The 903634-nt window shown below is 67.6% G+C and carries 822 protein-coding genes, 10 tRNA genes, 6 rRNA genes, 1 other RNA gene, 5 pseudogenes, 1 CRISPR repeat array and 1 riboswitch; of the genes and pseudogenes, 363 read left to right on the top strand and 481 right to left on the bottom strand.

Features of this window, described 5'->3' with window-relative positions:
* The first annotated feature begins 87 nt into the window (after positions 1-87).
* From MMF98_RS04200 to MMF98_RS04190, 3 genes are all read left to right on the top strand, one after another.
* Positions 88-828, top strand: a complete 741-nt coding sequence (locus MMF98_RS04200; protein WP_423837611.1) for a c-type cytochrome — start codon at positions 88-90, stop codon at positions 826-828.
* The gene (locus tag MMF98_RS04195) at positions 825-2108 is read left to right on the top strand and encodes a c-type cytochrome (RefSeq protein WP_243304631.1); all 1284 of its coding nucleotides are present in this window, start codon (positions 825-827) and stop codon (positions 2106-2108) included. The genes MMF98_RS04200 and MMF98_RS04195 overlap by 4 nt, the downstream gene beginning before the upstream one ends.
* Positions 2109-2171: 63 nt before the next feature.
* Positions 2172-2447 carry a VF530 family protein gene (locus MMF98_RS04190; RefSeq protein ID WP_243304629.1) on the top strand — a complete coding sequence of 92 codons (276 nt, stop codon included), beginning with the start codon at positions 2172-2174 and terminating at the stop codon, positions 2445-2447.
* A 907-nt stretch (positions 2448-3354) separates the two neighbouring features.
* On the opposite strand, the gene MMF98_RS23785 is transcribed toward MMF98_RS04190, so the two are convergent.
* The 3 genes from MMF98_RS23785 to atpE form a co-directional block, all read right to left on the bottom strand.
* Positions 3355-3735: a Rid family hydrolase gene (locus tag MMF98_RS23785; protein WP_423837557.1), complete on the bottom strand. Its 381-nt coding sequence runs from the start codon at positions 3733-3735 to the stop codon at positions 3355-3357.
* Positions 3736-3822: 87 nt separating this feature from the next.
* Positions 3823-4152 (bottom strand): antibiotic biosynthesis monooxygenase family protein, encoded by a 330-nt coding sequence (locus MMF98_RS04185; RefSeq protein WP_243304628.1) that lies wholly within the window; start codon positions 4150-4152, stop codon positions 3823-3825.
* A 431-nt stretch (positions 4153-4583) separates the two neighbouring features.
* Positions 4584-4826 (bottom strand): F0F1 ATP synthase subunit C, encoded by a 243-nt coding sequence (atpE, locus tag MMF98_RS04180; RefSeq protein WP_243307294.1) that lies wholly within the window; start codon positions 4824-4826, stop codon positions 4584-4586.
* A gap of 82 nt (positions 4827-4908) precedes the next feature.
* Here atpE and MMF98_RS04175 point away from each other — a divergent pair, with 82 nt between their 5' ends.
* From MMF98_RS04175 to MMF98_RS04165, 3 genes are all read left to right on the top strand, one after another.
* On the top strand, positions 4909-5550 hold the full coding sequence (locus tag MMF98_RS04175; RefSeq protein ID WP_243304625.1) for an RluA family pseudouridine synthase: 642 nt from the start codon (positions 4909-4911) through the stop codon (positions 5548-5550).
* A 355-nt stretch (positions 5551-5905) separates the two neighbouring features.
* A complete protein-coding gene (locus MMF98_RS04170; RefSeq protein ID WP_243304624.1) occupies positions 5906-6481 on the top strand; it encodes a flavin reductase family protein in 576 nt (191 codons plus the stop codon).
* A gap of 81 nt (positions 6482-6562) precedes the next feature.
* Complete coding sequence (locus MMF98_RS04165; protein WP_243304622.1) at positions 6563-7321, top strand: SDR family NAD(P)-dependent oxidoreductase; 759 nt, start codon at positions 6563-6565, stop codon at positions 7319-7321.
* Between the two features lie 48 nt (positions 7322-7369).
* Here MMF98_RS04165 and MMF98_RS04160 read toward each other — a convergent pair whose 3' ends face one another.
* A complete protein-coding gene (locus tag MMF98_RS04160) occupies positions 7370-8818 on the bottom strand; it encodes an RCC1 domain-containing protein (RefSeq protein ID WP_243304619.1) in 1449 nt (482 codons plus the stop codon).
* 129 nt (positions 8819-8947) lie between these two features.
* Positions 8948-9865, bottom strand: coding sequence for a polyphosphate kinase 2 (gene ppk2 / locus MMF98_RS04155; protein WP_243304616.1), 918 nt, complete (start codon positions 9863-9865; stop codon positions 8948-8950).
* 134 nt (positions 9866-9999) lie between these two features.
* Here ppk2 and MMF98_RS04150 point away from each other — a divergent pair, with 134 nt between their 5' ends.
* Positions 10000-11175, top strand: a complete 1176-nt coding sequence (locus MMF98_RS04150) for a CaiB/BaiF CoA transferase family protein (protein ID WP_243304614.1) — start codon at positions 10000-10002, stop codon at positions 11173-11175.
* A 21-nt stretch (positions 11176-11196) separates the two neighbouring features.
* Here MMF98_RS04150 and MMF98_RS04145 read toward each other — a convergent pair whose 3' ends face one another.
* The 3 genes from MMF98_RS04145 to MMF98_RS04135 all read right to left on the bottom strand — a co-directional run bounded on the left by MMF98_RS04145 (position 11197) and on the right by MMF98_RS04135 (position 13393).
* Positions 11197-11634, bottom strand: coding sequence for a universal stress protein (locus tag MMF98_RS04145; RefSeq protein WP_243304612.1), 438 nt, complete (start codon positions 11632-11634; stop codon positions 11197-11199).
* 89 nt (positions 11635-11723) lie between these two features.
* Positions 11724-12479, bottom strand: a complete 756-nt coding sequence (locus MMF98_RS04140; RefSeq protein WP_243304610.1) for an aspartate/glutamate racemase family protein — start codon at positions 12477-12479, stop codon at positions 11724-11726.
* Positions 12480-12502: 23 nt separating this feature from the next.
* The gene (locus MMF98_RS04135) at positions 12503-13393 is read right to left on the bottom strand and encodes a transporter substrate-binding domain-containing protein (RefSeq protein ID WP_243304608.1); all 891 of its coding nucleotides are present in this window, start codon (positions 13391-13393) and stop codon (positions 12503-12505) included.
* A gap of 213 nt (positions 13394-13606) precedes the next feature.
* Here MMF98_RS04135 and MMF98_RS04130 point away from each other — a divergent pair, with 213 nt between their 5' ends.
* On the top strand, positions 13607-14848 hold the full coding sequence (locus tag MMF98_RS04130) for a D-amino acid dehydrogenase (RefSeq protein WP_243304606.1): 1242 nt from the start codon (positions 13607-13609) through the stop codon (positions 14846-14848).
* Here MMF98_RS04130 and MMF98_RS04125 read toward each other — a convergent pair.
* The 7 genes from MMF98_RS04125 to MMF98_RS04095 form a co-directional block, all read right to left on the bottom strand.
* On the bottom strand, positions 14835-15734 hold the full coding sequence (locus tag MMF98_RS04125) for a LysR family transcriptional regulator (protein ID WP_243304604.1): 900 nt from the start codon (positions 15732-15734) through the stop codon (positions 14835-14837). The two genes, MMF98_RS04130 and MMF98_RS04125, sit on opposite strands and share 14 nt — an antisense overlap.
* An 89-nt stretch (positions 15735-15823) precedes the next feature.
* Entirely contained in the window at positions 15824-16564 is a 741-nt protein-coding gene (locus MMF98_RS04120; protein WP_243304602.1) for a 2OG-Fe dioxygenase family protein, read from the bottom strand.
* Positions 16565-16691: 127 nt separating this feature from the next.
* Positions 16692-16973, bottom strand: coding sequence for a DUF427 domain-containing protein (locus MMF98_RS04115; protein ID WP_243304600.1), 282 nt, complete (start codon positions 16971-16973; stop codon positions 16692-16694).
* 19 nt (positions 16974-16992) lie between these two features.
* A complete protein-coding gene (egtD, locus tag MMF98_RS04110) occupies positions 16993-17895 on the bottom strand; it encodes an L-histidine N(alpha)-methyltransferase (protein WP_243307293.1) in 903 nt (300 codons plus the stop codon).
* Between the two features lie 68 nt (positions 17896-17963).
* Positions 17964-19226, bottom strand: coding sequence for an ergothioneine biosynthesis protein EgtB (gene egtB, locus MMF98_RS04105; protein WP_243304598.1), 1263 nt, complete (start codon positions 19224-19226; stop codon positions 17964-17966).
* A 168-nt stretch (positions 19227-19394) separates the two neighbouring features.
* Entirely contained in the window at positions 19395-20351 is a 957-nt protein-coding gene (locus MMF98_RS04100) for a tripartite tricarboxylate transporter substrate binding protein (protein ID WP_243304596.1), read from the bottom strand.
* A 159-nt stretch (positions 20352-20510) separates the two neighbouring features.
* Entirely contained in the window at positions 20511-21326 is an 816-nt protein-coding gene (locus tag MMF98_RS04095; RefSeq protein WP_243304594.1) for an SDR family NAD(P)-dependent oxidoreductase, read from the bottom strand.
* A gap of 158 nt (positions 21327-21484) precedes the next feature.
* On the opposite strand from MMF98_RS04095, the gene MMF98_RS04090 reads away from it, so the two are divergent.
* Positions 21485-22525, top strand: coding sequence for an NADP-dependent oxidoreductase (locus tag MMF98_RS04090; RefSeq protein WP_243304592.1), 1041 nt, complete (start codon positions 21485-21487; stop codon positions 22523-22525).
* A gap of 8 nt (positions 22526-22533) precedes the next feature.
* Here the strand turns inward: MMF98_RS04090 and MMF98_RS04085 are convergent, their stop codons facing one another.
* A complete protein-coding gene (locus MMF98_RS04085) occupies positions 22534-22941 on the bottom strand; it encodes a hypothetical protein (RefSeq protein WP_243304589.1) in 408 nt (135 codons plus the stop codon).
* 197 nt (positions 22942-23138) lie between these two features.
* Complete coding sequence (locus MMF98_RS04080; RefSeq protein WP_243304586.1) at positions 23139-24233, bottom strand: DUF2855 family protein; 1095 nt, start codon at positions 24231-24233, stop codon at positions 23139-23141.
* An 82-nt stretch (positions 24234-24315) separates the two neighbouring features.
* On the opposite strand from MMF98_RS04080, the gene MMF98_RS04075 reads away from it, so the two are divergent.
* Positions 24316-24987: a TetR/AcrR family transcriptional regulator gene (locus MMF98_RS04075; RefSeq protein WP_243304584.1), complete on the top strand. Its 672-nt coding sequence runs from the start codon at positions 24316-24318 to the stop codon at positions 24985-24987.
* Positions 24984-26357 (top strand): NAD(P)/FAD-dependent oxidoreductase, encoded by a 1374-nt coding sequence (locus tag MMF98_RS04070; protein WP_243304580.1) that lies wholly within the window; start codon positions 24984-24986, stop codon positions 26355-26357. The genes MMF98_RS04075 and MMF98_RS04070 overlap by 4 nt, the downstream gene beginning before the upstream one ends.
* A 30-nt stretch (positions 26358-26387) precedes the next feature.
* Here the strand turns inward: MMF98_RS04070 and MMF98_RS04065 are convergent, their stop codons facing one another.
* The 5 genes from MMF98_RS04065 to MMF98_RS04045 form a co-directional block, all read right to left on the bottom strand.
* Entirely contained in the window at positions 26388-27260 is an 873-nt protein-coding gene (locus tag MMF98_RS04065; protein ID WP_243304579.1) for an ion transporter, read from the bottom strand.
* Between the two features lie 166 nt (positions 27261-27426).
* On the bottom strand, positions 27427-28539 hold the full coding sequence (locus tag MMF98_RS04060) for a mandelate racemase/muconate lactonizing enzyme family protein (RefSeq protein WP_243304577.1): 1113 nt from the start codon (positions 28537-28539) through the stop codon (positions 27427-27429).
* Between the two features lie 173 nt (positions 28540-28712).
* Positions 28713-29045 (bottom strand): hypothetical protein, encoded by a 333-nt coding sequence (locus MMF98_RS23780; RefSeq protein ID WP_423837556.1) that lies wholly within the window; start codon positions 29043-29045, stop codon positions 28713-28715.
* A gap of 53 nt (positions 29046-29098) precedes the next feature.
* Positions 29099-29656: a carboxymuconolactone decarboxylase family protein gene (locus tag MMF98_RS04050; RefSeq protein WP_243304574.1), complete on the bottom strand. Its 558-nt coding sequence runs from the start codon at positions 29654-29656 to the stop codon at positions 29099-29101.
* 67 nt (positions 29657-29723) lie between these two features.
* On the bottom strand, positions 29724-30770 hold the full coding sequence (locus MMF98_RS04045; RefSeq protein ID WP_243304572.1) for an AraC family transcriptional regulator: 1047 nt from the start codon (positions 30768-30770) through the stop codon (positions 29724-29726).
* Positions 30771-30920: 150 nt separating this feature from the next.
* Here MMF98_RS04045 and MMF98_RS04040 point away from each other — a divergent pair, with 150 nt between their 5' ends.
* From MMF98_RS04040 to MMF98_RS04025, 4 genes are read left to right on the top strand one after another with little or no spacing between them, the layout of a single operon-like run.
* Entirely contained in the window at positions 30921-31982 is a 1062-nt protein-coding gene (locus MMF98_RS04040; RefSeq protein WP_243304570.1) for a beta-keto acid cleavage family enzyme, read from the top strand.
* Complete coding sequence (locus MMF98_RS04035) at positions 31979-32584, top strand: RBBP9/YdeN family alpha/beta hydrolase (RefSeq protein ID WP_243304568.1); 606 nt, start codon at positions 31979-31981, stop codon at positions 32582-32584. The genes MMF98_RS04040 and MMF98_RS04035 overlap by 4 nt, the downstream gene beginning before the upstream one ends.
* A gap of 19 nt (positions 32585-32603) precedes the next feature.
* Complete coding sequence (locus MMF98_RS04030) at positions 32604-33578, top strand: Bug family tripartite tricarboxylate transporter substrate binding protein (protein WP_243304565.1); 975 nt, start codon at positions 32604-32606, stop codon at positions 33576-33578.
* 20 nt (positions 33579-33598) lie between these two features.
* On the top strand, positions 33599-35245 hold the full coding sequence (locus MMF98_RS04025; protein ID WP_243304563.1) for an acyl-CoA synthetase: 1647 nt from the start codon (positions 33599-33601) through the stop codon (positions 35243-35245).
* 46 nt (positions 35246-35291) lie between these two features.
* Here the strand turns inward: MMF98_RS04025 and MMF98_RS04020 are convergent, their stop codons facing one another.
* From MMF98_RS04020 to MMF98_RS03990, 7 genes are all read right to left on the bottom strand, one after another.
* On the bottom strand, positions 35292-36098 hold the full coding sequence (locus MMF98_RS04020) for a TauD/TfdA dioxygenase family protein (RefSeq protein WP_243304561.1): 807 nt from the start codon (positions 36096-36098) through the stop codon (positions 35292-35294).
* 41 nt (positions 36099-36139) lie between these two features.
* Positions 36140-37141: a zinc-binding dehydrogenase gene (locus MMF98_RS04015; protein ID WP_243304560.1), complete on the bottom strand. Its 1002-nt coding sequence runs from the start codon at positions 37139-37141 to the stop codon at positions 36140-36142.
* A 31-nt stretch (positions 37142-37172) separates the two neighbouring features.
* On the bottom strand, positions 37173-38357 hold the full coding sequence (locus tag MMF98_RS04010; RefSeq protein ID WP_243304558.1) for a porin: 1185 nt from the start codon (positions 38355-38357) through the stop codon (positions 37173-37175).
* Between the two features lie 132 nt (positions 38358-38489).
* The gene (locus tag MMF98_RS04005) at positions 38490-40760 is read right to left on the bottom strand and encodes an acyl-CoA dehydrogenase family protein (protein ID WP_243304556.1); all 2271 of its coding nucleotides are present in this window, start codon (positions 40758-40760) and stop codon (positions 38490-38492) included.
* 4 nt (positions 40761-40764) lie between these two features.
* Entirely contained in the window at positions 40765-41544 is a 780-nt protein-coding gene (locus MMF98_RS04000; RefSeq protein ID WP_243304554.1) for an SDR family NAD(P)-dependent oxidoreductase, read from the bottom strand.
* A gap of 36 nt (positions 41545-41580) precedes the next feature.
* Positions 41581-42759, bottom strand: a complete 1179-nt coding sequence (locus MMF98_RS03995) for an acetyl-CoA acetyltransferase (RefSeq protein ID WP_243304552.1) — start codon at positions 42757-42759, stop codon at positions 41581-41583.
* Positions 42756-43139 carry a Zn-ribbon domain-containing OB-fold protein gene (locus MMF98_RS03990; protein WP_243304549.1) on the bottom strand — a complete coding sequence of 128 codons (384 nt, stop codon included), beginning with the start codon at positions 43137-43139 and terminating at the stop codon, positions 42756-42758. The genes MMF98_RS03995 and MMF98_RS03990 overlap by 4 nt, the downstream gene beginning before the upstream one ends.
* Positions 43140-43418: 279 nt before the next feature.
* Between MMF98_RS03990 and MMF98_RS03985 the strand changes: the two genes are divergently transcribed.
* From MMF98_RS03985 to MMF98_RS03975, 3 genes are all read left to right on the top strand, one after another.
* Positions 43419-44615, top strand: coding sequence for a CaiB/BaiF CoA transferase family protein (locus MMF98_RS03985; RefSeq protein WP_243304548.1), 1197 nt, complete (start codon positions 43419-43421; stop codon positions 44613-44615).
* Between the two features lie 86 nt (positions 44616-44701).
* Positions 44702-45568, top strand: a complete 867-nt coding sequence (locus MMF98_RS03980; RefSeq protein WP_243304546.1) for a MaoC family dehydratase — start codon at positions 44702-44704, stop codon at positions 45566-45568.
* A 259-nt stretch (positions 45569-45827) separates the two neighbouring features.
* The gene (locus MMF98_RS03975; RefSeq protein ID WP_243304544.1) at positions 45828-46802 is read left to right on the top strand and encodes a Bug family tripartite tricarboxylate transporter substrate binding protein; all 975 of its coding nucleotides are present in this window, start codon (positions 45828-45830) and stop codon (positions 46800-46802) included.
* A 125-nt stretch (positions 46803-46927) separates the two neighbouring features.
* Here the strand turns inward: MMF98_RS03975 and MMF98_RS03970 are convergent, their stop codons facing one another.
* Positions 46928-47788 (bottom strand): enoyl-CoA hydratase-related protein, encoded by an 861-nt coding sequence (locus MMF98_RS03970; RefSeq protein ID WP_243304541.1) that lies wholly within the window; start codon positions 47786-47788, stop codon positions 46928-46930.
* Entirely contained in the window at positions 47788-50118 is a 2331-nt protein-coding gene (locus MMF98_RS03965) for an acyl-CoA dehydrogenase family protein (protein WP_243304540.1), read from the bottom strand. The genes MMF98_RS03970 and MMF98_RS03965 overlap by 1 nt, the downstream gene beginning before the upstream one ends.
* 97 nt (positions 50119-50215) lie before the next feature.
* On the opposite strand from MMF98_RS03965, the gene MMF98_RS03960 reads away from it, so the two are divergent.
* Both MMF98_RS03960 and MMF98_RS03955 read left to right on the top strand, forming a co-directional pair.
* Complete coding sequence (locus tag MMF98_RS03960) at positions 50216-51172, top strand: IclR family transcriptional regulator (RefSeq protein ID WP_243304539.1); 957 nt, start codon at positions 50216-50218, stop codon at positions 51170-51172.
* Positions 51173-51518: 346 nt separating this feature from the next.
* Positions 51519-52562: a Bug family tripartite tricarboxylate transporter substrate binding protein gene (locus tag MMF98_RS03955; RefSeq protein ID WP_243304536.1), complete on the top strand. Its 1044-nt coding sequence runs from the start codon at positions 51519-51521 to the stop codon at positions 52560-52562.
* Positions 52563-52629: 67 nt separating this feature from the next.
* On the opposite strand, the gene MMF98_RS03950 is transcribed toward MMF98_RS03955, so the two are convergent.
* The gene (locus MMF98_RS03950) at positions 52630-53664 is read right to left on the bottom strand and encodes a catalase family protein (RefSeq protein ID WP_243304535.1); all 1035 of its coding nucleotides are present in this window, start codon (positions 53662-53664) and stop codon (positions 52630-52632) included.
* Positions 53665-53823: 159 nt separating this feature from the next.
* The gene (locus MMF98_RS03945; RefSeq protein ID WP_243304533.1) at positions 53824-55515 is read right to left on the bottom strand and encodes a long-chain fatty acid--CoA ligase; all 1692 of its coding nucleotides are present in this window, start codon (positions 55513-55515) and stop codon (positions 53824-53826) included.
* Positions 55516-55645: 130 nt separating this feature from the next.
* On the opposite strand from MMF98_RS03945, the gene MMF98_RS03940 reads away from it, so the two are divergent.
* Positions 55646-56608: a Bug family tripartite tricarboxylate transporter substrate binding protein gene (locus MMF98_RS03940; RefSeq protein WP_243304531.1), complete on the top strand. Its 963-nt coding sequence runs from the start codon at positions 55646-55648 to the stop codon at positions 56606-56608.
* Between the two features lie 24 nt (positions 56609-56632).
* Here MMF98_RS03940 and tsaA read toward each other — a convergent pair whose 3' ends face one another.
* From tsaA to MMF98_RS03925, 3 genes are read right to left on the bottom strand one after another with little or no spacing between them, the layout of a single operon-like run.
* Complete coding sequence (gene tsaA / locus MMF98_RS03935; RefSeq protein WP_243304528.1) at positions 56633-57136, bottom strand: tRNA (N6-threonylcarbamoyladenosine(37)-N6)-methyltransferase TrmO; 504 nt, start codon at positions 57134-57136, stop codon at positions 56633-56635.
* 2 nt (positions 57137-57138) lie between these two features.
* Complete coding sequence (locus MMF98_RS03930) at positions 57139-58026, bottom strand: nitroreductase family protein (RefSeq protein WP_243304526.1); 888 nt, start codon at positions 58024-58026, stop codon at positions 57139-57141.
* A 9-nt stretch (positions 58027-58035) separates the two neighbouring features.
* Positions 58036-58536, bottom strand: a complete 501-nt coding sequence (locus MMF98_RS03925) for a molybdopterin-dependent oxidoreductase (RefSeq protein WP_243304524.1) — start codon at positions 58534-58536, stop codon at positions 58036-58038.
* 203 nt (positions 58537-58739) lie between these two features.
* On the opposite strand from MMF98_RS03925, the gene MMF98_RS03920 reads away from it, so the two are divergent.
* Positions 58740-59657 carry a glycerophosphodiester phosphodiesterase gene (locus tag MMF98_RS03920; protein WP_243304522.1) on the top strand — a complete coding sequence of 306 codons (918 nt, stop codon included), beginning with the start codon at positions 58740-58742 and terminating at the stop codon, positions 59655-59657.
* Positions 59657-59932: a hypothetical protein gene (locus MMF98_RS03915; protein ID WP_243304520.1), complete on the top strand. Its 276-nt coding sequence runs from the start codon at positions 59657-59659 to the stop codon at positions 59930-59932. Before MMF98_RS03920 ends, MMF98_RS03915 begins: the two co-directional genes overlap by 1 nt.
* A 27-nt stretch (positions 59933-59959) precedes the next feature.
* On the opposite strand, the gene MMF98_RS03910 is transcribed toward MMF98_RS03915, so the two are convergent.
* A complete protein-coding gene (locus MMF98_RS03910; protein ID WP_243304519.1) occupies positions 59960-60424 on the bottom strand; it encodes a MerR family transcriptional regulator in 465 nt (154 codons plus the stop codon).
* Between the two features lie 80 nt (positions 60425-60504).
* Here MMF98_RS03910 and MMF98_RS03905 point away from each other — a divergent pair, with 80 nt between their 5' ends.
* Positions 60505-61149 (top strand): cation efflux transmembrane domain-containing protein, encoded by a 645-nt coding sequence (locus MMF98_RS03905; protein ID WP_243304517.1) that lies wholly within the window; start codon positions 60505-60507, stop codon positions 61147-61149.
* 6 nt (positions 61150-61155) lie between these two features.
* Here MMF98_RS03905 and MMF98_RS03900 read toward each other — a convergent pair whose 3' ends face one another.
* Positions 61156-61407 carry a hypothetical protein gene (locus tag MMF98_RS03900; RefSeq protein WP_243304515.1) on the bottom strand — a complete coding sequence of 84 codons (252 nt, stop codon included), beginning with the start codon at positions 61405-61407 and terminating at the stop codon, positions 61156-61158.
* Positions 61408-61607: 200 nt separating this feature from the next.
* Between MMF98_RS03900 and MMF98_RS03895 the strand changes: the two genes are divergently transcribed.
* The 9 genes from MMF98_RS03895 to MMF98_RS03855 all read left to right on the top strand — a co-directional run bounded on the left by MMF98_RS03895 (position 61608) and on the right by MMF98_RS03855 (position 68985).
* Positions 61608-62015 (top strand): hypothetical protein, encoded by a 408-nt coding sequence (locus MMF98_RS03895; RefSeq protein ID WP_243304513.1) that lies wholly within the window; start codon positions 61608-61610, stop codon positions 62013-62015.
* 133 nt (positions 62016-62148) lie between these two features.
* On the top strand, positions 62149-62454 hold the full coding sequence (locus MMF98_RS03890; protein ID WP_243304511.1) for a hypothetical protein: 306 nt from the start codon (positions 62149-62151) through the stop codon (positions 62452-62454).
* A 7-nt stretch (positions 62455-62461) separates the two neighbouring features.
* Positions 62462-63874 (top strand): TolC family protein, encoded by a 1413-nt coding sequence (locus MMF98_RS03885; RefSeq protein WP_243304509.1) that lies wholly within the window; start codon positions 62462-62464, stop codon positions 63872-63874.
* Positions 63875-63877: 3 nt separating this feature from the next.
* Complete coding sequence (locus tag MMF98_RS03880; protein ID WP_243304507.1) at positions 63878-65251, top strand: multicopper oxidase family protein; 1374 nt, start codon at positions 63878-63880, stop codon at positions 65249-65251.
* Between the two features lie 14 nt (positions 65252-65265).
* Positions 65266-65793 carry a cupredoxin domain-containing protein gene (locus tag MMF98_RS03875; protein WP_243304505.1) on the top strand — a complete coding sequence of 176 codons (528 nt, stop codon included), beginning with the start codon at positions 65266-65268 and terminating at the stop codon, positions 65791-65793.
* Positions 65790-66311 (top strand): DUF411 domain-containing protein, encoded by a 522-nt coding sequence (locus tag MMF98_RS03870; protein WP_243304503.1) that lies wholly within the window; start codon positions 65790-65792, stop codon positions 66309-66311. Before MMF98_RS03875 ends, MMF98_RS03870 begins: the two co-directional genes overlap by 4 nt.
* On the top strand, positions 66308-66628 hold the full coding sequence (locus MMF98_RS03865; RefSeq protein ID WP_243304501.1) for a copper-binding protein: 321 nt from the start codon (positions 66308-66310) through the stop codon (positions 66626-66628). Before MMF98_RS03870 ends, MMF98_RS03865 begins: the two co-directional genes overlap by 4 nt.
* On the top strand, positions 66629-67648 hold the full coding sequence (locus tag MMF98_RS03860; RefSeq protein ID WP_243304499.1) for a P1 family peptidase: 1020 nt from the start codon (positions 66629-66631) through the stop codon (positions 67646-67648). It abuts the gene before it with no gap.
* Between the two features lie 11 nt (positions 67649-67659).
* Positions 67660-68985 (top strand): TAXI family TRAP transporter solute-binding subunit, encoded by a 1326-nt coding sequence (locus MMF98_RS03855; RefSeq protein ID WP_243304496.1) that lies wholly within the window; start codon positions 67660-67662, stop codon positions 68983-68985.
* On the opposite strand, the gene MMF98_RS03850 is transcribed toward MMF98_RS03855, so the two are convergent.
* The 3 genes from MMF98_RS03850 to ettA are packed head-to-tail and all read right to left on the bottom strand — an operon-like array spanning position 68975 to position 75100.
* Entirely contained in the window at positions 68975-71224 is a 2250-nt protein-coding gene (locus tag MMF98_RS03850) for a DUF1631 family protein (RefSeq protein WP_243304494.1), read from the bottom strand. The two genes, MMF98_RS03855 and MMF98_RS03850, sit on opposite strands and share 11 nt — an antisense overlap.
* 22 nt (positions 71225-71246) lie before the next feature.
* Positions 71247-73406: a DUF1631 family protein gene (locus MMF98_RS03845; protein WP_243304492.1), complete on the bottom strand. Its 2160-nt coding sequence runs from the start codon at positions 73404-73406 to the stop codon at positions 71247-71249.
* Positions 73407-73438: 32 nt separating this feature from the next.
* Entirely contained in the window at positions 73439-75100 is a 1662-nt protein-coding gene (gene ettA / locus MMF98_RS03840) for an energy-dependent translational throttle protein EttA (protein WP_243304490.1), read from the bottom strand.
* 228 nt (positions 75101-75328) lie between these two features.
* Between ettA and MMF98_RS03835 the strand changes: the two genes are divergently transcribed.
* From MMF98_RS03835 to MMF98_RS03820, 4 genes are all read left to right on the top strand, one after another.
* Positions 75329-75802: a hypothetical protein gene (locus MMF98_RS03835; RefSeq protein WP_243304489.1), complete on the top strand. Its 474-nt coding sequence runs from the start codon at positions 75329-75331 to the stop codon at positions 75800-75802.
* A 218-nt stretch (positions 75803-76020) separates the two neighbouring features.
* Positions 76021-77604 (top strand): DEAD/DEAH box helicase, encoded by a 1584-nt coding sequence (locus MMF98_RS03830; RefSeq protein WP_243304485.1) that lies wholly within the window; start codon positions 76021-76023, stop codon positions 77602-77604.
* A gap of 37 nt (positions 77605-77641) precedes the next feature.
* Complete coding sequence (locus MMF98_RS03825; protein WP_341481286.1) at positions 77642-78193, top strand: Rossmann-fold NAD(P)-binding domain-containing protein; 552 nt, start codon at positions 77642-77644, stop codon at positions 78191-78193.
* Positions 78190-79245: an endonuclease/exonuclease/phosphatase family protein gene (locus MMF98_RS03820; RefSeq protein WP_243304483.1), complete on the top strand. Its 1056-nt coding sequence runs from the start codon at positions 78190-78192 to the stop codon at positions 79243-79245. The genes MMF98_RS03825 and MMF98_RS03820 overlap by 4 nt, the downstream gene beginning before the upstream one ends.
* Here the strand turns inward: MMF98_RS03820 and MMF98_RS03815 are convergent.
* The 6 genes from MMF98_RS03815 to MMF98_RS03790 form a co-directional block, all read right to left on the bottom strand.
* Positions 79223-79606 carry a cupin domain-containing protein gene (locus MMF98_RS03815; protein WP_243307291.1) on the bottom strand — a complete coding sequence of 128 codons (384 nt, stop codon included), beginning with the start codon at positions 79604-79606 and terminating at the stop codon, positions 79223-79225. The genes MMF98_RS03820 and MMF98_RS03815 overlap by 23 nt on opposite strands.
* Before the next feature lie 67 nt (positions 79607-79673).
* Entirely contained in the window at positions 79674-80870 is a 1197-nt protein-coding gene (locus tag MMF98_RS03810; RefSeq protein ID WP_243304481.1) for a mandelate racemase/muconate lactonizing enzyme family protein, read from the bottom strand.
* A gap of 58 nt (positions 80871-80928) precedes the next feature.
* Positions 80929-81939, bottom strand: coding sequence for a TRAP transporter substrate-binding protein (locus MMF98_RS03805; protein ID WP_243304479.1), 1011 nt, complete (start codon positions 81937-81939; stop codon positions 80929-80931).
* A 42-nt stretch (positions 81940-81981) separates the two neighbouring features.
* The gene (locus tag MMF98_RS03800) at positions 81982-83280 is read right to left on the bottom strand and encodes a TRAP transporter large permease subunit (RefSeq protein WP_243304477.1); all 1299 of its coding nucleotides are present in this window, start codon (positions 83278-83280) and stop codon (positions 81982-81984) included.
* Between the two features lies 1 nt (position 83281).
* On the bottom strand, positions 83282-83809 hold the full coding sequence (locus MMF98_RS03795) for a TRAP transporter small permease (RefSeq protein WP_243304475.1): 528 nt from the start codon (positions 83807-83809) through the stop codon (positions 83282-83284).
* A gap of 22 nt (positions 83810-83831) precedes the next feature.
* Positions 83832-84575, bottom strand: a complete 744-nt coding sequence (locus MMF98_RS03790) for a FadR/GntR family transcriptional regulator (RefSeq protein WP_243304472.1) — start codon at positions 84573-84575, stop codon at positions 83832-83834.
* Between the two features lie 66 nt (positions 84576-84641).
* Here MMF98_RS03790 and MMF98_RS03785 point away from each other — a divergent pair, with 66 nt between their 5' ends.
* Genes MMF98_RS03785 through MMF98_RS03770 form a run of 4 tightly spaced genes read left to right on the top strand, consistent with a single transcriptional unit; the run spans position 84642 to position 88750 of the window.
* A complete protein-coding gene (locus MMF98_RS03785; RefSeq protein ID WP_243304471.1) occupies positions 84642-86384 on the top strand; it encodes an IlvD/Edd family dehydratase in 1743 nt (580 codons plus the stop codon).
* A gap of 7 nt (positions 86385-86391) precedes the next feature.
* Positions 86392-87303, top strand: a complete 912-nt coding sequence (locus MMF98_RS03780) for a 2-dehydro-3-deoxygalactonokinase (RefSeq protein ID WP_243304469.1) — start codon at positions 86392-86394, stop codon at positions 87301-87303.
* Complete coding sequence (locus MMF98_RS03775; protein ID WP_243304467.1) at positions 87300-87941, top strand: 2-dehydro-3-deoxy-6-phosphogalactonate aldolase; 642 nt, start codon at positions 87300-87302, stop codon at positions 87939-87941. The genes MMF98_RS03780 and MMF98_RS03775 overlap by 4 nt, the downstream gene beginning before the upstream one ends.
* On the top strand, positions 87938-88750 hold the full coding sequence (locus MMF98_RS03770) for an SDR family NAD(P)-dependent oxidoreductase (protein WP_243304465.1): 813 nt from the start codon (positions 87938-87940) through the stop codon (positions 88748-88750). The genes MMF98_RS03775 and MMF98_RS03770 overlap by 4 nt, the downstream gene beginning before the upstream one ends.
* A gap of 6 nt (positions 88751-88756) precedes the next feature.
* Here MMF98_RS03770 and MMF98_RS03765 read toward each other — a convergent pair whose 3' ends face one another.
* From MMF98_RS03765 to MMF98_RS03755, 3 genes are all read right to left on the bottom strand, one after another.
* On the bottom strand, positions 88757-89551 hold the full coding sequence (locus tag MMF98_RS03765; RefSeq protein WP_243304463.1) for a transglutaminase-like domain-containing protein: 795 nt from the start codon (positions 89549-89551) through the stop codon (positions 88757-88759).
* 110 nt (positions 89552-89661) lie between these two features.
* Positions 89662-90879, bottom strand: a complete 1218-nt coding sequence (locus MMF98_RS03760) for an MFS transporter (protein WP_243304462.1) — start codon at positions 90877-90879, stop codon at positions 89662-89664.
* Entirely contained in the window at positions 90869-91327 is a 459-nt protein-coding gene (locus MMF98_RS03755; protein WP_243304459.1) for a MarR family winged helix-turn-helix transcriptional regulator, read from the bottom strand. The genes MMF98_RS03760 and MMF98_RS03755 overlap by 11 nt, the downstream gene beginning before the upstream one ends.
* A 68-nt stretch (positions 91328-91395) precedes the next feature.
* On the opposite strand from MMF98_RS03755, the gene MMF98_RS03750 reads away from it, so the two are divergent.
* The 3 genes from MMF98_RS03750 to MMF98_RS03740 all read left to right on the top strand — a co-directional run bounded on the left by MMF98_RS03750 (position 91396) and on the right by MMF98_RS03740 (position 93044).
* Positions 91396-91956, top strand: coding sequence for a PaaI family thioesterase (locus MMF98_RS03750; RefSeq protein ID WP_243304457.1), 561 nt, complete (start codon positions 91396-91398; stop codon positions 91954-91956).
* 103 nt (positions 91957-92059) lie between these two features.
* Positions 92060-92470, top strand: coding sequence for a lactoylglutathione lyase (gloA, locus tag MMF98_RS03745; RefSeq protein ID WP_243304453.1), 411 nt, complete (start codon positions 92060-92062; stop codon positions 92468-92470).
* Positions 92471-92489: 19 nt separating this feature from the next.
* On the top strand, positions 92490-93044 hold the full coding sequence (locus MMF98_RS03740; RefSeq protein WP_243304451.1) for a DUF1697 domain-containing protein: 555 nt from the start codon (positions 92490-92492) through the stop codon (positions 93042-93044).
* 21 nt (positions 93045-93065) lie between these two features.
* Here MMF98_RS03740 and eda read toward each other — a convergent pair whose 3' ends face one another.
* From eda to MMF98_RS03725, 3 genes are all read right to left on the bottom strand, one after another.
* Positions 93066-93719 carry a bifunctional 4-hydroxy-2-oxoglutarate aldolase/2-dehydro-3-deoxy-phosphogluconate aldolase gene (gene eda, locus MMF98_RS03735; RefSeq protein ID WP_243304449.1) on the bottom strand — a complete coding sequence of 218 codons (654 nt, stop codon included), beginning with the start codon at positions 93717-93719 and terminating at the stop codon, positions 93066-93068.
* Positions 93710-95527: a phosphogluconate dehydratase gene (gene edd / locus MMF98_RS03730; RefSeq protein ID WP_243304446.1), complete on the bottom strand. Its 1818-nt coding sequence runs from the start codon at positions 95525-95527 to the stop codon at positions 93710-93712. The genes eda and edd overlap by 10 nt, the downstream gene beginning before the upstream one ends.
* Positions 95528-95661: 134 nt before the next feature.
* On the bottom strand, positions 95662-96144 hold the full coding sequence (locus MMF98_RS03725) for an OmpA family protein (RefSeq protein WP_243304444.1): 483 nt from the start codon (positions 96142-96144) through the stop codon (positions 95662-95664).
* A gap of 46 nt (positions 96145-96190) precedes the next feature.
* Between MMF98_RS03725 and MMF98_RS03720 the strand changes: the two genes are divergently transcribed.
* Both MMF98_RS03720 and MMF98_RS03715 read left to right on the top strand, forming a co-directional pair.
* A complete protein-coding gene (locus MMF98_RS03720) occupies positions 96191-96823 on the top strand; it encodes a gamma-glutamylcyclotransferase (protein ID WP_243304442.1) in 633 nt (210 codons plus the stop codon).
* 38 nt (positions 96824-96861) lie between these two features.
* Entirely contained in the window at positions 96862-97395 is a 534-nt protein-coding gene (locus MMF98_RS03715; protein ID WP_243304440.1) for a superoxide dismutase family protein, read from the top strand.
* On the opposite strand, the gene MMF98_RS03710 is transcribed toward MMF98_RS03715, so the two are convergent.
* The 5 genes from MMF98_RS03710 to MMF98_RS03690 form a co-directional block, all read right to left on the bottom strand.
* Positions 97385-97954, bottom strand: a complete 570-nt coding sequence (locus MMF98_RS03710; protein WP_243304437.1) for a nucleotidyltransferase family protein — start codon at positions 97952-97954, stop codon at positions 97385-97387. The two genes, MMF98_RS03715 and MMF98_RS03710, sit on opposite strands and share 11 nt — an antisense overlap.
* The gene (locus MMF98_RS03705; RefSeq protein WP_243304435.1) at positions 97954-100092 is read right to left on the bottom strand and encodes a xanthine dehydrogenase family protein molybdopterin-binding subunit; all 2139 of its coding nucleotides are present in this window, start codon (positions 100090-100092) and stop codon (positions 97954-97956) included. Before MMF98_RS03705 ends, MMF98_RS03710 begins: the two co-directional genes overlap by 1 nt.
* 11 nt (positions 100093-100103) lie before the next feature.
* Positions 100104-100568 carry a (2Fe-2S)-binding protein gene (locus MMF98_RS03700; protein ID WP_243304433.1) on the bottom strand — a complete coding sequence of 155 codons (465 nt, stop codon included), beginning with the start codon at positions 100566-100568 and terminating at the stop codon, positions 100104-100106.
* A 169-nt stretch (positions 100569-100737) separates the two neighbouring features.
* A complete protein-coding gene (locus MMF98_RS03695; RefSeq protein ID WP_243304432.1) occupies positions 100738-103011 on the bottom strand; it encodes a xanthine dehydrogenase family protein molybdopterin-binding subunit in 2274 nt (757 codons plus the stop codon).
* Positions 103012-103023: 12 nt separating this feature from the next.
* Entirely contained in the window at positions 103024-103485 is a 462-nt protein-coding gene (locus MMF98_RS03690) for a (2Fe-2S)-binding protein (protein WP_243304431.1), read from the bottom strand.
* A gap of 108 nt (positions 103486-103593) precedes the next feature.
* On the opposite strand from MMF98_RS03690, the gene MMF98_RS03685 reads away from it, so the two are divergent.
* Positions 103594-104502, top strand: a complete 909-nt coding sequence (locus MMF98_RS03685; protein WP_243304429.1) for a LysR family transcriptional regulator — start codon at positions 103594-103596, stop codon at positions 104500-104502.
* Positions 104499-105140 carry a pyridoxamine 5'-phosphate oxidase gene (pdxH, locus tag MMF98_RS03680; RefSeq protein WP_243304427.1) on the top strand — a complete coding sequence of 214 codons (642 nt, stop codon included), beginning with the start codon at positions 104499-104501 and terminating at the stop codon, positions 105138-105140. Before MMF98_RS03685 ends, pdxH begins: the two co-directional genes overlap by 4 nt.
* A 25-nt stretch (positions 105141-105165) precedes the next feature.
* Here the strand turns inward: pdxH and MMF98_RS03675 are convergent, their stop codons facing one another.
* From MMF98_RS03675 to MMF98_RS03650, 6 genes are all read right to left on the bottom strand, one after another.
* Positions 105166-105969 carry an alpha/beta hydrolase gene (locus MMF98_RS03675; RefSeq protein WP_243304425.1) on the bottom strand — a complete coding sequence of 268 codons (804 nt, stop codon included), beginning with the start codon at positions 105967-105969 and terminating at the stop codon, positions 105166-105168.
* A gap of 61 nt (positions 105970-106030) precedes the next feature.
* Entirely contained in the window at positions 106031-106981 is a 951-nt protein-coding gene (locus MMF98_RS03670) for an AEC family transporter (RefSeq protein ID WP_243304423.1), read from the bottom strand.
* An 87-nt stretch (positions 106982-107068) separates the two neighbouring features.
* The gene (locus MMF98_RS03665; RefSeq protein ID WP_243304421.1) at positions 107069-109174 is read right to left on the bottom strand and encodes a TonB-dependent receptor; all 2106 of its coding nucleotides are present in this window, start codon (positions 109172-109174) and stop codon (positions 107069-107071) included.
* 70 nt (positions 109175-109244) lie between these two features.
* Positions 109245-109802 (bottom strand): hypothetical protein, encoded by a 558-nt coding sequence (locus tag MMF98_RS03660; RefSeq protein WP_243304420.1) that lies wholly within the window; start codon positions 109800-109802, stop codon positions 109245-109247.
* Positions 109803-109834: 32 nt separating this feature from the next.
* Complete coding sequence (msrA, locus tag MMF98_RS03655) at positions 109835-110374, bottom strand: peptide-methionine (S)-S-oxide reductase MsrA (RefSeq protein ID WP_243304418.1); 540 nt, start codon at positions 110372-110374, stop codon at positions 109835-109837.
* Between the two features lie 19 nt (positions 110375-110393).
* Entirely contained in the window at positions 110394-111299 is a 906-nt protein-coding gene (locus tag MMF98_RS03650) for a LysR substrate-binding domain-containing protein (protein ID WP_243304415.1), read from the bottom strand.
* Positions 111300-111420: 121 nt separating this feature from the next.
* On the opposite strand from MMF98_RS03650, the gene MMF98_RS03645 reads away from it, so the two are divergent.
* Both MMF98_RS03645 and MMF98_RS03640 read left to right on the top strand, forming a co-directional pair.
* Positions 111421-112608, top strand: coding sequence for an acyl-CoA dehydrogenase (locus tag MMF98_RS03645; protein ID WP_243304413.1), 1188 nt, complete (start codon positions 111421-111423; stop codon positions 112606-112608).
* Between the two features lie 58 nt (positions 112609-112666).
* Complete coding sequence (locus MMF98_RS03640; RefSeq protein WP_243304412.1) at positions 112667-113428, top strand: YdcF family protein; 762 nt, start codon at positions 112667-112669, stop codon at positions 113426-113428.
* Positions 113429-113432: 4 nt separating this feature from the next.
* Here MMF98_RS03640 and MMF98_RS03635 read toward each other — a convergent pair whose 3' ends face one another.
* Both MMF98_RS03635 and MMF98_RS03630 read right to left on the bottom strand, forming a co-directional pair.
* Positions 113433-114734, bottom strand: a complete 1302-nt coding sequence (locus tag MMF98_RS03635) for a UDP-N-acetylglucosamine 1-carboxyvinyltransferase (RefSeq protein ID WP_243304410.1) — start codon at positions 114732-114734, stop codon at positions 113433-113435.
* Between the two features lie 104 nt (positions 114735-114838).
* Positions 114839-116059 (bottom strand): MFS transporter, encoded by a 1221-nt coding sequence (locus tag MMF98_RS03630; protein WP_243304408.1) that lies wholly within the window; start codon positions 116057-116059, stop codon positions 114839-114841.
* A 168-nt stretch (positions 116060-116227) separates the two neighbouring features.
* On the opposite strand from MMF98_RS03630, the gene MMF98_RS03625 reads away from it, so the two are divergent.
* From MMF98_RS03625 to MMF98_RS03595, 7 genes are all read left to right on the top strand, one after another.
* The gene (locus MMF98_RS03625) at positions 116228-116929 is read left to right on the top strand and encodes a TetR/AcrR family transcriptional regulator (RefSeq protein WP_243304406.1); all 702 of its coding nucleotides are present in this window, start codon (positions 116228-116230) and stop codon (positions 116927-116929) included.
* Positions 116926-118095, top strand: coding sequence for an efflux RND transporter periplasmic adaptor subunit (locus MMF98_RS03620; protein WP_243304404.1), 1170 nt, complete (start codon positions 116926-116928; stop codon positions 118093-118095). The genes MMF98_RS03625 and MMF98_RS03620 overlap by 4 nt, the downstream gene beginning before the upstream one ends.
* A gap of 3 nt (positions 118096-118098) precedes the next feature.
* Positions 118099-121290 carry an efflux RND transporter permease subunit gene (locus MMF98_RS03615; RefSeq protein WP_243304402.1) on the top strand — a complete coding sequence of 1064 codons (3192 nt, stop codon included), beginning with the start codon at positions 118099-118101 and terminating at the stop codon, positions 121288-121290.
* A gap of 18 nt (positions 121291-121308) precedes the next feature.
* Entirely contained in the window at positions 121309-121998 is a 690-nt protein-coding gene (locus MMF98_RS03610; protein ID WP_243304400.1) for a protein-L-isoaspartate O-methyltransferase family protein, read from the top strand.
* A 19-nt stretch (positions 121999-122017) separates the two neighbouring features.
* Entirely contained in the window at positions 122018-122365 is a 348-nt protein-coding gene (locus MMF98_RS03605) for a rhodanese-like domain-containing protein (protein WP_243304399.1), read from the top strand.
* 37 nt (positions 122366-122402) lie between these two features.
* The gene (locus MMF98_RS03600; protein WP_243304396.1) at positions 122403-123746 is read left to right on the top strand and encodes a TolC family outer membrane protein; all 1344 of its coding nucleotides are present in this window, start codon (positions 122403-122405) and stop codon (positions 123744-123746) included.
* A gap of 228 nt (positions 123747-123974) precedes the next feature.
* Positions 123975-125654, top strand: coding sequence for a Na+/H+ antiporter (locus MMF98_RS03595; RefSeq protein ID WP_243304394.1), 1680 nt, complete (start codon positions 123975-123977; stop codon positions 125652-125654).
* A gap of 21 nt (positions 125655-125675) precedes the next feature.
* Here the strand turns inward: MMF98_RS03595 and MMF98_RS03590 are convergent, their stop codons facing one another.
* The 4 genes from MMF98_RS03590 to MMF98_RS03575 are packed head-to-tail and all read right to left on the bottom strand — an operon-like array spanning position 125676 to position 130298.
* The gene (locus MMF98_RS03590; protein WP_243304392.1) at positions 125676-126992 is read right to left on the bottom strand and encodes a 3-deoxy-D-manno-octulosonic acid transferase; all 1317 of its coding nucleotides are present in this window, start codon (positions 126990-126992) and stop codon (positions 125676-125678) included.
* Between the two features lie 5 nt (positions 126993-126997).
* Positions 126998-127885 (bottom strand): Kdo hydroxylase KdoO, encoded by an 888-nt coding sequence (gene kdoO, locus MMF98_RS03585; RefSeq protein ID WP_243304390.1) that lies wholly within the window; start codon positions 127883-127885, stop codon positions 126998-127000.
* A complete protein-coding gene (gene waaC, locus MMF98_RS03580) occupies positions 127882-128880 on the bottom strand; it encodes a lipopolysaccharide heptosyltransferase I (protein ID WP_243304389.1) in 999 nt (332 codons plus the stop codon). The genes kdoO and waaC overlap by 4 nt, the downstream gene beginning before the upstream one ends.
* 29 nt (positions 128881-128909) lie before the next feature.
* On the bottom strand, positions 128910-130298 hold the full coding sequence (locus MMF98_RS03575; protein ID WP_243307289.1) for a phosphomannomutase/phosphoglucomutase: 1389 nt from the start codon (positions 130296-130298) through the stop codon (positions 128910-128912).
* A 106-nt stretch (positions 130299-130404) separates the two neighbouring features.
* Between MMF98_RS03575 and MMF98_RS03570 the strand changes: the two genes are divergently transcribed.
* Genes MMF98_RS03570 through MMF98_RS03555 form a run of 4 tightly spaced genes read left to right on the top strand, consistent with a single transcriptional unit; the run spans position 130405 to position 133570 of the window.
* The gene (locus MMF98_RS03570; protein ID WP_243304387.1) at positions 130405-131979 is read left to right on the top strand and encodes a DNA-3-methyladenine glycosylase 2 family protein; all 1575 of its coding nucleotides are present in this window, start codon (positions 130405-130407) and stop codon (positions 131977-131979) included.
* A 6-nt stretch (positions 131980-131985) separates the two neighbouring features.
* Complete coding sequence (locus MMF98_RS03565) at positions 131986-132492, top strand: methylated-DNA--[protein]-cysteine S-methyltransferase (protein WP_243304385.1); 507 nt, start codon at positions 131986-131988, stop codon at positions 132490-132492.
* Complete coding sequence (locus MMF98_RS03560) at positions 132489-133409, top strand: DMT family transporter (protein ID WP_243304384.1); 921 nt, start codon at positions 132489-132491, stop codon at positions 133407-133409. Before MMF98_RS03565 ends, MMF98_RS03560 begins: the two co-directional genes overlap by 4 nt.
* Positions 133406-133570 (top strand): hypothetical protein, encoded by a 165-nt coding sequence (locus MMF98_RS03555; protein ID WP_243304382.1) that lies wholly within the window; start codon positions 133406-133408, stop codon positions 133568-133570. The genes MMF98_RS03560 and MMF98_RS03555 overlap by 4 nt, the downstream gene beginning before the upstream one ends.
* 20 nt (positions 133571-133590) lie before the next feature.
* On the opposite strand, the gene MMF98_RS03550 is transcribed toward MMF98_RS03555, so the two are convergent.
* Both MMF98_RS03550 and MMF98_RS03545 read right to left on the bottom strand, forming a co-directional pair.
* Positions 133591-134250, bottom strand: a complete 660-nt coding sequence (locus MMF98_RS03550) for a DUF1345 domain-containing protein (protein WP_243304380.1) — start codon at positions 134248-134250, stop codon at positions 133591-133593.
* A 56-nt stretch (positions 134251-134306) separates the two neighbouring features.
* Entirely contained in the window at positions 134307-134573 is a 267-nt protein-coding gene (locus tag MMF98_RS03545; protein ID WP_243304378.1) for a WYL domain-containing protein, read from the bottom strand.
* A gap of 344 nt (positions 134574-134917) precedes the next feature.
* Here MMF98_RS03545 and MMF98_RS03540 point away from each other — a divergent pair, with 344 nt between their 5' ends.
* Positions 134918-135541, top strand: coding sequence for a helix-turn-helix domain-containing protein (locus MMF98_RS03540; RefSeq protein WP_341481285.1), 624 nt, complete (start codon positions 134918-134920; stop codon positions 135539-135541).
* A 39-nt stretch (positions 135542-135580) separates the two neighbouring features.
* On the opposite strand, the gene MMF98_RS03535 is transcribed toward MMF98_RS03540, so the two are convergent.
* Positions 135581-136039: an Lrp/AsnC family transcriptional regulator gene (locus tag MMF98_RS03535; RefSeq protein WP_243304376.1), complete on the bottom strand. Its 459-nt coding sequence runs from the start codon at positions 136037-136039 to the stop codon at positions 135581-135583.
* Between the two features lie 125 nt (positions 136040-136164).
* Between MMF98_RS03535 and metC the strand changes: the two genes are divergently transcribed.
* The 5 genes from metC (at position 136165) to MMF98_RS03510 (ending at position 142598) form a co-directional block, all read left to right on the top strand.
* The gene (gene metC, locus MMF98_RS03530; protein ID WP_243304375.1) at positions 136165-137364 is read left to right on the top strand and encodes a cystathionine beta-lyase; all 1200 of its coding nucleotides are present in this window, start codon (positions 136165-136167) and stop codon (positions 137362-137364) included.
* A 103-nt stretch (positions 137365-137467) separates the two neighbouring features.
* A complete protein-coding gene (locus MMF98_RS03525) occupies positions 137468-138457 on the top strand; it encodes a Bug family tripartite tricarboxylate transporter substrate binding protein (RefSeq protein ID WP_243304373.1) in 990 nt (329 codons plus the stop codon).
* Between the two features lie 14 nt (positions 138458-138471).
* Positions 138472-140592 (top strand): acetate--CoA ligase family protein, encoded by a 2121-nt coding sequence (locus MMF98_RS03520; protein WP_243304372.1) that lies wholly within the window; start codon positions 138472-138474, stop codon positions 140590-140592.
* Positions 140589-141323, top strand: coding sequence for an enoyl-CoA hydratase/isomerase family protein (locus tag MMF98_RS03515; RefSeq protein WP_243304370.1), 735 nt, complete (start codon positions 140589-140591; stop codon positions 141321-141323). The genes MMF98_RS03520 and MMF98_RS03515 overlap by 4 nt, the downstream gene beginning before the upstream one ends.
* Positions 141324-141446: 123 nt before the next feature.
* A complete protein-coding gene (locus MMF98_RS03510; protein ID WP_423837610.1) occupies positions 141447-142598 on the top strand; it encodes a M20 aminoacylase family protein in 1152 nt (383 codons plus the stop codon).
* A gap of 299 nt (positions 142599-142897) precedes the next feature.
* Here the strand turns inward: MMF98_RS03510 and MMF98_RS03505 are convergent, their stop codons facing one another.
* The 7 genes from MMF98_RS03505 to MMF98_RS03475 form a co-directional block, all read right to left on the bottom strand.
* Positions 142898-144076: an ABC transporter substrate-binding protein gene (locus MMF98_RS03505; protein WP_243304366.1), complete on the bottom strand. Its 1179-nt coding sequence runs from the start codon at positions 144074-144076 to the stop codon at positions 142898-142900.
* 54 nt (positions 144077-144130) lie between these two features.
* Entirely contained in the window at positions 144131-145117 is a 987-nt protein-coding gene (gene dhaK, locus MMF98_RS03500) for a dihydroxyacetone kinase subunit DhaK (protein ID WP_243304364.1), read from the bottom strand.
* A gap of 14 nt (positions 145118-145131) precedes the next feature.
* Positions 145132-145761: a dihydroxyacetone kinase subunit DhaL gene (gene dhaL, locus MMF98_RS03495; protein WP_243304362.1), complete on the bottom strand. Its 630-nt coding sequence runs from the start codon at positions 145759-145761 to the stop codon at positions 145132-145134.
* Positions 145762-145865: 104 nt separating this feature from the next.
* A complete protein-coding gene (locus MMF98_RS03490; RefSeq protein WP_243304360.1) occupies positions 145866-147041 on the bottom strand; it encodes an ABC transporter substrate-binding protein in 1176 nt (391 codons plus the stop codon).
* 87 nt (positions 147042-147128) lie between these two features.
* A complete protein-coding gene (locus MMF98_RS03485) occupies positions 147129-147989 on the bottom strand; it encodes an ABC transporter permease (protein ID WP_243304359.1) in 861 nt (286 codons plus the stop codon).
* Positions 147986-148786, bottom strand: coding sequence for an ABC transporter ATP-binding protein (locus MMF98_RS03480; RefSeq protein ID WP_243304356.1), 801 nt, complete (start codon positions 148784-148786; stop codon positions 147986-147988). The genes MMF98_RS03485 and MMF98_RS03480 overlap by 4 nt, the downstream gene beginning before the upstream one ends.
* 45 nt (positions 148787-148831) lie before the next feature.
* Positions 148832-149887 carry an alpha/beta fold hydrolase gene (locus MMF98_RS03475; RefSeq protein ID WP_243304354.1) on the bottom strand — a complete coding sequence of 352 codons (1056 nt, stop codon included), beginning with the start codon at positions 149885-149887 and terminating at the stop codon, positions 148832-148834.
* A 237-nt stretch (positions 149888-150124) separates the two neighbouring features.
* On the opposite strand from MMF98_RS03475, the gene MMF98_RS03470 reads away from it, so the two are divergent.
* Entirely contained in the window at positions 150125-151159 is a 1035-nt protein-coding gene (locus MMF98_RS03470) for a LacI family DNA-binding transcriptional regulator (protein ID WP_243304352.1), read from the top strand.
* Positions 151160-151238: 79 nt separating this feature from the next.
* Here the strand turns inward: MMF98_RS03470 and MMF98_RS03465 are convergent.
* From MMF98_RS03465 to MMF98_RS03445, 5 genes and pseudogenes are all read right to left on the bottom strand, one after another.
* A pseudogene (locus MMF98_RS03465) lies at positions 151239-151484 on the bottom strand (integrase); the annotation flags it as partial.
* A gap of 208 nt (positions 151485-151692) precedes the next feature.
* Positions 151693-152493: an amino acid ABC transporter permease gene (locus tag MMF98_RS03460; RefSeq protein ID WP_243304350.1), complete on the bottom strand. Its 801-nt coding sequence runs from the start codon at positions 152491-152493 to the stop codon at positions 151693-151695.
* On the bottom strand, positions 152490-153152 hold the full coding sequence (locus MMF98_RS03455; protein ID WP_243304348.1) for an amino acid ABC transporter permease: 663 nt from the start codon (positions 153150-153152) through the stop codon (positions 152490-152492). Before MMF98_RS03455 ends, MMF98_RS03460 begins: the two co-directional genes overlap by 4 nt.
* 3 nt (positions 153153-153155) lie before the next feature.
* The gene (locus MMF98_RS03450; protein ID WP_243304346.1) at positions 153156-154058 is read right to left on the bottom strand and encodes a glutamate ABC transporter substrate-binding protein; all 903 of its coding nucleotides are present in this window, start codon (positions 154056-154058) and stop codon (positions 153156-153158) included.
* Positions 154059-154583: 525 nt separating this feature from the next.
* Positions 154584-155603 (bottom strand): LysR family transcriptional regulator, encoded by a 1020-nt coding sequence (locus MMF98_RS03445; protein WP_243304344.1) that lies wholly within the window; start codon positions 155601-155603, stop codon positions 154584-154586.
* A 106-nt stretch (positions 155604-155709) separates the two neighbouring features.
* Here MMF98_RS03445 and MMF98_RS03440 point away from each other — a divergent pair, with 106 nt between their 5' ends.
* From MMF98_RS03440 to MMF98_RS03420, 5 genes are all read left to right on the top strand, one after another.
* Entirely contained in the window at positions 155710-156588 is an 879-nt protein-coding gene (locus MMF98_RS03440) for an HpcH/HpaI aldolase/citrate lyase family protein (protein ID WP_243304343.1), read from the top strand.
* Positions 156589-156615: 27 nt separating this feature from the next.
* The gene (locus MMF98_RS03435; RefSeq protein ID WP_243304341.1) at positions 156616-157386 is read left to right on the top strand and encodes an enoyl-CoA hydratase/isomerase family protein; all 771 of its coding nucleotides are present in this window, start codon (positions 156616-156618) and stop codon (positions 157384-157386) included.
* Positions 157386-158537, top strand: coding sequence for a CaiB/BaiF CoA transferase family protein (locus tag MMF98_RS03430; protein ID WP_243304339.1), 1152 nt, complete (start codon positions 157386-157388; stop codon positions 158535-158537). The genes MMF98_RS03435 and MMF98_RS03430 overlap by 1 nt, the downstream gene beginning before the upstream one ends.
* Before the next feature lie 99 nt (positions 158538-158636).
* Complete coding sequence (locus MMF98_RS03425) at positions 158637-159611, top strand: Bug family tripartite tricarboxylate transporter substrate binding protein (RefSeq protein WP_243304337.1); 975 nt, start codon at positions 158637-158639, stop codon at positions 159609-159611.
* Between the two features lie 334 nt (positions 159612-159945).
* Positions 159946-161172, top strand: coding sequence for a PQQ-dependent sugar dehydrogenase (locus MMF98_RS03420; RefSeq protein ID WP_243304333.1), 1227 nt, complete (start codon positions 159946-159948; stop codon positions 161170-161172).
* A gap of 335 nt (positions 161173-161507) precedes the next feature.
* Here the strand turns inward: MMF98_RS03420 and MMF98_RS03415 are convergent.
* From MMF98_RS03415 to folC, 9 genes are all read right to left on the bottom strand, one after another.
* Positions 161508-161584: transfer RNA gene (locus tag MMF98_RS03415), tRNA-Asp, on the bottom strand.
* 68 nt (positions 161585-161652) lie between these two features.
* Positions 161653-161728: transfer RNA gene (locus tag MMF98_RS03410), tRNA-Glu, on the bottom strand.
* A 56-nt stretch (positions 161729-161784) separates the two neighbouring features.
* A tRNA-Ala gene (locus tag MMF98_RS03405) sits at positions 161785-161860 on the bottom strand.
* A 63-nt stretch (positions 161861-161923) separates the two neighbouring features.
* Positions 161924-163309: a glutamate--tRNA ligase gene (gene gltX / locus MMF98_RS03400; RefSeq protein ID WP_243304331.1), complete on the bottom strand. Its 1386-nt coding sequence runs from the start codon at positions 163307-163309 to the stop codon at positions 161924-161926.
* Positions 163310-164521, bottom strand: coding sequence for an O-succinylhomoserine sulfhydrylase (locus MMF98_RS03395; protein WP_243304329.1), 1212 nt, complete (start codon positions 164519-164521; stop codon positions 163310-163312). It abuts the gene before it with no gap.
* A 2-nt stretch (positions 164522-164523) separates the two neighbouring features.
* Positions 164524-166026, bottom strand: a complete 1503-nt coding sequence (gene purF / locus MMF98_RS03390) for an amidophosphoribosyltransferase (protein WP_243304328.1) — start codon at positions 166024-166026, stop codon at positions 164524-164526.
* A 10-nt stretch (positions 166027-166036) separates the two neighbouring features.
* Positions 166037-166522, bottom strand: coding sequence for a CvpA family protein (locus MMF98_RS03385; RefSeq protein ID WP_243307285.1), 486 nt, complete (start codon positions 166520-166522; stop codon positions 166037-166039).
* Between the two features lie 13 nt (positions 166523-166535).
* A complete protein-coding gene (locus MMF98_RS03380) occupies positions 166536-167318 on the bottom strand; it encodes an SPOR domain-containing protein (RefSeq protein ID WP_243304326.1) in 783 nt (260 codons plus the stop codon).
* Between the two features lie 21 nt (positions 167319-167339).
* Complete coding sequence (folC, locus tag MMF98_RS03375; RefSeq protein ID WP_243304324.1) at positions 167340-168641, bottom strand: bifunctional tetrahydrofolate synthase/dihydrofolate synthase; 1302 nt, start codon at positions 168639-168641, stop codon at positions 167340-167342.
* Positions 168642-168727: 86 nt separating this feature from the next.
* On the opposite strand from folC, the gene MMF98_RS03370 reads away from it, so the two are divergent.
* Both MMF98_RS03370 and MMF98_RS03365 read left to right on the top strand, forming a co-directional pair.
* Complete coding sequence (locus MMF98_RS03370) at positions 168728-169081, top strand: ArsC family reductase (protein WP_243304323.1); 354 nt, start codon at positions 168728-168730, stop codon at positions 169079-169081.
* Positions 169082-169182: 101 nt separating this feature from the next.
* A complete protein-coding gene (locus tag MMF98_RS03365; RefSeq protein WP_243304321.1) occupies positions 169183-169911 on the top strand; it encodes a glycine zipper 2TM domain-containing protein in 729 nt (242 codons plus the stop codon).
* A 95-nt stretch (positions 169912-170006) separates the two neighbouring features.
* On the opposite strand, the gene MMF98_RS03360 is transcribed toward MMF98_RS03365, so the two are convergent.
* On the bottom strand, positions 170007-170807 hold the full coding sequence (locus tag MMF98_RS03360) for an anti-sigma factor (protein WP_243304320.1): 801 nt from the start codon (positions 170805-170807) through the stop codon (positions 170007-170009).
* The gene (locus tag MMF98_RS03355; protein WP_243304319.1) at positions 170804-171412 is read right to left on the bottom strand and encodes an RNA polymerase sigma factor; all 609 of its coding nucleotides are present in this window, start codon (positions 171410-171412) and stop codon (positions 170804-170806) included. The genes MMF98_RS03360 and MMF98_RS03355 overlap by 4 nt, the downstream gene beginning before the upstream one ends.
* 219 nt (positions 171413-171631) lie before the next feature.
* Between MMF98_RS03355 and ppnP the strand changes: the two genes are divergently transcribed.
* From ppnP to MMF98_RS03340, 3 genes are all read left to right on the top strand, one after another.
* The gene (ppnP, locus tag MMF98_RS03350) at positions 171632-171949 is read left to right on the top strand and encodes a pyrimidine/purine nucleoside phosphorylase (protein ID WP_243304317.1); all 318 of its coding nucleotides are present in this window, start codon (positions 171632-171634) and stop codon (positions 171947-171949) included.
* Positions 171950-171966: 17 nt separating this feature from the next.
* A complete protein-coding gene (gene argG, locus MMF98_RS03345) occupies positions 171967-173307 on the top strand; it encodes an argininosuccinate synthase (RefSeq protein WP_243304315.1) in 1341 nt (446 codons plus the stop codon).
* 90 nt (positions 173308-173397) lie between these two features.
* Complete coding sequence (locus MMF98_RS03340) at positions 173398-173760, top strand: SPW repeat protein (RefSeq protein ID WP_243304314.1); 363 nt, start codon at positions 173398-173400, stop codon at positions 173758-173760.
* 99 nt (positions 173761-173859) lie between these two features.
* Here the strand turns inward: MMF98_RS03340 and MMF98_RS03335 are convergent, their stop codons facing one another.
* Together MMF98_RS03335 and murB are read right to left on the bottom strand one after the other, a co-directional pair.
* Positions 173860-174333, bottom strand: coding sequence for a CreA family protein (locus tag MMF98_RS03335; RefSeq protein ID WP_243304312.1), 474 nt, complete (start codon positions 174331-174333; stop codon positions 173860-173862).
* Positions 174334-174350: 17 nt separating this feature from the next.
* Positions 174351-175391, bottom strand: a complete 1041-nt coding sequence (murB, locus tag MMF98_RS03330; RefSeq protein WP_243304310.1) for a UDP-N-acetylmuramate dehydrogenase — start codon at positions 175389-175391, stop codon at positions 174351-174353.
* Positions 175392-175437: 46 nt separating this feature from the next.
* Here murB and MMF98_RS03325 point away from each other — a divergent pair, with 46 nt between their 5' ends.
* The 3 genes from MMF98_RS03325 to MMF98_RS03315 all read left to right on the top strand — a co-directional run bounded on the left by MMF98_RS03325 (position 175438) and on the right by MMF98_RS03315 (position 178291).
* Positions 175438-175923, top strand: a complete 486-nt coding sequence (locus MMF98_RS03325; protein ID WP_243304308.1) for a YajQ family cyclic di-GMP-binding protein — start codon at positions 175438-175440, stop codon at positions 175921-175923.
* A gap of 5 nt (positions 175924-175928) precedes the next feature.
* Positions 175929-176588, top strand: a complete 660-nt coding sequence (locus tag MMF98_RS03320) for a retropepsin-like aspartic protease family protein (RefSeq protein WP_243304306.1) — start codon at positions 175929-175931, stop codon at positions 176586-176588.
* A gap of 80 nt (positions 176589-176668) precedes the next feature.
* Positions 176669-178291 carry an MFS transporter gene (locus MMF98_RS03315; protein ID WP_243304304.1) on the top strand — a complete coding sequence of 541 codons (1623 nt, stop codon included), beginning with the start codon at positions 176669-176671 and terminating at the stop codon, positions 178289-178291.
* Positions 178292-178297: 6 nt separating this feature from the next.
* Here MMF98_RS03315 and MMF98_RS03310 read toward each other — a convergent pair whose 3' ends face one another.
* The 8 genes from MMF98_RS03310 to MMF98_RS03275 all read right to left on the bottom strand — a co-directional run bounded on the left by MMF98_RS03310 (position 178298) and on the right by MMF98_RS03275 (position 186087).
* The gene (locus MMF98_RS03310; protein ID WP_243304303.1) at positions 178298-178654 is read right to left on the bottom strand and encodes a RidA family protein; all 357 of its coding nucleotides are present in this window, start codon (positions 178652-178654) and stop codon (positions 178298-178300) included.
* Complete coding sequence (gene plsY / locus MMF98_RS03305; RefSeq protein ID WP_243304301.1) at positions 178651-179280, bottom strand: glycerol-3-phosphate 1-O-acyltransferase PlsY; 630 nt, start codon at positions 179278-179280, stop codon at positions 178651-178653. The genes MMF98_RS03310 and plsY overlap by 4 nt, the downstream gene beginning before the upstream one ends.
* A gap of 40 nt (positions 179281-179320) precedes the next feature.
* On the bottom strand, positions 179321-179812 hold the full coding sequence (locus MMF98_RS03300; protein ID WP_243304299.1) for an aminoacyl-tRNA deacylase: 492 nt from the start codon (positions 179810-179812) through the stop codon (positions 179321-179323).
* 104 nt (positions 179813-179916) lie between these two features.
* Positions 179917-180978, bottom strand: a complete 1062-nt coding sequence (locus tag MMF98_RS03295) for an aldo/keto reductase (RefSeq protein WP_243304297.1) — start codon at positions 180976-180978, stop codon at positions 179917-179919.
* An 87-nt stretch (positions 180979-181065) separates the two neighbouring features.
* On the bottom strand, positions 181066-181647 hold the full coding sequence (locus MMF98_RS03290; RefSeq protein WP_243304295.1) for a protein-S-isoprenylcysteine O-methyltransferase: 582 nt from the start codon (positions 181645-181647) through the stop codon (positions 181066-181068).
* Between the two features lie 164 nt (positions 181648-181811).
* Positions 181812-182459 carry a dihydrofolate reductase family protein gene (locus tag MMF98_RS03285; RefSeq protein ID WP_243304293.1) on the bottom strand — a complete coding sequence of 216 codons (648 nt, stop codon included), beginning with the start codon at positions 182457-182459 and terminating at the stop codon, positions 181812-181814.
* An 81-nt stretch (positions 182460-182540) separates the two neighbouring features.
* Entirely contained in the window at positions 182541-184097 is a 1557-nt protein-coding gene (locus tag MMF98_RS03280) for a CYTH and CHAD domain-containing protein (RefSeq protein WP_243304291.1), read from the bottom strand.
* A 58-nt stretch (positions 184098-184155) separates the two neighbouring features.
* Positions 184156-186087, bottom strand: coding sequence for an acetate--CoA ligase (locus MMF98_RS03275; protein ID WP_243304289.1), 1932 nt, complete (start codon positions 186085-186087; stop codon positions 184156-184158).
* A gap of 25 nt (positions 186088-186112) precedes the next feature.
* Here MMF98_RS03275 and MMF98_RS03270 point away from each other — a divergent pair, with 25 nt between their 5' ends.
* The 9 genes from MMF98_RS03270 (at position 186113) to MMF98_RS03230 (ending at position 195893) form a co-directional block, all read left to right on the top strand.
* On the top strand, positions 186113-187021 hold the full coding sequence (locus tag MMF98_RS03270; protein ID WP_243304287.1) for an alpha/beta fold hydrolase: 909 nt from the start codon (positions 186113-186115) through the stop codon (positions 187019-187021).
* Between the two features lie 174 nt (positions 187022-187195).
* Positions 187196-188857 (top strand): L-lactate permease, encoded by a 1662-nt coding sequence (locus tag MMF98_RS03265; protein ID WP_243304285.1) that lies wholly within the window; start codon positions 187196-187198, stop codon positions 188855-188857.
* A gap of 115 nt (positions 188858-188972) precedes the next feature.
* Positions 188973-190077, top strand: a protein-coding gene (gene prfB / locus MMF98_RS03260) for a peptide chain release factor 2 (protein ID WP_243304283.1) whose coding sequence is annotated in 2 segments (ribosomal slippage) — positions 188973-189053 and positions 189055-190077 — 1104 coding nt in all. Because the reading frame shifts where the segments join, the coding sequence is not laid out codon by codon here.
* Positions 190077-190745, top strand: a complete 669-nt coding sequence (locus MMF98_RS03255; RefSeq protein WP_243304282.1) for an HAD family hydrolase — start codon at positions 190077-190079, stop codon at positions 190743-190745. The genes prfB and MMF98_RS03255 overlap by 1 nt, the downstream gene beginning before the upstream one ends.
* The gene (gene pepN, locus MMF98_RS03250; protein ID WP_243304280.1) at positions 190738-193428 is read left to right on the top strand and encodes an aminopeptidase N; all 2691 of its coding nucleotides are present in this window, start codon (positions 190738-190740) and stop codon (positions 193426-193428) included. The genes MMF98_RS03255 and pepN overlap by 8 nt, the downstream gene beginning before the upstream one ends.
* Before the next feature lie 156 nt (positions 193429-193584).
* Complete coding sequence (locus MMF98_RS03245) at positions 193585-194592, top strand: class 1 fructose-bisphosphatase (RefSeq protein ID WP_243304278.1); 1008 nt, start codon at positions 193585-193587, stop codon at positions 194590-194592.
* Between the two features lie 43 nt (positions 194593-194635).
* Positions 194636-194711 (top strand) — tRNA-Thr (locus tag MMF98_RS03240).
* 373 nt (positions 194712-195084) lie between these two features.
* Complete coding sequence (locus MMF98_RS03235; RefSeq protein WP_243307283.1) at positions 195085-195132, top strand: hypothetical protein; 48 nt, start codon at positions 195085-195087, stop codon at positions 195130-195132.
* Positions 195133-195161: 29 nt separating this feature from the next.
* Complete coding sequence (locus MMF98_RS03230) at positions 195162-195893, top strand: PepSY-associated TM helix domain-containing protein (RefSeq protein WP_423837609.1); 732 nt, start codon at positions 195162-195164, stop codon at positions 195891-195893.
* 20 nt (positions 195894-195913) lie between these two features.
* On the opposite strand, the gene MMF98_RS03225 is transcribed toward MMF98_RS03230, so the two are convergent.
* Positions 195914-197206 (bottom strand): hemolysin family protein, encoded by a 1293-nt coding sequence (locus MMF98_RS03225; RefSeq protein WP_243304275.1) that lies wholly within the window; start codon positions 197204-197206, stop codon positions 195914-195916.
* Between the two features lie 24 nt (positions 197207-197230).
* On the opposite strand from MMF98_RS03225, the gene MMF98_RS03220 reads away from it, so the two are divergent.
* Entirely contained in the window at positions 197231-198064 is an 834-nt protein-coding gene (locus MMF98_RS03220) for a symmetrical bis(5'-nucleosyl)-tetraphosphatase (protein ID WP_243304273.1), read from the top strand.
* Positions 198065-198139: 75 nt separating this feature from the next.
* Here MMF98_RS03220 and MMF98_RS03215 read toward each other — a convergent pair whose 3' ends face one another.
* The gene (locus MMF98_RS03215; protein ID WP_243304271.1) at positions 198140-199588 is read right to left on the bottom strand and encodes a DEAD/DEAH box helicase; all 1449 of its coding nucleotides are present in this window, start codon (positions 199586-199588) and stop codon (positions 198140-198142) included.
* Positions 199589-199684: 96 nt separating this feature from the next.
* On the opposite strand from MMF98_RS03215, the gene rfbC reads away from it, so the two are divergent.
* Positions 199685-200218 carry a dTDP-4-dehydrorhamnose 3,5-epimerase gene (rfbC, locus tag MMF98_RS03210; RefSeq protein WP_243304268.1) on the top strand — a complete coding sequence of 178 codons (534 nt, stop codon included), beginning with the start codon at positions 199685-199687 and terminating at the stop codon, positions 200216-200218.
* 39 nt (positions 200219-200257) lie between these two features.
* Here the strand turns inward: rfbC and ypfJ are convergent, their stop codons facing one another.
* Complete coding sequence (gene ypfJ / locus MMF98_RS03205; protein ID WP_243304266.1) at positions 200258-201148, bottom strand: KPN_02809 family neutral zinc metallopeptidase; 891 nt, start codon at positions 201146-201148, stop codon at positions 200258-200260.
* Between the two features lie 40 nt (positions 201149-201188).
* Between ypfJ and pcp the strand changes: the two genes are divergently transcribed.
* Positions 201189-201860: a pyroglutamyl-peptidase I gene (gene pcp / locus MMF98_RS03200; protein ID WP_243307280.1), complete on the top strand. Its 672-nt coding sequence runs from the start codon at positions 201189-201191 to the stop codon at positions 201858-201860.
* Positions 201861-201880: 20 nt separating this feature from the next.
* Here the strand turns inward: pcp and MMF98_RS03195 are convergent, their stop codons facing one another.
* The 3 genes from MMF98_RS03195 to MMF98_RS03185 are packed head-to-tail and all read right to left on the bottom strand — an operon-like array spanning position 201881 to position 203579.
* Complete coding sequence (locus tag MMF98_RS03195) at positions 201881-202597, bottom strand: B3/B4 domain-containing protein (RefSeq protein WP_243304264.1); 717 nt, start codon at positions 202595-202597, stop codon at positions 201881-201883.
* A gap of 43 nt (positions 202598-202640) precedes the next feature.
* Positions 202641-203180, bottom strand: a complete 540-nt coding sequence (locus MMF98_RS03190) for a DUF2799 domain-containing protein (protein ID WP_243304263.1) — start codon at positions 203178-203180, stop codon at positions 202641-202643.
* Between the two features lie 45 nt (positions 203181-203225).
* A complete protein-coding gene (locus MMF98_RS03185; RefSeq protein ID WP_243304261.1) occupies positions 203226-203579 on the bottom strand; it encodes a hypothetical protein in 354 nt (117 codons plus the stop codon).
* Positions 203580-203697: 118 nt separating this feature from the next.
* On the opposite strand from MMF98_RS03185, the gene MMF98_RS03180 reads away from it, so the two are divergent.
* The gene (locus MMF98_RS03180; RefSeq protein ID WP_423837555.1) at positions 203698-204612 is read left to right on the top strand and encodes a delta(1)-pyrroline-2-carboxylate reductase family protein; all 915 of its coding nucleotides are present in this window, start codon (positions 203698-203700) and stop codon (positions 204610-204612) included.
* 3 nt (positions 204613-204615) lie between these two features.
* Here MMF98_RS03180 and MMF98_RS03175 read toward each other — a convergent pair whose 3' ends face one another.
* Positions 204616-204843, bottom strand: a complete 228-nt coding sequence (locus MMF98_RS03175) for a hypothetical protein (RefSeq protein WP_243304257.1) — start codon at positions 204841-204843, stop codon at positions 204616-204618.
* A gap of 186 nt (positions 204844-205029) precedes the next feature.
* Positions 205030-205596, bottom strand: coding sequence for a dCTP deaminase (gene dcd / locus MMF98_RS03170; protein WP_243304256.1), 567 nt, complete (start codon positions 205594-205596; stop codon positions 205030-205032).
* 163 nt (positions 205597-205759) lie between these two features.
* On the opposite strand from dcd, the gene MMF98_RS03165 reads away from it, so the two are divergent.
* Positions 205760-206041: a hypothetical protein gene (locus MMF98_RS03165; RefSeq protein ID WP_243304254.1), complete on the top strand. Its 282-nt coding sequence runs from the start codon at positions 205760-205762 to the stop codon at positions 206039-206041.
* Between the two features lie 43 nt (positions 206042-206084).
* Here the strand turns inward: MMF98_RS03165 and guaD are convergent, their stop codons facing one another.
* The 9 genes from guaD to MMF98_RS03120 all read right to left on the bottom strand — a co-directional run bounded on the left by guaD (position 206085) and on the right by MMF98_RS03120 (position 216545).
* Positions 206085-207359: a guanine deaminase gene (gene guaD, locus MMF98_RS03160; protein ID WP_243304252.1), complete on the bottom strand. Its 1275-nt coding sequence runs from the start codon at positions 207357-207359 to the stop codon at positions 206085-206087.
* A 65-nt stretch (positions 207360-207424) separates the two neighbouring features.
* Positions 207425-208513, bottom strand: coding sequence for a BMP family ABC transporter substrate-binding protein (locus MMF98_RS03155; RefSeq protein ID WP_243304250.1), 1089 nt, complete (start codon positions 208511-208513; stop codon positions 207425-207427).
* A gap of 88 nt (positions 208514-208601) precedes the next feature.
* Positions 208602-209654 carry an adenosine deaminase gene (locus MMF98_RS03150; protein ID WP_423837554.1) on the bottom strand — a complete coding sequence of 351 codons (1053 nt, stop codon included), beginning with the start codon at positions 209652-209654 and terminating at the stop codon, positions 208602-208604.
* Positions 209654-210631, bottom strand: a complete 978-nt coding sequence (locus MMF98_RS03145; protein WP_243304248.1) for an aromatic ring-hydroxylating dioxygenase subunit alpha — start codon at positions 210629-210631, stop codon at positions 209654-209656. Before MMF98_RS03145 ends, MMF98_RS03150 begins: the two co-directional genes overlap by 1 nt.
* Before the next feature lie 173 nt (positions 210632-210804).
* Positions 210805-211965: a BMP family ABC transporter substrate-binding protein gene (locus tag MMF98_RS03140; protein WP_243304245.1), complete on the bottom strand. Its 1161-nt coding sequence runs from the start codon at positions 211963-211965 to the stop codon at positions 210805-210807.
* A gap of 66 nt (positions 211966-212031) precedes the next feature.
* On the bottom strand, positions 212032-212952 hold the full coding sequence (locus MMF98_RS03135) for an ABC transporter permease (protein WP_243304243.1): 921 nt from the start codon (positions 212950-212952) through the stop codon (positions 212032-212034).
* A complete protein-coding gene (locus MMF98_RS03130; protein WP_243304242.1) occupies positions 212952-214028 on the bottom strand; it encodes an ABC transporter permease in 1077 nt (358 codons plus the stop codon). Before MMF98_RS03130 ends, MMF98_RS03135 begins: the two co-directional genes overlap by 1 nt.
* A complete protein-coding gene (locus tag MMF98_RS03125; protein ID WP_243304240.1) occupies positions 214021-215547 on the bottom strand; it encodes an ABC transporter ATP-binding protein in 1527 nt (508 codons plus the stop codon). The genes MMF98_RS03130 and MMF98_RS03125 overlap by 8 nt, the downstream gene beginning before the upstream one ends.
* A gap of 65 nt (positions 215548-215612) precedes the next feature.
* A complete protein-coding gene (locus MMF98_RS03120; protein WP_243304238.1) occupies positions 215613-216545 on the bottom strand; it encodes a LysR family transcriptional regulator in 933 nt (310 codons plus the stop codon).
* A gap of 108 nt (positions 216546-216653) precedes the next feature.
* Here MMF98_RS03120 and xdhA point away from each other — a divergent pair, with 108 nt between their 5' ends.
* Positions 216654-218174 carry a xanthine dehydrogenase small subunit gene (xdhA, locus tag MMF98_RS03115; protein WP_243304235.1) on the top strand — a complete coding sequence of 507 codons (1521 nt, stop codon included), beginning with the start codon at positions 216654-216656 and terminating at the stop codon, positions 218172-218174.
* Positions 218171-220537: a xanthine dehydrogenase molybdopterin binding subunit gene (xdhB, locus tag MMF98_RS03110; protein WP_243304233.1), complete on the top strand. Its 2367-nt coding sequence runs from the start codon at positions 218171-218173 to the stop codon at positions 220535-220537. Before xdhA ends, xdhB begins: the two co-directional genes overlap by 4 nt.
* 131 nt (positions 220538-220668) lie before the next feature.
* Here xdhB and MMF98_RS03105 read toward each other — a convergent pair whose 3' ends face one another.
* The 7 genes from MMF98_RS03105 to MMF98_RS03075 form a co-directional block, all read right to left on the bottom strand.
* Entirely contained in the window at positions 220669-221364 is a 696-nt protein-coding gene (locus MMF98_RS03105) for a cysteine hydrolase family protein (protein ID WP_243304230.1), read from the bottom strand.
* Positions 221365-221383: 19 nt separating this feature from the next.
* Positions 221384-222829 (bottom strand): amidase, encoded by a 1446-nt coding sequence (locus MMF98_RS03100; protein WP_243304227.1) that lies wholly within the window; start codon positions 222827-222829, stop codon positions 221384-221386.
* Positions 222826-223065, bottom strand: coding sequence for a hypothetical protein (locus tag MMF98_RS03095; protein ID WP_243304225.1), 240 nt, complete (start codon positions 223063-223065; stop codon positions 222826-222828). The genes MMF98_RS03100 and MMF98_RS03095 overlap by 4 nt, the downstream gene beginning before the upstream one ends.
* 2 nt (positions 223066-223067) lie before the next feature.
* Positions 223068-224270, bottom strand: a complete 1203-nt coding sequence (locus MMF98_RS03090; RefSeq protein ID WP_243304223.1) for a CaiB/BaiF CoA transferase family protein — start codon at positions 224268-224270, stop codon at positions 223068-223070.
* A gap of 18 nt (positions 224271-224288) precedes the next feature.
* Positions 224289-225269: a Bug family tripartite tricarboxylate transporter substrate binding protein gene (locus tag MMF98_RS03085; protein ID WP_243304221.1), complete on the bottom strand. Its 981-nt coding sequence runs from the start codon at positions 225267-225269 to the stop codon at positions 224289-224291.
* A gap of 110 nt (positions 225270-225379) precedes the next feature.
* Positions 225380-226372 (bottom strand): tripartite tricarboxylate transporter substrate binding protein, encoded by a 993-nt coding sequence (locus MMF98_RS03080; protein WP_243304219.1) that lies wholly within the window; start codon positions 226370-226372, stop codon positions 225380-225382.
* 57 nt (positions 226373-226429) lie between these two features.
* Complete coding sequence (locus MMF98_RS03075) at positions 226430-227302, bottom strand: HpcH/HpaI aldolase/citrate lyase family protein (RefSeq protein WP_243304218.1); 873 nt, start codon at positions 227300-227302, stop codon at positions 226430-226432.
* 105 nt (positions 227303-227407) lie between these two features.
* Here MMF98_RS03075 and MMF98_RS03070 point away from each other — a divergent pair, with 105 nt between their 5' ends.
* The gene (locus MMF98_RS03070) at positions 227408-228394 is read left to right on the top strand and encodes a LysR family transcriptional regulator (RefSeq protein ID WP_243304214.1); all 987 of its coding nucleotides are present in this window, start codon (positions 227408-227410) and stop codon (positions 228392-228394) included.
* A gap of 75 nt (positions 228395-228469) precedes the next feature.
* On the opposite strand, the gene MMF98_RS03065 is transcribed toward MMF98_RS03070, so the two are convergent.
* From MMF98_RS03065 to MMF98_RS03050, 4 genes are all read right to left on the bottom strand, one after another.
* A complete protein-coding gene (locus MMF98_RS03065; RefSeq protein WP_243304212.1) occupies positions 228470-228910 on the bottom strand; it encodes a hypothetical protein in 441 nt (146 codons plus the stop codon).
* Positions 228911-228926: 16 nt separating this feature from the next.
* The gene (locus MMF98_RS03060; protein WP_243304211.1) at positions 228927-229286 is read right to left on the bottom strand and encodes a hypothetical protein; all 360 of its coding nucleotides are present in this window, start codon (positions 229284-229286) and stop codon (positions 228927-228929) included.
* A gap of 134 nt (positions 229287-229420) precedes the next feature.
* Positions 229421-230395, bottom strand: coding sequence for a tripartite tricarboxylate transporter substrate binding protein (locus tag MMF98_RS03055; protein ID WP_243304208.1), 975 nt, complete (start codon positions 230393-230395; stop codon positions 229421-229423).
* A gap of 34 nt (positions 230396-230429) precedes the next feature.
* Positions 230430-231497 carry a tartrate dehydrogenase gene (locus MMF98_RS03050; protein ID WP_243304206.1) on the bottom strand — a complete coding sequence of 356 codons (1068 nt, stop codon included), beginning with the start codon at positions 231495-231497 and terminating at the stop codon, positions 230430-230432.
* A gap of 93 nt (positions 231498-231590) precedes the next feature.
* On the opposite strand from MMF98_RS03050, the gene MMF98_RS03045 reads away from it, so the two are divergent.
* Both MMF98_RS03045 and MMF98_RS03040 read left to right on the top strand, forming a co-directional pair.
* Positions 231591-232487, top strand: coding sequence for a LysR family transcriptional regulator (locus MMF98_RS03045; RefSeq protein WP_243304204.1), 897 nt, complete (start codon positions 231591-231593; stop codon positions 232485-232487).
* Between the two features lie 424 nt (positions 232488-232911).
* Positions 232912-234060, top strand: coding sequence for a helix-turn-helix transcriptional regulator (locus MMF98_RS03040; RefSeq protein ID WP_243307276.1), 1149 nt, complete (start codon positions 232912-232914; stop codon positions 234058-234060).
* Between the two features lie 100 nt (positions 234061-234160).
* On the opposite strand, the gene MMF98_RS03035 is transcribed toward MMF98_RS03040, so the two are convergent.
* Positions 234161-235135, bottom strand: coding sequence for a LysR family transcriptional regulator (locus MMF98_RS03035; protein ID WP_243304202.1), 975 nt, complete (start codon positions 235133-235135; stop codon positions 234161-234163).
* Between the two features lie 118 nt (positions 235136-235253).
* Between MMF98_RS03035 and MMF98_RS03030 the strand changes: the two genes are divergently transcribed.
* The 4 genes from MMF98_RS03030 (at position 235254) to MMF98_RS03015 (ending at position 238129) form a co-directional block, all read left to right on the top strand.
* Entirely contained in the window at positions 235254-236264 is a 1011-nt protein-coding gene (locus MMF98_RS03030; protein WP_243304200.1) for a Bug family tripartite tricarboxylate transporter substrate binding protein, read from the top strand.
* Between the two features lie 34 nt (positions 236265-236298).
* Positions 236299-236985 (top strand): nuclear transport factor 2 family protein, encoded by a 687-nt coding sequence (locus tag MMF98_RS03025; RefSeq protein ID WP_243304198.1) that lies wholly within the window; start codon positions 236299-236301, stop codon positions 236983-236985.
* A 140-nt stretch (positions 236986-237125) separates the two neighbouring features.
* Entirely contained in the window at positions 237126-237842 is a 717-nt protein-coding gene (locus MMF98_RS03020; protein WP_243304197.1) for an aspartate/glutamate racemase family protein, read from the top strand.
* A gap of 35 nt (positions 237843-237877) precedes the next feature.
* The gene (locus MMF98_RS03015) at positions 237878-238129 is read left to right on the top strand and encodes an oxidoreductase-like domain-containing protein (protein WP_243304194.1); all 252 of its coding nucleotides are present in this window, start codon (positions 237878-237880) and stop codon (positions 238127-238129) included.
* Between the two features lie 9 nt (positions 238130-238138).
* On the opposite strand, the gene MMF98_RS03010 is transcribed toward MMF98_RS03015, so the two are convergent.
* Entirely contained in the window at positions 238139-239041 is a 903-nt protein-coding gene (locus MMF98_RS03010) for a LysR family transcriptional regulator (protein WP_243304192.1), read from the bottom strand.
* Positions 239042-239142: 101 nt separating this feature from the next.
* On the opposite strand from MMF98_RS03010, the gene MMF98_RS03005 reads away from it, so the two are divergent.
* From MMF98_RS03005 to MMF98_RS02960, 10 genes are all read left to right on the top strand, one after another.
* A complete protein-coding gene (locus tag MMF98_RS03005; protein WP_243304190.1) occupies positions 239143-241296 on the top strand; it encodes a thiamine pyrophosphate-dependent enzyme in 2154 nt (717 codons plus the stop codon).
* 113 nt (positions 241297-241409) lie between these two features.
* Positions 241410-243002: an indolepyruvate oxidoreductase subunit beta family protein gene (locus MMF98_RS03000; RefSeq protein WP_279343464.1), complete on the top strand. Its 1593-nt coding sequence runs from the start codon at positions 241410-241412 to the stop codon at positions 243000-243002.
* Between the two features lie 160 nt (positions 243003-243162).
* Positions 243163-243996 carry a hypothetical protein gene (locus tag MMF98_RS02995; RefSeq protein ID WP_243304188.1) on the top strand — a complete coding sequence of 278 codons (834 nt, stop codon included), beginning with the start codon at positions 243163-243165 and terminating at the stop codon, positions 243994-243996.
* 37 nt (positions 243997-244033) lie between these two features.
* On the top strand, positions 244034-244996 hold the full coding sequence (locus MMF98_RS02990) for a tripartite tricarboxylate transporter substrate binding protein (protein ID WP_243304186.1): 963 nt from the start codon (positions 244034-244036) through the stop codon (positions 244994-244996).
* A 133-nt stretch (positions 244997-245129) separates the two neighbouring features.
* A complete protein-coding gene (locus MMF98_RS02985) occupies positions 245130-246116 on the top strand; it encodes a Bug family tripartite tricarboxylate transporter substrate binding protein (protein ID WP_243304184.1) in 987 nt (328 codons plus the stop codon).
* 164 nt (positions 246117-246280) lie between these two features.
* Positions 246281-247321, top strand: coding sequence for a TRAP transporter substrate-binding protein (locus tag MMF98_RS02980; protein WP_243304182.1), 1041 nt, complete (start codon positions 246281-246283; stop codon positions 247319-247321).
* 178 nt (positions 247322-247499) lie between these two features.
* Positions 247500-248015: a TRAP transporter small permease gene (locus MMF98_RS02975; RefSeq protein WP_243304179.1), complete on the top strand. Its 516-nt coding sequence runs from the start codon at positions 247500-247502 to the stop codon at positions 248013-248015.
* A 7-nt stretch (positions 248016-248022) separates the two neighbouring features.
* Positions 248023-249324 carry a TRAP transporter large permease gene (locus MMF98_RS02970; RefSeq protein WP_243304177.1) on the top strand — a complete coding sequence of 434 codons (1302 nt, stop codon included), beginning with the start codon at positions 248023-248025 and terminating at the stop codon, positions 249322-249324.
* Between the two features lie 26 nt (positions 249325-249350).
* Positions 249351-249785 (top strand): acyl-CoA thioesterase, encoded by a 435-nt coding sequence (locus MMF98_RS02965; RefSeq protein ID WP_243304175.1) that lies wholly within the window; start codon positions 249351-249353, stop codon positions 249783-249785.
* 109 nt (positions 249786-249894) lie between these two features.
* Positions 249895-250725 carry an urease accessory protein UreD gene (locus tag MMF98_RS02960; protein WP_243304173.1) on the top strand — a complete coding sequence of 277 codons (831 nt, stop codon included), beginning with the start codon at positions 249895-249897 and terminating at the stop codon, positions 250723-250725.
* Positions 250726-250765: 40 nt separating this feature from the next.
* Here MMF98_RS02960 and alaC read toward each other — a convergent pair whose 3' ends face one another.
* Together alaC and MMF98_RS02950 are read right to left on the bottom strand one after the other, a co-directional pair.
* Positions 250766-251980, bottom strand: a complete 1215-nt coding sequence (gene alaC / locus MMF98_RS02955; protein ID WP_243304171.1) for an alanine transaminase — start codon at positions 251978-251980, stop codon at positions 250766-250768.
* A 115-nt stretch (positions 251981-252095) separates the two neighbouring features.
* Entirely contained in the window at positions 252096-252944 is an 849-nt protein-coding gene (locus tag MMF98_RS02950) for an IclR family transcriptional regulator domain-containing protein (protein WP_243304169.1), read from the bottom strand.
* A 346-nt stretch (positions 252945-253290) separates the two neighbouring features.
* Here MMF98_RS02950 and MMF98_RS02945 point away from each other — a divergent pair, with 346 nt between their 5' ends.
* Positions 253291-254169, top strand: coding sequence for an AraC family transcriptional regulator (locus MMF98_RS02945; protein ID WP_243304167.1), 879 nt, complete (start codon positions 253291-253293; stop codon positions 254167-254169).
* 48 nt (positions 254170-254217) lie between these two features.
* Here MMF98_RS02945 and MMF98_RS02940 read toward each other — a convergent pair whose 3' ends face one another.
* On the bottom strand, positions 254218-255396 hold the full coding sequence (locus MMF98_RS02940) for an ABC transporter substrate-binding protein (RefSeq protein ID WP_243304165.1): 1179 nt from the start codon (positions 255394-255396) through the stop codon (positions 254218-254220).
* A 451-nt stretch (positions 255397-255847) separates the two neighbouring features.
* Entirely contained in the window at positions 255848-257692 is a 1845-nt protein-coding gene (locus tag MMF98_RS02935) for a tannase/feruloyl esterase family alpha/beta hydrolase (protein ID WP_243304163.1), read from the bottom strand.
* Positions 257693-257949: 257 nt separating this feature from the next.
* Between MMF98_RS02935 and MMF98_RS02930 the strand changes: the two genes are divergently transcribed.
* Positions 257950-258819, top strand: a complete 870-nt coding sequence (locus MMF98_RS02930) for an AraC family transcriptional regulator (RefSeq protein ID WP_243304160.1) — start codon at positions 257950-257952, stop codon at positions 258817-258819.
* 348 nt (positions 258820-259167) lie between these two features.
* Positions 259168-260787, top strand: a complete 1620-nt coding sequence (locus MMF98_RS02925) for a tannase/feruloyl esterase family alpha/beta hydrolase (RefSeq protein ID WP_243304158.1) — start codon at positions 259168-259170, stop codon at positions 260785-260787.
* 65 nt (positions 260788-260852) lie between these two features.
* Here MMF98_RS02925 and MMF98_RS02920 read toward each other — a convergent pair whose 3' ends face one another.
* The 6 genes from MMF98_RS02920 to urtA form a co-directional block, all read right to left on the bottom strand.
* Positions 260853-261293, bottom strand: coding sequence for a hypothetical protein (locus tag MMF98_RS02920; protein WP_243304157.1), 441 nt, complete (start codon positions 261291-261293; stop codon positions 260853-260855).
* 53 nt (positions 261294-261346) lie between these two features.
* Positions 261347-262039, bottom strand: coding sequence for an urea ABC transporter ATP-binding subunit UrtE (urtE, locus tag MMF98_RS02915; RefSeq protein WP_243304155.1), 693 nt, complete (start codon positions 262037-262039; stop codon positions 261347-261349).
* Between the two features lie 119 nt (positions 262040-262158).
* The gene (urtD, locus tag MMF98_RS02910; RefSeq protein ID WP_243304152.1) at positions 262159-263034 is read right to left on the bottom strand and encodes an urea ABC transporter ATP-binding protein UrtD; all 876 of its coding nucleotides are present in this window, start codon (positions 263032-263034) and stop codon (positions 262159-262161) included.
* Positions 263031-264263 (bottom strand): urea ABC transporter permease subunit UrtC, encoded by a 1233-nt coding sequence (gene urtC / locus MMF98_RS02905; protein ID WP_243304150.1) that lies wholly within the window; start codon positions 264261-264263, stop codon positions 263031-263033. Before urtC ends, urtD begins: the two co-directional genes overlap by 4 nt.
* On the bottom strand, positions 264260-265843 hold the full coding sequence (gene urtB, locus MMF98_RS02900; protein ID WP_243304149.1) for an urea ABC transporter permease subunit UrtB: 1584 nt from the start codon (positions 265841-265843) through the stop codon (positions 264260-264262). Before urtB ends, urtC begins: the two co-directional genes overlap by 4 nt.
* Positions 265844-266061: 218 nt before the next feature.
* The gene (gene urtA / locus MMF98_RS02895) at positions 266062-267333 is read right to left on the bottom strand and encodes an urea ABC transporter substrate-binding protein (protein ID WP_243304148.1); all 1272 of its coding nucleotides are present in this window, start codon (positions 267331-267333) and stop codon (positions 266062-266064) included.
* Positions 267334-267766: 433 nt separating this feature from the next.
* On the opposite strand from urtA, the gene MMF98_RS02890 reads away from it, so the two are divergent.
* The 4 genes from MMF98_RS02890 (at position 267767) to MMF98_RS02875 (ending at position 269769) form a co-directional block, all read left to right on the top strand.
* Positions 267767-268147, top strand: coding sequence for a GIY-YIG nuclease family protein (locus tag MMF98_RS02890; RefSeq protein ID WP_243304145.1), 381 nt, complete (start codon positions 267767-267769; stop codon positions 268145-268147).
* The gene (locus tag MMF98_RS02885) at positions 268144-268581 is read left to right on the top strand and encodes a MarR family winged helix-turn-helix transcriptional regulator (RefSeq protein ID WP_243304142.1); all 438 of its coding nucleotides are present in this window, start codon (positions 268144-268146) and stop codon (positions 268579-268581) included. The genes MMF98_RS02890 and MMF98_RS02885 overlap by 4 nt, the downstream gene beginning before the upstream one ends.
* Before the next feature lie 62 nt (positions 268582-268643).
* The gene (locus tag MMF98_RS02880; RefSeq protein WP_243304141.1) at positions 268644-269357 is read left to right on the top strand and encodes an alpha/beta fold hydrolase; all 714 of its coding nucleotides are present in this window, start codon (positions 268644-268646) and stop codon (positions 269355-269357) included.
* A 13-nt stretch (positions 269358-269370) separates the two neighbouring features.
* The gene (locus MMF98_RS02875) at positions 269371-269769 is read left to right on the top strand and encodes a YkvA family protein (protein ID WP_243304138.1); all 399 of its coding nucleotides are present in this window, start codon (positions 269371-269373) and stop codon (positions 269767-269769) included.
* Positions 269770-269797: 28 nt separating this feature from the next.
* Here MMF98_RS02875 and coaD read toward each other — a convergent pair whose 3' ends face one another.
* Genes coaD through MMF98_RS02855 form a run of 4 tightly spaced genes read right to left on the bottom strand, consistent with a single transcriptional unit; the run spans position 269798 to position 273803 of the window.
* Positions 269798-270295: a pantetheine-phosphate adenylyltransferase gene (gene coaD / locus MMF98_RS02870; RefSeq protein WP_243304136.1), complete on the bottom strand. Its 498-nt coding sequence runs from the start codon at positions 270293-270295 to the stop codon at positions 269798-269800.
* 57 nt (positions 270296-270352) lie between these two features.
* Entirely contained in the window at positions 270353-270988 is a 636-nt protein-coding gene (gene rsmD, locus MMF98_RS02865) for a 16S rRNA (guanine(966)-N(2))-methyltransferase RsmD (protein ID WP_243304133.1), read from the bottom strand.
* 50 nt (positions 270989-271038) lie between these two features.
* Positions 271039-272403, bottom strand: coding sequence for a M16 family metallopeptidase (locus MMF98_RS02860; RefSeq protein WP_423837553.1), 1365 nt, complete (start codon positions 272401-272403; stop codon positions 271039-271041).
* Complete coding sequence (locus MMF98_RS02855; RefSeq protein WP_423837552.1) at positions 272400-273803, bottom strand: M16 family metallopeptidase; 1404 nt, start codon at positions 273801-273803, stop codon at positions 272400-272402. The genes MMF98_RS02860 and MMF98_RS02855 overlap by 4 nt, the downstream gene beginning before the upstream one ends.
* A gap of 29 nt (positions 273804-273832) precedes the next feature.
* Between MMF98_RS02855 and ftsY the strand changes: the two genes are divergently transcribed.
* Complete coding sequence (gene ftsY, locus MMF98_RS02850; protein WP_243304130.1) at positions 273833-274906, top strand: signal recognition particle-docking protein FtsY; 1074 nt, start codon at positions 273833-273835, stop codon at positions 274904-274906.
* Positions 274907-275505: 599 nt separating this feature from the next.
* Here ftsY and MMF98_RS02845 read toward each other — a convergent pair.
* Both MMF98_RS02845 and cutA read right to left on the bottom strand, forming a co-directional pair.
* Positions 275506-276084, bottom strand: coding sequence for a DUF2889 domain-containing protein (locus tag MMF98_RS02845; RefSeq protein ID WP_243304129.1), 579 nt, complete (start codon positions 276082-276084; stop codon positions 275506-275508).
* 64 nt (positions 276085-276148) lie between these two features.
* On the bottom strand, positions 276149-276490 hold the full coding sequence (gene cutA, locus MMF98_RS02840) for a divalent-cation tolerance protein CutA (protein ID WP_243304127.1): 342 nt from the start codon (positions 276488-276490) through the stop codon (positions 276149-276151).
* A 59-nt stretch (positions 276491-276549) separates the two neighbouring features.
* Here cutA and MMF98_RS02835 point away from each other — a divergent pair, with 59 nt between their 5' ends.
* Together MMF98_RS02835 and MMF98_RS02830 are read left to right on the top strand one after the other, a co-directional pair.
* Positions 276550-277014: an Mpo1 family 2-hydroxy fatty acid dioxygenase gene (locus MMF98_RS02835; protein WP_243304125.1), complete on the top strand. Its 465-nt coding sequence runs from the start codon at positions 276550-276552 to the stop codon at positions 277012-277014.
* A gap of 172 nt (positions 277015-277186) precedes the next feature.
* Positions 277187-277411, top strand: coding sequence for a hypothetical protein (locus tag MMF98_RS02830; RefSeq protein WP_243304123.1), 225 nt, complete (start codon positions 277187-277189; stop codon positions 277409-277411).
* A gap of 37 nt (positions 277412-277448) precedes the next feature.
* Here MMF98_RS02830 and MMF98_RS02825 read toward each other — a convergent pair whose 3' ends face one another.
* The gene (locus MMF98_RS02825) at positions 277449-278156 is read right to left on the bottom strand and encodes a Crp/Fnr family transcriptional regulator (RefSeq protein WP_243304122.1); all 708 of its coding nucleotides are present in this window, start codon (positions 278154-278156) and stop codon (positions 277449-277451) included.
* A 142-nt stretch (positions 278157-278298) separates the two neighbouring features.
* Between MMF98_RS02825 and MMF98_RS02820 the strand changes: the two genes are divergently transcribed.
* From MMF98_RS02820 to MMF98_RS02800, 5 genes are all read left to right on the top strand, one after another.
* On the top strand, positions 278299-279165 hold the full coding sequence (locus tag MMF98_RS02820) for a slipin family protein (RefSeq protein ID WP_243304119.1): 867 nt from the start codon (positions 278299-278301) through the stop codon (positions 279163-279165).
* A 321-nt stretch (positions 279166-279486) separates the two neighbouring features.
* Positions 279487-280428 (top strand): RNA polymerase sigma factor RpoH, encoded by a 942-nt coding sequence (gene rpoH, locus MMF98_RS02815; protein ID WP_243304118.1) that lies wholly within the window; start codon positions 279487-279489, stop codon positions 280426-280428.
* A 214-nt stretch (positions 280429-280642) separates the two neighbouring features.
* Positions 280643-282310 carry a sensor domain-containing diguanylate cyclase gene (locus MMF98_RS02810; RefSeq protein ID WP_243304116.1) on the top strand — a complete coding sequence of 556 codons (1668 nt, stop codon included), beginning with the start codon at positions 280643-280645 and terminating at the stop codon, positions 282308-282310.
* 203 nt (positions 282311-282513) lie between these two features.
* The gene (locus MMF98_RS02805) at positions 282514-283515 is read left to right on the top strand and encodes a Bug family tripartite tricarboxylate transporter substrate binding protein (protein ID WP_243304114.1); all 1002 of its coding nucleotides are present in this window, start codon (positions 282514-282516) and stop codon (positions 283513-283515) included.
* Positions 283516-283737: 222 nt separating this feature from the next.
* A complete protein-coding gene (locus MMF98_RS02800; RefSeq protein ID WP_243304113.1) occupies positions 283738-284952 on the top strand; it encodes a tyrosine-type recombinase/integrase in 1215 nt (404 codons plus the stop codon).
* Between the two features lie 503 nt (positions 284953-285455).
* Here MMF98_RS02800 and MMF98_RS02795 read toward each other — a convergent pair.
* From MMF98_RS02795 to MMF98_RS02750, 10 genes are all read right to left on the bottom strand, one after another.
* Positions 285456-286352 (bottom strand): LysR family transcriptional regulator, encoded by an 897-nt coding sequence (locus MMF98_RS02795; RefSeq protein ID WP_243304111.1) that lies wholly within the window; start codon positions 286350-286352, stop codon positions 285456-285458.
* Between the two features lie 24 nt (positions 286353-286376).
* The gene (locus MMF98_RS02790) at positions 286377-287219 is read right to left on the bottom strand and encodes a Vgb family protein (RefSeq protein WP_012479474.1); all 843 of its coding nucleotides are present in this window, start codon (positions 287217-287219) and stop codon (positions 286377-286379) included.
* Complete coding sequence (locus MMF98_RS02785; RefSeq protein ID WP_243304110.1) at positions 287216-287599, bottom strand: carboxymuconolactone decarboxylase family protein; 384 nt, start codon at positions 287597-287599, stop codon at positions 287216-287218. Before MMF98_RS02785 ends, MMF98_RS02790 begins: the two co-directional genes overlap by 4 nt.
* Positions 287532-288002 carry a MerR family transcriptional regulator gene (locus MMF98_RS02780; RefSeq protein ID WP_243304108.1) on the bottom strand — a complete coding sequence of 157 codons (471 nt, stop codon included), beginning with the start codon at positions 288000-288002 and terminating at the stop codon, positions 287532-287534. The genes MMF98_RS02785 and MMF98_RS02780 overlap by 68 nt, the downstream gene beginning before the upstream one ends.
* Positions 288003-288568: 566 nt before the next feature.
* On the bottom strand, positions 288569-289384 hold the full coding sequence (locus tag MMF98_RS02775; protein WP_243304106.1) for a DNA alkylation repair protein: 816 nt from the start codon (positions 289382-289384) through the stop codon (positions 288569-288571).
* Positions 289385-289415: 31 nt separating this feature from the next.
* Positions 289416-290027 (bottom strand): SCO family protein, encoded by a 612-nt coding sequence (locus tag MMF98_RS02770; RefSeq protein ID WP_243304104.1) that lies wholly within the window; start codon positions 290025-290027, stop codon positions 289416-289418.
* Positions 290028-290032: 5 nt separating this feature from the next.
* Entirely contained in the window at positions 290033-290929 is an 897-nt protein-coding gene (cyoE, locus tag MMF98_RS02765) for a heme o synthase (RefSeq protein ID WP_243304103.1), read from the bottom strand.
* Positions 290926-292089 carry a COX15/CtaA family protein gene (locus MMF98_RS02760; RefSeq protein ID WP_243304101.1) on the bottom strand — a complete coding sequence of 388 codons (1164 nt, stop codon included), beginning with the start codon at positions 292087-292089 and terminating at the stop codon, positions 290926-290928. The genes cyoE and MMF98_RS02760 overlap by 4 nt, the downstream gene beginning before the upstream one ends.
* Before the next feature lie 12 nt (positions 292090-292101).
* Entirely contained in the window at positions 292102-292803 is a 702-nt protein-coding gene (locus MMF98_RS02755; protein WP_243304099.1) for an SCO family protein, read from the bottom strand.
* Positions 292751-293485, bottom strand: coding sequence for an SURF1 family protein (locus MMF98_RS02750; protein WP_243304096.1), 735 nt, complete (start codon positions 293483-293485; stop codon positions 292751-292753). The genes MMF98_RS02755 and MMF98_RS02750 overlap by 53 nt, the downstream gene beginning before the upstream one ends.
* 15 nt (positions 293486-293500) lie before the next feature.
* On the opposite strand from MMF98_RS02750, the gene MMF98_RS02745 reads away from it, so the two are divergent.
* Positions 293501-293722 carry a twin transmembrane helix small protein gene (locus tag MMF98_RS02745; protein WP_243304094.1) on the top strand — a complete coding sequence of 74 codons (222 nt, stop codon included), beginning with the start codon at positions 293501-293503 and terminating at the stop codon, positions 293720-293722.
* Positions 293723-293789: 67 nt separating this feature from the next.
* Here MMF98_RS02745 and MMF98_RS02740 read toward each other — a convergent pair whose 3' ends face one another.
* The 8 genes from MMF98_RS02740 to MMF98_RS02705 all read right to left on the bottom strand — a co-directional run bounded on the left by MMF98_RS02740 (position 293790) and on the right by MMF98_RS02705 (position 300145).
* Positions 293790-294671 (bottom strand): cytochrome c oxidase subunit 3, encoded by an 882-nt coding sequence (locus MMF98_RS02740; RefSeq protein WP_243304093.1) that lies wholly within the window; start codon positions 294669-294671, stop codon positions 293790-293792.
* Between the two features lie 51 nt (positions 294672-294722).
* Positions 294723-294950 (bottom strand): DUF2970 domain-containing protein, encoded by a 228-nt coding sequence (locus tag MMF98_RS02735; protein ID WP_243304091.1) that lies wholly within the window; start codon positions 294948-294950, stop codon positions 294723-294725.
* Complete coding sequence (locus tag MMF98_RS02730) at positions 294947-295570, bottom strand: cytochrome c oxidase assembly protein (protein WP_243304089.1); 624 nt, start codon at positions 295568-295570, stop codon at positions 294947-294949. The genes MMF98_RS02735 and MMF98_RS02730 overlap by 4 nt, the downstream gene beginning before the upstream one ends.
* Positions 295571-295585: 15 nt before the next feature.
* Positions 295586-295696 carry a cytochrome oxidase small assembly protein gene (locus tag MMF98_RS02725; protein WP_243304087.1) on the bottom strand — a complete coding sequence of 37 codons (111 nt, stop codon included), beginning with the start codon at positions 295694-295696 and terminating at the stop codon, positions 295586-295588.
* 14 nt (positions 295697-295710) lie between these two features.
* Positions 295711-297333: a cytochrome c oxidase subunit I gene (gene ctaD, locus MMF98_RS02720; RefSeq protein WP_243304084.1), complete on the bottom strand. Its 1623-nt coding sequence runs from the start codon at positions 297331-297333 to the stop codon at positions 295711-295713.
* 32 nt (positions 297334-297365) lie between these two features.
* Positions 297366-298532: a cytochrome c oxidase subunit II gene (gene coxB, locus MMF98_RS02715; RefSeq protein WP_243304083.1), complete on the bottom strand. Its 1167-nt coding sequence runs from the start codon at positions 298530-298532 to the stop codon at positions 297366-297368.
* A gap of 76 nt (positions 298533-298608) precedes the next feature.
* Positions 298609-299085 (bottom strand): DUF2244 domain-containing protein, encoded by a 477-nt coding sequence (locus MMF98_RS02710; RefSeq protein WP_243304080.1) that lies wholly within the window; start codon positions 299083-299085, stop codon positions 298609-298611.
* A gap of 139 nt (positions 299086-299224) precedes the next feature.
* Positions 299225-300145: a methyltransferase domain-containing protein gene (locus MMF98_RS02705; protein ID WP_243304079.1), complete on the bottom strand. Its 921-nt coding sequence runs from the start codon at positions 300143-300145 to the stop codon at positions 299225-299227.
* A gap of 23 nt (positions 300146-300168) precedes the next feature.
* Here MMF98_RS02705 and MMF98_RS02700 point away from each other — a divergent pair, with 23 nt between their 5' ends.
* Both MMF98_RS02700 and trmL read left to right on the top strand, forming a co-directional pair.
* Positions 300169-300870, top strand: coding sequence for a ComF family protein (locus MMF98_RS02700; protein WP_243304077.1), 702 nt, complete (start codon positions 300169-300171; stop codon positions 300868-300870).
* Between the two features lie 63 nt (positions 300871-300933).
* Positions 300934-301410 carry a tRNA (uridine(34)/cytosine(34)/5-carboxymethylaminomethyluridine(34)-2'-O)-methyltransferase TrmL gene (gene trmL / locus MMF98_RS02695; protein ID WP_243304075.1) on the top strand — a complete coding sequence of 159 codons (477 nt, stop codon included), beginning with the start codon at positions 300934-300936 and terminating at the stop codon, positions 301408-301410.
* A gap of 47 nt (positions 301411-301457) precedes the next feature.
* Here the strand turns inward: trmL and MMF98_RS02690 are convergent, their stop codons facing one another.
* Positions 301458-302390, bottom strand: coding sequence for a LysR family transcriptional regulator (locus MMF98_RS02690; RefSeq protein WP_243304070.1), 933 nt, complete (start codon positions 302388-302390; stop codon positions 301458-301460).
* 213 nt (positions 302391-302603) lie between these two features.
* Here MMF98_RS02690 and MMF98_RS02685 point away from each other — a divergent pair, with 213 nt between their 5' ends.
* Positions 302604-302891: a DUF4148 domain-containing protein gene (locus tag MMF98_RS02685; RefSeq protein ID WP_243304069.1), complete on the top strand. Its 288-nt coding sequence runs from the start codon at positions 302604-302606 to the stop codon at positions 302889-302891.
* 102 nt (positions 302892-302993) lie between these two features.
* Here the strand turns inward: MMF98_RS02685 and MMF98_RS02680 are convergent, their stop codons facing one another.
* Together MMF98_RS02680 and MMF98_RS02675 are read right to left on the bottom strand one after the other, a co-directional pair.
* Positions 302994-303449, bottom strand: coding sequence for a MaoC family dehydratase (locus MMF98_RS02680; RefSeq protein ID WP_243304067.1), 456 nt, complete (start codon positions 303447-303449; stop codon positions 302994-302996).
* 28 nt (positions 303450-303477) lie between these two features.
* Positions 303478-304095, bottom strand: a complete 618-nt coding sequence (locus tag MMF98_RS02675; protein ID WP_243304065.1) for a ParA family protein — start codon at positions 304093-304095, stop codon at positions 303478-303480.
* Positions 304096-304138: 43 nt separating this feature from the next.
* Here MMF98_RS02675 and kefF point away from each other — a divergent pair, with 43 nt between their 5' ends.
* A complete protein-coding gene (gene kefF, locus MMF98_RS02670; RefSeq protein WP_243304053.1) occupies positions 304139-304780 on the top strand; it encodes a glutathione-regulated potassium-efflux system oxidoreductase KefF in 642 nt (213 codons plus the stop codon).
* A 21-nt stretch (positions 304781-304801) separates the two neighbouring features.
* Positions 304802-306646: a glutathione-regulated potassium-efflux system protein KefC gene (gene kefC, locus MMF98_RS02665; protein ID WP_243304052.1), complete on the top strand. Its 1845-nt coding sequence runs from the start codon at positions 304802-304804 to the stop codon at positions 306644-306646.
* A gap of 98 nt (positions 306647-306744) precedes the next feature.
* Here kefC and MMF98_RS02660 read toward each other — a convergent pair whose 3' ends face one another.
* The 9 genes from MMF98_RS02660 to MMF98_RS02620 form a co-directional block, all read right to left on the bottom strand.
* Positions 306745-307500, bottom strand: a complete 756-nt coding sequence (locus MMF98_RS02660; protein WP_243304050.1) for a sulfite exporter TauE/SafE family protein — start codon at positions 307498-307500, stop codon at positions 306745-306747.
* An 86-nt stretch (positions 307501-307586) separates the two neighbouring features.
* Positions 307587-308657 (bottom strand): maleylacetate reductase, encoded by a 1071-nt coding sequence (locus MMF98_RS02655; RefSeq protein ID WP_243304048.1) that lies wholly within the window; start codon positions 308655-308657, stop codon positions 307587-307589.
* Between the two features lie 14 nt (positions 308658-308671).
* On the bottom strand, positions 308672-309256 hold the full coding sequence (locus MMF98_RS02650) for a malonic semialdehyde reductase (RefSeq protein WP_243304046.1): 585 nt from the start codon (positions 309254-309256) through the stop codon (positions 308672-308674).
* 48 nt (positions 309257-309304) lie between these two features.
* A complete protein-coding gene (locus tag MMF98_RS02645; RefSeq protein ID WP_243304044.1) occupies positions 309305-309922 on the bottom strand; it encodes a nuclear transport factor 2 family protein in 618 nt (205 codons plus the stop codon).
* 19 nt (positions 309923-309941) lie between these two features.
* On the bottom strand, positions 309942-310256 hold the full coding sequence (locus MMF98_RS02640) for a Dabb family protein (RefSeq protein ID WP_243307269.1): 315 nt from the start codon (positions 310254-310256) through the stop codon (positions 309942-309944).
* Positions 310257-310283: 27 nt separating this feature from the next.
* On the bottom strand, positions 310284-310589 hold the full coding sequence (locus MMF98_RS02635) for a YciI family protein (protein ID WP_243304042.1): 306 nt from the start codon (positions 310587-310589) through the stop codon (positions 310284-310286).
* Positions 310586-311488 carry an isocitrate lyase/PEP mutase family protein gene (locus tag MMF98_RS02630; protein WP_243304040.1) on the bottom strand — a complete coding sequence of 301 codons (903 nt, stop codon included), beginning with the start codon at positions 311486-311488 and terminating at the stop codon, positions 310586-310588. The genes MMF98_RS02635 and MMF98_RS02630 overlap by 4 nt, the downstream gene beginning before the upstream one ends.
* A 6-nt stretch (positions 311489-311494) precedes the next feature.
* Positions 311495-312499, bottom strand: coding sequence for a tripartite tricarboxylate transporter substrate binding protein (locus MMF98_RS02625; RefSeq protein ID WP_243304038.1), 1005 nt, complete (start codon positions 312497-312499; stop codon positions 311495-311497).
* Positions 312500-312509: 10 nt separating this feature from the next.
* Positions 312510-313343 (bottom strand): intradiol ring-cleavage dioxygenase, encoded by an 834-nt coding sequence (locus tag MMF98_RS02620; RefSeq protein WP_243304030.1) that lies wholly within the window; start codon positions 313341-313343, stop codon positions 312510-312512.
* 170 nt (positions 313344-313513) lie between these two features.
* Here MMF98_RS02620 and MMF98_RS02615 point away from each other — a divergent pair, with 170 nt between their 5' ends.
* Positions 313514-314443 (top strand): LysR family transcriptional regulator, encoded by a 930-nt coding sequence (locus MMF98_RS02615; RefSeq protein WP_243304025.1) that lies wholly within the window; start codon positions 313514-313516, stop codon positions 314441-314443.
* A gap of 70 nt (positions 314444-314513) precedes the next feature.
* On the opposite strand, the gene pcaF is transcribed toward MMF98_RS02615, so the two are convergent.
* Genes pcaF through MMF98_RS02600 form a run of 3 tightly spaced genes read right to left on the bottom strand, consistent with a single transcriptional unit; the run spans position 314514 to position 317112 of the window.
* A complete protein-coding gene (pcaF, locus tag MMF98_RS02610; RefSeq protein ID WP_243304024.1) occupies positions 314514-315716 on the bottom strand; it encodes a 3-oxoadipyl-CoA thiolase in 1203 nt (400 codons plus the stop codon).
* Positions 315717-315757: 41 nt separating this feature from the next.
* Complete coding sequence (locus MMF98_RS02605) at positions 315758-316399, bottom strand: 3-oxoacid CoA-transferase subunit B (protein ID WP_243304021.1); 642 nt, start codon at positions 316397-316399, stop codon at positions 315758-315760.
* Entirely contained in the window at positions 316396-317112 is a 717-nt protein-coding gene (locus MMF98_RS02600; RefSeq protein WP_243304019.1) for a 3-oxoacid CoA-transferase subunit A, read from the bottom strand. The genes MMF98_RS02605 and MMF98_RS02600 overlap by 4 nt, the downstream gene beginning before the upstream one ends.
* A 126-nt stretch (positions 317113-317238) precedes the next feature.
* Here MMF98_RS02600 and MMF98_RS02595 point away from each other — a divergent pair, with 126 nt between their 5' ends.
* The gene (locus MMF98_RS02595) at positions 317239-318039 is read left to right on the top strand and encodes an IclR family transcriptional regulator (RefSeq protein WP_243304018.1); all 801 of its coding nucleotides are present in this window, start codon (positions 317239-317241) and stop codon (positions 318037-318039) included.
* A gap of 75 nt (positions 318040-318114) precedes the next feature.
* On the top strand, positions 318115-318549 hold the full coding sequence (locus MMF98_RS02590; protein WP_243304015.1) for a DUF1841 family protein: 435 nt from the start codon (positions 318115-318117) through the stop codon (positions 318547-318549).
* Positions 318550-318660: 111 nt separating this feature from the next.
* Here the strand turns inward: MMF98_RS02590 and MMF98_RS02585 are convergent, their stop codons facing one another.
* Positions 318661-319341, bottom strand: a complete 681-nt coding sequence (locus MMF98_RS02585) for a c-type cytochrome (RefSeq protein ID WP_243304014.1) — start codon at positions 319339-319341, stop codon at positions 318661-318663.
* 88 nt (positions 319342-319429) lie between these two features.
* On the opposite strand from MMF98_RS02585, the gene MMF98_RS02580 reads away from it, so the two are divergent.
* The 7 genes from MMF98_RS02580 (at position 319430) to MMF98_RS02550 (ending at position 328422) form a co-directional block, all read left to right on the top strand.
* On the top strand, positions 319430-320272 hold the full coding sequence (locus MMF98_RS02580; protein WP_243304013.1) for an AAA family ATPase: 843 nt from the start codon (positions 319430-319432) through the stop codon (positions 320270-320272).
* A gap of 24 nt (positions 320273-320296) precedes the next feature.
* Positions 320297-320518 carry a hypothetical protein gene (locus tag MMF98_RS02575; protein WP_243304012.1) on the top strand — a complete coding sequence of 74 codons (222 nt, stop codon included), beginning with the start codon at positions 320297-320299 and terminating at the stop codon, positions 320516-320518.
* Positions 320519-320520: 2 nt separating this feature from the next.
* Entirely contained in the window at positions 320521-321138 is a 618-nt protein-coding gene (locus MMF98_RS02570; RefSeq protein WP_243304011.1) for a GNAT family N-acetyltransferase, read from the top strand.
* On the top strand, positions 321128-322318 hold the full coding sequence (locus MMF98_RS02565; RefSeq protein WP_243304010.1) for a vWA domain-containing protein: 1191 nt from the start codon (positions 321128-321130) through the stop codon (positions 322316-322318). The genes MMF98_RS02570 and MMF98_RS02565 overlap by 11 nt, the downstream gene beginning before the upstream one ends.
* A gap of 97 nt (positions 322319-322415) precedes the next feature.
* On the top strand, positions 322416-324332 hold the full coding sequence (locus MMF98_RS02560; RefSeq protein WP_243304009.1) for an autotransporter assembly complex protein TamA: 1917 nt from the start codon (positions 322416-322418) through the stop codon (positions 324330-324332).
* A complete protein-coding gene (locus tag MMF98_RS02555; protein ID WP_243304008.1) occupies positions 324332-328303 on the top strand; it encodes a translocation/assembly module TamB domain-containing protein in 3972 nt (1323 codons plus the stop codon). The genes MMF98_RS02560 and MMF98_RS02555 overlap by 1 nt, the downstream gene beginning before the upstream one ends.
* Positions 328304-328347: 44 nt before the next feature.
* A tRNA-Arg gene (locus tag MMF98_RS02550) sits at positions 328348-328422 on the top strand.
* Here MMF98_RS02550 and MMF98_RS23775 read toward each other — a convergent pair.
* Entirely contained in the window at positions 328382-328576 is a 195-nt protein-coding gene (locus tag MMF98_RS23775) for a POTRA domain-containing protein (RefSeq protein ID WP_423837608.1), read from the bottom strand. The two genes, MMF98_RS02550 and MMF98_RS23775, sit on opposite strands and share 41 nt — an antisense overlap.
* Positions 328577-328777: 201 nt before the next feature.
* Between MMF98_RS23775 and MMF98_RS02545 the strand changes: the two genes are divergently transcribed.
* Positions 328778-329482 (top strand): response regulator transcription factor, encoded by a 705-nt coding sequence (locus MMF98_RS02545; RefSeq protein WP_243304007.1) that lies wholly within the window; start codon positions 328778-328780, stop codon positions 329480-329482.
* Positions 329479-331332, top strand: a complete 1854-nt coding sequence (locus tag MMF98_RS02540; RefSeq protein ID WP_243304006.1) for a sensor histidine kinase — start codon at positions 329479-329481, stop codon at positions 331330-331332. The genes MMF98_RS02545 and MMF98_RS02540 overlap by 4 nt, the downstream gene beginning before the upstream one ends.
* An 84-nt stretch (positions 331333-331416) precedes the next feature.
* Here MMF98_RS02540 and MMF98_RS02535 read toward each other — a convergent pair whose 3' ends face one another.
* Entirely contained in the window at positions 331417-333042 is a 1626-nt protein-coding gene (locus tag MMF98_RS02535) for an ABC transporter permease (RefSeq protein ID WP_243304005.1), read from the bottom strand.
* Between the two features lie 63 nt (positions 333043-333105).
* Between MMF98_RS02535 and MMF98_RS02530 the strand changes: the two genes are divergently transcribed.
* Positions 333106-334161 carry an ABC transporter ATP-binding protein gene (locus MMF98_RS02530; RefSeq protein ID WP_243304003.1) on the top strand — a complete coding sequence of 352 codons (1056 nt, stop codon included), beginning with the start codon at positions 333106-333108 and terminating at the stop codon, positions 334159-334161.
* A gap of 66 nt (positions 334162-334227) precedes the next feature.
* On the opposite strand, the gene MMF98_RS02525 is transcribed toward MMF98_RS02530, so the two are convergent.
* Positions 334228-335178, bottom strand: coding sequence for a tripartite tricarboxylate transporter substrate binding protein (locus MMF98_RS02525; RefSeq protein ID WP_243304002.1), 951 nt, complete (start codon positions 335176-335178; stop codon positions 334228-334230).
* 113 nt (positions 335179-335291) lie between these two features.
* Positions 335292-336197, bottom strand: a complete 906-nt coding sequence (locus tag MMF98_RS02520) for a dihydrodipicolinate synthase family protein (protein WP_243304000.1) — start codon at positions 336195-336197, stop codon at positions 335292-335294.
* 225 nt (positions 336198-336422) lie between these two features.
* Between MMF98_RS02520 and MMF98_RS02515 the strand changes: the two genes are divergently transcribed.
* A complete protein-coding gene (locus tag MMF98_RS02515; RefSeq protein WP_279343446.1) occupies positions 336423-337163 on the top strand; it encodes a GntR family transcriptional regulator in 741 nt (246 codons plus the stop codon).
* A 32-nt stretch (positions 337164-337195) separates the two neighbouring features.
* On the opposite strand, the gene MMF98_RS02510 is transcribed toward MMF98_RS02515, so the two are convergent.
* The 6 genes from MMF98_RS02510 to MMF98_RS02485 all read right to left on the bottom strand — a co-directional run bounded on the left by MMF98_RS02510 (position 337196) and on the right by MMF98_RS02485 (position 341874).
* Positions 337196-337945, bottom strand: coding sequence for a lysophospholipid acyltransferase family protein (locus MMF98_RS02510; RefSeq protein ID WP_423837550.1), 750 nt, complete (start codon positions 337943-337945; stop codon positions 337196-337198).
* Positions 337945-339237, bottom strand: coding sequence for a dihydroorotase (locus MMF98_RS02505; RefSeq protein WP_243303998.1), 1293 nt, complete (start codon positions 339235-339237; stop codon positions 337945-337947). The genes MMF98_RS02510 and MMF98_RS02505 overlap by 1 nt, the downstream gene beginning before the upstream one ends.
* A 73-nt stretch (positions 339238-339310) precedes the next feature.
* The gene (locus MMF98_RS02500; protein ID WP_423837607.1) at positions 339311-340303 is read right to left on the bottom strand and encodes an aspartate carbamoyltransferase catalytic subunit; all 993 of its coding nucleotides are present in this window, start codon (positions 340301-340303) and stop codon (positions 339311-339313) included.
* Positions 340276-340827 carry a bifunctional pyr operon transcriptional regulator/uracil phosphoribosyltransferase PyrR gene (gene pyrR / locus MMF98_RS02495; RefSeq protein WP_243303994.1) on the bottom strand — a complete coding sequence of 184 codons (552 nt, stop codon included), beginning with the start codon at positions 340825-340827 and terminating at the stop codon, positions 340276-340278. Before pyrR ends, MMF98_RS02500 begins: the two co-directional genes overlap by 28 nt.
* Positions 340824-341225: a Holliday junction resolvase RuvX gene (gene ruvX / locus MMF98_RS02490; protein ID WP_423837549.1), complete on the bottom strand. Its 402-nt coding sequence runs from the start codon at positions 341223-341225 to the stop codon at positions 340824-340826. The genes pyrR and ruvX overlap by 4 nt, the downstream gene beginning before the upstream one ends.
* Positions 341226-341274: 49 nt before the next feature.
* Entirely contained in the window at positions 341275-341874 is a 600-nt protein-coding gene (locus MMF98_RS02485) for a YqgE/AlgH family protein (protein WP_243303990.1), read from the bottom strand.
* A gap of 92 nt (positions 341875-341966) precedes the next feature.
* Here MMF98_RS02485 and MMF98_RS02480 point away from each other — a divergent pair, with 92 nt between their 5' ends.
* On the top strand, positions 341967-343445 hold the full coding sequence (locus MMF98_RS02480) for a cryptochrome/photolyase family protein (RefSeq protein WP_243303989.1): 1479 nt from the start codon (positions 341967-341969) through the stop codon (positions 343443-343445).
* 35 nt (positions 343446-343480) lie between these two features.
* Here the strand turns inward: MMF98_RS02480 and MMF98_RS02475 are convergent, their stop codons facing one another.
* The 6 genes from MMF98_RS02475 to MMF98_RS02450 all read right to left on the bottom strand — a co-directional run bounded on the left by MMF98_RS02475 (position 343481) and on the right by MMF98_RS02450 (position 353430).
* The gene (locus MMF98_RS02475; protein ID WP_243303986.1) at positions 343481-349516 is read right to left on the bottom strand and encodes a hybrid sensor histidine kinase/response regulator; all 6036 of its coding nucleotides are present in this window, start codon (positions 349514-349516) and stop codon (positions 343481-343483) included.
* 44 nt (positions 349517-349560) lie between these two features.
* Positions 349561-351666 carry a methyl-accepting chemotaxis protein gene (locus tag MMF98_RS02470; protein ID WP_423837606.1) on the bottom strand — a complete coding sequence of 702 codons (2106 nt, stop codon included), beginning with the start codon at positions 351664-351666 and terminating at the stop codon, positions 349561-349563.
* A gap of 210 nt (positions 351667-351876) precedes the next feature.
* Positions 351877-352410, bottom strand: coding sequence for a chemotaxis protein CheW (locus tag MMF98_RS02465; protein ID WP_243303982.1), 534 nt, complete (start codon positions 352408-352410; stop codon positions 351877-351879).
* Between the two features lie 16 nt (positions 352411-352426).
* Complete coding sequence (locus MMF98_RS02460; RefSeq protein ID WP_243303980.1) at positions 352427-352792, bottom strand: response regulator transcription factor; 366 nt, start codon at positions 352790-352792, stop codon at positions 352427-352429.
* Positions 352792-353190 carry a response regulator gene (locus tag MMF98_RS02455; protein ID WP_243303978.1) on the bottom strand — a complete coding sequence of 133 codons (399 nt, stop codon included), beginning with the start codon at positions 353188-353190 and terminating at the stop codon, positions 352792-352794. The genes MMF98_RS02460 and MMF98_RS02455 overlap by 1 nt, the downstream gene beginning before the upstream one ends.
* 66 nt (positions 353191-353256) lie before the next feature.
* Positions 353257-353430 carry a rubredoxin gene (locus MMF98_RS02450; RefSeq protein WP_243303976.1) on the bottom strand — a complete coding sequence of 58 codons (174 nt, stop codon included), beginning with the start codon at positions 353428-353430 and terminating at the stop codon, positions 353257-353259.
* A 95-nt stretch (positions 353431-353525) separates the two neighbouring features.
* Between MMF98_RS02450 and thiD the strand changes: the two genes are divergently transcribed.
* On the top strand, positions 353526-354473 hold the full coding sequence (thiD, locus tag MMF98_RS02445; RefSeq protein WP_243303974.1) for a bifunctional hydroxymethylpyrimidine kinase/phosphomethylpyrimidine kinase: 948 nt from the start codon (positions 353526-353528) through the stop codon (positions 354471-354473).
* Entirely contained in the window at positions 354457-355770 is a 1314-nt protein-coding gene (gene hemL / locus MMF98_RS02440; protein ID WP_243303972.1) for a glutamate-1-semialdehyde 2,1-aminomutase, read from the top strand. Before thiD ends, hemL begins: the two co-directional genes overlap by 17 nt.
* Positions 355771-355857: 87 nt before the next feature.
* Here the strand turns inward: hemL and purH are convergent, their stop codons facing one another.
* From purH to dusB, 3 genes are all read right to left on the bottom strand, one after another.
* Positions 355858-357450 carry a bifunctional phosphoribosylaminoimidazolecarboxamide formyltransferase/IMP cyclohydrolase gene (gene purH / locus MMF98_RS02435; RefSeq protein ID WP_243303970.1) on the bottom strand — a complete coding sequence of 531 codons (1593 nt, stop codon included), beginning with the start codon at positions 357448-357450 and terminating at the stop codon, positions 355858-355860.
* Positions 357451-357562: 112 nt separating this feature from the next.
* Positions 357563-357799 carry a Fis family transcriptional regulator gene (locus MMF98_RS02430; protein WP_243303967.1) on the bottom strand — a complete coding sequence of 79 codons (237 nt, stop codon included), beginning with the start codon at positions 357797-357799 and terminating at the stop codon, positions 357563-357565.
* Complete coding sequence (gene dusB / locus MMF98_RS02425) at positions 357796-358848, bottom strand: tRNA dihydrouridine synthase DusB (RefSeq protein WP_243303965.1); 1053 nt, start codon at positions 358846-358848, stop codon at positions 357796-357798. Before dusB ends, MMF98_RS02430 begins: the two co-directional genes overlap by 4 nt.
* Positions 358849-358951: 103 nt before the next feature.
* On the opposite strand from dusB, the gene MMF98_RS02420 reads away from it, so the two are divergent.
* Positions 358952-359422 (top strand): YqaA family protein, encoded by a 471-nt coding sequence (locus tag MMF98_RS02420; RefSeq protein WP_243303964.1) that lies wholly within the window; start codon positions 358952-358954, stop codon positions 359420-359422.
* A gap of 111 nt (positions 359423-359533) precedes the next feature.
* Complete coding sequence (locus tag MMF98_RS02415) at positions 359534-360496, top strand: OmpA family protein (RefSeq protein WP_243303962.1); 963 nt, start codon at positions 359534-359536, stop codon at positions 360494-360496.
* A 55-nt stretch (positions 360497-360551) separates the two neighbouring features.
* Here MMF98_RS02415 and ychF read toward each other — a convergent pair whose 3' ends face one another.
* The gene (ychF, locus tag MMF98_RS02410; RefSeq protein ID WP_243303960.1) at positions 360552-361643 is read right to left on the bottom strand and encodes a redox-regulated ATPase YchF; all 1092 of its coding nucleotides are present in this window, start codon (positions 361641-361643) and stop codon (positions 360552-360554) included.
* Positions 361644-361674: 31 nt separating this feature from the next.
* On the opposite strand from ychF, the gene MMF98_RS02405 reads away from it, so the two are divergent.
* The gene (locus MMF98_RS02405; RefSeq protein WP_243303958.1) at positions 361675-363549 is read left to right on the top strand and encodes a sensor domain-containing diguanylate cyclase; all 1875 of its coding nucleotides are present in this window, start codon (positions 361675-361677) and stop codon (positions 363547-363549) included.
* Between the two features lie 19 nt (positions 363550-363568).
* Here MMF98_RS02405 and MMF98_RS02400 read toward each other — a convergent pair whose 3' ends face one another.
* Positions 363569-364435 (bottom strand): MOSC domain-containing protein, encoded by an 867-nt coding sequence (locus tag MMF98_RS02400; protein ID WP_243303956.1) that lies wholly within the window; start codon positions 364433-364435, stop codon positions 363569-363571.
* An 83-nt stretch (positions 364436-364518) separates the two neighbouring features.
* On the opposite strand from MMF98_RS02400, the gene MMF98_RS02395 reads away from it, so the two are divergent.
* From MMF98_RS02395 to MMF98_RS02380, 4 genes are all read left to right on the top strand, one after another.
* Positions 364519-365652: an FAD-dependent monooxygenase gene (locus MMF98_RS02395; RefSeq protein WP_243303954.1), complete on the top strand. Its 1134-nt coding sequence runs from the start codon at positions 364519-364521 to the stop codon at positions 365650-365652.
* Positions 365653-365679: 27 nt separating this feature from the next.
* The gene (locus MMF98_RS02390) at positions 365680-366399 is read left to right on the top strand and encodes a DsbC family protein (protein ID WP_243307266.1); all 720 of its coding nucleotides are present in this window, start codon (positions 365680-365682) and stop codon (positions 366397-366399) included.
* Positions 366400-366460: 61 nt separating this feature from the next.
* Positions 366461-368236 carry a M61 family metallopeptidase gene (locus MMF98_RS02385; protein WP_243303952.1) on the top strand — a complete coding sequence of 592 codons (1776 nt, stop codon included), beginning with the start codon at positions 366461-366463 and terminating at the stop codon, positions 368234-368236.
* Positions 368215-369276 carry a DUF3108 domain-containing protein gene (locus MMF98_RS02380; RefSeq protein WP_243303950.1) on the top strand — a complete coding sequence of 354 codons (1062 nt, stop codon included), beginning with the start codon at positions 368215-368217 and terminating at the stop codon, positions 369274-369276. Before MMF98_RS02385 ends, MMF98_RS02380 begins: the two co-directional genes overlap by 22 nt.
* 59 nt (positions 369277-369335) lie before the next feature.
* Here the strand turns inward: MMF98_RS02380 and MMF98_RS02375 are convergent, their stop codons facing one another.
* From MMF98_RS02375 to MMF98_RS02360, 4 genes are all read right to left on the bottom strand, one after another.
* Positions 369336-370307 carry a Bug family tripartite tricarboxylate transporter substrate binding protein gene (locus MMF98_RS02375; protein WP_243303948.1) on the bottom strand — a complete coding sequence of 324 codons (972 nt, stop codon included), beginning with the start codon at positions 370305-370307 and terminating at the stop codon, positions 369336-369338.
* Positions 370308-370402: 95 nt separating this feature from the next.
* Complete coding sequence (paaK, locus tag MMF98_RS02370) at positions 370403-371698, bottom strand: phenylacetate--CoA ligase PaaK (protein ID WP_243303946.1); 1296 nt, start codon at positions 371696-371698, stop codon at positions 370403-370405.
* Positions 371695-372129: a hydroxyphenylacetyl-CoA thioesterase PaaI gene (gene paaI / locus MMF98_RS02365; protein ID WP_243303944.1), complete on the bottom strand. Its 435-nt coding sequence runs from the start codon at positions 372127-372129 to the stop codon at positions 371695-371697. Before paaI ends, paaK begins: the two co-directional genes overlap by 4 nt.
* Positions 372129-372935, bottom strand: coding sequence for an enoyl-CoA hydratase-related protein (locus MMF98_RS02360; protein WP_243303943.1), 807 nt, complete (start codon positions 372933-372935; stop codon positions 372129-372131). The genes paaI and MMF98_RS02360 overlap by 1 nt, the downstream gene beginning before the upstream one ends.
* Before the next feature lie 156 nt (positions 372936-373091).
* Here MMF98_RS02360 and MMF98_RS02355 point away from each other — a divergent pair, with 156 nt between their 5' ends.
* The 11 genes from MMF98_RS02355 to MMF98_RS02305 all read left to right on the top strand — a co-directional run bounded on the left by MMF98_RS02355 (position 373092) and on the right by MMF98_RS02305 (position 393247).
* Positions 373092-373871: an enoyl-CoA hydratase gene (locus tag MMF98_RS02355; RefSeq protein ID WP_243303942.1), complete on the top strand. Its 780-nt coding sequence runs from the start codon at positions 373092-373094 to the stop codon at positions 373869-373871.
* A 45-nt stretch (positions 373872-373916) separates the two neighbouring features.
* Positions 373917-373993 (top strand) — tRNA-Met (locus MMF98_RS02350).
* An 827-nt stretch (positions 373994-374820) separates the two neighbouring features.
* Positions 374821-375459, top strand: a complete 639-nt coding sequence (locus MMF98_RS02345; RefSeq protein WP_243303940.1) for a 2OG-Fe(II) oxygenase — start codon at positions 374821-374823, stop codon at positions 375457-375459.
* A complete protein-coding gene (locus tag MMF98_RS02340; protein WP_243303937.1) occupies positions 375456-376109 on the top strand; it encodes a DUF6817 domain-containing protein in 654 nt (217 codons plus the stop codon). Before MMF98_RS02345 ends, MMF98_RS02340 begins: the two co-directional genes overlap by 4 nt.
* Complete coding sequence (locus MMF98_RS02335) at positions 376106-376570, top strand: GNAT family N-acetyltransferase (RefSeq protein WP_243303935.1); 465 nt, start codon at positions 376106-376108, stop codon at positions 376568-376570. The genes MMF98_RS02340 and MMF98_RS02335 overlap by 4 nt, the downstream gene beginning before the upstream one ends.
* Before the next feature lie 17 nt (positions 376571-376587).
* Positions 376588-377379 (top strand): hypothetical protein, encoded by a 792-nt coding sequence (locus MMF98_RS02330; RefSeq protein ID WP_243303933.1) that lies wholly within the window; start codon positions 376588-376590, stop codon positions 377377-377379.
* The gene (locus MMF98_RS02325) at positions 377376-378155 is read left to right on the top strand and encodes a hypothetical protein (protein WP_243303931.1); all 780 of its coding nucleotides are present in this window, start codon (positions 377376-377378) and stop codon (positions 378153-378155) included. The genes MMF98_RS02330 and MMF98_RS02325 overlap by 4 nt, the downstream gene beginning before the upstream one ends.
* A gap of 39 nt (positions 378156-378194) precedes the next feature.
* On the top strand, positions 378195-387947 hold the full coding sequence (locus MMF98_RS02320) for an Ig-like domain-containing protein (protein WP_243303929.1): 9753 nt from the start codon (positions 378195-378197) through the stop codon (positions 387945-387947).
* A 171-nt stretch (positions 387948-388118) separates the two neighbouring features.
* The gene (locus MMF98_RS02315) at positions 388119-390323 is read left to right on the top strand and encodes a type I secretion system permease/ATPase (protein WP_341481284.1); all 2205 of its coding nucleotides are present in this window, start codon (positions 388119-388121) and stop codon (positions 390321-390323) included.
* A gap of 58 nt (positions 390324-390381) precedes the next feature.
* Positions 390382-391728: an HlyD family type I secretion periplasmic adaptor subunit gene (locus MMF98_RS02310; protein WP_243303928.1), complete on the top strand. Its 1347-nt coding sequence runs from the start codon at positions 390382-390384 to the stop codon at positions 391726-391728.
* Positions 391718-393247 carry a TolC family protein gene (locus tag MMF98_RS02305; protein WP_243303926.1) on the top strand — a complete coding sequence of 510 codons (1530 nt, stop codon included), beginning with the start codon at positions 391718-391720 and terminating at the stop codon, positions 393245-393247. Before MMF98_RS02310 ends, MMF98_RS02305 begins: the two co-directional genes overlap by 11 nt.
* A gap of 35 nt (positions 393248-393282) precedes the next feature.
* On the opposite strand, the gene MMF98_RS02300 is transcribed toward MMF98_RS02305, so the two are convergent.
* Entirely contained in the window at positions 393283-393477 is a 195-nt protein-coding gene (locus tag MMF98_RS02300) for a DUF2970 domain-containing protein (protein WP_243303924.1), read from the bottom strand.
* Between the two features lie 163 nt (positions 393478-393640).
* The gene (locus tag MMF98_RS02295) at positions 393641-394612 is read right to left on the bottom strand and encodes a recombination-associated protein RdgC (protein WP_243303921.1); all 972 of its coding nucleotides are present in this window, start codon (positions 394610-394612) and stop codon (positions 393641-393643) included.
* A gap of 175 nt (positions 394613-394787) precedes the next feature.
* Between MMF98_RS02295 and MMF98_RS02290 the strand changes: the two genes are divergently transcribed.
* From MMF98_RS02290 to mdoH, 7 genes are all read left to right on the top strand, one after another.
* Positions 394788-395246, top strand: coding sequence for a hypothetical protein (locus tag MMF98_RS02290; protein ID WP_243303919.1), 459 nt, complete (start codon positions 394788-394790; stop codon positions 395244-395246).
* Between the two features lie 103 nt (positions 395247-395349).
* A complete protein-coding gene (gene miaB, locus MMF98_RS02285; RefSeq protein WP_243303917.1) occupies positions 395350-396693 on the top strand; it encodes a tRNA (N6-isopentenyl adenosine(37)-C2)-methylthiotransferase MiaB in 1344 nt (447 codons plus the stop codon).
* Positions 396694-396733: 40 nt separating this feature from the next.
* On the top strand, positions 396734-398161 hold the full coding sequence (locus tag MMF98_RS02280; protein ID WP_243303915.1) for a sensor histidine kinase: 1428 nt from the start codon (positions 396734-396736) through the stop codon (positions 398159-398161).
* Complete coding sequence (locus MMF98_RS02275) at positions 398151-398735, top strand: hypothetical protein (RefSeq protein ID WP_243303913.1); 585 nt, start codon at positions 398151-398153, stop codon at positions 398733-398735. Before MMF98_RS02280 ends, MMF98_RS02275 begins: the two co-directional genes overlap by 11 nt.
* A 7-nt stretch (positions 398736-398742) precedes the next feature.
* Entirely contained in the window at positions 398743-400140 is a 1398-nt protein-coding gene (locus tag MMF98_RS02270) for a sigma 54-interacting transcriptional regulator (RefSeq protein ID WP_243303912.1), read from the top strand.
* Between the two features lie 182 nt (positions 400141-400322).
* Positions 400323-401894, top strand: a complete 1572-nt coding sequence (locus MMF98_RS02265) for a glucan biosynthesis protein G (protein WP_243303909.1) — start codon at positions 400323-400325, stop codon at positions 401892-401894.
* A complete protein-coding gene (gene mdoH / locus MMF98_RS02260; protein ID WP_243303908.1) occupies positions 401867-403924 on the top strand; it encodes a glucans biosynthesis glucosyltransferase MdoH in 2058 nt (685 codons plus the stop codon). The genes MMF98_RS02265 and mdoH overlap by 28 nt, the downstream gene beginning before the upstream one ends.
* Before the next feature lie 80 nt (positions 403925-404004).
* Here mdoH and ffh read toward each other — a convergent pair whose 3' ends face one another.
* Positions 404005-405393 (bottom strand): signal recognition particle protein, encoded by a 1389-nt coding sequence (ffh, locus tag MMF98_RS02255; RefSeq protein ID WP_243303906.1) that lies wholly within the window; start codon positions 405391-405393, stop codon positions 404005-404007.
* A gap of 181 nt (positions 405394-405574) precedes the next feature.
* Between ffh and MMF98_RS02250 the strand changes: the two genes are divergently transcribed.
* From MMF98_RS02250 to MMF98_RS02210, 9 genes are all read left to right on the top strand, one after another.
* Positions 405575-406378: a cytochrome C assembly family protein gene (locus tag MMF98_RS02250; protein WP_243303903.1), complete on the top strand. Its 804-nt coding sequence runs from the start codon at positions 405575-405577 to the stop codon at positions 406376-406378.
* Complete coding sequence (locus MMF98_RS02245; protein WP_243303901.1) at positions 406375-406605, top strand: PP0621 family protein; 231 nt, start codon at positions 406375-406377, stop codon at positions 406603-406605. Before MMF98_RS02250 ends, MMF98_RS02245 begins: the two co-directional genes overlap by 4 nt.
* Positions 406606-408336, top strand: a complete 1731-nt coding sequence (locus tag MMF98_RS02240; protein WP_243303899.1) for a sensor histidine kinase — start codon at positions 406606-406608, stop codon at positions 408334-408336.
* A 2-nt stretch (positions 408337-408338) separates the two neighbouring features.
* A complete protein-coding gene (locus MMF98_RS02235) occupies positions 408339-409823 on the top strand; it encodes a sigma-54-dependent transcriptional regulator (RefSeq protein ID WP_243303897.1) in 1485 nt (494 codons plus the stop codon).
* Positions 409807-410427, top strand: coding sequence for a 1,6-anhydro-N-acetylmuramyl-L-alanine amidase AmpD (ampD, locus tag MMF98_RS02230; RefSeq protein WP_243303895.1), 621 nt, complete (start codon positions 409807-409809; stop codon positions 410425-410427). Before MMF98_RS02235 ends, ampD begins: the two co-directional genes overlap by 17 nt.
* A 375-nt stretch (positions 410428-410802) precedes the next feature.
* Positions 410803-413745, top strand: a complete 2943-nt coding sequence (locus MMF98_RS02225) for a ribonucleoside-diphosphate reductase subunit alpha (RefSeq protein ID WP_243303893.1) — start codon at positions 410803-410805, stop codon at positions 413743-413745.
* A gap of 126 nt (positions 413746-413871) precedes the next feature.
* Complete coding sequence (locus MMF98_RS02220) at positions 413872-415074, top strand: ribonucleotide-diphosphate reductase subunit beta (RefSeq protein WP_243303891.1); 1203 nt, start codon at positions 413872-413874, stop codon at positions 415072-415074.
* 176 nt (positions 415075-415250) lie between these two features.
* Positions 415251-415706, top strand: coding sequence for a histone H1-like DNA-binding protein (locus MMF98_RS02215; protein WP_243303889.1), 456 nt, complete (start codon positions 415251-415253; stop codon positions 415704-415706).
* Positions 415707-415792: 86 nt separating this feature from the next.
* Positions 415793-416101 (top strand): DUF167 domain-containing protein, encoded by a 309-nt coding sequence (locus MMF98_RS02210; RefSeq protein ID WP_243303887.1) that lies wholly within the window; start codon positions 415793-415795, stop codon positions 416099-416101.
* A 42-nt stretch (positions 416102-416143) separates the two neighbouring features.
* Here MMF98_RS02210 and MMF98_RS02205 read toward each other — a convergent pair whose 3' ends face one another.
* From MMF98_RS02205 to MMF98_RS02175, 7 genes are all read right to left on the bottom strand, one after another.
* On the bottom strand, positions 416144-417046 hold the full coding sequence (locus MMF98_RS02205) for a carbohydrate kinase family protein (protein WP_243303885.1): 903 nt from the start codon (positions 417044-417046) through the stop codon (positions 416144-416146).
* A gap of 31 nt (positions 417047-417077) precedes the next feature.
* Positions 417078-418076, bottom strand: coding sequence for a DUF3426 domain-containing protein (locus MMF98_RS02200; RefSeq protein ID WP_243303883.1), 999 nt, complete (start codon positions 418074-418076; stop codon positions 417078-417080).
* Between the two features lie 44 nt (positions 418077-418120).
* Complete coding sequence (gene prmA / locus MMF98_RS02195; RefSeq protein ID WP_243303882.1) at positions 418121-419002, bottom strand: 50S ribosomal protein L11 methyltransferase; 882 nt, start codon at positions 419000-419002, stop codon at positions 418121-418123.
* Positions 419003-419059: 57 nt separating this feature from the next.
* Positions 419060-420409: an acetyl-CoA carboxylase biotin carboxylase subunit gene (gene accC / locus MMF98_RS02190; protein WP_243303880.1), complete on the bottom strand. Its 1350-nt coding sequence runs from the start codon at positions 420407-420409 to the stop codon at positions 419060-419062.
* Positions 420410-420531: 122 nt separating this feature from the next.
* Complete coding sequence (gene accB / locus MMF98_RS02185; RefSeq protein WP_243303877.1) at positions 420532-420996, bottom strand: acetyl-CoA carboxylase biotin carboxyl carrier protein; 465 nt, start codon at positions 420994-420996, stop codon at positions 420532-420534.
* A gap of 149 nt (positions 420997-421145) precedes the next feature.
* The gene (locus MMF98_RS02180) at positions 421146-421709 is read right to left on the bottom strand and encodes a TlpA family protein disulfide reductase (RefSeq protein ID WP_243303875.1); all 564 of its coding nucleotides are present in this window, start codon (positions 421707-421709) and stop codon (positions 421146-421148) included.
* Positions 421706-422299: a hypothetical protein gene (locus MMF98_RS02175; protein ID WP_243303873.1), complete on the bottom strand. Its 594-nt coding sequence runs from the start codon at positions 422297-422299 to the stop codon at positions 421706-421708. Before MMF98_RS02175 ends, MMF98_RS02180 begins: the two co-directional genes overlap by 4 nt.
* A gap of 159 nt (positions 422300-422458) precedes the next feature.
* Between MMF98_RS02175 and mpl the strand changes: the two genes are divergently transcribed.
* On the top strand, positions 422459-423880 hold the full coding sequence (gene mpl / locus MMF98_RS02170) for a UDP-N-acetylmuramate:L-alanyl-gamma-D-glutamyl-meso-diaminopimelate ligase (RefSeq protein WP_243303872.1): 1422 nt from the start codon (positions 422459-422461) through the stop codon (positions 423878-423880).
* Between the two features lie 48 nt (positions 423881-423928).
* On the opposite strand, the gene MMF98_RS02165 is transcribed toward mpl, so the two are convergent.
* Positions 423929-424240, bottom strand: a complete 312-nt coding sequence (locus tag MMF98_RS02165; RefSeq protein ID WP_243303870.1) for a hypothetical protein — start codon at positions 424238-424240, stop codon at positions 423929-423931.
* Between the two features lie 155 nt (positions 424241-424395).
* Here MMF98_RS02165 and MMF98_RS02160 point away from each other — a divergent pair, with 155 nt between their 5' ends.
* Both MMF98_RS02160 and MMF98_RS02155 read left to right on the top strand, forming a co-directional pair.
* Entirely contained in the window at positions 424396-424884 is a 489-nt protein-coding gene (locus MMF98_RS02160) for a MarR family winged helix-turn-helix transcriptional regulator (protein ID WP_243303868.1), read from the top strand.
* 77 nt (positions 424885-424961) lie between these two features.
* Positions 424962-426449: an MFS transporter gene (locus MMF98_RS02155; RefSeq protein ID WP_243307264.1), complete on the top strand. Its 1488-nt coding sequence runs from the start codon at positions 424962-424964 to the stop codon at positions 426447-426449.
* On the opposite strand, the gene MMF98_RS02150 is transcribed toward MMF98_RS02155, so the two are convergent.
* The 7 genes from MMF98_RS02150 to MMF98_RS02120 form a co-directional block, all read right to left on the bottom strand.
* A complete protein-coding gene (locus MMF98_RS02150; protein WP_243303866.1) occupies positions 426446-427441 on the bottom strand; it encodes a hypothetical protein in 996 nt (331 codons plus the stop codon). The genes MMF98_RS02155 and MMF98_RS02150 overlap by 4 nt on opposite strands.
* 156 nt (positions 427442-427597) lie before the next feature.
* Positions 427598-428719: a 3-deoxy-7-phosphoheptulonate synthase gene (locus tag MMF98_RS02145; RefSeq protein ID WP_243303864.1), complete on the bottom strand. Its 1122-nt coding sequence runs from the start codon at positions 428717-428719 to the stop codon at positions 427598-427600.
* A 241-nt stretch (positions 428720-428960) separates the two neighbouring features.
* Positions 428961-429509, bottom strand: coding sequence for a hypothetical protein (locus tag MMF98_RS02140; protein ID WP_243303862.1), 549 nt, complete (start codon positions 429507-429509; stop codon positions 428961-428963).
* An 89-nt stretch (positions 429510-429598) separates the two neighbouring features.
* Entirely contained in the window at positions 429599-431059 is a 1461-nt protein-coding gene (gene tldD / locus MMF98_RS02135) for a metalloprotease TldD (protein ID WP_243303860.1), read from the bottom strand.
* Between the two features lie 80 nt (positions 431060-431139).
* Complete coding sequence (locus MMF98_RS02130; protein ID WP_243307263.1) at positions 431140-432018, bottom strand: NAD(P)-dependent oxidoreductase; 879 nt, start codon at positions 432016-432018, stop codon at positions 431140-431142.
* Positions 432019-432023: 5 nt separating this feature from the next.
* Positions 432024-433178, bottom strand: coding sequence for a rod shape-determining protein RodA (gene rodA / locus MMF98_RS02125; protein WP_243303858.1), 1155 nt, complete (start codon positions 433176-433178; stop codon positions 432024-432026).
* A 9-nt stretch (positions 433179-433187) separates the two neighbouring features.
* Positions 433188-434183: a hypothetical protein gene (locus MMF98_RS02120; RefSeq protein ID WP_243303856.1), complete on the bottom strand. Its 996-nt coding sequence runs from the start codon at positions 434181-434183 to the stop codon at positions 433188-433190.
* A 2-nt stretch (positions 434184-434185) separates the two neighbouring features.
* On the opposite strand from MMF98_RS02120, the gene MMF98_RS02115 reads away from it, so the two are divergent.
* Positions 434186-435706: a hypothetical protein gene (locus MMF98_RS02115; RefSeq protein WP_243303854.1), complete on the top strand. Its 1521-nt coding sequence runs from the start codon at positions 434186-434188 to the stop codon at positions 435704-435706.
* Between the two features lie 175 nt (positions 435707-435881).
* On the opposite strand, the gene MMF98_RS02110 is transcribed toward MMF98_RS02115, so the two are convergent.
* The gene (locus MMF98_RS02110; protein WP_243303851.1) at positions 435882-437720 is read right to left on the bottom strand and encodes a sensor histidine kinase; all 1839 of its coding nucleotides are present in this window, start codon (positions 437718-437720) and stop codon (positions 435882-435884) included.
* Between the two features lie 41 nt (positions 437721-437761).
* Positions 437762-438502 (bottom strand): response regulator transcription factor, encoded by a 741-nt coding sequence (locus MMF98_RS02105; RefSeq protein WP_243303850.1) that lies wholly within the window; start codon positions 438500-438502, stop codon positions 437762-437764.
* Between the two features lie 359 nt (positions 438503-438861).
* On the opposite strand from MMF98_RS02105, the gene MMF98_RS02100 reads away from it, so the two are divergent.
* From MMF98_RS02100 to ruvC, 9 genes are all read left to right on the top strand, one after another.
* Positions 438862-440961 carry a hypothetical protein gene (locus MMF98_RS02100; protein ID WP_243303848.1) on the top strand — a complete coding sequence of 700 codons (2100 nt, stop codon included), beginning with the start codon at positions 438862-438864 and terminating at the stop codon, positions 440959-440961.
* A 193-nt stretch (positions 440962-441154) separates the two neighbouring features.
* Entirely contained in the window at positions 441155-441739 is a 585-nt protein-coding gene (locus tag MMF98_RS02095) for a YqiA/YcfP family alpha/beta fold hydrolase (protein ID WP_243303844.1), read from the top strand.
* A gap of 36 nt (positions 441740-441775) precedes the next feature.
* Entirely contained in the window at positions 441776-443842 is a 2067-nt protein-coding gene (locus MMF98_RS02090; RefSeq protein WP_243303842.1) for a ribonuclease catalytic domain-containing protein, read from the top strand.
* Between the two features lie 2 nt (positions 443843-443844).
* On the top strand, positions 443845-444693 hold the full coding sequence (locus tag MMF98_RS02085) for an energy transducer TonB (RefSeq protein WP_243307261.1): 849 nt from the start codon (positions 443845-443847) through the stop codon (positions 444691-444693).
* Between the two features lie 20 nt (positions 444694-444713).
* Positions 444714-445544: a shikimate dehydrogenase gene (gene aroE / locus MMF98_RS02080; protein WP_243303839.1), complete on the top strand. Its 831-nt coding sequence runs from the start codon at positions 444714-444716 to the stop codon at positions 445542-445544.
* Positions 445545-445551: 7 nt separating this feature from the next.
* Positions 445552-446295 (top strand): transglycosylase domain-containing protein, encoded by a 744-nt coding sequence (locus tag MMF98_RS02075; protein ID WP_243303836.1) that lies wholly within the window; start codon positions 445552-445554, stop codon positions 446293-446295.
* A gap of 39 nt (positions 446296-446334) precedes the next feature.
* Positions 446335-446946 (top strand): lysophospholipid acyltransferase family protein, encoded by a 612-nt coding sequence (locus MMF98_RS02070; RefSeq protein ID WP_243303834.1) that lies wholly within the window; start codon positions 446335-446337, stop codon positions 446944-446946.
* Between the two features lie 70 nt (positions 446947-447016).
* Positions 447017-448006, top strand: a complete 990-nt coding sequence (locus MMF98_RS02065; RefSeq protein ID WP_243303832.1) for a phosphatidate cytidylyltransferase — start codon at positions 447017-447019, stop codon at positions 448004-448006.
* Between the two features lie 43 nt (positions 448007-448049).
* Complete coding sequence (gene ruvC, locus MMF98_RS02060) at positions 448050-448598, top strand: crossover junction endodeoxyribonuclease RuvC (protein ID WP_243303830.1); 549 nt, start codon at positions 448050-448052, stop codon at positions 448596-448598.
* Between the two features lie 13 nt (positions 448599-448611).
* Here ruvC and MMF98_RS02055 read toward each other — a convergent pair whose 3' ends face one another.
* From MMF98_RS02055 to MMF98_RS01945, 23 genes are all read right to left on the bottom strand, one after another.
* On the bottom strand, positions 448612-448788 hold the full coding sequence (locus MMF98_RS02055; protein WP_243303829.1) for a hypothetical protein: 177 nt from the start codon (positions 448786-448788) through the stop codon (positions 448612-448614).
* Between the two features lie 28 nt (positions 448789-448816).
* Positions 448817-449740 carry a UDP-3-O-acyl-N-acetylglucosamine deacetylase gene (gene lpxC / locus MMF98_RS02050; protein WP_243303827.1) on the bottom strand — a complete coding sequence of 308 codons (924 nt, stop codon included), beginning with the start codon at positions 449738-449740 and terminating at the stop codon, positions 448817-448819.
* 192 nt (positions 449741-449932) lie between these two features.
* A complete protein-coding gene (gene ftsZ, locus MMF98_RS02045) occupies positions 449933-451162 on the bottom strand; it encodes a cell division protein FtsZ (RefSeq protein WP_243303826.1) in 1230 nt (409 codons plus the stop codon).
* A gap of 143 nt (positions 451163-451305) precedes the next feature.
* On the bottom strand, positions 451306-452535 hold the full coding sequence (gene ftsA, locus MMF98_RS02040) for a cell division protein FtsA (RefSeq protein WP_243303824.1): 1230 nt from the start codon (positions 452533-452535) through the stop codon (positions 451306-451308).
* A 29-nt stretch (positions 452536-452564) separates the two neighbouring features.
* Entirely contained in the window at positions 452565-453350 is a 786-nt protein-coding gene (locus MMF98_RS02035) for a cell division protein FtsQ/DivIB (RefSeq protein WP_243303822.1), read from the bottom strand.
* On the bottom strand, positions 453347-454324 hold the full coding sequence (locus MMF98_RS02030) for a D-alanine--D-alanine ligase (protein ID WP_243303821.1): 978 nt from the start codon (positions 454322-454324) through the stop codon (positions 453347-453349). The genes MMF98_RS02035 and MMF98_RS02030 overlap by 4 nt, the downstream gene beginning before the upstream one ends.
* Complete coding sequence (gene murC, locus MMF98_RS02025) at positions 454321-455766, bottom strand: UDP-N-acetylmuramate--L-alanine ligase (RefSeq protein WP_243303819.1); 1446 nt, start codon at positions 455764-455766, stop codon at positions 454321-454323. The genes MMF98_RS02030 and murC overlap by 4 nt, the downstream gene beginning before the upstream one ends.
* Positions 455763-456827 (bottom strand): undecaprenyldiphospho-muramoylpentapeptide beta-N-acetylglucosaminyltransferase, encoded by a 1065-nt coding sequence (gene murG / locus MMF98_RS02020; protein WP_243303817.1) that lies wholly within the window; start codon positions 456825-456827, stop codon positions 455763-455765. Before murG ends, murC begins: the two co-directional genes overlap by 4 nt.
* Positions 456824-458086 (bottom strand): putative lipid II flippase FtsW, encoded by a 1263-nt coding sequence (ftsW, locus tag MMF98_RS02015; protein ID WP_243303814.1) that lies wholly within the window; start codon positions 458084-458086, stop codon positions 456824-456826. The genes murG and ftsW overlap by 4 nt, the downstream gene beginning before the upstream one ends.
* The gene (murD, locus tag MMF98_RS02010; RefSeq protein ID WP_243303812.1) at positions 458083-459879 is read right to left on the bottom strand and encodes a UDP-N-acetylmuramoyl-L-alanine--D-glutamate ligase; all 1797 of its coding nucleotides are present in this window, start codon (positions 459877-459879) and stop codon (positions 458083-458085) included. Before murD ends, ftsW begins: the two co-directional genes overlap by 4 nt.
* Before the next feature lie 3 nt (positions 459880-459882).
* Positions 459883-461061, bottom strand: coding sequence for a phospho-N-acetylmuramoyl-pentapeptide-transferase (gene mraY, locus MMF98_RS02005; protein ID WP_243303811.1), 1179 nt, complete (start codon positions 461059-461061; stop codon positions 459883-459885).
* Positions 461051-462454, bottom strand: coding sequence for a UDP-N-acetylmuramoyl-tripeptide--D-alanyl-D-alanine ligase (locus tag MMF98_RS02000; protein ID WP_243307260.1), 1404 nt, complete (start codon positions 462452-462454; stop codon positions 461051-461053). The genes mraY and MMF98_RS02000 overlap by 11 nt, the downstream gene beginning before the upstream one ends.
* A gap of 65 nt (positions 462455-462519) precedes the next feature.
* Positions 462520-464007, bottom strand: a complete 1488-nt coding sequence (locus tag MMF98_RS01995; RefSeq protein ID WP_243303809.1) for a UDP-N-acetylmuramoyl-L-alanyl-D-glutamate--2,6-diaminopimelate ligase — start codon at positions 464005-464007, stop codon at positions 462520-462522.
* A complete protein-coding gene (locus tag MMF98_RS01990; RefSeq protein WP_243303807.1) occupies positions 464007-465740 on the bottom strand; it encodes a peptidoglycan D,D-transpeptidase FtsI family protein in 1734 nt (577 codons plus the stop codon). The genes MMF98_RS01995 and MMF98_RS01990 overlap by 1 nt, the downstream gene beginning before the upstream one ends.
* Positions 465737-466039 (bottom strand): cell division protein FtsL, encoded by a 303-nt coding sequence (ftsL, locus tag MMF98_RS01985; RefSeq protein WP_243303804.1) that lies wholly within the window; start codon positions 466037-466039, stop codon positions 465737-465739. The genes MMF98_RS01990 and ftsL overlap by 4 nt, the downstream gene beginning before the upstream one ends.
* Before the next feature lie 76 nt (positions 466040-466115).
* Positions 466116-467027, bottom strand: a complete 912-nt coding sequence (gene rsmH / locus MMF98_RS01980) for a 16S rRNA (cytosine(1402)-N(4))-methyltransferase RsmH (protein WP_243303802.1) — start codon at positions 467025-467027, stop codon at positions 466116-466118.
* A 9-nt stretch (positions 467028-467036) separates the two neighbouring features.
* Positions 467037-467465, bottom strand: a complete 429-nt coding sequence (gene mraZ / locus MMF98_RS01975) for a division/cell wall cluster transcriptional repressor MraZ (RefSeq protein ID WP_243307258.1) — start codon at positions 467463-467465, stop codon at positions 467037-467039.
* A gap of 257 nt (positions 467466-467722) precedes the next feature.
* The gene (gene hslU, locus MMF98_RS01970; protein WP_243303800.1) at positions 467723-469048 is read right to left on the bottom strand and encodes an ATP-dependent protease ATPase subunit HslU; all 1326 of its coding nucleotides are present in this window, start codon (positions 469046-469048) and stop codon (positions 467723-467725) included.
* Between the two features lie 92 nt (positions 469049-469140).
* Positions 469141-469686 (bottom strand): ATP-dependent protease subunit HslV, encoded by a 546-nt coding sequence (gene hslV, locus MMF98_RS01965; RefSeq protein WP_243303798.1) that lies wholly within the window; start codon positions 469684-469686, stop codon positions 469141-469143.
* Between the two features lie 60 nt (positions 469687-469746).
* On the bottom strand, positions 469747-471567 hold the full coding sequence (locus MMF98_RS01960) for an STAS domain-containing protein (protein ID WP_243303796.1): 1821 nt from the start codon (positions 471565-471567) through the stop codon (positions 469747-469749).
* A 47-nt stretch (positions 471568-471614) separates the two neighbouring features.
* Positions 471615-472649 carry an RNA polymerase-binding protein DksA gene (gene dksA / locus MMF98_RS01955; RefSeq protein WP_341481283.1) on the bottom strand — a complete coding sequence of 345 codons (1035 nt, stop codon included), beginning with the start codon at positions 472647-472649 and terminating at the stop codon, positions 471615-471617.
* Between the two features lie 264 nt (positions 472650-472913).
* Positions 472914-473972: a CobW family GTP-binding protein gene (locus MMF98_RS01950; RefSeq protein ID WP_243303794.1), complete on the bottom strand. Its 1059-nt coding sequence runs from the start codon at positions 473970-473972 to the stop codon at positions 472914-472916.
* A 214-nt stretch (positions 473973-474186) separates the two neighbouring features.
* On the bottom strand, positions 474187-475371 hold the full coding sequence (locus MMF98_RS01945; protein WP_243303792.1) for a class I SAM-dependent rRNA methyltransferase: 1185 nt from the start codon (positions 475369-475371) through the stop codon (positions 474187-474189).
* A gap of 229 nt (positions 475372-475600) precedes the next feature.
* On the opposite strand from MMF98_RS01945, the gene MMF98_RS01940 reads away from it, so the two are divergent.
* Together MMF98_RS01940 and MMF98_RS01935 are read left to right on the top strand one after the other, a co-directional pair.
* On the top strand, positions 475601-477274 hold the full coding sequence (locus MMF98_RS01940; RefSeq protein WP_243303789.1) for a sensor domain-containing diguanylate cyclase: 1674 nt from the start codon (positions 475601-475603) through the stop codon (positions 477272-477274).
* An 89-nt stretch (positions 477275-477363) separates the two neighbouring features.
* Positions 477364-478170, top strand: coding sequence for a phosphate/phosphite/phosphonate ABC transporter substrate-binding protein (locus MMF98_RS01935; protein WP_243307256.1), 807 nt, complete (start codon positions 477364-477366; stop codon positions 478168-478170).
* A 3-nt stretch (positions 478171-478173) separates the two neighbouring features.
* Here MMF98_RS01935 and MMF98_RS01930 read toward each other — a convergent pair whose 3' ends face one another.
* From MMF98_RS01930 to dapF, 3 genes are read right to left on the bottom strand one after another with little or no spacing between them, the layout of a single operon-like run.
* A complete protein-coding gene (locus tag MMF98_RS01930; protein WP_243303787.1) occupies positions 478174-479097 on the bottom strand; it encodes a tyrosine recombinase XerC in 924 nt (307 codons plus the stop codon).
* Between the two features lie 5 nt (positions 479098-479102).
* Positions 479103-479774 (bottom strand): DUF484 family protein, encoded by a 672-nt coding sequence (locus MMF98_RS01925; RefSeq protein WP_243303785.1) that lies wholly within the window; start codon positions 479772-479774, stop codon positions 479103-479105.
* A gap of 11 nt (positions 479775-479785) precedes the next feature.
* The gene (gene dapF / locus MMF98_RS01920; protein ID WP_243303783.1) at positions 479786-480661 is read right to left on the bottom strand and encodes a diaminopimelate epimerase; all 876 of its coding nucleotides are present in this window, start codon (positions 480659-480661) and stop codon (positions 479786-479788) included.
* A gap of 65 nt (positions 480662-480726) precedes the next feature.
* Between dapF and MMF98_RS01915 the strand changes: the two genes are divergently transcribed.
* Both MMF98_RS01915 and MMF98_RS01910 read left to right on the top strand, forming a co-directional pair.
* Entirely contained in the window at positions 480727-482361 is a 1635-nt protein-coding gene (locus tag MMF98_RS01915; protein ID WP_243303780.1) for an MBL fold metallo-hydrolase, read from the top strand.
* Positions 482358-483116 carry an RNA pseudouridine synthase gene (locus MMF98_RS01910; protein WP_243303779.1) on the top strand — a complete coding sequence of 253 codons (759 nt, stop codon included), beginning with the start codon at positions 482358-482360 and terminating at the stop codon, positions 483114-483116. The genes MMF98_RS01915 and MMF98_RS01910 overlap by 4 nt, the downstream gene beginning before the upstream one ends.
* Positions 483117-483163: 47 nt before the next feature.
* On the opposite strand, the gene rnpB is transcribed toward MMF98_RS01910, so the two are convergent.
* Positions 483164-483482: RNase P RNA component class A (gene rnpB / locus MMF98_RS01905), an RNA gene on the bottom strand.
* A gap of 64 nt (positions 483483-483546) precedes the next feature.
* On the opposite strand from rnpB, the gene cysK reads away from it, so the two are divergent.
* Positions 483547-484464 (top strand): cysteine synthase A, encoded by a 918-nt coding sequence (cysK, locus tag MMF98_RS01900; RefSeq protein WP_243303778.1) that lies wholly within the window; start codon positions 483547-483549, stop codon positions 484462-484464.
* A 59-nt stretch (positions 484465-484523) separates the two neighbouring features.
* Positions 484524-486242 carry an NAD(P)/FAD-dependent oxidoreductase gene (locus MMF98_RS01895; RefSeq protein ID WP_243303775.1) on the top strand — a complete coding sequence of 573 codons (1719 nt, stop codon included), beginning with the start codon at positions 484524-484526 and terminating at the stop codon, positions 486240-486242.
* Between the two features lie 9 nt (positions 486243-486251).
* Here the strand turns inward: MMF98_RS01895 and MMF98_RS01890 are convergent, their stop codons facing one another.
* The 14 genes from MMF98_RS01890 to MMF98_RS01830 form a co-directional block, all read right to left on the bottom strand.
* Entirely contained in the window at positions 486252-486626 is a 375-nt protein-coding gene (locus MMF98_RS01890; RefSeq protein ID WP_243303773.1) for a YXWGXW repeat-containing protein, read from the bottom strand.
* A 103-nt stretch (positions 486627-486729) separates the two neighbouring features.
* Positions 486730-487605 carry a protease HtpX gene (gene htpX, locus MMF98_RS01885; RefSeq protein ID WP_243303772.1) on the bottom strand — a complete coding sequence of 292 codons (876 nt, stop codon included), beginning with the start codon at positions 487603-487605 and terminating at the stop codon, positions 486730-486732.
* Positions 487606-487671: 66 nt separating this feature from the next.
* Positions 487672-488445, bottom strand: a complete 774-nt coding sequence (locus MMF98_RS01880) for a DUF3025 domain-containing protein (protein ID WP_243307255.1) — start codon at positions 488443-488445, stop codon at positions 487672-487674.
* A gap of 27 nt (positions 488446-488472) precedes the next feature.
* Positions 488473-489237, bottom strand: a complete 765-nt coding sequence (locus MMF98_RS01875; RefSeq protein ID WP_243303770.1) for an NYN domain-containing protein — start codon at positions 489235-489237, stop codon at positions 488473-488475.
* On the bottom strand, positions 489237-490283 hold the full coding sequence (pyrC, locus tag MMF98_RS01870) for a dihydroorotase (protein ID WP_243303767.1): 1047 nt from the start codon (positions 490281-490283) through the stop codon (positions 489237-489239). Before pyrC ends, MMF98_RS01875 begins: the two co-directional genes overlap by 1 nt.
* A 146-nt stretch (positions 490284-490429) precedes the next feature.
* Positions 490430-490834, bottom strand: a complete 405-nt coding sequence (locus MMF98_RS01865; protein WP_243303765.1) for a GreA/GreB family elongation factor — start codon at positions 490832-490834, stop codon at positions 490430-490432.
* A gap of 121 nt (positions 490835-490955) precedes the next feature.
* Complete coding sequence (locus MMF98_RS23605) at positions 490956-491084, bottom strand: hypothetical protein (protein ID WP_279343441.1); 129 nt, start codon at positions 491082-491084, stop codon at positions 490956-490958.
* Positions 491085-491136: 52 nt separating this feature from the next.
* Positions 491137-491874: an amino acid ABC transporter ATP-binding protein gene (locus tag MMF98_RS01860; protein ID WP_243303762.1), complete on the bottom strand. Its 738-nt coding sequence runs from the start codon at positions 491872-491874 to the stop codon at positions 491137-491139.
* A 12-nt stretch (positions 491875-491886) separates the two neighbouring features.
* The gene (locus MMF98_RS01855; RefSeq protein ID WP_243303760.1) at positions 491887-492579 is read right to left on the bottom strand and encodes an amino acid ABC transporter permease; all 693 of its coding nucleotides are present in this window, start codon (positions 492577-492579) and stop codon (positions 491887-491889) included.
* A 1-nt stretch (position 492580) separates the two neighbouring features.
* Positions 492581-493312 (bottom strand): amino acid ABC transporter permease, encoded by a 732-nt coding sequence (locus tag MMF98_RS01850; RefSeq protein WP_243303758.1) that lies wholly within the window; start codon positions 493310-493312, stop codon positions 492581-492583.
* A gap of 128 nt (positions 493313-493440) precedes the next feature.
* Positions 493441-494343, bottom strand: a complete 903-nt coding sequence (locus MMF98_RS01845) for an amino acid ABC transporter substrate-binding protein (RefSeq protein ID WP_243303756.1) — start codon at positions 494341-494343, stop codon at positions 493441-493443.
* Positions 494344-494442: 99 nt separating this feature from the next.
* Positions 494443-495333 (bottom strand): amino acid ABC transporter substrate-binding protein, encoded by an 891-nt coding sequence (locus MMF98_RS01840; protein WP_243303754.1) that lies wholly within the window; start codon positions 495331-495333, stop codon positions 494443-494445.
* Positions 495334-495403: 70 nt separating this feature from the next.
* A complete protein-coding gene (locus tag MMF98_RS01835) occupies positions 495404-496813 on the bottom strand; it encodes an aspartate ammonia-lyase (RefSeq protein WP_243303753.1) in 1410 nt (469 codons plus the stop codon).
* Between the two features lie 111 nt (positions 496814-496924).
* Complete coding sequence (locus MMF98_RS01830) at positions 496925-497857, bottom strand: LysR family transcriptional regulator (protein WP_243303751.1); 933 nt, start codon at positions 497855-497857, stop codon at positions 496925-496927.
* Positions 497858-498019: 162 nt separating this feature from the next.
* On the opposite strand from MMF98_RS01830, the gene MMF98_RS01825 reads away from it, so the two are divergent.
* The gene (locus MMF98_RS01825) at positions 498020-498802 is read left to right on the top strand and encodes a transporter substrate-binding domain-containing protein (protein WP_243303749.1); all 783 of its coding nucleotides are present in this window, start codon (positions 498020-498022) and stop codon (positions 498800-498802) included.
* Between the two features lie 76 nt (positions 498803-498878).
* Positions 498879-499547 (top strand): amino acid ABC transporter permease, encoded by a 669-nt coding sequence (locus MMF98_RS01820; protein WP_243307254.1) that lies wholly within the window; start codon positions 498879-498881, stop codon positions 499545-499547.
* A 14-nt stretch (positions 499548-499561) separates the two neighbouring features.
* Here MMF98_RS01820 and MMF98_RS01815 read toward each other — a convergent pair whose 3' ends face one another.
* The 3 genes from MMF98_RS01815 to MMF98_RS01805 form a co-directional block, all read right to left on the bottom strand.
* Positions 499562-499999, bottom strand: a complete 438-nt coding sequence (locus MMF98_RS01815) for a TIGR02594 family protein (RefSeq protein ID WP_243303748.1) — start codon at positions 499997-499999, stop codon at positions 499562-499564.
* Positions 500000-500042: 43 nt separating this feature from the next.
* On the bottom strand, positions 500043-500672 hold the full coding sequence (locus MMF98_RS01810) for a pyridoxamine 5'-phosphate oxidase family protein (RefSeq protein WP_243303746.1): 630 nt from the start codon (positions 500670-500672) through the stop codon (positions 500043-500045).
* Between the two features lie 209 nt (positions 500673-500881).
* Positions 500882-502729: an ABCB family ABC transporter ATP-binding protein/permease gene (locus MMF98_RS01805; RefSeq protein WP_243303744.1), complete on the bottom strand. Its 1848-nt coding sequence runs from the start codon at positions 502727-502729 to the stop codon at positions 500882-500884.
* Positions 502730-502767: 38 nt separating this feature from the next.
* Here MMF98_RS01805 and MMF98_RS01800 point away from each other — a divergent pair, with 38 nt between their 5' ends.
* Positions 502768-503178: an acyl-CoA thioesterase gene (locus MMF98_RS01800; protein WP_243303742.1), complete on the top strand. Its 411-nt coding sequence runs from the start codon at positions 502768-502770 to the stop codon at positions 503176-503178.
* Between the two features lie 61 nt (positions 503179-503239).
* Here MMF98_RS01800 and MMF98_RS01795 read toward each other — a convergent pair whose 3' ends face one another.
* Entirely contained in the window at positions 503240-504076 is an 837-nt protein-coding gene (locus MMF98_RS01795) for a crotonase/enoyl-CoA hydratase family protein (RefSeq protein ID WP_243303741.1), read from the bottom strand.
* A 188-nt stretch (positions 504077-504264) separates the two neighbouring features.
* Here MMF98_RS01795 and MMF98_RS01790 point away from each other — a divergent pair, with 188 nt between their 5' ends.
* From MMF98_RS01790 to MMF98_RS01760, 7 genes are all read left to right on the top strand, one after another.
* Positions 504265-505140 carry a branched-chain amino acid ABC transporter permease gene (locus MMF98_RS01790; protein WP_243303739.1) on the top strand — a complete coding sequence of 292 codons (876 nt, stop codon included), beginning with the start codon at positions 504265-504267 and terminating at the stop codon, positions 505138-505140.
* A 140-nt stretch (positions 505141-505280) separates the two neighbouring features.
* Positions 505281-506357 carry a branched-chain amino acid ABC transporter permease gene (locus tag MMF98_RS01785; protein ID WP_243303738.1) on the top strand — a complete coding sequence of 359 codons (1077 nt, stop codon included), beginning with the start codon at positions 505281-505283 and terminating at the stop codon, positions 506355-506357.
* 112 nt (positions 506358-506469) lie between these two features.
* The gene (locus MMF98_RS01780) at positions 506470-507282 is read left to right on the top strand and encodes an ABC transporter ATP-binding protein (RefSeq protein ID WP_243303736.1); all 813 of its coding nucleotides are present in this window, start codon (positions 506470-506472) and stop codon (positions 507280-507282) included.
* Positions 507279-508076: an ABC transporter ATP-binding protein gene (locus tag MMF98_RS01775; RefSeq protein ID WP_243303734.1), complete on the top strand. Its 798-nt coding sequence runs from the start codon at positions 507279-507281 to the stop codon at positions 508074-508076. The genes MMF98_RS01780 and MMF98_RS01775 overlap by 4 nt, the downstream gene beginning before the upstream one ends.
* Before the next feature lie 15 nt (positions 508077-508091).
* On the top strand, positions 508092-509948 hold the full coding sequence (locus MMF98_RS01770) for an AMP-dependent synthetase/ligase (protein WP_243303733.1): 1857 nt from the start codon (positions 508092-508094) through the stop codon (positions 509946-509948).
* A gap of 27 nt (positions 509949-509975) precedes the next feature.
* The gene (locus tag MMF98_RS01765) at positions 509976-511139 is read left to right on the top strand and encodes an ABC transporter substrate-binding protein (RefSeq protein WP_243303730.1); all 1164 of its coding nucleotides are present in this window, start codon (positions 509976-509978) and stop codon (positions 511137-511139) included.
* 147 nt (positions 511140-511286) lie between these two features.
* Complete coding sequence (locus MMF98_RS01760) at positions 511287-512519, top strand: ABC transporter substrate-binding protein (RefSeq protein WP_243303728.1); 1233 nt, start codon at positions 511287-511289, stop codon at positions 512517-512519.
* 33 nt (positions 512520-512552) lie between these two features.
* On the opposite strand, the gene MMF98_RS01755 is transcribed toward MMF98_RS01760, so the two are convergent.
* A complete protein-coding gene (locus MMF98_RS01755) occupies positions 512553-513035 on the bottom strand; it encodes a thioesterase family protein (protein ID WP_243303726.1) in 483 nt (160 codons plus the stop codon).
* Positions 513036-513216: 181 nt separating this feature from the next.
* Here MMF98_RS01755 and MMF98_RS01750 point away from each other — a divergent pair, with 181 nt between their 5' ends.
* The 5 genes from MMF98_RS01750 to MMF98_RS01730 are packed head-to-tail and all read left to right on the top strand — an operon-like array spanning position 513217 to position 521225.
* The gene (locus tag MMF98_RS01750) at positions 513217-514734 is read left to right on the top strand and encodes an efflux transporter outer membrane subunit (RefSeq protein WP_243303723.1); all 1518 of its coding nucleotides are present in this window, start codon (positions 513217-513219) and stop codon (positions 514732-514734) included.
* 4 nt (positions 514735-514738) lie between these two features.
* Complete coding sequence (locus MMF98_RS01745; RefSeq protein WP_243303720.1) at positions 514739-515926, top strand: efflux RND transporter periplasmic adaptor subunit; 1188 nt, start codon at positions 514739-514741, stop codon at positions 515924-515926.
* A complete protein-coding gene (locus tag MMF98_RS01740; protein ID WP_243303719.1) occupies positions 515923-519090 on the top strand; it encodes an efflux RND transporter permease subunit in 3168 nt (1055 codons plus the stop codon). The genes MMF98_RS01745 and MMF98_RS01740 overlap by 4 nt, the downstream gene beginning before the upstream one ends.
* Before the next feature lie 33 nt (positions 519091-519123).
* A complete protein-coding gene (locus MMF98_RS01735) occupies positions 519124-519807 on the top strand; it encodes a heavy metal response regulator transcription factor (RefSeq protein WP_243303716.1) in 684 nt (227 codons plus the stop codon).
* Positions 519807-521225, top strand: a complete 1419-nt coding sequence (locus tag MMF98_RS01730) for a heavy metal sensor histidine kinase (RefSeq protein ID WP_243303714.1) — start codon at positions 519807-519809, stop codon at positions 521223-521225. Before MMF98_RS01735 ends, MMF98_RS01730 begins: the two co-directional genes overlap by 1 nt.
* Here MMF98_RS01730 and MMF98_RS01725 read toward each other — a convergent pair.
* The 6 genes from MMF98_RS01725 to MMF98_RS01700 are packed head-to-tail and all read right to left on the bottom strand — an operon-like array spanning position 521188 to position 528570.
* Positions 521188-522342 (bottom strand): acyl-CoA dehydrogenase family protein, encoded by a 1155-nt coding sequence (locus tag MMF98_RS01725; RefSeq protein ID WP_243303712.1) that lies wholly within the window; start codon positions 522340-522342, stop codon positions 521188-521190. The two genes, MMF98_RS01730 and MMF98_RS01725, sit on opposite strands and share 38 nt — an antisense overlap.
* On the bottom strand, positions 522339-524180 hold the full coding sequence (locus MMF98_RS01720) for an acetyl/propionyl/methylcrotonyl-CoA carboxylase subunit alpha (protein ID WP_243303710.1): 1842 nt from the start codon (positions 524178-524180) through the stop codon (positions 522339-522341). The genes MMF98_RS01725 and MMF98_RS01720 overlap by 4 nt, the downstream gene beginning before the upstream one ends.
* Complete coding sequence (locus MMF98_RS01715) at positions 524177-525355, bottom strand: acyl-CoA dehydrogenase family protein (protein ID WP_243303708.1); 1179 nt, start codon at positions 525353-525355, stop codon at positions 524177-524179. The genes MMF98_RS01720 and MMF98_RS01715 overlap by 4 nt, the downstream gene beginning before the upstream one ends.
* A gap of 43 nt (positions 525356-525398) precedes the next feature.
* Entirely contained in the window at positions 525399-527012 is a 1614-nt protein-coding gene (locus MMF98_RS01710; protein ID WP_243303705.1) for an acyl-CoA carboxylase subunit beta, read from the bottom strand.
* A complete protein-coding gene (locus tag MMF98_RS01705) occupies positions 527009-527905 on the bottom strand; it encodes an SDR family oxidoreductase (RefSeq protein WP_243303703.1) in 897 nt (298 codons plus the stop codon). Before MMF98_RS01705 ends, MMF98_RS01710 begins: the two co-directional genes overlap by 4 nt.
* The gene (locus MMF98_RS01700) at positions 527902-528570 is read right to left on the bottom strand and encodes a TetR/AcrR family transcriptional regulator (RefSeq protein ID WP_243303701.1); all 669 of its coding nucleotides are present in this window, start codon (positions 528568-528570) and stop codon (positions 527902-527904) included. Before MMF98_RS01700 ends, MMF98_RS01705 begins: the two co-directional genes overlap by 4 nt.
* A gap of 139 nt (positions 528571-528709) precedes the next feature.
* Between MMF98_RS01700 and MMF98_RS01695 the strand changes: the two genes are divergently transcribed.
* Together MMF98_RS01695 and MMF98_RS01690 are read left to right on the top strand one after the other, a co-directional pair.
* Positions 528710-529402: a response regulator gene (locus MMF98_RS01695; RefSeq protein WP_423837546.1), complete on the top strand. Its 693-nt coding sequence runs from the start codon at positions 528710-528712 to the stop codon at positions 529400-529402.
* The gene (locus MMF98_RS01690) at positions 529399-530796 is read left to right on the top strand and encodes a sensor histidine kinase (RefSeq protein WP_243303697.1); all 1398 of its coding nucleotides are present in this window, start codon (positions 529399-529401) and stop codon (positions 530794-530796) included. The genes MMF98_RS01695 and MMF98_RS01690 overlap by 4 nt, the downstream gene beginning before the upstream one ends.
* On the opposite strand, the gene MMF98_RS01685 is transcribed toward MMF98_RS01690, so the two are convergent.
* From MMF98_RS01685 to MMF98_RS01640, 10 genes are all read right to left on the bottom strand, one after another.
* A complete protein-coding gene (locus tag MMF98_RS01685; RefSeq protein ID WP_423837545.1) occupies positions 530783-531751 on the bottom strand; it encodes a Bug family tripartite tricarboxylate transporter substrate binding protein in 969 nt (322 codons plus the stop codon). The genes MMF98_RS01690 and MMF98_RS01685 overlap by 14 nt on opposite strands.
* A 67-nt stretch (positions 531752-531818) precedes the next feature.
* Complete coding sequence (locus MMF98_RS01680; RefSeq protein ID WP_243303695.1) at positions 531819-532928, bottom strand: WD40/YVTN/BNR-like repeat-containing protein; 1110 nt, start codon at positions 532926-532928, stop codon at positions 531819-531821.
* Positions 532929-532960: 32 nt separating this feature from the next.
* A complete protein-coding gene (locus MMF98_RS01675; RefSeq protein WP_243303694.1) occupies positions 532961-533233 on the bottom strand; it encodes a MoaD/ThiS family protein in 273 nt (90 codons plus the stop codon).
* A gap of 94 nt (positions 533234-533327) precedes the next feature.
* Complete coding sequence (locus MMF98_RS01670; protein ID WP_243303679.1) at positions 533328-534626, bottom strand: RNA polymerase sigma factor; 1299 nt, start codon at positions 534624-534626, stop codon at positions 533328-533330.
* Positions 534627-534640: 14 nt separating this feature from the next.
* On the bottom strand, positions 534641-535054 hold the full coding sequence (locus MMF98_RS01665; protein WP_243303678.1) for a VOC family protein: 414 nt from the start codon (positions 535052-535054) through the stop codon (positions 534641-534643).
* 45 nt (positions 535055-535099) lie between these two features.
* Entirely contained in the window at positions 535100-535630 is a 531-nt protein-coding gene (locus tag MMF98_RS01660; RefSeq protein ID WP_243303671.1) for an SRPBCC family protein, read from the bottom strand.
* A gap of 13 nt (positions 535631-535643) precedes the next feature.
* A complete protein-coding gene (locus tag MMF98_RS01655; RefSeq protein ID WP_243303669.1) occupies positions 535644-536033 on the bottom strand; it encodes a VOC family protein in 390 nt (129 codons plus the stop codon).
* Between the two features lie 9 nt (positions 536034-536042).
* Positions 536043-536468 carry a YciI family protein gene (locus MMF98_RS01650; protein ID WP_243303667.1) on the bottom strand — a complete coding sequence of 142 codons (426 nt, stop codon included), beginning with the start codon at positions 536466-536468 and terminating at the stop codon, positions 536043-536045.
* A gap of 22 nt (positions 536469-536490) precedes the next feature.
* A complete protein-coding gene (locus tag MMF98_RS01645) occupies positions 536491-536964 on the bottom strand; it encodes a VOC family protein (RefSeq protein WP_243303665.1) in 474 nt (157 codons plus the stop codon).
* Between the two features lie 111 nt (positions 536965-537075).
* Positions 537076-537477, bottom strand: coding sequence for a YciI family protein (locus MMF98_RS01640; protein ID WP_243303663.1), 402 nt, complete (start codon positions 537475-537477; stop codon positions 537076-537078).
* Positions 537478-537749: 272 nt separating this feature from the next.
* Between MMF98_RS01640 and MMF98_RS01635 the strand changes: the two genes are divergently transcribed.
* The gene (locus MMF98_RS01635; protein ID WP_243303661.1) at positions 537750-538187 is read left to right on the top strand and encodes a hypothetical protein; all 438 of its coding nucleotides are present in this window, start codon (positions 537750-537752) and stop codon (positions 538185-538187) included.
* A 43-nt stretch (positions 538188-538230) separates the two neighbouring features.
* Here the strand turns inward: MMF98_RS01635 and MMF98_RS01630 are convergent, their stop codons facing one another.
* From MMF98_RS01630 to MMF98_RS01565, 14 genes are all read right to left on the bottom strand, one after another.
* On the bottom strand, positions 538231-539058 hold the full coding sequence (locus tag MMF98_RS01630) for an SDR family oxidoreductase (RefSeq protein WP_243303653.1): 828 nt from the start codon (positions 539056-539058) through the stop codon (positions 538231-538233).
* 77 nt (positions 539059-539135) lie between these two features.
* Positions 539136-539900 (bottom strand): enoyl-CoA hydratase, encoded by a 765-nt coding sequence (locus MMF98_RS01625; RefSeq protein ID WP_243303650.1) that lies wholly within the window; start codon positions 539898-539900, stop codon positions 539136-539138.
* Positions 539897-540496 carry a 2-hydroxychromene-2-carboxylate isomerase gene (locus tag MMF98_RS01620; protein WP_243303647.1) on the bottom strand — a complete coding sequence of 200 codons (600 nt, stop codon included), beginning with the start codon at positions 540494-540496 and terminating at the stop codon, positions 539897-539899. The genes MMF98_RS01625 and MMF98_RS01620 overlap by 4 nt, the downstream gene beginning before the upstream one ends.
* A gap of 27 nt (positions 540497-540523) precedes the next feature.
* Entirely contained in the window at positions 540524-541267 is a 744-nt protein-coding gene (locus MMF98_RS01615) for an SDR family oxidoreductase (RefSeq protein ID WP_243303645.1), read from the bottom strand.
* A 4-nt stretch (positions 541268-541271) separates the two neighbouring features.
* A complete protein-coding gene (locus MMF98_RS01610; protein ID WP_243303636.1) occupies positions 541272-542081 on the bottom strand; it encodes an acyl-CoA thioesterase in 810 nt (269 codons plus the stop codon).
* A 29-nt stretch (positions 542082-542110) separates the two neighbouring features.
* Positions 542111-543001, bottom strand: coding sequence for an alpha/beta hydrolase family protein (locus MMF98_RS01605; protein ID WP_243303634.1), 891 nt, complete (start codon positions 542999-543001; stop codon positions 542111-542113).
* Positions 543002-543051: 50 nt separating this feature from the next.
* A complete protein-coding gene (locus MMF98_RS01600; protein WP_243303632.1) occupies positions 543052-544251 on the bottom strand; it encodes an acetyl-CoA C-acyltransferase in 1200 nt (399 codons plus the stop codon).
* Between the two features lie 11 nt (positions 544252-544262).
* Positions 544263-544763 (bottom strand): DUF4442 domain-containing protein, encoded by a 501-nt coding sequence (locus tag MMF98_RS01595; protein WP_243303630.1) that lies wholly within the window; start codon positions 544761-544763, stop codon positions 544263-544265.
* Positions 544764-544777: 14 nt separating this feature from the next.
* Positions 544778-547177, bottom strand: a complete 2400-nt coding sequence (locus MMF98_RS01590; protein ID WP_243303628.1) for a 3-hydroxyacyl-CoA dehydrogenase/enoyl-CoA hydratase family protein — start codon at positions 547175-547177, stop codon at positions 544778-544780.
* A gap of 15 nt (positions 547178-547192) precedes the next feature.
* Entirely contained in the window at positions 547193-547624 is a 432-nt protein-coding gene (locus tag MMF98_RS01585) for a DUF2147 domain-containing protein (protein WP_243303626.1), read from the bottom strand.
* Positions 547625-547677: 53 nt separating this feature from the next.
* Positions 547678-549474, bottom strand: a complete 1797-nt coding sequence (locus tag MMF98_RS01580) for an acyl-CoA dehydrogenase C-terminal domain-containing protein (protein ID WP_243303624.1) — start codon at positions 549472-549474, stop codon at positions 547678-547680.
* Positions 549475-549477: 3 nt separating this feature from the next.
* The gene (locus MMF98_RS01575; protein WP_243303623.1) at positions 549478-550194 is read right to left on the bottom strand and encodes a TetR/AcrR family transcriptional regulator; all 717 of its coding nucleotides are present in this window, start codon (positions 550192-550194) and stop codon (positions 549478-549480) included.
* Between the two features lie 174 nt (positions 550195-550368).
* Positions 550369-551217: a fumarylacetoacetate hydrolase family protein gene (locus MMF98_RS01570; RefSeq protein WP_243303621.1), complete on the bottom strand. Its 849-nt coding sequence runs from the start codon at positions 551215-551217 to the stop codon at positions 550369-550371.
* A gap of 87 nt (positions 551218-551304) precedes the next feature.
* On the bottom strand, positions 551305-552051 hold the full coding sequence (locus MMF98_RS01565; protein WP_243303619.1) for an SDR family oxidoreductase: 747 nt from the start codon (positions 552049-552051) through the stop codon (positions 551305-551307).
* A 138-nt stretch (positions 552052-552189) separates the two neighbouring features.
* Here MMF98_RS01565 and MMF98_RS01560 point away from each other — a divergent pair, with 138 nt between their 5' ends.
* The 6 genes from MMF98_RS01560 to MMF98_RS01535 all read left to right on the top strand — a co-directional run bounded on the left by MMF98_RS01560 (position 552190) and on the right by MMF98_RS01535 (position 558709).
* A complete protein-coding gene (locus tag MMF98_RS01560; RefSeq protein ID WP_243303617.1) occupies positions 552190-552903 on the top strand; it encodes a FadR/GntR family transcriptional regulator in 714 nt (237 codons plus the stop codon).
* A 37-nt stretch (positions 552904-552940) separates the two neighbouring features.
* Complete coding sequence (locus tag MMF98_RS01555; RefSeq protein ID WP_243303615.1) at positions 552941-553933, top strand: sialic acid TRAP transporter substrate-binding protein SiaP; 993 nt, start codon at positions 552941-552943, stop codon at positions 553931-553933.
* Between the two features lie 107 nt (positions 553934-554040).
* Positions 554041-554598, top strand: coding sequence for a TRAP transporter small permease (locus MMF98_RS01550; protein ID WP_243303613.1), 558 nt, complete (start codon positions 554041-554043; stop codon positions 554596-554598).
* Between the two features lie 18 nt (positions 554599-554616).
* The gene (locus tag MMF98_RS01545; RefSeq protein ID WP_243303611.1) at positions 554617-556011 is read left to right on the top strand and encodes a TRAP transporter large permease; all 1395 of its coding nucleotides are present in this window, start codon (positions 554617-554619) and stop codon (positions 556009-556011) included.
* A gap of 21 nt (positions 556012-556032) precedes the next feature.
* Positions 556033-557559 (top strand): UxaA family hydrolase, encoded by a 1527-nt coding sequence (locus MMF98_RS01540; protein WP_243303609.1) that lies wholly within the window; start codon positions 556033-556035, stop codon positions 557557-557559.
* Positions 557560-557623: 64 nt separating this feature from the next.
* Positions 557624-558709 (top strand): malate/lactate/ureidoglycolate dehydrogenase, encoded by a 1086-nt coding sequence (locus MMF98_RS01535; RefSeq protein ID WP_243303607.1) that lies wholly within the window; start codon positions 557624-557626, stop codon positions 558707-558709.
* Between the two features lie 75 nt (positions 558710-558784).
* Here MMF98_RS01535 and slmA read toward each other — a convergent pair whose 3' ends face one another.
* The 5 genes from slmA to wbaP all read right to left on the bottom strand — a co-directional run bounded on the left by slmA (position 558785) and on the right by wbaP (position 564209).
* Positions 558785-559429: a nucleoid occlusion factor SlmA gene (gene slmA / locus MMF98_RS01530; RefSeq protein WP_243303604.1), complete on the bottom strand. Its 645-nt coding sequence runs from the start codon at positions 559427-559429 to the stop codon at positions 558785-558787.
* A gap of 176 nt (positions 559430-559605) precedes the next feature.
* Complete coding sequence (locus MMF98_RS01525; RefSeq protein WP_243307251.1) at positions 559606-561009, bottom strand: sensor histidine kinase; 1404 nt, start codon at positions 561007-561009, stop codon at positions 559606-559608.
* 11 nt (positions 561010-561020) lie between these two features.
* On the bottom strand, positions 561021-561719 hold the full coding sequence (locus MMF98_RS01520; protein WP_243303595.1) for a response regulator transcription factor: 699 nt from the start codon (positions 561717-561719) through the stop codon (positions 561021-561023).
* 89 nt (positions 561720-561808) lie between these two features.
* Positions 561809-562699: an acetylglutamate kinase gene (gene argB / locus MMF98_RS01515; protein WP_243303594.1), complete on the bottom strand. Its 891-nt coding sequence runs from the start codon at positions 562697-562699 to the stop codon at positions 561809-561811.
* 52 nt (positions 562700-562751) lie between these two features.
* A complete protein-coding gene (wbaP, locus tag MMF98_RS01510; protein ID WP_243303588.1) occupies positions 562752-564209 on the bottom strand; it encodes an undecaprenyl-phosphate galactose phosphotransferase WbaP in 1458 nt (485 codons plus the stop codon).
* 13 nt (positions 564210-564222) lie between these two features.
* Here wbaP and MMF98_RS01505 point away from each other — a divergent pair, with 13 nt between their 5' ends.
* From MMF98_RS01505 to MMF98_RS01485, 5 genes are read left to right on the top strand one after another with little or no spacing between them, the layout of a single operon-like run.
* Positions 564223-565653 carry a mannose-1-phosphate guanylyltransferase/mannose-6-phosphate isomerase gene (locus MMF98_RS01505; RefSeq protein ID WP_243307250.1) on the top strand — a complete coding sequence of 477 codons (1431 nt, stop codon included), beginning with the start codon at positions 564223-564225 and terminating at the stop codon, positions 565651-565653.
* Positions 565653-566444 carry an ABC transporter permease gene (locus tag MMF98_RS01500; protein WP_279343439.1) on the top strand — a complete coding sequence of 264 codons (792 nt, stop codon included), beginning with the start codon at positions 565653-565655 and terminating at the stop codon, positions 566442-566444. Before MMF98_RS01505 ends, MMF98_RS01500 begins: the two co-directional genes overlap by 1 nt.
* Positions 566444-567679, top strand: a complete 1236-nt coding sequence (locus tag MMF98_RS01495) for an ABC transporter ATP-binding protein (RefSeq protein WP_243303579.1) — start codon at positions 566444-566446, stop codon at positions 567677-567679. Before MMF98_RS01500 ends, MMF98_RS01495 begins: the two co-directional genes overlap by 1 nt.
* A complete protein-coding gene (locus tag MMF98_RS01490) occupies positions 567676-567894 on the top strand; it encodes a hypothetical protein (protein ID WP_243303576.1) in 219 nt (72 codons plus the stop codon). The genes MMF98_RS01495 and MMF98_RS01490 overlap by 4 nt, the downstream gene beginning before the upstream one ends.
* The gene (locus tag MMF98_RS01485; protein ID WP_243303574.1) at positions 567891-569756 is read left to right on the top strand and encodes a glycosyltransferase family 4 protein; all 1866 of its coding nucleotides are present in this window, start codon (positions 567891-567893) and stop codon (positions 569754-569756) included. The genes MMF98_RS01490 and MMF98_RS01485 overlap by 4 nt, the downstream gene beginning before the upstream one ends.
* Here MMF98_RS01485 and MMF98_RS01480 read toward each other — a convergent pair.
* The gene (locus MMF98_RS01480; protein ID WP_243303572.1) at positions 569738-571423 is read right to left on the bottom strand and encodes a sugar translocase; all 1686 of its coding nucleotides are present in this window, start codon (positions 571421-571423) and stop codon (positions 569738-569740) included. The two genes, MMF98_RS01485 and MMF98_RS01480, sit on opposite strands and share 19 nt — an antisense overlap.
* A 194-nt stretch (positions 571424-571617) precedes the next feature.
* Here MMF98_RS01480 and MMF98_RS01475 point away from each other — a divergent pair, with 194 nt between their 5' ends.
* From MMF98_RS01475 to MMF98_RS01435, 9 genes are read left to right on the top strand one after another with little or no spacing between them, the layout of a single operon-like run.
* Positions 571618-572406, top strand: coding sequence for a 1-deoxy-D-xylulose-5-phosphate synthase N-terminal domain-containing protein (locus MMF98_RS01475; RefSeq protein ID WP_279343438.1), 789 nt, complete (start codon positions 571618-571620; stop codon positions 572404-572406).
* The gene (locus MMF98_RS01470) at positions 572406-573341 is read left to right on the top strand and encodes a transketolase family protein (RefSeq protein WP_243303569.1); all 936 of its coding nucleotides are present in this window, start codon (positions 572406-572408) and stop codon (positions 573339-573341) included. The genes MMF98_RS01475 and MMF98_RS01470 overlap by 1 nt, the downstream gene beginning before the upstream one ends.
* On the top strand, positions 573338-575302 hold the full coding sequence (locus MMF98_RS01465) for an NAD-dependent epimerase/dehydratase family protein (RefSeq protein WP_243303563.1): 1965 nt from the start codon (positions 573338-573340) through the stop codon (positions 575300-575302). The genes MMF98_RS01470 and MMF98_RS01465 overlap by 4 nt, the downstream gene beginning before the upstream one ends.
* 26 nt (positions 575303-575328) lie before the next feature.
* Positions 575329-576234: a class I SAM-dependent methyltransferase gene (locus MMF98_RS01460; protein WP_243303561.1), complete on the top strand. Its 906-nt coding sequence runs from the start codon at positions 575329-575331 to the stop codon at positions 576232-576234.
* Between the two features lie 46 nt (positions 576235-576280).
* Positions 576281-578179, top strand: coding sequence for a hypothetical protein (locus MMF98_RS01455; protein ID WP_243303559.1), 1899 nt, complete (start codon positions 576281-576283; stop codon positions 578177-578179).
* Between the two features lie 10 nt (positions 578180-578189).
* The gene (locus tag MMF98_RS01450) at positions 578190-578591 is read left to right on the top strand and encodes a GtrA family protein (protein WP_243303557.1); all 402 of its coding nucleotides are present in this window, start codon (positions 578190-578192) and stop codon (positions 578589-578591) included.
* A 54-nt stretch (positions 578592-578645) separates the two neighbouring features.
* Positions 578646-579683: a GDP-mannose 4,6-dehydratase gene (gene gmd / locus MMF98_RS01445; RefSeq protein ID WP_243303555.1), complete on the top strand. Its 1038-nt coding sequence runs from the start codon at positions 578646-578648 to the stop codon at positions 579681-579683.
* Positions 579680-580549: a GDP-mannose 4,6-dehydratase gene (locus MMF98_RS01440; protein ID WP_243303527.1), complete on the top strand. Its 870-nt coding sequence runs from the start codon at positions 579680-579682 to the stop codon at positions 580547-580549. Before gmd ends, MMF98_RS01440 begins: the two co-directional genes overlap by 4 nt.
* Complete coding sequence (locus MMF98_RS01435; RefSeq protein WP_243303517.1) at positions 580546-581691, top strand: glycosyltransferase family 4 protein; 1146 nt, start codon at positions 580546-580548, stop codon at positions 581689-581691. The genes MMF98_RS01440 and MMF98_RS01435 overlap by 4 nt, the downstream gene beginning before the upstream one ends.
* 37 nt (positions 581692-581728) lie before the next feature.
* Here MMF98_RS01435 and MMF98_RS01430 read toward each other — a convergent pair whose 3' ends face one another.
* From MMF98_RS01430 to MMF98_RS01410, 5 genes are all read right to left on the bottom strand, one after another.
* Positions 581729-582835 (bottom strand): acyltransferase family protein, encoded by a 1107-nt coding sequence (locus MMF98_RS01430; RefSeq protein WP_243303515.1) that lies wholly within the window; start codon positions 582833-582835, stop codon positions 581729-581731.
* Positions 582832-584241, bottom strand: a complete 1410-nt coding sequence (locus MMF98_RS01425; protein ID WP_243303513.1) for a glycosyltransferase — start codon at positions 584239-584241, stop codon at positions 582832-582834. The genes MMF98_RS01430 and MMF98_RS01425 overlap by 4 nt, the downstream gene beginning before the upstream one ends.
* An 8-nt stretch (positions 584242-584249) precedes the next feature.
* Positions 584250-585128 (bottom strand): glucose-1-phosphate thymidylyltransferase RfbA, encoded by an 879-nt coding sequence (gene rfbA, locus MMF98_RS01420; protein WP_243303510.1) that lies wholly within the window; start codon positions 585126-585128, stop codon positions 584250-584252.
* Positions 585129-585378: 250 nt separating this feature from the next.
* Entirely contained in the window at positions 585379-586440 is a 1062-nt protein-coding gene (gene rfbB, locus MMF98_RS01415; protein ID WP_243303508.1) for a dTDP-glucose 4,6-dehydratase, read from the bottom strand.
* A gap of 91 nt (positions 586441-586531) precedes the next feature.
* A complete protein-coding gene (locus tag MMF98_RS01410; RefSeq protein WP_243303506.1) occupies positions 586532-588517 on the bottom strand; it encodes an SDR family oxidoreductase in 1986 nt (661 codons plus the stop codon).
* 207 nt (positions 588518-588724) lie between these two features.
* On the opposite strand from MMF98_RS01410, the gene MMF98_RS01405 reads away from it, so the two are divergent.
* The 8 genes from MMF98_RS01405 (at position 588725) to MMF98_RS01370 (ending at position 597050) form a co-directional block, all read left to right on the top strand.
* Positions 588725-589249 carry a phasin family protein gene (locus MMF98_RS01405; protein WP_243303504.1) on the top strand — a complete coding sequence of 175 codons (525 nt, stop codon included), beginning with the start codon at positions 588725-588727 and terminating at the stop codon, positions 589247-589249.
* Between the two features lie 107 nt (positions 589250-589356).
* Positions 589357-590679 (top strand): patatin-like phospholipase family protein, encoded by a 1323-nt coding sequence (locus MMF98_RS01400; protein WP_243303496.1) that lies wholly within the window; start codon positions 589357-589359, stop codon positions 590677-590679.
* Positions 590680-590774: 95 nt separating this feature from the next.
* Positions 590775-591440 (top strand): TetR/AcrR family transcriptional regulator, encoded by a 666-nt coding sequence (locus tag MMF98_RS01395; RefSeq protein WP_243303494.1) that lies wholly within the window; start codon positions 590775-590777, stop codon positions 591438-591440.
* Between the two features lie 40 nt (positions 591441-591480).
* Positions 591481-592254: a tetratricopeptide repeat protein gene (locus tag MMF98_RS01390; RefSeq protein WP_243303490.1), complete on the top strand. Its 774-nt coding sequence runs from the start codon at positions 591481-591483 to the stop codon at positions 592252-592254.
* A 148-nt stretch (positions 592255-592402) separates the two neighbouring features.
* Entirely contained in the window at positions 592403-592987 is a 585-nt protein-coding gene (locus MMF98_RS01385; RefSeq protein WP_243303488.1) for a YdeI/OmpD-associated family protein, read from the top strand.
* A 129-nt stretch (positions 592988-593116) separates the two neighbouring features.
* Positions 593117-593803 carry a glutathione S-transferase family protein gene (locus MMF98_RS01380; RefSeq protein ID WP_243303483.1) on the top strand — a complete coding sequence of 229 codons (687 nt, stop codon included), beginning with the start codon at positions 593117-593119 and terminating at the stop codon, positions 593801-593803.
* A gap of 196 nt (positions 593804-593999) precedes the next feature.
* Positions 594000-595580, top strand: coding sequence for a caspase family protein (locus MMF98_RS01375; RefSeq protein WP_243303480.1), 1581 nt, complete (start codon positions 594000-594002; stop codon positions 595578-595580).
* 141 nt (positions 595581-595721) lie between these two features.
* A complete protein-coding gene (locus tag MMF98_RS01370; RefSeq protein ID WP_243303478.1) occupies positions 595722-597050 on the top strand; it encodes a multifunctional CCA addition/repair protein in 1329 nt (442 codons plus the stop codon).
* An 18-nt stretch (positions 597051-597068) separates the two neighbouring features.
* Here MMF98_RS01370 and MMF98_RS01365 read toward each other — a convergent pair whose 3' ends face one another.
* The 7 genes from MMF98_RS01365 to MMF98_RS01335 all read right to left on the bottom strand — a co-directional run bounded on the left by MMF98_RS01365 (position 597069) and on the right by MMF98_RS01335 (position 609099).
* A complete protein-coding gene (locus tag MMF98_RS01365) occupies positions 597069-598565 on the bottom strand; it encodes an efflux transporter outer membrane subunit (RefSeq protein ID WP_243303476.1) in 1497 nt (498 codons plus the stop codon).
* Complete coding sequence (locus MMF98_RS01360; RefSeq protein WP_243303474.1) at positions 598562-601804, bottom strand: efflux RND transporter permease subunit; 3243 nt, start codon at positions 601802-601804, stop codon at positions 598562-598564. The genes MMF98_RS01365 and MMF98_RS01360 overlap by 4 nt, the downstream gene beginning before the upstream one ends.
* 31 nt (positions 601805-601835) lie before the next feature.
* A complete protein-coding gene (locus tag MMF98_RS01355; protein ID WP_243303467.1) occupies positions 601836-604973 on the bottom strand; it encodes an MdtB/MuxB family multidrug efflux RND transporter permease subunit in 3138 nt (1045 codons plus the stop codon).
* A gap of 8 nt (positions 604974-604981) precedes the next feature.
* Positions 604982-606496, bottom strand: a complete 1515-nt coding sequence (locus tag MMF98_RS01350) for an MdtA/MuxA family multidrug efflux RND transporter periplasmic adaptor subunit (RefSeq protein ID WP_243303466.1) — start codon at positions 606494-606496, stop codon at positions 604982-604984.
* A 282-nt stretch (positions 606497-606778) separates the two neighbouring features.
* Positions 606779-607723: an ROK family protein gene (locus MMF98_RS01345; protein WP_243303464.1), complete on the bottom strand. Its 945-nt coding sequence runs from the start codon at positions 607721-607723 to the stop codon at positions 606779-606781.
* Between the two features lie 20 nt (positions 607724-607743).
* Positions 607744-607938 carry a DUF2905 domain-containing protein gene (locus MMF98_RS01340; protein ID WP_243303462.1) on the bottom strand — a complete coding sequence of 65 codons (195 nt, stop codon included), beginning with the start codon at positions 607936-607938 and terminating at the stop codon, positions 607744-607746.
* A 30-nt stretch (positions 607939-607968) separates the two neighbouring features.
* Positions 607969-609099, bottom strand: a complete 1131-nt coding sequence (locus tag MMF98_RS01335) for a class I SAM-dependent methyltransferase (RefSeq protein ID WP_243303460.1) — start codon at positions 609097-609099, stop codon at positions 607969-607971.
* On the opposite strand from MMF98_RS01335, the gene MMF98_RS01330 reads away from it, so the two are divergent.
* The 25 genes from MMF98_RS01330 to cas6f all read left to right on the top strand — a co-directional run bounded on the left by MMF98_RS01330 (position 609098) and on the right by cas6f (position 637502).
* Complete coding sequence (locus tag MMF98_RS01330) at positions 609098-609868, top strand: SDR family oxidoreductase (protein ID WP_243303444.1); 771 nt, start codon at positions 609098-609100, stop codon at positions 609866-609868. The genes MMF98_RS01335 and MMF98_RS01330 overlap by 2 nt on opposite strands.
* Positions 609869-609875: 7 nt before the next feature.
* A complete protein-coding gene (locus tag MMF98_RS01325) occupies positions 609876-610247 on the top strand; it encodes a dihydroneopterin aldolase (protein WP_243303442.1) in 372 nt (123 codons plus the stop codon).
* A gap of 342 nt (positions 610248-610589) precedes the next feature.
* The gene (locus MMF98_RS01320; protein WP_243303440.1) at positions 610590-611555 is read left to right on the top strand and encodes an ABC transporter substrate-binding protein; all 966 of its coding nucleotides are present in this window, start codon (positions 610590-610592) and stop codon (positions 611553-611555) included.
* A 25-nt stretch (positions 611556-611580) separates the two neighbouring features.
* On the top strand, positions 611581-612423 hold the full coding sequence (locus MMF98_RS01315) for an ABC transporter permease (RefSeq protein ID WP_243303439.1): 843 nt from the start codon (positions 611581-611583) through the stop codon (positions 612421-612423).
* Positions 612420-613202 carry an ABC transporter ATP-binding protein gene (locus tag MMF98_RS01310; protein ID WP_243303437.1) on the top strand — a complete coding sequence of 261 codons (783 nt, stop codon included), beginning with the start codon at positions 612420-612422 and terminating at the stop codon, positions 613200-613202. The genes MMF98_RS01315 and MMF98_RS01310 overlap by 4 nt, the downstream gene beginning before the upstream one ends.
* 20 nt (positions 613203-613222) lie before the next feature.
* Positions 613223-613999, top strand: a complete 777-nt coding sequence (hutC, locus tag MMF98_RS01305; RefSeq protein WP_243303435.1) for a histidine utilization repressor — start codon at positions 613223-613225, stop codon at positions 613997-613999.
* A gap of 79 nt (positions 614000-614078) precedes the next feature.
* On the top strand, positions 614079-615659 hold the full coding sequence (gene hutH / locus MMF98_RS01300; RefSeq protein ID WP_243303427.1) for a histidine ammonia-lyase: 1581 nt from the start codon (positions 614079-614081) through the stop codon (positions 615657-615659).
* 12 nt (positions 615660-615671) lie between these two features.
* Positions 615672-617393, top strand: coding sequence for a urocanate hydratase (gene hutU, locus MMF98_RS01295; RefSeq protein ID WP_243303425.1), 1722 nt, complete (start codon positions 615672-615674; stop codon positions 617391-617393).
* A 22-nt stretch (positions 617394-617415) separates the two neighbouring features.
* Positions 617416-618162, top strand: coding sequence for an IclR family transcriptional regulator (locus tag MMF98_RS01290; protein WP_243303422.1), 747 nt, complete (start codon positions 617416-617418; stop codon positions 618160-618162).
* Between the two features lie 13 nt (positions 618163-618175).
* On the top strand, positions 618176-618817 hold the full coding sequence (locus MMF98_RS01285) for a HutD/Ves family protein (protein ID WP_423837544.1): 642 nt from the start codon (positions 618176-618178) through the stop codon (positions 618815-618817).
* 22 nt (positions 618818-618839) lie between these two features.
* Entirely contained in the window at positions 618840-620102 is a 1263-nt protein-coding gene (gene hutI, locus MMF98_RS01280) for an imidazolonepropionase (protein ID WP_243303413.1), read from the top strand.
* A 4-nt stretch (positions 620103-620106) separates the two neighbouring features.
* Positions 620107-621234, top strand: a complete 1128-nt coding sequence (locus tag MMF98_RS01275; RefSeq protein WP_243303412.1) for a histidinol-phosphate transaminase — start codon at positions 620107-620109, stop codon at positions 621232-621234.
* On the top strand, positions 621231-622646 hold the full coding sequence (locus tag MMF98_RS01270; protein ID WP_243303410.1) for a formimidoylglutamate deiminase: 1416 nt from the start codon (positions 621231-621233) through the stop codon (positions 622644-622646). The genes MMF98_RS01275 and MMF98_RS01270 overlap by 4 nt, the downstream gene beginning before the upstream one ends.
* A 36-nt stretch (positions 622647-622682) precedes the next feature.
* Positions 622683-623498, top strand: coding sequence for an N-formylglutamate deformylase (hutG, locus tag MMF98_RS01265; RefSeq protein ID WP_243303408.1), 816 nt, complete (start codon positions 622683-622685; stop codon positions 623496-623498).
* 126 nt (positions 623499-623624) lie between these two features.
* A complete protein-coding gene (gene ttcA, locus MMF98_RS01260) occupies positions 623625-624548 on the top strand; it encodes a tRNA 2-thiocytidine(32) synthetase TtcA (RefSeq protein ID WP_243303405.1) in 924 nt (307 codons plus the stop codon).
* A 34-nt stretch (positions 624549-624582) separates the two neighbouring features.
* Positions 624583-625167: a DUF4136 domain-containing protein gene (locus MMF98_RS01255; RefSeq protein WP_243303403.1), complete on the top strand. Its 585-nt coding sequence runs from the start codon at positions 624583-624585 to the stop codon at positions 625165-625167.
* 70 nt (positions 625168-625237) lie between these two features.
* Positions 625238-625876, top strand: a complete 639-nt coding sequence (locus MMF98_RS01250) for a histidine phosphatase family protein (RefSeq protein WP_243303401.1) — start codon at positions 625238-625240, stop codon at positions 625874-625876.
* Positions 625848-627083, top strand: coding sequence for a DSD1 family PLP-dependent enzyme (locus MMF98_RS01245; RefSeq protein WP_243303393.1), 1236 nt, complete (start codon positions 625848-625850; stop codon positions 627081-627083). Before MMF98_RS01250 ends, MMF98_RS01245 begins: the two co-directional genes overlap by 29 nt.
* 19 nt (positions 627084-627102) lie before the next feature.
* Positions 627103-628818, top strand: coding sequence for a lysoplasmalogenase family protein (locus tag MMF98_RS01240; protein ID WP_243303391.1), 1716 nt, complete (start codon positions 627103-627105; stop codon positions 628816-628818).
* Positions 628819-628827: 9 nt separating this feature from the next.
* The gene (cas1f, locus tag MMF98_RS01235; RefSeq protein ID WP_243303389.1) at positions 628828-629832 is read left to right on the top strand and encodes a type I-F CRISPR-associated endonuclease Cas1f; all 1005 of its coding nucleotides are present in this window, start codon (positions 628828-628830) and stop codon (positions 629830-629832) included.
* Positions 629829-633407: a type I-F CRISPR-associated helicase Cas3f gene (gene cas3f, locus MMF98_RS01230; protein WP_243303388.1), complete on the top strand. Its 3579-nt coding sequence runs from the start codon at positions 629829-629831 to the stop codon at positions 633405-633407. The genes cas1f and cas3f overlap by 4 nt, the downstream gene beginning before the upstream one ends.
* 1 nt (position 633408) lies before the next feature.
* On the top strand, positions 633409-634767 hold the full coding sequence (gene csy1, locus MMF98_RS01225) for a type I-F CRISPR-associated protein Csy1 (RefSeq protein ID WP_243303385.1): 1359 nt from the start codon (positions 633409-633411) through the stop codon (positions 634765-634767).
* Positions 634764-635822: a type I-F CRISPR-associated protein Csy2 gene (gene csy2, locus MMF98_RS01220; RefSeq protein WP_243303383.1), complete on the top strand. Its 1059-nt coding sequence runs from the start codon at positions 634764-634766 to the stop codon at positions 635820-635822. Before csy1 ends, csy2 begins: the two co-directional genes overlap by 4 nt.
* Positions 635823-635899: 77 nt before the next feature.
* Positions 635900-636928 carry a type I-F CRISPR-associated protein Csy3 gene (csy3, locus tag MMF98_RS01215; RefSeq protein WP_243303381.1) on the top strand — a complete coding sequence of 343 codons (1029 nt, stop codon included), beginning with the start codon at positions 635900-635902 and terminating at the stop codon, positions 636926-636928.
* A 4-nt stretch (positions 636929-636932) separates the two neighbouring features.
* Positions 636933-637502 carry a type I-F CRISPR-associated endoribonuclease Cas6/Csy4 gene (gene cas6f, locus MMF98_RS01210; protein WP_243303372.1) on the top strand — a complete coding sequence of 190 codons (570 nt, stop codon included), beginning with the start codon at positions 636933-636935 and terminating at the stop codon, positions 637500-637502.
* A gap of 132 nt (positions 637503-637634) precedes the next feature.
* A CRISPR array of direct repeats spans positions 637635-647306; the repeat unit is 28 nt; unit sequence GTTCACTGCCGCGTAGGCAGCTCAGAAA.
* A 230-nt stretch (positions 647307-647536) separates the two neighbouring features.
* Here the strand turns inward: cas6f and aqpZ are convergent.
* A complete protein-coding gene (gene aqpZ, locus MMF98_RS01205; RefSeq protein ID WP_243303363.1) occupies positions 647537-648220 on the bottom strand; it encodes an aquaporin Z in 684 nt (227 codons plus the stop codon).
* Positions 648221-648393: 173 nt separating this feature from the next.
* A complete protein-coding gene (gene ruvB / locus MMF98_RS01200; protein ID WP_243303360.1) occupies positions 648394-649458 on the bottom strand; it encodes a Holliday junction branch migration DNA helicase RuvB in 1065 nt (354 codons plus the stop codon).
* Positions 649459-649642: 184 nt separating this feature from the next.
* On the opposite strand from ruvB, the gene MMF98_RS01195 reads away from it, so the two are divergent.
* A complete protein-coding gene (locus MMF98_RS01195) occupies positions 649643-651805 on the top strand; it encodes a ParB/Srx family N-terminal domain-containing protein (protein ID WP_243303350.1) in 2163 nt (720 codons plus the stop codon).
* An 82-nt stretch (positions 651806-651887) separates the two neighbouring features.
* On the opposite strand, the gene ruvA is transcribed toward MMF98_RS01195, so the two are convergent.
* Genes ruvA through MMF98_RS01180 form a run of 3 tightly spaced genes read right to left on the bottom strand, consistent with a single transcriptional unit; the run spans position 651888 to position 655086 of the window.
* Complete coding sequence (gene ruvA / locus MMF98_RS01190) at positions 651888-652460, bottom strand: Holliday junction branch migration protein RuvA (protein WP_243303348.1); 573 nt, start codon at positions 652458-652460, stop codon at positions 651888-651890.
* A gap of 42 nt (positions 652461-652502) precedes the next feature.
* Entirely contained in the window at positions 652503-653162 is a 660-nt protein-coding gene (locus MMF98_RS01185; protein WP_243303342.1) for a response regulator, read from the bottom strand.
* A 34-nt stretch (positions 653163-653196) separates the two neighbouring features.
* Complete coding sequence (locus tag MMF98_RS01180; RefSeq protein WP_243303340.1) at positions 653197-655086, bottom strand: sensor histidine kinase; 1890 nt, start codon at positions 655084-655086, stop codon at positions 653197-653199.
* A 4-nt stretch (positions 655087-655090) separates the two neighbouring features.
* Between MMF98_RS01180 and MMF98_RS01175 the strand changes: the two genes are divergently transcribed.
* Genes MMF98_RS01175 through MMF98_RS01160 form a run of 4 tightly spaced genes read left to right on the top strand, consistent with a single transcriptional unit; the run spans position 655091 to position 658910 of the window.
* Positions 655091-656041, top strand: a complete 951-nt coding sequence (locus MMF98_RS01175; RefSeq protein ID WP_243303334.1) for a PhoH family protein — start codon at positions 655091-655093, stop codon at positions 656039-656041.
* Positions 656042-656081: 40 nt separating this feature from the next.
* Entirely contained in the window at positions 656082-656531 is a 450-nt protein-coding gene (gene ybeY, locus MMF98_RS01170; RefSeq protein ID WP_243303332.1) for an rRNA maturation RNase YbeY, read from the top strand.
* A 44-nt stretch (positions 656532-656575) separates the two neighbouring features.
* Positions 656576-657202 carry a ParB-like protein gene (locus MMF98_RS01165; RefSeq protein WP_243303326.1) on the top strand — a complete coding sequence of 209 codons (627 nt, stop codon included), beginning with the start codon at positions 656576-656578 and terminating at the stop codon, positions 657200-657202.
* 19 nt (positions 657203-657221) lie between these two features.
* Positions 657222-658910 (top strand): SulP family inorganic anion transporter, encoded by a 1689-nt coding sequence (locus MMF98_RS01160; RefSeq protein WP_243303325.1) that lies wholly within the window; start codon positions 657222-657224, stop codon positions 658908-658910.
* On the opposite strand, the gene dtd is transcribed toward MMF98_RS01160, so the two are convergent.
* Both dtd and MMF98_RS01150 read right to left on the bottom strand, forming a co-directional pair.
* Positions 658870-659310, bottom strand: a complete 441-nt coding sequence (gene dtd / locus MMF98_RS01155; protein WP_243303323.1) for a D-aminoacyl-tRNA deacylase — start codon at positions 659308-659310, stop codon at positions 658870-658872. The genes MMF98_RS01160 and dtd overlap by 41 nt on opposite strands.
* 94 nt (positions 659311-659404) lie before the next feature.
* Positions 659405-660337 (bottom strand): cation diffusion facilitator family transporter, encoded by a 933-nt coding sequence (locus MMF98_RS01150; RefSeq protein WP_243303321.1) that lies wholly within the window; start codon positions 660335-660337, stop codon positions 659405-659407.
* Positions 660338-660401: 64 nt separating this feature from the next.
* Between MMF98_RS01150 and MMF98_RS01145 the strand changes: the two genes are divergently transcribed.
* The 4 genes from MMF98_RS01145 (at position 660402) to MMF98_RS01130 (ending at position 663842) form a co-directional block, all read left to right on the top strand.
* A complete protein-coding gene (locus MMF98_RS01145) occupies positions 660402-661877 on the top strand; it encodes a sensor histidine kinase (RefSeq protein WP_243303320.1) in 1476 nt (491 codons plus the stop codon).
* Positions 661874-662503, top strand: coding sequence for a response regulator transcription factor (locus MMF98_RS01140; RefSeq protein ID WP_243303318.1), 630 nt, complete (start codon positions 661874-661876; stop codon positions 662501-662503). The genes MMF98_RS01145 and MMF98_RS01140 overlap by 4 nt, the downstream gene beginning before the upstream one ends.
* A gap of 114 nt (positions 662504-662617) precedes the next feature.
* A complete protein-coding gene (locus MMF98_RS01135; protein ID WP_243303316.1) occupies positions 662618-663109 on the top strand; it encodes a GlcG/HbpS family heme-binding protein in 492 nt (163 codons plus the stop codon).
* A 16-nt stretch (positions 663110-663125) separates the two neighbouring features.
* The gene (locus MMF98_RS01130; RefSeq protein WP_423837543.1) at positions 663126-663842 is read left to right on the top strand and encodes an ankyrin repeat domain-containing protein; all 717 of its coding nucleotides are present in this window, start codon (positions 663126-663128) and stop codon (positions 663840-663842) included.
* A gap of 31 nt (positions 663843-663873) precedes the next feature.
* Here the strand turns inward: MMF98_RS01130 and tyrS are convergent, their stop codons facing one another.
* On the bottom strand, positions 663874-665106 hold the full coding sequence (tyrS, locus tag MMF98_RS01125; protein WP_243303315.1) for a tyrosine--tRNA ligase: 1233 nt from the start codon (positions 665104-665106) through the stop codon (positions 663874-663876).
* A gap of 171 nt (positions 665107-665277) precedes the next feature.
* Here tyrS and MMF98_RS01120 point away from each other — a divergent pair, with 171 nt between their 5' ends.
* Both MMF98_RS01120 and MMF98_RS01115 read left to right on the top strand, forming a co-directional pair.
* Complete coding sequence (locus tag MMF98_RS01120) at positions 665278-666630, top strand: peptidoglycan DD-metalloendopeptidase family protein (protein ID WP_423837542.1); 1353 nt, start codon at positions 665278-665280, stop codon at positions 666628-666630.
* Between the two features lie 33 nt (positions 666631-666663).
* Positions 666664-667773: an anhydro-N-acetylmuramic acid kinase gene (locus tag MMF98_RS01115; RefSeq protein ID WP_243303312.1), complete on the top strand. Its 1110-nt coding sequence runs from the start codon at positions 666664-666666 to the stop codon at positions 667771-667773.
* Positions 667774-667791: 18 nt separating this feature from the next.
* On the opposite strand, the gene mdtD is transcribed toward MMF98_RS01115, so the two are convergent.
* The 7 genes from mdtD to MMF98_RS01080 all read right to left on the bottom strand — a co-directional run bounded on the left by mdtD (position 667792) and on the right by MMF98_RS01080 (position 672494).
* Positions 667792-669207 carry a multidrug transporter subunit MdtD gene (gene mdtD / locus MMF98_RS01110; RefSeq protein ID WP_243303310.1) on the bottom strand — a complete coding sequence of 472 codons (1416 nt, stop codon included), beginning with the start codon at positions 669205-669207 and terminating at the stop codon, positions 667792-667794.
* Between the two features lie 82 nt (positions 669208-669289).
* A complete protein-coding gene (gene erpA / locus MMF98_RS01105; RefSeq protein WP_243303307.1) occupies positions 669290-669655 on the bottom strand; it encodes an iron-sulfur cluster insertion protein ErpA in 366 nt (121 codons plus the stop codon).
* A 58-nt stretch (positions 669656-669713) separates the two neighbouring features.
* Positions 669714-670109 (bottom strand): bactofilin family protein, encoded by a 396-nt coding sequence (locus MMF98_RS01100; protein WP_243303306.1) that lies wholly within the window; start codon positions 670107-670109, stop codon positions 669714-669716.
* Between the two features lie 27 nt (positions 670110-670136).
* The gene (locus MMF98_RS01095) at positions 670137-670850 is read right to left on the bottom strand and encodes a DUF6776 family protein (protein ID WP_243303304.1); all 714 of its coding nucleotides are present in this window, start codon (positions 670848-670850) and stop codon (positions 670137-670139) included.
* A 218-nt stretch (positions 670851-671068) separates the two neighbouring features.
* Positions 671069-671461, bottom strand: coding sequence for a 30S ribosomal protein S9 (gene rpsI / locus MMF98_RS01090; protein ID WP_243303301.1), 393 nt, complete (start codon positions 671459-671461; stop codon positions 671069-671071).
* Between the two features lie 11 nt (positions 671462-671472).
* The gene (gene rplM, locus MMF98_RS01085; protein ID WP_243303293.1) at positions 671473-671901 is read right to left on the bottom strand and encodes a 50S ribosomal protein L13; all 429 of its coding nucleotides are present in this window, start codon (positions 671899-671901) and stop codon (positions 671473-671475) included.
* A gap of 179 nt (positions 671902-672080) precedes the next feature.
* The gene (locus MMF98_RS01080; RefSeq protein ID WP_243303290.1) at positions 672081-672494 is read right to left on the bottom strand and encodes a cupin domain-containing protein; all 414 of its coding nucleotides are present in this window, start codon (positions 672492-672494) and stop codon (positions 672081-672083) included.
* A 115-nt stretch (positions 672495-672609) separates the two neighbouring features.
* Here MMF98_RS01080 and MMF98_RS01075 point away from each other — a divergent pair, with 115 nt between their 5' ends.
* The 6 genes from MMF98_RS01075 (at position 672610) to paaE (ending at position 677346) form a co-directional block, all read left to right on the top strand.
* On the top strand, positions 672610-673518 hold the full coding sequence (locus tag MMF98_RS01075; RefSeq protein WP_243303288.1) for a 23S rRNA (adenine(2030)-N(6))-methyltransferase RlmJ: 909 nt from the start codon (positions 672610-672612) through the stop codon (positions 673516-673518).
* Between the two features lie 82 nt (positions 673519-673600).
* Positions 673601-674632: a 1,2-phenylacetyl-CoA epoxidase subunit PaaA gene (gene paaA / locus MMF98_RS01070; RefSeq protein WP_243303286.1), complete on the top strand. Its 1032-nt coding sequence runs from the start codon at positions 673601-673603 to the stop codon at positions 674630-674632.
* The gene (gene paaB, locus MMF98_RS01065; RefSeq protein ID WP_243303282.1) at positions 674629-674922 is read left to right on the top strand and encodes a 1,2-phenylacetyl-CoA epoxidase subunit PaaB; all 294 of its coding nucleotides are present in this window, start codon (positions 674629-674631) and stop codon (positions 674920-674922) included. Before paaA ends, paaB begins: the two co-directional genes overlap by 4 nt.
* Entirely contained in the window at positions 674922-675716 is a 795-nt protein-coding gene (gene paaC / locus MMF98_RS01060; RefSeq protein WP_243303281.1) for a 1,2-phenylacetyl-CoA epoxidase subunit PaaC, read from the top strand. Before paaB ends, paaC begins: the two co-directional genes overlap by 1 nt.
* Positions 675710-676225, top strand: a complete 516-nt coding sequence (paaD, locus tag MMF98_RS01055) for a 1,2-phenylacetyl-CoA epoxidase subunit PaaD (RefSeq protein ID WP_243303274.1) — start codon at positions 675710-675712, stop codon at positions 676223-676225. Before paaC ends, paaD begins: the two co-directional genes overlap by 7 nt.
* Before the next feature lie 17 nt (positions 676226-676242).
* Positions 676243-677346, top strand: a complete 1104-nt coding sequence (gene paaE / locus MMF98_RS01050) for a 1,2-phenylacetyl-CoA epoxidase subunit PaaE (protein WP_243303267.1) — start codon at positions 676243-676245, stop codon at positions 677344-677346.
* Between the two features lie 18 nt (positions 677347-677364).
* On the opposite strand, the gene MMF98_RS01045 is transcribed toward paaE, so the two are convergent.
* Positions 677365-678015, bottom strand: coding sequence for a LysE family translocator (locus tag MMF98_RS01045; RefSeq protein ID WP_243303240.1), 651 nt, complete (start codon positions 678013-678015; stop codon positions 677365-677367).
* A gap of 102 nt (positions 678016-678117) precedes the next feature.
* Between MMF98_RS01045 and MMF98_RS01040 the strand changes: the two genes are divergently transcribed.
* Positions 678118-679095, top strand: a complete 978-nt coding sequence (locus tag MMF98_RS01040) for a helix-turn-helix transcriptional regulator (protein ID WP_243303238.1) — start codon at positions 678118-678120, stop codon at positions 679093-679095.
* On the opposite strand, the gene MMF98_RS01035 is transcribed toward MMF98_RS01040, so the two are convergent.
* The 5 genes from MMF98_RS01035 to MMF98_RS01015 form a co-directional block, all read right to left on the bottom strand.
* Entirely contained in the window at positions 679074-679655 is a 582-nt protein-coding gene (locus MMF98_RS01035; protein WP_243303235.1) for a hypothetical protein, read from the bottom strand. The genes MMF98_RS01040 and MMF98_RS01035 overlap by 22 nt on opposite strands.
* Before the next feature lie 82 nt (positions 679656-679737).
* A complete protein-coding gene (gene metF / locus MMF98_RS01030) occupies positions 679738-680571 on the bottom strand; it encodes a methylenetetrahydrofolate reductase [NAD(P)H] (protein WP_243303233.1) in 834 nt (277 codons plus the stop codon).
* A complete protein-coding gene (locus MMF98_RS01025) occupies positions 680549-681367 on the bottom strand; it encodes a TlyA family RNA methyltransferase (protein WP_243303232.1) in 819 nt (272 codons plus the stop codon). The genes metF and MMF98_RS01025 overlap by 23 nt, the downstream gene beginning before the upstream one ends.
* A gap of 120 nt (positions 681368-681487) precedes the next feature.
* Entirely contained in the window at positions 681488-682921 is a 1434-nt protein-coding gene (gene ahcY / locus MMF98_RS01020; protein WP_243303230.1) for an adenosylhomocysteinase, read from the bottom strand.
* Positions 682922-682987: 66 nt separating this feature from the next.
* Positions 682988-683067: riboswitch (S-adenosyl-L-homocysteine riboswitch) on the bottom strand.
* Positions 683068-683108: 41 nt separating this feature from the next.
* Complete coding sequence (locus MMF98_RS01015; RefSeq protein WP_243303228.1) at positions 683109-683513, bottom strand: PaaI family thioesterase; 405 nt, start codon at positions 683511-683513, stop codon at positions 683109-683111.
* A 226-nt stretch (positions 683514-683739) separates the two neighbouring features.
* Between MMF98_RS01015 and MMF98_RS01010 the strand changes: the two genes are divergently transcribed.
* Together MMF98_RS01010 and MMF98_RS01005 are read left to right on the top strand one after the other, a co-directional pair.
* Complete coding sequence (locus tag MMF98_RS01010) at positions 683740-685368, top strand: peptide chain release factor 3 (RefSeq protein WP_243303212.1); 1629 nt, start codon at positions 683740-683742, stop codon at positions 685366-685368.
* Complete coding sequence (locus tag MMF98_RS01005; RefSeq protein ID WP_243303202.1) at positions 685365-686192, top strand: HAD-IIB family hydrolase; 828 nt, start codon at positions 685365-685367, stop codon at positions 686190-686192. The genes MMF98_RS01010 and MMF98_RS01005 overlap by 4 nt, the downstream gene beginning before the upstream one ends.
* A gap of 1 nt (position 686193) precedes the next feature.
* On the opposite strand, the gene MMF98_RS01000 is transcribed toward MMF98_RS01005, so the two are convergent.
* From MMF98_RS01000 to MMF98_RS00990, 3 genes are read right to left on the bottom strand one after another with little or no spacing between them, the layout of a single operon-like run.
* On the bottom strand, positions 686194-686745 hold the full coding sequence (locus MMF98_RS01000; protein ID WP_243303192.1) for a hemerythrin domain-containing protein: 552 nt from the start codon (positions 686743-686745) through the stop codon (positions 686194-686196).
* Positions 686746-686753: 8 nt separating this feature from the next.
* On the bottom strand, positions 686754-687197 hold the full coding sequence (locus MMF98_RS00995) for a PAS domain S-box protein (RefSeq protein ID WP_243303189.1): 444 nt from the start codon (positions 687195-687197) through the stop codon (positions 686754-686756).
* A 10-nt stretch (positions 687198-687207) separates the two neighbouring features.
* Entirely contained in the window at positions 687208-687639 is a 432-nt protein-coding gene (locus MMF98_RS00990; protein ID WP_243303186.1) for a MarR family winged helix-turn-helix transcriptional regulator, read from the bottom strand.
* Between the two features lie 52 nt (positions 687640-687691).
* Here MMF98_RS00990 and MMF98_RS00985 point away from each other — a divergent pair, with 52 nt between their 5' ends.
* From MMF98_RS00985 to MMF98_RS00970, 4 genes are read left to right on the top strand one after another with little or no spacing between them, the layout of a single operon-like run.
* The gene (locus tag MMF98_RS00985; protein ID WP_243303152.1) at positions 687692-688462 is read left to right on the top strand and encodes a metallophosphoesterase; all 771 of its coding nucleotides are present in this window, start codon (positions 687692-687694) and stop codon (positions 688460-688462) included.
* 35 nt (positions 688463-688497) lie between these two features.
* Entirely contained in the window at positions 688498-689238 is a 741-nt protein-coding gene (locus MMF98_RS00980; protein ID WP_423837541.1) for an RNA polymerase sigma factor, read from the top strand.
* A 17-nt stretch (positions 689239-689255) separates the two neighbouring features.
* On the top strand, positions 689256-689825 hold the full coding sequence (locus MMF98_RS00975) for a ferritin-like domain-containing protein (RefSeq protein ID WP_243303138.1): 570 nt from the start codon (positions 689256-689258) through the stop codon (positions 689823-689825).
* Positions 689822-690205 carry a c-type cytochrome gene (locus MMF98_RS00970; protein WP_243303135.1) on the top strand — a complete coding sequence of 128 codons (384 nt, stop codon included), beginning with the start codon at positions 689822-689824 and terminating at the stop codon, positions 690203-690205. Before MMF98_RS00975 ends, MMF98_RS00970 begins: the two co-directional genes overlap by 4 nt.
* Before the next feature lie 119 nt (positions 690206-690324).
* On the opposite strand, the gene MMF98_RS00965 is transcribed toward MMF98_RS00970, so the two are convergent.
* The 27 genes from MMF98_RS00965 to MMF98_RS00840 all read right to left on the bottom strand — a co-directional run bounded on the left by MMF98_RS00965 (position 690325) and on the right by MMF98_RS00840 (position 723314).
* Positions 690325-692019, bottom strand: a complete 1695-nt coding sequence (locus tag MMF98_RS00965) for an FAD-dependent oxidoreductase (protein WP_243303133.1) — start codon at positions 692017-692019, stop codon at positions 690325-690327.
* Positions 692009-693439 (bottom strand): amidase, encoded by a 1431-nt coding sequence (locus MMF98_RS00960; protein ID WP_243303131.1) that lies wholly within the window; start codon positions 693437-693439, stop codon positions 692009-692011. Before MMF98_RS00960 ends, MMF98_RS00965 begins: the two co-directional genes overlap by 11 nt.
* A complete protein-coding gene (locus tag MMF98_RS00955) occupies positions 693436-694893 on the bottom strand; it encodes an enolase-like domain-containing protein (protein WP_243303128.1) in 1458 nt (485 codons plus the stop codon). The genes MMF98_RS00960 and MMF98_RS00955 overlap by 4 nt, the downstream gene beginning before the upstream one ends.
* A 10-nt stretch (positions 694894-694903) precedes the next feature.
* Entirely contained in the window at positions 694904-695731 is an 828-nt protein-coding gene (locus MMF98_RS00950; protein ID WP_243303126.1) for a sugar phosphate isomerase/epimerase family protein, read from the bottom strand.
* A 29-nt stretch (positions 695732-695760) separates the two neighbouring features.
* Positions 695761-696537 carry an ABC transporter ATP-binding protein gene (locus MMF98_RS00945; RefSeq protein ID WP_279343582.1) on the bottom strand — a complete coding sequence of 259 codons (777 nt, stop codon included), beginning with the start codon at positions 696535-696537 and terminating at the stop codon, positions 695761-695763.
* Positions 696538-696650: 113 nt separating this feature from the next.
* Positions 696651-697667: an ABC transporter substrate-binding protein gene (locus tag MMF98_RS00940; RefSeq protein ID WP_243303123.1), complete on the bottom strand. Its 1017-nt coding sequence runs from the start codon at positions 697665-697667 to the stop codon at positions 696651-696653.
* Positions 697668-697711: 44 nt separating this feature from the next.
* Positions 697712-698485 carry an ABC transporter permease gene (locus MMF98_RS00935; RefSeq protein WP_243303122.1) on the bottom strand — a complete coding sequence of 258 codons (774 nt, stop codon included), beginning with the start codon at positions 698483-698485 and terminating at the stop codon, positions 697712-697714.
* Between the two features lie 13 nt (positions 698486-698498).
* Positions 698499-699563 carry a dihydrodipicolinate synthase family protein gene (locus MMF98_RS00930; RefSeq protein ID WP_243303121.1) on the bottom strand — a complete coding sequence of 355 codons (1065 nt, stop codon included), beginning with the start codon at positions 699561-699563 and terminating at the stop codon, positions 698499-698501.
* Positions 699564-699566: 3 nt separating this feature from the next.
* Positions 699567-700412 carry a GNAT family N-acetyltransferase gene (locus MMF98_RS00925; protein ID WP_243303120.1) on the bottom strand — a complete coding sequence of 282 codons (846 nt, stop codon included), beginning with the start codon at positions 700410-700412 and terminating at the stop codon, positions 699567-699569.
* On the bottom strand, positions 700399-701478 hold the full coding sequence (locus MMF98_RS00920; RefSeq protein ID WP_243303113.1) for an NAD-dependent epimerase/dehydratase family protein: 1080 nt from the start codon (positions 701476-701478) through the stop codon (positions 700399-700401). Before MMF98_RS00920 ends, MMF98_RS00925 begins: the two co-directional genes overlap by 14 nt.
* A 128-nt stretch (positions 701479-701606) precedes the next feature.
* Positions 701607-702254, bottom strand: a complete 648-nt coding sequence (locus MMF98_RS00915; protein ID WP_243303111.1) for a TetR/AcrR family transcriptional regulator — start codon at positions 702252-702254, stop codon at positions 701607-701609.
* 73 nt (positions 702255-702327) lie between these two features.
* On the bottom strand, positions 702328-708078 hold the full coding sequence (gene uvrA, locus MMF98_RS00910) for an excinuclease ABC subunit UvrA (RefSeq protein WP_243303109.1): 5751 nt from the start codon (positions 708076-708078) through the stop codon (positions 702328-702330).
* A gap of 229 nt (positions 708079-708307) precedes the next feature.
* Positions 708308-708763, bottom strand: coding sequence for a hypothetical protein (locus MMF98_RS00905; protein ID WP_243303107.1), 456 nt, complete (start codon positions 708761-708763; stop codon positions 708308-708310).
* A gap of 85 nt (positions 708764-708848) precedes the next feature.
* Positions 708849-708977, bottom strand: a complete 129-nt coding sequence (locus MMF98_RS23600; RefSeq protein WP_279343422.1) for a hypothetical protein — start codon at positions 708975-708977, stop codon at positions 708849-708851.
* A gap of 157 nt (positions 708978-709134) precedes the next feature.
* Positions 709135-710790: an MFS transporter gene (locus tag MMF98_RS00900; protein WP_243303105.1), complete on the bottom strand. Its 1656-nt coding sequence runs from the start codon at positions 710788-710790 to the stop codon at positions 709135-709137.
* A gap of 183 nt (positions 710791-710973) precedes the next feature.
* Positions 710974-711615 (bottom strand): 2-hydroxychromene-2-carboxylate isomerase, encoded by a 642-nt coding sequence (locus MMF98_RS00895; RefSeq protein WP_243303103.1) that lies wholly within the window; start codon positions 711613-711615, stop codon positions 710974-710976.
* A gap of 32 nt (positions 711616-711647) precedes the next feature.
* Positions 711648-711824, bottom strand: coding sequence for a DUF1289 domain-containing protein (locus MMF98_RS00890; RefSeq protein WP_243303101.1), 177 nt, complete (start codon positions 711822-711824; stop codon positions 711648-711650).
* A gap of 86 nt (positions 711825-711910) precedes the next feature.
* Positions 711911-712417, bottom strand: a complete 507-nt coding sequence (locus MMF98_RS00885; protein ID WP_243303099.1) for a YbaK/EbsC family protein — start codon at positions 712415-712417, stop codon at positions 711911-711913.
* Positions 712417-713325: a hydroxymethylglutaryl-CoA lyase gene (locus tag MMF98_RS00880; RefSeq protein ID WP_243303091.1), complete on the bottom strand. Its 909-nt coding sequence runs from the start codon at positions 713323-713325 to the stop codon at positions 712417-712419. Before MMF98_RS00880 ends, MMF98_RS00885 begins: the two co-directional genes overlap by 1 nt.
* 7 nt (positions 713326-713332) lie before the next feature.
* The gene (locus MMF98_RS00875; RefSeq protein WP_243303089.1) at positions 713333-714253 is read right to left on the bottom strand and encodes a 2-hydroxyacid dehydrogenase; all 921 of its coding nucleotides are present in this window, start codon (positions 714251-714253) and stop codon (positions 713333-713335) included.
* Positions 714254-714281: 28 nt separating this feature from the next.
* Positions 714282-716273: an acetyl-CoA carboxylase biotin carboxylase subunit gene (locus MMF98_RS00870; protein ID WP_243303087.1), complete on the bottom strand. Its 1992-nt coding sequence runs from the start codon at positions 716271-716273 to the stop codon at positions 714282-714284.
* On the bottom strand, positions 716248-716937 hold the full coding sequence (locus MMF98_RS00865; RefSeq protein ID WP_243303084.1) for a DUF4126 domain-containing protein: 690 nt from the start codon (positions 716935-716937) through the stop codon (positions 716248-716250). The genes MMF98_RS00870 and MMF98_RS00865 overlap by 26 nt, the downstream gene beginning before the upstream one ends.
* Positions 716938-716941: 4 nt before the next feature.
* The gene (locus MMF98_RS00860; RefSeq protein ID WP_243303082.1) at positions 716942-717736 is read right to left on the bottom strand and encodes an enoyl-CoA hydratase/isomerase family protein; all 795 of its coding nucleotides are present in this window, start codon (positions 717734-717736) and stop codon (positions 716942-716944) included.
* A 13-nt stretch (positions 717737-717749) separates the two neighbouring features.
* The gene (locus tag MMF98_RS00855) at positions 717750-718883 is read right to left on the bottom strand and encodes an acyl-CoA dehydrogenase family protein (protein ID WP_243307246.1); all 1134 of its coding nucleotides are present in this window, start codon (positions 718881-718883) and stop codon (positions 717750-717752) included.
* Positions 718884-718885: 2 nt separating this feature from the next.
* Positions 718886-720022 carry a dienelactone hydrolase family protein gene (locus tag MMF98_RS00850; RefSeq protein ID WP_243303079.1) on the bottom strand — a complete coding sequence of 379 codons (1137 nt, stop codon included), beginning with the start codon at positions 720020-720022 and terminating at the stop codon, positions 718886-718888.
* A gap of 8 nt (positions 720023-720030) precedes the next feature.
* Entirely contained in the window at positions 720031-721638 is a 1608-nt protein-coding gene (locus tag MMF98_RS00845) for a carboxyl transferase domain-containing protein (RefSeq protein ID WP_243303078.1), read from the bottom strand.
* Positions 721635-723314: an AMP-binding protein gene (locus MMF98_RS00840; RefSeq protein ID WP_243303076.1), complete on the bottom strand. Its 1680-nt coding sequence runs from the start codon at positions 723312-723314 to the stop codon at positions 721635-721637. Before MMF98_RS00840 ends, MMF98_RS00845 begins: the two co-directional genes overlap by 4 nt.
* A gap of 141 nt (positions 723315-723455) precedes the next feature.
* Between MMF98_RS00840 and MMF98_RS00835 the strand changes: the two genes are divergently transcribed.
* Entirely contained in the window at positions 723456-724526 is a 1071-nt protein-coding gene (locus tag MMF98_RS00835) for an AraC family transcriptional regulator (protein WP_243303074.1), read from the top strand.
* A 24-nt stretch (positions 724527-724550) separates the two neighbouring features.
* Here the strand turns inward: MMF98_RS00835 and MMF98_RS00830 are convergent, their stop codons facing one another.
* From MMF98_RS00830 to MMF98_RS00765, 14 genes are all read right to left on the bottom strand, one after another.
* Complete coding sequence (locus tag MMF98_RS00830) at positions 724551-725966, bottom strand: patatin-like phospholipase family protein (protein ID WP_243303073.1); 1416 nt, start codon at positions 725964-725966, stop codon at positions 724551-724553.
* An 8-nt stretch (positions 725967-725974) separates the two neighbouring features.
* A complete protein-coding gene (locus MMF98_RS00825) occupies positions 725975-726628 on the bottom strand; it encodes an HAD family hydrolase (protein WP_243303071.1) in 654 nt (217 codons plus the stop codon).
* A gap of 51 nt (positions 726629-726679) precedes the next feature.
* Complete coding sequence (locus MMF98_RS00820) at positions 726680-727108, bottom strand: YchJ family protein (RefSeq protein ID WP_243303069.1); 429 nt, start codon at positions 727106-727108, stop codon at positions 726680-726682.
* A complete protein-coding gene (locus MMF98_RS00815; RefSeq protein WP_243303068.1) occupies positions 727108-728241 on the bottom strand; it encodes an acyl-CoA dehydrogenase family protein in 1134 nt (377 codons plus the stop codon). Before MMF98_RS00815 ends, MMF98_RS00820 begins: the two co-directional genes overlap by 1 nt.
* A 53-nt stretch (positions 728242-728294) precedes the next feature.
* Positions 728295-729659 (bottom strand): carbohydrate porin, encoded by a 1365-nt coding sequence (locus tag MMF98_RS00810; protein ID WP_243303066.1) that lies wholly within the window; start codon positions 729657-729659, stop codon positions 728295-728297.
* A 77-nt stretch (positions 729660-729736) separates the two neighbouring features.
* Entirely contained in the window at positions 729737-730918 is a 1182-nt protein-coding gene (locus MMF98_RS00805) for an acetyl-CoA C-acyltransferase (RefSeq protein ID WP_243303058.1), read from the bottom strand.
* A 167-nt stretch (positions 730919-731085) separates the two neighbouring features.
* A complete protein-coding gene (locus MMF98_RS00800) occupies positions 731086-732882 on the bottom strand; it encodes a hypothetical protein (RefSeq protein WP_243303055.1) in 1797 nt (598 codons plus the stop codon).
* Positions 732883-733046: 164 nt separating this feature from the next.
* Positions 733047-733694 carry a hypothetical protein gene (locus MMF98_RS00795; RefSeq protein WP_243303052.1) on the bottom strand — a complete coding sequence of 216 codons (648 nt, stop codon included), beginning with the start codon at positions 733692-733694 and terminating at the stop codon, positions 733047-733049.
* Between the two features lie 199 nt (positions 733695-733893).
* Positions 733894-734670, bottom strand: coding sequence for a hypothetical protein (locus tag MMF98_RS00790; protein WP_243303050.1), 777 nt, complete (start codon positions 734668-734670; stop codon positions 733894-733896).
* 719 nt (positions 734671-735389) lie between these two features.
* On the bottom strand, positions 735390-737249 hold the full coding sequence (gene aceK / locus MMF98_RS00785) for a bifunctional isocitrate dehydrogenase kinase/phosphatase (protein ID WP_243303048.1): 1860 nt from the start codon (positions 737247-737249) through the stop codon (positions 735390-735392).
* A gap of 5 nt (positions 737250-737254) precedes the next feature.
* The gene (gene can / locus MMF98_RS00780) at positions 737255-737914 is read right to left on the bottom strand and encodes a carbonate dehydratase (protein ID WP_243303043.1); all 660 of its coding nucleotides are present in this window, start codon (positions 737912-737914) and stop codon (positions 737255-737257) included.
* Between the two features lie 32 nt (positions 737915-737946).
* The gene (locus MMF98_RS00775; protein WP_243303041.1) at positions 737947-739125 is read right to left on the bottom strand and encodes an isovaleryl-CoA dehydrogenase; all 1179 of its coding nucleotides are present in this window, start codon (positions 739123-739125) and stop codon (positions 737947-737949) included.
* A 24-nt stretch (positions 739126-739149) separates the two neighbouring features.
* Positions 739150-739584, bottom strand: a complete 435-nt coding sequence (locus MMF98_RS00770; RefSeq protein ID WP_243303035.1) for a PaaI family thioesterase — start codon at positions 739582-739584, stop codon at positions 739150-739152.
* Positions 739585-739620: 36 nt separating this feature from the next.
* On the bottom strand, positions 739621-740016 hold the full coding sequence (locus tag MMF98_RS00765; RefSeq protein ID WP_243303033.1) for a MerR family transcriptional regulator: 396 nt from the start codon (positions 740014-740016) through the stop codon (positions 739621-739623).
* Between the two features lie 98 nt (positions 740017-740114).
* Between MMF98_RS00765 and MMF98_RS00760 the strand changes: the two genes are divergently transcribed.
* Complete coding sequence (locus MMF98_RS00760) at positions 740115-741170, top strand: MBL fold metallo-hydrolase (RefSeq protein WP_243303031.1); 1056 nt, start codon at positions 740115-740117, stop codon at positions 741168-741170.
* Between the two features lie 19 nt (positions 741171-741189).
* Here the strand turns inward: MMF98_RS00760 and MMF98_RS00755 are convergent, their stop codons facing one another.
* The 5 genes from MMF98_RS00755 to glyQ all read right to left on the bottom strand — a co-directional run bounded on the left by MMF98_RS00755 (position 741190) and on the right by glyQ (position 746677).
* On the bottom strand, positions 741190-742134 hold the full coding sequence (locus MMF98_RS00755; protein ID WP_243303029.1) for a M48 family metallopeptidase: 945 nt from the start codon (positions 742132-742134) through the stop codon (positions 741190-741192).
* 9 nt (positions 742135-742143) lie between these two features.
* Entirely contained in the window at positions 742144-742878 is a 735-nt protein-coding gene (locus tag MMF98_RS00750) for a lysophospholipid acyltransferase family protein (RefSeq protein ID WP_243303027.1), read from the bottom strand.
* 63 nt (positions 742879-742941) lie between these two features.
* Positions 742942-743526 carry a D-glycero-beta-D-manno-heptose 1,7-bisphosphate 7-phosphatase gene (gmhB, locus tag MMF98_RS00745; RefSeq protein WP_243303025.1) on the bottom strand — a complete coding sequence of 195 codons (585 nt, stop codon included), beginning with the start codon at positions 743524-743526 and terminating at the stop codon, positions 742942-742944.
* Between the two features lie 11 nt (positions 743527-743537).
* Entirely contained in the window at positions 743538-745712 is a 2175-nt protein-coding gene (glyS, locus tag MMF98_RS00740; RefSeq protein ID WP_243303023.1) for a glycine--tRNA ligase subunit beta, read from the bottom strand.
* A 59-nt stretch (positions 745713-745771) separates the two neighbouring features.
* Complete coding sequence (glyQ, locus tag MMF98_RS00735) at positions 745772-746677, bottom strand: glycine--tRNA ligase subunit alpha (RefSeq protein WP_243303015.1); 906 nt, start codon at positions 746675-746677, stop codon at positions 745772-745774.
* 120 nt (positions 746678-746797) lie between these two features.
* Between glyQ and MMF98_RS00730 the strand changes: the two genes are divergently transcribed.
* Positions 746798-747694, top strand: a complete 897-nt coding sequence (locus tag MMF98_RS00730) for a bile acid:sodium symporter family protein (protein WP_243303008.1) — start codon at positions 746798-746800, stop codon at positions 747692-747694.
* Here the strand turns inward: MMF98_RS00730 and lnt are convergent, their stop codons facing one another.
* The 4 genes from lnt to MMF98_RS00710 all read right to left on the bottom strand — a co-directional run bounded on the left by lnt (position 747695) and on the right by MMF98_RS00710 (position 751662).
* On the bottom strand, positions 747695-749305 hold the full coding sequence (gene lnt, locus MMF98_RS00725) for an apolipoprotein N-acyltransferase (RefSeq protein WP_243303004.1): 1611 nt from the start codon (positions 749303-749305) through the stop codon (positions 747695-747697). It lies immediately after the preceding gene.
* Entirely contained in the window at positions 749305-750192 is an 888-nt protein-coding gene (locus MMF98_RS00720) for an HlyC/CorC family transporter (protein WP_243302993.1), read from the bottom strand. The genes lnt and MMF98_RS00720 overlap by 1 nt, the downstream gene beginning before the upstream one ends.
* 69 nt (positions 750193-750261) lie before the next feature.
* Positions 750262-750984: a GNAT family N-acetyltransferase gene (locus tag MMF98_RS00715; protein WP_243307242.1), complete on the bottom strand. Its 723-nt coding sequence runs from the start codon at positions 750982-750984 to the stop codon at positions 750262-750264.
* Between the two features lie 195 nt (positions 750985-751179).
* Entirely contained in the window at positions 751180-751662 is a 483-nt protein-coding gene (locus MMF98_RS00710) for an Lrp/AsnC family transcriptional regulator (RefSeq protein WP_243302985.1), read from the bottom strand.
* A 142-nt stretch (positions 751663-751804) separates the two neighbouring features.
* On the opposite strand from MMF98_RS00710, the gene MMF98_RS00705 reads away from it, so the two are divergent.
* The 7 genes from MMF98_RS00705 to MMF98_RS00675 all read left to right on the top strand — a co-directional run bounded on the left by MMF98_RS00705 (position 751805) and on the right by MMF98_RS00675 (position 758167).
* Positions 751805-752761 carry a lipase family alpha/beta hydrolase gene (locus tag MMF98_RS00705; RefSeq protein WP_243302983.1) on the top strand — a complete coding sequence of 319 codons (957 nt, stop codon included), beginning with the start codon at positions 751805-751807 and terminating at the stop codon, positions 752759-752761.
* Positions 752758-753732 carry a lipase secretion chaperone gene (locus MMF98_RS00700; RefSeq protein ID WP_243302981.1) on the top strand — a complete coding sequence of 325 codons (975 nt, stop codon included), beginning with the start codon at positions 752758-752760 and terminating at the stop codon, positions 753730-753732. The genes MMF98_RS00705 and MMF98_RS00700 overlap by 4 nt, the downstream gene beginning before the upstream one ends.
* Before the next feature lie 179 nt (positions 753733-753911).
* Positions 753912-755048: a 4-hydroxyphenylpyruvate dioxygenase gene (gene hppD / locus MMF98_RS00695; RefSeq protein WP_243302979.1), complete on the top strand. Its 1137-nt coding sequence runs from the start codon at positions 753912-753914 to the stop codon at positions 755046-755048.
* 55 nt (positions 755049-755103) lie between these two features.
* Positions 755104-755865 carry a transporter substrate-binding domain-containing protein gene (locus tag MMF98_RS00690; protein ID WP_423837605.1) on the top strand — a complete coding sequence of 254 codons (762 nt, stop codon included), beginning with the start codon at positions 755104-755106 and terminating at the stop codon, positions 755863-755865.
* Between the two features lie 31 nt (positions 755866-755896).
* Entirely contained in the window at positions 755897-756805 is a 909-nt protein-coding gene (phhA, locus tag MMF98_RS00685; RefSeq protein ID WP_243302975.1) for a phenylalanine 4-monooxygenase, read from the top strand.
* Positions 756806-756956: 151 nt separating this feature from the next.
* Positions 756957-757481 (top strand): hypothetical protein, encoded by a 525-nt coding sequence (locus tag MMF98_RS00680; protein ID WP_243302973.1) that lies wholly within the window; start codon positions 756957-756959, stop codon positions 757479-757481.
* 14 nt (positions 757482-757495) lie between these two features.
* On the top strand, positions 757496-758167 hold the full coding sequence (locus MMF98_RS00675) for a class I SAM-dependent methyltransferase (RefSeq protein WP_341481282.1): 672 nt from the start codon (positions 757496-757498) through the stop codon (positions 758165-758167).
* Positions 758168-758191: 24 nt separating this feature from the next.
* On the opposite strand, the gene MMF98_RS00670 is transcribed toward MMF98_RS00675, so the two are convergent.
* The 9 genes from MMF98_RS00670 to MMF98_RS00630 form a co-directional block, all read right to left on the bottom strand.
* Positions 758192-761449, bottom strand: coding sequence for an AAA family ATPase (locus MMF98_RS00670; RefSeq protein ID WP_243302972.1), 3258 nt, complete (start codon positions 761447-761449; stop codon positions 758192-758194).
* A 173-nt stretch (positions 761450-761622) separates the two neighbouring features.
* Positions 761623-762681 (bottom strand): M4 family metallopeptidase, encoded by a 1059-nt coding sequence (locus MMF98_RS00665; protein ID WP_243302971.1) that lies wholly within the window; start codon positions 762679-762681, stop codon positions 761623-761625.
* A 74-nt stretch (positions 762682-762755) separates the two neighbouring features.
* Positions 762756-763415, bottom strand: a complete 660-nt coding sequence (locus tag MMF98_RS00660) for a Crp/Fnr family transcriptional regulator (protein WP_243302961.1) — start codon at positions 763413-763415, stop codon at positions 762756-762758.
* A 67-nt stretch (positions 763416-763482) separates the two neighbouring features.
* The gene (locus tag MMF98_RS00655; RefSeq protein WP_243302959.1) at positions 763483-764229 is read right to left on the bottom strand and encodes a helix-turn-helix transcriptional regulator; all 747 of its coding nucleotides are present in this window, start codon (positions 764227-764229) and stop codon (positions 763483-763485) included.
* A 96-nt stretch (positions 764230-764325) separates the two neighbouring features.
* Positions 764326-767712, bottom strand: coding sequence for a response regulator (locus tag MMF98_RS00650; protein WP_243302957.1), 3387 nt, complete (start codon positions 767710-767712; stop codon positions 764326-764328).
* Between the two features lie 14 nt (positions 767713-767726).
* Positions 767727-768845, bottom strand: coding sequence for a response regulator (locus tag MMF98_RS00645; protein ID WP_243302951.1), 1119 nt, complete (start codon positions 768843-768845; stop codon positions 767727-767729).
* Between the two features lie 98 nt (positions 768846-768943).
* Complete coding sequence (locus MMF98_RS00640) at positions 768944-769843, bottom strand: esterase/lipase family protein (RefSeq protein ID WP_243302949.1); 900 nt, start codon at positions 769841-769843, stop codon at positions 768944-768946.
* A 6-nt stretch (positions 769844-769849) separates the two neighbouring features.
* Positions 769850-771469 carry a GMC family oxidoreductase gene (locus tag MMF98_RS00635; protein WP_243302948.1) on the bottom strand — a complete coding sequence of 540 codons (1620 nt, stop codon included), beginning with the start codon at positions 771467-771469 and terminating at the stop codon, positions 769850-769852.
* 23 nt (positions 771470-771492) lie between these two features.
* Positions 771493-771999, bottom strand: coding sequence for a hypothetical protein (locus tag MMF98_RS00630; protein WP_243302946.1), 507 nt, complete (start codon positions 771997-771999; stop codon positions 771493-771495).
* 67 nt (positions 772000-772066) lie between these two features.
* On the opposite strand from MMF98_RS00630, the gene MMF98_RS00625 reads away from it, so the two are divergent.
* From MMF98_RS00625 to MMF98_RS00615, 3 genes are read left to right on the top strand one after another with little or no spacing between them, the layout of a single operon-like run.
* Positions 772067-772798 carry an FFLEELY motif protein gene (locus tag MMF98_RS00625; protein ID WP_243302944.1) on the top strand — a complete coding sequence of 244 codons (732 nt, stop codon included), beginning with the start codon at positions 772067-772069 and terminating at the stop codon, positions 772796-772798.
* Positions 772799-772845: 47 nt separating this feature from the next.
* Entirely contained in the window at positions 772846-774531 is a 1686-nt protein-coding gene (locus MMF98_RS00620; RefSeq protein WP_243302936.1) for an AMP-binding protein, read from the top strand.
* Positions 774532-774573: 42 nt separating this feature from the next.
* Positions 774574-775497: an MBL fold metallo-hydrolase gene (locus MMF98_RS00615; protein ID WP_423837540.1), complete on the top strand. Its 924-nt coding sequence runs from the start codon at positions 774574-774576 to the stop codon at positions 775495-775497.
* Between the two features lie 107 nt (positions 775498-775604).
* Here the strand turns inward: MMF98_RS00615 and rrf (MMF98_RS00610) are convergent.
* The 13 genes from rrf (MMF98_RS00610) to MMF98_RS00550 all read right to left on the bottom strand — a co-directional run bounded on the left by rrf (MMF98_RS00610) (position 775605) and on the right by MMF98_RS00550 (position 790628).
* Positions 775605-775717: ribosomal RNA gene (gene rrf, locus MMF98_RS00610) — 5S ribosomal RNA — on the bottom strand.
* Positions 775718-775834: 117 nt separating this feature from the next.
* Positions 775835-778708 (bottom strand): 23S ribosomal RNA (locus MMF98_RS00605).
* Positions 778709-779015: 307 nt separating this feature from the next.
* Positions 779016-779091, bottom strand: a tRNA-Ala gene (locus MMF98_RS00600).
* A 27-nt stretch (positions 779092-779118) separates the two neighbouring features.
* A tRNA-Ile gene (locus MMF98_RS00595) sits at positions 779119-779195 on the bottom strand.
* A 68-nt stretch (positions 779196-779263) separates the two neighbouring features.
* Positions 779264-780798 (bottom strand): 16S ribosomal RNA (locus MMF98_RS00590).
* Between the two features lie 349 nt (positions 780799-781147).
* Positions 781148-781260 (bottom strand): 5S ribosomal RNA (gene rrf, locus MMF98_RS00585).
* 117 nt (positions 781261-781377) lie between these two features.
* Positions 781378-784251: ribosomal RNA gene (locus MMF98_RS00580) — 23S ribosomal RNA — on the bottom strand.
* A gap of 307 nt (positions 784252-784558) precedes the next feature.
* A tRNA-Ala gene (locus MMF98_RS00575) sits at positions 784559-784634 on the bottom strand.
* 27 nt (positions 784635-784661) lie between these two features.
* Positions 784662-784738: transfer RNA gene (locus MMF98_RS00570), tRNA-Ile, on the bottom strand.
* 68 nt (positions 784739-784806) lie between these two features.
* Positions 784807-786341, bottom strand: a 16S ribosomal RNA gene (locus tag MMF98_RS00565).
* The 16S, 23S and 5S rRNA genes sit together here with 4 tRNA genes alongside, the layout of an rRNA operon.
* 470 nt (positions 786342-786811) lie before the next feature.
* Positions 786812-789079 carry a xanthine dehydrogenase family protein molybdopterin-binding subunit gene (locus tag MMF98_RS00560; protein ID WP_243302932.1) on the bottom strand — a complete coding sequence of 756 codons (2268 nt, stop codon included), beginning with the start codon at positions 789077-789079 and terminating at the stop codon, positions 786812-786814.
* A complete protein-coding gene (locus MMF98_RS00555) occupies positions 789076-789591 on the bottom strand; it encodes a (2Fe-2S)-binding protein (protein WP_243302929.1) in 516 nt (171 codons plus the stop codon). Before MMF98_RS00555 ends, MMF98_RS00560 begins: the two co-directional genes overlap by 4 nt.
* A 137-nt stretch (positions 789592-789728) precedes the next feature.
* Positions 789729-790628 carry a LysR substrate-binding domain-containing protein gene (locus MMF98_RS00550; RefSeq protein ID WP_243302927.1) on the bottom strand — a complete coding sequence of 300 codons (900 nt, stop codon included), beginning with the start codon at positions 790626-790628 and terminating at the stop codon, positions 789729-789731.
* Between the two features lie 293 nt (positions 790629-790921).
* On the opposite strand from MMF98_RS00550, the gene MMF98_RS00545 reads away from it, so the two are divergent.
* The 5 genes from MMF98_RS00545 (at position 790922) to MMF98_RS00525 (ending at position 798070) form a co-directional block, all read left to right on the top strand.
* Positions 790922-791893: a Bug family tripartite tricarboxylate transporter substrate binding protein gene (locus tag MMF98_RS00545; protein WP_243302926.1), complete on the top strand. Its 972-nt coding sequence runs from the start codon at positions 790922-790924 to the stop codon at positions 791891-791893.
* 59 nt (positions 791894-791952) lie between these two features.
* Entirely contained in the window at positions 791953-793083 is a 1131-nt protein-coding gene (locus MMF98_RS00540) for an ABC transporter substrate-binding protein (RefSeq protein WP_243302924.1), read from the top strand.
* Positions 793084-793255: 172 nt separating this feature from the next.
* Entirely contained in the window at positions 793256-794338 is a 1083-nt protein-coding gene (locus MMF98_RS00535) for a porin (protein WP_243302921.1), read from the top strand.
* A gap of 141 nt (positions 794339-794479) precedes the next feature.
* A complete protein-coding gene (locus MMF98_RS00530; RefSeq protein ID WP_243302918.1) occupies positions 794480-796372 on the top strand; it encodes an ATP-binding cassette domain-containing protein in 1893 nt (630 codons plus the stop codon).
* 78 nt (positions 796373-796450) lie between these two features.
* Positions 796451-798070 (top strand): phospholipase D family protein, encoded by a 1620-nt coding sequence (locus tag MMF98_RS00525; protein ID WP_243302916.1) that lies wholly within the window; start codon positions 796451-796453, stop codon positions 798068-798070.
* A gap of 9 nt (positions 798071-798079) precedes the next feature.
* Here MMF98_RS00525 and MMF98_RS00520 read toward each other — a convergent pair whose 3' ends face one another.
* A complete protein-coding gene (locus tag MMF98_RS00520; RefSeq protein ID WP_243302914.1) occupies positions 798080-799498 on the bottom strand; it encodes an aminotransferase-like domain-containing protein in 1419 nt (472 codons plus the stop codon).
* A 113-nt stretch (positions 799499-799611) separates the two neighbouring features.
* Between MMF98_RS00520 and MMF98_RS00515 the strand changes: the two genes are divergently transcribed.
* From MMF98_RS00515 to MMF98_RS00470, 10 genes are all read left to right on the top strand, one after another.
* Positions 799612-800226: a LysE family translocator gene (locus MMF98_RS00515; RefSeq protein ID WP_243302912.1), complete on the top strand. Its 615-nt coding sequence runs from the start codon at positions 799612-799614 to the stop codon at positions 800224-800226.
* The gene (locus tag MMF98_RS00510; protein ID WP_243302910.1) at positions 800223-801164 is read left to right on the top strand and encodes a DMT family transporter; all 942 of its coding nucleotides are present in this window, start codon (positions 800223-800225) and stop codon (positions 801162-801164) included. The genes MMF98_RS00515 and MMF98_RS00510 overlap by 4 nt, the downstream gene beginning before the upstream one ends.
* 73 nt (positions 801165-801237) lie before the next feature.
* Complete coding sequence (locus tag MMF98_RS00505) at positions 801238-802407, top strand: aminotransferase-like domain-containing protein (protein WP_243302900.1); 1170 nt, start codon at positions 801238-801240, stop codon at positions 802405-802407.
* Positions 802408-802409: 2 nt separating this feature from the next.
* Positions 802410-803030: a glutathione S-transferase family protein gene (locus MMF98_RS00500; RefSeq protein ID WP_243302895.1), complete on the top strand. Its 621-nt coding sequence runs from the start codon at positions 802410-802412 to the stop codon at positions 803028-803030.
* A gap of 30 nt (positions 803031-803060) precedes the next feature.
* Positions 803061-803939, top strand: coding sequence for a PhzF family phenazine biosynthesis protein (locus tag MMF98_RS00495; RefSeq protein WP_243302893.1), 879 nt, complete (start codon positions 803061-803063; stop codon positions 803937-803939).
* Complete coding sequence (locus MMF98_RS00490) at positions 803936-804610, top strand: VOC family protein (RefSeq protein WP_243302892.1); 675 nt, start codon at positions 803936-803938, stop codon at positions 804608-804610. Before MMF98_RS00495 ends, MMF98_RS00490 begins: the two co-directional genes overlap by 4 nt.
* Positions 804610-805242 carry a LysE family translocator gene (locus tag MMF98_RS00485; RefSeq protein WP_243302890.1) on the top strand — a complete coding sequence of 211 codons (633 nt, stop codon included), beginning with the start codon at positions 804610-804612 and terminating at the stop codon, positions 805240-805242. Before MMF98_RS00490 ends, MMF98_RS00485 begins: the two co-directional genes overlap by 1 nt.
* Positions 805239-806207: a threonine dehydratase gene (locus MMF98_RS00480; protein WP_243302879.1), complete on the top strand. Its 969-nt coding sequence runs from the start codon at positions 805239-805241 to the stop codon at positions 806205-806207. Before MMF98_RS00485 ends, MMF98_RS00480 begins: the two co-directional genes overlap by 4 nt.
* Positions 806208-806261: 54 nt before the next feature.
* The gene (locus MMF98_RS00475; protein ID WP_243302877.1) at positions 806262-806930 is read left to right on the top strand and encodes a histidine phosphatase family protein; all 669 of its coding nucleotides are present in this window, start codon (positions 806262-806264) and stop codon (positions 806928-806930) included.
* Positions 806931-807033: 103 nt separating this feature from the next.
* Positions 807034-807585 (top strand): bactofilin family protein, encoded by a 552-nt coding sequence (locus tag MMF98_RS00470; protein WP_243302871.1) that lies wholly within the window; start codon positions 807034-807036, stop codon positions 807583-807585.
* A gap of 24 nt (positions 807586-807609) precedes the next feature.
* Here the strand turns inward: MMF98_RS00470 and MMF98_RS00465 are convergent, their stop codons facing one another.
* The 8 genes from MMF98_RS00465 to MMF98_RS00430 form a co-directional block, all read right to left on the bottom strand.
* Entirely contained in the window at positions 807610-808626 is a 1017-nt protein-coding gene (locus tag MMF98_RS00465; protein WP_243302869.1) for a PhzA/PhzB family protein, read from the bottom strand.
* An 82-nt stretch (positions 808627-808708) separates the two neighbouring features.
* Positions 808709-809188: a PhzA/PhzB family protein gene (locus MMF98_RS00460; RefSeq protein ID WP_243302867.1), complete on the bottom strand. Its 480-nt coding sequence runs from the start codon at positions 809186-809188 to the stop codon at positions 808709-808711.
* A 110-nt stretch (positions 809189-809298) separates the two neighbouring features.
* The gene (locus MMF98_RS00455; RefSeq protein WP_243302866.1) at positions 809299-811041 is read right to left on the bottom strand and encodes an ABC transporter permease subunit; all 1743 of its coding nucleotides are present in this window, start codon (positions 811039-811041) and stop codon (positions 809299-809301) included.
* Between the two features lie 42 nt (positions 811042-811083).
* Entirely contained in the window at positions 811084-812166 is a 1083-nt protein-coding gene (locus MMF98_RS00450) for a polyamine ABC transporter substrate-binding protein (protein ID WP_243302865.1), read from the bottom strand.
* Positions 812167-812175: 9 nt separating this feature from the next.
* A complete protein-coding gene (locus tag MMF98_RS00445; protein ID WP_243302863.1) occupies positions 812176-813315 on the bottom strand; it encodes an ABC transporter ATP-binding protein in 1140 nt (379 codons plus the stop codon).
* Positions 813316-813411: 96 nt separating this feature from the next.
* Entirely contained in the window at positions 813412-814302 is an 891-nt protein-coding gene (locus tag MMF98_RS00440; protein ID WP_243302861.1) for a LysR family transcriptional regulator, read from the bottom strand.
* Positions 814299-815210 carry a LysR family transcriptional regulator gene (locus MMF98_RS00435; protein WP_243302858.1) on the bottom strand — a complete coding sequence of 304 codons (912 nt, stop codon included), beginning with the start codon at positions 815208-815210 and terminating at the stop codon, positions 814299-814301. Before MMF98_RS00435 ends, MMF98_RS00440 begins: the two co-directional genes overlap by 4 nt.
* Positions 815211-815236: 26 nt before the next feature.
* Positions 815237-815575 (bottom strand): hypothetical protein, encoded by a 339-nt coding sequence (locus MMF98_RS00430; protein ID WP_243302853.1) that lies wholly within the window; start codon positions 815573-815575, stop codon positions 815237-815239.
* 63 nt (positions 815576-815638) lie between these two features.
* Between MMF98_RS00430 and MMF98_RS00425 the strand changes: the two genes are divergently transcribed.
* Complete coding sequence (locus tag MMF98_RS00425; protein WP_243302851.1) at positions 815639-816097, top strand: MarR family winged helix-turn-helix transcriptional regulator; 459 nt, start codon at positions 815639-815641, stop codon at positions 816095-816097.
* Positions 816094-817656, top strand: coding sequence for a DHA2 family efflux MFS transporter permease subunit (locus tag MMF98_RS00420; protein ID WP_243302849.1), 1563 nt, complete (start codon positions 816094-816096; stop codon positions 817654-817656). The genes MMF98_RS00425 and MMF98_RS00420 overlap by 4 nt, the downstream gene beginning before the upstream one ends.
* A gap of 25 nt (positions 817657-817681) precedes the next feature.
* Here the strand turns inward: MMF98_RS00420 and MMF98_RS00415 are convergent, their stop codons facing one another.
* The gene (locus MMF98_RS00415) at positions 817682-818131 is read right to left on the bottom strand and encodes an Lrp/AsnC family transcriptional regulator (RefSeq protein WP_243302842.1); all 450 of its coding nucleotides are present in this window, start codon (positions 818129-818131) and stop codon (positions 817682-817684) included.
* Positions 818132-818464: 333 nt separating this feature from the next.
* Here MMF98_RS00415 and MMF98_RS00410 point away from each other — a divergent pair, with 333 nt between their 5' ends.
* On the top strand, positions 818465-819358 hold the full coding sequence (locus MMF98_RS00410; RefSeq protein ID WP_243302840.1) for a transporter substrate-binding domain-containing protein: 894 nt from the start codon (positions 818465-818467) through the stop codon (positions 819356-819358).
* A gap of 766 nt (positions 819359-820124) precedes the next feature.
* Here MMF98_RS00410 and MMF98_RS00405 read toward each other — a convergent pair.
* From MMF98_RS00405 to MMF98_RS00325, 17 genes are all read right to left on the bottom strand, one after another.
* Positions 820125-820604 carry a RidA family protein gene (locus MMF98_RS00405; RefSeq protein WP_243302839.1) on the bottom strand — a complete coding sequence of 160 codons (480 nt, stop codon included), beginning with the start codon at positions 820602-820604 and terminating at the stop codon, positions 820125-820127.
* Positions 820601-821197, bottom strand: coding sequence for an NAD(P)H-dependent oxidoreductase (locus tag MMF98_RS00400; RefSeq protein WP_243302837.1), 597 nt, complete (start codon positions 821195-821197; stop codon positions 820601-820603). The genes MMF98_RS00405 and MMF98_RS00400 overlap by 4 nt, the downstream gene beginning before the upstream one ends.
* Positions 821198-821319: 122 nt before the next feature.
* The gene (locus tag MMF98_RS00395) at positions 821320-822339 is read right to left on the bottom strand and encodes an ABC transporter substrate-binding protein (RefSeq protein ID WP_243302834.1); all 1020 of its coding nucleotides are present in this window, start codon (positions 822337-822339) and stop codon (positions 821320-821322) included.
* Between the two features lie 80 nt (positions 822340-822419).
* Complete coding sequence (locus tag MMF98_RS00390) at positions 822420-823769, bottom strand: FAD-binding oxidoreductase (protein ID WP_243302832.1); 1350 nt, start codon at positions 823767-823769, stop codon at positions 822420-822422.
* Positions 823766-824971: an amidohydrolase family protein gene (locus MMF98_RS00385; protein WP_243302831.1), complete on the bottom strand. Its 1206-nt coding sequence runs from the start codon at positions 824969-824971 to the stop codon at positions 823766-823768. The genes MMF98_RS00390 and MMF98_RS00385 overlap by 4 nt, the downstream gene beginning before the upstream one ends.
* A complete protein-coding gene (locus MMF98_RS00380; RefSeq protein ID WP_243302830.1) occupies positions 824968-825795 on the bottom strand; it encodes an ABC transporter permease in 828 nt (275 codons plus the stop codon). The genes MMF98_RS00385 and MMF98_RS00380 overlap by 4 nt, the downstream gene beginning before the upstream one ends.
* Positions 825796-825840: 45 nt before the next feature.
* Positions 825841-826629: an ABC transporter ATP-binding protein gene (locus MMF98_RS00375; RefSeq protein ID WP_243302823.1), complete on the bottom strand. Its 789-nt coding sequence runs from the start codon at positions 826627-826629 to the stop codon at positions 825841-825843.
* Between the two features lie 12 nt (positions 826630-826641).
* Positions 826642-827481: a creatininase family protein gene (locus MMF98_RS00370; protein ID WP_243302821.1), complete on the bottom strand. Its 840-nt coding sequence runs from the start codon at positions 827479-827481 to the stop codon at positions 826642-826644.
* A gap of 123 nt (positions 827482-827604) precedes the next feature.
* Complete coding sequence (locus MMF98_RS00365) at positions 827605-828009, bottom strand: hypothetical protein (protein WP_243302819.1); 405 nt, start codon at positions 828007-828009, stop codon at positions 827605-827607.
* Between the two features lie 133 nt (positions 828010-828142).
* Positions 828143-829117, bottom strand: coding sequence for a Bug family tripartite tricarboxylate transporter substrate binding protein (locus MMF98_RS00360; RefSeq protein ID WP_243302817.1), 975 nt, complete (start codon positions 829115-829117; stop codon positions 828143-828145).
* A gap of 114 nt (positions 829118-829231) precedes the next feature.
* Entirely contained in the window at positions 829232-830221 is a 990-nt protein-coding gene (locus tag MMF98_RS00355; RefSeq protein WP_243302815.1) for an aldo/keto reductase, read from the bottom strand.
* Between the two features lie 34 nt (positions 830222-830255).
* A complete protein-coding gene (locus tag MMF98_RS00350) occupies positions 830256-831230 on the bottom strand; it encodes a Bug family tripartite tricarboxylate transporter substrate binding protein (RefSeq protein ID WP_243302813.1) in 975 nt (324 codons plus the stop codon).
* Positions 831231-831263: 33 nt separating this feature from the next.
* On the bottom strand, positions 831264-832097 hold the full coding sequence (locus tag MMF98_RS00345) for an amidohydrolase family protein (RefSeq protein WP_243302811.1): 834 nt from the start codon (positions 832095-832097) through the stop codon (positions 831264-831266).
* Complete coding sequence (locus MMF98_RS00340; protein WP_243302808.1) at positions 832094-832915, bottom strand: NAD-dependent epimerase/dehydratase family protein; 822 nt, start codon at positions 832913-832915, stop codon at positions 832094-832096. The genes MMF98_RS00345 and MMF98_RS00340 overlap by 4 nt, the downstream gene beginning before the upstream one ends.
* A 52-nt stretch (positions 832916-832967) precedes the next feature.
* Complete coding sequence (locus MMF98_RS00335; RefSeq protein WP_243302807.1) at positions 832968-833969, bottom strand: ADP-ribosylglycohydrolase family protein; 1002 nt, start codon at positions 833967-833969, stop codon at positions 832968-832970.
* Positions 833970-834063: 94 nt separating this feature from the next.
* Entirely contained in the window at positions 834064-835038 is a 975-nt protein-coding gene (locus tag MMF98_RS00330) for a dihydrodipicolinate synthase family protein (RefSeq protein ID WP_243302792.1), read from the bottom strand.
* Positions 835035-836159, bottom strand: coding sequence for a mandelate racemase/muconate lactonizing enzyme family protein (locus tag MMF98_RS00325; protein ID WP_423837539.1), 1125 nt, complete (start codon positions 836157-836159; stop codon positions 835035-835037). The genes MMF98_RS00330 and MMF98_RS00325 overlap by 4 nt, the downstream gene beginning before the upstream one ends.
* Before the next feature lie 124 nt (positions 836160-836283).
* Here MMF98_RS00325 and MMF98_RS00320 point away from each other — a divergent pair, with 124 nt between their 5' ends.
* Positions 836284-837165 (top strand): LysR family transcriptional regulator, encoded by an 882-nt coding sequence (locus MMF98_RS00320; RefSeq protein ID WP_243302788.1) that lies wholly within the window; start codon positions 836284-836286, stop codon positions 837163-837165.
* Positions 837166-837192: 27 nt separating this feature from the next.
* Here the strand turns inward: MMF98_RS00320 and mdeB are convergent, their stop codons facing one another.
* On the bottom strand, positions 837193-839883 hold the full coding sequence (mdeB, locus tag MMF98_RS00315) for an alpha-ketoglutarate dehydrogenase (RefSeq protein ID WP_243302781.1): 2691 nt from the start codon (positions 839881-839883) through the stop codon (positions 837193-837195).
* 103 nt (positions 839884-839986) lie between these two features.
* On the opposite strand from mdeB, the gene MMF98_RS00310 reads away from it, so the two are divergent.
* On the top strand, positions 839987-840460 hold the full coding sequence (locus MMF98_RS00310) for an Lrp/AsnC family transcriptional regulator (protein ID WP_243302779.1): 474 nt from the start codon (positions 839987-839989) through the stop codon (positions 840458-840460).
* Positions 840461-840612: 152 nt separating this feature from the next.
* On the opposite strand, the gene MMF98_RS00305 is transcribed toward MMF98_RS00310, so the two are convergent.
* Positions 840613-841374, bottom strand: a complete 762-nt coding sequence (locus tag MMF98_RS00305; RefSeq protein ID WP_243302777.1) for an MHYT domain-containing protein — start codon at positions 841372-841374, stop codon at positions 840613-840615.
* 231 nt (positions 841375-841605) lie between these two features.
* Between MMF98_RS00305 and MMF98_RS00300 the strand changes: the two genes are divergently transcribed.
* From MMF98_RS00300 to MMF98_RS00285, 4 genes are all read left to right on the top strand, one after another.
* On the top strand, positions 841606-842376 hold the full coding sequence (locus MMF98_RS00300; protein ID WP_243302775.1) for an alanyl-tRNA editing protein: 771 nt from the start codon (positions 841606-841608) through the stop codon (positions 842374-842376).
* A gap of 44 nt (positions 842377-842420) precedes the next feature.
* Positions 842421-844577, top strand: coding sequence for a protein-disulfide reductase DsbD family protein (locus tag MMF98_RS00295; RefSeq protein WP_243302773.1), 2157 nt, complete (start codon positions 842421-842423; stop codon positions 844575-844577).
* 34 nt (positions 844578-844611) lie between these two features.
* The gene (locus MMF98_RS00290) at positions 844612-845031 is read left to right on the top strand and encodes a CoA-binding protein (RefSeq protein WP_243302770.1); all 420 of its coding nucleotides are present in this window, start codon (positions 844612-844614) and stop codon (positions 845029-845031) included.
* A 112-nt stretch (positions 845032-845143) separates the two neighbouring features.
* Positions 845144-845773 (top strand): thioredoxin family protein, encoded by a 630-nt coding sequence (locus MMF98_RS00285; RefSeq protein ID WP_243302769.1) that lies wholly within the window; start codon positions 845144-845146, stop codon positions 845771-845773.
* Positions 845774-845835: 62 nt separating this feature from the next.
* On the opposite strand, the gene MMF98_RS00280 is transcribed toward MMF98_RS00285, so the two are convergent.
* A complete protein-coding gene (locus tag MMF98_RS00280; RefSeq protein WP_243302768.1) occupies positions 845836-846252 on the bottom strand; it encodes a hypothetical protein in 417 nt (138 codons plus the stop codon).
* Positions 846253-846387: 135 nt separating this feature from the next.
* On the opposite strand from MMF98_RS00280, the gene hemE reads away from it, so the two are divergent.
* Positions 846388-847476, top strand: a complete 1089-nt coding sequence (gene hemE, locus MMF98_RS00275; RefSeq protein WP_243302766.1) for a uroporphyrinogen decarboxylase — start codon at positions 846388-846390, stop codon at positions 847474-847476.
* A gap of 363 nt (positions 847477-847839) precedes the next feature.
* The gene (gene priA / locus MMF98_RS00270; RefSeq protein ID WP_243302764.1) at positions 847840-849924 is read left to right on the top strand and encodes a replication restart helicase PriA; all 2085 of its coding nucleotides are present in this window, start codon (positions 847840-847842) and stop codon (positions 849922-849924) included.
* A gap of 89 nt (positions 849925-850013) precedes the next feature.
* Here the strand turns inward: priA and MMF98_RS00265 are convergent, their stop codons facing one another.
* From MMF98_RS00265 to MMF98_RS00235, 7 genes and pseudogenes are all read right to left on the bottom strand, one after another.
* Positions 850014-850349 carry a P-II family nitrogen regulator gene (locus MMF98_RS00265; protein WP_243302762.1) on the bottom strand — a complete coding sequence of 112 codons (336 nt, stop codon included), beginning with the start codon at positions 850347-850349 and terminating at the stop codon, positions 850014-850016.
* 18 nt (positions 850350-850367) lie between these two features.
* Positions 850368-853444, bottom strand: a pseudogene (locus MMF98_RS00260) (efflux RND transporter permease subunit).
* A 16-nt stretch (positions 853445-853460) separates the two neighbouring features.
* Positions 853461-854666 carry an efflux RND transporter periplasmic adaptor subunit gene (locus MMF98_RS00255; protein ID WP_243302760.1) on the bottom strand — a complete coding sequence of 402 codons (1206 nt, stop codon included), beginning with the start codon at positions 854664-854666 and terminating at the stop codon, positions 853461-853463.
* A 67-nt stretch (positions 854667-854733) separates the two neighbouring features.
* On the bottom strand, positions 854734-855960 hold the full coding sequence (locus MMF98_RS00250) for a TolC family protein (RefSeq protein WP_243302758.1): 1227 nt from the start codon (positions 855958-855960) through the stop codon (positions 854734-854736).
* Positions 855961-856232: 272 nt separating this feature from the next.
* Entirely contained in the window at positions 856233-856634 is a 402-nt protein-coding gene (locus MMF98_RS00245) for a hypothetical protein (RefSeq protein ID WP_243302757.1), read from the bottom strand.
* Between the two features lie 225 nt (positions 856635-856859).
* Positions 856860-857825, bottom strand: coding sequence for an AEC family transporter (locus MMF98_RS00240; protein WP_243302755.1), 966 nt, complete (start codon positions 857823-857825; stop codon positions 856860-856862).
* An 83-nt stretch (positions 857826-857908) separates the two neighbouring features.
* On the bottom strand, positions 857909-858607 hold the full coding sequence (locus tag MMF98_RS00235) for a FadR/GntR family transcriptional regulator (protein WP_243302745.1): 699 nt from the start codon (positions 858605-858607) through the stop codon (positions 857909-857911).
* A gap of 153 nt (positions 858608-858760) precedes the next feature.
* Here MMF98_RS00235 and MMF98_RS00230 point away from each other — a divergent pair, with 153 nt between their 5' ends.
* The 5 genes from MMF98_RS00230 to MMF98_RS00210 all read left to right on the top strand — a co-directional run bounded on the left by MMF98_RS00230 (position 858761) and on the right by MMF98_RS00210 (position 864536).
* Positions 858761-859645: a fumarylacetoacetate hydrolase family protein gene (locus MMF98_RS00230; protein WP_243302743.1), complete on the top strand. Its 885-nt coding sequence runs from the start codon at positions 858761-858763 to the stop codon at positions 859643-859645.
* 35 nt (positions 859646-859680) lie between these two features.
* A complete protein-coding gene (locus MMF98_RS00225; RefSeq protein WP_279343401.1) occupies positions 859681-860664 on the top strand; it encodes a Bug family tripartite tricarboxylate transporter substrate binding protein in 984 nt (327 codons plus the stop codon).
* A gap of 181 nt (positions 860665-860845) precedes the next feature.
* Positions 860846-862954: an ATP-dependent helicase gene (locus MMF98_RS00220; protein ID WP_243302742.1), complete on the top strand. Its 2109-nt coding sequence runs from the start codon at positions 860846-860848 to the stop codon at positions 862952-862954.
* A 110-nt stretch (positions 862955-863064) separates the two neighbouring features.
* The gene (locus tag MMF98_RS00215) at positions 863065-863394 is read left to right on the top strand and encodes a hypothetical protein (protein ID WP_243302740.1); all 330 of its coding nucleotides are present in this window, start codon (positions 863065-863067) and stop codon (positions 863392-863394) included.
* Positions 863328-864536 carry a phospholipase A gene (locus MMF98_RS00210; RefSeq protein WP_243302738.1) on the top strand — a complete coding sequence of 403 codons (1209 nt, stop codon included), beginning with the start codon at positions 863328-863330 and terminating at the stop codon, positions 864534-864536. Before MMF98_RS00215 ends, MMF98_RS00210 begins: the two co-directional genes overlap by 67 nt.
* Positions 864537-864549: 13 nt before the next feature.
* On the opposite strand, the gene MMF98_RS00205 is transcribed toward MMF98_RS00210, so the two are convergent.
* The 12 genes from MMF98_RS00205 to MMF98_RS00150 form a co-directional block, all read right to left on the bottom strand.
* Positions 864550-865347, bottom strand: coding sequence for an ABC transporter permease (locus MMF98_RS00205; RefSeq protein WP_243302736.1), 798 nt, complete (start codon positions 865345-865347; stop codon positions 864550-864552).
* On the bottom strand, positions 865344-865946 hold the full coding sequence (locus MMF98_RS00200; protein ID WP_243302728.1) for an ABC transporter ATP-binding protein: 603 nt from the start codon (positions 865944-865946) through the stop codon (positions 865344-865346). The genes MMF98_RS00205 and MMF98_RS00200 overlap by 4 nt, the downstream gene beginning before the upstream one ends.
* A 135-nt stretch (positions 865947-866081) precedes the next feature.
* Positions 866082-866903 carry a sulfite exporter TauE/SafE family protein gene (locus tag MMF98_RS00195; protein ID WP_243302726.1) on the bottom strand — a complete coding sequence of 274 codons (822 nt, stop codon included), beginning with the start codon at positions 866901-866903 and terminating at the stop codon, positions 866082-866084.
* Positions 866904-866969: 66 nt separating this feature from the next.
* Positions 866970-867530: a YceI family protein gene (locus MMF98_RS00190; RefSeq protein ID WP_243302721.1), complete on the bottom strand. Its 561-nt coding sequence runs from the start codon at positions 867528-867530 to the stop codon at positions 866970-866972.
* Between the two features lie 16 nt (positions 867531-867546).
* Entirely contained in the window at positions 867547-868107 is a 561-nt protein-coding gene (locus MMF98_RS00185) for a YceI family protein (protein ID WP_243302720.1), read from the bottom strand.
* On the bottom strand, positions 868104-868655 hold the full coding sequence (locus MMF98_RS00180) for a cytochrome b (RefSeq protein ID WP_243302718.1): 552 nt from the start codon (positions 868653-868655) through the stop codon (positions 868104-868106). The genes MMF98_RS00185 and MMF98_RS00180 overlap by 4 nt, the downstream gene beginning before the upstream one ends.
* Positions 868656-868958: 303 nt before the next feature.
* Positions 868959-869735 (bottom strand): enoyl-CoA hydratase/isomerase family protein, encoded by a 777-nt coding sequence (locus MMF98_RS00175; protein ID WP_243302717.1) that lies wholly within the window; start codon positions 869733-869735, stop codon positions 868959-868961.
* A gap of 233 nt (positions 869736-869968) precedes the next feature.
* Positions 869969-870778 (bottom strand): peptidase associated/transthyretin-like domain-containing protein, encoded by an 810-nt coding sequence (locus tag MMF98_RS00170; RefSeq protein WP_243302715.1) that lies wholly within the window; start codon positions 870776-870778, stop codon positions 869969-869971.
* A 454-nt stretch (positions 870779-871232) separates the two neighbouring features.
* Entirely contained in the window at positions 871233-872006 is a 774-nt protein-coding gene (locus tag MMF98_RS00165) for a cyclase family protein (protein ID WP_243302709.1), read from the bottom strand.
* A 2-nt stretch (positions 872007-872008) separates the two neighbouring features.
* Positions 872009-873385: a fumarylacetoacetase gene (gene fahA / locus MMF98_RS00160; protein WP_341481281.1), complete on the bottom strand. Its 1377-nt coding sequence runs from the start codon at positions 873383-873385 to the stop codon at positions 872009-872011.
* Positions 873343-874317 carry a Bug family tripartite tricarboxylate transporter substrate binding protein gene (locus tag MMF98_RS00155; RefSeq protein ID WP_243302707.1) on the bottom strand — a complete coding sequence of 325 codons (975 nt, stop codon included), beginning with the start codon at positions 874315-874317 and terminating at the stop codon, positions 873343-873345. Before MMF98_RS00155 ends, fahA begins: the two co-directional genes overlap by 43 nt.
* A 31-nt stretch (positions 874318-874348) precedes the next feature.
* Positions 874349-875239, bottom strand: coding sequence for an alpha/beta fold hydrolase (locus MMF98_RS00150; protein ID WP_243302705.1), 891 nt, complete (start codon positions 875237-875239; stop codon positions 874349-874351).
* Between the two features lie 228 nt (positions 875240-875467).
* Between MMF98_RS00150 and MMF98_RS00145 the strand changes: the two genes are divergently transcribed.
* Positions 875468-876697, top strand: coding sequence for a CaiB/BaiF CoA transferase family protein (locus MMF98_RS00145; protein WP_243302701.1), 1230 nt, complete (start codon positions 875468-875470; stop codon positions 876695-876697).
* On the top strand, positions 876697-877311 hold the full coding sequence (locus tag MMF98_RS00140) for a glutathione S-transferase family protein (RefSeq protein WP_243302700.1): 615 nt from the start codon (positions 876697-876699) through the stop codon (positions 877309-877311). Before MMF98_RS00145 ends, MMF98_RS00140 begins: the two co-directional genes overlap by 1 nt.
* Before the next feature lie 24 nt (positions 877312-877335).
* Here the strand turns inward: MMF98_RS00140 and MMF98_RS00135 are convergent, their stop codons facing one another.
* The 8 genes from MMF98_RS00135 to MMF98_RS00100 form a co-directional block, all read right to left on the bottom strand.
* On the bottom strand, positions 877336-878142 hold the full coding sequence (locus MMF98_RS00135) for an amidohydrolase family protein (protein ID WP_243302698.1): 807 nt from the start codon (positions 878140-878142) through the stop codon (positions 877336-877338).
* Complete coding sequence (locus MMF98_RS00130) at positions 878139-878675, bottom strand: carboxymuconolactone decarboxylase family protein (RefSeq protein ID WP_243302691.1); 537 nt, start codon at positions 878673-878675, stop codon at positions 878139-878141. The genes MMF98_RS00135 and MMF98_RS00130 overlap by 4 nt, the downstream gene beginning before the upstream one ends.
* Before the next feature lie 39 nt (positions 878676-878714).
* Positions 878715-879680, bottom strand: a complete 966-nt coding sequence (locus MMF98_RS00125) for an alpha/beta hydrolase (protein WP_243302688.1) — start codon at positions 879678-879680, stop codon at positions 878715-878717.
* Positions 879677-880498, bottom strand: coding sequence for an alpha/beta fold hydrolase (locus MMF98_RS00120; RefSeq protein WP_243302686.1), 822 nt, complete (start codon positions 880496-880498; stop codon positions 879677-879679). Before MMF98_RS00120 ends, MMF98_RS00125 begins: the two co-directional genes overlap by 4 nt.
* Before the next feature lie 61 nt (positions 880499-880559).
* Positions 880560-881552, bottom strand: a complete 993-nt coding sequence (locus tag MMF98_RS00115; protein WP_243302679.1) for a LysR substrate-binding domain-containing protein — start codon at positions 881550-881552, stop codon at positions 880560-880562.
* A gap of 392 nt (positions 881553-881944) precedes the next feature.
* Positions 881945-882556: a YceI family protein gene (locus MMF98_RS00110; protein ID WP_243302677.1), complete on the bottom strand. Its 612-nt coding sequence runs from the start codon at positions 882554-882556 to the stop codon at positions 881945-881947.
* A 63-nt stretch (positions 882557-882619) separates the two neighbouring features.
* Positions 882620-883450 (bottom strand): hypothetical protein, encoded by an 831-nt coding sequence (locus tag MMF98_RS00105; protein ID WP_243302675.1) that lies wholly within the window; start codon positions 883448-883450, stop codon positions 882620-882622.
* Positions 883447-884172, bottom strand: coding sequence for an amidohydrolase family protein (locus MMF98_RS00100; protein ID WP_243302673.1), 726 nt, complete (start codon positions 884170-884172; stop codon positions 883447-883449). Before MMF98_RS00100 ends, MMF98_RS00105 begins: the two co-directional genes overlap by 4 nt.
* A gap of 76 nt (positions 884173-884248) precedes the next feature.
* Between MMF98_RS00100 and MMF98_RS00095 the strand changes: the two genes are divergently transcribed.
* From MMF98_RS00095 to MMF98_RS00045, 11 genes and pseudogenes are all read left to right on the top strand, one after another.
* Positions 884249-885052 (top strand): crotonase/enoyl-CoA hydratase family protein, encoded by an 804-nt coding sequence (locus tag MMF98_RS00095; protein WP_243302671.1) that lies wholly within the window; start codon positions 884249-884251, stop codon positions 885050-885052.
* The gene (locus MMF98_RS00090) at positions 885049-886926 is read left to right on the top strand and encodes a feruloyl-CoA synthase (RefSeq protein WP_243302670.1); all 1878 of its coding nucleotides are present in this window, start codon (positions 885049-885051) and stop codon (positions 886924-886926) included. The genes MMF98_RS00095 and MMF98_RS00090 overlap by 4 nt, the downstream gene beginning before the upstream one ends.
* A pseudogene (locus tag MMF98_RS23770) lies at positions 886923-887485 on the top strand (SDR family NAD(P)-dependent oxidoreductase). The gene MMF98_RS00090 and the pseudogene MMF98_RS23770 overlap by 4 nt, the downstream one beginning before the upstream one ends.
* A 233-nt stretch (positions 887486-887718) precedes the next feature.
* On the top strand, positions 887719-888495 hold the full coding sequence (locus MMF98_RS00080; protein ID WP_243302667.1) for a TetR/AcrR family transcriptional regulator: 777 nt from the start codon (positions 887719-887721) through the stop codon (positions 888493-888495).
* 463 nt (positions 888496-888958) lie between these two features.
* On the top strand, positions 888959-889879 hold the full coding sequence (locus MMF98_RS00075) for an ABC transporter substrate-binding protein (RefSeq protein WP_243302665.1): 921 nt from the start codon (positions 888959-888961) through the stop codon (positions 889877-889879).
* Between the two features lie 7 nt (positions 889880-889886).
* Positions 889887-890726 (top strand): ABC transporter ATP-binding protein, encoded by an 840-nt coding sequence (locus MMF98_RS00070; RefSeq protein WP_243302663.1) that lies wholly within the window; start codon positions 889887-889889, stop codon positions 890724-890726.
* Between the two features lie 51 nt (positions 890727-890777).
* The gene (locus MMF98_RS00065) at positions 890778-891545 is read left to right on the top strand and encodes an ABC transporter permease (protein ID WP_243302660.1); all 768 of its coding nucleotides are present in this window, start codon (positions 890778-890780) and stop codon (positions 891543-891545) included.
* Positions 891542-892309 carry an ABC transporter permease gene (locus MMF98_RS00060; protein ID WP_243302647.1) on the top strand — a complete coding sequence of 256 codons (768 nt, stop codon included), beginning with the start codon at positions 891542-891544 and terminating at the stop codon, positions 892307-892309. Before MMF98_RS00065 ends, MMF98_RS00060 begins: the two co-directional genes overlap by 4 nt.
* Positions 892310-892318: 9 nt before the next feature.
* Positions 892319-893116: a cyclase family protein gene (locus MMF98_RS00055; RefSeq protein WP_243302645.1), complete on the top strand. Its 798-nt coding sequence runs from the start codon at positions 892319-892321 to the stop codon at positions 893114-893116.
* A 132-nt stretch (positions 893117-893248) separates the two neighbouring features.
* Positions 893249-894367: a porin gene (locus MMF98_RS00050; RefSeq protein ID WP_243302642.1), complete on the top strand. Its 1119-nt coding sequence runs from the start codon at positions 893249-893251 to the stop codon at positions 894365-894367.
* Positions 894368-894470: 103 nt separating this feature from the next.
* Complete coding sequence (locus MMF98_RS00045; protein ID WP_243302639.1) at positions 894471-895607, top strand: ABC transporter substrate-binding protein; 1137 nt, start codon at positions 894471-894473, stop codon at positions 895605-895607.
* 402 nt (positions 895608-896009) lie between these two features.
* Here the strand turns inward: MMF98_RS00045 and MMF98_RS00040 are convergent, their stop codons facing one another.
* Positions 896010-896381 (bottom strand): hypothetical protein, encoded by a 372-nt coding sequence (locus tag MMF98_RS00040; RefSeq protein ID WP_243302630.1) that lies wholly within the window; start codon positions 896379-896381, stop codon positions 896010-896012.
* 220 nt (positions 896382-896601) lie between these two features.
* Between MMF98_RS00040 and MMF98_RS00035 the strand changes: the two are divergent.
* From MMF98_RS00035 to MMF98_RS00015, 5 genes and pseudogenes are all read left to right on the top strand, one after another.
* Positions 896602-896936 (top strand): annotated as a pseudogene (locus tag MMF98_RS00035) (preprotein translocase); the annotation flags it as partial.
* On the top strand, positions 896933-897748 hold the full coding sequence (locus MMF98_RS00030) for a hypothetical protein (RefSeq protein ID WP_243302628.1): 816 nt from the start codon (positions 896933-896935) through the stop codon (positions 897746-897748). The pseudogene MMF98_RS00035 and the gene MMF98_RS00030, both read left to right, overlap by 4 nt.
* A 197-nt stretch (positions 897749-897945) precedes the next feature.
* Positions 897946-898170 (top strand): DNA-binding protein, encoded by a 225-nt coding sequence (locus tag MMF98_RS00025; RefSeq protein WP_243302618.1) that lies wholly within the window; start codon positions 897946-897948, stop codon positions 898168-898170.
* A complete protein-coding gene (locus tag MMF98_RS00020) occupies positions 898167-899477 on the top strand; it encodes a DUF3987 domain-containing protein (protein ID WP_243302616.1) in 1311 nt (436 codons plus the stop codon). The genes MMF98_RS00025 and MMF98_RS00020 overlap by 4 nt, the downstream gene beginning before the upstream one ends.
* A 326-nt stretch (positions 899478-899803) precedes the next feature.
* Entirely contained in the window at positions 899804-900811 is a 1008-nt protein-coding gene (locus MMF98_RS00015) for a YagK/YfjJ domain-containing protein (protein WP_243302613.1), read from the top strand.
* A gap of 1184 nt (positions 900812-901995) precedes the next feature.
* Here MMF98_RS00015 and MMF98_RS00010 read toward each other — a convergent pair.
* A pseudogene (locus MMF98_RS00010) lies at positions 901996-902827 on the bottom strand (integrase core domain-containing protein).
* 548 nt (positions 902828-903375) lie between these two features.
* Between MMF98_RS00010 and MMF98_RS00005 the strand changes: the two are divergent.
* Positions 903376-903634 (top strand): hypothetical protein (locus MMF98_RS00005; RefSeq protein ID WP_243302611.1); only part of this gene is annotated, 259 nt, incomplete at its 3' end.

Raw genomic sequence — 903634 nt, 5'->3', positions numbered from 1 at the left:
TATTTCTGAGCATTTTGCATCTGATATGGTTTTTTCATCCTCATCTGATGCTTACACCCCTGGCCTGGATGGGGCATCATCCCAGGCATCGTGAAGACCGTTTCCTCCCCCCTCGCAGGCGCCGGTGCGCGCCTGCTGGCGGCGCTGGCCCTGGCCAGCGCCTTCGCGGCCCAGGCCGCCCCCACTTTTGAAGACAGCATCGCCCAGCGCGCCATGGCCTGCACGGCCTGCCACGGCAAAGAGGGCCGCGCCGCGCCCGATGGCTTCTACCCGCGCCTGGCCGGCAAGCCGGCGGGCTACCTCTACAACCAGCTTCTCAACTTCCGCGACGGGCGGCGCCACTACGGCCTCATGACCGGCATGGTGGACCTGCTCTCGGACGACTACCTGCTGGAGATCGCCCAGTATTTCTCCTCGCTCGACGTGCCCTACCCGCCGCCGCTGCCGCCCGCTGCGCCGCCTGACGTGCTGCGGCGCGGGCAGGCGCTGGTGCAGCAGGGCGACCCGGCGCGCCGCATCCCGGCCTGCGTGCAGTGCCACGGCCAGGCACTGACCGGCGTGACGCCCAACATCCCCGGCCTGCTGGGCCTGCCGCGCGACTACATCAACGCCCAGCTCGGCGCCTGGAAGACCCGCCAGCGCCAGTCGCATGCGCCCGACTGCATGGCGCAGATTGCCGACCAGCTCGGCACCGACGAGGTGGCCGCCGTCTCCAGCTGGCTCGCCGCGCAGCCGCTGCCCGCCGTCACGCACCCGGCCGCCGCGCTGCCCGCGCCGCTGCCGGTGGCCTGCGGCAGCGCGGCGCTGCCCTCGAGGAAGCAGCCATGAAAAAGCTCCCCGCCCTGCTGCTGGCCGGCGTGGCCGTGCTGGCCGTCGGCGCTGCCGCGCTGGTGTGGCGCCTCAACCTGCGCGACGAAACCGCCATCGCGGCCGGCCCGCCGCCGGCTGCCTCGGCCGAGCAGGTGGCGCGCGGCGCCTACCTGGCGCGCGCGGGCAACTGCATGACCTGCCACACCACGCGCGGCGGCACGCCCTACGCGGGCGGCCTGGGCATCGACACGCCGTTCGGCACCGTGTACTCGAGCAACCTCACGCCCGACGAGGCCACTGGCCTCGGCCGCTGGACGCCCGACCATTTCTGGCGCGCCATGCACAACGGCCGCGCGGCCGACGGCCGGCTGCTCTACCCCGCCTTCCCCTACCCCAACTACACCCAGGTCACGCGCGCCGACTCGGATGCGCTCTACGCCTACCTGCGCAGCCTGCCCGCCACGGCGCGGCCCAACACGCCGCATGCGCTGCGCTGGCCCTTCAGCACGCAGCCCGCACTGGCGGTGTGGCGCGCGCTGTACTTCAGCCCCGGCGTCTACGAGACCGACACCGCGCAATCGGCCGAATGGAACCGCGGCGCCTACCTGGTGCGCGGGCTGGGCCACTGCGCAGCCTGCCACACGGCGCGCAACGTGCTCGGCGCCACCGACGACCGGCTCGACCTGGCCGGCGGCCTGATCCCGATGCAGAACTGGTACGCGCCCTCGCTCACCTCCGACACCGAAGCCGGCCTGGCCGGCTGGGACACGCCGCACATCGTGAGCCTGCTCAAGACCGGCGTGTCGCCGCGCGGCTCCACCATCGGCCCGATGGCCGAAGTGGTGCTGCGCAGCACGCAGTACCTGTCGGACGGCGACCTTGGCGCCATGGCGGCCTTCCTCAAGAGCCTGCCGCCCACGCCGGCCGAACCGGCGCCGCGCAGCGCCCCGCCCCCGGCGCGCGTGGCCACGCGCGGCGCCAAGCTCTACGAGCAGCATTGCGTGCAGTGCCACGGCGACACCGGGCAAGGCGTGCCCGGCGCCTACCCGGCGCTGGCCGGCAACCGCGCCATCACGCTGGACCCGCCCGCCAACCTGGTGCAGATCGTGCTCAACGGCGGCTTCGCGCCCGCCACCGCGGGCAACCCCCGGCCCTACGGCATGCCGCCCTACGCGCTGGTGCTGTCCGATGCCGACTTGGCGGCCGTGCTGACCCATGTGCGCAACGCCTGGGGCAACCGTGCACCCGAGGTGACGGAGCTGCAGGTGAACCGCTACCGGACCACCTCGCGCCAGTAGAAAGAAGCAAGGGAGGCTCTGGCCGCGCTGCGGTACCATGGCCGCCCTGCCCCGTGCCGCGCCATGACCGCTCCTTCCGTCCCGCCTGCCCCAACCCCGGCCCAGCCGCGCAACCCGCTGCACGGGCTCACGCTCGAAGCCATCGTCAGCGCGCTGGTGGCGCACTATGGCTGGGACGGCCTGGGCGAGCGCATCAACATCCGCTGCTTCACCAGCGACCCAAGCCTCGCGTCGAGCCTGAAATTCCTGCGCAAGACGCCATGGGCGCGCGAGAAGGTGGAAAGCCTTTACCTGTTCATGCTGCGTGACCTCAAGCGGAAGGCGGCGGACTCCGTTTGAAATGGGCGGTTGGTCTGCTCGTGGGTAATCGGGTTTCTGTTGGGGTCGGATCACCGATGTGCGTCCGGAGGGTTGATGTGACAGGTAGGTGTCGGCCCAGGAGCAACCGGTGGCGGATAGTGAAACGGACGCTTGACGTTGGAGTTAAGCGGCGGCGAAGCCGTCCGCCTTGAACGAAGGGTTAGGCGGCATGGCGATCGACCGTGATAGCGGGCGTGATTGCTTTGCGTGATGCGTAGTCGTGCAGCGCTGATTGGACCGTTGCCAACTCGCTAGGATCGAGAACGGTGCTATCGGCTGGGGGGTTCCACCGGTCGTTGATGACGAACTGAACAACCTCGCCACGTTTCCAACTGCCATATGCGCCGATGCTAACGGTGCGAGCACCAAAAGTGCACAACAGATGCTCCCGCCCGACAAGGCGAAAGGAAGGCCCGTTGCCACCTTGCGAGCGTTCTCCAAGCAAAGAGCGCATGCGGTCGAAGAGACTTGGCATTACGTGCCGCCTAACGCAAAGGCCAGCGGCAGCCATCGGCGGTCCGTTGGGCCGACCTGTTAAAGCTCATTTGGCCCCTCCAAAGACAAATATGATCATCAAACACCACGCCACAAAGGCAAACGTGTATGTCAACCACTTCCTTCGATGCGGACGCGCTGCTTCATCGACAAACCGGTCAGCATATGCGAATGGTCCGAGCAAGCCCGCCCACCACGGCGCCTTCGAACCACGCACTAAGGGAATGAAATGGCGGATAGACAAACCAAGAAGGACGGCCGGAATGCCGAAAAGCACTCCAGCGACAACGTAAGCAAGGACTTCCGCCATATGAGCTTTAACGTTCGACGTAAGGGACGTCTTGCGCCTTGGCGCAAGACGTCCCCTTGACGGAGGTGTTGGGCGTCACGGTCACGGCGCGTGAACCTGCTGCGAGGCCGATGCAATTGCAGCTACTGCGACAAGCTCGACCTGCAACCCAGGGGCGAGCTCTGCCTGGAAGCAGGCTCGCTGCGGCCAATGCTCTGCCTTTGACCCAATCCATTCCTGCCACAAACTGTCGAAGACGCTTCGCTTGGCAATGTCCGACAGAAGGACCTGCAACGACAAGATGTGTGTCTTGGCGGAGCCGGCCTCCTGCAAATGGGCTCCGAGCATTTGCAGACTCTCGGCTACTTGGGCCTCAAACGGCTGAGAGGGATCGCGGGCATTGGCAACGGCCCAGACCAATCCTGCACACGAAACGACGCGGCTACGCCCAGGAGCGGAACTTGGCCAGCGATCAACTTGCATTGGCTACGACCTTAGCATCAGAATTTGAATGACGCCCAACGAATAAAGTAAGCGGCTTGCCGTAGGCAAGTCCGCTTGACTGCCGGGTTAGCCAAAGATTTTAGATGTGGGAAGTGCGCCAAGTTTTGCATCTCCATAGGTTTTGACCACATGGGAAATGATGACCTGGTATCCATTGAGCCAATTCGCTTGTGCGGCCTTTGCCTCAAGATGCTTGGGGTGATGCATCAAGGCTTGTAATGCTTCCAGAGACTCCCAGTAGTAGACATTTGAAACCAAGCCAGTGCTTGGGTTCTCCCACGCATCTTCCCCAAGGTAGCCGGGGATTTCTTTTGCAGCCTTTGCGATGGCGTTATCGAGATTGTGGAATTCGTCGTCAAACTGCCGTTTCGCAAAAATGAACGTTGAGGAATACATGTTTTTTCGAATGATTTTGATGGTAATGAGCGGCTAGTAATGTATCTCGCAGAACCTGCGCAATAAACTGGCTGATGCGGGATATTCTGGACACTGAATCCTCTTGAAATTGGCTTGCAGTCTGAGTTTGCAGCCGCATCACTGTTTGAACATCCAAGTATAAAAATTCCGCGAAACCCGGCAGGCTTCAAGCAGACAAACTATAGCTTGCGAACAAGTGGCGCCAGGGCTTTTGAATGGGCATATTTTGGCCCTTCGGGCGTGCCATGTCGCACACCGCTGACCGCTATGCACCGTCCCCTCTGGGTCGAAAGCTGCCCGCCGCTTTTGGTGATCACCTCAGCTCTGCGACATGACCACGCACACCAGAATTGATGGTCACGGGTGACCATATCCCGCGCCAGGCCCGCCCCCGAGCCGCGACACGGAGCTCACCCCGTGAACGGATTAGCAAACACAAACATCATCGCAATGCCCACGCCAATCAGGAAGTTGGCGTCGATCAGCCCGGCCAGCAGGAACATCTTCACCTGCAGCGGCTCCATCAGCTCGGGCTGGCGCACCGCGCCGTCGAGGTAGCGCCCACCCATGACGCCGATGCCCAGGCAGGCGCCGATGGCCCCCAGGCCGATGATCAAACCGCAGGCGATGGCGATGGCGGCTACGTTGCTCATAATGCGCTCCTTCAAGTAAAAAAAAGTGGTATTGCCGCCATCATGGGCGCCGCCGCCGCGCAAGACAATGACGTCGCAGGTCATGTTCCAGCTCATCCACCACGACGACGCCCTGCTGGTGCTGGACAAGCCCGCCGGCCTGCTGGCCGTGCCCGGGCGCGGCCCCGACAAGCAGGACTGCCTCTCGGCGCGCGTGCAGCAGCACTGGCCCGACGCCCTGGTGGTGCACCGGCTCGACCAGGCCACCTCGGGCCTGGTGGTGATGGCGCGCGGCGCGGCGGCGCAGCGCCAGTTGAGCCTGGCCTTCGCCGGGCGCGAGGTTCGCAAGCGCTACGTGGCCGTGGTCAGCGGCCGCGTGGCGCCGCCTGCTGCCGATGACGGCTGGGGCGTGATCGATCTGCCGCTGATCGTGGACTGGCCGAACCGCCCGCGCAGCATCGTCGACCCGCAGCACGGCAAGCCCAGCGTGACGCGCTGGCGCGTGCTGGGCTACGACGCGGCGCTCGATGCCACGCGGCTGGCGCTGGAGCCCGTCACCGGCCGCTCGCACCAGTTGCGCGTGCACCTGCAGGCGCTCGGCCACCCGATCCTGGGCGACGCGCTGTACGCTGATGCCGCGGCGTTCTCGCAGGCCCCGCGGCTGCTGCTGCATGCCTGCGCGCTCGAGATTCCGCATCCCGTCACGGGGGCAATGCGGGCCTTCGCCAGCCCGGTGCCCTTTTAAGAACGTGTTTACGATCTGTATGGGGTCGCGTTGGGACGCAATCGGGATGAGTTGGCCGCCAACATCACGCCGCATGGGCTGATGCCCATGCAAGGGATTTGGTGGGCAAATCGCCCGCTCGCACAGCCGGTCGGCTGTGCGGCCGTGCGACGGCCCAAGGGGACGACGCCAACGCGACCGCGTTGGCGAGCGTCCCAACCCGAAGGGCAAGCGCCTTTTCGGGCGGTCTGCGGCGTTGCGCTGCTGGCCAATAGCCAGCTATTGGCGGCGCAGCGCGCCTTGCAGCCCATCCCGAAAAGACACTTGCGCGACCCCATACAGACCGTAAACACGTTCTATCGCTACAGTGAGCGCGATGCCCACCGCCGTCGAACTGCCCAAGGCCTACCGCCTGCTCAACCATGGCCCCACCGTGCTGGTCTCGTCCGCGCATGGCGGGCGCCGCAACGTGATGGCCGCCGCCTGGGCCATGCCGCTGGACTTCGATCCGCCCAAGGTGACGGTGGTGATCGACCGCCACACGCTCACGCGCGAGCTGGTCGAGGCCTCGGGCTGCTTTGCGCTCAGCCTGCCCACCCGCGCCCTGGCGGCGCAGACCCTCGCGCTCGGCACCGACAGCGGCAAATCCATGCCCAACAAGCTGGATGTCCACGCCGTGCGGACGTTTCCTGCTACAAAAATAGAAGCACCGCTGGTCGAGGGCTGCGTCGGCTGGCTCGAATGCCGCGTCATCGCCGAGCCGCAGGCCCAGCAGCGCCACGACCTGTTCCTCGGCGAGGTGGTGGCTGCCTGGGCCGACGAGCGCGTGTTCTCGAACGGGCGCTGGCATTTCGACGCAGCGCCCGACGCCCTGCGCACCCTGCACTACGTGGCCGGCGGGCAGTTCTTCGTCACCGGCGAGGCGCTCGACGCGCGACGCCATGACACCTGAACCGCTATCGATTCAATAGCATCCAATGACCGCTGCACCTGGACCTCCGGCACTTTTCACCCCAAAAACAGGACACCCACCATGACACAGCAGCTTTTCATCCTCACCGGCGCCTCGCGCGGCATGGGCCTGAGCCTGGCGCAGCAGCTGCTGCGGCCCGGCCACACCGTGCTGGGCCTGTCGCGCCAGCCCAATGACACGCTGGCCGCCGCAGCACAGGCCGCGGGCGCTACGCTGCTGCAATGGCCGCAAAACCTGGCCCGCACCGCCGAGGCCGCGGCGCGCCTGGAGCAATGGCTGGCGGCGCAGGACGGCAGCGCCTTCGTCGGCGGCGCCACGCTCATCAACAACGCGGGCGTGATCCCGCGCATCGGCCCGCTGGACGAAAGCGATGCCGCCGACATCGCCCACGCGCTGCGCGTCGGGCTGGAGGCGCCGATGCTGCTCACCGCCGCCTTCCTGCGCGCCACTCACGGCTGGGCCGCGCCGCGCAAGGTGCTCAACATTTCCTCGGGCCTGGGCCGGCGCGCCATGGCAGGCCAGGCCGGCTACTGCGCGGCCAAGGCCGGCATGGACCATTTCACGCACTGCGCGGCACTCGACGAAGCCCCGCGCCCGAACGGCGCCCGGCTCGTCTCGCTCGCGCCCGGCGTGATCGACACCGACATGCAGGCCCAGCTGCGCGCCGGCGACGAGGCGGGCTTCCCCGACCGGGCCAACTTCATCAACCTCAAGGAAAAAGGCCAGCTCAGCTCGCCTGCCGAAGCGGCGGAGCGCATCCTGGCCTACCTGGCGCGAGCCGATTTCGGCGCCAACCCGGTGGCCGACGTGCGGGATTGAGTAGATGCCCGGGGATGAACCCGGGCTTTGGCGCGCGCCGGCGGCGGGTTATTTCCAGAAGATGGCGCCGCCAGACACCGAGGTCGTGTTCATCGGCGCATCCTGTCCGATGACCGTGCCATTGCCCAACTGGCCGTTCGTGTTGAGGCCCCAGCAGCTCACCTTGCCGTCCGTGGACAGACTGCAGGTCTGATTGCCCCCGGCACTGACTGCGGCCACGTTCATCCATTTGGCCGCAATCAGGTCGATCACAGTGATGGGCAGGCTCCGGTCCACTGCGGTGTTGTCCCCCAGTTGGCCGGCTCCATTGGAGCCCCAGCAGCTCAGCCCGCCATCGCCCTTGACAACGCAGTTGTGATTCAGCCCCGAAGACAACGCCACCGCCCCCGACAAGCCGCTAACCGCCGTGGGCGCGGAGCGAGGCGAGGCGGTGCCATCGCCAATCTGGCCGTTGCCGTTGGCGCCCCAGCAGCTCACCGTGCCATCCGACTTGAGGGCGCAGGTGTGGTCGCTGCCGGCTCCCAGCGCGATCACGCGCGACAGGCCCGCGACGGCGGTCGGCGTATTGCGACTGGTGGCCGTGCCATCGCCGAGTTGCCCGCTGCCATTCTTGCCCCAGCAACTCACCCCGCCATCGGCCTTGAGGGCGCAGGAATGGCTCCAGCCCGACACCAGTTGCACCACGCCGGCCAGACCTGCAATCCCTGCGGCAGTGAAGTGGCTCGTATTCGTTCCGTCACCCAGCTGGCCATCGACGTTGGCGCCCCAGCAGCTGACCGTGCCGTCCGTCTTGACCGCGCACGTGTGATTGGCTCCCGGCGCTGCCGCCGCGACACCCGACAGGCCCGTCACCTGGACCGGGATGGACCGGTCCACGGTCGTGCCATCCCCCAGCTGGCCGGCGCTGTTGCCTCCCCAGCAATTGAGCGTGCGGTCGGCCTTGAGTGCACAGGCGTGCACGCCGATCGTCCCGGCCACCGAGATCACGTCGCTCAGCCCCAGAACCACCGTCGGGGTGGTGCGATTCGTCTGCGTGCCATCGCCCACCTGCCCGAAGCCATTGAGCCCCCAGCAGGCCACCGTGCCGTCGTTCTTGAGCGCGCAGTTGGTGGACAGGCCCGAGGCCAACGGCGTAGCCACCGTGACGACCTGGCTCGCCGTGCCGGCAGCACCGCTGGTCGTGGCCGCCAGGCTGGCCGTGAAGCTGCCCGGCCGGTACCAGACCTTCGGCGCGGGGTTGGTGCTGCCGTTGGCGCTGCCGTCGTTCCATTGCCAGTTGAACTGGCTGGCGGTGCCGCCCGACACCGTGGCGCTGTAGGTGTAGCTGCGGTTGGCCACGACGCGGGCCGGTGCCGTCAAGGCAACGCTCAGCGGCGTGGTGATGGCGTCCGGCGCGGCAACTCCTCCTGCACCTCCCCCACCCCCGCCGCCACAGGCGGCCAACGAAGAAACCAAGGCGAACGGCAGCGCAAAGCGCCAGAAATGTGGTGCAGTCAAGATGATGAGCCTCCCTCAAGGCGACAGGATGGTGGTGCGGCGCCAACGCACCTGATGATGGGCGCCCCAGGATTCTAGGAAAGGCGTTCGTGCGCCGATCCTAGGGACATCCATGAGGCGCCGAGGCGCTCAATACACCTCGGGCACCACGATCTCGGGCGGCACCGGGCGGCGCACGTAGTCTTCGTGGCGCTCGCGCTCGGGCAGCACGATGCTCGGGTGCTCAGTGTCCTGGTAGGGCATCTGCTGCAGCAGGTGATGGATGCAGTTCAGCCGCGCCTTCTTCTTGTCTACCGCCTGCACCACCCACCACGGCGCCTCGGCGATGTGGGTGCGCTCCAGCATGATTTCCTTGGCCTTGGTGTATTCCTCCCAGCGCCGGCGCGATTCGAGGTCCATGGGGCTGAGCTTCCACTGCTTGAGCGGGTCGTGGATGCGGCCGAGAAAGCGCAGGTGCTGCTCGTCGTCCGAGATCGAGAACCAGTACTTGATGAGTTGGATGCCCGAGCGCACCAGCATCTTCTCGAACTCGGGCACGGTGCGGAAGAACTCCTCGTACTGCTCGTCGGTGCAAAAACCCATCACGCGCTCGACGCCCGCGCGGTTGTACCAGCTGCGGTCGAACAGCACCATCTCGCCGGCCGCCGGCAAATGCGACACGTAGCGCTGGAAATACCACTGCGTGCGCTCGCGGTCGTTCGGCGCGGGCAGCGCCGCCACGCGGCACACCCGCGGATTCAGCCGCTGCGTGATGCGCTTGATCACGCCGCCCTTGCCCGCCGCATCGCGCCCCTCGAACAGGATCACCACCTTGTGCCCCGTGCCCACCACCCAGTCCTGCAGCTTGACCAGTTCGGCCTGCAGGCGGAACAGCTCACGGAAATACTGGCGCCGCGCCTCCTTGTGGTGAACATCCTGCCCTGGCGGCACCTCGCCCGTGAGCTCGGCCACGGTGCGGTCCTCCAGCTCCATCTCCAGCTCTTCGTCATAGCTGTCGATCAGATCGCGGTGGATCCGCCGCATCAACTCCTCGTCGCTTGAATTCATGTCAAATCACTCCTGTGGCGTCAATCCACCGTAGCACGCCTGCATGGCAGCTTGATGACTCTGGCAAACCGGCGACAGACCACTTTGCCTTCGGCGGCTAGACTTCGTCCGACAAGCCCAAGGAGACCCTCCCCATGCCCCTGCTCGACGGTATCCGCGTGCTGGATTTCGGCCGCTTCATCGCCGGCCCCTACTGCGCCGCCCTGCTGGGCGACCATGGCGCGGACGTGATCCGCATCGAGCGCGTGGAGGGCGGCGAGGACCGCTATGTGCCGCACGTGGCCGAGAGCGGCGAAGGCGGCCTGTACCTGCAGATGAACCGCAACAAGCGCTGCCTCACGCTCGATCTCGCCAGCGACGAGGGCCGCGCCATCGTGCGGCAGCTGGTGCCCACCGCCGACGTGGTGGTGGCCAACCTGCCGCCCGCCACGCTGCGCCACCTGGGGCTGGACTACGCCACGCTCAGCGCGCTGAACCCGCGCCTCGTGCTCACCGTGGCCACGGCCTACGGCGCGAGCGGCCCCTACAGCCAGCAGCCTGGCTTCGATTCGGTGGGACAGGCGCTGAGCGGCGCGATGCACATGTCGGGCCTGCCCGACGCGCCCGTGCGCGCCAGCGTCAACTACGTGGACCTGCACACCGCCCAGGCCTGCGCCATGGGCACGCTGGCCGCGCTGTGGGCGCGCGAGCGCACGGGGCGCGGCCAGCTGGTGGAGGGCTCGCTGCTGCGCTCGGGCCTGATCCACGGCAACACCGTGTTGATCGAGCAGGCCGTGAAGGCGCCGAACCGCGTGCCGCAGGGCAATCGCGGCTACCTCGGCGCGCCGGGCGACGTGTTCCGCACGCAGACCGGCTGGCTGGTGGTGCAGGCGGTCGGGCAGGCGATGTTCGATCGCTGGTGCGAGATGCTGGACCGCGCCGACCTGAAGGCCGATCCGCGCTACGCCAGCGACGAGTTGCGCGGGCTGCACAGCGCCGACATCAGTGCCCTCATGTCGGCCTGGTGCGCCGAGCGCACGCGCGACGAGGCGGTGGCGGCGCTGGCCCGCGCGCGCATTCCCGCCGCGCCGGTGCTCAGCCCGCAGCAGGCCCTGGACGACCCGCACATCCAGGCCGCCGGGCTGCTGCCGATGCGCCCCTATGGCGACACCCGCTACCCGCTGGCGCCGCACCCGGTGGACCTGTCGGACACGCCCGCGGGCTTTCACCGCCCGGCGCCGCAGCTGGGCGAGCACACGGACGAGATCCTGCAGGAACTGGGTTACGACGCCGCCGCCATCGCGGCGCTGCGCGAGCGCGGCGTGGTCTGAAGAAGGTTGCGCGCGGCTGCCTCAGCCACGCACCACCAGCACCGGCAGCGTGGTGTGCGACAGCAGGCGCTGCGTCACGCTGCCCAGCAGCAGCTTCTCGATGCCGTGGCGCCCGTGCGAGCCCATGATGACGAGGTCGACCCCCATCGACGTGGCGGCGTCGAGAATGCCCTCGTGCACCACATGCCCTTCGATCACGCGCCGGTCGCAGCCCAGCCCGGCCGCCTCGATCGCCTCGGCGGCGACGGACAAGGCCTGGTTCGCGCTGGCGGTGGCAGCGGCCATGTACTCGTTCTGGCCCAGCGCGTAGTCGGCGCCGATGCCGACGAAGGGATAGTGGTCGAGCACGTTGACCACCGTGATCTTGCTGCCAAAGGCCTGGGCCAGCGCCACGGCCTTGTCCACGGCCAGCAGGGCCGTGCCGGAGCCATCCACAGGAACAAGTATGTGCTTGAACATGATGCACCTCCTGCCATCGACTGTAGTCCGCCCGCCTTGCGGTGGCAAGGCGCGCCGTGTAGGACGGCACGCCGCCTTGCGGGCCGCGCTCAGGCCGGTGCGGCACCGTAGGCGCGCTGCGCCAGGGCCTGCGCCAGCACCGCCGCCGGGTCGACCAGCGCGAGCCCGTCCACCCCCGGTACCTGCGTCAGCGCCAAGGGGATTTCGGTGCAGCCCAGCACCAGCGTGGCCAGGCCATGGCGCTCGACCAGGTCGCGCGCCACGGCGGCAAAGCACTGCTGCGCCAGCGCCAGGTCGCCGGCCTTCACGCCGTCGTAGATGCCGCGCATGAGCAGTTCGCGTTCGCCGCGCTGCGGCACATGGCAGCGCAGGCCGGCCTGCGCCATCGCCTGCGCGTAGAGCCCCGAACGGTAGGTGCCTTCGGTGGCCAGCAGGCCAACCTCGCGCACGCCGCGGGCGGCCAGCGCCTGCGCCACCTCGCGCGCCATGTGCAGCAGTTCGACGCCGGGGAAGCGCGCCTGCAGCTCCCCGTGCCAGGCATGGGCCGTGTTGCAGGCGATGGCCACGCTGCGCGCGCCCAGCGCCGCCAGCCGCCCCAGGGCCTGCAGCAGGGGCTCCAGCGGCTGGTGGCCGCCGGCACCGGGCTGCTGCAGCGCGGCCGTGCGGTCGGGCACGGGCACCTGGGCCAGCCAGTGCTCGGGAAAGGACTGGTCGCACGGCGGCAGGTGCAGCGCGCGCACCTGCTCGGCGCAGGCCTGCACGAAGTGGCGCAGGAAATCCACCCCCGCGGCCGGCCCCATGCCGCCCAGGATGCCGACCGTGAGGGTACGGGGGGGAGCCTGCATGATGGATGCCTGCGCCATGCGCCTCAATTGGCCGGCTTGTCGCTGGGCGACCTGAGGTTGTCGCGCAACTGAGGGCTCATCGGCAGATTCAGCGCCACCCCCTTGGGCGCAATCGGCGCCATGAACCACTTGGTGTACAGCCGCTCGAACTCGCCGCTCTTCATCAGCCCGATGATCGTGTCGTCCACCAGCTGCTTGAAGGCTGCATCGTCCTTGCGCAGCATGCAGGCATAGGGCTCCACCTGCAGCGACTCGCCCACCACGTCGAACTCGCCCGGGTTCTTGGCGTTGGCCTTGAGCCCGAACAGCAGGATGTCGTCCATCGCGAAGGCCGCCGCGCGGTCGGTCTCCACCAACAGGAAAGCGTCGGCGTGGTCCTTGCCCAGCAGGATGTCGAAGTTCAAGCCCTTCTCGGCGCTGTACTTGCGGATCACCTGGTAGTTGGTGGTGCCGGTGGTGGTGGCCACCTTCTTGTTGGCGAGGTCGGCGTAGTCCTTGACGCCCGAGCTCTTCTTCACCAAGAGGCGCGTGCCGGTGTAGAAGTGGTTGATGGCAAAGGCCACGTCCTTGGCGCGCGCGGTGTTGTTGGTGGTGGAGCCGCATTCCAGGTCCACCGTGCCGTTGACGACCAGCGGGATGCGGTTTTGGGAGGTGACGGCCAGGTACTCGACCTGCAGGGCGGGCTTGTTGAGCTTCTTGCGGGCGGCCTCGACCACGGCGTTGGCAAGCTCGACCGAGAAGCCGATGGGTTTGCCGGGGCCGTCCAGGTAGCTGAAGGGCACGGACGATTCGCGGTAGGCGAGCACGATCTTGCCGCTGTCGGCGATCTTGGACAGGGTGTCGGCGCCGGCCGTGCCGGCTGCGGCCAGGCTCGCGGCCAGCAGCACAGCGGCCCGCAACGTGGATGCTTTCATGGGGGACCTTTCGTCGTTCGATGTTGGGAATCGCAGTGTAGAAAGCGCCCCGCCCCCCGCGCCAATTCATTTTGCGGCGCGGCCCATAACCAAAACTCATGGGGCTGCGCCGCTCGCGCCGCCCCATAACGCGGCGTCATGGCGCATGGCGCGATCGGCATTTTTCAAACCTGCGGCAGGCGCCTACAGTGCCCCCTCGACAGGAGAGCATCGATGCATATCTGCGTATTCGGGGCCGGCATCGCCGGCCTGGCCGCGGCCTATGAACTGCAGCGCGAAGGCCACGAGATCACCGTGGTCGACCAGGCCGCGCCCGGCAGCGGCGCCAGCGCGGGCAACGGCGCCCAGCTCAGCTACTCGTACGTGCAGCCGCTGGCCGATCCCTCGCTCTGGCGCCAGCTGCCGCGGCTGCTGCTGGCCGCCGATTCGCCGCTGAAGCTGCGGCCCCGGCTGGACCCGGCGCAATGGGCCTGGGGCCTGCGTTTTCTCGCGGCCTGCCAGGCGCACCGTTCGCGCCGCACCACCGCCCTGCTGCTGCAGCTCGCCGCCGAAAGCCGCGAGGGCTTCGAGCAGATGCTGCGTGCCGAGCGGCTCGACTGCGACTTCAGCACCACCGGCAAGCTGGTGCTGTACCGCGATGCGGCGGCGCTGGCCGCGGCGCGCCGGCAGGTGGCGCTGCAGCAGGCCCTGGGCAGCCGCCAGGAGGTGGTGACGGCCGAGCGCTGCCTCGAGATCGAGCCGGCGCTCGGCCACAGCGCGCATGCGATCGCCGGGGCCGTCCACACCCCCAGCGAATGCGCGGCCGACTGCCGCATGGTCTGCGCCGGGCTTGCGCAGGTGCTGCGCCAGCGCGGCGCGCGCTTCGAGCTGGGCGCGCGCATCGGCGGGCTGGTGCGCGATGGCCGGCGCATCGCCGCGGCGCGCACCGACCGGGGGGATCTCGAAGCAGACGCCTTCGTCGTCTCGCTGGGCCACGCCTCGGCCGCGCTGGCGCGCGCGCAGGGCCTGCCCCTGCCGGTCTACCCGCTCAAGGGCTACAGCATCACGCTGGCGCTGGAGCCGGCACAGGCGGACGCCGCGCCGCGCGTGAGCATCACCGACAGCGCGCGCAAGGTGGTGTTCGCACGCCTTGGCACGCGCCTGCGGGTGGCCGGCATGGCCGAGCTGGGGGGCGACGAGCGCGCCATTCCGGCGGCCCGCATCGACTCGCTCAGGGCCGCCACGCAGGCCTTGTTCCCGCAGTGCGGACACCCGGCCGACGTCCAGCCCTGGGCCGGCCTGCGCCCGGCCACGCCGACCGGGCTGCCGGTCACGGGCCGGCTGGCCGGCGCTCCCGGCAACCTGCTGTTCCACACCGGGCATGGCGCGCTGGGCTTCACGCTGGCCTTCGGCACGGCGCGGCGGCTGGTCCGGCTGCTGGACGGCGCGCCGGCGCCCGGCCTCAGGCCGGCTTGAGCACGGCCTGCTGCACGCAGCGCACGAAGGCCTCGGCCGCCACCGAGCCCGGCCGCGCCGCCGGCCGCAGGGCCTTGATCGGCACCGGGATCAGCGGCTCCAGCCGCAGCACGTCCACCCGCGTGCGGTCGGCCGACACGGCGGTGCAGTCGTCCACCAGCGCCGCGCCCAGGCCATGGTGCGCCAGCGCCAATGCGGCGTGGTAGGTCTGCACGGAGATGTCCGAGCGCAGGCCCACGCCGGCCTCGCGGCAGGCCTGGTTCAGGCTGGTGCCCACGGGGTCGCGCACGTCGAGGCCGATCACCGGCGTCTGCGCCAGCTCGGCCAGCGACACCGCGCCCTGGCGCACCAGGCGCGCCGGCAGCAGCCCCTTGGGCACGATGCAGGCCATGCGGCCGTCGGCCAGGTGCTCCTGCACCAGCGAGGGATGGGCCACCGGGCTGAACACGAAGCCGACGTCGGCCTCCTGCAGCACCAGCGCCGAGATGATCTGCGGCGAATGCAGGGACTCGATCGTGATGAGCACCTCGGGATGCCGGGCGCGGAACTGCTGGATCGCGCGCGGCAGGATCTCGTAGCTCAGCGCCAGCACCGTGAGCACGCGCAGCTCGTTGGCGCTGCGGCCGGCGCGCAGGTTGGCCGCCAGCCGCTGCACCTCGTCGAGCTGGGCGAACAGCCGCTCGATGTGCGGGTACAGCGTCAGCGCCTCGGTGGTCGGCGCCAGCCGCCCCTTGGTGCGCTGGAACAGCGCGAAGCCGAGCTGGATCTCGGCATGCTGCAGGATGCGGCTCACGGCGGGCTGCGTCACGTTGATCAGGCGCGCCGCGCCGCTCACGCTGCCGGTGAGCATGACCGCGTTGAAAACCTCGATGTGGCGCAGCCGCATCAGGGGCTCCGGCCGGCGTGGCCCGCCGTCGCTATCAAATCAATAGCAAACAATATCCAGGGGACAAGGACATTCGGCATGAAAGACACTCAATCCGCGCCCTGGAAGCCGCCGGCGCGGTAGGTCAGCACCAGGGTGTCGCGGTGGGCGCCCTCGGCGATCGGCTGGATCGGGGTGGACTCGTGGATCACGCGCTCGTCGTCCAGCAGCAGCAGGGTCCAGGGCTCGGTCATGGTGAAGCGCTGGCCGTTCGGGCCGGCGGCCTCGAACACGCGGGTCTCGCCGCCCTTGATGCCCACGCGGTTCACCAGCAGCACGGCCACGAGGTCGACGCCGTCGCGGTGCGCGCCCTCGGGCGTGGGCCGGCCGATGCCGTCGGTGGTATCGATGCGGAACTGGTGCGCCTCCACATACCAGGGCCGGGGCCCCTTGAGCGCGGAGGCCACCTGCCCCAGCGCCAGCAGCAGCTGCTGCCAGGCCGGCAGCGCCGCGCTCGCGGCGTGCATCGGCTCGAACCAGCGCTGCATGCCGCCGTGCAGGGCGTTGTATTCCACCGGCTGCCAGTGCGCGCGGTGGGCCGATGGCGTCACGCGCCCGTCTTCGAGCACGAAGCAGGCGTGGCGCCGGCGCCGGTAGCGGCCGCCGTCCTTGAGGTAGGCGTCGGGCGGCAGGTCGTCCCAGTCGGCGCGCAGCGCATCGAGCGCGTCCAGCGGGCAGCCCGCCAGCTCGCTCACGCCCTGCGGGCTGAGCACGGCGTAGCCTTGCTGGCGCAGCAGGGCAACGAGTTGGTCGGGAGAGGCGAAGAAAGGGATCAGCGTGGCGGTGGTCATGGTGTGCGGGCCGGCCCGGGCGCCGCCGGAGCGGACGGGGTCCGGTCGGCAACGGGCAACAGGCCGTAGCTTACCGCGGCTGCGGCCGCAAAGCCGGCCCCGGCCTCGGGCCCCGGTTCGCGGTCTCTCAGGCCTCGACCTTCACGCCTTTCCAGAACGCGACGCGGCCCTTGACCATCTCGGCCTCGGGCTTGGGGTCGGGGTAGTACCAGGCGGCGTCGGTGTTCATCTCGCCGTTGACCAGCAGCGAGTAGTAGCTGGCCTGGCCCTTCCACGGGCAGGTGGTGTGGTGGTTGCTGAAGGTGACGTAGTCGCGGTTGAGCGAGGCTTCGGGGAAATAGTGGTTGCCTTCCACCAGCACGGTGTCGTCGCTTTGCGCGACCACCGCGCCGTTCCAGATTGCTTTCATGAGGGCTCCTTCTCGAGCATCAGTTGTCGGGGGCCTGCAGCCAGTGCAGGCTGAACAGGTGTTGCGGATCGGTCCACACTGGCCCGGGCCGGAAGCCCGCCTGCGCCGCCAGGGCGCGCAGGCCGTCGAGGGTGAACTTGTACGAGTTCTCGGTGTGCAGCGAATCGCCTTCGGCGAACTCGAAGCATTCGCCGCACAGCGCCACCTTCTGCCGCCGCCGGCTCACCAGGTGCATTTCGATGCGCCGCAACGGGGCATTGTAGAAGGCGCTGTGGCTGAACTGCGCGAGGTCGAAGCGCGCGCCCAGCTCGCGGTTGGCGCGCGCCAGCAGGTTGAGGTTGAAGGCCGCCGTCACGCCCTGCGCGTCGTTGTAGGCCGCATGCAGCACGGCCGGGTCCTTGACCAGGTCGGCCCCGAGCAGCAGCGCGCCGCCGCGCAGCACGCGCGCGGCCAGCCGCAGGAACTGCAGCGCCTCGTCGGGCGTGAAGTTGCCGATGGTGGAGCCGGGGAAGAAACCCACGCGCTGCCCGCCGCCGGCCGCGGGCGCCGGCAGCGTGAGGCCGCGGGTGTAGTCGGCCGCCACCGGCAACACGTCCAGCGCGGGATAGTCGGCCCGCAGCGAGGCGGCGGCGGCGCCCAGGTGCTCGGCCGAGATGTCGATCGGCAGGTAGCGCGCGGGCCGCTCCAACGCGTCGAGCAGCAGGCGCACCTTGGCGCACGAGCCGGCGCCGAACTCGACGATCTCGGCGCGCCCGCCAATTTGCGCCGCGATGTCGGCCGCGTGCGTGCGCAGGATGGCGCGCTCGGTGCGCGTGGGGTAGTACTCGGGCAGCTCGCAGATGCGGTCGAACAGCGCCGAGCCGGCCGCATCGTAGAAGTACTTGGGCGAGATGCTGCGCGGCGTGGCGGCCAGGCCGGCCATGAGGTCGTGCGCGAAGCCGCCCGCCTCGCCGTCGGCCTCGAACGCTTCGGCGTCGATCAGGGAGCGGGTCAGCATGCGCCGTCCCGCGCCAGGCGCAGGCCTGAGAACTGCCAGCGCGCGCCGGGCGGAAAGAAGTTGCGGTAGCTCGGCCGCGTGTGGCCCGCCGGCGTGGCGCAGCTGCCGCCGCGCAGCACCAGCTGCCCCACCATGAACTTGCCGTTGTATTCGCCCACGGCGCCGGCCAGCGGGCGAAAACCCGGGTACGGGTCGTAGGACGAGCGCGTCCACTGCCACACGTGGCCGCTCATCTGCGTCAGGCCCTCGGCGCCATGGGCCGCCTCCCATTCGGCCTCGGTGGGCAGGCGCGCGCCGGCCCACTCGGCATAGGCGGCCGCCTCGTAGAAGCTCAGCTGGCTGACCGGCGCCGCGGGGTCGAGCGGCCGCACGCCGTGCAAGCCGAACACCTGCCAGTGCGGCGCCGCGGCGCGCGGATCGCCGGGCTCGATCCAGTAGGCCGGCGCGCGCCAGCCGCCGGCCTGCACCGCGGCCCAGCCGTCGGACAGCCACAGCGCGGGCCGCTGGTAGCCGCCGTCGGCGATGAACTGCGCGTACTCGCCGCAGTTCACCAGCCGGTCGGCCAGCTGGTAGGGCGCCAGCAGCACGGCGTGGCGCGGGGTTTCGTTGTCGAAGGCGAAGCCGGGCCCGGCATGCCCCTGCATCACGGTGCCGCCCGGCAGCGCCAGCCAGCGCAGCGCGGGCGCGGTGGCGGCCAGCCGCAGCGCCGGCGCCTCGGCGGGCCGCCACGCGGGCAGCAGCGGGTTGCACGAGAGCGCGTGCAGCAAATCAGTGACGATCAGCTCCTGGTGCTGCTGCTCGTGGTGCAGGCCCAAGGTCAGCAGCGGCTGCGCCGCCGCCCAGGCGGCCTCGTCGCTGTCGGCGATGAAGCGCTGCACGGCCTCATCGACATGGGCGCGGTAGGCCTGCACCTCGGCCAGCGTGGGGCGCGTGAGCAGGCCGCGCTGCGGGCGCGGATGGCGCGGGCCCAGGGCTTCGTAGTAGGAGTTGAACAGGTAGAAGAAGCGCTCGTCGAACGGCCGGTAGCCCGGCACATGCGGCTGCAGCACCACGGCCTCGAAGAACCAGCTGGTGTGCGCCAGATGCCACTTGACCGGGCTGGCGTCGGGCATGGACTGGATGCACTGGTCTTCGGCCGAGAGCCCGGCGGCCAGCGCCAGGCTGTGCGCGCGCACCTCGGCATGGTGCTGCGCCGCCTGCTCGCGCGGCGGCCGGGAACGGGGATGTGCCTGGGTGGGCGACGGAATCGCAGACATGCGGCAAGCCTCCTGGTGGTGCCCGGCTGCTCCGGTTTTGCCGCGGCAAGACAGGGCGATCAGGCATGGGTCGCAACCCCTCCTGATTTATTACAGCACAAGACGGTGTCGGATTCCGTCAGGAGCCTGGGCGCCCATTGCAAGCAAATGCAAAGGGGCCCCCGCCTCTCAACCCTCCAGGCTAATCTTCGCTTCCTCGATGATGCGGGCGTAGCGCGCGGCTTCCGAGCGCAGGTAGGTGCCGAACTGCTCGGCCGAGCCGGCCTGGGCCACGATGCCGCCCTTGGCGAAGGCCTCCTTCACGGCCGGCGCCGCCAGCGCCTTGTTGACCTCGGCGTTGAGCTGCTGCACCAGGGCATCGGGCGTGGCCGCGGGCGCCAGCAGGCCGTTCCAGGAGTTGGACTCGATCAGCGTGCCCTGCTCGGCCAGCGTCGGCACGTCGGGCGCAAACACCGAGCGCTGGCGCGTGGCCATGCCGATGGCCACCAGCTTGCCGGCGCGGATGTGGGCGGCGAATTCGGGCCAGTTGCCGAACATCATGGTGAGCTGGCCGCCCAGCAGGTCGTTGAGCGCGGGCGCCTGGCCCTTGTAGGGCACGTGCACGGCCTGCACGCCGGCGGCGCTGCGCAGCAGCTCGCCCGAGAGATGGGCCGAGGTGCCGTTGCCGAAGGAGCCGTAGCTGAGCTTCTCGCTGCGCGAGAGCTGGGCCAGCTCGCGCAGCGTGCGCGCCTTGACCGAGGGGTGGACGGCCAGCACGTGCTCCGACAGGCCCATCAGGCCGACCGGGCGCAGGTCCTTGAAGGTGTCGTAGGGCAGCTTGCGGATCAGCGTGTGGTTGACGGTGAAGCTGTTGGCCACGCAGGTCAGCGTGTAGCCGTCGGGCGCGGCCTTGGCGCCGGCGTCCACGCCGATCACCGTGCCGGCGCCGGGCTTGTTCTCCACCACCACGGGCTGGCCCAGGCTGCGGCCCATCTCCACCGCGACCAGGCGCGACACCACGTCGGTGGTGCCGCCGGGCGTGAAGGGCACGATGATGCGCAGCGGCCGCGTGGGAAAGGACTGGGCCCGGCTACCGGTGGCGGCCAGGGCGAAGGCGGTGAGTGCGAGGGCGTCGCGACGGTTCATGGCGGAAGTCTCCGGTAATTTATTTCATATATTAAACAATACCGCCGCCCTCCGGCCACGCCCGCGGCGCGGCGGCACCCGGCCAGGCCGTCGAACGCTACCAATTCAATAGCATGAAATGACCGCTGGACCTGGACCTCTGGCCGATTTGACTCAAAATCAGAGCGCCTGGCGGCCCAGAGCGCCGCTGATGCGCCGCACCAGCCATTTCGGCGTGCTGCGCGAGGCCAGCATGGCCGCGCGGTTGATCACGCCGGGCACGCAGATCACCTCACCCTTCATGCAGGCCTCGAAGCCCTGGCGCGCCACGTCGTCCACGTCGCCGATCAGGAAGCCCGGGATGCGGCCGAGCTGCGCATTGGCCTCCCGCGCCGAACTCAGCATGCCGGTGGCGGTGATGCCGGGGCACAGCGCGGTGACGCTGACGCCGCTGCCCTGCAGCTCCTCGGCCAGCGACTCGGTGAGCGACAGCACGTAGGCCTTGCTCGCCGCGTAGGTGGCCAGCGTGGGCACGGGCTGGAAGGCGGCGATCGAGGCCACGTTGAGCACGCGCCCGGCGCCGCGCGCCGCCATCGGCGGCACGAACTGCGCCAGCATCGCCGTCAGGCCCGAGATGTTGAGATCGATGATCTGCTGCTGGGCCGCCGGCGCCATGCGCGCGAAGGCGCCCTGCTCCAGCACGCCCGCGTTGTTGACCAGCACGTCCACCGCGCGGCGGCGCCGCTTCAGGGTGGCGGCCAGCGCGGCGGCGGCGCCGGGCTGCGACAGGTCGGCCGGCTCCACCCAGGCCCGCACGCCGTGCCGCGCCGCCAGGGCCTGCGCGAGCGCCTGCAGCTTGTCGGCGCTGCGCGCCACCAGCACCAGATCGTGGCCGGCCTGGGCGAAGCAATGCGCCAGGGCCTCGCCGATGCCGGACGAGGCGCCGGTGACGAGGGCCACCGGGCGCGGCGTGGAAGTGGGGGCGGAAGCGGGCATGGGGAGTCTCCTCGGGGCGGTCGGGCCAGGCGGCCATTGCAACATAGAGGCGGCACTCTGGAAAGCTGTCGCTTGCGCTACCCTGCGCACCGCGGGCCGCCGCTACGATGGCCCGCTGGCTTCAATTTCACCGGATTCCCGGTTCGCAGGAGACTCTCATGACCGCACTCGCCTCCCTCACCAACCACCAGGTCCGCCTGGCCCAGCGCCTGGTGGGCGCGCCCACGCGCGACAACTGGAGCTTCACCACCGAACCGGTGCAGGAACCCGCCGAGGGCGGCGTGCTGGTCAAGACGCTGGCGCTCTCGCTCGACCCCGCCATGCGCGGCTGGATGAACGAGGGCAAGAGCTACATCCCGCCCGTGGGCATCGGCGAGGTGATGCGCGCCGGCGGCATCGGCCGCGTGGTGGCCTCGAAGAACCCGGCGTTCGCCGTGGGCGACACCGTCTCGGGCGGCCTGGGCGTGCAGGAGTACCTGCTGATTCCGCAGGACCAGATCAACCGCAACGGCCTGTTCAGGATCGACCTGCGCGCCGGCAGCCTGACGCAGTGGCTCAACGTGCTGGGCATGCCGGGCATGACCGGCTACTTCGGCCTGATGGACGTCGGCCAGCCCAAGCCGGGCGAGACCGTGGTGATCTCGGGCGCGGCCGGCGCGGTGGGCCAGACCGTGGGCCAGATCGCCAGGATCAAGGGCTGCCGCGTGGTCGGCATCGCCGGCGGCCAGGCCAAGTGCGACTGGGTGGTCAAGGAGCTGGGCTTCGACGCCTGCATCGACTACAAGGCCGGTGACGTGAAGGCCGGCCTCAAGGAACACTGCCCCAAGGGCGTGGACGTCTACTTCGACAACGTGGGCGGCGAGATCCTGGACGCGGTGCTGGCGCGCTTGGCGCGCGGCGCGCGCATCATCATCTGCGGCGCCATCAGCCAGTACAACAACACCACGCCGGTGCAGGGCCCGAAGAACTACCTGAGCCTGCTGGTCAACCGCGCGCGCATGGAAGGCATCGTGGTGTTCGACTACGCCGACCGCTACCCCGTCGCGGTGGCCGAGATGGCCGGCTACCTCAAGGACGGCCGCATGAAGAGCCGCGAGGACGTGGTAGCGGGCGGCGTCGCCGCCTTCCCCGAAGCGCTGGCCAAGCTGTTCACCGGCGAGAACTTTGGCAAGCTGGTGCTGCAGGTCGCCAGCGAGTAGGCCTCAGCTCAGTCGTCGTGGCCGCGGCGGCCGTGGCCCCGGCCATGCCCGCCGTGGCCCTGCTCGTCCTCGCGCCCGCGCCATTTGCCGCGCCGCTCGTCCACCTTCACGAAATAGACCGGCTGGCCGCAGGCGTTGTAGCGCGCGCAGTGCTTGGCCCAGTGCTTCTGGTGGCCTGGCGGCACGTACAGGTAGACCGGCTGCTGCGGCACCATCACCGGCGGATGCGTGATGATGACCGGCTGCGGGTAGTACACGGGCGGCGGCGGCGCATTGCCGATGTCGATGCGCCCGTACACGCCAGGCGCCAGCGCGCCGCCGACGGTGGCGTTGACATAGGGCTGCGCCTGGGCCGCCGTGGCCGCCAGCAGGGCCAGGCCGGCAGCGGCCAGGAGGTTGCGGGTGTTCGTCTTCATGGGGAATCTTTCTGTCAGGGCCAAGCCTGGATGGGAAGTGCCTCATTTGTAACCAGCGCAGCGGATACACGGCGTAGGCCGATGTGACAAGCGTAAGAAAGATCTGTCCTACAGCGCGGCTCAGGCACCGCCCTGCGGCTTGGGGCCACGGCAACGGGAAACAGGCCCGGGCCTGCCGCGCCACGCATCCAGCGCGCTCAGTCCAGCACCACCACATGGCCCTGGAGCGGGTCGGTGCGGCCGGCGTGCAGGTCGCCGATCAGCGCCTGCGCCGCCTCGAAGCCGCGGTGCTCCACCACCTGCATCCAGGGCGCGCCCGCATCGCCCACGCGGCGGATGAAGGCCAGCTGCGCCTCGTTGAACCGGCGGTTGACCTCGGCATGGCCCCAGTCGGCATTGCGCTTGCGGATCTGCACTGGCGCGAAGTAGAACGCCGGCGCCGGCCCGGGCAGCCCGGTGTCGCGCAGGAAGTTCGTGTTGCCGGCCGAGCCCGCGAAGCAGTCGTAGACCAGGGCCTCGCCGAAGTGGCGGTGGACTCTTTCGCGCAGCGCTTCATCGCCCGAGAAATCCACGTACAGCGTGGGCGCGTGCGGGTCGATCGCCTCCAGCGCGTCGTAGCCCACGGTGCGGTGGTAGCAGCCCAGGCCCTCGACGAAACCCTGGTGGCGCGGCGAAGTCAGCGCCACGCGCTCCACCTCGGGCGCCGATTGCAGGCAGAACGCCGTGCCGTAGGCCGTCTTGCTCGACGCGCTGGACAGCACCAGCCGCCGGGCGCCGAAGAACCCGTTGTCCTGCAGGAAATCCGCCAGCATGAACGAGGTGATGAACAGCGGCCGCACCAGCATCTGGTAGTTCTCGTCGGCCGCGCGGTAGGCCGGGTCGGCGCTGCAGCGGGTGTACTGGTTGTAGGCCGAAGTCAGCGCCAGGCGGTGCGGCGCGCCGTCGTAGAAGCCGCGCTCGGTGACGCGCACGGGCTGCATGCGCAGGTGGCTGGCTACGGGCCAATAGCCGTAGAAGCGCTCGCCTACCTCCACGCCCGGCACGCTGGAGGCCGCGACGTCGGCGAAGCCCCAGACCGGCATGTGGCCCCAGTCGGCCTCGGGCGTGGGAAAGAAGTTCCAGTACTGCATCGCGTCGCCGAAGGCGGCGTAGGTGATGTTGTTGGTGGTCACGGCCACGCGCCGGATCTTCAGCAGCGCCTCGCCCTCGGCCAGCGGCGCCAGCGCGCCGGTCTCGATGCGGGTGTGATTCAATGCGTTCTTGCGGGTGAACAGCCGGGTCAGTGAGGTCATTGGCGCGTCTCCAGGGGTGACAGATCGGGGTGAATCGAATGTATGTCGGCAGGCTCTCGGGCGGGTTCGGAAAGCGGCGGCCATGAGCACGGCCCCCGCCCGCGCCGCCCGCACGCCTGCGGCCAAGCCCCTGAAGCGGCCCTCGCAGGCCCGCGCCCGGTTCACCGTGCAGGCCATCTACGACGCCTTTGTTCGGATTTGGCAGCGCGACGGCTGGGAGCGCCTGACCACGCGCGCCGTGGCGCTGGAAACCGGCATCTCGGTCGGCACGCTGTACGACTATTTCCCGAACAAGACGGCGCTGCTGTCGGGCTACGTGCGGCACAGCGTCGACGTGCTGCTGGCCGAGATCGAGCGGCAGGCGGTGCAGCCCGCCGGGCTGGCGTGGCCGCAGCGTGTGCGGACGCTGGTGCGGCTGGCCTGCGGCGTCGAGGCGCCCGAGTTGCCCTGGTTCCACCCCGGCATGCTCACGCTCGAAGCGCAGATCGCCGAGCCCAAGCACCACCGCCGCGTGCACGAGGAACTGCTGGCCGCCTGGGGCCGCGTGCTCGATGCCTGCACCGACCTGCCCGCCCGGCCCTCGCGCGACACGCTGCAGGCGCTGCACCTCGCGGTGTGGGGCGGGCGGCGCTATGCGCTGCTGGTTGGGCTGCAGGCGCAGGAAGCCGGCCGCTGGGCCGCGCAGATGGAGCGCTGCTGCCTCGCCGCGCTGCAGGCGCCCGAGGATCCGGCGCTGCGTATCATCGCGGCATGACAACGCCTGCCCCCACGCACCGCCCCCATGTCGTGATCATCGGCTGCGGCTTCGGCGGCCTGGAAGCGGCCCGGGCCCTGCGCGACGCCCCCGTGGACGTGACCCTGATCGACCGCACCAACCACCACCTGTTCCAGCCCCTGCTGTACCAGGTGGCCACCGCCGGCCTGTCGGCGCCCGCCATCGCCGCGCCGATCCGCCACCTGTTTCGCCGCCAGGACAACGTGACCACGCTGCTGGGCGAGGTCACCGGCATCGACGCGGCGGGCCGCCAGGTGCACCTGAAGGACGGCTCCGCGCTGGCCTGGGACCACCTGATCGTGGCGGCCGGCGCCACGCACAGCTACTTCGGGCGCGACGACTGGGCGCCGCTGGCGCCCGGGCTCAAGACGCTGGACGATGCGTTCGAGATCCGCCGGCGCATCCTGCTGGCCTTCGAGGCCGCCGAGAAGGAACCCGACGCCGAGCGCCGCGCCGCCTGGCTCACCTTCGTGGTGGTCGGCGCCGGGCCGACCGGCGTGGAAATGGCCGGCACGCTGGCCGAGATCGCGCGCCACACGCTGCCCGGCGAATTCCGCCACATCGACCCGGCCAGCGCCAGCATCCTGCTGGTCGAGGGCGGCCCGCGCGTGCTGCAGGCCATGCCCGAAGGCCTGAGCCAGCGCGCCCGCGAGCAACTGGAGAAGCTCGGCGTGGAGGTGCGGCTCAACGCCCGCGTCAGCGCCATCGACGCCGCCGGCCTGGAGGTCCAGACCGGGCAAGGTCCAGGCGGGGCGGACGCGAGCAGCTACAGAATCAATAGCAAATGCATCATCTGGGCGGCCGGCGTGGCGGCCTCGCCGCTGGGCCGGCTGCTGGCCCGCGCCATCGGCAGCGAGGAAGCCCAGGCGCTGGACCGCGCGGGCCGCATCCGCGTGCAGCCCGACCTGAGCCTGCCCGGCCACCCCGAGATCAGCGTGATCGGCGACCTCGCCGCGGCCCAGAGCCATGCGCCGGGCCGCGAGCCGCGGCCCGTGCCCGGCGTGTCGCCGGCGGCCAAGCAGATGGGGCGCGCCGCGGCGGCCAACCTGCTGCGCCGCCTGCGCGGCGAGGCCGGCCTGCCGTTTCACTACAGCGACTACGGCAACCTCGCCACCATCGGCCGCAATTCGGCCGTGGTGGACCTGAGCTCGCCGCTCGGGCCGTTCCGGTTCAGCGGCTACTTCGCCTGGCTGTTCTGGCTGTTCGCCCACGTGTATTTCCTGATCGGCTTTCGCAACCGACTGGTGGTGCTGATCGACTGGGCCTCGGCCTACTGGAGCGCGCAGCGCTACGCGCGCGTGGTCACGGGGGTGGAGCTGCCCGGGCCGCCCGGCGAAACGCCGCCTTAGCCAACCTGGCGGGCGTGTCCAGAGCGCGTGTCAGGGCGCGGCCGGCGGGTCACTCTGGTAGCGCGGCAGCCGCGCGCCGCAGTGCATGCAGTAGCGCGCCTCGGGCTGGTGCCCTTCGGTCAGGCATTCGTGGCAGGTGCGCGTGGTGGGCGGGCGCGCCTGGCGCCGCACCGTCATCTCAGCCGTGACGATGCCGGTGGGCACGGCCAGCGTGCCCCAGCCCAGCAGCATCATGACGGAGGAGATCAGCCGCCCCAGGTCGGTCTTGGGCGTGATGTCGCCAAAGCCCACCGTGGTCATGGTGGTGATGGCCCAGTAGACCGAGGTGGGAATGTTGACGAAGCCGTGCGCCGGCCCCTCCACCACGTACATCAGCGTGCCCATCACCAGCACCACCATCAACACCACCGACAGGAACACCAGGATCTTGCGCCGGCTCGCCGCCAGCGCGCTGCCGAGCATCTGGTACTCGGCCACGTAGGCCGTGAGCCGGAAGATGCGGAACATGCGCAAAAGCCGCAGGATCCGCACGTCGATCAGCGCGTGCGCCTCGGGCATCAGCAGCGCAAGGTAGGTGGGCAGCACGGCCAGCAGGTCCACGATGCCGAAGAAGCTGGTGGCATAGCGCCAGGGGTGGCGCACGCAGCTCAGGCGCGCGATGTACTCGATCGTGAACATCAGCGTGAACGCCCATTCGGCCACCTCGAAGCCCAGGTGAAAGCGCTGGTGCAGGGTCTGCACGCTGTCGGCCACCACCACCGCCACGCTCAGCAGCACGACGGCGATCAGCCACTGGTCGAACAGGCGGCCGGCGCGCGTGTCGGCCTCGAAGATGATGGTGTAGAGCTTCAGGCGCCAGCCGGCGAGCGGCTTGCCCAGGGTGTCGGGTGGTGCGGGCAGCATGGGCTCAGAGGCTGAGAGTGAATTGAACGTGGTCGAGCAGGCCCCGCAAGCGCCCCCAATCAAGGCGCAAAGCACAGCCGTAGCTCGGGCTACGGCGCGCATTTGCAACGCCGAGTGGGGGTGTTTGAGGGGGATGAGCGGCCATGGGCGATTTGCTCTCAGCCTCTCAGGCCACCGGCTGGCGCAGCGACGCCCACGCGGCGGCCGTCGGCGTGGTGCCCGCGCCGGGCTGCTGCGGCAGGCGGAAATGGCCCTCCACCACCTCGGCCGGCTCGGTGAAGCAGTCCTTGATCCAGGGGATGTATTCGAGCACCGCGCAGGCCGGGTGCGCATAGCTCAGGTGCACGTGCACCTGGCTCATGTCGCCCGCGTGCGGCGCCACCGGCAGGCGGTGCGCATGCGCGGCCTCGCACACGCGCAGCGCCTCGCTCAGGCCGGCCAGGCGCGTCACGTCGGGCTGCACCCAGTGGACGGCTCCGCGCTGGAAGAAGCCGGCGAACGCATCGTGCGTGTAGAGCTGCTCGCCCAGCGCGATCGGGATGCGCGTGGCGCGCGCCAGCTCGGCATGGCCCTGCACGTCGTCGTACCACAGCGGCTCCTCGAACCAGTAGACGTCGAAGGCCTCGGCCGCGCGGCAAAAGCGCAGACAGGTGGGCAGGTCCCACTTGCCGTTGCCGTCGATGGCCAGCGTCACGTCAGAGCCGATGGCGCGGCGCACCGCCTCCAAGCGGCGCAGGTCGCGCTCCACGGTGGAGCCCACCTTGATCTTGATGCCGGTGAAGCCCTCGGCCACGGCGCGCCTGGCGCCTTCCACCAGCCGGTCGTCGGCGAGGCTGAGCCAGCCGATGTCGGTGTTGTAGGCGCGCACCTTCTCGCGCACCTGGCCGCCCAGCAGCTTCCACAGCGGCACGCCGGCCGCCTTGGCCTTCAGGTCCCACAGCGCGATGTCGATGGCCGCCTGCGACAGCGTGGTGATGCCGGCCCGGCCGACCCACTGCAGCGCCGGGTTGCGCGCCAGCTTGAGCCACAGGCGGTTCACGTCGCGCGCGTCCTCGCCCAGCAGCAGCGGCGCGTGGCAGGTGGCGATGCAGCGCGTGATGAGCTGGTCACTCGGCAGGTGCGCGTGGGTGCCGGTGAAGCCGTAACCGGTGAGCCCGTCCTCGGTGCCGATCTGCGCGCCCACCACGCCCCAGTGCGTGATGGTGTGGGTGCTGTCGGCGATCTGCGAGCCGGTGACCGGCACATGCAGGATGAACGGCTGGACCGAGGTGATCTTCACGGGTGTCTCCTTCGAGGGCAAAACCCGATCGCTGGCGGCTCCCGGCGAACGAGCCTGCCGATGGTAGTGCAAAGCCCGCGGGCGCCGCCAGCCTCGTCCCACCCTCGCCGCGCCCTGTTTTTGAATGAAAACGGCCCGATGTCCAGGCCGGCTGGTCTTTTCACGCTATGTTTTCAATAGCACCCAGAAAACCCTAGGTGTGAAGCTTCACAGCTAGTTCCCCAGGACGTGATCGCGGCTGATGGCGCCTTCTTCGATGGGCAGCAGGCTGTCGCCACCTTCCGCGAACACGCATTCGAGCGAATCGGCGATGACGCGGCTCCTGGCGACGAGGGCGGTGGCTTGTCACGAAACTGCCGGGACTTCTGCGGACTGCTCCCGCGCACCGTGATCGACAGGGAGGGCGGCAACGCCGCGAAGGCCTGCGCGTGGCAAGCCGCCTGAGTACCCGTGCCGAAGATCGCCACGGTCTTCGCATCAATCCTCGCCCTCGCCTGCGTGGCCACGACAGAGGCGGCCGCCTTCCTGAAAGCGGTGATATGCGAACCTCGCTACCGATTCAGGATGCCGGCCGGACGTCGCGGATTTGAAGTTCTTCGGCGTCTGGTTCGAGTTCGACGTCCAGTGAGTTGATGATGCGGGCCACGGCGCAGTAGAGTGCGCCGGTCACCAGCAGTTCGATGACGTGCTTCTTTTCAAAACGATCCTGCAGCGACTTCATGGTCGCCGCGCTCGCGCCTGGAGATTGCGCAAGCTCGTCCGCGAGCTGAAGCACCAGGGACTCGTCAGCATCGAACAGCCCGCTGCCGCGCCACTGCGTCAGTGCGTCGATTTGCGCTTGCGAGATGCCTTCGTCCAGCGCCATGTGGAGGTGATGTTCGTACTCATAGTGCGCGCCGAGCTGAGCGGCAATCTGGACGATCAGGAGTTCGCGCAGTCGCCGCGAGACAGACAGATCGAACCGCATGGCTCCCGCGAATGGAGTCCACGCCTTCACCAGCGCCGGGGACCAGGCCAGCAATCGGTACACGTGCAGCACCGTGCCCAGGCGCTGCTTCATCCTCCCAAAGAGGTCCACCAGGATGGGGTCCTTGGTGTCCGTATCGACCATTTCCATGCGTGCCATTGTGTTTGATTCCTTCAGTTTTCCGGGTAGGGAATTGTTGCGTTGGGCCGGTCGCAATTCATTGTTCCGTTGTTGCAGTGAATTGCTTATCCGTCGCGCGCTGGCGATCGCGCCGGGAACGAATGAAGCTCATGCCGAAGCTCGCCCGGAACCAGTGCGCGAAAGCGCTGGCCGAGGAGAAACCCAGCATCGAGGCAACGTCCTCCAGCGAATGATCGCTGTCATTGCGCAGCTTGAGTGCAACTTCGCTGCGCACCGAGTCCAGCACCGACGTGAACTGCTCGCCCTCAAGAGCCAGTTGCCGGTGCAGGGTTTGCCTGCTCACGCCGAGGTGCTGCGCGACCCTTTCGACCGTGCAGCGGCCATTGCCCAGCAGCGCTGCGATCAGGTGGCGCACGGTTTCCCGGCGCGCCGGCTTGCGCTGGCTGAGCTCGGTATCCAGGAAGCGACGCGCGAAACTCACCAGTCCGCCCTGCTCCGGCGTCAGTTCGCGGGCCATGTCGCTCGCCGCGCAGACAATCCCGTTGAACGCGCTGTTGAACTCGAGATTCGTTCCGAGAAAGGATCGGTGGAAGCGCGCATCGCGCGGTTGCCGGTGGGTGAAGCAGACGAGACGAGGTTGCCATCCGGGACCCAGCAGGTCGCGCAGCACCTGGAACATGACGCCGACGGTCAACTCCATCGCCTGCCGCGTCGGGACGACCTTGCCCAGCATCAGATGTTCCCGGATCACGACGACGTCATCTTCCTCTTCGATGCGCACCAGCAATGCATCGTTGAGCACACGGTTGTAGCCAAGAAGCGTCTGCACCGCGCGAAGGGCCGAGGGTTCCTGCTTCATCACGAGACTGACGGCGCCCAGCTCCGAGATGTGACGGCGGCTGGCCAGCCGCAGGCCGAACGCCTCCATCCGGGAGGCCTCGGCGCACTGGTCCAGCAGGCGACAAACCGCTTCCAGCGAGATCAGCATCTCGTTGTCTTCAAGGCAGCGGCGCGGCAGGCCTGCCTTGCGCATCATCGCGAATGGATCGAGTCCGGCCGACTGAGCCAGGGCCGCGTAGCCCGTGAGGCTGGCACTGCGGGTGAGGTGTGAGATCGGCGCCATGGGATATCTTTTTTGCAACAGCCCTCTTGATACAACAAATCAATCTTGTGCGACAACAGAGCAATCCCGTAGGGGCGCCAATGCGCATCATGACTGCTAACGCGGCATCGGCCTGCAATCGCAGGCTCCGCGGCCACAAAGGGATATTCCATGCACTTTCTCGACGGGGCCCTCCTGCCCGAAAACCAGGAAAAACTTGTCATCACCGTTGCTCCGTATGGCCCGCAATGGGAGCCGGGCGACTTCCCGAGCGACATTGCGGTCTCGATCGACGAGCAGGTGCAAAAGGCGGTCGACTGCTACAACGCCGGCGCAACCGTGCTCCACTTCCATGTGCGCGAAGACGACGGTTCCGGCTGCAAGAACCTCGACCGTTTCAACGAGGTGCTGGCGCGCCTGAAGCAGGCAGTGCCCGACATGATCATCCAGGTGGGCGGGTCCATCTCCTTTTCACCCGCCGAGGACGGCGAGGAGGCCAAGTGGCTGAGCGACGAGGAGCGGCACATGCTGGCGCGCCTGAAGCCCACGCCCGAGCAGGTCACGGTGGCCGTGAACACCGGCCAGATGAATATCGTGGAGATGATGACGCCCGAGGACCGCGCGGGCACCTCGTTCGCGCGCCAGGCGGTCTACGACGCCTATGAAGAGATGATCGTTCCTGCAGGACCGGCATGGTTGCGCGAGCACCTCGCGCAATTGCGGGCCAACTCCATCCAGCCACACTTCCAGATCACGCTGAAGTCGGGACTCGTCACCCTCGAGCGCATGATCCGCCAGGGCCTGTACAAGGGCCCGCTGAACGCAACGTGGGTGGCGATCAGCGGAGGCTTCGACAACCCGGACCCGTACAGCATGATGGAGTTCATCCGCCTCATGCCCGACGGCTCGACGCTCACGCTGGAAGCGCAGATGCGCGCGGTTCTGCCGATCAACACGATGGCGATCGCCATGGGCCTGCACGTGCGGTGCGGCATCGAAGACACCCTGTGGGGTCCGAGCGGTGAGCCGATCTCCAGTGTGCAGCAGGTCGAGCAACTGGTGCGCATCTCGCGCGAACTGGGCCGTGGCGTCGCGTCCAGCCAGGAGGCGCGCGCGATCTACAAGATCGGTACGCACTACGAGACAGCCGAGCAGACCCTCAGCGAACTGCGTTATCCCGTCGCACGCCGCCCGATACGGCCGGCGCTGGCGGAACGCAAGGCTGCCTCGTGACCGTCGCGCCGACGGTGCTGGTGATTCCGGGTCTGCGGGACGAGACGCCGGGCCATTGGCAGGCGATTCTCGCCGGCGAATTGCCGAACGCGGTATCGCTGCCGGCGCTGGGCCGCACCAACATCGACCTGACCGCCCGCATGGCCCAGATCGAAGCTGCCGTGCGGGCGATCACCGGCCCGGCGATCCTGGTCGCGCACAGCGGCGGCGCCATCGCCGCGGCGCATTGGGCGCAGCGCACCCGCAGCACAATACACGGCGCGCTGCTGGCGACACCGCCGTTGTTCGCAGGCCCCCTCGGATCCGAATTCCCGGCTCTGGCCGAATTCGAACGCGAAGGCTGGGCGCCCGTGCCTCGGTCGCGGCTCCCCTTCCGGACCATCGTCGCGGCGAGCCGTAACGATCCGCTTGGCGCCTACGAAGACGTCTGCGAGTTGGCGCTGGCGTGGGGCGCTCGCCTCGTCGACCTGGGCGCCAGCGGCCATCTGAATCCGGCATCCGGTTTCGGACCCTGGCCGATGGCAGCGCAGCTCATTCGCGAGCTGGTGGCCGCCGGGCCCGCAGATGGTTTTGAGTCCCCCTCGCAACTGCGCACTGCGTGAGTTCATCCAGGGAATCTCCATGAAGACTTCATCTGCCTTGTTCCTTCGTTTGGCGGTCGGCGCATTGGCACTGGCCAGCTCTTGCCTGGCCCATGCCTGGCCCGACCGGCCCGTGAAGCTCATCGTCCCCGCGCCGGCCGGTGGAAACATGGACGTCACGGCCCGCATCTATGCCACGTCCCTATCCAGGGAAATCGGCCAGCCCGTCGTCGTCGAGAACAAGGCGGGCGCAGGTGGCTCCATTGGCGTTCAGGCCATGCTGAACGCGCCGGCCGACGGCCACACCATCCTGTTTACAAGCTCCAACGTTCTTTCGGAAATACCGTACGTCTTCAAGCCTCCCTACGACCCGATGAACGATGTGCGGCCCGTTGCGGCGCTGGCAAGGTACCGCTTCGTCCTGGTCGTTGCGCCTGACTACCCCGCGAACGACATGGCCGGTCTGGCCGCGCAGCTCAAGGTTTCACCGGACCAGGGCAACTTCGCGTCCCCAAGCCCTGGTACGCTCTCGCAACTGGGCGGTGAGATGCTCAACCGCCGGTTCGGCGTGAACATGCAGCACGTGCCGTTCTCCGGCACGCCCCCGGCGCTGCTCGCGGTGATGTCCCGGCAGGTGACGATGTACCTCGATAGCGTCGTCACCTCGGCTCCCTTCGTGCGCGGCGGCAAGCTCAAGCCACTGGGAGTTGCAGGCACCAGCCGTTTCCCGGGCCTGCCGCAAGTGCCCACCTTCGCCGAGCAGGGCTATCCGGAGTTCACCGATTTCACAGGCTTCCAGGGCATCGTGGTCTCTCCAAAGATGCCTGCCGCCGACGTCGACAAGCTCTACGCCGTCACCCGGCGGATTGCGAGCCGGCCACAGTTCACGGACCAGGTGTCCCAGTTGGGATTCGAGCCCGTCATGCCAACCTCCCCCCAAGAGTTCGCGCAGCAGTTGCAGGCGCACTACACATCCTTCGGCGCGCTGATCCGCACGATGAACCTGAAACCCTGAAGTCACTCGAAGGCAAGCCCATGACCCACATTTTCAACGAGGGATTGCCGCGCAACGAAGCCAACTTCGCGCCGCTATCGCCACTATTTTTCATCGAGCGTGCCGCGCAGGTGTATCCCCACCGTGCGGCCGTGGTGCACGGGGCGCTGCGCCGCACCTGGGCACAAACCTACGAACGGTGCCGCCGCCTGGCCGGCGCGCTCGCGGCGCGGGGCATCGCGCCGGGCGATACGGTGGCCGTGATGCTGCCCAACACGCCGCCCATGGTGGAGGCGCATTTCGGCGTTCCCATGTGCGGTGCGGTGCTGAACGCCCTCAACACCCGGCTCGACGCCGAGACCATCGCCTTCATGCTCGATCATGGCGAAGCGAAAGCGGTGATCGTCGATGCGGAATTCGCGCCTGTGATGGCCAAGGCGATCGCCTTGCGCCAGTCCGGCCAGCCCCTCCTCGTCATCGATGCGCAGGACCCGTTGCTCACCGGCCGTGGCGAGCCGGTCGGCACCATCACGTACGAGGCCTTCGTGGAAAGCGGCGACCCCGCCTACGCGTGGCAGCTGCCCCATGATGAATGGGATGCCATCGCGCTCAACTACACGAGCGGCACGACCGGCAATCCAAAGGGCGTGGTCTACCACCACCGCGGCGCGGCGATGAACGCGATCTCCAACATCCTCGAATGGGACATGCCCAGGCATCCGGTCTACTTGTGGACCTTGCCCATGTTCCACTGCAACGGCTGGTGCTTCCCCTGGACGGTCGCCGCCCGCGCGGGAGTGAACGTTTGCCTGCGCAAGGTCGAGGCGCAGGCCATCGTCGATGCGATCAAGGCACACGACGTCACGCACTACTGCGGCGCACCCATCGTGCATGGCCTGCTCGTGAACGCACCGGACGCGATGAAGCAGGGCCTGCCGAGCGGCGTGAAGGCCATGGTCGCCGGGGCCGCGCCACCGGCTTCCATGATGGAGGGCATGGAGCAGCTGGGCTTCGAGCTGACGCACGTCTACGGCCTGACGGAGGTGTACGGCCCCGCTGCCGTGTGCGCCAAACACGACGAATGGGACCGGGTGGACATCGGCGAGCGCGCGCGCCTCAATGCGCGACAGGGCGTGCGCTATCACCTGCAGCGCGATGCGCGCGTGCTTGATCCCCAAACGTTGCAGCCCGTGCCCCTGGATGGCGAGACCATGGGCGAGATCATGTTCCGCGGCAACATCACGATGAAGGGCTACCTGAAGAATCAGGAGGCCACGCTGCAGGCATTCGCAGGCGGCTGGTTCCACACCGGCGACCTTGCCGTGCAATGTCCTGATGGCTACATCAAGATCAAGGACCGGAGCAAGGACATCATCATTTCCGGCGGTGAAAACATCTCATCGATTGAAGTCGAGGATGTGCTGTACCGCCATCCGGCCGTGCTGGCCGCCGCCGTGGTGGCCAAGCCTGATCCGAAGTGGGGCGAGACGCCGTGCGCATTCGTGGAGCTCAAGCCCGGTGTGAGCCTGAAGCCCGACGAGATCGTCAGCCACTGCAAGAAGCATCTGGCGGGCTTCAAGGTACCCAGGGCGGTCGTATTTGGCGAGCTGCCCAAGACCTCCACCGGAAAGATCCAGAAGTTCGAGTTGCGCAAGCAGGCCGGTTCGGCGGCAGCCATCGACGTCTGACTGCTGGCGCGCCCCCGCGGGCGCGCCCCCTGCGCTCGCGCGAACCTCAGACGGGCACTTCGCCCTTGAGCGTCACGCGGTTGAGCACGCGCTCCTGTGTGCCGTAGTCGTGTATCGCGTAGTGCAAGGTGCAGCGGTTGTCCCACATGAGCAGGTCGCCCACGCGCCACATGTGGCGATACACATTGTCCGGCTGCGTGCTGTGCGCATACAGAAAGTCCAGCAGCGGCCGGCTTTCCTCTTTTGTCATGCCATCGAACTTCTGGACGTTGTCGGGGGGCCCGAGATAAAGCGCCTTGCGCCCGGTCTGCGGATGTGTGCGCACCAGCGGATGCACGGCCTCGGGTATATCGGCGTCGGCCACGCCCTTGAAACGACCGGCCGCTCGCACCGCGCGAAATTGCACCCGCAGGTCTACCAGCATGCGCTGCATGACAGGCGACAGGCTTTCATAGGCAAGATATTGGTTGCTCCACATCGTGTCGCCCCCTACGGGGATCACCTGCGCACTGAGCATGGTGAGCTTGGGAGGAACGGCAGTGTGCGGACCATCGTAGTGCCAGGCCTCGGTGGAGAAGGCGGACTTGGGCTCCGTTCTGAGCTGGATCACGTCGGGATAGTCCCCCAGCTGCTGCTTGGAGAGCAGCGGCGTCACGACCGGCTCGCCCCACAGCCGCGCGAATCCAAGCTGCGCGGCGGGGCCGAGGTGCTGGTCTCGAAACACCAGCACACAGTGACGCAGGAATGCCTCTTGCAGCTGCGCGAAATGTTCGGCGGCGAGTGGCTCCCCGAGACGAATGCCTTCGACCGCGGCACCAACGGACCCGGTAAGGGGCGTGATTTTCAGGTTCATATCAGTTCCATGGGGTGTGATCGGATGATCGGCTTGCGTGTCTATCGCGCGCCCGTCGCGGCCGCGCTGTCACCAACGGCAATGACAATCTTGCCGAAGTGCTGGTCGGTTTCCATGTAGGCGTGGGCCTGCGCAAGCTCGCTCAACGGAAACACGCGATCAATCGGCAGTTTGATGCGGCCAGCCTGCAACAGCGGCAGCACATCGCGCGCGCAAGCCTCTATGCACGCGAGCCGCTCTTCCTCGCTGCGCGTGCGAAAGGTGACCCCAATCAGTTTCAAGCGCTTCAACCAGAGCTGGGCCAGGTCGAGCTGCGAGATCGCGGAGCCACCCATGCGGGCCAGGTGTATCAGGCGCCCTCTCACGGCCAGACTTTGCACGTTGGACTCGAACACGCTGCCACCCACGGAATCGATGACGATGTCCACCCCGCGACCCTCGGTGGCGTCCACGATGGCGCGAGCAGCATTCTGGGTCGAGAGGTCGATGCCGTGCGTCACGCCGTACTCGCGCAAGCGCGCCAGTTTTGCCGCCGATCGCGAGGTGGCGAAGACCTGGCTTGCACCAAGCGCGGCAGCCAGCTGCACCGCAGCCAGGCCGATCCCGCCCGTGGCGGCATTGACCAGCACCGACTGGCCCGCGCGGAATTCTCCATTGGTCACCAGCGCGTCGTGCGCGGTGACGAACACGTTGACGACCGAGGCCGCCTCGGCCCACGACAGCGTGGACGGCATCGGCATGACCGCGCGCGCCGCTGCGAGCACGAACTCAGCCTGACCACCCCACCCGTGGCCGGCCACCCGATCGCCCTCGCGCACGTTGCGCACGTCAGGCCCCACCTGGCTCACGATGCCGGCGAACTCGATGCCCGCCTTGAGCGGGTCACCACTTTTCGCTTCGGGAACACGATAAGTCTCTCCGCGGTTCAGGCCCGATGCCATCACCTGGACAACCACTTGGCCCGCGCCGGCAGCCGGACGCGGGACTTCCTGGATTTCCAGGTGGCCGCCTTGCGGGCCTGGGACGATCATTGCTGCTTTCATGGGTCCTCCGTTCCTTGGTGTTCGTTCTCGATCAGAAAGTGTGGCGAATTCCGAGATCGATTCCGGTTGATGTGCTGCTTGCCAGGCCTGCGCCGATAACCGCGCCGCCGATCGATGTGCGGGCGCCGTCGCTGTTGCGCACCTTGGCGGCAGACGTGTACAGGGCAGTGCGCTTGGACAAGTTGTAGACATAGCCCAGTGCGACCTTGGTCGAGCGCGGTTGCGCGCCGGGGCCGGCGTCGATGCGGTATTCGCCAACAGAGAAAAGCACTTCGCCGGCGCCGACGCGCCAGTTGCCGGCGAAGTTCATATTCTTGCCAGTGGCCGGGGCCGCGCCGCCGCGCTTGTCCCGGCCGACTGTGGCCATGAGTTCAATATCTTTGGTCACGTACCAGCCGGCGCCCAGACTCCAGTTGCGCATGTCACCCGACGGTGCGCCCGGCGTCGTCGCGACGGGCGTGCCTTTGGCGGTGATCGTTCCCCAGTTCAGTGCCGCCCTGAACGGACCACCCATGTAGCCGACGCGCAGCGCGGTGCCGTTTCCGTCGTCTTGATTGGCTGCGCCGTTCTTCGGGTTCTCTCCAAGAATGCGGGTAACCTGACCGAAAAAGCCGCCCACTGTCGGGCTCAGGTAGTGGATCATGTTCGAGGCCCGAGCGTAGGGAGTTCCGGCGGGCAACAGGCCATAACGTGCGCCCGCGCCCAGGCCTGTGGTCGGAGAGGGGAGGCCCAGCATGATGCCGACGCCGGAATTGAAGAATGGGTCGAAGTCGGCCACGTTCCAGGCAGCGGGGTTGACATCGCGTCCCAGGCGCAACTCGCCCCAGCGATCACTGATCAAGCTCACGGTGGCGCGCCGGCTGAAGTTGAGCCCCTCCCCGGCTGCCCCTGCACCGGAGGGCTGGTTGTTGGTGGAGAGCACGCCTCCAGCGGTGCCGTTGTCGGGATATAGCTGAGCCTCCAGCCAGAAGTTTGCATAGAGGCCGCCACCCAGGTCTTCGAGGCCGCGAAAACCCAGCCTTGAAGGCCGGCCTGCACTGCTGGTCAGCGCCGTCACGCGCGCGCTGCCTGCGCCGCTCGCACTGCCGGTGGTCACAGCGACATCGATAAGTCCAAAGACGGAAAATCCGGAGGGGCCAGTCGGCGTATTTTTTGACTGGGCAAACGCGGCACCAGCGGCTGCCAGCGTGGCAAGGGCAATCAGGCTCTTCTTCATCGATGTCTCCAAAATTATTGAATTACAGACGGCGCATGGAGGAGTCAGACCTCTCACAGGCTCAGTTGATTTAAGCTGAGCCCATTGTTTCCAGATTGATTGGTTGTCTCACAGAATTGATTAGCTGTATCGCTAGATTTCCAACACCGTCTTGGCCAGAATGTTCTTCTGGATCTCGGTGGTTCCCGCTGCGATGGAGTGGGCTCTGCGGCCGAAGTACCGCGCCGCTGCAGTGGCGGCATGTGCAGGCGCAAAGAGAGGATCGGCGTTCTTGCCCAGGATGAACGGCGCATCGCTGGGATAGGCGAGATCACCGCAAATCATCATGGCGGCGTTGGAGATGTCCTGGAACAACTCGGCGCCCTGAATCTTCAGCTCCGACACTTCGTCACTCAACACGCCATCGGCTTCGCTCTGTTCGAGAAACTCGAGCACGCGTTTTTCCAGCGCCAACGTTCTGACTTCAAACCGCACGATTTCTCTAAGCTTGGCGTCAGACAACTGATCGCCAATCGCGACTTTCTTGAGTTGCCGCAACGAGCGCTGAATGCCGCTGAGCCAGGATGCAAACAGCCGTTCGTGGGACAGGAGCGCTTTTGCGTAGCTCCAGCCTTCACCTTGCTTGCCCAGCAGGTTTTCTTTGGGAACCCATACATCCTTGAAGAAGACACTGTTGAATGAATGCGCGCCGTCCATCGACTGAATAGGGCTGACTTCAATCCCTGGTGTGCGCATGTCGATGAGCAGAAATGAGATGCCCTGCTGCGGCCTCGTTTCGCGACTGGTGCGCACCAGACAAAACATCCAGTCCGCGTAATGCGCGCCCGATGTCCATATCTTCTCGCCGTTAACGATGAAGTGGTCTCCACAGTCCTCGGCCGAGGTGCGCAGCGACGCGAGATCAGAGCCTGCATTGGGCTCCGAGTAGCCCTGGCACCACCACTCGGACGCATCCAGAATCCGGGGCAAGAAACGCTCTTGCTGCGCAGGTGTGCCGAACATCTGCAAGAGCGGTCCGATCATCTTGACGCCGGCTGGAACCACTGCTGGACAGTTCATGCTGGTACACACCGAGTCAAAGATGAACTGCTGGCGAGGCGACCAGCCCGGCCCGCCGAATTTCTTTGGCCAACCAGCGCCCAGCCAGCCTTTCTCGCCCAGCGTGCGCTGCCAGCCGTTGATTTCTTGCTTGCTCAGATTCTGTTCGTTGGCGACCTTTGCCGCCAGCTGCTTGGGCAGTGCGCTGTGCATGAAGTCCTCAACTGTTCTGACGAATGCGCGATCGGCATCACTCGCAAGAAATCGCTTTGCAGTGCTCTCGTTCGCTCCACCTGTTTTTTTCAGCCAGGTACCTAACCGGTCTTCGTGCCACTCCGCATCACCGAATGAAAGGCGCAATCCCGCCGCGCGCCTGAAATAGTGACTGATGTGGAATTCGTTGGTGATGGCGATCGCGCCATGAATTTGCACTGCACTTTCGGCGACGCTGCGAAGCGCCTGATCAACACGAATCTTTGCAGCCGACACCATGACGTCCAGTTCCGGGCCACCCGGCCCCTCCAGCGCCTGCACAGCCAGCCCGGAAAGGGCGCGAGCCTCCTGCGCGTGAATGCGCATCTCGACCAGACGATGGGAAATGACCTGGTTCGCTGCGAGCGACTTGCCAAATTGCTTGCGATCCTTGGCGTATTGCAGCGTGTGCTCCACCAGCACGTCGAGCACGCCGACAGCTTCGCAGCAGCTCATGGCGCAGCAGTAGTTCAATGCGAGGCCGAGTGTTGTGCCGTCCAGAGTCAACACATCGGCTGCGTTGACATGCACCTTGTCGAAAGTCAGGCTACAGGCGGGATAGTCGTCGATTCCCCGATACGAGTCGATGTGCAAGCCTGGAGCTGACGCCGGGACAACCGCGAGCCGTGTCGCGCTCGCCGCAACGAGAAAGAAATCGGCTTGCGATCCGCCCAGCACGACCTTGGCAGTTCCAGTGAGCGTGAACGAGTCGCCTTGCGCCACCAGTTCGACAGCAGCGCGCGCACCCATGCCCTCATACACAGTCGCGAATTTGACGCGGCCTTCGATCATCGAGCCGAGGCAAGACGCGCGGCAATCAACATCCGAAATTGCTTGAAGCAAGCTGCCTGAGAGCACCAGGTTTGGCAAGACCGGCTCGAGCGCTAGCCCGCGCCCCAGCTCTGTCATCAGTATCGCCATCTCGGCGGGGCCGGCATCCAGGCCGCCACTGTCCGAATCGAATGGAATCGCGAGCCATCCCAGCTTGGCGAACTCACCCCAGTGATTGACCTCTGACTTGCCGGCAAGCACGCGCAAGCGTTCCGCAAAGCTGTACTGCTCCCTCAGATATCGCGCAATGCTTTCTTTCAGACTCGATTGATCGTCGGTCATGTCGTCACGCGCTCAGGTGGAATCCGCCGGCCACCGACAGGTGTTGCCCCGTGATGTAGGAGCTGGCATTGCCCAGCAGGAAGCACACCGGGCGCGACACCTCCTGCGGGGACGCCCAGCGCTCCAACAGGATTTGCTTCATGTACGCGTCGGCAAATTTGTCGCCGCGCGCGACTTCGGACATTTGCGTTTCAACCACGCCGAAACAAACGGTGTTCACGCGGATGCCGTGGCGCCCCCACTCGCGCGCGGCGCTCATGGTGATGCCCAGCATGCCGGCCTTGGTGGCGCTGTAGTTGATCTGGCCGACCGAGCCGCGACGCCCGCCATCGGACGAAATATTGACGATGGAGCCGGTGACCGTGGCATCCGCCCTGCGACGAGAAACCAGATGGCGACCCACGGCCTGCAGAAAGTTGAAGGGGCCGGTGAGATTGACGTCCACGACCTGCTGCCACTGCTCACTCGTCATCTTCTCGATCATGGCCGGACGAACGATGGCCGCGTTGTTCACCAGACCGTCCACGTGCCCGAACGCAGCCGCGCCCTGCTCGACCACGTGGGCTGCAAAGGCCGGGTCGCGCACATCGCCGGTCGCTGCCACGATCTGGCCATTGCTTTCGCTGGCGAGTTTTTGCAACGGACCTTCCTGAACGTCCACCGCAACGACGCGACCGCCAAGGGCAACGATGGCTTGTGAGAGCGCGAGGCCCACGCCCTGGGCGGCGCCCGTGACGACAATGTTTTTGCCGGTGAGGGCGAAGTAATCGAGTTCGGTATTCATGGGTATTCTTTCAAAGGTGTTTGTGGGGCAACTGACTCAAAGGGTGGCGCTGGTGCCGAGCAGGGCAGTGACCTGGCTGGAGAGCCATCCGCCATTGCCATGTGCGAGCGCAACTTCACAGCCGGAAACTTGCCGCGCGTTCGCTTCGCCGCGCAGCTGACGCGTGGCTTCGATCAAGGTGAAGATGCCGTACATGCCTGGATGGCCGTAAGACAGGCCACCGCCATTGGTGTTCATCGGAAGAGCCCCGCCGGGCGCGAGCTTGCCGTCTTCGACGAATCGCCCGCCTTCTCCCTTTGGACAAAAGCCGAGGTCTTCCAGGAACAAAATGGGATTGATGGTGAATGCGTCATAAAGCTGCACGACGTCCACATCGCGCGGCGCGAGGCCGGCCATTTCAAATGCGCGCTTGCCTGAGTCGGTCGCAGCGGTCACCGTGAGATCCGCCATCTGCGAAATCCAGCGATGCCACTGCGCTTCGCCAACCCCCAGCACATGGACCGGTTTACGGCGCAGCGCGCTTGCGTGGTCGCTGCGGGTCAGCACGATGGCGCCGCCACCGTCGGTGACGAGGCAGCAGTCGGCAACCGTGAGCGGCGACGAGATCATCTTGGAGTCGAGTACCTGCGCAGTGGTCAGCGAAGGCTTCTGGTTCGACCATGCAACGGGATTGAGGCGTGCCCACTCCCGCGCAGAGATGGCCACCTGCGCCAACTGTTCGCGGGTGGTTCCGTACTGATGCATGTGACGCATGGCGGCCATCGCGTAAGCGGTGGCTGCGCCCCTGGGCGCGTAGGGAGCCTCCAGGTCGGGATCTTCGGTAACCACACCGGCGCTCTTTGTCTTGTTGCGCTTGGCATCGGCGCGCGGCGTGCCTCCGTATGCGATCAGTGCGACATCGCATTGGCCGTGCGCCAATGCCATCGCGGCGTGCAACAGGTGCGAGAGCGCAGAACTGCCTCCCGTGATGGAGCCGCCCTGGATTCTCGGACGAATGCCCAGATACTCGCCCAGGTCCAGATTGGACAGCACACGGCCGCGCGCAACGCTGAAGATCGCGTCGACGTCGCTCACCTTCAAACCCGCGTCCTGCAGTGCACGAACACTGGCCTGCGCCGCCAGATCGAGCGGATAGGTGCCGGCGGAAACTTCTCCGAGATCGGACTCGGCCACTCCGACAATTGCAGCCGCGCCGCGCAGCGTGTTTGCGCTCATGATGCGGCACCCATCGCAGCGAACACCACGCGGGGCAAAGCACCGGCGGTATCGATGTGCCCTTGCACCCTCGTTCCGATGACAGATTGATTTGCAATTGGCAGCGCAGGCGACAAGTTGCCCATGATCCGAAAACCGTCGTCCAGATCTACCAGCGCCACGATGGATGGAGCGCTGCCGCCTGGCAGCTCGCTGTACGAATACAGGGTGCCTTGCAGCGCGCTCTCTTGCCAACGCAGTTGCGTATCACCAGTGCCTGGGGCGCAGACGCGTGGATAGAAAACCGCAGAGCCATCGCTCGCCACCTGAAACAGAAAGCGGCCTTGTCGCAACGCGTCTTCGTGCGTCTGCCAGGGAGTCATCTCTTGTGTTTGATTCATGGCAGCGATGCTCGCGAAACGCTCAAACGCGGTAAAGCGCCTTCCACTGTGCGGAAAAGAAAACACATCGCAGACCCGCAACGTCAAGCGGATCGCGTCGGTGGCGCAGTAGATGACCTCAACCCCTGCGGCGTCTTCTTCCGCACAGTGGAAGGGCTTTGACCCTCTCCTCACACCTCTGAAACCATTGCGTCGCGATGCGGGTTATGCGCAGCGCATATTCGAAAGAAAGCACATGATGAGCAGTTGCAGTGGAAAGAATTTGAAGGCGGGCGCACGATGAGTGGCGCACTCGAAGGCATTCGGGTGGTGGAAGTTTCGTCCGTCATCATGGGACCATGGGCCGGCCAGGTGCTCGGCGATATGGGCGCGGATGTGGTCAAGGTCGAACCCCTCATTGGCGATGTCACGCGCAACATGGGGCCGGCTCGCCACCGCGACATGGCGTCGGCCTTTCTCAATCTCAATCGCAACAAACGCAGCATCGCGTTGGATATGTCCAAGCCGGCCGGCGTGGAGGTGATTCATCGGCTTCTCGGCAAGGCAGATGTTTTGCTGCACAACCTGCGCCCCAAGGCTGCGGCCAAGCTGGGGCTGGAGCGCGAGCAACTTCTGGAGCGTTTTCCGCGCCTGGTCGTATGCGAGGCCTATGGGTTTGCTCGTGGAGGCCCGCTCTCTGAAAAGGCGGCCTACGATGACATCATCCAGGCAGCCTCTGGGCTGGCCGACCTTCAAAGTTCGGTCATGGGGACTCCGCGCTTCCTGCCAACGAACTCGGTAGACAAGAGTACCGCCTACTGCATCACAACCGCCCTTTGCGCGGCACTGCTGCGCCGCGAGCGGACCGGTCGCGGTCAAGCCATTGAGGTGCCGATGTTCGAGTGCACGGTGGACAACGTCATGATCGAGCATCTTCACGGCGCCACCTTCGATCCACCCATCGGCCCCATGGGTTCCCCTCGGCTTCTGAGCGCGGATCGGCGACCTTACCCGACGCTTGATGGATTCCTCGCTGTCCTGCCCTACAACGATACGCATTGGAAGCGATTGCTGGAGATCGCCGGGCGCGGCCATTTATGGGACGACCCGCGCGTCTCAACGCACCCGAAAAGGATAGAGAACTCAGACTGGCTCCATGGTGTGCTGGCAGAGATCGTGGCCACCCGAACGACGCGCGACTGGCTTGAGGCACTCAATGCAGCCGACATCCCGGTGATGCAGATCAATACGAAAGAGGCGCTCCTTCACGACGAGCAATTGCAGGCATCGGGTTTTTGGCACTTCTACGAACACCCTAGCGAGGGAAGGATTCGGCGCACCAATCCACCCGTGCGCTTTAGCGAGTCGCCCTCGAGCGTGCGCCGTGTGCCGCCGATGCTTGGCGAACACACTGAGGAACTACTTCAGGAAGTCGGGTTTTCCGCGGCGCAAGTGGTTCAAATGCAGACGGCCGGAATCGTGCGCTGCAAGAGCTGAAGGTAGCCCATATTCCGGGCGTGATGCAAAGCTTCAGGCGCAGACGTAAACCATTCGAATTTTCAGACGAAATCCAGAGATAAAAAATGCTGCAGTATGACGTAGTCAAGAATTGGCCTTTTGAGGAAGTCCAACAGACGTATACGTATAAGGACACGATCCTGTACGCGCTGGGCCTCGGACTTGGCGAAGATCCGCTAGACAAGGGGCAGTTGCGCTTCACGTATGAAAAGGATTTGCTTGCAGTGCCTTCGATGGCAACGGTCCTGTGCACCCCCAATGTCTGGATGCGCGACCCCAAAACCGGCATCAACCACGCCCACGCCGTGCATGGGGAACAGGATCTCACGCTTCATGCACCGCTACCCACCCAAGGCACCCTCAAGGCGGTCACCCGTGTCACCAGCGTACTGGACAAAGGCGCAGGCAAAGGTGCCGTGATCGAGATCAATCGCGATCTGCTCGACGAAACGAGCACTCGTATTGCCAGTGTGCGTCAGATTCTCTTCTGTCGTGCAGATGGCGGCTACACCGCGCAGGGGGGACGCAGCGATGCACCAACGCAGACGCTCCCGAGTGTTCCGGAAGCTTTCCCGGATATCGAGATCACCCTCAAGTCGCTGCCCCAATCCGCTCTGATTTATCGCCTCTCCGGCGATTGGAACCCCTTGCACGCCGACCCCGATTTCTCAGCCAAGGCTGGCTTCTCGCGTCCGATCCTGCATGGTCTGTGTACCTACGGCATGGCAACCCGTGCGGCCCTGCAACTCGTTTGCAACAACGAGAGTGCGCGCCTCAAGCGCATCGCAGTGCGCTTCAGCTCTCCAGTGTTCCCTGGCGAAAGTATCAAGTTTCAGATGTGGCGCGCCGCAAACAACGCATTCCATATGCGTGCGCGCATCGAAGAGCGTGACGTCATAGTCTTGAACAATGGCTGGGTAGAGCTGTTTTGAACAACAGCCAGGTTTTCGCCAGGCACGGTGAGGCGAGATGTGGCGGCGGCTGGTCAGCCCCAGGCCGAACGCGTCCATCCCGAAAACAACAATTGTCCTGATACAACAAATCAATTCTTGGCGACAACAGAGCAATTTCGCATGGGCGCCATTCCTGATCATGGCTACCAGCGCGGCATCTGCCTGCAATCGCAAGCTCCGCAGCCAACAAAGGACGTCCATGCATTTTTTCGATGGGACTCTACCTAACGAGACCGCCATGAAGGCATCATTCCCTCTGTCCCTGCGTATCGCGCTCGGCGCGCTGGTCCTCGCCAGCTCTTCGCTGGCCCATGCCTGGCCCGACCGAGCCGTGAAGCTCATCGTCCCGTCGGCGGCCGGCGGGGTCATCGACGTCCCTGCGCGCATCTATGCCAATTTCCTGTCCAAGGAGATTGGCCAGCCCGTCGTCGTCGAGAACAAGACGGGCGCAGGCGGCTCCATCGCCGTGCAGGCGATGCTGAACGCACCCGCCGATGGCCACACCATTCTGTACACGGGCTCCAGCGTACTCGCGGAAATACCGCACACCATGAAGCCTCCCTACGACCCGATGAGGGACATCAAGCCCGTGGCGTCGCTCGCGAAGTACGGCCTCGTCCTGGTCGTCTCGCCTGACTACCCTGCAAGCGACATGGCCGGATTGGCCAAGCAGCTCAAGGCTGAGCCGGAATCGGGCAGCTTTGCGTCCCCGAGCCCCGGGACGCTCTCACATTTCGGGGGCGAGATGCTCAATCGCCGACTCGGCGTGAGCATGCAGCACGTGCCGTATCCGGGTGCGCCCCCGGCGCTGGTCGCCCTGATGTCCAAGCAGGTGACGATGTACATCGATAGCCTCGTCACGTCGGCTCCCTTCGTGCGCGCCGGCAAGCTCAAGGCGCTGGCAGTCTCAGGCACCAGCCGTTTTCCCGGCCTGCCGCAAGTGCCCACCTTCGCCGAGCAGGGCTATCCGGAGTTCAACAATTTCGGCGGCGAGCTGGGCATCGTGGTGTCTCCAAAGATGCCCGCCGCCGACGTCGACAAGCTCTACGCCGTCACCCGCAAGATTGCGGGCATGCCGGAATACAGGGATCAGGTAACCCGGCAAGGATTCGAGCCCGTCACGCCAAGTTCCCCCCAAGAGTTCGCGCAGAACGTGCAGTCGCGCTACACCAACTTTGGTGAGCTGATCCGCACGATGAACCTAAAGCCCTGAAGTCGCTCGAAGTCCGGCAAGACCCCAGCCTGACGTGCACGGCTGGGGCGACCAAGCTGAGTACGTGACTGACTTGATCATGCTGGCGCATGGCGGCCTTGCTGACGAAGCACCGGCGGTTGCGGCTATTTCCCTATCTGGCCTTCGACCTCGGATGGCCACCAGACGGACTCGTCGAGCAAGGGCGCAAAAGCCGGGGCCCTCATTTCCTTTTTAGCGGCCATGGCCTCCTTGAAATCGTCCCCCGCAAGCGCAGCCTTCATGAGTCCGTCACTGAGGCGGTCGGCTTCGGGCAGGGACGATTGCGCGGCGCGCAGGAGTTGGCGCTTGAGCGTGGCCAGCGAACGCGGCGAACAGTTGTCCGCGATTTCATGCGCGAGTTCCATCGCTCTCGGCAACAGTTGCGCGTCGTCCACCACCTCATTGACCAGTCCGGATTGCAGCAGCGCGTCGCCCGACTGCAGAGTGCCGACCGCCAGGTGCTGGAAAGCCCGGCTGTAACCCAGCGAACGGACCAGCGGCCACGCTACGCCATTTTCGAGCGGTAGGCCCAGGCGCGCGAAGCCAGCGCCGACCCGTGCACTGCGGGCCGCGATACGCATATCGCACATCATGGCAATGACAAATCCAATCCCCACGCATGCACCATTGATGGCTGCAATAACCGGCTTCGGAATCTGTGTAGTGAACCAGTGCCGCTGCAGCTTTTCGGCGCGTGGCTGTCCATCCTTGAGTTGCGCGAGATAACCCATGTCAGCCCCCGCGCAAAATCCCTTGCCCGCGCCGGTCACCACGATCACGCGCACCTCGGGGTTGACCGACGCATCCAGCATGATCTGCATGTAGGCATTGGCGCTATCGGTGGTCAGTGCATTGAGCCGGTCCGGACGGTTCAGTGTCACCAGCAGCACGCCGGCATCGAGCTGGATAAGAACGTCGTTACTCGGACTCATGGCCGCAGTGGATGTTTGTTCATTGGCTTGCATTAGATTCCTAGAACAGTTTTGGCCAGTATGTTTTTTTGGATCTCTGTTGCTCCCCCTGCGAGGGTGTTGGCTCTGCGGCCGAAGTATTTCACCGCCGCAGTTGCGGCATGCGCGCCCGCAAACAGGGGATCAGAGTTCTCCCCCAGAGTGAACAGAGGGTCGTAGGGGTAGGCAAGTTCACCCGAGATCATCATGATGGCATTCGAAATATCCTGAAATAGCTCGGTGCCTTGAATTTTTAGTTCTGAAACTTCGTCGCTTAACGTTCCATGGGTTTCGATCTGTTCGAGAAACTCGAGAAAGCGTTTTTTCAAGGCCATCGTCCTGACTTCAAGTCTGACGATTTCTCGAAGCCGCGCATCAGGGAGCCGTTCTCCCGTCTCGCTGACAAGGTCGCCAAGCGCGATTTGCTTTAGCTGCTGCAATGAGCGCTGAACCCCGCTGAGCCAGTAGCCGGACAGTCTTTCATGGGACAGGAGCGCTTTTGCGTAGCTCCAACCTTCGCCCTGTTTTCCGAGAAGATTCTCTTTGGGAACGAGTACATTTTTGAAGACAACGCTGTTGAATGAATGCGCACCGTCCATCGACGTGATGGGGATGACTTCAATTCCCGGTGTGCGCATGTCGATGAGCAGGAATGAGATGCCTTGCTGCGGCCTGCTCTCGCGACTGGTCCGCACGAGGCAGAACATCCAGTCCGCGTAGTGGGCGTTCGTTGTCCATATCTTCTCTCCGTTGATACGGTAGTGTTCGCCAACGTCCTGGGCCGATGTCCGCAGCGAGGAGAGGTCAGAGCCGGAATTAGGCTCTGAATACCCCTGGCACCACCACTCGGACGAGTCCAGAATCCGGGGGAGGAAGCGCTCTTGCTGCGAAGTTGTACCGAACTTTTGCAGTAGCGGTCCGATCATTTTGACCCCGGACGGCACGATTGCCGGGCAGTTCATGCTGGCGCACACCGATTCAAAGATGAATTGCTGACGCGGCGACCACCCCGGCCCTCCGAAATTCTTTGGCCAACTGGCGCCGAGCCACCCTTGCCGGCCGAGCGCGCTCTGCCAACTGTCAATCTCTTCCTTGCTGAGGTGTTGTTCGTTCGCGACCTTGGCTGCTATTTCCTTGGGCAATGCGGCGTTCACGAAGTCTTCTACAGTTTTGGCGAATTCCCGGTCTGCTTCACTTGCAAGAGACATCTTCCCGGCTCTCTCGTTCGTCCAATCTCTTTTCAGAGAGTCACCCAACCGGGTTTCGTGCCATTGAGCGTCACCGAATAACAGTCGCAATCCCGCCGAACGCTTGAAATAGTGACTAATGTGGAATTCGTCCGTGATGGCAATAGCGCCATGGATCTGCACGGCACTTTCAGCCACGCTGCGAAGGGTGTGATCGACGTGAATCTTTGCAGCCGAGATGATGGAGTCCAACTCCGAGCCGCTTGGTTCTTCTAGCGCCTGCACTGCCAACTCGGAAAGTGCCCGCGCTTCCTGCACTTTTATTCGCATCTCTACCAAGCGATGGGCGATGACCTGGTTGCCTGCGAGCGACTTACCGAATTGCTTGCGATCCTTGGCATACTGGAGAGTGTGTGCCAGGAGCACTTCAAGCACGCCGACTGCTTCGCAACACGTCATCACACAACAGTAGTTCAACGCTCGGCCAAGTGTGACGTCGACCTTGGCGTCCAGAATCAAAAGGTCGGCGGACTTAACCTCCACTTCTTCGAAAGCCAGGCTGCAGGCGGGATAGCCGTCGATGCCCCGGTACGAATTCACACGCACCCCTGGGGCGCCGGCTGGGACTATCGCAAGTCTCAACGCGCCCGCCGCAGCAGTATCTGCGGCGCCCCTCAGTGGCGCCGCGACAAGAAAGTAATCCGCTTCCGATCCACCCAAGACGACTTTGGCAGTTCCAGTGAGCGTGAACGAATCGCCTAGCGGCGCGAGTTCGACAGCAGTGCGTGCACCCATCCCCTCGTAGACAGTCGAGAATTTGACGCGACCCTCGACTAGCGGCCGCAGGTACCCCATGCGGTGAGCGGAATCCGAGATCGCCTGAAGCAAGGCACCCGAGAGCACAAGGTTCGGCAAGATTGGCTCGAGAACCAACCCGCGCCCTAGCTCTGTTAGCAGTATGGCCAACTCGGCGGGACCCGCATCGAGGCCACCGCTGTCCGAGTCGAATGGAATCCCAAGCCACCCCATCTTCGCGAACTCACGCCAGTGATTGACGGTCGATTTGCCGGAAATTACACGGGAGCGTTCCGCAAAGCTGTATTGCTCTCTAAGGTATCTCGCAATGCTATCTTTTAAAATCGATTGATCGTTGGTCATGGCGGTGGTTTCCTTTTGTGGCCGAATCCAAGGGAACGCTTCCCCCGCCGGCCGTTCGTCAAGCACTTACGCTGGCCACCCGAAACAGGAAGCGGCCTTGCCGCAACGCGTCTTCGTGCGTCTGTCAGGCAGTCATCTTTTGTGCTTGTGTCATGGCCACGATGCTCGCGAAACGCTCAAACGCAGTAAAGTGTCTTCCACCGTGCGGAAAAGGAAGATCATGGAAAAGGACAGGCAGTTTGTAGAAGCCCTGGCACGCGGCCTGAAAATTCTCGATTGCTTTCAGCCCGAGCGGCCTTTGCTCACCAATGGCGAAATCTCGGCGCTGACGGGGCTGGCGTGTTCTTCGGTCTCCCGGCTGACGCATACGCTGATCAAGGTGGGCTACCTCGACTACGACTCGATCGCGGGGGCCTACCGGTTGGGCTTTCGTGTGCTGCCGATCCACACGGCCATGATCGCGGGCACCGACGTCAAGACGCTGGTGATGCCACACATGAAGAAGCTCGCTGAAGAGGCCGGCGTGCGCGTGGCGCTGGCGGCGTATGAGAATTCCAGCCTGGTGGTGCTTCAGGCCGTCGATGGCGGGCGACCCCTGGTTTCATCGCTGACGCCTGGCGCAAGCGCCTCCCTGCCCCGATCCGCGCTGGGCCGCGCCTATCTGGCCTCGTGCAGCAGCAGGGAGAAGAACAGTATCGTGGACCACCTGATCGAACAAGGGACATGGAGCCGGGACGTGCTGCAGGCCGAACTGAAAGAGGCCGAGTCGTCCTATGCCCAGTATGGCTATTGCATATCGCTGCAGGTGCGCGAGGCGGGTGTGCATGCGGTCGCCGTGCCGATCTATCTGCGCACGTTGGGGCGGCAACTGGTCCTGGCCTGCGCCGCGCCGGCCGAACGCTTCAAACTGGACTACATCCGCGAAGTCTTCGGCCCCTTGCTGCTGCGTCATGCCACCGACGTCGAACGAGCGTTTTCGGGCGCGCGTGCAGCGCGATCTCGCGGCACTGCTCATGACCACAAGGCAAGGCGGATCGCGCCGGCGCAGCAGTAGAGAGTCCTTTTTTCGCGCCTTGCCGGGGCGGCCCCTGCCTTCCGCACAGTGGAAGAGCTTTGACCCCTCCGCACACCTCTGAAACCATTGCGTCGCGATGCGGGTTATGCGCAGTGCATATTCGAAAGAAGACACATGGTTGGCAGTTGCGGACAACAGGATTTGAAGGCGGGTGCGCAATGAGTGGCGCACTCAAGCGCATCGCAGTCCGTTTTAGTGGGCCTGTGTTCCCTGGCGGGGGTATCAAGTTTCAAATGTGGCACGCCGCTGACAACGCATTCCATTTTCGCGCGCGGGTCCGAGAGCGCGACCTCACAGCCCTGAGCAATGGTTGGGTGGAGCTGTTTTGAACAACGGCAAGCATCACATGCGCCGGGTCGAATCCTGGCTTTCCTTCGAACTAACCCGGAAAAAGATCGTTATGAAAAAGCTTTTCAGATTGGTGTCAATTCTGTTGCTCGTAGCGGCGACTGGCATTGCAAACGTTGCCGCACAGGAATTTCCAACCAGGCCTGTCACCTTGATCGTGCCCTACGGTCCTGGCGGGCCGGTCGATGGGCAAGCACGCCTGATTGCGGAATATCTGTCCACGCTCTGGAAACAACCTGTCATTGTCAGTAATAAAGCGGGAGGTGGAGGTTTGGTCGGGGTCGTCGCCATGGCACACGCCACTCCAGATGGACATACGCTCGCGATCACGGGAGCCGCTATTGCGGCGTTCAAGTCGCTGATGAAGAATCCCGGGCTAGATGTGGACCGCGACCTGGCTCCCATCTCATTGGTCGGTATCGCCCCGGTCGTCATCGCGGTGAGTTCGCAGACGCCAGTCAAATCGCTCACCGAATTCATCAGCTACGCCAAGGCAAGACCCGGAAAGCTCAGTTACGGGTCCTCTTCCGCCTCGAATACCTTGACCATCGAGGCGTTCAATCAGCTGACCGGAATTCAAATGGTGGGCATCCCCTATTCTGGAGAGGCACAAAATTCGCTCGCCCTTTCCAGGGGCGACGTGCAGCTTTCGTTCCTGACGCTCAATGCCGCCGTCCCGATGATGCAGGCTGGCAAAGTGCGTGCACTGTCGCTCACGTCGGAGAGCGGACGCTGGCCCGGTCTTCCCGATGTTCCGGCTGCGCGCGAAGCCGGCTTGCCTGGAATGGACCTTCCCACGCAGTTGGGTGTCTTCGCACCAGCCGGAACGCCCATGGAGATTCGCCGCAAGATTGCACGCGACATTGCTCGATTCGTCGCAGAACCGGACATGACCCCTCGACTCTTTCGCCTGGGCCTGCAACCTGTTTCCAATACTCCGGAGGAATTTACTGAACAGATCAAACAGCTGGGAGTGAAGTTTTCGCAAGTCGCTCAGAAAGCGAAGATTCAGCCTGAATGAGGCCGCACGGCGCGTGGCGCGTCTGCGCCGCCGTTTCGGTTGCCCGGCGCAATGAATCAGGCAATAACTAGGCTGCTCCGCGCTCCTGCTGGCTGGCGAAGTACGCGACCTTGCGCGCGCGCTGCACGTCGCCCAGCGGGCGGTGTTCGGCCAGCGCCTGCCAGGGGTCGAACACGCCGGCCTCCGCACGGGCCGCCAGCGCCTGGCCTTCGGCCGAGCCGGTGTCCTGCGGCGGCAGGATCAGCCGCGCCACGGTGGTGTAGGGGCTGCTCCAGTTCACGCTGGCGTCCTCGATCGGCGTGAGCTCCTCGTTCACGAAGAACTGCAGTTGCAGATCCCAGTGCAGCGCATTCGTGCGCAGGCGGGCGCTGAAGTCGGCGCCCCAGTCGCTGCGGGCCTGCGCGGTCGCCTCGCCGCGGGCGCCGGCGTTGCCTGCGCCGCCCTCCCACAGGGCGTTGGACGGATCGGGCAGCAGCCGCACCCGCACCGCATAGGGGCCGCAGGCCATGGGCACGGCGCTGTGCAGCGGCTCGGTGGCAAAGCCGCTGAAGGGCCGGCCCACCGCGCGCAGGATCTGCAGCAGCTTGGCGGGCGCGCTCAGCAGGCCATAGCGCCGGAACAGGTAGGGCAGCAGCGCCGCCTTGCTGCGCGAGGCCGCCACCGCGAAGCCGGTGAACTCGGCGCTGTCGGTGAAACCGAACGCCTCCTGGTTGATGAGGGTGAAGTCCTGGCTGGCCGTGGTGTCACCGCCCAGGGCGGAGCGGCCGTGCACGCCGAACACCTTGATGGCGAAGCCCCGGATGTCGGGCTGGCGGTCGCCGGCGCGGTCCGGGCCGCCGTTGGACAGGCGCACCCAGACGTCATGCACGCCGGGCGCCGCAAACAGGCCGTGGTGCGCGAAGGGGGGCAGGCCGTCCAATACTTCGAGCAGGCCCTGCGCGGCCGTGAGCTGCTTGCGGTGCAGCGCGCGGCCCGTGCCGTAGGCGGCGGACTTGCGGCGCTGGATCTCCACGAACTGGCGCGCCTGGTGGGCATGGCGCTCGGCTTCGTCGGGCGCGATCCGCTCCTGCCATTGCGTGCTGGGCGTGAGAACGGGTTTCATGCGGCCTCCCTGTCGCCGGCGGGCGCTGCGCCTGTGGGAACTCCCGCGCGCGAGCCGGGGGCCTGTTGTGCTGATGGCGTCGTCATGGCGTCTCTCCTGTGGCCGATACAAAGAGTAACAGAGTCGCCGCCGCCCGGACAAGAGGACTAAAAGAAAGGTTCAGCCGGCCGCCTCGGCCTCCTGCAGCGTGCGCCACATCACCTTGCCGCTGCCGCTCTTGGGCAGCGCATCGGCGAACTGCACGATGCGCGGCACCTTGTACACCGCCATGTTCTCGCGGCACCAGTCGATGATGTCCTGCTCGCTGACCTGGCCCCGGTGGCTGGCGCGCAGCACCACCACGGCCTTGACGGTCTCCCCGCGGTAGACGTCCTTGGCGGCGATGACGCAGGCCTCCTGGATCGCCGGATGGCGGAACATCAGCGCCTCCACCTCGGCCGGCCAGACCTTGAAGCCGCTGGCGTTGATCATGCGTTTCAAGCGGTCGGTCAGGAAGAAGTAGCCGTCCTCGTCCACGCGGCCCAGGTCGCCCGAGCGGAAAAAGGGCTTGCCCTCGAACTCGATGAAGGCCGCGGCCGTGGCCTCGGGCCGCTTCCAGTAGCCCTTGAACACCTCGGGGCCGTGGATGATGATCTCGCCCTGCTCGCCCACCGGCATCTCGCGCAGCGTGTCGGGGTCAACCACGCGCGCGTCGGTGCTCATGAACGGGATGCCCAGGCACTGCTGCTTGGGGTGGTCGGGCGGGTTGCTGTGCGAGGGCGCGGCGGTCTCGGTCAGGCCGTAGCCCTCGGAGTAGCGCAGGCCGAACTGGTCGAGCAGGCGCTGCGCCACGGCCTGCGGCATGGCCGCGCCGCCGCCGCCGATGTAGACCAGGCTGGACAGGTCGTACTGCGCGAAGTTCGGGCTGGCCAGCAGGTCGATCACCATGGTCGGGATGTTGGTCCAGTGCGTGACCTTCCAGCGCGAGATCAGGCGGCCCGCCAGGTCGCGCTCCCAGCGCGGCATGATGATGAGCGCGGCGCCGGTGTAGATGCTGGTGTGCATCAGGCTCACCATGCCGGTGATGTGGAACATCGGCACCACGGCCAAGGTGACGTTCTCGGGCGTGCCGTTGCCCCAGAAGCAGCCCGCCACCGCGTTGTGCATGATGCTGGCGTGCGTGTGCATGCAGCCCTTGGGCAGGCCGGTGGTGCCGCTGGTGTAGGGCAGCAGGGCCAGGTCGTCCGGGCCGCTGTCGAGCGCGGGCACGGGCTCGCTGCCGGCCAGCGCCTCGGTCCAGGCCTGCACCTGGCCGCCGGCCAGCGCCGGCAGCGCATGGCGCGTGAGCAGCCAGGACGCCCAGGCCTCGGGCGGCGCATCGTCGCCCGCCACGTTGGCGTCGAAGGCATCGGTGAACTGCGTGACGATCAGGTGCGCGAGCCGCTCGCCTGGCGCCAGCGCATCGCTGGCGCGCACCAGCTCGGGCGCCAGGTCGCCGGTGGTGAGGGCCACCTTCGCATCGGGGTCGGTGATGTAGTGCTTGAGCTCCTCGGCGCGGTTCATCGGGTTGACCGGCACTACCACGGCGTTGGCGCGCAGGATCGCGAAATGCGCGATCACGAGCTGCGGGCAGTTCTGCATGAGCAGCACCACGCGGTCGCCCTTCTTCACTCCCAGCGCCTGCAGCCGCGCGGCCAGCCGCTCGGCCTGGCGCACCACCTCGGCGTAACTCAGGATGCGCCCGAAGAACACCAGCGCCGGCTTGTCCGGGTAGCGCAGCGCGCTGACCGCCAGGTTGTGCCACAGCGAGGTGGCGGGCGGGACGACGGCATGGGGCAGCCGCCTGGGCCAGAATTTGTGATGCGGACGCATGGGAACTCCTTGAACCGCAAGGCTAGCCCCGGCCACCGCCGCGCGCATCCGGGAAGCCCCCAACGCGCCGCGTCGCCTGGGCGACGGTGCGCTGCTTATCATGTGTGCTCATCCGAGGAGACACGCTTTCATGAACCGCATCCAGACCGCCATCGCCGCACTGCTGCTCGCCGCCAGCACGGCCGCCACGGCCGCCTTCCCCGACAAGCCCATCCGCATCGTGATCGGCTTCCCGGCCGGCGGGCCGCTCGACCAGCATGCCCGGCTGCTCAGCGACAAGCTGCAGGCCGCGCTCGGCCAGCCCGTCATCATCGACTACAAGTCGGGCGCCGGCGGCACAGTGGGCGCGCAGGAGGTGATGAAGTCCGCGCCCGACGGCTACACCCTGATGCTGGCCAACACCGGCGTGATGGTGATCAACCCGGCGCTCTACAGCAAGCTGCCCTACGCCACGCTCAAGGACTTCACGCCGATCGCGCGCACCGCCATGCAGCCGCTCGCGCTGCTGGTCACCCCGAAGCTGCCGGCGAACAACCTCAAGGAGTTCGTCGACTACGCGCGCGCGCGCCCCGGCCAGGTGAACTACGGCTCGGCCGGCAACGGCGGCATCAGCCACCTGGTGCCCGAGATGTTCAAGAACGCCACCGGCCTGTTCATGGTCCACATCCCCTACCGCGGCAGCGCGCCCGCCTTCACCGACCTGATGGCCGGCCAGGTGCAGTTCATGGCCGAGTCGATCCCGCAGGCGGCCAATTACCACAAGCAGGGCAAGGTGCGCGCGCTGGCCGTCACCAGCCGCGAGCGCAATCCGGCGCTGCCCGACACGCCGACCGTCATCGAGTCGGGCATCAAGGGCTTCGAGGTGGTGGGCTTCTACGGCTTCCTGGCACCAGCCGGCCTGCCCAAGGAGGTGGCGGCCAAACTGAGCGACGCCTTCCGCCAGGTGCTCACCAGCCCCGAGGTGCGCAACCGCATGGTGACGCAGGGCGCCGACCCGGCGTTCCTGGGCCACGAGGAGTTCGCGAAGTTCCTGGCCGCCGAGATGCCGCGCTGGGCCGACGCGGTGCAGAAGTCCGGCGCGCGGCTGGATTGACGGCGCCGGCCTGCGCCCGCTGCGTCATCGGCGTGCCGGGGGGTCCTGGGACATCCGGTCGTCGGACCGCACCTCGGCCACCTGCTGCACGCGCCGCCTGAACCAGCCGATGCGTTCGGTCTCCCGCACGTCGAAAGCCGGCACGTAGGGCTTGATGTCCAGCACTGGCGTGCCGTCGAGCATGTCGTTGCCGGTGAAGTGCAGGCAGGCACCGTCCACGCGCTCCAGCCGCACGATGGACAGGCCCAGGCGGTTGGGACGCGACGGCGCGCGCGTGGCAAAGGCGCCGTGCGAGGTGTCATCCAGGAAAGGAACGACGTCGAGCCGCTCTTCCTTCACGCGGTGCAGATGGGTGATGAGGATCAGGTACTCGAAATGCTCGATGTCGCGCAGCCCGGCCGCGAACGCCGGCAGCACCTCCACCTGTCCCGGCTCCTGCGGGCTGCCGACGGTCTGGATCGGCATGCCCACCGGGTCGGTGAAGCGGCTGCGCACATGGCCGACGACGCGCAATTCCACGGTATCCATGTTCAGACTCCTGTTCGCCGCGGCGGCGCGGCACTATTGGTAGACGATGCGACGCCCGGGGCGCCGGGTTCCCAGGTGGAATACACGGCCTCCAGGGGCGTGGGCTGGCGTGCGGGAGGCAGGCCGGCCACCGAGCCCAGGCTGATGAAGCCCGCCAGCCATTCCGCATCGACAAGGCCCAGGGCCGAGGCCAGCCCGGCGTCGTGGCAACGCTCACCGCTGAGCACGATGGCGCCGTAGCCCAGCTGGTGCGCGGCGTTGAGGAAATTCCCCAGCGCGGCGCCGGCCGCCAGCCATTGCTCACGGAGCGGCACGCCCGATCGCCTGTGCGGACTGACGACGAACGCCAGCAGCGCCGGCGTGCGGGTCGCGTGCTCCCGCGCACGCTGCACGTCGGCGTCACCAGCCAGCGGATCGCGCCGTAGCTTCTCGGCCTCGAACAGATCGGCCAGCCGCGGGCGGTCGGCATCGGCGAACGCGATGATGCGCCAGGGATGCAGGCCGCCATGGTCGGGGGCGCTGAGCGCGGCCTGCACCATGGACGCTACTTCCTGCGCACCGGGCGCCGGTGGCACGAGCCGCTTGGGCGAGATCGAGCGGCGCGTGATCAGCGGGGCCAGCAGCCGCTGCAGGCACTCGGCCACGGGCGGGTCGCGTTGGGCATGGCGCGGGGACCGGAAGCGTTGGCCCCAGGCCGTCACCCTCCGCCCGGCCGGCGTCAGGCGGGCATCGCCCAGGCCTGGCGTCAGCAGCGGCCGCCCGTAGGCCTGCTCGAGCCCGGCCACGATGGCCCGCAACGCGGGCACCGAGAGGCCGCAGCGCCGGGCCGCCCCGGCCAGATCGCCCTCGGCGGCCGACGCCTCCAGGCATTGCAACTGGTAGTCTTCCATGGGATGGGCTCAGGGAGCGGACTGCAGCCGCAGTTCGACCAATCGAAACACCGCGCGCGACGGCTTGAGATCGCCCGGCACGACCAGCCGCACGAGCCCCTCGCCGGCGCCCAGCGGCGCGCCATTCACCCGGTGCGCCAGCAGCGCGCCGCGGGCGCCGAGCGCCGGGTCGAGCTCCGCCACCGAGAACAGCGCCTGGTAGCCCTCGTCGCCGCGCGCCAGCACATACATCGAGAGCGTCGGATGGCGCCGGCCGGCAACGGCAGGCGCGAGACCGGCCGCGCTCAGCACGTCCCACAGCGGCACGCCTTCGTAGGCCTTGTCCGCCACGCTCGCGCTCGCCTGCGGCAGCGCCGGCAGGGCCTGGCGGTCCAGCGCCAGCTCGCGCGCGACCGCACCGGTGACGCGAACCGCCTGGGCCGTTGGCTCAGCCTGGGCGGCCACAAGGAGCGGCACGCCCAGCACCCACGCGGCCAGGAAGCGCCGCAGAAAAGCAAGCGATGAATTCATGAAGACCTCGACGTTTCGTTGTATTCTAAAAAATACAGCGAAGCCCTTCATTCCTGGCATGCCGCCGACATCGGCGGGCGGTATATTGGGCACCCCGCCGCCGCGTTGCCGAGACTGCCATGCGCTCCTTTTTTCATAGCATCAAACGACCATCCTGCCTGGACCTCCGGGCGATTTCATTCGTTTTTCTCGCGTTTGGCCTGGTGCCGGCCGCCGGGGGCTTCGATCTGCAGGCCCACCGCGGCGGCCGCGGCCTCGCGCCGGAAAACACGCTGGCCGCCTTCGAGCATGCGCTGGAGATCGGCGTCACCACGCTGGAGCTGGACGTGGGCATCACGGTCGACGGCGTGGCCGTGGTCTCGCACGACCCCTACCTCAACCCCGCGATCACGCGTGATGCCTCGGGGCAATGGCTCGCGGCCAAGGGACCGCTCATCAAATCGCTGACGCTGGCGCAGCTTCAAACCTACGACGTGGGCCGCATCAACCCGGCCAGTCCCTACGCCGCGCAATTCGGCACGCAGGCGCCGCGCGACGGTCAGCGCGTGCCCACGCTGGCCTCGCTGTTCGCCTTGGTCAAAAACTACGGCGCCGACGGCGTGCGCTTCAACATCGAAACCAAGCTCAACCCCTCGCAGCCCGGCGACACCGTGGGCGTGGAGGCCATGACGCGCACCCTGCTGCAGGCCGTGCGCGACGCTGGCATGGCGCGCCGCGTCACCGTGCAGAGCTTCGACTGGCGCTCGCTGCAGCTCGTGCAGCAACTCGCGCCCGAGATTCCCACGGTCTACCTCACCGTGCAGGCGGGCGCCAACGACAACACGCGCGACAGCGCCTGGACCGCGGGCTTCCAGCTCGGCCAGCACGGCAGCGTGCCCAGACTGGTCAAGGCCGCGGGCGGCGCCGTCTGGTCGCCCAACGCGGGCGCCGTGACCGAGGCGCTGGTCAAGGAGGCGCAGGCCCTGGGCCTGCAGGTGATTCCCTGGACCGTGAACAACCCCGCCGACCTGCAGCGCCTGATGGACTGGGGCGTGGATGGCCTCATCACCGACTACCCGGACCGCCTGCGCGAGCTGATGCGCGAGCGCGGCCTGCCGCTGCCCAAGGGCGTGAAGAACTGATGGCCGACGAACGCCTCACCCCCTTGCGCCAGGCGCTGGCGGCGCTCGACAGCGGCGCCCTGGGCGCGCAGGCCTTCAGCGCCGCCGCGCGCAGCCAGACCGCCCTGCTCGACGCCCTGCCCGCGCGCTACCGCGAGGTGCTGCTGAACCTGCTGGACCGGCTCGAATCGAGCGCGCTGTTCAGCGAGGAAAGCTGCTCGTTCAGCCAGAAGGACCTGCTCGACAGCCTGCGCCTGTGGCTCGACAAGGCCGAGGCCCAGCTGCAGCGCGGGTAGCCGGCCGCCGCCCTGGGCTCACTCGCCCTAGACATGCCGGTGCGCCCGGTGCGCGGCGCCGCGCGCAGGTGCCTGCGCGTCCGCGCGCTGGTGCAGCGCCTCGATCAGGCTGCACTTCTCGCCCTGGCCGTCGCAGCGGTCGCGCAGGGCCAGCAGATCCTTCTCCAGCGCGCGCAGCTCGGCCAGCCGCGCGCGCACATGGCCCAGGTGCTCGTTCAGCGCCTCGCTCGCGGTGGCGCAGTCGGCCTTGTCGCGCAGGTCCAGCCCGAGCAGCGTGCGCACCTCGTCGAGCGACATGTCCATGGCCCGGCACAGGCGGATGAAGCGCAGCTGGTGCACGTCGGCGTCGCTGTAGAAGCGGTAGCTGTTGTCACCCCGGCCCTGCGGGCTCAGCAGGCGTTCCTTCTCGTAGTAGCGGATGTTGGCCGCGCTCACGCCGCTCAGAGCGGCGGCCTCGCCGATGCGATGGCCCTGCGCGGCGTGAGGGTTCATGTCGGACATGGCTTGACCTTGAAGTGACTTGAAGCTTTCCAATCATGCCATCGCTTCAAAAAACCCAAGGAGAGCCAGGAATGTCCGCCCACTGCCACTCTGAACACGGCCACGACCACGGCCACGAGCACCTGTCCGCCACCGACAGCCCGCGCTACCGGCGCGTGCTGTGGGCCGCGCTGGCCCTCAACGCGGCCATGTTCGCCGTGGAGATCGGCGCGGGCTTCCGCTCGGGCTCGGTCTCGCTGCTGGCCGATGCGATCGACTTCTTCAGCGACTCGGCCAACTACGCCGTGACGCTGGCCGTGCTGTCGATGGGGCTGGCCTGGCGCGCGCGCGCCGCCATGTTCAAGGGCCTGAGCATGCTGGTGCTGGGCGGCTTCGTGGCCGGCAAGACGCTGTGGGCGCTGGCCCAGGGCGTGCCGCCCGAGGCCATGACCATGGGCGTGGTCGGCTTCCTGGCGCTGCTGGCCAACCTGGCCTCGGCGGGACTGCTGTATGCGTTCCGCGAGGGCGACGCCAACATGCGCAGCGTCTGGCTGTGCTCGCGCAACGACGCCATCGGCAACGTGGCGGTGATGCTCGCCGCGCTCGGCGTGTTCGGCACCGGCTCGGCCTGGCCCGACCTCGCCGTGGCGGCCGTCATGGCCTGGCTGGCCCTGAGCGGCGGCTGGACCGTGGTGCGGCTGGCGCGGGGCGAACTGGCGCGCACGGCCGCCGCGTGACGGCGCTCAGGCCGGCTCCGGCCCGCTGGCCGGGCTGGGCGGGCGCCGGGCGTCGGCCGCGGTGGAACGGAACACCACCTCGCCGCTGGGCACGTGGATCACACGCACTTCCTGGGTCGAGGGATTGAGCACGCTCTTGACGGCCACGGCCACGGCCAGCGAAGGATCTTTGTAGAGCCCATGCAGCATGGGCGGCGGCAGCAGGTGGTTCCTGAGCGGCTGATTGCTTTCGATGCGATAACCATCAGATCTCATCATGATCAAACCTCGTTGTGAAAACTGGTTGACATGGACGCATGGTAGGCCGGCCTCGTGGCATGGCCGTGACACCACTGAAACAAGGCAGTGAAATAGGTAACCAATCGAAAGCGCAGCGCACGGTCCGCCACGCCCCTCGCGCGCGCCGGCCTCGCCGCCGAAACCAGGAACTTTGCCCGCTTCGGCTTATCATTCCGTCCGTGCGCCATCTGCTCCTCATCCTCATGATCGCCCTGCTGCCCCTGCGCGGCCTGGTCGGCGATGCCATGGCGGTGGAGATGCTGTCGGCCCCCGGCCACGCTATGGAAACCATAGCTGAAGATGACCACGCGACAAGGACATCCGGCCATTCTGACCATGAAAACCAGGCCCTGACCGATGCCGCCTGCGCCGGCCATGCCCAGGCCTCGGACGACGCGGCCAGCCCCCTGTCCGCGCACGCCGACTGCGGCACCTGCGCCGCCTGCCAGATCTGCCATACGGTCGCCCTGGCCGTGGTGGATGCCGCCGCCGCGGCTGCGGCGCTGCCGCAGATGCCGCCGCCTGTCGGCGGCGAACGCTTCTCCAGCAACACGCCGTCTCCGGGCTTCAAACCGCCCATTTCCTGATCTCCAAGCCCCCAGTGCGTCCTGCGCTGGGCCGGGAACGTGCGTCTGCGCGGTCCCGGCAGACCGCATCCGCTGCCGCCTGCCTGACGCCGGCGCCGCGTTGCATCCGCTTTCAAGTTTTCTGGAGATCCTCGTGAAAAACCTTCTTGCCCTGGCGCTGCTGGCCGGCGCCTCCATGGCCTCGGCGCAAAGCCAGCCCCCCTCTGCCGCCGACCCGGCAGCCCCGGCGGCGACGCCCGTCTACGCCTCGGTGTTCAGCGGCCCGCCTGCCGGCGTGGAGCGCGCCAGCACCCGCTGGCAGGACGCCCATGCCGCCGTCGCCCGCTTCCCGCGCGGCCATGCCGACATCGTGGCAGCCGAGGCTGCGCAGCAAGGCCCGACGCCAGCCGCGGCCACGCCTGCGCCAGCCACCCCCACGGCCCCGTCGCATCACCACTAGGCCCGCCATGAGACCACTCCTACGACCCGGCCTGCTGGCCGCGGTGCTGGCGCTGGCCGGCTGCGCCGCGCCCTCGCCCGATGGCTACCGCGGCGAGATCGCCGCACTCACCGCCGGCAAGACGGCTGGCGTCGCAGCCGCCCTGCCAGCCCCCGACGCCGACACCGGCCCGCTGGTGGCCGAGCTGCTGGCCCAGCCGCTGGACGCCGGCGCCGCCGTGCGCATCGCGCTGCTCAACAACCCCGGCTTGCGGGCCTCGTTCGCCACGCTCGCCATCAGCGACGCCGAGCGCGTTCGCGCCGGCCGCGCGCCCAACCCGCACTTCGCGCTCGGCCGCTTCGCCGAAGGCGACCGGCTGGAGATCGAGCGCGTGCTCAGCTTCAACGTGCTGGGCTTGCTGACCCTGCCCTGGCGCGCCGAGTGGCAGGGCCGGCAGACCGAGCTCGCCAAGCTGCAGGCCGCGCAGGACGTGGTGCGCCTGGCGGCCGAGACGCGCAAGGCCTGGATCCGCGCCGTGGCCGCGCAGCAGAGCGCGGGCTACCTGCGCGACGTGCGCGACGCCGCGGAGACCGGCGCCGAGCTGGCGCGGCGCATGGCGCGCGTGGGCAACTGGAGCCGCCTGCAGCAGGCGCGCGAGCAGGCCTTCCTGGCCGACGCCACGGCGCAACTGGCGCGCGCCGAGCAGGCGCGCGTGGCCGCGCGCGAGCGGCTCACGCGCCTGCTCGGCCTGTGGGGCACGCAGGCGCAGTACGCGCTGCCCGAGCGCCTGCCCGATCTGCCCGCCGCCGTGGTGGAGCCCACCGAAGTGGAGGCTCAGGCCCTGCGCCAGCGGCTGGACGTGAAGAGCGCGGTGGACGAGTCGCGCTACGTGGCGCAGTCGCTGGGCTATGTGCGCGCCACCGGCGTCATCAACGCGCTGGACCTGAGCTACACCCGCAACACCACGTTTGACAACGCGCGCGGCGACAAGGAGGCCAAGCGCGGCTGGGAGGTCGAGCTGCCGCTGCCCCTGTTCGACTGGGGCCAGGCCGGCAACGCGCGCGCGCAAGGCCTCTACCTGCAGTCGGTGGCGCGAGTGCAGGCGGTGGCGGTGCAGGCGCGCAGCGAGGCGCGCGAGGCCTATCTGGGCTGGCGCACCGCCTACGACCTGGCGCGCCACTACCGCGACGAGATCGTGCCGCTGCGCCGCTTCATCAACGACGAGATGGTGCTGCGCTACAACGGCATGCTCGCCAGCGTCTGGGCGCTGCTGGCCGACACGCGCCAGAACGTGCTGGCCGTCAACAGCGCGCTGGAGGCGCAGCGCGACTTCTGGCTCGCCGACACCGACCTGCAGACCACACTCAGCGGCACCTCGCCAGGCGCGCTGCCGGCTCTCGCCTCCTCGGCCGCCGCGGGCGGCGAACCCCAAGGACATTGACCCATGAACCGCAGAAACTTCTTCGCCGGCGCCGCAGCCGGCATGGCCGCCACCGGCGTGAGCCGCGTTGCGCTGGCCGCGCTGCCCGAGCCCGCCATGCAGGCCGGCAACGCCACCGCGCCGCCGCTGGTGCCGCCCAACGGCCGGCCCTACCAGCCGGTGGTCACCCTCAACGGCTGGACGGCGCCCTGGCGCATGAACGGCGGCGTCAAGGAATTCCACCTCGTGGCCGAGCCCGTGGTACGCGAGATGGCGCCCGGCTTCAAGGTCAACATGTGGGGCTACAACGGCCAGAGCCCCGGCCCCACCATCGAGGTGGTGGAGGGCGACCGCGTCCGCATCTTCGTCACCAACCGCCTGCCCGAGCACACCACCGTGCACTGGCACGGCCAGCGCCTGCCCAACGGCATGGACGGCGTGGGCGGCATCACGCAGCCGCAGATCCCGGCCGGCAAGACCTTCGTCTACGAGTTCACCGCGCGCCGCCCCGGCACCTTCATGTACCACCCGCATGCCGACGAGATGGTGCAGATGGCCATGGGCATGATGGGCTTCTGGGTCACGCACCCGAAGGCGCGGCACCCGCTGATCGACGAGGTGCAGCGCGACTTCTGCTTCCTGCTCAACGCCTATGACGTCGACCCCGGCAGCATGACACCGCGCGTCAACACCATGCTGGACCACAACATCTGGAGCTGGAACAGCCGCGTGTTCCCCGGCATCGACACGCTCAACGTGCGGCACCGCGACAAGGTGCGCATCCGCGTGGGCAACCTCACCATGACCAACCACCCGATCCACCTGCACGGCCACGAGTTCACCGTCACCGGCACCGACGGCGGCCCGGTGCCGCCCATGGCGCGCTGGCCCGAAGTCACCACCGACGTGGCGGTCGGCCAGATGCGGCAGATCGAGTTCCTGGCCGACGAGGAAGGCGACTGGGCCATCCACTGCCACAAGAGCCACCACACCATGGGCGCCATGGGCCACGACGTGCCCACCATGATCGGCGTGGACCACAGCGGCCTGGTGAAGAAGATCCAGAAGCTGGTGCCCGACTACATGGTGATGGGCGAGCGCGGCATGGCCGACATGGGCGAGATGCCGATGCCGCTGCCCGACAACACCCACCCCATGATGGCGGGCCAGGGCCCCTACGGCCCGGCGGAGATGGGCGGCATGTTCACCCTGCTCAAGGTGCGCCGCGAGCAGCCGCCCGGCAGCTATGCCGATCCCGGCTGGTTCCGGCAGCCCGCGGGCACGCAGGCCTACGAGTTCGGCGGCAGCCCGCCGCCGGCCGCCAGCGTCGCCGCCCCGGCGCAGCCGCAAGCCGCGCTGCCTTCAGTTCGCAAACCTTCGGGCCACAGCGGCCACTGACTTCAGGAGCTTCCATGTCCACTCTCAAAACCATAGCATCCTGCGCCCTGTGCGCCTGGACCTTCGGCACTTTTGGCACTGCACAGGCGCATGGCGACGCGGCCCACGCGCCGGCCAGCGCCGCCGTGAAGGAGCAGAAGCCCTGGGGCATCGCGGGCGACGCGAAGGCCGTCACGCGCACCATCGAGATCGGCATGACTGACGCCATGCGCTTCACGCCCGACCGCCTCGACGTAAAGCAGGGTGAGACCATCCGGCTGCGCCTCAGGAACACTGGCCAGGTGATGCACGAACTCGTGATCGGCACGAAGAAAGACCTCGACGAGCATGCAGCGCTGATGCTCAAGTTCCCCGGCATGGAGCACGACGAGCCCTACATGGCCCATGTGCCGCCAGGCAAAAACGGCGAGATCATCTGGACCTTCAACCGCGCCGGTGATTTCGATTTCGCATGCCTGATCGCCGGCCACTACCAGGCCGGCATGACCGGCCGCATCAGCGTGCGCCCCTCAGCCTCCACCCTCGAAAGGAAAAAATCATGATGACATCGCCAACCCACCTCCACCCCTGCCCCCACCCGCGCCGCCGCAGCTTGCTGCTGGCCGCCCTGCCCGCCTCCGCACTGCTGGCCGCGGGCGCCTCCCGCGCTGCCGGCCCGGCAACGCCCACCCCGCTCGAAGTCTGGAAAGACCCGGAATGCGGCTGCTGCCATGACTGGGTGGCGCACATGCAGGCCAACGGCTTCGCTGTCACCGTGCACGACAGCGGCAACAACGCCGTGCGCGCGCGCCTGGGCCTGCCGACCCGGCTCGGCTCCTGCCACACCGCACTGGTGGGCGGCTACCTGGTCGAGGGCCACGTGCCCGCCGCCGACGTGCGCACGCTGCTGCGGCAAAAACCACAGGCCCTGGGCCTGGCCGTGCCCGGCATGCCCATCGGCTCGCCGGGCATGGACGGCCCCGCCTATGGCGGACGCCGCGACCCCTTCGACGTGCTGCTGGTCGCGCGCGATGGCAGCACCCGCATCTTCAACCGCCACTCGTCCAAGGCTTCCTCATGAACCGCTTTCTGATTCCTCTGCTGCTCGCCGCCAGCCTGCTGGGCACCGCCGCCCAGGCCCAGGCCCCTGCGGCCGACCCGGCCGGCACCACCGAGATGAGCCGCGCCGAAGTGCGCAAGGTGGACCGCGAGACGGCCCGCATCACGCTCAGGCACGGTGAGATCAAGAACCTCGGCATGCCGCCCATGACCATGGTGTTCCGCGTGACCGAGCCGCAGCTGCTCGACGTGGCCGCCGCCGGCGACACGGTGCGCTTTCGCGCCGATAAGATAGATGGGCAGTTCACCGTCACCCACCTTGAGAAAGCAGCGCCCTGAATGCCTGAATCCACCGCCCGCCGCCCGCGCCGCCACGGCGGCGCCATCACCGATGTCGCCGGCATCGAGGTCGGCCATTTCACCGATGCCCGCCGGCCCACGGGCTGCAGCGTGGTCCTCACACGCGCGGGTGCGGTAGCGGGCGTGGACGTGCGCGGCGCGGCGCCCGGCACGCGCGAGACCGACCTGCTGGCGCCCGAGAACCTGGTGGACCGCGTGCACGCCATCACCCTGGCCGGTGGCAGCGCCTGGGGCCTGGACGCCGCCAGCGGCGTGATGCGCTGGCTGGAGGAGCGCGGCGTCGGCTTCGACGTGCGCGTGGGCCGGCTGCCCATCGTGCCGGCGGCCGTGCTGTTCGATATCCTGGTCGGCGACGCCGCCATCCGCCCCGATGCGGCCGCTGGCTACGCGGCCTGCGAGGCCGCCTCGACGCGCCGCCCGGCCGAGGGCAACGTGGGCGCGGGCGCGGGCGCGGCCGTGGGCAAGATCTTCGGCATCGACCGCGCGATGAAGGGCGGCATCGGCACCGCCTCCGTCACGGTGGACGGCGTGACCGTGGGCGCGCTGATCGCCTGCAACGCCCTGGGCGACGTGGTGGACCCGGACACCGCGCAGGTGATCGCCGGCGCCCGCACACCCAACGGCAACAAGCTGTTCGACACGCGCCGCGCGCTGCTGCGCGGCGTGGCGCCGAAGCCGCTGCTGGCCGGCACCAACACCACCATTGGCGTGATCGCCACCGATGCCGTGATCACCAAGGTGCAGGCCCGCAAGCTGGCGCAGATGGCGCATGACGGCCTGGCGCGCAGCATCAACCCGGTGCATACGATGTCCGACGGCGACACGCTGTTCTCGCTGGGCACCGGCGCCTCGGGTAAGACCTTGGGCATGATGACGCTGGGCACCCTGTTTGCCGAAGCCACGGCGCGCGCCGTGGTGAACGCGGTGCGGGCCGCGCAGGGCCTGCGCATCGGTGCGCTGCACCTGCCCTCGGCCGCCGATCTCGCGGCCGCACGATGAAAGCCCCGGCCATGCCCCAAGCCATCCGCTACACCCTGCTGTCGCTGCGCGACCTGCTGGTCTCGGCCGGCCCGTTCGCGCTGCTCAGCGTGGCGCTGCTGGTGCTGGCCTACTGGTGGCTCGACCCGAATCCGCCCAAGCGCGTGACGCTGGCCACCGGCCCGGCGCAAAGCGCGTACGAGGAATTCGGCAAGCGCTACGCCAAGGCGCTGGCCGGCAACGGCATCGAGGTGCGGCTGCTGCCCAGCGAGGGCTCGTCGGACAACCTGCGGCTGCTGCGCGAGGGCAAGGCCGACCTGGGCTTCGTGCAGGGCGGCAGCGGCGACGTGCAGGCCGACGACGAGAACACCCTCGAATCGCTGGGCAGCCTGTTCCTGGAGCCGGTCTGGCTGTTCTACCGCGAGGACGCGGCGCGCAAGGCCACCGGCAGCGATGCGGGGCTGGCCTCGCTGACGCAGCTGCAAGGCCTGCGCCTGAACGTAGGCACGCCGGGCAGCGGCGTGCCGAGCCTGATGGCCAAGCTGCTGGAGGTCAACCGGATCGATGCCAAAAACATCACGCTGAGCCAGCTCGAGCAGACCCCGGCCACCGTGGCCTTCCTCGGCGGCGAGCTCGACGCCATCGTGTTCGCCTCGGCGCCCGAGGCGCTGATGGTGCAGATGCTGCTGCAGACGCCGGGTGTGCGGCTCATGGACTTTCCGCAGAGCGAGGCCTATTCGCGCCGCTTTGCCTTCCTCACGCCGGTGGTGCTGCCGCGCGGCGTGGTCGACCTGGCGGCCGACGTGCCGCCGCAGAACGTGCGTCTGGTGGCCTCCACCACCACGCTGCTGGCCCGCGACGGCACGCACCCCGCGCTGCTGCAGCTGTTCTCGCAGGCGGCGATCAACCTGCACGGCGGCGCCGGCTGGTTCAACCGCGCGCATGAATTTCCCAAGGCCGGCCAGGGTGAGTTCCCGCTGTCACCCGAGGCCGACCGCGCGCTGCGCAACGGGCCGCCGCTGCTGCAGCGCTACCTGCCGTTCTGGCTGGCCAACCTGGTGGAGCGCATGTGGCTGGTGCTGGGCATCATCATCGCGGTGCTGCTGCCGCTGAGCCGCATCGTGCCGCCGCTGTACCAGTTCCGCATCCGCTCGCGGGTGTTCCGCTGGTACGCGCAGCTGCGCGACATCGAGCACCGGCTCGAAGCCGGAACCGGCGACCCGCAGGACCTGCTCAGGGAGCTGAACAACCTGGAAAGCCGGGCCGGCCACATCAATGTGCCGCTGTCCTACGCCGACGAGCTGTACGCCCTGCGCAACAACATCCACCTGGTGCGCAAGAAGCTGCTCAGAGCATGACGTCCAGGCTGTTGCGCATGGCGGTCTGCGCCACGGCATCGAGCGCGCCGTCCACCACGGCCTGCCCCGACACCACCTGAAGGCGGCCCTCGGCCAGCAGCGTGTCGAGCGAGCGGCGCGTCATGGAATGGGTGCCGCCGTCGACGCTGGTGAACATGAACAGCGTGCCGTGCGGGCTGGCCCAGGTCAGCTGGGTACGGACCCAGCGGTCCTGCACGAGCAGTTCCACCCAGGCGCCCAGGGGGATGCCGGCGGCGCGGCTGGCCGGCGCGGGCTGAAGCAGCGCGGCCGTGAAGGCGGGCTGCGTGGCCGCGAACGGCGGCCGGGTGCTGGGAGGTTCCTCGGTGTCCATGAAGCCCGAGTGCTGCGCCTCGGTGGGCGCGATCCAGGGGATCGCGCCGTCCGTGCGGCTGAAGCGGGCTTCGAGTTCCTCGCGCGTGGACGCGGCGGCAGGCGGCGCGGCCGGGGTCGCGGTGGGTTTCAGGGCCTGCTGGTGCAGCGCCATCAGGGTCTCGAAGAAGGCGTGGGTCAGCGGGCGCGGGTAGTCGATGCTGCGCAGGCCTTCGCGCAGCTTGTCCAGCAGCGGCGGGATCAGCCGGGTCAGCCGGGCCAGGTGCTGGTGCGCCAACTGGGGCTGCGCGCTCCACAGCAGGTCGTTGATGATGCCGGCATAGCCGCCGGGATCGGCGGAGGCGCCCGCATCCGCCAGCTTGGCCTGGGCCATCACCTGGGTCCAGGGCCCGCACAGGAAGGCGGCCATCGGCGCCGGCGCCTGCAGCAGGTCGGGCCGGTTGCGCAGCTCGGCGGCCAGCTTTTCCGCCAGCAGGTTGCGCTGCTCCGCCTGCATGAGCGCCTGCATCGCCTTGTCGCGCTGCCGGCGCTCGTGCCCTTGCTGTTCGTCCCAGGCTTCCTCGAGCGATTTCAGCGCGAACGAGAACGGCTCGGCGCCGCCGATCGGCATCTCCACCAGCGCATCGACCGCCTGCAGCAGGGGCTCCATGAAGGCGCTGAAACCAGGCGCATCGACGCGGCCCCACGCCAGGCTGCGCTGCGTCACCTGCTCGAGCAGGTGCCGGGCCGGATGGCGCTTGTCGCTGAAGAAACGCGGGTCGATCAAGGCCAGCTTCAGCAGCGCCGGCTCCAGGCTGCGCACCACCTGCTGCACCGGGGCCAGCAGGCGCGGGTCGTGGGCGATGTTGTCCACCATCAGGTTGACCACCTCCTGGCCCAGGCTCTGCCCCAGGCTCGGAGCGGCGGCCGATGCGGTGCCCGGAACGCGGGCCGGCTCGGCCGCCTTGTTGCGGACGGCCAGGCGCTGCATGACGGTCTCGACCTGCTTCATTTCCTGCAGGGCCTCGAAGGCCGCCGGCACGGTGGGGCTGAATTCGGGGCGCACGGCGGCCTCGCGGCCCGCGCCTTCGAATTCGCGCGCGAACTGGGCTGCAAATGGCTCCTGGGCACCGTCCAGTTCGCCCGCCAGCAGGCGGCGCAGCTGGTCCACCGTCAGCAGCACGTCGTCGCGGCTGCGCGCGGCGGCCGGCGGGCGGCTCGCGGCCGGGCTGCCAGGCGGCGCCGTCTGCGTGACGGTGTAGGCCGCCGCCACGACGCGGTGCGAGCGCAGCTGGATCGACAGTTCGGAATAGGTGTCGGCCAGCTCCTGCCCCAGGGTCTCGCCCATGTACTGCATCCAGCGCAGGCGCACCGATGCCGCCACCTCGGTCTGCTTCAGCACGGCCAGCAGCGTGCGCACGTAGACGTCCGGGCGCAGCGGATTGCGGTCGGGCTGCACGGTCTTGAGGCCCTGCGCCGCGCAGATCAGGGCATTGAGTTCGGTCAGCTGTGCGTCCGAGGCCAGCAGCGCCAGCTGCTGGGCCCGGGCCAGTTCCACGCTTTCCTGGACCTGCGCTTCGTCCATCAGCTCCAGCTCGTCGAAGCTCGGGGCCTCGGTGTGCGCCGGCCTGGCGGCGCCGCTCGACACGGCTTCGGCGAACGCCGCCTTCAGTGCCTCGGGATAGCGCTCGACCAGCATGGCTTCGTGCTTGTTGAGCAGCCGCAGCGACTCCATCACGGGGCTGAGCTCGTGCGGGTCGCTCACCCGGCCCGTGCGCTGGTGCAACGCCAGGCGCGTGCTGTCAACCAGCTTGTGCATCAGGGGCTTGCCGCGGCGGGCCGCCTCGCTGACGCACGACTCGTACAGGGCCGCATGCTGCTGCATCTGATGGGGATCTTGTATCGCCATGGAACAGGGCTCCGGACTGGGGTCAGGTTTTGTCGAGGGTGTTGCGCAAGGCGGCCTGGGCCACGGCGTCGAGCGCATGGTCGACCACGTGCTCGTCGGCCACGACGCGCATCAGCCCCTGCGCGCGCAGGCGCTCCATGGTGCGCCGCGACATGGAATGCGCCAGTCCGCCGCGCGAGATGAACATGAACAGGGTGCGGTGCGGGCTGGCCCAGCTCAATTGGGCGCGCACCCACTGCCCTTCGAGCATCAGCTCGATCCAGGCTCCGATGGACAGCTCGCCGGCCGCCGCAGGGGCCGGCGCGATCTCGTCCGCCGCCTCGGGCGCCACTGCGGGCGGCTCCACCGGCATCACCGAATCGGCCGCCAGGTAGCCGGACTCGCTGGCCTCGCGCTCGGCCAGCCACACGGCCTCCTCCGGCACCGGGGCCGGCTGGGCACTGGCCGCCGGCGCGTCCTCCTGCAGCAGAGCCTCGTGCAGGGCGATCAGTTGGTCGAACAACGGGGTGATCCGCTCGGCCGGGTAGCCGATGCGCTGCAGGCCCTGGCGCAGCCCGGCCAGCAGCGCCGGGATCAGCCCGACCAGCCGGCTGCGCTGACGCCGGACCAGGCGCGGCTGCACGCTCCAGAGCAGTTCCTCCACCAGCGCCATGAAGCCTTCGGGATCATTGCGGCCGTCGGTGCAGCTCAGTTGCGATTCGGCCACCACCTGGGCCCACGGGCCGCACAGGAAGTCGACCACGAAGGCCGGCACCTCCTTGTCGTGCGTGCGCTCGCGGAATTCGCCGGCCAGCCGCTGGGCCAGCAGGTTGCGCTGCTCCGCATGCATCAGGGCGCGCGCCGCCTCTTCCTGGCGCTGGTGCTGCGCCTTGTCCTGGCGGGCCCATTGCGCCTCCAGCTGCTGCAGGGCATGGGCGAACGTGACCGACGCCTGCCCTTCGGGCTGCTCGCTGATGCTGACGACCGCGTCCTCCATCGACTGGAGGAACCGGCGAAAACCCTCGTCGCGCTCCGTGGCATAGGCCAGGCTGCGGTGCGTCACGCGGTCAAGGAAGCGCCGGGCCGGGTGCTGGCGGTCGCTGAAGAAACGGGCGTCGGCCTTGGTCAGGTGCAGCAGCACAGGTTCCAGCGCCTGCAGCAGGTCGCGCACGCTCGGCAGCAGCCGCTCGTCCTCCATCAGCTTGTCCAGCATCATGCGGGCCACTTCCTCGCCGACCTGCTTGCCCAACTGCTTGCCGTCGAGTGGCGGGCGCCGCCGGCCGTTCGGGCCGGCCGCGCCGCCCGGCTCGCGCGGCCGCTTGCTGAGCCGCTGCACCATGGCCTCGACCTGCTTCATGTCCTGCAGCGCCTCGACCGAGGCCGGCACGGTGTGCATGAAATCCTGCGGACTGCGCCCGGCCAGGCCCGGCGCGTCGTCCAGCTCGCCGGACAGCAGCCGGCGCAGCCGGTCCAGCGTCAGCAGGGTGCGCGCTACCGAGCTGGGCTCGGCCGCGGCCTTGCCCGACGTGATGACCGGGGCGCCCTGGCTCGCGGGCTCGACGCCATGCGAGCGCAGCCAGTCGGACAGGTCGCGGTACAGCAGGCGCAGGCTCACGCCCATGCGACCGGCGGCCGGGACGATCGCTGCGCTGCGCCCCTGGGCATCGTCGACCTGCTCCGCGATGCACTCGCGCAGCGCGCGCACGAACAACTCGGGCCGCAGCGGATTGATCTGGGGCTGCACCGTGATCCAGCCCAGCAGCGTGCTCATCAGCGCATCGAGCGCGGGCAGCACCTCGTCCACCGAGGCCGCGACCTCCTGCATGGCGCGCGCCAGCTCGATGCTTTCATCGAGCTGGGCTTCCTCGAACAGCTGCAGGTCCTCGAAACGCACCAGCCCGCGGGCCTGCGCCTCCACCCCGCCGCCGCCATAGATGGCCTGGCGCAGATGGGCCGAGAAGCTCTGGCGCACGGCCGCCCGCTGGCTCACCAGTTGCCTCAGCGCGGCCAGGTCGGGCGCGGGCCGCTCGCCGCGCTCCGCGGCCTTGCGCGCCCGTTCGATGGGGACCGCCAGGCTGTCGAGCACGCTGTCGATCAGGGAATCGGCCTGCAGCAGCACCGCCTCCAGGCAGTCCTGCAAGGAGGGCCGCAGGGCGCCCGGATCGTCTGCCACCCCGAATCTGCGCTTCAGTGAGACTTTCATGGGATCCCCTGCCCGTGGTGTGTCGTTCGTGGTCAGCGAAGCGGCTTGAAGCGCACCCGCTTCGGCTTGGCACCCTCCTCGCCCAGGCGCCTCTTCTTGTCGGCTTCGTATTCCTGATAATTGCCGTCGAAGAATACCCATTGGCTGTCGCCTTCGCAAGCCAGGATGTGGGTGGCGATGCGGTCGAGGAACCAGCGATCATGGCTGATGACCATGACCGAGCCCGCGAATTCGAGCAGCGCGTCTTCCAGGGCGCGCAGGGTTTCCACGTCGAGGTCGTTCGACGGTTCATCCAGCAGCAGCACATTGCCGCCGGCGATCAGCGTCTTGGCCAGGTGCAGCCGGCCGCGCTCGCCGCCCGAGAGCGAGCCCACGCGCTTTTGCTGGTCGCCGCCGTTGAAGTTGAAGCGCCCGCAGTAGGCGCGGCTGGCCATCTGGAATTTGCCCACGTTCAGAATGTCGAGGCCGCCGGAGACGTCCTCCCAGACGGTCTTCTCATTGGCCAGGTCGTCGCGGTTCTGGTCCACGAAGGCCATCTTGACCGTCGGGCCGATGACCACGTCGCCGCTGTCGGGCTGCTCCCGGCCGGCGATCAGCTTGAACAGCGTGGACTTGCCCGCGCCGTTCGGGCCGATGATGCCGACGATGGCACCGGCCGGCACGTTGAAGCTCAGCTTGTCGATCAGCAGGCGGTCGCCGAACGATTTGCTGACGTTGTTGAACTCGATGACCTTGCTGCCCAGGCGGTCGGCCACCGGGATGAAGATTTCCTGGGTCTCGACCCGCTTCTGGTATTCGAAATCCGACAGTTCCTCGAACCGCGCCAGGCGCGACTTGCTCTTGGCCTGCCGTGCCTTGGGGTTCTGGCGCACCCACTCCAGCTCCTTCTTCAGGGCCTTGGCATGCGCCTCCTCGCCCTTTTGCTCCTGGGCCAGGCGATCCTGCTTCTGCTCGAGCCAGGTGCTGTAGTTGCCCTTCCAGGGGATGCCGGCGCCGCGGTCCAGTTCCAGGATCCATTCGGCCGCGTTGTCGAGGAAATAGCGGTCGTGGGTAATGGCTACCACGGTGCCCGAGAAGCGCTGCAGGAACTGCTCGAGCCAGTCCACGGATTCGGCGTCCAGGTGGTTGGTGGGTTCGTCGAGCAGCAGCATGTCGGGGCGGCTCAGCAGCAGGCGGCACAGCGCCACGCGGCGCTTCTCACCGCCCGACAGCAGGCCGATCTTGGCGTCCCAGGGCGGCAGGCGCAGGGCGTCGGCGGCGATCTCGAGCTGGTGCTCGGAATCGGTGCCGGCAGTGGCGATGATGGCCTCCAGGCGCGCCTGCTCGGCCGCCAGCGCGTCGAAGTCGGCGTCGGGCTCGCCATAGGCGGTGTAGACGGCCTCGAGCTTGGCCTTGGCCGCGAACACCTCGCCCATGGCGTCTTCCACGCTCTCGCGCACCGTGTGCTCGGGGTCGAGCTTGGGTTCCTGGGGCAGGTAGCCGATGTTCAGGTTCGGCATCGGCGTGGCTTCGCCCTCGATCTCCTTGTCCACGCCCGCCATGATCTTGAGCAGCGTGGATTTGCCCGAGCCGTTCAGGCCCAGCACGCCGATCTTGGCGCCGGGAAAGAAGCTGAGGGAGATGTCCTTGAGGATCTGTCGCTTCGGCGGAACGATCTTGCCGACGCGGTTCATGGTGAAAACGTATTGGGCCATGGTGTGCAATTCTGGAGGGAGGTCGGGGCGGCAACCCTCAGAGGCCTGAAGGAGGCGCAGAACCTTAAAGCATAACCGAGGACCGCTTCCCGGCTCTTTTTGGGGACGCATCCCATTTGTGCACGGCGACTCCGGTTTTTCCCTAGGTTGGTGCATTTGTCAATTAATCGTAAGGACATGTAACCAAACTGGCAGGCAGGGAGACCCATCCCACCCCATGGAGGTCCTATGCTTTATGTCAAAACCGAAGCCGGCCGCGCCGAGCTGTCCAGCCGCGAACACGGGCTCACGCCGCACCAAAGACAGGTGCTGATCCTGTGCGACGGCGAGCGGACTTTCGAGCAACTGGTGCAGATGATGCCGCCGACCACCCTGGCCGCCGCGCTGGAGCGGCTGTGCAACCTGGGACTGCTCACGAGCCACGTGCCGGTGGTGCTGCGGCCGGTGCAGCCGAAGCGCGAAGTGGCCGGCGGCGACCCGTCGGACCGCTATCGCGCCACCGTGCGCCTGGCCACCGAAATCGCCTCGGGGCTGGGGTTCACGGCACGCCTGAAAGCGCAGTTGCAGATCGAGAAGGCGCAAGGCTTCGCCGATCTGTCGCACGTGGTGGCCAGCCTGTGCAGCGCCCTCGAAGACAAGGGCAATCCGCCCCAACTGACCGCCAAACTGCACTCGCTGCGCCAGATGGCCGCCAGCGCCTGAGCGCGTTCCTGCGGCCGGGTGCCGCGGCGCGCCCCCGAAGCCCCGATCCGGCGCGGCGCGCCAAGGCATGCGACAATAGAGGGATTGCAGGGATCCAGTTTGCTGCAATTCTCCGGGCAATCGCCCTCCCTTCTTTGACCCGTATCTGCCTTTGACTGGCGGGGTTTCTCCGAAATCCCGACAGGCCGATCACCCAGCGCCCGGATGGGCGCCTCCTTATGAATTTTGATGAACTGAAGCTGGCTCCTGCCATCCTGAAAGCCGTGCACGAGCAAGGCTACGAAACCCCCACCCCGATCCAGGCCCAGGCGATTCCCGCCGTGCTCGAAGGCCACGACCTGCTGGCCGGCGCCCAGACCGGCACCGGCAAGACGGCCGCCTTCACGCTGCCCATGCTGCACAAGCTCAGCCAGCTCGAACCCGGCAAGAACCGGTTCGGCGGCAAGGCCATCCGCGCCCTGGTGCTGACCCCGACGCGCGAACTCGCCGCGCAGGTGGAAGAGTCGGTGCGCGACTACGGCAAGTACCTGAACCTGAGCTCCACCGTGATCTTCGGCGGCGTGGGCATGAATCCCCAGATCGACCGCATCAAGCGCGGCGTGGACATCCTGGTGGCCACCCCGGGCCGCCTGCTCGACCTGCAGGGCCAGGGCCACCTGGACCTGTCCACCGTGCAGATGCTGGTGCTGGACGAAGCCGACCGCATGCTCGACATGGGCTTCATCCACGACGTGAAGAAAATCCTCGCGCTGGTGCCGCGCGAGAAGCAGAGCCTGCTGTTCTCGGCCACCTTCAGCGACGAGATCCGCGACCTGGCCAACACGCTGCTGCGCAACCCGCAGAGCATCCAGGTCACGCCGCGCAACACCACGGTGCAGCGCATCACCCAGGTGATCCACCCGGTGGGCCGCGGCAAGAAGAAGGCCGTGCTGGCCCACATCATCAACGAGCACAACTGGAGCCAGGTGCTGGTGTTCACGCGCACCAAGTTCGGCGCCAACAACGTGGCCGAGTTCCTGACCAAGAACGGCATCAAGGCCATGGCGCTGCACGGCAACAAGAGCCAGGGCGCACGCACCCAGGCCCTGCAGGGCTTCAAGAGCGGCGACATCCGCGCCCTGGTGGCCACCGACATCGCCGCGCGCGGCATCGACATCGACGACCTGCCGCACGTCGTCAACTACGAAATCCCCAACGTGCCGGAAGACTACGTGCACCGCATCGGCCGCACCGGCCGGGCCGGCGCCAGCGGCGAGGCCGTGAGCCTGGTGTGCCTGGACGAAGAAGGCTTCATGATGGAGATCGAACGCTTCACCAAGCAGCAGATCGCGGTGCAGGCGATCGACGGCTTCGGCCCCGAGCCGGGCGAGAAGGCCGAGCCCATCGCCATGGGCCGCCAGACCATCTGGGGCGGCGCCGGCAAGCCGCCGAGCCGTGACGTCATGCAGGCCGCGGCCAAGGCCGCACGCGGCGAAATGATGCAGCGCATGCGCGACAGCAAGGCCGCGCAGGGCGAACGCGGCGGCGCCAGACCCCAGGGCTCCCGGCCGGCCCAGGGCCGTAGCGGCAATGGCAATGGAAACGGCGGCGCACAGCCGCGGCACAATGGCGGCAACACCACCGCCCAGAAAGCCACCCATGGCCAGCCCCGCCAGCCCGACCCCCTGCGCACCAGCGTCGACAGCATGGCCGACCGCGGACGGCGCGGCGGGCGCGGCCCCGGCGGCGGACAGAACCGCTCTGGTGGCGGGGGCTTCGGGGCTCGTGGGCCGGGAAATCCTCAACGGTCTTTTAACCGATAAGCGCTATGCGGCGGTCCACTGCCTGGGCCGCCGACCCTTGCCGCTGGTCCGTCCCCGGCTGATCTGCCACACGGTGGACTACGCCGCGCTGCCGGCCCTGCCGGCGGTCTCCGAGGTCTACATCGCCCTGGGCACCACCATCAAGGTGGCAGGCAGCCAGGCGGCCTTTCGTGCCGTGGATGTCGACGCCGTCGTCGCCACGGCGCGCGCCGCACGCGCGGCCGGTGCAACCCGCCTGGGTGTGGTCAGTGCCATGGGCGCCCAGGCCCGCTCGGCGGTGTTCTACAACCGCATGAAAGGCGAAATGGAAGAGGCCGTTGCCCGCCTGGGCTTCGAGACCGTCGTGATCGCGCGGCCGTCCTTTCTCGTGGGCGACCGCTCCTCGCTCGAACAGCCCCGCCGTCGCGGCGAGGCGTTCATGCTCGCCACCATGCGGCGGCTCAATCCCTTCATTCCCGCCAACTACCGCTCCGTCACGGCGCGCGAGGTGGCGGATGCCCTGCGCGAGGCCGTGATGCACGCAGGCCCCGGCCTGCACGTGCTGCCCTCCGGCCAGCTGCATGCCCACGAAACGGCCCGCCGCCCATGACACCTGTTCAGGAAGCCCCTGCCAACTACGCCACGCTGACCGTGGCCACCTGCAACCTGCTCAACCTCGCCAACCCGGGGCGGCTGTTCTACCCCAACCAGGAGGCCTACACGCCGGCCCAGTTCGAGCGCAAGATCGAATGGCTGGGCGGACGCTTCAAGGCGCTCAACGCCGATGTGCTGGCGGTGCAGGAAGTCTGGGACGAAGCGGCGCTGCGCGGCGCGGTCAGCCGCAGCGGCCTGCACTACGGCCTGGTCTCGGTGCCCGGCGCCGAGAACAACCCGGCGTCCAGCGGCGCCCAGGGCACGCCGCGCGTCGGCCTCGTCAGCCGGCTGGCGGTCGAAACCCTGCGGTCCCTCACCGAGTTTCCGCCGGGCGCCGAGGTGCAGGTGCCCGACCTCGGCCCGCACAGCCGGTTCGAGCGGCCGCCGCTGCTCGCCACCCTGCGCATGAAGCACGGCCAGCCGGTGCATGTGCTGACGGCCCACCTGAAATCGAAGCGGCCGAAATTCCTGCAGAACGAACAAGGCCACCCGCTCGAAGACCGCGACGACCCCAAAGTCGCGGCGCGCGCGACCCTGCGCTCGCTCGTCATGCGCGGTGCCGAGGCCGCCGCCCTGCGCAGCATCGTGATCGACCTGCTGCGTGGCACGCACACGCCGCTGGTGGTGATGGGCGATTTCAACGACAGTCCGCACAGCGTCACCACGCAGTTGGTGGCCGCCACCTCGGAGGTGGCCTACGACAAGGCGGCACGCGACGTGGCCCTGTTCAACGCCTACGAGTACCAGGGCGAGGCCGCCCTCAAGAAGGACGTGGCCTACTCGCATGTGCACCAGGGCTTTCCGGAAGTGCTCGACCAGATTCTCGTGAGCGAGGAATTCGTGCCGCACAGCCGATTCAACCTGGGCGACGTGCGCCGCGTGGACTACTTCAACGACCACCTGCACGAAGGCCGCGATGCCACGCGCTCGGACCACGGCTTCGTGCGCGCCGTGCTGCGCTGGCGCCTGCCGCAGCCGCCCGCCCTCACCCCTGCACGAACAGCGTGACCAGCGGGTCGGGGCCGAGCTGGCGGCTCCAGTGGCCATGCACCGCCGCGTCGAAGCTCGCGCCCGGCGGCAGCACGTCGGCCGAATAGAAATGCTGGCCCGGCAGAAAGCGCCGCGAGCTGCCATCCTGCAGGCCGATCTCCATCTCGCCCCCCAGGATGAACACCCACTGCGGCGTGACCGTGCAATGGAACTGGCTGCGAAAACCGGGCGGACTGTGCCGCAGCTGGTAGCCGGGCGAGGCGAACACTGCCGACAGCAGGGACTGCGGCGTGCCGCCGGACAGCGGCAGCGTTTCCTCGCGGAATTTCGCGCGGCCATCGGTATCGGTGAAGAGAACTACTTTGGTGAATTCGGTCATGTCGGCAAACCCGGCGTTCAAAACGCCATTGTGCCCATCGGATGGCGCCTTCGCCCCGCCGGCCGGCTCAGAGTTTCGTCACGCGCACGCTCGCATCGGCGCGCCGGTGCAGGTCCGGCAGCAGCTCGAGCCCCAGGCCAGGCTTGTCGTTCAGGCTGACCATGCCGTTCTCGACCCGCGGCAATTCAGTCACCAGCTCCCGGTACCAGCCGGTGTAGAAGGCGCGCACGCTTTCCTGGACCAGCGCATTGGGCGCATGCAGCGAGAGATGGGTGGACGCCGCCCAGACCACCGGGCCGGTGCAGTCGTGCGGCGCCACCGGCAGTTGCCAGGCATCGGCCATGGCCGCGATCTTGCGCGCCTCGGTCAGGCCGCCGCACCAGCTCAGGTCGAGCATGGCCACGCCAGCCACGCCGGTCTGCAGGTAGTCCTTGAAGCCCCACTTGTAGCTCAGCGTCTCGCTTGCGCAGATCAGCGCTTCGCAGTCCTTCGCATAGGCCTTGAGCAAATCGAGGCTGTCCATGCGGATCGCGTCCTCGTGCCAGAAGGTGTTGAACGGCTTGAGCGCGCGTGCGATCTTCTGCGCCATGGGCAGGCGCCACAGGCTGTGGAACTCGACCATGATGTCCATCTTCTCGCCCACGGCCTGGCGGATCTTGCGGAATGGCTCCAGCGCCAGGTCGAGGTCGGCGTTGCTGATGTACTGGCCGTCGCTGCGCTCGGCCGCGGGATCGAACGGCCAGATCTTCATCGCCGTGATGCCTTCGGACAGCAGCGACTGCGCCAGCTCGTCGGCATGGTGCAGGAAGCCCTGCAGGTCCTCGTACGGTCCCTGGCTGTTGCCCAGGCCCCAGTTGGAAGAGCTCTGGTTGCGGTTGCTGCGGATGTACTGGTAGCCCGCGCAGGTGTTGTAGATGCGGATGGCATCGCGGCTGCGCCCGCCCAGCGCGGTGTGCACCGGCATGCGGGCCGCCTTGCCGAACAGGTCCCACAGGGCGATGTCCAGCGCCGAGTTGCCGCGCGTCTCCACGCCCGAGCCGCGCCAGCCGAGGTAGCCCGTGATGTCCTTGTTGCGCGCCTCGATTGCCAGCGGATCCTTGCCGAGCAGGCGGGGGGCCGCCCACTCGTGCAGGTAGGCCTCCACCGCCTCGGCGCCCATGAAGGTTTCGCCCAGCCCCACGAGCCCGTCGCTGCCGTACACCCTCACCCAGAGGATGTTCGGGAACTCGCCCAGGCGGATGGTTTCAACCTGTGTGATCTTCATTCTGCCCTCCCGGAGAAACAGGGCCGCCCGCGGCGGCCCCGGATGGCGCGAGCGGCCTTCAGCCGCCGCGCGCCTTCTTGAGCGAGTCCAGCACCAGGTTCACGGCCTCGGGGCCGATGACGGGCACATTCTTGTCATAGACGGGCTTCACCTTCTCGAACATGCGCCGCTGCTCGGCGGCGGAGATGTCGTTCACCTGCATGCCCTTGGCCCGCAGGCTGGCCAGCGACTTCTCGTTGAGCGCGCGGTTGGCGGCGCGCTGGGCCTTCTGGCCCTCGACCGCGGCTTCGCGCAGCGCGGCCTGCTCCTGCGGGTTGAGCTGGTCCCAGAGCTTCTTGCTGTAGAGCACCAGGAACGGCGTGTAGGCATGGCGCGTGACGCTCAGGTACTTCTGCACCTCGTTGAACTTGGAGGTCTCGATGGTCACGAACGGGTTTTCCTGCCCGTCGATGGTCTTGGTTTCGAGCGCGGTGAACACCTCGCCAAAGGCCATGGGCACGGCATTGGTGCCCAGCGTCTTGAAGGTGTCGAGGAAGATGTTGTTCTGCATCACGCGCACCTTGACGCCGTCGAAGTCCTCGACCTTGGCCACCGGATGCTTGCTGTTGGTCAGGTTGCGAAAGCCGTTCTCCCAGTAGGCCAGGTTCACCACGCCGGCCTCTTCGAGCTTCTTGTTGAAGTACTGGCCGGCCGGGCCGTCGAGCACCGCGTCGGCCTCCTTCTCGTTGGCGAACAGGAACGGCAGGTCGAACACGCCCAGTTCCTTGACGATGCCCACCAGCGGCGAGGTCGAGGTGCAGACCATCTCCTGCGTGCCGGCGCGCAGGGCCTGCGTGGCCGGCAGGTCGCCGCCGGCCGCACCGCCCCAGAAGGCATTGATCTTGATCTTGCCGCCGGTCTTGGCGTTGAGCACCTCCTGCATCCGCTTCACGCCGGCGCTCACCGGGTGGGCCTCGTCCACGCCGTTGGTGAACTTGATGGTCCGGTCGGCGAACTGGGCGAAGGCCGAGGTGGCCCACAGCAGGCCGAGGCCGGCCGCGGCTGCGGCGATGGTTCTGCGCTTGAACATGGCTGTCTCCTTTGATGGGGTTGGCACGGGATGAAAAAGGAATCAGCGCATCCACCACTGCAGGGGGACGGTCACCAATTCCGGAACGAACACCAGGGCGAACAGGACGATCAGCTCGGCGATGAAGAACGGCATCACGCCCTTGAAGGCGTCGTCCATGGTGATGCGCGCCACGCCGCACACCACGTTGAGCACCGTGCCCACGGGCGGCGTGATCAGGCCGATCGCGTTGTTCATGATGAAGAGCACGCCGAAGTACACCGGGTCGATGCCGGCCTTGATCACCACCGGCATCAGCACGGGCGTGAGGATCAGCACCGTGGGCGTGAAGTCCAGCGCCGTGCCGACGATCACGATCAGCACCATCATCATGAACATCAGCAGCGTCTTGTTGCCCATGAAGGGCTCGAGCATGCGGGTCACCTCGGTCGGGATGTTGGCCACGGTGATCAGCCAGGCGCTCACCATCGCAGCCGCCACCAGGAACATCACCACGGCCGTCGTCTTGCCCGCGGCCAGCGTGAGCCGGTACAACGCCGACACCTTGAGCTCGCGGTAGACGAACATGCCGACGACGAAGCTGTAGACCGCGGCCACCACGGCCGCCTCGGTCGGCGTGAACACGCCGAAGCGCATGCCGCCGATGATCAGCACCGGCAGCGCCAGCGCCAGGCTGCCCTGCGCGGTGATCCGCAGGCGCTCGCCCAGGGGCACGGCGTCGGCCGGCTTCACGTTCTCGCGCTTGGCGACCCACCACCAGGCGATGCCGATGGACAGCCCCATCAGCACACCGGGCACGATGCCGGCCAGGAACAGCTTGGTGATCGAGACGTTGCCGGCCACGCCGAAGATGATGAAGCCGATCGAGGGCGGGATCACCGGCGCGATGATGCCGCCGGCCGCGATCAGGCCGGCCGAGCGGTTGAGGTTGTAGCCGGCGCTCTTCATCATGGGGATCAGCAGCGCGGCCAGGGCCGCCGTGTCGGCCACCGCGGAGCCCGAGAGCGAGGCCATGATGATGGCGGCCATCACCGCCACATAGCCCATGCCGCCGCGGTAGTGGCCAACCCAGGCCATCGCCAGGTTCACGATGCGCCGGCTCAGGCCGCCCGCGTTCATGAACTCGCCGGCCAGCAGGAAGAAGGGCACGGCCAGCAGCGGGAAGTTGTCCGCCCCGTCGACGAAGCGCTGCGCGATGATCTGGCTGTCGAAGGCCGGCAGGCCCCCGGTGCCGGCCATGTAGGCCATCAGGGAGACGCCGCACACCAGCAGCGAATAGGCGATCGGCATGCCCAGGGCCATGGCCCCGAGCAGCGAGAAGATGAAAACGGCAACGGTCACTTCAAGCCTTCACTTCCTGGAGCTGTTCTTCGGATTCGCTGACCTGGATCATTTCCTGCTCGGTCATCCGGCCCGTGAACAGCCGGTAGAGCTTGTGCAGGTTCATGATGCCCATGACCGTGCCCACGATGTAGCCGATGCCATAGATCCAGATCATGGAGATGCCGGCCACCGGCGAGATGTTGGTCACCTGCAGCCCGTGCATGTGCCAGGTTCCGAGCAGGAACAGCGCATTGCAGAACAGCATCAGGGCCTCGCTCAGGAACACGCACACCCGCTTGCCCATGAGCGGCAGGTGCCGCACCAACGTGTCGACCCCGAGATGCCCGCCGTCGCGCATCGCGACCATGGCGCCGATGTAGGTCAGCCAGATGAAGCAGTAGCGCGCCATCTCCTCCGACATGGTGATGCCGGAGTTGAAGACGTAGCGCAGCACGACGTTGCCGAACACCATGATGACCATGGCCACCATGCACACCACCACCAGCAGTTCGAGCAGCTTGAAGAACAGATTGATCAGCTTGTGCAATGCAGTCTCCCGAGGCCGCGCCTCACAGTCCCTTGAGCAGGGGGGCGGGCGTGTTGAGCCGGGGCAGCCGGCGCCGCGAGGCCAGTACCTGCTCGATGTCGTCGCGCGCGCCGTCGATCAGGATCAGCACCGCCTTCTCCGCTTTCGCGGGCTGGTGGGCGATCACGGCATCCAGCACGGCGCGGTGCAGCGGCAGCGAGTTCCTGGGCCCGTCCTTGCGGGTGGTGGAGATCTCGAAGCTGGTGCGCAGCAGCGCGCCCAGCGCCTTGCTCATCTGCACGATCATGCGGTTGTGGCAGGCACGCAGCAGGCCCTGGTGGAAGCGCAGGTCGTGCGTGACGTAGTCGCCGCCCACCTCCACCGCCTGCTTCATGCCGGCGAAAGCAATCTCGATGTCGGCTATGTCCTGCGCCGTGGCGCGCTCGGCCGCCAGCCGCACGGCGGCGGGCTCGACCACGCGCCGCAGGTCCTGCAGGTCGCGCAGGAACTCGGGCGTGAGCCCGGCCTTGGACTGCCAGATGATGACGTCGGGATCGAACCAGTTCCACTGGCTCTCGGGCTGCACGCGCGTGCCGACCTTGGGGCCCGTGGTGAGCAGGCCCTTGGCGATCAGCGACTTGACCGCCTCGCGCACCACGGTGCGGCTGACGCCGAGCTCCTCGCACAGCAGCGGCTCGGGCGGAATCACCGCGCCGGCGACGTAGCGCCCGGCCACGATGGCTTCGCCAAGGTGGTCGACCGTGTTGCCGTGGACGTTCTTGATCATGGTTTGTACGGGGGTCTGTGTTTAATCGTATGACCATAATATGTTTGCAGATCGAGGATTTACCCTATGAGCGATTCCACCAAGCCCCGCAAGCCACCCGGGGAGCTGCGCAGCCAGCAATGGTTCGGCCGGCAGGACCGCGACGGCTTCGCCTACCGCAGCTGGGTCAAGGGCAAGGGCGTGCCGCACGACCAGTTCGACGGCCGCCCGGTGATCGGCATCTGCAACACCTTCAGCGAGCTCACGCCCTGCAACAGCCACTTCCGCACGCTGGCCGAGCAGGTCAAGATCGGCGTCTACGAGGCCGGCGGCTTCCCGCTCGAGTTTCCGGTGATGTCGCTGGGCGAGACCCTGCTGCGCCCCACCGCCATGCTGTACCGCAACCTCGCGAGCATGGACGTGGAAGAAAGCATCCGCGGCAACCCGGTGGACGGCGTGGTGCTGCTGATGGGCTGCGACAAGACCACGCCTTCGCTGCTCATGGGCGCGGCCAGCGCCGACCTGCCGACCATCGGCGTCAGCGGCGGCCCCATGCTCAACGGCAAGTGGCGCGGCCAGGAGCTGGGCTCGGGCACCGGCGTGTGGAGCATGAGCGAGCAGGTGCGCGCGGGCACGCTCAAGCTGCAGGATTTCTTCGAGGCCGAGAGCTGCATGCACCGCAGCCACGGCCACTGCATGACCATGGGCACGGCCAGCACCATGGCCAGCATGGTCGAGGCGCTCGGCGTCGGCCTGCCGGGCAACGCGGCCTACCCCGCGGTGGACGGCCGCCGCAACGTGCTGGCGCGCATGGCCGGGCGGCGCATCGTGGACATGGTGCACGAGGACCAGAAGCTCTCCACGATCCTCACGCGCGAGGCCTTCGAGAACGCCATCTGCACGCTGGCCGCCATCGGCGGCTCGACCAATGCCGTGATCCACCTGATCGCGATCGCCGGGCGCATCGGCCTGAAGCTGGAGCTCGAGGACTTCGACCGGCTCGCCAGCGAGCTGCCCTGCCTGGTCAACCTGCAGCCCTCAGGCAAGCACCTGATGGAAGACTTCTGCTATGCCGGCGGCCTGCCGGTGGTGATGAAGGAAATCGCGCACCTGCTGCACACCGGCCACGTCACGGCCAGCGGCCGCACCGTGGGCGAGAACATCGCCGATGCGCAGAACTACAACAGCGAGGTGATCCTGCCGTTCGAGGCCCCGTTCAAGGACAAGGCCGGCATCGCCGTGCTGCGCGGCAACCTCGCGCCGCGCGGCGCCGTCATCAAGCCCAGCGCCGCCACGCCGGCGCTGATGGTGCACACGGGCCGGGCCGTGGTGTTCGAGGACATCGAGGATTTCCACCGCCGCATCGACGACGAGGACCTCGACATCGACGAGAACTGCGTCATGGTGCTCAAGAACTGCGGCCCGCGGGGCTACCCCGGCATGGCCGAGGTCGGCAACATGCCGCTGCCGCCCAAGGTGCTGAGAAAGGGCATCACCGACATGGTGCGCATCAGCGATGCGCGCATGAGCGGCACCGCCTACGGCACGGTGGTGCTGCACACCGCGCCCGAGGCGGCCGCCGGCGGGCCGCTGGCCCTGGTGCGCAATGGCGACCTGGTCGAGCTGGACGTGCCCAACCGCAGGCTGCATCTGCACGTGAGCGACGAGGAGCTGGCGCGCCGCCAGGCCCTGTGGACCGCGCCCGAGCCGCCGCTGTCCTCGGGCTACTGGAAGCTCTACGTCGATCGCGTGCTGCAGGCCGACGAGGGCGCGGACCTCGACTTCCTGCGCGGGCGGCGCGGCGCCTTCGTGCCGCGCGACAACCACTGAGGCCACCGTGGCCGCCGCCGCTGCTCGCCCCCTGGTCGCAGTGGACTGGGGCACTTCCTCGCTGCGCGGCGCGCTGTTCGCGCCCGATGGCCGCGTGCTCGAGGAACAGTCCTTCGAACGCGGCATCCTGACCGTGGAGCGCGGCGGCTTTGCTACAGTTTTCGAAGCATGCTTTGACCGCTGGATGCGGCCCCCCGGCTCTTTCTGCCTGATTTCCGGGATGGCGGGCAGCCAGCAGGGCTGGCGCGAGGCGCCCTACTGCCCCTGCCCCGCGGGCCAGCCCGACGTGGCCGCCCGGCTGACCTGGATCGAGCCCGGGCGCATCGCCCTCGTGCCGGGCCTGAGCTGCGAGCACGGCGGTGTCCCGGACGTGATGCGCGGGGAAGAAACCCAGGTCTTCGGCGCCCTGCAACTGCTGGGCCTGAACGACGGCCTGCTGGTGCTGCCCGGCACCCACAGCAAATGGGTGCGGGTGCGCGCCGGCCGCATCGAGAACTTCGCCACCTTCATGACCGGCGAGTTCTATGCGCTGCTGCGCCAGCACTCGATCCTGGCGCGCACGCTGCCCGCCGACGACGCCGAGCCCGACGACGACGCCTTCGCGCAAGGCGTGGCCCGGGCGCTGCAGGGCCCCGGCCTGCTGCACAGCGCCTTCAGCACGCGCACCCTGTCGCTGTTCAACCGCATGGCCGGGCCGGCGCTGGCCAGCTACCTGTCGGGCCTGGTGATCGGCGAGGAACTGCGCGCGCAGCCGCTGGACGCCGGCAGCGAGGTCATCGTCATCGGCGCCCCCGCGCTCACGCGGCGCTACGCGCTGGCCCTGCCGCAGCGCGGGCTGCGCGCCCGCTGCCTCGGCCCCGAGGCCACCTGGTGCGGGCTGCGGGCCCTTGCAAACACCCTCCACCAGGACGCTCCATGACCCCTGCCCACGACCGCTTCGCCGCCGCGCTGCGCGCCCTGCCCCTGGTGGCCATCCTGCGCGGGCTCCCACCGCACGAGGCGCAGCCGGTCGGCACGGCGCTGGCGGCCACCGGCTGGATGCTGATCGAGGTGCCGCTCAATTCGCCCCAGCCGCTGCGCAGCATCGAGGCCCTGGCCGATGCCTGCCCGCAGGCCCTGGTGGGTGCGGGCACCGTGCTCGACGCGGCGCAGGTGCGCGAGGTGCATGCCGCCGGCGGGCGCATGGTGGTCTCGCCGAACTTCGATGCGGCGGTGGTGCGCGAGACGGCGCGGCTCGGCATGGTGAGCCTGCCCGGCGTGCTGACGCCCTGCGAGGCCTTTGCCGCGCTGGCGGCCGGCGCCAGCGGGCTCAAGCTGTTCCCGGCCGAAATGGTGCCGCCTGCCGCCGTGAAGGCGCTGCGCGCGGTGCTGGAGGCCGACACCCTGCTGTTCCCGGTGGGCGGCATCACGCCCGCCAACATGGCGGCCTACCGCGCGGCTGGCGCCAGCGGCTTCGGCATCGGATCGGCCCTGTACCGAAGCGGCCTGCCGGCCGCCGAGGTGCGCGAGAACGCTATGAAATTCATAGCCGCCTACGCTGGTACGATCAGGACATGAGCCCTCTTTCATCCCAAACCTCGTTCGGACTCGGCGACCGGGTCTGCATCGTCACCGGCGGCGCGCAGGGCATCGGCGAGGCCTGCGTGCGCCGCTTCGCCCGCGAAGGCGCGCGGGTGCTCATCACCGACGTGGACGACGCGCGCGGCCAGGCGCTGGCGGCCGAGCTGGGCCAGCGCTACCTGCACTGCGACGTGGGCGACAAGGCGCAAGTCGACGCGCTGGTGGCCCAGGCGCTGGCGGTGCACGGCCGCATCGACGTGCTGGTCAACAACGCGGGCATCTTCAAGGCGGCCGACTTCCTGGACGTGACCGAGGCCGACTTCGACACCGTGCTGCGCGTCAACCTCAAGGGCTCGTTCCTGATGGGCCAGGCGGTGGCGCGCGCGATGGTGGCGGCCGGCCCGCGGCCCGGCGCCGTCGATGGCGCGGCGCGCGGCGCCATCGTCAACATGAGCTCGGTCAACGGCGTGCTGGCCATCCCCACCATCTCCAGCTACAACGTCAGCAAGGGCGGCATCAACCAGCTCACGCGCGTGATGGCGCTGGCGCTGGCCGACCGGGGCGTGCGCGTGAATGCGGTGGCACCGGGCACCATCGCCACCGAGCTGGCGGCCAAGGCCGTGCTGACCAGCGAGGAAGCCAGGCAACGCATCCTGAGCCGAACCCCGCTGAAACGCCTGGGCGAACCGGCCGAGATTGCCGACGCCGTGGCCTACCTGGCCAGCGACGCCGCCAGCTACATCACCGGCGAGATCCTCACGGTGGACGGCGGCCGCATGACGCTGAACTACACCGTTCCGGTGTAAGAGCCTTCACGCCACCCGGCGGCCGCGCGGGCCCGAAGGCAGCTCCTGCGGCGCCACCGTGTTGGCATCCTCCGCGCGCAGGCGGCGGATGCGGCGTTCCATCGCCAGCAGCGTGAAGCGGCGGCGCAGCGAGGCCCAGGCGCCCCGCGGCTCGCGCCTGGGCATCAGCGCGGCGGCAAATTCCTGCGGATCGTGATAAACGCCCAGGTCGGCCAGCGGCATGCCGCTGTCGTCGTCCAGCGCCAGGCAGGCAAAGGCATCCTGGTGCCCGTTCCACAGGCTTTGCGCACGCCGGTGGATGCCATAGCCCTGCTCCCACTGCTGCGCCGTCAGCCGGCTGCGCGCCGCCACCAGGTAGCGCAGGTCGAACACATGGGTGTCGGTGCGCACCCAGCGCCCGCCCAGCCACACCTCCACCAGCGAGTGGTTCACCTGCTTGAGCCACGACACGTGGCCGCGCAGCAGCTCGCCGCGCAACTGCACCATGCGCAGCCGCGCCGGCACGCCGGCTAGGCGCAGCAGCGCGATGAACAATGTGGACTTGGCCCAGCAGTCGCCCCGGCCGGCATCCAGCACCTGGCGCGCCGTCGGGCAGCGCAGGCGGCCGGAAGCGGCGTAGGGCAGTGTCCTGACGAAATCACAGATGCTGAGCGCGCGCTGATGGTCGTTCTGGGCCAGCTGCGTGAGCGCCTTGGCGCGCAGGCGCAGCCGGTCATCCGCCAGATTCAGCGTGGGGGTGGCGCCAAGCCAATGGCCGGGTTCGAGATCGACCCGCAAAAGCCCCGATGCCTGGGTAGTCATTTTTTTTCCGCAACGACGAGAAACATCCACCTTAACCCAAGCGGGGTTCATGAATCTGACACGCGTCGCGTCCGCGCAACAGCGCGGCGTCCCTCGGAGACTGCCGCCGCTCAGGCCGGGCGCGCCGCGCGCGACGGCAGCCGCGCCTCGCGGATCGGCAGGTGCACCAGCGCCGCACCCACGGCCAGCACGATGTCGATGTACCAGACCCAGTTGTAGGCGCCCGTGGCCTCGAACACCTTGCCGCCCAGCCAGGCGCCGAGGAAGCCGCCCACCTGATGCGCCAGCATCACGATGCCGAACAGCGTGGCCATGTTGGCAGGCCCGAAGAACTTGGCCACCAGCCCCGCCGTCGGCGGCACGGTGGACAGGAAGGTGAGGCCCATCACCGCCGCGAACCCCAGCACCACGGCCTCGGACTTGGGCGCCAGCAGGAACACCAGCACCGCCAGCGCGCGCGAGGCGTACACCAGCGACAGCAGCGACTTCATGCGCCAGCGGCCCACCGCCCAGCCCATGGCGAAGCTGCCCACGATGTTGAACAGCCCGATCAGGGCCAGCGCCCAGGCCCCCACCTGCACCGGCAGGCCGCAGGCCGCGATCACGCCGGGCAGGTGCGTGGCCAGGAACGCCACGTGGAAGCCGCAGACGAAGAAGCCTGCGCTCAGCATCAGGTAGCTCGGCAGGCGCAGCGCCGCGCGGATGGCCTCGCCGGTGCCCACCGGCTTGTGGCCCACCGGCGCCGCCTGCAGCGAGTTGCCGCGCAGCACCAGGGCGGCCGGCAGCGCCAGCAGCACGACCAGGCCCAGCACCTGCATGGCGCTGGCCCAGCCCAGGCTGACCGTGAGCACACCGGCCAGCGGCGCCATCATGAACTGGCCGAACGAGCCGCCGGCGTTCACGATGCCCGTGGCCATGCCGCGCTTCTCGGGCGGCACCAGGCGCGTGGTGGCCGCCATCAGCACCGAGGGGCCGGCCATGCCGGCGCCGCCGGCCGCCAGCACGCCGATGGCGAAGATCAGGCCGGCCGTGGTGGTCATGAGCGGCGTGAGAAAGGTGCCCAGCGCCACCAGCAGCGCGCCGGTGAACAGCACGCGGCCGGTGCCGATCTTGTCGGCCACCATGCCGGCGAACGGCTGCGTCAGGCCCCACCAGAGCTGGCCGAAAGCGAACGCCAGGCTGATGCTGCCCAGCCCCAGGCCGGTGGAAGTGTTCAGCGGCGAGAGAAACAGGCCCATGGTCTGGCGCACGCCCATGGTCAGCGCGAAGGTGCCGGCAGCGGCCAGCAGCACCAGTCCTGCGGCGGTGCGCCGCGCGTCATTGCTCATCGTCAGCTCCGTCAGGATGGGGGGAAAGCAGTTCGAGGGATTCGTCGATCAGCGCATGCAGCGCCAGCACACGCGCCAGGCCCAGGCGCTGGTTGAGGCCCTGCTGCGCCACCTTCCAGCGGCGCTGGGCCTCCTGACGCTTTTCGCGCCCCGCCTCCGTGATACTCACGGTGCGGCTGCGGCCGTCCGCACCGGCCGCCAGCGCGACCCAGCCCGCCTCGACCAGCGGCCGCAGGTTGCGCGTGAGGGTGGAAGCCTCCATGCCCATGGCCTGCGCCAGCTCGCCGGGGCGCAGCGGGCCCAGGTGCAGCACCGTGGACAGCAGCGAGTACTGCGTGGTCTTGAGGCCGGTCTTGCCGACCTCGGCGTCGTAGTGCTGCGCCACGCGGCGCATCAGCTGGCGCAGCTTGAAGTTGGTGCAGCCCTGAGGCTTGACAACGGTGTCCATCCAAACTATTGTATCTACAACTATTGCAATTGCAAGCAATCAATCAACAGGACGGTGAAGGACAGGCCATGACCCAGAACACCCCCCTTGAAACCTGGCTCGCGCAGGAGCGCGAAGTGGCGGCGCGGCTGGAGGCGGGCTGCGGGCCCGGCGTGGCCACGCCCGCGCAGTTGGCCGGCAAGACCGGGCTGGAGATGATGCAGGCCATGCTGCGCGGCGAACTGCCCTACCCGCCGATCGCCAGGACGCTGGACTTCCAGCTGATGGAAGTCGGCGAAGGCCGGGCGTTGTTCCAGGGCACGCCGGGGCCCGCGCACCTCAACCCCATGGGCGGCGTCCATGGCGGCTGGTATGCCACCCTGCTCGACTCGGCGCTCGGCTGCGCCGTCCACACCCTGATGCCCGCGGGCCGCGGCTACACCACGGCGGAACTGGGCGTGAACCTGGTCAAGGCCATCGGCCCCAAGGCGCCGCGCGTGCGCGCCGAGGGCAAGGTGATCCACTGCGGCCGCCAGCTCGCCACCGCCGAGGCCCGGCTCTACGGGCCCGACGGCACGCTGTATGCGCACGCAACGACGACCTGCCTGGTGTTCGATCTGCCGAAGGCTCCGGCCGGCACCGGAGCGTGACCGCGCCGCACCCCGCAGAGCCGGCGGCGGGGCCGCGGACGGCAGGGGTTCGGCAACACCCCGCGACCGGCATCGAACGGTGCCGCCGCCGATAATGGGCACCATGCGAATCCTCCACACCATGCTGCGCGTTGGCAACTTCCAGCGCTCCATCGACTTCTACACCCAGGTACTCGGCATGAAGCTGCTGCGCACCTCCGAGAACCCCGAGTACAAGTACTCGCTGGCTTTCGTCGGCTACGGCAACAACCCGGACCATGCCGAGATCGAGCTGACCTACAACTGGGGCACCGAGAGCTACGAGCTGGGCACCGCGTACGGCCACATCGCGCTCGGCGTGCCCGACGTGTACGCGGCTTGCGAGAAAATCAAGGCAGCCGGCGGCAACGTCACGCGCGAGGCCGGCCCGGTCAAGGGCGGCACGACCGTCATTGCCTTCGTGACCGACCCGGACGGCTACAAGATCGAGCTGATCCAGCGCGCGGAGGGCGCTGCTGGCGGCGGCCTCCGCTGAACCTCGGCAAGACGGCCTCATGACGAGCACGAAGAAGCAGGCCCTGACCCGCCATGTCGCGCTGCTGCGCGGCGTGAACGTCAACGGCATCGCGGTCAAGAGCGCCGACCTCAAGGCGCTCTTCGTCGAACTGGGCTTCGGCGCGGTGCGCACCGTGCTCGCCAGCGGCAATGTGCTGTTCGACACCGACGAAAGCGATGCGAGCACCCTGCGCACCCGCATCGAGCAGGCCCTGTGCAAGCGCTTCGGCTACGACGCCTGGATCGTGCTGCTCACACAGAAGACCGTGGCCGACATGGCTGCGGGCTACCCCTTCGAACGCATCGACGAAGAGCGGCATCCTTACCTGGTGTTTGGCTCCGACGCCACCATGCTCGACGAGATCATCGAGAAGGCCGGCGCTGTCGATGCCAGGCTCGAGCGCCTGAAACGCGGCAAGGGCGTGCTCTATTGGGAATGCCCGCGCGGCGAGAGCACCGACACCCCCGTCGCCAAATTGCTGGCGAAAACCCGCTACAAGTCGAGCACCACCACGCGCAATCTGCGCACGGTGGAGAAGCTCATTGCCGGCTGATCAGCGGCCCGGCGCGCAGGGTCAGCGCGGCAGTTGGCTCGCGGCGCGTGCCAGTTGCTCGATGCGAGCCCAGTCGCCTTCGCGGATCGCGTCGGTCGGCACGATCCACGAACCGCCCACGCAGGCCACGTTCGATAGCGCAAGAAACTCGGCCGCGTTGCCCGCATGGATGCCACCCGTGGGGCAGAACGTGACGTCGCCGAACGGGCCGCCCCAGGCCTTGAGCATGGCCAGGCCGCCGGCCTGCATCGCAGGAAAGAACTTGAGCTCGGTGTAGCCGTCTTCCTGCGCCGCCATGATCTCGCTGCCGGTGGCCACGCCGGGCAGCAGCGGCAGGCCCAGCTCGTGGCAGGCCCGGCCCACGGCATGGGTGTAGCCGGGGCTGACGGCAAAGCGCGCGCCGGCCAGCGAAGCCGCCTGCGCATCGGCCGCGCTGCGCACCGTGCCCGCGCCGATCACGGCCTGCGGCACGTCCCTGGCAATGGCTTCGATGCAGGCCAGCGCCACCGGCGTGCGCAGCGTGACCTCGAGCATGCGGATGCCGCCGGCCACCAGCGCGCGCGCCAGCGGCACGGCGTGTTCCACCGCGTGCAGCACGATGACCGGGAGCACCGGCGCGTCCCGCATCACGTCCAGGGCACTCAGCCCGCTGCCGGGTCGTTCATTCACAGCCATGTGCAGGCTCCTTCCTCGGCCGTCAGCGCCTGGCGGCGCATGCCGGCAAACAGTTCGCGTCCCAGGCCCGCGCCGTTGGCGGCGCGCAGGACCTCGGGCATGGGCACGGCGGCGCGGGCTTCCCACTCGCCCGTAGGCAGCAGCACGTCCAGCGTGCCGGCCACCGCATCGAGCCGCACCACGTCGCCATCGCACACCCGGGCCAGCGGACCGCCAGCCGCGGCTTCGGGCAGCACATGAATGGCGGCCGGCACCTTGCCCGAGGCGCCGCTCATGCGGCCATCGGTCACCAGGGCCACCTTGAAACCCTTGCCCTGCAGCACCGCCAGCGGCGGCGTGAGCTTGTGCAGTTCGGGCATGCCATTGGCCTGCGGCCCCTGCCAGCGCACCACGCAGACCACGTCGCGTTCGAGCTCGCCGGCCTTGAAGGCCTGGTGCAGCGCCTCCTGCGAATCGAACACCCGGGCCGGCGCCTCGATGACGTGCCGGTCGTCCGGAATGGCCGACACCTTGATCACGCTGCGCCCCAGGTTGCCCTGCAGCAGCCTCAGGCCGCCGGTGGCGCTGAACGGCCGCCCGGCAGGCCGCACGATGGATTCGTCCTTCGAGGCGCCGGCGTCATGCCAGCGCAAGGCCTCGCCCTCGAGCGCCGGCTCGCGCGTGTACTCGCGCAGGCCGCCCGTGCGCACGGTCAGCACGTCCTCGTGCATCAGGCCGGCATCGAGCAGCTCGCGGATCACGAAGCCGGTGCCGCCCGCGGCCTGGAACTGGTTCACGTCGGCGCTGCCATTGGGGTAGACGCGCGACAGCAGCGGCACCACGTCCGACAGCGCGGCGAAGTCGTCCCAGTCGATCGTGATGCCGGCCGAGCGCGCGACTGCCACCCAGTGGATCAGGTGGTTGGTCGAGCCGCCCGTGGCCAGCAGCGCCACCAGCGCGTTGACGATGGCGCGTTCGTCCACCACCCGGCCGATCGGCGCGAAGCGCTGCGCCCGGGTGATGCCCAGCGCCGTGCGCGCGGCCTCGCGCGTGAGCGCCTCGCGCAGGGGCCCGCCCGGCGCCACGAAGGCCGTGCCCGGCACATGCAGGCCCATGGCTTCGAGCAGCATCTGGTTGCTGTTGGCCGTGCCGTAGAAGGTGCAGGTGCCCGGCGCATGGTAGGCCGCCGACTCGGCCGCCAGCAGCGCCTCGCGCCCGACCAGCCCCTGCGCCGCCTGCTCGCGCACCTTGGCCTTCTCGTTGTTGGACAGGCCGCTGGGCATCGGCCCCGCGGGCACGAACACCGTGGGCAGGTGGCCGAAGTGCAGCGCGCCGATCAGCAGGCCCGGCACGATCTTGTCGCACACCCCCAGCATCAGCGCGGCGTCGAACATGTCGTGCGACAGCGCCACCGCCGTGGCCATCGCGATCACGTCGCGGCTGAACAGGCTCAGCTCCATGCCGGGCGTGCCCTGGGTCACGCCGTCGCACATGGCCGGCACGCCGCCGGCCACCTGGGCCGTGGCGCCGTGGCGCCGCGCCTCGGCCTTGATCAGTTCGGGATAGGCGCCCAGCGGCGTGTGCGCCGAGAGCATGTCGTTGTAGGCGTTGACGATGCCGATGTTGGGCGCGCGCTCGGTCACCACCTTGAACTTGTCGCTGGCCGGCAGGCCCGCGAAAGCATGGGCCACGTTGGCGCAGCCCATGCGGTCGGCGCCGCGCCCGCGCGCCGCGGCGGCGTCCAGGCGTTGCAGGTAGTCCGCGCGCGCCGGGGCGCTGCGCTCGCGGATGCGACGCGTCACGGCGTCGACGGTGGGGTGGAGTTTCATCGGGAGTGGTAACTAAATTACAAACCCTATCGTAACGCCGAACCGGCGTCCGACAGCCCCGCAAGGTTACAGGCTGGGTACGAAAACAAAAAGGCCCGGGCAAGCCGGGCCTTTCCTGCGCATAGAGCAGCGCCTTACTGCACCACGATCACCTCGACGCGGCGCGCCTCGGCATTGCTGCCGGTGCCGGTCAGCAGTTCGGGCTTGCGCAGCTCGACCTTGTCCTCGGCCACGCCCAGGCCCTTGAGCGCCTCGCGCACGGCCAGCGCGCGCTGCTTGGACAGCTCCTCGTTCTTCGCGGCGTCGCCGGTGGCGTCGTGGAAGCCGCTGACCACGGCCCGGCGGCCTTCGGCCACCGACTTCACCACTTCGGCCAGGGCTTCGTTGGCGCCGGGGGCCAGCTCGGCCCGCGCCGTGGCAAAGTAGAACTTGACGACGCCGTTCTCGACCTTGACGCTGGCCGCGTCGATTTCCACGACCACCGGCACCGCCTTGGCTTCGCCGGCGATGCGGGTCTGGTAGACCGCCACGCCGATCACGAGGCCGATCACCAGCGCGATCACGCCGAACACCACGCCCAGCGCAATGCCGGTGCTGTCATCATCCTGGGAAAGCATATCTTTGAACTCCTGAAAACTGCGGCGATTGTAAAGTAGCAACGGCATGGCACCTCCGCTCCTCCCCCTTCGCGATCCGGCCCCGATGCTGGCGCAGAGCCTGCGCGAGTGGGGCGGGCGCGGCGACCTGTGGGTGTTCGGCTACGCCTCGCTGATCTGGCGGCCGGAGTTCGACCACACCGAGCACCGCCTGGCCCGCGTGCACGGCTGGCACCGCGCGCTCAAGATGTGGAGCCGCATCAACCGCGGCACGCCCGAATGCCCGGGCCTCGTGTTCGCCCTGCTCTCGGGCGGCAGTTGCACCGGCATGGTGTTCCGCGTGCCGCGGCGCGACGCGGCCGACGTGATGGCCCGGCTGTGGCTGCGCGAGATGGTCACCGCCGTGTACGACCCGCGCTGGCTGCCCTGCCAGACGGCGCGCGGGCCGGTGCGCGCGCTGGCCTTCACGCTGTCGCGCCGCAGCCCGAGCTACACCGGCGAGCTCGACGCGGCGCACTACCGGCAGATCTTCTCGGATTCGTGCGGCCGCTTCGGCACCACGCTCGACTATGCGCGCCAGACCTTCGACAGCCTGCGCCGCCACGGCATCCACGACCACGCCCTGCAGCGCCTGCTCTCGCATGCCGACGGCGATCTGCGGGTTGCCCCGGGCAGACAGCCGCCGCGCAGCGGCTTGTAATGGCCGCACCGTTCCCCAACCCCCAGAGGAGGCGCACCATGAAACCCCTTTCTCCCACCCTGGTGGCCGCGCTGGCCATCGCCCTGCTGGCCGCCGGCTGCGCGGGCTCCGGCATGCAGGCCGGCGGCCCCGCGGCCACCAGCCAGTTGCAGGCGCGCAGCGGCTCCACGGCCGGCGGCACGGTGCGCTTCGTGCAGCATGGCGACCATGTGATGGTGCACGCCGAAGTGACGGGCCTGGCGCCCGGCCAGCAGCACGGCTTCCACATCCATGACAAGGGCGACTGTTCGGCGCCCGATGCCATGAGCGCGGGCGGCCACTACAACCCCGCGAACACCCCGCACGGCCCGCAGAATGCCGCCCACCACGGCGGCGACATGCCCTCGCTGCAGGCCGATGCCTCGGGCAAGGCGGTGGCGGACTTTCACCTGATGGGCGTGACGGTGGCCGACGGCCCCACCAGCATCGTGGGCCGCGCCGTGATCGTGCACAAGGACCCGGACGACTACAAGACGCAGCCCACCGGCAACTCGGGCGCGCGCATCGCCTGCGGGCTGATCGTCAAGTCCTGAGTCCGGCGGCCGCAGCACGCGCGTCCAGCAGCGCCTGGGCGCGCGCCAGATCGGCCACGGTGTCGATGTCGGTCACGCAGCCGATGTCGCCGAGCTCGATGTCTGCTATTGAATTCATAGCAGCGTATGACCGCACGATGTGGACAGCGCCCTGATTTCCCTTCAAACCGAGCAAGGCTTCGCGGCACACGGCCGCAAACCCCACCGGATGGCCGCGCTCGCCGCCATGGTGCGGCACCACCACCGGCTGCCGCGCCAGCGCAGCCGCCACCTGGCGCAGGCTCGCGGCCTGGATCAGCGGCAGGTCGCCGGGCAGCACCAGCCAGCCGGCGGCGCCCTGGGTGGCGCGCACGGCCGCGGCGATCGAGTCGCCCATGCCCGGGTGGCCCGCATCCTCCAGGTGCCAGGGCAGGCCGCTGGCGCGCACGGCGTCCAGCGTGTGCTCGAGCACCGGCCGGCCGGCCAGCAGCGCCCGCAGCTTGTGCACGGTGCCGCCCGAGGCGGCGAAGCGCTCGCCGCGGCCGGACGCAAGGACGATGACGACCGGCGGCGCGGGCATCAGGCCTGTTTGATCGCGTCGGGCGTCAGCGGCAGCCGGCGCAGGCGCTTGCCGGTGGCCGCGAACAGCGCATTGGCCACGGCCGGCGCCACTAGCGCGGTGGCCGGCTCGCCGATGCCACCGGGCTTCTCGGTGCTGGGCACCAGCGTCACGTCGATCTGCGGCGCCTCGTTCATGCGCACCACGACGTAGTTGTGGAAGTTGGTCTGCTGCACGCGGCCCTTGTCCAGCGTGATGTCGCCGTACAGCGCCGCCGACAGGCCGAAGTTGACGCTCGACTGGATCTGCGCGAGCACCGTGTCGGGGTTGACCATGCGCCCGAGGTCGGCCACCACCGTCACCTTGTGCACCTGGATCTGGCCGTCCTTGAGCGAGATCTCGGCCACCTGCGCCATGTAGGTGTCGTAGCCCTCCATCAGTGCGATGCCGCGCGTGCGGCCGGCCGCCGGCGGCGTGGCCCAGCCGGCCTTGTCGGCCGCCATTTTCAGCACATTGGCGAAGCGCGGCTGGTTCTGCAGCAGGGACATGCGATAGGCGTACGGGTCCTGCCCGGCGGCGGCGGCCAGCTCGTCGATGAAGCCTTCGTTGGCGAAGGCGTTGAGCGCATGGCTGACCGAGCGCCAGTAGCCCACGCGCAGGCCGCTGTCGTGCTTGACGATCTCGTGCCGCGTGGCGGGGATCTCGTAGGGCGCGAGCGCGGCCTCGGTCATCAGCGGGTCCTGCACCTCGCCGGGCAGGCCGAACACGCGGCCGGTGACCGACTGCGACACCATGCGGAAGGTCATGGCCGTGGGCTTGCCGTCCGGCCCCACGGCCGCGGCGAGCTGGTGCACCGCCATCGGGCGGTAGAAGTCGTGCGTCATGTCGTCCTCGCGCGACCAGATCAGCTTGACCGGCTTGTTGACGGCCTTGGAGATCTGCGCGGCCTGCACGATGAAGTCGAGGTCGATGCGCCGGCCGAAGCCGCCGCCGAGGAAGGTGGTCCGCAGCGTGATGTCCTCGGGCTTGATGTCCAGCGCCTTGGCCACCGCGCCCTGCGCGCCGTCCTGCCATTGCGTGGGGCCGATCAGCGCGACCTTGCCGTTGTCGTAGTGCGCGGTGAAGTTCATCGGCTCCATGGTGGCGTGCGCCAGCAGCGGCGACACGTACTCGGCCCGCAGCACCTTGGCAGCGTTCTTGATCACCGCATCGGCATCGCCCACGGCCTTGAGCGGCAGCGGCTTGTCGGTGGCGGCGCGGATGCCGGCCAGCATGCTGGCGTTGTCGATGGCCGCGCCCGGGCCTTCGTCCCACTCGACCACCAGCGCCTCGCGCGCCTTCTTGGCGCGCCAGTAGCTGTTGGCCACCACGGCCACGCCATCGGGGATCTGCACCACGTCGATCACGCCGGGCAGGCCCTTGGCCTTGCTTGCGTCATAGCGCTTGACCTTGCCGCCGATCACCGGGCACTGCTCGAGCGAGGCGTAGACCATGCCCGGCAGCTTGACGTCGATGCCGAACTCGGCCGTGCCGTTGGTCTTGGCCGGCGTGTCCAGGCGCCGCGTGGGCTTGCCCACGATGGTGAACTCGCCCGGGTCCTTGAGCTTCACGTCCTTGGGCACGGGCAGCTTCGAGGCCGCTTCGGCCAGCTGGCCGTAAGTGGCCTTCCTGCCGCCGGGGCCGGTGACCATGCCGTTCTGGGCCTTGAGCTGCGAGGCATCGACCTTCCACCTCTCGGCCGCGGCGGCCACCAGCATCTCGCGCACCTGGGCGCCGGCCACGCGCAGCTTCTCCCAGCCGTCGCGCACCGAGGTCGAACCGCCGGTGAGCTGCGGGCCGCCGAGCAGCGCGTTGCCATAGACCTTGGCATTCGGCGGCGCGATCGCCACCTTGATGCGATGGATGTCGACGTTGAGTTCCTCGGCGATCAGCATCGGCATCGAGGTGTAGACGCCCTGCCCCATCTCGGAGCGCGCCGACAGCAGCGTGATGGTGTTGTCGTCGGCGATGTGGACCCAGGCATTGGGCGTGTAGAGCATGCCGGCGGCCTGCGCATCGCCGCCGGGCAGGGACAGCGAAACGCCCAGCAGCAGGCCGGTGCCCGTGGCGGCCGAGGTCTTGAGGAAATCGCGGCGCGAAGTCTGTGCAACGGTGGTCATGGCGGTGCTCCTCAGGCCTTGCGCATCGAGGCGGCCGCATCCTTGATGGCGGCCTTGATGCGCGGATAGGTGCCACAGCGGCAGAGGTTGCCGCTCATGGCGGCGTCGATGTCGGCATCGCTCGGGTTCTTGTTGCCGGCCAGCAGCGCGGCGGCGCTCATGAGCTGGCCCGACTGGCAGTAGCCGCACTGCGGCACGTCGTGCTTGATCCAGGCCACCTGCAGCGGGTGGGTGTTGTTGCGTGACAGGCTTTCGATGGTGGCGACCTTGGCGCCGGCCACGGCCGACAGCGGCGTCTGGCACGAGCGCACGGGCTGCCCGTTCAGGTGCACGGTGCAGGCGCCGCACAGCGCCATGCCGCAGCCGAACTTGGTGCCGGTCAGGCCCAGCTCGTCGCGGACGACCCACAGCAGCGGGGTGTCGGGCTCGGCAGCGGCGGACACCGCCTTGCCATTCAGGGTGAATTTCACGCTCATGTTGTTGTCTCCTTGGGAACGTGGGGCGGGCAGCCGCAGGCGCGGCGCCCTGTTGCAGCCTATGCTCAAGGCCGCAAAAAATCATGGGGTAAACCCTGATTTCACCCTGCTTTTCGCAAATTGATACAACTGCGTCGCCGCCGCGCCCGGCGTTGGACCAGGCGGGCGTTCAGGCCAGCTTGAACGGCAGCTCGCGCGGCGTCTTGCCCGTCAGCCGCGCCACCGCGTTGGCGAATGCCGGCGCCAGCGGCGGCAGGCCGGGCTCGCCCATGCCGGTGGGCGCGTCGGCGCTGGGCACGAGGTGCACCGCCATCGCGGGCATGTCGGTGATGCGCGGCACCACGTAGTCGCCGAAGTTGCTCTGCTCGACCACGCCATCCTTGAGCGTGATGGCCGCGCCGGGCAGGCAGGTGGCCAGGCCCATCAGTGCCGCGCCCTGCACCTGGGCCTCGACGCTGCGCGGGTTGACCGCGAGGTTGCAGTGCACGCCGGCCGTCACGGCATGCAGTTTGGGCACGCCGTCCTGCACCGAGGCCTCGACCACGTAGGCCACCACGGTGTTGAACGACTCGTGCACCGCCACCCCCCAGGCCCGGCCGGCAGCCAGCGTGCGTTTGCCGTAACCGGACTTGTCCACCGCGAGCTGCAGCGCGGCCTTGTGGCGCGGGTGGCCCTCACCGATCAGCCGCAGCCGGTAGGCCACCGGGTCCTGGCCGGTGCTGCGCGCGATCTCGTCGATCAGCGTCTCCATCACATAGGCCGTGTGGGTGGAGCCCACGCTGCGCCACCAGAGCACCGGCACGTTGACCTGAGGATGGTGCACCGAGAGCTTCATCGGGATCTCATACGGCTCCCTCATGCCCTCGACCATCGTGCCGTCGATGCCGTTCTTGACCATGAAGGGCTCGAACGGCGAGCCCTTGAGGATGGACTGGCCCACGATCACATGCTCCCAAGCCAGGATCCGGCCCTGCTCGTCGAAGCCGATCTCGGCGCGGTGCACGTGCATCGGGCGGTAGTAGCCGCCCCGGATGTCGTCCTCGCGGCTCCACAGCGTGCGCACCGGCGCCGCGAGCCCCGCCGAGCGCGCGGCGCGGGCCACGGCGCAGGCCTCGGCCACGTAGTCGCTGCTCGGAATCGCGCGCCGGCCGAAGCCGCCGCCCGCCATCTGGGTGTGGACGCTCACGTTCTGCGGCGCCACGCCGAGCACGCGCGCCGCGGCGGCCGCGTCGAGCCCCGGCATCTGCGTGCCCATCCAGAGATCGGCCTGGGCCGCCGCGCCTTCGCCGCTCAGGCGCACGGTGCAGTTCAGCGGCTCCATCGGCGCATGGGCCAGGTAGGGGAACACGAACTCGGCGCTGATCTTCTTCGGCGCGCCGGCCAGCTTCGCCATGTCGGCGTCGTACTTCACGGCGCCGGTCTTCTGCGCCAGCTCGCGGTAGCTGGCCAGCAGCCGGGCGCTGTCGGCCTTCTCCACCGCCGCCGTGTCCCACTCGACCTTGAGCGCCTCGCGGCCGAGCTTGGCCGGCCAGTAGCCGTCGGCCACCACGGCCACGCCTTCGCCGCCACGGTCCAGCGGCACGCGCAGCACGGCGCGCACGCCCTTCACCGCCTTGGCCGCGGCATCGTCGAGCGACTTGACGCGGCCCGCGAACACCGGCGGGTGCGCCACCACGGCAGTGAGCATGCCGGGCAGGCGCACGTCGATGCCGTAGCCCTGGCCGCCGCTCGATTTGGCGCGCGCGTCCAGCCGCCCGGTGGGCTGGCCGATCAGGCGGAACTGCTTCGGGTCCTTGAGCACCACGCTCTCGGGCACCGGCAGCCGCATCGCCGCGTCGGCCAGCTCGCCGTAGCCGAGCTTCTTGCCGCCGGGGCCCACCACCGCACCGGCCTGGGTGCGCAGCGTGGCGGGCGCCACGTTCCACTGCGCGGCGGCCGCGGCCACCAGCATGGCGCGGGTGCGGGCGCCGAGTTCGCGGTACTGGAGGTAGGAGTTCTTGATCGAGCCCGAGCCGCCCGTGATGTGCAGGCCGGATGCCGGGTCCACATAGGCCGGGTCGGCGTTGCCGTGCACGCTGCGCACCTTGGACCAATCGGCGTCGAGCTCTTCGGCCAGGATCATCGGCAAGCCGGTCTGCACACCCTGGCCGAAATCGAGCCGGTTGATCGTCACCGTCACGGTGCCGTCGCGGTCGATGCGCACGAAGGCGGCGGGCTGCTGCGTGGGCTTGAGGCCCGAGGCCGCGGCGCCGGCTGCGCCGCCCTGCGCCATCGCGGCCAACGGGAAGGCGCCAAGCGCGAAGCCCGAGGCCGTGGCGAGCTTGAGGAAGCTGCGTCGCGGCAGGCCTTCGTTTGCTATCGTTTCAGGAGCACCCAATGACCGCTGCACCAGGACCTTGAGCCCTTTTGGCATGGAATTCATCACAATGGGATCGACATGCATGGCAAATCTCCTTCAGGCCAGCGCATGGGCCGCGTCGTGGATGGCGGCGCGGATGCGCACATAGGTGCCGCAGCGGCAGATGTTGCCGGCCATGGCGGCGTCGATGTCGGCATCGCTCGGCTGGCGGTTGCCCATCAGCAGCGCGGTCGCGCTCATCACCTGGCCGCTCTGGCAGTAGCCGCACTGGGCCACGTCGTGGCGCACCCAGGCGTCCTCCACCGCGCGGCCCACCTTGTCGTCGGCCAGGGCCTCGATGGTGGTGAGCTTCTGGCCGGCCGCGGCGGCCACCGGCGTCACGCAGGAGCGGATCGGCGAGCCGTTCAGGTGCACGGTGCAGGCGCCGCACAGCGCCTGGCCGCAGCCGAACTTGGTGCCGGTCAGGCCCAGCGTGTCGCGCAGCGTCCAGAGGATGGGGGTGGCGGGATCGACGTCGATCGACGTGGCTTTGCCATTGAGGGTGAGGTTCACGGCCATGGAAGAGGCTCCTGGTGGGGCTGGAGGGGCGCAGTGTGCGCCTGCCTTTTTCAAAAGGAAATACCCAAAACCTATCTGAGCTATCAACTTTTGCTTAAGAATCCACGGATGAAACCCGAAATCCTGGCCTCGCTCACCGCCTTCGAGCAGGTGGCCGCGAGCCGCAGCCTGACCCAGGGCGCGCACGCGCTGGGCGTGACGCCGGCCGCGCTGTCGCAAACCATCAAGAAGCTGGAAACGCGGCTCGGCGTGCGCCTGTTCGAGCGCACCACGCGCAGCCTCAACCTCACCGAGGCCGGCCGGGCCTACCTCGAGCGCGTGGCGCCGGCATTGGCCAGCCTCAAGGGCGCGACCGAGGACCTGCAGTCCAGCGCTGGCGTGGAGGGCGGCACGCTGCGCGTGACGCTGGGCTACTCGGCCGGCCGCTTCCTGATCGAGCCGCTGCTGGCCGGCTTCTTCGCCGCGCATCCGCACATCGGGCTGGAGCTGGCCTATGACGACGGCCTGGTCGACATCGTGCGCGAGGGCTTCGACCTCGGCATCCGCATCGGCGAGGCCGTGGAGCGCGACATGATCGCGCTGCGCCTGACGCCCGAGTTCCGCCTGCGCTGCGCCGCCTCGCCGGCCTACCTGCGCGCGCACGGCACGCCGCGGCGCCCGCAGGATCTGGCCCGGCACCGCTGCATCAACTACCGCATGCGCAGCAGCGGCGCGCTCTACAAATGGGAGTTCATGGACGGCGAGGCACTGACCGAGCTGGCGGTGCGCGGCCCGCTGGTGGTCAACCACTGGGAAGCCGGGCTGAACGCGGCGATCGCGGGCGTGGGCCTCATCATCGGCTGGGCCGAGTCGCTGGCGCCGGTGTTCCGTTCGGGCGAGCTGGTGGAGGTGCTGGCCGACTGCAGCGCCGCCTTCCCCGGCTTCTACGCCTACTACCCGCAGCGCGCCCACCTGCCGGTGAAGACCCGCGTGTTCCTCGACTTCCTCACCGCCCGGCTTCCTACAATGGCGCCATGAGCACGAACATCGCCGACCTGCGCAAGAGCTACGAACGGGCCGAACTCAGCGAGGACGCCTCGCACGCCGACCCGCTGCAGCAATTCGACCAGTGGCTCAACGAAGCCATCCGCGCCGAGGTGCCCGAGCCCAACGCCATGACGCTGGCCACCGTGGCCGGCAACCTGCGCCCGAGCACGCGCATCGTGCTGATCAAGGGCTATGACGCGCGCGGCATCGTCTGGTACACCAATTACGACAGCCGCAAGGGCCGCGAACTCGCGGGCAACCCCTTCGCCGCGCTGCAGTTCCACTGGGTCGAACTCGAGCGCGTGGTGCGCATCGAGGGCCGGGTGCAGAAAGTGGACGAGGCCGAGAGCGACGCCTACTTCAAGAGCCGCCCGCTCGACTCGCGCATCGGCGCCTGGGCCAGCCCGCAAAGCCAGGTGATCGCCGGGCGCAGCGTGCTAGTCGCCAATGCGGCGAAGTACGCCGCGCAGTACCTGCTGAACCCGCCGCGCCCGCCGCACTGGGGCGGCCTGCGGCTGGTGCCCGACACCTGGGAGTTCTGGCAGGGCCGCAAGAGCCGGCTGCACGACCGGCTGCGCTACCGCGCCGAAGAGGGCGGCGGCTGGCAGCGCGAGCGGCTGGCGCCCTGAGCCGCCCAGGTGCTCCCGCGCCCGCTCAAGGCGCTGTGATCCAGGCCGCTATGCGGCCCACCACCTCGGCCTCCACCCCGTTGTAGCCATGGTAGGCCCGGGCCTCGCACGGGTCGCCCTGGCTGGTGCCGCCGCTGACCGCGATCAGCTCCTTGCGCGGCGTGCCCGTGAGCTTGTCCATCAGGCGCGGCATCTCGCTGAAGGCGCACAGCGCGCAGCCATCCTGCTGGTGGTGCACCACCAGCACCGGCACGGCCACGCGCTCCAGCGGCATGGCTGGCACGGCGCGGCCGTGCGGGTCGGTCAGGATGGTGGAGGTCAGCACCAGGCCGTCCGGCCCGCCGTCGGCGCGCGGCAGCTGGGTGGCGGCCCAGGCCGCCGACTGGGTGCCGCGGCTGGTGCCCACCAGCCAGACCGGCACGCCGGTCTTCACGCGCAGCCAGGCGATCACGGCTTTGAGGTCGGCTACATGCTCGGGCGTCTGGCGAAAGCCGCTGAGGAAGGGCGCGGTCTGCCGGTCCGAAGGCGCGTCCACCACCGCCACAGCCAGGCCCTGCTGCTCGAACAGCGCGCGCGTGCGCACCAGGAAGTTGCCCTCGCCCCACTTGAAGCTGCCGTTGGGAAAGATCTGCAGCCCGCCATGGCCGCCCGCCAGCAGGATCACCGCGGCGCGCGGCTGGCCCGGCGTGAGGTAGACGAAGCGCTGCGTCACGCCGGGGCGGGTCGGGATGTCGACCACCTGCGGCGCGGTCTGCGCCCGCAGCGGCAGCAGCAGGCCGGACAGCAGCAGGAACAGGCACAGACGCCAGCAGCGCAAGGCAGTTTTCATGGCGCACTCCTTGAAGGATTCCCCCTATTTTGCGGCGGATCACGCCGCCATGCCCAGGGCCTCAGCCCAGCCGCCCCGCCAGCGCCATGACCAGCGACACCGTGGCCAGCGCCAGCACGGTGGACATCGCCACGCCGGCGGTCACCAGGTCTTCGGCCACCGCGTAGCGCTGCGAGAACAGGAACACATTGGCGCCGATCGGCAGCGAGGCGGCCACGATCATCACGGCGAACGGCAGGCCGCCCAGGCCCAGCGCCCAGCCGAGCAGCGCCACCAGCAGCGGGTGCAGCAGATTCTTGGCCGCGGCCAGCGCCAGCGCACCTCGCACATGGGTGCCCACCGCCGTCTGGGCCAGCGTGACCCCGACCAGCACCAGGGCCAGCGGGCCAAACGCCGTGCCCAGGAGCTGCAGCGGCCGGTCCACCGCGGCCGGCAGCACGAGGCCGGTCTGCGCGAACAGCAGCCCCGCGAGGATGGGCAGCGGCACCGGATGGAAGATCGCATTGCGCACGGCCAGCGCCACGGTGGCGGCCATGTGGCGCTGGGCGCGCTGGCCGTCGGCGGCGCTTTCGCGCATCACCGCCAGCTCCAGCACCACCGTGGCCAGGGTCAGCATCACCAGCGAGTGCAGCGAGATCAGCGTGAACAGGGTCACCAGCCCGGCATCGCCGTAGGCGAAGCCGATCAGCGGAATGCCGATCATCACGGTGTTGCTGAAGGTACTGGCCAGCGCCAGCACCGCCGCGGTGCGGCTGAAGCCGCGCAGGACCAGGGTGCCGAAGAAGATCAGCCCGGCCGCCACGAAGTAGGCCGTCACCGGCTTGAAATCGAGCTGCTCCACGTGCACCGTGCTCATGGTGCGGAACAGCAGGGCCGGCGCCAGCACCACGAACACCAGGTTGGACAGGTCCTTGACCGCGGAAGTCCTGATCCATTGGCGCTGGCCTGCTATGAAACCGATAGCAATGAGGAGAACGACGGGCAGCAGGGAGGAGAGGACGGGGTGGTTCACGCGAGGTTCTTTCTGCGGCCGAGGATACCGCGCCGGGCGTGAACCGCGGGCCGCCGCGCAGCCCGCGCGGCGGCAGGGGAAGAGCCCCTAGAAGCTGGCCTGCAGGCCCACCTTCAGGCTGCGCCCCGGCAGCGGCGCGCGCCCCGGCACGGTCTGCGTGAGGATGGAGGTGGCCGAATAGGCGAGCTGGTTGCCGATGTTGTCGAGCCGCGCATACCACAGCAGGTTGGAGACGCCGGCCTTCATGCGGTAGGTCAGGGCCGCGTTCCACAGCGTGTAGCCGTCGGTCGGCAACTGGCCCGTGGGCACGCGGTCCTGGCGCGCCGCATGGTTGAAGCCCAGCCGCGCGCCCCACGGCCCCTGGCCCCAGATCAGCGTGGCGCCGACGCGCTGAGGCGCGATGCGCGGCAGCGGCTGGTTGGTGTCGAGGTTGGTGGCGCGCACCAGGTCGCCACGCAGCTCCAGGTCGAGCGTGGAGGCCCCGTCGAGCAGGCGCTTGGTGCCGCTGGCCTCCAGCCCGGTGAAGCGCGCGCGCACCTGCTGGTAGGCGTACTCGGGCAGCACGCCGGCCGTGCAGCCCGACTGCACCGAGGTGCCGTCGCCGCAGTCGGTGACGCCCACGCCGCCAGCGCCGTTGCCGGCCGTGTCGCGGGTGTTGCCGGTGGACTCCAGCGAGATGTAGTTCTTGAAGTTGTTGACGAAGGCGCTGAGCGCAAAGCTGTCGGCCCCGCTCTTCCACTTGACGCCGGCATCCAGGTTGACCGAACGCTCCTTGTCGAACGCCGGGTTGCCCACTTCGTAGGTGCCGGTGGCGCCGTGCGGGCCGTTGGCAAACAGCTCGTAGTCCTTGGGCGCGCGCTCGGTGTAGGCCAGGTTGGAGGTGGCCTGCCAGCCTCTGCTCAGGTTGACCAGGGCGCCGAGCGCGTAGCTCACGGGCGTGAAATCGCGGCTGCCGACGAAGAAGCGCGCGATGTCGGGGTTGCCCGCGGAGCTCACCGAGACCCGCTCCACCCGCGTGCCGAAGCTCAGGCGGCCCCAGGACAGGCCCAGCTCCTCATAGGCGAACAACGCGGTCTGGCGGGTGCGGCTGTACGGCGCGAAAGCCTCGGCGCCGTCGGCCGAGAAGTTGGTGTTGTCGACCTGCAGGCCGATCATGCCTTCGAGCTGGCCAAACTTCGCCTGGCGCGCCTCGATGCGCAGCTCGTCGCCCTTGTTCTTGAAGGTGGTCTTGGGATCGCCCGCGTCGAACTCGGTGTGCTGGTAGTCGGTGTGGCTGAACTGCCCCTTGACCGACTGGAAGAAGCCCCCCAGGCCGCGCAGCTCGCCTTCCAGCGCATAGCGGTTGGAGCGCATGCGGATCGTGGCCTCGTCCTCGGCCACCGTGCCGTAGTTGTTGCGGTAGGTGCTGACGGACGCGCCCAGGTAGCCCTGGTCGAAGAAGATCGAGCCGCCCAGGGCGCCGCCGCGCGTGTTGCTGGCCGAGTTGCAGATGCGGTTGCCGAAGCTCGTCACGCCGCCCTGGGTGCAGCTCAGCGAGAGCGGCACGCGCACGTCGCTGGTGCTGCGGTCGAACACGTCGGCATGCAGCGCATAGCGGTCGGTGCCGGTCTCGACCAGGAAGCCGCCGCCCTTCTCGCTGTTGCCGGTGGCAAAGCCGAGGTCGGCCTTGCCTGCGACGCCGCCCTTGGCGTCGAACTGCGGCTCGCGCGGGATGCGGTTGTCGATCACGTTGACCGCGCCGCCCACGGCGCTGCCGCCGTACTGCAGCGCGCCCGGGCCGCGCAGCACTTCCACGCGCTCGATGGTCAGCGGATCGGCCGTCACGGCGTGGTCATAGCTCAGGCCGGAGGCGTCCAGCGCGCCGCCGCCGTTGTTCAGGATGCGGATGCGGTCGCCGTCCAGGCCGCGGATCACGGGCCGGCTGGCGTTGGGCCCGAAGTAGGTGCTGCTGACGCCGGGCGTGCCGTCCAGCGTTTCGCCCAAGGTGGTCTGGGAGCGCAGCAGCAGGCCGGTGCCCGAGTACTGGATGGCGGGCGCGATCAGGTCGGCCGTGCCCAGCGGGTTGCCGGTGACGGTGACCTCCTTGAGGCTCGGTGCGGCGGCGGTGTCGGGAGCGGTCTGGGCCAGCGCGGCCGCGCTGCCCAGCGCCAGGGCGGCAGCGCCCACGGCGCCGCGGTGAAAGGTTTTTTTCATGATGGTTCGGTGAATCGGGTGAACACGGCCGCACCCCGGCCCTGGGGCCGGAGGCAGCGCTTCGGGGAGTTCAGCGAACCGAGGGCGGGCCGCGCGCTTCGAGCGGCGCAGCGGTGCGGGCAATGATCTGGCCCGCAGACAGGATGGGAACAAGGGCGAACAGCACCGCCGGCACGACCAGCGCCGGCACGCTGTGCAGCGCATCGGCATGGCCTGCCTGGTCGTACAGGCGGCAGGCGCTGTCGCGGTCGTGGCCGGAGAACAGCCGCTCCAGCCAGGCGCGCCCGGCATCCGCCGGCTGCCCGGCGGGCTGCTTCCACACCGCCACGCCGAGGCCGTTGTGTGGGTGGGCAAGCTGGTGCACGAAGCCCAGCGTCTGGGCCAGCAGCAGGGCCGAGAACACCCACAGCCAGAGCGCGCGGTGCGGCCTGCGGCGAACCGACGCGGGCGCCAGCAGGCGTTCAGCCGTCCTCATGCGCCGCGCCACCGGGTGGAATCCCCCGCCGGCCCCTGGCGCACGCAAGGCGACGGCCCGCGCAGGCCGCCGGCCGCCGGCCGCCGCCACCGGGCGATGGCGGGTGGCGGCGCGTGCGGCGCGCAGGCTCGGGAGGCAGGGCAAGGGGTTCATGCGATGACAGGGTGGCCCGGTAGTTTAGCGACTCAATCTTTCACGAAGGCGGCGAAGGTCTTGCGGAATTTTTCGACCTTGGGGCCGACCACGAAGGCACAGTAGCCCTGGTTGGGGTGATGGGCGAAGTAATCCTGGTGGTAGTCCTCGGCCGGCCAGTAGTTGGTGAGCGGCAGCACCTCGGTCACGATCGGCTGGCCGAACAGCTTGTCCTGGCTCATCTGGCGGATCATGTCGTCGGCCACCTGCTTCTGCTCGGGCGTGGTGGTGTAGATGCCGCTGCGGTACTGCGTGCCGACATCGTTGCCCTGCCGGTTGAGCGTGGTCGGATCGTGGATCACGAAGAAGATCTCGAGGATGTCGCGCAGGCTGATGACGGCCGGGTCGTAGTCGAGCTTGACCACTTCCACATGGCCGGTTGCGCCGCCGCAGACCTGCTCATAGCTGGGCCGCGGGGTGGCGCCGTTGCAGTAGCCGCTTTCCACGTCGGTCACGCCGCGCACGCCCACGTACACGGCCTCGGTGCACCAGAAGCAGCCCCCGCCCAGCACAATGGTTTGCGTCTCGCTCATGTCGGTGTCCTTTCAGTCTTCAATCGGCATGGGGCGACTGTAGCCGCTTCGCGGCGGAGCGCACCGCGTCGAGGAAGGCACCCATGGCGGCATGGTCGCGCGCGGTCTTCCACAGGCAGTAGGTTTCGTAGACGCCGGTGGCCGCGTCCAGCGGCACGAAGGCCGCCCCCGGCAGCGCCGACTGCCGCAGCGCGGCCGGCACCAGCGCCACGCCCAGCCCCTGCGAGACCAGCGACACCACGCTGAGCCAGTGCCGCAGCTCGCTGCGGATCTCGGGCGCGAAGCCGGCTTCGGTGCACAGGGCCAGGATGCGCTCATGGTAGTCGGCCGACACCGCGCGCGACACCACGGCGAACGGCTCGCCCTGCAGCTGATGCAGCGAGAGCGTGCGCCGGCGCGCCAGCGGGTGCCCGGCCGGCAGGCAGGCCACGAAGGGCTGGCGGGCCACCAGGATCTGCGACAGGCCGGGCGGCACCCGCGTGGTGTGCACGAAGCCCAGGTCCAGCCGCTCCTGGGCCAGCTCGATCAGCTGGTCGCTGGAGCTGAGCTCCCTGAGCGTGAGCCGCAGCTTCGGATGCCGGGCCTGGAAGCGCTTGAGCAGCTGCGGCAGGCCGCGGTACAGCATGGTGCCGGCAAAGCCCACCTGCAGGCTGCCGGCCAGCCCCTGCGACACGTCGCGCGCGTGGCGCGCGGCCTGCTGCGCCTGGTCGAGCAGGCCGCGCGCCTGCGGCACGAAGGCCCGGCCCGCGGCCGTGAGCTGCACCGCCTTGCTGCTGCGCGTGAACAGTTGGGCGCCGACCGAGGCTTCGAGCTGCTGGATGTTCAGCGACAGCGGAGGCTGGGTGATCGCCAGCCGCTGGGCGGCGCGGCCGAAGTGCAGCTCCTCGGCCAGCACCAGGAAGTAGCGCAGGTGGCGAAATTCCATGGATACGGAATATGTATTGTTGGATAGATATTCAATATTAGACAACTATCCTTGCCTGTCCAACAATACGGCACGCGCACGCGAAACCCCCATTCCGAGAGACACCGAAAGGACACCACGCATGAAGGCCACATTCAACTGGGAAGACCCGTTCCTGCTGTCGCAGCAGCTCAGCGACGACGAGCGCGCCGTCCAGGAGGCGGCGCACGCCTTCTGCCAGGAAAAGCTGCAGCCCCGGGTGCTGATGGCCGCGCGCCACGAAACGTTCGACCGCGAGATCATGAACGAGTTCGGCGCCATGGGCTTTCTCGGCTCCACGATCCAGGGCCACGGCTGCGCCGGCCTCAACTACGTGAGCTACGGCCTGGTGGCGCGCGAGGTCGAGCGCGTGGACAGCGGCTACCGCAGCGCCATGAGCGTGCAGAGTTCGCTGGTCATGCACCCGATCAACGAGTACGGCAGCGAGGCGCAGCGCCAGAAGTACCTGCCCAAACTGGCCACCGGCGAATGGGTGGGCTGCTTCGGCCTGACCGAGCCCAACCACGGCTCCGACCCGGCCGGCATGGTCACGCGCGCCAAGGCGGTGGACGGCGGCCATCTCCTCAGGGGCGCCAAGATGTGGATCACCAACGCGCCGATTGCCGACGTGTTCGTGGTCTGGGCCAAGCTCGAGGGCGAAGGCGACGGCCAGAGCGCGATCCGCGGCTTCATCCTCGAGAAGGGCATGAAGGGCCTCTCGGCTCCCAAGATCGAGGGCAAGATGAGCCTGCGCGCCAGCATCACCGGCGAGATCGTGATGGACGAGGTGTTCGTGCCCGAAAGCCAGCTGCTGCCCAACGTGGCCGGCCTCAAGGGGCCGTTCGGCTGCCTCAACAAGGCGCGCTACGGCATCGCCTGGGGCGCGCTGGGCGCGGCCGAGGACTGCTGGCACCGCGCGCGCCAGTACACGCTGGACCGCACCCAGTTCGGCCGCCCGCTGGCGCAGAACCAGCTGATCCAGAAGAAGCTGGCCGACATGCAGACCGAGATCGCGCTGGGCCTGCAGGGCTGCCTGCGCGTGGGCCGGCTGATGGACGAGGGCCGGGCCGCGCCCGAGATGGTGTCGCTGATCAAGCGCAACAGCTGCGGCAAGGCGCTGGACGTGGCCCGCATGGCGCGCGACATGCATGGCGGCAACGGCATCCACGACGAATACCACGTGATCCGCCACATGATCAATCTCGAGACGGTCAACACCTACGAGGGCACGCACGACGTGCATGCGCTGATCCTGGGCCGGGCGCAAACCGGTTTGCAGGCGTTTTATTGATGATTCTGGCCCGATGTCCTTGTCGGGTGGTCATTTGATGCTATATTTTTTATAGCACATGGAAACCGCCGAACTCAAGCCCCTGCTCAGCGCCCTGGTGCTGCCGCCGGCCGGGCCGCTGCTCTTGGCCCTGTTCGGCCTGCTGGTGCTGCGCCGGCGGCCTGGCAAGGTGCTGGCCGCGGCCTCGCTGGTCCTGCTCTGGCTGCTGAGCTGTAACGCCGTGGCCATCCTCTTGTCGCAGGGGCTGCTGCCGCAGGTCGCGCCCCTGTCGGCGGCCAGCCTGGCGGCCCGCCCGGTGCAGGCCATCGTGGTGCTCGGCGGCGGCGTGGAGCCCGAGGCGCCCGAGTACGGCGAGGCCCAGCTCGCGGGCGCCAGCGCGGCGCGGCTGCGCTACGGCGTCTGGCTGGCGCGGCAGGCGCAGCGGCCGCTGGCCTTTGCCGGCGGCGTGGGCTGGGGCAATGCCGGCACCGCCGCGCCGTCCGAGGGCGAGGTGGCGCGCCGCACGGCCCTGCAGGACTCTGGCGTCACGCTGCGCTGGGTCGATGAGCAGTCGCGCGACACCGCCGAGAACGCCGCGCACATGAAAGCCCTGCTGCAGCGAGAAGGCATCGAGCGCATCGCCCTGGTGACCCATGCCTGGCACATGCCGCGGGCGCTGCAGGCCTTCGAGCGCGCGGGCTTCCAGGTCACGCCCGCGCCCATGGGCTACATCACGCCGCAGGGCCGCCCGCTGCTCGAATGGCTGCCCTCGGCGCAGGGCCTGTGGTCGTCGCGCCAGGTGCTGCACGAGTGGCTGGGGCTGCAGGTCGCCCGTCTCTGAGCCCTCACTCCTCGCTGGTCCACTCCACCCGCACGCCGAGGCTGCGCAGGTTCTCGACGAAGCGCGGATGGGCGCGCCGGATCGGCGTGGCATTGCGGATCTCGGAGCGGCCGTCGATGCTGGCCGCCACCATGAACAGCGCGATCGCCACGCGGATGATGTAGGGGCTCTCCACCACCGCGGGCGTCAGCGGGTTGCCGCCGAAGGTGACGAGCCGGTGCGGGTCGGACGAGAACACATGGGCGCCGAACTTCGACAGCTCGCCGGTCCAGCCCAGGGCGCCGTCGTAGACCTTGTTCCAGAACATCGCATTGCCCTCGGCCCGCACGCCCAAAGCGATGAAGATGGGCAGCAGGTCCACCGGAAAGTAAGGCCAGGGCGCGGCCTCGACCTTGGTCAGCACATTGCTGGTGAACGGCGTCTGCACCTTGAGCCGGTCCGGGCAGCTCGCGCGCGACCAGCCGTCCTGGTGCGTGACCTGCACGCCGAACTTGGCGAAGGTGCGGTCGATCAGCGGGAACTGCTCGGGCGCGCTGTTGCGCACCGCGACGTCGCCGCCGGTGATGGCGCCCAGCGCCAGGAAGGTGGTGATCTCGTGGAAATCCTCGGCGAAGCGGAATTCGCCGCCGCCGGGCGTGCTGCCGCCATGCACCGTCAGGCGCGAGGTGCCGATGCCGTCGATGCGCACGCCGAGCGTCTCCATGAAGCGGCAGAACTCCTGCACATGCGGCTCCGAGGCGGCATTGGTCAGGGTCGAGATGCCGTCCGCGGCCACCGCGCACAGCACGAAATTCTCGGTGGTGGTGACCGAGGCGTAGTCCAGCCAGTGGTCGGTCGGCGTCAGGCGACCGGCGCGGCGCACCAGCAGCGAGCCGTCCACGCGCTCGACCGCGCCGCCGAAATGGCGGAACACCTCCACATGCGGATCGATCTCGCGCACGCCCAGGGTGCAGCCCTTCACGTTGTCCTCCAGCCGCGCGATGCCGAAGCGCGCCAGCAGCGGCGGCACCAGCATGATCGAGGAGCGCATCTCTTCGGGCAGCCGGTGCCGCGCGGCGTCGAACACGGTGTCGCGGTGGTGCAGGTCCAGCGTGCCGGTGGCGGGGTCGAGCCGCACCTCGCTGCCCAGGGTGCGGAAGATGTCGAGGATCTTGCGCACGTCGGTGATGTCGGGCACGCCGTGCAGGCGCAGCGGCTCGCGGCTGAGCAGCGTGGCACAGAGCACCGGCAGCACCGCGTTCTTGTTGGCCGACGGCACGATGCGGCCGCGCAGCGGCGTGCCGCCGTGGACGATGAGGTTGGACATGGGTGAGGCAGGAGAAAGAGGAAAGAGAAGCGGCGCCATCGCAACGGCGGCGGCGCCAGCCGTCGATTCTAGAAGCTGCAGGGCCTGCCGCCCTGCCCTGGCCTTCAGCCCGCCGGCACCGGCAGGCGCTGCAGGCTGCGCACCTGCGAGCCGACGATCAGCACGGCCTGCAGCACGAAACCCGCCAGCGCCACCACCAGGCAGGCCGGCTCGCCCCAGGACGCGCCGATGGCGCCGCCCAGCGCCGCCCCCAGCGGCCGGGCCCCGGCGTTGGCGGCCAGGAACACCGACGACACCCGGCCCAGCATCGCGTCGGGCGTGACGCTCTGGCGCAGCGTGGTGGAGGTGATGGTCCAGACGATCGGGCCGGCGCCGAACAGGAAGAACGACAGCCCCGCCACCCAGCCGCTCGGCACCGCGAGCGTGGCCACCATCGTCGACGCGGCCAGCACCGACACCACGGGCCCGAGCTGGATCGCCCGGCCAAACGGGATGGCCGCCACCACTCGCGACGCCAACAGGGCCCCGGCCACCATGCCGGCGCCATAGGCCGCCAGCGTGAAGCCCACCTGCCCGGCGCTGAGCCCGAGCGCCCGCACGGCATACGGCACATAGGCCGCCTGCAATACGAACCAGGCGATGTTCCAGGCAATGCCCGTCAGCATCATGGGCCGCAGCAGCGGATGGCGCCAGACAAACGCCGCGCCCTCCCTGATGTCGTGCAGCGGATGGCGCGAGGACGCGGCTGGGCGCGCCGGCTCGCTCAGGCGCAGCAGCAGGGCCACCGCCGAGCCCGACAGCACGGCGGCCAGCACGAACGCCGCCGGCGCGCCCGCCCACGAAACCAGGGCACCGGCCAGCGCCGGACCGGCCGCGAAGGCGGCGCTGCGGGCCAGTTCGAGCCGGCCGTTGGCCGCCGCCAGCGCCTCGCGCGGCACCAGGGCCGGCACCAGCGCGGGCGCCGCGACGCTGAAACCCACCGTGCCCACGGCGCCGGCGAAGCCGAGCACCGCCAGCCAGGCGATCGAGAGCCGGTCCGCCAGCACCGCCGCGAGCAGGGCCACCAGGGACAGCGCGCGCAGCGCCTCGGCCGCCACCATCAGGCGGCGGCGCGAGCTGCGGTCGGCCAGCAGCCCCAGCGGGATCGACATCAGCAGGAAAGGCAGCGTCTGCACCGCGGCCAGCAGGCCGATCTCGCCGGGACCGGCGCCGAGCACCAGCACCGCCACCAGCGGCACCGCCGCCAGGCTCAGTTGCTCGGCCGACTGGGCCGCCAGGTTGGACCAGGCCAGGAAGGCAAAGGGTCGGGGAAGCGTGGATGTCATGGTGGATGCCTGGATTTGAAGTTACCATCCTGCGCGCTGGAGAGGTCTGGGACTGGCTGTTAACGGACCTGCGAGTGTCGCAGGGGCCGCCGAAGCGCGCACGGGCCGCCGCGACTTGACGGCCCGGGAGCCAAAAGTTACATTACTAACCAGTCAGTCATTAACTCCATGGTCCTGTCCCGATTCATCAGCGGAAAGCAAGCCGAGGTGCACGCCAAGCGCGAGCGCCGCAAGGAGGCGCGCCCTGGCGAACTGCTGGACGCGGCGCTGGAGCTGTTCGTGGAAAAGGGCTTCGCGGCCACCCGCTCCGAGGAAGTAGCGGCGCGCGCCGGTGTGTCCAAGGGCACGCTGTTCCTGTATTTCCCGAGCAAGGAAGAACTGTTCAAGGCCGTGATCCGCGAGAACATCTCGGGCCGCTTCAAGGAGTGGAACGAGGAGTTCGACAGCTTCGAAGGCAGCACGGCCGACATGCTGCGCTACTGCCTGGCCATCTGGTGGGAGCGCGTGGGCGCCACCAAGGCCTCGGGCATCACCAAGCTGATGATCAGCGAGGCCCAGAACTTCCCCGACATCGCCGCGTTCTACCAGCACGAGGTGGTGGAGCCCGGGCAGGACCTGATGCGCCGCATCCTGCAGCGCGGCGTGGCCCGCGGCGAGTTCGAGATTCCCGACCTGGACTACGCGATCTACGGCATCGTGGCGCCCATGGTCTTCCTCATCATGTCGCGGCATTCGCTGGGCACCTGCGTGCCGGCCGGCCGCATGCTGGACCCCGAGCGCTACATCGCGGCACAAGTCAACACCCTGCTGCACGGCCTGTGCCGGCAGCCTGCCCCCTCTGCCCACTCCAAAGAAAACCATAAAACATGAAGCGCTGGCTGAAATGGATCATCATCGCCGCCCTGGTCCTGCTGATTGCGGGGGGCGTGCTGCGCGCGCTCTCGGCGCGCAAGGCCCAGCAGGCCACCCTGGCCGCGGCGGCCGGCGCCAAGGCGCAGACCGTGGTGGAGCTGGCCGCGGCCGATGTGGTGCAGGCCCGCACCCGCGAACTGGCCCAGGGCCTGCCGGTGTCGGGCACGCTCAAGGCCGTCAGCTCGGCCGTGGTCAAGGCCCGCGTGGCCGGTGAGCTGCAGGACCTGACGGTGCGCGAAGGCGACGTGGTGAAGGCCGGCCAGGTGGTGGCCCGGGTGGACGCCACCGAGTACCAGTCGCGCGTGCGGCAGGCACAGGAGCAGGCCGACTCGGCCAAGGCGCAGATCGACATCGCCCAGCGCCAGTACGACAACAACAAGGCGCTGGTGGACCAGGGCTTCATCTCCCAGACCGCGCTCGACACCTCGCTGGCCACGCTGAACTCGGCGCGCTCGACCTACCGGGCCGCGCAGGCCGCGGTGGACGTCACGAAGAAATCGCTGGACGACACGGTGCTGCGCGCGCCGATCCCGGGCCAGGTGTCGCTGCGCGCCGCCCAGCCCGGCGAGCGCGTGGCCGTGGACACCAAGGTGCTGGAGATCGTGGACCTGAGCCGCCTCGAACTCGAGGCCACGCTAAGCGCGGCCGACTCCATCGACGTGCGCGTGGGCCAGACGGCCGCGCTGCAGATCGAGGGCAGCGCCCGGCCGGTCGCGGCCCGGGTGGTGCGCCTGAACCCGAGCGCGCAGGCCGGCAGTCGCAGCGTGCTGGTCTACCTCGCGCTCGACGACGTGACCGGCCTGCGCCAGGGCCTGTTCGCGCAGGGCACGCTGGGCACGGCGCGCGTGTCGGCACTGTCGGTGCCGCTGCTGGCGGTGCGCACCGACAAGCCCGTGCCCTATGTGCAGGTGGTGGAAGACAACCGGGTCGTGCACCGCAGCGTCGAGCTGGGCCCGCGCGGCGATGCCGGCAATGAACTCATGGTCGCCATCAAGGGCGTGGCCGAGAACGCCGTCGTGCTCAACGGCAGCGTCGGCACGCTGCGCGAGGGCACGGCGGTACGCTTCACGCAGCCTGCCGCGCCGGCCGCCGCTCCCGCTTCCGCCGCCCGCAGCGCGTCCTGAGCCATGTGGTTCACCAAAGTCAGTCTCCGCAACCCCGTGTTCGCCACGATGGTGATGCTCGCCTTCGTGGTGCTCGGGCTGTTCTCCTACCAGCGCCTGCAGGTCGACCAGTTCCCCAACATCGACTTCCCGGTGGTGGTGATCACCACCGAGTACCCGGGCGCCTCGCCCCAGATCATCGAGAGCGAGGTCACCAAGAAGGTCGAGGAAGGCGTCAACTCGATCGCCGGCATCAACGCCCTCACCTCGCGCAGCTACGAGGGCATGTCGGTCGTCATCATCGAGTTCCAGCTCTACGTGGACGGGCGCAAGGCGGCCGAGGACGTGCGCGAGAAGGTGGCGGCCATCCGCCCCAATTTCCGCGATGAGGTGAAGGACCCGCGCGTGCTGCGCTTCGACCCGGCCAGCCGCGCGATCTGGTCGCTTGCCGTGTTGCCCGACACGTCGAAAGGCAAGGCGCCCTCCGCCGTCGAGCTCACCAACTGGGCCGACCAGGTGCTCAAGAAGCGGCTGGAGAACGTGCGCGGCGTGGGCTCGGTCAGCCTGGTCGGCGGCACCAAGCGCGAGATCAACCTCTACCTGAATCCGCAGGCGCTGGAAGCGCTCGGCGTGAGCGCCGACCAGGTGGCCACCGCCGTGCGCAACGAGAGCCAGGACCTGCCCATGGGCGCGGTGCGCTCGCTGCAGCAGGAGCGCGTGGTGCAGATCGACGCGCGCATGCAGCGGCCCGAGGATTTCGGGCGCATCATCGTGGCGCGCAAGAACGGCGCGCCGGTGCGGGTCGACCAGGTGGCCACGGTCAGCGACGGCGCGCAGGAGATCGACAGCCTGGCGCTCTACAACGGCCAGCGCACCCTGCTGCTGACGGTGCAGAAGTCGCAGGACGAGAACACCATCCAGGTGATCGACGGGCTCACCAAGGCCATTGCCGAACTCCGCTCCGAACTGCCGCCGGGCGTGCGGCTGGAGCCCATCATGGACGGCTCGCGCCCGATCCGGGTGGCGGTGCAGAACGTGCGCCAGACGCTGATCGAGGGCGCGCTGCTCACGGTGCTGATCGTGTTCCTGTTCCTGAACTCGTGGCGCTCCACCGTGATCACCGGCCTGACGCTGCCGATCGCGCTGATCGGCACCTTCCTGTTCATGAACCTGTTCGGCTTCACCATCAACATGATCACACTGATGGCGCTGTCGCTGTGCGTGGGCCTGCTGATCGACGACGCCATCGTGGTGCGCGAGAACATCGTGCGCCACGTGCAGATGGGCAAGGGCCCCTACAACGCCGCGATGGACGGCACGCAGGAGATCGGCCTGGCGGTGCTGGCCACCACCTTCTCGATCGTCGCGGTGTTCCTGCCGATCGGCTTCATGGGCGGCATCATCGGCAAGTTCTTCCACGAGTTCGGCGTGACCATCGTGGCCGCCGTGCTGATCTCGATGTTCGTGAGCTTCACGCTCGACCCGATGCTGTCCAGCATCTGGCACGACCCGAGCATCCACACGCACGGCGAAGGCCAGCAGGCGCCGGTGACGCTGTACGACCGCACCATCGGCCGCGTGACCGGCTGGTTCGACCGCAGCACCGACGCGCTGGCCGAGGCCTACCAGGGCATCCTGGGCTGGTCGCTGCGCCACAAGCTGGCCACGCTGGCGCTGGCCTTCACCACCTTCGTCGCCAGCCTCTTCATGGTGCCGCTGCTGGGCACCGAGTTCGTGCCCAAGGCCGACTTCTCGGAAACCTCGGTCAGCTTCTACACCCCGGTCGGCTCGGCGCTGGAAGTCACCGAGGCCAAGGCGCGGCAGGTGGAGACCATCATCCGCGAATTCCCCGAGGTGAAGTACACGCTGTCCACCATCAACACCGGCAACGCGGCGGGCAAGATCTACGCCAGCGTCTACGTGCGCCTGGTCGACCGCAAGGCGCGCAGCCGCAGCGTGGACCAGCTCTCGGCCGTGCTGCGCGACCGGCTCGCCCGGGTGCCCGGCATCACGGTCACGCACGTGGGCCTGCTCGACTCGGTGGGCGGCAACAAGCAGGTCGAGTTCTCGCTGCAGGGCCCCGACCTGAAGGAACTGGAGCGCCTGACCCAGCTCGTGACCGCGAAGATCCGCGACATCCCGGGCCTGGTCGACCTCGACTCCAGCCTCAAGGCCGACAAGCCGACCCTCAGCATCCAGGTGCGGCGCGATGCCGCCTCCGACCTGGGCCTGTCGGTGGCACAGATCGCCGCCTCGCTGCGCACGCTGGTGGCCGGCCAGACCGTGGGCAACTGGCGCGCGCCCGACGACCAGACCTACGACGTCAACGTGCGCCTGGCGCCCGACGCGCGCAACACGCCGCAGGACCTGGAGCGCCTGCCCTTCGCCATGGGCAGCAACGCCGACGGCAGCTCGCGCGTGGTGCGGCTCAACCAGGTCGCCACCGTCCAGGAATCGACCGGCCCGAACCAGATCAACCGGCGCGATCTGTCGCGCGAGGTGGCCGTCAACGCCAACGTCGACAACCGCTCGGCCGGCGAGGTGTCCAACGACATCCGCGCCGCGCTGGACGGCATCAGCTTCCCGCCGGGCTACCGCTACCAGTTCAGCGGTTCGGCCAAGAACATGGCCGAGTCCTTCGGCTACGCCGTCTCGGCGCTGGCGCTGGCCGTGATCTTCATCTACATGATCCTGGCCAGCCAGTTCAAGAGCTTCCTGCAGCCGCTGGCGCTCATGACCTCGCTGCCGCTCACGCTGATCGGCGTGGTGCTGGCGCTCCTGATGTTCCGCTCCACGCTGTCGATGTTCTCGATCATCGGCATCGTGATGCTGATGGGCCTGGTGACCAAGAACGCCATCCTGCTGGTGGACTTCGCGATCCGCGCGCGCGAGGACCACACCGACGAGCAGGGCCGCCCCGCGCCGGGCCTGGGGCGCACCGAGGCGCTGCTGCTGGCCGCGCGCGTGCGGCTGCGCCCGATCCTGATGACCACGCTGGCCATGATCTTCGGCATGGTGCCGCTGGCCTTCGCGATCAGCGAGGGCTCGGAGCAGCGCGCCCCGATGGGCCAGGCCGTGATCGGCGGCGTCATCACCTCCTCGCTGCTCACGCTGGTGGTGGTGCCGGTGGTGTATTGCTACATGGACGACCTGGCGGGCTGGCTGCGCCGCAAATGGGGTTCACACAAGCCCTCTAAAATTGAAGGTTTGTCCTGATCTCCCGGAGAACGCACCATGAACCCATCCGCCGCCCTTGAACAAGCCCGCTTCAACATGATCGAGCAGCAGATCCGCCCCTGGGATGTGCTGGACCTGCATGTGCTGCACCTGCTGTCGGTGGTCAAGCGCGAGGATTTCGTGCCGCTGGCGCACAAGGCGCTGGCCTTCGTGGACATGGAAATCCCGCTGGGCGAGGACAGCGAGGAGGCGATCCGCCAGGGCCGCTGCATGCTCTCGCCCAAGGTCGAGGCCCGCCTGCTGCAGGACCTGAATGTGCAGAAGCACGAGAAGGTGCTGGAAATCGGCACCGGCTCCGGCTACATGGCCGCCCTGCTGGCGCACCGCGCCCAGCGCGTGATCACGCTCGAGATCGACGCCGCCCTGGCCCAGACGGCGCGCGCCAACCTGCAGCAGGCCGGCGTGCACAACGCCGAGGTGCGCCATGCCGACGGCTCGAAGGACGTCTCGGTGGACGGCCCGTTCGACGTCATCCTGCTCAGCGGCTCGGTGGCCGAGGCCCCGCCCGCCCTGCTGGCCCAGCTCAAGGTGGGTGGGCGGCTGGCCGCCGTCGTGGGCTTCGAGCCCATGATGCGCGCCACCTTCGTCACCCGCACCAGCGAGAGCGCCTGGAGCACGGCCCAGCCCTGGGACACCGTGGCGCCGCGCCTGCAGAACTTCGCCGAGCCCTCGCGCTTCAACTTCTGAACCCGCCGGAGCAAGCGCCATGATCACCCACATCCGCCCCGGCGACCTCGGCCCCTGGCTGCAGGCCGCCCGGCAACAAACGCCAGACCAGCCCGTGGTGCTGGACGTGCGCGAGCCCTGGGAACTGCAGACCGCCAGCGTGCAGCCCGACGGCTTCGCGCTGGTGGCCATTCCCATGGGCGAGATTCCCGCCCGCCTGGGCGAACTCGACCCCGCGCAGCCCGTGGCCTGCCTGTGCCACCATGGCGCGCGCAGCCTGCGCGTGGCCTCGTTCCTCGCGCAGAACGGCTTCACCCAGGTCGCCAACATCACCGGCGGCATCGATGCCTGGTCGCGCGAGCGCGACGCGGCGGTTCCGCTTTACTGACACCTCCCTCTGCTGCCCTGCTCCCGTAAGGATGACCATGAAACTGTTCCGGCTTCTCCCCCTGTCCATGGCTCTCGCCGCCACCCTGGGCGTGACGCTTGGCGGGCCCGCACGGGCGCAAAGCCTGCTGGAACTGTATGAATCGGCCCGCGCCTACGACGCCACCTACCAATCGGCGCGCTCGCAGTACGACGCCAACCTGGCCCGCGCCGAGCAGGCCCGGGCCAACCTGCTGCCGACGGCCGGCCTCAGCGCCGGCGTGCAGCGCAACGAGCTGCAGAACAACAACCCGGTCATCGACCGCTACTTCGGCAACCAGAACGCCACGCTGAGCGCCTCGCAGCCGCTGTACCGCCCGGCCAACCTGGCCGCCTACGAGCAGGGCAAGCGGCAAGTCGAGCTGGCGCAGGCCCAGCTGGTCGCCGCCGAGCAGGACCTGATCGTGCGTATCAGCCAGGCCTATTTCGACGTGCTGGGCGCGCACGACAGCCTGGCCTTCGTGCGCGCGCAGAAGGCCGCCGTGGCCGAGCAATTGGCCTCGGCCAAGCGCAACTTCGAGGTCGGCACCTCGACCATCACCGACACGCGCGAAGCCCAGGCCCGCTACGACCTCGTGATCGCCCAGGAAATCGCCGCCGAGAACGACCTGCGCGTGCGCAAGATCGCGCTCGACCAGCTGGTCGGCAAAACCGACACCGCGCCCCGGCCGGTCGCCGCGCCCGTGGTGCTGCCGGCGCTGCAGCCCGGCGACGTCAACACCTGGGTGCTGCAGTCCGAGGACGCGCACCCCAGCATCCGCCAGGCGCGCGCCAGCGTCGACGTGGCGCAGCTCGAAACCCGCAAGGCCGAGGCCGGCCACAAGCCCACGCTCGACCTGCAGGCCAGCTACGGCGTCACGCGCAACCTCAACGGCAGCGCCACCACCGGGGCCGCCAACCCCGACTTTCGCACCAAGGTCACCTCCGTGGGCCTGGTGTTCAACATGCCGCTGTTCGCCGGCTTCTCGGTGCAGAACCGCATCCGCGAAACGCTGGCCCTGGAAGACAAGGCCCGCAACGACCTGGAAGGCGCGCGCCGAGGCGTGGCCCAGGCCACCCGCACCGCCTTCTTCGGCGTGCTGTCGGGCCAGAGCCAGGTCAAGGCGCTGGAAGCCGCCGAAGCCTCCAGCCAGAGCGCGCTGGACGCCAACAAGCTCGGCTACCAGGTCGGCGTGCGCATCAACATCGACGTGCTGAACGCGCAGAGCCAGCTGTTCCAGACCAAGCGCGACCTCGCCGCCTCGCGCTACAACGTGCTGGTGGGGGGCCTCAAGCTGCGCCAGGCCAACGGCACGCTGCGGCCCGAGGACCTGCAGGCCGTCAACGCGCTGCTGGCCAAGTAACCCCGCGCCCCCTCTGCCGGCGGCGCCCCGCGGGTTGGCCGGGCCCGCCGGCCCCGAACCCATCGACCCTCGCCTCGCGATAGCCTTCACGCACGCCCGTAGCACGCTGAAAAGCGGATTTACCGGGCGTTTGCACCGCCTTCATACGCGCCGGCGCGCCAGCGCCTAGAGTGCCCGGAAGGCCGCAACGGCCTGCCCGAACACCGCCGCTTCCCGCCGATCCGCCGCATGGACACCGTCCTGACCACCCTGGGCCTGCTGACGCTGGTCGCCTGCTCGGGCCTCGCCACCCGCTTTCTGCCGCGCGTGCCGCTGCCGCTGCTGCAGATCGCCCTCGGCGCGGCCCTGGCCTGGCCCGACGTCGGCCTGCACGTTCCGTTCGACCCGGGCGTGTTCATGCTGCTGTTCATCCCGCCGCTGCTGTTCGCCGAGGGCTGGCAGATCCCCAAGCGCGAATTCGGTAACTTCCGCGGGCTCATCCTGGTGCTGGCCGTCGGGCTGGTGCTGGCCACCGTGGCCGGCCTGGGCGCCCTGATCCACGCGATGGTGCCGGGCCTGCCGCTGTCGGTGGCCTGCGTGCTGGCCGCCGTGCTCTCGCCCACCGACGCGGTGGCGGTCTCGGCCATCGCCGGGCGGCACCGCCTGCCGCCGGGCCTGCAGCATGTGCTCGAGGGCGAGTCGCTGATGAACGACGCCTCGGCCCTGGTGGCCATGAAGTTCGCCGTCGCCGCCACGATGACCCACAGCTTCTCGCTGCCCCGCGCGGCGCTGGACTTCGTGCTGATGGCCTGCGGCGGCGTGGCCGTCGGCGTCGCCTTCAGCTGGGCCTTCGGCCTGCTGCACCACCGGCTGCTGCGCTGGCACGAAGGGCATCCCGTGAAGCCGACCGTGCTGCTGCTCCTGCTGATGCCGTTCGCGCCCTACCTGATTGCCGAGCACTTCGGCCTGTCCGGCATCCTGGCCGCGGTCGCCGCCGGCATGACGGCCAACATGCTCGACGTGAAGAGCAGCCGCTTCAACGCCAGCCACCTGCAGACGCGCGCCACCTGGGACGTCATCAGCTTCGCCTTCAACGGCCTGATCTTCCTGCTGCTGGGCCTGCAGTTCCCCGACATCCTGCGCCACGCGCCGCCGCCCAGCCATGCGCTCGGGCCGCCGTCCGGGCAGCACCTGCCCGAGCTGTTCGGCGCCGCGCTGCTCATCATGGCGGCGCTGCTGGCCCTGCGCTTCGCCTGGCTGGCCTGCCTCACCGGCCTGCCGGTGTGGCTGGCGCGCCTGCGCGGGCGCACGCCTGCGGCGCGGCCCTCGCTGGTGCTGCTGGGGGTGGGCGCCCTGGGCGGCATCCGCGGCGCCATCACGCTGGCGGCGGTGCTGAGCGTGCCGCTGACGCTGCCCGACGGCACGGCGTTCCCCGCGCGCGACCTGCTGATCTTCCAGGCCGCCGTGGCGATCGTGCTGTCGCTGGTGATCGGCAGCGTGGGCATGCCCTGGCTGCTGCGCAAGCTGGATGGCTCGGCCGCCACGGCCCACGAGCGCGAGGAGCGCTGGGCCCGCAAGCGCGCCTCGCTGGCCGCCGTGCGCCTGCTGGACACGGTGCCCGCCGCGCTGGAGCCTCTGGCCGACGCGGCGCCCGGCGAGGCCGATGCGGACGCGCTGGCGGCGGTCCACGCCCGGGTCGGCCACGATTACCGGCGCCGCCTGGCCCAGGCCGCGGGCGACCACCGCGAACGGCGGGCTTCGCACTGGAGCACCCATCTGGAAAAAACCCTGCGCCTGCAGGCGCTGCAGGCCGAGCGCAACGAACTGCACCGGCTGCGCCTGCGCCACCAGATCAACGACGAGACCCTGCGCACGCTGGTCGACGAGCTGGACCGGCATGAAGTGGCGCTGCGCGGCCACGGCGGCTGAGGTCGCCCCGAGACGGCGGTTTCAGCGCCGGCCCGAGGCGCCGGCCGCGCCCAGCAGGCCCAGCACCGCCTGCACCGTCCGGTGCACGGCGCCGCGGTGCGCTTCGGCGAACTGGCGCGCGCGCGCCGCCGCCGCGGCCTGGCGCGGCGCATCGGCCGCCAGCTGCGCGGCCGCGGGCACGGCGGCGGCGAGGTCCGCCACGCGCAGCGCGGCCCCGGCCTCTTCGGCCAGCTCGGCGGCCTGCGTGAAGTTGAAGGTGTGCGGCCCCATGATGACCGGGCAGCCGCAGGCCGCGGCCTCGATCAGGTTCTGCCCGCCCAGCGGCGCGAAGCTGCCGCCCAGCAGCGCCACGTCGCTCAGGCCGTAGTACAGCCCCATCTCGCCGAGCGAGTCGCCCAGCCAGAGGTCGGCCGGCGCCGGCGGCGCGTCGCCCCAGGCGCTGCGCCGCGACACGCTGAACCCCTGCTGCTGCGCCAGCGCGGCCACCTCGTCGAAGCGCTGCGGGTGCCGGGGCACGACCAGCCACTGCACGCCGCTTGCTCCTGATTCGATAGCAGACAATGACCGCTGCACCTGGACATCGGCCCGAAAACGCTTCAAAACCTCGAACAGCGAGGCCTCTTCGCCCTCACGCGAGCTGGCGAACATCACCACCGGCCGGCCGGCCGCGGCGCGCCAGGCCCGGCCCCGGGCGAGCGGGGCCGCCTCGGGCTCGGCGTCGAACTTGAGGTTGCCGAACACGCCCTGCACCGGCGCGCCGAGCGCGCGCAGGCGCTGCGCGTCGGCCTCGGTCTGGGCCCAGACGGCGGCCAGCGCGCGGTAGGCCGGGCGCGACAGCCAGGCCAGCCCGCGGGCCTTGCGCAGCGAGGACTCGCTCAGGCGCGCGTTGGCCAGCACCAGCGGCACGCCGCGCGCGCGGCAGGCGGCCGCCAGGTTGGGCCAGACCTCGGTTTCCATCAGCAGGCCGATGCGCGGGCCGAAGTGCGCCAGGAAGCGCCCCACGGCGCCCGGCAGGTCCCAGGGCAGCCAGGCCTGCACGTCGCCGGGCTGCAGCAGCTTCAGGCCTTCGGCGCGGCCGGTGGCCGTGCCGTGCGTGAGCAGCAGCCGCATGCCGGGCAGGCGCTGGCGCAGCTGCTCCACCAGGATGGCGGCGGCGCGGGTTTCGCCGAGCGAGACCGCGTGCACCCAGACGTAACCCTGCCCCGGCGGCATGGTGTAGCGGCCGAAGCGCTCCTCCACCGCGTGCAGGTAGCCGGGCTCGTGCGTGCCGCGGCGCAGCAGCCGGGCCCGCAGGCGCGGCTGCATCAGCCAGAGAAAGGCACTGTAGAGCCAGCGCATGGTCGTCAGGCCGGCACCAGCGGATGCCCCATCAGGCGCTCCAGGCAGGCCAGCGGCGAGCAGCCGGGCTCGCGCATCGCGGCCACCGGCAGGTGCAGGGTCTGCTCCATCATGAACTGGCCGCTCATGACGGCGTGCGAGGTCTGGTCGGAGAAGCAGACCCAGGTGCTGCCGGCGGGAAAGGCCACGGTCTGCTGCGGGCAGTCGCGCTGGTAGTCCAGGTCGGCCTTCATGAGGTCGTGCAGGTACAGCATCAGGTGGTCGTACTCGCTGCGCAGCGACTTGGTCACGTGCAGGCGCTCGAGCCAGCGCATGGCCCAGGGCCGGTACGGCGGCGCCAGCGAGGCGAAGCGCGCCGCCACGGCTTCGAACGGCTCGCCCACGCGCCACACGCGCGGCCGGCCGGCCGGGTTGAGGTTGGTGAAGACGCGCAGGATGCGCTCGCCGTAATTGGGGCGCGAGGGAAAGGCGTCCACGTGCAGCCGGCTGTCGTCCTTGCGCCAGGAGGTCTCGCGCCCTTCCACGCCGAACAGGCGCAGGCTGGTGGGCGCCAGCCGCAGCGCCGGCCCGTAGGACGGCGCCAGCGCATCCACCAGTTCGCGGGCCTGGCCGTGAAAGCGCGTGATCAGCGCCTGCACGCGCTGCTGCACGGCGGCATCGCCGACCACGCCGTGCAGCACGCCGCTGCGCGGGTCGAGGCTGATGTTCTTGCGGTTCGGATCGGCGTGGCGCGGGTCGATCAGCGCCACCTCGCCGGCCTGCAGCGCGAAGCGCAGTCCCGGAAAGTGCAGCACGCCGCCGCGTTCGAGCACGGCCAGCCAGGCGGCGCGCTGCGCCGCGTCGGCCGGGCCCAGGCCCCAGTCATTGCCCTGGATGTCCACGATCTGCGTCATTGCCTGCTCCCGGTGGCCGACACCTGCTGCCAGGCCTGCCACACGGCGTCCACCGTGGGCGCGGGCTGCGCGAACACGCTGCACTGGCGGGCCGAGCCGGTGGGGCCGGTGCGCCAGGCGGTGTCGAAGTTGTAGATCTGCACATGCGGCAGGCCCAGCGCCACCGCGATGTGGCTCAGGCCGCTGTCCACGCCGACCACGCCGGCGCAGCCCGCCATCTCGTCGGCCAGCGCATCGAGCGCCAGGCGCGGCCAGACCCGGGCCAGCGGCAGCTCGCGCGCGAGGGCCTCGCTGCGCCGCAGCTCCTCCTCGCTGCCGTGCGGCAGGGCCACCGCATGGCCTTCGGCGTTGAGCCGCCGGCCGAGTTCGATCCAGTGCGCCAGCGGCCACTGCTTGTCGGCCCGCGAAGTGCCGTGCACGAACGCGACCGGGGCCCTGGCCACTCCTTTTTCGATAGCATCCAATGACCGCTGCGCCTGGACCTCCAGCCCAAAACACTCCAAATCGGGGACTTGATAGCCGAGCGCCCGCGCGCACAGCTCGCGCGAACGCATCACGGCATGGGTGTGCGGCTCGATCGGCACCGCCACGTCGGCCACCCAGCGCGTGGGCGGCTCGTAGCCGGCGCCGTCGGTGCGGTTGGCCAGCGCGTAGCGCCGCCCGCCGGGCGCCAGCGCCGCCAGCCAGGCCACCAGGGCCGACTTGGTCAGGCCCTGCAGGTCGATCACCGCGTCATAGGGCTGCTGGCGCAGCGCGGCGCGAAACGCCTGCCATTCGCGGCGCACCCCCGCCGACAGCGGCGACTTGCGCCAGCGCCGCAGGTCGAGCTCGATCACGCGGCTGACGCCGGCGCAGCGGCGCACCAGCGGCGCGAAGCCGCGCTCGACCACCCAGTCGATGCGGGCGCCCGGCAGGGCCTGGCGCAGGTCCTGCACGGCGGGCATGGTATGGACCACGTCGCCCAGCGACGAGACTTTGACGATCAGGATGTTCACGGAACGGCGGGCGCGTGTCAGGGCTCGGATCAGTGCGCGCCGGCCTCGATGCGCGCATCGGGCTTGACGCTGCGCAGCAGGGCCAGCAGATCGGCCTCGATGCGGTCGAGCGCGGCTTCGGTGTGCCCCTCGAAGCGCAGCACCAGCACCGGCGTGGTGTTGGAGGCGCGGATCAGGCCGAAGCCGTCGGGCCAGTCCACGCGCAGGCCATCAATATCGGAAATGACGGCGGGCTCGGCGAACGCCGCCGCGGCCTTGGCCTGCAGCTCGGCCGTGACGCGGTGCGGCTCGCCCTCGGCGCATGCCACATTGAGCTCGGGCGTCGAGAAGCTGGTGGGCAGGGCATTGAGCACGGCGCTGGCGTCGGGCGACCGGCTGAGGATTTCGAGCAGGCGGCAGCCGGCGTAGGTGCCGTCGTCAAAGCCGAACCAGCGCTCCTTGAAGAAGATGTGGCCGCTCATCTCGCCGCCCAGCGGCGAACCGATCTCCTTCATCTTGGCCTTGATCAGCGAATGGCCAGTCTTGTACATCAGCGGCTGGCCGCCGGCCGCGCGGATGGCCGGCGCCAGGCGCTGCGAGCACTTGACGTCGAACAGGATGGTGCCGCCCGGCACGCGCGACAGCACGTCCTGCGCGAACAGCATCATCTGGCGGTCGGGGTAGATGTTCTGCCCGTCCTTCGTCACGATGCCCAGGCGATCGCCGTCGCCGTCGAAAGCCAGGCCCAGCTCGGCGCCGGTGGCCTTCAGCGCGGCGATCAGGTCCTGCAGGTTCTCGGGCTTGCTCGGGTCGGGGTGGTGGTTGGGGAAATTGCCGTCGACCTCGCTGTACAGCTCGGTCACCTCGCAGCCCAGCGCGCGGAAGATGCCGGGCGCCGAGGCGCCGGCGATGCCGTTGCCCGAGTCGATCACGATCTTCAAGGGGCGCGCCAGCCTGATGTCGCCGGCGATGCGGTCGCGGTACGGCGCCAGCACGTTCACGTTGCGCACCCGGCCGCCGGCCTGCAGCACCCAGTTCCCGGCCTCCATCATGCGGCGCAGGGCCTGGATCTCTTCGCCGTAGATGGCGCGGCCGCCCATCACCATCTTGAAGCCGTTGTAGTCCTTGGGGTTGTGGCTGCCCGTGACCTGGATGCCGCTGGCGCACAGCGTGTTGGCGGCGAAATACAGCATCGGGGTGGTGACCGTGCCGACGTCGATCACGTCGATGCCGGCGGCCACCAGCCCGCGCACCAGCGCGGCGCTCAGATCCGGCCCCGACAGGCGGCCGTCGCGGCCCACCGCCACCGTGGTCTCGCCCTCGGCCCGCGCGATGGTGCCGAACGAGCGGCCCAGCGCCTCGGCCACCTCGGGCGTGAGCGTGGACGGCACGATGCCGCGGATGTCGTAGGCCTTGAAAATGGAGGCGGCGAGCTGCATGAAGCGTGTCCCTTGCATGGTTCCTGGAAAGCTGCCCGGATTGTAGGCGTGTGGACATGTCCGGAAACGGCGAGTCAAAACCCGCCGCGGGCCTATCATCAGCACCATGCCGCCCGATACCGCCACCATCGCGCCCGACGCCTGCTACCTCGCCCTCAAGGCGCGGGACGCGCGCTTCGACGGCTGCTTCTTCACCGGCGTCACCTCCACCGGCATCTACTGCCGCCCGGTGTGCCGCGTGAAGACGCCCAAGCGCGAGAACTGCCGCTTCTTCGGCCATGCCGCGCAGGCCGAGCGCGCGGGCTTCCGGCCCTGCCTGCGCTGCCGGCCCGAGCTGGCGCCGCACTCGGTGGTGTGGTCGATCCAGGACGCCTCCTACATCCTCGCGCACCAGGCCGCCCGGCTGCTGGACGAGCCCGACATCTGGGAAAGCATGGCCCCCACGCCGGCCGCTGCGCCTTCGGTGGAACAACTGGCACACAAGCTCGGCGTGAGCGACCGCCACCTGCGCCGCATCTTCGAGGCGCAGTTCGGCGTCTCGCCGCTGCAGTACCTGCAGACGCGCCGCCTGCTCACGGCCAAGCAGCTGCTGGCGGACACCAGCCTGCCTGTGACCCAGATCGCCCTGGCCAGCGGCTTTGCCAGCGTGCGGCGCTTCAACGCCGCCTTCGTGCAGCACTACGGGCTGAACCCGACGCAATTGCGGCGCGACGGCGCCGCAGCATCCGGCCTGGGCCAGGCCGTCAAGCTCGGCTACCGGCCGCCCTACGACGTGCCGGCCCTGCTCGGCTTCTTCGGCAAACGCGTGCTGCATGCCGTGGAGTCCATCGATGGCGGCCCCGGCAGCCCCGCGATCCGGCGCACCTTCCGCACCGAGGCCGGCGGCCGCGCGCATGCCGGCTGGCTGAGCGCCGAGTTCGACGAAGCGCGCTGCCAGGTGCTGCTGCACGTGAGCGATTCGCTGCGCGAGGTGCTGCCGCTGGTGATCCGCCGGCTGCGCGCCATGCTCGACCTGGACGCCGACCCGAAGGCCATCAATGCCGTGCTGCACGCGAGCTTTCCCGAAGGCGACGGCCTGCGCGTGCCGGGCGCGATGGACGGCTACGAGCTGGCCGTGCGCGCCGTGCTGGGCCAGCAGATCACGGTGGCGGCCGCGCGCACGCTGGCGCAGCGCATGGTGGACCGCTTCGGCGAGCCGATCGACACGCCCTTCTCCGAGCTGACGCGCCTGTTCCCCGCGCCCGCCGTGCTGGCGCAGGCCGGCGGCGACGCCCTGGGCCAGCTCGGCATCGTGCGCCAGCGCCAGGCCGCCATCGTGGCGATCGCGCAGGCCGTGGCGGACAGGCGTCTTGCGCTGCACGGCGGCGCCGACGTGCACGCCACCGTGGCGGCGTTGAAGGAACTGCCCGGCATCGGCGACTGGACGGCGCAGTACGTCGCCATGCGCGCGCTGCGCTGGCCCGACGCCTTCCCGGCCGGCGACGTGGCGCTGCACAAGGCGCTGGGCGTGCAGGGCAGCAAGCAGCCGGCGCGCGAGGCCGAAGCCGCCTCGCAGGCCTGGAAGCCCTGGCGCAGCTATGCCGTGATCCGCGCCTGGAGCGCCAGCCCGGTGCCGGCCCAGCCCCAGGCTGCTCCCAAATCCATAGCAGACAATGTCCGCACGACGCGGACCATGAGGTGATTCATCATGAAATTTGACACATCCATCGTGCAAACCCGGTTTGCCAGCCCGCTGGGCGTGGTGATCATCGCCGCCACGGCCAAGGGGCTGGCGGGCGTCTGGTTCGAGGGCCAGCGCCACCTGCCGCCGCAGGTCGATGGGCCCGGGGCCTGGCCGCATGCGAGCGGCCACCCGCTGCTGCTACTGGCCGAGCAGCAGTTGCAGGACTACTTCGCCGGCCGGCGCACGGTGTTCGAGCTGCCGCTCGACCTGCAGGGCGGCACGCCGTTCCAGCAACTGGTCTGGCAGGCGCTGCTGCGCATTCCGAGCGGCGCCACCGCGAGCTACGGCGAGCTGAGCACGCGCATCGGCAAACCGGCCGCCGTGCGCGCCGTGGGCGCGGCGGTGGGCCGCAACCCGCTGAGCGTGATCGTGCCCTGCCATCGGGTGCTCGGCGCCGACGGCTCGCTCACCGGCTATGCCGGCGGGCTGGAGCGCAAGAGCGCGCTGCTGCAGCTTGAGGGCGCACGGTGAGCGGGGCCGCCTCTTCGGCCTCCGCGCCCGCCAGCGCCGCCAAGCCGTGGCTGCTCGATTTCGTGCTCCTGTCGGCGATCTGGGGCGCGTCGTTCCTGTTCATGCGGGTGGCCACGGTGGAGTTCGGCGCGCTGCCCACGGCGGCGCTGCGCGTGGCGATCGCGGCGCTGTTCCTGCTGCCCCTCCTGCTGTGGCGCGGGCTCGGGCCCGACCTGCTCAAGCACTGGAAGGCCGTGCTGGTGGTAGGCGTGCTCAACTCCGGCATCCCGTTCGCCTGCTTCTCGTTCGCGCTGCTGTCCATCACCACGGGGCTGTCGGCCATCCTCAACGCCACGGTGCCGCTGTTCGGCGCCATCGTGGCCTGGCTCTGGCTCAAGGACCGGCCGCATGGCTCGCGCATCGTCGGGCTGGCGGTGGGCTTCGTCGGCGTTGCCATGCTGGCCTGGGACAAGGCCAGCTTCAAGCCCGACGCCTCGGGCATCGCGCCGGGCTGGGCCGTGCTGGCCTGCCTCGTGGCCACGCTGTGCTACGGCATCTCGGCCAGCTACGCCAAGCGCTACCTGAGCGGCCTGCCGCCGCTGGTCACCGCCACCGGCAGCCAGGTCGGCGCCACGCTCGGCCTGGCCTTGCCCGCGCTGTGGTTCTGGCCCGCGCAGGCGCCCAGCCTGCAGGCCTGGGGCGCGCTAATCGCGGTGGGCGTGCTGTGCACCGGCGTCGCCTACATCCTCTACTTCCGCCTGATCGAGCATGCCGGCCCGGCGCGCGCGCTGGCCGTGACCTTCGTGGTGCCGGTGTTCGCCGTGATCTACGGCGCACTGCTGCTGGGCGAAGCCGTGACCGGCTGGATGCTGCTGTGCGGCGCGGTGATCGTGGCGGGCACGGCGCTGTCGACCGGCCTCGTCAAGCTGTGGCGATGAGCTCCGCGCGCAAGATCAAGCTCAAGCTGGCCGCCCCGAAGCCGCGCAACCCGCTGGTGGCCGCCGCCGCGCGGCGCAAGGCCGGCTCGCACCGCAAGTCGCAGGCGGCGGTGCGGCGCGCCGACAAGGTGGCGCTGAAGAAGCTGGCGCGCGAAGGCTGAGGCGGCGGGCCGGCCTGCGCCTACTGCATCGCGCCGGCCACCACGTTGATGCTCAGGGCCAGCACCAGCATGTTGAAGCCGAAGGCCAGCACGCTGTGGACCAGCGTGAGGCGGCGCATCTCGCGCGAGGTGATCTGCACGTCGGACACCTGCGAGGTCATACCCACCACGTGGGAGTAGTACATGAAATCGAAGTAGTCGGGGTTCTGCCCGCCGGGAAACTCCAGCCCGCTGCCGACGGCGCGGCCGGGCGGATCGTCGCGGTAGTAGCGGTGCGCGTAGCGGAACGCGAAGATGGCCTGGATCAGCAGCCACGAACAGGCCAGCGCCAGCATCGACAGCACGATGTGGGCGGACCGCTGGGCGCCCGACAGCCCCTTGACCTGCTGCAGCATCAGGGCGATGGCCGCCACGCTGGCCAGCACCGCCACCACCATGACCATGAACAGCACCAGGGCGCGCTGGTCCTGGGCCCGCACCCGGTGCCGGGTGCGCTCGGCGTCGAACTCCACGGCCAGCCACCAGGCCAGCACCAGGTAGACCGCCGCCCCCAGGCACCAAGCCAGCAGGCCGCGCGTGGGCAACGCCAGCGGCCAGGGCAGCGCCACGGTGGCCGCCCCCACGGCCAGGCCGTAGATCAGGCGCTGCGGGCCGGTGGTCTCGGAAAAGTGTTTGCGCATGAGGCCCGATTGTGGCGCGGAACGGCACATCGCCGGCCTGCGGGCGCGGCAAGGGCTCAGTAGAGCTGCGCGATGATGTCCACGAAATACTTGTCGTTGATGCGGTGCTGCGGATGGACCCCGGTGAAGCGCGTGGGCTGCACCGTGATGTCGCTCATTTCGCTGACGTGGAACAGCCGCCACCGGCCGTCGACCTCGAGGGCGCGAAGCATGAACTCGCCGCGCGCGTCAACCCCATAGGTATGGGGCTTGACCGTGTGGTAAGCCCCCATGTAGCGAAAAGTCAGGAGATGGCGGTTGCGGACGGCCACGGCGATGTTCATCGGGCGGCCTTTGCACGCGATGCGCGTTCCGCACGCGGGGCGCCGGCCGGCAACGTGCCGGGCCGGACACTGCCCGCAGAACGGAGGGCGCGGTCCATGGGGCTAGCCGCCGGATGCCGCCAGCAGCAGGCGGCCGGGTGCGCGACCAGCACACCGGGGGCGGAACCACCCGATGCAGAGGGAGCAGCCGGCAGTTCCGACTGTGCTGTCCATGGCGACTCCTCCTTTTTGTAAATAAGTGCAACAGACAACTTTAGTCACACAAAGGCCGGCCCGGACGTCTGGAGGGCGGCCCCCAAAGTCATATGTGAACTACTTCGCGGAATGGAGTGCGCCGCGTGCCCTTGAAGCGACAGCCCTTGCCGCGTCAGGGCCATCCGGATTTCGACGGCGCGTTGCCGGCAGCGCCACGGCCTGGGATTAAGATGAACGCTGACCATGCGCTCGCCCGCCGGCATCCGGCACGGCCCATGAGCGATGTGCCCGCGGTGGACGATCCTGTTTGCCCAAGAACCGAGAAGACCAGAACCATGTCCAATGTCGCAGCAGCCCTCAAAGAAGAAATCGCACGGGTGGCACGCAAGGAAGTGCGCAGCGAAACCCAGAAGCTCAAGAAGGCCTCCGTTCAGCACCGCACCGATATTGCCGCCCTGAAGCGCCGCGTCCAGGCGCTGGAGCAGCAGGTCGCGCGCCTGCGCAAGGCGGCCGAGAAAAGAACAGCCGCGGCCACCACTGAACAGCCGGCAAGCGTCATCCGGTTCAGCGCGAAGGGGCTCGCCACCCAGCGCCAGCGGCTCGGCCTGTCGGCCGCCGAGATGGGCGCCTTGCTGGGCGTGTCCGGGCAGTCCGTCTACAAATGGGAAGACGGCAAGACCCGGCCCCGTGCCAGCCAGATGCCGGCCATCGCATCGCTCAGGGGCCTGGGCAAGCGCGCCGCCGCAGCCCGGCTCAGCGAGCTGGCGGGCTGAGCCCTGCCCGCGCCGGGCCCACAGGCCCGGTGCCACTGCTCAGGCATAGTCCAGCGGCAGCGCCGTCGTGTACTTGATCTGCTCCATCGCAAAGCTGGAGCTGACATCGGACAGCTCGACATCGCGGATGAGCCGCCGGTAGACCCGGTCGAAGGCCTTGATGTCGGGCACGACCACGCGCAGCAGGTAGTCGGTGTCTCCGCTCATGCGATAGAACTCCACGATCTGGGGAATCGTCGACACCACGCTCGCGAAATGCTTGAACCACTTTTCGTTGTGCTGGCTGGTCTTGACCGAGACGAAGACCGTGACGCCGACGTTGAGCTTCTCGGGGTCGAGCAGGGCCACGCGGCGCTGGATGAAGCCCTCTTTCTCCAGGTTCTGGATGCGCCGCCAGCAGGGTGTCGCCGACAACCCGACCTGCTCGGCGATGTCATTGATCGCCAGGGCGGCGTCCTCCTGCAGCAGGGCCAGGATGTGCTTGTCGATCTTGTCCATTTCCCGTGATTATTGCAAACGGCATTTGCATATTTATCGATCATTAGAAATTTATTCCAATTTTCATGGAATAGCCGCACGAATTTGGAATAAGCATTTCCAGCCGCCACCCTACACTGGGACGAATGCAAGCCCCTTCCTCCACGGCCATCGACCGCCCTCTCCAATCCGAAACGATGCTGGTTCATGCCGGCCGCGACTCCGTGTCGCACGGCGGCATGGTCAACACGCCGGTCTTTCGCGGCTCCACGATTCTTTCGAGCAACCTGGACGAATGGGAATCGCGCAAGACGCCCGACAACCCGATGGCGTCGTACGGCCGTTTTGGCACGCCCACCACCCGGGCCTTCGAGTCGGCGCTGGCCCAGCTCGAAGGCGGCCACCGCGCCATCGTGTTTCCCTCGGGCCTGTCGGCCTGCACGCACAGCCTGATGGCCATGGTTGGCAGCGGCGACCATGTGCTGCTGAGCGACAGCGTCTACGGCCCCACGCGGGCCTTTGCCACGCAGGTGCTGTCACGGCTCGGCATCGCCGTGGAATTCTTCGACCCGCACGCCGGCGCGCAGATCCGCCAGCAGTTGCGGCCGAACACCCGGGTCGTGTTCGTGGAGTCGCCCGGCTCGGCCAGCTTCGAAGTGCAGGATGTCGCGGCCATCGCGGCGCAGGCCCATCGCGTCGATGCGATCGTCATGATGGACAACACCTGGGCCACGCCGCTGTACTTCAAGCCGTTCGAGCATGGCGTGGACGTTTCGATCCAGGCCGCGACCAAGTACATCGTGGGCCACTCGGATGCCCTGCTCGGCGCCGCCACCGCGAACGAACGCGCCTGGCCGCTGCTGCAGCGCGCCGCCCATGACTTCGGGCAGACCGCCGGCCCCGACGACCTCTACCTGGCGCTGCGCGGGCTGCGCAGCCTGTCGGTGCGGCTGCGCCAGCATGGAGCGAATGGCCTGGCGCTGGCCGAGGCCCTGCAGCAGCACCCGCTGGTGGCCCAGGTGCTGCACCCGGCGCTGCCCACGGACCCGGGCCATGCCTTGTGGCGGCGCGACTTCTCGGGCGCGAGCGGGCTGTTCGCCATGGTGCTGCAGCCCGTCGGGCGCCCGGCCCTACGGGCCTTCTTCGAGCGCCTGGAGCTGTTTGGCATCGGCCTGTCATGGGGCGGGTATGAAAGCCTGGCGCTCCCCATGGACCGCCCCACGCGCACGGTGCGGCCCTGGGCGCACGAAGGCCCGCTGATCCGCATCCACGCCGGGCTGGAGTCCTGCGACGACCTGATCCGCGACATGCTGAACGCGCTGGATGGCATGGCCCTGCATCTGTGATGGCGTTGCCGCACTTTCCACGCCAAGGGTAAGCCGCGCCCTCGCCGCAAGCTCCCAGGCTTTCACCGAGAATCCCCCTTTTTTTGTTGCAGGAGACAAACGCATGAAACGTAAATTCCTCAAGACGCTGTCGCACATGCTGGTCGGAGCGGCCGCCGTCGCGTCCATGACGGCTGCGGGCACCGTGTGGGCCGCCGACAGCTTTCCGTCCAAGCCGGTGCGGATCATGTATCCGTTCCCGGCCGGCGGCGGCATGGAGGTGGTGCTGCGGGTGATCGCCCAGGAGATGCAGAAGTCGACCGGCCAGTCGTTCGTGATCGACAACCGCCCCGGCGCGGGCGCGGCGATTGCCGCGCAGGCCGCGGCCTCCGCGGCGCCCGACGGCTACACGCTGTTCGTCGGCCCCGTCGGCATCATGGCCCTCACGCCCCACCTGCGCAAGCTGCCCTACGACCCGCAGAAGGACCTGGTCGCGGTGGCGCGCCTGAGCGAGTTCAAGGGCGTCCTGATCGTGGGCAACCAGGTGCCCGTCAAGAACGTGGAGGAGTTCATCGCCTACGCCAAGGCCCACCCGGGCAAGCTCAGCTATGGCTCGTCCGGCATCGGCTCGCAGGGCCATGTGTCGGGAGAGATCCTGCAGCGCGGCTGGGGCATCAAGCTGAACCACATCCCCTACAAGGGCGCCGCCGACATGGTCAGCGACCTGATCGCGGGCCGCCTCGACATCGCCAACGACCTGACCATGCTGTCGTACGCCAAGCAGGGCAAGGCCAAGCTGCTGGCCGTCTTCGACGACAAGCGCCTGGCCGACTACCCCGAGGCACCGGCCCTGGGCGAGCTGCGCGTGCCGCAGGTGAACAAGGGCGGCACCTGGTTCGGCGCCTTCGCCCCCAAGGGCACGCCGCCCGAAGTCGTCGACAAACTCGCGAGCGAATTCGAGAAGGCGCTCAAGAGCCCCGAGGTCATCGACAGGATGCGGCCGATCACCATCAGCCCGGCCTTCCTGGGACCGAAGGAATTCAAGAAAGTGTGGGACGAGGATTACACGTCCTACGGAAGCATCATCAAGGAAGCCGGCATCAAGGTGGAATGAAAAAAGCAGACCTCATGACAACACCCTCTCCCATCGACACCATCCTGAATCCCGGTTCCGTGGCCATCCTCGGCGCCTCGGACGACCTCGCCAAGTGGGGCGGCAGCATGCTGGCCCTGCTGAAGAAATTCGAATTCCCCGGAAAGATCTTCCCGGTCAACCCGCGCAGCCCGGTGGTGCAGTCGCTGCCGGCCTTCCCTTCGGTGACGGCCATCGGGCAGCCCGTGGACGTGGCGCTGCTGGCGGTTCCCCATGAACGCGCCATCGAGGCCTTCGAGGACTGCGCGCGCGCCGGCGTCAAGGCCATCCTGATGGTGACCTCGCAGTTCGCCGAGTCGGGCGAAGCCGGCCAGAAGCTGCAGGACACGCTGGTGGACATCGCGCGCCGTGCCGGCATCCGCATCATCGGCCCCAACTGCATGGGCTACTTCCACAGCCACGCGAACCTGTGCCTGCTCAATGCCCAGGCGCTCATGCGCAACCCGGTGCTGCACAAGGGCAGCATCGCCCTGATCAGCCAGAGCGGCGCCCTGGCGGGCGCCATGCTCGCGCGCGCCTACGACCTCGGAGCGGGCTTCAGCTTCTGCGTCTCGCTCGGCAACCAGGCGGACCTCGAAGTCTGCGACTTCCTGGAGTACGCGATCTCCGATCCGCAGACGCGGGTCATCTCGCTGTACATCGAGGGGGTGAAGAGTCCGCAGCGTTTCATCGGCCTGCTGCGCCAGGCGCGTGCGGCGGGCAAGCCGGTCCTGCTGGTCAAGGCCGGCCGCACGGACTCGGGCAAGCGGGCGGTGCAGTCGCACACGGCCAGCATGGCGGGCGCCTATCAGGCGTTCGAGGCGGCCGTGCGCTACGAGTCCGCCGTCGTGGTCGATGACTTCCTCGAGCTCGTGATGCAGGCCGTGGCCTGGACCAGCCTGCCGCCGCCCACGGGCCGGTCAATCGCCGTGTTCTCGGGCTCGGGCGGCGGCGGCGCGGTGGCATCCGATCTGGTGGACGAAGCCGGCTTGGAGACGGCCACGCTCTCACCCGGCACGGTGCAGGCCCTGGCGCCCCTGATGCCGGAGAGCTGCGCCCATCTGCCGTTCGACCTGGGCGCGGTTCCCGCATCGCACCGGGGCACGAATGCGCAATGGCTGCAGGAGGTGATCGTCGGCATGATGGCCGACCCGGGCATCGGCGCAGGTATCTTCGTGATGACCACGCAGCCCGACATGGTGGGCGCGGCGCGCACCGTCATGGCCGCGAGCCAGCTGTGCGGCAAGCCGGTGGTGTTCGTGAACGCGGCCAGCAGTTGCGGCAGCGAGGCCACCGACGTGCTGCGCGCGGCGGGCATGGTCCGGTTCGAGTCGATCCGCGAAGCCACCCGCTACCTGGCCAACCGCCTGGCGTTCGAGCAGCGGGCCGGCGTTCCTCTTCTGGAAGCGCCCGCCCCTGCGGTGCCCGCCGTGGCGGCGATGGCCTCCGGCCTGCCCGTGGGCCTGATGTCCGAATACCAGACCAAGCAGCTGTTCGCGGCCGCCGGGATTCCGGTCACGGCGGGCCAGGTGGCCCGGTCTGCGGACGAGGCAGCGAGCGCGGCCCGGGCCATCGGCTTCCCGGTGGTGATGAAGCTCATGTCGGCCCAGGTCAGCCACAAGAGCGACATCGGAGGCGTGGTGCTGAATGTGCGGGACGAGGCCGCGGTCCGGCAGAACTTCGGCGCGCTCCAGGCCGCATTGGCACCAGTCCCCGGCGCCACGTTCGACGGCTGCCTGGTGCAGCAGATGGCTCAGGCAGATGCCGAGCTGCTGGTCGGCACGCACTGGGATGCGCAGTTCGGCCCGATGCTGATGTTCGGGTTTGGCGGCACGCTGGTCGAGCTGCAGCGCGACACGGCCTTGCTGCCGGCCTCCGCCAGCCGCCCGGCCATTGCCGAAGCCTTGGCCGGCCTGCGGCTCTATCCGCTGCTCACGGGCTTCCGCGGGCGCGAGCCAGCCGATCTGGAGCGGCTGGTGGATCTGATCCACCGCATGGGCCAGTTGGCCGTGCAATTGGGAGAGCAGCTCGCCGAGTGCGAAGCGAACCCCGTCATGGTGCGTGGCAATTCAATCGTTGTGGCGGACGCACGAGCCGTCTGGAAGGAAAAAGCATGAGTTTGGTGACCTATGAAACCCGGGGCCATGTAGCGCTGATCACGCTGCGCCGCAGCGAACGGCGCAATGCGCTCAACACGGAGATGAGCGCCCTGCTGCACGAGGCCTGGACGCGCTTCGCCGGCAGCCAGGAGCGCGTGGCCGTGCTGGCGGCCGACGGCGACCATTTCTGCGCCGGGGTGGATGTGACGGATGCCTCCAAGGAGGCCTGGAAGGGCGTGCCCAACGTCGGCGTCAAACTCGACAAGCCGCTGATCACGGCCGTGTCGGGCTGGGTGGTGGGGGCCGGCTTCACGCTCACAATGATGAGCGACCTGTGCGTGGCCGACGACACCACCCAGTTCATGTTCCCCGAGGCCAAGCTCGGCCTGTTTGGCGGCATCACCGCCAGCCTGGTGTCCCGCATCCCGCACAAGGTGGCGCTGGAGTTCCTGATGCTGGGCGATCCCCTGCCGGCCCGCCGTGCCTACGACGTGGGCCTGATCAACCGGGTGACGGAAAAAGGACGGCAGCTCGAGACGGCGATGGAGATGGCCGACCGGCTGGCCGGCTACGCGCCGCTGGTGCTGCAGACCATCAAGCGCGCCACGCTGGAGACGCTGCCGAAGTCGCCGGCTGAGATCGCCTACCCGGAAATGGGCTACCTGACCCGCCTGGTCCAGAGCGAGGACTACCAGGAAGGCGTGAATGCCTTCCGCGAAAAGCGCAAACCGGACTTCCAGGGCCGCTGAGCCGCTCGTGAACGCAATGAAGACATCGACGACATGAACGACAAGCAACCCAACGCGGACGGCGGCGCCACGGCGCTCCAGCAGGCCCAGCTGATCGAGGCCATCGTGGAGGCGGGCCCCGTCATGGCCCGGCTGCGCCGCGACCTGCACGCCCGCCCCGAGCTGTGCTACGAAGAGGTCCTGACCGCCGAGCTGGTGGCCGGGCGCCTGACCGATTGGGGCATCCCGGTGCACCGGGGCCTGGGCCAGACCGGCGTGGTGGGCATCGTGCGGGCCGGCACCTCGAACCGCGCGATCGGGCTGCGCGCCGACATGGACGCCCTGCCGATGCAGGAGCAGAACACCTTTCCCCACGCGTCCAGGCACCCCGGGAAGATGCATGCCTGTGGCCACGACGGGCACACGGCCATGCTGCTGGCAGCGGCGCAGCACCTGGCGCGCGAACGGAACTTCGACGGCACGGTCTACCTGATCTTTCAGCCGGCCGAGGAAGGCGGCGGCGGTGGCGCCGCCATGATCCGGGATGGGCTTTTCGAGCGCTTTCCGATGGAGGCCGTCTACGGCATGCACAACTGGCCCGGCCTCGCGGCGGGCCAGTTCGCGATGAGTCCGGGGCCGGTGATGGCGTCCTACAGCACCTTCCGGATCGTCATCCGCGGCAAGGGATGCCATGCGGCGCTGCCGCACCTGGGACTGGACCCGGTGCCGGTCGCGGCCCAGATGATCATGGCCTTTCAGACCATCCTCACCCGCAACAAGAAGCCCCTCGATGCGGCCGTGCTGTCCGTGACGAATGTGCACGCCGGCGAAGCCACCAACGTGGTGCCCGACACCTGCGAACTGACCGGGACCGTGCGCACGTTTTCAACCCGCGTGCTGGACCTGGTCGAACAGCGCATGCGGGAAGTGGCGCAGCATACCTGCCAGGCCTTCGGCATCGAGTGTGAGTTCGAATTCATCCGCACCTACCCACCGACTGTCAATCATCAGGCGCCGGCCGAACTGGCGCGCCGCGTGATGGGCGGCATCGTCGGCGAGGCGAACGTGCTGGACCAGGAACCCGCGATGACCGCCGAAGACTTCGCGTTCATGCTCGAGGCCGTACCGGGCTGCTACGGCTTCATCGGCAACGGGCTCGGCGACCACCGCGCCGTCGGGCACGGCGCCGGCCCCTGCACGCTGCACAACGCCAGCTACGACTTCAACGACGAGATCCTGCCTCTGGGGGCCACGTACTGGGTTCGGCTGGCTGAGGCGTGCCTGGCGCCCTCTTGAGGTGAAAACCAGGCTCTGCTGATTTGAGTTCCCGGCAGCCTGGCTGCGCCAATGGATCAGGCTCACACCAACGATCAATTTCGCTGGCGACTCATGAAGCCAGATGATTGGCGAAACCGACATTGGAGTAGCTCGGATTTGTTGAGCTTGGTGAACAGAGAAGCCTGCGGATTACCGGCGCAGCGCGTGGCCACAGCAAACCGTCGGAAAAATCCTGAGATTTGTGACTTCGCGTTCCCAAGCAGGTAGGAAATCTTCTGCCACCTCGCGGAAAACTGCCTAGCGGCTGCATCCTCAGCTCAGGTTCTTAGCCGCCCATCCCTGTCGTACACGGTCAAGCTGACCTGGGCCAGCGGATTGGGTCGGGACTCGAACCATCGCCCGACATACCCGCCAAAATCATGCTCGCGCGCAGCACGCAACGCCTTGGCGATCTCGGTGGATTGAGTGCTCCGAAGGCTCCTTGTAGCTTCCACGAACATAGTCGCACCGATCCAAGCCTCCATGGTGTGGAAGGTCGGCGCAATCCCGTTGCGCGCACAGAAGGCTCGGTGGTCGAGGCAGACCTTGAGCGCATCGGTATTCGGCAATGGCACGACTTGCGTCACCGAGATACCCGTGACGAGACTTCCCAGCCGCTCTGCCAATCCCTGGCTCCCAACGCTGGACAAAGCGTACAAGTAGCCCTTCCAGCCTGCGGCGCGAAGAGCACGCACGAAGGATGCTGACGCGACGTCGTTGCTTCCCAGAACGACAGCATGCGGGTTGCTTTGCATCAGCGTGGCCACTGCGCCCGGCACGGTGTACTCGCTGCCTGCGGTGTCGATCGAGGTCAGCACGGCATTTTCACGCCGGGCTCCCTCCAGAAGATCGAGCATGGCGCTGCGCATCTCCAAACCCAGGAAGGTCGATTCATACACCAGGGCCAGACGAGACAAGCCAATTGTCTCGGCATGTCGCGCGATGTAGCGAATCTCGTCTGAGTGGCTTGCACGAAAGACAAAAGCGCCCGGCCGACGCGATGACCGCAACTCAACCGCACCCGAAACAGGTGCGATGTAGGGCATGCCGAAAGCCTCGGCAGCCATCGCACCCGCCCGGTTGGCACCCTCCCCGCCAAAGCCGAACAAGACGTGGGCGCCTTGCCCGGCGACAAGATGCCTGACATTGGCCCTCGTCTGTTCAGGATCGCCGCCGTCGTCCAGCGAAACAAGCTCATACCGCAATTCGCGCATCTGGGGCCGCTCATTGGCTTCCTTGAAAGCGGCTGCCGCAGACTGGCGATAGGAAGTGGCAAGGAGGGCGTGCGGCCCCGTCATGGGCAGCGATTGGCCAAGACGAATGGTCTTGACGGGCGCCACAGCCGATTGAGGCCGCGCTGGAGCGACGGCGGCCAGTCCTGCTGCAGCCAGCAAGCTGCGTCTGGTTATCGTATTTTTTTCGGCCTTCGGAGTATTCACCCGGCGTGCAGAGGCCATACCTGGCTCCTTGACTGGAAAACTGCGTGCCATCTGCGGCGGCCCGGCCACCGCCTACCAGCGGAGAGCGGCTGTGTGCACAGGCGCATCCCACAACTGCTTCAGCTCCGAATCGAGCACCGTCACCGTCAGGGACGCACCCGCCATTTCGAGTGAAGTCGTGTAATTGCCGACCAGGAACCGCGCGGGCTTGAAACCCAGCGACCGAAGCTGGGCCTCCGCGCGATGCTGCAGGAGGTAGAGCTCCATCAGAGGCGTTGCGCCGAATCCGTTCACGTGCAGCAGCACTTCCGATCCCGCGCACGGGTTGAGATCGCGAATGATCGCCGTGAGGAGTTCGTCCACGATGACATCGGCCCGCTGCAGGCGCTCCCGGCGCCGGCCTGGCTCGCCATGAATGCCCACGCCAACTTCCATCTCATCCGCGCCGATGTCGAAAGTTTCCCGGCCCGCCGCGGGGACCGTGCAACTGGTGAACGCAATCCCCATGGATGCGGTCGCCTTGTTCACCCGGTCGCCCAGCTCTTTGCACTGCTGCAGATCGGCGCCCGCCTCCGCGGCAGCGCCCACCATCTTCTCCACCATCAGGGTGCCTGCCACGCCCCGTCTGCCGGTGGTGTGGGTCGAATTGTCGACGGCCACATCGTCGTTGACGAGCACCGTCTCGTTCTCGACCTCCAACATCTCGCTGGCCATCTCGAAATTCATCAGGTCGCCCGCGTAGTTCTTGACGATCAGCAACACGCCCTTGCCGGTTTCGACGGCGGTGGCGGCGGCAATCATCTGGTCAGGCGTGGGCGATGTGAAGATCTGTCCCGGGCATGCCGCATCGAGCATGCCCTGGCCCACGAAGCCCACGTGCAACGGTTCATGGCCCGATCCACCGCCGGACAGCAGGGCGACTTTGGGCCGCCGCGACGGGGCCGCCCGGCATACATAGGTGGGATCCATGTGCACCTGGAGGATGCCGGCGTGTGCGCAAGCCATTCCCGCCAACGCCTCTTGCAGCATGCTGTCGGTTTCGTTCAGGAATTTTTTCATGGCGGTCTCCTTGCTCACTGTGAAAGCGTGGTGGCAGTGACGGCGGCGATGATGACTTCACACGTCTTGCACCCAGGATCGATGTGGCCCAGCGCTCGCTCGCCCAACGAGTATGCCCGGCCTTTGGTCGCGATCATGTCACGGGTCGCGACCATGTTCCGGGTCGCCTCGGCGTTGAGCTGCCGGCATATCTCGTCCAGCGGCATATCCTCGGAGACAAGCTTGGTCAGCAGCCGCGAAACAGGTATCAGGACATCCAGCATCGTCTTTTCGCCGACGTCGGCCTTGCCGCGTCGCTTGATGGCGTCCACGCCTGCCGCAAAGGCCTCCGCAATGTCCTGGCGCGCCGGCTCCGGCTTGCCGCTGAGGGATGCGCCCATGGCCGTGAAGAAACTGGAGATCAGCGGACCCGAGGCTCCGCCAATGGTCGACAAAAGCTTCATGCCCATCGCCTGCAGCGCCACCGACGGCAGCATGCGCCCCAGCTCCGCGCGCATCGCCATGAGCGTGGTGCAGCCTCGGCGGATATTCAGGTAGTGATCACCATCTCCAATGGCGCGGTCGAGGGATTCGATATCTGCTTCGTTCTCCAGGATCGAAGCGTGCACAGCTTCCAGGCTGTCGACGATGAGCGAGCTATTCATGATGGGCCTATTTCCTGCGGGCGACGCTGACAAATGATTCAAGGTAGAGGCTGCCTGGCGGCGAAAACGGGGCACCGCCGCCGTTCCCGCCACCTTGCCCCGGGTTAGTTGATGACGCTGGCGTAGAAGGCCTTCTCCATCTCTGCCATGTCCACGGCCTTCATCTCTGCCGAGAGCGGGAACGTGTCGGCGTCGGCATGCACCTTGGCCTTGCTGAAGGCATTCGCATCGGCGATGAAGTCGTTCAACACATACTTGCGCGTATCGATGTCGATCGACGACTGGCCGATGGTCTTCAGGATGCGGAAAAACCTGTCCCAAGCCGGTAGGTCATGTTCACCCCAGCCCTTGCGCTTGGCCATGTCGCCCTTGAAGGTGCGGTGGATCTGCAACAGGCTTTCGGTGCCATAACGGGGGCCGTAGTTCTGCCGGGTCTGCGGCAACGCTTCGAACACGATCTGCGCCGCCGCGCGCGGATTGCGGTCGGCGAATTCGGAGCCCATGGCCCAGCCGCGCAGGTACTTCTGCAGGAATGCCTTGCGGTCGGGGTCCAGGATGTCGGCCCGGCGCACGACGAGCGAGTTGGACGGCAGCGGGGATCCGCGCATGCCCAGCCAGTAGTCGAAGCGCAGTCCCTTGGCTTCGAGGTCGGCGCGCAGGCCTTCCCAGGTCAGTGCCGCGTCACCTTGGCCACTCTGCAATGCCTTGGTCCACGTGGGCCACCCCGCCTCGACATACTTGATGCTCTTCGGGTCGACGCCGACCGCCGCGAACATGGGGTCCGCGATGGACTGCCAGGCGGCGGAGCCGAGCAGCACGGTCTTGCCGGCGAGCTGCTTCAGATCCTTGACCCCCTGGCCCTTGCGAAAGGCGATATTGAACAGATCCAGATTGCCGCTGCCATACACCGAAACCAGATCCATCCGGTTGTTGATGGCAAACGACAGGACGCCGGGAGAGGGAAAGCCGACGTCGGCCTGGTTCACCGCCAGGAATTTCACCACGGCGGTGCCGTCGGAAGGGCCGGCTTCCATCCGGGTCTCGACGCCCAGGTCACCGAAGTACCCCATCTTCCTGGCCACCCAGTACGGGTAGTCGTCCATGACCTCGATGGTGCCTCGCGGCGAGATCCAGGTGTGCGAGCCCTTGTAGGGCGCGGCCTGTGCGGCTCCGCCGCCCATGATCGAACCACCCAGGATGGTGGACGTCACAGCGCCGGAGGCACTGACCTGCAGAAAATGGCGACGGGACAGCCCTGCCCCGTGAAAGGCATGATTCATTGATGCTCCTCTTACTTGGATGAAAACCGCACGAAGGCATGAGCTCTCGGGACTGCACCGCGGCGCAGCAGTCCGCTGCCGCAATCGCTAGCTCTCCCAGCCCGCCAGGCGCTTGCCCAGCCAGAAGAAGAACAGATAGATCAAAATTCCCAGCAAGGCCAGGATCAGGATGCATGCGAAGAACTCGGGCATCCGGATCACCGACGAGTACGTCGTCAGGCGGCTGCCGAGGCCGAATCCGCCTCCTGCCATTTCAGCGCCGACGGCGGTGATCAAGCCGAAAATGGCGCCGATCATGAGACCCACGATGACCATGGGCATGGCCATGGGCAGCCTGATCCTGGTGAAGATCTGCAGAGTCGAGGCGCCGTACGACCTGGCCAATGCGATCTTGCCAAAATCGATGCGGCGCAAGCCGGTTGCCGAGTTGATCATCACCATCGGACCGGATGCCAGGGCCACGGCGATGATGCGCGGGGCGTAGCCGAAGCCGAAATTGAGGATCAGCAAGGGCACCAGCGCCAGCATCGGCGTGGTGACCAGCAGAAGGATGTAGGGCGCAACGATCTTCTCGGCAAAGGGGAACTGCGTGATGATCGCGGCGAGAAGCATCCCGATGCTGGCGCCGATCGCGTAGCCGACGAACAGCTCCAGCAACGTGTGGCCGAAGTGGGTGGCGATCACCGGAACTTCGCTGGAGACGAACACGCCGGCGATCGAGGACGGGGTCGGCATGATATATGCGGGCACGTCGAACAGCCTGAGCAGGAACTCCAGCCCGCCGACAATGAGCACGGCGACCGCGACGATGGCCACCAGCTCCCGGGCCGACTGGATGCTGATGCCGCCGGACAGGCCCGACAGGTTGGCCATGGAGGCCTCGCCCTTGCCTGCATCGGCCTTCTTTCCGAATTCGGGAATTCTGTCGCCCAATACTTTGTCTGTCATGGGTAGGCTCCTGCGAGCGCCTGGTTGCTCGTCTTGGGTTGGTGCTGGATGTCGGCCTTGATCGTGTTCACCACGTCGAAGAACTCGCGCGTTTCCATGATTTCCAGCGGACGGGGCCTTGGGAACGGGATCGTGAAAGTCCTTGCAAGACGCCCGGGGCGTGCACTCAGGACATGCACCTTGTCCGAGAGAAAGACGGCTTCCGGAATGCTGTGGGTGATGAAGACGATCATCTTCCTGGTCTCCATCCAGATCTCTTCGACCAGCAGATTCATCTCGTCCCGGGTGAATGCATCGAGCGCACCGAAAGGCTCGTCCATGAGAAGGACCGATGGATCGAAGGACAGTGCGCGCACGATGGACGCTCGCTGTTGCATGCCGCCAGAGAGTTCCCGGGGCATCTTGTTGCCGAAGCCGCCCAGGCCGACGCGCTCCATCAACTGAAGGATGCGGTCTTCATTGGCGCTTTTGCCGCTGATCTCGAACGGGAAGGCGAGATTGCGCTGGATGTTGCGCCACGGCAGCAGATTGGCGTCCTGGAACACCATGCCGATGTCGGGATGCGGCCCGTGGATCGGGGTACCGTCCAATCGGATCTCGCCGCTTGTCAGATCGTGCAGCCCTGCCATCGACCACAGCAACGTTGTCTTGCCGCACCCAGACGGCCCCACCAGCGAGACAAATTCGTGGTCCCTGATTGCGATGGAGACGTTGTCGAGCGCGTGGACTCGCCCTGTTCCCGTCTCGTAGTATTTGGTCGCTCGGTCGATGACGAGCTTTTCGTTGTGCTTAGGCAATTGCGCCCTCTTGTAGTGCTGTGGGTTGAAATCCGAGCGCTTTCTTCAGGCGTTGAAGGCGAGTAGTTCGCGCTGGTGAGCGTCGACCTGTGCGGTGTAGGCCGGGTCGAATCCGTTGAGCGCCATATGCCCCTCGATCGAGTCGATCACGCGGAGCTCTCCGTTCGGGATCAGCCGCGATTCCGCTTCGCAGTCGCGCGGTGGGAAAAACATGTCGTGGCTGATCGGCATGGTGTAGACCTTCGCCCTGATCCGGCCCAGGGCGGCCGCGAGGTCGCCGCCGGTGTGGCGCGACACGTCGCCGCGTTGCCATTTCCAGGCCTTGCACAGGAGGTCGTTGGCGTCCATGGGAGCGAAGTAGGCGCGCATCACACCGTTGATGAAGTCGCGCTCCGAAGACATCCCCAGCAACGTGTTCCAGCGCTTCTTTTCGTAGAACTCGGTGCTCCAGCCCATCACGGCGAAGATCTTCGCCAGGCGGCTGAGACCGTCCCTCACGTCTTCGCTACGTGCGTACCAGCCGTTCTTCCAGGCGGGGTCCGACGTGACTGATTCGATCAGTGTTTCGGTGAACATGAAATCGTGGAAGGTGTTGCGGGCCGTGGCGGCCAGCACGGCAGCGCGTTGAACCATCTCGGGATACCGCACGGCCCACTCATAGATCTGCTGTCCGCCCATGGAACCGCCGAAAGCAAGCGCAAGTCGCTTGATCCCGAATTCCCTGGTCAGAAGTTGGTGCTGCGCCACCACGTCATCCCCGATCCGCACCTTGGGGAAGTTCGCCATGTTCTGCGGCGAAGGGGTGTTGTGCGGCGAGCTCGAGAGACCACTGCCGATCTGGTCCACGATCACGATGAAGTACTTGGCCGGATCCAGCGCATGGCCGGCACCGACGTAGACATCTTCCATGACCTTGCCCGTGCCCGAGAACCAGGTGGTCACCAGGACGGCGTTGTCCTTCGCCGCGTTGAGCATTCCATGCGTGCGGTAGGCGAGCTTGCAGGAGCGCAGCGTTTCCCCCTCCTCCAGCAGCAGGTCGCCGAGTTCGTAGAGTGCATAGGTCCCGTGCACGGACGGTGAATAGAAGTCGTTGGGAATCATGGGCATGCCTTGGCTGCGATGGATGGGCTGGACCGGGTCGGGCTTGCCGGCGCGTTGTGGCGCATGATGTCTCCTGTTCTTTCTTGATGTGATTGATGTAGTTTCTTAAAACACATCAATTAATACCATCATGGAAAACCCTCATCCATGCCTCTCTCAATTGGATTTAGAGAGAAGCGATGCGCCTGAGGCAAAATAAGGGTTGAGTTGTTTAAGGGACGTGAAAACCCAATCAGCATGAATCCCGTCAAGATCTCAGAGATAGCCAAGGCCGCGGGCGTCAGCACCGCCACCGTGGATCGCGTGCTGAACGACCGTGGCGGCGTGAACCCGGCAACCACGCGCCGCGTGAAGGAGGTGCTGGAAAGCCTGGGCGGCGTCGCGTCCACGCCGGGCCGGCCGAAGTCCGCGGCGCGCTACCGGTTTGGCTTCGTGCTGCCCAACACCCGCCAGGCCTTCTTCGATGCAGTGGACCGCGTGATCGCGCAAAGTGCGGGTGAGTTCAGGCACCAGCACATCACCGAGGTGACGATGCGGCTTCCTCCGCACGACGCCAGCGCATTCGCCGAAGAGGTGGCCAAGTTGAGCGACTATGACGGCTTGGCCATCCTGGCGCCGGATGTCCCGCCCGTGAAGCTGGCCATCAACGAACTCGTCCAGGCAGGCGTGCATGTCGTCACGCTGTTTTCCGATGTTGCGGGTTCCAGGCGCGCGGCCTTTTTGGGAACGGACAACCGAGCTGCGGGCCGCACGGCGGCATTGCTTCTGGGACTGCGGCTCAATCGATACCAAGCGGGCAAAACAGCCTTGTTCTCGCCGGCCACGAGGTACGCCGCGGAGATCGATCGGCGCATCGGATATGCCCAGTTGATGGAGGAGCGATTCCCGAGCGTCCAGATACAGAGGTTCCTGGAGCTCCCGGAGTCTGAGGAGGAGGCCTATCGGTACGCGCTGGAATGCCTGCCGCCGGCAGATTCTTCGGACGCGATGTTCTCGGCCTACAGCGTCGGAGCGGGGAGCTTCGGCATTGCGCGCGCTCTGTCTGAGAAAGGCTATTCAGGCAAGGCGCTCTTCGCCGTACATGAGCTTGTTGAGATTCATCGCTCGCTATTGGCTAACAACAGCGTGGACTTTGTCCTGCACCAGGACATCTACCCTTCGGTATCAGCCGCCGCCCGCACCCTGCGCGCGCTGGATGACGGAGTTCGCGGCGCCCTCGCCACCTTCCACAACCCTCGCGTTGAGATCGTGACGCAAGAAAACCTGGCTTGAAAGGAAGACGCCAACGGTTTTTCCCGATGAGCCCATTGGGTGCAGCCAAAAAAGCAAGACGAGCACGTGTCCGTCGCGCGCGCATGTACTGTCGGGTTCCCAGGTGAGGTGAGTCGTGAAGCCGGCTGGGAAAGAGGAAATCCTCCGGATTCAGTCTGGCCTGCGTGATCTCGAACTGCACCGGGCGCTGAGTCTTGTGCTGCATGACGATGGCGCGCGTAGCCATCTGGTTTCCGTGGCACACGTCCTAGACCTTGAAGGCCATGAGGTCGCATCCGTGCAGCTTGCTGTCGATGCCAAGGTTGAAGAGCGCTGGTTCGTGCAGTTCCGGGCGCGCCGATGGATTCACACTCCTCGCCATCAGTGTGAGTCCGAGGCCTCGTCAGGAAGCCGACTTACGGCTTGATAACCCTGCCGACCAAAGTCAGCTTGCGGCGAATCTCAGGGAAGCCCAGCCCCGGCCGCCATCGGACCTGCACCTTTTTCCTTTGCCAGAGCGCCGCGTCACCGACACGTGAGCAGCCTGGTGATGGTCAATGCATCGGCCGACCGAGCCGTTTGCTCGCCCTTGATATCGCGTAATTCACGAGGCAGTAAAGCGCAGCTACAACGAGGTATACGGGCACCAGCGAGTGGTAATTGGCGATGAGCACCTTGGCGTTCTGCATGAGTTCACCATAGGTGACGACGTAACCGAAGGTGGTGTCCTTGACCACGATGACCAGTTGCGCGACCAGTGCCGGGACAATGTAGCGAAGGGCCTGGGGAAAGACGACGAAGAAGAAAACCTGGGCTTCGGTCAGCCCCAGACTTCGCGCAGCATCGGTCTGGCCGCGGGGAACGGCGAGCACGCCCGCGCGGTAGACCTCGGCCACCACCGCGGCGGTGCTAAGGCCGATGGGCAACGTCAACATCCAGTAGGTGCTCAGCTTCATCCCGACCGACGGAAGCACCAGAAAACACACATAGATGAGCAGCAGCGTCGGCGTGCCACGCAGGAACTCGATGACCGCGATGCTCGGCCAACGCACGAGCCGCGGCCGCGCCAGACGCCCCACCAACAGCACCAACCCGAGGGCCAGTGCGATAACGGCGGCCATTGCCGCCGAGGCCAGCGTGCCGAGCAGGCCTCTGCCCAGGAAGGCCCAGGTCGTCGGCCAAGCGAAGAATTCCCAGAATCGGGCGTCGAGCTGCCCTGCGGAATGGAACCGGAACACGATACCCGCAGCCAGCAGGAGCAGCACGGCCGCTGCGATCACGCTCACCACCCGTATGACGGTCTGGGCCTGCGGGCTTGGAGCACCAAACAGAATGTCTTCCAGAGGGCGGCTCATCGCAGTATCCGCACCTTCTTTTCCAAGGTGGCGCCAGCCCAGGCGATGAGCAACCCAGTCGCCACGTACATCGCGGCGGCCACCGCGAATGCGGCCATGCCGGCTGCGGAGTCGTTGGCGATCTTGGACACGAGCGCGGTGAGCTCCCGACCCGGAAACGGCACCTGCGACGCCAACGAGGTCGATAACATCAGCGCAATGAGCAGCGAGGTCATCGGCTGCACCACCGCGCGCAGCGCCTGCGGCAATACCACCGCAGAGATAATGCGCATCGGCCGCATGCCCAGGCTGAGTGCAGCCTCAATTTGGCCGTCGTCGATGGTGTTGATACCCGAGCGCAGGTAGTCCGCCGTGAACGCGGAGCAGACCAGCGTCAACGTCAGGATCACGGCGGGCTCATAGTCGATCAGGACCTGGAGATCGGGCAGCGCGAACACGATGAAGATCAGCAGCGCAGCGCTGGGAATGTTGCGGAAGATCTCGACGTAACCGGTCAGAAAGAAGCGGAGGGGCCGCAGCGGGAAGAGCCGGAGCACCGTCACGACCATGCCCAGCAAGAAGCCGGGCACGAACGACACGACCGTGAGCTTCCATGTCAGAAAAAGGGCCTGCCCGAAGGCAGGCCCATAGTCGGCCAGGAGCCTGGAGACGCTGCCCATTGGTTACGGGAGGGCGGGCGGCGTCGGAACGGCTGTGCTGCCGGTGCGCTGTCCGATGGAAATTGTCCAAAGTTTGGCCCAGGTGCCGTCGGCTTCCAGCTTCTTCAGGAAGGCATTGATGAAGGCCACGCCGTCCGAACCCTTGGTCAGTCCAACGCCGTAGGGGTCCTGCGCACCAAAGGGTGCGCCCGCCAGCTTCGCGTCGCCGATTCCGAGGCTCAGGGCGTTGAGTAGCAGCGTGTAGTCGGTCACGTAGGCATCCACACGTCCCTGGCGCAGTGCGTCGAGGGCTTCCTGGTGCGTCTGGAACTCTTGTACGACACCCTTGGGCGCGTACTGCGCCAGTATCGCGGGCCCCGTGGAGCCAGCCTGCGTGGCGACCTTCTTGCCGGCCAGATCGTTGTACGACTGGATCGTCTGGTTGTTCGCCTTGACCAGCACCCCGGCCTGCGAAGTGTAGTAAGGCCCTGCGAACGAGATCTTCTCGGCGCGGGCGGGGGTGATGGAGTAGGTGGCGAACACCATGTCCACCTGATCGTTGATGAGCACCTGCTCGCGCGTGGCCGAGGTCACCTGCGTGAACTGGTATTTGGCCCCATCGCCCAGGATGTAGCGAGTGATGAGTTGGGCCAGACCTGCGTCGAAGCCGCGGATCTTGCCGTCCTTCTCGTTGAGCAGCGAGAAAAGATTCGAGGTTTGCGTCCCGCCGAGGCGCAGCGTGCCGGCCTGCTTGATCTTGCTGGCCCAGGTGCTCGATGCGATGGTCGCAGCGCTGGCGACGGGGCCCTGTGCAACCAGCGCGTCAAACGCCGCTGTATTGATGGGCGTACCCTGTGCGAAAAGCGACCCACCGGTGACGGTCACCAATGCCACCACGGTGAATTTCAGAATGGATGTGATCGACATGCAGTCCTCTTGAATGGTGTGTTACGTAAATCAATATATAGCAATTATGGAATGCGCGAGCAGCCCGTCCGGTCAGTCCACCGTTGTACACGCGATGCAGCCATCCTGCCGTTCATGGGAACCCCGCCGCCACGGTTTGGCGTTTTGGAACTGTTCCCTGCCTTGCCAAGCGTTCATTCGAGGCCTGACTCGGCCAAGGACTGGTGAATAGCAACTCACGGACATTCTGGCGTCAAGCCCGAATATCTGAAATCAGTCTGAAGCGGACGGACAAGCCAGCAGGCGGTCTGGCGGCTCCTGGCCGGTAGCGCTAGTTGGCGGATCTCACTAACAGCTGACTTTCCCCGGCCAGTTCGTGCACCGGGATGCCAGCTTCCTGATGCTTCCGTGTACTCACACTACTGGTCAGACGCGGACGTCTGGGCGAGCCCCATGCCGTGTTCATTCTTCTTGACCACATGTCGATTCACTGCGGCATTAAAGAGGTGTTCGATGCGGTTCGGATTGGCCTGGCGCGGTCGTGGTTCAAGCCAGACCGCGCGAACGCAAGGTGATCTTTTGGCGGCGCTGGCGAAACAGTTCGAGGGAGGGGGGTGTGAAGTTTTCTGGCCCGCGATGCCAGATGCCGCAGGGCAGCAGGAAGTCCTCAGTAATCTCCAGAATGCGCTCCAGAAGGCGACTCTCCGCGGTTCCGAATGCGCGAGATGAGACCATGGCCAGGCACACCCTGCGTGAGAAGGCCTTCTGCTCCACGACGCGCGCCATCAGCTCACCTGATGCCACATCGTCAATCACCGTTCCTAGGCCGATCACCGTAGCCAAGTCTTCCTGCATCAGCAGTCGACGGATGATCGAGGTGGACTGCAGCTCATATCGCAGGTCCAAGCGGATCTCGAGCTTTTCAGCTTCGCGCGCGAGCAACTGTCCTGCGCCTGCCTCTCGCGCGATACTGGGCAGGAAGAGAGGAAACCGCGCCACCTGCTGTAAATCTACGGGACCGGGCCGCAAAAAGCGCTGCATGATCCGCGGGTTGGCGAGCAGATGCATGGGCTCATAGGCGACGTGCCGTGCCTTTAGCTGCATGTCCTCGTCCGAAACGCCGTAGGTCAATGCACAGTCGATGCGGCCCTCTAAGAGCAGTTCGCGCAAGCGGCCGACGGAGCTCTCCATGATGGTGAGGTCCAGTTGCCGCTCCTCTTCGGTGACGCTCAATAGCCGCTCTGTCACCAAGCCGCTGATGCCACCTGTCAGGCCGAGCACGAGCCGGTGTTTCCCGAGGTGCGCCGCGCGCCGCACGCGCTGGGTTGCGGCCTCCAGGTCCTGGACAGCGCGGGCCGCATCCTCCAGGAACTCTTCGCCCAGCTTGGTCAACTTGCAGCTGCGTGATGTGCGCGCGAGGAGCTGCACGCCCAATTCGCGCTCCAAAGTCGCCACCGATTGGCTGATCGCGGATTGCGCTACCCCCAGTCCGCGCGCCGCGGCCGAGAACGAACCGGCCCGCGCCACCGCGACGAAATGGTTGATCTGAGTCAGAGTAGTAGCCATCTGTTTATCTTATGGAATCTTGCAACCAAATGGATAAATGCAGAGGTATTCTGCTCCCAATCACTTGCCACATGTCAGATATTTAGATAGCAGGACCAAGGTGACTATGCCTGTTCGATCACTCTTGTTCGTCCCCGGGGACGCCGAGCGCAAGCTCTCAAAGGCCGACAGCACCGCTGCCGATGTGCTGATCCTGGATCTCGAGGACTCGGTCTCGGCCACCCAGTCCACCGTCGCTCGGAAACTTGTTCGCAACTACCTGCTGGAGCGGCCACGAGCCAATCGCCGACAGCGGCTATGGGTGCGTTGCAAGCCGGTGCAGGATGAGGGTCACCTTGCGGACTTGGCGGCCGTGGTCGAAGGAGCGCCGGATGCCTTTCTCGTGCCCAAGGTGCGCTCGGCCTTGGATCTCCAGGCGTTCGATCACTATGTCGCGGCCCTGGAGACACAGTCGGGTCTGCCGGTTGGCCTGATTCAGGCTGTTCCAACCCTGACCGAGGAGCCCCGGTCGCTGCTGGAGGCGCATACCTTCGCCGGGGGTGTGCCGCGAATGGCAGGCATGTCCTGGGGCCCTATCGACCTGATGGCGGCCTTGGGAGCCACGACCAATCGCAACGTCGACGGATCGTTCGAAAGCCTGTACGCGTGGGCGCGCGGGATCACGATCGTCACGGCGCGTGCTGCTGGCGTGCAGCCGATCGACACCATCTCGGCCGATTACCGGGATCTTGAGAAATTGCGTGCCGAATGTGTGCTCTCCCGTACTGCCGGATTCACCGCCAAGCTGGCTATTCATCCGGACCAGGTCGCCGTCATCAACGACACGTTCACGCCATCCGATGACGAAGTCGCACACGCGCGCCGGGTGGTGGAAGCGTTCTCTATCCAGGGAGCCGGCGTGGTCGGGCTCAACGGACAGATGCTGGACATGCCCCATCTGCGCCAGGCGCGGGAAGTGCTGGCGCGCGCCGGCCTCACCCACTGAATCCAAATCTGTAGAAAAGGAGATTTCATGTCGGTCGATGTTGAAGTCAAGGACGCCATCTGTACCATCACGATCAACCGTCCGGAAAAGCACAACGCCATGGACGGCGAACACTACGCGCTGCTGTCGCAGGCTTGGATGCGCGTGCGCGACGATCCCGAGATTCAGGTGGCCATCATCACCGGTGCTGGCGACAAGACATTCTCGGCCGGCGCCGACCTAAAGAACCTGGAGTCGGTCTTCCAGCCCCAGGATCTGTGGCTTACACAGAAAGACCAACTGCTCAACCGCGGGCTGGAGGTTTGGAAGCCGGTCATCGCCGCAATCAACGGGCGGTGTTTGGCCGGCGGTATGACGCTGATGTTGGCCACCGACATCCGGGTCGCCGTGGAAACAGCCGATTTCGCCATCACGGAAGTGTGTCGTGGTCTGTTGGCTGCGAATGGAGGCACACAACGGCCCATCAAGCAGTTGCCCTACGCCATCGCGATGGAACTGCTGCTGACTGGTGATCCGATATCCGCTCAGGATGCACTGCGCTGGGGCTTGGTGAATGCGGTCGTGTCGCGCGAAAAGCTGATGGAGACCGCTTTGCACTACGCCCGGCGCATCACGAAGAACGGACCTCTGGCGGTGCAGGCCACGAAGGAACTGGCCTTGCGTAGCATGGACGTGGACATGAATACAGGCTTTCGCTTGGAGCAGATGGCGATCCGCCATCTGCTGGCCACGGATGACGTGAAGGAAGGACGCGCTGCGTTCGCCGAGCGGCGTCAGCCGCGCTTCAAAGGCCAGTAATGAACAATCGACAAGACGTTGAGGGCCAGACCGGGTGGTTGCGCGGTATCCGCGTCGTAGAGCTCGGACAATTTCTAGCAGCGCCGTACGGCGGCATGATCCTGAGCGACCTCGGTGCGGAGGTGGTGAAGGTGGAACCGCCCGGACGTGGCGAGGACGGCCGCCGCATGGGGAAACCCTTTGACGGGGGCGACGCGCTCATCTTCCGCGACTTGAACCGCGGCAAGAAGTCGGTCGCCATCGACTTCAAGTCGCCCTCCGGCCGCGATGCGCTGCTGCGGTTGATCGAATCGGCCGACATCGTGATCAGCAACGTCCGTGCGGGAGCCCTGAACGCCCTCGGCCTGGATGGGCCGGCCCTGGTAGCACGGTTCCCGCGCCTGATCCACTGCGATCTCGCCGCGTTTGGTCATAGTGGCCCGATGCATCGCGATCCGGGGTTCGAGCCATTGGCGCAAGCCTATAGCGGGCTTGCCAGCGTCAACGGGCTTCCGGATGGTCCGCCGCTGCGTACTGGGCCTTCGGTCGTCGATCTTGGCTCGGGTATGTGGATGGTGATCGCAGCGCTGGCCACCCTGCGGTACCGGGACGCGAACGGAGGGCGTGGTGGCGTTGTCGAGCTTTCGTTGTTGGAAACAGCGATTAACTGGATCGGGGCCGACGTCAGCGGGTACCTGAATGAAGGACGCGAACCCCATCGGCGCGGCAACGGCCAGCCGCTGCTGGTCCCCTACGACGCGTTCTCCGCGAAGGACGGCATGGTGTGCCTGGCGGTGGGCAACGACGCACAGTTCGCACGATTGGCCGAAGTGCTGGGCCATACGCAATGGTGTGCAAACCCCATGTATGCCACCAATGGCCAGCGTATCGTCAACAAGGCCACGCTGGTTCCGCTGATCGCCGAAGTGATGAAGACCCACACGCGTGAGCATTGGGAAAAGATGTTCCGTGCAGCAGGGATTCCCTGCACCCGGTTCAACACCATCCCCGAGGCACTCGCCTCACCTCAGGTCGCATCGCTGCGCATGCTGCGCCCATCATCGGTCACGGGCCGACAGACCCTCGGCTTACCCTTCACTATCAACGGTGTGCGTCCCGGCAGTCCGCTGGAGGCGCCCGCCCTGGGCGAGCACAACCCCCAGTACTTTTAACTCCGACAACTCATTAGACATCACTTTGCCCACATGCCTACAACCCTTTTTCACCGCGTTCAACCCCTTCGAATACCCAAGATTAAAGGAGACATCTACATGAAATCACTTCTCCGAGTCCTCGTATGGCTGGCCGCATTCGGCATGGCCGCTGGCGCACCGGCCCAGACGAGTTGGACGCCCGATCGTCAGATCAAGATGGTGGTGCCGTTCGCGGCAGGCGCGGCCGCCGACAACGGCATGCGGGCTATTAGCGACAAACTCGCTGCGGCGCTCGGGCAGGCCGTGGTGATCGACAACCGCCCTGGTGCGGGCGGTGTGCTCGGCGCACAAGTTGGCGCGAGCTCGGCACCAGATGGGTACACCTTGATCGGCGGCTCGGACCCTCCGTTCACCATCAACCCCCACTTGCTGAAACTGCCCTATGACGCACAGAAGGCCTTCCAGCCGGTGAGCCTGGTAGCGGATCTCCCTTTGCTCCTCGTGGTACGCAGCGATCTGAACATCAACAGCGTGCGTGAGTTGATTCAGTTCGCGAAAGCTAATCCTGGCAAGATCACGGCAGCGTCGTCTGGGAACGGATCTTCGGGTCATCTTGCCGTGGAAATGCTGAAAGCAAACGCAAGCATCGACCTCTTGCATGTTCCCTACAAGGGCATGCCTCAAGCGGTCACTGACATGCTGGGCGGGCGCGGAGACTTGACATTCAGCTCGTTCGGGCCTGTCATGCCTCATGTGAAGTCCGGCAAGCTAAAGATTCTTGCCATCTCTACGGCGAAGCGTTTCTCCGGCATGCCGGATGTGCCCACCGTGGCCGAGAGCGGCGTCCCGGGCTTTGATCTCAGCGTGTGGATCGGACTTCTGTATCCTATGGGCGTTCCGCAAGCGGCCGTGCGACGTATCAATACCGAAGTGAACAAGATCCTCCAGACGCCGGAGGTAAGGGTGCGGTTCAGCGAACTGGGCTATGTTCCCGTGGGCGGGTCGCCCGACGTGATGGCTAAGCGGTTGGAGACCGACTATCAGCGATTTGGGAAGCTGATTCGTGACGCGAAGATCACTACTGCGGATTGATCTCATAGTTGCGGCCAGCTGACTCCGCTTGGCGTCATGGTCAGCCTTGGCCAGAAAGGGGGATAGCTGGCCGTGAGGACGTCCGCTCCGGGTCAAGAGCCATCACTTGCCAGCCAGGCCAGCTAACGACAATAAAGCGTTCTAAGGAATTGCCCATGCGCCGAATGGCAACAGCCGGCCACAAGCTGTCATTGGTGAGGGCCGGTTTTCAGAAACGCAAGCGGCAGACGTCCCGGAAAGCGAGGCTCAGCCCTCGTTGCACCGATGGCCCGGTGCTTGGCACTGCTTCCACGATCGTCGGATACTCTTCGGACGACCCACTGAGGAGCCAAGCATGCAACTCCCGACATTCGGACTCATCCCTTGGTTGCTCTTCGGGGCAACGTCCGGGGTGGCGCAGATCAACGCCGGAACGCTGCCCCCCACCCCATCGCCTCCGTTCAAGCTCACGAAGGTCGCGCAGTTCGATCTGCCTTGGCGCATTGCCTTTCTGCCTGACGGACGCATGCTGATCACCGAGAAGATCGGCAAGCTCTTCCTCGCGACCCCATCCGGGCAGAAGCTCGAAGTCACTGGCGTGCCGCCGGTGCTGTACGAGAATCAGAACGGCCTGCTGGGCGTCTACCTGGCCCCGTCCTATTCGAGCGATGGGGCGATCTACCTGACCTATTCGGAGCCCGGACCGATCCCGGGCACCTCGAGCCTGGCGCTCGCACGCGCAACGCTCAGGATCGGCTCCGGCACAGCCGTGCTGGAGGACCTGAAGGCCCTCTGGCACGACCCGATCAAGGGCAAGGGGGGCCAGGTGGGCGCTGCCGTGGCCTTTTCGCCGGACCAGAAGTTTCTCTTCCTCACGGTCGGTGATCGGCAGCGCATGACCCCCGCCCAGGACCCGAACCAGCCGGCCGGCAAGATCCTGCGGCTGACCCTGGACGGCCAGCCTGCGCCCGGCAACCCCAAGGCGGGCCAGACCGGCGCACGGTCGGTCCCGGTGATCGATCCGCCCAGAGATACGGAGGCCGCCAAGACCGCGCCGGTCGTGCGCACCTATGTCTTTGACGGCCCCAATCTGACGCCCTCCGAGACCTGGACCTCGGGGCATCGCACACCCTACGGCCTCGCGTTCGCGCCGGATGGCCGTCTTTGGGAACTCGAACACGGGCCGCGCGGCGGCGACGAACTCAACCTGATCGAGCCGGGCAAGAACTACGGTTGGCCCTTGGTCTCGTATGCGGTGAACTACGACGGCGTGCCCATCGCCAGCCCCGACACACGCCCCGACCTCGCCAAGCCCGTGATCTACTGGACGCCTGTGCTCGCGCCCGGCAACCTGATGTTCTACAGCGGCGCGATGTTTCCGCAGTGGCAGGGCTCGGCGTTCGCGACCGGCCTCGTCAGCCGCGCCCTGCATCGGATCGAGGTGCACGGCGCAGCCGCGACACCGGCCGAGCACTGGACGGTGGGCTTTCGCGTCCGTGACGTCGCGCAAGCGCCGGATGGCGCACTGTGGTTGATCGAGGACGATCACGAGGGCGGCTTGTATCGGCTCACGCCGAAGTAGTCACATCGCGGCCGTCATCGAAATCGGTACGGCTTGATCGTTTCCGCGCCAGTCGCAGCTGGTAGCAGTCGGTCGCACTGCAGAAACCGCCCCGAAAGCCGACGTTCGCGGTGCGCCTGCATCCGTGTTCCATCAAAGAGAGACCGCCGAGCTTGGCAGCACCCTTTGGTTCGTCTGAGCAATCGCTTGGCACTGCTCACGCACTGTGACGTGATATTGCAAGATGTGAAGCAAGTTTCAAGACCGTATTCCCAAAAAATGAGACACCGGCTTGGGACACCCGTTGCGTGACAAAAAAGAAAAAAGCCGTTGAAAATCAACGGCTTTTTTACATTTGGCGGAGTGGACGGGACTCGAACCCGCGACCCCCGGCGTGACAGGCCGGTATTCTAACCAACTGAACTACCACTCCTGGTAGACAGCGTTCGCTCTTGCGAGCCAAGTGCTGTCGACTTGTGCCTTGTTCACCGAGGTGAAATCTGGCGACCCTACGGGGATTCGAACCCCGGTACTCACCGTGAAAGGGTGATGTCCTAGGCCTCTAGACGATAGGGTCAAAACCTTGGAACTTCCCTGCCAACCGGGTTGGCAACTTTCCTTCTCAGAGATCAGTGGTGGAGGTAAACGGGATCGAACCGATGACCTCTTGCATGCCATGCAAGCGCTCTCCCAGCTGAGCTATACCCCCGTATTTCCGTCACAGCGTTCTGCTATGTCGTCAATCTCTGAGCCTCGAATTATAGCGCGAAAATTAAACGGCTTTCAAGCGGCTCAGCACAATTTCGCGCGTGAACAGTGCCAGCACCGCATCCAGCGACGGAGTTTGCGCCGTTCCCATGACCAGCACGCGCACCGGCATGGCCAGTTGCGGCATCTTCAGGCCATGGGCTGCCAGCACATCCTTGATGGCCGCGGCAATGGCGACCTTGTCCCATTCACAGCCGGCCAGCTTGTCCGCCAGCAGCGCCAGTGCGGGCTTGACGGCGTCCGTCACATGCTGCGCCTGCTCCTCGGGCCGGGCCTGCACATCGCCGTAGAAGGCCGCCGCCCAGCCGGCCAGTGCCACAGTGGTTTCGCAGCGGTCCTTGAACAGGTCGCAGATCGCCGGCAGGCGCGCATCGGCCGCCAGGCCGCGCTGTTGCAGCTGCGCCGCCACCAGCGGCGCCAGGGCCTCGCCCGCCATCGCCTTGAGGTGCTGGGCGTTGACCCAGCGCAGCTTGGCTTCGTCGAACTGCGCGGCGCTGCGGCCCAGGTGGTCGAGGTTGAACCACTCGAGAAACTGCGCGCGGCTGAAGATCTCGTCGTCGCCGTGGCTCCAGCCCAGGCGCGCGAGGTAGTTGACCATGGCATCGGGCAGGAAGCCTTCGTCACGGTACTGCGTCACGGGCTTGGCGCCGTTGCGCTTGCTCATCTTCTCGCCCTGCTCGTTGAGCACCGTGGGCAGATGGGCGTACACCGGCGGCTCCTGGCCCAGCGCCCGGAAGATGTTGATCTGGCGCGGCGTGTTGTTCACGTGGTCGTCGCCGCGGATGACGTGGGTGATGGCCATGTCGATGTCGTCCACCACCACGCAGAAGTTGTAGGTGGGCGTGCCGTCGGGCCGCGCGATCACGAGATCGTCGAGTTCGTCGTTGCTGATCTCGATGCGGCCCTTCACCTTGTCGTCCCAGGCCACCACACCGCCCTGCGGATTCTTGAAGCGCAGCACCGGCTTGACGCCTTCGGGCACTGGCGGCAGTGTCTTGCCGGGCTCGGGCCGCCAGGTGCCGTCGTAGCGCGGTTTTTCCTTGGCAGCCATCTGCTTCTCGCGCAGCGCGTCGAGTTCGGCCACGCTCATGTAGCAGGGGTAGACGTGGCCCGCGGCCTGCATCCCGGCCAGCACCGCCTTGTAGCGGTCCATGCGCTGCATCTGGTAGAACGGGCCTTCATCGTGGTCCAGGCCCAGCCAGGCCATGCCTTCGATGATCACATCGACCGCGGCCTGGGTCGAGCGCTCCAGGTCGGTGTCTTCGATGCGCAGGATGAAGTCGCCGCCGGTGGCGCGGGCAAAGGCCCACGGGTACAGCGCCGAGCGGATGTTGCCCAGATGGATGAAGCCCGTCGGCGACGGGGCGAAGCGGGTGCGTATTTTTGTCATTCAGAGAGTGTCCAGGCCGAGCGCGAGGTCGGCCTTCAAGTCGTCAAGATGCTCCAGGCCCACGGCCACGCGGACCAGGTTCTGCCGGATGCCCGCGGCCTGGCGCTGGGCTTCAGTCAGCCGGCCATGCGAGGTGCTGGCGGGCTGGGTGATGATGGTCTTCACGTCGCCCAGGTTGGCCGTGACAGACAGCAGGCGCGTCGAGTCGATCACGTGAAAGGCGTTCTTGCGCGCCTGGCCTGGGTCGGTGCCCTTCACGTCGAAGGACACCACCGCCCCGCCCTGGCCCGATTGCTGCGCCATGGCGAGTTCATGCTGCGCGTGGCTGGCGAGGCCGGGATAGTAGACGCGCTCGACCCGGGGGTGCGCTTCGAGCCAGCGCGCCAGCTCCAGCGCGCGCGCCGACTGCGCCTCCATGCGGATGCCCAGCGTCTCCATGCCCTTGAGCACGACCCAGGCGTTGAACGGCGACAGGCTCATGCCGGCGCTGCGCATCACGGGAATGAAGGTCTCGCGCACCAGTTTTTCGCTCGCGCACAGCGCGCCGGCCACCACGCGGCCCTGGCCGTCGAGGTACTTGGTGCCCGAATGGATGATGATGTCGGCGCCGAACTTCGCCGGCTGCTGCAGCGCCGGTGAGCAAAAGCAGTTGTCCACGGCCAGCAGCGCGCCCGCGTTGTGCGCGATGTCGGCCAGCGCTCGGATGTCGCACACATCGGTCAGCGGGTTGGTCGGCGTCTCGGCGAACAGCAGCCGCGTGTTGGGCCGCATGGCGTTCTTCCACTCGGCCAGGTCGGTCTGCGAAACGAAGCTGCTCTGCACCCCGAACTTGCCAAACTCGCTGCCGATCAGCTTGAGGGTGGAGCCGAACACCGAACGCGAGCACACCACGTGGTCGCCCGCCTTGAGCAGGCCCATGCACAGCAGCAGGATGGCGCTCATGCCGCTGGCGGTGCCGATGCAGGCCTCAGTGCCCTCCAGCGCGGCCAGGCGCTTTTCCATGCTGGCCACGGTGGGGTTGGTGAAGCGCGAGTAGATGTAGCCGTCCTCTTCGCCGGCAAAGCGGCGGGCCGCCGTTTCGCTGTCGGGCTGCGTGAAGCTGCTGGTGAGGTACAGGGCCTCGGAGTTCTCGCCGTACTGGCTGGCGTCGACCGCGGCGCGCACGGCCAGCGTGTCCCGGTGCAGCGTGTCGGGCAGGGGGCGGCGGGCCATGGTCAGTCCACGTGGTTGGGCAGGGCCAGGCGCGAGGTGTCCTCGCCGCCCTCTTCGACGCCCACGCGGTTCTCGTTGAGGCGCGCGATGTCGGCGGCGGTGATGTCGCCGGTCACGTAGACCCCGTCGAAGCACGAGGCGTCGAAACCATCGAGTTTCGGGTTGAGCGAACCGATGGCCTTCTTCATCGCGTCCACGTCCTGGTAGATCAGCGCATCGCAGCCGATGATCTCGCGCACTTCCTCGACGCTGCGGCCATGCGCCACCAGCTCGCTGGAGGTCGGCATGTCGATGCCGTAGACATTGGGAAAGCGCACCGGCGGCGCGGCACTGGCCAGGTAGACCTTGCGGGCGCCGGCGTCGCGCGCCATCTGCACGATCTCGCGGCTGGTGGTGCCGCGCACGATGGAGTCGTCCACCAGCAGCACGTTGCGGCCCTTGAACTCGCTGCCGATCACGTTGAGCTTCTGGCGCACGGATTTCTTGCGCACGCCCTGCCCCGGCATGATGAAGGTGCGGCCCACGTAGCGGTTCTTCACGAAGCCTTCGCGGTAGGGCAGGCCCAGCAGGTGCGCGAGCTGGGTGGCGCTCGGCCGGCTCGATTCGGGGATGGGGATCACCACGTCGATGTCGCTGGGCGGCACGGTAGAGATCACGCGCTTGGCCAGCGTCTCGCCCAGGTTCAGGCGCGCCTGGTAGACCGAGATGCCGTCGAGCACCGAGTCGGGCCGCGCCAGATACACGAATTCGAAGATGCAGGGGTGAAGCCGCGGCCGCTCGGCGCATTGCTTGGCGTGCACCGTGCCGTCGAGGGCGATGAACACCGCCTCGCCCGGGTCGATGTTGCGCTCGAACACGTGCGAGGTGCCCTCCAGCGCCACCGATTCGCTGCCCACCATCACCGTGCCGTCCTTGCTGCGGCCCATGGCCAGCGGGCGGATGCCGAACGGGTCGCGGAAGGCCAGCAGGCCGTGGCCCGCGATCAGCGCGATCACCGCATACGAGCCCCGGATGCGGCGGTGCACGTTGCGCACGGCCGTGAACACATCGTCGGGCTGCAGCGGCACGCCGCGCGTGGATTTCTCCAGCTCGTGCGCCAGCACGTTGAGCAGCACCTCGGAGTCGCTCTCGGTGTTGATGTGGCGGTGGTCGGCCGAGAACAGCTCGGCCTTCAGCGCCTGCGCATTGGTGAGGTTGCCGTTGTGCACCAGCACGATGCCGAACGGCGCGTTCACGTAGAACGGCTGCGCCTCTTCCTCGCTGTAGGCGTTGCCCGCGGTCGGGTAGCGCACCTGGCCCAGGCCACAGTTGCCCGGCAGCGCGCGCATGTTGCGCGTGCGGAACACGTCGCGCACCATGCCCTTGGCCTTGTGCATGAAGAACTTGCGTTCCTGCTGGGTGACGATGCCGGCCGCATCCTGGCCCCGGTGCTGCAGCAGCAGCAGGGCGTCATAGATCAGCTGATTGACAGGGGCGCTGCTGACAACGCCGACGATTCCACACATTGAACGAACCTCATGGAAGATAGCTTCCAAAATCTTCCGGCAATACCGGCTTCAAACCCTTGAGCGCCGCCGTGCTCACCTCGGCGCCCTTCGACTCCTGCCACCATTCGCTGCTTTTGAGCGGCGTCATGTTCATCACCACGGCGGCGGCCAGCAGCAGCACCACGCCACGCACCAGCCCGAACGCCGCGCCCAGCGTGCGGTCCACCGGGCGCAGGCCGATGGCCTCGACCAGCTTCTTGGTCAGCCAGGCCAGCAGGCCGGCGGCGAACGCGGCCGCCACGAACACCAGCACGAAGCCCGCCGCATAGCGGACCGGCTCCGCCGCGCCCGCCATCGGCAGCCGGGCCGCCACCTCGGGCGCAAACCACTGCGCCAGCACGAAGGCCACCACCCAGCCCAGCGCCGACATCACCTCGTACACCAGGCCGCGCCAGGCGCCCAGCACCAGGGACGCCAGCAGCACGGCCACGAAGACCCAGTCCAGCGCAGCCATCCAGGCACTCACCCTACAAGGTGAGGATCGCGGCCGGTAAATCCAGCCCCTTGATCTTGCTGGCGGCCTTGTCGGCCTCGGCCTTGCTGGCAAACGGCCCCACGCGCACACGGATGCGCTTGCCGTCCTTGGTGTCCGCCACCTGGGTGTAGGTCTTCAGGCCCGATTTCTCCACCTTGAGCCGGGTCTCGCGCGCCTTGGCCACGTCGGCGAACGCGCCCACCTGCACCACGAAGCGGCCCTCGGCCTTGTCGGCGCCGGCCGCCTTCTCGACGTCCCGGCCTTCGAGCAGGGCCTTCGCCTTGGCGCCGTCGTCGGCCTTCGGGGCCGGTTTGGGCTCGGGCCGGGGCTCCGGCTTTGCTTCTTTTTTGATAGCAGGAGATGTCGGTGCGACAGGGACCTCTGCCACTTTTGGCTCTGTTTTTGGCTCCGCCTTCGCCGTCACCACCTCTTCCTTGGCGCTGAGGCTGGCCGTGGCCGGAATGCTGGACGCGGGCGTGCCGGCCGAAGCGGTGCGGGCCGGCGGTGGCGCGACGGCGGCCACCGGGGGCGGCGCAACGGGAATCGCCAGCGGCTTGACCTTGCCCTTGTCGGGGATCTCGATCGGGATGTCCACCGGGATCGGCCGGGGCTGCGTGTCGAACAGCATCGGGAACCCGACCACGCCCAGCAGCACCAGCACCGCCGCACCGATCAGCCGGTGCTTGGCACGCCGGCGCATGGCCTCAATGCTTTCGGGCTGGCTGGGGGCGGCAGCCTGATCGTTGCCACCTTTGCGGAACTTGAAGAAAGCCATGAAGCGTGGTCTGGTGTGGACTCAGGGGCCCAGATGTTTGGCGTGGAGGCGAGGTACCCCGTCCCTCAGGACGCCGCCCACCGTGAAGAACGATCCGAAGACCAGAATTCTATCAGCGGGGTCCGCGGCGGCGATGGCCGCCTGCAGGGCCTGCAGCGGTTCCTGGTAAGCAGTTGCAAGCACGTCCCGACGGGTTTCCTGGGCCTGCCAGCGCGCCAGCAGGCGGGCGGCCGATTCGGCGCGCGGCGTGGGCAGATCGGTGAAGTACCAGCGGTCCACCTGCGGGCCGATGCGCGCCAGCATGGGGCCGAGGTCCTTGTCAGCCATCGCGCCGAACACGGCATGGGTGGTGGGGTAGAAGCCCATCGCATCGAGGTTCTCGGCCAGCGCCGCCACCGAGTGCGGGTTGTGCGCCACGTCCAGCACCAGCGTGGGCTGGCCCGGCACGATCTGGAAGCGCCCCGGCAGCTCGACCTGGGCCAGCCCGCTGCGCACGGCCTGCGCCGTCACCGGCACCCGGTCGCGCAGCGCCTCCAGCGCCGCCAGCACGCCCGAGGCGTTGACCAGTTGGTTGGCGCCGCGCAGCGCCGGGTAGGCCAGGCCGCTGTAGCGGCGGCCGCGGCCAGCCCAGTTCCACTGCTGCTTGTCGCCCGAGAAGTTGAAGTCGCGGCCCATGCGCCAGAGGTCGGCCCCGAGCTGCGCCGCGTGGTCCAGCACCGACTGCGGCGGCACCGGGTCGCTCACCACCACCGGCCGGCCGGCGCGCATGACGCCGGCCTTCTCGCGGCCGATGCTCTCGCGGTCGGGCCCGAGAAACTCCATGTGGTCGAGCGCGATGCTGGTGATCACCGCGCAGTCGGCGTCGATGATGTTGACCGCGTCGAGCCGCCCGCCCAGGCCCACCTCCAGGATCGCCACATCGAGCGAGGAGGCGGCCATCAGGCTCAGGATGGCCAGCGTGGAGAACTCGAAATAGGTCAGCGAGACCTCGCCCCGGGCCTGCTCCACGCGGGCGAAGTGCGGCACCAGGTCGTCCGCCTTCACGATCTCGCCCTGGAGCCGGCAGCGCTCCTCGAAATGCACCAGGTGCGGCGAGGTATAGACCCCGGTGCGCCAGCCCGCCTGCTGCAGGATGGCTTCGAGCATGGCGCAGGTCGAGCCCTTGCCGTTGGTGCCGGCCACGGTGATCACGGTGCCGCCGAAGCGCAGCGCCATGCGCTCGGCCACGGCCTTGACGCGGTCCAGGCCGAGGTCGATGTTCTTGGCGTGCAGCCGCTCGCAGTGGGCCAGCCAGTCTTGCAGTGTGTTCATACGGGGCCACATTGTCCCCGCGAACGCCCTCCCGCCCGGCGCGCAGGGGCAAAAAAGCCCGGTGCCGGCGCCCGGCGGTGCGCCGGTATCATCCGGCCATGATCACCGTCTACGGCATCCCCAACTGCGACACCGTCAAGAAGGCCCGCGCCTGGCTCGCGGAGCACGGCGTCGACTACCGGTTCCACGACTACAAGAAACAGGGCGTGCCCGGCCCGCAACTCGACCAGTGGCTGGGCAGCGTGGGCTGGGAAAAGCTCGTCAACCGCCAGGGCACGACCTGGCGCCGGCTCGACCCGGCCACCCAGGCCGCCGTGCAGGACGCCGCCAGCGCCCGGGCCCTGATGCTGGCCCAGCCCAGCGTCATCAAGCGCCCGGTGGTGGAATGGGGCCCTCAGACCACGGTCGGTTTCGACGCGGCGGCCTGGAGCCGGTGGGCCTCGGCGACGTGAGTCCATGCAAACTTTTACCCGGGCTTTACTGAACTTGGGCTGGCAAAACCGCTCTGACTGATTAGACTTTGAACCATGCCTGTCACCCAATGAGGCTCAACATGAAGAAAACCATCCTGATCACCACCGTTCTCGCCGGCCTGGGCGGCGTGGCCACGGGCGCCAGCGCCCAGGAAATGGGCCGCGTGATTTCCAGCACGCCCGTGATCCAGCAGGTGGCGGTGCCGCGCCAGGTCTGCAACAACGGCCAGGTCGTCACCCAGGCGCCCAAGACGGGCGCCGGCGCGGCCATCGGCGCGATCGCCGGCGGCGCCATGGGCAATGCCGTGGGCCAGGGCGGCGGCCGTGCAGCAGCCACCATGCTGGGCATGATCGGCGGCGCGCTACTGGGCAACAACGTGGAAGGCGGCGGCACCCAGGTGCAGAACGTGCAGCAATGCACGACGCAGACCTTCTACGAGAACCGCACCACGGCCTACAACGTGGTCTATGAATACGCGGGCAAGCAGTACAGCGTGCAGATGCCGCAAGACCCCGGCGCCTATGTGCGCCTGCAGGTCACGCCGGTGGGCGCGGTCGCCCCGGACCAGCCGCCGGTACAGGCGCCGACCGCCGACACCCTGGTGCAGCCAGGCTATGCGCCGCAGCCGGCCTACGTGCAGCCCACCACCTACGTGCAGCCCACCACCTACGTGCAGCCCCCGGTGGTGTACCAGGCGCCCGTGGTCTACTCGGCGGCGCCCTACTACTACCCGCCCGTGGGCCTGTCCTTCAACTTCGGCTACTACGGCGGCTATGGCGGCCGCGGCGGCTACCGCCACTGGCGCTGAAGCCAGCCTTCCCAGGAAAAACGGCCCTTCAGGGCCGTTTTCTCATTGAAATGAGCCAGATGTCCTTGTCGCATGGTCATCTCTAGCTATTATTTTCATAGCGCCGTCTGGAGCAGCGCGCCCTTGAACAGCACCGGGCCGGTCGGCCCGCCCTCGCTCGGGACGCCGCCCTTGGGCTCCAGGCTGATGGCCAGCGCAGGCGCTTCCTTCACGGCCCCTTCCGCGGCCGTCAGGCGGATCACCGGGCCGCTGCCCAGCACGCCCAGCGATTTCGGGCCGCTGCCCGGGGGCAGCGCCCACAGCTGCAGCGACTTGTCCGAGGCCTCCTGGTAGCCGCCCACGCGTTTGAGCACCAGCGTCTGCTTGCGCGGATCGAAGGTCACCAGCACGGACGCGGCCGCATGCTCGTCGGCCAGCACGGCCACGTACTGGATGTCGGGGGTGGCCTGCAGCTGCGCCACCAGCTGGGCGTTCTGCTGCGCGGCCTGGGCCAGCTGGCCGGCCTGGCTGCCGACCTCTCGGTTCAGGTTCACGCCCACCAGCACGGCGGCCACGCCGGCCAGGGCGGCGGCCATTGCGGCGCCGCGCCACCAGCCGAGAGCACGGCGCAGTTTGTCGAACATGGCGACCTCCACCACGGCGGCGCCGGCGGGGCGCTGCCGCTGCGCCGCCAGCGTGTTTTCGATGCGCTTCCAGACGTTCGGGCTCGGCATCTGCGCTGCCTGAAGCTCGGTCATCGAAGCGAAGCGCTCCTGCCAGATCAGGGCACTGGCGCGCACGGTGGCGCTCTGGCGCGCCAGGGTCTCGAAGCGGCGGCGCGCGCCGCCGCGCAGCGTGCCCAGCGCATGGCTGGCGGCCAGTTGGTCGAGCAAGGCGGGGTTGCCGTGCAGGTTCATGCAAACCTCGCCATGCAGCCGCGCAGTTGCTCGAGGCCGCGCCGGATCCAGGTCTTGACCGTGCCCAGCGGCAGGCTGAGCTGCTGGGCCAGCTCGCCGTGGCTCAGGTCGCGCAGGTAGGCCAGGCTCACCACCTCGCGCTGCCGGGCCTCCAGCTTGCGCAGGCATTCGTGCAGCGCCCAGGCCTGCTCGCTGGCCTGCGTGGTGTCCATCGGGTTGGGCGTGTCGCCCGCCACGGTCTCGTTCATGTGCTCGTTCAGTTCCTGGTGCGCGTCGGCGCGCTCGCTGGCGCGCCGGCGCAGGAAGTCCAGCGCGCGGCTGCGCACGATCACGCCCATCCAGGCCAGCGGCGGGCTGAGGGCGGCACGGTAGTCGCCGGCGATACGCCAGACGTTCAGGTAGGCCTCCTGCAGCACGTCCTCGGCCCAGTCGCGGTGGCCCACCACGCGCAGCGCCACGCCATACAGCTTGGAGCTGGTCAGATCGTAGAGCTCGCGCAGGGCCGCCTCGGCATCGCCGCGCGAGGCCGCGGGCGCGAGGCCGCGCTGGGCGGCAATGCGATCGATCAGGTCGATCAGGTGAAGGTCTTGGAGGTCGGTAACCATGGCGGGATTGTCGGGCTTCCCCGGTCTTACGCAAGCCCCGCGGCATCGGATTCATGCCCCGGCCCACAAGGGCGCGCCCAGGCCCGTGGCGCCTCTGCGGGCCGGCGCTAAAATTGATGGTTTACCCAACCGCGATGCGCCCCCGCGCGCCGGGCGCCGCGCCTTCGGGCACGCCGGCCCCGCTCCCCGAGCCACAGCAAGGAAAGCAGCCAGATCACCATGAGTACTGAAACCATCGACGGCGTGTCCGTCACGACCCGGGCCAACGTCTACTTCGACGGCAAGTGCGTGAGCCACAACGTCACGCTGGCCGACGGCACGAAGAAATCGGTGGGCGTGATCCTGCCCGCCACGCTGACCTTCAGCACCGGCGCGCCCGAGATCATGGAATGCGTGGGCGGCGCCTGCGAATACAAGCTGGCCGGCAGCGAAGCCTGGGTGAAGTCCGGCGCCGGCGAGCGCTTCAGCGTGCCCGGCAACTCGAAGTTCGAGATCCGCGTGGCCGACGCCTACCACTACATCTGCCACTTCGGCTGAGTCGAGGAATCTCCACCATGGCCACCATCCTCCAAAACCTGCCCGCCGGCCAGAAGGTCGGCATCGCCTTCTCCGGCGGCCTGGACACCAGCGCCGCGCTGCACTGGATGAAGCTCAAGGGCGCCGTCCCCTACGCCTACACCGCCAACCTGGGCCAGCCCGACGAGCCCGACTACGACGAGATCCCGCGCAAGGCCCTGCAGTACGGCGCCGAGAAGGCGCGCCTGATCGACTGCCGCACCCAGCTCGTGGCCGAGGGCATCGCGGCGCTGCAAAGCGGCGCCTTCCACATCACCACCGCCGGCGCCACCTACTTCAACACCACGCCGATCGGGCGCGCGGTCACGGGCACCATGCTGGTGGCGGCGATGAAGGAGGACGACGTCCACATCTGGGGCGACGGCAGCACCTTCAAGGGCAACGACATCGAGCGCTTCTACCGCTACGGCCTGCTGACCAACCCCAGCCTCAAGATCTACAAGCCCTGGCTCGACCAGCTGTTCATCGACGAGCTGGGCGGCCGCGCCGAGATGTCGGCCTTTATGACCAAGGCCGGCTTCGGCTACAAGATGTCGGCCGAGAAGGCCTACTCCACCGACTCCAACATGCTGGGCGCCACGCACGAGGCCAAGGACCTCGAGCACCTGAGCACGGGCATGAAGATCGTGCAGCCCATCATGGGCGTGGCCTTCTGGCGCGACGAGGTCGAGGTCAAACGCGAGGAAGTCACGGTGCGCTTCGAGGAAGGCCAGCCGGTGGCGCTCAACGGCGTGAGCTTCGCCAGCCCCGTGGAACTGCTGCTCGAAGCCAACCGCATCGGCGGGCGCCACGGCCTGGGCATGAGCGACCAGATCGAGAACCGCATCATCGAGGCCAAGAGCCGCGGCATCTACGAGGCCCCGGGCCTGGCGCTGCTGTTCATCGCCTACGAGCGCCTGGTCACTGGCATCCACAACGAGGACACCATCGAGCAGTACCGCGACAACGGCCGCAAGCTCGGCCGCCTGCTCTACCAGGGCCGCTGGTTCGACCCGCAGGCCATCATGCTGCGCGAAACCGCGCAGCGCTGGGTGGCGCGCGCCGTGACCGGCGAGGTGACGCTGGAGTTGCGCCGCGGCAACGACTACTCGATCCTGAACACCGACTCGCCCAACCTGACCTACAAGCCCGAGCGGCTGAGCATGGAAAAAGTCGAGGACGCGCCGTTCTCGCCGGCCGACCGCATCGGCCAGCTCACCATGCGCAACCTCGACATCGTGGACACGCGCGACAAACTGGGCATCTACACCCGCAGCGGCCTGCTGTCGCTGGGCGAAGGCGCCGCGCTGCCGAGCCTGGGCAACGACAAGGACCACTGAGCCCGCGCAGGGAACCAAGCCCCGCACGCCGGGTCCAACCTGTTGCCGCTGGCGTCAACTGTTCGCATACAGCGGCAGGAGGTAAAAGCCATGAAGAAGATGAGGCATTGGCAGGACCCGGTCAACGCTGTGCTGGGTATCTGGCTGGTTCTTTCGCCGTGGGTGCTGGGCTTGCAGGCCGACACGACGGTGATGACCAACGGCGTGATCGTCGGCCTGGCGCTCATCGCCGCCTCGCTCGGAGCGATCTTCGTGCCGCGCGCCTGGGAAGAATGGACCGAAAGCGTGCTGGGGCTGTGGATGGTGGCATCCCCCTGGCTGCTGGGGTTCAGCTCGAACCATGACGCCACCGTCAACGCAGTGGTTTCCGGCATTGTCATCATGGTGCTGGCCCTGTGGGTTCTGTTGACCGACAAGAACTACAACGCCTGGTGGCATGACCCGGCGCACTGAAGCGCCCGTCGCACCCATCGCGCCGGGCCTGCGGCAGGCCGGCGCGCCCTTTCCCGGGGCTGCGGCCCCCGGAGCGGCTTTTTTTCCCGCGCCGCCCTGCTACTTCACGCGCACCGTCACGCCTGCCGGCAGCGCCACCGCGGTGACGCTGTTCTGGGGCGAGCCCTCGATCACCCGGTCGGAATAGGTCAGGTACACCAGCGCATTGCGCCGCGTGTCGACCATGCGCACCACGCGCAGTTTCTTGAACACCAGCGAGATGCGCTCCGTGAACACCTCCTCCTGCTTCTCCAGCGGCGCGCCGGTGAAGCTCACGGGCCCGGTCTGGCGGCAGGCGATGGAGGCCTCGGACTTGTCCTCGGCCAGGCCGAGCGCGCCCTTGATGCCGCCGGTGCGGGCGCGCGAGACGTAGCAGGTCACGCCCGCCACCTTGGGGTCGTCGAAGGCCTCGACCACGATCTTGTGGTCCGGCCCGAGCAGCTTGAAGACGGTGTCCACCTCGCCGATCGGCTCGCTGCCCGCCTTGCCGCAAGACGCCAGCAGCAGCGCCACCGGCAGAAGACATCGTTTCATGCCACCCCCTGGAAAAGTCATACCACCACCGGTTCCGGCTCGAGCCGGATGCCGAAACGCTCGTACACGCTGGTCTGGATCGCCTTGGCCAGCGTCACCACCTCGCCGCCGGTGGCGCCGCCGCGGTTCACCAGCACCAGCGCCTGCTTCTCGTAGACGCCGGCATGGCCGACCGACTTGCCCTTCCAGCCGCAGGCGTCGATCAGCCAGCCGGCCGCCAGCTTGACCGTGCCGTCGGGCATCGGGTAGTGCACGATGTTGGGCTCGCGCGCGATGATGTCGCTGCACTGCTCGGGCGTGACCGTCGGGTTCTTGAAGAAACTGCCGGCGTTGCCGGTGACGCGCGGATCGGGCAGCTTGGCGCGGCGGATGGCGCAGATCCAGTCGTGGATCTGCTGCGCCGAGGGCGCGCGGTTGCCGTCGTCGGCCATCCGGCGCTCCAGTTCGAGGTAGCCCAGCACCGGCTTCCAGGGCCGGGGCAGGCGAAAGCGCACGCGGGTGATCAGGGCCTTGCCGGCCAGGCCGTAGCCGCCGGGCCGGGCGCTTTCGTGCTTGAACACCGAGTCGCGGTAGCCGAAGGCGCATTGCGCTGCATCCAGGGTGAAGCTGCGGCCGGTTTCCAGGTCGATCGCGTCGAGCGATTCGAAGCGGTCCTGCAGCTCCACGCCGTAGGCTCCCACGTTCTGCACCGGCGCGGCGCCCACGGTGCCGGGGATCAGCGAGAGGTTTTCCAGCCCCGGGTAGCCCTGCTCCAGCGTCCAGGCCACGAAGTCGTGCCAGTTCTCGCCGGCGCCGGCCTCCACGATCCAGGCCCGCGGCGTCTCCTCGAGCAGCCGCCGGCCCGGGATTTCCACCTTGAGCACCACCGGCTTCACGTCGCCGGTGAGCACGATGTTGCTGCCGCCGCCGAGCACGAACTTGCGCCCGGGCCCGAGCTGCGGATCGGCCAGCACGGCCTGCACGTCGGCCTCGTCGCGCACGCGCACCAGGGTGTGCGCCCGGGCCACGATGCCGAAGCTGTTGTAGGGTTGCAGGGGTACGTTTTGCTCCACGAACATGGGAGAATTGTCGCATCCGCATCCAACTATTCCCGGGGGAGTTTTCATGCCTTCTTTCGACACCGTCTGCGAGCCCAACCTGGTTGAGGTCAAAAACGCGGTCGACAACGCCGCCAAGGAGATCGGCACGCGCTTCGACTTCAAGGGCACGTCGGCCGCGATCGAGCTCAAGGACAAGGAAATCACGCTGTTCGGCGACGCCGCGTTCCAGCTCACGCAGGTGGAGGACATCCTCACCAGCAAGCTGGCCAAGCGCAACGTGGACGTGCGCTTCCTCGACAAGGGCGAGGTGCAGAAGATCGGCGGCGACAAGGTCAAGCAGCTCATCAAGGTGCGCAACGGCATCGAGGCCGAGCAGGCCAAGAAGATCACGCGCATCGTCAAGGACAGCAAGCTCAAGGTGCAGGCCGCGATCCAGGGCGACGCGGTGCGCGTGACCGGCGCCAAGCGCGACGACCTGCAGGCCGCGATGGCGCTGATCAAGAAGGACGTGCCCGACGTGCCGCTGTCCTTCAACAACTTCCGCGACTGAGGCGCATGAAGCCGCTGCGCCTGCTCCTGCGGTCCGGCGGGGCCGTGCTGGCGCTGCTGCTCGGCGGCGCGGCCGCCGCCCAGTCGGTGGCGCTCACGGGCGTGCTGGGCAGCAAGGCGCTGCTGGTGGTGGACGGCGGCGCGCCGCGCACCGCCGGGCCGGGCGACACGGTGCAGGGCGTGAAGGTGGTGTCAGCCGCCGGCGACCTGGCCGTGGTGGAGATCGGCGGCAAACGCCAGACCCTGCGCGTGGGCGAGGCGCCGGTCAGTGTGGGCGGCAAGGGCGGCTCAGGCGGCGGCAACAAGATCGTGCTGCCGGTCGGCAGCGGCGGCCACTTCATGACCCAGGGCAGCATCAACGGCCGCGCCGTCCAGTTCATGGTCGACACCGGCGCCAGCGTGGTCAGCCTGAGCGCGGCCGAGGCCGGCCGGGTCGGGCTCGACTACCGGGCCGGCCAGCCGGTGCGCATGGGCACGGCCAACGGCGTGACCCAGGGCTGGCGCGTGCAGCTCGGCTCCGTGCGCGTGAACGACGTCGAGGTGTACGGGGTGGAGGCGGTGGTCACGCCCGAGCCCATGCCCTTCGTGCTGCTGGGCAACAGCTTCCTGTCGCGCTTCACCATGCGGCGCGACAACGACCTGATGGTGCTGGACCGCCGTTTTTGAATAAAATGGGGCTCATGTCCTCGTCCGCTGGACATTTTATGCTCTCAATTTGATAGCACCTCCGCTATCCTCCGAACCTGATGCCCGTTGAAAATCCCCACGATCCGGCGCCCGCTCCCGCGGCGCCGGACGCTGCCGAGCTGTCGGCCTTCGCCCCGCTGAAGCGGCCGGTGTTCCGCATGCTCTGGGCCACCTGGCTGGCGGCCAACACCTGCATGTGGATGAACGACGTGGCCGCCGCCTGGCTCATGACCTCGCTCGCGCCCTCGCCGCTGTGGGTGGCGCTGGTGCAGTCGGCCTCGACCCTGCCGGTATTGCTGCTGGGCCTGCCCAGCGGCGCGCTGGCCGACATCCTGGACCGCAGGCGCTACTTCATGTTCACGCAGTTCTGGGTCGCCACGGTGGCCACGCTGCTGTGCGCCACCATCCTGTTCGGCCACATGACGGCGCCGCTGCTGCTGGCCCTCACCTTCGCCAACGGCATCGGCCTGGCGATGCGCTGGCCGGTGTTCGCGGCGATCGTGCCCGAGCTGGTGCCGCGGCTGCAGCTGCCGGCCGCGCTGGCGCTCAACGGCGTGGCGATGAACGCCTCGCGCATCATCGGCCCGCTGCTGGCGGGCGCCGTGATCGCCAGCGCCGGCAGCGCCTACGTGTTCGTGCTCAACGCGCTCTTGTCGGTGGCGGCGGGCTTCGTCCTGATGCGCTGGCGGCGGGTGCACACCGAGAGCCCGCTCGGGCGCGAGCGCCTGGGCAGCGCCATCCGCGTGGGCGTGCAGTTCGTGCGGCAGTCACGCCGCATGCAGGCCGTGCTGGCGCGCATCTCGCTGTTCTTCCTGCATTCCACCGCCCTGCTGGCGCTGCTGCCGCTGGTGGCGCGCGGCCTGCAGGGCGGCGATGCCGGCACCTTCACGCTGCTGCTGGCCGCCATGGGCCTGGGCGCCATCGTGGCCGCGCTGCAGCTCGGGCGGCTGCGCCGCTGGATGCCGCACGAAGCGCTGGTGTTCCGCGGCTCGGCGCTGCAGGCGCTGGCCACGCTCACCGTGGCCTTCGCGCCCAGCGCCTGGATCGCGGTGCCGGCGATGTTCTTCGCGGGCACGGCCTGGATCACGGTGGCCAACTCGCTCACCGTGTCGGCCCAGATGGCGCTGCCCGACTGGGTGCGCGCGCGCGGCATGTCGATCTACCAGATGGCCATCATGGGCGCCACCGCCACCGGCGCGGCGCTCTGGGGCCAGGTCGCCACCCTGAGCAGCATCAGCACGAGCTTGGTGATCTCGGCCTTCACCGGCGTGGCCGCGATGTGGCTGATCCAGCGCCTGGTGGTTGACCGCAGCATCGAGGAAGACCTGACGCCGTCGCGCGTGTTCAAGGTGCCCGTCGCCGCCGACACGCCGCCCGAGAGCGGCCGCGTGCAGACCACCATCGAGTACCGCGTTGCCCCGGCCGACGCCGAGGCGTTCCGCGCGCTGATGCAGGAGAGCCGGCGCAGCCGCATGCGCCAGGGCGCGCTGTACTGGGCGCTGCTGAACGACATGAACGACCCCGACCGCTACGTCGAGCAGGTGGTGGACGAATCCTGGACCGAGCACCTGCGCCGCTTCGACCGCGTGACGGCGGCCGACGTGGCGCTGCGCGACCGCAAGCTCGAATTCCACATCGGCAGCGCGCCGCCCGTCGTCACGCGCTACCTGCTCGACCGCTAGCCGCGCTCAGCCGCGGGCGGCAGCCGTCACCACGATCTCGACCCGGCAGTCCGGCTTGGCCAGGCGCGCCTGCACCGTGGCGCGCGGCGGCGTGTGGCCGGGCGCCACCCAGGCGTCCCAGACCTCGTTCATGCCCTGGAAATCGGCCATGTCGGCCAGGAAGATCTGCACCATCAAGAGGCGCGTCTTGTCGCTGCCGGCCTCGGCCAGCAGGCGGTCCACCATGGCCAGCACCTCGGCCGTCTGGCCGCGGATGTCCTTGCTGTTGTCGTCGGGCACTTGGCCCGCGAGGTAGATCGTGCCGTGGTGCACCGCCATCTCGCTCAGGCGCGGGCCCACGTGAAAACGCTGAAAATCACTCATTTCGCCTTGGCTCCCAGTCTCGATTCCTTGCCTTGCAGCAAGCGGTTGATGTTCTCGCGGTGGCGGTAGGCCAGCAGCAGCGCCATGGCCACGATGGCCAGCAGGATGGGCTTCTCCGTGTACCAGGCCAGCCGGTCGCCGAACAGGTAGTAGGCCGGCGCGAACGCGGCGGACACCAGCGAGGCCAGCGACGAATAGCGGAAGAAGAAGGCGATGATCAGCCAGGTCGCGGCCGTCGCCAGCCCCAGCAGCCAGTCGATGCCCAGCAGCACGCCGAGCGCGGTGGCCACGCCCTTGCCGCCCTGGAAGCGGAAGAACACCGGCCACAGATGGCCGAGGAAGGCGCCGAGCCCGACCAGCGCCAGGGTGCCGTCCTCCAGCCCGTAGGGCGGGCCGAACCACTTGACCAGCGCCACCGGCAGCCAGCCCTTGACCGCGTCCAGCACCAGCGTGACGACGGCCGCCGGCTTGCTGCCCGAGCGCAGCACGTTGGTGGCGCCGGGGTTCTTGCTGCCGTAGGTGCGCGGATCGTTCAGGCCCATCAGGCGGCTCACGATCACGGCAAACGACAGCGAGCCGATGAGGTAGGCCGCGATGGCGGCGAGAATGGAATAGACGTAGTCCAACGATGTCTCCTGTGGGAGCCGTTATTCTGCCAGCGCGCGCTCAGTCTTCCAGCGCGCAGTGCACCGCCTTGGCGCCGAGCAACTGCAAGCAGACCTGCGGATCGATCCCCACGAGGTAGCCGCGCCGCCCGCCGTTGATGGCGATCCTGGGCAGCGCCAGGATGCTTTCCTCGATGTAGACCGGCATCTGCCGGCGCGTGCCGAACGGCGAAGTGCCGCCCACCAGGTAGCCGCTGTGCCGGTTCGCCACCTCGGGCTGGCAGGGCTCGACCGACTTGGCGCCGATCTGGCGCGCCAGGTTCTTGGTCGAGACCTTGCGGTTGCCGTGCATCAGCACCAGCAGCGGCTTGGCATCCTGGTCCTGCATCACCAGGGTCTTGACCACGGTGAACGGATCGAAGCCCAGCACCTCGGCACTGTGCTGCGCACCGCCATGCTCCAGGTACTCGTAGGGGTGCTCGGTGAACACAACCTTGTTGGTCTTCAGGAATTGCGTCGCCGGCGTTTCACTAACGTGGCTTTTCTTGCTCACCGCAGGGTCTCCACTCGCGGGCCACCGCGGAACCGGCTTCGCCGGGCCGCTGGTGGCGCCCCCCTTTGGGGGGAGGCGCCGTAGGCGCTTCGGGGGGATTTCATCTACACCGCCGGGTCGCGGATCTCCCAGCGGACCGCGTCGATCGCGGCCAGCAGCTCGGGCGACAGCGTCGTGCCCCAGGCGTCCAGGTCTTCGTCGAGCTGCGCCACCGAGGTCACGCCGATGATGGTGCTGGCCACCTGCCATTTGGTGTAGCAGAAGGCCAGCGCCATCTGCGTGGGCGTGAGGCCGTGCTCGCGCGCCAGCGCGTTGTAGCGGCGCGCGGCGCGCAGCGCATCGGCGCGGCCCCAGCGCTGCTTGCGCACCGTCTCGAACTTGGCGATGCGCGCCTCCTTGGGTGCGTCCGGCCCTTCGGTACCCGAGACGTCGTACTTGCCCGTCAGCAGGCCGAAGCCCAGCGGCGAATAGGCCAGCAGCGAGACGCCCAGGCGGTGCATGGTTTCGTCCAGCGCGTTCTCGGCCGCGCGGCTGATCAGGCAGTAGACGTTCTGCACCGTGGCCACGCGCGGCAGGCCATGCGCCTCGGCCAGCCGCACGAACTCGTGCACGCCGTAGGGTGTTTCGTTGGACAGGCCGATGGCGCGCACCTTGCCGGCCTTGACCAGCGAGCCCAGGGCTTCGAGCTGCTCATGGATGGAGGTGGCCGACTTTTCCTTGGACGGGTCGTAGTACATCATGCCGAAGGCCGGCACGTGGCGCTCGGGCCAGTGGATCTGGTAGAGGTCGATCACGTCGGTCTGCAGGCGCTTGAGGCTGGCCTCGCACGAGGCGATGATGTCCTTGCCCGTCATACCGCCGCCCTCGCGCACCCAGGGCATGCCGCGCGAGGGGCCGGCCACCTTGGTGGCCAGCACCAGCTTGCTGCGCGCGCCGGGGCGCTTCGCGAACCAGCGGCCGAGGATGGTTTCGGTGGCGCCGTAGGTCTCGGCGCGCGTGGGCACCGAGTACATCTCGGCGGTATCGAGAAAGTTGACGCCGCGCTCCAGCGAGCGGTCGAGAATGGCGTGGGCCGTGGCTTCGTCCACCTGCTCGCCGAAGGTCATGGTGCCGAGGCAGATGGGGGTGACATGCAGGTCGCTCTGGCCGAGCTGGATGGTGTTCATGCGAAAGGGACTCCGTTGCGAGGCTGCAAGTGTACGGAATCGAGGGCATGGGCGCTCGGGCGTCCGGCCAATGCGCCGGGGCGCCGGTCAGAAGCGCGGCAGCACCCGGCCCGTCTGCCGGGAGTAGGCCGCGTACTCCGTCCCAAAACAGTCCTCCATCATCTTCTCCTCATGAGGGACGCGCACGAGATACATCAGCAGCACCGCGGCGAACGCCGCCCCGCCGGCCACCCCGTTGTTCAACAGCAGCGCCTGCGCAAAACTCATCAGAAAGAACGACGCATACATGGGATGGCGGATGCGCCGATAGACACCCTGCGTCACCAGGCGATGGTTCTCGTTGAGCTCCAGGGTGACCGACCAGTTGTCACCCAGATCCGAATGCGAGTGCCAGAACAGCCACAGCCCAGCCAGCGTGAAGGCCATGCCGAACCACAAGCTTGCGAGCAGGGGTTCGTAGGTGGCGGCGTCGAGCCACGGTGTCAGCATGAACACCAGAGGAATGAGGATCTGCCCCGCGATGACCGCCCACACGAGCAGCCGGTCTCGCAGGCTGGATCTGCCAATGGCTTTGGCCGCAACGGCCATCCGGCGTTGAAACAGGACGCGGATGGCCAGGTAGGCAGCCAGGCCGGCCAGGAAGGCGGCATGCGAAACGGCAGGACTCATGGGCAGCTTTCGAGGGTTGCAAGAAGATGGGCCGCATCTTCACCCTGGAGACGGAAGGCCGCATCGGCCATGCGACGAAATGCACGGTGGCGGCGCGAGCGGCGTCAGGCCGTCGCCAGACGGTTTGCCGAGGGCGCTCGCAGCGGCTCCGGCCGAATCCCGCATCAAGCCTGCTTGCGCAGGAACACGTGGGTCGCGCGCTCGCCGGCCACGCAGTCCGTGCACTCATAGCCCAGGGCCCGCATGTCCAGGCCTTCCCACAGCGACTCGCCGGTGCCGAGCCAGACCGGCCGAACGGCCAGATGCAGTTCATCGACCAGGCCGGCGCGCACGTACTGGCGGATGGTGGACACGCCGCCGCCAAGGCGCACATCGCGGCCGTTCGCCGCCGCGGTGGCCTGCGCGAGCGCGGCATGGATGCCCCCGGTGACGAAGTGGAACTCCGTGCCGCCCGCCATGGCCAGCGAGGGGCGCGGATGGTGCGTCAGCACGAACACGGGCGTGTGGTACGGCGGCTCCTCACCCCACCAGCCCTTCCAGTGGTCGTCCGGCCACGGGCCCCGGATGGGGCCGAACATGTTGCGCCCCAGGATCCAGGCGCCCACGCCGGCAAAGCCTTTTTCCGCCATCGCGTTGTCGACCCCGGTCTCGCCATCGCCTTGCCCATGCATCTGGCTCCACAGGCGCGTGTGGAAGAGCCACTCCATCAGCTCGGGCCCTCTCACGCCGAGCGGATTCTGGAGATCCTGGTTCGGCCCGGCACCGTAGCCATCGATGGAAACCGTAAAGCTCTGGACTCGGAGTTGCGTCATGGCCTGCCTCATGAAGGAGTGAGTGGATGAAGGGAGGGGTGAATCTGTCTCGCGCGGTCGGATCTCAAGTGGGACATGGGCTCAGCGCCAGGGCGCGGCGCACAGGTCCAGCGCGGCCAGGGTCTGGGCCGCCAGCGGCAGCCGCTGCGCCAGCAGGCTGCGTTCGCGCGCGGCACAGGCCTTGCGCAGCGCGGCAGAGGCGCCGAGCGCGGCCAGCGTCTGGCCGGCCACCGCCGCGTCGTTGAGGGCGCCCAGCTCGTCCTGCAGCCCGGCCAGCGCCTGCCGGTAGGGCCGCGTCGCGGCCTCGGGCCACAGCGACGACCAGAGGTCGAGCCCGTAGCGCAGGCGCTTGACGTCGATGCGCAGGCGGTGCCGCTGCGCGGCCGTCAGCCGCGTCAGGCCGCGCGCCGCGCGCCACACGCGCTCATGGCTTGCGCCGAGCAGGCGCCGGGCCAGGGGCTCCAGCGCGCCGCCGCCGTGCGGCGCCGCCGCGGCGTCGAACACCAGCCGCTCGGCGCGCAGCAGCGTCTGCCCATAGGCGGCCGAGGCCGCCAGCGCGGCGGCGGCGGCCTGGGTCTCGCGGCGCACCTGCGCGGCCTGCGGCGCAAGGCGGTCGAGCTCGCCGGCCAGGGCCGCGGGCAGGGCTTCGCGCCAGGCCGGCAGCGTCTGCAGTTCAAAGACATCGGCATCGCGCGCCGCGCCCAGCACCTGGCCGAGCGCGCGCAAGGGGGCGTCCAGGCCGGTGATCGGCCGGCCCAGCCCCTTGAGGCCGGGCAGCGGCCCGAAGGCGCGCAGCACCGAGCGCAGCCGGCGCAGCGCCACCCGCGCCTGGTGCACGAACTCGGGGTCGGCCGCGTCCAGATGCCGCAGGTTGTGCTGCAGCGCGGCCAGTGGCGCGCCGAGCGCGGCGGCCAGCGCCTGGGGCACGCCGCCGGTGCGCGCCAGCTTGGGGGGCTTGCCCTTGTGCGGCGCGGGCCGGGCCTGCGCCGCCAGCTCGTGCCCGCGCTCGGCCTTGCTCGCCGCCAGCGGGATCAGCGGCCACTCTTTGGCGAGTTCGGCCGCGAATTTCCAGAGCCGCGCCGGGTCGCCGGCCTGGCATTCGAGCTCCAGCTCGCAGATCGGCACCGTGCGGCGGCGCGCGCCGCGGCCGCAGGCGATGTGGCCCTGGTCCAGGCTCAGCACGGCCTGCGTTCCGCCGGGCAGCGCCAGCGCCCAGTTGCGCCGCTGGAAGCGGGTGGTGAACACGGGCTTCAGGTCCGCGGCCAGGGCCTTCCAGCCGGCGCGCCCGGCGTAGGCCGGCAGCGCGGCCAGCGGGGTGCGCCGCAGCGCCGCCCAGTCCAGCCGCGCGGCGGGCAGAGCGTGCTCCCACTCGCCACGCGCGCGCAGCGCCAGCGCCTCGCCGCCCGAAGTCTTGAGGGTCTGCCGCCATTGGCGGCCCTCGCGCCGCAGGCGCAGCGCCATGCCGGCCGCGGCCAGCGCGCGCTCGGGCGTGTCCAGGTAATGCGCGAGCATGAGCTGCGTCTGCGCCGCGCCGCCGGCATGGCGCGCGATCAGGGGATGCGCCGCCAGCCGGTCGGCGTCCTGCGGCCGCACGGCCAGCTTGAGTTCGAGTTCGATGGGCGCGCCGGTAGTGTTCATGGAGAAACTCCCGCCTCGCGGGCCGCGCGCGGCGTTCGCGCAGGAGCGGCCCGGCGATTCATGGCCTGGCGGGCGCCGCGGCGCGGGCGCGCTCCTCTTCCTGCAGCCGCAGCACGCGGCGCTGCACCTTGCCGGTGGTGGTCATGGGCAGGGCGTCGATGAACTCGATCTCCTTGGGGTATTCGTAGGGCGCGAGCCGGCCCTTGACGTGGGCCTGCAGTTCGGCCACGAGTTTGGCTTCAAATTGGCCAGAGGTCCCCATCACCTGGTCATTTCTAGCTATGAAATCAGGAGCAAGCACGACGTAGGCCTTGACCACGGCACCGCGCTCGCGGTCGGGCTTGGGCACCACGGCGGCGTTGGCCACGGCCGGGTGCTTGACCAGGCAGTTCTCGATCTCGCCGGGCCCGATGCGGTAGCCGGCGGCCTTGAACACGTCGTCGGCGCGGCCCTGGTACCAGAGGTAGCCGTCGGCGTCGCGCACGGCCATGTCGCCGGTGCGGCACCAGTCGCCGGTGAATTTGTTGCGCGTGGCCGTGTCGTTGTTCCAGTAGCCGAGGAAGAAGATCGGGTCGGGCTCGCCGTGCACGTCGAAGCGGTGCAGCGCCACGTCGCCGGGCACACCCACGGGGCACTCGCGGCCTTCCTCGTCGATCACGGCAACGCGGTGGCCCGGGTAGGGCCGGCCCATGCTGCCGGGGCGCGCGGGCCAGCCAACGGGGCCGGCGCGGCGCGCCGGCAACCCGCCGCCGGGCCGCCCCAAGGCGGGTTGGGCCCCCTCGGGGGGCAGCGAACCGCGCGAAGCGGGGAGCGTGGGGGCCCATTCCATGGCGCAGTTGCCGACGATGTAGTTGATCTCGGTCTGGCCGAACATCTCGTTGACGGTCACGCCGAGCTGCTCCTGGCAGTAGGCGAACACCGCGTCGCCCACGGCCTCGCCCGCGCTCATGATGGCCTGCAGCCGCAGCCGGTAGTGCCGCCGCGGCTCGGGGCAGGCCTTCATCATGGCCTTGAGCGCGGTGGGAAACAGGAAGGTGTGGGTCACGCCGTGCTGCTGCATCAGCGTGAACGCCGCCTCGGGGCTGAAGCGGCCGCTGAAGGCGACGATGGGGCGGCCGAAGTAGAGGCTGGGCAGCAGGGCGTCCATCAGGCCGCCGGTCCAGGCCCAGTCCGCCGGGGACCAGAACACGGCCGTGTTCCGGTCCCCGGCGGACTGGGCGTTGCCCTTGCCGCGCCCGCCCCCTCCCCCCGCCCGCCCCCGCACGGGGGCGGGAGCCTGGGCCCTGGCTTGCGGGTCGAACCCAAACCAGTTCTGGCTGCAGACGAAGCCCGGCAGGTTGCCGATCAGCGCGCGGTGCGGGAGCAGCGCACCCTTGGGCGGGCCGGTGGTGCCGCTGGTGTAGATGAGCACCGCGCCTTCGTCGGCCCGGGTGTCGACGGCGGTGAAGCGCGGCAGTTGCAGGGCCGCCATCAGCTCGTACTCGAGGTCGGCGCGCTCGGCCGCTTCGCCCACGCCGATGAGCTTGCGCAGCGCCGGGCAGCGCGCGCGCACGGCCAGCAGGCTGTCGATGGCGCTTTCGTCGCACACGGCCACCACGGCGCCGCTGTCGTGCAGCCGGTATTCCAGCGCCTCGGGCCCGAACAGCATGGACAGCGGCATCGCCACCGCGCCGAGCTGGAACACCGCCATGTAGGCCACCGCCGTCTCGAAGCGCTGCGGCATCACGATGGCCACGCGGTCGCCGCGCGCGACGCCCAGCGCCTGCAGCAGGTTGCTCAGGCGGTTGGCGGCCTCCTGCAACGCAAAAAATGAATAAGAAGGGCCAGAGGTCCGCGCCACGTGGTGCTCAACAGCTATTCTTTTTGTAGCATCTGGCTGCTCGGCCCAGCGCGTGCAGCAGACCTGCGCGATGTTGAAGGTCTCGGGCACCTGCCAGCGGAAGCCGCCGTGCAGCGCCGAGTGGCTGTCCTTGACTTGACTGACGCCCATGCCGGCTCTCCTTATGATGGATTGAATGTACCAAGTCCAACGAGTTTCCCGCAGCGAATTTGTCCCGATTCGTCACCTCGATTACCACGTGCGTCTCTGGGGCGAGCCCGTGCCGGGCCAGGCGCCCCTGGTCCTGGTGCACGGCTGGATGGACGTGGCGGCTTCCTACCAGTTCGTGGTGGATGCGCTGAGCCACGACCGCCACGTGATCGCGCCCGACTGGCGCGGCTACGGCCTGACCGCAGGCAGCCCCACCGACAACTACTGGTTCCCCGACTACCTGGCCGACCTCGACTTCCTGCTCGACCACTACGCCGGCAGCCAGCCGGTCGACCTGGTGGGCCACAGCATGGGCGGCAACGTGGTGATGTTCTATGCCGGCGTGCGGCCCGAGCGCATCCGCCGGCTGGTCAACCTCGAGGGCTTCGGCATGCCCGCCACCCGGCCGGCGCAGGCGCCGGGGCGCTATGCGCGCTGGATCGACGAGCTCAAGAGCCTGCACCGTGGCGAGATGGCGCTCAAGGCCTACGACGGGCCCGACGGCGTGGCGCGCCGCCTCATGAAGACCAACCCGCGCCTGAAGCAGGACCAGGCCGACTGGCTGGCCGGGCACTGGGCCCGGCCCAACGCCGGCGGCCAGTGGGAGATCCTGGGCGATGCGGCGCACAAGATCGTCAACGCCCAGCTGTTCCGGGTGGACGAAGTGCTCGAGCTGTACCGCCGCATCAGCGCGCCCACGCTGGTGGTGGAGGCCTCCGACAACAGCCTCGACCAGTGGTGGCAGGGCAAGTACTCGCTGGCCGAATTCCACGAGCGCCTGGCCGCCGTGCCCGACCTGCGCCGCGCCCTGATCGAGGACGCGGGCCACATGCTGCACCATGACCAGCCGCAGGCGCTGGCCCGCCTGCTCGAAGGGTTTCTCGACGCGGCCTGAGAACTTGTTCACGGGGCCTGCGATGTCGTCGCGCGCCGCCCGTGCAAGGCGGCGCGTTTCGCAGGATACTGGGCCAGGTCCTGAAAAAGCCCCGCCGCGAGCCGGGTGCGGACACACGGGTTTTGCTGTTTTTGATTGAGTCATTCGTTCGATTGACGACTTCAGGAGACAGTCATGGTCTGGCAGCAGGTCTACAACCCCATGGGCAGCATGTGGCTCTCCACCGTGCTCGCCGCGATTCCCGTCGCGGTGCTGCTGGTCGGGCTGGGCCTGCTGCATTTCAAGGCCCACATCGCCGCCGCGGCCGGCCTGGTCAGCGCGCTGGCCATCGCCATCCTGGCCTTCGGCATGCCGCCCGGCATGGCGGGGCGTGCCGCGGTGCTGGGCGGGCTGACCGGGCTGCTGCCGATCGGCTGGATCGTGCTCAACATCATCTACCTGCACCAGCTCACCGAGCAGAACGGCAGCTTCAAAATCCTGCAGGACTCGATCGCGGGCATCACCGAGGACCGGCGCCTGCAGCTGCTGCTGATCGCCTTCTCGTTCGGCGCGTTCTTCGAGGGCGCGGCCGGCTTCGGCACGCCGGTGGCGGTGACGGCCGCGATCCTGATCGGGCTCGGCTTCTCGCCGCTGGCAGCCTCGGGCCTGTCGCTGATCGCCAACACGGCGCCGGTGGCGTTCGGCGCGCTGGGCACGCCCGTCATCACGCTGGCCAAGGTGCATGGCTACGACCTGATGCAGGTGACGGCCATGATCGGGCGCCAGCTGCCCTTCTTCTCGGTGCTGGTGCCGTTCTGGCTGATCTGGGCCTTCGCCGGGCGCAAGGGCATGCAGGAGGTCTGGCCGGCGATCCTGGTCACCGGCCTGGCCTTCGCGGTGCCGCAGTTCCTGGTGTCCAACTACATCGGGCCGGAGCTGGTCGACATCATCGCCGCGCTCTGCTCGATGGCGGCGCTGGTACTGTTCCTGCGCGTCTGGCGCCCGCGCAGCATCTGGCGCTCGGTCTCGCTCAAGGGGCACGCGCAGGACGGCGGCGAGCCGCCCCCGGCGGCCGCGCCCGCCCGCCATGCGCGCGCCGCGGTGGTGCGCGCCTGGACGCCCTGGGTCATCCTCACGGTGTTCGTCTTCATCTGGGGCCTGCCGCCGGTCAAGAACTGGCTCAACGGCCTGTTCGCGCCCAACTACGTGATCGCGGGGCTGCACAACATGGTCGAGAAGGTGGCGCCGGCCGTGCCCCACCCCACCAAGGAAGGCGCGGTCTACGCCTTCCTGCTGCTGTCGGCCACCGGCACCGGCATCCTGCTGTCGGCCCTGGTCGGCGGCCTGGCCATGAAATACACCGTGGGCCAGCTGGTGTCGGCCTACGGGCGCACGCTCTGGCTCGTCAAGTATTCGCTGCTCACCATCGTGCTGATGCTGGCGCTGGGCACCCTGACCCGCTACTCGGGGCTGGACACCACCCTGGGCCTGGCGTTCGCCAACACCGGCGTGTTCTACCCGTTCTTCGGCACGCTGATGGGCTGGCTCGGCGTGGCGCTCACGGGCTCCGACACGGCCTCCAACGTGCTGTTCGGCGGCATGCAGAAGGTGGCGGCCGACCAGCTCGGCCTGGCGCCCAACCTGATGGGCGCGGCCAACAGCTCGGGCGGCGTGATGGGCAAGATGATCGACGCCCAGTCCATCGTGGTGGCCTCCACCGCCACGCGCTGGCTGCACCACGAGGGCGACATCCTGCGCTACGTGTTCTTCCACTCCATCGCGCTGGCCTGCCTGGTCGGCCTGCTGGTGACGCTGCAGGCCTATGTGCCGCCTTTCACCCTGATGGTGGTGCGCTGACCCGCCGCCGGCCGGGCGGGACCCGGTCCCGCATGAGAAAATGGCGGGTTCCGCCGGCATCGGCCTGCCAGGCCCGGCCCCGGCCACCCGACCCCTCCACCAGGACAACGACACCATGGAAGCAGAACACATCAACCAGATCGGCGCCCAGCTCGCGGACCTGAGCGCCCGGACCGTGGATTTACGGAGGTATCTTTGACTTCGATGCCAAGTCGGAGCGGCTGAGAACCGTCAACGCCTCGCTCGAAGACCCCAACGTCTGGAACGACCCCAGGAAGGCCCAGGAGCTGGGCAAGGAGAAGAAGGCGCTCGACGGCGTGGTGGTCACCCTGACCACCCTCACGCGCGAGCTGGCCGACAACGCCGAGCTGTTCGAGATGAGCAAGGAGGAAGGCGACGAGGCCGGCCTGCTGGCGATCGAGGCCGACGCGGCCAAGCTGGCCAAGGAAGTCGAGGCGCTCGAGTTCCGCCGCATGTTCAACAACCCGGCCGACCCGCTCAACGCCTTCGTCGACATCCAGGCCGGCGCCGGCGGCACCGAGGCCTGCGACTGGGCCAGCATGCTGCTGCGCCAGTACCTGAAGTACGCCGAGCGCAAGGGCTTCAAGACCCAGATCGAGGACGAGACGCCCGGCGACACCGCGGGCATCAAGGGCGCGACCATCAAGGTCGAGGGCGAGTACGCGTTCGGCCTGCTGCGCACCGAGACCGGCGTGCACCGCCTGGTGCGCAAGAGCCCGTTCGATTCGTCGGGCGGGCGCCACACCAGCTTTGCCAGCATCTTCGTCTACCCGGAGATCGACGACTCGATCGAGATCGAGATCAACCCGGCCGACGTGCGCACCGACACCTTCCGCGCCAGCGGCGCCGGCGGCCAGCACATCAACAAGACCGATTCGGCCGTGCGCCTCACGCACATCCCCACCGGCATCGTGGTGCAGTGCCAGGACGGCCGCAGCCAGCACAGCAACCGCGACGTGGCCTGGAAGCGCCTGCGCAGCCGCCTGTACGACCACGAGATGCGCAAGCGCATGGAAGAGCAGCAGAAGCTGGAAGACACCAAGACCGATGTCGGCTGGGGCCACCAGATCCGCAGCTACGTGCTGGACAACAGCCGCATCAAGGACCTGCGCACCAACGTCGAGGTCTCGGCCACGCAGAAGGTGCTGGACGGCGACCTCGACGTGTTCATCGAAGCCTCGCTCAAGCAAGGCGTCTGATGCACAAGACCGAAGCCCTCATCTTCGACATGGACGGCACCATGATCGACTCGATGCCCTGCCATGCCCGCAGCTGGGTCGAGTTCACGCGGCGCCACGGCATCGCCATCGAGGTGGGCGAGCTGCTGCGGCGCACCACCGGCCGCAATGGCGTCGAATGCATGCGCGAGCTGTTCGGGCGCGAGCTGGATGAGGCTGAAGCCCAGGCCTTGATCCACGAGAAGGAGGCCATCTACCGCGAGCTGTTCGCGCCGGCCTTCGCCGAGGTGGCAGGCTTCAACGCCTTCGCGGCCCAGGCGCTGGGCCAGGGCCTGAAGGTCGGCGTGGGCACGGCCGGCGACCGCCACAACATCGCGTTCGCCCTGTCGCACCTGAAGATGCCGAACCCGCCCCACACCGTGGTGGGCGGCGACGAGGGCCTGCCCGGCAAGCCCGAGCCTGCCATCTTCCTGGAGGCGGCGCGCCGCCTGGGCGCCGCGCCGCGGCACTGCATCGTGTTCGAGGACGCGCCGTTCGGCATCGAGGCCGCGCGCCGCGCCGGCATGCAGGCCGTGGCGGTGTGCAGCAGCCACAGCCCGCAGGAGCTGGCCGGGCCGCACGTGGTGGCCAGCGTGCGCAACTACCACGAACTGTTGGATTCAAGATTTCTGGAGAAGCTGAATGCGTGAAGGACAAGCCCCTGTGATCCGCCGCGAGGACTACACCGCGCCCGCCTTCTGGATCGATACGGTCGACCTGACGTTCGACCTCGACCCCGCCAAGACCCGCGTGCTCAACCGCATGAAGCTGCGGCGCAACCCCGACGTGGCGACCCAGGCCCTGCGCCTGGACGGCGAGGAGCTCAACCTGGCGCGCGTGCTGGTGAACGGCCAGGGCACCTCGTTCAAGCTCGACGGCGGCCACCTCGTGCTGGAGAACCTGCCCGACGGTCACGAGCCGTTCGAGCTCGAGATCTTCACCACCTGCTGCCCGGCCAAGAACAGCAAGCTGATGGGCCTGTACGTCAGCAACGACTCCTTCTTCACCCAGTGCGAGGCCGAGGGCTTTCGCCGCATCACCTACTTCCTGGATCGCCCCGACGTGATGGCCAGCTACAGCGTGACGCTGCGCGCCGACAAGGCGCGCTACCCGGTGCTGCTGTCCAACGGCAACCTGGTGGACCAGGGCGCGCTTGATGACGGCCGGCATTTCGCCAAATGGGTGGACCCGCACCGCAAGCCGAGCTACCTGTTCGCGCTGGTGGCCGGCCAGTTGGTGGCGCGCGAGCAGCGCATCACCTCGCGCGCCGGCAAGGAGCACCTGCTGCAGGTGTTCGTGCGCCCGGGCGACCTCGACAAGACCGAGCACGCGATGAACTCGCTGATGCACTCGGTCGCCTGGGACGAGGCCCGCTTCGGCCTCTCGCTCGACCTGGAGCGCTTCATGATCGTCGCCACCAGCGACTTCAACATGGGCGCCATGGAGAACAAGGGCCTGAACATCTTCAACACCAAGTACGTGCTGGCCAACGCCGCCACAGCCACCGACACCGACTACGCCAACATCGAGAGCGTGGTCGGCCACGAGTACTTCCACAACTGGACCGGCAACCGCGTGACCTGCCGCGACTGGTTCCAGCTCTCGCTGAAGGAAGGCCTCACGGTCTTCCGCGACCAGGAGTTCAGCCAGGACCTGGCGGGCGAGCCCTCGGCGCGCGCCGTCAAGCGCATCGAGGACGTGCGCGTGCTGCGCACCGCTCAGTTCCCCGAGGACGCCGGCCCGATGGCGCACCCGGTGCGGCCCGACCAGTACATCGAGATCAACAACTTCTACACCGTCACCGTCTACGAAAAAGGCGCCGAGGTGGTGCGCATGATGCAGACCCTGGTGGGCCGCGAGGGCTTCACCAAGGGCATGAGCCTGTACTTCGAGCGCCACGACGGCCACGCCGTGACCTGCGACGACTTCGCCCAGGCGATCGCCGACGCCAACCCCGGCTCGGCGCTGGCCGTGCTGCTGCCGCAGTTCAAGCGCTGGTACAGCCAGGCCGGCACGCCGCGCCTGCAGGCCAGCGGCCACTACGACGCCGCGGCGCGCACCTACACGCTCACGCTGGCGCAGAGCTGCCCGCCCACGCCGGGCCAGCCCCACAAGGAGCCGTTCGTCATCCCCATGGGCCTGGGCCTGCTGGCGCCCGACGGCCGCGAGCTGCCGCTGCAGCTGGCCACCGAGGCGGCGCCGGTGCCCGGCCACCGCACCTTCGTGGTGACGCAGGCGAGCGAGACGCTGACCTTCCAGAACATCGATGCCGAGCCCGTGCCCTCGATCCTGCGCGGCTTCAGCGCCCCGGTGATCCTGGACGGCGGCTACACCGACGCCCAGCTGCTCACGCTGCTGGCGCACGACAGCGACCCGTTCAACCGCTGGGAGGCCGGACAGCGCCTGGCGCTCAACCGCGCTATCAAATACATAGCAGAAGATAACCAGGGGACGCGGACCTTGGCGCTGGATGAGGCCTTCATCGAGGCCATGCGCGGGGTGCTGCGCCATCCCACGCTGGACGCCGCGTTCAAGGAGCTGGTGCTGACCCTGCCGGCCGAGACCTACATCGCCGAGCAGCTCGACGTGGTCGATCCGCAGCGCATCCACGCGGTGCGCGAGGCCATGCGCGAGCAGCTCGCCCACGCCCTGGCCGACGACTGGCAATGGGCCTACGAGACGCACCGCGACACCGGCGGCTACCAGCCCGACCCGGTCTCGTCGGGACGGCGCGCCCTGGCCGGCCTGGCGCTCACGCAGCTGTGCCTGGTGGCGCGCCAGAGCGGCGACACCGTCTGGCCCGGCAAGGCCTACCAGCGCTTCAAGGACGCCGGCAACATGACCGACCGCTTCAACGCGCTGTCGGCGCTGGTGTCCAGCGGCCACTCGCTGGCAGCGCAGGCCCTGCCCCGCTTCCACGCGCTGTTCAAGGACGAGGCGCTGGTGCTCGACAAGTGGTTCGCCCTGCAGGCCGGCGCGCCCGACCGCGGCGGCAACGTGCTGCCCGCCGTGCGCCAGCTGATGGCCCACCCTGACTTCAACCTGCGCAACCCCAACCGCGCGCGCAGCGTGATCTTCAGCTACTGCAACGCCAACCCCGGCGCCTTCCACCGCACCGACGCCGCAGGCTACGTGTTCTGGAGCGAGCGCGTGATCGAGCTCGATGCCCTCAACCCGCAGGTGGCCGCACGCCTGGCCCGCGCGCTGGACCGCTGGAAGAAACTGGCCGAGCCCTACCGCCATGCGGCGCGCGAGGCGATTGCCCGCGTGGCCGCCAAGACCGATCTGAGCAACGACGTGCGCGAGGTGGTCACTCGCGCACTAGCTGAATAAGATGCACCCCCGAAGCGCCTGCGGCGCCTCCCCCTCAAGGGGGCGCCACCAGCGGCCCGGCAAAGCCGGTTCCGCGGTGGCACTGGTTGGGGCCACTTCACTTCTGGACGCTGTGGCTCCACCGAAAAAATACCTGTTGTCCGAGAAGGAAATCGTATGACTTCAAAAATCTCCCTCACCCGCTACCTCGTCGAACAGCAGCGCGTCGACGGGCTCATTCCCTCGCAGCTGCGCCTGCTGCTGGAAGTGGTGGCCCGCGCCTGCAAGAGCATCAGCCAGGCCGTCAACAAGGGCGCGCTCGGCGGCGTGCTGGGCACGGCCGGCAGCGAGAACGTGCAGGGCGAAGTGCAGAAGAAGCTCGACATCATCGCCAACGAGGTGCTGATCGAGGCCAACGAATGGGGCGGCCACCTGGCGGCCATGGCCTCCGAGGAAATGGAAGGCATCTACCTGGTGCCCAACCGCTACCCGCAGGGCGAGTACCTACTGCTGTTCGATCCGCTCGACGGCTCCAGCAACATCGACGTGAACGTGAGCATCGGCACCATCTTCAGCGTGCTCAAGAAGCCCGACGGCGATGCCGGCGTGGAGGAAAAGGACTTCCTGCAGCCCGGCGCCCGGCAGGTGGCGGCCGGCTACTGTGTCTATGGCCCGCAGACCACCTTGGTGCTGACCGTGGGCGACGGCGTAGCCATGTTCACGCTCGACCGCGAGCAGGGCTCCTTCGTGCTGACGCAGGAGAACGTGCGCATCCCCGCCGACACCAAGGAATTCGCCATCAACATGAGCAACATGCGGCATTGGGACGAGCCGGTGAAGCGCTACATCGACGAATGCCTGCAGGGCAAGGAAGGCCCGCGCGGCAAGGACTTCAACATGCGCTGGATCGCCAGCATGGTGGCCGACGTGCACCGCATCCTCACGCGCGGCGGCATCTTCATGTACCCCTGGGACAAGCGCGAGCCCGAGAAGCCCGGCAAGCTGCGCCTGATGTACGAGGCCAACCCCATGAGCTGGCTGATCGAGCAGGCCGGCGGCGCCGCCACCAACGGCCGCCAGCGCATCCTGGACATCCAGCCGTCCAAGCTGCACGAGCGCGTGAGCGTGGTGCTGGGCTCGAAGAACGAGGTCGAGCGCGTCACGTCCTATCACACGGGCACCTGAGCACGCTTTCGCGCCCCGGCTTCGCTATATAATTCGAGGCTTCGCCGGAATAGCTCAGTTGGTAGAGCAGCGCATTCGTAATGCGAAGGTCGGGGGTTCGACTCCTCTTTCCGGCACCACTCTCAAAAAAGCCCCTGGCTGTCTCGGCCAGGGGCTTTTTTCTGTGCGCATCACCGCAGTGCATTCCTCGGCGCTGCAAGGATTCACGGCCAACGCCGACAGATGCGCAGCCACGCGGGCAAGGCTCTCTCTCCCGAACCTGCGTGGCGCCTGCCGGACAAACCCGAGCCCTGCGCCATGGCGATCACCCATGCGCCTGGCGATGCGCCGCGTCTTTGCCTCCTGGTCCTGGAAGCGCAAACACCGCCTGGGTGGCTTTACCTTCTCTTGACACCCGACAATCTCATTGCAATTGATAATAATTATCATTACAAACCCTGAGTCCGCACTGCCCCAAACCCGTCCGGCGCCGACGATCTCGCCCGCAGGACGCTGCTGGGCACCTACCACAACCTGCTGCGCAAGTGGAGCCACCCCTGAGCGCAGCCGCACCGATGACCACGAAACCCATGCCCGCCGAAACCGCCACCCGCCCGCACGCCCCGAGGCTGCGGCACACCGATCGCCCGCGCCGCGGCCAGCGCTACCCAACCTTCATGCGCTGGGTGCGCAAGAGCCATGGCTGGATCGGCCTGTGGGGCGCCGCGCTGGGGCTGCTGTTCGGCTTCAGCGGCATCTGGCTGAACCACCGCGCGGTGCTCAAGCTGCCGCCCTTCTCGCAGCAGCGCATCAACGGCCAGATCGAGTTGCCCGGGCCCGCGCCGGCCAGCGCCGCCGAGATGCAGGCCTGGCTGCAGGCCGCCCTGGGGCTCGCGGGCCCGGCCAACGCGGTGCGCATCGAGCCGGCCAGGCCCGTGGCCTGGGCGGACAAGGCCGCCTCGCCTGCGGCCGACACACCCGCCCATGCGCATGACGCGCCGCTGATGCAGCCCGAGCACTGGGTCTTCAGCTTCGGCGGACCCCAGGCGCTGGTGCAGGCCGACTACTGGCGCGGCAACCACTCGGTGGGCGTCACCACCACCCGCAGCGGCCTCGTGGGCACGCTCACCAACATGCACAAGGGCACGGGCATGCCGCTGGCCTGGATCCTGCTCGTCGACACGCTCGCGGGCAGCCTGATCCTGCTGTCGGTGTCGGGCGTGCTGCTGTGGATGCAAACCAACCCGCGCCGCATGGCCGGCGCGGCGATTGCAGGCACCTCGCTGGCGCTGACGCTGGGCCTGGCGCTGGCCCGGTTCTAGGCGCTCTGAACAGCCGCCGGTCAAGCCGCCGGCATGGCAAGCACCTTGTCGATGCGCTTGCCGTCCAGGTCGACCACCTCGAACACCCAGCCCGCGCAGTCGATGCGCTCGCCGGTGACGGGCAGGCGGCCCGAGACGGCCATCAGCAGCCCGGCCACGGTGTTGTAGCGGCCCCGGTCCTCTTCGGGCAGCTCGCGGATGTCCAGGCGCGCCTTGAGCTCGGCCACGGGCATCAGGCCATCGAGCAGCCACGAGCCATCCTCGCGCTGCGTGGCCCAGGCGTCGGCCTGGGCACCGGGCTGCAGTTCGCCCGTGATGGCCTCGAGCAGGTCGCGCGGCGTCATCAGGCCCTGCACCACGCCATATTCGTCCACCACGAACACGATGCGCCCGGACTTGGCGCGAAACTGCTCCAGCAACTCCATGCCGGTCAGGGTCTCGGGCACGAACACGGCTGGCTGCACATGCGGTTCGATGCTGCGGCCCGGCTCGGCCGCGTCAAGCTCGAGCAGGCGCGCCACGCTGATGACGCCCAGCACCTCATCCAGCCCGCCGCGGCACACCGGGTACCAGGAATGGGCGCCCTGCTCGCCGGCCGCCCCGACCAGGCGCAGGCTTTGCTCGACCGAATGCGAGGCGTCGAGCCACACCACGTCGGAGCGCGGCACCATCAGCGAGGTCAGCGGGCGGTCGTCCAGATGGAACACGTTCTGCACCATCTGGTGCTCGTGCTGCTCGATCAGGCCGGCGTCCACGCCTTCTTCCAGGCTGGCGGCGATCTCCTCCTCGGTCACGGCGCGGCCGGCCGAGGTGTCGATGCGCAGCAGCTTGAGCACGGCCTGGGTCGAGGCCGACAGCAGCTTGACGAAGGGCTTGGCGGCCAGGGCCAGCCAGCTCATGGGCTGCGCCACCGTGCGCGCCACCGTTTCCGGATAGAGCTGGCCGATGCGCTTGGGCACCAGCTCGCCGAAGATGATGGTGGTGAAGGTGATCACCGTCACCACAATGGCCGTGGCCGCGATTTCGGCCGCTTTCTCGCTGGCGCCATAGCCCTGCAGCCACAGGCTCACCGGCTCGCTGAACGCGGCCTCGCCCACGATGCCGTTGAGCATGCCGATGGAGGTGATGCCGATCTGCACGGTGGAGAGGAACTGGGTCGGCTGGTCCAGCAGTTTGAGGGCCGACTGGGCTCCCTTGTCGCCCGCCTCGGCGACCGCCGCGAGACGCGCCTTGCGGCTGGCGGCCAATGCCATTTCAGACATGGCGAACACGCCGTTGAGCAGGGTCAACAGCACGATGAGCAGAACATCCATCAATCAGAGGTGAGAATCGACACCATGGCACTTTACCTGATCGGCGACGTGCAGGGCTGCGACAGCGCCCTGCAGCGCCTGCTTGACACCATCGACTTCTCCCCGAGCCGCGACACGATCTACCTGCTGGGCGACCTGGTCAACCGCGGGCCCGATTCGGCCGGCGTGCTGCGCCGGCTGACGGGCCTGGGCGCCGCCGCGCGCTGCCTGCTCGGCAACCACGACCTGCACCTGCTGGCCGTGGCGCACGGCGCGCGCCGCCCGGGGCGGCACGACACGCTGGACGGCCTGCTGCACGCCCCCGACCGCGCCGCCCTGCTCGACTGGCTGCGCTGCCAGCGCCTCGCCATGCAGGCGCATGGCGTGCTGATGGTGCATGCGGGCGTGCTGCCGGCCTGGAGCGTGGCCGACACGCTGGCGCTGGCGGCCGAGGTCGAGGCCCTGCTGCAGGGCCCCGAACTCGGCGCCTTCCTGCCGCAGATGTATGGCAACGCGCCGGCGCAGTGGGACGACTCGCTGCAGGGCGCGGCGCGGCTGCGCGTGATCGTGAACGCGCTGACGCGGCTGCGCTTTTGCACGCCGCAGGGCGAGATGGAGCTGGCCAGCACCGGCGGCGCCGAGGCCGCGCCGGCGGGCTTCATGCCGTGGTTCGAGGTACCGGGGCGGCGCACGGCCGGCGACGTGGTCGCGTTCGGCCACTGGTCCACGCTGGGCTGGATCGATCGGCCCGATGTGCTGTCGCTGGACACGGGCTGTGTCTGGGGCGGCTGCCTGAGCGCGCTGAAGCTCGGCGCCACGCCGGCGCAGCGCGAGCTGATCCAGGTGAAATGCGAGCAGGCGCAGGCGCCAGGCGAATGACGGCTTGCTACTGAATCGATAGCACCCGATGACCCGCTGACGCGGACATCGGCCATATCTGGCTCAAAAAAACCGCTACAGCGCCTTGAACAGCGCGGCCACCTTGCGCTTGGGCTTGATGTTGGCCGAAATGCTGCGCGAGGCCGGCGATTTGGCCGTGGCTTCCCAGGACGGCGCGGCGTCGTTGGCCGAGGCCTGGTAGGGCTGGTCGAAGAACGGATCGCGCGGCGCGGCGGCGGGCCGCAGCGGGCGCGGCGCCCGCGGTTCGCGGGGCTCGCGCGATTCGCGCGGCGCATCGAGCACGTCGCGCGGATCGCCCACCTCGCCGGCTTCGCGCCAGGCGCGGCGTCCGTCGTTGATGCGGCCGCGCGGGCGGTCTTCCTCGAACTCCACGGCCTCGATCTCGATCTTCTTCTTGATCAGCTTCTCGATGTCGGCCACCAGCCGGGCATCGTTGCTGCCGCCCACGAAGCTCACCGCCAGCCCCGAGGCGCCGGCGCGGCCGGTGCGGCCGATGCGGTGCACGTAGTCCTCGGCGTTGAACGGGATGTCGAAGTTGAACACCGCCGGCACGTCCTTGATGTCCAGCCCGCGAGCGGCCACGTCGGTGGCCACCAGCAGGTCGACCTCGCCCTTCTTGAAGGCTTCGAGCGCCTTGAGCCGCTCGTCCTGGCTCTTGTCGCCGTGCAGCGCGGTGGTCTTCATGCCCTCGCGCTCGAGCGAGCGCGCCAGCCGGGCGCAGCCGAGCTTGCTGTTGACGAACACGAAGGCCTGGGTGATGCCGCGCTGGCGCACGATCTGCTTGAGCGCGCGGCGCTTGTCGTCGTCGGACACGCTGTAGAAGCGCTGCTCCACGGTGGAGGCGGTCTCGTTGGGCCGCGCCACCTCGATCGTCACCGGGTCCTGCAGGTAGCTGCCGGCCAGGCGCTTGATCTCGGGCGAGAAGGTGGCCGAGAACAGCAGCGTGGTGCGCTGCTTGGGCAGGTAGCTGAGGATGCGCTGCAAGTCGGGCAGGAAGCCGATGTCGAGCATGCGGTCGGCCTCGTCCAGCACCACGTACTCGACCTGGTTGAGCACCGCGTTCTTGGCCTCGATGTGGTCCAGCAGGCGCCCCGGCGTAGCCACCAGCACCTCGACGCCCTTCTTCAGCTCCAGCGTCTGCGGCTTCATGTCCATGCCGCCGAACACCACCGCGCTGCGCAGGTTGGTGTACTTGGCGTACAGCTTGATCTGCTGCGCCACCTGGTCGGCCAGTTCGCGCGTGGGCAGCAGCACCAGCGCGCGCACCGGGTGGCGCGCGGGCGAGGTCGAGCTGTTCTCGTGCTTGAGCATGCGCTGCAGCAGCGGCAGCGAGAACGCGGCGGTTTTACCCGTGCCGGTCTGGGCCGCGCCCATCACATCCTTGCCGGTCAGAACGACCGGAATGGCCTGGGCCTGGATGGGTGTCATGGTTTCGTAGCCCATTTCGGCTACGGCACGCGCCAGCGGTTCGGCCAGCGATAAGTTGGAGAAAGATGAGGTCATTTAACCCTCTATTGTCGCATTGGATGGGGAAAACCCTTTTTCCGGCGTTGTCACCCCTCTTTTCCGGCACACTCCACGGCATTTTTACAATGCCCCATGCGCCTGGAAACCACCGACCCGAGCGAGGTTCTGCTGCTCACGCCCCAAGTCCATGCCGATGAGCGCGGCGACGTGGTGGAGTGCTTTCGCGCCGACCGCTTCGCCGCCGCCACGGGCTGGCGCGGCCACTGGGCCCAGGTCAATGAAAGCCGCTCGCGCCAGGGCGTGCTGCGCGGCATCCATTTCCAGCACGGCGGGCAGCAGGGCAAGCTGGTGCGCGCGGTGCGCGGCCGCATCTGGGATGTGGCGGTGGACCTGCGGCCCGGTTCGCCCACCTTCGGCCGGTGGACCGCGCACGAGCTGTCCGAGCACAACCGCCAGCAGCTGTGGATCGGGCCCGGTTTCGGCCATGGCTTTCTGGCGCTCAGCGACTGCACCGTGATCTACCAGCTGACCACGCCCTATGTGCCGGACCAGGAAGGCGCCATCCGCTGGGACGACCCGACGCTGGCGATCGACTGGCCGCTGCAGGGGCGCGAACCGATCCTCAGCGAGCGCGACCGCCAGGCCGGATTGCTATCAATCCAATAGCATCCAATGACCGCTGCACCTGGACGTCGGCGGTATTTCCTATAGATTCCTGGCGCCAAAGGTGTCGCAGGCCTTGATGTTGCCGTTCTGCAGGCCGGTGTTGAACCAGCGCGTGCGCTGGGCGCTGGTGCCGTGGGTGAAGCTCTCGGGCACCACGTAGCCCTGGGCCTTCTTCTGCAGCGCGTCGTCGCCGATCTGCGCGGCCGCGTTCATGGCCGACTCGATGTCGCCGTTCTCCAGGATCTGGCGCGCCGACTGCGCCCGGTTGGCCCAGACGCCGGCCAGGCAGTCGGCCTGCAGCTCCAGCCGCACGCTCAGGGCGTTGTACTCGGCCTGGCTCACGCGGCCGCGCATCTGGTCCATCTTGGCACTGATGCCCAGCAGGTTCTGCACGTGGTGGCCGACCTCGTGCGCGATCACATAGGCCTGGGCGAACTCGCCGGGCGCGCCCAGCTTGTTCTTGAGCGTCTGGTAGAAATCGAGGTCGATGTAGACCTTCTGGTCGCCGGGGCAGTAGAACGGCCCCATGGCGGCCTGGCCCTGGCCGCAGGCGGTGGGCGTGGCGCCGCGGAACAGCACCAGCTTCGGGTCGCGGTAGGTCGCGCCGTTCTGCGCGAACACGTCCTTCCACACGTCCTCGGTGTCGGCCAGCACGGTGGCCACGAACTTGGCCATGCGGTCGTCGGCCGGCGGCCGGTGCGCGGGCGCCTGCTGCTGCACTTGCGGGGCCGGGCCACCGCCGCCACTGAGCAGGCTCAGCACCGTCATCGGGTTGATGCCGAGGAAATACGAGGCCACCAGCGCGATCACGATACCGCCCAGGCCGATGTGCCGCCCGCCCAGGCCGCCGCCCGAGAAGCCGCCGCCACCGCCGCCGTCATCGCGGCGGTCTTCCACATTGTCCGATTCGCGGTTGCCTTCCCACTTCATGCCATGCTCCTGAATGACCGCCCTGCGGTACAGTGCCTCCATGGTACCCGCCCGGCCCGCCGCCCCTTTGCACCAGCCCCGCGTGCTGCTGACCGGCTTCGACCCGTTCGGCGGCGAGGCGCTCAACCCGAGCTGGCTGGCCGTGCAGGCGCTGCAGGGCCGGCAGGTCGGCGGCCATCGCCTCGTGGCGGTGCAACTGCCCACGGTGTTCGGCGCCTCCCTGCGGGTGCTGCGCGCGGCGCTGCGGCAGCACCGGCCGGCCCTGGTGATCTGCGTCGGCCAGGCCGGCGGCCGCGCCGCGCTCTCGCTGGAGCGGGTGGCCATCAACGTCGACGACGCGCGCATCCCCGACAACGCCGCCGCCCAGCCGGTGGACACGCCCGTGGTGGCGAACGGGCCGGCGGCGTACTTCAGCACCCTGCCGATCAAGGCGATGCGGCTGGCGCTGCAGCGCGACGGCCTGAACGCCGAGGTGTCGCAGACCGCGGGCACCTTCGTCTGCAACCATGTGTTCTACGGGCTGATGCACGAGCTGGCGACGCGGCGCGGCCTGCGCCACACGCGCGGTGGCTTCATCCACGTGCCCTGGCTGCCAGAGCAGGGCAGCCCGTCGATGGCGCTGGACGATCTGGTGCGCGGGCTGCGCGGCGCCGTGCGCTGTGCCCTGGCCACGCCCATCGACGTGGTTCAGGCGGCGGGCGCGCTGGACTGAGCCCGGCCGTCCGCGGCCGCCTACGCCAGCGCGGTCTGCGGCGACTCGGGCGCCAGCAGCCCGCACCGCAACGTGCCGCCGCAAAAGCGCTGCACCAGGGCCGCGACGTCGGCACAGGCGGCTTGCACGCCGGCGCGCGTGGCGGGCGGCAGGCCGTCCACGTTGAAGACGATGGCGCGCGTGCCGAGCTCGGTCAGCGTGTGGTTGGCCTGGCGCCAGGTCCAGCGGCGCGTCAGCACCGTGTCGTCGCCCTCGGCAAAGATCACCTCGCCGGGCAGCGGCGACTCGGCCTGGTCGCTGCCGAACGGCACGAACTGCTCCTGCCCCGTGGCCAGCCGCAGCGCGATGTCGCCGCGCAGGGTGTCGATGGCATGGGCGCCGGCCGGCAGCAGGTGGCGCAGCGAGACGATGTTGCCGATGTCCACCAGCGCATTGATGGCCGGCAGCGGGTCGCCGCGCAAGGCGCGCCGCGCCATCGCCTCGATGGAGGAGCGGTGCTCGGCCGGCTTGGCGCCAAAGGCGCGGTAGGCCTCGCGCCAGCACTTGATCGGCGGCGCCTCGGCCACCGCTTCGGCGCTCAGGCGCTCGCGCACCGAGGCTTCGGCCTCGCGCAACAGCGCGCTCAGCTCCGGCGGCGTCGGCCCGTTGCGAACGCCGTGGGCGATCACCACGCCCCGCACGTAGCCGGGAAAGCGCTCGAAGATGTCAGGGGAAATGGCGTAGTGAAAACGGCTCATGGCAAAAGATCAGAAAAACAAGGAAAAGCGCTGCGCGCCGGCCTCAGCGCAGCCGGTCCAGCGCCCACTCGGCGTCGCGCTGGCGGTCGCGCGCGCGGCGAAAGCGCTGGTCGAGGTCGGACAGCTCCTCGCGCGCCTTGCGGCGGTCGTCGTCATTGGCGGCGTCGCGCAGCTTCTTTTCCAGCTCGCGCCGGCGGCTCTCCAGGCTGCGCAGCTGGCCGCGCGCGGAGTACACCTCGTAGCCCAGGTCGCGGCGGCGGCGGAATTCGCCGTCGATGAACGCGGGGCACACGCCGTTGTAGCTGCGGCCGTCCAGCCCGAGCTTGACCGCGTTGTCGAGCTGGCAGAAGCTCTGCAGCCCCTGGTCGCGCCCCTGCAGGTAGGGCACGGTGTTCACCGGCACGCCGGCTTCGGCGCAGTCCTTGGTGCGGCTGTCGAGCTGCGACAGCGGCTCGCCCGCCAGGCCGTCGCGCAGCCCCACGTCGTACCAGTTGGCCAGCTTGCACTCGCTGGGGCTCATGGTGGTGCAGGCGGACAGGCCGGCCAGCACCAGCGCGGCGAAGAGGAAACGGAAGATACGCATCCGCCGATTATTCAACGGCGGGCGCGGCCGAAGGCAGGCAACCGATCAGCGGTAACCCAGCGTCACCGGCACCAGCGTGCTGATGGTGCTCGACGGATGGCGGCCCGGCGCCGGCAGTGCGGCCTCGGCCGTGATGACATGGGCGGCCTCCGGGTCATGGGCCGCGCTGACCTGCTCCAGGCAGGAGCGGAACGTGGCCTGCGGCTGGGCGCCCAGGCAGTCGGCGATGGCCAGGCGGTCGAGGTGGCGCTGCACCTCGCGGGCCTCCGCCTGCTGCACCTGCGTATCGCAAAGCCAGTACATGCCCGCCAGCTGCCCCGCCACCAGCGCCAGCACCCCGGCCAGAAACGCCCGCTCGCCCGGCGTGCCGGCCCACTTGTCGATGAGGTCGTACAACATGGCATGAACTCCTCGAGAACATGACTTCGATACTATGAACCCGCCGGCGGCGCCGCACCAGCCCTTTTCCCATTCCGGTGTAGGACAAAATCGACTCTCGATGACCCCTTCCTGTGCCATGACTTCTGCGCTTCTGCTGGACCCCGACGCCACCGCCGCCCGCCTGCCCTACCCGGCCCTGGTGGCCGAAACCGCCGCCCTGCTGCAGGACACCTCGGTGCAGGTGCCCGAGCGCCGGGTCCAGCCGCTGCCCGGCGGCGGCAGCCTGTTCGTGATGCCGGCACTGGACAGCCGGGTCGCCATCACCAAGCTCATCACCTTCACGCCGGCCAACGCGGGCACCGGCCGCCCGGCGATCCAGGGCGACGTGGTGGTGTTCGACGTGGCCACCGGCGAGCGCCGGCTGATCCTGGACGGCCCGACCGTCACGGCGCGGCGCACGGCGGCGGTGTCGGCGCTGGCCGCGCAAACGCTGGCGCCGAACCGCAGCGGCCCGCTGCTGATCGTCGGGGCCGGCGTGCAGGGCCGGGCGCACCTGGAGGCCTTTGCGCAGACGCTGGGGGTGGCCCGCGTGGTGATCGCCTCGCGCAGCGACGCCAGCGCCCAGGCCCTGGCGCAGCACGCCCGCGCGCTCGGCCTCAAAGCCCGGGTCACGCAGGATGCCGATGCCGCGCTGGCCGACTGCCCGCTGGCCGTCACCTGCACCCCCGCCAGCGGCGTGGTACTGCGCGCGGCGCCGCGCGCCGACGGCTTCCTGTGCGCGGTGGGCGCCTTCACGCCGCGGATGGTGGAGCTGGGGCCCGAGCTGTGCCGCCATGTCGCCGCGCAGGGCACGATCGTGGTGGACACGGGCGATGCGCTGCACGAGGCCGGCGACCTGCTGCAGGCCGGGCTGGACGTCGCGGCGCTGCCCACGCTCGGCGGCTGGCTGCGTCAGCCGTCCCCGGCGCGCGCGGGGCCGGTGCTGTTCAAGAGCTGCGGCTGGGCCGGCTGGGATCTGGCCGCGGCCCGGACCGCCCTGCGCGGCCTCTAGCGCCTAGAACCGGCTCTCGCAGTACGACAGGAATTGCTCGGCTTCCAGGTGGGCCAGTTCGCGCTCATGGCGCGCATGCTCCTGGACCTGCGCTTCCGCGTCGATCTCGCCCGCGACGTGGAGCTGCGCCGCCAGGTGCTCGTCCCGGGTGGCGATCTCCAGCGCGAAAGCGGCGTTGTCGATGTGGCTGATCGCCATCAGCTCGGCCACGCGGCGCACAGGGGTGTTCATCGCTTGTCTCATCTCGTGTCCTCACAGGCTGGGCAGCGGCCCGGGAGCCGGGGCGTTCCGCCCGGCCTTCGCCCGCGCCGTGCTTCCTTCATGGTAGGTGCCGCCCCGCCCTGCGGCAAGGCCTTTCAGGCCGCAAAGGTTACGCGATGAAAACGGGGCCCGGCCTCTCAGAACGTGTTTGCGTTCTCAGGCCTTGGGCAGGGTGACGCCGCGCTGGCCCTGGTATTTGCCGCCGCGGTCCTTGTAGCTGACCTCGCAGACCTCGTCGCTCTCGAAGAACAGCACCTGCGCGCAGCCCTCGCCGGCGTAGATCCGGGCCGGCAGCGGCGTGGTGTTGGAGAACTCCAGCGTGACGTAGCCTTCCCACTCGGGCTCGAACGGCGTGACGTTGACGATGATGCCGCAGCGCGCATAGGTGCTCTTGCCCAGGCAGATGGTCAGCACGTTGCGCGGGATGCGGAAGTACTCCATCGTGCGCGCCAGCGCGAAGCTGTTGGGCGGGATGATGCAGCTGTCGCCATGGAAGTCGACGAAGCTCTTCTCGTCGAAGTTCTTGGGATCGACCACGGTGCTGTGGATGTTGGTGAACACCTTGAATTCGGGCGCGCAGCGGATGTCGTAGCCGTAGCTGCTGGTGCCGTAGCTGATGATCTTGTGGCCCTCGCGCTCGCGGATCTGCCCGGGCTCGAAGGGTTCGATCATGCCGTGCTGCTCAGCCATGCGGCGGATCCATTTGTCGCTTTTGATACTCATTGAATAACTCCTCGGCCCTATTCTAGGCAAGCGGCGCCGCCGCCCCGCCCGGGCATACGGCCCGGCGGATGGCCGTCATACGCCCGCCATCATGAAACTGCCACGGGCATGCTCCATGCTTGCAGGCTCTGCAGCGAGGTGAACCATGAAACAGGCAGTTGCAATGCGATGGATGCTGATGGCGGGCGCGCTGTGCGGTGCGCCAGCCTGGGGCGCGGGGCCGGAGCCCGCCGAATCCGAGGCCCAGTGCCGCTCCGAGGTGTCGAGGTTCGAGCAGGCCATCGGCTTCGTGCGCCAGACCTCGGGCAACGCCGCGGCGGCGCAGCTCAAGGAGAAGCTGCTGCCCGCCAAGCTCGAAGGCGACATCCTCGCCCAGGGCGGCTACTGCGGCCTCGCGCGCCATCTGCGTGACAAGAAGCTGAGCCAGCAGAAGCTACAGTTTTGATAGCACCCGATGACCGCGGGACGCGGACATCTGGCTATTTTCTCTATGAAATCACGGTTTTTTCGACCAGCCGGTCGTCGCCCAGCACGATCAGGCCGAACAGCAGCTCATCGAGGCTGCCGGCCTGCCCCGTCTTGCGCGCCAGCAGCGGCGTGGCGGCCGGGTTGAGCACGATGAAATCGGCCTCGCAGCCGGGCTGCAGGTTGCCGACCACGCCCTCCAGGCCCAAGGCCTGGGCCGCGCCGGCCGTGTGCTGCCACCAGAGCTGGCCAGGGGTGAGCGAGAGGCCGGGCTTGGTCTGGCCCTCGCGGCCCACGCAGTAGGCCGCCAGCATGGTGCGGAACGGGCTGAAGCTGGTGCCGCCGCCCACGTCGCTGGCCAGGCCGTAGCGAAAGCCCGCGCGGTCGGCGCCGGCGTAGTCGAAGAAGCCGCTGCCCAGGAACAGGTTGCTGGTGGGGCTGACGGCGGCCGCCGTGCCGGTGGCGCGCATGAGGGCGCGGTCTTCGTCGTCGAAGTGGATGCAGTGGGCGTAGACCGCGCGCTCGCGCATCAGGCCGAAGTCGTCATAGATGGCCAGGTAGCTGCGCGAGCGCGGGAACAGCTCGCGCGCCCAGCGCACCTCGTCGAGGTTCTCGGCCACGTGGGACTGGATCCACACGTCGGGGTATTTCGCCGCCAGGGCGGCGGCGCCGCGCAGCTGGGCCTCGCTGCAGCTGGGCGCAAAGCGCGGCGTGATGGCGTAGCCCAGGCGGTCCACGCCGTGCCACTGCTGGATCAGGGCCTCGGTGTCGAGCAGGCTCTGCTCGGTCTGGTCGCGCACGCCGTCGGGCGAGTGGCGGTCCTGCAGCACCTTGCCGGTGATCAGGCGCAGCCGGCGCGCGCGCGCCTCGCTCATCAGCGCCTGGACGGAGGCCGGGTGCGAGGTGGCGAAGGCCAGCGCCGTGGTGACGCCGTTGCGCGCGAGTTCGTCGAGGAAGAAGCGCGCCACGCCCGCGGCATAGGCCTCGTCGTGGAAGCGGCTCTCGTGCGGGAAGGTGTAGTGCTCGAGCCAGGGCAGCAGGCCCGGCGCGGGCGAGCCGATCACGTCGGTCTGCGGGTAGTGGATGTGCATGTCCACGAAACCGGGCGCGATGATGCGCCCGGGCAGGTGCTCGACCGCCACGCCGGGAAAGTTGCCGGCCAGCGCGCGGTAGGGCCCGACGGCGCGCACCACCGGCCGGCCCTGCGCGTCGGGGCCGACGACCAGCAGGCCGTCCTCCTCATACAGAGCGGATCGGTCGTCGGCAAAACGCAGGATGGCGGCGCGGTAGGCTTTCATGGGCGAAAGCTTACCTCTCGGCCGGGGTGCCCCTCATATGCGCAGCCGGATAAGGGCTATGCCCGTCAGCGGGTGACCTTGCCCTGCACCCCTTCGACCAGCCAGTTCATGTTGAGAATCTGCTCGTCGCCGAGCGTGCTGCCGGCCGGGATGGCCACCCGGCCTTCGTTGTCGCGCACCGCCGCCGTCGCGTGAAACGGGTGCAGCCGGCCCGCGCCGATGTCCTTCTGCCGCGCCAGCACCTCGGCCTGCACGGCGGCGGGCACCCTAGAGCCGAAATCGCCGACGCGGATCATGCCTTCCTTCACGCCGCCCCAGACCTTGCCGGGCTTCCAACTGCCGTCGAGCACGGCGCGGGCCCGCTGCGTGTAGTAGCCGCCCCACTGGTGCGTGACGGCGACGATCTGCGCGTCGGGCGCGATCCGGCGCATGTCGGAGTGGTAAGCCACGGCCATCTTGCCGCGCTCCTGCGCGGCGGCCATCACGGCGGTGGAGCCGGTGTGGAAGGCGATCACGTCCGCGTTCTGGTTGAACAGCGTCATGGCGGCGTCGCGCTCGCGCGGCGGATCGAACCAGGCGTTGAGCCAGACCACCCGGACCGAGGCCTTCGGGTTCACCGAGCGCATGCCCAGCGTGAAGGCGTTGATGCCCTGCAGCACCTCGGGGATCGGAAAGCCCGCCACGTAGCCCGCCACATTGGTCTTCGTCATGCGGCCGGCCGCGATGCCTGCGAGGTAGCGGCCCTCGTAGTAGCGCGCATTGGCCACCGAGACATTGGGCGCGGTCTTGTAGCCGGTGATGGACTCGAACTTCACATCGGGAAAGTCCTTGGCCACCTTGAGCGTGGGCTCCATGTAGCCGAAGCTGGGCGTGAAGATGAGCTGGTTGCCCTGCTGCGCGAGGTCGCGGATCACGCGCTCGGCGTCGGCCCCCTCGGGCACGTCTTCCACATAGGTGGTCTTGACCTTGCTGCCCAGGGCCGCCTCGACGGCCTTGCGGCCCTCCTCGTGCTGGCGCACCCAGCCGGCGTCGGTGATCGGCGTGACATAGACGAAGCCGATCTTCAGCGGGGCCCTGGCGGGCTCGGGGGTCTGGGAAAAAGCGGGAGATAAACAACAAGCGGCCACGAGCGTGGCAGCGAGGTTTTTATACATGGTAGTCCTCTACATGGCCCCGGAACTGGATGAAAGACAACAGGCCGCCGGGGCGCGGCCTGTTGAAGGCGAATTTTACCCGGGGGTGTTAGACGAAAGTCTCAAAGACCTCGTTGAGCCGATCCTGGTGGGCGCGCTTGGCCGCGGCATCGAGAAAGCTGGCCTCGAAGCTGTTGGCCGCGAGCTGCCAGGCCTGCCGGGCCGCGAGGCCGGTCGCCGCGAAGGTCTGCAGGAAGTTCTCGTTCATGTAGCCGCCGAAGTAGGCCGGGTCGTCGGAATTGACGGTGGCCACCAGGCCGGCGTCGAGCAGCGCCCCAAGGTTGTGCTGCGCGAGACTGGGGACCACGCAGAGCTTGAGGTTGGACAGCGGGCACACGGTGAGCGGAATGCGGTCCTGCGCGAGCCGCTGCATCAGCGCCGGGTCCTTGGCGCTCTGCACGCCGTGGTCGATGCGCTCGACCTTGAGCACGTCGAGCGCGCTCCACACATAGGCCGGCGGCCCCTCCTCGCCCGCATGCGCGACCCGGTGCAGGCCCAGCTCGCGGCAGCGCGCGAACACGCGCGCGAACTTTTCGGGCGGGTGGCCGAGTTCGCTCGAATCGAGGCCGACGCCGATGAACTGGTCCCGAAACGGCAGCGCCTGCTCCAGCGTGGCGAAGGCGTCTTCCTCGCTCAGATGGCGCAGGAAGCACAGGATCAGCGCGGCGCTCACGCCCAGTTTCGGACCCGCTTCGACGCAGGCGCGGTGCAGGCCGTTGATGACCGTTTCCATCGCCACGCCGCGCGCGGTATGGGTCTGCGGGTCGAAGAAGATTTCGGCATGCGCCACGTTATCGGCGGCGGCGCGCTCGAAGTAGGCCCAGGCCATGTCGTAGAAGTCCTGCTCCTTCAGCAGCACGCTGGCGCCGGCGTAGTAGATGTCGAGGAAGCTCTGCAGGTTGGTAAAGGCGTAGGCCTTGCGCAGGTCTTCGACGCTGGCATAGGGAAGGGCCACGCCGTTGCGCTGCGCCAGCGCGAAGATCAGCTCGGGCTCCAGCGAGCCCTCGATGTGGATGTGCAGCTCGGCCTTGGGCATGCGGCGCAACAGCTCGGGCAGGCGCTCGGCGGCCACGGGCCGGATCGTGGGCAGGGGAGAAGTCATCAACACACTCCAAACGTGATGCCAAGGTGTTTCAGGTGGCGGCGGTAGGCCGAGGAGGCCTTGTCTGCCGCCGTGTGCAGTTCGGCGCGCAGGTCCAGCGGCAGGCGCCTGGGCCGCTGCGATTCCAGCACCGGCTGGTCCTGCGTGAAAATGGTGTGCTGGAACGCGCGCAGCTTGTCGTCGGGCGAATCGAAATCGGCCACGGCCAGGCGGAACCAGACGCGGCTCAGCTCGGGCGCCAGCGGGCAGATGAACAGCGCGATCGATTCGCGGTAGCCGTCGATGGCCACGGTGGCGGCCTCGGGCACCTTGGTCAGGATGGCGGTGTAGGGCGCGTTGACCTCGTAGCCGTATTCCACCTGCGCCGGCGCGGTGGAATGCAGGTTGGACTGCGGCTGCCAGGCCTTGCAGCCGGTGGCCCGCAGGCCGGTGGCGGTGGCCTCCACTTGGTAGTCGTCGATGGCGGTGGCGCTGCGCGCGCCGAGCCAGCCCTCGTGCACGAAGCCGAAGTGCGACATGTCCAGGAAGTTCTCGACGATGCGCGGCGCGCTGGCGGCCACGTCGTAGGGCCCGCAGTTGAGCTTGCGCAGGCGCGCGTCGGACTCGGCGGCGAACCCGGGCAGCGCCTCGCTCCCCTCGGCCAGCCGCACCCACACCAGCCCATGGGCTTCCTGCGCCGCGAAGCGGTGCGCGCAGTGCGTGGCCGGCGGCGTGAAAGCCGGCAGCGCCGGCACCTGCACGCAGCGCCCCGAGGCCTCGAACTGCCAGCCGTGGTACGGGCACTCGAGCCGCCCGTCCTGCACGCGGCCCAGCGACAGCCGGGCGCCGCGGTGCGGGCACTGGTCGGCCCAGGCCTGCAGCGCGCCCGTGCCGTCGCGCCACAGCACCAGGTCGCGCTCCAGCAGCCGCGCGGCCACGGGCGCGCTCGCCACGTCAGACGAGAGCGCTACGGGGTGCCAGAAAGTCTCTTCGATCATCTTCAAAAACAAGAAGAGCCGCCCGGAGGCAGCTCGTCGAATGCTACAAAGCGGAGGCGTAGCGAGCGGCTGTCAGGCTAGGCGGACGGAGCGCAGCCACCGGAATGGACTTCGGTCCATGAGGATGGCGAGCACCGCCCAACGACGCATGGCAGCCGCGCAGTAGCCGAGCGCTACTTCTTGTCGCCGCCGGGGACCTTGCCTTCCACACCCTTGACGTAGAAATTGATGCCGCCCAGGAACTTGTCGTCCGCCACGGCGTCCTTGGCCACCACTTCCTTGCCGGTGTTGTCCAGGATCGGACCCTTCCAGATCGCGAAGCTGCCGTCGCTCAGGCCCTTCTTGATGTCGGCGATCTTGGCCTTGGTGTCGTCCGGCACGTCGGCGGCGATGGACACGAGGTCGATCGCGCCTTCCTTCACGCCCCACCAGCTCTGGCCCGTGGTCCACTTGCCGTCCAGCACGTCCTTGGTGGTCTTGATGTAGTACGGGGTCCAGTTGATGACGGCCGACGCCAGGTGGGCCTTGGGGCCGTAGGCGGTCATGTCGCTGTCCCAGCCGAAGGCGCGCTTGTTCATCTTCTCGGCGGTCTGCAGCACGGCGGACGAGTCGGTGTTCTGGAACAGCACGTCGGCGCCGCCGTTGATCAGCGCGGTGGCGGCCTCGGTTTCCTTGGGCGGGTTGAACCAGTCATTGACCCAGACCACCTTGGTCTTGACCTTGGGGTTGACCGACTGCGCACCCAGCGTGAAGCTGTTGATGTTGCGGATCACCTCGGGGATCGGCACCGAGCCGACCACGCCCAGCGTGCCGCTCTTGCTCATCTTGCCGGCCACCACGCCTGCCATGTAGGCACCCTCGTAGGTGCGGCTGTCGTAGGTGCGCATGTTGTCGGCCGTCTTGTAGCCGGTGGCATGCTCGAACTTCACTTCCTTGTTGTCGGCCGCGACCTTGAGCATGGGCTCCATGTAGCCGAAAGTGGTGCCGAAGATCAGCTTGTTGCCTTGCGCGGCCATGTCGCGCAGCACGCGCTCGGCGTCGGCCGACTCGGGCACCTTCTCGACGAAGCTGGTCACGATCTTGTCGCCGAATTCCTTCTCCAGGGCCTTGCGCGCGTTGTCGTGCGCAAACGTCCAGCCGCCGTCGCCCACCGGGCCGACGTAGGCGAAAGCGATCTTCAGCGGCTCGGGCTTGGCCGGCGCCGGGGCGGCGGCAGGGGCCGGTGCCGGAGCGGGTGCGGGCTCTTCCTTCTTGCCGCAACCCACGAGGGCCGCTGCAGCCACCGCGGACAGGGCGGCGACTTTGAGCAGGGAACGTTTCTTCAGGTCAGTCATGTCATTTCCTTCTATAGGGGTTGCGACAGTGGAAAAACGAAAAACGGGACAAAAACAAGGTTTCGATTATGAGCCGGGATAAAAGGGTTTTCCAAGCGATGCCGGCATGTTGGCGCGAATCCACGCCGGATTGCGCGAAATCAGCGCCAGCACCACGATGGTGGCCAGGTAGGGCAGCATGGTCAGGAACTGGCTGGGGATGTCCACCCCCATGCCCTGCAGGTGGAACTGCAGCATGGTCACACCGCCGAACAGGTAGGCCCCAAGCAACACGCGTGCCGGGCGCCAGGTGGCGAAGGTGGTGAGCGCCAGCGCGATCCAGCCCTTGCCCGCCACCATGCCTTCGACCCACAGCGGGGTGTAGATCACCGAGATGTAGGCGCCGGCCAGCCCGCACAGCGCGCCGCCGGCCACCACGGCGGCCAGCCGGATGCGCCGCACCGGGTAGCCCAATGCGTGGGCCGACTCGGGCGACTCGCCCACCGAGCGCAGCACCAGGCCCGTGCGCGAGCGGTACAGGAACCAGATCAGGCCCAGCGCCAGCGCCACCCCGAAATACACCATCGGATGCTGGCGGAACAGCGCCGGCCCCGCCAGCGGGATGTCGCCCAGCAGCGGCAGGGAGAACTGCGGCCGCTCGGGCAGCTTCTCCTGCACATACTTGATGCCCGCAAAGGCCGAGAAACCCGCGCCGAACAGGCTCAGCGCCAGGCCGGTGGCGTACTGGTTGGTGTTGAGCCAGATCACCAGCACGCCGAAGATGGCGGCCAGCAGCGCGCCCGCGCCCATGCCGGCGGCAAAGCCCAGCCAGTCGTTGCCGGTGTGCACCACGGTGGCAAAGCCGGCGATGGCGGCGCACAGCATCATGCCTTCGGCGCCGAGGTTGACGATGCCGGCCTTCTCGTTGATCAGCAGGCCCAGGGCCGCGATGGCCAGCACGGTGCCGGCGCTGAGCGTGGCCGCGAGGAGCAGTGCATAGGATTCCATCAGCGGACCTCTCCCTGGCTGGCGCCGGTGAACTTGATGCGGTAGGCGATCAGCGTGTCACAGGCCAGCAGCGTGAACAGCAACAGGCCCTGGAACACGCCGGTGATGGATTTGGGCAGGCCCAGGCGCGACTGCGCGAGTTCGCCGCCGATGTAGAACATGCTCATCAGGATGGCCGAGAACACCATGCCCGCCGGGTGCAGCCGCCCGACAAAGGCCACGATGATGGCGGCGAAGCCGTAGCCCGCCGGCACATAGGGCGTGAGCTGGCCGATCGGGCCCGCCACCTCGAGCGCCCCGGCCAGGCCGGCCGCGCCGCCCGAGACCAGCAGCGCCGTCCACAGCGCGCGGCGCGAGGAGAAGCCCGCGTAGCGCGCCGCCGCCGGCGCCAGCCCGCCCACCTGCTGCGCGAAGCCGGCGCGCGTGCGGAACAGGAACACCCACAGCGCGCCCGCACCCAGCAGCCCGATCAGCAGGCCGATGCTCACGCGCGAGCCCTGCATCAGCCGCGGGATCTGGGTGGCGGCCTCGAAGGTCTTGGTCTGCGGGAAGTTGTAGCCGGCCGGGTCCTTCCAGGGGCCGTAGACCAGGTAGCTCAGCACCATGTCGGCCACGTAGACCAGCATCAGGCTGACCAGGATCTCGTTGGCGTTGAAGCGGTCGCGCAGCAGCGCCGTGAGGCCGGCCCAGGCCATGCCGCCGAGCACGCCGGCCAGCAGCACGGCGATCACGATCCAGCCGCCGGTGGTCTTGTCGGCCAGCAGCGCCACGCCGCCGGCCGCCACCGCGCCGATCACGAACTGGCCTTCGGCGCCGATGTTCCAGACGTTGGAGCGAAAGCACACGGCCAGCCCCAGCGCGATGATCAGCAGCGGCGTGGCCTTGACCATCAGCTCGCCCAGGGCGTAGGGCGTCTTGATGGGTTCCCAGAAGAACACCTGCAGGCCCTTGACCGGGTCCTTGCCCAGGGCGGCGAACAGCAGCACGCCGAGCACCACGGTGATCGCCAGCGCCAGCAGGGGCGAGCTGAAGCTCCAGAGCCGGGACGGCTGGGGACGGGGTTCGAGCTTAAGCATGGGCCACCTCGCCGGCAGGGGCCGCACTCCACAGGCCCGACATCCATTCGCCGATCTGCGTCACCGTGGCGGCGGCGCGCGGGATCGAGGGCGACAGCCGCCCCTTGGCGATCACGTGCAGCCGGTCGCTGATCTCGAACAGCTCGTCCAGCTCCTCGCTCACCACCAGCACCGCGCAGCCGGCGTCGCGCAGCGCCAGGATCTCGCCGCGGATCTGCGCCGCCGCGCCCACGTCCACGCCCCAGGTCGGCTGCGAGACGATCAGCAGCTTCGGCTTGGCGTCGATCTCGCGCCCGACGATGAATTTCTGCAGGTTGCCGCCCGACAGCGAGCGCGCCGCCGCGTTCGGGCCGCCGGCCTTGACGTTGAAGCGCCGGATGATGTCCGCCGCCTGGCGCTCCAGCGCGCCCACCCGGATCCAGCCGCCGCGCCCGACCGCGTTGCCGCGGGTCAGCAGCAGGTTGTGCGCCAGCCCCAGCGTGGGCACGGCGCCGCGGCCCAGCCGCTCCTCGGGCACGAAATGCACGCCCAGCGCGCGCCGCCGGCCCGGGCCGAAGTGCCCGGCCGCCTGGCCCTGGATGCGGATCATGGCGGCGCCAGCGCGCCGGTCCTCGCCCGACAGCGCGTACAGCAGTTCCTGCTGGCCGTTGCCCGACACCCCGGCGATGCCCACCACCTCGCCGGCGCGCACCTCCAGCGAGATGCCGTCCAGATCGACGCCGAAGGCCGATTCGCGCCCCAGGCTCAGCGACTGCACGCTCAGCACGGTGTCGCCGGCCCGGGCGCTGTGGTGCTCCAGCGCCGGCGGCTCGGCGCCGATCATCAGGCGACTGAGCGAGGCGTTGCTTTCCTGCTGCGGGTTGCAGACGCCCGTGACCTTGCCGCCGCGCAGCACGGTGCAGGCGCTGCACAGCTCGCGGATCTCGTGCAGCTTGTGGCTGATGTAGAGGATGCTGCAGCCCTCGGAGGCGAGCTTCTTGAGCACCACGAACAGCTTCTCCACGGCCTGCGGCGTGAGCACCGAGGTCGGCTCGTCCAGGATCAGCAGCTTGGGGTTGGTCAGCAGCGCGCGGATGATCTCCACGCGCTGCATCTCGCCCACGCTCAGGGTGTGGACCGGGCGCGTCGGGTCGATGTCCAGGCCGTACTCGGCGGCCTTGGCGGTGATGCTGTGCGCCACCTCGCCCAGCGTGAGGCTCTTGCTCAGGCCGAGCCAGACGTTCTCGGCCACGGTCAGCGTGTCGAACAGGCTGAAGTGCTGGAACACCATGCTGATGCCCAGGGCGCGCGCCTCCTGCGGGTTGCGGATGTGCACCGGCGCGCCGTTGAACATCACGCTGCCTTCGTCGGGCTTGACGGAGCCGTAGATGATCTTCATCAGCGTCGATTTGCCAGCGCCGTTCTCGCCCAGCACGGCATGGATCTCGCCGGACCGGACGGTCAGCGAGACGTCGCTGTTGGCCACCACGGCCGGATAGCGCTTGGTGATGTGCGCCAGTTGGAGTCGGGGGGTGCTCATGCCTGGTTGTGTCTCTTTTTTTGAATGAAACTGGCTCGGGGTCCAGGTCGGCTGGTCATGGGTTGCTATTCTTTTCGTAGCGCCGCGGCGACCGCCTTGACCCGGTCGCGCAACCATTTCGCGGAATTCGAGGCATGGGTGCGCTCATGCCAGAGCTGGTAGTACATCAGGCGGGGGAATTCGATCGGACAGTCCAGGATTTTCACCGGCAAACGCTCGACATAGCGCTCGCAGTACTGGCGCCCGGTGGTCAGCACCAGCAGGCTCGAGGCCACCATCGCCGGGATCAGCCCGAAATGCGGGCAGCGCGCCGTGATGTTGCGGCGCAGGCCCAGCGAGTCGAGGTGGTCGTCGATCACGCCCTTGGCCCCGGGGTGGGTGGGCGTGGGCGCGATGTGCTCGGCCGCCAGCCAGGAGGCAGCGTCCCACTTGCGGCGCACGGCCGGGTGGTCGTTGGCCACCAGGCACACCACCTCGTCGCCGAACAGCCGGCCCATGTGCAGCTCGTCCGGCGGCTTGAGCCAGTTGCCGATCACCACGTCCACCTCGCCCAGCGCCAGATGCGCCTGGTAGTCGGACTCGGCCGACAGCGGGTGGATCTCGACGTGGCACAGCGGCGCCTGGGCCTTGATCTGCGACACCAGCTGCGGCAGGAACAGCGGGTCGAGGTAGTCGCTGGCGGCCACGCGGAAGGTGTTGCGCGCACTCTGGGGCTCGAAGCCGCGCGCATCGGTGAACAGCACCTCGGCCGCGCGCAGAATGCTGGCGGCGGGCTCGACCATGCGCAACCCGGCATCGGTGGGCACCATGCCGGCGCCCGAACGCACCAGAAGGGGGTCGCCAGCCAGGTCGCGCAGCCGCTTGAGGGCGGCCGACACGGCAGGCTGGTACATCCCGAGGCGGATGGCGGCGCGCGAAACGCTGCGTTCGGTTAACACGGTGTGCAAGACCCTTATGAGATGGAGGTCTATCTTGTCGAAAAGCGCTTGATCTCTCATACCTGAGCCTGCATTCTTGTCATATGACAACGCTTATGAAAAGGTGCGGTCTCCCGCCTTACCCTCTTGGCAACGCCAGACCATGGCAGACGGAACACCCATAGATCCATGACCACCTCTCCCCTCCGATTCATCCGCCGCGGCGAGCCTGTCTCGCTGGGCAATGTACCACCCGAGCGCACGCTGCTGGAAGTGCTGCGCGAGGATCTCGCCTGCACCGGAACCAAGGAAGGCTGCGGCGAAGGCGACTGCGGCGCCTGCACCGTGGTGCTCGGCGAAGCCCACTGCGGCGACGATGGACGCGAGCGCATCAAATACCGTGCCATCAACAGCTGCATCCGGCTGGCCCACTCAGTCGACGGCATGGCGCTGTGGACGGTGGAAGACCTGGCCGAGGACGACGGCACGCTGCATCCCGCGCAGGAAGCCTTGGTGCAGTGCCACGGCAGCCAATGCGGCTTCTGCACGCCGGGCTTCGTGATGAGCCTGTTCGGCATGTACCAGAACCATGTGGCCCCCACGCTCGGCGCTTCGTGCGCGTCGGCGCCACCTGCCCCGGCGAACCCGATCTCGCGCGAGCTGGCGCAGGAGGAACTCTCGGGCAACCTGTGCCGCTGCACCGGCTACCGCCCGATCCTGGACGCCGCGCAGCAGATGGCCCTGCTGCCGCCGGCGCGCGTGGACGAAACCGATCTGCTATCAAAACTGAAGCAGCTGAAGACCGCGGGACGCGGACATCCGGCCGATTCGACCTATATTTCGCCGCCCACCCTGGCTGCGCTGCTGGCCGCGCGCGCCGCCCACCCCGGCGCCCAGCTGGTGGCCGGCTGCACCGACGTGGGCCTGTGGGTGACCAAGATGCACAAGCAGTTCGGCCAGGTGCTGGACGTGACCCAGGCGCGCGAGCTGCGCCGCATCGAACGCTACCCGCACCACATCGCCATCGGCGCCGCGGTGACGCTCACCGACGCCTTTGCCACGCTGGTGGCCGACCGGCCCCAGCTCAAGACCTTCACCAACCGCTTCGCCGGCCTGCCGGTGCGCAACTCCGGCACCCTGGGCGGCAACGTGGCCAACGGCTCGCCGATCGGCGACTCGATGCCGCTTTTGATCGCACTGGGCGCCAACGTGGTGCTGATGAGCGTGCGCGGCCACCGCGAGCTGCCGCTCGAACAGCTCTACACCGGCTACCGCCAGAACGTGATGGCGCCCGACGAGGTGCTGGCCTGGATCAAGGTGCCGCTGCCGGTGAAGGGAGAGCAGCTCAAGGCGTACAAGATTTCCAAGCGTTATGACGACGACATTTCGGCCGTTTGCCTGGTGGTCAGCCTGACGGTCGAGCACGGCAAGGTGACCCGGGCCTCCCTCGGCGCAGGCGGCGTGTCCGCCACGCCGGTGCGCGCCGTCAAGACCGAGGCCGTCCTGCGCGGCGCCCCCTGGACCCTGGCGACCGCGCAGGCCGCCACGGCCGCGCTGCGCGCCGAATTCCAGCCCATCAGCGACATGCGCGCCTCGGCCGCCTACCGCAGCGAGGTGCTGGGCAACCTCATGCAGCGCTTCTGGCTCGAAAACCAGGGCCTGCAGCAGATCAACCTGGAGCGCTTCGCGCTGGAGGAGTCCGCATCATGAACATGCGCGACAAGGAATTCACCCCCGCCGGCGGCGGCGCCGGCCGCACCGCCGCCGCGGGCGAGCAGCGCCCGGCCCCCGCCGCGCCCGACAGCGCAGTGGGCGTTTCGCGCCCGCACGAAAGCGCGCGCGCCCAGGTGGCCGGCAGCGCCACCTATGTGGACGACATCCCCGAGGTCAAGGGCACGCTGCACGCGGCGCCCATCCTCTCCAACGTGGCCCACGGCCGCCTGCTCGGCGTGAACGCAGCCGCGGCGCTGGCCCTGCCGGGCGTGCGCGGCGTGGTGCTGGCCGGCGACATTCCCGGCGACCCGATGCTTGCCACCTTCGTGCACGACGAGCCCGTGTTCGCGCGCGACACCGTGCAGCACATCGGCCAGGTGGTCGGCCTGGTGGTGGCCGAGACCGTGATGCAGGCGCGCCGCGCCGCGCGCCAGGTGCAGCTGAAGATCGACCCGCTACCGCCGGTGATGACGCCGCGCGAGGCCCACGCGAAGCAGAGCTATGTGCTGCCGCCCGTGACCGTGCGGCGCGGCGAGCCCGAGGCCGCCCTGGCGCAATCGCCGCACCGGCTGAGCGGCCAGCTGCAGGTGGGCGGCCAGGAGCACTTCTACCTGGAAGGCCAGGTGGCCTATGCGCTGCCGCTGGAGCAGGGCCAGTGGTGGGTCTATTCCAGCACTCAGCACCCGGGCGAGATCCAGCACTGGGTGGCGCATGCGCTGGGCATCGAGAACAACGCGGTGACGGTGGAATGCCGGCGCATGGGCGGCGGCTTCGGCGGCAAGGAAACCCAGGCCGGCCACCTGGCCGTGTGGGCCACGCTGGCGGCGCGCAAGTTCAGGTGCCCGGTCAAGCTGCGGCTGGACCGCGACGACGACTTCATGGTCACCGGCAAGCGCCACCCGTTCGCCTACGACTACACCGTGGGCTTCGACGGCAGCGGCCTCGTGACCGCGCTCAAGCTCACCATGCTGGCCGACTGCGGCTTCTCGGCCGACCTGTCGGGCCCGGTGGCCGACCGCGCCATCTTCCACGCCGACAACGCCTACTTCCTGAGCGACGTGGAGATCGCCTCCTACCGCTGCAAGACCAACACGCAGAGCCACACCGCGTTCCGCGGCTTCGGCGGGCCGCAGGGCGTGATCGTGATCGAGGCCATCCTCGGCGACATCGCGCGCACGCTGGGCCTGGACCCGTTCGACGTGCGCCTGCGCAACCTCTACGGCATCGAGGAACGCAACGTCACCCACTACCAGATGAAGGTGGAAGACAACATCCTGCAGCCCCTGCTGTCGACGCTGGCGCAGTCGTCGCACTACCGGCAGCGGCGCGAGGCCATCGCGGCCTGGAACGCCGGCAGCCCGGTGATCAAGCGCGGCATCGCGCTCACGCCGGTAAAGTTCGGCATCAGCTTCACCGCCACCCTGTTCAACCAGGCCGGCGCGCTGGTGCACGTCTACCTCGACGGCAGCGTGCAGGTGAACCACGGCGGCACCGAGATGGGCCAGGGCCTGAACACCAAGGTGGCGCAGATCGTGGCCGACGAACTGGGCGTGCCGTTCGAGCGCGTGCGCTCCACCGCGGCCGACACCAGCAAGGTGCCCAACGCCTCGGCCACCGCCGCCAGCAGCGGCACCGACCTGAACGGCCGCGCCGCGCAGTACGCCGCGCGCCATGTGCGCGACAACCTGGCCGCCTTCGTGGCCGGGCTGGACGGCTGCGGTGCCGGCGCCGTCCGCTTCGCGGGCGGCCGCGTCACCAGCCCCAAGGCCACGCGCAGCTTCGACGAGGTGGTGCAGGCCGCCTACGCCAACCGCATCCAGCTCTGGAGCGACGGCTTCTACCGCACGCCCAAGATCCACTACGACAAGCTCACCCTCACCGGCCGGCCGTTCTACTACTTCGCCTACGGCGCGGCCTGCAGCGAAGTGGCCATCGACACACTGACCGGCGAGAGCCGCGTGCTCAAGGTGGACATCCTGCACGACGTGGGCACCAGCATCAACCCGGCGCTGGACATCGGCCAGATCGAAGGCGGCTTCATCCAGGGCATGGGCTGGCTCACCACCGAGCAGCTGGTGTGGAACGACAAGGGCTACCTCGCCACCCACGCGCCCAGCACCTACAAGATCCCGGCCACGGGCGACGTGCCGGAACACTTCAAGGTCGACCTCTGGCCCGAGCCCAACCGCGAGGACAACGTGGGCGGCAGCAAGGCCGTGGGCGAGCCGCCGTTCATGCTGGCGGTGAGCGTGCGGGAAGCGATCCGCGACGCGGTGGCCGCCGCACAGGGCGGCAGCCAGCCGGTGCGCATGGACGCGCCCGCCACGGCGGAGAACGTGCTCAAGGCCCTGAAAGCCTGAGTGAAACACCCCCGAAGCGCCTGCGGCGCCTCCCCCAAGGGGGCGCCACCAGCGGCCCGGCCAAGCCGGTTCTGCGGTGGCCCTGGCCCGGGCCGCGCCAGCTTCCTTGTGCCGCGACAAACGGCGCCGCCCTACTCCGCGTCCGCCTTCAGGCCCTTCAGGTAGGCAGTCACCTCGGCCAGCGGCAGCACGTCTGCGAACTGCCGGTCCATGTCGAACAGCGAGACCGCGTGCGAGATCGGAATGCGGTCGAACACCGCCTCCTGCGGCACGATCGCGCGGAAGTTCCACGAGGCGGCATCGAAGACGGTGGCGCGCACGCAGTTGCTGGTGGCGCCACCGGTGACGATCAGGGTGTCGATGCCGCGGTCCACCAGGTAGCCCAGCAGCGGCGTGCCGTGAAAGCCGCTGGGCTTCTTCTTGACGAAGACCACGTCGCCCGCCGCCGGCTGCAGCTCGGGCACCAGTTGCGCGCCCTCGCTGCCGGCCAGGCACCAGTGCTCGCTGTCCAGCAGGTCGCGCTTGCGGCGGTAGACGCCGATGTCGGAGCCGTCGCGCGCGATCTCGAACAGAGTAAAGAAGCAGGGCACGCCCGCGCCCTGGGCCGTGCCCACCACCTCGGCGATGGCGGCCACCGCCTGGCGGCCGGCCTCGCCGCAGCTCGAGGGCCAGTCGGCATCGCGGCCGGCCTCGCCCACCATGTACTTCTGGGCGTCGATCACCACCACCGCCGGGCGCCGGCCGAAGCCCATGCGCCGGCCGAACTTGCCGCGCGCCAGCACGGCGCGGTCCTGCTCGCTCAAATAGGATTGCCAGGGGGTTGTCATGTGTGGTGCCTTGTCTGTGTCAGAGAGTTTGATTCACGGGCAAGCCCGAGGGCCTGGCCGCCCAGCCGATGTCAGCGGCCAGCGCCTGCGCCATGGCCAGCAGCCGGGCCTCACCAAAGGGCCGGCCGATGAGTTGCGCGCCCATCGGCAGGCCGTTGGCGTCGCGGCCGATCGGCATGCTCAGCACCGGCAGGCCCAGGTAGTTGAACGGCCTCGTGAGCGCCGTCAGTGTGGCAACCACGCCGAACACCTTGCCCGCGCCCTCCATGTCGGCCTCGGCGCGGGTAGGCACGGGCACAGGCACGGTGGGGCACAGCAGCACGTCGGCCTCGGCCATGGGGCCGGCCAGGAAGGCGCCCAGCAGGCCGGCGCGCACGTTCAGCGCCTCCAGGTAGCGCACGGCCGGCACATGCAGGCCCGGCTCGGTGCGCGAGTAAACCGCCTGCGAGTAGTCCTGCGGCTGCGCGCGCATCCAGGCGCCGTGCAGCGTCGAGGCCTCGACCTTGGAGAAGATGTCGGCCATGGCGTAGCAGGCCGGCAGTTGCTCGAAGGCCACCTCGCTCGCGCGGCCATAGCGCTGCGCGGCCGCCTCGGCGAAGCGCGCGAATGCCTGCGCCACCTCGGGGTGATAACCCCGCCCCGTGGCCATGACCGCGATGCGGCTGCCCTCGGCGGCGCGGCCCAGGCGTCCCAGGTAGTCCGGCACGGGCGCGTCGGCGCTGCTGGCGTCCAGCGGGTCGGCGCCGGCCACGGCCTGCAGCAGCAGCGCGCAGTCCTCGGCCGAGCGCGCCAGCGGCCCCACGCAGTCCAGCGAGAAGGCGCGCGGAAAGCAGCCCGCGCGCGAGACGCGGCCGTAGGTGGGCTTGAGGCCGAACAGGCCGTTCATCGAGGCCGGCAGGCGGATCGAACCGCCGGTGTCCGAGCCCAGCGAGCCGAACACGGCGCCCGCGGCAACGGCGGCGCCCGAGCCGCTGGACGAGCCGCCCGAGATGCGTGTGGGATCCCAGGCGTTGCAGCAGTCGCCGAAATGCGGGTTCTGGCCGGTCGGGCCCGCCACCATTTCATTGAGGTTGAGCGGCCCGAGGTCGATGGCGCCGGCCTCCTTCAGCCGCGCCAGCGCGGTGGCGTCGCGCTCGCCCGGCGGCTGTGCGGCCAGCACCCTTGAGCCCACCGTCATCGGCTGGCCGGCGCGCTCGAAGCAGTCCTTGTGCGCCAGCGGAATGCCGTGCAGCGGGCCGCGCCAGCGGCCGGCTGCGGCCTCGCGGTCGCAGGCGCGGGCCTGCGCCAGGGCGGCTTCGCCCTGGACGTCGATGAAGGCATTGAGCACCGGCTGCACCGCCCGGGCGCGCGCCAGCGCGGCGGCCGTCAGCGCCTCGGCGGTGATGGCACCCTGGCGCAGGCGCTGCGCGGCTTCGGCAATCGACAGGTCCAGCAGTTCGCCGCCCGCGTCGTGGCTGCTGCTCATGCCGGGTCCTCCGCGTTGGCCGGATCGGCCTGGGCCAGCAAGAGGCGGGCAAAGTCGCCCGGCTGGTCATGAGGGCCGATGCGGCCCAGCGCGCCGGCGCGTACCGCGTCGTTGAGGCGCAGCACCTCGGCCGCCACCTGGGCCGTGCCGGTGCGCGAGGCGATGCCGTGCAGGCGCAGGGCCGTGTCTTCGAGCGCAGCCTGCATGGCTTGCACGTCGGGGTTGTCAGGGCTCATGTTCATAGGACGGCGCGGTTGGATCGGAGTTGGGTAATCTCTTTGGCGCTGTAGCCGCTGGCGGCCAGCACCTCGTCGGAATGCTGGCCGAAGGCCGGCGCCGCGCGCTGCGGCGGCGCGTCCGCGGCAGCGCCGAACCGGTAGGCGCGGGCCAGGCCCCGGTAGCTGCCGACCAGCGGATGGCTGAAGTCCTGCACCAGGCCCTCGGCCTGCACCTGGGGGTGGTCGAACATGTCCTCGACCTGGCGCACTGCAGCGCAGGGCACGCGCTCGCCGAAGCACTCCTCCCACTCCAGGGCGCTGCGCGCACGCAGGGCCTGGCGGATCAGCGGAACGATCTCGCCCGCATGCTCGGCGCGCTTGCGCACCGTGTCGTAGCGCTCGTCGCCGGCCAGCGCGGGCAGGCCGATCAGCTCGCACAGCGCGCCCCAGAAATGCGGCGTGTTGGCCGAGAGGTAGAGGCTGCCTTCGCGCGTGGGGTGCAGCCCGGTGATGCCGCCGGAACGCATGTCGCGGTAGACATCGCGCCCCTCGCCTTCGGCCCAGACCAGGCGGGCCGACTGCATGGCCAGCGCGCTGCGCAGCAGCGAGATGCCCACGTACTGCCCCACCCCGCTGCGCTCGCGCTGGTACAGCGCCGAGGACACGCCACCGGCCAGCAGCGCGGCGGCGTAGTAATCGACCACCGAGCCGTAGACGATCTCGGGCTCACCGGCCGGCCCCTGCATGGCGCAGATGCCGGTCATGGCCTGCAGCACCTGGTCGTAGCCGGCCTTGTCTTTCAGCGGGCCGTTGTCGCCGTAGCCCGTGAGCGCGCAGTAGACCAGGCGCGGGTTGACCTGGCGCAGGGTCTCGTAGTCGATGCCCAGGCGCCCCGGCACGGCGGGGCGGAAGTTGTGGACCAGCACATCGGCCGTCTTGACCAGGCGCAGCAGCACCTCGCGCCCCTGCGGCGACTTGAGGTCCAGCGAGAGGCCCAGCTTGCCGCGGTTCACGCCCATGAAGGCGCGGCCCTCGGCCGCGAGCGTGGAGGGGTACTTGCGCAGGTTGTCGCCGTCGGGCGGCTCGATCTTGATGACCTCGGCGCCCTGGTCGGCCAGCAGGGCACAGCCGTAAGGCCCCGCGATGTAGCCGCTCAGGTCGAGCACGCGCACGCCGGCCAGCGGCCCTGGGGCCGGCGCCGCATCTGCGAGGGTCTGTGTCATGGAGTCTCCGTTCTCGGGTTATTGCTGTTGGATGCCCGCACGCCTGGCCGTGTCGGTCCAGCGCGCCACGTCCTTGGCCACCTCGTCGCGCAGCAGCTGTGGCGTGGACGGGGCCGGCCCCGCGCCCGCCGTCTTCAGGAAGCTGGCGAACTCGGGCTCGGCGACGATGGTGGCGATCTCGCGGTTCAGGCGGTCGCGGATGGCCGCGTGCGTGCCGGCGGGCGCGAACACGCCCCACCACACGTCGACCACGTAGTCCAGGCCGGACTCGCGCACCGTGGGCACGTTGGGGAACTCGGGGTCGCGCTTGATCGTGGTGAAGGCGATCTTGGGCAGGCTCTCGGCCGCGGTGCCGCGGATCGAGGCCACGGTGGTGATCACCAGGTCGATGCGGCCCGCGATCAGGTCCATCTGCGCCGGCGAGATGCCCTTGTAGCCCACTGCCGTCATCTTGATGCCGGCGGCGTTGCTGAACAGCTCGGTGGCGAGCTGGGTGCTGTCGCCCAGGCCGGCGCTGCCGTAGTTGATCTTGCCGGGGTTGGCCTTGGCGTAGGCGATCAGCTCCTGCACCGTCTTGGCCGGAAAGCCCTCGCGCGTCAGGATGACGAAGGGCGCGATCGCCACGCGCGAGACCGGCTCGAAGGCCTTCACCAGGTCGTAGGGCGTCTTCTGCACCGCCGCCGTGGTGGCCAGCGAGCCCGAGACGAACAGCAGGGTGTAGCCGTCGGCCGGCGAGGTGGCCACCACGTTGGCGCCGATGGTGCTGCCGCCGCCGGCACGGTTGTCGATCACCACCGACTGGCCCAGATTCTTGGTGAGCTGCAGCGCCAGGCGCCGGGCGATCACGTCGTTGCTGCCGCCGGGCGCGAACGGCACCACCATGCGGATCGGCTTGCTGGGCCAGCCGTCCTGCGCGAGGGCCGGGGAGGCCGCGCCCAGCAGGGCCAGGGAAAGCGCGCCGCACAGGGCGGCCAGGGTCTTGCGTTTGCTGTGAGACATGGGAAGGGTTCCTTCAATCAAGTGACAACGGGAAAACACAGGGAACTGCACCAGCGGGCCGCGCAGCGGCGCCAGACGAATGAACCGAGGCAGTCACCCATGGCGCTCGGTCATTCCGGCTTGATGGCCGCGCGCTTGGCAACCTGCTGCCAGTACGGGATCTCGCTGCGGATCTGGGCCGCGAACTGCGCGGCGCTGAGGTTCACCGGCTCGGCGCCCTCGCGCAGCAGAAAGGCCCGCATGTCCTGCGACGCCACGATCTTGTTGACCTCGGCGTTGATCTTCTGCACCACCGCCTCGGGCGTGCCCGCGGGCGCCAGCAGGCCCCACCAGATTTCAAACTGGTAGCCCGGCACGGCCTGCGCCATCGGCGGCAGCTCGGGGGCGATGGGCGTGGCCTGCGGGCTGGTGACCGCGATCGCGCGGACCTTGCCCGAGCGCAGCGCGGGCTGCAGCGACGGACCGCTGGCGATCAGGATGTCCACGTTGCCGCCCATCAGGTCGGTGGTGGCCGGCGCCATGCCTCGGTAGGGAATGTGGGTGATGAAGAGGCCCGCGCCCGATTTCAGCAGCTCGGTCGCGAACTGGTTGGTGCTGCCCGGGCCCGACGAGGCGTAGTTGAGCCGCCCGGGCTGCGCCTTGGCCAGCGCCACCAGTTCCGCCGGCGTCCTGGCGGGCAGGTCGCCGCGCACCGCGACGATGAAGGCGCCCTTGGCCATCATGGCGACCGGCGTGAAGCCCTTGACCGGGTCGAATGGCAGCCTGGACTGCACCGCGGCGTTGGTTGCGAAGCTGGACGAGACGGCGGCCAGGGTATAGCCGTCGGCCGGCGCCTTGGCGACCACGCCCGTGCCCAGGCTGCCGCCCGCGCCGGGCCGGTTGTCGATGACGACCGGCTGGCCCAGGGCCTCGCCCAGCCGGCGGCCAACGGCACGTGCGAACACGTCGTTCGAGCCGCCCGCCGGGTAAGGCACCACGATGGTGATGGGCCGCGACGGAAATGGCTCCTGGGCCTGCGCGGCGGCGCTGCCGCACAGGCAGGCTGCTGCCAGGGTGAGCGCCAGGGCGCGGCGCGCCACGGACATCGGTGAATGGAACGTCATGCTGTCTGTCTCCTTTGTTGTGATCAGGCAGGCTGCGGCACCGGCTGGTTCAGCCTCTCAAGCCAGGCCCAGGCGGCGCGCCGTGGCCACGATGACTTCGGCGCGCCGCACGAAGGGGCCGTCGACCATCTTGCCGTCCACCATGTAGGCACCAACGCCCCGGGCCTCGGCCTCGCGCGCGGCGTCGAGCACGCGTAGCGCGTGCGCGATCTCCTCGTCGCTGGGACGAAACACCTCGTTGGCCAGCGCGATCTGGCTCGGGTGGATGCAGCTCTTGCCGAGGAAACCGAGGCGGCGCGCCACCTCGGCCTCGGCCTTGTAGCCTTCGGCGTCCTGCACGTTGGCAAAGGCGCCGTCGTAGGCGAACACACCGGCCTCGCCGGCGGCCAGGCGCACGGCCAGCATGACGGCATGCACGGCGGCCGGGTCGCGGCGCGCGATCTGCAGCGGCTCGAACAGATCGCCATAGCCGATCTGCAGGCCCGCGATGCGCGGGCTGCAGGCCGCCAGCTCGGCGGCCAGGCGCAGGCCGCGCGGGGTTTCGATGTTGAGCAGCAGGCGCACGGGCTGCGGCAGGGCTTGCGGCCCCGCGGCACGTTCCGCGCGCTCGATGACCTCGACGGCCGCACGCACCTGGTCCACCGTCTCGGCCTTGGGCAGGTTCAGCAGGTCCAGGCCCGGGCGCACGATGGCGGCCACGTCATCCGCGAAGTGCGGCGTGTCCAGCGCATTGACGCGCACGATCAGGGCCTTGCCTGTGGCCGCTTGGCCCGCCTCGGCGATGAAGGCGCCCACATTGGCGCGGGCCTCGGCCTTGCGGCTTTCGGCCACCGCGTCCTCCAGGTCGATGGACAGGGCATCGGCCGCGCCGGCCAGGGCCTTGGGAAACAACTCGGGGCGGGAGCCCGGAACGAACAACTTGCTGCGCATGGCTCAAGGCCCTTGTGTCTGGATGAGGTGAACCCGCAGTGTGCGGAAAGCCGACGACAAGTTAAAGTGTTGTTTACTTTCTTCAAACAACAGGAAACCTGTCTTTTGAACACCGACTTCCTGCGCAGCTTCGTGGCCGCCGTTCAGCACGGCTCGATGGCGGAGGCTGCGCGCCGCCTGAACCTCTCACCCGCCGCGGTGGCGCAGCATGTGCGCGCGCTGGAGCAGGAGTTCGGCACCGCGCTGATGGTGCGCTCGGGCCGCACGGTGGGCGCCACCGAGGCCGGCCAGCGCATCTTGGAGAAAAGCCGCGGCGTGCTGCGCGAGATCGGCGACCTGCGCGCGCTGGCCAACGACGAGGCGCTCTCGGGCGAGCTGCGCCTGGGCGCCGGCACCAACGCGCTGCTGGGCATCGTGCCCGAGGTGCTGGCCGCGATGGTGCAGCGCTACCCGGCCATCAATGTCTACATCCGGCCTTCGTTCTCGATCGACATGTACCCGGCGGTGGAGGCCGGCGAGCTGGACGCCGCCATCGTGCTGGAGTCGCCGGTGGCGGTGGCCAAGACGCTGCGCTGGGAGCTGCTGCGCGAGGAGCCGCTGGTGCTGCTGGCGCCCGCGCGCTACGCCGGCCGCGACCCGCATGAGCTGCTGGCCAGCGAGCCCATGATCCGCTACGACCGCAACCAGTGGGGCGGCAAGCTGGCCGACCAGTACCTGCAGCGCGCGCGCATCACCCCGCGCGAGCGCTTCGAGATCAATGCCCTGAGCGCCATCGCGGTGATGGTGGACCGCGGGCTGGGCGTCTCATTGGTGCCGGACTGGATCCGCCCCTGGCCCGAGGGCCTGAACGTCGTGCGCATTCCGCTGCCGCTGCCGGCAACGCCGCGGCGCGTGGGGGTGATCTGGTCGCGCGCCTCGGTGCGGCTGCGCCTGGTGGAGGCCTTTCGCGACGAAGCACTGCGGCTGTTCCGCAAGCGGCCAGAGCGCCGCGGCGACCGAAGCGCCACGGCACCTCGCCCGGATCCGCAGGGCTGGGGACGCGTCAGCGGAGATGACCGCGCCAGAGCGGCCGGCCATCAGCACGAGGGTTGAGCACCCCCTGCGGAAAGACCGCCCTGCGCGACTGCAAATGGCGCGAAGCCGGGTGCCCAAGGCAAGGCCGCACGGCTACAAACTGGCCCGCGCTTGCAACGAAGCAGCAATGAGCGTCCACACGATGAGCACAAGCTGCGCCAGGTTGACCAGGATGGCCGTCAAGTGGATGCGCCGGAACACCGGGATGGCACTGGTCTCGCCGCCCTGGATCTGGACCCGAAGCGAGTCCATCTTCGGAATGACCTTCCAACGCAGGACGACGGCCAGCAGTGTGAGGGCGGCCGCACCGGTGGCGAAAGTCAGCCTGCCGGCAAACGCATAGCTCACAGCGGTCGCACCGGCGGCGAACATCGCGGCCAGGTAATAGGTGTTGAAGAAGCCCCGGACGAAGCGGGCGTCCAACGGGGTGTCGTGGTTGAGAACCAGCAGCGGCACCGAGCCCATCAGGAAGTACGCGGTGGTCACGAGCAGGGCCACCGTGAAGAACAGGGCCGTGATGAGAGCGACAGACATAGGCGGCAGGGGTGGGTTAGCCGACACTCAGTGGGCGGCGTGCCAAGCGCTGGCCCAGATAGCCGCCCATGGGAGCGGCAGCGTAAAAGAAGAGTGCCATGAGGAGCGGAACGGAGTACCCGATCAGCAGGGCCACCGCGAGTGGAACCAACCCAATGGCGATACCGTAGAGGGCGCCGTGGACTTTGGCACGGCTGGCGATGACCAGCGGCGGCACGAAGAAAACGGCGAGCCACAGAAGCGAGGCGGCCCCTGGGCCGATGGTGGGCTCACCACTCACGGGGCTGGACTGAAAGTTGACAGAAAAGACCACGGCCAGCGACGCGAACAGTGCCGCAGCAAGACCGTAGGCAACAAGTGACGGGCGTAGGCGCATGGGTGATGGCTATTTCTGCGTACTTATACCGTACACGGCCTCCCGGCAAATCCGGGAAACTGCTACCCATCCGCCCCGCACCACGTGCCGCGCGCGTTAACGCCGGAAAGGGCGCGCCGCGCCCGTCTCCACGCCTATTTCTTGCCGAGCCCCATGCGCGCGGCGCCTTCGGTGTAGAGCTTCGTCTTGTTCGCCATGAACGCGTCCATCTCCTCAAGGCCGATGTTCACCAGCTCAAAGCCGTTGCGGGCCGCGAGGTCCCTCATCTCCGCGTCGGTGTTCAGCCCGCGCCACAGGTCCGACAGGCGCTTGCGCGCTTCGGGCGGTGTGGACTTGGACACACCGATGCCGCGGTAGGCGCCGTCCACCCAATCGACGCCCAGCTCCTTGAACGTGGGCACGTCCGGCATCAGCGGGTGGCGCATGTCCATCGCCACCGCCAACGGGCGGACGCGTTCCTTGTTGGTGATGGCAAACGGCGTGTACGTCATGGCGCCATCGACCTGCGCGCCCATCACGGACGTGGCCATGTCGCCGGTGCCCTTGAACGGGATGTACACGGTCTTGATGCCGAATGCGGCATTCAGGCGCTCATGCGCCGCGTGGTTCGCGGAGAACTGGCCGGAGCCGCCGAGGCTGAGCTTGCCGGGGCTGGCCTTCGCGGCCTTGATGAAGTCCTGGAAGTTCTTGATCGGGCTCTGCGCCGGCACCACGAGAATGTCGGGCGTGAAGTGGAACCAGAACACTGGCGTCACGTCGGCGGTCTTGTACTGCACCTGCCCTTCGATCGGCTGGAAGACGATGTGCGGCAGGTTCACGCCCACCACGTTCACCCCGTCGCCGGGCAGCTGGTTCATCTGCGTCCACATCAGCGCGCCGCCCGCGCCCGCCTTGTACTGGATGATGGTCTCGACGCTGGGGCATTTCTTTTTCAGCACGAGCTGCTGGTGGCGCGCAGACAGGTCCGATTCGCCCCCCGGCGGGAAGGCCTGCCAGTACATCACGTTCTTGTCGGGGCACGGCGCCTGCGGCGGCGCCGTTTGAGAAAAGGCCAGCGGCGACAGCGCCGCCAGTGCCACGAACCAGACTGCCTTCATCATCTTCTTCATCTTGTTGTCTCCTGGTGAATTGTTGAACCACTCTCTATGACCGCAGGCGGCGGCATACCGCTTCGGTCACCTGCGCCGTCCGGGCCGTGCCGCCGAGGTCCCGCGTGTGCAGGCCCGTGTCGGCCGTCACCGACTCGATGACGCGCATGAGCCGGCTCGCCGCCTCCTGCTCGCCCAGATGCTCGAGCAGCATCACGCAGCTCCAGAACGTGCCGACCGGGTTGGCCAACCCCTGACCCATGATGTCGAACGCGGAGCCATGGATCGGCTCGAACATGCTGGGGTAGCGGCGCTCGGGATCGATGTTGCCGGTGGGCGCAATGCCCAGGCTGCCCGCCAGCGCGGCCGCGAGGTCGCTCAGGATGTCGGCGTGCAGGTTGGTCGCCACCAGGGTGTCCAGCGAGGCCGGCCGGTTGACCATGCGGGCGGTGCAGGCGTCCACCAGCTCCTTGTCCCAGGCGACGTCGGGGAACTCCCGGCTCACCTGCACGGCAATCTCGTCCCACATCACCATCGCGTGGCGCTGCGCGTTGGATTTCGTCACCACGGTGAGCTGCCTGCGCGGGCGCGACTGCGCGAGCCGGAAAGCGAAGCGCAGAATGCGCTCCACACCCGCGCGCGTCATCATGCTGACGTCGGTGGCCACCTCGATCGGGTGGCCCTGGTGGGCACGGCCGCCGACGCCGGAGTATTCGCCTTCCGAGTTCTCGCGCACGATCACCCAGTCCAGGTCCGCCGGCGTGCAGCGCTTGAGCGGCGCGTCGATGCCGGGCAGGATGCGCGTGGGCCGGACATTCGCGTACTGGTCGAACCCCTGGCAGATCTTCAGCCGCAGGCCCCACAGCGTGATGTGGTCCGGGATGTCCGGATCGCCGGCGGAGCCGAACAGGATTGCGTCCATGGAGCGCAGGGCGTCGAGCCCGTCGTCCGGCATCATTTTTCCGTGGCGGCGGTAGTAGTCGCCGCCCCAATCGAACGAGGTGAACTCGAAGCGGAAACCCGCGCCGGCTTCTGACAGCGCCCGCAACACCGTCTCCCCCGCGGGCACCACTTCCTTGCCGATCCCGTCGCCCGGGATGCAGGCGATCCTGTATGTCTTCATCGCATCACTCCTGTGTGTCCGCCGAACTCTAGGGCTGGAGGTGCAGGCTGATAGGATGAATAATTCAATGCATTCTTAACCTCAGATTCAGCAATGACCCGCAACACCGCTTCGCAGGACATGCAGTTCTTCGTCCAGCTCATGCGCTGCGGCAGCCTGGCCGCCTCGGCACGGGAGCTGCAGGTGACGCCGGCCGCGGTGAGCAAGCGGTTGTCGGGCCTGGAGGCCCGCCTGGGCGTGCCCTTGCTCAACCGCACCACGCGGCGCCTCTCGCTGACCGAGCAAGGACGAAGCTACCTCGACAGTTCGCGCCACATCCTCGAAGAGATCGAGGCCATGGAAAGCGGACTGCAGGCCGCGCGAGCGCAGCCTGCCGGCCTGCTGCGGGTCAATGCCACGCTGGGTTTTGGCCGCATGCAGGTGGGCCCGGCCATCACGAGTTTTTCCCGCAAGTACCCGCGCGTGGAGGTGCAGCTGCAGCTCACGGCCAGCCCGCCGCCGATCGTGGACGAAGCCTATGACGTCGGCATCCGCTTCGGCGAGCCGCCCGATTCGCGCCTGATCGCACGGCTGCTCGCACCAAACCGGCGGCTGCTCTGCGCGTCGGCCACCTACCTCGCCCGCGCGGGAACGCCGCGCGCGCCGCAGGACATCGGTAGGCACAACTTCATCTCGATCCGGCAGGCCGACGACGCCCAGGGCCTGCTGCGGTTGACCAGCGGCAAGCGCTCGGAGACGGTGAAGGCGCGCGGCAACCTGAGCACCAACGATGGCGAGGTGGCCGTCAACTGGGCGCTGAGCGGCCTGGGCATCGTGCTGCGCGCGGAATGGGATGTGGCGCGCTACCTGAGAAGCGGGCGGCTGCAGCCGGTGCTGGAGAACTGGCAGACACCGCCGGCAGACATCTATGCGGTGTACCCGGCCCAGCATGCGCGGACGGCGCGGGTGCTGGCGTTTGTCGATCATCTCTCGCGGTATTTCACGCCGTGATGGGGCGAATGCGCAGATGTGAGTTGGGCAGCGAGTGCCTGCTCTGGATTGCGGGTTCAACCGATCGCAACAACAGATGGGCTTCGTCGTCCAGCAAGGGGGCGATGCTGAGCGGCGGCGTCTGCGCGCCAGCCTGCTCCCTGCAGCGTCATCGGAAGCGATGACGCGGGGCACGATGTCCGCTGAGCATCCGCCGCGCCGGGCGTGCGCGGATCAATCGCCGGAGGCGCCATCCGCAAAAACCAGCAAATTTCGCGTGTGCATGCGGGCCGCGTACAGTGATAATTGATGACACTTTTTGCGGTGATCGGTGGGCGTGGTGAATGGCACATGCGCACACCGTCGATTTCCGCGGCATGCAGGCCAGCATCAACAGGAGGTGCGACGTGACTCCTCGGTATCGAAGGCGTCTGCCGTGATCGGCATGGACGGAGTTTCCGCGCAAGCGCTGTCCGACCTGATCGGGGCGGTCTATGACTGTGCGCTCGACCCGCAACGCTGGGCGGACACCTGCAAGCAGGTCGTCCAACTTTGCGAAAGCACTGCAGGTGGCATCTGCGTGCATGACCTGCGGCATGTCCAGAACGACCAGCTGTTTGTGTCCGGCTACCGGCCCGAGTTCCTGGAGAAGCTGGGTAGCCAGTACGCGGAAAGTCCCATGGCCGTTTCCGATGTCGTGTCGAACATCGGTGACGTCAGCACCCTCTCGATGGCGCGCTACCAGTTGCACGAGACCCGCTTCTTCCGGGACGTGCTGCAGCCATTCGGGCTGCAGGACATGATCTGGTTCCCCGCGTTGCGCACCAGCGACCGCATGGCTTCCATGCATGCGTCGCGAAGCGACAACGCGACGCAGTTCCAGCAGCGTGACATCCATCTGTTCCGGCTGCTGTCGCCGCATGTGTGCCGCGCGCTCGCCATTTCAGATGTGCTGGACATCCGGGCGCTCCGGTCCGAGGCGTTGGAGGGGACGCTGGATGGATTGACCGCAGGTGTGTTCCTGACGGCGCGTGATGGTCATGTGGTCTACATGAACCAGGCGGCGGAGCGCCAGATCAAGTCCGGGCATTCCATTCGACTCGTCAACAACAGGGTGGCTCCCACCGATACCGCGGCCCGCGCGGCACTGTCGAAGGCGATCGCAGGTGCGACGCGCGACGACGCCGACATGGCGATGCGAGAACAATCGATGGCGATTCCAGACGGAGCGGGTGGCGGCTGTGTCGCGACGGTCTTGCCGGTGGACCGTGGCCGGCGCCGCAGCATCCTGGCGCCGCTCGCCGCCTCGGTCGCGGTGTTCACGCAGGATCCTGTGCAGGCGCCTTTGATGCCGGGCGAGGCCTTCGCGCGGCTGCATGGGCTCACCGGTGGCGAGTTGCGCGTGCTGCTCGCGCTGTCCCAAGGGCTGGGCGGGCTGGAAGCAGCCGACCTGCTGGGCATCAGCGAGGCCACGGTGCGCACGCATCTGCAGCGCATCTACTCCAAGACCGGCACCTCCAGGCAGGCCGATCTTCTGCGGCTGCTGCACCAGTCGACGCCACCGATTCGACGCGCTCAAGCGGCTGTGCACTGAGGGGCGTCAGGTCCGCTGCGACGCGGACCGCGAGCGCCCGAATGCCGCAGTGGCTGGCGCCGCAGGACAGGGCCGGCGTTCTTGACGTGTAGCCCCACCCTCACAACGCCGGTGCTTTCACGGACGACACCACCTCTCCCTCCCCCGCCGCCTCATCCAGCGCCTGGATCGCGTCCATGTAGATGGCCGACACCTTGCGGTACATCAGCACCACGGTGGTCTCGGGCAGCGGCTGCTGCATCGCCAGCACCTGCAGCCGCCCGGCGGCCACCTCGGCTTCGGCCGAACGGGCCGGCACCACGGCCAGCCCCAGGCCGGCGCTGGCCAGTTGCACGTTCGCGGCGAGCGAGCCGGATTCGATGGCGGGCTGCGGCGCGCGGCTGCCGTGGGCGGTGAACATCTCGTCCACCGAGCGGCGCAGGTGGGTGCTGGCGGGCGGCAAAATCCAGGGATGCGGCAGCAGGTCCTGCCAGCGGTGCCGCTTGCGGCGCGCGATGCCCAGCGCGGGCGAGGCCACCACCGCCATGGGCACCTCCTGGCAGTGCTTGATGTTCAGCATGCCGAGGTCCAGCGCATCGACCGCGCGCGGCGCATACAGTGCCATCACCGCGTCCAGCTCGCCCAGCAGCAGCTGCTCGATCAGCGCGCCCAGCCGGCCTTCGTGCAGCTGCACCGCCAGGGCCTGGCCCGGCAGGCGCTGGCGCAATCGCAGCAGCACCTCGGGCGCCATGTGGGCGGCCACGAAGGGCGGCGCGCCGATGCGCAGGCGCGCCGCCGCGGCGGCCGGGGCGGCGCCCATCTCTTGCGTCATGTGCCGCAGCTCGTTGAGCAGCAGGCGCGCATGCTTGGCCACGCGCAGGCCGGCGACCGTGGGCGCCATGCCCTTGGCCGAGCGCTCGAACAGCACCTGCCCCAGCGTGTGCTCCAGTTCCTTGAGCGTCTTGCTGACGGCGGCGCGGCTGATGTGCAGGCGCTCGGCCGCCTCGCCCAGGCTGCCGCACTCGGCCACTTCGCTCACCAGCTCCAGCTGGTGAAAGCGCAGGCGCCGCCCGAGGGAATGAGGGGGAGTGTTCATCGTTCGGATGTTAACCAGCGGTTGACACCCTGCGCCGATTGACCGCTAGGCAGGCCATGGCGGGCCGCTTAGCATTCGCCCCATCAGGCCCCCTGAGACCCTTTGGAGACAAACACACATGGTCAACAACACCTCTCGATTCCTCGCCAGCCGACGCGGCTTCCTGTGGCTCGGCGCAGGCCTTGCCGGCAATGCGGCGCTGCCGGCCTGGGCGCAGACCGGCTTTCCCGCGGCGGGGCGGCCCATCCGCATCGTGATCCCGGCGCCGCCGGGCGGCCCGGCCGACATCCTGGGCCGGGCGCTGGGCAACTTCCTGAGCGCACAGCTCGACGGCGTGCCGGTGATCATCGACAGCAAGCCCGGCGGCGCCAGCGTGCCCGCCGCGCTGAACGTGGCGCGCTCGGCGCCCGACGGCTACACGCTGCTGCTGGGCATCAACACCACCCACACCCAGGTGCCGCACATGTTCAGCAAGCCGCCGTACGACCCGTTCAAGGAGTTCACGCCGATCACGCAGGTCTACCGCAACGGCTCGATCCTGGTGGCCCACCCCTCGCTGCCGGCGCAGAACCTGACGGAGCTGATCGCGCTGAGCAAGGCCAGCAGCGAGCCCATTCCCGCCGGCTCGCCCGGGCCGGGCACCAATGGGCACCTCTACATCGAGCTGCTCAACCAGCAGTACGGCGCGCGGCTCAACCACGTGCCCTACAAGGGCTCGGCCGATGCCATGCGCGACCTGCTGGGCGGCTTCACCAAGGTGCAGTTCGATTCGCCCGCCACCTCGCTGCCGCACATCAAGGGCGGGCGCCTGAAGGCCCTGGCCGTGACCGGCCCGACGCGCCTGAAGGAGCTGCCCGAGGTCAAGACCGGCCGCGAGGCCGGCTACCCGGCGCTGGACATCACCGGCTGGATGGGCTTCTTCGGCCCGGCCGGCATGCCGCCGGAGATCGTGGCCCGGCTCAACGGCGCGCTGGTGGCCGCGATCCGCCGGCCGGAGATCAAGGCGCAGTTCGAGCCGCTGGGGCTGGACCTCACGGGCACCACGCCCGCCGAGTTCCAGGCCATCGTGCGCAACGACTACGAGGCCTGGGGCCGCATCATCAAACAGACGGGCGTGAAGCTCGATTGACCGCAAGACAGATCAGAACCGAATGGCAAGCGACATGACCTCCATCCCCGACCTCTCCGTGCAGGCGCTGCTCGCGCGCGTGGCCGAACTCGAACGCAGGGTGCAGCGCGCCGAAGACATCGAGGCCATCAACAAGCTGACGCGCATGTACGGCTACTACCTGGACAAGGCGCTGTGGGCCGAGATTCTTCCGCTGTTCACCGACGACTGCTCGGTGGAGATCTCGGCGCTGGGCGTGTACCTCGGCAAGGAACGCGCCGCGGTGCTGTTCCGCGACATCCTGGGCAAGGGCCCCGCGATGAGCGACGAGAACGGCCTGGTGCACGGCCGGCTGTACAACCACCTGATCGTGCAGGGCATCGTGCACGTGGATGCGGACGGCGAGAATGCCAGCGGCCGCTGGCGCTGCTTCATGCAGATCGCCGAGTTCGGCGTCAAGGCCACCTGGGGCGAAGGCCCGTATGAGATCCGCTACCGCAAGGAAGCGGGCCAGTGGAAGATCAGCCGGCTGCATTTCTACCGCACTTACCACACGCCGTTCGAGGAAGGCTGGGCCAAGGCCAAATCGCCCGAAGGCGGCCTGCGCGAGCGCTTCGCGCCCGACCTGCCGCCCAGCATCGACTACCAGCCCTACCCCGCCGCGTTCGTGCCGCCGTTTCACTACGCCAACCCGGTCAGCGGCAGCAGCGCCTACACGCGGGCCGATCCCGAGCAGGTGTAGCGGCCCGCGGCCGGCCATTTCCCCCATTTTTTGAATGAAATTGGCTGGAGGTCCGCGTCCAGCGGTCGTTGGCAGCTATCAAAAACAGAGCACCCGGGGTTCCCGGGCAGGCTCCCGCCGCCCGTAGTACGCTTGGCGCCATGAGGCCCCAACACATCGGAATCGTCGGCTGCTCCGCCGAAGGCGCGGCGCTGTGCTACCGCACCGTCTGCGCGGAAGGCGCGCAACTCCTCGGCGCGCATGCGCACCCCGAAATTTCGCTGCACACGCCGTCGCTGGCCCGCTATGTGAGTTGCCTCGAGCGCCACGACCTGCAGGGCGTGGCCGATCTGATGCTGGACTCGGCCCGCAAGCTCGCGGCCGTCGGCGCCGACTTTCTGATCTGCCCCGACAACACCATCCACCGGGCCTTCGACCTCGTGGCGCCGCATTCGCCGCGGCCCTGGCTGCACATCGCCGAGGTGGTGGCCGACGAGGCGACGCGGCGCGGCTACCGGCGCCTCGGAATCACCGGCACGCGCTGGCTGGTCGACAGCGCGGTCTACCCCGACAAGCTCGCCGCGCGCGGGCTGCAGGCCGTGCGCCCGAGCGCCGCCGAGCGCGACGAGATCGACCGCATCATCATGGACGAGCTGGTGCTCGGCGTGTTCCGGCCCGAGGCGGTGACGTATTTCCGGCAGGTCATGGCGCGGATGAGGGACGAAGACGGCTGCGATGCGGTCGTGCTCGGCTGCACCGAGATCCCGCTGATCATGAGCGATGCCAATTCGCCGCTGCCCACGCTCGACTCCACGCGCCTGCTGGCGCGGGCCGCGCTGCGGCGCGCGGTGCAGCAGGACGCCGCTCCACCGCTGTGAGCCGAGGCCCGTTCTCCCACCGCCCCGACCCCGACATGCCCGACACCGCCATCGCGCTGACTCCGCCCGGCAGCAGCGCGCCGCAGCCCCCGATCACCGACCTCGCCACCTCCCGCACCGCGCTGAAGGCGCTGGCGGCCCAGGCCGAGGCCCAGGGACTGGCCCTGCGCGCCCCGCCGCCCGAGCCCACCACCTGCTGCGGGCGCGGCTGCCATGGCTGCGTGTGGGAGGGCTATTACGCGGCGGTGGACTACTGGTGCGAGGAAGCCCGGCTGCAACTCGCCTGAGCGCCCGCGCTACCTGTCGGCGTACAGGTCCACGATCAACTGGCGCAGCCAGCGGTTGCCGGGGTCGGCCTCGAAGCGCCGGCTCCAGTGCAGCGAGACGGTGAAGTCACGCAGCGGAAACGCCGGCTCCACGATGGCGTAGCCGCCGCCCTCGGCAAAGCCCTGCGCGATGTTGCGCGGCATCACCACGCCCAGGTCGGTGGCCTTGACGATGGCCGGCAGCACCATGAAGTGCTCGGTGGTCAGGCGCAGCCGGTCTTCCAGCCGCAGCAGTTGCAGGATGCGCAGCGTGTCGGAGTGGGTGCGCACCGCCACGAACTCCAGCCGGCGCAGGTCTTCCAGCAGGGCCGCGCTGCTGCGCCGGCGCCTGGTGAAGGGGTGGCCTTCGCGCAGCAGCACGATGTAGCGGTCCTTGAGCAGTTGCACGCGCTGGGTGTGCTCCACCGTGGGCAGGAAGCCGAACGCGAAGTCGATGCGCCCGCTGTCCAGCGCATCGGCGATGTCCGCCGGCCCCAGCGGCGAGGTCTCGATGCGCACCCCGGGCGCGCGCTCGCGCAGCGCCACCATCAGCTCGGGCAGGAAGCGGCTCTCGCCGATGTCGCTCATGTGGATGCGGAACACCTTGCGCGACTGCAGCGGCTCGAACAGCGCCGACTCGTTGAGCGCCTGTTCCAGCGCGGCCAGCGCGCCGCGCACCGCGTCGGCCAGCCGCACGGCCTTGGGCGTGGGCTGCACGCCGCCGGGCGCGCGCAGGAACAGCGGGTCGCGGATCAGCGTGCGCAGGCGCGACAGGCCTTGGCTCGCGGCGGGCTGCGTCAGGTCCAGCAGGTCGGCGGCGCGGCTCACGTTGCGCGTGAGGTACACGGCATCGAACAGGCGCAGCAGGTTCAGGTCGATGTCCTTGATATGCATGGTGTTGATATTGGATAGTCTGGTTATTTTATTGATTGATATGCCAGGTCAAGCGAAACTGCGAGACCCCCGAGAAAAATCAGGCCGCCAGGAGACACGCCTTGGAAGTTTCATTCAGTCACGAGATCCAATCGCTGCGCCTGGGCGCCGGCGAGACCTTTCACGGCGAGGGCATCCTCGCCATCACCAAGGCCCTGCTGCAGTCGGGCGTGGCCTATGTCGGCGGCTACCAGGGCGCGCCGGTGTCGCACCTGCTGGACGTGATGGTGCAAGCCAAGTCGTACATGGACGAACTGGGCGTGCACGTGGAGGCCTGCTCCAACGAGGCCTCGGCCGCGGCCATGCTGGGCGCCTCGATCCATTACCCGCTGCGCGGCGCCGTGACCTGGAAGTCCATCGTCGGCACCAACGTGGCGTCGGACGCGCTGTCCAACCTGTCGTCGCCCGGCGTCAAGGGCGGCGCGCTGATCGTGGTGGGCGAGGACTACGGCGAGGGCGCCAGCGTGATCCAGGAGCGCACCCATGCCTACGCGCTCAAGTCCAGCATGTGCCTGCTCGACCCGCGGCCCGACCTGGGCCGCATGGTGGAGATGGTGGAGCACGGCTTCCGGCTCTCGGAGACCTCCAACATGCCCGCCATCCTGGAGCTGCGCATCCGCGCCTGCCACGTGCGCGGCAGCTTCGAGACCAAGAACAACCTGCCGCCGCCCGTCTCCACCCGCGCGCTGATGGAAAACCCGGCCGGCTTCGACTACATGCGCCTGGCGCATCCGCCCGTGACCTTCCGCCACGAGAAGCTCAAGAGCGACGAGCGCATTCCCGCCGCGCGCCGCTACATCGCCGAGCACGGCCTCAACGAGCTGATGCCCGGCCAGCACGAGGACCTGGGCATCATCGTGCAAGGCGGCCTCTACAACGCGCTGATCCGCGGCCTGCAGCAGCTCGGCCTGGCCGACGCCTTCGGCCAGAGCGACATCCCACTGCTGGTGCTCAACGTCACCTATCCGCTGGTGCCCGAGCAGGTGGCCGATTTCTGCGTCGGCAAGCGCGGCGTGCTGGTGGTGGAGGAAGGCCAGCCCGAGTACATCGAGCAGGAAATCGCCACCCTGCTGCGCCGGCGCGACGTGCAGACGCCGCTGCACGGCAAGGACCTGCTGCCCTCGGCCGGCGAATACAGCGTGGAGGTGGTGGCCGCCGGGCTGTCGGCCTTCGCCGCCCGCTACCTGCCGGGCGCCGCGACGGATTCCGCGCAAGCCTGGCTCACGGGCAACCGCACGCGCCGCGACAGCGTGGCGCGCCAGCTCGAGCAGCCGCTGCCCACGCGCCCGCCGGGCTTTTGCATCGGCTGCCCCGAGCGGCCGGTGTTCTCGGCCCTCAAGCTCGCGCAGCAGGACGTGGGGCCGGTGCACATCGCGGCCGACATCGGCTGCCACGCCTTCGGCACCTTCGAGCCGTTCTCGATGGGCCACTCGATCCTCGGCTACGGCATGAGCCTGGCCAGCCGCGCCGGCGTCTCGCCGATGATGCAGCGGCGCACCCTGTCCATCATGGGCGACGGCGGCTTCTGGCACAACGGCCTGCTCACGGGCGTGCAGAGCGCGCTCTTCAACGGCGACGACGCGGTGCTGCTGATCTTCAAGAACGGCTACACCTCGGCCACCGGCACGCAGGACATCATCTCCACGCCCGACGACGAGATCAAGGAACGCGCCATCGACAAGCAGCAGAGCCTGGTCGACAAGAACCTCACCATCGAGTCCACCCTCAAGGGCCTGGGCGTGCAGTGGCTGCGCACGGTGCACACCTACGAGGTGGACACCATGCGCGCTACGCTCAACGAGGCCTTCACCAGCGACTTCAACGGCCTGAAGGTCATCATCGCCGAGGGCGAATGCCAGCTCGAACGCCAGCGCCGCATCAAGCCCTGGATCGCCAGCCTGCTCAAGAAGGGCGAGCGCGTGGTGCGCGTCAAGTACGGCGTGGACGAGGACGTGTGCAACGGCGACCACGCCTGCATCCGCCTCTCGGGCTGCCCCACACTCACCATCAAGGACAACCCCGATCCGCTCAAGGTCGACCCGGTGGCGGTGGTGATCGACGGCTGCGTGGGCTGCGGCCTGTGCGGCGCCAACGCGCATGCGGCCACGCTGTGCCCCTCGTTCTACCGCGCCGAGGTGGTCCAGAACCCCAAGTGGCACGAACGCCTGCTCGCCAGCCTGCGCGGCGCCATGGTGCGCGCCCTGAGCCCCGCCTGAAACATGTACCCCCCAGCTTCTCACTTCGCTTCGCTGCGTGTAGTTCTCCACCCCCCGAGGGGGAGGCGTTTCGCCTTGGGGCGGCCCGGCGGCGAAACCTTCTGCCCAGCATCATGAAACAACAACCCATCACCCTACTCATCTGCGCCCTCGGCGGCGAAGGCGGCGGCGTGCTGACCGAATGGCTGGTCGACATCGCCCGCCATGCCGGCTACGCCGCCCAGAGCACCTCGATCCCCGGCGTGGCCCAGCGCACCGGCGCCACCACCTACTACATCGAGGTGTTCCCGGTGCCGCTGGCCCAGCTCGGCGGGCGCCGCCCGGTGTTCAGCCTCAACCCGGTGCCGGGCGCACTGGACGCCATCGTCTCCTCCGAGCTGCTGGAAACCACGCGCCAGATCGGCAACGGCATGAGCTCGCCCGAGCGCACCGCCGTCATCACCTCGTCCAGCCGCACGCTGACCACGCAGGAGCGCATGCAACTCGGCGACGGCCGCGCCGACAGCGCGCCGCTGCTCGACGTGGTCAAGACCTTCAGCCGCGAGCACCATGTGTTCGACATGGGCGCGGTGGCGCGCGAATCGGGCACCGTGGTCAGCGCCGTCATGCTGGGCGCGGTGGCCGGCAGCGGCCTGTTCCCGTTCCCGCGCGAGGCCTATGAAACCGTGATCCGCCAGGGCGGCCGGGGCGCCGAAGCCAGCCTGCGCGGCTTCGCAAAGGCTTTCGAGCTCGTCAGCGCACCGCGCGCGCAGGCCGCCTACGTCTCCGGCTTGCTATTGAATCAGGAGCATGAAACGACCAAGGCGCCTGGACTTCCGGCCGATCTGGCTCAAAAATTCCCACCCGCGGTACATGAGCTGCTGGCGCTGGGCCATGCCCGCGTGCTCGAGTACCAGGACGCGGCCTATGCCCGCCTGTACGTGCAGCGCCTGGCCCAGGTGCTCGACGCCGAGCGCGCCAGCGATCCCGCCGGCGCCCAGGGCTTTGCCACCACGCGCGAGATGGCGCGCTGGCTGGCGCTGTGGATGGCGTTCGACGACATCGTGCGCGTGGCCGACCTCAAGAGCCGCGCCAGCCGCACGCAGCGCGTGCGCGGCGAGGTCAAGGCCGGCAGCGACGATCTGCTGAAGGTCTATGACCACTTCAAGCCCGGCGCGCCCGAGTTCGCCGCGCTGCTGCCGCAGGGGCTGGCCCAGCGCGTGCTGGCCTGGGACCAGCGCCGCGCGGTGTCGGGCCGGCAGCCCTGGGCCATGCCGCTGAAGATCGGCACGCACTCGGTGTTCGGCATGCTCTCGCTGCGCCTGCTGGCCAGCCTCAAATGGCTGCGCGTGCGCGGCAGCCGCTACGCCACCGAGCAGGCCATGATCGAGCCCTGGCTCGCAGGCGTGGTGCTGGGCACGCGCACCCACTGGCAGCTTGGCCACGAGATCGCGCTGTGCGGCCGCCTGATCAAGGGCTACGGCTCGACCAACGAGCGCGGCAAGGAGAACCTGCTGCACGTGCTGCAGCACCTCGCCACCGGCGATGCGCCGCCCGAGACGCGGGCGGCGGCCATCGCCGCGGCCCGCACGGCCGCCCTGGCCGACGAAGGCGGCAAGGCGCTCGACCAGGCCCTGGTGCAGCACGGCGCCCCGGCGCGGCCGGTGAAGGCCCAGCCCATCCGCTGGATGAAGCGCCCCCCCGCCCAGCCAGCGCCCAAGGCATGACGGGGCACGCGCGCGCCCGACTCCCCGGCCGCGCGCCCTCCAGACATGCATTGATTGCATACCGCTTAGTTTCCTTATTGCATTGATAGATGGTTCAACCGCCGCGATCATGCGAGGCTGCCTTGCCTGCGCGGCCCATAACGATTCCAGGAGACCCAGGATGAAAGCGATCGTCAACCTCAGCGACGTGCCGGTGCTGGAGCGCACGCACGCGCGCGCCGGCCTGTTCCGCTCGCAGTCGCTGCTCAGCGGGCAGGAGGGCACGCCGGAGAATTTCTACCTGCAGCTCTCCCAGACCTATTCGGACTTCGCCTCGCCGCGCCACCGCCACAACTTCGACCAGGTGCGGGTGCAGCTCAAGAGCGATGCCGACTTCGCCCGCGACGGCGTGATGCGCCCCGGCACGATTGCCTATTTCCCCGAAGGCGTGTTCTACGGCCCGCAGAGCATCTCCGGCGAATCGGCCACGCTGGTGCTGCAGTTCGGCGGCGCCAGCGGCAGCGGCTACATCTCCGAGGAGCGCTTCCAGGCGGGCGTGATCGAGCTCCGGCAGCACGGCACGTTCGAGGGCGGCATCTACCACCGCGCCAAGGAAGAGGGGGGGCGCAAGAACCAGGACGCCTACGAGGCCGTCTGGGAGCACATCCACGGCCAGCGCCTGGCGTACCCGAAGAGCGACTATGCGCAGCCGGTGTTCCTCGACCCGGCGGATTTTCCCTGGGACGACGAGCCGGGCCAGCCCGGCGTGCGGCGCAGGCACCTGGGCCGCTTCTCCGCGCGCGGCATGCGCCTGAGCCTCCTGGGCGTGGCGGCCGGCCACAGCGCGCTGCTGGCGCCGCATTCGCTGGTGTTCGTGCTGCAGGGCGCAGGCCAGGCAGCCCAGGGCGCGTGGCAGCAGCACGCCACGCTGCAAACCGGAGAGTCGGCCGAGACGGTGGGCGCGGCCCAGGACTGCGAGCTGCTCGAGATCCACATCCCGCCGCTGGCGCACTGAGCCGGCGCGCGGACGCACCCACCCGACGGAGACCGCCTTGAACCTCCCCCGCCTCCTGGCCGTGCTCGCGGCGCCGCTGCTGGCCGCCGCCGCGCTGGCCCAGCCCTACCCCAACCACCCCGTCAGGCTGGTGGTGCCGTTCCCGCCGGGCGGCGGCTTCGACGGCATCGCGCGTCCCTTCGCCGAGCGGCTGTCGGCGGCCCTCGGCCAGCCGGTGGTGGTGGACAACCGGGCCGGCGCGGGCGGCAACATCGGCACCGAATCGGTGGCGCGCTCGCCGGCCGACGGCTACACGCTGCTGTTCGCCAACGACTACCTGGGCACCAACCCCAACCTCTACAAAGGCCTGAAGTACGACCCGCTGCGCGACTTCGCGCCGATCTCGCTGGTGGGCTCGACGCAGATGGCGATCGCGGTCAACCCGGCCAAGGTCCGGGCCACCGACGCCCAGTCCCTGCTGGCGGAATCGCAGCAGCGCACGCTGCAGTACGGCACGCCGGGCGTGGGCACCTCGCCGCACCTGTTCGGCGAGCTCTATGCCTTCAACACCGGCACCAGGGTCCAGCATGTGCCCTACCGCGGCACCGGGCCGGCCGTCACCGATGCCATCGGCGGGCAGATCGACTTCGCCCTGGTCACCGTGCCGGCCCTGGTGCAGCACGTCAAGGCCGGCAAGCTGCGCGCCATCACCGTGATCGGCGGCACCACGCGCTCGCCGCTGCTGCCCGAGGTGCCGACGCTGGCCGAGAACGGCGTGCGCGGCGTGGACCATGACGTCTGGTATGGCCTGTTCGCACCGGCCGGCACACCGCCCGAGGTGCTCAAGCGCCTGCGCGAGGCTACCGCCGCCGTGCTGGCCCAGCCCGAGCTGGCCGAGCGGCTGCGCCAGCTCGGCTACGACCTCACACCGAGTACACCCGAGGCGCTGAGCGAGCGCGTGAAGACCGACCTGGCCAAGTGGAAGCAGGTGGTCGAGCGCGCGAAGATCACCCTCGAATAACAACACGGCACCCCAGACAGGACCGAGCCTGCGCGCTGCCGGCGGCCTGGCCCCACCCGGGGCCGGTTCGCCGGGAAGGCGCAGGCGCCAGGGCCTGGTTCATCACCGTTTTTTTGTTCCAAGGAGACAAGCCATGACCCGATTCAACGCCCCCCGCCGCGCCGCGCTGGCCGCAGCCGCCCTGCTGTCGCTGGGCCTGGGCGCCCCTGCCGCCCTCGCGCAGGCCTGGCCCGCCAAGCCGATCCGCCTGGTCGTGAACTTTCCGCCCGGCGGCGCCGCCGACCAGCTGGCGCGCATGGTGGGCCAGCCGCTGTCCGAGGCGCTGGGCCAGCCCGTCGTGATCGAGAACCGGGCCGGCGCCAACGGCAACATCGGCGGCGAAGTGGTGGCCAAGTCGCCAGCCGACGGCTATACGCTGCTCATGAGCTCGGGCGGCATGGTGTCGATCAACCCGCACCTCTATCCCAAGATGCCGTTCGACCCGGCCAAGGACCTGGTGCCGGTGGCCGCCATCGCGCGCGTGCTGGTCTACCTGGAGGTGAAGCCCTCGCTGCCGGTCAAGAACGTCCAGGAATTCCTCGCCTACCTCAAGGCCAACCCCGGCAAGCTCTCCTTCGGCTCGCCCGGCAACGGCAGCTCGCCGCACCTGGCCGCCGAGATGATGAAGGCCCAGACCAACCTCTATGCCGTGCACGTGCCCTACCGCGGCGCGGCGCCGGCGATGCAGGACCTGCTGGGCGGCCAGATCGACTTCATGTTCGACCCCGGCATCGGCCTGCAGCATGTCAAGTCCGGCAAGCTCAAGCTGCTGGCCGTGGGCAGCCCCAAGCGCTCGCCGCTGTTCCCCGACGTGCCCACGCTCGAAGAAGCGGGCCTGAAGAACTTCGACGCCGATACCTGGTTCGGCTTCTACGCACCAAGCGGCACGCCGGCCGAGGTCATCACCCGCGTGAACCGCGAAGTCAACAAGATCCTGGGCACGCCGGCCATCAGGGAGCGCATCACCGCCATCGGCGGCGTGCCGGCCCCGATGGTGCCAGCCGATTTCGGCGCGCGCGCCTCGATCGACGGCGTGCGCTTCGGCGCCCTGATCCGCGCCCGCAACATCAAGGGCGACTGATGGCGCCTGCCGAACGTCCCCGGGGTAAACCCTATTCGAGGCGTTACGGCAAATTGCTTAATATATTAAGTATTAGCGCTCAGCACCCTGCGCCCGGCACGATGCGGGCGCAGGCCCCCGGTCCCTCATCCGCTCCATACCGCAACACCACAAAGGAGACTTCCATGCGCAAGACCTCATCGCCCTTCTCGCTGAACCGGCTGCTGGCCTGTGCGGCGACGCTGGCCCTGGCCGCCGCGCCCGCGCTGGCGCAGGACAAGCCCGTGCAGCTCAAGCTGTCGAGCTGGGTGCCGGCGCAGCACCCGCTGAACCCGGCGCTGCAGGCCTGGGCCGACGACATCAAGAAGGCCTCGAACGGCACGATCACCGCGATCCTGTTCCCGTCCGAACAACTGGGCAAGGCCTTCGACCACTACGACATGGCGCGCGACGGCATCGCCGACTTCGCCTACATCAACCCGGGCTACCAGCCGGGCCGCTTCCCCATCATGGCGGGCGCCTCGCTGCCCTTCCTGTTCGCCAACGGCAAGGGCGGCACCGCCGCCATCGACGCCTGGTACCGCCAGTACGCGGCCAAGGAGATGAAGGACGTGAAGTTCTGCTTCGCCTTCGTGCACGATCCCGGCACCTTCCACGCGCGCAAGAAGATCACCGTGCCCGGCGACGTCAAGGGCCTGAAGGTGCGCCCGGCCACCAGCACGGTGGGCCAGCTCATCACCTCGCTGGGCGGCACCAACGTGCAGGCCTCGGCGCCCGAGTCGCGCGACATGCTCGAGCGCGGCGTGGCCGACGCCATCACCTTCCCCTGGGGCTCGATCGGCCTGTTCGGCATCGACAAGGTGGTGAGCTACCACATGGACGTGCCGCTGTACGTGACGCCGTTCGTCTGGGCCATGAACCAGTCCAAGTACGACGGCATGTCCGCGGCGCAGAAGAAAGTGATCGACGACCACTGCACCACCGAATGGGCCGAGAAGGTGGCCACACCCTGGGCCGATTTCGAGTACGGCGGCCACGCCAAGATCGCCAGCCAGCCGGGCCACGAGATCTACAAGCTCACCCCCGACCAGCTGGAGGCGTGGCGCAAGGCGGCCGGCCCCTCCGAGGCGCAATGGGCCGACAGCGTGAAGAAGGTGGGCCAGGACCCCAAGGCCGTGATGGATTCGCTCAAGGCGAGCCTCGTCAAGTACAAGTCTGCGCTCTGATGACCCCTCCCCCAGGCTACGCGCTGCGCGCTACGCCACCCCCCTCCGGTGCCCGGAGGGGGCGCACCCGGTGGCCCGGCCAAGCCGGTTCCACGGGTGCACTGGCATGGCCTGCTCCGCGGCCTTTGGACAGGCTGCGGGTAGGCACTCATAGCCTGAAGCCTCTCTGGAGCAACACATGAAGCGAAATCTCATGGACCGCATGATCAACTCGATCGAATGGCTGGCCGCCATCTTCGTGGGGATCGTGGCGCTCAACATCTTCATCGCGGTGGTGCTGCGCAAGTTCTTCAGCACCTCGATCCCCGATGCCTACGACTTCGGCCGCATGCTGCTGGGCATCCTGATCTTCTGGGGCATCGCCGCCACCAGCTACCGCGGCAGCCACATCACGGTGGACCTGGTCTGGACCTGGGCCGGCCCGCGCATGAAGCGCGTGATCGACGTGTTCGCCACGCTGGTGCTGCTGCTGGTCGTGACGGTGCAGACCGCCACCCTGTTCGACAAGGTGCGGCTGACCTACACCGACCATGTGCTGACCTACGACCTGAACATCCCCACCTGGCCGTTCTATGCCGTGGCCTGGGCCGGCGACGTGTCGGCCGTGATCCTGATCGCGATCCGCACCTGGCGGCTGATCTTCCATCCCGAGCTGCTGGAAGAAGACACCCCTCAATCCCATTCGACCGAGTGAGCCCATCTTGAGCACCGATGCCGTCGCCATTCTTGGCTTTGTCTCCCTCTTCGTGTTGATGCTGCTGCGCGTGCCCGTGGGCATGGCGATGGGCTTGGTCGGCGTCACCGGCTACAGCTACATCGTGGGCCTGGGCCCCGCGCTCAAGCTGGTCGGCCAGACCTCGATGCGCACCGTGACCGACTACACCTTCGGCGTGATCCCGATGTTCATGCTGATGGGCGCGCTGGTCTCGGTCTCGGGCGTGAGCCGCGAGCTGTTCAAGGCCGCCAACTCCATGATCGGCCACCTGCGCGGCGGCCTGGGCGTGGCCACGGTGCTGGCCTGCGGCGGCTTCGCCGCGATCTGCGGCTCCTCGGTGGCCACCGCCGCCACCTTCTCGGCCGTGGCCTACCCCGAGATGCGCCGCTTCAACTACCCGCAGTCGTTCTCCACCGGCGTCATTGCCGCGGGCGGCACGCTGGGCGCGATGCTGCCGCCGTCCACCGTGCTGGCGGTCTACGCCATCCTGACGCAACAGGACATCGGCAAGCTGTTCATGGCCGGCATCATCCCCGGGCTGCTGGCGATGCTGATGTATGTCATCACCATCATGCTGATCGTGAAGTTCCGTCCCGAGTGGCTGCCGGCCGGCGAGACCAAGCCCTGGAACGAGCGCGTGCAGGACCTGAAGAACGTGTGGGCCCCGCTGGTGCTGTTCCTGTTCGTGATCGGCGGCCTCTACGGCGGCTTCTTCACGCCCACCGAGGCCGGCGGCGTGGGCGCCAGCGGCGCCTTCATCCTCGGGCTGGTGCGGCGCAAGCTCAACCGCACCAACATCCGCGAGGCGCTGCTGTCGGCCACGCGCACCGCCGCGGCGGTGTTCACCGTGCTGATCGGCGCGCTGCTGTTCGGCTATTTCCTCACCATCACGCAAAGCCCGCAGAAGCTCACCGAATTCCTCACCGGCCTGGGCGTGGGCCGCTACGGCGTGCTGGCGATGATCATGCTGATGTACCTGGTGCTGGGCTGCCTGATGGACGCCATGGCCATGATCATCCTCACGGTGCCCATCATCTTCCCGGTGATCACCCACCTGGGCTTCGATCCGATCTGGTTCGGCATCATCATCGTGATGACGGTGGAGCTCGGGCTGATCCACCCACCCGTGGGCATGAACGTGTTCGTGATCAAGAGCGTGGTCAAGGACGTGAGCTTCACCACCATCTTCAAGGGCGTGCTGCCCTTCGTCGCCACCGACATCATCCGGCTGGTCATCCTGATCGCCTTCCCCATCCTCGCCCTGTGGCTGCCCGGCCGCATGGGATGAGCCCCCTCCCCATCACTTCATAGAGCATGAGCAAGCAAGCCACCTATACCGTGCGCGTCGAGTTCGGCGACTGCGACCCGGCGCGCATCGTCTGGTTTCCCAATTTCTTCCGCTGGATCGACGCGGCTTCGCGGCATTTCTTCATCGAATGCGGCGTGCCGACCTGGAACGAAACCGAGAAGACGCTGGGCGTGATCGGCACTCCCCTGGTGGACACCCACGCCCGCTTCGTCAAGACCGCGAGCTACGGCGACACGCTGAGCATCCAGGTCTCGGTGGCCGAATGGCGCGACAAGAGCTTCGTGCAGCGCCACCGCGTGGTGCGCCACAACGCCGCCGGCGAAGCCGACCTGATCATGGAATGCGACGAGGTGCGCATCTTCGCGGGCCGGCGCGCGGACAACCCCGAGGCCATCCGCGCCCTGCCGATCCCGCCGGAGATCCGGCGCCTGTGCGAGTGAGCCGGCCAAAAGGCTGAAGGCGCCGGGCTTCCCGCGCCCGACAGGTGAGCGCAGGGCGGCCGACGCACCGCGGTGCCGGGCGGCCCCGGCCTCGCCCTACACTCACGCCATGCCCTGGCACGCCCGACTCCAACTCGACTACCAACTGCAAGCCGGCCGCAGCACGGCCCGCTTCCTGCACCACGGGCCGCTGCGCGTGCTGCAAAGCCTCTATCCCGAAGGCGACGCGGTCTGCCACAACGTGCTGGTGCACCCGCCGGGCGGGCTGGTGGGCGGCGACACGCTCGAGCTGCAGGTGCAGGTCGGCCCCGGCGCGCACGGGCTCATCACCACGCCGGGCGCCACCCGCTTCTACCGCTCCGAAGGCGAGCCCGCCGTGCAGCGCACGCGCCTCGTGCTGGCGCCCGGAGCGCGCCTGGAATGGCTGCCGCTGGAGGCGCTCTGCTACAGCGGCTGCCTCGCCGAGAACCGCCTGCGGCTCGAACCGGCCGCGGGCGCCGAGCTGATCGGCTGGGACGTCGCCGCCTTCGGCCTGCCGCATGCCGGCCAGCCGTTCGAGCACGGCCACCTGCTGCAGCACATCGAGCTGCCCGGCGCCTGGCTGGAGCGCGGGCGGATCGACGCCGCCGATGCGCGGCTGATGGACGGCCCGCTGGGCCTGGCGGGCCGGCGCTGCCTGGCCTCGGTGTTCTTTGCCACGGGCAGTGCGCTGCCGCGCGAACGGCGCCAGCAGGCGCTGGACGCCGCGCGCGCGGTGATCGAGGCGCATGCGCTGCGCGACACCGCCGGCGCCACCAGCCCGAACGACCAGGTGGTGGTGGTGCGGGTGCTGGCGCCGCTGGTCGAGCCGGCGATGGGCCTGCTGCGCCAGGTGTGGGCCGCCTGGCGCACGCATTTATGGGAGAAATCGGCCCAAAGTCCGCGCATATGGGCCATGTGATGCTATCAATTCAATAGCATTCTCGATTTCCGGCTCCCGCTCAGGACGGGTGCGCCACCAGTCCGTCGGCCTTGAACATGGCCTTGATGCCGCGCACCGCCTGGCGGATGCGCGACTCGTTTTCGATCAGCGCGAAACGCACGAAATCGTCGCCCTGGTCGCCGAAGCCGATGCCCGGTGAGATGCAGACCTTGGCCTTTTCCAGCAGCTGGCGCGCGAACTCGATCGAGCCGAGCGCGCGGTAGGGCCCGGGAATGCGCGCCCAGATGTACATGCTGGCCTTCGGGCAGTCCACCGCCCAGCCGGCTTCGGTCAGGCCCTTGTAGAGCACGTCGCGCCGGCGCTGGTACTGCGCGGCGATGTCCTTCACGCACTGCTGCTCGCCCTCCAGCGCGGCGATGGCCGCCACCTGCAGCGGCGTGAAGGTGCCGTAGTCGTGGTAGCTCTTGATGCGCGCGAGCGCGGCCACGAGGTCGGGGTTGCCCACCATGAAGCCGATGCGCCAGCCCGCCATGTTGTAGCTCTTGGACAGCGTGAAGAACTCCACCGCCACGTCCTTGGCGCCCGGCACCTGCATGATGGACGGCGCCTTCCAGCCGTCGAACACGATGTCGGCATAGGCCAGGTCGTGCACCACCAGGATGTCGTGCTTCTTCGCCAGCGCGATCACGCGCTCGAAGAAGTCGAGTTCCACGCACTGCGCCGTGGGGTTGGACGGGAAGCCCAGCACCATCATCTTGGGCTTGGGGTAGCTGCCGCGGATGGCCTTCTCCAGCTCGGCGAAGAAGTCCACATCGGGCGCCACCGGCACCGAGCGGATGTCGGCGCCCGCGATCACCGCGCCATAGATGTGGATGGGGTAGCTCGGGTCGGGCACCAGCACGGTGTCGCCGCGGTCCAGCGTGGCCAGCATCAGGTGCGCCAGGCCTTCCTTGGAGCCGATGGTGACGATGGCCTCGCTGTCGGGGTCGATCTCCACCGCGTAGCGCTCCTTGTACCAGTGGCTGATGGCGCGGCGCAGGCGAGGAATGCCCTTGCTGGCCGAGTAGCCGTGCGTATCGGGCCGCTGCGCCGCCTCGACCAGCTTGGCCACGATGTGCGCGGGCGTGGCGCCGTCGGGGTTGCCCATGCTCATGTCGATGATGTCCTCGCCGCGCCGGCGCGCCGCGAGCTTGAGCTCGGCCGTGATGTTGAAGACGTAGGGGGGAAGGCGATCGATGCGCGCAAAGCGGCGCTTGCCTGAAGCAGCAGTCATGGTGAACTTTCACGTGAGCGCCCGGAACCGTCCGAGCGACGTGGCCGGCAATGGGGCCGGCCCGCTGTGATGGTAACCGATGCCCGGCGCGAGGCCGGGTGGCTCCGCGCCCCGCTCAGATCAGCCCGCGCAGCTCGCTGGCCCCGTCCTGCAGCACGAAGATGAGATCGCGCAACTGCTCGCGCGACGGAATCCGCTGCGCCGACAGGACCACGTTGAGCGCGGCCTCGGTCTCTCCGTTCAGGTTGCGCACCGGCACCGCGATGGCGTAGACCCCGCGCTCGTGCTCCTGGTCGGCGATGCAGTAGTCGTCGCTGCGCACCCGCTCCAGCAGTGTGCGGAACTCATCGGCGTTCACCACGGTGTGCGGCGTGAGGCGGCGCAGCGCCTTGCCGCTCAGCCAGGATTCGAGCTCCCCGGGGCTGAGCGCGGCCAGCAGCACCCGCCCCGTCGACGTGGCATGCGCCGGCAGGCGCGCGCCGAGGTGCAGGCCATAGGCCAGCAGGCGCGTGGGGCCGCTGCGGCCCACGATCACGACCTCGTCCCCATCCAGCACCACGGCCGAGATCGACTCGCCGGTCTGCACCGACAGGCGGTTGAGCGTGGGCTGCATGACCTTGGGCAGCCGGGCCGATGCGAGGTAGCTGCCCGACAGCCGCAGCACCCTGGAGGTCAGCCAGTAGTGGCTGCCGTCGGTTTCGAGATAGCCCAGGCTGGCCAGGGTGAGCAGATGACGGCGCGCCGCCGTGCGCGTGATGCCCGAGCGCTGCGCGGCCACGGTGGCGTTCATCTTCTGCCGCTCCGTGTCGAAGCTCTCCAGCACGGCGAGCCCCTTGGCCAGCCCTGCAACATAGTCGTCCCTGGCAACGGGTTTCTCGCGCCGCTTCGGCGCATGCTCATCCAGCCGATGGGCCAGGCCGGCGGAAGAGACGGAATCAACAACAAGTTTCGGAAGGTTCGGCATTGAAAATTCGAGCCGCTCAAGCCGGGGCCCCAGCAGCCTGTGCTTGAAATACCGGCTATTGCAGCGTTGCAGCGTTGCAGCGGCCTGGGGTCTTCCACAAGCCGATCGTTCTTTCAGAAACGAATCAAAACCCGGGAAATCCCTGGCCGCTTTCGAGCGATGGCTGCGGGCTGCCCCGAGTCTCCAGGGCTTGCCGCTATAACTGCTATGCCATTCATGGCAGGCGCGCGGCACGAGCCCTGCCTAGAATGGGTGCAGGGAGCACTACAGCCATCCGCTGGCTCGATCGTCAGGGTGCGCCTGGTCTCACCTCACGGCCGGCGGCAAGGAACCTGCGAGAGGAGCAATGGAATCACTGAACGTGCACGAGGAGCGGAGCCTGCTGGCGCCTGAATTGCTGGCGCGCTGGCGGGGCCTCCCGCTCGGCTGGTATGCGGCGGCTCCGCAGGTCGTGACGCCGCACTCGTGCGGATCGAACCCCCTGCTGGCCATGATCGACAGCGGCCACGCCCGTGCGGAATTCGGCTTCTTGCGCCGCACCGAACACAAGGACATTGGGGCCGGTGCCATCGGGCTGTTCAATGGGCTGGTGGATTCCCGCTACAGCAAATGGCAGTGCCGCTCCGTGCGCCGGATCATGCTCGCGCTGGACACCGACATCCTGCAAGGCAGCGGCCTGCTGTGCGAGGAGCTTTCCTCCATCGCCTGGGCGCAGGACACCGAGTTCCACGACCCGGACGTGGCCCTGCTGCTGCGCTCCATGGTGCGCGAGATCGCAGCCGGCAGCCCGAATGGGGCGCTGTACGCCCAGTCCCTGTCCCTGGGACTGCTGCTTCGCCTGTCCAGCACGCATCGCGTCGATGCCGCGCCCCCTCGGGAACGGGGCCGGCTATCACCCGTCCAGCGCCGGGAAGTGGAGGCCCTGATCCGCGCCGACCTGGCTGGCGACCTGTCCTTGCAGAAGCTGGCGGATGCCGCGGGGTTCAGCCTGCCCCAGTTCACGCGCCTGTTCCGCAACAGCTACGGGCAGTCTCCGCACCGCTTCGTGCTGCAGCAGCGCGTGGCGCGGGCCGAGGCCCTGATCCGGGCCGGCGCGCTGCCGCTCGCCGTGGTGGCGCAGCTCTGCGGCTTCTCCAGCCAGAGCCACATGACGAGCGTTTTCGCGCGAGAGCTGCGCATGTCGCCCGGCAGCCTCCGAAGGCTGTCGCGCGGCAACGCGGGCTGACGCGATGCCGGCCGGGCCACCGTCCCGGTTTTTCCAGCGCGTGCCCGCCTACTTTGCCTTGCCGGGATCCTTCACATCCTTGATGACATCGAACTCCACGTTGTAGAGCTGGCCGTTCTTGCGCTCGACCTTGCGCAGGTACACGTCCTGCACGATGTCGCGGGTCTGCGCGTCGATGAAGATCTTGCCGCGCGGGCTCTCGAAGATCTGGCCCTTCATGGCCGCCAAGAGCGCATCGCCGCCGCCCTGGCCCTTGGTGGCCTTGAGCGCTTCGTAGATCACGCGCATGCCGTCGTAGCCGCCGACCGCCATGAAGTTCGGGCGCATGCCCTTGTTGGCTTTCTCGAAGGCTTCGACGAATTTCTTGTTCATGGCCGAGGGGTGGGCCGCCGAGTAGTGGTGCGAGGTGACCACGCCCAGGGCGCCGTCGCCCATGTCGTTGAGCTGGTCGTCATCAGTGACGTCGCCGGTGGCGATCAGCTTGATGCCGGCCTTGTCCAGGCCGCGCTCCAGGAACTGCTTCATGACGGCCGCGCCCGCGCCCGAGGGTACGAAGACGAACAGGGCGTCGGGCTTGATGTCGCGCACCTTTTGCAGGAAGGGGGCGAAGTCGGGGCTGCGCAGGGGCACGCGCAGTTGCTCGACCACCTGGCCGCCGTTGAAGGTCAGGCGGTCCTTGAAGTATTTCTCGGCGTCGATGCCGGGGCCGTAGTCGCTGACCAGGGTGACGACTTTCTTGATGCCGTTCTTGGGCGCCCAGTCGGCCAGGGAGACCGAGACTTGCGGCAGCGTGAAGCTGGTGCGCACGATGTAGGGCGAGGCTTCGGTGATGCTGGAGGTGGCAGCGGCCATGACGACCAGCGGGGTCTTGGACTGGGTGGCGATGGGGGCGGCGGCCAGGGCGGCCGGGGTGACGCCGAAGCCGCCGAGCACGTTGACTTTCTCGTTGACCACCAGTTCCTGGGCCAGGCGCTTGGTCTGGTCGGGGGTGGCGGCGTCGTCCTTGATGATGAGTTCGATTTTCTTGCCGGCCACGGTGTCGCCGTTCTGCGCCATGTACAGGCGAGCCGCCGCTTCGATCTGGCGCCCCGTGGAGGCTTGCTGGCCCGTCATCGGCAGGATCAGGCCGATCTTGAATTTGTCTTGCGCCAGGGCCGGTGTGCCGGCCAGCGACAGGGCAACGAGGACTGCGCCTGCGGACAACGAGAAGAAGCGACGTTTTTGCATGAGGGTGTACTCCTGAAGAAAGAAAAAGAAATCGAAACCGGCTCGCCAGGCCGCTGCTCACCGGTTGACGGAAGCCTGCGAAGCGTTCCCGGCCCGGCCGGACACTGGCACGATAGACGCAGCAGCACAGGCGCAAGCACGGGGTTTTCGGCAGCAGTGAATGCTGGCCGCGCATTTCGCGCGATCACCGCCCAAAGCATCGAACGCCGAGCGCTTCTGTGAATTCGAGGCCACCCGCCCTGCTGGCAGCGCTCTGGCGTCGGAAAGCACCAGCGCGTCAAGTTGGCCGAGCAATGGTCTGGCATGGAACCGCTGCGGTTCTTCCTCCAGGGAATCCCGGCCAAATGCACGCAGGTCCGGGCACGGGCGAATCGGAATCGACCACCCGTGCCGCCTCAAAGCGCAGCGTCAGAACCGATGTCTTTGCGGAGCATGAACTTCGCAGCCGCGCTCAAGAACAGGTATAGCTCGCGGCCACTTTGATGTCCCCGCTGGAATAGGCGGGCATCTTCGGGTAGGCACACATGGCGCCCGTGGTGGCTGCCGGATTTGCGGGCGTGACCGGGCTGCTGATGACGATTTTGTCCGCCGGTGCGATCCCCTTCTCCACCCAATCCGTCAAGGATTGATAGTTGATGTCTTCCGGATACAGCGGAGGATTCGCCGCAGGATTCACAGTGCCGTTGGCCGGAAAGTGCCCCACACCCGGCAGCGTGTAGAGCTTGTAGAACTTCTGCACCTCGGCGACACCGCCCATCTGCGCAGCAACCCGGGTGTAGTAGTTGACGACGCCCGCATGGGGAATCACTTGATCAGAAGTGCCGACAACCGTGATGATCTTGCCGCCGCGGGCGCGGAACTTGGTCAAGTCCGGGTTGTCGGTGCTGATCCGGGAAAACTGCGATTCAAGCGCGAGCCCTCGATTGATCCCGTAGTAAAGATCGGCATAGCTCAGGTCTTTCCAGCGGTTCAGACCGTTACCCGTGGCATTGACAAAAGTCGACCCGGCTCGACTCGGATCCTGCAAGAAAAGTGCGATCTGGTCGAAGTGAAGGCCACTCGTGGAAACGCTTGTTGTTGTCAGGTTGGAACCACGAGGCCAGCCAAACCAGATCTGGTTCGCGCCAAGGGTCGACCCCAGACCGTTGTCCACCGAAGGCAATGGCACCGAGCCATCGGTCGTCGGGCCGTACCACATCTTGTTCACAGCCACGGCCTGCACCTGCGTCAGGCAACTCGCGGTGGCGTTCGTGCCCCCCGCAGAGGTGCACAGCACTTGCGCGTCGGTGGACGGATCGTAGGTGCACTTCGACGGATCGAGCAGATAGCCAAGATGCTGGCCACCGACCACGTCGCAGGCATTGATTGCGGCTGTCGACACCGCAGTCCATTGACTGGCGGTCAACGGCACGCCAGCGAGGTCGCGCTGGATGACGAGTTGAGGCCAGATTTGACTTGCGGTGAATTTGACCCAGTTGATGGCAGGTGAAGTCGCAATGATTCCATCGAAATCCTCCGGGTACAGTTGCGCCTGCTTCATCCCCTGGCGCCCGCCCGTCGAGCCCCCGTGCCAGTAGGTGTACTTGGCCGACGTGCCGTAGTAGGCCTGCGCAAGCGCTTTCGACTTGACGGCCATCTCGTGGATCCCGCGCTCGGAAAACTCATTCCATCCCACGGTATTGATGGTTCCATCAGGATTCATCAGGAAGTTCGAGTTGCCTGCCGAATGCCCCGTATCCGTGGTTGCGGCCACGGCTCCTTCGACGCCTGCGACGCTCCATGGGGCAGCAGACGGCGCAAAGGCCACGCCCGTCAAAGTTGCCTGCACGCCCCCGGCAGCACCGGCGCCGCCGAGCAGGTGCAGGCGCTTGTTCCAGTTCGCGGTCGATGGCAGCCACACCTCAATACCGATGCCGCTGGTCGTCGAAGGCGCGTCAAGCGGCCCCGGGTGCCCGGGCCCAACCAGAAGCTTCACCAGACACATATCGTTGGCCGCAACAGGCGTGGTGGCCGTTGCCGTTCCCGACAACAGGATCGGGTCGCCCGTCTTGAAGAGCTTGACCAGCAGGACCGAGGTATTCGCGTCTGGCTTGAAATTCGTCTTCATTGAATCGTCGCAACTCAGATTGGCAGGCGACGCGACGGTGCCCGGCCCCGGCGCCGCGGGCGCGCCGAGAAGGCCGGAGCTACCGCCCCCACACGCCGCCACGGCAAGACCGGCTGCAAGCGCAGCCAGCGGGCCCCAAATACGATTCCAAGTTTTTCTCACTGATATCTCCTGGTTGGTGTCCTGCATCGATCGATGCACCACGGTTCTTTGTCCATCACGTCAAAAACTGCAATGCAGCAGCCCCGACGTGTGGCCTCGCATTACATCGGCGTGGCGTCGCTTTGTCTTTCACAATCGACGCGGCATTGCACAGACGGCTCATGGAGGCGGCCAGGGCGCCATGAAACAGCCCTAGGGGAAACCCGCTCGACTCGAACAGCGCCCTTTTTTCTGGGCGAAAGTGAGATGATTCTTCGGTTGTGCGCAAGTCGTTGAGATACCGAATGCCCGAGGAACTCGAGAATCTTTCATTGCTGACGTCTGATCAGCTCAGTCGATGGCAAGGCCTGCCCGTGGGTTGCCTCGGCACGCCGGGCGGTAGCTGGCAACGCAAGTTCACTCCACAGATCACCCGTGTCTCGCTGCTCTCCACAGGCAACATGGGCAGCCGGCTCAGTAGTCAGGGGCGAAGCGCCGAACTGGATATCGACGCAGGGTCGTTTGCGATCTTCAATCCTGACATCGAGGTGAAGGTAAATCACCGCGGCGCCTTCCAGGCACAGAGAATCCTGCTGGACCTCGACACCCGCGCGTTGGTACGCCAGGGCTTTCTCGACGATCAACTGGTGACCACGCCACTCCGACAGAGCCTGCATTTCTCCGACCCCTCTCTGGCGGCTGTCATGCGGGCCATGGTGCATGAGATACGCCTGGGTTGTCCCAATGGCGCGTTGTTCGCCGAATCGCTGTCCGTTGGGGCTGTCCTCCATCTTTGCCGGACTCGCGGTGTACGCGCGCCCTCCCTGGGCCAGGAGCGCGGCAAGCTGAATCCCTGGCAATGGGCGCGAATCGAAGAGATGATTGCTCACGATCTGGCCGCCGATCTTTCGCTGTCGGCGTTGTCGTCTGCAACCGGGATGAGCAAGGCCCAGTTCGTTCGGCTGTTCCGGAATTCGACCGGCACCTCACCTCACCGCTACGTGCTGGAAAAACGGGTGGAGCGCGCCCGCAAGATGATTCAGTCGAACAGCGCTTCGCTGTTCGATATCGCACTCGAAGCCGGCTTCGCTAGCCAGGCTCACATGACGCGCAGTTTCCAGGACATACTCGGCGTCACGCCGGGTGCTGCAAGAAAGTACTTGAAGCGCAAATAACCGTGCGGCCACGGCCCGGCACCACGGCCGGGCATGCGATACCTGCGTTGCTGGCGAAACCATGCACAGGCGCAAGCGCCCGGGGTGTGGCGGTGGAACTGGAATCGCACCTGTCGATCAAGCGCGCGTGGTGGATCTCTGCCGGCGCAGTGCGATGCCGGCTAGTCAATCGAAATCCTGCACGACAACCGCGCAATCAGCGCGCAGCGCGGACATCTTCGCGCCGCCCGCCTGGCAGGGCGCCGGAGCGCTCCAGATACTCCCCTCAGCCCATCGAGGCGTTTTTAGGAGACAAGCATGATGAGTAGACACTGGAGAGCCCCTGCGCCGCTCGGAATCGGCGTTCTCATGGCCGCCATCCTGGCCGGCTGTGGCGGCGGCGGCGATTCGCTGAACGCCACGAGCGGCGGCAGCGGCGGCGGCACCACGCCGCCGCCCGTGGACAGCAACGCAATCGCATCGCTGCCGGCCGTCCCCGACAACCTGGCCATCGCGCCGAAGCTGGACTGCACGATGGCCGGCATCGGGGCGACGCAGATCAGCGCGGACGCGCCGGCGAGCATCCTCAGCGTGAGCACCGGCACCGCCAGCGGCACCGCGTACTGCCTGGTGAAGCTGAAGGTCGACCCCGCGGTCAACATCTGGGTGACGCTGCCGTCCAGCAACTGGAACGGCCGCTTCCGCGCAGAAGGCAACGGCGTCTATGCGGGCGGCACGCCCGCGGTGGCGTCGGACTCGGTGCGCCAGGGCTTCGTCGGCGTCACGACCGACACCGGGCATTCCACCAACGCGCTCTCCGGCGCGTTCGGCATGAACGCCGACGGCACGCCGAACACGCAGCTGCAGGCGGATTTCGCCTACCGCTCCGAGCACCTGATGGCGGTGGTGGGCAAGCAGATCACCAAGGCCTTCTACGGGCAGGACGCGCTGCGCTCGTACTGGTACGGCTGCTCCACGGGCGGCCGCCAGGGCCTGCGCATGGCGCAGCAGTTCCCCGAGGACTACGACGCGATCCTCGCAGGCGCGCCGGCCGTCCACTGGGACCGCTTCCAGGCCTTCCAGATCTGGCCCCAGGTCGTCTACAAGTCCGAGAACGTCACGCCGCTGTCCAGCGCCAAGACCGCGCTGGCCACCTCGCGCGCGGTGGCCGCCTGCGACGCCAGCGACGGCGTGGTGGACGGCGTGATCGGCGATCCGCGCGCCTGCACCTACGACCCGCGACAGGACGCGACCATCACGCGCGCGGGCTGCACCTCGGCGGACGGCACCTGCCTGAGCCCGGCCGAAGCCACGTCGGTGCAGAAGATCTGGAACGGCGCGCGCAACGTCGCGGGCGATCTGCTCTGGCCCGGCATCGAACGCGGCGCGGACATCGGTTCGCTGGGCGGTGCCGCCCCGTTCCCGATCCCGACCGAACAGGCCCGCTACTGGGTCTACTTCGACCCCACGTGGGACTGGCGGACGCTGACCTACCAGAACTACGAGACGTTCTTCAACGACAACATCCGCATGGTCGGCCCGATGATGGCCAGCGACAACCCGGACCTGAGCATGTTCCGCAAGCGCGGCGGCAAGCTCATCATGCACCACGGCTGGGCAGACCAGCTCATCATGCCGCAGGGCACGGTGAAGTACTACAACGCGATGCAGCAGCAAATGGGCTCCACGGATGATTTCGCGCGGCTCTACATGGTGCCGGGCATGGGCCACTGCAGCGGCGGCGCGGGCACGGACTCGTTCGGCCAGGGCTCCAGCGGCGCGGTGCCCATGACCGCCGACCGCGACATCTTCCGTTCGTTGATGGCCTGGTCCGAGAAGGGCGCCGCGCCGAAGGCGATCACCGCCTCCAAGGTCATCGCGGGCGTCACCACGCGCACCCGCCCGCTGTGCCCCTACCCGCAGGTGGCCCGCTACAAGGGCAGCGGCAGCACCGACGACGCCAGCAGCTTCGTCTGCGCAGCCCCCTGAGGCGCCAGCGGGCCGCCGGTGCCGCGCCCCGCAGATGGCGGCGCGCGGTGCCGGCGGCCCAAGGGTCAGCGCCAGGCGCCGCGGATGTGGTGCTGCGCCGCCGCGATGGGCTGCGCCAGCAGCCAGCCCGAGGCGGCGTAGACATCCTGCAGGGCCGCGTGATCGACGGTGTAGTGAATCTCGGTGCCCACCGGGGCACCCAGCGCCGGCAGCAGGTCCTGCAGCAGCGTCCTCGCGGCGGCCTGGTCGGTGACGTCGATGTCGATGCGGACGAACGCCGCCACACGGGAACCATCGGGCCGGGGCTCCCCCAGCGAATCGCCCCACCCCAGCACCGAGCCGATGCCCTGCCCCTGAAGGGCCTGGTCGATCGTTTCCTCCCGCTGGTGCAGTTCGTCCCCGCTATCAGCGCCGACCGGGATCTTGACGTACATGAACAAGGAGGGCCCGGGCAGGCCGCCGCCCTCCGGCGAGGCCGCGGATGCGGGTCTGGAAGGCTGGGCCATGACGGCAGATTCTAGAACCCGGCCCCGTTTCGCGCGCCGGCAGGCGCGGCGCCTCAGATCGCCACCAGTTGGCGGATGCCCCGCGCCTCCATCTCGCTGCCCGGCCCGCGCGCGATGAACTCGCCGCGCTCCATCACGAGGTAGTCGTCGGCCAGCTCCTGCGCGAAGTCGTAGTACTGCTCCACCAGCAGGATGGCCATGTCGCCACGGTCGGCCAGCATGCGGATCACGCGGCCGATGTCCTTGATGATGCTCGGCTGGATGCCTTCGGTGGGCTCGTCCAGGATCAGCAGTTTGGGCTTCGCGGCCAGGGCGCGCGCAATGGCCAGTTGCTGCTGCTGGCCGCCCGAGAGGTCGCCGCCGCGCCGGCCCAGCATCTGCCTGAGCACGGGAAAGAGTTCATACAGCTCGGCCGGGATCGGCGTGCTGCCGCTCTTGTAGGCCAGTCCCATGCGCAGGTTTTCCTCCACCGTGAGCCGGGCGAAGATCTCGCGGCCCTGCGGCACGAAGCCGATGCCGGCGCGGGCGCGCTCGTAGGGCGTGGCGTTCTGGATCGGCCGGCCGTCGAACTCGATGCTGCCGGTCTTGATCGGCACCAACCCCATCAGGCTCTTGAGCAGCGTGGTCTTGCCCACGCCGTTGTGGCCCAGCAGCACGGTCACCTGGCCCTGGCGCGCCTGGAGGCTCACGTCGCGCAGGATGTGCGAGCCGCCGTAGTACTGGTTGATGTTTTTAACCGAGAGCATGTCAATTGTCCTTGGCCACGGAGCATGTTGTCGCGCGGGCCACCGCGGAACCGGCTTCGCCGGGCCGCTGGTGGCGTCCCCTTGAGGGGGGAGCGCCGCAGGCGCATCGGGGGTGGGATTCAACGTCCAAGGTACACCTCAATGACTCTTTCATCGGCCTGCACCTGATCGAGCGTTCCCTGCGCCAGCACCGAGCCGTCGCACAGCACGGTGACGATCTCGGAGATGGCCTTGATGAAGCTCATGTCGTGCTCCACCACCATCAGCGAATGCCGGCCCTTGAGCGTGAGGAACAGCTCGGCCGTGCGCGCCGTCTCCTCGTCGGTCATGCCGGCCACGGGCTCGTCGAGCAGCAGCAGCTTCGGGTCCTGCATCAGCAGCATGCCGATCTCCAGCCACTGCTTCTGGCCGTGGCTCAGGTTGCCGGCCTGGCGCGACATGCTGTCGGCCAGGTGGATGGTGTGCAACACCTCGGCCAGCCGGTCGCCCTGCGCCGAGTCGAGCCGGAAGAACATCGACGACTTCACGCCCTTGTCGGTCTTGAGCGCGAGTTCCAGGTTCTCGAACACGGTGAGATGCTCGAACACGGTGGGCTTCTGAAACTTGCGGCCGATGCCCAGCTGCGCGATCTCGGCTTCCTTGTGGCGCAGCAGGTCGATGGTGCTGCCGAAGAACACCCGGCCTTCGTCGGGCCGGGTCTTGCCGGTGATGATGTCCATCATCGTGGTCTTGCCCGCGCCATTGGGGCCGATGATGCAGCGCAGCTCGCCGGGCGCGATGTCGAGCGACAGCTTGTTGATGGCCTTGAAGCCGTCGAAGCTCACGCTCACGTCTTCGAGGTAGAGGATGCGGCCGTGCGCCACGTCCACCTCGCCGGGCGCCACCAGGCGCGAGAAGCCCGCGGCACGGCCGCCGGACTCGGTCAGGCCCGTCGGCGGCAGGCCCTGATGGGCCGCGACGCGCCGGGCGCCGGCGTCCATCAGGTCGGGGGTCATGGGCGGGCTCCTTCCACGGCCGAGACCGGCGGCAGGCCGCCGCCCTCCACGCCCGGCTCAAGAATGGCAGAGGCGCTCACCGCCTGCGGGCCGGCCGCAGCGGGCGGCTCGGCCGGCGAGGGTGCGGCCGCCTTGCGGCTGGCCAGCCTGCGCGCGAGGCCGGCGAGGCCCTGCGGCAGGAACAGGGTGACCACGATGAACAGCGCGCCCAGGAAATACAGCCAGTACTCCGGCGCCGTGACGGTGAGCCAGCTCTTGGCGCCGTTGACGACGAAGGCGCCGACGATGGGGCCGATCAGCGTGGCGCGCCCGCCCACCGCCGTCCAGACCGCGATCTCGATCGAGGCGGCGGTGCTCATCTCGCCCGGGTTGATGATGCCCACCTGCGGCACGTACAGCGCGCCGGCCACGCCGCACATCATGGCCGAGATGACCCAGATGGTGAGCTTGTAGGGCAGCGGGTTGTAGCCCGAGAACATGACGCGCGTCTCGGCATCACGGATGGCCTGCAGCACGCGGCCGAACTTGCTGCCCACCAGCCAGCGGGCCAGCAGGAAGAAGCCCAGCAGCGTGAGCCCCGTCAGCACGAACAGTGTCATGCGCATCTGCTGCGTGGCGATCGGGATGCCGAGGATGCGCTTGAAATCGGTGAAGCCGTTGTTGCCGCCGAAGCCGGTCTCGTTGCGAAAGAACAGCAGCATGGCGGCGTAGGTCATGGCCTGCGTGATGATGGAGAAATACACGCCCTTGATGCGCGAGCGGAAGGCGAAGAAGCCGAACACGAGGGCCACCAGCCCCGGCACCGCGACGACCAGCACCAGCGTGGCGCCGAAGCTGCCCGACAGCAGCCAGTGCCAGGGCAGTTCCTTCCAGTCCAGGAACACCATGAAGTCCGGCAGGTCGCTGTGGTAGTTGCCGTCGCGGCCAATCTGGCGCATCAGGTACATGCCCATGGCATAGCCGCCGAGCGCGAAGAACAGGCCGTGGCCCAGCGACAGGATGCCGGTGTAGCCCCAGATCAGGTCCATCGCGAGCGCGCAGATGGCGTAGCACATGATCTTGCCGAGCAGGGCAACCGCGTAGTCGCTCATGTGGAAGGCGCTGCCGGCGGGCACCACGAGGTTGAGCAGTGGTGCCACGGCGCAGACAGCGATCAGCGCGGCGAAGAAAGCCGTCCAGCCCTTGCCGCCCAGCAGCGGGCCTTTGGTGGGAAGTAAGACCTTGCTCATGCCTCTGCACTCCGGCCCTTGGCAGCGAAGATGCCCTGAGGTCTCTTTTGAATGAAGATGATGATGAAGACCAGCACCGCGATCTTGGCCAGCACCGCGCCGGCCCAGCCCTCGATGAACTTGTTGAGGATGCCCAGGCCCAGCGCCGCATACACGGTGCCGGCCAGTTGGCCCACGCCGCCGAGCACCACCACCATGAACGAGTCCACGATGTAGCCCTGCCCCAGGTCGGGCCCCACGTTGCCGATCTGGCTCAGGGCGCAGCCCGCCAGGCCGGCGATGCCGGAGCCGAGCGCGAAGGCGTAGGTGTCGATGCGCGCCGTGTTCACGCCCATGCACGAGGCAATGGGCCGGTTCTGCGTGACGCCGCGCACGAACAGGCCCAGGCGCGTCCGGCCGATCAGCCAGGCCACGGCCAGCAGCACCAGCGCCGCGAACACGATGATGCAGATGCGGTTCCACGGCAGCGTGACGTTGCTCAGCATCGTGAAGCCGCCGCTCATCCAGGCCGGGTTCTCCACGCCCACGTTCTGCGCGCCGAAGATCGTGCGCACCCCCTGCTGCAGCATCAGGCTGATGCCCCAGGTGGCCAGCAGCGTCTCCAGCGGCCGGCCGTAGAGGAAGCGGATCACGCCGCGCTCCAGCAGCGCGCCGACCAGGGCCGAGGCCAGAAACGACACGGGAATCGCGGCGATCAGGTAGCCGTCGAACAGCGATTCGGGCAGGTACTTCTGGAACAGGCCCTGCATCACGTAGGTGGCATAGGCGCCGATCATCATCAGCTCGCCGTGCGCCATGTTGATCACGCCCATCAGCCCGTAGGTGATGGCCAGGCCCAGCGCGGCCAGCAGCAGCACCGAGCCCAGGCTGATGCCGCTGAAGACGGCGTTGATGCGGTCGCCCCACACCAGCGATGCCTGGATGTTCTTGATGGCGGCCTGCAGGCCGGCCTTGACGTCGGCGTCGGTTTCGTCGGCCAGGCGTTCGTTGAGCAGTAGCTTGGTGGCCGGGTTGCGGCTCTGGCCCAGGGCCTGCACGGCCTCCAGGCGCCGGGCCTTGTCGCTGCTGGCCAGCAGCGTAGCGGCGCGCGCCAGTTCGAGCTGGGCCTTGATGCCCACGTTCTGCTCGGCGGCCAGCGCCTTGTCCAGCAGCGGCAGGCGCGATTCGTCGGGGCTGGTCACCAGCGCCTTGACGGCCGCGGCGCGCACCTTGTCGTCGGGATCGCCCAGGTGCAGGGCGGCCATGGCGCTGTCGATGGCGCTGCGCATGAGGTTGTTGTTGACCACGTCTTCCGCATCGCCCGGCACCTTCACTTCGGCGCCGGTGACGGGGTCGTAGCCCTTGTCGTTCCGGATGACGATCACCTGCCTGTCGGTGAGCTTGACGGCGTCGTCCGCGAGCGCCTGCAGGAAGGCGCGGGTTTTCTCGTCGGCGGTGAGCACTGCCTTATTGAGCGCGTCGATGCGCGACTCCGATTCACCGGACGCGATGGCCCGGGCTTCCCCGGCGGTGAGCGCCTGCGCGCTGCCGGCCGCCAGCGCGAGTGCGGCCAGGGCGGTGGTGACAAATAGCCTGAACATGGCGAAAACCTTGCGGTGCTCCGGGGTAGGTACTTCAAACAGGCGGGCCCCATGTCAGGAACGAGGAGCCGGCCCGCCAGATGGGATCGAAGCCCCCGGGAGCCTCCCCGGCGCTTCGGGAAACACCGCGGAGGCGGCTTGGCCGGGCCGCGGGTGTTGCCCCTCGCGAGGGGGAGGCGCAGCGCACGGAATGCGCACTGCCTGGGGGTGTGCCAGGATCACATCTTGGATTTGCCGTCCGGCTCGTCCTTCTTCTTGTCGTTGCCTTCGATGTACGGGCTCCACGGCTTGGCCTTGACCGGGCCGGGCGTCTTCCACACCACGTTGAACTGGCCGTCGGCCTTGATCTCGCCGATGAACACGCTCTTGTGCAGGTGGTGGTTCTTCTCGTCCATCTTGGAGACGATGCCCGAGGGCGCCTTGAAGGTCTGGCCCGCCATGGCGGCGATCACCTTGTCGGTGTCGGTGGACTTGGCCTTCTCCACCGCCTGCTTCCACATGTGGATGCCGATCCAGGTGGCTTCCATCGGGTCGTTGGTCAGCGGCTTGTCCATGTGGCCGGGAATCTTCTTGGCCTTGGCGTAGTCGCTCCACTGCTTGATGAACTCAGTGTTGGTCGGGTTCTTCAGGCTCATGAAGTAGTTCCAGGCAGCGAGGTGGCCGACCAGCGGCTTGGTGTCCACGCCGCGCAGCTCTTCCTCACCGACCGAGAAGGCCACCACCGGCACGTCCTTGGCCTTGAGGCCGGCGTTGCCCAGTTCCTTGTAGAACGGCACGTTGGAGTCGCCGTTGATGGTGGAGACCACCGCCGTCTTGCCGCCGGCCGAGAACTTCTTGATGTCGGCCACGATGGTCTGGTAGTCGCTGTGGCCGAAGGGCGTGTACTTCTCGTCGATGTCCTTGTCGGCCACGCCCTTGCTCTTGAGGTAGGCGCGCAGGATCTTGTTGGTGGTGCGCGGGTAGACGTAGTCGGTGCCCAGCAGCACCCAGCGCTTGGCACCGCCGCCTTCCTTGCTCATCAGGTAGTCCACCGCCGGAATGGCCTGCTGGTTGGGCGCGGCGCCGGTGTAGAACACGTTCTTGGAGAGCTCTTCACCCTCGTACTGCACCGGGTAGAACAGCAGGCCGTTCATTTCCTCGACCACCGGCAGCACCGACTTGCGCGACACCGAGGTCCAGCAGCCGAAGATCACCGAAACCTTGTCCTGGCCGAGCAGCTGCTTGGTCTTCTCGGCGAACAGCGGCCAGTTGGAAGCCGGGTCGACCACCACGGGCTCGAGCTGCTTGCCCAGCACGCCGCCCTTCTTGTTGATGTCGTCGATGGCCATCAGCACCGTGTCCTTGAGCACGGTTTCCGAGATCGCCATGGTGCCTGAGAGGCTGTGCAGCACGCCCACCTTGATGGTGTCGGCGGCATGGGCTGGCAAAGCGCTAAGGCTGGCCAGGGCGGTGGCGGCCGCGAGGGCCTTGAGGGTGAACCGGCGTTGCATGTGGCTTCTCCAAGTGAGGAACGAACAAAGGGGATGGACGGGGTTCGCTGTCGCCGCCCTCCCGGACGCCATTCAGCGGACAGGTTCATGCTAGGTTCGCCCCCGGGCCGCGCCAATACGCCAGGTGGCGTACGCGACCGGTGCCGGCAGGCATGGGTTGCTATTAAATCCATAGCACCCGATGACCGCCCGACAAGGACATCGGCCGGTATTTCCTTGAAAACCCGGCGCCGAAGCGCTGCGGGCCGACCGCCGGGCTGATCGCGAGGCCGCCGGCCATCCACGCTGGCCCTGCTCCTGCCCTGCGGCGCGGGCGCCAAGCCGATCCGGCAGGGTGAGGGCGGCGGGTCTCCCCAATTAAATCCGGGCAATATTGATGGTAATATTTAATCCGGGTAAAATTAGACCCCTCCCTTTCCTCACCCGACCTCCCATGAACGACAAGCGCACCCTCACCCGGCAATACAAGGCCGCCCGGGTTCCCATGGGCGTGTTCCTGATCCGGAACCACGCCAACGGCCGCCTCTACGTCGATGCCAGCATGAACCTGCCGGGCGCGATGAACCGGCACCGCTTCGAGCTGCAGCTGCGCTCGCACCGCAACAAGGAGCTGCAGCGCGACTGGATCGCCTGCGGCGCCGACCAGTTCAGCTTCGAGGTGCTGGAGCGCCTCAAGGAACGCGACGACCCGCAGTTCGACTACCCGGCGGAACTCGCCGACGCCCTGGCGCTGTGGCGCGAAGAACTCCCCTGCCACGGGCCGGCCGGCTACAACGGCCGCCCGGGCCCGGCCCACACCAAGGAGGCGCCATGACCGACGCACTCACCCTGGGCCTGCGGCTGGCCGAGGCCCATGCGCGGCTCGGCTTCAAGCTGGACGACGAGCTCGGCACCTTCCATGGCCTGAGCTTCGGCGACTTCCTGCTGCTGCACCGGCTGGCGCTCGCCGAGGGGCGCCGCCTGCCGGTGGACGAACTCGCGCGGCCGCTGGGGCTCACGCTCTCGGCTGCCGTGCGCCGGCTGCTGCCGCTGGAGAAGACCGGGCTGCTCGACCGCGTGCCCGGCGCCGCGGGGCGGCGCGCCGGCGAGGCCGTGCTGCGCCCGGCAGGCCAGGCACTGCTGCAAGGCGCGCTCGAGACAGTGCAGGCCGTGTGCCGCGAGGCCACGCGGGCCATCGGCCCGGACGAGGCCGCCGCCACCGCCCATGCGCTTGAGGCGCTGTCGCGCAGCCGGGCGCTCGATCTGTAGCCGGGCGCGGTTTGGCGTCATGCCGGGGATGACAGAATCGCCCCCGAAAGGAAAATTTCCCCATGCCCCGACTGATCCTGATCCCCGGCCTGGCCGGCGACGCCACGATGTGGCAGGCGCAACTGGCCGCGCTGCCCGCCGCCCTGAGCCCCGTCGTCACCGACGTCCACACGCGCGCCGAAACGGTCGAGGCCATGGCCCGCGCCCTGCTGGAGGAGCATGGCGGCGAGCTGATCCTGTGCGGCGCGTCGATGGGCGGCATGGTGGCGATGGAGACGGCACGCCAGGCGCCGCAGCGCGTCCGGGGCCTGGCCCTGCTGGGCACCAGCGCGCGGCCCGAGACCGACGACATGCGCGCGCTGCGCGAGAGCGCGATCGAGCTGTTCCGCCAGGGGCGCGCCGAGGAAGTGATCCGGCCCAACGTGGGCTTTGCCTTCGCCCCGCAGCAGGCCAACGACCCGGCGCTGGTGCAGGCCTACCTGGACTTCGTGCTGGGCGCGGGCGCCGAGCAGCTGATCCGCCAGAACCGCGCCGTGATCGCGCGGCCCGATGCGCGCGCCCACCTGCCGCAGCTGCGCTGCCCCACGCTGGTGATGTGCGGCGAGGCCGACCAGCTCACCCCGCCGGAGTGCGCGCGCGAGATCGCGGCCCTGGTCCCCGGTGCCGAGCTGGTGCTGCTGCCGCAGTGCGGCCACATGCTGACGATGGAAAAGCCGGACGAGGTGAACGCCACGCTGCTGGCGTGGCTGGCACGGGTGAATCCGTCCCGGCCTTGAAGCCGGGCCGTCGATGGGTTTCCTGAACACGGCACGAAGCTGGGCCAGGCGCATCAAGCGCGATGCGATGACGCTGTGGTTCGCCCGAACGCATCCGGACACCCCCTGGTACGCCAAGGCGCTGGGCGCTTTCGTGCTGGCCTATGCGCTCAGCCCGATCGACCTGATCCCCGACTTCATTCCGGTGCTCGGCTACCTGGACGACGTCATCCTGCTTCCGGCCCTGATCTGGCTGACCCTGCGCCTGCTGCCGCCCCAGGTCTTGCTGGAGTCCCGCCAGCAGGCCGAGGCCTGGATGGCCCGGCCGGCGGCCAAGCCGCGCAGCTTCGTGGGGGCGGTCGTGATCGTGCTCGTCTGGACGGCGCTGGCCGTGGCGCTGGCCTTCTGGATCGCCGCCGCGCTGCGGCGCTGAGCGCCCGGCGGCCGATGCCTTTGCCGCCTTACTCGCGGCCCAGGCTGCGCACCTTCTCGGCCAGGCGCTGCTGCACCGAGGCCGAGACGAACTTGTCGACCTCGCCACCCAGCACCGCGATCTCGCGCACGAAGGTGCTGGAGATGAACTGGTACTTGTCGCTGGGCGTGAGGAACACGGTCTCCACGTCGGGCATCAGGCTGCGGTTCATGCCGGCGAGCTGGAACTCGTAGTCGAAGTCGGTCACGGCGCGCAGGCCGCGCACCATGGCCTTGCCGCCGCGCTGCACCACGAAGTCGCGCAGCAGGCCGGAGAAGCTCTCCACTTCCACCTGCGGATAGCGGCTCACCACCTCGCGCGCCATCTCGATGCGCTCCTGCAAGGTGAACAAGGCCTTCTTATGGTGGCCGGCGGCCACCGCCACAATCACGCGGTCGAACAACTGCGTGGCCCGCCGGACCACGTCTTCGTGGCCCAGGGTCATGGGGTCAAAGGTCCCGGGATAGACGGCAACGACGTTGGACATGAGCCCTTCTCCTCAACACGTTCATGACGGTTTTGTTGCAGTGCATTATGCCCGCCGTTACAGATGCCGTAACAAATGGGCGTGCACGGCCCCGGCTTTCAGGTGGCGGTGCGGCTGCAGACCGTGGGCGGCCAGCGCGTCGGCGTCCCAGGGCCGGGGCGCCTCGAGGTAGACCAGGCCATCGGCCCGCAGCGCAGTCCGGGCCGCCCGCAGCGCCGGCGCGAACAGCGCCTCCGCCTCGAACGGGGGGTCGAGAAACACCAGGTCGACCGAGCCCGGCGCGGCGCGCCCGAGCGCCGCCACGCCGTCGCCGCGCTCGATGCGCACCGCCGCGGCGCCCAGCCGGGTCTTGACGGCCGCAAGCCGCGCCACCAGCGCCGCGTCCTGCTCCAGCATCAGCACCTCGGCCGCGCCGCGCGAGGCGGCCTCGAAGCCCAGGGCGCCGCTGCCGGCGAAGGCATCGATGCAGCGCCAGCCCGTGAGGTCCTGGCCGAGCCAGTTGAACAGGGTTTCGCGCACGCGGTCGGGCGTGGGGCGCAGGCCGGGCCGGTCGGCCACCGGCAGCTTGCTGCGCTTCCACTGGCCGCCGATGATGCGCACCTCGTGCGGCGCCGCGGCCGGCGCCGGGCGGCTGCCCTTGGGGCGGCCCTTCGGGGCCGGCGCGCGGCGCGGTTGGGTGTCGGGAGAAGTCATGTCGCCGCCATTGTGGCGCACCGCGGGCCGCGGGCGGCCGCGTTTCCGATTCAGGGCGTGCCGCCCAGCACCACGGTCACCATGCGCTCGGGCTGCAGCTTGCGCGCGAAGGCGGCCTTGATCTGGGCCGCGCTGACCTGGCCGACCTGCTGCGTCCAGGTGTCGAGGTAGTTCAGCGGCAGCCCGTTCCAGGCGATGTTGGCCACGTTGTCCAGCAGCTTGCGGTTGCTGTCGATGCGCAGCGCGAAGCCGCCGATCAGGTTGTCCTTGGCGGCCTTGAGCTCGGCCTCGGTCGGCCCCTCGGCCACGAACTTGGCAACCACCTCGCGCGCCACGCGCACCGCCGCGTCGGCCTGGTCGGGCCGGGTCTGCAGGCCTACGGTGAAGGCGCCCGCATGCAGGCCGGGCGCGAAGTAGCTGTAGACGCTGTAGCTCAGGGCCCGCTTCTCGCGCACCTCGGAGGTCAGGCGCGAGACGAAGCCGCCGCCGCCCAGGATGTAGTTGCCCACGGTGAGCGCGAAGAAGTCGGGGTCGTTGCGCCGGTAGCCCGGCTGGCCGATCAGCACCTGGGCCTGGGCCGAGGCGAACGGGATGCGCTGCTCGCGCGCGGCGGCCAGCGGCGACACCTCGGGCAGTACAGGCAGCGGCGCGCAGGCAGCAGGCTGGGGCAGGCGCGACAGCAGGGTTTGCACCAGCGCATCGGCCTGCGCGCGCGTGACCGCGCCGACCAGGCTCACCTTGGCGCGGCAGGGCGCGATCAGGCCGCCGTAGAAGGCGCGCATGTCGGCCACGCCGATGCGCGCGAGGCTGTCCTCGGTCATCTCCTGGCCGTAGGGGTGGCCGCCGTAGACGGCCTGGGCGAAGGCGCGGCCGGCCAGGGTGGCCGGGCGGGTGTTGGCCTCCTTGAGCGCGGCGTTCAGGCGCGCGCGCTCGCGCAGCCAGACGGCCTCGGGAAACGCGGGTTCGCCAAGCTGGCGCGCGGCCAGCCGCACGGCGCGGTCCAGCAGGTCGGGGTAGGTCAGCGAGCGCAGCGAGAAGCTCATGCGGTCGTTGCCCGCGCCGGCGCCGAACGAGGCGCCGAGGTCGGCCCAGGCCTGGCTCAGCGCGTTCTCGTCGAGCGCCGGCTCGGCGCCGCGCGCCAGCAGCCCCTTGGAAGCCATGTCGGCGGTGACGCTGGCCAAGCCGGCCTGCGGGGCCGGGTCGCGGCGGGCGCCGGCGTCGAAGTCGATCTGCACGTCCAGCATCGGGATGCCCGGGCTCTCGACCAGATAGACCTGCGCGCCGCTGGCCTGGGTCCAGTGCTGGATCGGCAGGGCCGCGAAAGCGGCATTCATCCCGAAAAATGAGAGAAAAGCGGCCAACGTCCAGGTGCAGCGGTTGTTCTTTGCTATTGTTTTCATAGTGCTCGGGTTCATCGCATCTCTCCCGCGGCGCCGGGTGCCGCCGGGCGCGGCGCGCGGTTCTTGTCCAGAGGCTGCGGGCGCAGCGTGGCGACGGTGAGCTGGTCGTCGCCGAAGTAGCGCGCCGCCACCGCCTGCACCTGCTGCGCCGTGACGGCGCGCAGGCGCTGGATCAGGCGCTCGCCGGCGTCCAGCGGCTGGCCCTGGATCCAGTAGCTGCCGAGTTCGCGCGCCTGGTTCATCAGCGAGTCGAGCTTGTAGACCTCGCCGGCCACCCACTGCGTCTTGACGCGGTTGAGCTCGGCCTCGCTCACGCCCTCGCGCGCCACCAGCGCCACCTGGGCGCGCAGCGCGGCCTCGACCTGTTCCGCGGTCTTGCCCTGCGCCGGCACGCCATCCAGCACAAAGAGTTGCGGCCCGCGCCCGAACAGGCCGTTGCCCGCGCCGGCGCTGTCGGCCACGCGGTCGGGCCCCTGGGTCAGCGCGCGGGCCAGCCGCGCGCCCTCGTAGCCGTCGAGCACGGCCGCCAGCACCGTGAGGGCAAGCGCGTCCTCGTCGGACGGCTGGGGCGCCGTGAGCGAGGCCAGTTGCGGCACGCGGAACGCCAGCGTCACGTAGGCCTGCTCGGCCGGCGCCTTGAATTCGAGGCGGCGGATGCCCGCCTGCACGGGCTCGGTGCGCGGCTTGCGCGCGGGCACGGCGCGCGCCGGGATGCCGCCGTAGTATTTCTCGGCCAGGCGATGCACCTGGGCCGGCTCCACGTCGCCCACCACCACCACGGTGGCGTTGGCCGGCACGTACCAGCGGCGGTGGAAGTCGCGCACGTCGTCGGGCGTCATGGCGTCGAGGTCGCTCATCCAGCCCACCACCGGGCGGTGGTAGGGCGAGGCGATGAAGGCCGCGGCATTGAGCTGCTCGTACAGCAGCGAGCGCGGCACGTCCTCGGTGCGCATGCGGCGCTCCTCCTTGACCACCTCGATCTCCTTGCGGAACTCCTCGTCAGGCCACTGGTTGTGCGCGAAGCGGTCGGCTTCGAGCTTCATCACATCCTCCAGCCGGCCGGCCGGGATCTGCTGGTAGTAGCCGGTGTAATCGCGCGTGGTGAAGGCGTTCTCGCGCCCGCCCAGCGCCGCCACGCGGCGCGAGAACTCGCCCGGCGGCAGCGTCGGCGTGCCCTTGAACATCATGTGCTCCAGCGCATGCGCCACGCCCGAGGTGCCGTCCACCTCGTCCAGCGAGCCCACGCGCACCCAGACCATGTGCACGGCCGTGGGCGCGCGCCGGTCGGGCTTGACGATCAGCGTCATGCCGTTGGCGAGGGTGAATTGTTCGGTTTTGACGGGGGTCTGGGCGCTGGCGCCGGCCGTGAAGGCCAATCCCAGGACGAAGGAAAGGGCTGGGAGAAGTCGTTTCATAGAATGGTGTGATTCTAGAAAACCGCCCAATGTTCAGTTTCTTCAAGAAAAAAGCACCGCCCGCCCCCCCTGCTCCCACCGCGCTGCCCGACGCCGCAGCCCCCGTTTCCGTGCCGCCGGCCGTCGCGCCCGCCGTGGCTGCCAGCCCGGCGCCCGCCGCGCCCGAGCCCTCGCGCAAGGGCTGGCTCGACAAGCTCAAGGCCGGCTTGCGCAAGACCGGCTCGAGCATCGCCACCGTGTTCACCGGCACGCAGATCGACGATGCGCTGTATGAAGAGCTGGAAGCCGCCCTGCTGATGGCCGACACCGGCGTCAAGGCCACCCAGCACCTGCTGGACGATCTGCGGCGGCGCGTCAAGGAAACCAAGACCACCGACCCGGCCGCCGTCAAGGGCCTGCTGGCCGACGCCATCGCCGAGCTGCTGGCGCCGCTGGAGAAGCCGCTGGTGATCGGCCAGCACAAGCCCACCGTGATCATGGTGGCGGGCGTCAACGGCGCGGGCAAGACCACCTCGATCGGCAAGCTCACGCGCCACCTGTCGGCCGAGGGCGCCTCGGTGCTGCTGGCCGCGGCCGACACCTTCCGCGCCGCGGCGCGCGAGCAGCTTGGCGTCTGGGCCGACCGCAACACCGTGGAGATCGTCAGCCAGGAAGGCGGCGACCCGGCCGCCGTGAGCTTCGACGCCGTCACCGCGGGCCGGGCGCGCGGCAAGGACGTGGTGCTGGTGGACACGGCCGGGCGCCTGCCGACGCAACTGCATTTGATGGAGGAGCTGCGCAAGATCAAGCGGGTGGTGACCAAGGCCGATGCCACGGCACCGCACGAGGTGCTGCTGGTGATCGACGGCAACACCGGCCAGAACGCATTGGCCCAGGTGCGCGCCTTCGACGACGCGCTGCAGCTCACCGGCCTGATCGTGACCAAGCTTGACGGCACGGCCAAGGGCGGCGTGCTGGCTGCCATTGCCCTCTGGGCGCGCGAGCGCACCCAGATTCACCCGGACTTGCGGCCGGTCCCCGTCTATTTCATCGGCGTGGGCGAGAAGCTCGAAGACCTGGAAACCTTCAGCGCTCGGGAGTTTGCGCAGGCTTTGCTGGCTTGATTTTGCTGGCTTGATTCTTGGTTGGAGGTTTTCCTCCGGCGAAGCGCCTGCCGCCGGGGCGCAGCGCTTGCGCCACCAGAGCCCCGGCCCCTTCGGGTGAGCCGCTGCAGTGCTCAAAACGGGCGGGCCTCAGTGGCTTGGGTTTGACACTTGTCGTCCGCTGCGATGGCCTGGCCCGTTTTTCCGCGCTTCGCGCCCGGAGCTCTTGATCGGTGGCGCAAGCGCTGCGCCCCGGCAGCAGGCTTTGGGCGAGCGGGCGGGTTGCGCGCCTAATGAAAATGCCTGCGCCCCTGCGCCCCTGCGCCCCTGCGTTCCCAAGCTCTTTCGCGGACCACCATCTCCTCTCGCGCCCAAGCGTGCGCCCAGGCCGCGCGGCCCAATCAGAGCCGCAGGCGCGAAGCACGGAAAAACAGGCTGCGAGGTCTCAACGGACCGCCGTTGTCAAACCCGAGCCCATCCGGTTCGCCTGTTTTGAGTACTGCAGCGGCTCACCCCGCAGGGGGCTGCGGCGAGGGCCGCGCTGCCTGGGCGCACGCTTGGGCGCAGGCGCGGTACAGGCGTGCGGCACAGGCACGGCGCCCGCCTATCGCAGCAGCAAATCAATCAGGCTTGCGCCCCGGCTTTGCCCAGCCCACGAATTGCGGCGCCACGCGCGCCACCACCGGGCCGTTGAAGTCCCAGGTCATGCACTTGCCCATGTAGAACGGCGGATCGCCGCCCTCGACGGCCGGCTGCCCGGCCTCGCGGCGCCGCACCTCGCGCGCATGCGGGATGGTCTGGAAGGCCGCCGTCGCCAGGTTGAACAGCAGCTCGCGCAGGTGGGTGCAGCCCTGCACGCCGCCGATGGCGCGGTCGATCGCCTGGCGCCAGCCGGGGCCCATGGTCTGGCCGATCATGCGTTTCATGGTGGCATCGGCGGACCGGCATTCGCCGAACGGCGTGCTCTCCATCGAGGTTTCGATGTCATGGATGCAGAGGCGGTCGTCCACCGTCGCGCGCAGGTGCATGTGGTGGATCGGCGTGCCCGCGGGCATGGAGCGGCTGCCGCTGGCGTAGCTGTAGTGCTTGCTGTCGTGCAGCTCGCCCTCCATATCCCACAGCCCGTCCTCGCGGGCATAGCCGCGGAAGGTGATGGTTCGGGTGTGCAGGGGAGCGCGGGCGGCGGGTGTGCTGAGCATGGGGGAATGAAAGCGTTCAGTGGGTCTGGAAAGGATTTTGCCCGCATTGCCCCGGCGCGGCCTGTCAGGCGCCAGATTGCGGCCCCAATTGGGCCAAGGTCCAGGCGGCATAGTCTTTGTCTGCTATGTATTTCATAGCAACGATCTGCGGCAGCTCGTAGGGGTGATGCGCCTTCAGCCAGCGCTCCAGCGCCGTGCGGGCCGCCGGGGCGGTCTTGAACGTGAGCCGGAATTCGCGCTCCTCGCACAGCCGCCCCTGCCAGGGGTACAGCGATTCGATCGGCTCGATCTGCGCGCAGGCGGCAAGCTGCTGCGCCAGCACCTCGCGCGCCAGGCGGTGCGCGTCCTCAAGGGTTGCCACGGTGGTGGCGACGCTCCAAATGTCGTATTTTTGACTGTCTTGCATGGCCGCGGACCTCCAGAATCAGGTCATTGTTCCAAGAATACAGCCCAGGAGACAGCCCCATGACGACCGCCGCCGACACCCACGCCCCCGCCGCCGGCACACGCCGGGTGGACCAGCTGCTCGCCCACTACGGCGAGAGCCACCGCAACCCGACCAACGAGCTGATCCACTTCGTGGCCATCCCGGCCATCATGCTCAGCATCGTGGGCATGATGTACGCCGCGCATCCCTGGGTGGCCTATGCCTTCCTCGCGGCCAGCGTGGTGTACTACGCCCGGCTGTCGGTGGTGTTCCTCGTCACCATGGTGCTGTGGTCGGGCCTGCTGCTGGCCCTGGTGCTGGCCATGGGCGCGATGGCCTTCAAGCTGTCGCTCGCCATCTTCGTCGTGGCCTGGATCTTCCAGTTCATCGGCCACAAGATCGAGGGCAAGAAGCCGTCCTTCTTCGAGGACCTGCAATACCTGTGGGTGGGGCCGCTGTTCGTGCTGAGCAAGCTGTTCAGCCGGCTTGGCATCCGCTGGTAAGCCACCGCTAACTTCTGCAACCTCGGCGCCGTGCCTGCGCGGCGCGGCACGGGCGGCGATGTCCCCTCGCCCCGGCCCCCTCGCGCAAGGATGCGAGAATCACGCGCCCTCTTTGACCGTTTGCTCAGTCTTGGCCATCGAGGGGCTGTCGATTGTGTGAAAGGCACGGAGCATGTTTCGAGGAATTTTGGCAAGCGCCCTGGTGCTGGCGCTGATCTGGTTGGGCCTGCAGGGACTGGGCTGGCTCATGGCCTCCCTGCTGGGCCGCGATCTGTCCACCCTGGAGTGGACCCTGGCCGTCCTGGTTCTGGCGGCCCTGGCGGCCGGCACCCTGCTGCGCCGCCGCAAACAGGCGCGCCGCAAGCACCTCGCCCTGCGCGACTCGGCGCTCTGGTGAGCCCACGCCCCGCACGCCCAGGCGCCGCACGCGCGGGCTACGGCGGCAGCAGGCGGTCGTACTCCTTCTTCACCACGGCATAGCATTCGCAGGTCCGCTGCTCGAGCCCGTGCCGGTCGAGCACGGTGATGTGGCCGCGCTGGTAGCGGATCAGCCCGGCAGCCTGCAGGTGGCCGGCCGCCTCGGTCACGCCCTCGCGGCGCACGCCCAGCATGTTGGCGATGAGTTCCTGCGTCATCGCCAGCTCGCTGGACGGCAGGCGGTCCAGGCTCAGCAGCAGCCAGCGGCAAAGCTGCTGGTCCAGCGAATGGTGGCGGTTGCACACGGCGGTCTGCGCCATCTGGGTGATCAGGGCCTGGGTGTAGCGCAGCAGCAGATGCAGCACGGGGCCGGCCTGCTCGAACTCCTGCAGCAGCAGGCCCGCCCGCAGGCGCCAGCCCTGGCCGGCGCTTTGCACCACCGCGCGGCTGGGGGTCGACCCGCCGCCCATGAACAGCGAGATGCCGACCATGCCCTCGTTGCCGACGACGGCGATCTCGGCCGACGCGCCGTCGGCCAGCACATGGAGCAGCGAGACGATCGCCGTGGTCGGGAAGTACACATGCGCCGGCTTGGCGCCGGATTCGCAGAGCACCGTGCCCAGCGGCAGCGCCACAGGCTCCAGCAGTGCCTGCCAGCGCGCCCACTCGGCCGGCGGCAGCGCCGCAAGCAGCCGGTTGTGTCGCGGATCGGCAGCGGGGGCCATCGACATCTCCTGGGCAGTCCGGCCAACCAGTCTACTCCCGCGCCGGCTCTGCCGCACAGGCGGCCGGCCCGCCAGCGTGCGATAGCGCACAGACGCGGCCTTGCGCCGCGGGCATGCTGATCCTGTTCACAGGAGTGATGCCATGAACATGATCACCCTCTTCATCGTCGCCGTGCTGGGCGCCCTCGGCGCACTGCTCGCCACCCTGGGCTGGCTGGGCCTGGGCATCGCCTTCGGGGTGGCCGCGGCCCTCGTCGCGCTGTCCCTGAAAATGGCCAACACCTGGCAGAAGTTCGTGGTGCTGCGCGCCGGCAAGCTGCAGGGCGTCAAGGGCCCCGGGCTGTTCATGATCATCCCGATCGTGGACAACGTGGTCGCCGTGATCGACGAGCGCATCCAGACCACTGCCTTCAATGCCGAGCAGGCGCTGACCCGGGACACCGTGCCGGTGAACGTCGACGCCATCATCTTCTGGCGCGTGCACAACGCGCAGAAGGCGGCGCTGGCGATCACGGACTACCGGCAGGCCATCGACCGCGTGGCGCAAACCTCGCTGCGCGAAATGATCGGGTCGTCGCTGCTGGCGGCGCTGCTGTCCGACCGCCGGGCGGCCGACCGCCAGCTGTGCGAGGACATCGGGCGCAAGACCGTCGAATGGGGTGTGACGGTCAGCTCGGTCGAGATCCGGGACGTGGCGATCCCGGTGGCGCTGCAGGACGCGATGTCGCGCCAGGCCCAGGCCGAGCGCGAGAAGCAGGCCCGCATCATCCTGGGAACGGCCGAGGCGGAGATCGCCGGCAAGTTCGTGGAGGCGGCCCGCATCTATGCCAACCAGCCGGGCGCGCTGCAGCTGCGCGCCATGAACATCATCTACGAGACCACCAAGGAGCGCGGAACGACCATCCTGATCCCGAGTTCCATGGTCGACAGCATGAACCCTGCGGCGGCCGTCGCCGTCGCGCTGACCACCGGCGGCACCGCCCATGCCGTGCCGGAGCCTGTGCATTAGGTTAGGGCCGGCTCACATTCCAGGTGCCCGGGCGCGGCCTGGCCTGCGGGGCAGGCGCGGCGCTAACCGGACCCGGCTGTCCGGCCGCCCAGCAAGCCCCGCTTCCCGCCGGGTCTTCCGGCAGAAGAGCCCGGGCTCTTGAAAATCCCATGAGAATCAATCATTTGAAGGTCAACACCGGTGGATTGACCGCAGTCACATTCCAGATCGACATCGGCCACGGCCAGGGCACAACCCTGGCTATGGAGGTGATTGAACTTTCCATTTAGCACTCTATCGAAGGGAGTGCTAACATGGATCTCTAGAGAAAGGAATTCTGGTATGACCCATCAGGCTGGAACCTCTGTCACCGCACTTGCCGTTGCCAATCCGTGGGCTGTGGTGCCCCCGCTCGGCAATCTGGATGCCTATATTTCGGTGGCCAACCGCCTGCCCCTGCTGACCTTGCAGGAAGAGCAGGAGTTCGCCAGAAAATTCAAGGAAAACAACGACCTGGAAGCGGCCGGGAAGCTGGTGCTGTCGCACCTGCGGCTGGTCGTGTCCGTGTCCCGCCAGTACCTGGGCTATGGCCTGCCGCACGGTGACCTGATCCAGGAGGGCAACGTGGGCCTCATGAAGGCCGTCAAGCGCTTCGACCCCGACCAGGGCGTGCGCCTGGTCAGCTACGCGCTGCACTGGATCAAGGCCGAAATCCACGAGTACATCCTGAAGAACTGGCGCATGGTCAAGGTGGCCACCACCAAGGCCCAGCGCAAGCTGTTCTTCAACCTGCGCTCGATGAAGCAGGGTTTCAAGGCCGATGCCGCCGCGGAAGACGCCGCCACCCACCGCGACACCCTCAATGAGCGCGAAATCGAGCTCATGGCGCGCACGCTGAACGTCAAGCGCGAGGAAGTGATCGAGATGGAAACCCGCCTGTCGGGCGGCGACGTGACGCTCGATCCCGGCCCGTCGGACGACGGCGAGGACAGCTTCGGCCCGATCGCCTACCTGGCCGACGCCCGCCACGAGCCGACCGCGCTGATCGAGTCGCGCCAGCGCGACGTGCTGGCCAGCGACGGCATCGCCGCCGCGCTCGAAGGCCTGGACGAGCGCAGCCGCCGCATCGTGGAAGAACGCTGGCTCAAGGTCAATGACGACGGTTCGGGCGGCATGACGCTGCACGAACTGGCCGCCGACTACGGCGTGAGTGCCGAACGCATCCGCCAGATCGAGGCGGCCGCGATGAAGAAGATGAAGAAGGCGCTGGCCGAATACGCCTGAATGCGCCTGGCCGGCACTTTATGGAGCCCGTCGTGGTAAGTCCGCGACGGGTTTCTTTCATCCAGGCACACCCCCCGGCACAATAGCGTCCGTGCCCTCAGCGCCCCCGCTCCCGACACCCCGACGGCTCGTCCGTTTCCTTCTTGCCCTGGCGTGCTTATGGCTGGCATGGTCCGCCGTCTTCGCCGAGGAAGCGTCTCCCGCGCCGCCGCTGGTGCGGCTGGAAGCCACCCAGTCCCTGGTCAACCTCGCGGATGAGAGCGAATTCTGGGTCGACGAAACCGGCATGCTCGGCATCGACGCCCTGGAGCAGCGCCAGGCCCGCCTGCCCTTTCGCCTGCGGCATGTGGACCAGCCCCACCTGATCGACGGCAAGGCCCTGTGGCTGCGCTTTGACGTGCGGATGGAAGACACCTCGGTGCGCTGGCAGCTCGAGCTGCCGCTGGCCGGCGTGGACCTTGCCACGCTCTACTACCGCGACGACCAGGGCCACTGGGTGGTGCAGCGGGCCGGCGACAGCCTGCCGCTCAGGGCCTGGCCGCAGGCCGGGCGCTACCCGGTGTTCTCGCTGTCGAACACGCCGCAGAAAACCACCCGCTACTTCCTGCAGATCATCCATGCGCGCGTGCCGTTTTCGGCCGGGCTGCAAATCGTCAGCGACAGCCGCATGACCACGCAGCACGAGAAGGAGCAGTTCTTCCTGGGCGCCTATTTCGGGCTGGCGGCGCTGGTGGTGGTGCTGGCCGCGGCCAACGCCCTGGCCTTTCGCGACTCGGGCTTTGGCAGCTATGCCGTCTACGTCGCCCTGCTGGCCGCGGCGCAGGCCGCCTTCACCGGCGTGGCCGCGCAATACCTGTGGCCCGGCTACCCTCAGCTCAGCAATGCCGGCGTGTTCTTCCTGCCGCTGATGGCCGCGGCCACCGGCATGTGGTTCGTGCGCACGGTGACCACGCCGCGGCAGTTCTCGCCCGCGCTGGACCGCTTCGTGCTGGCGCTGGTGGGCCTGCTGGTGGCCGCGGGCCTGATCGACGTGCTGTTCCCCACCAGCGAGGGCTTTGCCGTCACCAACACGCTGCTGACGGGCAGCATGCTGGTGATGCTGTCCGTCATCGTGCTGTCGGTGTTCGAGGGCGACCGCGACGCGCGCTGGGTGGCGCTGGGCTTCCTGCCGGTGATGATCGCTGCGATGTTCCCGCTGCTGCGCAACTTCGGCCTGATCTCGTCGGGCTTCCTCACCGAGTACGGCCTGACGCTGGGCTCGGCGATCGAGACGCCGATCCTGTTCTACGGCCTGCATCGGCGGCTGTCGGTGCGCCGCGAAGCGCAGGCCCGCGCGCGCGCGCTGTCGCAGACCGACCCGCTGACCGGGCTGGCCCACGCGCGCATCCTGCTGCTGCGCCTGCAGGGCGCGCTGGTGCGCGCGGTGCGCTACCACCACCAGAGCGGCCTGCTGCTGGTGAACCTGTCGAACCACGGCGCGCTGCTGCGCGAGCATGGCGGCGAGGCCGCCGAGCGCTCATTGGTGCTGGCCGCGTCGCGCCTGCGCGCCGTGGCGCGCGACGTGGACACGGCCGCGCGCGTGGGCGACCACCAGTTCGCGCTGCTGATCGAGGGCCCGACCACGCTGCAGGAAACGCAGGACATCGCGATGCATGCCGTGGCGCGCGGCCTGCGCGAGTCGGACATCCTGCCCGGTGGCGCCAGCCTCAAGTTCCACATCGCCATCACCATGCTGCCGGCCGGCGCGCTGGACGCGCAGACGCTGCTGGCCCGCCTGCAGGATGAGCTGCGGCAGATGGAGCCCGATGCGCGCAAGACCATCCGCGTCGCCAGCTTTGGGGCGCCCCCCGGGGCGGAGTCACCCGGCCCGGCGTTTTCTTGAGACGGCGCGCAACATCTGAAACAATTTTCTGCGGGCATCCACATGCTGCGGCCCCGTTGTCGCGGTAGCATTGCAGGCTGATCCGGCGCCAAGGCCCCGGGCCGTCGCCCGGACCTGTCTTCGCGGCGCGGGCCCCCGGGCCGCCGTCTTCACCTCAACCGCCTCCGGCCCTCTGCCGGGCCGCCAACTTTCAAGGATATTGCATGCTTCGCCGTCACGCCTTCCGCTACGCCACGCTCCTGATCGCCCTCGCCGCGGCTTCCACGGGCGCCCTTGCCCAGAAGGCCACCAAGGCCGCCCCGTCCGCGCCCTGGCCGACCAAGCCGGTCCGCATCCTGGTGGGCTTCCCCGGCGGCTCCACGCCCGACCTGGTGGCCCGCACCATCGCCGAGCCCCTGAGCAAGGCCCTGGGCCAGCCCGTGGTCGTGGAAAACAAGATCGGTGCCGGCGGCAACATCGCCGCCGACCAGGTGGCCAAGGCCACCGACGAGCACACCATCGGCGTGATGGTCAACGGCAACATGACGATCGCCAAGCTGCTCAACCCCAAGACCCCCTACGACCCGGTGAAGGACCTGGCGCCGCTCAGCCTGATCGGCACCGCGCCGCTGGTGCTGGCCGTGCCGGTCACCGCGCCCGGCAACACCACGCAGGAGTTCTTCCTGGCCGCGCGCAACTCGGGCACCAAGTGGAGCTACGGTTCGGTGGGCGTGGGCTCGGTCGGCCACCTGGGCATGGAACTGCTCAAGACCAAGACCAACATCGACCCGGTGCACGTGCCCTACCCGGGCAACCCCCAGGTGATCAACGCCATGATCGGCGGCCAGATCCAGCTATCGCTGCTGCCCCCGGCCCTGGCGGCCGCGCAGGTGCGCGCCGGCAAGCTCAAGGCCATCGGCGTGACGTCCATGGGCCGCAGCCCGCTGGTGCCTGAAATGCCCAGCCTGGCCGAAGGCGGCATCCAGGGCTTCCAGCTCGAGATCTGGACGGCCGCGGCCGCGCCGGCCTCGATGCCCAAGCCGATCGTGGCCAAGCTGTCGGGCCTGATCAGCGAAATCGCGCGCTCGCCCGAAGTCCGCGCCAAGCTGTTCCAGCAGGGCTGGCAGGTGGCCGGCACCTCGTCCGAGGGCCTGGCCAACCGCATCAAGAACGACACCAACATCCTCGGCGGCGTGATCGCGATGCGCGGCATCAAGGCCGAGTAAACCCGGCGCTTCCCGACCCAAAGGCCGGCTTGCCGGCCTTTTTTCATTTCACGATGACTCCAGCCCGGCCATGCGCTGGACTGCGCCGAAGCCAGATACAGCAGGTTTATCAATCACTTAGGCGGGTTCAGCATATGCCGGTGCATTCCGAAACCTGACCCGCCTTCCCCTCTAATGGCCCCTATGAGGCTCCTGGGAAACGGGTCTTTCCGAGGAGTCATCATGGCAAAGCTCAAGCTCACCAAGTCCGCCGTCGATGCGGCGCAACCCCAGGCGCAGGCCGTCGAGCTGCGGGATACCGTCGTGCCCGGTTTCATGTGCAAGATTACACCAGCGGGCCGCAAGGTGTTCATGCTCCAATACCGTACCAACGCGGGCGAGCGCCGCAAACCCGCCTTGGGCCTGTACGGTGAACTCACCGTCGAGCAGGCCCGCGCCCTGGCGCAGGAATGGATGGCCGAAGTACGCCGGGGCGGCGACCCCAGCGCGGCCAAGGCCGCAGCCCGCTCTGCCCCCACGGTCAAGGAACTGTGCGGCAAGTTCATGGAGGACTACTCCAAGCAGCGCAACAAGCCCAGCACGCAGGAAGGCTACCAAAGCGTGATCGACCGCAACATCATCCCCATCCTGGGCCGGATCAAAGTCCAGGACGTGAAGCGTTCCGACGTGGCCGCAGCGATGAAGAAGATGGCCCACAAGCCCGCCGACGCGAACCGCACCTTCAGCGTGATGCGCCGCATGTTCAACCTCGCCGAAGTGTGGGGCTACCGGCCCGATGGCACCAACCCTTGCCGCCATGTTCCGGTGTACCCCGACGGCAAGGCCACCCACCTTATTAGCGACGAAGACATGGGCAAGCTGTTCCGCTACCTGGAGCACATGGAAGCGGAAGGACTGGAGCACTACACCATCCCGCTGGCGATCCGTCTGCAATTCGAGTTCGCAGGCCGCCGCTCCGAAATCATCTCGCTCCAATGGCAATGGATCGATCTGGAAAACCGTCGCGTCGTCTGGCCCGACAGCAAGACCGGCAGCATGTCCAAGCCCATGAGCGAGGAAGCCTACCGGCTGCTTTCCACCGCGCCACGCAAAGACGGCTGCCCCTACGTCCTGCCCTCGCCCAACGACCCGACCAAGGCACTCACCGAAGGCGAGTACTACGGCGGCTGGAGCCGCGCCCTCAAGGCCGCAGGGGCTACACACGTTGGCACGCACGGTATCCGCCATCGTTCAACGACCGACATTGCCAATTCGGGCATCCCGGTGAAGGTGGGCATGGCGCTGACCGCGCACAAGACCGTGGCCATGTTCATGCGCTACGTCCACACCGAAGATGACCCGGTGCGTAAGGCGGCGGAGCTGGTGGCGAACCGCCGCAAAACCGTCGTCATGGGCAAGCAGCCAGCCAGCCAGGGAAACGCCGCCAGCACGCCATAGAACGGCCCGCGCCCTTGCATTCGGACTGCCAAGATTCCGCCCCTGTTTTACGCACGCAAACGTGCGCAAAACAGGGGCGGCAGCATTTCAAAACCACGCCAGCCGCAAGCATGGCCGCTGGCATCGTCACTGCCCGCCATCAAGCCATCGCCGTGCATTGCTGCGTGTCTCCGGCCTGTCATTGCGCGTGCATTCACGCTGCGCGCCGAACTGCAGACGGCACAGCCGTCCCATGTGCAGATAGCGAGCTATGCCGCGCCGCCACCGCACCGAATTTGCGTGCCGTGGCGCTTGAAGCGGCGGAAGGCAAGATGAAAGGGCGCGGCACCACGGTGCGCGCCAAGCCAGTCTGCACGTGGGGTTGGGGCGGCACACGCCGAATGCGGCACCGTGCCGTCGAACTGTGTCGATCCAGCAGCCATGCGGCTTGCCCGCGTGCCACCTACGCGGCAGAACGCCCTGCTGCGCCAGGGCAGCAGGGCGTCAAAGACGTGGAAATCGGCTCAGGGGCGCGAGTCAGGAGGAGCCGCAGTGGCGCGCTCGATGAAGCGGGCCAGCGGCTCGGACGGATCCGTATCGGCCCGCAGGAGGTAGGTGGTCAAGGTGGGCGATATGCCTGCCAGCGGGCGGCTGCTCACATCGGGAGAACGGCTTGCGGCAATCTGCGAAGCCCCGACAAATGCCAAGGCATAACCAGCAGAAACCAGGGTCAATGCCAGATCGAGCGAAGCCACTTCCTCGGCCACCAGCGGCTCTTGATCGACCGTGCGCAGCACCTTGGCGACTTGACGGCAATAGCCCTCGCACAGGTGCGGGTCACCCATCAACAGCGGGTAACGCAAGACCTCTTGCAGCGGGATGCGCTTGTAGGCCATCAGGGGATGCGTGGCAGGCATAGCCACGACCAGCGGATCATGCCAAACGGGAACGGCCAGAAGACCTTCGCCCACCTCATCGGACTGCGCGAATCCGGCGTCATACAGATCGTCTTGTAGACCCTTGAGCTGCTGCGACAACGGGACTTCGCTCAATTGAATGCCGACCTCGGGATCATCGTCCCGGCACTTCGCCAGGAAGGCCCCGAGGTGCGGCGGCGTGATGCCATCGGACAGCGCAATGCGCAACTGGCCGTCGTAGCCCGCCGCAACCGCCTTGGCCCCGTCGCGGGCCTGCTGCAAGGCCGCGAAGATGCGCGGCACATGCTCCTTGAAGACCTGCCCGGCACGCGACAAGCGGGTGCTGCGCGAGTTGCGGATGAACAGCCGCACGCCCAGGTCTTCTTCCAGTTCCTTGATGGCGCGGGACAGGGGCGACTGGTCGATGTGCAAGCGCTCCGCAGCGCGGGCGAAGTGGAGTTCTTCGGCCACGGCCTGGAAGCAACGTAGATGGCGAAGTTCCATTGACGCTCCCCTCAGCACATCCGGCTACGGCCGTAGACGATAGATGGCCCCCGTTCCCCACGCCCCGGCAAGCCATTCATTCGCCATACCTCTACCAAGCGCAACGGCGCTGCCGGATAGCTTCTCTCCAACGATGGATGTCTTTCCGTCAAACGTGACCCGGCGAACAACGCCAGCACCGTTGTCCACCACGAGGACGGCATTCGGCCCGTCCGCTGCAATCCCCACTCCGGGACGGTTGAACGATGTGCCCAACTCCTGCTTATGCCCGTCACGAGTCACACGTGTTACCCGTCCGCCATATTGCGAAACCACGATGCTGCTGTCTTCCATTTCGACGACACCGACAGGCAGCGAGAAGCCATCGGCCACCAAACTTGCACGTCCACTGGAGACATCCACCGATACCACTTGGCCAGCGCCACGATTGGCAACCAGCAAGCGGCCGTCTCGGGAAAAGGTGATGCCCGTTGGGGTGGATAGGTTCTCCGCGATACGGCGGACTGAGCCATCCGAATCGAGGCGCACGATGTAGTCCGCCGAATAGGATGCAATGAACAATGCGCCTTTCTGATCAATGGCCACCCCTGCCGCTGCGGGAATGTCCTTGGCTACAACAGTGCGCGTGCCATTTTGGTCAATCCGCGTGACGGTGTTGGCCGACCAATCAGAAACGTAGACGGCCTTTCCAGGGATGGACGCAATCCCGACAGGCGACTGAAATCCTTCGTAGGCAGCTTCGGCTGCTACAGCTTGGCTGGGCATATGCAAGGTCATCAAGGATGTGAGCAGACACAGGAAGAGTTGGCGTTTCCGAATGCCCGGAGGTGGAGCGACATGCCGCCGCGCATGAATCAATCCGGTCATGCCGACTCCCTCTGCGCGAAGACTTCCTTGGCGGCAAATAGCCCGTTGAGTGCGGCCGGAAAGCCCGCATAGACGGCCATCTGCATGATGGTTTCGACGACTTCCGTGCGGCTCACGCCGACATTGAGCGCGCCATGGATATGCACCTTGAGTTGAGGCGCCGCATTGCCCAGCGCCGTCAGTGCCGCAACCACGGCAATTTCTCGGCTTTTCAGATCCAGGCCAGGCCGGGAGTAAATGTCTCCAAACGGAAATTCGATCAAGTAGCGGGCAAAGTCTGGGGCGATGTCCTCCAGGCTTTCCAGCACATGTTCACCGGCTTGCCCGTCTATTTCTTTCAACTTCGCGAGTCCGCGCTCGTAGCGGTCTTGGGTGTTCATCAGCAGTTCCTTGGGTCATGGGTGAGTTGGACGCCAGGGACTGCTCCATCGAGCGGTAATGCTCGATCTTGGCCTGCAAAGCGACTGCGGATTGGCTCATCGCTTCAATTTCCGCAAGAACATCCGTCAAGTGCTCTTCCAGCATCTGGCGACGATCCGGCACCGTCGAGTCCCCAGCGCCGCGTAACTTTGCAAACGCCTGCATCTTGCCGATAGGCATATGCGTCGTTCGCAAGCGCAGCAGGAATTCGATCCAGGCCATATCCGATGCCGCATAGCGCCGCTGGCCTCCAGCCGCACGACCGACCGGGGCGATCAGCCCGATGCGCTCGTAGTAGCGAAGGGTATAGGCCGTCAGGCCCGTGCGCTTGGCGACTTCTTCAATGCTCAGAAGATATTCCATGGGGTGATCCTAGAAGTTAGAGTGCGCTCTAAGTCAACAACTTTATGGTTGATTCAGAAGCCGCGCAAACTCGCCGGTGAATGCCCGCATACGCGCAGACGCGCCCGAACCCATAGGAGTCCAACAACCGCAGCATGGCCCCAGCTACGCCTTGAGCCGAGGCTGGGTTCTGGCCCACCGCCCGCTCGTCATTGCCTGGGTCTGGAAACTGGAGGCGAGGCGCCGTGCATCCGTGGGATGCTGAATCACCGTAAGCTTGCCCCTTGTAGTCTGCCCGCCGGGTTGCTCCAAGGTTTTCCGTCGCTATGCCCCCATGTGACCCTTGGCCTATCAAGAGCCAAGGGCATGCAGGCACTGAGATTCAGCCTAAGTCATTGGGCTGTTTGAACTTTTTCCCGCATTGCCATTGCGGAAAGAACTTGACAACAGACATTTTTCATCGCCGGGCCACCCCAAGATGAAAAGCGCCCCCTCGGGGGGATGCGACCCGCGCAGCGGCGGAGCGTGGGGGCCATTTTTTATGCCAAACCGGCCCGATGTCCAGGTGCAGCGGTCATTCGCCGCTATTATTTTGATAGCGTCCGCAGCGCCCGGCGCACGATGTAGCCCGTCTGCGGCGCGGCCCCTGCCGCCAGCCAGCGATCGCAGGTCTGCTGCACCCATTCGGGCTGCGACTTGCTGGCATCGTTGAGCCAGTTGGCCACCGAGTTCTGCACGTAGCGGCTCGGGTCGGCGCGCAGCGGCTCCAGCAGCGCCAGCGCGCGCCAGGGCTCGTTTTTCAGCGCCTCGATCGGGGCGCACCAGACGCCTCGCGGGCGCGTGAGCTCGCTGGCGAAACGGCGGATGCGCTCGTCCGGATCGCAGGCCCAGGGCTGCAGCAGCGCCAGCGCCTCGTCGAGCGAACCGATCACCGCGTCGCGCACCGTCATCCAGGCAATCTCGCGCACGCCGAAATGGCGGTCGGCGGCGAAGCGCCGCACCGCAAGCAGCCGGCCCGCCAGCGCCAGGCCCGACATGGGAATCCATTGCGCCGCCCAGCAGCGCGCCGCGTCGCTGGCATGCGTGGCCAGCGCGTGCGCCACGGCATCGCGGTCGGGGCGCACGGCCGCGAGGTCGTACAGCGCGCGGGCCACATGCTCGTGGCGCTTCATCGGCTTGAAGGCGTCCAGCATGGCCAGCGTGTCCTCCAGCCGCTCGGCCCGGGCCTCCAGGCCGATGTGGCCCGCCACGCTGCGCGCCAGGCGCGGCAGGTCGAGCGCGAGGAATTCGTTGAGATTGACGGTCTCCACCCGGCCGTCGTTGAGCGCCTGCAGCACCTCGGGCGGAATGAGCGCGATCTTCGCCGCGCCCTTGCGCCCCAGCAGGTGCTGCACACCGCTCATGCGGCCACCGCTTCGGGAGCGGCCCGGCGGCTCATGACGCCTGCTTGAGCAGCAGCTTCAGGTCGTCGGCCAGCGCCTGCGCGCCGCTGCCGTAGCGCGTGAACAGGCGCACGTTGCCCTGCGTGTCGTAGACGTAGCTGCCGGCCGAATGGTCCATGGTGTAGCTGGTGGCGGTCTTGCCGGGGACTTTCTTGTAGTAGATCTTGAAGTCCTTGGCCAGGGCCTCGAGCTTGTCGGGCGTGGTGTAGAGCGCGAGGAAGCCCGGGTCGAAATTGCCCATGTAGGCCTTGAGCACCTCGGGCGTGTCGCGCTCGGGGTCGACCGTGACGAACAGGCCCTGCAGCTTGTCGCCATCCGGGCCCAGCAGCTTCTTGGCCTCGGCCAGCTCGGCCATGGAGGTGGGGCAGACATCCGGGCACTGCGTGTAGCCGAAGAACACCACCACCAGCCGGCCCTTGAAATCCTTCAGGCTGCGCGGCTGGCCGTTGTGGTCGGTGAGCTGGAAATCCCTGGCATAGCCGGCGCCGGTGATGTCCACCGCCTTGAACTGCGGCTTCGACTCGGTGCAGGCCGTGAACAGGCCCAGGGTCCCCGCCAGCAGGACGCTGGACGCTATGAATTTGAGAGCATTCCGCTTGATCATGGTGTTTAGAGGAGGTAGTGGTCCAGCAGCAGCGCGGCAAACAGCACGCTCAGGTGGATCAGGGAAAAACGAAACGTCTTGCGCGCCAGGGCATCCGAGTAGCTGCGCCAGAGCCGGAATCCGTAGGCGCAGAAGCCCACGCTCAGCACCACGGCGGCGGCCAGGTACAGCCACGAGCTCATGCCGTAGATGAAGGGCATCAGGCAGGCTGCGAACAGCACCAGCGTGTACAGGAACACCTGCAGCCGCGTGAACTCGTTGCCGTGCGTCACGGGCAGCATCGGCAGGCCGGACTTGCGGTAGTCCTCTACCCGGTACAGCGCCAGCGCCCAGAAGTGCGGCGGCGTCCACAGGAAGATGATGAGGAACAGGATCAGCGCCTCGGGCCCGACCTCGCCCGTCATCGCGGCCCAGCCCAGCACCGGCGGCATGGCGCCCGAGGCGCCGCCGATCACGATGTTCTGCGGCGTCAGCGGCTTGAGGATCACGGTGTAGACCACGGCATAGCCGACGAAGGTGGCGAACGTGAGCCACATGGTCAGCGGGTTGACCCAGACGTACAGCAGCCACGAGCCGGTGGCGCACAGCACGGCCGAGAACAGCAGGGTCTGCCAGTCGCTCAGCTCGCCCTTGGCCGTGGGCCGCCAGGCGGTGCGCTTCATCTTGGCGTCGATGCCCTTTTCCACCAGGCAGTTGAAGGCCGCGGCGGCGCCGGCCACCAGCCAGATGCCGAAGCAGGCGATGGCGGCGAGCCGGACATCGTCCAGCGACGGCAGGCCCGGCACGGCCAGCACCATGCCGATGAGCGCGCAGAACACGATGAGCTGGATCACGCGCGGCTTGGTCAGCGCGTTGAACTGCCGCAGGCGCGACGGGAGCGGGAGGGTTTCGACAGCACTCATGCGGACAGTCTCGATGCACTCAGGTTGGATGCGCTCACCGTATCCAGCGCGGTGCGGCTTGCAAAAAGGGACCAGGTCAGGACCACCACCAGCGCCGCGGCGCCGCCGGTGTGCGACACCGCCGCCACCAGCGGCCAGTCCAGCACGACGTTGGACAGGCCGGTGGCGAACTGCCACAGCGCGAGGCCGGCGATCCAGCGCGCCTGCGTGCGCAGGGGCTCCAGCCGATGCAGCCGCCAGGCCAGCAGCCCCAGCGCCACGAACACGGCGTAGGCGAACAGGCGGTGGGTGTAGTGGATGGCCGTCAGCGCGGCGAAGCCGATGTGCTCGCCGTCGGCCGTCATGCCGAGGTGGCGCCAGAGCTCGAAGCCCTGGCGGAAGTCCATGTAGGGCCACCAGCTGCCCTGGCAGGTGGGAAATTCATTGCAGGCCAGCACGGCATAGTTGGTGCTGACCCAGCCGCCCAGCGTCACCTGCAGCACCACGGCCGCGAAGGTGGCGCCCAGCAGCCAGCGGGTGGCCGGCTTGAGCGGCACGGGCACCCGCTCGTCCTGGGCCTGCGAGTAGCGCACCGCCTGCGCGCACAGCAGGGCCAGCAGCACCAGCCCGCCGATCAGGTGCAGCGTCACGATCGCGGGAAAGAGTTTCTGTGTCACGGTGAGCGCGCCGAACGCGCCCTGCAGGCACACCCAGACCAGGGTCGCGGTCGGCCACCAGGGGCTGATGGGCACGCCGCCCTGGTTGTGCTTGCGCTGCAGCCAGCTGGTGACCGCCAGCGTGAGGATCAGCACGCCCACGCCGGTGGCGAGATAGCGGTGGATCATCTCGACCCAGGCCTTGCCATGCGTCACCGGGCCGGTGGGCATGGCGCTCTGCGCGGCGCTGATCTCGGCATGCGCCCCGACCGGGCTGGCATTGCCATAGCAGCCGGGCCAGTCCGGGCAGCCCAGGCCGGAATCGGTCAGGCGCGTGAAGGCGCCGAACAGCACCAGGTCGAAGGTGAGGAACAGCGTGAGCAGCGTCAGCGCACGCAGGCGCCGGGCCGGCGAAGCCTGCCGGTTGCGCAGCCAGACCCAGGCCAGCGGGCCGAGCGCCACCACCACGCCCATCAGCATGAGGCGGGCCAGCGGCGAGAGGTCGTAGAGCGATTGGGCGTCCATCGGTGCAGCGCTTCAGCGGCCGGGCTGGTCCCACGAGGCGGAGGCGCGCAGCAGGCGCTCCAGGTCGCGCTTGGCCTTGGCGGCGCCGTGCACGTCGAGCCCGGCCGGAAAGCGCATCATCCAGTTGCCCATCGGGTCCACCACGTACAGGTGGTCGCGCAGGGCCTGGCCCGGCGCCGGCTGCAGCCAGGCGCCGAGCTGCGCCTCGGGCACGCGCAGCACGTCGGCGCCCTTGAGCGCCGGGCGCAGCGCGTCGGCCACCGGCGCGTCGTCGCTGACCAGCCAGACCCAGTCAACGCGCTCCTTCTCCTTGCCCAGGCCTTCGCGCAGCTGGCGCTGCAGGTACAGGTGCTTCTGGCAGACCTCGTCGCAGCCGCCGCCGGCCACGCTGACGAACAGCCACTGGCCCTTGAGATCGCGCAGGTTGGCGGGCGCGCCGTCCAGGTCGCGCACCGCGAGGTCGGGCACGGGGCGCTGCGGGTCGATCAGCTCGCCGTAGTTGTGCCGGCCTTCGGGGCGGATCACGTAGTAGGTGAAATACGAGGCCACCACCGGCGCGGCGCACACCAGCAGCACGGCCAGCATCTTCCAGCGGCCGCTCACGGTGCGCTGCGCCGCCTGCGGATTCGGCAGGCTGTGCACGGTCAGGCCCAGCGGTTCGTCAGCGGCGGCGGGCCGCGCGCCGGGCGGGAGCGATGAATTGGAACCAGACATAGAGAATTGCAATCAGGCCGCTGAGGCCCCACCATTGAAACGTGTATCCGTAGTGTTTTGCCGTGTCGCTGCCCACCTCGGGCCAGTCGCGCTGCAGGCCTTCGCCGGGTGCGCCGGTCTGCAGGACGCTCACGCCCAGCAGGGGCAGCTTGGTTTCGGCACGAAACTCGGCCAAGTCGAGATTTTGCCGGATGGCGCCGGTATCGGCCCCCTTGAACTCATAAAGCTTGGACGGCGGGGGGGCAATCCGGCCATGGATTTCGACCGGCCCGGCCGGCATCTCCACCGGCGGCAAACGGGTGCGGTCCACGAAGTTGCGCTGGACCCAGCCGCGCTGCACCAGCACCACACGGTCCTGCCCCTGCAGCCGCAGCGGCGTGAGCACGTAAAAGCCCGGGGTGCCGTGCATCTGGCGGTTGTCGAGGTACACCGTGTCGTTCGGCAGCCAAATTCCGCGCAGGACCACCTGGCGGTGCACCAGCTGCGCCGCGTCCGGGGCGGCCAGCAACGCGGCCTGATCGAGCGCGGGAAGACGCTGCTTTGCCTCGATGGCGGCCTGCAGGGCCTCCTTTTGCGCGGCGCGCGACAACTGCCAGCGCCCGAGCGAGGCCGTCACGCCGATGCCGGCCACGGCCGCCAGCGTCAGCAGCCAGAAACGCCATGACGCCAGCTTCGGACTCACGGGATAATGCACTCCATGAAGTACCTCGTGCTGCTCGCCTTCGTGGCCATCATCGCCAGCCTGGGCTCGGCCTTGTTTTTCATGCTCAAGGACGGACGCGACGGCAAGACCAAGACCAGCAACATGGCGCGCGCGCTGGCGTTCCGCGTCGGGTTCTCGATTCTGCTGTTCGTCTGCATTCTGATTGCCTGGAAACTGGGCTACATCCACCCCACCGGCATTCCGGCAGGAACCTGAGAAAAACCGCCAAAGACAAAAGGCACCGCATGCGGTGCCTTTTTTTCATGGGCGCCGATGCGCGTCCTTACAACCAATAGACCAGCACGTACAGGCCGAGCCACACCACGTCCACGAAGTGCCAGTACCAGGCCGCGCCCTCGAAGCCGAAGTGGTGCTCCGCGGTGAAGTGGCCTTTCATCAGGCGCAGCGTGATGAACAGCAGCATCAGCATGCCCACGAACACGTGGAAGCCGTGGAAGCCGGTCAGCATGAAGAAGGTGGAGCCGTAGACGCCCGAGCTGAGCTTGAGGTTCAGATCGTTGTAGGAGTGGAAATACTCGTAGCCCTGCACGCACAGGAAGATCACGCCGAGCACCACCGTCATCCACATGAAGGCGATGGTCTTGCCGCGGTGGTTTTCGCGCAGGGCGTGGTGGGCGATGGTCAGGGTCACGCCCGAGCTCAGCAGCAGCGCGGTGTTGATGGTGGGCAGCCAGAACGGCGTCATCGTGGTGAAGGGCTCGACGATGTTCGCGGGCGAGGCCGTGGCGCCGGCGGCGAGGCTCGGCCAGACGGCCTTGAAGTCGGGCCACAGCAGCGCATTGTCCAGGCTACCGAGGGCGGGCACCGAGTGCGCGCGCGCCCACCACAGGGCCGTGAAGAAGGCGCCGAAGAACATCACTTCGGAGAAAATGAACCAGCTCATGCTCCAGCGGTAGGAGTTCTCGATGCGATGGCTGTACAGGCCGCCTTCGCTTTCATGCACCGCGTCGCGGAACCACTGGTACAGCACGCCGAGCCACCACAGCAGGCCGAAGGCGAGCGAGTACTTCCCCCAGTCATGGCCGTTGATCCACTGGGACGCGCCCAGGATCACGAAGAACAGGCCCAGGGCGGCCATGGCCGGATGCCGCGAAGGATTGGGCACAAAGTAGTAGGGCGTTGCGCCTTGCGTTGTCGAACTCATTTCAGCTCCTGACTCTCTCAGATCTTCTCTTGATATTTTCAAATTCCGGGGCTAGGGCGCCGCCACCCAGTTGACCAGCAGCACCAGCGTCAGCACGAACAGCGCCACGCCCACGAGGCCCACCGCGATGATGTGGAAGGGGTTGAGCCGGGCCACGTCTTCCTGGTACTCGCTGTCCCTGCGCACCCCGAAGAACGACCAGGCCACGGCCTTGACCGTGCGCAAGACCGAGCCCCTGGGCGGGCGGCGGATGGACGGCTGCTTCAGGGATTTGTTCATGCGCCGGGCCTCGAGTGCAGCAGCCCGGCCGCATCCGCCGTGGAGGAAGCGGGCGCCGGCGGCGTCTTGCCGCCCACCTCGAAGAAGGTGTACGACAGCGTGATGGTGGTCACGTCCTTGGACAGCTTGGGATCGATCACGAAAGCCACCGGCCACTGCTTCTTCTCGCCCGGATCGAGCGTGTACTGGTTGAAGCAGAAGCACTCGAGCTTGTTGAAGTGCGCCGCCGCCTGGCGCGGCGCGTAGCTCGGGATGGCCTGCGCCGCCATGCGCCGGTTCTGCACGTTCTGGAACTCGTACATCACGGTGGTCAGCTCGCCCGGATGGACCTGCAGCGAACGCAGGGCCGGCTTGAACTCCCAGGGGCCGCGCGAGTTGGCGTCGAACTCCACCGTGATGGTGCGGCTCGTGTCCACCTGCGTGTTGGCGGGCAGCTTGACGTTCTTGCCGCCGGACGCATTGCCCGGCACTTCCAGCTCCGACAGCGCCAGGATGTTGATGCCGGTGAACTCGCAGATCGCCTTGTACATCGGCACCAGGGCGTAGCCGAAGGCGAACATGCCCACGGCCACCACGGCCAGCTTGCCCACCATCCGGATGTTTTCTCGCTGGATACCCATGTCAGTCCGCCTTGGTCATTTGCTCAGCAGCACCATCTTGGTCATGAAGCCGATGAAAAACACGACGGCGACCGAGGCCAGGATCAGGGCCAGGCGCAGGTTGCTCTTCTTCTGTTCGGGCGTCATGGCTCGGACTCCGCTCAGCCGATGACCTTGGTGGCCGTCACGTCCAGCTTGGGCGGGTGCTCGAAGGTGTGGAACGGTGCCGGCGACGGCACTTCCCACTCCAGGCCTTCGGCCGCTTCCCAGGGCCGCTGGGCGGCCTTTTCACCCTTGCCGAGCATCGTGGGCAGCACGATGAACACGAAGAAGTAGACCTGCGCCAGGCCGAAGGCGAACGCGCCCACCGAGGCCACGGCGTTGAAATCGGCGAACTGCATCGGGTAGTCGGCGTAGCGGCGCGGCATGCCGGCCAGGCCCAGGAAGTGCATCGGGAAGAAGGTCACGTTGAACGAGATCAGCGACCACCAGAAGTGGATCTTGCCGCGCGTTTCGTTGTACATCACGCCGGTCCACTTCGGGCTCCAGTAGTAGTAGCCCGCGAACATGGCGTACAGCGAGCCGGCCACCAGCACGTAGTGGAAGTGGGCCACCACGTAGTAGGTGTCCTGCAGCTGGATGTCGATCGGCGCCATGGCCAGGATCAGGCCGGTGAAGCCGCCCATCGTGAACACGAAGATGAAGCCGACGGCGAACAGCATCGGGGTCTCGAAGGTCATCGAGCCCTGCCACATGGTGGCGACCCAGTTGAAGATCTTCACGGCCGTGGGCACCGCGATCAGCATGGTGGCGTACATGAAGAACAGCTGGCCGGTCACCGGCATGCCGGTGGTGAACATGTGGTGTGCCCACACGATGAACGACAGGATGGCGATCGACGAGGTGGCGTACACCATGGAGGCGTAGCCGAACAGCTTCTTGCGCGCGAAGGCGGGCACGATCTGGCTGATGATACCGAAGGCCGGCAAGATCATGATGTAGACCTCGGGGTGGCCGAAGAACCAGAAGATGTGCTGGTACATCACCGGGTCGCCGCCGCCGGCGGGGTTGAAGAAGGTGGTGCCGAAGTGGCGGTCGGTCAGCGTCATCGTGATGGCGCCGGCCAGCACGGGCATCACGGCGATCAGCAGGTAGGCGGTGATCAGCCAGGTCCAGGCGAACATCGGCATCTTCATCAGCGTCATGCCGGGGGCGCGCATGTTGAGGATGGTCACGATGATGTTGATCGAACCCATGATCGACGAGGCGCCCAGAATGTGCATCGCGAAGATGCCGGCGTCCATCGACGGGCCCATCTGCAGCGTCAGCGGCGCGTACAGCGTCCAGCCGGCCGCGGGAGCGCCGCCGGGCATGAAGAACGAGCCCACCAGCATCAGCGCGGCGGGGATCATCAGCCAGAAGCTGAAGTTGTTCATGCGCGCGAACGCCATGTCGGCCGCGCCGATCTGCAGCGGGATCATCCAGTTCGCGAAGCCCACGAAGCCCGGCATGATGGCGCCGAACACCATGATCAGGCCGTGCATGGTGGTGAGCTGGTTGAACAGCTCGGGGTTCACGAGCTGCAGGCCGGGCTGGAACAGCTCGGCGCGGATCAGCATGGCCAGGATGCCGCCGACCATCAGCATCGTGAAGGAGAACAGCAGGTACAGCGTGCCGATGTCCTTGTGGTTGGTCGCAAATACCCAGCGCCGCCAGCCGGTCGGGGCGTGGTGGTCATGGTGGTCGTCATGCGCATGATCGTGATGATCGAGAACTGCACTCATCTTTATTCCTTCTCAATACGTGGCGACGGGGCTTATTTGCGCTCGGCCTTGACTTCAGCCGGCTGGACCAGCTGGCCGGTCTTGTTGGACCAGCTGTTCTTGGTGTAGCTGACAACGGCGGCGATGTCGGTGTCGCTGAGCTGCTTCCAGGCCGGCATGGCGCCGTTGTTGCGGCCGTTGAGCACGGTGTCGATCTGCTTGTTGTGATCGGCGTCGAGCACGATGGCCGAGCCGTCCAGCGGCTTGATCGGGCCGGCGCCCTTGCCGTTGGCCTGGTGGCAGGCCGCGCAGTTGGCCGCATAGACCTTCTCGCCGCGCTTCATGATGTCGTCCAGCGTCCAGACCTTGTTCGGGTCGTCCAGTTTGGCGGCGGCCTTCTTCTTCTCGCCGTCGACCCACTTGCTGTAGTCCTCGGCCGACACCACCTTCACGTGGATCGGCATGTAGGCGTGTTCCTTGCCGCACAGCTCGGCGCACTGGCCGTAGAAGTCGCCGGTCTTCTCGGCGCGGAACCAGGTGTCGCGCACGAAGCCGGGGATGGCATCCTGCTTGATGCCGAAGGCCGGCACCATGAAGGCGTGGATCACGTCGTTGGCGGTGGTGATGATGCGGATCTTCTGGTTGACCGGCACCACCAGCGGGTTGTCGACCTTGAACAGGTAGTTGTCGGGGATGTCGCCCTTGGCGCCGTTGTTGGACATTTCGCGGTGCGTCGCGTCCAGCGTGGAGACGAAGCCGATGCCCTCGCCTTCGCCCTTGATGTAGTCGTAGCCCCACTTCCACTGGTAGCCGGTGGCCTTGATGGTGAGGTCGGCGTTGGTGGTGTCCTTCGAGGCCACCAGCACCTTGGTGGCCGGCAGGGCCATCAGGATCACGATGACGAAGGGAACGATGGTCCAGATCACCTCGACCGTGACCGACTCATGGAAGTTGGCGGCCTTGTGGCCCACCGACTTGCGGTGCTTCCAGATCGAATAGAACATCACGGCGAACACGGCCACGAAGATGACCGTGCACAGAATCAGCATCATCCAGTGAAGCCAGGCCTGTTCTTCGGCGATCTTGGTCACCGCGGGGGGCAGGTTCAGCTGGCGCACGGAGGGGCCGCCCGGCAGGTCGTTGACCGCGTGGGCGGAGGTGGCGACCCAGGTGCCTGCCATGAGCAGCAGTGAAGCCAGCTTGTTGGAAATGCTCTTCATCGTGTTCACTTAACTTCTAAGCCTCAATTTAACCAATCATCCCCGCAGCGCCCTGCGGCGCTTCGCAGAACCGGCCTCACGCACCGCGCAGGGCCATCCGAATCTCTCGCGCCAGCGCCGGGCGCAGCTCGGGGCGCACATAGCGCCCCACCTCCACCGTGCGGCCCCGGGCCGACACCTCGATCAGCGACCGGTCTCCCGCCTTGGGCTCGATCCGCACCCAGTCGCGGTTGAACTCCGCCCGCTCCAGCCGCCCCGCGCTTTCGAGCTCGACCACCAGCTGCGCGCCCTGCAGCGAAATCTTCTCGCCGTCGGTCGCGTGGCGGGCGTACACCAGGAACGCCGCACCCACCGCAATCAGCTCGAGCCATGCGAACGGCATGACCAGCCTGGCCCCCTGGAACCAGAAGAACGTTCCGATCCCCAGCGACACGACGCACAGCGAGGCATACAGCCAGCCCAGCTGGGCTGGTGTGACCGAGCAGTTGCGTTTCAGAAACCAGTGGATGTTCTGGCCTGAGACAGTGGCGAAACGAAATACCGGATTCGACACAGGTGACGCTCACAAAAACCGGCGCGCCGAAATCGCTGGGCCAACAACCCTGGCGCGCCGCACTGCGTGGGAAGATCCCCGAAACTCACACAACAGGAGATTGTAGCGCGGGTTTACCCGGCAACTTTCGTTCTCCCGCCTACGAACGGCCCTCGCCAGACCGGCCGCCATGCAGCATGGCGCGCATGTCCTGCAGCGAGACCGCGCTGTGCGCGCTCAGGCGCACCTTGGGCGCGGGCTTGAGGGCATGGCCATAGATGATCTCGAAGGTGAGCGCCAGCCGCCCGCCCTCGCGTGGATCGGCCAGCTGCTGCGCCAGCCGCTGCTCCAGCTCGCGGCGCCAGCCGCGCCCGCGCAGGGCCGCGAAGCGCTGCGGGTGCAGGTTGCAGCCGAGCTCGCGCAAGTCCTGCAGCAGGCGCGCCGGGGTCTCGTAGGTCAGCACGATGCGCTCCATGTCCATCACCGGCTCGGCAAAGCCCGCATGCACCAGCATGTCGCCCCAGTCGTGCATGTCGGTGAACTCGTGGCCGGCCGCCGGCCAGCCCAGCGCCTGGTACAGGCCGCGCAACTCGCGCACCGTGTCGGGCCCGAGGCACGAGAACATCAGGAAGCCGTCGGTCGCCAGCGCGCGGTGCCATTGCGCGATCAGGGCCTGCGGGTCGGCCGCCATGTGCAGCGCCATGTTGGCCCAGAGCATCTGCACGCCGGCGTCGGGCGGCAGCCCGAAGTGCGTCGGCGCGCCGCTCCAGCGGCGCGGGCTCCACCATGGGTTCGCTATTGATTTGATAGCAATCGATGACCGCTGTGCCTGGACCTCCGCCACATAACACGCCGATTTCGGATAGCGGCGGCTGAGCAGGGCATGGGCCTGCAGCCCGCCGCGCACCGGCTCCCAGTGGGCCCAGGCCTGCGGCTGCAGCCGGATCCACTGCAGCCGCTCTTCCATGCGCCGCGCCACCTCCTCGTGCAGCCAGGGCGAGAGCGCGGGCGCGCTGCGCTGCCAGCGCGCGGCGGCAACGGGGTCGATGGTGGGCGGGCGCTCGTGGGCAGGGGTGGACATGGCGTGGGGAGTATATTGATTCGATGTTCCGCGAGCTGATTGCAAGGACTTGCGCGCCCCTGCCCAGCCAGTGCGCGGTGTGCCGCGCCTGGCCCGCGCAGCCGGTGTGCGAGGCCTGTGTCGCCCGCTTCGCGCAGCCGCTGCCGCGCTGCCGCACCTGCGCGCTGGCCGTGCCCGCCGGCGTGCACCAGTGCGGCCAGTGCCTGCGCACGCCGCCGCCGCTGGACGACTGCTTCGCCGCCGTGTCCTACGCCTATCCCTGGTCCGACTGCCTGGCCGCCTACAAATTCCATGACGATCCGGGCTGGGCCGCCACCCTGGCCACCCTGCTGCGCAGCACGCCCTGGGTGGAGCCCGCGCTGGAGCGCTGCGACGCCGTGCTGCCGATGCCCCTGTCCGTGCAGCGGCTGCGCCAGCGCGGCTTCAACCAGGCGCTGGAGCTGGCGCGGCGGCTGGCGCCCGGCAAGACCGACGGCACGCTGCTGCTGCGCCTGCGCGACACGGCGCCGCAAAGCGAGCTCGACCTGCCCGCGCGCCAGCGCAACGTGAAGGGCGCCTTCGCGGTCGATCCGCTGCGCGCAGAGCGCGTGCGCCAGCGCCGCGTGGTGCTGGTGGACGACGTGATGACCAGCGGCGCCTCGCTGTTCGCGGCCGCCGCGGCCTTGCGCCAGGCGGGCGCGGCCCACATCACGGGGCTGGTGGTGGCGCGCACGGAAAAGGAATAGGGGAACAGGGCCGCGCGAAGCCGGGCCGCGCCGGCAGCACCAGGCAGGCGCGACAATCGCCGCATGTTCCATATCGTCCTGGTCGAGCCCGAAATTCCGCCCAACACCGGCAACGTGATCCGCCTGGCGGCCAACACCGGCTGCACGCTGCACCTGATCGAGCCGCTGGGCTTCTCGATGGACGACAAGCACATGCGCCGCGCCGGGCTGGACTACCACGAGTACGCCGAGGTGCGCCGCCACGCCGGCTGGGAGGCCTTCCTGGCGGCCGAGCAGCCGGCGCCGCAGCGGCTGTTCGCGCTCACCACGCGCGGCACGCGCCTGGTGCACGACACGGCGTTCGAGCCCGGCGACTGGCTGGTGTTCGGCTCCGAAACGCGCGGCCTCGCACCCGCGCTGCGCGAGCGCTTCGCGCCCGGGCAGCAGCTCAGGCTGCCGATGCGCCCGGGCCAGCGCAGCCTGAACCTGTCGAACGCGGTAGCCGTCACGGTGTTCGAGGCCTGGCGCCAGAATGGCTTTGGGTTGCTCCCAAAAGAATAGCGCCCGAGGTCCAGCACACCTGGACCCCGGGCCTTTTCAGGCCATTTTCAGACCTTGAGGCCGCGGGCCGCGGCGGCCTGCTCCACGGATTCGAACAGAAAGGTCATGAAGGCCCGCGTGCGCGCGGGCAGCAGCTTGCGCGTGGGCAGCGCGGCGTAGATCGTGAAGCGGCCGAACACCCAGTCCGGCAGCAGCTGCACCAGCGCCCCGCTGGCCAGGTGCGGCGCCACCAGCAGCTTGGACAGCACGGCCACGCCCGCGCCGTCGAGCGCGGCGCGGTACAGCACGTCGAAGCTCACCGATTGCAGCACCACCGGCATCTCCACCTCCACCGGCTCGCCTTCGCCCTCCAGCGGCCGCAGCCGCAGGCGGCGGCCGCTGTGCCCGCTGGCCTGCTGCCACGGAAACCGCAGGTAACCGTGGTGCTGCAGCTCCTGCGGCGTGCGCGGCGTGCCGTGGCGCTGGAGGTAGCCCGGCGAGGCGCAGACGATCCAGTCGTTGGAGATCAGCGGGCGCGCCACCACGCTGGCGTCGTAGCCCTCCTCCACCACGATGAAGGTGACGTCGAACTCCTCCACCCGGTTCTGCGGGAACGGGTCGATCGACAGGTCCAGCGTCACCTTGGGATGGCGCTCGCACCATTGCGCCACCCGCGGCGCCAGGAAATACGAGGCCAGCACCGGCGTGGCCAGCACATGCAGGGTGCCCTGCAGCTCGCGCGTGCTGGCCGCCGCGACGGCTTCCGCGTCGTCCACCTCGTGCAGGATGCCGCGCAGGCGCAGCAGGTAGGCCTCGCCGGCCTCGGTCAGCGCCAGCTTGCGGGTGGTGCGCTGGATCAGCCGGGTGCCCAGGTGCTGCTCCAGGTCGCTCACCAGCCGCGTGACCACGGCGGGCGACATCTCCAGGGCCCGCGCGGCCGCCGCGAAGCCCCCTTCGTCGATCACCCGCTGGAACACGCGCATTGAAAGAAGACGATCCATGTTTGCAACAAGATTTATCTGGTTCGATTAATTATTGCAGATACCGAAATGTTCAATTGACGACTATGTAGTTTTCATTTCGTGCGTGGCCGTCTACAGTTGAGCCATCGATGAGTTGAAACCAGAAAGACGACTCAGCGAGGCTGGACGAGACGGGGAACCGATGGAGCCCGTCTGGCCCGTGAATTGACTCACTTTTGAAAGGAAACCATCATGAATGCATCCAAGTTCTTCGCTGTTGCCGCCTTCGCCGGTCTCGCCTCCATGGGCGCCCAAGCCGCCGGCAACGACGATCCCTCGCAATACGTGCTGCAGTTCAACTCCGTGCGCCCCCGCGCCGAAGTGCAGGCCGAAGCCGTGACCAAGGCCCGCAACCCCAACTTCGAACCGGCCGGTTCGCGCGTTCTGGCCGTGGCCCCCTCGAAGCTGGAGCGCAAGGACGTGCGCGCCCAGGCCGCCGTGGCGCTGCGCCAGGGCCTGATCGCCGACGGCGAAGTCTGATCGCCCGGTACCGCTAAAAAGAGAAGCAGGCCGGCGCCGCCGGCCCATCCACCCGCCAGGGGTCACACCCGGGCGGGTTTTTTCATGGGTGGCCCCAAAGCCTCAGGGATAGCGCCGCACCAGCGATTCGGCCACGCACACCGGCTTGGCCACGCCTTCGCGCTCGATCGTCACCTGCCAGGTCATCTGCACGCCGCCGTTGTCGATCGGCTCGCAGGCCAGCAGCGCCATGCGCGCGCGCAGGCGGCTGCCCACCGGCACGGGCGACATGAAACGCACCTTGTTCAGGCCGTAGTTCACGCCCATGCGCGACTGCACCACCTCGAACGAGGATTCAAAGAACTTCGGCAGCAGCGACAGGGTGAGGAAGCCGTGCGCGATCGGGGCGCCGAACGGGCCGGCCCTGGCCTTGTCCACATCGACGTGGATCCACTGGTGGTCGCCGGTGGCCTCGGCAAACTGGTTGACCTGCTGCTGCGAGATCGTGATCCAGTCGCTGACGGCGACTTCCTGGCCGACCAGGGCCGCAAATTCCGAGAGGGTCTGGAAGGTTTTCATGGCGCCACTGTAACGGCCCCGCCGCGGCTCAGTTGTCGAGCCAGCGACACAGGCCTTCCCACTGCGCCAGGTCTTTCTCGACGCGGCCGGGCGCCACGTCGAACAGGGTCAGGCCGCGCGCGGCCAGGTGGATGTAGTTCTGGGTGTCGCGCAGGTAGCCCAGCACCGGCAGGCCCAGGTGCTCCACGAAGTCGCGCAGCTTGTCGGCCGCCAGGGTGCGCGCATCCACGCGCATGCCGACGATGCCCACCTGCATGCGGCCCGCGTGGCGGTGCTCAGCGAGCTGGTCGAGAAAGCTGCGGGTGGCGAAGATGTCGAACACGCTGGGCTGCAGCGGCACGATCACCTTGTCGGCCAGCTTGATCACGTCGTTGAAGCGCCAGCCGTGCAGGCCGCCCGGGGTGTCGAGCACCACGTGGGTGGTGCCCTTGGGCGGCTTGACGATCAGGTCGGCGTTGACCTCCCAGGTCGCCACGGGCCGCGCCGCCGGCGGGCGCAGCCCGAGCCACAGGCGCGTGGACTGCTGCCGGTCCGCGTCGCCGAGCATCACCGAATGGCCCTTGCTCGCAAAATACCCCGCCACATTGGTGGCCAGCGTCGTCTTCCCGACACCTCCCTTGGGATTGGCTACAACCACGACCGGCATGACCCGCTCCTTGCTGTTTGGACTTATGGGATATGTTAGCGGCATGGACGAAACCACCAAAACCGCCCCCGCCCCGGCCATCTACCTGCTCGCCGCCCACCCGCACCCGCGCGAGTCGCGCGTCAACCGCCGGCTGCTGGCGGCCGCGCGCGGCGTGGAGCGGGTCGACGTCAACGACCTCTATGCGAGCTATGCCGACTACGACATCGACGTGCCCGCCGAGCAGGCCCGGCTGCAGGCCGCGCAGCTGCTGGTGCTGCTGCACCCGATCCAGTGGTACTCGATGCCCGCGCTGCAGAAGCTCTGGCTCGACGAGGTGTTGACCTACGGCTGGGCCTATGGCGGCGCGCCGGCCGGCGGCGGCACGGCCCTGCAGGGCAAGGACCTGTGGCTGGTCGCCAGCACCGGCGGGCCCGAGGCCTCGTACCATCCGCAGAGCTACAACCGCTATTTCTTCGACGCCTTCCTGCCGCCCTACGAACAGACCGCGGCGCTGTGCGGCATGCGCTTCCTGCCGCCGCTGATCCTGCACGGCGCGCACCGCGCCGCCGAGGCCGAGATCGCCGCGCATGCGGACACCTTCCGCCAGCGCCTGCAAAGCTACCCCGACTGGCCCGAGCTCGACGAGCTCGACGCCTGCCCGCTGTGCGAGGTGCCCGCCACCGACCGCCCCGCCGATGCCTGAGCCACCCCGAGGACGCACGTCATGGAACACACTCCCGCCTGGCTCACCAGCAGCCTGATCTACCTCGGCGCCGCCGTCTTCGCCGTGCCGCTGTCCAAGGCGCTCGGGCTGGGCGCCATCATCGGCTACCTGGCCGCCGGCATCGCCATCGGCCCCTGGGGCCTGGGGCTCGTGAGCAACGTGGAGGACATCCTGCACTTCGCCGAGTTCGGCGTGGTGCTGATGCTGTTCCTGGTGGGGCTGGAGCTCGAGCCCAAGCGCCTGTGGAGCCTGCGCCGGCCGATCTTCGGCTGGGGCGCGGCCCAGGTCATGGCCTGCGCCGCCATCCTGTTCGCCGTGAGCTACCTGTTCGGCGTGCCGTGGCGCGTGGGCGTGGTGGCCGCGCTCGGGCTCGCGCTGTCGTCCACCGCCATCGCGCTGCAGGTGATGGGCGAGCGCAACCTGCTGCCCACCTCCAGCGGGCAGGCGGGGTTCTCGATCCTGCTGTTCCAGGACGTGGCCGCCATCCCGATCCTGGCCCTGCTGCCGCTGCTGGGCAGCGTTGCAGGCCCGAACGAGGCCGCCGTCCACGCCAACCGGGCGTTTGAAGCCATCAAGATCATCGCGGTCATCGGCGGCATCATCCTCGGCGGGCGCCTGCTGCTGCGCCCGCTGTTCCGCTGGATCGCCGCCAGCCGCACGCCCGAGATCTTCACCGCCGCCTCGCTGCTGCTGGTGGTGGCGATCGCCGCGCTGATGCAGTTCGTCGGGCTGTCGATGGCGCTGGGCGCCTTCCTGGCCGGCGTGCTGCTGGCCGAGAGCGAATACCGGCGCGAGCTGGAGACCGACATCGAGCCGTTCAAGGGCCTGCTGCTCGGGCTGTTCTTCATCGCCGTGGGCATGAGCATCGACTTCGGCGTGCTGCTGCGCTCGCCCGGCCTGATGGCGCTGATCGTGCTCGGCTTCCTCGCGCTCAAGGCCGCGGTGATCTACGCGCTGGCGCGCCTCATCGGCCTGCCGTTCCAGGAGCGCCCGGTGTTCACGCTGCTGCTGGCGCAGGGCGGCGAGTTCGCCTTCGTCGTGTTCCAGGCGGCGGCCGGGGCCCAGGTGTTCGCGCCCGACGTGGCCTCGCTGCTGATCGGCGCGGTGGCGGTGTCGATGCTGCTGAGCCCGCTGATCCTGGTGGCGCTGGACAAGTACCTGCTGCCGCGCTTTGCCAACTGCAACCTGCCGCAGCTGGAGGAAATCTCCGAGCCGCAGAACGCGCCCATCATCATCGCGGGCTTCGGCCGCTACGGCCAGATCATCGGCCGCCTGCTGGCCGCGCAGGGCATCCCCGCCACCGTGCTGGACCACGACGCCGAGATGATCGAGGCCGCGCGCGCCTTCGGCTACAAGGTGTTCTACGGCGACGCCACGCGGCTCGACCTGCTGCGCATCGCCGGCGCCGGCACCGCGAAGATCCTGGTGATCGCGGTGGACGGGCAGGAGCAGTCGCTCGCCATCGTGGAGCTGGCGAAGGAGCATTTCCCGCACCTGGAGCTGGTGGCCCGCGCGCGCGACGTGACGCACTGGAACGAGCTGCGCGACCGCGGCGTGATGCGCGTGGAGCGCGAGGTGTTCGAGTCCAGCCTGCGCAGCGCGCGCACCGTGCTCGAAGTGCTGGGCTACCCGCCGCACGAGGCGCGCCAGTCCGCGCTGCGCTTTCGGCGCCACAACCTCGCGCTGTTCGAGCAGATGCACCCGCACCACCGCGACCGCGCCAAGCTGATCGCCGTGGTCAAGCAGGGGCGCCAGCAGCTCGAGGAGCAGATGGCGCAGGAGCGCGCCGAGCGCGAGGAACGCCGGCGGCAGTCCCAGGCGCCGGTGCAGGGCTGGGACCGCTGAGCCCGGAGCCGGCTGCGGGCCTCAAACCGCAAAATCCGATCCAAAAAAGCCCGATGTCCTTGTCGGGCTGTCGTTTTCAGCTATATTTTTTATAGCAATCAGAACCACGCATCCCACACCAGCTTGCAGCCGGTGAGGAACATGCCCAGGTACACCATGCGGAAGAACAGCACCGGGTTGATGCGCCGGGCGATGCGCACGCCGGCCCACACCCCCACCGGCGCCAGCGGCAGCAGGGCCAGCGACGTCGCCATGTTGCGCCCGTCCAGCAGGCCGAGCCAGGCAAACGGAATCCACTTGCTGAGGTTCACCACGAAGAAGAAATAGGCCATGGTGCCGGTGAACAGCAGCGGCGGCAGGCGCATCGGCAGCACATAGGCATTGAGCGGCGGCCCGCCGGCATGCGCGATGAAACTGGTGAAGCCCGAAATGGTGGTCAGTACCGCGCCCAACCAGCGCGGCGGGTGCGGGCTGTCGGGCCCGGGCGGAAACAGCAGCCGCTGCGCCAGGAACAGCAGCGTGAACACGCCCACGAGGCCGGCCACCAGGTGCGAATCGAGCAGCTTGAACAGCAGCGTGCCGACCAGCGTGCCCACCAGCCCGAACGGGAGCAGGAAGCGCAGCAGCGCGCCGTCGAAGTGGCGGCGGTAGGCCATCAGGCTCAGCACATCCATCACCAGCAGCACCGGCATCAGGATCGCCGCGGCCTGCGGCACCGGCACGGCCAGCGCCATCAGCGGCACCGCCAGCGAGCCGAAACCGGCGCCAAAGCCGCTCTTGCTGATGCCGAGCAGCAGCACGGCGGGAATGGCGACGGCGTAGAACGAGCCGTCGGTGATCAAAGGGAGGTTCAAGGGACAGCAGGAGAAATCAGGCGGGCCCCGAATCTAACGCAAATGCCCGCAGCGGGCGCTGCGCCCCCCGGAACCCGTACACGGCCCTAGCCGCGCGGCGCGGCGCCGTCGAACGCGCGCTGCAGCAGCGCGCGCAGCGCCGCGCGCTCCAGCGGGCGCGGGTTCGGGTAGGCCGCCTGCACGGCCAGGTCGGCCGCCCGGTCGAGGCCGCCCTCCGGCATGCCGATGGCGCGCAGCGACAGCGGCGCGCCCAGGCGCGCGGCCAGCCGCTGGACGGCCTGCGGGGCCTGCGCCGCCTCCGGCTCGCCCAGCGCCGCCGCGATGCGCGCCATCGCCTCGGGCGCGGCCGCCGCGTTGTAGGCCAGCGCGTGCGGCAGGACCACGGCATGCACCTCGGCATGCGGCAGGTTGAAGCTGCCGCCCAGCGTGTGGCACAGCTTGTGGTGCAGGCCCATGCTGACCTGCCCGAGCACGATGCCGCACAGCCAGGCGCCATACAGCGCGTCGCCGCGCGCGGCGAGGTCGCGCGCATCGGCAACCAGGCCCGGCAGCGCGGCGGCCATGGCACGCAGGCCCTCCTGCGCCATGAGCTCGGTGATCGGGTTGCCGTCGTGCGCATACAGCCCCTCGGCCGCATGCGCCAGCGCATTGAGCCCGCTGGCCACGCTCAAGGGCACGGGCAGCGAGAGCGTGAGCTCGGGGTCGTAGATCACGGTGCGCGGCAGCACCTTGGCGTCGCGCCCGGTCTTCTTGACGCCGCCCTCGGTGATGCCATAGATCGGCGTGACCTCGCTGCCCGCGTAGGTGGTGGGAATGGCCAGGATCGGCAGGCCCGATTCGAGCGCGATGGCCTTGCCCAGGCCGGTGGTGGAGCCGCCGCCAATGGCCACCGCGCAGTCGGCGCCCAGGCGCTGCGCCTCGCGCCGGGCTTCTTGCGCCGACTCAATGGGCACGTGCATCACGGCGCGTGCGAACACGCCCGCCGCGCGCTCGCCCAGCAGGGCCGCCACACGCTCGGCCTGCGCGGCTTGGCCCGGCGTGGACAGCACCAGCGCGCGGCGCGCACCGAGCGCCTCGATCTCGCGGCCCAGGTGCTGCAACGCGCCAGCGCCGAACACCACGCGCGACGGATGGGGAAGGTAGCTGAAGGCGCGCATGGAAGACTCCGATCTCAGAGCACGGTGCAGGCCTGCTCGAAGGCCAGCCGCGGGTTGCGGTCGAACAGCAGGCTGTTGTCGCCATAGCCCAGGTTGATGAGGAAGTTGGCCTGCCAGCGCCCGTCGGGGAAGAACTCGGCGTTGACCTTGGCGATGTCGAAGCCGCTCATCGGCCCACAGTCCAGGCCCAGCGCGCGCGCCGCGATGATGAAGTAGGCGCCGCCCAGCGTGCCGTTGCGGGTGGCGGTGGCGGCCGCCAGGGCCGGGTTGCCCTCGAAGTTCTCCCGGGCGCCGGGGCGGTGCCAGAGCTGCGGCATGTGCTCGTAGAAGCGCGTGTCGGTGGCCACGATCACCGTCACGGGCGCGATCTTCGTCTTGTCCAGATTGCCGGGGCTGAGCGCCGGCAGCAGGCGCGCGCGCGATTCGGGCGTGGCCAGGAACACATAGCGCGTGGGCTGGGTGTTCATCGAGGTCGGGCCCATCCGGGCGATGTCGTAGACCTGCTGCAGCAGGGCCGTGGGCACGGGCTTGTCGAGAAAGCCGTTGGCGGTGCGCGCATTCAGGAAGAGTTGTTCAAGGCAGGCGTCGGAAATTGGCATGGGGTTTGGTTCCTGGCAATAAAAAGGAAAGTGAGTTCGCTTTGGCGCTCAGCGCTCCAGCGCGCCGCCGGCCAGCCAGCGCGCGCCGCGGCGGTACAGCTCATCGACCACCGGCCCCTTGAGCATGGGCATGTCGAGCTTGACCTGGTAGCCGATGCGCGTCTGGATGTAGGCCAGGTGCCGGTAGCCTTCGGGGAACGCGGCCAGGGCCCGCGCGTCCAGGCTCAGCGTGGCGGCCGGGTCCACCGGGTCGATGCGGTCCTTCTCGTAGATCGGCTGGCGGTGCAGCAGCTTCCACTCGCCCTCGTGCTTCTGTACGAAATCGTAGAAGCGGCCGGTGCAGACCACGTCGCACAGGACCGGGCCGTTGTCACCCTCGACCAGGCCGCGCTGCGAGATCGTCATCTTGGTCTGGGCGATGGCGCGCTCGCCCGCCACCTCGATGGCCGAGCCGCCCAGGAAGTGCAGGATGCTCACGCCCTTGGCCCAGCCTTCCTGCGTGACGCGGATGAACTCCGCGAACGGCCCCTGGAACCAGGTGGCCATCATCACGCCCTCGGGGTGCCAGACGGTGGCGAAGCGCGCCCAGTCGCCGGCGTCGCGCCAGACGGCCCAGCGCTCCACGAGCTGGCGGATCAGCAGTTCATCGTGCAGGGTGTCGGACATGGTGTCTCCTCAAGTCGATTCAAGAGAGGGTAACGGGAGCCGGGTAATCGACCTGGTGGCGCGCCACGCGCAGGTCGCCCAGCACCTGCTTCACGCGCAGGTGCTCGGGGTGCGTGGCGTAGGCGTCGAGCGCGGCCTGCGAGTCGAATTCGGAATACAGCACCACGTCGCAGGCGTAGTCCACGCCGCTCGTGTCCACGCCCAGCTCCAGGTGCAGCAGGCCCGGGATGCGCCCGCGCAGGCCATTAAAGCTCTGCCGCAGCAGCGCGATGTTGCGCTCGCGCTCGCCGGGCGAGCCGCCGCGCACGTTCCACATGACGATGTGCTTGACGATCAAGGCCGTGCTCCCCGGTCCTGCGCTTCAGGGCGCAGGCGGAAAACCCGCCTTCTGCGGCCACAGGTTCACGAAGCCATGGACGGCCGTGGAGGCATACAGGCCGGCCTTGGTGAACGGCTCGTCCGCGATCCAGGCCTGCGCGGCTTCGCGCGATTCGAAGTCGATGGCCAGCAGGCTGCCCACCATCGCCTGCCCGTCGTCGGCCACGAGCGGGCCGGCGAAGGCGATGCGCCCGGCCATCTTCGCCAGGTAGTCCTTGTGCGCAGGCCGCACGCGCTGGCGCAGCTCGGCGCCATCCGGCCGGTCGACCAGATACAGCGCGTAGATCATGGCGTGCTCCTGGATTTGTCGGCGTTCCTGGCGGGCGCATAGCGGTCCTCCAGGGCGGCCCAGCGCGGGAAGTCGACGATGCGTTTGTACTCCTCGAAGCCCACGCCCGTGCCGACCAGCTTGAGCTCGCCGCTCTTGATGTCGTCGAGGGCGAGCTGCATGGTGCGCGTGATGCGCATGAGCAGCGAGATGCCGTAGATGACGATGCGAAAGCCCAGCGCCTCCAGCTCCGCCGGCCGCAGGATGGGCGTGCGCCCGCCTTCGAGCATGTTGGCCATGAGCGGAATGCCCTTCAAGGCCTCGCCCACGCGGGCCAGTTCCTCGACCGACTCGGGCGCCTCGATGAAGATGCCGTCGGCGCCGGCGCGCGCATAGCGCTCGCCGCGCCGCAGCGCCTCGTCCATGCTGTAGACCTCGCGCGCATCGGTGCGCGCGATGATGAAGGTGTCCTTGTTCAGCCGGTTCTCGGCGGCGGCGCGGATGCGCGCCTCCATGTCCTCGCAGGACAGCAGCTCCTTGCCCGCGATGTGCCCGCAGCGCTTGGGCGAGACCTGGTCTTCGAAGAACAGCGCCTGCGCGCCCATGCGCTCGTAGGCCTGCACCGAGTAGATGACGTTCTTCACGTCGCCGTAGCCGTTGTCCACGTCCACCAGCGCGGGCAGGTCCGACACCGCCATGATGTCGCGCACGCCGGCCGAGATTTCGCCGAGCGCCACCAGGCCGATGTCCGGCACACCATAGCGCACGCCCACTAGCGGGAAGCCACCGATGAAATACGCCTTGAAGCCCGCCTGCTTGATGAGCAGGGCCGACAGCGCGTCGTGCGCGCCCGGCAGCACCAGCGGGCGCTCGCTCGCCACCAGCGAGCGGAAAGTCTGAGGAGAAGTCGAAGTCTGCATCGTGGGTCAGTCCAGTTTGATGTTGCCGCTGGCGATCACTTTCGCCCAGCGCGCGCTGTCGGCCCGCACCATGCGGGAGAAATCGTCCGCCGATCCGGCGCCCGGCTCCGCGCCCTGGCCTTCGAACTGCTTGCGGACGGCGGGGTCGGCCAGGATCTGCCCGATCTGCCGGTTGAGCTCGGCCGTGATGGCCGCGGGCAGGCCCTTGGGCCCCATGAAGCCGAACCAGGTCGTGCCCTCGAAACCCGGGAAACCGCTCTCGGCCACCGTCGGCAGGTCCGGTGCCAGCGGCGAGCGCTTCGCGCTGGTGATGGCGAGCGCACGCACCTTGCCGGCCTTGGACTGCGGCAGTGTCCAGACGATGCTGTCGAAGGCGAAGTCGACCTGGCCGCTGCCGATGTCGGTGAGCGCCTGCACGCCCGTCTTGTAGGGCACGTGCGTGGCCTTGAAGCCCGCGATCTGCGTGAACGATTCGCCGATCAGGTGGGTGATGGTGCCGTTGCCGCTGGAGGAAAAGGACATGCGGCCGCTCTTGGCTCTTTCGAGCTGCACCAGCTGCGCCAGCGTGGTCACGTTGAGCGCGGGGCTCACGACCAGCACATTGGGCGCGGTACCGATCTCGGCCACCGGCGTGAAATCGCGCAGCGCGTCATAGGGCAGCGGCCGCAGGTGCGGCAGCACGGCATGCGTGCTGCTGGTGGCCATGAGCAGGGTGTAGCCGTCGGGCGGCGACTTGGCCACGGCGTCGGCGCCGATGGCGCCGGCCGCGCCCGGCCGGTTGTCGATGGTGACGGGCTGCTTCATGCGCTCGGCCAGCTGCTGGCCGACGATGCGGGCCAGGGCGTCGGTGCTGCCGCCGGCCGCGAACGGCACCACGATCTTGATCGGCCGCGAGGGATAGGCCTGCGCGGCCGCCGCGAACGGCAGGGCCAGCGCCAGCACAGCCGCGGGAATGGCGAGCAGCCGGCGCCTGGAAGGCGTCGCACGCCGGGTGGGATGAGAGGGGTTCAAAAGGTCTCCTTCAGTTTTTTTCAGGGGCAAGGACAAAGTCGAAATCGAGGCTGTAGCTTCCATCCGCCAGTGGTTTCCAGTCGGCCACCAGCGACTGGCGCACGCCGAACACGGCGTCGGAATCCAGGTAGGGGCCGCCGTCGCGGAACACATGGGTGACCAGCGTTTCGTAGCCGGCGGCCTTGATCATGAAATGCAGGTGCGCGGGCCGCCACGGATGGCGCGCGGTGGCGCGCAGCATCTCGCCGACCGGCCCGTCGGTGGGGATCGGGTAGGCCTCGGCCACGATGGTCCGGAAGTGGAAGCCGCCGTCCGCGCCGGACTCGAGCACGCCGCGCGCGCGGTGCTGCTCCAGCCCCTGGTACTGCACGTCGTAGTGACCGTCGGCATCGGCCTGCCAGACTTCGATGGTGGCGCCGGCCACCGGCCGGCCGTCCAGGCCCAGCACCCGGCCGTGCACCAGGCAGGGCTCGCCCTTGGCGCCATTGGCCACGTCGTCGCCATGCTCGTAGTGCGGCGCGCCCGCCACGTGGAACGGCCCGAACACCGTGGCCTCGGTGCAGCCCTGGGGCTTGTCGTTGTTCATGGCCACGGTGAGCATGGACAGGCCCAGCGTGTCGGAGAGCAGGATGAACTCCTGGCGCTTGTCGTCGCACTTCTGGCCGGTGGCGGTGAGAAACCCGATGCCCTGGGACCACTCCTCCTCGGTCAGCCGGACCTCGCGCGCGAAGGCGTGCAGGTGCTGCACCAGGCTGGTCATGATCTCCTTCAGGCGCGGATCGGGCGTGTTGGCGAACCGGGCGATCACGGCCTGGGTGATGGTGTCCTGGTTGAGATTGCGCACTGAGGTCTCCGGCGGGGTGGGTAGGTGCAGGCGACTGTAGAAGGCCGCGGCCTCTTGCGAAAGGCCTGCAGCGCAAATGACTTTTTCGCGCAGCGGAACACAGGCCCGGCCCGCGCCGCCACAATGCGGAGAGCGCGCAGGCGCCGACACACAACGACAGGAGACCCGGGTTGGATCGCTGGACTGAAATCGAGCTGTTCGTGCAGGTGGCCGAGACCGGCAGCCTGAGCCGCGCCGCCGAGGCGCTGGGCCTGTCCAATGCCGCCGCCAGCCGCCACCTCTCGGCCCTGGAGCAGCGCCTGGGCGTACGGCTGGTGGAGCGCAACACGCGCCGCCTGTACCTCACCGACACCGGCCAGGAATTCTTCAGCCGCGCCAGGACCATCCTGGCCGACCTGAAGGACGCCGAGGCCACCGTCAACGCCGCGGCGCTCAACCCCACTGGCATGCTGCGCGTGACGGCCTCGCTGTCGTTCTCGATGCACCACATCGCGCCGCTGCTCAGGGAATACACCCGGCGCTACCCCAACGTGACGGTGCACGTGGAGGCGGCCAACCGCTACTTCGACATCATCGACAACAACATCGACGTGGCCATCCGCACGCGCGAGTTCGAGCCCGACTCGAACGTGACGATCCGCCGCCTGGCCGAAACCCGGCGCATCCTGGCGGCGTCGCCGCGCTACCTGGCGCAGCATGGGTTTCCGAGGACGCTGGACGATCTGCCGCGCCACAAGCTGCTGATCTACACCTACGCCAACAATCCGAACGAGCTGCGCTTCACGCGCGAGGGCCAGACGCAGGTGGTCAACGTGAAGGGCCTGCTGGAGTCCAACGACGGCCAGATCCTGCGCGCCGCGGCGCTGGACGGCATGGGCATCCTGGTGCAGCCCACCTACATCCTCTACGACGACATCGTGGCCGGCCGCCTGGTGCCCGTGCTCGACGACTGGGACCTGCCGCGCCTGACGGTGAACCTGGCCTACCCCAGCCGCAAGCACCTCTCGGCCAAGGTGCGCAGCTTCATCGACTTCATGGCCGAGCACTTCGAGAAGATGGCCTACGAGCGCAAGTGGACGGGGCGTTTCGGGGCGTTCTGAACCCGGCGAGCTCGCCCGCGTGCACCCTCATCGAGGCGCCGGGGATGAGGGGTGGCGTGGCCCCCTGGAACTACACGCGCTCCAGGATCAGCGCAATGCCCTGGCCCACGCCGATGCACATGGTGCACAGCGCGTAGCGGCCGCCGGTCCTGTGCAGCTGGTTCACCGCCGTAGTGGCCAGGCGCGCGCCGCTGGCGCCCAGCGGATGGCCCAGCGCGATGGCGCCGCCGTTGGGATTGACGCGCGGGTCGTCGTCCTGCAGGCCGAGCAGGCGCAGCACCGCGAGGCCCTGCGCGGCGAAAGCTTCGTTGAGCTCGATCACGTCGAGCTGGGCCAGCGTCAGGCCGGTCTGCGCCAGCACCTTCTGCGTGGCCGGCGCGGGGCCGATGCCCATCACGCGCGGCGCCACGCCGGCCGTGGCCATGCCGACCACACGCGCCCGGGGCGTGAGGCCCTGCTTCGCGGCCGTGGCCTCGTCGGCCAGCAGCAGCGCGCAGGCGCCGTCGTTCACGCCGCTGGCATTGCCGGCCGTCACCGTGCCATCGGGGCGCACCACGCCCTTGAGCTTGGCGAGGGCTTCGAGGCTGGTCTCGCGCGGATGCTCGTCCCGGCTCACGACGATCGGGTCGCCCTTCTTCTGCGCAAGGGTCACGGGCGTGATCTCGGCATCGAAGTAGCCGGCCTTCTGCGCGGCCACGGCCTTGAGCTGGCTGGCCAGCGCCATGCGGTCCTGCGCCTCGCGCTCGATCCTGTGGTCGGTGGCCACGTTCTCGGCGGTCTCGGGCATGGAATCCACGCCGTATGTCTCCTTCATCAGCTTGTTGATGAAGCGCCAGCCTATTGTTGTGTCGTAGATCGCGTTGGCGCGCGAGAAGGCACTCTCGGCCTTCGGCATGACGAAGGGCGCGCGGCTCATGCTCTCCACGCCGCCGGCGATCATCAGCGTGGCCTCGCCGGCCTTGATGGCGCGCGCGGCCGTGCCCACGGCATCCAGGCCCGAGCCGCACAGGCGGTTGAGGGTGGCGCCGGGCACCTCCAGCGGCAGGCCCGCGAGCAGGCTGGACATATGGGCCACGTTGCGGTTGTCCTCGCCGGCCTGGTTGGCGCAGCCGAAGATCACGTCGGTCACGGCCTGCCAATCGACCTGGGGGTTGCGCGCCATCAGCGCCTTGAGGGGGATGGCGCCGAGGTCGTCGGTGCGCACGCTGCTGAGGGCGCCGCCGTAGCGGCCGAAGGGGGTGCGGATGGCATCGCAGATGAAGGCTTGGGTCATGTCGGTTCCTGTGTCGGTTCCTGGTGGTTCGGCAAAATCGGTCAGCGGGCGATCGGCAGGCCGATCAGCCGTTCGAGCGCGTCATGCGCCAGGCCATCGACTGTATCAATCAGCCTGAGGCCCTGCGGCGTGCAGGCCAGGGTGGCCAGATCGGTGTAGATGCGCTTGACGCAGGCGATGCCGGTCAGCGGGTAGCCGCACTGCGCCACGACCTTGCTCTCGCCCTTCTTGGTCAGCAGGTCCATCATTACCCAGGTCTGCTTGGCGCCCAGGGCCAGGTCCATCGCGCCGCCCACGGCGGGAATGGCATCCTTCTCGCCGGTGTGCCAGTTGGCCAGGTCGCCCGTGGCCGAGACCTGGAAGGCGCCCAGCACGCAGATATCGAGGTGGCCGCCGCGCATCATCGCGAAGCTGTCGGCATGGTGGAAAAAGGCGCCGCCGGGCAGCAGGGTGACGGGCTGCTTGCCGGCGTTGATCAGGTCGTAGTCTTCCGCCCCCTCGGCCGGCGCGGGCCCCATGCCAAGGATGCCGTTCTCGCTGTGCAGCACCACCTCGGTGCCGGCGGGCAGGTGGTTGGCCACCAGGGTGGGCATGCCGATGCCGAGGTTGACATAGGCGCCGTCGTGGATGTCGCGCGCCACGCGGGCGGCGAGCTGGTCCTTGGTTCTCTTCTGGTAGCTCATGCGGCCTTCCTGAAACCGCCGGCCTGGGTGGCGACGCGGTCGATTTTGACGATGCGGCTCACGAAGATGCCGGGGGTGACGATGGCCTCGGGGTCGAGCGCGCCGAGAGCGACAATCTCATGCACCGTGGCAATGGTCTGCTTCGCGGCCGTCGCCATCACCGGGCCAAAGTTGCGCGCGGCCATGCGGTAGCTCAGGTTGCCCCAGCGGTCGCCGCACTCGGCCTTGATCAGCGCCACGTCGCCGTGGATCGGGTGCTCCAGCACGTAGTGGCGGCCGTTGATCTCGCGCGTTTCCTTGGGGCTGCCGTCGGCGTGCTTCGCGAGCTCGGTGCCGAAGCCCGTGGGCGTGAAGAAGGCGCCGATGCCCGCCCCCGCGGCGCGGATGCGCTCGGCCAGGTTGCCCTGGGGCACGAGTTCGAGTTCGAGCCGGCCGCTGCGGTACAGCCCATCGAACACCCACGAATCGGCCTGGCGCGGGAAGCTGCAGATGATCTTGCGCACGCGCCCGGTCTTGAGCAGCGCGGCCAGGCCGGCATCGGCATTGCCCGCGTTGTTGTTGACCACCGTGAGGTCTTTCGCGCCCTGCTCAATCAGGCCGTCGATCAGTTCGTTGGGAATGCCCGCGGTGCCGAAGCCGCCGATCAGCACGGTGGCGCCATCCTTCACGCCAGCCAGCGCCTCGGCCACCGAATGGGCGATTTTGTCGATCATGAAACCGTTCTCCAGGAGACAGGCGCTGCCGATTCGGGCCATTCCATCCGAATCGGCCACGCCTTGAAATTTGTTCTATATACGAACATTTGTTCTTATAATGAATTTTAAGAGAATCACCCCGCCATGGCAACCATTACCCCGCCCGCCTCCCTGCCCCGCCCCGGCGACAGCTACGTGCAGTCGTTCGCGCGCGGGCTGGAAGTCATCCGCTCCTTCAGCGCCCAGGCGCCGCAGCAGACGCTCACCGAGGTGGCCGCGCGCAGCGGCCTCACGCGCGCGGGCGCGCGCCGCATCCTGCTCACGCTGCAGGCGCTGGGCTATGTGGAGAGCGACGGCCGGCTGTTTTCGCTGACGCCGCGCATCCTGGACCTCGGCTTCGCCTACCTGTCGTCCATGCCGATCTGGAACCTGGCCGAGCCGGTGATGGAAAGCCTGGTGCAGCAGGTGCGCGAGTCGTGCTCGGCCGCGGTGCTGGACGGCACCGACATCGTCTACGTGCTGCGCGTGCCCACCCACAAGATCATGAGCATCAGCCTGGGTGTGGGCTCGCGCCTGCCGGCCTATTGCACGTCCATGGGGCGGGTGCTGCTGGCCGCCCTGCCCGAAAGCGAGCTGCGCGAGCGCCTCGCCGCGTCCCGCCCGGCGCCGCTGACGCGCCACACCGTGACCGATGCCGACGCGCTGCTGGCGCGCATCGCCCAGGCCCGCCGCCAGGGCTGGTGCCTGGTGAACCAGGAACTGGAGGAGGGCCTGATCTCGATGGCTGCGCCCATCACCGGCCGTGGCGGGCGCGTGGTGGCCGCGCTCAACATCTCGGGCCAGGCCAACCGCACCAGCGCCAAGGCCATGCAGGAGGGCATGCTGCCGGCCCTGCTGCAGGCCGCGCAGGCGATCTCGCGCCTGCTGGCCGTGCAGCGCGGCTGAGCGGCGGCGGCCCGCCCCCCGCCCCGAATGAGCCCGTGCCGGCGGCGGAAAATGATGCCGTGCTACCCTGCGGGCATGTTCAGCCCCTCGCAAGCCGACGTTCGCCGGTTTTTCTGCTCCGTCTATGCCAAGGCCCGCCAGGGACAAGCCCTGGAAGCTATCGAAATCATAGCAAGCCAGTGGATCGACGAGCACCCCGAATACCATGCCGAGCTGGCCGACGAAGAAGCGGCCGTGGCCCGGGTCTACGAGGCCGAAGCCGGCCGCACCAACCCGTTCCTGCACCTGTCGATGCACCTGTCGATCAGCGAGCAATGCTCGATCGACCAGCCGCATGGCATCCGCCAGGCGGTGGAGCTGCTCAGCCGCCGCCGCGACTCGCTGCACGAGGCGCACCACGAAACCATGGACTGCCTCGGGCAGATGCTCTGGGAGAGCCAGCGCGCCGGCCGTCCGCCCGACGGCGCAGCCTACATCGACTGCGTCCAGCGCCGCGCCACGAGCGACTGAGTTTCGGTGACTGGGCTGCTACTTTTTTGATAGCAAACAATCACCGCCCGACGCGGACATGACGCAAAAAAGCCCGCTGAAAGCGGGCTTTTTGCTGGTACCGGGCGATGTTCAGCGGAACCGGGCCTCGGGCACCACCTTCAGGTCGCCTTCGAGCGCACCCACGTAGCCGGCCAGCGCCTTGAGTTCGGCATTGGAGAACTGCTTGGCAATGCCGCCCATCACGCCGTTGGAGCGGCCGACCTGGGCGTTGTTCTCGGTCTTGTAGGCCTTGAGCGCCACGAACAGGTAGTCGGCATGCTGGCCGGCGATCTTGGGGTAGGCCGGGTCGATCGGCTTGGCGAAGTTGTCGCCGTGGCAGGACACGCAGTTGCCCTTCTTGAGGAGTTCGGCCTGCTGGGCGCTGGGCTCGCGGGCCGGCTTGGCCGGCAGCGCGGCGGCGCCTTCGACCACGCCGTTGGCGCTGTAGTAGGCGGCCACATCGGCCATGTCCTGGTCGCTCAGCGAGTCGGCAATGCCGCGCATGGTCGGGTGCTTGCGCTCGCCGGCCTTGTAGGCGTTGAGCGCCGCGACGATGTACTTGGCCCCCTGGCCCGAGATCTTGGGCACCTTGTACACCTCGGGAAACGAGGCCTGGTAGCCCACGATGCCGTGGCAGCCGATACACATGGCGATTTTCTTCTCGCCGGCCTTGGCATCACCCTTGATTTCCTGGGCCAGGCTCGAAGGAGCATAGACCGCCGTCACGGAAGCGACAGCGAAGGCAAACATCGTGGTCAACAACTTGTTCATTTTGCGCGCACAATCTGGTGAAAGTTCAGACTTGTAATCAACCTTCGATTATATCCGGCGCAACCCTTACCCACCGATCGCACCGCTCATGAAGTTCCAAGGCTCCCAGAATTACGTCGCCACGCAAGACCTGATGCTCGCCGTGAACGCGGCCATCACCCTCAAGCGCCCCCTGCTGGTCAAGGGCGAACCCGGCACCGGCAAGACCATGCTGGCCGAGGAGGTGGCGCAGGCGCTGGACATGCCGCTGCTGCAGTGGCACATCAAGTCCACCACCAAGGCGCAGCAGGGCCTGTACGAGTACGACGCGGTGAGCCGCCTGCGCGACAGCCAGCTCGGCGACGAGCGCGTGAAGGACATCCACAACTACATCGTCAAGGGCGTGCTGTGGCAGGCCTTCACGGCCGAGCAGCCGGTGGCGCTGCTGATCGACGAGATCGACAAGGCCGACATCGAATTCCCCAACGACCTGCTGCGCGAGATCGACCGCATGGAGTTCTACGTGTACGAGACACGCGAGCTCATCCGCGCCAAGCACCGCCCGCTGGTGTTCATCACCTCCAACAACGAGAAGGAGCTGCCCGACGCCTTCCTGCGCCGCTGCTTCTTCCACTACATCAAGTTCCCCGATGCCGACACCATGAAGCAGATCGTGGACGTGCACTTCCCCGGCCTCAAGAAGGAACTGCTGACGGCCGCGATGAAGACCTTCTACGACGTGCGCAACCTGCCCGGCCTCAAGAAAAAGCCCTCCACCAGCGAACTGCTGGACTGGCTCAAGCTGCTGGTGGCCGAGGACATCCCGCTCGAATCGCTGCAGAGCAAGGACGACAAGGTCGCCGTGCCGCCGCTGGTCGGCGCGCTGCTCAAGAACGAGCAGGACGTGACCCTGTTCGAGAAACTGGTGTTCATGCAGCGGCACAACCGCTGAAACAGCCAACCTGCAGGATCTGCCATGAGCCGCGAACTACTGATTGAAGGCTTGTCCGATGCCATCGGCTTTGTCGGCGGCGCGCTGGCCGGCTACGGGCTCGGCCTCCTCTTCGGCCTGAACATTTTCTCGCCGGGCTACAGCAACGGCACCGTCGCCGGCATCGTGCTGGTCGGCCTGGGCGGTGGCGCCGGCCTGCAGCTCGCGCGGCGCTGGCGCCGCGGCCGGGCCGCACGCAAGGAGTAAGCATGGCTTTCGTCGAACCCGTCACCCTGTCGGCCCGCGGCATCGAACTGGTGCCGCTGGCGCTGGCCCATGAAGACGGCCTGCGCGCCGCGGCGGCCGACGGCGAACTGTGGAACCTGCGGGTCACCTCGGTGCCCGAACCGGAGAACACCCGCGCCTACATCGAGGCGGCCCTCGCCATGCGCGAGCAGGGCCAGCGCTTCGCCTTTGCCGTGCTCGAGCAGGCCAGCGGCACCGTGCTCGGCACGACGAGCTACCACGACATCCTGCCGGCCGTGAAACGCGTGGAGATTGGCTACACCTGGTACGCCCAGCGCTGCCAGCGCACGCACATCAACACCACCTGCAAACTGCTGCTGTTGACCCATGCCTTCGAACAATTGAGCTGCCATGTGGTGGGCTGGCGCACCGACAACTTCAACCATGCCTCGCAGCGCGCCATCGAGCGGCTGGGGGCCAGGAAAGACGGCGTGATCCGCGGCCACGCGCTGCGGCGCGACGGCACCATCCGCGACACCGTGATGTACAGCCTGCGCTCCGGCGAATGGCCGGAAGTCCGTGCGCAGCTCTTGTACCTGCTGAACCGGCCCCGCCGCCAGGAGGCGCGCCATGCTGATTGATTTCTTCTACACCCTGCGCTCGGCCAAGCTGCCGGTCTCGGTCAAGGAATACCTGACGCTGCTCGAAGCCCTGCAGGCCGATGTGGTGGGCCCCAACTCGGATGACGCCTGGAAGATCGACGACTTCTACTACCTCTCGCGCACGGCGCTGGTGAAGGACGAGAAGCACTACGACAAGTTCGACCGCGCCTTCGCCGCCTATTTCAAGGGCGTGGAGATGGTGGCCGACTTCACCAAGGACGTGCCGCTCGAATGGCTGCGCAAGAACCTCGAGCTGGAGCTCAGCCCCGAGGAGAAGGCCAAGATCGAGAAGATGGGCTGGGATGAGCTCATGGAGACGCTGAAGAAGCGCTTCGAGGAGCAGAAGGAGCGCCACGAGGGCGGCAGCAAGTGGATCGGCACCGGCGGCACCAGCCCGTTCGGCGCCAACGGTTTCAACCCGCAGGGCATCCGCATCGGCCAGGAAAAGGGCCGCAACAAGAGCGCGGTGAAAGTCTGGGACCAGCGCGCCTACAAGGACTACGACGACACGCAGGAGCTCGGCACGCGCAACATCAAGGTCGCGCTGCGCCGCCTGCGCAAGTTCGCGCGCGAGGGCCACGAGGACGAGCTGGACCTGGACGAAACCATCAGCAAGACCGCCGCCAACGCTGGCTACCTCGACATCAAGATGCGGCCCGAGCGCCACAACAACGTCAAGGTGCTGCTGCTGATGGACGTGGGCGGCACCATGGACGAGCACATCGCGCGGGTGGAAGAGCTGTTCTCGGCCACCAAGACCGAGTTCAAGCACCTGGAGTTCTACTACTTCCACAACTGCGTCTACGACTTCATGTGGAAGAACAACCGCCGGCGCTTCTCCGAGAAGTTCGCCACCTGGGACATCATCCGCAAGTACAACAAGGACTACAAGCTGATCTTCGTGGGCGACGCCACCATGAGCCCGTACGAGATCCTGCAGCCCGGCGGCAGCGTGGAATACAACAACGAGGAGGCCGGCGCCGAATGGCTGCAACGCCTCACGCACGCCTTCCCCAAGTTCGCCTGGATCAACCCCGAGCCTCAGGGCGTGTGGCAGTACCGCCAGAGCATCAGCGTGATCCAGCAGCTGGTGAACCAGCGCATGTACCCGCTGACCCTCAAGGGCCTCGAAGAGGCCATGCGCCTGCTCTCGAAGTAAGATCGGCCAGGTGATATCCGCTCGTGCCGGAGAAGCACGTGCCGCTGCCTGGGCGGCTCTTGTTTCAGGCGTCCTTTTCTGCTGCTGCCCTGTCCCGGTGCGTGCGCAGCCCGCCACGCCCGGCCTGGGCACGTCCTCCTCCGCGGCGCAGGCCCCCACGGCCACCTTCAGCGCGCCATCCGGCGCCGCCCAGGGCGCACCTGCGCCGGCCCCGCCGCCGGCCGGCATCGAGCCGCCCATGACACCGCAGGGCTCGGTCGGCGCCCCGGGCGCCGCGTCCGAGGTCACGGCCTTCGACATCGAGGTGCACGCGCCCGACGAGGTGCGTGGCCTGCTGGAAAAACACCTGGAGCTGCAGCGCTACCGCGCCGTCACCGACCTCGACGATGCCGAACTCGCGCGGCTGGTGGTGCTGGCGGAGCGCGACGTGCGCAATCTCGTGGGCACGCTCGGCTATTTCAGCCCGCGAATCGAGATCCGCCGCGAGAGCCCGGCCGGCGCTCGCCCCACGGTGGTGGTCTCGGTCGAACCCGGCACGCCCACCCAGGTTGGCGACGTGAGCCTGGGCTTCGAGGGCGACATCGACACCTCACCCGATCCCGCGGCCCGGCGCCAGCGCGAGAACATCCAGCACCTGTGGCAGTTGCCGCCGGGCCGGCGCTTCACCCAGGACGACTGGGACAGCGCCAAGACCCAGGCCGTGCGCCGGCTGACCGAGCGCCGCTATCCCGCAGGCCGCATCGCATCGAGCCGCGCCGACATCGACGCCGCAACCAACAGCGCACGGCTGGGCCTGCAACTCGACTCGGGCCCGCTGTTCCGCCTCGGACCGATGCAGGTGACCGGCGTGCAGCGCTACGACCCGCAGATCGTGCCGCGGCTGGCACGCCTGACACCGGGCGCCGTCTACGACCAGGCCAAGCTGGTCGAGGCGCAGCAGCGGCTCGCCTCCAGCGGCTACTTCGACTCGGCCTACATCTTCGTCGACCCCGACAGCGACCCGCAGGCCGCGCCGGTGCAGGTCCAGGTGCGCGAGACCCCGCTGAAGAAGCTGATCCTGGGCCTCGGCCTGTCGACCGACAGCGGCGCGCGCGCCTCGATCGAGCACACCCACCACCGCGTGCCCGGCCTCGACTGGCGCGTCACCAACAAGCTGCAGCTCGACCGCAAGTCGCCTTACGCGCAAAGCGACTGGCTGGCCCCGCCCAATGCCGACGGCTGGCGCTGGGGCGTGCTGGCCCGCGCCGAACGCCTGGACGATGGCGAACTGCTGACCTATGGCCAGCGCCTGCGCCTGGGCCAGAGCAAGAACGCCGACCGCATCGACCGCAACGTCTATTTGCAGTACGACCGGGCCAACGTGACGCAGTCGCCCTCGGCCACGGCCGCCGCCGTGACCACGGCGGATACCGGCGACGGCTCCGCGCTGAGCGCCACCTATGTCTGGACCGGCCGCTATTTCGACAGCGTCCCCTTCCCCTCGCGCGGCAATGGCCTCGGCGTGGAATTGGGCGCCGGCGTGACGCTGAGCGGCGAGCGCAAGCCCTTCACGCGCGTGGTCGTGCGCTGGCTCGGCGTGCGGCCGCTGTCGGCCGGCCGCGGCCGGCTGGCCTTGCGGGCCGAAGGCGGCGCCGTGGTGGCCGACGCGAGCGCGCGCATCCCCTCCACCCAACTGTTCCGCACCGGCGGCGACAGCACCGTGCGCGGCTATGGCTACCGTTCGATCGGCGTGGCCCTGCCGGGCGGCGTCGTCGGCCCCGGGCGCTACATGGCCACGGGCAGCCTCGAATGGCAGCGCCCGATCCTGCGCAACGGCCTGCCTTCGGAATGGGAGAGCACGCTGTTCATCGACGCGGGGGCCGTGGCCGACCAGCCGCGGGCACTGCGCGCCTCGGTCGGCGTCGGCACCGGCGTGCGCTGGCGCAGCCCGATCGGACCGCTGCAGGCCGACCTGGCCTACGGCATCGACGACCGGCGCTTTCGACTTCACCTGAGCGTGGGATTCATCTTCTGATGGCGGCCGCTCCGACGCCCCCGCCCTTCGGCAGCCGCGCCGCCGTGGCACGCTGGCTGGTCCGCGGCCTGCGCCTGCTGGTGGGCGCCGGCTGCGTGCTGGTGCTGCTGTTCGTGCTGGCGGTCAGCCTGCTCTGGTGGTGGAGCGGGCAGGACGGCTCACTCGGCACCACGCTGCGGCTGGCCGCGCATTCGCAGCCGCTGGTGGCCGAGCGCGTCAGCGGCTCGCTGCGCCACGGCGGGCAGATCGGCCGCCTGGCCTGGGAGCAGGAGGGCCTGAGCGTCCAGGCCAGCGACGTGCGCCTGGCCTGGCAGCCGCTGGCGCTGCTGAGCGGCGAATTCAACCTGGACCACCTGTCCGCGGCCACGCTGCGCATCGACGACCAGCGCCCCCCGGCGGCCACCCCTGCGACAGCGCCGCCGCGCTCGCTAGCCCTGCCGCTGCGATTGTCGGTCGACACGCTCGCCCTGGGGCAGTTGCAATGGGTCGGGCCGCCGGCCTTCGAAGCCCGGGATATCGCGGGCCGCTACGAATTCGACAGCCGCCAGCATCTGCTTCAGCTGGACAGCCTGCAGGCCGCGAGCGGCCGCTACCACGGCCGCGCCGCGCTCCTCGCGGGCGGCGACCTGCGGCTCGATGCCAGCCTCGCCGGCGCGATCGAGGCCCCGATCCCCGGCGGCGAAGGGCCGCCGCTGCAGCTGACCTTCACCGCGACGGCGGCCGGCCCGCTGGCCGACCTGCAACTGCAGGCCCTGCTGCAAGCCATGCCCGCCGCCGGCCGTCCCGCACTGGCCGCCAGCGAGGCACCCCAGGCCACGGCCACGGCCCGCATCACCGGCTGGGCGGCGCAGCCGGTGGCACAGGCGCAGGCCAGCTTCCGCCAGATCGATCTGGCCGCCCTGTGGCCCGACGCACCGCAGACCCGGCTGACGGGCGAGGCCCATGCGCAGCCCGACGCCAGCCGCAGCGCCACCTGGTCCGTGGCCGCCACGCTGGACAACGGCCTGCCCGGCCCGCTAGACCGCCAGCGCCTGCCTCTGCAGCGGCTGCAGGCCGAGGGCGAGTGGCACGGCGGCATGGGCCTGGTGCGCACGCTCAAGGCCAGCCTGGGCGGCGGCGAGCTCACAGCCAGCGGCGGGTGGACCGATGCCGGCCAGTTGCGCTGGACGCTCAAGGCCGATGCCCGCGGGATCGACCCGGGCCAGTTGCACAGCCGCTTCGCCGCGCTGCCGCTGGACGGCCACGCGGCCGTCCAGGGCCACGGCCAGGACCTGGGCTTCGACGCGCAATTGCTCACCCACGGCAGCAGCCCCGCGCCGCGCCGTACTGCGGCCGGGGACAGGCCCGCCCGCGGCCAGCCCGCGGCGGTGGCAGACCTGCGCGCCCTGCATCTGCGCGACGCCGCGGCCCGGGGCCGCTGGTCGGGCGGCGTCTTGCAGCTTGATGCGCTCCAGGTCCGCACCGACGATGCACAGCTCGACGCCGCGCTGCGCCTGCAGCCCGCCACTCGGGCCGTCAGCGGGCGCCTCTCGTTCCATGCGCCAGGCCTGCAGGCGCAGGCCCAGGGCGAGCTGCGCGACACCGCGGGCGCCGGCCAGCTCGGCGTGCAGGGCCGCGATCTCGCGCAGGCTATGGCCTGGCTGCGGCGCCTGCCCGGCCTGCCCGCGCCGGCCCGCGATGCCGTTGCCAGCGGCCAAGGCGAACTTGACCTGCGCTGGCAGGGCGGCTGGCGCGATCCCTCGGTCCAGGCGCGGCTGGATCTGCCCTCGCTCGATCTGCGCGCGCCGGCCGCCTCGTCGGCCACGGCAACACCCACCGCAGCGGCCGCCACCCCTGCCGCTGCGCTCTGGCAACTGCGCGCCACCTCGCTCACACTGTCCGGCCGGCTGGCTGAGGCGCAGCTGGCCCTGCGCGGCCAGGCCGCCTCGGCCGGGCGCCGCTATGCCCTGCAACTGCAGGCCCAGGGCGGCCAGCCCGGTTTCCATGCCGGACACGGGCTGTCCTGGGGCGGTACGCCCTGGCAGGCGAGCGTGACGCAGCTCGAAGCCTCGCTGGACGACCCGGCGCTCGGCGCCGGCGCCTGGCGCCTGGCCACGCGCGGGCCGGTGGCACTGCGCTGGACACCGGGCACGGCTGGCGGCCAACTGACCACCAGCGCGGGCGAAGCGGCCCTCCTCGCGCCCACCGGCATGGCCAGCGGCACGGCGACGGCGCCGGCCGTGCTGGCCTGGCAGCCGGTGCGCTGGCGCCCCGGCGAACTCGTGACAGCCGGCCGCCTCACCGGTTTGCCGCTGGCCTGGATCGAACTGGTGGCCGGCCCGCAACTCGCGGGCACCGGCCTCACGGGCTCGCTGGTCTTCGACGGCGACTGGGACGCCACCCTGGGCGACACCCTGCGCCTGAAGGCCAGCGTGGCGCGCAGCCGTGGCGACCTCACGGTGCTGGCCGAAACCACGCCCGGGGTTTCCACGCGCGTGTCGGCCGGCGTGCGCGAGGCCCGCCTGTCGCTTGTCAACGAAGGCGATGCGGTGCGCGTGGCGCTGCGCTGGGACAGCGAGCGCGCCGGCACGGTCGATGGCACGCTCGCCACGCGCCTGTCGCGCGGCCCGGACGGGGCCTGGCAGTGGCCTGCCGACGCGCCGCTGTCGGGCCGGCTGCGCGCCCGGCTGCCGCGCATCGGCGTGTGGTCGGTGCTGGCGCCGCCGGGCTGGCGGCTGCGCGGCTCGCTCGGGGCCGACGTGGCCTTCGGCGGCACACGCGGCGCGCCGGGCCTCACCGGCAGCCTGCAGGCCGACGACCTGGCGCTGCGCTCGGTGGTCGACGGCATCGAGTTCGGCAATGGCCGGCTGCGCGCCCAGCTCGACGGCACGCGCATGCACATCAGCGAGTTCCTGCTCGAAGGCGCGGGCGACAAGGGCACGGGCGGCCGGCTCACGGCGCGCGGCGAGGCCGGCTGGATCGACGGGCAACCCCGCGTCCGGCTCGACGCCAGCGTGCGGCAGTTGCGCGCCAGCATCCGCACCGACCGCCAGATCACGGTCTCGGGCGATCTACAGGCGGGGCTGGCCGGCAGCGCGGCCGAATTCACGGGCAGCCTGCGCGTGGACCAGGCGCGCATCCTGCTGCCCGACGAGGACACGCCCAAGCTCGGCGACGATGTGGTCGTGCACCTGGCCGGCGCCACGGCCACCGGTGCCCAGGCGCCGGCGCAGACCTCGTCCGCCCCCGACGCCGCGAAGGACAGCCGCACGCTGCGCCTGGCAGTGCAGCTCGACCTGGGGCGTGATTTCCGCATCCAGGGCCGCGGCATCGACACCCGCATCCGCGGCACGCTCGAACTCGCGGGCAGTTCGCTGGCCGCGCCGCGCCTGACCGGCACCGTCAACACCTTCGGCGGCCAGTACCGCGCCTACGGCCAGCGGCTCGACGTGGAACAGGGCGTGGTGCGCTTCACCGGCCCCATCGACAACCCGGCGCTGGACATCCTCGCGCTGCGCCCCAACATGATGAACGACCAGAAGGTGGGCGTGCAGATCACCGGCACCGCGCTGCTGCCGCGCGTGCGCCTCTATGCGCAGCCCGACATGCCCGATGCCGAGAAGCTCTCGTGGCTGGTGGTCGGCCGCGCCTCGGCCAGCGGCGGCGCCGAGGCCGCCTTGCTGCAGCAGGCCGCGCTGGCCTTGCTGGGCAGCCGCAGCGGCGGCATGTCGGGTGGCCTGGCCGCCTCGCTCGGACTCGACGAACTGTCGTTCCGGGGCGCATCCACCAGCAGCACGGGCGCCACCACCGAAGGCGCGGTCACGCTCGGCAAGCGCTTCTCCCGCAACTTCTACGCGGCCTACGAGCGCAGCCTGTCGGGTGCCCTGGGCACGCTCTATGTGTTCTACGACATCTCGCGCCGCATCACGCTGCGCGCCCAGACCGGCGAGCAAAGCGCGGTGGACCTGATCTTCACGGTGCCGTACGACTGACCGCCCTCGGGTCTCGCCTGAGCCCCACTACAATGACGCCCGCCGCCGCCATAGTTCAATGGATAGAACGAGCGCCTCCTAAGCGCTAGATGCAGGTTCGATTCCTGCTGGGGGCGCCAAGCCATCCGTGGCCTGCCGTGCACCCCTTCCCAAGCAAGACATCGGGAGCTTCACGATGCCGCCCGTCAGTTCCTGCTCGGGCGCGAACACCTGCACGGTCGTGTGGCCGGCCCGGCGGTACGCCTGCTGCAGCGCCTCGATCGCCGACTGCACGTCGCCATACAGCCGGTTGCGTTCGTCATTTCCCAAGGCAATCGATCGGCTGAACACATCACAGGCCACAAGCGAACTGTTCGAGGCGGTTCAGACGGCCGGCCACGGTAACACCATGTAACTCGCGTGACTGCGGCATAGAATCCCCGACAGCCCATGACGGCGGTGGCGCCGCGATCCCGAGATGGAGAGACATTGGTTTTGACTGCTGCTGCCGATGCCGACACACAGGCCCTCCAGGCGCCGGCGTTTCCCCGCCCGGTGCTGGTCGTGGAAGACAGCGCAGCGATGGGCGAGCGGCTGCGGCGCATCCTGGTGTCGCTGGGCGTGCCGCAGGCGGACATCGTCCACGCCGCCAGCCTCGCGCAGGCGCGGCAATGGCTGCCCACCCGCCCGTTTCAACTCGCCCTGATCGACATCGGGCTGCCCGACGGCAGCGGCGTGGACCTGATCGCCGCGCTGCAACGGCAGCCCGCGCCGCCGGCCTCGGTGGTGGTGTCGGCCTGGGGCGACGAGGACACCCTGCTGGCCGCGCTGCGCGCAGGAGCCGCCGGCTACCTGCTCAAGGAGCGCGAGGATGCGGAGATCAGCCTGTCGCTGCGCAGCATCCAGCGCGGCGGCGCCCCGATCGACCCCTTCATCGCGCGGCGCATCCTCAGCTTCGTGGCCCAGCAGGCGGCCGCCCCGGAAGCGCCCGCAGCGATGGAGCTGCCGCCCCTGAGCCAGCGCGAGAACGAAATCCTGCGCCTCGTGGCGCAGGGCCTGAGCAACCACGAGATCGCCGTCGCGCTGTCGCTGTCGAAGCTGACCGTGGAAAGCCACACCCGCAACATCTACCGCAAGCTCGCCGTCGGCTCGCGCACCGAGGCCGTCTATGAAGCGCGGCGGATGGGCTGGCTGCCATGAAGGGCCTCTGGCACCGGCTGCTGCCGGCCCTGCTGCTGGCCCTGTGCTGCCTCGCGCCCGCAGCGGCGGCCGCGCCGCTGGTGGTGACGCAGGCCGAAGCCGTGCAGGGGCGCTGGGACGACGACGTGCCCCCGGTGGACGGTTGGCAGCCCGTGTCGATTCCCGATGTGTGGGCGAAGCGCTGGCCGGACTACAACGGCGTGGTCTGGTACCGGCTGCAGTGGGACCAGGCCGATGCCAACGCCCCCGTGGGCCTGCTGATGGAGTACCTCGTCATGGCCGGCTCGGTGTACGTCAACGGCACGCTGCTGCACCGCGACCCGCACCTGACCCCGCCGCTCTCGCGCGCCTGGAACACGCCGCGCTACTGGCTGATCGCACCGCCGCTGCTGCAGGCGGGGCGCAACACCGTGCTGTTCCGGGTGGCGGGCGCGGCCGCGCACCAGGCCGGCCTGGGGCCCCTCACCCTGGGCCCGCCGGCCGAGGTCGGGCCGCTGTACCGGCACGAACGGCTGATGCGCTACGACCTGCAGCTGATCAGCCTGACGCTGTGCGGCAACATCGTGCTGTTCTTCGGCATCCTGTGGCTGATGCGGCACCAGGACACGGTCTACGGCTGGTTCGCGCTGACGGAAGCCTTCTGGCTGCTGGTCGGCCTCAACCAGGTGGCCACCAGCCCCTGGCCGTTCCAGAGCAATGATGACTGGCATGCCCTCAATGCGATGGCGATCCTGGGCTTCGCGGGCTGCTTCGCCGTCTTCATCTGGCGCTTCAGCGGCCAGCGCCATCCGCGGCTGGAGCGCGCGCTGTGGATCGCCGTTGCGCTGGGCGTGCTGTGGCTGGTGGGGGTGCCGACCCACTGGCTCTATCCCTCGCGCGCGCTGCTGATGGTGCTGAGCGCCGCCATCGTCTGGACGGTGTGCATCATGTTCATGGTCACGGGCTGGCGCAGCCGGCAGACCGACCAGCGCATCCTGGCCGTCTGCGTGTCCACCTTCGTGATCACCAGCGCGCACGACGTGCTGACTTTCCTGCGCGTGCTGGACAGCAACATCTACTACACCAGCATGACGGCGCACATCCTCATGGTCGGCATGGCCCTGGTGCTGGCCTGGCGCTTCGTCAACAGCCTGCGCCGCATCGAGGGCTTCAACCTCGAACTGCAGGCCTCGGTCGATGCCGCCCGCAGCGAACTGGCATCCACGCTGAGGCGCCAGCACACGCTCGAGGTCGCCAACGCGCGGCTGAGCGAGCGCGTCAACCTCGCGCGCGACCTGCACGACGGCCTGGGCGGCGCTCTGGTGGGCGGCATCGCGGCCATCGAGCACGAGCCCGAGAAAGCCAGCGCCCCGGCCCTGCTGGGCCTGCTCAAGGGCATGCGCGACGACTTGCGGCTGATCGTGGACAGCTCCGCCGCCCACGACGGCCAGGGCCAGCCGCTGGCCCAGCTGCTGGTGCCGCTGCGCCACCGCTTCACGACGCTGCTCGAGAACAGCGGCATCGAGGTCCGCTGGCAGTTGGCCGGGCTCGACAGCCTGCAGCTGCGGCCGGCCCAGGGCCTGGATGTGCTGCGCTTCCTGCAGGAGGCCCTGACCAACGTGCTCAAGCACAGCCAGTCGCGCAGCGTGGAGGTCGGCGTGGTCCACGACGCCGCGGGCCTGCGCGTGAGCGTGCTCGACCACGGCGTGGGCCTGCCGGCAGGGCTGGCGGGCGAAGCGCGGGACGGCGTGGGCCTGAGCAGCATGCGCGCGCGCGCTGCGCGGCTGGGCGGACAGCTTGAGGTGGCGTCGCAGCCGGGCCAGACCCGGGTGGTGCTGCAGGTGCCGCTGGCAGCGGCGCCCACGGCCTGAAACGCCGGCGCAGGGCAAATTTCAAATCAAAACCGGCCGATGTCCTGGTCGGGTGGTCATTTGATGCTATTAAATCAATAGCAATCAGCGAGCCGGGCTGCGCAGCGTGCGGCTCAGCAGCATCACCGGCAGCAGCCCCACCAGCACCAGCGCCAGCGAGGGCAGCGCGGCCTCGCCCAGGCGCTCGTCGCGCGCGAGCTGGTAGGCCACCACGGCCAGCGTGTCGGTGTTGAAGGGACGCAGCACCATGGTGGCGGGCAGTTCCTTCATCACGTCCACGAACACCAGCAGCGCGGCGGCGGCGGTGGAGCGCCGCAGCAGCGGCCAGTGCACGCGCGCCAGCAGGCCGAAGCCGCCCGTGCCCAGCATGCGCGCGGAGTCGTCGAAGCTCGCGGGAATGCGCGCATAGCCGCTTTGCATGGACTGCAGCGCCACCGCGCAAAAGCGCACCAGGTAGGCCCAGACGATGCCGACCACCGTGGCCGTGACGAGCGCGCCCGCGTTGCTGTTGGGCGCCGCGGCCTGCAGCCAGCCCACGGGCAGCAGCAGCCCGACCACGATCACCGCGCCGGGCACGGCATAGCCCAGCGACACCAGGTGCACCACGCCGCGCGTGACGAGGTCGGGCGTGCGGCGCAGCGCGAACGCCAGCGCCACCGCCAGCGCCACCGCCAGCACGGCGCTGAGGGCGCCCAGGCGGATGCTGTTGCCGGCCCACTGCACGAAGCGGTCCCAGGGCAGCACCGACCAGTCGGCCGCCAGCGGGCGCAGCATGAACAGCACCGGCAGCACGAAGCCCATCAGCACCGGCAGCGCGCACAGGCCCCAGGCCAGCCAGCGCCGCGCGCCGTGCAGCGCGGCGGGCTGCGCCTCGGCCGAACCGGCGCGCGCGCCGCGGCCGCCGGCAAAGCGCATGCGGCGCTGCGCATGGTGCTCCAGCCGCAGCAGCAGCATCACCACCGCCAGCAGCAGGGTGGCCAGTTGCGCCGCGGCGATGCGGTTGTCCATCGACAGCCAGGCCTTGTAGATGCCGGTGGTGAAGGTCTGGATGCCGAAGTAGCTGGACACGCCGAAGTCGGCCAGCGTCTCCATCAGCGCCAGCGCCACGCCCGCGGCCACGGCCGGCCGCGCCAGCGGCAGCGCCACGCGCCGGATGCGCCGCGACAGCGGCGCGCCCAGCAGCCGCGCGGCCTCCATCAGGTGCGCGGCGCGCTCGCCGAGCGCGGTGCGCGCCAGCAGGTACACATAGGGGTAGAGCGAGAAGGTGAACACCCAGGCCGCGCCGCCGACGCTGCGCACTTCGGGAAAGACGCGGCCCTCCAGGCCGAAGGCGGCGCGCAGCCCGGTCTGCAGCGGCCCGCTGAACTGCAGGAAATCGGTGTAGGCATAGGCCACCACATAGGCCGGCATCGCCAGCGGCAGCAGCAGCAGCCACTCGAAGGCCTTGCGCCCCGGGAACTCGAACAGCGTCACCGCCGCCGCCGTGGCCGTGCCCACCACCGCCACGCCCACGGCCACCATCAGGCACAGGCGCAGCGAGGTCCAGGCGTAGTCGGGCAGCACGGTGCGGCTCATCTCGCGCAGGATCTGCGCGGCCTGCGTGTTGTCGGCGCCCCAGGGCAGCCACGAGGCCAGCACGGCCAGCACGGGCAGCGTCAGCAGCAGGGCCACCAGCAGGAGGAAAAGGGTTTGGAGCCGGCGAAACGGCATGCGGCAAAGGGTCAGGAAGGAGTGCAGTGCAAATGAGAATTGTAAGCATCTACAATTTGCACCATGTTCTTAGAGGTTTCCCAGCTTCGCGTCCAGTACGCGGGCCGCGCCCAACCCGCCGTGGCGGAGGTCTCGTTCGGCCTGCAGGCCGGTGAAATCGGCGTCCTGATCGGCCCCTCGGGCTGCGGCAAGACCACGCTGCTGCGCGCCGTGGCCGGGCTGGAGCCAGTGAGCGCGGGCGAGATCCGGCTCAGCGGTGAGCTGGTGGGCAGCGCGAGCCGCAGCGTGGCGCCCGAGGCGCGGCGCATCGGCATGGTGTTCCAGGACTATGCGCTGTTCCCGCACCTCGACGTGGGCCGCAACGTGGGCTTCGGCATCCACCACCTGCCCCGCGCCGAACGCGCCCGGCGCGTGGCCGAGGTGCTGGAGCTGGTGTCGCTGGGCGGCACCGAGCGACGCTTTCCGCACGAGCTCTCCGGCGGCCAGCAGCAGCGCGTGGCGCTGGCGCGCGCGCTGGCGCCGCGGCCGCAGCTGCTGCTACTGGACGAGCCGTTCTCCAACCTCGACGTGGACCTGCGCGAGCGCCTGGCCCACGAGGTGCGCGGCATCCTGAAGGCGGCGCAGGCCACGGCCCTGTTCGTCACGCACGACCAGCTCGAGGCCTTCGCGATCGGCGACGCCATCGGCGTGATGCACGAGGGCCGGCTGCACCAGTGGGACGATGCCTACACGCTGTACCACCGCCCGGCCACGCGCTTCGTGGCGGATTTCATCGGCCATGGCGTGTTCGCACCCGCCACCGTGACACGCGACGAAGGCGGCCTGGTGCGCGTGGCCACGCCGCTGGGCGAATTCACGGATGCGCGCGCGGAGGCCGCGGTGGGCACGGCGCGCGACATCCTGCTGCGCGCCGACGACATCGTGCACGACGACGACGCCCCCGTGAAGGCGCAAATCCTTCGCAAGGCCTTCCGCGGCTCGGAGTTCCTCTACACCCTGCAGCTGCCCGGCGGAGAGACCGTGCTGGCCCATGTGCCCAGCCACCACGACCACCGCATCGGCGAATGGATCGGCATCCGGCCCGAGGTGGACCACGTGGTGCTGTTCGAGCGCGCCTGAAGACTCAAAAAAAGCAGGCCGCCCGGACCATGATCCGGGCGGCCTGCCGTGTTCCGTTTTGGTCTGTCAGGGCTTGAGGTTGAGCCGCGCCATCAAGGTCTTGAAGGCCGCGCTCTGGCGCGAAATGGCGCCCGAGAATTCAGGCAGGTCGGCATAGGCCGGCGTGAGGTTCTGCTTCTGCAGCGTGCCCAGGAAGGCCGGGCTGCTCATGGCCTGCTTGGCGGCGGCGCGCCATTTCTCCACCGCTTCCTTGGGCGAGTTCCTGGGCATGCCGATGCCGCGCCAGACGCTGAACTGCAGGTCCAGCCCCTTCTCCTTGAAGGTGGGCGCGTCCAACCCCTTGACGCGCTCCTCGTCCATCACCGCCAGCGTGCGCAGCTTCCCCGACTCCACATGCTGGCGCAGTTCGGCATAGGCCACCGTGGTGGCCTGCACGTCGCCGGCCAGCAGGCCCATGATGGCCGGGGCCGAGCCCTGGTAGGGCACATGGGTCAGGTTCACGCCCGCCTTGTCCGCCAGCGCGGCCGCGGCCAGGTGCGGGATGGTGCCGTTGCCGGCATTGGAGACCGACACCTTCTGCGGGTTGGCCTTGGCGTAGGCCAGGAACTCCTCGATGGTCTTCCACGGCGCATCGGCGCGCACGGTGATGGACGAGGGGTCGTCGGTGAAGCGGGCGATCGGCTGGAAGTCGTCCACCGTGGTCTTGCCGATGCCCATGAGCGGCACCACCAGCATCTCGGGCGTCATCAGCACCAGCCTGTAACCATCGGCCGGGCTGGTGGCCACATAGCTCCAGCCGATGGAGCCGCTGGCGCCGGGCTTGTTCATCACCAGCGTCGGCTGGACCAGCGCGGGGCGCACCGCCTCGGCCAGCGCGCGCGCCGTGTTATCGCTGCCGCCGCCGGGCGGGTAGGCCACGGTCAGCTCGATCGGCTTGGAGGGATAGGGGTCGCTGGCCGACGCAGCGGTGGTGCCCAGGGCGAGCGCCAGCACGGCAAGAACACGAAGGAGTTTCATGGCGTTGACAAGGATAAAAAAGAAAGATCGGCGGCGCCCGGTGGATCGATGCTCGGCCTGCGCTGCGGCGCCGGTTTACAGCGCAGGCAAGGATGAGATGCGCGGCGGCCGGCTCAAGCCGCCAGCGCCTTCAGGTCGGCCAGCGTCTGGCGCGTGATCGCGATGGTGCGCTCGCGCTCCTCGCCAGCCAGGGCCAGGCGGGGCGGCTTCACGGTCTCGGCGCTGCCGGTGATGAGGTGCTCGGCCAGCTTGATGTGCTGCACCAGCTTGACCACCGTGTCCAGGTGGTAGAGCGGCGTCAGCGCACGGTAGAGCCGGCGCGCCTTCGCGAGATCGCCGGAGATCAGCAGGTTCAGCAGCTCGACCGACTCCCGGGGCAACGCATTGGCCATGCCGGACACCCAGCACGTGACGCCCAGGGCCGCGCTCTCGAGCAGCAGATCATCCACGCCGCACACCACGTTCAGGCGGTCTCCGAAGCGGCTGATCAGGTCGGTGACGCGGGTGGTGTCGTACGACTCCTCCTTGAGCGCCACGATGGTGGGTTCCACCAGCAGTTGTTCCACGATGTCGGGCGTCAGGTCCACGCCGTAGCCGCGCGGGTTGTTGTAGAGCAGGATGTCGAGCGGACTGGCCTGCGCCACCGTGCGGTAGAACGCCACTGTTTCGCGCGCATCCGATTTGTAGGTCAGGCCGGGAAACACCATGAGGCCCTGCACGCCTGCCTGCTCGGCGGCCCGTGCGTAAGCCACGGCACGCTCGGTGCTGGTTTCGCCGACCCCTGACACCACCGGCACCCGCCCCTTGACGGTCTCCACCGCCGTGCGCAGCACCGTCATCTTCTCTTCCGGCGAGAGCTGGGCGTTCTCGCCCACCATGCCCATCATCACGACGCCGCCCACGCCATTGGCGATCAGGCGCTCCAGGCCGGCGCGGATCGCCTCGATGTCGAGCGTGTGGTCTGGTTTCAGCTTGGTGGTGACGGCGGGGAAAACGCCTTTCCAGTGGATCTTGCTCATCTCGTTCCTTGAATGAATGCGTCAGGCATCACGTCCTGGTTTGAAAACAATATATTGGATCCAATTTAAAATCTCAAACAAAAAGGGCGATATGCCCTGCCTACTGCCAGTCTTATGCAGCGCACTAGACTGGCTATTGGATCCAATATATGATCATTAAATCATGCAGATCCAGGCTCTGCAACTTGTAGCAAATACAAATTTCTAATGAAAACACAGCACTAAATGAATTCAAGTGCTTTGAAAACACCCGAAGCCGCTGACGCCAGCGCGCGCGAACCCGCCGCCGGCAGCAGCCGCCTCGTGCGCAAGACCGCGGTGGAACTGGTGGTGGACGAGCTGCGCCAGCGCATCCTGAGCGGCACCCTGCCCCCCGGCTCGGCGCTGCGGCAGGAAGCCCTGGCCGAGGAGCTCGGCGTGAGCCGGATCCCGCTGCGCGAGGCCATGCGCTTTCTCAGCTCCGAGGGCCTGGTGGACCTGCAGCCACACCGCGGCGCCTTCGTGTCCATGCTCTCTACCGCCGAAGCGCAGGAGTTCTTCGACATCCGGCTGCGGCTGGAGCCCTGGCTGCTGCGCGAAGCGGCCCCCGCCATGGGCGAGGCCGAACTGGCCCAGGCCGAGGCCGTGGTCACCCGGATGGACGTGGCCGAGGCCAGCGACTGGGGCCGCCTGAACTGGCAGCTGCACGAGCTGCTGTACCGGCCAGCGCAGCGCCCCGCCGCCCTGGGCATCGTGCGGGCCCTGCATGAAAAGTCGGAACGCTACCTGCGGTTCCAGGTGGTGAATGCGCCGATCCGCCAGCAGGCCCGCACCGAACACATGGCCCTCATCGGGCTGTGCCGGCATGGCCAGGCCGAACAGGCGCAGGCCGCGCTGGAGCAGCACATCATCGAAGCCGCAGAGCAGATCATCGGCATCGTGCGGCGCCTGCTCGACGAGTCGGACGGCTCGCCGCGCCACGGCTGAGGCGCGGCCGATCCCCCAAGACGCACCGCCTCTCAGCGGTGCGGGCCCCTCTCGCGCAGCGCCGCCACGTCATCCCGCAGGCTGTGCGCCCAGCCGCGCCGGTCGCGCCCCTGCGCCTGCTGCGGCGCGCCGAAGGTGACCACGGCCGTGATGCCGGGCGCCGTGAGGGTGCGCCAGATCGAGCCCAGCAGCGTGTCGTCGCCGATGTAGCACGGCGCCGCGCTGCGCTGCCCCGTGGCGCTGTCGAGGAACTGCAGCGCCACCGGCTGCGCCGGCGCCTCGGCCGAGATCGCGGCCTGGATCAGGTTGGCATGGAACGGCAGCAGTGCGATGCCATCGCTGGTCGTGCCCTCGGGGAACACCGCCACCACGTCGCCCGCGCGCAGGCGCTCGGCCATGTGGTGCACCACGCGCATCGCGTCGCGCCGCGACTCGCGCTCGATGTAGAGCGTGCCGACGCCGGTGGCCAGCGTGCCGATCAGGGGCCACTGCTTCACGTCGGCCTTGGAGACGAAGCGGCAATAGCGCGCGGCGTGCATCACCGCGATGTCCAGCCACGAGATGTGGTTGGCCACCAGCAGCACCGGGCCCTGCGCGCACGGGCTGCCGCGCACCTCCAGCGTGATGTCCAGGCAGGCGAGCAGTTGGCGCGACCAGGCCTCGACGCGCTGCTCGCGCTCTGCCGGCGTGAGCCGCGGAAACAGCGTCCGGATGGTCCAGTAGCCGGCCAGCGCATGCGTGAGCGCGCGCAGCAGCTTCCAGGCGGCGCGCAACGGCTTCATCAGGCCCCGTAGGCGACCTGGCCGCCCACCAGCGTCCAGCGCACGCGGCCCGGCAGCTCGTAGCCGGAGAACGGCGTGTGCTTGCCCTGGCTGCGCAGCGCATCGGGCTGCACCGTCCACTCGGCCTGCGGGTCGAAGATGCACAGGTCGGCCACGCCGCCTTCCACGAGCTGGCCGGCGCTGGCCTGCAGGGTGCCGAGCGCGGGGCCCAGCACGCGGGCCGGCTCGCTGGTCAGCGTGGCCAGCGCGCGCGGCAGGCCCAGGCCGCTTTCCTGGCCCCACTTGAGCGCCAGGCTCAGCAGCAGCTCCAGCCCGGTGGCGCCGGCCTCGGCCTCGGCGAACGGCAGGGTCTTGGCGTCCTCGTCCACCGGCGTGTGGTCGGACACCAGGGCATCGATGGTGCCGTCGGCCAGCGCCTCGCGCAACGCATCGCGGTCGCGCTGCTGGCGCAGCGGCGGGTTCAGCCGAGCCCGGCTGTCGAAGTAGCCGATGTCGGTGTCGGTCAGGTGCAGCGAGTTGATGCTCACGTCGCAGCTCAGGTGCAGCCCTTCGTCGCGGGCCCGCCGCACCAGCTCGACGCCGGCCGCGCTGCTCAGGCGGCACAGGTGCACGCGCGCGCCCGTGGTCTTCATCAGCTCGAAGATGGTGTGCAGCGCAATGGTCTCGGCCGCCACCGGCACGCCGGCCAGGCCCAGCCGCGTGGCCAGCGCGCCGCTGGCCGCCACGCCCTTGCCCAAGTAGAGCTCCTGCGGGCGCAGCCACACGGTGTAGCCGAAGGTGGCCGCGTACTGCAGCGCGCGCTGCAGCACCTGGGTGTTGCCCAGCGCCACCTCGGCCTGGCTGAAGCCGACGCAGCCGGCCTCGGTGAGTTCGGCCATCTCGGTCAGCACCTCGCCGGCCAGGTTGCGCGTGAGCGCGCCCAGCGGGAACACGCGCGACTGGTGCAGCTTCTCGGCCCGGAACTTGAGCATTTCCACCAGGCCCGGTTCGTCGAGCACCGGCTCGGTGTCGGGCGGGCAGACCAGGCTCGTGACGCCGCCGGCCACGGCCGCCGCCATTTCGCTCTCGAGCATGCCCTCGTGCTCGTGGCCCGGCTCGCGCAGGCGCACCGCCAGGTCCACCAGGCCCGGCGCCACGATGCAGCCCGAGGCGTCGATCACGCGGTTGGGCGAGAAGTCGGCGGCGATCTTGCGGATCGCGATCACCCGGCCCGCGGCCACGGCCACGTCGCAGACCTCGTCGAAATTCGAGGCCGGATCGATCACCCGGCCGTTCTTGATCAGGATCTTCATGCGAGCCTCCGCCGGGCCGCCCCAAGGAAGCCGCGCCCCTTCGGGGGGCAGTGAACGAATGTGAAGGTGGGGGTCATGCTTCATTTCCCGCGATGATGGACATCACCGCCATGCGCACGGCGATGCCGAAGGTCACCTGCGGCAGGATCACACTCTGGCGACCATCGACCACGGCCGAGTCGATCTCGACGCCGCGGTTGATCGGGCCTGGGTGCATCACGATGGCGTCGGGCTTGGCCAATTGCAGCTTCTCGGGCGTCAGGCCGAAGCTCTTGAAGAACTCCTGGCTGGAGGGCAGCAGCGCGCCGCTCATGCGCTCGTTCTGCAGGCGTAGCATGATCACCACGTCGCAGCCCTTGATGCCCTCCTCCAATGTGTGGCACACGCGCACGCCCATCTGCGCCATGTCGCCCGGCACCAGGGTCTTGGGGCCGACCACGCGCACCTCGGCACAGCCCAGCGTGGTGAGCGCGTGGATGTCGGAGCGCGCCACGCGCGAATGCAGCACGTCGCCGACGATGGCCACGGTGAGGTTGGAGAAATCCTTCTTGTAGTGCCGGATGGTGTACATGTCCAGCAGCCCCTGCGTGGGGTGCGCATGCCGCCCGTCGCCGGCGTTGACCACGTGCACGTGCGGCGCCACGTGCTGCGCGATCAGGTAGGGCGCGCCCGACTCGCTGTGGCGCACCACGAACAGGTCGGCCGCCATCGCGCTGAGGTTGGCGATGGTGTCGAGCAGCGACTCGCCCTTGGCGGCCGAGGAGCGCGCGATGTCGAGGTTGATCACGTCGGCCGACAGCCGCTTGGCCGCGATCTCGAAGGTGGTGCGGGTGCGCGTGCTGTTCTCGAAGAACAGGTTGAACACGCTCTTGCCGCGCAACAGCGGCACCTTCTTGACCTCGCGGTCGTTCACGCTCACGAAGTTGGCGGCGGTGTCCAGGATGTGCGTGACGATGTCCCTGGGCAGGCCCTCGATCGACAGCAGGTGGATCAGCTCGCCGTTCTTGTTGAGCTGGGGATTGCGCCTGAATAACACGTCTAGTGGCCCTCCACGTGAAAACTGAATGCCCCCGCGTCGCTGCGCGCCAGCGCCAGCGACTGCGAGGCCGGCAGCGCCACGCGCGCGGCCGCGAAGTCGGCCTGCACCGGCAGCTCGCGCCCGCCGCGGTCCACCAGCACGGCCAGCTTCACGCCGGCGGGGCGGCCGTAGTCGAACAGCTCGTTGAGCACGGCGCGGATGGTGCGGCCGGTGTAGAGCACGTCGTCGAGCAGCAGGATCTCGGCGTCGTTCACGTCGAACGGCAGTTGCGTCTGCTGCACGCCGCCCGCCAGGCCGCGCTGGGCGAAGTCGTCGCGATGCATGGCCGACGAGATCACGCCGGGCGCCCCCGCCAGGCCCAGGTCGCGCTGCAGGCGTTCGGCCAGCCAGGCGCCGCCCGAGGTGATGCCCACCAGCCGGGTCTCAGGCTGGCGCAGCGACTGCACGCCGCGCAGCAGTTCGCGGTACAGGGCCTCGGCGTCCAGAAACAGGGCGCCCGCGCCCGCGGTGGCGCCGCGGGGCGGACCGGCGTCGCTCGGTGTGGTGCTCATGGCAGATTCCTCAAGAACTGTTCAAGAATGATGCAGGCCGCCGCCGCGTCGGCGTCTTTCGCGCCGGCCTGCAAGGCTTCGGTGGTGCTGTAGCGCTCGTCCACCTCGAACACCGGCAGCCGGTAGCGGCCGCGCAGCTGGCGCGCGAACTTGCGCGCGCGCTCGGTGTTCTCATGGCTGGCGCCGTCGGGATGGAACGGCACGCCGACCACGAGGGCGTCGGGCTGCCACTCGCGGATGCGCGCCTCGATCGGCGCGAAGCGCGCCTCGCCCACGGCCTGGATCGTGCCCTGCGGCTGCGCGCTGCGCAGCAGGCGGCTGCCCACGGCCACGCCGGTGCGCTTGAGCCCGTAATCGAAAGCCAGAAAAGTGTGCAGGTGGGAGGGTACGTCTGGCATGGCCAACGTACTCATGGAGCGACCTTCGCGCCGCGGGCGGCCGGACCGCTCATGCGTGCCCCGCCTCGGGCGACAGCATCCAGGCCTCCAGGCCCAGCAGCATCAGCGCGCGGTCGTAGCGCTGCGCGACCGGCGTGTCGAAGATCACCGCCAGGTCGGCGCCGACCGTGAGCCAGCTGTTCTCGGCCAGCTCCGATTCGAGCTGGCCCTCGCCCCAGGCCGAGTAGCCCAGCGACACCAGCACCTTGCGCGGCCCGGCGCCGGTGGACAGGGCTTCCAGTACATCCTTGGAGGTGGTCATCTCCAGGCCGCCGGGAATGGTCATGGTGGAAGCGTAGACCGATTCGTTGGAAGGGCTGTCGCCCGCGAAGATCGGCTCGTGCAGCACGAAGCCTCGCTCGGTCTGCACCGGGCCGCCCTGGAACACGGGGGTGTCGCTGAGGTCGCCGCGGCGCAGCGGCAGCTCGACCTTGTCGAACAGGTTCTTGAGGTTGATGTCGCTGGGCTTGTTGATGACCAGCCCGAGCGCGCCGCGCACGCTGTGCTCGCACAGGTAGACCACGCTTTTGGCGAAAGTCTCGTCCTCCAAACCCGGCATGGCGATCAGGAAGTGATGCGTCAGGTTGATGGGAGCAGAATCAGCGGACATGATTGCGATTTTACCCCCGGCGCCGCGGCGGCGCCCGTCGCGGGCCCGCCCCTGACGGGTGCCCTCACCGTGGTCGCGGCCCCCTGGTTCCCATGAACAAGCCCTATGCCTGCGGCCTGATGTGGTTTCGCCGCGACCTGCGCGCGCACGACAACGCGGCGCTGTTCCACGCGCTCAAGGGCTGCCGCCAGCTGCACTGCGTGTTCGTGTTCGACCGCGCGATCCTGGACGCCCTGCCCCGGCGCGACCGGCGGGTGGAGTTCATCCGCGAATCCCTGGTGGCGCTCGACGCCGAGCTGCGCGCGCTCGCGGGCCAGGCCGGCGCCGGCCTGATCGTACGCCACGCCACGGCGGCGGCGGAGATCCCCGCGCTGGCCCAGGCCCTGGGCGCGCAGGCCGTGTTCGCCAACCACGACTACGAGCCCCAGGCGGCGGAGCGCGACGCCCGCGTGCGCGGCGCGCTGGCCGAAGCCGGCATCGCGCTGCACACCAGCAAGGACCAGGCGGTGTTCGAGCGCGACGAGCTGCTGACGCAGGCCGGCAAGCCCTATGCGGTGTTCACGCCCTACAAGAACGCCTGGCTCGGGAAAGTCGACGCCTTCTACCTGAAGCCCTACCCGGTGCAGCGCTACGGCGCCGCGCTGGCCCCGCGGCCCGAAGGCCAGCGCGCCGGGGTGCCCACCCTGCAGGCGCTCGGCTTCGAGTCCACCAACCTGGCCGAGCTGCGGATGCCGACCGGCGCCGGTGGCGGCCAGGCGCTGGCCGCCGATTTCCTGGAGCGCATCGACCGCTATCACGAGACGCGCGACTTCCCGGCGGTGAAGGGGCCAAGCTACCTGAGCGTGCACCTGCGCTTTGGCACCGTGTCGATCCGCCATCTGGCGGGCGCCGCGCACCGCCTCGCGGCCGAGGGCAGCCACGGCGCCGCGGTGTGGCTGGGCGAGCTGATCTGGCGCGATTTCTACTTCCAGATCCTGCACCACTTTCCCCATGTGGCGCAGCGTTCGTTCAAGCCCGGCTACGACGCCATCCGCTGGGAGCACGGCAAGCACGCCGACGCGCTGTTCCAGGCCTGGTGCGAGGGCTGCACGGGCTATCCGCTGGTGGACGCCGCGATGGCCCAGCTCAACCAGACCGGCTACATGCACAACCGGCTGCGCATGGTGGTGGCCAGCTTCCTGTGCAAGGACCTCGGCATCGACTGGCGCCGCGGCGAGCGCTACTTCGCCGAACACCTGAACGACTACGACCTCGCCGCCAACAACGGCGGCTGGCAATGGGCCAGCTCGAGCGGCTGCGACGCGCAGCCCTGGTTCCGCATCTTCAACCCGGTGAGCCAGAGCCAGAAGTTCGACGCCGACGGCAGGTTCATCCGCAGGTACCTGCCCCAGCTCGGCCGGCTGCCGGCCGGTGCGCTGCATGCGCCTTGGCTGGCAATGCCGGTGGAGCTGGCTGCCGCCGGGGTGGCGCTCGGCGACAGCTACCCGCGGCCCGTCGTGCAGCACGACGCGGCGCGGGCGCAGACCCTGGCGCGCTACGCCGTGGTCCGCAAGACGCTACCAAAAAAATAGCAGGAAACGACCGCCCGACGCGAACATCCGGCCAATCAGGCCGGAATTTCCGCAGTGGCGTAGGCGCGCACCAGGCCCAGCAGCTCTTCCTCGGAATAGGGCTTGCCCAGGTAGTGGTTGACGCCCAGCTCCTTGGCGTGGTCGCGGTGCTTCTCGGCGATGCGCGAGGTGATCATGACGATCGGCAGGTCGTGCAGCCGCGCATCGCCACGGATGTTGCGCGCGAGGTCGAAGCCGTCCATGCGCGGCATCTCGATGTCGGACAGCACCACGGTCGGCCGCTCTTCCTGCAGCCGCTCCAGCGCCTGCAGGCCGTCGGCCGCCAGGGCGACGCGGTAGCCTTCGCGCTGCAGCAGGCGCTGCGTCACGCGGCGCACGGTGATGGAGTCGTCCACCACCAGCACCAGCGGCACCTGCGGCGGCGCCGACTCGACCGACGGCAGCGTGGTGCCGGCCGCCGCGGCGGCCTGCCCCAGCACATGCGGCTGGGCCTGGTCGGCGCTCAGCGTGCGGGCCTGCTCGCCATACACGGTGGCCAGCGCCACCGGGTTGTAGATCAGGACCACGGCACCCGATGCCAGCACCGACATGCCAGCCAGACCCGGCAGGCGCGACAGCTGCGGCCCGAGGTTCTTCACCACCACTTCCTGGCTGCCCAGCACTTCGTCCACGTGGACGGCGATGCGCTGCGCCGCGCTGCGGAACAGCACCACGGGAATGGTCCGGCCCTGCGGCTCGCTGCTGCGCTGCGACGACTGCAGCAGCGCGCCGGACCAGAAGAACGGCACCGACTCGCCGCCAAACTCGAAGCTGGCGCTGTTGTAGGCCTGCTGCAGTTCCTTGACAGTGGCGCGGCGCACGATTTCCACCACATTGGCGGGCACGCCGATCGAGAAATTGCCCGAGCGCATCATCACCACCTGCGTCACCGCGGTGGTCAGCGGCAGCACCAGCTTGAACGCCGTGCCCTGGCCGGCCTGGGTGCTGGTCTCGATGCGGCCGCCCAGGGCGTTGACCTCGGAGCGCACCACGTCCATGCCGATGCCGCGGCCCGCCAGCTCGGTCACCTGCGCGGCGGTCGAGAAGCCGGGCATGAAGATCAGGTTGGCGGCGTCGGCGTCGCTGAGTTCCTGGCCGGCCGCGATCAGCCCCTGGGCCAGCGCCTTCTCGCGGATGCGCGGGAGGTTCAGGCCGGCGCCGTCGTCGCGGAACTCGACCGACACGTCGTTGCCCTCGTGGTGCAGGCCGATCAGGATGGTGCCGCTGGCGTCCTTGCCCGCGGCCGTGCGCACGGCCGGGTCTTCGATGCCGTGCGCCACGCAGTTGCGCAGCAGGTGCTCGAAGGCCGGCGTCATGCGGTCGAGCACGCCGCGGTCCATCTCGATGGAGCCGCCGGTGATGTCGAGCTTGACCTGCTTGCCGGTGTCCTTGGAGGCCTGGCGCACCACGCGGTACAGGCGCTCGGAGATGCCCTCGAACTCCACCATGCGGGTGCGCAGCAGGTCGCGCTGCAGCTCGCGCGTCTGGCGCGCCTGGGCAATCAGGTCGTCCTCGGTGGCTTCCACGGTGCGCTGCAGGTTGCGCTGCACGGTGGCCACGTCGTTCACCGACTCGGCCATCATGCGCGTGAGCTCCTGCACGCGAGTGAAGCGGTCGAACTCCAGCGGGTCGAAGCCCGCCGCCGAATCCTTGGCCTGGGCCAGGCGCGACTGCATCTGCGACTCGGCCTGCAGCTCGATGTCGCGCAATTGCGCGCGCAGACGGTCCAGGTTGCCCGACAGATCGCCCAGCGATCCGCGCAGCTGGCTGAGCTCGGCCTCCAGGCGCGAGCGCGTGATCATCACCTCGCCGGCCTGGTTGACCAGGCGGTCCAGCAGCTGCGAGCGCACGCGCACCGCCTGGTTGGAGGCCTGCCTCAGCGGCGCCAGCATCGTGGCCGCGGGCAGGGCCACCACCGAATGCGTGGCGCCCGGCGCAGCAGCAGTTGGGGCAGCGTCCACCGCGACAGCCGCGGCAATCACGGCCGGCTCAGGCACCGGGGCCTGCTGGGCCTGCAGATCGCGCAGGCGCAGCGCATCGAAATTGGCCTGCAGGCCATCGAAGCGGTGCAGCAAAGGCTCGAACTGCGAGGTCTGCAGCACCTGCTGGGAGCCGAAATACTCGATCTCGGATTCCATGCGGTGAGCCAGCTCGCCCAGGCGCAGGGCGCCCGACAGGCGCGCACTGCCCTTGAGGGTGTGCAGTGCGCGCAGCACTTCGTCGCGCGCGCCCAGGTTCTCGGGGCGGGCCGACCACTGGCGCAGCGCGCCCCCGAGCTGGGGCAGCAACTCAAGCGCCTCTTCCTCGAAGATCGGGAACAGGTCGGCGTCGATCGCGTCGACCGCGTCGATATCGTCTTCCTGCTCGTCCTGGATCACCACCGGCGCGGCCACCACGGTGGCCGCAGGCGCTATGAAATGAGGAGCAGAAGGTGCCAGTGCTGCCTGGACCTCCACGGCTTTTTCCTCGAAAACCGGGGCAGCGTGCAGCTCGGCCGCGGGTTCGACCGCATGGATGATGGTGACGCTGGGCGGCGCGGCCGGGGGCTCGGCGGTCTCCAGATCCTTGAGCGCCTGCAGCACCTGGGCATCGGGCTCCTTCAGGAAGCCCGCCGCAAACTGGTGCAGCAGGCGGCGAATGTCTTCCGCCGCCTGGGTGAAAACCTGGCCCTGCAGGGCCGAGCCGTGCGACTGCCCCTGGGCATGCTGCAGCGCGTGCTCGAGTGCGCGCGCCATGTCCGACAGGGCATGGAACCCGACCGTCGCCGAGCTGCCGGCCAGGGAATGGGCCAGCCCCACGGTCGAGTCGGCCACCGGGCGATGCAGCTCCAGCGCCCACTCGGTGACCTCGGTCACCAGCCGGCGCGACCACTCGTCCGCCTCGTTGAGGTAGACGTTGTACAGCGGGATGCCGATGCGCAGGCTCCCGATCACCTTGACCTGTTCGTCCTGGCCGGCCAGCGCGGAGACCTCGGGCTCTTCCGGCAGGGCCGCAGGCTCGATCACCTCGAAATCGCCAAGGTCCAGGGCAGCCTCCAGCGGCTCCACGGGAGCGGGGGTTGCGGCCACCACCGGATCGAACGCCGGTGGCAGTTCGGCCGCCATCTCGGGCGCTGCCAATGCATGGGCCACGGCCGCCGCCGGTTCGGGCGGCAGCTCCAGCGTGAAGTCGGCGGCGAAGGTGTCGTCCAGATCGATGACGACCGGCTCGGGCTCCGCGACGGGCGCGGGAACCGGTTCGTCCATGTTCGCCGTATCCGACACCACGGACAGGCTGGCGAAGTCGATGCCGTCGATGTCGAGCAGCACCGGCTCCGGGACCGGCGCCGGCCCATGATCCTGCGCCTGCACCGGAGCCTGCGCTGCCGCGGGCTCGATGTCGAAAGCAAAGTCGGGCTCAAGTTCGGGCGCGGCGACCTGGGGCAGCGGCTCTGCGGGGGCCGCCAACGGTTCATCGAACGAGGGCAGTTCTATGTCGGCGATGGGGTCGGCGATCGCGGCGCTGTCGGCTGCAGCCACGGGTTCCGGCAAGGCGGCCGGCGCGCTGTCGGGCAATGCCAGCGGCAGCACCCGGCTGTCCAAGCGCAGGGCGTCCGCCACGGTGCGGAACATGCTCGCCTTCCAGCGTGCGTCGGTGCCTGCGGCAATGTCTTCCACCCAGCGGCCGAAGCCTTGCATGGCGGCGCCGGACAGGGCGCACAACTCCTCGCTGACCGGCTTCTGCTCGGCCAGCCAGGCATTCAGCAGTTGCTCCAGCGACCAGGCCGCCTCGCCGAACTCGGTGAGGCCCACCATGCGCGAGCTGCCCTTGAGGGTATGGAAGGCACGGCGCAGCGTGGTCTGCTGGGCCATGTTGTCCGGCTCCTGCGCCAGCGCTTGAATGGCTTCCAGGCCCGTCTGCACCACTTCGCGCGCTTCCTCCAGGAAGATGTCGCGCAAGTCGTCTTCAGCGAAATCGGGGCCGCTCACCGGCACTGCCGGGGTGACCGCCGCAACGGGCTGGGCCGTGGCGGCCAGCTGCGTCAGCGCGCTGGCCGCCGCGCCGGCATCGTTCGCGGAAACGGCAGCGGCCGCTTCGCGCGCCGACTGGGCCAGGCCGGGCTGGTCTGCCAGCGCGGCATGCTCTGCCAGCGTGTCGAGCTTGACCGTCAGGTTGCTGTCGATCACGCCCTGGTCCACCTCCTGGACCACCGACCGCACTTCCTGCGACAGCATGTTCTCATTGATGGTGACGGCCGCCACCGCATCGCCGGTAGTGTGGCCGGTGCGGCCCATCAGCGGCTTGAGTTCGCCGCGCTCGTCGTCATAGATGAACAGCTTCTTGGCCAGCGCCGGCTGGTAGTTGAGCATGTCGATCAGGAAGCCGAGCGCGCCGAGGTTGTTGCCGAGCTTGTCGAAGGTGCCGGCCGCGCGGGCGCGCTCTTCGTCGATCTCGGTCACCAGGATCTGCTCGACGCTGTCGCGCATGCGCAGCACGGCCTGCGAGGCCTGGTCGAGGCCGAGCACCGAGAGCACGCCACGCATCTGCGACAACTGGCCCGGCACGTCGCGCAGCGAGGCCTTGTCCTGCGGGTTGCGGAAGAACTGGTCCAGCGATTTTTCGAGCTCGCCCAGCGTGGTGCGCAGCTCGCCAACCACGCTGCCCATGGTCTGGCGGTCGCTGACGCGGCGGTACAGCTCCTCCATCCAGGGCTCGAGCGCCTCGGGCGGCCTGCCGCTGCGCGCATTTTCCAGCCGCTCGGACAGGCGCACCATGCGTGCGGCCAGTTGTGAATCGCTCGGGTCGAGGTCTTCGAACGCCGCCTCCAGGTACAGCACCGAGGTGGCGACTTCCATGGCCAGTTCGGTGGCCGGCGGCTCGCCGGCGCGCACCATGGACTCGATCACCCGGGTCAGGGCCTGGGCCAGCGGCTCGCTGGCAGGGTAGAGCCGGGTCAGCGAATCGCACACCAGGCTGAACTGGTCGGACACGGTCTTGAGTTTGCCCGCATCGCCCCCCGACAGGGCCGACCAGCTTTCCTTGGCGGCGCTGATGCGCTTGCGCGCCTGGGCCAGCAGGGCGGGATCGAACCGGCCGAACTGGCTGGCTTCGTAGTCGACGGGCTTGAAGCGCGCCAGCCCCCAGGCCTGGCGAACGGCCGACAGGGCCGGCGCCTCCGCCGCGCGCTGCGGCACGGCCTGCGAGCAGAAGAAAAGCAGGTCCTGCGCCAGGCGGTCGGACACGCCGAGGTCGCCCTTCACCAGCGTGGTGTACTGCAGCAGCACGCGCGAAGCGGCGCGCTTGGTGTAGAGATCGGGCGGCACCAGTTGCAGCGCCAGCGCCTCGAAATAGGCCGCGCAGACCTTCCAGAAAGCGCGGGGCTGCTGCACCGTCTGGGCCGCGGCGAACCCGAGGCTGACGTCGCTGAGTATCCGGGCCGCGGCGGCATCGCCGCTCTTGACCACCTTGAGAACCGCCTGGTCGAAACGCGCGCGCACCGCCGCGTCATAGGCCTGCGGGGCCTGGGTGATGTGCAGCTCGGGATCGAGCCAGCGCCACTCCAGCGTCCAGAGGTCGGCCGGATGGACACGGTCGCCGCCGGCCAGTTCCTGCACGTCCCGGTATTGCGGAAACAGGGCCACGGGCGACACCGGCTTGCCGGTCAGCACGCTTTCCAAGTATTCGGTGAGGGCGAAGCTCGCGCGCTCGACCTTGGATGCCGCATCGTCGCTGCACAGCTCGGGCCGCTGCACGAACTTCTGCACCACCGCCTCCATGGCGTGCAGCACCAGCGCGGGTGCACTCAGCCCGACCATCTCCAGTGCACCGACGGCCTGGTGCAGTTGCTGGCGCGCAATGCGCAACTGGCTGGCATCGACGGCCGCCAGATCGGAGCCGCGCGCCATCTCGGCATCGCGCACGAACCGCCGCAGCGCCTTGCCGGCGCCGTCCAGGGATTTGCGCAGTTCATCCAGCACCCAGGCCAGCGGCCCGAGGTCGTTGGCCGCGAGATCCAGGTCAGGCGCAGCGGAACCGGCTTCGTTGAGTAGCATGGATGCGTTCACTCCTGCGTGTGACAGGTCGGCGGCCGTTCAGATCAGGCGATCTTGAACCGCGACACCGACTGGCGCAGCTCTTCAGCCATGCGGGACAGTTCGCGCACCTGCTGCGCCGTGGAGCGCGTGCCCTCGCCGGTCTGCTCCGTCACCGCGAAAATGTGCTGGATGTTGCCGGCCACCACGTTGGCGGACTCGGCTTCCTTGGAAGCGGAACTCGAAATCTGCTCAATCAGGTCGGCCAGACGGCGCGACACCTGGTCGATCTCGGTCAGCGCGGTACCGGCGTTGTCGGACAGCTTGGCCCCTTCCACCACACCCTGCGTGGAGCGCTCCATGGCGGCCACCGCATCCTGCGTGTCGGTCTGAATCGCCTTCACCAGCGCCGAGATCTGGCGCGTGGCGTCTGCGGAGCGTTCGGCCAGGCGCTGCACTTCTTCGGCCACCACCGAGAAGCCTCGCCCGGCTTCACCGGCGGACGCCGCCTGGATGGCGGCGTTCAGGGCCAGCACGTTGGTCTGCTCGGTAATGTCGGAAATCAGTTCCGTGATTTCACCAATCTCCTGGGACGATTCGCCCAGCCGCTTGATCCGCTTGGAGGTTTCCTGGATCTGGTCGCGGATCGAGTTCATACCGCCGATGGCGTTCTGCACGGCCTGCAGGCCCGATTCGGCGGCCACCAGCGACTGGCGCGCCACCTGGGCCGATTCCTGCGCCTGGCCGGACACCTGGTTGATTCGGCCCGCCATGTCGAGCACCGACTGGCCGGTTTCGCGAATCTCTCGCAGCTGCTCGGTGGAAGCCGCCAGCAGTTCGGTGGAGGTGCTTTCCACCTGCGCCGTCGTCTGCGCCACGCGGGTGACCGTGTTCTGCACGTTGCCCACCAGCGAACGCAGCTCTTCCACCGTGTAGTTCACCGAGTCGGCGATGGCGCCCGTGATGTCCTCGGTCACCGTGGCTTCCTGGGTCAGATCGCCTTCGGCCACGGTTTGCAGTTCGTTCATCAATCGCAAAATGGCCGCCTGGTTGGCGTCGTTCACGCGCTTGGCTTCCTGCTCCTGGCGCTCGGCTTCGAGCCGCTGCTGCTCGGCAACGCCCTGGCGCTGGCGGCTGTCCTGCAGCTGCACATAGGCCAGCCCGCCCGCGCACAGCAGTGCGAACACGGCCGACAGGGCCAGGGTGGCCAGGGCGCCGGCGCTCAGGCCGGTCTGGGACGACAGCTTGCCCTGCAGGTCTTCAAGATTGCGGCGCAGCGGTTCGCTGTCGGCAATGATCGCAGCCTGCGCTTCGCGCGCGGACACCAGGCCCTGCAGGTTGCCCAGAATGGCGCCGGCCTGGCTGCGCGTTTCTTCGTAGAGCTTCATGAGGGCATCCAGCCGCTCGCGGGTCTGCGGGTCCTTTGAGCCGGACAGGCGCAACTCGGGGCTGCCGTCCAGCAGGCCCTGGGCAATTTCCTTGAAGGAGTTCAAGTCCTTGCCCAGCAGGAACACGGCTTCGGGGCTCACGCCTTCCATCGTCAGGAATTCGTTGGCGGACTTGCCGATGCGCTGGGTCAGCATCACGAGCTGGCCGGCGGCAGAGATTTCAGCGGGCGCCGCGTTCTGCTGCAGCTTGAGCGAGGACACGGTTTCGGCAATTTCCAGCAGATCGGACGACTGGCGGTTGATGGTGCGCAGGGCGTTGCCCACCTGCGTCAAAATCTTCTGCTGGCCCATCACGGTGCCGGCATTCTTTTCGGCGCGCTCCATCAGCGGCGTGATCTTCTCCACGTCTTCCTGGGCTTCGGTCGTCACCGCACTCAGGCGCAGTTGCTCGTCGCCGACCTTCAGGCCGCGCACCGTCTTGGCCAGCACGTCGGAGCTTTCCTTCACGTCGGGGAAGGCCTGAGCGCTGCCCACCAGGGCCTGCGACACCGATTTGGCAAGGCGCTGCGACTGCATCAGCGACTGGCCGGTGGCGGCCACCTGCTGGGCCACCTTGTCGGCCTGGTTCAGTGCGAAGAAGGCCACCGCGGCAAACACCACCAGCGCGATTCCGAGCAGCGTCGCCAGGATCCGCTGGTGCTGGACGATGGTGCGCCGGCCCAGCAGGGGCAGCGCCAGGCGGTCGCTGCCGCCAGCCAGGGTTTCTAGCTCGCTGTCGGCCATCTGGCTTTCGCCCAGGCCGCCGGGTTTCTCATCGGCCGGCGTCATGGCCACCGTGTTGCCCGCGTTGGCTTCCAGCGAGCCTGTGGCCATGGGGTCCACCGAGGCATCCGGCATGGCCAGACTCAGGCCGCCCTCGGATTCGACGGGCTTCTTCTTGGAGAACAGTTTCTGGAGTTGGTCAACGACGGACATGATGCAGCCTTCGAGGAATTAAGCGCTGATGCTCAGGAATTGAGGTTGTTGCGACAACGACTGGAGGTTGATTTCCTGCCAGTACGCACCATTGGAATCGGTGTACCCATTGCCGAAATAGTCGGGGGCGCCGTCGGGCGGCCGCGCGGAAGCGGTGAAGGCCTCGACATTGCGCAGGCCGGCGAGCCGGTCGATCAGCAGTGCGCAGTTGATCTCCAGCACGGCGTTGAGCGCCACCAGGCGCGACTCGGCCCGGGTGGCTTCGCTGCGCGCGCTCGAGGGGCTGCCGCCCGCCACGAAACCGGCCAGATCCACGACGCCGTAGAGCCCCCCGCGCAGGTTGGCCACGCCCAGGAACCAGGGCCGCGTGTAGGGCACGGGCTGGGTCGAGGACCAGGGAAAGATCTCGCCGGACTGGCTCAGGGGAAACAGGTACTTCGCTCCGGCCGCCTCGACAGCCAGCCAGGAGGCTGACACCCCGGCCGTACGGGCTGCCTGCAGCCGGCTGGCAAGGCGTGTCTGGAGCTCTCGGAGGGCTTCGCGGTTGGCCATGCGTGGTGCGGGAGCCTCAGCTCAGGGCCTTGATCTTGGCCATCAGCTCGTCGGCATCCACCGGCTTGGTGATGTAGTCGCGCGCGCCCTGGCGCATGCCCCAGACGCGATCGGTTTCCTGGTTCTTGCTGGTACACATGATGATGGGCACATCGGCATAGAGCGGGTCGCGGGTGATGGCCCGCGTCAGCTGGAAGCCATTCTGCCCCGGCATCACCACGTCCATCAGGATCAGGTCGGGCTTTTCCTCGGCCAGTCGACGGAAGGCATCTTCCGCGTTCTCGGCGGTTTTCACCGACAGGCCTTTTTTCTGCAGCAGGTCGGTCAGGAACATCAATTCGGTCTTGGAATCATCCACGACCAACACCTTCTGAATCGGCATCACACTACTCCTTGTTGGGCGGCACCGAACTGCAGCACGGCCTGCAGCAGCTGGTCCTTGGTAAACGGTTTGGTCAAATATTCCTGCGAGCCCACCATGCGGCCGCGCGCCTTGTCGAATACGCCATCCTTGGATGACAGCATGACGACCGGCACCGAGGCGAATTTGGTGTTGCGCTTGATGATGGCGCAGGTCTGGTAGCCGTCCAGGCGCGGCATCAGGATGTCGCAGAAGATCAGGTGCGGCTGGTAATCGTTGACTTTGGCCAGCGCGTCGAAACCGTCCTCGGCCAGCAGCACGTCGTGCCCGCCCTGCTTGAGGAAGATCTCGGCGCTGCGTCGAATGGTGTTGCTGTCGTCAATCACCAGGACTTTGAAGCCTGATCCGGTCGTACTCACTAGAAGCTGCTCCTGTTTTTTTCAACGACACTGGCGGAACGCGCCCTCCCGAAGCTGCGGTCCTGTCTATATTTGAACCATCTCGAAGTCTTCCTTGCGGGCGCCGCATTCCGGGCAAGTCCAGTTCATGGGAACCTCGGCCCAGGGGGTCCCTGGCGCAATGCCGTGGTCAGGCGCTCCGGTGGCTTCGTCGTAGATCCACCCGCAAATCAAACACATCCAAGTTTTGGTATCAGTCACAGCTTAAAGGGCCTTCGCATAGAATGCAACGATTGTATCGAGGCAGCTAAGTCGCCCTGCGTGCAGCGCACCGTCGCATGGCGGTTTTTTGTCCTATGACAAACCCCAATTCCCCCGGATCTCCCCCCTCTTCCTCCGCCGACTCCGACGACGACACCGAAGCCGCCGGCCCGGCCTGCGTGATGGTGTTCAATGCCAGCGATCCCAGCGGCGCGGGCGGCCTGTCCAGCGACGTGACCGCCATCGCCTCGGTGGGCGCTCATGCGCTGCCGGTCGTGACCGGCGCCTATGCGCGCGACACCGCCGAGATCTTCGACCATTTCGCCTTCGACGAGGAGGCCGTGGCCGAGCAGGCGCGCGCGATCCTCGAGGATGTGCCGGTGCAGGTGATCAAGGTCGGATTCGTCGGCACGCCCGAGAACCTGAGCACCATCGCCGAGATCGCGGCCGACTACGCCGACGTGCCGCTGATCGCCTACATGCCCAACCTCTCCTGGTGGGACGAGGGCCAGATCGACCTGTACCTGGACGCCTTCCGTGAGCTGCTGCTGCCGCAGACCACCGTGTTGGTAGGAAACCACAGTACGCTGTGGCGCTGGCTGCTGCCGGACTGGAGCGGCGAGCGCAGCCCGACCGCGCGCGACATCGCCAAGGCGGCCTCGGAGATGGGCGTGCCCTACACGCTGGTCAGCGGCATTCCGCTGCCCGACCAGTTCATCGACAACGTGCTGGCCACGCCGCAGGCGGTGCTGGGCAGCGAAAAGTTCGAGCGCTTCGAGGCCGTGTTCGCCGGCGCCGGCGACACGCTGTCGGCCGCGCTGGCAGCCCTGGTGGCCAGCGGCAGCGATCTCGCCGCCGCCACCACCGAAGCCCTGAGCTACCTGGACCGCTGCCTCGACGGCGGCTTCCGCCCCGGCATGGGCCATGTGGTGCCCGACCGCCTGTTCTGGGCCCAGCCCGACAGCGAGGCCGACGAGCCCGCCGACGACGGAGCGCCGGATCTGCAGAATTTCGAGATGCCTCCCCATGACACCAAGCACTGACCGCAACGAGGCGCTGTTCGAGCGCGCCAAGCAATTCATCCCCGGCGGCGTCAACTCCCCCGTGCGCGCCTTCAAGGCCGTGGGCGGCACGCCGCGTTTCGTGCAGCGCGCGCAGGGCGCCTACTTCTGGGACGCCAACGGACAGCGCTACATCGACTACATCGGCTCCTGGGGCCCGATGATCCTGGGCCACGGCCACCCGGCGGTGGTCGAGGCCGTGCAGAAAGCCGTGCTCGAAGGCTTCTCGTTCGGCGCGCCGACCGAGCGCGAGATCGAGCTGGCCGAGGAGATTCTCTCGCTGGTGCCCTCGATGCAGATGGTGCGGCTGGTCAGCTCCGGCACCGAGGCCGGCATGAGCGCGATCCGGCTGGCGCGCGGCGCCACCGGGCGCAGCAAGCTCATCAAGTTCGAGGGCTGCTACCACGGCCATGCCGACGCGCTGCTGGTCAAGGCCGGCTCGGGCCTCGCCACCTTCGGCAACCCCACCAGTGCCGGCGTGCCGCCCGAGGTGGTGCAGCACACGCTGGTGCTCGAGTACAACAACATCGAGCAGCTCGAAGAAGCCTTCGCGCTGCATGGCGCGGAGATCGCCTGCCTGATGATCGAGCCGATCGCGGGCAACATGAATCTGGTGCGCGCCAGCGTGCCCTTCATGCGGCGCTGCCGCGAGCTGTGCACGCAGCACGGCGCGCTGCTGGTGCTCGACGAGGTGATGACGGGCTTTCGCGTGGCGCTGGGCAGCGCGCAGAGCGTCTACGCGCGCGAGATCCCCGGCTTCGCGCCCGACCTCACGGTGCTGGGCAAGGTGATCGGCGGCGGCATGCCGCTGGCGGCCTTTGGCGGCCCGCGCGCCGTGATGGAGCAGCTCGCGCCGCTGGGTCCGGTCTACCAGGCCGGCACGCTGTCGGGCAACCCGGTGGCCACGGCCTGCGGCCTGGCCACGCTGCGCGAGATCCGAAAGCCGGGCTTCTACGAGGCGCTGTCGGCCCGCACCCGCTCGCTGGTGAGCGGCCTGCAGGCCGCCGCGCAGGCCGAAGGCGTGGCCTTCAGTGCGGACAGCGAGGGCGGCATGTTCGGCTTCTTCCTGCTGCCTGAGCTGCCGCAGAACTATGCACAGGTGATGAAGAGCGACAACGCGCGCTTCAACCAGCTGTTCCACGGCCTGCTGGCACGCGGCGTCTACATCGCGCCGGCGCTCTACGAGGCCGGCTTCGTGAGCGCCGCGCACAGCGCCGAGGACATCGAAACCACCGTGGCGGCGGCGCGCGAGATCTTCAGAACGCTACAAAAACAGTAGCAACAAAAGACCGCTGCGCCTGGACCTCCGGCGCTTTTGATTCAAAAAAGGCCTGCACCACCGGCGCGGGCCTTTTTCTTGTCCGGATCAATGCCGGAAGTGGCGCACGCCGCTGAACACCATGGCCACGCCGCGCTCGTTGGCCGCGTCGATCACTTCCTGGTCGCGCATGCTGCCGCCGGGCTGGATCACGCAGGTGGCGCCGTGGTCGATCACCACGTCCAGCCCGTCGCGGAACGGGAAGAAGGCGTCGCTCGCCACCGCCGTGCCCTGCAGGCTCAGGCTGGCGTGGCCGGCCTTGATGCTGGCGATGCGCGCGGAGTCGAGCCGGCTCATCTGGCCCGCGCCCACGCCCATGGTCATGCCGTCCTTGCAGAACACGATGGCGTTGCTCTTCACGAACTTGGCCACCTTCCAGGCGAACAGCAGGTCCTCGATCTGCTGCGCGGTCGGCGCGAGCTGGGTCACCACCTTGAGGTCCTCGCGCCGCAGCTCGTGGTTGTCGGCGGTCTGGATCAGCAGGCCCGAGCCCACGCGCTTGATGTCGTGGCTGTTGAGGCCGCGCGCCCACGGCGTGGCGCCGTCGCGCTGCACGGCGTCGAGCGAAATCTCCAGCACGCGCACATTGGCCTTGGCCTTGAACACCTCCAGCGCCTCGGGCGTGTAGGCGGGCGCCATCAGCACCTCGACGAACTGCTTGTTGGCCACCGTGATGGCCTGCGCCACCGCACCGTCCACCGGGCGGTTGAAGGCGATGATGCCGCCGAAGGCGCTGGTCGGGTCGGTCTTGAAGGCCTTGGTGTAGGCCTCCAGCGCGTCGTGGCCGACCGCCACGCCGCAGGGGTTGGCATGCTTGACGATGACGCAAGCCGGCGCGTCAAAGCTCTTGGCGCACTCCCAGGCCGCGTCGGCGTCGGCGATGTTGTTGTACGACAGCTCCTTGCCTTGGAGCTGGCGCGCCGTGACCAGCGAGCCCGGCGCGGGATACAGGTCGCGGTAGAAGGCGGCAGTCTGGTGCGGGTTCTCGCCGTAGCGCAGGTCCTGCAGCTTGACGAGGTTGCTGTTGTGCTGGCCGGCGTAGGCGGCATGCGATCCGTCCTCGTTGACGGCCGACAGGTAGTTGCTGATGGCCGCGTCGTAGTTGGCGATGCGGTTGAAGGCGGCCACCGAGAGCGCGAACTTCGTCTTCTGGCTGATGCCGCCGGCCTTGAGTTCGGCCAGCACGCCCGCGTACTGGCTGGCGTCGGTCAGCACGGCCACGTCCTTCCAGTTCTTGGCGGCGCTGCGCACCATGGCCGGGCCGCCGATGTCGATGTTCTCGATCGCGTCCTCCAGCGTGCAGCCAGGCTTGGCCACGGTGGCCTCGAACGGGTAGAGGTTGACCACCAGCAGGTCGATGGTGGCTATGCCGTGTTCCTTGAGCGCCGCCATGTGCTCGGGCACGTCGCGCCGCGCCAGCAGGCCGCCGTGCACCTTGGGGTGCAGCGTCTTGACGCGGCCATCCAGCATCTCGGGAAAGGCCGTGACTTCGGCCACCTCGGTCACCGGCAGGCCCTGGGCCGCCAGCAGCTTGGCGGTGCCGCCGGTGGAGATCAGCTTGACGCCCTGCGCATGCAGCGCCTGGGCGAGTTCGACGATGCCGGTTTTGTCGGAGACGGAGAGGAGTGCAGTGAGGGACATAGGGTTCTTCGCAAATTCAAGGAGAGGTTATTCCGGAGATGCCGCCGCGCCGGCCGGGCCCCGGCGAGGAGATGGGCAAGGCGGCACGGCCTGCGCGCAGCCCGGGGGGGCGTCATTTCAGCAATTTGTGTTCGACCAGTTTCTTGCGCAGGGTGTTGCGGTTCAGCCCCAGCCATTCGGCGGCCCGAGACTGGTTGTCGTCCGCCTGCTTCATCACCACCTCGAGCAGCGGTTTTTCCACGACCTTGACCATCATGTCGTACATGCCATCGGGCTCGGTGCCCCGCAGGTCCTTGAAATAGCCCTCCAGGCTGGCGCGCACGCATTCTTCGATTTGTTTCTTGCTCATACGGTCGTTTCCACCGGTTCTTCGTCCCTGTCTGCCGGCTCCGCCGCCCCTGCTTCGGGCATGCGGTCCATGCCGGCGCCTAACTCGTCAAAAAAATCGGCCACGGCCGCCAGTTGCGCGCCGCAGTCCTCCAGCCCGTTCATGCGGGCGCGGAACGTCTCGCCGCCGGGCAGTGTCTTCACATACCAGCCGATGTGCTTGCGCGCGGTGCGCACGCCGGTGTAGTCGCCATACAGCGTGTAGTGCTCGCGCAGATGGTCGAGCAGCAGGCGCTTGACCTCGGCCACCAGCGGCGGCGCCAGGTGCGTGCCGGTGGCCAGGAAATGCGCCACCTCGCGGAAGATCCAGGGCCGGCCCTGCGCGGCCCGGCCGATCATCACGGCATCGGCGCCGGTGGCGGCCAGCACGTCGCGCGCCTTCTCCGGCGTGGTGATGTCGCCATTGGCCACCACCGGCACGCGCACGGCGGCCTTGACGGCGGCAATGGTGTCGTATTCGGCCTGGCCCTTGTAGCCCTGCTCGCGCGTGCGCCCATGCACGGTGAGCATCTGCACACCGGCCTGCTCGAACTGCCGCGCCAGCACCACCGCGTTCTTGTGCGCCTGGCACCAGCCGGTGCGCATCTTGAGCGTGACCGGCACCCGGTGCGGCGCACAGGCGGCCACCACGGCCTCGACGATGGACAGCGCCAGCGCCTCGTCCTGCATCAGCGCCGAGCCAGCCCACTTGTTGCAGACCTTCTTGGCCGGGCAGCCCATGTTGATGTCGATGATCTGCGCGCCGCGGTCCACGTTGTAGGCGGCGGCCTCGGCCATCATGGCCGCGTCGGTGCCAGCGATCTGCACGGCGATCGGCGCGTTCTCGCCCTCGTGGTTGGCGCGGCGCGATGTCTTGAGGCTGTTCCAGAGTTCGCGCCGCGAGGTCACCATCTCGCTCACCGCATAGCCCGCGCCCAGCGTCTTGCACAGCTGGCGGAACGGCCGGTCGGTCACGCCCGCCATCGGGGCGACGAACAGGTGGTTCGCCAGGGTGATGTGACCGATGTTCATGAGAAGACGTGAAGCGCGTTTGCTGAAAAATGAGGCACGATTGTAGCTGCTCAAAATTTCAGCAATTGAAATCTGCAGGGGCCAGCTTCATATACTGGGCCGCATGGATATATGGCTCGAACAATTGCTGACCCTGCTGGCCCTGCCCCGGTACGGGCTGAGCACGGTGTTCGTGGTGTCGTTCATCTCCGCCACGCTGCTGCCGCTGGGCTCCGAGCCCGTGGTGTTCGGCCTGGTCAAGCTCAATCCCGAGCTGCTCTGGCCCACCGTGCTGGTGGCCACGCTGGGCAACACGCTCGGCGGCGCGGTGGACTGGTGGATGGGCTATGGCGCGCACAAGGTGGTGGACAAGTACCGCCACTCGCCCACCCATCTGCGCGTGCTCGGGTGGCTGGAGCGCCTGGGCCCCAAGGCCTGCCTGCTGTCGTGGCTGCCGGTGGTGGGCGACCCGCTGTGCGCCGTGGCCGGCTGGCTCAAGCTGCCGTTTTGGCCCTGCCTGGCCTACATGGCGGTGGGCAAGTTCCTGCGCTATGTGGTGATGACGGGCGCGCTGCTCTGGGTGTTTCCGGCCTGACCGTGACATATGCACGCCCCGGCGTAGCAATTCGATACCTCTGCGCCGCCGGTGCCCCCTAGAATCCGCCTGCCCGGCCAGACCGGGGCCGTCTTCACCAGGAGGAAATCCATGCTTCATGCGCCTTTCGCGCGGCTTGTGCTGTGCGCGTCTGCCATCCTGCTTGCCTGTTCCGCGGCCCGGGCCGCCGCCGACGTGGCGGGGTCCAAGGACCACCCCGTGCTGGGCCGCTTCGCCGGCGCCGCCATTTCAGACTACCGGCAAAAAAGCTTCGACGCGGCCTCGCTGCCCGTCGCCCGCGTGGACGATGCCGGCAAGCCCGGCAAGCTGCTGGCGCTCGAAGGCAAGACCACCCACCTGAACTACCGCATCGCCGGCGCCAAGACCGCCATGGAAGCGGCGAAGAACTACGAACAGGCGCTGACCAAGGGCGGCTTCAAACTACTGTTCACCTGCGCCAACGCCGACTGCGGTGGGGACTTCTCCCAATTCGTCCATCTGTCGGGCCAGGTGGCGCCCAAGGGTTTCGGCGACAGCTACTTCGGCCTGCCGCAGCGTGGCCTCCTCGCCCAGCGCAGTTCGCCGCAGGGCGATGTGTACGTGTTCCTGCACATGATGGAGTCCGGCCGCGACAACCTGTCGATCTACCAGCAGGTGGTGGAGGTCCAGCCGATGCAGACCGACCAGATTCAGGTGCTGGACGCCGCCGCGCTGCAAAAGGGACTGCAGGCCGAGGGCCGGATCGCCGTCTATGGCGTGTTCTTCGACACCGGCAAGGCCGACGTCAAGCCCGAATCCAAACCCTCGCTCGATGAAATGGGCAAGTTGCTGAAGAACGCGCCGGCACTGAAGGTCTACATCGTCGGCCACACCGACAACCAGGGCCAGCTGGCGCAGAACCTGGACCTGTCGCAGCGGCGCGCCGAGGCGGTGGCCAAGGCGCTGGCGGCGCAATACGGTGTGGCCGCGAACCGCCTTGCCGCCAAGGGCGTGGCCTCGCTGGCGCCGGTGGCCAGCAACGAGGGCGACGCGGGCCGCGCGAAGAACCGGCGGGTGGAGCTGGTGGTGCAGTAGCCGCTGGCCCCGCGCCTTTCTCTGCCGCGCCCCTGAAGGGGGCGCCGGCCCGGGCTCAGACGTTGAACAGGAAGTTCATCACGTCGCCATCCTTGACGACGTACTCCTTGCCTTCCGAGCGCATCTTGCCCGCATCCTTGGCGCCCTGCTCGCCCTTGAAGGCGATGTAGTCCTCGAACGCAATGGTCTGGGCACGGATGTAGCCGCGCTCGAAGTCGCCATGGATCACGCCGGCGGCCTGCGGGCCGGTGTCGCCGATGTGGATGGTCCAGGCGCGCACTTCCTTCACGCCGGCGGTGAAATAGGTCTGCAGGCCCAGCAGCTTGAAGGCCGCGCGGATCAGGCGGTTCAGGCCCGGCTCCTGCTGGCCGATTTCGGCGAGAAACATTTTCTTGTCTTCGTCGTCCATCTCCGCCAGTTCGGCCTCGATCTTGGCGCAGATGGCAACCACGGGCGCGCCCTGTTTCTCGGCGTACTCGCGCAGGCGGTCGAGGAAGGGGTTGTTTTCGAAACCGTCCTCAGCCACGTTGGCCACGAACATGGCTGGCTTGGCGGTGATCAGCGAGAACTGTTTCACCAGGGGCCGGTCCTCCTTGCTGAATTCGAGCGCACGCACCGGCATGTTCTCGTTCAGCGCGGCCTGGCATTTCTCCAGCAGCGCGACCAGCTTGATGGCATCCTTGTCACCGGAGCGTGCCGTCTTGGTATGGCGGTGCAGGGCTTTCTCGACCGTGCCCAGGTCGGCCAGGCACAGCTCGGTCTGGATCACCTCGATGTCGGAGATCGGGTCGACCTTGCCGGCCACGTGGATCACGTTCTCGTCCTCGAAGCAGCGCACCACGTTGACGGTGGCGTCGGTTTCGCGGATATGCGCCAGGAACTGGTTGCCCAGGCCTTCACCCTTGCTGGCGCCGGCGACCAGGCCCGCGATGTCCACGAACTCGACGATCGCCGGCACCACGCGCTCGGGCTTGACGATGTCGGACAGCTGCTGCAGCCGCGGGTCGGGCACTTCCACGATGCCGACGTTCGGCTCGATGGTGCAAAAAGGGTAGTTTTCGGCAGCGATGCCTGCCTTGGTCAACGCATTGAACAAGGTGGATTTCCCTACGTTGGGCAAGCCTACAATGCCGCACTTCAGACTCATGACGTACCTCGAAATTCAGGCTGGCAAGTGTATGCGATGCCCGAAAGGCCCCGCTGCGCGCGCGCTGGCCGGCCTGTGGCAGCGGGGGTGGCCGGTGTGGCTGTTGCTGCTGGCGCTGGCCATCGCCGGGCCGGCGCAGGCCCGCAGCGGCAAGGCCGCCGTTGCCGAGCCCCCCGCCCTGGCCGCCATCGTGCTGGACGACCGCCTCAGCACCCTCGATGTCGCGACGCGGGGCGAGGCCTGGGTGGACCCGGCGGGCACCGCCTCGTTCGAGCAGGTGCTGGCCGCCGGCGCCGAGCCCTTTGCGCCGGTCCAGGCCGGCCGGGTCGATGCGCTGGGAGCGCAAGGGGCGCTGTGGCTGCACTGGCGGGTGACGCTGGCTCCGACGGCGGCCGCCGGGCCCTGGATGCTCGAATTCCCGCTGCCCTACCTGGACAGCGTGGCGCTGTACCAGCAGAACGCCTCGGGCGCCTGGCAGGCCCAGCTGGCGGGCGACACCGTCGAGATGGCGGCCTGGCCCGAGGCCGGGCGCTACCCCTCCTTCAGGCTGAACCTGGCGCCCGGACAGACGCGTGACCTCTATGCCCGCGTCAACCACCTCACGCCGCTGAGCCTGCCCGCGCGCCTGAGCACGGAAGCGAGCCACGACACCCGCCAGCAGCTCGAGTACCTGGGGCTGGGCATCGTGTTCGGCGCGCTGCTGCTGCTGATCGTGGCCTGCACCGTGCAAAGCTGGGCCTACCGCGACCCGACCTATGCCTGGTATGCGCTCTATGCGGCGATCACCATGCTGGCCGTGGCGGCCTACACCGGCGTGGCCGGCCACCTGCTGTGGGGCACGGCGGGCCGCTGGGCCGACACGGCGCAGGGCTTCCTGGCCCTGCTGGCTGGCGCGTGTGCGCTGCTGTTCATGCGCAAGCTGAGCAGCATCTCCAGGCGCTATCCGCGGCTCGACCGCGCCCTGCAATGGCTGGGCGTCGGCGGCCTGGTGCTGGCCCTGGCCTACGTGACCCTGGAGCGCTCCACCACGGTGACGCTGCTGGGGCTGTACCTGACCTCGGTGGCCCTGATCAACGTGGCCGCCGCCTTGCTGATCTGGCGGCGCGGCGACGTGGTGGGGCTGTGGATGGCCACGGCCTACGCGCCGATGGCGCTGGCCGTGCTGCTGGCCATGGTGCGCGTGTTCGGCTGGGTACCGTTCTCGTGGCTGGCCCAATACGCGGTGGTGATCGCGATGGCGCTGGAAGTGCCGTTACTGCTGGTGGCGCTCAACATCCGCTCGCGCGAGCGCCACAGCGCGGAGGTGCGCGCGCAGGCCCTGTCGAGCCAGGATGCGCTGACCGGGCTGCTGGCCGCGCACCTGTTCCAGGACCGGCTGCGCCAGGTGGTCCACCGCCACCAGCGCGATCGCGAAAGCGCCGCGATCGTGCTCATCGATCTCGTGAACTACCAGCGCATCAAGGATTTCCACGGCCCCGCCGTGGCCGAGCAGAGCCTGCTGCGCAGCGTGATCAAGCTGCGGCGGCTGCTGCGCGACGTGGACACCACCAGCCGCGTCGGCGAGGCGCGGTTCGGCCTGATCATGGAAGGCGTGTCCTCGCGCACCGTGGTAACCGACCGCGCGGCGCGCCTGATCGCCGCCGGCCTGATGCCGCTCAAGGGCCTCAAGCCCGAGGTCACGCTGCAGTTCCACATCGCCGCCGTGCTGCTGTGCGAACGCAGCCTGGAGCCGGCCGCACTGAACGAGGCGCTGGGCGAGCTGCTGTCGGGCATGTCGGGGCGCACACGCCGGCCCATCCGCTTCCTGGAGCCCGAAGCCACGCGGCCCCTGCCGCTGGAACAGGAGCAGGATTCGCAGACCGACGCGCTGGACGACGGCGACAGCACGCTGCCCCAGACCGCCTGAGCCGGCGCGCCGCTCGCGCTCAATCGAACCGGTAGTCGGCCGACACCGCCTGCCCCACGCGCAGCACCTGCTCCACACCCTGCAGCACGATCGCGTTCATGCCGAAGGTGATGGCGCCATTCACGCGCTCGTCGCGGCGATAGCCCTGCAGCGTGTCGCTGACCTCCGGGCTGCTGACGGCGGTGGCCGGGTCGATGTTGGGAATCGGGCAGCGCGAGCAGGGCTTGACGGGCTGCAGCCGCGCCTCGCCCTGCGCCGTGGCCACATGCAGCACCTGCAGCCGGTCTTCGTCATGGGCCTGCGCTCCCGACAGCACGATGTTGGGCCGGAAGCGCTCGATGCCCACCGGCCCATGGCCGGCCGCGGCCAACCGCGTGTTGAGTTCATCCACCGAGGCCTCGCTGGCCACCAGCAGGGGGTAGCCGTCGGCAAACTGGTTCAGCGCCTCCACGCCGCCGGTCCACTGCAGGCTGGACAGGCGCTTGTGGTCCGGATCGAAACGCACCAGGCGCAGCCGGCGCCCCAGGAAATCGCTGAACCACTGGGCGGCCACATCGCCCATGTCGTAGGCGCTGACCACGTCCTTCCAGACCTTGGCCTGCACCGGCTGCTCCACCGCGTCCAGCGCAATGTGCAGCGCCAGCATGCCGGGCGCGCGCAGCACCATCTCGAAGTGCTTGAGCCGGGGCCGGATCAGCGCCATGCGCGGCAGCTCGCGCTGGGTCACGAACTCGCCCTGCTCGTCCACCACCATCCAGGCGCGGTCGAACTCCAGCCCGGTCTCGGTCAGCAGGGCTTCCTGCACCTCCACCCCGGCGCAGGACTTGACGGGGTAGACGAACAGGCGCGCGATCTTCGCGGCCACATCGCGGGGGGCGGTACTCACGTGAGGGTTCCTTTCAGCAGATGGCAGGCGGCGGGGTTTCCATGCCGGACCGGGGATTTTGCCCTGCCTCCTACAATCCCCGCATGGCTCAACCCTATGACATCTGTATCCGCGGTGCCGGCATCGTGGGCCGCACGCTGGCGCTGCTGCTGGCGCGCGAGCGGCTGCGGGTCGGGCTGCTGGCCCAGCCACCCGGCGCGGCCAGCGGCGCCTCGGACGTTCGGGCCTACGCGCTCAATGCCGCCTCGAAGCAGTTGCTCGATTCCCTGCGCAGTTGGCCCGACGCCCGCCATGCCACCGCCGTGCAGGCCATGCAGGTGCATGGCGATGACGGCGGTGAGGTCAATTTCAGCGCCGAAGCACAGGGCGCGCCCGCGCTGGCCTGGATCGTCGACGTGCCCGCGCTCGAAGCCCGGCTGGCCGAGGCGGTGCGCTACCAGCCGCTGATCGACGTGCTGGAGGCTCCGGCCCCGGCCGCCCTCACCGTGGTCTGCGAAGGCCGGGCCAGCACGACCCGCGAGGAGTTCGCGGTCGATTTCGAGATCACGCCCTACCCCCAGCGCGCGATCGCCGCCCGCGTGAGCTGCGAACAGCCCCATCGCCAGGTGGCGCGGCAGTGGTTCTCGCCCGGCGAGATCCTGGCGTTCCTGCCGCTGGACGGCCCGCAGGGGAACTCGGTCGCGGTTGTGTGGTCAGTCCTTCAGGAACGCACGGCCGGCTTGCTGGCGCTGGAGGCGGACGGCTTCGCCGCGCAGCTCGAGGCCGCCAGCCATCAAGCGCTGGGCCGGCTCACGCTGGCCAGCGAGCGCGCCGCCTGGCCGCTGCAGCTGGCGCGTGCCCGGCACTGGGTCGGCCGCCGCGGCGGCGCCAGCTGGGCGCTGGCCGGCGACGCGGCGCACACGGTGCACCCGCTGGCCGGACAGGGGCTGAACCTCGGCCTGGCCGACGCGGCGGAACTGGCCCGGGTGCTGCATGAGCGCGAATACTGGCGCGGCGTGGGCGACGAGAAGCTGCTGCGCCGCTACGAACGTGCGCGCAAGGCCGACGTGCTGTCCATGGGGGCGACGACGGACGGGCTGCAGCAGCTGTTCGCGCAGCCGGGCTCGCCCTGGCAGGCGCTGCGCAACTGGGGCATGAAGGGCTTCGAGCGCAGCGGGCCGCTCAAGACCTGGGTGGCGCGGCAGGCCATGGGCCTGCCTGGAAACGGATTGCTTTGAATCATTGATATTGAGAATGGGATGACGATGAACATGTTCAAGACCGGGCTGCTCGCGGCCCTGCTGGCCGCCGGCTTCGCCGCGCAGGCTCAGGAAGCCACGATCCGCAAGAACCTGGGAGAGCGCATCCCCCAGCTGCAGCAGATCGACGAAGTCACCAAATCGGCCATGCCCGGCCTGTTCGAGGTGCGCGTCAACGGCACCGACATCCTCTACACCGATGCCGAAGGCAACTTCCTGATCCAGGGCAGCCTGATCGACACCAAGCAGCGCCGCAACCTGACCGAGGAGCGTGTCGACAAGCTCACCGCCATCGACTACAGCAGCCTGCCGCTGAAGGACGCCTTCACCATCGTGCGCGGCAACGGCAAGCGCAAGATGGCGGTGTTCGAAGACCCGAACTGCGGCTACTGCAAGCGCTTCGAGCGCGATCTGCAGAAGGTGGACAACGTCACCATCCACATGTTCCTCTACCCCATCCTCGGCGGCGATTCGCCCGACAAGTCGCGCAACATCTGGTGCGCCAAGGACAAGGCCAAGGCGTGGCAGGACTGGATGGTGCGCGATGTGCCGGCGGCGGCCGGCAGTTGCGATGCCGCCGCGCTCAACCGCAACCTCGAGTTCGGCAAGAAACACAAGATCACCGGCACGCCCACGCTGATCTTCGCCGACGGCTCGCGCGTGCCCGGCGCCATTGGCGCGCAGCAGGTCGAGAAGTTCCTGACCGACGCCGTCGCCGCCAAGTAGGCCCCGCGCCGGCCCGCGCGGCTCTCGCCCGGGCCGCGCCTGGGGTATTCTTTGACCCAAGATGCCCAAGAACAACACGCCCCCCGCCGCCCCGCTCCACTACCGCGTGGAGGCGGCCGATCCGCAGGCCCATCTGTTCCGCGTCACGCTGACCGTGGCGCAGCCCGCCGCGCAGCAGCGCGTCTCGCTGCCGGTGTGGATTCCCGGCAGCTACCTGGTGCGCGAGTTCTCCAAGAGCCTGCAGCGCCTGCGCGCCAGCCAGGGCGCGCGCGCCGCGGCCTGCAGCCAGTTGGACAAATGCAGCTGGCAGGTGGAGTGCCGGCCCGGCCAGCCGCTGGTGCTGACCTACGAGATCCACGCCTTCGACAACTCCGTGCGCACCGCCTGGCTCGACGCGAGCCGCGGCTTCTTCAACGGCACCAGCCTGTGCCTGCGGGTCGAGGGGCAGGAAGACCAGCCCCACGACCTCGAGCTGGTGGCAGCGCCCGCCATCGCCGGCTGGCAGGTGGCCACGGGGCTGCCCGCCCTGAAAACCAGCAAGAACGGCTTTGGCCTGTACCGCGCGGCCGGCTACGACGAACTGGTGGACTGCCCGGTGGAGATGGGCCGCTTCTGGAGCGGCGAATTCAAGGCCTGCGGCGTGCCGCACCGCTTCGTGGTGGCGGGCGCCACGGCCTCGTTCGACGGCGCGCGGCTGCTGGCCGACGCCCGCAGGATCTGCGAGGCCGAAATCCGCTTCTGGCACGGCAGCAGGAAGCCGCCGCACCCGAACTACCTGTTCATGCTCAACGCCGTGGACGAAGGCTACGGCGGCCTGGAGCACCGCAACTCCACGGCGCTCATCTGCAACCGCCGCGATCTGCCGCGCCGCGGCGAGGCGCGCCAGCCCGAGGGCTACACCATGCTGCTGGGGCTGATCAGCCACGAGTACTTCCACACCTGGAACGTCAAGCGCCTGCGCCCCACCGATTTCGAGCGCTACGACTACGAGCGCGAGAACTACACGCCGCTGCTCTGGTTCTTCGAGGGCTTCACCAGCTACTACGACGACCTGCTGCTGCGCCGCGCCGGCCTGCTCGACGACGCCGGCTACCTCAAGCTGCTCAACAAGACCGCCAACCAGGTGCTGCAGACGCCGGGACGCCTGGTGCAGTCGGTGGCGCAGGCCAGCCGTGACGCCTGGGTCAAGTACTACCGGCCCGACGAGAACACGCCCAACGCCACGGTGAGCTACTACACCAAGGGCGCGCTGGTGGCGCTGTGCTTCGACCTGACGCTGCGCGCCGAAGGCCGCACCACCCTGGACGAGGTGATGCGTGCGCTCTGGCAGCGCTGCGGCGCCGGCCAGGGCCGCGGCGCCATGAGCGAAGCCGACTTCGCGGCCGTGCTCCACGAACTGGGCGGCCGCTCGTTTGCGAAAGAGATCGCCGCCTGGGTGCACGGCACGCGCGAGCTGCCGCTGCAGGCGCTGCTGCAGCGCCATGGCGTGGCCGTGCTGGTGGAGCCGGCCCAGCCGGCCCAGCGGCTGGGCCTTCGCGTGACGGAGAACGGCGGCATCCAGGTCAAGACGGTGCTGCGCGGCGGCGCGGCCGAGCGCGCCGGCCTGGCCGCGGGCGACGAATGGCTGGGCGTGGAAGTGGCCGGCCAGGGCTGGCGCCTGGGCAAACTCGATGAGCTGGCGCTGTATGCCGGCACCGCCCGGAAGGTGACCGCGCTGGTGGCGCGCGACAAGCGCCTGCTGCGGCTCGACCTGGCGCTGCCGGCCGCCGCCGGCACCTGGCGGCTGGCGCTGCGCGACGCAGCGCCTGTCAAGCTGTGGCTCGCACCGCACGACTGATCACCGCGCTGGCGCTGGCCGTGCTGCTGGCGCATGGGCTGGCGCTGGAATGGCTGGCCAGGCAGTGGCAGGAACCCTCGGTGCTGCGCCCGCTGGCCACGCCGATGTTCACGCGGCAGATCGTGCCGCAGGCCCCGCCGCCGGCTCCAGCCCCCATTTCGGTGCCAAAACCGCGGAAGGTCCAGGCGCAGCGGTCATCGAATGCTATTAATTCAGTAGCAAGCAGCAGCCTCCCGGCCGACACCACGCCGACGGCACCGCCGCCCGAACCGGCCGCGGCCCCCACCGACACGGCGCCGCCGGCCACCAGCACCATCGCCTCAGCCACTGCCACCGTGGCGGCCACGCCCGACAGCAGCACGACCGCCGCCAGCGCCACCGCGACCACGACCGCCTGGCTCGACAGCTGGCCCGCCGACACCCGCCTGAGCTACCAGCTGGGCGGCCAGTTCCGCGGCGAGCTGCACGGCAACGCGCAAGTGCAATGGCAGCGCGAGGCCGACAGCTACCAGGCCCGCGTTGCCATCGACATCGGCTGGATGGTCAACATGGTCATGACCAGCCAGGGCAAGGTCTCGCCGCAGGGCCTGCAGCCGCGCGCCTATGAGGAACAGGTGAACGGACGCCGCCGCAGCGCCCTGCTGGACGAGCGCAGCGTGGCGCTGGGCAGCGGCGAGCGCGTGCCGCGCCCCGACGGCGTGCAGGACACGGCCAGCCAGTTCGTCGAGCTCAGCCACCAGTTCGCCAGCGGCCGCGCCGCGCTGGAGGTGGGCCGCACCGTGAGCTTCTGGATGGCGCGCCCGGGTGGCGTGGACCTGTGGACCTACGACATCACCGAACAGGTGACGCTGATGACCCCGCGCCTGGGGCCGGTGCAGGCCTTCCACCTCAAGCCGCGCCCGCTGGCCAATCCGCGCGGCAACATCACGGCCGAGATGTGGTTCGCGCCGAGCCTGCAGTACCTGCCGGTGCGCATCCGCATCGGCCTGGGCAACGACGCCTTCGTGGACCTGCTGGTCGACCGCATCGAGCAGCGCTGAAACGGCAACGCGGCCCGCCAGGGGCCGCGCCGTGTGCTGGCGGCCGCTGGCGCGGCGTCTTACTCGGCTTCGATCTTGGCGTCCTTGACCACCTTGGCCCAGCGCGGCGTTTCGGTCTTGACCAGGGCCGCGAACTGCTCGGGTGTGCCGCCGCCCACCTCGTTGCCCTGGCTCAGGATCTTTTCCTTGAGGTCGGGGTCCTGCAGTGCCTTGTTGAGCACCGCGTTGAGCTGCTTGACGAGGTCGGGCGACATGCCCTTGGGACCGATCAGGCCCTGCCAGTTCAGCACCTCGACCTCCGGGTAGCCCTGCTCGGCCATGGTGGGGATGTCGGGCGCCAGCGGCGAGCGGGTCTTGCTGGTGATGGCCAGCGCGCGCAGCTTGCCGCCCTTGACGGAGGGCATGGCCGCGTACATCTGCTCGAACATCATGTGCACCTGCCCGCCCATGAGGTCGGTGGCGCCGGCCGAGCCGCTCTTGTAGGGCGCATGGATCATGTCGATACCCGCTGCGTGCTCGAACAGCGCGCCGCTCAGGTGGTGCGTGCCGCCGATGCCGCCCGAGGCGTAGCTCAGCTTGCCGGGCGAGGCCTTGGCCGCCGCCACGATGTCCTTGACCGACTTGTAGGGAGAATCGTTGCGCACCATCAGGATCAGCGGGCCCTTCTCGATCAGGCCGATCGTCACGAGATCGTTGGCCGGATCGAAGTTCAGCTTCTTGAACAGCGCCTTGTTGACCGCCAGCGGCGCGAAATTGCCCATGCCCAGCGTGTAGCCGTCGGGCTTGGCGCGTGCGATGGCCTCGGTGCCGATGTTGCCACCGGCGCCGGCCTTGTTGTCGATGATGATGGGCTGGCCCAGCAGCTGGCTCATGACCTTGGCCACCTGGCGCGAGCGGCTGTCGGCGTTGCCGCCGGCCGCGTAGGGGCAGATCCAGGTGATGGGCTTGCCCGGGTACTTGTCCTGCGCCAGGGCAAAGCCCGGGACGATGGCGGCGCCACCGGCAGCCTGCAAAAGGGTACGGCGTTTCATGTCAATCCTCTGTTGTGAGTGGTTTCCCGCGACATTAACGCGAATGGCTGTCAAACGGCTGGCAGCCATATCAGCAATTACCCGGATGGCGGCGCTCAGTGCGGCCGCTGGTCGAGCACCCGCCGGGCCTTGCCGAGGCTGCGCTCGACGCCGCCGGTGGCGCGCAGCTCGATGCGCGCCGAAGTGCCGATGTAGGCCTTGATGTCGTGCTGCAGGGCGTCTGCCGCGGCCAGCGCCGGGGCCGAGTCGGGCAGCACGCCCGAACGGGTCTCCACCGCCACCGTGAGCGCGTCCATCGGGCCGTCCAGGCTCAGGATGCACAGGTAGTGGGCGCTCAGCTCCGGCCGGCGCAGGATCAGCTCCTCGATCTGCGTGGGAAACACGTTGACGCCGCGCACGATCATCATGTCGTCGCTGCGGCCCGTGATCTTCGCCATGCGGCGCATGGTGCGCGCCGTGCCGGGCAACAGGCGCGTGAGGTCGCGCGTGCGGTAGCGGATGATGGGCAGCGCCTCCTTGGTCAGGCTGGTGAACACCAGCTCGCCAGGCTCGCCGTCGGCCACCGGCTCGCCGCTGTCGGGGTCGATGATCTCGGGGTAGAAATGGTCCTCCCAGATAGTGGGGCCGTCCTTGGTCTCCACGCACTCGTTGGCCACGCCCGGGCCCATCACCTCGGACAGGCCGTAGATGTCCACCGCGTCCATGCCCATGCGCCGCTCGATCGCCAGCCGCATGTCGTTGGTCCAGGGCTCGGCGCCGAAGATCCCCAGGCGCAGGCTGGAGGCGGCCGGGTCCAGGCCCTGGCGCTCGAACTCGTCGGCGATGGCCAGCATGTAGCTGGGCGTCACCATGATGATGTCGGGCTTGAAATCATGGATCAGCTGCACCTGGCGCTCGGTCTGGCCGCCGCCGAACGGCACCACGGTCAGGCCCAGCTTCTCGGCGCCGTAGTGCGCCCCCAGGCCGCCGGTGAACAGGCCGTAGCCGTAGCTCACGTGCACCAGGTCGCCCGGTCGCGCGCCGCTGGCGCGGATGCTGCGTGCCATCACGGTGGCCCAGGTGTCGATGTCGTTCTTCGTGTAGCCCACCACCGTCGGCTTGCCGGTGGTGCCGCTGGAGGCATGGATGCGTGCGCACTGCTCGCGCGGCACCGCGAACATGCCGAAGGGGTAGCTGTCGCGCAGGTCCTTCTTGGTGGTGAAGGGAAACTTCGCCAGATCGGCCAGCGTGCGGCAATCGTCCGGGTGCACGCCGGCCGCATCGAACTTGGCCCGGTACACCGGCGAGTGCGCGTAGGCATGGCGCAGCGTGGCGCGCAGGCGCTTGAGCTGCAGCGCGCGCAGCTCGTCCACGGAAGCGGTTTCGATGGGTTCGAGGGGAAAGCGGTTCATGCGGCCTCCGGGATCACCGTGCCCTGCAGCTGGGCGCTCTTGCCGCGGAACATCGCCACGACGTCGCCGCGCTGGTTGGTCACCTTCATGTCGTAGATGCCGTGGCGCCCCTGCAGCGCCTGCTCCACGCCCTCGCAGGTGAGCAGGTCGCCGAGCTGGCCCGGCTTGAGGAATTCGATGCTGCAGCCGGCGGCCACGGCGGGCCGGTTGTAGCTGTTGCAGGCGAAGGCGAAGGTGGAGTCGGCCAGCGTGAAGATGAAGCCGCCGTGGCAGATGCGGTGGCCGTTGAGCATGGGCTCGCGCACCGCCATGCGCATCACGGCGCGCCCGGGTTCGCAGCTCACCAGCTCCATCTGCATGAATTCGCGCGAGGCCCGGTCGGCGGCGAACATCGATTCGCCCACCGCCTGGGCCAGTTGACGGGCCTCCATCATTCGCCCCTGAACTGCGGCGCGCGCTTCTGGAGAAAGGCCGTCACGCCCTCGATGTAGTCGTGCGTGCGGCCCAGCGCGGACTGCATGTCGCGCTCGGCGTCGAGCTGCTGGTCGAGCGTGCGGGTGCTGCTGTCGCGCAGCATCTGCCGCGTGGCGACCAAGGCCTTCGTCGGCATGGCGGCGAGCCGCTGCGCCAGTGCCAGCGCCGCGGCCACGCACTCGTCGGCGCCGCCGTCGACCACCTCCCAGATCAGGCCCCAGTCCCTGGCCTGCTGCGCCGGCAGCTTGTCGCCCGTCATGGCCAGCGCCATGGCCCGCGCCAGGCCCAGGCGCTGCGCCAGGAACCAGGTGCCGCCGGCATCGGGAATCAGCCCGATCCGGCTGAAGGCCTGGATGAAGCTGGCACCCGAGGCCGCGATCGCAATGTCGCAGGTCATGGCCAGCGAGGCGCCCGCGCCCGCCGCCACGCCGTTCACCGCCACGATGCTGGGCATGCGCAGCGCCTGCAGCCGGCGCACCGTGGGGTTGAAGGCCTGCTCGATCACCGGCCCGGGATTGGCGCGCTCGACCAGATCGGGGCCCGGCTCGAAGTCGAATTCGGCCAGGTCGGCCCCGGCGCAGAAGCCGCGGCCCGCGCCGGTGATCACCAGCGCGCGGATGCCGGGGTCGGCCTCGGCCCGGTCCAGCGCGGCCCACAGGTCGTGGTGCATCTGGCGCGTGAAACTGTTGAGGGCCTGCGGCCGGTTGAGCGTGAGCAGGGCCACGGCGCCCTGCGCGGAATAAAGAACGGTGGGTTCGGTCATACGGGTCTCCTGAAGCAGAATCTACCATTCGCCGACCATTCGGTCGGTTAATGTTTTCCCGGGGTCGGAATGGCGCCGGCCCGGAAGCCGCCGCCGCCCGCGGCAACGGCCGGGCTCGGTATAGTTCTGCCATTGCAACAGAAAACCGGAAAGCCCATGAACTACGAACTGATCGAGGTGCGCACCGAGGCCGGCAAAGTCGGGGTCGTCACGCTGAACCGCCCCAAGCAGCTCAATGCGCTGAACAACCAGTTGATGGATGAACTGGGCCATGCGCTCAAGGCCTTCGATGCCGACGCGGCCATCGGCTGCATGATCGTCACCGGCAGCGAGAAGGCCTTTGCCGCAGGGGCCGACATCGGCGCCATGGCGAGCTACAGCTTCGCCGACGTCTACAAGGGCGACTACATCACGCGCAACTGGGAAACCATCCGCCAGGTCCGCAAGCCCGTGATCGCCGCCGTGAGCGGCTTCGCCCTGGGCGGCGGCTGCGAGCTGGCGATGATGTGCGACTTCATCATCGCGGCCGACAACGCCCGCTTCGGCCAGCCCGAGATCAAGCTCGGCATCATCCCCGGCGCCGGCGGCACCCAGCGCCTGCCGCGCGCGGTGGGCAAGGCCAAGGCCATGGACCTGGCCCTGACCGGCCGCATGATGGACGCCGCCGAGGCCGAGCGCGCCGGCCTGGTCAGCCGCGTGGTGGCGCTGGACAAGCTGATGGACGAGGCGCTCGGCGCGGCGCTGCAGATCTGCGATTACTCGCAACTGGCCACCATGGCGGCCAAGGAATCGGTGAACCGCGCCTTCGAAAGCGGCCTGAGCGACGGCGTGATGTTCGAGCGCCGCATGTTCCACGCCCTGTTCGCCACGGCCGACCAGAAGGAAGGCATGGACGCCTTCGTCAACAAGCGCAAGGCCGATTTCCGCAACCAGTGAACCCGGCTTCACCCTCCATGGCAGACACGCTATAATGGAGGGCTTGGCGCTTTAGCTCAGTCGGTTAGAGCGATGGAATCATAATCCACAGGTCCGCGGTTCGAATCCGTGAAGCGCCACCAAACCACATAAGAAGCCCCCGCTATCGCAAGATAGCGGGGGCTTCGCACATCTGCAGCTCGCGCGGAACCCCTCGCAGGGCCACATCACCATCTGCGACCGGCCCCCAATCAGCCCTCTGGAGGGTACCTCCAGCACCTCCAGTGGTCAGTAGTCGTAGGCGCGTCACGTGGCGCAGTGACAAGCCCCCTCACCCTCCTGAACCCCCTGTTTTCCATGCATAAGCGCCACCGCTCGGCATGCTCCGGTGCCCTCAGTTTTCTCGCAAATGCAACAGTTTCCCGCGCCAAGGTGGACACATTCATAGGCAATAAGATTTAATTTGTTACATTAAGTACCAAGAAAAACAGATAGCAATAAGGGAATCGTGATGAGTCACACACAGCAAGAAAAAGCTGCCGCATCAGTCACCGGCACGACCATTTGCCGCAAGTGCAATCCATCGGAGGTCGACCGCTGACCCACCCGTTGCCTGTTCTCCAAGCGCAGCAGGACAGGCGGCAGAAGCAGCAAACACAGGGAGCTCGACGGTGATCCCCCGCGTCGGATCGACAACCGGCCCATTGGCACGGTCGCGGGCGCGCCTTCGCCACGACGCAACGCCCCTCTTCTCGGCCTTGACCGACCGGCTCCCAACACAAGAACCCATGGTTTCGCAGAGCGAGCGTCAGCTGCGCAGCATGCTCAAACGGCCTCTCGCGCCCCCAGAGGGCCAAGCACCTTCCAACGCCGAAAGCACGAATCCCTCTCGCCGCGTGATGCCGTGTCAACGCCGCCAGACCACGGCTCGCCGAAGCACAAGCACGACTCTTCTTTCAAGCATTGACTGATGATGGCTATGCAGATCAAAGCATTCCAGACCTACCTAGGGCCCCTGCTCGTCACGGACGACCTCATCCCACCCACGCTGCAGCAAGCCCTGTCCGATCTGACTCGCCAACCCATCTGGCAATACGGCTGGCGCTCCAACACGCGGCGCGAACGCTACTGCTACTGGCATGCGCACATCGCAGGCGGCGACGGCAGCAGCCGCGTCAACTGCGAAAGCGAACTGGCCTCCAGCGCCAGATTCTCTGCCGTGCACGCTCTGTTCAAACTGCTGCAGCAGGGGCCGCTGCGCGGCCACGAACCGTTGCGCGTCTACCTGAACGGCCATACCTACGGCATCGAAGGCTACGTGCATCAGGACAACAAGGACACTGAAAACTACTTCTCCACCATCTACTACGCCCATCCGGTCTGGCACCAGAACTGGAGCGGTGACACGGTGTTCTACAACCGCGATGAAGACGACATCCTGACCTCCGTCTTTCCGCGCCCCGGACGAGCCGTCACGTTTCATGGAGCCATCCCACATTGCGCCCGGGCACCCAGCCGCGACTGCAGCGAACTGCGCGTGAGCCTGGTCATTAAGACCCACAAGGCGCTACTTGGATCAGGGGCGTCGATCCCAGCAAATGCGCCATGAACAGCTCTCTGGTCCAAGCAAGCGCCGAGCAGCCACTCCTTGACGAACTGCGCACGCACGTGCCACCAGCCGCCTGGCGCCTCCTCGAAGGCAGTGCGGCGATGCATCTGGCCCACAGCGGCCGAACGCTGTTGCTGCACCTGGCGGGTACCTGGCAACTGCTGCGACGCTGGGGCAACACCCAACCCATCTGCCTGGCAGGCCTGTTCCACAGCATCTACGGCACCAATGCCTTCCAACGTCAGAGCCTGCCTGAAAACCGGCGCCCCGAGCTGCAGCACGCCATCGGTCATGGCGCCGAGCAGTTGGCCTGGCTCTTCGGTGCCGTAGACCGACCACGCGCCTTACTGGAAGGGCTGCAACTGCTACGGCCCGGCGCCCTCATACCGCAGCGGATTCCCTTGCCTGCGCGGCGCGGATGGCCTGCCTCGCACCCGTTGACGATCACCTCACACCAGCTCGCAGCGCTGACAGAAATCGAGTGCGCGAACCTGCTCGAACAAGGTGGCTCGGGCAACGCACTGCGCGACCTGTACTGCGCAGGTATCGATCGGCCCCTGCTGAGCGCCGCGGCCATGGCAGCTTTGCGCGACAGACTCAGCCAGCAGATGCGCCCGCCGGCACCGCACGCCCAGGACAGCCAGCGATGAGCCAGCCACGTTTTGCCCAGGCATCTGATATTCCCCGGCTGGTAGAGCTTGGCCGCCGCATCCACGCGGAGAGCCGCTACGCATGGATGCCCTACAGCGCCCAGCGTGCATGGCGCTACCTGGAGCAGGCGCTGCCCAGCAAGCAACATTGCGCAATGGTTGTGCAGCAAAGCGACGGCTCTCTTGCGGCGCTGCTGCTGGCCTCGGCGCAGCAATACGCCTTCAGCAACAACTTCGCGGTGCAAATCGACGTGTTCTACGTACTGCCCCAGCTGCGCGGCAGCCCCGCGGCCTTGCGCTTGCTGGGTGCCTTGCGGAAATGGGCCGACAACCGTGACGTGGTGGAGATCTGGCTGCTGGATCGGTTCACAGGCGCGCCAAACCGCAACCATCGTTTGTTGGAGAAGCTGGGCCTGACAGCCGTGGGAGCAATGCATGCCAAGTGGATAGACCGAAGCTGATGAACAGGACAACACACGTGAAAACACCAGCGGCCAGCATTCAACTCCGTCGGCGTTCCCTGGTGCTGGACAAAAACATCAACGGCATCATCGACAACACCGAGGAGATGTTCAGTAATAACGCAGCGGCAGCCCCTTTCAGAGACATGACCAGCCTGGCCACCTGGGGGGCCAATGGCGACAAGGGCATCAATGCCAGCGCCCCCATCTACAAAGCCCTTAACGACGGCGGCAAGCTGCAGGCCAATGAAGTCACCGCCCTAAGCGCCCTGGATGTATCCAGCCTGGACTATGCGAACTGCACCTTTCCACAGAGCAACCAGGTCCATCAAATCAGCGCGCTGATGCCCCAGGCCCAGACGCTGAGCAACATTTATGTGCCAAAGCCGGACAGCATACAGATGAATACCAACAATAGGCAGTCCACTTTGCTGGTGACGCAATTGCATGGTCTGAATGCCCTGCAAATCAATGAGGATGGCTTCACGACCGAGCAGAATGTGCCCGCCGTGATCTCGGTTCGCGGCAACGGCAGCACCATGCAGGAACTGCTGAACAACGACCATGTGATTCAACGCTATCAAAGGCGTAGCCGCTTGCGTCCAAGAGTAAGGGACGGCAGGGCTAAAAGGCTATTGAACTACGCCAGAAACCATTTGAATCGAGCATCGAATTCAAGCGCCGGAAGCCTTTTCACGGCGGTAAAGCGTGGCAACTTCAGAATGAAAAGAGCCTGTAGCCCGATTAAATCAGACGCAAGTAGCTACGAAAAGAATAGCAAATTGATCTTGGGAAGGAAAATCCAATGAAACGCCTCATCCGATGGAAACTGGTCGCCGTCATTGCGCTGACTGAAGCTGTGGTCAAAGGCGTATATATCACGTGCGTCACATTGCTCCTTTTGCTCGATAGTTCCGGAGTGCAAGCGCAATCAGGGGTGGCACCAGCCTCAAGCGAAAGTGATAACGTAGTTCGAGCCGCATACAACGAAAATTCTCTTGGCGCAGCATTGACTCTACCCGATGGCAGTGTCATCAAAACCGTTTGGCCTGCCGCCTTGGCCGTCATAGAAGTTGCAAGCCCGTTGCACACTCAACCTGTTTCTCCACGTTGCGAACCTGCCGTATACAGCATTGCACGCGTACTTCCAGATGGCAAGGAGCTGTGGGCCAAATCCTATCTATTTCGCGGCCCAATTATCAATGTTTGCGATCCGGATAAATGGGGGTTTACGGTGCGCTCAGGTATGTATGAGTATGGTGGTGTTCTCGGTGTAGATGAGCTGATCTATCTCAAGCCCTATGACGGCACTTTTTTCATAGGCGGAATTGTTAACGAATTCGTTCTCGATAAAAAACCGCCAAAGCACGGCCTGCACATTAGTGCAGACACCGGTGACATCGTGGGCAATATTCCAGCCAACATTCGAGTTGTGGATGCCTATCGACTCCGCGAGATGAAGCGCAGTCTTGAGAAAAAAATTGAGAGCGAAATTCCGAAAGGAACTATCGATGAAAACGGACGCAAGAGCACCCCGAAATTCTTCCGCCGCTTAGAGGATCTCATCTTCCAGGCACCGAAATAGACCGACAGCCCCTCTAAGCAACAAATCTATGGAAATACTATGACTATTACTTCTACAGAAATCCGCTCCCTAGCTCTGCTCAACGCCGGTTATGCATCTGAAGTGCAAAACAAGTCCAGCTACGCGCTTAGCTGGGCTATGAGCTACAGCAAAAAAGACGGTAGCCCCGAAAATAACAGCGGCTACTCTATTGGCACGTTGCAGAGCGACTTGGGACAGCGTCCGCAACTAGTCTCCGGGCTAGTCACGGCTTACTATGCTTGGGCTGGCACGGATGCAAGCAAGTTGCTTGACAGAACTGAGTCTGAGTTAACTTCAGTTCTCAAGGAGCAGGGCCGATATGGTCTTGTGCCAAACGCAAATTCTGCTGATCTGTCCAAGCGACCGTTAAGCAGCGAGGAAAAAACGAAATTCAATACCTTCCTACAAACTGATTCTGGCAAGCAGGCGGTTTGGGAAATGGACCTGAAGCAAATAGACGAAAAGCTCCTTCCCTTTGCCCAACGTGTAATCAGTTCGCAAACGTTTCAGTCCTTTGTGAGCGAAGACGATCAGCGCTATGTGCTCACCGCCGCCATGAAGCTTTTCAACCAAAGTGAAGCCATCGCAGCGACGCGGTCTGCTGTCAATGGTGGAAATTTGATCTCAAAAATGGAGTCTGAGATCGTAAGTTGGGCGAATATCGAGTCATTTATAAATAGCCAGGCAAGCTACATACAAAGCGGTTTCCAAGCTGCGATGCGCGGCGCCGACCTCTATACCAAGGTCCGCAATTCCAATACTCCATTGTCCTCTTGGCTTAAAGATTTGGAAGATCAGGATTTATCCCAAACTTCTCTCAGCATGTTTGCCGCAGATCCGCGCTTCCAGGTTTTAGAGCGTATTTTTCGTGATACAAAAGCGGGCGACGGCTTTGTAAACAGCCTGGAGAAAGGTCAGCCAGCTCTGATGACGCTGCCCAACGGATTGGATGGTCAAGCTCGTATCGTTGGTATTGATAAAGCGGGGCACCTATTTAGCGCGGACGCCAATGGTGACAACTTCAAGCGCTTTTCCGATGGGCAATGGACGGACAGTTTTGGTAACTATCCTCGAAGCGATCTCCCCATTCTCAAAAGCAACAACGGAAAAATGATTCTGGCTTTGGGGACTGAAGAAATTGAACTTGGCGACACCGCTGTTGCCCAAGTCAACATCAACGGAGTGGATGTCACGCTGGACGCTGGCAAAGGTGGGCAATATGCGTTCGCCAACAATGGTGACTTGTTCCGAAGCGACCTCAGTGCGGATGAAACCAAAGTAGCCGGAGAAATCCTCACCGGCCAATATGCGGGGTACTCATTCAGTGAGAGCGTAAGTTCCGGAGGCGCAGCCGGGTCTGACCCCAGCATGCTCTATGCCTCGGATTCAATCTCGCGACCAAGCAACACTAGTACGGATCGTCTTTTGACGTTGGACGACGGCAACGGCAACCAAGTCACGATCTACCGCCATACGGTGGTTGCTCAGACCGACACGGGCCTCGAAATGCAGGGCGTTCAAACCATCACGACGAGCATACATAGTGGGATCACTCAATCCATTGAATTGGCCTTCAAGTCGGCAGACGGTCGAATCACCACAACAGATGCCACCATCAACAATCCCACCACAGGCACCTTTCTCAGCCATACGATCAGCACGACGGCACCTGACACAGACACTGGCCGGCCACGAACAACCGAGTCAAGCTTGGACGCCAATGGAGCGCAAATCTCCAGGAGCGTCACATCATTCGTGGGCGTGGCAACACAGGTTTCTATATACAACGCCAGCGACGTACTCCAAAGCACCACGACCAGTCAAACTTACGACGATGGAACGAGCCTCGTCACGGTGAAGTACCGCAGCGGCCTGCAAACTGTCATCACCACGGCCACTGACAGCACCAGCCGCCAGATCGACTACACCGATCCCTCCGCCTCGCAGGTGCAGACCATCACCGAGCGAGACGCCACCGGAGCCATTACCTCCATCACCGACATCGCGCCCACGCGCGACGAGGCCAACAACCTCATCGCCAACACCTACGACATTGTCAAGCGCGATGGCGACGGCATCGTCCTGGCTACTGGCGTGCGCGCGTTCAACCCGGCCGATGGCGCCTCACTGGACACTTGGATCACCTCGGCAACGGCGAACGATCCCTCGGGCACGATCAGCCAGGTACGCAACAATCCTGACGGCAACCAGACCGCGGTGCTGAACAACATCGCCCTGGCCAACCTGGGCATCGCCGCACAAGGCTTCAATGACGCCTACAGTCTCATCCAGGCGATCCAGCACCAGCAGCCGCTGCCGGCCCTGGCCAGCGGGCTGCGACTGTACAACGACGTCTACCACGACGCCCCGCCCGCGCTGAACGATGCCGCCACGACTCTTGGCGCGCTCAGCAGCCTGTATGGTCTGGGGCAGGCGCTCAAGCGCGGCGACACTGGCGGCGCCATCATCGCCAGCGCCAACAGCTTCAGCCTGGGAGTCACGGCCTACGCCAACATCGTCTATGGCGACGCCATCAATGCAGCGGCCAATGGCATGGGCAGCCTGTTGGGCGCCTCCCGGGCCGTGGGCGATGCCATTCCCTATCTGAACCTCGTCAACGATCTGGTCGGCGGCAACCTCGCGGGGGCTGCGGGCGATTCCGTGGGCATTGCAGTGGCGGCTGAGCTGTCCGAGATGGCTGGTGCAGCGGCCGGCCCCATCGGTGCCTTCGTGGGTTTGCTGGTGGGCACCATCCTGGGTGATATCTTCGGCGACGACCCGCCCCAGCCCTGGGGCTCAGCCAATGCCTACTGGGATACGGGCACCCAAGGCATCCAGGTCAATGCCCAGGGCGGCGACGGTGGCGACCAGATCACCTTCAACGCCCTGAGCAACCTCATCGGCAGCCTGCAAAGCATCGTCGGCCACTACAACGCCAGCGCCACCAGTGCCTACCAGCAGGTGGGCCTGATCGCCCAGCGCCTGGGCGGCATCAGCTATGCGAGCGGATTCATGAGCGCGGGCTTTGCCGTCAACACCACCGACCCGACCACCGGCCAAAGCCTCAACCCCGGGCTGCACTTCCGCTCCGGCGATGGGCTGGCCACAGGCGTGGAGCCCAGCAACCCGGCTTACTTCCAGAGCTTGGGGCAGTACTACGTCGGCAACGCGCTAGCACGCCAGGCCATCGCACCGCAGTGGGAAGTGGCCACGGCCAACGCCCAGGCGGCCAACCACTTGAGCAACGCCGGCCTGTCCGAGGTTGAGCGCGATGCCAACCGGGGGTTGCTGGCTTCGCCGCTGCCGGCGGGCGCCACCACCGAGCAGTGGAATCCCATCGGCCTGGATCTGGGCGGGGGCCTGTCCACCACGGGGCTGAGTGCCAGCGTGGTGCAGTTCGCCGTGGACGGCAGCGCGGCGCTCGCCGATACACCGCCAGCGGGCAGCACGGGCTACCTGCACCGCACCGCCTGGCTCAACGGCAACGATGGCTTCCTGGTGCTGGACAAGAACCTCAACAACGCCATCGACAACGGGGAGGAGCTGTTCAGCAACGCCCGGGTGGCCGGCGGCGCGCGCGGCATCGCCAGCCTGGCCACCTGGGACGCCAATGGCGACGGCATCATCGACGCCAGCGACCCTGTCTACGCGCAGCTCAAGGTCTGGCGCGACGCCAATGGCGACGGCCGCATCGAGCCCGGCGAGGCGCTCACCCTGGCCGACATGGGCATCACCGCGCTCAACTACCAGATGGGCACCTACACCCGCAGCGACGACAGCGTGCACCAGATGGCCACGCTCGACCTGCAGGCCAGCGCCCAGGGCACCAGCTACACCCCGGTGGCCGGCGGCATCCGCATGAACACCACCGGCGGGCAGGTCAGCATCGCCGTGACCCAGGTGCAGGATCTCAGCAGCGTGGTGGCCAACACCGAGGCCGTGTCCACCGAGGAGAACGCGCCGGCCATCATGCAGCTGCACGGCAACGGCAGCGGCGTGCAGGGCCTGCTGGACAGCGTGCACGTGGCCAACGCCCCCAATGCGCTGATTAACATCGCGGGCGTGGGCAACGCCCAGCACGGCAGCGTGAGTTATGACGCGACCTCGGGGCAGGTTACCTTCACGCCAGACGCCTATTACTGGGGCAATGACGCCGGTTTCGACGTCCGGGTGGATGCGGGCGCCTACGGCCAGGCCATCGAGCATGTGCAGGTCAACGTCAGGCACATCGATCAGGCGCCGCACATCACCGGCGAGCACAACACCCAGACCCCGCTGTACGGCTACCAGCTCAACAACGCCGGCACCGCAGACGCACCGGCATACGAGTCGATCCCGCTGACTCAGCCGGGCTGGGGCTACCAGAACCCGGACGGCAGCGGCGGCTGGGCCTACCGTGACCAGCCAGTGGCCTGGCTGAATGATCCCTATTCCGGCGACTTCAGCGTCGTCGATCCTGACGACGCGCCGTCGAGCCTCAGCTGGAGCATCGTGCAACAGCCGCACTTCGGCACGGCCAGCGTGGACGCGCAGGGCCACTGGACGTTTTCGGTCAACGGCTCAGCCCCTGCCGGCCAGGACGCCTTCGTGGTACAGGTGAGCGACCCCTCGGGCTTGAGCGACCGCTACCAGATGACGGTCACGCTGCCAAGCAGCGGATCCGGCGGGGACGGCCCCATCGGCAGCGACGGCGCGGATGGCATCGGAGGAGACAGCGACGCCGATGCAGACAGCAGCGACGGCAGCGCCGATGGAGACGGCGACGGCGGTGGCGACGGCGGCGGTGGAGCCGGAGACCCCATCATCCTGGATCTGCAAGGCACCGGTTTTCACTTCAAGTCGGTGGACGATTCCAACGTCTTCTTCGCCCAGGCGGGCGATGGCTGGCGTCACCGCACGGCGTGGTTCACCGGCGGCAACGGCGTGCTGGCCTTGGACAAGTACGGCGACGGCATCGTCCACGACAGCAGCCAGATCGACTTTTCGACCTACACCAAAGACGCACGGAACGCCTTGCAGGGTCTGGCGGCGTTTGACCTCAACCACGACGATGTGATCGACAAGAGCGACGCCGTCTGGGGCCGGCTGGGGGTGTGGGTCGACGCCGATGACAACGGCGTGGGCAGCGCGGGCGAATTCAAGACCCTGGACCAGTTGGGCATCACGTCCATCAGCCTACAGGGCAGCAATCACTTCGCCACAGATCAGGGGGTGGTGATGCACAGCACCACTACCTTCACCCGCAGCGATGGCAGCCAGGGTCAAGCAGCCGACGTGGTGTTACCCATCAGTCGCGACGTGCTGGCAACCGATCCAGACGGCGCCCCGCGCATCACCCAGGTGGCCCAGGCCAACCCGAACCATCCCATCACCGTGGCCGACGGCGACTACCTGGTGCTGGGCAACCATGGCGACAACATCATCCACGCCGGCACCGGGCGCGACGTCATCATCACGGGCAGCGGCAACGACATGATTGCCGCCGGCGACGGCAACAACCTGATCCAACCCGGCGACGGGCGCGACGTGATCGCCGCAGGCCAGGGCAACAACACCATCCTGCTGGGCGCCGGCAACAAATTTGTCGCTTTGGGCAACGGCAACAATCTGGTGGCCGGCGGCTCGGGCAACAACCTCGTCTTCGCAGGCGGCGGCGACAACCTGCTGTACGCCGGCAGCGGCAACAGCTTGCTCAAGGCAGGCAACGGCAACAACACCCTGCTCGGCGGCATCGGCCACAACGAACTGCTCGCAGGCAACGGCAGCAACATCTTCAACGACGGCGGTGGCATCGCCGACATGCACGCGGGCACGGGCAGCAACACGTTTGTCGTCACCAACGCCAGCGACACCATTCACGTGAAGGCTGGAGGCCGCAACACGGTCAAGACCTCGGTGAACTGGACCCTCGGCGACAACCAGCAGGTGCTCTGGGGCACCGGCAGCCAGGCCCTGACGCTGCGCGGCAACGACCTGGGCGACCAGATCATCGGCAACGGCGCTGCCGATATCCTGATCGGTGGCACGGGCGACGACACACTGGTCGACAGCGGTGGCGCCGCGACGCTGGTCGGCGGGGGCGGTAATAACACCTTCGTGGTGAGCAACGCCGGCACAGTGGTCAAGGCCGATGGTGACGGTGAGGATACGGTCAAGACCAGCGTCAGCTACAGCCTGCCCACTGGTGTCAAGCACCTGGTGGGCACGGGTTTCGCCAACCTCACCCTCACAGGCGGCAGTGAGGACGGCGTGACGCTCGCAGCCAACGACGGCAACGACACGCTGGTGGCGGGCACGGGCGTGGCCACCCTGATCGGAGGCCACGGCGACACCACCTTCGTCGTGAACAATGGCGCCGATGTGGTCATCGCCCAGGCCTGGGGCAACACCAACACCGTCTTCTCCAGTGTCAGCTACGCGGTCCCGGCCAATGTGCAGAAGCTCATCGGCACGGGAACAGCAGACATCACCCTGACCGGCGGCGCGCAGGCCATCACGATCCAGGCCAATGACGGCAACGACACCCTGATCGCCGGCACGGGCGACACGACCCTGATCGCGGGTGCGGGCCACGACACCCTGATCGGAGGCTCCGGTGCCGACACCTACCGACTGTTCAACGCGCAGGACACCGTGCGCCTGGGCAGCGGCTCGAGCACCGTGGTGGGTAGTGATGCCCGGGTGCTGCTCACGGGCGATGCCGGCGGCCGCTCAGCCATCAGCCTGGGTAACGGCGACAGCCAGATCGACCTCAGCATGAACCACCACGGCAATCGCGTCACACTCGGCAACGGCGGCAACGCCGTGTCTGCCGGCGACGGCGACAACGTCGTCCAGGTCGGTTCGGGCGCCAATGCCATCATGCTGGGCAACGGCAGCAACAGCGTGACCGCCGGCGATGCCGCAGGCACGGCGAACACCATCCGGATCGGCGACGGCATCAACGTCGTCCATGTCGGCCAGGGCGGCAACCAGATCACCCTCGGCAATGGCACCAACACACTCACTGGCGGCAACGGCGCCAACGTCGTCAGTGCCGGCCGCGGCGCGGAGAACATCACCCTGGGCGATGGCAACAACCGGGTAACGACGTCGGACGCGGCTGGAACGATCGACACGATCCGGCTCGGCAACGGCAACAATCAGCTTCGGGTCGGGCAAGGCGACGATCAGATCGTATTGGGCAACGGCACCAACACCGTGCTCGGCGGCGACGGCGCCAATCAGCTCTCGCTGGGGTCCGGTTCGAACTCGGTCACCCTGGGGTGGGGCAACAACCAGATCAACGCCGCAGATGCAGTGGGCAGCGCAAATGCCATCACACTGGGCAACGGCGCCAATCGCGTCGCCCTGGGTGCCGGCAACAACCGCCTGACTCTGGGGCAAGGAGCCAACCGCGTCACCGCGGGAAACGGCGCGAACGTCATCGGCGGTGGCAACGGGGCCAACCAGGTCACTCTGGGCGCCGGTAGCAACACGGTGACCCTGGGTGATGGCAACGATGCCATCACGGCACAGGACACGACAGGATCAGTCAACCGGATCACGCTGGGCCAGGGCAACGACACGCTGACCCTAGGCGACGGCGACAACCATGTCATCGCAGGCAATGGCGCGGGCATCGTCAGGGCAGGCAACGGCCGCAACACCGTCGTGCTCGGTTCGGGCCAGGACAGCGTGACTCTGGGTCATGGCAACAACACCGTGACTCTGGGCAACGGCAACGATCTCGTCACAACGGGCGATGGCGACAACACCGTGTCCGCCGGCAACGGCAGCAGCCAGGTGCGCGTGGGCAACGGGCGCAACAACGTCACGGTGGGGAACGGCAACAACAGCCTCACCACCGGCAGCGGTGTCAACGCCCTGCACGTCGGCACCGGGCAGGACACGATCTACAACCGTGGCGGCACCGACACGCTTTATTTCGCTCCCAACGTTGCTGCGGACACGCTGAACTTTGCGCGCACCGGCGCTGATGTTCTCGTCAGCGAACTCGTCACGGGCGGCAGTGTGCGCGTCGTCGGTGCTGCGGTCAACGCCGCCAACGGCATCGCGCAGTATGTAGTGGGTGATGGCAAGTACACCGCCCGGTTCGACGACGGCAGCTACAACTTTGCAGCCGGCAACGGCAACGATGCGGTCTACGGCAACGCCGGCGCTTACCGCGTGAGCCTGGGCAATGGCAACAACCTCGTGCAGTTTGGTAACGGCAATGACATGCTGACGCTGGGCCACGGCAACAACCAGGTCACGGTCGGCAATGGCAATGACACGATCGCCGCGGGTGATGGCAACAACCTGATCCGCTTCGGCAGTGGCAACGACAGCGTCACCGCCGGCAATGGCAACAACGTCATCACCCAAAGCTTGACTGGGAACACCGATGACGATTGCCGCCGTCAGGATAAGACGCCGTCTGGCAGCGCCAGCGTGACCGTCGGCGATGGACGCAATGCCATCACGCTGGGCAATGGCAACGACAGCGTGACCGTGGGCAACGGCAACAACTCAGTCACGCTCGGCAGCGGAACCAGCCAGATCGTGACCGGTCGCGGCGTCAACGACATCAACCTGGGCAGCGGGCGCTACACGCTCATCAATCGGGGAGGCACCGACACCGTACATCTCTCTTCTGTCGATGACGATGACAGCTCGCTGACGTTCACGGCCAGCGGGCAAGACTTGCTGCTAAGCAGCAACGGCGACGACAGGCGCGGCGGAGTCACTGTCCGCGTCGTTGGCGCGAACGCGACCGCCGCGGCCGGACTCACCCAGTTCGCTGTGGGCAACGGCGAGCACCGTGTCAGTTTCGACTCTGCGAACTACGCTTTCGCCGCGGGCGACGGAGACAACGCGATCCGAGGTGGCAATGGTGCGAACACCCTCGCACTGGGTTCGGGCGAAAACCGGGTTCAGCTCGGTAACGGCAACAACCAGATCACCCTGGGACGCGGCGAGAACACCGTCACCCTGGGCAGCGGTTCGAACACCATCCGCGGCGGCGACGGCGAAAACGACATCCAGACGTCCGATGTCACCGGAAAGACCAACGTCATCCAATTGGGCAACGGCGAGAACCACATCGCTGTCGGCCAGGGCAACGACCGGATCACGGTAGGCAACGGTCAGAACTCGGTTTCCGGTGGCAACGGCAACAACGTCGTTCAGGTGGGAAGCGGGTCCAACTCGGTCGTATTTGGCAACGGCAACAACACCGTCACGGCGGCCGACACCTCTGGCCGGGAGAACCGCATCCGGCTGGGAAGCGGCAACAACACCGTGACCGTCGGCAGTGGCAACGACTCGATCGTCGTGGGCAACGGAAACAACGCCGTTACGCTCGGCGCGGGAAAGCACTCGCTGACACTGGGCAACGGCGCCGATACCATTCGCACCAATGGCGGCCGGGACACACTCACGCTCGGAACGGGCCAGTACACCCTGATCAATGCCAATGCCCGCGACGACGTCGCCCTGACCAGCGGCGCCTACAACAAGCTCTGGTTCCAGCAGCAGGGCAATGACCTCGTGATGACCGTTCTTGGCAACAGTGAAAGGCTCACTGTCGCCAACTGGTTCAGCGGTGGCGTGGGCGCGCAGCTGAACACACTGACCTCCAGTGACGGACGCAGCATCAACGGCGCGGACATCACCAAGCTGGTGCAGGCCATGTCGGCATTCACTGCGCCGACGGCCGGGCAGTTGAACTACACCCCTCAAGAGCAGCAAGCCTTGGCCCCGCTGATGGCATCGGCCTGGCATCGTTGAAGCGGGCCGCGGGAGGGCCGCGGTGGACTCTGGCGCGAAGCGCTCCACGCGCATCGCTCCCAGAGGCCAGCCACGGCGCCCCTCGCCTGCAGTCAAAGGCGAGGGTAGACCTCGCCAGGGTCTGCCGCTCAACGGTCCCTGCATCCCAGAAACACCATCCCTCCGACGCCCGTGACCACCAACCCTCCCGAGACCACGGGGCCATTCCCCGCACCGCAAGGCTCTCCTCCAACCGAAGAGCAGGATTCCACCTTGCTCTCACTGCTGATGATGGCCAGCTTCCATGGCATCGCCGCTGACGCCGCGGCGCTGCGGCACGAGCATGGGCACCAGGATTTTGACTTGCAAACCCTGCTGCTGGCCGCCAAACGCCTGGGGTTGTCGGCCCGGCTGGTACGCCAACCCGCTGAACGACTCGACAAGGCACCTCTGCCCGCCATCGGCCGGGACCGGGCCGGCCGCTGTTTCATCGTCGCGGCCTTCGACCGCGGCGAGGGCACGGCTGCGCGCCTGCTGATCCAACGCCCGGGCGAACCACCGGCAGTGCTCCAACGCGAGGAGTTCCTCGCGTTGTGGAACGGGGAACTCGTCCTGTGCACCAGTCAGGCCAGCTTTGCCGGCGAGACAGCCCGATTCGACTTCACCTGGTTTATTCCGGCGGTCGTCAAATACCGGAGGCTGCTGGGCGAAATCCTGCTCATCTCGCTGGTGCTGCAGGTGATCGGCCTGGTCACACCGATGTTCTTTCAAGTGGTGATGGACAAGGTGCTCGTCAACCACGCGATGAAGACATTGAACGTGGTCGCCGTCGGCCTGGTTTGCGCCATTCTGTTCGAGGCTACGCTGACCGGTATCCGCAGCTGGGTGTTCGCGCACACCAGCAGCAAGATCGACGTTGAGCTGGGCGCCCGGCTGTTCCGCCACCTGCTGGGCCTGCCCCTCGCGTACTTTCAGGCACGGCGCGTGGGCGACTCGGTCGCACGCATCCGGGAACTCGAGAGCATCCGCTCATTCCTCACCGGCAACGCCATGACCCTGGTGCTGGATCTGCTGTTCTCGGTGGTCTTCCTGGGGGTGATGCTTTGGTACAGCACATGGCTCACCCTGGTCGTCGTGCTGTCGATCCCGCTCTACGTGCTCGTGTCCCTGCTGTTCACCCCGGTGATCCGGACCCGCTTGGACGACAAGTTCAACAAGGGCGCGGAGAACCAATCCTTTCTTGTGGAAACGATCGGCGGCATCGACACCGTCAAGGCCATGGCGGTCGAGCCCCGCTGGACCCAGAAATGGGATCAGCAGCTCGCCAGTTACGTCACTGCCGGCCTATCGGTCACCCGGGCATCGACAGTGGCCAGCAGTTGCGTGACGCTGATCAGCAAGCTGGTCACCGCCGCCATCATGTGGCTGGGAGCCACCCTGGTGATCGACAACCAGATGACGGTGGGCGAACTGGTGGCCTTCAACATGCTGGCCGGGCAAGTCTCTTCGCCCATCCTGCGCCTGGCGCAGTTGTGGAACGATTTCCAGCAGGTGGGCATCTCCATGAGCCGCCTGGGCGACATCCTGAATGCGCGCACCGAAGTCCATTCCGCCACGAAAACCCGGTTGCCGCGCCTGGCCGGTTCGATCGAATTCGACCATGTCTCTTTTCGCTACCGGCCCGACGCGCCCGAGGTCATCCGCGGTGTGAGCCTGCGCGTCGTCCCGGGTCAGATCATTGGCATCGTCGGGCGATCCGGCTCCGGCAAGAGCACCTTGACCAAGCTGGTGCAGCGACTGTATGTGCCGGATCGCGGCCGGGTGCTGGTGGATGGACAGGACATTGCCATCGTCGACACGGCCTCGCTGCGCCAACAGATCGGCGTGGTGCTCCAGGAAAACATGCTGTTCAACCGCTCGATCCGCGACAACATCGCCCTGGTCAATCCGGCCCTGCCGATCGAGGCCGTCATCGAAGCGGCCCAACTTGCCGGGGCGCACGACTTCATCTGCGAGTTGCCCGAGGGTTATGACACCGTGGTCGGCGAGCACGGCACCGGCTTGTCCGGCGGACAGCGCCAGCGCATCGCGATCGCGCGGGCGCTGATCACCAACCCGCGCATCCTGATCTTCGACGAGGCCACCAGCGCGCTGGACTACGAATCAGAGAAGGTCATCCAGGACAACATGCGCAGGATCTGCCAGGGCCGCACGGTGCTCATCATCGCGCACCGTCTCTCTGCCGTCCGCGAGGCCGACCAGATCCTGGTGATGGAGCGCGGGCAAGTGGCAGAGTTCGGGCACCATGACGAACTCAAGGCCAAGGCGGGTGGCATCTACGCCCACTTGCATGCATTGCAGCACGGCACGGCCGACGCCCGAAAGGTCGCGGCATGAGCGCCGCCTTCGGCAGGACGGGCACTCGCACCGTAGTGCGTAGCATGGGGGTTCCTCAATGAACACGGTGATTCACCGACTGCGGGCCTGGGCCTCGCTCTGGCGCCGCTATCGCTCGGCATGGGCGCAGGCCTGGGCTCGGCGCGACCAGCTCACCCAGCCGGCGCTGCAGACACACGAAGCAGAATTCCTGCCCGCTGCGTTGGCGCTGCAAACACGGCCTGTGTCACCCGTCGGCCGCTGGGTCGCACGGCTTCTGATCGGCCTGGTCATCGTGGCCCTGTCGTGGTCCTTCTTCGGGCAAGTTGACATCATCGTGAATGCCCAGGGCAAGATCATCCCTTCACAACGCACCAAGACGATTGCTTCCATCGAGGTGGCCAGTGTCCGGGCCCTGTACGTGAGCGAGGGCCAATCGGTCCACGCCGGCGACCTGCTGGTCGAGCTGGACGCGCGCGCCAGCGACAGCGAACATGACAAGGCCGCCGGAGACCACCAGAACGCCCAGCTTCAGGCGGCACGCGCTCGCGCACTGATCAGCGCCCTGACAATCGGAACCGCTCCCCGCCTGGCCGCGTTCCCCGAGGTACCCGCCGAGCGCTGGCAAGACGCCCAGCAACACCTGCTCGACCAATGGCGCGACTACACGGCCAAATCCCGGCGCCTGGACGACGAGATCCGCCGCTATGCCCAGGCCCTGCCGCTGGCCGTCCAACGGGCCGAGGACTACCGCGTCCTGGCTCGGGACCACGACGTGTCACACCACGCATGGACGGAAAAGGAACAGGCCCGCATCGACCTGCAGGGCCAACTGAACGATGCACGCAACCAGAAGGCGGCTCTCACCGCGGAACTGCGCAAGAACGCCCAGGACGCTCTGAGCGAAGCCCAGCGCGTCCTGGCCGAAACCGCACAGGATGCCAGGCGTGCCGCCGTACACAGCGAGCTCTTGAAACTGGTGGCGCCGGTGGATGGAACGGTCCAGCAGTTGACGGTACACACCGTCGGCGGGGTGGTCCCGGCGGCACAGCCGCTGATGCAGATCGTTCCTCGACAGGGCGTGGTCGAAGTCGAGGCCTTCCTGGAGAACAAGGACGTCGGCTTCGTCCAGGAGGGACAGGCCGCCCAGGTGAAGATCGACGCCTTTGCCTACACCAAGTACGGCACGGTGCCTGCGGCAGTGAGCCATGTGTCGCGCGACGCGATCCAGGACGACAAGCGAGGCTGGCTCTACTCCGTCAAGATTGCCCTGAACCGGCTGTCGCTTCCGGTCGATGGGCGCGAGGCTCCGCTGACACCCGGCATGACCACGAGCGTGGAAATCAAGACCGGGACGCGCCGCGTGATCGAGTACGTGCTGTCGCCGCTGGTCGAGCACGGACGGGAGAGCTTGCGTGAACGCTGAACAAAAAAAAGGGAGGCTACGCCCGACAGCGAAAGACTCTGCGCTGGCCTGCGTGCTGGCGGCGGCATGCGCGGGCAACCTGGCAGCCGCGGCGGGAGAACTGCACGGCACCAGCCTGGTGGATCCGTTTCAAGACCCGCTGCATGTGCGCCCCGCCGCTTTGGACACCGGCGTGGCCTTGCCGGGCGACAGCGCGCCCCCCGCGTGCCCGATGGACGACCGCCACGGCACCGATGCGGAGCACCCGTTGACGCTGGATCGCGCCGTGGACCTGGCACTGTGCCGAAGCCCCCAGGTGCGCGCCGCCTGGGCCGCCATCAAGGTCCAGGCGGCGACTCTCGGGGAAGCACGCGCGGCGTATTGGCCGACGCTGAATGCCTCCGTCGCCCGGCAGCACACCCAAACCCGCTACCCGGACTCGCCGGGCGCCAGCACGAGCGCCAGCGGCCACACCGGCTACCTCAGTACAAGCTGGCGACTGCTGGATTTCGGAACCCGTGCCGCCCAGCGCGAGGCAGCCGGTCAATCGCTGGTGGCGGCCCTCGCCTCCCACGATGCGGCATTGCAAAAGACACTCTCCAGTGTGATTGGTGCCTACTTCGATGCGCTCGCGGCCGAGGGCGGCATGCGGGCCCGCGACCAGGCGTCACAACTGGCGCAAAGCACGCTGGAAGCCACACGCCGCCGCGAACAACGAGGTGTCGCCCCCATGAGCGACGCCCTGCAGGCCGGCACGGCCCTGGCCAAGGCGCGTCTGGCGCAGCAGCGCGCTACGGGAGACTACCGCAAGGCGTTATCCGTGCTGACATACGCGATCGGCCTGGCGCCCGCGTCGCTGGCAGCGGCCCCCATTCGCCTGGTTGACAACGAACTGGCCGAGCCGGCGGACGGCAGCGAATTGCAGGCAAGGGAGGCCATGAACGAATTGGCTCAATGGATGGCACAGGCGCAGGCGCGCCACCCGGCCATCGCGGCCGCCCGGGCCCAATTGGCCGCCAGCGAGGCCCGCGTGGCAGCCGCTCGCGCGGAAGGGTTGCCGACCCTTGATTTGACCGGCAATTTCTACCAGAACGGCTACCCGAACCAGGGCCTGCAGCTCAACCGGAGTCAGGTGACGACGGTGGGCGTGGTGTTGTCGATCCCTCTGTTCGAAGGCTTTGCCCGAACCTACAAGATCCGAGGAGCCCAGGCCCAGACGGAACAGAGCGAGGCCCAGTTGGCAGACACGCGCAACCAGGTCCTGATGGAAGTCGTGAAGGCACACGCCGACGCCGTATCCGCTCTGGGCAATCTGGAATCCTCGCAAACACTGATGAATGCAGCCCAGGCGTCCGTCGCCTCATCGCAACGGCGCTATGCCGGCGGCGCGGCCGACATCCTGGAACTGCTGGCCACCCAATCGACCCTGGCCGATGCGCAGCAGGAAAGGGTGCGTTGTCTGGCCGAATGGCGTTCGGCACGGCTGCGGCTGGTCGCCAGCGCCGGGGCGCTGGGCCGTCAGGCCGTGCTAAAGCGCTGACCTCTGGAAAACATCCGACCCGTGATCGCGATCGCTCAGGCGGTGCCCGCAGCGAACTTCGCCAGCCCGATCAGCACCACCACCAGCAGCAGCGCCAGCACGACCGCGATGGCAATCGTCGGCATGACGCCGGCCTGGTCCACGCGCGCATCGGCGTCGGCCCGGCGGCCGCCCAAACCAATGAAGCCCCACAGCACGGCGCGCAGATAGCGCAGGAATTTCGACAACATCTCGGCAACCTCGCAACGGACATCGGTCCTGCCTCCGATTGTGTTGCGCCCGCCCGCGCAAGAACAGAAGCAGTTGCCGCGGCAAAGGCCGTATCAGATCAGCGGCAAACCCGAGCCCGCGCGCACATCGCCGTGGCGAACGAGCGCCGGGCCGGGCGCGGGCTCAGAACGGCGGGTCAACCGGGTCCGCCGGCTCGGCCGCCGGCCGGCTGGGCGCGGGCGCAGCAGTGGCCGGCAGGCCCGGCACCACCTCGCCATCCAGCGCCAGCAGCAGATCGGGCAGCATCTGCGCGAGTTCGGCCGTGCTGATGGCGGCATCGGCGTCGAAGCCGTCCTCGCCCTGCGGGCTGTCCGTGCCCTCGAACACCACGTCCTGGAAGCTGAGCTTCTTGACCTGCAGGCCCTCGGTCAGCACGAACGACAGGCGGTCGCTCCAGGTCAGCGCCAGGCGCGTCGGCAGCTTGCCGCCGGCGATGTGCTGGCGCACCTCCTCGATGTCCAGCGGGTGGTGGGCGTAGCGCACCACGGCCTTGGAATCGTCCGAGGCCTTGAGCTCGCACTCGCGGTCGATGCTGAAGCCCTGCGGCGGCTCCTGCGTGGTGAGCCACTGGGCCATGGCGGTGGCGGGCGCGGTCTGGGTGTTGAGCGCCATCACGCCGAAGCCGTCCAGGCTCTTGACCAGGCCGGTCACCACCTCGTCGGCCTTGGCCTGGCTGGCGGCGTCGATCACCAGGAAGCGCGCCTGCGGGTCCAGCCACACGGTCACGGCGGCCTGCCGCGTGAAGGCCATGGGCATCAGCGACAGCCGCACCTCCTCCTTCAGCTCGCGGATTTCCTTCTTGCCGGGCTTGCGCCCTTCGGCGAGTTCGATGGCCGCGACCTGCTCCTTGACCTTGCGGGTGACTACCGAGCCCGGCACCGTCTTGGCTTCCATCATGAAGCGCAGGATCCACTGGCCGTCCACCGCCTCCACCAGCGCGCCATGCGCCTGGCCGCGCGGCGGCACCCAGCCGGCGGATTTTTCCTGGGTCGGCCCGCAGGGTTCGAAGGCGACGGGCGCCAGGCTGTCGCTCACTTGCTCCAGGGTGGCGCCCCAGTCGGAGGCGATGCGGTACACGATCACGTTCTTGAACACAGATGTCCTTTTTCACTGAAACCGTCGGCGCCACGGCGCGGCGCGACAAAAGCTGGGCATTGTCGCCGCATCGCGGCCGCGACCCGGGCGGCCGGGCCTTCCGGTCGGGAATTGCCCGGCCCGACAGCCGCGCCGGTAGAATCCATGCCATTCCCACAGCCTCTGGATCTACACCATGAAACGCTGCACGAGCTCGCGATCTGCTCCATTTTTGATAGCAGGCGCGGTCCTGCTGACCTGGACCTTCGCCACTTTTCCCTCTGAATCTGTTGCCCAGGACACGGTGCGCTCGTTTCCGGTGGCCGCGAAGCGCGGCGTGCTCGAAGTCACCGCGCCGCCCAGCGTCAAGCTCAACGGCCAGGCCGACCAGCTCTCGCCCGGCGCCCGCATCCGCAGCCCCCAGAACATGGTGGTGATGTCGGCCACGCTGATCGGCCAGGAGCTGCTGGTCAACTACGTGCGCGACGCCAGCGGCATGATCCGCGAGGCCTGGATCCTCACCCCCACGGAAGCCCGCGAGAAGCGGGACGGCGCGCCGACCGGCCGCAACTTCGTCTTCAGTTCCGAGGTGGACCCCACGCCCCGGGACGACGGCAAGACGCCGTTCAACCAGTTGCCCCGCTACGGGCAGTAAACGGCGCTTTTCTTCATTTTTCTTCATGAAACCTGGCTCATGTCCAGGTGCAGCGGTCATTTTCCGCTATTGATTTCATAGCATTTCGAGCAAGAGGTCCCCCATGGCCAAAAAAGTTTTCATCAAGACCTTCGGCTGCCAGATGAACGAGTACGACTCGGACAAGATGGCCGACGTCCTCAACGCCGCCCAGGGCTACGAGCCCACGCAGGACGTGGACGAGGCCGACCTGATCCTGTTCAACACCTGCTCGGTGCGCGAGAAGGCGCAGGAGAAGGTGTTCTCCGACCTCGGCCGCATCAAGCACCTGAAGGCCAAGGGCGTGCAGATCGGTGTCGGCGGCTGCGTGGCCAGCCAGGAGGGCGCGGCCATCATCGCGCGCGCGCCCTATGTGGACGTGGTGTTCGGCCCGCAGACGCTGCACCGCCTGCCCGAGCTGCTCGCCGCGCGCCAGCGCCAGGACCGCCCGCAGGTGGACATCAGCTTCCCCGAGATCGAGAAGTTCGACCACCTGCCGCCCGCCCGCGTGGAAGGCGCCTCGGCCTTCGTGAGCATCATGGAAGGCTGCTCCAAGTACTGCAGCTACTGCGTCGTGCCCTACACGCGCGGCGAGGAGGTCTCACGCCCGTTCGACGACGTGCTGGTGGAAGTGGCTGGCCTGGCCGACCAGGGCGTGAAGGAAGTGACGCTGCTGGGCCAGAACGTCAACGCCTACCGTGGCCCGATGGGTGACACGGCCGACATCGCCGACTTCGCGCTCCTGATCGAGTACGTCGCCGAGATCCCCGGCATCGAGCGCATCCGCTACACCACCAGCCACCCGAACGAGTTCACGCAGCGCCTGATCGACGTCTACGCCAGGGTGCCCAAGCTGGTCAGCCACCTGCACCTGCCGGTGCAGCACGGCAGCGACCGCATCCTGATGGCCATGAAGCGCGGCTACACCGCCATGGAATACAAGAGCACGGTACGCAAGCTGCGCGCCATCCGGCCCGGCCTGGCCATGAGCAGCGACTTCATCGTCGGCTTCCCCGGCGAGACCGAGGACGATTTCCAGAAGATGATGAAGCTCATCACCGACGTGGGCTACGACACCTCGTTCAGCTTCATCTTCAGCCCGCGGCCCGGCACGCCGGCCGCGGCGCTGCAGGACGACACGCCGCACGAGGTCAAGCTCAGACGCCTGCAGCACCTGCAGGCCACGCTGGACGAGAGCGTGCGCGCCATCAGCGCCAGCCGCCAGGACACGGTGCAGCGCGTGCTGGTGGAAGGCCCCTCGCGCAAGGACCCGGCCGTCTTCACCGGCCGCACCGAATGCAACCGCCTCGTCATGTTCCCGGGCCAGCCGCGGCTGACCGGGCAGATGGTGGACGTGCACATCACCGAGGCCACGCAGCGCTGGCTGCGCGGCGAGGTGGTGCAGCGCGAAACGGCGCTCGCGCCATGAACCCGCTGCCTCGCCGCCACGCGGCCGGCGCCTCCCGGGCATGCGGGGCCTGAGCCAGCGCCTCGGCTCGTTCCGGCAGCTGCTGCTGGTCGCCTTCCTGCTGATCGCGGCGCTGCTGGGCGGCACGGCGCTGCGCGCCGTGGTCATGCTCGACAGCCTGATGGCGCAGAACAGCGAGGGCGCCGCCCGCGCGCTGCAGCTGAGCGCGGCCGCGCAATCGCTGGCCGAGCGCAGCACGGCCATGGAGCGGGCCGCGCGCCAGTCGCTGATCCTCAGCGACGCGCTGCTGCGCCAGCGCTTCGACGAGGAGGCCCGCAACGCGCGCGGCGTGCTGGACCAGTTGGTGGCCAACGACCTGCCGGCGGCCCAGACGCTGCGCTGGCGCGCCCAGCTCGCCGCCATCGGCGACCTGATGAATGGCCCGCCCGACACCGCGCTCGAGCGCGAACGTGCGATGGCCCAGGAGTTCCGCGAGCTCGACGCGCTCAGCGCCCGCATCGCCCAGCAGGTGCAGGGCATCATCGAGAACCAGAACAAGGCGCTGCTGGCCCGGCTCGACGCCAGCCGCGACCGGCTGACGCAGCAGGTGATGGTGTCGATCGCCCTGTCGGTGGTGCTGGCCGTGGGCCTGGGCCTGTGGCTGGCGCGGCCGTTCGGGCGGCTGGAGAAAGCCATCGTCGGCCTGGGCGAGAACCGCCTGCAGGAGCCGATCGACATCAAGGGCCCGTCGGACGTGCGCGGCGTGAGCCAGCAGCTCGAATGGCTGCGCCTGCGCCTGACCGAGCTCGACGCCGACAAGTCGCGCTTCCTGCGCCACATCTCGCACGAGCTCAAGACCCCGCTGGCCGCCCTGCGCGAAGGCGTGGCCCTGCTGGAAGACGGCGTGACCGGCGAGCTCAACGACAGCCAGCGCGAGGTCGCCCGCATCCTGCAGCAGAACACCCGGGCGCTGCAGAACCAGATCGAGGCGCTGCTGCGCTTCAACGCCGCCGCGTTCGACGCGCGCCAGCTGCGCCGCCAGCCGACCGACCTGCTGGCGCTGCTCGAGGAGCAGGTCGACACCCAGCGGCTGCAATGGCAGGCCCATGGCCTCACGGTGCAGGTCGAAGGCGCGCCGCTGGTGCTGCCCGTGGACCGCGAAAAAATCGGCATGGCGGTGGCCAACCTGCTGTCCAACGCGATCCGCTTCTCGCCGCACGGCGGCACCGTGCGGCTGGCGCTCGCGGCCCTGCCGGGCCGGGCCCGGCTCGACATCAGCGACCAGGGCGCCGGCGTGGCCGAGGCCGACCGCGGGCGCATCTTCGAGCCGTTCTACCGCGGCGAACGCCAGCCCCCCGATGCCGTGCGCGGCAGCGGCATCGGCCTGTCCATCGTGCAGGAGTACATTGCGGCTCATGGCGGGCGCATCACGCTGCTGCCCGGCGAGGCCGGCGCCCATTTCCGGATCGAACTGCCCCATGCTTCGTAGAACCTCCCCTTCTTCTCTCGCGCGCGCCGCCAGCCTGGCCGCCGCCCTGCTGCTGGCCGGCTGCGCCGCCACGCCCTTGGCGGTGCCCCCCGCGCCCGCGGCACCGCCGCCGAGCCTGGAGCCGCGCGCGCCGGCCCCGGCGCCCTCCGCCCCGGCCGCCGCCGCAGCGCCGGTCACGCTCGCGCTCGCGTATGCCGATCACCTGCGCGCCTCGACGCCGGCCGAGGTGGCCGCCGAGATCGCGCGGCTGGGCGAGCCCGGCGAGGCCGCGCAGCGCCAGCTCCAGCTCGCCCTGGCGCTGGCCCAGTCGCATGACCTGGCGCGGGCCCAGGCCTTGCTGCAGAAGCTGCTGGCGCAGGCCGACCCCGAGAGCCAGGCGCTGCAGCCGCTGGCGCGGCTGCTGGCCGCCCAGTACGCGGAGCAGCGCCGCGTGGAAGACCAGCTCGAGCGCCAGAACCAGCAGCTGCGCGACAGCCAGCGCCGCATCGACCAGCTCAACGAGCGGCTGGAAGCGGTGCGGGCCATCGAGCGCAGCCTGCCCTCGCGCCCCGCCGCGCGCGGCACCGCCCCCTGAGCACGCCATGGCCGACACCGCACGCCCCAGCCCCGCCAGCCCGCCGCGCCTGCTGGTGGTGGACGACGACGCCGACATGCTGCGCCTGCTGTCGATGCGCCTCACCGCGGCGGGCTACCACGTCAGCGCCGTCGGCTCGGCCGAGGCGGCGCTGGCCCAGCTCGCCATCGAGCGGCCGCAGCTGGTGCTCAGCGACGTGCGCCTGCCCGGGCGCGACGGGCTGGCGCTGTTCGACGAGATCCGTACGCGCCATCCCTCACTGCCGGTGATCCTGCTCACGGCCCACGGCACCATCCCCGACGCCGTCGAGGCCACGGCGCGCGGCGTGTTCACCTACCTCACCAAGCCCTACGACGGCAAGGAGCTACTCGACAAGATCGCGCAGGCGCTGGCCCTGAGCGCGCCGCCCGCCCCCGCTGGCCCGACCGACGAGCGCTGGCGCGCCGGGCTCATCAGCCGCTCCAGCCGCATGGCCGAGCTGCTGGCCGAGGCGCGCATGATCGCCCGCTCCGACGCCAGCGTGCTGCTGCGCGGCGACAGCGGCACCGGCAAGGAAATGCTGGCGCGCACCATCCACGGCGCCAGCCCGCGCGCGGCGCGGCCCTTCATCGCCGTCAACTGCGGCGCGATTCCCGAGGCCCTGCTGGAGTCCGAGCTGTTCGGCCACATGAAGGGCGCCTTCACCGACGCGGTGGCCAACCACAAGGGCCTGTTCCAGGCGGCCGACGGCGGCACGCTGCTGCTGGACGAAATCGGCGACATGCCGCCGGCGCTGCAGGTCAAGCTGCTGCGCGTGCTGCAGGAGCACGCGGTGCGGCCGCTGGGCTCGAGCCAGTCGGTGCCGGTGGACGTGCGCATCCTCTCAGCCACCCACCGCGACCTCGACGCGGCCATGGCCGCCGGCCAGTTCCGCGAAGACCTGTACTACCGCCTCAACGTGGTCACCCTCACGCTGCCGCCGCTGGCCGAGCGGCGCGAGGACATCGCGCTGCTGGCCAACCACTTCCTGCACAAGCTGGCGGGCAAGTACGGCCGGCGCCTGAGCGGCTTCGCGCCCGAGGCGCTGAAGGCGCTGACCACCGCCGCCTGGCCCGGCAACGTGCGCCAGCTCTACAACGTGGTGGAGCAGGTGTGCGCGCTGTCCACCACGCCGCTGGTGCCGCTGGCCCTGGTGCAGCGCGCGCTGCGCGTGCCCTCGATCGAGGTGCTGACCTACGCCGAGGCCAAGCAGCGCTTCGAGCGCGACTACCTCGTGGGCCTGCTCAAGCTGACCGACGGCAACGTGGCCGACGCCGCGCGGCTGGCCGACCGCAACCGCACCGAGTTCTACCGCCTGCTGCAAAAGCACGAGCTCACGCCCGGCCACTTCAAGGCCGACCCTGTCGCCGAGGGGCGACACGACTAAGCGCTTGAAAACATTCGGTTTTTTTGTTCGCCCCGGGTGACTTGTCGCCCCTGGGCGACAAAAACAGGGGTTGGGCGGCCCCGGCGGCGGCCGACACAGGTGCTTACGAGAGAGATGCGCTGCAAGTCGTTGATCTGAATTGATTTTTTCACGCTGGCACAGGGTTTGCCCTAGCCAGTGGCATGACGCCTGTTTTCTCCCTGCGCGCCTGGCGGCCCCGCCTGCCGCACCCGGCCTGGCTGGCCCTCGGGGTCCTGCTGCTGGCCAGCCCGCTGGTGCGGGCGCAAGCCTTCGATTTCGAGACGCTGACCCGGCTGGCGCGTGAGCGCGCGCAGGCGGCCTATCGGGGTGGCGGCGACAAGCTGCCCAGCGAGCTGGCGCGCCTTGACTACGACCAGTACCGCGACATCCGCTTCCGGCCCGCGCAGGCCCTGTGGCGCGACGCGGGGCTGCCGTTCGAGACCCAGTTCTTCCATCTCGGCCGCACCCAGGCCGAGCCGGTGCGCGTCAACGAGATCACGCCGCAGGGCGTGCAGCACATCCGCTACGACCGCCGGGCCTTCGACTACGGCAAGAACCGGCTCGAGCCGCAGGCCTGGGGCGACCTCGGCTTCGCCGGCCTGCGTGTGCACTACCCGCTGAACTCGCCCGACTACAAGGACGAGCTGATCGTGTTCCTCGGCGCCAGCTATTTCCGCGCCCTGGGCGCCGGCCAGCAGTACGGCCTGTCGGCGCGCGGCCTGGCGATCGACACCGCGGGCGGCAGCGGCGAGGAGTTTCCGCGCTTCACCGAGTTCTGGCTGGAGCGGCCCGCGCCCGGCGCCCGGCAGCTCACGCTCTACGCCCTGCTCGACTCGCCGCGCGCCAGCGGCGCCTACCGCTTCGACATCGTCCCTGGCCCGCAGAGCACGGTGACGGTGCGCGCCCGCGTGTTCCTGCGCGCCGGCGCGGGCCGGCCCGTCGCCACGCTGGGCCTGGCGCCGCTGACCAGCATGTTCCTGTCGGGCGAGAACCAGCCGCGCCCCGGTGATTTCCGCCCCGAGGTGCACGACTCCGACGGCCTGATGGTGGCCACCGGCGACGGCGAGTGGCTGTGGCGGCCGCTGCAGAACCCCCGAAAGCCGCTGGTGACCTCGTTCGCGATGAACCGCCTGGCGGGCTTCGGCCTGATGCAGCGCGACCGCGCCTTCGCCAGCTACGAGGACGTGGAGGCGCGCTACGAACGGCGCCCCAGCGCCTGGGTGCGCCCGCTGGGCGACTGGGGCCCGGGCCGGGTCGAGCTGGTGCAGCTGCCCACGCCCGATGAGACGCACGACAACATCGTCGCCTACTGGGTGCCGGCGCAATGGCCCGCGCCGGGCGCGCCGCTGGAGTTCGCCTACGAGCTGGGCTGGCAGGGCGATGCGCAGCAGCGCCCGCCCGCCGGCTGGGTGACGCAGTCGCGCCGCGGCATCGGCTACAGCCCGCTGAGCGCCGACGAACTCAAAACCCAGGTGCAGTACGTGGTCGATTTCACCGGCCCGGCGCTCGACGCGCTGGCGCCCGAAGCCCCGGTGCAGGCCGTCGCCACCAGCGATGCCGGCGGCCGCATCGTGGAACAGCACCTCTACCGCAACCCCGCCACCGGCGCCTGGCGCCTGACCCTGCGCGTGCAACGCAACACCCCGGCGCAGCCGATCGAGCTGCGCGCCTTTCTTCAACACCACAACGAGGCAGTGAGCGAAACATGGAGCAACATCCTTCTTCCCGACTAGGTTCGCCGCGGGCACCGTCGTTCCCGCCCCACCCGGCCCCCGACGGCGGCGCGGCCCCGGCCGTGGTGGCGCGCCGCGGCGCGGCCTACCCGGTGCCGCAGGTACCGCGGCGCAGCAGCGTGCGCGAGGAGCGCCATCCCAACTCGGCCACGGCGCCGCCGCTCAACCGCGGCTCGATGGCGCCGCGCCCCTGGCGCGGCTTCTGGAGCAGCCTGGGCGCGGGCGCACTCTCGCTGATGCGCCCGCGGCCGGCCGCGCGGGCCGCCGCCCCCGAGGCCTGGCAGCAGGCCGCGCAGCGGCGCCGGCTGGTCTTTGCGCTGCTGACGCTGGTCAGCACGATGATGGCCACCACGCTGTTCGCCAATGCGCAGCCCGACTACGACAGCGCCTGGCTCGAGTACGGCCAGGTCGTGCTGTTCGCGGTGCTCTCCACCTGGGTGGTGACGGGCTTCGTGACCGCGCTGATGGGCTTTTACGTCACGCTGCGCGGCGACCGCCACGCGCTCTCGGCCCGGGCCGTGCGCCACCATCCGGTGAACCCGCAGGCGCGCACCGCCATCGTCATGCCGATCTGCAACGAGGACGTGGCCACCGTGTTCGCGGGCCTGCGCGCCACCTGCGAATCGGTGGCGGCCACCGGCCATGCCGGTGTGTTCGACGTGTTCGTGCTGTCGGACAGCGCCGACCCGAAGACCGCCGCGGCCGAGCGCGCGGCCTGGGAAGACCTGCGCGCCGCGCTGGCTGCTCACCCCGAGCAGCCGCAGATCGAGGTCTACTACCGCCTGCGCGCGCGCCGCACGCACCGCAAAGCCGGCAACGTGGCCGACTTCTGCCGCCGCTGGGGCCGGGACTACCGCTACATGGTGGTGCTGGACGCCGACAGCGTGATGAGCGGCGAGTGCATCGTGTCCATGGTCAAGCTGATGGAAGCGAACCCGAAGGCCGGCATCATCCAGACCGCGACCCAGGCCATCGGCCACGTCACGCTGCACGCGCGCGCGCAGCAGTTCGCTTCGCGCGTCACCGGCCGGCTGTTCACGCTGGGCATGCAGTTCTGGCAGCTCGGCGAATCGCACTACTGGGGCCACAACGCGATCATCCGCGTCGCGCCGTTCATGCAGCACTGCGCGCTGGCCCCGATCCGCGGCCGCGGCGGCCTGGCCGGCGGCATCCTGTCGCACGACTTCGTCGAGGCCGCGCTGATGCGCCGCGCCGGCTACCACGTCTGGCTGGTGTCGGACCTGGTGGGCAGCTACGAGCAGCAGCCGCCCGACCTGCTGGCCGAGCTGCAGCGCGACCGCCGCTGGTGCCAGGGCAACCTGCAGAACTCGCGCCTGATCGCCGAGCCGGGCATCCACCGCGTGCACCGCGCGATGTTCGCCATCGGCGCCATGTCCTACCTGTCGGCCCCGCTGTGGCTGGCCTTCCTGACGCTGGGCACGGCGCTGTGGATGTCGGGTGCGCGCATCCTGCCCGAGTGGCAGGCCGTGCCCACCGAGCTGCGCGAGCTCTGGGCCTGGACGCTGTGCATGCTGTTCCTGCCGCGCGTGCTGGGCCTGCTGGCGGTGCTGCTGCGTGGCCAGCAGAAGTCCTACGGCGGCACGGCCGGCCTGCTGCGCAGCGCCGCGGTGGAGACCGGGCTGGCGCTGCTGCAGGCGCCGATCCGCATGCTCGCGCATTCGCTGTTCGTGCTGGTGGCGCTGACCGGCCTGAAGCTCGACTGGAAATCGCCGCCGCGCGAAGCCGCTGCCGTGTCCTGGCGCGACGCCGCCGCCCGCCTGGCGCCGATGACAGCGGTGATTGCACTGCTGGGCCTGGGCATCGCGGCGATCGACGCGGGCGCGCTGGTCTGGCTCACGCCGGTGGCGCTGCCGCTGCTGCTGGCCGTGCCGCTGGCCGTGCTGACCAGCCAGGTCGGGCTCGGCACGCGGCTGCGCGCGCGCGGCGTGCTGCTGATTCCCGAGGAGTCATGGTCGCCGGCCGTGCTGCGCCGCGCCTGGCGGCACGCGGCCGAGTTCGCGCGTGCCTGAAGCGCCGGATTGCTATCAGATATATAGCAAACAATGACCGCTGGACGCGGACATCCGGCTGAAAACGCTTGAAACTTGGATCAGAAGGGCATCTTGGGCATGCCCTTCATGCCGCCCATGCGCTTCATCATCTTCATGAGGCCGCCGCCCTTCATCTTCTTCATCATGCCCTGCATCTGATCGAACTCGTTGAGCAGGCGGTTGACCTCCTGCACGTGAACGCCGGCGCCGGCGGCGATGCGGCGCTTGCGCGTGGCCTTGATGAGTTCGGGCTTGCGCCGCTCCAGCGGCGTCATGCTGTGGATGATGCCTTCCTTGCGGCGGATGTCGCGCTCGGCCTTGTCCATGTCCACCTGGCCCGCCTTGGCGGCCATCTGGGCCGGCAGCTTGTCGAGCAGGCTGGACAGGCCGCCCATGCTCTTCATCTGCTGGATCTGGCTCAGGAAGTCGTTGAGGTCAAAGCCGTCGCCGCTCTTGACCTTGGCCGCGAGTTTCTGCGCGGCCTCCATGTCGACCCCGGCCGTGACCTGTTCGACCAGCGCGACGATGTCGCCCATGCCCAGGATGCGCCCGGCGTGGCGCTCGGCGTCGAACACCTCCAGGCCGTCGATCTTCTCGCTGACGCCGGCGAACTTGATCGGCGCGCCGGTGACCTGGCGCACGCTCAGGGCGGCGCCGCCGCGCGAGTCGCCGTCGGTCTTGGTCAGCACAATGCCGGTCAGCGGCAGGGCCTCCTTGAAGGCCTTGGCCGTGTTGATCGCGTCTTGGCCCTGCATGGCATCGACCACGAACAGCGTCTCCACCGGGTCGAGCGCGGCATGTAGGTCCTTGATCTCGCGCATCAGCGCCTCGTCGATGGCGAGGCGGCCCGCTGTGTCCACCAGCAGCACGTCGAAGAAATGCTTCTTCGCATAGTCGAGCGCGGCGCGGGCGATGTCCACCGGCTTCTGCTCGGGCGTGCTCGGGAACCATTCGGCGCCGGCCTGGGCCGTCACGGTCTTGAGCTGCTCGATCGCCGCGGGGCGGTAGACGTCGCCCGACACCGTGAGCACCTTCTTGCGGCGCTTGTCGATCAGGTGCTTGGCCAGCTTGGCGGTGGTGGTGGTCTTGCCCGCGCCCTGCAGGCCGGCCATCAGGATCACGGCCGGCGGCTGCGCGGCGAGGTTGATGTCGGCCGGCGCGCGCAGCGCGCCCTTGTCGTCGACCTCGCCCATGGTGGCCGCCAACTCGCGGTTGACGATGCCCACCAGGGCCTGCCCCGGCGACAGCGAACCCAGTACCTCCTGGCCCAGCGCCTTCTCCTTCACGCGGGCGATGAAGTCGCGCACCACGGGCAGCGCCACGTCGGCCTCGAGCAGGGCCATGCGCACCTCGCGCAGCATGTCCTGCACATTGGACTCAGTGATGCGGGCCTGGCCGCGCATTTCCTTGACGAGGCGGGAGAGTTTGTCGGTAAGAGCGCTGGCCATAAAGAGAACGAATGCCTTGTAAAAATAAGGAGCAGAGACAACCGGCCGCGCACAGCGCCGCCCAGGTTCGGGGCCGCCGCGCAGCGGGCCTTGCCAGGCCGCTGGCGGCGCCCCCTTGCGAAGCGAAGGGGGAAGGCGCAGCACCGTCGCGTGCGGAGCCTGGGGGTTAAACTCCTTTGCCATGATTTTATCCAGTGCGTCCCCCCTCAGCGTCCTGCTGGGTATTGCGGCCGCTGCAGCCTACGCCATCCCTGCTGCTGCCGCAGCGCGCCTGAGTTTGCGCGCCAGCCGCACGGCCCTGCTGGCGGCCTGGCTGCTGCATGCCGGCGTGCTGGCCGCGGGGCTGCTGGGCGACCCGCCGCGTTTCGGCTTCGCGCCCGCGCTGTCCGTCACCGCCTGGCTGGTGCTGACGGTCTATGCGGTGGAGAGCCAGCTGTTCCCGCAACTGCAGGCGCGCTGGGCCCTGGCCGGGCTGGGCTCCGCGGCCGTGCTGCTGGCCCTGCTGTTTCCGGGCAATGCGCTGCACGTGAGCGCCTCGCCCTGGCTGCCGCTGCACTGGGCGCTGGGCATCGCCTCGTACGGCCTGTTCGCCGCCGCCGTGGTGCACGCCTGGCTCATGACGCGCGCCGAGCGGCAGATCCGCCAGGCCAGCGATGCGCACAGCGGCATGCCGCTGCTCACGCTCGAACGGCTGACCTTCCGCTTCGTGAAAGCCGGCTTCGTGCTGCTGACCGCCACCCTGCTGGCCGGCTGGCTGTTCGGCGAGACGCTGTACGGCCCCGGCAAGGCCTGGAAGTGGGACCACAAGACGGTGTTCTCGGTGCTGTCGTGGCTGGCCTTCGCCGCCTTGCTGCTGGGCCGCTCGCGCTTCGGCTGGCGCGGCCGCAAGGCCGTGCGGGTGCTGTACGTCGGCTCGCTGCTGCTGCTGCTGGGCTATGTGGGCTCGCGCTTCGTGCTCGAAGTGGTGCTGGGGCGCGGCGCATGAAATACCTCATCGTGCTGCTCGTGGTCCTGGCCGGCGTCTGGCTCTGGCGCAGCCGCCGCCTGGCCGACCGGCCCGCGCGCCGCGGCCCGGCCGCGCAGCCCGCCGGCGAACCCCAGGACATGGTGCGCTGCCCGGTCTGCGCCGTGCACCTGCCGCAGGCCGAGGCGCTGCCGGGCCGCCGCGGCCTGTACTGCTGCGCCGAGCACCGCCAGCGCGCCGAGGGCTGAATGGCCAGCCCCACGGACGCGCCCTCCTGGTTCGGCCCGCCCCTCCCGGAAGACAGCCCCACCCCGGTGGAAGACTCCGCCTTCGCCAGGCTGTGGCGCGGCTTCATGACCGCGCGCATCATGATCGCCGTGGTGCTGCTGCTGATGCAGGGCTCGATCTACGGGCTGGGGCAACCCGTCAACGTGTGGCTGGTGGCGCTGTGCAGCACCTACCTCGCCGCCACGCTGGCCGTGCGCCTGCTGGCCCAGCCGCGCACGCCCGGCCGCACCTTCGACACGCAGTGGGTGTCGACCATCGGCGTCGACCTGATCGCCTTCTCGGCCCTGCAGTTCCTGCAAGGCGCCAACATCAACTACACCCCGCTGTTCGCCCTGCCCGTGCTGCTCGGGTCCGTGATGGGCTCGCTGCCGCTGGCGCTAGGCACGGCCGCCGGCGTGACGCTGGTGCTGCTGGTGGACGCCTGGTGGATCTCGCTGCAGATCCAGGGCGATGCCGCGCCGCGCTTCCTGCAGTCCGGCCTGACCGGCATCGGCCTGTTCATCGTGGCCTTCCTGGCCAACCAGCTGGCCCTGCGGCTGGCGCGCGAGGAGGCGCTGGCCCGGCGCAGCCAGCATGCCGCGCGGGTGCAGACCCAGGTGAACGAACTGGTGATCGAAACCCTGGCCGACGGCGTGCTGGTGGTCGACATCAATGGCGTCGTGCGGGCCGCCAACCCGGCGGCGCGCCGCCTGCTGGGCTCGGCCCAGGGCGCCGTGCGCAACGCCCCCTTCGTGCTGGCGGCCGAGGCCGCCTGGCAGGCCCTGGTCGAGCTGGCCCGGCTGACCTTCGTCCAGCACGGCAGCCAGATCTCCGACATCGCCATCAGCCATGCGGGGCAGAACCCGCGGCGCATCCACGTGCGCACGCGGCTCACCGCCACGCACGACACGCAGGCGGAGAACCTGTGCGTCATGTTCCTGCAGGACCTGCGCGAAATGGAGGCGCGCCTGCGCACCGAGAAGCTCGCGGCCATGGGCCGCATGTCGGCCGCGGTCGCCCATGAAATACGCAATCCGCTGGCCGCCATCTCGCAGGCCAACGCGCTGCTCGACGAAGACCTGACCGAGCCGGCGCAGAAGCAGCTGACGATGCTGGTGCGGCAGAACGCGCTGCGCCTGGCGCAGATCGTGGAGGAAGTGCTGGACATTTCGCGGGTGCAGCAGCAAACCGCCGTCGCCGGCCCCGGCCTGCTGGACCTGGATGCGAACGTCGCCACCATCTGCGCCGACTGGTCCCGTCAGACCGGCGCCGCGGCGCGCCTGAGCGTGGCGCTCGACGCCATGGGCCCGCGCGCGGTGTTCGATGCCGGCCACCTGCGCCGCGTGCTGATCAACCTGCTGGACAACGCGCTGCGCTATGCGGGCCAGCAGCCCGACTCGATCCAGGTCTCGACCGTGGTCTCCTCCCTCGGCGAATGCAGCCTGCTGGTGTGGAGCGACGGCGAGCCGCTCGAGCAGACCGTGCAGCGGCATCTGTTCGAGCCCTTCTTCTCTTCGGAAAGCCGCTCCAGCGGCCTGGGCCTGTACATCTGCCGCGAACTGTGCGAGCGGCATGGCGCGCTGATCGGCTACCAGCGGGCCCCGCGCGGCCCGGTGGCCGCGGCCGTGGAAGGCAACGAATTCTTCGTGACGTTCCGCGCCGGTCCGGCGCAAGGCGACAGCCCTCTATCATTTGACACAATACTTGTCTGACCATGGCTGCAAGCAACTCCCCGAACCCCGCGCAGGTCCTGATCGTCGACGATGAGCCGGACCTGCGGACGCTGTACGAGCTCACGCTGCTGCGCGAGGGCTACCGCGTGGAAGCGGCCGCCAGCCTCTCGGAGGCCTGGCAGCACCTTGGCGACCGCAAGTTCGACGCCGTGATCACCGACATGCGCCTGCCCGACGGCCTCGGCCTGGAACTGCTGGTGGGCATGACGACGCAGCAGCGCCAGGAGCGCTGTGTCGTGATGACGGCCTACGGCTCGGCCGAGAACGCAGTGGAAGCCCTCAAGGCGGGCGCCTTCGACTACCTCACCAAGCCAGTCGACCTCAAGCAGTTCCGCAGCGTCGTGGCCTCGGCCATCCAGGGCACGCAGCAGCAGCCGCTGCGCGGCGGGCGCGGCCAGGGCCCGTCTGCCGCCAGGCCCCCCAGCGCCGCGGAGCTGCCGCAGACCGGCCACACGGCGCTGCAGCGGCTGGTGGGCGACTCCGGCGCCATGCGCGGCGTCAAGGAACGCATCGTCAAGGTCGCCCGCAGCATGGCGCCCGTGCTGGTGCGCGGGGAATCGGGCACCGGCAAGGAACTGGTGGCGCGCGCCATCCATGCCTGCAGCCATCGCGCCGAAGCCCCCTTCGTGGCCGTGAACTGCAGCGCCATCCCCGAGAACCTGCTCGAGGCCGAATTCTTCGGCGCCAAGAAAGGCTCCTACACCGGAGCCACGCAGGACCGCGAAGGCTATTTCCAGGCCGCGCGCAGCGGCACCCTGTTCCTCGACGAGATCGGTGACCTGCCCCTGGCCATGCAGTCCAAATTGCTGCGCGCCATCCAGGAACGCCATGTGCGCCCGCTGGGTTCCACGCAGGAAGACGCCGTGGACGTGCGCATCGTCAGCGCCACGCACAAGGACCTGGCCGCGGACGTGCAGGCCGGCCGCTTCCGGCAGGACCTGTACTACCGCCTGAACGTGATCGAGATCGTGGTGCCCCCTCTGCGCGAGCGCACCGGCGACCTGCCGGCCCTGTGCGCCGCGCTGCTGGCCCGGATCGCTCAGGAGTCGGGCATGCCGGTGCCGGCGCTGTCGCCGACGGTGCTCGAGCAACTCTGTGCACATCCCCTGGGCGGCAACGTGAGGGAACTGGAAAACCTGCTGCATCGCGCCGTGGCCCTGAGCGAGGGCGACGTGCTCCAGGTCGATTTCGCGCCCACCCAGGCCGCGCCCGCCGCCGCGCAGGCTGCGCCCGACCCCGTGCCGATGCCCGCGGCACCGGCCCTCGCCCAGGCTCCGAGCGACCTGCAGGCCTACCTCGACCAGCAGGAGCGCGACATCCTGGTCAAGGTTTTGAACGACACCGGATTCAACCGGACCGCTGCGGCAGCCCGCCTGGGGCTGAGCCTGCGCCAGATCCGCTACCGCATTGCCCGCCTCAACATCTCGACGCCACCGGGTGATGAGCCGAATGAAGAAACCGCCTGAGCCTGCCGCCGACGGCGACGACGGCCTGTGGCACGAAGGCTGGTACCGGTTCGCACGAACGCTGCCGTCCCCGAACTTCGGGCCGCGCCCGGCCGGCACCGAGATCGACCTCATCGTGCTGCACTCGATCAGCCTGCCGCCGGGGCAGTATGGCGGCGACGAAGTGCTGCAGCTGTTCACCAACACACTGGACTGGAACGCCCACCCCTACTTCGAGCGCATCCGCGGCACCCAGGTCTCGGCCCATTTCTACATCCGCCGCAGCGGGGCGCTGTGGCAGTTCGTGAGCTGCCGCGAGCGCGCCTGGCATGCCGGCGCCTCGCACTACCTGGGCCGGGACAACTGCAACGACCGCTCGGTGGGCATCGAACTCGAAGGCCTGGAGGGCGACCGCTTCGAAGCCGCGCAGTACGAAACCCTGGGCAGCCTGTGCTCGGCCATCGCGCAGCACTATCCGGTCGCGCACATCGCGGGCCACGAGCACGTTGCGCCTGGGCGCAAGCAGGACCCCGGCAACGGCTTCGAGTGGCCTTTGCTGCAGCGCACGCTGGGCTGGCCGCCCCGGTCTTTTCCCGAATCGTTGCGCCTGCCACAAAACGCATGAAGGCACTCGCCGCGCATGCGGCAAGACCCCTCTGACGGGGCCGCATCCTCCACGACCTCAGGCCCTACGCGGCACGGCGCGGCAAAACCGGCCGCAAGGCGCACACAGACTGGCCGCACTGCGGCGCCCCCTGCGCGGATCACGCCTGCAAGGCCGTGCGGCCACCCTCGCAAAGGCACTCGCTCCCAGCGGTTTTTCGAGGCTCAAATGTAAGCATGTGCATCAGGGTCGATACACTACCCGTAGTGGCTTGAAATCCAGTTGGACCCTAGATATAGTGTGTCCATTGTGCAAACAAGGGTAGCCCCCGACACCCCTCTGGCCCGCGCTCCCGCCCCGCCAGTCCCAACAAAAATTGCGAAAGAAGAGGAAACAATGCAAACCGCTTTGACCCCCCCGTCCACGCCCCATGCCGGCGTCGTTCCGTCCCAGGCCACCGACAGCGCCGGCAGTGCCGCCGCCCATCCGCTGGCCCATTACCAGATCATCCGCCGCAACGGTGCCGTCGTGCCGTTCGAGCCGGACAAGATCGCGATCGCGATGATGAAGGCTTTCCTCGCGGTGCATGGCACGCAGGGCGCCGCCTCGGCCAGCGTGCGCGAAGTCGTCGACAACCTGACCCAGGGCGTGGTGCGCGCCCTGATGCGCTCGCGCCCGGGCGGCGGCACCTTCCATATCGAAGACGTGCAGGACCAGGTGGAACTGGGCCTGATGCGCGGCGGCCACCACGAGATCGCCCGCGCCTATGTGCTGTACCGCGAAAAGCGCACGCAGGAGCGCGCCCGCCAGGCCGTGCAGGCCACCCCGAAGGCGCCGGCGCTGCATGTGCTCGACGGCGGCCGGCGCGTGGCGCTCGACCTCGACCGCCTGCAGGGCCTGATCGAATCGGCCTGCGCCGGCCTGGGCACAGACGTCAAGCCCGACCCGATCGTGGCCGAGACCATGCGCAACCTGTACGACGGCGTGCCGATGGACGAGGTCTACAAGGCATCGATCCTGGCCGCGCGCACGCTGATCGAGAAAGACCCCGACTACACCTACGCCACGGCGCGCCTGCTGCTGCACACGATCGCCCGCGAAGTGCTGGGCCAAGAAGTGACGCAGGCCGAAATGGCCCAGAGCTATGCCCGCTACTTCCCTGAATTCATCAAGAAGGGCGTGGACGCCGAGCTGCTGGACGAAAGGCTGCTGCACTATGACCTGCACAAGCTGGGCGCCGCGCTCCAGGCCGACCGCGACCTGAAGTTCGACTACCTGGGCCTGCAGACCCTGTACGACCGCTACTTCCTGCACGTGCGCAAGACCCGCATCGAGCTGCCGCAGGCTTTCTTCATGCGCGTGGCCATGGGCCTGGCGCTCAACGAGGTCGACCGCGAAGCCCGCGCCATCGAGTTCTACGAAGTGCTGTCCTCGTTCGACTTCATGTCGAGCACGCCCACGCTGTTCAACAGCGGCACGCTGCGCTCGCAGCTGTCCTCCTGCTACCTGACCACGGTGCCGGACGACCTCGACGGCATCTACGAATCGATCAAGGAAAACGCGCTGCTGTCCAAGTTCGCCGGCGGCCTGGGCAACGACTGGACGCGCGTGCGCGCCCTGGGCTCGCACATCAAGGGCACCAACGGCGAGTCGCAGGGCGTGGTCCCCTTCCTCAAGGTGGTCAACGACACGGCCGTGGCCGTGAACCAGGGCGGCAAGCGCAAGGGCGCGGTCTGCACCTACCTGGAAACCTGGCACCTGGACATCGAGGAGTTCCTCGAGCTGCGCAAGAACACCGGCGACGACCGCCGCCGCACGCACGACATGAACACCGCGAACTGGATCCCCGACCTGTTCATGCGCCGCGTCATGGAAAAGGGCGAATGGACGCTGTTCTCGCCGTCCAACGTGCCCGACCTGCACGACAAGTTCGGCGCCGACTTCGAGAAGGCCTACGTGGCCTACGAGGAAAAAGCCAAGCGCGGCGAGATCAAGCCCTCGCGCACGCTGCAGGCCAGCGACATGTGGCGCAAGATGCTCACCATGCTGTTCGAGACGGGCCATCCCTGGATCACCTTCAAGGACGCCTGCAACGTGCGCTCGCCGCAGCAGCACGCGGGCGTGGTGCACTCGTCCAACCTGTGCACCGAGATCACGCTCAACACCAGCGACACCGAAACCGCGGTCTGCAACCTCGGCTCGGTGAACCTGCTGCAGCATCTGAAGGCGGCACCCGCCGGCTCGGCCGGCGGCACCCAGGTGCTCGACCACGACAAGCTCAAGAAGACGATCGCCACCGCGATGCGCATGCTCGACAACGTGATCGACATCAACTACTACGCCGTCAAGAAGGCGCGCGACTCCAACATGCGCCACCGCCCGGTGGGCCTGGGCGTCATGGCTTTCCAGGATGCCCTGTATGAGCTGCGCATTCCCTACGCGTCGCAAGCGGCCGTGGAATTCGCCGACCGGTCGATGGAAGCCGTCTGCTACTACGCCTACTGGGCCTCGACGGAACTGGCCCGCGAACGCGGCCAGTACTCCAGCTACAAGGGTTCGCTGTGGGACCGGGGCATCCTGCCGGCCGACACGCTGGACCTGCTGGCCCAGGCCCGCGGCGGCTATGTCGAAGTGGACCGCTCGGCCGCCCTGGACTGGGACGCGCTGCGCAAGAAGATCGCGGCCGACGGCATGCGCAACTCCAACTGCGTGGCCATCGCACCCACCGCCACGATCTCCAACATCATCGGCGTCGACGCCTCGATCGAGCCGTGCTTCGGCAACCTCTCGGTCAAGTCCAACCTGTCGGGCGAGTTCACCGTCATCAACAGCTATCTGGTGCGCGACCTCAAGCGCCTGGGCCTGTGGGACGACGTGATGGTGATGGACCTCAAGCACTTCGACGGTTCGCTGCGCCCCATCGACCGCGTGCCGCAGGACATCAAGGCGCTCTACTCGACCGCCTTCGAAGTGGAACCGCAGTGGCTGGTGGAAGCCGCCGCGCGCCGCCAGAAGTGGATCGACCAGGCGCAATCGCTCAACATCTACATGGCGGGCGCCTCGGGCAAGAAGCTCGACGACACCTACAAGCTTGCCTGGCTGCGCGGCCTCAAGACCACCTACTACCTGCGCACCATGGGCGCCACGCACGCGGAGAAATCCACCGTGAAGGCCGGCCAGCTGAATGCCGTGTCTTCCGGCAGCGAGCCGCAAGCCGGTGCAGGCATGAGCGCACTCGACGCCGCAGCCGCTGCCGCGCGCGCGCAGCTGAGTGCTGCGCCTGCCACCGACATCAAGTTCTGCGGCGTGGACGATCCGACCTGCGAGGCCTGCCAGTAAGGCCCTCGCTGCTGCGAAATTCCGAATGGGTTTCGATGCAATTGAGCAACACAATCGGGCAACGATGTGAATGAACACTTTTCATTTCACATCGTTGCTCTGATAATTTGAATATTGGAATCCTCTATGTTGACCTGGGACGAAGAAGTCAAGCCCTCTGTGCAAAACGGATTGCAACAGCCACTCACCAGCGGTTCATCCAGCAACCGCTCGATGGAACTTCCGCCTCTTTCGCCAGCCCCGCGCACACTCCATGACGGAGCGCCTGTGCCGGTTGCAGCCACCGCCCCCACCATTCAGCCCACCAGCGAGCGCCGGGTCCGGGCCGCTGACAAGCGCATCATCAACGGCCAGACCGACGTCAACCAGCTGGTGCCGTTCAAGTACAAGTGGGCCTGGGAAAAATACCTCGCCACCTGCGCCAACCACTGGATGCCGCAGGAAGTGAACATGACGCGCGACATCGCGCTGTGGAAAGACCCGAACGGCCTGACCGAGGACGAGCGCCGCATCATCAAGCGCAACCTCGGCTTCTTCGTGACCGCCGACTCGCTGGCCGCCAACAACATCGTGCTGGGCACCTACCGCCACATCACGGCGCCTGAATGCCGCCAGTTCCTGCTGCGCCAGGCCTTCGAGGAAGCCATCCATACCCACGCCTACCAGTACATCGTGGAGTCGCTGGGGCTGGATGAGAGCGAGATCTTCAACGCCTACAACGAAGTCCAGTCGATCCGGGAGAAGGACCAGTTCCTGATCCCGTTCATCGAAGCCATCATGGACCCGAACTTCAAGACCGGCACACCCGAAACCGACCAGACGCTGCTGAAGTCGCTGATCGTGTTCGCCTGCCTGATGGAAGGCCTGTTCTTCTATGTCGGCTTCACCCAGATCCTCGCCCTGGGCCGCCAGAACAAGATGACCGGCGCTGCCGAGCAGTACCAGTACATCCTGCGCGACGAGTCGATGCACTGCAACTTCGGCATCGACCTGATCAACCAGCTCAAGCTCGAGAACCCGCACCTCTGGACCGCCGAATTCAAGACCGAGATCAAGGCCTTGTTCATGAAGGCTGTCGAGCTCGAGTACAAGTACGCCGAGGACACCATGCCGCGCGGCGTGCTCGGCATGAACGCCTCGATGTTCAAGGGCTACCTGCGCTACATCGCCAACCGGCGCGCCACGCAGATCGGGCTGGAAGCACTGTTCCCGAACGAGGAGAATCCGTTTCCCTGGATGAGCGAGATGATCGACCTGAAGAAAGAGCGCAACTTCTTCGAGACCCGCGTGATCGAGTATCAATCGGGTGGCGCGCTTTCGTGGGATTGAGCATCCATAACGACAATGAGTTCAAGAATCGCACCCACCGCTGATGGCGCCGCAGAGCGCGCACGCGGGGAGTGCTCCCCTGTTCATGGTGCTGGGGCCGGCCCCAACACCATGAATCGCTTCATGCAAACCAACAAGCGTGAAGTGCTCTTTGCAACTTGATCAAGGAGAAAATGATGGCAACTGCAAAGAAACCGGCCGCTAAGAAGGCCGCTGCTAAGAAACCGGCCGCCAAGAAGGCCGCTGCGAAGAAACCGGTTGCGAAGAAGGCACCGGCCAAGAAGGTAGCCGCCAAGAAGGCTCCGGCGAAGAAGGCTCCGGCGAAGAAAGTCGCAGCCAAGAAGCCCGCTGCCAAGAAGGTAGCCGCCAAGAAGGCTCCGGCGAAGAAGGCCGCTGCCAAGAAGGCGCCCGCGAAAAAGGCGGTAGCCAAGAAGGCCCCGGCGAAGAAGGCCGCCGCCAAGAAAGCCCCGGCGAAGAAAAAGCCTGCGGCCAAAAAAGCAGCGAAGAAGCCCGCTGCGAAGAAAGCAGCGAAGAAGCCCGCTGCCAAAGCAGCCGCCCCGGCTGCCCCCGCGGCTCAGACCACTCTGAACCCGCAGGCTGCCTGGCCGTTTCCCACGGCCAGCAAGCCCTGAGGCAGCAAGCGGGTAACCGCTTCTCAAGCCCGGTGCCGCAAGGCATCGGGCTTTTTCATGCCTCCACCGAACCGCCAGAGCACGCCATGAACCTCCCTGCCGCCAGCTTCCTCCGCCTGGAAAAGACGGGCGCGGTGATTGTCGATGTCCACGTCATGCCCCATGCCGCACAGAGCCGGGCCGATGGCCTGCATGACGGCGCGCTGCGCGTGCGCCTGAAAGCGGTGCCTGTCGACGGCAAGGCAAATCAGGCGCTGATCCTCTGGCTGGCGGACACGCTGGGCGTCGCGCGCTCATCCGTCGAACTGGTTCGGGGCGCGACATCGAGGCGCAAGCAGCTGCGTGTCACAGCGCAGGCCGCAGCCGCGGCCGACTGGCTTTCGCTGGTGACGTGAGCGCTATCAAAAACAGAGCACTCTCTGTCCCGCCGACGAGGACTACAGCTCGATTTCCTTCAAATCCAGCGTGTAGTTCTGCGGCCCGCGCTGGGCGATCTTGATGGCGCCGATGCGGTTGCCCAGCGCCGCGCAGCGCTCCAACGACCAGCCGCGCTCCAGGCCGTAGAGCAAGGCACCACGGTAGGCATCGCCGCAACCGGTAGGGTCCACGACCTCGTCGGCCTTCACCGGCGCCACCATGGTCTTCTCGCCGTCGATCCAGACTTCGCTGCCGTGCGCGCCCAGCGTCACGATCAGCCCCCGCACGTGGCGCGACATCTCGGCAGGGCTCCAGCCCGTGCGCTCACTCAGCATCTTGCCTTCGTAGTCGTTGACCGTGACCCAGCTGGCCTGCTCGATGAAGTGCGCAAGCTCGGGGCCGTCGAACATCGGCAGGCCCTGCCCCGGGTCGAAGACGAACGGGATGCCGGCGGCCTTGAACTGCTCGGCATGCTGCAGCATGGCGTCGCGGCCATCGGGCGAGATGATGCCCAGCGCGATGTCGGGCCGCGCCTCGATCCGGGTGATGTGGGCCTGCATCATCGCGCCCGGGTGGAACGCGGTGATCTGGTTGTTGTCGCGGTCCGTCATGATCATCGCCTGCGCGGTGTAGGTGTCGTTCACCTGCCGCACGAAGTCGGTACGGATGCCGAGGCCCTGCAGGCGCTGCAGGTAGTCGGCGCCATCGCTGCCCACGGTGGCCATCGGCAGCGGCACCCCGCCCAGCGCCTTCAGGCTGTAGGCGATGTTGCCGGCGCAGCCACCGAAGTCGCGCCGCAACGCCGGCACCAGGAAGGAGACATTGAGGATGTGGAGTTGGTCGGGCAGGATTTGCTCCGAGAAGCGGCCCTCGAACGTCATGATGGTGTCGAACGCCAGGGAGCCGCAAATGACTGCTGCCATGAATGCCTCTTTCAGGTCTTGAAGTTGAAAATCAGGGATAGAACGCCAGCATGCGGTAGCCCGCAATGCGCGCGGCACCGTTACCGTTGCCCGCCACGCTGACCGCGAAAGAACCGGTCCACTCGCCGCCCGCGCCCAGCACCGCCGGCGCGGCGCCGAGCTCGGCAGGCTGCAGCACGCGGCGCAGCACGGGCTGGTCCTGCGTGTCGGTCAGCGCAAGTTCGATGGCAGGCAGCGCCAACGCCATGGGCGCCGTGTTCTTGAGGGTAAAACTCAGGCGGTAGGCATCGCCGCGCATCTTGTTGAACGAGGAGCTGTCGATCACGATGGATTCGATCTGCCGCAGCGGCGCCACGCTGCATTGCAGCGGTGCGCACAGTTCCATCAGCCAGGGACGGGCACGCGGCTCGAGCGCGGCCACGCGGTCGCGCTCCTGCACCGCCACCTGCAGCGCCAGCAGCGACAGCAAGGCCAGGCACACCAGCGCCAGCGCCGTGCGCACCAGGGGACGGCGCCAGAAGGCCTTGCGCCGGGCCTCGCGCACGAACGAGACATCGTGCAAGGCCTGCTCCGGCTCCTCGGCCGGGGGAATCGGCGCGCTGGCGGCCACCACTTCATCGACCCGCGTCTCCTGCACAGCCTCTTCCGTTCGGGTTTCGGGCTGCAGCACGGCGGGCTGGGACGGCGCGGCCTCCTCCAGCTCGTCGGGCACCAGCTTCACGACCGGCACCGGCGCATCGGTGGCCGGGAACACCTCGGCCGCCGGAGCGGCCGGCGCAGGCGCAAGCTCGGGCTCGTGTTCAACAGGTTCAGGCTCGGGCACCTGCGCCACCGGGGGCATCACCTCGCCGTGCGGCACCGAGGTCGGCTCGGCAGCCGGTGCCGGTGGCACATCGGTCTGCAGATACAGCGCCGCATCGAAGACCTCGGTGCAGTGGCCGCAGCGCACCCAACCCTCGGAGATCCTGAGTTGGTCGGGCACGACTTTGAACATCGTTGCGCAGGCGGGGCAGCGTGTGATGAGGCTCATGAGCGATCGATTGTAGGGGCTGGTTCCCGCGCCCCGCCCCGGCGTCAGAGCACGGCGGTCATCAGGATCCAGCCATCTTCGCGGTCGGCCACGACCAGGCGGGCATGCGGTGCATACGCGGCCTGGAGCTCCTCGGCCTGGCGCTCCAGGATGCCGGCCAGCACCAGCGAACCGCCGGGCGCGACCCGCGCGCACAGCAGCGGCGCCAGCACCTTGAGCGGCGTGGCCAGGATGTTGGCCAGCACCGTCTGGTAGGTGCCGCTGGCCTGGTCCGGCAGGCCCGAGCGCAGCGTGACGCCATTGGCCTGCGCATTGAGCACCGTGGATTGCACGGCGGCCTCGTCGATGTCCACCGCATCGACGTCGGCAGCGCCGTACTTGGCGGCCCCGATGGCCAGGATGCCGGAGCCGCAGCCGTAGTCGAGCACCCGCTGGCCCGCCAGGCCGTGGCGCGCGATCCAGCGCAGGCACATGCGCGTGGTCGGATGGGTGCCGGTGCCGAAAGCCAGGCCCGGATCGAGCCGGATGATCTGGCGCGCCTGCGCGGGCGGCTCGTGCCAGGTCGGCACGATCCAGAATTCCGGCGTGATCTCCACCGGATCGAATTGCGACTGCGTCAAGCGCACCCAGTCCTGCTCGGGCACCGGGGCCAGCCCCAGGATCCGGCAGTCCGCAAAGAAGTCCTGCGCCGTCAGCAGCGTGCGGGCCTCCAGCGCCAGGGATTCCGTTGCGAACAGCGCCAGCATGCGCGAACGCTGCCAGCCGTCCTTGGGCGGCGGCATGCCGGGCTCGCCGAACAGGGCTTGCTCGGCATCGGTCTGCGCGTCCGCGTCTTCCACGGAAACGCTCAGCGCATCGAGTGCATCGAGCGCATCGCTCAGGGTTTCGACCCGGTCTTCCGGGCACAGCAGGCTCAGCTCAAACATCGTTTCTCCATCAGGCCGCCCGCAGGGCCAGGCCCCCGGCGGCGAACCGGGCAGGCTCTAGCGCTTGTGATGCGACAGCCACTCTTCCAGGTAGTGGATGTTGGTGCCGCCCGCCATGAACTTGGCGTCCACCATCAGTTCGCGGTGCAGCGGGATGTTGGTGTTGATGCCTTCGACCACGGTCTCGGACAGCGCCGTGCGCATGCGCGCCAGCGCTTCCTCGCGCGTGTCGCCGTGCACGATGATCTTGCCGATCATCGAGTCGTAGTTCGGCGGCACGAAGTAGTTGGTGTAGACATGCGAATCCACCCGCACGCCCGGGCCGCCCGGGGCATGCCACATGGTGATGCGGCCCGGCGAGGGCGTGAACTTGTAGGGGTCTTCCGCGTTCACGCGGCATTCGATGGCGTGGCCGCGGATCTCGATCTGGCGCTGGGTGAACGGCAGCTTCTCGCCGGCGGCCACCAGGATCTGCGTCTTCACGATGTCGACGCCGGTCACCATCTCCGTCACCGGGTGCTCGACCTGCACGCGCGTGTTCATCTCGATGAAATAGAACTCGCCGTTCTCGTAGAGGAACTCGAAGGTGCCCGCGCCACGGTAGCCGATCTTCTTGCAGGCCGCGGTGCAGCGCTCGCCGATCTTCTCGATCAGCTTGCGCGGGATGCCCGGCGCCGGCGCTTCCTCGATGATCTTCTGGTGGCGCCGCTGCATCGAGCAGTCGCGCTCGCCCAGGTAGACCGCGTTCTTGTGCTGGTCGGCCAGGATCTGGATTTCGATGTGGCGCGGGTTCTGGAGGAACTTCTCCATGTACACCGCCGGATTGCCGAAGGCCGCGCCGGCCTCGGCCTTGGTGGTCTGCACCGCGTGGATCAGCGCCGCTTCGGTATGGACCACCCGCATGCCACGCCCGCCGCCGCCGCCCGCAGCCTTGATGATGACCGGGTAGCCGACCGACTTGGCAATGCGCTTGATCTGCACCGGGTCGTCCGGCAGTTCGCCTTCCGAGCCGGGCACGCAGGGCACGCCGGCCTTGATCATGGCCTGCTTGGCCGACACTTTGTCGCCCATGATGCGGATCGACTCGGGCGTCGGCCCGATGAACTGGAAGCCGCTTTTCTCGACCCGCTCGGCAAAATCGGCGTTTTCGCTCAGGAAACCGTAGCCGGGGTGGATGGCCTGCGCGTCGGTGACCTCGGCGGCCGAGATGATGGCCGGCATGTTGAGGTAGCTCAGCCCCGAAGGCGCCGGGCCGATGCACACGGCCTCCTCGGCCAGCTTGACGTACTTGGCCTCGCGGTCGGCTTCGGAGTACACCATCACCGCCTTGACGCCCAGCTCGCGGCAGGCGCGCTGGATGCGCAGGGCGATCTCGCCGCGGTTGGCAACTAATATCTTTTTAAACATGGTCAGTCTCGCGGCTCATCGCGCTTCCGCGCAGATGGTGGCGTTCGTTTCCCGCCCGGCGCTGGCGCGAACGTCGCGGAAGCAACAGGCGGGGTGGGACATGGGTGGACGCTGGCGGCCGTTCACTCGATCACGAACAGCGGTTGCCCGTATTCCACGGCCTGGCCGTTGTCGGTCAGGATCTGGGTGATGGTGCCGGACTTGTCGGCCTCGATCTCGTTGAGGATCTTCATGGCCTCGATGATGCAGATGGTCTCGCCTTCCTTGACCTGGCTGCCCACCTCCACGAAGGCCTTGGCGCCCGGGCTGGAAGAACGGTAGAAGGTGCCCACCATGGGCGATTTGACGATGTGGCCGGCCGGCACCCCGGCAGCCGGTGCCGCGGCAGGCCCTGCCGCTGCGGGCGCGGCGGCGGCCACCGCGGTCCCTGCCGGTGCGGCCACCAGCATCGGCGCGGCCATCTGCTGCACCAGGGCGCCACCGCCCTTCACAATGCGGACCTTGCCTTCTGCTTCGGTGATTTCGAGTTCCGACACGTTGGACTCCGACACCAGGTCGATCAACGTTTTGAGTTTGCGTAAATCCATGAGGTCTCCAACGACTGCAAACGAGAGAAGGCGAGAATTTACCGCAAATTCAGCTTATTGCGCTTTTTTTCGTCTATTTTCTTTTAATTACCGGCCTTGATAGAGAGAAACAATCAAGGGAAAGGCCCGCGCGGGGCCTGGCCGGGAGGCTAGCGGGCACCGGCCCACTGCTGCAGGTCTTCGGGCGAAACCTTGCCCATTCTACGCTCCAGCAAGCGGCCGTCGGCGCCGAACACCACGGTGAATGGCAGGCCTCCCGCCTCGTTGCCGAGCGAGCGGCTCAGCTCGGTTCCGCTCAAACCCGCCAGCCCGATCGGAAAACCGACCGGCGTTTTCTGCAGGAAGCTGCGCACGGCGCTGGGCTGATCGATGGCCAATCCTATCACTTGCCAGCTTTTGGCTGCATGTTCCTTGTAGAACTTGTCCAGCAGGGGCAGTTCTTCCACGCAGGGCGGGCACCAGGTCGCCCAGAAGTTGATCAACAGGGGTTTGCCGCGCAAGGCCTGCAGGCTCAGCGTCGCGCCGTCCGGTGTGTCGAACGACAGGCCCCACAGGGCCGCTTCGGCACCTGGTGCCGGCTCGTGCGGACGGAATTTGTGCCAGGCCAGGCCCGCGCCACCCAGTCCGGCAACGGCGGCCACGCCGGCATACAGCCAGCGGCGGCGACTCAGGCCCGGAGCCGGGGAAGAAGAGGGGGAGGCAGGTGGATTCATGGTCTCGATTCTTGCAGCAGCAGGCGCACGGCGGCGGCATCGCCGCGGGGCGTCCGCCCCTTGGCGTCGGGTTTGAGGGCGCCGCGCAGGTCGTCGTGGTCGTACACCATCAGGTGCACCCCGATGGTTTCGCCCAGTTCCCGGCTGTCGCTGTGCAGACTCAGGGCCTCCACCGGCTCGCCGTTGAAACCCGTCACGGTGCGCGGCTCGTAATTCACCCGGTGGTCGATCAGCGCGATTTCCGCCGATTTGGGGTCATCGCAGAACAACTGTATGTAAACGTCGGACAGCCGCGTCGCCGTGCCATGCCAGACCGCGCCACCGAGATAGGGGCGAAATTCGGTAAGGCGCTCCATCCAGGTGAGTGCCAACTTACGCAATGCTACCAGTTCGGCCGGCTGGGTGTCGGCGCAGAACAGGTCGATGTACTCGTGCACGGCGTCTTCCAGCTCGTCATTGCCCGGTAGCTCGGCGCGCGCGCTCAGGCCCATCTGCTTGGCTGCACGGCGCTTGGCCGGGCCGTATTCCAGGCCTTCCTCCACCACCAGGCGGGCAGCAGCGGCGGCAATCTCGGATTTCAAGCTGTCCATCGACGGCCATTTTCCATGGTTTGCGGGGCCGCGCCGGTGTCAGGGCCAATCGCCAGGCCATCAGGGCAGCCTTGATTGCTACGTTTTTCATAGCTAGCGAGGTCCGATAGACGTGGACTCCGGCCCAGAATGGCATGGAATCCCGCCTAGAATCGGCGCATGCACATTCACATTCTCGGTATCTGCGGCACGTTCATGGGCGGGCTGGCGGCGCTGGCCCGCGAGGCCGGCCACAAGGTGACGGGCTGCGACGCCGGGGTCTACCCGCCGATGAGCGACCAGCTGCGCGCGCTGGGCATCGAGCTGATCGAGGGCTTCTCCGCCGACCAGATGGCGCTGCGGCCCGACCTGTTCGTGGTTGGCAATGTGGTGTCGCGCGCCCGCCTGGCCGACGGCCGCCCGAAATTCCCGCTGATGGAAGCCATTCTGGACGCCGGGGCGCCCTACACCAGCGGCCCGCAGTGGCTGGCCGAGCATGTGCTGCAGGGCCGCCACGTGCTGGCCGTGGCCGGCACCCACGGCAAGACCACCACCACCTCGATGCTGGCCTGGGTGCTGGAGTGCGCCGGGCTGCAGCCGGGCTTCCTGGTGGGCGGCGTGCCGCTGAATTTCGGGGTCTCGGCCCGGCTGGGCGCCCTGTCGGCAGCGCCGGAGGGCCGCGCAGCCCAGACAGCGGTCAGCACAGGGACAACTTTCGTGATCGAGGCCGACGAGTACGACACCGCCTTCTTCGACAAGCGCAGCAAGTTCGTGCACTACCGCCCGCGGACCGCGATCCTGAACAACCTGGAGTTCGATCACGCCGACATCTTCGACGATCTCTCCGCCATCGAGCGCCAATTCCACCATCTGGTGCGCACCGTGCCGGCCTCGGGCCGCATCGTGGTGAACGGCCTGGAGGACAGCCTCGCGCGCGTGCTGCACCAGGGTTGCTGGAGCGAGGTGCGCAGCTTCGGCGCCACGGTCAGCGATTTCACCGCCGTGGGCGAGCCCGGCCGCTTCGAGGTGCTGCAGCAAGGCGAGCGCGTCGCCACGGTGGACTGGGCGCTGGGCGGCGTGCACAACCAGCTCAATGCGCTGGCTACCATCGCTGCCGCCCAGCACGTGGGCGTGCCGCCGGCCGTTGCCGCGGCAGCGCTGGGCCGGTTCCAGAACGTCAGGCGCCGCATGGAGGTGCGCGGCGTGGTCCGCGGCATCACGGTCTACGACGATTTCGCCCACCACCCCACGGCCATGCGCACCACGATCGACGGCCTGCGCCGCCAGGTCGGCCCGGGGCAGCGCATCCTCGCCGTGTTCGAACCGCGCAGCAACACCATGAAGCTTGGCACCATGAAGGCCCAGCTGCCCTGGAGCCTGGAGCAGGCCGATCTGGCCTTCTGCCACAGCGGCGGGCTCGACTGGGACGCCCGCGAGGCGCTGGCGCCGATGGGCCCCCGCGCCGAGGTGGCCGGCAGCATCGAGGCGCTGGTCGCGCAGGTGCGGGCGGCGGCCCGGCCGGGCGACCATGTGCTGTGCATGAGCAACGGCGGCTTTGGCAATGTCCACGCCAAGCTGCTCGAAGCGCTACAGAATCAATAGCACACAATGTTCGCTGCACGAGGACATCCGGCTGTTTTCACTCTTGAATCAGTAGGAAACCGTCAATCCGGGCACGTCGATGCGCACCACCGGCTTGGCCAGCGCGGCGCTGCTGGCGCGGGCAAACTCGCTGGCCCACCTGGCGTCGCCGAACTGCTTCGGCCCCGCGGCCTGCGCCACGCACAGCACCTTGTCGGCCAGCAGCACCTTGCCCGTGGGACGCAGGGGCTCGCAGCCCATGCGCGTGAACTGCTCGTCCAGCCACCAGCGGGCCACGTCATGCGGCATGGGCTGCACTTCGTCCAGATCGATCCGGACCGGGGCCTCGGGGCCGAATGAAACCGTGACTTCGCTGCGCATGGCTCGCTCCTGACAGAGCCTGCATCGTGCGTCGGCCGCCGGTGCACCGGCAATTCGCAAAAACCCTTTGAACAGCCTCGGCAAGGCATGGCGCCACCCTCAATTTGCTTCATTTGATATAATTTCATTTGAAATCAATTGACCGCGAGCCCCTCATGACCTTCGAAGAACGCATCGACCGCTTCTGCGCCCACCACCCGCAGGCGCCGCGCGACTTTATCCTGGGCTCGCGGCTGCTGCTGCGCACGGCCCGGCTGCTGCGCCAGCATGCGCAGCGGGCGCTGGCGCCGCTGGCGCTCGACCTGGAGCAGTACCTGGTGCTGAGCATGCTGGCCACCGACCGCGAGAAGCTGTCCATGCCCTCCGAGCTCGGCACCGTGCTCGACGCCACGCGCACCCAGATGACGCGGCTGCTCGACGGACTGGAAAGCCGCGACCTGGTGCGCCGCCATGCCAGCGCACACGACCGGCGCAGCCTGGAGCTGGAGCTGACCGCCGCCGGCCAGCGCCTGCTCAAGCGCGCCGCGCCGCTGGTGCACGAGGCCTACACCCAGGCCTGGACGGCGCTGGAGCCCGCCGCCTTTGCCAGCACCTCGCGCAGCCTGGCCCAGGTGCATGCCAGGCTGCAGGAGCTGCAGCCGTGAGCACCGGGACACGCCAGGCGCAGGCACACGCGAGCCGGCTGGCCTGGCTCGGCCACCGGCAGCGCCAGAGCCTGCTCATGGCGCTGTTGGCGCTGGTTACCTCGGTGGAGTTTCTCGAAAGCATCATGTTCGTGTTCGCGTCGCGCCACATCATGGGCGGCGTCGATGCCGATCCGCGCAGCTTCGCGCTGGCGCAGGCTGCCTATGCCGTGGGCAGCATGCTGATGATCCTCAAGCAGCAGTGGCTGGCGCGCCGCTTCGGCTACCGGCGCTACCTCACGGCCGCGCTCGGCCTGTTCATGGCCGGCACCCTGCTGGCCGCCACCAGCGATTCGCTGGCGCAGCTGCTGGCCGCGCGCTTCGTGCAGGGCGTCAGCGCCGGCGCCTTCTTCACCAGCTGCCGCATCCTGGTGCCCCTCATGTTCACGCCCGCGGAGCGGCCGCGGGCGATGAAGTGGTTCATGATCGGCATCTTCATCGCCGGCGCGCTGGGCCCGGTCGCGGCGGCCTGGCTGATCGACCACGGCAGCTGGCGCGACGTGTTCTATGGCGTGCTGCCGCTGGCCGCGCTCGGCCTGCTGGGCTGCTGGCTGCTGCTGCCCGACGCCGAGCCCTCGCGCGAGGACACCGGCTGGTCGCTGGCGCCGCTGCTGGTGTTCGGGGCCGCGGCGGTGGCGCTGCAATGGGGTTTCAGCGAGGCGCGCTTCGACATCTTTTCGCACCCGGCCCATGTGCTGGCGCTGGCCCTGCTCGGCGCCGGGCTGCTCGCGGCCTTCCTGCGGCACCAGCACCGCCACCCCACGCCGCTGCTGCAGCTGCGCGCGCTCGGCAACCCGGTCTACCTCACCGGGCTGGCGTTCTACTTTCTCTATTACCTGGTGTCCACGCTCAACGGCTATGTCTTCCCGGTGTTTGCCGGACAGGCCCTGGGCCTGCCGCTGGACGTAACCGGATGGCTCAACAGCCTGGCCGGGCTCGTGAGCCTGGGCGCCGCGCTGATCTACATGCGCTTCGGCGCCAGGACGCCGCGCAAAAAGCCGCTGATCCTCGCCGGCCTGGCCTTGATGGCCGCCGCCGCGCTCTGGCTGTCGCGGCTGCCTCCCGCAGCGGGGCTTGGGACACTGCTGCCCGGCCTGATCGGCAAGGGCCTGTTCGGCGTGCTGGTGGTGATCCCGATCGCGGGGCTGACTTTCCGCGAGCTGCGCGCGGAGGACTTCCCGCATGGCTACCAGAGCAAGAACCTGCTGCGCCAGGTGGCGCAGTCCTTTGCCTCGGCCTTCGGCGCCGTGATGCTGGAGAACCGGCAGTTCGTGGTGCATGGCGCGCTCAGCGACGCGCTCGGCCGGCACCCGGCCCAGGCGGCGTCATGGATGGATTCGGTGAAGGGCGCGTTCGCCGCATCCGGCCTGGACCCGGCGCAGGCCAGCCAGGCCGCCTCGGCCCAGTTGGCCGGCCTGCTCGACCAGCAGGCCCTGCTGATCGCGAGCGAGGACCTGTACCGGCTGATCGCCGTGCTTGCGCTGCTGATGGGCGTGGCCCTGCTTGTGCAGCGCCGCCTCCGTTAATCGAATCGCAAAGGCGCAGGCGCCGTCAGGTCGGACGGCAGTTCCACCGAACGCCCGATGAACTGCGAGTCGAGCCCGGGCAGCGAGCTCCGGGTGTCGGGCGGCACGCTGAGGGTGTTGCCGTCGCGCCGCAGGGCCTCTTCGTCCGCCGCGCTGGTGCGGGTGGAGGTGATCGAGCCGGCAAAGTAAAGGCTGGCCAGGTCGCGCGCCAGTTGCACCGGCGCCAGGGCGGTGCGCTGCTGCAGCACCTCGAAGCTGCCGGGGGCGAGCGACAGTTCGCGCAGCAGCAGCAATTGCGAATCCTTGAGCCAGCGCAGGGGCACGCGCGGCGAGCGGCGAAAGTAGATCGGCCCGCTGCGGTAGCGCTGCGGCAGCACATCCCGCTCGGTGCGCTGGGCGTAGGTCCACATCAGCTGCGCCAGGCTGATGCGCACGAAGCGCTCGGGGATGTCGTTGGCCGCCGGAGGGCGCTTGTCCCAGTGGGCCTGCTCGAAGTCGATCGGGCGCACGGTCGGCGCGATGCCAACCTGCCACTCGTGCAGGTCGACCACGGCCAACATGCTGCCGCGGTAGCTGACGTGGTAGACGGCGGGCCTGAGGTTGTCCTCGCGCGCCAGGATTTCGGCGCCCAGCGCGAACTGCGCCCGCAGCGGCCTCAGCCAGCCCTCGAACTGCTGCAGCACCGTGCGCACGCTGGGCTCGGACGCCGGATCGAACGTGTACTTGGGCTCGAAGCCCCGGGGAGCCAGCGGCGTCGAGAAGGCGATCGGCCGGTCGATCTCGTCCAGGTTGAGCTGGATCGATGCATCGGCCGCATCGTGCTCGACGGGAATCTTCAGGGTGCTGCCGTTGAGCAGCCGCACGCCGCGGCCCTCCACCCACCAGGCATCCGCCTCGGAAAACTTGGCGCGGCGCCACGCCGGCCATCCCGCCGGCTGGCTGGCCAACAGGGCCGCGAGCTGCGTTTGCCGTTCCGGCGCAAAGCCGGCCATCCCCAGCCAAAGAACAGGTTGCTCCACAGAATATGACGCGTATGAATGACTGGTACTAGATACGGCCCGGGCACCCTTTTGGATGCACCGTTTTGACTATACCGCCGCCGCGACATGCCTGTAAACGCCTGCGTCCCCCATAAACGGGGGAGAAGATCAGCCGCGCCGCGCCTTGACGGCCTCCGACAGCATCGACAGCACCTGCTGGGAGTGATCCCAGCCCAGGCAGGCGTCGGTGATGCTCTTGCCGTATTCCAGCGCATTGACATCGTCCTTGCCGGGCGTGAACTTCTGGGCCCCGGCATTCAGGTGGCTCTCCACCATCAGGCCGAAGACGTGGCGGGAGCCGCCCGCCACCTGGGCGGCGATGTCGCGCGCCACATCGACCTGCCGCTCGTGCTGCTTGGAGCTGTTGGCGTGGCTGCAGTCCACCATCAGCGTGGGCGGCAGCTTGGCCGCCTCCAGGTCCTTGCAGGCCGCGGCGACGCTGGCCGCGTCGTAGTTCGGGGCCTTGCCGCCGCGCAGGATCACGTGGCAGTCCTTGTTGCCATGGGTCTGCACGATGGCGACCTGGCCGTTCTTGTGCACCGACAGGAAATGGTGGCCGCGCGCCGCCGCCTGGATGGCGTCGGTGGCGATGCGGATGTTGCCATCGGTGCCGTTCTTGAAGCCGATCGGCGCCGAGATGCCGGAGGCCAGTTCGCGGTGCACCTGGCTCTCGGTGGTGCGCGCGCCGATCGCGCCCCAGGAGATCAGGTCGCCGATGTACTGGGGCGAGATCACGTCGAGGAACTCGCTGCCCGCGGGCAGGCCCAGGCGGTTGATCTCGATCAGCAACTGGCGCGCGATGCGCAGGCCTTCGTCGATGCGGAAGCTCTCGTCCAGGTAGGGGTCGTTGATCAGGCCCTTCCAGCCGACCGTGGTGCGCGGCTTCTCGAAATAGACGCGCATCACGATTTCCAGCGTGTCCGCGTACTTGTCGCGCAGCACCTTGAGGTGGCGCGCGTAGTCCAGCGCGGCGGCCGGATCATGGATCGAGCACGGCCCGATCACGACCAGCAGGCGGTCGTCCTTGCCGGCCATGATGTTGTGGATGTTCCTGCGGGTGCCCGTGATCAGCGATTCGGCGGCCGTGCCGCGGATCGGGAAGAAGCGGATCAGATGTTCTGGAGGTGGCAACACGGTGATGTCCTTGATGCGTTCGTCGTCGGTCTGGCTGGTTTTTTCGACGCTCGCATACCAGGCATCGGAGCCAGGTTGGGTGGCCTTCGCATTCATGGGGTCGCTCCTTGTTTCGCTGGGTTCAAAAAGAAAATGGGCATAAAAAAACCGCCGGGGTGGCCGGCGGTTTGGGGGAGATTCGGTGCGTTTTTTACGGGTACGCTCAGATCTCTCTACCGCCGGTGGCGCTTGAGAACCAAAAGTAGCCGAAATAAAAACGGGCTGGATGCATGGGAAAGAATGTATCACAACCGGCGAAGGCGGCGAAATCCGGGCGGGTTGCAAACCCTGCGCGCGCCTATCCGCGCAGCCGGCTCCACCAGTTGCGGGCCCGTTCCGCGCGCGGATCCTCGAGGGTGCCGAGCGCCGATTCCTGCTGCTCGCGCCCGCGCCACTGGTCATAGATATCGATCAGCAGCATGCCCTCGCCGAGGGTGCGCCAGGCGATCAGCTCGAAATCCTCGAACCCGGCCGCCGGCTCGCGCCGCCCGTCCTTGTCCAGCAGCCACTGGCCGATCAGCACCCGGAAGTTGTTGAGCGCCGCGAGATAGGAGGCGTACTCGTACAGGCCGCGCCAGGCCGTGTTCAGTCCGATCACCAGGGCCCGGTGCTCGCGCAGGATGGTCAGCAGGTCCATCAGCAAAGGGGCCACGGCGGCCCGGTCATGCCCCTGCTTGAGCGCCGCCACGATGGCCTCGATGTGCGAGGCCAGCAGGCCCATGCTGTCACCCAGCTGCAGCGTCTCTTCGTCGGCCACGGCCGAGCGCAGGAAATGGCTCAGCTCGCTGAAACTCTGGGCGTGGGGCAGCTGGGTGGAAGGGTCGATGCTCAGTCGCGAGGGTGTCATGGCCTGCATTGTGCGGGGACAGCGTGGCTCTGCCAAGCGGCGGCGCATCCGGCGCGGACGAGGCAGCCCATGCGACGCCGGGGCCTGGCTCAGGCGGTGCCGCCGACGGTCAGGCCGTCGATGCGCAGCGTCGGCTGGCCCACGCCCACCGGCACGCTCTGGCCTTCCTTGCCGCAGGTGCCCACACCGGGGTCGAGCGCCATGTCGTTGCCGATCATGCTCACGCGCGTGAGCGCGTCGGGCCCGTTGCCCACGATGGTGGCGCCCTTGACCGGGTACTGGATCTTGCCGTTCTCGACCCAGAAGGCCTCGCTCGCGGAGAACACGAACTTGCCGGAGGTGATGTCGACCTGGCCGCCGCCGAAGTTGGTGGCGTACAGGCCCTTCTTGATGCTGGCCACAATTTCTTCGGGCACCCGCGAGCCGCCCAGCATGTAGGTGTTGGTCATGCGCGGCATCGGGATGTGGGCGTAGCTCTCGCGCCGGCCGTTGCCGGTGGGCCGAACCTTCATCAGGCGCGCATTCATCGCGTCCTGGATGTAGCCTTTGAGGATGCCGTCCTCGATCAGCACGTTGCGCTGGCTGGCGTTGCCCTCGTCATCGACGTTGAGCGAGCCGCGGCGGTCGGCGATGGTGCCGTCGTCCAGCACGGTGACGCCCTTGGCCGCCACGCGCTGGCCGATGCGGCCGCTGAAGGCGCTCGAGCCCTTGCGGTTGAAGTCGCCTTCCAGCCCGTGGCCGATGGCTTCGTGCAGCAGGATGCCGGGCCAGCCGGGGCCAAGCACCACGGTCATCTCGCCGGCCGGGGCCGGGCGCGATTCGAGGTTGGTCAGCGCGGCATTGACTGCGTCGTTCACATACGAAGCGATGTGCTCGTCATCGAAATAGGCCAGGCCGAAGCGCCCGCCGCCGCCGCCCGAGCCCATTTCGCGGCGGCCGTTCTGTTCGGCAATCACGGTCACACTCAGGCGCACCAGCGGGCGCACATCGGCCGCCAGCGTGCCGTCGGCGCGCGCCACCATCACCACGTCGTATTCGCTGGCCAAGCCCGCCATCACCTGCGCCACGCGCGGGTCCCGGGCGCGGGCCAGTTGTTCGACCTTTTCGAGCAGGTGCACCTTGGCCGTGCTGTCCAGCGTGGCGATCGGGTCCAGCCCCTGGTACAGCGAGCGGCTCGAAGCGACCTTCCTGGGCGCCACTTTGGCCCGGCCTCCCCGGGCCGCAGCCGAAATGGAGCGCACGGTGCGAGCCGCATCCAGCAGCGAGGCTTCGGAGATGTCGTCGGAATAGGCGAAGGCGGTCTTTTCGCCGCTGACCGCGCGCACGCCCACGCCCTGGTCGATGCTGAACGAGCCGGTCTTGACGATGCCCTCCTCCAGGCTCCAGCCTTCGCTGCGCGTGTACTGGAAATACAGGTCGGCGTCGTCCACCTTGTGCGCGGTGATCTCGGCCAGCGCGCGGCTCAGGTGCGATTCGTTGAGGCCAAAGGGTTCGAGCAGCAGGCGCTGGGCCGTGGCCAGGCGCTCAAGGGTGGGTTCGCGGGAGATCATGGGCCCATTTTAGGCCGAGCCCCATCCCCCGCGCGGCGGCAAGGTTGCACCGGCCCGCCCGCAGCGGCGGCAGCGATGCTTCAGGTCTTGCGCAGCAGCTTGAAGATCGCCGCGTCGTCCTCGCCGGCCAGGCCGGCCTCGCGGGCCTGCGCAAACACGGCGCTCACGCGCGCGCCCAGCGGCCCGTCGAACCCGGCGGCACGGGCGGCCTGTACCGCCAGCCGCGTGTCTTTTTCCAGCAGCGTCACATGGGCGCGCGGCGCGTAGTCGCCCGCGACGGCGCGGCGCATGCGGTCCGAGCCGATCCAGCTCTGGCCGCTGGACTGCTCGATCACGTCCAGGGTGGCGCCAGGATCAAGCCCCATGCGCTCCGCCAGCGCCAGCACCTCGGCCGCCCCCACGAGGTTGATGCCCGCCAGCAGGTTGTTGACCAGCTTGGTGCGCGCGCCGTCGCCCGGCCGCCGGCTGATGCGGAAGACGCGGCTGGACAGTGTCTCGATCAAACCGCGGTGCGCCTCGAACGCCGCGTCGGCGCAGGCCACCATGAGGCTCATGCTGCCGTCGCGCGCCCGGACCGGCCCGCCCGACAGGGGCGCGTCGATGGCGTGCACGCCCAGCGCTGCCAGCCGGCGGGCGAAGTCCTCGGTGTCCTGCGGCGCGATGGTGGGGCACAGCAGCACGGCTTGGCCGGGCCGCAGCGCACCGGCCGCGCCGTCGGGGCCGAACAGCACGGCTTCGGTCTGGGCCGCGTCCACCACGCAGACGATGATTGCTGTCGAATCCATAGCAATCAATGACCCACTGGCGCGGACCTCGGCGCCCTGGGAGGTCAATTCCGCGGTGCGGACCGGATCCAGGTCGCACACCCGCACCGGCCAGCCCCGGGCCAGCAGGTTGGCCGCCATGCCGGCGCCCATGTTGCCGACGCCGATGACACCGACCGGGTAAGGCGCCGCCATCGCCGTCACGATTGCACCAGCCGCTTGGACTTGGAGATCGCCATCAGGATGCCCAGGCCCATGCCGAGCGTGACCATGGCCGTGCCGCCGTAGCTGATGAAAGGCAGCGGCACGCCCACCACGGGCAGGATGCCGCTGACCATGCCCATGTTGACGAAGGCGTAGGTGAAGAAGATCAGCGTCACGGCGCCCGCCAGCAGGCGCGAGAACAGCGTGGGCGCCTCCAGCGCGATCGCCAGCCCGCGCAGGATCAGGAACACGAAGCCGGCGATCAGGAACAGGTTGCCGAGCAGGCCGAATTCCTCGGAATAGGCGGCGAAGATGAAATCGGTGGTGCGCTCGGGAACGAACTCCAGGTGCGTCTGCGTGCCCTGCATGAAGCCCTTGCCGAAGACCCCGCCCGAGCCGATGGCGATCACGCCCTGGATGGTGTGGAAGCCCTTGCCCAGCGGGTCGCGGCTCGGGTCCAGCAGGGTGCAGATGCGCTGCTGCTGGTAGTCGTGCAGCACCGGCCAGCGCACGCCGTCGGCGCACAGGCTGGGCTCGAAGATCACGATCAGGATCACGCCGACGAGACCGATCAGCGCCGGCGGCAGGATCAGCTTCCAGGACAGGCCCGCGAAGAAGATCACCGACAGCCCGGCCGACAGCACCAGGAGCGCGGTCCCCAGGTCGGGCTGCCTCATGATCAGGCCCACCGGCACGCCCAGCAGCACAGCGGCCACCAGGAAATCGAGCGGCCGCAACTGGCCTTCGCGCTTCTGGAACCACCAGGCCAGCATCAGCGGCATGGCGATCTTGAGGATTTCGCTGGGCTGGATCACCACGCCGAGGTTGATCCAGCGCCGGGCGCCCTTCTTGGTGATGCCGAAGACCGCCACCGCGATCAGCAGCACCACGCCCGCCGTGTACAGAGGCACGGCGAACGTCATCAGCCGCTGCGGCGGGATCTGCGCCATCACGAACATGATGGCGCCGGCAATCAGCATGTTGCGGCCATGGTCGATGAAGCGCGTGCCGTGGTCGTAGCCGGACGAATACATGGTCAGCAGGCCGGCGCAGACCAGCAGGAACACGGCAAAGGCCAGCGGGCCGTCAAAGCCCCGGAACATCGGGGCGGCACGCTGCCAGTAGGAGGGTTTTTCGAATACGGCGGCCATGGGGGTGGATTATCCCGCGCGGACCTGTCGCGCCTCGCCCACACCGGCCATCTCACCCCATATTTTGGGGATGCGATTTGAAACAGTTGGTGTTACGTTTGACACGCCCCATTGAAACACGAGGAGGAGGCACCCCATGGAAATGAACATCCCCCGGCTTCGCCGGATCGGCGCAGCGCTGTCCAGCGTCGCCCTGCTCAGCCTGGCCGCCTGTGGCGGCGGCGGTGGCGGCACATCGCCCGCCCCGTCCGCCACTGCCAGCGTCCCCATCACCGTGGTCGACGGCCCGATCAAGAATGCATTGGTCTGTCTCGACAAGAACAAGAACGGCGCCTGCGACAGCGGCGAGCCCTCGGGCCGCACCGACGGCAGCGGCAACGTCACCCTGCAGGTCCCGGCCGAAGATGCCGGCAAGTACCCCATCCTGGCCGTGGTCGGCACCGATGCGGTGGACACTGACACCGGCGCGGTGCCCATCCCCTTCGTCCTGAAGGCCCCTGCCGACAAGCCCGGCGTGGTCAGCCCGCTGACCACCCTGGTCCAGGCCCTGGTCGAGAGCACGGGCGCCAGCTCCGCGTCGGCCGCCGCGTCACTCCAGTCCACGCTGGGCCTCAACGTCTCGCTGTTCGAGGACTTCACCAAGAGCAGCAGCGCCGACGGCAAGACCGCCGGCACCGTCGCCCGCATGGTGGTGGTCACGACCCAGCAGCAGTCCAAGGCGCTGGCCAGCGCCGTCGGCACCAAGAACCCGATCGACGGCAGCACCATCAACCAGAAGGACCTGGACAAGGCCATCCAGCAGAAGCTGCTGCAAATCCTGTCCGATCTCGTGACCAAGCTGGCCGACCCCAGTGTGAAGGCCGCGCAGAACCCCGCTGATCTCTCCGCAGCCTTGACGACCCTGGCCCAGGCCCTGGTGAACGATGCCACCACCGGCCTCACCACCACGACCGTGGCCACGATCGTGGCCATCAACAACCAGACCGCCTCCGGCTCGGGCAGCACCAGTGAAGCGCCAGCGGCCAGCGGCCAGCGTGCAGCTCAACTCGATGAACTTCTACGACAGCTCGAACTGGAACTGGCGCGTGCTGGCTTCCACGGCCGCCCAGAACACGCCGGACAGCAACAACCGCACCCGCTACGTGGACCGCCGCAGCAGCAACAACATGGGCGCTGTGGCCAACTGGGGCTTCGGCGGCCAGCCCAACCGCCAATCCGACCTGCACTGGAATGGCACGTCCTGGATCAACTGCCCGATCAACTACGAGAACCTCAGCACGGTACGCGACGCCGCCGGCAACAGCAACTACGACATCTGCGACAAGTTCGAGATCGGTTCGTCCAACCGCGCCAGCTTCGACATCGGCGGCCGCACCATGCTGGAGGTGCTGCAGCAGATCCGCGACGGCGGCTTCACGAACCTGTACGTCGCCAATGCCGACTCGCTGCTGGGCTCCACCGCATTCCCCACGGGCGCCAAGCTGTACTACAACACGACCTCGGCGCTGAACACGGCCCTGGCGTACTACCCCGGCGTGGGCAGCGTGATGCGCAACGCCAGCGCCGCCGTGGCCGCGGGCAAGACCAGCGCCAGCGACAATACGTCTGCTTGCGCCTCGATCACGCAATCCACGCCACAGGGCGGCTACACCACGCCGGCCACCACGCTGGAGAGCATGATCGCAGCCAATCAGGGCACGCCCTGTGTCTATAGCCCCGGCTCGACGGTGATCACCACGCCCAGCGGCACCGCCACGGTGCCCAGCGGAGCGCGCAACGATGCGTGGAGCTACAGCTCCGTCTCCATCGGCGTGCTGGGCAACGCCCTCACCGGCGGCTACCAGACCTCGTACTACACGACCAACACCCACCTGCGCGCAGCGTTCGGTGCCGGCAATGTGGTGAAGTACTACAGCTGCCAGCAGCGCTCCACCGACGGCTCGCCGCGCAACTGCGACCCGATCGGCACCGGCACCTACACGATCAGCACGATGGGCGACGGCCGCGCCATGACCCTGAGCACCCCCCCGGCGCTCACCGGCGGCCTGAACTACCAGCGCATCTTCGTGGAGCGCGGCGGCAAGGTCTACGCGGGCTACCAGAACAAGCCCGTGGTCAACCGTTCGGCGCGCTTCAACATGCAGGCCAGCAACGCCCTGCTCACCAAGCTGGGGCTGCCCGCCGTCGACCCGGCCACGCCGATCAGCCTGACCCCGGCTTCCTACGCCGGTGACTGGATCATCAACGACAGCAGCGACAGCGGCGGCCTGCAGGTCACCACCGGCACGACCCTGCGCCTGAATCCCAGCTTCGTGTCCGGCAACGCCTCCACCACCGCGTGCATCGACAACAGCATCAATGCCTACGAGAGCTGCACCATCACCGTGAACGGTGCCACCGGCGCGTTCACGCTGACCGATGCGTCGGGCAGCGGCAGCGGCACGCTCAACTTCCTGAGCGGCGCCGTCAGCGGCACGTACACGCCCACGGGCGGCTCTGCCATGACCTTCACGGGAATGCGGCGCTGACCGGCTGACCGGTTACCTGGGCCAGGGCTGGCACCCTGGCCCGACCCCGCCCTCCACCCCGCTTCGGCGGGGTTTTCTTTTGGGCGGCCATCAGGCGGTTTGCTATCAATTCAATAGCATACAATGACCGCTGAACCAGGACATCAGGCCGATCTGGCTTGAAAACCGGCCTCTCTCACCCCGGCAGCCGGATCTCCACCTCGGTGCCGCCCCCCGCGCTGCGGATGACCAGCGCCGCCCCGATGGCCTGCGCCCGCTCGCGCAGCGACAGCAGCCCCTTGCGCGGCGGCCGCGTGGTGTCGAAGCCCCGCCCGTTGTCGATGAGGCGCAGGTGCACCTGCGCACCCGCCACGCGGGCCTCGATGCGCAGCACGCTGGCCTGCGCATGCTGCAGTACGTTGGACAGCGCCTCGAACACCATGAACTGGAGCTGGCGCATGGCGCCGGCATCGAGCCCCTGCAACGGGTCGAGCAGGTCCACGTCCCATTGCAGCTCGATGTCGGAGGCGGCAAAGCGCGGCTCCAGCCGGTAGCGCAGGTTGGCCAGCAGCGCCGTCACGTCGCCCGCCGGCAGGTTCATCGCGTCGATCGACAGCTTGAGCTGGTCCAGCGAGTCGCGCAGGGTCAGCAGCACCGCCTCGTTGCTGGCCCGGCCCGACTGCAGCTGCCGGATCGCCGCACTGATGTGCGAGCCCACGCCGTCGTGCATGTCGCGCAGGATGCGCGAGCGCTCGCTGGCGCGCTCCTGCTCGCGCGCGAGCTGCTCCACGCGCTGGTAGGTCTGCGCCAGCTCGGCCTCCTTCTGCGCCACGCGCGCCGCCAGATTGGCCATCAGGTCGCGCACCTGGACGCTGGCGGCGCGAAAGCGGGTGATCGCGATATAGCCCAGCATCAGGCCGAACAGCATCGACGAGTAGCGCAGCCAGGAATTGTCGCCAAAGGAGTCACTCATGCGGAACACCACCAGATCGCGCAGGCCCGTGAGCACGTTGGCCAGCAGGGCCAGCGCCACCAGCACATGCGCGCGGCGGGCGCCGGGGCGCACCGCCCGCGCCATGTAGACCAGCGCGAAGGGAATGCACCAGGCGCTCGCCACGGCGTAGTAGGTGGTCAGCAGCAGGGGCTGGTGCCCATACTGGGCCGCCACGCCGATGACCGTGCCGGCCAGGAAGAACAGCAGCAGCCCGCCCTTCCACCAGCCCAGGCGCGAGCGATCGTCCCAGCCCGCCACCTTCACGCAGAACAGCGCCATGCTGCACAGCCAGCAGGCGGCGCACGCGGTCATCAGCGGCCCCCAGCCGAGCCAGGACATCGGCGGGTTCTCGATCAGCTTGTCGCCGATGCGCAGGGCCCAGGCCAGCTCGGCCAGCCCGGCGTAGAGATAGAGGCTGTCGCGCTTGCGCCAGCCGCGCTGGGCCGGGTCCGACTGGGTCAGCCACAGCATCAGCGCCACGATGCCCACGAGCAGGCTCAGGACCACCACCGCCAGCGAGCCCGCCACCTGCCAGCGGTAGTCGGCCACGTAGAGTTCCCGCACGTCCTCATCGGGCCCGACCACCGGGGCCGCCAGGCCGCCGCGCCGGCCGCCATCGGCGCGGATGTTGATGCGGAACAGGTTCTGCTTCTGCAGCAGCTGCGGCGGCACCTCGACATAGCGGGGCGCCTTGCCGTAGTCGGAGCTGTTGAAGCGGGCGAGGTCGCCGTTGCGCTGCAGCAGGGTGCCGTTGAGCCAGATCTCGTAGGCATTGCCCAGGCGCGGGAAATACACGGCATAGGGCACGGCCGGTTCGCCCGGCATCGAGAACGCCACCTCGAAGGTGGCGATGCCCTGCTGCCCGGGGTGGTGCCGGTCCCAGTGATAGGGCAGCGCCACGGTGGTCAGCTCGGTGGTGCCGTCCACCGTGATGGCGGCGCGCGCCTGGCGCAGCTCCTGGATCTCGGCCCGGGCGCCCAGGGCCAGCGCCAGCCACAGGAACAGCAGCCACCCTCCCGCCTTGATTGCCCGGAAATTCATGCGCCGATGGTAAACGCGCGGCGGCTCAGCCCCGCTTCGAACTAACCATGCCGGCGCAGCAGGCCGAGCCGGGTCGCCTCGAACACGGCCTCGTTCTTGGAGTGCACCGCCAGCTTGCCGTAGAGGTTCTTGATGTGGGTCTGCACGGTGTGCACGCTCACGCCCTGCAGCTTCGCAATCTCGAGGTAGGAGAAGCCGCGGGCGATCAGCTCCAGCACCTCCTGCTCGCGCCCGGACAGCAGCGAGCGGCCGTTGGCGGCCAGCGGCGGAGCCTCCGCGGCGGATTGAGTTGCTCCTGTTTTGATAGCATCCGATGACCCGTCCGCCTGGACCTTCGCCCGTTTTGACTGCAGACTCAGGTATTTGGACAGGACCCGCCGCGCGATCATCGGCGAGATCGGCGAAGCGCCGGCCTTCATCTCAAGAATGGTGTGGGCGATGTCGTCGGGCGTGGAGTCCTTGTGGATGTAGCCCAGGGCCCCGGCCTCGATGCTGGCGAGCACGTTGTCCTCGTCGCCGAACATCGAGATCACCAGCGGCTCGCAGGCCGGGTGCAGCTTCGTGGCGTGGCGGATCACGTCCAGCCCGCTGCCATCGGGCAGGCCCAAATCGGTCAGCAGCACGTCGACCGCGTGCGCGGAATCATCCAGCCAGGCGATGGCCTCGGACAGGGTGCCCAGGCTGGCGGCGAGCGTCAGCTCCGGATGGCGCGCCACGCTGGCCGCAAAAAAATCCCGCATCAGCGGGTCGTCCTCAACAATCAGTACGCGCCACACGGGCATCACCTTTTCGCTTCACGCCGCTGGAACCCAGCGGATGCCGCCAGCATAAACGCGCCCGGCACAGGCGGCCAGTTCGGTGCCTCCCATGACTATGGGAGAAATGCGGCCCCTACGCGGCCCTCCGCTGCAAAAGACGCGCAACTCCACGGTTTTGCAGGAGGCCTCGCACTCGATCTCCCCGGCCGGCGCCAGCGGCGCGATGGCAAGGCCTCCCATAGCCATGGGAGCCAAAACCCACCTTGCACACCGCACCCACCCGTTCATGGGATGGTCGCCGCGCCGCAAGGCTCCTAGATTCAAGCGCGGGCCCAGAGCCCCTCCCGTTCGACGAATCTCAGTCCATTTTTTGAAGGTCTCCGATGAAGAAAATACCCCGACTCCAGGCACTGGGCCTGGCACTCGCCGGCGCCGCCGTGCTGACGCTTGCCGGCTGCGGCGGCGGTGGCAGCGGTGGCCTGGCCAACACACCGGTCTCGCCCCCGGTGGCGCCCCCAGCCGCCACCACCCTGTCCGGCACCGCCGCCATCGGCGCGCCCATCGCGGGCAGCGTCGTGGCCATCGACGTGAACGGCAAGGTCTCTCCGCCGGCGGCCACCACCGCCAGCGGGCTCGGCGCCTTCGTGGTCGACGTGAGCGGCATGACGGCGCCCTTCTTCCTGACCATCACCGGCACCGCCGGCGGCCGCCAGGTGGTCCTGAACTCCATCGCCACCGCGGTCGGGCAGACGGTCAACATCACGCCGCTGACCGACCTGATCGTCGCCGCCGCCGCCGGCCAGCCCGCCGGCGGTTCGCTGGCCAGCCTGTGCGCGCCAGTGAACAACGCCACGCCCGCGGGCTGCCTGTCGGCGCTGGCCGCGGCCGCCACCCCGAGCCGGCTGAACGCCGCCGCCGCCAGCATCGCGCAGATGATCAGCCCGTTCAACACCACCGGCACCGATCCGCTGAGGGGCGCCTTCAAGGCCGACGGCACCGGCATGGACGGCATCCTCGACCGCATCCTGGTCTCACCGGCCCTCAATGGCGGCGACATGGCCACCATCACGCTGATCGCCACCAACACCCAGCTCGGCCAGGTCACGCTGCCGTCCACGGCCGGCGGCAGCGCCACCGCGGTCGCCACGGCGCCTTCGGCCAGCGACGTGGCCAAGGCCAATGCCGCCGCCACGGTGCTGCCCGAAGCCCGGGCCTGCCTGGCCGCGCTGAGCGCGCTGTACCCGGCCACCGGCTTCACGGCCCCCACGGCGGCGCAGGTCGGCCCCTTCATCGACGCCAGCTTCAGCCTGGGCGCAGGCGCCGACAAGGCCGCCTTCGTGAGCGAGCTGACGGACACGCAGCAGGGCGCCCAGCCCGGCTTCACGCTCGAAGCGGCCGGCCTGTCACCCTATGACATGAGCCCGCTGACGCCGACCGAAACGGCCGCCCTGGGCTCCAGCACGAACGCGGTGGCCATCGTCAAGGCCCGCACCAGCACCGCCGTCACCCTGAACGGCAGCAACCTCCCCACCAGCGCCTGGATCCAGCTCCACGCCAGCGCCGACGCGGGCCTGCAGAACTGGAAGATCGTCAAGGGCGCGGCCTATGCCGGCTGCCCCGGCGGCTGGAAGCTCGCCGGCAGCGGCCACCTGGACATGCACATGAACGCGCGGATCACGCGCAGCGTGGACGGCTCGGGCAAGGCCGGCTTCAGCCGCCAGTGGGCCTTCCACATCCAGAAATCCGACGTGCAGGCCGCGTCGGCCGACACCGTGGTGGTGCGCGGCCCCGGCCTCAGCGCCTACAGCGGCGACCCGTCGGCCCCCGTGGGCGCCAGCCAGCGCCTGGTGCTGAACCTGCCCAGCGGCCTGAACACCACGATGCAGATCGGCAGCGGCAACACGTTCTACGGCCCGGCCGCGGAAGCCCTTCAGAGCTGCCAGGACCTCGCCGGCACGAGCGCCGCCGCCGGCACGCCCTGCATCGACGAGACCCTGGCCGCGCCCGGCAAGCTGTACAGCTGGGAGCTCCGAAGCGGGGGCAAGGACGGCACCGTGCTGGTCGCGTTCCCGTTCCAGACCAACGCCGTCCCGCTGTCCAAGGCGTTCGCGCAGGCCAATGCCGCCAGCCTGTTCGCGACGTTCACCAGCGTCACGCCCGGCAGCCTCGCGGCGCTGAGCTCGGCCATCTCGGGCACCGCCGTGGGCGCGCCGATCGACGGCGTCATCACCTACCGCTACACCCAGCAGGCCACCTATGGCTCGCACATGGACAACTGCCGCCTCAGCCTGTTCGACGGCTCCAGCACCAACATCCTGACGGCCGAGCAGAACGCGGTGGGACGCGAGACCGCCTGCACCTTCAGCACGGCCGGCCTGAACGAAGGCAGCCTGGCGAAGCCGGCCGGCACGGTCCAGAACGGCTTCGTGAGCCTCACCACGATCGTGCTCGGCAACCAGGCCTCCTCGGGCCGCCCGTACTGACGGCGCCCTGGCCGCACCGCGGCCTCGTGGGGGGCCGGGCGACGGGCGCAGTCCGGCCGGGTTCGCCCGGCCGGACTTTTTTTCATCGCCGGGCCGCCCCAAGATGAAAAGCTGCCCCTCGGGGGCAACGACCCGCGCAGCAACGAAGCGTGGGGCCATTTTTCATCGCGCCCCTCGCGCCTATGATCGCCCCATGCCCACTACCCACCTGCTCTACCTGCACGGCTTTCGCTCTTCCCCGCAATCGGCGAAGGCGCGGCAGATGGCCGCACGCGTGGCCGCCGGCCACCCCGGCGTCGCCTGGTGGTGCCCGCAGCTGCCGCCCTCGCCGCGCGAGGCCATGGCGCTGATCCTGGCCGGCATCGCGCCCTGGCCGAAAGCGTCGATGGCCGTCGTGGGTTCCTCGCTCGGCGGCTTCTACGCCACCCATGTGGCCGAGCAGACCGGCTGCCGGGCCGTGCTGCTCAACCCCGCAGTGCACCCGGCGCGCGATCTGGCACGCCACATCGGCGAGCAGACGGCCTGGCACGATCCGCAGCAGCATTTCTTCTTCGAGCCGCGCTTCGTGGACGAGCTGCGCGCACTCGAATGCGGGCCGCCAGCACAGCCCGAGAACTACTTCGCCGTGATCGCCAAGGGCGACGAACTGCTGGACTGGCGCGAGATGACGGGCCGCTATCCCGGCGCCCGCGTCAAGCTGCTTGAAGGCGGCGACCACGCCCTGAGCGATTTCGACGCCCATCTCGGCGGGATCCTGGCCTTTCTCGACCTCGCCTGAGCCGGGCTGCGCCGGCCCGCATGGGACAATCGCCCCATGTTTGCATTGTTTGAAGAAGCCGGCAAGTTTCTCGCCGGGCGCGTGCTGTCGGAGGCGGAATCGTCCGCCCAGGTCGAACTGGACAGCGGCAAGCGCGTGAAGGTGAAAGCCGCCAACATCCTGCTGAAGTTCGAGAAACCCGCCCCGGCCGAGCTGCTGGCCCAGGCCCAGGCCCTGAGCCAGACCATCGAGCTGGAACTGGCCTGGGAATTCGCGCCCGAAGACGAATTCGGCTTCGCCGACCTGGCGCGCGACTATTTCAACGACAAGGCCTCGCTCGAACAGCAGGCCGCCGCGCTGCTGCGCCTGTTCGAGGCGCCGCACTACTTCCGCCGCGCCGGCAAGGGGCGCTTTCGCAAGGCGCCGGCCGAGATCGTGCAGCAGGCGCTCGCCGCCATCGAGAAGAAGAAGCAGGTGCTGGCGCAGATCGCCGCCTGGGCCGAGGAACTGGGCCGCGGCAGCTGCCCGGCGCCGATCCGCGAGCAGCTCTACAAGATCCTGTTCAAGCCCGACAAGAACGCGCCCGAGTACAAGGCCGTGGTCGAGGCCAGCCGCGCCACGCAGACCGCGCCGCTGGAGCTGCTGCAGCAGGCCGGCGCCATCGACTCGGCCTACCAGTTCCACTGGAAGCGCTTCCTGTTCGACAACTTCCCCAAGGGCACGGGCTTCCCGCCGCTCGAAGCGCCGCTCATCAAGGACGAGCTGCCGCTGGCCGCCGTGCAGGCCTACTCGATCGACGATTCGCAGACCACCGAGATCGACGATGCGCTGTCGGTGCAGGGCCTGGGCAGCGGCAGCGTGGTGCTGGGCATCCACATCGCCGCGCCGGGGCTGGCGATCCAGCCCGCGGGCGCGATCGACCAGGTGGCGCGCCAGCGGCTGTCCACCGTCTACATGCCGGGCTACAAGATCACCATGCTGCCCGACGACGTGGTGCAGACCTACACGCTGCAGGAAGGGCGCGACTGCCCGGCCGTGTCGCTGTACGTCACGTTCGACGAGGCCTCGCTTGAGATCCGCGACACGCAGACCCGGCTCGAGCGCGTGCCGATCGCCGCCAACCTGCGCCACGACCAGCTCGACGCCGTGGTCACCGAGGCCTGGCTGCAAAACCCCGCGTTTGAGCATGAAAACGGCCCGATGTCCTTGCCGGTCGGTCGTGACGTGCTATCGTTTTTATACCGCCTTGCCCAGCAGCTGAAGGCGCGGCGCGAGGTGGTGCGCGGCAAGCCCGAGACCTTCAACCGGCCCGACTACAACTTCCGCCTCATCGGAAACGACGGCAGCGAACCCACCGGCAGCGAGCAGGTGCAGATCACCACGCGCCAGCGCGGCGCGCCGCTGGACCTGATCGTGTCCGAGGCCATGATCCTGGCCAACAGCACCTGGGGTAACTGGCTGGCCGAGTCCGGCGTGCCCGGCATCTACCGCAGCCAGGCCAGCCTGGCGCCCGGCGTCAAGGTGCGCATGGGCACCAAGGCGCTGCCGCACGCCGGCATCGGCGTGAAGAGCTACGCCTGGAGCACCTCGCCGCTGCGCCGCTACACCGACCTCGTGAACCAGTGGCAGATCATCGCCTGCGCGCGCCACGGCCGCACGGCGGCGCTGGCCGCGCCGTTCAAGCCCAAGGACGCCGAGCTGTTCTCCATCATCAGCGGCTTCGATGCCGCCTACAGCGCCTACAACGGCTACCAGGCCGGCATGGAGCGCTTCTGGACGCTCAAATACCTGGAGCAGCAGGGCATCACCGAGCTCACCGCCACGGTGTTCAAGGACCTGCCCGGCAGCGTGCTGGTGCGCGCGGACGAGTTGCCGCTGGTGCTGCCGGTGCTCGGCGCGCAGGGCCTGCCGCGCGGCGCGAAGCTGCGCGTGAAGCTCGGCGCCATCGATGAAATCACGCTCGACGTGAACGGCACCGTGCTCGAACGGCTGGACGCCGCGGCAGCCCCCGAGGCCGCCTCCGACGAGGAGGACGAGGGCGAGGAAGTGGCCGCCGGACCGATCGCGATCGCGGTGGATGTCAGCGAAAACGAGGCGGCTTCGGGCGATAATTCCTCCCCGTGAACCTGCGGTCCTTCAGCACACTCCAATGGGCGCTCGGCGCCTCTGTCGCATTCCATGCGGTGCTGCTGACCGTGCGCTTCGTCGACCCCGAGAGCTTCAACCGCGTGTTCCAGGACACGCCGCTCGAAGTGATCCTGGTCAACGCCCGTGCCAGCGAGCGCCCGGACAAGGCCCGCGCCATCGCCCAGTACGCGCTGGCCGGCGGCGGCGAGGCCGACAAGGGCCGCGCCACCACGCCGCTGCCGCCCTCGGCCCTGACCGAGATGGGCGATGCCACCGAAGACGCGCAGCGCAAGATCGAAGCCATGCAGGAGCAGCAGACGCTGCTGCTGGCACAGCTCAAGAAGCAGCTCGCCGCCCTGCCCCCGCCCGATCCGAAGCAGCCCAGCACCAACCTGGAGGCCGCCGCCCGCGAGGAAAAGCGCCGCCAGCTCATCAAGCTGCTGGCCGAGATCGAGCGCCGCATCAACGAGGAAAACGCGCGGCCCAAGAAGCGCTACATCAGCCCCGCCACGCGCGAGGAGGTGTACGCGGTGTACTACGACAGCCTGCGCCGCCGCATCGAGGATCGCGGCACCGAGAACTTCCCCGAGACCGCGGGCAAGAAGCTCTACGGCGAGCTCACCATGATCGTGACGGTCAACCACGACGGCCGCCTGCTCGCCACCGAGGTGGTCGAGACCTCGGGCAACCTCACGCTGGACCGGCGGGCCCAGGCCATCGCCCGCGGCGCCGGGCCGTTCGGCCGCTTCAGCGACGCGATGCGCCGCAAGGCCGACCAGATCGTGGTGGTGTCGCGCTTCAAGTTCACGCGCGACGAAACCCTGGAAACCAAACTCACCGCCCGCTGAACCCGGCGGCGCCGCACCCCATGGATCAATACTGCGTGATGGGCAACCCGGTGGAGCACAGCAAGTCGCCGTGGATCCACGCCCGCTTTGCCGAACTCACCGGCCAGTCGCTGCACTACGGCAAGCGGCTGGCGCCGCTCGATGGCTTCGCCGCCGCCGTGCAGGCCTTCCGTGCCGAAGGCGGCCGCGGCTGCAACGTCACCGTGCCCTTCAAGTTCGAGGCGGCCGCGCTGGCCAGCCACACCACGGAGCGCGCCCGCCTGGCGCAGGCCGTCAACACCCTGCGCTTCGAGGCCGACGGCGGCATCCAGGCCGACAACACCGATGGCGTGGGCCTGGTCAACGACATCACGCGCCACGCCGGCGTCGACCTTGCCGGGTGCGACCTGCTGCTGATCGGCGCGGGCGGCGCCGCGGCCGGCGTGCTGGGCCCGCTGCTCGGCGCCCGGCCGCGCAGCCTCACCCTCGCCAACCGCACGCAGGAGCGGGCCGATGTGCTGGCGGCGCGCCACGCCAGCCTCGCACTACTACAAAAAACAGAGCTGCAAACGTCCACCCTGCAAGGACTTCGGGGCCATTTCGATGTGATCATCAACGCCACGGCCAGCAGTTTGAACGGCGCCGCGATTCCGGTGCCCGCGAGCGTGCTCAAGCCCGGCGCGCTGGCGGTGGACATGATGTACGGCCCCGCCGCGCAGGGCTTCATGGCCTGGGCGCGCGAACATGGCGCCGTGCCGCGCGACGGCCTGGGCATGCTGGTGGAGCAGGCGGCCGAAGCCTTCCTGCTGTGGCGCGGCGTGCGTCCGCCCACGGCCGATCTGCTGGCCGAGATGCGCGCCACCTTCGGATGAAGCGGCCATGAAAGCCCTGCTGCGCTGGATCGGGCTCGTCGTGGTGGCGGCCGTGGCCCTGCAGCTGTTCTTCGTGGGCCGCATCGCCCTGATGCTGGTGGTCGACCCGCAGTCCACCACCTTCCAGCGCTCGGAAGCCTGGCGCCTCGCCACCGAGACCGGCCGCCTGCCCTGGCGCCAGCAATGGGTGCCCTATGCGCAGATTTCCGACAACCTCAAGCGCGCCGTGATCGCCTCGGAGGACGATAGCTTCGTCAACCACGACGGCGTGGACTGGGACGCCATCGAGAAGGCCTGGCAGAAGAACGCCAAGGCCGAGGAGCAGGCGGCGCGGCGCGCCCAGCTCGCGCGCTCCAGCACCCGGCCCACTGCGCGCGCGCCCAAGATCGTGGGCGGCTCCACCATCACCCAGCAGCTCGCCAAGAACCTGCTGCTGTCGGGCGAGCGCACGCTGCTGCGCAAGGGACAGGAGTTCGTGCTGACCCTGCTGCTCGAGCACCTGCTGGGCAAGCAGCGCATCCTCGAGATCTACCTCAACAGCGTGGAGTGGGGCGACGGCGTGTTCGGCGCCGAGGCGGCGGCCCAGCACTACTACCGCAAGCCCGCGGCGCGGCTCAGCGCCTACGAGGCCGCGCGGCTCGCGGTGATGCTGCCGCGCCCGAAATTCTTCGAGAAGCTGCCCAACTCGGCCTACCTGTCGAATCGCGCCTCGACCATCGTGGCGCGCATGGGCGACGCCGAGCTGCCCTGAGCGGGCCGGCGCAGCGGCGGCTGCCCGTATCATCACGCCATGCTTGCCAAGTTGATGAGCCTGTCCCTGCTGGGCCTGATCCGATTCCTCACCGGCGCCCAGGCCCGCTGGTACGGCTGCCCGCCCAAGGCCGAGCAGCGCATCTATTTCGCCAACCACCAGAGCCACGCCGACCTCGTCATGATCTGGGCCGCGCTGCCCGAGGAACTGCGCAGCATCACGCGGCCGATCGCGGCCAAGGACTACTGGACCCAGACCCCGTTCAAGCAGTGGATCACCACCGCGGTGTTCAACGCCATCTACGTGGACCGGGCACGCACGGGTGACCAAGACCCGCTGGAGCCGCTGATCGAGGCGCTCAACAACGGCGACTCGATCATCCTCTTCCCCGAGGGCACGCGCGGCAACGCCGAGGAGCCGCAGGCCTTCAAGGCCGGCCTGTACAACCTGGCCGAGAAGTTTCCCGGCGTGGTGCTGGTGCCGGCCTGGATCAACAACGTGCAGCGCGTGATGCCCAAGGGCGAGGTGGTGCCGGTGCCGATCCTCTGCTCCGTGACCTTCGGCGCCCCGCTGCGGGTGGAGCCCGGCGAGGAGCGCCGCGCCTTCCTGGACCGCGCGCGGCAGGCCGTCATCGCACTGAGAGACGTATGAGCATGCACCCCACCCCCCACGCCGCCACCGGCCGGCTGCGCGGCCCCGCCCGCGCCAAGGCGGCCCGCCGATGAACCAGTTCCTGCGCAGCCTGAGCGCGACCCAGCAGGTGGGCGCGCTCTTTCTCATCGTGTTCGGCCTGCTGGCCATCGTCAGCACGGTCGTGCTGATCCTCTCGCTGCGCGAGCGCGGCGACGATGCCGGGAGCGAGGCCCGGCGTCTCGAGCTGAGGAACTTCAACGGCCTGCTCAAGACCTCGTGGCTCATGGTGGTGGTGTTCTGGGTCGGCTGGGCCTCGGGCGAGCGCGTGGCGACGGTGCTGTTCGGCATCGTCTCGTTCTTCGCGTTGCGCGAGTTCATCACGCTGTCGCCCACGCGCCGGGGCGACCACCGCAGCCTGGTGCTGGCGTTCTTCGTGGTGCTGCCGATCCAGTTCTGGCTGGTGGGCACGGCGCATTTCGACCTGTTCACGGTGTTCATCCCGGTCTATGTGTTCCTGGCGATTCCCGTGGTCAGCGCCCTGGCCGACGATCCGCACCGCTTCCTGGAGCGCAATGCCAAGCTGCAATGGGGCATCATGGTCTGCATCTACGGCATGAGCCACGTGCCCGCGCTGCTGCTGCTGAAGTTTCCGGGCTACGCGGGCAAGAACGCCTTCCTGGTGTTCTTCCTGGTCTTCGTGGTGCAAAGCTGCATGATCGTGCAGCACCTGGCGAGCCGCCGCATGCAGCGCCCGCCCGTCGCGCCGAACGTCAGCAAAAGCTTCAACTGGAAGAGCTGGGCCATCGGCGTGGCCGTGGCCAGCTTCCTGGGCGGGCTGCTGGCGGGCATCACGCCGTTCAAGCCCGGCCAGGCGCTGGCGATGGCCCTCATCGCGTGCATCGCTGGCTCGATGGGCCACTTCGTGATGAAGGCCCTCAAGCGCGACCGCGGCATCACCAACTGGGGCGCCCAGGGCCAGTCGGTGACCGGCGCGGGCGGCCTGCTCGACCGGGTCGACGCCCTGTGTTTCGCCGCACCGGTGTTTTTCCACTCCGTTCGGTGGTATTTTGGCCTGTAGGTCCGCGCCCCACGGTTCTTTGTTGCTACAAATTTCATAGCACATGCGCATCCTCGGCATCGACCCCGGACTGCAGACCACCGGCTTCGGCGTGATCGACGCGGAAGGGCCGGCGCTGGCCTACGTGGCCAGCGGCACGATCAAGACCACGCACCTGCCCACCGGCGACCTGCCGGCGCGGCTCAAGGTGCTGTTCCAGGGCATTGGCGAGGTGGTGGCGCGCTACCAGCCCGAGATGGCGTCGGTCGAGATCGTGTTCGTCAACGTCAACCCGCAGGCCACGCTGCTGCTGGGCCAGGCCCGCGGCGCCTGCGTCACCGCGCTGGTGTCGTGCGACCTCGCGGTGGCCGAGTACACCGCGCTGCAGATGAAGAAGGCGATTGCCGGCTATGGCAAGGCCGGCAAGGCCGAGGTGCAGGAGATGGTCAAGCGCCTGCTCAAGCTGCCCGGCCTGCCCGGCCCGGACGCCGCCGACGCCCTGGGCCTGGCGATCACGCATGCGCATGTCGGGCAGGCCATGGGCCGGCTGGCCGCCGCCACCGGCCTGCAGCGCAAGAGCACGGGCATGTACCGCGACGGGCGCAGCCGCTGAGGGGCCAGGCCGCTCAGGCCAGCCGTTCGAGAATCAGCACGGCAAAGAAACAGAATGCCGCGATCAGCGTCCATTTGAGGACGACGAGGCCGAAGCGCTTGTAGCGCGGCTGGCCCGTGCCGGCGTAGAAGGCGAACGACACGGCCGCGGCGAACAGCAGCAGCATGATCGTCCAGCGGAACAGCAGCATGGCGAGAACGGAAAACGGGCCGCCGGCGCTACCAGGCGCGCGCCGGCCGGGCGAAACCCGCGGGGGCCTGCTTCTCGTCGTCGAAGGTCACGACTTCGTAGGCATCGGTGCGCGACAGCAGCTCGCGCAGCAGCTTGTTGTTGAGCGCGTGGCCGGAGCGGAAGGCGCTGTAGGCCGCCAGCAGCGGCTTGCCGATCAGATAGAGGTCGCCCATGGCGTCGAGGATCTTGTGCTTGACGAACTCGTCGTCGTAGCGCAGGCCGTCGCTGTTGAGCACCTTGTAGTCGTCCATCACGATGGCGTTGTCCAGCCCGCCGCCCAGGGCCAGGCCGTTGGCGCGCATCATCTCCAGGTCCTTGGTGAAGCCGAAGGTACGCGCGCGCGCGATGTCGCGCGTGTAGGAGCCCGAGCTCAGGTCGAACTCCACGCGCTGGCCGGTGGAGTCGACCACGCGGTGCGCGAAATCGATCTCGAAGCTGAGCTTGTAGCCGTGGTACGGATCGAGCCGGGCCCACTTGAGGTGGTCGCCCTGCCCCTCGCGCACCTCGACCGGCCGGGTCACGCGAATGAAGCGCCGGGGCGCCTTCTGCAGCTCGATGCCGGCGCTTTGCAGCAGGAACACGAACGACGCCGCCGAGCCGTCCAGGATCGGCACCTCCTCGGCGGTGATGTCCACGTAGAGGTTGTCGATGCCGAGCCCGGCGAATGCCGACATCAGGTGCTCGACCGTCTGCACCTTGGCGCCGCCCATCGAGATGGTGGAGGCCAGGCGCGTGTCGTTGACCGCCAGCGCCGAGATCGGAATGTCCACCGGCTCGGGCAGGTCCACGCGCCGGAACACGATGCCCGTGTCCGGCTGCGCGGGCCGCAGCGTGAGCTCCACCCGCTGGCCGCTGTGCAGGCCGACGCCGACGGCCTTGGTCAGGGATTTGAGGGTGCGTTGCTGGAGCATGCCCATGATTTTATTCGGGAGAGCGCTGTCTGCAGCGCTCAGCTAGATGGATTCTGGCTATCCACACCATTGCCGCCCCAAGGGCCCGCGCAGCGCGGCCCGTTCGCGGCCACCGCGGAACCGGCTATGCCGGGCCGCTGGTGGCGCCCCCTCGAGGGGGAAGCGGCCGCAGGCCGCTTCGGGGGTGGTCGATCAATCCGCCTGCTTGCGCAGGAAGGCCGGGATCTCGAAGTCGTCCATGCCGCCCGAGGCCAGCGCGTCGACCTTGGCCGCCGCCTGGGTGCGGTTGGTGCGCCACACGCTGGGCACGGCCATGCCGTTGTAGTCGGGCTGGGCCATGCCGCCCCCCATCGCCGCCGCGCCGGGACCGCCGACGGTCGCGTTGACGGTCGGCACATGGAACGGCACGTTGTCGGTGCCGGTGCGCAGCACCTGCAGCGGCGGCGCGGTGCGGCGCGCGCCCTGGCGCGACAGGCCGGTGGCCACCACGGTCACGCGGATCTCGTCGCCGAGGTCGTCGTCGTAGGCCGTGCCGTAGATCACATGCGCGTCGGGCGAGGCATAGGCGCGGATGGTGTTCATCGCGAGCTTGGACTCGCTGAGCTTCAGCGAACCCTTGGCCGCGGTGATCAGCACCAGCACGCCCTTGGCGCCCGACAGGTCGATGCCTTCGAGCAGCGGGCAGGCCACGGCCTGCTCGGCAGCGATGCGCGCGCGGTCCGGGCCGGCCGCCACGGCCGTGCCCATCATGGCCTTGCCGGGTTCGCCCATCACGGTGCGCACGTCCTCGAAGTCGACGTTCACATGGCCGGGCACGTTGATGATCTCGGCGATGCCGCCCACGGCGTTCTTGAGCACGTCGTTGGCATGGGCGAAGGCCTCGTCCTGGGTGATGTCGTCGCCCAGCACCTCGAGCAGCTTCTCGTTGAGCACCACGATCAGCGAATCGACGTTGGCCTCGAGCTCGGCCAGGCCGTTGTCGGCATTGGTCATGCGGCGGCCGCCTTCCCAGTCGAACGGCTTGGTGACCACGCCCACGGTGAGGATGCCCATCTCCTTGGCGATGCGCGCGATCACCGGTGCGGCGCCGGTGCCGGTGCCGCCGCCCATGCCGGCGGTGATGAACAGCATGTGCGCGCCGTCGATGGCCTCGCGGATGTCGTCCGCCGCCGCTTCCGCCGCGTCGCGGCCCTTGTCGGGCTTGCTGCCGGCGCCCAGGCCGCTCTGGCCGAGCTGGATGGTCTTGTGCGAGGAGCTGCGGGCCAGGGCCTGCGCGTCGGTGTTGGCGCAGATGAATTCCACACCCTGCACATGGCGCTCGATCATGTGCCCGACCGCGTTGCCGCCGCCGCCGCCCACGCCGATCACCTTGATCTGGGTGCCCAAATTGAATTCCTCTACTTCAATCATTTCGATGCTCATGTTCTTACTCCTGATTTTTCCTGAATAGTGCAGTTGCCATGTAATTGCGTTGGGGTGCGTCATGAACGTTCATGACGGCGGATCGGTGCACCGCCATCGCCAGTGAGGGCTGCCGCGCGCGAGCCAGAGTTTGTGTTTCATGGTCAGAAGTTCCCCACGAACCAGTCCTTGACGCGGCCCATGGCGGTTTTCATGGAGCCGTTCTTCTGCGCCACCTTGAAACCGCGCAGGCGCGCCAGGCGCGCCTCCTCGAGCAGGCCCATCACGGTGGCCGCGCGCGGCTGGGCCACCATGTCCGACAGCGCGCTCGCATACTTCGGGATGCCGCGGCGCACCGGCTTGAGGAAGATGTCCTCGCCCAGCTCCACCATGCCCGGCATCACGGCGCTGCCGCCAGTGAGCACGATGCCCGAGGACAGCACTTCCTCGTAGCCCGATTCGCGCACCACCTGCTGCACCAGCGAGAAGATCTCCTCGATGCGCGGTTCGATCACGCCGGCCAGCGCCTGCTTGCTCAGCATGCGCGGGCCGCGGTCGCCCAGGCCCGGCACTTCCACCTGCTGCTCGGGGTCGGCCAGCAGCTGCTTGGCGTAGCCGGCCTCGACCTTGATGTCCTCGGCGTCCTTGGTAGGCGTGCGCAGCGCCATCGCGATGTCGCTGGTGATCAGGTCGCCCGCGATCGGGATCACGGCCGTATGGCGGATCGCGCCGTTGGTGAAGATCGCCACGTCGGTGGTGCCGGCGCCGATGTCCACCAGCGCCACGCCGAGCTCGCGCTCGTCCTCGGTCAGAACCGCCAGGCTCGAGGCCAGCGGGTTGAGCATGAGCTGGTCCACGTCGAGGCCGCAGCGGCGCACGCACTTGATGATGTTCTCGGCCGCACTCTGCGCGCCGGTGACGATGTGCACCTTGGCCTCCAGGCGGATGCCGCTCATGCCGATCGGCTCCTTGACGTCCTGGCCGTCGATCACGAACTCCTGCGGCTCCACCAGCAGCAAACGCTGGTCGGTCGAGATGTTGATGGCCTTGGCGGTCTCCACCACGCGCGCCACGTCGGCCTGCGTGACCTCGCGGTCCTTCACCGCCACCATGCCGCTGGAGTTGATGCCGCGGATGTGGCTGCCGGTGATGCCGGTGTAGACGCGCGTGATCTTGCAGTCGGCCATCAGCTCGGCCTCCTTGAGCGCCTGCTGGATGCTCTGCACCGTGGCGTCGATGTTGACCACCACGCCGCGCTTCAAGCCATTGCTCGGCGCGATGCCCAGCCCCGCGAGCTTGAGCTCGCCGCCGGGCAGCACCTCGGCCACCACCACCATCACCTTGGCGGTCCCGATATCCAGCCCGACGACCAGGTCCTTGTACTCTTTTGCCATATATGCACCTGTTGTGTCTTGGGTTCCCGCTACTTCTTGCGGGCGTCCGCGCCCACCGTGGTCACGCCGCGCAAGCGCAGCGCGTAACCATCGGCGTGGCGCAGATCGGCCGCTTCCAGCGAGTCCGCCTTCCGTCCATACTTCGAAACTACCTGCGTCAGCGTGTGCGTGAAACGCTGCACACGCGCCGCCACTTCTCCGGGCGAGCCGCGGCCGAGCTCGATCGCCGCGCCGCTGTCGAGCTGCACGCGCCAGCCGCCGCGCCCGGACAGGTCGAGCTCTTCCACCGTGGCGTCGAGTGGCGCAAACAGCGGCTTGAGCACGCGGTACATCGCCAGCACCTGGGCCGCCTGGCCATCGGGGCCGCTCAGGTGCGGCAGTTCGTCCGCCTCCACCTCGTCCACGTTGGCCTCGAACACCTCGCCGAAACTGTTGACCAGCCGGGACTCGCCGTCCGCCCCCCAATAGGCCACGGGCTGATGCTCCTGCAGCGTCACGTCCAGGCGGTTGGGGAACTCACGCCGCACCACCGCATGGCGCACCCAGGGCACGGACTCGAAGATGGCGCGCACCTGCGCCAGGTCCGCCGTGAAGAAATTGCCCGCCAGCCTAGGCGCTACGTTGGCGCGCAGGGTGACGGCGTTGTTGTGGGCCACCTCGCCCTGCACCGTGATGCCGCCGATGGCGAACACCGGGTTGCGCAGCGCCCACCACACCACCGCCGCCAACGCCATGGCGACGCAGGCCAGGAACAGGGTCGTGGCGACCATGTTCATGAGCTTGACGTCGAACGGCGCGGGCAGCGTCTGGGTCATGCAGGCGCTCCAGGAAGCAGGCGGTGGTCGAGCGAGGCCGACAGCAGCACCCTCACGCACAGCTCCTCATAGCTGATGCCGGCCGCACGGGCCGACATCGGCACCAGCGAGTGGCTGGTCATGCCGGGCGAGGTATTCATCTCCAGCAGGAAGGGCTTGCGGTCGCTGGCGCGGATCATCAGGTCGGCGCGGCCCCAGCCGCGGCAGCCCAGCGAGCGGTAGGACGCCAGCACGATGCGCTGGATCTCGCGCTCCTCGGCCTCGGGCAGGCCGCTCGGGCACTGGTATTTCACGTCGTCGGTGAAGTACTTGTTCTGGTAGTCGTAGGCGCCCTCGGGCGCCAGGATGCGGATCACCGGCAGCGCATGGGCGCTCGCGCCTTCGCCCAGCACCGGGCAGGTCACTTCCTCGCCCTCGATGAACTCCTCGCACAGCACGTCGGGGTCGTAGCGCGCCGACAGCTGCACCGCGTCCTGCATCTGCGAGTAACCCATGACCTTGGTCACGCCGATCGAGGAGCCCTCGCGCGGCGGTTTGACGATCAACGGCAGGCCCAGCTCGTCGGGCACGGTGCGCACGCGCACGCGCTCCTGCTGGTCCGGCGCCAGCCACACGTACTTCGGCGTGGGCAGGCCCTCGGCGCTCCACACGCGCTTGGTCATCACCTTGTCCATGGCCACGCTGGAGGCCATGACGCCCGAGCCGGTGTAGGGAATGCCGAGCAGCTCCAGCGCGCCCTGCACCGTGCCGTCCTCGCCGTGGCGGCCGTGCAGCGCGATGAAGCAGCGCTCGAAGCCTTCCTTGCGCAGCTCGCCGAGGTCGCGCAGCGAAGGGTCGAACGCATGGGCGTCGATGCCGCGCGAGCGCAGTGCCTGCAGCACGCCCTGGCCCGACATCAGCGACACCTCGCGCTCGGCCGAGGCGCCGCCCATGAGCACGGCCACTTTCCCGATTTTTGAATCAAACTGGCTCATAGTCCTTGCCCCTTGGGCATTTCACGCTCCGTTTTCTGTAGCATCTCGATGACTTTCGCGGGCACGGCGCCGATCGAGCCCGCGCCCATGCACATCACCACGTCGCCATCGCGCGCGTTGTCCGCGATGGCCTGCGGCATGTCGGCAATGTCGTCCACGAACACCGGCTCGACCTTGCCCGCCACGCGCAGCGCGCGCGTCAGCGAGCGGCCGTCGGCCGCCACGATGGGCGCTTCGCCGGCGGCATAGACCTCGGCCAGCAGCACGCCGTCCGCGCCCTGGCCGATGACCTTGACGAAATCCTCGAAGCAGTCGCGCGTGCGGGTGTAGCGGTGGGGCTGGAACGCCAGCACCAGGCGCCGCCCCGGAAAGGCACCGCGCGCGGCGGCCAGCGTGGCCGCCATCTCGACCGGGTGGTGGCCATAGTCCTCGATCAGCGTGAACGTGCCGCCGCCGTTGGCAGGCGCCACCGGCACCTCGCCATAGCGCTGGAAGCGCCGGCCCACGCCCTTGAACTCCGCCAGGGCCTTCTGCACCGCCGCATCGGGCAGGTTCAGCTCCGCCGCCACCGCGATCACCGACAGCGCGTTGAGCACGTTGTGCTCGCCCGCGAGGTTGAGCACGATGTCCAGGTCGGGCAGCGTGACGCCGTTGCGCCGCTGCACGGTGAAGTGCATCTGGCCGGCCTGCGCACGCACGTTGATGGCGCGCACCTGCGCGTCCTCGCCGAAGCCGTAGCTGGTGACCGGGCAGGACACCTGCGGCACGATCTCGCGCACGGCCGCGTCGTCGGTGCACAGGATGGCCACGCCGTAGAACGGCATGCGGTGCAGGAAGTCGACGAAGGCGCCCTTCAGGCGGCCGAAGTCGTGCCCGTAGGTTTCCATGTGGTCGGCATCGATGTTGGTCACGACCGCCATCACGGGCAGCAGGTTCAGGAACGAGGCGTCGGACTCGTCGGCCTCGACCACGATGTAGTCGCCCGTGCCGAGCTTGGCGTTGGCGCCGGCGCTGTTGAGCCGGCCGCCGATCACGAAGGTCGGGTCCAGCCCGGCTTCGGCCAGCACGCTGGCCACCAGGCTGGTGGTGGTGGTCTTGCCATGCGTGCCCGCGATCGCGATGCCCTGCTTCAGGCGCATCAGCTCGGCCAGCATCAGCGCGCGCGGCACCACGGGGATCTTCTTCTCGCGCGCCGCGATCACCTCCGGATTGTCGGGCTGCACCGCGGTGGAGGTGACCACCGCATCGGCGCCTTCCACATGGGCCGCGTCGTGGCCCACGAAGGTCCGGATGCCCAGCGCGGCCAGGCGGCGCAGCGTGGCGCTGTCGGACAGGTCGGAGCCCGAGATGGTGTAGCCCAGGTTCAACAGCACCTCGGCGATGCCGGACATGCCGGAGCCGCCGACCCCGACGAAATGGATGTGCTTGATGGCATGCTTCATGCTGCCAGCTCCTCGCAAGCGGCCACGACTTCGGCCGTGGCATCGGTTTTTCGCATCCGGTGGGCCGCCTCGGCGCATTGCAGCAGCTCGGAGCGCTCCGTGGCCTGCAACATGACGGCCAGGCTCTCGGGCGTCAGGTCCCGCTGCGGCACCAGCCAGCCGCCGCCCGCATCGACCAGGAACCGGGCGTTCGTGGTCTGGTGGTCGTCCACCGCGGACGGGAACGGCACGAACAGCGCGGCCGCGCCCACGGCGGCAATCTCCGTCACGGTGCTGGCGCCGGCGCGGCAGATCACCAGATCGGCTTCGGCGAAGGCCTGGGCCGTGTCGTCGATGAAGGGCGTGAGCTCGGCCTGCACGCCCGCGGCCGCGTAGTTGGCGCGCAGTTCGTCGATCTGTTTGGCGCCGCTCTGGTGCAGTGCCGCGGGTCGCTGCGCCGGCGGAATCAGCGCCAGCGCCTTCGGCACGATCTCGTTGAGCGCCCGGGCGCCCAGGCTGCCGCCGACCACCAGCAGCTTGAGCGGGCCGCTGCGGCCGGCAAAGCGCTCGGCAGGGCCGGGCTGCTGCAGGAAGGCCGCGCGCATCGGGTTGCCGACCCAGCGCGCCTTCTTCAGCACCTCGGGGAAGGCGCTGAACACGCGGTCGGCCACGCCCGCCAGCACCTTGTTGGCCATGCCGGCCACCGAATTCTGCTCGTGCAGCACCAGCGGCCGGCCCAGCAGCACGCTCATCATGCCGGCCGGGAAGGTGATGTAGCCACCCAGGCCCACCACCACGTCGGGCTTGACGCGGCGCACCGCCTGGAGGCTCTGCCAGAAGGCCTTGAGCAGGCGCAGCGGCAGCAGCACCAGCGTGCTCAAGCCCTTGCCGCGCACGCCCGAGAAGGCGATGGTCTCGAAGGCGAAGCCGCGCGGAGGCACGATGCGGCTTTCCATGCTGTCGGGCCCGCCCAGCCAGTGCACGCGCCAGCCGCGCTCGCGCAGGGCCTCGGCCACGGCCAGGCCGGGGAAGATGTGCCCCCCCGTGCCGCCCGCCATGACCAGAGCGCAGCGTTGCGTCATGTCCTGCGCCCTCCCTGCATGAGCAGCCGGTTTTCATAGTCGATGCGCAGCACCAGCGCGATCGCCACCAGGTTCATCAGGATGGCCGAGCCGCCATAGCTCATGAGCGGCAGCGTCAGGCCCTTGGTCGGCAGCGCGCCGAGGTTCACGCCCATGTTGATGAAGGCCTGGAAGCCGACCCAGATCCCCACGCCCTGCGCCACCAACCCCGCGAACACGCGGTCCAGCGCGATCGCCTGGCGACCGATGTGCATGATGCGGCGCGTGAGCCAGAGGAACAGGCCGATCACGCACAGCACGCCGATCAGGCCGAACTCCTCGCCGATCACGGCCAGCAGGAAGTCGGTGTGCGCCTCGGGCAGCCAATGCAGTTTTTCCACGCTGCCGCCCAGGCCGACGCCGAAGATTTCGCCGCGGCCGATCGCGATCAGCGAATGCGAGAGCTGGTAGCCCTTGCCCAGGGCATGCTTCTCGCTCCAGGGGTCGAGGTAGGCGAAGATGCGCTCGCGCCGCCAGTCCGACAGCATCACCATCAGGCCGAAGGCCACCACCATGACAGTGGCGATCAGGAAGAACATGCGCGCGTTGACGCCGCCCAGGAACAGGATGCCCATGGCGATCACCGCGATCACCATGAAGGCGCCCATGTCGGGTTCGGCCAGCAGCAGCAGGCCGACCACGGCCACGGCCACCGCCATCGGCAGCACGGCGCGGAAGAAGCGCTCCTTCACGTCCATCTTGCGCACCATGTAGTCGGCCGCGTACAGCAGCACCGCAAGCTTGGCCAGCTCGGACGGCTGGAAGCCCATGAACCCGAGCGAGATCCAGCGGCGCGCGCCATTCACCACGCTACCCACATGCGGGATCAGCACCGCGATCAGCAGGATCAGCGAGGCCACGAACAGCCAGGGCGCGATCTTTTCCCAGGTGGACAGCGGCACCTGGAAGGCGATCAGCGAGACCACGAACGCCACGGCCAGCGAGATCAGGTGCCGCGTCAGGAAATAGGTGTGCGCATAGCGGGCGAACCGCGGGTTGTCGGGCATCGCGATCGAGGCGGAATACACCATCACGAGGCCCCAGGCCAGCAGCGCCACCGTGACCCAGAGCAGCGCCTGGTCGAAGCCGGCCACCTGCCGCGGCGCCGCGGTGGTGCGCGTGAATTCGGTGCCGCCCACGCGCACCGGCAGGGCATCGGCGGCCGCACGCGGCAAGCCGCTGAACCAGCCGGTAAGGCGATCGACCAGGCTGCCGCTCATACCGCCTCCTCCGGCCCGCCGCTCAGCGCCAGCGCGCCGCCGCCCTGGGCCAGTTCATCCACCGCCTCGCGGAAGACGCGGGCCCGGTGCTCGTAGTTGTCGAACATGTCGAAGCTCGCGCAGGCCGGCGACATCAGCACCGCATCGCCCGCACCGGCCTGCTGCGTGGCCAGCGCCACGGCCTGCTCCATGGAAGCGGCATCGAGCAGCGGCACGCCGGTCGATTCCAGCGCGGCCCGGATCTGCGGCCCGTCGCGCCCGATCAGCACCGCCGCGCGCGCATGGCGCGCCACCGGCGCGGCCAGCGGCGAGAAATCCTGGCCCTTGCCGTCACCACCCAGGATCACCACCACGCGGCGCTCGGCGCCCAGGCCCTGCAGCGCGGCCACCGTGGCGCCCACGTTCGTGCCCTTGCTGTCGTCGAAATACTCGATCCCGTCGACGATGGCCACGGGCTCGACGCGGTGCGGCTCGCCCCGGTACTCGCGCAGCCCGTAGAGCATGGGCGCCAGGCTGCAGCCCGCCGCACTGGCCAGCGCCAGCGCAGCCAGCGCGTTGACGGCGTTGTGGCGGCCACGGATGCGCAGCGCGTCGGCCGGCATCAGGCGTTGGATATGCAGCTCTTCTTCATCGCCCTTGCGCTTCTTGCGCGTCTCGTCCGCCTCCAGGGCGCGCACCAGCCAGGCCATGCCGTTGATCAGCTCCAGCCCGAAGTCGCCCGGCCGCTGCGGCATGTCGCCACCGAAGGTGACGTGGGTGCGCACCAGGGGGCGCTGCAGCCGGACCCGCACCGGCTCGGGCAGCATGGCCATCACCATCGGGTCTTCGCGGTTCAGGATCATCAGCCCTTGCTGGCCGAAGACGCGCGCCTTGGCGGCTGCATAGGCCTGCAGGCTGCCATGCCAGTCCAGGTGGTCCTGGCTGATGTTGAGCACCACCGCGGCGCTGGGCTCGAACCCACGCGCCCCGTCGAGCTGGAAGCTCGAGAGTTCGAGCACCCAGACCTGGGGCAGCACGAGGCTGACCTTCGGCTCCTCGGGCGGGGGCAGCACGACCGGGGGCTCTTCGTCGGGCTCGGGCGGCTCGTCCTGCGCCTCGAATTTGGCCTCCGGTGCTTCTTCAGCGTCACTGAGGTCCCTGGGATGTACATCCTCGACGCCGGGCTCGTCGGCCACGGGCGTGCTGGCCTCTGCCGGGCCCGCCGCGGGCGGTTCTGTGGGTGCGTCCTGTATGTCTTCCGGATCTTCTTGAATCTCGGCCTGCGCGGCGGCGTGGGCCTGCTGCTCGTCCAGCTTTGCAGCCAAGGTATCGAGCAGGGTCGGGCCGATGTTGCCCGCCACCGCCACGCTCTTGCCGGCACGCTCGACCAGTTGCCCCGTGAGCGACGTGACCGTGGTCTTGCCATTGGTGCCCGTGATGGCCAGCACCTGCGGTGCGTAGCCGAGGTCGGTCCTGAGTTCGCGCAGGGCCTGGGCGAACAGGCTCAGCTCGTTGCCCGTCCACAGCCCCATCGCGGCGGCGGCGTCCACGACCGGTGCCACGGCCGCCGGCGGCAGGCCCGGGCTCGTGAACACGGCGCGCACGTCGGTGCCCTCGACCAGCGCGGCGGCGAACGGTCCGGCGGCGAACACCGCCTGCGGCGCCTCGCGGCACAGGCTCTCGAGCTGCGGCGGGTGCTCCCGCGTGTCGGCGACGGTCACGCGCGCACCGAAGCGCGCGCACCAGCGTGCCATGGCGAGCCCGGACGCGCCGAGGCCCAGGATCAGAACGTGAAGGTCCTTGAGCTGGTTCACCGGCTACCTCAGCTTCAGGGTGGACAGGCCCACCAGGCACAGCAGCATGGTGATGATCCAGAAACGCACGACGACCTGCGTTTCCTTCCAGCCGCTCTTCTCGAAATGGTGGTGCAGCGGCGCCATCTTGAGGATGCGCCGGCCCTCGCCGTAGCGCTTCTTGGTGTACTTGAAGTACAGCACCTGCATCATCACCGACAGCGCTTCCACCACGAAGATGCCGCCCATGATGGCCAGCACGATTTCCTGGCGCACGATCACCGCGATGGTGCCGAGCGCCCCGCCCAGCGCCAGCGCGCCCACGTCGCCCATGAAGACCTGGGCCGGGTGCGTGTTGAACCACAGGAACGCCAGCCCCGCGCCGGCCATGGCCGAGCAGAAGATCAGCAGCTCGCCGGAACCCGGGATGTACGGAAAGAACAGGTACTTCGAGTACACCGAGCTGCCCGTAACGTAGGCGAACACCCCGAGCGCCGAGCCCACCATCACCACCGGCATGATGGCCAGGCCATCCAGGCCGTCGGTCAGGTTGACGGCGTTGCTCGATCCCACGATGACCAGGTAGGTCATGATCACGAAGCCGAACACGCCCAGCGGGTAGCTCACCTCCTTGATGAACGGCAGCAGCAGGCCGGCCTTGGGCGGCAGGTTGACGTCGAAGCCCGACTGCACCCATTTGAAGAACAGCTCCAGCACCCGCAGGTTGGAGCTCTCCGAGATGCTGAACACCAGGTACAGCGCGGCCACCAGGCCGATCACGGACTGCCAGAAGTATTTCTCGCGCGAGCGCATGCCCTCAGGGTCCTTGTGCACCACCTTGCGCCAGTCATCGACCCAGCCGATGGCGCCGAAGCCCAGGGTGACCAGCAGCACGATCCAGACGAAGCGGTTGCTCAGGTCGAACCACAGCAGCGTGGAGACCGCGATCGACAGCAGGATCAGCACGCCGCCCATGGTGGGCGTGCCCTGCTTGGACAGGTGCGTCTCCATGCCATAGCCGCGGATCGGCTGTCCGATCTTGAGTTCGGTCAGGCGGCGGATCACGTAGGGTCCGGCCAGCAGGCCGATCAGCAGTGCCGTCAGCGCGGCCATGACGGCGCGGAAGGTCAGGTACTGGAACACCCGGAAGGCGCCGAATTCAGGGGACAGCGACTGAAGCCATTGGGCGAGGCTAAGCAGCATGGCCTTCCTCCTTGTCTTGTTGTTGTGGTTGTTGCGCCTGCGCGGTGATGGCCTCGACCACCCGCTCCATCTTCATGAAGCGCGAGCCCTTGACCAGCACGCTGGCGGTATGCGCGAGCTCGGCCAGCACGGCGGCGTTCAGCGCCTCGATGCCGTCGAAATGCCGGCCAGCGCCAAAGCTGTCGGCAGCACGCGCCGACTGCGTCCCGAGCGTGAACAGGGTTTCGATGCCCAGGGCCTTGGCATGCGCGCCGACTTCGGCGTGGAACTGCGGGCCCTGGTCGCCCACCTCGCCCATGTCGCCCAGCACCAGCAGGCGCGGGCCCGGCAGCTCGGCCAGCACCTCGATCGCGGCGCGCACCGAGTCGGGGTTGGCGTTGTAGGTGTCGTCCACCAGCGTGAGCGGGCGGCCGGCCAGCGTGACGCCGAGCGCGCGCGAGCGCCCCTTGACCGGCTCGAAGCCGCCCAGCCCCTGCGCGATCGCGGCCAGCGGCACGCCGGCGGCCAGCGTGCAGGCCACGGCGGCCAGCGAGTTGCGTACGTTGTGGCGGCCGGCGATATGGAGCTCGTAAGCCAACGGCCCGGCAGGCGTCTGCACGCCCACCTGCCAATGCCCCTGCTTCCACTCAATACCGGCCAAACTGATGTCGGCACCGGCAGCGGTGCCGAAACTCATGCAGGCGCGCGACCCCGCGAGCGCCGTCCAGATCGGGGTGTAGGCGTCGTCGGCCGGAAACACGGCCACGCCCTGGGGCGCCAGCGATTCGATCACCGCGCCGTTTTCCCGCGCCACGGCTTCCACCGTGGCCATGAACTCCAGGTGTTCGCGCTGGGCGTTGTTGACCAGCGCCACCGTGGGCCGGGCCATGGCCGCGAGGCTGGCGATCTCGCCGGGATGATTCATGCCCAGTTCGACCACGGCCACGGCATGCACGGCGCGCAGGCGCAGCAGCGTGAGCGGCACGCCGATGTCGTTGTTGAGATTGCCCTGGGTGGCGAAGGCAGCCGCGCCTTTCCAGTTGCGCAGGATCGCGGCAATCATCTGCGTCACCGTGGTCTTGCCATTGCTGCCGGTCACCGCGAGCAGCGGCAGGCTGAACTGCGCGCGCCAGCCCGCGGCCAGCGCGCCCAGCGCCCGTTTGCTGTCGGCGACCTCGATGCCCGGCAGGCCGGCGCCGGCCAGGCCACGCTGCGCGATGGCGGCCACGGCGCCCCGCGCCTTGGCCTCGGCAAGAAAATCATGGGCGTCGAAGCGCTCGCCCTGGAGCGCCACGAACAGGTCGCCGGGCTGCAGCGTGCGTGTGTCGGTGTGCACGCGCAGCACGGGCACGGCGCCGTCTCCCACGAGCCGGCCGCCGGGAATCCAGGCCAGCGCCTGTTGCAATGTCATCATGGAATGGGAGGCTCCGGCGCTGGCCCGCACGGGGGCCTTGGCGCCTTCGAACGGGCGGGCGACGCTCATGCGCCCACCTTTCTGCGCTGCAGCGCCAGGCGGGCCTGGTCCTTGTCTGAAAACGGGTGCTTGATGCCGGCCACTTCCTGGTAGTCCTCGTGCCCCTTGCCGGCAATCAGCACCACGTCCTGCGGCTCGGCCTGGCCGATGGTTTCGGCAATCGCCAGGGCCCGGTCGGATTGCACGCGCGCCAGGTCGCCGTGGCTCAGGCCCAGCAGGATCTGGCAGATGATGGCCTCGGGCTTCTCGCTGCGCGGGTTGTCGCTGGTGATCACCACCTCGTCGGCGTTTTTCTCGGCCACGGCCGCCATCAGCGGACGCTTGACCGGATCGCGGTCGCCGCCGCAGCCGAACAGGCACCAGAGCCGGCCGCCCCGGCGGGTGCTCAGCGGCCGCAGCGCGGCCAGCGCCTTGTCCAATGCATCGGGCGTGTGGGCATAGTCCACCGCCACCAGGGGCTGCCCGGCTTCGGTCAGACAGTCCATGCGGCCGGGCACCGGCAGCAGGCGGCGGCAGGCCTGCACGGCCTCGGCCAGCGCCACGCCCAGGGCCCGCATGGTGGCGATCACGCCCAGCAGGTTGGTCACGTTGTACTGGCCGATCAGGGCCGTCTCGAGTTCGTGGCGCTCCGGGCCTTCCGCCACCGTGAAGCGCAGGCCCTGGCTGCCGTAGCCGATGTCGCGCGCCTGCAGCCGGGCCGCGCCCTCGCAGGACACCGTCCACAGGTTCAGCGGCGTGTTGGCCAGCGTGCCGGCCAGGTCGACGCCCTGCATGTCGTCGATGTTGACCACGGCAGCCTCGAGCCCCGGCCAGCGGAACAGTTCGGCCTTGGCCTGCCAGTAGGCCTCCATCGAGCCGTGATAGTCCAGGTGGTCGTGGGTGAAGTTGGTGAACACGGCGATGCGGATGCGCGTGCCGTCCAGCCGGCGCTCGGCGAGGCCGATCGATGAGGCTTCGATCGCGCAGGCGGCCAGGCCCTCGTCCAGGAAATGGCGGAAATGCCGCTGCAGCAGCACCGGGTCCGGCGTGGTCAGGCCGTTGGCCACCACCTCAGGCGGCTTTCCAATGCCCAAAGTGCCCACAAGTCCGCATGGGATGGGCGCGGGGTGCTTCACATTCGATAGCGCCTGCGCCAGCCACCAGGCACTCGAGGTCTTGCCGTTGGTGCCGGTGATGGCGATCACGTCGAGCTCGCGCGTCGGCTCGCCATAGAACGCGGCGGCAATCGGACCGGTAGCCGCCTTCAGATGTTCATAGACCGCCACGGCATCGCCGCCCAGGCCGTAGGCCGCCACGCCGGCTTTCTCCACCAGGCAGGCGGCCGCGCCCTGCGCCAGCGCGGCGCCGACGTACTGGCGGCCGTCGGTGGCCGCGCCGGGCCAGGCGATGAAGCCGTCGCCTGCGCCGATGCGGCGGCTGTCGACATGCAGCGTGCCGCTCATGCGCGAGTGCAGCCATTGCGCGGCCTGGGCGGGGGTGCGGAGTTCCTGCATCAGAACGACTCCTCCACCGCGTCGGCCACGATCTGCGGCTTGACAGCCATGTCGGGCTGCACGCCCATCATGCGCAGGGTCTGCTGCACCACCTCGCTGAACACCGGGGCCGCGACCGCGCCGCCGTAGTACTGCCCGGCGCTGGGCTCGTCGATCATCACCGCGACGATGATGCGCGGCTTCTCGATCGGTGCCATGCCGGTGAACCAGGCGCGGTACTTGTGGCCCGCGTAGCCCTTGCCTTCCTGCTTGTGTGCCGTGCCGGACTTGCCGCCCACCGAGTAGCCCATGGTCTGCGCCTTCGGCCCGGTGCCGCCGGGGCCGGCGGCCATCTGCAGCATCTTGCGCACTTCGGCCACGGTCTTGGCCGACAGCACCTGCACGCCCGCCGCCGGCTCGCTGGTCTTGAGCAGGGTGGCGGAGATGATCTGGCCGTCGTGCGCGAACACGGTGTACGAGCGCGCCATCTGGAACAGCGAAGCCGAGAGTCCGTAGCCATAGGACATGGTGGCCTGCTCGATCGGCCGCCAGCTCTTGAACGGGCGCAGCCGGCCCGTGACCGCGCCGGGGAAGGTGATCTGCGGCTTCTGGCCGAAGCCCGCTGCCGAGAAGACCTCCCACATCTCGCGCGGCTGCATCATCATCGCGATCTTGGTGGTGCCGATGTTGCTGGATTTCTGGATCACCTGCTCCACCGTGAGCGCGCCGTTGTTGTGGGTGTCGGAGATGGTCGAGCCGGTGATCGTGAGGCGCCCGGGCCCGGTCTGGATCACGGTGTCGGGCTTGACGCGGCCGGTTTCCAGCGCCAGCCCGATGGTGAAGGGCTTCATGGTCGAGCCGGGCTCGAACACGTCGGTCATCGCGCGGTTGCGCAGCTGCGCGCCCGTGAGGTTCTGCCGCCGGTCGGGCTCGTAGCTCGGGTAGTTGGCCATGGCCAGCACCTCGCCGGTCACGGTATCAAGCACCACGACGCTGCCGGCCTTGGCCTTGTTGGCGATCACGGTGTCGCGCAGTTTCTGGTAGGCGAAGAACTGCACCTTGCTGTCGATCGACAGCTGCAGGTCCTTGCCGTCGACCGGCGGCACCTGCTCGCCCACGTCTTCCACCACGCGTCCCAGCCGGTCCTTGATCACGCGGCGCGAGCCGGCGCGGCCAGCCAGCTCCTTGTTGAAGGCCAGCTCCACGCCCTCCTGGCCGTTGTCCTCGACGTTGGTGAATCCCACCACATGCGCGGCAGACTCGCCCTCGGGGTACTGGCGCTTGTACTCCTTGCGCATGTAGATGCCCTTGATGCCCAACGCCTGGATCTGCTGGGCCACCGGCTCATCCACCTGGCGCTTGAGCCAGACGAAGGTCTTGTCCTCGTCCTCGAGCTTCTTGTTGAGGTCGGCCAGCGGCATGTCGAGCAGCCGGGCCAGCTGCTTGAATTTGGCCGGGTCGCGCTCCACGTCCTCGGGAATGGCCCAGATGCTGGGCGCCGGCACGCTGGAGGCAAGGATCAGGCCGTTGCGGTCCAGGATGCGGCCGCGGTTGGCCGGCAGCTCCAGGGTGCGGGCAAAGCGGACCTCACCCTGGCGCTGGAAGAATTCGTTGCCGATCACCTGCACATAGGCCGCGCGCGCCGCCAGCCCGACGAAGCCGATGGCGATGGCGGCGACGATGAACTTGCTGCGCCAGACCGGCGTCTTGCTCGCCAGCAGCGGGCTGGAGGCGTAGAGGACGCTCTTGCTCATGGCGCCTGCTCCGGCGCGGAGGCAGCCTTCGCCGCGGCGCCATAGGTGACATATTGCGTGATCGCCGGCGTGGCCGAGCGCATCTGCAGCTGCTCCTTGGCCAGCTTCTCGACCCGCAGCGGCGTGGCCTGCGCGCGCTTTTCCACCTGCAGGCGCTCGTTGTCGAGCTCCAGCCGGCGCGACTCGGCATGCGCCTTGTCCAGCTCCGTGAAGAGCCGGCGCGATTCGTACTGGGTGTGCACGAGGTACAGCGCACTGGCCAGCACCGCGAGCAGCAGAACGATGTTGAGCCGGGTCATGCCTGGGCCTCCGCAGCGGCACCGGTGCTCGCCGCCCAGCGGGCGGCGGCCGTCGTCCCGGGAACGGTCCGGCGGTTCATGCAGCAGTCCTTTCGGCCACCCGCATGATCGCGCTGCGCGAACGCGGATTGGCCGCCACCTCGGCCTCGGACGGCCGGATGCGGTCCAGCGCCTGGAGCTTCATGGCCTTGGGCGGCGCAAACGGCGCCCGGCGATCGTATTCCTCGCGCGCATGCTTCGCGATGAATTGCTTGACGATGCGGTCTTCCAGCGAATGGAAGCTGATCACCACGAGCCGGCCTCCGGGTTGCAGCACATGCAGGCTGGCCTCTAGCGCCTGTTGCAGCTCTTCAAGCTCGGCGTTGATGAAAATCCGAAGAGCCTGAAATGTGCGCGTTGCAGGGTCCTGGCCCGGCTCGCGGGTTTTGACCGCGCCAGCCACGAGCTGGGCCAGCTCGGCGGTGGTTGAAATTGGGCCCCGTTCCTGTCGGCGAGCAACAATCGCCTTTGCAACCGGAAGAGCAAACCGTTCTTCGCCGTAGTCACGTATCACCTCCGCGATCTGTTGAACTTCTGCATGGGCCAGCCACTCGGCCACGCTCTCGCCGCGCGTGGTGTCCATGCGCATGTCGAGCGGGCCGTCGAAGCGGAAGCTGAAACCCCGCGCCGGGTTGTCGATCTGGGGCGAGCTCACGCCCAGGTCCATCAGCACGCCCGCCGCGCCGGCAGCGGGCAGCTCCTGCAGATGGCGAAAGCCTTCGTGGCGGATGGACAGGCGCGCATCGCCCAGGCGCTGCGCCTCGGCGATGGCATCGGGGTCCTTGTCGAAGGCGACCAGCCGGCCCTGGGGGGACAGCCGGGAGAGAATCAGCCGCGAATGGCCGCCGCGCCCGAAGGTGGCGTCGATGTAGGTCGCATCCGGATTGCTGAGGAGAGCATCGACTGCTTCGTTCAACAAGACGGTGGTGTGTTTCCATGAGGTGTCCACCGTCGGCTTTCAGAAGGAAAAATCCTTGAAGACGTCGGGCATGTCGCCCTGCATCGCCTTCGCCTCCTCGGCGTCGTAGGTCGCCTTGTCCCACAGCTCGAAATGGTTGCCCATGCCCAGCAGCATGGTGTCGCGCGTGATGCCGGCCGCCGTGCGCAGCTCGGGCGATACCAGCACGCGGCCCGTCGCATCCATGTCCACATCCATTGCATTGCCGAGAAAAATCCGCTTCCACCACTGTGCGCTCATCGGCAAGGCCGCGATGCGTTCACGGAATTTCTCCCATTCGGGGCGCGGAAACAGCATCAGGCAGCCATGCGGATGCTTGGTGATCGTGAGCTGTCCCTCGGCGATGGCATTCAGCACGTCACGATGCCGGGTCGGCACTGAAAGCCGGCCCTTCGCATCCAGACTGAGAGATGAAGCCCCTTGAAACACGATCACATGCCCTTGCTGTGGAAATCAACTGCGACATCCGCAGTGAAAAGACACTTTTCACCACTTAAATGCACTTTTTTGCACTGTAGCAGGAAAAGAATCGCCCGCAAGAGGCGCTTGCAAGATTTTTTGTAATGAAATCAACGACTTAGAAGCGACTTTGCAAGCTTCGATTGCCAGAAAGTCGTTCTAAATTAAGCACTTAGCGCGCGCTATGAATGTGTTTTGTGAAGCAATGGGGCTGCTGCCCCAAGGGGTTAGAGAATGTAACGGGACAAATCCTCATTGCGGCTCAGTTCCTCCAGGCGTGCATCGACGTAGGCCGCGTCGATCGTCACCTTCTGGCCCTCCAGCCGGGTCGCGTCGAAGCTCACCTCGTCGAGCAGGCGCTCCATCGCCGTGGACAGGCGGCGCGCGCCGATGTTCTCGGTGCGTTCGTTGACCTCGTAGGCAATGCGCGCCAGCCGCGTGATGCCTTCGGGCGTGAATTCGATGGTGACATTCTCCGTTGCGAGCAGCGCTTGGTACTGCTTCACCAGCGAAGCATGGGTCTGCGTCAGGATGGCCTCGAAATCCTGCACCGACAGCGACTGCAGCTCCACCCGGATCGGGAAGCGCCCCTGCAGTTCGGGAATCAGGTCGCTGGGCCGGCTCAGGTGGAAGGCCCCCGAGGCAATGAACAGGATGTGGTCGGTGCGGACCATGCCGTACTTGGTGGACACGGCCGTGCCCTCGACCAGCGGCAGCAGGTCGCGCTGCACGCCCTGGCGCGACACGTCGGCACCGCCCGTGTCGGAGCGCGACGCCACCTTGTCGATCTCGTCGATGAACACGATGCCGTTCTGCTCGGCGCTGGCAATGGCCTGTGTCTTGATCTCGTCCTCGTTGACCAGCTTGCCGGCCTCTTCGTCGATCAGCAGCTTCATCGCCTCGGCGATCTTGAGCTTGCGCGTCTTGCGTTTTTGGCCGCCGAACTGGCTGAACATGCCGCGCAGCTGCTCGGCCATGTCTTCCATGCCGGCCGGCCCCATGATCTCGAGCTGGGGCCGGGCTTCGGCGAGATCGATCTCGATGTCCTTGTCGTCGAGCTGCCCCTCGCGCAGCTTCTTGCGGAAGGCCTGGCGCGCGGCGCTGTCCGGCGCGGCGCCCTGGGCCTCCGCCGTGCGGGCGGCAGGGATCAGGACATCGAGCAGGCGGTCTTCCGCGGCATCTTCCGCGCGCGTGCGCACCTTGCGCATCTCGGTCTCGCGGGTCTGCTTGACGGCCATGTCGGCCAGATCGCGGATGATCGAATCCACGTCCTTGCCCACGTAGCCGACCTCGGTGAATTTGGTGGCCTCGACCTTGATGAAGGGCGCATCGGCCAGCCGCGCCAGGCGGCGCGCGATCTCGGTCTTGCCCACGCCGGTGGGGCCGATCATCAGGATGTTCTTGGGCGTGATCTCGCCGCGCAGCTTTTCATCGACCTGCTGGCGGCGCCAGCGGTTGCGCAAGGCAATGGCCACGGCGCGCTTGGCCTGCGCCTGGCCCACGATGTGGCGGTCGAGTTCGGAGACGATCTCCTGGGGGGTCATGGACGACATGGCGGGCGTTTTCAGTGGCAAATGGGCCTGATGTCCAGGCGGAGCGGTTCTTTCTTGCTATCGAAAAGTGAGCAAACGGGTGCGCCGCCGGCTCAGAGCGTCTCGATGGTGTGGTGCATGTTGGTGTAGATGCACAGCTCGCCGGCGATCTCGAGCGACTTCTTCACGATGTCGCGCGCCGGCAGCTCGGTGTTGTCGAGCAGCGCCCTGGCCGCGGCCTGCGCATAGGCGCCGCCGGAGCCGATGGCGACGATGCCGTGCTCGGGCTCCAGCACATCGCCGTTGCCGGTGATGATGAGCGAGGCGTCCTTGTCCGCCACGGCCAGCATGGCCTCGAGGCGGCGCAGCACGCGGTCGGTGCGCCAGTCCTTGGTCAGCTCGATGGCCGCGCGCACCAGGTGGCCCTGGTATTTCTCGAGCTTGGCCTCGAAGCGCTCGAACAGGGTGAAGGCATCCGCCGTGGCGCCGGCAAAGCCGGCCAGCACCTGATCGTGGTAGAGCTTGCGCACCTTGCGGGCCGAGCCCTTGACGACGATGTTGCCGAGCGTGACCTGTCCGTCGCCGCCGATGGCGACCTGGTAGCCGTCAGCGGTCTTGCGCCGCACGCTGACGATGGTGGTGCCGTGAAATTGTTCCATGTCTCCCAGCTTGGGACGGCCTGCACGAATGCAAGGCGGCGCCCCCCGAATAACCCGGGCTCAGTCCGTTCTCGTGACCACGCGCGAATGCTCGCTGATACCGATCACATTGAAGAAGGCCGCCACCAGGCGATGCACGTCGCTGAACTGCACCTGGCGGCCTTCGGCCTGCCGCGAGGTCACCCAGTTCAGCAGGGTGCCAGCGGCCGAGAAGTCCACGCGGATCAGCTTGGCGCACGAAATGACCATGACATCGGCGCCGGCCAGCTTGGCCTCCAGCCGGTCCAGCGTGGCCGAGGCGTCGCCCACGATCTGGCCCGCCAGTTCCACGGACGAGATGTGCGAGAGCTGCGAATGGCCCGTCTGCGTGTCCCCGTCGCCGTCGCTGGCGCCAAACGCCAGCGAATCGTGCGATGACTCGCCAATGAGGGTGTGGCCGGACAGGTAGCCGCCATCGCTGTCCAGCGGCTTGTATTCGCAGCGCGCGCTGTCCCATGACGGCGGGGACACCTCGTAGGTGACGCAGTAGTCCAGCGCGGCCAGTTCGAACTCGTCGGGCCGGTGCATGATGCGCAGCACTTCCATGCGCAGGCGCCACCATTCCGGCTGGATCGCCTTGTCGCCCGAGGGGGTGGCCTTCTTGAGCACTTCGTCCAGGCGATCGGCGCCGATGAAGCGCAGTTGCACCGGCTGGGCGCCCCAGCCGGCGAACAGCTTGCGCAGCGGCTCGGCCGCCGCCGCTTCGATGGCGACCAGCTTGGACCAGTCCAGCCGCCAGGGCTGCGCCGACTTGCCCAGGGCCGCGTTGAGCGCGGCCAGCGACTGCGTGCCGAAGGTCGACGGGCTGACCCAGTCCGACGGCCGGGCGGAGGCAGAAGGCGACGGTGACGGCGCGGCCATGCGACCCACCATCTCCGGAATCGAGAACCATTGCGGAGCCGAGCGGCTGAACCGGCCCGCGAAATCGATGGCGGCGCTTTCGAAGCGCTCATGCTGGCCGGTTGCGCGGTACAGGTCGAACAGGGTCAGCCAGGTTTCGTCATGGCCGCTGCGGGTGCCCTGGGCGCCCAGCGCCTCCAGCAGGCCCGCTTCGGCGCCGGCGTCGTCCCCGTTGGCAAAGCGGATGGAGGCTTCTTCGAGCTCCGGGTCATGGGCGAAGGCTTCGTCCACCTCGACCGCGAACAGCTTGGAGTGGGAAAAGCCGCTGGGCGGCGGATCGCTGCGCCCTGCCCGGTTCGCGGAAGGCGGCGGCGGAGCCACCGGCTGCACCGGCGCCGGGGCGGCGGCCGGCGCCCTGGCCGGGGGCGGCACGGTGTTCTCGTAGTGGGGAGGCAGGGTCGCGGGCGAAGCCGCCTTGACCCGGGCCGCGAGCAAGGGAGCGGGATCCGTCTTGGCGTACCCGATGCTGCCCATCTTCGGCGGCGCCGAGGCGGAGTTGGCGGTGGAGGACCGGCTCTGCTCGCCGGCATCGGCGGAGATGGAGGAGACCGTCGAGTAGTTGGGCGTGCGGACCGACGAGTCGCCGTGCTTGGTTTTCCACCACTGCATGGACATCTGCGCCTCGATCTCGTCGATCTTCTTGAGCGTCATGGCCCGGTCGTCGGGCTTGGACGGCATGCTGCTCTGGAAGAAGGAGGGGCGGGCGGCCGGGTCCTGCCCTGCCATCGCCTCGCGCCGGCGCATCTTGCGCAGCATGTCGAACTCGCGCTTGCGCACGAAATCGTTGCGCCGCTTGCGCTCGATCATCTCCTTGAGCATCTGCTTGCTGTAGTTGCTCTCCCGATCGGTCTCCTGCTGGTCGAGATCAGCCCAGTTCGTCGTCGGGTTGCGGACGAACTTCACTACCTTGGACAGCAAACCGGCGTTGTCGTCTTTGGCCATGGGCTGGGGTCCGGGTGGATCCTGGGCTGAAAATCGAGCGTGCCGGCTCAGTCGCCGAACATCTTCTGCTTGAGTTCGCGGCGCTGCTGCGCCTCCAGCGACAGCGTGGCCGTGGGCCGCGCAAGCAGGCGGCCCACGCCGATCGGCTCGCCGGTTTCATCGCAGTAGCCGTAGTCGCCGGCGTCGATGCGCGCGATCGACTGCTCGATCTTCTTGAGCAGCTTGCGCTCGCGGTCGCGCGTGCGCAGTTCAAGCGCATGCTCTTCCTCGATGGTGGCGCGGTCGGCCGGGTCGGGCACGATGACGGTGTCTTCCCGCAGGTGCTCGGTGGTTTCGCCGGCGCTGTTGAGGATTTCCTGCTTGAGCTGCACGAGCTTGAGGCGGAAGAACGCCATCTGCTTGTCGTTCATGTACTCGGTGTCGGGCATCGCGAGGACTTCGGCATCGGACAGCTGTTCGGCCGTCTTGGCTTTCCAGTTGTTGGCGAGCTTGGGGTCTTTCTTGACGGCCACTTGCGGGGGAGGAACGAGAACGGGTGAGGACATGGTGTGTTGGTAACTGGCCTTGGCAGCGGTCGAGGCTACCACGGGTGCCGGAGCCGGCGGGGTTGGAGGAGTCCCCCGCGCGCCGCGACCGGTCTTGGCCATCGGAGCAGGCGCCGCAACGGGTGCGGCCACGGGGACGGGACGCGCCGCAACGGCCTTGGCAGGCGCTGTTTTGGCGGGCGGAGCAGCCGGCTTGGCCGTCTTGATGCTGGACTTGGCCGGCACCACGGGCGCTTTCGCGCCGGTGGCTTTCGCTTTGGGAGCAGGTGCCGCCGCCTGCCTGGCAACAGGCTTGGCGGAGGGCTGGGCGGCCTTGGACGCCGGTTTGGCGGCGGCCTGGCTCTTGGCGGCAGGCTTGGCTGTTTTCTTGGCGACGGCCTTCGCCGCCTTGGCCACGGGCTTGGAAGCCGTTTGCTTGGCAGCGGGTTTGGCCGCCTTGGCGGGTGCCCTGACCGGCGACTTGGCCGCCGGTTTGGCCTTGACCACCGGCTTTTTCGTGCTGGCCTGCAGCTTGGTCTTCTTGGGCTGGACTTTCACTTCCTGTCTCCTCGCTGAACCGGCAGTCGGACGGGCCTGAACCCCATGGTCCGGTAGGTTCTTCTCGGGTGATCGGGGGGCTTCACTCACCCGAGTTATACCCCTATTGTCGGCCCCTGCGGGCCTGTTTTCAGGGTCGATACCGGCGCGCGATTGTATCGGTTTGCCGAAAACAAACCGCGCCAGTTGCGCAAGCGAGACACTCATGCAGCCCTCCCGGCCCAAAACGGACAGCTTACTTCACATCCGGCCCTCCAGGCGGGTTCAGACCAGGCATTGCTCCATGCCCTGCAAAAAGATGTCCCGCGGCAGCTCGATGCCGATGAACACCATCTTGCTGGTGCGCGGCTCGCCCTCGGCCCACTGCGGCCCGAGGTCGCTGCCCATGAGCTGGTGCACGCCCTGGAAGATCACCTTGCGGTCGGTGCCCTTCATGTTGAGCACGCCCTTGTAGCGCAGCATGCGCGGGCCGTAGATGTTGACGATGGCGCCCAGGAAGTCCTCGAGCTTGGCCGGGTCGAACGCGCGGTCGGACTTGAAGACGAAGCTCTTGACGTCGTCGTCATGGTGATGGTGGTGGCCGTGCTGCTCGTGGGCATGCGAGGGGTGGTCGCAGTGCTCGCCGTGCTCATGATCGTGGTCATGGTGGTCGTGATCGTGCTCGTCTTCCTTGAGGAAGTCGGGGTCGATGTCGAGCTTGGCGTTGAGGTTGAAGCCGCGCAGGTCGAACACCTCGTTCAGGCCCACCTCGCCGAAATGCACGGCCTTTTGCGGCGCGCGCGGGTTCATGTGCTTGAGGCGGTGCATCAGCGCCTCGGTCTCGTCCTGGGCCACCAGGTCGGTCTTGCTGATGAAGATCTGGTCGGCGAAGCCCACCTGGCGGCGCGCTTCCTGGCGGTCGTTGAGCTGCTGGGCCGCGTGCTTGGCATCCACCAGCGTCAGGATGGAGTCGAGCAGGAAGCTCTCGGCGATCTCGTCGTCCATGAAGAAGGTCTGCGCCACCGGGCCGGGGTCGGCCAGGCCGGTGGTCTCGATGATGACGCGGTCGAAGTCGAGCAGGCCCTTGCGCTTCTTGGCCGCCAGCAGCTGCAGCGTGGCGCGCAGGTCCTCGCGGATGGTGCAGCAGACGCAGCCGTTGCTCATCTGGATGATCTGTTCCTTGGTCTCGGTGACCAGGATGTCGCTGTCGATGTTTTCCTCGCCGAATTCGTTTTCGATCACGGCGATTTTCTGGCCGTGGGCTTCGGTGAGCACGCGCTTGAGCAGCGTGGTCTTGCCGGAGCCGAGGAAGCCGGTCAGGATGGTGGCGGGAATGAGGCTCATGGGGTGTTACCAGTCAGTGGGGGACGGCGCCGGGGGGCGCGGCGTCCCGCGGGTCCAAAGCGAAACAGGTGGGGAGTGTAGCGGCCTATTCAATGGGCCACAGGCCGCCTCGTTCCATGGTGCGCAGACTGTCAGGCGTTGGCCCGGATCGCTCCTTTTTTAATAGCAAACTATCACCACCCCACCTGGACATCGGGCCGGTTTGGCTTGAAATTCAGGGTTTTCGGATAACCACCAGCCCCTTGAGGTATTCCCCTTCCGGAAAGGTGATGGTCATGGGGTGGTCGGGCGCGCCTTCCATGCGTTCGCTGATGTAGCCGTCCACGCCTGCGTCGAGGCCGGCCGAGGCCACGATCTTGTGGAACAGCTCGGGCGCGATGCCGCCCGAGCAGGAATAGGTGAACAGCACGCCGCCCGGCTCCAGCAGCTTGAAGGCCAGGCGGTTGATGTCCTTGTAGGCGCGTGCCGCGCGCTCGGCGTGCGCCGCCGTGGGCGCGAACTTCGGGGGGTCGAGAACGATGGCGTCGAAGCTGCGGCCGTCCTTGTCGAACTGGCGCAGCGAGGCGTTCACGTCGGCGTCCAGGAAGTCGGCGCGGCCGGCCTCGAAGCCGTTGAGCGCCACGTTGGCGCGCGCCCGCTCCAGCGCCGGGCCGGAGGAGTCGATCGAGGTCACATGCGCCGCGCCGCCGGCCAGCGCCGCCACGGTGAAGCCGCCGGTGTAGCAATAGCAGTTGAGCACGCGCTGAAAGCCCAGGCGGCGCGCGTAGTCGGCGAATTTGCGGCGGCTGTCGCGCTGGTCCAGGTAAAAGCCGGTCTTGTGGCCCTCGGCGATGTCCAGGCCCAGGCGCCAGTCATGCTCGCGCAGGGTGAGGCCGGTCGGGCCCTCGCCGCGCAGCCAGCCGGTGGCGGGCGCCAGGCCTTCGAGCGTGCGCACGCTGGCGTCGGAGCGCTCGTAGAGCCGTGCCAGGCCGGTCTGCGCCAGCAGCGCATCGGCCAGCGCGCCCTTCCAGCGCTCGGCGCCGCTGGACAGGAACTGCGCGACCAGCGTGTCGCCGTAGCGGTCCACGATCAGGCCGGGCAGGCCGTCGGACTCGCCATGGACCAGCCGCAGGCCATCGCTCTGGATGTCGAACCGGCGCCGGGCCCGGATGGAGCGTTCGAGGGTGGCACCCAGAAACGGCGCATCGATGCGCTGCGCCTCATCGAAGCTCCAGACCCGGGCCCGGATCCGCGAGCTCGGGCTGAACGCCGCCCAGGCCAGGAACTGGCCCGCGTGCGACTCCACGCGCACCGTCTCGCCCGCGTCGGCGCCGCCCCGGGCGATGGCGGAGTCGAACACCCACGGATGGCGGCGCAGCAGGGAGCGTTCCTTGCCGTCTTTGAGACGAATCGTTTTCATGGCGGCTATTGTCGCGGCTGGCCATCCAGGCTCCACGGTCCCAGCCGTCGCAAGGATGCAACACCACGGCCGCGAACCGGCCTGAAAGAGCGAAAAACCGCACGCTCAAGCGCCAACCCGGCCCCGAACGTCAGAGGGCCTGTGATTTACTTCAGTAAGGGGGAAGTGTGCAATGCGGTCACCAGCATCCATTTGTTTCGGGCGCCTCGGACGCTGGCGGACGCCATTCGTGCTGCTGCTGGGCGCCGTGCTGTCGCTCTCCGCCCTCGCGCGCACGGCGCTGGAGCTGGACACCGCGCGCCAGCCCGTGAACCTGGACGACTGGGGCGACGCCTGGATCGACACCGGCGGCAAGGCGCAGCCGGCCCAGGTCGACCGCGACCCGTCCCTGCCCTGGCAGCCCACCCGCGGCAACGCCATCTATGCCTTCGCCGCCGGGCAGGCCCTGTGGGTGCGCTTCACCCTCCCGCCGTCGCCCGACAACGAGCGCTGGTACCTGGAGCTGCCCTACCCCTCGGTCAACCTCGTGTCGCTTTACCGGCAGGATGGCGCGGGCCAGTGGGACGAGCAGCGCGCCGGCGACACCCTGGCCGTCAACACCTGGCCCGTGCCGCACCGCCATCCGCTGATGCCCGTGGCCCTCTCGGCCGAGACGCCCCGGCGCTACCTGCTGCGCATCGAGAACCCCTACGGTTTCAGCGCGCCGCTGCGGTTCGTCAGCGAGAGCTACCTGAGCTACCACGAGCAGCGCGTCTCGCTGATCCTGGGCATCTATTTCGGGCTGGCCGGGCTGGCGGCCCTGCTCGCCGCGCTCAGCGCCGTGTCGCTGCGCGACCGCGCCTACGCGCTGTACGCCCCCAGCGTGGCGCTGATGGCGCTGACCCAGGCCTCGATGACCGGCATCGCCGGGCTGCACCTGTGGCCCGGCCTGGCCTGGTGGAACGACGTCTCGTCGCTGGTGCTGCCGGTGCTGACGCTGATCTCGCTGCTGCTGTTCGTCTCGGCCGTGGTGTCCATGCGCGAGCGCTCGCGGCACTTCCACGCCGGCCTGATCGGCCTGGCCGTGCTCGGCGCCCTGGTCGCCATCGGCATCATGGTGATCGAGCCCCAGCACCGGTTGTGGCTGCTGGTGCCCTACACCCTGCTGACCCAGGTTGCGGGCCTGCTGGCCCTGTTCTGGAGCTGGCGGCGCGGCGACCGCTTCGCGCCCTGGCTGGTGCTGGGAGCGCTGCCCGTGATCGGCGCCGCCGCGCTGCCGATTGCGCGCATCTGCGGGCTGGTGCCCGTGAGCTTCGCCACGATGTACGGCATGCAGATCGGCATTGCGTTCGAGCTGCCGGTGCTGCTGGTGATCCTGATGCTGCGCAGCCAGCAGCGGCGCGAGCACAACCGCCGCATCCACGGCATGGACCGCATGGACCCGGCCACGGGGCTGATCAACGGGCATGTCCTCACCGAGCGGCTGCAACGCATGATCGGGCGCTCCGAGCGGCTGCACCACCAGAGCGCGGTGCTGCTGATCGACATCGTCAACATCGAGCAGATCCAGCGCGGCTTCGACCGCAAGTCGGCCGAGGAGCTGCCGCTGCGCGTGGCCGGCCGCCTGCTGGCCACCGCGCGCTCGATCGACAGCGTGGCGCGCCTGTCCGAATACCGCTTCGGCATGCTGGTGGAAGGCCCGCTGACCTCCGAGGAGGCCGCCGCCGTCGGGCCGCGCCTGGTGGCCCGCTGCCTGATGCCATTTCGCAACAAACCGCCCGAATGGGTGGCGCAGCTGCGCGTGGTCTGGGCTCGGGTGCCGCAGGACAGCGGCGACGCCACCGCGCTGCTGGAGCGGCTGGGCAGCGCGCTGGGCGCCGTGCCGCGCGACAGCAGGCGCGCCGTGTTCCCGCTGCGCGAATAGGTCTCGCACAGTACCTCTTTAGTCGTCTTTGAAGTCCGGCGATTTCGTGATGGAATGCCGGATCTTCAGCGAGGAGGTGTGGCGTGATCATGATCCGTGCAATTCTTGCCGCCCTGGCAACCCTGTTGAGCGGGGCCTGCGCCGCACAGGGCCTGATTCTTGGCGTGAGCGAGGGCACCTCCGGCGGCCTGGACCATGCCCAGGTGATCGCCAAGTACCAGGGCCTGGCCGACGTGATCGGCAAAAGCATCAAGCAGAAGGTCAGCGTGGTGTTCATCCGCGAGTTCTCGGCGCTCGAGGAAGGCATGAAGACCGGCCGCTTCGACTTCGTGATGGCCCGCCCCAGCGACTACCCGGCGCGCGGCCTGCGCGACTACGGCTACCACTACGTGGCCAGCGCCCGGCCCGACGGCCGCTGCCACATCATCGTGCCCAAGGACTCGCCGATCAAGTCGCTGGCCGAGATCAAGGGCAAGCGCATCGCCCTGCCCGAAACCGCCGCCTACATGACCAAGTTCTGCCGCGCCGAGCTGCGCGACCAGGGCATCGACCTGGCCCGGGAGAACGTGCAGTACGTGCGCGAGCAGGGCGCCGTGGTCTTCTACCTGGAGAACCGCTTTGCCGACGTGGGCGGCGTGGCCTCGTACTCGGGCGTCGCCAAAAAATGGGAAAAGGACGGCCACCGCGTGCTGCACAAGAGCGTGGCGCAGCCCTATTTCCCGCTGATCGCCAACCGCAAGCTGGCCACGCCCCAGATCGAGGCCATCCAGAAAAACCTGCTGGGCCTGCCCGAGGACGAGGCCGGCCAGGCCGTCCTCAAGTCCATCGGCATCCAGGCCTTCGACACCGGCAGCGAGCAGCGGCTGCGCGAACTGCTCAAGTGGCTGGGGCTGTAGGCCCTAGGTCTTCTTGCGCGCGCGCGGATGCGCCGCATCGTAGGCGCGCGCCAGGTGCTGGAAGTCGAGCCGGGTGTAGACCTGCGTGGTGGTGATGTTGGCATGGCCCAGCAGCTCCTGCACCGCGCGCAGGTCGCCGCTGGACTGCAGCACGTGGCTCGCGAACGAGTGGCGCAGCATGTGCGGGTGCACCGGTGTGGCGAGGCCAGCCTGCAGGCTGCGGCGCTTCAGGCGCTGCCAGATCGACTGGGCCGTCAACCGCGTGCCGTGGCGGCCGATGAACAGCGCGGGCTGTTCGGACAGGGTGCCGCGCAGCGCCAGCCAGTGCTGCAGCGCCTCGAGCGCCTGGGCCCCCACCGGCACCGCGCGGCGCTTGCCGCCCTTGCCCAGCACATGCGCTTCGCCGGCCTGCAGATCGACCCAGCCGCGCGCCGCGCTGCCGGCCACGGCGTCGAGCCCCACCAGCTCGCCCACGCGCAGGCCGCAGCCGTAGAGCAACTCCACCATGGCCGCATCGCGCGCCTCGAGCCAGGGATCGTTGTCGTCGTTCTGGTAGCCCGCGAGCTGCACGGAGTCGTCCACGCTCAGCGCCTTGGGCAGCGGCCGGGCCGCCTTGGGGGCCCGCACATCCTGCACCGGGTTGCTGGCGATCAGGCCCTGGCGCCCGAGCCAGGTGTAGAAGCCGCGCCAGCCCGAGAGGATGAGCGCGATGCCGCGTCCGCTGCGGCCGCCGCCATGCATCTGCGCCACCCAGCGGCGGATATGGGCGTTCTGCACCTGCAACAGCTCGACGCCGGCCTGGGCCGCGTGGCCGCTGAGTTTCTGCAGGTCCAGCGCATAGAGTTCGACCGTGCGCTGCGCCAGGCGCTTTTCCACGCGCACATGCTCGAGGTAGCGCTCGACGAGAGATGCCTCGGCAGCGCCCATGCAGGCTACCGCAGCCGCGACAGCGCGGCGCTGGCCAGCTCGGCGATGCGTTCCAGGAAGTCGGTGCCCATGCCGCTGTGAAAGCGCTGCGGATCGGGCGAGGCCAGCACCAGCAGGCCGAACGCGGGGCCGGGGCTGTTGATGGCGCCGGCGCGCAGCGGGACCAGCGCCAGCGACATGGCCAGGGCCGAGTCGTCAAGCCAGTTGACGGGCTCGAACCCCGAGTTCACGCCGCAGTACGGCATGGTCAGCGAGGAGGCGAAGGTCTTGGCATCGTCGCTCACGCCCTGCGCGAAGGCTTCGCCGGCAAAGGCGCTGTCCACGCCCCAGACCTTGATCGCCACCTGCGGCACCAGGAACTGCTCGCGCAGCTCGACCAGGATCTGGGCCGGCAGCGCGCGCGCCTCGGGCGTGAGGAACAGGTTGCGCGCCCAGCGCTGCAGCTTGTCGGCAATGATCATGTTCTCGTTGCCGTGGCGGATCATGTCCATCACGCGGTGCTCCAGCGCCTTGATCTTCTCGCGCAGCATCTCGGCCTGACGCTCCTGCAGGCTCACGGCGCGGTTGCCGTGCGGGCTGGTCATCTGCACGCTGGCCAGCAGCTCGGCGTGGCGCTCGAAGAAGTCGGGCGTGTTCGCCAGGTAGTTGGCGATGTCGTCTTCGGTGATGGGGTTCATGGCGTTGATGTTCATGGGTTGTCGGGGATGTCGATGTCACCTGCAAAAACCGTCACGGCCGGGCCGGTCATGCGCACCGGGCTGTCGCCGCCGGCCCACTCGATGGTCAGCCGCCCGCCGCGCGTGTCCACGTCGACGCGCGCGTCCAGCAGCCCGAGGCGGATGCCGGCCACCACCGCGGCGCAGGCGCCGGTGCCGCAGGCCAGCGTCTCGCCGGCGCCGCGCTCGTACACGCGCAGCCGGATGTGGCTGCGGCTCAACACCTGCATGAAGCCCGCGTTGACGCGCTTCGGAAAAGCCGGGTGCCGCTCGATCAGCGGGCCCTGCGCCGCCACCGGCGCGCTGTCCACGTCGTCCACGAGCTGCACCGCATGCGGGTTGCCCATCGACAGGACTGCTACGGAAACGATAGCAGGGTTGGTCCGTGCGTCAAGGACCAGCGGCCATTTCTGCCATGAACCGGCGGCCTCGGGCGTGAGGCCGGCCGCATCGAAGGGCACGCGCGCCAACTCGAAGATGGGCGCGCCCATGTCCACCGTGACGCGGCCGTCGGCATCCATGCGCGGCTCGATCACGCCGCTGAGGGTCTGCACCCTCACCGCCTCCTTGGCGGTCAGGCCCTGCTCGCGCACGAAGCGCACGAAGCAGCGCGCGCCATTGCCGCACTGCTCGACCTCGCCGCCGTCGGCGTTGTGGATCACGTATTCGAAATCGACGTCCGCGCTGGGCGCGGGGCGCACGGTCAGGATCTGGTCCGCGCCCACGCCGAAGTGCCGGTCGGCCAGGAAGCGGTACTGGGCCGGGCTCAGACCCAGGCGAGCGCGCGTCTCGTCGAGCACCACGAAGTCGTTGCCCGCGCCCTGCATTTTGGTGAAGCGGATTCGCATGGACGGGATTATCCCCCGTCCCCCGCGCGACCCGCGGGCCCGGCGCGGGCTGACCATAATGCAGCATGGTCCGCCCTTCCCAACTCCTGCACTCCCAGCGCGAGCCCGTGCCCACCCGACCCGCCGCCACCGTGCTGCTGCTGCGCGACACGCCGCAGGGCATCGAGGTGCTGATGACGCGCCGCTCGATGACGGCCAGCTTCGCACCCGGCGCCTATGTGTTTCCCGGCGGCGGCGTCGACGCGGCCGACAGCGCGGCGCACGCCATCGCGGCGCGGCGCCCGACGCAGAGCGAGCTGCACCTGACCCAGGCCATCGCCGCGATCCGCGAGAGCTTCGAGGAACTCGGCATCCTGCTGGCCCGCCATGCCGACGGCCGGCCGGCCAACGCCGCCGACATCGCCGCGCTCGACCGCAAGGCGCCGTTCGCCGCACAGTGTCAGGCGCGCGGCCTGACGCTGGCTGCCGACCAGGTCTTCGTGCTGGCCCACTGGATCACCGACCGCGACCTGCCGCGCCGCTTCGACGTGCCCTTCCTCGTGGCCCGCATGCCCGAAGGCCAGCAGCCGGTGGCCGACGAGGCCGAGCAGTTCGAGCCGGTCTGGGTGCGCCCGGTCGACGCGCTGGCGCGGCACCGGGCCGGGCAGTTCTTCATCATCTTCCCGACCATCCGCACGCTGGAGCGGCTGCAGGCTTTCCAGAGCGTCGATGAGGTGCTGGCGGCCTGCGCCAGCGAGCAGCCGCTGTGGACCAGTTGCCCGCGCGCCGGTTTCCTGGCCGGCCGCGAGGCGCGCTACATGGAGCACGAGATGCCCTACGGCGAGCTGGAGCTGGTCAGCCCCGACGGCCAGATCGTGCACCACCTGGACTGGCAGACCGAGCAGCCGGTGGCGCTGCTGAAGAACGTGCAGCGCCTCACGGCCCCCAACCCCGGCGTGATGACCGGCCCGGGCACCAACAGCTACCTGGTGGGGGACCCGGCCAGCGGCTACATCGCCATCGACCCGGGGCCGGACGACGCCGCGCACCTGGAGCGCCTATGGCGCGCGGTCAAGGGCGACATCCGCCTGATCGTCTGCACCCATTCGCACCCCGACCACTCGCCCGGCGCCCGGCCGCTGCAGGCCCTGTGCGCCGGCAAGCCGCCCATCCTCGGCCTGCCGTCGGCGCCCACCGCGCGCAGCGCCAGCCATTTCGTGCCCGACCGGGTGCTACAAAATCAGGAGCACCTGGTGACGCAGGGACAAGGACTCCCGCACACTTTGAAGGTGATTTTCACGCCCGGGCATGCCGCCAACCACCTGTGCCTGGTGCTGCTCGAAGACGGCCTGCTGTTCTCGGGCGACCACATCCTCAACGGCAGCACCACCGTGGTCGATCCGCCCGACGGCGACATGACGGCCTACCTCGAATCGCTGGACACCCTGAGCGCCGCCTGCGGCGAGCACGGCATCGGCTTCATCCTGCCGGCGCACGGCCATGTGCTGGGCCACGCCCGCCAGGCCATCGCCCACCTCAAGGCGCACCGCCTGAAGCGCGAGGCAAAGATCATCGCCGCGATGCAGGCCCGCCCCGGCGGCACGCTCGACGAGTGGGTCGAACTGGCCTACGACGACGTGCCGCCGCGCATGTGGCCGGTGGCGGCGCGCTCGCTGCTGGCGCACGTGGAGCGCATCCAGTCCCTGCAAGGCACCCCATGACGGCTCCCGCCCGCCCGCCGGCGGAGGCCGGCACCCGGCTCGCCAAGCGCGTGGCCGAGCTCGTGCCCTGCTCGCGCAGCCAGGCCGAGCAGTACATCGAGGGCGGCTGGGTCCGCGTCGACGGCGAGGTGGTCGAGACACCGCAGTTCCGCGTGCTGGACCAGCGCATCGAGATCGACCCGCAGGCCCGCCTCGCGCCGCTGGAGCCGGTGACGCTGCTGCTGCACAAGCCGCCGGGCTTCGACGCGGCCGACGGCCCGCGCCCGGCCGGCCAGCTGCTCATGGCGGCCAGCCACGCGCAGCCGCAGGACCGCTCGGGCATCCGCCCGCTCAAGCGGCATTTCATGCAACTGCAATGCGTGACGCCGCTGGAGACCGGGGCCAGCGGCCTCGTGGTGTTCACCCAGGAATGGCGCGTGGCGCGCAAGCTCACCGAGGATGCGGCGCTGGTGGAGCACGAGATCATCGTGGAAGTGGCCGGCCCGGTCACGCCCGAGACGCTGGCCCGGCTCAACCACGCCCCCGCCGGCGGCCGGGGCGCGCCGGCGCCCCGGGTCAGCCTCAACCAGCAGACCGCGGCCGGCACCCGGCTGCGCTTTGCCGCCAAGGGCCACACGCCGGGCCAGATCGCCTGGCTCTGCGGCGAAGCCGGGCTGCAGGTCACAGGCATGAAGCGCATCCGCATCGGGCGCGTGCCCCTGGCCAGCCTGCCCGCGGGCCAATGGCGCTACCTCGCGGCGCACGAGCGGTTCTGACGGCCTGCTTTGGCGGCAGGCCCTGGCCGTGGCGGCCTGAAGAAAAAGTGTGAAGTCCGCCGTAAGCCGGATTCTGTGCGTCGGGGTTGCCCCCGACGTGACCGCCATTACTCTGGGCCGCGGGTCGCCCCGGCGGCTCGATGCTACCTACCCGCCAGCTCTGCGGAGCCACATCAACGCTGGCCTACTTGGTATTGCTGCGCGTAGAGATTGCCCGTTTCACCCGCACTGAAGCGGCTCGTCTCTGTTGCTCTGATCCTCACCTCACGGTGGACAGGTGTTACCTGCTACGCTGCCCTGTGCAGTCCGGACGTTCCTCCAGTGCCGTGTTTCCACGATTGCACCAGCGGCGGTCTGGCGGGCTTCACGCGGCGATTATCGCAGTACGCCACAATGGCCGTCCGCACCGCCAACCAAGGAGCCAGCAACCATGAAAGCCGACAACATCCTGCAGACCATCGGCGCCACGCCGCACATCCGCCTCCACCGCCTGTTCGGCGGCGGCGCGAACGTCTGGGTCAAGTCCGAGCGCGCCAATCCCGGCGGCTCGATCAAGGACCGCATCGCGCTGGCGATGGTGGAAGACGCCGAGGCCTCCGGCGCGCTGAAACCCGGCGGCACCATCATCGAGCCGACCTCAGGCAACACCGGCATCGGCCTGGCCATGGTGGCCGCGGTCAAGGGCTACAAGCTGGTGCTGGTGATGCCCGACAGCATGTCGGTGGAGCGCCGCCGCCTGATGCTGGCCTATGGCGCCACGTTCGACCTGACGCCGCGCGAGAAAGGCATGAAGGGCTCGATCGCCCGCGCCCAGGAGCTGGTGGCCGCCACGCCCGGCGCCTGGATGCCGCAGCAGTTCGAGAACCCGGCCAACATCGACGTGCACATGCGCACCACGGCGCAGGAGATCCTGGCCGACTTCCCCGAAGGCCTGGACGCGCTCGTCACCGGCGTGGGCACGGGCGGCCACATCACCGGCTGCGCCCGCGTGCTCAAGGCCAAGTGGCCAAAGCTCAAGGTGTTCGCGGTGGAGCCCACCGCTTCGCCCGTGATTTCGGGCGGGCAACCCTCGCCGCACCCGATCCAGGGCATCGGCGCCGGCTTCATCCCGAAGAACCTGGACGTGAGCCTGCTCGACGGCGTGATCCAGGTCGATGCCGAACCGGCCCGCGAGATGGCGCGCCGCTGCGCGCGCGAGGAAGGCATCCTGGTCGGCATCTCCTCGGGCGCCACGCTGGCCGCCATTGCGCAGAAGCTGCCGGAGCTGGGCGCCGGCGCGCGCGTGCTGGGTTTCAACTACGACACCGGCGAACGCTACCTGTCGATCGAAGGCTTTCTCCCGGCTTGAAGCGGCCGGCCGTATCATTGGCGGCTCCTGCTTGATAGCCACAAGCCTGCAGCCCCACGATGATCCGAATTTCAGAACTCAAGCTCCCGCTCACCGAGGCGGAATCCCCCGAGGCCGCACTGCGTGCGGCTGCCGCCCGCCTGCTGGGCCTGCCCCCTGCCGGGATCGCACGCCTGGAGGTGTTCAAGCGCAGCTTCGATGCGCGCAAGGCCGAGTTGATGGCGGTCTACATCGTCGATCTCGTGCTGGCCGACGCCTCGCGGCACGATACGCTGCTGGCGCAGTTCAAGGACCACCCTCACATCGGCGCCACCCCCGACATGGCGTGGCGCGCCCCGGTGCAGGCGCCGGCCGGCCTGGCGCCGCGCCCGGTGGTGGTGGGCTTCGGCCCCTGCGGCATCTTCGCGGCACTGCTGCTGGCGCAAATGGGCTTTCGGCCCATCGTGCTGGAGCGCGGCAAGGCGGTGCGCCAGCGCACCCAGGACACCTGGGGCCTGTGGCGCAAGAACGTGCTCGACCCCGAGAGCAACGTGCAGTTCGGCGAGGGCGGCGCCGGCACCTTCTCGGACGGCAAGCTCTACAGCCAGATCAAGGACCCGCGCTTTCTCGGCCGCAAGGTGATGCAGGAGTTCGTGAAGGCCGGCGCGCCGCCCGAGATCCTGTACGTCGCGCATCCGCACATCGGCACCTTCAAGCTGGTGAAGGTGGTGGAACACATGCGCGAGCAGATCATCGCCCTGGGCGGCGAGATCCGCTTCGGCCAGCGCGTGACCGACGTGCAGATCGACGACGGCCCCGCGGGCCGGCAGCTGCGCGGCCTCACGGTGCTGAACCAGGCCACGGGCGCCACGCAGGAGCTGCGCGCCGACCATGTGGTGATGGCGCTGGGCCACAGCTCGCGCGACACCTTCGCCATGCTGCACCGGCGCGGCGTCTACCTCGAAGCCAAGCCGTTCTCGATCGGCTTTCGCATCGAGCACCCGCAGGGCGTGATCGACCGCGCGCGCTGGGGCCGGCATGCGGGCCATCCGCTGCTGGGCGCGGCCGACTACAAGCTGGTGCACCACGCCGGCAACGGCCGTTCGGTCTACAGCTTCTGCATGTGCCCGGGCGGCACGGTGGTGGCCGCCACCTCGGAGCCCGGCCGCGTGGTGACCAACGGCATGAGCCAGTACTCGCGCAACGAGCGCAATGCCAACGCCGGCCTGGTGGTGGGCATCGAGCCCGCCGACTACCCCAGCGACCCGGCTGCGTTCGCCGCCGCGCTGGGCGAGGCCTTCGCCGACCCGGCACCGCCCCCCGGCCAGCCGCATCATCCGCTGGCGGGCATCGTGCTGCAGCGCCAGCTCGAATCGCGCGCCTACGTGCTGGGCGGCGGCACCTACGAAGCGCCGGGCCAGTTGGTGGGCGACTTCATCGCGGGCCGGCCCTCCACCGCCCTGGGCAGCGTGCTGCCGTCCTACAAGCCGGGGGTGAAGCTCGGCAACCTGCACGAGGCGCTACCGCGCTACGCGATCGAGGCGATGCAGGAGGCGCTGCCGGTGTTCGGCCGCAAGATCCGCGGCTACGACATGCCCGACGCCATGCTCACCGGCGTGGAGACGCGCACCTCGTCACCGCTGCGCATCACGCGCGGCGACGATTTCCAGAGCCTGAACCTGCGCGGCCTCTACCCTGCCGGCGAGGGCGCGGGCTATGCGGGCGGCATCCTCTCGGCCGGCGTGGACGGCATCAAGGTGGCCGAAGCCGTGGCGCGCAGCGCGCTGGGCGCGGCCTGAGCCCAGGCCTCAGCGCGGCGCCCAGTGGCCGCCGTGGAAGCGCCAGTTGCCGCCCGGCCCCTGCACCCAGCGGTGCGGTGTCCAGGCATAGCCCGGACGCGGCGGCACGGCCCAGTAGCCCGGACGCCAGGCGTAGCGCCCGCCGCCCCATTGCCAGAAGCCGTTGATCCAGACGTAGCCCACCGCCGGGGCCACCGTGACGGTTTCCTGGATCGGCATGGGCGGCGCCATCGGCGCCTCCACCACCGGGCCGGCTTCACCGACCATGGGCGCCGGCGCCACGGGCGCCACCACGCAGCCCGAGAGCCAGAGGCTGCCCGCGGCCACCGCCGCCACGGGCAAGAGGCCGCCGCAGCGGCGAAGAATCGGGGTCAGCACAGGCATGAGGATCTCCTTGGAGGGTTCATGCCTGCACAACGGCCCGCCGGCCGCCGTGTTGACGCGCTTCGGTGAAGCGGCCGTAAAGCCTGTGGGCAAATTGTGTCGCTCAGCCCTGCGCGTTCTGCAGCGCGGCGATGCGCTGCTCGATCGGCGGGTGGGTGGAGAACAGCTTGCCGATGCCGCCCGCGATGCCCATGGCCGAGACGCTCTTGGGCAGCTCGCCCGGGTGCATGCCGCCCAGGCGGGCCAGCGCGTTGATCATGGGCTGCCTGCGGCCCAGCAGCTGGGCCGAGCCGGCGTCGGCGCGGAACTCGCGCTGGCGCGAGAACCAGGCCACCACGATGGCCGCGGCGAAGCCGAGCACGATGTCCAGCACCAGGGTGGTCACCATGTAGCCGATGCCGGGGCCCGAGGAGCGATCGTCGTTGCGGCGCAGGAAGCTGTCCACCGCGTAGCCGATCACGCGGCTCAGGAACACCACGAAGGTGTTCATCACGCCCTGGATCAAGGTCATGGTGACCATGTCGCCGTTGGCGATGTGGGCCACCTCGTGGCCGATCACGGCCTCGACCTCCTCGCGCGTCATGCCCTGCAGCAGGCCGGTGGACACGGCGACCAGCGCCGAGTTCTTGAAGGCGCCGGTGGCGAAGGCGTTGGGGTCGCCTTCGAAGATGCCGACCTCGGGCATGCCGATGCCGGCCTTGTCGGCCAGGCGGCGCACGGTCTCGACGATCCAGGCCTCGTCGGCCGTCTGCGGCTGGTTGATCACGCGCACGCCGGCGCTCCACTTGGCCACCGGCTTGCTGATCAGCAGCGAGATGATGGCGCCGCCAAAGCCCATGATGAGCGCGAAGCCGAGCAGCGCGCCGAGGTTCAGCCCGTTGGCCGTGAGGTAGCGGTTGACGCCCAGCAGGCTGGCCACGATGCCCAGCACCGCCACGACGGCGACGTTGGTCAGTACGAACAAGAGGATGCGTTTCATGAATTCTCCATGGGGTGAATGGGCCGCGGCCCTTGGCGCAGAAGATGGGGCCTTCGGGCGCCTTCTTCAAGTCATGCCGGCCGCAGGATCTGCCTTGTTGTATGGATGATTGTGGCCCTGCGGAGGGCGGAACACGAGTGAGTCATCATAGAAGGAAAAGTTCTCGTTTTCCGCCCACCAGCCGGGAATGCCGAGCACCGGCAGCGGCGCGAACGGCTTGGCCGCCAGCGCGGCCGGCGCCAGGCTGGCGGCCAGCCGGTCATCGAGGTCTGCTCCTGATTCGATAGCACGAAATGACCGCCACACGTGGACAGTGACCTGTTTTCGTGGAAAAACCAGCTTCTCGAGCGCGGCGTGGCCCACCACGCGCAGCTCGGCCTCGGCCCACAGCGGGCGCAGCACCACGAACAGGCGGTGCCAGTCCTTGTCGAGCAGCGCCTGCCACAGCGGCGGCGGCGCCTGCAGCAAGGCCGCGTTCTCGTCGAACAGCGTGAGCGCATCGCGCACCGGCCCGCGCTTCGGGCCGATGCCGTCGGCCGCGATCTGCGCGGCCTGCAGGGCATTGAGCCGCTGCTTGGTCCGCGGCAGGCCGAGCCAGCAGATTCCATTGAAAAAGTCGTGGAGGTCCGCGCGCACCGGGCAGCAGCCGCTCTCAAAAATATAGTGCTCGTAGGCCATGCCGGGCGGCAGCTCGCTTTGCGGCACGAAGCGCACCGGCGCCCTCGCCTCGCGGTTGAGCGCCTCGTGCAGCGGCAGGCCGCCGGCCACCGCCTGCGCGAGCCGCTGCCCGGGCTCGCGCCACGGGCGCAGCCAGGGCCGCGTCCAGTCGATGCCGTGCAGGGCCTGCACCGCGCGCTTCTCGCAGCCCTAGCCGCCGCGGCCCGCCTTGGCCAGCCGCTTGTCGCGCACCGCGACGGTGGATTTGCCTTCGTCGGCGACGTCGAACAGCTGCGTGGCCACCAGCAGCTTGGTCAGCGTGGCGTAGCCGTAGTTGCGGTGGTCGAACGAGGCCTGGTTGGCGATCTGGCTGCCGACCGCGCCCACGCGCGCCCAGCCGTCGTCGTCCGCCGCGGCCTGCACCGCGTTGCGCAGCAGCAGCACCAGGCGGGCGTCCTGCTTGAGCTGCGCGGTGCTCGCGCGCAGCGGCGCGGCGGCCACCGCTTCGGTGTCGGCATCGGCCGCGTCGCTGACGGCCGCGGGCCGCAGCTTGTCGAGGAACAGGAAGCGCGAGCAGGCGTTGACGAAGGGCTCGGGCGTCTTCTGCGCGCCGAAGCCGTAGACCGCCGCGCCCTTGGCGCGCAGGTGCATCACCAGCGGCGTGAAGTCGGCGTCGGAGGAGACGATGCCGAAGGCGTCGGGCCGGTCGGTGTAGAGCAGCTCCAGCGCATCGATCACCATGGCCATGTCGCTCGCGTTCTTGCCCTTGGTGTAGTCGAACTGCTGCATCGGGCGAATCGCGTGCTCGTGCAGCACCTCTTCCCAGCCCTTCAGCTCGTTCTTCTTCCAGTTGCCGTAGGCGCGCCGGATGTTGGTCTCGCCGAAGGTGGACAGCTCGTTGAGGATCAGGTCGATCTTCGAGGCCGGCGAGTTGTCGGCGTCGATCAGCAGCGCGACGCGGGATTTGCGCTCCATCAGGCGCTCCCGTGGCGGACCAGCTTCCAGGGCAGCGCCTCGCCCGCGCGCAGCGGCTTGAGCTCGGCCTCGCCGAAGGCAAAGCTCTCGGGCGGCGTCCAGGCTTGGCGGCGCAGCGTGATGGTACCGCTGTTGCACGGCAGGCCGTAGAAGTCCGGGCCGTGAAAGCTGGCGAAGCCTTCGAGCTTGTCCAGTGCGCCGGCGTTGTCGAAGGCCTCGGCGTACATCTCGATGGCCGCATGCGCGGTGTAGCAGCCGGCGCAGCCCGTGGCGTGCTCCTTGAGCTGCGCGGGATGCGGCGCGCTGTCGGTGCCGAGGAAGAACTTCGGGCTGCCGCCGGTGGCGGCCTGCACCAGGGCCAGGCGGTGGGTTTCGCGTTTCAGCACCGGCAGGCAGTAGTAGTGCGGGCGGATGCCGCCGGTGAAGATCGCGTTGCGGTTGTACAGCAGATGGTGCGCCGTGATGGTGGCCGCGGTGTGCGGCCCCGCGCCGGCCACGTACTGCGCGGCTTCCTGCGTGGTGATGTGCTCGAACACGATCTTGAGCTCGGGGAAGTCGCGGCGCAGCGGAATCATCTGCTGCTCGATGAACACGGCCTCGCGGTCGAACAGGTCGATCTCGGGCGAGGTCACCTCGCCGTGCACCAGCAGCAGCAGGCCGGCGCGCTGCATGGCCTCGAGCGTCTTGTAGGTCTTGCGCAGGTCGGTCACGCCGGCATCGCTGTTGGTGGTGGCGCCCGCGGGGTAGAGCTTGAGCGCGACCACGCCGGCATCCTTGGCGCGCGCGATTTCATCGGGCGGCAGGTTGTCGGTGAGGTACAGCGTCATCAGCGGCTCGAAGGCCAGGCCCTCGGGCACGGCGGCGCGGATGCGCTCGCGGTAGGCCACGGCCTGCGCCGCGGTGGTGACCGGCGGCTTGAGGTTGGGCATGATGATGGCGCGGCCGAACTGGGCGGCCGTGTGCGGCACGACGGCGCGCAGCGCCTCGCCGTCGCGCACATGCAAGTGCCAGTCGTCGGGGCGGGTCAGGGTCAGGGAATCGCTCATGGCCTGATTGTCGCACCCGGGCGGCCGGCTCCGGCCCGCTGGCCGGGTCAGCGAGTTCACCCGAACGCTATCAAATCAATAGCGAGAAATGACCGCAGCGCCTGGACCTCGGGCCTGTTTGGCCCTGATTTCGGCGGCAACGCGGCCTACAGCGTGTAATCGCCGCTGGCCTCGGGCTGGAACAGGATGTCCAGCACGCGGCCCGACGCCTGCTGGCCGTCGGGGGTGGTCCAGCCGGCCAGCGCGCCCACCGGCAGGCCCAGCAGGCTCGCGCCCACCGGCGACAGCACCGAGACGAAGCCGGTGGCCGGCTCGGCGTCGCGCGGGTAGCACAGCGTGATCTTGCGCTGCGTGCCGGTGGCGAGGTCCGCCAGCAGCACCTGCGAGTACATGGTCACCACATCGGCGGGCACTTCGCGCGCCGGCACGAGGTCGGCGGCATCCAGCACCGCCGCGATGGCGCTGCCGGCCTGCTCGCGCGGCAGCAGCTTGCTGATGCGGGTGTGGTCCAGCTCGGTGAGCGTGCGCATTTCTTGGACAGATGACAACATGGAAAGCTCTCCTGAATCGATCAGGCCCGGAAAAAGCCTCCGGGCAGGCGGCGCCTGGGAGGTCGGCCCGGTGATCCAGAGAAGCGCTTGGGGGAAGGAAGAGGAAGGGGGATCGCCGGGCTCAGGACTGTGCGACCGGCGGATGGAGCAAGGGAGCCGCGGCCGCGCGCGCGCAGGCCAGCGCCGCCAGCGACTGGGCGCGGGCGGAGCAGGAGGCAATGGCGGACAGGCGGCTCACGGCGAAACGCATGGCCGCATTGTAGGCCGGCCCGCGTCAACCTGCACGGGCCAGGGCCTTGCAGTCAGTGCTGCAGGATCTTGTTGAGGAAATCCTTGGTGCGCGCCTGGCGGTTCTCCGGGTGATTGAAGAACTCGTCCTTGGAGCAGTCTTCCAGGATCTTGCCGCCCACGTCCATGAAGATCACGCGGTTGGACACCTTGCGCGCAAAGCCCATCTCGTGGGTCACGCACATCATGGTCATGCCTTCGTTGGCCAGGCCCACCATCACGTCGAGCACCTCGCCCACCATTTCTGGGTCGAGCGCCGAGGTGGGTTCGTCGAACAGCATCACGATCGGGTCCATGCTGAGCGCGCGGGCGATCGCCACGCGCTGCTGCTGGCCGCCCGAGAGCTGGCCCGGGAACTTGTCCTTGTGCGCCATCAGGCCCACGCGGTCGAGCATCTTGAGGCCGCGGGCCTTCGCGTCGTCGGCGCTGCGGCCGAGCACCTTGATCTGCGCGATCGTGAGGTTCTCGGTCACCGACAGGTGCGGGAACAGCTCGAAGTGCTGGAACACCATGCCGACGCGGCTGCGCAGCTTGGGCAGGTCGGTCTTGGGATCGTGCACGGCCACGCCGTCCACGAAGATCTCGCCCTTCTGGAAGGGTTCGAGCGCGTTGATGGTCTTGATCAGCGTGGACTTGCCCGAGCCCGACGGGCCGCACACCACCACCACTTCGCCCTTCTTGATGTCGACGGAGCAGTCGGTGAGCACCTGCACCGGGCCATACCATTTGGATACGTTCTTGAGTTCGATCATTTGTTTCTCCACTCAGCGGATGATGGCGATTTTCTTGTGCAGGCGCTTGACCAACCAGGACAGCGCGTAGCACATCACAAAGTAGACGACGGCGGCCAGCAGGTAGGCCTCGATCGGGCGGCCGTAGTTCTTGCCGGCCGTCTCGAAGCCCTTGAGCATGTCGTAGGCGCCGATGGCGTAGACCAGCGAGGTGTCCTGGAACAGGATGATGGTCTGCGTGAGCAGCACCGGCAGCATGTTGCGGAAGGCCTGCGGCAGCACCACCAGCTTCATGTTCTGGCCGTAGCTCATGCCCAGCGCCTGCCCGGCGAACACCTGGCCGCGCGGGATGGACTGGATGCCGGCGCGCATGATCTCGCTGAAATACGCCGCCTCGAAGGCGATGAAGGTGATGGCCGCCGAGATTTCGGAGCGGTAGTTCTGGCCCAGCCCCCAGGGCAGCGCGTTGTAGAACGCGGCCGGCACCAGCAGGAAGAACCACAGGATCACCATGACCAGCGGAATGCTGCGCATGCCGTTGACGTAGATCGTGGCCGGCACGTCGAGGAATTTCTTGCCCGACAGGCGCATCAGCGCCAACACGGTGCCGAACAGCACGCCCCCGAGGGTGGACACCACCGTCAACAGGATGCTGAAGTAGAAGCCCTTGAGGACGAACTTGCTGATGATGTCCCAGCTGTAGAACGAAAGGTCGAGGTTCATCATGTCAGTGCCCTCCGCCCACGCCACCGGCGACGATGAAGCCCGGCACGCGCGCGCGCTTCTCGATGAAGGCCATGATGCGGTTGATGGCGAAGGCCGAAACGACGTACAGCCCGGTGACTGCGAGGTAGACCTCGATGCCGCGGGAAGTCTCTTCCTGGGCCTGCATCGCGAACATGGTCAGCTCGGCGACCGACACGGCGAACGCCACGGACGAATTCTTGAAGATGTTCATCGTCTCGCTCGTCAGCGGCGGGATGATGATGCGAAAGGCCATCGGCAGCAGCACGTAGCGGTAGTACTGCACCGTCGTGAAGCCCAGCGCCATGCCGGCGTAGCGCTGGCCGCGCGGCAGCGCCTGGATGCCGGCGCGCACCTGTTCGGCGATGCGGGCCGAGGTGAAGAAGCCGAGCGCCAGCACCACGAGGATGAAGCTCGGGACGCCCTTCATCACGGGGAAGATGGCTGGCACCACGTGGTACCAGAGGAAGATCTGCACCAGCAGCGGTATGTTGCGGAACAGTTCCACCCAGCCGTTGCCGAAGGCCACGAGGGCGCGGCTGGCCGGCAAGGTGCGGATGGTGCCGATGATGGAGCCGGCGATGAGGGCGATGACCAGGGCCAGCAGGGCCACCGATACCGTCCAGCCCCAGGCCGACATCATCCATTGGAAATAGGTCGGGTACTCGCCGCCCGGGTCCTGCAGGAAGACTTGCCAATCCCAGTTCGATCCCATGGGAAATCCTTCTCAAGCGTGTTGTTGTTGTCGTAAGCCCCCGCCTGCGCCGCCACGGCCCTGGCCGTGTTGAAAGCAAACGCCCACCGGGGTGGGTGGGCGTTTGGCATGGGCAGGCGCCGGTGCGCTTACTCCTTGATGGAGTACTCTTCCATCGGCTTGTCGTTCGGGTTGGCCCAGGCCGCCTTGGTGCCTTCGGACAGCGGCAGGCCGACCTTCACGTTGTTCGGGGGGATCGGCTGCATGAACCACTTGTCATAGAGCTTGGCCATGTCGCCGGACTTGATCTGCGCCTTGATGCTGTCGTCCACGGCCTTCTTGAACGCCGGGTCATCCTTGCGGATCATGATGGCGATGGGCTCGACCGACAGCACTTCGCCGACGATCTTGAAGTCGTTGGGCGACTTGGCCTTGGCAATGTTGGAAGCCAGGATGGAGCCGTCCATGATGAAGGCGTCGGCGCGGCCGGACTCGAGCAGCAGGAAGCTGTCGGAGTGGTCCTTGCCGAAGACTTCCTTGAACGTCAGGCCCTCGGCGCGCTTGTTCTTGCGCAGGGTCTGCACCGAGGTGGTTCCGGTGGTGGTGGCGATGGTCTTGCCGTTGAGGTCCTTGATGCCGGTGATGCCGGAGTTGGCCTTGACGGCGATACGGATTTCTTCCACGTAGGTCGTCACGGCAAAGGCGACGTCCTTCTGGCGGGCCAGGTTGTTGGTGGTCGAGCCGCACTCGATGTCCACGGTGCCGTTCTGCACCAGCGGAATGCGGTTCTGCGAGGTGACGGGCTGGTACTTCACGTCGAGCTTGGCCAGGCCGAGCTGCTTTTGCACGTCGGCGATGACCTTGGCGCACACGTCATAGTGGAAGCCCGTGAACTTGCCGTCACCCAGGGTATAGGAGAGGCCGGAAGACTCGCGGACCCCTTCGGTGATGGTGCCGGTCGCCTTGATCTTGGCCAGCGTGTCGTTCGCCTGGGCGAAAACGCTGCCCGCGGCCACCATGGCAACGGCAAGAGCCAACAAATGCTTCTTCATACAAATCTCCTTATAGTGAAGCGTGAAAGTTGATAGGTAGCGAAATTTTAGAGGTTCGCACCCGGGGGTTCATCCGCAATAACCAGAGGATTCCGGTTTTCAGAACGGAACCTGGTCCGTGGGGTACTTCCAGAAATCTTTCAAGAGGTAGCTCGCGGGCAGGTTCAGTGGCGTGTGGTTGGGCGGAATGGGCCTCGCAAACCACTTGTCGTAAATCGGATAGATCTCCCGGCTGGTGATCAGGTGGCGCATTTCCTCGTCCACCAGTTTCTTGAACTCGGGATCGTCCTTGGGCAGCATGATAGCCAATGGCTCGGTGGTGACGAACTTGCCCACCACTTTCAGAGCCGCCGGGTTGGGGCGGTTGGCCGCCAGCCCGTACAGCAGCACGTCGTCCATCACGAAGGCATCGGCCTCGCCCTTCTCGACCATTTCCACCGCGCGCCCGTGGTCCGGCGCCTCCAGGATGGTGATGCGCAGCAGCCGCTCGCGGTTGGCCTGCTCGGCCGCCTTCAGCGGCGTGGTGCCCTTGGTCGACACCAGTTTCCGGCCGCTCAGGTCTTCCATCTGCTCGACCGGGCTGTCGGCCCGCACCAGCAGGCGCGCGCCGGTGATGAAATGGGGAATCGTGAAGGCGACCTTCTGCCGCCGCTCGGCATTGTTGGTGGTGGAGCCGCACTCCATGTCGGCCTTGCCCTGCTCGATCATGGCGATGCGGTTGGCCGACGTCACCGGCAGGAACTCCACCGGCAGGGTCTTGAGGCCCGCCTTGCGGCGCAGCGCGTCGGCCACCTTCAGGCACAGGTCCACGGCATAGCCCACGGGCCGCTTGTCGGCGTCGAGGTAGGAGAACGGAATGGAGGATTCGCGATGGGCGATCACCAGCTTGCCGCCGTTGCGCACGCGGTCGAGCACGCCGTCGGCCTGGGCCAGCGTGACCCAGGCCAGCGCCAGCAGCGCGCAGAGCCGTTTCCAATGTGGTGCGTTCATCCTGTGTTTCCAACGACATGGGTCGACTTAAGCAGCCTTTGTGCCTGGTTTTTTTCCTGCGGCCCGAAACTCAAGCTTTCGGGTTCATCGGCTCGGTCAGCTTGTCCGGCACCAGCAGCTCGTCCATCTGCTCGCGTGTCAGGATGCCCAGCGCCTGCGCGGTCTCATCGATCGGCCGGCCGGTGGCGATGGCGGTCTTGGCGATGAGCGCGGCCTTTTCGTAGCCGATCAGCGGATTGAGCGCCGTCACCAGCGTCACCGATTCGCGCACGCGGCGCGCCAGCAGCTCGCGGTTGGCCTCGATGCCGGCCACGCAATGGGTCTGCAGCGTGAGGCAGGCCTGGCTCAGGTGCTCGATGCTCTTGAACAGGCTCCAGCCCATGATGGGCTCGAAGGCGTTGAGCTGGAGCTGGCCGGCCTCCGAGGCCATGGTCACCGTCATGTCGTTGCCGATCACCTCGAAGGCGACCTGGTTCATCACCTCGGGAATCACCGGGTTCACCTTGCCCGGCATGATGGACGAGCCGGCCTGGCGCGGCGGCAGCTTGATGTCGCCGAAGCCCGCCTGCGGGCCGCTGGACAGCAGGCGCAGATCGTTGCAGGTCTTGCTGAGCTTGGTGGCCACGCGCTTGAGCACCCCCGACAACTGTACGAAGGCGCCCGTGTCCTGCGTGGCCTCGATCAGGTTGACCGATTTCACGACCGGAATGCCGCTGTCCTCGGCCAGGTAGCGGCAGGCAAGATCGGCATAGCCGCGCGGCGCGTTGATGCCGGTGCCGATGGCCGTGGCGCCGAGGTTGATTTCCTGGATCAGCGCCCGGGCCTCGCGCAGGCGGGCTTCGTCCTCGCCGATCATCACCGCATAGGTGGAGAACTCCTGCCCCAGCGTCATCGGCACGGCATCCTGCAGCTGGGTGCGGCCGATCTTGAGCACGTCCTTGAATTCCTCGGCCTTGGCCGCGAAGCCTTCGCGCAGGAAGGCCATCGAGCCCAGCAGCCGGTCGATGCCCGACCACAGCGCCAGCCGCACGGCCGTCGGGTAGACATCGTTGGTGCTTTGCGAGGCGTTGACGTGGTCGTTCGGGTGCAGCACGTCGTAGCGGCCCTTGCCGAAGCCGAGTTTCTCGAGCGCGAGGTTGGCGATCACCTCGTTCGCATTCATGTTGGTGGAGGTGCCGGCGCCGCCCTGGATCACGTCGACCACGAACTCCTCGTGCAGCTTGCCGCTGATCAGGTCGTCGCAGGCCAGCACGATGGCGCCCACGCGCTGGCTGTCCAGCGCGCCCAGATCGGCATTGGCCCGGGCCGCGGCCTTCTTGACGAAGGCCAGCGCGCGGATGAGGTCCGGCATGGCCGAGATCCGGGTGCCCGAGATCGGAAAATTCTCCACGGCGCGTGCCGTGTGAACCCCCCAGTAGGCGTCGGCCGGGATCAGTTTTTCGCCAAGAAAATCATGCTCGGCACGGAAGGGGGGAGGCATGTTGTCTCATCGGTTTTTGGTATGGCGCGAACTTTAGAGGTCTGCCCGGTGAAACGCCAATGCTGATTGCGCGAGGTGTTATGCATGATGCTTATAGATTGCCCTACTTCGCTATTTCGCCGCCGTGAGCGCCTGCAAATAGCTCCATAATGCCTGCGCCGTTCCCTTGGGTGCCTCTTTTCCTACGGGTTTCTCCCTATACGCGCGGATGTCCATGGTCATCTCCAGCGTCCCCGATTCGGGCCCGGCCGCGCTCACCAGCTTCTTGCTGCGCAGCTCCTTGCGCACCGCGCTGTAGGGCAGGAAGGCCACGCCGTGCCCTTCGAGCGCCATCACCTTCAAGCCCTCGGCCATGTCGGTCTCGTACACGCGGTCCAGGTGGATCGCGGTGCCCGCCTGCTTGAGGATCAGGTCGGTGACGCGGCCCAGGTAGGCGCCCGGCGCGTAGCCGAGGTAGGGCAAGGGCTGGCCGGAGCGGCCCGGCAGCCGGAACAGCGGCTGGCCGTCGGCATCGGCCTTGACGTAGGGCGCGAGCAGTTCCTGCCCGAGGCTCACCATCTCGTAGCGGTCGGCATCAAGCTGGAACGGCTGCGAGGGGTGGTGGTAGGCGATCAGCAGGTCGCAGCCGCCTTCCACCAGCCGCATCACCGCGTCATGCACATTGAGCGCGATCAGCCGGCTCTTGATCGGGCCGAACTTCTCGCGCAGGCTCGACACCCAGACCGGAAAGAACGTGAAGGCCAGCGTGTGCGGCACGGCGAACTCGATCACGTCCTGCCCGGCCGTGGTGTGGCCGCGCAGCATGGCGCGCGTGCTCTGCAGCGCCTGCAGCATCTCGAGCGACTGCGCGTACAGCGTTTCACCGGCCGGCGTGAGCCGGGTCGGGTAGGAGCTGCGGTCCACCAGATCGGTGCCGGCCCAGGCCTCCAGCGCCTGGATGCGGCGGGAGAACGCGGGTTGCGTGACATGGCGCAGCTGCGCCGAACGGCTGAAGCTGCGGGTTTCAGCAAGGCTGACGAAATCTTCCAACCACTTTGTTTCCATGACGGAATTATGAATTTGATTGTTGTGCGGACAACGATGCGGCCGGCTCCGGCATCCGCTCGTTTTCCCGGGCCAGGCTGCTGGGCGAGGGTTGACTTTCAGCGGATAGCACTTAATATTTAAATCAGCAAATCAAGCGGCTCTTTTATAGGATAAAGCAATATGAGCATCCGCACACCCCTCATGGCGGCGGCGTTGCTGGCGCTGGCGCTGCACGCCGGCGCAGCCGATCTGCTGGACACGGTAAAGCAGCGCGGCACGCTGCAGGTGGCCCTCGAAGGCACGTACCCGCCGTTCAACTACCGCGAGAACAACCAGCTCGCCGGCTTCGAGGTGGAGCTGGCCAACGCCCTGGCGCAGAAGCTCGGCGTCAAGGCCGTCTTCAGCACCAGCGAATGGAGCTCCATCCTCGCCGGCCTGCAGGCCGGCAAGTACGACGTGGTGATCAACCAGGTCGGCATCACCGACAAGCGCAAGGAAACCTTCGACTTCTCCGAGCCCTACACGATCTCCAGCCCGCAGCTCATCGTGCGCAAGGACGAGAAGCGCGAGTTCAAGTCGCTGGCCGACCTCAAGGGCCGAAAGCTCGGTGTGGGCCAGGGCACCAACTTCGCCGACCTCGCCCGGGCCGTGGGCGGCATCGACGTCAAGACCTATCCCGGCGCCCAGGAATACCTGCAGGACCTCGCGCTCGGCCGCATCGACGCGGCGCTGAACGACAGCCTGCTGATCCCCTACATCGTGCGGCAGACGCGGCTGCCGCTCAAGCCCGGCGCGCCGGTGGGCGAGCTCGAGAAGTCGGGCATTCCGTTCGTCAAGAACAACCCCAGGTTCAAGGCCGCGATCGACAAGGCGCTGGCCGATCTCCAGGCCGACGGCAGCTTTGCGAAAATCTCCGTCAAGTGGTTCGACCGCGATGTGAGCAAGCCGCCGCGCGCGCAGTAGCGCCGCCGCCAGGCGCTACCATCGCCCCGACAACCGCCCCGGCCCCTGGCCGGGGTTTTTCATGTTCGGAGGACGCATGGATGCCAATGGCCTGATCCCACTCTTGCGCGATGCGCTGCCGCTGCTGCTCAAGGGCGCCGGCTACACCCTGGTGCTGGCGCTCGCCTCCGTCGTCTTCGGCGCGCTGATCGGCACGCTGGTGGCCGTCACGCGGCTGGCCAGGCTGCCGCTGCTGTCGGGCCTGGCCGCGCTGTACGTGAGCTGCATGCGCGGCACGCCGCTATTGGTGCAGCTGTTCGTCATCTACTACGGCCTGCCGAGCATCGGCATCCAGTTCGAGCCGATCACCGCCGGCATCCTGGGCCTGAGCCTGAACGTGGGCGCCTACCTGTCCGAGACCATCCGCGGCGCCATCAACGGCGTGTCCCACGGGCAATGGGATGCCTCGCGCAGCCTCGGCTTCACCCAGTGGCAGACGCTGCGCCACGTGGTGGGCCCGCAGGCCCTGCGGCTGGCCGTGCCCAGCCTCTCCAACAGCCTGATCAGCCTGATCAAGGACACCTCCCTGGTCTCGGTGATCGCGGTGGGTGAGCTGATGCTGGCCACCAAGGAAGTGATCGCCACCACCTTCCAGCCGTTCCCGCTGTACCTGGCGGCCGCGGGCCTCTACTGGGCCATGAGCGCGTTCTTTGAGGCGCTGCAGAAGAAGCTCGAGATCCGGCTGAACCGCAGCTACCTGCGCTGACATCGGGCCCCTGGTCAGGGCCCCGCCTCCCCCGCCTCAGGCCAGCGATAGCCCAGCACGGACGCCAGGGGATAGCCCTGCTCGCGCACCTGCCCGAGCTGGTTGCCGCCCAGCAGGTAGACCTGGTGTTCGTCAGAGCGCAGGTAGAACCCGACATGGCCCTTCCAGCTGTCCGGGTCGTCCCGGTACAGCACGACGATGCAGCCGGGCACCGGCTGATCCAGCGGACGGCCCCACTCCAGCCAGGAGCGCGCCAGCGCCGACCCCGTGCCCGCGATGCCTGCCTGGGCCAGGCACCAGTTGACGAACGACGAGCACCAGGAGGCCTTGTCGTCATACCCGCGGATGTTCGTGCCCGCGTGGTACTCGGTGATGCGGGGGTTGCTCTGGCCGGCCGGGTACTGGGCCACGCCGATCTCCTGAGCGGCCACGGAAAGCCAGGGTGCAGGCATGGGCGCTCCGGCGTGGTGGTTCGGGGGTGGCCTTGCTGCCGCGCTAGTAGAGCGTGGCGCGCTGCCGCGCGGGCAGTTCGCGGTCGTAGGTCTCTCCGTCGATGCCGGCCTCGGTCAGGGCGGCCAGCATGGTGCCGGGGCTGGGCACGCCGGGCCGCGCATCCGGCGGCACCGGCTGCCACAGCCTGGAGCGCTGGATCGCGCGGGCGCACTGGAAGAAGACCGTCTCCACGCGGATGACGAGCACGCACTTGGGCAGGCTGCCGCCCACCGCAAAGCGCTGCAGCAGCGCCGGGTCGGTGCTGATGCTGGCGCGGCCGTTGACGCGCAGGGTTTCGCCGACGCCGGGAATGAGGAACAGCAGCGCCATCCGCGGATCGGCGAGCAGGTTGCGCAGGCTGTCGACCCGGTTGTTGCCGCGGCGCTCCGGCAGCAGCAGCGTGTGCGCGTCCTGCACCACCACGAAGCCGGGCGGATCGCCGCGCGGCGAGGCGTCCAGCCCGTCGGGCCCGCTCGTGGCCAGCACGGCGAACGGCGAGGCCTCGATCAGCGCCCGGTAGTGCGGGTGGACGAACGACACTTCCTTCTTCAGCGAGGCCTCGCCCACCTCGCCGAAGAGCGAGGCCAGTTGTTCCGGGGTGCTGATGAGGTGGGGATCGGCGGGCTGGGTCATGAAGGCATCTCGAGCGGTCGGCGGCGGCAGAAAATCGGGTTGGCGCGCCGCCGCCTGATGCGGCAGCGGTGCATCGCTGATTTATAGCACCACGCCCGAAGCGCACCCGGCCAGGGCGGCAGGGGCGCTACGCCCCCCTGGGCCCGAACGCCATTCGCTATTCATTTGATAGCAATCAATGACCACCCCATGCGGACCTCTGGCCCAAATCACTCCGAACTTTGCTGCAGCGCCCACATTCTGGCGTAGCGGCCCTGCTGCGCCAGCAGTTCGGCATGGGTGCCGCGCTCGATGATGCGGCCGGCCTCCATCACCAGGATCTCGTGCGCGTCCACCACGGTGGACAGGCGGTGCGCGATCACCAGCGTGGTCTTGTTCTGCGCGGCGCTTTGCAGCTCGGCCTGGATCGCGCGCTCGTTGGCCGAGTCCAGCGCCGAGGTGGCTTCGTCGAAGATCAGGATCGGCGGATCCTTGAGCAGGGTGCGCGCGATCGCCACGCGCTGCTTCTCGCCGCCCGAGAGCTTGAGCCCGCGCTCGCCCACCATGGTGTCGTAGCCCCGGGGCGTGGCGCTGATGAAGCCATGGATGTGGGCGGCCCGGGCCGCCGCCTCGACGTCGGCCCGGCTGGCGCCGGGGCGGCCGTAGGCGATGTTGTATTCCACCGTGTCGTTGAACAGCACGGTGTCCTGCGGCACGATGCCGATGGCCTGGCGCACGCTGGCCTGGGTGACCGTGCGGATGTCCTGGCCGGCCAGGGTGATGCGGCCGCCCGCCCCGGCGGGGCCGCCGGGCGAGCCCACGTCGTAGAAGCGGTACAGCAGGCGCGCCAGCGTGGACTTGCCCGAGCCCGAGGGCCCGACCACGGCCACCGTCCTGCCCGCGGGGATCTCGAAGCTGATGTGGTGCAGGATGGGCCGCTCGGGCTCGTAGGCGAAGCTCACGTCCTCGAAGCGCACCGTGGGCTGGTGCAGGCCGGTGAGCGCCGCGGCGCCGGGCGCGTCGGCGATCTCGCGCTCCTTTTCCATCAGCGTGAACATCTTGTCGAGGTCGGTCAGGCTCTGCTTGATCTCGCGGTAGATCACGCCCAGAAAGTTCAGCGGGATGTAGAGCTGGATCATGAAGGCGTTGACCATCACCAGGTCGCCCAGCGTCATGTGCCCGTCCACCACGCCCTGCGTGGCGCGCCACAGCATGGCCACCAGCCCGACCGCGATGATGAGCTGCTGGCCAGTGTTGAGCAGGCTCAGCGTGGTCTGCGCCTTCAGGCGCGCGCGGCGCAGCTTCTCCAGGCTTTCGTCGTAGCGCCGGGCCTCGAAGCCCTCGTTGTTGAAGTACTTGACGGTCTCGTAGTTCAGCAGCGAGTCGATCGCCTTGGTGTGCGCCGCCGAGTCAAACTCGTTGGCCTGCTTGCGGAACTGGGTGCGCCATTCGGTGACGCTGACGGTGAACACGATGTAGACCGCCAGCGCCGCCAGCGTGATCCAGGCGAACCAGACATCGAACTTCACCGCCAGGATCGAGAGCACCAGCGCCACCTCGATCAGCGTGGGCACGATGCTGTAGAGCGAATACGAGATCAGCGACTCGATGCCGCGCACGCCGCGCTCGATGTCGCGCGTCATGCCGCCGGTCTGGCGCTCCAGGTGAAAGCGCAGGCTCAGGGCATGCAGGTGCTCGAAGGTCTGCAGCGCGATGCTGCGCGCTGCGCCCTGCGTGGCCTTGGCGAACACCAGCTCGCGCAGCTCGGTGAACAGCGAGGTCGACAGCCGCAGCAGCCCGTAGCCCAGCAGCAGCGCCACCGGCACCACCAGCACGGCGCGGGTGTCGCCGGGCTTGAGGGCCAGCGCGTCGACCAGGTTCTTCAACAGCACCGGCACGCCCACGTTGGCCAGCTTGGCGCCCACCATGAAGGCCAGCGCCGCGAGCACGCGCCATTTGTACTGCCAGAGGTAGGGAAAGAGCCGGCGCAGGGTGGCCCAGTCGGCGCTCGCGGCGGGGGGTGCGGCCGCCGGGGCGGGGGTCAGGGAGGGGGAGGCAAGTTCGCCACTGCGGCGCATGGGGGACAATCCGGTGTTATTGATCTCAGATTGTGCCCATGTCCGCCGATTCAAGCGCCCCCCGGGTTGAACTGCCCACCGACCAGGAACTGGTTCTCAAGGTCATCCCCATGCCCGCCGACTGCAACGCCAACGGCGACATCTTCGGCGGCTGGGTCATGGCCCAGGTCGACCTGGCCGGCTCGGTGATCCCCGCGCGGCACGCCAAGGGCCGCATGGCCACGGTGGCCGTCAACGAGTTCATCTTCAAGCAGCCGGTGAGGGTGGGCGACATCCTGTCGTTCTACTCGTCGCTCACGCGCATCGGGCGCACCTCGATGACGGTCAAGGTCGAGGTCTATGCCGAGCGCTTCCGTTCGCAGGGCCAGTACATCAAGGTCACCGAGGCCAGCCTGACCTATGTGGCGATCGACGACCAGGGCCAGCCGCGGCCCGTGCCGAAAGACTGATTGCTACCGATTTGATAGCACCCAACGTCCACCTCACCTGGACCTCCGGGCCTTTTCCTTCTTAAAACTTGCCGTGGCGGCCGGCGCCGGCCGCAAACCGCGCCGCGCCCTCCAGGCCGTCGGCAATGCAGTGCTTGCCGCGCTCCCACTCCTGGTGCAGGGCCTGCGGCAGCGGCAGGTCCCATTGCGCATAGGCGCTGGCGCGGTCGGCCAGCATCGTGGCCTGGGGAAACCGGCACAGCGCCTGCGCCAGCGCGATGGTCGCCGCGCGCGCCTCGCCGCGGGGCACCACGCGGTTGCACAGCCCCATCTGCAGGGCCTCGGCGGCCTCGACCTTGCGGCCGGTGAGGATCAGGTCCAGCGCGCGGCCCTGGCCGATCAGGCGCGGCAGGCGCACCGTGCCGCCGTCGATCAGCGGCACGCCGAAGCGGCGGCAGTAGACGCCGAAGTAGGCGTCCTCCTCCATCACGCGCAGGTCGCACCACAGCGCAAGCTCCATGCCGCCGGCCACGGCCGCGCCGCTGACGGCCGCGATCACGGGCTTGGACAACAGCAGGCGCGACGGGCCCATCGGCCCCAGCGGTGCCGGGCCGGGTCCCGCCGCGTCCTGCGGCGTGAAGTCCAGCGCCGGCAGCACGGCGGCCGGGCCGGCTGACGCCGACGCCGGTGCCAACGCCTGCTGCACCCGGGCCCCGAACTGCAGATCCCAGCCGGCGCAGAAATGGCCGTGCGCACCGTGGAACACCGCCACGCGCGCACCGGCATCGGCATCGAATGCCACGAAGGCGTCGTACAGCGCACGCGCGGTGTCGGCGTCCACCGCGTTGCGCACCTCGGGCCGCTTAAGCGTGACCACCGTCACCTGCTCCAGCTTTTCAACATGAACACTCGTTGCCATGCAGGGATTACCCCTGATCCCGAAGTGACCCCGTATTCGGAACAACCCTGACGACAGTTCACGCATGCACAGATATAACCGTGCCACACGATTCAGGAGAGACCATGATCGCCGATGCGCGCCGCAGTCCGCAGCTCCCCCGGGAGGCCACCGCCTTCGCTGAAGCCGCACGGCAGGAGCGCTGATCCGTGCAATTTCTCCAACTGGTGATCAGCGGCATCTCGCAGGGCTGCATCTACGGCCTGATCGCACTGGGCTTCGTGCTGATCTACAAGGCTACCGAGACCGTGAGCTTCGCGCAGGGCGAGCTGATGATGCTGGGCGCGTTCTGCGCGCTGGCGCTGATGACGCTGCTGGGCTTTCCGTTCTGGCTGGCGGTGATCAGCGCCATCGCCGCCATGGCGCTGTTCGGCATCGTGCTCGAGCGGCTAGTGATCCGACCGATCCTCGGCCAGCCGGCCTTCTCGATCGTGATGCTGACCATCGGCATCGGCTACGTGGCGCGCGGCGCCATCACCATGATCCCCGGCATCGGCACCGAGACCCACACCCTGCCCGTGCCCTACAAGGACATGATCTGGAACGTCGGCGCGCTGGTGCTCAACGTCGAGCAGATGGCGGTGATCGGCACCACCGCCGTGCTGTGCCTGCTGCTGTTCGCGATGTTCCGCTACAGCAAGCTCGGCATCGCGATGCAGGCCTCGTCGCAGAACCAGCTCGCGGCCTACTACATGGGCATTCCGGTCAAGCGCCTGAACGGCCTGGTCTGGGGCCTGGCCGCCGCGGTGGCCGCGGTCGCCGGCCTGCTGCTGGCGCCCATCACCTTCGTGCACGCCAACATGGGCTTCATCGGCCTCAAGGCCTTTCCGGCCGCCGTGGTGGGCGGCTTTGGCAGCCTGCCGGGCGCCATCGTGGGCGGGCTGATCATCGGCATCGTCGAATCGCTGTCGGGCTTCTACCTGCCCGACGGCTTCAAGGACACGGCCGCCTACATCGTGGTGCTCATCATGCTCATGGTCAAGCCCAACGGCCTGTTCGGCGAAACGCTAAGGAAAAAAGTATGACCCCCCCGAAGCGCCTTCGGCGCCTTCCCCCCAGGGGGGCGCCACCAGCGGCCCGGCAAAGCCGGTTCCGCGGTGGCCCTCGCATGGGCCACCCGACTGCCATGGCTGCGGCCTGTTCCTTTTTCCTTGGATAAGAGCCCATGCGTTTTATTTTCAAGACCGACTACGGCCAGGACATCCAGCTCGCCAAGCACGGCGGCCATGTGTTCTGGTACGGCGCGCTGATGCTGCTCCTGCTGGCCGCGCCCTGGTTGTTTCCCGAATACTGGCTGGCGCAGCTCACCTTCGTGCTGATCTACTCGATCGTCGGCCTGGGCCTGATGCTGCTGGCCGGCTTCACCGGCCTGTTCTCGATCGGCCATGCGGCCTTCCTCGGCGTCGGGGCTTACACCCAGGCGGTGCTGACCAACATGGGCTGGCCGTTCCCGCTGGCGCTGCTGTGCGCGGGCCTGCTGTCGGCCGCGGTGGGCGTGATCGTCGGGCTGCCCGCGCTGCGCGTGAAGGGCATCTACCTCGGTATCGCCACACTGTCGTTCGGCTTCATCGTGGAAGAGGTTCTGGCGCGCTGGGAGTCGGTCACGGGCGGCAATGCCGGCATCCAGGTCAAGCCGCCGCAGCTCGGCGGCTGGAAGATGGATTCGGGCATGGAGTTCTATTTCCTGTGCCTGGTGATCGCGGTGCTGGCGACGCTGGCCATCCTGAACCTGCTGCGCTCGTCCACCGGGCGCGCCTTCGTCGCCATCCGTGACTCCGAAATCTCGGCCCAGAGCATGGGCATCCACCTGGCGCGCTACAAGACGCTGTCGTTCGCGCTGTCGGCCGCGCTGGCCGGTGTCGGCGGCGCGCTCTATGCGCACAAGCTGCAGTTCATCTCGCCCGACCAGTTCAACATCCTGCAGTCGATCGACCTGCTGCTGATGGTGGTGATCGGCGGCCTGGGCTCGGTGCACGGCGCCTTCCTCGGCGCCATCTTCCTGATCTCGATGCCGCAGCTGATCTCGCTGTCCAAGGACCACCTGCCCGACGTCATCGGCCAGGCACCGGGCCTGCAGGCCGTGGTCTACGGCGCGGTGCTGATCGGCTTCGTGCTGTTCGAGCCGCTCGGCCTGTACGGCCGCTGGCTCAAGGTGCGCACCTGGTTCCAGCTCTTTCCGTTCTACCGCAAGGGCCTGTTCAAGCGGCAGAAATCCTTCCAGAAATCCGACAGGCTTAGATGAAACACCCCCGAAGCGCCTTCGGCGCCTCCCCCTCGAGGGGGCGCTACCAGCGGCCCGGCAAAGCCGGTTCCGCGGTCGCCTGCGAAAAGGCACGGCTATCAGGATGCCCCCTATGACTGACATCCTCCTCTCGGCCCGCAACCTCAGCGTTCGCTTCGGCGGCGTGCTGGCGGTCAACAACGTGAGCTTCGACGTGAAGCAGGGCGAGGTGTTCACGCTGATCGGCCCCAACGGCGCGGGCAAGACCACGGTGTTCAACCTGATCAGCCGCATCTACACGCCGACCTCGGGCGAGATCGAGTACGAAGGCCGCCGGCTCACCGAGCAGCCGCCGCACCGGATCGCCTCGCTGGGCATCGCGCGCACCTTCCAGAACATCGAGCTGTTCGAGCACGCCACCGTGCTGCACAACCTGCTGATCGGGCGCCACACGCACCGCAGCACCGGCCTGTGGAGCGAGATGTTCTTCACCCCCAGAACCCGCGCCGCCGAGATCGAGGCGCGCGAGAAGGTGGAAAAGGTCATCGAGCTTCTCGACCTGCAGCACCACCGGGACTCGATGGTGGCCGGCCTGCCCTACGGGGTGCGCAAGGTGGTGGAGCTGGCGCGCGCGCTCTGCACCGAGCCCAAGCTGCTGCTGCTGGACGAGCCCTCGTCCGGCCTGAACGTGGAGGAGACCGACGACATGGCGTTCTGGATCCAGGACATCCAGCATGAGCTCGGCATCAGCGTGCTGATGGTCGAGCACGACATGACGCTGGTGTCCAAGGTCAGCGACCGGGTGCTGGCCATGAACCAGGGCGAGGTGCTGGCCCTGGGCACGCCGCGCGAGGTGCAGGCTCACCCGGGCGTGATCGAGGCCTACCTCGGCTCCATCGACGACGTGTCGTCGCTGCGCCGCCAGAGCACCGGGAGGGCCGCATGAGCGAAGTGCCGCCGCCCGTGAGCGATCAGCCCGTGCTCAAGCTGCTCAACGTCGAGAGCGCCTACGGGCCGATCAAGGCGATCCGCGGCGTGAGCCTGCAGGTGCGCCGCGGCGAGATCGCCACCGTGCTCGGCTCCAACGGCGCGGGCAAGACCACCATCCTCAAGACCATCAGCGGCATCATCGACCCGCGCAAGGGCTCGATCGAGTTCAAGGGCGACGACATCACGGCGCAGGACCCGGCCCACATCGTGCAGCAGGGCCTCTCCCACGTGCCCGAGGGGCGCGAGGTGTTCCCGCTGCTCTCCGTGCGCGACAACCTGCTGATGGGCGCCTACACCCGCAGCGACCGCGACGGCGTGGCGCGCGACATGGAAGCGGTGTACGGCTACTTCCCCATCCTCCAGGAGCGCGCCGCGCAGGACGCCGGCCTGCTCTCGGGCGGGCAGCAGCAGATGCTGGCGATCTCGCGCGCCATCATGGCCGCGCCCGACCTGATCCTGCTCGACGAGCCCAGCCTCGGCCTGTCACCGAAACTGACCAAAGAGATCTTCGAGATCGTGGTGCGCATCAACCGCGAGCGCGGCACCACCATCCTGCTGGTGGAGCAGAACGCCAACATGGCGCTCAACGCCTCCGACTACGGCTATGTGCTGGAGAACGGCCGCATCGTCATGGAAGACACCTGCGCCCGGCTGCGCGAGAAGGAGGACATCAAGGAGTTCTACCTCGGCATGAAGGAAGAAGGCGTGCGCGGCGAGCGCCGCTGGAAGAAGAAAAAGAACTGGCGCTGAAGGAGCAAGCAAGACATGTCCAACCTCTGGGATCTCAGCCACATCCAACCCGAAACCCGCGTGGTGCTGGAAGGCGACACGGTTCCCGCGATGTTCTGGAACGCGGTGGAGACGCGCGGCCCACAGGTCTGGATGCGGCAGAAGGAGCTGGGCCTGTGGCGCAGCTGGACCTGGGGCCGCACGGCCGAGGCCGTGCGCGAGATCGCCGGCGGCCTGATGAGCCTGGGCTTCGCACGCGGCGACTGCGCCTCCATCCTGTCCAACACCGTGGTCGAATGGGTGCTGGCCGATCTCGCCGTGCTCAGCTGCGGCGGCGTGGCCAACGGCATCTACCCCACCGACGCGGCCTCGCAAGTGCACTACCTGTGCGAAGACTCTCGCACCACCGTCCTGTTCGTGGAAGACGACGAGCAGCTCGACAAGGCGCTCGAAGTGCGCGACCGGCTGCCGCTGCTGAGCAAGGTGGTGGTGTTCGACATGGAAGGCCTGCGCGAGCTCGACGACCCCGGCGTCATCAGCCTGGATGAGCTGCGCGCGCGCGGCCGCGACTACCTGGCCCGGCACCCGGACGAGCTCATGCAGCGGGTGCAGGCCTGCCGGCCCGAGGACCTGGCCATCCTGGTCTACACCTCGGGCACCACCGGCAAGCCCAAGGGCGCCATGCACAGCCACCGCGGCCTGGTGCACACCGTGCGCGGCTACAACACGCTGGTGGCGCAGGATGCGCGCGACGAGCGCATGTGCTTCCTGCCGCTGTGCCACATCGCCGAGCGGCTGGGCGGCGAATACTTCGCGCTGTACACCGGCGCCATCTTGAACTTCGTCGAGAACCCGGAGACCATTCCCGAGAACGTGCGCGAGATCGCGCCAACGGTGTTCACAGCCGTGCCGCGCGTCTGGGAAAAGTTCTATTCGGGCGTGATGATCGCGCTCAAGGAAGCCAGCCCGCTGCAGCAGGCCACCTATGCCTGGGGCATCGGCGTGGGCACGCAGATCGCCGAGCGCGTGCTGGCCGGGCAGCCGGTGGACGGTTTCCTCAAGTTCAAGTTCACGCTGGCGCGCTGGCTCGCGCTGAACAACGTGCGCAAGCTCATCGGCATCCACCGAGCGCGCTTCTGCGTGACCGGCGCGGCGCCGATCTCGCCCGAACTGGTCCGGTGGTACCTGGCCCTGGGCGTGCCCATGCTCGAGGTCTGGGGCATGACCGAGTCCTGCGGCGCGGCCACGGGCGTGCCGGCCACGCGCATCAAGCCCGGCTCGATCGGCCCGGCGGCCAGCTACAACGAGGTGAAGGTCGACCCGGCCACCGGCGAAATCCTGGTGCGTGGCACCAACGTCTTCATGGGCTACCTGAACCAGCCCGAGAAAACCGCCGAAACCATCGACGCCGACGGCTGGCTGCACACCGGCGACGTGGGCAGCATGGACGAGGACGGTTTTCTCAGGATCACCGACCGCATGAAGGACATCATCATCACGGCCGGCGGCAAGAACGTGACGCCCAGCGAGCTGGAGAACGAGCTCAAGTTCTCGCCCTACATCACCGACGCGGTGGTGATCGGCGACAAGCGGCCCTACCTCACGGTGATCGTCATGATCGACCAGGAGAACGTCGAGAAATTCGCGCAGGACAGCGACGTGCCCTTCAGTAATTACGCCAGCTTGACAAGGACGCCAGAAGTCCAAGAATTGATCCAGTCCGAAATCGACCGCGTCAACAAGAAGTTCGCGCGCGTGGAGCAGATCAAGAAGTTCTTCCTGCTGGAGACCCAGCTGACCGCGGAAGACGAGGAATTGACGCCCACCATGAAGCTCAAGCGCAAGCTCGTGCAGACCAAATACTCGCCGCAGATCGAAGCGATGTATCGGTAGTTCCACCTTCAACAGGAGACCAGCAGCATGAAACTCAAAGCCACCCTCGCCTTCGCCGTGCTGGCGTTCGGCGCTTCGTTCGCGCTCGCCCAGCAGCAGGGCGTGAGCAAGAACGAGATCCTGATCGGCACGATCCAGGACATGTCGGGTCCGCTGGCCGGCTACGGCAAGCAGGCGCGCAACGGCATGCTGCTGCGCATTGCCGAGCTCAACGAGCAGGGCAGCATCCACGGGCGCAAGCTCAAGCTGCTGGCCGAGGACGACGGCTACGATCCCAAGAAGGCCGTGCTGGCCGCGCAGAAGCTGGTGAACCAGGACAAGATCTTCATCATGGCCGGCCACCTGGGCACGGCGCAGAACATGGCCGCGATGCCGGTGCAGTTCGACAAGAACATCGTCAACCTGTTCCCGATCACGGCCGCACGCGAAATGTACGAACCGCTGAACCGGCTCAAGTACTCGTTCGCGGCGACCTACTACGACCAGGTGCGCATCACGCTGCCCAAGATGATCAAGGAAAAGAACGCCAAGAAAGTCTGCACCATCTACCAGGACGACGACTTCGGCACCGAGGTCCAGAAGGGGGCGGAGGCCGCGCTCAAGACCCTGAACATGGAGCTGGCCGAGAAGACCACCTACAAGCGCGGCGCGACCGACTTCTCCTCGCAGGTGGCCAAGATGAAGGCCGCGGGCTGCGACCTGGTGGTGCTGGGCACCATCATCCGCGAGACCATCGGCACCATCGCCGAGGCGCGCAAGACCGGCTTCAACCCCACCTTCCTCGGCACCAGCGCCGCCTACACGGATCTGATCCACAAGCTGGGCGGCAAGGCCATGGACGGCCTGTACGCCACCATGACCGTGCAGCATCCCTACCTGGACGAGGCCTCGCAGCCCCTGCGCTTCTGGGCCAACAAGTACAAGACCCAGTTCAATGAAGACCCGACCGTGTTCTCGGTCTACGGCTACATCATCATCGACTCGTTCATCCAGGCGGCGCAGAAGGCTGGCCCGAACCTCACGACCGACAGCTTCATCAAGGCCATGGACAGCATGACCTTCGAGCCTGACATGTTCGGCAGCCCGAAGAGCAACTACACCGCCACCAAGCGCCTGGGCAACGATCTCTCGCGCCTGTCGCAGATCCAGGACGGCAAGTGGAAGGTCATCTCGGACTACGTGAAGCCCTGAGGGCGGTCGCATGCGCGACAAAAAGGCGCCTCCGGGCGCCTTTTTTCATGCCCGGCAGTCGCGCAGGTGAAAGCAAAAGTACCAGTCCCTCGCGAAGATTCCGGGGCTGCGTTCGACAGCACCATCCATCACGAGGAGACACGCGACATGAAGACCAAACTCGCCTGCCTGGGGCTGCTGGCCCTGGGCACCACGTTCGCCACCGCGCAGACCGCCACCCAGGGCGTGAGCAAGAACGAAATCGTCATCGGCACGATCCAGGACCTGTCGGGCCCGCTGGCCGGCTATGGCAAGCAGATCCGCAACGGCATGCAGTTGCGCGTGGAGGAAGCCAACGAGCAGGGCGGCATCAACGGCCGCCGGATCAGGCTGCTGGTCGAGGATTCGGGCTATGAGCCGAAGAAGGCCGTGCTGGCGGCGCAGAAGCTGGTGAGCCAGGACGGCATCTTCGCAATGGTGGGCCACCTGGGCACCGCGCAGAACATGGCCGCCATGCCGGTGCAGTTCGAGAAGAACGTGATCAACTTCTTCCCGGTCACGGCCGCGCGCGAGATGTACGAGCCCCTGCACCGCCTCAAATACTCCAACGCGGCCACCTACTACGACCAGATGCGCATTGCGGCGCCGCGGCTCATGAAGGACCGCAACCTGAAGAAGGCCTGCGTGATCTACCAGGACGACGACTTCGGCCTCGAAGTGATGCGCGGCGCCGAAGCCGGCCTGAAGACCCTCAACATGGAGTTCGCCGAGAAAACCTCGTACAAGCGCGGCGCCACCGACTTCTCCTCGCAGATCGCGAAGATGAAGGCCGCGGGCTGCGAGCTCGTGGTGCTCGGCACCATCATCCGCGAGACGGTGGGCACCATCGGCGAGGCGCGCCGCTCGGGCTTTTCGCCGCTGTTCGTGGGCTCCAGCGCGGTGTACACCGACCTGATTCCCAAGCTCGGCGGCAAGCCGATGGACGGCCTGTTCGCCACCATGACCGCGGCACACCCCTACCTGGACGCGGCCGAGCAGCCGGTGCGCTTCTGGGCCAACAAGTACAAGACCCGGTTCAGCGAGGACCCTTCGGTGTTCTCGGTCTATGGCTATGGCAACATGGACGCGTTCCTGCGCGTGGCCATGAAGACCGGCCCGGCCCTCAGCACCGACAGCTTCGTCAAGACGATGGACGGCATGACCTTCACGCGCGACATGTTCGGCACGGCCGAACTGAGCTTCAGCCCGACCCGGCACCTGGGCAATGCGTTCTCACGGCTGTCGCAGATCCAGGACGGGCGCTGGAAGGTGGTGTCCGACTACGTGGCGTTCAGCGGCCTGAAGCCGGTGCTGCAAAAGGACGGGAAGTGGAAGGTCGAGTCGGAGTTCTTCAAGGATTGAGCCGCTGCGCCTGGGGCTGAGCGGCGCCGCCGCTCAGGACACGATGTAGGCCCCCGCCCCCACCGACAGCAGTCGGCCATCCGCCCCGAGGAACTCCATCCGCGTGGAAGCGACGCGCGAACCCAGCCGCAGCACCTCGGCACGCAGTTCGAACCGCTCGCCGATACCCGGCCGCAGGTAATCGATGCGCAGGTCGATGGTGCCAAGCTTGGCAAAGCGGTGCAGCCGCTGCGCAGGCGGCTCGTCCATGTGGCGGGCGCCGATGGCCGCCATCACGGCCAGGCCGCCCATGGCGTCCAGCCCCGCGCTGATCACGCCGCCGTGGACACGGTTGTGGGCATAGTGCCCCACCAGTTCGTGGCGCATCTCGATGCGGCCGGTGACCTGCTCGGGCCGCATCGAGATGATCTTCAGGCCGATCACCCGGTTGAAGGCAATCTTTTCTTCAAAAATGGTTTTCAGGCCGGCGATGAACTCCGGTTCGAATTCGCCAGCCGGCGCCGCAGTGTGAGTCATGAATCGCATTGTCTCGCAGCGCACGGCATCGCGGCCCGCCGAAGCCGATGAAACTGACAGAACTGTCATGTGAATGACAGCCTGCGGTTCGCCCCCGGCGCCTAGAGTGCCATGAACCGGTCACGCGGGCGGCGGCCCTTTTCGCGGTGCGCGGCCCGGCCCACAGAACACCCTCGACACCATGACGCCACCCGATGCCCGCTTTCAGCGCTCCCCGGCGCGGCCCGCCCGCTGGCTGGCCGGCCCGGCTCTCGCCGCTTTGCTGGCCGGCTGCGCCGCCGTCGGCCCCGACTACGTGCGCCCCGCCATGGAGCTACCGGCGGCCTACAAGGAAAGCGGCCCCTGGAAGACGGCCCAGCCGCAGCCCATCGACAGCCAGCGGCGCTGGTGGGAAGCCTACGGCGACAGCACCCTGAACGCGCTGATCGAGCAGGCCAACCAGGCCAACCAGAACATCCGCCAGGCCGAAGCCCAGTACCGGCAGGCGCGCGCCCTCGCCGATGCGGCGCGCGCCGGCTTCTCGCCCACGCTGGGCGTGAATGCCGGCGCCGACCGCAGCCTGACCAATACCAACGGCATCGTGCTGGGCAATGACTACAGCCTGGGGCTCGGCGCCAGCTGGGAGCCCGACCTCTGGGGCAGCGTGCGGCGCGCCGTCGAGGCCGGCCAGGCCGGCGCCCAGGCCAGCGCCGACGACCTGGCCGCGGCCCGCCTCAGCATCCAGGCGGCGCTGGCGCAGGACTACCTGCAGCTGCGCGTCACCGACCTGCTGCTGGACCTCTATGCGGCCACCACGGCGGCCTACACCCGCGCGCTGCAACTGACGCAAAGCCAGTACGCCGCCGGCGTGGCGCTGCGCTCCGACGTGGCGCTGGCGGAAACCCAGCTGAAGACGGCGCAGGCGCAAGGCGTCGATCTGCAGGCGCAGCGCAGCCAGCTCGAGCATGCGATCGCGATCCTGACCGGCCGGGCGCCGGCAGACTTCACGCTGCCGCCAGCGGCGCTCACGGCGGACCAGTTGCGGGCCAGCCTGCCCGCGATACCGGCGGGCCTGCCGTCCGACCTGCTGGAGCGCCGCCCCGACATTGCCGGGGCCGAACGCCGGGTGGCCGCGGCCAATGCCAACATCGGCGTCGCCCGGGCAGCGTTCTATCCGTCGCTGACGCTGGGGGCCAGCGACGGCTTCAACATGACCCGGCTGGCGACCCTGTTCAACACCCCGAGCCGGGTCTGGTCGCTCGGCGCCAGCCTGGCCCAGACCCTGTTCGACGGCGGCCTGCGGCAGGCCCGCAGCGCGCAGGCGGTGGCCGCCTACGACGTCTCGGTGGCGCAGTACAAGCAGATCGTCCTGGGCGGCCTGCAGCAGGTCGAGGACAACCTCGCGCTGCTGCGCACGCTGGACCACGAAACCGGCCTGCAGGACCAGGCCGTACAGGCCGCGCAGCTGGCCGAGCGGCTCACATTGAGCCAGTACCGCGCCGGCACCACCTCCTACCTGGCCGTGGTGACAGCGCAGACGCTGTCGCTGTCCAACCAGCGCACGGCAGTGCAACTGCAGGGCCGGCAACTCGCCGCCAGCGTGGCCCTGGTCACCGCCCTGGGCGGTGGCTGGCACGACGGCACGAACACCGCCTCGCGCGAACCGGCCCGCGCCACGCCCCCGGCCTCGACACTGGCCGCCACCCGCCCGGAAAGCTGATGCCATGACTTCTGCGCTGTCCCAACGCCATCCCACGCTGCTGACCGCCGCCGCGCTGGTGGTGGTCCTCGCCGGCACCGCGCTGGCCCTGCGCCACACGGCGTTCTCCTCCAAGCCGCCGGCCGCGCCGCCGCCGCCGGTACAGGTCACCACGGCGCCGGTCCAGCAGCAGGACGTGCCGATCTACCTGGCCGGCATCGGCAACGTCACCGCCATGGCCAGCGTGACGGTCAAGGCGCGCATCGACGGCCAGCTCGAGCGGGTCGGGTTCACCGAGGGCCAGGACGTGAAGGCCGGCCAGATGCTGGCGCGCATCGACCCGCGCACGCTGCAGGCGCAGCTGCAGCAGGCGCAGGCCCAGAAGCTCAAGGACCAGGCGCAGCTCGCCAACGCCAGAACGGACCTGCAGCGCTACACCACCCTGATCACGCAGGATGCGGCCACCCAGCAGCAGCTCGACACCCAGAAGGCGCTGGTGGCGCAGCTCGATGCCGCGGTCAAGACCGACGAGGCGCAGATCAACTATGCGCAGGTGCAGCTCGACTTCACCACCATCGCCGCGCCGATCAGCGGCCGGGTCGGCGCGCGCCTGGTGGACCCGGGCAACATCGTGCACGCTGCCGATGCCAACGGCCTGGTCGTGATCAACCAGATCGATCCGATCGCGGTCGTGTTCACCCTGCCCGAAGGCGCCTTCCAGGAGATCAACCGGGCGCTGCGCGCGAGCCCGCAGCCGCTGGCGGTGGAGGCCTATCCGCGCGAAGGCCGCGAGCTGCTGGGCCAGGGCAAGCTGATCCTGCTGAACAACCAGATCGACCCGACCACCGGCACGGTGCAGCTCAAGGGCAGCTTCCCGAACCCGTCGCACACGCTGTGGCCCGGCCAGTTCGTGAACGCGCGCCTGGTGCTGGGCACCCGCAGCCAGGCGCTCACCGTGCCCGCCGCCGCGGTCCAGCGCAGCCAGGGCGGCCTCTATGTCTATGTCGCCAATGCCGACGGCACGGCGCAGAGCCTGCCCGTCCAGGTGGCGCGGATCCAGGACGGCCTGGCGATCATCGACAAGGGGCTGAGCGCCGGCCAGCATGTGGTGGTGGACGGGCAGTACAAGCTCAAGCCCGGCGTGTGCGTCGTGGAAGTGGCAGCCGGCACCTTGAAAACGGCCGGCGCCGCGGCATCGGGAGCCGGCAATTGAGCATCTCCGCCACCTTCATCCGGCGGCCCATCGGCACCACGCTGCTGGCGCTGGCCCTGCTGCTCGTGGGCGTGGCGGTGTTTCCGCTGCTGCCGGTGGCCCCGCTGCCCCAGGTCGATTTCCCGACCATCCAGGTCTCGGCCAATCTGCCCGGGGCCAGCCCGGAGACCATGGCCTCGAACGTTGCGCAGCCGCTGGAGCGGCAGTTCTCGCTGATCGCCGGCCTGAGCCAGATGACCTCGACCAGCGGCATCGGCTCCTCGCAGATCACCCTCCAGTTCGACCTGAACCGCTCGATCGACGCCGCGGCGCTCGACGTCCAGGCGGCCATCGTCGCCGCCACCGGCCAGCTGCCGGCCAACCTGCCGAGCCCGCCGACCTTCCGTAAGGTCAATCCGGCCGATTCGCCCATCATGCTGCTCACGGTGCAATCCAGGACGCTGCCGCTGATCGAGGTCAACGACTATGCCGACAACATCCTGGCGCAGCAGATCTCGCAGATCTCGGGAGTCGGCCTGGTCAGCATCGGCGGGGTGCAGAAGCCGTCGGTGCGCATCCAGGTCGATCCCGCCCGGCTGGCCGCGCTGGGCATGAGCCTGGAGGACATTCGCGGCGTCATCGCCAGCACCACCGTGAACCAGCCCAAGGGCACGCTGGACGGCCAGCGGCAGAGCTTCACCGTCTACACCAACGACCAGTTGCTGAGCGCCGCGCCCTGGAACGACGTGGTGCTGGCCTACCGCAACGGCGCGCCGGTTCGCGTGCGCGACCTCGGTGTCGCGGTGGATGCGGCGGAGAACACCAAGGTGGCCGCCTGGGCCTATGGCGGCGCTGCCGCGCCGGCAAACAGCACCGTCGGCAACGGCCGCTCCATCGTGCTGGTGATCTTCAAGCAGCCCGGCGCCAACGTGATCGAGACCGTGGACCGCATCAAGGCCGCACTGCCCCAGCTGCAGGCCTCCATTCCGCCCACGGTGGACGTGAACATCCTGGTGGACCGCACTCAGACCATCCGCGCCTCGGTGCTGGACGTCGAGTTCACGCTGCTGCTGACGATCGCGCTGGTGGTGATGGTCATCTTCCTGTTCCTGCGCAACGTGGCGGCCACGCTGATCCCGAGCATCACCGTGCCGCTGGCGCTGACGGGCACCGCGGCCGTGATGTACCTCGCGGGCTTCAGCCTCGACAACCTCTCGCTGATGGCGCTCACCATCTCGGTCGGCTTCGTCGTGGACGACGCGATCGTGATGCTGGAGAACATCTACCGCCACGTCGAGCAAGGCCTGTCGCCGATGGAGGCGGCCCTCAAGGGCGCGGCGGAAATCAGCTTCACCATCGTCTCTATCTCGGTGTCGCTGGTGGCGGTGTTCATTCCGCTGCTGCTGATGGGCGGCATCGTGGGCCGGCTGTTCCGCGAGTTCGCGATCACGGTGACGCTGGCGATCACGGTCTCGGTCGCCATCTCGCTGACCCTGACGCCGATGCTGTGCTCGCGCTTCCTGAAGAACGAGCACGGGCGATCGCATGGGCGGCTCTACCAGTGGTTCGAGCACGGCTTCGATGCGATGCTCAACGGCTACAAGCGCGGCCTGCATCTGGTGCTGCGCCACCAGTTCATCACGCTGTGCGTGTTCATCGCCACGCTGGCGGCCACCGTCGCCCTGTTCGTCTTCATTCCCAAGGGATTCTTCCCGCAGCAGGACACCGGCTTCATCTTCGGCTCGGCCGAGTCCGCGCAGGACTCGTCGTTCGAGTCGATGAACCAGCGCATGACCCAGCTCGCCGACGTGGTGCGCCAGGACCCCGACGTCACCGGCCTAGCCATGTTCGGGAACTCGTCGACCTTCAACACCGGCAACTTCTTCATCAGCCTCAAACCGAAGGACGAGGGCCGCACCCTCAGCGCCGACCAGATCATCGCGCGGCTGCGCCCGCAGCTCGCCAGGGTCGAAGGGGTGTCGCTGCTGATGCAGGCCGGGCAGGACATCAACGTCGGCGGCCGCCTGTCGCGCACGCAGTACCAGTACACCATCACCGACGCCAACCTCGACGAGCTGAACGTCTGGGCGCCCCGGCTGCTGGAACGCCTGCGGCAGCTGCCGCAGCTCGTCGACGTCGCCTCCGACCTGCAGAACGCCGCGGCCACCGCGTCGCTGACCATCGACCGCGACCGCGCCTCGACCTTCGGCATCTCGCCGGCCGCCATCGACGCAACGCTCTACGACGCCATCGGCCAGCGCCAGGTGGCGCAGTACTTCACGCAGATCAACAGCTACCACGTGGTGCTGGAAGTCACGCCGCAGATGCAGCAGGACCCGACCCTGTTCAACAAGCTGTACGTCACCTCGCCCCTCACCGGGCAGCAGATCCCGCTGTCGACCTTCGTGAAGGTCGACACCAACAAGACGGCCTACCTGTCGATCAGCCACCAGAGCCAGTTCCCGGCCGTGACGCTGTCGTTCAACCTGGCGCCCGGCGTGGCGCTCGGCGATGCGGTCAAGGCGATCCAGAAGGCCCAGGCCGCCATGGGCCTGCCGCAGGCGCTCACCGGCTCGTTCCAGGGCACCGCCAAGGCTTTCGGCGATTCGCTCGCCACGCAGCCCTACCTGATCGCGGCGGCGCTGATCGCGGTCTACATCGTGCTGGGCCTGCTGTACGAGAGCTACATCCATCCCCTGACGATCCTGTCGACCCTGCCGTCCGCCGGCGTCGGGGCGCTGCTGATCCTGATGGCGGGAGGCTACGACCTGAGCGTGATCGCGCTGATCGGCATCATCCTGCTGATCGGCATCGTCAAGAAGAACGGCATCATGATGATCGACTTCGCGCTCACGGCCGAGCGCGAGCAGGGTCTGGCGCCGCAGGAGGCCATCTACCAGGCCTGCCTGCTGCGCTTTCGGCCCATCATGATGACCACCATGTGCGCGCTGCTCAGCGGCCTGCCCCTGATGCTGGGCCATGGCGCCGGCTCCGAATTGCGGCGCCCACTGGGCTATGCTATGGTCGGCGGGCTGGTCCTGTCGCAGGCGCTGACCCTGTTCACGACGCCGGTGATCTACCTGTACCTGGACCGGGCCCACTACTGGTACCTGCGCCGCAAGCAGGCGCGGCTGGCCCGCAAGGCGGGACCTGCCGGCGAGCCGGAGCCGCCGGTGACGGCCTGACCCAGGATGTTCGAGTCGCGGACGGCATCGCCCATGAAAATACTGATCGTCGAAGACGAGCTCAAAACCGCCGACTACCTGCAAAAGGGCCTGGGCGAGCAGGGCTGCGTCGTGGACCTGGCGCACAACGGCATCGACGGCCAGCATCTCGCGCTGGAACACGACTATGACGTCATCGTGCTCGACGTGATGCTGCCCGGCCTCGACGGCTTCTCGGTGCTGCGCACCCTGCGCACGCTCAAGCAGACGCCGGTCATCATGCTGACCGCGCGCGACGACGTGGAAGACCGCATCAAGGGCCTGCACGACGGGGCCGACGACTACCTCGCCAAGCCGTTTTCGTTCCTGGAGCTGCTGGCCCGGCTGCAGGCCCTGACGCGGCGCGGCCGCGCCCAGGAGCCCGCGCAGCTGCGGATCGCCGACCTGCAGATCGACCTGATCGCCCGCAAGGCCTCGCGCGGCCATGTGCGCATCAACCTGACCGCCAAGGAGTTCTCCCTGCTTGCCGTGCTGGCGCGGCGCCAGGGCGAGATCCTGTCCAAGACCGCGATCGCCGAGCTGGTCTGGGACATGAACTTCGACAGCAACACCAACGTGGTCGAGGTCGCCATCAAGCGGCTGCGGGCCAAGATCGACGCGCCGTTCAGCCCCAAGCTGCTGCACACCATCCGCGGCATGGGCTACGTGCTGGAGCTGCGCGAGGAAGAACCAGGCTGATGCGCCACTCCATCACCGCGCGGCTGGTTCTCATGTTCGCGGTCGCGGCGCTGGCCACCTTCGCCCTGATCGGCGCTGCGCTGTACGGCGTGCTGCAGCGCGAGCTGGCGCGCCATGAACGCGACGAGCTGAACACCCACCTGCACAACCTCCAGTACTCGATCGAGCGCACCGGCACGGTCGACCGCTGGTCCCGCGTGCAGGCCAAGATGGACGCGCTGACCTCGGACGACGGCAGCGTGCGCTTCTGGGTGCTGAGCGACGACCCGCGCTTCCAGTACGGCCAGGGCCTGGCCGAGATCGAGCAGATGAGCCGCGAGCCGGGCGGGCTCGGCACGATCCTGATGCCGCAGCGGCAGCACCCGATCCATACCCTGTCGGCCTCCATCCCCGCCCTGCAGGACCGCCCGGCCGTGCGCCTGATCATCGGCGTCGACTCGGCCCCCTACATGCAGACGCTGAACGCCTTCCTCGCCGCGCTGGCCGTGCTGTCGCTGAGCACGGTGCTGCTGGTCATGCTGATCGGCTTCTGGATCGCCCGGGTCGGCCTGAAGCCCCTGGTGCGGCTGTCGGAGGAGGCGCAGGCGCTGCGCCCCAAGGCGCTGTCGCAGCGCCTCAAGCTCTCGCCGCTGCCGGTCGAGCTGTCGGACCTGGCCAACGCCTTCAACGGCGCACTGAGCCGCCAGGAGGCCGCCTACCGGCAGCTCGAAGCCTTCAACGCCGACGTCGCCCACGAACTGCGCACGCCGCTGACCAACCTGATCGGCGGCACCCAGGTCGCGCTGTCGCGCCAGCGCACGGCGGCGCAGTTCCAGGAGGTGCTGCAGTCGAACCTCGAGGAGCTGGAACGCGTGCGTTCGATCATCAACGACATGCTGTTCCTGGCGCGCGCCGACCTCGGCGAAGTGGCCACCGGCCTGGTGCGCACCGTCATCGCGCAGGAGGTCCGCAAGACCATCGAGTTCTTCGAGTTCGTGCTGGACGAGCAGGGCGCGGCCGTGCGCATCGAGGGCGATGTCGGGGCCGAGGCGATGATCGAGACCGCGCTGTTCCGCCGCGCCATGTCCAACCTGCTGCAAAACGCCATCGAGCATTCGGGCGCGGGTGCGCAACTCTCGGTCCGCATCCGGCAGGAGCCGGCCCTGATCTGGGTCACGGTCGGCAACCCGGGGCCGCCCATCGACGAGGCGCACCTGCCGCGCCTGTTCGACCGCTTCTACCGGGTCGACGCCTCCCGGCAGGCCCAGGGCGAGCACCATGGCCACGGCCTGGGCCTGGCCATCGTCAAGGCCGTGGCCACCATGCACGGCGGCAGCGTGACGGCCTCCTGCGCGGGTGGAATGACCACGATCGGCTTCAGCCTCCCCCGGCGCGGCGCGCTCACAGGCCCAGTTGCCGCGCCGCCAGATCCTTCATGATCTCCTCGGCGCCGCCGCCGATCATCATGACCTTGACCTCGCGGTAGATGCGCTCGCTCCGGGTGCCGCGCATGAAGCCCATGCCGCCCAGGATCTGCACGGCCTGGTCGGCGCAGAACTGCATGGCCTGGGTGGCGTGGTTCTTGAGCAGGCAGACCTGGGCCACCCAGTCGGGCGAGGCATCGCCCGCGTCGGCGCGCGCGGTGACGGCGTCGAGCCAGGCCTGGGTGGAGGCGATGCGCATCTGCATGTCCACCAGCTTGTGGCGGATCACCTGGCGCTCCACCAGCGCCGCGCCGAAAGTGCGGCGCTGGCGCGCCCAGTCCAGCGCCTCGTCGTAGCAGGCCTGGGCGAAGCCCAGCGCCATGGCCGACAGGCCCAGGCGCTCGCCGTTGAAGTTGCTCATGATGATCCTGAAGCCGCCACCCTCCTCGCCCAGCAGATGGCGCGCCGGCACGCGCACGCCGTCCAGGCGCAGGTGGGCGGTGTCGGAGCACCACCAGCCCATCTTGTCGAGCCGGGTGCGGGACAGGCCCGCCGCGTCGCCGGGCACGAGGATCATCGAGATGCCGCCCGCGCCTTTGCTTCCCGCCTCTCCGGTGCGCACGGCCATCGTGATCCAGTCGGCGCGCAGGCCCGAGGTGATGAAGACCTTTTCGCCGTCGATCACCCAGTCGCCGCCGTCGCGGCGCGCCGTGGTGCGCAGCGCCGCCACGTCCGAGCCGCCGCCGGGCTCGGTGATGGCCAGCGCCGCGATGCGCTCGCCGCGCAACACCGGCGGCACGACCTCGCGCTGCAGTTCGGGCGAACCATGGCGCAGCACGGGCGGCAGGCCGATGTTGAGCGAGAACAGGCTGGCCATCACGCCGCCGCTGCCGCCATAGCGGCTCATCGCAACCGAGACCGCGTTGCGCAACGCGAACGGCGCCGGCGTGCCGCCCAGCACCTCCGGATAGCCCAGGCCAAGCAGGCCCAGGGCCGCTGCCTCGGCGTAGAGCGTGCGCGGGAACTCGCCGGCCTCGTCCCACTGCGTCACATGCGGCGCGATGCGCTCCAGCGTAAAGCGCCGCACGGAGTCGGTCAGGGCCTCGATGTCGTGCTGCAGTTCGGGGCTCATGCGGCCGCCTCGAAGGTCACCAGCACCTGCGAGGTGGCAGCCTGCTGGCCCGGCGCCACCAGCACGGCCTTGACCGTGGCGTCCTGGGCTGCGGCCAGGCTGTGTTCCAGCTTCATCGACTCGATCACCAGCAGCGTGTCGCCCTTGCGCACCGTCGCGCCGGGTTCGGCCGCCACGGCGATCACCTTGCCGTTGAACGGCGCGCGCAGTTCGCGTGCGGCCGCCGCGCCGCCCGCGCCAACGGCGGGCTCGAACGAGGCGTCGTCGATGAAGAAATCGACGCCTTCGTGCTGCGCATGCCAGCGCCCGCGCTCGATCCCGACCGCCGCCAGCCCCGGCACGCGCTCGGGCAGGCCCTGCAGCGGCACGTCATGCAGCACGCCGCGGTGGCGCAGGCGCAGCGGCCGCGCAAACGGGCACGGCAGCACGCCGGAGGCATTTTTCAGAGTAAAAATGGCCGAAGGTCCGCATCGCACGGTCATTTCTTGCTCTCTTTTTTGAAGCGCTTCGCGCAGAACATCACCGTGCTGCGTGAGAAACGGAATCAGCGCCTGCCCCGCGCGAAACACCGGATGCCGCAGGCAGGCCGCCAGCAAGGCGCGGTTGCTGGGCAGGCCCAGCAGTTCGGTGCGGTCCAAGGCGCCGGCCAGCCGGTCGATCGCCTCCTCGCGCGTGGCGGCATGCACGATGAGCTTGCCGAGCATGGAGTCGTAGTACGGCGGCACCGCCAGCCCCTCGAACAGCGCGTGGTCGAAGCGCACGCCGTCCGGCGCGCGGAAGCGCCGCACCGTGCCGGCATGCGGCGTGAAGCTCTCGTCTTCCGCGCACAGCCGCACCTCGACCGCATGGCCGCTGAAACGGACCTGGTCCTGCGCCAGCGGCAGCGGCTCGCCGCGCGCGATGCGCAGTTGCCATTCCACAAGGTCCAGGCCCGTGACCATTTCCGTCACCGGGTGCTCGACCTGCAACCGGGTGTTCATCTCCATCAAAAAGAATTCACCTTGATCGAGCAAAAACTCCACCGTGCCCGCGCCCACATAGCCCGCCGCCTGCGCCAGCGCCACCGCGCACCGGCCCATGCGCTCGCGCAAGTCCGCATCGACGGCTGGGCTCGGTGTCTCCTCGATGAGCTTCTGGTGCCGCCGCTGCACCGAGCAGTCGCGCTCGCCCAGGTGGATGCAATGGCCCAGCGCGTCGGCGAACACCTGCACCTCCACATGGCGCGGCGCCAGCAGCGCACGCTCCAGCAGCAACTCGCCCGACCCGAAGGCCGACTGCGCCTCGCTGCGCGCGCCGTGCAGCGCCGCCGCCAGCTGCGCGGGCCCGGCCGCCAGGCGCATGCCGCGTCCGCCGCCGCCGGCCACGGCCTTCACCATGACGGGATAGCCGATGCGCGCGGCCTCGGCGGCCAGGCGTTCGTCGGAGGGGGCGGCGCCGAAGTAGCCCGGCAGGCAGGGCACGCCATGCTGCTGCGCCAGCGCCTTGGCGCCGGACTTGCTGCCCAGGGCGCGGATGGCCGCGGGCGGCGGGCCGACCCAGGTGAGGCCGGCGTCGAGCACGGCCTGGGCGAAGTCGGCGTTCTCGCTCAGGAAGCCGTAGCCCGGGTGAACCGCGTCGGCGCCGCTGGCGCGCGCGGCGTCCAGCAGCTTGTCGATGCGCAGGTAGGAGTCGGCCGAGGCCGCGCCGCCCAGCGCCTGGGCGCGCGTGGCCTCGCGCACGTGCAAGGCCTGCGCGTCGGGCTCCGAGTAGACCGCGACCGTCTCGATGCCCATGCGGTGCGCGGTGCGGATCACGCGGCGGGCGATCTCGCCGCGGTTGGCGATGAGCAGGCGTTTCATGCCGCCGGCCGCTTGGCGATGCCCATGATCTTCGAAAGAATTCCCAACATCACCTCGTCGGCCCCGCCGCCGATCGAGGCCAGGCGGCCGTCGCGGTACATGCGCGAGACCTTGTTCTCCAGCGTGAAGCCCATGCCGCCCCAGAACTGCAGGCAGGTGTCGGGCACGAGGCGGTTCAGCCGCCCGGCCTTGAGCTTGGCCATGCTGGCCAGTTCCAGCACGTCCTGGCCGCCCACGTAGAGCTCGCCCGCGCGGTAGGTCAGCGCGCGCAGCGACTCGACCTCGGTCTTGAGCTCGGCCAGCTTGAACTGCACCCACTGCTGGTCGGCCAGCGTGGCGCCGAACAGCTTGCGCTGCTGCGCCCAGTCGATGGTCCATGCGATGCAGTTGGTGAGCGACTGCAGCGTGCTGGCCGCGCACCACAGGCGCTCCTCCTGGAACTGCTGCATCTGGTAGATGAAGCCCTGGCCCTCGGCGCCGATGCGGTTGCGCTGCGGCACGCGCACCTCGTCGAAGTAGATCAGGCCGGTGTCGCTGCTGTGCATGCCGATCTTGCGGATCTTCTGCGCGACCTCGATGCCCTTGGTGAGCTTGCCGTTCGGGCCGTCGCGCATCGGCACGATGACCAGCGACTTGTTCTTGTGCACCGGCCCCTCGCCGGTGTTGACCAGCATGCACATCCAGTCGGCCTGCAGGCTGTTGGTGATCCACATCTTCTGGCCGCTGATGACGTAGTCGTCGCCGTCCTTGCGCGCATGGCTTTTGATAGCCGATACGTCGCTGCCGGCGCCGGGCTCGCTCACGCCGATGCAGCCCACCGTGTCGCCTGCAATCGCCGGCGCCAGGAATTCGCGGCGCAGCTCGTCGCTGCCGAAGCGCGCCAGCGCCGGCGTGGCCATGTCGGTCTGCACGCCGATGGCCATGGGCACGCCGCCGCAGTCGATGTGCCCCAGGGTCTCGGCCATCAGCATCGAGTACGAATAGTCCAGGCCCGCGCCGCCATAGGCCTCGGGCTTGCACAGGCCCAGCAGGCCCAGCAGGCCCAGGCCCTTGAACACCTCGTGCGCGGGGAAGATCTCGGCCGCCTCCCATTCGTCCACATGGGGGTTGATGTGCTCGTCGATGTAGCGCTTGAGCGTTTTCTGGATTTCGAGGTGTTCGTGGGTGTAGTGCATGGCCGGTCTCCTTGTCTCTGTGTCGGGGCTTTCCACGGGGGCGCTACATGCGCGCCACGCCGAACTGCATCGGATGAGGCCGGCGCGCCTGGGCCTCGGTGCAGACGCCCAGGCATTGCGCGAGCACGGCGCGGGTGTCGCGCGGGTCGATCACGCCGTCGTCCAGCACCAGGCCCGAGGTGTAGAACGCATCGGCCTGGGCCTCGAACACCGCGACGATCTTGTCGAACTGCGCTTGCGCCTGGGCCGCATCGGGCGCGATGCCTTTGCGTGCCAGGGCGGCCTCGGTCACGATCTGCATGGTGCGCGCGGCCTGCTCGCCGCCCATCACGGCCGTCTTGGCGCTGGGCCAGCTGAACAGGAAGCGCGGCGCGTAGCCACGCCCGCACATGCCGTAGTTGCCGGCGCCGAAGCTCGCGCCGCACTGGAGGGTGATCTGCGGCACGGTGGCATTGGTCACTGCCTGGATCATCTTGGAGCCGTGCTTGATCATGCCGCCCTGCTCGCTGTCCTTGCCCACCATGTAGCCCGTGGTGTTCTGCAGGTAGATCAGCGGATGGCCGAGCTGGCACATGAGCTGGATGAAATGCGTGGCCTTGTTGGCGCCGGCCACGTCGATCGGGCCGTTGTTGCTGATGAAGCCCACCGCATGGCCTTCGACCGCGGCCTGGGCGCAGACCGTGGCGGCGCCGTACAGCGGTTTGAATTCGAGCAGATCGGAGTCGTCCGCCAGGCGTGTGATGACTTCGCGCATGTCCACCGGCTCGCGGTGGTGGGCCGGCATCAGGCCCAGCAGTTCATCGGCTGCGAAGCGCGGCGGCCTCGCTTCTGATGGGATGGCAGCCTGCGCCCAGCCGGTGCGGGCCACCACCTCGCGCGCGATGCCCAGTGCGTGCCGATCGTCCTCCGCCAGGTACTCGCCCAGGCCCGAGACGGCCGTGTGCATCTCGGCGCCGCCCAGCTCTTCTTCCGTGGCCACTTCGCCGGTGGCCGCCATCAGCAGCGGTGGGCCGGCCAGGAAGGCGCGCGAGCGGCCGCGCACCATGATGACCACGTCGCTCAGGCCCGGCATGTAGGCGCCGCCGGCCGTGCCCGAGCCATGCTGCACGGTGATGACCGGAATGCCCGCGGCCGACAGCCGCGCCAGGTTGCGGAACAGGCCGCCGCCGTGCACGAAGCCCTCGACCCGGTACTTCATGAGGTTGGCGCCCGCGCTCTCCACCAGGTGCACGAAGGGCAGCTTGTTCTGCAATGCGATCTCCTGCACGCGCAGGATCTTGTCCAGGCCCATGGGCTGGATCGCGCCGGCATCGATGCCGGAGTCGCTGGCCACCACCATGCAGCGCACGCCGCTGACGAAGCCGATGCCGGCGACGATGCCGCCGCCCGGCACCGAGGCCGCCGGGTCCTTGGTGTCATGCAGGAAACCAGCCAGTGAGCACAGGGGCAGGTACGGCGTGCCGGGGTCGAGCAGCAGCGCCACGCGCTCGCGCGGCAGCAGCTGGCCGCGCTTGTCGAACACCGGCCGGGACCTGGCCGAGGCCTGGGCGGCGCGCTCTTCCAGCGCGCGCAGCTGCGCGATGCGCGCCAGCATGGCCTCGCGCCGGGCCAGGGCCTGCGCGCCCTGCGCGTTCCATGAAGAGGCAAAGACGGTCATGACTGAAACACTTTCGGTGTCTGGTAGCGGTGAAAGCCGTCGAAGGGTTTCACCGCGTCGCGCTGCTGCGCCGCCTCGGGCGCGGCCACCTGGCCCCAGCCCATGCGCACCTGGGGCCGCGCGCCGTCCACCCGCAGCACGCTGCCGCTGATGAAGCTGGCGGCCGGGCTCAGCAGGAAGGCGATGGCGGCCGAGGTTTCGGCTTCGTTGCCGAAGCGGCCCAGCGGCACGGTGGCGCGCATCTCGCGCAGCATGGGGCCGGCCTCGGGCGGGTAATGGTCCATGCCGCTGGAGGCGATGTAGCCCGGCGCCACGGCGTTGACGCGCACGCCGCTTTTCGCCCACTCGAGCGCCGCGGTCTCGGTGAAGCTGACCATGCCGGCGCGCGCCGCGCCGCTGTGGCCCATGCCGGGCATCGAGCCCCAGATGTCGGCCACGATGTTGACGATGGCGCCGCCATGCTCCTGCATGGACTGCAGGTAGCACTCGCGCGCCATCAGGAAGCCGCCCGTGAGGTTGGTGTCCACCACCGCCTGCCAGCCCTTGGCCGAGATGGACTCCAGCGGCGTGATGTACTGGCCGCCCGCGTTGTTGACCAGGCCGTCGATGCGGCCGTGCGCGATGACGATGGCCGCCACCGTGCTGCGCACCGCCTCTTCCTGGCGGATGTCGCAGGCGTGGAAGCTCACATGGCCCACGTGGCCGCGCGCGTCGGCGACGATCTCGCCGGCCACGTCCTGCAGCTTGGCCGACTGGCGCCCGATCAGCACCACATGGGCGCCCAGCGCGGCCAGCTCGTGCGCGGCGCAGCGCCCGATGCCCGAGCCGCCGCCGGTGACGACGATGACCTTGCCCGCGAACAGGCCGGGCGCGAAAACGGATCGATAGCTCATGGGATTTCCTGCAGAAAAAGCGCCAGCGCCGCGTCGGCCAGGTCGTCCAGCGTCGCGCTCTGGCGGCGGTCGAACCACTGGGCCGACCAGTTGAGGGCGCCGAAGATCAGCAGCCGCGCGAGCTTGGCGTCGGCCCGGATGCGGCCCGAGGCCTGCAGCGCCGCGAGCACCGGCGTCCAGACGGACTCGTACTCGCTCTGCAATTGCGCCAGCAGGCCGCGCTGGCGCGGCGTGATGGCGCGCGACTCGTACAGCATGACCGGGATGAAGTCGTTGCCCGGGCCGAGCAATACATCGAAGTGATTTCGAATCAAAACCCGCAGAAGTCCAGGCGGGTCGGTCGTTTCTTGCTCTTCTTTTTGTAGCGCCCTGCCTTGCTGGGCAATGGCCGAGCGCATGCCCTCCTCCATCACCGCATACAGCAGCGCGCCCTTGCTCTTGAAGTGGTAGAACGGCGAGCCGCTTTGCATGCCCACGGCGGCGGCGATGTCGCGCGTGCTGGTGGCGTCGAAGCCTTTCTTGCGGAACAGCCGGGCCGCCGCGCGGATCAGCTCGACGCGGCGGTTGCCGTCGTCGCGCTCGCCCAGCGTCTTGCGCGGGCGGCCGCGCGGCCGCTTGGCCGCAGCGGTGTCGGCATCGGTGGCGCGGGCGACGGGCTTGTCCATGACACCGGACGATAGCAAAGGCTTTTATTTTTAGCAAGCACTTGCTTGGTAAAAATAAGGTGCCACCCGGCGGCGCTGCAATTGACTTTGGCCCCATGCGCTTTCAAACTGCTTTCATGAATCCGCTGATATCGCTGCTATGGTCTCGCCCATGAATGCGCTGGTCGTGGAAGACGATGCCCAAATGCACAAATCGCTGTGCCGCGCGCTCACGCGCTGGGGCTTCAACCCCTTGAGCGCCAGCGACGGGCCGAGCGCCCTCGAACGCTGGCAACAGCAGCAGCCGGCCGTCGTGCTGCTGGACCTGAGCCTGCCCGGCATGGACGGCCTGGACGTGCTGCAGCGAGGCCGCAGCCTGGGCCTGAAGACGCCCGTGCTGCTGCTGACCGCACGCGGCACCGTGGGCGACCGGATCCTGGGGCTGAACTTCGGCGCCGACGACTACCTGCCCAAGCCCTTCGAGCTGGACGAGCTGGAGGCCCGGCTGCGCGCGCTGCTGCGCCGGGTGCAGTCCAGCCCACCGGCCTCGCTGGACCGGCCGCACACGCTCGGCGCCCTCGCGTGGGAGCCGTCGGCCAGCGCGTTCTACTGCGGCAAGGAGCCGCTGGCACTGACGCCGCGCGAGACCGCGCTGCTGCGCGCGCTGGTCGAGCGGCCCAACCACGCGCACACCAAGGAGTTCCTGGCCAGCGTGGTGTTCCCGCCCGAGGAAGACGTGCTGCCCGATGCGGTGGAAGTCGTCACGCACCGGCTGCGCAAGAAGCTCGCGCCCTGCGGCGTGGCGATCGTGACGCTGCGCGGCGTGGGCTACCTGATCAAGGCGCAGGCTTGAAGCATCCCTGGTCGCTGCGCACCCGGCTGGTGTTCTGGCTGATCGTGCCCGTGGCGGGGCTGATGACGCTGGATACCATCGGCCTGTACCACAGGGGCCTGGTCGCGCTGAACTCGGCCTACGACCGCTCCCTGCTGGGCTCGGCCCGCATGATCGGCGACCTGCTGGAGATCCGGCAGAACCGCCTGGTCTCGATTGTTCCGTACACCGTGATCGAGTTCTACGAGGCCGACAACCGCTCGCGCCTGCTGTACCGCATCAAGGGCTTTCACGGCGAGCATGTGGCGGGGTACGAGGATTTTCCCGACGATCCCCAGGGCATTCCCGCCAAGGCCACCTACCCGATCACCGTCTCGTTCTTCGACGCCGACTACCACGGCGAGGCGCTGCGCGTAGCCTCGCTGTACCAGGCCGTGGCCAGCAGCGACGACCGCGGCCTGGCGCTGGTGCAGGTGGCCGAACCGCTCTCGCTGCGCCAGAGCAAGGCGCGCCGCCTGCTGGGCGAGACGATCGCCTGGCAACTGGTCTACCTGGCCGCCACCATTATCCTGACCTGGCTGGTGGTCACGGCCTTCCTCTCGCCGCTGCGGCGGCTGGAGCACAAGCTGCTGCACCGCAGCCCCGGCGACCTGTCGCCCCTCACGCCCCTGCCGGCCGTGCGCGAGCTGGACTCGCTGGTGCGGGCGCTGAACGAGGTCATGGGCCGGCTGCACGACCTGCTGGACCACCAGCGCCGCTTCATCCGCGACGCCTCGCACCAGCTGAAGACGCCGCTGGCGGTGATGAAGATCCAGCTGCAGCTCGCGCAGCGCGGCGATGCCTCCGACCCGCAGTTTCTGGCCGACATCACCCAGACCACGGAGCGCGCCGTCAACGTGACCAACCAGCTGCTGGCGCTGGCCAAGATCGAACAGATCCGGGGCCTCGCGCTGAGCGCGCCGGTGGACCTGGCGGCCGCCGCGCGTTCGGCGGTGGTCGGGCTGTCGTCGCTGATCAGCGACAAGGCGCTGCATTTCGAACTGACCGGCGCCGAACCCACCATCCTGGCGCATGGCTGGATGATCGAGCAGCTTATGACCAACCTGCTGTCCAACGCCGTGCGCCACACGCCCCAGGGCGCCATGCTGGGCCTGGACATCGCGGCCACGCCGCAGGAGGTGGTCATCCGCGTCTGGAATGCCGGGCCGGCCATCGCCCCGGAGATCGCCGACCGGCTGTTCGAGCCCTTCTCCACCACCGACCCGCTGCACGGCACGGGCCTGGGCCTGGCGATCTGCTACGAGATCGTCCGGTGGCTGGGCGGCACCGTGGTGCTGCGCAACTGCACCCTGCCCGACCAGGGCACGGGCGTGGAAGCCGTGGTGCGGCTTGCGCGAGGCCTCAATCCAGCCTGATGCTGGCGCTGCTCACCACCTTCTTCCAGCGCGCCTGCTCGTTCGCGATGAACGCCTTGAACTGCGCGGGTCCATCGCCCACCGCCAGCACGCCTTCATCCGAGAAGCGCGTGGCCGCACCCGGCGCCTTCACGCCCTTGGCCGCCGCCCCCGACAGGCGCGCCACCATCTCGTCGGTGAAGCTGGCCGGCGTCAGCAGGCCATACCACTGCGTCATCTCGAAGCCGGGGTAGCCCTGCTCGGCCACCGTCGGGACGTCGGGCAGCTGGGCCATGCGCTCGCGCGAGCCGGTGGCGATGCAGCGCAGCTTGCCGGCCTTGATGAAGGGAATCACGGCAGCGGCGCCCACGGCGGCGGCCTCCAGCCGCCCGGCCAGCAGATCGGTCATCTGCGGCCCCGTGCCGCGGTACGGCACATGGACCACGAACAGCCCGGCTTCCGACTTCAGGTATTCCATCGCCAGATGGCCGGCGCTGCCGTTGCCCGCGGAGCCGTAGTTGAGCTTGCCCGGCGAGGCCTTGGCCAGCGCCACGAACTCCTTGAGGTTCTTCGCCGGCACCGACGGGTTCACCACGTACAGGCTGGGCACCTTGGCCAGCAGCGACACCGGCTTGAAATCGCGGTTGACGTCGAAGGGCAGCTTGGCGAACAGATAGGGGTTGACCGCCAGCGTGCCGATGTGGCCCAGCACGATGGTGTGGCCGTCGCCCGCGTTGAGGCATTCCTGCATCGCGATGTTGCCGCTGCCGCCGGGCTTGTTGTCGACGAACACCGTCTGGCCCAGCGAGCCGGCCATCTCGGCGGCCGTGCTGCGCGCGATGATCTCGCTGCTGCCGCCCGGGGCGAAGGGCACGATCAGGCGGATCGGCTTGGTCGGCCAGGTGCCCTGCGCCAGGGCCTGCGGCCCGGCCAGGGCGCCCAGCATCGCGGATGCCAGAAAACTGCGTCGCTCCATGGTGTCTCCTATTGGATGTGTGTGCATGACTGCCCGCATCCTAGGGAGCTGTTCTTTCAATCGGCTTTCAGCCCGGGGCGGATTGCGCGAACCGCAGCACTGCCACCGGCGGCAGGTCGCGCGAGAGCGTGTGCCAGGACTCGCCCGCATCGGCGCTGACCCACAGCCCGCCGGTGGTCGAGGCCATCGCCAGGGTCTGGCCATCGCCGGCCACGTCCAGCGCATGGCGGTAGACCAGGTGGTAGGCGTGCTGCTGCGGCAAGCCCGCGGTCAGCGTCCTGAAGCTGGCACCGCCGTCATCGGTGCGCGTGACCACCATGCGGCCGTCCACCGGGATGCGGCAGGCATCGGCCTGCGCGGGCACGAACCAGGCGCGCTGCGGGTTGCGCGGGTCGCAAACCACCGCGAAGCCGAAACCCGAGGGCGCCGGCGCGGCGATCGCCTGCCAATGCTGCGCGCCGTCGGTGGAGCGGTACAGGCCGCAATGGTGCTGCACCCACAGCACGTCGGGCTGGGCGGCGCACTGCGCCATGCTGTGCGGGTCCTGCGTGTTCTGGTCGTCCGCGCTGTCGGCCGGCAGGTAGTCGGCCTTCATGCCGGCGGCGCTCAGCGCCCAGCTCGCGCCGCCGTCGCGGGTCTGCCAGACGCCGCCGCAGGAGATGGCCACGGTGAGGTGCTGCGCATCGCGCGGGTCCACCAGCACCGCATGGATGCCCGCATGGTCGTAGCCGCCGCCGAACCACTGCCGCCGCCCGGGCTCGTTCCACAGAGGCTCGTTCAGCGCCCAGCTCGCGCCGCCGTCCACGGACCTGAAAAGGCCGGCGGGCAGGCAGCCGGCCCACAGGGTGCCGGGTTCTGCCGCGCCCCCCGGGGCCAGCGCCCAGATCAGGTCCACACTCCAGGGCGTCGGGTCATCGGCCCAGGGGCCGGTTTCCGGCTTCGTGGGGAAGGCGGGCGCGGCGATCTCGTGCCACTGCGCGCCGCGGTCGGTGCTCTTGCGCAGCTTGACGCCGAAGTGCCCCATGCGCAGCGCGGCGTACCACGCGCCGTCGCGCGAGTCGGCCAGCACCTGGGTCACCGGTTCGCCGGCGAAATGGTGCGCGGCGATGCGCCAGCCGGCGCCGGCGCCCTCGATCACGAACAGGCCTTTGCGCGTGCCCGCCAGCAATGTGTTCATGGGGATTCCTTTCGATGCGAAGGCGGCTGGCATCAACCGCCGGTCAGGGCCTGGATCACCAGGACGCGATCGCCCCGGCTCAGGGGCTGGTCGAGGTGGACGCGGTCGCGCACCATCTGCTGGTTCACGAACACGGCCACATGCTTGCGGATGGCGCGCTGGTCGTCGAACACGTAGTGCGCCAGCTCCGGCGCCGCGGCCAGCGCGGCTTCCAGCACGGCGCGCAGGCTGCCCGGCGCCACCGACTGCGGCGCGCAGTCCACATGCCGGCGCAGGCTGGCGGCGAATTCCACTGAGACCATCATGGGCAACATGGCAGGGTGCCGTGGCAGGGGCACATCGCAAAATTGTCCGGCGCCGCCGCCCGCGGGTCAAGCCGGGGGCCGCCTGGGGCAGGCGTCATGGCGGCGGCTCCAAAGGCTGCATCTCGCTGGCGCGCTCCAGCAGCAGTTCGCGCTCGCGCGCATTGCGCGCCAGCCCCGCGGCGCGCTCGAACTCGGCCCGCGCTTCGCCGCGCCGGCCCAGCTTGGCCAGCAGATCGCCCCGCACGCTGGGCAGCCACTGGTAGCCCTGCAGGGATTTGTCGCCGCGCAGCGCATCGATGATCTCCAGCCCCGCCGCCGGCCCGAAAGCCATGCCCACGGCCACCGCGCGGTTGAGCTCCACCACCGGCGAGGGGGCCGCCTGCGCGAGGGCGTCGTACAGTGCCGCGATGCGTGCCCAGTCCGTCTCGGCGGCCTGGTGGGCCCGCGCATGGCAGGCCGCTATCGCGGCCTGCAACGCATAGGGCCCGAGCGGCTGGCTGCGCGCCTGGCCCAGGGCTTCGGCATGCGCCAGCGCGGCCAGGCCCCGGCGGATCAGCAGGCGGTCCCAGCGGCTGCGGTCCTGCGCCAGCAGCAGCACCGGCCGGCCGGCCGCGTCCACGCGGGCCGCGGTGCGCGAAGCCTGCAGCTCCATCAGCGCCGCCAGGCCGTGCACTTCGGGTTCGCCGGCCGCCAGACCGGCCAGCATGCGGCCCAGGCGAAGCGCTTCGTCGGTGAGCGCGGGGCGCATCCAGTCCTCGCCCGAAGTGGCGGTATAGCCTTCGTTGAAGATGAGGTAGACCACCTCGAGCACCGAGGCCAGCCGCTCGCCCAGGGCCGCGCCGCGCGGCAGCTCGAACGGCACGCGCGCCTCGCTCAAGGCACGCTTGGCGCGCACGATGCGCTGTGCGATGGTGGGCTCGGGCACCAGGTAGGCGCGCGCGATCTCGTGCGTGGTCAGCCCGCCCAGCAGCTTGAGGGTGAGCGCCACGCGGGCGTCGGTGGACAGCACGGGGTGGCAGGCGGTGAAGATCAGGCGCAGCAGGTCATCGCCGATCTCGTCCTGGCGGGCAGCGTCGAGCGCATCGACGAAGTCCGGCACGATCAGCGCCTCCTGGGCCTCGAGGTCATGGCCGATCTGCTCGAGCTTCTCACCCTGCATCCTGCTGCGGCGCAGGTGGTCCAGCGCCTTGTTCTTGGCGGCGGCCGTGAGCCAGGCGCCAGGCTTGTCGGGCACGCCCTGCGTGGGCCAGTGCTCCAGCGCAGACACCAGCGCGTCCTGCGCCAGTTCCTCGGCCAGGCCGATGTCGCGCACCATGCGCGCCACCGTGGCCACGATCCTGGCGGACTCGATGCGCCATACCGCCGAGATGGCCTGGTGGGTCGCGGAGTGCACGAGCGCCGGCCTGCTCAGGCTTGCGGCGGCGCGGCGCTGGCGTCCATGTACACCAGCTCCCAGATGTGGCCGTCGAGGTCGGTGAACCCGTGGCCGTACATGAAGCCATGGTCTTGCGGCGGGTTGGGCGAGGTGCCGCCCGCGGCCAGCGCCTTTTTCACCAGCGCATCGACTTCCGCGCGGCTTTCGCAGCTCAGGCAGATCAGCACCTCGGTGGCCTGGGTGGCGTCGGAGATGGGCTTCTTGGTGAAGGTGGCAAAAAAGCTCTCGACCAGCAGCATCACGTAGTTGTGGTTCTCGCTGACGACCATGCAGGCGCCCTGCTCGTTGGTGAACTGCGGGTTGAACGAGAAGCCCAGGCTCTTGAAGAACGCCTGGCTGCGTTCCATGTTCTTGATGGGGAGGTTGACGAAGATCTGGCGGTTCATGGAATGTCCTTTCCGTGGTCTGTTGAGTTTCCGGGGCGTGAGAGCTCAGCCGCGTTCGGCCTGGGCCTTGAGGTTGGCGAGGCCGGCCTCGAAGTCGCGGCCGATCATCTGGTCCATGTTGAAGAAGAGGCCCATCAGCTTGGCGATGAACGGACTGGGGCCGTGCATGGCCCAGGTCACCTCGGTGCCCTGGCCGCTGGGAGCGAGCGTGAACTCGATGGCGTTGTGGCCCTCGAACGGCTCCAGCATGTCCAGCCGCATCGCGACCCGGTTCGGCGCCATGACGTCGACGATTTCGAGGCTGCCCTTGCCCACGTCCTTGTTGCCCGCGAAGTCGTAGGCCGCGCCCGGGCCGCTCGCGGGGCCGCGGTAGCTGCCCTTGATCTGCGGGTCCTTGCGGTTGTAGGGGTTCCAGGTGTTGAACTGGTGCATGTCGCTGATCAGCGGAAACAGCTTGTCGGCCGGCGCCTGGATGGCTAGGCTGCGCTGCACGCGGAAGGTGTCGGGCCGGGTGGCGGCATAGATCAGCAGCACGGCGATGGCGGCCGCGATCAGCCCCAGGATGATTTTGAGCATGGGGTTCTCCTGTTCAGACCATCGGCTGAACCAGATTGACGAGGTTGCCGCAGGTGTCCTCGAACAGCACGGCGCTGATGGGGCCCATGGCCTGGGGCTCGCCGCGCACGACGACGCCCCGGCCGCGGAGGCGGCGCACTTCGGCGGCGATGTCGGCGGTGATGAGCGCCGTGGCCGGGATGCCCGCATCGAACAGGGCCTGCTGGTACACCCGCGCGGGCGCAAAGCCCATGGGCTCCAGCACCAGCTCGACGCCGGGCACGCCTTCGGGCGAGGTGACCGTGAGCCAGCGGTAGGTGCCCATGGGGATGTCGGCGCACTTCTCGAAGCCGAGCACGCCCGTGTAGAAGGCCAGGGCCGCGTCCTGGTCGGCCACCATGACACTGGTGAATTTGATCTGCATGGCCGCTCCTTATTTCTGGCTGGGGGTGTTCATCTGGCGGAAGCGCTCGACCTGCTGGTTGGGCGTGAAGTCGTCCAGCTCATAGAGCTGGCGCACCTCGATCACGGCGGGCGCGCCGCGGCCCACCGGGTTCGGGAACCGGCGCGACCACTCCAGCGCCTCCTCGCGCGAGCGCACCTGGATGATGGTGAAACCCGCGATCAGCTCCTTGGCCTCGGCGAACGGGCCATCGATGACGGTGCGCTTCTGGCCGTCGTAGTGGATGCGCCAGCCCTTGCGGCTGGGCTGCAGGCCGCTCGCGTCGAGCAGCGCGCCGGCCTTGGACAGCTCCTCGTGGAAATCGGCCATGTCGGCCATCAGCTGCTCGTCGGGGGTTTGCGGGGTGGTCTCGGCCTCGAACTCGGACGTGGACTTGACGATGATCATGAATCGCATGGTGTTGCTCCTGGCGGGGTTGTCAGCGGCCGGCATAGGCGCGTTGCAGGGCGGCGATGTCGAGCTTTTTCATGCCCAGCATCGCGGACATGGCGCGCTGCGCGCCCGCGGCGTCGGCGCCCGCCAGCAACTGCGGCAATACCCTGGGAACGATCTGCCAGGAGACACCGTACCTGTCCTGGAGCCAGCCGCACTGCTGGTAGGCACCGCCCGCGCCCAGCCGCTCCCAGTAGCGGTCCACCTCCTGCTGGCTGGCGCAATTGACCACGAAGGAGATGGCCGGCGTGAAGCTGAAATGCGGTCCGCCATTGAGGGCCACGTAGTCCTGCCCGTCCAGCTCGAAGCCCACGGTGAGCGCCGTGCCCTTGGGAAAAGGCGCGCCCTCGCCGTAGCGGGTGATGGCCGTGACCCGGGAATGGTCGAAGACCGAGATATAGAAGTTCGCCGCCTCTTCGGCCTGGCCGTCGAACCACAGACTGGGTGTCGTCCTTTGCATGGTGTTTTCTCCTGAAACAAGACAGGAAGCCGAAACTGGCTTTCTACATGCACGACGAACGGCGCCGCCGGTTCTCGACCCACTCGATCTAGGTAAAAACCCTTATATCTGTCAATGACCAGCGTGCGCCGCGGGCCGGGCGGCCACGTCGGCCTGGCTCTCGTCATAGCAGGGCGCCAGCGCGCGCACCTCCACCGTGGACCACTCGGCGGCCGGGCATTCACGGGCAATGGCCACGGCCTCTTCAAAGGTTTTGCACGTGACCAGGAAATAGCCGCCGATCATCTCCTTGGCCTCGGCGAACGGCCCATCCACCACCTGGGCCTGGCCGCCGCGCACGCTGACCCGGGCCGCGCTGGCCTGGGAGGCCAGCGACTCGGTGGCCTTGAGCAGGCCGCGCGCCTTGAGACCTTCGCCAAAGCGGACCATGCGGTCGTACACCGCGCGGCCTTCGGCCTCGGTGCGGGTCTGGCGCTGGCCGGTGGGCTCGAGAATCAGGAGCATGTAGGTCATGGGGAGAATCCGGGATGGCGGGAACAGAAGCCGGGTCGCCCCGGCGGCGCAGCCATCTTAGCCAATCGGGCGTCATCCGCCTCAGGGCAAAGACCTGTCCATCGCCATGGATTGAAAGCGCCAACGCAGCCCGGCCCATGGCGGCTGGCGTCGCCCGTATCATGCGGGGCTGGCGCCTCTGCCTGCACTCACGCAATGGAGAAGGCGATGACGGCAAAACCAGCTTCCAGCGGGCTCCCGGTGGATCGGATTCGAATCGGATTCTGTTTCAGATGAACAAGGCACCCACCCCATCCCTGATGACCCGGCGCCTGCAGGCGCTCATGGCGGTGTACTGCGCGGCCAGCCTCGCGCACTTCATCCACAACGCGGAGTTCATCGCGGTCTACCCCAACCTGCCCGGGTGGCTGGCCCGGGAGGGCGTCTACCTCGCGTGGCTGGCCGTCACCAGCGTCGGCGCCGCGGGCCTGATCGCGGCCCGCCTGGGTTTTGAGGCGCTCGGCCTATTGTTTGTCGGCGCCTACGGCGCCCTCGGGCTGGATGGCCTGGCGCACTACACCCTGGCGTTGTGCTCCGAGCACACCTTCGCCACCCAGGCCACCATCTGGTTCGAGGCCGCCAGCGGCTTGGTGCTGATGCTGGCCTCGGCCTTGCTGCTGGGCCGAACTCTCGCCGGCCGCAGGGGCAGGCCGCCAGCCGTGGCGGCCTGACGCCTGCGCCGGCCAGGCAGGCCCGGCCGGCGCGCGCGACGCGTCAATCCACGAAGAAGTCGGGAATGAAATTCTTCGTGCCCGGCGTCACCGAGTACTTCTCCAGGTCGGTCACGCCGTGCTGCGCCAGCAGGGTGTCGTCGATGTAGAAATTGCCGGTGACCGTGGACGGGCTGGTGAGGATGAAGTACGCCGCGTCCGACAGGATCTCGGGCTTGCGGCACAGCTTGAGGTCCACGCCCGGAATCATCTGCAGCGCGGCGGTGGCGATCGCCGTGCGTGGCCACAGGCTGTTGACGCCGATGCCGTAGCGCTTGAACTCGCCCGCGTGGCCGAGGGTGCACATGCTCATGCCGTACTTGGCCATGGTGTAGGCGGTGTGGTGCTCGAACCAGTGCTGCTTCATGGACAGCGGCGGCGACATGGTCAGCACCTGCGGGTTGCGCCCGGCCGCGGCGGATTTCTTCAGCTCGGGCAGGCAGGCCTGGGTGCAGAGGTAGGTGCCGCGCGCGTTGATGCCGTTCATCAGGTCGTAGCGCTTCATCGGCGTGTGCTCGGTGTCGGTGAGGCTGATGGCGCTGGCGTTGTTGACCAGGATGTCGATGCCGCCGAACTCCTGCACCGCCTGGGCCACGGCGGCCAGCACCGCGTCTTCCTCACGGATGTCCACCGCCAGCGGCAGCGCCTGGCCGCCCGCAGCCCGGATTTCTTCGGCCGCGCTGTGGATGGTGCCGGGCAGCTTGGGGTTGGGGTCGCTGGTCTTGGCGATGACGACGATGTTGGCGCCATCGGCGGCCGCGCGTTTGGCGATGGCCAAGCCGATGCCGCGCGAGGCGCCGGTGATGAAGAGGGTTTTTCCCTTGAGGCTCATGGCTGTCTCCTGGATGTTTGCTCCGCTTTTGATAGCAGAAAAAGACCACCCGGCCTGGACATCAGGCCGATATGGCATCAAACCTTGGAAAAATCGGGCTTGCGCTTCTCCATGAAGGCGCCAAAGGCCTCGCGCGCCGCGGGCTCGCGCAGCATGCGGCCGAAGCTGGCGCCTTCTTCCGCCATCTGCTGCAGCACCAGCTGGCCCTGCCCCTTTTTCATGAGGCGCTTGGTTTCGATCAGCGAGCTCAAGGGCTTGGCGGCGAGCTTGCGCGCCTGGGCCTGGGCGTAGTTGTTGGCCTCGGTCGGCGGCAGCACGCGGTTGACCAGGCCCACTTCGAGCGCGGCCTCGGCCATGAAGGGCTCGCCCATCAGCAGCGCCTCGGCCGCGCGGTGGTAGCCCAGCATCTGCGGCACCAGCAGGCTGGAGGCCGCCTCCGGGCACAGGCCCAGGTTGACGAAGGGCATGGAGAAGGCCGCGTTGTCGCCGGCGTAGACCAGGTCGCAATGGAACAGCAGCGTGGTGCCGATGCCCACGGCCGGGCCGCACACCGCCGCGATCAGCGGCTTGGAAAAGCCGGCGATGCCGCGCAGGAAGCGGAACACCGGCGAGTCCACGCCCGCGGGTGGCTGGTTCAGGAAGTCGCCGATGTCGTTGCCGGCGCTGAAGATGGTGGCGTCGCCCTGGATCACCACCACGCGGGTGGCCGCGTCGGCCTCGGCCTGGGCCAGCGCGTCGGCCATGGCGCCATACATGGCCGAGGTGATGGAGTTCTTCTTGTCCACGCGGTTCAGCGTGAGGGTGAGTACACCGGCTTCGGTGTGGGTGAGGATGTCGCTCATGATGTTTGCAGTGCTTCCTTGACGAAATCGAGTCGGTCCTGGCCCCAGAACATCTGGGCGCCAACGAAAAAGGTGGGGGCGCCGAACACGCCGCGGTCGATCGCCTCCTGGGTCGCGGCCTTGAGCCGCTCCTTGACCTCGGCGTCCTGGGTCAGCGCCAGCAGCGCCGCCGGATCGAAACCGGCGGCCTGCAGCACGCCGGCCACCGCCGCAGGTTCGTTGAGGTTCTTCGCCTCCACCCAGATGGCGCGGAACACCGCATCGCAGTAGGGCAGGAAGCGCGCCGGCTCGCGCATCTGCAGCCCCGCGGCGCCGCGCATCAGCGTGAGCGTGTTGATCGGGAAATGCGGGTTGCGCTGCAGCGGCACGCCGTAGCGCCGGGCGAAGCGGTCGAAGTCCACGAAGGTGTAATGGCCCTTGGCGGGAATGGTGGCCGGCGAGTGGTTGCCCGTGGCCTGGAACACGCCGCCCAGCAGCATGGGCCGGTAGGCCAGCTCGGCGCCGGCCTGCGCGCACAGGCCGGGCAGCTGCGTCCACGCCAGGTAGGAAGCGGGGCTGCCGAAGTCAAAGTAGAACTCGACCGTCTTGGGGCTCATGGCTGTTGTCTCCTGCAGTAGGGCAGCTCAGAATTTCTCGGACCAGGGCCGCAGGTCCAGTTCGTGCGTCCAGGCATCGCGCGGCTGGTTGTGCAGCAGCCAGTAATTCTCGGCGATGTGCTCGGGGTTCAGGATGCCGTCCTGGTCTTTTAGCGCATAGCGCTCGGGGAAGTTCTCGCGGATGAATTCGGTGTCGATGGCGCCATCCACCACCACATGGGCCACGTGGATGCCGCGCGGCCCGAGCTCGCGCGCCATGCTCTGGGCCAGCGCGCGCAGCGCATGCTTGGCGCCGGCGAAGGCCGCGAAATTCGCCGCGCCGCGCAGCGAGGCAGTGGCGCCGGTGAAGAGCAGCGTCTGGCGCCGCCCGGGCTCGGCGCGCGCCACCATGCGCTTGGCGACTTCGCGGGCATTGAGAAAGCCGCCCAGGCAGGCCATCTCCCAGATCTTGAAGTACTTGCGCGCGGTTTCGTCCAGGATGCTGCAAGGCACGTTGGCGCCGATGTTGAACACCATGACCTCGATCGGGCCGATGGTGGACTCGATCTGCTCGATCAGTGCCACCACGTCTTCCTCCTTGCGCGCATCGGAGGCAAAGCCGTGGGCCTGGCCGCCATCGGCCCGGATCTGCTCGATCAGCGGCTGCAGCTTGTCCAGGCTGCGGCGCGTCACGCAGGTGGCATAGCCGCCGCGCGCGAAGCGCCGCGCGATGGCGCCGCCGGTGGCGTCGCCGGCGCCGATGATGAGCGCCACGGGAGTCTTCTGGGTCATGGTCTCACTCCTTGTAATAGACCACCTGATGGGTCGTCACCAGCAGTTCGCCGGCCTCGTTCCACAGCTGCGCGGTCTGGTCGAAAAAGCCGTTTCGAAAGGCCTGCGCCCGGGCCTGGCCCAGCAGATGGCTGGTGCCCGTGGCCTGCAGCTGCGCCGCATCGGCGTGGAAATAGATGGTCATGGACACGGTGCCGATCGGCACCATGCTGGCGCGGCGGCGCCACAGGCGCGGAAAGAACACGTCCGACAAGGCCGTGAGCGAGGCGAAGTCCAGCGGGCGCGGCGGCTCGTCGCGCACCCACAGTTGCGTGAGGCTGTCGCGCTCGGTGCCGTCCCATTCGGGCGGAAAGAAGCCGTGCACGAAGCGCAGGTCGTAGCGCTTGACCCACTCCACGCGGCCGTTGCGCATGTCGGCACGGCGCGTCTCGGCCGGACCCGGCACCTGGGGCATGGGTTCGTCGTCGGCGCTCCAGGTGTCGCGGCGCAGCGCAGTGAAGGCGGTGGCGGTGAGCACGGTCTGGCCGTCCTGGCGCATCTCGATGATCCAATGCTGGGTCGAGCGGTTGGTGCGCGCGGGCCGGGCCTCGACCGTGAACGGGCCGTCAGCCAGCGCCGCGGCGAAGTTCACCGTCAACGCCACCGGTTCGCCCAGGCGCTGCGGGTGTTGCAGCACCGCGTTCAGCGCCTGTGCCGCGGTGACGCCGCCGAAGGGGCCGACCATGTTGGCGTAGGCGGCGCTGGTGTGGCCGAGCCAGTTGCCGTCGGGCTGGGCCGCCAGCGCAATGGCCTGGTCGAAGGGATGTGCGCTCATGGTGTCCAAGTGTGAATCAGGGCCGGGGCTCAGACAGTCGTCTGCGCGACGCCGGCGGGCAGCAGATGCAGCGAGTCGAGGGCCGCGATCGCACGCGGCCACAGGCTCTGGCTGAACTGCTCGCGAAAGAAGCCGAAGTGGCCGATGCGCCGCGTCGGCACCTCGGCAGGCGCGATGCGCTCCACCTTGCGCGGCGCATTGGCATAGAAATCGACCAGCGTGTTCGTGCCGCGCAGCGTCATCAGCTCGTCGTCGGTGATGGACAGCGCCAGCACCGGAAACTTCACCGCACCGTAGCTGCGCCGTGCGGCCTCGCCCCCCGCGCCCAGGCTGTACAGCGGGTCCAGGCACCATTTGCGCCATTGCAGGATCACGCCGGCCGGCAGGTCGCCCACCTTGCGCAGGCGGCGGCCGGGAAAGTAGCCGCACAGCCAGGTGGCCAAGGGCACCAGCACATGCCAGAAGTACGGCACCGTGCGCCTGAGCTGGGGCGCATTGTCGCGCCAGTAGCCGCTGCCCGCGGCGATGCTCAGCAGGCCGTCCACCTTGTTCTGATTGCGCAGCAGGCCGGGCAGCTGCGCGCCCAGGCTATGGCCCAGCAGGTACAGCGGCTCGCCCGGCAGCGCGGCCCAGGCGGCGTCGATAACCGCCTCGTAGTCGCGCGTCCAGTCGTGCAGGTCGGCCTTGAAGCCGCGCAGCGTGCCGCCGGGCGTGTCGGGCAGCGAGTCGCCCGAGCCGCGGTAGTCGAAGCTGGTGACGCGAAAGCCCTGCGCCGCCAGCCATTGCGCGAACGGCGTGTAGAAATCCTGGCGCACGCCCATGGCGCCGCCGATCACGATGCTGGCGCGGGCGGGCCCCACGGGCTCATAGGTGCGCACGGCCAGTTGCACGCCGTGGGCATCGATGAAGTACTTGTGCATACCCGTCTCCAGTGAAAGGACCGCTCTGCGGCGGTCTTGCTCCGGTTGAATCAAACGCGCTCGAAAATCCCCGCGGCGCCCTGGCCCATGCCCACGCACATGGTCACCATGCCGTACTTGAGCTGCTTGCGCTGCAGCGCGTGGATCACGGTGGCCGAGCGGATGGCGCCGGTGGCGCCCAGCGGATGGCCCAGCGCGATGGCGCCGCCCATCGGGTTGACCTTGGCCGGGTCCAGGCCCAGCGTGTTGATGACGGCCAGCGACTGCGCGGCGAAGGCCTCGTTGAGTTCGATCCAGTCGATGTCGTCCTGCTTCAGGCCGGCGTAGCGCAGCGCGGCGGGAATGGCCTCGATCGGGCCGATGCCCATGATGTGCGGCGGCACGCCCTTGGAGGCAAAGCTCACGAAGCGCGCCAGCGGCTTGAGGCCGAACTGCTGCACGGCCTTCTCGCTGGCCAGGATCAGCGCGCCGGCGCCGTCGGAGGTCTGCGAGCTGTTGCCGGCGGTGACCGAGCCGCGCGCGGCGAACACGGCGCGCAGCTTGGCCAGGCCTTCCACCGTGGTGTCGGGGCGCGCGCCCTCGTCCAGGCTCACGGTGCGGGTCTTGACGATGGGCTCGCCGCTGTCCAGGTCGGCCGTGCGGTCGGTGGCCTGCACCGGCGTGATCTCGGCGGCGAAGTCGCCGGCCTTCATCGCGGCCAGCGCCTTCATGTGCGACTGGTAGGCGAACTCGTCCTGCGCCTCGCGGCTGACCTTCCACTGGGCCGCCACCTTCTCGGCGGTCAGGCCCATGCCGTAGGCGATGCCCACGTCGCCCTCGCGCTCGAAGATGCTGGGCGACAGCGAGGGCGAATTGCCCATCATCGGCACCATGCTCATGCTCTCGGTGCCGGCGGCGATCATCACGTCGGCCTCGCCCACGCGGATGCGGTCGGCCGCCATCTGCACCGCCGACAGGCCGGAGGCGCAGAAGCGGTTGACGGTGATGCCGCCGATGCTGTTGGGCAGGCCGGCCAGGATGGCGCCGATGCGCGCCACGTTCAGGCCCTGCGCGCCCTCGGGAATCGCGCAGCCGCAGATGATGTCCTCGATGGCCTTGGGGTCCAGCCCCGGCACCTGGGCCATTGCGGCCTGGAGGGTGGTGGCGAGCAGGTCGTCGGGCCGCATGTTGCGGAAGACGCCGCGGTGCGAACGGCCGATCGGCGTGCGCGTGGCGGCCACGATGTAGGCTTCCTGGACTTGTTTGGCCATGATCAATCCTTTCAGTTCTTGCGCGGGCCGGACGGCGTCCAGGCCCAGATGAATTCACAATCGAGCGGGCTGGCGCCGGTGGCATCGGTGAGGGTCACCGCCACGTTCACCTCGCCCTGCTCCAGGGTTTGCAGCTCGGCGCGCTGCGCCGGGTTGAGCTGCGCCACGGCCCGGACTTCGCCCGTGGCACGCTGGCGGAACACCAGGCGGGACGAGCGCAGCAGCGGGATGCTGCCGTCGCGCACGTTCAGGCCCACCGCCAGGCGCGTGGCCGTCTCGGCCAGCAGGTGGATGGCCGAGACATGCAGGTCGCGGCTCTGGTTGTGCACGCGGGGTTCGTCGTCCAGGCTCGCTTCCACGCGTTCGGGCGTGAGCGCCACGAACTTCACGCCGGCCGTGCGCGCGAACGGCACCGAGCGGCGCAGCACCACGTTGCGGTACCAGGACCGGAACAGCGCCGGCACTTCGTCGAGCTGCGCGAGCTGGCGTTGCAGGTCGTTCGGCTCGGACATGGCGGTCCCCGGCATCAGTTGCGCACCGGCTTGCCGGTGTTGAGCATGCCCAGGATGCGCTCCTGGGTCCTGGGGTGCTGCACCAGCTCGCAAAAGGCGCGGCGCTCCAGCGTCATGAGGTATTCCTCGCTCACCAGGGTGTTGGCGTCCACGTCGCCGCCCGCGACCACGTTGGCGATCAGGCTGGCGATGTGGAAGTCGTGCGCGCTGATGAAGCCGCCGTCGCGCATGTTGACCAGTTGACCCTGGATGGTGGCCTTGGCGCTGCGCCCGCCCACCGGGAACTGGCGCTTGTGCGGCGCGCGGTAGCCGGCGCGGAACAGGGCCTTGGCCTCGTTCAGGGCGACGAACAGCAGCTCGTCCTTGTTCGGCACGATGATGTCGCTGTCCAGCAGATAGCCGAGCTTGCGGCTTTCCAGCGCACTGGTGCCGACCTTGGCCATGGCCGCGGCGGTGAAGCCCTCGGTCACGAACTTGAGCAGGTCGCGGTCGGTGGACGCGGCCGAATTCTCGGCGGCGCGGCGCGCGATGTAGGTCAGGCCGCCGGCGCCGGGCACCAGGCCCACGCCGACTTCCACCAGGCCGATGTAGCTTTCCATGGCCACCACGCGGCGCGCGGAATACACCGCTAGCTCGCAGCCGCCGCCCAGCGCCATGCCGCGGATGGCCGAAACCACCGGCACGCTGGCGTAGCGCAGCCTGAGCATGGTGGCCTGCATGAAGCCCTCGGCGTCCTCCACCGCGCTCACACCCACCACCATGAAGGCCGGCAGGATGGCCTGCAGGTCGGCGCCGACCGAGAACGGCTCGTCGCCCGACCAGACCACCAGGCCCTGGTAGTCCTTCTCGGCCGTTTCCACGGCCAAGGTCAGGCCCTCGCAGACATCGGGGCTGATGGCGTGCATCTTGGTCTTGATGCTGGCGATCAGCACTTCATCGTCCAGCGTCCACAGGCGGACGGCGTCATCCTCGTGCACGGTCTTGCCCGCGCTGCGGAAGTCGGGCGCCTGGCTGCCCAGCACGTTCTCCGGGAAATGCTGGCGTTCGTAGACCGGCAGCACACGGCGCGCCTCGAAGCGGCCCGCCGTGGGGTTCCACGAGCCCTGGGGCGTGTGTACGCCGCCGGCCTCGGCCACCGGGCCCTTGAACACCCACTCGGGCAGCGGTGCGCTGCTCAATGCCTTGCCCGCGGCAATGTCCTCCTGGATCATCGTCGCCACCTCGAGCCAGCCGGCCTCCTGCCACAGCTCGAACGGGCCCTGCTTCATGCCGAAGCCCCAGCGCATGGCGAAGTCCACGTCGCGCGCGGTCTCGGCGATGTCGCCCAGGTGCACGGCAGCGTAGTGGAAGCTGTTGCGCAGGATGGCCCAGAGGAAGCGGCCCTGCGCGCCCTCGCTCTCGCGCAGCAGCTTCAGGCGCTGGCCGGCGGGCTTCTTGAGCATGCGGGCATAGACCTCGTCGGCCTTCTGGCCGCCGGGCACGTAGTCCTTCTCGGCCAGGTCGAAGCGCAGCACGTCGCGGCCGACCTTCTTGTAGAAGCCGGCCTTGGTCTTCTGGCCCAGGTTGCCCATCTCCAGCAGGGTCTTGAGCACTTCGGGCGTGCCGAAGCTCGCGTAGAACGGGTCGCTTTTCTCGTCGAGGTTGTCCTGCAGCGTCTTGATGACATGAGCCATGGTGTCCAGGCCCACCACGTCGGCGGTGCGGAAGGTGCCGGAGCTGGCGCGGCCGAGCTTCTTGCCCGTGAGGTCGTCCACCACGTCGTAGCTCAGGCCGAAGTTCTCCACTTCCTTCATCGTGGCCAGCATGCCGGCGATGCCGACGCGGTTGGCGATGAAGTTGGGCGTGTCCTTGGCGCGCACCACGCCCTTGCCCAGGCCGCTGGTGACGAAGGTCTCCAGGTCGTCCAGGATCTGCGGCTCGGTGGTGGGCGTGGCGATCAGCTCCACCAGGTACATGTAGCGCGGCGGGTTGAAGAAGTGGATACCGCAGAAGCGCGGTTTGATTTCCTCAGGCAGCGCCTCGCTCAGCTTGGTGATGCTCAGGCCCGAGGTGTTGGAGGCGACGATGGCATGCGGCGCGATGAAGGGCGCGATCTTCTTGTACAGATCGAGCTTCCAGTCCATACGCTCGGCGATGGCCTCGATGATGAGGTCGCAATCCCTCAGCTGCTCCAGATGCTCCTCGTAGTTGGCCTGGCCGATCAGGGCCGCGTCCTCGGCCACGCCCAGCGGGGCGGGCTTGAGTTTCTTGAGGCCGTCAATGGCTTTGATAACAATGCCATTTTTGGAACCGTCCTTGGCCGGCAGGTCGAACAGCACCACCGGCACCTTGACGTTGACGAGGTGGGCAGCTATCTGCGCGCCCATCACGCCTGCGCCGAGCACGGCGACTTTCTTTACCTGGAAACGTGACATTGATGTGTTCCTTGTCTACTGCACGCGGACCCAAGTCTGGGTCCGGAAAAAGGGGCCGATGTAGCCGCGCACCTGCAGCTTGGCGCCGCCGTCCAGCGGGGCCATGCGCAGGGTGTAGGTCTTGCCGTTGTCGGGGTCGAGGATGTTGCCGCCCTCCCAGACGTCCTGGCCTTCGGCCTTCTTGGCGCCGCGGATGACCTCCATGCCGAGCTTGGGCTTGCCCTTGCGGTCGTCCGTGCACAGCTCGCAGGTGGGCACGGGCGAGGGCACGATCGCCTTCTCGATCACGCCGGCCAGCACCCCGTTGCCGGTGTCGCGGATGCGGATCTCGGCCTTGGGCTCGCCGCTCTTGTCGTCGATGCTGCGCCACAGGCCCACGGGCGTCATCTGGGCCAGCACCGGCATCGCGAGTGCTGCAAAAAAGATAGCAAACAATGACCGCTGCATGTGGACCTCCTTGGGATTTGACTCTGAATTCACCGATCCGGCCACGCCAGGGCTCATGCCAGCGCGGCGTCCGTGTCCATCAGCGCCTTGCTGCCCGCGCGGGCCGTGCGCATCAGCGTCGCCGTTTCGGGGAACAGCTTGGCGAAGTAGAAGCGCGCGGTCTGCAGCTTGCCTTGGTAGAACGGATCGGGGTTGCCCGCGGCGATCTCGCGCAGCGCAGTCTGCGCCATGCGGGCCCAGAAGTAGCCGAACACCAGGTGGCCGGCCACGCGCAGGTAGTCCACCGCGGCGGCGCCCACCTCGTCAGGGTTCTGCAGGCCCTTGAAGCCGATCTCGGTGGTGAACTTGGTCATCTGGTCGCCCAGGTAGGCGATGGGGTTGATGAACTCGGCCATCTTCTCGTTGACGCCTTCTTCCTCCACCAGCGCCGCCACCAGCTTGCCGAACTTCTTGAGCGAGGCGCCGTTGTTGCCCAGGATCTTGCGCCCCAGCAGGTCGAGCGCCTGGATGCCGTTGGTGCCTTCGTAGATCATGTTGATGCGCGCATCGCGCACGAACTGCTCCATGCCCCATTCCTTGATGAAGCCGTGGCCGCCGAAAACCTGCTGGCTCTGGGTGGTGGCGCTCCAGCCGTTGTCGGTCAGGAAGGCCTTGACGATGGGCGTGAGCAGGGCCACCAGCTCGGCGCTGTCCTTGCGCACCTTCTCGTCGGGATGGTTCAGTTCCTTGTCGATCAGCAGCGTGCAGAACAGCAGCAGCGCGCGGCCGCCCTCGGCGTAGGCCTTGGCGGTGAGCAGCATGCGGCGCACGTCGGGGTGCACGATGATCGGGTCCGCCGGCTTGTCCTTGGCCTTGACGCCTGAGAGGCTGCGCATCTGCAGGCGGTCCTTGGCATAGGCCAGGGCGTTCTGGTAGGCCACTTCGGTGAGGCCCAGCGACTGGTTGCCCACGCCCAGGCGCGCGGCATTCATCATCACGAACATGGCGGCCAGGCCCTTGTTGGGCTCGCCCACCAGCGTGCCCACCGCGCCGTCGAGCACGATCTGCGCCGTGGCGTTGCCGTGGATGCCCATCTTGTGCTCCAGGCCGCCGCAGTAGATGCTGTTGCGCTCGCCCAGCGAGCCGTCGGCCTTGACGTGGAACTTGGGCACGATGAACAGGCTGATGCCCTTGCTGCCCTTGGGCGCGTCCGGCAGGCGCGCCAGCACCAGGTGCACGATGTTGGCGGTCATGTCGTGCTCGCCGGCGCTGATGAAGATCTTGTTGCCGGTGAGCCGGTAGGTGCCGTCGCCCTGCGGCTCGGCCTTGGTGCGCAGCAGGCCCAGGTCGGTGCCGCAGTGCGCCTCGGTCAGGCACATGGTGCCGGTCCACTCGCCGCTGGTGAGCTTGGGCAGGTAGGTCTTCTTCTGCTCTTCCGTGCCGTGCGCGTGCAGGGCCTCGTAGGCGCCGTGCGACAGGCCGGGGTACATGGCCCAGGCTTGGTTGGCGCTGTTGAGCATTTCGTACAGGCACTGGTTCAGCACCAGCGGCAGGCCCTGGCCGCCATACTCGGGATCGCAGGACAGGGCGGCCCAGCCACCTTCCACGTACTGGGCGTAGGCCTCCTTGAAGCCCTGGGGCGTGGCGACGGCGTGGGTCTCGCGGTCGTAGGCGCAGCCGGTCTCGTCGCCGCTGATGTTCAGCGGGAACGTCACCGTGGCGGCGAACTTGCCGGCCTCTTCGATCACGGCATTGATGGTGTCGGCATCGACCTCGGCATGCCGCGGCATCAGCTTGTATTCGTCGGTGACCTTGAGCACCTCGTGCATCACAAACTGCATGTCGCGCAGGGGCGGGTTGTAGGTGGGCATGATTTACTCCTTGCTGCCTTTGGATTTGGAAGAAACGGTGCGCTTCGCGGGCGAAGCGGCTGCGGTGGAAGACGGCGCGGCGTAGCCGGCCAGGATGTTGTCGAAGCCCCGCACGGCGCGCTCGATCGAGCCCGGGGCCTTGAGGAAGCGCGCCTCGTAGTGCAGCGCGAGGATCAGGCCATGGATCTCGAACAGCATCTGGTCCACGTCGGTGCCGGGCAGCAGGTGCCCCTCCTCCTTGGCCACGGCCACCGCGCGGTGCATGGCGGCCAGCCAGGTCTTGACCGAGCCGGCCAGCGCATCGCGCACCGGGCCGGGCCGGTCGTCGAACTCGACCGCGCCGCTGATGTAGAGGCAGCCCGAGTCGATCTCGACCGAGGTGCGCTTCATCCAGTTGCCGAACAGCGCGCGCACGCGCGGCAGGCCGCGCGGCGCCTGCATGGCGGGGTAGAACACCTCGTCCTCGAAGCGCGTGTGGTACTCGCGGATGACGGAGATCTGCAGTTCCTCGCGCGAGCCGAAGTGGGCGAACACGCCCGACTTGCTCATCTGCGTGACCTCGGCCAGCGCGCCGATGCTCAGGCCTTCCAGCCCGATCTGGGTGGCCAGGCCGAGCGCGGCATCCACGATGGCGGCCTTGGTCTGCTGGCCTTTTTGCAGGGCCCGGCCTTCCCGGCTGCCGGGACGGGCGGTTTTGACGGGCAAGTCAGTGACAAACATGGGATTCATGCAAATAAAAACGAACGATCGTTCTATTTTGCACGAATTCCGTGACGCCAACGTGACCTGGGGATTATTTCTAGAGACCGCGGACTAGGCGGCCAAGGGGTAAACCCTTGAATTCAGCGGTGGCAGGCGCTGCGAATGCGCCGGCCACCGGGGCAATGGGACAACCTAAAGCTTGAACGGCACCACCAGCTGGCGCTGCTCGCCCAGGCCCTCGATGCCCAGGGTCATCACGTCGCCCTTCTTCAGGAACACCGGCGGCTTCATTCCCAGGCCGACGCCGGGCGGCGTGCCGGTGGTGATCACGTCGCCGGGCTCCAGCGTCATGAACTGGCTGACGTAGCTCACCAGCTTGGCCACGCCGAAGATCATGGTTTTCGTGCTGCCGTCCTGCACGCGCCGGCCGTTGAGGTCAAGCCAGAGCTTGAGCTTCTGCGGGTTCTCCACCTCGTCGCGCGTCACCAGCCAGGGGCCGATCGGGCCGAAGGTGTCGCAGCCCTTGCCCTTGTCCCACTGCGGGCCGCGCTCGAGCTGGAACTCGCGCTCGCTCACGTCGTTGACCACGCAGTAGCCCGCCACATGGTCGAGCGCGGCCTTCTGCGACACATAGCGGGCCCGCGTGCCGATGACCACGCCGAGCTCGACTTCCCAGTCGGACTTGACCGAGCCCTTGGGCAGCATCACCGGGTCGTTCGCGCCCTGGATGCAGCTCGTGGCCTTCATGAAGACGATGGGCTCCTTAGGGATCGGCGAGCCGGTCTCGGCCGCATGGTCGGAGTAGTTCAGGCCGATGGCGATGAACTTGCCGATGCCGGCCACCGGCGCGCCGAAGCGCGGCTTGCCGCGCACCAGCGGCAGCTTGTCGGCCTTGAGCTTGCGCAGTTTGGCCAGCGCCGCATCGCCGAGCTGGCCCGGGCCGATGTCGGGGACGACCGCGCTGAGGTCGCGCAGCCGGCCTTCGGCGTCGATGAGGCCCGGTTTTTCCTTGCCGGGGTTGCCATAGCGAACGAGTTTCATTCTTTTCCTTTCTGCTTGTCAGGGATTGCACACGGGGCGTGCCTGCCGGACTGTACGCGCTCACGCGGCCGGCCGGCTCAGGCCCGCTCAGATCGTCATGCCGCCGTCCACCGAAAACACCTGGCCGGTGGCGAACACCGATTCGTCGCTGGCGAGGTAGACCACGATGGGCGCGATCTCGTGGGCCTGGGCCAGCCGCCCCATCGGCTGGCGCGCCACGAAGTTTTTGCGCGCTTCGGCCGGGTCGTCATAGCTGTTGATGCGCTCGGCCAGCGAGGGCGTGTCCACCGTGCCCGGGGCAATGGCATTGCAGCGGATGCCGCGGCCCACGAAGTCGGCCGCCACGCTCTTGGTCAGGCCGACCACGGCGGCCTTGGAGGCGCCGTAGATGAAGCGGCTGGGCAGGCCCTTGAGGCTGCCGCAGACGCTGGCCATGTTGATGATGCTGCCGCCGCCCTGGCCGCCGCGGTTGGCCAGCATGCGCGGCAGCGCGGCCTGGATCGCCCAGAACTGCGAGCGCACGTTGAGGTTGAACGCGAAGTCCCATTCCTCGTCGGTGGCCTGCAGGATGGTGCCGTTGTGCACGAAGCCCGCGCAGTTGAACAGCACGTCGAGCGCCGGCAGTTGCGCCACCAGCCGCTCGATGGCGGCCTTGTCCAGCACGTCGAGCGGAGCCGTGCGCACATTGGCGATGCCGTCGTAGCCGTCCAGCAGCCGGGGGTTGAGGTCGGTCGCCCAGACCTGGGCGCCCTGTGCCGCCAGCGCCAGCGCGCTCGCGCGGCCGATGCCCTGGCCGGCCGCGGTGACCAGCGCTGTCTTGCTTTTGAGTCTCATGAGTGCCTCTCCGAATCAGCGGGCGGCGCCGCTGCGGCGCCTTCAGGGTTTTGCCGGATATGGGAGCGTTCCGGTTCATGGGATTATGAATTGGCCTGACCACTTGGCCACTTCTGGCTAACCCTTAACACCCCCGCCGTGCCGCTGCAAATCGTCGAATCCCAACGCCTGTACCGCCAGATCGCGGACCAGTTGCGCAAGCTCATCAGCGCGGGCGAGTTCGCCGTCGGCGCGCGCCTGCCGGCCGAGCGCGACCTGGCGCGCCAGCTCGGCGTGAGCCGGCCTTCGGTGCGCGAGGCGCTGATCGCGCTGGAGGTGGAAGGCTGGGTCGAGGTGCTCACGGGATCCGGCGTCTACGTGATCGAGCGCGCCGCGCAGGACGCCGGCCCGGCGTCCAACGAGTGGGGCCCGCTGGAGCTGATTCGCGCGCGCCGCGTGATCGAGGGCGAAACCGCCGCCCTCGCCGCCGCGCAGGGCCGGCGCAAGGATCTTGAGGCCCTGGGCCGCGCGCTCGACGCGATGCGCGCCGAAGCCGCGCGCGGCGTGGCGCCGCTGGACGGCGACCGCGCCTTCCACATGGCGATCGTGCAGGCCAGCGACAACGGCGTGCTGGTGGACACCGTGCAGGGCTTCTGGGAGTCGCGCCGCGGGCCGCTGTTCGAGCGGCTGGGCGATTATTTCGAAACCGTGCAGTCCTGGCGCTCGGCCATCGCCGAGCACGAGGCGATCCACGACGCCATCCGCGCGCACGACGCCGAGGCGGCGCGCGCCGCGATGCACCGGCACCTGGACAAGTCGCATGCCCGATTCAGCGCGAGCTGGCGCCGCGCGAAGAAGAACCACCCACCCTGAGGCCAGCATCTTCCCATCCACCATCGAGGAGACATTCATGAGCAAGCGGATCGCTATCAAGACAATAGCTGCCTGCGCCCTGCTGACGGGGACGTTCGGCGCTTTCGGCATCGCCCACGCGCAGACCAAGCTGAAATGGGCCCATGTGTACGAAACCTCCGAGCCGTTCCACAAGTACTCGGTCTGGGCCGGCGAGGAGATCAAGAAGCGCACCAACGGCAAGTACGAGATCCAGGTGTTTCCCGCCTCCAGCCTGGGCAAGGAGGCCGACATCAACCAGGGCCTGACCCTGGGCACGGTGGACATCATCCTGACCGGCGCGAGCTTCGCCGGCAACAGCTACAAGCCGCTGGCCATCACCTACTTCCCGTTCATCTTCCGCGATGCCGAGCACCAGCTCAAGTACGCCAAGAGCGACGTGTTCCTGGAGCTGGCCAAGGGCTACGACGACAAGACCGGCAACCACATCACGGCGCTCAACTACTACGGCGCGCGCCACGTGACCTCCAGCGCCGCGCGGCCCGTGAGCAAGCCCGAGGACATGAAGGGCCTGAAGATCCGCGTGCCCGACGCCCCGGCCTACCTGGCCTTCCCGAAATCGCTGGGCGCCAACGCCACGCCGATCGCCTTCGCCGAGGTCTACCTCGCGCTGCAGAACGGCACCGTGGACGCGCAGGAGAACCCGCTGCCCACGATCGAGGCCAAGAAGTTCTTCGAGGTGCAGAAGAACATCTCGCTGACCGGCCACATCATCGACTCGCTGCTCACCGTGGTGGGCGGCCCGCTGTGGAGCAAGCTGTCGGCCGACGAGAAGAAGATCTTCACCGAGGTGATGCAGGAGGCCGCCGAGAAGACGGGCCGCGAGATCATCGCCTCCGAAGCCCGGCTCACCGAGGAGTTCAAGAAGAAGGGCAACAACGTGATCACGGTGGACAAGAACGCCTTCCGCGAAGCCGTGCTCAAGAACACCAAGCCGACCGACCACGGCTACCGCCAGCAGGACTACGACCGCATCCTCGCGATCAAGTGACACCCACCGCCGGGCCGGCACACGGCGTGCCGCCGGCTCCGCGGGCGCCTGCGAACGGGTTTCGCCGCGCTCCCCCCTGAAGCGGCACGCGCCTTGGAGAGCTGGACATGGCTGAAGCAAAAATCATTGACGACGACGGGCATTTCCATGCCGAGGACGAGGCGGTGGACCTGTCGGACACCATCGCCGAGGGCTGGATCGCGCTGGCGCTGTTCTGGCTGCTCGGCCTCACGGTGTTCTACCAGTTCGTCACCCGCTACGTGCTGAACGACTCGGCCGCCTGGACCGAAGAGGTGGCGCGCTACATGCTGATCGGCGTGGTCTTCATCGGCGCGGCGATCGGGGTGGCGAAGAACAACCAGATCCAGGTCGATTTCTTCTACCGCCACATGCCCGCCGCGATAGGGCGCTGGCTGTCGCGCGCGGTGGACGTGCTGCGCACTGCCTTCTTCGCCGCGGCGGCCGTGATGACGGTGCAGATGATGCTCAAGATCGGCGGCAACACCCGCATGACCATCGTGGACGCGCCGATGAACATCGTCTACGGCGTCTGCCTGTTCGGCTTCGTCGCCATGGCCTGGCGCTCGGTGCAGGTCACGCGCGTGCACTGGCGGCGCGGCTACAGCGTGCTCGAGCGCCCCGAATCCTCGCTGGCCGACCACTGACCCGACCAAGGCCCCCTCATGCTCAAGATCTTCTTCCTGTTCTTCATGGCCGGCGGCATCCCGGTGGCCATCGCCATGGCCGGCGCCTCGCTGGCTTTCATCCTGCTCTCGGGCAACCTGCCGCCATTCGTGGTGATCCACCGCATGGTCAGCGGCATCGACAGCTTCCCGCTGCTGGCCGTGCCCTTCTTCATCCTGGCCGGCAACCTGATGAACAACGCCGGCATCACCACCCGCATCTACAACTTCGCGCTCGCGCTGGTGGGCTGGCTCAAGGGCGGCCTGGGCCACGTGAACATCGTGGGCTCGGTGGTGTTCGCCGGCATGAGCGGCACGGCCATCGCCGACGCGGCCGGCCTGGGCACGATCGAGATCAAGGCCATGAAGGAGCACGGCTACAGCACCGAGTTCGCGGTCGGCGTCACCGCGGCCTCGGCCACGCTGGGGCCCATCATTCCGCCGAGCCTGCCGTTCGTGATCTACGGGATGATGGGCAACGTCTCGGTCGGCGCGCTGTTCCTGGCCGGCTTGCTGCCCGGCGCGATCATGACCGTGCTGATGATGCTCACGGTGGCCTGGTACGCCCACAAGAACCAGTGGGGCCGCGACGTGGCCTTCTCCAGCCCGCGCCTGATCAAGGCGCTGTCGGAGCTGGCCGTGGTGATCGGCTGGCCGCTGTTGCTGTGGGTCGTGATCGACAAGTTCGGCGCGCCAGCCCAGATCTCCGTCTTCATCGGCCTGGCCTCGCTGTTCGTGGTCGACCGGATCTTCCGCTTCGAGGCCCTGCTGCCCATCATGACGCCGGTGCTGCTGATCGGCGGCATGACCACCGGCCTGTTCACGCCCACCGAAGGCGCGATCGCGGCCTGCGTCTGGGCCATGATCCTGGGCTTCGCCTGGTACCGCACGCTGCACTGGAAGATGTTCGTCAAGGTCTGCCTGGACACCATCGAGACCACGGCCACGGTGCTGTTCATCGTGGCGGCCGCCTCGATCTTCGGCTGGATGCTGACCGCCACCGGCGTCACGGCCGAGATCGCGCAGTGGGTGCTGGGCTTCACCCGGGACGCCTGGGTGTTCCTGCTGCTGGCCAACCTGTTGATGCTGTTCGTGGGCTGCTTCCTGGAGCCGACGGCGGCCATCACCATCCTCGTGCCCATCCTGCTGCCGATCGCGACCCAGCTGGGCATCGACCCGGTGCACTTCGGCCTGGTGATGGTGCTCAACCTGATGATCGGCCTGCTGCACCCGCCCATGGGCATGGTGCTGTTCGTGCTGGCGCGCGTGGCGGGGCTGTCGTTCGAACGCACCACCCTGGCCATCCTGCCCTGGCTGGTGCCGCTGCTGATCAGCCTGGTCATCATCACCTACGTGCCGTCAGTGGTGCTGTGGATCCCCAGGATGTTCTTCTGACGGCCGCGGAGCTTGCCCCCCATGACCCCTTTCATCCGACTCCACCCCGCCGACGACGTGGTGATCGCGCGCAACCAGCTCGTCGGCGGCGCCGCGGTCGAGGGCTTCACCGTGCGCGGCCTGGTGCCGGCCGGCCACAAGGTCGCGGCCCGCGCCCTGGGGCCCGGCGAGCCGGTGCGGCGCTACAACCAGATCATCGGCTTCGCGAGCCGGCCGATCGCGCCCGGCGACCACGTGCACACGCACAACCTCGACATGGGGCCCGACAAGGGCCAGTTCGAGCGCGACTACGCCTACGGCAGCGACCTCAAGCCCGCGCCGGCGCGGCGCGAAGCCCGCTTCATGGGCATCCGGCGCGCGGACGGCCGCGTCGCCACGCGCAACTACATCGGCATCCTGTCCAGCGTGAACTGCTCGGCCACGGCGGCGCGCGCCATCGCCGACCATTTCTCGCGCCAGACGAACCCCGCGGCGCTGGCGCCCTTCCCGAACGTGGACGGGGTGGTGGCCCTGACCCACGGCACCGGCTGCGGCATGGACACCGAGGGGCTGGGCATGCAGATCCTGGAGCGCACGCTGGCCGGCTACGCCACCCACGCCAACTTCTGGGGCGTGCTGGTGGTGGGCCTGGGCTGCGAGGCCAACCAGATCAACGCCTGGCTGGCCCACAGCCGCCTGCGCGAGGGCGACACGCTCAAGGTGTTCAACATCCAGGACACCGGCGGCACGCGCAGGACGGTGGAAAAGGGCATCGCGCTGGTGCAGCAGATGCTGCCGCGCGCCAACCAGGTGCAGCGCGAGCCCTGCGGCGCCGAGCACATCACCATCGGCCTGCAGTGCGGCGGCTCGGACGGCTACTCGGGCATCAGCGCCAACCCGGCGCTGGGCGCGGCGGTGGACCTGCTGGTGGCGCATGGCGGCACGGCCATCCTGAGCGAGACGCCCGAGATCTACGGCGCCGAGCACCTGCTGACGCGCCGCGCCGTGCGGCCCGAGGTCGGCCAGAAGCTGGTCGAGCGCATCCGCTGGTGGGAGCACTACACCGCGATCAACCAGGGCGAGATGAACAACAACCCCTCGCCCGGCAACAAGGCCGGCGGCCTCACCACCATCCTGGAGAAATCGCTGGGCGCGGTCGCCAAGGGCGGCACCAGCAACCTGGAGGCGGTGTACGAATACGCCGAGCCGGTGGCGGCCCGCGGCTTCGTCTACATGGACACGCCGGGCTACGACCCGGTCAGCGCCACCGGCCAGGTGGCGGGCGGCGCCAACCTGATCTGCTTCACCACCGGGCGCGGCAGCGCCTACGGCTGCGCGCCCTCGCCCTCGCTCAAGCTCGCCACCAACAGCGCGCTGTGGCAGCGCCAGGAGGAGGACATGGACATCAACTGCGGCGAGATCATCGACGGCACGGCCTCGATCCAGGCCATGGGCCAGCGCATCTTCGAGCTGGTGCTGGCCACCGCCTCGGGCGAGCCGACCAAGAGCGAGCGCCACGGCTACGGGCAGAACGAATTCGTGCCCTGGCAGGTCGGCGCGGTGATGTAGCCGGCCTGCCCGGGCCGCGCGCACGGCGGCGCCGGCAATCCTCTTGCGATGGAGCCTCGTTTTTATGGAAAAAGTGTTCGAAGTCCAGGCGCTGCGGTCATGGGTTGCTACCATTTTGAGAGCAGCCGGCAGCCAGCCCGGCGAAGCCGACACGGTCGCCGCCAACCTGGTGCTGGCCAACCTGAGCGGCCACGACTCGCATGGCGTGGGCATGCTGCCGCGCTATGTGGACGCGGTGCTCGAAGGCGGCCTGAAGCCCAACACCGGCATCAAGACCCTGCTCGACGGCGGCACGCTGCTGAGCCTGGACGGCCAGCGCGGCTACGGCCAGGTGGTGGGCGCGCAAGCCATGGAACTCGGCCTGGCGCGCGCCCGCGCGCACGGCAGCTGCATCATGGCGCTGGCCAACGCACACCACCTGGGCCGCATCGGCCATTTCGCCGAGATGGCGGTGGCGCAGGGGCTGGTGTCGCTGCACTTCGTCAACGTGCTGTCGCGCCCCGTGGTGGCGCCCTGGGGCGGCGCGGACGGCCGCTACGGCACCAACCCCTGCTGCATCGGCGTGCCGCTCGCGGGCCGCCCGCCGTTCGTGCTCGACTTCGCCACCAGCCGCGTGGCGCAGGGCAAGATGCGCGTGGCCCACAACAAGGGCGAGCGCGTGGCGCCGGGCCTGCTGATCGACCCGGCGGGCCAACCCACCACCGACCCGGGCGTGGTGGTGGTGCCGCAGCCGCCGGCCGGCCCCGGCGCGGGCCTGTTCGGCGCGCTGATGCCGTTTGGCGAGCACAAGGGCTACGGCCTGGCCGTGGCCTGCGAGCTGCTGGGCGGCGCGCTCACGGGCGGCGGCACCTGGCACGCGCCGGCGGATGCCGCGCGCGCGGTGGTGAACGGCATGCTGACGGTGCTGATCGACCCGGCGCGGCTGGGCACGCAGGCTGCGTTCGAGCAGGAGGCGCTGGCCTTCATGGACTGGCTCCGCCAGAGCCCGCCGGCGCCCGGCTTCGAGACGGCGGTGCAGACGGCCGGCGAGCCCGAGCGCGCGGCGCGCCTGCGGCGCGAGCACAGCGGCATCACGCTGGACGGGCAGACCTGGCAGGAGATGGTGGACGCCGGCCGCAAGCTGGGCCTGGAGCCCGGCAGCGAAGCCTGAATCGTGTCTGGCGCGGAAATTTCAGGCCAAAACGGCCGGATGTCCTTGTCCCCTGGTGCTCGGCAGCTATTGTTTTTATAGCATCCGGGCCAGGCTGGCTTCCAGGTGCTCGGACGGCGCGCGCCGGAAGCCCGAGCGCGCGAAGCGCTGCAGCCGGCCGACCGCGAACGCGGTGAGCACCGAGGCCCGCACCTGGGCATCGACGCTGGGGGTGGCCGAGCCGTCGCTCTCCGCCGCCGCGCGCAGGCTCTGCTTGAGCGTGGCCTCGATCTTGTCGAAGAACTGGTTCATGCGCTGCTGCAGGCGCTCGTTCTCGAACACCAGCGCATCGCCGACCATGACGCGCGTCATGCCCGGGTTCTTCTCGGCGAACTGCAGCAGCATGGCGACCATCTTGGAGGCCTGGACGGCCCCCGCCGGCTCGCGCTCGGTGATCTGGTTGACCAGGGAGAACACGCTCTGCTCGATGAATTCGATCAGCCCCTCGAACATCTGCGCCTTGCTGGCGAAGTGGCGGTACAGCGCCGCCTCGCTCACCTCGAGCCGCGCTGCCAGCGCCGCCGTGGTGATGCGCTCGGCGCCCGGCTGCTCCAGCATGGTGGCCAGCGCCTGCAGGATCTGCACCCGGCGCTCGCCCGGCTTGGGGCGCTTGCGCACAGGCGTCGCGGCGGCCTCGCCGGCAGAACTGGAGGGGGGAGTGCTGAGTTCGACGTCGGGCATGGTGGAGGGGCTGCGTGTTCGGTGGATTCTCGCACAGCCCATCGGGGGCGCCGGGCGGCAGAACCGGGGCGGCCGGCCGGGGGCCTGTCGCCGGCAAACGGCCCCCGGCGGGCTCCGCCAGGCGCCCCTGGATCAAGGGTTTTCACTGAACCCGGGCGTTGCGCCGAACTGACGCTTCAGCCCTTGAACACCAGCGTGGCCCTCAGCCCGCGCCCGCCCTGGCCGCTGCGCAGCTCCAGCGGGCTGCCGTGCACCCGCGCGATCTCGTCGGCGATCGCCAGGCCCAGGCCGTTGCCCTCGCCCTGGGTGCCGAGCACGCGGTAGAAGCGCTCGAGCACGCGGGGGCGTTCGGCCGGCACCACGCCGGGGCCGTCGTCCTCGACCTCCAGGAACGGCGCCCCGTCGCGCCGCCCGCAGCGGATGGTGACGGTGCCGCCCTCGGGCGTGTACTTGACGGCGTTGTCGACCAGGTTGCCCAGCAGCTCGCGCAGCAGCCAGTCGTGGCCCATGACCTGCGCCCGCTGGGCGTCGAGCCCGAGGTCGATGCGCTTGGCGGTAGCGGCGTCCAGGTAGGCTTCGAGCAGGCTCTCGCACAGGTCCTTCAGGTCCACGCGCTGCATCGGCTGGGCCTCCATGCTGCGGGCGTCGGCGCGCGACAGGGCCAGCAGCTGGTTGGCCAGCTGCGAGGTGCGGCGCGTGGCGCCGCGCAGCTTGTAGATCTGCTCCGCTTTCAGGTTGATGGCATCCTGCGGCGGCCCGCCCTGGACCGCGGGCTGGTTCCTGCGGTTGTTCACGGCCTGGGCCCAGGCCTCCACCTGGGCCTGCAGGCCGGCCAGCGGCGTGCGCAGCTGGTGCGCCGCATCGGCCACGAAGCGGCGCTGGCTCTCGGCCTGCGCGTTGACCAGGCCGAACAGCCGGTTGAGCGACTGCACCAGCGGGCGCACCTCGTCGGGCGAGGCCTGCTCGTCGATGGCGCTCAGGTCGCGCGGCGAACGCCGCTCCACGGCCTCCTTGAGCTCGATCAGCGGGCGCAGCGCGCGCCGCACGCTCCAGCCGACGGCGAAGGCGGCCGCGGCCAGCAGCACCAGGTTGGGCAGCAGCACCTTCAGCAGCACCGAGCGCATCCATTGCTGGCGCGAGTCGGAGCCATCGGCCAGCTGCACCACCATCTCGCCCGCCGCTGTGTCCACGCGCTGGGCCACGATGCGGTAGACCACGCCGGTGTCCTCGTCGCTGCGGAACTCCGGCTCGCGCGTGGCCGGCAGCGGGCCCACCAGCCAGCCATCGCCATGCTGCAGCCGGCCTTCCAGGTCGGACACGCTGTAGGTCGAGACGCCGGAGCGCTCCTTGAGGAATTCTTCCACCGGCGGCGCCAGCAGCAGCACCGGCGGATCGCCCGGCTGGGTGCCGGGCGCCACCACCGAATCGGCCAGCAGTGGCACCAGCCGCAGCAGCTGGCGGTCCTGCTGCAGCGCCGCGTTGTCGGCCGAGCGGTAGTCAAGCCAGGCGTTGAGCAGCGACAGCAGGAACAGCGGAACCAGCAGCATGACCAGCAGGCGGCGCTGCAGCCCCGAGGTCATGGCCGTGGCGGTCATGCCCGTCCCTGCAACTCCAGCCGGTAGCCGAACCCGCGGATCGAGCGCAGCGCCACGCCGTGCGGCTCGAGCTTGCCGCGCAGGCGCGAGATGTAGACCTCCACCGCGTTGGGGGTGATTTCGCGGTCCCAGCCGGTCAGGGCCTGCAGCAGCTTGTCCTTGCTGGCGGGCTTGGGGGCGTTGATCAGCAGGTATTCGAGCACCGTCCACTCGCGCGGGCCGAGCTCGATGGGCAGGCCGGGCGCATGGGCCTCGGTGCCGTTGCGGATGCAGGCGCGGCGGTTCGCGGTGTCCAGCTCCAGCGGGCCGAAACTCAGCACCGCCGTGGTGGCCGCCTGCGAGCGGCGCAGCAGCGCGCGCAGCCGCGCCAGCAGCTCGGGCAGCTCGAACGGCTTGATCATGTAGTCGTCGGCGCCCATGTCCAGCCCCTGCACGCGGTCGTGCAGCGCGTCGCGCGCGGTCAGCACCAGCACCGGCAGGGTGTGGCCCTCGCGGCGCAGCAGCCGCGTGAGCTCCAGGCCGTCCATCTTGGGCAGGCCGATGTCGACGATGGCCGCATCGAAGGATTCGCTCCTGAGCACCTCCTCGGCGCGCTCACCGCTGCCCACCCAGTCCACCGCATAGCCGGCGTCGGTAAGCCCCAGCTTGATGCCGCTGGCCACCATCACGTCGTCTTCGACCAGGAGAAGCCGCATCTCGATGACCTAGAAAAAACGGAAATCAGAGACCGCCAAGGCCAGCGGCCACCGGGGAACCGGCTTCGCCGGGCGGCTGGGGCGGCTCATCAGTGCGACCGGATCATGGTGCCGTAGGCCTGGTCGGTCAGGATCTCCAGCAGCATGGCATGCGGCACCCGGCCGTCGATGATGTGCACTGCGTTCACGCCGCTCTTGGCGGCATCCAGCGCACCGCTGATCTTGGGCAGCATGCCGCCGGAGATGGTGCCGTCGGCGAACAGCTCGTCGATCTCGCGCGCGGTGAGGTCGGTCAGCAGCTGGCCCGACTTGTCCAGCACGCCGGGCGTGTTGGTCAGCAGCACCAGCTTCTCGGCCTTGAGCACGGTGGCCAGCTTGCCGGCCACCACGTCGGCATTGATGTTGTAGCTCTCGTTCTGCTCGCCGAAACCGATCGGGCTGATGACGGGAATGAAGGCGTCGTCCTGCAGCGCCTTGACCACGCTGGGGTCGATCGACACGATGTCACCGACCTGGCCTACGTCGTGCTCCTTGGCCGGATCGTCCTTGTCCACCATCTTGAGCTTCTGCGCGCGGATCAGCCCGCCGTCGCGCCCGGTCAGGCCCACGGCCTTGCCGCCGGCCTGGTTGATCAGGCCCACGATGTCCTGCTGCACCTCGCCGGCCAGCACCCACTCCACCACTTCCATGGTCTCGGCGTCAGTGACGCGCATGCCCTGGATGAACGTGCCCTTCTTGCCCAGGCGATTGAGCGCCGTCTCGATCTGCGGCCCGCCGCCGTGCACCACCACCGGGTTCATGCCCACCAGCTTGAGCAGCACCACGTCCTCGGCAAAGTCGGCTTGCAGGGCCGGGTCGGTCATGGCGTTGCCACCGTACTTGATGACCATGGTCTTGCCATGGAACTTTCGGATGTACGGCAGGGCCTGGGCCAGGATTTCGGCCTTGTCGCGGGGGGTGACGGGAAGAGTGTCGGTCATGGCAGTCACAGAGATTGAAGGTGTTCAGTCCGCAAATTGTGCCGTATCGGCGCTACATGGCGCCACGGGCCGTCAGCACCACCCGCACTGTCTTCAGCAGGATCACCCAGTCCACCCACAGGGACCAGTTGCGTGCATACCAGCTGTCCAGCATGGAACGCTGCGCGAAGGTGGTGCTGCTGCGGCCGCTGACCTGCCAGAGCCCGGTCATGCCGGGCTTGACCTGCAGGTACAAGGCCATGGCGTCCGGCAGGTACTCGGACAGCTCGCGCCGCAGCAGGGGGCGCGGCCCCACCAGGCTCATGTCGCCGCGCAGCACGTTCCACAGCTGAGGCAGTTCGTCGACGCTGGCACGGCGGATCCAGCGCCCGACCCCGAGCACCCGGGGGTCGTCGGGTAGCTTGAAATTGCTGGCTTCGTAGCGCCGGTAGAGCTCGGGCTGGCTGGTTTTCCAGGACTCCAGAATGGCATCCGCGTCTTTCACCATCGAGCGGAACTTGATGAACTCGAAGTCTTTGCCGTCTCCGCCGACCCGCGGCTGGGTGTAGATCACCGGTGCACCGTCTTCGCGCCAGATCCGCCAGACCACCCAGGCCATCAGCGGGGAGAGCAACAACAGCAAGGCGCCAGACACCAGCACATCGATGCTGCGCTTCATCCAGCGCGACGACCGGCTGAACAGCTTGTGCTGCAGCCGCAAAAACAACACATCGTTACTAAAAAAGTGCTGGGCCTGCATGCCCTGCACAGGCAGGCCCTGGAGCGCGGGGACGACGAAGATCTCGAGCTGGGCGCCATGCAGCAGCCCGACGATAGGGCCGGCCTGCCGCTGCATATGGTCGTCCAGCGCCACCACGATCGCCTCGCAATCCAGTCGGCGCGCCATGGCTTCCAGGTCTCCATCCATGCGGTGCACAGGCATGGCATCCGGCTGAAGGCCGGCCTCGGATGCTCCCGTTCCGGCCTCCATGTCGACCAGCCCCGCGACCCGCAGGCCCATGTGCCGTTCCCGGCGCACGGCCTCGCAGGCCTGCCGGGCGTTGTCCCCGGCCCCCACCATCAGTGCCTGGCGCACCCAGTAGCCCGAGCGGATCAGCCATTCGCGCGCCAGCAGCCGCCCCAGCGGCAGCATCAGCAGCACAAAGGCCCAGGCCAGCACCGGGACCGTCCGGGTGTTGCTGAGCTGCACGAAGAAGTTCAGCGCGAAATTCACCAGCGCCACCATGACGATCAGCCGCCAGGCCACACGCGTTTCCTCCCAGAAGGCAGAGCGTCGGGTGTACTGCCCCCCCACGGCCAGGGACACCACCACCAGCAGCGTCATCAGGGTATACACCACCCCTCCCAGCGTCGAAAGGGGAAACCACTCGGAAAACTGAGCCCGCCCCACTCCGGAGGCGACCGCCACAGCCAGCACCCAGGCCCAGAACATGGCGGCGAGGTCCGCCAGCAGCAATGCGGCCGCCCGGATCTGCTTCCTGTGGCCGTTAAAATTCGGTTTGTTCGCCATTAGGGAAATGAATATGCACTTGGTATCTATTGTGCTCTCGGGAGGAGCAGGAACTCGCCTATGGCCGGTATCCCGTCAAGCACTCCCCAAGCCATTCATGCACCTGGGCGGCAGTTCCCTGCTGCAGCAGGCCATAGAACGAGGCCAAGCCTGCGGTGCAGGCGCCACCACGATTGTCACCAATCAAGACTACCTGTTCCTCACACGCGGCGTCCTCGGCGGGTTGAGCGATCCGCCTCAGGTGCGTTATCTGCTGGAGCCCAAGGGGCGCAATACCGCGCCCGCCATCGCTCTGGCCGCCCTGGCTTGCGCGCAGCAGTATGGCACCGATGCGGTGATGCTGGTCCTGCCAGCCGATCACCTGATCCCCGACACGGAATCGTTTGTGGCCTGTGCCCTGGAGGCCGCGCGCCATGCACAGCAGGGGCAGCTCGTCGTATTCGGCGTGCCGCCCACCACGCCCGAAACCGGTTTTGGCTACATCGAGGTGGAGAAGGCATCCCGAAACAGCCAGAAAGCATTGCGTTTCGTTGAGAAGCCGGACCTGTCCACGGCCCAGCAGTACCTCGCCACGGGACGCTTCTACTGGAACAGCGGCATGTTCTGTTTCAGTGCCGGCACGCTCCTGCAAGCCATGAAGGACCACGCCCCGCAAGTGCTGGCCGCCGCCGAACATGCGTTTGGCGACAGCACCTCGCAGGACGGTGTCACGCGTTTCGACGCCCATGCCTTCGGCCTCCAACCCGACATCTCCATCGACTATGCAGTGATGGAGCGAGCCACCAATGTCACCCTGGTGCCCGCCAAGTTTGGCTGGAGCGACGTGGGTTCGTGGCCGGCAGTGGCCCAGGCCCATCCCGCGGACACCAGCGGCAACACGTTCGTGGACGCCGATGGCACCGAGTTTGCCGCCGTGGAGACCACCGGCACCCACGTGCAGGTGGAGAGCCACACGCCCAAGGTGGTGGCCACCATCGGCGTGCAGGATCTGGTCATCGTCGATACGCCCGACGCGCTCCTGGTGGCCCATAAGAACTCGGCCCAGAAAGTCAAGACGGTCGTGGACTTGCTCAAGGAACGCAAGCATGAAAGCACCCAGCTGCCGGCGGCCGTACACCGCCCCTGGGGCACCTACGCCACCCTCAAAGAGGAGAGCGGCTACAAGGTGAAACGCATCACTGTCAAGCCAGGCCAGTCGCTCAGCCTGCAGTATCACCACCAGCGGGCCGAGCATTGGGTGGTGGTGCAAGGCATGGCCATCGTGCAGATAGGCGAAGAAGAGCACGAAACCATGCCTGGACAATACCGCTATATCCCCCTGAAGGAAAAGCACCGCCTGACCAACATCGGCAAGGACGAACTGGTGCTGATCGAGGTGCAGTGCGGTGCCTATCTCGGCGAAGACGATATCGTGAGACTGGCCGACGTTTACGGGCGTGCTTGATGGGCCTGCTGCGCGCGCTGTGGGGTTATCGGGGCTTCATCTTCGGCACCGTCAAGCGGGAATTCCGGTCACGCTACAACAACTCGCTGCTGGGTGCCGCGTGGACCGTGATCAACCCGTTGGCGATGATCTTCGTCTACACCGTAATCTTCTCGCGCGTGATGCAGGCGCGGCTGCCCGGAACCGGGACGGCGTACGCCTACGGCATATACCTCTGCGCGGGGATCCTGACCTGGGGACTCACGGCAGAGATTACCGGGCGTTGCGTCAACACCTTCCTCGAGAACGCCAACCTGCTCAAGAAGCTGACTTTCCCGAGGCTGAGCCTGCCCGTCATCGTCGTGCTGACGGCGCTGTTCAATTTCGGCATCATCTTCGGCCTGTTCACGCTGTTCCTTGTTATCTCGGGTAATTTCCCCGGCTGGGCGTTCTTCGCGATCTTCCCGGTGCTAGCCGTTCAGTTGGCCTTCTCGGTCGGCCTTGGCGTGTGCCTGGGCGTGCTCAACGTGTTCTTCCGCGACGTGGGGCAGCTGTACGGCGTGTTGCTGCAGTTCTGGTTCTGGCTGACACCCATCGTCTATCCGGCCGAGGTGCTGCCCGCCAAAGTGCGCGAACTGATCGCGCTCAACCCGATGACGACATTGATCCAGGCCTACCAGGACATCCTCCTGCGCGGCGCACTGCCGAACTGGCGCCACGTTGCGGTGGTGGCGGGCGTGGGCCTGCTCCTGTGTATCGCCGGGCTCAGCCTGTTCCGTCGGCATTCGAGCGACATGGTGGACGAACTCTGATGGGCCAGATATGCGTTGCAGGCGTAGGCAAGGCCTACAAATCCTATCCCAGCCACTGGTCGCGGCTGGCCGAGTGGGTCATCCCTTTCGGACGGCGACGCCATACGACCAAGTGGGTGCTGCGCGGCATCGACTTCACGATCGAGCCAGGCGAGGCCGTCGGCCTGATCGGCATCAACGGCGCCGGCAAGAGCACGCTGCTCAAGCTCATCACCGGCACGACGCAGCCCACGGAAGGCAGTATCGCGGCTAACGGACGCGTGGCCGCGCTGCTGGAGCTGGGCATGGGCTTCCACCCGGACTACACGGGCCGCGAGAATATCTTGATGGCCGGGCAGTTGCTGGGCATCTCGACCGCCGACATCGAGACGCTAATGCCAGACATCGAGGCATTCGCCGAGATCGGCGACTACATCGATGAACCTGCCCGCGTCTATTCGAGTGGAATGCAGATGCGCCTGGCCTTCAGCATCGCAACGGCGCAGCGGCCCGACATCCTAATCGTGGACGAAGCGCTGTCGGTAGGCGACGCCTACTTCCAGCACAAAAGCTTCCAGCGCATCCGCAGCTTCAACGAGCAAGGCACGACGCTGCTGCTGGTCTCGCATGACAAGGCCGCCATCCAGGCCATCTGCACCCGCGCCATCCTGCTCAACGACGGTGGCATCGCATTCCAGGGCGAGCCCGAGGCAGTGATGGACTACTACAACGTGTTGATCGCCGACAAAGAAGGCAAGACGCTACGCCAGGAGACCGGCAGCGAAGGCGCGATCAGGACGAGTTCGGGAACCGGCGAAGCCACAATGGCAGGGGTCGCGCTCCTGGACGCGGAGGGCGGCGAGGTCGAGCTCGTGGGCGTCGGGCAGCCGGTGCGTCTGCGCATCGGCGTAAACGTCCATGCGCCGATCGAGGAGCTGACCATCGGCTACCAGATCAAGGACCGACTCGGCCAGGTCATCTTCGGCACGAACACCGCGCATTTAGGCCAGCCGGTTTCCAATGCGCGACCAGGCGAGACGATCGAGGCTGTCTTCGCGTTCGAAGCGCGGCTAGGCAACGGCAGCTATTCGATCGCCATCTCCCTGCACAGCGGCACGGTCCATATCGGGTCCAACTACGGCTGGTACGACCGGGCCCTGATGTTCGAAATCAAGAACACGGATCAGGATTTTTTCATCGGCACTGGCTGGCTTCCTCCGGTAGCCGTTATTTCACGCACATCAACGGAACGATGATCAAGGATTTGGGGCGCTGGCTATTCGGGATTCATGTGGTGCGCAAGGCGGCACTCGTGTTTCTGTTCCTGTTTCCGCCGCTGCGGCGGCGAATCCGCATCTACATCGGCGTCGAGGGCGGAATGGCCTTCGTCGACGAGCCAGCGCTGCTGGCCGAGCGGCCCGCCCGCATCCTTGCCGACTTGCGCCTTGCGGGAAAGAAGGGCGCGCGATGAAGATCGCATTGGCCATTGCGCCGCAGGTGGGCGATGCGTGTGCTGATGCGCGCGCCATCGCAGCGACCGCCACAATGATGGCTGCCACAGGCGGTGGCCATGGTATCGCGCTGCTGCTGCCGCTCCAGCAACCAGGGCTCCTGCTCGACATTCGGCACTTCCTTGGCGATGCCGCAGCGGCGGTCTTGCTGACGACATACGAGTTGCCGCCGATGGGAAAAGACCCGGAAGCATCAAACCAAGTCCGGAGCTTGGTGTGGACACGTTTTCTGACTGACCAGCATTTCGACGTTCTGATCGTCCTGCACGACGTCCACCAGGGCGCCCTGCGCTGCACCAGCCGATTGCCGGGCAAGGCAATCGCGCATGTCGTTCTGCCGGGCCAGCCGCCCGTTACCCGCTCGCCCTACCGCGGCATCAAGCCCCAGGTTGTTCTGCAAGCCGGCGGCGATGATGCAACGATTCTCTTCGATGCCGACACGCTCCGGAAGGTGATCGAACAGTCCCTGCCGCACTTGCCAGCGAGCCCGGCGCCTCCGGACCGCGATGCCTCCTACGCCCTCCTCGTCGCCTCGCTGCGCAAACTGCGGCGTCCCGAGTTAGAACTCCGCGCCTTGGCAGCAGCCATTGCATTCAATGAAGGCCCGATGAAGCGGCGGCAATTGCTGCTCGACGTCTCGGTGATCGTTCATGGCGATGCCCGTTCGGGCATCCAGCGCGTGGTCCGCAGCCTCGTCGTCGAGTTGCTTCGTGCGCCACCGCCAGGCATGGACGTCAAGCCGATCCATTTCCTGGGCGGCACATACCGCTATGCGAACGTCTTCGCGCGGACCATGAAGCCCACCCCGCACCCGGAGTCGGAAGACACGCTGGTGGACTTCCGCCAGGGCGACACCTACCTGGCACTGGACCTCAACTCCCACTTGGTCGATCTTGCGGCCGCAGCCTTTGCGGACATGCAGGCGCGCGGCGTATCCCTGGCTTTCGTGGTCTACGATATTTTACTGATCCACCACCCTGAGTGGTGGATCGAGGGAACATCCGCAGGATTCGAAAAATGGCTGCGCTCGATCACCACTTTGGCTGACAACCTCGTCTGCATATCCGATGCGGTGGCGTGCGACGTCAAGGCGTGGTGCGCGTCGCAAACGTTCGCTCGCCACGGCCTGCCCAAGGTGTCGAGCTTTCACCTGGGTGCCGACGTGGCCAGCAGTGCCCCGTCACTGGGCATGCCGCCGGATGCTGGCGCGACGCTGGAAGCCATAGCGAGCCGGCCCTCGTTTCTGATGGTCGGGACCATCGAGCCGCGAAAGGGGCACCAACAGGCGCTCGACGCTTTCGACAAGCTCTGGACACGCTGCATCGCATGCAACCTTGTCATCGTCGGACGCAGTGGCTGGCTGGTCGACGACCTCATCGCACGGCTACGCAAACATCCTGAGCGCGGCCATCGTCTTTTCTGGCTTGAAGGCGCGAGCGATGAACTGCTGGAAGAAGTGTACAAAGCATCAACCTGCCTCATCGCCAGTTCCAAGGGCGAAGGCTTTGGGCTGCCGCTCGTCGAAGCGGCTCAGCACGGCCTGCCGATCATTGCACGGGCATTGCCGGTATTCAGGGAAGTGGCAGGCGACAACGTTTTCTATTTCGATGGCCTTGACGCGGAAGACCTCGCCTCGGCTGTGATCGCTTGGCTGGATCTTCATGTGTGTGATGCAACTCCAGACTCTCGCAACATGCGCTTCCTCACCTGGGAGGCGAGCGCGCGGCAACTGATTGGTGCCATCGCCAGCACTTCTGAAGAGAATACCGACACTTGGGTTGCAGCCGCAGGCAACGTGTCCGATCAGGGCGTTATCACGTAGAGCGCGCGGAAATCCTGCTCAACCGCGAGGCGAACCTTGCCGCTTGCTTTCAGCTCACTTTCCACTGCTACACCAGCATCTTCGTAGCCGCGGCGATCAATCAAGATTCCAGTGAAGCCCAGTGCCTTGACAGCGTCGATCTGCTCGGAGATGGGCTTCTTCTCAAGCTCGCGATAGAGCTTGTCCCCGGCGTCACGGCCCTTCATGGCGCCATAACTCCACTTGAGTCCGCTGGTGTACAGATACCCCTCGGCAAGGGAATAGGTCTCGAGCTCGTTCTTGGGCGGCGTTTCCGGAAACTCCATAAACGGCAAGGTGTAAATGGCGGCGCCCGGCGGAACAGCCTTCTGCACGTTTGCGAAGAAATAGCGCTGGCGATTGACGTGGCCCTGCATGCTCGCCGCGCACCCGCGATCGCAACGATTACCTACCTGGTCTTCCAAGCCAATCGCGAGCACCACCGCAGCCATGACGATGCTGGCAATGCCACCCCAGCGATAGATGCGAAGCCGCCCGCTCTGCCAGGCCAGCGCCATCATCGCCGCAGCGATCGAGAAGAACGCGATGAAGATGCTGATGCGATTCCAGGCGCGGATCATTGGCGACACGAAGAAAGCGAAGAGCGACGCGAATCCACCTATCGTGGCAATCAGCAAAAAAGCGAATACCACCACCGAAAAGTAGCGCGCCGGCGTTGGATGCGCCAGATTGCGCCGCCCGAAGACCAGGAAGGCGAGCAAGCCGATGAATCCGAGCCCCCCCACGAGGCCCAGCGAAGAAGAGGCGTTCTCGTTCACGAGCGGAAAAAGCCGCTCGTATTCGCGGTTGACCTCGCGCAACCATTCGACTCGGTGCACAGGCTGTGGCAGCAAAAGCTGGGCGATCTTGAGTCCGTAGATATCCGCCTCCTGAGGAACACGGTCTGCCACTTGCAGATTGGGTCCATTCGCCAGCTTGTAAAGCGTATTGGGAGCGGTATTGGCCAGTACGGTGAGGACGATGACGGCACAGCCAGCGATGGATAGCGCCAATTGCCGCAGCGAGCCCCGCTCGACGATGCCAAGGATGCCTGCAACCATGAGCCCGATCATTCCGAAAACGGCGTAATAAATACCCGCCGAAGCCAGCACTGCGAGGCCAATGGCACTCAGCCCGGCACGGCACCACCACGCGCGCGTCACCCTACTGGCCGGATTCCATTCGTATATCTTCCAGCCAACCCACGCATAAAGTGGCACTACGAAGTACCACGTGTAGTAAAGGTGATTCAGCCGTAGGAAGTGGAACGGAAGCGCTGTGAATAGAATGCCGCCCACGACCGACGGCACAATGGCGATACCCATTCGTCGCGCCACCAGTGCGAAACTCCAGGTGGCAAGCGGGAAACCCACGATGTAATAGCTGTTCACCGCGATGAACGGGCTCCCCGTGAGTTTCCCCACGAGGTAGATGAAGAGCATGCTGAGCGAGTCGGAGCCGGGGAAATCGTACAGATTCGAACCGTACGGATAGCCGAGCGCACTGTCGATGAAATAGCCGTCGCCGGCGATCAGCCTCTTGGCCATGAGCAGATGAAACAAGCCGTCTCCGAAGACCGAGAGCGGGGTGCGGATGTCGAAGTGACGCCCCCCGAGCTGGAAGATAATCAGCACAAGACTGAAAACCATGCCAGCGGCTATGTAGTACCAATCGGGCCGATGCCTGACTGACCAGGCGGGAAGGCGTAAGTGCATCTGCGGTCGCGCATTCTGTCGTTAGGGCGTCAAAGTATAGATGCGATGTCGCCAATGACGCCTCACCGCTGTTACAAGGCAAATACCCCGGTCGCTATAATTTCAGGCTACCTTGAAGGGAACCATCGATGCGGGCGATTGCGGACAATGCAGTTGTAACGGCGGCCCGGCGCAGGCTGCTTCAAATGCACCACGACAGTGGTGTGGGGCACATTGGCGGCAATCTGTCGTCCCTGGACAGCCTGCTCGTGCTGTTCCACGAATTTCTTGGCCCCAAAGGACATCTTGTCTTGTCAAAGGGCCACTCGGCTGGCGCTTTGTATGTGGCGATGTGGAGTTCCGGCCGCTTGCCCGAAGAAGCGCTATCCACCTTCCATCGCGATGCGACACTGCTTCCAGGCCATCCGCCGGCACAAGGGCATGCGGACATTCTGTTCGCCACCGGCAGTCTGGGCCATGGTCTCTCGCTTGCCGCAGGTACAGCGTTTGCCAAGCAGTTGCGTGGTGTCAATGCCGGCGAAGAGCTTGCCCATGTGTATTGCATGACATCCGATGGCGAATGGCAGGAAGGCTCAACCTGGGAAGCCCTGATTTTTGCGCAACACCGCAAGCTCGACAACCTCACTGTTTTCATTGACCACAACGAACTGCAAGGCTTTGGCAGCACGGGCGACATTGCGTCCATGGCTCCGCTGTGGGAGAAGGTTAGAGGGTTCGACGTTGACGTATCGGTCATCGACGGCCATAACCTGGCCGAGATTCGCACCGCCGCCGCAAGGCGCGGCAACAAGCCGCATTTCGTATTCATGAAGACAACCAAGGGCAAGGGCGTGTCGTTCATGGAGCACAGGATGGAGTGGCATTACCTGCCGATCAACGCCGAAAAGCTGGAAAGCGCCTTGGCGGAGCTGAGCTGATGAGAAAACAATTCTGCGACACGATGGTCGAGCGCTGCGGCCAGAAGGACATGGTATTCATGACCGGCGACCTGGGCTTCATGGCCCTGGAGCCTCTGGCTCTCGCCATGGGTGACCGCTTCGTCAATGCTGGTGTTTCCGAGCAAAACATGATCAGCGTGGCTGCCGCATTGGCCAAGGATGGCTTCGAGGCCTGGGCCTACAGCATCGCGCCGTTCTGCTATGCGCGGCCATTCGAGCAGATCCGCAACGACGTGACCTTCCACAACCTACGAGTACGCCTTGTCGGCAATGGCGGTGGCTATGGCTATGGGGTAATGGGGCCGACCCACCATGCCATCGAGGACTACGGCATCATGCTCGCACTGCCGAATATGCAGGTCTTCGTTCCGGCGTTCGACGAAGACGTGCCCGAGGCCGCGACACGCGCGGGCGACTGTTCCGGCGCCGCATATCTGCGCCTGGGTCGAGGTGAGCCGCCCAAGGGCTACGTAGTGCCTGCCTACGCACCATGGCGCCAGCTTACCGAGGGCGACGGCCCGGTCGTCATCGCCTGCGGCCCCCTTGCCGGCACGTACCTCGAAGCGATAGATGCTCTGGCGGCATCTGTGCGTCCCCAGCTTTGGGTAGTTACCGAGCTCCCCATTTCCTGTAATCCGATGCCGGCCGCATTGCTTGCCCAGTTGAAGCGCGCAAAGTCCGTCTGCGTTGTTGAAGAGCACGTCGAGCGTGGCGGGGTCGGCCCCGAGATTGCGATGGCACTGATCAAGGCGGGTATCCTGCCGGCAAAGTTCGTGCACCTGTATGCGCTGGCCCACCTCTATGAGCGCTATGGCTCGCAGGGCTTCCTGCGCAAGCAGTCGCGCCTGGATCCGGCCAGCCTCCTCCTGGCACTGGCCATCGACGAGCCCACCCTAGTGTCCACCAGCCCATGAGTGACGCCGCGCAGAACATCCGCGCACTGCGCGGGCCCATCGTTGTCACGGGCGCATCGGGTTTCGTTGGTGCCAACCTGTTCCGTAAGATCAAGTCCGTCCGCAACGACGTCTATGCCTGCGTGCGCAAGGACAAGGGGTGGCGGTTGACCGACGTTCCAGACGATTTCATCGTTGCCATCGACCTCAACGACGCCGCCGCCACACGCAATTTCGTCCAGACGCTGCAACCGCAAACGGTGTTCGATTGCGTGGCTTACGGCGCCTACTCTTTTGAGCAGGACGCCCGGCTGATCTACCAGACCAACTTTCAGGCCATCGTCAACCTAGTCTCCGAGCTCAGCGGTAAGCCTTTTGCGGCCTTCATTCACGCGGGCAGCTCGTCCGAGTACGGCACCAACTCGGCCGGCCCAGCCGAGTCGGCGGCCTGCGTGCCAAATAGCCATTACTCCGTCTCGAAGGTGGCTGTCGCCAGCTACCTCCGATACATTGGCAAGATGGCGGGATTCCCCTGCGCCAACCTGCGCCTGTACTCGGTCTACGGCCCCCTGGAAGACGTCTCCCGCCTCGTGCCCAAGATGGTCCATGAGGCGGTGGAGGGCCGTTTCCCCCCGCTCGTCGCGCCAGAAACGTCGCGCGATTTCGTCTATGTCGACGATGTATGCATGGCCTTCATCCTGGCCGCTGCACGCATGAATCCTGAGATCTACGGCGAAGACTTCAACATCGGCAGCGGCGCCAAGAGCACGATCCGCGACCTGGCCGTACTGGCCAAGGACGTTTTCAACGTTCCCGTCGAACCCGTTTTCGATTCCATGAAGGGCCGTAGCTGGGACCTGAGCGACTGGTATGCCAACCCCGCCAAGGCAGCCGGCATGCTGGGCTGGAAGGCCACGACCCCGCTAGCCGAAGGCCTCAGGCTCACAGCGGACTGGGTCGGCACGCTGAGCGCGAATGACATGACGCGCCACACCAAGCAGGGCGTCAAATCCGGGCGCCGCAGCATCACCGCCATCATTGCGTGCTACAGGGACGAACCGGCCATCCCGGTCATGCACGAACGCTTGGTCGCGACGTTCAAGAAGCTCGGCGTGGACTACGAGATCATCTTCGTCAACGACCGCAGCCCCGACAACTCGGCCGAGGTAATACGTCAGATCTCCGAGCGCGACCCGCACGTCATCGGCATCAGTCACTCACGCAACTTCGGCTCGCAGATGGCCTTCCGCAGCGGCATGGAGATCGCAACCAAGGATGCTGTGGTGTTGCTGGACGGCGACCTGCAGGACCCGCCCGAGCTGATCGAGCAGTTCTTTGCGCAATGGCAGGAAGGCTATGACGTCGTCTACGGCCGCCGCGTCAAGCGCGAGATGCCGTGGTACTGGGGCATCCAGTACAAGATGTTCTACCGCGTGTTTGCGGCCTTCAGCTACATAGACATACCGCACGACGCGGGCGATTTCTCCCTGATCGACCGCCGCGTGGTCGGATGGCTGCTGCAGTTCCCCGAGCGCGATCTTTTCATGCGCGGGTTGCGCGCCTATGTCGGCTTCAGGCAGACGGGTGTTGACTACGTGCGGCCGGACCGGATGTTCGGCGTGTCGACCAACAACTTCCTGAAGAACATCGACTGGGCCAAGAAGGGCATCTTCTCCTTCAGCAACACGCCGCTCACCATGCTCACCTCGGCCGGTGTGGTGCTGCTGGCGCTTTCGACGCTGGCCGCAATCGTGATCGCCGTGCTGCGCATCATATTCCCCGATATCGCGCCCCGGGGCGCCACGACGCTGCTCATCGCCATCCTTATGTTCGGCTCGCTGAACCTCTTTGCCATCGGCATCGTCGGCGAGTACATCTCCAAAATCATGACTGAAGTCAAGGGTCGGCCCCGCCTCATCCGCGCTGCCATCATCCGCTCGGGCGTGCAAACCGACCTGCTACCCGACGGCAAGGGCCGCTAGCCCACCGCCCGTTTATCCGCACCGCCATGGCCACCACCCGAAACTGCCCCGTCTGCGACACCCCCCCTGGCAAGGCCGAAGTCTTCCTTGAGGAAAACATCGACCAGTCGCGCATCACCGGCCTGAGCTTTGCGTCGCGCAAGGAACCCGAGTACATGTGCCACCGGTTCATGCGCTGCCCTACCTGCGACCTGGTCTACGTGGATGCCCCGCCCTCGCAGGACGCCTTGGCGCAGGCCTACCACCAGGCGGACTACGACAGCGCCGAAGAAGGCAACGATGCCGCTGCAGCCTACATTCACGCCATCAGGTCCGTGCTGGCACGCCTGCCCGAGCGCAAGCGCGCGCTGGAGATCGGCACCGGCACTGCGGTCTTCCTGGAGCGCCTGAAGAATGAGGGCTTCGCCGAGCTGGTGGGCGTGGAGCCCTCAGTGCAGGCCATTGCCAGCGCGCCAGAGCATCGCAAACCCTGGATTCGCGAAGGCATTTTCGTTGAGTCCGACTTCGAGCCCGCCTCTTTTGACCTCATCTGCTGCTTCATGACCATGGAGCACGTGCTGGACCCGAAGTCCGTATCGGACGCGGCGCTGCGGCTGCTCAAGCCGGGTGGCGCCTTCGTCACTGTCACGCACGACTACACCAGTTGGGTCAACCGTGTGCTGGGCAAGAAGTCGCCCATCATCGACATCGAGCACATGCAGCTGTTCTCGACCAAAAGCATCTCCTACCTGTTCCGTACCAGCGGCCTGGTGGACGTGCAGGCCGAGCGCTTTGCCAACCGTTACTCCCTGCGCTATTGGGCACGGCTGCTGCCGCTGCCCCAAGCGCTGAAGTCACGCATAGGAGCCTTCCTGTCGGGCAACGCGCTCGGACGGCAGAAGCTGTCCTTCAACGTGGGCAACACCATCGCGGCGGGTTACCGCAAGGTGTGATGCGCGCCACCACGACCCGTGTGGCCCGGTAGCCAAGGGACCGAACATGGACGGCAAGCTTCCACTTCTGGCGGGTTATCTCTGCCTGTTGCTGTTCTTCTCCGTCGTGCCCTGGAATGCAGCAACAGCAGCCGGACTGGGGCGGTTTGCCCGATGGCATTTGCCGGTCCTGGTACTGGCTACGGCAGCAGTTGCATGGGTGGCAACACCACGGTTGGGAACCGGGTGGCAATGGAGTGCGCTACCCATTTTGAGTGCGACAGTTTTTTTGGCAACGATGCGCAGCAAGGCATCGACGGCAGCAGCACTCACGATTTTCTGCTCATGCATCTGCGCGCTTCTTATCCTGTGGTGGGTGCCGTCCATCGACTTGCCGCGGCGCCAAATCAACATTTCGCTACTCGTATGGAGCGGTTTCGCGCTGGCACTGGGCCTACCGGGCTTACTGGCACCCGGGAAAGTTGTCCACGCGGTAATTGTCGTGCTGCTTGTCGCAGCCTCCTGGGCCTTGATGCGATACGGTGGCTTCGAAACACGTAGCCAATGGCTTGTTGCGTGGCACCATTGGGGCGCCTATTGGGGGCCTGTCGAAACCATCAAGGCCGGATTGATTCCCTTTCATGATGTCCCGATACAGTACGGTGCCGGCCCGACTGCGCTGCTGTCGCTGATACCTGTAAAAAAAGGCTTTGACGGCATGCAGCACATCGTCGCGTTGATGAGCCTCGTCGGCGTCGCAGTAGTAGTGGACTTTTGCTTGCTGGCCGTGCACCCACTGAAAAGTGCATTTGCATCGCTAGCTGCAGGTTGTGCGGGGGCTGTTGCATGCATGTTGTGGATTGCTTCGCCCAATGATGTAAGCAGCGCGATGACGACGCCGTCCACTTTCGCGCTTCGTTTCGTCCCGGCCTTCGTGTTGCTCTGGCTCCTGGTACGATTTCCCGCGCGGCACAAAATTGCCTTTGCCGCGTGGGCCGTCTGCACGCTGTGGTCCGTGGAAGCCGCTTTTTACGCCTTCGTGATCTACTGGCCGTCGCGTCTTGCCGTAGATGCCTACCAAACTCCCCAGCAGGCCGCCGCGCAGGTGTTACGTGTTGCCGTCCAGGCGCTCGCAGCGGTGCTGGTACTGGTCGGTCTCTGGTGGTTAGCCTACTTCACAGCTTTCGGAGTGCCTCCTTCCCCGCGCCTGTATGTGCTTTACGCACTGTTCCCGCCCGGCGCCATGCCGGTCAACTGGGCAGGCCCCATCGTATGGCTGCTATTCGTTTTCTGCGTGGCCGGGTGTGCGCTGCAATCTTCGCGCATTGCCGCGGCCGACAAACGCATCATCCGCCTGTCTGCCCTGTGCCTCGCCGCCTGTGCCTCGTACTATCTCGGCCGCAGCCATGACAACAACATCATCAACCTTATGCCACCTGCCGTGATGCTGCTTTGCGTCTTGGTAGGTAACGGGCGTGAAGCACCATTGGCCGCGTACGCCGCACGGGCTTCGTTGGCTGCTACCTTGGCCATGTTGCCCTTCTTTGGGTATGCATCGTGGAAAGGCATGAGGCCTGCAACCAAGAATGCCTGGAGCCACCAGATGTCATTCCTGCAAGGCGCGCTCTATCCGTCCGAACTGGTGGAAGCCATCAAGTATGTTCGCGAAAACCGCAACGAGTATTTTGAGATCATCGACGAGGGCCCGCTGAATTTCCAGGCCTATGGCGTTCCCGGCGTCTGGAATGGCCTGCACCCGCTGAGCAACTACCCGTTCGTCCCCAGTGCCGACCGGGTGAAGATATTGCAGGCGGGAGCCGCCCGCTTCAAGCGCCCCGGATGGCTGATTGTGCAGGACAGCCGCATCACGGATCCCGTCATCGCCGATTTCAAGAGGGTCTACCGTGCCACCGAGGAACGCCGGTTCGGCCCTTTCCTGGCCACGCGCCTCGTACCGTCGGAGTAAGCAGCTTTTCATGCGCCGCCTGTTCCAGCACCAGTTCGTCCACTTCCTGTTCGTAGGCGGCTTCAACACCGCCTTTGGCTTCACAGTGTTCTCGCTATTCGTGTGGATGGGCATTCCCTATGCCTGGGCCATTGCCATGTCGACCATCGCCGGCGTGCTGTTCAACTTCCAAACGCTGGGGCGCCTCGTCTTCAAGGACTCGGACTGGCGGCGCATCGGCCGCTTCACGGCGGTCTACCTGCTGTTGTATGCAATCAATGTCGGCGGCGTCGCGCTCTTCAAGCAGCTGGGCCTGAACGTCTACCTAGCCAATGCCATCGTGGTAGGGCCGCTCGCCATACTCGGTTACGTCCTGCAGAGAAAGTTTGTTTTCACTTCGCCCGCATCCCCAACCCCACGAGGAGCGCCGTGATGCCGCGACTACAATTCCCCAACTTCCGACCCACGTTTCGCCACCGCTTCTGACATGACAAAAACAGCCATCATCACAGGCATCACCGGCCAGGACGGTGCTTACCTTACACATCTGCTACTCGACAAGGGTTACACCGTCTACGGTACCTACCGCCGCACCAGTTCGGTCAACTTCTGGCGCCTCAACGAGCTTGGTATCTCCGAGCATCCCCGGCTCAAGCTGGTCGAGTACGATCTGACCGATCTCGGCTCCAGCCTAGCCCTCATGCAGAAGGCACAACCCGACGAGGTCTACAACCTGGCTGCGCAGAGTTTCGTCGGTGTGAGCTTCGACCAGCCGTCAACCACCGCACAGATCACCGGCATCGGCGCGCTCAACCTGCTGGAAGCCATCCGCCTCGTCAATACGAAGATCCGCTTCTATCAAGCCAGCACCTCAGAGATGTTTGGCAAAGTCCAGGCAATTCCCCAGGTCGAAGACACTCCTTTCTATCCGCGCAGCCCTTACGGCGTCGCCAAGCTCTATGCGCACTGGATGACCGTCAACTACCGCGAGAGCTACGGCATCTTCGGCTCGAGCGGCATCCTCTTCAACCATGAAAGCCCGCTGCGCGGTCGCGAGTTCGTGACGCGCAAGATCACCGACTCGGTCGCCAAGATCAAGCTCGGTCAGCTCGACTGCATGAATCTCGGCAATATCGACGCCAAGCGCGACTGGGGCTTCGCCAAGGAATACGTCGAGGGCATGTGGCGCATGCTGCAGGCCGATGAGCCCGATACCTTCGTGCTGGCGACCAATCGCACCGAAACGGTCCGTGACTTCGTGCGCATAGCATTCAAGGCGGCCGGCATCGCGGTCGAGTTCAACGGCACAGCCGAAAGCGAGATCGCAGTCGACACCGCCACGGGCAAAACCGTGATGCGCATCAATCCCAGGTTCTACCGCCCCGCCGAGGTCGAGCTGCTGATTGGCAATCCGGCCAAGGCCGCCGCCAAGCTGGGCTGGGCGCCTTCCACCACCCTCGAGCAACTGTGCCAGATGATGGTGGACGCCGACCTTCGCCGCAACAGGCAAGGTTTCTCGTTTTGAAGATTCTGCTGACCGGCGCGGACGGCTTCACCGGCGTGCATTTCATGCAAGCCGCGAAGAAGGCCGGCCATGAAGTCACGGGGTGTGCCGTCGATCTCGCTGACCGGACCGGGCTTGCCAATGCAGCCCGCCAATGCCAACCCGATGCAGTCGTTCACCTCGCAGGCATTGCGTTCGTGTCACACGCAGATAGCCGCGCCTTCTATGACGTCAACATGTTCGGCACGCTGAACTTGCTGGACGCATTGGTGGAGCTCGACACCGCCCCGCGCGTATTGCTGGCCAGCAGCGCCAATGTTTATGGAAACGCGCCACAGTCGCCCATCAACGAAGCTCAATCGCCCGCGCCCGTCAATCACTACGCCATGAGCAAGCTGGCCATGGAATTGATGGCTCGCAACTATGCTGACCGCCTGCCATTGTTTTTTGCACGGCCATTCAATTACACGGGTCCGGGGCAGGCGCCCTCTTTCGTCGTGCCCAAGCTGATCCAGCACTTCGTCCAACGCAAGCCGTTCGTGGAGCTGGGCAACCTGAACGTGGAGCGCGAGTTCAATGACGTGCGCTTCCTCTGCGCCGCCTACCTCGGCCTGCTCGCGCGAGCGCAGCCCGCACAAACCTACAACATCTGCACCGGCACCACCTACACGTTGAACGCCCTGCTGCAGCTCCTCCACGAGATCACGGGCCATGTGCTGGAAGTCCGCGTCAACCCGGACTTCGTCCGCGCCCATGAGATCCAGCGCCTGTGCGGAGACCCGGGCAAGCTTCTGCATACCGTGGGCGATATCCCAGCACCGCCCTTGCGCTCCACGCTCTCGTGGATGCTGGACAGCCTGCAGGCAACAGCGTCCGCCACTCCATGAAGCTGGCACTCAACGGCACCTCGCTGCTGTCGCCGCTGACCGGCATCGGCCAATACACCTGGCACCTGACCACAGAATTGCAGGCCACGCCGGATGTCGATCTCGAGCTTTTCTATGGCACGGGCTGGCTCGACCATCTGGCCAAAGAAGCGCCACGCAAGGCACGGACGCTCAAATCCCTCGCCCGCCGTTTCCTGCCTAACTCCCGCACTCTGGCCCGGCTTTACCAGCAGCGACGCTTTGACGCGCGAGCCAAAGGTGGCAGATTCGATCTTTACCATGAGCCCAACTATCTGGCCTTCAAGTTCGACGGCCCGTCGGTGGTCACGGTACATGACCTGTCGTGGCTCCGCTTTCCGCACACGCACCCGGGCGACCGCATCGAGGCCATGAATCGCTACCTCAAGCCCGCGATCGACCGAGCCAGCTTGATCCTTACAGATTCGGACTTCGTCAGGCATGAGGTAGTGGAAGAATTCAGGCTCGATCCAGCACGCGTTGTGTCGATCGCGCTGGGCGTGGAGACGGCTTTTCAGCCGATGGATGCAGCAGGCACGGCACAGGCGCTGCAAGCGCATGGCCTCGTACATGGCCAGTACTTGCTGGCTGTGGGCACCCTGGAGCCGCGCAAGAATCTGGGCGTGGCCTTGAAGGCGTACATGCAGTTACCGCTGGCGCTGCGCACGCAGTGTCCCTTGGTGCTGGCTGGCATGACAGGCTGGAAGACCTCGGCATTGGAGCAACAACTCGACCCGCTGGTGCGCGCCGGCCACATACGGCAACTGGGTTACTTGCCGCGCGAGGATCTCATGCGCGTCATTGCGGGCGCGCGGGCGCTGGTCTACCCGTCCATCTACGAAGGTTTTGGGCTCCCGCCGCTGGAGGCGATGGCCTGCGGCGTACCGGTGATCGCATCCCGAGTCTCTTCCATTCCCGAAGTGGTCGGTGATACGGGCGTGTTGTTGCCGGCCGACGATGTGGATGCATTTTCACAGGCCATGCAGACGCTGGTCGATGATGACGCTTTGCACGGCGACCTGTCGGCACGGGCCCTGACGCGCAGCGCGCAATTCACCTGGCCGAAGTGTGCGGCGGACACTATGGCAGCCTACCGTCTCGCCATCCAGGCGGGCAGGCCCTAGCCTGTTATCTGCAATCGCACACAGGCGCCCACGCTCGTCAATTTTTCGCCACCCTCCGGCCAAATGAGTGAGTGGGTTCTTCGACGGTACGGTGAATCACCCATGCCATAAAGATACTCAGTACTGATACAAACAAAAGGGATAGCGACGGCCGTACTCCGTGATCAATCAGCCAGCGAAGCACGAAAAAGCCGAACACCGCATGAGACACATAGAGCGGGTAGCTGATCGCAGCAAGGAAATCCAGCAATCGACTGGATCGCAAATACTGAGGGAAGACGAATGCGAGCAGGAATATAGGGACCGCTAGAGCATAGTTCCAAAGTTGGGCAAACGACCAAGCGTAAGGGCCAGCGGCCCAGACCACTGCAAAAAGAAATAGCAGGCAGGCGATCAACACATACGCGGGTCCATCCCGTAATGCACCCTGGTAAAGGTAGTTCACGGTCACGCCCACGAACATGAAAATTATGTACTGGCAATTGAATATGGCGACCAGCATCAGTCGGTGGAGGGTGCCCTCGCCAGTGTTGAAGCTCCTGAGCCAGAAGCTGCACGCGAAAGCCAGGACACCCAGCACAATCGGTAGGAAAAAAACGAGTTTGGACTGGCGTCTGAACCAAGCGATAGCAAGTGCACATACCAAGTAAAACTTGACTTCAATCTCCAGCGTCCAGATCGCGGCGTCGAAGCCTCGGGTTCCAACAATATCCCTCAATCCAGGAACATAGTGAACCAGCACTTCATGTGGCTGATAGTCCCAGGTCGAAGAAAAGTAGCAGGTGCTCAGGTAGGCGCCCAACAAAGTTAACGAGAAACCTGCCGCATAGGTCGGCATAAGCCGAAATGCCCGGCCAAGAAGAAATTTACCCGCACTGAGACTAGTGAGTGAGAAAGGGATGACAAACCCGCTGACGAGGAAAAAGATGCCTACGCCCAGCAGCCCCCAGCTGAAGTCAGGCACTTTCCATAAGAGGCTTATATACCAGGGTGTAGCCGCTGATGTAGGCAGCGCAGGCGAAAACGTGAGCATGGCAACAGTTGCACGGTCAATCCAGAACACGCCGTATAAATGGGCCAACATCACCATGAGCGCCGCGATTCCCCGCAGGGAATTGGCGAACTCGATCTTGTTCTGTTTCATCGGTGGGGCCTTGCGGAGTCGCCGATGTCTTCGTAGAGGGCAATGTGACGACGCACCATGGCGTCGAGCGAATATTCGTCGCGGGCCCAACTGCGCGCCTGTGCACCCAGCCGTTCGCGCAAGCCGTCATTGCACAGCAATCCCTCAAGACACTCACCCAGTGCCGCGGCGTCTCCCGGCTCAACGGCAAGGCCCGTGACACCTTCCACGTTGACCACGTTCACGCCAGTGCCCAAGCGCGTACACACCACCGGTTTGCCGCAGGCCATGGCTTCGAGCTGGACAAGACCGAAAGCTTCAATTTGCGTCACTGACGAAAGGCAGAACACATCGCATGCGTTGAAGTAGGCCGCGAGGTCCTCCTCGGCGATGCGTCCGCTGAAGTACACGCGATTGCGCAAGTCGAGCGACTCGGCGAGCGCATGCAATTCCGGCCGCATAGGGCCGTCTCCACCGAGGATCAGGAAGGCATCGCAGTGCTTCATGGCCTTTAGGAGAACGTCGAAGCCCTTGTAGTACACGTGGCGTCCTAGAGCGAAGACAATCTTGCGCGGCGCGCCGCCGACGTCCGCCATCCCGGCCATCGCACGAAGCTCGTCGCGCAGGCGCGATGTCCTTTCGTCTAGCGCCAGCTTCGCGTAGTCCATTCCGTACGGGATGACATGGCGCTTCGAGGCCGGAAGCGCGGCCGGGATCTGCGTCGACGAATCGAAATGCGCCTGCGTCGCCGCCACCACCGCCTGCGAGCGCAAGACCTCGCGCCGCAGGAATGGTCCGTAAAGTTTGAAGAGGCGCTTTTGCTTCACGATGTCGCTATGCCAGGTGATGACTCGCGGGACGCTCGCAGGAAGCATCAAGGACGCCGCATGCGTGAGCGGATCGGGAAAATGCAGATGGAAAAGGTCGAACGGCGTCTCCCGGTGCAATTTCGCCGCCTTCAGCAACAAAGCAGGCGACATTGCCGTACTGAACAACTTTCCGAACGACGGCGCTTGCACGACACGAAAACCGTGCTCCACCTTATCCCCTCTCTTCAGGTTTTCCGATGCCACGAGGTTGACGATGTCGAAGCCCTGAGCCGCCAGCCCCGTACACAGTTCGGACACGTGGCGCTCGACACCGCCGTGTTGATCGTTCCAGAACCGACCGAATTCAAGAACGCGCAACGGGCGGCCGCGCACCTCGCGGATCGCCTTGCCTTGCGTCTGCGCCACCTGGTAATCCATGCCGCACGGCTCGTTCTGCTGTGAGCGCGGGTGGTTGTCCTGCACAAACACCGGGTTGGCCCCCGTTGCTTCAGAAAAGACCCTGCGGTTGAAGCTTTCCGTGAAGAACCCGCGAGCGTCACCGAATACGCAAGGCTCCAGCAAAAGTGAGCCCGGAATGTCTACGGTGGTAACTTTCATGAAGCAGTTCAAATCTCATTGATGAGGCGCAGCAGATATTGCCCGTACTCGTTCTTCTTCATCGGAGCGGCAAGCTTCTCCACCTGGGCCTTGTCAATAAGGCCGTTACGCAGCGCAATCTCCTCTAGGCACGCAATTTTCAGTCCCTGCCGGCGTTCCAGCGTTGCTATGAACTGCCCAGCTTCCAGAAGGCTGTCGTGCGTGCCAGTATCCAGCCAGGCATAGCCGCGCGCCATGATTTGTACATTCAGGTTACCGGCTTGCAGATAGTGCTGATTGACGCTCGTGATCTCGAGTTCGCCCCGCGCGCTGGGTTTGATCGATTTGGCGATGCCAATCACGTCGTTATCGTAGAAATAAAGCCCGGTAACTGCGTGATGGCTCTTGGGCTGGGCAGGCTTTTCCTCGATGCTCGTCGCCTTGCCCGAGGCGTCGAATGCGACGACCCCGTACCGCTCCGGGTCGTGCACGTGATAGGCGAACACCGTCGCTCCATGCTGGCGGGCATCTGCCTCGCCGAGCAGGCCGGCAAAACTGTTGCCGTAAAAGATGTTGTCGCCGAGCACCAGCGCGCAGGTGGACTTCCCGATGAATTCCTCACCGATGATGAAAGCCTGCGCCAGGCCGTCGGGGCTTGGCTGCACCGCGTACTGAAGATTGAGGCCCCATTGCGAGCCGTCTCCCAGCAGTTGCTGGAAGCGAGGCGTGTCCTGCGGTGTGCTAATGATGAGAATGTCCGTGATGCCCGCCAGCATCAGTGTGCTGAGCGGGTAGTAGATCATCGGCTTGTCGTACACCGGCAGCAGTTGCTTGCTCACGACCAGCGTCGCCGGCTGGAGCCGGGTACCTGCACCGCCTGCAAGGATGATGCCTTTTCGTTCAGTCATTGCTTTGTCCCGCTGTTATCTCGCCCACTAGTTGCCGTAAGCCCGCTTCCCGGACCGGCAGGCAACGCCAAATTCCGGCTTGAATTTTCATGTGCCCCTGCGGGAATTCGGCGGCCTTGCGGCGGCCAGCGGAAACGCTGCAGAATGCACTGGCTCGATGGTTTCATCGTGCACCGCCGCCACTGCCCGTACATCGGGAGCTTCGGCGTTGACGAGAAAAGCCGCGTTGCGCGCGGCCAGAAGAGCTGTCTCATGCCGCAGCGTACTGCTTCTGCACCCAGTCGCGATAGCCGCCGCTTTGGATGTTGGCCACCCATCCCGGGTTAGCCAAGTACCACTCCACCGTCTTCCGGATTCCAGACTCGAAAGTCTCGGTGGGCTTCCAACCCAATTCCTTTTCCATCTTGCTCGCGTCGATGGCGTAACGGCGGTCATGGCCAGGGCGGTCCTTGACGAACGTGATTTGCCCGCTGTAACTCTTGCCTTCGGCACGCGGCCGCATCTCGTCCAGCAATCCGCATACTGTATGGACGATGTCCAGATTGGGCTTCTCGTTCCAGCCGCCAATGTTGTAGACCTCGCCGGGACGGCCTGCTTCAAGTACGCGGCGGATCGCGCTGCAATGGTCCCGTACATAGAGCCAGTCGCGCACCTGCTGCCCATCTCCATAAACAGGCAGGGGCTTGCCGGCCAGCGCATTGACGATCATCAGCGGGATCAGCTTCTCTGGAAAATGAAAAGGCCCATAGTTGTTGGAGCAGTTGGTCGTGAGGACCGGCAAACCATAAGTGTGATGGTAGGCTCGAACCAGATGGTCGCTTGCGGCCTTGCTCGCGGAATACGGGCTGTTGGGCTCGTAGCGGCTGGTTTCCGTGAATGCTGCATCCGTTGGCGCGAGAGAACCGTAGACCTCATCGGTGGAGACATGGGCGAAGCGAAACTTGGCCTTGTCTTCCGGAGGCAGGCCGCCCCAATAGCTACGCACGGTCTCCAACAGACGGAAGGCGCCGACGATGTTGGTCTGGATGAAATCTTCCGGCCCGTGAATCGAGCGATCCACATGTGATTCCGCCGCGAAATTCACCACGGCCCGAGGCTTGTAGGTGGCCAGCACACGCGCGACAGCCGCGGTATCGCCAATGTCACCTTGAACAAAGATATGCGCCGGATTGCCTTCGACCGAAGCCAGGTTTTCGAGATTGCCAGCGTAGGTCAGGAGATCGAAATTGACGACTGGCTCGCTATGCAAGCTGAGCCAGTCCAGGACGAAATTGGCGCCGATGAAACCCGCGCCGCCGGTGACCAGAATCATGTGTTTCCCTCGAGAACGCCTGGCGCCGCGCGCGCGCCGGGCAACTTCCCAATTATCTCATCGTCTCGAGGGTGCGAGCGGCTTCCCTCCCTCAGAAATGAATCCCCCGCATCATCTGCTGCATCGCCACCGCCTCGGCCGACAGCTGCGGCTTGCCGGACTTGTCGCCCTTGGCGGCCGACGAATCCGGGAACATGCGGAAGCTGGTGTTCATGACGATCTGCATGATGCGCGGGAACAGCGCATGCAGCACCTGGCCGGCGATGCCCAGGCGGGTGGCGATGCGCACGTTCTTGTAGATGCAGGCGCCGGCCACCATGTCGGCCGCCTCTTCCGGGCTCAGCGTGGGCACGTTCTTGTAGATGTTGGTCGGCGCAATCATGGGGGTGCGGACCAGTGGCATGTTGATGGTGGTGAAGCTCACGCCCTGGTCGGCGTACTCGCTCGACGCGCAGCGCGTCCAGGCGTCCAGCGCGGCCTTGGACGCCACGTAGGCCGAGAAGCGCGGCGCGTTGGTCAGCACGCCGATGGAGCTGATGTTGACGACATGGCCCTTCTTCTTCGCCGTCATCGTCGGCAGCAGGCCCATGGTGATGCGCAGGCAGCCGAAGTAGTTCAGCTGCATGGTCCGCTCGTAGTCGTGGAAGCGGTCATAGCTGTTCTCGATGGCGCGGCGGATGGAGCGGCCGGCGTTGTTGATGAGGAAATCCACGCCGCCATGGTTCTCGATCAGCAGTTTCACGAAGCGGTCGCAGTCGTTCATGTCGGCGATGTCGGCCGGGTAGCAGACGAAGCTGTAGCCCTTCGCCTTGGCTTCTTTCTGCGCTTCGTCGAGCTTGTCCTGGTCGCGGCCGCAGATGATGGTCACGGCGCCGGCCTCGGCGAACTTATGGGCCGAGGCCAGGCCGATGCCGGAGGAGCCGCCGGTGATCAGCACCACCTTGCCCTGCACCGTGCCGCGCAGCGTGCGGTCGATGGCGAGGTCCGGGTCCAGGTGGCGCTCCCAGTAGTCCCACAGCCGCCAGGCGTAGTCCTTCAAGTGCGGGCATTCGATGCCCGAGCCCTTGAGCTGCGCGTCCAGCTCGCGCCGGTCAAAGCGCGTTGGGTAATTCACGAAGGTGAGCATGTCTTCGGGAATGCGCAGGTCGTGCATGACGGCCGCCTTGACGCGGCGCACCGGCTTGATGGACAGCAGCGTCTTGGTGACACTGCGCGGAATGAAGCCCAGCAGCGCGGCATTCACGAAGAGGTTCATCTTGGGCGCATGGGCCGCCTTGCTGAAGATGTCCAGCACGCCGCCCACGCGGTAACCTTCGCTGTCCACCACATGGAAGCACTTCTTGTTGATGCCCGCCTTGTGGCTGATGAAGTCCAGGCAGTTCACGACGAAATCCACCGGGACGATGTTCACGCGGCCGCCTTCCAGGCCGATCACGGGCATCCATGGCGGCAGCAACTGGCGCATGCGCTGGATCAGCTTGAAGAAGTAGTAGGGGCCGTCGATCTTGTCCATCTCGCCGGTCTGGCTGTCGCCCACCACCATGGCCGGGCGATAGACGCTCCAGGGCACCTTGCATTCCTTGCGCACGATCTTCTCGCTCTCGTGCTTGGTCATGAAATACGGGTGGTCGTAGTTCTCGGCCTCCTCGAACATGTCCTCGCGGAACACGCCTTCGTACAGCCCGGCGGCGGCAATCGACGAGACATGGTGGAAATGCCCGGCGTCGATGGACTTGGCGAGCTCCACGGTGTTGCGCGTGCCCTCGATGTTGACGGCGATCTGGCTCTCCTCGTCGGCGCCGAGGTCGTACACCGCCGCAAGGTGGTAGAAATGGTCGATCTGGCCCTTGAGCTTCTTGACGTCCTCGCCGGCCACGCCCAGCTTCTTCGCAGTGAGATCGCCGAACACCGGCACCACCCGGGAGGCACTGGCGCCCCAGAATTCACGCAGCGCCGCCACTTTCGATTCGCTCTCCTTGCGGATCAGAAAGTGCACCACGGAGCCCTTGCGCTCCAACAGCTTTTTGACCAGGCGTTTGCCGATGAAGCCGGTTGCCCCGGTGACGAAATACTGCATGAATACCTCCGGATAGATGCCGCATTCTTGCTTAAACGGCAGGGGCCTCCATTCAGCAGAAACCCGTGCCAACCCTAGGGTTCGACCCCTAGTGATTTAGGAAGCCTCACCTAAACGCCTCCGGGATCAGCGCTTAAAGTGCACCTCATGCGCCGCCCCCGCACGAGCCGGGCGGTGCGCCCCTCAACCCATCGTTTGGAGCCCCTCATGGTCAAGAAACTGCAGAAACTGAGCGCAGAGAAGAAAGCCGGCGCGCAACTCTCCGGCACCGTCAAGGAATCCGCCCAGCAGATCTGGCTGGCCGGCCTCGGCGCCTTCGCCAAGGCCCAGGAAGAAGGCGGCAAGGTGTTCGAGACCCTGGTCAAGGAAGGCCTCTCCATCCAGCGCAAGACCCAGGCCGTGGCCGAGGAAAAAATCTCCGAGGCCACCAACCGCATGGCCAACATGGCCACCGACATCAGCTCCAAGGCCTCCGGCCAGTGGGACAAGCTGGAGAACATCTTCGAAGACCGCGTCTCCAAGGCCCTCAACAAGCTGGGCGTGCCGTCGGCCAAGGACATCGATGCCCTGATCGCCCGCATCGACGAGCTCAACAAGAGCGTGCAGAAGCTGTCGGTCAAGGCCCCTGCCGCGCCCAAGGCCGCCGCCCCTGCGGGCGCGGCCAAGCCTGCAGCCAAACCAGCCGCCAAGCGGGCGTCTTCGCGCACCGCGGCCGCACGCAAGTCCGCGTAAGCCGGCATGCCGCCGCCTGAAGGGCGCCCAGGCGCCCTTTTTTACGCCCGTCGCATTTGCTGCGCTGCAGCAGTAGGCGGGATCGATGCTTCTTTCCGCACGCGCCCATGACCCGTTCCACCCCCCGCACGCCACCCACCGCCCAGCCTTCCGGCGCCCCTCGCTCCACTGCGGCGCCCAGGGCGCGGAAGCGGGCACCGAGCCAGCCCCGCATTGCGCTGGCGCTGGCCGGTGGCGGACCGCTGGGCGCGATCTACGAGATCGGTGCGCTGTGTGCGCTCGAGGAGTCGCTGTCGGGCCTGGACTTCACCGGGTTGCACCACTATGTGGGCGTGTCCGCCGGCGGCTTCATCGCGGCGGGCCTGGCCAACGGCATGTCGCCGCGCGAGCTGTGCGCGTCGTTCATCGAGAACGACCACCAGGTCTCGGAAGTGTTCGACCCGGCCTGGCTGATGGTGCCGGCCTACAGCGAGCTGGCGCGGCGCGGCATCATGTTCCCGGGCCTGGTGTCCTCGGCGCTGTGGCGCTTCGTGCTCGGGCGCAAGTCGTTCACCGGCGCGCTGGAGCGCCTGGGCCCGGCGCTGCCCACGGGCATCTTCTCCAACAGCGAGATCGACCGCCGCCTGGCCACGCTGTTCTCGCGCGAGGGCCGCACCAATGATTTCCGCCAGCTGAAGACCCGGCTGACCCTGGTCGCCACCAACCTGGACAGCGGCGAGGCCGCGCCGTTCGGCCGCGCCGGCTGGGACCACGTGCCGATCTCGCGCGCCGTGCAGGCCAGCTCGGCGCTGCCCGGGCTGTTCCCGCCGGTGGAGATCGATGAGCACTACTACGTGGACGGCGCGCTCAAGAAGACCCTGCATGCCTCGGTGGCGCTGGACGAGGGCATCGACCTGATGCTGTGCCTGAACCCGCTGGTGCCGTTCGACTCGACGCAGCCGCAGGCCGCACCCGTCATGCAGCGCGGCCTGCCCGCGGAGCGGCGCGCCATCCCGCGCATCGTGGACGGCGGCCTGCCCGCCGTGCTGAGCCAGACCTTCCGCTCCATGATCCATTCGCGCATGGAGCTTGGCATGAAACACTACGAGCGCGCCTACCCCGACACCGACATCGTGCTGATCGAGCCCGACCACCGCGACCCCGAGCTGTACCTGGCCAACACCTTCAGCTACGGCCGGCGCCGCCAGCTCGCCGAGCATGCCTACCAGCAGACCCGCCGCCTGCTGCGCTCGCGCAAGACCGGCCTGTCGGCGCAGCTCGGGCGGCACGGCGTGACGCTGCGCCACGAGGTGCTGGACGATCCGAAGCGGCACCTCGTCGCCCCGCCCGCCGCGCCCACGCGCCTGGGCCAGGCCATCGCCTCACTGCAGGAAGTCATGGAAGACCTGGGCCACGTCACCCGTGCCGCCGCGCGGCCAGCTTCGGCCTGAAGACCCCAAACCGTACTCGCCTTCCCTACTTCCGCGCCCCCAGCGACTGGGGTAGAGTCGCCATCAGACCAAAAAGCAACAAGGGGCAGACATCCATGGCGAAGAAGGCGCCGCGCCGAACCGCAGAACGCATCCTGGAGGTCACGCTCGACCTGTTCAACCGTTTCGGTGAACCCAACGTCTCGACCACGCTGATCTCGGCCGAACTGAGCATCAGCCCCGGCAACCTCTACTACCACTACCCGGCCAAGGACGAGTTGATCAACTCGCTGTTCGACCGCTACGAGCGCTCGCTCAGCGAGTTGCTCAACGCCAGCGACGGCGTGCGCGACGTGGAGGACGCCTGGTTCTTCATGCACACCCTGTTCGAGCTGATCTGGCAGTACCGCTTCCTCTACCGCGACCTGAACGACCTGCTGTCCAAGAACCGGCGCCTGGAAACCCATTTCCAGTGGGTGCTCAAGAACAAGACCCGCGCGGTGCGCGCGCTGCTCGACGGCATGAACCGCTCCGGCGCCCTGAGCATCGATTCGCGCGAGGTCGAGGCCACCGCCACCAGCATGGTGGTGGTGCTGACCTACTGGTTGAGCTACGAGTACGTGCGCGACCCGCGCCGCGCGCTGGAGCCCGAAAGCGCCCAGCTGGCCCTGCTGCGCGGCGCCCACCATGTGCTGAACCTGCTGGTGCCCTACCTGGAGCCGGGCCAGCGCATGCACCTGCTGGGCCTGGTCGGGGCCTACAGCAACGCCGACAACCCCTGAGAGCGTGTCCACGTTCCAACGACCGAAGGAGACAACCATCATGGCCCAATGGATCGTTTTCCCCCATGCCGGCGACTACGCCTTCGACGCCGCCAGCGCCAGGAAGCACTGGGAGCGCCTGCACGCCGGCGATGCCGAACCCTGCCCCAAGGAAGCCAAGGTGCTCGAGGCCTGGGCCCTGTTCCACAACGGCGAGTTCCAGAAAGCCGCCCAGGCCGGCCTGAAAGCCGGCGGCGCGGGCCTCACGGTGGCCAACAAGGCCGCCTGCATCTATGCCAACTACCTGGAGAAGAAGGAGAAGGCCAAGCTCGACCTCTTCACCGAAGTGGCCGAGCGCGCCGCGGCCCAGGCGGCCGAAGACCCGAAGAACGCCAACGCCTGGTACTGGCAGGCCTATGCGCTGGGCCGCTACAGCCAGGGCATCAGCGTGGCCAAGGCGCTGGCCCAGGGCCTGGGCGGGCGGGTCAAGGAGGCGCTGGAAAAAGCCATTCAGCTCAGCCCCAAGCACGCCGATGCGCGCATTGCGCTGGGCGCGTTCCACGCCGAGGTGATCGACAAGGTGGGCCCGCTGATCGGCAGCATGACCTACGGCGCCAAGAAGGACACCGGCCTCAAGCTGTTCCAGGAAGCCCTCGCGCTCAACCCCGGCTCGGCCATCGCGATGATCGAGTACGCCAACGGCCTGGTGATGCTCGAAGGCGACCGGAAGATGAAGGAAGCCACCAAGCTCTACGAACAGGCCGCCACCAGCAAGCCGATGGATGCCACGGAGCGGCTCGATGTGGAGATGGCCAAGGCGGAATTGCAGGACTGAGCCCGGCCCGGAGGCGGGCGGCGGCGCCCTTCGCTTCCCCGATTCGCCATCAATTCGCTATCGAATGAATAGCAAGCTTTGTCCGCCCGGCCTGGACATCGGCCCGAAATCGCTTTAAAAATCGCCGAAACCCCGTCTCACCCGCCCCATGGCCACCCCACGCCCCGAACTTCCCGTCCTGTACTTCGAGCACGCCGCCGGCTGGCACCAGTGGCTGGCCCGCCATCACGCCACCAGCGCCGGCGTCTGGCTGCGCATCGCCCGCCAGGACGCCGGCCCGCCCTCGCTCACCTACCCGCAGGCGCTCGACATCGCGCTGTGCCATGGCTGGATCGACGGCCAGAAGCAGCGCGGCGACGAGCAGGGCTGGCTGCAGAAATTCACCCCGCGCGGCGCCCGCAGCCTGTGGTCTCAGCGCAACCGCGGCAAGGCGCTGGCCCTGATCGAGGCCGGGCAGATGCAGCCCGCCGGCCTGCGCGAAGTCGAGCGCGCGCGCCAGGACGGCCGCTGGGACGCGGCCTACGAGGCGCAGGGCAGCGCCACCGTGCCACCCGACCTGGCCGCCGCGCTCGACGCATCGCCGCGCGCCAAGGCCTTCTTCGCCACGCTCGACTCGCGCAACCGCTACGCCGTGCTGTTTCGCACCCAGACCGCCAAGAAGGCCGAAACGCGCGCGCGCCGCATCGAGCAGTTCGTGCAGATGCTGGCCCGCGGCGAGAAGCTCCACCCCTGACGCCACGCCCCCGGCATTGATGCGCGCCCTCCCCGCCGCGCATCAATGCCGCGGGTTTTTCGCATCAATGGCCGCGGCCCGACGCAGTAGCATGGAAGGCCTGTTCCCACCCAGCCCGGCGACACCACCATGCTCAAGCTCTACATCGGCAACAAGAACTACTCCTCCTGGTCCATGCGGCCCTGGGTGCTGCTCAAGCAGGCCGGCATCCCGTTCGAGGAAGTCATGCTCCGCTTCGACACGATGGAGCCCGGCTCGGCCTTCAAGCAGGCCGCCGGCAGCATCAACCCGGTCGGCAAGGTGCCGGTGCTGCTGGACGGCGAGCTCGCCATCTGGGACACGCTGGCCATCGCCGAATACCTGGCCGAGCGCTTCCCCGACCAGCACCTGTGGCCGCAGGCCACCGCCGCGCGGGCCCGCGCGCGTAGCGTGTGCGCCGAGATGCACTCGGGCTTCTCGGCGCTGCGCAGCCACTGCGGCATGAACATCGAAGCCTCCTTGCCCGAGGTCGGCGCCGTGATCTGGCGCGACCAGCCCGCGGTGCGCGCCGACGTGCAGCGCCTGGTCGAGATGTGGAGCGCGCTGCTGGCCGAGCACGGCGGGCCGCTGCTGTTCGGCAGCCGCTTCAGCATCGCCGACGCCTACTTCGCCCCGGTCTGCACGCGGCTGAAGACCTATGCGCTGCCGGTGCCGGCCGAGATCGCGGCCTACGTCGAGCGCGTGCACGCGCTGCCCGGCGTCAAGGCCTGGATCGCCGACGCGCTGACGGAACACGCGTTCGTGGTGATCGACGAACCCTACCGCGCCGCGCGCTGACGGCGGGGCCGCGCGGCCTGCGGCCGGCTTTTCCCGCCATTTCGGCATCAAACCGGCCCGATGTCCTTGATGTGCGGTCGTTTCATGCTATTTATTTGATAGCACCCCCGGACCGCAACCTGGCCCGACAGGCGGCCGCCCGATCAGATGAGGCCGTCGCCGAAGAGCGCCGCACCGGCTGGTGCACAATTTCCCGATGACGTCCCTCCTGCCCCGCGCATGCACCCTGCTCGCCGCCGCTTTGCTGTGGTGCGCCCCGCCCGCCATGGCGGCCCGCCTCGCGCTGGTCATCGGCAACGATACCTACCGCAACGTGCCCGCCTTGCGCAATGCCCGCACGGACGCCAGCGCCATGGCCCGCGCGCTCGAGCAGAACGGCTTCAAGGTCACCCTGCTGCAGGACCTCGACGAGCGCAGCTGGCGCGCCGGCCTGCGCACGTTCAAGGCCCGCGTGGCGGAGGGCGATGACGTGGTCTTCTTCTACGCCGGCCACGGCGTGCAGATCGACGCGACCAACTACCTGCTGCCGGTGGATATCCGCGCCGTAAGCGAGGACCAGGTGCGCGACGAGGCGGTGCCGCTGCAGCGCGTGCTGGAAGACCTGGAGGAAAGGAAGGCGCGCTTCTCGATGGTCATCGTCGATGCCTGCCGCGACAACCCGTTTCGCGCCAAGGGGCGCGCCCTGGGCGGCAGAGGCCTCGTGCCCACAACGGCCGCCACCGGGCAGATGATCATCTATTCGGCGGGCAGCGGGCAGCAGGCGCTGGACCAGCTCGACGCCAACGACAAGGACCCGAACGGCCTGTTCACGCGCGTCTTCCTCAAGGAGCTCGGCAAGCCGGGCCTGCCGGTCGACCGCATGCTGCGCAGCGTGCGCGACGAGGTGGCCCGCACGGCGCGCAGCGTGAAGCACGACCAGGTGCCGGCGCTGTACGACCAGTCGCTGGGCGACTTCTATTTCCGCCAGGGTGCGCCGGCAGCGCCCACGGGGGCCGCTGCGGCGGTGCCCGTGCCGCCGGCCAGCCGCCAGCCCGTGATCGGCTTCGCGCGCTTCGAGGGCGACGCGGCCAGCGGCGCGCTGGTCACGCGCATCGCCGGCAGCAACCTGGAGCGTAGCGGGCGCTTCGCGCTGGCGGATGCCGGGACGGCCAGCATGAGCGAAAACCAGCGCCCCGATGCGGCGCTGTGGCAATCGACGGGCGCCAGCTACGTGGTCGGCGGCTCGGCGGCCACCCTGCCCGACGGGCGTGTGAACGTGAAATTCCGCGCCTGGAACCTGGCCAACCCGTCCGACATGGGCGGACAGTCCTTCACCGTCGAGGCCCGCGACCTGCGCCTGGTCGCCCATCGCATTTCCGACTTCCTGCAACTGAAGATCACCGGGATTCCAGGCACCTTCTCGTCGCGCAGCGCCAAGGCCACGCAGGCGAAGGGGCGCTACACGCTCATGGTGTCCGACAGCGACGGCGCCAATTCGCAGCCCGCCCTCGCGTCACCCCAGCCGGTCATGCTGCCGACCTGGTCGCCCGGCGGCACGCACCTGGCCTATGTCTCCCTGGAATCGGGGCCGCCGGTTTTCTTCATCCACACGGTCAGCACCGGCGTGCGGCGCACCAGCGCTGCCACGGCGCAGCTGGCGCAGGCCTGCACGGCGGAAATTTCAGCCTTCCAGGGCGGGCCGGAAGCGTCGAGGGAAGACTGGCTCAAGGATGACTGGATGAAGCTGGCGGCCAGCGGCTGCCCCGCGGCCATGGCGGCGGAGCTGAAAGGCCTGTGAGCGCGGCCGGCGGCCGGCTTTTCCCGCCATTTCGGCATCAAATTGGCCCGATGTCCTTGGTACACGGTCATTTCATGCTATTCATTCGATAGCAACCCTCGGCCGCCGCCCGCGCCGGCGGTGACTCATTACACTGCCTGTATGAAGATCTACATGGTGGGCGGCGCGGTGCGCGATGCCTTGCTCGGGCGGCCGGTGCAGGACCGCGACTGGGTGGTCGTCGGCGCCACGCCCGAGGAACTGGTCGCGCAGGGCTACCTGCCGGTGGGCCGCGACTTTCCCGTCTTCCTGCACCCCGAGACGCGCGAGGAATACGCGCTCGCGCGCACCGAGCGCAAGACCGCGCGCGGCTACCACGGCTTCGCCTTCCATGCGGCGCCCGACGTGACGCTGGAGCAGGACCTGGCGCGGCGCGACCTGACCATCAACGCCATCGCGCAGGACGCCCACGGCGCGCTGACCGACCCGTACCACGGCCGCCAGGACCTGCAGCAGCGCGTGCTGCGCCACGTGACCGGCGCGTTCCGCGAAGACCCGGTGCGCATCCTGCGCGTGGCGCGCTTCGCGGCGCGCTTTGCCGATTTCAGCGTGGCCCCCGGCACCCTGGCGCTGATGCGCGAGATGGTGGACAGCGGCGAGGCCGACGCCCTGGTGGCCGAGCGCGTCTGGCAGGAACTCGCCCGGGGCCTGATGGAGGCGCGGCCCTCGCGCATGTTCGAGGTGCTGCGCGATTGCGGCGCGCTGGCGCGGCTGCTGCCCGAGGTGGACCGCCTCTGGGGCCCGCCGGAGGGTGGAGCCTCGGCACGTGCGACCCCGCAGGCGGGCATGAACCCGCTGCACTGGCCACGTGCCGAGGGCCCACGTTCCGCGGGTTCGCCGCAGCGCGCCGAATACCACCCCGAGGTCGACACCGGCGTGCACCTGATGATGGTGCTGGACATGAGCGCGCGGCTGGCCGCGCCGCTGCCGGTGCGCTTTGCCTGCCTCACGCACGACCTCGGCAAGGGCACGACCCCGGCCGACGTGCTGCCGCGCCACATCGGCCACGAGGAGCGCAGCGCCCGGCTGCTCAAGGGCGTGAGTGAGCGCCTGCGCGTGCCCGCCGACTGCCGCGAGCTGGCCGACGTGGTGGCGCGCGAGCACGGCAACCTCCACCGCAGCGGCGAGTTCGGCGCGGCGGCGCTGGTGCGCCTGCTCGAGCGCTGCGATGCGCTGCGCCGGCCGCAGCGCTTCGAGCAGGTGCTGCTGGCCTGCGAGTGCGATGCACGCGGCCGCCTGGGCTTCGAGGAGCGGCCCTACGCGCCGCGCGAGCGGCTGCGCGCGGCGCTCGCGGCGGCGCAGTCGGTGGCCACCCATGAGGTTGCCCTGCAGGCCCAGTCGGCGGGGGCGCGCGGCCCCGAGATCAGCCGGCTGATCCACCAGGCGCGCATCGCGGCCGTCGCGGCCGCTCTGGCGCCGGACGGCGCCTGACCCCGGCCACGCCCGGCCTCAGCGGCGCGCCGGATCGTTCGCCGCGTTCACGGCGTCGGCGCCCGGCAGGCTGGTGGCATGCCAGCCGCCGCCCAGGGCCTGGATCAACTGCACGCTGGCGACGTAGCGGCTGCCCAGCAGGCTGACCGAGGCGCGCGCCGTGGTGAGTTCCGTGGCCTGCGCGGTGATCACGTTCAGGTAGCTGACGACGCCGGCCTTGTACTGGTTGAGCGTGAGCCGCACCGACTCCCGCGCCGCCTGCAGCGCCTCCTCCTGCACCACGGCCTGCTGCTCCATGATGCGCATCGCCGACAGGTTGTCCTCCACCTCCTGGAACCCGGTGAGCACGGTCTGCCGGTACAGCGCGACGTTCTGGTCGTAGACCGCCCGCGCCTGCCGGTTCTGCGCATCGCGCGCGCCGCCGTCGAACAGGGTCGCCGCCAGCTGCGGCCCGATCGACCAGAAGCGGTTCGGCAGCGTCAGCAGGTTGGCGAAGCTGGGGCCCTGGAAGCCGGCCGAGCCGGTCAGGCTCAGGGCCGGGAAATAGGCCGCCCGGGCCACGCCGATCTGCGCATTGGCGGCGGCCACCTGGCGCTCCGCCGCCGCCACGTCGGGCCGGCGCTCCAGCAGCTGCGAGGGCAGGCCCGCCTCGGGCACCGGGGGCGGCGGCACATTGGCCAGCGGCGCCGCCGCGAGGGAGAAGGCCGAGGCCGGCTGGCCGATCAGCAGGGCGATCGCGTGCTCGAGCTGGGCCCGCTGCACGCCCAGGTTGATGGCCTGGGCCTGCGCGGTCTTGAGCTGCGTCTCGGCCGCCACCACGTCGGCCCGCGCCGCCACGCCACCGGCGTACTGGTTCCGGGTGAGCTGAAGCGACTTCTGGTAGGCCACGATGGTGTCGGCATACAGCTGGATCTGGGCGTCCACCTGGCGCAGCGTGAAGTAGCTCTGCGCCAGCTGGCCCTGGGCGCTCAGGCGGGCCGCCGCCAGATCGGCGGCGCTGGCCTGGGCGCTGCTCGTCTGCGCCTCGGTGGCGCGCCGCACCTTGCCCCAGATGTCGGCCTCCCAGGAGGCATTGAGCGAGAGCGAGCGGCTGGTGCTGATGCCGGGAGAGCCGATCGCGACGCCATTCGAGGCCACGCTGCCGCTTTGCGCCCGCGTGGCGGCCGCGTTCAGGCCAATGGTCGGGAAGTAGGCGGCCCGCGCCGACTCCACCAGCGCGCGCGCCTGCTCGTACTGGGCGGCGGCGGCTTTCACGGTCTGGTTCGAGATCTCCACCTGCTCTGCCAGCGCGTTCAACTGAGGGTCGCCGAAGACTTCCCACCATTTGCCGCGGTCCGCCGTGTCGCTGGGCTGCGCCACCTTCCAGCCGCGGTCTTCCTTGTAGGACACGGGCGTGGGCGCGTCGGGCCTGACGTAGTCGGGGCCGACGGCGCAGGCCCCCAGCAGCGCGCAGACCGCCAGCGTCATGGCCTTGGCCAGCGGCGGCATGCCGGAAGTCGGATGGGGGGTGTTCATGGCCTCTCCTGCCCTGCGAAATGAAGCCCGCGCCAGTGGGTGCGGTTGCGCCAGCGCGCCTTGCTCCACAGGCTCAGACGGTCGAGATAAAGGTATACCACCGGCGTGGTGTAGAGCGTCAGCAGCTGGCTCACGACCAGCCCGCCGACGATGGCAATGCCCAGCGGCTGGCGCAGCTCGGCGCCGTCGCCGCGCCCCAGCGCCAGCGGAATGGCGCCGAACAGGGCCGCCGCCGTGGTCATCATGATCGGGCGAAAGCGCAGCCGGCAGGCCTCGAAGATCGCATCGCGCGGCGCCAGCCCCAGGCGGCGCTCGGCATCGAGCGCGAAGTCGATCATCATGATGGCGTTCTTCTTGACGATGCCGATCAGCAGGATGACGCCGATCAGCGCGATCAGGCTGAACTCGGTGCCGGTCAGCAGCAGGGCCAGCAGCGCGCCCACGCCGGCCGACGGCAGGGTCGAGAGAATGGTCAGCGGATGCACGTAGCTCTCGTACAGCACGCCGAGCACGATGTAGACCGCCAGCAGCGCCGTCAGGATCAGCCAGGGCTGGCTGTTGAGCGAACTCTGGAACGCGTTGGCCGTGCCCTGGAAGCTGCCATGCAGCCCGGTCGGCACGCCCAGGCGCGCCATGGCGTTGTCGATGGCGCTGCTGGCGTCCGACAGCGACACCCCCGGCGGCAGGTTGAACGAGATCGTCGACGCGATGAACTGCCCCTGGTGGTTCACGGCCAGCGCGGTGTTGGTCGGCGCGTACGAGGTGAAGGCGGCCAGCGGGATCTGCGGCTCCGGCTGGGTCGACAGCGTCAGCGCCAGCGACTGGTTGGCCGCCACCTGGCCGCCCGCCGTCAGCGTCGGCGCCTGCTGCAGGGCGGAGGCGGTCGGCGCCAGGCTGGCCTGCGACACCGGCACGCTGACATAGGTCTTCTGCAGCGTGGCCGGGCTCTGCCAGTATTCCGGCGCGGCCTCCATGACCACGTGGTACTGGTTCATTGCGTTGTAGATGGTGGACACCTGGCGCTGGCCGAACAGGTCGTAGAGCGAGGCATCGATCAGCTGCGGCGTGACCCCCATGCGGCGGGCGGTGGCGCGGTCGATGGTGAGCGTGGTCTGCAGGCCCTGGTCCTGCTGGTCGCTGCTGACGTCGGCCAGCTCGGGCAGGGCCTGCAGGGCCTGCGTCACCCGCGGCTCCCAGGCCCGCAGCACGGCCAGGTCGTCGGCCTGCAGCGTGTACTGGTACTGGGCGTTGCTCTGGCGGCCGCCCACCCGGATGTCCTGCACCGCCTGCAGGAACAGGCTGGCGCCGGCCACGTGCGAGAGCTTGCCGCGCAGGCGCCCGATCACCACGTCGGCCGGGTCCTTGCGCACGCCCAGCGGTTTCAGCGAGACGAACACGAAGCCGCTGTTGACGCGCCCGCCGCCCGTGAAGCCGACCACGTTCTCCACATCCTTGTCGGCCCGCACGATCTCCACGAACTCGCCGAACTTCTGCTTCATCGCCTGGAACGAAATCGACTGGTCGCCCTGGATGCTGCCGACCAGCCGGCCCGTGTCCTGCTGCGGGAAGAAGCCCTTGGGAACGATCACGTACAGGTACACGTTCAGGGCAATGGTCGCCAGCAGGATCACCATCATGAGCGGGGCGAAGCGCAGCGCCCAGGCCAGCGAGCGTTCGTAGCCGTGCAGCATGCCGTTGAAGAAGCGCTCGCTCAGGTGGTAGAGGCGCCCGTGGGGGCGGTCCTGGCCCGGGTGCGGCCGGCCCGGCTTGAGCAGCCGCGCGCACATCATCGGCGTGGTGGTCAGCGAGACCAGCAGCGACACCAGGATGGCCACCGACAGGGTGATGGCGAACTCGCGGAACAGGCGCCCGACGATGCCGCCCATGAGCAGCAGCGGAATGAACACCGCGATCAGCGACAGGCTCATCGACAGCACCGTGAAGCCGACCTCGCGCGCGCCCTGCAGCGCCGCGGCGAACGGCTTCATGCCCTCCTCGATGTGGCGCGAGACGTTCTCCAGCACCACGATGGCGTCGTCCACCACGAAACCGGTGGCGATCGTCAGGGCCATCAGCGAGAGGTTGTTCAGGCTGAAGCCCAGCAGGTACATCACGCCGAAGGTGCCGATCAGCGACACCGGCACCGCCACGCTGGGAATCAGCGTGGCGCGCCAGTTGCGCAGGAAGATGAACACCACCATGATGACCAGCGCGATCGAGATCAGCAGCGTGCGCTCGGTGTCCTTGAGCGAGGCGCGGATGGTGGGCGTGCGGTCCACCGACACCGTCAGGTTGATGGCCGCGGGAATCGAGGCGCCGAGCTGGGGCAGCAGCGCGCGCACCCGGTCCACCGTCTCGATGATGTTGGCGCCCGGCTGGCGGTACAGGATCACCAGCACCGAGGGCTTGCCGTTGGTCTGGCCCGCGTTGCGCAGGTCGGCCACCGAGTCCACCACCTGGGCCACGTCGCTCACGCGCACCGCCGCGCCGTTGCGGTAGGCGACGATCAGGGGCATGTACTCCGCGGCGGTGCGGGCCTGGTCGTTGGCGTAGATCTGCCAGTTGCGGTCGCCGTCCTCGACGGTGCCCTTGGGCCGGTTCGCGTTGGTGGCCGCCACCGCGGTGCGCACGTCGGCCGTGCCCACGCCGTACTGGTTGAGCGCGGTGGGGTTCAGCTCGATGCGCACCGCCGGCTGCGAACTGCCGCCCACGCTGACCTGGCCGATGCCCTGCACCTGGGCCAGCCGCTGCGCCAGGATGGTGTCGGCCGCGTCGTACATCTGGCCCTGTGTCAGGGTGTCCGAGGTCAGCGACAGGATCAGGATCGGCGCATCGGCCGGGTTCACCTTGCGGTAGGTCGGGTTGCTCGGCATGCCCGTGGGCAGCAGGGTGCGCGCCGCGTTCAGCGCCGCCTGCACGTCGCGCGCCGCGCCGTCGATGTCGCGGCTGAGGTCGAACTGCAGCGTGATCCGCGTCGAGTTGAGCGCGCTCGACGACGTCAGCTCCGTGACGCCGGCAATGCTGCCCAGCGCGCGCTCCAGCGGTGTGGCCACCGTGGCGGCCATGGTTTCGGGGCTGGCACCGGGCAGCGAGGCCGAAACCGAGATCGTCGGGAAATCCACCTGCGGCAGCGGCGAGACCGGCAGCAGCCGGTAGGCCACCATGCCGGCCAGCGCGATGCCCAGCGTCAGCAGCGTGGTCGCCACCGGGCGCTCGATGAACGGCCTGGAGATGTTCATGGTCTGGCGATGCCGCTCATGGCCGCAACCCTCACGGCCGGGCCGGCGCGGGCACGGGCTCCGCCGCCGCGTCCGGCTCCGCGTCGTCGTTGCCGAAGCGCTCTTTCATGCGCCGGGCCATGCGGTCGAAGGTGAGGTAGATCACCGGCGTGGTGAACAGGGTCAGCACCTGCGACAGCAGCAGCCCCCCGACCATGGTGATGCCCAGCGGCTGGCGCAGCTCGGAGCCGACGCCGCCGCCCAGCATCAGGGGCAGCGCGCCCAGCAGGGCGGACATCGTCGTCATCAGGATGGGGCGGAACCGCAGCAGGCAGGCCTGGTAGATCGCTTCGCGCGGCGACTTGCCCTCATGGCGCTCGGCCTCCAGCGCAAAGTCGATCATCATGATCGCGTTCTTCTTGACGATGCCGATCAGCAGGATGATGCCGATGATCGCGATGATGTCGATGTCGTGCCCCGTGAGCATCAGCGACAGCAGCGCGCCCACGCCGGCCGACGGCAGCGTGGACAGGATCGTGACCGGGTGGATGTAGCTTTCATACAGCACCCCGAGCACGATGTACATCGTGATGATGGCCGCCAGGATCAGCAGCAGCGTGTTGCTGAGCGAGGCCTGGAACGCCAGCGCGGCGCCCTGGAAGCTGGTCAGCACGCTGGCCGGCATCCCGATCTCGGCCTCGGCCGCCTTGATCGCGTCCACGGCCTCGCCCAGCGAGGCGCCGGCCGCCAGGTTGAAGGAAATCGTCGCGGCCGGAAACTGGCTCAGGTGGTTGACCACCAGCGGGGCGGTCTTTTCCGAAACCCGGGCGATGCTGGCCAGCGGAATCTGGCCGCCGCCGCCCGTCACGAGGTAGATGCCATTGAGCGCAGCGGGCCCCTTCTGGAACTCCGGCCGGACCTCCATCACCACGCGGTACTGGTTGGACTGGGTGTAGATCGTCGAGATCAGGCGCTGGCCGAAGGCGTTGTACAGCGCGTTGTCGATAGCGGCGGTGGTGATGCCCAGGCGCGAGGCCGAATCCCGGTCGATGTCGATGAAGGCCTGCAGCCCCTGGTCCTGCAGGTTGCTGGCCACGTCCGCCAGCTGCGGGAGCTGCTGCAGCCGCGCCACCAGCCGGGGCACCCAGGTGCTGAGCTCGTTCGGGTCGGAGTCCTCCAGGCTGAACTGGTACTGGGTGCGGCTGACGCTGTCCTCAATCGTCAGATCCTGCACGGGCTGCATGTACAGCTTGATGCCCGGCACCTCGGCGTCCAGCCGCGGCTGCAGCCGCCGGATCACCTCGCTGGCGCTGAGGCCGCGAACCTCCTTGGGCTTGAGGTTGATCTGCAGGCGGCCGCTGTTGAGGGTGGCGTTGGTGCCGTCGATGCCGATGAACGAGGACAGGCTTTCGACCGCGGGGTCCTGCAGCACCGCCTTGGCCAACGCCTGCTGGCGCTCCGACATGCCGGCGAACGAGATCGACTGCGAGGCTTCGGAGATGCCCTGGATCACGCCGGTGTCCTGCACCGGGAAGAAGCCCTTGGGCACGAACACATAGAGCAGCACCGTGAGCGCGAGCGTCCCGACGGCGACGAGCAGCGTCAGCGGCTGGCGGTCCAGCACCCACTCCAGCGCCCGGCCGTAGTGGGCAATGACGGCATCGAAGAAGGCGCCGCTCTTCTTGAAGAACCAGCCCTGCTGCTCGGGCGGGGTATGGCGCAGCAGCCGCGCGCACATCATGGGCGTGAGCGTGAGCGAGACGAACGCCGAGATCAGGATCGCCACGGCCAGCGTGACGGCGAACTCCCGGAACAGCCGCCCCACCACGTCGCCCATGAACAGCAGCGGGATCAGCACGGCGATCAGCGACACCGTCAGCGAGATGATGGTGAAGCCGATCTGCGCCGAGCCCTTGAGGGCGGCCTCCAGCGGCTTCATGCCTTCCTCGATGTAGCGCGAGATGTTCTCGATCATCACGATCGCATCGTCCACCACGAAGCCGGTGGCGATCGTCAGGGCCATCAGGGTCAGGTTGTTGATGGAAAAGCCCGCGAAATACATGACGCCGAAGGTGCCGACCAGCGACAGCGGCACCGCGACGCTGGGGATCAGGGTGGCCGGCACATTGCGCAGGAAGACGAAGATCACCATCACCACCAGCGCCACCGACAGCAGCAGCTCGAACTCCACATCGCTGACCGAGGCGCGGATGGTGGTGGTGCGGTCGGTCAGGATCTGGACGTCGATGGAGCCCGGCAGCGAAGCCTGCAGCTTGGGCAGCAGCTTCTTGATGCTGTCGACCACGCCGATCACGTTGGCGCCCGGCTGGCGCTGGATGTTCATGATGATCGCGGGCGTGGTGTTGGCCCAGGCGCCCAGCCGCACGTTCTCGGCCGCGTCCACCACCTGGGCGATGTCGGTGATGCGGATGGCGGCGCCGTTCTTGTAGCCGATGATCAGGTTGCGGTACTCGTCGGCCGACTTGAGCTGGTCGTTGGCGTCGATGGTGGAGGCGCGCGACGGCCCGTCGAAGTTGCCCTTGGCCTGGTTGACGTTGGCGTTGCCGATGGCGGTGCGGATGTCGTCGAGGTTGAGGCCGAGCGCGGCCACGGCCTTGGGATTGATCTGGATCCGCACCGCGGGGCGCTGGCCGCCCGACAGGCTGACCAGGCCCACCCCCGCCACCTGCGAGAGCTTCTGCGCCAGCCGCGTGTCGATCAGGTCGCTCACCTTGGGCAGCGGCAGCGTCTTGGAGGTGATCGCCAGCGTCAGCACCGGCGTGTCGGCCGGGTTGACCTTGTTGTAGATCGGCGGCGTCGGCAGATCCGCCGGCAGCAGGTTGTTGGAGGCGTTGATGGCCGCCTGCACTTCCTGTTCCGCGATGTCCAGGCTCAGGTCCAGGTTGAACTGCAGCGTGATCACCGAGGCGCCGCCCGAGCTGGTGGACGACATCTGGTTCAGGCCCGGCATCTGGCCGAACTGGCGCTCCAGCGGCGCCGTGACGGACGAGGTCATCACATCGGGGCTGGCCCCCGGGTACAGCGTGATGACCTGGATGGTCGGGTAGTCGACCTCCGGCAGCGCCGACAGCGGCAGCTGCTTGAACGCCACGATGCCCGCCAGCAGGATGGCCAGCATCAGCAGCGACGTCGCGACCGGCCGCAGGATGAAGATGCGTGACGGATTCATGGCGCGCTTCAGTTGGCGGCGCTGGCCGGAGCCGCCTGCCGCTGGGCTCGCAGCGTCTTCATGCGCTCGCGGCGCTGGTCTTCGGGGAGTTTCTTGATGTCTTCGCCGAACTCGCCCGCGTCAATGCGGCGGTTCAGGTCTTCCCAGCGCTTCTGGCGCTCTTCGGGGCTCAGGGCCGCGCTGTCCGCCGGGGCCGATGCGGCGGCACGGCCGCCGGGCCCGCCGCGCCGAGCTCCCGGCTTGGGATGCTGCAGGGCCGGATCATTGGCCCCGCCGCGCATGACCGGCTCGACCTTGGCGCCCTCGCGCAGCTTGTCGATGCCGTCGACCACCACGGTTTCGCCAGGCGCGATGCCGGCGCTGATCGCGGCCAGGTCGCCCTGCATCGGCCCGGTGGTGACGGTGCGCACCGTCACGGTCTGGTCGGGCTTGACGACATACACGTACTGCCCCGTGGCGCTGCGCTGGACGGCTGCGCTCGGGATGGCCGTCACGCCGCGCTGCACGTCCAGCAGCATGTGCACGTTGACGAACTGCTGGGGAAACAGCGCATCGTCCGTGTTCGGAAACTGGGCCTTGAGCTTGACGGTGCCCGTGGTGTTGTCGATCTGGTTGTCGATCGTCAGCAGGGCGCCGCTGGCGATCTTGTTCTTCTGGTCGCGGTCCCAGGCTTCGGTCAGCGGCTTGCCGCCGTCGCGCAGCCGCTTCAGGATGGCGGGGATGTTGTCCTCCGGCAGCGAGAACACCACGGTGATGGGCTGCAGCTGGGTGATGGTGGCGATGCCGTTGGCGTCGCTGGCATGCACCACGTTGCCCAGATCGACCTGGCGCAGGCCGATGCGCCCGCCGATCGGCGCCGTCACCTTCGAGTAGAGCAGTTGCAGGCGCGCGCTGTCCAGGTTGCCCTGGTCGGCCTTGACCGTGCCCTCGTACTGCTTGACCAGCGCCGCCTGGGTGTCGAGCTGCTGGGACTGGATCGAGTCCTGTTCGACCAGCACGCGGTAGCGCTGCAGGTCCACCCGGGCGCCATTGAGCAGGGCGGTATCGCGCGCCAGTTGGCCCTGCGCCTGCGTCACGGCCACCTCGTAGGGGCGCGGATCGAGCTCGGCCAGCAGCTGGCCCTGCTGGACGCTCTGCCCTTCCGTGAAGTTCAGCTTCACCAGGGTGCCGTCAACGCGGCTCTTGACCACGGCCGTCGCCACCGGCGTGACCGTCCCGAGCCCGCTCAGGTAGACATCGATGTCGGTGGTCTTGGCGACCGCCACGCCCACCGGGGACACCCCGTTCGCGCCGCTGAAGCGCCGGCTGCCGCCCGCGCCCGCCGGGCCGCCAGGCGCAGCGCCGGCCGTTGTGCCGCCGGCCGCGCTGGCGGGGCGCTTCCAGAAGAAGTAATAGCTGCCTGCGGCGATCAGCAGCACCAGCAGGGTCAGGAACCAGCCGCTCAGCCACCAGCGCCTGCGGCGCTCGCCACGGGACTCTGTGGGAGGGCCGGCGTCAGTGGGCGTGTTCGATGGTGTATTCATGATCCAGAGGATGGGCGGGAAACAGGAACGATAAAACCGGACTGGCGCAGGCCGCTTGACGAAGCCGCAGAAAGAACCATGGGCCTTGTGCGTTGCATGGTAGCAAACGGGGCATCGCCGGCAAACCCTGCGCAGGTGTTTTTGCCACGCAGCGGCGCGGTTTTACCGTTGCTTTACTCACAGCAGGCGCACAGGCCCCATCTGCGGGCCGCCAACGCCGGACACGCGGCCTGGAAACCGTGCATTGCTGCACGCCGACGTGGCGGGCGCGCGAGGGCGCGCTCAGTCCACCAGCGCCAGAGCCGCGTAGTCGCCCACCTGCTCGCCCAGGCCCGCGGGCACCAGCTCGAAGCCGGTGGTCAGTGCGGCCAGCCGGCCCTCGATCTGGCGGCGCAGCCGCGGCAGCAGGAAGTCGCGGTGATGCCAGAACACGCTGCCGCCCACGCTGATGCGCTGCAGGTCCAGCGTGGCCACGAGGTTGTAGAGCATGCGGCCCAGCACGCGGCACAGTTCGTCCAGCGTGGCCAGCGCCTGCGGCTCGCCCGCCCTGGCCGCGCCCAGCAGCGCCGCCGCATCGCGCCCGAAGCGCCGCGTGAAGGCGTTGCCGGCCGTCAGGCCTTCCACGTCGCCGACATTGCCGCAGCCGCACAAGGCATCGCTGGCGTCGTCGTTCACGAACATGTGGCCCGCGTGGCCCGCATTGCCGTTCTTGCCGTGCAGCACCCGGCCGTCCACGCACAGGCCCACGCCGATGCCGGTGCTCCAGGTCAGGTAGGCGCAGTGGTCCAGGCCCTGCAGCGCGCCCCAGCGGCGCTCGGCCTCGAGCGCGGCCACGGCGTCGTTCTCCACCCGCAGCGCGCCCGCCGCGAGATGGGCGAAATGCGCGCGCAGCGGCGCTTCGAGCAACGCGGTGCGCCAGTCGTTGGGCAGGCCGCGCGCCGGGCCGGCGATGCCGCCGCAGAGGTTGGGCGCGGCGAGTTCGACCTGCCCCTGGTTCAGCACGAACGGGCCGCAGGACGAGACGCCGAGCGCGCTGATGTCCGTCTCATGCACCAGCCCGGCCTCGGCAGCGGCCTCGCCGAGCATGCGCAGGATCTGGCGCGCCACGGCGTCGTTGCCGCCGCGCTTGGCGGTGGGCTCGCTGCGGCGCGCGCGCAGGCGGCGGTCGGCCTCGCCGGCCAGGCTCACCGCCACCTTGGTGCCGCCGATGTCCACGCAGGCCTTCATGGTCCCGGGTCCCGCAGGGGTCACAGCAGCCGGCTGATCAGGCTCGCGGCCAGGCTCAGCAGGATGGTGGTGGTGAGCGGAATGAACCACTCGCGGCCAAACAGGCGAAAGCGCAGATCGCCCGGCAGGCGGCCGAAGCCGAGCCGGTTCAGCAGCGGGGTGAACCAGCTGATGAGCAGCAGTGCCAGGAAGACGACGATGAACCAGCGGATCATGCCCCGAGTGTAGGCCCGCCCGCCCCGCCCCTACAGCCGGTGCGTGCGGTCGCCTTCGCGAAAGCCCAGGGCGTCCCACGGCGCGCCGCGCGCGAGGCCGATCACCTTGAACAGCTCGCCCATCTCATGCTCGGCGATCAGGCGGTGCGCGTGGGCACGCTGGGCGGCCGAGGCCGTCTCCAGCGCGGTGAGCAGGCCGCAGTTCATCAGGAAGCGCGCCTGGGTGGTGTAGCCCAGCACCTCCAGCCCGGCTTCCTGTGCCGCCAGCGCGAGGCCCGTGAAGTTGACGTGGGCCGTGATGTCCTTGAGCCCCAGGTCGGCCAGCGGATCGGCGTCGGCCTGGTGCCCGCGATGGCACATCAGCGTGCCCATGTGGCGCTGCGGGTGGTAGTACTCACCCTCGGCAAAGCCATAGTCGATGAAGAAGGCCGCGCCGCGCTCCAGCCGGTCAGCCAGGGTGCGCACGAAGGCCTCGGCCTGGGGGTGGATTTCGGTCAGGTAGTCGTGGCCGCCCTCGATCTCCAGGGGCGGGCGCAGCCCGGTGGGCCGGTCGGCAAAGCGCAGGCGGCCCTCGTGCAGCGCCACGCCGCGCTCGTGCCAGACGCCGGCGCTGCGCACCAGCAGCTTCACCGGCATGGCGTCGAGCACCTCGTTGCCGACCACCACGCCGCGCAGGGCGGCCGGCAGTTCGCTGACCCACTGCACCTTGCCGGCATGGGCCTGCAGCGCCTGCTGCTGGCGCGCGCGCAGGCTGCCCGAGAGATCGACAATGGTGTAGCGCTGCACCCGGTCGCCCAGGGCTTCGAGCAGTTGCAGCGCCAGCGCGCCCGAGCCGGCGCCGAACTCCCAGACCTCGGCCGTGCCGGTGGCCTCCAGCGCCTGGGCCAACTGCCGCGCCAGGGTCTGGCCGAACAGCGGCGTCATCTCGGGCGCGGTCACGAAATCGCTGCCGGAGGACGGCATGGCGCCGAACTTGCGCGTGTCGTTGGCGTAATAGCCCAGCCCCGGGGCATAGAGCGCCAGCGCCATGAAGCGGTCGAAGCCGATCCAGCCGCCGGCGTTGTCGATGGCCCTTTGCAGCAGGGTCTGGAGGGCGGTCGTTAAACTACTCGTTGTCGTCGTCACGGCCCCGATTGTCCGCCATCGGGCCGGCCCGCCCATGCCCCCTACCGCCCCCGCCCGCACAGTCCTGGTCACCGGCTCCGCCAAGCGGCTGGGCCGCGAGATGGCGCTCGCGCTCGCCGCCGGCGGCTGGCAGGTGGCCGTGCATTACCGCAGCTCGGCCGAAGACGCTACCAAAACAGTAGCAGACTGTGCCCGTCTGGCGCGGACCTCTGCCGCTTTTCAGGCTGATCTGGGCAACGAGGACGAGGTTCGCGCCCTGCTGCCGCGCGTGATCGCGCAGTTCGGCCAGGTCGACGCCGTGGTCAACAGCGCCTCCACCTTCGAGCACGACACGGCGGCCAGTTTCAGCTTCGCCGCCATGGAGAAGCACCTGCGCAGCAACACCGGCGCGGCCATCCTGCTGGCGCAGGCGCTGCATGCGCACGTGACGGCGCGCGGCGCGGCCGATGCCGCCGTGGTCAACCTGCTCGACCAGAAGCTGTGGAACCCCAACCCGGATTTCTTCAGCTACACCCTCTCCAAGGCCGCGCTGGAAGCCGCCAACACCATGCTGGCGCAGGCCCTGGCGCCCGCCGTGCGCGTGGTGGGCGTGGCGCCGGGCCTCACGCTGACCAGCCACCTGCTGAGCCAGGAGAAGTTCGAGCAGCTGCACCGCCTGTCGCCGCTGGGCCGCTCGTCCACGCCGGCCGACGTGGCCGCCACCGTGAAGTTCGCGCTCGAGAACGCCTCGATCACCGGCACCACGCTACTGGTGGACGGCGGCCAGCACCTGATGAAGTTCGAACGCGATTTTTCGCTGATGTGAGGCCCCCATGTTCAACGCCGCAGGCAACCAGATCCTCACGCTCACCGGCTTGCGCTTCGACGCCAACCTGGGCATCCTCGACCACGAGAAGACCGCGCCGCAGCCGATCCAGGTCGACGCCGAGCTCAACCTCGGCACCCAGCCCCTGATGCCGCGCGACGACGAGATCATGCATGTGCTGGACTACCGCAAGGTGCGCAAGATCATCATCGACGAGTGCAACGCCGTGCACGTGAACCTGCTGGAAAGCCTGATCGGCAAGCTCGCGCACCGCCTGATGCAGCTGCCCGGCGTGCTGGGCGTGCGCGTGAAGATCGCCAAGCTGGAGATCTTCGAGGACTGCGAAGTCGCCATCCGGGTGGAAACCGGGCAATGGTGAGCCGGCCTCAGCACACCACAGGCTGGCTGAAGAGATAGAAAGAAGCCGGAAGTTGCGGCGCCCCCCGCACGGGGTGCGCACCGTGCCGGGGCGCTGCACGGCCCCGAGCTCCTGGCCTGCTTTTTGCTCACCCCCATCGTCCGGCTGCGCCGCACCGGGAGGCCCAGCAGGGTGTCCCGGCGGGCGGGAACAGGCGTGTTTTCTTGGGGCTCGAAGGGCTTTTTCCTAGCGTTTACCCTGTATAGACAGGTACGCTGGAGCCTGGATCATCGCTGCCAGGAAGCAAGGCCTGCTTCCATCCGGATGAGCAAAAAGTACCTTTTATTCCTACAGGAGCTGATGATGAGCCGAATGGTTGTGAAGATGGCGTCGCTGGCAGCGGCGGTTGCGTGCGTGGTGGGGGTGGCCGCGCCGGCCCAGGCCCAGGAGACCAAGGTGGCGCTGGGCATGTCGGGCTGGACGGGCTTCGCGCCGCTGACGCTGGCCGACAAGGCGGGCATCTTCAAGAAGAACGGCCTGGACGTGGAGCTCAAGATGATTCCGCAGAAGGACCGCCATCTGGCCCTGGCCTCCAAGGCGATCCAGTGCGCCGCCACCACGGTGGAAACGCACGTGGCCTGGAACGCCAACGGCGTACCCATCGTGCAGATCTTCCAGATGGACAAGTCCTACGGCGCCGACGGCCTGGCCGTGCGCAACGACGTCAAGGGCTTCGCCGACCTCAAGGGCAAGACCGTGGGCGTGAGCGCCCCCGGCACAGCGCCCTACTTCGGCCTGGCCTGGATGCTGTCCAAGAACGGCATGAGCCTCAAGGACGTGAAGATCGTCTCGCTGGAGCCCCAGCCGGCCGCGCAGGCCTTCGTGTCGGGCCAGAACGATGCGGCCATGACCTATGAACCCTACCTCTCCACCGTGCGCGCCAACCCGCAAGCCGGCAAGATTCTGGCCACCACGATCGACTACCCGATGGTGATGGACACCGTGGGCTGCGATCCGGCCTGGCTCAAGGCCAACCCCAAGGCCGCGCAGGCCCTGGCCAAATCCTACTTCGAGGCGCTGGACATGATCAAGGCCGACGCCGCCAAGTCCAACGACATCATGGGCACGGCCGTCAAGCAGACGGGCGAGGCCTTCGCCAAGTCCTCGGCCTACCTGCGTTGGCAGGACAAGGCCGCGAACCAGAAGTTCTTCGCGGGCGAGCTCACCTCGTTCATGAAGGACTCGGCGGCGATCCTGCTCGAGGCCGGCGTGATCCGCAAGCTGCCCGAGAACTACAGCGCCATGTACGACGACAGCTTCATCAAGTAAGCACAGACTGCAAGAGGACCGGAACATGAGTCGCGTGATGGGTGTTGCACCTTCGCTGGGGACTGACGAGCGGCCGCCGCGCCGCCGCGCCCTGGCACCTTTGGAACCCGTGAGCACCCGCACGCGGCTGGTGCTGGGGGTGGCGTTCTTCGTGCTGTTCTTCGGCCTATGGGCCGTGTTCACGCTGGGCGGCTTCGTGTCGCCCACGTTCCTTGCGAGCCCCATCACCATGGCCAAGGAGGGCTGGCTGCTCTTCACCGAGTTCGGCTTCCTGCACGACATCGGCATGACCGTGTGGCGCGTGGTGGGCGGCTTCGTGTTGGCCGCCATCGTCGCGGTGCCGCTGGGCATCGCGATGGGCGCGCACAAGGGCGTGGAGGCGTTCCTGGAGCCCTTCGTGTCGTTCTGCCGCTACCTGCCGGCCTCGGCCTTCATTCCGCTGCTGATCCTGTGGGCAGGCCTGGGCGAGATGCAGAAGCTGCTCGTGATCTTCATCGGCTCGGTGTTCCAGATCATCCTGATGGTGGCCGTGATCGTGGGCAACGCCCGCAAGGACCTGGTGGAGGCGGCCTACACGCTGGGCGCCACCCACCGCGGCATCGTGCGCCGCGTGCTGATTCCGGGCGCCGCGCCTGATATCGCCGAGACGCTGCGCCTCGTGCTGGGCTGGGCCTGGACCTACGTGATCGTGGCCGAGCTGATCGGCTCGTCCTCAGGCATCGGCCACATGATCACCGACAGCCAGGCGCTGCTGAACACGGGCCAGATCATCTTCGGCATCATCGTCATCGGCCTCATCGGGCTGGTGTCGGATGCCTTCTTCAAATTCGTCAACCGCCGCCTGTTCGCCTGGAGCGCCCTGCGATGAGTCCGCTGCTGTCCATTCAAGGTGTCTCGCGCACCTTCGTCAGCCCGAAGGGGCAGGCCACGCAGGCCCTGCTGCCCGTCGATTTCGACGTGCAGGAGAACGATTTCGTGACCATCCTCGGCCCCTCGGGCTGCGGCAAATCGACCCTGCTGCGCATCGTGGCGGGGCTGGACCACCCGAGCTCGGGCCGCGTGCTGCTGGGCGGCCGCCCCGTGGAGGGCCCGGGCGCTGACCGCGGCATGGTGTTCCAGAGCTACACGCTGTTCCCCTGGCTCACGATCGAGCAGAACATCCGCTTCGGCCTGCGCGAGCGCGGCATGCCCGAGGCGCAGCAGAAGGAGCGCGCGGCCTACTTCATCGCCAAGGTGGGACTGCGCGGCTTCGAGCAGCACTTTCCCAAGCAGCTCTCGGGCGGCATGCAGCAGCGCACGGCCATTGCCCGCGCGCTGGCCAACGACCCCAAGATCCTGCTGATGGACGAGCCCTTCGGCGCGCTCGACAACCAGACCCGCGTGCTCATGCAGGAGCTGCTGCTGGGCATCTGGGAGGCCGAGCGCAAGACCGTGATGTTCGTGACGCACGACATCGACGAGGCCATCTTCATGGCCAACCGCGTGGCCGTGTTCAGCGCGCGCCCCGGGCGCATCAAGACCGAGATCGCCGTGGAGCTGCCGCACCCGCGCCACTACACCATCAAGACCTCGCCCGAGTTCATGGACCTCAAGGCGCGCCTGACCGAGGAAATCCGCGCCGAGTCCATGGCTGCGGAGGCGCACTGACCCCGACGGACGCACGCGCCATGGCCCCCGCCTCCTCCACCCGCATCAAGGCCATACCGCCCAACACGCCTGCACCCGCACCCGCGCTGTACCAGCAGATCAAGGACCACATCTCGCGCAGGATCCAGGACGGCTCCTGGAAGACCGGCGACCGCCTGCCCTCCGAGAACGACCTGGTGACGCAGTTCGGCATGTCGCGCATGACGGTGAACCGCGCGCTGCGCGAGCTGTCGGAGCAGGGGCGCATCGTGCGCGTGGCGGGCGTGGGCAGCTTCGTGGCCGAGGGCAAGCCCCAGTCCACGCTGCTGCAGATCGCCAACCTCGCGAGCGAGATCCGCCAGCGCGGGCACGACTACCGCTGCAAGGTGCTCACGGTGGAGCGCGTCTCGGCCACCATGGAAGTGGCGGCCGCGCTCGACATGCGCACCGGCGAGTCGGTGTTCCACGCCGTGTGCGTGCACCTGGAAGACAGCGTTCCCGTGCAGCTCGAAGACCGCTACGTGAACCCGCGCGTGGTGCCCGAATTTGCCCAGCAGGACTTCACGCAGCTGCAGCCGTCCGAATTCCTGGTACGCAACGTGCCGTTCGACCAGGTGGAGCATGTGGTCGATGCCGTGCTGCCCACGATGGAGCAGGCCCAGCTGCTGGAGATGGAACCGGCGCAGCCCTGCCTGCTGCTCACGCGGCGCACCTGGAGCCGGGGCGTGCCCGTGACCATGGTGCGCTGCCTGCACCCGGCATCGCGCTACCGCCTGGGCAGCCGCTTCCGCGCGGACGGCAACCCGGTATTCGAATAGACCCCAAGGACCCGGGCAGCCCCACGAAGCCGCCCAGGATGTTTCGCTTGAACCAGCTTGTATATACAGGATTGAACCGATGACCACTGCAACCCAAGCTTCCCCCGACACCCTGGTGCTGCACCCCGGCCACGTGAGCCTGGCCGAGCTGCGCCGCGTGAGCGCCGGCGGCGTGCTTCTCGCGCTCGATCCCGCGGCGCTCGCGGGCATGCAGGCCGCCGAGGCCACGGTGCAGCGCATCGTGGACGAGGACCAGGTGGTCTACGGCATCAACACCGGTTTCGGCAAGCTCGCCAGCACAAAAATAGCCCACGACCGCCTGGCCGAGCTGCAGCGCAACCTGGTGCTGTCGCACAGCGTGGGCACGGGCGAGCCCTTGCCCGACGCCGTGGTGCGCATGGTGCTGGCCACCAAGGCCGTGAGCCTGGCGCGCGGCCACTCGGGCGTGCGCCCGGCCCTGGTCGATGCGCTGCTGGCCCTGGCCAATGCCGACGTGCTGCCCGTGATTCCGGCCAAGGGCTCGGTGGGCGCCTCGGGCGACCTCGCGCCGCTCGCGCACCTGGCCTGCGTGCTGATCGGCGAGGGCCAGGCCAAGGTGAAAGGCCAGATCGTTTCGGGCCGCGAGGCCATGGCGGCCGTGGGCCTCGCGCCCTTCGTGCTGGGCCCCAAGGAAGGGCTGGCGCTGCTCAACGGCACGCAGGTCTCCACGGCGCTCGCCCTCGCGGGCCTGTTCGGGGCCGAGAGCGTGTTCGCTGCCGGCCTCGTGTCGGGCGCACTGACGCTCGAAGCCATCAAGGGCTCGGTCAAGCCGTTCGACGCGCGCATCCACGAGGCGCGCGGCCAAGCCGGCCAGATCGCCGTGGCCGCCGCCGTGCGCGCGCTGCTCGAAGGCAGCGCCATCGACCCCTCGCACCCCCACTGCGGCCGCGTGCAGGACCCGTACTCCATCCGCTGCGTGCCCCAGGTCATGGGCGCGTGCCTGGACAACCTCGCGCACGCCGCGCGCGTGCTGCGCATCGAGGCCAATGCCGCGTCCGACAACCCGCTGGTGTTCACGGATACCGGTGAGGTGATCTCGGGCGGCAACTTCCACGCCGAGCCCGTGGCCTTCGCGGCCGACATCATCGCGCTGGCGCTGTCCGAAATCGGCGCCATCGCCGAGCGGCGCCTCGCGCTGCTGCTGGACACCGGCCTGTCGGGCCTGCCCGCCTTCCTGATCCGCGACAGCGGCGTGAACTCGGGCTTCATGATCGCGCAGGTGACGGCCGCCGCCCTGGCCGCCGAGAACCAGTGCCTGGCCCACCCCAGCAGCGTGACCAGCCTGCCCACCTCGGCCAACCAGGAGGACCATGTCTCCATGGCCACCTACGCCGGGCGCCGCCTGCTGGACATGGCGCGCAACACGGCCGTGATCGTGGGCATCGAAGCCATGTCGGCCGTGCAGGGCATGGAGTTCGACCGCTCGCTGAAAAGTTCACCGCTGATCGAGGACCAGTTCGCCGCCATCCGCAAGCAGGTGGCCTTCCTCGAACAGGACCGCTATCTGGCCCCCGACATCGAGGCCATGCGCCTGTGGGCCACCGAGAGCGCGTGGCCCGCGCCGCTCACCGCCTGCCTGCCCAGCCACCAGTCAACACATCAACGCCCAACGTCCACCTGAAGGAGTTTTGCCATGAACGCCAACGACGCCATCCTGTCCGCCGTCTCCACCGACCCTCGCTACGACGCCTCGCGCGTGATCCGCGCCCCACGCGGCAGCGAGCTGCACTGCAAGAACTGGCTCGCCGAAGCGGCCTACCGCATGATCCAGAACAACCTGGACCCCGACGTGGCCGAGAACCCCAAGGCCCTGGTGGTGTACGGCGGCATCGGCCGCGCGGCGCGCAACTGGGAGTGCTATGACCAGATCCTCGAATCGCTCAAGAAGCTGGAGGCCGACGAGTCGCTGCTGATCCAGTCGGGCAAGCCCGTGGGCGTGTTCAAGACCCACGAGAACGCTCCGCGCGTGCTGCTGGCCAACTCCAACCTGGTGCCCAAGTGGGGCAACTGGGAGCACTTCAACGAGCTGGACCAGAAGGGCCTGTTCATGTACGGCCAGATGACGGCCGGCAGCTGGATCTACATCGGCAGCCAGGGCATCGTGCAGGGCACGTTCGAGACCTTCGTCGAAGCCGGCCGCCAGCACTACAACAACGACCTGACGGGCAAGTGGATCCTCACGGCGGGCCTCGGCGGCATGGGCGGCGCCCAGCCCCTGGCCGCCACGCTGGCGGGTGCCTGCTCGCTCAACATCGAGTGCAAGCAAAGCAGCATCGACTTCCGCCTGCGCACGCGCTACGTGGACAAGCAGGCCAAGGACATCGACGACGCGCTGGCCCTCATCAAGCACCATACCGAGAAGGGCGAGGCCGTCTCCATCGCGCTGCTGGGCAACGCCGCCGAAGTGCTGCCCGAGCTGGTCAAGCGTGCCCAGGCGGACGGCCCCAAGCCCGACATCGTGACCGACCAGACCTCGGCCCACGACCTGATCAACGGCTACCTGCCCGTGGGCTGGACCGTGGCGCAGTGGCAGGCCGCCGCGGCCGACCCCGCCCAGCACGCCAGGCTGAAGAAGGCCGCCGCGCAAGGCTGCGCCCAGCACGTGCAGGCCATGCTGGACTTCCAGGCCATGGGCATTCCCACGGTGGACTACGGCAACAACATCCGCCAGGTGGCCCTCGACGAGGGCGTGAAGAACGCCTTCGACTTCCCCGGCTTCGTGCCCGCCTACATCCGCCCGCTGTTCTGCGAGGGCAAGGGTCCGTTCCGCTGGGTGGCGCTGTCGGGCGATCCCGAGGACATCTACAAGACCGACGCCAAGATCAAGGAACTGTTCCCCGACAACAAGCACACCCACCGCTGGCTCGACATGGCGCGCGAGCGCATCAGCTTCCAGGGCCTGCCCGCGCGCATCTGCTGGCTGGGCCTGGGCGAGCGCCACAAGGCCGCGCTGGCCTTCAACGAGATGGTGAAGAACGGTGAGCTGAAGGCTCCCATCGTGATCGGCCGCGACCACCTGGACACCGGCAGCGTGGCCAGCCCCAACCGCGAGACCGAATCCATGAAGGACGGCACCGACGCCGTGAGCGACTGGCCGCTGCTCAACGCGCTGCTCAACACCGCGGGCGGCGCCACCTGGGTAAGCCTGCACCACGGCGGCGGCGTGGGCATGGGCTATTCGCAGCATGCGGGCGTGGTCATCGTGGCCGACGGCACGGAGGCCGCGGCCCAGCGCCTGTCGCGCGTGCTGTGGAACGACCCCGCCACGGGCGTGATGCGCCATGCCGACGCGGGCTACCAGAGCGCGGTGGCCTGCGCCAAGCGCAACGGCCTGAACCTGCCGATGGTCCGCTGAGCGGCACTGCGCCGCTGCCGCCATGTCCACCTCCACCCCGCCTGCCGTGCCCACGGCCGACCGCGTGCTCCAGGTGCTGGCCGTGCTGGCCCAGCAGGGCCGCACCCTGTCGGCCGCCGAACTGATGGAGCGCACGGGCCTGGCGCGCAGCACACTGTACCGCCAGCTCGCGCGGCTCAAGCGCTGGGGCTTCGTGCTGGAGAGCGACGGCCACTACGCCCCCGGGCCGCTGAGCCTGCAGCTTGCGCTGGGCTTCGACCTGGCCTCGCACCTGGTGCGCCAGGCCCGCCCCGACATGCTGGAGCTGTCGCAGCAGTCGCAGGAAAGCGTGGGCCTGATCGTGGCCGTGAACGATCAGGCGATCTGCCTCGACCTGGTGGAAAGCCAGCATTCGCTGCGCTGCTCGTTCGAGAAGGGGCGCAGCGTGCCCCTGCGCGCGGGTGCCTCGGCCAAGTGCGTGCTGGCCCACCTGCCCGAGGCCGCGCGCGCGGCCGTGCTCGACGGCCAGTGGGGCGCGGGCACGCCCGGGCGCCAGGCCGCGCAGGACGAACTCGACGCCATCCGCAAGGCCGGCTTCGCGGTGAGCCTGGGCGAGGTGGACCCCGGCGTGTGGGGCTGCAGCGTGCCATTGTTCGGCGCCTCGCGCCAGGCCGTGGGCGCCATCACGCTGATGGCGCCGACCCTGCGCGCCCAGGGGCACGAAGAGTCGCTGATCCGCATGGCCGTGGTGGCCGCCGCACGCATCTCCCGCCAGTTGGCATTGCATTGAACCGTGTTGACCCATGACTCCTGAACCCCTGCAACGCTTCGACCTCGCGGCCGTGCCGCCCACTCCCTGGAAGAACGGCGGCGGCCACACGCGCGAACTCGCTTGCTGGCCGCCCGGCGCCGGCATGGACGGCTTCGAGTGGCGCGTGAGCGTGGCCACCATCGCGGCGCCCGGACCGTTCTCGGCCTTCGCGGGCGTTCAGCGCCAGATCATGCTGCTGGGCGGCAACGGCGTGCACCTGCGCGCGAAGGACGGCAGCCTGGACTACGCGCTGGACCAGCGCTGGCAGCCGCTGGCCTTCCCGGGCGACGTGGCCGTGGATTGCACCCTGCTCGGCGGCGCCTCCACCGACTTCAACCTCATGCTGCGGCGCGGCCGCTGGCAGGGCGCCGTGCAGCCCGTGCGCGAGGCGCGCACCCCTGGCAGCACGCCCGCGGGCCTGTGCATGGTGCTGGCCGGCCGCTGGCGCCGGGGCGGCGACACGCTGACGGCCGGCCAGGGCTTCTGGTGGAGCGCGGCCGTGGCCGGCCCGGCGCTCGTGCCGCAGGCGGCGCCGGGTGGCGAGGCCCCCGTGCTTGCCTGGGTCGGCCTCACGCCCGAAATCGGAATGAAAACAGCCGACTGTCCGCATCAGGCGGTCGTTGAATGCTATTGATTGCATAGCAACTGAATTGACCATGAACCCCACAGAACCGACCCCAGCCCCCAGCGCCGATGGCGTCTGGGAAGACCTGCGCCTGGCGCCCGGCCTGGCCCAGGCCGACGTCCCCGTGCCCGCCACCGACAGCGCCAGCGTGGTGGTGCAGGGCGGCGTGGTGCGCTGGGTGGGGCCGTCCTCAGCCCTGCCGGCGGGCTATGCACCGCTGCCACGCCATGGCGGCGGCGGAGCGCTCGTCACGCCCGGCCTCGTGGACTGCCACACCCACCTGGTCTATGGCGGCCAGCGGGCCAACGAGTTCGCCATGCGCCTGGCGGGCGCCAGCTACGAAGAGGTGGCCCGGGCCGGCGGCGGCATCGTCTCCAGCGTGCGTGCCACGCGCGAGGCGAGCGAGGATGAACTGTTCGCACTCGCGCTGCCGCGCCTCTCGGCTCTGCTGAACGAGGGCGTGTGCGCCATCGAGATCAAGTCGGGCTACGGCCTGGCGTTGGAACATGAACGCAAGCAGCTGCGCGTGGCGCGGCGCCTGGGCGAGGCGCTGGGCGTGACGGTGCGCACCACCTTCCTCGGCGCGCACGCGCTGCCGCCCGAGTACGCCGGCAAACCTCAAGGAAGCCAGGACTACATCGACCTCGTCTGTCACGAGATGCTGCCCGCGCTCGCGGCCGAGGGGCTGGTGGACGCGGTGGACGTGTTCTGCGAGCGCATCGCGTTCACGCTGGCCGAGACGGAGCAGGTGTTCCAGGCCGCGCGCCAGCTCGGCATCCCGGTCAAGCTTCACGCCGAGCAGCTCTCCGACATGGGCGGCGCAGCGCTCGCGGCGCGCTACGGCGCGCTGTCGTGCGACCACATCGAGCACCTGTCGCAGGATGGCATCGCCGCGATGAAGGCCGCCGGCACCGTGGCCGTGCTGCTGCCCGGCGCCTACTACACGCTGCGCGACACGCACCTGCCGCCCATCGAGCAGCTCCGCGCGGCGGGCGTGCCCATGGCCGTGTCCACCGACCACAATCCCGGCACCTCGCCGGCGCTTTCTTTGCTGCTCATGGCCAATATGGCGTGCACGCTGTTCCGCCTCACGGTGCCCGAGGCACTCGCGGGCATCACCACGCATGCCGCGCGCGCGCTGGGTTTGCAGGACACCCACGGCCTCATCGCGGCGGGCCGGCCCGCCAACTTCGTGCTCTGGTCGGTGCGCGAAGCGGCGGAGCTGGCCTACTGGTTCGGTAACAACCCGGCCCGCGCCATCGTGCGCCAGGGCCGCATCGTGAAAGGTGTTTGACCCGATGACGTCCCTCCATGCCCTCGCGCGGCCCGAAGTGCCGCCGCTGCCGCCCTACAACGCGGGCCTGTCGTCCGAGGCCGTGCGCGCACGCTACGGCGTGAGCGAGATCGCGCGCCTGGCGAGCAACGAGAACCCCTATGGCGCGAGCCCCGCCGTGGCGCGCGCCCTGGCCGACCTCGCCACGCGCGTGGGCACCTACCCCGACGCCAACTGCACCGCGCTGCGCGCGGCCATCGGCGCGCGCACGGATGTGGCGCCCGAGGCCATCGTCATCGGCAACGGCTCCGAGGACATCCTGCAGATGCTGTGCCAGGCCTTCCTGTCGGCGGGCGACCGCGTGCTCACGCAGCGCCCGGCCTTCGGCCTGCACGAGATCTACCCGCGCATGATGGGCGGCGAGGTGGAGCTGCTCGCGCTCACGCCGCAGCTCGGCTTCGACGTGGATGCCTGGTGCGAGGCGCTGGCGCGCGGCCCCAAGATCGCCATGCTGGCCAACCCCTCGAACCCCGTGGGCTGCATGTTCACGGCGGCCGAGATGGAGCGCCTGCTGGCCGCCACGCCCGCGCACACGCTGCTCGTGGTGGACGAGGCCTACTACGAATACGCCCGCCACGCGGACGGCTACCCCGACGTGCTGGCCCTGCTGCGCGGCCGGGCCATGCCGTGGATCGTGCTGCGCACCTTCTCCAAGGCCTGGGGCCTCGCGGGCCTGCGCGTGGGCTACGGCCTGGCCAGCGATGCGGCCCTGGTGCAGCTGCTCGACCGCGTGCGCACGCCCTTCAACGTGAACCATGCCGCGCAGGCGGCGGCGCTCGCGGCCTGGGGCGACGAGGACTTCATGCGGCGCGGCGTGGCCGAGACCGTGCGCCTGCGCGGGGTGCTGGCCGCGCGGCTGGCGGCGCTGCCGGGCATGCGCATTGCGCCTTCGGCCACCAACTTCCTGTTCCTCGACATCGGCCGCCCCAACGCGCCCGTGAACGAGGCGCTGCTGGCCCAGGGCCTCATCGTCAAGCCCTGGAAGGAGCCGGGCTTCGAGCATTTCATCCGCGTCTCCATCGGCACCGAGGCCGAGAACGAGCGCTTCGCGCGGGCGCTGGCCGCCCATCTTTCTTCATCCGCTTCCCTATGACCGACACGGCATCTTCCGTTTCCACCGGCGCGCTGTTCGCCGAACATGCGCTGCTGCCGGGCGGCTGGGCGCGCGACGTGCTGCTGCGCTGGGACACCGCGGGCCGCCTGCTGGCGGTGGCGCCTGGGGCGCCGGCGGGCAGCGCGCCGCGCGCACCCGGCCCGTTGATTCCCGGCATGCCCAACCTGCACTCGCATGCCTTCCAGCGTGCGTTTGCCGGCCTGACCGAGTACCGCGCCCAGCATCCCGATGGCGGCCAGGACAGCTTCTGGAGCTGGCGCAACCTCATGTACCGCTTCGCGGCGCAGATCACGCCCGAGTCGCTCGAGGCCATCGCGACCTGGCTCTACGTGGAGATGCTGGAGGCGGGCTATACCTCGGTCTGCGAATTCCACTACGTGCACCACGACCAGGGCGGCCGGCCCTATGCCGACGACGCCACGCTCTCGCTGGCGCTGTTGCGTGCGGCGCAGCGCGCGGGCATCGGCATCACGCTGCTGCCCGTGCTGTACCAGACCAGCGGCTTTGGCGGCAAGCCGCCGCGCGAAACCCAGGCGCGCTTCATCCGCAGCACCGACAACATGCTCGCCTTGCTGGAGCGGCTGGCGCCCGCCACGCGGGCACAAGGCGCCACTTTGGGACTGGCCCCGCATTCGCTGCGCGCCGTGCCGGAGGGCAGCCTGCGCGCGGCCGTGGAGGGGCTCACGGCGCTGGACGCGCGCGCACCCATCCACATCCACATCGCCGAGCAGACGCAGGAGGTGGACGACTGCGTGGCCTGGAGCGGCCAGCGCCCCGTGCAGTGGCTACTCGACCACGCGCCCGTGGATGCGCGCTGGTGCCTGGTGCATGCCACGCACATGACGCCCGAGGAGTACGCGGGCGCCGCGCGCGCGGGCACCGTGGCCGGCATCTGCCCCACGACCGAGGCCAACTTGGGCGACGGCATCTTCGACATGCCGCTGTGGCAGCGCCACGGCGGCGCCTGGGGCGTGGGCTCGGACAGCCACGCCTGCGTGAACGCGGCCGAGGAACTGCTGATGCTCGAATACAGCCAGCGCCTGCACCTGCGCCAGCGCAACGTGCTTGCCAGCAGTGCGCAGCCGCAAGTGGGCACGGCCCTGTGGCTGGCAGCGGTGCAGGGCGGCGCACAGGCCGCGGGCCGCGCCGTGGCGGGGCTGGCCGTGGGCCAGCAGGCCGACTTCGCCGTGCTCGACGCTGGCCATGTGGCGCTCGCCGGGCTGCCGGTCGAGGCCATGCTCTCAGCCCATGTGTTCGGCAGCCACCGCACGAGCGCGCTACACAGCCTCTGGGTGGGCGGCACGCAGCGCGTGGCCGCCGGCCGCCATGCGCTGCACGACAGCGCCGCGCAGGCCTTCGTGGCCGCGCGGGCCGCCACCATCGCCCCCTGACCGTTCCATCGACACCCGTAGACTCACGCCAACGCCATGACCGACACCGCCCTTCCCGCATTCACCTTCCACCAGGGCACCGCCCCGCTGCTGATCTCCATGCCCCACGTCGGCACGCATGTGCCGCCCGCCATCGCCGCGCGCTTCACGGGTAAGGCGCGCCAGGTGCCCGACACCGACTGGCACCTGGAGCGCCTCTACGGCTTTGCCAAGGAGCTGGGCGCCTCGATCCTCGTGGCCACGCATTCGCGCTACGTGGTGGACCTGAACCGCCCGCCCGACGGCGCGAGCCTCTACCCCGGCCAGAGCGTCACGGGCCTGTGCCCGGTGGACACCTTCGACGACACGCCCATCTATGCCAACCCGGCCGATGCGCCCGACGAGGCCGAGGTGGCGCGGCGCCGCGATGCCGTGTGGGCCCCGTACCACGCGCAGCTGCGCACCGAGCTGGAGCGCATCCGCGCCGCGCATGGCGTGGCCGTGCTGTGGGATGCGCACTCGATCCGCTCGGTGCTGCCGCGCTTCTTCGAGGGCAAGCTGCCCGACCTGAACCTGGGCACGGCCGACGGCGCGAGCTGCGACCCGGCCCTGGCGCAGGAACTGCTGGCCATGGGCAAGGCCGCCGCGGGCTACACGGCCGTGCTCAACGGCCGCTTCAAGGGCGGCCACATCACGCGCCACTACGGCCGCCCGGCCGACAACGTGCATGCCGTGCAGCTCGAGATGACGCAGTGCAGCTACATGCAGGAGGCGCTGCCGTTCGACTACCTGCCCGAGGTGGCGGCCGGCATCCAGCCGCACCTGCGCCGCATGGTCGAGGCGGCACTGGCCTTCGCGCGGGCCCGCGCCTGAAAGACTGACTGGCGGGCAGGGTGGGCCGCGCCCTGCCCGCCCCGCCGGAAAAGCCATGCAGCGCCGCGGCCGGCCTGGATCGCCGACAATCCAGCCCTGAACCGGACGATTGAAGCGACCCCTGCCATGAGTGCCCAATGGATTGAGAACGAGCCCGCTCCCCTGGCCAAGCCCCGGGAGCTGAAGATCGAGCGCGAAACGCACAAGCTCGAGAAGCGCCTGTGCCGCGAGGTCGGCCGCGCCATCGTCGACTACAACATGATCGAGGAGGGCGACAAGGTCATGGTCTGCCTCTCGGGCGGCAAGGACAGCTACGGCCTGCTCGACATCCTGCTCAAGATGAAGGCGCGCGCGCCGATCCATTTCGAGCTGATCGCCGTCAACCTCGACCAGAAGCAGCCCGGCTTCCCGGCCCATGTGCTGCCCGAGTACCTGACGCAGCTCGGCGTGCCCTTCCACATCGAGAACCAGGACACCTACTCCATCGTCAAGGACAAGATTCCCGAGGGCAAGACGATGTGCAGCCTGTGCAGCCGGCTGCGCCGCGGCATCCTGTACCGCGTGGCCGACGAACTCGGCGCCACCAAGCTCGCGCTGGGCCACCACCGCGACGACATGCTGCAGACCTTCTTCCTCAACATGTTCTTCGGCGGCAAGCTCAAGGGCATGCCCCCAAAGCTGGTGAGCGACGACGGCCGCCACGTCGTGATCCGCCCGCTGGCCTACGTGGCCGAGAAGGACCTGATCCGCTGGGCCGAGCACCGGCAGTTCCCCATCATCCCCTGCACGCTCTGCGGCAGCCAGGAGAACCTGCAGCGCAAGCAGGTCGCGGCGATGCTGCGCGAGTGGGAGAAAAAGCACCCGGGCCGCACCGAGAACATGTTCAGCGCGTTACAAAATATCGTGCCCTCGCACCTGATGGACGGAACGCGGCACGACTTCAAGGGTCTCAAGGCCACAGGCGTGGCCAGCGAGGATGGCGACAAGGCGTTCGACCCCGAGGAATTCGCCCCGGCCGCCCTGCTTGGCCTGCAAGTCATCAAAATCTGAACGAAATCCGCCGGAGGTCCTTGTGCAGCGGTCATTGGGCGCTCTCCTTTTCATAGCATTCCTGCTCAGCGGCTGTGCCTCCACCCTGCTGGTGGACAGCGACGTGAGCAGCTTCTCCACCCTGAAGGCCCTGCCCGGCCCGGCCCACGCCGCCTACCGCTTCGAGCGCCTGCCCTCGCAGCAGCGGCCGGGCGCCTCGCAGGACCAGCTCGAGGCCATGGCCCAGCAGGCGCTGGCCAAGGTCGGCCTGCGGCGCGACGACGCCGCGCCGAGCTACAGCATCCAGATCGACGCACGCGTGCAGCGCATGCTGCCGCCCTGGGCCGGGCCGGGCGACGGCTGGGGCCGCGGCGGCCCCTACGGCTATGGCTACTGGGGCCGCGGCGCCTACCTGGCGCCCTACCCGCGCTTTCCTGAATCGCCCTGGTACCAGCGCGAAGTCAGCCTCGTGATGCGCGACCTGGCCAGCAACCTCGTGGTCTATGAAACCCGCGCCGCGCACGACGGCCCCTGGCCCGACAGCGCAAGCATCCTGCCCGTGATGTTCGACGCCGCGCTGCAGGGCTTCCCGACGCCGCCGACGGGCCTGCGCCGGGTCGACATCGAAATCCCGCGCTGAGGCGAGCCCCGCCCGGCGGCGCGGCCGCGGGCCGCCAGGCCGCCGTGGAGGCACCACTAGAATCGACCCGATGGACGCCACCCGCATCATCGCCATCCGCCACGGCGAAACCGCCTGGAACGTGGACACGCGCATCCAGGGCCAGCTCGACATCCCGCTCAACGACACCGGCCGCCAGCAGGCCCGCCGCCTGGCGCGGGCGCTGGCGGGCGAGCCGCTCCAGGCGATCTACAGCAGCGACCTCGGGCGGGCCCATGACACCGCGCTGTCGGTGGGCCGCGCCAGCGGGCTGCCCGTGATCACCGACCCGGGCCTGCGCGAGCGCGGCTTCGGCATCTTCCAGGGCAAGACCTTCGCCGAGATCGAGGCCGTGCTGCCCGAGCAGGCCCTGCGCTGGCGCAAGCGCGACCCGGAATTCGCCCCCGAGGGCGGCGAGTCGCTGCTGCAGTTCCGCGAGCGCGTCACGCGCACGGCCCACCGCCTGGCCGCGCACCACCCGGGCGAACAGATCATGCTGGTGGGCCACGGCGGCGTGCTCGACGTGCTGTACCGCGCCGCCACCGGCCAGGGCCTGCAGGCGCCGCGCACCTGGGAGCTCGGCAACGCCGCCATCAACCGCTTGCTCTGGACGCCCGAAGGGCTGACACTGGTCGGCTGGTCCGACACCCACCATCTCGATGATGAATCCCTCGACGAAACCTCTGCCTGATGAACCCGCCGCAACGCAGCGCGCGGCGCCGCCCGAGGGGGCCCGGGCCGGCCTCGGCCAGGCCCTGCGGCAGCTCATCGGCCAGCGCACGGACGCCATCGACACGCCGGCGCTGGTGATCGACCTCGACGCCATGGAGCGCAACCTCACGCGCATGGCCGAGTTCACCCGCAAGCACGGCGTGCGGCTGCGCCCGCACGCCAAGATGCACAAGAGCGCGGCGCTGGCCCGGCTGCAGATGCAGGCCGGCGCCGTGGGCGTGTGCGTGCAGAAGACCGCCGAAGCCGAGGCCCTGGCCGCCGGCGGCGTGACCGACATCTACATCAGCAACGAAGTCATCGCGCTGCCCAAGCTGCGCCGCGTGGCAGCGCTGGCCCAGGCCCTGGCGGCCCGCCAGGGCCGGCTGGCCATCGCGGTGGACAGCCTGGACGGCGTGGCGCGGCTGGCCGAGGCGATGGCCGGCAGCGCGGCCGTGATCGACGTGTTCGTGGAAATCGACGTCGGCCAGGGCCGCTGCGGCGTGGTGCCGGGCGAAGCCGCGCTCGTGCTGGCGCAGGCCATCGGCCGGCACGCCCCGCTGCGCTTTGCCGGGCTGCAGGCCTACCACGGCCGGGCGCAGCACCTGCGCACGGTGCAGCAGCGGCGCGAGGCCATCGCCATCGCGGTGGACGACGTCACCTACACCCGCCGGCTCATCGAAGCGGCGGGCATTCCGGTGGACCTGGTCACCGGCGCCGGCACCGGCACCTTCGTGCTGGAGGCCGCCAGCGGCGTCTATGGCGAGCTGCAGGCCGGCTCCTTCCTGTTCATGGACGCCGACTACGCCAAGAACGAGCGCGACGCCGCGCAGCCGCAGTTCGAGCACGCGCTGTTCGTCAAGACCCAGGTCATCAGCGTCGGGGCCGACCACGCCGTCTGCGACGCCGGCCACAAGAGCCACGCCATCGACTCCGGCCTGCCGCTGGTGCACGCGCTGGAGCCCGGCTACGAGCTGACCTACCTCAACGGCGGCGACGAGCACGGCGTGCTGCGCGCCGCCGGCGCCAACGACCGCCTGCCCGAACTCGGGCGCATGCTGTGGCTGATCCCCGGCCACTGCGACCCCACGGTCAACCTGCACGATCACCTGATCGGCGTGCGCGGCGGGCTGCTGCACGGCACGGTGGAGCGCATCATCAGGGTTGATGCCAGAGGCGCGCTGACCTAGGCCGCCGCACAATCGGGCAATGGGCAAAATCATCGTCTTCGCCACGCCGGTGTTCTTCCTGCTGATCGCGCTGGAATACGCCTGGGGCCGCGCCACGGGCCGCAACCCCTACCGCCTCAACGACGCCGTCAACAGCATCAGCCTGGGCGCCCTGAGCCAGCTCAGCGGCGTGTTCCTGAAGGTGTTCAGCATCGGCATCTACACCGCGATCTACAGCTCGGTGGCGCTGTTTCCCGACGCCGCGTTCTGGAACACCTGGTACGGCTGGCTGACCGCGCTGGTGTTCTACGACTTCTGCTACTACTGGCTGCACCGGCTGGGCCACGAGTCGGCCGTGCTGTGGGCCGCGCACGTGGTACACCACCAGAGCCAGGACTACAACCTCTCGACCGCGCTGCGCCAGACCAGCAGCGGCGCGCTGCTCGGCTGGATCTTCTACGTGCCGATGGCGGTGGCCGGCGTGCCGCCGCTGGTGTTCGGCATCGTGGCGCTGATCGACCTGCTCTACCAGTATTGGATCCACACCGAGCTGGTGCCCCGGCTCGGCTGGTTCGACCGCGTGTTCGCCTCGCCCTCCAACCACCGCGTGCACCACGCGGTGAACGACGCCTACCTCGACCGCAACTACGGCGGCATTCTGATCCTGTGGGACCGCCTGTTCGGCAGCTTCAAGGAAGAAGACGAGAAGTGCGTCTACGGCACGCGCAGCCCGCTCAACAGCTGGGACCCGCTGTGGGCCAACGCCGAGGTCTACTGGGGCCTGTTCAAGGACAGCTGGCACGCCCAGAGCTGGGCCGACAAGCTGCGCGTGTGGATCAAGCCGCCGGGCTGGCGGCCGGCCGACGTGGCCGCGCGCTTTCCCAAGCCGGCCTTCGACATCGCACAGGTGCAGACCTTCCACCCGCCGATGAGCCGGGCAGTGACGGCGTTCGGCGTGCTGCAGTTCGTGGCGCTGCTGATGGGCGTGTCGCTGTTCCTGTGGTTCTCCGACGAACTGCCGCTGGCGCGGGCCGCGGTCTGGCTGGGCGTTCTGGCCGCCGGCTTCTGGGCCGTGGGCGCCGTGATGCAGGGCCGCCTCACGGTGCTGGAGATGCTGCTGGTCGACGCCGCCGCGCTGTCCACCGCCACCAGTGCCGAGGGCTGGGTGGCGCTGCACCAGGTCTTCAAGCCGCTGGCCCTGTCGATTGCTATCGTTTTCGTAGCGCTCCGCGACCGCGGGACGAGGACATCGGGCCGATTTGATGCCTTTTTGCTGGCCGCGCTCGTCTGTTCGCTGGCGGGCGACGTGTTCCTGATGTTCGAGGGCTTCTTCATCCCAGGGCTGGTGGCTTTCCTGCTGGCCCACCTGGGCTACATCGCGCTGTTCAAGCAAGGGCTGCCTTGGTTCCCGAGCCGCCGCGCGCTGGCGGCCACCCTGCTCTACGGCGCCGCGATGTACGCCTTCCTCTGGACGCACGGCCTGCCGGACGCGCTGCGCGGGCCGGTGGCCGCCTATGTGCTGGTGATCGCGCTCATGGGCGCCCAGGCCCTCGGCCGCGCCGCCGTGCTGCGCAACCCGCACGCCACCGCGGTGGCCGCGGGTGCGCTGTGCTTCATGCTCAGCGACTCGCTGCTGGCGCTGAACAGATTCGTCCAGCCGCTGCCGCTGGCGCCGCTGTGGGTGCTGGGCAGCTATTACGTGGCGCAGATCCTGATCGCGCGCCATGCGCGACCGCAGACAGCCCCTCTGCCATAGCACACACCTGTGGAGAACTTGGCCGCCTCCGACCTCAAGACGATCCTGCACTCCAAGCGGGCCAACCTCTACTACCTGGAACATTGCCGCGTACTGGTCAACGGCGGCCGCGTCGAGTATGTGACTGACCAAGGCAAGCGATCGCTTTACTGGAACATCCCCATCGCGAACACGACCACGGTGCTACTGGGCACCGGCACCTCCGTGACCCAGGCCGCCATGCGGGAACTGGCCAAGGCGGGGGTGCTGGTGGGCTTCTGCGGTGGCGGCGGGACGCCTCTGTTCACCGCCAACGAAGCAGATATCGAAGTCGCTTGGTTCTCCCCGCAAAGCGAGTACCGGCCCACGGAGTACCTTCAGCACTGGGTGCGCTTCTGGTTCGATGACGCTCTGCGCCTGACAGCCGCCAAGGCGTTCCAGCAAGCGCGACTCGAACGCATCCAGCGGCAGTGGATGAGCCGGCCACTGCGCGATGCAGGCTTCTCGGTTGATGCCGGCATGCTGCACAAGGCCCTGGAGGCGTCCACGCGCAATGTCGCCGCCGCGCCTGACAACACCGCATTGCTGACGGAAGAAGCGCGTCTCACCAAACATCTGTTCAAGCTCGCGGCCCAGGCCACAGGGTACGGCGAATTTACCCGCGCCAAGCGGGGCACTGGCGCCGATCCCGCCAACAGCTTCCTCGACCACGGCAACTACCTGGCCTATGGATTGGGCGCCACAGCCACCTGGGTGCTGGGCCTGCCTCACGGCCTTGCCGTGCTGCACGGCAAGACTCGGCGCGGCGGCCTGGTGTTTGACGTGGCAGATCTGGTGAAAGATGCTCACATCCTGCCACAAGCCTTCGTTTCAGCCCAGCGCGGCGACTCCGAGCAGGAGTTCCGGCGTGCCTGTATCGAAAGTCTGACTCGGGGGGAAGCCCTGGACTTCATGATCGATACCCTGCAAGCCGTGGCCCTGCAGCTTGGCCGCCAGGCCCAGGCCAGCGCCACGCAGGAGCCGCGCGCGCCATGAACGTGCTGCTGATCTCCCAGTGCAGCAAACGCGCACTGACTGAAACCCGCCGCATCCTCGACCAGTTTGCCGAGCGGCGCGGCGACCGCACCTGGCAAACCCCGATCACCCAGGATGGGCTGGACACACTGCGCCGCCTGCTGCGCAAGACTGCCCGCAAGAACACCGCCGTGGCCTGCCACTGGATTCGCGGACTGGATCACAGCGAGCTGCTGTGGGTGGTGGGGGATGGGCGGCAGTTCAACGAGCAAGGGACCGTTCCCACAAACGCCACCGCCAGCAACGTGCTGCGTGCCGAGGATGAGAACACCTGGCACCAGCTTCCCGCTATCAGCGCACTGGCCGCGCTGGCGGCCCTGCTGCACGACCTGGGCAAGGCCACGCAGGCGTTCCAGGACCGGCTGCGCAACCCCGGGCTCAGGGAACGCAACCACTACCGCCATGAATGGGTGTCGGTGCGCTTGTTCCAGGCCTTTGTCGGCTCGGACAACGATGCCGGCTGGCTACAACGCCTGGCAGGTGCAGCAGATGAGGCGACGGATGCCATTGTCTTCGAGACGCTGTGGCTGGACCATACCACCGGCCGCCTGCTGCGCGACGGGATCGACTTCAAAGAAGAAGACACACAGCACAACCCCTTTGCGGTGCTGCCGCCACTGGCCCGGGCCATCGCCTGGCTGGTGTTGACTCACCACCGCTTGCCCTGCAAGCCCGTGGAGAACAAGGCAAATGCATCGGACGAAGCGCAAGAGGATGGCGCCGTCAAATGGCGGCGCTTTGGCACCAAACCCAAGTTCCTGAACCGCATCCATCTGGACGGATTGCTGCAGCAGATCAATGCCGACTGGAACGAGCCGCGCGAATCCATCAGCACTGTCAGCCTGCGCGACCATTGGCATTTCCCGTACGGCTTGCCTGTGCGCAATCCTGCTTGGCGCAAGCAGGCAGCGCGCTTCGCCCGCAAGCTGCAGGCCTTACCGTCCAGCACCGTGGACGCGTTATGGCTCGCCGACCCGTTCGTCGCCCACGTCGCACGGCTGTGCCTGATGCTGGCCGACCATCACTACTCCAGCCTCGGCCTGCAAACACCCGCGCAGACCGGCAACACCCCTGGCGCCTTGCGCGACCAGCCCGTGCCGGAGCGCGCTGCGCACTTGCAAGCCCACGCCAAGCTGTACGCCAACACCACCCGCAACGCGGCCGGCGACACGGTGCGCAACCAGACGCTGGACGAACACCTGCTGGGCGTGCAAGCCCATGCCAGCATCATCACCCACGCCCTGCCCAGCCTGGTGCGCAACCTGCCCGCGCTGCAAGGCCACAAAGGCTTGAAGAAACGCACCGGCAACGCCCGCTTTCAATGGCAGGACAAGGCCGCCGACCTGGCCGCCAGTATGCGCCACAGCGCCGCGCAGCAGGGCGCCTTCATCGTCAACATGGCGTCCACTGGTTCTGGCAAGACGCTGGGCAACGCCCGCATCATGAATGCGCTGGCCGACCCCAAGCTCGGTCTGCGCTGCGCCTTCGCCATGGGGCTGCGCACGCTGACCCTACAAACGGGACGCAGCTTCCAGCACGATCTGGGCCTGGGCGATGACCAGTTGGCCATCAAGGTCGGCGGCGCCGCCAGCCGCGAACTCTTCGCCTACTACGAAGCCCGGGCCGAAGCAACTGGCTCGGCATCCGCCCAGGCCCTGCTCGATGAAGGCGGTCAGGTGCTGTTCGAGGGCAACGACCAGCACCCCTTGCTCATGCGTTTGACCAGCGACGCACAGACCCGCTCCCTGCTGGCCGCCCCGCTGCTGGTCTGCACCATCGACCACCTCACGCCCGCCACCGAAAGCCTGCGTGGCGGGCGCCAGATCGCGCCGATGCTGCGGTTGATGACGGGCGATCTGGTGCTGGACGAGCCCGACGACTTCGACATGGCCGACCTGCCCGCACTCACCCGGCTGGTGCACTGGGCCGGGCTACTGGGCTCGCGCGTGCTGCTGTCGTCCGCCACCTTGCCACCGGCCTTGGTGGAGGGCTTGTACCTGGCCTACCGCGACGGGCGGGCGCATTACCAGCGCCACCGCAGCGAACGCCCTGACGAACCCTTTGCGCTGTGCTGCCTGTGGGTGGACGAGTTTGCGCAAACCCACGCACCCTGTGCAGGCACCGGCGATGCGGGCGACTTCCGCACCGCACATGCCGAGTTTGTGCAACAGCGTTGCGCCGCCCTGGCAAAGGCCGAAGTGCGCCGCCGCGCCACACTGGTGTCGCTGCCCAGCGATTGGCATGGCATGCGCACCGACGAGCGCCGCGAGGGTTTCGCCTATTTCGTGCTGCAGCGCGCATGGGACCTGCACCAGGATGCGCAAAACCATCACATCGACACCCCTACCGGCAAACGCGTCAGCTTTGGCCTGGTTCGTATGGCCAACATCGACCCGCTGTTCGACGTGGCCCTGGCCATGTTCCGCCTCGGCGCGCCTGCGGCGGACGTGCGCATCCATCCGTGTGTGTACCACTCGCAGTTTCCACTGCTCACCCGCTCGGACATCGAGCACCAGCTCGACACCGTGCTCAACCGGCGTCAAGCCAAAGACGCGCCGGACGACACCGCAGACCCCGCACTGGCCCGGCCCACGGTGCGCGCGCTGCTGGAGACATACCCCGAACCGCACCATCTGTTCATCGTGCTGGGCAGCCCCGTCACGGAAGTGGGACGTGACCATGACTACGACTGGGCCGTGGTGGAGCCCTCTTCCATGCGCTCGCTGATCCAGCTCGCGGGCCGTGTGCGGCGGCACCGGCCCGGTGCCGTGGAGCGGGCCAATATGGTGGTGCTGGACAGCAATTTGCGCAGTATGGAGAGGAAGAATGCGGACGATGCAGTGTTCTGCAAACCCGGCTTTGAAATGAAACGGGTCGAGGTCCCCAAAGATGTGAAGCCCGCCGACCTGCGCGACTCGGCCACGCACTTCCATCTACAGTCGCACCGCCTGGCGGACCTGTTGCCCGAGCTGGCTGCACAGGACGGCGCCATCGACGCCCGCCCCCGCATTGCGCCGCGTGACAGGCTGCAGCCCCGAACCCTGTGGGTGGACCTGGAGCACGCCCGCATGCGCGACACCATGCTGCCACGTGGTGCCGGCAGCAGCTTCTATACCCCCGTCGCACGCGACGCGAGCTTGCATTGGTCTGCGCCGGGCAGTCTTTGGCTCACCGGGCTGCTGCCGCAGTTCCAGCGTTTCCGCTACGACCCATTGCCCCGTGTGGACGTGGCATGGCTGCCCGACGATGATGCAGAGGCCTTGACCTTGCACCGGGTGGACGACGGCGCAGGCCCGCGAGAAAAACTGTTTGTGCCCATCCAGAGTCTGGTCCATCCCGTACGCAATGCCGATATGTACGGCGAGCGCATCACGCCCTGGATGCAGCTGGATTTGCTGGCGGCGCTGCAACAGTGGGCCGAACAGCAAGACCAACCGCTGCGGCGCAGCGCAGAAAAGATCGCCACCGCCAGCCTTCCGCAATCGGTGCAGGGCTGGCGGTTTCATGAAGTGTTGGGTTTTGACAAGGAGGAGTGAATTGGAAAGCAATGAACAACCGACTGCACGCAGCCAGCGAATACGACGGGTCATGCAGACCCATATAGCCAGACGGCTTGCCAGGGCACTGGAAAAATGGGAAGGAAAGAATGATGCTTTGGCGCGACAAGAGGTCGCCAAGGCGCATGAGAAGTACCAGCTCGCACAAATTTTGGCAAAGGGAGTCAAGGCGAACGCAATGACGGTTGCCACTCACACAGCCAAAGGCATTCATCCAGATCTGAGGATCAAGGACGTTACCAATTTGGCCATCCGCTTTGAGGAACTTAAGACACTGAACGAAGTCGGCTCGCATCTCTTGAACTCTCGGGAAAGCCTTGCTGATACGACCGGTGATGGCGCTTACAACGCAGCAGCCTATGAGCTTTATCTGCTGCTGGACTGCCGGATTGATGGTTCAACGTTGGGTGAACTGCTCCAGGCTGATGATCCGGATGCCATCGACACGCTTTCTACCTATTCCGCCAACCCAGCTGCGATCGCAAGCGACTTGCTACGTTTACTGGAGAGCAAGTGCACCAAGCCTGCGACACATGCCCGAGAAAAACAGGTGTATTGGCTGACCGGCAACGACCCATCCAATGACGGTCAGTACCACATACTCGTGCCTCTTTATCCAGCGTCATTGGTGCATCAAGCGTATCTGCAGATTCACCCCACTCGGTATGGCGAGGACAACCATGCCGCCCGCAAGGCGAGGCGGGACGGAAAGGCACACCAGGGTGTTTATCAGGAGTACAGAGGTTGGGCCGTACAAAAATTAGGCGGCACTAAACCGCAGAATATTTCGCACCTCAACAGCGAGCGCCGAGGCGAAAACTACCTCTTGGCATCCTTACCGCCCCATGCGTGGCAGAGCAGTCAGCGCTATCTACCGGTAAACGCCAAATCTGTGTTCGACCGCAGCTTCGGCGCGCGGCCTGCCGTGCGCACCACGGTCAAGGCCTTCCTGGCGTTCTTGCTGACCAACCCGGAGCCCAACCGCCATACCCGCCAGGCGGTGGATGATTTTCTGGACAGCCTGGTGGACGAGGTGGTCATCTATGCGGGCGAGTTGCAGTCGCAGCCCGCAGGCTGGAGCCTGGAAGAACGCTACGCAGACTTGGCGCTGCCCGAGAAGCTCTGGCTCGACCCGGAACGGGCGGAATGGCCCGATGAAGCAGCATTCGCCCAGGACTGGAGCCGGATGGACTGGCCCGAACAGGTGGGTAAGCGTTTTGCCAACTGGCTCAATGCGCAGTTGCAGGGCAAGCTCCCGGTCGGCGACGCGGAGGCCCGCGATTGGCGTCGGGTGTTGCTGGCGAATGAATCGTGGCTCTTTGCCGGAGCTGCCGCATGAGCGCCAACCGCCCCACACAGCCCCAAGCCCTGCTGGTCTTCCCCCACCTGCGCGTGCAAAACGCCAACGCCATCTCCAGCCCGCTCACCCATGGCTTCCCGTCCATCACCGCCTTCACCGGGCTGATGTGGGCGCTGGAGCGCAAGCTGGCACAGGCCGGCACCCCGCTGCACCTGCTCAAGGTCGGCGTGGTCTGCCATGCGCACGACGAACAGGTGGTGGATGGGTATGTCAAAACCTTCCGCCTCACGCGCAACCCGGTGGACCAGCACGGCAACACGGCCGCCATCGTGGAGGAAGGCCGCATCCACCTCGACATCACGCTGGTGTTTGCGGTGGCGCAGGCCAGTGCAGCGGTGCCGCTGGCACAGGCGGCAGACGACCGCGAGCAGGATCTGGCACGGCGCATTGCCGACGTGCTAGCCACCCTGCGCATCGCGGGCGGTACGGTGCTGCCTTCGCGCAAGGTACCGGGTCGGCGCACGCGGCCCTGGCTGGCCTTGCTGCCTGAAGACGCCGAGGCACAGGCCGTGGCGTTCAAGCAGTGGCGGCGCCAGTGGCTGCCCGGCTATGTGCTGGTGGGGCGTGACGACCTGCTGGCCACGCGCCTAGCGCACCTGCGGCAAACCCAGCCCGAAGCCACGCTGCTGGATGCCTGGCTGCATGCCGCGCGCTTCAACCATACACCCATGCCCGTCGCAGAAGGCGCGGCAGCGCCGGGGGATGGCAAGGTGCGCTGGGTCGATCCGCTGCGTGGCAAGGGCACGGGCTGGACGGTGCCCATCCCCGTGGGCTACGCAGCACTAAGGGACAAGCCATACAGCCCAGGCGAAGTCGCGCATGCGCGTGACAGCACCACACCCGTCACGTTCGTCGAATCGGTGTACTCGCTGGGCGAGTGGATCAGCCCGCACCGGTTGCAAAGCGTCCACGCCTTACTGTGGCACGCCGACACCGACAGCACCCGAGGCCTATACCGCTGCCGCAGCGGCTACGTACCACCGGCGGGTGTAGACGCGAGCGCCTTGGACGACGAAGAGCCTGACTTTGATTGATGACGACAGTATCGATTGCATAGCCGCCCAGTGCATCTGCCCCGGGCAACTTCACCTCATTTTTAAGGATTGACACCATGTCTGAAAAACTCACCACCGCCTCTGTTCTGGCTTTCGAACGCAAACTCGACCCCTCCGACGCCGTGTTCCACGCCGGCCGCTGGGCCGACCGCGCGAACGCCAGCCCATGGGCGCCCATCGCCATCCGCGAGAAGTCGGTGCGCGGCACCATTTCCAACCGCCTCAAGACCAAGGACCAGGACCCGGCCAAGCTCGATGCAGCAATTGAAAACCCCAACCTGCAAACCGTGGACGTCGCCGCCTTGCCCGCAGATGCCGATACACTGAAAGTGCAGTTCACCCTGCGTGTGCTGGCGGGCGCGGGCACCCCATCGGCCTGCAACAGCGCGCCCTACCAGGCCAAGCTGCTGAGCACCGTCAAGACCTATGTGGATGCCAATGGCTTCACCGAGTTGGCCCAACGGTATGCCGCCAACCTGGCCAATGGCCGCTTCCTGTGGCGCAACCGCGTGGGCGCGGAAAGCGTGCAGGTGCTGGTGGAGCAGATGCAGGGCGGAAAAGCCGAAAAGTCATGGTCTTTTGATGCTCTTGCGCTTGATCTGCGGGCGCTGGATGCTATCAATAATGAAGTCAAAGAGCTGGGCCAGACTATTGCCGGCGGCCTCGCCGGAGCCGCGCACGTGCTGCTGCAGGTGACGGCCTTCGTGCGCATGGGCGCGGGCCAGGAAGTGTTTCCGTCGCAGGAGCTGATCCTGGACAAGGGTGCCAGCAAGAAGAGCAAGACGCTGTACCAGATTGGTGAAAAGAACAATGAAGTAGCCGCCATCCACTCCCAGAAAATTGGCAACGCCATCCGCTCCATCGACACCTGGTACGAGGGAGCCGAAGAACTGGGCCCGATTGCCGTCGAGCCCTATGGCTCCGTCACCACACAGGGCAAAGCGTACCGCCAGCCCAAGCAAAAACTGGATTTCTACTCCCTGCTGGACAACTGGCTGCTGAAAGATCAAGTGCCGCCACTGGAACAACAGCACTTTGTGATGGCCGTGCTAATCCGTGGCGGCGTGTTTGGTGACGCGGGTTGATGCCATGGCGCTCAGTCACTACCTCGACATCACGCTGCGGCCGGACCCCGAGTTCAGCCCTGCACACCTGCTGAATGCGCTGTACGCCAAGCTGCACCGCGCCCTGGTGCACCTGGGCACCGGCGACATCGGCGTGAGCTTTCCCCAACTGCCCCCCCAAGGGCAGCACCTGGGCCGAGTGTTGCGGCTGCACGGCAGCCCGGAGGCCTTGCAGCGCCTGCAAGCCCTGCCCTGGCTGCAAGGCATGCACGACCACTTGCAATGGAGCGAAGCGACACCCGTGCCCCCGCACGCGCAGCACCGCAGCGTGAGCCGCGTCCAGGCCAAAAGCAGCCCAGACCGCCTGCGCCGTCGGCAGATGAAACGAAAGGGCCTGACCGAAGCCCAGGCTTTGGCGCAAGTCCCCGACAGCGCCCGCGAAACGCTAACCCTGCCATACCTGGATGTGCACAGCAGTTCTACCCGCCAGCGGTTTCGGCTGTTCGTGCGCCACGGTCCATTGCAAGCCCATGCCGTCGATGGCCTATTCAGTGCCTACGGCTTCAGCCCAAACGCCACCGTGCCTTGGTTCTGATCGACCCTTTTTTCAGTGCCTGAAAAAATCCCATTAAAAACAATAGCTTACGGGAAGCTCTTGTTTTTGGACGAGTCACTGAAATAGGGGGGTGGAGCACGTGGAACTTGGGTTTTGCACTTTTTTACTCTAGTTCACTGCCGCGTAGGCAGCTCAGAAACTGTGGCGGTTGGCCGCCAAGATCATCACGAGCGTTCACTGCCGCGTAGGCAGCTCAGAAACATCGACATCGCCGCCGGCCTGCGCAACGAGATGTTCACTGCCGCGTAGGCAGCTCAGAAATGATCCCCTCCGACCCCTTCAGCCGCATCGAGGTTCACTGCCGCGTAGGCAGCTCAGAAATTCATGGGCAGGTCGACGTAGATGTTGTTGACGGTTCACTGCCGCGTAGGCAGCTCAGAAACACACCATGGGCCAGGGCGCCTTGCTGTAGGTGTTCACTGCCGCGTAGGCAGCTCAGAAATGACGCAGCAGGGAAGCGGTTCGCTTGGTGGGGTTCACTGCCGCGTAGGCAGCTCAGAAAGCTCACGCATCGCCGCGGCGATCTTCTTGTTGCGTTCACTGCCGCGTAGGCAGCTCAGAAAACTTCCAAGGAAATCGCTTTGCGCCGCGATGCGTTCACTGCCGCGTAGGCAGCTCAGAAACGCGGCGCCGCGTGAGGGGGTAGGGTGCGCAGGTTCACTGCCGCGTAGGCAGCTCAGAAAAACTGGGCGCGGTGGTGCAACGGGAGTGCGGGGTTCACTGCCGCGTAGGCAGCTCAGAAACGTGCTCTTGGCGTTCACGTCCACCGCATGGGTGTTCACTGCCGCGTAGGCAGCTCAGAAACTTGATGTAGCTGTCGATCATGTTCAAGTCGGGTTCACTGCCGCGTAGGCAGCTCAGAAAACCGTGAGTAGCGTGACTCCGTTGTTGACGAAGTTCACTGCCGCGTAGGCAGCTCAGAAAATACGTGATGCGGACCTCACCCAGATTGCCGTTGTTCACTGCCGCGTAGGCAGCTCAGAAATGAGCAGATCGACGTCAGCACCCTGGCCGATGGTTCACTGCCGCGTAGGCAGCTCAGAAATCGTCCAGGACTTCGAGAACGGCAACTCGAACGTTCACTGCCGCGTAGGCAGCTCAGAAAATCGCGTCCATGTGGGCCTCTATGACGGGAGCGTTCACTGCCGCGTAGGCAGCTCAGAAATGAACAATCTGCATCACCAATGCCTCGTTGAAGTTCACTGCCGCGTAGGCAGCTCAGAAAGTCATGCAGCAGGCGCTGCGGTGGTGGCAAGCTGTTCACTGCCGCGTAGGCAGCTCAGAAAAAATCGCTGCGTCCGATGCCAGACAGCAGCGCGTTCACTGCCGCGTAGGCAGCTCAGAAAAATTGCGTGATGTATGCCATGCTCGATTGGTGGTTCACTGCCGCGTAGGCAGCTCAGAAAAGGCTCTGCTTATATCAATGCGCAACACTACTGTTCACTGCCGCGTAGGCAGCTCAGAAAGCTGGCATGCCGGCCAGGACGCGATAGCAGCCGTTCACTGCCGCGTAGGCAGCTCAGAAACAGGTGCCCGCCTCGAAGTCGATCACGTCAGCGTTCACTGCCGCGTAGGCAGCTCAGAAAACGCTGGCGGTAGTTCCGTCGGACGACATGTCGTTCACTGCCGCGTAGGCAGCTCAGAAAACACCGCCACGCCTACCACCTTCTGACTCACGTGTTCACTGCCGCGTAGGCAGCTCAGAAACCGGGCAACGACCGGGTGATGGGTTTCGCGGGGTTCACTGCCGCGTAGGCAGCTCAGAAATTCATCGCCGCACCTCGCGAATGGGAATCTGGGTTCACTGCCGCGTAGGCAGCTCAGAAAAACGGCCTTCTTGGCGAGTTCTTCCGCCTCGGGTTCACTGCCGCGTAGGCAGCTCAGAAACAGGCCTACGCAGTCGACCCCTTCGCGGCTACGTTCACTGCCGCGTAGGCAGCTCAGAAAGGGCAGACCGCGGCCGACCTTGGAAGACATTTGTTCACTGCCGCGTAGGCAGCTCAGAAAAGCGGCGCGGCCGGGTCGATGCCGAACTCAAAGTTCACTGCCGCGTAGGCAGCTCAGAAACTGGATCAGGACGGCACAGGAGGGCGCACTATCGTTCACTGCCGCGTAGGCAGCTCAGAAAATTGTCGTCATGCTGATGACGACTCCCCGAAGGTTCACTGCCGCGTAGGCAGCTCAGAAAGCAGGGCTGGGCCAACAGTTACAACGGCCTGCGTTCACTGCCGCGTAGGCAGCTCAGAAAAGTCGCCGCCGGCACCGTGACCGGCTGCACGCTGTTCACTGCCGCGTAGGCAGCTCAGAAAAATCAGAATTAACAGGGCTTCGCTCAACGTATGTTCACTGCCGCGTAGGCAGCTCAGAAAGCACTATTGCTTATTCGTATACGGATATAAAGGTTCACTGCCGCGTAGGCAGCTCAGAAATTGTCAAGCGTAGGGCTTATTCTGACTTATCCGTTCACTGCCGCGTAGGCAGCTCAGAAATTATGTCAGAGGACGATGCCTAAGACCATGGGATGTTCACTGCCGCGTAGGCAGCTCAGAAAAAGCTCATCGGCCATTGCTTGCACAACAAGGCGTTCACTGCCGCGTAGGCAGCTCAGAAATTGCGTCATCTCTTCTTTAACAATTTATATCTTGTTCACTGCCGCGTAGGCAGCTCAGAAATTGATTCATAAGGGGAAAATGCAAAGGGCCAAGTTCACTGCCGCGTAGGCAGCTCAGAAATATGCGGGCACGTCCCAATCCTCACTCTTGTGCGTTCACTGCCGCGTAGGCAGCTCAGAAAGAATGGGAGAAACGATGATTTGGCCCTAGCAAGTTCACTGCCGCGTAGGCAGCTCAGAAATATGCCAAGGCTCAACACTACTGATCTGTTTGTGTTCACTGCCGCGTAGGCAGCTCAGAAATGGGCCGGTGGCGTGGTTGCCCGCCAGGAAGAAGTTCACTGCCGCGTAGGCAGCTCAGAAAAGTCCAGGCATTCTGCGAATGGTCAGACCAGTCGTTCACTGCCGCGTAGGCAGCTCAGAAAAGAATAGGCCTACGCTTGACAAGGTCTTTGTTGTTCACTGCCGCGTAGGCAGCTCAGAAAATCTAGGTTCTGCCTATGTCAATGCGCAACACGTTCACTGCCGCGTAGGCAGCTCAGAAAGATCAGCGCATGCTTGAGGAGCACGGCGACCTGGTTCACTGCCGCGTAGGCAGCTCAGAAAACGTTGCGGAGCGTTGAGGGTGAATTCATTTTGTTCACTGCCGCGTAGGCAGCTCAGAAACGCTAGGAAAAAATAAGGGCATAGGCATGCCTATGTTCACTGCCGCGTAGGCAGCTCAGAAATAGGCCGGTGGCGTGGTTGCCCGCTAGGAAAAGTTCACTGCCGCGTAGGCAGCTCAGAAAGCCGACGTTGTGGTGTACCCGAATGTACGAATGTTCACTGCCGCGTAGGCAGCTCAGAAAGTCACTGGGGTCAAACTGCGCCCACTCATCAAGTTCACTGCCGCGTAGGCAGCTCAGAAATTGGCGGAATTCAGCCGGCAGATATTCCAGAAGTTCACTGCCGCGTAGGCAGCTCAGAAAGGTACGTCATGGTTGAAACTCCTTTTGCGTGTGTTCACTGCCGCGTAGGCAGCTCAGAAAGTATATCGCGGCGGTGACCTCGATCCATCTAAGTTCACTGCCGCGTAGGCAGCTCAGAAATACTGCCAAGCCCTGGATCTTGACCGAGGCCGGTTCACTGCCGCGTAGGCAGCTCAGAAAGAAGCCGCGACCCGTGACGCGCTGGTGCGCCGGTTCACTGCCGCGTAGGCAGCTCAGAAACAATGCGCAACACTACTGATCTGTTTGTCTGAAATGTTCACTGCCGCGTAGGCAGCTCAGAAATAATACAAGCTGTATATATAGACAGTAGCTAAGTTCACTGCCGCGTAGGCAGCTCAGAAAGCCGATCTTGTGATGCACACGGATGTAGGTGTGTTCACTGCCGCGTAGGCAGCTCAGAAAGGCCCGAGCCAGGACGCGGCGGCCGTCGAGTTGTTCACTGCCGCGTAGGCAGCTCAGAAAAGCCAGGCGCAGCCGCAGTACGACGCCATGGGCGTTCACTGCCGCGTAGGCAGCTCAGAAAGACAGCAGCAGCAGCGACCCGGCGGTCATGGCGTTCACTGCCGCGTAGGCAGCTCAGAAAGGCCTAGGTAAGGGGAGCTAGCTTGTTAATGAGTTCACTGCCGCGTAGGCAGCTCAGAAAACATAAGGTAGGCTCCCTACATGTAACAGAGTGTTCACTGCCGCGTAGGCAGCTCAGAAAACCCCGCCCCCGCGCGAGTGGTCGCCGCAATCGTTCACTGCCGCGTAGGCAGCTCAGAAAACGAACTCTGTCCGTGTCTCTCCCATGCGGTCGTTCACTGCCGCGTAGGCAGCTCAGAAAGCCTTGAGGCGAACCTGCTTGTCCGCATCGGAGTTCACTGCCGCGTAGGCAGCTCAGAAATCAAGGCGCTCGCGGTAGCCAAACGCGCAGTGGTTCACTGCCGCGTAGGCAGCTCAGAAACGCTAGGAAAAACAAGGGCATCGGCATGCCTAGTTCACTGCCGCGTAGGCAGCTCAGAAATAATGCTCATTAACAAGCTAGCTCCCCTTACCGTTCACTGCCGCGTAGGCAGCTCAGAAAGTCCACACCATAGACGAACATGTTGCTGTCGAAGTTCACTGCCGCGTAGGCAGCTCAGAAAAGCGGGTCGAGAAGCGTGGCGGCATGACGCTGGTTCACTGCCGCGTAGGCAGCTCAGAAAGATGTATGTAATGTAGGGGATAAACAAGGCTCGTTCACTGCCGCGTAGGCAGCTCAGAAATTAGGTCAAAGGACGATGCCTAAGACCATGGGGTTCACTGCCGCGTAGGCAGCTCAGAAATACGAACTGGCGCGCGGGGTGCCTGTGCACGATGTTCACTGCCGCGTAGGCAGCTCAGAAAGACAACGCGATCCGCGTGGGCGAGAAGGACAGCGTTCACTGCCGCGTAGGCAGCTCAGAAAGAGCGTGCGCCATTTGGCGGTAGCAGCCGCTGCGTTCACTGCCGCGTAGGCAGCTCAGAAACTGGTGCCGCTGGAGCGCCCCACGCTGCAGGAGTTCACTGCCGCGTAGGCAGCTCAGAAAAGGTCGCGCGTGGCCACCACGCCGACCTGCCAGTTCACTGCCGCGTAGGCAGCTCAGAAAGCGTTGAGCAGCACGATGGCCACGATGGCCCCGTTCACTGCCGCGTAGGCAGCTCAGAAAACGAGCGCGATAAAGCGCAGATCCGCACCGAGGTTCACTGCCGCGTAGGCAGCTCAGAAAGCGGGTCGCGCGCATCACGCATGAGGATGCCGGGTTCACTGCCGCGTAGGCAGCTCAGAAAAACGCGGATCTGCGCAAGCGCCTGGTGGCCGAGTTCACTGCCGCGTAGGCAGCTCAGAAAACCGCGGCGTCGTCCAGGATCTTCTGGGTAGCGTTCACTGCCGCGTAGGCAGCTCAGAAATGCTCATGCGGCCCCCGTTGCCGCGCCGCGCAGTTCACTGCCGCGTAGGCAGCTCAGAAAAGTCCACCGGCCTGCCCGCAGTGTAGCCGCCGGTTCACTGCCGCGTAGGCAGCTCAGAAATTGAGCCGGTCGCGCGCTTCCTTGAGCGCCTTGTTCACTGCCGCGTAGGCAGCTCAGAAAATCAACGACGACAAAGACTATGAGCTGATTACCGTTCACTGCCGCGTAGGCAGCTCAGAAAACAGGGCCGCGCCCACCTGGCGGTATTCGAGGCGTTCACTGCCGCGTAGGCAGCTCAGAAATACCACAAGGCGTGCTGCGCTTGAGTAGCGAGGTTCACTGCCGCGTAGGCAGCTCAGAAAATTGACCGATCCAGGACCTGCGCTCGCTGAGAGTTCACTGCCGCGTAGGCAGCTCAGAAAGCTTCGACAAGAACGGGTTGCCCCTGCTCGTGTGTTCACTGCCGCGTAGGCAGCTCAGAAAATGTGATCGGTGAGGTGCGTTCCATTCGCGGCGTTCACTGCCGCGTAGGCAGCTCAGAAACGTAGCAAAGGACCGGCCCATGGATGAAAAGTGTTCACTGCCGCGTAGGCAGCTCAGAAATGCTCGCTGCCGCCATAGGGCGAGGCATGCACGTTCACTGCCGCGTAGGCAGCTCAGAAAAGGTTTTCATCAGCGGCTTCGCGCGCGAACTGCGTTCACTGCCGCGTAGGCAGCTCAGAAAAGCTCGATGCACTGGCTAAGGCCGGTGTTACGGTTCACTGCCGCGTAGGCAGCTCAGAAATCTTCGCGCGACAGCTCTTCCGACGCGTAGATCGTTCACTGCCGCGTAGGCAGCTCAGAAATGCTCGACGGTCGTTCCGAAGGCGGTGTACGGGTTCACTGCCGCGTAGGCAGCTCAGAAACGAATGGGACGGCCTGGACCAGTACAACCTGAGGTTCACTGCCGCGTAGGCAGCTCAGAAAATGAGCCTCCAGGAGGACGGCGGCCAATGCGTGTTCACTGCCGCGTAGGCAGCTCAGAAACACCCGGTACTCAGCCTGGTGGTCAAGATCCTGTTCACTGCCGCGTAGGCAGCTCAGAAACAGCCAGCAGATCGCCCACATCATTGATTTCCGTTCACTGCCGCGTAGGCAGCTCAGAAAAGCGTGGCCACGGCAGCGGTGGTGGAGGTGGGTGTTCACTGCCGCGTAGGCAGCTCAGAAATCATCGGCCTGGCGCGCGGCGATGGCGTCCTGGGTTCACTGCCGCGTAGGCAGCTCAGAAAAACCTGCGGGTGCGGCCGCAGCCGCTGCCACCGTTCACTGCCGCGTAGGCAGCTCAGAAAAGCGTGACCTTGTTGTTCGCGCCGTAGCTGTTGTTCACTGCCGCGTAGGCAGCTCAGAAATGATCTGCGTCGGCCTGGGGGCGTGATGCGCGCGTTCACTACCGCGTAGGCAGCTCAGAAAACGGCCATCATCTGCTCTTCGGGCTTGAGCCGGTTCACTGCCGCGTAGGCAGCTCAGAAATATGTGAACGAGGAGGGCAAGAAGGCCTATGTGTTCACTGCCGCGTAGGCAGCTCAGAAACTGGAGGCTCATGGTGTCGCCCAGGCCCGTCCAGTTCACTGCCGCGTAGGCAGCTCAGAAAAACAGGCCCGCGCATCGCAAGGTACGCGGGTTGTTCACTGCCGCGTAGGCAGCTCAGAAAACGATCCGGGCGGGGCAGGACTGGTTTGACCTGTTCACTGCCGCGTAGGCAGCTCAGAAAACGACGTTGGCCACGTCCGGGTCGTGCCAGGCGTTCACTGCCGCGTAGGCAGCTCAGAAAAGCGCAGCCAGGTGGCGGTGGATCGGCTGGTTGTTCACTGCCGCGTAGGCAGCTCAGAAATCCACGTCCAGCTTCTTCAGCTCCAACTGGGCGTTCACTGCCGCGTAGGCAGCTCAGAAACAACGCGATGAAAACCCAGTCAGGAGTGGCCAGTTCACTGCCGCGTAGGCAGCTCAGAAAAGAGGCGGTCCACGTCGCAGCGCTGGCAAAAGGTTCACTGCCGCGTAGGCAGCTCAGAAATGGTGAAGATCACGTCGACCACGTTTTGGCGCGTTCACTGCCGCGTAGGCAGCTCAGAAAAGGCTCAGTTTCCCGTCAAGGTGGCCGGCGGCGTTCACTGCCGCGTAGGCAGCTCAGAAAACCATGAAGCGGCGCCAACTGCTGCGCAGCAGGTTCACTGCCGCGTAGGCAGCTCAGAAAATGTCGAACGTCTTGCCGGCGGTGGTCGAGTACGTTCACTGCCGCGTAGGCAGCTCAGAAAACTGGACTTCGGCCGCCAGATCGGCGCAGTCGGTTCACTGCCGCGTAGGCAGCTCAGAAATCAAAGCAGTTTCCAGGCCGGGGGGCACTCCTGTTCACTGCCGCGTAGGCAGCTCAGAAATGGCCCACGTACTCCAGTTGGTCGGGCACGTCCGTTCACTGCCGCGTAGGCAGCTCAGAAAGCAGCACCACGAACCTGCCGCTGTCGGGCGCCGTTCACTGCCGCGTAGGCAGCTCAGAAAAGTATCAGCCTCACGCTGCTGGCCGACGGCGGGTTCACTGCCGCGTAGGCAGCTCAGAAACGGCGCGGTCGGCGCACCGCCCACCACCAGCGTGTTCACTGCCGCGTAGGCAGCTCAGAAAAGAAGGGCATGGCCGTGGGCCGCAGCCTGGCGGTTCACTGCCGCGTAGGCAGCTCAGAAACGGCAGGGCAAAGCCGTGCTCGTGGCCGGGGTGTTCACTGCCGCGTAGGCAGCTCAGAAAAACCCGCCCGGCTTCAACAGCGCCTATGACTTGTTCACTGCCGCGTAGGCAGCTCAGAAAGACTCATGGACGAATGGCAACGTCTTGGGGATGTTCACTGCCGCGTAGGCAGCTCAGAAAATACGGCCCCCACGGCGAGCGCGATCCACAGCGTTCACTGCCGCGTAGGCAGCTCAGAAAGCTATGGCCACACGAGAAATCACCGAACTCGCGTTCACTGCCGCGTAGGCAGCTCAGAAAAGGAAGCGGCTGCCGTCCGGCGCCCTCACTGCGTTCACTGCCGCGTAGGCAGCTCAGAAAAGAGCGCGCGCGATGCCGGCCAGGCCCGTGACGTTCACTGCCGCGTAGGCAGCTCAGAAAAGCTGGAGCATGGCGCCCAGCTCAGGGTTTGCGTTCACTGCCGCGTAGGCAGCTCAGAAAACTGCGCCCGCCTGCGCGAGTAGCGTATCGGTGTTCACTGCCGCGTAGGCAGCTCAGAAAGGGTGGTCGGTGTCGAAGAACGGCTGGCCGTCGTTCACTGCCGCGTAGGCAGCTCAGAAAGATTTGCAGGCGTTTCGCGATGGCACGCTGACGTTCACTGCCGCGTAGGCAGCTCAGAAAGACGTTTGACGCGGCCACGGCCTCCACCTTCGGTTCACTGCCGCGTAGGCAGCTCAGAAATTGGGGCTTCCGGATGATCGAATCCATTACTGGTTCACTGCCGCGTAGGCAGCTCAGAAAAACTCAGCGGCGTCAGCATCCGTCAACACCCGGTTCACTGCCGCGTAGGCAGCTCAGAAATCACGGTGTGCCGCGCTCAGTAACCCACAGGAGTTCACTGCCGCGTAGGCAGCTCAGAAATGGATGCGCTTGAGCACGGCGCTGCTCTTGTCGTTCACTGCCGCGTAGGCAGCTCAGAAAAGCATGGCGGGTGCGCATTCGCATGGAGTTCCGTTCACTGCCGCGTAGGCAGCTCAGAAATCGAAGCTGGCCGCATTGTCCAGTGCTTCCTGCGTTCACTGCCGCGTAGGCAGCTCAGAAAATGCAGGTCCCCCCGGTGAACACGCCGGAGCCGTTCACTGCCGCGTAGGCAGCTCAGAAATCTGTCAGCTCGGCGCGTGGCCGTCCGTTCACGTTCACTGCCGCGTAGGCAGCTCAGAAAACCCGCACGAACACGTTGATTGCCCGCACGCGAGTTCACTGCCGCGTAGGCAGCTCAGAAAATGTGCGAAATCTGATTAAGGAAATCCCCCCGGTTCACTGCCGCGTAGGCAGCTCAGAAACGACGCTTGCCGGGTGGCGGCATCGGGATCGGGTTCACTGCCGCGTAGGCAGCTCAGAAAATGTCGGAAGGCCCAGCCAGCCCGCAAGCTCGGTTCACTGCCGCGTAGGCAGCTCAGAAACTTGCCCGCTGCGGTGGCCTGTTTGGCTTCACGTTCACTGCCGCGTAGGCAGCTCAGAAATGGTCGGTCATCTTCTTCTCAGCCGCGTCGGCGTTCACTGCCGCGTAGGCAGCTCAGAAAAGCCAGATCAGCGACTTGGCGGGCGCCCAGCGGCTCACTGCCGCCTAGGTGATTCAGATCAAACTCCTGGCTATGTTAGCTGCTATCTTTTTCGCAGCAACTAAATCCAAAGAAGAAGGAAATTGTATCGATTTGATGCTCCTTTTGGCAGCACTCGCCTACTCAAAGCCCGATCATCAGGCACGGTCGGTCGGCCGTTGACGGGCGCGGCCCCTCCGCGCAGCAACTTGTCAGTCGTCGCCAGCGACGGTCCGGTAAATCAGGGCGCCCAGTATGCCCCCAATGATCGGCGCCACCCAGAACAGCCAGAGCTGGCCCACGGCCCCCGTGCTGGCAAACAGCGCCACGCCCGTGGAGCGCGCCGGGTTGACCGAGGTGTTGGACACCGGGATGCTGACGAGGTGGATCAGCGTCAGGCACAGGCCGATGGCCAGCGGCGCGAAGCCGGCCGGCGCGCGCTTGTCGGTCGCGCCCATGATGACGAACAGGAACACGGCCGTGAGCACCACCTCGCACACCAGCACCGCCATCATCGAGTAGCCGCCGGGCGACAGGTCGCCATAGCCGTTGGAGGCAAAGCCGCCCGGCGCGAAGCCCGGCTTGCCGCTGGCGATCACATAGAGCACGGCCGCCGCCGCCACCGCACCGATGACCTGCGCCACGACGTAGGGCACGAGGTCCCTGGCCTCGAACCGCCCGCCGGCCCACAGCCCGAACGACACCGCCGGATTCAGGTGGCAGCCCGAGATATGGCCGATGGCGAAGGCCATGGTCACCACCGTCAGGCCAAAGGCCAGCGCCACACCGGCGAAACCGATGCCCAATTGCGGAAAGGCCGCGGCCAGCACGGCGCTGCCACAGCCACCCAACACCAGCCAGAACGTGCCGATCAGCTCGGCCAGGTACTTCTTCATGGAGGTCCTCCTTGGACAGGTTTGATTGAAAAGGCAGCGCCAGCGTACCCGCCCGGCACCGGCTTTTCAAGCCTGAGAGATTTCCTGCACGTTGACACGCGGTGCTTCGACATGACCTATTGCACACTGCTGTCGGCCGGGCGCCGCGCCCGGCGGCCCCGCCCCGATGCGTCTCAGGCGCCGAACATGTCCTGGCTGCTCTTGGACGGCGTCACGCCCAGATGCCGGAAAGCCGCCAGCGTGGCGATGCGCCCGCGCGGCGTGCGCTGCAGGTAGCCCTGCTGGATCAGGTAGGGCTCGATCACGTCCTCGATGGTGTCGCGCTCCTCGCCGATGCTGGCCGCGATGTTGTCCAGCCCTACCGGGCCGCCGTCGAAGCGGTGGATCACGGCCTCGAGCAGCTTGCGGTCCATCAGGTCGAAGCCTTGAGGATCGACGTCGAGCATGGCCAGCGCCTTGTGCGCGATCTCGTGCGTGATGCGGCCGTCGCCCTTGACGTCGGCGTAGTCGCGCACGCGGCGCAGCAGCCGGTTGGCGATGCGCGGCGTGCCGCGCGAACGGCGCGCGATCTCGATGCCGCCCTCCTCGTCCATCGGAGCCTGCAGCAGGCCGGCGCTGCGGCGCACGATGCGCGCCAGCTCCTCGGGCGTGTAGAACTCCAGCCGCGCCACGATGCCGAAGCGGTCGCGCAGCGGGTTGGTCAGCATGCCGGCGCGCGTGGTGGCGCCCACCAGCGTGAACGGCTGCAGGTCGAGCTTGATGCTGCGCGCGGCCGGGCCTTCGCCGATCATGATGTCGATCTGGTAGTCCTCCAGCGCGGGGTAGAGGATTTCCTCCACCACGGGGCTCAGGCGGTGGATCTCGTCGATGAAGAGAACGTCGTTCTTTTCCAGGTTGGTCAAAAGCGCCGCCAGGTCCTTGGGCTTTTCCAGCACCGGGCCCGAGGTCTGGCGCAGGTTCACGCCGAGCTCGTGCGCGATGATGTGGGACAGCGTGGTCTTGCCCAGGCCCGGCGGGCCGAACAGCAGCACATGGTCCAGCGCCTCACGGCGCTTCTTGGCCGCGCCGATGAAGATCTCGAGCTGCTCGCGCACCTTGGCCTGGCCCACGTACTCGTCGAGCAGCTTGGGGCGCAGCGCGCGCTCGATCGCCTCCTCGTTGGGCGAGGCGGGCGCGGCGGACACCACGCGCTGGCGCGGTGCGGAGTCGAGGCTGAAATCGTCGGTCTGGATGGTCATGGTGGTTGGTGCGGGCCTGGCCTGCCTGCGGCGGCCGGCCCATCCCGGATTGTGCCCAAGTCCGCGGCCCGCAGGAGGCGCTGTCACGCCATTGTCATCCCGCGTTCACAGAATCGGGCCGCTCCCGGCAGCGCCTGACAAGGCCTGCGCCGGCCTGTTCAACCTTTTCTGATGGACGCCCATGATGAATTTCCAACGGACCCGCGCGCACCTGGCGGGCCTGATCGGCCTCACCGGCCTGCTGCTGTCCGCCTGCGGCGGCGGCGACTCGCTGCTGGCCTCCAACCCCAATCCGAACCCCGGCACGCCGGCGGTGGCGCTGCAGCCCCTGTCGGGCGGCACGCAGTATGTGGGCACGGCCGGCTTCGGCGACACCGTGTCCATCGCGCTCGACCAGCCCGCGGCCGGCCAGCTCACGCTGCGCTTCGTCGACTCGCGCTTCGGCCTGGCCGGCGCCCTGAGCGCCCGCTACAGCACCCAGCCTGATGGCTCGCTGCTGGCCACGAATTTCAGCGCCGTCGCAGGCAGCGGCGTGCCCGCGGCCCTGTCCGCCGCGCTGACCGGCCTGAGCCTGCGCTTCCAGGTGGAAGGCGGGCTGCTGAGCGGCTCGCTGGCCCAGGTGCCCAACCTCAAGGCGGCCGACGGCTCGCTGCTGCAGGGCCATGTGGCGGCCTCCAACCAGGGCGTGGCCGACATCGCCAAGCTGGCCGGCGTCTACAGCTTCTTCAAGCAGGCCACGGCCTACAGCGCGCGCGGCGTGGCACAGGGCACGGCCGACAGCGCCTACGGCCAGCTCAAGGTCCAGGCCGACGGCAAGCTGCGCCTGTGCCTGGGCCAGGCCTACGGCGACAGCTGCAGCGGCGGCCAAAGCGGCCAGATCGCGGCCGAGGCCGACCAGAAGCAATTCCCCGGCGCCTTCGCCCTGACGCTGGACGGCCAGCGCATCGGCCGCCTGATGGTGGGCGCGCAGTCCAGCGCCGCCACGCTGTTCGTGGACGAGTACACCAGCGCCAGCGATGGCAGCTTCCGCACCGGCGCCTGGGTGCTGCAAAGCGCGGCCGTGCCGCTGGCCGCCAATGCGCTGGACGGCGAATGGCTGTGCGCCCAGCCCGAGCTGGACGCCAAGGGCCTGGCCACCGGCCGCACGCAGCGCAACTTCGTGTCGATCGCGGGCAGCCTGCTGCAGACCGACACCATCGACACCGACGTGGCGCTCACGCCCAACGCCGCCTTCTCCATCGGCGCCACGCCAACGCTGGCCACCGGCGTGAACGGCCTGGTGACCGGCCAGTGGTCCGACAGCCGCGCCCTGGCACGCGTGTTCCTGCCCGTGGGCAAGAGCACGGCCTACTACGCCGGCACCTCGGGCAGCGCCCGCTTCTCGGGCCAGTGCCGCCTGCTGCCGGCGCAGACGCCGATCACCACCTACGCCTCCGCGCCCAGCAACGGCACCGGCACCCTGACCATCACGCTGGGCGATGCGCGCCCGACGCAGCCGGCCATCGGCTACGACCAGATCTTCTACAAGCTGGCGCGCTACAACAACACGGCCAACGCCTCGACCCAGTGGAAGAAGGAGTTCGACGACTACTGCGAAGCCACCGGCCTGACCGACGGCGCCAAGGGCGCGAGCGTGATCGCGGGCACCTCGCTGCTGACCAGCACCAGCAGCTTCACCTGCTCGACCAAGACCTTCGACATCACCGCCCTCAAGTCGGCCGTGGTCGGCCCCAAGGGCGTGTTGTACCTGACGGACGGGCACCACACCTTCACCAGCTTCTGGGAAGCGCCCAACGGCGGCGGCGCCGGCGTCAAGATCCCGGTGGTGATGAAGGGCAACTTCATGGACCAGAACAACGCGAGCTTCTGGCGCGGCATGCGCGCGCGCAAGACGGCCTGGCTCAAGACGCCCGACGGCCGCGCCATCACGCCGGCCGACCTGCCGGCCCAGCTCGGCCTCTCCAACGGCTTGAAGGACGACGCCTACCGCTCGCTGCTGTACTTCACGCGCGGCATCGGCTACGACCAGCCTGCCACCGGCACCGAGTTCCTGGAGTTCTACTGGGCCGAATGGCTGCAGGCCAGCCCGCAGAACTTCAAGCTCTCGGCCTACACCCTGACCGACGCAGCCAGCTACCTGCAGGCCATCCAGGCCGCCTCCAACCTGATGCTCGAAACGCCCGACGCCACCGTGATCGGCTCGTCCGGGCTGAACGCGGTGCAGATGGGCAAGCGCACGAGCTTCGACAACACCACCTACACCGACCTCAACACCCCGGTGTCGGCAACCAAGCCCGGCAAGCTGGCCTACGCGCTGAGCTGGCGCGCGGCGCTGGCGGCCAAGTAACGGTGTTCGCGCCGGGCTCGGCCCGGCCGCAACCGCCCCACCGGCAGCGCCACGAGGCCTGCCGGTTTTTTTTGGGCGGAAGCTACTTGGCCAACGCCTTGAGCGCGAGCTTGATGCCTTCGCTCACGCCCACGTCCGCCGGCAGCGCCTTGAGCGCCTGCGCCGCTTCCCGGTCGCTGTAGCCCAGCGCCATCAGCGCCTGCAGGATGTCGGCCTGCGCATCGCTGGTCACCGCTGCATGCACGCCGATGTCGGCGCCGAGCTTGCCCTTGAGCTCGAGCAGCAGGCGCTCGGCGATCTTCTTGCCGATGCCCGGCACCTTGACCAGGCGGCCCGGCTCCTGCAGGCTCACCACCTGCGCCAGCTCGCCCACGCTCATGCCGCTGAGCACGCTGAGCGCCGTGCGCGGGCCCACGCCCGAGATCTTGATGAGCTGGCGAAAGGCCGCGCGCTCGGCCGCCGTGCCGAAGCCGTACAGGATCTGCGCGTCCTCGCGCACCACGAAGTGCGTAAGCAGCGTGACCTTCTCGCCCAGCCCGGGCAGGTTGTAGAACGTGCTCATGGGCACGTCCACCTCGTAGCCGACGCCGTGGCAGTCCAGCAGCACCTGGGGCGGGTTCTTTTCGGCCAGCGTGCCTTGCAGTCGTCCGATCATGGGGTTCCTGGAGTGATAAGGAGAAGAAAAGCGGGTGCAGCGTCAGGGCTGCACCAGGCCGCGGCGCGCCGCTTCCAGCGCGGCTTCGGCGCGCGACGACACATCGAGCTTACGGTAGACCTGCTTGATGTAGTCGGCGATGGTGTGCTTGGACAGGCCGAACTGCAGCGCGATCTCGGGCAGGGTGTAGCCCTTGGCCACGCGCTGCAGCACCTCGGTCTCGCGGTCGGTCAGCATCACCTCGTCGTCGGCCGGCCGGACCGGCGAGGCCTGGCGCCGCCCGGCCTCGGCGAAATGGGCCAGCACGCGCCGCGCGATCGGCGGCGACAGCGGCGGCTCGCCCTGGGTCATGCGCAGCAGCTGCGCCACCAGGGCGTCCTGCGGCTGCTCCTTGAGCAGGTAGCCGAAGGCGCCGGCCTGCAGCGCGGGGAACAGGTGGTCGTCGTCATCGTAGATCGTCACCACCACCGGCAGCGCCTGCGGCTGGTGCCGGCGCAGCGCGCCCACCACGTCGATGCCGCTGCCGTCGGGCAGGCCCAGGTCGATCAGCGCCAGGTCGAAACGGCCCTGGTGGATGCAGGCCAGGGCCTGGTCGCGCCGCGCGGCCGCCACCACCTGCAGCGAGGGAAACGCCGCCCGCGCCACCTGGCCGAGCCAGGTGCGGATTTCGGGCAGGTCCTCCACGATCAGGGCATGTTGCATAGGGAGGCCATGTTAGCGGATGGCCGGCACCCGCTCAGGCCCGTGCGGCCCCGGTGCGCGCCGGCCCCAGGGGCACCTGCACCCGCAGCAGCGTGCCGCCCGAGGCGCCGGGGGAGAAGCCGTGCACGCCTTCGAGCGTGCGCACGCGCCGCTCGATGCCGGGCAGGCCGTGGCCCAGCGACGCCGTGGCCTCGGGCGGCAGGCCGCGTCCGTCGTCCTCCACCTCGAGCCGCAGGGCGCCCGGCGGCAGCGCGATGCGCACGCGGCAGCAGCCCCCGCCGCTGTGGCGGATGGCGTTGGACACGGCCTCGCGCAGGATGCGCGTGAGCTGCACGTGGGTGCGCGCGGGCAGCACCAGGTCGGGCGGCGGCTCGTCGGCCTGCCACTGCGCGGCCAGGCCGGCCGCCGCCAGCCGCGATACCGTCTCCGCGCGCCAGTCGGCCAGCACGTCGGCCGCACGGGCCGGTGCGGCGGTCAGGCCGCGCACGCTCAGGCGCATCTCGTCGAGCGCCTGGCGCGCCATGCCGGCCACGCGCTCGGACTCGGAGGCCTGCGCGATCGTCAGCAGCTTGGCGCCGAGGTCGTCGTGCAGGTCGGAGGCGATGCGCTGGCGTTCGCCCTGGGCGGCCTGGGCCGTGCGCAGCAGCGTGAGTTGCTCGTAGTTGCGCTCGATCTCGGCCGACTTCTCGGCCACGCGCTGCTCCAGCTCCTGGGCCACGCGCTCGGAGCGCCCGAGCGCCGCCGCGAACTGCTGGATCAGCCGCGCGCCGATGGCCACGAAGATCACCGGCATCGCGAAATGGACGAGGTGCACGCGCGGCAGATCGACCCAGGCGTTCTGGATCGCGATCTCGGCGCCGGCCAGCAGCGCGGCCAGCATCACCGCCGAGCCGATCAGCCACAGCTCGTTGCGCATGCTGCGCCAGGCCTGCCAGCAGAAGCAGGCCAGCGCCGCGATGAACTCCGCCACCACCACCGTGTACCAGAACGAGGCCACGCCGAACACCCGCTGCGGGCCGCCTAGCACCAGGCAGGCGGGCACCACCACGCACTGCGCGGCCAGCAATACCGTGACCCAGCGCCGGGACTGGCCCGCGTAATGCAGCAGGAACTGCACGCCGGCATAGATGGCGGGCGGAAACAGCGAGGTGATGAGGATCTCGGTCCAGACCCCGGGCAGCGGGCTGTCCTGCAGGTACAGCCGGATGCCGATCACGGCCCAGGCGATCTGGAACGCGCCGAAATAGCGGTAGTAGCGCTCGGCCGGCCGCATCAGGCTCAGCGCCAGCATGAACAGGCCGAACGACACCATACCCGCGCCGATGATCTGGGCCACGGTGACGTTCCAGAAATACTGACGCTCGTAGCGGTCGCGCAGCGGCTCCTCGGGGCCCAGCAGCACCGGCGACAGGCCGGTCTGGCGCTGGCGCGCCGTCACCTCGCCCTGGGCATAGCCCGCCAGGCGGATGTCCAGCCGGTTGCCCGTGGGCTGCAGCAGCCGCGCGGGCAGCACGAACAGCTGCGGGTAGTAGCAGTTGCGCGTGAGCGGCTCGCTCATGCGGCCGCCGCTGCCCAGCAGGGTGCCGTTGATCCAGACCTCCACGTTGGTGCAGGCGCGCTCCAGGTACACCGCCGGCAGGCTCAGGCCCGGGTCGTCGAACGTGATGCGGTACCAGGCGTGGCCGTGGAACTGCGGCCGCTGCGACCAGTCCGCCGGCAGGCTCTGCGTGCCGGCCTCGTACACCTCGGGCGGCGTGGCCGAGGGGCTCCACGACAATTGCGCCAGGTCGAACGTGGCGATGCCGTCCGGCCCCGCCGGCGCGCCGGCCCAGGCCAGGGGCAGCAGGGCCCAACACAGCAGCGCCAGCAGCCAGCCGCGGTTTGGCCCGACAATCAGGGCGTTGATCACTCTGCAAAAGCGCATCCCCTTGATTCTGCGACATTCATTCACGCCGCCCAACAACACCCGCCTCGGCCACCTGTGCGGGCCCACGGACGAGCACCTGCGCACCATCGAGGCGGCCCTGCAGGTCAGGATCGCCCACCGCCACGAGCAGTTCAAGGTCGACGGCGCCAAGGCCCGGGCCGAACGCGCGCTCGAAGTGCTGCAGGCGCTCTACGAAATCGCGGCGCGCCCGATCGACGCGGCCAAGGTGCAGCTGATGCTGGCCGGCGACGCGGCCATGAGCGAGGCCGAGGACGGCAGCATGACGCTGCACACCCGCCGCACCGACCTGCGCGCGCGCACGCCCAACCAGTCGGTCTACCTCGACAACATCGCCCACCACGACATCACCTTCGGCATCGGCCCGGCCGGCACCGGCAAGACCTACCTGGCCGTGGCTTGCGCGGTCGATGCGCTGGAGCGCAGCGCGGTGCAGCGCATCGTGCTCACGCGGCCGGCGGTGGAAGCCGGCGAGAAGCTCGGCTTCCTGCCCGGCGACCTGAGCCAGAAGGTCGACCCCTACCTGCGCCCGCTGTACGACGCGCTGTACGACCTGATGGGCGTCGAGCGCGTCAACAAGGCGTTCGAGCGCAGCGCGCTGGAGATCGCGCCGCTGGCCTTCATGCGCGGGCGCACGCTGAACAACGCCTTCGTCATCCTCGACGAGGCGCAGAACACCACGCCCGAGCAGATGAAGATGTTCCTCACGCGCATCGGCTTCGGCAGCAAGGCCGTGGTGACGGGCGACGTGAGCCAGATCGACCTGCCCAGGGGCCAGCTCTCCGGCCTGGTGGACGCCGAGCGCGTGCTCAAACGCGTCAAGGGCATCGCCCACACCCGCTTCACCAGCGCCGACGTGGTGCGCCATCCGCTGGTGGCGCGCATCGTGGATGCCTACGACGCCCAGCGCAAGCGGGTGGATGCTACAAAATAGATAGCACACTTCGTCCACCCCACCTGGACTTCCGGCTTAAATGACTCAAAAAAACTCCGTTTCACTGCAATTCGGCGCCTTTCCCGGCGCCCCGGCCCACCGCGCCCTGCTCAAGCGCGCCACCGTGGCCGCATGGGTCGGCCATGCGCTGGCTGCGCCCGGCGAGATCGGCGTGCGCATCGTCGGCGAGGACGAGGGCCGCGCGCTCAACCTGCAGTACCGCGGCAAGGACTACGCCACCAACGTGCTGACCTTCGACTACGCGCAAGAGCCCGTGGTCATGGCCGACCTCGTGCTGTGCGCCCCGGTGGTCGAGCGCGAGGCCCGCGAGCAGGGCAAGACGCTGGAAGCCCACTACGCCCACCTGCTGGTGCACGGCACCCTGCACGCCCAGGGCTGGGACCACGAGACCCATGAGCGCGACGCGCTGGAGATGGAGGCGCTGGAAATCCTGCTGCTCGGCGCACTGGGGTACGGCAACCCTTACTGAGGGATACTGGCGGACCGTTCATTGCCACTCCCAGGAGGCCCGCCATGCACACCCGCCACCAGCATCTGTTCAAGACCGACCTGCGCCGGCTGCGTCCGACCCAGATCACCGTGGGCTACGCCGAGGTCGAGCAAAAGCGCGGCCTGTGGAGCGGCATGGGCAAGGCCGAACGCCAGAAGTTCCTGGACAGCCACTGGTTCCCCGCGGTGCGCGGCCCGGGCGACAACTTCTACATCGTCGACCACCACCACCTGGGACGCGCCCTGCTCGAAGAGGGCGTGGACCAGAGCTTCGTGGTGCTGCTCAAGGACCTGAGCATGCTCGGCAAGGACGAGTTCTGGACCGTGATGGACCACCACCAGTGGGTCCACCCCTACGATGCCAAGGGCCGCCGCCGCACCGTGGCCGACCTGCCCAAGGCGCTGGACAAGCTGACCGACGACCCTTACCGCAGCCTGGCCGGCGAGGTGCGCCATGCCGGCGGCTTTCCCAAGGACGCGACACCGTTCGCCGAATTCCTGTGGGCCGACTTCTTCCGCCGCCGCATCAAGACCGCGCAGATCCAGCGCGACCCCGACACCGCCCTGCAAAAGGCCATGACGCTGTGCCACAGCACCGAGGCCGCCCACCTGCCCGGCTGGTCGGGCGAGGCCGCGCCCCTGGCGTCCTGACCCGGCGGCGACGCGTGCCATGAGCGACGCAAGCCCTTCGCGCCCGCCGGCCGGTGCCGCGCCCGCGGGGGGCAGTGCCTGGTGGCCCGACCTGCTGGCCGGCCTCTCGGTGGCCGGCGTGCTGCTGCCCCAGGCCGTGGCCTACGCAGCGATCGCCGGCGTGCCGCCGCTGCACGCCTTGCTGGCCACCCTGGCCGGCCTGTGCCTGTACCCCTGGTTCGGCACCAGCCGCTTCGCCATGGTGGCGCCCACCTCGTCCTCGGCGGCGGTGTTCGCCTCGGCCCTGAGCCTGGGCGGGCCGGCCATGGGCTACGCGCTGGTCGGGCTGACCGGCGCGCTGTTTCTCGCGGCCGCCGCGCTGCGCGCCGGCTTTCTTGGCGCCTTCATCTCGCGCCCGGTGCTGCGCGGTTTCGCCTGGGCGCTGGCGCTGACCATCGTGCTCAAGCAGTTGCCGCCGATCGCGGGCGTGCCGGTGCATGCCGCGCAGGTCGGGCCGCTGCTGTGGGATCTGCTGGCGCAGGCGCCGCATTGGCATCTGCCCAGCCTGGCGCTGGGCTTGGGCGCGCTGGCCCTGTGGCTGGCGCTGGCGCACGGCCTGCGGCGCTGGCTGTACGTGCCGACCTCGCTGCTGGTGCTGGCGCTGGGCGTGGCGCTGTCGGCCGCGTTTGGCCTGGGCGCGCGCGGCGTGGCGCTGGTGGGCGACATCGCCTGGCAGCCGATGGCCTGGCAATGGCCCGCCCTGAGCAGCGCGCAATGGCTGCATGCGATGGAGATCGCGCCCGCGCTGCTGCTGATTCTGTTCGCCGAATCCTGGGGCGCGGTGCGCTCGCTGGCGCTGCAGGGCGGCGACCGGGTCGACGCCAACCGGGAGTTGCTGGCGCTGGGCGCGGCCAACGTTGCCTGCGGGCTGGTGCAGGGCCTGCCGGTGGGCGCAGGCCTGTCCGCCGCCTCGGCCAGCCAGGCCGCCGGCGGGCGCAGCAAATGGGCCGGCGTGGCCGCCGCGCTGGCGCTGGCGCTGCTGCTGTGGCAGGCGCGGCCCGCGCTGGCCCTGCTGCCGGTGCCGGTGCTGGCCGCCGTGGTGGTGGGCATCCTCTCGCACGCCCTGTGGCCGCGCACCTTGCTGACCAGCCTGCGGCTGGGCGGCGACGCCTGGCTGGCGCTGGCGGCCGCCGCCGGCGTGCTGCTGGCCGGCGTGCTGTTCGGCATGCTGCTGGCCGTGGCGCTGTCGCTGCTGCTAGCGATCCGGCGCTTCGCGCAGCCGCTGGTCGCCGAACTGGGGCAGTTGCCGGGCACGCGCGACTACCTGGATTGCACACGCCATCCCGAGGCGGCCACGGTGGCCGGCACGCTCATCATGCGGCCCGAGGAGCCGCTGTTCTTCGCCAACGCCGAGCAGGTGTTCCAGCTCGTGCACCGGCGCGCCGACGCCGCGCAGGTGCGGGTCGTGGTGCTGAGCCTGGAGGTCTGCGACGACCTGGACAGCACGGCGGTGGAGGCGCTGGCCGAGTTCGCCGCCAGCCTGCGCGGCCAGGGCCAGTCCCTGCTGCTGGCGCGCGTCAAGGACCGGCCGCGCGCGGCCCTGGTGCGCATGGGGCTGGCCGGCGAGGCCGCCCCCGGCGGCGTGGCGCTGTTCTGGAGCGTGGACGACGCGGTGCGGGCCGCGGCCGCTAGGCCACCCGCAGCGGAATCGTCACCGGCCCGTCATTGACCAGGTGCACCTTCATGTCGGCCGCGAAGCGCCCGGTGGCAACCACCGGATGCGCGGCACGGGTCTGCGCCACGAAGTGGTCGTAGAGCCGCCGCCCCTCGCCGGGCGCCGCGGCGCCAGTGAAGCTGGGCCGATTGCCGCTCGAGGTGTCGGCCGCCAGCGTGAACTGGCTCACGATCAGCAGGCCGCCGCCGGTGTCCTGCACGCTGCGGTTCATCTTGCCGGCCTCGTCGGAGAAGATGCGCAGCTTGAGCAACTTGGCCAGCAGCCGGTCGGCCTGCCCCTTGCCGTCGCCGCGCTCGGCGCACACCAGCACCAGCAGGCCGGGGCCGATCTCGCCCGCCACCTGTCCGTCGATCACCACGCGGGCCTCGCTCACCCGCTGCACCAGCGCCAGCATCAGGCCAGCTCCCCCTGCGGCGCATGCAGCGAGCGCCCCGTCGCGCAGTAGAAAAGGATTGGTGGAACGCGCAGCGCGAAGCCTGGGGATTGCCTCATAGAAGATCCTTCTCGTCGTCGAAATGCGCCTCCACGTCGCTCGGCAGCAACTGGATGGTGGCGCGCAACCCCGGCACCGCGCTCATCAGGGCCTGCTCCACGCTGGTGCGCAGCGCGGCCGCGCGGCCCAGCGTCCAGCCCGCGGGCATGTGCATGTGCAGGTCCACGAAGCGGCGCTGGCCGGCGCGGCGCGTGGACAGGTGGTCGAAGCGGATGATGGCGATCTCGCCGCGGCGGTGCTCGAAACCGGCCAGCGTCTGGTGGATGGCGTCCAGCACCTCGGGCTCCACCGCCTCGTCCATCAGCCCCTGCGAGGAGCGCCACATCAGGTGGCCGCCCTCCCACAGGATGTTGAGCGCCACGCCGATAGCCACCAGCGCATCGAGCCAGAGCCAGCCCGTGAGCACCACTGCGCCGATGCCGACCACCACGCCGGCCGAAGTCCAGACGTCGGTGACCAGGTGCCGGGCATCGGCCTCCAGCGCGATCGAACGGTGCTCCCTGGCTGCGCGGAACATCACCCAGGCCAGCAGGCCGTTGAGCGCCGAGCTGACCACCGACAGGCCCAGCCCCCAGCCCACCGAGCTCAGCGGCTGCGGGGCGAACAGCCGGTGGCCGGCCGCCCAGATGATGCCGCCGGCCGCGCCGATGATCAGGATGCCCTCGAAGCCCGACGAGAAATACTCGGCCTTGTGGTGGCCATAGGGGTGCTCCTCGTCGGGAGGGCGCTGCGCGATGGTCACCATCAGCAGCGCGAACACGGCGCTGGCAAGGTTGACGAAGGACTCCATCGCATCCGACAACAGCCCCACGGAGCCGGTGATGTACCAGGCCAGCGTCTTCATCACGATGGTGACGAGCGCCACCACCACCGAAGCCCAGAGCAGGCGCCGCGGCGTCAGAAAGCGTGAAAGCGCGGGGGACGTCATGCCGGGATTGTGAACGATGGGCCGGCGGGTGCCGGCGAGGCGGCCCGTCATGCACAATGCGCGCATGCTGCCCGCCCTGCAACGCCGCGCCCCGTGGATCCTGGCATGGTGCGCCCTCACCCTCCTGGGTGGCGTGCTGCTGGCGCGCCTGGAACTGTCGCGGCTGCAGGACGCCTTCGAGACCGACGCGCGCATCGCCCACCGGCTGCTGAGCCAGCGCGTGGTGCAGCACGACGCGGTGCTGGCCACGCTGGCGCTGCTGCAGCCGGCCGGCGACGCGTCCCAGCCCGAGCAGCGCCTGCCCTCGGTCTACCCGCAGATCCTGAGCGTGCAGCGGCGCGACCGCGATACCTCCTGGCTCGATGCGCGCCTGGAGACGGCCGAGGCGCTGTCGCGGGCGCTGCGCCGCCCGGTGCTGGCCGGCACCGATCTCGCCCAGGGCCGCTACCAGCTGGTGCTGGCGGCCGAGCCGGCGAGCTATGCGCTGCTGGTGGACCTGCGGGCCACGGTGCCCTGGAGCGAATGGCCGATGGCGCCCGAAACCAGCCCGGTGCGCGTGACGCTGGACTACGCCAGCCAGACCTTCGTGCTGCAGCCGGGCCGCCTCCAGGGCGGCGGCTGGCGCCATGAATTCCACAAGCACCTGGCGGCCGACAGCCAGCCCTTCGATGTGGTGGCCGTGCGCCAGGTGGGCTGGGGCGAACTGCCCTGGGGCTGGATGCTGGGCTGGGCCGCGCTGGTGGCCGCCGTGCTGGCCGCGCTGCAGGGACTGCAGCGCCAGCGCCAGGAGCGCCGCCGGGCCGAGGAACTGCTGCGCCTGGGCCAGGTGGCGCGGCTCAATGCCCTGGGCGAACTGGCAGCCGGCATGGCGCATGAGCTGAACCAGCCCCTGACCGCCGTGCTGGCCAACACCCAGGCGGCCGGCCGCCTACTGGGCGACGATCCGCCCGAACTGGACACCGCCCGCAGCGCGATGGCGCAGGCCGTGGAGCAGGCGCGCCGCGCCTCGGAAGTGGTGGCCCGGCTGCGGCGCGCGGTGGAGCGGCCCGACCTCGCCACCCAGGTCCAGGCGGTGAACCTGCACGACGCGGTGCGCAACGCCCTCTATCTGCTCGAACCCGAATGCCGGCGCCGCGACGTGGCGCCCGAGGTGGAGCAGGCGGCCACGCCCGTGACCGTGCTGGCCGAGCCCGTGGCGCTGGAGCAGATCATCCACAACCTGCTGATGAATGCCCTGCAGGCGCTCGACCAGGTGCCGGCCCTGGAGCGCCACCTCGGCGTGGCGCTCAGCGCCGAAGACGGCCTGGGTGTGCTGACCGTCAGCGACAGCGGCCCCGGCATCGCCCCGGACGTGCTGCCGCGCCTGTTCGAGCCCTTCTTCACCACGCGCGAGGGCGGCCTGGGCCTCGGCCTGAGCCTGTGCGAAACCCTGGCCGCCGGCATGGGCGGCAGCCTGATGGCGGCCCACAACGCGCCTCGCGGCGCGGTCTTCCGCCTGTCCCTGCCCCTGGCCGCCGCCGTGGCGGAGGGCGCCTCATGAGCGCCTCGCTGTCCCCGGTGGTCCACCTGATCGACGACGACGAGGCCGTGCGCAGCAGCCTGGCGCTGCTGATCGGCACCGTGGGCCTGCGCGTGCAGGCCTGGGCCAACCCGCAGCTTTTTTTGCAGGACTTCGACCGCCAGAGCGTCGGCGCTATCCTGCTGGACGTGCGCATGCCCGGCATCAGCGGCCTCGCGGTGCTCGACACGCTGGTGTCGCAAGGCGTGGACCAGCCGGTCATCATGCTCAGCGGGCATGGCACGGTCGAGATGTGCCGGCGCGCCTTCAAGGCCGGTGCGGTGGAATTTCTGGAGAAGCCAGTCGATGACGAGCAGTTGCTGGAGGCGCTGCAAGGCGCCGTGCGCCAGCATGTGCAGTCGCGGCAGCGGAACCAGGCCGACCGCCAAGCGCGCGAGCGCTACGCCCAGCTCTCGGCCCGCGAGCGCGAGGTGCTGGGCCTGATCGTGGCCGGCCTCACCAACAAGGAAATCGGCCGCGCCCTGCAGGTGTCGCCACGCACCGTGGAAACCCACCGCGCCAACCTGTTCGCCAAACTTGGCGCCGAATCGCTGGCGCAGCTGATCCGGCAGTACGCGGCTCTGGTGGACGAGCCGCCGTCCGCCTGAAGCTTCCGTAGTTCTACGGAGCCCCGCGCGTAACCACACGCATGGTGCCGGCAAGGCGGGCGGCCTAAAGTTCTCCCACGGTTGATTGAACCGCATCCGCTCCAGGAGAACACCATGCACAAGCTCATCCAGGCCTCCGCCCTCGCCCTGTCCCTCGTCGCAGTCACTGCCGGCGCCCAGGCCGTGCGCACCGAAAAGAACATGTCGCTCGAACTGGCCAGCCAGATCGCCGCCGGCGCGGTGGCCGCTTGCGCCGCCAACGGCTACGCCGTCACCGCCACCGTGGTCGACCGCGCCGGCACGGTGCGCGCGGTGCTGCGGGCCGACAATGCCGGCCCGCACACGCTGGGCGCCAGCCAGCAGAAGGCCTACACCTCGGCCTCCGCCAAGAACACCACGCTGGCCATGATGGAAGGCGCCCAGAAGAATCCCGCGGCCGCCAACCTGGTCAACATCCCCGGCTACCTGCTGCTCGGCGGCGGCGTGCCGGTGAAGGTCGGCAATGAAGTCATCGGCGCGATCGGCGTCGGCGGCGCTCCCGGCGGCAACCTGGACGAGCAGTGCGCGAACGCCGCGCTCGACAAGGTCAAGGACCTGCTGAAGTAAGCCCCGGAGACTGGCCATGTACTCACCCTGTCAGCCCTCACGCCGGCACCACCTGGTGATGGCCGCGGCCTGCGCGCTCGGCGCCCTGGCGGCCTGGCCCGCCGTGGCCCAGGTGGCCCCGAGCGCGGCCGAGGCCGCGAACTACCAGGGGCTGCACGCCGCCGCCCGGCAGGGCGATGTCCCCCGGATCGCGAAGCTCGCCGCCGCCAGGGCGGACCTCAATGCCCGCGACAGCAACGGCCGCACGCCGCTGCACGTGGCGGCGTTCGCACGCCAGCGCGACGCCATCCGCGCGCTGGCCCAGGCCGGGGCCAACCTCAACCTGCTGGACAACGACCGCTACGACGCGGTGACGATCGCCTCCGTCGCCGACGACGAGGACACCCTGCGCCTGCTGCTCTCGCTCGGCGCCAGCGCCGCGCAGACCACCAGCCGCTACGACGGCACCGCGCTGATCGCCGCGGCCCACCTGGGCCACGACGGCGTGGTGCGGCAGCTGATCGCCGCCGGGGCGCCGCTGGACCACGTGAACAACCTGCACTGGACCGCCGTGATCGAGTCCATCGTGCTGGGTGACGGCGGGCCGCGCCATCGGGCCACGCTGCGCGCGCTGGTCGATGCGGGTGCCAGCCTGCGGCTGGCCGACCGGCAGGGCCGCACGCCCTTGCAGCTGGCGCAAGCGCGCGGCTACACGGAGATGGCCGAGCTGCTGGAGCGGGCCGGCGCCAGGTAGCCGACGCACGGCCGCGAGCCGTGCGGAGCGCTCAGGCGAGCGTGACCCGGGCGAACTTGCGCTTGCCCACCTGCACCACATAGGTGCCGGCGGCCAGCTTCAGGCCCTTGTCGCTGACCACGCTGGAGTCCACCCGCACGCCGCCGCCGTCGATCAGGCGGCTGGCCTCGCTGCCGGACGGCGCCAGGCCCGCGGCCTTGAGCAGCGCGGTAATGCCCAGCGGCGCACCGCTGAGCGAGACCTCAGGGATTTCGTCGGGCACGCCGCCCTTGCTGCGGTTGATGAAGTCCTGCTCGGCGGCATCGGCCGCGGCCGCGCTGTGAAAGCGCGCGGTGATCTCCTTGGCCAGCATCACCTTGGCATCCTTGGGGTTGCGCCCACCCTCCACCTCGGCCCGGAGCGCGGCGATCTCGGCCTCGCTCCTGAACGACAGCAGGGTGAACCAGCGCCACATCAGCACATCGGAAATGCTCAGGCACTTGGCGAACATGGTGTTGGCGTCCTCGCTGATGCCGATGTAGTTGTTCTTGGACTTGGACATCTTCTCGACGCCGTCCAGGCCCTCTAGCAGCGGCATGGTCAGGATGCATTGCGGCTCCTGGCCGTACTCCTGCTGCAGGTGGCGCCCCACCAGCAGGTTGAACTTCTGGTCGGTGCCGCCGAGCTCCAGATCGGACTTGAGCGCCACCGAGTCGTAGCCCTGCATCAGCGGGTACAGGAACTCGTGCACGCTGATCGACTGGCCGGTGGTGAAGCGCTTGTGGAAGTCATCGCGCTCCATCATGCGCGCCACCGTGTATTTGGCCGCGAGCTGGATCATGCCGCGCGCGCCCAGCGGATCGCTCCATTCGCTGTTGTAGCGGATCTCGGTTTTCGAGGGGTCCAGCACCAGACTGGCCTGCTTGTAGTAGGTCTCGGCATTGGCGCGGATCTGCTCATGCGTGAGCGGCGGGCGCGTGCTGTTGCGCCCGGATGGGTCGCCGATCAGGCTGGTAAAGTCGCCGATCAGGAAGATCACCTGGTGCCCCAGGTCCTGCAGCTGGCGCATCTTGTTGAGCACCACCGTATGGCCGACGTGGATGTCGGGCGCGGTCGGGTCCAGCCCCAACTTGATGCGCAGCGGCACGCCGGTGGCCTCGGAACGGGCCAGCTTGCGGACCCACTCGTCTTCGGGTATCAGTTCGTCGCAGCCGCGCAGGGAGACGGCCAGGGCCTGCCGAACCGAGTCCGTGACCGGGAATTTTGTAACAACAGCTTGATTCATAAGGGTTTTTTGGGAGGCGGGGTGGCTCGCCCCGATATACTGTCCATCATTTTGCAGCGGCGCCCTATTTTAAGTGGCGCGGTTTTTGCAGCCGAAGGTTGCGTCTCTTACCGCAGGAAACCTGCCCGCGGCGATGTAGGACAAAACCTCACTCTTTCCGGGGACAGATTTTTGAAAAACGGTTTCATTGCCGTTGGGCAGACTTTGCTGACCCAGCTTGCCGACACGATCCAGCGACACCCCAAACGCCTGACCGCCCTGGTCGCCGCCCTCCTGCTGGGCGGCGGCGGCGGCGCTTTTGCCGTGGCGTCCTTCGCGCCCGATCCCTCCGACCTGCCTGTGCGCGAGGTGCTGGAGGCGGTGCAGCCGCTGCCGCTGGTCGAGCAGGCCGAAGCGCTCGACACGCACCGCTTCAACCTCTTTCGCTCGGACCTCACCCGCTCCAGCGACACGGCCGACACCCTGCTCAAGCGGCTTGGCCTGAACGATGCCGCCGCGGCGGCCTTCCTGCGCAATGATGCCAACGCCCGCATCGGCCTGCTGGGCCGCGCGGGCCGCAACGTGACGGTGGAAGCCAGCGACATGAACGAGCTGCTCAAGCTCCAGGCGCGCTGGAGCCCCGACGATGGCGGCAACTTCCAGCGGCTGGTGGTCGAGAAAACCCCGCAGGGCTTTGCTTCGCGCATCGAAACCGCGGCGCTGACGGCCTCGAGCCGGCTGGCGGGCGGCATCATCCGCTCCTCGCTGTTCGCCGCCACCGACGACGCCCGCATTCCCGATGGCGTGGCGGTGCAGCTGGCCGAAATGTTCGCCGGCGACATCGACTTCCACCGCGCGCTGCGCAAGGGCGACCGCTTCTCGGTGGTCTATGAGACGCTGGAAGCCGACGGCGAGCCGCTGCGCACCGGCCGCGTGCTGAGCGCCGAATTCGTGAACGACGGCAAGACCTACCAGGCCATGTGGTTCCAGGAGCCCGGCCAGAAGGGCGCCTACTACACGCTGGACGGCCAGAGCCTGCGCCGCGCCTACCTGACCTCGCCGGTCGCGTTCTCGCGCATCACCAGCGGCTTTGCGATGCGCCTGCATCCCATCATGAACAAGTGGCGCGCCCACACCGGCGTGGACTTCGCCGCCCCCACGGGCACCCCCGCGCGCACCGTGGGCGACGGCGTGGTGGAATTCGCCGGCACGCAGAACGGCTACGGCAACATCGTCATCGTCAAGCACCGCGGCGCCGACAGCACGGCCTACGCCCACCTGAGCCGCATCAACGTGCGGCGCGGCCAGCAGCTCAGCCAGGGCGACATCGTGGGCCTCGTCGGCTCCACCGGCTGGGCCACCGGCCCGCACCTGCACTTCGAATTCCGCGTCAACGGCGTGTACCGCGATCCGATGACGATCGCCCGCCAGACCGAGGCCGTGCCGGTCTCGGCCGCCGCCCGCCCGGCCTTCGACAAGCTGGCCGCGTCGATGCGCGTGCAGCTGTCGTCGGCAGCCACCGTGCAGCAGGCCAGCGCCCAGTAGTCGCTGCGCAGCCCATGCGCTACCATGGGCCGCATGGCTGAGCTTTACATCGGATTGATGTCCGGCACCTCGCTGGACGGCGTGGACGGCGTCCTGGCCGACTTTTCTACCTCGAAACCCACGGTAGTCCGCCACGCATCGGCTCCGTTTGCTATCAATTTGAGAGCAGAACTGCTGGCCCTCAACAGCCCCGGCGACAACGAGCTGCACCGCGAGGCGCTGGCCGCCAATGCGCTGGCGCGCAGCTACGCCGCCGTGGTGCAGGAGCTGCTGGCCTCCGGCGGCGCAGCCCCCGCCCAGGTCCGCGCGATCGGCGCACACGGCCAGACGGTGCGGCATCGCCCGCAGGAATTCGACGGCACCGGCTACACCCTGCAGCTCAACAACCCGGCCCTGCTGGCCGAGCTCACCGGCATCGCCGTGGTGGCCGATTTCCGCAGCCGCGACCTGGCAGCCGGCGGCCAGGGCGCGCCGCTGGCCCCGGCCTTCCATCAGGGCGTGTTCAGCCGGCCCGGCCAGACGGTGGGTGTGCTCAACCTGGGCGGCATCTCCAACCTCAGCGTGCTCGGCGCCGACGGCACGGTGCTCGGCTTCGACTGCGGCCCCGGCAACGGGCTGATGGACCACTGGTGCCAGCAGCACACCGGCCAGCCCTTCGATGCTGGCGGCGCCTGGGCTGCCAGCGGCCAAGTCATCCCGGCGCTGCTGCAAGCCCTGCTGGCCGAGCCCTTCCTCGCCAAGGCGCCGCCCAAGAGCACCGGACGCGACCTGTTCAACCCGTCCTGGCTGCAGTCCCGGCTCGCCGGCTTCGGCACCGCCGCGCCGGCCGATGTGCAGGCCACGCTGGCCGAGTTCACCGCCAGCGCCTGCGTGGCCGACCTCCAGCGCCATGGCAAGGACAGCCAGCTGCTGATTGTCTGCGGCGGCGGCGCGCTCAACACCTACCTGATGCAGCGCCTGCAGGCCGGGCTTCCCGGCGTGGCGGTCGAGTCGTCGCAGGCCCATGGACTGCCGCCCCTGCAGGTCGAGGCGGCCGCTTTCGCGTGGCTGGCCCACCGCACCCTGGGCCACGCCAGCGGCAATCTGGCCAGCGTCACCGGCGCCGCCGGGCCGCGCGTGCTGGGCGCCGTCTACCCGGCCTGAGCGGCGGCCCGGCCGGCCTCAATCGGACAGGTCGGGCGCCTCCCGCGCCGCCGTGACCGCCCGGTCGGCCGGCGAGAGCTGCCAGAAGATCGCGGCCGAGGCGATCGTGATCAGCCCCATGCAGGCAAAGGTGGCCTGGAAGGCGCTCAGCGTCTGGGTCGGCCCGCCGCGCTCGAAATAGGCGGTGAAGGCCGCCAGCACGGCGCCCGCCGCGGCCACCCCCATGCCCATGGCCAGCATCTGCACCATCGACAGCAGGCTGTTGCCGCTGCTGGCCATGCCGTGGTCCAGGTCCTTGAGGGTGATGGTGTTCATGGCCGTGAACTGCAGCGAATTGACCGCCCCGAAGGCCGCGAGCTGAATGATGCGCAGCCACAGCGGCTGGTCCGGCGAGGCCAGCGCGAAGCTGGCCATGCCCAGCCCCACCAGCAAGGTGTTGACCACCAGCACCTGGCGGTAGCCGAAGCGCATGATCAGCGGTGTGGTCAGGCGCTTCATGGACATGCTGGCGAGCGCCACCGGCAGCATCATCATGCCGGCCTGCAGGGGCGAGTAGCCCATCGTCACCTGCAGCAGCAGCGGGATCAGGAACGGCATGCACGAGCTGCCCAGGCGCGAGAACAGGTTGCCCAGCAGCCCGATGCGCAATGTCGGCACGGTGAACAGCTGCGGCGAGAACAGCGGGTCGGGCCGGCGCAGGGCGTGCAGCCAGTAGGCCGCCAGGCTGGCCAGGCCGAAGATCATCAGCACCAGCACGCCGGCCTGGCGCAAGCCCAGCCCCGAGAGCCCGTCCAGCGCCAGCGACAGGGCCACCATGCCGAAGGCCAGCATCAGGTAGCCCGCCAGATCGAAGCGCGTGACGGCCATGCTCGGCGGGCCCGGCATGTAGCGCAGGGTCGCCACGCAGCCGGCCAACCCGACCGGCACGTTGATCAGGAAGATCCAGTGCCATGAGGCCACCTCCACCAGCCAGCCGCCGAGCGTGGGGCCGATCAGCGGCCCGATCAGGCCCGGGATCGCGACGAAGCTCATGGCCTGCAGGAAACGCTCGCGCGGAACGGTCTTGAGCACGGCCAGCCGCCCCACCGGCAGCAGCAGGGCGCCGCCCAGCCCTTGCACCACGCGCGAGGCCACCAGCTGGGTCAGGCTGTGCGACAGCGCGCACAGCACGGAGCCGACGACGAACAGCACGATAGCGCCGATGTAGACGCGGCGCGTGCCAAGGCGGTCGGCGATCCAGCCCGAGGCCGGGATCAGCATGGCCATGGTCAGCGAGTAGGCCACCACCACCGACTGCATGCGCAGCGGGCTTTCGCCGAGGCTGGCGGCCATGGCCGGCAGCGCGGTATTGACGATGGTGGCGTCCAGCGTCTGCATGAAGAAGCCGATGGCCACCAGCCACAGCAGGATCTTGAGGGACTGTTCTTGTTTCATGGCTTGAGGCGGGAAGAGGCGGCTCCCCGGCAAAAAGAAAAAGCCGCCCGAAGGCGGCTCGTGGCGCAGCGGCGGCGCGGGCTCACGCAGAGAAGCTGGAGCCGCAACCGCAGGTGGAGGTGGCGTTCGGATTCTTGATCACGAACTGCGCGCCCTGCAGGTCTTCCTTGTAGTCGATCTCGGCGCCGACCAGGTACTGGTAGCTCATCGCGTCGATCAGCAGCGACACGCCATTCTTGGTCATGGTGGTGTCGTCGTCGTTGGTGATTTCGTCGAAGGTGAAGCCGTACTGGAAGCCGGAGCAGCCGCCGCCCTGCACGAACACGCGCAGCTTGAGATCGGGATTGCCTTCCTCGGCGATCAGGTCGGCCACCTTGGCGGCCGCGCTGTCGGTGAAGACGATGGGGGCGGGCATGTCGGTCTGGATGTTGTCGGCGAGTGCGCTCATGGGGGGCTCCGGTGGGGACTTGGGCCAAATACTACTTCAATTCGCTCGGGAATCGCGCCTAGCCATTGTTTGCCGCCAGCTTGAGTGTGGGCTTTTCCTCGCCCTCGCCCATGGGGCGGAGCTGGCCGGAGATCACGGCCCCCTGGTGCATTTCCAGCGCCTTGTAGTGCACATCGCCCTCGATCCGGGCCTTGGGCTGCAATTCGAGCAGTTCGAAGGCATGGACCGGACCGCGCACCGTGCCGTTGATGATGACGTGATCGGCGTGGATCTCGCCGCTGGCGCTGGCCGACTCCGAGATCACCAGGATGCTGGCGCCCTGGGGGTTGGCGTGAATGTCGCCGACCACTTCGCCGTCCACGCGCAGGCCGTCGGTGAACGTGAAATTACCCTCGATCCGGCTGCCCTGTGCAATCAGGCTCTTGATCGGGGGTTGTTTTTTCTTGCCAAACATCGGTCACTCCTCAACGATAGGGTTGTGTCACAGCTTGATGCCCTGGACCGCGCGGGTGGCGGCACCCTCCATCACCTTGGCGGACACGCTTTTTACCACGGCCTGCGGCGGCAGGTCGATCACCCCCTCCACGCGGCGGTATTGCCTGAACTGCAGCGCCTGCGGGCCGCCGGGCAGCGACATGGTCCAGGGCTTGCCATCCTGGAGGCCGGTCAGCACCAGGTCCAGCCGGCCATTGAACTCCGCCACGTTGCGGCCCGGCTGGATCACCAGCACCTGCCATTTCATCTGGGACCCGGCGCCCCCGCCCATCACCTCGGCCTGCAGGCTGCGGATCGCCAGGCCTTCGCCGCTCGATGGAATGAGCTTCTCGAAGAAGCCGAGATCGTCGCGCAGGGCCCGGTTGTCGGCCTCGAGCTGGCGGATCTGCGCCGCCAGCCGCTCCTGCGCCGCCTTCTCGGTGGTCAGCAGGCTGCCGGAGGTGTTGGCCACCGACTGCGCCTTGTCGCGCGCCTCGCGCAGCTCGGCCACCTCGGTGCGCAATTTGACGAGTTCTTCCTTGGCGTTGACGTCGAGGCCCGCGATGCTCTTGCCGAATTCAAAAGCCCACAGCGCCACCGCCGCGCTGAAGCCCAGCACGATGGCGGCCACGATCCAGCGCACCGGCCAGGGCAGCGCGCTGCGCACGGCCATGCGCGGGGCGCTGATGGTCAGGCGGCGGCGGAGCAGGCGAAATCGCATGGAGCGGGGAGTCTAACAAAGGAAACCCCCAGGCTTCGCGCTGCGCGCTCCGCCTCCCCCCTTCAGGGAAGGGGGCGACGCCAGCGGCCTGGCGGAGCCAGTTCCGCGGCGCCCCCGCTGGAAAAAGGCACGCGCTCCGGGTCATGCGCGGCTCTCAGGCATGAAAAAAACCGCCAGGGCTTTCGCGCTGGCGGTTGTTCGGAAGGCTGTCGCCGTGCTTAACGCTTGGAGAACTGCTTGCGGCGGCGTGCGGAGTGCAGGCCGACCTTCTTGCGCTCGACTTCGCGCGCGTCGCGCGTCACGAAGCCGGCCTGGCTCAGGGCCGGCTTGAGCGTTGCGTCGTAGTCGATCAGGGCACGGGTGATGCCGTGGCGCGTGGCGCCGGCCTGGCCCGATTCGCCACCACCGGCCACATTGACCAGGATGTCGAAGGTTTCGGCGTGGTTGGTCAGCAGCAGGGGCTGCTTGGCGATCATGATCGAGGTTTCGCGGCCGAAGTAGGACTGGATGTCCTTGCCGTTGATCGTGATCTTGCCGGTGCCTTTTTTCAGAAACACGCGGGCGACGCTGGATTTGCGACGGCCGGTGCCATTGTTCCATTCACCAATCATCTCAAGGCTCCTTAGATTTCCAGCACTTTGGGCTGTTGGGCGGTATGCGGATGCTCGGCACCGCCGTATACCTTGAGTTTCTTGATCATGGCGTAGCCGAGCGGGCCCTTGGGCAGCATGCCCTTGACGGCCTTCTCGAGCGCGCGGCCGGGGTGCTGGGCCTGCATGTCGCGGAAGTTGGTGGCACTGATGCCGCCCGGGTAGCCCGAGTGGCGGTAGTACATCTTGTCGAGCGGCTTGGCGCCGGTGACGCGCAGCTGGGCTGCGTTGATGATGACGATGAAGTCACCGGTATCGACGTGAGGCGTGTAAATGGCCTTGTGTTTGCCGCGCAAACGGAGAGCAACTTCGCTGGCTACTCGTCCGAGGACCTTGTCGGTCGCGTCAATCACAAACCACTCGTGCGTCACGTCAGCGGGTTTGGCGCTGAACGTTTTCATGAGTTCTCTTTTACGAGTTGGTTTGGAGGCCCTTTTCCACGGTCGGTGTTCCTCTGGCGGGAATCTCTTAGGTGGGGTTGCACCCTTGCGGATGCCTTCGCCGCGGGGCCAAAAACGCTGCGAAGCCTTCAATTATATGAAACTTGCTCCCGCGTCGTCAAACGAGGCCCCACGAGGACTTATTTGTCCCAGTCGTACAGCGGCTTGCCCTTGTCGACGATGTGCACGGTGAACAGCTTGAGCGACTGCTCGCCCACGATCTTGTAGCCGCCGTGCATGACGTCGCGCAGGTTGAGCACGGGCGAGCCGGCGACCAGGGTCATGGGCTCCTTGCCGGGCACTTGCACCGTCGTGCCCTGGATCACATAGGCCGCCTCCACGCCGTGGTGGATGTGCCGGCCCAGCACTTCGCCTGTTTTGTACTCGCTCACGGAGCTCACCACCTCCATGCCCGGCGCGCCGCTGAGGTCGACGCGGCTGATTTCCTTGCGCGGCTGGAAATCGGGGGCCGGCGCCTGGGCCAGCGCGGCAAGCGGCACCAGCGTCAAGCAGGCACTCAGGGCTGCCAAGCGGCAGTGGGGGATCAGCGTCATGGGGAGCTCCTGTCGAGAGGGGTAAAAAACCAAGTCAACATCTAGAACTTAAAGCTTAATTCAGCGCCAGAAGCCCGACACTGGGGTTTGTACGCCCAGCGCCGATAATCGAGCCATGTTTTCCTACCGCCACGCCTTTCACGCGGGCAACCACGCCGACGTGCTCAAGCACATGACGCTGATTGCCGTCCTGCGCCACATGCTGCAAAAAGATGCAGCCCTGACGGTGCTGGACACCCATGCCGGCGCCGGCCTCTACCGGCTCGACGGCGATTACGCCACCAAGGGCGCAGAAGCCGTGGATGGCGTGCTCAAACTGTTCGCTCTGGCGGCCGGCACACCGGCAACCCCGCTATCCCCGCTGATCCAGGACTACCTCGCCTTGATTGCGGAGTTCAACAAGCCCGGCCGATTGACCGTCTACCCCGGCTCGCCCTTTGTGGCCCAGCGCCTGCTACGCGAGGAAGCGCGCGACAAGCTCAAGCTCTTTGAACTGCATCCGACCGACAGCAAGACGCTGGCCGCCAATATCGCCCAGCTGGAAGCGGGCCGCCAGGTTGCCGTGTCGCGCGAAGACGGCTTCGAGGGCCTGCGCCCCTTTTTGCCGCCGCCGTCCCGGCGGGCCCTGGTGCTGATGGATCCCAGCTACGAAATAAAGAGCGACTACATAAAAGTAAGCGCCTGCATACAAGAATGCCTGGTGCGCTTTCCCACGGGAGCCTACATGGTCTGGTACCCGGTCATTCCGCGCCCGGAGGCGCATGAGCTGCCTCGCCGCCTCAAGACCCTGGCCCGCCAGGCAGGCAAGCCCTGGCTGCATGCCGTTCTCAGTATCGGCCAGGGGCCCGAGATGGACCGCGTGACCTTGCCCGGCGAGCAGGCGCCGCGTCCGGGGCTCACCGCCAGCGGTGTTTTCATCATCAACCCGCCCCACACCCTCAAGGCCGGCCTGGCCGAAGCGCTGCCGCAGCTCAAGAAACTGCTGGGCCGCGACAAACGGGCGTCCTTCACGCTGGAAAGCTGAGGCGCCAATTAACCGACCAATTGGTCGGTTAATTGGTATACTGCCACCCAAGCCGCCCTCCTTGCGGCGCGGAGACTCACGCATGTATACGCAGTCGCTCGATATTCCGGACCCGTCTTCCGCTACCGCCCCGAGCGGGCTGCGGCCCGTTCCCGAGCCTGTGAGCGCGGAGACCGCCGCGCTGCAGGCGCGCTTTGACGCCGCGATCGACGCCGACCGCAAGATCGAGCCGCGCGACTGGATGCCCGAGGCCTACCGCAGGACGCTGGTGCGCCAGATCAGCCAGCACGCGCACAGCGAGATCGTGGGCATGCTGCCCGAGGGCAACTGGATCAGCCGCGCCCCCAGCCTCAAGCGCAAGGCCATCCTGCTGGCCAAGGTGCAGGACGAGGGCGGCCACGGCCTGTACCTCTACAGCGCGGCCGAGACCCTGGGCACCAGCCGCGACCAGATGCTCGATGCGCTGCATGCGGGCAAGGCCAAGTACAGCTCGATCTTCAACTACCCCACCCTCACCTGGGCCGACGTGGGCGTGATCGGCTGGCTGGTGGACGGCGCGGCCATCATGAACCAGGTACCGATCTGCCGCTGCTCCTACGGCCCCTATGCGCGCGCCATGATCCGCATCTGCAAGGAGGAGAGCTTCCACCAGCGCCAGGGCTTCGAGAGCCTGATGGCGCAGATGCAGGGCACGGCGGCGCAGCGCGAGATGGTGCAGGACGCGGTGAACCGCTGGTGGTGGCCGGTACTGGCGATGTTCGGCCCGCCCGACGCCGACAGCCCCAACAGCGCGCAGGGCATGCGCTGGGGCATCAAGCGCATCTCCAACGACGAGCTGCGCCAGAAATTCGTGGACGCCACGGTGCCGCAGGCGAAGATCCTCGGCGTGACCCTGCCCGACCCCGAGCTGAAGTGGAACGAGGCCACGCAGCGCCACGACTATGGCGCGATCGACTGGGACGAGTTCTGGGCCACCGTCAACGGCAACGGCCCCTGCAACAAGGAGCGCCTGGCCACCCGCGTCAAGGCGCACGAGGACGGCCAATGGGTGCGCGACGCCGCGCTGGCCCACGCCGCCAAGCAACGGACACGCACCCTGAAGGAGGCCGCATGAGCACCGCGCAGAACGAATGGCCTCTCTGGGAAGTCTTTATAAGATCCAAGCAGGGCCTGGAACACAAGCACTGCGGCAGCCTGCACGCGGTGGACGCGCAGCAGGCGCTGCAGATGGCGCGCGACGTCTACACCCGGCGCCAGGAGGGTGTGAGCCTGTGGGTCGTGCCCTCGGCCGCCATCACCGCGAGCGACCCCGACGACAAGGCCGAGTTCTTCGAGCCCATGGGCGACAAGATCTACCGCCATCCCACGTTCTACGAGATTCCCGACGACATCGGGCACATGTGATGCACGCGCACGTCGACTACCTGCTGCACCTGGCCGACAACGCCCTGGTGCTGGGCCAGCGCAACGCCGAATGGTGCGGCCATGGCCCGGTGCTGGAAGAGGACATCGCGCTGGCCAACATCAGCCTCGACCTGATCGGCCAGGCCCGCCTGCTCTACCAGCACGCCGCCGCGCTGATGAACGATGGCGCCACCGAGCCCGTGACCGAGGACACCCTCGCCTACTTCCGCGACGCGCACGAATTCCGCAACTACACCCTGCTGGAGCTGCCGCACCACGGCCCGCTGGCCGGCACCGCCGCCACCGGGCGCGACTACGCCACCACCATCGTGCGCAACTTCCTCTACAGCGCGCTGATGGTGCAGTTGTGGGAGGCGCTGCAGCGCTCGGCCGACCCGCAGCTCGCCGCCATCGCCGCCAAGTCGGCCAAGGAAGTGCGCTACCACCTGCGCCACGCGCGCGGCTGGCTGGTGCGGCTGGGCGACGGCACGGCCGAGTCGCACGCGCGCACGCAGGCCGCGCTCGACCACCTGATGCCCTACACCCAGGAGTTCTGGACCGTCTCGCCGGCCGAAGCCGAGGCCTGCGCCCATGGCGCCGGGGCCGCCGCCGCGGCGTTGCGCCCGGCCTGGGACGAGGCGGTGGACGAGGCGCTGCGCGAGGCCACGCTGCGGCGGCCCGCGCCGGGCGGCCACCTGCCGCGCGGCAAGGAAGGCCTGCACTCCGAGCACCTGAGCTACCTGCTGGGCGAGCTGCAGGGCCTGGCGCGCCAGCACCCGGAGGCCGCGTGGTGAACGCCGTCGCCCAGGCCTGGGCCGCGCTCGAGGCCGTGCCCGACCCCGAGATCCCCGTGGTGTCGATCCGCGAACTCGGCATCCTGCGCGAGGTGCGCCCGGACGGCGACGGCCTGGAGGTCGTCATCACGCCCACCTACAGCGGCTGCCCCGCCATGGATCAGATCGGCGACGACATCCGCGCCACGCTGGCGCGCGAGGGCCTGAGCGCGCGCATCACGACGCAGCTCGCACCGGCCTGGACCACCGACTGGATCAGCGACGCGGCCCGCGACAAGCTGCGCGCCTATGGCATCGCGCCGCCGCACGCCGTCGCTGCGCCGCAGGCCGGCCACGTGATCCGGTTTGCTCCTAAAAAGAGCACATCCGATGGCCCGCCGGCGCCGACCTGCCCGCATTGCGGCTCTCCAAACACGACCGAGACCTCGCATTTCAGCTCGACCGCCTGCAAGGCGCTGCACAAATGCCTGGACTGCCTGGAGCCGTTCGACTACTTCAAGCCCTACTGAGAGACAGAGCCCGCTCGATGTCCACGCCCCACTTCCATCCGCTGCCCGTCAAGCGCGTCACGCCCGACGCCGCCGGCTCGGCCGCCATCACCTTCGCGGTGCCGCCCGCGCTGCGCGACACCTTCGACTTCCGGCCCGGCCAGTTCCTCACGCTGCGCGCCACCATCGACGGCGCGGCCGTGCGGCGCAGCTACTCGATCTGCAGCCCCAAGGCGCGCTACACCCGGCTGCAGGAAATCGAGGTCGGCATCAAGCCGGTGGCGGATGGCGTGTTCTCGCGCTGGGCCGTGGCCCGGCTCAAGCCTGGCGATACGCTGGACGTGATGCCGCCCGAAGGCCGCTTCACGCCGCGCGCGCCCGGCGCGCGCCACCGCGTGGGTTTTGCCGCGGGCTCGGGCATCACGCCGCTGCTGAGCATCATCGCCAGCACGCTGGCCGACGAGGCGGACTCGCGCTTCACCCTGGTCTACGGCAACCAGCGTGTGAACACCATCATGTTCAACGAAACGCTGCAGGATCTGAAGGACAAGTACCCCGCGCGCCTCACGCTGATCCACCTGCTGTCGCGCCAGCCGCAGGAGGTGGCCCTGCTCAACGGCCGGATCGACGAGGCCAAGGTGGCCGAGCTGCTGGCCGGCGTGCTGCCGGCCGCCGGCATCGACGAGGCCTTCCTGTGCGGGCCCGAGGGCATGATCGCCGCCGCCGAACGCGCGCTGCTCGCGGCCGGGCTGCCGAAGGAGCGCGTGCACAGCGAGCGCTTCTTCTCGGCAGACAGTCCGGTTGCTACCAAAACCATAGCAAACAATGACCGGGCGACAAGGACCTCCGCCCCCAAACAGCATGAAGTGGCGCTGGACGTGGTGATGGACGGCAAGACCCACCACTTCCGCATGGGCGCGCAGGAGCGCGTGCTCGACGTCGCGCTCGAAGGCGGGCTGGACCTGCCCTACTCCTGCAAGGGCGGCGTCTGCTGTACCTGCCGCGCCAAGGTGCTCGAAGGCCGGGTCGAGATGGCGAAGAACTTCACGCTCGAGCCCTGGGAGATCGACCAGGGCTTCGTGCTGACCTGCCAGGCCCGCCCGCTCACGCCGCGCGTGGTGGTGAGCTACGACGAGCGCTGACGCCGCGCCCCCGCGCGCTCAGAGCGCGCGCCAGCCCTCCAGCGCCGTCCACGCCGCCGCCAGCACCAGCACGCCGCCCACGGAGCGGGCCAGCACGAGATTGCCGGCCGGGCTGCCCTCCAGCCAGCGGCGCGCGCCGCCCGCGCCCAGCGGCACGGCGCCATAGACCGCGGCCTGCGTGAGCGCGATGATCAGCCCCAGCAGCCCCGCCTGCTGCCAGACCGGGCCGCCCTCGGGGCGCACGAACTGCGGAAACACCGCGAGCATGAACACATAGGCCTTGGGGTTCATGAGGCAGGTCAGCATGGCGCGGCCGAAGGTGGCCGGCAGCGGGCGCGACGCGGTTTTCACCGCGCCGTCGAAGGCCGACGCGCTGCGCAGCAGGCCCCAGCCGATCCAGGCGATGTAGAGCACGCCGGCCACCAGCAGCGCATTGAAGGCCGCCGGAAACAGCTTGAGCACCACGCCCACCCCCAGCGCGCCCATGGCCGTGTGGCAGGCGCCTCCCGCCACGATGCCCGCCACCGCGCACAGGCCCGAGCGGCGCCCGTCCACCAGCGAGCTGGCCATGACGAACGCCATGTCCAGCCCCGGCAGCACGATCACGCCGAGCAGGATGATGAAAAACAGCCACAGCTGCGACAGGTGCAGCCCAGCCAATACGTCCATGGGAATCTCCTTGCGGTGGCGGGCCGCCAGCCGGCCCGTGGCAGGCGACTGTACGAGTCAATCAGGACATAATCAGCCCTGATTCAGGAATAAACTGCCCCCATGTACTCGCCCACCACCCGCGTGCTCACGGTGCTCGAACTGCTGCAGGCCCATGGCGCGCTCAGCGGCCCCGAGCTGGCGCGCCGGCTCGAGGTGGATGGCCGCACGCTGCGCCGCTACATCGCGCGGCTGGAAGACCTCGGCATTCCCGTGGTGGCCGAGCGCGGGCGCTACGGCGCCTACCGCCTGATGCCGGGCTTCAAGCTGCCGCCGATGATGTTCACCGACGACGAGGCGCTGGCCCTGTCGATGGGACTGCTGGCCGTGCGCGGCCTGGGCCTGGCCGACGCCGCCCCCGCGGTGCAGAGCGCGCAGGCCAAGCTCGAGCGCGTGATGCCCGAGCCACTGCGCCGGCGCGTGCGCGCGCTGGGCGAGACCGTGCGGCTGGACCTGTCGCAGCCCGAGCCGGCGGCCGACAACGCCGTGCTGCTGGCGCTCAGCGCCGCGGCCCATGAGCACCAACGCGTGCGCCTGGCCTACCGCTCGGCGCAGGGCGAGGCCAGCCAGCGCGAGGTCGATCCCTACGGCCTGGCCTGGCGCGCCGGGCGCTGGTACATGGCGGGCTGGTGCCACCTGCGCGGCGGCCTGCGCTCGTTCCGGCTCGACCGGGTGCAGCAGGTCGAGCCGCTGCAGGCGCACTTCAGCGCCCCGGCCGATTTCGACGCCGTGCGCCATGTGGCGCTGGGCATCGCGAGCCTGCCGCGCGCCATCGGCATCCAGGTCCTGCTCAAGACCGACCTGCCGACGGCGCGCGAGGAGCTGTTCGACGCCATCGGCCTGTTCCAGCCCTGCGAGGGCGGCGTGCTACTGCACAGCCAGGCCGACGACCTGGACTGGTACGCGCGCCAGCTCGCGCGGCTGTCGTTCGAGGTGGAAGTGCGGCAGCCGGACGAGCTGCACGCGGCGCTGCGCCGCTGCGCGCAGCGGCTGCTGCAGTGGGCCGAGGCCGGCCAGCCTCAGCCGCAGCGGGCGTGGTAGTTGTCCTCGAAGCGCTTGAGCTCGTTGCGCTCGCCCTCAGTGAGGTCGGTGCGGGCGCGCTTGGTCACCAGGATGCGCTTGGACTCGCCGCACTGCTGTTCGCGCAGGCTGGCGCGGTCCCGTTCGAGCTTCTCGGCCTGCCGGGCCTCGCCGCGCTGCTGCAGCTGGTCGCGCCGGTCCTGCCCGAGGCGGGCCGAGGCCTCGCTCTCGTTCTCGGCGCACTCGCGCCGGTAGTTCTTCTGCATCTCGGCCACCGTCTCGGACTTGAGCCCGCGCACCTGGGCCGTGCGGATCGCGTCATGCAGCGAGCTGCAGCGCGCACTCATGTACTTGAGATGGGCCGGCGCCTCGCCGACCTTCGGGATCGGCGCCTCGTAGCGCGGCGCGATGCCGGGGCCTTCCGTCGGCCCGTAATAGACCATGCCGCCGCTGTTGCAGGGCCGGTCGGACACCGTGGCGCCGCCGCGGCCATTGCTGCAGACATAGCGGCTCTGCGCCTGCGCCGCCGCCATGGCCACCAGCAGCGCGAGCGCGCCGCAGATCGCAAAAGACTTGTGCATTCCTCGCTCCCTCCCGGTCCTCATCCCGGCAAACGTTTGGATTACAAATGGTAACCCAGGCGGAATGCCTCAGAGCCGTGGATCAGCCGGCCAGCCCCAGGCGGCGGCAGATCTCCAGCGTGGCCGGCGCCTGGTTCATGGTGTAGAAGTGCAGGCCCGGCGCGCCGCCGCGGCGCAGCTGTTCGCACAGGCCGGTGACCACGTCCAGGCCGAAGGCCTTGATGGAAGCCGTGTCGTCGCCGAAGCTCTGCAGGCGCAGCCGGATCCAGCGCGGGATCTCGGCGCCGCAGGCGTCGGAAAAGCGCATGAGCTGGGTGGAGCTGGTGATCGGCATGACGCCGGGCACCACGGGCACCTGAAGGCCAAGCCGGCGCGTGTCGTCCACGAAGCGGAAGTACGCGTCGGCGCTGTAGAAATACTGCGTGATGGCGGAGTCGGCGCCGGCCTTCACCTTGGCCGCATAGGCCTGCAGGTCGGCCTCGGGCGACCTGGCCTGGGGATGGACCTCGGGGTAGCAGGCCACCTCGATGCGGAAGCCGCCGTTGCTCTCGGCCCGGATGAAGGCCACCAGGTCGCTCGCGTAGTGGAACTCGCCGCCCGCGCCGTAGCCGCTGGGCAGGTCGCCGCGCAGCGCCACCAGGCGCTTGACGCCCATGGCCTTGAGCGTGGCGAGCTGCTCGCGCACCGTGTCGCGCGTGGCGCCGATGCACGAGAAATGCGAGGCCGCGTCCACGCCCTCGGCCAGGATCTCGCCGACCGTGCCGAAGGTTCCCTCCTGCGTCGAGCCGCCCGCGCCGTAGGTGACGGAGCAGAACTCGGGCTCGAGCGCGTAGAGCTGCTGGCGCGCCACGCGCAGCTTGGCCGCGCCCTCGGGCGTCTTGGGCGGGAAGAATTCAAGACTGATGGGAAGACGCATGGCTTCCTCCTTGTGAATGGGTTGCGTACACAAAAAACTCGCGGTTGCCGTCGCCGCCGCTGATGGCGCTGTCGTACCAGCCCCGCACCTGCAGCCCGAGCGCGGCGCAGCAGCCGCGCAGGCGCTGCTCGACTTCGGCATACAGCGCCGCGTCCTTCACCAGGCCGCCCTTGCCGATCTGCGCGGGCTGCAGCTCGAACTGCGGCTTGACCAGCATCAGCAGCGCGCCGCCGGGGGCCAGCAGCGGCGCCAGCGCCGGCAGCACCAGCGTGAGCGAGATGAAGGACAGATCGCCGGTCACCAGCCCGAATTGGGCATCAAACTGGCCCGATGTCCTTGTCGCCTGGTCATAGTTTGCTATCAAAATCGAAGCGCTCAGCTCCCGCGCGTTGATTTTCTCGAGGCACACCACGCGCGCATCGGCGCGCAGCCGGGGATGGAGCTGGCCGTGGCCCACGTCCACCCCCACCACGCGCGCCGCGCCCTGCTGCAGCAGGCAGTCGGTGAAGCCGCCGGTGGACTGGCCCACGTCCAGGCAGGTCCGGCCCGACACCGCCAGCCCGGCCGCGGCCAGCGCCCCTTCGAGCTTGAGCCCGCCGCGCGAGACGTAGCGCGCCTCGGCCGTGTCGAGCAGTTGCAGCTCGGCCAGCGCGGGCAGCTCGTCGCCGTTCTTGGCCACGGGCTTCCACGCCCCGGCCGGCACGGCGCGCCACTGCACGCCCGAGGCGATCAGGCGCTGGGCTTGCGAGCGCGACGCGGCCAGGCCGCGTTCGACGAGGAGTTGATCAGCACGCACAGCAGGTCCAGAGGCCTGCTGCGTGACCCGATCTCTCGCGGGAGACACCGTCGGACCGGCTTTGCCGGACGACCGGTGTCGCCCCCTTGAGGGGGAGGCGCCGCAGGCGCTTCGGGGGTGTTAGTACCTGTAGGTGTCGGGCTTGTAAGGGCCGTTCTTGTTGACGCCGATGTAGGCGGCCTGCGCGTCCGTCAGCTCGGTCAGCATCGCGCCGACCTTCTTCAGGTGCAGGCGCGCGACCTTCTCGTCCAGGTGCTTGGGCAGCACGTAGACCTTGCCGGCCTGGTAGGCGTCGGGCTTGGTGAACAGCTCGATCTGGGCGATGGTCTGGTTCGCGAACGAGGACGACATCACGAAGCTCGGGTGGCCCGTGCCGCAGCCCAGGTTCACCAGGCGGCCCTTGGCCAGCAGGATGATCTTCTTGCCGTCGGGGAAGGTGATGTGGTCGACCTGGGGCTTGATCTCTTCCCACTCGTACTTTTCGAGCGAGGCAACGTCGATCTCGTTGTCGAAATGGCCGATGTTGCAGACGATGGCCTGGTCCTTCATCTTCGCCATGGTGTCGTGCGTGATGATGTCCTTGTTGCCCGTGGTGGTCACGAAGATGTCGGCCTTGTCGGCGGCGTACTCCATGGTCACGACCTTGTAGCCTTCCATCGCGGCCTGCAGGGCATTGATCGGGTCGATCTCGGTCACCCACACCTGGGCGCTCAGCGCGCGCAGCGCCTGGGCCGAGCCCTTGCCCACGTCGCCGTAGCCGGCCACGCAGGCCACCTTGCCGGCGATCATCACGTCGGTGGCGCGCTTGATGCCGTCCACCAGCGACTCGCGGCAGCCGTAGAGGTTGTCGAACTTGCTCTTGGTCACCGAGTCGTTCACGTTGATGGCGCGGAACAGCAGCGTGCCCTTGGCCGACATTTCGTTCAGGCGGTGCACGCCGGTGGTGGTTTCCTCGGTCACGCCGATGATCTGGGCCGACTTGCGGGTGTACCAGGTCGAATCCACGGCCAGCTTGGCCTTGATGGCGGCGAACAGGATGGTTTCCTCTTCGCTGGTGGGGTGGGCCAGCACCGACAGGTCCTTCTCGGCCTTCTGGCCCAGGTGCATCAGCATGGTGGCATCGCCGCCATCGTCCAGGATCATGTTCGGGCCTTCGCCTTCAGCGCCCTTGGCGCCGAATTCGAAGATGCGGTGGGTGTAGTCCCAGTAGTCGGCCAGCGTCTCGCCCTTGATGGCGAACACCGGCGTGCCGGTGGCGGCGATGGCGGCGGCGGCGTGGTCCTGCGTGGAAAAGATGTTGCACGAGGCCCAGCGCACGGTGGCGCCCAGGGCCTGCAGCGTCTCGATCAGCACGGCCGTCTGGATGGTCATGTGCAGCGAGCCGGTGATGCGCGCGCCCTTGAGCGGCTGCGCCTTCGAGAACTCTTCGCGGATGGCCATCAGGCCGGGCATTTCGGTTTCGGCGATGCGGATCTCCTTGCGGCCCCAGGCGGCAAGGGACAGGTCGGCGATCGCGCTGTCGGTGGCGGACGCGGGCTTGAGAACGGCGTTCATGGTTTTCTCTCCAGAGGCTGTGCTTGAAAAAACCACGTTCTGGGGAAGAAACTCACCTCACAGAAGCGTGGGCGAGCGTCGTTGCGGGTGTGGATCCGAGCCTCACGCCCCGTCTGACAACGGGGACGCTGCAACGCTCCTCGGAAGCCGCAATTATAAGCCGCCCGCTCGAGCGGGCGCAGGCAGGTCAGGCCGCCAGCACGAGCTGCGTCTGCGTCACGACGGCGCAGAGCCGGCCTTCGGCAGAGCGGATCGTCGTCTGCCAGACCATGGTGGTGCGGCCCCGGTGCAGTGCGATGCACTCGCCGGTGACCGTGCTGCCGACTTTCGCCGCGCCGATGAACTTGGTGCTGGAGTCGGTCGTCGTGGTGCGCTGGCCCTCGGGCAGGTTCGCGATCGTTCCCAAGGCGCCCAGCGTGTCGGCAAACGCCATGGACGCGCCGCCGTGCAGGATGCCGCCGGCCGTGCACAGATCGGGCCGCACGACCATCTCGGCCAGCACCCGCTCGGGCTGGAACTCGATGAGGCGCACGCCCATCAGGCCGGGAAACAGCGGCTCCAGCAGATGCTGGACGGATTCGAGCGAGAGCATGGTCACCTCCTGGAGCGCCCCGGCAGGGGCCGGGCGTCGGGCCCGCCCGGCACGGCGGCGGCGCCCTCCGGACGACTATAGCCGAGGCCGGCGCCGCCCCAAGGCCTTCCGCGCGCCGTGGCGCCCCCGCTGCCACGGCCCGGTAAAATCACGCCGATCCGGGCGCTGGCCCGCCTGCCTGCCTTTCGCGGAAGCGACCGCTTCCGCCTCACCCTCTGGAACCGTTGTGTCCTACGCCTCTGAAACCCGGCGCCGCCGGACTTTTGCCATCATCTCCCACCCCGACGCCGGCAAGACCACGCTGACGGAAAAGCTGCTGCTGTTCTCGGGCGCGATCCAGATCGCGGGCGCCGTCAAGGGCCGCAAGGCCAGCCGCCACGCCACCAGCGACTGGATGGAGATCGAAAAGCAGCGTGGCATCTCGGTGGCCAGCTCGGTGATGCAGATGCTGTACCGCGACCACGTCATCAACCTGCTCGACACGCCCGGCCATAAGGACTTCTCGGAAGACACCTACCGCGTGCTCACCGCCGTCGATTCGGCGCTGATGGTAATCGATGCGGCCAACGGCGTGGAGGCGCAGACGCGCCGCCTGATCGAGGTCTGCCGCCAGCGCGACACGCCCATCATCACCTTCGTCAACAAGATGGACCGCGAGGTCCGCGAGCCGCTGGACATCCTCGACGAGGTGGAGCGCGAGCTCGGCATGCCCTGCGTGCCCATGACCTGGCCCGTGGGCCAGGGCAAGAGCTTCGGCGGCATCATGAACCTGCGCACCCACGCGATGACGGTGTTCGAGTCGGGCAGCGAGCGGCTGCCGCAGGATTTCGAGACCATTCCGCTGGCGCAGCGCGAGGCGCTGATTCAGCGCTTCGGCCACGAGTTCGAGACCGCCGAGCAGAGCATGGAGCTGGCCGCCGGCGCCTCGCCGGCCTGGGACCACGCGGCCTTCCTCGCGGGCAAGCAGACGCCGGTGTTCTTCGGCTCGGGCGTCAACAACTTCGGCGTGATGGAGGTGCTGGACGCGCTGGTGGACCTGGCGCCGCCGCCGCAGCCGCGCGTCAGCACCACGCTGGTCAACCGCCAGCCGGTGGTGAAGGAGATCCAGCCCGCGGACAAGGACTTCGCGGGTGTGGTGTTCAAGGTGCAGGCCAACATGGACGCCAACCACCGCGACCGCATCGCCTTCGTGCGCATGGCCTCGGGCCGCTACACGCCGGGCATGAAGCTCAAGGTGCAGCGCACCGCCAAGGAGCTGCGGCCGACCAGCGTGGTCACCTTCATGAGCCAGCGCCGCGAGGCGGTGGACGAGGCCTACGCGGGCGACATCATCGGCTTCACCACCCATGGCGGCGTTCAGTTGGGCGACACCATCACCGACGGCGCCAGCCTGCAGTTCACCGGCCTGCCGTTCTTCGCGCCCGAGCTGTTCATGACCGTGATCCTGAAGAACCCGCTGCGCACCAAGCAGTTGCAGCAGGGCCTCGCCCAGCTCGGCGAGGAAGGCGCGATCCAGGTGTTCCGCCCCGACGTGGGCGGCCCGATGCTGCTGGGCGCGGTGGGCCAGCTGCAGTTCGAAGTGGTGCAGCACCGCCTGAAGACCGAATACGACGCCGACGTGCGGCTCGAAGGCTGCCAGTACACCGGCGCGCGCTGGATCACGGCCGACTCGCCGGCCGACCTGCGGGCCTTCACCGAGGCCTACCCGCAGCGCCTGGCGCACGACGCGGCCGACACCCTGGCCTACCTCTGCACCTCGCCCTACGACGTGCGGCTGGCGCAGGAGCGCTTCCCGAAGATCCATTTCCATCCGCTGCGCGAGCATGCCGGCCTGAGCCTGCAGAGCGCCGGATGACGAGGGATCTCCAGCCCCTGGCGTACTGGCCTGCCGAGGCGCGGCGCGGCATCGCCGGCGTGTTCACCGACATCGACGACACGCTGACCACCGGCGGCGCGATCACGCCCGACGCGCTGCAGGCGCTGGCAGACCTCAAGGCCGCGGGCCTGCACGTGATTCCGATCACGGGGCGGCCGGTGGGCTGGAGCGTGCCGTTCGCGCAGAGCTGGCCGGTCGATGCGATCGTGGCTGAAAACGGCTCGGTGGCGCTGATTTCAAGCCAAAACACGCCGATGTCCGCGTCGGGTGGTGATAGTTTGCTATCAAAAAGATACCAGCAGAGTGCCGCCGAGCGCGCCGCCAACTTCGCGCGCATGCAGCAGGTGGCCCTGCGCGTGCTGCGCGAGGTGCCGGGCGCGGTGCTGGCCGAGGACTCGCCGGGCCGCGAGACCGACATCGCGATCGACCACAGCGAGTTCAACCACCTGCCGCCCGAGCGCATCGCCCAGGCCGTGGCCCTGATGCGGGCCGAGGGCATGAACGCCACGGTCAGCAGCATCCACATCAACGGCTGGTTCGGCGAGCACCACAAGCTCGCGGGCGCGCGCTGGATCGTGCGCGAGCTGTTCGGCCGCGAGCTCGACGCCGAGATCGGCCGCTGGGCCTATGTGGGCGACTCGACCAACGACCAGCTGATGTTCGAGCACTTTCCGCACAGCGTGGGCGTGGCCAACATCGCGCGCTTCCTGCCCGAGCTGGTGCACCGCCCGCGCTACCTCACGCAGGCCGAGCGCGGCGCGGGCTTCGCCGAAGTGGCGCGCGCCCTGCTCTCCTCCCGGTAGCTCACGGCGAGCCGATGCCGCGCCGCGCGCGCATGGCCTGCCCGATGCGGGCCAGGTCGTGCTCGCCCAGCAGGCGCGCCGCCATCGGCAGCAGCTCGCTGTCCTCGCGCGCGATGTGGCGCTGGTAGGCACCGACCAGGGCCTCCACCTCGCCCGGCGGCAGCGGCGCGCTCTCGCCGGCCGCAATGCGCTCCAGCGGCTGGCGCACGCGCTGCCACGCCGTCTCGAGATCGCGGTGCTCCGCGGCCAGCCCCTCGGTCAGTTCGCGCAGGCACACGGCATCCGAGCCGGCCATCGACTCCAGCAGCGCGGGAAACAGGTCCTGCTCCTCGTCGGCATGGTGATGCAGGGCGGCGGTATCGAAGTAGCGCATCACGGCCTGCGCGGCCTCGCGCGCCGCGGCGTCGGGCCCGCGCTCGGCCACATGCGGCACCAGGCGCCGCAGCGTTGCGCACTGGCGCGCCATGCGCTCGTGGCAGGCCGCCAATAGCTGCAGCGGTGCCTCGGGCCCGGCGGCCGGCGACTCGAAACCCGGAAAGCTGCGGCTCGGCATGGCGCGCTTCAACCGGTGTGGCCCTCGGCGCGCAGCCGCAGCGCGGTCTGCTCCATGTACCGGGCCGTGGCGTCGCGCCCGATGGCATAGGCGCCCATCACGGTGCCCGAGGCGTCCTTGAGCAGGCCGAAGCTCAGGTCCACATACAGGCGGCTACCGTACTTGTGGCACGCGCGCGTGGTCAGCACCCGGCCTTCGTGCCGGGTCTGGCCGGCGCTCACGGCCTTGCGAAAGCCCTCGTTGTGCGCGCGCCGGAATTTCTCGGGGACGATGACCTCGAGGTTGCGCCCCAGCATGCTGGCGGCCTCGTAGCCGAACAGGACTTCGGCGCCGCGGTTCCACAGCCGGATCAGGCCCTCGCGGTCGGCGAAGATGATGGCTTCCTGCGACTGCTCGACGATGGCGCGGTACAGGTCCCAGCCGGCCGCTTCGGTGTAGGCGGGCATGCGCATGGCCGGCCCCTCAGGCCCCGGCCCGCGCGGGCAAGTCCACCAGGCGGGGCAGCGACTGGAGCTCGGCGCGGTGCTGGCGCGCCAGCTGCTCGATGCGCTGGTCGCCTTCGGGGGTCAGGCGGACCTCCACCCTCCGCAGGTCGGTCTGGCTGGCCTGGCGCTGCACCAGGCCCAGCGCCTCGCAGCGCGAAATGAGCGCCACCACGCCGTGGTGCTTGGCCTGCAGGCGCTCCGCGAGCTCCGCCACGGTGGCCCAGGAGCGGCCCGGAAAGCCCTTGACCTGCAGCATCAGCTGGTACTGCAGCGGCGTGATGCCGTGCTGGTGCGTCAGCTCCTCGCTGAAACGCAGGAACCGGCGCAGCTGGTAGCGGAACTCGGCCAGCGCCTCGAAATCGGCCTTGGCCATCCTGCGGCCGGGCGGCGCTGCTTTCGGTAGGGTCATTCGGCAAATATATCATGCCGTGATATAAATACAAGCCTGATGCGCTGACGCCATGAAGCTCAACCTCCTGTCGGACCTGCACCTGAGCCAGGGTGCGTTGCCGCGGCCGTGCAACGATGCCGACGTGGTCGTGCTGGCCGGTGACATCGCCCGGCCGGACGAGGCCGTGGCCTGGGCAAGCGGCTTCGACCGGCCCGTGCTCTACGTGCCGGGCAACCACGAGTTCTATGGCGGCAGCCTGCCGGGCACGCGCGCCGAACTCCGGCGGCTGTGCGCCGGCACCCGCATCGAGCTGCTGGACGACGAGGTGCGGGTCATCGACGGCGTGCGCTTCCTGGGCAGCACGCTGTGGACCGACTTCTTGCTGTTCAGCGACCCGGACGGGCGCAGCGCCTCGGTGGAAGCGGCGTTCCGCTTCATGCGCGACTTCAGCCGGATCCGGATCAGCGAGGACTCGGAGGCCCTGTTCACGCCGCTGGACGCGGCCCTGCTGTTCCGGCGCCACGAGGCCTGGCTGGCGCAGCGCCTGGCCGAGCCGCACGCCGGGCCGACCGTGGTCATCACGCACCATGCACCGTCGCCGCGCAGCATCCATCCACGGTTTGCCGGCTCGCCGCTGAATGCCTGCTTCGTCTCGAACGCCGAGCACCTGCTGGACGGCCGCCGCGCGCAGCTCTGGATCCACGGCCACACGCATGACAGCTTCGACTACACGGTGAACGGCACGCGCGTGGTCTGCAACCCGCGCGGCTACGCCCGCGGCGGGATCAACGAGAACGCGCGCTTCGACCCGGATTTCAAAGTCGAGGTCACCACCGGCTAGGGCCGCGGGAACGTGGCGCGCGCCACCGCCATCCAATGGACGGAACCCAAGCCATGCCACACCCCCTGCCCCACGCCCGGCCCGAACCGTCCGACCGCGCCACCGACGGCGAGCTGGCCGCGCGCGCCGCGCAAGGCGATGCGCGCGCCTTCGAGCACATCATGCGGCGCCACAACCGGCTGCTGTTCCGCACCGCGCGCAGCGTCCTCAAAAGCGACGCCGAGACCGAGGACGCGGTGCAGGAAGGCTACCTGAGCGCCTGGCGCGCGCTCGGCAGCTTTCGCGGCGAGGCCAGGCTCTCGACCTGGCTGGTGCGCATCGTGCTCAACGAGGCCCTGGGCCGGGTGCGGCGCCCTTCGGCCAAGGTCATTGCGCTGGACCTGGCGATGGGCGCGCCGCCGCCCGAACGGGAGCCGGAGGACGCGATGGAAGCCGATCACGACCAGCAGCCCGACCGCCTGGCCGCGCGCGCCGAAATCCGCCGCCTGCTGGAGGCCCGCATCGACGCCCTGCCCGAGGTCTTCCGCACCGTGTTCGTGTTGCGCGCCGTGGAGGAGCTGACGGTCGAAGAAACCGCCACGGCCCTGGGCGTGCCCGAGGCCACGGTGCGCACGCGCCTGTTTCGCGCCCGCAGCCTGCTGCGCGAGAGCCTGTCGCGCGACCTCGACTTCGCCATGGAAGACGCGTTCTCGTTCGCCGGGGCGCGCTGCGACCGCATCGTCGCGCGCGTGCTGGCCCGCATCGCCCCGGGCGGATCGCCTCCGTCCTTTCCTTGACCCACCAGGAGATGTCCATGTCCTTCCTCATCATGCCCAACCCCGCCGCCGCGCGGCGCCTGTTCCTCGGCCAGTCCGGCCTGGTGCTGTCGGGCGCCGCCGTGGCCCTGCTCTCGGGCAACGACGCGCCGGCCGCCAAGGCCGGTGACGACGGCGCCGGCGACGTGCAGATTCTCAACACCGCGCTGGGCGCCGAACTCGAGGCCATCGCCGCCTACCAGCTCGGCGCCGAAAGCAAGCTGTTGCAAAAGCCGGTGCTCGACCTCGCCGTGGGTTTCCAGGGCCACCACAAGGAGCATGCCGCCCTGCTGGCCAAGACCGTCGCCCAGCTCGGCGGCAAGCCGGTGGCGGCCAAGGCCCGGTACGACTTTCCCGCCGATACGTTGAAGTCGCAGGCCGACGTGCTGCGGTTCGCGGCAAAGCTCGAGCAGGGTGCCGTCAGCGCCTACCTGGGCGCGGTGCCGCTGTTCGGCAACCGCGACCTGGCCAAGGCCGCGGCCAGCATCCTGGGCGACGAGGCCATGCACTGGGCCGTGCTGCGGCAGGCGCTGGGCGAGGCCCCGGTGCCGTCGGCCTTCATGTCATGAACTGGCGCGGCCTCGGCCTGAGCACCGTGCTCGCGGCAGGCGTGGCCCTGCCCGCCGGCGCGGCGCCGGACGTGCTGCACGGCGAGCAGGTCTATGCCCGCTGCCAGGCCTGCCATGCCCTGGCCAGCGACCGCGTGGGCCCGCGCCACTGCGGCCTGATCGGGCGGCGCGCCGGCAGCGTGCCCGGCTTCGGGTATTCGCAGGCCATGAAGCACTCGAAGCTCACCTGGGACGAGAAGACGCTGGACCGGTTTCTCGCCAAGCCGCTGCAGATGGTGCCGGGCAGCAGCATGACCTATGACGGCGTGCCCGACCCGAAGGACCGCGCCGACCTGATCGCCTACCTCAAGCAGGCCGGCCAGTCATCCGCCTGCCGCTAGCGGCGCGCCGGCAGCGGCCCTGGCAATGAAAAACGGCCTGGCGCGGCCAATTTCAAGCCAAAACAGACCGATGTCCTTGTCGGGCGGTCATCGTCTGCTATCAAAATCATAGTTTCCCGTCAGCCGGGCCTTTGCTGCAGCGCGTGCATCACGGCGCGCCAGGCAAACACCAGGGCCGGCCCCAGCGTGACGCCGGGGCCCGGGTAGCGCCCGCGCATGATCGAGCCCATGTCGGCGCCGCAGGCGTACAGCCCCGTGATCGGCTGGCCGTCCAGCCCCTGCACCCGCGCATCCTCGTCGGTGCGCAGGCCCACGCTCATGCCGGCGTCGCCCGGCCACACCGTCACCGCGTAGAACGGCGGCGCGGCGATCGGGCCCAGGCAGGGGTTGGGCCCGTGGCCGGCATCGCCGTTGAAGCGGTTGAGCTCGCTCGTGCCCTTGCCAAAGTCCTCGTCCACGCCGGTCTGCGCAAAGCGGTTGTGGCGCGCCACCGTGGCCTGCAGCCCGGCGGGGTCGATGCCCAGGCCAGCCGCCAGCGCGGCCAGCGTCGGCGCGCGGTGCAGGTAGCCGGCGCGCAGGAACGGCTGCAGGCGCCAGGCGCCGGGGCGCACCAGGCCCAGCCCGTAGCGGCGCAGGAAGCCGGCGTCGCAGACCAGGTGCGCCGGCACGGCGGGCGCCTCGCCCGGGGCGCGCAGCATGGCCAGCACGAAGTCGTGGTACGAGTCGCCCTCGTTGACGAAGCGCTGCCCGCGCGCATCCACCGCGATCAGGCCCGGCTTGGCCCGGTCCAGCGCGAAATGCGGAAACATCTGGCGCGTGCCGTCGGCGTGCCGCAGCACCGAGACCGGCGTCCAGAACGCCGGCGTGCTGTGCCCGATGTCGTCGATCGCGGCGCCGACCGATTCCGCCAGCCGCAGGCCGTCGCCCGTGTTGCCCTCGAACATCAGCGAGTGCGTCTGCCCCGGCGCCGGCAGAAAGCGCTGGCGCCAGGCGGCCCCATGCCCGAAGCCGCCGCAGGCCAGCACCACGCCGCGGCGCGCCTGCACATGAACGTCGCGGCCCTCCTGCGACAGCGTGGCGCCCGTCACGGCGCCGGCTTCCTGGTGCAGCGCCTGCACGGCCACGCCGGTGCGCACCGCCACGCCGCGCTGCCGGAGGCTGTACAGCAGGCGGGCGATCAGCGCGTTGCCCATCACCAGCCGCGTGCCGCGCGGGTGGCGCAGCCGGTCCCTCGCATGGCGGCCCAGCAGGGCCAGCACATGGCGCAGCGCGGCGCGCGAGGCGAAGGGCCTGAGCAGCGGCGCGAGGTCGTCCTTGCTGACCGACATGCCGCCCAGCACCATCATGCTGCGCATCGGCGGGCGCAGCCGCGCAAAGTCGCGGCCCAGCAGGCGCCCGTCGAAGGCGCGGGCCACCAGCGCGCGGCCGCCGATGGCCGCGCCGGCATGCCGGTCGTGGTAGTCGGGATGGCGCACGGCGGGCACGAACTCCACGCAGGAATGCTGCGCCAGGTAGTCCAGCACCCGCGGGCCGGTGGCAAGGAAGGCCTCGCGCAGCTCGGCGCCGCTGTCGGTGTCGATCTCGGCCGCCAGGTAGCGGCGCGCCTGCTCCAGCGGATCGGCCAGCCCGGCCTGCCGGCTCTGGCTGCTGCCGGGAATCCACACCGTGCCGGCTGAGGTGGCGGCCGTGCCGCCGAGCTGGTCGCTCTTCTCGCACACCAGCACGCGCAGGCCCTCGATGGCCGCCACCAGCGCCGCCGTGAGCCCCGCCACGCCGCCGCCGATGACCAGCAGGTCAACCTCTTCAGTGTCCATGCAGGCCGCTCATCGGAGGGCGCCGCCCGAACCACGGCCGCGCCGCTTCGAGTTGCGCGCACAGGCGCAGCAGCAGCCCCTCCTCGCCATAGCGCGCCGCGAACTGGCAGCCGATGGGCAGGCCGTCGGCCGTCCAGTACAGCGGCACCGAGGCCGCGGGCTGGCCCGTGATGTTGAACGGATAGGTGAACGGCAGGTAGGCCGCCAGCTTGGCCAGCCAGGCCCGCACGTCGCTCGACTCGATGCCGAAGTAGCCGATCGGGCGCGGCGTCTGCGCCAGCGTCGGCGTGAGCCAGATGTCGTAGCGGCCGAAGAAGCCCGCGATGCGGCGCGCCTGGCGCTGCAGCGACTGCAGGTTGAGGATGTACTCGGCCGCGCCGTAGCCGCGGCCCAGCTCGGCCAGCGCCTGGGTCATCGGCTCCACCAGGCCCTGGCCGGGCAGGGCGCCGCCCGTGGCGCGCGCGATGTTGGCCGTGGTGTTGGCGGCGAACACCATTTCAAAGCCGCGCTCCACCGCCTGCGCGTCGTAGTCGGGTGAGGCTTCTTCCACCTCATGGCCCAGTTGCTCGCACAGGCGCGCGGCATCTTCCACGGCCGCCACGCAGGCGGCGTCCAGCGGCACGCCGGTGGGCGCGGTCTTCGCGTAGGCGATGCGCAGGCGCCCGGGCGCGCGGCCCACTTCGTCCAGGTAGGGCCGCTCGGGCGGCACCGCCATGTAGGGGTCGCCCGGCATCGGCCCGGCCACCGCATCGAGCAGCGCGGCGCTGTCGCGCACGCTGCGGCTCACCACATGCTGGTGCGCCAGGCCGTTCAGGCCCTCGCCGCCCTCGGGGCCGGCGGTGATGCGGGCCCGCGTGGGCTTCAGGCCGAACAGGCCGCAGCACGAGGCCGGGATGCGGATCGAGCCGCCGCCGTCGGTGGCATGGGCCAGCGGCACCATGCCCGAGGCCACGGCCGCCGCCGCGCCGCCGCTGGAGCCGCCGGGCGACAGGTCGGTGCGCCAGGGGTTGCACGTGATGCCGTACAGCAGCGATTCGGTGGTGGGCGAGAGGCCGAACTCGGGCGAGTTGGTCTTGCCGGCGATCACCAGCCCGGCGCGGCGCAGGCGCGCCACGATTTCGCTGTCCGCCGCCGGCATCTGCTTCGCGTACAGGCGCGACGACGAGGTGGTGGCCGCGCCCGCCACCGACGCCACGAGTTCCTTGACGAGGAAGGGCACGCCCTGAAACGGCCCCGGCGGCAGGCCGCGCGCGATCTCGGCGCGCGCGGCGTCGTACAGGGGCGTGACCACGGCGTTGAGTTGCGGGTTGTGCTGCGCGATGCGCGCCAGGGCAGCCTCCAGCAGCTCCTGCGGCGTCACCTCGCCCTGCTGCACCAGGCGCGCCAGCCCCAGGCCGTCGTGGTGTTCGTAGTCGTTCATGCGGTCTCCTTCGGGGTGGGGGGCCAGTCGGCAAGCGGCATGGGCGCGGTGCCCGCCAGGTGCGGCTCCACCGCGGAGCCGAAGCCCGCGCAGGCCAGGGAGCCGAGCGCCAGTTGCCCGCGCGTGATGCGCAGGCGCACCCGCCCGCCCTGGCGGTGGTAGAGGTCCGGGTGCGCCGCCAGATAGGCATCTGCCTCCGCCTCGGGGCGGCCGTTGAAGCCGTCGATGAAGTGGTGGGCGTTGCGCTCCACATGCGTGATGCCGAGCAGGCTCACCAGCGCGAGGTCCTGCTGCACCGAGAGGCCGGGCTGCGTGGTCAGGTCCTCGGCCGACATGAAGTACGTCTCGCGGCCCGCGGCCTGGTTCCACACCCGGCAGCGCGCCAGGTTCAGGATCGACTTGTAGAAGCCCTTGCAGGCCTTGGACGAGACGCCGGTGTAGCCCAGCGCGCGCGCGCGGGGAAAGGCCTCGAGGTCGCCGTCGGACTCGTCGATGATGACGGGCTTGTGGCGCGCCAGCGCCGCCACCGGCTGCGCCAGCGCCATTTGCCGCTTGATCGGCTGCTCGATCAGCAGCGTCGAGGCGCACAGTCGCTGCAGCGCCGGCTCGGCGGCCATGCGGCCCCATAGCGCGGCGATGGCCTCGGCGTCCTCGTACTGCTCGTTGCCGTCGAGCGTGACGACGTAGGGCTCGGCCAGCCGGTCGAGCACGGAGGCGATGCGGCAGAGGCGCTCCAGGTCGGCCTCGGCCTGGCCCGACACCTTGAGCTTGAAGTAGCGGTTGCCGTAGGCCGCCACAACCTCCTCCAGGGTCTCGGGCAGGCCGTCGTTGACGCGCGTGCCGCCCATCTGGTCGGCCGCCACGATCGGGTCGAGCAGGCCCACGGTGTGGCGCACCGCGATCACGGCCGAGGGCGCGAGGCCGCGCAAAAAGGGCGCCAGCGCGAAGTCCTGCAGATCGGGGGCGATGGCATGCGCGCGCAGGCCGGGCAGGTTGTGCTGCAGGGCCTGCCCGAAGCTCAGGCCCTCGATGCGGCACAGCGCGTCGAGCACGGCGCGGTCCAGCAGCGCCGGGCCGTAGCTGGCCACCAGCGGGTTCAGGCCGCAAGCGGCGCCGGCCTCCAGCAGTTCGCGGTAGTGGTGGGCGTACAGGTCGAAGGCGCTGAGCCAGGGCGCCACGCCATAGGCCTCGCCGGCCAGCTCCAGCGCGCGGCGCAGCTGGTCGTGGTTCTGCGCATCGGACAGCGCCGGGTTCTTGTCGAACCACTTGGCGCCCAGCGCCTCGGCGGCGTAGCCCGTGCCCTCGCGGCCGTCCTCGCGGCGCACGCGCACGCGCACGATGGCCTGGCGGCCTTCCGTCACGGTGATGACGCCGAAGCGAAACGGCAGGCGCAGCCGGTAGGGCGACTCGAACCGTTCGATCGACAAGACTTTCAGGCGGGGGGCAACGGACATGGGCGGTCGTTCAGTCAAGGGCCTCCAGCAGGCCGTGGAGGTAGCCGATGGCGCGCGCGGCAGCCGCGGGGCCATCGGGGTGGTAGTCGAAGGGCTCCACCGCCACCCAGCCGGCATAGCCGTGCTGGCGCAGCATGCGAAGAATGGCCGCGAAGCCGAGGCTGCCCTGGCCGGGGCCGCGCAGATTGGGGTCGTTCACCTGCACATGGGCCAGCAGGCCCGTGGGCAGCCAGCGCGCCAGCACCGCAGGCACCGGCTCGGCTTCCGCGCGCGCGGCGGCGCAGCAATCGAGCATGGTGCGCAGGCCGGGCTGGCCGATGGCCTGCACGATGGCGGCAGCCTCCGCCACGGTGTGGATGAAATCGGCCTCGGGCGGTGCCAGCGGTTCGATGCAGTAGGTGACGCCCGCGGCCTGCGCGTGGGCCGCCACGGCGGCGAAGGCCTCGATGCCGCGCTGGCGCGCCGCGGCCTCCCCGCCCGGCGGCAGGCGCCGCTGCGCGGGCGAGCCATGCACCAGCACCGAGCCGCCGAGGTCGGCGCACAGTTCGATCTGGCGGCGCATGGTGTCGAGCGTGCGGGCGCGCACCGCGGCATCGGGCGAGGTGATGGAGAGATCCGCCGGCTGGCGCAGCAGCCAGTGCAGGCCCGACACCGCGATGCCCGCGTCCTGCGCCGCGCGGCGCAGGCCGGTGCGCCGCACGGCCGACAGGTGCTGCGGCATCTCGCCCAGCGTGAAGGGCGCCACCTCCAGCCCCTGGTAGCCGAGCGCGGCCGCCACTTCGCACTGCCGGGCGAACGGCAGCGGCGCCAGCACCTCGTTGCACAGGGCGATGCGCACAGGGCCGGTCCTTCAGCGGCGCGGCCGGATCACCACTGCGGGCCGCTGCGCGTTTCGCGCCGGCCGGTGGCGCCCGAGAGTTCGGTGTAGAGCTCGAAGGACAGGCGGCCGAGCTCCGGATCGGCCCGCGTTTCAGCCGACCGGGGGCGCGGGATCTCCACCGTGCGGATGTTGGACACGCGGCCGGGACGCGGCGACATGACGACCACGCGGTCGGCCAGGAACACGGCCTCGGGAATCGAATGGGTCACGAACACGATGGTCTTGCGCTGGCCGCCCGTGCTGCTCTCGCCCCAGATGCGCAGGAGCTCGATGTTCATCTCGTCGCGCGTCATGGCGTCGAGCGCGCCGAACGGCTCGTCCATCAGCAGGATCGGCGGGTCCATGATGAGGGCGCGGCACAGCGAGGCGCGCTGCTGCATGCCGCCCGAGAGTTCGCCGGGCCGCTTGGCGGCGAAGTCGCCCAGGCCCACCATCCTGAGCAGCGCGAGCGCGCGCTCGCGGTACTGCGCGGGGTTGCCGCCGGACAGCTCCACCGGCAGCAGCACGTTGTCCAGCACCGAGCGCCACTTGAGCAGCAGGGCGGCCTGGAACACCATGCCGACTTTCGGGATCGGCTTTTCGACCGGCACGCCGTCCACCAGGATGCGGCCGCTGGTCACGGGGCGCAGCCCGGCGATGGCGCGCATCAGCGTGGACTTGCCGCAGCCGCTGGGCCCGACCAGCGCCACGAACTCGCCTTCGAGGATCCGGAGGGAAATGTCGCGCAGCGCTTCCACCGGGCCGCTGTCGGCCTGGTAGATCATTCCCGCGTGGTCGACCTCGATCAGGGTGCGGCCGCCGGGCGCCTCTTCCTGTGTTGCTGCTGCACTGCTCACTTCGGTTTCCTGGGTTGCTGTGGGATGGCGGCGTATGGCGCCTACTTGACGGCCAGCGGCATGGCCACCTTGGTGAAGAACTCCGTGCTGAACACCGTCTTGCAATCCACCTTCTTGGGCAGGCCCATGTAGGTGTTCACGATCTCGGTGGAGGCGCACATCTTCTTCTCGTCGATCCAGCCGATGCCGTTGTCGGCGTAGTTCTTGGTGCGCATCAGGTCGAAGCCCATCATCATGTTGGCCTCGATGATGGCCACGTCGATCTCGGGCACGCGCTTCTTGAAGATCGCCAGCGCTTCCTTCGGGTTGGCCATCACGTCGCGCCAGCCCATGTAGGAGGCTTCGAGGAAGGCCTTCAGCTGCTTGGGCCTGTCGGCCATGGTCTTCTCGCCGGCCATGATGGACATGGCGTACAGGTCGAAGCCATAGTCGGCCCACTGCAGCCGCACGGCCTTGCCCGGGCCCATGGCCTTGTCGTAGAACGGCTGGCCGGTGGTGTAGTCGGCCACGCCGTCCACGCGCTTCTCGGCGATCGAAGCCACCTTGGCGGTGGGCTCGATGTTGACCCAGGTCACCTTGGTCGGGTCGATCTGGTTCAGGCGCGCGAAGGCCGGAAAGGCCAGGCGCTGGCTGTCGCCTGGAGGCGCGGCGACGGTCTTGCCCTCGAGGTCCTTGGGCTTGAGCAGCGGCTTGTCGGCGTGGCTGAAAAAGGTCATCGGCGTCTTGTCGAACACCATGCCCACCATCTTCACCCGGGCGCCGCGCGAGGCGGCCGAGATGATGGGCACCGCGTCGGCCAGCCCGGCGTCGGCGCGGCCGGTGTCGACCTTGGCGATGGAGTCGCCCGAACCCTTGGAATTTTCCAGCGTCACATCCAGCCCGCGCTGGGCGTAGTAGCCCTTGTCCAGCGCCACCCAGTAGGCGGCGTGGTCGCCCACGGCAAACCAGTTGAGGGCGAAGGTGAACTTCTCCTTGGCCTGCGCGGAGGCAGCGGCCGGCATCAGCGCGAGAAGCGCCGCACAGGCGGCGGCAACGGGAACGGCGATCCTGGGAGTCATGGTGCTTTCCTTTCGGTGAACGGGATGGGGGAACGGTCAGGCTTTCAGCGCGGCGCCTCTTCCGCCCAGGGCGCAAGCAGGCGGGACAGGACGGCGACCAGGCCATACAGCAGCAGGCCCAGCACCGAGATCCACACCAGCGCGGCGAACGCGGCCGGCGTGTTCATGCTGCTCTGCGTGGTGATGATCACGTAGCCCAGGCCCTTCTGGGAGGCCACGAACTCGCCCACCACGGCGCCCACCACCGCGGACGTGGCGGTGACCTTGAGCGCGCTCAGGATGTAGGGATAGGCGTTGGGAATGCGGATCTTCATGAACACCTTCCACTTGGGCGCGCTGAACACGCGGCCCAGGTCCACCAGGTCCTGGTCGATCTGGGTCAGGCCCACGGCGGTGTTGATGACCACGGGGAAGAAGCCGATCAGCGCGCCGATCAGCATGTTGGGCAGGATGCCGAAGCCCAGCCACATCAGGAACAGCGGCGCGATCGCCACCTTGGGCAGGGTGTTCACGAACACCAGGAACGGCGTCAGCGCCCGCGAGATGCCGGGCGACCACGCAATGGCCATGCCCAGCACCACGCCGGCAACCCCGGCCAGCACGAAGGCGCCCAGGATTTCGACTGCCGTGATCCAAGTGTGGCTGAGCCAGGGGATCTCGTTGCTGACCATCGCCTGCAGCACCGCGTAGGGGCTGGGCAGCAGGTACTCGCGGATGCCGAACACCGAGACCGCGAGCTGCCACAGCAGGATGAAGCCCGCGAACAGGCCCACGGCAGGCAGGTAGTGCACGATCCACTTGACGATCTTGCTGTTCATGGCCTGCGCTCCTTCATGCCAGCCAGCGGCTCAGGCCGGCCGCCACGAAGGCGTCGTCGGCCAGATCGCCGTGCTGCGCGTACACGCGGTCGATCTCTTCCATCTGCCCCGGGCTCAAGCCCTCATCTGGATCGAGGCACCAGACGCCTTCCAGCAGGCCCTGGCGGCGCAGCACCTCGTGGCAGCCGGCGATGCAGCCATGGAAATCATTGGCGACGTCGAAGAACGCGCTGTTGCAATCGGTGACGCGGCTGTCCAGCGCCAGCATCTCGGCCGTGACGGCCGGCTCGCGGGCCGCCGCCTTGCATTGCTCCAGCAGGCGCACCGCACCCGAGGTCCAGACCGACCAGTGGCCAAGCAGGCCGCCGCGAAAGCGCACGGTCACCGGCTGGCCCTCGCGCATCACGGTGAAGGGCGTCAGGAGGTCGAGCACGATGTGGTCGTCATTGCCGGTGTAGAGCGTCACGCGGTCTTCGGCGCGCGCCTGCACCACGCCGTGCACCACGTCGAGCGTGCGGTAGCGGTGAAACGGCGCCACCTTGATCGCCACCACGTTCTCAATGGCGGCAAAGCGGGCCCAGAATGCAGCGCTGAGGTTCATGCCGCCGACGGCCGGCTGCAGGTAGAAGCCGATCAGCGGAATCTCCCGCGACACGGCCTCGCAATGCGCGATCAGGTCGTCTTCGCTCTGCCCTTTCATGGCGGCCAGGCTCAGCAGCCCCGCGTGGTAGCCCAGCGTGCGGGCCAGCCGCGCCTCGGCGAGCGCCTGCGCCGTGCGGCCGCAGACCCCCGCCACCATCACCAGCTGGCGCGACGGCGCCACCCAGCCGCGCGCCTCCTCCATGGCCAGGCGCAGCACCTCTTCATAGAGGCCGACTTCGCGGATCGCGAACTGCGTGGTGTGCACGCCCACGGCCAGGCCGCCCACGCCGGCATCGAGGTAGTAGCGGCTGAGCGCGCGCTGGCGGCGCACGTCGAGCTGGCGCTGTGCGTTGAGCGCGAGCGGGTGCGCCGGGATCGCCAGGCCCTGCTGCAGCAGCGCGCGTGTGTGTTGGATGTGTTCGGAGGTGAGGTTCATGGTTCAGCCAAATTCAGGACCCGCCAGAACGAACAGCCGGTCGTGGACGGATGCAATGGGAGCGGGCCCGAGCGCCATGCGCGCGAAGGGCCGCTGGCGGGCAAAGCCGTTCTGCGCCAGCCAGGCCACCAGCGTGGTCCAGCGCTCGGGCAGATCGAGAAACACGCGGCCGCGCAGGTTTGTCAGCGCGGTCTGCAGCAGCGCCAGCGCCGATGCCTCGTCCGCGGCCACCAGCGGCCCCAGCTGCGTGGCGCGAAGGCCCTGGCGCGCGATGACGAAACCGGCCCCGTCCTGCGTCATCCAGGCGCGGCTGCCGTCGCGCCGCAGAAAGTCGGCCAGCAGCAGGTGGCGGTCGCAGCCGGAGGCTTCGGCATCGAGCCGCCGGATGGCAGCCAGATCGTCCCTTGCCGCCTCCCGCACCGGCGGCGAGACGGGCGCCGCCGCCGGGGCCAGCCCGTCCCAGCGCGCCAGCTCGAAACCCGCCTCGAAGCCCAGGCGCTCATAGGCCGGGGCCCCGGCCGGCGTGGCGTCCAGCACCGGGGTCACGGACACCGATTGCAGGTACGCCACGCAGCGCTTCATCAGCGCGGTGGCCAGACCCTGGTGGCGCCACTCCTGCGCCACCAGCACCATGGCGACCCAGCCCATGCCGCCGGCATAGGGCAGCGCCGCCGCGGTGGCCACCAGCCGGCCCGCGCCGTCGCGGCAGCCGAAGACCCGCCCCTGGCTGACGAACAGCCGCCAGTCGTCGGCCGTCTGGTTCCAGCCCGCCGCATCCGACAGCGCGAGGCCGCCCGGCACATCGTCCGGGCCGAGGGCGACCGGAGTCAGCGCCTCAGAAATCACCATCCCGGACCTCGAACTTGGTCGGCTTGTTGAACACGGGCTGCTCGCGCTTGACCCAGTCGGCCACCCAGTCGAGCATGGCGCCGAGCGGCACCAGCGGATAGCCGAACAGCTTGCCCGCCAGCGTGGTGTCCGACAGCAGGGCGGTGGCCGCCTCCTGGCCGCTGATCTGCGCCGGCACGCCCAGGCGCGCCGCGAATTCGCGCACCAGCCAGCGCACCGAAATGGTCTCAGGACCGGTGCAGTTCACCGGCGTGGGCGGTGTTGTGCAGTGGCGCAGGCTGCGCAGCACCTGGGCATTCGCGTCGCCCTGCCAGATCACATTCACATGGCCCATGGTCACGTCCACGGTCTCGCCCCGGTGCACCTTGGAGGCGATGTCGAACAGCACGCCGTAGCGCATGTCGATCGCATAGTTGAGGCGGAAGATGCGCCCCGGTGTGCCGTGCTTGGACGAGAAATACTCGAACATGCGCTCGCGGCCGATGCACGACTGCGCATACTCGCCCAGCGGCGCAGGCGGCGTGCTTTCGCTTGCGCCCTGGCGCCCCACCGGCGTGAGGGGATAGATGTTGCCGGTGGAAAAACCGACGATGCGCGAGGTGCGGAAGGTGTCGGCCACCAGGGCCGGCACATGGGTGTTCATGGCCCAGGTCAGCGCCTGGTTGTCCTTGGCGCCGAACTTGTGGCCGGCCGCGAAGATGATGTTGGGCACGCGCGGCAGGGCCTCGATGGCCGCCCGGTCCAGCAGGTCGGCGGCGATCGTCTCGATGCCCCAGCTCTCCAGGCGCTGGCGCACGGCGGCGTCGCTGAAGCGCGCCACGCCGATCACGCGCTTGTGCGGCGCGGCGTTCTTGGCCAGGCGCGCGAGCGTGGGGCCCATCTTGCCGGCCACGCCGAGAATCATGATGTCGCCGTCCACCTGCGCCAGATCGTCGATCAGCGCCTGGCTGGGACGCGACAGAAAATCCTCCAGCGCCTCGACCGACTCGAACCTGGCGGGCAGGCGGGCCACGTCCAGCAGCTCGACGCTGCCGTGCCCCGGGCTCCCGGACTGCTTGCTTTGCATGGAATTCCCCGTTTCTCAAACTTGATGGGATGAGCTTATGGGGTTCCAAATCCCGTGTCAACCGTTTGGTTGAAAATTAAGGCAAGGGTATTTCAGCATGGACGCGCGCGCACCCGTTGGGGGATTTTTCAGGCCTGCAATCCGGCCATGGCGAACGAAACGACATGCCGGCGGTAGGCGCTGACGGCTTCGGCGGCTTCGAGATCGCGCCCGAAGATCGACGACAGGGTCAACCGGTTGGAGAAGAAGAAATACGACATGCCGGCCACGGAGACATACAGTTCCACGGGATCGACGCCACGGCGGAACACCTTGGCCCGGATGCCGCGCGCCAGGGTCTTGGTGATCAGCTCGATCAGCGGCGAATTGGTGTCGCGGATGGCGCTGGAGCTGCGCACGTGCGGCGCGCCCTGGGCGTTCTCGTGGTTGAGCAGGCCGATGAAATCCGGATGGTGCGCGAGGTAGTCGAACGAGAAGCCGATCAGTGTGGCCATGGCCTCCTCGGGCTTCATGTCGCCCAGGTTCAGGCTGCGCTCCTGGGTCCGGATCTCGGTGTAGACCACCTCGAGCGCCGTGCGGTACAGGTCTTCCTTGCTGCCGAAGTAGTAGTAGATCAACTGCTTGTTGACCCCGGCGCGGGCCGCGATTTCGTTGACGCGCGCGCCGGTCAGCCCCTTGGCGGAGAACTCCGCGCGGGCCGCCGCGAGGATGGCGGTTCGGGCAGCACTGCTGTCTGCGTCTGGAGGGCTGGGGTCGGCGGCGCGGCGAGAGGGCATCGTGTTCCTGCTGTTGTGTGTTTTGGCGGATTATCAACCCGCCCTCCCACACCGCCGCGCTGCCCGGCTTCTCTCACGCGCGCTGCAGCACCGGTGCCAGCGCGCGGCCCGTGTGGCTGTCGAGCTGCACCATCTGCTCCGGCGCGGCGGCGGCCACCACGCGGCCGCCTTCGCGGCCCCCTTCGGGCCCCAGGTCGATGACCCAGTCGGCCTCGGCGATCACGTCGAGATCGTGCTCGATCACCACCACGCTGTGGCCGCCGTTCACCAGGCGGTGCAACACGTGGATCAGCTTTTCCACGTCGGCCATGTGCAGGCCCACCGTAGGCTCATCCAGCACGTAGAGCGTGTGCGGCGCCTTCTGGCCGCGCCGCGTCACGTCGTCGCGCACCTTGCTGAGCTCGGTCACGAGCTTGATGCGCTGGGCCTCGCCGCCGCTGAGCGTGGGCGAGGGCTGGCCCAGCGTGAGGTAGCCCAGGCCCACGTCCTTCATCAGCTGCAGCGGGTGCGCGATGTTGGGCATGCTGGCAAAGAAAGCCACCGCCTCGTCGATCTCCATCTGCAGCACGTCGCCGATGCTCTTGCCGCGCCAGGTCACGGCCAGCGTCTCGGGGTTGAAGCGCGCGCCGTGGCAGGTTTCGCAGGGCACCTTCACGTCAGGCAGGAAGCTCATCTCGATGGTGCGCACGCCCTGCCCCTCGCAGCCTGGGCAGCGGCCCTCGCCGGTGTTGAACGAGAAGCGGCCGGGGCCGTAGCCGCGTGCGCGCGCCTCCAGCGTGTCGGCGAACAGCTTGCGGATCACGTCCCAGAAGCCGATATAGGTGGCCGGGCAGGAGCGCGGCGTCTTGCCGATCGGCGTCTGGTCCACTTCGAGCACGCGGTCCACGCCCTGGTAGCCGTCCAGCGACTGGCAACCAACCCAGGCCGGGCGCTTGCCCGCGGCATCGGCATCGCGGCCGGCCTTGGTGCTGCGCTGCTGCACCACCGCCTGCACGTTGTGCAGCAGCACGTCGCGCGCCAGGGTGGACTTGCCGGAACCCGACACGCCCGTCACCACCACCAGCCGCTGCAGCGGCACGTCCACGTCCACGCTCGCAAGGTTGTGCAGGCTGGCGCCGCGCAGGGTGAGCTGGGGCATGTCTTTGCTGACCTCGCGCCGCGCCGCCAGCGGGTGGCGGATCGCGTGCAGCAGGTAGCGGCCGGTGACCGAGTCGCCCGCCGCGGAGATGTCGGCTGCCGTGCCCTCGGCCACCAGCCGGCCGCCGCGCTTGCCCGCGCTGGGGCCGATGTCGATGATGTGGTCGGCGCGGCGGATGGTGTCCTCATCGTGCTCCACCACCACCAAGGTGTTGCCCTTGTCGCCGAGCTTGTGCAGGGCGTTGAGCAGGATGCGGTTGTCGCGCGCATGCAGGCCGATGGTGGGCTCGTCCAGCACGTAGCACACGCCCTGCAGGTTGCTGCCGAGCTGCGCGGCCAGCCGGATGCGCTGGGCCTCGCCGCCACTGAGCGTGGGCGCGCCGCGGTCCAGCGTGAGGTACCCGAGGCCCACCTCTTCCAGGAACTCGAGGCGGCTGCGGATCTCCGGCACCAGGTCGCGCGCGATGTCGGACTCGCGCCCCGTGAGCTTGAGCGTGCCGATCCAGGTCCGGATGTCGGCCACCGACTGGGCCGCGATGTCGGCAATGCCCACGCTGTGGCGCCCGGTGGCGGCCTGCGCACCGAACCGGACCGCGCGCGCCGTGGCGTTCAGGCGCGAGCCCTGGCAGGTGGGGCAGACCGCATCGGTGACGTCCTCGGCCTCGGGCTCGGCAAAGGTCTGCTCGCGGCCCTTGCTGTCGTCGTCGCGCACCGAATCGTCGAACACCTTGCGCTGCTCTTTCGTGAGCTTGACGCCGGTGCCCACGCAGTCGGGGCACCAGCCGTGCTTGCTGTTGTAGCTGAACAGGCGCGGGTCCAGCTCCGCATACGAGGTGGCGCAGACCGGGCAGGCGCGCTTGGTGGAGAAGGCCTGCAGCGTGCCGAGCGCCGCCGTGGGCGCGCCCGCCATCATCGCGGCGCGCAGCCCGGCCAGGTTGCTCAGCACGTGGACCACGCCCTTGCCATGCTCCAGCGCGGTAGCCAGCGCCTCGCGCAGCAGGGCCTCGTTCTCGGGCGTCACGTCCAGGCTGGCCACCGGCAGCTCGATGGTGTGCTCCTTGAAGCGGTCGATGCGCGGGAAGCCCGTGGTGGGCAGGAAGTTGCCATCCACCCGCAGATGGGTGTAGCCGCGCGGGCGGGCCCAGTCGGCCAGCTCGGTGTAGACGCCCTTGCGGTTCATCACCAGCGGCGCCAGCAGGCCGATGTGCTGGCCGCGGAAATTTTTCAGCAGCTGCGCCGCGATGCTGTCGGGCGTCTGCGGCTGCACCGCCGCGCCGTCGTGGATGCAGTGCTGCACGCCGAGCTTGACGTACAGCAGGCGCAGGAAGTGCCAGACCTCGGTGGTGGTGCCCACCGTGCTCTTGCGCCCGCCGCGCGACAGGCGCTGCTCGATCGCCACCGTGGGCGGGATGCCGTAGACCGCGTCCACCTCGGGCCGGCCCGCGGGTTGCACGATGCTGCGCGCATAGGCGTTCAGCGACTCCAGGTAGCGGCGCTGGCCCTCATTGAACAGGATGTCGAAAGCCAGGGTGGACTTGCCCGAGCCGCTGACGCCGGTGACCACGCTGAACTTGCCGCGCGGGATGTTGACCGACAGGCTCTTGAGGTTGTGCTCCTTGGCGTTGACGATCTGGATCGCGTCGTCGGCCACGGTGCGGGCGCGACGCGCGCGCACCAGGGTCTGCAGCGGCACGCCTTCGGCAGCCGTGTGCGAGCCGGCGCCCAGCGCCTGCTCGTACTCGCGCAAGGCCTGGCCGGTGTGCGAGCTCGCATGCTGGCGCACGTCATCCGGCGTGCCCTGGGCCACCACCAGGCCGCCGCCGTCGCCGCCCTCGGGGCCGAGGTCGATCAGCCAGTCGCTGGCGCGGATCACGTCGAGGTTGTGCTCGATCACCACCAGCGAGTGGCCCGCGTCCAGCAGCTTGCGCAGGGCGCGCATGAGCTTGGCGATGTCGTCGAAATGCAGGCCGGTGGTCGGCTCGTCGAACAGGAACAGCACGCCCTTGCGGGCCACCGGCTGCCGGCTGGCCGACGCGGTCTTCGCGGCCTCGGCCAGGAAACCCGCGAGCTTGAGGCGCTGGGCCTCGCCGCCCGACAGCGTGGGCACGGGCTGGCCCAGCTTCACATACTCCAGCCCCACATCCACGATGGGCTGCAACGCGCGGATCACGTCGCGGTCGTTGGCGAACATCGCGGCGGCTTCGCTGACGGTGAGGTCCAGCACGTCGGCCACGTTCATCACCACCGGGCGCAGCGCGCCCACCGGCTGGCGTTCGATGGTGATTTCCAGAATCTCGGGGCGGTAGCGCTTGCCGTCGCAATCGGGGCAACGCAGGTAGACGTCCGACAGGAACTGCATCTCCACATGCTCGAAGCCCGAGCCGCCGCAGGTCGGGCAGCGGCCGTCGCCGCTGTTGAAGCTGAACTTGCTCGCGGTGTAGCTGCGCTGCTTCGACAGCGGCGCGGTGGCGAAGATTTCGCGGATCGTGTCCCAGGCGCCCACGTAGCTGACCGGGTTGGAGCGCGCCGTCTTGCCGATCGGCGACTGGTCCACGAACACCACCTCGCTGAGATGGTCGGCGCCCAGCAGGCGGTCGTGCGCGCCGGGCGATTCGGTGGCCTTGCCGAAGTGGCGCATCAGCGCCGGGGCCAGCACGTCCTGGATCAGGGAGGACTTGCCCGAGCCGCTGACGCCGGTCACGGTGACCAGGCGCTGCAGCGGGAACTCGACCGTCACGTTCTGCAGGTTGTGCTCGCGCGCGCCTTCGAGGATCAGGCGCGGCGTGTTGTCGCTGACCATGCGCCGAAAGCCCATACCGATCTGCTTGCGGCCGCCCAGATAGGCGCCGGTCAGGGTGTCGGCGCGGCGCAGCGCGTCGGTGCCGCCGTCGAACACGATCTCGCCGCCGCGCTCGCCCGGCCCCGGCCCCATGTCGATGACGCGGTCGGCCGCCAGCATCACGGCCGGGTCGTGCTCCACCACCACCAGCGTGTTACCGGCATCGCGCAGGCGCAGCATGGCCTCGGTGATGCGGTTCATGTCGCGCGGGTGCAGGCCGATGCTGGGCTCGTCCAGCACGAACAGGGTGTTGACCAGCGAGGTGCCGAGCGCGGTGGTCAGGTTGATGCGCTGTACCTCGCCGCCCGAGAGCGTGCGGCTTTGCCGGTCCAGCGTGAGGTAGCCGATGCCGACATCGCACAGGTACTTGAGGCGGGTCGTGATTTCCTCGAACAGCAGCTTCAGCGCCTGCGCATCGCCGTCATTGGCCTGGTGCGCTGCATCGGGGCCCATGAGGTCGAAGAAGCGGCGCAGCCGGTCGATCGGCATCAGCATCAGGTCGTGCAGGCACAGGCCCGGCAGGGCCTCGAGCTGGGTGCGCGACCACTTCACGCCCACAGGCATGAAGCGGCGGCCCGGCTCCAGCACCGTGTCCGCGGCTTCCCGCGAGCCGATGCGCCACAGCAGGCTCTCGGTCTTCAGGCGCGCGCCGCCACAGGTCTCGCAGGGCGTGTAGCTGCGGTACTTGGACAGCAGCACGCGGATGTGCATCTTGTAGGCCTTGCTTTCCAGGTAGGCGAAGAAGCGCTTGATGCCGTACCACTGCTTGTTCCAGTTGCCTTCCTTGTAGCCCGCAGTGCCGTCCAGCACCCAGGCCTTCTGGTCGGCGGTGAGCTTGTTCCAGGGCGTGTCGCGCGGGATGCCGGCCGTCTCGGCATGGCGCATCAGGTCGTCCTGCGCTTCCTTCCAGGCCGGCGTCTGGATGGTCTTGATGGCGCCGGCGCGCAAGGTCAGCTTGTCATTGGGAATGACCAGGCCCCAGTCCACCCCGATCACGCGGCCGAAGCCGCGGCAGGCCTCGCAGGCGCCCACGGCCGAGTTGAACGAGAACATCGACGGGATCGGGTCGGTGTAGCGCAGGTCGCTCTCGGGGCAGTGCAGGCCCGTGGAGAATTTCCAGATCTCGGCCTCGCCCTCGTCGCGCAGGCAATAGACGCTCAAGCGGCCGCTGCCGCGCTTGAGGCCGGTCTCGATGGCCTCGATCACGCGGGCGCGCTCGGTGGAGCCCATGCGGAAGCGGTCGGCCATCACGTCGAGCACCTTGCGCGGCCCGGTCGGCGTGGCCACCTCGCGCTCGGCCTGCACGCGCGTGAAGCCGCTGGCCGAGAGCCATTGCTCGATTTCCTCGGGCGTGGCGCTGCCCGGCAGCTCCACCGGGAAGGTCACCACCAGGCGCGGGTCGCCTTGCGCGGCGGCCCGCGCCGCCAGTTCGGCATGGATCGAATCCGGCGAATCGTGGCGCACCGGCCGGGCCGTCTCGCGGTCGAACAGTTGCCCGGCGCGCGCGAACAGCAGCTTCAGGTGGTCGTTGAGCTCGGTCATCGTGCCCACCGTGGAGCGCGAGGAGCGCACCGGGTTGGTCTGGTCGATGGCGATGGCCGGCGGCACGCCCTCGACCTTGTCCACCGCCGGCTTGTCCATGCGGTCGAGGAACTGGCGCGCATAGGCCGAGAAAGTCTCCACGTAGCGGCGCTGGCCCTCGGCGTAGAGGGTGTCGAACACCAGGCTGGACTTGCCCGAGCCGCTGGGGCCGGTCACCACCGTCAGCTCGCCGGTTTGGATGTCGAGATCGAGGTTCTTGAGGTTGTGCTGTCGCGCGCCGCGAATGCGGATCAGTCCCTGCGTCATGGAGCCGGTCTTTCTGTAGTGTGGCGAAAGATTCTAGGCATGTGCGCGCGGCCAGCGCGCCATGTGGTTATCCGGGACTTTGCACAAGTCTCCTGTCAGTTTCTGTCACCAACAAGGGCTATTTCATGACACCCCGCGCAGGGGCCGCAAAGCGGGCCACTGGGGAAACGGCTTGAAGTGGCAGAAGCCAGCCCCCGCCAGGGAGGCAGGACGCCGGCGGCCGATGCGCTCAACTGTTGAGCGCGCGCTCGAGAGGCTGGAATTTTTCCGGGCCGACGGCCTCGCGGATCTTCGGCGCCAGCGCCAGCAGCTGCTCATAGCTGCCGGTGGCTTCCACCGCGAGATTGAGGCGAAAGCCCCGAAGGCCCAGGCTGGCCGTCAGCTGCGTGGCAATCGGATAGGCGCGCTGATAGCGCTCCTGCGCCGACGCCTGGCCACCGGCAGGCGCGGCGGCCGGCTCGGCAAGCGGAATACCCGGATCGCCCGGCGCCCCGGCCAGCAGGCCTGTCTGAACCAGGTACTCCACATCTTCGGCAGTCACGCCCAGGCCGGCCGTGGCCTTCAGCACCTCGACCAGGCTGCGCTTTCCGTCGAACAGAATGAAGGCGGACCGCTGCCGCGGCGTCAATGCGACGGAGCGGTCTTTCAGCGCCTGCTGCCCTGTCTCCGTCTTGGTGTATGGCATGGGTCCTGTTTCCTTGCGGAAATACTACCCCGCCCCGCGCTCGATTGCCAGCGCGGACCCTAGTCAATTTCCCGCATAGGGATAGTCAGGAGACTGCCGCCGGCGGCGCCAGGGCGCCGTGCTTTTCTCCGCCCATGTCGATTTCTCCTCCTTTCAACAGGACGAACAGCGCCAGCGCGGCAAAGATGACAAAGCCCACAGCAATCTTCCACATGATGAATCTCCAATCAAAAGTTCTCAATTCGTCTCGCACGTTTCGAAAAAAAGCCCTTGCAGCACGGTGCACCGCAAGGGCGTTTTCCGGAAACGGGGCCGAGGCGGCCCCCTGGCGAGCCCCTGGGCAACCAGGGAGCCCGCCGGCACGCAGGAGCTCAGTCCTTGGCGTAGATGTCGACGTCCTTGGTTTCCTTGACGAACAGCACGCCGATCACGAAGGTGGCGCCCGCGATGATGATCGGGTACCAGAGACCGTTGTACATGTTGCCGGTCTGCGCCACGATGGCGAAGGCGGTGGTCGGCAGCAGGCCGCCGAACCAGCCGTTGCCGATGTGGTACGGCAGGCTCATCGAGGTGTAGCGGATGCGCGTGGGGAACATCTCGACCAGCATGGCGGCGATCGGGCCATAGACCATGGTCACCAGGATCACGAGGTAGGTCAGGATCACGATCATCATGACCTTGTTCATCTTGGCGGGATCGGCCTTGGTCGGGTAGCCGTCGGCCTTCAGCGTGTCGGCCACGGCCTTCTTGAACTCGGCATCCTTCTTCTTGGCGTCGTCGGCGCTCAGGCCCTTGGACGAGTAGCTCGGGATCACCGTTTCGCCGATCTTGATGGTGGCCGGCGTGCCCGCGGCGGCGGGCGCGTTGTCATAGCTGACCGAAGCACCGGCCAGCACCTGCTTGGCAATGTCGCACGAGCTCGTGAACTTGGACGTGCCGGTGGGGTTGAACTGGAACGAGCACTCGGCCGGGTCGGCCGTCACCACCACCTTGTTCTTTTCCTGCGCGGCGGCGAGGTCGGGGTTGGCGGCCTTGGTCAGCGCGCCGAACACCGGGAAGTAGGTCAGCACGGCCAGCAGGCAGCCCGCCATGATGATGGGCTTGCGGCCAATCTTGTCGGACAGCGTGCCGAACACCACGAAGAACGGCGTGCCGATCACCAGCGCGGCCGCGATCATCAGGTTGGCCGTGACGGCATCGACCTTGAGCTGCTGCGTCAGGAAGAACAGCGCGTAGAACTGGCCCGTGTACCAGACCACGGCCTGGCCGGCGGTCAGGCCGATCAGCGCCAGGATCACGATCTTGAGGTTCTTCCATTGGCCAAAGGACTCAGCCAGCGGCGCCTTGGAGGTCTTGCCCTCGGCCTTCATCTTCTGGAAGGCGGGCGATTCGTTGAGGCTCAGCCGGATCCACACCGAGATGCCCAGCAGCAGGATGGACACCAGGAACGGGATGCGCCAGGCCCAGTCGCCGAAGGCGGCTTCGCCAACGCCGGTGCGCACGCCCAGGATCACGATCAGCGACAGGAACAGGCCCAGCGTCGCCGTGGTCTGGATCCAGGAGGTGTAGGCGCCGCGCTTGCCGTGCGGCGCGTGCTCGGCCACATAGGTGGCCGCACCGCCGTACTCGCCGCCGAGCGCGAGGCCCTGCAGCATGCGCAGGCCGATCAGGATGACCGGGGCGGCCACGCCGATGGCGGCATACGAGGGCAGCAGGCCGACGATGAAGGTCGACAGGCCCATGATCAGGATGGTGACCAGGAAGGTGTACTTGCGGCCGATCATGTCGCCCAGGCGGCCGAACACAATGGCGCCGAAGGGGCGCACGATGAAGCCCGCGGCAAAGGCCAGCAGCGCGAAGATGAAGGCCGAGCCCGCATCCAGCCCGCTGAAGAACTGCTTGGCGATGATGGGCGCGAGCGAACCGTAGAGGTAGAAGTCGTACCACTCGAACACGGTACCGAGTGACGAGGCGAAGATGACTTTCTTCTCCTCAGGCGTCATGGGCCTTGCGGCGGCTGTTGCCATGGTTTGTCTCCAAAAGTTGTTAGCCCCCGACGTGGGTGCCTGGGCGAATTCTTGGAGATGGCACTGACCCTGCTCTGACGCGAAACCAACCGGGGCTTGCACCAAACTGAATCAGTGCTGACGAATTAGGGTGAAACCCGAAGGTTTCATTTCGGGATGTGAAGAAAGGCTGCGTTCGGGCCGCTACCGGCTGCGCGACAGCCCCACGGGGAGCTGACACACGGTGTCCCAGGCCGGCCCATCGAACCACTCGTCGCCCTCGAGATAGCGGCGCAGCATGGGCAGCGCATCGAAGCCCCAGAACAGCTTGCCGTCCACCGCCAGGGCCGGCACGCCGAACAGGCCCCGTGCGATCGCCTCCTCGCCATGCGCCTTGAGACGGGCCTTGACCTCGGCGCCGTCCGGCACCAGCGCGGGCGCCAGTTGCGCGGTCAGCGCCTGCAGCCGCTGTGCGTCGGCCGCATCGGCGCCGCCGCGCCACACATGGCGGAACACCGTCTCCGTCACGTAGCGGCTGGGATGTCCGTCGTCGCTGCATGCCAGGGCCAGGCGCAGCAGGGCCAGAGGATTGAACGGATGGGCGGCCGGAAGATCCATCGGGATGCCATGGCTGTGAGCGAGCCACAGCACCTGACGGTAGGTCCAGTCGCGCTTGGACGCGATCTCCGCCGGCCCGAGCTGGCCGTGGTGCTTGAGCAGCGCGGCAAACAGCACCGGCTTGTAGCTGACGCTGTAGCTCAGCCCCTGCAAGGCTGCGGGCAGCCTCTCGAACGCGAGGTAGGCATAGGGCGAGATGAAATCGAACCAGAACGTGATGTGTTTCATGCGCGCCTCCCTGTGCCTCGGTGCATCCTGCCTCAGGCCTCGACCAGCCCGGCGCGCCGCTCGATCAGCGCCCAGACCGCGCGCTTGGCCTCGTCGTCCATGCGCGACCACCCTGCGATCTCGTCAAGGGTGCGGAAACAGCCCTCGCACAGGTCGCCGGCGGCGTCTGGGCGGGCGCCACCCGGCGCTGCCGGGCCTGCGGCGCCCATACGGCACACCGAAACGCAGGGTGAAAGCACATTCTGGGCTGATGTCCGCACCGCGCGGGCACGTTCAGCTATCAAATCCATAGCATTCATACGGCAACAACCACCTGCACGACATCCGCCACCGGGGCGCCCGTGAGGTGTTCGAGATCCCGCGGATGCAGCCTGAAGACGCCATGCGGGTGCCCGGCGGCGGCCCAGATCTCCTCGAAGCGGAACAGCTCGCGGTCGATCAACGTGACGGGCGGCGTGGCATGCGCAATGGGCGAGACGCCGCCAATCGTGAAACCGGTACGCGCCTTGACGAACTCGGCATCGGCGCGGCCGGTCTTGCCGATGAGCGCTTCCACTTTCTTCTCATCGACGCGCCGGTCGCCCGAGGTGATGACCAGCACGGCCGCGTCGTCCGACTTGCGCCGGAAAACGATGCTCTTGGCGATCTGGCCCACGGCAATGCCCAGCGCATCGGCGGCCTGCTGCGCAGTGCGTGCGGCGTCGTCGAGCATCACGGGCGAATGAGGGTGGCCCTTGGCCTGCAGGGCGGCCGCCACGCGCTGCACGCCTTCGGGCAGGGACTTGAGTTCAGCGCCGCACATCAGCCGTGTCTCTTGTTCAGGAGCGCCGTGGACGCGCGCGAATTCGGCTTGCGCTCCAGGTAGTCGCTGATGTACTTGCCGGCGTCGATCAGCCGGTCGAGGTCGATGCCGGTCTCGATGTCCATGCCATGCAGCAGGTAGACCACGTCCTCGGTCGCCACGTTGCCGGTGGCACCCTTGGCGTAGGGGCAGCCGCCGAGGCCGGCGGAAGAAGTGTCATACTGCCAGACACCCAGCTCCAGGCTGGCCAGGGTGTTGGCCAGCGCCTGGCCGTAGGTGTCGTGGTAATGGCCCGAAACGTCGTCCAGGCCGTAGTGCCGCAGCGCCGCCTCCAGGGCGCGCTGCACCTTGCGCGGCGTGCCGACGCCGATGGTGTCGGCCACGCCCACATGCTGCACGCCGATCTGTTTCATGAGCCGCGCCACCAGTTCGACCCGCTCGGGCGCCACCTCGCCTTCGTAGGGACAGCCGACCGCGCAGGAGATGGCGCCGCGCACATGGATGCCGTGTTCGCGCGCCGCCTGCACCACCGGCGCGAAGCGCTCGATGCTCTCGGCGATCGAGCAGTTGATGTTGCGCTGGCTGAAGGCCTCGCTGGCCGCGCCGAACACCACGATCTCGTCGGGCCTGGACGGCAGCGCGGCTTCGAAGCCCTTCATGTTCGGCGTGAGCACCGAGTAGCACACGTCGGCGCGCCGCTCGATGCCGGCCATGACCTCGGCGTTGTCGGCCATCTGCGGCACCCACTTGGGCGACACGAAGCTCGTGACCTCGATGTTCTTGAGCCCGGCCTCCTGCAGGCGATGCACGAGACCGATCTTGACCTCGGCCGGCACCGGCTGCTTTTCATTCTGCAGCCCGTCGCGCGGGCCGACGTCGACGAGTTTGACGCGGGAAGGCAGTTTCATGATGTCCTCAGTATCCCTTGATCCGGTCAACCCTGCCGGCCACCGGCTTTCCCTGTTCCAGATCCAGCATCTTGCGTGTGATCTGCGCGATGCTTTCCTCGCGCAGCGTGCGCGCCGAGGTGTGCGGCGTGACCGTGATTTTCGGGTGTTTCCAGAATGGGTGCGCCACGGGCAGTGGCTCGGTGCGGAACACGTCGAGCGTGGCCCCCGCCAGATGCCCGCTGTCGAGCAGTGCCAGCAGGTCTTCCTCGACCAGATGGGCGCCACGCGCCACATTGATCACATAACTGCCCCGCGGCAGGCGCGACAGCGTGTCGCGGTTCAGGATGTCGCAGGTCTCGGGGGTGAGCGGCAGCAGGCACACCAGGGTTCGCGCGCCTGCCAGGAATTCGTGCAGTTGTTCCTGGCCGGCGAAACACTGCACGCCCTCGAGCACCTTCGGCGACCGGCTCCAGCCTCGCACCGGAAACTCGAAATGCGCAAGCGCCTTGGCCACGCGCTGGCCCAGGACGCCCAGCCCCAGGATGCCGACGCCGAAGTCGGCGCGGACTGCCGGCCGGCGGTAGGACCAGGTGCCGGCCGCCACGTCCTCGGCATAGCGGTCGAGCTCGCGGAAATACCGGATCACCGCGTGGCTCACGAACTCCGCCATCTGCACGGCCATGCCGCCGTCGTCGATGCGCACCACCTGGGCTTGCGGCGGCAGCCGCAGCTTCAGCAGCGCGTCGACGCCAGCGCCAATATTGAAAATGCCCCTGAGCCGGGTCTGCTCGTCGAAGAACTGCTGGGGCGGCGCCCAGACCACGGCATGGTCGGCCAGCGCGGCGCCGGGCTGCCACAGCTCCACGGTGGCCTGCGGCAGGGCCTGGCGCAGGCCCTCCAGCCAGGGCTCTTGCTTGGTATCAGAACAGCAGAAAGTGATTCGCATGCCGCCAGTCTGCCATCAACCATGGGGCTCACGCCGCCAGCTTGAGCAGCTCCGCCCCTTCCACCACCTGGTCGCCAGGCGCATACAGCAGCTCCTGCACCACGCCGTCGGCCGGCGCAGCGATGGTGTGCTCCATCTTCATGGCCTCCATCACCGCGAGCGCCTGACCCTTGGCCACCTTGTCGCCAGCCTTGACGGAGAACGACACCACCTTGCCGGGCATGGGCGCCGTGAGCCGGCCGGCCTCGACATGGCTGTCGCCCGCATGCGCCAGCGCATCGATCACGGTCAGTTGCGTGGCGCCCTGGGCCATGAAGACATGGGCCGCTTCGCCATTGCGGTACACCCGGGCCACCCGGCGCTGCCCCGCAAACTCGACATCCAGCCCGGCCGCTGCGTCACGAAACGCCAAGGAGCCGGACGCGCCGCCCACCGCCAGGCGCAAGGCGCCGTCGTGCAGGCAACTCAGCTCGGCCTTCGCCGCCTCGCCACGGAACTCGAACTCGAAGCGCCGCAGCACCGCGCCGTGCGAACGCCAGCCGTCGCGCCGGCTGAACGGGTCGGCGCCTTCGGTGGCACGCTCATCGAGCAGCGTTTGCGCCACCACGGCCGCGGCGGCCAGCGGCAGGCCCACCGGCTCCTGGTGGAACAGCACGGCCTGCTCGCGCGGGATCAGCGCGGTGTCGAGGTTGGCCTGGGCGAACGACGGGCTCTTCACCACCTGGCGCAGGAACTGCACGTTGGTGGCCAGCCCGACGATGTGGGTCTGGGCCAGCGCCGCATCCAGCCGCGCCAGCGCCTCCTCGCGCGTCGCACCGTGCACGATCAGCTTGGCGATCATCGAGTCGTAGAACGGCGAGATGGCATCGCCCTCGCGCACGCCGTCGTCGATGCGCACCGCGCCGCGCTCGAAGCTCGTGCACTCGGGCTTGCGGTACACCCGCAGCGTGCCCGTGGCCGGCAGGAAGTTGTTGTCGGGGTTCTCGGCGCAGATGCGCGCCTCGATCGCATGGCCGTGGATGCGCAGCTCTTCCTGTTTCAGCGGCAGCGCCGCGCCAGAGGCCACGCGCAGCTGCCACTCCACCAGATCGAGCCCGGTGATGGCCTCGGTCACCGGGTGCTCGACCTGCAGGCGAGTGTTCATCTCCATGAAGAAGAAGTTCATGCTGCCGTCCGGCCGCTGCTCGACGATGAACTCCACCGTGCCGGCGCCCACGTAGTTCACCGCGCGCGCGGCCGCCACCGCGGCCTCGCCCATCTGTCGGCGCATCGCCTCGGTCATGCCGGGTGCGGGCGCTTCCTCCAGCACCTTCTGGTGGCGCCGCTGCACCGAGCAGTCGCGCTCGAACAGCCAGACGTAGTGGCCGTGGCTGTCGCCGAACACCTGGATCTCGATGTGGCGCGGGCGCTGCACGCATTTCTCGACCAGCACCGCGTCGTCGCCAAAGCTGTTGATCGCCTCGCGCTTGCAGGAGGCCAGGGCCGCGTCGAAGTCTTCGGCCTTGTCCACCGCGCGCATGCCCTTGCCGCCGCCGCCCGCGCTGGCCTTGATCAGCACCGGGTAGCCGATGCGGTCTGCCTCTTTTTTCAGCAGCGCCGGGGCCTGATCGGTGCCGTGGTAGCCCGGCACCAGCGGCACACCGGCCTTTTCCATGAGCTGCTTGGACTCGGCCTTCAGCCCCATCGCCTGGATGGCCGAGGGCGGCGGGCCGATGAACACTAGGCCGGCGTCGGCGCAGGCCTGGGCGAACTCCTCGTTCTCGCTGAGGAAGCCATAGCCCGGGTGGATGGCCTCGGCGCCCGTGGCTCGGGCCGCTTCGATGATGCGCTCCCAGCGCAGGTAGCTGTCCTTGGGCGCGCTGCCGCCCAGGTGCACCGCCTCGTCGCAGGCCGCCACATGCTTGGCGCGGGCATCGGCGTCCGAATAGACCGCCACGGTCTGAATGGCCATGCGCCGGGCCGTGGCCGCCACGCGGCAGGCGATCTCGCCGCGGTTAGCGATCAGGATTTTCTTGAACATGTCGATGGTCCTCTGCGGAGCTGGGCTTGAAACGGAAAGCAGGCGGAGCGCCCGGGTCGGGCCGGCCGCTGAAGATGCGCGCCAGACGGCCAAACAGTGATTTGAGGAAGCGCCAGCACAGGTGGATCAGCCACAGGCTCAGCACCAGCACCGCGGCCAGCACCACGCACAGCACCAATGGATGCGCCACGGCCAGCCAGAGCATGGCGGGGACGAGGCCGTCCTCGAACAGCGAGGCGCCGATGTTGCTGAACGGCTCGGGCGAGGTGTTGAGCGCCGCGCGCGTGGTGGCCTTGGCCGCGAGACTGGTCGCTGCGAAGCTGCCGCCGACCAGCGCCGCGATCACCGCGGTGATGCCGCCGTCCAGGCCGAACACGCCCGCGGCCAGTGCCGCGCCGGCCGGGACGCGGATGACCGTGTGCACCACGTCCCACAAGGTGTCGACGCCGGGAATCTTGTCGGCGAAGAATTCGACGAACACCATGAAGCCGCTGGCCAGCAGCACGGCCGGGTGCGACAGCAGGTGCAGCCCCGGCGGCAGCGCGACCCAGCCCAGGTAGCCAGCCAGCCCGGTCAGCAGCACCACGAGGTACAGCCGCACGCCGCTGGCCCAGCCTAGGGCACCGGCCAGGGCCATCAGTTGCAGGGTGTCGAGCTGGTTCATCGGTTCAGTCCAGCCAGGCCGGTTTTCGCTTTTGCAGGAAGGACTGCAGGCCTTCGCGGCCCTCGTCGCTGGCGCGGATGTCGGCGATGCGGCGCGCGGTCTCGGCGCGCAGCTCGGCCGTCAGCGGCGCGCCGGCCACGTCGCGCACCAGCCGCTTGCATTCGCGCACGGCCTTCGGGCCATTGGCAGCCAGGGCGGCCACCAGCTCAGCCACCTTGGCGTCCAGCGCCTCGGCGCCGCACAGCTCGTGCACGAAACCCAGCGCCTGGGCCTGCGCCGCGCTGAAGCGCTCGGCCGTCACCATGTAGCGGCGCGAGGCCTGCTCGCCCAGGGCCCGCGCCACATAGGGACCGATGGTGGCGGGCAGCAGGCCGAGGCGGGCCTCGGACAGGCAGAAGGTGGCGCCTTCCGCCGCCACCAGCACGTCGCAGATGGCGGCCAGGCCCATGCCGCCGGCATAGCAGTCGCCCTGGATCCGGCCCACGACGGGCACCGGGCACTGGTACAGGGTCCAGAGCATGTCGGCCAGCTTCTGCGCATCGTCGCGGTTCTGCTCCCAGCTGTAGTCGGCCATGGCGCGCATCCAGTTCAGATCGGCGCCGGCGCAAAAGGCCTTGCCGTGCGCCGCGAGCACGATGACGCGCAGGTTCTCGTCGCGCGACAGCGCGGCAAAGGCCTGGGTCAGCTCGGCGATCACCGCGTCGTTGAAGGCATTGCGCACCTCGGGCCGGTTGAGCCAGACCTCGGCCACGTGGGCGGAGGGCCGGCGGATGTCGAGGCTAGGATGAGTGGCAGTCATGGTCCTGAGGGCCTCAGTAGCGCTTGGCAACTTCCTCGAGCATGACCTCGGTGGCGCCGCCGCCAATGGCCAGCACGCGCGCATCGCGCCACAGGCGCTCGATCGCGGTCTCGCGGATGTAGCCCATGCCGCCGTGGAACTGCTGGCAGGTCTGCACCACCTCATTGACCAGCTCGCCGGTCAGGGCCTTGAGCATGGAGACCTCCTGCACGATGTCGCGCCCCTGGGTCACGCTCCAGGCGCAGTGGTACATGAACTGGCTCGCCGCGCGGGTCTTGGCATCGAGCATGGCCAGGCGCTGGCGGATGGCCTGCTTGTCCCACAGCGTGGCGCCGAAGGCCTGGCGCTGGCGCACATGGTCCAGCGTCATCTTCAGGGCCTGGGTGCAGTGGCCCACCGCCATCGCGGCCAGCGCGATGCGCTCGGTCTGGAAGTTCTTCATGACCGAGTAGAAGCCCTTGCCCTCCTCGCCCAGCAGGTTGCCGGCGGGAATGCGCACATTGTCCAGCACCAGCTCGGCGGTGTCGGATGAGAGCCAGCCGGTCTTCTTGAGCGCGCGGCCCACGCTGAAGCCGGGCGTGCCCTTCTCGACGATGAACATGGTCATGTCGTGGCGCGCCGTGCCGGTCTTGGCGGCAATGAAGTACAAGTCGGCGTGCACGCCGTTGGTGATGAACATCTTGGTGCCGTTGAGCACCCAGTCGTCGCCGTCCCTGCGCGCCGTGGTGCGGATGCCCGCCACATCCGAGCCCGCGCCGGGCTCGGTGATGCCGACCGCGGTGATCATCTCGCCGGCCGTCACGCGGCGCAGGTATTTTTCCTTCTGCGCCGGGCTGCCCGCGTGGTGCAGATGCGGGCCGGCCATGTCGGTGTGAACCAGCACGGTGATGATGAAGCCGGCGAAGGTCGATTGCGACAGCGCCTCGGCAAACACCAGGTTGGTCATGGCATCCGCATCGCCGCCGCCGTAGCGCTCCTCATACATCAGCCCCAGCAGCCCCGCCTGGCCCATGCGGCGCAGCACCTCGCGCGGCACCATGCCGGCCTCCTCCCAGGCCACACCGTGAGGCTCGACCTCGCGCGCAATGAAGCGCGCGATCTGCTCGCGCAGCAGCTCGTGCTCGGGGGTGGTGTAGATGCTGTCCATGGTCATTCATTCTTCCAGACGACGTCGTTATCGACAGCATAGAGGCGGCATGCGATCTGGTTGCGCCGGTTGCAGTTGGCCAGCGCCCGGCCCATCGGATCGTCGCCGCCCGAGGCCCAGCCGAAGACGCCGCCGGGCGCCAGGGCGAACGCGCGGGGCGCGGGCTTGAGCAAGAAGCCGCGGTAGGCCTCGCGGCCGCCCTCGCTCAGGTGCGGCACGCGACCGGCATCATCCAGCGCCGCGTAGCCGCTCGCAGGCGGCTGGTCGGGCCGATGGCCTCGGGCGAATTGCGGCTGCACCACGGCCGTGGGCAGGCCTGCCGCCGAAAGTTTGTCCTCGACGCGCTTCCACCAGATCGGCAGGCCGGCGTAGGCGCCAAACATGTGGTGAGCGTCCACCCCGAACGGGCCATAGGCGACCAGCTCGGCCTTGCCCCCCGCCGCCACATAGGCATCGAACGCGGGACGAATCACCGGCGGCGGGAAATAGCCGTCATTGGCGCCATAGAACCAGAGTGAAGGCACCCGGGTTTTGGCGCCATAGGCCGCATAGGCGTCCTGGAGGGCCAGTTCCCATTGGCAGCCCGCGGTGAACTTCAGCCCCCCCGCGAAATTCACGAAGAGCTTGAACCCCGGGTCGGGGCTCTGCGCGTAGGCCAGGGTGGTCAGGCCGCCGTGCGACTGCCCCATCATGACCATGCGCGTGGCGTCGGCCCAGGGCTGCCGGATCAGCCAGGACACGACGGCCCGCACATCATCGGCCTGCGCCTCGCCGTTGCCGGCAATGTTGCAGCCTTCGCCGACAGCCGAACCGCCGGACTTGGAGAAGCCCTCGCGCATCGGCACCACCACGGCATAACCGCGCTGCAGGAACTCGCGGACAGCCGGCAGGTAGCGCGCGCGCGGCTGCAGCCGGTTGTTGCCGGAATCCTTGCCGTGGTTGATCACGACCACCGGAAACGGACCGGCGCCCTGTGGCTTGAAGATCGTGGTCTCCAGCATGACCTGAAACACACGGTTGCTGCGGACGAATTCGATCGACTCGCCAAGCGCCGGGTCTGGCGCAACCTCCTGCGCGACCGCACATGCCCCCGCGAGCATGAGCACCGCGGCGAGACCAACAAGGCGAGTCCACATCATGCGCACGATCACATCCGGAACACACCGAATTTCGCCTCGGGAATCGGCGCATTGAGGCTGGCCGACAGGCCCAGCGCGAGCACGCGCCGCGTGTCGGCGGGGTCGATCACACCATCGTCCCAGAGCCGCGCACTGGCGTAGTAAGGATGCGACTGGTGGGCGAACTGGTCGAGCACGGGCTGCTTGAACTTCGCCTCTTCCTCGGCACTCCAGCTGCCGCCCCGGGCCTCGATGCCGTCGCGCTTGACCGTGGCGAGCACGCCGGCAGCCTGCTCGCCGCCCATCACGCAGATGCGCGCGTTGGGCCACATCCAGAGGAAGCGCGGCGAGTAGGCGCGGCCGCACATGCCGTAGTTGCCGGCGCCGTAGCTGCCGCCGATGATGACGGTGAACTTGGGCACGTTGGCGGTGGCCACGGCCGTGACCATCTTGGCGCCGTGGCGCGCGATGCCCTCGTTCTCGTACTTGCGCCCGACCATGAAGCCCGTGATGTTCTGCAGGAACACCAGCGGCACCTTGCGCTGGCAGCACAGCTCGATGAAGTGCGCGCCCTTTTGCGCGCTCTCGGAGAACAGGATGCCGTTGTTGGCAACGATGCCCACGGGCATGCCCTCGATGTGGGCGAAGCCGCAGACCAGGGTGCTGCCGAAGCGCGCCTTGAACTCGGCGAACTCGCTGCCGTCCACGATGCGCGCGATCACTTCGCGCACGTCGTAGGGCTTGCGCGTGTCGGTCGGGATCACGCCGTAGAGCTCCGTCGCCTCGTACAGCGGCGGCGCGGGTTCGCGCAGGGCCGCGTCGGGGCGCTTGCGGCGGTTCAGGCTGGCCACGGACTGGCGCGCCAGCGCCAGCGCGTGTGCGTCGTTCTGCGCCAGGTGGTCGGCCACGCCCGACAGGCGCGTGTGCACGTCGCCGCCCCCCAAGTCCTCGGCCGAAACGATCTCGCCGGTGGCGGCCTTCACCAGCGGCGGGCCGCCCAGGAAGATGGTGCCCTGGTTCTTGACGATGATGGTCTCGTCGCTCATGGCCGGCACGTAGGCGCCGCCGGCCGTGCACGAGCCCATGACCACCGCGATCTGCGCGATGCCCTGCGCGCTCATGTTGGCCTGGTTGTAGAAGATGCGGCCGAAATGCTCGCGATCGGGAAACACCTCGTCCTGGTTCGGCAGGTTGGCACCGCCCGAGTCCACCAGGTAGATGCAGGGCAGGTTGTTCTGCTGTGCGATCTCCTGCGCGCGCAGGTGCTTCTTGACCGTCATCGGGTAGTAGGTGCCACCCTTGACCGTGGCGTCGTTGCACACCACCATGCAATCCACGCCGCTGACGCGGCCGATGCCCGCGATCACGCCGGCGCAGGGCGCGTCGCCCTTGTACATGCCGTGCGCCGCCAGCGGCGCCAGTTCCAGGAACGGCGTGCCCGGGTCCAGCAGCATCTGCACGCGCTCGCGCGGCGGCAGCTTGCCGCGCGCCACATGCTTGGCGCGGGCCGCCTCGCCGCCGCCCTCGGCAGCCTTGGCCACCTGGACATTCAGGTCCTCCACCACGGCGCGCATGGCGGCGGCGTTGGCCTGGAATTCGGCGGAGCGGGCGTTGAGCTTGCTCTGCAATGCGGTCATGCGGTTTTCTCCTCTTGCAGGCTGAGTTGCGCCTTCATGGCGTCGCGGATCTTGAACTTCTGGATTTTGCCGGTCACGGTCATCGGGAATTCGGCCACGAAACGGATGTAGCGCGGCACCTTGTAGTGGGCGATCTGGCCGCGGCAGAACTCGCGCAGCTCCTCCTCGGCCAGCACCTGCCCGGGCTTGACGATGACCCAGGCGCACAGCTCCTCGCCGTACTTCGCATCGGGCACGCCCACCACCTGCACGTCCTGCACCTTGGGGTGGCGGTACAGGAATTCCTCGATCTCGCGCGGGTAGATGTTCTCGCCGCCCCGGATCACCAGGTCCTTGATGCGCCCGACGATGTTGACATAGCCCTCGGCATCCATGGTGGCGAGGTCGCCGGTGTGCATCCAGCCTTCGGGGTCGATCGCCTCGCGGGTCTTCTCCTCGTCGCCCCAGTAGCCGTGCATCACCGAGTAGCCGCGCGTGCACAGCTCGCCCGAGACGCCGGGCGCCACGGTTTTGCCGGTCTCGGGATCGATGACTTTCACCTGCAGGTGCGGCTGCACCAGTCCGACCGTGCTGACGCGCCGGTCCAGGGGCGTATCGGTGCTGCTCTGGCAGCTCACCGGGCTGGTTTCGGTCATGCCGTAGGCAATGGTGATTTCACCCAGGTGCATGTCCTTGACCACGCGTTTCATGACCTCGATCGGACAGGGCGAACCGGCCATGATGCCGGTGCGCAGGCTGGACAGGTCGAATTCGCCGAAGCGCGGGTGATCGAGTTCGGCGATGAACATGGTGGGCACGCCGTGCAGGCCGGTGCATTGCTCGGCCTGCACGGTTTCCAGCACCGTCAACGGGTCGAAGCCGTCGTTGGGATAGACGATGGTGGCGCCATGGGTCAGGCAGGCCAGGTTGCCCAGCACCATGCCGAAGCAGTGGTACAGGGGCACGGGAATGCACAGCCGATCGGCGGGCGTGAGCTTCATGGCCTCGCCGATGAAGAAGCCGTTGTTCAGGATGTTGCGGTGGGTCAGCGTGGCGCCCTTGGGAAAGCCGGTGGTGCCGCTGGTGAACTGGATGTTGATGGGATCGTCCGCGCGCAGGGTGGCGCCGATGGCGGCAATGCGCGCATCCTGGGGGTCGCCCCGGGCCATGAGCTCGGAGAAGCGCAGCAGGCCGGGTTCGTCGGCGCCCTGGCCGGCCTGGTCGATCCAGACGATGGTCTTCAGCTGCGGCAGGCGCGCGGGGCCGAGTTCGCGCAGCATGCCCAGGTAGTCGCTGGTCTTGAAGCGGGCCATGGTGACCAGCACCTTGCAGCCGACCTTGTTGAGCGCGTAGTCGAGTTCGGAGGTGCGGTAGGCCGGGTTGATGTTGACCAGGATCAGGCCCACCTTGGCCGTGGCCAGTTGCATGAGCAGCCACTCGGCGTTGTTGTGCGACCAGATGCCGATGCGGTCGCCTTTGTCCAACCCCAGGCCCAGCAGCGCACTGGCCAGCCGGTTGGCCGCCTGGTCGAGTTCGCCATAGCTCAGGCGCACGCCCTGGTGGCGCGAAACCAAGGCCTCGCGATCCGGCTGGCTCGCCGCCATGGCGGCGAAGAAGGCCCCGATCGGCTGCTCGATCAACGCCGGCCGGGTGTCGCCGCTGGCCTGGCTCTCTTGCAAGGGAGCGGAAGTCGTCATGGATGGTCTCCTCGAATCCCGCGAAGCGCAGGGCCAGCTTCAGGCCCGCCGCCCACGGCACCCACAGAGCATAAGGGTTGCGGCCCGTCGCCGCCAGATGCAAAGGTTGCAAATTGCGCCACCCATGGCACACTGCCTGCCATGCCCGCCGCGAGAACATCCACGAGCCCTGCCCGGCCGGCCCCAAGCGATCTGAGTACCGGCCCCGCCGTAACGCCGATGGCGCTGGTGGCCGCCGTGGTGCGGGCTTACCGCCAGTACGGCAAGGACCCCTCGGGGGCCTTGCATCTGGCACAGATCACGCCAGAAAGCGTGCGCGACCCGGCGGCGCGCGTCACGGCCCGGCAGATGGAGGCAGTGTCGGCCGCCGCCATGCAGGAGCTCGACGACGAAGCGCTGGGCTGGTTTCGCCGCCCGCTGCCCTGGGGCAGCTACGGCATGCTGGCGCGCGCCTCGCTGACCTCGCCCGACCTCGGCGTGGCGCTGCGGCGCTGGTGCCGGCACCACGGGCTGCTGACCGACGATGTGGTCTTCTCGCTCAGCATCACCGGACAGGTGGCCACACTGACCCTGGCCGAGCACCAGGACCTGGGCCGGCAACGCGAGATCTGTCTTGTGTACCTGCTGCGCAACGCGCATGGGCTGGCCAGCTGGTACATCGACTCGCGCATCGCGCTACTGGAGGTTGGCCTGCCGTTCGCCGCGCCGCCGCACCGCGATGCCTACGACACCATGTTCGGCACTGCGGTGCAGTTCGGCGCTGCACAGGCGCAGATCCGCTTCGATGCGCGCTACCTGCGCCAGCCGCTGCGCCGCGACGAGGCTGCGCTGCGCCAGATGCTGCGCCGCGCGCTGCCGCTGGCCGTGCTGCAATACCGGCGCGACCGGCTACTGGTGCAGCGCGTGCGCCAGCTGCTGGCCACGCAGGGGCCGCAGGCGCAGAACGCCGACACGCTGGCCGCGCTGCTGAACGTCTCGGCCCGCACCCTGCACCGCCAGCTCAAGGAGGAAGGTGCCTCGCTGCAGCAGATCAAGGACGAGGTGCGCCGCGAACGCGCGGTGGCGCTGCTGCACCGCACGCGCCGGCCGATCAAGCAGGTGGCGCAGGAGGTGGGGTTTCGCAACGAGAAGAGCTTCATCCGCGCCTTCCGCGGCTGGACCGGACAGGCGCCGGCGGCATTTCGCCGACTCGGCGGGCCGGCCGAGGCCTGACGAGCGCGAATTGCCGCCCCCGGCTCAGGGGGCAGGCACCAGCGAATGCAGCAGGGCCTGGAATTCCGGCGAGCGCCGCAGCACGTGGCGCCCGGCTTCGATCAGGCGCTCTACGTCCAGCGGCGCGATGCTGAAGGCGGTTGGAATCTGCAGCAGCGTCTGGCGGTCGGCCCATTCGGGCGCATCGCGCAGGTTGACCTGGATCACATGCACATCGGCATCGCGGGCAAAGGCATCGGAGCCGTCCGAAGCACCGCGGCGCAGCTCGTTCTTCCATTGCAGGGCCAGGTCGGTCAGGAACTCCTGGGTTTCCTGCGTGGCGCGCGCGCCCGCGCCGAACAGCAGCGCGTCGACCACCTGCGAGGTGCCGGGCACCTTGTCGCTGGCGTCGATGCGCTCGGCCGGGTCGCGCTCGGAATTCACGGTGATCAGCACCAGCTTGCGGATGCTGCGCGGCGAGATCTCCATCGAGCGCAGCGTGCCGCGCAGGCTGCCGCCAGCCAGCGTGCGGTCGAGCAGGCGGCGCACGCCGAGGTTGTCGGACAGCCCGCCGTCCACCAGATGGATGTAGGGACGCGCCTCGGCATCCAGATAGCTGCGCGCCTGCGAGCGGTACAGCCGCACCCGGTAGTCGTCGCGCGCCGCGGGCGTGGCGTCCGCGGCCGGGCCAGGCCCCGGGCGCGGGCAGGCGGCCGCGTAGTTCTTGAGCGTGAGCGGGCTCAGCACGATGGGCACCGCCGACGAGGCGGCCACCGCGAAGGACAGCGGCACCGTGTTCAGGTTGGAGCAGATCAGCTCGAACTGGTCCCAGGTGAACTCGAAGCCCGCGCCCAGCGACAGATCGGTTGCGGTGATCAGCAGCGCGGGATGCCCGGGGCGGCGTTCGACGTCGCCATAGGTCTTGCCCTGGTACAGCTCGTCGAGCCGGCGCGCCAGCATCTGGCTGCGGCCAAACCACGGCGAGGTCAGGTCGTACAGGTTGCCTGGCTTGAGGGTCTGGGTGATCAGGTTGTTCTGGAAGCTCTTGCGCAGGAAATCCCGTTCGAAACGGGGCAGCCCTTCGCTGCCGAAGGCGGCGTAATAGGCCGCGATGATGCTGCCCCCTGACACGCCGCTGATGACGTCGACCTCGTCCAGCAAGGTGCGCATGCGGCCGCCCTCCTGCGTGCGCGTGTTCTGCAGCTCGCTGAGCACGCCGTAGCCGAAGGCGGCCGCGCGGGCACCTCCGCCCGAGAGCGTCACCGCCACCAGCATGGACGGCGAGCGCGCACTGTCATCCAGCAGCGGCGCCCGCCCCTGCGTGACCGCCAGCGCCTGCTCCGGCGACAGGGGTTCGTTGATCCACGGACGGACCGAGGAGCAGCCCGCAGCCAGCCCGGCCAGCACCAGCACCCCCGACAACCGCAGCAGACGGCACAGGATGCGGGAGCTCGCCGGCATGCGCAGCCTCAGCAACCGAGCAGGCCGGGCAGCGCCTGCATGCTGGCGAACACCTGCACCGCACCAGCCTCGCGCAGGGCGGCCCCGTCATCCAGCGGCGCGTAGGCGAAGACGGTGGCACCGGCCGCAACGCCGGCCGTCACACCGGTCACCGTGTCTTCCACCACGGCGCAGGCGCGCGGGTCGGCGCCCAAAGCCCCGGCAGCAGCCAGATAGACATCGGGCGCGGGCTTGGAGCGCGGCTGCTCATGGCCGCTGAAGATGCGGCCATCGAAATACTGGATCAGGCCGACCTTGCGCAGCTGCAGCTCGACCTTGAAGCGGTCGGCCCCCGAGGCGCAGGCGATGCGGCCGCCATGGCCGGCATGCACCGCGTCCACGGCGTCGTGGATGTCGCGGATGGCCTGCAGGTCGCGCTCCAACGCCTCGTTGCGCCGGGCCCGGAAATGCGCCAGCCAGTCGTCCGTCACCGGCTGGCCGGTTTTCTCGGCGATCACCGCCGCCTCGTCCTTGACCGCCTTGCCGACGAAGAAGCGCATGCACTCCTCCAGCGTCAGCATCCAGCCGCGCTCTGCCAGCATGTCGCGCAGCACGCCGTTGGTGATGGGTTCGGAGTCCACCAGGACGCCGTCGCAATCGAACAATACCGCTTCGAATTTCACGTCACTTCTCGCTTCGGGGCCCACCGGCCAGAGACTGCCGTCAAGCAGGCCTCATGCCAGTGCATCGCCCTCGGTGTAATACCAGCGCCCATTGTCCCTGATGAAGCGGCTGCGCTCGTGCAAGCGCACCGCGCGGCCGGCCAGCCGATAGCGCGCGACGAACTCCACTTCGGCCTGGCCCTCGCCGGTGGCGCGGTAGCTGCGCACGTCCAGCCCCAGCCATTTCGCGCCCACGTCCAGCGCCAGCTCGGCCGGCCGCTGCGCCGCGGCCCAGGTGGCCAGCAGGTAGTCGGTGCGGCCCAGCACGAAGGCACTGTAACGCGAGCGCATCAGCGCCTCGGCGTCGGGCGCCGGCGTGCCCTCGAAGTCGTTCAGGTAGCGGCCGCAGCAGGCGGTCAGCGCCAGGGGCTTGCCGCCGGCGAGGCGGCCGCAAGGGCACGGCCCTGCGACGGGCCCGGAGTGCACGGACGCTGCAGGCATCAGTGGCCGAGCGCGCGCTGGATGATGATCTTCTGCACGTCGGAGGTGCCCTCGTAGATCTGGCAGACCCGCACGTCGCGGTAGATGCGCTCGACCGGGAAATCGCCCACATAGCCGTAGCCGCCCAGGGTCTGGATCGCGGCGCTGCAGACCTGCTCGGCCATTTCGCTGGCGAACAGCTTGGCCATGGCGGCTTCCTTCAGGCAAGGCCGGCCCGCGTCGCGCAGGCTGGCCGCGTGCCAGATCAGCTGCCGGGCTGCTTCTATTTTCGTAGCGCACTCCGCCAGCCGGAAGCCGACCGCCTGGTGGTTGATGATGGCGGTGCCGAAGCTCTCGCGCTCCCGCGCATAGGCCAGCGCCACGTCGAGCGCGCTGCGCGCCATGCCCACGCTCTGCGCGGCGATGCCGATGCGTCCGCCTTCGAGCGCAGACAGGGCGATGCGGTAGCCCTCGCCCTCCTGCCCGATCAGGTGGTCGGCCGGAATGCGGCACTGATCGAAATTGATCTGCGCCGTGTCGCTGCTGTGCTGGCCGAGCTTGTCCTCCAGCCGCGCCACCACATAGCCCGGTGTGTCGGTGGGCACGATGAAGGCGCTCATGCCCTTCTTGCCCGCGCCCTTGTCGGTCACGGCGATCACGATGGCCAGCTGGCCGTTCTTGCCGCTGGTGATGAACTGCTTGACGCCGTTGAGCAGGTAGCTTTCGCCGTCCTTCACCGCCGTGGTCCTGAGGGCGGAGGCATCGCTGCCCACATGCGGCTCGGTCAGGCAGAACACGCCCAGCAGCTGCCCTTGCGCCAGCGGCGTGAGCCATTGCTTCTTCTGCGCTTCGCTGCCGTAGCGCATCAGGATGGCATTGACCGGGCAGTTGGTCACGCTGATGGCGGTGCTGGTGCCGCCGTCGCCGGCGGCGATTTCCTCCAGCACCAGCGCGAGCGTCACATAGTCCAGGCCGGCGCCTCCCAGCTCTTCGGGCACGCAGATGCCGTAGGCGCCGAGCGCGGCCAGGCCGCGATGGGCCTCGCGCGGAAAGTGGTGCTCCTTGTCCCAGCGCGCGGCATGGGGCCAGAGCTGTTCCTGGGCGAAGGCGCGCACGGCGTCGCGGATCATTTCCTGGTCGGGGGTGAGCAGCATGGCGATTGACGTTGACGTAAGCGTCAATTATGCGCCGACCCCTGCCCGGCCCGTCAGAACTCCGAATGCCAGCGCACCGAGTAGACGTTGACCGGCCCGCGGTCCTGGTTGTAGCCAGGGTTGGTGATGCGCTGGAAACCCACCGAAAGCGCCGACTGGATGCGGCCGGCCCGGGTCGACAGCTCGGGCAGCACCCAGCGGTAGTAGGTCTCGAACACGCGCTCGGGCGCGTAGTTGAGCGCGCCGTCGCCCAGGAAGAAGCCCAGGCCGCCCGCGGCGAGGTAACGCCGATGGCTCTGCGAGATGGTGTTGACGGCCAGTGCCACGCCCACGCGGTCGTTGGCGCGGCCCCAGGCGGCGCCAGTGAACTGGCCACCGACCGAGGTCTGGCCGTCGATTTCGGTGAAAGCAAAGGTTTCCGCCTGGCCGTTGTTGCGGCTGGTGCGCAGGAACAACCCGGCATCGGGCCCGAGCGGCGCCTCGAGCGTCAGGCCCCAACCGGTTTTGGTCTGGTCGCGCCGCACGTCGGCCACATCGGGCACGCCGCCATTGGCCACGGCCAGGGCATCGGAGAAGCTGCCCATGCTGGCCCGGTTGCGAAACAGCAGCAGGCGAGCGCGCATCGGGCCGGCCGGCAGAGCGACGGGCAGGTCGGATTCGACCTCGATCTGGTCGCCATAGTGCCGGCGCAACTGCCAATCGAGCGGCAGGCCGTTGGATTCCCGGGGCATCATCACGCGGCCCGCGCGCACCGACCACTGCGGCGTGCGGTACTCGATGATCGCGCCGATGGTGTAGCCGCGCGCATCGGCCGCGTAGTCCCAGGCGCCGTGCGTGAGGAACGACCAGTTCATGAACTGCTCGCGCGGATCCTTGGCATAGGGGTTGTTGTCGAAGTAGTCGAGCAGCGAGAAGTTGCCCACGGTCAGCGTCCAGCGCCGGGCCGTGGCCTTGCCCCCAAGCTCGTTGAAATCGGGGTCGATGGTTTCGAGCTCGCCGCCTGCATTCCAGCGTTGCTGCAGGAACAGGCGGGCCTTGTAGAGCGTGAGATCCGGGCCCGAGGTGCGAGCAAGTTCGCCGTTGGAGATGCCCCCCGCGCCCGTCAGGTTGGACAGCGGCACACCCTGCGCCGCTTCCGGGTTGAAGTGCAGCTGGCCCCCCTGCCACAGGCGCAGGCCCAGGTCGCCGGTAGCGGTGAGCGAGTAGGAGCGCTCCCGGCTGGTCTTCAGGCTGTTGGGGCCGCTGTACCGGGCCTCGAACGCCGGCTTGGCCTGCCAGATGTAGGTGGCTTGCGCGTGAAAACCGAGGGCAGGCTCATCCTGGGGCTCATTTTCGGTCGATGCCCAGGCAGAGTGGGCGCAGGCAGCTATCAAAAATAGAGCACCCGACCAGCGGTATGCACTCGTTTTTCGGGTCATGGGGCGGCATTCTGGCATGGCCGCATGACCCCGGCGTGACACCGGGGCCGCCCCGCCGTGCGCCGGCAGGTGCGCAATCAGGCCAGTTCGACCGCCAGCGCCGTGCCTTCGCCGCCGCCGATGCACAGCGTGGCCACGCCCTTTTTCTTGCCGCGCGCCTGCAGCGCATGGATCAGGGTGACGATGATGCGCGCGCCCGAGGCGCCGATCGGGTGGCCCAGGGCGCAGGCGCCGCCATTGACGTTGACGATCTCGTGCGGCACCTTGAGTTCTTCCATCAGCGCCATCGGCACCACGGCGAAGGCCTCGTTCACCTCCCACAGGTCCACATCCTGCACGCTCCAGCCGATCTTCTTGAGCAGCTTCTGCACCGCGCCCACCGGCGCGGTGGTGAACCACTCGGGCGCCTGCGAGAACGTGGCGTGGCCGACGATGCGTGCGACAGGTTTTGCGCCCAGCGCCTTGGCGGTGGACTCGCGCGTGATCACCAGCGCCGCCGCGCCGTCGTTGATGGACGAGCTGGACGCGGCGGTGATGGTGCCGTCCTTCTTGAACGCAGGCTTGAGCGAGGGAATCTTGTCGAGCTTGACCTTGCCCGGGCCTTCGTCGACCGAGATCACGGTCTCGCCGGCGCGGCCCTTGACGGTGACCGGCACGATCTCGGCCTTGAACGCCCCGGACTCGGTGGCCGCCTTGGCGCGCTGCACGCTGGTGGTGGCAAAGGCGTCCTGCGCCTCGCGGCTGAACTTGTACTTCTCGGCGCACTGCTCGCCGAAGGTGCCCATGGCGCGGCCGGGTTCGTAGGCGTCCTCCAGGCCGTCGAGCATCATGTGGTCGTAGATGCGGTCGTGGCCGATGCGGATGCCGCTGCGGCCCTTGGGCAGCAGGTGCGGCGCGTTGGTCATGCTCTCCATGCCGCCGGCGACCATGACGTCGCGGCTGCCGGCCACGATCTGGTCGTGCGCGAGGATGGCGGCCTCCATGCCGGAGCCGCACATCTTGGACAGGGTCACGGCGCCGGTGGCGGCCGGCAGGCCGCCCTTGAAGCCGGCCTGGCGCGCCGGGGCCTGGCCCTGGCCGGCCATCAGGCAGTTGCCGAACAGCACTTCGTCCACTTTCTCGGGCGCGATGCCGGCGCGCTCGATGGCGGCGCGGATCGCAGCACCGCCCAGATCGTGCGCGGACAGGGAAGCGAAATCGCCCTGGAAGCCGCCCATGGGCGTGCGGGCGGCGCCGATGATGACGATGGACTCAGGCATGAGGGGATTCCTGGAAATAATTGACGTTTACGTAAACGTCAATTATGGCAGAAAACGACTTTGCCTTGCCGCGCCGCATCACCAGCGAACTGGCGATGCGGCGTCCAACGAGCTTCTGGAATCAGCGGTTCAAGCCAGCGAGCCGGCTTGGCTTATGCCTTTGCGGGCTAGGTGCTTGATGTCGCATCCGCTGCATTTTTCTGAAATGGGCCAGCGCCGGCCTTTTCGAGGCTGGCGGCCCCCTCTCCGGTACTCGTTGCGTGGTGGTTGGCGGTCATAAATGACGTCCATGTCGTTCCATTGTCAAGAGACGCTTGCCACGGAATGGGCCAGTTGAAGTCTCCGATACCGTAGGGGGCGTATTTTGTTCCGCTGGAAACGTTGTCAACGCAGTCCACTACGGCCCCGGTGATCGTGTGAGTTTGCCCGATCGCATGAGGCAGATTGTTGTACCCATAGAGCCAATTGGTGGCAGTTGCAATCGCCGCTCCCTCACGGAAGAGAACGCCAGCGTAAGACACGTTGTTCGGGCTCAGGTTGATCTGCCCCAGAAACCCCACCGACCAGGTACCTGTCGTATGGGAAATGCCGCTGGCCCCCGATCGGCTCATCGTGGCACTGGTCGGCGCTACGCCCAGCAGCTCCAGGCTCCCGACCTCGGTGCCCTGGAACAGACCGGATGGGATTTTTGCGCTCAAGCACACAGGGCCGGGGGTGGCTCCCATCTTGAGCACCGCGTGTCCATTGCCGTCGCTGGAAAGAATCGTGGCATCGCCCGCTTGCACACGCCAGGCAACACCGCCAAAGGACTTGCCGTCCAAATCCTCTGCGGCTTTGAGGAACACATCGATCTCCTCGCCAATGCCAAAGTGCACGAGGCTGCGCCCCGGGAAGTTGTCCCTTGGAAGGAAGCCCACGTCAAAGGCCGGCAGTTGCTGCACTTCCGAATTGCTTTTGGCAACGATGCTCCTGATCGTCGCCAATATCTCGGCATGGCGCGCCACGTCTTCGTCGTGGGGCAGATGGGCAGCAAGCAGCTCGTCAAGCGCATCGACATGAAAGCGGGGCCGCGCATAGGCACGCAGCAGGTAGCGTTGCCAGATCACCTGCATGCGCGCCTCCGCCTGCCGGAGCTGAAATTGCGCACGGTAGCAGGCGCCCGCATGGCGATTATTCTCGATCGCCTGCTCGTACTCCGCACGCAGACCCGGATCGTCAATCGCCTCGGGCGCCACGCCAGGCGGAAGACCGGTTTGCGCAGGTGGCGCAACTTTCAGCAGCGGCCGGTCTGCAGGGTCAAACGCCGCGTCCATGGCACCCCGTAGCCGGCTCCACGCGCGCAACCAGAATCCGGTGCGCTGCGGCAGCGCCAACAGGCCTTGCCCGCCATCCGAAGGCTCGGTCAAGCGCAGCACAAACGCAACTTCTTCCAGGACCGACAAGCGCTCGCTGCGCGACAGTGCCGCGAGCGCGCACTGCTGCACCAGGGTCTCTTGCGCACGCCAGTCTCCCAGATCAAACGTGGCCAGTTCGGTGCACATCGCATCCAGTGGATAAGGGTCCGCCGCATCCGTGCTGTGCCAATCCCGGATGGCTTCTGCGGCCCTGGATGTCAGGCCCGCGATGTCGCGGGCACTGCGCAGCATCTGGATTTTCTGGGCCAATTCAACACGCGCATCGCTTGACATGTGGCGTCGCTGCGCAGGAGACGACTCGGATGCCCAGAAAGATTCGTCCGATACCGTGAAGATGGTGTTCAGATTCCTGCTGGTCAGCGTGGCACTGGCCACGCCATGGACAGTCACATGCACATCGTGACTGGCGACTGCAGCATCCGTTGGCAGTCTGGTCTGCGCGTCCGGTTTCAATGTGTGTCGCTGAATGGAGCCTGTGCCTTGAGGCACAACATGAAATTCAACATCCTTGCTGCTTTTGTTGATCAGCAAAATACCCGTGGCGTTCATGGAAATACCTCCGTCTTCTGGGTTTGTGGTTTGCTCTGCGCCCATCCCTGCCCCGCTCTGGACGCTCCGTGCTGCGCCCGAACAGCCCTATAGACATCGGCGAATCCAAAAGAGGGGAAACAGCGCACCTTCCTGGACGAAGGAAGGTGCGCTGGACTGGCGTTCTACGCAGCGGTGAATACGTCTGCGCCCAAGCCGTTGTTGCTGCGGGTCCAATCAATCGTCACCGAGGTGGTGCCCGCGGTGAGTTGGTATGGCGTCATTGCCGAGTAGTCCTGCAAGGTGAAGTCGGTTCCGACCAGCGTGGGGTCGGCGGCCATGAAGTACAGCGTAGGCTCCAACTCCAGCGTCACCGTTTTCCCGTAGTTCACGATGTCGTTGGGAGCGGCCCCGACCACGACGACGGGCTGGCCCTTGTTGGTCCAGGTAATGGACAGGCTCGTGGTGGGTGTCGAGCACATGTTCAACACACCGGCTTGCGAACTGGCGATGGTGCCCTGGTTGATATTCGTGGTCGCCAGGATGGGCCCTTGGCTGTTGGGATTGGTCGCGGCAAACAGCTGCCCCGGATTGATCGCGTAAATCGGCGATGTGGGGCCGGGAGGATTGCCACTTGCCGAATCGGAGATCTGAACGCCAAGATCAATCTCATAGTTGAATTGCTGGCTTCCGTTCATGGCCGGGTTGAGATCCTTCCAGGCGAAGTACTGGTAGTTGGTGGATGCCTTGATGGGCTTCAGGAACACCAGTACGTGATTGGTGGTGTTCACGGAAAGCTTGTTATTGACAGTGAACGTTGTGATGACTGACATGAAATTCCCCTTAAAGCATGAGTTTTAAAAAAAGTCCCTATGAACCAGAGGTCGGTTTGTTGATCAGTCACGCCAACTTCTTGATCCGGTAGGAACCTTAATGGGGCCTTGGTGAAAAGATAAGTATCGTTACGGCAACCCGCTTGAAACTGTTACCGTAACAATGAGGAAGCACCCATCGACGGAAACGTGCGGCGCCTCACTTGCAGGCAACGGCCGGCAACAAGAAGCGCTTGAGTTCGCTGCAAATGGAAAGTGCCAGCTCCTCCTGTTGCGCAATGGCGAAGAAGATGTTTCTGTCAAACTGGCTGGACCACGCAACATGGCCGCGCGATACATCGACCAGACGCACAGAGGTCCTGATCCGCTCGTCGTCGATTCTGACGCTGCCTTCCAGCCGGTGGCGTATTGCGGTACTTATGGACTTCGTTGATTCAACGCCTTCGCCTCCCGATGCAGCCGCCGCCTGCACGGTGACATCGCCGCCAAACACGCTGAACAACTGGTGCACCAGTTCTTCCCGCAGACCCTGGGTGAAGCACATGCCAAGCGCGCAATGCGCAATGCACTTGATTTCATAGACGCTCAACCGGCTTTCGGCCTCTTCCTCTGAACCCGCCGATTTCGGGCGCCGGATGATGGGCACATAGGAGCCCAGTGGAATGAGGATTTCAATGTCTGCCGGGGACGGCAGAGAAGCGTAGTAGGCCTTCAGCCGCGCGCGCAGACGTCCCACCTGGACTCTTGCAATGGGGTCCTCTGCAGTGTTGTAGTCCGCTGCCTTTCGGTCAAACACCTCCATGCCGATGGCATATTCACTGACGCCTCGGACATCGCCTGACACCAGATGCTCCATCAAGAAATTGAACAGTCTTCGCATACGCGGCGACTTGCCAAACACATCGCTATTCAGAATAGATTCCCAGGCTGCTTGGATGTCAGCGATTGAACTGGAATCCCTATCCGTGAATTGCATTGCATTCATGAGTAAAGAAGTACCCTGGGTCTCAGAGAAAAATATACCGAACGCGTCAACTGTTTTTGGAGGCCGATGCGCAAAGTGCTTGCGCCCATGTGCGCAAAGCCATGCGTGGCGACTCCGGGCAGATGGCGCGGCGGAGGTTTTCCTGGCGGACAAGGGGGGTGGACGGTCAACGGAGCGGCGCGCCCTGCCCAGCGCACCCACGCGCCCGCACTCCGGGCGCAGCTGGCATGCAAGCGCTCCTGTTCTTCGAGAAGTCCATTGCACTGCGTCACCACAGCTCCCCATGGAGCGTGCGTGCGCATGCCATAGCGGCACCCCACTCTGCAAAGAGCCGGGCATATCTTTTTTTTATCAAGCGCCCCCCTATTTGGGGGGATTGTCAGCGATTTGCTCCGAATTCGCGCAATCTTTGCGCAAAGCAATCGCAAGAACACCCTGGACGGCAAGCCTTGCACCAAAACCGCTCACGCGTGCGCACCAGGAAATTGCCGGACAAGCCGTCCAGGCTGCCGTCGGGGGCAATGCGCAGGGCGCCATTGCCCCCGACCAGCAGCACCGCGACGGCCTTGGGCGCATCGGGCGTGCTTCATAGCAGGCGCTGCGTCATGCCGGCACGGATGTCCAGGGTGACCACCTCAATGGGCAGGGTCCAGGCCGTTGCCGCCAGCAGCTCCGGCAGGGCCGTGATCAGGTGGTGCCGCACAAGCGGTCTATCGGGGTGCCTCCCTGGCAAAGCGGTGCACAAAGCGCCGGTCACGGTCGTACGGAAACACATCATGCACGTGGCCGGCCTGGATGCGTTCCTTGTGGCTTTGCCAGAAGGCGGCGTCCAGCAGGTCGCTGTGGTGCTTCATGAAGACTTCGCGCACCGTGTCGTTGCCGAGCAGGAAGGGGCCGAAGGTCTCGGGGAATACATCCCTGGGGCCGACCGAGTACCAGACCTCGCCGCTCATCTCTTCTTCTTCGTTGCGCGGCGCGGGCACGCGGCGGAAGTTGCAGTCGGTGAGGTACTCGATCTCGTCGTAGTCGTAGAACACCACCTTGCCATTGCGCGTGACGCCGAAGTTCTTCCACAGCATGTCGCCGGGAAAGATATTGGCCGCCACCAGGTCCTTGATGGCATTGCCGTACTCGATCACCGCGCGCTCGACCTGCTCTCTCGCGCGCGCATCGTCGAGCCCGGCGTCGAACGCCTCCTGCAGGTAGATGTTCAGCGGGATCATGCGCCGCTCGATGTAGAGGTGCTTGATGATCACCTCCTCGTGGCCGTCACCGTCGCGGTCGGAGATTTCGAGCTGGCTCGGCGCGAATTGGCGGATTTCCTCGATCAGCGCGTCCTCGAAGCGGTCGCGCGCGAACGCCACCTCGCTGTACTCCAGCGTGTCGGCCATGCGGCCCACGCGGTCGTGCTGCTTCACCAGCAGATATTTGCCCTTGATCTGCTCGCGCGTCGTGTCCTTCTGCGGCGGGTAGTAGTCCTTGATGAGCTTGAACACGTAGGGAAAGGACGGCAGGTCGAACACCAGCATCACCATGCCCTTGATGCCGGGCGCGCTGCGGAACTTGTCGCTTGAGTGCCGCAGGTGGTAGAGGAAATCGCGGTAGAACAGGGTCTTGCCCTGCTTGGCCAGGCCCAGCGCGTTGTAGATCTCGTTGCGCGGCTTGCGCGGCATCAGCGAGCGCAGGAACTGCACATAGGCGCTCGGGATCTCCATGTCCACCATGAAGTAGGCCCGCGCGAAGCTGAACAGCGCCTGCAGGTCGTCCTCGCCGAACAGCGCGGCGTCGATCGCGAGCGGGCCCGAATCCCCGGGCGCCTGGCCCCGGCCGGCATCGCAGCCCGGCCCCGCGGGCTTGTGCAGGATCGGCAGCGCAAACGGCAGCTCGACGAAGCCGTTGATGATCTTGCCCACCACGTAGGCGCCCTTGTTGCGGTAGAACAGCGACGACAACACCTGGATCTGGAAATTGGCGCGCAGCTTCACGTGGCTGAGGCGCCCGCTCATGGCGTCCAGCACGTCGCCGGCGTCGCGCTCCAGATCCTCGAAGGCATGCTGCAGCTGAAAGTTGTCGATGATGCGCACGATGGTCTCGCGCAGCGTGGCCAGCGTCGGGTAGTAGGAGCGGTAGGTCGGCCGCGCCGCGGGCTCGTCGTTCTCGATGTACTCGGTGCTGACCGCCGGGCGCACGAAGATGAAGTCGTTGTGGAAGTGCGTGCGGTGCAGGATCTTGGTGGTGACCGAGTTGAAGAAGGTCTCGGCCAGCTCGGGCTGGTGGTGGTTCACCAGCAGCCCGATGTAGTGCAGCTTGATCTGGTGCCACACGTCCATGGGCTGCTCGCCGGCCTTGAATTCCTTTTCCAGCCGCATCACGCATTCCTTGACACGCAGGTCGTAGAACTCGATGCGCTCGCGCTGGGCGCGCTGCTGGCCATGCCAGTCGGCCGTTTCGAAGCGGTGCTTGGCGCGCGCGGACTCGGTGCGGAACAGCCGGTAGTGCCGGTTGAAGCCATCCATCATCGCCTTGGCGATATCATAGGCGAGGCTCGAATCCAGGCGCTGCGGGAACATGGCTTTCAGCGATAGGCAGCGATCACGCCTTCGACGGCGGCCCGGTACAGTGGTTCGATCGACTCGGTGCTGGACACCGTCATGTGCAGATCCTGCAGCAGGCCGTCGTGCACGCCGAAGGCCCAGCCGTGGATGCTGACCTTCTGGCCGCGCGCCCAGGCATCCATCATCACGGTGCTGACGCAGACATTGACCACCTGCTCGATCACGTTGAGGTCCACCAGGGCATCGGCGCGCTTCGCCTCGGGCAGGGCCTCCAGCAGCGTGCGGTGGCGGTCGCGCACGTTCTGGATGTGGCGGATCCAGTTGTCGGCCAGGCCGACGCGGGTGCCGCGCATCGCGGCCATCACGCCGCCGCAGCCGTAATGGCCGACCACCATCACATGCTCGACCTTGAGCACATCCACCGCGTACTGGATCGCCGACAGCGCGTTGAGGTCGGAGTGCACCACGAGGTTGGCCACGTTGCGGTGCACGAACACCTCGCCCGGCTCCAGGCCCGTGATCTGGTTGGCCGGCACGCGGCTGTCGGAGCAGCCGATCCACATGAACTTGGGGGTCTGCTGCTTGATCAGGCTCGTGAAGAACCCCGGGCGCTCGCGCTCCATCTGCGCGGCCCAGACGCGGTTGTGGGCAAAGAGCTCGTGAATGGATGTGGTGTTCATGCCTGAATTGTGCCTGCGCGTGCCGGCCGGCGTCACATCGTCTCGGCGAACAGCTCGCGGCCGATCAGCATGCGGCGGATCTCGCTGGTGCCGGCGCCGATCTCGTACAGCTTGGCGTCGCGCCACAGGCGGCCCAGCGGGTACTCGTTGATGTAGCCGTTGCCGCCGAAGACCTGGATGCCCTCGCCGGCCATCCAGGTGGCCTTTTCGGCGCACCAGAGGATCACGCTCGCGCAATCCTTGCGCACCTGGCGCACATGCTCGCTGCCCAGGGCGTCGAGATTCTTGCCCACGGTGTAGCAGTAGGCGCGCGCAGCCTGCAGCACGGTGTACATGTCGGCCACCTTGCCCTGGATCAGCTGGAACTCGCCGATGCTCTGGCCGAACTGCTTGCGGTCATGGATGTAGGGCACCACGTTGTCCATCACCGACTGCATGATGCCGATCGGGCCGGCCGCCAGCACGGCGCGCTCGTAGTCCAGCCCGCTCATCAGCACCTTGGCGCCGCCGTTGAGGCCGCCCAGGATGTTCTGTGCCGGCACCTCGACGTTGTGGAACACCAGCTCGCCGGTGTGGCTGCCGCGCATGCCGAGCTTGTCGAGCTTCTGCGCGATGGAGAAACCCTTCATGCCCTTCTCGATCAGGAAGGCCGTGACACCGCGCGCGCCCAGCTCGGGCTCGGTCTTGGCGTAGACCACCAGTGTGTCGGCATCGGGGCCGTTGGTGATCCACATCTTGCTGCCGTTGAGCAGGTAGTAGCCGCCCTTGTCTTCGGCCTTGAGCTTCATGCTGATCACGTCGCTGCCCGCGCCGGGCTCGCTCATGGCCAGCGCTCCCACATGCTCGCCCGAGATCAGGCCCGGCAGGTACTTGCGGCGCTGCTCGTCGCTGCCGTTGCGCTTGATCTGGTTCACGCACAGATTGCTGTGGGCGCCGTAGCTCAGGCCCACCGAGGCCGAGGCGCGCGAGATTTCCTCCATCGCGATCATGTGCGCGAGGTAGCCCATGTTGGCGCCGCCGAACTCCTCGGGCACGGTGATGCCGAGCACGCCCAGCTCGCCCATCTTGCGCCACAGGTCCATCGGGAACTGGTCCGTGCGGTCGATCTCGGCCGCGCGCGGGGCAATCTCGGCTTGCGCGAATTCGCGCACCGCGTCGCGCAGGGCGTCGATGTCTTCGCCGAGCTGGTAGTTGAGTCCTGGCAGGTTCATGGCTTGTCTCCGCAAATGAGGCGTTCAGTAGGTCTTGGGCACGGGCACCAGCGTCTGCTGCATCAGGGCGCAGTCGGAGGCCTGGCCGCCGGCGCCCACGTGCCGCACCTCGGCCGTGGTCACGATGATGCGCTTGCCCGCCCGCGCCACCCGGCCGGTGGCGCGTAGCTCGCCGCCCTGGAAGGCCGCGAGAAAGTTGATCTTGTATTCCACGGTGGTGACTTCCATGCCCTCGGGCGCCACGGTGAGCGCGGCATAGCCGCCCGCGATGTCGGCCAGCGCGCCCATGGCGCCGCCATGAAAGCCGCCCTGCTGCTGCGTCACCCGGTCGGAGTACGGCAGCGCGATCTCGCACAGCCCGGGCGCCACGCGCAGCAGGCGCGCGCCCAGGTGGCGCATCAGCCCCTGGCGGGCCAGGCTGGCTTCGACGCGGGCGAACAGTTCGGGATGGGAGTCCATGGCTTGATTGACGTTTACGTAAACGTCAATTATGGACTATTTCGACTTTTCCACCCGGGCCAGCAGGGCGCGGGCTTCCTTCTCGTGCACCTTGACCTCGTCGAGGTTGGCCAGCAGGTCGGCCATCTGCTCCTCGAGCTGCTTGCGGTGCTCGCCCAGCACGGCGAGGAACTTCTTGAGCTGCGGCCCGGTATCGCGCGGGCTGTCGTACATGTCGATGATGTCCCTGGCCTCGGTCAGCGACAGCCCCAGCCGCTTGGCGCGCAGCGTGAGCTTCAGGCGCGTGCGGTCGCGCGCGGTGTACACGCGGCTGCGCCCGCCCGGGCCCTCGCGCTGCGGCTGCAGCAGCCCCATGTCTTCGTAGAAGCGCATGGCTCGGGTGGTCAGGTCAAACTCTTTGGCGAGGTCGCTGATAGTGTAGGTGGTGGCCATGATGAAAAAGTTTGCATTACGCAGGCGACAGCGCGAAACCGCCGTCATCCCTACAATGCGCTCAACACTTGTGACGTTTACGTTAACGTCAATCCTACATGAACCTGCTCGAACAACAACTCCACTACCCCCTGGCCGACACCCTGCCCGCTCCGGGCGCCACGCTGGAAGTCGCCCCCGGCGTCCGGTGGATCCGCATGGCGCTGCCGTTCGCGCTGGACCACATCAACCTGTGGCTGCTGCGCGACGAGATCGACGGCCGCGCCGGCTGGACCGTGGTGGACTGCTGCATCAGCCGGGACGAATCCCGCGCCCAGTGGGAGCAGGTGTTCGCCACCCAGCTCGAAGGCCTGCCGATCCTGCGCGTGGTGGTGACCCACATGCACCCCGACCACATCGGCCTGGCAAGCTGGCTGTGCGAGCGCTGGCAGGCGCCGCTGTGGGTCAGCGCCACCGACTACAACTCGGCGCGCATCGGCTCGCAGAGCACCACCGGCTTCGGCGGCGAAGGCGCCGCCCGGTTCTTCGCCGCGCATGGCCTGACCGACCCCGATTCGGTGGAAAAGATCCGCGGCCGCTCCAACTACTACCCGAGCATGGTGCCCGACGTGCCGCGCAGCTTCCACCGCCTGATGGACGGCGCCACCGTGCGCATCGGCGGGCGCGACTGGCGGTGCATCAGCGGCTACGGCCATGCGCCCGAGCACATCGCGCTGTACTGCGACGAGATCAAGGTGCTGATCAGCGGCGACATGGTGCTGCCGCGCATCTCCACCAACGTCAGCGTCTATGACGTGGAGCCCGAGTCGAACCCGCTGAAGCTGTTCCTGGACTCCATCGACAAGTTCCTCCCCCTGCCCGAGGACACGCTGACGCTGCCCTCGCACGGCAAGCCGTTCCTGGGCCTGCACACCCGCATCCAGCAGTTGCACGACCACCACCGCGACCGGCTGGCCGAGGTACTGGAGGCCTGCGCCCAGGCGCCGCAGTCGGCCGCCGACGTGCTGCCCGTGCTGTTCAAGCGCAAGCTCGACCTGCACCAGACCACGTTCGCCATGGGAGAGTCGGTGGCACACCTGCACACCCTGTGGTTCGACGGCCAGCTGCGCCGCACGCTCGGCGCCGACGGCATCTACCGCTTCGGCGTGGCCTGAACCCTGCCAGCCGGCCGCGCTACCACGGCGGCAGCGCTTCGTCGCGGAGCTGCCCGCGCAACTCGGCGTAGTCGGGCACCACGGTGCGCACCGTGTCCCAGAAGCGCGGGCTGTGGTCCATCACGCGCAGGTGGCTGAGCTCGTGCGCCACCACGTAGTCGATGACGGACAGCTTGAAATGGACCAGCCGCCAGTTCAGCCGGATCGAGCCGTCGGCGCTGGCGCTGCCCCAGCGCGTGCCGGCGCTGGACAGGCTGAGCTTGTGCCAGCGCACCTGAAGCTGCGGCGCGAAATGGTTCAGCCGCTCGGTGAACAGCCGCTTGGCCTGGCGCATCAGCCAGGCCTGCACCGCATCGCGGATCTGCTCGGGCGCGGCCTGGTGCGGCAGGCCGATGTGCAGCGTGAGGCGCGGCACGCCGGGCAGCGCCTGGGCATCGGTGTTGAGCACGGCGCCCACGGCCTCGAAGGCATGGCGCGGATCGAGCACCACGATGACCGGCTCGCCCAGGAAGGGGATCGTGGTGCCGTCCTTCCACTCGATGCGGGCCGACTCCAACCGCTGCTGGCGCTCGCGTGTTTCGTCGAGCTTGCGCACGATCCAGGCCGACTTCTCGCGCAGCGCGGCGTCCACCTCGTACAGCGGCACCCATTTCGGTGCGCTGACCACGAGGCCGTCGGGCCCGACCACGAAGCCGATGGTCTTGCGCTTGGCGCGCCGAAATTCGTAGGCCACCCGCGAATCGCCCAGCAGTGCCTCGCGGTTGGCGCGCGGGTGGCGAAAGGCCGTGGGCGTCAGCACTTTGCTCAGCGGCTCGCCCGGGGCCGGCGGCTCTTTTGCTATTGATTCAGGAGCATCAGAAGACCGCTGCACCTGGACATCGGGCTGTTTTGGCTTGAAAACAGGCGCCGCCGCCGGCGCCAGGTCGTCGAACAGGTCGAGGGTGAACTGAAGCAGCCGGCGCATGCCCGCAGTCTATCGGTAAGCGTCCGGGTCGAGCCGGTGCATCTCGGCCTCGATCCAGGCCTCGACCTCGCGCATCAGTTCGTCGGGCTGGCGGCCCTCGCTCGGAATGGGTTTGCCGATGGACACGTCCACCACGCCGGGCCGCTTGATGAAGGCCTTGCGCGGCCAGACCTTGGCCGAGGTCACGGCGATCGGGATCACCGGCGCGCCGGTTTCCACGGCCAGCCGCGTGCCGCCGCTCTTGTAGGTGCCCTTCTGCCCGCGCGGAATGCGCGTGCCCTCGGGAAACATGATGACCCAGATGCCCTGCGCCAGCAGGCGCTTGCCCTGCGCCACCACTTTGTTGAAGGCCTGGGCGCGCTGGCTGCGGTCGATGTGGATCATGTCCATGCGGCCCATGGCCCAGCCGAAGAAGGGCACGTAGATCAGCTCCTTCTTGAACACGTAGGCCAGCGGGTGCGGCATGATCGTGGGCATCAGGAAGGTCTCGAAGGTGGACTGGTGCTTGACCAGCAGGATGGCCGGGCTGGTCTTGCCGGTGGGCAGGTTCTCCCGGCCGCTGACCCGCACCTCGATGCCCATCAGCAGGCGCGCGCCGTCGATCTGCCAGCCCAGCCAGCGCGCGGCCTTCCAGTACATCTGCTCGCCGCTGGACCAGAGCGAGGCGGTCACCATCCAGATGCCCCACGGAATCACGGTCACCAGCATCCAGAGGGCGTGCACTATCGAGCGGATCAAGGGCATTTGGAGTGTTTTCTACGGAAGGTCCAGGCGGCGCGGCCGCGGGCTGCTATCAAATTCATAGTGTTACGGAGCCGGCACCGGCGAGACCGGTGGCACCGGCGCCTCGCGCGCGATCACGAAGGCGGCGAACGCGGCCAGGTCCTCATGCACCCGGGTGCCCGGCGGAAAGTCGCCGGGCAGCGGCAGGCCGCGGTAGGCCGCGCCCTTGCCGGTCAGCACCAGGTGCGGCTCGCAGCCCACCGCCGCGCCGGCCTGCAGGTCGCGCACGCTGTCGCCGGCCGTGGGCACGCCGGCCAGCTCGATGCCGTAGCGCTCGCCGATCTGCTCGAACAGGCCGGGCAGCGGCTTGCGGCAGCGGCAGCCCTCGTCGGGGCTGTGCGGGCAGTAGAACACCGCGTCGATGCGCCCGCCGGCGGCTGCCAGCAGCTTGTGCATCCTGGCCTGCATGGCATTGAGCGACGCCACGTCGAACAGGCCGCGGCCCAGGCCCGACTGGTTGGACGCCACCACCACGTGCCAGCCCGCATGGTTGAGCTGCGCGATGGCTTCGAGCGCGCCGGGCAGCGGCACCCACTCGTCGACCGTCTTGACGAAATCGTCGCGGTCCACGTTGATGGTGCCGTCGCGGTCGAGGATGATGAGTTTCATGGGCGTCGGCATCAGGCCGCCAGTTTGGACAGATCGGCCACGCGGTTCATGGCCGCATGCAGCGTGGCCAGCAGGCCCAGGCGGTTGGCCCGCAGGGCCGGCTCCTCGGCGTTGACCATGACCTGGTCGAAGAAGGCGTCGACCGGGTCCTTGAGCGCGGCCAGGGCCTGCAGGTTGGCGGTGTAGTTGCCGGAGGTCCAGGCAGCATCGGCCTGGGGCGCTACGGATTTGAGCGCATCGCTCAGCGCCTGCTCGGCCGGCTCGCGCAGCAGGGCGTCATCGACCCGGGCATCCACCGCGCCCTCGGCCTTCTTGAGGATGTTGCCGACGCGCTTGTTGGCCGCGGCCAGCGCCGGCGCCTCGGGCAGCGCGGCGAAGGCGCGCACGGCGGCCAGGCGCTTGGGTATCTCACTGAGCCGCTGGGGCTCCAGGGAAAGCACCGCCTCGATCTCCGTTGCGAGATAGCCCTGTTCGCGAAGATTGGCAGCCAGGCGGTCGTAGAAGAACGGTGAAACTGCCGCCCAGACTGCATTCGCGATAAAAACGGGGTTGCCATCGGCGTCCGCGCTCGCAAACTTCCATTCCGTATCTTTCCATAGACGAGGGTCCGATGCAGCGGACAGAAAGTTCTTGAGCGGTACCTCCGTATCGGTCGCCAATAGCATCCGGATGATGCCAAGCGCGTGACGCCTGAGCGCGAACGGGTCCTTGTCACCGCTGGGCAGATTGCCGATACCAAACATGCCGATCAGCGTTTCAAGCTTGTCCGCCAGCGCGACGACGATTCCAGCCTGATTCCGCGGAAGTTCATCGCCCGAAAAACGCGGCTTGTAATGATCTTCGATAGCAAGAGCGATAGTTTCGCCCAACCCATCATGGCGCGCGTAGTAGCCGCCCATGATGCCCTGCAGTTCGGGGAACTCGCCGACCATGTCTGTCAGCAAGTCGGCCTTGGCTAACTGCGCAGCCTTGTCGGCAGCTTTGACAAGGTTTTCGTCGCCGAGCACGCCCGCAATACCGCGCGCTATCGCTCGCACGCGCTCAGTACGCGCCCATTGAGATCCAAGCTTGTTGTGATAAACCACTTTCGCGAGACCCTCGACGCGCGATTCAAGCGTCTTCTTGCGGTCCTGGTCGAAGAAGAACTTGGCATCGGCCAGGCGCGGGCGCACCACGCGCTCGTTGCCGCCGATCACGGCGCTGGCGTCGGCCGGGCGGATGTTGCTGACCACGAGGAACCTGTTCGTCAACCGGCCCTGCGCGTCGAGCAGCGGGAAATACTTCTGGTTGGCCTTCATCGTGAGGATCAGGCATTCCTGCGGCACTTCGAGGAATTCCTTCTCGAACTCGCAGACCAGCACGTTGGGGCGCTCGACCAGCGCCGTCACTTCGTCGAGCAGGGCCTCGTCCTCGATGGGTTGGACACCGCCACCGACGCGCGCGGCCGCGGCCTGGAGCTGGCGCGCGATCTCGGCCTTGCGCTCGTCGAAGCCAGCGATCACCGCGCCTTCAGCGGCCAGCGTGGCGGCGTAGCTGTCGGCCTCCTTCAGCACCACCGGGTCCACGGCCGCCTCGAAGCGGTGGCCGTGGGTGGCATTGCCGGCCTTCAGGCCCAGCGCCTCGATCGGCACCACGCTGCTGCCGTGCAGCGCCACCAGGCCGTGCGCGGGGCGCACGAACTTCACGTCGGTCCAGCCGTCGGCCAGCTGGTAGGTCATGACCTTGGGGATCGGCAGTTTGGCAATGGCCTCGGCCAGCGCCTTCTGCAGGCCCTCGGCCAGGGTCGCGCCCTGGACCGTGTTGTCGTAGAACAGCGCTTCGGCCTTGCCGTCGGGCGCGCGCCGCAGGCCGGCCACGGCCGAGGCCGGGTCGGACACGTCGGCGCCGAGCGCGGCCAGCTTCTTGAGCAGCGCCGGGGTGGCGTTGCCCGCGGCATCCAGCCCCACGCTCACGGGCATGAGCTTTTGCGACACCGCCTTGTCGGCGGCCTGCGCGGCCACGGCCGTGACGTGCGCGGCCAGGCGGCGCGGCGAGGCGTAGGCGGTAGCCTGCGAGCCGGCGCCCGCCAGGCCCTGGGCCTGGAGCTGGTCGAACAGCACGCCGCTGAAGGCGTCGCCGAGCTTCTTGAGCGCCTTGGGCGGCAGCTCTTCCACGAACAATTCAACAAGAAGGTTTTTGCTGGTCATAGTCACTTCAAATCAGTTGAGGACAGAGCTGCGCTTCGCTGGGTCTGTCCCGCAAAGTCTCACGCGGCCTTCTTCGTCATCTGCTCCACCCACTCGCGCGGCGCCATCGGGAAACCGAGGCGCTCGCGGCTCTCGTAGTAGCTCTGCGCCACGGCGCGCGCGAGGTTGCGGATGCGGCCGATGTAGGCGGCACGCTCGGTCACACTGATGGCGCCGCGCGCGTCCAGCAGGTTGAAGCTGTGCGCGGCCTTCAGCACCTGTTCATACGCCGGCAGCGCGAGCTGCTGCTCCATCAGGTATTTGGCCTGCTTCTCGTGCGCGCCGAACGCGGTGAACAGGAACTCGGCATCGCTGTGCTCGAAGTTGTAGGTGGACTGCTCGACCTCGTTCTGCTTGTAGACGTCGCCATAGCTCAGGCCTTCGGTCCAGGTGAGGTTGTAGACGTTGTCCACGCCCTGCAGGTACATGGCCAGGCGCTCCAGGCCGTAGGTGATCTCGCCGGTGGCGGGCTTGCAGTCGATGCCGCCGACCTGCTGGAAGTAGGTGAACTGCGTCACCTCCATGCCGTTGAGCCAGACCTCCCAGCCCAGGCCCCAGGCGCCGAGCGTGGGGTTCTCCCAGTCGTCTTCCACGAAGCGGATGTCGTTCTTCTTCAGGTCGAAGCCCAGCGCTTCGAGCGAGCCGAGGTACAGCTCCAGGATGTTGGCCGGCGCGGGCTTGAGCACCACCTGGTACTGGTAGTAGTGCTGCAGGCGGTTCGGGTTCTCGCCGTAGCGGCCGTCCTTGGGGCGGCGGCTGGGCTGCACGTAGGCGGCCTTCCAGGGCTCGGGGCCGAGCGCGCGCAGGAAGGTGGCGGTGTGCGAGGTGCCGGCGCCGACTTCCATGTCGTAGGGCTGCAGCAGCGCGCAGCCCTGGGCGTCCCAGTAGGACTGCAGTTTCAGGATGATTTGTTGGAACGTCAGCATATAGAGGGCAACGAGGGGCCCGGCCGGGAGGGGCGGGCGTCCAGGGCGCGGAAGACCCGCGTAAACCCTTGATTTTAGGGCTGTTCCGTGCGTTTACCCTCGAAGATCGAGGAGCAACGAATGACCGCACAACAACTGATCCTGAGCCTGGTGCTGGCCACCATGGTGTTTTCGGTGGCGCTGGAGCTGAAGGTGGACGATTTCCGGCGCGTGGCGCAGACGCCGCGGGCCGTGGTCTGCGGGCTGATTCCGCAGTTCATCCTGCTGCCCGTGGGCACCTGGGCCGCCACGCTGGTGCTGGACCTGCCGCCCAATGTGGAGACCGCCATGATCCTGGTGGCGGCCTGCCCCGGCGGCTCGCTGAGCAATGTGGTGACGCATTTCGGGCGCGGCAACACGGCGCTGTCGGTCAGCGTCTCGGCCGTGGCCAGCCTGATCGCGCTGGTGGCCACGCCGTTCAACTTCAGCTGGATGGTGGCGAGCAACCCGGTGACCGCGTCCTGGCTGCGCACGCTGAGCATCGACGCCTCCGAGATCTGGGTCAGCCTGTTGCTGCTGCTGGCGGTGCCGATGGCGCTGGGGCTGCTGTTCTCGCACCGGCTGCCGGCGGTGACGGCGCGGATCCAGAAGCCGCTGGCCAACTTCTCGCTGGTGGCGCTGCTGGCCTTCATCGTGCTGGGGCTGGTGCGCGAGCGCCAGCTGCTCACGCTGGGCCTGCTGCCGATGCTGCTGATCGTGGTGCTGCACAACGCCAGCGGCCTGTTCTTCGGCTGGGCCACCAGCCGCGTGATGGGCGTGAGCGAGCGCGACCGCCGCGCCGTGATGATCGAGGGCGGCATGCAGAACTCGGGGCTGGCCCTGGGCATCATCGCCGTGCAGTTCAACAGCGACCTGGGCATGGTGATCATCGCCAGCCTCTGGGGCATCTGGCACATCATCAGCGGGATGACGCTGGCCCTGCTGTGGCGGCGCCGGGACGCGCTGGGCAGCCTCACGGCCGCTTCACCTCAGACCTGATCAGCCCGGCGATGCCGCGGCATCGCCCGGGGGCCGCGGCGCCCGGCCGGGCCGGCGCCGCCAGGCGGCCAGCGCCACCACCAGGGCGCACAGGCCCCACAGCGGCCACAGCCCGCAGCGCGCCACCCACCAGGCATAGGGCGTGGTGCCGCTGCGGCCCTCGACCTCGCCGACCAGCACGCCGCGCGTGAGGCGCGCCAGGCTGTGCGTGACGCGGCCGCGGTGGTCGATGATGACGGTGGCGCCGGTGTTGGTGGCGCGCAGCATCGGGCGCTCGAACTCGAGCGCGCGCATGCGCGAGATCTGCAGGTGCTGGTCGATCGCCACGCTGTCGCCGAACCAGCCGATGTTGCTGACGTTGACGAAGATGGTCGGGGCCGTGGCCGGGTCGGCGAAGCGGGCGCCGAGCTCCTCGCCGAACAGATCCTCGTAGCAGATGTTGGGCGCCAGGCGCTGGCCCTGCCACTCGAACGAGGGCTGGCCGACGGCGCCGCGGTTGAAGTCGCCCAGCGGGATGTCCATCATCTCGGTGAACCAGCGGAAGAACATCGGGATGAACTCGCCGAACGGCACGAGGTGGTGCTTGTCGTACTGGTAGGGCGTGGCCAGCCCCGGCCGCAGCCCGATCACCGAGTTGGTGTAGCCGGTCTTGAAGCTGCCCAGCGGGATGCCGATCAGCGCGGCCTGCGCGCCGCCGGCGAAGCGGGCCTGCAAGGCCTGCCAGTAGCCCTCGGGCAGTTGCTGCGGCAGCACGGGCACGGCCGTTTCGGGCGCCACCACCAGCGAGGCGGTGGCATCGCGCATCTGCTCGCCATACCAGCGCAGGGCGGTGTCGATGCCGGTGCCGGCCTGGAATTTCTCGTCCTGGGGAATATTGCCCTGCAGCAGGGTGACCGACAGCGGCTGCGCCGCCTGGCCGCCTTGCGCCGCGGGATGGGTGGAGGTGAAGGCCGCGCCCCGGCCCCGCTCCGCCCCCAGGCCCGCCTGCACGCCCCAGGCCGCCAGCGCCACGAGGGCGAGCGCCACAGCCGGGCGCCAGGCCGGCCGCGCCGCGATGGCGGCGGCCGCGGCGCTCAGGAAGGCGGCCAGGGCGCCGAGCCCGTAGACCCCCACTCCCTTGACCAGGCCGATGAACGGCCCGTCGAGATGCGCATAGCCCCCGGCGCCCCACGGAAAGCCCGTGAACCAGCTGCCGCGCGCGAGTTCGGCCAGTGTCCAGAGCGCTGCAAAAACGATAGCGCGAAACGACCAGTGGGCGCGGACATCGCCGCGAAAAAGTGCTGAAAGTGCGGCGCAGGCGGTGGCATAGTAGAGCGCGAGGAAGCCGGCCAGCGCCAGCACCGCCAGGGCGGCCAGGACGGCTGGCAGGCCGCCGTAGGTGTGCATGGAGATGAACAGCCACCAGAACGTGCCGCTCAGCCAGGCAGTGGCGAACAGCCAGCCCAGCACCGCGGCGCGCCGGCCCGAGGCGCCCTGCAGCAGCCAGGCCAGGCCCGCCAGGGACAGCATCTGCAGCCACCACAGCGGCTGGCCGTCCCAGGGAGCGGCGATTGAGAGGGCCTGCGCCAGGCCGGCCAGCAGGGCCAGGACGAACGGGACGGCGAGGCGCATCAGCCGCTGGCGTCGTCGTCTTTGGCGGGCGAGACCTTGAACCAGCGCACCGCGCCGCCCTTGGTGTGCAGCACCACGAAATTGAGGCCGGCCAGCGTGAGGTATTCGCCGCGCTTGGGCACATGGCCCATCTCGTGGGCGATCAGGCCGCCGATGGTGTCGAAGCGGGTGTCCTGCTGGTCCTCGGGGTCGCTGACCTCCAGGGTCACGCCGAAGGCCTCGTTGACGCGCTCGATCGGGGTGTCGCCGCTCACGCGGTAGGTGTGGTCGGCCAGGCCGAAGATGTCGCCCTCGTCCTCGGCGATGTCGAACTCGTCCTCGATCTCGCCGACGATCTGCTCGAGCACGTCCTCGATGGTGATCAGGCCCGCCACGCGGCCGAACTCGTCGATCACGATGGCCAGGTGGTTGCGGTTGCCGCGGAAGTCGCGCAGCAGGTCGTTCAGGCCCTTGCTCTCGGGCACGAACACCGCCGGGCGCAGCAGCGCGCGGATGTTGAGGGCGGGCGCGCGCTGCAGCTTCAGCAGGTCCTTGGCCATCAGGATGCCGATGATGTTTTCCTTCTCGCCCTCGTACACCGGAAAGCGCGAGTGGGCGGTGTCGATCACCAGGTGCAGCAGCTCGTCGTAGGGGGCGTCGATGTTGACGAGGTCCATGCGCGGCGCGGCCACCATCACGTCGCCGGCCGTCATGTCGGCCATCCGGATCACGCCTTCGAGCATGACGCGGGACTCGGCCCCGATGATCTGGTTGTCCTCGGCTTCGGCCAGGGTTTCGATCAGCTCGGCCCGGGAGTCCGGTCCGGGGTGGATGAATTCGGCGAGTTTCTGCAGGAAGGTGCGCTTGTCTTCTTTTTCGGCAAGGCGCGCGGGGTGCGGGTCTGACACAGCCAGAGGGTGCAGGACGTGCGGTAGTTGAGGAACCTCAAGGATAGCGGATTCAGGTGACCCGCCGGGTTACCCGCCCGATTTGTGGCGGCCTTCGCGCATGCCGCGGCGCACTTCCTGCAGGCTGCCCAGGAAATCCCGGAACTGCTTGGCCTGCACCTTGAGGCGGTAGTCGGTCTGGGCGAACTGCTCTTCCACGATCTCGCTCACGCGCGTGTCCAGCGTGGCCGCGGGCAGGCGCAGGTAGGCCTCGGCCTCGGAGCCGTCGCGCTCCACCGTGGCGCCGGCGTTGCGCGCAATCTTGAGCATCGCGGTGTTCTCGCTCAGCGCGTGGATGAACATCAGGTCCACCCCCTCGTTGCGCGCATGGATCACGGCGCGGTCGAACAGGCGGGCGCCGTAGCCGCGCCCGCGCGCCGGCTTGAGCACGGACACGCCGAACTCGGCGCAGGACTTGCACTCCGGGTTGGTGGAGAACGCCAGGTGCGCCATGGCGATCAGCGCCAGCCGGCGGTTGTAGATGCCGAAGATGTCGTCGCGCTCGAAGTCCAGGCCGTCGACGTAGCGGCGCACCTGCTCGTCGTTGGCCGCGTAGCCGAAGCGCAGGTAGCGGTCGTGCGCGTCCAGCGCCAGCAGGTGGCTGGCGATGCGCTCGCGGTGGCTCGGCCCGATCGAGCGGATCGGCACCATCACCGGCGCGGGCCGGGGCTCGTCGGGCCGCTCCGCCGAGGGGCGCAGCAGTTCGAGGCCGGCGTCCAGCGATGCCTTGATCAGGTTTTTGGACTCCATGATGGGTTCAATATACGGGTTTTCCCTAGTGTCACCAACCCAAATCGTGTAACTTCGGCGGGAAATAGGGGCAAACGTCCCATTTGATGCCAAAAATCGGCAGAAGTCCAGGCCGGGTGGACATCGGCCGCTATCAAAAGCGTAGCGCCCGGTTGGCACCTGCGCTGCTTTTTTGGTGCCGGCAGGCCCTGACAGGCCCTACACCGGCACCGCCGTGGTGGCCTTGACGCGGTCCAGCACGAAGCTGGTCTTGCAATCCTCCACGCTCGGGTGCTTGAGCAGGGTGTCCATGATGAAGCGGCTGTAGTGCGCCATGTCCTGCACCACCACGCGCAGCAGGTAGTCCATGTCGCCGGTCAGCGCCGCGCATTCCACCACCTCGGGCCAGGTCTGCACGCTGGCGCGGAACAGATCCATCGGGTTGCGCTTGTGGCTCTCGGTGTGCTTTTCCAGCCGCACGTTGAGGTAGGCCGTGAGCCCCAGCCCCACGGCTTCGGGGTTGACCAGGGCCACGTAGCGGTCGATCACGCCCGCTTCTTCCAGCCGCTTGACGCGGCGCAGCACGGCGCTGGACGACAGGCCCACCTGTTCGCCGATGACGTCATAGGTCTCGCGCCCGTTCTGCTGCAGCCTGCACAGAATGGCCTTATCCAGCTTGTCGAGTGCAGAAATGGTGCTCATGGCGCAATTTTATGGATTTCCGGCATCCGGCCACCGGCTTATTGGGGATTGTCCCGATAGTGACAGCGTCAGCAAATTGCAAGAATCCAGCCTCAGAAAAAGCACGATCGTTCGTTTTATTTTCAACCCTGAGGAGACCCCCATGCCTGGATTCCCCGGCCACACCGCCCTTGGCCGCCTGCTGCGCCGCCTGGCCCTTCTGATCGCCTGCTCCGCGCTGCTCTGGGGCGCGCCAGCCCAGGCGCAAAGCGGCTACACCCAGACGCGCTACCCGATCGTGCTGGTGCACGGCCTGTTCGGCTTCGACTCGCTGTTCGGGGTCGACTACTTCTACGGCATCCCCGGCGCGCTGCGCCAGGACGGCGCTCGCGTGTTCGTGGCCCAGGTGTCGGCCGCCAACAGCACCGAGGTGCGCGGCGAGCAACTGCTGGCCCAGGTCAAGAACATCCTGGCCATCACCGGCGCGGCCAAGGTCAACCTGGTCGGCCATTCGCACGGCGGGCCCACCATCCGCTACGTGGCCGGGGTGGCGCCGCAGCTGGTGGCCTCGGCCACCTCGATCGGCGGCGTGAACCGGGGCTCGCGCGTGGCCGACCTGCTGCGCGGCACCCTGCCGCCCGGCACGCTGGCCGAGAGCGTGGCCAATGGCGCGATCAACGCGTTCGTGGCGCTGATCAACCTCGGCTCCGGCGGCTCGGGGCTGCCGCAGATGCCCACGGCCGCGCTGAACTCGCTGACCACGGCCGGCGTGGCCGACTTCAACCGCCGCTTCCCGCAGGGCGTGCCCACCAGCGGCTGCGGCAGCGGCGCGGAGCTGGTCAACGGCGTGCGCTACTACTCGTGGACGGGCACCCTGCCGGTCACCAACGTGCTGGACCCGAGCGACGGCCCGCTCGGCCTGCTGAGCCTGGTGTTCGGCGAAGCCAACGACGGCCTGGTGTCGGCCTGCTCCTCGCGCCTGGGCACCAACCTGGGCGAGTACCGGCAGAACCACCTCGACGAGGTGAACCAGATGCTGGGCCTGCGCGACTGGTTCTCGGTCGACCCGGTCACGCTGTACCGCCAGCACGCCAACCGCCTCAAGCTGCTGGGCCTGTGAACCGCGCCGGCACATGCACGGCCGCCGCCGGGGTCGCGCTGGTCGCGGCCGCGCTGTGGTGGGCCATGCGGGCCGCCGACCCGGCCGCGCTCACGGCCGGTGCGGGCCTTGGCGGCGCGCCGGCGGCCGCAGGCCTGGCCACGGGCGGGGCGCACCGGCCGGTGGACGCCGCCATGGCCCCGCGCCCCGGCAGGAGCGCCGCCGACGACCCGCTGCTGAGCCCCACGCTGCGCCAGGTCTTCGAGGAGATGCTGCTCGAAGCGGGCGAGGCGGGCGATCCGGCCACCCTGAAGCAACGGTTGACTGCCTTGGTGCCGGGCCGCTTCCCGCCCGGACTCGTGACCCGCGCCACGGCGCTGATCGAGCGCTATGTCGATTACCGCGTGGCCCTGGGCGGGCTGGCGCCGCCCGCCGACCCGCAGGACCCGCGCGCGCTGCGCACCCTGCTGGAGGCACGCCAGCGGGTGCGCGAACGCCATTTCAGCCCCGAGGAATACGACGCGCTGTTCGCACAGGAAGCGCCGTTGGACCGCTACACCCTGGCCCGCCTCGAAATCGAACGCAACGCCGGGCTGACCCCCGCCCAGAAGCAGGCGGCCCTGCGCGAGGCCGAAGGCGAACTCGGCGAAGCGGAGCGTGCCGCACGGAGCGCTGCCGTGGCCCATGTGGCGGTGGCGGCCCAGACGGCGGCCTTCGAGGCCCAGGGCACGAGCGACAGCGAGCGCTATGCCCAGCGGCGCGCCCAGTACGGCGACGACGCGGCCCGGCAATTGGCCCGGCTCGACCAGGAAGAACACGACTGGCAAGCCCGGCTCGCCAGCTATGCCGGCGCCCAGGCAGCGCAGGGCAGCAGCCCGGAGCAATTGCAGCAGTTGCGCCAGCAGCTGTTCACCCCGCAGGAGCAGCTCCGCGTCGATGCGGCCCTGGCCGCGCGCCGGCTGGCCAGCCCCGGCGGCTCGCCCGCTCGCTGACGGCGCCGCTGCGGGCGCGGACTCGCCTGGCATCCTGCCATCCGGCAGGCGCGAATCTCGCCAGAACGCATTTTTCATGCATGCAGTGTCTTTTGCGGGCCTGAATATGCCGGAAAAATGATGCCCCGCCGCTTTACAGTGCGTGGCATCCACCCACCCTGATCCGGAGACTCTTGCCCATGAATGCCCCGCTGCCGCCCCAAGCCACCTCCACCGCCGCCTGGGACAACCCCATGGGCACCGACGGCTTCGAGTTCATCGAATACGCCGCGCCGGACCCCAAGGCCATGGGCCAGGTGTTCGAACGCATGGGCTTCAAGCCCGTGGCCCGGCACCGCCACAAGAACGTGACGCTGTACCGCCAGGGCACCATCAACTTCATCATCAACGCCGAGCCCGACTCGTTTGCCCAGCGCTTCGCGCGCCAACACGGCCCCAGCGTCTGCGCCATTGCCTTTCGCGTGCAGGACGCCAAGTCTGCCTACGAGCGCGCGGTGTCGCTGGGCGCCTGGGGCTATGCCGGCACAGCCGGCCCGGGCGAACTGAACATCCCGGCCATCAAGGGCATCGGCGACAGCCTGATCTACCTGGTGGACCGCTGGCGCGGCAAGAACGGCGCCCAGCCCGGCGACATCGGCAACATCGGCTTCTTCGACGTGGACTTCGAGGCCCTGCCCGGCGTGAGTGCAGAAGAGGCGCTCAACCCCGTGGGCCACGGCCTGACCTATATCGACCACCTCACGCACAACGTGCACCGCGGCCGCATGAACGAATGGGCCGAGTTCTACGAGCGCCTGTTCAACTTCCGCGAGATCAAGTACTTCGACATCGAGGGCCAGGTGACGGGCGTCAAGAGCAAGGCCATGACCAGCCCCTGCGGCAAGATCCGCATCCCGATCAACGAAGAGGGCAAGGAGAAGGCCGGCCAGATCCAGGAATACCTGGACCTGTACCACGGCGAGGGCATCCAGCACATCGCCATGGGCTCGGACGACCTGTACCAGACCGTGGACCGGCTGCGCGCCGGCGGCGTCAAGCTGCTGGACACCATCGACACCTACTACGAGCTGATCGACAAGCGCATTCCCGGCCATGGCGAAAGCGTGGAAGCCCTGCACCAGCGCAAGATCCTGCTCGACGGCGTGGCCGGCAAGCTGCTGCTGCAGATCTTCAGCGAGAACCAGCTCGGGCCGATCTTCTTCGAGTTCATCCAGCGCAAGGGCGACGACGGCTTCGGCAACGGCAACTTCAAGGCCTTGTTCGAGAGCATCGAGCTCGACCAGATGCGCCGCGGCGTGCTGTCTGCCGCACAATGAAAGTCCCCCACTTCACCGGAGACTGAACATGCCCTCCTTCCACGTTGTTGCCGGCATGGCCGCGCTGGCCACCGGCCTGTCGCTGGGCGCCCTGGCGCAGAGCCCGGCGCCGGCCTCGGTGCTGGACACCGCCCAGAAAGCCGGCGTGCTGCGCATCTGCACGCCCGGCGACTACAAGCCGTTCAGCTTCCAGAAGCCGGATGCGAGCTTCGAGGGCATCGACGTGGACCTGATGGCCTCGCTCACGGCCAGCCTGGGCGTGAAGCCGCAGTGGATCAAGACGAGCTGGAGCAATCTGATGCCCGACCTGACGGCCGGCAAGTGCGACCTCTCGGTGGGCGGCATCTCGGTCACCACCGAGCGCCAGAAGCGGGCCTTCTTCAGCACCGCCTACATGGTCAACGGCAAGACGCCGATCGCGCGCTGCGCCGACGTGGCCAAGTACCAGACCGTGGCCGACATCGACAAGCCCGGTGTGAAAGTGATCTTCAACCCCGGCGGCAGCAACGAGCGCTTCGCCCGCGCCAACTTCAAGCAGGCGCAGCTCACCTTGCACCCCGAGAACCTCACCATCTTCGACGAGGTGCTGGCCGGCCGCGCCGACGTGTTCGTGACCGAATCGGCCGAGGCCATCACCCAGCAGAAACTCAAGCCCGGCCTGTGCGCGATCAACCCCGACAAGCCGCTGCAGTACGGCGAGATGGCCTACCTGCTGCCGCGCGACGACATGGCCTTCAAGGCCTACGTGGACCAGTGGCTGCACCTGGCCAAGGCCAGCGGCGAGTACCAGCGCGTCGTTGACGGCTGGTTGAAGTAATTCCAGACAAGCTCCCTACCAGGACCACGCCATGAATCCGTCGCCGCAACCAAGCCCCGCCAAGGCTGCCGCACCGGCGGCGGAACCCGTGGTCTATGGCCAGTCGGACCGGCCGCCGCGCGGCGACTACTCGCGTGCCGCCGCCGACTACACCTGCCCGCAGAACTACGCGGCCTACACCGCCGCCGACCACGACACCTACCGCCGCCTGTACGAGCGCCAGGCGGCGCTGCTGCCCGGCCTGGCCAGCGACGAGTTCATCGCCGCGCTGCCCAGCCTGGGCGTGAAGGACCACATCCCGCGCTTCGAGGAAATCAACGAGCGGCTGTACCGGGCCACGCGCTGGGAAATCGTCGCCGTGCCGGGGCTCATTCCCGAGGTGCCCTTCTTCACCCTGCTGGCCAACCGCAAGTTCCCGGTGACCGACTGGCTGCGCACGCCCGAAGAGTTTGACTACATCGTCGAGCCCGACGTGTTCCACGACCTGTTCGGCCACGTGCCGCTACTGTTCAACCCGGTATTTGCCGACTACGTGCAGCGCTACGGCCAGGGCGGCCTGAAGGCGCACGCCCTGGGCGCCTGCGAACTGCTGAGCCGGCTGTACTGGTACACCATCGAATTCGGCCTGATCCGCCAGAGCGACGGCCTGCGCGCCTACGGCGCCGGCATCCTGAGCTCGGCCGGCGAACTGCAATACGCCGTGAGAAGCGAAGAACCCCACAGAATCCCGCTCGCCCTCGAGCGCACCATGCGCACGCGCTACAAGATCGACACCTATCAGCAGACCTACTTCGTCATCGACAGCTTCCAGCAGCTGTTCGACATGACGGCGCCGGACTTTGCGCCGGTGTATGAGAGGGTGAAGGGGTTGCCGGAGTTGGCGGCGGATGCTTTGCTTTCCAATGATGAACGGCAACGCTGGGCAACAAAACCGACCTAGCCTCCCCTAAATGGAGGAGACGCAACTGGTGAGGGGTAGCCCCATCCCTATGCAATGACATCGCTTGTGTTTACACTGCATCTCGCACACATTCTTACGGATGTAACGCAGCATCAACATATCGACCCCGAGTAATTAAGGAGCATGAGCTATGGGCTTTTTTCTGAAAGAGCATGACATTCACGTTGCAGGCTTGCTGGATCAACTGAACCTACGCTTCGCCCCCCCGCAAGGTAAAGATACGCACTATGGCGGCATTGAGGAGATGGTTGCACTGCAGAAAGAGTTCAAAATCTTTAAAAAAGGACGGTCATTCAAAACTAGTATTGCAGTGCTCAACATCGGCGGCTCAAACAACGAACTGAAAAACCGGATGCATCAATACTTCGATAATCTCGGGAATCACGAATCAAATAAACCGAAGCAAAATGGTGATGTCGCCATTGTCAACGCCTTGATTAAAAATCTCTCTGCAAAAACCCCTTTACCTGTTTACTTCGCCTTTCATGACATGCGTGCAGAAAAAGGAAATACGCGGGTCTTGATTACTGATGTCAGCCGTCCTTTACCTTATTTCAAGAACGACTATCTGACCATTTCTTTCCCGACCATGGCTCCGAAAGCCGCAAATCCCGTAGCAAAAAAGAAAAGCACGCGATCAGTACCTAAAGCCTGAGCCCCCGCCACAGCTTGTACACAACGGTAGATCTCTTGCCTTCTCAAAAGGGGCTTGATGCACTGTACGTAGATATAGAGAATTACTACAGTGAAAGAGTAAGGACATATGGTGCCACCCCCCTCGGGGTCGATTGGACCTGTGTCCCTACTCAACAGCTACGCTTTGTTCAGCTACTGAAGCTTTGCAGTTTTCGCCGCACCGCCTTTTCACTCAATGATCTAGGATGCGGCTACGGTGCTTTGAAGCATTTTCTCTCTGATCGCTACCCTAGATCTCGAATAGACTATTTAGGAGTGGATATCTCTCCACTCATGATTGAAGAAGCCCGGCGACTGTGGAAGGCCCATGACAATACAAAATTTGTTATTGCCGACACAAGCCCACGGGTTGCGGATTACTCGGTTGCGAGCGGCATCTTCAATGTCAGGCTTTACCAACCTCTTGACTTGTGGATGCAATTTATTGAGCAAACCCTCACCAACCTGCATGCAACCAGCCGCCTAGGGTTTGCAGTCAACTTTCTCACCCAGCTTCCCTCTGGCATTACGGCCCGTCCAGAGCTATACCGATCCTTACCTGAGACTTGGGCACTCTATTGCACGCAGAAATTTAACTCACGTGTCAAAATTCTAGAAAATTACGGCCTGCGCGAATTCAGCCTACTGGTCAAGCCTCGGCTGTGATTCTTTAATGACTCTGGCCGCCCTTCAAGAGAGTTCTGCAACAGGCTTTTGCAGTCGCAATCGGGCAGTTATCAAGGGCGCCTCATAGATACTTGCACCTGTATCTTCAATAAGCTTCGCAGCATGGTCAAATAGTGATTCAGCCTCTACGGAGCGAGATAGTCCGTATTTCTCAATCAGCGTAGCACCGCAAGTAATCAATGCACGACATTCTGGCAGTCGGGTACATCGCTGCCTTGAGAGTTCAATCGCCTCTTTCGCTACTGACAGCGATTGCTCAATGTTGCCAGCATAAAAATGATTCTCTGCGAGATTTGCCAGAATCTCAGTTTCAAACTCCATTGCGACACGTGCCTGCCTCACCAATGACAGAGCTTCTGCCAGAACATGTACAGCCTCTTGGTGATCGCCGGCAATGCTCGCAGCATAGGCTCGGCAGCTCAAAGCAAAAACCCTCGGGTAAGGACTCGATTGCTTTTCAGCGATTTCGACGACATAAGAAGCGTGCGTCTTTGCCAGATGACGGTCATTGCGACACCATGCTAAATCCACATAACCATAGTGTGCGATCTGCAGAAGTACCGGATCACTGGAGGATTGGCCAATATCCAACATTTTCTGCAAGCAGCCTTGTGCTTCATCGAATTTCCCAAGACGAGCCAGGAGCCGCCCGCGCATACCCAACACCCACTGCTCTACACTGAAGCCTATAAATTCCAAGTCGAATTTATCAATATGCTTCATACCTTCAAGGGCGGCATCATTTGCAGCTAGGGCTTGCTTCAACAATCCGGCCCAGCCATATGCTTGGCTCAATGCAGCATTTAACGTAGCTTCTCGACCCAGATCAGACCCAGGCTGCAGCAAAGCAATTGCCTTCTGAATATGCTCAATATAGCCATCGGCTGGCCCCCCACTCGCCTGAAGCATCCGCGCCTCGACAACCAACAAAAGCTGAGTCAACCGGCTATCTACTTTCTGAGCAAGCTCCATGGCTTCTTTAATATAGGGTTGGGCTTCTTGCAGCGTCAGCCCTTCACGCCACCCTAAATTGGCGATCTGCCCTCCCGCCAATGCACGAAGACTATCTGCTTCGTTGGAGTGCGGGAGGCCCTGCAATAGAGATCGAACGTTGCGCCAATGCTTGATAGCTTGCGCTGGATTGGTGGAGCCCACCCATTGAGCAGCACGTGCCACGGAAGTCGCAGCCTTGGCAAACTGGCCTGCTGACTCGTAATGGTGCGCCACCAAAGCAGCAAACTCATTGCCACGATGACGGTAATAGTCTTCCATTGCCTCGGCAACAGTGGCATGCAGCGCCGTGCGACGAGATTTAAGCTGAGTGCTGTATGCGACTTCTTGAATCAAAGGATGACGAAATGCAAAGCGTAGCCCATCCTCATCAGGCTGAGGCTGCATCAACTCAGCAGCACATAGTTGGTCCAGTCCACGCGCCACGTCATCAATTGCCGAACCAGCTACTTGCTCCAGTACTACCAGTGGTATTTCCTTGCCAATGATGGCGCACATCTGCAATAACGTCTTGTCTGATTCGCTTAGCCGATCAATACGCGCCCCTACAACCGATTGAACATTGGATGGCAGCGTTCGTTCTATAGAGTCGATGCCGCTACCTGAGGCCCCAGGCTCACCAGAAAGCACCCCGCTCTCGGCCAGAGAACGCACCAACTCCTCTGCAAAAAAGGGATTGCCACCACTACGCCGAGCAATAAGTTCGCAGATATCCAACAACTCACGCCGATGGCTGATCAACTCGCGCACGATCTTGCTGGTATCTTCGCTGCTTAGTTCGGTCAGCTCAATCTTCTGAAAATGCGTAGCCTGCTGCCAAGTGGCGCCAAAAGTAGGCCTGTAGTTGAGCACCAACAGCATGCGAGTCCCGACAACCGCATCTACCAACGTACTGACAAAATCCATACTGGCCTCATCAAGCCAGTGCAAGTCTTCCAGCAACAGCAAGGTAGCCCCATTGCTCGGCTGCCTTACGAGATAACGCACGATAGTCAGCAGCCGACCATGGCGGGCTCTCGGATTAATCGGCGGCGGAGTTACGTCCGGATCAGCCACACCAAGAAAATCAGACAGCAAGGCGTGATCAATGTCGGTCAACGGCGCTACGTCCTGCGCGCTGGGCAGCGCTAGGCGCTGCGCGATCTTTTCGCGTGCGACGACGGCATTGTCGCCGTGGACAATGTAGAAGAAGCAATTGCGCAGCAACTCCAACACTGGCTGCAACGGCGTGGCATGGCCATATAACTGTGCGCGCACTTCGTGCACCACCACCCCACGACCTTGGCACCACTGCGCAAACTCGTAGCAAATGCGGCTTTTGCCTGTACCCGGCTCGCCCGACACGCCAATCACGGGCGCATTGCCATGGCGAGCCCGATGCAGGGCCAATTGCAACAAGCCCATTTCGCGGTCGCGCCCACGAAACGGCGTGCGCACACTCTGCCTCGCGGAGCCGGCTTCCGTCTTACCGCCCAACAGCGTATAGAGCGCGGTCTGCCCGGTGATACCTTTCAGCGAGTGCATCCCAAGTGACTGCACCTCATAGTGCTCGCACACCTGAACTTGGCAGACGTCGGTCAGACAGATGCACCCAGGATCAGCGCTAGCCATAACTCTGCTGGCCAAATGGATTGTCAATCCATGCACGCCAGAGCCGCGGGCACTGTCCCCAACCGCTGGGTTGGAAGCGACTTGGCCCGTGTGTATACCAACGCGCACGTTCAAGTTCTGCGCGTCATTCAAGAAAATGGCTTGTATGCGCAAGGCCGCCTCGCAAGCTAGGCGCGCGTGGCCCTCCAATGCCCGGGGAACGCCAAACAAGGCCATAAGGCCATCGCCCAGCGTACGTACCACCGTGCCGCCAAAGCGCTCCACTGCATCGCACATCTGCTGTACGGCAGGCTGCAGCCGCTCCATGGCTTCTTCTGGCCCCAAATCGGCAATCTGCTCCGTGGAACTGACGATGTCGGCAAAAAGAACTGTCGCAATCTTGAGTTCACCCCAGGCAGGTGGCGTGCGCACGGGCTCGTCAACTGGAGAAAACAAGCCAGCATCTGCTGGCAGCATTCCTTTGACTAACCCTCCCTGCACCGTCACGCTGGTGAGCCCGGTGCCGCAGTCACCACAAAAGCGCGCCGCAGGACTATTTTCGCGTCCGCAATGATGGCAGATCAGGGCAAACCGCGTCCCGCAGTTCTCGCAAAAGCGATTACTGGCAGGGTTCTCGGTATTGCAGGATGCGCATTGCATGATGTCGGGTCAGGCCTCGTCGCGGGAGCATGCGACGTCTTCATGAAAAATATGTGCAAAATACACAAGCTGCGATCAACAAAGCGCACAGCTTTTGTAAAGCTGCCGCCAGAATAACAAAAGGCCCGTTGCAAACAAGCAACACCCTGCCAAAACCCTGCGTCTTTAGCCTGTCAAATCACGCGTACTTTTTTCCAGGCGTGCTCTGTCGCCTGCACCTCGCGCGCTTTCGGACCATAGATCATGGCCGCGCCGTCGAGGGTTGCGTAGGCAAAGTCACGAAAACCTGTCCGCGAATCGATCATGTCCAGGGCTTGATACCAGACCGGCCCCAGCGTTTGCCAGGAATACCCGCCCAGCGCGTCGGCCGCAAGATAGAACGCGTGATTGGGAATGCCTGAATTGGTGTGGGTATCTCCGCCGTCGATGTACCCCGACATGTCGCGGGGCTGGTCGTCTTCGAACCAGGTGACCCGCCGGTCGCCGGGCGCCTTCAGGGAACGGATCGCGGCACCGTATTGAGGGGCAAGAATACCTTCACCCACCAGCCAATTGGCCTCTCGCACCGACTGCCTGGCGTGCCATTGTTTGACCATGCTGGCAAACACGTCGGAAATCGACTCGTTGAGCGCGCCAGCTTCCCCCTGCAGTTCAACCTTGCCCGCCTTGCGCACCACGCCCAGCCCCCCGGGCACCATGAGGTGCGTCAGCCCATGAGTCAGTTCATGGGCCGTGATGTCCAACGAATGGGTGAAGCCGATGACGTGGTCCGCGTGGCCATCGCCAAAGACCATCTGGCGGCCGGTCCACATGGCATTGGTGAAGTCGCGGCCGTAGTGGACCGTCGAGTCCACATGCATGCCCTGGCCATCGAGGGAGACACGGTTGAAAACTTCATGAAAGAAATCCAGAGCAATGCCGGTGTTGTCGTAGGCCTGGTTGGCCGACTCATCGGCCACGGGCGGCTCCCCCTCCTTGCGCAGGCGTGTCCCGGGTAGCCGGGTGCTGTTGCGCGCGTCAAACAGTGTGCGGTTCCGGCTGCGATTCGGGGTGCACATCAGAGCGGTGGCTTGCGGCTGAAGGCGGTCCCCTCGCATGGATTTGCATGCTTCGATGTGCGCGATCAAGCGTTCACGGTGCACGCCCTCCGTGCGCTCTGCCAGTTTGGACATCACCCGTGTGGGCAACGCAAAGCAGACACATGCATAAACCGGCACTTCTTCGCTGGACATGGCACCTCCTGATTCATCAGCAGGGTGCATTGTGCGTCAGCCAGGGCCCGGCGCAGCAGCGCAGGCCAATCACTTCACCACCTTGCGGGCAGTTTCTTCAACAGAGTGATGCGCTTGACGCCCAGTTCGAGATAACCGCCTTTTTCAAGGTCCTTGAGCAGGCGGCTGACCATTTCGCGCGAGGCGCCCACGCGGCTTGCGATGTCCTGATGGGTGATCTGCTGCAGCGCCACCGGCGCATTGGAAGTGGCCGGGCCTTCGTAGCTTTCCAGCAGGGAGACCACGCGGCCGTACACATCCAGCAACGCCATGCTGCGTGCCGTCTCGGTTGCGGCGCGGGCGCGCCGGATGACTTGTGCCACCAGATCCAGCGCAAACTCGGGCTCTTCGGCCAGGTGCTCCCTCACCGCCGTGCGGCTGACCACGGAGCAGGTGCAGGCGTCCAACGTCATCACGGAGGCCGAGCGCGGCCCACCGTCCAGCGACATTTCCCCGAAGTAGTCGCCCGCTTCGATGGTGCCGTAGGTGATTTCACGGCCCTCGGAGTCGGTGGCAAACACTTTCACGGAGCCTTGCAGCAGCACGTAAAGCGACTCCCCGACATCGCCTTCGGTAATGACGACGGTGTTTTTACGGTAATTTCGCAGCGAGCCGCGCAAGGCCAAGGCCCGCAGCCCCGGATTCAGGGTTATCAGCAGTTTTTCGTGATCGGCAAAGGAACTGGGCGCATTCATGGCAAACCTCTGGGCAGCACGCGCACTCTAGCACGCTGCCACGCCACGCACCCAGAACGGCCGACGGCTAGTGCATGGGGCCGCGCTGCAAGGCCGATGCGGCGGGCGGCAATACGGCCACCCGGTTGACCAGTTCGCGCACGCCGCTGGAGCGTGTCTTGGCGCACAGGCTGCGCACATGGCTGCGAATGGTGGAGACAGCCACGCGCATCTGCTGGGCGATCTCGGGGGTGGAATAGCCTTGGCACAGAACGGCCAGGACTTGCTCCTCGGTGGCGGTTAGCCCATGGTTGCGAGCAAAAAAGCAGAGCGTTAACGACTCATAGACGGCGGCGCGCGAGAAAAACAAGGCCACCCGCGCCGCCAGCCCGGCCTCGGCCTTCAACGGCACCGCGGCCAGCGAGAGGCGCACGCTGGCATCGCCAGGCAGGTTGATCAGGCTGCGCTTCCCTTCGGCCGCCCGGCTCAACGCATCCTGCAGGGTTTTGCCGTCCTCGAGGCTGTGAGCCTGCAGCAGGTTGCCGCGAATGCTCAGGACGCCGGTGCGCTCCATTTCAAGGTGCGCCGCCTGGTTGGCATACAGCACCACGCCCGTCAGGCTGGTGACCACCACGCCGCAGGCCAGCTCATCCACCACCAGGGCCAGCAGCTCGGGGCTGGCTCCCGGCGCAGGCATCGCCTCATGGCCCAGTGGCGAGCCCTCTCCCTTGTTGACCAATCCGCCATTCGGCAAGACTTCCATGATCCACCCCAACGTTTTGACTATCTGGGAGGAGCGTAAGGATTGTTGCAAGGCTTGGGCGGTGAATATCACCTTCGTCTTTGTGACAAATTAACAGTTTCATCGCGTGGAAAGGCGGCATCTGCGAGAGCCATTCCGACCGAAGAACGCTACAAAAACAATAGCACCTCAGGACCACCCATCAAGGACCTCTCGGGTTTTCCCCCATAAATCCTGAAGTTCGGCCACGCGCTCGGCGGCATCGGCCGGCAATACCGGGCCGGTTTTGGTTTCCACCTCCAGGCGGCTGCACGCAGCCTGGATGGCCAAGGCGCCTACGTTACCCGCGGCCCCCTTGAGGGCGTGGGCCGCGCGCGACAGCGCCTCGACATCATTGGCCGCAATCGCGGCTTCAATGGCCTGCAGGCGTTGCGGCGCATCGCTCATGAACAGGGTGACCACCTCGCGCGTCATGCTGCGGTCTTCGTCGTCGAACTCGCTGAATTCCTTCAGACGGCTGAAATCCACCAGCACGGAAACCGAATCCTCGCCCGCCTCCAGCGGCGCGGCAAGCACAGCGACGGGAGCCTCCGACGCAGCCCCTACTGCCCCGGCCCCCGTGCCGGACGGCACGGCAGCAGGCACCCACTTTTCCAGGGCCTGGGCCAGGGCAGACACCTGCAGGGGCTTGGTCAGGTAGTCGTCCATGCCGGCGGCCAGGCAGCGCTCCCGGTCTTCGTCGGAGGCCGCCGCGGTGAGCGCAATGATCGGCGGCGCCCTGGTGCCCCAGGCCACCTGGATCTGGCGGGTGGCCTGCAGCCCATCGGTGCCGGGCATGTGCACGTCCATCAGGATCGCCCCCAGGCGCTGCCCTTGCGCCATGACCTGCGCCACCACGTCCACCACCTCGCGCCCGTCCACCGCCGTGTGGATGTCGTAGCCCAGTTTGAGGACCATGGCACAGGCCACCTTCAGGTTGATGGCGTTGTCGTCCGCCACCAGCACGGTGGCGTGCTTGCGAATGTCCACGATGGCCGCCGGCACCTTGCCGCCGGCCGCATGGTCCGAGGCGATGCAGCGGGCAATGGTGTCGAACAACTGCGTCTGGCGCGCAGGCTTGAGCAGGCGCGCATCGAACAACTGGGCATTGCCATCGCCGACCGGCATGAAGCCCGAGCTCAGGAGCACCAGCGGAATGCCGCGCCATTCGGGCCGGCCCCGGATCGCCTTGGCCAGCGTGACGCCGTCCATGCCGGGCATGTGCATGTCGGTAATGATGACGTCGGGCAGCCAGGAGCCCGTCTGCCCCAGTGTGGCGTGCTCCATCCATTGCAGCGCCTCGGGGCCCGATTCGGCCTGGGCCACCTCCATGCCCCATAGCTGCAGCTGGCGCGTGAGGATGCGCACGTTGGTGGCGTGGTCGTCCACCACCAGCACCCGGCTGGCCTTGAGCATGCCGGTCTCGGCATGGGTGAAGACCGGCGCCATGTCGGCCACCGGGGCTGCCACGGTGAACCAGAACGTAGAGCCTTTGCCCGGCTCGCTTTCCACACCGATCTGCCCACCCATCAGCTCCACCAGCCGCCAGCAGATGGCCAGGCCCAGGCCGGTGCCGCCGTATTTGCGGGTGGTGGAGACGTCCATCTGGGTGAAGGCCTCGAACAGCGCGGCCTGGCGCTCCGCCGGGATGCCGATGCCGGTGTCGATCACGCGGAACTCGATGATCGCTCGGCCGCTGGCATCGTCAGGGCGGAGCCTTCGGGCCTGCACGGTCACCTCGCCGGTATCGGTGAACTTGACGGCATTGGTCACCAGATTGATCAGCACCTGGCGCAGGCGCGTGACGTCGCCCCGAATCGCCTCGGGCAGCCCGCCGGTGTCCGCCTCGGGAATATCGATGATCAGCTCGAGCCCCTTTTCGCGGGCGCGCGGGGCAGCGATGTCGCAGGCCTCTTCCACGGCGCCACGCAGGCTCAGGGGTTCGGCCTCCAGTTCGAGCTTGCCTGATTCGATCTTGGAAAAATCGAGGATGTCGTTGATCACTGCCAGCAACTGGTCGCTGGACAGCCGGATGGTCTGCAGGTAGTCGCGCTGCTCGGCGTCGAGCGGCGTTTCGGCCAGCAGCGTGCTCATGCCCACGACGCCGTTGAGCGGGGTGCGGATCTCGTGGCTCATGGTGGCCAGGAAGGCCGCCTTGGCGCGCGCGGCGCTCAGGGCCTCCTCGCGCGATGCCTCCAGTTCGGCGGTGCGCTCGATCACCCGGGCCTCCAGTGTCTCGTTGGCCTGCTGCAGCGCCAGCGCATCGGCCTGCACCTGGGCGCGATAGCCCTGCAGTTGCTCGGCGCTGTCGTGCAGCACCTGGGAGAGCTGGCGCACTTCGCGGATTTGCGTGGCCTGGTCGATCACCGGCACCTCGCCGCGGCCGAGCTGCTCGGCCGCCAGGCTGAGGCGCCCCAGGCGGCGGCCGATGCCGTGCGCGATGAAAGCGGCCACCAGCACGCTCAGCAGCACGAGACCCGCGATCACCCACAGCGATGCGTTCCAGGCCCGGGTGATGTCGGCCGTGAAGTCGCTCTCGGGCGCCGCCACCACCAGCGTCCAGCGCAGGCCCAGCGATTCGCCGAACGGGCGCTGCACCAGCATCAGCGCGTCGCTCCCCATGGGCAGGCGCTGCAGCTCGGTGTTGACCGCCACGGAGTCCGCGCTGCGCCGCGCCCAGGCGGCCTCCAGGGCCGCAAAGCCGGCCCGGATGATGGGGTTGGCGCTGTCGCGCGGGCTGCGGCGCTCCAACACCGCGCCAGCCTCGCGAAGCAGCGCGTCCCCGGCCGAGCTGGCGACCAGCGCCCCTTTTTCGTCCACCACGAACGCCGCGCCATGCGCGCTGATGCGCTGGGTTCGCAGCACATTGGCCAGTTGCTGCAGGTACAGATCGACGCCGAACACCCCTGCGGCAGAGCCGTCTGCGTCGTAGACCGGCTGCGACAGCGTCACCATCAGCTGCCTGCGCGAAGCCGATACCTGGACCGGCGAGAACACGCGGCCCTGCGCGCGCAGCGCGCCTTCGTACCAGACCCGGCTGCGCGGCTCGAAGTTGGTGCCCTCACCAGGCAGCGGATGGCTGCGGTCGCCCGGCTGGCGCGCCAGGTAGAACTTGCGCCCGGCTCCGCCCGGCCCCCGGATGCCGATCCGGACGCCATCGGCCGTGTTCTCGACGCCGAAATACTCGCCCCGCAGGTTGCCCCAATACAGAGCGGGCGCGTCAGGCGACAGCCGCGTGAGGGCGAACGCCATGGGCTCGAACTGCGCCGGGCTGTTGAGCCAGCCACGCGCCTGCTCGGCCTGCGCGGGCGTGAGGCGCTCGGGCAGCAGGCCGTTGAGCGCATCGTGCGCCTGGCGCAGATGCTCCTCGGTCCCGCTTTGCACCAATTGCGCGACCTGCGCGAGGATCTTCCCCGCCAGGTCTTCCACCGCCTGGGTGCTGCCGCGCGTCATCAGCACGGCCACCAGCAACGCCGGCACCAGGGCCAGCAACAACAGGCTCGCGCCCAGCAGATTGCGCAGGGAAAATTGCCGCATCGGCCCCCCCCGCGTCACAGGGCCAGCCCGGTCAGCTCGGCGGCATCGAGGGGCGCCGAGCGGCCAGGCAACTCGATCAGCGCGCGCCCACCGGTTCGCACGGCGCCGGTCACGCCACGCAGCATGGACACGCTGGCGGCAATGGCCCAGCCATGCGCGGGGGCCTGCTTCTGCAGCAGCATGGTCGCGCTGACGGCGTCCCCCACCGGCAGCGTTTGCGCCATCGTGTCGTGCAGCGGGTCCTGCAGGCGGGTCAAGGTCACCGCGCCGCTGTGCAGGGCCACGCTCACGTCGAAGCGCGGCAGTTCGTGGCCCGCGAAATGGGTGCGCAGGAACAGGCGCATGCGGTGCGCCGAATCCACCAGGCCCAGCGCCGCGCGCGCGGCGCGCAGGCCGTGGTTCACCGATTTCGTATCGGTGCTGTCCACGAACACGGCCAGCATGCCCTCGCCGACAAACTGCATGTAGCGAGCGCCGAACAGGTGCACCGTGTCGCCGGCGCTGCCGTAGAAACGCTTCACGAGGTCGCTGAGCTCGGCCGGGCTGAGCTGTTCCGCCAGAGCGGCGTAGTGCAGCATGTCCGCAAACAGCACCGTCGCCTGCTCGAATCGTTCGTCGCCGCTGTTGCCGTCGCCTGCCGGCCAGCGATCGCTGAGCTCCTTGGCCAGCCGCTGCTCGTACAGTTTGGCCAGCTTGTGCTTCTGGTCTTCGAGTGCAGTCTGCACGGCCGCGCCCACGGCCATGCTTTGCAGCGCGGCCTGCATGGCGCGCTTGTTGAGCTGGGCCGCGGCCGCCTCCCGCAGCTCGCCGGGCCGGAAGGGCTTGGTGATGTAGTCATCGGCCCCGGTGTTCATGCCCAGCCGCATGTGGCCGCGCTCCTGCAGCGAGGTGAGCAGGATCACGGGCGTGGCGGAGATCAGGGGGTTCTGGCGCACGGCGGCCAGCATCTGGAAGCCGTTCATGCCGGGCATCTGCACATCGCTGATGATCAGCGCCGGGCGGTGCTGTTCGACCAGCTTCAGACCCTGCTCCCCGTCTTCTGCGGTCAGAACGATGTAGCCATCCTTCTTGAGCACGGAGGCCACCAGCATCCGTGTGCCGGCGTCGTCTTCCATCACGACGATCATGGGCATGGTATTTCCTTCTATCCTTCTTGTGCGCGCGACGTACGACGGCCACGGCGATCTATCCGGCCACGGCAGCCCGTCGCCGCCCTCTTTCGTGAACTATCTCACACTGCAGTGATTATCGCCAGTGAAGCGGCCATCACGTCGGGCCGAAAAGCCAGGTCGACATGCGCCACGCCCTCAACCAGCCGGTTGTCGGCACCGGGCAGCGTGGCCGTGGAGGCCGGAAACACGATGTTGTCACAGTTGGAGTACCAGCAGGTGAAGAGCGCGTGACGGTGCGCCGGCTCATCCTGCCCGAGCTGGCGCAGCCAGTCGCTGCGCAGCCGCATCTGCCGGCCGTTGGGCATCGTGCTGAAGCGGCCCAGCCAGGTGCCGCGGTGCGGCGTTCCGATGGTGATGACGTGGTGCACCCGATCGTCCGCCGCCATGGTGCGCAGCCAGGCCCGCGCCGCCAGCCCGCCCATGCTGTGGCACACCAGCACCGGCGGCAATCCGGTGGCCAGGCTGACGCGGCGCACGGCCGCCTCGATCACCGGCACATAGTCCTCGATGGAGCCGAACACCGGCTCCAGGTTGACGGCGACGAAGGCATGGCCCGAGTCGCGCAGCCGCTGGAGCCACGGCGCCCAGAAACCACGGTTGCAAAAGAAACCATGGATCAGCACCACCCCTCGTTGTCCAGAAACAACTCCCGAGGGCAAGCCGTCGGGAATGGCGTTGGCTCGAAAAGGCTGGCGCCAGCAGAACACGCGGGGCGCCACCAGGGTTTCGCCCAGCCAGGCCCGGAACAGTGCGCCCCAGCCAGGACGAGGGGCCGGATCGACTCGGCTGATGAATCGAAGCGCTATGAATTCGATAGCTAGAAATGCCGAGTAGCCCAGGACCATCGCCGCAAAACCTGCCCAAGCCAGTGCCGGCGAGTGCGGCCACCACGCCCACAGCCAAACGACAGCCGCGGCGAGCAGCGACAGGGTGATGGCTTGCTGCAGTCGCGCCAGCATGCGGGCTCAGGCCAGTGCGGTGTCGCGGCCCGTGAGACGCTTCGCCAGGCCCTGGGCCAGTCGGTTGGCCATGCCGTAAATGGAGAGTTGGGGGTTGGCGCCGATGCTGGTCGGAAAGAGCGAGCCGTCATGAATCGACAGGTTGTCGATCTGCCAGTGAACCCCATCGGGCCGCGTGACGCCAAGCCGCTCGCTGCCCGCCAGACCGCACCCCCCCATCACGTGGGCGCTGACCACCTTGGTCAGCAGGGGCTTCATGGGCAACGCCTCCACCGCCTGCTTCGCCTGAGCCCAACGGGTGTAGGGCTCGGCCAGCTCGTGCACCGGCAGCACTTCGCGCGCGCCAGCGGCAAACTGGATTTCCATCATGGTCAGCAGGGCGCGGCGGGCGCCGTCCATCACAAAATCGGTCAGCGGGTAGTCGAGCACGGGTGAGCCATCGCCGCGCAGGCCGACCCGGCCGCCGGCCGACTGCTCATGGAAGCCGTCGCGCAGCAGCGCCAGCAGCACATGGGTCTGCGGAAACTTCCGGAACAGCTCGGCCTGCGCCTGCCCGTAGCCCGTGACGGTGGAGGCAAAGATCACGGGATGCAGCGGCGGCGCCTCGAGCTTGAAGCCGATCGGGCCGTCGACGGGCTGCGTTTCCAGAAAGTGGTCGCTGTAGATCGACTGCGGCGCCCCTTGCCAGCCCTGCACCGGCTGCTCCATCACGGCCGCGGACATCACCACCGGATGCAGGAAGGTGCGCATCCCCAGGCGGCCATGCGGATCGGGCGCCTGCGAGCGCAGCAGAACGGCCGGCGAGTTGATGGCGCCGGCGGCGAGCACATAGTGCTTGGCCACGATTTTGATCTCTGCCTTCGGCCCCTCGGCCAGGGCGCCATTGGCCTGGACCGCAGAGCACTGCAGGCCCGTCACGCGGCCATTGGCCAGCTCGAAGCGCTCGGCCCGCGTTTGCACCAGCAGCCTGGCCCCCTTATCCAGTGCCGCGGGAATCGTGGTGACCAGCATCGACTGCTTGGCGTTCGTGGGGCAGCCCATGCCGCAGGAACCCAGGTTCCAGCACCCCTTGACATTGCGCTGGATGGCTTCGGCGGGAATGCCGAGCTTCAAGGCGCCGCGGCGCAGCAGGTCGTTGTTCTCGTTGGGCGGGGTGAGCCAGGGGCCGATGTTCAGGCGCTTTTCGGCCTGCGCGAAGTACGGCGCCAGCGCCTCGGCGCTGTAGCCCTCCAGGCCGAAGTGCGCCTGCCAGTATTGCAGCGTGGACGCCGGCGTGCGGAACGAGCTGGTCCAGTTGACCGTGGTGGAGCCGCCGACGCAACGCCCCTGCAGGATGTTGATGGCCTTGTCGGCGGTCTTGCGGGCCGCGCTCTCCTGGTACAGCGAAGGGTAGGCCTCGGCCTCCTTCTGGTTGAAATCAGTGCTGCTCTTGAGCGGGCCTTCCTCGATGATCACCACCTGCAGGCCGGCCCGGGCCAGCAGCTCGGCGGTGATGCCGGCGCCGGCGCCTGAGCCGATGATGGCCACGTCGCAGCTCATTCGAGCCGGCAGCGCACCATGCGGGCCTCCCAGCACCTTCCAGCCGCGCTGGAGCCCGTCGCGGATCGGATCTTGCAAACTGCTCATGGATGTGGGTTCGGGTTCTGTCGTCAGATCTTCTGCGGCCCCGGATACCCCAGCAGGGACCAGGTGCTCGCATCCGAGAAATAGGCGGCGCCCACGATGTCGTGCAGCGCCTGGTAGGCCTGCTGGCGCAGGCCGAGGCTTGAGAAACGCATGGACTGCAGGGCCTGCTGGATGTCGGGCACAGAGGCGCTGGACCAGTCATCGCTCAGGCCTGCCATGCCACGCCGCCCGGCGGCCGTGGACAGCAGGGCCAGCAATTGCGACAGCTCGGCCTGCGCATGCGGGGGCAGCGCCAGCGTGAGCGCGTCGATGCGCTCCAGCAGGCCGCTCAGCGCCGCCTGCTGCGCGGCGGCCTCCGATGGCAGGCTGCCGTCGAGCAGCGCGCGACCCAGGCCGGCGCAGACACCGCGCCCCGCCTCGCTCAAACGCCCCTGCTGCAGACCCGGCTGCAGCAGCGCCACGGTGCCGCCCGCCACGGCCAGCACGACCGCGGAGGCCATGCCCAGCTTGAGCAGACTTCTTCTTTGCATGGTTTGACTATCGCATGCACCCGCGTTTTGCCGTAGAGCGCCCCGCCTAGATAGACTCGGGGTTTCCATGGACGCTGCCCAGACCATCCGCCACGCCGTCGCAGAGGTATCCCAGCTGCGACAGGCCTGCCTCATCCAGCCCGCACTGAGCAATGCCGTGGGCGAGGTCAAGCGCTTTCAGTCCCGGCGCTTCGCCGGCACGTATGCCGATCTGCTGCAGGGCGGCCCGTACCAGGCGGCAGCGGGCTTCTTTCTGGATGAGCTGTACAGCGACAAGGACTATGCCGAGCGCGACGCGCAGTTTTCGCGCATCGCCGGCGCCATGCAGCGGCTGTTTCCGACGCAGGTGGTCGCTACCGCCGTGGCACTGGCGCAGCTGCATGCCCTGACCGAGCAACTCGACCATGCCATGGGGCAGGCCTGGCTCGCCGACGCCAACACCAGCGCCTCCATGGCGGCGCGCTACATCGGGGCCTGGCGCACCGTGGCGCGCCGCGCCGAGCGCGAATCGCAGCTCAGCGTGGTGCTGGGCATTGGCCGCGAACTCGACCGGCTGACCCGCACACCCGGCCTGCGCCTGATGCTCAAGATGATGCGCGGGCCGGCGTCGGCCGGTGGCCTGGGCTCGCTGCAGCGCTTTCTGGAAGCGGGCTTCGACACCTTTGCCGGCATGCGCGATGCCGCGGCCTTCCTGCGCACCATCGAGGGGCGCGAGGCCGCGCTGATCGAGCGCCTGTTCGACGCCCCGTTTGTCGCCTGCGAGACCGAACTGCAACAGACCCTAGGACAAGCCCGGTAACGATTTATTCCTAACTCCTTCCAGAATCGCCGAAGAAGGAGTTTTGAATGAACAAGTTTTGGCTCAACAGCTATCCCGAGGGCGTGCCGCACGACATCGATCCGGCGCAATACCACTCGCTCACGCACCTGCTGGAAGAATCCTTCAAGAAGAATGCGGATCGTCCGTTCTCCGTCTGCATGGACCGCTGGATGTCCTACCGCCAACTGGATGATCTGTCCGTGGCGCTGGGCGCCTGGCTGCAGGCCCAGGGGCTCGAGCCCGGCGCACGGGTCGCCATCATGCTGCCCAATATTCCCCAGTTCGCCGTGACGATGGCGGGCATTCTGCGCGCGGGCTATACCTGCGTGAACGTGAACCCGCTCTACACCGCGCGCGAACTCGAGCACCAGCTCAAGGACTCGGGCGCCACCGCCATCGTCATCCTCGAGAACTTTGCCAAGACACTGGAGGAGGTGATCGACCGGACGCCCGTGAAGCATGTCGTGATGGCCTCGATGGGTGACTTGCTCGGCTTCTGGTATGGCACCTGGATCACCTTCGCCGTGCGCCACCTGGCCAAGATGGTGCCGGCTTACCGCCTCCCCCTGACCAACGGCCGCAAGGTCACGCCGTTCAACCGGGCCATCGCCGAAGGCACGGCGCTGAAGCTCAAACCCAACCAGGACACGCTCGACTCCATCGCCTTCCTGCAGTACACAGGCGGCACCACGGGCTTGTCGAAGGGGGCAGTGCTGACCCACCGCAATATCGTGGCGGCGATCCTGCAGGCCGAGGCCTGGTTCACGCCCGCGCTCAAGCGCGTGGGCGACATCCGCGAGGCCAACAACATCGCGGCGCTCCCGCTGTACCACATCTTCGCCCTGACGCTGGGCCTGCTGACCATCCGCTGGGGCGCACACCTGACGCTGATTCCCAATCCGCGCGACTTCGGCAAGTTCATCGAGGTGCTGAAAAAACGCCCGTTCCACATCTTTCCGGCCGTCAACACGCTGTTCAACGCGCTGCTGCAGCACCCGCAGTTCAAGACCATCGATTTTTCGAGCCTCTGCGTCTCCCAGGCCGGGGGCATGGCAGCCTCCGAAGGCACGGCCAAGGCCTGGCTCGAGGCCACCGGCTGCGCCATGGTGGAGGGCTGGGGCATGAGCGAGACCTGCGCCATCGGAACCAACAACCCCGTGACCAACAAGGCGTTCACCGGCACCATCGGCCTGCCCCTGCCCAGCATCGAGATCGCCATCAAGGACGACGACGGCCTGTCGGTGCCGCAGGGTGAATCGGGCGAGATCTGCATCAAGGGCCTGAACGTGATGGCCGGCTACTACAACCAGCCGGAAGAAAACGCCAAGGCCTTCACCGCCGATGGCTTCATGCGAACAGGCGACATCGGCATCATGGACGAGCGCGGCTACACCAAGATCATTGACCGCAAGAAGGACATGATCCTGGTGAGCGGCTTCAACGTGTTCCCGAACGAGCTGGAGAACGTGATCTCGCTGTGCCCTGGCGTGGTGGAATGCGCGGCCATCGGTATTGCAGACGACAAGCAGGGCGAAGCGATCAAGGTGTTCGTCGTCAAGAACGACCCAACGCTCACCGAAGAGGACGTGGCGAAGTACTGCCAGCAGAATCTGACAGGGTACAAGCGCCCGAAGTACATCGAATTCCGCGACGACCTGCCCAAGACCAACGTCGGCAAGATCCTGCGTCGGGAATTGCGCGCCATCCAGTGAGGCCTCGGGCAAAGCGGTATGCTATTGTTTTTATAGCTCGCTTTGCCCACCATGCCTGGACTCCCGCCTGGATTGATTGTTTTTGAGCGTGGCTGGCTGTCGGCCAACAACATTCTCTTCACGGGCCGCGAGACGACGGCCCTGGTCGACAGCGGGTATTGCACACACGATCGCCAAACAATCAGCCTGATCGAACAGTCGCTAGAGCAGCGTCCGCTGGACCTGCTGCTCAATACGCACCTGCATAGCGATCACTGTGGCGGCAACGCCGCGCTGCAAAACCGCTACCCAGGCTTGCAGACGCGTATCCCGCCGGGACAGGCACGCCATGTCAGGCATTGGAACCCTGAGGCGCTGAGCTACACGCCAACGGGGCAGCAATGTCCGCCCTTCGGCTTTCAGGCACTGCTGGAGCCGGGAACGGAAATCATGCTGGCAGACAGGCCCTGGCAGATCCACAGCGCACCTGGCCATGATCCGCATTCGGTCATCCTGTTCGAGCCGCAGTCACGTACCCTGATCTCGGCCGACGCCCTATGGGAAAACGGCTTCGGCGTGATCTTTCCCGAGCTTGAAGGAGAAAGCGCATTTGCCGAGGTTGAGGCCACATTGAACCTCATCGAATCCCTGGCGCCACAGACGGTGATTCCAGGCCATGGCCAGGTCTTCAGCGGAGTTGATCAATCCTTGGCCCTGGCGCGTTCCCGCCTCGCCGGCTTTCTGCGCGATCCGCGCCGGCATACCAACCACGCGGCCAAGGTGCTGCTGAAGTTCAAGCTGCTTGAGCTGCAGCAGATCGAGCGGGCGTCGTTCATCACCTGGGCGGTGCAAACCCCCTACTTCGGCGTGATGCAGCAGCGCCATTTCCCAGAGATGAGCATGCCTGCCTGGCTCGAGCAGCTCATGGCCGATCTGGTGCGCGCTGGTGCTGCAGCAGTTGAGGGTGAGATGATTCTGAATGCCTGAAATCGAAGCCTGAAAGCGAAAAAGCCCGCCTCCAGAGAAGCGGGCTTTTCGTGTTCCCCAAATGGAAACGCCCCATCAAGAGATGGGGCGTTTTCACTGCTGTAAGAGCCTGATGATGACCTACTTTCACACGGGAATCCGCACTATCATCGGCGCAGAGGCGTTTCACTTTCCTGTTCGGGATGGGAAGGAGTGGGACCACCTCGCTATGGTCATCAGGCATAACTTGTTGCCACCTTGACTGGGTCAAGGCGACCAATTCATAGAGCTAAATCAGCTTGTGTATTTTTGAATGCGTCACTTGGCATAACAACCTTGGCACGCAGGCCAAAGTTATAGGGTCAAGCCGCACGAGCAATTAGTATCAGTTAGCTTAACGCATTACTGCGCTTCCACACCTGACCTATCAACGTCCTGGTCTTGAACGACTCTTTAGGGGGCTCAAGGCCCCGGCAGATCTCATCTTGAAACGAGTTTCCCGCTTAGATGCTTTCAGCGGTTATCTCTTCCACACATAGCTACTCGGCAATGCCACTGGCGTGACAACCGATACACCAGAGGTGTGTCCACTCCGGTCCTCTCGTACTAGGAGCAGGCTTCCTCAAATCTGCAGCGCCCACGGAAGATAGGGACCAAACTGTCTCACGACGTTTTAAACCCAGCTCACGTACCTCTTTAAATGGCGAACAGCCATACCCTTGGGACCGGCTACAGCCCCAGGATGAGATGAGCCGACATCGAGGTGCCAAACACCGCCGTCGATATGAACTCTTGGGCGGTATCAGCCTGTTATCCCCAGAGTACCTTTTATCCGTTGAGCGATGGCCCTTCCATACAGAACCACCGGATCACTATGTCCTGCTTTCGCATCTGCTCGACTTGTCAGTCTCGCAGTTAAGCACGCTTATGCCATTGCACTATCGTCACGATGTCCGACCGTAACTAGCGTACCTTCGAACTCCTCCGTTACGCTTTGGGAGGAGACCGCCCCAGTCAAACTGCCTACCATGCACTGTCCCCGATCCCGATAAGGGACCTAGGTTAGAACCTCAAACACACCAGGGTGGTATTTCAACGTTGGCTCCACAAGATCTAGCGACCCTGCTTCAAAGCCTCCCACCTATCCTACACAGATCTGTTCAAAGTCCAATACAAAGCTACAGTAAAGGTTCATGGGGTCTTTCCGTCTTTCCGCGGGGAGATTGCATCATCACAAACATTTCAACTTCGCTGAGTCTCAGGAGGAGACAGTGTGGCCATCGTTACGCCATTCGTGCAGGTCGGAACTTACCCGACAAGGAATTTCGCTACCTTAGGACCGTTATAGTTACGGCCGCCGTTTACTGGGACTTCAATCAAGAGCTTGCACCCCATCATTTAATCTTCCAGCACCGGGCAGGCGTCACACCCTATACGTCGACTTTCGTCTTTGCAGAGTGCTGTGTTTTTATTAAACAGTCGCAGCCACCGATTTTTTGCAACCTCATTGGGCTCCCCTTGTACAGGTTCACCTACTAAAGGCACACCTTCTTCCGAAGTTACGGTGTCAATTTGCCGAGTTCCTTCTCCTGAGTTCTCTCAAGCGCCTTAGAATACTCATCTCGCGCACCAGTGTCGGTTTGCGGTACGGTCGTGTGTAGCTGAAGCTTAGTGGCTTTTCCTGGAAGCAGGGTATCACTCACTTCGGCGGCAAGCCGCCTCGTTATCACCCCTCATCTAAGCCCGGCGGATTTACCTACCAGGCACGACTACAGGCTTGAACCGGGACATCCAACACCCGGATGAGCTAACCTTCTCCGTCCCCACATCGCACTACACATCGGTACAGGAATATTGACCTGTTTCCCATCAGCTACGCATCTCTGCCTCGCCTTAGGGGCCGACTCACTCTACGCCGATGAACGTTGCGTAGAAAACCTTGCGCTTACGGCGAGCGGGCTTTTCACCCGCTTTAACGCTACTCATGTCAGCATTCGCACTTCTGATACCTCCAGCACGCTTTACAACGCACCTTCACAGGCTTACAGAACGCTCTCCTACCACTTGCAATAAATTGCAAATCCGCAGCTTCGGTAACTGGCTTAGCCCCGTTACATCTTCCGCGCAGGACGACTCGATCAGTGAGCTATTACGCTTTCTTTAAATGATGGCTGCTTCTAAGCCAACATCCTGACTGTTTTAGCCTTCCCACTTCGTTTCCCACTTAGCCAATTTTAGGGACCTTAGCTGGCGGTCTGGGTTGTTTCCCTCTTGAGTCCGGACGTTAGCACCCGGTGCTCTGTCTCCCAAGCTGTACTCGTCGGTATTCGGAGTTTGCATAGGTTTGGTAAGTCGCCATGACCCCCTAGCCTAAACAGTGCTCTACCCCCGACGGTAATACTTGAGGCACTACCTAAATAGTTTTCGGAGAGAACCAGCTATTTCCAAGTTTGTTTAGCCTTTCACCCCTATCCACAGCTCATCCGCTAGTTTTGCAACACTAGTCGGTTCGGACCTCCAGTACCTGTTACGGCACCTTCATCCTGGCCATGGATAGATCACTTGGTTTCGGGTCTACACCCAGCGACTGATCGCCCTATTCGGACTCGATTTCTCTACGGCTTCCCTATTCGGTTAACCTTGCCACTGAATGTAAGTCGCTGACCCATTATACAAAAGGTACGCCGTCACCCTTGCGGGCTCCGACTTTTTGTAAGCATGCGGTTTCAGGATCTATTTCACTCCCCTCCCGGGGTTCTTTTCGCCTTTCCCTCACGGTACTAGTTCACTATCGGTCGATGATGAGTATTTAGCCTTGGAGGATGGTCCCCCCATATTCAGACAGGATTACACGTGTCCCGCCCTACTTGTCGTTAGCTCAGTACCACACGTCTCTTTTCACGTACAGGGCTATCACCTGCTATGGCCGGCCTTTCCAGACCGTTCCGTTAAGAGTCGCGCTATCACTAACAGGCTCTTCCGATTTCGCTCGCCACTACTTTCGGAATCTCGGTTGATGTCTTTTCCTCGAGCTACTGAGATGTTTCAGTTCACCCGGTTCGCCTCGCACACCTATGTATTCAGTGTGCGATACCTTTCGGTGGGTTTCCCCATTCAGAAATCTCCGGATCAAAGCTTATTTGCCAGCTCCCCGAAGCTTATCGCAGGCTATCACGTCTTTCGTCGCCTATCATCGCCAAGGCATCCACCACATGCTCTTATTCACTTGACCCTATAACTTTGACGTTTCTTTTCAGAAACCAAAGCGTTTCAAGGAATGTGTCAGGTCTTTCACCTGACGCGTTATGCCGTCTTCAAATCGATTTGACTCGAAATTGAAGTTTCTTTTGACGCAATCAAAAAATTATGTTGCTGATGGCACGGTCTGCACTAAACCTTTACGAATGTGCAGTTTCCATCAGCAACGCTGATTCGACTCTATGAATTGTTAAAGAACAGCCGATTGATCAAGAGATCCTGATCAACAACAAAGAGGCCTCTTGCGAAGCATCTTTGGTGTTGAGAAAAGTATCGGAAATTGGTGGAGGATGACGGGATCGAACCGACGACCCCCTGCTTGCAAAGCAGGTGCTCTCCCAGCTGAGCTAATCCCCCACATCCTCTGGCGAATATCGGAAGATTTGGTGGGTCTAGTTGGGCTCGAACCAACGACCCCCGCCTTATCAAGACGGTGCTCTAACCAGCTGAGCTACAGACCCATGTCGATGGAATCGACTCTTCCAACAACCGATAAGTGTGGGCATTCAAATTTGATTGCAGTTTCCAGAAAGGAGGTGATCCAGCCGCACCTTCCGATACGGCTACCTTGTTACGACTTCACCCCAGTCACGAACCCTGCCGTGGTAATCGCCCTCCTTGCGGTTAGGCTAACTACTTCTGGCAGAACCCGCTCCCATGGTGTGACGGGCGGTGTGTACAAGACCCGGGAACGTATTCACCGTGACATTCTGATCCACGATTACTAGCGATTCCGACTTCACGCAGTCGAGTTGCAGACTGCGATCCGGACTACGACTGGTTTTACGGGATTAGCTCCCCCTCGCGGGTTGGCAACCCTTTGTACCAGCCATTGTATGACGTGTGTAGCCCCACCTATAAGGGCCATGAGGACTTGACGTCATCCCCACCTTCCTCCGGTTTGTCACCGGCAGTCTCATTAGAGTGCCCAACTGAATGTAGCAACTAATGACAAGGGTTGCGCTCGTTGCGGGACTTAACCCAACATCTCACGACACGAGCTGACGACAGCCATGCAGCACCTGTGTTACGGTTCTCTTTCGAGCACTAAGCCATCTCTGGCAAATTCCGTACATGTCAAAGGTGGGTAAGGTTTTTCGCGTTGCATCGAATTAAACCACATCATCCACCGCTTGTGCGGGTCCCCGTCAATTCCTTTGAGTTTCAACCTTGCGGCCGTACTCCCCAGGCGGTCAACTTCACGCGTTAGCTTCGTTACTGAGTCAGTGAAGACCCAACAACCAGTTGACATCGTTTAGGGCGTGGACTACCAGGGTATCTAATCCTGTTTGCTCCCCACGCTTTCGTGCATGAGCGTCAGTACAGGCCCAGGGGATTGCCTTCGCCATCGGTGTTCCTCCGCATATCTACGCATTTCACTGCTACACGCGGAATTCCATCCCCCTCTGCCGTACTCCAGCTATGCAGTCACAAATGCAGTTCCCAGGTTGAGCCCGGGGATTTCACATCTGTCTTACATAGCCGCCTGCGCACGCTTTACGCCCAGTAATTCCGATTAACGCTTGCACCCTACGTATTACCGCGGCTGCTGGCACGTAGTTAGCCGGTGCTTATTCTTACGGTACCGTCATTAGCCCTCTGTATTAGAGAAAGCCGTTTCGTTCCGTACAAAAGCAGTTTACAACCCGAAGGCCTTCATCCTGCACGCGGCATGGCTGGATCAGGCTTGCGCCCATTGTCCAAAATTCCCCACTGCTGCCTCCCGTAGGAGTCTGGGCCGTGTCTCAGTCCCAGTGTGGCTGGTCGTCCTCTCAGACCAGCTACAGATCGTCGGCTTGGTGAGCCTTTACCCCACCAACTACCTAATCTGCCATCGGCCGCTCCATTCGCGCAAGGTCTTGCGATCCCCTGCTTTCATCCGTAGATCTTATGCGGTATTAGCGTAGCTTTCGCTACGTTATCCCCCACGATTGGGCACGTTCCGATGTATTACTCACCCGTTCGCCACTCGCCACCAGGATTGCTCCCGTGCTGCCGTTCGACTTGCATGTGTAAGGCATGCCGCCAGCGTTCAATCTGAGCCAGGATCAAACTCTATAGTTCGATCTTGAATTTTTTCGCCCTCAACCTTTGACAGTCTCGAGCAACTCATAAAAACGGAATTGAAGTGAACTTCACTTCTATTCTCATGAGCGTTTTTAAGTGACTTGCACTTAGTTCCGAAGAACTTGGCAATCGCCTTCAAACGCCCACGCTTATCGGCTGTATGTTTTTAAAGATCCGCCGCCTTCCAACTTCCGTTTTCTGCGACTGCTTGCTGTGATCAGCGAAGCCTTGAATTATAGCATGCTTTCAAACACACTACAAACGCTTTTGCGTTTTCTTCAGAACTAGCGGCTAGTTCTGAAGAAAACGCCCCATCAAGAGATGGGGCGTTTTCACTGCTGTAAGAGCCTGATGATGACCTACTTTCACACGGGAATCCGCACTATCATCGGCGCAGAGGCGTTTCACTTTCCTGTTCGGGATGGGAAGGAGTGGGACCACCTCGCTATGGTCATCAGGCATAACTTGTTGCCACCTTGACTGGGTCAAGGCGACCAATTCATAGAGCTAAATCAGCTTGTGTATTTTTGAATGCGTCACTTGGCATAACAACCTTGGCACGCAGGCCAAAGTTATAGGGTCAAGCCGCACGAGCAATTAGTATCAGTTAGCTTAACGCATTACTGCGCTTCCACACCTGACCTATCAACGTCCTGGTCTTGAACGACTCTTTAGGGGGCTCAAGGCCCCGGCAGATCTCATCTTGAAACGAGTTTCCCGCTTAGATGCTTTCAGCGGTTATCTCTTCCACACATAGCTACTCGGCAATGCCACTGGCGTGACAACCGATACACCAGAGGTGTGTCCACTCCGGTCCTCTCGTACTAGGAGCAGGCTTCCTCAAATCTGCAGCGCCCACGGAAGATAGGGACCAAACTGTCTCACGACGTTTTAAACCCAGCTCACGTACCTCTTTAAATGGCGAACAGCCATACCCTTGGGACCGGCTACAGCCCCAGGATGAGATGAGCCGACATCGAGGTGCCAAACACCGCCGTCGATATGAACTCTTGGGCGGTATCAGCCTGTTATCCCCAGAGTACCTTTTATCCGTTGAGCGATGGCCCTTCCATACAGAACCACCGGATCACTATGTCCTGCTTTCGCATCTGCTCGACTTGTCAGTCTCGCAGTTAAGCACGCTTATGCCATTGCACTATCGTCACGATGTCCGACCGTAACTAGCGTACCTTCGAACTCCTCCGTTACGCTTTGGGAGGAGACCGCCCCAGTCAAACTGCCTACCATGCACTGTCCCCGATCCCGATAAGGGACCTAGGTTAGAACCTCAAACACACCAGGGTGGTATTTCAACGTTGGCTCCACAAGATCTAGCGACCCTGCTTCAAAGCCTCCCACCTATCCTACACAGATCTGTTCAAAGTCCAATACAAAGCTACAGTAAAGGTTCATGGGGTCTTTCCGTCTTTCCGCGGGGAGATTGCATCATCACAAACATTTCAACTTCGCTGAGTCTCAGGAGGAGACAGTGTGGCCATCGTTACGCCATTCGTGCAGGTCGGAACTTACCCGACAAGGAATTTCGCTACCTTAGGACCGTTATAGTTACGGCCGCCGTTTACTGGGACTTCAATCAAGAGCTTGCACCCCATCATTTAATCTTCCAGCACCGGGCAGGCGTCACACCCTATACGTCGACTTTCGTCTTTGCAGAGTGCTGTGTTTTTATTAAACAGTCGCAGCCACCGATTTTTTGCAACCTCATTGGGCTCCCCTTGTACAGGTTCACCTACTAAAGGCACACCTTCTTCCGAAGTTACGGTGTCAATTTGCCGAGTTCCTTCTCCTGAGTTCTCTCAAGCGCCTTAGAATACTCATCTCGCGCACCAGTGTCGGTTTGCGGTACGGTCGTGTGTAGCTGAAGCTTAGTGGCTTTTCCTGGAAGCAGGGTATCACTCACTTCGGCGGCAAGCCGCCTCGTTATCACCCCTCATCTAAGCCCGGCGGATTTACCTACCAGGCACGACTACAGGCTTGAACCGGGACATCCAACACCCGGATGAGCTAACCTTCTCCGTCCCCACATCGCACTACACATCGGTACAGGAATATTGACCTGTTTCCCATCAGCTACGCATCTCTGCCTCGCCTTAGGGGCCGACTCACTCTACGCCGATGAACGTTGCGTAGAAAACCTTGCGCTTACGGCGAGCGGGCTTTTCACCCGCTTTAACGCTACTCATGTCAGCATTCGCACTTCTGATACCTCCAGCACGCTTTACAACGCACCTTCACAGGCTTACAGAACGCTCTCCTACCACTTGCAATAAATTGCAAATCCGCAGCTTCGGTAACTGGCTTAGCCCCGTTACATCTTCCGCGCAGGACGACTCGATCAGTGAGCTATTACGCTTTCTTTAAATGATGGCTGCTTCTAAGCCAACATCCTGACTGTTTTAGCCTTCCCACTTCGTTTCCCACTTAGCCAATTTTAGGGACCTTAGCTGGCGGTCTGGGTTGTTTCCCTCTTGAGTCCGGACGTTAGCACCCGGTGCTCTGTCTCCCAAGCTGTACTCGTCGGTATTCGGAGTTTGCATAGGTTTGGTAAGTCGCCATGACCCCCTAGCCTAAACAGTGCTCTACCCCCGACGGTAATACTTGAGGCACTACCTAAATAGTTTTCGGAGAGAACCAGCTATTTCCAAGTTTGTTTAGCCTTTCACCCCTATCCACAGCTCATCCGCTAGTTTTGCAACACTAGTCGGTTCGGACCTCCAGTACCTGTTACGGCACCTTCATCCTGGCCATGGATAGATCACTTGGTTTCGGGTCTACACCCAGCGACTGATCGCCCTATTCGGACTCGATTTCTCTACGGCTTCCCTATTCGGTTAACCTTGCCACTGAATGTAAGTCGCTGACCCATTATACAAAAGGTACGCCGTCACCCTTGCGGGCTCCGACTTTTTGTAAGCATGCGGTTTCAGGATCTATTTCACTCCCCTCCCGGGGTTCTTTTCGCCTTTCCCTCACGGTACTAGTTCACTATCGGTCGATGATGAGTATTTAGCCTTGGAGGATGGTCCCCCCATATTCAGACAGGATTACACGTGTCCCGCCCTACTTGTCGTTAGCTCAGTACCACACGTCTCTTTTCACGTACAGGGCTATCACCTGCTATGGCCGGCCTTTCCAGACCGTTCCGTTAAGAGTCGCGCTATCACTAACAGGCTCTTCCGATTTCGCTCGCCACTACTTTCGGAATCTCGGTTGATGTCTTTTCCTCGAGCTACTGAGATGTTTCAGTTCACCCGGTTCGCCTCGCACACCTATGTATTCAGTGTGCGATACCTTTCGGTGGGTTTCCCCATTCAGAAATCTCCGGATCAAAGCTTATTTGCCAGCTCCCCGAAGCTTATCGCAGGCTATCACGTCTTTCGTCGCCTATCATCGCCAAGGCATCCACCACATGCTCTTATTCACTTGACCCTATAACTTTGACGTTTCTTTTCAGAAACCAAAGCGTTTCAAGGAATGTGTCAGGTCTTTCACCTGACGCGTTATGCCGTCTTCAAATCGATTTGACTCGAAATTGAAGTTTCTTTTGACGCAATCAAAAAATTATGTTGCTGATGGCACGGTCTGCACTAAACCTTTACGAATGTGCAGTTTCCATCAGCAACGCTGATTCGACTCTATGAATTGTTAAAGAACAGCCGATTGATCAAGAGATCCTGATCAACAACAAAGAGGCCTCTTGCGAAGCATCTTTGGTGTTGAGAAAAGTATCGGAAATTGGTGGAGGATGACGGGATCGAACCGACGACCCCCTGCTTGCAAAGCAGGTGCTCTCCCAGCTGAGCTAATCCCCCACATCCTCTGGCGAATATCGGAAGATTTGGTGGGTCTAGTTGGGCTCGAACCAACGACCCCCGCCTTATCAAGACGGTGCTCTAACCAGCTGAGCTACAGACCCATGTCGATGGAATCGACTCTTCCAACAACCGATAAGTGTGGGCATTCAAATTTGATTGCAGTTTCCAGAAAGGAGGTGATCCAGCCGCACCTTCCGATACGGCTACCTTGTTACGACTTCACCCCAGTCACGAACCCTGCCGTGGTAATCGCCCTCCTTGCGGTTAGGCTAACTACTTCTGGCAGAACCCGCTCCCATGGTGTGACGGGCGGTGTGTACAAGACCCGGGAACGTATTCACCGTGACATTCTGATCCACGATTACTAGCGATTCCGACTTCACGCAGTCGAGTTGCAGACTGCGATCCGGACTACGACTGGTTTTACGGGATTAGCTCCCCCTCGCGGGTTGGCAACCCTTTGTACCAGCCATTGTATGACGTGTGTAGCCCCACCTATAAGGGCCATGAGGACTTGACGTCATCCCCACCTTCCTCCGGTTTGTCACCGGCAGTCTCATTAGAGTGCCCAACTGAATGTAGCAACTAATGACAAGGGTTGCGCTCGTTGCGGGACTTAACCCAACATCTCACGACACGAGCTGACGACAGCCATGCAGCACCTGTGTTACGGTTCTCTTTCGAGCACTAAGCCATCTCTGGCAAATTCCGTACATGTCAAAGGTGGGTAAGGTTTTTCGCGTTGCATCGAATTAAACCACATCATCCACCGCTTGTGCGGGTCCCCGTCAATTCCTTTGAGTTTCAACCTTGCGGCCGTACTCCCCAGGCGGTCAACTTCACGCGTTAGCTTCGTTACTGAGTCAGTGAAGACCCAACAACCAGTTGACATCGTTTAGGGCGTGGACTACCAGGGTATCTAATCCTGTTTGCTCCCCACGCTTTCGTGCATGAGCGTCAGTACAGGCCCAGGGGATTGCCTTCGCCATCGGTGTTCCTCCGCATATCTACGCATTTCACTGCTACACGCGGAATTCCATCCCCCTCTGCCGTACTCCAGCTATGCAGTCACAAATGCAGTTCCCAGGTTGAGCCCGGGGATTTCACATCTGTCTTACATAGCCGCCTGCGCACGCTTTACGCCCAGTAATTCCGATTAACGCTTGCACCCTACGTATTACCGCGGCTGCTGGCACGTAGTTAGCCGGTGCTTATTCTTACGGTACCGTCATTAGCCCTCTGTATTAGAGAAAGCCGTTTCGTTCCGTACAAAAGCAGTTTACAACCCGAAGGCCTTCATCCTGCACGCGGCATGGCTGGATCAGGCTTGCGCCCATTGTCCAAAATTCCCCACTGCTGCCTCCCGTAGGAGTCTGGGCCGTGTCTCAGTCCCAGTGTGGCTGGTCGTCCTCTCAGACCAGCTACAGATCGTCGGCTTGGTGAGCCTTTACCCCACCAACTACCTAATCTGCCATCGGCCGCTCCATTCGCGCAAGGTCTTGCGATCCCCTGCTTTCATCCGTAGATCTTATGCGGTATTAGCGTAGCTTTCGCTACGTTATCCCCCACGATTGGGCACGTTCCGATGTATTACTCACCCGTTCGCCACTCGCCACCAGGATTGCTCCCGTGCTGCCGTTCGACTTGCATGTGTAAGGCATGCCGCCAGCGTTCAATCTGAGCCAGGATCAAACTCTATAGTTCGATCTTGAATTTTTTCGCCCTCAACCTTTGACAGTCTCGAGCAACTCATAAAAACGGAATTGAAGTGAACTTCACTTCTATTCTCATGAGCGTTTTTAAGTGACTTGCACTTAGTTCCGAAGAACTTGGCAATCGCCTTCAAACGCCCACGCTTATCGGCTGTATGTTTTTAAAGATCCGCCGCCTTCCAACTTCCGTTTTCTGCGACTGCTTGCTGTGATCAGCGAAGCCTTGAATTATGACACGTTTTTTTAAACTCTGTCAAATTTGAGGGTTTTTACTGATTGCCTGAAAAACCCTTCAAACCACCAACTCCTCACTCCGCGATTGGGTCCTGCCAGCCCTGAAGCCTGCACCCCGGAGATCCGCCAAACACCGTTTGTTGAATCTCATCAGCGAAGCCCACGACTATAACACGCAGATTCGCCGCTCGGCAAATCTTCTTCACAAAATTATCCGCAGGCCTTGCTTCACGACGCCAGCGGCAGGCTCCTGGCGCGCTGGCCTGTCAGGACGAAAAGTGCATTGGCCAGCGCAGGCGCCAGCGGCGGCACGCCCGGCTCGCCAACACCGCCGGGCGGGCGCCGGCTCGGCACCAGCCAGGTCTGCACCTGCGGTGCCTGAGCCAACTTGACCATGGGGTAGCTGGGGAAGTTGCTTTGCTGCACCACACCCTCCTGGATGTCGACCCGGCCATAGAGCGCCGCCGACAGCGCGAAGATGACGGCGCCCTCCATCTGCTGCGCCACGATGTTGGGGTTGACCACGGTGCCGCAGTCGACGACACAGGTCACCCGATGCAGACGCGGCCGGCCCTCCTGCAGCGACAGCTCCACCACCTGGGCCACGATGGAGCCGAACGACTCGTGCAGGGCCACGCCCCGGGCCCGTCCAGACGGCAATGGGCCGCCCCAGCCCGATTTGTCCGCCGCCAGGTTGAGAACCGCCAGGTGGCGCGGCGCACGCTCCAGCAACTGGCGGCGCAGTGCCACCGGGTCCTGCCGGGTTTCGGCGGCCAGCTCGTCCATGAAGCATTCCGAGAAGAACGCGTTGTGCGAGTGCCCGACCGAGCGCCAGAAGCCCACCGGCACACCCATCTGCGTGGCCACGTGCGCCATGTGCTGGTTCGCCACCCCGTAGGGCAGATCGAACAGGCCTTCGGCCGTGGTCTTGTCAGGCATGTCGACCGGCCCCGCCAGGGCAGGCAGGCCGCGCTCCATCCAGCGCGGCGTGATGGCATCGCCCGCCGACTTGATGCTCAGGCTGGTGATGCCGCCCTGCGCGTCCAGCGCCGCGCGCAGCCGCGCCACATGCATGGGGCGGTAATAGTCGTGCGTGGTGTCTTCCTCGCGCGACCACGCCAGCTGCACCGGTCGGCCACCGCACTCCATCGCCACGCGCACCGCCTGAGCCACGTAGTCCACCTCCAGCCGGCGGCCGAACCCGCCGCCCAGCAGGGTCACATGCAGGGTCACGCGGTCGACTGACACACCCGCCACCTGAGCCGCAATGGCGCGGCACATCTGCGGCACCTGGGTCGGCACCCAGACCTCCACCCGGCCCTCGCGAACCTGAGCCGTGCAGTTCATGGGCTCCAGGGTGGCATGCGCCAGATAGGGCGCGCGGTACCAGGCCTCCACCGTGCGGGCCCCCTGGCGCTCGGCGGCTGGCGCATCGCCTGTCTCGTAGAAGGTAAAGCCTTTTTCCGTGCGGACCGCGGCTTCGAGCTGGCTGTCGATCCGGCGCGAATCCAGCGGGCCGCGCGGGCGCTGCTGCCACTGCACCTCGACGGCCTGCGCGCCCTGCCGGGCATGCCAGGTGGTCCGGCCCACGACCGCGAAGCCGGCCGTCGAGCCGGCATAGGCCGGCAGGCGCACCAGCCGCTCGACGCCGGGCAGGGCCAGCGCCGCAGCCGGATCGATGGCGCCGGGCGAGCCGCCCAGCATCGGGCACAGCCGGATCGCGGCAAACACCAGGCCGGGCGGCCGCACGTCAAGGCCGTAGGTCGCCGTGCCGTCGACCTTGGCTGGCACATCGAGCCGCGGCGCGGGCTGGCCGATCAGCGTCCAGTCCTTGCGGTCCTTGAGGGTCACGGTGCCCGGCGGGGTGGCGGCAGCAAAGCGGGCCAGCTCGCTGTAGCGGGCCGTCTTGCCCGAAGGGTGCGAGATCACGCCGTCGCGGACCGACAGCTCGTCCACCGGCAGCCGCCACTGCAGCGAGGCGGCGCCCAGCAGCGAGGCCCGCGCCGTGGCGGCCGCGGTGCGCAGCACGACCCAGGCATCGGCTACGCTGGAAGATCCCCCGGTGGCATTGATGCCCAGCTCGCGCGCGATCTTGGACACCGTCCATTCGCCGGCCCGCACCTTGAAGGGCCGCGGCTCGGCCTCGCTCTCCAGCGGATGGAATGGCAGGCTGGCCACCAGCATGGCCACGTTGCCGTAGATCGTGTCGGCCCCGGCCTGCTCCAGGCGCACCCGCCCCAGCGGCACGTCCAGTTCCTCGGCCACCAGCATGGGCAGCGCGGTGTACACGCCCTGCCCCATTTCGCTGCGCGGCATGGCCAGCACCACGGCGCCGTCGGCCGCGATCTTGATCCAGCCGTTCAGAGCCACGGCACCCTCGGATGGCAGCATCAGGCCGGGCGAGCCCAGGCGCGAACGCGCCGGCAGCAGGCCCCAACCCACCACCAGGGCGCCGGCCGCGCCGGCCGCGCTCAACAGCCAGGCACGCCGCCTCATGACTGCCGGCTCCGCGCCCGGGCAGCGGGCGCTGTCGCGGCCCGAGCCACGCTGCCCGACGGCGCCGCGGTGCCGGCGGCGCGATGGATCGCGGCGCGCACCCGCTGGTAGGTGCCGCAGCGGCAGATGTTGGTGATGGCTTCGTCGATGTCGGCATCGGTCGGCCTGGGTTTCTTCGCCAGCAGCGCGGCGGCGGCCATCAGCATGCCGCTCTGGCAATAGCCGCACTGCGGCACCTGCTCCGCGATCCACGCCGCCTGCAAGGGGTGCGGCTGCTCGGGCGTGCCCAGGGCCTCGATGGTCTCGATGCGCCGGCCGGCGACCGTGGACACCGGGGTCACGCAGGAGCGCACCGCCTGGCCATCGATGCGCACCGTGCAGGCGCCGCAGGCGGCCACGCCGCAGCCGAACTTGGTGCCGGTCATGTGGAGCACGTCGCGCAGCACCCACAGCAGGGGCATGTCGGGATCGGCCTCGGCCTGGACCGGCCGGCCGTTGATTTGCAGTTCCACACCCGCCTCCTTCAGCGTCGTTTTCGTGTCCGGACGACTATATAGAGACTGCGTGGCCCGCGATAGGGGGAGCCCTCCACAAGGGCGGGCAAGAACGGGGCCGGGCGGTGCACTATGCGCGCCTGCGCCGACCGCCCCTACTTTCGGGTGCCGCCGACGGACCGCAGGATGCGCAGGAAGCTTTCGAGATGGGGGTTGGCATCGGCGTCCCGGTGGCCCAGATACAGGCTGGACACGGCGTCCTTGTCGAGGATGCGGCTGTAGAGGACGCCTTCGAGCTGGATGCACTGCGTGTCGTGCGGCACGATGGCGACGCCAAAGCCGGACGCGACCAGGCCAATGATGGTCGACGCATCGCGGGCCTCCTGCATGATGGACGGACGGAAGCCCGATTTGGCGCAAAGGTCCAGCACCTTCCAATAGAGCCCGATCCCCGCATCCCGGGGGTACACGATCAGCGGCACCTCCTTGAGCTCCCGGATGTAGATGCCCTTGCCCTGGGTCAGCACGTACTGCTGCGGCATCGCTGCAACCAGGGGCGCCGAGTACCACTCCTCTATGGTCACGCCCGTGGGCACACCGACATTCGGCTTGCGCAGGACACCGAGGTCCAGCGAACGCTGGTGAATGGCGTCGAGCTGGTGCAGCGAGGGCATCTCCATCATCTTCAGTTCGACCGAAGGAAAGGCCTCCTGGTAGTTCCGGATCGCCAGCGGCAGCGCCCGGGTCAGCATCGAGGAAGCGGTGAAACCGATGGACAGTTTGCCGACCTCGCCCGAGGCCGCGCTCTTCACCTCGTCCTTGGCCGACTGCACCGAGGCCAGGATGGCGCGTGCCCGGTCCAGGAAATGCCGCCCCGCCTGCGTCAGGTAGACGCGCCGCTTGTCGCGCTCCAGCAGCTGCACGCCCAGCTCCTCCTCCAGCCCGCGGATCTGGGTGCTCAAGGGGGGCTGCGCGATGTAGAGCCGCTCGGCGGCGCGGGTGAAATTCAGCTCCTCGGCGACTGCGACGAAGTAGCGCAGGTGGCGAAGTTCCATGATACCTCCGGGATATGACAGGCCATCCTGATTAAGTATTTCCGAATATAACTGCCATTCTCTACGATTCCGCCGGTGCAAGACAACCAGCCTCGTCGATCTGCTGCGGGCGCCCCGGCCCTGGGCATCGGCCCGGGCCTGAGGATGCACGAGGGCTGTCCGCGTTTCTCGCCCAGCGCCGCGTCTGACCCGTCCATACTTTTTGGATATGAACTCGGACGCACAACCAGTATTGGAATTCTCCCTTGCCGGTCCCTAGCATTGCCCCAAGCCCCCAAAGAACGGAGACACCCATGAAGTACCTGCGACTGTTATCAACCCTTTTCGCCGCCTGCATCGGCATGGCGGCAGTCCCTGCCCACGCACAGAAGGACAACTGGCCTTCCAAGCCGATCAAGATCGTCACGCCGACCCCCGCCGGCGTGGGCTCCGACGCGTTCTCCCGGATGTACGCGGACAAGTTGTCCAAGGCCCTGAAGGTGCCGGTCGTGGTGGAGAACAGGCCGGGCGCACTGTCCACCCTGGGGGTGGATGCGGTCGCCAAGGCGGCGCCGGACGGCTACACCATCCTTTTCTCCACCGGCAACCCCTTCACGATGGCGCCGTTCCTGCTGTCGAGGCTGCCTTACAACCCGGAGAAGGACTTCATCCCGGTGACGCAGATCTTCCGCGGCGGCTCCTTCCTGGTCGTCAACAAGGACGTCCCGGCCAAGTCCCTGCGCGAGCTGGTCATCATGGCCAAGAGCCAGCCCGGCAAGGTCACCTTCGCCTCGTACGGCCCGGGCACCACGTCGCACCTGGGATTCGAGCTGTTCCAGGATGCCGCCGGCGTCGAGATGCTGCACATTCCCTACAAGCAGGGCGCGATGGTCGATGTGATCGGCGGCCAGGTCATGGTGGGCTGGGAGCCGCCGGTGTCCGCCCTGCCCCACATCAAGTCGGGCAAGGTCCGCGCCCTGGCCTACACGGGCAACAAGCGCAGCACCGTGCTGCCCGACGTGCCGACACTGAACGAGGTGTACCCCGGCTTCGAAGTCTTCACCTGGGTCGGCGTCTGGGTCCCCGCGAACACGCCGCCGGCGATCGTGCAGAAGCTGTACTCGGCCCTCAGCGCGATCACCAAGACGCCGGAGATGCAGCGCTACATCGACGAAGCGGGCAACGAGCCCACCGGCCCGACCCCCACCGAAACCGCCGCGGCCATCAAGCGCGAGGCGCAGTTCATGGGCAAGCTGATCAAGGCGAAGAACATCAAGCTCGACTGAGCCGGAGGGCCGGCATTTCAAATCAGGGAGCAGCCACAAGAGCTGGTTTGGAGGATGTCATGGGAATGAATCTCGTGCGGCGCGGGGTGCTGGCCCTTGTGTTCAGCCTGTGCATGGGAGCCGGCGCGGGCGCCGGGCAGATCGTGGTGGGCCAGGTCGCGCCGCTGACGGGCCTGGAAGCGGCGCAGGGCCGCTCCTATTCGGCCGGCATGCAGCTGTATTTCGAACAGGTCAACAAGACCGGCGGTGTCAACGGCAACACCCTTCTGCTGGTGCGAAAGGACGACGGCGGCCGGCCCAACGAGACGGCGTCGGTGACGCGCAGCCTGATCCAGGAGCACCGCCCGCTGCTGCTGGCGGGCTACTTCGGGTCGCAGAGCGTGACCAACCTGGTGAGCTCCGGCCTCCTCGAGAAGGAGCACCTGGCCCTGGTCGGCTACCGCTCTGCGGACCTGCGGCCGGAGACGCCGGGCCTGTACAGCGTGCGCGCGTCGCTGAAGGACGAGATCGGCAAGATCATCGAGCATGTGGCCACCGTCGGGGTCAAGCGGCTGGCCGTCGTCCACGAGCAGGGGCCGGCGGGCACGCTGGTGCTGGCCGTGACCGAGCAGGCCGCCCGCGAAGCGGGCGCGGCCATCGTCGCGACGGGGAGCTACCCCGCGGGCACGGTGAAGACGGGTGCGGCGGCCCAGGCGATCGCGCAAGGGCAGCCGCAGGTCGTCATCGTGGTCGCATCGGCCGCGGCAACCGCCACCTTCGTCGAGCACTACAAGCTGCTCGGCGGGCGCGCCCAGATCTTCGCGCATTCCGAGGCCGACATGGAGCAGTTGGCCCGGCAGCTGTCGGAGGAGCAGATGCAGGGTGTGGCAATCGCGCAGGTCACGCCCAATCCCTACAAGCTGTCGGGCGCGCTGGTGCGCCAGCTGCAGGACGCGCTGCAGAAGAAGGGCGACGAGGGCACGCCCCTCAGCTACGCCATGATGGAGGGCTACATCAACGCCAAGGTCATCGTCGAGGCCGTGCGCCGCGCGGGGCCACGCCCCAGCCGCGAGGCGTTCGCCGCCGCGCTGGAGAGCCTGCAGCAGTACGACCTGGGCGGCTACGTCGTCTCGTTCAAGCCCGGGTCGCGCACCGGCTCGCACTACGTGGAGCTGACCATCATCAGCAAGGCCGGCCAGATACGGCAGTGACTATCCATACATTTTTAATATCGATGAGCATATGGAAGTTGTATTTGTGTGTATTGATGACCTTGTCTACGATTCGAAACATCTCTGCTGCAAGGGCCGTATCCGCAGCAGGGAGCACATCGAAACCGGGGGCAGCAGCCCTCAAGCACATCTAACCTGACGGAGACTAATCATGAGCGACTATCGGCGCCTTTCGGGGCTTGCCGCGGGCATTCTTTTGGCTTGCGGTGGAGCAGCGGCGCAATCGAGCGTCACGGTGTACGGGGTGATCGACACCTACATGGGCAAGAAGCAGCTGGCCAGCGCGAGCGGCGCGCACACCACCAACGTCGACGGCGGCGGGCTGACGACGTCGTACTGGGGCTTCCGGGGCAGCGAAGACCTTGGAGGCGGGTCGAGCGCGATCTTCGACATCAGCGGCTCGTTCCGGCCCGATTCGGGCGATTTCGGGCGCTACACGGGTGACACCGTCTTCTCCCGCTCGAGCTGGGTCGGACTCCAGGGTGGCTGGGGCTCGGTGCGCCTGGGCCGCATGAGCTCGCCGAACTTCCTGCTGGCGATCCGCCTCAGCCCGTATGCCGAGTCCACCTCGCTCGGGCCCTACCTGCTTCACACCTATGTCGGGGGCCAGCCGCTGGAGGCGGCGGTGGCCTCGGGAGGCCCCGCGGCGGTATCCGACTCCGGCTACAGCAACGCGGCCACCTACGCATCGCCCAAGCTCAATGGCTTCCAGGGCACGCTGGCCTATTCGCTGGGAGAGGTGGCCAACAGCAGCAACGCCAACCGGCGCATCAGCTACAGCCTGACCTACGAGAACGGGCCGCTCTTCGCCGGACTGGGCGGCGAGCGGGTCCATGCGCCGACGATGCCGGCGCCCCCGGCCGTGCCCGCGGCCAACCAGAAATCCCAGCAGAACACGGACCAGTTCGGCCTGTCCTACGACTTCGGCGCCGCCAAGGCCTTCGTGTCGCACAGCCGCACCGACATCGACCTGCCCGCGCCCCGCAACCGGCGCTTCCGCACCTCGCAGATCGGCACGTCGATCCCCGTGGGCACCGGATTCATCCTCCTGTCGGGCGCCAGGACGACGAGAAGCGAAACGGCCGTGGCGGATGTCAAGCGCTCGACCTACAGCCTGGGCTACGACCATTTCCTCTCCAAGCGGACCGATCTCTACGTGGTGGCCATGCGGGACCAGGTCACCAACCTGCAATCTGGCACCACGTTCGTGGCGGGCGTGCGGCACCGCTTCTGAGCGCCCGGCGATAGCCTTCCCGCGCCCCAGGCCCACCGCCCGGGGCGCGGTGCAGCCGAGTGGCGCCGGGAGGCTCGCAGGCCGGCTTTCGACCCCCGCGGCAGGCGAGGTCACGCCGGCACCGGATAATCACCGGCTCCCATGGCACTCATCACCCTACTCAATGCGCAACTGGCCTTCGGCCACGTTGCCCTGCTCGACCACACCGACTTTGCCCTCGAATCCAACGAACGCGTGGGCCTGATCGGACGCAACGGCGCCGGCAAATCCTCGCTGCTCAAGATTTTGGGCGGGCTCGAAAAACCCGACGACGGCACCTTGCAGCTGCAGCAGAACCTGCGCATCGCCTATGTGGCGCAGGAACCGGTGCTCGACCCGGACGCCACAATCTTCGAGGCCGCCAGCGCCGGCATCGCCAACGTGATCCGGCTGATCGATGAATACACCCACGGCCAGGGCGACCTCGACGCGCTGCAAGGCGCGATCGAGGCACAGGACGGCTGGAACTGGGAGCAGCGGGTGGAGGAAACCCTGCACCGCCTGCACCTGGACCGCGAGGCGCGGATCAGCACCCTCTCGGGCGGCACCAAGAAGCGCGTGGCCCTGGCCCAGGCGCTGGTATCGCAGCCCGACGTGCTGCTGCTCGACGAGCCGACCAACCACCTCGACCTCGACTCCATCACCTGGCTGGAAGACCTGCTGATCGACTTCAAGGGCAGCGTGGTCACCATCACCCACGACCGCTCCTTCCTCGACCGCGTGGCCACCCGCATCGTCGAGCTCGACCGCGGCCAGCTGCGCTCCTACCCCGGCAACTTCGCGCAGTACCTGCTGCAGAAAGAGGAGCAGCTGGCGCAGGAGGCCGTCATCAGCGCCAAGGCCGACAAGCTGCTGGCGCAAGAGGAGATCTGGATCCGCAAGGGCGTGGAGGCGCGCCGCACGCGCAGCCAGAGCCGCATCAACCGGCTGGAGGCGCTGCGCGCCAACCGCTCGGCCCGGCGCGAGGCGCTGGGCAGCGTCAACATGGACCTGGCCTCGGGCCAGTCCAGCGGCAAGATCGTGGCCGAGCTGACCGACGTGAGCAAGGCATTCGGCGACAAGACCATCGTGCGCAATTTCAGCGGCACCATCCTGCGCGGCGACAAGGTCGGCCTGATCGGCCCCAACGGCGCCGGCAAGACCACCCTGCTCAAGCTGATCCTGGGCGAGCTCGCGCCCGACAGCGGCAAGGTGCGCCAGGGCGCCAACCTGCAGGTGGCCTATTTCGACCAGATGCGCGAGGCGCTGAACCTCGACGCCGCGCTGGAGGACTTCATCAGCCCCGGCAGCGAGTGGATCGAGATCGGCAACCAGCGCAAGCATGTGAAGAGCTACCTGGGCGACTTCCTGTTCTCGCCCGCGCGCGCCACCTCGCCGGTGCGCTCGCTCTCGGGCGGCGAGCGCAACCGCCTGCTGCTGGCGCGGCTGTTCGCGCGGCCGGCCAACGTGCTGGTGCTCGACGAGCCCACCAACGACCTGGACATCGACACGCTGGAACTGCTGGAAGACCTGCTGCAGAACTACGATGGCACGGTGTTCCTGGTCAGCCACGACCGCACCTTCCTGGACAACGTGGTCACCAGCACCCTGGCCTTCGAGGACGACGGCCTGTGGCGCGAGTACGAGGGCGGCGTGCAGGACTGGCTCACGCAGTCGCGCCGCGCGCGCGAGATCGCGCAGGCCGCCAAACCGGCCGCCAAGGCCCCGGTTTCGAGCCAAAACACGCCACAGTCCACATCGGGCGGTCAAAGCGTGCTATCAAAAAAGAAGCTGAGCTACAAGGAGCAGCGCGAACTCGACGCCCTGCCCGGCCTGATTTCCGCGCTCGAGCAGGAACAGCAGGCCGTGCAGGCCGAGCTGGCCGACGACACCCAGGGCAGCATCTACCTGCGCGATGCCGACCGCGCGGCGCAGCTCAACGCCCGCCACGCCGAGATCGAGAACGAGCTGATGGCGGCGCTGGAACGCTGGGAGACGCTGGGCAGCGGCGCCTAGGAGCCCGCCGCCCCGAGCGGCGTGGCGGGTTGCGCTACAGTGGGCCTGCCCCCGAGTGAGCCCTCCTCCGACGCCGCCATGCCCCTCCACCTTCGCCGCCCGGTCCTGTCCACCGCCCCGTGGCGCTGGCTGGGCCTGCTGCTCCTGGCGGCCTGGCTGGCCGGCTGCGCCAGCCTGCCGCCGCCCGGGGAGCGCCCGGTGTCCACCGCGCTGGCCGACCCGCAGGACACCCGGCTCGGCCAGCTGGTGCTGGCGCGCCAGGCCGCCGACGGTGCCCACCACCCCTCGGGCTTTCGCCTGCTGGTGAACGCGCAGCTCGCCTACGCCGGCCGGCTGGCGCTGATCGAGGCGGCCCAGCAGACGCTGGACCTGCAGTACTACGCGATCCACGCCGACAGCAGCACCGAGCGGCTGCTCGAGGCCATGCGCGATGCGGCGCGCCGCGGCGTGCGCATCCGCATCCTGCTGGACGACTTCAACACCGTGGGCCCCGATGCCCAGGTGCTGCGGCTGGCGCACGAGCCCGGCGTTCAGATCCGGCTGTTCAATCCGCTGCCGGGCTCGCGCCATTCGCTGGTCGGGCGCGTGCTCGGCTCGCTCGGCGAGATCTCGCGCCTGCAGCAGCGCATGCACAACAAGCTGTTCATCGCCGACAACGCCATCGGCATCACCGGCGGGCGCAACCTGGGCGACACCTATTTCGGCGAGAGCGCCGACAGCAACTTCGTCGACGTCGACGTGCTGGCCGCCGGCGCCATCGTGCGTGACCTGTCGGCCAGCTTCGACAGCTACTGGAACAACCAGCTGGCCTATCCGGTGCAGGCGCTGGTCTCGCGCGCCGAGCTGGACGCGCTGCAGGCGACCGAGCCCGCCACCCCGGCCGCGCCCCCGCCGCCAGCCAGCGCCACCGCCACCGTGCTGCCCGACACCGCCCCCGCGGCCGACCCGCTGGCAGCCCGGCTGGAGCTGCAGAAGATCACCCTCACCTGGGCGCCCGCCATCATGCTGGCGGACAAGCCCGACAAGATCGCCGCGGCCGACGAGGAGGCCGACCGCGAAGATACGTTGGTCGACGGCCTGCTGAACCTGATGGCGCAGGCGCGCCGCGACCTGCTGATCATCTCGCCCTACTTCGTGCCGGGCTCGCGCATGATGGCGCTGTTCGCCGACCTGCGCGCGCGCGGCGTGCGCATCCGCGTGCTGACCAATTCGCTGGCCTCCAACGACGCGCCAGCGGCCCACGTAGGCTACGCGCGCTACCGCACCGCGCTGCTGCGCATGGGCGTGGAGCTGTACGAGATGCGCAGCGAGCTGCCCAACCCGCACCGCGCCTTCGGCTCGTCGGGCAGCGGCGCCGGCAGCAGCTCGCGCGCGATGCTGCATGCCAAGCTGCTGATCCAGGACACGCGGCTGCTGGTGGTGGGCTCGATGAACCTGGACCTGCGCTCGCAGCTGCAGAACACCGAGATCGCGCTGCTGATCCGCAGCCCCGCCATGGCGCGCGACACCGCCGCGCTGATCGAGCCGCACCTGCTCGACAGCGCCTACCGGGTGGAACTGCGGCCCGACGGCGGGCTGCTCTGGCATGCGCCGCTCGGCTCGGGCGCGCCCGACACCACCCACGAGCCCGACACCAGCCTGGGCCTGCGGCTCATGCTGCGCCTGATCGCGCCGTTCGCGCCCGACGAGCTGCTGTGAGGCGCCGCCTCACGGGCGCCGCACCATCTCGGCGTACTTCTTCCAGAACGCCGCGTCCTGCGTGCTCGCGAAATTGATCCGCATCAGCGTGCCGGGCTTGCGCCCCGCATGGAACAGCGAGCCCGGCGCCAGCAGGTAGCCCGCGTCCAGCATGCGCAGGGCCAGCGCGTCGGTGTCCACCCCCGTGTCGACCCAGCCGAACAGCCCGGCCGGCTCGGCGGCAAAGGTGCAGCCCGCGGCCAGCGCCAGCTTCACGCTGCGCGCGCGCGCCAGGTCGAGCCGGGTGCGGATGCGCTCGGCATGGCGGCGCAGCTGGCCCTGCTCGATGCACCAGGCCAGCGCCTTTTCCAGCAGCGCGGGGGTGGTCAGCGTGGCCAGCAGCTTGGTGTCGAGCAGGCGCTCCGCCAGCGCCGGCGGCGCAGCCAGGAAGCCGATGCGCCAGTTCGGCGCCAGGATCTTGGCGAAGCCGTTGACGTAGACCGTGCGCTGCAGCCCGTCGAGCGAGCTCAGGCGCGTGGCGTGGTCGGGCGCGATGTGGCTGTAGGTGTCGTCCTCGACGATGTGGAAATCGTGCGCGTTGGCCAACTGCAGCACCCGGTGCGCGCTGCCCGGCGTGAGGCAGTAGCCCGTCGGGTTGTGGAACACGCTCACGCTCACGAACAGCTTGGGGCTGTGGACTTCGCAGTAGCGCGCCATTACCGCCAGGTCGGGCCCGTCGGCGCGGCGCGGCACCGGCAGGATGCGCATGCCCATGGCGTCGAGCCGCGCGAACTCGATGGCCCAGCCCGGCTCCTCCACCATCACCGGGTCGCCCGCGCGCAGCAGCGTGCGGCTCACAATGTCCAGCGCATGGGTGGCGCCGACGGTGGTGATGATCTGCTCCGGCGCGGCCGGCACGTTGAGCCCCGCGAGCTTGTGCGACAGCGCGCGGCGCAGCCCCAGGTCGCCGGCCGGCTCGCCGTACTGCAGCGAGAACTCCTGCAGCGCGCGCGTGCCCGTGACCTTGCGCACCGCCGCCGGCATGAAGGTGGTTTCCAGCCACTCGGGCGGAAAGGCGCCCATGCCGGGCTGCGGCTTGTCGCTCGGGCGCTGGAACATGCCGCGGATCAGCGCCGTGGCGTTCATCGGCGCGCGCGGCCCCGGCAGCTCGGTTGCTACCGAATTGATAGCATCCGAAGACCGCGGCTCGCGGACCTGTGCCATTTCCCGCACGAAAAAGCCGCGATTCTTGCGCGCCTCGACCAGCCCCTGCGCCAGCAGCTGGTCATAGGCCGCCACCACGGTGGAGGGGCTCACGCCCTGCGCCTGCGCGCACTGGCGCACCGAGGGCAGCCGCGCGCCCGGCGCCAGCAGCCGGTCGCGGATGCGAGTGGCAAAGCGCGAGGCGAGCTGCTCGGTCAGCGACTGGGAGGAAGTTTTCGTCAGCATCGAGAATGGGTGTGTGGTCACGAAAACCAGTACAGTTATGCGACTGATCCGCCAAACTGTACTGGTCGTGTACTTCCTCCAAAGCATAAAGTGAAGTGACTGGATTGGCAAGCATGACCCCTGAAGAACTCCTCACCCTGTTCGTGTTCTGCACCGCGATGAGCTTTTCGCCGGGGCCCAACACCACGCTATCCACCGCGCTGGCCGCCAACTTCGGCCTGCGCCGCGCGCTGCGCTTCTGCCTCGCCGTGCCCGCCGGCTGGACGCTGCTGATGCTGGCCAGCGGCCTCGGGCTGGGTGCGCTGGTCACCGGCGCGCCGGCGCTGCGCTGGGCCGTCAAGCTCGCGGGCGTGGCCTACATGCTGTGGCTGGCGTTCAAGCTCAGCGGTACCCGCCAGCTCGCGCAGGTGGAGGCCTCGAAGCTCGACATCGGCTTCTGGCAGGGCGTGGGCCTGCAGTTCCTCAACATCAAGGCCTGGATGCTGGCGCTCACGCTCACGGCGGGCTGGGTCGTCAACGCACTGGGCCAGCCCGCGCCCAACCCGGGCCAGCGGCTGGCGATCATCTGCGCGGTGATGCTGCTGTTCGCCTTCACCAGCAACTTCACCTATGCGCTGGCCGGCTCGCTGCTGCGCCAGTGGCTGGCGCAGGGACGGCGGCTGCTGTGGTTCAACCGCGCGCTGGCCGCGGTGCTGGCGGCCACGGCGGCCTGGATGGTGACGGTATGAGCCCCGCCACCGCCAACCCGGCGCTGCAGGGCGCCCGCGCGCAGCGGCAGGAGACCCGCGGCCTCTGGCTCGGGGTGCTGGGCGTGACCATCTTCGCCTTCAGCCTGCCGATGACGCGGCTGGCCGTCGGCAGCGCCGAGGCGCCGCAGCTCTCGGGCCTGTTCGTTGCGCTGGGCCGGGCGGCGGTGGCGGGCGCGCTGTCGGTGCTGTTCCTGATCCTCACGCGCGCGCCGCGGCCGCAGCCCGCCGACGGGCTGCCCATCGTCATCACCTCGCTCGGCGTGGTGTTCGGCTTCCCGCTGCTCACCTCGGTCGCGATGCGCCATGTGGAAAGCGTGCATGCCAGCGTGATGCTGGGCGTGCTGCCGCTGGCCACCGCCGCGGTCGGCGCGCTGCTCGCGCGGCAGCGCCCAAGCATGGGCTTCTGGCTCTGCGCGCTGGCCGGCAGCGCGCTGGTGATCGGCTTCGCGCTGCTGCGCCACGAGCCGGGCGCGGCCGGCCCGGGCCTGCAGTTCGCCGACGCGCTGCTGTTGCTGGCCATGCTGTGCGCGGCCGTCGGCTATGCCTATGGGGCGCGGCTGTCGGCGCACCTGCGGGCCGACCACGTGATCTGCTGGGCACTGGTGGTGGCGCTGCCCATCACCGTGCCGGCGGCGCTGCTCACCTGGCCGGCGGTGCCGGTGCGCCCCGCCGCCTGGCTGGGTTTTGCCTATGTGAGCCTGTTTTCGATGTGGCTCGGTTTTTTTGCCTGGTACCGCGGCCTGGCGCTAGGCGGCACCGTGCGCGTGAGCCAGGTGCAGCTGGTGCAGCCGTTCATGAGCATGGTGTTCTCGGTGCCGCTCCTGGGCGAGTCGCTGGACGCGGTGACGGTGGGTTTTGCGCTGGCCGTGATCGCCTCGGTGTTCATCGGGAAGAAAATGCCGATACGGCCGGCCTGACCGCTCTCTGGCCGGCGAGGATTGTTGTGTGACCGGGGCCGCCCCAAGGCGGCCCACCCTGGAGAAAAGTGAAATGCCCTGGAAACTGTCCGCGCGTGCGGAAAAAATGAACCCCTCCGCGATCCGCGAGATCCTCAAGGTCACCGAGAAGCCCAACATCATCAGCTTCGCCGGCGGCCTGCCCTCGTCGCGCACCTTCCCCGTCGAGGCCTTTGCCGAAGCCTGCGCCAAGGTGTTGCGCGACGACGCGCCGGGCGCGCTGCAGTACGCCGCCAGCGAGGGCTACGGCCCGCTGCGCGAGGCCGTGGCCGCCTCGCTGCCCTGGGCGGTGGACGCCTCGCAGGTCCTGATCACCACCGGCTCGCAGCAGGGGCTGGACCTGGTGGCCAAGGTGCTGATCGACTCGGGCAGCCGCATCCTGGTGGAAACGCCCACCTACCTCGGCGCGCTGCAGGCCTTCACGCCGATGGAGCCGCAGGTGGTGGACGTGGCCAGCGACGACAAGGGCGTGGTCGTGGACGACCTCGCCGCCAAGGCCGCGGACGCGCGCTTCCTCTACCTGCTGCCCAACTTCCAGAACCCGACCGGGCGCAGCATGAGCGAGGCGCGCCGCACCGCGCTGCTGGCGCGCGCCGCCGAGCTGGGCCTGCCGCTGATCGAGGACAACCCCTATGGCGACCTGTGGTTCGACCAGCCGCCGCCGCTGCCGCTGAGCGCGCGCCACCCGCAGGGCTGCGTCTACCTCGGTTCGTTCTCCAAGGTGCTGGCGCCCGGCCTGCGGCTGGGCTACATCGTGGCGCCGCCGGTGCTGTTCCCCAAGCTGCTGCAGGCCAAGCAGGCGGCCGACCTGCACAGCCCCGGCTTCAACCAGCGCATGGTGGCCGAGGTCATCAAGGACGGCTTCCTGGAGCGCCACGTGCCCACCATCCGCGCGCTCTACAAGACCCAGCGCGACGCCATGCTGGCCGCGCTGGCGCGCGAGATGCAGGGCCTGGGCGTGCAGTGGAACACCCCGAGCGGCGGCATGTTCCTGTGGGCCCGCCTGCCCGAAGGCCTGAGCGCCATCGAGCTGCTGCCGCGCGCGGTGGACAAGGGCGTGGCCTTCGTGCCCGGCGCGCCGTTCTATGCCGGCCCGCCCGACGCGCGCACGCTGCGCCTGAGCTTCGTCACGGCCAGCGTGGCGCAGATCGACACCGGCATCGCGGCTCTGGCGGCGGCGATCCGCGAAGCGCGGGGAGCCTGAACATGCTGCGCCTGTGGGGCCGCCTGAGCTCGATCAATGTGCGCAAGGTGGTATGGACCGTACAGGAGCTCGGCCTCACGCACCAGCGCACCGATGCGGGCGGCCCGTTCGGCATCGTGCAGACGTCCGGCTACCAGGCGCTCAACCCCAATGCGCTGGTGCCGCTGATCGAGGACGACGGCTTCACGCTGTGGGAATCGAACGTGATCGTGCGCTACCTCTGCGCCCGGCATGACCCGGGCGGCCTCTGCCCCGAGGGCCTGCAGCCGCGCTTCGACGCCGAGCGCTGGATGGACTGGCAGCAGACCACGCTCAATCCCGCGGGCCGCGACGCCTTCGTGCAGCTGATCCGCCAGCCCGGCGGCCGTATCGACACGGCGCGGGTGGCGCAGTCGGTGGCGGCCACCGAGCCGCTGCTGGACCTGCTGGACGCGCACCTCGCCCGGCAGGCCTTCCTGGCCGGCGAACGCTTCACCATGGCCGACATTCCCGTGGCCTGCGAAATCCACCGCTGGTGGGGCCTGCCGCAGCCGCGCCCGGCGCGCCCCCACCTCGAGCGCTGGTACGCCGCGGTGCAGGCCCGCCCGGCCTCGCGCGGCGTGCTCGACCTGGCGCTGGCCTGACTCTCCTTCCTTTCATCCCGATCGCCCGACATGACACAACGCCCCTTCCGACAAGTCGATGTTTTCACCGGCGTGCCCTACCGCGGCAACCCGCTGGCCGTGGTGCTGGACGGCGCGGGCCTGAGCGACGAAGCCATGCAGCGCTTCGCGCACTGGACCAACCTTTCCGAAACCACCTTCGTGCTGCCGCCCACCCAGCCTACGGCCGACTACCGCGTGCGCATCTTCACGCCCGGCGGCGAGCTGCCGTTCGCCGGCCATCCCACGCTCGGCACCTGCCATGCCTGGCTCGAGGCGGGAGGCACGCCGCGCGCCTCGGCCGGCGGCACCATCGTGCAGGAATGCGAGGTGGGCCTGGTGACGCTGCGCCGCGACGGCGCCCGCCTGGCGTTCGGTGCCCCGCCGCTCAAGCGCAGCGCCCCCAGCCCCGTGCTGCTGGCCCAGGTGGCGCGGGCGCTCGGGCTGCGGGCGCAGCAGGTGCAGGCCGCGCAGCTGCTGGACAACGGCCCGGTCTGGCTCGGCCTGCTGCTCGACCACCCGCAGACCGTGCTGGAGCTGCGGCCCGACCACGCCGCGCTGAAGCACCTGGGCGTCAAGGTCGGTGTGGCGGCGCCCAATGGCGACCGCGGCGCGGCGTCCATGGCCCGCACCTGCGCATCGGAAGACCTCGAGGTGCGGGCCTTCGCCGCCCCCATCGGCGTGCCGGAAGACCCGGTCACCGGCAGCCTCAACGCCAGCCTGGCGCAGTGGCTGATCGCCGACGGCCACCTGCCGCCGTGCTACGTGGCGGCGCAGGGCGCCTGCCTGGGCCGCGCCGGGCGCGTGCACATCGAGCGCGACGAAGCCGGCCAGGTCTGGGTCGGCGGCGAAACCGTCACCTGCATCGCGGGCAGCGTGGAGCTGGCATGAACGCCGAGCTCGACCACCTGGTGATCGCAGCCGACTCGCTGGAGCAAGGCGTCGCCTGGTGCGAAGCCACGCTTGGCCTGACACCCGGCCCGGGCGGCGAGCATCCGCTGATGGGCACGCACAACCGGCTGTTCAGCCTGGCGCACGAGCGGTTTCCGCGCGCCTACGCCGAGATCATCGCGATCAACCCCAAGGCGCCGCCCCCCGGCCGCACCCGCTGGTTCGACCTGGACGACGCGGCGCTGCAGGCCGCCGTGCGGGAGGCGCCGCGGCTGGTGCATTTCGTGGCCCGCACGCCCGATGCGGGCGCGGCCCTGAAGGCGCTGGCGCACCACGGCATCGACCGCGGCGCGCTGCTGCCGGCCCTGCGCGAAACGCCGCAGGGCACGCTGCGCTGGCAGATCAGCGTGCGCGAGGACGGCCAGCGGCTGTTCTACGGCGCCCTGCCCACGCTGATCGAATGGGGCCCGGTGCACCCGGCCGACGCCCTGCCGGACTCGGGCGTGCGCCTGCAGTCGCTGCGGCTGGCGCATCCGCGCGCCGACGACCTGCGCGCGGCCCACGCCGCCCTCGGGCTGGAGGGCGTGGCCGTGGACCCCGGCACGCCCAACCTCGCGGCCACGCTGCTCACGCCGCGCGGCCTGGTCACGCTTGAATCGAAAGGACTGTGATGTTTTCATTTCAGGAACTCGCCTGGTTTGCCCTCGCTGCCCTGATCCTGGTGCTGACGCCGGGCCCCAACATGATCTACTGCGTCTCGCGCACCCTGTGCCAGGGCCGCGCCGCCGGCCTGGTGTCGCTGGGCGGCGTGGCGCTGGGCTTCCTGGTGCACCTGATGGCGGCCTCGCTGGGCCTGACGGCGCTGCTGCTGGCGGTGCCGCTGGCGTTCGACGCCATCCGGCTTGCCGGTGCGGCCTACCTGCTGTGGATGGCCTGGCAGGCGGTGAAGCCCGGCGGCGCGGCGCCGTTCGAGGCGCGCCTGCTGCCGCAGGACCCGCCGGCCACGCTGTTCCGCATGGGTTTCATCACCAACCTGCTGAACCCCAAGGTGGCAATGTTCTACCTGTCGTTCTTCCCGCAGTTCATCCACCCCGAGCGCGGCTCGGTGCTGCTGCAGAGCCTGGCGCTGGGCGCGATCCAGATCAGCGTGAGCGTGGCCGTGAACGCGCTGCTGATCCTGGGCGCCGCGGGCATCACCGCCTTCCTGTCGCACAGCGCGGGCTGGCTGCACGCGCAGCGCTGGCTGATGGGCAGCGTGCTGGCCGCACTGGCCGTGCGCATCGCCTTCACCGAAAGAAAATGATGTTCAGCCGCGACGACGTCGAGACCGCCCGCGCCACCGTCTATGCGGCCATGCCGCCCACGCCGCAGTACGCCTGGCCGCTGCTGGCGCAGCGGCTGGGGCTGACGGTCTGGGTCAAGCACGAGAACCACACGCCGGCGGGCGCCTTCAAGGTGCGCGGCGGCCTCACCTATTTCGAGGCGCTGGCGCGGCGCCAGCCCGAGGTGCGCGGCGTCATCAGCGCCACGCGCGGCAACCACGGCCAGTCGGTCGGCTTCGCGGCACGCCGCCACGGCCTGGCCGCCACCATCGTGGTGCCGCACGGCAACTCGGTGGAGAAGAACGCGGCCATGCGCGCCCTGGGCGTGACGCTGCTGGAGCATGGCGACGACTTCCAGGCCGCGCGCGAGCACGCCATCGCACTCGCCGCGCAGCAGGGCCTGCACATGGTGCCCTCGTTCCACCGCGACCTGATCCGCGGCGTGATGAGCTACTGGGTCGAGTTCTTCGAGTCGTTCGAGCGCGGCCAGGCGCCTGACGTGGTGTTCGTGCCGATCGGCCAGGGCTCGGGCTTTTGCGCCGCGGCCGCGGCGCGGGCCCACACCGGCGCGCGCTCGCGGCTGGTCGGCGTGGTGTCGGCCCATGCCACGGCCTACCTCGATTCGTTCCGCGCGCGCCGGCCCCTTGAGGCGCCTGTCACCACGCAACTGGCCGACGGCATGGCTTGCCGCGTGGCCGATGCCGAGGCGCTGGAGGTGATCCTGCGCGAGGCCGACGACGTGGTGGCCGTGACCGACAACGAGGTGGCCCAGGCCATGCGCGTGCTGTTTGCCGATACCCACAACGTGGCCGAGGGCGCGGGCGCGGCGGCACTGGCCGCCGTCATGCAGCAGCGCGCGCGCTGGCAGGGCCGGGCCGTCGGCATCGCGCTCTCGGGCGGCAACGTGGACAGCGCTACCTTCGCCCGCGTGCTATCAAATCAATAGCTGCCGTCGCCCCTGCGACAAGGACATGAGGGCGATCGGGTTCAGAATTCCGGCATGGGAACCCTCTACCTTGTGCGCCACGGGCAAGCCTCGTTCGGCGCCGACGACTACGATCAGCTCAGCGCGTTGGGCCAGCAGCAGAGCCGGCGGCTGGGCGAGTACTTCGCCCACAAGGGCCTGAGCTTCGAGGCCGTGCTGACCGGCACGCTGCGCCGCCATGCGCAGACCTGGCAGGGCATCGCCGAAGGCCTGGGGCAGCCGGCCGAGCCGCGGCTCTGGCCCGGCCTCAACGAGTACGACAGCGAAGCGGTGATCGCCGCCATCCATCCGCACAAGCTGGAAAAGCCCGACTCGCCCGAGATGTACCGCCACCACTTCCGGCTGCTGCGCGACGGCCTCGCGCAATGGATGGCCGGCGTGGTGAGCCCCAAAGGCATGCCGAGCTACAACGAGTTCGTGGCCGGCGTCACCAGCGCGCTCGACCATGTGCGCACGCAGCACGAAGGAAATGTGCTGATCGTCTCCAGCGGCGGGCCGATCGCCACCGCCGTGGGCCATGTGCTGGGCACCAGCCCCGAGACCACGATCGAGCTCAACCTGCGCATCCGCAACAGCTCGGTCACCGAGTTCGCATTCACGCCCAAGCGGCACATGCTGGTGACCTACAACACCCTGCCGCACCTGGACCACCCCGACCACGCGCAGTGGGTAACCTACGCCTGAGCGGCCGAGCCGCGCGCCCGAGAATTTGGTTACCGATCTTGCGCCTCGGCCGGAGGTTGTAAGTTGATGCGCCAGTACCATGATTTTTTCGCAAAGGAAACCCATGGCACTGCAATCACCGTTCTTTGGCAAGCGCGAACCGGACGCGTTCAGCCCGCGTCAAACCAGCCCGCACAGCACCCAGGGCGCCGGCGCTGCCCATGCCGCGCAGGCCACGGCCGCCGCGGCGGCTGCCGCGCCCGTTGCCGCCGCACCGTCCACGGCAGCGGGCAGCGCCGCCAAGGAAGGCGGCAGCAAGCTGACCGTCGGCCCCAACATCAAGCTCAAGGGCGTCGAGATCACCGACTGCGACACGCTGGTGGTCGAGGGCCTGGTCGAGGCCACGATGGATTCGCGCGTGATCCAGATCTCGGAGCATGGCGCCTTCAAGGGCTCGGCCGAGATCGACATCGCCGAGATCCACGGCGAGTTCGACGGCGACCTGACGGTGCGCCAGAAGCTGGTGATCTACGCCACCGGCAAGGTCACCGGCAAGATCCGCTACGGCAAGGTCGTGATCGAGGAAGGCGGCCAGCTCGCGGGCGAGATCCAGTTCTCGCCGGTCCACGGCAAGCCCGCGGCGCTGGCCAAGCCGGGGCTGCACGCCGCCGCCTGAGAGCGGCACGGCCGACGGCAGCGGCTACAGCGCCGTCGGCCAGCCGGCCGGCGTCTGGATCGCCGGCAGCTTGACGCCCAGCACGTCGAACAGCAGCTTGGCGTTGGAATACTCGTAGTAGTTGCGGATCTTCCCGTCCTGCATGCGGAAGGTGTGGAAGTAGCGGTTCTCGTAGGTCCTGCGCTCGCCGTAGGCCGGATAGTAGATGCCGCCCGTGCCGTCGGACATCACCAGGAACAGGTTCGGGTCCTGGGTCTGAAAGATCACGTTGTTGTTGAAGACGTAGTCCGGGAAGTAGTCCAGGTTCCACTCCGTGCACTGGCGCGCCTTGGCCTTGCCGAACAGCGCGGGCATGCCGGCGGCACCGCTGGTGCACTCGTCGCCGTCGATGTACAGGTCCCAGCGGCGGCCGCGCTCCTCGACCGTGCGCGCATCCACATACTGGCGGATGGCGGCGATGTTCTTCTCGCGCAGGGCCTCGTCGCCGGCAGGGATCACGTCCGGACCAGCGGGGTTGCTGTACTGCGGGCGCGGGTAGGCGTCGTAGGCGGCCTCCTCGGGCGTGTGCCCGGGCCAGCCGGGCGGGCCTTGCAGCGCCGGGATCTCGATGCCGAGGGTCTTGTACATGCCCAGCAGGTTGGAGTATTCGAAGTAGTCTTTCATCCGGCCGCCGCGCATGCGGATGACGTGGAAGTAGACGTTGTCGTACTGCCGCTCGCCGCCGTAGGCCGGGTAGTTGATGCCGCCCGAGCCCTTGGACATGACGCAGTAGTAGTCCGGATCGGTGGACTGGAACACGATGTTGTCGTTGAAGACGTAGTTGGGAAAGTGGACCAGGTTCCACTCGGTGCAGCGGCGGGCGATGTCCTTGCCCTGGAGCGGTGCGCCGGCGACGGCGCCACTCGTGCAGTCGTCCACGTAGAGGTCCCAGCGGCGACCGCGCTGCTCGGGCGTGCGGGCGTCCACGTACTGGCGGATGCAGTCGATGTTCTCGGCCCGCTGGGCTTGGTCGGCCTGGGAAATGATGTCCTTCTTGCTCATGACGGTTCGATTCCTTGAAAGAAAAAAGTGGGAGAGGTACCGCTGGCCGCGCGGCCAGCGCGCGGGCCCGGCGGCGGATGCATCAGCTCTGCTTGAAGGGGTTGTTGTGGCGCACGAAGAGGTCGGGCCGATCGGGCGTGTACTGGTCGGTGATGACGTCGCCGCCACGGCAGTAGTCCACCGTCTCGCGAAAACGCGTGATCATCCCGTCCTTCAGCTCGAACAGCAGCACGTACCAGATCTCCACGTCGTGGCCTGGCCCCTTGCCGCCGGGGGCGAAGATCTGGCCGCGGCCGACGGCGGGCACGAGGAAGGAGTTGGGGTCGCCGGGCGTCTCGTAGATGGTGCCTTCGTAGAAGCCCCAGATCGGAAAAGTGTCCGGCGTGGCCATGCACCAGGCGCGGCCGTTCAGGTTCAGGTGCGCGCCGTCGCGCACGAACATCTCGACCTTCGAGTCCGGCGTGAACAGGGCCGCGCGCTTGGGGCCGCGATCGGGGCCGCGCAGCGCCAGGAAGGCCTTGACGGTGTCGCGGTTCTTGTCTCTGAGAGCGGAGTCATCCATTTTTCAAATCCTTTCGGTTCAACGGATCGGGGGGTTGGGGACGGGGAGGAGAAAGAGCGGGCACGGCGCGGCCCTCCGGGCACAGGCCCGGCGGTACGCAGAGGGTGTATTCAGACCGGCAGGCCGCCTGGCGGGTTGCTGCGGGGCCTGCGTCGCCCTGGCAGCCCCTGGAGGGCCAGCACGACGAAGGGAATCAGGATGAGCAGCGAGGACAGCGCCGCGATGGCGGGGTCCACCTGGTTGCGGATGTTTTCCCACATCTTCAGCGGCACGGTCATCATGCGCGTGCCGGCGATGAAGCTGGTCAGCACCACCTCGTCGAAGGAGTGCAGGAAGGCCATCAGCAGGGACGACAGCAGCGAAGACGCCACCAGCGGCACGACCACGCGGCGGAAGGTGCGCCAGCGGCTGGCGCCCAAGCTCTGGGCCGCCATCTCCAGCCGCTCGTCGAAGCTGGAGAAGGCCGCCACCATCAGCACCGTCACCAGCGGAATGCTCAGGCAGGTGTGCATGATCACCACGCCGACCATGGTGCCGAACAGGCCCATGTCGGAGAGCACCGCGAAGGCCCCCAGCGCCGTCACCACGCTGGGCACCACCATCGGCGCCAGCGCCGCTCCGTAGATCACCCGGCCCGCCCGCGTGCCGCGCAGCCGGGCGATGCCGTAGGACGCCAGCGTGCCCAGCAGCATGGTGAGCGCCGTGCTCGCCAGGGCGATCTTCAGGCTCAGGCCGCCGGCCAGGGCCCACTGCTCGTCGGACAGCAGGAAGCGGTACCAGCGCAGCGACCACTGCTGCGGCGGAAACGCCAGGCTGTCCTGCCCGTTGAAGGAGGCAACGACGACGATCATGCTCGGCAGCAGCAGGTACAGGCACATCAGCACACCGAAGAGCACCAGCAGCCAGCGCGCCTTGAACCGGCCGCCGCCGCGGCGAACGCGCCCGGCACTGCACCGCCAGCGGCGGCGGCTGAGCGCGACGGCCACCCGCTCCAATCCCAACGTGTGCATGAACAGGCGCGCCAAGGCGCCTGGCTGCGGGCGCGGCTCGCGCCGGCGCACCGCGGCGAACACCAGCACGGTGCCGGCCAGCAGCACGAAGGCGATGGCGGCCGACAGGCCGTAGTGGGTGGCGGTCTCGACGTTGGCCGCGATCAGGTTGCCCAGCATCAGGTCGCGCGAGCTGCCCAGCATGGCCGGCGTGATGTAGAAGCCCAGCGACAGGATGAACACCAGCGTGCAGCCGCTGCGGATGCCCGCGTAGGTCTGCGGCAGGTAGACCGTGAGGAAGCTGCGCAGGGCGCCGCCGCCCAGTGCCTGGGTGGCCTTCCACTGCATCGGGTCGATGCCGCGCATGGACGCGTAGATCGGCAGCACCAGCAGCGGCAGCATGATGTGCACCATGCCCACCGACATGCCGAAGCGGTTGTAGAGCAGTTCCAGCGGATCGGCGATGAGACCCAGCCAGCGCAGCGCCGAGTTGATGGCACCCTCGTCGCCCAGCAGCACGACCCAGGCGTAGCTGCGCACCAGGAAGCTGGTCAGGAAGGGAATCACCACGCACAACATGGCCAGCTTGCGGGCCATGCTGTGCGCCTGGCACAGGAAGGCCGCCATGGGGTAGGCCAGCAGCAGCGTGACCAGCGTGATGATGCCCGCGATGGAGAAGGTGCGCACCGCGATCATCCGGTTGACCGGGTTGAACACGGTGGCGTAGTCCGCCAGCAACAGCTTCGGAAAGCCCACGCTCAGGCCGGCAATCCGCAGCAGGGGATAGAAGAAGAACACCACCAGCAGCAGCAGGGCAGGCAGGGCCAGGGCCCAGGCCACGGCCTGTCGGGACGGGTTTTTCATGGCGTTCGCGGGGATGGAGGGGGCGGAGAGGCGCCGCAGGGCTTACTTGGTGATCCACTCGTTCCAGCGCTGCGCGATGCGGTCGGCATTGGTCTTGCCGTCCGCGCCGATTTCGCTGTACCATTCCTGGTTCATTTGGTAGGCGAGCTTGCTGTTGTCGGGGTAGGTCACCATCTGCTCGGCCAGCTCCTTCGGGATGTGCTGGAAGGCGTCCGGGTTGGCCGGGGCATAGCCGGTCAGCTTGGCGAATTCGGCCTGCCGGTCCGGACGCGTGGCGAAGCTGATGAACTCATAGGCCTCCTTTAGGTTCTTCGAGCCCTTCGGGATGGTCCAATACAGGCTGATCGTCTTGGCCTGGTTCCACACGATGCGCACCGGCTTGTTGGCCTGGGTCAGCGCGATGAAGCGGCCGTCGAAGCCCATGCCCATCGCCACGCCGCCGCTCTGGAAGAGCTGCATCTGCTCGCTGCCCACCTTCCACCACTTGCGGATGCTGGGCTTGATCCTGTCCAGGCTGCGGAAGGCGCGGTCCACGTCCAGCGGGTAGAGCTTGTCCATCGGCACGCCGTCGGCCAGCAGGGCTTCTTCCAGCGGGCCCTGGATGCCCAACTCGGCGTTCTGCAGGGTGCGCGTGCCGGGAAACTTCTTCACGTCCCAGAACTCGGCCCAGTTACTCGGCGCGGGCTTGCCGGCCGGGAACCTGGCCGCGTCCAGGCCCAGCACGAAAGCGTAGTTGAAGTACTGCACACCCCAGGGCTTCTTGGCCTCGGCAGGCAACCTGGCCATCAGGGCCTTGTCCAGCTTGCTGTAGTCGATGGTTTCGAGGACGCCCTGGCGCGCCAGTGGGATGCTGCCGGCCCCGGTGTTGCCGGCCAGGTCGAAGTCGATGTTGCCGCTTTCCTTCTGGAGCATGTACTTGGCGGTGCTGACCTGGTCGCGGATCACCCGGACCTTGATGCCGGTCTCTTTCTCGAAGGGCTCGACGAAGGCCTTGGTGACGCCTTCGCCCAGCACGCCGCCGCCCGCGATGATGGCCAACTGGCGCGTCTGCGCCACCGCACAAAGCGCCAGACCGAAACCCACTATGAGCGCGACCGCGCCCCGATTCGCAATCATTCTGATCATCGTCATTTCCTAGTTGAGGGATGAGTCGGCACCGAAGACGCGCACGTCATCGGCATGGAAGGACATCTCGGCGAAATCTCCGATTTGAAGCACCGCACCGCGGCGCGAGCGCACGGACTTCGCCACGAAGCTCTGCCCGGCGACGGCGATTCGGTAGATCAGCGCATCGCCGATGAAGGACACCTGGGTCACACGGCCCCGCAGCCCGCTGCTGGTGCCGGCGCCATTGCTGCTGCCGCGAATCTGAAGCGCTTCGGGCCGGATCATGATCCGCACAGCTTCGCCGCTGCGCCATGGCCGATCGCTGGCCACCTCGACCGTGCCGGCCAGGGTGGCGACCTGGAGCCGATCACCCGCTTGCTGCTCGACCACGCCATCGATGAAGTTCGCCTCGCCGATGAAGCTGGCGACGTAGATGCTGCGCGGGCGTTCGTAGATGTCCATCGGCGCGCCGACCTGGGCGATCCGGCCATTCTGGAGCACCACGATCCGGTCGGACAGCGTCAGCGCCTCTTCCTGGTCGTGGGTGACGTAGATGATGGTCTTGCCCAGTTCGCGGTGCAGATCCTTGATCTCGACCTGCATTTCCTGGCGCAGCTTGCGGTCCAGCGCGCTGAGCGACTCGTCCATCAGGATCAGCGGCGGGTCGAACACCGTGGCCCGGGCCAGCGCCACGCGCTGCTGCTGGCCACCGCTCAACTGCGAGGGATACCGATCCTCGAAACCCGCCATGCGCACCCGCATCAGGGCCGTCCTGATCAACTCGCGCGCGCGCGCCTCGGGCACGCCGCGCGCCTTCAGCGGGAAGGCCACGTTGTCGCGCACGGTCATGTGAGGGAAGAGCGCGTAGCTCTGAAACACCACACCCTGGTTGCGCCGGTTGGCCGGAATCTGGTCGGTGCGTTGCCCGTCCACCATGATCTGCCCCGCGCTCGGCTCGGTGAAGCCAGCCAGCATCATCAGCAGCGTGGTCTTGCCCGAACCGCTAGGCCCGAGCAGCGAGATGAACTCGCCACCGGAGATCTGGAGGCTGATGCCGTTGACGACCGTGAGGCTACCGTACTGCTTGGTGATGTTGCGGAATTCCACGGCGCCAGGGCGCGCAGCGGGCGCCGCCGACGGCGTGGAGGATCGGGAGTCGTGGCTCATGCAGTCTCTCGGGCGGGTTGCAGTAGAAATCGGCGTCACGTGTTTTGTGACGGCATTGTGAAACGCAACCCAACTCCTGTCGGCGCAATTTGCCTATCAGCTGATAACCGCTTCATCGGCGGCGTCGATGACCTGCATGAACTGCAGTGCCGTGCGCGGCGGGCTGTTGAGCGCCACCGCCACGCAAATGCGCAGCAGCGGCACGTCCAGCGGCCGGAATTCCAGCCGGACCAGGCCGCTGCCCGTCGCAGGCACCCGCACCATGGCCTGCGGCACAAAGGTCGAGCCCGCGCCCGCCACGGCCAGCACGAGCATCGTGGTGCGGTTGATGCCCAGCGCGCCGATGCACGGCTCGATCTGATGGTGGTGAAACGCTTCGCGGATGTATTCATGCCCATGCGAAGGCAGCAGCGGGTCCGCCAGCACCAGGGGTTCGTGTGCCAGGTCCTGACAGGTGATCAGCGTCCGCGCCTCCAGCGGATGCCCGGGCGACAGGGCCACGCTCCAGCGGTCCAGCCAGGCGTCGCGCACGGCCAGCCCCTCGTTGGCGGACAGGGGCAGGGTCAGTGCTAGGTCCACGTCGCGGCGGCGCACGGCGCGAGCGAGGTCGACCGAGTCCCCCTCCACCACATCGAGTGCGACTTCGGGAAAGCGTTGCGAAAAGCGCGTCAGCGCGCGCGCAAAGTACAGGGTGCAGGCCTCCTCGCACAGCCCGATGCGCAGGCGTCCTGCAACGCCCAGGTTGCGGCGGGCCGCCTCTGCCAGCATGTCCTGGTGCGTGCGCAGGATGCGCTGCGCGTCACGCACGTAGTGCTGCCCCGCGGCGGTCAGGCGCCGGGCCTGCGGCCCCTTCTTGTGCACCAACTCGAAACCCAGCTCCTTTTCCAGCGCGGCCACGTGATTGCGCATGGATTCCCAGTCGTGGCCAGCGTCGACACCGCCATGGTGGGCAAATTCCACAAAGTACTGGAGGCGGCGCAGGTTCACGGGCGAGCGGGCGGGGTATAGGTGAAGTTGCTGGTCGCTTGGCGCAGTTCCTCCCAGAGTTCGCGCACGCCGGCCGACGTGCGGTCGCCCAGGGACAACGCCACGATCTTGAGCGCCGGGGCTTCGAACGGCACGCTGTCCGTGCAAGGCAGGCGCATGGCCCCCACCGTAGGCGGCACGAAGGTGGCGGCCACACCCGAATTGACGAGGATCAGCATGGTCGAGCGGCGCAGCGCACGGAACCGCACGTCGGGCACGACCTTGGCACGCTCGAACGCCCGCTCGATCAGGTCGTGTCCGCCCGCCAAGCTCTGCCGCACCCCCAGCACCAGCGGCACGCCGGCCATATCGGCAGGGACCAGCCGCGCACGCGCGGCCAACGGGTGGCCTTGCGGCAGCAGGGCGAGCCATTCCTGCGCCCAGAGTTCGGTGACTTCCAGGCCGTCCTGTCCAGGCCCGTCGATGGTAAGCGCCAGATCAACCGTCCCTCGGCGCACCGCGTCAGGCAGATCCAGCACCGGCAGCTCGATGAACTGGAACGCCATGTGGACGTGGTGCTTTTGCAGCTCGCGGAAAGCCACCCAGTAGCCGCTGGTGGAAGCCACCTCCTCGGCAATGCCCACGCGCACGGCGATGGCCTTGCCCCTGGCAATGCTCATGGCGGAACGGCGGGCGGCACGCAGTTCGGCGAGCAGCGTGCGGGCGGCTTCGCGATAGGCCTGGCCGGCGGGCGTCAGCCCCACCAGGCGCTGCTGCTCGCGAATCACGAGGGGAAAGCCCAGCTCGGACTCCAGCTCCTGCAGCTGCGAAGTCACCGCAGGCTGGCTGACTTTCAGCTGCCTGCCCGCTTGCCGCAGGTTGAGCTCCTGGGCGACCACGAGAAAGGTCTCTAGCTGGCGTGCGTCCATGGCCGAAGTTTAGGACAACACATCGCCTAGGCCTGCCACACGCCATAGCCGGCCTCGCGCAGGCCGATGGCGAGTTCCACCTCCATCTCGCGCGCGCCCTCGTAGGGCATCGGGTTGTACATCGCGTACAGCCCCGGCAGCAGCCGCACGCCATAGTCGCGCACGAAGCCGTTGGCCTGGATGCCGGCCTTGTGCTTGTCAAAGCGCACATCGGGGTCCAGCCCCGTCATGCCCACATACACGAACGGTTTGCCCAGCTCGTAGTCGGGGTTGGCCCGGCGAAAGCGCGCCACGTTCCAGACCTCGTCGGACAGCAGCACGACGTAGACGTGGTAGTGATGGCGCCGGCGCGGACTCGTCCCCATGGCCGCCGATGGTACTGCGGCGGGGCTTGCCAATTCATAAATATGTTTATGATAATCATATTGATGAAAAGAGACCTGACCCACCGCTTCGGCTTCCTGGTCAACGACGTGGCGCGGCTGTACGGCCGCCATTTCGACCAGCTCGCGCGCGAGCAGATCGGCCTGTCGCGCGCGCAGTGCCGGCTGCTGGGCGCGCTGGCGATGCAGGACGAGCCGATGTCGCAGGCCGCGCTGGCCGAGCGGCTGGACCTGAGTGCGATGGCGGTGGCCGGCCTGTGCGACCGCATGGAGGCCGGCGGCTGGGTGCGCCGCGCCGCCAGCGCGAGCGACCGCCGCATCAACGAGATCCACCTCGAACCCCGGGCCGAGCTGGCGCTGGAGTCGGCGCTGGCGATCAGCGACTCGATCCACGCGCGCGCGATGGCCGGCCTCGATGCGGCCGAGCGCGCCCAGCTGCTGGCGCTGCTGCGGCGCGTGCATACCAACCTCGCGGCGCTGGCCAGCGAGCCGGCGGCCTCATGAGCGCGGCCGCGGCCGCCGTGCCGATGCCGATCGACCCGTCGCGCGTGCGGCACCGCGGCATGATCACGGTGTCGATCATGCTGGCCACCATCATGCAGGCGCTGGACACAACCATCGCCAACGTCGCGCTGCCGCACATGCAGGGCAGCCTGCAGGCCTCGCAGGACCAGATCACCTGGGTGCTGACCTCCTACATCGTGGCCGCGGCCATCGCCACGCCGCTGACCGGCTGGCTGTGCGCGCGCTGGGGCCGCAAGCAGGTGTTCCAGATCGCAGTGGTCGGCTTCACCATCGCCTCGGCGCTGTGCGGCATGGCCTCCACTCTGTGGGAGATCGTGCTGGCGCGGCTGCTGCAGGGCGTGTTCGGCGCGGCGCTGGTGCCGCTGTCGCAGGCCGTGCTGCTGGACATCAACCCCAAGGAGAAGGTCGGCCAGGCGATGGCGATCTGGGGCGCAGGCATCATGGTGGGCCCGATCCTCGGCCCCATGCTGGGCGGCTGGCTGACCGAGACCTACGACTGGCGCTGGGTGTTCTACATCAACCTGCCGGTCGGCGTGCTGGCCTTCTACGGCATCGCGCGCTACCTGCCCGAGAGCCGCCCCAAGGCCGAGCGGCTGGACCTGTTCGGCTTTGCCACGCTGAGCCTGGCGGTCGGGCTGCTGCAGATGTTCCTCGACCGCGGCGAGCAGCTCGACTGGTTCAACTCGGCGGAAATCCGCATCGAGGCCGTGGGCTCGCTGCTGGCCTTCGCCTTCTTCGCCGTCCACACCTGGACCGCCCGCGACAGCTCGTTCCTCAACCGCGCGCTGCTGCGCGACCGCAACTTCGTGATCGGCGGGCTGTTCGCCTTCATCGTGGGCATGATCCTGTACGCCACCATGGCGCTGCTGCCCACCCTGCTGCAGGGGCTGCTCGGCTACCCGGTGATCTACACCGGCGAGGTGATGGCGCCGCGCGGCATCGGCACCATGCTGGCGATGGTGCTGGTGGGGCGACTGATCCACCGCATCGACGTGCGCGCCATCATGGCGCTGGGCTTCACGCTGACGGCGGTCTCGCTGTACCAGATGACGCGGCTGACGCTGGACATGGACAGCAGCCTGGTGATCATCTCGGGCTTCATCCAGGGCCTGGGCATCGGCTTCACCTTCGTGCCGCTGAGCGCCGCAGCCTTCTCCACGCTGGCGCCGCACCTGCGCAACGACGGCACGCCGATCTTCAGCCTGCTGCGCAATATCGGCTCCAGCGTCGGCATCTCCATCGTGCAGGCGCTGCTGACCGAGAACACGGCGCGCGCCCACGCGCAGCTGGCCGCGGCCATCACGCCCTACGACGCGGCCGTGCAAAACCTGCCGCCACTGCTCAACCCGCAGACGCCGGCCGGGCTGGCGGTGCTGAACCTGGAGATCAACCGCCAGGCCGCGATGATCGGCTACCTGGGCGACTTCAAGCTGATGATGTGGCTCACGCTGCTCTCGCTGCCGCTGCTGCTGCTGATCCGCCGGCCGCGCCAGGCGCCGGGTGCAGACGCCGGCCCGCCGGTGGACGCGCCGCACTGAGCGGCACTGGGCGCGGGCGGCCGCGTCACAGCGGCAGGTCGGCCTTCTTGAGCGTGCGCAGCACGAAGCTCGACTTGCTGTGGCGGATGCCCTTGATCTTGTAGAGCCGCTCGCGCAGCAGGCGCTCGTAGTCGCGGGTGTCGCGCACGGCCACGCGCAGCAGGTAGTCGTAGTCGCCCGACACCAGGTAGGCCTCGATCACCTCGGGAATGGCGGCCAGGGTCTCGCCGAACTTCTCCAGCGTGTTGTCGGAATGGCTGTCCAGCGTGACCTGCACCAGCACGGTGTCGCTGAGGTCCAGCGCCTGCGCGTTCAGGCGCACGGTGTAGCCCTCGATCACGCCGGCCTCCTCCATCTTGCGGATGCGGCCCCAGCAGGGCGTGGGGCTCAGGCCCACGGTCTGGCCGATCTCCTGCAGGCTGGCGCGCGCATTGCCTTGCAGGACTTTGAGAATTTTCCGATCCATCTTGTCCATGAAGATGGATTATCTTTAAATTCTCATAATCAAGAAAATCCTTCCAAATAGGCCGCCATTTTCCAGAAAAAGAGAAAACCTGTCGGCCCGGCCGGGCGGATACTTTCATCACTACGGGCCCGCTTACCGGCGGGCCTTGTACGGCAGGCACCGCGGCGGGTTACCGCCCGCCGCGGTGCCCGGCCATTCAGGGCGCCCGCCGCCCGGCCTCTACAGCCTTCCGCCCCTCATCGCACGCCGCCCCCGCAGGGCAAACCCTCGCTTGTGCCGCGGTGGGGCCGTTCGTACACTGGGCCGCTTTCCCATCTCCCCCGACTCAGCGAAAGGTCCCCCATGAAAGCATCCCTGTTGCGGGCCGCTGTGCTGCTGGCCGCGAGCCTGGCCGCAGCCGCCAGCTCAGCCAGCGCCGACACCCTGTCCAAGATCGCCGACAGCGGCAAGATCGTGCTCGCCTACCGCGAATCGTCCGTGCCCTTCAGCTACCTGGACGGCCCCGGCAAGCCCATCGGCTTCTCGGTCGAGCTTTCCAACGCCGTGGTCGAGGCCGCCCGCAAGAAGCTCAACAAGCCCGCCCTGCAGGTCGAGTACCTGGCCGTCACCTCCCAGAACCGCATCCCGCTGGTCGTCAACGGCACGGTGGACCTGGAATGCGGCTCCACCACCAACAACACCGCGCGCGCCAAGGACGTGGCCTTTGCCATCAACCACTTCTACACCGGCACGCGCCTCTTGGTGAAGAAGAGCTCGGGCGTCAAGGACTACGCCGACCTGGCCAACAAGAAGGTGGCCACCACCACCGGCACCACCAACTACCAGGTGATCCGCAAGTACAGCGCCGAAAAGAGCCTGAACTTCGACATCCTGCTGGGCAAGGACCACGCCGACGCCTTCCTGCTGGTGGAGACCGACCGCGCGGCGGCCTTCGCGATGGACGACATCCTGCTGTTCGGGCTCAAGGCCAACGCCAAGAACCCGGGCGAGTTCGACGTGGTGGGCGAGTCGCTGCAGGTGGAGCCCTATGCCTGCATGCTGCGCAAGGACGATGCAGCCTTCAAGCAGCTGGTGGACGACACGATCATCGGGCTGATGAAGAGCGGCGAGTTCGAGCGGCTGTACACCAAGTGGTTCATGGCGCCGATTGCGCCCAAGGGGGTGGCGCTGAATCTGCCGATGAGCCCTCAGCTGCGGGACAATCTCAGGTCGCCTAGCGACAAGCCGGCCAATTGAGGCGGGGAGGTGGTTTGCAGGAGGGTTGGGGCGATTTTCCAGTTGAATCGGGCTGATGTCCTTGTGCTGCGGTCGTTTCTTGCTATCGATTCAGGAGTTCTTTGCTCTTTGTCTTGGGTGGTTGGTTCGCCTGCAGGCCGGGTCTCGGCCCGGCGGCCGACTCACTTTCTCTTGCTTCGCCAAGAGAAAGTAAGCAAAGAGAAGGCGAGCCGGGTTCGTCGGCCCTGCGCTTCGCTTCGGGCACGCTGCGCTGCTCGGGCCGGGCGGGAGGCTCAGAAACTCGCCCTGCGGGCTCAAACATCTTCGCCTCTTTTCCCGCCCGCCCCTGCGTTGCTCGCCTCCTCACAACGGCGGTGGGAAACCAACTCCCCCTCTCATTGACAGGACGCGCCATGGCGCGTTCTTGTGGGCTTCGGTCTTTCTCCCCCACGCCGTCCTGACATGGCCGAGCAGCGGAGTGCCAGGTGGATCAGGGCTGGCGTTGTCTGAGCGAAGCGAGTTTAGCCAGACCCCACCTGGCGCGAGCAGCGCAGGGAACCCCGAAGGGGCCATGACTGCGGCTCGCCTTTCTTTTGCTTACTTTTCTTTGGCGAAGCAAAGAAAAGTAAGTCGCCTGCCGGGGCGAGTCCCGGCCTGCAGGCGAACCAACCACCCAAGACAAAGAGCAAAGAACTCCTGAATTCATAGCAAGAAACGACCGCAGCACAAGGACATCCGGCCAATTTCACTCAAGAATCCGCAACAAACGCCCCAACCCCAGTCCCCCTCACCGCGGCAGATACGCCGTCGCCTCAACCTCCACCAGCACCTCATCTCCCGGCAGAAAGCGCGACACCTCCACCACCGTGCTGACCGGCGGCTCGCCCGGGTAGAACAGCCCGCGCACCCGGTTGTAGGGCGCGTAGTGACGCAGGTCGGTGAAGTACTGCACCAGCTTGACCACGTCGGCCATGCTGCCGCCGTGTTCGGCCGCGAGCTGGCGGATGCGCTCGAGCACGAACCAGCTCTGCGCCACGATCGGGGCCTCGAAGATATCGACCGACATCTGGCCCGTCACATAGCCCAGCGGGCGCAGGGCCGCGCGCGCGGCCTCGGGAATGTCGTCGTAGCTGCGCACGGCCTGGCGGCGCACCGGGTCGACGGCCACCACGCCGCTCATGAAGACGAAATCGCCCACGCGCTTGGCGGCCAGGTAGTTGGCCATGGGCTGGCCCATGGCGGGAGCGGTCGATGCAGTTGCAGTCATTTGAGTTTCTCCAGAGTGCGCGCAACCTTGGCGAGAAAACGCTCGCAGTCGCGCTCGGTCACATTGTTCATGTCGTGCAGTTGCAGCCAGGTGGTCTTGCAGCGCGCCGCGAACAGCGAGCGCAGGCCGCGCGTGAACAGGCGCCGCCCGGGGTCGCCCATCACGCGCAGCCACCACCAGGGCGAGCCGCTGGTGGTCACCACCGTGAGGCGGCGCACATGCTGCATGGCGGGAATGGCGCGCTGGCCCTTGGCCAAGGCCGGCCGGAAGGTCACGCCCGGCAGCCAGACGCGCTCGAACCAGCCCTTGAGCACGGCCGGCGGGCCGTACCACCAGGTGGGGTAGACGAAGACCATGTGCTCGGCCCAGCGCAGCGCGTCCACATGCGGCTGCACCCGGGCCTCGAGCAGGCCGGGGTTGCTCAGGTAGGCCACGCGCTCCTCGCGTGTCATCACCGGGTCGAAGCCTTCGGCATAGAGGTCGAGCAGCCGCAGCTCGTGGTGGGCGCGCTGCAGGGCCTGCACGGCGGTACGGTAGAGGGCAGTGTTGAAGCTTTCAGGATTGGGATGGCAATGGACGACCAGGGTGCGCAAGAAAAGCTGCCGTTCGCGCTGGGCCTTGTGGACTGCGGCCCAGGACAGGCCTGCCGAAACATCGGAGGCCGCCCGTGCGCCATCGGCAGGCTCGGTTCGCACGGGGGCCGGGCATCAGGGCCTCACTTGCCGGTCAGCTTCTTGCGCACGTCCACGCCCACGCCCTTGCCCACGAACTGCGTGGTGGCGACCTTGGACAGGTCGACCTCGCCCGCCTTGTAGAGGCCAGCCTTGACCATCTTGTCGTAGAAGTCCTTGACGCGGGCCGCGTGCATGGTGCCGATGCCCTCGGTCAGCGAGTCGCCGCTGTCGACGACGCCGAGCTTCTTCATGAGGCCGAGCGAGCCGGCCAGGTTGGCGTCGGTCATCTCGGGGTTGGCCTTCTTGATCATCTCGTTGGCGGCCTTGTTGTCGCCGTAGAGGTAGTTGGTCCAGCCCAGGATCGAGGCCTCGACGAACTTCTTCACCGTCTCGGGCTTGGTCTTCACCAGCTCGGCGCGGGTCTCGATGGTGGTGGCGTAGGTGGAGAAGCCGTTGTCGGCCAGCAGGAACACCATCGGGTCGAAGCCGGCCTGGGCCTTGATGGAGAGCGGCTCCTCGATCGAGTAGCCCTGCTGGATCGACTTCTTGTCGGCCGCGAACGGGCCGATGTTGAACATGTAGGGCTTGACCGCCTCATCCCTGAAGCCGTACTCGGCCTTCATCCATTGCCAGAAGCTGAACTGGCCGTCCTTGCCGATGAAGGCCGTGGGCGCCCGGGTCAGGTCCTTGAAGCTGGTGTAGCCCTGGCCCGGGTGCGCGAACATGGCCTGCGGGTCTTTCTGGAAGATCGCGGCCACCACGATGGTGGGCACGCCGTTCTTCACGTTGTCGAAGCTCTGCAGCAGGTTGCCCGCCATCAGGAAGTCGATCTTGCCGGCCGGCAGCAGCGGGCGGTTGTTGACCTGCGGGCCGCCTTGCTGGATCTCGACGTCCAGCCCGTATTTCTTGTAGGTGCCGTCGGCCAGCGCCTGGTAGAAGCCGCCGTGGCCGGCCTGCGCCTTCCAGTTCGTGGCAAACACCACCTTTTCCTGCGAAAAAGCGGCGGAGGTCCCCGCCAGCAGGGCAAGGGCAGCTATGGTTTTAATAGCAAACGGCTTCATGGTGCGGTTCCTCGGGTGGGTCGTTCTGACGAGGGCACGATGCTTGCACAAAACATGCCCGGCGGGATCAGGGTTTTTTCTCAGGGCCGCGCGTATTCTGGCAGCCAGCCGCGCGTCTTGCCAGGGTTCATCAGGCCGTGCGGATCGGCGATCTTCTTGAAATCGATCTGCGCGGTGTCGATGGTCTTCATGCCGCCGTCCTCGATGGTGATGACGTGCGCGTCGAACACGCCCACGCCCTGGGCCTCGATGAGCTGCTTGATCTCGGCCAGCCGCTCGGCGTCGAAGTAGCTCACCAGGGGAATCGCGAACACGCCGTACTCGCCGTAGGCCAGCGAGAACTCGTGGTGCCAGTAGATCTCGTGGCCGAACTCGTGCACCAGCGCCATCGCCTGCGCCACGCTGAAGGGCTGCGGGAACGCGAGCTGCATGTAGGTCCAGGCCTTGTCCTTCTTGAGCGCCATCAGCGTGGTGTGGTTGTAGGCGCATTCGTAGGCCGGCAGCAGCTGCGCCGCGGCGATCTCGGCGTCGGTCATGGCCAGCGACAGGCGCCCGCCATGCTGCGCCACCAGCGCCTCGAAGGCCGGCAGCCCGGCGGCGGCGACCATGGCGAAGATCGCGTCGTGGCTCTCGGGGAAATACTCGCCGTACTGCGTGTAGTAAGGCGCAAAGCTGCGCTCCACCGAGGTCAGCAGCCGCAGCGGCAGGTCGGGCCGCATCGCGGCCTGGCCGAAACGCAGCGCGGCCTCGTAATCGTCGAACAGCGCGATCACGTGGCGCCAGTCCTCGGCCGGCGCCAGCTTCACGTCCATCTCGGTGATGATGCCGTTGGTGCCGAAGGCGTGGTGCACCTTCTGGATCTCGGCGTCGCGCAGCTCGATCAGACGCGGCGCCTCTTCCAGCGTCATGACCTGGATGCGCGTGACGTTGCCCGGGTCCTTGAGCACGCCGTGGCGGATCGAGCCCACGCCGCCGAAGCCGCCCGAGATGAAGCCGCCGATGGTGGCATCGGTCAGCGTCGAGGGAAACATCAGGATCTCCTGGCCGGTGGCGCGCGCCGCCTGCTCCAGCCGCTCGATGATGCAGCCGGTCTGCACCGTGGCGCTGCCGGGGCGGACCTGCACCGCGTCGAGCCGCAGCGTCTCGATGATGACGCCGCGCTCCATCGGCACGCACTGGCCGTAGTTGCCGGTGCCGCCGCCGCGCAGCGTCACCGGCAGGCGCAGGCGCGCGCAGGCGGCGGCCACGCGGCGCAGCTCGTCCATGTCCCTGGGCTGCACCAGCAGGTCGGCCGTCTTGTCCTGCAGCAGCTCGGTGAGCACCGGGCTGTACCAGTGGAAGTCCTTGGACTTGCTGCGCAGCAGGCCCGGGTCGTCATGCCATTCGATGCCCGCAAGCGCCTGCTTCAGGCTCTCGATCCTGTCGTTCATAGGGTCTGTCCGTGGCGGATTACCGTGCGCCGGCGGCCAGCGGGCGTCAGCAGCTCGTATTCGTTGCGGGCGGCCAGCAGCACCAGATCGGCCGGGCAGCCCTCGCGCAGGCGGCCGTCCCAGGCCAGGCCGAGCGCGCGCGCCGGGCTGGCGGTGATGCTGTCGAGCCAGTCCATGGCTGGCGCCAGGTGGGCCACCTGCACGCCGAGCTGGAAGGTCTCCAGCAGGTCGTAGCTGCCGTAGGGGTAGAAGCCGTCGGCCACGTTGTCGGTGGCGATGGAGGGCCGCAGGCCGTGCTCAGCGGCTTCGCGCAGCCGCGTGATGCCGCGCTCCACCGGCGTGCGGTCCCATGCGCCCTGCAGGTACAGGTTGGTGGTGGGCAGCGCGACCAGGTGCAGGCCGGCCGCGGCGCAGCGGCTCAGCGTGTGCAGCGCCTCGGGGTTGTGCTGCACCGACAGCGAGCAGGCATGGCCGCAGGTGACGCGGCCCTGCCAGCCGTGCTCCAGCGTGAGCTCGGCGATGCGGTTGAGGCCGGTGGCGTCGCGGTCCAGCCCTTCGTCCACATGGAAGTCGAGCGCCAGGCCGTGAGTCTTCGCGAGCTCGAACACGCGCCGCAGCTTCCGCTCGATCTCCTCGTTGCGGTAGACGAAGGCCCCCAGCACACCGGGACGGCCCGGCGCTTCGGTATTGGCCTGCGCCACCGCGTGCGCGATCGCCTCGCCGGCGACCGCGTCGTCGAACACGTCCAGCGGCGTGAGCGAGACGAACTGCAGCTCGACGCGGCCGCGCCACTCCTCGCGCAGCGCCAGCAGCACGGCCAGCGACAGCGGCGTGGCGGGGCCGCCCCAGTCCAGGTGCGTGCGCAGCGCGCGCGTGCCGCAGCGCCAGGCGTCGTCCAGCGCACGCGCCATGCGCTCGCGCAGCGCCGGGCCACTCCAGCGCGCACGGTGCTCGGCCATGCGGGCGATGGCGGCGAACAGGTCGCCCTGCACCGCCCCCACCTCGTGCACGGTGTAGTTCTTGTCGATGTGGGCGTGGGCGTCCACCAGGCCGCTCAGCAGCGTGCCCTGGGCCGGCCCGGCCACCGGCCGGATCGAGGCCACGCGGTCGCCGTCCAGCGTCACGTCGAAGGCCTGTTCGGGCGGCGCCTCGGTTTCGAAGCCGCGCAGGCGGCGCGGCAGGTTCACGGCAGCAATTTTCATCGGTCGGTCTTGACTTCGGACTCGTGCCATTTGCCCAGCAGCAGGCGCGACAGCACGTTGAAGATCAGGTAGATCGCGATGCCGGTCAGCGACACCAGCACCAGCGCGGCGAACATCTTCGGGATCTCGGTGCGAAAGCTCGCCTCCAGGATGCGCGATGCCAGGCCGGTCTCCTTGCCGGCCGCGCCGGCGGTGAACTCGGCCACCACCGCACCGATCAGGCTCAGGCCGCCGGCCACCTTGAGGCCAGCCATGAAGTAAGGCAGGGCCGAGGGGATCAGCAGATGGCGCAGCGTCTGCCAGGGGCTGGCGCGGTACAGGCTGAACAGGTCGCGCAGGTTCAGGTCAGCGCTGCGCAGGCCCATCACCGTGTTCGACAGGATCGGGAAGAACGCCACGATCCAGGCGCACAGCAGCAGCGCCGCCGTGGTGCTGGGCACGAAGATGATGATCAGCGGCGCGATCGAGATCACGGGCGTGACCTGCAGCACGATGGCGAACGGGAACAGGCTCAGCTCCACCCACTCGCTCATGGCGAACAGCATGGCCAGCAGCACCCCGCCGACCACCGCGAGCGCAAGCGCCCAGAAGGTGATCTTGATGGTGAACATCCAGCTGCCCAGCAGCGAGCCGAAGTTGTCCCACAGCGTGGTGGCGATCAGCGAAGGCGCCGGCAGGATGTAGTGCGGGATCTGGTTGATGCGCACCACGGCCTCCCAGGCGCCGAGCGCGAGCAGGAAGATGACGATCGGCAGCGTGGTGCGGATCCAGGGCCGCCGCGTCAGCGGCACGCGGCCCTCCACGGTCATGATGCGCTCAGTCATGGCGCCTCCGCCGGGCCGCTGCGAAACGAAAGGGGGCGTGGGAGTTCAATGGTCACCTCCGGCCGAGTGCAGGGCCTGCGAGACCTGCACGCAGAGTTCGTTGTAGCGCGCGGTGGTGCGGAAGGCATCGCTGCGCGGATAGGGCTCGTCGATGCGGATGTCGGCGATCACCCGGCCCGGGCGCGCGGCCATCACGATGATGCGGTTGCTCAGGTAAACCGACTCGTAGACGCTGTGCGTCACGAAGATGGTGGTGAAGCGGTTGGCCTGCCACAGCGCCAGCGTGTCGTTGTTGAGCTTGAAGCGCGTCATCTCGTCGAGCGCGGCGAAGGGCTCGTCCATCAGCAGCAGGCGCGGCTGGGTGACCATGGCGCGCGCGATCGAAACGCGCATCTTCATGCCGCCCGAGAGTTCGCGCGGGTAGACCTCGGCGAACTGGGCCAACCCCACGGTCTGCAGCGCCGCCTCGACCTCGGCCCGCGCCTCGGCGCGAGAGCGCCCCTTCAGGCGCAGCGGCAGCCAGACGTTGTTGAAGACCGTGGCCCAGGGCATCAGCGTGGGCTCCTGGAACACGAAGCTGATGTCGTGCGAATGGTCGGCCTGGCCCGGGCCGCCCCAGGCGATGGTGCCGCCGGTGATGGGCGACAGGCCCGCGATCATCTTGAGCGCCGTGCTCTTGCCGCAGCCCGAGGGGCCGAGGAAGCTCACGAACTCGTGCTCGCCGATGGCGAGGTCCATGCCCTGGAGGGCCAGGGTGCCGTTGCCGTAGCGTTTCTCGAGCTGGCGCAGCTCCAGCAGGGGCCGGTGGCCGCCCGCCGTGGTGGTGGTGCTCATGGCCAGAGCGCCTCAGACGGGAATCGTGGGCCGGCTCACCAGCGTGGACAGCGGCAGCCGCGACACTTCCTGCAGCATCAGCGACAGCTGCACCGCCGCGGCGTCGATCACAGCCCGCCCCTTCTCGGCCGTGGCCAGCGTGGCGTTGCCGGCCGCGCCCATGGCGTTGTAGTCCTGCACCTGCCAGCCGAGCTTGGCGCTCCGGCCGTTGCCCAGGATCGGGAAATCGGCCGCGCGCACGCGGGCGCTGGAGTCGAAATCGCGCGCCTGGGCCATGTCCACATAGGGCGCCGAGGGCGTGGCCAGCATCATCGAGGTTTCCATGTCGCCGGCGTGGATGCCGAAGCGGTGCTCCTGCGCGGTGAACAGGCCGTCCACCTCGGGCGGCAGCGGCAGCGTGAACCAGTTGCTCGAATAGACGATGAGGTCGTGCTTGACGCGCAGGTCGCGCCCCACGATGTCCATCACGCTGACCTGGCCGCCGTGCGAGTTGAGCAGCACCAGCTTCTTGAAGCCGGCGCGCGCCACGCACTCGCCCAGCTCCATCCAGACGCGGATCAGGGTTTCGGCCGACAGCGTCAGCGTGCCTGGAAAGCGCAGGTGCTCGTTGCTCTTGCCGACCTGCTGCGTGGGCAGGAACAGCACGGGCAGGTCATCGGGCAGATGCGGCAGCGAAGCCGCGACCACGCTGTCGACCAGGGTGGTGTCCACGCTCACCGGCAGATGCGGGCCATGCTGCTCGATGGCGGCCACCGGCAGCACGGCCACCGCCTGGGCAATTTCGGGCGAGGCCTGCAGGCGCGCGAAATCACGCGCCGACAGATCGGCCCAGTAACGGGATTTGAGTTTCATAGCCCTCCATTATGTTGGAGGAGGCTATGCGATGCGTGGCCCGCGCCCCCCATGGCCGCCCCGTGCCGAGGGGCTTGGCCGGGGAGCGCCCGCCTCCTTCAAGGGCCGGCCGGGCCCCTGGGATCAGCGGCGATCGCGGTCGCGTCGGCCGTGATCGCGGTCATGGTCGCGCGGGCCCCGCTCGTGCCAGCCGGGATGCTCGTGCTGGTAGCGTTCGCGGACCCAGCCCTCCTGCACGAAGTACACCGGCTGGTTGCAGGCGCCGTAGCGCGCGCAGTAGCGCGGCCAGTTCTGCTGGTACAGCGGCGGCACATAGAGGTAGATCGGGCGGCGCGGCACGGCCAGCACCGGCGGGGGCGCCACGATGATGGGCTGGGCATTGATGACCGCCGGCTGCGGATAGGCATTGATGTCGATCCGCCCATAGACGCCGGGCTGGTTGATCCCGATGGAGACGCCCACCTGGGCGGCGGCCAAGACGGGGACGGCAGCCAGAGCCGCCAGCAACAGGGCAAAACGGGGCTTCATGGCATTCCTTCGCGGGTGGTTGTACACGCTTCTGCAACGTGGGCCCGGCCCCGGGCGCCGACCGCCATGGCTGAGGTTTACCTGCGGTTACCGGCCGTTGCCCGCCGGACACCGAACGCCCGCGCCGGCGGTCCTAGTCCGCGCGGATATTGGCGTCGCGCACGACCTTGCCCCAGCGCTCGTACTCCTGCTGCACGAAGCGGGTGAACTCCTCCATGGAGATGGGCTTGATCTTCGGGCTGGAGGCGGACGCGAGGAAATCGGTGAAGGGCTTGCTCGTGACGGCCGTGTCGAGCGCCGACTTCAGCGTGCGGCGCACGTCCATCGGCGTCTGCGCCGGCACGAACAGGCTCAGCCAGCCGTAGAGCACATAGTCCGGCAGCCCGGACTCGGCCGCGGTGGGCACCTCCGGCGCGAACTCCGAGCGCTGCGCCCCGGTGACGGCGATGGCGCGCAGCTTGCCCTCCTTCACATAGGGCAGCAACTGCGGCAGCGCATCGTTCATGGCCTGCACGCGGCCGGCCAGCAGGTCCTGCAGCGCCGGCGCACCGCCTTTGTAGGGCACGTGCGTCATCTGGATGCCTGCCTTGCTCGCCAGCAGTTCCATCGCCACGTGGGTGGTGCCGCCGCTGCCGGCCGAGGCGTAGTTGAGCTGGCCCGGATGGGCCTTGGCATAGGCGATGAATTCCTGCAGGTTCTTCGCCGGCACGCTCGGGTGCACGACCAGGATCATGGGGCCGGAGCCGAACAGCCCGATCGGCGCCAGGTCCTTCATCGGATTGACCTGCAGCTTGCTGTAGGTGTGCGGGTTGATGACCATCGGGCTGATGTGGCCCAGCAGCAGGGTGTAGCCGTCGGGCTTGGCATTGGCCGCGACGGCCACCCCGATGTTGCCGCCGGCGCCCGGCCGGTTGTCGATCACGATGGGCTGGCCCAGCACGGCCGACATGGCGTTCATCGCGGCGCGCGCCGCGTTGTCGGCCGCGCCGCCCGCCGGGTAGGGCACGATCATGGTGAGGGGCTTGTTGGGGTAGTTCCCCTGTGCCAGGGCTCCGAGCGGTGCGGCGGCAAGCGCCAGGGCCATGGCGGTGAAGTGGCGGCGATTCATGGTTGTCTCCTCAAGGTAGGGTGCGCCGGCCGGCCAGAAGCCGTGCAGCTTGACGGCGTGAGCGGCCGGCATGGGTGTTGCTCTCGATGCAAGTGGACGGGCGAAGGCCGGCCTTCAAAGGCCGGTCGTCTTCATCAGCCGCTCGGGGTAGCGCTCGCCCTCGATCTGGATGGCGGTGGCGGCCGACTGGATGTCGGCAAGATCGGCGGTGGTCAGCACCACCTCGACGGCACCCAGGTTTTCCTCCAGCCGGTGCAGCTTGGTGGTGCCGGGGATGGGGACGATCCACGGCTTTTGCGCCAGCAGCCAGGCCAGCGCGATCTGGGCCGGGGTGGCGTTCTTCTCGCCGGCGATCCGCTTGAGCAGATCGACCAGCGCCTGGTTCTTCTCCATCGCCTCGGCCGTGAAGCGCGGCAGGATGTTGCGGAAGTCGCCTTGGCCCAGCGGGGTGTCCTTGCTCATCGCGCCGGTGAGGAAGCCCTTGCCGAGCGGGCTGTAGGGCACGAGGCAGACCCCCAGCTCCTCGCAGGCTTGCAGGATGCCGTTGGTCTCGACGCCGCGCGTCCACAGCGAATATTCATTCTGCAACGCGGCAATCGGCTGCACGGCATGGGCGCGGCGCACGGTCTGCGCGCCCGGCTCCGACAGGCCGAAGTGCTTCACCTTGCCGGCGGCGATCAGGTCCTTGACCGCACCGGCCACTTCCTCGATGGGCACGTTGGGATCGACGCGATGCTGGTAGAACAGGTCGATCTGCTCGACGCCCAGCCGCTGGAGCGAGGCGTCGGCAACGGCCTTGATTTGCTCGGGCCGGCTGTTGAGTCCCGCCTGCTTGCCATCGACGATGTTGAAGCCGAACTTGGTGGCGATCACCACCCGGTCGCGCATCGGGCGCAGGGCCTCGCCCACCATGTCCTCGTTGGTGTAGGGGCCGTAGGCCTCCGCCGTGTCAAAGAAGGTGACGCCGCGGTCCACCGCCTGGCGGATCAGCGTGATGCCTTCCTGCCGGCTGAGCTTGTGGGCGTAGCCGAAGTCCAGCCCCATGCAGCCATATCCGAGGGCCGAGACCTGAGGTCCGTTGTTTCCGAGGGTGCGCTGTTGCATTGATGTTTTTCCTTTCAAAAAGAGTCAGGGCGTCTCAGTCGGCGCGGATGTGGGCGTCGCGCACGACCTTGCCCCAGCGCTCATATTCGGACTGGGCGAACCGGGCGAACTCCTCCATCGTCATCGGCGGCGCCTTGGTGCCGAAGGATTGCGCCAGGAAGTCGGTATAGGCCTTGCTGGCCATCGCCTGGTCCAGGGCGTCCTTGATCTTGCGGCGCACCTCGATCGGCGTCTTGGCCGGCGCCCAGATGCTGAGCCAACTCGACAGCACATAGTCCGGCAGGCCCGACTCGGCGGCCGTGGGAACCTCGGGGATGTACACCGAACGCTTGTCGCTCGTCACGGCAATGGCCCGCAGACGGCCGTCCTTCACATAAGGCAGGAGCTGAGGCAGGGACTCGACCATCACCTGCACCCGCCCGGTGAGCAAATCCTGCATCGCGGGCACGGCACCCTTGTAGGGAACATGCACCATCTGCGTGCCGGCCTTGCTCATGAGCAATTCCATCGCCACATGCGAGAGGCCACCGCTGCCGGCCGAGGCGTAGTTGAGCTTGCCCGGATTCGCCTTGGCGTAGGCGATGAGCTCCTGCAGGTTCCTGGCAGACACGCTGGGGTGCACGACCAGGATCTGCGGCCCGCCGGAGATGAGCCCGATGGGCGCCAGTTCCTTCATCGGGTCCACCGGCAGTTGCGAGTACGTATGAGGATTGATGACCATCGGGCTGATGTGCCCGAGCAGCAGGGTGTACCCATCGGGCGGCGCCTTGGCCGCCGCGACCACGGCGATGTTGCCGCCTGCCCCCGGGCGGTTGTCGACGATGATGGGCTGGCCCAGGGTGGGCGATGCCGCGTTCATCGCGGCACGCGCGAGTTCCGTGCCCGCGCCGCCCGCCGAGAACGGCACGATCAGCGTGATGGGCTTGCTGGGGTAGCTCCCCTGTGCCAGCACCCCCAGCGGGGCGGCGGCGCAAGCCAGGGTGGCGGCGATGAAGTGGCGGCGGTGCATGCTTGTCTCCTTGTGTTGTGGCGCGCTGACCGGTCAGAAGCCGTAGAGCTGCGCGGGGTTGTCGACCAGGATCCGGCGGCGCACCTGTTCGTCAGGCACGCAATGGCGGAAGAACGCCATCAGGGCCTCTTCGTCGGGCACGAACCCGGCTGGCGGAAAGGGATGGGGCCAGTTGCTCGCCCACAGCAGGCGCTCGGGCGCTTGCGCGGCCAGCGCGCGCACCAGCACCGCCACGTCCTGCAACGCCTGCGGCCCCGCCAGGCAAGCCGAGGATTCGTAGGGCGCCGACAGCTTGACCCAGCAGCGGCCGGTGCCGAGCAGGCGCAGCAGCGACTGGAATGCGGGGTGGCCCGTGTCGGGCGGCGGCAGGAACTTGCCCACGTGGTCCAGCACGAAGTGCCCCGGCAGGCGCAGCAGGCGCTCCTCGACCTCGGGCAGGGTGCGGCCATCGAGCTGGATGTTGGCGTGCCAGCCGAAGGCGTGCAAGCGCGGCATCAGCGTGTCCAGCGCCTCCAGGCCCAACGCGCCCCAGCGTAGCGCGTAGAAGCGCTGGGCGCGAACACCGGCGCGCGTCATGCGCTCCAGCGCATCGTCCGTCACGTCCGCGGGCACCACCGCCACCGCGCGGGCCGCGGTCCCGAGCGCCTGCAAGGCGCCCAGCATGACGGCGTTGTTGAACTGGTAGGCGTTCGGCTGCACCAGCACCACGCGCTCCAGGCCCAGCGCGGCCTGCACGCGGCGGTAGTCCTCGACCGAGAAGGCGCCGGGCAGCGGCGGTCCGCCGGGCTCGGCGGGCACCCGCGCGTCGTAGATGTGCACATGCGTGTCGCATGCGCCGGCGGGCAGCGCCCCGCGAGCGGCGGTCATGCCGGGGGCCCGGCGCGTGCGGGCAGCGGGGCGGGGTTGTCGAACAGTTCCTCGTGCACGAAGGCCCCGCCCTGGAAGGCTTCTCCGCGTGGATCGGCGGCCGGTGCGTTCGCCAGCACCGCCTCGGCGAAGGCCTCGCTGTCGTCCTGCGGCCGGTAGCCCAGGCGGTGGGCGTTGGCGTTGTCGTACCAGGAGCGCCGGTTGCCCGACACGCCGTAGACCACTTCGAAGCGGATGTCCGGATGCTCCAGGCCGATGGCCACGAGCTGTGCCATGTCGCGCGGGCTCAGCCAGATGGCCAGCCGCCGCGCGTCCAGCGGACTTGGATTGACGTTGCCGATGCGGATGCACAGTACCTCCAGGCCGTACTTGTCCGCGTACAGGCTGCCCATGGCTTCGCCAAAGACCTTGGACACGCCGTAGCGGCTGTCGGGCCGCATCGGCACGCGGTGGTCGATGGTCTGATCGCGCCGGTAGAAGCCGACCGCGTGGTTGCTGGAAGCGAAGATGAAGCGGCGCACCCCCGCGCGGCGCGCGGCCTCGAACGCGTTGTAGCAGCCCGCCACGTTGGCGCTGAGCACGTCTTCCCAGGCGCCCTCCATCGACAGGCCGCCCAGGTGCACCACGGCCTGCACGCCCTGCATGGCCGCGGCCATGTCGTCCAGGCTGGCCAGGTCGGCACAAACGAAGCTCTCGCCCGCCTGCAGGTCCGCCACCGGCCGCAGGTCGCACAGCCGCAGCGCATAGCGGCCCCGCAGCTCGTGCCGCAGGTGGGTGGCGATGCCGCCGGCCGCGCCGGTGATCAGCACCGGGCTCATCGGCCCACCTCCATGCCCCGCACGGCGCCGCGCGCCTCTTTCGGCAGGGGACTCATGCCGCGGCCTCCAGCACGGCCTGGGCCCGCGCCCGCGCTTCCTCGGCGCGTGCCACCGCGAGCCGGCTCATGCGCGCGGCCAGTTCGCGCTGGCGCTGCGCCTGCGGGCCCAGCGTGTCCATCCATTCGGGCGGCAGCGCGCCGGCACCCGCCAGCGCGCCGGCCACCGCCCCGCCCATCGAGGCGATGGTGTCGGCGTCGCGGCCGAAGTTGGCGCCGTAGATGATGGTCTGGCGTGGATCGCCGTCCGCCAGCAGCAGCAGGGCCAGCGTCACCGGCACGGTTTCGCGCGAGTCGGTGAAATGGGCCGGCGACGCCGCCGCCTCGCGGGCATGGCGCGCGCGGAAATCCTCGTAGCCGGCACTGGCGCGCGCCAGCTCCAGCGTGCGGACCAACGCGTCGCGCATGGGCCGGGCGCTCTGCGGCGGCAGGTAGCGCACAGCCGCGTCGAGCACGGAGGCCACCGTGGCGCGCGGCGAGAACGCCTCGGCCACAGCGGCGGCCATCGCGCACGCACCGTCGCGGCAGTGGTTGTGGTGGATCAGGCCGGCCAGTTCGAAGGTCTCCGCCACCGCCTGGCGCGGGTTGCCGGCGTTGACGATGCCCATGGGCGAAATGCACATGGCCGAGCTGCTGCTGGCCATGTTGCCGATGCCGGCATCGCGCGGCGCCACGCCTTCGCCGCGCAACTTCCAGAAGGTGCTGAGCACGGGCGCGAAGAACAGCTTGCTGTCGATGAAGGTGTCTGCGTGGCGCAGCCAGTCCTCCGCCCACAGGTCGGCGCTGGCGTGGCCGCCCGAGCGCTCCAGCGTTTCGCACAGGATGTGCTTGAGCAGGGAATCGTCGGTGCCGTCGCCGGAGAAGGTCGTGACCCAGCCGAATCTCCGGTGGATTTCCTCGTGGCTGAGTTTTTCGGTGGGCGTGCCCATGGCGTCGCCGATGACGCCGCCGGCCAGGCAGCCCAGCACCTTGTCGAAAAGTTGGGAAGAGGGGTTCATGTGAAGCGCTCGCCCGGGGGCGAGAAGTGACGGTGAAAGACAGCGGGAAGTTTAGTGGCGGCCTCCGCGCGCGGTGTAACGTAACGGCAGGCCTTCATGCGGCCAGCGCCAGCGTGGCCGCATCGGGAATCTCGAAGCCGCCGGCCGAGAGGTCGGCCTGCAGCAGTTGCTGCCGCCCGGCATCGAGCGCCACCAGCGGCGGGCGCACCGCCGCCCAGCCCGCGTCGCCCGACTGCCAGGCAATGGCGGCCTTCATCGCGGCGATGAGCGGATGCTTCTGGAACAGCGCGCGCGTTGCGTCCAGCGCGGCCTGCTGCGCCGCTGCGTCAGGCGACTGCCACTCGCGGTACAGCCGCAGGATGGCGGTGGGATTGACGTTGCCGGTCGCCGTGATGCAGCCGGCGCCGCCCGCACGCATGGTCTGCAGCAGAAAGGTTTCGGAGCCCGCGAACACGTCGAAGCCCGCGGGCCGGAACTCCCGCAGCATGGCCTCGGTATGGGCCCAGTCGCCGCCGCTGTCCTTGACCCCGGCGATGGTGCCCGGGTAGGCCTGCAGCAGGCGCTCGATCAGCGCCAGCCCGAGCGGCACCTGCGTGACGGGCGGAATGTGGTACAGGTAGATGCGCAGCCGCGGGTCGGCCACCGCCTCGATCACGCGGCTGAAGAAGTCGAACAGCCCGTCGTCGCCCACACCCTTGTAGTAGAACGGCGGCAGCATCAGCACGCCCGCGCAGCCCGCGGCCACCGCATGGCGGGTCAGCTCGATCGCGTCAGACAGGGCGCAGGCGCCCGTGCCCGGCATCATGCGGCCGGCCGGCAGGCCGGCGTCCAGCAGCGCGTCCAGCAGGGCGCGCTTTTCGCCCAGAGCCAGCGAATTGGCCTCCGAGTTGGTGCCGAAGATCGACAGGCCCACCCCCTGCGCCAGCAGCCAGCGGCAATGCCGCACGAAGCGCGGCGCGCTCGGGGAGAGGTCGGCGGCAAACGGCGTCAGCACCGGCGACATCACGCCGCGCAGGCGCGGCGCGGCGGCGCCTGCGCGCGGATCGCTCAGGTCGGCCTGCGCGCTCATGACAGCGTGGTCCAGCGGCCGTACCTGGCCACTTGCGACTCGTCGAAGCCGAACCCCAGGCCGGGCGTCTGGTGCAGCACGACGCGGCCTTCCCGGTGCTCGAGCTGGCGGTCCAGCAGGCGGCGGAAGTTCAGCACCTGGTCGTCCCAGAAGTACTCCACGTAGCGCGCGTTCGGCGTGGCGGCCACGAGCGGGGCGTGCAGGTCGTGGAACCAGTGCGGGCACATCTGCACGCCATAGCTGGCGGCCGTGGCCGCGATGCGGCGCCATTCGGAGATGCCGCCGCACACGGCCGCGTCGGTCTGCAGGATCGCCGCGGCGCCCTGGTCCAGCAGTTGCTTGTGGTACCAGCGGCCGTAGCCGATTTCCGCCGTGGCGACCGGGATGCGGGTCAGCCGCGCCAGCCGCGCATGGCTCTCGATGTCGTCCGGGCCGAACGGCTCCTCGATGAAATAGGGGTGGTAGGCCTCGATGCGGCGCAGGTACTCCATGGCCTGCACGGTGTCGATCCAGCCGTTGTTGCAGTCGAGCATCAGCTCCACCTCGGGGCCGACGGCTTCGCGGGCCGCACGCACGCGCGATTCCTCGCCCTGGGGCGACCAGCGGCCGGTCTTCATCTTCACGGCGCGAAAGCCCATGGCGACGTAGCCCGCCATCTCCTCGCCCACCGCCTCGGCGGACTTGCCGTCCAGGTAGTAGCCGCCGCTGGCGTAGGCCGGCACGCTGTCGGGCTCCACCGCGCCCAGGTACTTGTGCAGCGGCAGCTGCGCGCTGCGGGCGTTGAGGTCCCACAGCGCGATGTCCAGCGCGCTGAGCGCGCGCATCACCGTGCCCATGCGGCCCTGCAGCAGGGCCTCCTGGTACATGGCCCGCCACAGGCCCTCGACCGCCGACGAATCCCGGCCCAGCAGCACGGGCGCCAGCAGCTCCTCCACCGCCACGCTGAACAGCCGGCCAGCGGCGCTGCCGACGTAGCAGAAGCCGATGCCTTCCACGCCGTCGGCCGACCGCACCTTGACCAGCCCGTAGTGCCGGGCCGTGACCGTGCGGTTGGAAAACGAGGTCACCTGGTCCAGCGGCACCGCCGCTGCGCACACTTCGATCGATTGAATTTTGGGCAAAGCCATCTCCTTGAACAGCCGCGATTCTTCGCGACGGATGACATCGGAACAAGCGGCTTCCAGCATCATCAGAAGATGGAATTTCCATCTTCTTCAAGCCGCCCGTCTAGAATCGCGGCAACTCATGGACTCGCGTTTTCTCGAAACCTTCCTGCTGGTGGCGGAGCTCGGCTCCATCGCCGAGGCCGCCCGCCGGCTCGACCTGACTCCGGCCACGGTGGCGCAGCGCCTGTCGGCGCTGGAGGCCACCATCGGCAGCAAGCTGGTGCTGCGCTCGGGCCGCACGGTGCGGCCCACCGTGGCGGGCCTGCGGGTGCTGCCGCGCGCCCACGCCGTGCTGCGCGAGCTGCGCGACCTGAAGTCCGCCGCCTCCGAGACCGCGCTGCCGGCCGGCCCGCTGCGGCTGGGCGCCACGCCCACCGCGCTGACCGGCATCGTGCCCGGCGTGCTCAAGCGCTGGGTCGAGGCCTACCCGCAGATCGAGATCTACATCGAACCCGGCGCCACGACCGCGCTGCACAGCCGCGTGATGGACGGCGAGCTGGACGCGGCCATCCTGGTGCAGCCGCAGTTCGAGCTGCCCAAGACCGCCGCCTGGCACACGCTGCGCCGCGAGCCGCTGGTATTGCTGACGCCGTCCAGCCTGCGCGTGACCGACGTGCTGCAGACGCTGGCGCGGGAGCCGTTCATCCGGTACGACCGCCATGTGATCGGCGGCCGCATGGCCGACGAGTACCTGAGCCGCAAGGGCATCCACCCGCAGGTGCGCTTCGAGCTGGACGGCATCGAGAACATCGCCCGCCTGGTGGCCGAAGGGCTGGGCGTCTCCGTGCTGCCGGACTGGCCGGTGGTCGGCCTGCCAAGCCAGGCCGTGGCCAAGTGGCCGCTGCCGCGCCCGCGCCCGGTGCGGACGGTGGGCGTGCTCTGGCTGCAGGCGACCGTGCGCGCGCCGCTGGTCAAGGCCTTCGTCAGGCTGGCGGGGCCGGCGCCGCGGGCGCCGGCCTGATCCGCAGGGCGGCAGGAGCCGCCAGCTCTACGTCAGCGCATGCAGGGCCGCGCGCACGATGCTCGCCGCGTCCACGCCGAAGAAGCCGCGCAGCGCGGCGCGCGTGTCGCTGCGGCCGAAGCCGTCGGTGCCCAGCGTGAGGTAGCGCCGGCCTGCGGGGATGAAGGCGCGGACGCTCTCGGGCACGGCGCGCACGTAGTCGGTGGCGGCGATCACCGGGCCCTGGCTGGCCTGCAATTGTTCCGTGATGAAGGGCCGGCCGGGTTCGGCCTCGCCGGCCAGCGCGCGCTGCTCGCAGGCCTGGCCGTCGCGCGCGAGCTCGCTCCAGCTGGTGACGCTGAACACCTCGGACGCAATGCCCCGGGCCGCCAGCTGCTGCGCGGCCTGGATCACCTCGGTGAGAATGGCGCCGGAGCCCAGCAGCGTCACTTTTTGAAGTGTTTTCGGGCCGATGTCCTTGTCCTGCGGTCCTGGGTAGCTACCAAATTGATAGCAGCCGCGAATCACGCCGGGCGCCGCGCCGGCAGGCAGATCGGGCTGCGCGTAGTTCTCGTTCATCAGCGTGACGTAGTAGAAGACGTCGCGCTGCTCCACCAGCATCTCGCGCATGCCCGCGTCGAGGATCACCGCCAGTTCGCCCGCGAACGCCGGGTCGTAGGCCTTGCAGTTGGGGATGGTGGCGGCCACCAGGTGGCTGCTGCCGTCCTGGTGCTGCAGGCCCTCGCCGCCCAGCGTGGTGCGGCCCGAGGTGGCGCCGAGCAGGAAGCCGCGCGGGCGCTGGTCGGCCGCGGCCCAGATCTGGTCGCCCACGCGCTGGAAGCCGAACATCGAGTAGTAGATGTAGAACGGCAGCATGGCCAGGCCGTGCACGCTGTAGCTGGTGGCGGCCGCGGTCCAGCTCGCGATGGCGCCGGCCTCGCTGATGCCTTCTTCGAGGATCTGGCCGTCCAGCGCCTCGCGGTAGCTGAGCACCGAGCCGATGTCCTCGGGCGCGTAGCGCTGGCCCACGCTGGAGTAGATGCCGACCTGCTTGAACAGGTTGGCCATGCCGAAGGTGCGCGCCTCGTCGGCCACGATGGGCACCAGCCGTTGGCGGAACGCGATGTTCTGCGGGCCCGGCGTCGTGTCCTTCAGCAGGCCGCCGAGCATGCGCACGAAGGCCATGGTGGTGCTCATCTCCTTGCCGCCGGCGGCCAGCGCGAACTGCGCATAGCCTTCCAGCGCTGGCACCGGCACGGCGTCGCAGGCGGTTTCGCGGCGCGGCAGGTAGCCGCCGAGCGCGGTGCGGCGCGCGTGCAGGTACTGCATCTCGGGGCTGTCGTCGGCCGGCTTGTAGAAGGCCAGCGAGGTGGCCTGCGCATCGCTCAGCGGCAGGTTGAAGCGGTTGCGGAACTCGATCAGATCGGTGTCGTCCAGCTTCTTCTGGCTGTGCGTGGTCATCTTGCCCTGGCCCGCGCTGCCCATGCCGTAGCCCTTCTTGGTGTGGGCCAGGATCACGGTGGGCTGGCCGCGGTGGGCCGCGGCGGCGGCGTAGGCGGCGTGGATCTTCACGAGGTCGTGGCCGCCGCGCTTCAGGCGGTCGATCTGCTCGTCGGTCAGCCCCATGGCCAGGCGCGCGAGGTCTTGGTTCTGGCCGAAGAAGTTGTCGCGGTTGAAGCGGCCGTCCTTGGCCGCGAAGGTCTGCATCTGGCCGTCCACCGTCTGCGCGAAGGCGCGCGCCAGCGCGCCCGTGACATCGCGCGCGAACAGGCCGTCCCAGTCGCTGCCCCAGACCAGCTTGATGACGTTCCAGCCGGCGCCGGCGAACAGTTTCTCCAGCTCGTCGATGATGCGGCCGTTGCCGCGCACCGGGCCGTCCAGGCGCTGCAGGTTGCAGTTGACCACCCACACAAGGTTGTCCAGCTTCTCGCGCGCAGCCAGCGTGAGCGCGCTCATGCTCTCGGGCTCGTCCATCTCGCCGTCGCCGAACACGCCCCAGACCTTGCGCTGGCCGCAGTCCAGCAACTGGCGGTGCGTGAGGTAGCGCATGAAGCGCGCGTGGTAGATCGAGCTGATCGGGCCAATGCCCATCGAGCCCGTGGGGAACTGCCAGAAATCGGGCATCAGCCAGGGATGCGGGTAGCTGGAGAGCCCGCGCGCGCCCTGCCCCGCGGCGCTGGCCGGCGCCGTGATCTCCTGGCGGTAGTGCATCAAGTCCTGCTCCACGAGCCGGCCTTCGAGGAAGGCGCGCGCGTAGACGCCGGGCGCGCTGTGCGGCTGGAAGAACACCAGGTCGCCGCGGTGCCGCCCTTCGCCCACGCCCTCGCGCGCATGGAAGAAATGGTTGAAGCCGGTCTCGAACAGGTCGGCTGCGCTGGCATAGCTCGCGATGTGGCCGCCGAGTTCGCCATAGGCCTGGTTGGCGCGCACCACCATGGCCAGCGCGTTCCAGCGCATCAGCGAGGCCAGGCGCTCCTCGATGGCAAGGTCGCCGGGGAACACCGGCTGCCGGTCCACCGCGATGGTGTTGACATAGGGGCTGTTCAGTTCGGGCACCCAGCCCGTGCGCGCCTCGCGCGCCAGCCGCGCGAGTTCGTCCAGGATGAAGCGCGCGCGCTCCGGCCCCTCGCTTTCGATCAGCGCCCGCAGGGCATCGCGCCACTCGGCGGTTTCCTGGGGGTCGGCATCGTCATTCATCGCGGCAGGCAGCAGGGAAGACCGGGGCAAGGGAGCATTCATACCCGGCACTTTAGGCAAGCGCAAGCAGAATGGGCTGCGTGAATGCGCCTCTTCATCCACCATACTCAGCATTAAATGCCTTGAAATACCTAAAATCAAGCATATGAAACTCGACACCCTCGACCTGCGCATCCTGGCCGAACTGCAGCGCGACGGCGCGCTGTCCAACGTGGAGCTGGCGCGCCGGGTGCATCTCTCGCCCTCGCCCTGCCTGGCGCGCGTGAAGGCGCTGGAAGCCGCGGGCGTGATCGACCGCTATGTGGCCATCGCCAGCGCCGCGGCGCTGGGGCTGGGCCTGTCGGTCTTCATCTCGATCAGCCTGAAATCGCAGAACAAGGAATCGCTGGCCGAGTTCGAGCGCCGCATCGCCGAGCATGACGAGGTGATGGAGTGCTACCTCATGAGCGGCGACAGCGACTACCTGATCCGCGTGGCGGTGGCCGACATCGCGGCGCTGGAGAAGTTCATCCTCGAGCAGCTCACGCCGATCCCCGGCATCGAGAAGATCCGCTCGAGCTTCGCGCTCAAGCAGGTGCGCTACAAGACGGCGCTGCCGCTGCCGCGCCACGCGGGCTGAGCCACCGGCGGCGGCTGGCCGATGTCGCCGAGCCGGCGCCCCACTGCACGTACGGCGCGCACGGCACGGCGTGCTTCACATGACGGCGTTGCCGCTGCCGGCCTAAGGCCGGCAGCGGCACCGACACGCCCCCCTGACAAACTCAAATCAACTCACGCCGCGGTCTGCTTGCCGCGTTGCCGGATGGCGCGGCCCGACACCACCCAGTAGATATAGAGCAGGACCGCCGCTGCGGTCACGAACACCATCAGATCCAGGTCGCGGCCGCCGATCTTCCAGGCGCTGGCCGGCGCCTCCGCCGTGCAGACCAGCGTGACGGCCGACATGCCGGTGTAGTGCATCGCGCACACCGCCACCCCCATCACGAACGCGGCCATGATGCGGTGCCGCAGCGTCGTCAAATTGAACGCGAGCCACAGGGCCGCCGCAGCCGCCACCACCGCGATGGCCACCGACAGGCCGATGCGCTCGACGTCCCAGCTCATGCTCGCCCGCAGGTTCATCGCATACATGCCCAGGTAGTGCATGACGCACACACCCAGGCCGGCCAGGATGCTCCCGGCGACCCAGCCCGGCACGCCGAAGCGCCCGCCGCGGCCGGTCAGGTACAGCGCCGCGCCCGAGATGACGATCGCCGCCACCAGGGACACGGCCGTGGGAATCAGGTCGTACGCAACCGGCACCCCGGTGCGGTAGGCCAGCATGCCGATGAAGTGCATGGACCAGATGCCGATGCCGCCCAGGGCCACGGCGGCGGCCGTGGCCATGCCCTTGTCGAGGGTGCCCTGGGGCGTGAACATGTGTTTGGCGCATTGCAGCGCCGCCAGAGAACCCAGCACCGCCATGATGTAGGACAGCACCACCGCTCCGATCTGGTACTGAGGCACCAGGACCTGACCCACTATTGGATTCATGACACACCTCCACGCCCGCCAGCCGATTGACACCGCGCGGCGGCCACCGTGTGCTGGCCCGGCCGCGCTCCATGTTTCAAACAACCTGATGCTTTTCCAGCACCTTGAAATTCATTGTAGGAACCGCTGCGGCCCGCCACAACGGATGCCACCCTGGCCGAACCGCATATTGACGCGGCGCTCAAAAGCGCAGAAGCGAGCCCGTCCGCGGGCCCGCCTTATCATGCCGGCATGACCCACGACCTGTTCCGCGAAGACGCCTACCTTCCCGAATGCACGGCCACGGCAACGGCCGTCGACGCGCAAGGCATCGTGCTCGACCGCACGGTGTTCTACCCGCTCGGCGGCGGCCAGGCCGGCGACAGCGGCTGGCTGGTGCTGGCCAACGGCACCGAGATCGCCATCGCCGACACGCGCAAGGGCAAGGACGCCGAGGGCCGGCCCACGGCCGACATCGTGCACCTGCCCGCGCCGGGGCAGGAGGCGCGGCTGGCGGCGCTCAGGCCCGGCACCGCGCTGACCGCGCGCATCGACTGGGCGCGCCGCCACCGGCTGATGCGCTTTCACACCACCACCCACCTGCTGTGCCACCTGGTGCCGCAGCTCGTGAACGGCTGCTCGATCACGCCCGACTACGCGCGGCTGGACTTCAACATGACCGATCCGCTGGACAAGGAGGCGCTGACCGCCGGCATCGCCGCGCTGGTGGCCGCGGCGCACCCGGTGAGCGTGGGCGCCATCACCGACGAGGAGCTCGACGCCAACCCGGCGCTGGTGAAGAGCATGAGCGTGCAACCACCGCGCGGCACAGGGCGCATCCGCACGATCCGGATCGGCGCCGCGACCACGGACGCCGAGCGCATCGGCGCCGAAACCCTCATCGACTTCCAGCCCTGCGGCGGCACGCACGTGGCCAACACGGCCGAGATCGGCGCCGTGGTGGTGACCAGGATCGAGAAGAAATCGGCCACCACCCGGCGCGTGGTGCTGGGCTTTGCCTGAGCCGCCTCCGGAACTTCGCCCCCGCCAATGGCTCCCACCCTGTGATGAATTTCGCCCGACTCCTTGTTGCTATCACTTTGATAGCTGCCAGCCTCCACCCCACCTGGACCTGGGCCCAGAACAACCCCAAATCCGTGGTCACGACAGAGCAGGTGCGTGCCGAGCTGATGGCGCACGCGCCCGACGGCGTGGAGCCGGGCAAGACGGTCTGGGTCGGCCTGCAGCTCAGCCACCAGCCCGAGTGGCACACCTACTGGAAGAACTCGGGCGACTCCGGCCTGCCCACGCAGCTCGAATGGACCCTGCCGCCCGGCGTGATGGCCGGCGACATCGCCTGGCCCGTGCCCCGGAAGATCCCGATCGGCACGCTCGCCAACTACGGCTACGAGGGCACGGTGCTGCTGCCGGTGCCGCTGACCATCACGCCCGACTTCAAGCCCCCGCTGCTGGCCGACACGCTCGACGTCAAGCTCAAGGCCTCGTGGCTGGTGTGCCGCAAGGAATGCATCCCCGAGGAAGGCGAGTTCGCGCTCAAGGTGCCGGTGAAAAGCACCACCGCGCTCAACGGCGCGGCCTTCGACGCCGCCTTCGCGGCCCAGCCCCGGCCGGTGCTCGCGGGCACCGGCGGCATCATCCCCGACAACCAGGCGCGCATCGAGGGCCAGACCCTCCACCTCTCGGTGGCCGGCCTGCCGGTGGCGCTGCGCGGCCAGACGCTGGAGTTCTTCCCCGAAACGCCCGAGATCATCGAGACGGCGGGCCGCTGGACCCAGGCCTGGCGCGCCGGCGTGTGGACGGCCGAGGTGCCGCTGTCGCCCCAGCGCGCCGGCAGCCCCTCCGTGCTGCCCGTGGTGCTGGCCGCCGCTGGCCAGGGCTGGCGGGCCGAGCTCAAGGTGGCAGGCACCTGGCCGGCCGTGGCCGCCGCGGCCGGCGTGTCGCCGGCGCTCGACGCGGCGCTGCAGGCCAACCGCGCCGCCGCCGCCGCGCCGGTGGCCAGCGCCGGCCTGCTGGCCACGCTGCTGGGCGCCCTGCTCGGCGGGCTGATCCTCAACCTCATGCCCTGCGTGTTCCCGGTGCTGGCGATCAAGGTGATCCGCTTCACCCAGCAGGCCGACGACCGCGTGGGCCACCGCATCAGCGGCCTAGCCTATGCGGCGGGCGTGATCGCCGCCTTCCTCGCGCTCGGCGCCGTGATGCTGGCGCTGCGCGCCGCCGGCGAGCAGCTCGGCTGGGGCTTCCAGCTGCAATCGCCGGCCGTGGTGGCCAGCCTGGCGGCGCTGTTCACGCTGATCGGCCTGAATCTCGCGGGCCTGTTCGAGTTCGGCCAGTTCCTGCCCAGCGGCGCCGCCGCGATGCAGGCCAAGAACCCCGCCGCCGACGCCTTCCTGTCGGGCGTGCTGGCCGTGGCCATTGCCTCGCCCTGCACCGCGCCGTTCATGGGCGCCTCGCTCGGCCTGGCCATCGGCCTGCCGGCGCCGCAGGCCCTGCTGGTGTTCGCCGTGCTGGGCGTCGGCATGGCCCTGCCCTACCTCGCGGCGAGCTGGATTCCGGCCGTGGCGCGCCTGCTGCCGCGCCCCGGCGCCTGGATGAACACCTTCCGCCGCTTCATGGCGTTCCCGATGTTCACCACCGTCGCCTGGCTGGTCTGGGTGCTGGGCCAGCAAAGCGGCATCGACGGCGCGGGCGCACTGCTGGCGCTGCTGGTGGCCCTGAGCGCGGTGCTCTGGGCCTTCACCCAGGTGGGCCGCGCGCGGCTCGTGACCGCTACTATTTCGATAGCATCCTTTGCCCTGCTGGCCTGGACCTTCGGCCCGAATGTCGTCAAATCAGCGGACAGCGCGCCGGTCGCGGCGACGGCCGCCGGGCGCTGGCAGCCCTGGGAGCCGGGCCGCGTCGAGCAGTTGCTGGCCGCCGGCCAGCCGGTGTTCGTGGATTTCACCGCCGCCTGGTGCGTGACCTGCCAGTACAACAAGAAGACCACGCTGGCCCACCCCGAGGTGCTGGCCGACCTCGACGCCCGCAAGGTGCAGATGCTGCGCGCCGACTGGACGCGCCGCGACCCCGCCATCACCGCCGCCCTTGGCCAGCTGGGCCGCAACGGCGTGCCGGTCTATGTGTACTACCAGCCGGGCCGCGCCCCGGTGGTGCTGTCCGAGGTGCTGAGCGTCGCCGAGGTGCGCGCCGCGCTCGCCAGCCTCTGAGGCAGGCGCGCGCCGCCCCGCCTATCATCGGCGCATGAACTCCACCGAGATCCCGCGCCTGCTGCGCGAATGCCGCACCATCGCCGTGGTCGGCCTGTCGCCCAAGCCGCACCGCGACAGCCACGCCGTGGCGCACTACCTGCAGGCGCACGGCTACCGCATCATCCCCGTCAATCCGAACGCGCGCGAGGTGCTGGGCGAGACCGCCTACGCCAGCCTGGCCGAAGCCGCGCGGCACGCCACGATCGACCTGGTGGACGTGTTCCGCCACAGCGAGGAAGTGCCGCCGGTGGTGGACGAGGCCATCGCCATCGGCGCACGGGCCGTCTGGCTGCAGCTGGGCATCGAACACGAAGCCGCCGCCGCGCGCGCCCGCGCGGCCGGCCTGCAGGTGGTGCAGGACCGCTGCATCAAGATCGAACACGCCGCGCTGGCGGCGCGCGGCCTGCTCTGAGCGGCGGTTGAGCCCTGGCGCCCGCGGGGGCATCGTCGCCAAACGCCGCCATCGGTGGTAGTGTTCGAGAGGCTGGCGCCCACCGGCGCCCCGAGCCCCCAGGAGTTCCCTCATGCAGCGACGCCACGCCTTTGCGCTTTCCCTCGCCGTCTCCTCCGCCCTGGCGCTGTTCGGCGCCGCGCCCGCGGCCTTCGCCGCTGCGGCCCTGGGCCAGCCCGCGCCCGACTTCAGCCTCAAGGACACCGCCGGCAAGACCGTGCGGCTGGCCGACTTCAGGGGCCGCTACGTGGTGCTCGAATGGACCAACCCCGGCTGCCCCTTCGTGCAGAAGCACTACAACAGCGGCAACATCCCAGCCACGCAGAAGGACGCCACGGCCCGCGGCGTGGCGTGGCTGTCGATCAACTCGACCGAGACGGCCAGCGGCGACTACCTCGAGCCGGCCCGGCTGGCCGCCTGGTACCAGGCGCGGCAGTCGGCGCAGACCGCCGTGCTGATGGACGAGGAAGGCACCGTGGGCCACGCCTATGGCGCGCGCACCACGCCGCACCTGTACATCGTCAACCCGCAGGGCGTGCTGGTCTATGCGGGCGGCATCGACAGCATCGCGTCGGCCCGCGTGGACGACCTCAAGACGGCCACCAACTACGTGCGCCAGGGGCTCGATGAAGCCCTGGCCGGCAAGGCCATCAGCCAGGCCGCCACGCGGCCCTATGGCTGCAGCATCAAGTACAAGAGCTGAGCCCGAAGCCTCCCGCCCCAGGGGCAGGCCGGCGGGCCGATGCCGGGGGCCGCTTCAGCGCGTCACTGCGTCGCCGCCGGCACCGTGGTGATGGATTCGCGCAGGATGCCGCCGCCGGCGACGCTGCCGCTGATCTCGGTGTGGCCGCGGGAAGCGTCCTGGCCCATCACGCGGGCGCGGCATTCGGCCAGATCGGCCTCGCCGGTCCGTGAAAAGGCCTGGCAGCGCGCCAGCGCATTGCGCTCGCGGGCCGCGGCATCGGGGTCGGTCAACCCGTTCTGGCGCGCAGCCTGCAGCGCGGCGCCGGCCTCGCGCAGGCAGTTGGCGCGCGGCGTCGCCGACGCGCTGTTGCAGGCGGCCACGTCCTCGCGGTAACGGGCCTGGGCGTCGCTCGGGGCGGCCTGGGCCGCCAGGCTCGCACCGAAGGCGGCTGCCAGCAGGGCGGCGCGCGCGGCCCGGCGCATGATCTCGATTCGCATGATCGCTCCTGAGACAAGCTGTGGGACTTTCAGCTTAGGCGGCGCCTGCCGCCCGCGGTGCCAGCCAGCGCCTATTTACCTGTAGGACGGCTCCGACGCTGCTGGCCAGGCCGGCGCGTGGGCGACAATCGGGGCATGTTTGCCCCGCTGAAAAATGACACTTTCCTGCGCGCCTGCCTGCGCCAGGCTACCGACCACACCCCCGTCTGGCTGATGCGCCAGGCCGGCCGCTACCTGCCCGAGTACGTGGCCACGCGCGCGCGCGCCGGCAGCTTCATGGGGCTGGCCACCAACCCGGACCTGGCCACCGAGGTCACGCTGCAGCCGCTGGAGCGCTACCCGCTGGACGCGGCCATCCTGTTCTCCGACATCCTGACCGTGCCCGATGCCATGGGCCTGGGCCTGTCCTTCGCCCAGGGCGAGGGCCCGCGCTTCGCGCACCCGGTGCGCGACGAGGCCGCCGTGGCGAAACTCGCCGTGCCCGACCTGGAGAAGCTGCGCTACGTGTTCGATGCCGTCACCTCGATCCGCCGCGCGCTCGACGGCCGGGTGCCGCTGATCGGCTTCTCGGGCAGCCCCTGGACGCTGGCCTGCTACATGGTCGAGGGCGCGGGCTCGGACGACTACCGGCTGGTCAAGACCCTGCTCTACAGCCGGCCCGACCTGATGCACCGCATGCTGCAGGTCAACGCCGACGCCGTGGCGGCCTACCTCAACGCGCAGATCGAGGCCGGCGCCCAGGCCGTGATGATCTTCGACAGCTGGGGCGGCGTGCTGGCCGACGGCGCGTTCCAGGCCTTCAGCCTGGCCTATACCGCGCGCGTGCTGGCCCAGCTCAAGCGCACGCACGACGGCCAGGTCATCCCGCGCATCGTCTTCACCAAGGGCGGCGGCCTGTGGCTCAAGGAGATGGCCGCGCTCGACTGCGAGGTGCTGGGGCTCGACTGGACGGTCAACCTCGGCCACGCGCGCGCCCTGGTGGGCCACGCCAAGGCCCTGCAGGGCAACATCGATCCCAACGTGCTGTTCGCCCCGCCGGCGCAGATCCGCGACGAGGTGGCGCGCGTACTCGACAGCTTCGGCGCGCCGCACCAGGGCGCGGGCCCAGGTCCCACGCACATCTTCAACCTGGGCCATGGCATCAGCCAGTACACGCCGCCCGAGCATGTGGCGGCGCTGGTGCAGGCGGTGCACGAGCACTCGCGCCGGCTGCGCGTGAAATAGTTCCAGGCAGCCGTCACTGGGACTAATTCGCAGCTTTTGTCCAGTTCAGAAATAGTGCCGCGGCCCTTGACTTATACACAAAAGCTGTGCTGCGGCGCAGTAAAAAGGACAGGCCGCCAGCCCCCTTGCTACAAAACCCATAGCGCATCCAAGTTATTGATTCATAAGGAAATCATCGTTTGCTTTTTTTGCGGGCAATCCAGCCAAACGCTTGATTTTCAAGGCTTCGCGGCGCATCGCGGCGATATATCAACAAAGTTATCCACAGAAAACTTGGATGACCTTCAAACCTTTTGCAAATCAACGACTTAGGCGCTATTTCGCCAGTTCACTTCAAAACATGCCCCCAACCTCGGCCATTGCATGAGCTTCTGGCTTTCCATCGCCGTCCAGACCCCGGCCCACAGCGCCATCGCCGGGCCGCTGACCTACCGGAGTGAGTTTCCACTCACGCCCGGCAGCTTGGTGCGGGTGCCGCTGGGCCAGCGCGAGGTGCTCGGCGTGGTGTGGCAGGCGCTGGACGGGCCCGGCCCCGAACAGGCCGGGCGCGACATCCGGCCCGTGGCCGGCGTGCTGGAGGGGCTGGCCCCTCTGAGCGCGAACTGGAAACAAATGGTTTCGTTTGCAGCAGCTTATTACCAACGCGCGCTCGGCGAAGTGGCGCTGGCGGCGCTGCCGCCGCAACTGCGCGACCTGAGCACCGCGCAGCTGGCACGCCGCCTGCGGCGCGATGCTGGGGCCGGCCCGGTGGAGCCGCCGGTTGCTACGGATTCCATAGCACTCAATGACGAGCAGGCGCGGACCCTTGCCACTTTTGAGTCTGAAAACGGGCCCTTCCTGCTGTTCGGCGCCACCGGCAGCGGCAAGACCGAGATCTACCTGCGCGCGGTGCAGGCGCTGCTGGCCCGCGAGCCCGAGGCCCAGGCGCTGGTCATGGTGCCCGAGATCAACCTCACGCCGCAGCTCGAGGCGCGCTTCATCGAGCGCTTCGGCTCCGCCGCCGTGGTTTCGCTGCACAGCGGCATGACGAACCCGCAGCGCCTCAGGAGCTGGCTGGCCGCGCACGGCGGCGCGGCGCGCATCGTGCTCGGCACGCGCATGGCGGTGTTCGCCTCGATGCCGGCGCTGCGGCTGATCGTGGTCGACGAGGAGCACGACCCGAGCTACAAGCAGCAGGAAGGCGCGCGCTACTCGGCGCGCGACCTCGCCATCTACCGCGGCCGGCTCGAAGGCGCCAAGGTGCTGCTGGGCTCGGCCACGCCCTCGCTGGAGAGCTGGCACCACAGCCGGCCGGCCGCCGGCGACGAGCCGGGCGGGCGCTACCGCCGCCTCACCATGGCCGGCCGCATCGGCGGCGGCGCGCTGCCGCGCGTGCGCCTGGTGGACATGAACCTGCAGCCCAGGAAGACCGTGTTCTCCGCCGCGCTGGTCGAGGCCATCACGCAGCGCATCGCGCGCGGCGAGCAGGCCATGGTGTTCCTGAACCGGCGCGGCTACGCGCCGGTGCTGCACTGCGCCGACTGCGGCTGGAAGAGCGAGTGCCCGCACTGCAGCGCCTACCGCGTGTTCCACAAGATCGACCGCACGCTGCGCTGCCACCACTGCGGCTTCACCCAGCGCGTGCCGCGCGCCTGCCCGGACTGCGGCAACCTCGACATCGCGCCGCTGGGCCGCGGCACCGAGCGGCTCGAGGAGCACCTGGCCGAGCTCCTGGCCGGCACGCGCCGGCCCGACGGCCAGCCGCTGCGCATCGCGCGCATCGATGCCGACACCACGCGCCTGAAGGGCGCGCTCGAATCGCAGCTCGCGCAGGTGCATGCGGGCGAGGTCGACGTGCTGGTGGGCACGCAGATGATCGCCAAGGGCCACGACTTCCGCCGCATCACGCTGGTGGCGGCCGTCAACCCCGACGGCGCGCTGTTCTCCAGCGACTTCCGCGCGCCCGAGCGGCTCTTTTCGCTGCTGATGCAGGCCGGCGGCCGCGCCGGGCGCGACGCCGACTACGCGCGCCTGAACGGCAGCGCGAGCGAGATGTGGGTGCAGACCTTCCACCCGCAGCACCCGCTGTTCGACGCGCTGCGCCGGCACGACTACCCGGCCTTTGCGGCGCAGCAGCTGCAGGAGCGCGGGCAGGCCGGCATGCCGCCGTTCAGCTTCCAGGCGCTGGTGCGGGCTGAGGCGCGCACACAGGAGGCCGCGCAGGGCTTTCTGCAGCGCGCCAGCGAGGCCGCCGCCGGGCTGGCCGGCGCCGACCCCATCACGCTCTACCCGCCCGTGCCCATGACGATCCAGCGCGTGGCCAACATCGAGCGCGCGCAGATGCTGGTCGAGTCGCCCTCGCGCGCCGCGCTGCAGCGCTTCCTGGCGGCCTGGCACCCGGTGCTGCACGCCGAGCGCGACCGCGCCGTGACGCGCTGGGCGGTGGACGTCGATCCGCTGGCGATCTGAGCCTTTTTCAAGCCAGATCGGCCAGAGGTCCGCGCCCCGCGGTGCTTTGTTGCTCCTGATTCAGGAGCAAACCCGATGCCCCGAGGCGCTCAGGGCAGGCTGCTGCCGTCGCGGATGCGGTGGATCTCGGCGATGTCCACCACCCAGACCAGGCCGTCGCCGATCTGGCCGGTGCGGCAGGCCTCGACGAGGGCGGCGCGGATCGGCGCCACCATGGCGGCCTCGGCCAGCACGCAGACCATCAGCTTGTCGGAGAAGTCGGTCAGCTCCTCCTTGACCGTGCGCTTGTCCAGCGCGGCCGGGGCCGTGAAGCCCTCGGCGCGGAAGATCGTCACACCGGGAAAGTTGGGGATGGCGCGCAGCGCCTCGCGCAGGCGCTCCAGCCGGCTCGGGCGCACGATGGCGCGGATTTCCTTCATCGTCATCTCAGTTCTCCTTCGGGGTCATGCTTCAGCGGGCTTTTCGTCGAACCAGCGATAGAGCGTGGGCAATACCACCAGCGTGAGCAGCGTCGAAGAGATCAAGCCGCCGATCACCACGATGGCCAGCGGCCGCTGCACCTCCGAGCCCGGCCCGCTGGCGAACAGGAAGGGCACCAAGCCCAGCAGCGCCACGGTGGCCGTCATCATCACGGGGCGAAAGCGCTGCACGCAGCCCTCGCGCACGGCGGCAGCCACGTCCAGGCCGTCCTCGCGCAGGCGGCGGATGCAGGTCACCAGCACCACGCCGTTGAGCACCGCGATGCCCCATAGCGCGATGAAGCCGACCGAGGCCGGCACGCTCACGTACTCGCCGGTGACGAACAGGCCGATCAGCCCGCCGATCGAGGCGAACGGCAGCACCAGGATGATGAGCCCGGCCAGCTTGACCGAGTTGAACAGCAAGAACAGCAGGAAGAAGATGGCCGCGATGGTCAGCGGCACGATCACCTGCAGCGTGCCCATGGCGCGCTCCATGTTCTCGAACTGGCCGCCGTACTTGAAGTAGTAGCCCTCGGGCAGCTTGACCTCATGCTCCACGCGCTGCTGCACCTCGGCCACGAAGCCGCCGAGGTCGCGCCCCTCGACGTTGGCGCCCACCACCACGCGGCGCTTGCCGCCCTCGCGGCTGATCTGCGCTGGCCCGTCCACGAGCTGGATGCGCGCCAGCGAGTACAGCGGCACCTGCGCGCCGTCGGGCGTGGGCAGCAGCGTGTTGCCGATGGCCTCCACCGACTGCCGCGCCTCGAGCGGAAAGCGCACCACCACGCTGTAGCGGCGCTCGCCCTCGTAGAGCGTGGTCACGTCCTTGCCGCCGATGGCGCTCTCGATCAGGGCCTGCACGTCGGCCACGTTGAGGCCCTGGCGCGCGATCGCCTTGCGGTCGATGTCGATGGTCAGCGCCTGCTGGCCCGACAGGCGCTCGATGCGGATGTCGCGGCTGCCGGGCACGCTCTTCAGGATGCGCGCCACCTGCTCGGACACGCGCTTGAGCTCACCCAGCTCGTCGCCGAACACCTTGATGGCGAGCTGCGAGCGCACGCCCGTGACCATCTCGTCCACCCGCTCGGAGATCGGCTGCGACAGCACGATCTGCACGCCCGGGATGCTCGAGAGGCGCTGGCGGATGTCCTCGTCGATCTCGTCCTGCGTGCGGCCCGATTTCGGGTCCAGCAGCACGATCGGGTCGGACTCGTTGGGCCCGGCCGGGTCGGCCGGCGACTCGCCGCGCCCGAGCTTGGACACCACGCTGAGCACGCCCGGCACCTCGGCCACCTGCTTCATGGCCGCCATCTCCATGCGGATCGACTCGTCCAGCGAGATGCTGGGCACGCGGTTGATCTGCGGCGTGAGCGCGCCCTCCTTCATGGTCGGCTGAAGGATTTGCCTAGGAACGGGAACAGCGCCAGCGAACCCAGCAGCAGCAGCACGGCGGCCGCCAGCGTGACGCGGTGCTTCGCTGTCGCGCCGTCCAGCAGGCGCAGGTAGTGGCGCTTGAGGAAGGCGATCAGCCGCGTGTCGTGGTCCGCGCCGCCCTTGAGGAAGTACGAGCACAGCACCGGCGAGAGGAACAGCGACACCGCCAGCGACACGGCCAGCGAGATCGCGATGGTCAGCGCCAGCGGCGCGAACATCTTGCCCTCGATGCCCTGCAGCGTCATGAGCGGCAGGAACACCAGGATGATGATGGCGATGCCGAAGATGGTGGGCGTGGCCACCTCGGTGGTGGCGGCCAGCACGGTGCGCACGCGCGCGCCCATGCTGTCGCCGGCCTGCCCGAGCTTGTGGAACACGTTCTCCACCACCACCACGGTGGCGTCCACCATCAGGCCGATGGCGATGGCCAGCCCGCCGAGCGACATCAGGTTGGCCGAGATGCCATAGCGGTTCATCATGATGAAGGTGGTCAGCGGCGTGATGATCAGCGTGGCCACCACGATCAGGCTGGAGCGCACGTCGCCCAGGAAGATGAACAGCACCACCACCACGAGGAAGATGCCCTCGATCAGCACCTTGCCCACGGTCCACAGCGCCGAGTCGACGAGGTCGGTGCGGTCGTAGTAGGGCACGATCTGCAGGCCGCCGGGCAGCATGCCCTTGGTGTTGATCTCGGCCACGCGCTCCTTCACGCGCGTGACCACCTCCTTGGCATTGCCGCCGCGCATCATCAGCACGATGCCCGAGACGCCCTCGGTGTAGCCGCCCTTGATGATCGCGCCCTGGCGCACCTCGGCGCCGAGCTGCACGGTGGCCACGTCGCGCACGAACACCGGCACGCCGGCCTGTTCCTTGACCACGATGTTGCCAATGTCCTCCAGCGTGCGGATCAGGCCGACGCCGCGGATCAGGTACTGCTCGGTCACCTGCGGCAGGATGCCGCCGCTGGCGTTGGCGTTGTTGGCCGCGATGGCCTCCACCACCTGGCGCACCGACAGGCCGTAGTGGCGCAGCCGCCCCGGGTCCACCAGCGCCTGGTACTGCTTGACGTAGCCGCCCTGCGAGTTGATCTCGGCCACGCCGGGAATGGAGCGCAGCAGCGGCCGCACCACCCAGTCCTGCACCGTGCGGCGCTCGGCCAGCTCGGCCGGGGTCAGCGCGCGCTGGCCGTCGTCGGGCTTCTCCAGCGTGTACTGGTAGACCTCGCCCAGGCCGGTGGAGACCGGCCCCAGCACCGGCACGATGCCCTGCGGCATGCGCGGCGTGACCTCGATCAGCCGCTCGGTCACGAGCTGGCGCGCGAAGTACACGTCGGTGGCCTCGGTGAACACCAGCGTGATGATGGACAGCCCGCTCTTGTTGAGCGAGCGCATCTCCACCAGCCCCGGCAGGCCGGTCATGGCGATCTCCAGCGGCACGGTGACGAAGCGCTCGATCTCCTCGGGCGAGCGCCCCGGCGCCTCGGTGGCCACCTGCACCTGCACGTTGGTCACGTCGGGAAAGGCGTCCACCGACAGCTTGAGCGCCGCGCGCAGCCCGAAGCCGCACAGCACCAGCGCGAGCACGACCACCACGAGCCGCTGACTCAGCGCGGCCCGGATCATGGAAGCGATCATGGGCTTACTCCAGCTCGGCGCGCTTGCGCTCGTTGTTCAGGTGAAAGGCGCCCTCCACCACCAGCTCGGTGCCCTCGGCCAGGCCGCCCAGCACCGGGCGCAGCCCGCCGCTGGCGGCGCCCAGCTCGATCGGCGCCAGGCGGTAGCGGTTGTCGGCCTGCTTCACGAACACGTGGTCGCGGTCGTTCTCGCGCACCACGGCCACGGCCGGCACGGCCAGCGTGCGGCGCGCCGCGCCCTCGATGCGCATAGTGGCCAGCATCTGCGGCTTGAGCTCGCGCTGGGCGTTGTCCACCTGGGTGCGGATGGTCACGCTGCGCGTCTCGGGCGACACGGTGTCGCCCACATGCACGATGCGGCCGGCGAGCTGGCGCCCGGCCAGCGCCGGCACCTCGATCTCCACCGCCTGGCCGGCCTGCACGCTGCGCGCGGCCTGCTCGGGCAGCGCGCCCACCACCCAGACGTTGCCCAGGTCGGCCACGGTGAACAGCGGGTCGCCCGGCTGCGCCACCTGGCCCGAGCTGAGCTTGCGCTCGATCACCACGCCGGCCAGCGTGGCCACCACGGCCGCGTGCGGGTGCAGCGTGCCCTGCTCGCGCAGGCGCTCCACCGCCCCGCCCGGCAGGCCGATGAGGCGAAGCTGGTCGCCGGCGGCGCGCAGCTCGGCGCGCGCGATGGCGAGTTCGGACTCGCGCCGCTGCTGCTCGGCCGAGCCGATCACGTCGGCCTGGATGAGCTGGCGCGCGCGCTCCACGGCACGCTCGGCCTGGGCCGTGGCGGCATGGGCGCGCAGGTAGGCGAGCTGGGCCGTGGTCAGCTCGGGGCTGGCCACGCGCGCCAGCACCTGGCCCGGGCGCACACGGTCGCCCACTTCGGCCAGCACCTCGGTCACGCGGCCGGTGACGGAGGCGCCGATGCGCGCGACCAGGCGGTCGTTGGCCTCGATGCGGCCGGCCACCTCCTGGATCGGCGCGATCTCGGCCGTGGACAACGGCGCGGTCTTGAAGCGCGCCGCCATCCCGGGCGGCACCACGACCTCCATCGGGTCGGCCGGCGCGGCAGCGGCCGCAGCCGGCGGCGGCGCATCCGAACGGCCGCAGCCGGCGAGCGTGAGGGTCAGCAGCATGAGGCCGGCCAGGGCCAGGGCGGACACGGCCGCCCGCGGGCGCGGCCGGGCCGGGGACAAAGAGGAATCGAAGGTCGAGGACATGGCGGAAAGCGGTTGAGGAAGAAAAACGGGGGAGGACGGGAGAGCGAGCGTCATGGCGCGGCCTCGCTCACAGCGGCCCGGGCGGCTCGGCATGGCGGCCGGCCAGGAATTCGAGTTCGATGCGGGCGGCCTGCTGCTGGTAGCGCGCCTCCAGCAGGTCGGCGCGTACCGCGCGCAGCACGCGCTGGGCGTCCAGCACGTCGAGGATGCCGCGCTCGCCGAAGCGGTAGGCGGCCTCGGCCACGCGCAGCGCCGCCTCGGCCTCGCGCACCGCGCCCTGGCTCAGGGCCTCGGTGCGCAGGCGCGCCATCTCCAGCGCCTTCCAGGCCTGCAGCACCTGCTGGCGCAGCTCGGCCTGGCGGCCTTCGAGCCGGCCGCGCGCGCGCTCCAGCTCCGAGGCGGCCTCGTCCACCGGGCCACGGCGCTGGTCGAGCAGCGGGATCTGCACGCTCACGCCGATCATGTTCTGGCGGATGTCGGGCTCGCGCGTCTGGCCGTAGCGCAGTTCCAGGCCGGGCCAGCGGCTGGCGCGCGCGCCCTCGAGCTGCGCCTGCGCGCGGTCCACCTCGGACTGCAGCAGCCGCAGCTCGGGGTGTTCGCCCGGTTCGAGGCGCTGCAGCGCGGCCGCGTCGATCGCGTCGTCCAGCGACAGCACGAGCTGAAAGCGCGCCGGCAGTTGCCCGGCGGCCAGCCGGTTGAGCGTGAGCTGGGTCTGCTCGGCCAGCAACAGCGCCGACTGCTCGCGCTGGCGCGCGTTGATGATCTCGGCATCGGCCTTGATGATCTCGTAGCGCGCGGCCTCACCGCTGGCCACGCGCACACGCACGCGCTCGCGCACCTGCTCCAGCAGTTGCACCGCGTCGCGCGCGGCCTCGGCCTCGGCCTGGCGCAGCACCGTCTCGTAGGCGCGCAGCTTGACCTGCGCCACCAGCGCGTTGCGCGTGACCGCGACCTGGTGCTGGCTGCCGCGCTCGCCGGCCTGCGCGGCCTCGACACGCGCGCCGCGCAGCGACGGGTTCTCCAGCGGCTGGGCGATGGCCCAGCCCTGCACCGCGCCCGGCGTGGCCGAGGGCAGGCGCTCGCGGTTGCGCCCGCTGCTCCATTCCAGCCGCGGGTTCGGCAGCGCCGAGGCGCTGAGCACGCTGGCCGCCGCCGTGACGCGCGACTGCTGCGCGGCGCGCAACTCTGGGTTGTGGGCCACCACCGTCTGCACCACCTGGGCCAGCGGCAGCCGCGGCGGCTCGGCCGCGCCGGCCGGCGCCGGGGCCTGCGCCAGGCCCGGCAGGGCGGACATCGAAAGAACAAGGACGACGGGGACAAGCAGGAAGGATCGAGACACCATGGGCATACCTGCCGCGCTGTGCGGCAACCGGGTTGGGATTGCGAAGCGCCGCCGCGCCGGGTCACGGGCTGGCAGCGTGGAGCGTCACCGGCGCACGAACCCGGGCTGGGGCCGCAGCGCACGCAACGCCGTCCCGCGCGGCGCCAGTGGGCGCGCGCAGGTCAGGGCTCAGGACGAGCCGGGCAGAGAAAGAAAGAGGGGGGGGAGAAAGGCGGCGCGGCGGCTCAGGCCCGCAGCCGCAGAGCGCCACTGGGCGGCCGCAGCGCCGCGCGCAGCCAGGGGTCGGCCAGCGCCGCCACGGGCGCCTGGGGCGGCTCCCGCACCGCGAGCACGCCGACCGTCCTGCGCGCGGGCACGCCGAACAGCTCGGTGCGGTCGTCGTTGGTGACCGGCGGCTCGTTCAGCCGCGCCACCTGGCGCGCCGTGAGTTCGGGCTGCTCCAGCTCGCCTCCGCCGGCCTCCAGCGCGTCGAGCTGCGCCGCATCGGCCGCCAGGATCTGGTGCACGGCAGCGAAGTGCGCCGCCTCCTCGTCGTCGCCGGCCGCCGGCCACGCCGCGGCCTCCACGGACCAGAGGATGGCCGCGAACAGCAGCAGCGACAGCAGGAAGGACGGCGCCAGGCGCATGGACGGGTTGGAGAGGAACGAGGTGATGAAACGTCAGGAAGCAGGGCCCGTGCCAACGGCAGCGGGCAGGCTATTGTGGCCAGAAGTGGCCCGGAAGTTCCCCTGCTCGGTGAAAAACCCGATGGTGGTGATACACCATCGCTGCTAGGCACCACTCTGGCTCAAGCCGCTATTTTTTGAATCAAATCCCGCCGATGTCCAGATGAGGCGGTCATTGTTTGCTATCTATTTGGGAGCATCCACGAGCAGCGAGACGGCCGCCGAGAAGCTCAGGAAGGCCAGCGCCGTGGACACCAGGATGATGCGCGCGATGCGTCCGTTGTTGGCGCCGAAGCGCTCGGCCAGCAGCGAGACGTTGCTGGCACTGGGCAGCGCCGCCACCAGCACCATGACGGTGAGCGCGAAGCGCGACAGCGGTGCACCGAGGTAGAGCGCGACCGTGCCCACGGCCAGCACCAGCAGCGGGTGCATCACCAGCTTGGCCAGCGCCAGCGGCACGTAGTCGATCCATGGCACGCGCTCGTGCGTGTTCATCTGCGAGCGCGCCAGCACCGCGCCGATGGTGAACAGCGCCACCGGCGAGGCCGCGTCGGCCAGCAGGCCCACGGTCTGCATCACCGGCCCCGGCAGCGTCAGCCCGGCGGCCGAGGCCAGCGCGCCGAGCGCGATGGACCAGGGCATCGGGTTGGTGGCCATGCCGCGCAGCGCATGGCTCGCGGCCACGCGCATGCCGTGCGTGCCCGCGCTGTCCAGCCGCGACAGCGCGATGCACAGCGAGCTGGTGATCACGAGGTCGATGGCGATGGTCACGATCGCAGGCCCGGCGGCCTGCGCCCCGAGCAGCGCCACCAGCAGCGGCACGCCCATGAAGCCGGTGTTGGGAAAGGCCGCCACCAGCGCGCCGAAGGCGGCGTTGTTCCAGTTGATGCGCTCGCTGCGCGTCATGACCATGGCCACCGCCACCATCGCCAGCGCGCAGGCCAGGTAGACCCCGAACACACTGGCGTCCAGCAGCTGCGCGATCGGCGTGGCGGCACCGAAGCGGTACAGCATGCACGGCAGCGCGAAATACAGCACGAAGACGTTGAGCCCGGGAATGGCCGCCTGCGGCAGTACGCCGCGGCGCGCGGCCAGGTAGCCGCAGAGAACCAGCGCAAAGAACGGGAAGGTGATGAGCAGGACGGCGAGCATGGCGCAGCATTGTCTCAGCCCGGCGTGCCATCCGGCACGCGCGAGGCGGCGGGGGCCCTTGCGCTCAGAACGTGTTCACGATCTCAGACCCGGCCCAGCAGGTTGAGCCGCACGTTCGCCAGATGCTCGGCCAGCCGCTGGCGCGCGGTGTCGGCGTCGCGCTGCTTGAGCGCCTGCACCAGCGCGCGGTGCTCCTGCTGGTAGCGCGCGCGCCGCTCGGGCGTGACGCTCTTTTGCTTGAGCAGGCCCCACTCGCCGCGCTCGCGCGCCTCGGTCGCGAGCTGGAACACGCTCACGAAGAACGCGTTGTGGGTGGCCTCGGCCAGCCGCTGGTGCAGCGCGCCGTCCCAGTGCTCGAACTCGGCCAGCGTGGGCGCGGCCTCGCCCTGGCGGCAGCATTCCTCGAGCGCCTCGAAATCGGCGGCCGTGGCCTTGCTCACGATCAGATCCACCAGCAGCGGCTCGAACAGCAGCCGCGCCTCCATGAGTTCGGCCGGGCTGATCGCCGAGGCTGCGCTCGGGCGCGGCGGCAGCCGCTCCCGCACGCGCTCGGCCACGTAGGTGCCGCTGCCCACCGTCTGCTCGATGAAGCCCGAGGCCTTGAACTCGCGCAGCACGCGGCGCAGCGCCGAACGGCCCACGCCGTAGCGCTCGCACAGCTCGCGCTCGGTGGGCAGGCGCTCGCCGGGCGCCCAGCGCCCGTTTTGCAGGCCATGCAGCAAGGTCTGCCGCAGCGCTTGCGCCGGATCGACGGAAAACAGGGGGTTGGCGGCAACGGACATGGAGGAACCGGGGTGATTGGTTTGAATTGGTTCGAACCGATTGGACCATGCGCCCGCGCCTGGCGTCTAGGGGTAAACACCATTGGTCAACATCCATCCAAATTGATCCAATACAGAACCAATTGAAACCAATCGAGCAATCCTGGAGTCTTCATGAAAATCGGACGCGTTCTCTGGAACGGAGCCCCCCGCCTGGCCCTGATCGACGAGCCGCAGCAATCGGCGCTGCTGGTCGAGGGCGAACTGGCGAACCACCCCAACCCGGTGCTGGCCGTGATCGAGCGCGGGCTGTCGGCCGCGCAATTGATGGCACTGGGCACGACGCCCGTGCCGCTGGCCGGGCTGGCTTTTCTGGCGCCGCTGTCGGCGCTGGTGCGCAACGTGTTCGCGGTGGGCAAGAACTACCATGACCATGCGCTGGAGTTCGACAAGAGCGGCTACAACGCCACCACCAGCAGCGCGTCGGCCATCCCCACGCACCCGCAGTTCTTCAGCAAGGCCACCGGCACGCTGGCCGGCCCGCGCGATGCGGTGCGCTTCGACCCGGCGCACACCGCCAGCGTCGATTACGAAGGCGAGATCGGCGTCGTGATCGGCCGGCGCTGCCGCAACGTCTCCAAGGCCCAGGCGCTGGACCAGGTGTTCGGCTTCGTCGCCCTCAACGACGTGACGGCGCGCGACCTGCAGAAGAACCACGCGCAGTGGTTCCTCGGCAAGTCGCTGGACACCTTCTGCCCGCTCGGCCCCTGGATCGGCACGCCCGAGAGCACGCCGATCGAGACGCTGCGCGTGCGCACCTGGGTCAACGGCGAGCTGCGCCAGGACGCCCCGATCAGCCAGTTGATCTTCGACGTGCCGACGCTGATCGAAACCCTGTCGCGCGGCACGACCCTGCTGCCTGGCGACATCCTGGCCACCGGCACGCCCGTGGGCGTGGGCCTGGGCTTCAACCCGCCCCGCTTCCTGCGCCATGGCGACCGCGTGCGCGTGGCCGTCACCGGCCTGGGCGAGCTCGACAACCCGATCGAGGCGCCCTGAGCGCCCACGGCACAGAAACCCTGAGGAGACACACCATGATCCAACGCCGCACCGCCCTGCACCTGCTGGGCCTGAGCGCCCTGTCGCCGCTCCTGGCCGCCCCGGCCCGGGCGCAGGACAGCTACCCCAACCGCCCCGTGAGCATGCTGGTGCCGTTCCCGCCCGGCGGCGTGGCCGACACCGTCGGCCGACCGGTGGCCGACGCCATGGGCCGCGCGCTCGGGCAGAGCGTGGTGGTGGAGAACAAGGGCGGCGCCGGCGGCGGCATCGGCATGGCCCAGGTGGCCAAGGCCAAGCCCGACGGCTACAGCCTGCTGATGGCGCTGTCGTCCATCGTGGTGCTGCCCGAGGCCGACAAGGTGCTGCAGCGCGCCCCGCTGTTCACGCTGGACCAGCTGCGCCCGGTGGCGCGCTTCTCGGCCGACCCCACGGTGCTGGTGGTGCGCGGCGACAGCCCCTGGAAGACCTATGCCGACTTCATCGCCCACGCCAGGGCCAAGCCCGGCAGCGTGACCTTCGGCTCCTCGGGCAACTACGGCACCATGCACGTGCCGATGGAGCAGCTCAAGGCCGCGACCCACACCTTCATGCTGCATGTGCCCTACACCGGCGCCGGCCCGGCCGTGCTGGCGCTGCTGTCGGGCCAGGTGGACGCGCTGTCCACCGGGCCTTCGAGCGTGATGCAGCACATCCGCGCGGGCAAGTTGCGCGCGCTCGCGCACTGGGGCGAAGGCCGCCTGCCCATGCTGCCCGAGGTGCCCAGCCTCAAGGAGCTGGGCGTGCCCGTGACCTACTCGCAATGGGCCGGCCTGTTCGCGCCGGCCGGCACGCCCGAGCCGGTGATGGCCAAACTGCGCCAGGCGGCGCGCGCCGCGGTGGACGACCCGCGTGCCAGGCAGAACCTGGCCACGGCCGGCAGCAGCTTCCAGTTCCAGGATGCGCCCGAGTTCGAGCGCTTTGTGCAGGCCGAGGCGCTCGCCATGGCGGCGCTCGTCAAGCGCATCGGCCGCGTGGACTGAAGCCGCCCGGCCCGCCAGCCGGCGGGCCGGATGCGCCGTTCTGCGGCATTCGCACCGGCTTTTCCCCTCTTTTCCAGGCAACGTCCGCCTTCCTCGCCCAATCGCCCGCCGCCACGCCGGCAGGCGGACTGCCGCCGTTACACCCCGCAGGTATCATCGTGCGCTTTGCCTCCCACGCACGATGTCCGCTGGCCTGAATCTCGCCCAACAAGAAGCCGTCAACTACCTGCATGGGCCCTGCCTGGTGCTGGCGGGGGCCGGTTCGGGCAAGACGCGGGTGATCACCCACAAGATCGGGCGGCTGATCCAGGCCGGGCTGGAGCCCAAGCGCATCGCGGCCATCACCTTCACCAACAAGGCGGCCGCCGAGATGCGCGAGCGCGCCAAGAGCCTGATCGGGCGCGACGCCAAGCAGGTGGTGGTTTGCACCTTCCACGCCCTGGGCGTGCGCATGATGCGCGAGGACGGCGCGGTGCTGGGCCTCAAGCCCCAGTTCAGCATCCTGGACAGCGACGACGTGACCAGCATCCTCAAGGACTGCGGCGGCAGCACCGACGCGGCCACCGCGCGCCAGTGGCAGTGGGCCATCAGCCTGTGGAAGAACATGGGCCTGAACGCGGCGCAGGCTGAAGCCCAGGCCAAGGACGACAACGAGCGCGTGACCGCGCGCATCATGGCGCGCTACGAGGAGCGGCTCACGGCCTACCAGAGCGTGGACTTCGACGACCTGATCGGCCTGCCGCTCAAGCTGCTCAAGGACTTCCCCGAAGTGCGCGCCAAATGGCAGGCCGCGCTCGGCCACGTGCTGGTGGACGAATACCAGGACACCAACGCCACCCAATACGAGGTGCTCAAGCTGCTGGTGGGCGAGCGCGCGCGCTTCACCGCGGTGGGCGACGACGACCAGTCGATCTACGGCTGGCGCGGCGCCACGCTGGACAACCTGCGCAAGCTGCCGGTCGATTTCCCGAACCTCAAGGTCATCAAGCTGGAGCAGAACTACCGCTCCACCAGCGCCATCCTGCGCGCAGCCAACAACGTGATCGGGCCCAACCCCAAGCTGTTTCCCAAGACCCTGTTCTCCGAGCTCGGCGAAGGCGAGCCGGTGCGCATCGTCGATGCCGACAACGAGGAGCACGAGGCCGAGCGCACGGTGGCGCGCATCCAGTCGCTGCGCGCCGGCACGGATGTCTCCACCAGCGGCGGGCAGCACAAGGCCTTCCGCGACTTCGCCGTGCTGTACCGCGCCAATCACCAGGCCCGGGTGTTCGAGCAGGCGCTGCGCAAGGCGCAGATTCCGTACAAGGTCTCGGGCGGCCAGAGCTTCTTCGACCGCGCCGAAATCAAGGACCTGTGCGCCTGGTTCCGCCTGTGGGTCAACAATGACGATGACCCGGCCTTCCTGCGCGCGGTAACCACCCCGAAGCGCGGCATCGGCCACCAGACGCTGCAGAGCCTGGGCGTGTTCGCCAGCCAGTACAAGCTGAGCCTGTTCGAGGCGCTGTTCTCCAGCAGCCTGCCGAGCGTGCTGTCGGCGCGCGCCGTGGGCGGCCTGCACGAGTTCGGCCGCTACGTGAACGACCTGGAGTTCCGCGCCCGCCGCACCCTCGGCGCCGAGGATGCGCGCGCCTTCCTGGCCGACTGGCTCAAGGAGATCGGCTACGAGAAGCACCTGTACGACGGCGAGGACAGCGAGAAGCTGGCCGCCTCGCGCTGGACCAACGTGATGGAGTTCTGCGACTGGATGGCGCAGCGCTGCGGCGGCCAGATCGACGACGCGGCGGGCGTGAGCAACTCCAGCGAGGTGAAGTCGCTGCTCGAAGTGGCGCAGACCATCTCGCTGCTGTCCACCATCAGCGAGCGCGAGAAGGACCAGGACGTGGTGACGCTGTCCACGCTGCACGCCGCCAAGGGCCTGGAGTGGCCGCACGTGATGCTGGTGGGCGTGACCGAGGGCCTGCTGCCGTTCAAGCTCGGCGACGAGGACAACCCCACCGGCCGCGCCGACGGCCCGATGAGCGAGGGCCTGCTGCAGCGCCTGCAGGAGGAGCGCCGCCTGATGTACGTGGGCATCACCCGCGCCCAGCGCTCGCTGGCCGTGAGCTGGACCAAGCGGCGCAAGAAAGGCCGCGAGATGGTGGCCGCGCAGCCCAGCCGCTTCATCGCCGAGATGGCGCTGGAGAAGGCCACCACCCGCGAGGACCCGCGCGAGAAGCTCAAGGCGCTGCGCGCCGAATTCGCCAAGAAGGCCCAGGAGAGCGCCGCAGCGGCCGAGGAGCGCGTCGCATGAACGGGCGGAATGCTCTCTTTTTGATAGCACTCAACGTCCTCTGCACCTGGACCTTGGCCCAAAACGCAGCCCCAAATGCGCCAGCGGCGGCCTGCCTGAAGGCGGCCGAGGTGAACCACCTGCAGCTGTACGGCCTGTGGCGCGCCGAGTTCGCAGGCGAGCCCCAGGGCGCCGTGCTGCAGCTCGAAAAACACCCCGAGTTCGCCGAAAGCGTGAAAGGCACGATCCGCCGCGACGGCGCGCAGGCACAGGTGGTGGGTGATGTCGACGAAGGCGTGTTCACGCTCGAGGAATCGATCGACGGGCGTAACATTGCGGCCACCTGGAACGGCCAGGTGGTCGAAGCGTCATGCGGCAAGGAAATCAGGGGAACATGGAAGAACACCGCCAACGGCGCCGAGCGCGCCTTCATCCTGCGCAAGCAGCCGGGCTGGCAGTAGCCGTCGCCGGCAGCGCCTGCGCCGCCCTCCTGCTGCCCGGCCCGGCGCGGGCCCAGTCCGCGGCCGACGCCGCGGCGCCCGGCTGGCAGCAGTGCGCCGCCCTCGGCCACGACAAGGACGCCCGGCTGGCCTGCTTCGACCAGTGGGCGCGCCAGCAGGCCAGCGAGCCGCGCGCTGCCACCGCGGCTTCGGCGGCCACGGCCGCAGCCATGCCACCCGCCCATACCGACCCCGGCGCCGAGCGCGCAGCCGAGCAGGCCGTGGCGCTGAGCGCCGGCACGCGCAAGACCGATTGCCGCAACCCGCAGGCCAGCGACCTGTCGCGCTTCTGGGAGCTGGAGGAAGCCACCGACTGCGGCACCTTCGGCATCCGCGGCTACCGCCCCCTGAGCCTGTCATGGATCGGCTCCAACAGCGTGAACACCGCGCCGAGCTCGCCCAGCCCCGGCCACACCGCGTCCTACCAGCCCTACCAGCGCTACGAAACGCGCATCCAGCTCTCGGTGCGCACCAAGATCGCGCAGGGCCTGCTCACGCACGACCAGGAGCACGCCCGCGACTCGCTGTGGTTCGGCTACACCCAGCAAAGCTACTGGCAGCTCTTCAACGGCGCGATCTCGCGCCCGTTCCGCAACACCGACCACGAGCCCGAGATCATCTACATCTACCCGACCGATGCGGAACTCGGCCACGGCTGGCGCCTGCGCTACAGCGGCATCGGCGCGGTGCACCAGTCCAACGGCCAGAGCCTGCCGCTGTCGCGCAGCTGGAACCGCGTGTACCTGATGGCCGGCATGGAAAAGGGCGACGCCTTCCGCCTGCAGGGCCGCGTCTGGCAGCGCCTGCGCGAAAGCGCGGCCGATGACGACAACCCCGGCATCAGCGACTACATTGGCCGCGCCGAGGTGGCAGGCTTCTGGAACCCCAACAAGACCAACACCTTCGGCATGACGGTGCGCCACTCGCTGAGCGCCGACGCGCGCGGCTCGGTGCGGCTGGAGTGGCTGCGCACCCTGGGCAACGCCGAAACCAGCGGCCTGCGCTTTCACACGCAGATCTTCAGCGGCTACGGCGACAGCCTGGTCGACTACAACCGCCGCCGCACGGTGCTCAGCGTGGGCCTGAGCCTGGTGGATTTCTGACCGGCGACTCGCGCTAGCGCTGTTCGAGCCGGTCCAGCCGCAGCCGGTCGCGCTCGTCGGTCAGGCGCCAGGCCGCCAGCAGCGAGGCGCCGGCCACGCCGAGGAAGCTACCGCCCACCAGCAGGAACATCAGCAGGATCTGGTAGCGCGCGGCCAGCAGCGGGTCCATGCCGGCCAGGATCTGGCCCGTCATGATGCCCGGCAGCGTGATGATGCCGGCCGCGGCCATCTGATTCATCGACGGAATCAGCCCGCCGCGCACTGCCTGGCGCACGATGCCGCCGAACGCGGCATAGCGGTCGTCGCCCAGCGCCAGGCGCGCCTCGATCGCCGCGCGCTCGCGCCACACCGCGGTGAAGACGCTGTTGAGCGCGAGGCTGGCCGCGTTCATCACGTTGCCCAGGATGATGCCGGCCAGCGGGATGGCGTGGCGCGCGTCGTACCAGGGCTCGGGCCGCAGCGTGGTGATGAGCGCCAGCACGGTGATGGCGATGGTGGGCAGCGCCACCGAGGTGCCGCCGACGACGTAGTGCCAGCGCCCGGCGAAGCGGCGCTCCTGCCGCGAACCCACCTCGTAGGCCGCGGCGGCAATCATCGCGGCCGCGATCAGGCCGGTCAGCCACGGCGACGACAGGGCAAACACGGCGCGCAGCACCAGCCCGACCAGCAAGAGCTGCACCACCATGCGCACGGCCGCCCACAGCAGGGCACGGTGGATCGACAGCGCGAGCACCAACGACAGGCCGGCGCACAGCAGCACCAGGGTCGATGCCAGGGCCAGGTCGAAGGCGGTGACGGGCAGGGCATTCATGCGCGGGCCTCTTCCGCCAGCCCCTGCCGCGTCATGCGCAGGCGGCGATCGTGCAGGCGCTGCGCCTGCGCCTCGTTGTGGGTCACCACCAGCAGGCCCATGCCCTGCTGCTTGAGCCGCTGGAAGGCGGCCTCCACCTGCAGCGTGGTGTCGGCATCGAGCGCAGACGTCGGCTCGTCCAGCAGCAGAAAGCGCGGCTGGCGCACGAGGGCGCGCACCATCGCCATGCGCTGGCGTTCGCCGGTGGAGAGTTGCGAGACGGGCTGGTCCAGCAGCTTGTCCGCCAGACCGAAATCCGGCAGCAGCGAGCGCACCGCCTCCAGGTCATCAAAATGCGCGCGGACACGGTCGGCCCACCAGCCCGGTTCGGCCGCCACATAGGTCACCTGCCGCCGCCACGCGGGGCCGCTCATGCTGCTGCGCGAACAGCCGTCGAGGCTGACCTCGCCGCGGCAGGGGTCCAGGTCGGCCAGCATGCGCAGCAGCAGGCTCTTGCCCACGCCCGAAGGCCCGGTCACGACCGTGCAGCGGCCGGCCTCGAGCTCGAGATCGAATGGGCCGACGACGGCCCCGGCCAGTTGACGCGCAAGGAGTGCCATGAACGCCCGATTGTAGAAACACCCGGAGCTTGAGCGAATGCCGGAACGAAATTGAAGAAAAGCCCGGCAAGCCGCGCCAAGGCTCATCTGTGCTCTGTCGCCCCCATCCGCAAGACCAAGTCGACAACGCCGCCTTCAGGGCAAGGAAAAGAGCATTCGCGCCGCGGTGAGCGCGAGAAAGGCCGCAAACATGGCGCGAAGAGCACGCTCGTTCACTTGCCGTGTGAACCGGGCGCCCCAGGAAACCGCAACCGCACTGGCCGGAAAGATAAGGGCCGCCGCCACCCCATTGACATAGCCAAGGCTTCCGGGCGGCACGCGGACATCACCCCAGCCGCCGATCATGAAAGCGATCGCCCCCGGCAACCCGATCAGCGCTCCGAGCGTTGCTGCCGTCCCCACGGCGACCGGCATCGGCGTGCGAAAGGCATGGAGCACGGGCACCGTCAGAGTGGCGCCCCCAATGCCGACCAGCGTGGAGACCGATCCGATTGCGGCTCCGATCACGCCTGTGCAGAACCGGCCCGGCAAGCCGTTGCCCAGCTTCACGCCGGTCTTCAGCATCATATTGAGCGACACCAAAGCAGCGGCCAGTACGAAGCCGAGGCTAAGCGCCCTGTTGCCAAGATGACCCGATACGGCTCCGGCCAGTGACGCGCCGAAGAAGATCGGCAAAGCGAGCCGCTTGACGATGGTGCGATCGACGTTGCCTCGCAGCCAATGGGCACGCGCGCCCAGCAGCGAGGTTGGGACGACCGCGGCCAACGCAGTCCCGACCACTAGATGCATCCGCACCGCCGGGTCGACCCCCAGACCCGTGAAGGTGTGATAGAGAATGGGAATGACGATGAGCCCTCCGCCGGCGCCGATCATCCCGCCGAGGAAGCCCGCCACGAAGCCCGCGCCCAAAAGAACGGCACCGAAAACCAGCATCGTGCCCACGTCGGCCATCGGCATCAGCAGCGCCCGAACTCACGGAACTGAAAATCGTGGGGAGACTTCATGCGCCCCAGGCAGGCACGGTCACTGCTTGATGCCCTCGACCTGGATCAGCAGCCGCAGGTTGTCCGGAAAACCGCGATCAATGCCCCACACCATGCCCCATTGGCTGCGCGTGATGGTTGCCTCGAAATCCCCGCCGCAAACTTCACGCTTGAGCATCTTGTTCTCGAAGCAGGTGAAGCGAAGCGCCTTCAGCTTGACCGGGTTGGTCTTGCCCACGAGCGTGAGATTGCCATTGACCTCCACCACCTTGTCACCGCTGAAGACGAAGTCGTCGGCTGTGAACTTGGCAGTCGGGAACTGCTCCACGTTGAAGAAATCCTTGCCCTGGAGCTGCTTGTTGAAAGGCGCCACTCCGGTGTTGATGGAAAGCATATCCACGGTCAAGTCGACACGGCCTTTCTGAGCCTGGGGATCGAACTCCACGGCCCCTTCCTTCCTGTCGAACCGGCCGCGGTTGGTCGAGATGATGTGGTCGATCTCGAAGATGACGTGCGTGTGCAGCGGATCGAGGTTGTAAGTAGCCGATTGGGCCCCCACGCAGGCCGAAGCCGCCAGGAGAGCGAGCAGGAGTTTTTTCATGAGATCCGCCTGTTGATTAAAGCGCTGCCATGCCTGACAGCGCGAGCTTGAATTTCACCTGGACCTCATTGGCGACCATCGAGGTGTCCGACCACTCTCCATCGCCGATTTTGAAATCCAGCCGTTTGATCGTGAATGCGCCGGTGGCGAATGTCACCGCGCCGCTCTTCGTCAACGTCACCGGGACACTCACGTCTCTGGCGGCGCCCTTGATACTCAGCTTGGCCGCCACCTCGTATTTGCCGCTGCCCGCCGCCCTGATGGCGGTGGACTCCAGGCTGGCTTGCGGGAACCGTGCGGCGTTGAACCACGGGGCCTTCGCTGCCTCCTCGTCGGTCTCCGGTGCGCCGAATCGGGCGCTGGCGGTATCGATGACAAAGGCCACCTTGCCGGTATCAGGCTTCTTCGGGTCGAAGGCGATGTTCCCGCTGAACTTCGTGAAACGCCCTTCAACCGGTACACCGAGCTGCCGGATGGTGAACGCGATTTCGCTTTGGGCCGATTCAATCTTCTGCGCCCACGCCGGTGCGGCGGCGACGAGGAAACCAGTGACGGCGGCAACGATCCACGGCTTCATGGTGCTTGCCTTCCAAATACACGGGGCAGCATGCGGAACAGGATCTGGTCGCGGTCCAGCCATTGATGCTTGCAGACCGCCGCCACGTGCAGGGCGATCACCGCGCCCAGTGCCAGGGCCAAGCCGACATGAAGCGCCTTGAGCACCTCCGCGAGGGACCGGTCCGGCGCCACCAGGTCGGGTAGCGGGAGCACACCGAACACCACCACCGGAAAACCGGACGCGGAACTGTAGGTCCAGCCCGCCAGCGGCACCGCCAGAAAAAGCGCGTACAGCGTCCAATGCGTCAGATGTGCCGCGTGGCGCTGCCAACCGGGCATGGGCAGATCAACCGGCGGGCGATGCGTTGCGCGCCAGAGCACTCGCACCAGCGAGAGCGCCAGGATGGTGATGCCCAGCCACTTGTGCCAGTTATAAAGCTTGAGCCTGGTCGGCGAAAGCTGCAGGCTGGTCATGTAGACCCCCATCGCGATGGCGCCAAAGATCAACAGCGCAGCCAGCCAGTGGATCGCGATCGCCGTCGACGAGTATCTGTTGTCCGTCTTCATCAGGTATTTCCAATACGGCGAATCCTATGGCTCCGTATCGATACTTGGAAATACTGCTTTTATATCCACCGTGATACTTGAAACGTATGCAATTCAGTGGCGCCACGCCAGTTGCGTCTTACCCCTGACGATGCCTGCCAGGACGCGCAGTTTGTCAAATACCCCGCGCGTTGCGATCTCCACTCCACCGACTTTCTGCATCATTCCTGACGCCGCGGCTGTCGTAGTCGAAGCGCATCGATGCTGGACGCGGTGGCAGCGCCAACGTTAAAACGAGCACCTCAATGGCGAAGCGCTCCAGATTCATCGTCCAATAAAGACTGGTATCCGCTTTTCACGAAACGCCGCCTGCGCCTCCTTGGCATCTTCGGTCTTGGCAATGACCGCGGTCATGTCTTGCTCATAGCGATAGCCGTCACGCAAACTCATGTCCTCGATCACATTGAGCGTGTGCTTTCCCATGCGGGTAGAGACAGGGCTCTTGGAAGCGATCGTCCTGGCCAATTCGAGTGAGAACGGCATGAGCTGATCTGCCGTGGTGCAAGCCTCGACAACTCCCTGGCGATAGAGCTCTTCGCCGGAAACCCGATAGCCAGTCAGCATCATGCGGCGAAGTCGCGAATGGCTGAACAAACGCATCGCATGGCGACATCCACCCAGCAAGCCCACATCCACTTCAGGCAGGCCCAGAAACGAACTCTCCGAAGCGACCAGGATGTCAGCAGACGCAGCCATCGCGAGGCCCGATCCCAGCGCAGCGCCGTTCAACGCAGCAATCACGGGCTTTGCACACTCACGAATGGCGTGAAAACACTCACGGGTACGCCGCGAATGTGCGGGCAGATCGCCGGGGCCCTTGATCACTTCGGCGCGTCCCTTGAGATCGGCGCCGGCGCAGAAGCACTTGCCGGCACCAGTGAGAACGACCGCGCGAATCTCATCCATCTCTGAAATACGATCCAGCGCGAGCGTGAGCTCGTCATTCAAAGTCCGGGTCAAGGCATTGACCGGTGGGCTGTCCATCGTGAGAACGGCCACGTAGTCAGCGATCGTCACTCTCAGTTGAGTCAGGTCTTCCATATTGCATGTTCCAGTGCAGTAGCGTCGGTTCAGTCTAGCGACGCGTGGGCGAGATGCGCATCCCCTGATTCGCACAACTGCTTTGCGAGATCACGCATACCGGCTCATGGAGTCATATATCGGGGTCGCCTTTCGCGCTCCGTACCCGGATGTGGTCTGGGCGGTCTCATAACCCGCCTGAGCGGGCACCACTCTGGCGGGCCCCTTCTTGCTGCGGTGCCTGTGCTGATCGCTCAAACAGGAACCACCAGGGTCTTGCGAGCCTGCAAGCCTGTCACCACGCTGGAAATCTGAAGCTCGTTCTGCAGGCCGCCCATCGCCACGTAGTGGCGGTCTGTGTTGTTCAACGTATCGCGGGGCTGGGTTCGCCCGGTGTACAGCGGGTTGCTCAGCACGGTGGTGTTGATCGCCTCGGGAAAATACAGCTGTCCCGTGTAGGCGGTGGTGTCGCCGACTGCCGCCCCCGGATAGACCTTCACGTGGATATGTGGCGTGCGGGTTGCGTACCACGACGGATAGATGACGCGAAACCGAACGAAACCGCGTTCGTCGGTGACCTGCACACCGCGGAGGAATTTCTGGCTGAGATCCTGCTCGGGGTAATGAGGGGCCTCGGACGGCACCTGGCCAAGGGGAACTGGAGCATACCCAGGAACGTCCGGATTGACGTTCGGATACTCGGAGTACATCCCGCGGCTGTCACAGTTCCAGATCGCCACGGCAGCACCTACGAGTGGCGAGCACGCGGAATTCTGAACCGCCAGATCGATGTCGAGGACGACTCCCGTGCGGTCTTCCCGTAAATCACTGCGCACCAGATTCAGGGCTGTATAGAAGGGTCCCGTTCTTCCGTCGGGGCTGAGGATGCAGGAGCCAGCCAGGGCCGATGAGCTGGCACCGCTTGCTGCAATGCCCCATGCGGCCGATGTCAATGCGCCGCGAACCATCAGAGAGCTCGCAAAGGCGGATAACCTGACCAACCCATTGCGGCGACTCATGTCGATGACCTCTTGGGCGCGCTTGTTCTCAATTTTTTTGTACATTCGTATGTCCTGTTGGCACCACTGCGAAATTCCCCCCTGCAACGACGACTGCGGGAGCAGTCATCCGCAGATGACTCTCGGCGCCCAGTGGGATGACGCCGATATCAGGATTTCCTTGTTGAACGAACATGGCAAGTCGCAGCCCGAGCCGCGGCAAGAACAGCCGCCGCAGCGCTCACAGATCCTTTCAGCAGATTGGTGTGACGCTCAATACGGCTTTCCTCGTGTCGTGTGCTTTGCTTGGCATGCTGATCACGCACTCTAGAAGCAGCCACGCAATAGGCCAATGCCTCGCTTGCCATAGCTGCTATGTGGCGAGTGCGGCCCGGGTGCGCGCCTGGGAAACGCATCCACGCGCCGCCGCCTGCCGCATGCGGCATACGTTGTGGTTGCCCAACGGATGGGGGTTCGGAGCAAATGCGCCAACGACGCAAGCGGTCCGGAATGCCGGTTTCTAGTCGTCCAGGATCGCGACCGCCCGGGTCCATCCTGCCGACGCGCCCTTCACCTTCACCGGGAAGCAGGCGATGCGATACCCGGATGAGGGCAGCGCCTCCAGGTTGCCCAGCTTCTCGAGGTGGCAGTAGCCGATATGTCGGCCCGCCTTGTGGCCCTCCCAGATGAGACCGGCATCGCCGGTTTCCTGGAACCGCTCCACCGTGTAGGCGAATGGTGCATCCCAGCTCCAGGCATCGGTGCCGGTGAGGCGGACACCGCGCTCCAGCAGATACATCGTGGCCTCCAGCCCCATGCCGCAACCCGATGAAACGAAGTCGTCGTGACCGTAGCGCGCGCCAGCGGCAGTGTTAACCACCACGATGTCCAGTGGTTTCAGCGCGTGTCCGATGCGCCGAAGTTCGTTTTCGACGTCTGCCGCGGTGACCACATAGCCGTTCTCGAAATGACGAAAATCGAGCTTGACCCCTCGCTGGAAGCACCAGTCGAGCGGCACCTCATCAATGGTGATCGCCCGCTCTCCCCCATTCATCGTGGGATGAAAGTGGTAGGGCGCATCGAGGTGAGTGCCATTGTGGGTGTTCAACTGCACGCGCTCGAAGGCCCAGGCCGCCCCGTCAGGAAGGTCCTCGCGCGTCGCACCGGGAAAGTACTTCAACATCGAGTCCGCGGAGCCATGGTGCTCGAAGTAAGTGATCTTCGGCGCTAGGTGCGGCGGATCGGAGAGCACGTCGTTCTCCAATGGGATCGAGATGTCGATGATTCGGCTCATCCTCAGTTCTCCGATGTTGGCTGAATTCTGCCCGCGCAGCTTCCCAAGCCGATGCGGCGGTAGCCTGGCCGTTCACACCAGGCCACAAGCGTGACCTCATCCCCATCTTCCACGAAAGCACGCGACTCTCCGCCGGGCAGCTGGATCGGCCTAGAACCGCCAAAAGTCAACTCGAGGATGCTGCCCTGCGTGCCCTCTTCCGGCCCCGAGATGGTGCCGCTTCCCAGCAGATCGCCAGGACGGAGATTGCAGCCGTTGACGGTATGGTGCGTGACCATCTGCGCGGGTGTCCACCACGCATCGCGGGCAAAGGCGGCGCGGCTGATGCAGACAGGTGGCTCTCCTCTCATTCTCATGGTTTCGGTCTGCAACAGGGTCTCGATGCGGATATCGAAAGCACCGCTCGACTCGTTCGCCGTGGAGTGCAGGTAGCCCAATGGAGCGGGGTCGTCTGACGAGCGAGGGGCCAGCGGCGCACGGAAAGGGGCCAGCGCGTCCAAGGTGACAACCCAAGGAGAGACGGAGCTGCTGAAGTTCTTGCTCGAGAAGGGGCCAAGCGGCTGGGACTCCCAGGCCTGAAAATCTCGAGCCGACCAGTCGTTGAGGATGGAGACGCCCACCAGATGTGCCTCTGCGTCGTCAAGGGCAATCCGCCTGCCCAATGCGTTCCCGGCGCCGACATAGAAGCCGAGTTCGACCTCGAAGTCGACCTTGCGGGAAGGGCCGAGTTCAGGGGAAACTTCGGGAGTCGGTCGAGTCTGCCCGATCGGCCGGGGAACGGGTGTACCGCTGACAACGATGGATGACGCACGACCGTGATAGGCAATGGGCAGGTGCTTGAAGTTGGGTAGAAAAACCTGGCCCGGTCGAAAAAGACGGAACGTGTTCATCGCATGGTTCAGCGATGAAAAGAAGTCCGTGTAGTCACCCACGTCGCAGGGAAGACCGAACTGGACCTTCGCCAGTGGCTGCAGCGGCACCTCGGACTGACGTGCGTATCCGGCTTCAAGCAAGGTCCAGGCCGAATGCCGCAGCGTGGCCATCGCCTCTCGTCCCAGCGCGAACAGCTCGTTCAAACGCGGGCAGGTGAGCACGTGCGCGACCCGCTCTGGCAGTGCCTCGAACAGGCCCAAGGCCGCGGCCTGGCCAAGGTCCAGCACCTGGTCTCCGATGCCAATACCAGGTCGCATCGCGGCATCCGGTGCCGGCCGAAACACGCACAAAGGAAGATTCTGAAGCGGAAACTCGCACGAATCGTCGTTTGCGGCGGCAACCCAGCTGCGCGCATGCGGATCGTGGGTGTGATCGAGGGAAGTGCTCATATTGCAAGGAATCATCAGTTGATCCGGACGCCGCTGGCTTTTGCGATCGGCGCCCATTGCGAGGTTTGTGTGCGCAGGAACGCCTCGAAGGCGTCCGAGCCCCGGTTGTCGATCTGCAGGCCGAGCTTGGCAAATTGTTCTTTCAGTCCGGGCTGCGCAACGATTTGCGCCAACGCGTCGGAGAACTTGCGCAGGATGGGCTTCGGCGTTCCAGAAGGCGCGAAGACGCCATAGACATTGACCGCCACAACGTTCGGGAATCCGGCTTCGGTGGCCGTCGGAACTTGTGACAACAAGGGAGAGCGTTGAGTATCGGCCACGGCCAGGATCTTCAGCTTGCCCGACTCTTCCATCGCAAGCACAGCCCCGAGATCCGCCGTAAGCATGTCGATCTCGCCAGCCATGAGCGCGGTCACGGCGGGAGCGCCGCCACGGTAGGGAATGTCCTCCCACTTGAGCCCGGCATCACGTGCCAGCAGCGTCGCCACGAACTGCGTGATGGTTCCCGGGGCAGACAGTCCATGGTTCAACCCGCCAGGCTTGGCCTTGGCATAGCTGACGAACTCCGGCAAGGTGCTCTTGCCCAAGGCTGAATTGACGACAAACACATTCGGCGACCGCGCGACAGCGGCGACCGCGACCAGGTCCTTGGCCGGGTCGAAGGGCAGCGTCGCGACGCTGGGCAGCGTGGTGCGGCCGCCAGCACCTGCCAACAGCACCGTGTAGCCGTCGGCCGGGGCCTTGGCAACGGTATCCCATCCGATGATGGTTGCCGCGCCGCCCTTGTTCTCGACAATGACTTGCCGTCCCCATTGCTCTGTCAGTTTGGCTGCAATCGCGCGTGCGATGGCATCGACAGGCCCCCCGGGACTGAACGGGACCACGATGCGCACCGGTCGCGTTGGATAGCTGTCGGCCTGGGCGACCGCCACAGTCGTCATGCCACTCAGGCACGCCAGCAGAAAGAGACGACGGAGCGTCTTGGTCATGGTTGTCTCCTAAAGGTTTTGCGATTCAGAATCATGGTTCGAGCGTCCGGATCCAGGCGATGATGGCCTCGGCCACTGCGGCAGGCTGTTCGGGTATCAGCGCATGGCCCGCGCGTGGAATGACTCGCACCGTCACCTTGTCGCCAAGAACATCCTTGAGCTCATTGCGGGTAGCGGCCGGTCGCCAAGGGTCCTCCTCCCCCTGGATATCCAGGATCGGGGAGTTGCTCACTGGCCACCAGACATCTTTGTTCGGCGCAGCGCCCGCCTTGCGATAGACCTCTCGCAACTCTGGATGCCAGCCCTCGAGCCAGGACGAGGCGTCGTTGCCAGGAGCGAACATCGAAAATTGCAGTTGCGTCAGCCGCTCATCCCTTGGCTTGCCGGGGTCCGCCGCGATGGCAAGGGATTCGACCATTCCTTTAGGAAACGTCTTCGCCGCAGCGCCCAGCACCACAACGCCCCGCACGCGTGACGGATAGCTCATGTCGGTAACGCGTGCAACGAAATGCCCATAAGCGTGACCCACGATCACCGCGCGCCCCTCGCCCAGTTTGTCGATCGTGAAGGCGACGTCGCGTGCCAAGACGGAAAGATCGAGACCTTCCAACGGGCCGCTGCTGCGCCCCATGCCCCGCGGCTGCGGCCGCAGCACCCGGTACCCGGCCTGGGCGATGCGCTGCGCGATGTCGTCGAAGTCGAGCGAGTCGCGCTGCGAAGAGGGCAGCAGCACAACGGAGGGGCCGATCCCGTTGACGAGAACTTCGATGGCGACATCGCCATCGTGCAGCAGATCCCGGCCATGGACAGGCTCGGGCGTCTGGGCGACAGTTGCGGTCGCCGGAAACACCAACATGGCAGCAGCGGCAGCCAGCGCGAGGGCGAAACCCGGGCGAAGCCAGGGCACGCGGGCAAGGGGCATGATTCTTGTCTCCTTCGGCCCGTCTTCGGATGATTGGGGCTCGCTTTGGACTCTATGCGACAGCGCCCTGGCAAGCCAGCCCACAGCTTCTCAAGGCTGAGTTGCCGATGGAGTCATACCGCTGGGTATGCCCGACGGGGAATGGCAGGATTGCGTCCCCGTGTGTAGGCGGCACGCATCGCCCTTCGTAGAGTGACTGACCCTCGAATCGCCGAAAGAAGTTTGTTGATGTCCACCAAAGCAGGCCCCCTGTCACATGTCCGCGTGCTCGATCTGAGCCGCATTCTTGCCGCCCCATGGGCGGGGCAGACCCTGGCCGATCTCGGAGCGGACGTGATCAAGGTCGAGCGCCCCGGCAGCGGAGACGACACGCGAGGCTGGGGCCCGCCCTACCTGCGGGACGCACAAGGCCAGGAAACCCGCGAGTCGGCGTATTACCTGACCGCGAACCGCGGCAAGCGGTCCATCACCTTGAGTCTGGACAAACCGGAAGCCCAACAGATCGTGCGAGATCTGGCGATGCGCTCTGACATCGTGCTCGAAAACTACAAAGCCGGCACGCTGGCACGCTATGGGCTTGATGCGGAATCCCTGCGCAAGCTGAATCCGCGGTTGATTTATTGCTCGGTGACCGGCTTTGGACAGACTGGGCCACGGCGTGACCAGCCGGCCTATGACTTCCTGATCCAGGCGATGGGAGGGCTCATGAGCGTGACAGGAGAGCGTGATGGCCGACCAGGCGGCGGTCCGCAGAAGGTGGGCGTCCCCATCGTCGATCTGATGACTGGCATGTACGCCGCAGTCGCAGTGCTGGCGGCGCTGGCACGCAGGAATGAAACCGGGCTCGGCGAAACCATCGACATCGGCATGCTCGACGTGCAAGTAGCGGCATTGTCGAACCAGGCGATGAACTACCTCATCTCGGAGCGAGTCCCAGCGCGCAACGGAAACGCGCATCCCAATATCCAGCCTCAGGATGTCTACGCATGCGCTGACGGTGACGTGATTCTCGTCGTCGGCAACGACGGACAGTTCTCAAAGCTCTGCGAGGTGCTGGGACAAGAGGCCTGGACCCAGGACGAACGCTTTGCCCTCAATGCGCAGCGGGTGCGCAATATTTCAATACTCGCACCCTTGCTGCGCGAGCGCCTCTTGACCTGGAAGCGGGAGACGCTCATTCAAGCCCTCGATACGGCCGGCGTACCATGCGGGCCGATCAACTCCGTGGCAGAGGTTTTTCAGGATGCTCAAGTCCTGTCGCGCGAACTTCTACGCAAGGTGCCGCATCCCTGCGGTGTCGATGTTCCCCAGGTCGCCAATCCCATGCGTTTCGGAGGCGCCGCCTTGTCCATGCCTGCGGCACCTCCCCAATTGGGGGCGCACAGCGAGGCGATTCTTGCCGAGTTGGGCTATAACAGCGCGGACATGGCCATGCTGCGCGCAGAGAAGGTGATTTGATGAAACTCCACTGGTCTCCGAAGTCGCCCTACGTGCGCAAGGTGATGGTATGCGCGCACGAACTGGCGCTGACGGAGCGAATCGAACTCATCCGCAGCGTAGCAGCGATGCTGAGGCCCAATGAGCGCCTGATGCAGGACAACCCGCTGTCCAAGATTCCGACGATGGTGCTGGACGACGGTTCGACGCTGTTCGATTCCACCGTCATCTGTGAATACCTGGACACACTGGCAGGCGGCAATCGCCTGTTTCCGACATCGCCCGAGTACCGCTGGCCCGCGCTGCGCTGGCATGCGCTCGGCGACGGCCTGCTCGATGTCCTCATCCTGTGGCGTAACGAGCGCGAACGCGAAATCCCCCTGGCATCTTTGATGATGGCCTTTGATTTGAAGACGCGAACCACGCTGAGCCTCCTCGATCGGGAGGTATCGCAGTTGAAGCGGGCGCCGTTCTCGATCGGCCACGTGGCGATCGCCTGCGCGTTGGGCTACGTCGACTACCGATTCGACGCGCTCGGCTGGCGCGACATCGCACCACGACTGGAAAGCTGGTACGACGAGTTGCGTGAGCGCCCTTCTCTTGCGATGACCACCCCACGCGACGCCCCACCTTGACACTCGGCGGTCGTGTCGTGGGCGTCAGCCGTAGAGTGATTCGGGATTTCCCGTCAGGATGGAATCGATCACGCCAACGTCACCCACCCAATGCTTGAAGGTCTGGAGCAGATGAGCTGCATCAGGCTGGGGGTTCACGCGCAGATGAGGCCAATCACTCCCCCACAGCAACCGCTGCGGGTTGGCCTTTACCAATTCGTCGTGAAATGGGCGCCCCGCTTCCAGATCGGTCATGCCAGGCACGTTGCGGTAGAGGCACAGCTTGACCCAGGCCTGGCCGTGCTCAAGCAACGCGAGCAGACAGCGAAAACCTGGATCATCCGGGCTGGCCGTCACGTCGAAACCGCCCATGTGGTCGATGACCACAGGCACGGGCAAGGCCTTGAGCTGCGCGGCGATCGCCGGCAGGCTGGCACAGTCGGTCCAGAGCTCGGCATGCAAGCCGGCGTCGGCCAGCGCACCGGACATCTGGAGAAGGTCTTCAAACGATGCGCTGCCGCGAAAGTTTGCACCGGCACCTGGACGGTGGCTGAAACGGGCCGCGCGAACGCCCTTGCTCCGGAGCCCGCGCAGCAACTTCGATGCGCCTTGACGCATGACGACGACGCCTCGCAGGGCCGGATACGCAGCCAGGATATCGAACAACAGGCCGTGGTCCTCGCCGTAGGCGCTAGGCTGCACCAGCACGCCATGCGAGAGCCCCATTCCCCGCAGAAGCGCCAGGTATTGCGCGACCGGCGCTTCGGGCGGCGTATAACTGCGGTCGGCTGCGAGCGGATAGCAACCATAAGGGCCGAACAAATGGGCGTGGCAGTCCCAACCGCCTTTCACGGCGAGTCCTTCTGCGGCAGCGGGAACGCCGGCGTCTCACCCTCTGGCAGTGGGATCTCCTGGGCGTTGAGCATCATGGCGACCATCGTGTAGTAGCCCACCAGAGCCGTGAGTTCGACGAGCGCGCGCGTGCCCAGGCATGCCAGGGCGCGCGCGTGGGTACCATCGGAAACGGAGTTCGTGGCATTCAGCTCGCGCGCGTACTGAACGACCACGGCCTCGTCCTCCAAAAGGCTGGAAGGAAGGATTTCGGCCAGCAGGGCTTCGATGACCACGGGCGAAATACCGACCTTTTCTGCTTCGCTCTTGTGGGCATACCATTCGAAGGGCGAACGGCAGGCTCGTCCTGTGACCAGGATGGCGAGTTCGGATTGACGAGGTGTCAACGCCGTGTTGTAGCGCAACAGTTCGCCCAGCGCCTGCCAGCGGTCGGCCAGCTCGGCGCTGTGCAAGGCCGCACGAAGTGGCCCCTGGATCTTGCCGCGGCGCCCTCCGACGATCTTGTCGTAGACGCGCCGCTGCGCTGGATCCATGGTCTCCGGTGTAGGTAACGAGATTCGCGGCATCAATGGTCACCAGACGACAGGCTGCGGCGCAAGCCCTGACGACAGGTTCGCCGCAAAAAAAGGCCTCAACTTCGAGACTGCGGCGCTGACGTGCTCGTCCTTGTCGTAGAGGCTGACATGGGTCGCGCCCTCGATCCAGAAGACCTCCTTCGGCTCCCGAGCAGCGATGAATGCCTCACTGGCCATCCATTTCGTCACGGCTTCCGTGCCGACGATCATCAGCAGCGGGCGCGGCGAGAGGAGGTCGATGAAGCGGAAGGCGTCGAAAGCGGCCAGTCGATCAACGCTGTTCCAGGTGAAGGCCTTGGCCGAACGCGGATGCTGCGCGCGATCGCTGCAATAGTATTCCCAACCTTCGAACACATGCCGGCCGCCCGCTCGTGCCTGCTCTTCATTGGCCGGAAAGATCGGGAACATCCCGACCCCTTCGCCCCGCACCTCAGCGGTGCGCGCCTTGGCGGCAGCGTCAAGCATGGTCTGGATGACGGCAGGCGACTGCGTCCCGTCCGGGCCATGGCGGAACTGGCGAGCGATGTCCACGCCGCTGATGGTCGCCACAGCCTTGATGCGATGATCGACAGAAGCGGCCGAAATGACATAGCCGCCCGAGGCGCAAATGCCCAGGGCGCCGATCCGATCCGGATAGACAGCGTCGTGACCACTCAGGAATGACACCGCCGCCTTGATGTCCTCGACGCGGTGCGCAGGATCTTCCGTCCCGCGCGGCATGCCTTCGCTTTCTCCCTGGTAAGCGGCATCGAAGGTGAGGGCCACAAAGCCCAGCCCGGCGAGGCGCTGCGCATAGAGTCCGGCGGTCTGTTCCTTCACCCCGCTTGCGGGATGACTGACGACGATCGCGGGGCGTGGTCCGTTGGCGTCCCCTTCAGGGGTGTAGAGGTGTCCCGCGAGCACCAGTCCTGCGCTGTTGATCTTGACGTCTGTCCTCATCGGTTTTTTCTCCCGTGCACTCATGAACGCAGGAAGGCGAGGACATCGGCATTGAAGGCCGCGGGATCGACCTGGGCGAGACCGTGGCTGCCACCCTTGTAGATCTTCAGTTGCGCGCCCTTGACGATCTTCACCGTCTTTTCGCCGGAAGCCGCGATCGGCACGATCTGGTCGTCATCGCCGTGGATGACGAGCGTCGGCTTGTCGATCTTCTGGAGGTCGGCGGTGTAGTCGACTTCCGAGAACTCGTGGATGCAGTCGTACTCGGCCTTGATGCCGCCCTGCATGCCCATCAGCCAGAACGATTCGCGCAGGCCGTCATTGACCTTCGCCCCCGGCCGATTGAAACCATAGAAGGGAATTGTGAGGTCCTTGAAGAACTGCGACCGGTTGGTCGCCGTGCCCTTGCGGATGTCATCGAACACTGCAAGCGGCGTGCCTTCCGGATTGGCATCGGTCTTCAGCATCAGCGGCGGGACGGCGCCGACGAGAACCACCTTGGCGACGCGCCGCGAGCCGTGACGGCCGATGTAGTGCACCACTTCGCCGCCGCCGGTCGAATGCCCGACCAGGACCAAGTCGTTCAAATCAAGCTTTTCAATCAGCTCGGCGAGATCGTCGGCGTACTGGTCCATGGTGTTGCCGTTCCACGGTTGATCCGACTGGCCATGACCGCGTCGGTCGTGGGCGATGACGCGATAGCCGTTCTGGCCGAAGAACAGCATCTGCGCCTCCCAGGCATCGCCGGCGAGCGGCCATCCATGCGAGAAGAGGATCGGCTGTCCCTCTCCCCAGTCCTTGTAGGCGATCCTGGTTCCATCCTTGGCCGTGATGAAGGTCATGTTTCAGCTCCTTTGAGACACACTGTAGGAGCTCGGTCGCAGGCAACCAATGCCTGGGATGTCATACCTGGTTTGCACTTATGCCGCCCCCCGGAGGGCCGGAATGCCACATCCCGCGCTTGGCCATGTCATTGACGATGGCGCTGATTTGCGCTGTCACGGACAGTACCGCCCGACTTGGCCCTTTGGTCTTGTTCAAAGCCATCGAGATGATTCGCTGCAACGGCGGTGAGACGATCTTCGCCGCCTGAAGGCGGCCTTGGGCGCGCTCATTCCAGACGGCGTGGAGTGGAAGCACGGTGTAGAGCTTCTCATGCTCGACCAGTAGCTTGAAGAGCTGCAGCGAATCGGCCTCCATCGCAGGACTCAGGGTAATTCGCTCCTGGCGCGCCATGGCATCCAGTGCGGCTCGCAAGCCATTGGGTGCGCTCGGCAGGATGAGTGGCAGTTCATGCAGCGCCGCGAACGGCACCTCGGAACTTGCAGTCAACTCATCGTCTCTGCAGCCGATGAGGTAGCTGTCCACCATGGCCATGGCTTGCTCCTGCTCGGGCGGCGAGGCGCCGTATCGGTAGAGAATCGCAATGTCGATGCGTGCATCGGCCAGCCACTCCTCCAGTTGCCTACTTGAACCTTCAAACACCCTGAGCGTCACGGCCGGATGGCGCTCACGCATGGCGGTAAACAGCCGGCCGATGAACGAGACACTGATCGATGGCAGCGATCCAACAATCACCCGGCCAGCGGGCTCCCGCGCCTCGCCCAGAATGTCCCTCTCCAGAGCCTCAGCATCTTCGAGCAGCGCCCTCACCTGCGGAAGGATTTTGCGCCCGACGTCGGACAGTTCCACGCCCCTGCCGGTGCGACTGAATAGCCGCGCGCCGCATTCGCGCTCCAACGCATTGAGCTGGCGACTCAGGAGAGACTGGTTGCTGTCCAGGAACAGCGCCGCTCGCGTCAGGCTTCCAAGCTCGGCAATCGTCAGGAAGGTTCGCCACCGATGCAGATCGCCGGTAAGTGCCAATTGAAAGTCTTTAGGTCTGGTGTTCTGCATGGAGCTCAATCAGGGCATTGATTTCGTGATTTTCACCTCATGAAGCGCGGCGAGCTAGGTGTGGGAAATCGGGAGAGATGCAATCGTCGAGCGGGACGGTGTTGAATCCACCGCTGCCCGACCTCAGCGCCGCATCGTAGATCTCGGGCCCTCTGAATGGGAATGGCAACGCGACAGTCGATGGCATGGAACAGATCCTTGGGTCACAGAATTTTTCATGTCTCCTACGGTGGACACTCCATTCACGGATGAGGGGCCTGCAACCGGCAGGGTGAGGTCGTCCGAGCCATCCGCAAGCCGCGCCGGCGCACCCGTCTGCTCGCGCCATCCGGCGTCGCGCGAGCTCACCAAAGATGAACCTCAAGCCTCATGCTTCAGGAGTCAGGCCCGCCTTACTCTTTGTAGGCCTCAACATTGATGCTGAGCTTGACTTCGTCGGATACGGGCCCGACAAACGCCTTCATTCCGAAGTCGCTGCGTTTGAACACCGCAACTGCGTCTGCCCCGCACATTTCCTTGCGCGTGAAGGGATGAGGGCCGCATTTGAAGGCTGTGATCGAGAGTTTCAGCGGTTTTGTGACACCCAGCAGCGTCAAGTTTCCCTCGATAGCCTCGAGGTTGTCTCCGCTGAAAACGAGCCGGCTTGACTTGTAGGTAGCCTCCGGGAATTCGGCGACATTGAAAAAATCGGCCGAGCGCAGATGCTCGTCGCGGGAACGGGGCCCGTAATTCTTGGTCGCCCAGCTTCCTGCCTCATGCTTGGCATCGCCCGTGGTCAGAGACGCCGTGTCGATCTTGACCTCGAGCGCCCCTGTCCGCGTTGATCGATCGACGGTGATCTTGCCGCTCATGCGGTCAAATCGACCTTGAATGGTGGACATCCCCAGGTGATTCACCGCGAAATGCGGGTACGAGTGCACAGGGTCGATGCCATAGGTTTCGGGAGCAGCCGCTGCAGCGAGCGGAAGCAGCGCCAAGGCCAGGGCCAGTTTTGATCGAGTCATCAGATAATCTCCAGGACAATAAAACGGCCAACGGCCGCGACAATGGTCATTGACGTGTGTGGACTACCGGGTGCTGACCCAGGCCATCACTCCCGCCGCCACAACCGGTACTCCAGCAACCAAGCCCGCCATGGCACCACGTCGCCATGCCGGCGCAATATGCGCCAGGACAGGCCAGTGCAGCACCCAGGGCACGGCGATCAAAGGAAGCAAAGCCCACCATGACAAGTCGCCTGTAAGCGTCGCGAGCAAGCCAATCAGACCGGCTGCCACTGCGGCGACTTCCGCCACCCACAACGCAGTGGCCGTATCTCGTCCCTGACCTCGAGCCAGACGTTCCAACAGTACGGCACCAGCGCCTGTGCCAACAGCAATGCCGATCTGGCCGAGCACTGCCGACGAGCCGAGCACCGCAAGCGCACCTGCGCCCAAAGGAAGCCATACCGCCGCCACTGCAGACCGCACGCCTTCGCGTGGCATCGCCCCCGCGGACAGCATCAGGGCCACGACGTACACAATCGACACCGTGGCGACAGCGAGACCCTTCATGGACGGCATTTGCAGCAGCAGCCGTTCGAACACCCATAGAGTCCCCACCGCGCTGAACACCGCGAAGATGGTCGATCGATGCCACCACCTTGACGACTGAAGCAAGAGTCCAACGATGGGCCACAAGCCGGCAGCAGCCAGCACGACAAGCACCATCTTGCGGGTTGCCGTCATGCTCTCGAGCGAGAACCCGACGCTGAGCGAGGCAGCGACCAGCAGCGCAGCCCCCAGCGCCAGGACCTGCCAGGCACCACGCAGCCAGAGCGCCACGACGAGCGCGAGGGCAAAGGGTGCGAGTGCGGCCTGCACAGCAGGGTGGGCCATGAACAACTCGACATCACTCATTCGCCGCCCTCGATGGGTTGGATACCGAGCCGCACGGCGTTCTCCTTCAAGATCAGCGGTTTGACCTTCTCCCTGAAGCCGGCCTCGTCGAAATCCTTCATCCAGCGCTCCGGAGTAATCAGCGGGTAGTCGCTGCCGAACAGCATGCGGTCCTTCGACAGCGTGTTCGCATACTGGACCAGTTGGGGTAGAAAGTACTTCGGGCTCCAGCCCGACAGATCGATCCAGACGTTGGGCGTGTGCAGCGCCAGCGACAGCGCCTCGTCCTGCCATGGCCAGCTCGGGTGGGCGACGACGATCTCGATGTCGGGAAAAGCGATAGCGACATCCTCGAGCAGCATCGGGTTGCTACTCTGCAATCGCAGCCCGCCACCGCAGCGCATGCCCGAGCCGATGCCTGAGTGGCCACTGTGGAAGATCGCCGGCAGTTTGTGTTCGGCGATCACCTCGTACAGCGACCAAGCCATCCGGTCGTAGGCGATCTCCTCGTTCGGAATGCGGCGGCGGCCGAGCTGGCTTTCGCTGTCCACCGTGAACATCACCAAGCCGATCTTGCGCTCGCGGTAGTAGGCGACGGTCTCGTCGATGGTCGGCCGGCGGCTTGAACCGAAGTACTTGTCGGCGGCGCGGTCGTACTCCTCGCCGTAGTTGTCGAAGGGGTTCCTGCACGACACCTCGGCGTGCGTGTGGACATCAATGGCGGTCAGCTCGGAAACCCTCATGGCAGGCGAATATTGTACAAATGACAATTTCATTGTACATTCGTTCAATAAACTTTTGCAACACCCTCATTCACCCATGACTTTTGAACCCGCCACCGGAGTGCTCGCAGGCCTCGATCACCTGCACATCGAAATCTCGGGCAAGGTCCTGCACCTTCGACTGAACCGCCCCGCCAAGCGCAATGCGCTCAATGACGGTCTGATCATGCAGTTACAGACCGCGTTCACGAACCTCCCCGCGGATGTATCCGCCGTGATCCTCAGCGGCGAGGGCGAGCACTTCTGTGCAGGCCTGGACCTGTCCGAACTGACGGAGCGCAATACTTTCGAGGGCGTGCTCCATTCCCGGGGCTGGCACGCGGTGATGGACCAGATCCAGTTCGGACCCGTGCCCGTGGTCAGCGTGCTGCACGGCGCGGTGGTCGGCGGCGGGCTGGAACTGGCCAGCGCGACGCACATACGCGTTGCTGAGCACAGCGCCTATTACGGCTTGCCCGAAGGCCAACGGGGCCTGTTCGTGGGCGGCGGCGGCTCGGCACGGGTTCCGCGGCTCGTCGGTGTTCACTGCATGACGGACATGATGCTCACCGGCGCCGTGATCGATGCGCATGAAGGTTGGCAGCGCGGCTTCTCGCGCTACCTCGTGCCCGATGGAGCCGGCTTCGCTAAAGCCTGCGAACTGGCCGCAAAGATCGCCGGCAACGCACCTTTGTCGAACTTCGCGGTCGTGCAGGCCTTGCCGCGCATTGCGGACATGCCGCAAGGCGATGCGCTGTTCGTCGAAGCATTGATGGCGGCGATCGCGCAGGGTGACGCTGCCGCCAAGCAGCGTTTGCGCGCCTTTCTTGAAGGCCGAGCCGGGAAGGTGGTCAAGCAATGAATTCGGCTCGCTACCGCGGCGCGCGCGTCGGCGGCTGCCTGTCGGCCGAGGTAGAACAAAGGCCGGGGGGCGAGGTCCTCCTACGCTCGACGGAGCCGCTCGGCGACTTTCCCCGCCGCCTCAGCGACCGGCTGGAGCACTGGGCTCGCACCACCCCGGACCGCGTCCTCGCCGCGCAGCGCGATCCCGCGGTCCCGGGCGGCGGTGACTGGCTGCACGTGACCTACGGCCAAATGCTGGAACGTGCCCGCGCCGTCGGGCAAGCGCTGCTGGAGCGCGGCGCCGATGTCGAGCGCCCGCTCGCGATCCTTTCGGGAAACGACCTCGAGCACCTCACGCTAGCGATGGGCGCCATGTGGGCTGGCGTGCCGTGGGTGCCGATTTCACCGGCCTACTCATTGCTCTCTTCCGATCACGCCAAGCTGCGCCATATCTTCGATGTGACCACGCCAGCGGTGGTGTACGCATCCGATCCGTCATATGCCTCGGCGATCAAATCCGTGGCACCCAGCGAACGCGCGGATGTTCACGTCGTCCTTGGCACGGGGACGCTGCCAGACCGTACGACTACCCTCCTGTCGGACCTGTTGTCCGCGACACCGGGCGCTGCCCTTGATGCCGCGCATGCGAGTACAGGGCCTGACACGATCGTCAAGTTCCTCTTCACCTCGGGCAGCACCAAGCAACCCAAAGGTGTCGTCAACACGCAGCGCATGTGGTGCGCGAACCTGCAAATGCAGGCGCAGTGCATGGGTTTTCTGGCCGATGAACCGCCCGTGCTGGTCGACTGGCTGCCATGGAACCACACCTTCGGCGGAAACCAGAACGTTGGCTTGGTGCTCTACAACGGCGGAACGCTGTACATCGACGAAGGCAAGCCCACGCCTAAAGGGATCGCGCAGACGATTCGCAATCTGCGCGAGATCGCTCCCACGGTGTACTTCAACGTCCCCAAGGGCTTCGAGGAGTTATCGCTGGCCATGGAGCACGACGAGATCCTGCGCAGTTCGCTGTTCAGTCGCGTGAAGGCGTTCATGTTCGCCGGTGCTGGCCTCTCGCAGTCGGTGTGGGATCGGCTCGACCGCCAGGCTGAGGCCACTGTCGGCGAGCGCATCCGCATCATCACGGGCCTGGGCATGACCGAGACCGCTCCGAGCTGCCTGTTCGTCGTTCAGCCCGGCGCCGGCTCCGGCCATGTAGGACTGCCCTGCCCCGGCGTGGAGGTCAAACTGGTCCCCAACGCCGAAGGCAGCGGCAAAACGGAGATCCGCTTCCGCGGCCCCAACGTGATGCCCGGCTATTGGCGCGCGCCGGAACTCACGGCAGACGCCTTCGACAGCGAGGGCTTCTACCGTACCGGAGACGCCGTGCGCTGGATCGACGATCGCAACCCGCAGCGCGGGCTGGCCTTCGACGGCCGGATCGCGGAGGACTTCAAGCTCTCCACTGGGACGTTCGTCAGCGTCGGCGCGCTGCGCGCCCGCGTCATTGCCGAAGGCGATCCGCTGGTGCAGGACGTGGTCGTAGCCGGGCTGAACCGTGACGATATTGGCCTGCTGGTCTTTCCCCGGGTGGACGAGCTTCGGGCCCGCTTCGGTTTGCCCCTGTCGATGTCGGCGTCAGACGTGCTTGGACAGGATGGCGTGCGCGCGTTCTTTCAGGCCATGCTCGACCGCCTGTGGGCGGCCGGCACGGGCAGTGCCAACCGCCCGGCGCGGGCCGTGCTGCTCGCCGACCCGCCCCAGATCGACCACGGCGAGCTGACCGATAAGGGCTCGATCAACCAGCGCATGGTCTTGGCGCGGCGATCGGCGCTGGTCGAGCGGATGTACGAAGCCCGGCACGGCGGCGTGCTACTGCCGGGGCGCTCTTGAAGAAGCAAGAGACACAAGGCACGGAAATCAAAGATCAAGCCGCAGTCATCACTGGTGGCGTTTCAGGGTTGGGGGCTGCCACCGCACGAGCACTCGCCGGCGCAAGCGCCCGTGCAGCCATCCTCGATCTCAACGACCTCGTCGGAACGTACAACGTCTGCCGCCTGGCCGCAGTCAGATGGCGGCACTCTCTCCGGCCACGGGAGACGGCGAGCGGTCATCGTCAACACAGCGTCGGTGGCAACCTTTGACGGCCAGGCCGAAGAAGGCCTATGCGGCCAGCAAGGGCGGTGTGGCGGCCATGACGCTTCCGATGGCGCGCGATCTGGCGCAACACGGCGTCCGCGTCTGCACGATCGCACCCGGGCTGTTCTCGGCGCCGCTGTTGAAGGAGTTGCCCGAGGCTGTCCAGCAAGGCTTGGCTGCATCGATTCCCTTCCCGCGGCGGCTCGGCGAACCGGGCGAGTTCGCCTTGCTTGCGCTGCACATCGTGACCAATACATCCCTCAACGGCGAAGTGATTCGCCTGGACGATGCACTGCGCATGGCGTCACGCTGAGGATTTCCCAACAAGATCGACCAGGCTGCTGAAGCGCAGAGACTTCCTGGGCGCCCGATCGCTGGCGGCTTAGCCGCTGTCCGCGGTGTCCCAGACCGCCCAGCTCTTGGAGACGGTGCGCAGGCGAGTTGGATGAGCCAACCGCGGCCATGCGCCAGGCCGAGTTTGTACGGTCGTATAGTGTGGTGCCCGCCATGCGTAACAATGGCGTACTGCCCAGCCACTCTCAGCCCATGCCTCCCAAAAAGCCACAGCCCAAGCCAGAAGCCGCCAAATTGATACCAGTGGCCCCACCTCCGCGCCGCATTCCCGTGGGGCGATCGGCGCAGCGTGAGCCGCAGCCGGACCGACGGACCAATATCCTGCTCGCCGCCGAGAAGCTGTTTGCCCTCAGGGGATTCCATGCGGTTTCGATACGAGACATCGCCTCCGAAGCCAGCGTTCCCATTGCACTGGTTGGCTACTACTACGGCGCCAAGCATGAGCTTTACCATGCCATCTTCGAGTCCTGGAGCCCCGCCATCGCCGCCAGGCTCGAGGCACTGCGCACGGTATCCAGCGACCCCGATCCACACTCGAGGTTGAAGCGCATTCTGGATGCGTTCGTGAGTCCGCTTGTCGCCCTGCACCAGCACCCCGAAGGGCAGTACTACGCGCTGATGGCCGCCCGCGATCTCGCGGCCCCGACCCCGGAGGCAGACCGCGCGCACCACGAGTTCTTCGACCCGCTGGCCAACGCCTTCATCGATGCCTTGATGACGACGGTTCCGCAGGCCAGCCGCGGGCGCGTGGCGTGGTGCTACCAGTTCATGCTCGGTGCTCTCTTGCACTTCCTGACCGACCAGCGCGTCGAGAGGCTCTCGAATGGGGAGAATCGCGCGTCTGATCCGGCGGCGAAGGAAGAATTGCTCGCATTCATCGCTGGCGGGTTCCACGCGGTGCTCGACAAACCCAGTGCGCAGGCGCCAGTGCCGCACAGGCCGGCGCGGCGCGGCGCATCCCGTGGGTAGTAAATAGCGCGAAGACGCTGGCTCTTCGCGAACCTCGGACCACACTGCGCTTCACTTTTTCAGAGGCGGCGCCGTTACCAGCGCCGCCTCTCAGGCGAAGCCTCATCCCTAAGCCGGGCCCCCTTGGCCGCGACGCACGCAGGAGGGTCGCCAAGCCTGCAGCGACCCTCCTCACATCCTCGGGTAAACCCCATATCTTGATTTATACGATCGTACAATATAATTTGTACGATCGTACATCATGAGAGATGTCTCGTAGCGCTGCAGTCGACAACGCGTGATCCAAGTGCTGTCGTTGTGCCGCCCCTGGGACGCCACAGCGGCATGGATAGGCAGATCGACAAGCAAAGGGTTGCCCTCGCGTCGGCACCAGGCACTAGGCAGCTCTCTCTGTGAGTACGTCAGCGTGGCATTCGCCGCACTCGCGGCCATGCCATCCATTGACTTGCATCAAGGAGACAACATGGACTTCCTTCGCACCCTGGCCCTGGCCGTATCACTGCTTGGCGGCGCCGCACTGGCCCAAACCAAGATCACGCTCGGCTACACCGCCGTCCCCGATTTCGCGGCAGCCTTCATCGCCAAGGAGCGCGGCTTCTTCGAAAAACGGGGCCTGGACGTTCAGCTCCAGCTCATCACGCTGACGTCCAACGTACCGCCCGCGCTGGTCTCCAACTCTGTACAGATCGGCGGCACCACGCCGGCTGTCTTTCTCCAAGCCGCGGACAGCGGGCTAGACCTCGTCGGCCTCGCCAGCGGATCGCTCTACGACAACACGAAGAACTCCATCGGCGTCGTCGTGCGATCGGATGCAGGCATCCGGGAGGCCCGGGATCTGGTGGGAAAGAAGGTCGGTGTACCGGGCTTGAATGGAACCCTGCACGTGCTCGTGCGCCGCTGGCTGTCCATGCACGGCATCGATGCCAAGCTCGTGAGCTTCATCGAAGTGTCTCTTCCGCAGATGCCTGACGTGCTGCGCGGCGGGGGCGTCGACGCCGTGGTGACGGCCGAACCGTTCATCGGCCGCATGCGTGCCGGCGGGATCGGCGTACCGCTGCAGGGCTTCGCGCCAGAGATGCCCAACGGCTTCTCTACCGTTGTCTACACCGCGACGCGCAAATGGGCCAGCAGCAATGGCCCCGCCATACAGGCCTTCCGCCATGCTCTCGCCGACGCCGTTGCCTACGCCCAGGCCAACCGCAGCGAGGCCTACGCCGACCTTGGCAAGTACTTCAAGGTGCCGCCTCCCGTGCTGCAGGCTACGCCTTGGCCACTGCTGGCAAGCGACATGACCGACGGCCACCTGCGCTTCTGGGTCGACACGATGCGTGAGCAGGACATGCTGAAGAAGCGGCCGACGGTCGGCTCGCTGATCGCCAAGTGAGAAAGTCATGACCGCTGCCCTCGCCCGCGACACGCGCACGGCGCCCCAGCACCTGGCCCTGGTCCAGGAAAGCCCGGACAAGCCCCTGATCGCCTTCGACGACGTGGCATTGGATTTCGGACGCCGCCGGGTGATCAACCGCCTCAGCTTCACGATGCGTCGCGGGGAGTTCGTCTGCGTGATCGGCCCCTCGGGCTGCGGCAAGACCACGCTGCTGCGTCTGCTGACCGGCCTCGTGCATCCCACTGCAGGACAGGTGCGGCGCAATGGGCTGCCCGTGACCGGGCCCGCGCAGGACGTCGCCATTGTTTTCCAGGACTACGCCAAGGCCCTGCTGCCGTGGCGCACGGTGACCGGCAATGTCAGCCTGGCGTTGGAGGCAGCCCGCGTGCCGAAGGTTGAGCGAGCCGACCGCATCCAGGCCTTGCTGAGTAAAGTGGGATTGGCGGCACACACCGACAAGTACCCGGGACAGCTGTCGGGCGGCATGCAGCAGCGCCTGCAGATCGCCCGGTGCCTGGCACAAGAGCCGGCCGTGCTGTTGATGGACGAGCCTTTCGGTGCGCTCGATGCGATGACGCGCCAGACCTTGCAGGACGAGATGCTGCAATTGGTCGAGGCCGCGGGCACCACCGTGCTCTTCATTACGCACGACCTGGAAGAAGCCATCTACCTGGGCGACACGGTGCTCGCGCTGCGGACGAACCCGGGCGAGCAGTCCAGCCTGGCGCAGACATTCCCGGTTCATCTCGACCGGCCCCGCAACCAGCTGGCCACGCGCGAAGCCCCCGAGTTCCTGCGCCTGCGCCGCTCGGCTTTTGACTACATCAAGGAAACGCACGCATGAGCTGCCAAAGGACACTGGAGCCGCGCCACGCATCCCCGCTGGAGGCTCGTCATGAAGCCTGACGCACGCGGTCTGATCGTCCCGCTGTCGCTGCTGGCGCTGGCCGAGGCCGGCATGCGGCTCAGCGACGTGCAAAGCGATGCGCTGGCCCGTCCCACGCAGGTGGCTGCGGCGCTGTGGCAGGCGCTGGTCGATGGGAGCATCTGGCTCGGTTCCTGCCAGACCTTGTGGGCAGCCCTGTCGGGTCTGATCCTGGGCGGCGGACTCGGCCTGCTGACTGGCGTTTGGTTGGGCCTGTCACGCCCTGCGGCTCAAGCCTCGGCCCTGTCCGTGGAGTTGCTGCGACCGGTGCCTTCGGTAGCGTTGATTCCCGTGTCATTGCTGATGTTCGGGTTCGGTTCCGCGATGGAGATCGCCGTTGTCGCCTTCACCTGCTTCTGGCCGATGCTGATTCTCACCCAGGCGGCCATCCGGCAAGTCGATCCGCGCCTGCTGGAGGTGGCGCGAGTCCTGGGTTTCTCTCCCTTGGCGCGAGTGGGCAAGATCGTTCTTCCGGCGGCGCTGCCGCGTATCTTCGTGGCTTTTCGCCTGAGCGTGGGCATCGCGCTGGTGGTCGGGGTCACGGTCGAGATCGCCGCCAACCCGCAAGGCCTGGGTTATGCCTTGATGAGCGCGCAGCAGAGCTTGCGCCCAGACCTGATGTTCGCACTCGTGGTGTGGATCGGGCTGCTGGGCTGGGGTGTGAGCGCCGGGCTCCTCGGCCTGCAGCGCAGATGGTTCCGTCATTCGCTTTCCGGCGCCCCGGGAGACCAGCCATGATCAGCACATCCTCGCGCTGGAGCGCCGCCGTGTCCAGCATCGCCGTCACATTGGGTCTGCTCGGCGTCTGGGCCGTTGTGGCTAACCGTGAGTGGGTGTCGCCGATCTTCCTGCCAGCCCCCCAGGCCACATTTGACGCGCTGGTCCAAGGACTGTCGCACGGGGAACTGTTCGGCCTTACCTTGGGCACGATCAAGCGCATGGCCTATGGCTGGGCCCTGGCCTCCCTGATCGGTATCGCACTGGGGGCGTTGATCGGCACCTCGGCCACGCTACGGGCCTGGCTGCAGCCTATGCTGGAGGTGATCCGCCCGCTGCCAGCCTCCGCCATCATGCCGATCGCCATCGCCCTGATCGGCCTATCCCCGGCGATGGTGCTGGTGGTGATTGCCTTCGGTGCGGTATGGCCGGTCCTGCTGGCCACTGTCCACGGCTTTGCCACCATGGAGCCCAGGTTGCACGAAGTTGGACGCGTGTTGAGGCTGTCGCCTCTGGCCTTCGTCTTCAAGATCGGTCTGCCCAATGCATTGCCCGATGCGCTGGCGGGCATGCGCCTGTCGCTCACCGTCTCGCTGATTCTCGCGATCGTCGGCGAGATGCTGGCGTCCCAGCAGGGCCTGGGCCAGGCCATTCTGCAGGCGGCGCGCGCCTTCCGGTCAGCAGAGCTCTTTGCGGGCGTCGCCCTGCTCGGTGTGATCGGCTTCGCCAGCAACGCGCTTCTCGGCGCGGCTGAGCGCCGCCTGCTTCGCTGGAAACAACCCTGAGGTCCCACCATGAAACGCCGCTTCATCGACATCTCGATGCATCTCGAGAATGACATTCCCTCCGATCCCCCCGGCCTGGGTCCGAAGATCCAGTACATCGATCATCAGATGAGTTACGGGGATCTGGCGCAGTTCTTTCCCGGCCTCAAGCGCGAAGATCTGCCCGACGGCGAGGCTTGGGCCGTTGAGGATGTGCAACTCAACACCCACAACGGCACCCACCTTGACGCGCCTTGGCACTTCGCATCGACCATGGATGGCGGCGAGCGTGCCATTGCGATCGACGAGGTCGATCTGAACTGGTGCTTTCAGCCAGGGGTGAAACTGGATTTCCGCCATCTGCCCGATGGCTATGTGGTGCAGCCCGCCGATGTCGAGGCCGAGCTCGATCGCATCGAGCACCGCCTCCAGCCGCTAGAGATCGTCGTTGTCAACACGCGTGCGGGCAGCGCCTACGGCACGCCGGCCTACACCCGCGCTGGCTGCGGCATGGGCTACGAGGCCACGCTGTACCTGCTGGAGCGCGGCGTGCGGCTCACCGGCACGGATGCCTGGAGTTGGGACGCGCCCTTTGCCTACACCGCAAAGAAGTACGCCGAGACGGGCGATGCTTCATTGATCTGGGAGGGCCACAAGGCCGGGCGCGACATCGGCTATTGCCATCTGGAAAAATTGCACAACCTGGAAGCTCTGCCTGCCGACGGCTTCTTCATCAGCTGCTTTCCCGTGAAGATCCGCGGCGCCTCAGCCGGCTGGACCCGCGCCGTGGCGATCTTCGACGAAGCCTTGTGCGCGAACTCGCCATGAGTCCCTAGAGCGCCTCGCGCCCCCCGACCACCATTCCGCGCTCATGGCGTGCGTGCCCCGCACTCACGCCAGGGAGCGGCTTTTTCTGAAACCCTGACTTTTCTTTCATCTACCAACCCAGGAGACACCCCCGTGAATTACAAGACCCCACTCGCTGCAATGCTGCTGGTTTCGACCAGCGGCCTCGCCATGGCCCAGTCCAGCGTGACCATGTACGGCCTCGTCGACGCCACCCTCGGACGCTTCAAGGGCGCTGCCACCGGCGTCAACGCGCTCGATCAATCTGTCACCCGGCTGGATGGCGGCGGCCTGTCGACGAGCCATCTCGGCTTCCGGGGAACCGAGGACCTGGGCGGCGGCCTCAACGCCATCTTCGACCTCTCGGCGTTCATCCGCAACGACACCGGCGAAGTGGGCCGCAGCGATGCGATCGGACCACCTGTCAATGTCGGGGCTGACCCGTTCTTTTCTCGTTCCAGCTGGGTCGGCCTCGCCAGCCGGGATTGGGGCACCCTGCGAGTCGGCAACATCACGACGCTGCTTTTCCTCAACTCGATCACGTCCAACGCGTTCGCGGATTCGACGGTGTTCGGTCCCCTGAACCTGGTCACCCACATCGGTGGCCCGCAAGCGGGCGGCACCGCCTGGACCAACCAGGCCACCTACGACAGCCCAAGCCTCTCGGGCGTGAGATTCAGCGTGGCGCGCAGCCTGCCCGAGGGCCAGGGCGGCGGCAACACCGGCGCCCGGCTGAGCTACGACCAGGGGCCCCTGGCCGCCTCGTTCGCCTGGCAGTCGGTCAAGAAAACCCCGTTGACCTTCGCCGATGGCACCACCCCCAATCATGTGAAGACCTGGATGCTCGGCGGATCCTACGACTTCAGCGCCGTGAAGTTGTTCGCGCACGTCGGCCGCATACAGAACAACGGCACCGACGCCGCTCCCCAGGACGTCGGGTATCGCGTGATGGAGGTCAGCGCCGCCATGCCCGTGGGCACCGGACGCTTCCTGGCCGGCTACGCGGTGCGCAAGACCAGCGACACACCCACGCCCGTGCCCGGCACGGCCGCGGGCGGCAACGTCAAGCGGGCGGTACTGACCCTGGGCTATGACCACTATCTCTCCAAGCGCACCGACCTGTATGCGGTCGTCATGAATGACAGAACAGAGACCCGCACCTTGCCGGCCCCGCCGTCCATCGTCAAGGCCAGCGGGACCAGCTTCGGCTTCGGCATTCGCCACCGCTTCTAGTCCGATCAAGGAGGCCGGCAACGGCCTGTCGTCACAGTCAATCGAGCAAGTACGCGGCCCCCCAAATGGTGCCGCCCCTTTTTGGAGAATGACGATGAAACCCATGCGATCGACCCGCCGGCACTGGCTCCGGTGCGCGGCCACCTTCGCGGCCAGCGGGATCGGCCATCCGCTGGTCCGCGCACAGACCTCTTCCGCCATCGTGCTCGGCCACACCTACCCGGCCAGCGGCATCTTCGCGGACACTGCTATGGAGATGAAGACCGCGATCGACGGTGCCATCTCGGCCGTCAATGCGGCCGGTGGCATCGGCGGACGCCCAGTGCGCGTGGTGTCGCTGGACGACGGCTACGACCCGCAACGCAGCGTCGCCAATGCCGAAGCGCTGCGGATCGAGCATGGCGCCGTCGCCCTGCTGGCACCGGTAGGAGCACCCAATCTGGCGGCGCTCATGCCCTGGGCCGAGCGTCAGCGTATTCCGCTGATCGGGGCACGCAGCGGCGCCGACAGCCAGCGCGGGTACCACCGCTATGTCTTCTTCGTCATCGGAAGCTTTGGCGACGAGGTACGGCACATCGCGCGCCATCTCGACACCATCGGCACGCGCCGGATCGCCATCGCCACGATGGACAACCCGACAGGCAACGACATCGCCCGCCAGTTTTCCGCTACTGCGCAGGAGCACCGCCTGCAAGAGCTTGCGTCATTGCGCTTCGATCTGAGCGGCAAGAACTCGGGCGAGGTGGCTCGGCGCCTGGTCGAGGCCCGTCCTCAGGCCGTTCTGTTGGCCGGCGGCGGCGAAGGTGCCATCGCCGTCGTCGGAGCACTGCTGGAGGCCGGCCTGCCGGCCTCCACGCTCTATTGCGTCTCGCTTCTGCAACCTCAGCAACTGCATCGCCGCCTGGGTGATCGCAGCAACGGCATTGTCTTCACCCAGGTCGTGCCACAACTCGACGACCGGCGCCTGCCGATCATGGTGCAGTACCGCCAGGCGCTGCAAACAAGCCCTGGTGCGCGAGCCACGTCGTTCGGCTTCGAAGGCTACCTTGCCGCCCAGGTGGCCCTGCGCGGCCTCGCCTCCACGACGGGACCTGCGACGAGCACGGCATTAGCCTCTGCCTTGGAACGCCTGGGTACTTTTGAGGTCGGGGGCGTTCGTCTGCAGTATGACGGCAGCAGCCATCATGGGACGCGCTATGTCGATCTGGGCATCTTATCCCGCGGCCGTGTGACACGTTGAAAGACATGTACATGAAGCATGAGCAGCAGCGGCGATGGCAGTGGTTTCGTGAAGGGTAGCGGTGTTCATATTGAAATCTCCTACCCCGTACCGGGACGTTGAATGAAGAGATGAAAAGGGGGAGTGCTTCAAGGTGTCGGCATCTGCACGCGCGGCTCTCCTGTGGTTCCCACACCAGCCGGACTCCAAGATTCGGAGTCCGGTATTGGCTTCGGTGAATTCGGCGCAGTGACCTGGGCTGGTTGCCGTTTCCGCCGTCTTTCCTGAGTTCATCGCCCATAAAAGGCCGGGCTGGCGAGAACTAGCCGTCAAGGCACCAAGCGCGGGGGATTGGGGCCGCCCGCAACCTCCGGCGAGGACACGGCCCTGCGCGCCTTGACGGCCAAGCACCGACAGCTACGGTCACGAGATCAGCGATGAAGGAGGGGAAAGACGGAAACCCGGCCAACAGCCAGAGGGGCGACGAACCCACGGCCACGCGGCGAGCGCCACAGCGTGCTGCAAGCACGCGTAGCTGGAGATGAACAAGCGCGTAGCGCGCATCGGCACCATGCACAGACCAATCACCTTCGTCGAAACGATTTTGACCTTCGTGAGTTTTCCGCCATGTACTTCGCAGGAGAAATCGTCGAGACTCTCGATCGATTGACGCCGTTTGGTCAGCGAGTTCTGAAAGGTCACATCAGAGACGACCTGAAGAGCGAGACAGTCTTTGCCCTGCTGCATCTCAAAGTCGAGATGCAGCAGGGCAAAACTGCTAGAGAATGGATTCAATGTTGAGTTTTTCGATATGGAGAGGACTTGACAATGCGATCTACGATCCCCAAGAGAGACCTTGCGCGACGAGGCCGAATGTAAAAGTCTTTCCGCAGACGCTAGCCGAAAAATACATAGAAAGAACTTCTACCGCCTCATAGCGCTGATCGATCAAAATCTTGTTCAATGTTTGGTTTCAGCACGGCGTGAGATCGTGGTTGTCAGGCGCGACATTCAGTGGAAACCGCCATCGTGGGTCCTCCCAAGTCTGACCTTTGCCGATGGAAAATCTCAGAACCTCGCATTGCCCATGTGAAAGCCCTGAAGGCAGCTGACTTGCTTCACGTTACCCTGCATGGCTTGCGCCGCGCGTTCAACACCTTGTCGGAGTAGTGTGAAGTTCCGGTCGGCGTGGCTGCCCAGATTCAAGGATGCAAACCGTCGGCCATTGCCGAAAAACATTACCTTCGCAGACCCCTGGATCTGCTTCACAAGTGGCATGACCAGATTGAGGCCAGGTTGCTGGAGCAGGCCGAGATAGAAAATCGCTTGCAAACATCGGAGCGCCAATGAGCACGGAAACTCAACACACCGCAGACAAAGTAGTACAAGAGTACTCTCGGATCAATGAAACGATCATGAAATTCTTCTGGCGCCAGCAGTGGACGATACCAATGGGTGCCATGTTGGTCAGCGGCATTCTTCCCAGCGCGAATCACCGAAAAGTCCCTAAAACGGGGCGCCAACTCAAGAACCCGAACTTGCCCGCTTCGCCTCACCAGCTACGCCAGGCACGCGACGTGGTGGAACGATGGATCGAGGACCACACGGTGGACTCCATCGACGGAGCAGAAATAGCGCCCACCGAAAGCACACCTTTGGGTTTCGTGATCTGGTGCGACGAATACTATACCTCCCAACCTAAGTCGCTATCACCATCTTGGCTTGACTATTTCCTCGGTCTTTTTAAAGAGCCAAAAAAAGATGCCGCCTTGGTCCCCGCTCCTATCTTGCTGGTTGAGCGAGCGCAAGAACTGGAGAAGCGGGATGAAGATCGGAGTCGTACGGACAGAGTTAGCCGAAAGGGCTCCACAGGGAGAGTCTGCCTGATTGAGAACGAGATCAGGATTGCCCAGAGAGAGTCCAGGCGACCTCTTGATCCGTATGAGGTCTATGACATGCTGAAAAAGCTAGCCCAAAGAAAGCAATCCGATGGTAAACCCGCGTACTCTCGCCTGCGATGGTCAGAGCGAGAACATTTGCAACAGCTTGGGGATACGGGCTGGAAGAACTATAGCTTCAAGGCCTTGCAAAAGTTCATTGATCCCCAAAAGAAGGAAAAGCGCACAGCTCAAGAGCAGGCGCGTCGTGCGAAAACAGCGTAGATCAAGGATTACAAAAGGGGCAGTCGCGTCGAGAATTTAGGGATCATAGAACCCTATGCCCCCCCTTCTCTGGGAAACTTCCGAACCGCAATCAATACTGACTCCACGTCTTGACGCGGAGCCAGAAATTCCTTCAAGGGGGTGACCTAGCCCCGGCTCCAACAAGGCGCACGACACGCTCAAAATTTGGAGTTTCCATGACCATCCATCCGCCTCAGCAGTGCTCGCCCGATCCCTACCGCTTGACCACGGAAGAGTTCGCCGCCAGTTTCCTTGTTCAACCGCAATCCGTGCGCAAGCGTCACTGCACGACCGGTTCCCACCACGGCGCTCGTCCACTTCGGCACCCCAACAAACGCTTGCTTTGGCCTGACGACGCCATCGCCGCGCTCGTCAACGACAAGCAAAAGGAGGGCAAATGACCATGGCACCTTTCATGCCCTTTCTCCCCCCGTTTCCCTCTCACGCTCTTCCTGCCACCCTTGGCCAGCTTGCAAACGAACTTGGCGTGAGCGGCGTTTCTTCGTCGATCATTGGCCCACAGCTTCTTGCATTCGCTGCGCTGGCAACGCAGGGCTGCGCGGACATCGCCTGGCCCGACGGCAAGACCATGCCTCTGGGGGCAAACTTCCTGTTGGTAGCACCTTCAGGGGCTGGCAAAACTCGCGTCTTTCGAACCCTGATTGAGCCGGTTGAGCGGTTCCTCGAGGGCTTCGCAGCCGAGCCTCTGGAGACGCACCCCGGCCTTCTGTTGGAAGACGCAACGCGCGAGGCCATCTTGCTTGCGCTCCAGGCGTGGCCGATGGCGGGATTGTTCACCGACGAGGCCGGGCAGCTCAAACGCCTGCTGCGGGAATCCCCCACCTTGGCCAAGCTGCTCGACGGCACCACACTCCGCAACGCGCGGATTTCCACGGGCCGCATGGCCCTCACGGGACACAGACTCGTGATGTTGCTCATGGAGCAACCCGCGATTTTTGATGCTCATCGTGTGTTATTGGGAGCAAGCAGGGGCGGGGTTGGCCTTGTGAACCGCTTCTTGGTCGCAGCCACGGGCGACTTGCCTGAGCACAGGCTAGCACCGCACTCACGGACGCACAACCACGTTTCAGCACGGTATGGGGCGCGCATCACCGATTTGCTGACGATCACGGTGCGCAACATACGCGCAAAAAGGAAAGCGCTGCCTTGTATCGGCCTGACGCCCGATGCCCTGAAGTTTCTCGATACGGTCGATCGCGATGTTCGAGCCCTCTGCGCTCCTCGCGGCGAATGGCATCCGCATGCCGAGTACGGCTCCCGTCATGTGGAGCGCCTGTTGCGGCTGGCCGGAACGTTGCACGTGTTTGAGCAGGGTCCCGAGGGCGAAGCCTCCCTCGAAACGGTGCAGACCGCCGACTGGCTCGGTCGCTGGAGCGTTCTCGCGTTCCAGCATCTGACCTACGAGCCTCCCAAACGGACGCGGGCTGAGGACGACGCCAACAAGATCGAGCAAGCGCTTCGCGCAATGGCGAACCCTTTGCTGGAGGCGAATTGGCCACTCAGGGTGCTGCGCTTCAGCGCGGTCAATCTGGGCCTGACCAAGGCCCGCTTTGATCAGGCCCTGCCCGTCTTGGCGGGACAGGGACGCGTCTCCGTTGTTCGTTACGGACGCGAGGCGCGGGTGTTGCTGCCGCCCATGCTATTGCCCTCGGTGCACCCGCCCGGCGTGGGTTTTTATCGCCCTTGATCTGGTGGCGGCTGCCTTCGAGCAGTTGCCAGCGATTCCGATGGTGCTCGGGTGATGCAGGAAGCTCTAGAGATATACCCACTCCCGCCTTAGAAGCCAATTTCCACCTATTTACGAGGGCTTCTCAAGCTTTCGCTACGTATCTTTATTTTTGGTGGATTTTGGCTTTATTGAGATAAATACCAATTCAAAAAACAACAGCAAAGGGTAATTTTGTGAACAATTTAAATACCTTTGACAGCTATGTGCTGCATAGCGCAGATGGTAGTTTGTGGCTTTTCGCGAGCCACTTCAAATGGATTGAAAACATCATGGATTTCATGCGCATGACTATCTACAAAAATGATACTTTCTACAAATCAGACAAAAACAGCTTTGGCAATCAGGTTAAGAAGATTTCGAAGCTTGGGAAGCATCTGCATAACCTGCATCGCTACGCACAAACTCAAACCATTGGTTACAGCTATCATCCGCTACTAAATTTCTTCTTCCAGCAGTACCACCAACACATGATTAAGAGCTGTGCTGGGTTGGTTTATTGTGAAACCGTGAAAGAAAATAGTACTGTTGCCGATATTTTTGATGAATTCGTTGCAGTGATGCGAGAAGTAGCTGTAAAAATTAAACTCAGAAAAGCCATCGCAAGCTGGGAAAGTAAGATCAATAAAAATCTTCAGCGAATTAATGAACTGGAATTCAAGCTATTCAACTCTTACCCACAGCTTTGTGTTATTCGGCTTGACCTCTACCATCAAGAACGAAAATTTCTTCCTGAGCAAATTAAAGTATTTGTGAATAAAGATCGGGAATGCAGTTATATTGATCTCTCTGATGGAGTCGTTTCCTCTGTTCCACGGGCTGTTCGCGTACCTATTGAGGTCGTACAGAAAGATCGCGAACACTTATTTGCAAATATGAAGGGCAAGCCAGACTTGTTCCGGTATCTCAAAGGCTACGTCTGGCGAATCGAGTTCACACCGAGAGCTGGCTACCATCTCCATCTCGTACTTTTTTTTGATGGCTCACACGTCAAGGACGATCAAGGGCTAGCGACAAAAATCGGGGAATACTGGCGGGACAAGATTACGCAAGGTGATGGTTATTTCGATAACGTTAACATGCGCCGCAAGGAGCGTTGGGGTGGGACGTGGGTTCTTGGACAGATCGGCCACTGGGAACTTGAGAAGCGGGCCAACCTGCGCCGATATGTTCTTGGCTACCCGTGCAAAACGAACCAGCTTGTCCAGGTCATGCCGAAGAAGGGAACGCACCTATTTGGCTCAGGACTGGTGAATCGGCGCAAGCTCGAACAAAGAGGCCGCCCCCGCCATTAGGGGCGAACTACGCCCAACCACCAGCGCGGCGAAGATGTTTTGGCATATCCGAAATTGTCAAACCCGTTGTCAAGCAAGGGGGTTTTCAAAACAGCATCCCCAAGGTTGTGATGCGGCATTGAAGCCGGGTGAAGAGGCCAGAGAGTTCAAAACAGGTCCGACGACGGTCCTCAGGACTCTGCTTGACTATGAGCCAGCTTTGCCCGCTTGGAGGGCTGTGCTCCCTGGATTCGAGGTAAGTGGGGCAGCGCTATCTGTAGCGCCATATTTACTGCATTGGCGACGACTCAGTGTCGCATAGTGTTCAAGTGCAATAGGATTTTTTGATTAATTTAAGTTTTATATATAAATAATCAAATATATATTAGTTATATCTCAATCCCTGCATTCGATCAAATAAACTGATATGGATCAGTTATTCGTGATATTTTTAATCACCAGCAAAACTGATCGCCGCTCTTATACATGAGTATTTTCAAGCAACCTCCTCATTAAAATTTGAAATTCGCCAAGCAGAGAGAATTCCAGTCGCACTCGCAAGCGCCAAAGCAGTATTTTGACGGCTGCGAAAATCTCTCGCAACCGAAAGATGATGAACCAAATGAGGCAGATGAGAGTCAACCATCCGCATGAGCACAGATCTTTGTACTCGACTCATTTATTTCTATCCGCTTGTGATTTGTATATCTCGAGTACGGTGTTTTTAGATGAGTTTTTTGCTACAGCATCCGAACTTCCGTTTTCACCTAGACTCACTAAGAGAATTTCCAAGGCTTGCCTGCATTCTGCAACTACAGCGTATTATTCACTCTGTAGCATGAAGTTTTGAGTCTTACACAAAAATTGCACGACATCCTTATATAGGTTTTCCAGGGAAATTTGGGCAACAATACCGAAACACACAGATACTTAGAAACTACCACTAAGGACAGCAATTTCGCCCACTCAATCAGGTTGACCTCCTTGTATATCTCGCAGTCCATGCGCTTTAAGCTCAAGGGGCCTATGGCTTGAATGTAGAGGTTTATTTTGAAAATCAACCCTCCCCCGCTTCGGATTTCCTCTAGAGCTGCCAATTGACTCTTACCTAACATCAAATCAAATTGCAGAGACTCTCGGCGATTACACTCGGTGATTGAGATATACCCATTTTGGCGATGACCTGCTCGGTTTAGTCGAGACAGCTATTCCGAGAAGACGGCGGGTTGCGGTTCTGTGCGGAATTCCTGTTTGAACTGCGCCGGGGTCAAGTATTGCAGGCTGCTGTGGGGGCGTACTTCGTTGTAGTGATTGCGCCAGGCTTCGATCAGGACAGCGGCTTCGCGACGCGAGCGAAACCACTCGATGGACAGACACTCATCGCGAAACTTACCGTTGAAGCTCTCGTCGATGCCGTTCTGCCAAGGCTTGCCGGGATCGTTGAGCACGGTGGCAATGCCCGAGCCTGAGATCCACTCCAGGATGACCTGACTGACAAACCCCGGCCCGTTGTCCGAGCGCATGAACAGCGGCGCACCGCGCAGGCTGACAAGGCGCGACAACACCTCGATCATCCGCCTGGAACGAATGGCACCAGCCAAATCGATAGCCAGAGACTCGCGGGCGTATTCGTCCACGACCGTCAGGCACTTTATCTGCTGACCGCTGGCCGTGGTGTCGAAGACGAAGTCGTAGGCTCAGACCATGTTGGCTTTGAACGGCGTGTGGATGCGCGCACGCACGAAGGCCAGCTGCTCGCGTCGAGCCAGAGGACTCACCGTTTTTTGCATTGATCTCCTTGAGGATCTCGAGGCCCAGATCTCGCTCGGCAAGGAGCTTCTTTAGCCGGCTGCTCTCAAGCTCCAGGGCCTTCAGACGCTTGACGTCGACCGATTCCATCTGACCGAAGTGTTTGCGCCAGGCATAGATGGTGGCGTCGCTGACCTTGTGCTTCTTGGCGGCCTCGGCCACCGTCGTGCGATCTTCTTCGCGCAGGATCGTGATCATTTGCTCTTCTGAAAATCGACTTTTCTTCATGGGCTTCTCTTCGGGCGGGAGCCATCTTCCTAGAAATCAATGTCTCGGAGAAACCGGGGGCAGGTCACCACCACCTCAACTGGCATCCGAGTTACCCCCAGGCCGACAGATCTTGGCCGACTATACCCATCCACTATCCAGCTCAACCGCCTCCTCTAGCCGTCAAAGAAATCACACACACCCCCAACAAACCGCAGTGCCCCTCGCCCTGCTCATCAAGCTTGAATGATGAATCGGCCTGCAAGCCCTCCACCCTGGTACTTACCTCTACTCAGATTGAAGGACCCCGAGGCAGCTGCACTCCACACGCCCCCGCGGAGCTGGAGCCGCTGCAACGCGATCCCCTTCCTATCCCCTTTCAACCCCATATACCTTCCTTGAGCAGTCCCCCCGACTGATCCACGGCAGGCCCTTTCTCTCTTCTTCTCCCTTCACCCCAGCAGACCTCCAGCCCCTGTGCGCCACAAGCGCCCAGGGGCTGTTTGCCGTCTGCTCGCCCCATGGCCTGCCGTGTTCCCTCACCCCCCTTCAACTCCAGGAGCCTCTCCATGCAATGTCCCCACTGCCGTTCCACCCAGATCACCACCCGAGACCTCGCCCGCAAAGCCGGCGGCACCCTGGGCACCGTCGTTGGCACCGCCAGCGGCATGGCCGGCGCCCTGCGCGGCGCCCAGATGGGTGCCACGGCCGGCGCCCTCGCCGGCCCCGTCGGTCTTGCCCTGGGCTCCCTCACCGGCGCCCTGCTCGGCGGCCTCATGGGCGGCGCCATCGGCCAGCAGATCGGCACCACCACCGGCGAGTACGTCG

It is taken from the genome of Variovorax terrae (assembly GCF_022809125.1).
Taxonomy (GTDB): Bacteria; Pseudomonadota; Gammaproteobacteria; order Burkholderiales; family Burkholderiaceae_C; genus Variovorax_A; species Variovorax_A terrae.
Note: the sequence above shows the minus strand (reverse complement) of the source record. Positions and strands in the feature narration are given on the sequence as shown.

Bases quoted from the DNA above. Each gene is read 5' to 3' on its own strand.
- MMF98_RS04195 (WP_243304631.1), top strand. From the start codon at position 825: ATGAAAAAGCTCCCCGCCCTGCTGCTGGCCGGCGTGGCCGTGCTGGCC.
- MMF98_RS04190 (WP_243304629.1), top strand. From the start codon at position 2,172: ATGACCGCTCCTTCCGTCCCGCCTGCCCCAACCCCGGCCCAGCCGCGC.
- MMF98_RS23785 (WP_423837557.1), bottom strand. From the start codon at position 3,735: ATGCAAGTTGATCGCTGGCCAAGTTCCGCTCCTGGGCGTAGCCGCGTC.
- MMF98_RS04185 (WP_243304628.1), bottom strand. From the start codon at position 4,152: ATGTATTCCTCAACGTTCATTTTTGCGAAACGGCAGTTTGACGACGAA.
- atpE (WP_243307294.1), bottom strand. From the start codon at position 4,826: ATGAGCAACGTAGCCGCCATCGCCATCGCCTGCGGTTTGATCATCGGC.
- MMF98_RS04175 (WP_243304625.1), top strand. From the start codon at position 4,909: ATGTTCCAGCTCATCCACCACGACGACGCCCTGCTGGTGCTGGACAAG.
- MMF98_RS04170 (WP_243304624.1), top strand. From the start codon at position 5,906: ATGCCCACCGCCGTCGAACTGCCCAAGGCCTACCGCCTGCTCAACCAT.
- MMF98_RS04165 (WP_243304622.1), top strand. From the start codon at position 6,563: ATGACACAGCAGCTTTTCATCCTCACCGGCGCCTCGCGCGGCATGGGC.
- ppk2 (WP_243304616.1), bottom strand. From the start codon at position 9,865: ATGAATTCAAGCGACGAGGAGTTGATGCGGCGGATCCACCGCGATCTG.
- MMF98_RS04150 (WP_243304614.1), top strand. From the start codon at position 10,000: ATGCCCCTGCTCGACGGTATCCGCGTGCTGGATTTCGGCCGCTTCATC.
- MMF98_RS04145 (WP_243304612.1), bottom strand. From the start codon at position 11,634: ATGTTCAAGCACATACTTGTTCCTGTGGATGGCTCCGGCACGGCCCTG.
- MMF98_RS04140 (WP_243304610.1), bottom strand. From the start codon at position 12,479: ATGCAGGCTCCCCCCCGTACCCTCACGGTCGGCATCCTGGGCGGCATG.
- MMF98_RS04135 (WP_243304608.1), bottom strand. From the start codon at position 13,393: ATGAAAGCATCCACGTTGCGGGCCGCTGTGCTGCTGGCCGCGAGCCTG.
- MMF98_RS04130 (WP_243304606.1), top strand. From the start codon at position 13,607: ATGCATATCTGCGTATTCGGGGCCGGCATCGCCGGCCTGGCCGCGGCC.
- MMF98_RS04125 (WP_243304604.1), bottom strand. From the start codon at position 15,734: ATGCGGCTGCGCCACATCGAGGTTTTCAACGCGGTCATGCTCACCGGC.
- MMF98_RS04120 (WP_243304602.1), bottom strand. From the start codon at position 16,564: ATGACCACCGCCACGCTGATCCCTTTCTTCGCCTCTCCCGACCAACTC.
- MMF98_RS04115 (WP_243304600.1), bottom strand. From the start codon at position 16,973: ATGAAAGCAATCTGGAACGGCGCGGTGGTCGCGCAAAGCGACGACACC.
- egtD (WP_243307293.1), bottom strand. From the start codon at position 17,895: ATGGCCGGCCTGGCCGCCACGCCGCGCAGCATCTCGCCCAAGTACTTC.
- egtB (WP_243304598.1), bottom strand. From the start codon at position 19,226: ATGTCTGCGATTCCGTCGCCCACCCAGGCACATCCCCGTTCCCGGCCG.
- MMF98_RS04100 (WP_243304596.1), bottom strand. From the start codon at position 20,351: ATGAACCGTCGCGACGCCCTCGCACTCACCGCCTTCGCCCTGGCCGCC.
- MMF98_RS04095 (WP_243304594.1), bottom strand. From the start codon at position 21,326: ATGCCCGCTTCCGCCCCCACTTCCACGCCGCGCCCGGTGGCCCTCGTC.
- MMF98_RS04090 (WP_243304592.1), top strand. From the start codon at position 21,485: ATGACCGCACTCGCCTCCCTCACCAACCACCAGGTCCGCCTGGCCCAG.
- MMF98_RS04085 (WP_243304589.1), bottom strand. From the start codon at position 22,941: ATGAAGACGAACACCCGCAACCTCCTGGCCGCTGCCGGCCTGGCCCTG.
- MMF98_RS04080 (WP_243304586.1), bottom strand. From the start codon at position 24,233: ATGACCTCACTGACCCGGCTGTTCACCCGCAAGAACGCATTGAATCAC.
- MMF98_RS04075 (WP_243304584.1), top strand. From the start codon at position 24,316: ATGAGCACGGCCCCCGCCCGCGCCGCCCGCACGCCTGCGGCCAAGCCC.
- MMF98_RS04070 (WP_243304580.1), top strand. From the start codon at position 24,984: ATGACAACGCCTGCCCCCACGCACCGCCCCCATGTCGTGATCATCGGC.
- MMF98_RS04065 (WP_243304579.1), bottom strand. From the start codon at position 27,260: ATGCTGCCCGCACCACCCGACACCCTGGGCAAGCCGCTCGCCGGCTGG.
- MMF98_RS04050 (WP_243304574.1), bottom strand. From the start codon at position 29,656: ATGGAAATGGTCGATACGGACACCAAGGACCCCATCCTGGTGGACCTC.
- MMF98_RS04045 (WP_243304572.1), bottom strand. From the start codon at position 30,770: ATGGCGCCGATCTCACACCTCACCCGCAGTGCCAGCCTCACGGGCTAC.
- MMF98_RS04040 (WP_243304570.1), top strand. From the start codon at position 30,921: ATGCACTTTCTCGACGGGGCCCTCCTGCCCGAAAACCAGGAAAAACTT.
- MMF98_RS04030 (WP_243304565.1), top strand. From the start codon at position 32,604: ATGAAGACTTCATCTGCCTTGTTCCTTCGTTTGGCGGTCGGCGCATTG.
- MMF98_RS04025 (WP_243304563.1), top strand. From the start codon at position 33,599: ATGACCCACATTTTCAACGAGGGATTGCCGCGCAACGAAGCCAACTTC.
- MMF98_RS04020 (WP_243304561.1), bottom strand. From the start codon at position 36,098: ATGAACCTGAAAATCACGCCCCTTACCGGGTCCGTTGGTGCCGCGGTC.
- MMF98_RS04015 (WP_243304560.1), bottom strand. From the start codon at position 37,141: ATGAAAGCAGCAATGATCGTCCCAGGCCCGCAAGGCGGCCACCTGGAA.
- MMF98_RS04010 (WP_243304558.1), bottom strand. From the start codon at position 38,357: ATGAAGAAGAGCCTGATTGCCCTTGCCACGCTGGCAGCCGCTGGTGCC.
- MMF98_RS04005 (WP_243304556.1), bottom strand. From the start codon at position 40,760: ATGACCGACGATCAATCGAGTCTGAAAGAAAGCATTGCGCGATATCTG.
- MMF98_RS04000 (WP_243304554.1), bottom strand. From the start codon at position 41,544: ATGAATACCGAACTCGATTACTTCGCCCTCACCGGCAAAAACATTGTC.
- MMF98_RS03995 (WP_243304552.1), bottom strand. From the start codon at position 42,759: ATGAGCGCAAACACGCTGCGCGGCGCGGCTGCAATTGTCGGAGTGGCC.
- MMF98_RS03990 (WP_243304549.1), bottom strand. From the start codon at position 43,139: ATGAATCAAACACAAGAGATGACTCCCTGGCAGACGCACGAAGACGCG.
- MMF98_RS03985 (WP_243304548.1), top strand. From the start codon at position 43,419: ATGAGTGGCGCACTCGAAGGCATTCGGGTGGTGGAAGTTTCGTCCGTC.
- MMF98_RS03980 (WP_243304546.1), top strand. From the start codon at position 44,702: ATGCTGCAGTATGACGTAGTCAAGAATTGGCCTTTTGAGGAAGTCCAA.
- MMF98_RS03975 (WP_243304544.1), top strand. From the start codon at position 45,828: ATGAAGGCATCATTCCCTCTGTCCCTGCGTATCGCGCTCGGCGCGCTG.
- MMF98_RS03970 (WP_243304541.1), bottom strand. From the start codon at position 47,788: ATGCAAGCCAATGAACAAACATCCACTGCGGCCATGAGTCCGAGTAAC.
- MMF98_RS03965 (WP_243304540.1), bottom strand. From the start codon at position 50,118: ATGACCAACGATCAATCGATTTTAAAAGATAGCATTGCGAGATACCTT.
- MMF98_RS03950 (WP_243304535.1), bottom strand. From the start codon at position 53,664: ATGAAACCCGTTCTCACGCCCAGCACGCAATGGCAGGAGCGGATCGCG.
- MMF98_RS03945 (WP_243304533.1), bottom strand. From the start codon at position 55,515: ATGCGTCCGCATCACAAATTCTGGCCCAGGCGGCTGCCCCATGCCGTC.
- MMF98_RS03940 (WP_243304531.1), top strand. From the start codon at position 55,646: ATGAACCGCATCCAGACCGCCATCGCCGCACTGCTGCTCGCCGCCAGC.
- tsaA (WP_243304528.1), bottom strand. From the start codon at position 57,136: ATGGATACCGTGGAATTGCGCGTCGTCGGCCATGTGCGCAGCCGCTTC.
- MMF98_RS03930 (WP_243304526.1), bottom strand. From the start codon at position 58,026: ATGGAAGACTACCAGTTGCAATGCCTGGAGGCGTCGGCCGCCGAGGGC.
- MMF98_RS03925 (WP_243304524.1), bottom strand. From the start codon at position 58,536: ATGAATTCATCGCTTGCTTTTCTGCGGCGCTTCCTGGCCGCGTGGGTG.
- MMF98_RS03915 (WP_243304520.1), top strand. From the start codon at position 59,657: ATGGCCGACGAACGCCTCACCCCCTTGCGCCAGGCGCTGGCGGCGCTC.
- MMF98_RS03910 (WP_243304519.1), bottom strand. From the start codon at position 60,424: ATGAACCCTCACGCCGCGCAGGGCCATCGCATCGGCGAGGCCGCCGCT.
- MMF98_RS03905 (WP_243304517.1), top strand. From the start codon at position 60,505: ATGTCCGCCCACTGCCACTCTGAACACGGCCACGACCACGGCCACGAG.
- MMF98_RS03900 (WP_243304515.1), bottom strand. From the start codon at position 61,407: ATGATGAGATCTGATGGTTATCGCATCGAAAGCAATCAGCCGCTCAGG.
- MMF98_RS03885 (WP_243304509.1), top strand. From the start codon at position 62,462: ATGAGACCACTCCTACGACCCGGCCTGCTGGCCGCGGTGCTGGCGCTG.
- MMF98_RS03880 (WP_243304507.1), top strand. From the start codon at position 63,878: ATGAACCGCAGAAACTTCTTCGCCGGCGCCGCAGCCGGCATGGCCGCC.
- MMF98_RS03875 (WP_243304505.1), top strand. From the start codon at position 65,266: ATGTCCACTCTCAAAACCATAGCATCCTGCGCCCTGTGCGCCTGGACC.
- MMF98_RS03870 (WP_243304503.1), top strand. From the start codon at position 65,790: ATGATGACATCGCCAACCCACCTCCACCCCTGCCCCCACCCGCGCCGC.
- MMF98_RS03865 (WP_243304501.1), top strand. From the start codon at position 66,308: ATGAACCGCTTTCTGATTCCTCTGCTGCTCGCCGCCAGCCTGCTGGGC.
- MMF98_RS03860 (WP_243304499.1), top strand. From the start codon at position 66,629: ATGCCTGAATCCACCGCCCGCCGCCCGCGCCGCCACGGCGGCGCCATC.
- MMF98_RS03855 (WP_243304496.1), top strand. From the start codon at position 67,660: ATGCCCCAAGCCATCCGCTACACCCTGCTGTCGCTGCGCGACCTGCTG.
- MMF98_RS03850 (WP_243304494.1), bottom strand. From the start codon at position 71,224: ATGGCGATACAAGATCCCCATCAGATGCAGCAGCATGCGGCCCTGTAC.
- MMF98_RS03845 (WP_243304492.1), bottom strand. From the start codon at position 73,406: ATGAAAGTCTCACTGAAGCGCAGATTCGGGGTGGCAGACGATCCGGGC.
- ettA (WP_243304490.1), bottom strand. From the start codon at position 75,100: ATGGCCCAATACGTTTTCACCATGAACCGCGTCGGCAAGATCGTTCCG.
- MMF98_RS03835 (WP_243304489.1), top strand. From the start codon at position 75,329: ATGCTTTATGTCAAAACCGAAGCCGGCCGCGCCGAGCTGTCCAGCCGC.
- MMF98_RS03830 (WP_243304485.1), top strand. From the start codon at position 76,021: ATGAATTTTGATGAACTGAAGCTGGCTCCTGCCATCCTGAAAGCCGTG.
- MMF98_RS03820 (WP_243304483.1), top strand. From the start codon at position 78,190: ATGACACCTGTTCAGGAAGCCCCTGCCAACTACGCCACGCTGACCGTG.
- MMF98_RS03815 (WP_243307291.1), bottom strand. From the start codon at position 79,606: ATGACCGAATTCACCAAAGTAGTTCTCTTCACCGATACCGATGGCCGC.
- MMF98_RS03810 (WP_243304481.1), bottom strand. From the start codon at position 80,870: ATGAAGATCACACAGGTTGAAACCATCCGCCTGGGCGAGTTCCCGAAC.
- MMF98_RS03805 (WP_243304479.1), bottom strand. From the start codon at position 81,939: ATGTTCAAGCGCAGAACCATCGCCGCAGCCGCGGCCGGCCTCGGCCTG.
- MMF98_RS03790 (WP_243304472.1), bottom strand. From the start codon at position 84,575: ATGATCAAGAACGTCCACGGCAACACGGTCGACCACCTTGGCGAAGCC.
- MMF98_RS03785 (WP_243304471.1), top strand. From the start codon at position 84,642: ATGAGCGATTCCACCAAGCCCCGCAAGCCACCCGGGGAGCTGCGCAGC.
- MMF98_RS03775 (WP_243304467.1), top strand. From the start codon at position 87,300: ATGACCCCTGCCCACGACCGCTTCGCCGCCGCGCTGCGCGCCCTGCCC.
- MMF98_RS03770 (WP_243304465.1), top strand. From the start codon at position 87,938: ATGAGCCCTCTTTCATCCCAAACCTCGTTCGGACTCGGCGACCGGGTC.
- MMF98_RS03765 (WP_243304463.1), bottom strand. From the start codon at position 89,551: ATGACTACCCAGGCATCGGGGCTTTTGCGGGTCGATCTCGAACCCGGC.
- MMF98_RS03760 (WP_243304462.1), bottom strand. From the start codon at position 90,879: ATGAGCAATGACGCGCGGCGCACCGCCGCAGGACTGGTGCTGCTGGCC.
- MMF98_RS03755 (WP_243304459.1), bottom strand. From the start codon at position 91,327: ATGGACACCGTTGTCAAGCCTCAGGGCTGCACCAACTTCAAGCTGCGC.
- MMF98_RS03750 (WP_243304457.1), top strand. From the start codon at position 91,396: ATGACCCAGAACACCCCCCTTGAAACCTGGCTCGCGCAGGAGCGCGAA.
- gloA (WP_243304453.1), top strand. From the start codon at position 92,060: ATGCGAATCCTCCACACCATGCTGCGCGTTGGCAACTTCCAGCGCTCC.
- MMF98_RS03740 (WP_243304451.1), top strand. From the start codon at position 92,490: ATGACGAGCACGAAGAAGCAGGCCCTGACCCGCCATGTCGCGCTGCTG.
- eda (WP_243304449.1), bottom strand. From the start codon at position 93,719: ATGGCTGTGAATGAACGACCCGGCAGCGGGCTGAGTGCCCTGGACGTG.
- edd (WP_243304446.1), bottom strand. From the start codon at position 95,527: ATGAAACTCCACCCCACCGTCGACGCCGTGACGCGTCGCATCCGCGAG.
- MMF98_RS03725 (WP_243304444.1), bottom strand. From the start codon at position 96,144: ATGCTTTCCCAGGATGATGACAGCACCGGCATTGCGCTGGGCGTGGTG.
- MMF98_RS03720 (WP_243304442.1), top strand. From the start codon at position 96,191: ATGGCACCTCCGCTCCTCCCCCTTCGCGATCCGGCCCCGATGCTGGCG.
- MMF98_RS03715 (WP_243304440.1), top strand. From the start codon at position 96,862: ATGAAACCCCTTTCTCCCACCCTGGTGGCCGCGCTGGCCATCGCCCTG.
- MMF98_RS03710 (WP_243304437.1), bottom strand. From the start codon at position 97,954: ATGCCCGCGCCGCCGGTCGTCATCGTCCTTGCGTCCGGCCGCGGCGAG.
- MMF98_RS03705 (WP_243304435.1), bottom strand. From the start codon at position 100,092: ATGACCACCGTTGCACAGACTTCGCGCCGCGATTTCCTCAAGACCTCG.
- MMF98_RS03700 (WP_243304433.1), bottom strand. From the start codon at position 100,568: ATGAGCGTGAAATTCACCCTGAATGGCAAGGCGGTGTCCGCCGCTGCC.
- MMF98_RS03695 (WP_243304432.1), bottom strand. From the start codon at position 103,011: ATGCATGTCGATCCCATTGTGATGAATTCCATGCCAAAAGGGCTCAAG.
- MMF98_RS03690 (WP_243304431.1), bottom strand. From the start codon at position 103,485: ATGGCCGTGAACCTCACCCTCAATGGCAAAGCCACGTCGATCGACGTC.
- MMF98_RS03685 (WP_243304429.1), top strand. From the start codon at position 103,594: ATGAAACCCGAAATCCTGGCCTCGCTCACCGCCTTCGAGCAGGTGGCC.
- pdxH (WP_243304427.1), top strand. From the start codon at position 104,499: ATGAGCACGAACATCGCCGACCTGCGCAAGAGCTACGAACGGGCCGAA.
- MMF98_RS03675 (WP_243304425.1), bottom strand. From the start codon at position 105,969: ATGAAAACTGCCTTGCGCTGCTGGCGTCTGTGCCTGTTCCTGCTGCTG.
- MMF98_RS03665 (WP_243304421.1), bottom strand. From the start codon at position 109,174: ATGAAAAAAACCTTTCACCGCGGCGCCGTGGGCGCTGCCGCCCTGGCG.
- MMF98_RS03660 (WP_243304420.1), bottom strand. From the start codon at position 109,802: ATGAACCCCTTGCCCTGCCTCCCGAGCCTGCGCGCCGCACGCGCCGCC.
- msrA (WP_243304418.1), bottom strand. From the start codon at position 110,374: ATGAGCGAGACGCAAACCATTGTGCTGGGCGGGGGCTGCTTCTGGTGC.
- MMF98_RS03650 (WP_243304415.1), bottom strand. From the start codon at position 111,299: ATGGAATTTCGCCACCTGCGCTACTTCCTGGTGCTGGCCGAGGAGCTG.
- MMF98_RS03645 (WP_243304413.1), top strand. From the start codon at position 111,421: ATGAAGGCCACATTCAACTGGGAAGACCCGTTCCTGCTGTCGCAGCAG.
- MMF98_RS03640 (WP_243304412.1), top strand. From the start codon at position 112,667: ATGGAAACCGCCGAACTCAAGCCCCTGCTCAGCGCCCTGGTGCTGCCG.
- MMF98_RS03635 (WP_243304410.1), bottom strand. From the start codon at position 114,734: ATGTCCAACCTCATCGTCCACGGCGGCACGCCGCTGCGCGGCCGCATC.
- MMF98_RS03630 (WP_243304408.1), bottom strand. From the start codon at position 116,059: ATGACATCCACGCTTCCCCGACCCTTTGCCTTCCTGGCCTGGTCCAAC.
- MMF98_RS03625 (WP_243304406.1), top strand. From the start codon at position 116,228: ATGGTCCTGTCCCGATTCATCAGCGGAAAGCAAGCCGAGGTGCACGCC.
- MMF98_RS03620 (WP_243304404.1), top strand. From the start codon at position 116,926: ATGAAGCGCTGGCTGAAATGGATCATCATCGCCGCCCTGGTCCTGCTG.
- MMF98_RS03615 (WP_243304402.1), top strand. From the start codon at position 118,099: ATGTGGTTCACCAAAGTCAGTCTCCGCAACCCCGTGTTCGCCACGATG.
- MMF98_RS03610 (WP_243304400.1), top strand. From the start codon at position 121,309: ATGAACCCATCCGCCGCCCTTGAACAAGCCCGCTTCAACATGATCGAG.
- MMF98_RS03605 (WP_243304399.1), top strand. From the start codon at position 122,018: ATGATCACCCACATCCGCCCCGGCGACCTCGGCCCCTGGCTGCAGGCC.
- MMF98_RS03600 (WP_243304396.1), top strand. From the start codon at position 122,403: ATGAAACTGTTCCGGCTTCTCCCCCTGTCCATGGCTCTCGCCGCCACC.
- MMF98_RS03595 (WP_243304394.1), top strand. From the start codon at position 123,975: ATGGACACCGTCCTGACCACCCTGGGCCTGCTGACGCTGGTCGCCTGC.
- MMF98_RS03590 (WP_243304392.1), bottom strand. From the start codon at position 126,992: ATGCGCTGGCTCTACAGTGCCTTTCTCTGGCTGATGCAGCCGCGCCTG.
- kdoO (WP_243304390.1), bottom strand. From the start codon at position 127,885: ATGACGCAGATCGTGGACATCCAGGGCAATGACTGGGGCCTGGGCCCG.
- MMF98_RS03575 (WP_243307289.1), bottom strand. From the start codon at position 130,298: ATGCAGCTCGCCGCCTCCATTTTCAAGGCCTACGACATCCGCGGCATC.
- MMF98_RS03570 (WP_243304387.1), top strand. From the start codon at position 130,405: ATGCCGCCCGATACCGCCACCATCGCGCCCGACGCCTGCTACCTCGCC.
- MMF98_RS03565 (WP_243304385.1), top strand. From the start codon at position 131,986: ATGAAATTTGACACATCCATCGTGCAAACCCGGTTTGCCAGCCCGCTG.
- MMF98_RS03555 (WP_243304382.1), top strand. From the start codon at position 133,406: ATGAGCTCCGCGCGCAAGATCAAGCTCAAGCTGGCCGCCCCGAAGCCG.
- MMF98_RS03550 (WP_243304380.1), bottom strand. From the start codon at position 134,250: ATGCGCAAACACTTTTCCGAGACCACCGGCCCGCAGCGCCTGATCTAC.
- MMF98_RS03545 (WP_243304378.1), bottom strand. From the start codon at position 134,573: ATGAACATCGCCGTGGCCGTCCGCAACCGCCATCTCCTGACTTTTCGC.
- MMF98_RS03535 (WP_243304376.1), bottom strand. From the start codon at position 136,039: ATGGACAAGATCGACAAGCACATCCTGGCCCTGCTGCAGGAGGACGCC.
- metC (WP_243304375.1), top strand. From the start codon at position 136,165: ATGCAAGCCCCTTCCTCCACGGCCATCGACCGCCCTCTCCAATCCGAA.
- MMF98_RS03525 (WP_243304373.1), top strand. From the start codon at position 137,468: ATGAAACGTAAATTCCTCAAGACGCTGTCGCACATGCTGGTCGGAGCG.
- MMF98_RS03520 (WP_243304372.1), top strand. From the start codon at position 138,472: ATGACAACACCCTCTCCCATCGACACCATCCTGAATCCCGGTTCCGTG.
- MMF98_RS03515 (WP_243304370.1), top strand. From the start codon at position 140,589: ATGAGTTTGGTGACCTATGAAACCCGGGGCCATGTAGCGCTGATCACG.
- MMF98_RS03510 (WP_423837610.1), top strand. From the start codon at position 141,447: ATGGCCCGGCTGCGCCGCGACCTGCACGCCCGCCCCGAGCTGTGCTAC.
- MMF98_RS03505 (WP_243304366.1), bottom strand. From the start codon at position 144,076: ATGGCCTCTGCACGCCGGGTGAATACTCCGAAGGCCGAAAAAAATACG.
- dhaK (WP_243304364.1), bottom strand. From the start codon at position 145,117: ATGAAAAAATTCCTGAACGAAACCGACAGCATGCTGCAAGAGGCGTTG.
- dhaL (WP_243304362.1), bottom strand. From the start codon at position 145,761: ATGAATAGCTCGCTCATCGTCGACAGCCTGGAAGCTGTGCACGCTTCG.
- MMF98_RS03490 (WP_243304360.1), bottom strand. From the start codon at position 147,041: ATGAATCATGCCTTTCACGGGGCAGGGCTGTCCCGTCGCCATTTTCTG.
- MMF98_RS03485 (WP_243304359.1), bottom strand. From the start codon at position 147,989: ATGACAGACAAAGTATTGGGCGACAGAATTCCCGAATTCGGAAAGAAG.
- MMF98_RS03475 (WP_243304354.1), bottom strand. From the start codon at position 149,887: ATGATTCCCAACGACTTCTATTCACCGTCCGTGCACGGGACCTATGCA.
- MMF98_RS03470 (WP_243304352.1), top strand. From the start codon at position 150,125: ATGAATCCCGTCAAGATCTCAGAGATAGCCAAGGCCGCGGGCGTCAGC.
- MMF98_RS03460 (WP_243304350.1), bottom strand. From the start codon at position 152,493: ATGAGCCGCCCTCTGGAAGACATTCTGTTTGGTGCTCCAAGCCCGCAG.
- MMF98_RS03455 (WP_243304348.1), bottom strand. From the start codon at position 153,152: ATGGGCAGCGTCTCCAGGCTCCTGGCCGACTATGGGCCTGCCTTCGGG.
- MMF98_RS03450 (WP_243304346.1), bottom strand. From the start codon at position 154,058: ATGTCGATCACATCCATTCTGAAATTCACCGTGGTGGCATTGGTGACC.
- MMF98_RS03445 (WP_243304344.1), bottom strand. From the start codon at position 155,603: ATGGCTACTACTCTGACTCAGATCAACCATTTCGTCGCGGTGGCGCGG.
- MMF98_RS03440 (WP_243304343.1), top strand. From the start codon at position 155,710: ATGCCTGTTCGATCACTCTTGTTCGTCCCCGGGGACGCCGAGCGCAAG.
- MMF98_RS03435 (WP_243304341.1), top strand. From the start codon at position 156,616: ATGTCGGTCGATGTTGAAGTCAAGGACGCCATCTGTACCATCACGATC.
- MMF98_RS03430 (WP_243304339.1), top strand. From the start codon at position 157,386: ATGAACAATCGACAAGACGTTGAGGGCCAGACCGGGTGGTTGCGCGGT.
- MMF98_RS03425 (WP_243304337.1), top strand. From the start codon at position 158,637: ATGAAATCACTTCTCCGAGTCCTCGTATGGCTGGCCGCATTCGGCATG.
- MMF98_RS03420 (WP_243304333.1), top strand. From the start codon at position 159,946: ATGCAACTCCCGACATTCGGACTCATCCCTTGGTTGCTCTTCGGGGCA.
- gltX (WP_243304331.1), bottom strand. From the start codon at position 163,309: ATGACAAAAATACGCACCCGCTTCGCCCCGTCGCCGACGGGCTTCATC.
- MMF98_RS03395 (WP_243304329.1), bottom strand. From the start codon at position 164,521: ATGGCCCGCCGCCCCCTGCCCGACACGCTGCACCGGGACACGCTGGCC.
- purF (WP_243304328.1), bottom strand. From the start codon at position 166,026: ATGTGTGGAATCGTCGGCGTTGTCAGCAGCGCCCCTGTCAATCAGCTG.
- MMF98_RS03385 (WP_243307285.1), bottom strand. From the start codon at position 166,522: ATGGCTGCGCTGGACTGGGTCTTCGTGGCCGTGCTGCTGGCGTCCCTG.
- MMF98_RS03380 (WP_243304326.1), bottom strand. From the start codon at position 167,318: ATGGCTTTCTTCAAGTTCCGCAAAGGTGGCAACGATCAGGCTGCCGCC.
- folC (WP_243304324.1), bottom strand. From the start codon at position 168,641: ATGTGGCCCCGTATGAACACACTGCAAGACTGGCTGGCCCACTGCGAG.
- MMF98_RS03370 (WP_243304323.1), top strand. From the start codon at position 168,728: ATGATCACCGTCTACGGCATCCCCAACTGCGACACCGTCAAGAAGGCC.
- MMF98_RS03365 (WP_243304321.1), top strand. From the start codon at position 169,183: ATGAAGAAAACCATCCTGATCACCACCGTTCTCGCCGGCCTGGGCGGC.
- MMF98_RS03360 (WP_243304320.1), bottom strand. From the start codon at position 170,807: ATGAACCTGCACGGCAACCCCGCCTTGCTCGACCAACTGGCCGCCAGC.
- MMF98_RS03355 (WP_243304319.1), bottom strand. From the start codon at position 171,412: ATGGTTACCGACCTCCAAGACCTTCACCTGATCGACCTGATCGATCGC.
- ppnP (WP_243304317.1), top strand. From the start codon at position 171,632: ATGAGTACTGAAACCATCGACGGCGTGTCCGTCACGACCCGGGCCAAC.
- argG (WP_243304315.1), top strand. From the start codon at position 171,967: ATGGCCACCATCCTCCAAAACCTGCCCGCCGGCCAGAAGGTCGGCATC.
- MMF98_RS03340 (WP_243304314.1), top strand. From the start codon at position 173,398: ATGAAGAAGATGAGGCATTGGCAGGACCCGGTCAACGCTGTGCTGGGT.
- MMF98_RS03335 (WP_243304312.1), bottom strand. From the start codon at position 174,333: ATGAAACGATGTCTTCTGCCGGTGGCGCTGCTGCTGGCGTCTTGCGGC.
- murB (WP_243304310.1), bottom strand. From the start codon at position 175,391: ATGTTCGTGGAGCAAAACGTACCCCTGCAACCCTACAACAGCTTCGGC.
- MMF98_RS03325 (WP_243304308.1), top strand. From the start codon at position 175,438: ATGCCTTCTTTCGACACCGTCTGCGAGCCCAACCTGGTTGAGGTCAAA.
- MMF98_RS03320 (WP_243304306.1), top strand. From the start codon at position 175,929: ATGAAGCCGCTGCGCCTGCTCCTGCGGTCCGGCGGGGCCGTGCTGGCG.
- MMF98_RS03315 (WP_243304304.1), top strand. From the start codon at position 176,669: ATGCCCGTTGAAAATCCCCACGATCCGGCGCCCGCTCCCGCGGCGCCG.
- MMF98_RS03310 (WP_243304303.1), bottom strand. From the start codon at position 178,654: ATGAGTGATTTTCAGCGTTTTCACGTGGGCCCGCGCCTGAGCGAGATG.
- MMF98_RS03295 (WP_243304297.1), bottom strand. From the start codon at position 180,978: ATGAACACCATCCAGCTCGGCCAGAGCGACCTGCATGTCACCCCCATC.
- MMF98_RS03290 (WP_243304295.1), bottom strand. From the start codon at position 181,647: ATGAGTCCTGCCGTTTCGCATGCCGCCTTCCTGGCCGGCCTGGCTGCC.
- MMF98_RS03285 (WP_243304293.1), bottom strand. From the start codon at position 182,459: ATGACGCAACTCCGAGTCCAGAGCTTTACGGTTTCCATCGATGGCTAC.
- MMF98_RS03280 (WP_243304291.1), bottom strand. From the start codon at position 184,097: ATGAACACTACCGGCGCGCCCATCGAACTCGAACTCAAGCTGGCCGTG.
- MMF98_RS03275 (WP_243304289.1), bottom strand. From the start codon at position 186,087: ATGGGCGTCAGTCAAGTCAAGGACAGCCACTCGGCGCTGCACGGCGGC.
- MMF98_RS03270 (WP_243304287.1), top strand. From the start codon at position 186,113: ATGTACCAAGTCCAACGAGTTTCCCGCAGCGAATTTGTCCCGATTCGT.
- MMF98_RS03265 (WP_243304285.1), top strand. From the start codon at position 187,196: ATGGTCTGGCAGCAGGTCTACAACCCCATGGGCAGCATGTGGCTCTCC.
- MMF98_RS03255 (WP_243304282.1), top strand. From the start codon at position 190,077: ATGCACAAGACCGAAGCCCTCATCTTCGACATGGACGGCACCATGATC.
- pepN (WP_243304280.1), top strand. From the start codon at position 190,738: ATGCGTGAAGGACAAGCCCCTGTGATCCGCCGCGAGGACTACACCGCG.
- MMF98_RS03245 (WP_243304278.1), top strand. From the start codon at position 193,585: ATGACTTCAAAAATCTCCCTCACCCGCTACCTCGTCGAACAGCAGCGC.
- MMF98_RS03230 (WP_423837609.1), top strand. From the start codon at position 195,162: ATGCCCGCCGAAACCGCCACCCGCCCGCACGCCCCGAGGCTGCGGCAC.
- MMF98_RS03225 (WP_243304275.1), bottom strand. From the start codon at position 197,206: ATGGATGTTCTGCTCATCGTGCTGTTGACCCTGCTCAACGGCGTGTTC.
- MMF98_RS03220 (WP_243304273.1), top strand. From the start codon at position 197,231: ATGGCACTTTACCTGATCGGCGACGTGCAGGGCTGCGACAGCGCCCTG.
- MMF98_RS03215 (WP_243304271.1), bottom strand. From the start codon at position 199,588: ATGACCTCATCTTTCTCCAACTTATCGCTGGCCGAACCGCTGGCGCGT.
- rfbC (WP_243304268.1), top strand. From the start codon at position 199,685: ATGCGCCTGGAAACCACCGACCCGAGCGAGGTTCTGCTGCTCACGCCC.
- ypfJ (WP_243304266.1), bottom strand. From the start codon at position 201,148: ATGAAGTGGGAAGGCAACCGCGAATCGGACAATGTGGAAGACCGCCGC.
- pcp (WP_243307280.1), top strand. From the start codon at position 201,189: ATGGTACCCGCCCGGCCCGCCGCCCCTTTGCACCAGCCCCGCGTGCTG.
- MMF98_RS03195 (WP_243304264.1), bottom strand. From the start codon at position 202,597: ATGAGCCGTTTTCACTACGCCATTTCCCCTGACATCTTCGAGCGCTTT.
- MMF98_RS03190 (WP_243304263.1), bottom strand. From the start codon at position 203,180: ATGCGTATCTTCCGTTTCCTCTTCGCCGCGCTGGTGCTGGCCGGCCTG.
- MMF98_RS03185 (WP_243304261.1), bottom strand. From the start codon at position 203,579: ATGTTGTACGACCTCATCGACAAGTGGGCCGGCACGCCGGGCGAGCGG.
- MMF98_RS03180 (WP_423837555.1), top strand. From the start codon at position 203,698: ATGACTTCTGCGCTTCTGCTGGACCCCGACGCCACCGCCGCCCGCCTG.
- MMF98_RS03175 (WP_243304257.1), bottom strand. From the start codon at position 204,843: ATGAACACCCCTGTGCGCCGCGTGGCCGAGCTGATGGCGATCAGCCAC.
- dcd (WP_243304256.1), bottom strand. From the start codon at position 205,596: ATGAGTATCAAAAGCGACAAATGGATCCGCCGCATGGCTGAGCAGCAC.
- MMF98_RS03165 (WP_243304254.1), top strand. From the start codon at position 205,760: ATGCGATGGATGCTGATGGCGGGCGCGCTGTGCGGTGCGCCAGCCTGG.
- guaD (WP_243304252.1), bottom strand. From the start codon at position 207,359: ATGAAAGCCTACCGCGCCGCCATCCTGCGTTTTGCCGACGACCGATCC.
- MMF98_RS03155 (WP_243304250.1), bottom strand. From the start codon at position 208,513: ATGTATAAAAACCTCGCTGCCACGCTCGTGGCCGCTTGTTGTTTATCT.
- MMF98_RS03150 (WP_423837554.1), bottom strand. From the start codon at position 209,654: ATGACTTCTCCCCTGCCCACGATCCGGCCCGTGGCCGCCGAGCGCCTG.
- MMF98_RS03145 (WP_243304248.1), bottom strand. From the start codon at position 210,631: ATGATCGAAGAGACTTTCTGGCACCCCGTAGCGCTCTCGTCTGACGTG.
- MMF98_RS03140 (WP_243304245.1), bottom strand. From the start codon at position 211,965: ATGACTGACCTGAAGAAACGTTCCCTGCTCAAAGTCGCCGCCCTGTCC.
- MMF98_RS03135 (WP_243304243.1), bottom strand. From the start codon at position 212,952: ATGGAATCCTATGCACTGCTCCTCGCGGCCACGCTCAGCGCCGGCACC.
- MMF98_RS03130 (WP_243304242.1), bottom strand. From the start codon at position 214,028: ATGCTTAAGCTCGAACCCCGTCCCCAGCCGTCCCGGCTCTGGAGCTTC.
- MMF98_RS03125 (WP_243304240.1), bottom strand. From the start codon at position 215,547: ATGAGCACCCCCCGACTCCAACTGGCGCACATCACCAAGCGCTATCCG.
- MMF98_RS03120 (WP_243304238.1), bottom strand. From the start codon at position 216,545: ATGAGAGATCAAGCGCTTTTCGACAAGATAGACCTCCATCTCATAAGG.
- xdhA (WP_243304235.1), top strand. From the start codon at position 216,654: ATGACCACCTCTCCCCTCCGATTCATCCGCCGCGGCGAGCCTGTCTCG.
- xdhB (WP_243304233.1), top strand. From the start codon at position 218,171: ATGAACATGCGCGACAAGGAATTCACCCCCGCCGGCGGCGGCGCCGGC.
- MMF98_RS03105 (WP_243304230.1), bottom strand. From the start codon at position 221,364: ATGACAACCCCCTGGCAATCCTATTTGAGCGAGCAGGACCGCGCCGTG.
- MMF98_RS03100 (WP_243304227.1), bottom strand. From the start codon at position 222,829: ATGAGCAGCAGCCACGACGCGGGCGGCGAACTGCTGGACCTGTCGATT.
- MMF98_RS03095 (WP_243304225.1), bottom strand. From the start codon at position 223,065: ATGAGCCCTGACAACCCCGACGTGCAAGCCATGCAGGCTGCGCTCGAA.
- MMF98_RS03090 (WP_243304223.1), bottom strand. From the start codon at position 224,270: ATGACACAGACCCTCGCAGATGCGGCGCCGGCCCCAGGGCCGCTGGCC.
- MMF98_RS03085 (WP_243304221.1), bottom strand. From the start codon at position 225,269: ATGTCTCACAGCAAACGCAAGACCCTGGCCGCCCTGTGCGGCGCGCTT.
- MMF98_RS03080 (WP_243304219.1), bottom strand. From the start codon at position 226,372: ATGACGTTCCATTCACCGATGTCCGTGGCGCGCCGCGCCCTGGCGCTC.
- MMF98_RS03075 (WP_243304218.1), bottom strand. From the start codon at position 227,302: ATGCGCAGCAAGTTGTTCGTTCCGGGCTCCCGCCCCGAGTTGTTTCCC.
- MMF98_RS03065 (WP_243304212.1), bottom strand. From the start codon at position 228,910: ATGTCTGTCGCTCTCATCACGGCCCTGTTCTTCACGGTGGCCCTGCTC.
- MMF98_RS03060 (WP_243304211.1), bottom strand. From the start codon at position 229,286: ATGCGCCTACGCCCGTCACTTGTTGCCTACGGTCTTGCTGCGGCACTG.
- MMF98_RS03055 (WP_243304208.1), bottom strand. From the start codon at position 230,395: ATGAAGAAGATGATGAAGGCAGTCTGGTTCGTGGCACTGGCGGCGCTG.
- MMF98_RS03050 (WP_243304206.1), bottom strand. From the start codon at position 231,497: ATGAAGACATACAGGATCGCCTGCATCCCGGGCGACGGGATCGGCAAG.
- MMF98_RS03045 (WP_243304204.1), top strand. From the start codon at position 231,591: ATGACCCGCAACACCGCTTCGCAGGACATGCAGTTCTTCGTCCAGCTC.
- MMF98_RS03040 (WP_243307276.1), top strand. From the start codon at position 232,912: ATGGACGGAGTTTCCGCGCAAGCGCTGTCCGACCTGATCGGGGCGGTC.
- MMF98_RS03035 (WP_243304202.1), bottom strand. From the start codon at position 235,135: ATGAACACTCCCCCTCATTCCCTCGGGCGGCGCCTGCGCTTTCACCAG.
- MMF98_RS03030 (WP_243304200.1), top strand. From the start codon at position 235,254: ATGGTCAACAACACCTCTCGATTCCTCGCCAGCCGACGCGGCTTCCTG.
- MMF98_RS03025 (WP_243304198.1), top strand. From the start codon at position 236,299: ATGACCTCCATCCCCGACCTCTCCGTGCAGGCGCTGCTCGCGCGCGTG.
- MMF98_RS03020 (WP_243304197.1), top strand. From the start codon at position 237,126: ATGAGGCCCCAACACATCGGAATCGTCGGCTGCTCCGCCGAAGGCGCG.
- MMF98_RS03015 (WP_243304194.1), top strand. From the start codon at position 237,878: ATGCCCGACACCGCCATCGCGCTGACTCCGCCCGGCAGCAGCGCGCCG.
- MMF98_RS03010 (WP_243304192.1), bottom strand. From the start codon at position 239,041: ATGCATATCAAGGACATCGACCTGAACCTGCTGCGCCTGTTCGATGCC.
- MMF98_RS03000 (WP_279343464.1), top strand. From the start codon at position 241,410: ATGAAACAACAACCCATCACCCTACTCATCTGCGCCCTCGGCGGCGAA.
- MMF98_RS02995 (WP_243304188.1), top strand. From the start codon at position 243,163: ATGAAAGCGATCGTCAACCTCAGCGACGTGCCGGTGCTGGAGCGCACG.
- MMF98_RS02985 (WP_243304184.1), top strand. From the start codon at position 245,130: ATGACCCGATTCAACGCCCCCCGCCGCGCCGCGCTGGCCGCAGCCGCC.
- MMF98_RS02980 (WP_243304182.1), top strand. From the start codon at position 246,281: ATGCGCAAGACCTCATCGCCCTTCTCGCTGAACCGGCTGCTGGCCTGT.
- MMF98_RS02975 (WP_243304179.1), top strand. From the start codon at position 247,500: ATGAAGCGAAATCTCATGGACCGCATGATCAACTCGATCGAATGGCTG.
- MMF98_RS02965 (WP_243304175.1), top strand. From the start codon at position 249,351: ATGAGCAAGCAAGCCACCTATACCGTGCGCGTCGAGTTCGGCGACTGC.
- MMF98_RS02960 (WP_243304173.1), top strand. From the start codon at position 249,895: ATGCCCTGGCACGCCCGACTCCAACTCGACTACCAACTGCAAGCCGGC.
- alaC (WP_243304171.1), bottom strand. From the start codon at position 251,980: ATGACTGCTGCTTCAGGCAAGCGCCGCTTTGCGCGCATCGATCGCCTT.
- MMF98_RS02950 (WP_243304169.1), bottom strand. From the start codon at position 252,944: ATGCCGAACCTTCCGAAACTTGTTGTTGATTCCGTCTCTTCCGCCGGC.
- MMF98_RS02945 (WP_243304167.1), top strand. From the start codon at position 253,291: ATGGAATCACTGAACGTGCACGAGGAGCGGAGCCTGCTGGCGCCTGAA.
- MMF98_RS02940 (WP_243304165.1), bottom strand. From the start codon at position 255,396: ATGCAAAAACGTCGCTTCTTCTCGTTGTCCGCAGGCGCAGTCCTCGTT.
- MMF98_RS02935 (WP_243304163.1), bottom strand. From the start codon at position 257,692: ATGCAGGACACCAACCAGGAGATATCAGTGAGAAAAACTTGGAATCGT.
- MMF98_RS02930 (WP_243304160.1), top strand. From the start codon at position 257,950: ATGCCCGAGGAACTCGAGAATCTTTCATTGCTGACGTCTGATCAGCTC.
- MMF98_RS02925 (WP_243304158.1), top strand. From the start codon at position 259,168: ATGGCCGCCATCCTGGCCGGCTGTGGCGGCGGCGGCGATTCGCTGAAC.
- MMF98_RS02920 (WP_243304157.1), bottom strand. From the start codon at position 261,293: ATGGCCCAGCCTTCCAGACCCGCATCCGCGGCCTCGCCGGAGGGCGGC.
- urtE (WP_243304155.1), bottom strand. From the start codon at position 262,039: ATGCTCTCGGTTAAAAACATCAACCAGTACTACGGCGGCTCGCACATC.
- urtD (WP_243304152.1), bottom strand. From the start codon at position 263,034: ATGACCCCCGACCTGATGGACGCCGGCGCCCGGCGCGTCGCGGCCCAT.
- urtC (WP_243304150.1), bottom strand. From the start codon at position 264,263: ATGAGCAAGGTCTTACTTCCCACCAAAGGCCCGCTGCTGGGCGGCAAG.
- urtB (WP_243304149.1), bottom strand. From the start codon at position 265,843: ATGTTCAGGCTATTTGTCACCACCGCCCTGGCCGCACTCGCGCTGGCG.
- urtA (WP_243304148.1), bottom strand. From the start codon at position 267,333: ATGCAACGCCGGTTCACCCTCAAGGCCCTCGCGGCCGCCACCGCCCTG.
- MMF98_RS02890 (WP_243304145.1), top strand. From the start codon at position 267,767: ATGAACGACAAGCGCACCCTCACCCGGCAATACAAGGCCGCCCGGGTT.
- MMF98_RS02885 (WP_243304142.1), top strand. From the start codon at position 268,144: ATGACCGACGCACTCACCCTGGGCCTGCGGCTGGCCGAGGCCCATGCG.
- MMF98_RS02880 (WP_243304141.1), top strand. From the start codon at position 268,644: ATGCCCCGACTGATCCTGATCCCCGGCCTGGCCGGCGACGCCACGATG.
- MMF98_RS02875 (WP_243304138.1), top strand. From the start codon at position 269,371: ATGGGTTTCCTGAACACGGCACGAAGCTGGGCCAGGCGCATCAAGCGC.
- coaD (WP_243304136.1), bottom strand. From the start codon at position 270,295: ATGTCCAACGTCGTTGCCGTCTATCCCGGGACCTTTGACCCCATGACC.
- rsmD (WP_243304133.1), bottom strand. From the start codon at position 270,988: ATGACTTCTCCCGACACCCAACCGCGCCGCGCGCCGGCCCCGAAGGGC.
- MMF98_RS02860 (WP_423837553.1), bottom strand. From the start codon at position 272,403: ATGAACCCGAGCACTATGAAAACAATAGCAAAGAACAACCGCTGCACC.
- MMF98_RS02855 (WP_423837552.1), bottom strand. From the start codon at position 273,803: ATGAAACGACTTCTCCCAGCCCTTTCCTTCGTCCTGGGATTGGCCTTC.
- ftsY (WP_243304130.1), top strand. From the start codon at position 273,833: ATGTTCAGTTTCTTCAAGAAAAAAGCACCGCCCGCCCCCCCTGCTCCC.
- MMF98_RS02845 (WP_243304129.1), bottom strand. From the start codon at position 276,084: ATGCTCAGCACACCCGCCGCCCGCGCTCCCCTGCACACCCGAACCATC.
- cutA (WP_243304127.1), bottom strand. From the start codon at position 276,490: ATGCAAGACAGTCAAAAATACGACATTTGGAGCGTCGCCACCACCGTG.
- MMF98_RS02835 (WP_243304125.1), top strand. From the start codon at position 276,550: ATGACGACCGCCGCCGACACCCACGCCCCCGCCGCCGGCACACGCCGG.
- MMF98_RS02830 (WP_243304123.1), top strand. From the start codon at position 277,187: ATGTTTCGAGGAATTTTGGCAAGCGCCCTGGTGCTGGCGCTGATCTGG.
- MMF98_RS02825 (WP_243304122.1), bottom strand. From the start codon at position 278,156: ATGGCCCCCGCTGCCGATCCGCGACACAACCGGCTGCTTGCGGCGCTG.
- MMF98_RS02820 (WP_243304119.1), top strand. From the start codon at position 278,299: ATGAACATGATCACCCTCTTCATCGTCGCCGTGCTGGGCGCCCTCGGC.
- rpoH (WP_243304118.1), top strand. From the start codon at position 279,487: ATGACCCATCAGGCTGGAACCTCTGTCACCGCACTTGCCGTTGCCAAT.
- MMF98_RS02805 (WP_243304114.1), top strand. From the start codon at position 282,514: ATGCTTCGCCGTCACGCCTTCCGCTACGCCACGCTCCTGATCGCCCTC.
- MMF98_RS02800 (WP_243304113.1), top strand. From the start codon at position 283,738: ATGGCAAAGCTCAAGCTCACCAAGTCCGCCGTCGATGCGGCGCAACCC.
- MMF98_RS02795 (WP_243304111.1), bottom strand. From the start codon at position 286,352: ATGGAACTTCGCCATCTACGTTGCTTCCAGGCCGTGGCCGAAGAACTC.
- MMF98_RS02790 (WP_012479474.1), bottom strand. From the start codon at position 287,219: ATGACCGGATTGATTCATGCGCGGCGGCATGTCGCTCCACCTCCGGGC.
- MMF98_RS02785 (WP_243304110.1), bottom strand. From the start codon at position 287,599: ATGAACACCCAAGACCGCTACGAGCGCGGACTCGCGAAGTTGAAAGAA.
- MMF98_RS02780 (WP_243304108.1), bottom strand. From the start codon at position 288,002: ATGGAATATCTTCTGAGCATTGAAGAAGTCGCCAAGCGCACGGGCCTG.
- MMF98_RS02775 (WP_243304106.1), bottom strand. From the start codon at position 289,384: ATGAGCGGTGTGCAGCACCTGCTGGGGCGCAAGGGCGCGGCGAAGATC.
- MMF98_RS02770 (WP_243304104.1), bottom strand. From the start codon at position 290,027: ATGATCAAGCGGAATGCTCTCAAATTCATAGCGTCCAGCGTCCTGCTG.
- cyoE (WP_243304103.1), bottom strand. From the start codon at position 290,929: ATGAGTGCTGTCGAAACCCTCCCGCTCCCGTCGCGCCTGCGGCAGTTC.
- MMF98_RS02760 (WP_243304101.1), bottom strand. From the start codon at position 292,089: ATGGACGCCCAATCGCTCTACGACCTCTCGCCGCTGGCCCGCCTCATG.
- MMF98_RS02755 (WP_243304099.1), bottom strand. From the start codon at position 292,803: ATGTCTGGTTCCAATTCATCGCTCCCGCCCGGCGCGCGGCCCGCCGCC.
- MMF98_RS02745 (WP_243304094.1), top strand. From the start codon at position 293,501: ATGAAGTACCTCGTGCTGCTCGCCTTCGTGGCCATCATCGCCAGCCTG.
- MMF98_RS02740 (WP_243304093.1), bottom strand. From the start codon at position 294,671: ATGAGTTCGACAACGCAAGGCGCAACGCCCTACTACTTTGTGCCCAAT.
- MMF98_RS02735 (WP_243304091.1), bottom strand. From the start codon at position 294,950: ATGAACAAATCCCTGAAGCAGCCGTCCATCCGCCGCCCGCCCAGGGGC.
- MMF98_RS02730 (WP_243304089.1), bottom strand. From the start codon at position 295,570: ATGGGTATCCAGCGAGAAAACATCCGGATGGTGGGCAAGCTGGCCGTG.
- MMF98_RS02725 (WP_243304087.1), bottom strand. From the start codon at position 295,696: ATGACGCCCGAACAGAAGAAGAGCAACCTGCGCCTGGCCCTGATCCTG.
- ctaD (WP_243304084.1), bottom strand. From the start codon at position 297,333: ATGAGTGCAGTTCTCGATCATCACGATCATGCGCATGACGACCACCAT.
- coxB (WP_243304083.1), bottom strand. From the start codon at position 298,532: ATGAAGAGCATTTCCAACAAGCTGGCTTCACTGCTGCTCATGGCAGGC.
- MMF98_RS02705 (WP_243304079.1), bottom strand. From the start codon at position 300,145: ATGTCCACCCCTGCCCACGAGCGCCCGCCCACCATCGACCCCGTTGCC.
- MMF98_RS02700 (WP_243304077.1), top strand. From the start codon at position 300,169: ATGTTCCGCGAGCTGATTGCAAGGACTTGCGCGCCCCTGCCCAGCCAG.
- trmL (WP_243304075.1), top strand. From the start codon at position 300,934: ATGTTCCATATCGTCCTGGTCGAGCCCGAAATTCCGCCCAACACCGGC.
- MMF98_RS02690 (WP_243304070.1), bottom strand. From the start codon at position 302,390: ATGGATCGTCTTCTTTCAATGCGCGTGTTCCAGCGGGTGATCGACGAA.
- MMF98_RS02685 (WP_243304069.1), top strand. From the start codon at position 302,604: ATGAATGCATCCAAGTTCTTCGCTGTTGCCGCCTTCGCCGGTCTCGCC.
- MMF98_RS02680 (WP_243304067.1), bottom strand. From the start codon at position 303,449: ATGAAAACCTTCCAGACCCTCTCGGAATTTGCGGCCCTGGTCGGCCAG.
- MMF98_RS02675 (WP_243304065.1), bottom strand. From the start codon at position 304,095: ATGCCGGTCGTGGTTGTAGCCAATCCCAAGGGAGGTGTCGGGAAGACG.
- kefF (WP_243304053.1), top strand. From the start codon at position 304,139: ATGGACGAAACCACCAAAACCGCCCCCGCCCCGGCCATCTACCTGCTC.
- kefC (WP_243304052.1), top strand. From the start codon at position 304,802: ATGGAACACACTCCCGCCTGGCTCACCAGCAGCCTGATCTACCTCGGC.
- MMF98_RS02655 (WP_243304048.1), bottom strand. From the start codon at position 308,657: ATGCGCGCCTTCAGCTACCTTCCCCATCCGTCGCGCGTGGTGTTCGGC.
- MMF98_RS02650 (WP_243304046.1), bottom strand. From the start codon at position 309,256: ATGCCAATTTCCGACGCCTGCCTTGAACAACTCTTCCTGAATGCGCGC.
- MMF98_RS02645 (WP_243304044.1), bottom strand. From the start codon at position 309,922: ATGTCCGACACCCTGCACGATGAACTGCTGATCCGCCAGCTCGTGGAG.
- MMF98_RS02635 (WP_243304042.1), bottom strand. From the start codon at position 310,589: ATGATCTACGCGCTGTATCTGGTCGACCGGCCGGATGGCGCCGAGCTG.
- MMF98_RS02630 (WP_243304040.1), bottom strand. From the start codon at position 311,488: ATGCAGACTTCGACTTCTCCTCAGACTTTCCGCTCGCTGGTGGCGAGC.
- pcaF (WP_243304024.1), bottom strand. From the start codon at position 315,716: ATGACCCAAGCCTTCATCTGCGATGCCATCCGCACCCCCTTCGGCCGC.
- MMF98_RS02605 (WP_243304021.1), bottom strand. From the start codon at position 316,399: ATGAGCTACCAGAAGAGAACCAAGGACCAGCTCGCCGCCCGCGTGGCG.
- MMF98_RS02600 (WP_243304019.1), bottom strand. From the start codon at position 317,112: ATGATCGACAAAATCGCCCATTCGGTGGCCGAGGCGCTGGCTGGCGTG.
- MMF98_RS02595 (WP_243304018.1), top strand. From the start codon at position 317,239: ATGGCAACCATTACCCCGCCCGCCTCCCTGCCCCGCCCCGGCGACAGC.
- MMF98_RS02590 (WP_243304015.1), top strand. From the start codon at position 318,115: ATGTTCAGCCCCTCGCAAGCCGACGTTCGCCGGTTTTTCTGCTCCGTC.
- MMF98_RS02585 (WP_243304014.1), bottom strand. From the start codon at position 319,341: ATGAACAAGTTGTTGACCACGATGTTTGCCTTCGCTGTCGCTTCCGTG.
- MMF98_RS02580 (WP_243304013.1), top strand. From the start codon at position 319,430: ATGAAGTTCCAAGGCTCCCAGAATTACGTCGCCACGCAAGACCTGATG.
- MMF98_RS02575 (WP_243304012.1), top strand. From the start codon at position 320,297: ATGAGCCGCGAACTACTGATTGAAGGCTTGTCCGATGCCATCGGCTTT.
- MMF98_RS02570 (WP_243304011.1), top strand. From the start codon at position 320,521: ATGGCTTTCGTCGAACCCGTCACCCTGTCGGCCCGCGGCATCGAACTG.
- MMF98_RS02565 (WP_243304010.1), top strand. From the start codon at position 321,128: ATGCTGATTGATTTCTTCTACACCCTGCGCTCGGCCAAGCTGCCGGTC.
- MMF98_RS02555 (WP_243304008.1), top strand. From the start codon at position 324,332: ATGGCGGCCGCTCCGACGCCCCCGCCCTTCGGCAGCCGCGCCGCCGTG.
- MMF98_RS02540 (WP_243304006.1), top strand. From the start codon at position 329,479: ATGAAGGGCCTCTGGCACCGGCTGCTGCCGGCCCTGCTGCTGGCCCTG.
- MMF98_RS02535 (WP_243304005.1), bottom strand. From the start codon at position 333,042: ATGCCGTTTCGCCGGCTCCAAACCCTTTTCCTCCTGCTGGTGGCCCTG.
- MMF98_RS02530 (WP_243304003.1), top strand. From the start codon at position 333,106: ATGTTCTTAGAGGTTTCCCAGCTTCGCGTCCAGTACGCGGGCCGCGCC.
- MMF98_RS02525 (WP_243304002.1), bottom strand. From the start codon at position 335,178: ATGAAACTCCTTCGTGTTCTTGCCGTGCTGGCGCTCGCCCTGGGCACC.
- MMF98_RS02520 (WP_243304000.1), bottom strand. From the start codon at position 336,197: ATGAGCAAGATCCACTGGAAAGGCGTTTTCCCCGCCGTCACCACCAAG.
- MMF98_RS02515 (WP_279343446.1), top strand. From the start codon at position 336,423: ATGAATTCAAGTGCTTTGAAAACACCCGAAGCCGCTGACGCCAGCGCG.
- MMF98_RS02510 (WP_423837550.1), bottom strand. From the start codon at position 337,945: ATGAAGCCGTTGCGCGCCGCCTGGAAGCTGCTGCGCGCGCTCACGCAT.
- MMF98_RS02505 (WP_243303998.1), bottom strand. From the start codon at position 339,237: ATGAAGATCCTGATCAAGAACGGCCGGGTGATCGATCCGGCCTCGAAT.
- pyrR (WP_243303994.1), bottom strand. From the start codon at position 340,827: ATGAGCACCACACCGAGCGACGCCGGTCCGCCCCGCGGCGCCACCGCG.
- ruvX (WP_423837549.1), bottom strand. From the start codon at position 341,225: ATGCCAGACGTACCCTCCCACCTGCACACTTTTCTGGCTTTCGATTAC.
- MMF98_RS02485 (WP_243303990.1), bottom strand. From the start codon at position 341,874: ATGTCCGCTGATTCTGCTCCCATCAACCTGACGCATCACTTCCTGATC.
- MMF98_RS02480 (WP_243303989.1), top strand. From the start codon at position 341,967: ATGAACAAGCCCTATGCCTGCGGCCTGATGTGGTTTCGCCGCGACCTG.
- MMF98_RS02475 (WP_243303986.1), bottom strand. From the start codon at position 349,516: ATGCTACTCAACGAAGCCGGTTCCGCTGCGCCTGACCTGGATCTCGCG.
- MMF98_RS02470 (WP_423837606.1), bottom strand. From the start codon at position 351,666: ATGGCCGACAGCGAGCTAGAAACCCTGGCTGGCGGCAGCGACCGCCTG.
- MMF98_RS02465 (WP_243303982.1), bottom strand. From the start codon at position 352,410: ATGGCCAACCGCGAAGCCCTCCGAGAGCTCCAGACACGCCTTGCCAGC.
- MMF98_RS02460 (WP_243303980.1), bottom strand. From the start codon at position 352,792: ATGCCGATTCAGAAGGTGTTGGTCGTGGATGATTCCAAGACCGAATTG.
- thiD (WP_243303974.1), top strand. From the start codon at position 353,526: ATGACAAACCCCAATTCCCCCGGATCTCCCCCCTCTTCCTCCGCCGAC.
- hemL (WP_243303972.1), top strand. From the start codon at position 354,457: ATGACACCAAGCACTGACCGCAACGAGGCGCTGTTCGAGCGCGCCAAG.
- purH (WP_243303970.1), bottom strand. From the start codon at position 357,450: ATGTCCCTCACTGCACTCCTCTCCGTCTCCGACAAAACCGGCATCGTC.
- MMF98_RS02430 (WP_243303967.1), bottom strand. From the start codon at position 357,799: ATGAGCAAGAAACAAATCGAAGAATGCGTGCGCGCCAGCCTGGAGGGC.
- dusB (WP_243303965.1), bottom strand. From the start codon at position 358,848: ATGAACATCGGTCACATCACCCTGGCGAACCACCTGTTCGTCGCCCCG.
- MMF98_RS02420 (WP_243303964.1), top strand. From the start codon at position 358,952: ATGGATATATGGCTCGAACAATTGCTGACCCTGCTGGCCCTGCCCCGG.
- MMF98_RS02415 (WP_243303962.1), top strand. From the start codon at position 359,534: ATGCTTCATGCGCCTTTCGCGCGGCTTGTGCTGTGCGCGTCTGCCATC.
- ychF (WP_243303960.1), bottom strand. From the start codon at position 361,643: ATGAGTCTGAAGTGCGGCATTGTAGGCTTGCCCAACGTAGGGAAATCC.
- MMF98_RS02405 (WP_243303958.1), top strand. From the start codon at position 361,675: ATGCGATGCCCGAAAGGCCCCGCTGCGCGCGCGCTGGCCGGCCTGTGG.
- MMF98_RS02395 (WP_243303954.1), top strand. From the start codon at position 364,519: ATGGCTCAACCCTATGACATCTGTATCCGCGGTGCCGGCATCGTGGGC.
- MMF98_RS02390 (WP_243307266.1), top strand. From the start codon at position 365,680: ATGAACATGTTCAAGACCGGGCTGCTCGCGGCCCTGCTGGCCGCCGGC.
- MMF98_RS02385 (WP_243303952.1), top strand. From the start codon at position 366,461: ATGCCCAAGAACAACACGCCCCCCGCCGCCCCGCTCCACTACCGCGTG.
- MMF98_RS02375 (WP_243303948.1), bottom strand. From the start codon at position 370,307: ATGAAACGCCGTACCCTTTTGCAGGCTGCCGGTGGCGCCGCCATCGTC.
- paaK (WP_243303946.1), bottom strand. From the start codon at position 371,698: ATGAACCGCTTTCCCCTCGAACCCATCGAAACCGCTTCCGTGGACGAG.
- paaI (WP_243303944.1), bottom strand. From the start codon at position 372,129: ATGGAGGCCCGTCAACTGGCCCAGGCGGTGGGCGAATCGATGTTCGCC.
- MMF98_RS02360 (WP_243303943.1), bottom strand. From the start codon at position 372,935: ATGACCGAACCCACCGTTCTTTATTCCGCGCAGGGCGCCGTGGCCCTG.
- MMF98_RS02355 (WP_243303942.1), top strand. From the start codon at position 373,092: ATGAACTACGAACTGATCGAGGTGCGCACCGAGGCCGGCAAAGTCGGG.
- MMF98_RS02345 (WP_243303940.1), top strand. From the start codon at position 374,821: ATGATGGCTATGCAGATCAAAGCATTCCAGACCTACCTAGGGCCCCTG.
- MMF98_RS02340 (WP_243303937.1), top strand. From the start codon at position 375,456: ATGAACAGCTCTCTGGTCCAAGCAAGCGCCGAGCAGCCACTCCTTGAC.
- MMF98_RS02335 (WP_243303935.1), top strand. From the start codon at position 376,106: ATGAGCCAGCCACGTTTTGCCCAGGCATCTGATATTCCCCGGCTGGTA.
- MMF98_RS02325 (WP_243303931.1), top strand. From the start codon at position 377,376: ATGAAACGCCTCATCCGATGGAAACTGGTCGCCGTCATTGCGCTGACT.
- MMF98_RS02320 (WP_243303929.1), top strand. From the start codon at position 378,195: ATGACTATTACTTCTACAGAAATCCGCTCCCTAGCTCTGCTCAACGCC.
- MMF98_RS02310 (WP_243303928.1), top strand. From the start codon at position 390,382: ATGAACACGGTGATTCACCGACTGCGGGCCTGGGCCTCGCTCTGGCGC.
- MMF98_RS02300 (WP_243303924.1), bottom strand. From the start codon at position 393,477: ATGTTGTCGAAATTCCTGCGCTATCTGCGCGCCGTGCTGTGGGGCTTC.
- MMF98_RS02290 (WP_243303919.1), top strand. From the start codon at position 394,788: ATGAAACGCTGCACGAGCTCGCGATCTGCTCCATTTTTGATAGCAGGC.
- miaB (WP_243303917.1), top strand. From the start codon at position 395,350: ATGGCCAAAAAAGTTTTCATCAAGACCTTCGGCTGCCAGATGAACGAG.
- MMF98_RS02280 (WP_243303915.1), top strand. From the start codon at position 396,734: ATGCGGGGCCTGAGCCAGCGCCTCGGCTCGTTCCGGCAGCTGCTGCTG.
- MMF98_RS02275 (WP_243303913.1), top strand. From the start codon at position 398,151: ATGCTTCGTAGAACCTCCCCTTCTTCTCTCGCGCGCGCCGCCAGCCTG.
- MMF98_RS02270 (WP_243303912.1), top strand. From the start codon at position 398,743: ATGGCCGACACCGCACGCCCCAGCCCCGCCAGCCCGCCGCGCCTGCTG.
- MMF98_RS02265 (WP_243303909.1), top strand. From the start codon at position 400,323: ATGACGCCTGTTTTCTCCCTGCGCGCCTGGCGGCCCCGCCTGCCGCAC.
- mdoH (WP_243303908.1), top strand. From the start codon at position 401,867: ATGGAGCAACATCCTTCTTCCCGACTAGGTTCGCCGCGGGCACCGTCG.
- ffh (WP_243303906.1), bottom strand. From the start codon at position 405,393: ATGGCCAGCGCTCTTACCGACAAACTCTCCCGCCTCGTCAAGGAAATG.
- MMF98_RS02250 (WP_243303903.1), top strand. From the start codon at position 405,575: ATGATTTTATCCAGTGCGTCCCCCCTCAGCGTCCTGCTGGGTATTGCG.
- MMF98_RS02245 (WP_243303901.1), top strand. From the start codon at position 406,375: ATGAAATACCTCATCGTGCTGCTCGTGGTCCTGGCCGGCGTCTGGCTC.
- MMF98_RS02240 (WP_243303899.1), top strand. From the start codon at position 406,606: ATGGCCAGCCCCACGGACGCGCCCTCCTGGTTCGGCCCGCCCCTCCCG.
- MMF98_RS02235 (WP_243303897.1), top strand. From the start codon at position 408,339: ATGGCTGCAAGCAACTCCCCGAACCCCGCGCAGGTCCTGATCGTCGAC.
- ampD (WP_243303895.1), top strand. From the start codon at position 409,807: ATGAAGAAACCGCCTGAGCCTGCCGCCGACGGCGACGACGGCCTGTGG.
- MMF98_RS02225 (WP_243303893.1), top strand. From the start codon at position 410,803: ATGCAAACCGCTTTGACCCCCCCGTCCACGCCCCATGCCGGCGTCGTT.
- MMF98_RS02220 (WP_243303891.1), top strand. From the start codon at position 413,872: ATGTTGACCTGGGACGAAGAAGTCAAGCCCTCTGTGCAAAACGGATTG.
- MMF98_RS02215 (WP_243303889.1), top strand. From the start codon at position 415,251: ATGGCAACTGCAAAGAAACCGGCCGCTAAGAAGGCCGCTGCTAAGAAA.
- MMF98_RS02210 (WP_243303887.1), top strand. From the start codon at position 415,793: ATGAACCTCCCTGCCGCCAGCTTCCTCCGCCTGGAAAAGACGGGCGCG.
- MMF98_RS02205 (WP_243303885.1), bottom strand. From the start codon at position 417,046: ATGGCAGCAGTCATTTGCGGCTCCCTGGCGTTCGACACCATCATGACG.
- MMF98_RS02200 (WP_243303883.1), bottom strand. From the start codon at position 418,076: ATGAGCCTCATCACACGCTGCCCCGCCTGCGCAACGATGTTCAAAGTC.
- prmA (WP_243303882.1), bottom strand. From the start codon at position 419,002: ATGTTTGAGCTGAGCCTGCTGTGCCCGGAAGACCGGGTCGAAACCCTG.
- accC (WP_243303880.1), bottom strand. From the start codon at position 420,409: ATGTTTAAAAAGATATTAGTTGCCAACCGCGGCGAGATCGCCCTGCGC.
- accB (WP_243303877.1), bottom strand. From the start codon at position 420,996: ATGGATTTACGCAAACTCAAAACGTTGATCGACCTGGTGTCGGAGTCC.
- MMF98_RS02180 (WP_243303875.1), bottom strand. From the start codon at position 421,709: ATGAATCCACCTGCCTCCCCCTCTTCTTCCCCGGCTCCGGGCCTGAGT.
- MMF98_RS02175 (WP_243303873.1), bottom strand. From the start codon at position 422,299: ATGGACAGCTTGAAATCCGAGATTGCCGCCGCTGCTGCCCGCCTGGTG.
- mpl (WP_243303872.1), top strand. From the start codon at position 422,459: ATGCACATTCACATTCTCGGTATCTGCGGCACGTTCATGGGCGGGCTG.
- MMF98_RS02165 (WP_243303870.1), bottom strand. From the start codon at position 424,240: ATGCGCAGCGAAGTCACGGTTTCATTCGGCCCCGAGGCCCCGGTCCGG.
- MMF98_RS02160 (WP_243303868.1), top strand. From the start codon at position 424,396: ATGACCTTCGAAGAACGCATCGACCGCTTCTGCGCCCACCACCCGCAG.
- MMF98_RS02155 (WP_243307264.1), top strand. From the start codon at position 424,962: ATGGCGCTGTTGGCGCTGGTTACCTCGGTGGAGTTTCTCGAAAGCATC.
- MMF98_RS02150 (WP_243303866.1), bottom strand. From the start codon at position 427,441: ATGGCCGGCTTTGCGCCGGAACGGCAAACGCAGCTCGCGGCCCTGTTG.
- MMF98_RS02145 (WP_243303864.1), bottom strand. From the start codon at position 428,719: ATGAATGCGAAGGCCACCCAACCTGGCTCCGATGCCTGGTATGCGAGC.
- MMF98_RS02140 (WP_243303862.1), bottom strand. From the start codon at position 429,509: ATGACACCCTCGCGACTGAGCATCGACCCTTCCACCCAGCTGCCCCAC.
- tldD (WP_243303860.1), bottom strand. From the start codon at position 431,059: ATGATCTCCCGCGAACCCACCCTTGAGCGCCTGGCCACGGCCCAGCGC.
- MMF98_RS02130 (WP_243307263.1), bottom strand. From the start codon at position 432,018: ATGGCGGCGCCTTACCCGGTCGGTGTCATCGGCGTCGGCAACATGGGC.
- rodA (WP_243303858.1), bottom strand. From the start codon at position 433,178: ATGGCCGCCGTATTCGAAAAACCCTCCTACTGGCAGCGTGCCGCCCCG.
- MMF98_RS02110 (WP_243303851.1), bottom strand. From the start codon at position 437,720: ATGAATTTCCGGGCAATCAAGGCGGGAGGGTGGCTGCTGTTCCTGTGG.
- MMF98_RS02105 (WP_243303850.1), bottom strand. From the start codon at position 438,502: ATGCCCGTGTGGCGCGTACTGATTGTTGAGGACGACCCGCTGATGCGG.
- MMF98_RS02100 (WP_243303848.1), top strand. From the start codon at position 438,862: ATGAAGAAAATACCCCGACTCCAGGCACTGGGCCTGGCACTCGCCGGC.
- MMF98_RS02095 (WP_243303844.1), top strand. From the start codon at position 441,155: ATGCCCACTACCCACCTGCTCTACCTGCACGGCTTTCGCTCTTCCCCG.
- MMF98_RS02090 (WP_243303842.1), top strand. From the start codon at position 441,776: ATGTTTGCATTGTTTGAAGAAGCCGGCAAGTTTCTCGCCGGGCGCGTG.
- aroE (WP_243303839.1), top strand. From the start codon at position 444,714: ATGGATCAATACTGCGTGATGGGCAACCCGGTGGAGCACAGCAAGTCG.
- MMF98_RS02075 (WP_243303836.1), top strand. From the start codon at position 445,552: ATGAAAGCCCTGCTGCGCTGGATCGGGCTCGTCGTGGTGGCGGCCGTG.
- MMF98_RS02070 (WP_243303834.1), top strand. From the start codon at position 446,335: ATGCTTGCCAAGTTGATGAGCCTGTCCCTGCTGGGCCTGATCCGATTC.
- MMF98_RS02065 (WP_243303832.1), top strand. From the start codon at position 447,017: ATGAACCAGTTCCTGCGCAGCCTGAGCGCGACCCAGCAGGTGGGCGCG.
- ruvC (WP_243303830.1), top strand. From the start codon at position 448,050: ATGCGCATCCTCGGCATCGACCCCGGACTGCAGACCACCGGCTTCGGC.
- MMF98_RS02055 (WP_243303829.1), bottom strand. From the start codon at position 448,788: ATGCTGCTGTTCCGCTGGACGATCATGCTGCTGCTGTTCGCCGCGGCC.
- lpxC (WP_243303827.1), bottom strand. From the start codon at position 449,740: ATGCTCCAGCAACGCACCCTCAAATCCCTGACCAAGGCCGTCGGCGTC.
- ftsZ (WP_243303826.1), bottom strand. From the start codon at position 451,162: ATGAGCATCGAAATGATTGAAGTAGAGGAATTCAATTTGGGCACCCAG.
- ftsA (WP_243303824.1), bottom strand. From the start codon at position 452,535: ATGGCAAAAGAGTACAAGGACCTGGTCGTCGGGCTGGATATCGGGACC.
- MMF98_RS02035 (WP_243303822.1), bottom strand. From the start codon at position 453,350: ATGACCCAGACGCTGCCCGCGCCGTTCGACGTCAAGCTCATGAACATG.
- MMF98_RS02030 (WP_243303821.1), bottom strand. From the start codon at position 454,324: ATGAGCCAGTTTGATTCAAAAATCGGGAAAGTGGCCGTGCTCATGGGC.
- murC (WP_243303819.1), bottom strand. From the start codon at position 455,766: ATGAAGCATGCCATCAAGCACATCCATTTCGTCGGGGTCGGCGGCTCC.
- murG (WP_243303817.1), bottom strand. From the start codon at position 456,827: ATGACGCAACGCTGCGCTCTGGTCATGGCGGGCGGCACGGGGGGGCAC.
- ftsW (WP_243303814.1), bottom strand. From the start codon at position 458,086: ATGAGCGGCAGCCTGGTCGATCGCCTTACCGGCTGGTTCAGCGGCTTG.
- mraY (WP_243303811.1), bottom strand. From the start codon at position 461,061: ATGCTGCTTAGCCTCGCCCAATGGCTTCAGTCGCTGTCCCCTGAATTC.
- MMF98_RS02000 (WP_243307260.1), bottom strand. From the start codon at position 462,454: ATGATGACATTGCAACAGGCGCTGGCCTGGATTCCCGGCGGCCGGCTC.
- MMF98_RS01995 (WP_243303809.1), bottom strand. From the start codon at position 464,007: ATGCAGGAACTCCGCACCCCCGCCCAGGCCGCGCAATGGCTGCACTCG.
- MMF98_RS01990 (WP_243303807.1), bottom strand. From the start codon at position 465,740: ATGAGCAAGAGCGTCCTCTACGCCTCCAGCCCGCTGCTGGCGAGCAAG.
- ftsL (WP_243303804.1), bottom strand. From the start codon at position 466,039: ATGACCCGGCTCAACATCGTTCTGCTGCTCGCGGTGCTGGCCAGTGCG.
- hslU (WP_243303800.1), bottom strand. From the start codon at position 469,048: ATGTCGTCCATGACCCCCCAGGAGATCGTCTCCGAACTCGACCGCCAC.
- hslV (WP_243303798.1), bottom strand. From the start codon at position 469,686: ATGGAACAATTTCACGGCACCACCATCGTCAGCGTGCGGCGCAAGACC.
- MMF98_RS01960 (WP_243303796.1), bottom strand. From the start codon at position 471,567: ATGGCCAAAGACGACAACGCCGGTTTGCTGTCCAAGGTAGTGAAGTTC.
- MMF98_RS01950 (WP_243303794.1), bottom strand. From the start codon at position 473,972: ATGAGCCTCATTCCCGCCACCATCCTGACCGGCTTCCTCGGCTCCGGC.
- MMF98_RS01945 (WP_243303792.1), bottom strand. From the start codon at position 475,371: ATGAAAACGATTCGTCTCAAAGACGGCAAGGAACGCTCCCTGCTGCGC.
- MMF98_RS01935 (WP_243307256.1), top strand. From the start codon at position 477,364: ATGATCCGTGCAATTCTTGCCGCCCTGGCAACCCTGTTGAGCGGGGCC.
- MMF98_RS01930 (WP_243303787.1), bottom strand. From the start codon at position 479,097: ATGGGCGCTGCCGAGGCATCTCTCGTCGAGCGCTACCTCGAGCATGTG.
- MMF98_RS01925 (WP_243303785.1), bottom strand. From the start codon at position 479,774: ATGAACCCCATCACCGAAGACGACATCGCCAACTACCTGGCGAACACG.
- dapF (WP_243303783.1), bottom strand. From the start codon at position 480,661: ATGCGAATCCGCTTCACCAAAATGCAGGGCGCGGGCAACGACTTCGTG.
- MMF98_RS01915 (WP_243303780.1), top strand. From the start codon at position 480,727: ATGGTCCGCCCTTCCCAACTCCTGCACTCCCAGCGCGAGCCCGTGCCC.
- MMF98_RS01910 (WP_243303779.1), top strand. From the start codon at position 482,358: ATGACGGCTCCCGCCCGCCCGCCGGCGGAGGCCGGCACCCGGCTCGCC.
- cysK (WP_243303778.1), top strand. From the start codon at position 483,547: ATGAAAGCCGACAACATCCTGCAGACCATCGGCGCCACGCCGCACATC.
- MMF98_RS01895 (WP_243303775.1), top strand. From the start codon at position 484,524: ATGATCCGAATTTCAGAACTCAAGCTCCCGCTCACCGAGGCGGAATCC.
- MMF98_RS01890 (WP_243303773.1), bottom strand. From the start codon at position 486,626: ATGCCTGTGCTGACCCCGATTCTTCGCCGCTGCGGCGGCCTCTTGCCC.
- htpX (WP_243303772.1), bottom strand. From the start codon at position 487,605: ATGAAACGCATCCTCTTGTTCGTACTGACCAACGTCGCCGTCGTGGCG.
- MMF98_RS01875 (WP_243303770.1), bottom strand. From the start codon at position 489,237: ATGGAGCGCAAATCCCGCGTCGCGCTGCTGATCGACGCCGACAACTCG.
- pyrC (WP_243303767.1), bottom strand. From the start codon at position 490,283: ATGAGCGATTCCCTGACCCTGACCCGCCCCGACGACTGGCACTTGCAT.
- MMF98_RS01865 (WP_243303765.1), bottom strand. From the start codon at position 490,834: ATGTTGTCATCTGTCCAAGAAATGCGCACGCTCACCGAGCTGGACCAC.
- MMF98_RS23605 (WP_279343441.1), bottom strand. From the start codon at position 491,084: ATGCGTTTCGCCGTGAGCCGCCTGTCCGCCATTGCCTCCTGCTCCGCC.
- MMF98_RS01860 (WP_243303762.1), bottom strand. From the start codon at position 491,874: ATGATCGAACTCAAGAACGTATCCAAATGGTATGGCCCGGTGCAGGTG.
- MMF98_RS01855 (WP_243303760.1), bottom strand. From the start codon at position 492,579: ATGATGAACCTCGACCTTTCGTTCTACAGCTGGGACATCATCAGCAAG.
- MMF98_RS01850 (WP_243303758.1), bottom strand. From the start codon at position 493,312: ATGGGATCGAACTGGGATTGGCAAGTCTTCCTGCAGGACCCGGGCGGC.
- MMF98_RS01845 (WP_243303756.1), bottom strand. From the start codon at position 494,343: ATGAAGAAGCATTTGTTGGCTCTTGCCGTTGCCATGGTGGCCGCGGGC.
- MMF98_RS01840 (WP_243303754.1), bottom strand. From the start codon at position 495,333: ATGAACGCACCACATTGGAAACGGCTCTGCGCGCTGCTGGCGCTGGCC.
- MMF98_RS01835 (WP_243303753.1), bottom strand. From the start codon at position 496,813: ATGCCTCCCCCCTTCCGTGCCGAGCATGATTTTCTTGGCGAAAAACTG.
- MMF98_RS01830 (WP_243303751.1), bottom strand. From the start codon at position 497,857: ATGGAAACAAAGTGGTTGGAAGATTTCGTCAGCCTTGCTGAAACCCGC.
- MMF98_RS01825 (WP_243303749.1), top strand. From the start codon at position 498,020: ATGAGCATCCGCACACCCCTCATGGCGGCGGCGTTGCTGGCGCTGGCG.
- MMF98_RS01820 (WP_243307254.1), top strand. From the start codon at position 498,879: ATGGATGCCAATGGCCTGATCCCACTCTTGCGCGATGCGCTGCCGCTG.
- MMF98_RS01815 (WP_243303748.1), bottom strand. From the start codon at position 499,999: ATGCCTGCACCCTGGCTTTCCGTGGCCGCTCAGGAGATCGGCGTGGCC.
- MMF98_RS01810 (WP_243303746.1), bottom strand. From the start codon at position 500,672: ATGACCCAGCCCGCCGATCCCCACCTCATCAGCACCCCGGAACAACTG.
- MMF98_RS01805 (WP_243303744.1), bottom strand. From the start codon at position 502,729: ATGCGCCGCAGTGGCGAACTTGCCTCCCCCTCCCTGACCCCCGCCCCG.
- MMF98_RS01800 (WP_243303742.1), top strand. From the start codon at position 502,768: ATGTCCGCCGATTCAAGCGCCCCCCGGGTTGAACTGCCCACCGACCAG.
- MMF98_RS01795 (WP_243303741.1), bottom strand. From the start codon at position 504,076: ATGGCAACGAGTGTTCATGTTGAAAAGCTGGAGCAGGTGACGGTGGTC.
- MMF98_RS01785 (WP_243303738.1), top strand. From the start codon at position 505,281: ATGCGTTTTATTTTCAAGACCGACTACGGCCAGGACATCCAGCTCGCC.
- MMF98_RS01780 (WP_243303736.1), top strand. From the start codon at position 506,470: ATGACTGACATCCTCCTCTCGGCCCGCAACCTCAGCGTTCGCTTCGGC.
- MMF98_RS01775 (WP_243303734.1), top strand. From the start codon at position 507,279: ATGAGCGAAGTGCCGCCGCCCGTGAGCGATCAGCCCGTGCTCAAGCTG.
- MMF98_RS01770 (WP_243303733.1), top strand. From the start codon at position 508,092: ATGTCCAACCTCTGGGATCTCAGCCACATCCAACCCGAAACCCGCGTG.
- MMF98_RS01765 (WP_243303730.1), top strand. From the start codon at position 509,976: ATGAAACTCAAAGCCACCCTCGCCTTCGCCGTGCTGGCGTTCGGCGCT.
- MMF98_RS01760 (WP_243303728.1), top strand. From the start codon at position 511,287: ATGAAGACCAAACTCGCCTGCCTGGGGCTGCTGGCCCTGGGCACCACG.
- MMF98_RS01755 (WP_243303726.1), bottom strand. From the start codon at position 513,035: ATGACTCACACTGCGGCGCCGGCTGGCGAATTCGAACCGGAGTTCATC.
- MMF98_RS01750 (WP_243303723.1), top strand. From the start codon at position 513,217: ATGACGCCACCCGATGCCCGCTTTCAGCGCTCCCCGGCGCGGCCCGCC.
- MMF98_RS01745 (WP_243303720.1), top strand. From the start codon at position 514,739: ATGACTTCTGCGCTGTCCCAACGCCATCCCACGCTGCTGACCGCCGCC.
- MMF98_RS01735 (WP_243303716.1), top strand. From the start codon at position 519,124: ATGAAAATACTGATCGTCGAAGACGAGCTCAAAACCGCCGACTACCTG.
- MMF98_RS01730 (WP_243303714.1), top strand. From the start codon at position 519,807: ATGCGCCACTCCATCACCGCGCGGCTGGTTCTCATGTTCGCGGTCGCG.
- MMF98_RS01725 (WP_243303712.1), bottom strand. From the start codon at position 522,342: ATGAGCCCCGAACTGCAGCACGACATCGAGGCCCTGACCGACTCCGTG.
- MMF98_RS01720 (WP_243303710.1), bottom strand. From the start codon at position 524,180: ATGAAACGCCTGCTCATCGCCAACCGCGGCGAGATCGCCCGCCGCGTG.
- MMF98_RS01715 (WP_243303708.1), bottom strand. From the start codon at position 525,355: ATGCACTACACCCACGAACACCTCGAAATCCAGAAAACGCTCAAGCGC.
- MMF98_RS01710 (WP_243303705.1), bottom strand. From the start codon at position 527,012: ATGACCGTCTTTGCCTCTTCATGGAACGCGCAGGGCGCGCAGGCCCTG.
- MMF98_RS01705 (WP_243303703.1), bottom strand. From the start codon at position 527,905: ATGAGCTATCGATCCGTTTTCGCGCCCGGCCTGTTCGCGGGCAAGGTC.
- MMF98_RS01700 (WP_243303701.1), bottom strand. From the start codon at position 528,570: ATGGACAAGCCCGTCGCCCGCGCCACCGATGCCGACACCGCTGCGGCC.
- MMF98_RS01695 (WP_423837546.1), top strand. From the start codon at position 528,710: ATGGTCTCGCCCATGAATGCGCTGGTCGTGGAAGACGATGCCCAAATG.
- MMF98_RS01685 (WP_423837545.1), bottom strand. From the start codon at position 531,751: ATGGAGCGACGCAGTTTTCTGGCATCCGCGATGCTGGGCGCCCTGGCC.
- MMF98_RS01680 (WP_243303695.1), bottom strand. From the start codon at position 532,928: ATGAACACATTGCTGGCGGGCACGCGCAAAGGCCTGTTCGTGATCGAG.
- MMF98_RS01675 (WP_243303694.1), bottom strand. From the start codon at position 533,233: ATGATGGTCTCAGTGGAATTCGCCGCCAGCCTGCGCCGGCATGTGGAC.
- MMF98_RS01665 (WP_243303678.1), bottom strand. From the start codon at position 535,054: ATGAACCGCCAGATCTTCGTCAACCTCCCCATCAAGAACATGGAACGC.
- MMF98_RS01660 (WP_243303671.1), bottom strand. From the start codon at position 535,630: ATGCTCAAAATCATCCTGGGGCTGATCGCGGCCGCCATCGCCGTGCTG.
- MMF98_RS01655 (WP_243303669.1), bottom strand. From the start codon at position 536,033: ATGCAGATCAAATTCACCAGTGTCATGGTGGCCGACCAGGACGCGGCC.
- MMF98_RS01650 (WP_243303667.1), bottom strand. From the start codon at position 536,468: ATGCGATTCATGATCATCGTCAAGTCCACGTCCGAGTTCGAGGCCGAG.
- MMF98_RS01645 (WP_243303665.1), bottom strand. From the start codon at position 536,964: ATGCAAAGGACGACACCCAGTCTGTGGTTCGACGGCCAGGCCGAAGAG.
- MMF98_RS01640 (WP_243303663.1), bottom strand. From the start codon at position 537,477: ATGACCTACATGCTCCTGATTCTCGAGCCCACCGGCCAGCGCCAGACC.
- MMF98_RS01635 (WP_243303661.1), top strand. From the start codon at position 537,750: ATGAACAAGGCACCCACCCCATCCCTGATGACCCGGCGCCTGCAGGCG.
- MMF98_RS01630 (WP_243303653.1), bottom strand. From the start codon at position 539,058: ATGAGCCTCAAGGGAAAAACCCTCTTCATCACCGGCGCCTCGCGCGGC.
- MMF98_RS01625 (WP_243303650.1), bottom strand. From the start codon at position 539,900: ATGAGCGACATCCTCACCCACACCGAAGCCGGTGTACTCACCCTCACG.
- MMF98_RS01620 (WP_243303647.1), bottom strand. From the start codon at position 540,496: ATGAGCCCCAAGACGGTCGAGTTCTACTTTGACTTCGGCAGCCCCGCT.
- MMF98_RS01615 (WP_243303645.1), bottom strand. From the start codon at position 541,267: ATGACCCAGAAGACTCCCGTGGCGCTCATCATCGGCGCCGGCGACGCC.
- MMF98_RS01610 (WP_243303636.1), bottom strand. From the start codon at position 542,081: ATGAGCGCACATCCCTTCGACCAGGCCATTGCGCTGGCGGCCCAGCCC.
- MMF98_RS01605 (WP_243303634.1), bottom strand. From the start codon at position 543,001: ATGCACAAGTACTTCATCGATGCCCACGGCGTGCAACTGGCCGTGCGC.
- MMF98_RS01600 (WP_243303632.1), bottom strand. From the start codon at position 544,251: ATGGCCAAACAAGTCCAGGAAGCCTACATCGTGGCCGCCACGCGCACG.
- MMF98_RS01595 (WP_243303630.1), bottom strand. From the start codon at position 544,763: ATGTCCGAGCCGAACGACCTGCAACGCCAGCTCGCGCAGCTCGACGAA.
- MMF98_RS01590 (WP_243303628.1), bottom strand. From the start codon at position 547,177: ATGTCACGTTTCCAGGTAAAGAAAGTCGCCGTGCTCGGCGCAGGCGTG.
- MMF98_RS01585 (WP_243303626.1), bottom strand. From the start codon at position 547,624: ATGCAGCGGTCATTGTTTGCTATCTTTTTTGCAGCACTCGCGATGCCG.
- MMF98_RS01580 (WP_243303624.1), bottom strand. From the start codon at position 549,474: ATGCCCACCTACAACCCGCCCCTGCGCGACATGCAGTTTGTGATGCAC.
- MMF98_RS01575 (WP_243303623.1), bottom strand. From the start codon at position 550,194: ATGTTTGTCACTGACTTGCCCGTCAAAACCGCCCGTCCCGGCAGCCGG.
- MMF98_RS01570 (WP_243303621.1), bottom strand. From the start codon at position 551,217: ATGAAACTCGTTCGCTATGGCAACCCCGGCAAGGAAAAACCGGGCCTC.
- MMF98_RS01565 (WP_243303619.1), bottom strand. From the start codon at position 552,051: ATGAGACTCAAAAGCAAGACAGCGCTGGTCACCGCGGCCGGCCAGGGC.
- MMF98_RS01555 (WP_243303615.1), top strand. From the start codon at position 552,941: ATGAGCAAGCGGATCGCTATCAAGACAATAGCTGCCTGCGCCCTGCTG.
- MMF98_RS01550 (WP_243303613.1), top strand. From the start codon at position 554,041: ATGGCTGAAGCAAAAATCATTGACGACGACGGGCATTTCCATGCCGAG.
- MMF98_RS01545 (WP_243303611.1), top strand. From the start codon at position 554,617: ATGCTCAAGATCTTCTTCCTGTTCTTCATGGCCGGCGGCATCCCGGTG.
- MMF98_RS01540 (WP_243303609.1), top strand. From the start codon at position 556,033: ATGACCCCTTTCATCCGACTCCACCCCGCCGACGACGTGGTGATCGCG.
- MMF98_RS01535 (WP_243303607.1), top strand. From the start codon at position 557,624: ATGGAAAAAGTGTTCGAAGTCCAGGCGCTGCGGTCATGGGTTGCTACC.
- slmA (WP_243303604.1), bottom strand. From the start codon at position 559,429: ATGCCCGACGTCGAACTCAGCACTCCCCCCTCCAGTTCTGCCGGCGAG.
- MMF98_RS01525 (WP_243307251.1), bottom strand. From the start codon at position 561,009: ATGACCTCGGGGCTGCAGCGCCGCCTGCTGGTCATGCTGCTGGTTCCG.
- MMF98_RS01520 (WP_243303595.1), bottom strand. From the start codon at position 561,719: ATGCGGCTTCTCCTGGTCGAAGACGACGTGATGGTGGCCAGCGGCATC.
- argB (WP_243303594.1), bottom strand. From the start codon at position 562,699: ATGACCGACACTCTTCCCGTCACCCCCCGCGACAAGGCCGAAATCCTG.
- wbaP (WP_243303588.1), bottom strand. From the start codon at position 564,209: ATGGCGAACAAACCGAATTTTAACGGCCACAGGAAGCAGATCCGGGCG.
- MMF98_RS01505 (WP_243307250.1), top strand. From the start codon at position 564,223: ATGCACTTGGTATCTATTGTGCTCTCGGGAGGAGCAGGAACTCGCCTA.
- MMF98_RS01500 (WP_279343439.1), top strand. From the start codon at position 565,653: ATGGGCCTGCTGCGCGCGCTGTGGGGTTATCGGGGCTTCATCTTCGGC.
- MMF98_RS01495 (WP_243303579.1), top strand. From the start codon at position 566,444: ATGGGCCAGATATGCGTTGCAGGCGTAGGCAAGGCCTACAAATCCTAT.
- MMF98_RS01490 (WP_243303576.1), top strand. From the start codon at position 567,676: ATGATCAAGGATTTGGGGCGCTGGCTATTCGGGATTCATGTGGTGCGC.
- MMF98_RS01485 (WP_243303574.1), top strand. From the start codon at position 567,891: ATGAAGATCGCATTGGCCATTGCGCCGCAGGTGGGCGATGCGTGTGCT.
- MMF98_RS01480 (WP_243303572.1), bottom strand. From the start codon at position 571,423: ATGGTTTTCAGTCTTGTGCTGATTATCTTCCAGCTCGGGGGGCGTCAC.
- MMF98_RS01475 (WP_279343438.1), top strand. From the start codon at position 571,618: ATGCGGGCGATTGCGGACAATGCAGTTGTAACGGCGGCCCGGCGCAGG.
- MMF98_RS01470 (WP_243303569.1), top strand. From the start codon at position 572,406: ATGAGAAAACAATTCTGCGACACGATGGTCGAGCGCTGCGGCCAGAAG.
- MMF98_RS01465 (WP_243303563.1), top strand. From the start codon at position 573,338: ATGAGTGACGCCGCGCAGAACATCCGCGCACTGCGCGGGCCCATCGTT.
- MMF98_RS01460 (WP_243303561.1), top strand. From the start codon at position 575,329: ATGGCCACCACCCGAAACTGCCCCGTCTGCGACACCCCCCCTGGCAAG.
- MMF98_RS01455 (WP_243303559.1), top strand. From the start codon at position 576,281: ATGGACGGCAAGCTTCCACTTCTGGCGGGTTATCTCTGCCTGTTGCTG.
- MMF98_RS01450 (WP_243303557.1), top strand. From the start codon at position 578,190: ATGCGCCGCCTGTTCCAGCACCAGTTCGTCCACTTCCTGTTCGTAGGC.
- gmd (WP_243303555.1), top strand. From the start codon at position 578,646: ATGACAAAAACAGCCATCATCACAGGCATCACCGGCCAGGACGGTGCT.
- MMF98_RS01435 (WP_243303517.1), top strand. From the start codon at position 580,546: ATGAAGCTGGCACTCAACGGCACCTCGCTGCTGTCGCCGCTGACCGGC.
- MMF98_RS01430 (WP_243303515.1), bottom strand. From the start codon at position 582,835: ATGAAACAGAACAAGATCGAGTTCGCCAATTCCCTGCGGGGAATCGCG.
- MMF98_RS01425 (WP_243303513.1), bottom strand. From the start codon at position 584,241: ATGAAAGTTACCACCGTAGACATTCCGGGCTCACTTTTGCTGGAGCCT.
- rfbA (WP_243303510.1), bottom strand. From the start codon at position 585,128: ATGACTGAACGAAAAGGCATCATCCTTGCAGGCGGTGCAGGTACCCGG.
- rfbB (WP_243303508.1), bottom strand. From the start codon at position 586,440: ATGATTCTGGTCACCGGCGGCGCGGGTTTCATCGGCGCCAATTTCGTC.
- MMF98_RS01410 (WP_243303506.1), bottom strand. From the start codon at position 588,517: ATGCAGTATTTCGTCACCGGGGCAACCGGCTTCATCGGCAAACGCCTG.
- MMF98_RS01405 (WP_243303504.1), top strand. From the start codon at position 588,725: ATGGTCAAGAAACTGCAGAAACTGAGCGCAGAGAAGAAAGCCGGCGCG.
- MMF98_RS01400 (WP_243303496.1), top strand. From the start codon at position 589,357: ATGACCCGTTCCACCCCCCGCACGCCACCCACCGCCCAGCCTTCCGGC.
- MMF98_RS01395 (WP_243303494.1), top strand. From the start codon at position 590,775: ATGGCGAAGAAGGCGCCGCGCCGAACCGCAGAACGCATCCTGGAGGTC.
- MMF98_RS01390 (WP_243303490.1), top strand. From the start codon at position 591,481: ATGGCCCAATGGATCGTTTTCCCCCATGCCGGCGACTACGCCTTCGAC.
- MMF98_RS01385 (WP_243303488.1), top strand. From the start codon at position 592,403: ATGGCCACCCCACGCCCCGAACTTCCCGTCCTGTACTTCGAGCACGCC.
- MMF98_RS01380 (WP_243303483.1), top strand. From the start codon at position 593,117: ATGCTCAAGCTCTACATCGGCAACAAGAACTACTCCTCCTGGTCCATG.
- MMF98_RS01375 (WP_243303480.1), top strand. From the start codon at position 594,000: ATGACGTCCCTCCTGCCCCGCGCATGCACCCTGCTCGCCGCCGCTTTG.
- MMF98_RS01370 (WP_243303478.1), top strand. From the start codon at position 595,722: ATGAAGATCTACATGGTGGGCGGCGCGGTGCGCGATGCCTTGCTCGGG.
- MMF98_RS01365 (WP_243303476.1), bottom strand. From the start codon at position 598,565: ATGAACACCCCCCATCCGACTTCCGGCATGCCGCCGCTGGCCAAGGCC.
- MMF98_RS01360 (WP_243303474.1), bottom strand. From the start codon at position 601,804: ATGAACATCTCCAGGCCGTTCATCGAGCGCCCGGTGGCGACCACGCTG.
- MMF98_RS01355 (WP_243303467.1), bottom strand. From the start codon at position 604,973: ATGAATCCGTCACGCATCTTCATCCTGCGGCCGGTCGCGACGTCGCTG.
- MMF98_RS01350 (WP_243303466.1), bottom strand. From the start codon at position 606,496: ATGAATACACCATCGAACACGCCCACTGACGCCGGCCCTCCCACAGAG.
- MMF98_RS01345 (WP_243303464.1), bottom strand. From the start codon at position 607,723: ATGAAGGCCTGCGTGGACATCGGCGGCACCAAGGTGGCGGTGAGCCTG.
- MMF98_RS01340 (WP_243303462.1), bottom strand. From the start codon at position 607,938: ATGATCCGCTGGTTCATCGTCGTCTTCCTGGCACTGCTGCTCATCAGC.
- MMF98_RS01330 (WP_243303444.1), top strand. From the start codon at position 609,098: ATGCCCCCTACCGCCCCCGCCCGCACAGTCCTGGTCACCGGCTCCGCC.
- MMF98_RS01335 (WP_243303460.1), bottom strand. From the start codon at position 609,099: ATGGGCGGGCCGGCCCGATGGCGGACAATCGGGGCCGTGACGACGACA.
- MMF98_RS01325 (WP_243303442.1), top strand. From the start codon at position 609,876: ATGTTCAACGCCGCAGGCAACCAGATCCTCACGCTCACCGGCTTGCGC.
- MMF98_RS01320 (WP_243303440.1), top strand. From the start codon at position 610,590: ATGAGCCGAATGGTTGTGAAGATGGCGTCGCTGGCAGCGGCGGTTGCG.
- MMF98_RS01315 (WP_243303439.1), top strand. From the start codon at position 611,581: ATGAGTCGCGTGATGGGTGTTGCACCTTCGCTGGGGACTGACGAGCGG.
- MMF98_RS01310 (WP_243303437.1), top strand. From the start codon at position 612,420: ATGAGTCCGCTGCTGTCCATTCAAGGTGTCTCGCGCACCTTCGTCAGC.
- hutC (WP_243303435.1), top strand. From the start codon at position 613,223: ATGGCCCCCGCCTCCTCCACCCGCATCAAGGCCATACCGCCCAACACG.
- hutH (WP_243303427.1), top strand. From the start codon at position 614,079: ATGACCACTGCAACCCAAGCTTCCCCCGACACCCTGGTGCTGCACCCC.
- hutU (WP_243303425.1), top strand. From the start codon at position 615,672: ATGAACGCCAACGACGCCATCCTGTCCGCCGTCTCCACCGACCCTCGC.
- MMF98_RS01290 (WP_243303422.1), top strand. From the start codon at position 617,416: ATGTCCACCTCCACCCCGCCTGCCGTGCCCACGGCCGACCGCGTGCTC.
- MMF98_RS01285 (WP_423837544.1), top strand. From the start codon at position 618,176: ATGACTCCTGAACCCCTGCAACGCTTCGACCTCGCGGCCGTGCCGCCC.
- hutI (WP_243303413.1), top strand. From the start codon at position 618,840: ATGAACCCCACAGAACCGACCCCAGCCCCCAGCGCCGATGGCGTCTGG.
- MMF98_RS01275 (WP_243303412.1), top strand. From the start codon at position 620,107: ATGACGTCCCTCCATGCCCTCGCGCGGCCCGAAGTGCCGCCGCTGCCG.
- MMF98_RS01270 (WP_243303410.1), top strand. From the start codon at position 621,231: ATGACCGACACGGCATCTTCCGTTTCCACCGGCGCGCTGTTCGCCGAA.
- hutG (WP_243303408.1), top strand. From the start codon at position 622,683: ATGACCGACACCGCCCTTCCCGCATTCACCTTCCACCAGGGCACCGCC.
- ttcA (WP_243303405.1), top strand. From the start codon at position 623,625: ATGAGTGCCCAATGGATTGAGAACGAGCCCGCTCCCCTGGCCAAGCCC.
- MMF98_RS01250 (WP_243303401.1), top strand. From the start codon at position 625,238: ATGGACGCCACCCGCATCATCGCCATCCGCCACGGCGAAACCGCCTGG.
- MMF98_RS01245 (WP_243303393.1), top strand. From the start codon at position 625,848: ATGAATCCCTCGACGAAACCTCTGCCTGATGAACCCGCCGCAACGCAG.
- MMF98_RS01240 (WP_243303391.1), top strand. From the start codon at position 627,103: ATGGGCAAAATCATCGTCTTCGCCACGCCGGTGTTCTTCCTGCTGATC.
- cas3f (WP_243303388.1), top strand. From the start codon at position 629,829: ATGAACGTGCTGCTGATCTCCCAGTGCAGCAAACGCGCACTGACTGAA.
- csy2 (WP_243303383.1), top strand. From the start codon at position 634,764: ATGAGCGCCAACCGCCCCACACAGCCCCAAGCCCTGCTGGTCTTCCCC.
- csy3 (WP_243303381.1), top strand. From the start codon at position 635,900: ATGTCTGAAAAACTCACCACCGCCTCTGTTCTGGCTTTCGAACGCAAA.
- cas6f (WP_243303372.1), top strand. From the start codon at position 636,933: ATGGCGCTCAGTCACTACCTCGACATCACGCTGCGGCCGGACCCCGAG.
- aqpZ (WP_243303363.1), bottom strand. From the start codon at position 648,220: ATGAAGAAGTACCTGGCCGAGCTGATCGGCACGTTCTGGCTGGTGTTG.
- ruvB (WP_243303360.1), bottom strand. From the start codon at position 649,458: ATGACCATCCAGACCGACGATTTCAGCCTCGACTCCGCACCGCGCCAG.
- MMF98_RS01195 (WP_243303350.1), top strand. From the start codon at position 649,643: ATGAATTTCCAACGGACCCGCGCGCACCTGGCGGGCCTGATCGGCCTC.
- ruvA (WP_243303348.1), bottom strand. From the start codon at position 652,460: ATGATCGGACGACTGCAAGGCACGCTGGCCGAAAAGAACCCGCCCCAG.
- MMF98_RS01185 (WP_243303342.1), bottom strand. From the start codon at position 653,162: ATGCAACATGCCCTGATCGTGGAGGACCTGCCCGAAATCCGCACCTGG.
- MMF98_RS01180 (WP_243303340.1), bottom strand. From the start codon at position 655,086: ATGCGCTTTTGCAGAGTGATCAACGCCCTGATTGTCGGGCCAAACCGC.
- ybeY (WP_243303332.1), top strand. From the start codon at position 656,082: ATGACTCAAAAAAACTCCGTTTCACTGCAATTCGGCGCCTTTCCCGGC.
- MMF98_RS01165 (WP_243303326.1), top strand. From the start codon at position 656,576: ATGCACACCCGCCACCAGCATCTGTTCAAGACCGACCTGCGCCGGCTG.
- MMF98_RS01160 (WP_243303325.1), top strand. From the start codon at position 657,222: ATGAGCGACGCAAGCCCTTCGCGCCCGCCGGCCGGTGCCGCGCCCGCG.
- dtd (WP_243303323.1), bottom strand. From the start codon at position 659,310: ATGCTGGCGCTGGTGCAGCGGGTGAGCGAGGCCCGCGTGGTGATCGAC.
- MMF98_RS01150 (WP_243303321.1), bottom strand. From the start codon at position 660,337: ATGACGTCCCCCGCGCTTTCACGCTTTCTGACGCCGCGGCGCCTGCTC.
- MMF98_RS01145 (WP_243303320.1), top strand. From the start codon at position 660,402: ATGCTGCCCGCCCTGCAACGCCGCGCCCCGTGGATCCTGGCATGGTGC.
- MMF98_RS01140 (WP_243303318.1), top strand. From the start codon at position 661,874: ATGAGCGCCTCGCTGTCCCCGGTGGTCCACCTGATCGACGACGACGAG.
- MMF98_RS01135 (WP_243303316.1), top strand. From the start codon at position 662,618: ATGCACAAGCTCATCCAGGCCTCCGCCCTCGCCCTGTCCCTCGTCGCA.
- MMF98_RS01130 (WP_423837543.1), top strand. From the start codon at position 663,126: ATGTACTCACCCTGTCAGCCCTCACGCCGGCACCACCTGGTGATGGCC.
- tyrS (WP_243303315.1), bottom strand. From the start codon at position 665,106: ATGAATCAAGCTGTTGTTACAAAATTCCCGGTCACGGACTCGGTTCGG.
- MMF98_RS01115 (WP_243303312.1), top strand. From the start codon at position 666,664: ATGGCTGAGCTTTACATCGGATTGATGTCCGGCACCTCGCTGGACGGC.
- mdtD (WP_243303310.1), bottom strand. From the start codon at position 669,207: ATGAAACAAGAACAGTCCCTCAAGATCCTGCTGTGGCTGGTGGCCATC.
- erpA (WP_243303307.1), bottom strand. From the start codon at position 669,655: ATGAGCGCACTCGCCGACAACATCCAGACCGACATGCCCGCCCCCATC.
- MMF98_RS01100 (WP_243303306.1), bottom strand. From the start codon at position 670,109: ATGTTTGGCAAGAAAAAACAACCCCCGATCAAGAGCCTGATTGCACAG.
- MMF98_RS01095 (WP_243303304.1), bottom strand. From the start codon at position 670,850: ATGCGATTTCGCCTGCTCCGCCGCCGCCTGACCATCAGCGCCCCGCGC.
- rpsI (WP_243303301.1), bottom strand. From the start codon at position 671,461: ATGATTGGTGAATGGAACAATGGCACCGGCCGTCGCAAATCCAGCGTC.
- rplM (WP_243303293.1), bottom strand. From the start codon at position 671,901: ATGAAAACGTTCAGCGCCAAACCCGCTGACGTGACGCACGAGTGGTTT.
- MMF98_RS01080 (WP_243303290.1), bottom strand. From the start codon at position 672,494: ATGACGCTGATCCCCCACTGCCGCTTGGCAGCCCTGAGTGCCTGCTTG.
- MMF98_RS01075 (WP_243303288.1), top strand. From the start codon at position 672,610: ATGTTTTCCTACCGCCACGCCTTTCACGCGGGCAACCACGCCGACGTG.
- paaA (WP_243303286.1), top strand. From the start codon at position 673,601: ATGTATACGCAGTCGCTCGATATTCCGGACCCGTCTTCCGCTACCGCC.
- paaB (WP_243303282.1), top strand. From the start codon at position 674,629: ATGAGCACCGCGCAGAACGAATGGCCTCTCTGGGAAGTCTTTATAAGA.
- paaC (WP_243303281.1), top strand. From the start codon at position 674,922: ATGCACGCGCACGTCGACTACCTGCTGCACCTGGCCGACAACGCCCTG.
- paaE (WP_243303267.1), top strand. From the start codon at position 676,243: ATGTCCACGCCCCACTTCCATCCGCTGCCCGTCAAGCGCGTCACGCCC.
- MMF98_RS01045 (WP_243303240.1), bottom strand. From the start codon at position 678,015: ATGGACGTATTGGCTGGGCTGCACCTGTCGCAGCTGTGGCTGTTTTTC.
- MMF98_RS01040 (WP_243303238.1), top strand. From the start codon at position 678,118: ATGTACTCGCCCACCACCCGCGTGCTCACGGTGCTCGAACTGCTGCAG.
- MMF98_RS01035 (WP_243303235.1), bottom strand. From the start codon at position 679,655: ATGCACAAGTCTTTTGCGATCTGCGGCGCGCTCGCGCTGCTGGTGGCC.
- metF (WP_243303233.1), bottom strand. From the start codon at position 680,571: ATGCGTCTTCCCATCAGTCTTGAATTCTTCCCGCCCAAGACGCCCGAG.
- ahcY (WP_243303230.1), bottom strand. From the start codon at position 682,921: ATGAACGCCGTTCTCAAGCCCGCGTCCGCCACCGACAGCGCGATCGCC.
- MMF98_RS01015 (WP_243303228.1), bottom strand. From the start codon at position 683,513: ATGCTCTCGCTCGAATCCGTCCAGCATCTGCTGGAGCCGCTGTTTCCC.
- MMF98_RS01005 (WP_243303202.1), top strand. From the start codon at position 685,365: ATGACGAGGGATCTCCAGCCCCTGGCGTACTGGCCTGCCGAGGCGCGG.
- MMF98_RS01000 (WP_243303192.1), bottom strand. From the start codon at position 686,745: ATGCCGAGCCGCAGCTTTCCGGGTTTCGAGTCGCCGGCCGCCGGGCCC.
- MMF98_RS00995 (WP_243303189.1), bottom strand. From the start codon at position 687,197: ATGCGCATGCCCGCCTACACCGAAGCGGCCGGCTGGGACCTGTACCGC.
- MMF98_RS00990 (WP_243303186.1), bottom strand. From the start codon at position 687,639: ATGACCCTACCGAAAGCAGCGCCGCCCGGCCGCAGGATGGCCAAGGCC.
- MMF98_RS00985 (WP_243303152.1), top strand. From the start codon at position 687,692: ATGAAGCTCAACCTCCTGTCGGACCTGCACCTGAGCCAGGGTGCGTTG.
- MMF98_RS00980 (WP_423837541.1), top strand. From the start codon at position 688,498: ATGGACGGAACCCAAGCCATGCCACACCCCCTGCCCCACGCCCGGCCC.
- MMF98_RS00975 (WP_243303138.1), top strand. From the start codon at position 689,256: ATGTCCTTCCTCATCATGCCCAACCCCGCCGCCGCGCGGCGCCTGTTC.
- MMF98_RS00970 (WP_243303135.1), top strand. From the start codon at position 689,822: ATGAACTGGCGCGGCCTCGGCCTGAGCACCGTGCTCGCGGCAGGCGTG.
- MMF98_RS00965 (WP_243303133.1), bottom strand. From the start codon at position 692,019: ATGGACACTGAAGAGGTTGACCTGCTGGTCATCGGCGGCGGCGTGGCG.
- MMF98_RS00960 (WP_243303131.1), bottom strand. From the start codon at position 693,439: ATGAACGACTACGAACACCACGACGGCCTGGGGCTGGCGCGCCTGGTG.
- MMF98_RS00955 (WP_243303128.1), bottom strand. From the start codon at position 694,893: ATGTCCGTTGCCCCCCGCCTGAAAGTCTTGTCGATCGAACGGTTCGAG.
- MMF98_RS00945 (WP_279343582.1), bottom strand. From the start codon at position 696,537: ATGATCTACCAGGCCGACAGCGGCCCGGTGGAAGCGCTGCGCGACATT.
- MMF98_RS00940 (WP_243303123.1), bottom strand. From the start codon at position 697,667: ATGACTCCCAGGATCGCCGTTCCCGTTGCCGCCGCCTGTGCGGCGCTT.
- MMF98_RS00935 (WP_243303122.1), bottom strand. From the start codon at position 698,485: ATGAACAGCAAGATCGTCAAGTGGATCGTGCACTACCTGCCTGCCGTG.
- MMF98_RS00930 (WP_243303121.1), bottom strand. From the start codon at position 699,563: ATGAACCTCACCTCCGAACACATCCAACACACACGCGCGCTGCTGCAG.
- MMF98_RS00925 (WP_243303120.1), bottom strand. From the start codon at position 700,412: ATGGTGATTTCTGAGGCGCTGACTCCGGTCGCCCTCGGCCCGGACGAT.
- MMF98_RS00920 (WP_243303113.1), bottom strand. From the start codon at position 701,478: ATGCAAAGCAAGCAGTCCGGGAGCCCGGGGCACGGCAGCGTCGAGCTG.
- MMF98_RS00915 (WP_243303111.1), bottom strand. From the start codon at position 702,254: ATGCCCTCTCGCCGCGCCGCCGACCCCAGCCCTCCAGACGCAGACAGC.
- uvrA (WP_243303109.1), bottom strand. From the start codon at position 708,078: ATGACGCAGGGACTGATCCGCATTCGCGGCGCGCGACAGCACAACCTC.
- MMF98_RS00905 (WP_243303107.1), bottom strand. From the start codon at position 708,763: ATGCCATACACCAAGACGGAGACAGGGCAGCAGGCGCTGAAAGACCGC.
- MMF98_RS23600 (WP_279343422.1), bottom strand. From the start codon at position 708,977: ATGTGGAAGATTGCTGTGGGCTTTGTCATCTTTGCCGCGCTGGCGCTG.
- MMF98_RS00900 (WP_243303105.1), bottom strand. From the start codon at position 710,790: ATGGCAACAGCCGCCGCAAGGCCCATGACGCCTGAGGAGAAGAAAGTC.
- MMF98_RS00895 (WP_243303103.1), bottom strand. From the start codon at position 711,615: ATGAAACACATCACGTTCTGGTTCGATTTCATCTCGCCCTATGCCTAC.
- MMF98_RS00890 (WP_243303101.1), bottom strand. From the start codon at position 711,824: ATGGGCGCCGCAGGCCCGGCAGCGCCGGGTGGCGCCCGCCCAGACGCC.
- MMF98_RS00885 (WP_243303099.1), bottom strand. From the start codon at position 712,417: ATGTGCGGCGCTGAACTCAAGTCCCTGCCCGAAGGCGTGCAGCGCGTG.
- MMF98_RS00880 (WP_243303091.1), bottom strand. From the start codon at position 713,325: ATGAAACTGCCTTCCCGCGTCAAACTCGTCGACGTCGGCCCGCGCGAC.
- MMF98_RS00875 (WP_243303089.1), bottom strand. From the start codon at position 714,253: ATGCGAATCACTTTCTGCTGTTCTGATACCAAGCAAGAGCCCTGGCTG.
- MMF98_RS00870 (WP_243303087.1), bottom strand. From the start codon at position 716,273: ATGTTCAAGAAAATCCTGATCGCTAACCGCGGCGAGATCGCCTGCCGC.
- MMF98_RS00865 (WP_243303084.1), bottom strand. From the start codon at position 716,937: ATGAACCAGCTCGACACCCTGCAACTGATGGCCCTGGCCGGTGCCCTA.
- MMF98_RS00860 (WP_243303082.1), bottom strand. From the start codon at position 717,736: ATGACTGCCACTCATCCTAGCCTCGACATCCGCCGGCCCTCCGCCCAC.
- MMF98_RS00855 (WP_243307246.1), bottom strand. From the start codon at position 718,883: ATGGACAGCATCTACACCACCCCCGAGCACGAGCTGCTGCGCGAGCAG.
- MMF98_RS00850 (WP_243303079.1), bottom strand. From the start codon at position 720,022: ATGATGTGGACTCGCCTTGTTGGTCTCGCCGCGGTGCTCATGCTCGCG.
- MMF98_RS00845 (WP_243303078.1), bottom strand. From the start codon at position 721,638: ATGACCGCATTGCAGAGCAAGCTCAACGCCCGCTCCGCCGAATTCCAG.
- MMF98_RS00840 (WP_243303076.1), bottom strand. From the start codon at position 723,314: ATGACGACTTCCGCTCCCTTGCAAGAGAGCCAGGCCAGCGGCGACACC.
- MMF98_RS00835 (WP_243303074.1), top strand. From the start codon at position 723,456: ATGCCCGCCGCGAGAACATCCACGAGCCCTGCCCGGCCGGCCCCAAGC.
- MMF98_RS00830 (WP_243303073.1), bottom strand. From the start codon at position 725,966: ATGCCGGCGAGCTCCCGCATCCTGTGCCGTCTGCTGCGGTTGTCGGGG.
- MMF98_RS00820 (WP_243303069.1), bottom strand. From the start codon at position 727,108: ATGCCTGCAGCGTCCGTGCACTCCGGGCCCGTCGCAGGGCCGTGCCCT.
- MMF98_RS00815 (WP_243303068.1), bottom strand. From the start codon at position 728,241: ATGCTGCTCACCCCCGACCAGGAAATGATCCGCGACGCCGTGCGCGCC.
- MMF98_RS00810 (WP_243303066.1), bottom strand. From the start codon at position 729,659: ATGACCCGAAAAACGAGTGCATACCGCTGGTCGGGTGCTCTATTTTTG.
- MMF98_RS00805 (WP_243303058.1), bottom strand. From the start codon at position 730,918: ATGCCTGAGTCCATCGTCATCATCGGCGCCGCCCGCACGCCCATGGGC.
- MMF98_RS00800 (WP_243303055.1), bottom strand. From the start codon at position 732,882: ATGAACGCCACGGGTATTTTGCTGATCAACAAAAGCAGCAAGGATGTT.
- MMF98_RS00795 (WP_243303052.1), bottom strand. From the start codon at position 733,694: ATGTCAGTCATCACAACGTTCACTGTCAATAACAAGCTTTCCGTGAAC.
- MMF98_RS00790 (WP_243303050.1), bottom strand. From the start codon at position 734,670: ATGCAATTCACGGATAGGGATTCCAGTTCAATCGCTGACATCCAAGCA.
- aceK (WP_243303048.1), bottom strand. From the start codon at position 737,249: ATGTTCCCGCAGCGCCTGGATTCGAGCCTCGCCTATGATATCGCCAAG.
- can (WP_243303043.1), bottom strand. From the start codon at position 737,914: ATGAACACCACATCCATTCACGAGCTCTTTGCCCACAACCGCGTCTGG.
- MMF98_RS00775 (WP_243303041.1), bottom strand. From the start codon at position 739,125: ATGAACCTGCCAGGACTCAACTACCAGCTCGGCGAAGACATCGACGCC.
- MMF98_RS00770 (WP_243303035.1), bottom strand. From the start codon at position 739,584: ATGGACTCCCATCCCGAACTGTTCGCCCGCGTCGAAGCCAGCCTGGCC.
- MMF98_RS00765 (WP_243303033.1), bottom strand. From the start codon at position 740,016: ATGGCCACCACCTACACTATCAGCGACCTCGCCAAAGAGTTTGACCTG.
- MMF98_RS00760 (WP_243303031.1), top strand. From the start codon at position 740,115: ATGAACCTGCTCGAACAACAACTCCACTACCCCCTGGCCGACACCCTG.
- MMF98_RS00755 (WP_243303029.1), bottom strand. From the start codon at position 742,134: ATGCGCCGGCTGCTTCAGTTCACCCTCGACCTGTTCGACGACCTGGCG.
- MMF98_RS00750 (WP_243303027.1), bottom strand. From the start codon at position 742,878: ATGCCCTTGATCCGCTCGATAGTGCACGCCCTCTGGATGCTGGTGACC.
- gmhB (WP_243303025.1), bottom strand. From the start codon at position 743,526: ATGAAACTCATCATCCTCGACCGCGACGGCACCATCAACGTGGACCGC.
- glyS (WP_243303023.1), bottom strand. From the start codon at position 745,712: ATGACCAGCAAAAACCTTCTTGTTGAATTGTTCGTGGAAGAGCTGCCG.
- glyQ (WP_243303015.1), bottom strand. From the start codon at position 746,677: ATGCTGACGTTCCAACAAATCATCCTGAAACTGCAGTCCTACTGGGAC.
- MMF98_RS00730 (WP_243303008.1), top strand. From the start codon at position 746,798: ATGACCGCACAACAACTGATCCTGAGCCTGGTGCTGGCCACCATGGTG.
- lnt (WP_243303004.1), bottom strand. From the start codon at position 749,305: ATGCGCCTCGCCGTCCCGTTCGTCCTGGCCCTGCTGGCCGGCCTGGCG.
- MMF98_RS00710 (WP_243302985.1), bottom strand. From the start codon at position 751,662: ATGAGCACCATTTCTGCACTCGACAAGCTGGATAAGGCCATTCTGTGC.
- MMF98_RS00705 (WP_243302983.1), top strand. From the start codon at position 751,805: ATGCCTGGATTCCCCGGCCACACCGCCCTTGGCCGCCTGCTGCGCCGC.
- hppD (WP_243302979.1), top strand. From the start codon at position 753,912: ATGAATGCCCCGCTGCCGCCCCAAGCCACCTCCACCGCCGCCTGGGAC.
- MMF98_RS00690 (WP_423837605.1), top strand. From the start codon at position 755,104: ATGGCCGCGCTGGCCACCGGCCTGTCGCTGGGCGCCCTGGCGCAGAGC.
- phhA (WP_243302975.1), top strand. From the start codon at position 755,897: ATGAATCCGTCGCCGCAACCAAGCCCCGCCAAGGCTGCCGCACCGGCG.
- MMF98_RS00680 (WP_243302973.1), top strand. From the start codon at position 756,957: ATGGGCTTTTTTCTGAAAGAGCATGACATTCACGTTGCAGGCTTGCTG.
- MMF98_RS00670 (WP_243302972.1), bottom strand. From the start codon at position 761,449: ATGCAATGCGCATCCTGCAATACCGAGAACCCTGCCAGTAATCGCTTT.
- MMF98_RS00665 (WP_243302971.1), bottom strand. From the start codon at position 762,681: ATGTCCAGCGAAGAAGTGCCGGTTTATGCATGTGTCTGCTTTGCGTTG.
- MMF98_RS00660 (WP_243302961.1), bottom strand. From the start codon at position 763,415: ATGAATGCGCCCAGTTCCTTTGCCGATCACGAAAAACTGCTGATAACC.
- MMF98_RS00650 (WP_243302957.1), bottom strand. From the start codon at position 767,712: ATGCGGCAATTTTCCCTGCGCAATCTGCTGGGCGCGAGCCTGTTGTTG.
- MMF98_RS00645 (WP_243302951.1), bottom strand. From the start codon at position 768,845: ATGCCCATGATCGTCGTGATGGAAGACGACGCCGGCACACGGATGCTG.
- MMF98_RS00640 (WP_243302949.1), bottom strand. From the start codon at position 769,843: ATGCTGGCGCGACTGCAGCAAGCCATCACCCTGTCGCTGCTCGCCGCG.
- MMF98_RS00635 (WP_243302948.1), bottom strand. From the start codon at position 771,469: ATGAGCAGTTTGCAAGATCCGATCCGCGACGGGCTCCAGCGCGGCTGG.
- MMF98_RS00630 (WP_243302946.1), bottom strand. From the start codon at position 771,999: ATGCAAAGAAGAAGTCTGCTCAAGCTGGGCATGGCCTCCGCGGTCGTG.
- MMF98_RS00625 (WP_243302944.1), top strand. From the start codon at position 772,067: ATGGACGCTGCCCAGACCATCCGCCACGCCGTCGCAGAGGTATCCCAG.
- MMF98_RS00620 (WP_243302936.1), top strand. From the start codon at position 772,846: ATGAACAAGTTTTGGCTCAACAGCTATCCCGAGGGCGTGCCGCACGAC.
- MMF98_RS00560 (WP_243302932.1), bottom strand. From the start codon at position 789,079: ATGAGGCGGCGTGCCTGGCTGTTGAGCGCGGCCGGCGCGGCCGGCGCC.
- MMF98_RS00550 (WP_243302927.1), bottom strand. From the start codon at position 790,628: ATGGAACTTCGCCACCTGCGCTACTTCGTCGCAGTCGCCGAGGAGCTG.
- MMF98_RS00545 (WP_243302926.1), top strand. From the start codon at position 790,922: ATGAAGTACCTGCGACTGTTATCAACCCTTTTCGCCGCCTGCATCGGC.
- MMF98_RS00540 (WP_243302924.1), top strand. From the start codon at position 791,953: ATGGGAATGAATCTCGTGCGGCGCGGGGTGCTGGCCCTTGTGTTCAGC.
- MMF98_RS00535 (WP_243302921.1), top strand. From the start codon at position 793,256: ATGAGCGACTATCGGCGCCTTTCGGGGCTTGCCGCGGGCATTCTTTTG.
- MMF98_RS00530 (WP_243302918.1), top strand. From the start codon at position 794,480: ATGGCACTCATCACCCTACTCAATGCGCAACTGGCCTTCGGCCACGTT.
- MMF98_RS00525 (WP_243302916.1), top strand. From the start codon at position 796,451: ATGCCCCTCCACCTTCGCCGCCCGGTCCTGTCCACCGCCCCGTGGCGC.
- MMF98_RS00520 (WP_243302914.1), bottom strand. From the start codon at position 799,498: ATGCTGACGAAAACTTCCTCCCAGTCGCTGACCGAGCAGCTCGCCTCG.
- MMF98_RS00515 (WP_243302912.1), top strand. From the start codon at position 799,612: ATGACCCCTGAAGAACTCCTCACCCTGTTCGTGTTCTGCACCGCGATG.
- MMF98_RS00510 (WP_243302910.1), top strand. From the start codon at position 800,223: ATGAGCCCCGCCACCGCCAACCCGGCGCTGCAGGGCGCCCGCGCGCAG.
- MMF98_RS00505 (WP_243302900.1), top strand. From the start codon at position 801,238: ATGCCCTGGAAACTGTCCGCGCGTGCGGAAAAAATGAACCCCTCCGCG.
- MMF98_RS00500 (WP_243302895.1), top strand. From the start codon at position 802,410: ATGCTGCGCCTGTGGGGCCGCCTGAGCTCGATCAATGTGCGCAAGGTG.
- MMF98_RS00495 (WP_243302893.1), top strand. From the start codon at position 803,061: ATGACACAACGCCCCTTCCGACAAGTCGATGTTTTCACCGGCGTGCCC.
- MMF98_RS00490 (WP_243302892.1), top strand. From the start codon at position 803,936: ATGAACGCCGAGCTCGACCACCTGGTGATCGCAGCCGACTCGCTGGAG.
- MMF98_RS00485 (WP_243302890.1), top strand. From the start codon at position 804,610: ATGTTTTCATTTCAGGAACTCGCCTGGTTTGCCCTCGCTGCCCTGATC.
- MMF98_RS00480 (WP_243302879.1), top strand. From the start codon at position 805,239: ATGATGTTCAGCCGCGACGACGTCGAGACCGCCCGCGCCACCGTCTAT.
- MMF98_RS00475 (WP_243302877.1), top strand. From the start codon at position 806,262: ATGGGAACCCTCTACCTTGTGCGCCACGGGCAAGCCTCGTTCGGCGCC.
- MMF98_RS00470 (WP_243302871.1), top strand. From the start codon at position 807,034: ATGGCACTGCAATCACCGTTCTTTGGCAAGCGCGAACCGGACGCGTTC.
- MMF98_RS00465 (WP_243302869.1), bottom strand. From the start codon at position 808,626: ATGAGCAAGAAGGACATCATTTCCCAGGCCGACCAAGCCCAGCGGGCC.
- MMF98_RS00460 (WP_243302867.1), bottom strand. From the start codon at position 809,188: ATGGATGACTCCGCTCTCAGAGACAAGAACCGCGACACCGTCAAGGCC.
- MMF98_RS00455 (WP_243302866.1), bottom strand. From the start codon at position 811,041: ATGAAAAACCCGTCCCGACAGGCCGTGGCCTGGGCCCTGGCCCTGCCT.
- MMF98_RS00450 (WP_243302865.1), bottom strand. From the start codon at position 812,166: ATGATCAGAATGATTGCGAATCGGGGCGCGGTCGCGCTCATAGTGGGT.
- MMF98_RS00445 (WP_243302863.1), bottom strand. From the start codon at position 813,315: ATGAGCCACGACTCCCGATCCTCCACGCCGTCGGCGGCGCCCGCTGCG.
- MMF98_RS00435 (WP_243302858.1), bottom strand. From the start codon at position 815,210: ATGGACGCACGCCAGCTAGAGACCTTTCTCGTGGTCGCCCAGGAGCTC.
- MMF98_RS00430 (WP_243302853.1), bottom strand. From the start codon at position 815,575: ATGGGGACGAGTCCGCGCCGGCGCCATCACTACCACGTCTACGTCGTG.
- MMF98_RS00425 (WP_243302851.1), top strand. From the start codon at position 815,639: ATGAAAAGAGACCTGACCCACCGCTTCGGCTTCCTGGTCAACGACGTG.
- MMF98_RS00420 (WP_243302849.1), top strand. From the start codon at position 816,094: ATGAGCGCGGCCGCGGCCGCCGTGCCGATGCCGATCGACCCGTCGCGC.
- MMF98_RS00415 (WP_243302842.1), bottom strand. From the start codon at position 818,131: ATGGACAAGATGGATCGGAAAATTCTCAAAGTCCTGCAAGGCAATGCG.
- MMF98_RS00410 (WP_243302840.1), top strand. From the start codon at position 818,465: ATGAAAGCATCCCTGTTGCGGGCCGCTGTGCTGCTGGCCGCGAGCCTG.
- MMF98_RS00405 (WP_243302839.1), bottom strand. From the start codon at position 820,604: ATGACTGCAACTGCATCGACCGCTCCCGCCATGGGCCAGCCCATGGCC.
- MMF98_RS00395 (WP_243302834.1), bottom strand. From the start codon at position 822,339: ATGAAGCCGTTTGCTATTAAAACCATAGCTGCCCTTGCCCTGCTGGCG.
- MMF98_RS00390 (WP_243302832.1), bottom strand. From the start codon at position 823,769: ATGAACGACAGGATCGAGAGCCTGAAGCAGGCGCTTGCGGGCATCGAA.
- MMF98_RS00385 (WP_243302831.1), bottom strand. From the start codon at position 824,971: ATGAAAATTGCTGCCGTGAACCTGCCGCGCCGCCTGCGCGGCTTCGAA.
- MMF98_RS00380 (WP_243302830.1), bottom strand. From the start codon at position 825,795: ATGACTGAGCGCATCATGACCGTGGAGGGCCGCGTGCCGCTGACGCGG.
- MMF98_RS00375 (WP_243302823.1), bottom strand. From the start codon at position 826,629: ATGAGCACCACCACCACGGCGGGCGGCCACCGGCCCCTGCTGGAGCTG.
- MMF98_RS00370 (WP_243302821.1), bottom strand. From the start codon at position 827,481: ATGAAACTCAAATCCCGTTACTGGGCCGATCTGTCGGCGCGTGATTTC.
- MMF98_RS00365 (WP_243302819.1), bottom strand. From the start codon at position 828,009: ATGAAGCCCCGTTTTGCCCTGTTGCTGGCGGCTCTGGCTGCCGTCCCC.
- MMF98_RS00360 (WP_243302817.1), bottom strand. From the start codon at position 829,117: ATGAATCGCCGCCACTTCACCGCCATGGCCCTGGCGCTTGCCGCCGCA.
- MMF98_RS00355 (WP_243302815.1), bottom strand. From the start codon at position 830,221: ATGCAACAGCGCACCCTCGGAAACAACGGACCTCAGGTCTCGGCCCTC.
- MMF98_RS00350 (WP_243302813.1), bottom strand. From the start codon at position 831,230: ATGCACCGCCGCCACTTCATCGCCGCCACCCTGGCTTGCGCCGCCGCC.
- MMF98_RS00345 (WP_243302811.1), bottom strand. From the start codon at position 832,097: ATGACCGCCGCTCGCGGGGCGCTGCCCGCCGGCGCATGCGACACGCAT.
- MMF98_RS00340 (WP_243302808.1), bottom strand. From the start codon at position 832,915: ATGAGCCCGGTGCTGATCACCGGCGCGGCCGGCGGCATCGCCACCCAC.
- MMF98_RS00335 (WP_243302807.1), bottom strand. From the start codon at position 833,969: ATGAACCCCTCTTCCCAACTTTTCGACAAGGTGCTGGGCTGCCTGGCC.
- MMF98_RS00330 (WP_243302792.1), bottom strand. From the start codon at position 835,038: ATGAGCGCGCAGGCCGACCTGAGCGATCCGCGCGCAGGCGCCGCCGCG.
- MMF98_RS00320 (WP_243302788.1), top strand. From the start codon at position 836,284: ATGGACTCGCGTTTTCTCGAAACCTTCCTGCTGGTGGCGGAGCTCGGC.
- mdeB (WP_243302781.1), bottom strand. From the start codon at position 839,883: ATGAATGCTCCCTTGCCCCGGTCTTCCCTGCTGCCTGCCGCGATGAAT.
- MMF98_RS00310 (WP_243302779.1), top strand. From the start codon at position 839,987: ATGAAACTCGACACCCTCGACCTGCGCATCCTGGCCGAACTGCAGCGC.
- MMF98_RS00305 (WP_243302777.1), bottom strand. From the start codon at position 841,374: ATGAATCCAATAGTGGGTCAGGTCCTGGTGCCTCAGTACCAGATCGGA.
- MMF98_RS00300 (WP_243302775.1), top strand. From the start codon at position 841,606: ATGACCCACGACCTGTTCCGCGAAGACGCCTACCTTCCCGAATGCACG.
- MMF98_RS00295 (WP_243302773.1), top strand. From the start codon at position 842,421: ATGAATTTCGCCCGACTCCTTGTTGCTATCACTTTGATAGCTGCCAGC.
- MMF98_RS00290 (WP_243302770.1), top strand. From the start codon at position 844,612: ATGAACTCCACCGAGATCCCGCGCCTGCTGCGCGAATGCCGCACCATC.
- MMF98_RS00285 (WP_243302769.1), top strand. From the start codon at position 845,144: ATGCAGCGACGCCACGCCTTTGCGCTTTCCCTCGCCGTCTCCTCCGCC.
- MMF98_RS00280 (WP_243302768.1), bottom strand. From the start codon at position 846,252: ATGCGAATCGAGATCATGCGCCGGGCCGCGCGCGCCGCCCTGCTGGCA.
- hemE (WP_243302766.1), top strand. From the start codon at position 846,388: ATGTTTGCCCCGCTGAAAAATGACACTTTCCTGCGCGCCTGCCTGCGC.
- priA (WP_243302764.1), top strand. From the start codon at position 847,840: ATGAGCTTCTGGCTTTCCATCGCCGTCCAGACCCCGGCCCACAGCGCC.
- MMF98_RS00265 (WP_243302762.1), bottom strand. From the start codon at position 850,349: ATGACGATGAAGGAAATCCGCGCCATCGTGCGCCCGAGCCGGCTGGAG.
- MMF98_RS00255 (WP_243302760.1), bottom strand. From the start codon at position 854,666: ATGTCCTCGACCTTCGATTCCTCTTTGTCCCCGGCCCGGCCGCGCCCG.
- MMF98_RS00250 (WP_243302758.1), bottom strand. From the start codon at position 855,960: ATGTCCGCCCTGCCGGGCCTGGCGCAGGCCCCGGCGCCGGCCGGCGCG.
- MMF98_RS00245 (WP_243302757.1), bottom strand. From the start codon at position 856,634: ATGCGCCTGGCGCCGTCCTTCCTGCTGTCGCTGCTGCTGTTCGCGGCC.
- MMF98_RS00240 (WP_243302755.1), bottom strand. From the start codon at position 857,825: ATGCTCGCCGTCCTGCTCATCACCTTCCCGTTCTTTGCGCTGGTTCTC.
- MMF98_RS00235 (WP_243302745.1), bottom strand. From the start codon at position 858,607: ATGTCCGTTGCCGCCAACCCCCTGTTTTCCGTCGATCCGGCGCAAGCG.
- MMF98_RS00230 (WP_243302743.1), top strand. From the start codon at position 858,761: ATGAAAATCGGACGCGTTCTCTGGAACGGAGCCCCCCGCCTGGCCCTG.
- MMF98_RS00225 (WP_279343401.1), top strand. From the start codon at position 859,681: ATGATCCAACGCCGCACCGCCCTGCACCTGCTGGGCCTGAGCGCCCTG.
- MMF98_RS00220 (WP_243302742.1), top strand. From the start codon at position 860,846: ATGTCCGCTGGCCTGAATCTCGCCCAACAAGAAGCCGTCAACTACCTG.
- MMF98_RS00210 (WP_243302738.1), top strand. From the start codon at position 863,328: ATGGAAGAACACCGCCAACGGCGCCGAGCGCGCCTTCATCCTGCGCAA.
- MMF98_RS00205 (WP_243302736.1), bottom strand. From the start codon at position 865,347: ATGAATGCCCTGCCCGTCACCGCCTTCGACCTGGCCCTGGCATCGACC.
- MMF98_RS00200 (WP_243302728.1), bottom strand. From the start codon at position 865,946: ATGGCACTCCTTGCGCGTCAACTGGCCGGGGCCGTCGTCGGCCCATTC.
- MMF98_RS00195 (WP_243302726.1), bottom strand. From the start codon at position 866,903: ATGCCGATGGCCGACGTGGGCACGATGCTGGTTTTCGGTGCCGTTCTT.
- MMF98_RS00190 (WP_243302721.1), bottom strand. From the start codon at position 867,530: ATGAAAAAACTCCTGCTCGCTCTCCTGGCGGCTTCGGCCTGCGTGGGG.
- MMF98_RS00185 (WP_243302720.1), bottom strand. From the start codon at position 868,107: ATGAAGCCGTGGATCGTTGCCGCCGTCACTGGTTTCCTCGTCGCCGCC.
- MMF98_RS00180 (WP_243302718.1), bottom strand. From the start codon at position 868,655: ATGAAGACGGACAACAGATACTCGTCGACGGCGATCGCGATCCACTGG.
- MMF98_RS00175 (WP_243302717.1), bottom strand. From the start codon at position 869,735: ATGGAAGACCTGACTCAACTGAGAGTGACGATCGCTGACTACGTGGCC.
- MMF98_RS00170 (WP_243302715.1), bottom strand. From the start codon at position 870,778: ATGTACAAAAAAATTGAGAACAAGCGCGCCCAAGAGGTCATCGACATG.
- MMF98_RS00165 (WP_243302709.1), bottom strand. From the start codon at position 872,006: ATGAGCCGAATCATCGACATCTCGATCCCATTGGAGAACGACGTGCTC.
- fahA (WP_341481281.1), bottom strand. From the start codon at position 873,385: ATGGGCGCCGATCGCAAAAGCCAGCGGCGTCCGGATCAACTGATGATT.
- MMF98_RS00155 (WP_243302707.1), bottom strand. From the start codon at position 874,317: ATGACCAAGACGCTCCGTCGTCTCTTTCTGCTGGCGTGCCTGAGTGGC.
- MMF98_RS00150 (WP_243302705.1), bottom strand. From the start codon at position 875,239: ATGCCCCTTGCCCGCGTGCCCTGGCTTCGCCCGGGTTTCGCCCTCGCG.
- MMF98_RS00145 (WP_243302701.1), top strand. From the start codon at position 875,468: ATGTCCACCAAAGCAGGCCCCCTGTCACATGTCCGCGTGCTCGATCTG.
- MMF98_RS00140 (WP_243302700.1), top strand. From the start codon at position 876,697: ATGAAACTCCACTGGTCTCCGAAGTCGCCCTACGTGCGCAAGGTGATG.
- MMF98_RS00130 (WP_243302691.1), bottom strand. From the start codon at position 878,675: ATGGATCCAGCGCAGCGGCGCGTCTACGACAAGATCGTCGGAGGGCGC.
- MMF98_RS00125 (WP_243302688.1), bottom strand. From the start codon at position 879,680: ATGAGTGCACGGGAGAAAAAACCGATGAGGACAGACGTCAAGATCAAC.
- MMF98_RS00120 (WP_243302686.1), bottom strand. From the start codon at position 880,498: ATGACCTTCATCACGGCCAAGGATGGAACCAGGATCGCCTACAAGGAC.
- MMF98_RS00115 (WP_243302679.1), bottom strand. From the start codon at position 881,552: ATGCAGAACACCAGACCTAAAGACTTTCAATTGGCACTTACCGGCGAT.
- MMF98_RS00110 (WP_243302677.1), bottom strand. From the start codon at position 882,556: ATGACTCGATCAAAACTGGCCCTGGCCTTGGCGCTGCTTCCGCTCGCT.
- MMF98_RS00105 (WP_243302675.1), bottom strand. From the start codon at position 883,450: ATGAGTGATGTCGAGTTGTTCATGGCCCACCCTGCTGTGCAGGCCGCA.
- MMF98_RS00100 (WP_243302673.1), bottom strand. From the start codon at position 884,172: ATGAGGGTTTCCGAGCTGACCGCCATTGATGTCCACACGCACGCCGAG.
- MMF98_RS00095 (WP_243302671.1), top strand. From the start codon at position 884,249: ATGACTTTTGAACCCGCCACCGGAGTGCTCGCAGGCCTCGATCACCTG.
- MMF98_RS00090 (WP_243302670.1), top strand. From the start codon at position 885,049: ATGAATTCGGCTCGCTACCGCGGCGCGCGCGTCGGCGGCTGCCTGTCG.
- MMF98_RS00080 (WP_243302667.1), top strand. From the start codon at position 887,719: ATGCCTCCCAAAAAGCCACAGCCCAAGCCAGAAGCCGCCAAATTGATA.
- MMF98_RS00075 (WP_243302665.1), top strand. From the start codon at position 888,959: ATGGACTTCCTTCGCACCCTGGCCCTGGCCGTATCACTGCTTGGCGGC.
- MMF98_RS00070 (WP_243302663.1), top strand. From the start codon at position 889,887: ATGACCGCTGCCCTCGCCCGCGACACGCGCACGGCGCCCCAGCACCTG.
- MMF98_RS00065 (WP_243302660.1), top strand. From the start codon at position 890,778: ATGAAGCCTGACGCACGCGGTCTGATCGTCCCGCTGTCGCTGCTGGCG.
- MMF98_RS00060 (WP_243302647.1), top strand. From the start codon at position 891,542: ATGATCAGCACATCCTCGCGCTGGAGCGCCGCCGTGTCCAGCATCGCC.
- MMF98_RS00055 (WP_243302645.1), top strand. From the start codon at position 892,319: ATGAAACGCCGCTTCATCGACATCTCGATGCATCTCGAGAATGACATT.
- MMF98_RS00045 (WP_243302639.1), top strand. From the start codon at position 894,471: ATGCGATCGACCCGCCGGCACTGGCTCCGGTGCGCGGCCACCTTCGCG.
- MMF98_RS00030 (WP_243302628.1), top strand. From the start codon at position 896,933: ATGAGCACGGAAACTCAACACACCGCAGACAAAGTAGTACAAGAGTAC.
- MMF98_RS00025 (WP_243302618.1), top strand. From the start codon at position 897,946: ATGACCATCCATCCGCCTCAGCAGTGCTCGCCCGATCCCTACCGCTTG.
- MMF98_RS00020 (WP_243302616.1), top strand. From the start codon at position 898,167: ATGACCATGGCACCTTTCATGCCCTTTCTCCCCCCGTTTCCCTCTCAC.
- MMF98_RS00015 (WP_243302613.1), top strand. From the start codon at position 899,804: ATGACTATCTACAAAAATGATACTTTCTACAAATCAGACAAAAACAGC.